Genomic DNA, 905,609 nt, shown 5'->3' on the forward strand with positions numbered 1-905,609 from the left:
GCTTGGCGACCATCTCGCCGGAACGCTCCAGCCCGTCGCGCATCTTCGGCCAGCGGCTGCCGTAATGTTCGCGCAGCACGCGCGACAGCTCGGTGCGATCTTCTTCGCCCAGCGCCCAGAAATAGGCGCGGCCCATCGCGGTGGTTGCAATCGGCACGCGCGAGCCGACGTCTAGTTGAACGCCGACGGTCTCGCTGCCACGGCTCTGCCCGAAATAGATCATGCTGTGGCGGTCGCGGCCGCCGATCGCGACGGCACCGCCGGTCGCGCGCATCATATCTTCGCGGAACGGCTCGGACAAATGCCGAACGCCGAGATTGGCGAGCGCGGCGTAACCCAGCGCCATCGCGGCCGGCGCCAGCTGATATTTCTCGAAACGGGGAACCGGCGTCAGGTAGCCGAGCTTCGTCAACGTGTAGGTCAGCCGCGAAACCGTCGGCTTCGGCAGATTGGTGCGGGCGGCAATCTCCTGATTGCCAAGAAGTCCGTCGCTCGGTTGGAATGCGCGCAATACATCAAGCCCGCGGGAAAGCGCGACGACGAAATTCCGATCGGTCGCGGTCTTCTTTCCTGTACGCTTCATCCCTGATCTGCTCTTGCGCGGAGTCGTTGACAACGTCCGTGCTTCAAAATAACCCTGCCGTCAAGATGCGGAATTAAATTCCGCACCGCGAAATCGACAAAAGTATATATCCCCACCAAGGAGGGAAACCGTGAGCGAAGTGGTCAAGCTTGAGCGTCATGATGAAGTCGGGATCGTCACGGTCAACAGCCCTCCGGTCAATGCGCTCAGTGCCGCAGTCCGCGGTGGAATTCTGGAGTGCGTCAAGGCCGCGATCGCCGACCCCGCCATCAAGGGCATCGTGCTGACCTGCGCCGGCCGCACCTTCATTGCGGGGGCCGACATCACCGAATTCGGCAAGCCGCCGAAGCCGCCCGCGCTCAACGACGTGCTGTCCGAAATCGAGAATTCGCCGAAACCCGTGGTTGCGGCGATCCACGGCAACGCGCTCGGCGGCGGCCTCGAAGTCGCGCTCGCCTGTCATTTCCGCGTCGCGGTCAAGGAGGCCAAGCTCGGCCTGCCCGAGGTGAAGCTCGGCCTGCTGCCGGGCGCCGGCGGCACCCAGCGCCTGCCGCGTGCGGTCGGTCCCGAGCTTGCGGTCAAGATGATCGTCGGCGGCGATCCCATTGGTGCTGCGGACGCGCTGAAGAACGGTCTGATCGAGGAGATCGTGGAAGGTCCGGCCTCCGGCGGCGAAGCCTTCGTGCGCAAGCTGTTGGCCGAGAAGCGTCCGCTGCGTCGCCTGCGCGACGACAATTCCAAGATCGCGGCGGCCAAGGCCGACCGCTCGATCTTCACCAATGCGGTCGCGGCCATGACCAAGAAGTCGCGCGGGCTGGAGGCGCCGTTCGCGGCGGCCGACGCCGTCGGCTACGCCATCGACCTGCCGTTCGACGAAGGCCTGAAGAAGGAGCGCGAGGGTTTCCTCAAGCTCGTCGCCAGCGATCAGTCCAAGGCACAGCGTTATGCCTTCTTCGCCGAGCGCGAGGCCAACAAGATCGCAGGCGTCCCCGAAGGCACCAAGTCGCGCCCCGTTAACCGTGTCGCCATTCTGGGCGCCGGCACCATGGGCGGCGGCATCGCGATGTCGTTTGCAAACGCCGGTGTTCCCGTCACCCTGATCGAAACAGGCGAGGAGCAGCTCAAGCGCGGCATGGGCATCATGCAGAAGAATTGGGAAGCGACCGCCGCGCGCGGCGGCATCCCGGCGGATGCACCGGCCAAGCGCATGGCGCTGATCAACGGCGTCGTCGGCATCGAGAATGTCGGCGATGCCGACCTCGTCATCGAGGCCGTGTTCGAGACCATGGCGGTGAAGAAGGAGGTGTTCGGCAAGCTCGACCAATATGCCAAGCCGGGCGCCGTGCTTGCTTCCAATACCTCGTACCTGAACATCGACGAGATCGCGAAGGCGACCAAGCGTCCGCAGGACGTGCTCGGCATGCACTTCTTCTCGCCGGCCAACGTCATGAAGCTGTGCGAGATCGTCCGCGCCGACAAGACCGCGCCGGACGCGCTGGTGACGGCCGTCTCGATCGCGCGCAAGATCGCAAAAGTCCCGGCCGTGGTCGGCGTCTGCGACGGCTTTGTCGGCAACCGCATGCTGGCCCAGCGCGGCAAGCAGTCGGAGAAGCTGTTGTTCGAAGGCGCGCTGCCGCAGCAGGTCGACGCCGTCGTCACGAAATTCGGCATGCCGATGGGCCCGTTCGCGATGGGCGACCTCGCCGGCCTCGACATCGGCTGGCGCTCGCGCAAGGACCGCGGCATCAAGTCGGAGATCGCGGACGCGCTGTGCGAAGCCGGCCGCTTCGGCCAGAAGACCGGCAAGGGGTACTACAAGTATGAAGCGGGCTCGCGCGCACCGATGCCCGACCCCGAGGTCGAGAAGCTGATCGACGAGACGCTGCTGCGCCTCGGCCGCAAGAAGCGGATCGTCAGCGACGACGAGATCCTCGAGCGCATGATGTATCCGATGATCAACGAGGGCGCGAAGATCCTCGAAGAGGGCATCGCGGCGCGTCCCTCGGACATCGACGTGGTCTGGCTCTATGGCTATGGCTGGCCGATCTATCGCGGCGGCCCGATGTACTGGGCCGACACGGTCGGCCTCAAGCACATCGCCGACCGCCTGGCCTTCTACGCCAAGGAGACCAACGACCCGAGCCTCGAGCCCGCCCCGCTGCTCAAGAAGCTCGCGGCGGAAGGCAAGACGTTCGCCTCGCTTGCGGCCGAGTCGAAGGCGGCTTGATCGGAGCCTATCCTCTCGTCATTCCGGGGCGATGCGAAGCATCGAACCCGGAATCTCGAGATTCCGGGTTCGGCTCTTCGAGCCGCCCCGGAATGACGGCTAGTGTGGTTTAAGGAATCCATGACCCATCCCGGCGAACAGTTTTACCCCGAGGGCGTGCATTGGGACGACACCATCGTCCAGGGCACGCTGCCTGACCTGCTCTCGACCGCCGCCGCCAGTTACGGCCCGCGCACCGCGCTGGAATTTCGCGACCGTCCGATTACCTATGCCGAACTCGCCGCCATGGCCGAGCGCGCGGCTGCCGCGTTCCTGCGCGCGGGTTTCGGCAAGAACACGTCTGTCGCATTGTTCCTCGGCAACACGCCTGACCATCCCGTCAATTTCTTCGGGGCGCTGAAGGCCGGCGCCCGCGTCGCGCATCTGTCGCCGCTCGACGGTGAGATCGCGCTGACGCACAAGGTCTCCGACTCCGGCTCGCGCCTGCTCGTCACCTCGAACCTCCAGGCGCTGCTGCCGACCGCGCTGAAATTCCTGGAAAAGGGGCTGATCGATCGGCTGGTCGTCTGCGAGGACGACAGCTGGGGCAAGATCGGCACGCCGCAGGCGGCGATTCCCGATGATCCCCGCATCGTCACCTTCAAGGCCTTCGTCGAGGGCGCGTCCGTGCCGGCGGAGTGGCCGGCCGTTGCCGTCGATGACGTCGCGCTGCTGCAATATACCGGCGGCACCACCGGCCTGCCCAAGGGCGCCATGCTGACGCACGGCAATCTCACCTCGGCGGTGTCGATCTACGACGTCTGGGGCAAGCCGGCCCGCGCCGCGCGCGGCGACGTCGTCGAGCGCGTGATCTGCGTGCTGCCGCTGTTCCACATCTACGCGCTGACCGTCGTGCTGTTGTCGTCGCTCCGCCGCGGCAATCTGATCTCGCTGCACCAGCGCTTCGACGTCGAGGCCGTGATGCGCGACATCGAGGCCAAGCGCGCGACTTATTTCCCGGGCGTGCCGACGATGTGGATCGCGATCGCAGCGCTCCCCGATCTCGACAAGCGCGACTTCTCCTCGCTCACCGCCATCGGTTCCGGCGGCGCGCCGCTGCCGGTCGAGGTTGCGAGGTTCTTCGAGAGCAAGGTCGGCAAGAAGCTGAGGAGCGGCTGGGGCATGACCGAGACCTGCTCGCCCGGCACCGGCCATCCGCCTACCGGGCCCGACAAGCCCGGTTCGATCGGGTTGATGCTGCCCGGCATCGAGCTCGACGTCGTCTCGCTGGAAGATCCCAAGAAAGTGCTGCCGCCGGGCGAAGTCGGCGAGATCCGCATCAAGGGTCCGAACGTCACCAGGGGCTATTGGAACAAGCCGGCGGGATCGGCGGAGGCCTTCATCGACGGCCGCTTCCTCACCGGCGACATCGGCTATGTCGACACCGACGGCTATTTCTTCCTGGTCGACCGCAAGAAGGACATGATCATCTCGGGCGGCTTCAACGTCTATCCGCAGATGATCGAGCAGGCGATCTATACCGTTCCGGGCGTGCACGAGGTCATCGTGCTCGGCATTGCCGACCAATACAGGGGTGAAGCCGCAAAAGCCTTCATCAAGCTCAGGCCGGACGCAAAGCCGTTCTCGCTCGACGAGCTGCGTGCGCAGCTCGCCGGGAAGATCGGCAAGCACGAAATGCCGGCGGAGGTCGAGTTCGTCGACGATCTGCCGCGCACGCCGGTCGGAAAGCTGTCGCGCCACGAATTGCGTCAGCAACAGAAATCTTCACATCCAACGCAAACAGGAGGTCGCTCTTGACCGACGCCGTCATCGTTTCCACCGCCCGCACCCCGATCGGCAAGGCCTATCGCGGCATGCTCAACGCCACCGAGGGCGCAACGCTGCTCGGCCACGCGATTCGTGAAGCCGTGGCGCGCGCAAAAGTCGATCCCAAGGAGATCGAGGACGTGGTGATGGGCGCGGCGCTCCAGCAGGGATCGACCGGTGGCAACATCGCACGCAAGGCGCTGCTCCGCGCCGGTCTCCCCGTCACCGTTGCCGGCACCACCATCGACCGTCAGTGCGCCTCCGGCCTGCAGGCGATCGCGCTGGCCGCGCGCTCGGTGATCTTCGACGGCGTCGAGGTCGCGGTCGGCGGCGGCGGCGAGTCGATCTCGCTGGTGCAGAACGACAAGATGAACGGCTTCCACGCCCAGGATCCGGCGCTGCTCGAGATCAAGGGCGAGGTCTACATGCCGATGATCGACACCGCCGAGATCGTCGCTAAGCGCTACGGCATCTCGCGCGAACGCCAGGACGAATATTCGCTGGAGAGCCAGCGCCGCACGGCTGCCGCGCAGCAGGGCGGCAAGTTCAGGGATGAGCTTGCGCCGATCAAGACGCAGATGGCCGTCACCGACAAGGCGACCGGCACTGTCTCGATGAAGGAGGTGACGCTGTCGCAGGACGAGGGTCCGCGTCCCGAGACCACGCTGGACGGCCTCGCCGGCCTCAAGCCCGTGCGCGGCGACGGTTTCTCCATCACCGCCGGCAATGCCAGCCAGCTCTCCGACGGCGCCAGCGCCTCGGTGATCATGAGCGACAAGGAAGCGGCCAGGCGCGGCCTCAATCCGCTCGGCATCTTCCGCGGCTTCGTCTCCGCCGGCTGCGAGCCCGACGAGATGGGCATCGGCCCCGTGTTCGCCGTGCCGCGCCTGCTCAAGCGTCATGGCCTCAAGGTCGACGACATCGGCCTCTGGGAGCTGAACGAAGCCTTCGCGGTGCAGGTGCTGTATTGCCGCGACAAGCTCGGCATCGACCCCGAGAAGATCAACGTCAACGGCGGCGCCATCTCGGTCGGCCATCCCTACGGCATGTCGGGTGCGCGCCTGACCGGCCACGCCTTGATCGAAGGCCGCCGCCGCAAGGCCAAGTATGCGGTCGTCACCATGTGCGTCGGCGGCGGCATGGGCGCGGCGGGACTTTTTGAGGTGTTGCAGTAATTCACAGGAGGATCCGATGGATCTCGCATTCACGAAAGAAGAGCAGGCGTTTCGCGAGGAAGTGCGGTCATTCTTCCGCGACAACGTGCCGCCGGATACGCGGCGCAAGCTGGTGGAAGGCCGTCATCTCACCAAGGACGAGATGGTGACGTGGTGGCGCATCCTCAACAAGAAGGGTTGGGGCGTCAGCCACTGGCCCAAGCAATATGGCGGCACGGGCTGGACGTCCGTGCAGCACTACATCTTCAATGAGGAGCTGCAGTCCTATCCGGCGCCGCAGCCGCTCGCCTTCGGCGTCAGCATGGTCGGCCCCGTGATCTACACCTTCGGCAACGAAGAGCAGAAGAAGAAGTACCTGCCGCGCATCGCCAATGTTGACGACTGGTGGTGCCAGGGCTTCTCCGAGCCCGGTTCCGGGTCCGATCTCGCTTCGCTGAAGACAAAAGCAGAGCGTAAAGGCGACAAGTGGATCATCAACGGCCAGAAGACCTGGACGACGCTGGCCCAGCATGCCGACATGATCTTCTGCCTCTGCCGCACCGACAACAATGCGAAGAAGCAGATGGGCATCTCCTTCATCGTGTTCCCGATGAAGTCGAAGGGCGTCACCGTGCGCCCGATCCAGACCATCGACGGCGGCCATGAGGTCAACGAAGTGTTCTTCGACGACGTCGAGGTCCCCGTCGAGAACCTGATCGGCGAGGAGAACAAGGGCTGGGACTACGCAAAATTCCTGCTCGGCAACGAGCGCACCGGCATCGCGCGGGTCGGCGTCTCCAAGGAGCGGCTGCGCCGCATCCGCGATCTCGCCGGCAAGGTCGAATCATCGGGCAAGCCGATCATCCAGGACCCCGCCTTCCGCGAGAAGCTGGCAGCCTGCGAGATCGAGCTGAAGGCGCTCGAGCTGACGCAGCTGCGCGTCGTTGCCGACGAGGGCAAGCACGGCAAGGGCAAGCCCAATCCGGCCTCCTCGGTGCTCAAGATCAAGGGCTCCGAGATCCAGCAGACCACCACCGAGCTGCTCATGGAAGTGATCGGCCCGTTCGCCGCGCCCTACGACGTGCATGGCGACGACGGCTCGAACGAAGCCATGGACTGGACCGCCCAGATCGCGCCGAGCTACTTCAACAACCGCAAGGTCTCGATCTACGGCGGCTCCAACGAGATCCAGCGCAACATCATCGCCAAGGCGGTGCTGGGGCTTTGAGCCAGGAATGACGCTGTCGTCCTCCGCGAAAGCGGGGGACCCAGTACGCCGTGGCGGTCGTGAGTACCGCAGGCGGCTGCGTTTACTGGATCCCCGCTTTCGCGGGGATGACGTCTGAGGATGAAGCGACGGCAGGGCAATTCCCGCCGATTTGGAGAGAAACATGGATTTTGATTTGACCGAGGAGCAACGGCTCCTGAAGGACAGCATCGACGGCCTGCTGACCGATTCCTACGATTTCGAGAGCCGCAAGAAGTACATGAAGGAGAAGGGCGGCTGGAGCAAAGCCGTCTGGGGCAAGCTCGCCGAGCAGGGCCTGCTCGGCCTGCCCTTCAGCGAGGCCGATGGCGGCTTCGGCGGCGGCGGCGTCGAGACCATGATCGTGATGGAAGCGCTCGGCAAGGCGCTGGTGCTCGAGCCGTATCTCGCGACCGTCGTGATCGGCGGCGGCTTCCTGCGTCATGCCGGCACCGACGCGCAGAAGGCCGCTTATGTGCCCGGGATCGTCGACGGCAGCAAGACGCTGGCGTTCGCCCAGCTCGAGAAGAACTCGCGCTACGATTTGTTCGACGTCGCCACGACGGCCAAGAAAAAGGGCGACGGCTGGGTCATCGACGGCGAGAAGTTCGTCGTGCTCAACGGCGAGAACGCCGACACGCTCGTCGTCACCGCGCGCACCAAGGGCAATCGCCGCGACACGTCAGGCATCGGCGTGTTCCTGGTCCCTGCCGACGCCAAGGGCGTCACCAGGAAGTCCTACCCGACCCAGGACGGCCTGCACGCCGCCGACATCACCTTCACCGGTGTCGAGGTCGGCGCGGACGCGGCGATCGGAAATCCCGAGGACTCGCTCGCACTGATCGAGCGCGTGGTGGACGAAGCCCGCGTCGCGCTCTGCGCCGAGGCGGTCGGCCTGATGGATGAATCGCTGAAGACGACCGTCGAATACATCAAGACGCGCAAGCAGTTCGGTGTCGCGATCGGCTCGTTCCAGTCGCTGCAGCATCGCGCCTCCGACATGTTCGTCGCGGCCGAGCAGGCCCGTTCGATGTCGATGTTTGCGACCATGGCGGGCGATTTCGAGAACGCCAAGGAACGCAGCAACGCCATCGCCGCCGCCAAGGCGCAGATCGGCAAGTCGCTGAAATTCGTCGGCCAGCAGTCGATCCAGCTCCACGGCGGCATCGGCATGACAATGGAGGCGAAGATCGGCCACTACTTCAAGCGCCTCACCATGATCGAGAACACTTTTGGCGACACCGACTACCACCAGCGCCGCGTCGCGGATGCGGGTGGGTTGATTTAAGCCACACGACGACTGTTATCCCCCGCGAAAGCGGGGGATCCAGTACGCCGCGGCCCCTCGATTCCAGCCGCGCCGTCTCTGGAATACTGGATCGCCCGATCAAGTCGGGCGATGACACCGAGCTAGCGACGACACCGAGCGAGTTGAATCAGCGGAGCAACAACAATGAAAAACACCCCGTTCGATCTCACCGGCAAGGTCGCCGTGGTCACCGGCTCCAGCCGCGGCATCGGCCGCTCCTCGGCCGAGCTGCTCGCCAAGCTCGGCGCAAAAGTCGTGGTGTCCTCGCGCAAGGCCGACGCCTGCAAGGAGGTTGCCGACGGCATCAATGCCTCAGGCGGAGACGCCATCGTCATCCCCTGCAACATCGCGCGCAGGAACGAGGTCGAGGCGCTGATATCAGGTGCCACGAAACACTATGGCAAGATCGACATCCTGGTCTGCAACGCCGCCGTCAATCCCTATTACGGCCCGCTGCTCGACATCACGGATGAAGCCTTCGACAAGATCATGGGCTCGAACGTCAAGAGCAACATCTGGCTCTCCGCGCTGGCGATCCCGCAAATGGCCGAGCGCGGCAACGGCTCGGTCGTCATCATCTCCTCGATCGGCGGCTTGCGCGGCTCCACCGTGATCGGCGCCTACGGCATCTCGAAAGCCGCCGACTTCGCGCTGTGCCGCTCGCTCGCCGGCGAATGGGGCCCGAAGGGCGTTCGCGTCAACTGCATCGCGCCCGGCCTGGTCAAGACCGACTTCGCCCGCGCGCTGTGGGAAGACGAAGCCAATCTCAAGCGCCGCACCGCCACCACGCCGCTGCGCCGCATCGGCGAGCCCGACGAGATCGCCGGCGCGGTGGCCTACCTCGCCTCGGACGCCTCGAGCTTCATGACCGGCCAGACCATCGTGATCGACGGCGGCGTCACCACGGCGGCGGTGTAAGGTTTCGCCGGGACGACGGAGAGATATTGACCTTGCGGCCCTAATCCGCTCCCTTTGGCGCGACACAATGACCCGTCTTTCGGGAAACGCCCAAAGAAAACGCCAAGGTAAGCTTCCATGTCTTTCGTCCTCGCCATCGACCAGGGCACCACCTCCTCGCGCGCGATCGTGTTTCGCGGCGATATTTCCATTGCTGCGAAGGCGCAAGCCGAGTTTCCGCAGCATTTTCCGGCCTCGGGCTGGGTCGAGCACGAGCCGGAGGACATCTGGACCTCGACCGTGATGGTCTGCCGCGAGGCCATCGAGCAGGCCGGCATCACGGCGAAAGACATCGCCGCGATCGGCATCACCAACCAGCGCGAGACCACCGTGGTGTGGGACCGCGCCACGGGCCAGGCCGTGCACCGCGCCATCGTCTGGCAGGACCGCCGCACCGCCGACATCTGCGCCAGGCTCAAGGCCGACGGCCGCGAGCCGTTGATCTCGCAGAAGACCGGGCTGATCATCGACCCCTATTTCTCCGGCACCAAGGTCGCATGGATCCTCGACCACGTTCCCGGCGCCCGCGCGAGGGCCGCGCGTGGCGAATTGATGTTCGGCACCGTCGATTGCTACCTGCTCTGGCGCCTCACCGGCGGCAAGGTGCATGCCACCGACGCCACCAACGCCTCGCGCACGCTGCTGTTCAACATCCACACCGGCCAGTGGGATGACGAGCTGCTCGAGATCATCGGCGTGCCGCGTTCGATGCTGCCGGAGGTGAAGGATTCCTCCGCGCGCTTTGGCGAGAGCACGCCTGATTTGTTCGGCGGCGCGATTGCCATCTGCGGCATCGCCGGCGACCAGCAGGCCGCGACCATCGGCCAGGCCTGCTTCCGCCCGGGCATGATGAAGTCCACCTACGGCACCGGCTGCTTCGCCCTGCTCAACACCGGCGCGACACCCGTCGTCTCCAAGAACAAGCTGCTCACCACCATCGCCTACCAGCTCGGTGGCAAGCGCACCTATGCGCTGGAAGGCTCGATCTTCGTCGCGGGTTCGGCGGTGCAATGGCTGCGCGACGGCCTCGGCATCATCAAGCATGCCGCCGAAACCGGACCTCTTGCCGATCAGTCCGACTCCATGCAGAGCGTCTATCTGGTGCCGGCCTTCGTCGGCATGGGCGCGCCCTACTGGAATCCGCGCGTCCGCGGCGCGCTGTTCGGCCTCACCCGCAACACCGGACCTGCCGAGCTGGCGCATGCCGCGCTGGAGAGCGTCTGCTACCAGACCTTCGATCTCTGGGCCGCGATGCGCGCGGACTGGCCGAGCTCGGAGGTGGCCAGCGTCGTGCTCCGTGTCGATGGCGGCATGACCGCCTCCGACTGGACCATGCAGCGCCTCGCCGACCTGCTCGATGCACCGGTCGATCGCCCCGTGATCCAGGAGACCACGGCGCTCGGCGCCGCCTATCTCGCCGGCCTCAATGCCGGCGTCTATCCCGAGCCGACCAAGTTCGCCGACAATTGGCGCCTCGAGCACCGCTTCAAGCCGAACATGAGCGATGCCACCCGCGAACGAAAGCTCGCCGGCTGGGCCCGCGCGGTGAAGGGCGTGCTGGCGAGCGACGAGGGGGAAGGGTAGGCGGAATCTCGTAGCCCCCCTCCCTCACATCGTCTTCAAAAACTCCACCAGCGCCCGCCGCTCCGCCGGCGCCAGAAGACGTCCGATCACGCCGTCCTTGCCGTTGTTGAACTCGTGCCCGGTGTTGAAGTTGCCGCGGATCCTGGTGTCGAGCTCGAAGCCGCCCTCCAGCCTGTCCGTGCGATAGCCGACATTATCAGGATCATATTCGCGGTTGCCGAGGTAGAATTTGGCCGGCCGCTCGTTGACCGGCGACAGCAGGGCATAGAGGTTCGGCACCGAGCCGTTGTGCAAGTACGGCGGCGTTGCCCAGATGCCGGTGAGCGGACGCGCCTTGTAGGCCAGCGGCGCCTGGATGCCGTTGTCCCGGTAGCCATTCAGCTCCTCGCGCTTCTCCGGCGGTACAGGCGGTGTCTGGCTGTCATACCAATGCGTGATGGTCTTTTCGGTGACGGCACCGAGCGCCGGGCCGAAACTGTCGGAAGCGATATCGAGCTCCCTGGGTACGCTGACCTTGCGATCGAGCATGTCCGTTGCCTGCGCCGGGTCGGTGCCAACACGCGCGATCGGGACGACGTTGAGACGGAGATAGCGCTCGCCCGGATAGTGCTCCTGCGTTCGACCTGCGGGCAGCGACCAGCGGTCGGATGTCCAGAATTCGGCACTGCTCACCGGCGGCAAATGGCACCCCTGGCACAGCTCCTTGTAGAGGGCTGCACCCTGCGCGGCGAGCGTCTTGTCGATGGGCGGAAGCTCGGCAGGCCATTGTGGCGACTTCAATCCGGTGAAGCCCGTGCTTGCATTCGGTTGCTTGCCGGCCAGCGCTTTCTCGATTCCATGCAGGTTCATGATTTCGATGCCCGAGTTGTAAAAGCCTCCGGTCGCGCTCGTCAGATTGAGCATTGCCGAGACGCCCATGGCTTCACCGGCGTTGCGCACCATGGGCTGCTCGATCGATGAATTGTACTGGACCCAATCGAACCACGGGGCATCCCAGATGCGCGGGAAATGCACCGGCGCCGATGTGGCGGCATAGTTGGCGGGGTTCTTGAGATCGACCGCGAAGACCTCGTTGCCGATGCGGTTCAGCGCGTCGAGCCTGCCGTAGCCTTCGACCACGCTCTGCGGCGCAACCATGGTATCGAGATCGGAAAGCCACTTGCCCTGCGCCAGCACCTTGTCGAGCTGCGCGAGCAGCTGGGTCTTTTCCACCTCGCTCGGGTTTGCCCCGATCACCCTTTCGGCGAACCGGTCGAAGCGATAGGGCACGAAGCGCGTGAACGCCAGCGAGAGCCCGAGCGCGGTCCGGAACTTGCCGAGATCGGTGATTGCAGGCCCGCCGTCGACCAGAAATTCCGTGCCTTGATAGGTGAAGCGCCCGGTGTGGCACGCCGCACAGGTCAGCCCGATCCGCGTCATGTCGATGTAGGGAGCCCGTGGATTCTTCCAGGGTTGCGCGGTGGCATCGACCATCGCCTTGCCGCGGGCCATGCCCACCGGCAATCCGAGCTTGGGGTCATCAGGATCGGGAATGAAGCCGAAACGGTCGAGATAGGCAGGATCGCTCAGCAGCCCCACCGACGTCAGCGACAGCTCGGGCTGCTCGAGCGCCATGAACCATTCATAGGGAATGTGGAAGGTCGCCGTTCCCTGATCGGCGTGGTGAACCCAGTCGCGCTGATCCGTCCAGTTCTGGTCGAGCCAGCGGGTCTTCCGGACGGCTGGGTAGTGCGGCAACTCCACCCTGGTCCCGTCATAGACCTTGGCGACATAGGGGTAGGCCACCACGCCCGCGATCAAGATGACGGCGGCAACGACAACCGAGAAGAGCAGGCTCAACGAGGCGACGATGGAATTCGGCTTCCACGCCATTGTATTCTCCAATCAATCATGAAGCTATGTCCGCCAATGATCGCAACGCCGCGATGCCAGGCAGGAAGAAATATTCGCCGCCGCGCGTGCTCACGAACGCCGGCAGGCTCTGCAATCGGCGCCGCGGCGCGCCGGAACGCGGGATCGTGAAGCTTCCGCTGCCGTCATTGCCGCCGATGACCGGATCCTTGTCGTTGCCGAGGCCGGCGAAGTCGCCGTCGTTGATCCAGACCTTCTGAACGAATTCGAATTGACGGGCGATGTCGGCATTGACCAGCAACATGATGGCGCCGCGCGCGGCACCGTCATCATCAGCAGCATCCGCGGGCAGGCGCGCGCCATAGGGCAGACCCTGGCGCAGCAGCCGATGCCGATGCACGGATGCACCATTCGGGCCCGATAGTCCCGAGCGTGGATTGAGGCGGCGCACATGGGCCCCGATCGGGCAGTTCGTTCCCCTGAGATCGTCGAGATACGTGAAGTCGTTGTTTCGATGGGCGTCCGCAGCGAGCGCCTGGTCGTCCCGCTCTGCGGCCAGCGCCAGCGGCGCGCCGCTTTGCCAGCGGCCCATCATCTTCGCCGCCAGCAGCGCGACGTCGGCGTCGTCAATGGCCGAACGCCGCAGAAAATCCCTGAAGGCAAACACATGCTGGTGCAGCTTGCGCAGCACCACGAAGCTGCCGTTGCGGCTCAGGCTGGCCGGGCTCGGCAGGTCAGGGACGGCACCGGTCTCATCGACCTGTCCGAGCACGAACTCTCCGGCCTTCAGGGCGCGCCAACCGCCCGCGTCGGCAACGCCCGCGCCGGGCAACAGCAGATCCCCGCTGCCCTCGATCGCGGGTTGGGTAATTCCGTCACGGTAGCCGAAATGCTCGATCGGGACGGGCTTGCCGTCCGGCCCGGGCAGCAATTGCGCATCGATGGCAGCGAGCGCGCTCAGGCCGTTGTCGCCGATATCAGGCAGCAATGCGGTCGAAGCGGCATCGCGGTCCGCCGATGTCATCGCACTGACCACGACGAGCGCGTGCACGCTGCTGTCGAACGGTGGGTCCCACCGCGCCGGAGCGCTGTCGCCGACATCGCCGAGCCTTCCAGCGCGCGCCGCCATGCCCTGCTGGAATTCCTGCGGGAAGCTCGCCAGGCTCGGCTGCGGCGTACCGATCGCCGACAGCCCCTGCCAGGAGAGGGCGACGTTGAAAGCGAGCGGGGGCGATGCGTCCAGACCCGCAACCGTCGTGCATCGCCCGGCGACATCGCTGAACCATCGCCGGGCTCGCGCCGGGTCGCTCACATCGAGCAGATGATATCGCGCGAACGGGAAGCGATAGGGCCGCATCGCCATGCCCTGGATATCGTTCCGATCCAGCGCGCTGGCATCGGATCGGGCAGGCATTGTCCGTCAACCGATCTGGTCGAGGAACGTGTCGAATTTGCCCTTCCAGTCCAGCGCCTTGTTGATGTCGGCGACGGTCGCGTTCGGATAGGCGCAATAATAGCCCGTGGTTTCGATCGCGCTGCCGAGAATGTAATCGCGCAGCTTCGGATAGTCGCGCGCGCCCGGATATCCCTCGCAATGGCCCCAGATCGCGTCGATCCCATCGGGGGCCCGCTCGGCGAAATCGCGCATATAGTCTTCGACGTCGCCGTCGAAATTCGTCGCGAACAACAAGCGCGTGTCGTTGTCGAAAATGACCCAGCGCACGATATGGATGGTGCCGAGCGACGAGATCTTGCCGCCGCTCGCGGCGGTCAGCCCCTGAAGCGTCCTGCGCAACGCGTCGGCATGATCGGGAAGGATCTTGGTGATCGCGGTGATGGCGCTGATCTTGCCCATGGTCATTACAACGGACATGGCATTCCTCCTGTTGTCCGCGACAAGCCGTTGCGAACGGCTCAATCGCGGCGCGGCGCGCATATGTCCCCCTGACTGCTTCACGCAGGCATATTATCACGTTTGCAACTACAGTGTGTGAGGTGGTTCACGGTGCTGCAGCGACATTCGAGCCGATGCGCGATGCCCGATGCGGCGAGGCATGTGCCGATCATCAAATAGTGCAGCGCTGCTTCCCCACCGTCATTGCGAGGAGCTCTTGCGACGAAGCAATCCAGAGTCCCTCCGCGGAAAGATTCTGGATTGCTTTGCTGCCTGCGATCCAGCGCTGCATTCACTCCTTGTCGTCCCGGCGAAGGCCGGGACCCATAATCACAGGGAGTAGTTTGAGGCGAAGATGGCAACTCCGAGTCTTCGCAAAACTGTTGCTGCGGCGTATGGGTCCCGGCCTTCGCCGGGACGACGGGAGATCGCGTGGCGGACAGTGGTAGCTATAGCGGCAGGCGCCCTCTCGCCGCCGCCCTTAAACACGCCATTGGCCATCAGTTGCAGTAGCGCCGTAGCCCGAAAAAGAGCAGCCTGCCTGCCGATGCTCGAAGCGCGAAGGCGGAGCGACCGTGTTGTCGGATCATAGGGATCAACTTATAATTGCTATTTCGGTCAGTTAGAGAGATTTGAAATGGCTAGTTTCAATAACCTTCTCACGGCGCTTTCCGGATTCGCGTGGCCTGCACTTCTCCTGGTTGTCTTAGTTTATTTTCGCAACGAGTTGCGATCTATTGCTCTACAATTTCAGCGCCAGCTCGCCTCGGGGGCTGCGCTGAAATGGAAGGATTTCGAGTTTCGCGCGATCCAGATTGATGTACTCGATGCGCGGCAGGGTTCTGAATATGCGCAAGTCCCCGCCGATAAATTTCTCTTCGAAAAAAGGCACAAGAGTTACAAAGAAAACAAGAACCTCTTCCTTGTTCATAGAACTAGCCCGTCGGGGCAGTTTCATCCATTTAACAAACTCCCGACATACGACATAACGGTTTATCTTCTTTCGCATAAAAACTTCGGTCATTTGAACGATGTGAAGGAGGTCCAATACTATTTTGGTCATCACTTCGGACTGCAGCAAGGTGAGTACGGCACAAAGTTTGTTGTTAAGAATGGAACAGACAATTTTGCTGTGAAAACTAACGCCTACGGTCCGATGTTGTGTGAAGCTCGAGTTGTCTTCCACGACGGAAGTGAGACAAGCGTCAGTCGGTATCTAGACTTTGAGGGAACGGGCTATCGCTTCAGCGCCGCTACAAACGCGTCGGATATCGAAAAGACGAAGGCTAGGAGCGAGGAAGTTCGGACGTAGCCGTTCGCGATGTCTATTTCGCGTTTCGCTTCGTAGGGAGCAATAGTACGACGCCGTTCTACGTTGGGCCGCGCCCGCGCCGACGTCGGTTCGTCCGGGCCGCTTTCGAAGTTAGTTACAGCGCCCCAGCCGCTAGCCGCTAAAATTCACCGCCATCGTATTCGCCCCGCAAACCAGCACCGCGATGCGCTCGCCCGGTGATGGACGATAGCGGCCGGAGAGCAGCGCCGCAAACGCGGCGGCGCCGCCGGGCTCGGTGACGAGGCGCAGGCTCGACCACAGCGCGGCCTGCGCCTGCCGGATAGCATCGTCGCTGACGAGGACGACGCGCTCGACATGGGCGCGCGCGATCGGGAACATCAGTTCGCCGACGCGCCGCGGCGCAAGGCTGTCGGCGGCGAGGCCGCTCGCCGGCGCGTCGACCGGGGCGCCTGCCGCGAACGCGTCATGCAGGGTCGGCGAGAGCTCCGGCTCGACGGCAATGATGCGGGTCCTGCCGGCGCTCCACGCCGCGATGCCGCCGATCAGGCCGCCACCGCCGACCGCGACCAGCAGCGTGTCGATCCCAGGCGCGTCCTGCTCCAGCTCCAGCCCGACGCTGCCTTGGCCGCGCAACGTTTCGGCCTGGTCGTAGGCATGAACGGCCATCGCTCCGGTCTGCGCAAGATGCGCTTCGCTTGCGGCGAGCGCATCGGCGTAGCGGCTGCCCGCGATCATCAGCTTCGCGCCATAACCCTTGATTCGCTCGACCTTGGCTGGCGAGGTGATCTCAGGAACAAAGATCGTCGCAGGAATCCCGAGCTGCTGCGCCGCATAGGCGACGGCCGCGCCGTGATTGCCGCCGGATGCGGCGACGACGCCGGCTTGCGGCACCTGCCGCAGCAACAGATTGGCAAAGGCGCCGCGCGCCTTGAACGAGCCGGAATGCTGCAGCATTTCGAGCTTGAAAACGACCGGCGCCGCCGGCAGGCCGAAATCGGCGAGATCGGCCTGCAGCAGCGGCGTGCGCCTGACGTGCGGACGGATGACGGCTTCGGTCGCCGCGATCTGCTCGCGATTGATGTCTGATGGTGCTGTCATGATGCCGTCCTTGATAGCGCATTCGGGAGACATTGTCCCGGCGCCGTTGCGTTGGGCGCAATGCTTCATGTTGCGGATTTTGCTTGCGCGCTTGCGATCTTGTCGTGGAAACTGATCGGCCCTGCCTTGTCCCATGCCAGAGAAGAGCGAGAACCATGTTCCTGATCGGCCAATATGATTCCCCCTTCGTCCGCCGCGTCGCGATTGCGCTGCGGCTTTACGGACTTAGCTTCGAGCACAAGCCGTGGTCGACCTTCGGCGATGCCGACAAGATCGCGCCGTACAATCCGCTGCGCCGCGTGCCGACGCTGGTGTGTGACGACGGCGAGGCGCTGATCGAGAGCACCATCATCCTGGATTATCTCGACGAGCTGGTCGGGCCCGACAAGGCGATGCTGCCGCGCAGCGGCGTCGATCGGCGCAGGCACTTGCGCATCTGCGCGCTGGCGACCGGCCTCGGCGACAAGGCGGTCAGCCTGCTCTATGAGCGCGTGCTGCGGAAGGAGCAGCTCGCGCTATGGGTCGAGCGCTGCCGGGCGCAGATCGGCGACGTGCTCAAAGTGTTGGACGCCGAGCGCGCCAAGGTGACGACGCCATACTGGCTGGGGACGCGCATCGGCCATGCCGATATCGCGGTTGCCTGCGTCGTCCGCTTCACCCGCGAGGCGCATTCCGATCTCTTCGACGCGGCGCGCTATCCCGCGCTCGCAGCCCACGCCGATCGCTGCGAGGCGCTGGCGCCGTTCCAGGAGATCGTGCAGCCCCTGGCGCCGCCGAAGGGGTGAGGGTCATTGCGATCGCAACTCTCGCCACTCGTCATTGCGAGGAGCCCTTGCGACGAAGCAATCCAGACTATCTCCGTGGAGCGACTCTGGATTGCTTCGCTGCGCTCGCAATGACGGTGTTGAAGTAGCTGTGCTTAACACGCCAAGTGGAGCGTCCTGGCCGGGCGCAACACCCAATCCTGCCCTTATACAGGTGTTTTGCCCGACGGCACAAGCAATTTTCGGTAAGACCGAAGTCATCCCGGGCCGTTCAACCCCGTCCCTACTGTGCATGGGGTTGTTTTCGCGTTTCGCGTTCGAGGGCGCCTATCCCGCGCCCGCGCGCTTCTTCTGCCAGACCAGATGCACCGCGCAGGTGCAGCCGGGCGGATGCGAGGCGAGGTCGTTCGAGGCCTCGTCGTTCGCGGGTGTCGCCGCGAACGCCTTGTCGCTCGGCTGCTGCGAGGGGATGTAGTTGAGCACCGGCGCGAGCCAGCGCTCGGTCTCCGCCACCGTCATGCCCTTGCGCGCGGCGTAGTCCTCGACCTGGTCGCGCTCGATCTTGCCGACGCCGAAATAATAGCTCTCGGGACTGGCGAAATAGAGCCCGGACACGCTACTGCCCGGCCACATCGCAAAGCTTTCGGTCAGCCTCACGCCGGCCGTGTTCTCGGCATCGAGCAGTTCGAACAGCGTCGCCTTCTCGGTGTGATCGGGCTGCGCGGGATAGCCGGGCGCGGGGCGGATGCCCTGGTACTTCTCCAGGATCAGGTCCTCGCTGGAGAGCGCCTCGTCGGGCGCATAGGCCCAGAACTCGCGGCGCACGCGGGCATGCATGCGCTCGGCGAAGGCTTCGGCGAGGCGGTCGGCCAGCGCCTTGCACAGGATCGAGGAGTAGTCGTCATTCGCCATCTTGAAGCGATCTGCGACCGCGTCCTCGCCGATCCCGGCGGTGACGACGAAGCCGCCGACATAATCGGGCACGCCCGCGGGCGCGACGAAGTCAGACAGCGCCGCGTTGAACCGGCCCTCGCGCTTCTCGAGTTGCTGGCGCAGCGTGTGCAGCGTCGCGATGCTCTTGGTCCTGGTATCGTCGGTATAGAGCACGATGTCGTCGCCTTGCGCATTCGCCGGCCAGAAGCCGATGGTGGCGCGGGCCCGGAACCATTTCTCCTTGACGATGGTATCCAGCATCTTGCGCGCATCGTCATAGAGCGAGCGCGCGACCTCGCCGACCTTCTCGTCCTTGAGGATCGCGGGGAAGCGGCCGGCGAGCTCCCAGGTCTGGAAGAACGGCGTCCAGTCGATATAGGGCACGAGCTCGGCGAGATCGTAGTCGTCAAAACTCCTGGTGCCGAGGAAGGTCGGCTTCACCGGCTTGCTCTTGGCGAAATCGATCGTAACGGCGTTCTTGCGGGCGTCAGCCAACTTCAAGCGCTTCTTGTCCGCCTGCGCGCGGAGATGCGCCTCCGAGATCTTTGCGTATTCGGCACGCACCTCGGCCGCATAGGCCTCGCGCTTCTCGGGGCTCAGCAGCGAGGAGGCGACACCGACCGCGCGGCTGGCGTCGTTGACGTGCACGACCGGACCTGCCTGATAGCTCGGGTCGATCTTGACGGCGGTATGCACGCGGCTCGTCGTCGCGCCGCCGATCAAGAGCGGCAGCTTGAGGCCTTCGCGCTGCAATTCGCCGGCGAAGAACGCCATCTCGTCGAGCGAGGGCGTGATCAGGCCTGAGAGACCGACGATGTCCGCCTTCTCCGCCTTCACGGTCTCGACGATCTTGGCCGCCGGCACCATCACGCCGAGATCGATGACCTCGTAATTGTTGCACTGGAGCACGATGCCGACGATGTTCTTGCCGATGTCGTGGACGTCGCCCTTGACGGTGGCGAGCACGATCTTGCCGGCCGACGACGAGCCCTCGGTGCCGATGCCGCTGGCGAGGTTGCGCGCCTTCTCCTCCTCCATGAACGGCATCAGCCAGGCCACCGCCTGCTTCATGACGCGCGCCGACTTCACCACCTGCGGCAAAAACATCTTGCCGTCGCCGAACAGGTCGCCGACCACGTTCATGCCGGCCATCAGCGGGCCCTCGATCACGTCGAGCGGCCGCGAGGAATTCTTGCGGGCTTCCTCGGTGTCCTGCTCGATGAACTCGGTGATGCCATGCACCAGCGAATGCGACAGCCGCTTCTCCACCGGCCATTCGCGCCAGGCGAGATCGGCTTCCTTGGCTTCGGTCTTCTTGCCGCGGAATTTCTCGGCGAGCGCCAGCAAGCGCTCGGAGGCGCCAGGATCGCGGTTGAGGACGACGTCCTCGCACACTTGCCGCAATTCCGGATCGATGTCGTCATAGACGATCATCTGACCGGCATTGACGATGCCCATGTCCATGCCGGCCTTGATGGCGTGATACAGGAACACCGAGTGCATCGCCTCGCGCACCGGCTCGTTGCCGCGGAACGAGAACGACAGGTTGGACACGCCGCCCGAGATATGCGCGCCGGGCAGGTTCCGCCGGATCCAGCGCGTCGCCTCGATGAAGTCGACGCCGTAATTGTTGTGCTCCTCGATGCCGGTCGCGATCGCGAAGATGTTCGGATCGAAGATGATGTCCTCGGGCGCGAAGCCGACGCGGCCCACAAGGATGTCGTAGGCGCGCTTGCAGATCTCGGTCTTGCGCGCGAACGTGTCGGCCTGGCCGACCTCGTCGAACGCCATCACGACCACAGCCGCACCATGACGGCGGGCAATCTTCGCCTCGTGGATGAATTTTTCTTCGCCTTCCTTCATCGAGATCGAATTGACGACCGGCTTGCCTTGCACGCATTTCAGGCCGGCTTCGATCACCGAGAATTTTGACGAATCGACCATCACGGGCACGCGGGCGATATCGGGCTCGGCGGCGACGAGGTTGAGGAAGGTCACCATCGCGGCTTCCGAATCCAGAAGCCCCTCGTCCATGTTGACGTCGATGATCTGCGCCCCGTTCTCGACCTGGTCGCGAGCGACCTGCAGCGCGGCGGTGTAGTCGCCTGATGTGATCAGCTTGCGGAAGCGGGCCGAGCCGGTGACGTTGGTGCGCTCGCCGACGTTCACGAACGGAATCGCGTCCGTCAGCACGAACGGCTCGAGGCCGGAGAGGCGCAGCTTGGATGCGATCTCAGGCACGATGCGCGGCTTGTGCGGGGCGACCGCGGCAGCGATCGCCGCGATATGATCAGGTGTGGTGCCGCAGCAGCCGCCGACGATGTTGACGAGGCCGTCGCGCGCGAACTCGCCGACCAGGCGGGCCATGTACTCCGGCGTCTCGTCATACTGGCCGAATTCGTTGGGCAGGCCGGCGTTCGGATAGGCGCAGACCAGCGTGTCGGCGACGCGGCCGATATCGGCGATATGCGCGCGCAGGTCTTCGGCGCCGAGCGCGCAGTTGAAGCCGATGGTGACGGGTTTTGCGTGCCGCACCGAGTTCCAGAACGCTTCCGGCATCTGGCCGGAGAGCAGGCGGCCGGACTTGTCGGTGATGGTGCCCGACACCATCACCGGCATGTCGATGCCGAGCTCCTCGGTGATCTCGGCGATGGCATAGAGCGCCGCCTTGGCGTTCAGCGTGTCGAAGATGGTCTCGACCAGCAGCAGGTCGACGCCTCCGTCGATCAGGCCGCGGATCTGCTCGCCATAGGACTTGCGTAAGTCATCGAAGGTGACGGCGCGGTAGCCGGGATTGGCAACGTCAGGCGAGATCGAGGCGGTGCGGTTGGTCGGGCCGATGGCGCCGGCGACGAAGCGCGGCTTGCCGTCTTCGGCGGCGACGCGGCGGGCGGCATTGCCGGCGAGGCGGGCGCCATCGCGCGCCATCTCGTAGACGATGTCGGCGAGGTCGTAATCGGCCTGCGCGATCGAGGTGGTCGAGAACGTATTGGTCGCGACGATGTCGGCTCCGGCGCGCAAATAGGCCGCGTGGATGTCCTCGATCGCCTGCGGCTGGGTCAGGATCAACAGGTCGTTGTTGCCGCGCAGGTCGCGATGAAAGGTCTTGAAGCGCTCGCCGCGGAAGGCGGCCTCGTCGAACTGCAGGTTCTGGATCATCGTGCCCATGGCGCCGTCGAGCACGAGGATGCGCTCGCGCGCGGCATTGATGAGGGCGGTTCGCTTGGGCGAGGGGGATACGGTCATGATGCTTTACGCCGCCTTCTGCGCGCTCTTGGCGCGGATGCCGAGCAAATGGCTGATCGCGAACACGAGATCGGCGCGGTTCATGGTGTAGAAGTGGAAGGTGTCGACGCCGTGCTTGGCCAGCTTCTGCACCTGGCCGGCGGCAACGGTGGCGGCCACCAGCTTGCGGGTCTCGGCGTCTTCGTCGAGGCCTTCGAATTTCGCGGCGAACCAGTCCGGCACCGTGGTGCCGGCGCGGGTGACGAAATTGCGCGCCTGCTTGAAATTGTGCATGGGCATGATGCCCGGCACGATCGGGATGTTGATACCCCGCGCACGGACGCGGTCGAGATAGCGGAAGTAGAGATCGTTATCGAAGAAGACTTGCGTGATCGCGCGCGTCGCGCCGGCGTCCACCTTGGCCTTCAGCGTATCGATGTCGGCGTCGAAGTCGCGCGCTTCAGGGTGCTTCTCGGGATAGGCGGACACCGACACTTCGATATCGGCATGCCGCTTCTTGATCCCGGCGACGAGGTCCGCAGAACTCTGGTAGCCGTCGGGATGGCTGGCGTAGGGGGTGCCGATGCCGCCGGCGGGATCACCGCGCAAGGCCACGATGTGGCGGACGCCGACCTCGTGGTAGCGATCGACGATCTCGTCGATCTCACCGCGCGAGGCGCCGACGCAGGTCAGGTGCGCGGCCGGCAGCAGCGCGGTCTCCTTGAGGATGCGGGAAATGGTCGAGTGGGTGCGCTCGCGGGTCGAGCCGCCGGCACCATAGGTCACCGAGACGAATTTCGGGTCGAGCGGGGCCAGCCGATTGATGGTCTCCCAGAGATTCCGCTCCATATCTTCCGTCTTGGGCGGAAAGAACTCGAACGAGATCGCAGGCCGTTTCAGGTGCCCGTCTTGCCCGTTGGCTGCCGCAGGCGTCGTCGTCTCGGTCATGGCACCACTCACTCCAGGGCTCGCCAAAGCTTGGCGGCCAGCGGTCTATCTCGGGAGGGCCTAAGATAGGGCAAAGGCGGGTTATTCGACAGCCCATCGGCGATGGGAAGTGGCCCACTTCGAGCAATATTGTTGTAAATATTGCAGTGCGGAGGAGTTGGGTGGGAAGCGCACCAATACGGGGTATTATTCAGATATAACATATAGATATATCTTTAGCTTGGCCTCGAAAGCTCTTCGTTTCGAGGGTGGGCAGGATGAATTTGGCATTACATCCGGTTGCACCCTCCCAACTCATGGCCTTGCCATACGGCCCGGCTCGCGGCCGACACACGCCAGATCTGCGCAGCACACCCATTGTCGCGGCGCGGCCCTCCATTACGTTAGCGCGCCATGGTCCCGCTCTCAGTCCTCGATCTCTCCGTCGTCACCACAGGCACAAAGCCGGCCGCCGCGCTGCGCAACAGCATCGACCTGGCGCGCCATGTCGACGGGCTTGGCTATGTCCGCTATTGGCTCGCCGAGCATCACAATCTCGCCTCGGTGGCCAGTCCCGCGCCCGACGTGATGATCGGGCAGATCGCGGCGGTAACCAAGCACATCCGCGTCGGCTCCGGCGGCGTGATGCTGCCCAATCATGCGCCGCTGGTGGTGGCCGAGCGCTTCAAGATGCTGGAGGCGCTGTTTCCGGGCCGCATCGATCTCGGCCTCGGCCGCGCACCCGGCACGGATGGCGCCACGGCCTATGCGCTGCGCAGCCGGCTAGATCGCCGCGAGGGCGACGATTTCCTGGAGCGGCTGCACGAATTGATTCTGTGGGAGACCCGCGAATTCCCCGCAGGCCATCCCTATCACAACGTCGTCGCGATGCCCGACGACAGCCCGCTGCCGCCGATCTGGCTGCTCGGCTCGAGCGACTATTCCTCGGAGCTTGCAGCCCAAGTCGGGATGGGCTTCGCCTTCGCCCATCACTTTGCGTCCCACGATGCGATCGACGCGATGGTGCACTATCGCAACCGATTCCAGCCTTCGGCCTGGCGTACGACCCCGCACGCGATCCTCGCGGTCGCGGTCATCATGGCGGACACGGATGAGGAGGCCGAAAGGCTCGCCACCTCCTTCGATCTCAATCGCCTGCGTCGCGACCGCGGCCAATATCTGCCGCTGCCGAGCGTCGAGGAGGCTCTGGCCTATCCCTATTCGGATTCCGAGCGCGTCTCGATTGCGCGCAACCGCTCGCGCCTGTTCGTCGGCAATCCTGTGACGGTGCAGAAGAAGCTGCAGCCGTTGATGGATGCGAGCAGGCCGGACGAACTGATGGTGATCACGGCCGTCTACGACCACGAGGCGCGGAAGCGATCGTATTCGCTGCTGGCGGAGGCGTTTGGGCTGAAGAGCGCGGCCTAGGCAACTCTCGTGCCCCGGACGCAGCGCGGCGTGAAACGATGCGCTGCTGAGCCGGGGCCCACCGCACATCTCTGTGCCGTGGCCTCTGGATCCCGGCTCGCGCTTTGCGCGTCCGGGACACGAGATCAATCCTGCTGCGTCTCGCTGAAGGTCGCGCGGAACGGGTGGCCCGGATACACGCCGACGATGCGGAATTCGCGCGAGAAAAACTTCAGCTCCTCGATCGCGAACGCCAGACCCTTGTCTTCAGGATGGCCGTCGACATCGGCGTAAAACTGCGTGGCGAAGAAATTGCCATCGACCATGTAGCTTTCGAGCTTGGTCATGTTGACGCCGTTGGTGGCAAAGCCGCCGAGTGCCTTGTAGAGCGCGGCGGGCAGGTTGCGCACGCGGAAGACAAAAGTGGTGACCAGCGGGCCCGACCCTTGCGGGGCCCATTTCGGCTCGCGCGCCAGGACCACGAAGCGCGTGGTGTTGTGGGCCTCATCCTCGATGTCCTCGGCGAGGATATCGAGGCCGTAGATCTGGGCGGCGAGGCGCGAGGCGATCGCGGCGACGGTCTTGTCCTTGCGCTCGGAGATGTCGCGGGCGCTGCCGGCGGTGTCGGCGTGCACGATCCCCTTGATGCCGAGCTTGCGGATGATGCGGCGGCACTGGCCGAGCGCATGCACGTGGCTCTCGACCGACTTGATGTCCTCGAGCCTGGTGCCCTTGATCGCCATCAGCTGGTGGCGAACCGGCAAGAACCATTCTCCGATGATGAAGAGGCCGGAAGCCGGCAGCAGGTGATGGATGTCGGCGACGCGCCCGGCCACCGAGTTCTCGATCGGGATCATGCCGAGGTCGGCCTCGCCCGAGGAGATCGCCGACAACGCGTCCTCGAAGGTGGCGCACGGCATCGGCTCGGCGTCGGGATAGGCCTCGACGATGGCGATGTGGGAATTGGCGCCAGGTTCGCCCTGGAATGCGATCTTCATCTTGCTCATGACGGGCCTTGTAGCAGCGGCTCAGGATTTGGAAAGGATGCTGCGCGCGGTCTCGAGGTCCGCCGCCGTGTCGACCCCACGGGGCACCGTGTCGACGATGGTGAAATCGATCCGCATTCCGGCTTCCAGGGCTCGGAGCTGCTCGAGCTTCTCCTGCAACTCAAGCGGCGAGGGCGGCAGTGAAACATAGCGCTCAAGCGCGGCGCGACGATAGGCGTAGAGGCCGATATGGTGGTAGCGTGGTCCGTCGCCGGTCGGCGCGGTCGCGCGGGTGAAATAAAGTGCGCGCATGCGCTTACCTCCGAGCGAGGTTCCAATCGCCTTCACGACGCTGGGGGCGAGGTCCTCCTCCTCGGTGTGGATCTGCGAGGCCAGTGTGGCGATGTCCACGGCGGGGTCCTCCAGCGGAGGCAGCACGTCACGGATATTGTCGGTCGTGATTGTCGGGAAATCGCCCTGGAGATTGACGACGATCTCGGCCTGCCCACCCGGGTCGAGCTTCTGCATGGCCTCGTGGATGCGGTCCGAGCCCGAGGGGTGGCTTGGGCTGGTCATCACAGCGACACCGCCATGCGCCGTCACGGCGTCAGCGATCTCCTGCGTGTCGGTTGCGACCGCGACTCGGCCGACCGCCGCCTCTTGTGCCCGACGTAGCACGTGGATGATCATCGGCAGGCCCACGATGTCCTTCAGGGGCTTGCCGGGCAGGCGGGTCGAAGCCATGCGGGCCGGGATCAGCACCAGGATGCGGGGATCAGTCATCGTTCGAGAGCCTTGAAAACGGGACGTTTTCCGCACCGGGAAATGGGGTGGGGACGGGCTGGAAGCCGGGTCGCTTATACGGGTTGCCAGAGCACGGGCAAACCGATATCTGAATGGCAAAACTCGGGGAAACAATCAGGAACGTTTTGATTCTCCCGAGGCTCGTCCTGGCGGCCGCCCGGCCGCTAATTCCTTCTTGCGGTGTGGGGCCTGGCCGGAAATGGACTCTTTCGAACTCAATAAGATTCTCGGTGCGGTGCTCGGCACCTGTCTCATTCTGCTGGTGACGAGCTTCACCGCCCAGGCGCTGTTCTCGCCCAAGATGCCGGAAAAGCCGGGCTTCGAGATCGCCGTGAAGGAAGAAGCCGGCGACAAGGGCGGCGCGCCCGCCGCGGCCGCTCCTTCCGAGCCGATCGAAAAGCTGCTCCAGACCGCGTCCGTCGAGAAGGGCGCCTCCGCGGCCAAGAAGTGCGGCGCTTGCCATACCTTCGAGAAGGGCGGCCCGAACCGGGTCGGTCCGAACCTCTACGGCATCGTCGACGACCATCGCGGCGAAGGCCGCAACGGCTTCAACTTCTCGGCCGCGATGAAGGCCAAGGGCGGCACCTGGACCATCGACGACCTCAACAAGTTCATTGCCAATCCGAAGGGCTTCATTCCCGGCACCGCGATGGGCTTTGCAGGTATCCCGAAGGACTCGGAGCGTGCCGACGTCATCGCCTACCTCAACAGCCTCTCCGACAGCCCGAAGCCGCTTCCGACCGCGGCGAAATAAGGCCTCCCGGCATCGATCTTGGCAATGCGGCCAGGCTGAAAAGCCTGGCCGTTTCCGTGTCCGGGCCTCGCGGGGGCGTTATCGGGGCGTTTCGCCGCAGCGAACCGCCGTCCCCGGCTTCCAAGATGAGGAAAAAGCAACGTATTCGGTCGAAACCTCGCCTATATTGAGCACTTAAAGGGGTGACCCTCCTTCAAGACAGGGATGTTGATTTGGCCATTACCCGACGCGATCTGTTGCTCACCGGCACCGCTTCCGCCGCGCTCCCTGCCCTCGGTTCCCTGCTGGGCGTCCCCGTCATCGGCGCTGTCGAGGCACAATCCGCAAGCGAGCCGGCTTCGAATGCGCTTCCTTGGCGCCATGCGTTGTCACTGTTCGGCGACATCAAATACCCAGCCGACTTCAAGCGCTTCGACTATGTCAATCCGGATGCGCCCAAGGGCGGCGTCGCGCGCCTGATCTCGCTCGGCACTTTCGACAATTTCAATCTCGCGGTTGCCGGCATCAAGGGCTCGCTCGCGCCGGCCGCGGCGCTGATCTACGAAACCCTGATGACCCGCGCGCAGGACGAGGTCGCCACCGAGTACGGCGAGCTCGCCGAATCCGCGCAGCATCCGGATGATTTCTCCTGGGTGACCTATCGCCTGCGCAAAGAGGCGCGCTGGCATGATGGCAAGCCGGTGACGCCGGAGGACGTGATCTTCTCGCTGGAATCGCTGAAGAAGCTGAGCCCGATGTATGCCTCCTACTACCGCCATGTGACGAAGGTGGAGAAGAGTGGCGAGCGCGACGTCAAGTTCACCTTCGATGCGCCCGGCAATCGCGAGCTGCCCACCATCGTCGGCGAGCTGACGGTGCTGCCGAAGCATTGGTGGGAAGGCACCGATGCGCAGGGGCGCAAGCGCGATATCAGCGCGACCACGCTGGAGCCGCCTCTCGGCTCGGGTCCCTACAAGATCAAGGAGTTTGTGCCCGGGCGTTCGATCAAGCTCGAGCGTGTCAAGGATTATTGGGGCGCCAACGTCCCGAGCCAGATCGGTACCAATAATTTCGACGAGCTGCGTTTCGAGTTCTTCCGCGACAACGTCGTCGCGCTGGAAGCGTTCAAGGCCGACCAAGCTGACTGGATCGCGGAAAACTCGGCCAAGCAATGGGCGACCGCCTACGACTTTCCGGCCGTGGCCGAGAAGCGCGTGGTCAAGGAGGAGTTTCCGATCAACGATTCCGGCCGCATGCAGGCCTTTGCGATCAACAACAGGCGAGACCAGTTCAAGGACGCCCGGGTTCGGCGGGCCTTCAACTACGCTTTTGATTTTGAGGAGATGAACAAGCAGCTCTTCTTCGGGCAATACAAGCGCATCGATAGTTACTTCTACGGCACAGAGCTCGCGTCCTCTGGCTTACCTCAGGGCGAAGAGTTGCAACTCCTTGAGTCTCTAAGGGATAAGGTACCTCCCGAGGTCTTTACCACGGCCTATCAGAATCCTGTCGGCGGCAATTCGGATGCCGTGCGCGCCAATCTACGCGAGGCTGCAAAGCTCCTGAAGGAAGCCGGTCTCGAGATACGCGATCACAAGCTGGTCGATTCCTCAGGTAAGCCGCTCACTGTCGAGATATTGGTGCAGTACCCCCCTGACGAACGAATCGCTCTCTTCTACAAGCCCTCCCTGGAGCGGATGGGCGTTACCGCGTCTGTCCGCATGGTTGATGATGCCCAGTATCAGAACCGGCTTCGCAGTTTCGACTTCGACATGATCATCTACAGCCAAGGCGAATCGTTATCTCCGGGTAACGAGCAGCGTGAATTTTGGGGGTCGCAGACGGCAGACATTCCCGGGTCGAGTAATCTCATCGGCATCAAGAATCCAGCTATCGATGCGCTGATAGAGAAGGTGATCTTTGCAAAAGATCGCTCGGCTCTCGTCGCTGCTACGCACGCGCTGGACCGCGTGCTGCTGTGGAATTTTTACGTTGTGCCCCAATTTTCTTACCCGTTCTCGCGCTACGCCCGTTGGGACCGCTTCAGCCATGCCGAGCCGTTACCGAAATACGGTCGGTCCGGCCTGCCGACGCTGTGGTGGTACGACGCTGACAAGGCGGCGCGCATCGGAAAACGCTCTTGAGGAAGCAATTGCGCATGGCGCAGCTTTCACGCCGGCATGTGCTGGTCCTCGGTGTCGGCGGCGCGCTCGGCGCTGCCGCACTTCGTGGCGCAGCGGCGTCCGAGGGCCCTCCTGAAGCGCACGGCATCTCGGCCTTCGGCGATCTCAAATATGCCGCCGACTTCCACCATTTCGACTACGTCAATCCCGACGCGCCGAAGGGCGGCGCGTTCTCGCTGATCCCGTCGGTACGCGGCTACAATCAGTCCTATTTCACCTTCAACTCGCTCAACGCCTTCGTGCTGAAGGGCGAGGGCGCACAGGGCATGGATCTGACCTTCGCCACGCTGATGGCGCATGCCGGTGACGAGCCTGATGCCATGTATGGCTATGCCGCGAAATCGGTGCAGATATCTCCCGACAAGCTCGCCTATCGCTACACGATGCGGCCCGAGGCGAAGTTTCATGACGGCACGAAGCTGACCGCACACGACGTTGCATTCTCGATCAACGTCCTGAAGGACAAGGGTCATCCGCTGATCCAGATCCAGATGCGCGACGTCAAGGGCGCCGAGGCCATCGACGACGCCACCGTCATCGTGACCTTCGCCGCAAAGCGCGCGCGCGACGTGCCGCTTTACGTGGCGAGCCTGCCGATCTTCTCGAAGGCCTATTACGCGAGCCGGACCTTCGACGAGACCACGACCGACACGCCGCTCGGCTCGGGCGCCTACAAGGTCGGCAAGTTCGAGATCAATCGCTTCATCGAGTTCGAACGCGTCAGGGATTGGTGGGCCGCCGAGCTGCCGGTCTGCCGCGGCAGCAACAATTTCGACGTGATCCGCTACGAATTCTACCGCGACCGCGACGTCGCCTTCGAGGGCTTCACCGGCAAGAACTATCTCTATCGCGAGGAGTTCACCTCCCGCATCTGGGCGACGCGTTACGACTTCCCGGCGATCAAGGACGGCCGGGTCAAGCGCGAGGAGGTGCCGGATCAGACCCCTTCGGGCGGGCAGGGCTGGTTCCTCAACACCCGGCGCGACAAGTTCAAGAACCCCAAAGTGCGCGAAGCGTTGAACTTCGCGTTCGACTTCGAGTGGACCAACAAGACCATCATGTACGGCGCCTATGCGCGCGCGCGCTCGCCGTTCCAGAATTCGGATCTCGTCGCCGAGGGGCTGCCGTCGCCGGAGGAATTGAAGCTGCTCGAGCCTTTCCGGGGCCAGGTGCCGGACGAAGTTTTCGGTGAGCCGTTCGTGCCGCCGGTGTCCGACGGTTCGGGCCAGGATCGCGCGTTGCTGCGCAAGGCGCAGCAATTGCTCCAGGAGGCGCAGCTTCCGGTCAAGGACGGCAGGCGGCTGTTGCCGAGCGGCGAGGTCTTCAGCATCGAGTTCCTGACCGACGAGGCCTCGTTCCAGCCGCACCACGCCTCGTTCCTGAAGAACCTGAACATGCTCGGCATCGACGCGAACCTGCGCCTCATCGATGCCGTCCAGTATCGCGCCCGCGTCGAATCCTTCGATTTCGACGTGGCCATCAACCGCATCACCATGTCGGCCACGCCAGGCGACAGCCTGCGGACCTACTTCACCTCGCAAGCGGCAGCGACGAAGGGGTCCTACAATCTGGCCGGTGCATCCAGCCCAGCGCTCGACGCGCTGGTCGAGAAGGCGATGGCCGCCGAAACGCGCCAGGATCTGACAATTGCCTGCCGTGCGATCGATCGTGTTTTCCGCGCCGGCCGCTATTGGGTGCCGCAATGGTACAATACCAGCCACCGGCTGGCGTATTGGGACGAGTTCAGCCATCCCGCGAACCTGCCGCGTTACGCGCTCAACGACTATACGAGTGGCGTAGGGGAGCGGACCCTGTGGTGGTACGACGCCGCCAAGGCCGCCAAGCTCGAGCAGGCGAAATAATCATGAGCGCCTATCTCGCCCGCCGCATTCTGCTGATGATTCCGACCTTGCTCGGAATCCTCTTCGTGTCCTTTGTGGTCGTGCAGTTCGCGCCGGGCGGGCCGGTCGAGCGCGTGATCGCGCAACTGTCGGGCGCCGACACCGGCGGCTCTTCGCGCATCTCGGGCGGCGGCGATTTCGCGCAGCGCGCGCCGGGTCAGTTAGGGGCCGGTGGCGATGCCATCAACTCCAAATATCGCGGCGCGCAGGGGCTCGACCCCGATTTCATCAAGAAGCTCGAAGTGCAATTCGGCTTCGACAAGCCGGCGCCGGAGCGTTTCGCGCTGATGGTCTGGAACTTCGCCCGCTTCGATTTCGGCAAGAGCTACTTCCGCGACGTCAGCGTGATCCAGCTGATCAAGGAAAAGCTGCCGGTCTCGATCTCGCTCGGCATCTGGCTGACGCTGATCACCTATCTGATCTCGATTCCCTTGGGCATCCGCAAGGCGGTCAAGGACGGCACCCGCTTCGACACCTGGACCTCCGCGGTGATCATCATAGGCTTTGCGATTCCGGGTTTCCTGTTCGCGATTCTGCTGATCATCCTGTTCGCCGGCGGCTCGTTCTTCAACCTGTTCCCGCTGCGTGGCCTGACCTCGGACGGCTGGTCGCAATTTCCCTGGTACTGGAAGATCATCGACTATTTCTGGCACCTCACTTTGCCGCTGATCTCGATGGGGCTCAGCGCCTTCGCGACCATGACGCTGCTGACCAAGAACTCGTTCCTCGACGAGATCCGCAAGCAATATGTCATGACCGCGCGGGCCAAGGGCTGCAGCGAGAACCAGGTGCTCTATGGCCACATTTTCCGCAACGCGATGCTGATCGTGATCGCGGGCTTCCCGGGCGCCTTCATCCACGCCTTCTTCTCCGGCTCGCTCCTGATCGAGACCATCTTCTCGCTGGACGGGCTCGGGTTGCTCAGTTTCGAGAGCGTGCTCAACCGCGACTATCCCGTCGTGTTCGGCACGCTCTACATCTTTTCGCTGGTCGGTCTCGTGGTCAACCTGATCTCCGATCTGACCTATATGTGGATCGATCCGCGGATCGACTTTGAGGCGAGGGAGGTCTGATGGCCCTGACCGCCCCGACCCCGATCGAGACGTCGGCCAAGACGCCGCTGGGCGCGGCCGTGCCGATCACGCGCAAGCCGTTCGCGCCGTCGCCGCTGAACAAACGGCGCTGGACAAACTTCAAGGCGAACCGGCGCGGCTACTGGTCGTTCTGGATCTTCATGGTCCTGTTCGTGGTGTCGCTGTTCGCCGAGCTGATCGCCAACGACCGGCCGTTCCTGATCAAATATGACGGCCATCTCTATTGGCCCGCCTTCATCACCTATTCGGAGACGACGTTTGGTGGCGACTTCGAGACCGCGGCGGACTACCGCGATCCGTATCTGCAGAAGCTGATCAAGGACAAGGGCGGCAGCATCGTCTGGCCGCTGATCCGTTATTCCTACGACACCCACAATCTCGATCTGCCGACGCCGGCGCCGTCGCCGCCGACCTGGATGCTGACGGAAGCGCAGTGCAAGCCGGTGGTCGAGAAGAAAGGCCTGAAGAGCTGCCGCGACCTCGAATACAACTGGCTCGGCACCGACGATCAGGGCCGCGACGTGGTGGCGCGGCTGATCTACGGCTTCCGCATCTCGGTGCTGTTCGGTCTCTGCCTCACCATCGTGTCCTCGATCGTCGGCGTCGCCGCCGGCGGCATCCAGGGCTATTTCGGCGGCTGGATCGACCTCACCTTCCAGCGCTTCATCGAGATCTGGACCGCGATCCCTTCGCTCTATCTGCTGCTGATCCTGTCCTCGGTGCTGGTGCCCGGCTTCTTCGTGCTGCTCGGCATCCTCTTGCTGTTCTCGTGGGTGTCGCTGGTTGGCCTCGTGCGTGCGGAGTTCCTGCGCGGACGCAATTTCGAATATATCCAGGCGGCGCGTGCGCTCGGCGTGTCGAACGGGGTGATCATGTTCCGGCACCTGCTGCCGAACGCGATGGTCGCGACCATGACGTTCCTGCCCTTCATCGTCTCCTCTTCGGTGATGACGCTGACGGCGCTGGATTTCCTCGGCTTCGGCCTGCCGCCCGGCTCGCCCTCGCTCGGCGAGTTGCTGTCGCAGGGCAAATCCAACGTGCAGGCGCCGTGGCTCGGCTTCACCGGCTTCTTCTCGGTCGCGATCATGCTGTCGCTGCTGATCTTCATCGGCGAGGCCGTGCGCGACGCCTTCGATCCGCGCAAGACGTTCAAGTGAGGGCGTGATGGACGCGATCAACCAGCCCCTGCTTGCCGTTCGCGACCTCTCGGTGGCCTTCCACCAGGGCGGCAACACGACGCTCGCCGTCGACAAGGTCTCGTTCCAGATCAAGCGCGGCGAATGCGTCGCGCTGGTCGGCGAGTCCGGCTCCGGAAAATCGGTCAGCGCGCTGTCGATCCTCAAGCTGCTGCCTTATCCCAGCGCCTCGCATCCCTCGGGCAGCATCCGCTTCAAGGGCCAGGAGCTGATCGATCGGTCGGAGCGAGAGATGCGGGAGATCCGCGGCAGCGACATCTCCATCATCTTCCAGGAGCCGATGACCTCGCTCAATCCGCTGCACACGATCGAGGCGCAGATCGGCGAGATCATCCAGCTGCATAACCCGACCAGCAACGCCCAGGCGCGCAAGCGGACGCTGGAGTTGCTGATGCAGGTCGGCATTCCCGAGCCCGAGACGCGGCTCAAGAGCTATCCGCACCAGCTCTCCGGCGGCCAGCGCCAGCGCGTGATGATCGCGATGGCGCTCGCCAACGAGCCGGACCTCTTGATCGCGGACGAGCCGACCACGGCGCTCGACGTCACGGTGCAGGCGCAGATCCTGGCGCTGCTCGCCGAAATTCGTTCGCGGCTCGGCATGAGCCTGCTCTTCATCACCCACGACCTCGGCATCGTCCGCCGCATCGCCGACACCGTCTGCGTCATGAAGGGCGGCGTGATCGTCGAGCAGGGACCGGTCGAGCAGGTCTTCACGACGGCGAAACATCCCTATACGCGCGATCTGCTGGCCGCCGAGCCGAAGCCGGACCCGGCGCCGCCGCAGCCGAATGCGCCGGTGGTGATGTCGGCCGACGATCTGAAGGTGTGGTTTCCGATCAAGCGCGGCCTGATGCGCAAGACCGTCGGCCACATCAAGGCGGTCGACGGCGTCAGCGTCGCCGTGCGCAAGGGCGAGACGCTCGGCGTCGTCGGCGAGTCCGGCTCGGGCAAGACCACGCTGGGCCTCGCGCTGCTGCGCCTGATCTCCTCGAACGGGCGCATCGTCTTCTTGGGCAAGGACATCCAGGGCCTGCGCTTCAAGGAGATGCGTCCCTTCCGGCGCGACATGCAGATCGTGTTCCAGGATCCGTTCGGCTCGCTCTCACCGCGCATGTCGGTCGCCGACATCATCGCCGAAGGCCTCTCGGTGCATCAGCCGAAGCTGTCGTACGAGGAGCGCGAGGCCCGCGTGGTCAAGGCGCTCGAGGATGTCGGGCTGAACGCGGATACCCGCTACCGCTATCCGCACGAATTCTCCGGCGGCCAGCGCCAGCGCATCAGCGTGGCCCGCGCGGTCGTGCTCGAGCCCGACTTCGTCGTGCTGGACGAGCCGACCAGCGCGCTCGACATGCTGTTCCAGGCGCAGATGGTCGATCTGCTGCGCGAGCTCCAGCGCAAGCGCGATCTCACCTACATGTTCATCTCGCACGATCTGCGCGTCGTCGCCTCGCTCGCCAGCCATCTCATCGTGATGCGCGGCGGCAAGGTGGTCGAGGAAGGCCAGGCCGCCGAGCTGTTCAAGAACCCGAAGACGGACTACACGCGCGCGCTGTTTGCGGCGGCGTTCCGGCTCGAGACCGCGGGCAACGGCTCGGTCGCGACGTAGACTCTCCGCCGCTCCCGAATCCGGCGAGCCGGCAACGTCCGGAAACAAATTTTTCACCAAGAATGGCGATGGCACCAATCATCAGGTGCAACCGGATCGTGTGACGGCTAAACTTCCGGGAGAACTGCACCGAAGTTACACGTGCGCTGGAATGGGAATTGGAATGTTCAGGCGCCCCCTTTTGCGAGAGCAGATTGTGCTGTCAGGAGGAGCTGCGCTTGGCCGGTCACGCGGAACGACGGATTGCGAGCAGGCTGCAAATGGTCAACTGGAGCCTGGTGGCCGGATCTGCGCTGGCGCTCTGCATCGGGCTTGCGGCAACGACCTTCACGCTGGAAGGCTTGATGACGACGGAGGTCCTGGCAGCGCCGGCGCTGACGGTTGCCGGGTTGTGGCTCATGCGGCGGAGCTGGGGCGAGCGGCCGGCGTTCACCATGCTCGCGTTTGCGCAGATGGGCTGTTTCGTCATCTTCGCGGCGCCGCTGTCGTATATCGGCCTGGGCGCCGGGATGCCGCTGCAGGATACGAGATTTGCCGAGCTTGACCGATTGCTCGGCCTGGATTGGCCTGCCTATTTCCATTTTGCGATGGCCCGTCCGGAACTCCTGGTCTACGCCAAGCTGTTTTACGCAATGATCCTCGTGCCGGCGTTCGGCGTCCCCGTCGTCCTCGGGCTGACGGGGCAATATATCCGTCTGCAGCAGTTCGTGATGGCGTCAACATTGGCGCTGTGCGTGGTGATCGTCGTCTCCTCCCTGCTTCCGGCGATCGGGACCTATTTCCAGTACGGACTTCCCTCCGACACCGAGCTCTTCAAGGCGAACGGATATGGCGGCCAGGCGCGCGACATACCGATGCTGCGCGATGGCACGTTGCGAACTCTCGACCTGGGGAAGCTCGGCGGCATCCTCACCTTCCCGAGCTTTCACGCCGCCACGGCCCTTCTCAGCATCTGGAGCCTGTGGAGCATCTGGTGGCTGCGTCCCGCCATGCTGATGCTGAACGCGGGAATGCTGGTCGCGACCCCGCTGGTCGGGGGGCATTACTTCGTGGATGTGATCGCGGGCCTGTCGGTGGCCGCGCTGACGATCCAGGCGTCGAAAGGCCTGACGGCGGTCGTCGTTGCAAATCCGCCGGCGGTCTCGACGCAGACGAAATCGGTGGCACCAGGCCGGCTCGTCGTTTTTGCGCTTGCCGCCATGTTTGTGCGGCCGTTCCGAAAGCAAGGCGGACGCGACGCATTGTCGGTGTAGCGGGCTCAATCATCCTACGCGCTGCCGGCCTTTTTCAACGGAATTGGGTGGGTCGATTGTGCCAACGCCTCGAGCTCCTTGACGCCGACAGGAGGCTTGCTTCTCCAGCCGATCAGATATGAGCGTTCCGCCAGACCGTCCTGAACGCGAGCAATTTGCATCCGCTCTCTCGCCAGCCGCAGCGTCAGCAACGGATCGTGAGTTCCCGAAGCGACAAGGCATTTGTTGATGACCCAACCAAATGGCTCGATGCCGGCGCGCCGCAGGTCTTGCTGAAGGGCTGCGGCCTCTGAAACTGGAGTTGTCTCCGGCAGGGTTACCAGGATCACCCGGGTGTGGAGGGGGTCCTGTAGCCTCATCAATGGGGTAACGATACGCCCTGGTCCGCTCGGTTCCAGTTGGCTCGTCATCTGCCGATGATAAGCGCCGGTCGCATCGAGCAGTAGCAGCGTATGGCCCGTTGGAGCCGTATCGAGGACCACGAAGGTGCTTCGCGCTTCCGCGACAACGTGCGAGAAGGCATGAAAGACAGCGACTTCCTCAGTGCATGGCGAAGCCAGGTCCTCACGCAGAAGCGCCTTACCCTGCTCGTCCAGGTCGCGGCCCCGGCTCGCCAGTATTTTCGCGACATAGCGTTCCGTCTCGATCCGGGGATCAATCCGATCCACGGTCAGGCCCGGCATCGCGCCATCAACCACGAAATTGACATGGGCGGCGGGGTCTGTCGTGCTGAGGTGGACGGCATGCCCCCGCGCGGCGAGCCCCACGGCGATGGCTGCGGCAATCGTCGTTTTTCCGACGCCGCCCTTACCCATGACCATGACGAGGCCGTGCTTTCCTCGAGCGATGTCATCGACCAACCGGTCGAGGCCCGGCAGGTCGATCGGCTCTGCATCTCGGTCAGCGGCTTCATCCGGAGGCGGTGGTTTGGGTGACGCCAATACCCGTCGGAGGGTCGTGAGGCCCACGATGTCAAAGCCAAACAACGGGATTTCGTCTCGGTGCAGCTTCGTGAGTGACGCTGGCATCGAGGCGAGAGCCTCGTCCTGGTCCTGCTCGAGAGCGGCTGCCACAACATCGGTAGGGTCCGTGGCGTGAAAGCGTCCGTTCACGACGAGAGTCTGGTTCGAGAGATTGAGCGCGTCGAGTTCGCCGACGTTCGAGCCGCCTCGCGGATCGCGCTCCGATCGGCGCGGGTGACCAAGACAACGGTAGTCCGTTTGGGATCGCCCAACGCTCGAAGCGCCTGCCTAAATCGTTCCTCCTGCATCTTGAGGCCCGAATGTGGGCCGAGACAGGATGCGCCCCTGTCGTTGCCTTTCAGAAAGCCGGTCCATGCCTTTGGCAGGCTGAGAAGCCGCAAGGTGTGGCCGGTCGGCGCCGTATCGAAAATGATATGGTCGAAGCCCGCCAGATCGCCATCCAGCAGGCCCACGAACTCGTCGAAGGCGGCTATTTCGGTCGTGCAAGCGCCGGAAAGTTGCTCGCGTACCGTCGATCTCTCCTCAGCCGTAACCGCCGGCCCCAGTTGTTCGAGCACGCGGGTTCGATAGCTTTCGGCTGCTGCCTCGGGGTCGATATTCATCGCGAAGAGCCCGGCCGCGTTCGGCACGGGGACTGGACTATCGGTGAGCCTGACTTCCAGCATCTCGTCGAGGTTCGATGCGGGATCGGTGCTGACGAGGAGGACCCGCGATCCACGATCGGCGAGACCTATGGCGGTAGCACAGGCCAGCGAAGTCTTGCCGACTCCGCCCTTGCCGGTAAAGAAGAGAAAGGGTGTCGGAGCGTCTAACGCGCGAAAGTGAAGCATCGAAGTTCAGCCCTGGATCGCGTGCGGTAATGCGGGATGCCTCGTTGCGACGTGGCGATCCTGGAATCGCGTAGCGTGAAGCGCTATCCGACGCCCTGGATGATGATGCCGGTCCCGTCGCAGCGTTCGCAAGCGCTCTCCTTGCCTGTCACCTTGTCAGCCACTTTTCCGGTTCCCGCGCACACGGGACAGAGGTCCTCGGCGGTACCTGGCGTTCCGGGTTCCGGATCATCATCAGGGGTATGCGGCCTGAGTGGATTTGATTTCATGGTCGGCGTCCTCGCGCATTTTGCTGGGAGCCGCCAATTGATAGATCGCGACACGAAGGAGCCGGTTGATTTAACTCAAAGCCGGCCTTGCGCATGCTGGACCGTGCATCGTCGCGGAGTGCGCGGGATGGGTTGAGCCCTCTTGAAACCCATCATTCTTGCTCCCGTCGTGCGGCGGGCATCCTCGCCTCAGGGGTGGGCGGCATGGGGATCGAGCGGATCTTTGTGCGAGCGGAATGCCTCGCACCTCTCGTCGCTGCAGCGGTAGCCGTTTGCTTTGAACTCCTTGCCGTTTTGATTGAGCGCCGGAGGTCTTGAATGGCAGGCGTTACAGGGCAGGCCGGTCTGCCGGGTATATGCCGGCGTGGCTTGGCTCGAGGTCGTGGCGGCCCAGGCGAGGACGGCCGATATCCCAACCGTGCGGAGGAAGCCTCTCATGAAAGTCTCTTTCCTTTGCGCGAACAACGGTAACAACCAGGTGCCGCGCCAGGTTCGCTTTCGCTGTTCCCTGACCGGGGCACGGCCAAGGCTCGGAACGGCTGGCCAAAATGTCAAGGCGCTCGCGAAATTCTGCTAATAATAAGGCCCGCGTCGATGCACTACCAATATCGGTAACAGCGAGGCTGCGATGCTGAAGGCGAACACGGGCCAGTTTGGGCTCAATGCGGAGCGCGATCCTCCGATGGTGGTTGCCTTGATGCCGTCCACACAGCGACACCGAACCGTGGCTATCGGTGTCGTGGTCGTCATGCTTGCCGTTTCGGCGCTCGTCGCTCCTTTCGTGAATCGACAAATCGGTAAAATCGACAGCTTTCTTCCGGTGGTTCAGACGGTCACCAGCGCAGCCGACCTGCTGACGGCGACCCTCCTGCTCGCTCAATATTCGGTGCAGCCGCACCGCGCGTTGCTCGTCGTCGCGGGCGGATACATCTTCGCCGGCTCGTTCGCGTTTCTGCAGACTTTGAGTTTTCCGGGCAGCTATGCGCCAAACGGGCTCATCGGCGACGTTTACAACACGCCAGCGTGGTTCTTCGTACTTTGGTACACCACTTTTCCGCTGAGTATCCTCGTCTATGCGCTGCTAAAGGACAGAGGAGGAGGTTCAAGGTTCTCGACGACCGCAAGCATGGCAACCACGTTGATCTCGGTGTTTGCCGCAATAGCTCTCTTGTCGTGGGTGGCCATCGCCGAAACCAGGCGCTTGCCGAGCTTTTTCACGACGGGTCTGATGCTGCAGACCTCACTGAGCAATCAATTCAATATCGGCCTGTCGCTGCTGGGTTGCTTCGTGCTTCTGGTGCTGTTCGTCCGCCGGCGCACGGTGCTCGATCTGTGGCTGATGGTCACGTTATTTGCAGCGCTTCCCAACTTTCTGGTGGCGGCATACGAGGGCTCCGCTCGATTTTCCGTCGGCTGGTACACTGCTCGCGGATTTGCCCTGATCGCCAGTTGCATGCTGCTGTCCGTGCTGGTGACGGAGATGATCGTGCTCTATTCGCGGCTGGCCAGCGCTCTGGTGATGCAACGGCGCGAACGCTCCAACCGCTTCGTCAGCATAGATGCGGCCACTGCGGCCATCGCTCATGAAATCGGATCGCCGCTGGGGGCAATCACCCTGAACGCAAACACCGCTCGGCAGTTGCTCGTCGCGCAGCCTCGCCGGCTCGACGAGGTCAATGCCATTCTCAGGAATATCGAAGAAGACAGCCTCAGGGTCAACGCGACGATCACAAGCGTTCGTGGACTGTTCAAGGGCGCGGTCGATCGACCGGCCACGATCAGCCTCGAGGGTGTCGCACGCCAGGTGTTGCGGCTGTTGGAGCACGAACTGCAGTTCAACGGAATGCTTGTTGCGACCGACTTTCGGGTCGAAATGTCCCTGGTGCGCGCCGATCCGATACAGTTGCAGCAGGTGATCCTGAACTTGTTCAAGAACGCCATCGAGGCGATGGCATCCACGAGCCTCAACGGCCGCAGATTGAATATTGCCACACGTCTCGACGAACGAAGCTCGTTCGTCCTCCTCTCGGTCCAGGACACTGGCCGCGGAGTGCCGCCGCAGCACCATGACCGTATCTTTGATGCGTTCTTTACGACCAAGCCGTCGGGTATGGGCTTGGGGCTGGCGATATGCCGCACGATCATCGAGAGGTACGGGGGGCGTTTGGTTCTTGCCAAATCGAGCCCTCAGGGTTCGACATTCGAGATCGCGTTGCCTCTTGAAGATGACCGGCGAGGCAGTGCTTAGCACCTTCCCAACCGTGCGGAGAACGATTTTCATGAACGCTCTCTCCTTCGCAATTGCGGGGACAGTGCACCTTATCATTCGTGTCGCGCCGGGCTTGAAGGTGGAAAGGCCAATCGCGCGGATTGTCACTGTAGTTCCTGAACGCTTTGAGATCGTCGCCGCCCATCGCGAGTGGTTGGCGCTTTTGCTCGCATGTCGGGCAAAATGCAGTCGAGGACTGCTGCGACGCTTCTCAGTTTGCGCATGAATGCGGGCCATCGCGCAGCTGCATCCGAAAAAAATATTCCGCTGCCAATTCCCGATAGGTTGCTTAACTGCCTTGGAACAAACCCGCGACACATTGAAGCACCGTTGGGGTACCCGGATCTGCGGTCTGCAGTCGGCGGGGCTCGCTACCTGTGTTGTCTCGAGGAAAGGCCTTTCATGTCAGTCTTCAATTTGCGAATCGGCGGTCGGCTCTATGGTGGTTTCGCCATTCTGCTCGTGTTCTGCGCGGGTCTCGCCGGCTATGCCATCTCGCAACTCGGGGCAATCCAGGAGCAGGTTTCGTTGCTGGTATTGCAAACGGAGAACGCCCTTCATGCGACGGAGCTGGGGTCTGAACTCCATGCCAATCGCCGCGCCATCCTCCGCTATGCATTCGACCACGACGAGGCATCGTTCGCCGAGTCGGAGAAGCGCTTGGCGAAGGCCAATGCCCTGACCGCAGGTTTGATCAAGACCACGAGGTCCGACGAGCGAAGGGCGTTTTACCAGGCCGTCGAAAAGGATCTTGCGGAATTGACGACCAAGCGCGCTGCACTCGGCGATGCCGTCAAGCAGATGATCGCGGGCCGCGATCAATTGTTTTCGGACGGAGACAAGATGGCTGCCGATGTCCAGAAGTTCGTCGATGCGGCGCAGGGCACGCCATTTTCGCATGATGCGAACAACCTTGAATCTAAAGTCCTGCTGGTTCGGGTGGCGAACTGGCGAACGTTGGCCACTCACGAAGCCAAGGGGCTCGACACTTTCAAGGCCAACGTCGTGAAGACGCAACAGCAGATCGCGGAGCTCGAAGCGGTGGCATTGCCGGCGAATCTGGCATCCTTGCTTTCAGTGGTGAAGTCGGGAGTTACGAAATACGCGGATGCTTTCAATCGCACTGCGCCGAACATGCTGCTCTCCGATGAGCTCTACTACAAGGGCATCACTCCGCCCACGGTTCATGCGATCGGCGAAATCGAGAAGGTGAAGAGCTCGATCGGAGAGGCGGTCAAGGCGACGAATGCCAACACCGAGGGCCGGGTCACCACGACCATTACCACGCAGAAATTCGTGGCCGCCGCAGCCTTGGTGCTCGGTCTGTTGATCGCTTTTCTGATCGCACGCGGCATCGTCCGTCCGCTGTCGGGTCTCACCGCCAGCATGAAGGAGCTTGCCGGCGGCAATTTCGGCGTGGTTTTGCCGGGCCTCGAACGGAGCGACGAGGTTGGCGATATGGCGCAGGCGGTCGAAACCTTCAAAGTCAAGGCCGAGGAGAAGGCGCGCGAGGAAGCGGAGCAGAAAATCCGGCAAGACGAGGTGCTCGCGCGCCAGCGCAAGGCCGAGATGGCGAGGATGGCCGACGACTTCGAAGGCGCGGTGGGACGCATCGTCGAGACCGTATCGTCGGCGTCACGTGAACTCGAAGCCTCCGCGGGGACGTTGACGTCCACCGCGTCGCGTTCGCAGCAATTGTCCACGACCGTCGCTGCCGCCTCGGAGGAAGCTTCTGCCAACGTGCAGTCTGTGGCATCGGCGACCGAGGAATTGTCGTCCTCGGTCAACGAGATCAGCCGCCAGGTCCAGGAATCCGCGCGGATCGCGAGCGAGGCCGTCGGCCAGGCGCGCGGGACGACGGAGCGGGTCAGCGAGTTGTCGAGGGCGGCAAATCGCATCGGAGACGTGGTCGAGCTCATCAACACGATCGCAGGGCAGACCAATCTGCTGGCGCTCAATGCCACGATCGAGGCGGCCCGCGCGGGCGAAGCCGGTCGCGGCTTCGCGGTCGTCGCATCGGAAGTGAAGGCGCTTGCCGAGCAGACCGCGAAAGCGACCGGCGAGATCGGCCAGCAGATTTCCGGTATCCAGTCCGCGACGCAGGAATCGGTCGGCGCGATCAAGGAGATCTCCGGGACGATCGAACGGCTGTCGGAGATATCGTCGACGATTGCCGCGGCGGTCGAGGAGCAGGGTGCGGCCACCGGCGAAATCTCGCGCAACGTCCAGCAGGCGGCGCACGGCACCCAGCAGGTGTCGTCCAACATCGCCGAGGTGCAGCAGGGAGCCGCCGAAACCGGTTCGGCGTCCTCTCAGGTGCTTTCGGCTGCGCAAACACTGTCGTCCGACGCGGCGCGGCTCAAGTCGGAACTGTCGAACTTCCTCGGCAGCATCCGAGCAGCCTGACGATGGGGCGCGGCTTCGCAGTCGTAGCCGCGCCCTTCCATTCGTTGCAAGTGTCAACGCTGCCACGTGAAAATGTGAACATGATTGAAGCGATAGCTCGCTTACGAGGAATTGCGGAGCGTGCGTACGCCGGTTCTCTTAGAGTAGAGAGTGATCCTCTGCGCCGGGCTCGACTTCGCGACGTAGCAGCAAAGTGGCATTGGTTGGCCGGGCAAGCAGCAAAGCTTTGCTCCGAGCAGAAAGAAATTTCCGCCTGTGCACACTGCGTGGAGGATTGCGGAGAACGGCCACCTGCTCGGTTGAGCTATGGGGAACGTTGACCGGGGCTCGCCTCCAGCCGATGATCAACAGGACCGCAGCCGTTTCAGGCCGCTTAGTGAAAATATGGAACGCGACGCATTTTCGACGCCGCCCCTACAGCCGCTTGATCGCAACCACCTCGCTGCCGGCCGCCTCGATCCGCGCAATGGCCGGCGCGATCGGCTCGATCGCCGTTGCCATGTGATACGCATTGGCGTGAACCATGGTGTTGCCGTCGCGCACGATCGCGACGTGGCCCTTCCAGAAGATCAGGTCGCCGCGCAGCAAATTTCTCCGCTCATGCGGCTCCAGCGTGCGGCCGAGGCCCGCCTGCTGCATGTCGCTGTCGCGCGGGCAGCCTGTGCCTGACGACGTCAGCGAGACCTGAACGAGACCGGAGCAATCGATGCCAAAACTGCTCTTGCCGCCCCAGAGATACGGCGTGCCGACGAAGCGCTCGGCGACCGCGACGAAATCGCCCTCGCGATGATCGAGCGGCGCAAGATGAGTCTTCGGCACGAACGTGCCTTCGCGCGTGACGGCGAACATGCCATCCTCGCGCGCGATCGTGAGCTGCGATCCCAGCACCAGAGCATCGGTCGGCGGCAGCTTGATCGATGGACCCGGGAAGGCGAGCGTCCGCAGCGCGGTCACCTTGTGGGTCGGTGCAGCCACGGGCTTCATCAGCGCGGCCTCAGGCAGCCAGCCGACATAGCCGTCGCTGCCGAGCTGGCCCCAGGCCCAGCCCTCGCCGTTGCGATCGTAGACCGTGACGCGCTCGCCGCGCAGCGCTTCCGTCATCAGCATCGCGTTCGCCGAAGGCTGCTCGCGGACCGGCGCGATCGGTGCTGTCACCTCGAATTCCTCGCCGGTGACATAGCGATCGGCCTGCACCTGGCCTTCGAGATATTTGGCGGCGAGATCGCTCCGCGCCGGTGTCAGCCTGATATCATGCATAGCGCTCGCTCAGCACCTTGTAGATGGCGCGGGCGGCCTGGCATTCGCCGCCCTCGGGCCGCGCGGGCTTCGCCGACGGCGTCCAGCCATAGATGTCCACGTGAAGCCAGCTCCCGGCCTGCTCGACGAAGCGCTGCAAGAACAGCGCGCAGGTGATCGAGCCGGCAAAGCCGCCTGATGGCGCGTTGGTGATGGTGGCGGTCTTGGAGTCCAGCCACGCATCGTAAGGCGGCCACAGCGGCATGCGCCACAAGGGATCGTTCTCCTGCACCGCGCAGCGCGCGACGTCGGAGGCAAGCGTCTCATCATTGGTGTAAAAGGGCGGTAAATCTGGCCCCAGCGCGACCCGCGCGGCGCCCGTCAGCGTGCCCAAATCGATCAGCAACTCGGGCTTCTCCTCGTCGGCCAGCGCCAGTGCGTCGGCGAGCACCAGCCGTCCTTCCGCGTCGGTATTGCCGATCTCGACCGTGATGCCCTTGCGCGAGGTAAAAATGTCGAGCGGGCGGAAGGCGTTTCCGGCGACCGCATTTTCCACGGCAGGGATCAGCACGCGCAAGCGCACCTTCAGCTTGGCATCCATCACCATGCGCGCCAGCGCCAGCACATTGGCGGCGCCGCCCATGTCCTTCTTCATGATCAGCATGCCGCTCGACGGTTTCAAATCGAGCCCGCCGGTATCGAAGCAGACGCCCTTGCCGACCAGCGTCACCTTGGGATGATCGAGATTCCCCCAGCCGATATCGATCAGCCGCGGCGCGCGGCTGGAGGCCATGCCGACCGCATGGATCAGCGGGAAGTTCTTTTCCAGCTCCTCGCCGATGGTGCAGGCGTAGCTGGCGCCGTATTCGGCCGCGAGCGCTTGCGCGGCCGCGGCCAGCTCCTCCGGCCCCATGTCGTTGGACGGCGTGTTGATGAGGTCGCGCGCCAGCATCGCGGCATCAGCCATGCGGCTGATCTCGGCGGCGTCGACGCCATCGGGCGGCACCAGCCGGACGTCGGGCCGGTCGGCCTTGCGGTAGCGGGCGAAGCGATAGCACCCCAGCGCGAAGGCGAGTGCCGCCAGTCGTGCATCGTGCGGTGCATTGGCAAAGCGATAGGTGCCCGCCGGCAGCAGGCCGGGCAGGGCGCCGGGCCGGAACGGATCGCGCGACTTCGCGCCGTCATCCTCAAGGCCGAACAGCACCTGCGCGATCGCGCCGTCGGGGGCGGGCAGCGCCAGATAGCCGCCTGGCTTGGCCGCGAAGGCGCTCGCGATGGCGAACTGGCGCTGCGCCGGCGGCAGCGTCTCGCGCACGGCCTCCCAGCTCGACTTGGTGACGAAAATGATCGGGGTGGCAGTCGAGGATGTCTCGAAGACGGAAGGCATTGGCAGGCTCGGAGGTCATTCGGATGGGAAGCAGACTTCGCAGAGTTTTGGCACCTCCGCAATCGGCTTTGCGGTCACCGGTCAGCGAGCCGCTACTCGCACGGAAAGTCCCGTGCTAGGTTCCGGCAGTGGTCGCCAAGCAGGTTATCGTGCGCAGAGAACGCGCGTGACCGGCGACAATGCGTGCCGGGAGGAATTGCGATGGAATTTGTGTGGAGCGGGGTCACATTCATCGGCCAGACCATCGAGGCCGTCCTTGGCTATGTCGAGCATCACCATTGGGTCTTCGCGTTCCTCGCCGGCGGCTACGTCTTCTATCTCCACGATCGTTCCGTCCACGCGCGGTTCGACGCGATCGACAAGCGCATCGATGAAATCCGCAAGCGTCTCGCCATCGAATATTGATCGGGCCTCTCGAAACAATCCCCGGCTCGCGCTCGTATCTCGGTCGAGGACTGCCGTTCATGCCTGCGCCGCCGCGGGGCTTTACTAGCGTTTCGGTTGTGGCATTATGAGCGAATATTTTTCAAGTTGTGTGATGCGCCTGTGCACGTACCGAGCGCAACAGCGCCGTTGAAGTTCTGACGATACTGACCCGGATTGTGACCTGAGCTCTTCGTCGTAGGCATTTGTTCAATCGTTTGGGCGACGCAGCATCGCATCGAGCGGCGCGGAATGGATAGATCGTTCGTCATTGCGCAGATCTCCGACCTGCATCTGGACGGGTCAGGCCGGCTGCTTGCGACAATCGAGGCGCTCACCGCCGCCCTGCGCGAGCGAATGGCGGGCTTTGCGGATGTGCCCGATCGAGTCCTGCTGATCACGGGCGACATCGTGGATGATCCGACGCCGCGTTCCCTGGAGGAAGCGGTCGCGGTCATCGCCTCGTTCCGGCAGACCGGCCTGTTCACCGACATCCAGGCCGTTGCCGGCAATCATGACGCCAAGCGTCCGAGTAAGCCGGGCGGCCGGCACGATGCCTACGACTATCTGCATCTGCCGCGGACCTCGAAGACCATCTATTACCGTCAGGCCGGCCTCGACCTGATGCTGCTCGATTCCAACAGCGCAAGCCTGACGTCGCTTGCGAGCGGCCATGTCGACGAGCAGGCCTATCATGCGATGGTCGCACGGTCTGCCCGGCTCAGTGTCGAGCTCGCAGGCAGCATCGGTTCAGCCGGGCGGGCGGATTATTCCGAACCGGCGGAGAACCTGGTGCGTGTGCTGGCGCTGCATCATCATCCGCTGCCGCAGGCGACCGGCGAGGGCAAGCGGTTCCTCGGCGCCGCTGACGAGCCGCTGATGTATCTCGCTGCGCCCGCCACCTTTCTCGAAGCGGCAACGTCCCTCAATGTCACCATGGTCCTGCACGGGCACCGGCATGTCGAGGGGCTCACGCGCTATTCGATTCCGGATCCACGTGCGACGCGAGGCGGCCTCGAGGATTTCTGGCGCACGATCTACGTGCTGTCCTGTCCGTCCTCAACCGGGCAGGGAGGCGACGATGCCGGCTTCAACATCATCCATTTCGGCCCGGCCCCCGCGACGGGCCGGCCCGACTACCGGATCTCGATCGCCCGCTATTCGCGGCCGCGCAATGATGGCGCGTTCAGCCCGCTCGATTCGAACATGCCTGGCGGCCGCATCAGCCTTCCGGTCGGGCGGGATCTGTCGCGTGATCCCGCCATCCAGTCGGCGATCGAGATTGCCTCATGCGCGTCGCTGGATTGGGATCAGGTTCTGCTGCTCGCAAACCGATTGCTGTCGCGCCCGGCCTTCTACGATGATGGAGGCGAGAGCTGGGCGGATCGTCTCTACACCTACCTCGTGACGTCCCATGCCCTCGCCGATCTCGATCGCAAGCTCGAAAGGTCCGTACAGAAGCGTCACCTCGCAGCGCTGGCGGAAACGAGGACATTGCTTCGCGAGTTGATCGGATTATCCGCCGAGATGCTCGACATCGACCACGCCACGCTCGACGAGCTCCGTGCCGTCAGGCTGATCAATCGTGACGACCTCAAGCGCCGCTGGCCGGCGCTGCCGCGCGAGGATGTCGACGCCGAGGGGAAGGCGCGGCGGCGGCTGCAATTGCTGCGGAACCTGAATGATCAGGTGAAGCAGCTCGGTCTCGACCTGGGCCTCGGCGGCGAGGCGCCGCCGCAGGGTGGCATGGTCCGGCGTTAACCGGCCATTAGGGTTAACAGTCTATTGCTGGCGCGTTCGGCTCGATCAATCCGCTCGAGAGTCAAAGCGTCATGCGTCAACGGTTCCGTCCTGTCCGGCTTCTTGCGTCCGCCTCGTTGATCGCGCTGGTGGCCGCGGGCCTCGGCGGCTGCACGGCAATGTCCAAGCTTTCCGACGTCACCGGCTCGATCGGGCCGAAGGCGGAAGCCGCTGCCCCGGCCGATCCGGCGCGCGCCATCGAGGTCTATGGCGAGCGCTATCGTGCCAACCCGAAAGATGCCGACGCGGCGCTAGCCTATGGCCAGGCGCTGCGCGCCAACGGGCAGAACGCCCAGGCGGCTGCCGTGCTCGAACAGGCGACGATCGCCAATCCCGGCAACAAGGCGCTGCTGGCCCAATACGGTCGCGCGCTCTCCGACGTCGGCAATTTCCAGCAGGCCTTCGACGTGCTGTCGAAGGCGCATTCGCCCGACAATCCGGACTGGCGCCTGCTCTCGGTGCAGGGCACCTGCCTCGACCAGATGGGCCGCCACGACGAGGCGCGCGGCTATTACGCGAGCGCGCTCAAGATCGCACCTGGTGATCCCGGCGTGCTCTCCAATCTCGGCCTGTCCTACATGCTGTCGCGGGACCTGCCCAAGGCGGAAGAGGCGCTGCGGCAGGCTTATGCGTCGCCGCGGGCGAGCTCGCGGGTGCGGCAGAATCTCGGCCTGGTGGTCGGTCTGCAGGGCCGCTTCGCGGAGGCCGAGACCATCGTGAAGGCGGACCTGCCGCCCGACGAGGCCGCGGCCAATGTCGCCTATCTGAAGGACATGCTGAGCCGCAACGGCGGTCCGCGCAGCGCGCCGAAGCGAACGCCGGTCGCCTCCCTGAGCCAGTCCGGCTGATCCGCCGCCTTCTGGCGCCACGGCACGAATTTCGGCTGCCCGTTCAGGCGCTTTGCACGATCCACATCGGAGCGAGCCGGCAATGGCCGGCTACTGTGCATGGGGTTGTTTTCGAGTTTTCGCCCGACTTGGGTCAGTGCAGCTCGGAGATCTTGATCCCGGTCGGTCCGAGAATGACGACGAACAGCACCGGCAGGAAGAACAGGATCATCGGCACCGTCAGCTTCGGCGGCAGGGCCGCGGCCTTCTTCTCGGCCTCGTTCATGCGCATGTCGCGGTTTTCCTGCGCCATGACGCGCAAGGAGTGACCGAGCGGGGTGCCGTAGCGTTCCGCCTGCTGAAGCGCCAGACAGACCGACTTGACGCCTTCGAGCCCGGTGCGCTTCGCCAGGTTTTCATAAGCGACCTTGCGGTCCTGCAGATAGGACAGCTCGGCGGTGGTCAGGGTGAACTCCTCGGACAGCGCGATCGACTGGCCCACGATTTCGGTGGCGACCTTGCGGAACGCCATTTCCACCGACATGCCGGATTCGATGCAGATCAGCAGCAGGTCGAGCGCATCGGGAAAGGCGCGCTTGATCGAGAGCTGGCGCTTGGAGATCGCATTCTTCAGGAACAGCATCGGCGCCTGAAGGCCGAGATAGGCCGCGCCGACGCAGATGCCGATCTTGATCGGCATCGGGCGGTCCATATGGGCGATCAGGAAGACGTAGACGACCGAGCCGATGAACAGCACGATCGGAGCGACCAGGCGGGCGAACAGGAACGTGACGTATGGCGCATGGCCGCGATAGCCGGCCATGATCAGCTTGTCGCGCGCCGCCTCCTGCGCCAGCCATTTGGTGAGATTGAAATCGTCGACCACCTTCGAGACGAGCTGCTTGGGCGTCTGGCGCAGCGAGACCTTCTCGTTCTTGTTGAGGCGTTCGCGCTCGCGCTGGCGGATGCGCTCGCGTTCGCTCGCCACCGCCTTCATGCGCTTGGCGAGGCCCTCGCCGGCGAACATCGGCATCACCAGCGTGTAGACGGTGGCGCTGGCAGCGATGGCTGCCAGCAGCATGGTCATGAAGTGGGCGTCATGCAGTTTCGTAACGAGGAACTCGACCATGCGGCACCGTTAGAAATCGAAGTTGATCATCTTCTTCATCACCATGATGCCGATCGACATCCAGACGACGCAGCCGACCAGCATGAGCTGGCCGGTGGGGTGGGTCCACAGCAACGAGATGTAGCCGGGGGTCGTGAGATAGACGAGGAACATCACGATCGGCGGCAGCGAGCCGATGATGCCGGCCGAGGCCTTGGCTTCCATCGACATCGCCTGGATCTTTTCCTTCATCTTCTTGCGGTCGCGCAGCACCTTGGAGAGGTTGCCCAGCGCTTCGGAGAGGTTGCCGCCCGACTTCTGCTGGATCGACACCACGATGCCGAAGAAATTGGCCTCCGGCAGCGGCATGCGCTCGTAGAGCCGCGAGCAGGCCTCGCCGAGCGGCATGCCGATCGCCTGCGTCTCGATGATGGCCAGGAATTCGCTGCGCAGCGGCTCGGGCGCGTCGGCCGCGACGACCTTGATCGATTCGAACAGCGGCAGGCCGGCCTTGATGCCGCGGACGATGACGTCGACGGCATCTGGAAGCGCTGCCAGGAACTTGTTCTCGCGACGCTTCTTCATGAAGCCCAGGGCCCAGCGCGGCAGGCCGAAGCCGCCGGCAAAGGCAAGACCGGCCGCGCCGAGCAGGCCGCCGCCGCCGAACAGCGCGCCGAAGAAAAAAACGCCCGCCACGATGGCGGACACGATCCAGAATTTCTGAGTCGTCCAGTCGAGCCCCGCCTGCGACAGGCGGATGTTGAGCGGGACGCTCTTCTCCTGCGTGCGCCTGGCCTCGAGATCCTTGAGCGAACTCTCGACCTGCTCGCGGCGCGAACGCTGGGTCTTCTCGGCCTGGCGGGCCGTTGGCGCTTCGGCGCGTGCGATCGAGGCGCGGCGGTTCTCGGCCTTCCGCTCGCCTGACAGCATCGGATAGAGGAACACCCAGGCGATGCCGCCGACGGCGGCCGTGGCGAGGAACGCGAGGGCGAGGACCTGAATGTTCATGGCTGCGCCGGCCTGCTCACGTGTTCGGTTTCTTTTCCGCGGCATCGAGCGCGGCGGCAAGTCGTTTCTCTTCGCCGTAATAACGGGCGCGTTCCCAGAATTTCGGGCGACCAATGCCGGTCGAGCGATGCTGGCCGATGATCTTGCCGTTGGCGTCCTCGCCGACCAGGTCGTAGAGGAAGACGTCCTGGGTGATGATGGTGTCGCCTTCCATGCCCATCACCTCGGTGATGTGGGTGATGCGGCGGGAGCCGTCGCGCAAGCGCGCGGCCTGGACGATCACGTCGATCGAGGCGCAGATCATCTCGCGGATCGTCCGCGACGGAAGCGAAAAGCCGCCCATCGTGATCATGGATTCGCAGCGCGACAGCGCTTCGCGGGGATTGTTGGCGTGCAACGTCCCCATCGAGCCGTCGTGGCCGGTGTTCATGGCCTGGAGGAGATCGAACGCCTCCGGGCCGCGGACTTCGCCGACGATGATGCGTTCGGGGCGCATACGCAGGCAGTTTCTCACCAGCTCGCGCATGGTGACCTGGCCTTCGCCCTCGATATTGGGCGGGCGGGTTTCGAGCCGCACCACGTGGGGCTGCTGGAGTTGCAATTCGGCGGCGTCCTCGCAGGTGATGACGCGCTCGTCGTGCTCGATGTAGTTGGTGAGACAGTTGAGCAGGGTGGTCTTGCCCGAGCCTGTACCGCCGGAGATCAGCACGTTGCAGCGAACGCGCCCGATGATCTGGAGGATCTCCGCACCTTCCGGCGAGATCGCGCCGAATTTGACCAGCTGATCCAGCGTCAGCTTGTCCTTCTTGAACTTACGAATGGTGAGCGCGGGTCCGTCGATCGCGAGCGGCGGTACGATGGCGTTGACGCGGGAGCCATCGGCGAGGCGCGCGTCGCAGATCGGCGAGGATTCGTCGACGCGCCGGCCGACCTGGCTGACGATGCGCTGGCAGATATTGAGGAGCTGCTGGTTGTCCCGGAAGCGGATACCGGTCCGCTGGATCTTGCCGCTGACTTCGATGAAGACCGTGCCGGCGCCGTTCACCATGATGTCGGCGATGTCGTCGCGGGCGAGCAACGGCTCGAGCGGGCCGTAGCCGAGCACGTCGTTGCAGATGTCGTCGAGCAGCTCTTCCTGCTCGGCGATCGACATCACGATGTTCTTGATCGCGATGATCTCGTTGACGATGTCGCGGATTTCCTCACGCGCCGATTCGGAATCGAGCTTGGCCAGCTGGGCGAGGTCGATGGCCTCGATCAGCGCGCCGAAGATCGTCGCCTTGACCTCGTAATAATTGTCCGAGCGGCGGGTTTCCATGACCGGCGGGGGCCGGGAGGGCGCGAGCGGCGGCGACGCGACAACCGGCGGGGGCGGCGCGCGCGACACCGTCGGCGCCGGAGCCGAGGCAGGCTCTGGCGACACGGCGCCGGGCTTGGGAGCCCGAAAGTCGGTGTCTGTTCCGCTACGCTTACCGAACACTTAACAACTCCATGCGGCGGCTTATTTTCCCCGCAACTTCTCAATCAGCGGTGAAAGCAAGGACGACTTTTGTTTCTTCGTCTCGCTCCGGCCGGTCAGGCGCTGGGCGATCTGGAGGAACATCTCGATAGACTTATGGTTCGCGGAGATCTCCGCGATCATCTGGCCGTTGTTGGCGGCCGCGCCGAAGATCTGCGGCTCGAACGGGATCGAGACGACCGGCTGGCTCTCGATCGCCTTGGCGAATTCGGTGGCGGCGATCTCCGGCCGTTTGGGCACGCCGACCTGGTTGAGGCAGTATAGCGGCGGGCGGTCGTTGGGACGGGCGGCCTTCAAGAGATCGAACAGGTTCTTGGTATTGCGCAGATTGGCGAGATCCGGCGCCGCGACGATCAGGATATCGTCGGCGCCTATGAGGGCGCGCTTGGTCCAGCCCGACCATTGATGCGGGATGTCCAGCACGATGCACGGCATGGTCGAGCGCAGCGTGTCGAACACGGCGTCGAAGGCGTCGGTGCCGAAATCATAGACCCGGTCGAGCGTCGCCGGCGCCGCCAGCAGGCTGAGATGGTCCGTGCATTTCGACAGCAGACGGTCAATAAAGGCGGTATCGACGCGATCGGGCGAGAACACGGCGTCCGCGATGCCCTGCGGCGGATCCTGGTTGTAGTCGAGCCCGGCAGTGCCGAAAGCAAGGTCGAGATCGGCGACCACGGCGTCCATCGCGAGGTCGCGCGCGATGGCCCAGGCGACATTGTGGGAAATCGTGGAGGCGCCGACGCCGCCCTTGGCGCCGACCACGGCGATGATGCGGCCGACGGCCTTGGCTTCCGGCGCCGAGAACAAATTGCAGATCGAGCGCACGACGTCGATCGGACCGACCGGCGCGAGCACGTAGTCACTGACGCCGCGGCGCACCAGCTCGCGATAGAGCATGACGTCGTTGATGCGGCCGATCACGACGACGCGGGTGCCGGCGTCGCAGACGGTGGCGAGCTGGTCGAGCCCAGCCAACAGATCGTTGCGGGCGTCGCTCTCGAGCACGATCACGTTCGGCGTGGGCGCCGAACGGTAGGCTTCGATTGCAGCCGCCATGCCGCCCATCTGAATCTTCAGATGGGCCTTGCCGAGGCGGCGATCCTCGCCGGCCGATTGCACGGCTGCGGCGGTCTCCACGGTTTCGCAGAAGGCCTGCACCGAAACGCGCGGTGCGGGCGCAATATGCTCCTCGACCGGCGGCGGGATCTCCGGCTGCTCTTCCTGAGTCTGGCGCGCGTAGTTGATCATTTGCCGGTGTCGCTGAGTTTGGCCTTTTCGGCCTCGGGATAGGTGGTCGCCGTCGGCAAGCCCTTGCGGTATTTCTCGAAGGCGGCAGTACGTCGCGCGGTGTAGGCGGGGGTCTCGGGCCGCGGCTGCTCGAGGTCCGCCGGATTGTCGACCATGGCCGCCATGTTGCGCTGATAGGCGCATCCGAAATTGTAGTAGTCCTTGTTCTCGAACCAGCTCTTGTTCTTCATCGAGGGGCCGATGTCCTCTGGCCACAGGCCGCACGGGCCGGCGACCGCCGCGATCTTCGAATAGGTCAGTCGGATCGGCGGCAGGAAGCGCTTGTCTTCCGGCTGGTAGGGACGGGCGATGATGCCGCGCGGGGGGACGCCCCCGGCCGCCAGCAATGCCTGAATCTCCCGCATGGATTCGGCGACCGGGCGCGCATTGGGCGTTCCCGTGGGCACGTCGACGTGAATCGCGCCGGTTCCCTCGTGCATCCAGGTCGACGCCAAGCCCATCACGTCGGCGCGCTGGGCCGCGGTCAAACCGCCGCGGGCGTGACCGACGAACACCACGATCGAGCGGTTCTGCTCCTCGATCGCGATCGGGTGACGCTGCTTGTAGTCGTCGGGAATGGAGGCCGTCGCCACCTCGTCGTGCTGGCAGCCGCCGAGCGCGAGCGCGATACCGACGAGCACGCCACCGAGGCCGGCGGCGCGGTGGCGGTTCTGGGGTCGCGTTGTGATCATAACTTAAGTCCCCGTTCCGCCTCAGTCGGTGATGAAGCCGTAAGTGCCGCGGTAGTTCTTTGCCGGCTCGGTTTTACCGGGCACGCCGTAGATGCGGTTGATGTTGCCGAGAAGCTCGGCCTGCGGATCAGCAGGTGCCGAGAAGCCGTCATCCGGACGCGAGAGGTCCTTTGGCGACGTCGCGCGCACGATATAGGGCGTCACGATGACCACGAGCTCGGTCGAGTTGTTGACGAAGTCGCGGCTGCGGAACAGCGTGCCGAGGATCGGGAGCTGCATCAACCCGGGCAATCCGCTGACCGCCTGCTTGGTCTGCTGCTGGATCAGGCCGGCCATCGCCATAGCGCCGCCGGAGGGAATTTCGAGCGAGGTCTCGGCGCGGCGGGTCCTGATCGAGGGCACCGTCAGCGAGTTGACCGAGGTCGAAGTGACGGCCTGCGACAACGTGATCGCGTTGTCGTTGGAGAGTTCCGACACTTCGGTCATCACCCGCAGGCTGATCTTGCCTTCGGTCAGCACCACGGGCGTAAAATTGAGCGAGATGCCGAACTTCTTGAAGCTGATCTGGGTGGTACAGACATGCGTGGTGGGGTCGCAGGCATAACCCGCCGGCACCGGGAATTCGCCGCCGGCGATGAACGTCGCGGACTCGCCGGAGATCGCGGTCAGGTTCGGCTCGGCCAGCGTACGGATCACGCCCGCGGTTTCCATCGCGCGCAGGGTGGCCTGCACGGAGGGGCCTCCGCCGAACTTCGCGCTCAAGCTGTTGCCGTCCACGAGATTGTGGCCAAGCGCGGTGAACGGGTTGGAGTTGGTGAAGCTCACCACCGAGGTGCCGTAGTTGAGGTTCGCGGTGAGATCGATGCCGAGCTGCTTGACGATGTTTCGCGCGACTTCCGCAACGGTCACCTTCAGCATGACCTGGTCGCGCCCGCGAACCACGATCGAGTTCACCACCTTGTCGGCGCCGCCGGCGAGGCGCGCAGCGAGATCGTTGGCCTGCTGCGCTTCAGCGGGGTTGGCCGCGGAGCCGCTCAGCACGACGCCGTCGCCGAGGCCGTCGATCTGAATGTCGGAATTGGGCAGGATCTGCTTCAGCGCCGCGCGCACGCCATTGAGGTCGCGCTTGACGGCGATGTCGTAGGCGGCGATCTGCTGGCCGGCGGAATCGAAGAAAACGATGTTGGTCTGGCCGACCGAGGCGCCGATGATGTAGGCGCGCTGGGACGAGCGGACCACCGCGTTGGCAATCTTGGGATCGGCGACGAGCACGTCCTTGATGTCGCGGGGCAGGTCGATCACGATCGACTTGCCGACGCCGAGTGACAGGAAGCGCGCGTTCATCTGATCATCGGTCGGAACGGGTGCCGCCGCACGGTAATCTGCCGCAATTACGGGCGTCAGCGCCGGGTTGAGCGTCAGCGCGAGAGCGGCCGAGAACGACAGGGCGCGGACCAGGGAGGTCCGCATCGTCGCCAGATCTGCCCTGCATTTCATATCGACTGTCCTCATCGTGGCTTCGCAGCCTGACTTTGAATGCCGTAGCGAATGATCGACACGCCGTCGCTGTGCTGCGCCGATTCATCGAGCGTGATCTCGGTCGTCTTGACGTCGGCAATGCTGCGCAGCGCCAGCGACAGCGTTCCGGATTGGCGAGCGGTGGACAGCACCTTGGTCTGCGCGGGGTCGAGTTCCAGGGTCACGGTCTTGCCGACCACCGCGTTCTGGCCGTCCTTCTCCTTCGGCGCCTGGTCGATGGCCAGCACGCGGACATTGGTCAGGAGGATCTCGGACGTGATGATATCCTGGCCGCCGGCGCTCTGGTCCGGGTTCTTGAGACGGCGCGTGAGCAGTACGTCAACGCGATCGTTGGGCAGGATGAAGCCGCCGGCGCCGGTTTCCGGCGAGATTTCGGTCGAGATGGCGCGCATGCCGGTCGGCAGGATCGCGGCCATGAAGCCGGAACCATCGGCCTTGACCAGCTTCTGGTCGCGGATCGGTTCACCCTGGATGAACGGGGCACGCGCAATCGAACCGGTGACCTGGGTCGCGGCGTCCGGGCGCTCGTTGCGGCGAATGAAAGTGGCGCTGGCGGTCGCCGTCGGCCAGGTCTGCCACTGCACGTCCTCGGGCTTCAGGGTCTGTCCGAGGCCGATGTCGTTCTTGGCAACCAGGACGTCGGTGGTGGGAAGCTGTGCGACCGGAGCCGCTGGAGGCGGCGTAGAGTCCGAGCCGCTCGCCAGGTACGCAGCGATGCCGCCGGCGCAGATGGCGACCGTCAGGACGACTATGCGTGCCCTATTCATACGCTTCACTTTCCACAAAACGCTGCGACGCAGCCGCCGCCGTAATCGGCAGTTGACCAGCTATTCGTCAAAGCATGGTTAATGAGGCGTATCTAAATCGCCTTAACGCCGGGTTATCGCGGCGTTCAGAGCAATGCGAGGTGAGCGAGGTCGATCGCTTTCACCCATTCGGTTTCGGGGTAGACCAACAGCGCCCCGAGCGCGAGCGCGATGCCGTAGGGGATGCCGGTCTGCTTGTCGTGGAGCCGTGCGAGCCAGGCCTGGCCGGCAAGTCCGTAAGGTAGCGGCCATTGCCGGAACTGCAGCAGGAGCAGCGTCAGCGCTCCGCCGAACAGCGAGGCGTAGAGCAGGAAGTCCGACAATTGGGCGAAGCCGAACCAGAGCGCCACGGAAGCGGCGACCTTGGCATCGCCGCCGCCCATCCAGCCCATCGCAAAGCAGGTAAAGGCCACGACAAGGAGCAGCGCGCCAGCGCCGACATGGCTCAGCATCTCGTAAGGTGCCATGCCACCGGCGAAGGCGAGCACGAAGAAGCCTGCGACCAGCGCCAGCGACACGCGGTTCGAGATCGTCATGGTGAAAAGATCGCTGGCGGCCGCGAACGCCATCAGGGCCGGGAAGAGCAGGAGGCGCGCGAGGTCGAGTGTCATGGGCTGCTGCGTCTTGAGGGCCCGGGTCTTGGGCCTGGGTCTGTCGCCGGATCGGGTCGCCGGCGCATGCTAAAAGCCAGTGCTAAACAAACCGACAACGGCCGCCGCAACCCCGGAACGATGCCAAGGTGTCGGCGGTCTCACCACATGCTGGCGATCCGCATCGCCAGCACGACCATTGCGAGCAGCAGCGCAAGGCAGACCCAATAGGCCGAGGCATCGCCGCGCGCCGTGTCCGCCTCGGTCGCCGCAATTGCGGCATCGGTTCTGTGCCTACGCAACGCCACTGGAACTCGCCATGCCCTGAAAAACAAAGGCCCCGGAGGTCCGGGGCTTTTGCCGTCGTTCGTCGGTCGGCTTACTTCAGCGAGGAGCTGATCGAGCCGAACTTGGTGTTCAGCGTGCTGCCGAGATTGTTGACGACGGTGATGATGGCCAGCGCGATGCCGGCGGCGATCAGACCGTATTCGATGGCGGTGGCGCCGGATTCATCCTTCGCGAAACGCGCAATCAGGTTCTTCATGAACTAAACTCCATCTGGGTGAGGTCGCCTCGTTCGGCGCTGTCTTGACGCACCGACCATGTGAGCCCAGCTCTTTCGGCGGGGTTAATTCGATCGCTCAAACCTGCGGGGTGCGCGATGCTTTTGGCCAGAGTGAATTTCACCTTAAGGCGCCTGCTGCAATTCGTTTCGGTTCCGAACTCTGCGTCAACTTCACCCTCCTTTAAATTTCGGGGAGTAGGCGTAAGTGGATCAGAAGCCTGGAAGAGACGCGATGATGTCGAGCCTGCCCATGCAAGTCGCCCTGATGCTCGGCGAGACCATCGAGAAGGTGATACCCGTCACCTTCATGCTCGCGGTGGTCTTCACGGTGCTCGAGTATTTCTGGGCTTGCAATCCCGGTCCCGCGTGGTGGCGCAAGCGCGAGATCGTGACCGATATCTGCTACTGGTTCTTCGTTCCGGTGTTTGCCCGCACCATGCGGATCGGACTTCTGATCGTCACCGCCGGCACCGTCTTCAACATCCACGACGCGGACGAACTGATCGCTTTCTACGACAACGGTCACGGTCCGCTGTCGCAACTGCCGCTCTGGGCGCAAGGCGTGCTGTTTCTAGTCGCGGCCGACTTCATGCTGTACTGGCTGCACCGGCTGTTTCATGACGGCGGGTTCTGGAAATACCATGCGATCCACCACTCCTCGGAGGAGATCAGCTGGATTTCGGCGGCGCGCTTTCATCCGGTGAATTTGATGCTCGGAACGATCGGGGTCGACGTCGTTCTGTTGATGGCCGGCATATCGCCGAACGTGATGATCTGGGTCGGCCCGTTCACGACCTTCCATTCGGCCTTCGTGCACGCCAATCTGAACTGGACCTTCGGACCGTTCCGGTATGTCCTGGCGACGCCGGTGTTCCACCGCTGGCACCACACGGCGCTCGAAGAGGGCGGTGACACCAATTTTGCCGGCACCTTCCCGATCTGGGATCTGCTGTTCGGCACCTTTCGCATGCCGAAGGGCGAGCTGCCGCAGGATTATGGCAAGGACGAAGCGACCATGCCGAAGGAGATTGCCGGCCAGCTCGCTTATCCGTTCCGCCACTAGGCAGGCGACAAAACGCAAGTCCGTTAGAACAATAGTCGGCGAATTTGCGGAACGTTCACGAATTACAGGCAGGTTAACCGGGTCGGGCGCCGGCTCCGCTCTCTGATCGATTCTGCCGGTTTGTGACGTCCCGGGGTAAGAGTATGCGTAAAGAGTTTCTGCGCCGCCATGCGCGCATCTGTCTGCTGGCTGCGGCTGCCACGCTGGCTTCGCCGGCGATCGGCCTTGCCGAGCCCACCGTCGACACCATCGCCGTCAATGTCGATCAGGCCAAGCTGGTGCGCTTGCCCGGCAAGGTCGCCACGATCGTGGTCGGCAATCCCCTGATCGCCGACGTGACGCTCCAGCCTGGCGGGATGATCGTCGTGACCGGCAAGGGTTACGGCGCCACCAACTTCATCGCGCTCGATCGGGGCGGCGAGATCCTGGTCGATCGCCAGATCCAGGTTGAAGGCCCGAGCGACCGGCTCGTCACCGTCTATCGCGGGATCGAGCGGGAATCCTATAGCTGCATGCCGCTCTGCCAGCGTCGCGTCACCCTTGGCGACAGCGACCAATACTTCAACACCACGATGAGCCAGGCCGGCACGCTGAGCAGCAATGCCAGCGGCAACGCCACCACGGCTGCCGCTGCCAAGACAAATTAACAAGACAAACTGGTACGGCGAACCGGCAAGATCACCAGGCCGCGGGCGGGACCTCCGGTCCCGCAACGCCATTGCCGGTGACGTCGTTTCTGTCCTCCCCGCCTCTACGCTCCCGCCGTGGTTAACCGATCGCTAACGGTCCGGCCCGGCCCGAGTCGAATGTCAGAAACATTTAGACAATCAGTTTCCGATATTGATCGAAGCGGATGATCGCTGCCGCCGGGGAATTCACGCGATGCCGTCGCCTGTATCTTCGAGATTCACGTTGCGGACTGCGCTGCGACGATTTCGCGGCAATCGCGGTGGATCGGCGGCGGTCGAGTTCGCGCTGATCGCACCGATCTTCTTCGCGCTGCTGTTTGCCATCGTCGAGACTGCGCTGGTGTTCTTCTCGAGCCAGGTGCTCGAGACCATCACGCAGAATTCCGCCCGCGTGGTGCTGACCGGTCAAGCGCAGTCGGGTTCGGTGGCGGCCTGCGCGGTGAGCGGCGTCGCTGCGCCCTGCACGCAGGCGACGTTCAAGAGTTATGTCTGTAGCCAGATTCCGGCGCTGTTCGACTGCAACAGCCTGTATGTCGACGTCACGAGCTTCTCGTCCTTCTCGGCAGTAACGCTGCCGACGCATCTCGATGCGGCGTGCAATTTCGACACCAACATGAACTACAGCGCCGGCAACGCCGGCGACATTGTGGTGGTCCGGCTGTTCTATCAGTGGCCGCTGTTCGTGACCGGGCTCGGCTTCAACATCGGCTGCGGCAGCACGAGCAAGCGGCTGCTCGTGGCAACTGCCGCGTTCAAGAACGAGCCTTACTAGGAAAGCGGATCGGGCGGAGCGATGCAGGCGATTGCAAGATTCTGGCGGGCGGCCCGTTTCTCCGCGTGCGAATTCCTGACCGACGGCAGGGGTCTTGCTGCGACCGAATTCGTGGTGATCGTTCCGCTGATGCTGGTGATGTTCTTCGGCACCGTCGAATTCTCGTCAGCCATAGCGATCGATCGCAAGGTGACGCTGATGGCGCGGACGCTGTCGGATCTCACCTCGCAGTCGACGACCGTCGCCGATACCGACATGACCAATTTCTTCGCCGCCTCGACCGCTATCATGACGCCCTATGACGCGACGCCCGTGTCGGCGACGATCACCGAACTGTACGTGGATTCGACCCAGACGGCGCATGTGCAATGGAGCAAGGGGTCGGCCCCGCGGGCACAGAGAGCCACGGTCTCGATTCCCACGACACTCGCAATCGCCGGCACCTATCTGATCTTCAGCGAGGTCAGCTACACCTACACGCCGACGGTCGGCCACGTGCTGAAGAATTTGATCACGCTGAGCGACGTCGCCTACACCCGCCCGCGGCAGTCCGCCTGCGTCTATTACAGCCCGGACACGACCTGCACGACCTATTGAGCCCACCTGCTCTTTGGACATGAAAAAAGGCCGTGCAGCCCGCACGGCCTTTTTCCGTTGTTTGATGCGTTCGAACTGATCCGGGTGCGCGCCCCGCAAGGCGCGCGCCGGACCTCAGCCTGCGTCGCGCAGATTGTCGGCAGCCGACTTGCCGGACCGGCGATCGGCGACGATCTCGTAGGAGACCTTCTGGCCTTCGCGCAGCGAGCCGAGGCCGGCGCGCTCAACGGCGCTGATGTGAACGAACACGTCCTTGCCGCCGTCGTCGGGCTGGATGAAGCCATAGCCCTTGGTCGCGTTAAACCACTTCACGGTTCCCATGCTCACGGGGGTAGTCCCTTCTCAGATACACAATGGTAGCGCCCGCTTGCGCAGGCAGGTTAGATCGAATTTTTGGAAGGGTCGTCAGCGTGTCTGAACCGGCTGTACCGGTGGATGCTAATGTCGTCCGGCCGAAAATCGATTAATTCATTTTATTGGAATTAAGGCCTCAAAACAATCCTGACGTGCACGATTTTTTGATCCGCCGTGATGCCCACGGCGGATCAGCATACAAGTCAGCATTTTAACTCCGCGCAGGGCGGGCGAACCCGACTAGCGGCGGCGGAACTGGCCGCCACGCTGGGGGCCGCCGCGCGGCGGTCCACCGGCGGTCGCGGGACGTTCGTCCTTGTGGCGGAAAATCAGTCGGCCCTTTTCGAGGTCGTAGGGCGACATCTCCACCGTCACGCGGTCTCCCGCCAGCGTCTTGATGCGGTTCTTCTTCATCTTGCCGGCGGTGTAAGCGACGATCTCGTGCCCGGCGTCGAGCTGCACGCGGTAGCGCGCGTCGGGGAGGATTTCGGTGACCAGTCCTTCGAACTGGATCAGCTCTTCCTTAGCCATGAATTTCTCCAGGTCGTGGACGGCTAGTGCGAATGGGGCTTGCGGTTCGGGTGGCCGTTCGGCCGACTCTCACGGCGCAAAAAGGCCACGCCTTGTATCCCATCGGGCGCTCCCGCGCTATGCGCGGAACGCTGTTCCGGGCGTTCGTTTGGCGAAGAATGCATCTTACCACCGGAGCGGCGGCGGCGAGACCCCTTCGCGCCGTTTCCAGGCCTTCCGTCCGCATGCCGCGCCTCGCCATGACGGCCCTCGCCGGGCCGCCCGTCGCTCGGCTTTCCGGAGCTGTGGTGGCGTCCGTCGGCATGTCTGTCGTCACCACGCCGTCCGTCGCCATGCCGAGCGCCTTGCGGACGCTGGCCCGGTCGGCCGCCCGGCCGGCCCTGCCGTTGTTGCTGCGGCGGAGGAGCGCCTGCGTCGCGGCGGCCGGCGTCGGTGCGGAGGTCCTCGCGCGGCAGCGCCACCTTGATCAGCCGTTCGATGTCGCGGAGATAGCTGAGTTCCTCGCCGCCTGCGACCAGCGAGATCGCGGTGCCGTCGGCGCCGGCGCGCGCGGTGCGGCCGATCCGGTGCACATAAGTTTCCGGCACGTTGGGCAGGTCGTAGTTGATGACGTGGGTGATGCCGTCGACGTCGATGCCACGGGCGGCGATGTCGGTGGCGACCAGGGTACGGATTTCGCCGGAGCGGAACTGTGCGAGCGTGCGCTCGCGGTGGTTCTGCGACTTGTTGCCGTGGATGGCGCTGGCGGGGATACCGGCCCGCTCGAGCGTCTTTACCACCTTGTCGGCACCGTGCTTGGTGCGGGTAAAGACCAGCGCACGGTTGATCGGCTCGTCCTTCAGCAGCTTGGTCAGGAAGGTGGGCTTGGCCGAGAAATCGACCTGAACGATGCGCTGGTTGATGCGCTCGGCGGTCGAGGAGACCGGGGTCACCGCGACGCGTGCCGGATCACGCAGCATGGAATCGGCGAGCTCGGCGATGTCCTTCGGCATGGTGGCCGAGAAGAACAGCGTCTGCCGCTTGATCGGGAGTTTGGCGACGATTTTGCGGATGTCGTTGATGAAGCCCATGTCGAGCATGCGGTCGGCTTCGTCGAGCACGAGGAACTCGACGCTGCCAAGCTTCAGCCCGTTGCTCTGCACGAGGTCGAGCAGGCGGCCGGGGGTGGCGACCAGCACCTCGACGCCCTGCATCAGAGCACGGACCTGTCGTCCCATCGGCACGCCGCCGATGGCGAGCGTCGAGGACAGGCGGATGTGGCGGCCATAGGCATTGAAGCTGTCGAGGATCTGCCCGGACAGCTCGCGGGTGGGCGACAGCACCAGTACGCGGCAGGTCTTGGGCTGCGGCCTGATCCGGTTCTCGAGCAGCCGGTGCAGGATCGGCAGCGCGAAGGAGGCAGTCTTTCCGGTGCCGGTCTGGGCGATGCCGACGACGTCGCGTCCGGTCAGCGCCGTGGGAATCGTCTGGGCCTGGATGGGGGTGGGTGTGACGTAGTTCTCTTCAGCGAGCGCACGTGCGATGGGTTCGGCGAGGCCGAAGTCCTGAAAGGAAGTCAAAAGAGGGGCTCTTTTCATGTCAAAAGCGAGCGCCCGACGCAATTAGCGGGGCACGCGCAAAGGGGTGTCGAGAAGACACCTGCGTGTTTGGGGTGTCGGATGGCTTGGATGATATGGGGCAAGCCAGAGGCCCGGAGGGGCTTAAGAACACGCGGCTCGCAACGACCGATCGATTCGCGAGCGGTCTCTACCCTCATATGGAACATTGGCGGGGCGCTTTCAAGGCGGGCCGCCTCCCGGCGTCAATTGCGGTGCAAAAATAGTTATGCCGGAATTTTAGCCAGCGGGTACATTCTGCTCAAAAAATGGACTGGCTGCCGCATAAGCATACATTTTATTCGCTCAAGTTTTGAGCAGTCAGACTGCGGCTAAAGTTTGATTGCGGCAAAATTATTTAGACTGACCAAACACTTGGCAGGTGCCCAGGCCATGGCACGGTTCTTGCGATTCCGTTAATCGCAGGCGGCCGTGGGGCCGTTTCGCAGCGTTTTTCACGTCTGCGTCAGGGAGATGATACATCCATGCCTACCAAATCCATTCACGATATAGCGGCGTCATTTAGCCGCCGCGGCGTGCTCGCCGCGACCACCGGACTGTTGCTCGGTCTGGCGTCCATTTCCGGCGCGAAGGCCGCGGACGACACCATCAAGGTTGGCGTCCTCCACTCCCTCTCCGGCACCATGGCGATCAGCGAAACCACGCTGAAGGACACCATCCTTTTCCTGATCGACGAGCAGAACAAGAAGGGCGGCTTGCTCGGCAAGAAGCTCGAGGCTGTCGTCGTCGACCCCGCCTCGAACTGGCCGCTGTTCGCCGAAAAGGCACGCGAGCTGATCACCAAGGACAAGGTCTCGGTCGTGTTCGGCTGCTGGACGTCGGTGTCGCGCAAGTCGGTGCTCCCGGTGTTCAAGGAGCTCAACAACATTCTGTTCTACCCCGTGCAGTACGAGGGTGAGGAGTCCGAGCGCAACGTGTTCTACACCGGTGCTGCGCCGAACCAGCAGGCGATCCCTGCGGTCGACTACCTGATGAAGGAAGAGAAGGTGAAGCGCTGGGTGCTCGCGGGCACCGATTACGTCTATCCGCGCACCACCAACAAGATCCTGGAAGCCTATCTGAAGTCGAAGGGCGTCGCCCAGGAAGACATCATGATCAACTACACGCCGTTCGGTCACTCCGACTGGCAGACGATCGTGGCCGACATCAAGAAGTTCGGCTCGGCCGGCAAGAAGACCGCGGTGGTCTCGACCATCAACGGCGACGCCAACGTCCCCTTCTACAAGGAGCTCGGCAACCAGGGCATCAAGGCGAAGGACATCCCGGTGGTCGCGTTCTCGGTGGGTGAAGAAGAACTCGCCGGCATCGACACCAAGCCGCTGGTCGGCCATCTCGCCGCCTGGAACTACTTCGAATCGATCAAGACGCCGGCGAACGAGAAGTTCATCAAGGACTGGCAGGCCTACACCAAGAACCCGAAGCGTACGACCAACGACCCGATGGAAGCCCACGTGATCGGCTTCAACATGTGGGTGAAGGCGGTCGAGAAGGTGAAGTCGACCGATCCGGACAAGGTGATCGACGCGCTTCCCGGCATCGAGACGCCGAACCTGACCGGTGGCGTCGCCAAGATGCTCCCCAACCACCACATCACCAAGCCGGTGTTCATCGGCGAGATCAAGGGCAACGGCCAGTTCGACGTGGTCTGGAAGACCCCGAGCCTCGTCCCCGGCGACGCATGGTCGAAGGAGCTCGACGGCTCCAAGGACCTGATCGGCGACTGGGTCGGCAAGAAGTGCGGCAACTTCAACACCAAGACCAACAAGTGCCTCGGCTCCGGCTCCTGATCCGGATCTGACATTCGACTGCACAATGGGAGAAGACGGCTATTCCGCCGCCTTCTCCCCACTTCTGCCGGGGTGATCCAGTGCCAACCAAACTATCCGCTCGTCTCTCGACCCTTGTCCTTTCGCTGTTCCTGATCGCGTTCGCACTGCCGGCCTTTGCCGGTCCGTTCGAGGATGCGGTCGCCAAATTCGCCAACGACGATTTTTCCGACACGGATGACGCAATCGGCGCGATCGCAAGCAGCGGCAACAAGCTCGCTTTTCCGATCATCAGTGCGCTTCAGGACGACCGCCTCATGGCCGATCCTGACACCAAGAAAGTCTACATCACCGGCACCGACGGCAAGTCGATCGATGCCGCGACCGGCGAGCCTGTCGCCAGCGTGCCTGACAGCGCCAGCGCCGTCCGCCTCAACAACCGCCTGCGCCGCAGCGTCGACGCCGCGCTCGGCAGCCTGACGCTGCAGTCGCCTGACCTCGCCACGCGCCTCCAGGCCGCTCAATCTGTCTTCAAGTCGCATGAGGAGACCGCGCTCGATCCCGTCGAAAGCGCGCTCGCCAAGGAAACCAACAAAGCGGTCAAGGCCGCGCTCGGCGAGGCGCGTGCCGCGATTCTGCTGTTCAAGTCCGACGCCACCGAAGTCCAGAAGCTCGAGGCCGTCGCCACCGTCAAGGCGCGCGGCGATCAGGACGCGCTGGCGCTACTCTCCGACATCGGCACCGACCAGCCGCCCTCCGTGGCGAAGGCCGCGACGAGCGCGATCGCCTCGATCCAGAACTCGCTGGCGGTCTGGTCCACGGTGCAGAATGCCTGGTACGGCCTGTCGCTCGGCTCGGTGCTGCTGCTCGCGGCGATCGGGCTCGCCATCACCTTCGGCGTCATGGGCGTCATCAACATGGCCCACGGCGAGATGGTGATGATCGGGGCCTACACCACCTTCGTGGTGCAGGAGGTGATCCGCACCCGTTATCCCGCGCTGTTCGACTATTCGCTGCTGATCGCGGTGCCGCTCGCCTTCCTCGTCGCCGGCGCCATCGGCGTGCTGATCGAGCGCAGCATCATCCGCTTCCTTTATGGCCGGCCGCTGGAGACGCTGCTCGCGACCTGGGGCCTCTCGCTCGTGCTGCAGCAGGCCGTGCGCACCATGTTCGGCCCGACCAATCGCGAGGTCGGCAACCCCTCCTGGATGAGCGGCGCGTTCGAACTCGGCCAGATCACCATCACCTATAACCGGCTCTGGATCCTTTGCTTCACACTGGCGGTGTTCGTGATCCTGCTCGCCATGCTGCGCTACACGGCGCTGGGCCTCGAGATGCGCGCCGTGACGCAGAACCGCCGCATGGCGGCTTCGATGGGCATCGCCACCTCGCGCGTCGATGCGCTGACTTTCGGCCTTGGCTCGGGCATTGCCGGCATCGCCGGCGTGGCGCTGTCGCAGATCGACAATGTCAGCCCCAATCTCGGCCAGAGCTACATCATCGACAGTTTCATGGTCGTGGTGTTCGGCGGGGTCGGCAATCTCTGGGGCACGCTGGTCGGCGCCTTCACGCTCGGCATCGCCAACAAGTTCCTGGAGCCGGTCGCCGGCGCCGTTCTCGGCAAGATCGCGATCCTGGTCCTGATCATCCTGTTCATTCAAAAGCGGCCGCGCGGCCTGTTCGCGCTCAAGGGCCGTGCGGTGGAAGCATGACCCCTCACATGCTGACGCGATCGCTGGACCGCGGCGCGGCGATCTTCCTGATGATCGTCGCCGCCTGCGGCATTCTCATCCCGCTTTCCAACCTGCTGCTGCCTGAGGGCTCGGCCCTGCAGGTGCCGACCTATCTGGTCGCGCTCTGGGGCAAGTATGTCTGCTACGCCATCCTGGCGCTGTCGATCGACCTGATCTGGGGCTATTGCGGCATCCTCTCGCTCGGCCACGGCGCCTTCTTCGCGCTCGGCGGCTACGCCATGGGCATGTACCTGATGCGCCAGATCGGCACCCGCGGCGTCTACGGCAATCCTGTTCTGCCCGACTTCATGGTGTTCCTGAATTACTCGAAGCTGCCCTGGACTTGGTACGGCTTCGACATGTTCTGGTTCGCCGCGCTGATGGTCTTGCTCGTGCCTGGCCTGCTCGCCTTCTGCTTCGGCTGGCTCGCCTTCCGCTCCCGCGTCACCGGCGTGTACCTGTCGATCATCACGCAGGCGATGACCTACGCGCTGCTGCTCGCCTTCTTCCGCAACGATTTCGGCTTCGGCGGCAATAACGGCCTGACCGACTTCAAGGACATCCTGGGCTTCAACGTCCAGGCCGAGGGCACCCGTGCGGCATTGTTCGCATTAAGTTGTCTAGCCCTGATCCTCAGCTTCCTGATCTGCCGCTCCGTCGTCTCCTCCAAGCTCGGCAAGGTGCTGATCGCGATCCGCGATGCCGAATCGCGCAGCCGCTTCCTCGGCTACCGCGTCGAATCCTACAAGCTGTTCGTGTTCACGCTATCGGCCTGCATGGCCGGTGTCGCCGGCGCGCTCTATGTGCCGCAGGTCGGCATCATCAATCCGAGCGAGTTCGCGCCGGGCAATTCGATCGAGGCGGTGATCTGGGTCGCGGTCGGCGGACGCGGCACGCTGGTCGGTGCTGCGCTCGGTGCCATCGTCGTCAACTACGCCAAGACGTTCTTCACGTCAGGCGTGCTGGCGCCTTACTGGCTGTTCATGCTGGGCGCGCTGTTCATCCTGGTGACGCTGCTGCTGCCCAAGGGCATCGTCGGCTCCTTCAATGCCTGGCGGGAACAAGCCAGGGAAAGGCGCCCGGCCGCGACGACCGCGAGCGCGGCGGCCGAAGACGGCATCACCGAACCGAAGATGGCGGAGTAGCGGTCATGAACGTCATGGATACCCGCGCGACCTCCGCGATGCTCTATCTCGACGGCGTGCACGTCTCGTTCGACGGCTTCCACGCCATCAACAATCTGTCGCTGACACTCGCGCCCGGCGAGATGCGCGCCATCATCGGCCCGAACGGCGCCGGCAAGACCACGATGATGGACATCATCACCGGCAAGACCAAGCCCGACGAGGGCACCGTGCTGTTCGACGGCGTCACCGACCTGACGCGGCTCGACGAGACCCGCATCGCCGAGCTCGGCATCGGGCGCAAATTCCAGAAGCCGACAGTCTTTGAGAGCCAGACCGTGCAGGACAATCTGCTGCTGGCGCTCAATGTCGATCACAGCGTCAAGGGCACGCTGTTCTGGCGCGGCAGCAGGGCGGAGTCCGAGCGTATCGACAAGGTGCTGGAGACGATCCGCCTCACCGACGCCCGCAACCGGCTTGCCGGCAGCCTCAGCCACGGCCAGAAGCAATGGCTCGAGATCGGCATGCTGCTGGCGCAGGATCCAAAGCTGCTCCTCGTCGACGAGCCCGTCGCCGGCATGACCGACGTCGAGACGCACCTCACCGCCGAGCTGCTGAAGGAGATCAACAAGACCCACACCGTCATGGTGGTCGAGCACGACATGACGTTCGTGCGCGAGCTCGGGGTCAAGGTCACCTGCCTGCATGAAGGCACCGTGCTCGCCGAAGGCACCATCGACCAGGTCTCGTCCAACGAGCGGGTCATCGAAGTCTATCTGGGACGCTGAACAATGCTTGAGGTCAAGGACATCAACCTGTTCTACGGCGCAGCGCAGGCGTTGCGCGGCGTCTCGATCGCGGCCGAACCGGGCAAGGTGACCTGCGTGCTCGGCCGTAACGGCGTCGGCAAGACCTCGCTGCTCCGCGCCATGGTTGGGCAGTACCCGATCTCCTCGGGCGCAATCCTGTTCGACGGCAGCGACATTACCGGCCTGAAGCCGTACGAGCGGGCACGCAAGGGCATTGGCTTCGTGCCGCAGGGCCGCGAGATCTTTCCGCTGCTGACCGTCGAGGAGAATCTCAAGACCGGCTTCGGCCCGCTCAAGCGCCAGGACAGGAACATTCCTGACGACGTGTTCTCGCTGTTTCCGGTGCTGCAATCCATGCTCGGCCGGCGCGGCGGTGACCTCTCCGGCGGACAGCAGCAGCAGCTCGCGATCGGGCGCGCGCTGGTGATGCGGCCAAAATTGCTGCTGCTCGACGAGCCGACCGAAGGCATCCAGCCCTCGATCATCAAGGACATCGGCCGTGCCATCTCTTACTTGCGCAACCTCGGCAACATCGCCATCGTGCTGGTCGAGCAATATCTCGATTTTGCCTGCGAGCTCGGCGACAGCTTTGCGGTGATGGATCGCGGGGCGGTGAAGTTCACCTGCGACCGATCCAATCTCGACCCAAGCGAGATCAGCCGCCAGATGGCGCTGTAAGCCGGGACATTGTAGGCTGGCAATTCCTGCCGCGGCCGGCTGGGGGAGACGGATGCGCAGCGACGCCTTGGTCACATCTTTGGCGACATCCTCGGTGTTCGAAGCCAATCGCGCCCGCGGGGCTGTGCGCTTCGACGTGCACGCCCGTGACCGCGTGACGCGGCGGGGCGCCCTGCATGAATCCGGCTCGCTCCGCGTGCGCTTTCCCTCGCCGGAGGATGACGGTCTGTCCGGCGTGTTCGTCAACACGGCCGGCGGCGTCGCTGGCGGTGATCGGTTCGAGATCGAGATCTCGGCCACCGATTCTACCCGCCTGACACTGACCACGGCGGCCGCGGAAAAGGTCTACCGCGCGCCGGGGGCGGCAGCGCAGCTCAACATTTCCCTGAAGGTCGGCGCCGGTGCGCATCTCGGCTGGCTGCCGCAGGAGACGATCCTGTTCGACCGCGCGCGGGTGCATCGCCGCTTCGACATCGAGCTCGATGAGGCCGCCTCGCTGCTGCTTTGTGAAATTGTCGTATTTGGCCGCACAGCCATGGGCGAGCGCATGGAGCATGGCGAATTTGTCGACCGCTGGCGGCTCTCCCGCGGCGGCAGGCTGGTCTTTGCCGAGACCGTCAGGCTCGATGGCGACATCGGTGCGAAACTCGCGAGGCCGGCGGTCGCGAAGGGCGCCGCGGCGATCGGCACGGCCCTCATCGTGCCGGGCGACGAGGCATTGGTCGAACGCCTCCGCGAGGCATCGGACTCTTTCGCCGGCGAGGTCGGAATCTCCGCCTGGAATGGCTTTGCAATGGCGCGGTTCTGTGCCCAAGATGCGGCGCGTTTGCGTGCCGACATGATGTCCGTGCTGGCGCGTACAGGCGCCGCGCTGCCCCGGCTGTGGCTGAATTGAAGTGATGAACCGAAGAGATTTCGCATGAACCTGTCTCCCCGCGAAAAGGACAAGCTTCTGATCTCGATGGCCGCCATCGTGGCGCGCCGCAGGCTGGATCGCGGCGTCAAGCTCAACCATCCCGAGGCGATCGCGATCATCTCGGATTTCATCCTCGAAGGCGCGCGCGACGGCCGCACCGTCGCCGAGCTGATGCAATCGGGTGCGCAGGTGCTGACCCGCGACCAGGTGATGCCTGGCATCCCCGAGATGATCCACGACATCCAGGTCGAGGCGACATTCCCCGACGGCACCAAGCTCGTCACCGTGCACGAACCGATCAGGTAGCTTTCAATTCGTCATTCCGGGGCGCCCGAAGGGCGAACCCGGAATCCAGAGGTTTTGTTTCGAGATTCCGGGTTTTCGCTGCGCGAGCCCCGGAATGACAAGGAGGATAGCATGATTCCCGGCGAACTCTTCATCAAGGACGGCGAGATCGAGCTCAATGCCGGCCGCAAGACCGTGTCGCTGACGGTGGCCAATACAGGCGACCGTCCGATCCAGGTCGGCTCGCACTACCATTTCTTCGAGACCAATCCCGCGCTGAAATTCGACCGCAAGAAGTCGCGCGGCATGCGCCTCGACATCGCCGCCGGCACTGCCGTCCGCTTCGAACCCGGCCAGACCCGCGACGTCCAGCTCGTCGCGCTGGCAGGCAAGAAGACGATCTACGGTTTTCGCGGCGACGTGATGGGGAAGCTATAGGCAGGGAAAATATAAGAGGGTCCGCCATGGATACGCTCGCCAAGGACAAGGTCGAGATCGGACTCGTGCTCCAGGGCGGCGGCGCGCTCGGCGCCTATGAGTTCGGTGCGATCGAGGCGCTGCTGAAATTGATGGACGACATCGATCGTGCGGGCCGGGCTGTCACGCTGGCCGCGGTCACGGGGGTGTCCATCGGCGCAATCAACGCCGCCTGCGTCGTTGGCGCCGCTGACCGGGCTGACGCCAGACGGCGTTTGCAGGAGCTTTGGTCCGAGCTTTCTCTGGGGAACCATTGGTGGGGCATCGCCGATCATGATCTCGCGCTGTTCGGCGTGCACGGCTTCTACAAGCCGCGCTACGACTATTGGGATGTCCTCAACTGGATGAATTTCTACGACACCTCGCCCATGCTCGAGACGCTGAAGAACCACGTGGATTTTGCGGCGCTGAATGCCAGCCCGACTGCCTTCGTCGTCACCGCCGTCGATCTCTCTTCCGGCGAGCTGACGCGCTTCCGCAACCATGGGCGCGAGGGCGATCAGCAAGGCGAGATCAAGCCGCAACACGTCCTGGCCAGCGGCAGCCTTCCCCCCGGATTTCCGGCGACCCCGATCGGCGACAGGACGTTCTGGGACGGCGGTATCGTCGACAATACGCCGCTCGGCGATGCCATCGAGGCGTTTTCGGGGGCGGCCGATGTCGATCGTATTCTCGTGGTGATGAATCTCTTTCGAAACAAGCGCGCCGCGCCGAAGAACATGATCGAGGTGAACGACCGTCTGAGCGAATTGCGCTATGGCAATCGGCTTCGCCAGGATGGCGCCAATGCCGCTGTTATCAACGAGCTCCTACAGACCATCGAGGCCTTGTCCGCGTCCGTGCCGGAATCGGCGCGGACGCCGGACCTCGACAGGCGCCTGACGCAGGCGCAGCGCTTCAAGACGCTGGGCGCGATCACAAACATCGATCTCGCCGATTCCGATCTCGTCAAGGCGGCCGGCCTGTCGGAGGAAGCCGAGGACTCCAGTGCCTTTCGCGATTTCTCCGCGGCGGGTATCGAGCGACGCCGCAGCGCCGGCTATCGGCTCGCGCATGTGAAGCTGGACGAAGTGTTCAAGAGCCACGGCCTCCTGCCGGCGCTGCACTGACCAGGAGTGTCGTGGTGATCCCGCCTGTCCGCCTCATCTCCCAAGCTGCTGAGCTGGCCGCGCGCCTGCACAATGGCATGGCGCGCAAGGGGCGGGGGAATGAGCCCTACATCAACCATCTCGCGGAGGTCGCGTACCTGCTGGCAACGGCGAGCGATGGCGCCGACGCTGAACTCGTTGCGGCCGGCTGGCTGCACGACACGATCGAGGACACCGGGACCACGCGCGAGGAGCTCGCGCAAAAATTCTCCGAACGAGTCGCGTCGCTCGCCGTCGAATGCACCGACGACATGAGCCTGCCGAAGGCCGAGCGGCGGCGCCGGCAGATCGTCGATGCGCCGAAGAAATCGGCAGGCGCAAAGCTGATCAAGATCGCCGACAAGGTCAGCAATATCGGCGCGCGCATTCATTCCGATCCGACTGCGGAAGAGCGCGATGACCTCGCCGATTACACCGGCTGGGCCGAGCAGGTCGTCGCCGGCTGCCGCGGCGGCAATGCCTGGCTCGATACGAAATTCGACGACATGGTGCGAAAAGCGAAGGCTTCGCTGTGAGCGCTGACCAAAACTTCAAACGCAAATGGGGCTTGTGATGTCCGTCAAGATGAAACGTTCCGTCTACGCCGACATGTTCGGTCCGACCACCGGCGATAAAGTGCGGCTGGCCGACACCGATCTCATCATCGAGGTGGAGAAGGATTTCACCACCTATGGCGAAGAGGTGAAGTTCGGCGGCGGCAAGGTGATCCGCGACGGCATGGGGCAGTCGCAGGTCACCAACAAACAGGGCGCGGCCGACACCGTCATCACCAATGCGCTGATCGTCGACCACTGGGGGATCGTCAAGGCCGACGTCGCCATCAAGGACGGCATGATCGCAGGCATAGGCAAGGCCGGCAATCCGGATATCCAGCCTGATGTCACCATCATCATCGGCCCCGGCACAGACGTGATCGCGGGCGAAGGAAAAATCCTCACCGCCGGCGGCTTCGACAGCCACATCCATTTCATCTGCCCGCAGCAGATCGAGCACGCGTTGATGAGTGGCGTCACCTCGATGCTCGGAGGCGGCACCGGTCCCTCGCATGGCACTTTCGCCACGACCTGCACGCCGGGCCCCTGGCACATCGCGCGAATGATCCAGTCGTTCGACGCCTTCCCGGTCAATCTCGGCATATCCGGCAAGGGCAACGCCTCGCGGCCCGCTGCGCTGGTCGAGATGATCAAGGCTGGTGCCTGCGCGCTGAAGCTGCACGAAGACTGGGGCACGACTCCGGCCGCGATCGACAACTGCCTGTCGGTCGCCGACGATCACGACATCCAGGTCATGCTGCATTCCGACACGCTGAACGAGTCAGGCTTCGTCGAGGACACCATCAAGGCCTTCAAGGGCCGCACCATTCACGCCTTCCACACCGAAGGCGCCGGCGGCGGCCACGCGCCTGACATCATCAAGGTCGCAGGACTCAAGAACGTGCTGCCGTCCTCGACCAATCCGACGCGGCCCTTCACCCGCAATACCATCGACGAGCATCTGGACATGCTGATGGTGTGTCACCACCTCGATCCCTCGATCGCGGAAGATCTCGCGTTCGCGGAAAGCCGCATCCGCAAGGAGACTATCGCCGCCGAGGACATCCTGCACGATCTCGGCGCCCTCTCGATGATGTCCTCGGACTCGCAGGCGATGGGCCGTCTCGGCGAGGTGATCATCCGGACCTGGCAGACCGCGGACAAGATGAAGAAGCAACGTGGGTCGCTGCCCCAGGACAAGGGCAAGGACAACGACAATTTCCGCGTCAAGCGCTACATTGCCAAGTACACCATCAACCCCGCGATCGCGCATGGCGTGTCGAAGCTGATCGGCTCGGTCGAGAAGGGCAAGCTCGCCGATCTCGTGCTGTGGTCGCCGGCCTTCTTCGGCGTCAAGCCGGATTGCATCGTCAAGGGCGGCACCATCGTCGCAGCGCCCATGGGCGATCCCAATGCTTCGATCCCGACGCCGCAGCCGGTGCACTACCAGCCGATGTTCGGCGCCTTCGGCAAGGCCCGGACCGCGTCCTCCGTTGTGTTCACCTCGAAGGCCGCCGTCACCGGCGGTCTCGCCCGAAAGCTCGGCATCGAGAAGAAGCTCTATGCGGTCCAGAACACCCGCAGCAAGATCTCGAAGAAGAGCATGATCCACAACGACGCCACGCCCAATATCGAGGTCGATCCGGAGACCTATGAGGTGCGCGCCGACGGCGAGCTGCTGACCTGTCCGCCTGCCGAGGTGCTGCCGATGGCGCAGCGATATTTCATGTACTGAAATAGCGCCTCAACGCATGTCCCAGGCGCATGCCGATCGCATGTCCTGGGACCGCTTTTCCGGTTTTGCGTTCGATCCCGGCTGGTCTAATGTCCCGCCCGGTATCAAAACCCTCAGAAGAAAAGCCGGGAGAATTTCTCGTGATCTACGTCGTTGCCACCTTGACCATCAAGCCCGAAACCCGCGCCGAATTCATCGCAGCCGCCACCGCCTGCATCAAGGAAACGCGGAAGGAGCCCGGCAATATCGCTTACGATCTGCACGAGAGCGTGACCGATCCCACCAAGATGGTGTTCGTCGAGCAATGGGAGAATGCCGAGGCGCTGGTGCCGCATCGCGCCCAGGAGCATATGAAGACGTTCGGCCGCGTCGCGGTGAAGTGCTTTACGGCGCCACCGAAGATCGAAGTGATCACGCCCGAGAAGATCGAGACGAGGTAACAGCGCATGATCCGGGCGACGCAGGTTAAGGGACAGTACCGCTTCACGGAAACGCCGGCGGATACGGTCGTGCTTGATTTCGACGATCGGCACCGCCGCCGCATGGCGATGACCGGGACGCGGGGTCTCGAATTCCTGCTCGACCTGGAGAATGCGGTTGCGCTGCGCGGCGGCGATGCGCTGGTGCTGGAGGACGGAAGGCTCGTCGAAGTGGTTGCGGCGCCCGAGCCGCTCTTGGAGATCCGCGGTCGCGATCCGCACCATCTCGTTCGCGTCGCCTGGCATCTCGGCAACCGCCATCTGCCGACGCAGCTCACGAGCAAGGCCTTGCGCATTCGCCGCGATCACGTCATCGAGGCGATGGTGAAGGGGCTGGGCGCGAAGGTGGTCGAGATCGAGGCGCCGTTCGATCCCGAAGGCGGCGCTTACGCCGATGCCGGTCATGCGCACGGGCATGATGACCACGCGCACCACGACCACGCTCGTCACGATCATGGTCACGATCATCAAGGCCACGGTCATCATCATGATCATGCCGCGCATGAGCATGGCCATGATCACCATCATCACCACGACGAGCACTGCGACCATCCCGATCATCATCACGGCCACAAACATGCTCATGACCACAAATGAGCCTGACGGTGCCGATGACCTCGCCGAGCGCGAGGCGGCGGCGCTGTACCGGTTGATGACCTGGCTGTCGCCGGCGTTTCCCGTGGGTGGCTTCTCCTATTCCAGCGGCATCGAATGGGCTGTCGAAGCGGGAGATATCATCGACGTCGCGACTCTCGCCGGTTGGCTCGATGCGATGCTCAGTGACGGTTCCGGCTTTTGCGATGCGACCTTCCTGGTGCAGGCCTATCGCGCCGCCGAGGCAGCCGAGCAGGCATCGTTGAGCGACATCGCCGAACTCGCTGCCGCCTTCGTGCCCTCGCGCGAGCGGCAGCTCGAGACCACCTCGCAGGGCCGCGCCTTCATCGACATCTCGCGCGCGGCGTGGAACGCGGATGGCCTGGATGCCATGGTAGCGGCGTGCCGTACGCCACTGGTCTATCCGGTCGCCGTCGGCGTGGTCGCGGCGCTCCACGGCGTGCCGCTTGCGCCGACGCTGCACGCTTTCCTGCATGCGCTGGTCTCGAACTGGATTTCCGCGGCGAGCCGGCTCATCCCGCTCGGCCAAACCGACAGCCAGCGCGTGCTGGTGGGATTGGAAGCCGCCGTGGCTGCGACCGCGAGCCGGGCGCTGAGCGCGACGCTGGACGATCTCGGCAGCGCAACCCTTCGCGCCGATCTCGCCAGCCTGCGGCACGAGACGCAATATACGCGGCTGTTCAGGTCATGAGAGGCGCGAAATCTAACCGCTCGTCGTCCCGGCCCCCGTGCGCACTGCGCACTAGGCCGGGACGACACTAGGAGAGAGCATGTCGAAATCTCACGGCCCTTTGCGAGTCGGCGTCGGCGGTCCCGTCGGATCGGGCAAGACCGCGCTGATGGACTTGCTCTGCAAGACCATGCGCGAGCGTTACGACATCGCCGCGATCACCAACGACATCTACACCAAATGGGATGCGGAATTCCTTGTGCGCTCCGGCTCGCTGACGCCGGACCGCATCGCCGGCGTCGAGACCGGTGGCTGCCCGCACACCGCGATCCGCGAGGACGCCTCGATGAATCTCGCAGCGGTCGCCGACATGCGCGCGAAATTCCCCGGGCTCGATCTCGTGCTGATCGAGTCCGGCGGCGACAATCTCGCTGCCACTTTTTCCCCGGAACTGGCCGACCTCACCATCTACGTGATCGACGTTGCCGCCGGCGACAAGATCCCGTCCAAGGGCGGCCCCGGCATCACCCGTTCCGACCTCCTGGTCATCAACAAGATCGACCTCGCGCCCCATGTTGGTGCGTCCCTGGAGAAGATGAACACGGATGCCAAACGCATGCGCGGCGAGCGCCCCTTTGTCATGACCAATCTGAAGAAGAGCGACGGGCTCGATCGCATCGTCAGTTTCATCGAGACCAAGGGTGGATTGAAACGAGCGGATTGACGCGGGCGGGGTGACGGCCGTGGCGACGTGGCGCAGGCCTTTCCCACCGTTAACGCCTGAGGCAAAGTGCGGCTAACGGAACTAATTTCGGACACCGCGATTATCTATCTCCGGTGCCCGGGGCAGAGCCGCAGTTGGCCAGACGATCGGCCGGGCGGATTAAGCTTTTTGGGCGACCCAAGTTGCGTATAGATGCCTCCTCCGTCATTATCCACCGCCACTGGGCTCATCCTGTTTCGGCACATGGCCGTTCGAGCGGCGTTCATATGCTCCGTGTTTATTGCCGACCTTCCGCTTTCGCCTGAGTAGTCGCGTGGTCCGGCTGGGTTTCATCATCGGCTTCATCGCTCTGCTCGGAGCCTTGCTCTCGGGGCTCGCGGCCTATCGCGTCCACGATCAGGAGCTGGCGCTGGACCGGATCGCACTGGCGCGCGCGATCGACGTTCATGCGAGCCTCGTCCAGGACCGGTCGACCGAGCGTGAGCTGCTGGCGCGTGTCGCCTCAGGCCTGTTCCGTGCGCCATCCGTGCTGAAGCCCAACATGCTGGAGCCGCTGCGCTCGGCGATCTATGCCTTCAAGACCGATTTCGTGGTGGCCGGCTGGGTTGCCCGGCTTCGGCCGAGCGAGCTCGCCGCGGCGCAGACCGCCATTGCTGCTGCCGGCTTCCCGAAGCCGCAGATCCGTGATTTCAACGACAAGCCGATCGATCCGGCAAGCCTGACCCAGCCGATCGACGTGCTGATGGACCTCGAGCCGCGCAGCGACGAGACCAAGACGCTGCCGGGTCGCAGCTACGACGACGACCCGGTTCGCAGTGCGATGCTGACCCGGGCCAGGGTCGAGAAGCGGTCAATCGCCTCCGATCCGGTGCCGCTCCTGCGCGGGAACGGGCCGATCGGCGTCATCGTCGCGGCCCCCGTCATTCCCGAAGGCGCGACCGAGCCGGCCGGCTTCATCACGTTTTCCTACGAGCTGGCCTCGCTGATGCTGACCAACGACGATCTGTCGTTGTTTTCAGTCGCGCTCAAGGACCCGCGCAAGGAGAACAGCGAGCTCATTGCCAACGATCAGGGCGTCGTCTCGACCCGCATGACCTCGCCGGACGGGCCGGCACCGTCGGCGACGCGCACCATCAGCTTCGGCGGCCGCGACTGGCAGCTCGGCTATTACGCCAAGACCAATTCGGCGCGGCGCGCCGAGCAGACCGCGATCATCGTGGCGGCGATCGGCTTTGCCATCACCGCGATGGTGTGCGGCCTGTTCGGCTATGTCGCCTACAACAATCTGCGGCTCAGCCGCGAAATCCAGGTACGGATCGGCTTCGAGCGGCGGCTGACGGCTGTCATCGACGAGCTGAATCATCGCGTGAAGAACATCCTTGCGGTGATCCAGTCGATCGTGACGCGGACACTGCGCCATGGCTCCGACATCGACGTCGCCCGCGAGCTGCTGATCGGCCGCATCCACGCCATGTCCAATGTGGTCTCGCTGCTCAGCGAGAGCCAGTGGCAGGGCGTCAAGCTGAAGGGCCTGTTCGAGGCGCGCGCGATTCCGCACGCTGACCGCATTGCCGTCAGCGGCCCCGATATCGCCGTCAGCGCGCGCGCTGCGCAAAGCCTGTCGCTGCTGTTCTTCGAGCTCGCCTCGCATTCGGATGAAGGCCTGTCGCTGGTCGGCAAGCATCCGCACATCACCGCGAACTGGACGGTGACGGGCGAGGAGCCCGAGACCGTGTTTCATTTCCGCTGGGAGGAGTTCAACACCAGCGAGGCGACGCGTCGCCCTGACTCCGATTTCGGTCTGATCCTGCTCGACCGCGTCGCCCCCGAAGCGCTCGGCGGCAGCGCCAAGCGCTACTTCACCGACGTCTCCTATGTCTACGAGCTGACTGCGCCAATGGAGACGGTCATCGACATGACCGAGCGCGATCGCACGGACAAGATTTCCGCACCGGTGCGTCCGTCGAAGCAGACTTGACGCAGGCTTGAAGGGCTTGGCGTCCGCGCTTCAGGCAGCGCTCACGCGAGCCGCGATGGCGGTCATCTCGAGCTTGACGTTGGGGCCGAGATCGGCGACGCCGACGGCGGCACGCGCCGGTAAATGAGCTCCCGCAAAATGCGCCTTCCAGGCCGCGTTGAACGCAGCCTTCTCGCTGAGATCTCTCATGAAGATCGTGACCTGCAAGACGTTGGCCATGTCGGAGCCGAGAGCCTCGAGCAGACGCGACAGCTGTCCAAGCACATCGTTGGCCTGGCCCGACATGTCCTGGCTTACGTCCTCGGGGACGATTCCGCCGATGTAGAGAACGCCTGCATACTCGACCACTTCGTGGAGCAACCCTTCATAGGGCAAGATGCGCTTGATCATGATGAGATGATGCTCCTGTCGAAATGGCCGGGAGATGCCGTATCCGGCACCAAGTTTAGCCCTTCGGCCGCAATACGAGATCGACCAAAGACCTCGCATAGGCGGGCGTGATCGGCGCGATGCCGAAGACGTAACGGTAGAACAGGCTGCCATAGACGGCGTCGTAGAGAGTTTCCGCCGGCGCTTCGGCGAGAATGCTGCCGTCGCGCTGACCGGCCGCGATCATCTCCACCAGCGCGTCGCGGCGGAATTGCAGATAGCGGGCATAGAAAAGCTCCGCCGAGCCGGTCTTCGAAATGCATTCGGAGATCACGGCAAGCTGCACCTTGCCGAACTCGCCCTGCAGGGCCTCGGCATAGGCCACGGCATGCCGGCGTGCACGCACGGCGGCCGTGCCAACGCTCGCCGGCGGCAGCGGCAGCATTTGGGCGGCATGATGGAGAAAGGCGTCGATCAGCAGCGCCTCCCGCGACGGCCACCATTTGTAAATGGTCATCTTGGAGACGTTGGAGTGGCGTGCCACTGCGTCGATCGTGGTCGCGGCAAGGCCGGCCGCGGCCATAAGCCCATAGGCGCTTTCGAGGATGGCGTTGGTGGTCTCGATCGAGCGCGGCCGCCCGCGCCGGGGCGCGCCCTCGGCCGCATCGCTCGTGTCTTTCGCCATGACCAAGGCGGTCTCTCCTTGCGCAGAGGCCGCCATTTCCACAGGGCCACCTCATCCCGCATAGCGCAGCGGATGTCTCTGGCCTAGCAAAATCGCACGATGATCAGGCCCGTTGCCGCAAGGCTGCCGGCTCGTCCTGGCGCTTCGACCAGGAAATATAATAGGCCACCGCCGTCATCACGGCGAAACCGGCCACGCTCACTCCGATCTGCATCACGACCAGATTGGCGCCGGTGATCAGGATGAGATGGCCGGCGAATGACAGGAAGACGCCGATGCAGAACACGGCAAGCCATTCCTCGCCGCATTTGATCACCATCTGCAGCGACTTCCACCGCAGTCCCGGATGATCAGACGGAATGAGATGCGTCGCAAGGAAGGCGAGTGCGAGGAAATGGATGACGCGATAGGGCGCGAGATTTTCCTTGTCGGTCGGCGAGATGCCGTTGAGCACGATGTCAGGCAGATAGGTGGACAGGACAGGCGAATGGCGCATCAAGGTGATGGCCATCGCGAGCACGAGGTAGGCGCCGGCGAGCGCACGAAGCCAGGAGATCTTGTGAAGCCTCCGACCCGACGCGCCGGTAATGGCGAACCAACCGCCCAGCACCATCAGCAACTGCCAGCATAGCGGATTGAATGTCCATTCCAGGTCGGGATAGGCGTGAAACGTCCAGCCGAACCAGCGCGCGGCGAGGTAGAGCGCGACGGAAGCCGCCAGGGTCAGGTTCGGACGTCGCAGCAGGCCCCACAGGGCAAGCGGGAAGAACGCCATCAGCGGAATCATCAGCTGCAGCAGGTCGAGGTTGAGCGGCTCTTCCTGGAGCACCAAGCCTTGGACCAGGATGCGCAGCGGGTGCTCGAGAATCCCAGAGATGTTGTACTCGCTGATGATCTCCGGCGCCATCGATTGCGAGGCGACGTAAGCGATAGTGTCGATGTAGATCACGAACAAGACGACATAGGCGGCATAGAGCCGCCAGACGCGTCGGAAGATGCGGGTTGCCGCGACGACGTAGCCGCGCTCCAACGCCATCCTGCCGTAAATGATGGCAACGCCATAGCCCACCACGAACACGAACAGGTCCGCAGCGCCGCTGAAACCGAAGTTGCGCAGCGTCAGCAGGTTGACGACATTGTTCGGGATGTGGTCGACGAACACCGACCAGTTGGCAATGCCGAGCGTCAAATAGAGCCTGGCGTCGTGTTGGTATGAGGCGAGGTTCGCCTTGACGGACGGCTTCATTGCTAATTATTTCGTTTGGAATCAGGGCGATGCTTTTAACGGCAACCGTCTGCCCATCCGAGTAGCGATTACGTGAAGCCACACGGATTTTGCCGGTCTGGTGAAATATTGCGCAGACCTGGGCTGTCGAGCCGCTGTGAGCCTTCTGCTCGGTTCATCGGCGCAACTTTCTTAGCGCGAGTGTCCTATTCGGCAGGTTCTGCCGGCGCCTCGTCGGGGACACCGACACGGCTTGCCATGATTCCAAGTGCAACGCCTCCGATCGCCAGGATCGGCAGGAGCCGCTTGATCCCGATGGCGCGGACGATCTGCAGGCCTGTGGCGATCAGCATGGGGTCGGCGAGCATGCTCGGGGCGGCCTTCGCGGCGCGCTCGGCCGCGATACGGGCACGTGTCCGGATTTCCCGTTTGTAGCCCCAATAGCTTCCTGCGGCAGCGAGCGTCAGCAGGAAGAAGATGGCGGCGCCGGCAAGGCAAGCCTGAACCGGGCCGTATTTGTCGAGGACCGAGATGAAGGCCGCGGCGCAGAGGAAGCATGTGGTGATGAACAGCGCGAGCGCCGCGCCCGCCGCCAGCGAGGTCAGCCGCACGGTCGTGCCCGTCGATGCGCTGATGCCGTCGATGATGCGTTGAAACACAGCCTTGCTCCTCAGATCCCCACAAGCCAGTTCGTGACCCGGCGGTCACGGCAGCGAAGTCTGTCGTGACCTCACAATCAATCGCGTGCTTCAGCGGCGCCAAGCGAAGCCGATCAGGAAGCCGATGCCGAGCGCGACACCGACGGTCGCAAGCGGCCGCTGCGTGATCGCGTCTTCCAGCGTCTCCTCGATCGAGCCATAGGCGTCCTGCGCCGCGTCCATCATCGCGCTGCCGCGTTCCGAGAAATCGTCGAGCGTCGAATCCATGTTGTCGCGCGCTTGCTTGTAGCCGCGCCGGGCCTGCTTGCCCGTGGCGTTGGCGAAGGTATTGAGGGCGTCGGTGATCTGATCGGTGAGGGCGGCGATATCGCTTTTCACGGCTGCTACATCCTTCTCGAGGCGTTCTGCGGTGGCTTTGTCGGTCCAGTCTCTCGTCCCGGCTTCGGCATCGGTCGTGGACATCGTGGCTCCGAATTGTTGACGGTTGAGTCGGGCGGAGAACGTTTCGTCGGGACGGAAGTTCCGTCGTGGAAACCAGTCATTCCTGCGGAAGCTGCGGCGAATTCTCCGGCAGCAGATGCTCCTTCAGGATCAGCCCGACGATCAGCAACGGCGAGGACAGGAACGCGCCCATCGGCCCCCACAGCCAGGTCCAGAAGGCCAGGGCGATGAAGACCGCCAGCGCATTCAGCGCCAGCCTGCGGCCGATGATGGTCGGCGTGACGAAGTGCCCCTCCAGGAAGGTAATGCCGCCGAAGGCAATTGCGGCGACCAGACCGCTGCCGAGGGTCGGAAAGGCCATGACGCCGACGATGGCCAATATCACGAACATTGCGACCGGGCCGATGATGGGAATGAAGTTGAGCGCGGCCGCAAGCGCACCGAGCCCCGCCGGATTTGGCATCCTGGTGACCGCGCACACGATGCCCGTCGCGACGCCGACGCCGACGTTGATGATCGTCACGGTCAGCAGGTAGTTGCCGAGATGGACCTCGATCTCGTTCAGGATGCGCAAGGTGCGTAGCCGTGCATCACGCTCACCGAATGTCATGATCAAGGCGCGCCGCAGATCTCGCCAGCTCGCGATGAACAGGATCAGGGTCGCGAAGAACAGCAGGAATTCGGCGAAGGTCGGCGACAGGAATTCGAGCGTCGGTTGCACCCAATCGAATTTGGGAAACTGGAAGCTTGGCAATCCCTCCGAGCCGCCGACCATGGTCTGCAACTCGCGCCACAGCGCCAGCGGCCGGTCGAAGACGTGCAGCTTGTCTTTCAGTTGCGCCCCGAGCTCGGGCAAGCGCGAGCTCCATTCCATGGCGGGTGCGGCAATCAATGCGACCACGAACGTGACCATCGCGGTGACCGCAATGACGATGAGGACGGCGCCGATGGCGCGGGGCACGCGCCGCCTTTCCAGGAATGTTGCGGCCGGTGACAACATGGTGCCGGCGACCATGGCCATCACGACAGGCAGGAAGAACGCCTTGGCGACATAGAGTACGGCGACGACGGCGATCAAAAGCAGGCCGGCGAGCGCAAGAGCGACGAACTCGGTGCGGCGGATCACCGGCGGCAGTTCGACGCGGCTGTCGGGAAGCGGTGAACCCTCGTCGCTGCCGGAAATCAGACGTTCACTGGGAAGGACGCGCACAATATTTCTCCCCGCACGGAAGCCTCCGCGCGCCCATTGCTCACAGGAGAACGCACCTGAGGTGCCGAGGTTCCATCGCGGCTTTGTGAAGTTGTGCTCGCTTGACTGTGACACGGCTGCCGCACGTCGAGGCGGAACTTGAGTCGGCGCTCCCGCGTTTATCGGTCCAGCAGCATCACCCTGATGCACACATCCAACGGGGCAGCACATGATAAAGTTCTCCGTCGTCCGTCGCAGCTTTTCGCCGCGCGTCGTCACCGCTTGTGCCTTTGCGACAGCTTTGCTGACGGTGCCGTTCGCGGCTCACGCGCAGACGCTCGGCTTCGCGGCGATGCAGCCGCAGGCCTATCCGCAGGACCAGACCACTTCGCAGGGTTATGCCGGCGAGGCGCCCGAGGCCACCGACGAAGATGCGGTGCTGCCCGATCGGTTGCGCCGGCAGGTCGTGAGCTTCGACCGCAATGAGCCTGCCGGTACCATCGTCATCGATACCGCCAACACCTATCTTTATTACGTGCTGGGTAACGGCCGCGCGATGCGCTACGGCGTCGGCGTCGGCCGCGAGGGATTCACCTGGTCGGGCGTGCAGAGCATCAGCCGCAAGGCGGAATGGCCGGATTGGCATCCGCCGGCAGAGATGATCGCGCGCCAGCCTTATCTGCCGCGCTTCGTCGCCGGCGGCCCGGGCAATCCGCTTGGTGCGCGCGCGATGTATCTCGGCTCCAGCGAGTACCGCATCCACGGCACTAACGACCCCACCACGATTGGCAAGTTCGTCTCGTCCGGCTGCATCCGCCTCACCAATGAGGACGTCACCGATCTGTTCAGCCGCGTCAATGTCGGCGCCAAGGTCGTGGTGCTGCCGAAGAATGCGCCCTTGATGGCACGCGGCGGTGATCCCGCACGCAAGCGCCCGACGGTCACGAAGCTGTCGTCCGGGCGCCAGGCGCTGAACATCCCGGCTTCGTCGGTGGACTGAGCGTTCGAGTGAGGTCAGATGATGAGACGTTCGATCAGCAAGCTCGCTGAGGCTGCCACCGCGTTCGTCACGGTTGCCTCCCTCGGCCTTGCGCTCGCGCCTGCCGTGCATGCGGAGGACTTTTTCTCGGCGTTGTTCGGAGGCTTCCGCATGCGGCCGCCGCCGGAGATTCGCGTGCCGTTCCCGAACGACGACGTGCCGCGATACGACGCGCCGCGCCAGCGCGCGTCTTATGGCGGCGGCACGGCCTATTGCGTGCGTGGCTGCGATGGCCGGTATTTCCCGGCGCAAGGCAATGATGCCGAGAGCAAGGCGCAATCCTGCAAGAGCTTTTGCCCGGCTGCAGAGACGTCGCTGGTCTATGGCGGCAACATCGACGACGCCACCACGGACAAGGGCAAATCCTACTCCGACCTGCCCAACGCATTCCGCTATCGCAATGAGACTGTCGCGGGCTGCACCTGTAACGGCAAGGATCCGGTCGGGCTTGCGCAGGTCAAGATCGAGGACGACCCCACCTTGCGCAAGGGCGACATCGTTGCAGGCGGCAACGGCCTCGTCGTAGCCAACCGCAATGCCAACGACCGCCGCGGCGTCGCGATGAACTTCTCGCCACTGCCGGAGCACATGCGCGCCAAGTTCCGCCAGGTGCCGGTGGTCGCGAAGGAGTAGGGAGCTTCCTCTGGTGTCGTCCCGGCTTTCGTCGGGACGACGTCTAGAATGCGGCTGCCGTCTTTGCTGGAAACTCGCGCTTACGCCGCGCGGATCTTGCCGAGGAAGTCGGAGACCTCGTGGCCGAGCTGGTTGCTCTGGGCTTCGAGCATCTCGGATGCGCTCTTCACATTGTCGGCTGCCGCGGCTGCGGCATCCGCATCGGCTTTCACGCCGGTGATGTTGTCGGAGACATTCCGGGTGCCCTGCGCCGCGTATTGCGTGCTGCGTGTGATCTCCTGCGTGGCTGCACCCTGCTCCTGCACGGCTGCGGCAATCGCGGTCGCGACCTCGTTGACCTCGCCGATGATGCCGCCGATGGTCTGGATTGCGTCGATGGCTTCGCCCGCGACCTTCTGGATGTCGGCGATCTGCTCGGAAATCTCTTCCGTCGCTTTCGCGGTCTGGCTCGCCAGCGACTTCACCTCCGAGGCGACCACGGCGAAGCCGCGGCCTGCTTCGCCGGCACGGGCGGCCTCGATGGTGGCGTTGAGCGCGAGCAGATTGGTCTGCGCGGCGATCGTGTTGATCAGGCCGACGACCTCGCCGATGCGCCCGGCCGACTTCTGCAAGCCCTGCACCGTCCCGTCGGTCTCGCGCGCCTGCGTGACGGCGCGGCCGGCGATGCCGGCGGCATGCGCGGCCTGCTGGCTGATATCGTTGATCGAGGCCGAGAGCTCTTCCGCGGCGGCCGCGACGCTGTCGACGCTCATCGAGGCGTCGCCGGAGGCCTTGCCGGCAATCTGCACGCGGTCGTTGGTCTGGCGCGACACGGCGGAGAGATCGCCCGAAGTCTTGCGCATCCGTCCCGACGCATCGTGCAGCTCACCCAGCGTCTTGCGCACGGCGCCTTCGAACTCGCCGACATAGGTTTCGACGGCGCGCTGACGGGCGGCAGCGCCTGCATTGCGCTCGCGCTCATGCTCCTCGATCCTGAGCTTGTCGGTGGCCTGCTGCTTGAAGGTTTCGAGCGCGCCGGCGAGCGCGCCGATCTCGTCGTTGCGATCGAGATAGCCGCTGTCGACGGACAGATCGCCGCCGGCAACCTTGAGCATGGCATCGCGGATGGTGTTGAGCGGAATGATCACGCGCCGGCTGACCAGCACGTTCGCGCCGACGGCCACGCCGATGGCGAGCGCCAGCAGCATTAGCTGCACGGTCAGCGCACGCTGCGCGGCGCCGCGCTGGTCCAGCGTGTGGCTCTTGGCGGCGTCGAGTGCGGTCTCGGCCACGGCCACGGCGGCGGACAGGCGGCCCACCGTGACGGGAGTCCATTGGTTGGCGGTCATCTCCGCCTTTTCACCATTGGCGAGCGCGCCAACCAGGCGGTCGCGAAGGGCCAGATATTGCGGATCGAAATAGGCGCTCTGCACCGCGGTCAGGGCGGATGACAGCGCTTGTGGCAGCTGCATCCCCAAGGTCGACAGTTCCACTGCCTTCCACGATGCGGCCGTTCCGCCGACGAACTGGGTATAGGCGAGGCGGGCCTCGGGTGCGATACGACCGGCGCTGAGCCCGGTCGAGACGATCAGCGAGGCTTCGCCGCCGGTGTTGCGAAGCAGCCATGCGTTCTGCTTGATCGAGAGCAACTGATCGATCGCAGCATCCTGGTGATTGACGGCGGCGGCCAGCGTGTTCGAGAGCTTGTCGAGCGTGTCGAGCAGCCCCTGCGTCGTCTCCATATATTCCTTGGACAGGCCGGCGCGGCGCTGCTCCTTCGGCTTGGCGACGTCCTCCCAGAACTGCTTTTGCTCATCGGTCAGCAGCTTGGTGAGACGGGCGAACTCGGGCACCATCGTTCCGGATTGCGGGAAGTCAATCGTCGGCAGCAGCTCGAGTGCATGCACCATGGCGGGCATCTCGGCATCACGGATCGCGCGCAGATATTTCTCGATCTCGGAATCCATCGGCGCGGTCGAATTGAGCAGCCGGTTGGTGGTGGAGCGGTCGGTGCGCAGATTATGCATCGCCTTGAACAGGTCGGCGGAGGCATCCGCGATCTGCGAAATGCGGTTGGCGGTCCTGAGGCGATCCCATGAATCCCAGGCGGTGAGCGACAGCGCGATCACCACGGAGATCGACGTGATCGCGATCACGGCCTTCAGAAGCGCGGACACGGTCAGACGATTGAGCATGGAGGTCTCCCCAATTCCCGTTTCAAAGTTCGGCAGCTACGCCCCGGCAAAATCGAGAACGATGGGACGCAGCAGGATCGGCAATCAATTACCGTTCAAGGCGCGGCGCGAACGGTTTCGGCATCTGAAACGAAAAGGGTAAAGTTTTAGGCAGGCCGCCTGACGGTAGAATTACGCATTTACCAGAAGTTGCAATGGGTTGCGTCGATGGAACCAGCGCGCGAGACGGGCGTTAGGTTCTCGTTAGCAATTTGCCTGAAGGGGGCCCTGCGATGCTGGTCGGCGTACTCGTCACCTTTCTCGTCGTCATTCTCGTGCTCTATCTCATCAACATGCTGCCGATGGACGGCCGCGCCAAGCAGATCGCGCGCGTCATCGTCATCATCATCGGTATCGTGTCTCTGCTGAAATATCTCGCGGTGTTTTAGCGTGACCATCCGGGCAACGGATGCGCAAAAAAAGCCCCGGCATGAGCCGGGGCTTTTGATGATCGTATGACCGCGCTCAGCCCAGCGCCTTAGCCTCACGGCGGCGCGCGGTGAGGATGTATTCGGTGTAGCCGTTCGGCTGCTCGCGACCCTTGAAGATCAGGTCGCATGCGGCCTTGAAGGCTGTGCCATCGAAGGCGGGCGCCATCGGCTTGTAGATCGCATCGCCCGCGTTCTGCTTGTCGACGACCACGGCCATGCGCTTGAGCGATTCCATCACCTGCGCCTCGGTGATCACGCCCTGGTGCAGCCAGTTGGCGAGATGCTGGCTGGAGATGCGCAGTGTCGCGCGGTCTTCCATCAGGCCGACATCGTGAATGTCGGGCACCTTGGAGCAGCCGACGCCCTGGTCGATCCAGCGCACGACATAGCCGAGAATGCCCTGGCAGTTGTTGTCGATCTCCTGCTTGACGTCGTCAGGCGCCCAGTTCGACTTCGACACCGGAATGGTGAGGATGTCGGACAGCTTCGCGCGCGGCCCGCCCTTGGTCAGCTCCTGCTGGCGCGCGATGACGTTGACCTGGTGGTAGTGCAGCGCGTGCAAGGTCGCGGCGGTCGGCGAGGGCACCCACGCGGTGGTGGCACCGGCCTGCGGATGCGCGAGCTTCTGCGCCAGCATGTCCGCCATCTTGTCCGGCGCAGCCCACATGCCCTTGCCGATCTGGGCATGGCCGGGGAGGCCATCGATCAGGCCCATATCGACATTCCAGTCCTCATAGGCCTTGATCCAGGCTTGCGCCTTCATCTCGTTCTTGCGGATCATCGGGCCCGCTTCCATCGAGGTGTGGATCTCGTCGCCGGTGCGATCGAGGAAGCCGGTGTTGATGAACATGATGCGCTTGGAAGCGCGCTGGATGCAGGCCTTGAGGTTGACGGTGGTGCGCCGCTCCTCGTCCATGATGCCGACCTTGAGCGTGTTCTCAGGCAAGCCCAGCATCTTCTCGACGCGGTCGAAGATCTCGCAGGTCAGCGACACCTCGTCCGGGCCGTGCATCTTCGGCTTGACGATATAGGCAGAGCCCGTGCGGCTGTTCTTGACCTTGGAGTTGCCCTTGAGGTCGTGAATGGCAAGCAGGCCCGAGACGGCGGCGTCGAGCAGGCCCTCAGGCACTTCCTCACCCTTCTCGTCCAACACCGCGTCGGTGAACATGTGGTGACCGCAATTGCGCATCAGGAGCAGGCTGCGGCCGTGCAGCTTGACCTCGCCCTTGCCGTCAGGCGTCTTGTAGCTGCGATCCGCATTGAGCGAGCGCGTCAGCGTCTTGCCGCCCTTCTCGAAGTCCGCCGACAGCGTGCCGTTCATCAGGCCGAGCGTGTTGCGGTAGACCAGCACCTTGTCCTCGGCGTCGACCGCGGCGACCGAGTCTTCCATGTCGAGAATGGTGGAGACCGCGGCCTCCATGATCATGTCCGCGACGCCGGCCGGATCGTCCTTGCCGATTGCACTGCCACGGTTGATCGTCACTTCGACATGCAGGCCGTTGTTGACGAGCAGCACGGCGGATGGTGCAGCCGCATCGCCCTGGAAGCCGGCGAACTGGGCGGCGTTCTTCAGCGCGGTGGCATTGCCGCTCTTCAGCTTCACCGCGAGCTGGCCCGCGACGACGCTGTAGGCGGTGACGTCGGTGTGGCTGCCGGTCGCGAGCGGCACGGCGGTATCGAGGAACGCCTTGGCCTTGGCGATCACCTTGTCGCCGCGCGCCTTGTTGTAACCCTTGCCGCTTTCGGACGGATCGTGCGGGATCGCATCGGTGCCGTAGAAGGCGTCATAGAGCGAGCCCCAGCGCGCATTCGCCGCGTTCAGCGCGTAGCGGGCGTTGGTTAGTGGCACAACGAGCTGCGGGCCGCAGATCTTGCCGATTTCCTCGTCGACATTGGCGGTCTCGACCTTCTGCGTCGCCGGCTCCGGGACGAGATAGCCGATCTCCTTCAGGAAGGCGGTATAGGCGTCGAGATCGAAGGACTTGCCCTTGTGGGCCCGGTGCCAGTCGTCGATCTTGGCTTGAAGCTGATCGCGGAAGGCGAGCAGCGACCGGTTCTTCGGCCCCAACTCCTTGATGAGCGCAGCCACCCCGGCCCAGAACGCATCCGGCGCAATCCCCGTTTTGGGGGCGGCTTCCTTGGCGATGAAATCGAAAAGGACGGGGGCGATCTTCAATCCGTGGGCGTCGACGCGTTTCATGATGGGCTTTCTTGTTGGAAATGGCTGTTTTTGACCCGACAGCAGCAAAATGCACCCATAGGGGCGGCTTTCGAGCCCTATTAGCCTCAAAATCGGGGCGGTGAGAAGACCCCCAGGGGGTTGTCAAAATGTCAAGGAGATGTGGGGGCGGCGCACGCCGCTGTCATTCCCCGCGAAAGCGGGGAAGCCAGTACGCCGCGGCTTCTCCGTATCCCAACGCTGTCTTTGGAATACTGGGTCGCCCGGCCAAGCCGGGCGACGACAGCGGGGCTAGGGTAGCCTCAAATATTCGCGGCGAGGTCCACGACTTCGTCGAACAGCACGCCTGATGCCTTCAGCATCTGCTCGATCTCATCCGCCGCATCGGCAACCGTCCGCGTCGAGGTGTCGATGACGAGTTCAGCCGCCTGCGGCGCCTCATAGTCGTTGCCGATGCCGGTGAACGACGCCAGCGCGCCAGCGCGGGCCTTCTTGTAGTGGCCCTTCGGATCGCGCTCCTCGCAAACCTCCGCCGGTGTCGCGACATGGATTTCGCGGAACGCGGTGTCGGCGATGCGGCGCGCGGTAGCGCGGTCCTCGCGCGCCGGGGAGACTGCGGCGACGATGGCGATATGGCCGTTACGCGCGAGATGCGTTGCGACTTCGGCGAGCCGACGGATGTTCTCGCTGCGATCGGCAGGGGAGAAGCCGAGATCGCCGTTGAGCCCGGCGCGCACCGTGTCGCCGTCGAGCAGGATGGGCGAGCCGCCATTGGTGAACAGGCGCCGCTCCAGCGCCTTCGCCAGCGTCGACTTGCCGGAGGCCGGCAGGCCGGTGAGCCAGACCACGGCTCCGTTGTGGCGATAGCGCGCGGAGCGCTCGTCGGGCCGCAGCGCCGATTCCACCGGCACGATATCGACGGGCACGGCGCGCTGGCCGGCATCGACCGACAGCACCAGGCCGCCGCCGGCGATGCGCCCGGACACTTCGATCACGAGGCGGCCGGTACGCGGGTTCTCGGTGTAGGGATCGGTTGCGATCGGATTGGACAGCGAAATGTCGATCTCGCCGACATGGTTGCGGCCGATCGCCTTGTTCTCGCTGCTCGAGAGCTCGCCGGGATCGACCGCCTTCTCGATGGCAACGACGGTGGCGCGGCTTTCCTTCGGCCCGCAGCGCACCAGCAGCTGATCGCCTTTGGCAAGCGGCTTGTCGTGCAGCCAGAAGATGCGCGCGCGCAGCCGCCGCGTCTCGCGCGGCGCGGTGCTCGCGTGCGCAATGATATCGCCGCGCTCGATGAACAATTCGCGGTCGAGCGTGATGCCGACCGAGCGGCCAGCGCCCTGACGGTTTGCGACCGGTGTCACCGGCCAGCTCTCGACCGTCTTGATCCTGGCGATCTTGCCGGCGGGCATGATCACGATCTCGTCGCCGGCAATCAGGCTGCCGGATTCGATGCGGCCCGCCACGATGCGGCGGTCGTCGAACTTGTAGATCGCCTGCACCGGCAGCCGCAGCGCCAGCGCTTCCAGCGGCCGCGCCGGCTCGAGCCGGTCAAGCGCCTCGACCACGGTCGGGCCTTTGTACCAGCCGATGCGGTCGGTGCGCTCGGCAACGCCGTCGCCGTCGCGTGCGGAGATCGGGATCACCGCCGTCGGCGTTACGCCGAGGCCCTTGAGATGCGCGGAGATCTCGTCGCTGATCTCCTTGAAGCGATCGGCGCTGAAATCGACGCGATCCATCTTGTTGACGACCACGGCGACCTGCTTCACGCCGAGCAGATGCAGCAGATAGCCGTGCCGGCGGGTCTGGTCGCGCACGCCCTCCAGCGCGTCGATGATCAGCACCGCGCCGTCGGCCTGCGAGGCGCCGGTGATCATGTTGCGCAGGAATTCGGCGTGGCCGGGCGCGTCGATCAGCACGATGTCGCGCGAATTGGTGCGGAAGCGGATCTGCGTGGTGTCGATGGTGATGCCTTGGTCGCGCTCGGTTTGGAGTGCGTCGAGCAGGAACGACCATTCGAACGGCATGCCGCGCCGCGCGCTGACGGCTTTCAGCATTTCGAGCTTGCCGTCGGGCAGGCTGCCGGTCTCGTGCAGGAGGCGGCCGACCAACGTCGACTTGCCGTGGTCGACATGGCCGACGATGACGATCCGCACTAGAGGACGCGTGGTGCCGTTCGGCGTGGCGGGCGAGGTGGGGGTGACGAGCATGTTCATGACCGCGATGCGTCCTTGAATCAGAGATAGCCGGCGACGCGCAGCCGCTCGAAAGCGTCCTCGGTCTCGTGGTCGAGCGCGCGGCCGGCACGCTCCGGCACCTTGGTCTGCTCGAGCTCGGCCAGGATCTCGTCGATGTTCGACGCGTTCGATGCGACCGGATTGGTGATGTCCTGATCGCCCAGCGAACGATAGCGCTTGCCGTCCTTGGCGAGGTAGAGCGGGATGATCGGGATGTTCTCGCGCTTGGTGTAGGCCCAGATGTCGGCCTCCGTCCAATGCAGGATCGGATGGATGCGCAAGTGAGCGCCTTGCGGCGGCGAGGCGTTGAAATGGTCCCAGAACTCCGGCGGCTGGTCGCGCACGTCCCAATTGCCCTCAAGCCCGCGCGGCGAGAACACGCGCTCCTTGGCACGGGTGGCTTCCTCGTCGCGGCGAATGCCGGCGATCAGGCCGTCAAAGCCGAATTTCCCGAGCGCCATCTTGAGACCTTCGGTCTTGCGCGCGGCGGAACGGGCGGCCGGCGGCAGCGTTGGGTCGACGGCATCGATGGGAGGGCAGGGCTCGACGCGCAGATCGAGCTCCCATTCCTTCCCGTAGTGGTCGCGGAAGCGATACATCTCCGGAAACTTCTTGCCGGTATCGACATGGAGCGCCGGGAACGGCACGCGGCCGAAGAAGGCCTTGCGCGCCAGCCAGATCATCACGTTGGAATCCTTGCCGAGCGACCACAGCAGGGCGATCTTCTTCAGCCGCGCAAACGCCTCGCGGAAGATGTAGATGCTCTGGGCTTCCAACTGGTCGAGATGGTCCATGCTGGGCGCAACATCAGCGGAAAATTCTTGCGAGCCCGAGCGTCCGACCGGGGCCGGGCTGCTCACGCCGGCAACTGCGGAATCGTCCTTGAGAAGATGCATCTCTGCCACTTTGCGTTTGGAGGCTAAAATTCTATAGTTGCACTGCAGGAGAGAAGAAAAAATTTTCTCTTTGCGCGCTCGAAACGACACATATATAGAAAATAATTCCAGTCAACCCCGAATTGGGGGAAGCGAGTATCGTATGCGGTTCTTGCCGGTGTTTCTCGATCTCAAGGCCGGTCCGGTGGTCCTCATCGGCGCGGGCGAGCTTTTGCGCGCAAAATTGCGCGTGCTCGCCGCTGCCGGCGCACGCATCCGCGTGCACGCGACCGACGGCAATCAGGACCTGGGTCTGAGCTCCGACGACGTCGCGCGTATCGAAATCTCGACTAGCGATCCGCTCACATCGGATCTCGTCGGCGTCATCGCCATCGTCTGCGCCGGCGCGGGTGATGTCGGCGTGGCGATGTCCGCGCGCGCGAAATCGCTTGGCCTGCCCGTCAACGTCATGGACGATCTCGCGCATTCCAGCTTCATTTTCCCGGCGATCGTCGATCGCGGCGATGTCGTGGTCGCGGTCGGCACCGGTGGCACCTCGCCGGTGGTGGCGCGGCGCGTGCGCGAGAAGATCGAGGCACTGCTGCCGGCCCGCATCGGCGAGCTCGCCGAGTTCATCGGCGGCTTCCGCAAGTCCGTCAACGAGCGCATTGCCGAGTTTCCGCTGCGCCGCCGCTTCTGGGAGCGCGTCATTGACGGCCCGATCGGCGCCGCCGTGCTCGCCGGCCGCAAGGGCGAGGCGGACGCAGCGATCAAAGCCATTTCCGATCCGTCCGAATTCGCGCGCGCCGACAAGCCGCAAGGCTCGGTTGCGCTGGTCGGCGCCGGCCCCGGCGACCCCGACCTTCTCACCATCAAGGCGCTGCGCGCGTTGCAGGATGCCGACATCGTCTTCCACGACGAGTTGGTCTCGAGCGAGATTCTCGATCGCATCCGTCGCGATACGACGCGCGTTCCCGTCGGCCGCCGCGTCGGCAAGCCCGGCATCGGCCAGGACGCCATCAACACGCGCATGATCGAAGCTGCGCAAGCCGGCCAGCGCGTGGTGCGGCTGAAGGGCGGCGATCCCTTCGTGTTCGGTCGCGGCGGCGAAGAGGTGGAGGCGCTGCGCGCGGCTGACGTTGCCTATTCGATCATTCCCGGCATCACCGCCGGGCTCGGTGGCGCTGCCGATTTCGAAGTGCCGCTCACTTACCGTCATGAAGCCACCCGCATCACCTTCCTCACCGCGCACAAGGCACGCGATGCAGAGACCGTCGACTGGTCGACGCTGACCGACACCAAGATGACCGTCGTTGTTTACATGGGCATGACCGCGGCACCTGCCGTGCGCGCGGGCCTGTTCGCCGCCGGCCGCTCGCCGGAGACGCCGGTCGGCGTGTTCGCCCGGGTCACGCGGCCGGACGCGCAAGGCGCGATCGGGATGCTGCGCGACCTGCCCGAGCTCGTGCGGCAGACCAATGGCGGTCCCGCCATCCTCATCATCGGCGACGTGGTCCGGCATGCCGGCTCGCTTCGTCGTCAAACCCCAAAGCAAATCATCTCTGACCTATTGGATGCAGCCGAATGACCTCCCCGCTCGAACAGAAGAAGATCAAAATCGCCGGCCCCTCGGTCGTGACCGCCAACCGCACCTGGGACGGCATCGTGGTGTACCGCACCGCCGCCAAGAGCTGGTCCGCGGACCTCTCGGAAGCCGCGATCGTGCGCGACTCCGACGAGGCCAAGGCGCTGCTCGCGGAATCCGTCGCCGATGACGTCGGCGCGATCGGTCCCTATATCGCTCCGGTGCAGGTCGGCGCTGACGGCAAGATCGAACCCGGCAATCTGCGCGAACAGATCCGCCGCACCGGCGTGACCATCGGTCAGTCGGCCCAGGCTTAAGGCATTCGCTGATGTACGCTTACGACGAAATCGACCGCACGCTCGTCAACGAGCGCGTCTCGGAGTTCCGCGACCAGGTGAAGCGCCGTCTCTCGGGCGAGCTCACCGAGGACGAGTTCAAGATCCTGCGCTTGCAGAATGGCGTCTATCTGCAACTGCACGCCTACATGTTCCGCGTCGCGATCCCCTACGGGACGCTGGCGTCGAACCAGCTGCGGGCGCTGGCCCATGTCGCGCGCAAATACGACCGCGGCTTTGGCCATTTCACCACGCGCCAGAACATCCAGTTCAACTGGATCAAGCTCGCCGAGTTGCCGGACGCGCTGGAGGATCTCGCCAAGGTCGGCATCCATGCGATGCAGACCTCAGGCAACAACATGCGCAACGTCACCTCGGACCAGTGGGCCGGTGTCGCGCCCGGCGAGATCGAGGATCCGCGCATCTGGTCGGAGCTTATCCGCCAGCACACCACGCTGCATCCCGAGTTCTCGTTCCTGCCGCGCAAGTTCAAGATCGCGATCACCGCGTCGGACCACGACCGCGCCGCGATCAAGATCCACGACATCGGGCTCAAGTTGATCAAGAACGAGAAGGGCGAGACCGGGTTCGAGGTGCTCGTCGGCGGCGGTCTCGGCCGCACGCCGTTCATCGGCAAGACGATCAAGCACTTCGTGCATGGCCGCGATATCCTCAGCTATATCGAGGCGATCCTGCGCGTCTACAACCAATACGGCCGCCGCGACAACATCTACAAGGCGCGCATCAAGATCCTGGTGCACGAGCTCGGCATCGAGAAGTTCTCGCGCGAGGTCGAGGAAGAGTGGCAGCATATCCGCAACTCCTCGCTCCAGATCGACGACGAGGTGATCGAGGACATCCGCTCGCGCTTCACCTATCCCGCTTACGAGAAGCTGCCGCACATGCCGGATGAGCTGCGTCAGGCCGCGGCCGACACGGACTTCGAGGCGTGGCGCAAGAACTCGGTCGCCCCGCACAAGGTGCAGGGCTATTCCATCGTCACCATCTCGCTGAAGCCGATCGGCAAGCCCCCGGGCGATGCCACGGCCGACCAGATGGACGCGCTGGCCGATCTCGCCGACGAATACTCCTTCGGCGAGATCCGCGTCGGCCACGAGCAGAACTTGGCGCTGCCGCACGTCGCCAAGCGCGATTTGCCGGCGCTGTGGAAGGCGCTCGACAAGCTTGGCCTGGCGACCCCGAACGTCAATCTGATCACCGACATCATCGCCTGCCCGGGTCTCGATTATTGCTCGCTGGCCAATGCGCGCTCGATCCCGATCGCGCAGGAGCTGACGCGGCGCTTCGCCAACCACGAGCTGGCCAACCTGATCGGCCGTCTCCACATCAACATCTCCGGCTGCATCAATGCCTGCGGCCATCACCATGTCGGCCATATCGGCATTCTCGGCGTCGAGAAGAACGGCGAGGAGGTCTACCAGATCACCATCGGAGGCCGGGCCGACGAGGGTGCGGCGCTGGGCAATCTGATCGGCCCCGGCGTCAAGTTCGACGAGGTCGCAGACGTCATCGAGGACGTCGTGGAAGCCTATCTTGCGCTGCGCGAGCGGCCCGACGAGCTGTTCATCGACACGGTGAAGCGGCTCGGCGTCGAACCCTTCAAGGAGCGCGTCTATGCCACTCGTTAACGGCGGAAAAATCGCGGACGACCGTTTCGTCAAGCTGGCTGTCGACACGCCGCTGCCCGACAGCGGCGATATCCTCGTGCCGGCCGAGCGCTTCATCGCCGAGGCAGATGCGCTGCTCAAGCGCGCCGGCAAGGTCGGCGTGATCTGGCCGAACAACCGCGACATCGACGAACTCGTGCCGTATCTCGGCAAGGTCGCCGCCGTTGCGCTGGTGTTCCCGACCTTCCGCGACGGTCGTGCCTACAGCCAGGCGCGCCTGCTGCGCGAGCGTTATAATTATCGCGGCGAATTGCGGGCGACGGGGCAGATCCTGCGCGACCAGTTCGTGTTCATGCTGCGCGCCGGCTTCGATTCCTTCGAGGTCAAGAAGCAGGCCGACGCGGAAGCCTTCATGCAGACCGCAAAGCGCTATTCGGTGTTCTACCAGCCGACCGGCGACGGCCGGATCACGGCCTTGCACCGGCGCATGCAGCTGCGTCACTCCGAAGGTGTCGGCACGTGAACGCGATCGCTCCCCAGGTCTCGCCGGTTTCCGCGCTGCCTTCGGCAGAGGAGCTCGATCGCGCCTTGCGCGATGCATCGCCCGCGGAAATCATCGCCGCGGCCGTGAAGACCGTCGGCCGTGACAAGCTTGCGCTGGTGTCGTCCTTCGGCACGGAATCGGCGACGCTGCTCAAGGTGATGGCGGACGTCGATCCGGCGATCCCCGTGATCTTCCTCGACACCGGCTGGCTGTTCGAGGAGACGCTGGCCTATCGCGATACGTTGATTTCAACGCTCGGCTTGAAAGACGTCCGCTCGATCAAGCCTGCCGAGGAAGCGCTGACGCGCGAAGATCCGGATCGCGACCTCTGGTTCTCCGATCCCGATGCCTGTTGCCGCATCCGCAAAGTCGAGCCGCTGGCGCGCGCGCTAAAGCCGTTCTCGGCCTGGCTCAACGGCCGCAAGCGTTTCCAGGGCAATACGCGCGCCGATATTCCTGTCGTCGAGGCCGATGGAGTGCGGTTGAAGTTCAACCCGTTCGCCAATGTCTCGCGCGAGGAACTCGAGGCGATCTTCGTCCACGCCAAATTGCCGCGTCACCCGCTTGCGGCGTCGGGTTTTCGTTCGGTTGGGTGTATGCCTTGCACGAGCAGAACGACCGAGGACGAGGACGAGCGCGCGGGTCGCTGGCGCGGCCGCGCCAAGACCGAGTGCGGCATCCACACGATAGGGACTTCGTAGCGCAGGCTCGCCAAGCCTCGAGGCCGATGCTCCTCGCGACGGGGAACTGGGCGCCGGACGACACGATCGGTCTCCGGCCCTGCCGCTACCGCACATTTGCGGGTTGAGGCACCGTCATTCCGGGGCCGTGCGCAGCACTGAACCCGGAATCTCGAGATTCCGGGCTCAATGCTGCGCGTCGCCCCGGAACGACTTGCGTCGATTTTCCTCAAAATTCACCTTTCAGCCACGGTTGGTATGCAACAACGGCCCCTCATTTGGGGGCCCCTGAACATGCGCGCTGCGGCCGCGATCCTTCTCACTTTGCTTCTCGCCGGCTGCGCCGGCAATGAAGCGCCGGTCCAGCAGCCGTCGATGTATGCCGACATGTCGGTCCCGGGCGCCAAGCTTGATGCGCCTGCCGCCGCGATCATGATCTCGCAATATCGCCAGAATAACGGGCTCGGCGCCGTGGAGGTAGACCCCGAATTGATGCGGCTCGCCGAATCCCAGTCGGGCGCCATGGCCGCCGCCAACAAGATGGACCATGATGTCCGCGCCCCCCTGGGCAAACGGCTCAATACCGGCGGTTATCCGGCGACCGTGGCGGTCGAGAACATCTCGGCCGGCTATCATACGCTGGCGGAAGCGTTTTCCGGCTGGCGCGACTCCCCTCCGCACCGCGCCAACATGCTCAAGAGCGGTGTCACAAAATTGGGCATCGCGGCGAGCTATGCTCCAGGCACCAAGTACAAGGTGTTCTGGACCATGATCCTGGCGTCGACCGATCCCCGATAAGCCAGACTTGATCCCGGGTGCATTGACGTCGCGACAGACTGTCGCCACGGTGGCTCGCCTTTTGCTATTGTTCCCATATGGCAGATCATAGTCCGGAAGTCGCAACAGTCCCCGCGAAGGCGCAGCGTGTCCTGGTTCTCCAGGGCGGCGGCGCGCTGGGCTCCTATCAGGCCGGTGCCTATCAGGCGCTGTGCCATTTCGACTTCGAGCCGGAATGGGTTGCCGGCATCTCGATCGGCGCGGTCAATGCCGCCATCATCGCCGGCAATGAGGGCGCCACACGCGTCAAGCGGCTCAAGGAATTCTGGGAGATGGTCTCGGCGCCGGTACCGTGGAAGCCGATCGGCAAGAGCGACCATAGCCGCGAGCTGTTCAACTCCACCAGCGCCGCGTTGATCGCGACCTTCGGCGTGCCCGGCTTCTTCACGCCGCGCCTGCCGCCCGCGCCGCTCTGGCCGCCGGGCAGCCCGCAGGCCGAGAGCTATTACGACACCGCGCCGCTGAAGAAGACGCTGGAGCGCCTCGTCGACTTCGATCGCATCAACGATCTGAAGACCCGGCTGTCGGTCGGCGCCGTCGGCGTCACCTCCGGCAATTTCAAATATTTCGACAATTACGAGTTCAAGAAGCTCGGCAAGCTCATCGGCCCCGAGCACATCATGGCCTCAGGGGCGCTGCCGCCGGGGTTTCCGTCGGTCGTGATCGACGGCGAGCATTATTGGGACGGCGGCATCGCCTCCAACACACCGCTCGATTTCGTGCTCGATGCCGAAGTCGACCGCGACATGCTGATCTTTCAGGTCGATTTGTTCAGCGCCCGCGGCGACCTGCCGAATTCGCTGCTGGAAGCCACCGAGCGGGAGAAGGACATCCGATTCTCCAGCCGTACGCGGATGAACACCGACAAGAACAAGCAGATCCACAATGCCCGCCGCGCCGTGCGCGATCTGATTGCCAAATTGCCCGATTATCTGAAGAACGACCCGACTGTTGAATTCCTTGCGAAGGTCTCCCGTGAGAGCACTGTCACCGTGGTGCACCTGATCTATCGCAGCAAGAACTACGAATCCTCGTCCAAGGACTACGACTTCTCGCATGTCGCCATGGTCGAGCACTGGGAAAGCGGCGTGCGCGACGTGCATCTGTCGATGCGCCACAAGGAATGGCTCGAGAGGCCGCAGTCCGGCGAGACCATGGTGACCTACGATCTCACGGGGGACGTTACTGCGCCCCCGCCAAAAAGGAGCGAATAAGATGGGTACTCTCTCAGGCAAGAACGCCGTCGTGACCGGTTCGACCAGCGGCATTGGCCTTGCTTATGCGCGCGCGTTTGCCGCTGCCGGCGCCAATGTCGTCATCAACGGCTTCGGCTCGCCCGAGGACATCGAGAAGGAGCGCGCGAAAATCGAATCCGATTTCGGCGTGAAGGCCGTCTACTCGCCCGCCGACATGACCAAGCCGGCCGAGATCGCCGGGATGATCGCGTTCGGTGAAAAGTCGTTCGGCTCGGTCGACATCCTCGTCAACAATGCCGGCATCCAGTTCGTCTCGCCGATCGAGGAGTTCCCGCCGGAGAAGTGGGACCAGATCATCGCGATCAACCTGTCCTCGGCCTTCCACGCCATCCGCGCCGCCGTGCCCGGCATGAAGAAGAAGGGCTGGGGCCGCATCATCAACACCGCCTCGGCCCATTCGCTGGTCGCTTCGCCCTTCAAGTCGGCATACGTCTCGGCCAAGCACGGCATCGCCGGCCTGACCAAGACCGTGGCGCTGGAGGTCGCAACCAGCAAGATCACCTGCAACTGCATCAGCCCCGGCTATGTCTGGACGCCGCTGGTGGAGAAGCAGATCCCGGATACGATGAAGGCCCGCAACCTCACGCGCGAGCAGGTCATCAACGATGTGCTGCTCGACGCGCAGCCGACCAAGGAGTTCGTGACCTCCGAGCAGGTGGCAGCCCTTGCGCTGTTTCTGTGCAGCGACGATGCCGCGCAGATCACGGGTACGAACCTCTCGATCGACGGCGGCTGGACCGCGGAGTAACGGCGCGATGCCCTAGGGTGGGTTAGGCGAAGCCGTAACCCACCTCTTCTATTTCCACAGAGGCAGAGATGGTGGATTACGCCTTTGGCTAATCCACTCTCCGATACCCCGTATGGGGCACCGCTTCCCGCTTCAATGGCTCCAGGCCAGCGCCGTCACGATCGCGGATTGCAGGTTCAGCTCCGCGAACATGATCTTGCTGGCGACCACGACGAGGACGCTGGCCAGCGCCACGCGCAGCACCGTCTCGGGAACGCGCGTCGCGCTGTAGCTGCCGATGATGATGCCGGGCAGCGAGCCCAGCAGCAGCACGCCCATCAGACCCCAATCGACCGAGCCTAGCATCCAGTGTCCGATGCCCGCGACCAGCGTCAGCGGAACCGCATGCGCGATGTCGGAGCCGACGATGGTTGCCATCGGCAGGCGCGGGTAGAGCAACAGCAGCACCGTCACGCCGACAGCACCGGCGCCGACCGACGAGATCGAGACCAGCACGCCGAGCACGATGCCCGTGATCACGGTCGCCATCAGTGTGGTGCGCTCGTCGAGCTGCTCCATGCGGCGGCGATAGCGCTCCATGATCGACTTGCGGAAGATCAGCGATGTCGCGGTGAGGATCAGCGCGAAGCACAGAACCAGATTGACCAGGTTGCGCTCGATGTCGCTTCGAAGATCCAGCTTCCACAGCACCAGCAGCGTCAGCGCGCTTGCCGGAATGCTGCCGCAGGCCAGCCGCAGTACCGCGCGCCAATGGACGCTGCGCGACCAACCATGCACCACGCTGCCGCCGGTCTTGGTGGCGGCGGCGTAGAGCAGGTCGGTGCCGACGGCCGTGGTCGGATGGATGCCGAACAGCAGGATCAGGAGCGGCGTCATCAATGAGCCGCCTCCCACGCCGGTCAGCCCGACAAGCAGGCCGACGCCGAAACCGGAAGCGACGTAAAGCGGATCAATCATGGCTAAGCGAATCTAGGTTTATCTCGTCAGTTGGGCAATATGACGTAGGATAAACTTTCCCCGCGACGCAACCTGTTGGACAGAATAAGAAAAATTGTGCTGCGGACTGGCCATGGAGAGAGGTTTCGCCTGTTTCGCGCGCTCATCTGGAAACAGTCGTCCCCGGAGCAACGCCCAAGCGGGCGTGCATCGTGCCTATTTACCAAACGCGAGCACGTGCAGCCCCAGCCGCTGCCGCACGATCCAAAACAGCAGCACTGTCTCGAAGGTGAGCGAGATCGAGGTCGCGGCCGCGGCGCCGTGACCGCCGAAGCGCGGCACCAGCGCGATGCAGAGCACGACGTTCATGACGAATGCCAGCGCATAGGCGAGCGCGCAGATCTTCTGCTGGCCGAGCATGTTGAGCAGCCGCTCCACGGGACCGATCGCGGCGCGCACCACGAGGCCTACAGCGGCGACGAACATGATGTCGTAGCCGACAACGAATTGCGGTCCGAACAGCCAGAGCAGCGGCTTGCCGAGGGCGAGCAGCACGATGGTTGCCGCCAGCGACGGCCAGAACGTCCAGACGATGGCATGCGTGACATAGGCTGACAGGCGCGCCTTGTCGCCGCTGGCGTTGTATTCGGCGAAACGATGCGCCGTGGTTGCCGACATCGCATAGTGAATGAACGACACCAGGGCCAGCGTCTTCACGACGGCAAAATAGACGCCGACCTCGTCGGACGGGCGGAACTGTTGCAGCACCAGCACGTCGGTGTAGGAGAGCAGCAGGTAAAAGCTCTCGACCAGGAGAATCGGCAGCGAGATCGCGAGCCAGCCGCCGATGTCATAGGCCCTGGGCCCCGGCGCGATGTGATCGGCGAGCCTGCGGTTCAGCACCACCATCTGCCCGGTCATCGCGATCCACACCGCGCCCGCGCTCGCCAGCATCGCCGCGACGGCGCCGAGACGATAGCCGAGCAGGAACGCGCCGGCCGTGATGCCGATGATCAGCGCCTGGCGGATGATGAATTGCGGCATCAGGCCGAGCTGCATCCAGTCATGCGAGCGCGCGATGCCATCCTGGGTGTTGGCGACGACGAAGGCTGGCAGCGTCATGCAGCCGATATAGAGCGGCAGCTCCTCGGCCGGATCGATCCAGGGCGACAGCAGTCTGACGATGCCGGCAAGCGCCAGCGAGACCAGCATGGAAACCGCGAAGGTCAGCCAGCGGCTGCCGGACAGAAAGCCGCGCAACAGCGCATGATCGCCGCTGGCGCGGTATTCCGGAATGATCTTTTGCGCGGAGGCGGAGATGCCGAAATCCATCATGCTGCCGAGCAGCAACACCCAGGTCCAGACATAGACATAGATGCCGTAATCGGACGTCCCCATCCAGCGCGCCAGCAGCACCTGCGAAAAATAGGCGAGGCCCGCGCTGATGACGCGAATGATGAAAATGGTGCCGGCGAGCCGCCGCGTCAGCGATGCTTCGCTCGAGCCGCCCGTCAGTTTTCCGCGCAGCCGTGCGATCAGCCCGGCCGGTCCGGTCGTTGCGGGTTCTGCATCCATCACGGCCAAGTCGAGATCCCCAGGCGTTCGCATGTCGCGGCAGCGTCCGGACTTAGCAACCATTCGTTAAGATTCGGTTGGGTGGGCACGCTGCGGCGCCACTCTGCGCTGTTGCTGCGGCGTATGGCTCCCGGATCTGCGCGCGCTGAAGCGCGCTTGTCCGGGACGACAGCTGAGAGCAGAGCGACAGCTTCGCCTCACTCCAAATTCGTATTGAACTCGTACGACTTGTCCGGCCCCACCAGCGTGAATTTCAGCGCAGCGCCATCAGGCTTGACGCCCGGCGGCAATCCGTCGAGCTCGAAGGAAAATCGCTGCACCCCGGGCGGACTGTGTTCGACCGCATCGGGAATCGGCAGCGACCACTCCGGCGTCGGCCCTTCCACGAACAGATTGACCTTGCTGCCCTCGGGGGCGACGACATCGACCACCACGTTCTTGGGCCCGTCGCGCTTGACGTCGCGGATCGTCAGCGGATTGGGGTCGCCGATATTGGCCGGCTTCGGCACGGTATCGAGTGCTGCGCGCAAATTGCCGTCTTCAGTCGATGCGACGTTGTTGAAGCCGAGCTCGACATTGGCCTCGACGGGAATGCAGAGCTTTTCGCAGACCGCGTAGTTGATCTCGGCGCGCAGCGTCACCGGCTTGTCGACCGCCTTGGCGACGATGCGCAAGGGCAGCACGATCTGGTCGTGATAGCCGATCGAATGGCCGCCCGCGCCATCGTCGAATTTGAGCGGCGCCGGCCACATCACGGTCACTGCTTCGACATTGTCCGACTTGGAGAAGTCGAACCGTGGCGGAACGCCCGAATCGCCCGGCATGCGCCAGTAGGTCTTCCAGCCGGGTTCGAGCTGGACGGCGATACCGCCGAGCAGCACCGTACCACTGCGCGATCCCGCAAGCAGGCGCACTGCGGAATGTCCGTCGCGCTGCCACGGCGACGCATCGTCGGCATGGGCGGCCAGCGCCAACGACGACGCAAGCAAGGTTGTCGCGACGCCGATCGCCGCATGCAGGGGAACTCTTGTCAGCATGGCACGTCTTTACAGGGTCACCCCTCGTCAAACCATTGAATTGCTTGTGATGGATGCACTCGAATCCTATCTCTGCAAGCCTTGATTTGACAGCAGGGCGGCCCGACATCAGGATAGGAATTCAAACCGGAGTGCTTTACCGATGGCTCCCACAGGCAAGAGGACGGGCGAAAGCACCCGCGGCGCAGGCCCCAGGCTCCCCAATTCCGCCGTTTACCTCGACGGCCGGCTCCTGATCGCGATGCCCGTGATGGGCGACTCACGTTTCGAGCGCTCGGTGATCTATCTCTGCGCTCATTCCGCCGAGGGCGCGATGGGCATCATCGTTAATCATCCGGCGGGCAGCATCGACTTTCCCGAATTGTTGGAGCAGCTCGGCATCGTCAAGAAGGGCGAACACATCAAGCTGCCTGAAAATGCCGAAAGCATGAAGGTGCTGCGTGGCGGGCCGGTCGACACCGGCCGCGGCTTCGTGCTGCATTCCAGCGATTTCTACATCGAGAATGCGACGCTGCGGATCGACGACGGCGTCTGCCTTACCGCGACGGTCGACATCCTGCGCGCGATCGCCAACGGCTCCGGCCCCAAGCACGCCATCCTCGCGCTTGGCTACGCCGGCTGGGGACCCGGGCAGCTCGAGACCGAGATTCAGGGCAACGGGTGGTTGCATTGCGACGCGGATGCGGACCTGATCTTCGGCGACGACGTCGACGAGAAATACGGCCGCGCGCTGCGCAAGATCGGCATCGATCCCGGCATGCTGTCGAACGAGGCCGGGCACGCGTAGCTGGTGGGGCGACTTTGGAGTCGCGCGTCACCTTCCGCTGGATGCCCCGGCTGGACCGGCGCATCCAGTACGCCGCGGCCTATCGATTGAATCACGACCGTCACGGACTACTGGATCGCCCGGTCCAGCCGGGCGATGACAGCGGTTGCTGAGTAGCGCTTACTCCGCCGCCTGCTGTTGCACCGTCGGCTCGGTCCCCGCCACCGTCGCGCGGCGCATGTCGCGGGGTTGCGACTGGTCGTAGCGGCGGACGCGGTGCATGGTCTGGCGATTGTCCCACATCACGAGGTCATGCAGCTTCCATTTGTGGACGTAAACGAACTCGGCTTGCGTCGCATGCTCATTGAGATCGCGCAGCAGCAGGCGTCCTTCCGGCATGCTCATGCCGACCACCTTGCCGGCATGCGATGACAGATAGAGCGATTTGCGGCGGTGCACGGGATGGGTCCGCACCAGCCGCTGCAGCACCGGCTTGAACATCGCCTTTTCCTCGTCGGTATATTCGGTGAAGCCGAGCGATCCCCGCGAATACATCAGCGAGTGCTCGCAGACGAGGTCCTCGATCTCCGCCTTGGTCTCGTCGTCGAGCGCGTCATAGGCCGCGCGCATGTCGGCGAATTCGGTGTTGCCGCCCTTCGGGTTCACCACGCGCGCCGACAGCAGCGAGAACTTCGCCGGGATCGGGCGGAACGAGCTGTCGGAGTGCCACAGGCAGTTGCCGAGGTTGAACAGATTGGCGCGGCTGTCCCTGGCGAGCGGCTTGCCGTCCTTGCCCAGGTTCGAAACGTCGTTCAAGCCCGAGTTGAGGCGGTGTTCGCTGGCCTTGGTGATGTTGCCGCCGCGCGCATCCTCGCGCTGACCGAAATTCAGCGCAAAGGCCATCTGCTGCTCGTCGCTGATGTCCTGGTCGTGGAAGACGAGCACCGCGTATGTGTCCATGGCGGACTCGATCTCGCGGGCCTCATCCGGCGAGAGCGGATTTCGCAGGTCGAGGCCGGAAACCTCGCCGACAAAATGCGTCTGAAGCTGCCGGATGGCGATCGTCATGGCGTTCTCTCCCACGAATTGCGAGCGGTTGGTCCCGCTCTGTCGGTGAAAAAGCTACTCTCGTAACAAAGGTTGTCAACGCCCGGCGCGCATGGCTCTCACGCGTTGCGTGCCATCAGCCCGCCGTCGACGGGGATCACCGCACCGGTGAGAAAAGATGACGCCGGCAGGCACAGGCTCAGGGTCATATGCGCGACTTCTTCGGGGTCCCCGTAGCGGCCGAGGGCGGTGCGGCGCTTGGCGTAGATGGTCTTGTGCTCCTCGGAAATGCGGTCGGTGATGGCGGTGCGGATCGGGCCCGGGCAGATGCAATTGACGGTGATGCCCTCGCGGCCGAGCTCGACCGCGAGCGAGCGCGTCAGGCTGGCGACACCGCCCTTCGCTGCGGAATAGGGGCTGTGCAGCGCGGTGGCGCCGAGCGCTTCCGTCGAGGCGATGTTGACGATGCGCGCCGACTTCGATTTGCGCAGGTGAGGCAGGGCTGCGCGGATGATGCGCGGATGCGCCGTCAGCATCACCGCGATGCCCTTGGCCCAGGCGTCTTCATAAGCTTCGTCGTCGATCGCGACGCGCACTGAGATGCCGGCATTGTTGACGACGATGTCGAGCCCACCGAAATGCGCGGCGACATCGCCAACCACGCGCTTGATCTCGCCGCCGTCGGCGACGTCGAGTTTCCACGATTTCGCCGAGCCGCCGCTTACCGCGATCTCCTTGGCAACTGCGTTCGCACCTTGTTCGTCATGATCGGTGACGGCGACGTTGGCGCCTTCGGTCGCGAACACGCGAGCAGTGGCGCGGCCCATGCCGCTGGCGGCGCCGGTGACGAGAACCGTCAGGCCCTTCACGGAGCGGCTGAGCTCTTTGAATTCGGACATGCTGTTTCCTCGTGGCTCTTGTTTCTCGTGATGAGATGGACAAGGCTGGCATCGATCCGCAGACAGGTCAAACAAGCAAAAACAAAAGGGGAGGCCGCAATGGCGAACGAGCTCGATTTCTCCGGCAAGCAGATGTTGGTCGTCGGTGGTTCCAGCGGTATCGGCAACGGCATCGCGCAAGCCTTTCGCGCCCGAGGCGCTAGCGTTGCGGTATCTGGCACGCGCGTGCGTGCAGCGGAATATTCGGTCGAGGAGGGCTCCGATCTCACCGGTCTCGCGTATTCACAGCTCGATGTCAGCAGCACCGGTGCGGTCGAGGCGTTCAAGCCGTCGTTCGACCGGCTGGATATTCTCGTGCTCGCGCAGGGCGCGGTGATCTATCGCCGCGGCGAGTTCGAGATGGCGGGCTTCCGCAAGGTCGTCGAAGTCAATCTGATGAGCTTGATGGCGTGCGCAACGCGGTTTCATTCCATGTTGCGGGATTCGAAGGGCGTGTTGATCATGGTCTCCTCGACCGCGGCCTATCATTCCACCATGGGCAATCCCGCCTATAACGCCTCGAAGACCGGCGCGGTCGGCTTGACGCGGACCTTGGGCGAGGCGTGGGCCGAGGACGGCATCCGCGTCAACGGTATCGCGCCCGGTCTCGTCGACACCAAGATGACGAAGGTGACGACCGACAATCCCAAGCGGCTCGAAGGTGCATTATCACGGATTCCACTGCGGCGATTGGGCACGCCGGCCGACATGGCCGGTGCGGCCCTGTTCCTGGCCTCGCCGCTGTCGTCGTACATGATTGGACAGACGCTCGTGGTCGATGGCGGGCTCATTCTCTAGGCCAAACTCTCAGCAGCCGTGGAACTGCGTTGCTCCTGATCGGTTACTTGGGCAGACCCCGGAGGAGGAGCATCATGGACAAGGACAGGATCGTCGGATCGGCCAAGGAATTCGCTGGACGGGCAGAAGGCGCCGTCGGCGATCTCGCAGGCGACGCACAGACACAGGCGTCGGGCAAGGCGCGCGAAGCCGCCGGCACCGTGCAGAATCTCTACGGCCAGGCCAAGGACGCCGTGCGCGACGCGGCGGACACCGCCACGAGCTACGCCAAGGATGCGTATGACAATAGCGGCGAGACGCTGCGCGATGGATCGCAGGCGCTGTCAAAGAAGGTGCAGGACAATCCGCTCGGTGCACTGCTGGTGGCCGGCGGCATCGGCTTCGCGCTCGCGCTTCTGATGTCGCGCCCCGCACGTCGCCCGCCGCCGCGCTGGCGCTATTACGGCTGAGCTACGCGTCATTCCGGGGCGCGCGTGGCGCGAGCCCGGAATCCATCGTGCCACCGTTAATACCGCTTAATGGATTCCGGGTTCGCGCCAAGAGGCGCGCCCCGGAATGACCGCAACTACCGAACCACTTCCGCCGAACGTCCGACATTGCCGGGCGGGCGCGGAATCGCAGGATTCGGGTTGCGCGGCGGCGCCAGTTGACGCGGCGCGGGTTGCGGCGAGCCGAAGCCGAAGAAATCGCGCAGCGACGGGGTTGCCTGCGCCGGCTGCTGCGGCGGCGTCGGCTTCTTCGGCGCGGGCGGCCTGGGAGGCGCGATCGCAGCGGCTGCACCAGGCGTACCGGGCGCTCCGGGCGCCGCAGCACCGCCGTCGGGCGTGGTCGCCGCAACAGGCGTATCGCCCTTGGCCTGCTCGCGGCCGACCTCTCGGCGCGGCCAGGAATAATCATCCGCACGGCCCGCGGGCGCGGCCAGCGGCTCGCCCTTCACCAGCGTCCGCGCCGCAAGCGCATCGACCGCGGCGGGACGCGTGCCGGGTCCACCCAGCAATTGATCGGTCGAGATCGAGGCCGCAACCAGCGGCACGATCGGGCCGGCGAGCGGCCGCGGCGGCGGCTTGCCGGGCTCGGCATTGGTGTCGGGCGTCGCCGGTTCGCTTGGCAGAGCGATGGGACCGGAGCGGCCGGCGAGGAGACGCGTGATCTCGCGCTCGACATAGTGTGCGAGCTTGCGCGCGCCGGGCTTGGTGAAATAGACGCCGTCGCCGCTGCGCAGCTGACGGATCTGGCCTTCGAAGTCAGGGCCCTTCTGCAGGAAGCGGCCGGCCTCGTCGACAAAGCCGTCCCAGACGTCGACATAGGTGATGCCGGCCTTGGCCGCGCCTTCGCGATAGAGCGAATCCAGGAACAGCATGTCCGCAGTGCCCTTAGGTCCGCGGATCGCAGGCAGGCCGACCCAGAGCACCGGCACGCCCTTGGCCTTCAGGACGCCCGCAAGTTCCTCGATCTTCTTGCTGTAGAGCTCAACCCAGCGGTCGTCGCGGAATTCGTAGACGCCGTTTGGATTGCGCGCGGCCTTTTCAGGCGGGGCTGCGGGTGTGTCCGCGTTATCGGCGTCGTCCTGCGGCAGGTCGGTGTCGACAGGCTTGTCGTCGGGCTTTGCAGCGGTGTCGGATTTGGTCTCGCCGGGCTTCGCCTCACCCGGTTTGCCGTCATTTTTTCCTTGCGGCTTGGCGCGCGCGCCCTTGTCGTTCTTCTTGTCCTTATCTGCCGGCTTGTCGGCGACAGGCTCGCGGATCGAAATGCGGTCGTTGAGGCCGAGCATCACGACGATGACGTCAGGCTTCTCGGTCTCCAGGATACCCTTTGCGGCCGCGGCCCAGTCCGAGGGCTCGCCCTTCGGCTGATATCTGATCAGGCCGGACGTGGTCCTGTGCTTGCGGATCACGCCCATGTCGGGCTGCTCGGTGTAGGCGTCTTCCAGGCCATAGGCGAGCCAGTCGGCCATGGCATCGCCGATCACCAGCACGTTCTTGTCGGCAATGGTGTCGCGCTTGGCGGGGGCGGGCGCGCGCGAATAATCCTGGCGCGGAGCCTGCGGCTGCTGCTGCTGGAAGGGTGCGAAGAAATCACCGCCGAACCAGCCGCCACCACGATGCGGCGGCGGCGCCGATCGCTGCGGCGGCCCGCCGAAGCCGGGGAAGTTGAAGAACTGCGCGGAGGCTGGTCCCGCGACCGACACCAAAATCGCAAGCGCCGTCCCCAGCGCGATCAGCGGGCCGGTCTCGGTCAGCGCCTTGAAAAACGATTTTGGCTTCGACATGCGATCTCGGGCGCGCGCAACGGGGTTTGGAGATAGGTCGATATAATAACGGAATCGGGCGCCAAACGGGCAAATTCTCTTGCAGATTCCTGAGGGAATACACCGCCGATCAGCCGAAATCGCCGCTCAGGGTTACTTTCAGGCCGTTTTTACCGCCCGCGCAGCCGGTCCAACACGTCGGAGGTGGCAAATCCGTCGGCAGGGAGCCCGATCGAGACCTGGAAGTTGCGCAGGGCATCCCGGGTCTGGCCGCCGAACTGGCCGTCCGGGGTGCCCTTGTAGAAGCCGCGCTGGGCCAGCAGCTGCTGAAGTTCCAGTCGTTCACTCTTCGATAGCTCCCGCTCCTGCCGCGGCCAGGGCTGCACGAAGGGCTGGCCGCCGCGCAGGCGGTCGGCGAAATGGCCGATCGCCAGCGCATAGGCCTCGGCGGGATTGTACTTCATGATGACACGGAAGTTCTGCAGCATCAGGAAGCCCGGACCCTGCGCGCCGGCGGGCGCCAGCAGATAGGCTTTCTCCGCCGGATGCGGGAACGGCTGGCCCGTGGCCCGCTTGAGCCCGAGTTTCTCCCACTGCGCGATCGACATCATCTTGGCGCGGTCGGCCAGCATGTAGTTGAATCCCTCGGGCACCACGACCTCGAAGCCCCAGGTTTGGCCGCTCTGCCAGCCGTCTTTCTTCAGGTTGTTTGCAGTCGAGGCGATCAGATCGGTCGGGTTGTCGACGACGTCGCGCCTTCCGTCGCCGTCGCCGTCCACGGCAAAACGCTTGAAGGCGGTCGGCATGAACTGGGTCGGGCCGAAGGCGCCGGCCCAGGAGCCGCGCATCTGCTCGGGCCTGAGATCGCCGCGGTTGAGGATCTCCAGTGCCGAGAGGAACTCGTCCTTGAAATAGCCCTGGCGGCGGCCGATGCAGGCGAGAGTCGCGGTCGATTGCAAAACGCTGCGGTCGCCCATCTGCGTCGAATAGTTGGACTCGATGCCCCAGATGGCCGCGATGATATAGCGGTCGACGCCATAGGCCTTTTCGGTCGCGTCGAACTGCGCCTTGTATTGGGCGAGGATTTCCTTGCCCCTGGCGAGGCGGTTGTCGTTCACGAGGATGTCGAGATAGTCCCAGATCGACTTGGAGAATTCCGGCTGCGAATCCATCAGGTCCATGATGCGCAGGTCGGGCGTAAGCCCAGCTGTGAAGCGCTGAAAATTCTCCTGCGTGATGCCGCGCCGTGCGGCGTCCGGCCACATCCCCGCAACGCAATTGTCGAAATTGCCGGCCGCCTCGCGGATCGCAGCCGCCGTCATCAGCGGATGGCCGGACGCGCCGTCCTCGCCACTCCAGGGCAGGGCCCCCCCAGGGGCCGGGGCGGGCTGCGACGGTGCCGCGCCCGAGCCGGAGAAAATACCGCCGAACAGGTTCGACAGGCCGTTTTGCGTCTGAGCTTCCGCAGACACAGGGAACAGCAGCGCGACCGCAATCATTGTTGCGTTCGCCAGAGATCCGCCGCGTTTTGCCAAGCCTGCCACCGATTGCCTCATATCCCGTCCATCCGGCCGAAAATCCGCCATCAGGAGGCCTCGTTACGGTTGCCAATATCTTAACAAAGGTGAATTTTTGCTGGTCACCTTTTTCGCAAATTCTCTGAAACGGAGCCCAACATCCGCCTTTGTTACCGGCTGCAAAACCGCTAGCAAGAAGCCATTGCTTCTTTCACCTGCGCCCCAAGGTATTCGATCAATCCCATGAAAATCCGCAAAGCCGTATTTCCCGTCGCCGGCCTCGGCACCCGCGTCCTGCCCGCCACCAAGGCGATGCCGAAGGAAATGCTCACCATCGTCGACAAGCCGCTGATCCAGTACGTCTATGACGAGGCGCGGGAAGCCGGCATCGAGCACTTCATCTTCGTCACCGGCCGCAACAAGAACGTCATCGAAGATCATTTCGACAGAATGTTCGAGCTCGACACGACACTCAGCCAGCGCGGCAAGAAGGCCGAGCAGGAGATACTGGCGCAGAACCAGCCGGAAGCCGGTGCCGTCAGCTTCACACGCCAGCAGGCGCCGCTCGGCCTCGGCCATGCGGTCTGGTGCGCACGCGACATCGTCGGCAACGAGCCGTTCGCGGTGGTGCTGCCCGACGAGCTCGTGCTCAATTCGCCGGGCTGTCTGAAGCAGATGATCGACACGGCATCGACGCTCGGCGAGAAGTCGAACCTGATCGCGGTCGAGGCGGTGCCGGACCATCTCACCCATCAATACGGCATCTGCGGCGTCGGAAAACGCACCGGCAAGATGTTCGAGGTCGACGGCATGGTCGAGAAGCCGGCCAAGGGCACGGCGCCCTCCAACCTTTCGATCACCGGCCGCTACATTCTCCAGCCCGAGATCTTCAAGATCCTGGAGACCCAGGAGCGCGGCTCCGGCGGCGAGATCCAGCTCACCGACGCGATGATCGGCCTTGCCAAATCGCAGAAGTTCTATGGCGTCGAGTTCGAGGGCGAGCGCCATGATTGCGGCTCCAAGCCCGGCTTCCTCCGCGCCAACATCGCCTACGCGCTCAAGCGCCCCGAGCTGCGTGAGGGGCTGATTGCGGAGATGAAGAAATATCTGGGGCAGTAGGCCAAGGTGTCGTCCTGGCGAAAGCCAGGACCCATACCGCGTGATCTATCGCCAGGACGACATAATGCCTCACGCCACCAGCGACAGCTGCGGCAGGCTTGCCACCACCGACTGATTCCGCCCGCCGGCCTTTGCGGCGTAGAGCGCCTTGTCGGCGGCGGCGACCAGCACGGCCCAGTCCATGCCGGCCGTGGGCGCGAGGCTGGCGACGCCGCAGGAGACGGTCGATCCCGCCCCACCGTCGGACCAGCCCAGCACCTTGACGCGAATGGTCTCGGCGATCTTGAACGCGTCGGTGGCCGAAATGTTCGGCAGCAGCACGGCGAACTCCTCGCCGCCATAGCGCGCGGCGCAGTCGCCGGCGCGGCGCACCGAATCCGAGATGCAGATGGCGATGCCGACCAGCACCTGGTCGCCGGCCTGGTGACCGAACGTGTCGTTATAGGCCTTGAAGTGATCGGCATCGATCATCAGCAGCGCGACCTGCGTCTTCTGGCGCATGGCGCGCCGCCATTCCATGTCGATGACCTGGTCGAACTTGCGGCGGTTGCGCAGGCCCGTGAGCGCGTCGGTCGTCGCCATCTCCTCGAGCTTGCTTTCGGCATCCGCGCGCCGGCCGATCTCGCGGGCGAGCACGATGGCCGAGCCGAGCACGAACAGGGACAGCATCAGCACCACGGCGCCGATGCGCAGCGCTTCCCGCTGCCATAGCGAGAACACCGTGCTCAGCGGTTTTCCGGCCACGACAAACAACGGACCGGAGCCGCTGCTGCGCACATAGAGACGCGGCGTCGGATCCACCGGCCCCTTGCCGGCGTAGGATCCGCCGGCCCTGAGATTGTCGGGCTTCCAGTCCTGTTGCGTTCCCAGATTCTTGCCGATGATGTCGAGATCGAACGGCCGCCGCATCATGATGGTGCGGTCGCGCTTGAGCACGGTGATGGTGTCGTCGGGGTCGAGGCTCAGCCGCTCGAACAGTTCGTGGAAATAGGTGTAGCGGATCGAGCCGGCGACGACCCCCAGGAAGCCGCCGTCGGTATCGCTGATGCGCCGGCTCAGCACGATCGAAAAGGCACCGCGGAACAGCATCGGATGGCTGATGAACAGTCCGACGTCCGGGTTGTCACGATGAATCCTGAAATACTCTTCGTCGGCGCGGTTCTCCGCTTGCGGATCGAGGGTGGAGGCATCGATGGTCAGCCTGCCGTCGGCATCGAACACCTGGATGGCGCCGAAATGCCGCGCCGTGGTCGCATGATCGAACAGGATGAGCTGACGGATCGGCCTCGAGACCGTGGCGATCTCGGGCAGCAGCATGTTGTTGACGACCGCCTTCAGGGAGAGGTCGTAGATGTCGATGTTGCGACTGATGTCCGCGTCGATCGAGGTGGCGAGGTTCTCCAGCGTCTGGCGGGCCAGCGCCTCCTCGCCGCGGCGCATGTCCAGCATGACGTTGACGCAAATGGCGGAAAAGCCGATCACCGTCACGACCGACGTCATGATCAGCAGCTTCGCCGAGATACGCCAAGGCCGGCGGGCCGTGGCTTCGCGCCATCCAGACAGCATCCTTTGCTCCCGATATTAGTGGATGCGCCCGAAATCTTGCGTAGTGTTTAAGCCGCGACGGCACTGCCGCGATGAGTTAAGGATTGGTTTATCCGGCTAGCGATTTCTGGCAGGCCGCGGGATCCGGGCTTCGGACGAGAGGACTGACGTGAACGACTACGACGCGCTACGTGATTATCTGATGCGGCACAAGCAGGCGGAATTCGTGCTGACCTTCGAGCAGATCGAGGAGATCATCGGCGCAGCCCTGCCGCGCGCGGCCAACCGTGCCTCATGGTGGGACAGCCTGCGCAGCCCCGACATCCAGATGCCCCAGCGCGAAGCCTGCCTGGCCGCAGGCTTCAAGGCGGTGCGGATGCCGGACGGCCAGAGCGTGCGGTTCACGAAGATGAAGACCGATCGGCGCAGGTGAGGGGCTGGGCGTGCTCTTCCCTTCTCCCCTTGTGGGAGAAGGTGGCGCGAAGCGCCGGATGAGGGGTTCGGTCCGCAGGGCTCGCAATTCAATTGAGGCACCGCGTTCGCGGAGATGACCCCTCACCCCCGCTCGCTTTGCGAGCGGACCCTCACAAGGGGAGAGGGAAAAAGAAGATCAGCTCGCCGCTTCCAGCCGCACTTCCGTCAGCAGCCGCATCGCGGCATCCGCGTCCATCGGCTCGCCGAAGGCAAAGCCCTGCGCGTATTCGCAGCCCAATTGATACAGCTCGACCGCGTCGGAATCGGTCTCGGCGCCCTCCGCCACCACGTCCATGCCGAGATCATGCGCGAGCGCGATGATCGATTTCAGGATCACCGGCCGCGTGCCGCGATTGGTGGTGCGTACGAACGACTGGTCGATCTTGATGGTGTCGAACGGGAACCGCTGCAGATAGGCGAGCGAGGAATGGCCGGTGCCGAAATCGTCGAGCGACAGCCCGGTGCCGAGCTCGCGGATCCGCGTCAGCATTTGCGCCGCGTGCTCCGGATTCTCCATCACCAGTGATTCCGTCAGCTCCAGCTTCAGCGTGCCGCGCGCGACAGAAGATCGCGACAGCACGGTTCTGATGTCGTGGATCAAATCATGGCGTAGCAGCTGTCGCGAGGACACGTTGACGGACGCGAAGATCGGCTCGCGCGAGCGCATCGCGCGCTGCCAGATCGAAAGCTGTTTTGCGGTCTGGTCGAGCACGAACATGCCGAGGTCGACGATCAGGCCGGTCTCTTCGGCGATGGTGATGAATTCCGACGGCGCCATGCGCCCGAGCTTGGGATGATCCCAGCGCACCAGCGCCTCGAAGCCGGCGACCGAGCGATCCTCGAGCCGGACGATCGGCTGGTACAGGATGGTGAGCTCCTGCCGCTCGATGGCGCGGCGCAGCTCGCTCTCCAGCGTCAGGCGGTCCGTCTTCCGCGCGCGCATCGCCGGCTTGTAGACGTCGATGCGGTCGCCGCCGATGCGCTTGGAATGATACATCGCAAGCTCGGCGTCCTTGATGATCTCGTCCGTCAATTGCGTTTGCGGATCGGAAAGCGCCATGCCGATCGACGCCGTCAGGAAGATCTCGCGGTCGTTGAAGGCGATCGGGGCGCGGATGGTCTTGCGGATGGTCTCGGCGAAGTTGGTGATCCGCGCCGGGTCCTGCTCCGACAGCAGGATCAGACCGAACTGGTCGCCGGCAAGCCGCGCCAGGGTGTCCTGCGGCTTCAGGATGCGGGTGAGGCGGCGGGCCAGCGTCAGCAGGATCGAATCGCCGACCGCGATCCCGACGGAATCGTTGACCTGCTTGAAGCGGTCGAGGTCGATCACCATCAGCGTCGGCCGCAGTGTCGGCATGGTCTTGGCGAAATTCGCCACCGCGCCGAGCCGGTCCATGAACAGCTTGCGGTTGGGCAGGCCGGTCAGATTGTCGTGCACGGAATCGTGCAGCAGGCGTTCCTCGGCGTTGCGCAGCTCGGTGACATCGGTGAGCGTGCCGACCACGCGCGAGACTTCACCGTCGGAGCCGACAACCGGGCGCGCCTTCAGTGCGAACCACATGAAATGGCCGTCAGGGGTGCGCAGGCGGAAATCCTGCACCAGCCGACCGCGGCGCTGATCGAGCACGCTGTCGAGCGCGGCGCGGAATCGGTCCTGGTCGAGCGGATGCAGCACCTCCAGCCACGAGGCTGCGGGTCCTTCGAGTGTCCCGCGCTTCAGTCCGAGCAAGGCTTCCGTCTCGGGGCTGGTGAAGACCTTGTCGGCGGACACGTCCCAGTCCCAGATCAGATCGCCGGAACCGGCCAGGGCCAGCGCGCGCCGTTCGATGTCGGAGACGACGCCGGTGGTGGCGCCGCCGCCGGCGAATGCGTGCTGCATGACGGTGAAGCCGATCAGCATCACGATCAGCACCAGGCCGCCGAGCAGGGCAGGGCCGACGATGTCATTGGTGACGGAGCCCGCCACCGTCATGCCGGCCGCGACCACCCAGACCACCAGGAGGAACCAGGTCGGGATCAGCAGCACCGCGCGGTCAAAACCGTGGGTGGAGAGATAGACGATGAGCGCAAAGCCGGCGAAGGCGATCAGCACCAGCGAGATACGCGCGATGCCCGAGGCGACGGCCGGGTCGAACAGGGCGAGCGCCACGAGCGAGCCCAGGAAGGCGAGCCAGCCCACTGTGATGTGAGAGTAGCGCACATGCCATCGACTGAGGTTGAGATAGGCGAACAGGAACACCAGCAGCGTCGCCGCCAAGATCGCTTCACCCGCCGCGCGCCAGATGCGCTCGGCGTTGTTCGACATGTCGAGCACCTTGCCCCAGAAGCCGAAATCGACGCCGATATAGACCAGTACCGCCCAGGCCAGCGCCGCCGCGGCGGGGAACATGATGCTGCCCTTCACCACGAACAGGATGGTCAGCACAAGCGCAAGCAGGCCGGAGATGCCGATCACGATGCCCTGGTACAGCGTGAACGAGTTGACCTTGTCCTTGTAGGCATCCGGCTCCCACAGATAGAGCTGCGGCAGCTTGTCGGTGCGCAGCTCCGCGACGAAGGTGACGACGGCGCCGGGGTCGAGCGTGATGCGGAACACGTCCGCGGTCGCGCTTTCCTGCCGTTCCGGCCGGTCGCCGATCGACGGCGTAATGGTCGCGATGCGCGACAGGCCGAGGTCGGGCCAGAGCAGCCCCGACGAGACGATGCGGTAATGAGGGGCGACGATCAGGCGGTCGAGCTGGTCGTCGGTGTTGTTGGCGAGCGCGAACACCACCCAGTTCTGGCCGCCTTCGCGCGCGCGCACCTCGATGCGGCGGACGATGCCGTCGGTGCCGGGCGCGGTCGACACCTGGATGCGGTCAGAGTCGCTGCGCTGATGCTCGAGCACGCCGGTGAGGTCGATCGCGGGCGCGTCGCTGCGGACGCTGACAGCGTCAAGCGCGCGTGCAGGGGACGCGGCGACAAGAATCATGAGGCCCAGCGCGATGCGCGCGAGGCACCTGATCAGACGCAAGGTCAATTCTCCGCGTTCGACGCAAACTCTGGGTGCAAGAAGGCACGCAAGGCTGGCACGTAAGGACGATTTCAGACCGGACGGAAGTGGTTCGGCATTTCGCGATTGATGCCACGAAAGCCAAGAAAATCAAAGGGTTTCCGCCCGGTTTGATGGGCCAGCGGCCTAGACCTCCAACACAATTTTGCCAATATGTGCTGACGTCTCCATGCGCCGGTGTGCGTCGGCGGCCTTTTCCAGCGGGAAAGCGCTGTCCATCAGTGGTTTGACCCGGCCTTCGCGCAGCAGCGGCATCACTTTCGCCTCAATCGCAGCCACCATCGCCGCCTTGTCCGCATTACTACGGGGACGCAAGGTCGAGCCGGTATGGGTCAACCGCTTCACCATCACCTTGGCGATGTTGACGCTGACCTTGGGACCGTTGAGGGTCGCGATCTGCACGATGCGGCCGTCGACGGCCGCGGCGTCATAGTTGCGGTCGACATAGTCGCCGGCGACCATGTCGAGGATCAGGTTGACGCCGATCTTGTCGGTCTCTTCCTTCACCACCGCGACGAAATCTTCGGTCTTGTAATTGATCGCACGATCCGCCCCAAGCTTGAGGCAGGCGTCGATCTTGTCCTGCGAGCCGACGGTGACGAACACCTTCGCGCCAAATGCTTTCGCAAGCTGGATCGCCATGGTGCCGATGCCGGAGGAGCCACCATGGATGAGCAGCGTCTCGCCGGCCTTCAGGCCGCCGCGCTCGAACACATTGTGCCAGACGGTCATCAGGGTTTCCGGCAGCGCACCGGCTTCCTTCATCGACAGCGCCGGCGGCACGCTCATGGCCTGGGCGTCCTGTGCGATGCAGTACTGCGCGTAGCCGCCTCCGGCGACGAGCGACATGACGATGTCGCCGATCTTGTGCCGCTTGGCGTTGCTGCCGACCGCGACCACCTCGCCCGCGATCTCGAGGCCCGGCAGGTCACTGGCGCCGGGCGGCGGCGGATAGGCGCCGGAACGTTGCGCCACGTCGGGCCGGTTGACGCCGGCGGCCTGCACCCTGACCAGGATCTCGTCAGGACCGGGGAGCGGCACAGCCCGCTGTTCCGGCACGAGCACCTCCGGTCCGCCCGGCTTGGAGATGGCGACCACGGTCATTTGCGCGGGCAGCTTGTCCATGATGTGTCCTTGAGCAAAGGTGCGAGGGAAACGAGGTCTTTGATTAGCCAGCGCAGTCCGGACTGGCAACCGCCAAGCCGTGTATCAGGCGGTGTGGTCCGGCCAGCGGACGAGAGGAGGAACGGCGATGCCGATGGACGACGACGACCGCCCGCGCAAGAAGGTGACCCACGAGATCGGACAGGATCTCTCACTATTGTCGGTCGAGGAACTGAGCGAGCGCGTCGCCCTGCTCAAGACCGAGATCGCAAGACTGGAGGAAGCCGCCACCAAGAAGCGCGCCTCGCGCGACGCTGCGAACAGCGTCTTCAAGACGTAGTCGTCGACCGTTCAACTCTCGTGTCCCGGACGCGGTGCAGCGCATAGCGCTGCTCCGCAGAGCCGGGACCCATGTCTCTCCGAACATTCAGCCAAAGGACTGGGCCCCGGCTCAGCAGTGCAGCACTACGTGCCGCACTGCGTCCGGGGCACGCGCGTGGCTCGCCCATTGGCCGACATGGCTAACGAACCCTCAAAATAATCGTTCGTTTACGCAGCATTAAGCTTTCGAGTTTATGACTGGAACTGTCCTCGTTTGGACACCGAGTGGCTCCTGTCCACTCTGTTTGACGCCTCCCTGTTATCAACTTTCAAAGCCGCCGGTCTCCGGCGGCTCTTTTTTTGCGCCAAAGCATCGCGTTCCGGTTGAGTTTCCAAGAATGACCCGCGGAAACCATATCCGCGCTTGTCGCTGGACTCCGCCATTCCCCCGCGCAATGATTTGTTCATCATAAGCCGGCGCCAAAGCCGGGTCGGTAAACAGTTGCGTAAGGGGCGTTAACCATGGAACGTTTGCAAGCCGACGGCGCGCTCGTTCAACTCAGCGAGCGGTTCACCAATTCTGCGGCGTTCGGCGCCCTGTTCCGCGAGGGCATGGATCTCGTCGAAGAGACCGCTGCCTATCTCGACGGCGCGGGCCGCAACGAGGCCAAGGCGCTCGATCGTGCCGTCAGCCTCACCTACGCGACCGAGAGCATGCGCCTCACCACGCGCCTGATGCAGCTCGCCTCTTGGCTGCTGCTGCACCGCGCCGTGAAGGAAGGCGAGATGACGCTGGTCCAGGCCAACAGAGAGAAGACCAAGGTCAAACTCACCGCCGCCGATCCCGGTCCGGCCGACACCATCGAGAAGCTGCCGACGCAGCTCCAGGATCTGATCCATCGCTCGATGAGCCTGCAGACCCGCGTGCGCCGGCTCGATAGCTCGATCCACACCCCGCCGGCCGACCACATCGCGATCGGCAATCCGCTGGTGCCGCATCTCAACGCATTGAAGGCCGCGTTCGAGCGGTAGGGTCGCAGCGGCAAGCTTCGCTTTCGTATCCGCCGCGCTCGTAACGCGGGTCTCGCGCCCCGGACGCAGCGCAGTAACGCCAAAGCGTTGCAGCGCGTCCGGGACACGGTTTCCCCAAAAACAAAAACGCCCCCGGTCTCCCGGGGGCGTTTTCCGTTCTAGCCTTTTCGGCCAGATCAATCCTTTTTGAGGAAGCCCGAAAACTTCTTCTGGAAGCGCGAGACGCGGCCGCCGCGGTCCATGATCTGGGCATTGCCGCCGGTCCAGGCCGGGTGCGACTTCGGGTCGATGTCGAGGTTCAACGTGTCGCCTTCCTTGCCCCAGGTGGAGCGGGTCAGGTACTCGGTTCCGTCGGTCATCACGACCTTAATCGTATGATAATCTGGATGAATTTCGGCTTTCATGGCAATTCCTAGGGCGCCCGGCGCCCGGCTTGAGTGGCTATCGAATGACGGATTTGGCGGGGTCTATACCCCACAGGAGCCCTTAAAACAAGCCATTGTCGGGACTCGAGAACCGGGCCGTTCCTTACGGTACATCCCGGATTTGCCTCGCCCCGTGCCGCGGCCTATGTGGAGCCAACGTCTCTCTTTTGGTCGGATTCCAATGAGCGCTGTTGAACGGCTTGAAACCGGGCCTACCGAGGCCGCCTCGATCGAAGCCGAACTGATCGAGCAACCGGCCAAGGGCCGGGCCAAGCTGCGACCCCTCATGGCGCTCGCGCCCTACGTCGCCCGCTATCGCGGCCGGGCGGCGCTGGCTTTCGTCGCGCTGACGGTTGCGGCCCTGACCACGCTGCTGGTGCCGGTCGCGGTGCGTCGGATGATCGATTTCGGGCTGACGCCCGAAGGCATCGCGATGATCAACAACTACTTCTCGGTGATGATCGCCGTCGTCGCCGTGCTGGCGCTGGCGAGCGCATCTCGCTACTACCTCGTGATGACGATCGGCGAGCGCATCGTCGCCGATCTCCGGCGCGACGTGTTTGGGCATCTGCTGTCGCTGTCGCCCTCCTTCTTCGATTCCGCGCGCAGCGGCGAACTGGTGTCGCGGCTCACCGCCGATACGACGCAGATCAAATCCGCGGTCGGCGCCTCCGTGTCGATCGCGCTGCGCAATCTGATGATGTTCCTTGGCGCGGCGGCGATGATGGTGATCACCAGCCCGCGTCTCTCCGGCTTCGTGCTGCTGGCGATCCCGCTGATCGTGCTACCGCTGGTCGCGTTCGGGCGGTGGGTGCGGCGGCTGTCGCGCAATGCGCAGGACACGCTGGCCGATGCGTCTGCCTATGCCGGCGAACTGGTCGGCGCGATCCGCACCGTGCAGGCCTATACCAGCGAGGGGCTGGCGGCGAAGCGTTTCGGGGGCGAGGTCGAACAGGCCTATGAGGCCGCGCGCACCTCGACCCAGGCTCGCGCGGTTCTCACCGCCATCGTCATCTTCATCGTGTTCACAAGCGTGGTCGGCATCCTCTGGATCGGCTCGCATGACGTGCTGACAGGCGCGATCACGCCGGGCCGGCTCGGCCAGTTCGTGCTCTATGCAGCGTTCGCGGCCGGTGGGCTCGGCCAGCTCAGCGAGGTCTGGGGCGAGGTGTCGGCGGCCTCAGGCGCGGCCGAACGTCTGTTCGAGATCTTGCATGTGAAGCCCGAGATCGCGGCGCCCGCATCGCCGCGCGCATTGCCGCTGCCCGGGCGCGGCGAGGTCGGCTTCGATCATGTCAGCTTCGCCTATCCCGCACGGCCCGATGTCAATGTGCTCGATGCCGTGTCGTTTGCGGTGCGGCCCGGCGAGAAGGTCGCGATCGTCGGCCCGTCCGGCGCCGGCAAGAGCACGATCTTCCACCTCCTCCTGCGCTTCTACGATCCCAGGGGTGGCGCGATCTCGCTCGATGGCGTGCCGGTGAAATCAGCCGATCCGCGCGACTTCCGCTCCCGCATCGCCCTGGTGCCGCAGGAATCCAACGTGTTTGCCGCGAGTGCCCGCGAAAACATCCGTTTTGGTCGGCCCGATGCTGATGATGCCGAGGTCGAGCGTGCCGCAGAGCTCGCGCATGCCAGCGAATTCATCCGCCGCTTGCCCGAAGGCTTTGACACCCCACTCGGCGAACGCGGCGTGACGCTGTCAGGCGGCCAGCGCCAGCGCATCGCCATCGCGCGGGCCATCCTGCGCGATGCGCCGCTCTTGCTGCTGGACGAGGCGACCTCCGCGCTCGACGCCGAAAGCGAGACGCTGGTGCAGACCGCGCTCGAGGAGCTGATGAGCCACCGCACCACGCTCGTCATCGCGCACCGCCTCGCCACCGTGCTCTCCTGCGACCGTATCCTGGTGATGGACCAGGGCAGGATCGTCGAGCAGGGCACGCATGCCGAGCTCGTGGCAGCGAACGGACTTTATGCGCGGCTGGCGCGGCTGCAGTTCGAGGGGGCGTGAGACGTTCAGCATGTCGCCGCTCACGCTGGCAGTGAGAGGCCTGATGCTTCCACGTTCTCGTCATTGCGAGCGCAGCGAAGCAATCCAGAATCCCTCCGTCGAAAGACTCTGGATTGCTTCGCTGCGCTCGCAATGACGGGCGGAGAGAGCTTCGCCTTTGAGTTTGGGAGCGGTGATCTCACTTGCACTTCGGCGAGCCCATCGGCACGTTCGGCCACGGCCAGTTCTTCCAGCTTCCGCCTTCACCGATACAGGCGGAGCCGCCGTTGGTGGGGCTTTCCGTCGGAGCAGGGGTGCTCGTCGGAGCTGGCGAGGCCGTCGTTTGAGTTGCGGCCTTGGGCGGCGAGGCCAGGCGCTGGTCGACATAAACAGTCGACACATAGCCGGCGACGATGACGCCGAGGAACACCGAAGACCCCTTGGCCAGATCGCTCAGCCGCATCGATCCTCTCCATCTGCCCGCCTGATGTCACGCCAGCAAACCACGCTGCGCCTTTCCGTGACATCAGTCACGGCCGCCACGCCATCTTCAGCACCGGCCGTCCCGAGGTCGGGTTCACGTCCTCGCCGGCATGGGCAAAGCCGTTGCGCTCGTAGAAGCGGATGGCGCGGGCATTGTCCCTGTTGACCAGCAGCGTCACGCCGGAAGGCGACAGCCGCTTGGCCTCATCCACCAGCAACCTTGCCGCGTCAGAGCCCCAATGATCGGGATCGACGACGAGCTGGTCGAGATAGCCCTCGCCGTCGATGGTGACGAAACCGGTCAGCGTGCCATCTTGTTCCGAGACGACGATCTGGGCCTTCGGCACCAGATCCCTGCGCCAGCGTTCGCGCCACCAGTCGAGCCGCGCGGCGAAGTCGATCTGCGGGTAGGCCTGCTGCCAGGTCCGGTGCCAGAGGTCGATGGCGGCCGCTTCGTCGGCGTCTGCGTAGGGGCGAAGGCGGAGCGCGCTCACTACCGCTCCGTCAGCTTCAGCTCGATGCGGCGGTTGCGCTTGTAGGCCTCTTCGGTGTTGCCAGGGTCGAGCGGCTGGAATTCGGCAAAGCCGGCGGCGACGAGGCGCTGGGCCGGCACGCCGAGCGAGATCAGATATTGCACCACCGAGATCGCACGCGCCGACGACAGGTCCCAGTTCGACTTGAAGTTCGGGCCGTTGACCGGCCGCACGTCGGTGTGGCCGTCGACGCGCAGCACCCAGGCGATTTCGGCCGGGATCTTCTTGTCGAGCTCGATCAAGGCGGCCGCGACCGTGTCGAGTTCGGCCTTGCCCTCAGGCAGCAGCGTTGCCTGTCCGGTGTCGAAGAACACTTCGGACTGGAACACGAAGCGGTCGCCGACCACGCGGATATCGGGGCGATTGCCGAGAATGGCGCGCAGGCGGCCGAAGAACTCGGAGCGGTAGCGCGACAATTCCTGCACGCGCTGCGCCAGTGCGACGTTCAGGCGAGAGCCGAGATCGGCGATGCGGTTCTGCGATTCCTTGTCTTTCTTTTCCGATGCATCGAGCGCTTCTTCGAGCGCCGCCAATTGCCGGCGCAGCGCGCTGATCTGCTGGTTCAGCACCTCGATCTGCGCCAGCGCCCGCGCCGAGACGGCCTTCTCGGAGTCGAGCGCCTTGCCGAGCTCGGCGGTCTTGCCTTGCGCGTCGTTGCCGGCATTGGCGAGGCCCTCATAGAGGCCCTTCATGCGGTCGCGCTCGCTCTCGGCCGAGGCGAGGCCGGCCTTCAGCTGCGAGACCTGGTCGTCGAGCGAGAGCTTGCCGAGCTTCTCCAGCGACAGCAATTCGGTGAGCTGGGCGATCTTGGCGTTGAGCTGCTCCAGCGCCTTGTCCTTGCCGGTCACTTCCTGCGACAGGAAGAATTGCACGACCAGGAACACCGAGAGCAGGAACACGATCGACAGCACCAGCGTCGACAGCGCGTCGACGAATCCGGGCCAGTAGTTGAAGGCGCCTTCACTGCGGCGGCCGCGGGCTAGAGCCATTTACATCTCCGTTCTCTCGTGTCCCGGACGCGGTGCAGCGTGCAACGCCGCTCCGCAGAGCCGGGACCCGGAATCTCTCATCGATGGGCCCGGCTCTGCAGCGCATCACTTCGTGCTGCGCAGCGTCCGGGGCACGATTGCCCAGCGAGTCCTTAACTCTTCTCGGGCTGGCGCGCGATGCGCTCCAGCAGGCGGCGGATCTCGCGGTTCTGCTCGCCCTGGCCGTCGGCCCATTCGCGGATCATCTGCTGCTCGGTGCGCATGTGCGAGACCAGCGCCTGGATCGCTTCGGCAAGGCTCGCCATCGCCGCCGTGGTACCGCGACTGGCGCTGCCTTCCTCGAGCACGGAGCGCAGCCGCTCGACGGCGGCCTGGAGCTCGCCGCTGGCAACGCCGCCCCCACCAGTGCTCGCGACCGCGGCGACTTCGCCGGTGCCGTATTCGCGCACGGTGGTGGCGAGCCAGTCTTCGAGGTCGGTGTAGAAGCGGTTCTGCGCCTGGCTCGATTGCAGATCGAGGAAGCCGAGGATCAGCGATCCCGCGAGGCCGAACAGCGATGAGGAGAACGAGATGCCCATGCCGCCGAGCGGGGCGGCCAGCCCCTCCTTCAGCGTGTCGAACAGCGCGCCGGCATCGCCGCCGACCTTGAGCCCGTCGATCACCTTGCCGACCGAACCGACCGTCTCGATCAGGCCCCAGAACGTGCCGAGCAGGCCGAGGAAGACCAAGAGGCCGGTCATGTAGCGGGAGATGTCGCGGGCCTCATCCAGGCGCGTCGCGATCGAATCGAGCAGGTGCCGCATCGTGGTCTGGGTGATCGACATCCGCCCGGTGCGCTCGCCGCCCAGAATCATCGCCATCGGCGCCAGCAATTTCGGGTGCCGGGCCGGCGCCAGGCCCGGGTCGGCGATGCGGAAATTGTTGACCCAGGACACCTCAGGATAGAGCCGGATGACCTGGCGGAAAGCCAGCACGATGCCGATGAACAGCACCGCCCCGATCAGGGCATTCAGGCCCGGATTGGCGAAGAAGGCCTGGATGATCTGCTTGTAGAGCACCACCCCCACCAGCGCGCACAGCACCAGGAAAACCAGCATCCGCACCAGAAAAACGCTGGGCGAGGACAGTTTTGTGTACTCGATGTCGATGGCGGAGCGGGGCGAGGCGCCTGACGGCATGGCCGGGATCATCCATTACGAAGCTTGCTTGCCTCCGCACTATGGCACAGGCCGGGTGCAAAAAAAGCGCCGGATGTGCGGATTTCGGGAAGGAGCGCGGAACCCAAAGCTGAAACCGGGCTTTGATTACAGCGTATTTTGCAAAACTTCGGCATTCCACAGGCTTAGGTCGGATTTTTTGCATGGCGACGTTTCTTTGGGGATTGGCTTCCATCGCGCTCTCGCTCGCGGTTCTGATGGCGTTCGCCTGGGTCGTGCAGCAGCGCAGCGGCAATTCCGGCTGGGTCGACACGATCTGGACCTTTGCGATCGGCCTGGTCGGCGCCGGCAGCGCGCTGTGGCCGCTCGCGGGCGAGGGGCCCAATCTCAGGCAATGGCTGGTGGCCGGTCTCGTCGCGGTCTGGTCGCTCCGGCTCGGCACCCATATCGCGATCCGCACCTCAGGGATTACCGATGACCCCCGCTACGCCGCCTTTGCCGCGGAATGGGGCCTCAACGCCCCCAGGCGGATGTTCATCTTCCTGCAAAACCAGGCGCTGGGCTCGGTACCCCTGGTGTTTTCGATCTTCGTGGCCGCGCATGTGCCGGCGCCGGCCTTGCGCATTCAGGACATCCTGGGGGCCGTCATCCTGCTGATCGGGATCGCGGGCGAGGCGCTGGCGGATGCGCAGCTGCGCCGCTTCCGGCTCGACCCCGCCAACAAGGGCAAGGTTTGCGATGCCGGGCTGTGGCGCTGGTCGCGCCATCCCAATTATTTCTTCGAATGGTTCGGCTGGCTCGCTTATCCCGTGATCGGCCTTGCGGCCGGCTATCCCTGGGGCTGGGCCAGTCTGCTCGCGCCCATCTTCATGTACTGGATCCTGGTCCACGTCACCGGCATCCCGCCTTTGGAAGCGCAGATGCTGCGATCGCGCGGCGAGCGCTACCGCGTCTATCAATCCCGGACCAGCATGTTCTTTCCGTTGCCACCGCGAGAGGGAATGGCCGCATGAGCGTCATGTCCACGATCATCGGGACTGCCGAACGCGTGCCGCTGCCAGATCTCGTGGTCCGCGCCGCCATCCAGCGCCTGTGCTCGCGCACCGCAACGCGCCTCGCCGCGCAGACCGCCGCCGACGATGCCGCCTTCGCCGGAAAGATGATGCTGCGGCCGATCGCCGAGCATACGGACGCCGCCAACACCCAGCACTACGAGGTGCCGCAAAGCTTCTTCGCGCAGGTGCTGGGCCCGAACCGCAAATATTCCTCCTGCTTCTACAAGACGGACGCGACGACGCTGCAGGAAGCCGAGGAGGAAGCTCTGCGCCAGACCGTCGAGCACGCCGGCCTTGCCGACGGCCAGACCATCCTCGAGCTCGGCTGCGGCTGGGGCTCGCTGTCGCTGTGGATCGCGCGGCAGTTTCCGCATGCCAAGGTAACCGCCGTCTCGAACTCGCAATCGCAGCGCGCCTATATCGAGGACATCGCGCGGAGCCGCGGCCTGCTCAATCTGCGCGTCGTCACATCGGACATGAACGTGTTCGCGCCGGAAGGGCAGTTCGATCGCATCGTCTCGATCGAGATGTTCGAGCACATGATGAACTGGCGCAAGCTGACGACGCGCGTGCGCGCGTGGCTCGCGCCCGAGGGGCGCTTCTTCATGCACATCTTCACCCATCGCGCCGGCTCCTACGTGTTCGACCGCGCCAATCGTGAGGACTGGATCGCGCAGCATTTCTTCACCGGCGGCGTGATGCCGAGCCATCAGCTCATCAGGCAATATGCCGATATCTTCCAGGTCGAGAAGGAATGGCGCTGGAGCGGTACGCATTATCAGCGCACCGCGATGGACTGGCTCGCCAATTTCGACGCTCATCGCGACGCGATCGAAGCCGCCTTGCGCGACGTCTATGGCGACGAGACTCACCTATGGATGCGACGCTGGCGCTGGTTCTTCCTCGCCACCGCAGGCCTGTTCGGCTACGCCGACGGAACGGAGTGGGGCGTCAGCCACTATCGGATGAAGGCGGCGGACCTTTGAGCCTAGGCAGCCTTGCGGGTTCGCGGCTTCGCTGACTTGCGCTGCTTGCCGGACTTTTTGGGCAAGGGACGCGCAGTCAGACCCAAGCCAAGCGCGCGCAATACCCCCAACATTGTTGAGAACTCCGGATTTCCGGCCTCGCCGAGTGCCTTGTACAGCCCTTCGCGGCTCAGCCCTGTCGATTTTGCTATCTCGCTCATGCCGCGGGCTCGCGCAACCGTATTCACGGAATCACGGATGAACGCCGCGTCGCCAGTCTCCAGCGCTGCTGTGATGAATTCGGCCTGTGCTTCCGGCGTATCCAGATATTCCGCCGCGTCAAATGGTGTTGTTTTCAGCGCCATTGCGTTACTCCAGTTCTGCAAGCATCGCCCGTGCCCGCTTGATGTCGGCTTGTTGCTTTCGCTTGTCGCCACCACAGAGCAGAATGACCGTCACGGTTCCGCGTTGCGCGGCAAAAAGACGATACCCCGGGCCGTAGTCTATCTTGAATTCAGACAGCCCCCCGCCCAAGGACTTCACATCGCCAAGCGCGCCGCGTTCGATCAATGCGATTCGGCTTGCGATGCGCGCCACTGCGCGACGGTCGCGCAACCCGGCAAGCCAGTTTCGAAATGCATCCGTCTGCACGACATCGGTCACGAACGATATGTAATCCATAGTTCACAGTTCGGCAAGTCTCTGTAAACGAAGCGGCGGCCGAGTTGCGGTGTTCTGTCGCAGCACGCCATGCCGGAACCAGACTCACAATCCGGTGAGTCCGGAAAATCAGCCTGAACTCAGCGCGATAGAGCGTGTGACATTGAGCCGCCCGCGCCATGCATTGCGCCGCAGCACGTCCCTTCTATTTTGATCGCATCAGCCGCGCAGCGACTGCCCAGGACGGGCGTTGCGCGAGGCCTGATCGGTTTCAACATTCTTGGGGCACTTAACTTCATGTCAGGACTTCGAGCGCGATCGGCATGCGTTGCAATGATGCTCGCGGCCTTTGCGCCGCTGCTGAGCGCTTGCGACGAATCTTCCTCCGCTGTTTCCGCCGCGCAACCTGTCGAACCCGACGTCAGCATCGTCACGGTCAAGCCGCACCCCCGTGCCGTGGTGCGCGAGCTGCCGGGGCGGATCTCGCCGACGCGCGTCGCGGAAGTGCGCCCGCGCGTCTCAGGCATCGTGGTCGAGCGCCTGTTTCGCCAGGGCAGCGAGGTGAAGGCGGGCGACGCACTCTATCGGATTGATCCACGCCCGTTCGAGGTCGAGGTGATGGCCAATGAGGCCGGGCTTGCCAAGGCCGAGGCCGCGTTGATGCAGGCGCAGCAGCAGGCGCGCCGCATCGCGACGCTGACCAGCCAGCGCGCCGCGCCCGAAGCCGAAAACGAGAAGACCATCGCCGCCGAGCGTCAGGCCCAGGCCGAAGTCGAGGGCCGCAAGGCCGATCTCGCGCGCGCCAAGCTCAATCTCGATTATGCGACCGTGCGCGCGCCAATCGACGGCGTAGTCGGTGCGGCGCTGGTCAGCGAGGGCGCGCTCGTCGTGCAGAACGAGACCAATCTGGCCACCGTGCAGCAGCTCGATCCTGTTTATGCCGACTTCACCCAGTCGGTGACCGAGCTCAACCAGCTCCGCCGCGCCTTCGAGAGCGGCGATCTCGATCGCATCGAGTCCGATGCCGTCAAGGTGCGCCTGGTGCTCGACGATACCTCCGTCTATGCGCTCGACGGCAAGCTGCTGTTCTCCGAGGCCAAGGTCGATGCCCACACCGGCCAGGTCACCTTGCGCGGCGAGTTCCGCAATCCCAAGCGCGAGCTGCTGCCGGGCATGTATGTGCGCGTGCGCCTCGACCAGGGTCTCGACAGCGATGCGATCGCGGTGCCGCAGCAGGCGGTCCAGCGCAATGGCGGCGGCGGCAGCGAGGTGTTCGTGGTCAAGGACGACGACCGCATCGCCGTGCAGCCCGTTCGCACCGGCTCGGTGCAGGACGGCATCTGGTTCGTCACCGACGGCCTGAAGGCCGGCGACAAGGTCGTGGTCGAAGGTTTTCAGAAGTTCGCGGCGGGCGACAAGGTCAAGCCGCAATCCTGGTCCGAGGCCGAGGCGAGCGCGGACAACAGACACGCCCTCAAGGTCACGCGATAACGCTCGCGCCGGGCTCAGAACACCTCTCCCGTAGGGAGAGGTCGGATCGCATCGCAAGATGCGATTCGGGTGAGGGGATCTGATCGCACTGGGTGCCGCTGGCCCCCCTCACCCGGATTGCTCTGGACGATGCTTCGCATCGCCCGGAGCAATCCGACCTCTCCCCGCTGGGGAGAGGTGGACCTCAGACAACCGGCCGAGCCTGACTTCATCGAGCCTGAACGAAACAACAGGGGTAAAGCGGCAAATGCCGAGCTTCTTCATCGACAGGCCGATCTTTGCCTGGGTCGTCGCGCTGTTCATCTGTCTGATCGGCGCGATCTCGATCCCGCTATTGCCGATCGCGCAATATCCTATCATCGCGCCGCCCTCGATCTCGATCTCGACGAGCTATCCCGGCGCCTCGCCGGAAAACCTCTACAACAGCGTCACACGCCTGATCGAGGAGGAGCTCAATGGCGCCTCCGGCATCCTCAATTTCGAGTCGACCAGCGACTCGCTCGGGCAGGTCGAGATCATTGCCAACTTCCAGCCGGGCACCGATACCAGCGCGGCCTCGGTCGAGGTGCAGAACCGCATCAAGCGCGTCGAGGCGCGGCTGCCGCGCGCGGTGATCCAGCAGGGCATTTTGATCGAGGAAGCCTCGAGCGCGGTGCTCCAGATCATCACGCTGAACTCGACCGACGGCAGCCTGGATGAGGTCGGCCTCGGCGACTTCATGATCCGCAACGTGCTCGGTGAGGTCAGGCGCATCCCCGGCGTCGGTCGCGCCACGCTCTATTCGACCGAGCGCAGCCTTCGCGTCTGGGTCGATCCGGCCAAGCTCGTCGGCTACGGGCTGACCGCCGACGACGTCAACAAGGCGATATCGGCACAAAACGCACAAGTCGCTTCGGGCAGCATCGGCGCCGAGCCGTCGACCGCGACCCAGCGCACATCAGCGCTGGTGCTGGTCAAGGGCCAGCTGTCCTCGCCGGATGAATTCGGCGCCATCATCCTGCGCGCCAATGCCGACGGCTCGACCGTGCGCCTTCGCGACGTCGCGCGCATCGAGGTCGGCGGTCTCAGCTATCAGTTCAATACGCGCCTCGACGGCAAGCCGACCGCCGGTCTTTCCGTCCTGATGTCGCCGACCGGCAACGCGCTGGCGACGGCGAGCGCGGTCGAGGCGAAGATGAAGGAGCTGTCGCGCTTCTTCCCGGCCAATATCTCCTACGAGATTCCCTACAACATCACGCCCGTGGTCGAGGCCTCGATCAAGAAGGTGATGTCGACGCTGCTGGAGGCCGTGGTGCTGGTCTTCGTGGTGATGTTCCTGTTTCTCCAGAACATCCGCTACACCATCATCCCGACCATCGTGGTGCCCGTGGCGCTGCTGGGGGCCTGTACCACGCTGCTGCTCGCCGGCTACTCCATCAACATGCTCAGCATGTTCGGCATGGTGCTCGCGGTCGGCATCCTCGTCGACGACGCCATCGTCGTGGTCGAGAATGTCGAGCGCATCATGACCGAGGAGGGCCTGCCGCCGAAGGAAGCGACGCGGAAAGCCATGTCGCAGATTTCAAGCGCCATCATCGGCATCACCTTGGTGCTGATGGCGGTGTTCGTGCCGATGGCGTTCTTTCCGGGTTCGGTCGGCATCATCTATCGCCAGTTCTCGGTGACGATGGTCGCGGCGATCGGCTTCTCCGCCTTCCTGGCGCTGTCGTTGACCCCGGCGTTGTGCGCGACCTTGCTCAAGCCCGTCGCGGCCGGCCACGGCCACGCGAAGAAGGGCGTATTCGGCTGGTTCAACCGCATGCTTGAAGGCGGCAAGGAGGGTTATTCCCGCACCGTCGGCTTCTCGCTGAAGCGCACCGGTCGCCTGATGATGGTCTATGCCGCGCTGCTCGTCGGCCTGTCCTGGGCCTTCGTCAGCCTGCCCGGCGGCTTCCTGCCGGTCGACGACCAGGGCTTCGTCACCACCGACGTGCAGACGCCGTCGGACTCATCCTACGGCCGCACCGAAGCGGTGATCGAGAAGGTGGAAAAATACCTGGCGCAGCGGCCGGGTGTCGACAACGTCACCTTCCTCACCGGCTTCAGCTTCTCGGGCCAGGGCATGAACACCGCGCAGGCCTTCATCACGTTGAAGGACTGGTCGGAGCGCGGGCCCAAGGATTCCGCTGCCGCGATCGTCAATGACATCAACCGCGATCTGTCGTCTTCGATCCGCGACGCAAAAATTTCGGCGCTGCAGCCGCCGCCGATCGACAATCTCGGCAACTCCTCGGGCTTCTCGTTCCGTCTCCAGGATCGCGGCCAGAAGGGCTATCCGGCGCTGATGCGCGCCGCCGATCAGCTGATCGCGGACGCCAATGCCAGCCCCGTGTTGCAGAAGGTCTATGTCGAAGGCCTGCCCGAGGCGGGCGTCGTCAATCTCGTGATCGACCGCGAAAAGGCCGGCGCCTTCGGCGTCACCTTCGAGGACATCAACAACACCATCTCGACCAATCTCGGCTCGAACTACATCAACGACTTCCCGAACCGAGGCCGCATGCAGCGCGTCGTGGTGCAGGCCGACAGCCGCGACCGCATGAAGACCGAGGACATTCTCAACTACAACGTCAAGAACAGCCGCGGTCAGCTGGTGCCGTTCTCTTCCTTCGCGACGGTCGAATGGTCGCGCGGCCCGACCCAGATCGCCGGCTTCAATTATTATCCGGCCGTGCGCATCTCGGGCGAAGCAAAGCCCGGCTTCACCTCGGGCGACGCCATCGCCGAGATGGAGAAGCTCGCCGGCAAGCTGCCGCGCGGCTTCGGTTACGAATGGACCGGTCAGTCGTTGCAGGAAAAGCTGTCGGGCTCGCAGGCGCCGTTCCTGCTCGCGCTCTCCGTGTTCGTGGTGTTCCTGTGTCTCGCCGCGCTCTATGAGAGCTGGACCATTCCGCTTGCGGTGCTGCTCACCGTGCCGCTCGGCATCGTCGGCGCGGTGTTTGCGGCGATGCTGCGCGGCCTGCCCAACGACGTCTATTTCACCGTCGGCCTGATCACCATCATCGGTCTCGCCGCCAAGGATGCGATCCTGATCATCGAGTTCGCCAAGGATCTGCGCAAAGAAGGCAAGCCGCTGGTGGAAGCGACGATCGAGGCCTGCCGCCTGCGCTTCCGCCCGATCCTGATGACCGGTCTTGCCTTCATCTGCGGCGTGCTGCCGATGGCGATTGCCCACGGCGCCGGCGGCGCCAGCCAGCAGGCGCTCGGCAGCGTCGTGATGGGCGGCATGATCGCGGTGGTGATTTTGGCGCTATTGATGGTGCCGGTGTTCTTCGTCTCGGTGCAGCGGGTGCTGGCGGGAGACAGGGAGAAGGTGGCGAAGGACAGCGAGGCGTATGGTCCGCCGGCACCGGTGCGGCCATAGGGCACACTGTCATGCCCCGCCTAGTGCGCAATTGCGCACGGGGGCGGGGCATCCAGTACGCCGCGGCCCATCGATCTAATCACGACCGCCTCGGAGTACTGGATCGCCCGGTCAAGCCGGGCGATGACAGCGGAGTGTGGGGCAGGTCCTTCGCAGTAAGCCGGATTCCGCAATCCGTCCGCTTGCCTTCGCGGCTTCGTCGATCCAGACTGCATCCCTGGATTGAAAGCATGTGCAACTCGCGTCGCGACTGCACAGCCAGCCCGCCGACCGAGAGCACCTGATGCGTCCGACCGATATTGCGATCTCGAACTATCGCTCGATCCGGCGGCTCTCCCTCCCCATCCACCCGCTGTCCGTGTTCGTGGGCGAGAACGGCGTCGGCAAATCCAATCTCTACAAATCCCTCTCGCTGTTGCGCGACGCGGCGACCGGGCGGATCACGCGCACGATCGCCGAGGAGGGCGGACTTAATTCGGTCTGCTGGTCAGGCGTCCGCAAACGTGGCGAGGATGGACGGCTGCGTTTGTCGGCCAGATTCGACCGCCTGAAATATTCCATCGAGATCGGATTTCCCAGCCCCGCCGAGGCGGCGTTTTCCCGCGAGCCGATGATCAAGGCGGAAACCATCGAGGCGACGCAGGGCAAACGAACGGTGCTGCTGATGGAGCGGAAGAATTCGCTCGTCAGCATCCGCAACGACAGCGGCGCATGGACGAGCCACAAGGATGCCGTGCTGCCGTCCGAGACGGCGCTTGCGGGATTTTCCGATGGCAGGGAATGCCCCGAAATCGATGTGATCAGAAGCGCAATGCTGGGCTGGCGCTTCTATCACGACTTTCGCACCGACCCGGCCTCACCGATACGAAAGCCCTGCCTTGCGATCACGACGCCCTCGCTCAGTGCCGAGGGCAGCGACTTGGCCGCGGCCCTGGCGACGCTCTATACGATCAGGGGAGATGCCGCCGACCTGCAGGACGCAATCCAGGATGCATTTCCGGGCGCCGACCTCCGCGCGTGGGAACAGAACGGCCTGTGTGAGTTCGATCTGCAACTCGAGGACATGCCGCGTCCGTTCGGGGCTCATGAACTGTCCGACGGCACGTTGAAATACATCTGCCTGCTCGCGGTGTTCATGGGCTATCGGCTCCCGCCGTTCATCGCGCTGAACGAACCCGAGACCAGCCTGCATCCCTCGCTGCTGGCGCCATTGGCGAGGCTGATCGTCAAGGCATCGGCCCGCGCCGACATCTGGATCGTCACCCACTCGGAACAGCTGATGGAAGCCTTGCGAAGCGAGAGCTCGGTCCCGCTTCGCCGGGTGATCAAGCAGAAGGGCGCCACAATGATCGAGGGCGTGACCCTCGGCGGCGAGTATCGGGAGGAGGAGGCCGAGGATGACGATTCTTAGCCGCTTCAAGCTACCGTACGACTGAAGGCATAGACTCTGATGCTGTCATTCCGGGGCGCGCGTAGCGCGAGCCCGGAATCCATCAGGCTACCATTGATGCGGATCAATGGATTCTCAGGTGCGCAATTGCGCACCATAGTTCGCGCCAGAAGGCGCGCCCCGGAATGACGATCGGAGGGAGGCGCGTCTACGCCGGCCGCTTCAAAATCTTCACCAGCTCCCCGTGCACGAACTCATTCCCGCACACGACGTCCCCCGTAACCAGCGCGTCGCCCGGCGTATTGATGTCGCTCACGGTGCCACCGGCTTCGCGCACCATCAGCATGCCGGCGGCGATGTCCCAGGATTGCAGGTTGCGCTCCCAGTAGCCGTCGAGTCGGCCGGCGGCGACGAAGGCGAGGTCGAGGGAGGCGGCGCCGAAGCGGCGCAGGCCCGCGACGCGGTCCTGGATCGCGGTCATCTCGCGGCGGAATTCCTCGTGGTCGCCGCGGCCGATATGGGGCAGGCCGCAGGCCACCACGCATTCGTTGAGCTGGCGACGGCCGGCGACGCGCAGGCGCTGGTCGTTGAGGAAGGCGCCCTTGCCGCGCTCGGAGATATAGAGCTCGTCATTGGCGGGGTTGTAGATCACGCCGGCGATGATCGTGCCCTCGCGCACGAGCCCGATCGAGATCGCGAATTGCGGGATGCCGTGCAGGAAGTTGGTGGTGCCGTCGAGGGGATCGACGACCCAGGTGTGGCTCTTGTCGGTGCCCTCGCGCGTGCCGCCCTCCTCGCCGATGAAGCCGTAGCCGGGCCGGGCCTTGGCGAGGTCCTGGTAGAGGATTTCCTCGGCGCGCTTGTCGGCGAGCGAGACGAAGTTCGCCGGCCCCTTCAGCGAGACCTGGAGATGCTCGATCTCGCCGAGATCGCGCTTGAGGCTGCGGCCGGCGCGGCGCGCGGCTTTGACCATGACGTTGATAGTGGCGGAATACAGCATGAGCTCTGGTCTTGATCGGGGGAGGGGGCGCCAAAGGGCGCCATTTGAGGGGATTGGGTGCCCCGCGAGGGGCCAAAGGTCAAGTCATTCGGGTCACTTGCGGGTCGATTGCGGGCCATTTGGCGTCAGGTCATTTGTCCCCGAGCCATTTCTTGGCGGCGGCCTCCGCCTTGGCGCGGTCGTCGGCTGGCAGGTCTGACAGCTGCTTGTCGAGCTCCGGATCGCCCTTGCCGGCGGTTTTCGCCACCAGATGCCATTTGAACCCCTCGACCTTGTCCACGGGGGCGCCCATGCCGTTGATCAGGACCCAGGCGAGGCGGTTCTGCGCGATCGCGCTGCCCTGGCGGGCGGCCTTGCGCAGCAAGGCCACCGCGGCGGGCTCGTTCTTCGGCGTGCCGGTGCCGTTGAACATGGCGATGGCATATTCGACCTCGGCATCGACATTGTCGGCGAGCGAGGCCGCCTGCAGCAGCCGAACCGATCGTTCGGGGTCCTTCGGCACTCCGGTGCCTTCCTTGTAGAAGGTCGCCAGCGCGTATTGCGCCTCGGGCAGTCCGGCATCGGCCGCCTGACGGAGCAACTCCGCGGAGCGCTTGACGTCCTGCGGCAGGGTCTGACCATCCAGATAAAGCAGCGCGAGATTATAGGCCGCCTTGGGCTCGCCGAGCTTGGCGGCGGAGGCCATCAGCTTGACCGCCTCGCCCTTGTCGACGGGACCGCCGCGGCCCGCGATGCGCAGCATGGCCAGCGCAAACATCGCCTCGCGGTCGCCGGCATCGGAGGCGCGCTTGTACCATTCGACCGCCTTGGCGTAGTCGCGCCTGATGCCCATGGCGTTGGAATAGAGCTCGCCCAGCATGGTCATGGCCTTGGCATCGCCGGCGTTGGCGCGCGCTGTGGCGAGATCGAAGGCGGTCTTGTACTGGCCGCGCTGATAGGCGCCGTAGACCAGGTCGACGTTCGGATTGTCGGGGACCGGCGCCGGGATCACGGTTGCCGGCAGCGTCGGGCTCGGCGAGGCCGACGGCTTTGGCGCCGGCTCCTTCTTCTTGGCGACCGTGTGCGGCGCGACCTTCGGTTTCTCCTTCGCAGGCTCTTTGGGCTTCTGCTTCTCGGGCGCGGGGCTCGGGATCGTCGCCGGCGGCGTGATCTGGAGCTGCGCGGCTGCAGGCGCTGCCAGCAAGAGCGCGGCGAGAAGGGTGATGCGCGGGAGCGTCATGTCGGCTGCTAGCCCTGGCTCGCGGCAGTCGCCGTGAAGGCCTTCTTGATCGCGGCGTCGGCCTCGATCAGCGCGGCCTTGGGCCCGCGCGGGTCAGCCCAGATGAAATCGCCGACCAGCACGAAATCGGCGCCGCTGGCGGCGAAGTCGTAGGCCTCTTCGATCGAGGTGGCGAAGCCGACACAGGGCGGCTCGAACAGCTCGGCCCACCAGTCCAGCCGCTCGGCGATCGCCTGCGCCTGGGGACGCTGGCCTTTCGCGTCGGGCTCGCCGAACAGCACGTAATCCGCGCCCATCTCGCCCGCGCTCATGGATTCGTGGCGCGTTTCGAGTCCGCCGACGCCGGCGATACGGTCTGGCTTGAGCGACGGCAGGGCATCTTCCAGCGCCGCGACATTTGCGAGATGCGCGCCGTCGGCGCCGCCGCGCGCGACGATTTCGGGGTGGCCATCGACGAGCAGGGCTGCGCCGGCGTTCTGCACCACCGGGGCGAGCGCCTTGATCCGCGAGATCATGGCGCGCTGGTCGGTCTCCTTCAACCGCACCAGCACGGCCGCGACATCGACGGCCGTGAGCAGATCAGGCAGTGCCGCGAGGAGCGACGTGGGATCATCGACGTCGGGCGTCGCGAGATAGAGACGCGGCGCCGGGCGCGGCGGAGGCGATTTGTTCGACAAGATCTAGGCTGCCTTCTTTTCCAGGCTGCTTTGCCATTCGCCCTTGGAGGCGAGGCCGTTCATGCGGGCGCGATGACTGAATGCGTTTTGTCCGGCCGTAACATTCTCAGGCCTGCCCGACCAGGCCTTCTGCGGCGCGGCCTGCAGTGCGCGGCCGTAGGAGAAGGTCAGGCCCCAGGGGAGCGGACCGAGCTGGTGCATGGCGTTGAGATGCGCGGTCGCCTCTTCGTCAGACTGGCCGCCGGAGAGGAAGGCGATGCCGGGGACGGCTGCGGGCACGCAGGCTTTCAGCAGGCGGATGGTCTTCTCGGCGACCTCCGCGACGGAAGCCTGGCTTGGGCACTTCTTGCCTGAGATCGCCATGTTCGGTTTCAGCACAATGCCTTCGAGCGCGACGCGCTGCACCCGCAATTCCTGGAACGTCTTGTTGAGCACGCGGCTCGTCACCTCGTAGCAGCGGTCGATGTCGTGGTCGCCGTCCATCAGGACCTCGGGCTCGACGATCGGCACGATCTGCGCGGCCTGGCACAGCGCGGCGTAGCGCGCCAGCGCATGCGCATTGACGCTGATCGCGGTCATCGAGGGGATGCCGCTGCCGATGTCGATCACCGCGCGCCATTTGGCGAAGCGCGCGCCGCGCTCGTAGTACTTCTTCAGCCGATCGGCGAGCTTGTCGAGGCCGACGGTGATCGTTTCACCCGGGCACATCGGCAGGGCTTGCGTGCCTTCGTCGACCTTGATGCCGGGAATGGCGCCGCTAGTCTCGATCAGCTTCACCAGCGGCGTGCCGTCCTTGGCATCCTGCCAGATCGTCTCGTCATAGAGGATCACACCGGAGATATACCGGCTCATGGCCTCCCTGGAGCGGAACAGCATCTCGCGATAGTCGCGGCGGTTGCTTTCCGTCGATTCCACGCCGATCGCGTCGAACCGCTTCTTGATGGTGCCGGAGGATTCGTCGGCGGCAAGGATGCCCTTGCCTGGTGCGACCATGGCGGTCGCGACCCTGTTCAGCTCAGTCAGATTCATCGAGAGGTCCTCCCAAAACGATTCTGCCCTTGCCTGTGAAAATAGACGGTTCTCGGGCAATTGCCGAGTTAACGTTGGTCGCAGGGTAAAGCCCGTTCTCCGTCATTCCGGGATGCGCCGAAAGGCGCAGGCCCGGAATCCATAACCCCAAGCCGTGGGTATGGATTCCGGACCCACGCTTCGCGTGTCCCGGAATGACGGGAGAGGGGCCTTACGCCACCCGCGCGATCGCTTACGCGACGCGGGGATCCAGCTCGCCCTTCGCGTAGCGCTTGGCCATGTCGGCGGGGGTCAGGATCTTCTTGAACTTGGAGGCTTGCCCTGCGGTGTTGAACTCCTGCAGCCGCTGCTTGCACAGCTTGGTCATGGCTTCCATGGCCGGCTTCAAATATTTGCGCGGATCGAACTCTTCCGGATTGTCCTTGAGCACTTTCCGGATCTGGCCGGTCATGGCCATGCGGTTGTCGGTGTCGATGTTGATCTTGCGCACGCCGTTCTTGATGCCGCGCTGGATCTCGGCGACCGGCACGCCCCAGGTCGGCTTCATCTTGCCGCCATAGGCGTTGATGATGTCCTGCAGGTCCTGCGGCACCGAGGAGGAGCCGTGCATGACCAGATGCGTGTTCGGCAGCTTGCGGTGGATCTCCTCGATCACGTTCATGGCGAGGATGTCGCCGTCGGGCTTGCGGGTGAATTTGTAGGCGCCGTGCGAGGTCCCCATCGCGATCGCGAGCGCGTCGACCTTGGTCTCCTGCACGAACTTCACGGCCTCGTCCGGATTGGTCAGGAGCTGGTCGTGGCTGAGCTTGCCTTCGGCGCCGTGGCCGTCTTCCTTGTCGCCCATGCCTGTTTCGAGCGAGCCGAGCACTCCGAGCTCGCCCTCGACCGAGATGCCGCCGAGATGGGCCATGTCGGTCACGGTCTTGGTGACGCCGACATTGTAGGTCCAGTCGCCCGGCGTCTTGCCGTCGGCCTTGAGCGAGCCGTCCATCATCACCGAGGTGAAGCCGGCCTGGATCGCGGTCATGCAGGTCGCGGCCTCGTTGCCGTGGTCGAGATGCACGCAGACCGGGATGTGCGGGTAGATCTCGGTCACCGCGTCCATCATGTGCTTGAGCATGACGTCGTTGGCGTAGGAGCGCGCGCCGCGCGAGGCCTGGATGATGACCGGCGCGTCGACCTGGTTGGCCGCGTCCATGATCGCCAGCGCCTGCTCCATGTTGTTGATGTTGAAGGCCGGTACGCCGTAATCGTTCTCAGCCGCATGGTCGAGCAATTGACGCAACGTGATCCGAGCCATGTGAATCTTTCTCCCGTTTGGGCCAGTTCGGCCTATTGATTACTTGCTGCCAGGTTACTTGATGCGAAGCACTTCGACGCCGGGCAGCGGCTTGCCTTCCATCCATTCAAGAAATGCGCCGCCGGCGGTCGAGACATAGGTGAACTGATCGGCCACATGGGCCTGGTTGAGGGCCGCAACCGTATCGCCGCCGCCCGCGATCGAGACCAGCTTCTTGGCCTTGGTACGCTCGGCCGCGTGCTTGGCGGCCGCGACGGTGCCGCGGTCGAACGGCTGCATCTCGAAGGCCCCGAGCGGTCCGTTCCAGACCAGCGTCGCCGCGTCGTCGATCGCGGCGTGGACGCGCGCAATCGACTGCGGGCCGACGTCGAGGATCATGCCGTCGGCCGGGATCGCATCGAGCCCGTAGGCGTGCGAGGGCGCATTGGCCGCGAAATGATAGGCGACGGTGGCATCGACGGGCAGGATGATGGCGCAGTTGGCGGCTTCCGCCTTCTCCATGATGCGCAGCGCGGTGGCTGCGAGATCCTTCTCGGCCAGCGACTTGCCGACCGCGACGCCCTGGGCGTGCAGGAAGGTGTTGGCCATGCCGCCGCCGATCACGAGCGCATCGACCTTGGTGACGAGGTTTTCCAGCAGGTCGATCTTGGTCGAGACTTTCGCGCCGCCGATGATGGCGATGACGGGCTTGGTCGGCGAGCCCAGCGCCTTCTCCAGCGCATCGAGCTCGGCCTGCATGGTGCGGCCGGCATAGGCCGGCAACTTGTGGCCGAGGCCCTCGGTCGAAGCGTGGGCACGGTGCGCCGCCGAGAAGGCGTCGCTGACCCAGATGTCGCCGAGCTTTGCCAGCTCCGCGACGAAGGCGGGATCGTTCTTCTCTTCCTCCTTGTGGAAGCGGGTGTTTTCCAGGCAGAGAATGTCGCCGTCCTTCAAGGCCGCCACGGCTTTCGCCGCAGGCTCGCCGATGCAGTCGTCGGCGAAGGCGACAGGCTTGTTCACGACCTTCGACAGCGCTTCCGCGACGGGCTTCAGCGATTCCTTGGGGTCGCGTCCCTTCGGCCGGCCGAAATGCGCGAGCAGGATGACCTTGCCGCCCTTGTCGGCGATTTCATTGATGGTCGGCGCGACGCGCTCGAGCCGGGTCGTGTCGGTGACGCGGCCATTGTCCATGGGCACGTTGAGATCGACGCGCAGCAGCACGCGCTTGCCCTTCACGTCGACGTCGTCGAGGGTGCGGAATTTGTTGGTCATTGGACGCTCTCTCTTGTCCCGGGCGCACGGCGGCGCGAAGCGCTGCTGTGCAGAACCGGGACCCACCTCGCAGCGAGTCCCGCGGTTGAATGGGTCCCGGCTCTGCGGAGCAGCGCAAGCGCTGCACCGCGTCCGGGACACAAGACCTACGTTCTTAGATCACCTTGCTCATCGCAACGGCGGTGTCGGCCATGCGGTTCGAGAAGCCCCACTCGTTGTCGTACCAGGACATCACACGCACCAGCGTGCCGTTCTGCACCTTGGTCTGGTCCTCGTGGAAAGTGGAGGAGTGCGGGTCGTGGTTGAAGTCGATCGAGACGTTCGGCGCATTGGTGTAGCCGAGCACGCCCTTGAGCTGCTGCTCGCTGGCGCGCTTCATCGCCGCGTTGATCTCCTTGGCGTCGGTTGCGCGCTTGGCGACGATCTTGAGATCGACGACCGACACGTTCGGGGTCGGCACGCGGATCGCGACGCCGTCGAGCTTGCCCTTCAGTTCGGGCAGCACGAGGCCGATCGCCTTGGCGGCGCCGGTCGAGGTCGGGATCATCGACATCGCCGCCGCGCGGCCGCGATAGAGATCCTTGTGCAGCGTGTCCAGCGTCGGCTGGTCGCCGGTATAGGCGTGGATCGTGGTCATGAAGCCGGTCTCGATGCCGACCAGATCGTTCAGCACCTTGGCGACCGGCGCCAGGCAGTTGGTGGTGCAGCTGCCGTTGGAGACGACCAGATGATCCCTGGTCAGCGTCTCGTGGTTGACGCCGAACACGATGGTGGCGTCGGCACCATCGGCGGGCGCGGAGACCAGCACGCGCTTGGCACCGGCGGTGAGATGCGCGGACGCCTTGTCCTTCGAGGTGAAGATGCCGGTGCATTCCAGCGCGATGTCGACGCCGAGATCCTTCCAGGGCAGTTTCGAGGGATCGCGCTCGGCGGTCACCTTGATCTTGTTGGCCCCGAGGCTGATCGAGTCACCCTCGACGGTCACGGTGCCGGGGAAGCGGCCATGGACGCTGTCGTAACGGAGGAGATGAGCATTGGTTTCGACCGGGCCGAGATCGTTGATGCCGACGACCTCGATGTCCTTGCGGCCGGACTCGGCGATAGCCCGCAGGACGTTGCGGCCGATGCGACCAAAACCGTTAATTCCAACGCGGACTGCCATGTTTCGTCTCCTTATGACCGTTCAGTGACGGCTGTTCAATGACCCCATCATCCCGCACAACGCGCAGCTGGCGCGCCTGCGAGGGTTTTTTAGAGGCGGACGCCCGGTTCGGCCGGGCGGTGCTTGATCATATGAGACCTTACGTAGTCCTTTTTTTTGGCAAGCTCAACTCTCAGGAAACGCGCTTCACCACAGCGTTAACCGCGGCCTCGGCGGTAATGCCGAAGTGCTGGAAGATCTTGTTGAGAGGGGCGCTGGCGCCGAAGGAATGCATGCCCACGAATTCACCATCCTGGCCGATCACGGCGTCCCAGCCCCAGCGCACGGCGGCTTCGATCGCGACCTTCACCGGCGCGTTGCCGATGATCGCGTCGCGCCGTTCCTTTGGTTGCGCTAGCAAGAGCTCGAGCGAGGGCACCGAGACCACCCGCGTCGGAATGCCACGTTCGGCGAGCTGCTTCTGGGCAGCCACCGCGATCTCGACTTCGGAACCGGAGGCGAACAGCGTCGCCTTGGCTTCGCCCTGGGCGGCGACCAGCTCGTAGGCGCCGGCCGCGCAGGGGCTCTCGTTCGGCGCCGACGTGCGCAGCTGCGGCAGGTTCTGCCGCGTCAGCGCCAGCACGGTCGGACCGTCCACGCGGTTCAGCGCAAGCTCCCAGCACTCGGCGACCTCGATCGCATCGCAGGGACGAAACACGCGCATGTTCGGAATGGCGCGAAGCGCTGAGAGATGCTCGACCGGCTGATGGGTCGGGCCGTCTTCGCCGAGGCCGATGGAATCGTGCGTCATCACGTAGACGACCCCGGTGCCCATCAATGCGGCGAGGCGCATCGCCGGACGCGCGTAGTCGGTGAACACCAGGAAGGTCGCGCCGTTCGGCGCAAAGCCGCCGTGCAGGAAGATGCCGTTCATCGCCGCACACATGCCGTGCTCGCGGATGCCGTAATGGATGAAGCGGCCCTTCGGCGTCTTGGCGGAGAACGCGGTCGCCGACTTCGCCTTGTTGTTGTTGGAGCCGGTGAGGTCGGCCGAGCCTGCGAGGAATTCCATCGGCATCGCGCCGGCGATGACTTCGATGACCGCTTCCGACGATTTGCGGGTCGCCGCATTCATCGGCTTTTCCAGCAGCTCCTTCTTGTAGGCGCGCACGGCTTTCGCCAGCGCAGCCGGACGCTCATGGCGCAGGCGGCGCTCGAACTCGGCGCGCTTGCGGCTGCCGAGCTCGCCGAGCCGCGTCTCCCATTCCTGGCGAGCCGCGGCGCCGCGGCTGCCTGCCGCGCGCCAGGCCTTCAGCACGTCATCGGGCACCGAGAACGGCTCGAGCGAGATGCCGAGATTTTCCTTGGCGGCCTTGAGCTCGTCGGCGCCGAGCGCTTCGCCATGCGCCTTCGCGGTGCCGGCCTTGTGCGGCGCGCCGAAGCCGATGGTGGTGCGGCAGGCGATCAGCGTCGGCTTGTTGGATTTTTGCGCGCGGGTGATCGCAGCCGATATCGCGGCCTGGTCGTGGCCGTCGATCTTCTCGGCGGCCCAGCCGGCGGACTTGAAGCGCTTCACCTGGTCGACCGAGTCGGCGATCGAGGTCGGGCCGTCGATCGAGATGCCGTTGTCGTCATAGAGCACGATCAGCTTGCCGAGCTTCCAGTGGCCGGCCATCGCGATCGCTTCCTGCGACACGCCTTCCATCAGATCGCCGTCGGAGGCGAGCACATAGGTGTGGTGGTCGACGATCTTCTTGCCGAACTCGGCGGCGAGCATCTTTTCGGCGAGCGCCATGCCGACCGCGGTCGAGATGCCCTGGCCGAGCGGACCGGTGGTGGTCTCGATGCCCTTGGTGTGGCCGTGCTCGGGATGTCCGGGCGTCAGGGACCCCAGCTGTCGGAAATTCTTGAGCTGGTCGATCGTCATCTCCGGGCTGCCGAGGAGATGGAGCAGCGAATAGAGCAGCATCGAGCCGTGGCCGGCCGACAGCACGAAACGGTCGCGATCCGGCCATTCGGTGGCGGCGATGTCGAATTTCAGGAATTGCGTGAACAGCACCGTGGCGATGTCGGCGGCGCCCATCGGCAGGCCGGGATGGCCCGATTTCGCTTTCTCGACAGCGTCCATCGAGAGGCCGCGGATCGCGTTGGCCATGCGGTTGTGATCGACCTGCGTCATGTCTGAAATCCGTCTGAAATGAGGCGCTTGGCGGCGGTTCGCCCGCGCGGAAAGGAGCCTTTCGGCCGCTGGGGGTCGCGGCTGGGATAGCATCTCGGTTCCGGGAGTCCAAGGTGGTCAAACGTCTGTTGCGCGGTAAACGTTGCTTAGCGGTGCATAGTTTCGCGGCGGCGTTGCGATTTGCTAGCTTGCCACGTAAATTTCTGCTTCTAACCGCTTGCCGAACCGAGTCTTTTGCCGGCCGGCAAGCCCTGAGGTAAAGGCCACGGGCACAGCCCACAGGTTCCGCCGCTGACTGCATGAACGATCGCGTATCCAAAAGCTCTGCCATGACGGAGTCCTCCGCCGTCGAGATCGAGATCGCGACCCGCAGACTCACGGCGGCGCTCGACGCGCTCGAAAGCGCGGTGGAGCGGCGGCGCGATGCCGATCGCGACGAGAACGAGCTTGCGACGCGAATCCAGGCGCTGGGTGCGGACCGCTCGCGCCTTGCCGACGAGCTCGACGGCGCGCTGGTGAAGGCGCGCAAGCTCGAGCGCACCAATCGCGAGATCTCCGACCGGCTGGATTCCGCGATCGTCACGATTCGCTCGGTGCTCGATACCGGAGAGGACGGATGAGCCACATCAACGTCACCATCAATGCCCGGCAATACCGCATGGCCTGCGAGGAGGGCCAGGAGGTGCGGCTGCTCAAGCTCGCCGAAAGCCTGGAGACCCGCATCCAGTCGCTGCGCGGAAAGTTCGGCGAGATCGGCGATGCGCGCCTCACGGTGATGGCGGCGCTGACCGTCTGCGACGAACTGGTCGACGCCGGCAACCGCATCCGCACCATGGAGCAGGAGCTGGTCGAGCTCCGGGATTTCCGCAACGCCGCCGTCGAGCGCGCCAGGTTGACCCAGACCGCCGTGGTGAATGCGTTGAACTCGGCCGCCGAGCGCATCGAGAAGTCGACGCAGGTCCTGAACCGGACCGTCGGCAACGGCATCGCGATCGGCTAGCGGCTGCCACGCGTGCAGTGCGCTCCCTCCCCCGCTCGCGGGTCGCTCGCGGGGGAGGGTCGGGGAGAGGGTATCTCCGCAACGGGACAATCCCCCAGAGGAGAAAGCCCTCTCCCCAACCCTCTCCCGCAAGGCGGGAGAGGGAGCTCACCGGTGAACTTGGCAAGCAAGTCGGCACACTCCCGCCGGGCTGGCGATTCGTCAGTATCGTTGTTACATTGCCCGGGCGAAGCTGCGACGCGCGTCAGGAGCCATATATCCCCGGGGCCTTATCGATCCTTTAGGGAACTGTCCCTGGCCGGGCCCGTGGGCCCGGACATATGGTGCCCACCTACTTTCGTAGGGAACTCCGGGATCGAGTGCTTCAACGGCGTCCGCGGCTTCGCACTTTGGAATTACATGGGGTGAGTGCGTGTCTAAAGACCCTCGCAAGCAGGTCCTGAAGGCTGCTTGGAAGGCGCGCGAGAAGCAGGACCTCATTGCTTCCCTCCCAATGCCGGGCGCCACCTTGCGTGCGCTGTTCGACCATCTCGACGCAGCTTTTGACGAGAATGGCGCCGTCTGCGACCACACATTGTCTCGTACGCGCGCCTTCCTCTTGGCGCACCGTTTGGAAGAAGCGCGAGTGCTGCCTTGGCTGGCGAACCACGGCGGGTACTGCGACTGCGAGGTACTGTCGAACGTTGAAAACGCAGTGGCCGGCGTCATCGAGCGGGACGAGGACTAGCAAAGCCGCCGCCTCCGTGCCCTTGAGGCACAAGCGGGAATCCCATACTGTTCTGGTTCGTGCCCGTCGAATTGCGTCCCCGACACGCTTGCGGTTCAATTGAGGCTCGGTGTCATGCCGCGGCGTCGAGGTTCTTGCACTGGCGTTTCTGCAATATCGGATCACTCGCTTTCGCGGGTGATGGCTGGCGGAGCAAGACTTCGCCTTCGGGGAAAACGCACATGTCTGCCTCCAAATCCGAACTCCGCGCCAAAGTCCTCGCAGCGCGTGACGCTCTGAGCGAGAAGAAGCGCACCGCTGCCGCGGCAAAGCTCGCCAAGCGCGGACTGCCGTTCAAGATCCTCCCCGGCAGCATCGTCTCCGGCTACTCCCCGATCCGGAGCGAGATCGACCCAATGCCGCTGATGGCGAAGCTCGCCGAGGACGGCGCCAGGCTGGCGCTGCCCTGCGTCACCGCGCGCGGCCAGGCGCTGGTCTTCCGCCTCTTCCATCCGAGCGACCGCCTGATGCTCGGTCCGCTCGGCATTCCCGAGCCGTCGCCGGCGGCCGCCGAGGTCATTCCCGATATCATGCTGACGCCGCTCGCAGCCTTCGATCGTCTCGGCCATCGCATCGGCTATGGTGCGGGGCACTACGACTTCACCTTCGCGCATTTGCGGAAAGCCAAGAACATCGTCGGCATCGGGCTCGCTTTCGCAGCGCAGGAGATCAAGGCGGTTCCGGCACTGGCCCACGACGTGGCCCTGGATTATGTGCTAACGGAATCGGACGTTTTCGATTTCCGGAGTTCTGAAGTTGCGCATTCTCTTCGTGGGTGATGTCGTCGGCCGCAGCGGACGCGATGCCATCGCCGAATATCTCCCCAGCATGGTCAAGGACTGGTCGCTCGATTTCGTCGTCGTCAACGGCGAGAACTCGGCCGGCGGCTTCGGCATTACCGAGACGATCTATCACGAGTTTCTCGAGGCTGGCGCCGATGCGGTGACGCTGGGCAATCACTCCTGGGACCAGCGCGAGGCGCTGGTGTTCATCGAGCGCGCCGAGCGCCTGGTGCGGCCCGCGAACTATCCGCGCGGCACGCCCGGCCGCGGTGCCGCCCTGGTCGAGACCAAGAACGGCAAGCATGCGCTCGTCGTCAACGCGCTGGGCCGCGTCTTCATGACGCCGTTCGACGATCCCTTTGCCGCGCTCGAGCGCGAGCTCGGCGCCTGTCCGCTCGGCGTTGCGGCAGATGCCATCGTCGTCGATTTCCATTGCGAGGCATCCAGCGAGAAGCAGGGCATCGGCTTCTTCTGCGACGGCCGCGCCAGCCTCGTCGTCGGCACGCACACCCATGTGCCGACCGCCGACCACCAGATCCTGTCGGGCGGCACCGCCTACCTGACCGACGCCGGCATGACCGGCGATTACGACTCCATCATCGGCATGCAGAAGGAAGAGCCGCTGCGGCGGTTCACGTCGGGCATTCCGTCGGGACGGTTCGAGCCGGCCTCCGGTATGGCGACGCTCAGCGGTGTCGCGGTCGAGACCGATGATGCGACCGGCCTCGCGCTGAAGATCGCGCCGGTGCGCGTGGGTGGAAGGCTGGAGCCGGCAACGCCGAAATTCTGGTTGAGCTAGCGGCGGCCCGTCATGCTCAGTGTCGTCCCGGCCTTCGCCAGGCCGACACGTGAGATTGACGTGCGACCTCTTCCTTTTCCCCTTGCGGGAGAAGGTGGCGCGAAGCGCCGGATGAGGGGTTGTCTCCACGCACATCATCGAGAGTTGGACTCGCGGAGAGAACCCCTCACCCGGCTTCGCGTTCCGCGAAGCCACCCTCTCCCGCAAGGGGAGAGGGTGCAGCCGCGCTCGCCGCGCGACTACTCGGCCGTCTGCTCCCTCAGCTCCGCGACATCCTTCGCCGTCAGCTTCGAGCCCTTGGTGCCGAACCGCGCCGTGACATAGTTCGCCACCGCCGCGATCTCGTCGTCGGTGTAGGCATTGCCGAACGCCGGCATCGACAAGGCACCGTCAGGTGTATGTCGCTTGGTGCCCGAGATCACGATCTGCGCGACATTGGTGGCGGCGGGGTCGTTGACGGCCCAGGTGCCGGTTAGCGTTGCCATCGGCGAGACCGGGCTCTCGCCGCTCCAGCCGTGGCAGCTGGCGCAGGCGCTGGCGAACACTTTTTTGCCGCGTGCGTCCGCTGTCACGCCGTCCTTATGCGAGGCGGGCGCGACTGGCGCAGTGGTGGCCGGCAGGTCCGGCGAGGAGACCGGCGGCACGCTGCGCAAGTAAGCAACGATGGACCGGATGTCTTCGGGCGCGAACTGGCTGAAGCTGTGGTCGACGGCTTCGCCCATCGGACCCGAGGCCGAGCCGTGACCCGGCGCGTGGCCGAGCGACAGATACGAGATCAGATCCTGATCGCTCCAATTGCCAAGGCCCGTCGCCTTGTCCGAGGAGATGTTGAAGGCGTGCCAGCCGGCGGTGATGGCGCCGGCGAACTTCTTGCGGTTGTCGAGCGCGAAGCCGAGATTGCGCGGCGTATGACACTCGCCGCAATGGGCCAGCGCTTCCGCCAGATACGCACCTCGGTTCCACTCCGGGCTCTTCGACGTGTCAGGCGCAAAGCGCGTGTCCGGATTGAACACGGCCGACCAGAACATCATCGCCCAGCGCTGGTTGAACGGGAACGCCAGCGTGTTGTCGGGCGCCTTCGCGCGCACCGCCGGCAGGCTGAACAGATAGGCCTTCACCGCCAGTACGTCCTCGTCGCTCATATAGGTGTAGGACGTGTAGGGCATGGCAGGATAGAGCCGTGCGCCGTCATGGCGCTTGCCGCGCTGGACCGCGTTGAGGAAATCCTGGTCGCTGTAATTGCCGATGCCGGTGTCCTTGTCCGGCGTGATGTTGGTGGAATACAGCGTGCCGAACGGCAGCTTGAACGCAAGCCCGCCGGAGTACTGCTTCTCGCCTGGCTTGGTGTGGCAGACCATGCAGTCGGCCGCCTTCGCCAGATATTCGCCGCGCTCGATCAGGCTCGCCTTTTCGAGCTTGGCCGGCACGCCCGCGGGCTTGCCGGCGCGATAATCGGCCAGCGCGACCTTCGTGCCCCCGGCAAAATCGAGCGGGCCGGGTCCGCGGATGATGAAGACGCCGATCCCCACCACGACGATGGCAATCACGACGAGGCCTGCAAGGATACGCATTGTCCGGCTCATGCCTTCTTCCCCACGGCCAGCAGTTTCCGATCGATCGGCAGACGCCGCAGCGTGACGCCGGTTGCGGCAAGAATCGCATTGCGCAGCGCCGGCGGGCCGGCGTTGACGCCGGCCTCGCCGATGCCGCCGGGCGCTTCGCCACTCCTGACCACGGTCACGTCTATCTTCGGCGTCTCGTTAATGCGCATCATGCGGTAGTCGTGGAAGTTCGACTGCTGCACGCGGCCCTTGTCGATGGTGATCTCGCCATAGAGCGCGGCGGTGAGGCCGAAGATCAGGCCGCCCTCGATCTGCGCCTTCACCGTATCGGGGTTGACGGCGATGCCGGTGTCGACGACCGAAGTAACGCGGCGGAGCACGATCTCGCCGATGTCGTCGATCTCGGCCTCCACCACGGTCGCGATGAAGCTCGCGAAGGACGGCTGCACGCAGACGCCGCGGCCTACGCGCGGCGGCAGCTTCTCGCCCCAGCCGGACTTTTCGGCGACTTGATTGAGGACCGCGAGCATGCGCGGGTTCTTGGTCAGCATGGCCCGGCGGAATTCGATCGGATCCTTGCCGGCCTTGCGCGCCAGCTCGTCCATCGCGCATTCGACCGCGAACACATTGTTGTTCGGACCGACGCCGCGCCAGAAGCCTGTGGGCACCGCCGGCGGCTCGGCGCGGACATATTCGACATGGAAATTGGCGAAGTCGTAGGGCGCGTCGACCGCGGCATCGACCGCGTCGATGTCGATGCCCTTCTGGAACGCCGGCGGCAGCCAGCGTGCCAGCACCGCGGAGCCTGCGACCTTGTACTTCCAGCCGGCGACCTTGCCGTCGACCAGCGACGCCGTGATCTGGTCGCGATAGACAGGGCGGTAGACATCGTGCTGGATGTCCTCCTCGCGGGTCCAGATCACCTTGACGGGATAGTCGACCTGCTTTGCGATTCTGACCGCCGCGACCACCATGTCGGGCTCGAGCTTGCGGCCAAAACCGCCGCCGAGCAGATGCTGGTTGACGATCACCTTGTCGACGGAAACGCCGGCGGCCTTGGCCGCCTCGGACTGCACGCGAGTCATGATCTGTGTGCCGGTCCAGATCTCGCAGGAGTCTTTTGTCAGCCGCACGGTGGCGTTAATCGGTTCCATCGAGGCATGGGCCAAAAACGGTAGCTCGTAAGCCGCCTCGAACCTGTCGCCGCTGGCGAGCGCCTTGGCGATGTCGCCGGTGGATTTCGCCACCGCACCGTCCTTCGCGCTGGCATCGCGCAGGTTCTGCCAAATGTCTTGTGTCGTGATCTTGGCGTTGGGCCCCTCGTTCCATTCGATCTCGAGCGCTTCGAGACCTTTCTTCGCCGCCCACATGTGGTCGCCGATCACGGCGACGGCGTCGTCGAGCACGACGATTTTGCGCACGCCGGCCACCTTCATCGCCGCGCTGTCGCCGACCTTGCCGACCTTGCCGCCGAACACGGGGCAGTTGGCGATCGCCGCGATCTTCATGTCGGGCAGGATCGCGTCGATGCCGTAGAGTGCCTTGCCGTTGACCTTGTCGGGCGTATCCAGCCGCTTCAGCGGCTGACCAATGAGAACGAAATCCTTGGGATCCTTGACCGCGACGTCTTTCGGCGGCGTCTGGCCCTGCGCGGCGAGCGCGATCTCGCCATAGCCGAGCTTGCGGCCGCTCGCGGCATGGGTCACTTCGCCCTTCGATGCCGTGCAGCTCGCGGGCTCCACGCCCCATTGGCTGGCCGCGGCTTGTATCAACATTGCGCGTGCGGTCGCACCCGCCTTGCGCAGTGGCAGCCACCAGGCCCGAATCGAGTTCGAATTGCCTGTCACCTGCAAGCCGAAGGTGGGGTTGGCGTAGAGCTTGTCGTTGGGCGGCGCGTGCTGCACCTCGACCTTGCTCCAGTCGGCATCGAGCTCTTCGGCGATCACCGCCGAGATCGAGGTGTAGGTGCCCTGGCCCATCTCGACCTGCGGCATCATCAGCACCGTGCGGCCGGTCTCGTCGATGCGGATGAAGGCGTTGGGCGCGAACTTGCCGTCGGTCGTGTCCTTCTGCACCGGTTCGTTGGGAGCGGCGCGCAGCGGCAGATGGAAGGCGAGCAGGACGCCGGTGGCGAGGCCGCCGGTCAGAAGCGTGCGGCGGGAGACGCCGTTCTGTGCATTCATGGCGGACCTCACGACTGACGGCCGGAGGCAGCGAGCTTGATGGCCTCGCGGATGCGCACGTAAGTGCCGCAGCGGCAGATGTTCCCGGCCATTGCCGCATCGATATCGGCATCGTCGGGGTTGGGCGTTGCCGCCAGCAGCGCCGCGGCCGACATGATCTGGCCGGACTGGCAATAGCCGCACTGGATCACTTCGGCATCCAGCCAGGCCTTCTGCACCTTCGCACCCGACGGTGTGCTGCCGACATGCTCGATCGTGGTGATGGCGCGATTTGCGACGGTACTGATCGGCAGCACGCAGGAGCGCACCGCCTTGCCATCGACATGCACGGTGCAGGCGCCGCACTGCGCGATGCCGCAGCCGAACTTGGTGCCGGTCATTCCCAGGATGTCGCGCAGCACCCACAGCAGCGGCATTTCCGCTGGCGCCTCGAAGGATTTCGTTTTGCCGTTGATGGTGAGAGTCGTTGCCATATGCATTCCCTTCTTCGCCAGATCGCTGACGGCGATCGCATCGGCGAAAATTTCGCGCGACCATAATCATACCGATGCGAAACGATGAAGCTTTCAAATTCGCAGCAATGCATATCTGCGCATGCGAAGCGTCAGGCCATGACGTTCACGAATTTGTGCGGCGATCCGTGCGGCAGTTTTGGGCTAATTGATATGATCAGCGTCATGTTTTGACGCTTTTTCGTCATGCGCGCCGTCGATCGCTGCAGACAATCGTGCGAACGCGCAAAATCATGCGATGACGAAACTCGTGCGATTGGGAAAACGGAGCGACGGCAGTAGACACGGACATGTTGGGGTGAGGCGTCTCTATCCGCGTACGATCCTCTCATTCTCGAGCAGTTCTACCCGCGGAGACATACCCCTCATCCGGCGCTACGCGCCACCTTCTCCCACAAGGGGAGAAGGAAGAGGAGTGAATGGCTATTTCGGAATAATAGCATTATGCGCCTGTTTTGCCCGACGGGTCAAGCCTTCAACAGGCGCCTCTAGCGTGACGAGGCGAAAAGGCGTTGATTTCCCGGCGCCCGTCTACTGTGCATGGGGTTGTTTTCGAGATTTGACTCTAGCTTTGCCGAAAGCCCATCCGGAACGCGCCCCAGTGCCTGCCGCGGATCATGATCGGGGACGACAGGTCCTTCATCAGCACGAACTGCCCGCCGCCCATGTCGCGGCGATAGGTTTGCAGCAGGAACGGTTTCGTGTTGGCCGCGACCTTCTTGACCGCGCGATCGGTGAACAGGCGGCGGTTGCGGCAATTGGCGTTGTTCCAGACGGGGTCCTTGCCTTGCGGCAGGCGGTAGTTCGGATTGTGCGTCGGAAGGTAGCCGCCCTTGGCCCAGGCGACGCAGAACACGATGCGAGGGTCGGACTTCTGGATCGGGTCCTGGATCGCGGGCAGCACGCGATCGGTGAAGTCGACATAGGCGGTGGTGTACTGCTTGGGATCGGTGCCTGATATCTCCCGGTAGTGCTCGTCCATGAGCTGGTCGAGCGTGATCTCGCCGCGGCCGATCGCGGCCTCGAACTCGGCCGAGATCCGCTTGGCGGTGTCGACGACGACCCGGATCAGCGGCGCATCCGAGGTCTCGACGCCGCTGTCGGCGATCAGCGCGATCAGGTCCTCGGAGGTGTCGAGCAGCTTCGTCACCCGCTGGTCCGCGCTCTTGAGGTCGCGTGAGGACAGGTCGACGCCCTTGGCGAGCTCGTTGAGCTCGTTGATGACGGTGTCGCAATGGCCGAGATTGGAGGTCGCCGCGCGCGTGACGCTGTCGATCTCGGCCTCCACCGAGGCAAAGCCCTGCTGGACGCGCGAGATGATGCCGGAGATCGCTTGCGCGCCTTCGCCCGCGGTCTTGGCACGCTGCGAGGCGTCGCTGCTCTCGCCGATCAGACCTTCGATCTGGCCGTCGAGATCGCGCACGGTGTCGGAGATCTGGTGCGTGGCCTGGCGCGTCGCCTCGGCGAGGTTCTTGACCTCGCTCGCGACCACGGCGAATCCGCGTCCCGCATTGCCGGCCCGCGCGGCCTCGATGGTCGCGTTGAGCGCGAGCAGATTGGTCTGCTTGGCGATCGCCTCGATCGAGCCGGAGACTTTTGCCACCTGCGCCAGCGCGGATCCGACGGCGCTGAGGCGCGCCTCGATCCGCTCGACGGCCGCGACGAGTTCGGAGATGTGGCTGACCGCGGTATCGACCGCGCTGCGCGACTGCGCGATCTCGCCGACGGCGGCCGACGTGGTCGACTGCACCGCCTGCGAGGCATTGGCGATGTCGTGGTTGGCGGAGACCATGGTCTCTGCCGTCTTCTGCAAATGGTGGAACCGCTCCGACTGGTTGGCAACGCGGTGCGCGACCTCCTGGACGTTGCCGGCGATGTCGGCAAGCTCGACGCCGAGGCCGCCGATGCGGTCGGCGAGCTGGTCGATCAGCCGTTCGGCGAGCGTCCGGTTCGATCCGGTGTCGAGCACTGCAATCTGTGCAAGGGACATGTTACGGCTTTCTCCAATCGGAGCCGTTCGCCGGCCCTCCGCGGCATTCCCATTCCAGGTTCAAGCTTACAGGATGATTCGCGCGCCCCGTCTTGCCCGAGAGCGCACGAGAGGCGCCCTAGAGCTTGTAAGCGGTGCGAAATCCACCCCAGTGCCGGCCCTGCACGCGGATCGGGACGTCGATCTCGCGCATCATCACGGTGTTGCCGTTGCCCATGTCGCGCGCATAGCTCTGGATCAGGTACGAGCGCTGGTTGTGCGCGGCCGCCAACCCCGCCGGATCGTTGAAGATGCGGCGGTTGCGGCAATTGGCCGTGTTCCAGGCGACATCGCCCGGACGCTGCGGATGCGAATAGATCTTGTTGTGAACCGGCAGGAAGCCGTTGCGGTCGACCATGGCGCAGAACGCCATGCGCGGTTCCTTGGCGAGAAAGGTTTCCTGGAACGGCGGCAGCGCGCGGTCGGCCCAGTCGAGATAGCGTGTCCGGTATTGCTGCGGATTGGTGCCTGATATCTCGGCGTAATCGGTATCGAAGAGGTCGTCCATCCTGACCTCGCCGCGGGCGACGGCCTGCTCGAAGATCTTTGTCAGCGCGTTGCCGGCCTCCATCGCGCGGGTGACGAACTCGGTGTTCTCCTCGTGGATCGACCAGAGCTTGTCTTCGATCTTTTCGCGCAAGCCCGCATTGGGGCTGACGAATTGCGTGCGGGCGCCGGCCTTGGATTGCTCGATCACGCGCAGGCGGCAGGCGCCGATATCTTCGAGGGTGCCGTCGACGATCGTCTGCGGCGCGAGCCGGCTTGCTTCCGCGCCGCCGATCAACACGCCGTCCATCGCGATTTCGTAGACCGGCAGCACGCCGCGCACGCTCTCGAATTTGAGATGGCACGGCAGCCGTTCGGTCTTGCGGCGATCGTCGTGCTCGCTCTGCTTGAGCAGCACCGCACAGCGCGATTTCAGCTTCTGTGCAAAGGTCGTCACGGCCTTGCCGGCGCTGGCGACGTTTTCGCCATGGGTCTCGGCCGCCTTGGTCGCCGCGTCGATCTCGGCCGCGCTCTCGCCGACCGCAATGATGAATTGCGATGCGCTGCTCGCGTTGCCGGAGACCTCGCTGGTGGTGGCGTTCTGCTCGGCCACCGCGCCGTTGACGGTGTCGAACACCGGGCGGATCGCCTCGATCGCCTGCGAGATCCGGTGCACCGCATCCGCGGAACCGGCGGCATCGCGCTGGAGCGCGTCGATCTTCTTGGAGATCTCTTCCGTCGCGCTCTGGGTCTGCACCGCCAGCGCCTTCACTTCGGTGGCGACGACCGCGAAACCCTTGCCGGCGGCGCCGGCGCGCGCGGCTTCGATCGTGGAGTTGAGTGCGAGCAGCGTGGTCTGCCGCGCGATCTGGGCGATCAGGTTGACGACGTTGCCGATCGCAGCGGAGGATTCGCGCAGGCGGTCGACGTTTTCGCGCGCTTCCTGCGCCGCGGCGCTGGCCTGATCGGCGAGCTTGCCGGCCTCGCGGACCTGCGCGCCGATCCCCTGCGCCGATTGGGTGAACTTGTCGGCGGCATGGGCAAAGCCCGAAGCGTTGGACTGCGCGGCATTGGTCCGCCCGGTCAGCGCGTCGGTGCGCTGGCGGATATCGGCGAGCGTGGCCGCGGTCGCCTCGGCCCCGCCTGCCACCGAATTGGCGGCACGCTCGAGTTGGCGGATCATCGCGCCGAGCTCGAGTTCCAGCAGTTCCAGGATCTCCCGGGCCGAATCGACCTCGACCGCCGGAGCGGGCGCGGACTGGGCCGCCGGCTGCACCGCTTGCGGAGCTGCCATCGGCGTGGCCGGGTCCGGCACGCGCTTCCGGAAAAATGCGAACGCCATGGGGTCTACTCTTGTGGGAAGATGGGCGGACGCTATTTTCGCTGGTCGGAATGAAATCAGGGTTAACGGTGCCTGACTTCTGGGCACAGGCCTCTACGATCTTACCTTAAAGTATGAGAAGCTCTTTCATTCCGGTGGGTTGGCGGCCTATAAGGCCGCGCTTCCCCACGCTCACCTTTGACGCACGATTCCCCAGAAGAAGATCACGCATGGCCGGACATTCCCAATTCAAGAACATCATGCACCGCAAGGGGCGGCAGGATGCCCAGAAGTCGAAGCTGTTCGGCAAGCTGGCGCGGGAAATCACCGTCGCCGCCAAGCTCGGCACGCCCGACCCCGCCATGAACCCCCGCCTGCGCGCTGCCGTGATCGCGGCGCGGCAGGAGAACATGCCGAAGGACAATATCGAGCGCGCCATCAAGAAGGCGCTCGGCAGCGATGGCGAGAACTATGACGAGATCCGCTACGAGGGCTACGGCCCCGGCGGGGTCGCCGTCATCGTCGAGGCCCTGACCGACAACCGCAACCGCGCCGCCTCCGACATCCGCTCGTTCTTCACCAAATCCGGCGGCAATCTCGGCGAAACCGGCTCGGTGTCCTTCATGTTCGATCGCACCGGCATCATCGAATACGACCGCGGCGTTGCCGATGACGATTCGGTGCTCGATGCCGCGATCGAGGCCGGCGCCGACGATGTGGTCTCCGGCGAAGGCGGCCACGAAATCTACGCCTCGACCGAAAGCTATCGCGACGTCGCCAAGGCGCTGGAAGCCAAGTTCGGCGAGCCGCGCAAGGCCGCGCTGATCTGGAAACCACAGAACACGGTCGCGGTCGACGACGAGACCGGCGAGAAGCTCTTGAAGCTGATGGACCTGCTCAACGAGCACGACGACGTCCAGCAAGTGTACGCCAATTTCGAGATATCGGACGCGCTGGTCGCGAAGATGGGCGGGTAGGGGCGCTGGGCGCCTTTCCCCAGGGGACTTCTGTTCTGTTTCTGTTTCGCTATCATGGGCCAACCGCTATCACTGGCCCATGACCGCGCTCCCGATTCGCCAACCCGTCCGCATCATCGGCATCGACCCCGGCCTGCGCCGCACCGGCTGGGGCGTGATCGAGGCCGAAGGCAACCGCTTGATCTATGTCGCCTGCGGTTCGGTGGAACCGCCGGACAATTTGCCGCTGTCGAGCCGGCTATTGGCGATCCACGAGGGGCTCGCGGCCATTCTCTCCAGCCACCAGCCGATGGAAGCTGCGGTCGAGCAGACCTTTGTGAACAAGGACGGCGTTGCGACGCTGAAACTCGGCCAGGCCCGGGGCGTCGCCATGCTGGCGCCCGCAATGTTCGGCATTTCCGTCGCCGAATACGCGCCGAACCAGGTGAAGAAGACGGTGGTCGGCGCCGGCCATGCCGACAAACAGCAAGTCGCGATGATGCTGAAGATCCTGTTGCCCAAGGCCGAGCCGCCGTCAGCGGACGCCGCCGATGCGCTCGCCATCGCCATCACACACGCCCATCACCGCCAGAGCACGGCGCTGCGGCTGAAGGTGGCGGGACTATGATCGGCAAGCTCAAGGGCCTGATCGATTCCTACGGCGAGGATTTTGTCATCCTCGACGTCGGCGGCGTCGGCTATCAGGTGCATTGCTCGTCTCGCACTCTGCAGCATTTGCCGTCGCCGGGCGAAGCGGCCGTGTTGTCGATCGAGACCTATGTCCGCGAGGACCAGATCAAGCTGTTCGGCTTCCGCACCGACCAGGAGCGCGAATGGTTTCGCCTGCTGCAGACCGTGCAGGGCGTCGGCGCCAAGGTCGCGCTCGCGGTGCTTGGCACGCTGGCGCCGGCCGATCTCGCCAACGCCATTGCGCTGCGCGACAAGGCCGCGGTGGCGCGCACGCCCGGCGTCGGGCCCAAGGTCGCCGAGCGCATCGTCACCGAATTGAAGGACAAGGCGCCGGCCTTCGCCAATGTCGATCCGGCCATCGTGCATCTCGCCGGCGCCGTCGACGACCAGCGCGCGCCGCGCCCCGTTGCGGACGCGATCTCCGCGCTGGTCAATCTCGGTTACGGCCAGCCGCAGGCAGCCGCGGCGATCGCATCGGCATCGCGCAGCGCGGGCGAGAACGCCGAAACGGCGCAGCTCATTCGCCTCGGTCTGAAGGAGCTCTCGAAGTGAGCGATCCCAAGGCCAACCGCATGGTTTCGCCCGAGCGCCGCAGCGACGATGTCGGCGACACTGCGCTGCGTCCGCAATCGCTGTCCGACTTCGTCGGCCAGCAGCAGGCGCGCAAGAACCTCTCGATTTTCATCGAGGCGGCGCGCAAGCGCGGCGAGGCGCTGGATCACGTGCTGTTCGTTGGTCCGCCCGGTCTCGGCAAGACCACGCTGGCGCAGATCGTGGCGAAAGAACTCGGCGTCGGCTTTCGCGCAACGTCGGGTCCTGTCATCGCCAAGGCCGGCGATCTCGCCGCATTGCTGACCAATCTCGAAGAGCGCGACGTGCTCTTCATCGACGAGATCCATCGCCTCAGCCCTGCGGTGGAAGAGGTGCTCTATCCAGCGATGGAGGACTTTCAGCTCGACCTCATCATCGGCGAGGGACCAGCGGCGCGTTCGGTGAAGATCGAGCTGTCGAAATTCACTCTCGTCGGCGCCACCACGCGCGCCGGCCTGCTCACCAATCCCTTGCGCGATCGCTTCGGCATTCCGATCCGCCTCAACTTCTACACGATCGAAGAGCTGGAGAGCATCGTCACCCGCGGCGCGCGCGTGCTCAATGTCGGCATGAGCGCTGATGGCGCCAACGAGATCGCGCGCCGCGCTCGCGGCACGCCGCGCATTGCCGGCCGCCTGTTGCGCCGCGTGCGCGATTTCGCCTCCGCCGCCAACGCCGACAAGATCGACCGCAAGATCGCCGACCATGCGCTCAGTGCGCTCGAGGTCGACGCTGCCGGCCTCGATGCCATGGACCGTCGTTACCTCACGACCATCGCGACGAATTATGGTGGCGGCCCGGTCGGTGTCGAGACGATGGCGGCCGCATTGTCTGAGCCGCGCGATGCGATCGAGGACATCATCGAGCCGTATCTGATCCAGTGCGGCTATTTGCAGCGCACCCCGCGCGGCCGGCTGCTCACCTCACACGCCTTTCGCCACCTGGGCATCGCCGAGCCATCGCGCGATGCTGCGGCCCAGTTTGGCCTGTTCGGCACGGACGAGAGCGACGAGTAATTTGCGCTGACGCGCTTTGCTCTGGTCGTCATGAACTTTCGGTAATCTCTGTGCAGATGATCTGCACAAGCGCACCCCAATTTCGCTCTATTCAAGCCGCATCACGAAAGCGCATCAGCAGCAGGCTTGCATGATCTCTCGGCGTCATCTCATCCGTTCCGTCGGAGGCCTTTCGGCACTCGGCATCTCGACGGCCGCCTACGGCGTCGGCGTCGAGCCGGAGCTGCGGCCGCGCATCACCCGCTATCGTCCGGCCCCGCGACAATGGCCTGCGGACTTGCCGCTCAAGATCGCCGTGATCGCCGACATCCACGCCTGCGATCCCTGGATGTCGCTGGAGCGGATCGAGGCCATTGTCGACCAGGCCAACGCACTCAAGCCCGATCTCATCGCTCTGCTCGGCGACTACGTCGCCGGCCACCACCACGTCACGCGCATCATCCCGGCCGCTGAGTGGGCGAGGGTGCTGGCTGGCCTGAAGGCGCCGCTCGGTGTCCATGCCGTCATGGGCAACCATGACTATTGGGACGACAAGGTCGTGCAGCGCGCCGGGCACGGGCCGACGGTCGCCCATCGGGCGCTGGAGTCGGCCGGCATTCCCGTTTACGAGAACGATGTTGCGCGTCTCACCAAGGATGGCCGCTCGTTCTGGCTTGCGGGCCTCGGCGATCAGCTCGCTTATGTTGCTGGCCCGCGCTATGGCCATGCGAGGAGTTTCGGAGCCGACGATCTCAATGCGACGCTGGCAAAGATCACCGACGACGCGCCGATCATTCTTCTCGCGCATGAGCCCTATATCGCGACGCGCGTACCCGCACGCGTTGCGCTGCAGCTGTCCGGTCACACCCATGGCGGACAGGTCCGCTTGCTCGGTTGGTCCCCGGCGCTTCCGCGGCAGCATGGCGTTCCGCTCGTCTATGGCCATCTGCGGCTGAAATGCGACGTCGTCATCTCCGGCGGCCTGGGTTGCAGCATCATCCCGGTCCGCGTCGGCGTGCCGCCGGAGATCGTCGAGGTGACGCTGGGGCGGGCGCCGGCGGCAACCGTGTCCTAGCCGCGCTTGCGCCGCCGGCCGTTTTTGCGCAAAACGGAGCCGTAGCGACAAGCGAAGAGGCTCGCGACGTGACAGCTCATCTCGACGGCGAGATCCGCGACGGCCGCCACCACATGCAGGTCCGCGTCTATTACGAGGACACGGATTTCTCCGGCATCGTCTATCACGCCAATTATCTGCGCTACATGGAGCGCGGGCGCACAAATCATTTGCGGCTGATGGGCGCCGAGCAGCAGGCGCTGTTCGACCAGCCCGAGGTGGAAGGCGCCGGCTTCGCCTTCGTCGTGCGCTCGATGCATCTCGATTTCCTCAAGCCCGCCCGGATGGACGATGTGCTCGATGTCGTGACCTGGCCGGTCGCGGTGAAGGGGGCATCGATCATGCTGGCGCAGGAGGTGCGACGTGGTGAGGACGTGCTGGTCAAGGCGGAGGTGCGTGTCGCCTTCATCAGCGGCGGCCGCGCGCAGCCGATCCCGAAATCGATCCGCACGCTGATGAAGGCCGATCTGATTTCGTGATCGGGCGATAGGGGATCGCCTCTCGACTCCATCGCGTGCAGGGATAGATTGCGGCCTCAATCAACCGATGAGGCCCCCATGTCGCGCCCGCCGCTTCCGCCCTTTACCCGCGAGACCGCCGCGCAAAAGGCGCGCATGGCCGAGGATGCCTGGAATTCGCGCGATCCGGTGCGCGTCTCGCTCGCCTATACCGAGGACAGCCGCTGGCGCAATCGCTCTGAGGTGTTCCAGGGTCGCGAGGCCATCGTCGCCTTCCTCACCCGCAAATGGGAGAAGGAGCAGGACTATCGCCTGATCAAGGATCTCTGGGCCTTCGACGAGAACCGCATCGCGGTGCGCTTCCAGTACGAATGGCGCGACGCCAGCGGCCAGTGGTATCGCTCCTACGGCAACGAGCAGTGGGAGTTCGACGAGCACGGCCTGATGCGGCGGCGAGAGGCCTCGATCAACGACATCGCGATTGCGGAGAAGGATCGCCGGTTTCACTGGGCCGCGCCAGGGCCGCGGCCGGCGGATGTGCCGGGGCTGGGGACGGACCCGTTCTGAATTGCATTGCGAGCTTCGTAGCTAGGTGCGCCTCGCCAGAAACCTCGCAATCGCCCCACCTAGCTTGGCGCTATCCATCGGCTCCGCCAGCGACGCTCTTGCCGTCGCAACAACATCCTCCGGCGCCTTGCCGTCGCGCAGGTCGCAGCAGACTTGTGCAAACTCCGCGTCGAACTCCGGATGTGGCTGCACAGTCAGTGTCGCGCCGTTGGCGTAGAGCAGGCCGGCATGCGGGGTGAATTCCGACGAGAGAATCGTCAGCGCGTCGTCAGGCGCTTCGATCACCTGGTCTTGATGCGAGCATGCAATCGCGACCGCTTCGCCCTCGACGACGCCATTCTCCGGCAGCACCTGATAAACGTGCCGGCCGATGCCCCAGCCCTTGTCCGACTTTCGCACGGTGCCACCGAGCGCCTGCGCGATCAGCTGATGGCCGAAGCAGACACCCACCATCGGTGTCCTGTTGGCATAGGCGGTGCGCACGAAATCTTCCAGCGGCGCGATCCAGTCGAGCCCGTCATAGACGCCGGCAGCAGCCCCCGTGATCAGAACGGCTTCGAGCTTGCGCGGGTCGGGTAGCGCATCGCCATTCGGGATGCTGACGACGTCAACGGTGGCCGTCGGATCCTCGGCGCGGACCATGCGCGCGAACATGTCCGGAAAGGAGCCGTGCTGCTCGCGATATTTTGGCGGGACCTGCCCGGTTTCGATAATGGTGATGCGTGCCATGTGCCCCTCGGGTCAAAGGTGAGCTCAGTCGCTTCCTGCCCCATGTTGCTGGTGTGGCGCTGTGCACGCCAGGAGCGCGCTCTCCTTGCGGATCTCGCCGAGAAAGGCCTTTGCCAGGCGCGACAGCGGTTCGGCTTCCGACCATAACATATAGGCGACCGCGCGTGTCGTCGGCGTGAATGGCCGGACCACGAGGCCGTGTCCGCCGTTCTGTCGCGGCGAGAAGGGATCGACCACGGCGGCACCGACGCCGGCGGCCGCGAGCACGCAGGCCGTATTGCAATAGCGCACCTCGACCGCCGGCTGGAATGGTGCGCCGGCGCGCGCAAAACTGTCGCGCACGGCTTCGCCAAGCCGCGTGCCGCGTTCGAGCCCGATGAAGGGCAGGCCGGACAGGTCGGAAGCCGAGATCACGGACTTGCCTGCGAGCGGATGCTGCGGCGGCAGCACGCAAACCATCTCGCCGGTGTGCACCACCTCGTGCGCGATCCCAGGGTGATGCGTCAGTCCGAGCGCGAAGCCAAGCTCGGCGACGCGGCTCAGCACGCCTTCGATGATCCCTTCGTAGCGCCGGACATCGAAGAACACGCGCGTCTCCGGTCGTCGGCGCAGGAAGCCGGACAGCGCAGTGGGGATGATGCTGTAGGCGAGCGGCGGCGTCGCCACGATGGCGAGATGCCCGGCGCGATTCTCGCGCAGATCGCGCACGCGGTTCTCGAGCTTGGCGTGAAGCGCGAAGATCGCCTCGCTCTCCTTGTAGAGCGCCATCGCCTCCGCGGTCGGAAACAGCCGGTTGTTGATGCGCTCGAACAGCGCAAAGCCTGCCTGCGTCTCCATCGTCTTCAGCGCGTTGCTGACCGCAGGCTGCGACAGGGCCAGTTCGTCGGCCGCGGCGACCGTGGTGCGGTGGCGGATGACGGCACGCAGGATCTCGAGCTGGCGCAGGTTCATATCACTGCCTGTTATACTCTGGACCAAAACATCATAGCACGATGAATTGCTTTTGCAGCCCGGCCTGCGCCTAATGTCTTCGGATTTGCGCGTTGGATCAAAGGGTTCACTCGCCCATTGAGGCAGCATTGCGCACAGATTGGAGGCAATCTTGGTTCGTATCCTTCGCGCCGCCGCGGCCCAAATGGGGCCGACGCAAAAAGCCGATAGGCGCGAACATACGCTGTTGCGAATGCTGGTCATGCTGGAGGAGGCCGCCAGCCGCGGCGCCAGCCTCGTGGTGTTTCCGGAGCTGGCCTTCACCACGTTTTTTCCGCGCTGGCTTCTCGAGGGTGATGCGCTCGACCAGTATTTCGAGCGCGGGATGCCGAATCCGGCCGTGGCAAAGCTGTTTGACCGCGCGCGTGCGCTGCGCGTCGGCTTCTATGTCGGCTATGCCGAGCTGACCCCGGAAGGCCGCCGCTACAATTGCGCCATCCTGGTCGATCGCGACGGCGAGATCCTCGGCCGTTATCGCAAGGTACATCTGCCTGGCTCGGTCGAGCCGCGGGCGGGCGCGCGTTATCAGCAGCTCGAGAAGCGCTACTTTGAATATGGCGATCTCGGCTTTCCCGCCTTCCGTGCGGGATCTGCCTTGGCGCATGCGATCATGGGCATGATGATCTGCAACGATCGCCGCTGGCCGGAATCCTGGCGCGTGCTTGGCCTGCAAGGGGTGGAACTCGTCTGCATCGGCTACAATTCGGCGGCCTATGATCCCAATGGCGGCACTACCGAAGATGCTTCCTTGCGCACCTTCCACTCGACGCTGGTGACACAGGCCAACGCCTACATGAACGCGACCTGGGCGATCTCGGTGGCGAAAGCCGGCGACGAGGACGGCTCCGGCCTGATCGGCGGCTCCTGCATCGTCGATCCCAATGGCCGCATCGTCGCGCAGGCCGCGACCTTGACCGATGAAGTCATCGTCGCCGACATCGATCTCGACCTCTGCCGCCAGGGCAAGGACAAGATGTTCAATTTCGCCGCCCACCGGCGGCCAGAGCAATACAGGGTGATCACCGAGCGCGCCGGCGTCATCGAGCCGGCCGTGCTCGACGCGGACTGAGCAAATGGCACGGCGCTGGCAATGGTTCGGTCAAGCAAAAGGTCGAAGGAACTGACATGACACGCCTCTCGCTTTCCCTCGGCTTCGCAGCGCTGGCTGCCGTGACGTCCGCGCGAGCGGCCGAGCTTCCGGCTGACATCAAGCAGGCAGGCACGCTGAAACTCACAGTCAACTCGACCTACGCGCCGATGGAATATCGCGATCCTGCCAGCAACGAGCTGGTCGGGCTCGATATTGATCTCGCCAATGAACTCGCCAAGCGGCTCGGGAGTCTCAAGATCGTCTGGAGCGAGACGCCGTTCGCCGAGCTGATCCCTTCGCTCCAGACCAAGCGCGCCGATTTCATCATCTCCGGCATCTCCGACCGCGCCTCGCGGCGCGAGAGCGCCGACTTCGTCGATTACCTCACGACCGGTCCCCAGTTCTTCGTGATGGCGGAGAGCGCGGCGAAGGCCGCGACCGATCTCTGCGGCAGGAAGGTCGGCACCACGCGCAGCACCAGCTTCCCGGTCGAGATCGAGAAGTGGAGCAAGCTGAATTGCGAGGCGGCCGGCAAGCCGGCGATCCAATACGTGCCGGGCGAAAATTCGATCGACGTGCGCAATCAGCTCAGGCAAGGCCGCATCGACGCCGCGGTGCAGGGCAGCGAGACGTTGCCTTATGCGCAGACGCAGGAGCCCGGCAAATACCGCATCGTCGGCGAGGCTTTTGCCAAAGGCTATCAGGGCATCATGTTTCGCAAGGATGATGCAGCCTTGCGCGAGGTGGTGACGGAGAAGCTCACGGCGATGATCGCTGACGGTTCCTACAAAGCGATTCTCGACAAATGGGGTCTGGGCGCGAATGCGGTCACCCAGCCCATGCTGAACGCGGCGCCGCAATGAGGCCGGCGCCGGCACTCGCGGAGGGTTTTCCCGATCTCTCGGGAATGCAGATCGCGCGCGAGCCGCACTGGTTTCGCTGGATCAGCGCGGCCCTGATCGTCCTGGTGCTGGCGGCGATCGCGCGCGCCTTCGCGAATGGCCAGATCGAATGGTCCTATGTCAGCCGCTTCCTGACGGCAAAAGTCATTCTCGAAGGCATCGTCAATACCATGGTGATGGCGGTGCTGGCGATGGCGCTCGGCATCTTTCTCGGCATCGTCGTTGCGATCATGCGGCTGTCGCCCAATCCGGTGCTGAAGACGGTGGCTGCCGGCTACACCTGGCTGTTCCGCGGCACGCCTCTGATCCTGCAATTGCTGCTGTGGTTCAACCTGGCGCTGGTGTTTCCAAGCATCGGCATTCCCGGCCTGTGGAGCGCACGGGCGGTCGACGTCATGACGCCGTTCCTGGCGGCGCTGCTCGGGCTCGGCATCAACCAGGGCGCCTATACGTCCGAAGTCATGCGCGCCGGCATGTTGTCGGTCGATATCGGCCAATATGAAGCGGCGCAGGCCATCGGCATGGGGCGGTTGCGCGCGCTGCGCCGGATCATTCTGCCGCAGGCCATGCGCGTGGTGATCCCGCCGCTCGGCAACGAGTTCATCGGTATGGTGAAGGCGACCTCGCTGGCGAGCGTGATTCAGTATCCGGAGGTGTTGCACAACGCCGAGAACATCTACTACGCAAATTCCCGCGTGATCGAGCTCCTGATCGTCGCCGGGCTCTGGTATCTGCTCGTCGTGTCGATCCTGACCCCGCTGCAAATGCTGCTCGAACGCCGCTTTGCGCGCGGTACAGTGCGGCTCACACGATGACAAAGCCCCTCGTCGCGATCCGCTCCGTCAGCAAGAGTTTTGGCGAGTTCCAGGCTCTCAAAAGCGTTTCGCTCGACGTCCAGCCCGGCGAGGTGATGTGCCTGATCGGCGCCTCCGGCTCCGGCAAGACCACGCTGCTCCGTTGCATCAATCAGCTCACCGCGATCGATGCTGGCGGCATCTGGCTCGATGGCGAGCTGCTGGGCGTGCGCGAGCAGGGCGGGCGGCTTTATCGGCTTTCCGAGCAGCAGATCGGGCGGCAGCGGTTGAAGACCGGCATGGTATTCCAGCGCTTCAACCTGTTTCCGCACAAGACTGCACTGGAGAATATTACGGAGGGCCCGCTCCAGGTGCAGGGCCGCAAGCCAGATGAGGTTCGCGCAGAGGCTCTGGCGCTGCTTCGGCGCGTCGGCCTGTCTGCCAAGGCCGACGCATATCCCGCGCAGCTCTCCGGTGGCCAGCAGCAGCGCGTCGCGATTGCGCGCGCGCTCGCGATGAAGCCGATGCTGATGCTGTTCGACGAGCCGACCAGCGCGCTCGATCCGGAACTCGTCGGCGAGGTGCTCGCGGTCATGAAGGAGCTGGCAAAGAGCGGCATGACCATGATGGTGGTGACGCACGAGCTCGGCTTCGCGCGCGAGGTCGCCGACAGGGTCGTCTATATGGACCAGGGCGCGATCGTCGAGCAGGGGCGCGCGCCCGACGTGCTGGGTGCGCCGCGCGAGGCGCGCACCAGGGCATTTCTTTCGGCTGTGATCTGACATTGGGGGCGACTTGATGAAGAGAATCTTGGTTGCGGCGGCGCTGTTCGGCGCCATGACCGTGTCGGCTTTGGCGATTGATCTGCCGCCTGACATCGCCAAACGCGGCAGCCTCAAGGTGGGGCTGGTGCCGAACTATCCGCCGATGGAGTTCCGCGATCCTGCCACCAACGCGCTGTCCGGCTTCGACGTCGACCTCGGCGAGGCGCTCGGACGCAAGCTCGGCGTCAAGATCGAATGGACCGAGACCAGCTTTGCCGAATTCATGCCGTCGATCTCGACGGGCCGGGTGGATGCGATCCTGTCCGGCTTCACCGATTATGCGAGCCGGCACGAGATCGCCTCCTTTGTCGATTATCTGCGCAGCGGTCCAAAATTCTTCGTGCAGCAGTCCCGTGCGACGGAGTTCAAGGACATGGCCGTGTTGTGCGGCAAGAAAGTCGGCGCCAGCCGCCGGACCATGTTTCCGGCAGAGATCGACAAATGGAGCCAGAAGAATTGCGCCGGCAATCCGATCCAGTTCGTCGGCACCGACGGCTCGGCCGATGCGCGCACGCAGCTCAAGCAGGGCCGTATCGACGCCGCAGTGCAGGGCAACGAGACGCTGCCCTATTTGATGGATCTCGAGCGGGGCGCCTATGCGCCGGTCGGTGATCCCTTCGCAACGCAGTTCACCGGCATCGCACTGCCGGTTAAAGAGAAGGTGTTGCAGCAGGCGGTTGCCGACGCGCTCGATGCGTTGATCGCGGACGGGACCTACAAGACCCTGCTTGCCAAGTGGAAGTTGACAGATAACGCAGTCGAAAAGGCAACAATCAATGCTGGACAGTAAGGCCCTCCAGAGCATCCCGCTCACCCCAGCCAACACCGCGGATCCCGCGCCTGATTATCCGTGGCCCAAGCCGTTCAAATCGGCGATGTTCCTGTCCTTCGACGTTGATGCCGAGACCGCATGGACGAGCAAGGATGCGCTGCATGCGCAGCGGCTCATCACCATGAGCTATGGCGGCTACGAGGCGCGGGTCGGCACGCCGAAGCTGCTGGAACTGCTCGACCAACTCGATCTCAAGGCGACCTTCTTTGTCACGGGCTGGTCGGTCGATGCGCATCCGGCCATGGCGGAGGCCATCCTCAAGGCCGGTCACGAGATCGGCCATCACGGCTATCACCATCTGCTGCCGGATCCCGGCGATCCCTGGATCGAGGAGGAACTGGAGCGGGGTTTCGAGGCGCTGAAGCGCAGGCTCGGCGTGAAGCCATCAGGCTATCGCGCGCCTTACGGCGAATTCACCGAGGAACTGCGCGTCGCGCTGGTGCGTCACGGTATCGTCTACACGTCCTCGTTCCGTGACGACGTCAGGCCCTATCGTCATCGTCTCGCCGACGGCAAGCCCGGCACGATCGAGCTGCCGGTGACCGCGAGCTATGACGACTGGATGCATGGCCTCTCGGCCCGCTTCAGCCCCCGCTCGATCTTCCCCAAGGAGCATGTGCTCTCGATCTGGAAGGACGAACTGGATGAGGTGCGCGATTGGGGCGCGATGGTGACGACCGTGCTGCATCCGCAATGCAGCGGCCGTCCGATGCGTCTGCGCCTGCTGCGCGAGTTCCTCACCTATGCGAAGTCGTGCCCTGACGTCTGGATCACCACCGGCGAGAAGATCGCGGAAAACTTCCTGCGCCACGAGGCCGCCAACCGTTGAGAAGTGCCAGTGAGCCCTGCCATGACCCATCGCCGCATCCTCGTCATCAATCCCAACTCCTCGGCGTCGGTGACGGCGGCGATCGACGACGCGGTGGCGCCGTTGCGGATATCAGGCGGGCCCGAGATCGAGGTTGTCGGGCTTGCCGAGGGACCGCCGAGCATCAGCTCGCAGCGCGATGCCGACAGCGTCGTGATGCCGCTGGTGGGGCGCGTCTCGCGTGACGATGCAGACGCATTCGTGCTCGCCTGCTTCAGCGATCCCGGGCTGCATGCGGTGCGCGAGGCGGCGGACGGGCGCCCGGTGATGGGCATCGCCGAATGCGGCATCTTTCGTGCGCTGACACTCGGTGAGCGTTTCGGCATCATCGCGCTGTCGCCGTCCAGCATCCGCCGCCAGCAGCGCATGGCCCGGGTGATGGGCGTCGATGGCCGCTACGCCGGAAGCTGGTCGGTCGGCGCGAGCGCGGCGGAGACGGCAGGCGCGGACATCCGCGGCCGGTTGATCGAGGCAGGCCGCTCGCTGGTCACGCAATATCGCGCCGATGTCGTGGTGATGGGCTGTGCCGGCATGGCCTCGCATCGTGCCGCGATTGCCGATGCTATTGGCGTGCCCGTGGTCGAGCCGGCGCAGCAGGCGGTGGCCGTCGCGATCGGCGCGGTCTTGCTCAACACATGAAGTGCAAATCGTGGAGCTTCGACGTGTTCTGGAACGTGCGCCCCGCATGAGCACCACAGCAATCTTCGGCAGCTACGTGCTGTCACGCAAGGACGGCGCGCAGGACGTGCTGCGCGATCATTGGGTCCTGGTCGAAGGCAAGAAGATTGCCGCAGTCACGCGCGACAAGCCCAGTGCGGATCAAACTTACGACCGCCCCGGCCGCTTCGTGCTGCCGGGCCTGTTGAATTTGCACAATCATTGCTTCAGCGAGGCCGTGGCGCGCAGCCATAGCGAGGACGGCAACGGCCGCAAGAACAACCAGAGCATCGTCTACACGGTGCTGCTGCCGCTAACCAAGCGCGGCGCCGAAATCCTGTCGCCGGAAGAGCGGCTTGCGGTGGCGCGGCTCGGCATCCTCCAGCTTCTCAAGGGCGGCGCCACCACGGTGATGGAGCCGTTCCGCAACTCGATCCCGGAGATGTTCGACGCAGCGGAAGAGATGGGCATCCGCTTCTACGGCGCGCCCTATCTGTTTTCGACGTCCGACGCCAAAGCGGGCGCCGACGGCGTGGTCCGCTATTCCGGCGATGACGGCGCCGCCGACATGGCGACATGGGATGCGCTCTACCAGCGCTGGAACAATCGCGGCGATGGCCGCATCGGCCTCGCGATGAGCCCGCACGCCACCGACACCTGTGGTCCCGATCTGCTGAAAGCCTGCGCGACGCGGGCGCGCGAGCTCGGTGTGCCCATCACCACGCACATGGCGCAGAGCCGCGCCGAGGTCGAGACCATCGGCAAGCGCTATGGCGGCCGTACGCCGGCCGAGTATCTGGATTGGCTGGGCCTGCTGGCGCCGGATCTGATGGCCGCGCATTGCATGTTCAGCAGCGACGACGATCTCAAGCTGATGGCTGCGCGCGGCATGACTGTTCTGAATTGCCCGCGCGTGTTCGCGCGCGCCGGCGTCACCGCCGCCTTCAGCCGCTTCGCCGAGCACGGCGTGCGCACCGTTGTCGGCACAGATGGCTACAACATGGACCTGCTCGGCGAGCTCAACGCGGCCTCGCTGATCTCCAAGGTTACCTCAGCGCGCGCGGACGTCGCCAACTCACCGGCGCTGATCGAGGCGAACACGGTTGTCGCCGCCGACGTCATCAAGCGGCCGGACCTGGGCCGGATCGAGCCCGGTGCGACCGCCGATCTCACCGTCGTCGATCTCACCCATCCGCATCTCCAGCCGCTGTTCGATCCGCGCCGCGCGCTGATCGCGTTGGCCAATCGGGCCAATATCGATCAGGTCATGGTCGACGGCCGTGTGCTGGTGGATGAAGGACGCTATCTCGGTGCGGATGAAGCGGCGATCACAGCGGCGGGCACCGCCGCGATCGGCAAGATATGGGATCTGCCCGAGGCGCAGGCCGCGTTCAACGGCTAGCTCTCGAACTCCGCAAGCGACTTGCGCATGGTCTCGACCAGATCGAGCGCCACCGGCGAGGGGCTGCGCTGTGCCGGAAACACCGCGGAGAATTCGAAGTCGATGCGCGGCAGGAAGCGGCGCACGACGACGCCACGGGTGGAGAATTCCTGCGCGGTGAAGGGATCGCAGATCGCGACGCCCAGTCCCGATGACACCATGCCGCACATGATCTCGGACAGCGCGGTCTCCACCCGCAGCACGCGGCGGACGTCGTGACGATGGAAGATCTGGTCGACCAGATGCCGGCTCGAGGAGCCCGCCGAGAGCGAGATGAAGGTCTCGCCCTCGAAGTCGCGCGGTTCCAAGACTTCTTTCTCCGCGAGACGATGTCCGCTCGGCAGCACCGCAACGCGCGCCGGCGCCGGCAGCTTCTGGCTCGGCAGGCCGGAATGTGCGATCGGCACCTCGGCAAAGCCGACGTCGCATTGATTGTTCAGCACCCAATCGACCACGATCGGCGAGATCACGCCGAAGAAGGCGAGGTTGAGATTCGGCCGCTCCTTCAGGAAGTGACCGGTGAGCCGCGGCAGATAGCCGTTCGACAGCGCCGGCAGTGCTGCGATCCGCAGCGAGCCGGTGCGGCGTCCCCGGATTTCCTCCGCTGCCGCGGTGATGCGTTCGAGGCCGACGAAGGAGCGCTCCACCTCGGTATAGAGCGCCATCGCTGCCGCGGTCGGCACGAGGCCGGTGCCGCGCCGCTCGAACAGCTCCATCTTCAACAGCGCCTGGAGGTCACGGAGCAACCGGCTGACCGCCGGCTGGGTCACCGCCATCAGCGTTGCCGCTTCGGTGACGCTGCCGGTCAGCATCATTGCGCGGAAAGCCTCCACCTGCCGCGAATTGATCCGGACCATCGCAAATCTCATTCATAACATTAAGGCATGTAGAGGGTGCCATTATTCATTGGACGATGGAAGCTGGGGTCTGCGATCTTTTTCATCAGAGCTGAAGACAGACCGCTTTTTCGGCAGATTGGGGCTCAAAACACCCAAATCGCGCCAAAACCCGTCAAGCAGGGGCCGGAGCCCTGGTTGGGGGCGGGGTTTGCGCGGAAGGAAAATGCGGAAGTCGCTTCGGCCAGGGATTTGTCGGCACGTCACCTCATTCCGGTATTGGAGATCGGTCCACATGAAGACTCTTCGCCTCCTGACCGCGGTCAGCATCGCAGCGCTCATCGCCACCCCGACGGCCGTCTCGGCCCAGCAGAAAACGCTCTATGTCGCCGGCTATGGCGGCTCGTTCGAGAAGACCATCCGCGACGAGGTGATCCCGACCTTCGAGAAGGAGAACAACGTCAAGGTCGAGTACGTCGCCGGCAACTCCACCGATACGCTGGCAAAACTCCAGGCGCAGAAGGGCAACCAGCAGATCGATGTCGCCATCGTCGACGATGGCCCGATGTACCAGGCGATCCAGCTCGGCTTCTGCGGCAAGCTCGACGGCCTGCCGGCTGCCGATCTCTACGACACCGCGCGCTTCAAGGACGATCGCGCGGTCGCGATCGGCATCGTCGCGACCGGCCTCATGTACAACACCAAGGTGTTTGCCGAGAAAGGCTGGGCGCCGCCGACCTCGTGGAACGATCTGAAGGATACGAAATACGCAAAACAGCTCGTGATTCCGCCGATCAACAACACCTATGGCCTCGAAGCGCTGGTGATGCTGTCCAGGATGAACGGCGGCGGCGAGGCCAACGTCGATTCCGGCTTCAAGATCTTCAAGGACGAGATCAATCCGAACGTGCTGGCCTACGAGCCGTCGCCGGGCAAGATGACCGAGCTGTTCCAGTCCGGCCAGGCCGTGATCGCGGTGTGGGGCACCGGGCGCGTGAAGAGCTTTGCCAACACCGGCTTCCCCGTCGACTTCGTCTATCCGAAGGAAGGCGCGGCGACGCTGCTGACGACGGCGTGTCCGATCAACAAGCCCAACGCCTCGCCGCTGGCGTCCAGCTTCGTCAAGATGCTGCTCGATCCAAAAATCCAGCTCGTGATGCTGAAGGACTACGGCTACGGCCCGGTGCTGAAATCGCTGAAGGTGCCGTCCGAGCTCGGCAAGATGGCGCCGATCGGCGAGCGTGCCGCAAAACTCTATAATCCTGATTGGACCACCATCAACGAGAAGCGCGAGGAGTGGACCAAGCGCTGGAACCGCGAGGTCGAGCGCTGATCTGATCGTCCGCAGCGGAGAGAGCGCATGGCCTATCTCGAGCTCGATCGGCTAGCAAAGCAGTTCGGCACGCAGACTGTGGTCGACGACTTCAGTCTGTCGGTGGGGAAGGGGGAGTTCATCTCCTTCCTCGGCCCCTCCGGCTGCGGCAAGACCACGACCTTGCAGATGATCGCGGGCTTCCTCGACCCCACGCGCGGCGCGATTCGCCTGGAGGGCAAGGACCTGACTGCGATCCATCCGGCCAAGCGCGGGCTCGGCATCGTGTTCCAGAGCTACGCGCTGTTTCCGCACATGACCGCGGCGGAGAACGTCGCGTTCGGCCTCGAGATGCGTGGCGTGCCGCGCAACGAACGGGCCGAGCGCGTGCGCGCCGCGCTCGCGATGGTCGGCCTCGCCGGTTATGAGGACCGCCACCCCCGCCGCATGTCCGGCGGCCAGCAGCAGCGCGTGGCCCTGGCGCGCGCGCTGGTGATCAAGCCGAGCGTGCTGCTGCTCGACGAGCCGCTGTCGAACCTCGACGCAAAGCTTCGCGAGGAAATGCAGATCGAGCTGCGCCAGATCCAGCGCACCATCGGCACCACCACCATCCTCGTCACTCACGACCAGAACGAGGCGATGTCGCTCTCCGGCCGCATCGTGGTGATGAGCCAGGGCAAGATCGAGCAGATCGGCACGCCGCAGGAAACCTATGAGCGGCCGGCTTCGGCCTTCGTCTCGCAGTTTTTGGGCAAGACCAACGACTTCGCCGGGACGATCGATCGAACCGCAGCATCGGCACGGATCGTCGCTGGATCGTGGAGCGCGCCGGCGCCTGCTGGCCTTAATGGCGTAGTCACGGTGAGCATTCGCCCCGAGCGCATCGGCTTCGGTGACGCCGGGCTCGGCGCAAAGATCGTCACGCGCATCTTCCAGGGCAATCACTGGCTGTTCCAGTGCGACAGCGAATGCGGCCCGGCGATCGTGATCCGCCAGAATGACGGTCTCAGTCAACCGGCTGAAGGCGAGGATGTGCGTCTCACTTGGCGTCCGGAAGACATGAGCGTGCGCACGAGGGCTGGCGCATGAGTGCGGCCACCGAGGCGCGCAGCGCACGTGCGCCCTGGGCGCTGACCGCGCCCGCCTTGATGCTCTTCGTCGGCGTGCTGCTGATCCCGCTCGCCATGACCGTGATGCTGTCGTTCCATGATTGGGGCCAGTACAAGGGCATCGAGCCGGTCTTCATCCTGAAGAACTGGCGGGAGATCGCGACCGATCCCTACTACGCCGAAATGTTCTGGCGGACCTTTCGCATCGGGATCCTGACCACGCTGCTCACCGCCGTCCTGGGCGCACCCGAGGCCTATATCCTCAACCGCATGAGCGGCCGCTGGAAGAGCTTCTTCCTGCTGGTCATTCTCGGCCCGCTGCTGATCTCCGTGGTGGCGCGCACGCTCGGCTGGGCACTGCTGTTCGGCGGCAACAACGGTCTCGTCAACAAGCTCTTGATGTCGCTTGGCGCAATCCATTCCCCCATTCCCTTCATGTTCACCGAAACAGGCATGGTGGTGGCGCTGGCGCATGTGATGATGCCGTTCATGGTGCTGTCGGTCTGGGCGGCTCTGCAGCGGCTCGATCCGCAGATCGAGAACGCGGCGATGTCGCTCGGCGCGGGACCTGTCACCATCATCCGACGCATCATCATGCCGCAGATCATGCCTGGCGTGTTGTCGGGCGCGATCATCGTCTTTTCGCTCTCGGCCAGCGCTTTCGCGACGCCCGCGATCATCGGCGGCCGCAGGCTGAAGGTCGCAGCCACGCTCGCCTATGACGAGTTCCTCAACACGCTGAACTGGCCGCTCGGCGCGGCGGTCGCGACGCTCTTGCTGGCGGCGTTGGTGCTGATCGTCGTCGGCAGCAATGCCTTGATCGAACGCCGCTACGCCGAGGTGTTCCGATGAGACGGAACGGCCCGCTTGCGCTGATCTTCCACGGCATCTTCGTCATCGTCATGGTGGCGCCGATCCTGGTGGTCTGCCTCGTCGCCTTCACGCCCGAGGGCTTTCTGTCGCTTCCGACCAATGGATTCTCGCTGCGCTGGTTCAGGGCGATCGGGCAATATCCGGAATTCATCCATGCCTTCTGGGTCAGCCTTGGTCTCGGCGCACTGTCATCCTTCGTCGCGCTGCTGTTCGCCGTGCCCGCAGCACTGGCAATCGCACGCTATCGCTTCCGCGGCCGCGATGCGCTGGCGGCACTGTTCCTGTCGCCGCTGATGATCCCGCATGTGGTGCTCGGCATCGCCTTCCTGCGTTTCTTCACATCCGTTGGCTTCGGTGGCAGCTTCACCGCGCTGATCATCGCCCATGTCATCATCGTGTTTCCGTTTGCGCTGCGCCTGACGCTGGCAGCGGCGACCGGCATGGACCGCACGGTCGAGATGGCCGCAGTCTCGCTCGGCGCCGGCGGCTGGACGTTGTTCCGCCGCGTGACCTTGCCGCTGATCATGCCCGGCGTCATCAGCGGCTGGGCGCTCGCCTTCATTCAGTCCTTTGACGATCTGACGATGACCGTCTTCCTCGCCGCGCCCGGCACCGAGACGTTGCCCGTGCGCATGTTCCTTTATATCCAGGACAACATCGATCCGCTGGTGACCTCGGTCTCGGCCTGCGTGATCGCTGTGACCATGACCGCCCTCATTCTGCTCGACCGTTTCTACGGGCTCGACCGCGTGCTCGCCGGCAAGGGCGATCCGGGACGATAGGAGAACCCATGCGAACTGAATACGACGTCGCCGTCGTCGGCGGCGGATTGCTCGGCTCCGCCATCGCCTGGGGCCTCGGCCGGCTCGGCAAGAGCGTGGCCGTGCTCGACGAAGGCGACATCACCAAGCGCGCCTCGCGCGCCAACTTTGCGCTGGTCTGGGTGCAGAGCAAGGGCCTCGGCATGCCCGCTTACACGGTCTGGACCGTGCAGGCCTCGCAAGCCTGGGGCCGGCTGGCGTCCGAACTGAAGCAGCAGACCGGTCTCGACGTCGCGCTCCAGCAAAATGGCGGCTTCCATCTCACGCTCGGCGAGGACGAATTCGGCCAGCGCACGGAGCTCGTCACGCGCATGCATAACCAGGCCGGCGCCGCCGATTACAAGATGGAGATGCTCTCGGCGTCGGACGTCAAGAAGTCGCTGCCGCTGATCGGCCCTGAGGTTTCCGGCGGCAGCTATTGTCCGCTCGATGGTCACGTCAATTCGCTGCGCACGTTCCGCGCCTTTCACACCGGCTTCAAGGCATTCGGCATCGATTATTTCCCGGAGCGTCCGGTCTCTGCCATCAGCAGGAGCGGCGGCGAATTCTGCCTGACCACGCCGAAAGGCGAGCTACGCGCCGCCAAAATCGTGCTCGCCGCGGGCAACGCCAACCAGATGCTGGCGCCGATGGTAGGCCTCCACGCGCCAATGGGGCCGACGCGCGGCCAGGTCGTGGTGACCGAGCGCACCATGCCGTTCCTGCCGCATCCCCTCACCACGATCCGCCAGACCGACGAAGGCACGGTGATGATCGGCGACAGCAAGGAAGACGAGCTGGATGATCGTACGCTGAAGCCGTCGATCAGCGGCGTGATGGCCGATCGCGCGCAGCGCATGTTCCCGCATTTGTCGCGGCTCAACGTTGTCAGGAGCTGGTCCGGCATCCGTGTCATGCCGCAGGACGGCTTTCCGATTTACGATCAGTCGGAGACCCATCCCGGCGCCTTCGTCGCCTGCTGCCATTCCGGCGTGACGCTCGCCTCCAACCATGCCTTCGAGATCGCGCGCATGGTGGCGCAGGGCGCGCTCGAGCCTGAGCTGGTCGGCGCGTTTTCCGCGAGCCGTTTTGGCGGTGCGGGCGCGGCAAACAACAGCGGCTATTAGAAATTCTGGGGGGAGCCACGAGGCATCCATGTTTAGACGATCCGAACAGGACAAACGTCCGCAAGTGCAGATCTTCGTCGACGGCGTCGCCGTCGCGGCGCGCCAGGGCGACACCGTCTCTGCCGCATTGCTGGCCTCCGGCCAAGATGCAAGGCGCTCTACAGCAGTGAGCGGTGCGCCGCGTTTGCCCTATTGCATGATGGGCGTGTGCTTCGACTGCCTCGTCACCATCGACGGCGTCGGCAATCGCCAGGGCTGCCTCGTTCCCGTCGCCGAGGGTATGCAGGTCGAGATCCAGAAGGGCAAGCGGGAGATCGGACGATGAGTGTGGCTCCCAAGCGCGAAGACTACGACGTCGTGGTGATCGGTGCAGGGCCCGCGGGCCTCGCGGCCGCTGCGACCTCTGCCGAAGCCGGCCTATCGACGCTGCTGCTCGACGAGAATATCGGTCCGGGCGGGCAGGTGTTCCGCGCTATTTCGTCCACGCCGGTGATCGATCGCAGCCAGCTCGGCGCGGACTATTGGGTCGGTGCCGATCTCGTGCAGTCGCTCCGTGCGAGCAGTGCCGAAGTCATTCATCGTGCGACGGTGTGGAGCCTCGACCGCAATCTCGACATCGCCGTCTCGATCGGCGGTGCCTCCGCCTTCGTCAAAGCCAAGCGCGTGATCCTTGCGACCGGCGCGCTGGAGCGCCCGTTCCCGATTCCCGGCTGGACGCTGCCGGGCGTGATGACCGCGGGTGCCGCGCAGACCATGCTGAAGTCCTCGGCGCTGGTGCCGGACGGCCGCACCGTGATCGCAGGGCAGGGGCCGCTGCTCTGGCTGCTCGCCGCACAGATCCTGCGCCTCGGCGGCCGCATCGATCGCATCCTCGATACCACCGAGCGCGGCAATTATTTCGCCGCGCTGCCTCATGCCTTCGCTTTCCTGACATCGCCCTATTTCGCCAAGGGCCTGTCGATGATGCGCGAGGTGAAGGCCAAGGTGCAGGTTGTCTCCGGTGTTACCGAGCTTTCTGCATCCGGCGACGGCCAGCTTGCGAGCGTGAGCTATGTCGCGGGTGGAAGGCGCGAGACCATTCCTGCGGATTTGCTGCTGCTGCATCAGGGCGTCGTGCCCAACGTCAATTTGGCGATGGCAGCCGGCATCGAGCATCGCTGGGATGATCTGCAATTGTGCTGGTCGCCCGTGCTGGATGCGAACGGTCGTTCATCGGTCGCGGGCATCGCGATCGCCGGCGATGGTGCCGGTATCGGCGGCGCGAATGCCGCGGTGGTGCGTGGCCGCATCGCGGCCCGTGCGGCGGTGGAAGCACTGGCGCCCGCGGTTGCGGCAAAGCTGCCCGCGATGGCAATGCTCCGCGCCGATCTCGCCAAGGCCGAACGCGGCCGCGTCTTCCTCGACACGCTGTTCCGCCCCGCGCCGCAATTCCGCATTCCCTCTGGCGATACCATCGTTTGTCGCTGCGAGGAGGTCACCGCCAAGGACGTGCTCGACTCCGTCGCGATCGGCGCGACCGGGCCGAACCAGCTCAAGGCCTATCGCCGCACCGGCATGGGTCCGTGCCAAGGCCGGCTCTGCGGCCTTACCGTCACCGAGCTGATGGCGCAGGCGCGCGGTAAGACCCCGCAGGAGATCGGCTACTACCGGCTGCGTGCACCGGTGAAGCCGATCACCCTCGCCGAGCTCGCCGCCGTCCCGAAAACGGAAGACGACGTCAAGGCCGTGGTGCGCGGATGACTGCGAATGTGGATGCGATCGTCATCGGCGGCGGCATCCACGGATGCTCGACGGCGCTCCATCTGTGTCTCGCCGGCCTGAAGCCGGTGCTGATCGAGAAGGACTATGCCGGCCGCCACGCCTCCGGCGTCAATGCTGGCGGCGTGCGCCAGCTCGCCCGGCATATCCCGGAGATTCCGCTGTCGATCCGCTCGATGGGGATCTGGGAGAAGATTTCAGATCTTCTCGACGACGATTGCAGCTTCGAGAGCCATGGCCAGGTTCTGGTCGCGGAGAACGAGGACGAACTCGCCGTCTGCCGCGCGCGCGTGGCCGAGCTCAATGCGCTGGGCTTTACCCATGAAGAGCTGATCGATGCGGTCGAGCTGCGGCGCCTCGTGCCCGCGGTGGCCGAGACCTGCCCCGGCGGCGTGGTTTCGCGCCGCGACGGCGCGGCCAATCCGGCGCAGACGACGACGGCGTTCCGGCGCAAAGCCGAGCTGCTCGGCGCCACGGTGCGCGAAGGCGTAGCCGCCGGCAATATCCGGCATAGCGACGGCCTTTGGCGCGTCGATGTCGGCTCGGAGAGCTTTGCCGCGCCAGTACTGGTGAATGCCGCCGGCGCCTGGGCCGGCAAGATCGCCGCCGCGCTCGGCGAGCCCGTCCCGGTCGAGACCGTGGCGCCGATGCTGATGATCACCTCGCGCGTACCGCATTTCATCGACCCTGTCGTGATCCTGCGTGGTCGGAAACTCTCCTTCAAGCAATTCAAGAACGGTACCGTGCTGATTGGCGGCGGCCACCTGGCAACGCCCTACCAGGACCGCAACGAGACGGTGCTGGACTGGAAGAGCCTCGCCATCAGTGCCCGCACCGTGTTCGAGCTGTTCCCGGTGATGCGCAGCGCCACTATCGTCCGTGCCTGGGCTGGCATCGAGGCGAAGATGAAGGACGACATCCCGGTGTTCGGACCGAGCAGCCGCCACAAGGGGCTCTATCACCAGTTCGGCTTCTCGCTGCACGGTTTTCAGCTCGGCCCCGGCGCCGGCGCCGTGATGGCGGAGCTGATCGTCAATGGCGGCACCCAGACCCGCATCAACGATCTCGGCATCGATCGCTTCCATCCTTCCGCGCCTTAAGGCAAAATCATCGGCGTCGCCGATCTCGGCGGCCTCGCCAGGGACCCGGCTTGATCTTGCCGCCCGACCGGACTATGAGCAGGGCTCTCATCAAGGATATCAACAGTCATGGATTTTACCCCGATCGCAACGCCCAACCGCATTGCTCACGGGGAATTCCATGCCTGCTTCCATCATCCTGTCACGCCTGTCGCTGTCCACACCTGACGGCCGTTCGCTCCTCTCCAACATCGATCTGACCTTCGGCGCGGAACGCGCCGGCCTCGTCGGCCGCAACGGCGTCGGCAAGACGACGCTGCTTGTTGCGATCACGGGCGAGCACGTTCCGCAATCCGGACGCATCGTCGTCAACGGCACCGTTGGGCTCCTGCGCCAGGAGGCGCAGCTGCGCGCGGGGACAAGGGTCGTCGACCTCTTTGGCGCGCGCCATGCCCTGAATCTGCTTCGCCGGGCGGAACGTGGCGAGGCCTCGGCCGGGGATGTCGCCGAGGTCGACTGGACCCTCGAGACGCGGCTCGCGTCCGCTCTTGCGCGCGTCGGCTTCGATATCGCGCCCGACACGGAACTGGATCAATTGTCCGGCGGGCAGATTACGCGCATTCGTCTCGCGGCGCTGCTGTTTGTCGAGCCGGATTTCCTGCTGCTGGACGAACCCACCAACAATCTCGATCGGGACGGGCGACGTGCCGTGATTGATCTGCTCGCCGCCTGGCGTGGCGGCGCAATCGTCGTCAGCCATGACCGGGCTCTGCTGGAGACCATGGACAGCATCGTCGAGCTGACCTCGCTTGGCGCGACGTGTTACGGCGGCAACTGGCGCAGCTATCGCGCGCAGAAGGCCGTCGAGCTCGCCGCCGTCAGGCACGACCTCGCACATGCCGAGAAGCATTTATCAGAGATCGAGGGCAAGGCGCAGGAAGCGGCCGAGCGCAAGGCGCGCAAGGACAGCGGTGGCAAGAAGAAGCGCGCCAAGGGCGACATGCCACGGATCCTTGCGGGCGCGCGCAAGGACCGCAGCGAAGACAGCGGCGGCAAGGCCGCAGAGATCGCCGAGCGGCGGCGCGCGGAGGCTCTGGATGCGGTCGACGCCGCACGTCGCCGCGTCGAGATCCTTCAGCCGTTGTCCGTAAAACTGCCATCGGCCCAGCTGCCAGCGGGCAGGGAAGTGGTCTGGCTTGACCGCGCCAGTGCGGGGTATCACCCGGAGCGACCGATCCTGCGCGATCTATCGCTTGCCATCGTCGGGCCGGAGCGCGTCGCGATTGTCGGGCCCAACGGCTCCGGCAAGACAACCCTGCTGAAGCTCATCGCCGGTGAGCTGCGCCCTGTCGCGGGCACGGTGCGAGTCAGGCCAGGCTTCGCACTGTTCGACCAGAAGGTCAGCCTGCTCGATCCTGCGATCTCGATCCTCGACAATTTTGGGCGTCTCAATCCGAGAGCGGGGGTGAATGAATGCCATGCCGCGCTGGCTCGTTTCATGTTTCGCGCGGATGCGGCGCTGCAGCTCGTCGGCAGCCTGAGCGGCGGCCAGCTGTTTCGCGCGGGCCTCGCCTGCGTGCTGGGGGGATCGATGCCGCCATCGTTGCTGATCCTGGACGAGCCGACCAATCACCTTGACCTCGACTCCATCGAAGCCGTCGAAGCGGGCCTGCGAGCCTATGATGGCGCGCTGCTCGTCGTCAGTCACGATGAGACGTTCCTGGAGGCCATTGGGATCACACGCCGGCTCGATCTGGCCGATCGTTCCGGCTGACGGAACAATGATACCGGCTCGCGGCCGGCGGCGCCTACCAATGCTGACGATGCAAACCTTGACAGCGCAGATCGCCTGACAATTCTTCAAAAACCCGACGCTCTGCCCCCAGCGCGTCGGGTGGAATGGATGAGTATCAATCCGTGATCCCAACCCTGGTGTTGTGACTCCAGTCCTACCGATTTTCTACTCCGGGAAACTACCGCAACGGAACCGGGCGGCGTCTGCCTTCGATCTTCGCGCGGCGACTCTACACACCACCGCCGGGCTCCAGCGCTTCGCCGAGCTCCAGCGGATGCGCCATGGTCGCGTGCAGCGCCTCGCGGTCGAGCTCGCCTTCCGAGATGCTGATGACGACACAGGCGACACCATTGCCGATGAGGTTGGTCAGCGCACGGCACTCGCTCATGAACTTGTCGATGCCGACCAGGATCGCGATCGACTGGATCGGGATGTCAGGCACGATCGACAGCGTCGCTGCAAGCGTGATGAAGCCCGCGCCTGTCACCCCGGATGCGCCCTTCGAGGTGATCATCGCGATGCCGAGAATGCCGAGCTCCTGCCAGATCGTCAGATGCGTGTTGGTCGCCTGCGCCAGGAACAGCGTCGCCAGCGTCATATAGATGTTGGTGCCGTCGAGGTTGAAGCTGTAGCCGGTCGGGATCACGAGGCCGACCACCGAGCGCGAGGCGCCGAGATGCTCCATCTTCTGGATCATCTGCGGCAGCACTGTCTCCGACGAGGAGGTGCCGAGCACGATCAGGAGCTCGTCCTTGATATAAGCGATGAAGCGAATGATGGAGAAGCCGGCAAGCCGCGCGATCGAACCCAGCACGATCAGCACGAACAGGATGCTGGTGAGATAGAATGTGCCGATCAGGGCGGCGAGGTTGAGCAGCGAACCGAGGCCGTATGCGCCGACGGTGAACGCCATCGCGCCGAACGCGCCGATCGGTGCCGCGCGCACGATGATGCGGATGATGCCGAAGAACATCTTGGCGGCCTTGTCGATCGCTTCCGCGATCGGCTCGCCTGATTTCCCGAGGAAGGCGATGGCGAATCCGGAGAGGATCGAGACCAGCAGCACCTGCAAGAGATCGCCGCGCGCGATCGCGCCCACATAGCTGTCGGGAATGATCGCCATCAAATGGGCGACGATGCCGTCTTCATGCGCCTTGGACACATAGGTCGCGACCGATTTCGGATCGATGGTGGCGGGATCGATGTTGAAGCCGTGCCCGGGCTGGAGAATCTCGCCCACCAAGAGACCTATGGCGAGCGCGACGGTCGAGACCGTCTCGAAATAGATCAGCGATTTCAGTCCGACCCGGCCGACGCGCTTGAGATCGCCCATCGAGGAGATGCCGTGCACGACGGTGCAGAAGATGACAGGCGCAATCATCATCTTGATCAGCGCGATGAAGGCGTCGCCGAGCGGCTTCAGGGATTTGCCGAGGTCCGGATAGAAATAGCCGATGAGCACCCCGAGCACGATCGCGATCAGCACCTGGACATAGAGGATCTTGTACCAGGGCTGGTGCCGGCGGTGGACGGCTGGCTGGATCGCAATCTGTGCCATAAAATTTAATCCCGAAACGCATTGATCTTGCATGATTTACATCATCTGATGATCACAGCATAAGCAACAATCACATTTTTGTCGGATCGCACGAACATCAATCGCTGCGCCGCAATGGGGGGAACATGTCGAACGCATCAGGCGCGGACGAGCAATCGCAACGCTATTTTCCGCGTTGGAAGCTGAAGACCTCGGGTGTGATCATGCCCGGGGAGCGGTTGCCATGGGGACAGACCGTCGTCTCCGGCCTCCAGCATTGCGTTGCAATGTCTGGCTCGACGATCATCGCGCCGCTGTTGATGGGATTCGATCCCAATGTTGCGGTCCTGTTCTCCGGCATCGGCACTCTGATCTTCTTCGTCATCGTCGCGGGGCGCGTGCCGAGCTATCTCGGCTCCAGCTTCGCGTTCATCGCCGTCGTCCTCGCCGCCACCGGCTACACCGGGCACGGACCGAATCCGAACATCTCGGTCGCGCTCGGCGGTATCGTCGGGGCCGGGGTGCTCTATGGCGTGATCGCACTGATCGTGATGTGGTCGGGCATCGGTTGGGTCGAGCGCCTGATGCCGCCGGCTGTCACCGGCGCCGTGGTCGCCGCGATCGGCCTCAACCTTGCGCCGGTGGCGGTCAAGGCGGTGAGCGCGAACGCGTTCGAGACCTGGATCGGGCTTGCGACCGTTCTGATGATCGGCGTGGTTGCGGTGGCCGCCCCTGGCCTATGGCGCCGCTTGCCGATCATCCTGGGCGCAATCGGCGGATATCTGTTGTACCTGCTGTTCGCGAACGGCCTCGGCTTCGGTAAGCCGATCGACTTCGCGCAGCTCTCGGCCGCGCCGTGGTTCGGCCTGCCGAATTTCACCACGCCGACCTTCCGGGCGGATGCCATCTTCCTGATCGCGCCGGTTGCGGTCGTCCTCGTCGCCGAGAACCTCGGTCACATCAAGGCCGTCGGTGCGATGACGGGCCGCAGCCTCGATGCCTATCTCGGCCGCGCTTTGCTTGCTGACAGCCTTGCAACGATCGTGGCGGCCTGCGGCGGCGGCACCGGTGTCACCACCTATGCCGAGAACATCGGCGTCATGGCGGCGACGAAGGTCTATTCGACCCTGCTGTTTGCGTTCGCGGCCACCGTGTCGGTCCTGCTCGGCTTCTCGCCGAAATTCGGCGCGCTGATCCTGTCGATTCCGGGGCCCGTCATCGGCGGGCTTTCGATCGTGCTGTTCGGATTGATCGCGGCGATGGCGGGCCGGATCTGGGTCGAGAACAAGGTTGACTTTGCCAATCCGGCGAATTTGATCACCGTCGCTGTGGCGCTGACCGCAGGGGCCGGCGATCTCACGCTCAAATTCGGCGCGTTCACGATCGGCGGAATCGGCACCGCGACCTTCGGCGCGATTATCCTGTATCAGATCCTGACCTCGCCGATCGCGCGCCGCGCGGAATGAATCCCAGCGATGCGCGGACAGGGTGGAACAAAACCTCGGTTCCATCCATGATGATGCATCCCGGAGAATACTCATGCCACAAACCGATCTCTCACCTGCCTTTCCTTCGCGCCTCATTGGCCGCTATGCGCTGGTGACCGGCGCCTCCCAGGGCATCGGCCGTGCCGTTGCGATCAGGCTCGCCCAGGAAGGCGCGACCGTCGCCATCAATTATTTTGATCATCGCGGGAGGGCTGAGGAAACGCTTGCGCTGGCCACGACCGGATCGAGCGATCGCGGCCACGGCAAGCTCGACCATGTCATCGTCAAGGCCGACGTCAGCAACGAACAGGAGGTCACTGCGATGTTCGAGACGATCCTGGCGCGCTGGAAGCGTCTCGACTGTCTCGTCAACAATGCCGGCTTTCAGCAGGAATCGCCCAGCGAGGCGCTCGACATCGAGGCCTATCGCCGCATCATCGACGTCAATCTCAACGGCGCCGTGCTCTGCGCGCAGAAGACACTGGCGCATTTCGTCGCGCGCGGTGGGGCTGGCTGCATCATCAACTGCTCCAGCGTCCACCAGATCATTCCCAAGCCCGGCTATCTCGCCTATTCGATCAGCAAGGGCGGGATGGCCAATCTGACGCGTACGCTGGCGCTGGAGTTTGCCGGCCGCGGCATTCGCGTCAATGCGGTTGGCCCCGGCGCGATCGACACGCCGATCAACGCGGCCTGGACCGGCGATGCCGAGAAGCGGGGCACCGTCACCAGCCACATTCCGCTCGGCCGCGTCGGCAAGCCGGAGGAGATGGCCGCCGTATTCGCCTTCCTCGCCTCCGACGATGCCAGCTACATCACCGGGCAAACCATCTATGCCTGCGGTGGTCTGACCTTGTTTCCGGAGTTTCGGGACAACTGGGCGAGCTAGAGGCGTGATCTGGCAAAATGCCGCGGCGCGGACTACATCTGCGGCATGACAAACCGACCCCTCCAGGATTTCGTCGGCCGGCACGAAAATCTATTCGTGTTGACCGGTGCCGGCTGCAGCACCAATTCGGGCATCCCTGATTATCGCGACAGCCATGGCAACTGGAAGCGGACCCAGCCGGTCAACTTCCAGGCCTTCATGTCGGAAGAGCGCACACGCCAGCGCTACTGGGCGCGCAGCCTGATCGGCTGGCGGCGGTTCGGCCAGGCGAGGCCGAACGATGCGCATCATGCGCTGGCCCGGCTCGAGGCCAGTGGGCGCTGCGAGATGCTGTTGACGCAGAATGTCGACCGGCTGCATCAATCCGCCGGCCACCGGCAGGTGATCGATTTGCACGGCCGGCTCGATCTGGTCCGCTGCATGGGCTGCGGGGCCAAGATGCCCCGCAATGAATTCCAGAATGCGCTGGGCTGCGCCAACGCGGAATGGCTGGCGCTCGACGCTGCCGACGCGCCCGACGGCGACGCCGATCTGGAGCACGCGGATTTCTCGTCATTCAAGGTGCCGGCTTGCGAGGCCTGCGGCGGCATCCTCAAGCCCGACGTAGTGTTCTTCGGCGAGAACGTTCCCCGCGACGTTGTCGCCACCGCGCAGGACCATCTGGCGCAGGCCGATGCGATGCTGGTCGTCGGCTCGTCGCTGATGGTCTATTCCGGCTTCCGCTTTGTGAAGGCGGCCGCAGAGCTGCAGATACCGATCGCCGCGGTCAATCTCGGGCGTACCCGCGCCGACGATCTTCTGACGCTCAAGGTCGAGGAGCGCTGCGAGGCGGCGCTGGCATTCCTGCTCTGATGTGGTGCCGGGCGAACAATTCTTGCCTATTGCGGAGGTGCCGAGCAGAATAGCCGGGTACAACATTTTCGTTGTGCTCGATGGCACGGAAATTGCTGCATCTTCGCCCTCAGTTCTTGACGATCAGCCGGAGAGTTTTGGAATGCTTGAAGGAGCCGAAGTGCGGCTTGCCGTGGATATCGGTGGCACGTTCACCGATATCGTGCTGGACGTGGGCGAGGTGCGCAAGACGCGCAAGGTGCTGACCACGCCGCAACGTCCGGAGCAGGCGGTGCTGGACGGCATACGACTCATCCTCGCCGACGCACGCGCGCATATCAGCGACATCGACGTCTTCATTCACGGCACGACGCTCGCGACCAATGCCATCATCGAGCGGCGTGGCGCCAAAACGGCCCTGATCGCGACGGAGGGCTTTCGCGACGTGCTCGATATCGGCACCGAGAGCCGTTACGACCAGTACGATCTCAGCATCGACAAGCCGAAGCCGCTCGCGCCGCGCAGCCTGCGTTTCACCGTGCCCGAGCGCATCGATGCGCATGGTGCCGTCCGTCTCCCGCTGGACGAAGCTGCCGTCCGCGCACTCGCGCCGAAACTGCAAGCGCTGAATGTCGAAAGCGTTGCGGTCGCGTTCCTGCACTCCTATGCCAACCCCGATCATGAGCGCCGCGCAGCCGCGATCGTCGCCGAGGAGATGCCGGGCATTTCGGTGACGGTGTCATCGGCCGTGTGTCCGGAAATTCGCGAATATGAGCGAACGTCAACGGCCGTCGCCAACGCCTATGTGCAGCCGCTCATCGACGGCTATCTCGCCCGCATGGCCGATGCTTTGCAGGTCGAGCAATTCCGCGGCGCCATCTATCTCGTCACGTCGGGCGGCGGCGTGACCTCGATTGAGACGGCGCGACGCTTCCCGGTGCGCCTCGTCGAATCCGGTCCTGCCGGCGGCGCGATCTTCGCGGCGCAGATCGCAGCAAGACTTGGCGAAAGCAAGGTGCTGTCCTTCGACATGGGCGGCACCACGGCAAAAATCTGCTTGATCGAGCAGTATCAGCCCGAGACCTCGCGCGTGTTCGAGGTCGATCGTGCTGCGCGCTTCCTGAAAGGCTCAGGCCTGCCGGTGCGCATCCCCGTCATCGAGATGGTCGAGATCGGCGCCGGTGGCGGCTCGATCGCCCATGTCGACGCCATGAAGCGCGTGACCGTCGGCCCGGAGAGTGCGTCTTCCGAGCCGGGCCCCGCCTGCTACGGCCGTGGCGGACAGCGTCCTGCGGTGACGGATGCGGACGTTGCACTCGGCATGATCGATCCGGATGCCTTTGCGGGCGGCACGATCAAGCTCGATCCGGAGCTTTCCAAGCAGGCCCTGCTGAGCAGCGTCGGTACGCCGCTCGGCCTGTCGGCGGAAACCGCGGCCTATGCCGTGCACGAGGTGGTCTGCGAGAACATGGCGAGCGCGGCACGCGTGCATGCGGTCGAACGCGGGGAAATCGTCGGCCAGCACACGCTGATCGCCTTCGGCGGCGCTGCCCCGCTGCATGCGGCGCGCGTTGCCGAGAAGATCGGCGTCTCCCGGGTGATCGTGCCGTCGAATGCCGGCGTCGGTTCTGCGGTCGGATTCCTCGCCGCGCCAATCGCTTATGAGCTCGTGCGCAGCCGTCATGTCCGCCTCGACGATTTCGACACCGAGGCCGTCTCTGATCTGTTGCGGGAAATGGTGACTGAAGCCCGTGCGCTGGTCGAGCCCGGCGCTGCCGGTGCGGCGGTGCGCGAGCGCCGCGCAGCGTTCATGCGTTATGTCGGCCAGGGCCACGAGATCACCGTCGAATTGCCGAACCGGCCGCTGACGTCCGCGGATCTTGTTGGCCTGCGCCGGAAATTCGAGGCGGACTATTCCGCGATGTTTGAGCGCCCGATTCCGGGCGCGGCGATCGAGGTGCTGAGCTGGTCGGTGCTCGCGACCACGGAGGCGCGCAATCCGCCCACCGTTGCGGCCGTCACGCGCAAGCCCGCGGGCAAGGCGTCAGGCAGCCGCAAATTCTTCGACGGCCGCGCCGGCGAGGTGATCGAGATCCCGCTCTATCGCCGCGAGGACATGGCGCCAGGCGCGACCATTGCAGGTCCCGCCGTGATTGCGGAGGACGAGACCTCCACCTTCGTCTCCACGAGTTTTGATGCCCATATCGACGGTGCCGGCAGCATCGTCATGGAACGGAAGGCGGCCTGATCATGAGCAAGGCAAACGGCGCGAGCCTGATCGACCTCCAGATCATGTGGCACCGGCTGATCGCCGTGGTCGAGGAGCAGGCGCAGGTGCTGCTGCGCACCGCATTCAGCCCTATCGTGCGCGAATGCGGCGATCTCTCCGCCGGCGTGTTCGACCTCAAGGGGCGGATGCTGGCGCAGGCGGTCACCGGCACGCCCGGTCACGTCAACTCGATGGCGGAATCGGTCAAGCACTTCATCGATCATTTCCCGCTCAAGACGATGAAGCAGGGCGATGCCTACATCACCAACGATCCCTGGATGGGCACCGGCCACCTCAACGACTTCGTCGTCACCACGCCCTGCTTCAAGGACGGCAAGATCGTCGCGCTGTTCTCCTGCACCAGCCATCTCATGGATATCGGCGGCATCGGCTTCGGTCCTGATGCCACCGACGTGTTCATGGAGGGGCTCTACATCCCGATGCTGAAGCTGATCGACCAGGGCGTCGTCAACGAGACGCTGATGGCGATGATCCGCACCAACACGCGGCTGCCGATCGATACGGAAGGCGACACCTATTCGCTCGCCGGCTGCAACGATGTCGGCTGCGAGCGGCTGGTCGAGATGATGACCGAGTTCGGCATCGACACGCTCGACGCGCTCGGCGACTACATTTGCGACCGCTCGCGCGAGGCCGTGCTGGCCGAGATCGCAAAGCTGCCGAAGGGCAGCTGGCGCAATACCATGGTGGTTGACGGCTATGATGCGCCCGTCACGCTCGCGGCTACCCTGACGATTTCGGATGCGGGCATCCACGTCGATTTCGACGGCACGTCGGCGGCCTCGAAGTTCGGCATCAACGTGCCCTTGTCCTACACCACGGCCTACACCGTGTTCGGCCTTGGTTGCGTCGTCGCCTCGCAGATTCCGAACAATGCCGGCTCGCTCTCGCCACTGACGGTGTCGGCGCCTGCGGGGGCGATCCTCAATGCGCCGAAGCCGGCGCCGGTCGCCTCGCGCCACATCATCGGCCAGATGCTGCCCGACGTCGTGTTCGGCTGCCTGCGCCAGATCATTCCCGAGCGCGTGCCCGCCGAAGGCACTTCGTGCCTGTGGAATCTCAACGTGCGCGGACAGACGCGTTCCGGCGTTGGCGGCAATTACGGGTTCTCGATGGCCGTGACGTCCAACGGCGGCACCGGCGCGCGCTTTGCGAAGGATGGGCTGTCGGCGACCGCCTATCCCAGCGGCGTGCGCGGCACGCCGGTCGAGATCGCGGAGACGCAGACGCCGCTGATCTTCTGGCGCAAGGAGCTGCGCCCGGATTCCGGCGGGGCAGGGCGCACCCGCGGCGGCCTCGGCCAGATCATCGAGGTCGGCAGCGGCGTCGATGCTCCCTTCGATATCCTGGCGGCGTTCGACCGCATCGATCATCCGCCGCGCGGCCGCGACGGTGGCAAGAACGGCGAGGCCGGCTATGTCGGCCTCAAGTCCGGCACGAAGCTGCGCGGCAAGGGTTTCCAGCAGGTGCCGCCGGACGACCGGCTGGTGGTGCACACGCCCGGCGGGGCCGGAATCGGTGCGCCCACCGAACGCGACCGCGCCGCGGTCAAGGACGATGTGGAGAGCGGGCTGGTGTCGTCGGACAACGCGGCCGCGGTGTACGGCTACGCAGGGTGAGCCGCTGAAAGAGTTCGTCCCAGCCTCACCGGCCGGGACGATGCCTCTGGTCTGACGTTACGCCGCCACCTTCCTTCGCGCCTGCTCGGCCTTGTACAGTTCGAACTCCTCCGCAACCGCCCTGGCGAACGACGGCCGGTGGCGCAGGCGCTCGTAATAGGCCTTCACGTTCGGCCATTTCGCGAGCTCGATCGGCGGCGTTGCCATGGTCCAGTTGATCACAGTGGCGAGATAAGCGTCCGCCACGCTGAAATGGTCGAGCAGGAACTCGCGGCCTTTCAGGTAATTGTCGAGATAGTCGAGCCGCGACAGGTTCTTCTCAAGCGCGTAGGCCTTGGTCTCCTGCGGCGCCTTGCGGTCGAGCACAGGGATGAACAGACCCTTGTGCAGCTCGGTGCCGATGAAGCAGAGCCATTGGTGCAGCCGCGTGCGCTCGATGCCTTGCGTGGCGCCGAGCCCGGATTGCGGAAAGCGGTCCGCGACATATTGCAGGATCGCTGCGTTCTCGGTCAGCACCACGCCCTCGTCGGTGCGTAGCGTCGGCACCAGGCCGATTGGGTTCACCGCGCGGAAATCGGAACCGTCCTTCAGCACCGTCTTGGTCGGGGAATCGACTTCGAGATAGTTCGCATCGGCGCCGGCTTCATAGAGCGCAACGCGCGTCGCCATGGAGCAGGCGAGTGGCGAGAAATAAAGATCCATCATGGGCCTCCTTGGGCAAGTCCTCTCGTGAGTGTCGCTCAACCTGGCCAGATTGATTTTTGTACCATCTTGCATAATATGGAGCAGGTCAAGGATTAATTGCGAAATGGTACAAAAATCGAAGCCGCCAACTGCTGCCAACAAGCCCGAGCGCCGCGACGAGCCGAAACGACGCGGCCGGCCGCGTGCCTATGAGCCCGAAATTGCGCTCGGCAAGGCGCTCGATCTGTTCCGCAAGCAGGGCTTTGCCGCGACCTCGCTCGACGATCTCAGCGAAGCCACCGGCATGAACCGGCCGAGCCTTTATGGCGCCTTCGGCGACAAGCGCGAGCTCTACATCAAGAGCTACCAGCGCTACCGCGAGGACGCCCGTGCGTCGATGGTCGAGATCTTTCGCCAGGAGATGCCGGTGCGCCAGCGGCTGGAGCGGATCTATGCCGCCGCGCTGAACATCTATCTCTCGGGCGAGACCGGCCCGCGCGGCTGCTTCACCGTGGTGACGGCAGCCTCCGAAGCGGTCAGCGATCCCGAGATACGCGCCATGGTGATCGAGGGACTCACCGAGCTCGACAAGGCTTTTGCAAACTGCTTCCGCCGCGCCAAGGAGAAGGGCGAACTGCCTGAGAGTGCCGATCCCGCTGCACTGGCGCAGCTCGCCTCAGCTACCATTCACACCATCGCCATCCGCTCCCGCGCGCGCGTGCCGCGCAAGGAGCTGGAAGCGATCGTCAAGGGCGCGATCGACGTGATGGTGGGCGGTAAGGGGTAAGCAGTCGTCGCGGCACCAGGGAGCGTGGCGCGATCTATCTCCCCAACGTCGTCCTGGCGAAGGCCAGGACGACGATGCCGCGCGATCTCGCCCAGCCTACGCCGCGCGAATCTGCTGGAGGAAGCGATCCACTTCATCGCGCAGGCGCTGCGACTGCTTCGACAGCTCGATCGCCGAGACCAGCACTTCTTCCGCGGCCGTGCCGGTCGCCGCGATGCCGTCGGTGACGCCGGCAATGTTTTGCGAGACCTCGCCGGTGCGGGCGGCGGCCTGCTGGACGTTCTGCGCGATCTCCTGCGTCGCCGTGCCCTGCTGGCCGACCGCGGCGGCGATCGCGGCCGAGATTTCGTCGACCTGCTGAATCGTGGCGCAGATCGACTGGATGCCTTCGACCGCACCCGATGTCTCGCCCTGGACGGCTGTCACCTGTGCGCCGATTTCCTCCGTCGCCTTCGCGGTCTGGGTCGCGAGCGCCTTGACCTCGGAGGCGACAACCGCAAAGCCGCGGCCGGCTTCGCCGGCGCGCGCCGCCTCGATCGTCGCATTCAGCGCCAAGAGATTGGTCTGTCCGGCAATGCCATTGATGAAAGAGACGACGTCGCCGATCTTCTGCGCGGCATCCGCGAGGCTCTGGACGCGCGCATTCGACGCCTGTCCGTCGCTCGCGGCCTTGCCCACCACCTCGGTCGCATGCGCGAGCCGCCGGCTGATCTCGGTCATCGACGAGGACAATTCTTCCGCCGCAGCCGCCACCGTCTGCACGTTCTCCGAGGCGAGCGCCGAAGCCGACGACACCGTGCGGGTCTGCTGCCGCGACTGTTCGACGATGGCGGACATCGAGCGTGCCGTGTGCTCCATCTCGACGGCCGCGGAGGAGACTGTGGTGACGACGTCGCGGATGCTGGCCTCGAAATTGTCGGCGAGCGCGGCGAAGGCGCGCCGTTTCTCCGCCTCCGATTGCGCTTTGGCCTCGAGCTGCCCAGCCTGGAGCTTGCTGAAATTGACGGCATTGTCGCGGAACACCGCGACCGCCTTCACCATCGCGCCGACTTCGTCGTTGGATTTGCTTTCGGGAATGGCAACGTCGAGATGGCCATCGGCGAGCTCGCGCATCACCGATGTGATCGACAGAATCGGACGCGAGATTCCGCGGGCGATGAGATAGCCGACGATGGCGGCGAGGATCAGCCCGAGGGCGGCGATGCCGATTGCGAGCATCCAGGCACGGTCGGCCGAGGACACGTAATCGGCGTTGTCCATCACCAGCTCGACGGCGCCGAGCGGTTTTCCGGAGAAGTCCTTGATCGGCCCGAGCAGCGCAGCGACCGGCCGGGTGTCGAGTTTCGACTGCCGTACCGTAAAATCGCCACCGGTGGCGCGACCGTAATCGGCGGCATCGAAGAAGCTCTGGCCCTTCAGCGTGCCGCCGAACAGCTTGAAGCCCGTGCCATCGGCGAGATGGAAGGCAATGTCGACGTGGCGGTTGGCCTTGAAATCGTCGAGGAAGGACTGGCCGAAGGTCAGGCCGAATTCCACCGAGCCGAGATGCTTGCCCGCTTGCGCGATCGGCACCACGCCGCGGATGCCGAGCCCGGCGACGCCGCCTTCGAGTCCGACAATGACCTTGCGCTCCTGATTGGCGTCGAGGACGGTCTTGCGGAAGCTCGAGAGGTCGTCGCCGAACTTCGCCGGCTGGTGCACGCGCAGGAAGGACGTCGCGGGAGGCGTATGGAACTGGAACTGCTCGACGCCGTACTCGGACTTGGTCGCCGCGAACACCGGTCCGAACAGGCGCATCAAGGCGTCGCGATCCTGCTTGGCCATCGCCTCCTGCGTCGCCGGCATCGCGGCCACGACCGTGCTCATGGCGGCGGCGCGGTGGGACTCTTCGGAGATGCGCGACAGCAGCGCATCATAATGGCTGCGCAACTCGCGCTGGTCGGCGCGGTCGATGATGCCCGCGATGATCCACATGGCGCCGAGCACGGCAATCAGCGCGGTCGCCGCCGCCGTCAGCGCCAGCGCCACCGTGATCCGCATCCTGAGGCCAAGGCTCGCTCGCATGTCCAACTCGTTCGTTGCGCATCGATTAACAATGCCTATCAACTTCTCGCTAAAAGAGGGTGAACAGATACCGGCGGAACGAGAATTATGCGGGGGCGGCGAGAGACGGACGGTGGGGACTAAAAAACTCGTCGTCGTCCCGGCGAAGGCCGGAACCCATAGCCACCCAGCGCGATTTGGCGAAGATGGGCCATGACCATCTCGGACCATAAATCCGTCTGCGGAGTATGGGTCCCGGCCTTCGCCGGGACGACACTGAAAGACGGGGCGCCCGTGTTCGCGAAATCCCGAGCTAATACCCTCTCCGCCGATCCACCACGTTCTCCAGCGCGCCGCCTGCCTCGAACCGCGCGATCTGCTCGGCGACGTAGGCCGAGATCGCGTCCGCGTCGGTGTCGGCGGCGTTGTGCGGGGTCAGCACCACCTTGGGATGGGTCCAGAACCGGCTGTCCGCGGGCTGCGGTTCCTGCACGAAAACGTCGAGCGAGGCGGCGCCCAGCGTGCCGTCGTCGAGACAGGCCAGGATGTCGGCTTCGTTCTGCAAGGCCCCGCGGCCGGCATTGATCAGCACCGGCGCGCCGAGCGGGCTGGTGTGGTTGAGCTTGGTGAAGACCTCGCGGTTGAGAATGCCGTTTGTATCAGGCGTCAGCGGCAGCAGAGACACCAGGATGTCGGTCTTGCGCAGGAACGCATCCATGCCTGCGGTGCCGTGAAAACACTCGACGCCCGTAATGCTGCGCGGGCTGCGGCTCCAGCCGGCGACGCGGAAGCCGAGCCGCCGCAGCACGTCGGCCGCATCGGCGCCGAGCGTGCCGAGGCCCATGACGCCGACCGTGACCGCGCTCGCCGGCCACTGGTATTTCGGCTCCCAGCGCTTCGCACGCTGCGAGTCGCGCAAGTAAAGCTCCTGGCGGTGGTGCATCAGCACGTGCAGCACGACATATTCGGTCATGCGGTTGGTGAGGTCGGGCACCGCGACGCGCACCAGCGGCACGTTGGGCACGCTGTTGTCGGCCATCAGTGCGTCGACGCCGGCGCCGAGATTGAAGATCGCGCGCAGATTGGGGAAGGAGCCGAGGTCGCCCGGCACCGGCTTCCACACCGCGGCGTAATGCACCTCGGCCGGATCGAGGGAGGCATTCGGCAACAGCACCACGCGGCGGCCGTCGCAGACCGCATCGAACCGGGCCTTCCAGCGCTCCGGCAGCCAGTTCTGCTGTGTGCTGTTGATCAGGACGGCCAGTGTGCCCACGGTCATTCGAAGTGCCTCTTTTGGTTCCGCTTTTTCAGGCCCTCCTTGGCACGATCCGGCGGATTTTTCCCGCAAATTTTTTCCGCAGCCCTGTCGGGGCGAGGCATAGTGGATCGTCTTCAAAACAAGCGTTCCCGGAAGGTGCTGCCCATGCTTTATGCGATCCTTTGCTATCATGACGAGGACTTCGTCGGCTCCTGGAGCAAGGACCAGGACGAGGCCGTGATGAAAAAGCTCGCCGTGGTGCAGGACAAGCTCACGAGCCAAGGCCGTCTCGGCCCGGTGGCTCGGCTGCTGCCGACCACCGCGGCGGCGACGCTGCGCAAGGAAGACCCCCCGCTGGTGCTCGACGGCCCCTATGCCGAGACCAAGGAGCAGCTGCTCGGCTTCTATATCGTCGACTGCAAGAATCTCGACGAGGCGCTCGACGTCGCGCGCGACCTCGGCGCGGCCAATCCCGGCGGCGCCTATGAGGTGCGTCCTGTCGGCGTGTTCAGGCCCGGAGGAATTTCGGCGTGAACGAGGCCGACACCGGCTGGATCGAGACCGCGCTGACCTCGGCGCGCCCCCAGGCGGTCGGCGCGCTGCTGCGCTATTTCCGCGATCTCGACACGGCCGAGGAAGCCTTCCAGAACGCGTCCCTGCGCGCGCTCAAGAACTGGCGGGAGAATGGACCGCCGCGCGACGCCGCGGCCTGGCTGATCATGGTCGGCCGCAACGTCGCCATCGACGAGGTTCGCCGCAACCGCAAGCAGCAGCCGCTGCCGGAGGACGACCAGGCGATCTCCGATCTCGACGACGCCGAAGGCGCGCTGGCCGAGCGTCTCGACGGTTCGCACTATCGCGACGACATTTTGCGGCTGATGTTCATCTGCTGCCATCCGCAATTGCCGGCGACGCAGCAGATCGCGCTGGCGCTGCGTATCGTCTCCGGTCTCACGGTCAAGCAGATCGCGCGCGCCTTCCTGGTTTCGGAAGCGGCGATGGAGCAGCGCATCACCCGCGCCAAGGCCAGGGTCGCGGACGCCGGCACGCCGTTCGAGACGCCCGGCGCGGTCGAGCGCTCGGAGCGGCTCGCCGGCGTCGCCGCGATGATCTATCTGATCTTCAACGAAGGCTATTCTGCGAGCGGCGATACCGCGGAGATCCGCAAGCCGCTCTGCGAGGAGGCGATCCGGCTGGCGCGACTGTTGTTGCGCCTGTTCCCGAGTGAACCCGAGATCATGGGGCTGACCGCACTGATCCTGTTGCAGCACGCCCGCAGTGCCGCGCGCTTTGCCGAAGATGGATCGCTGATCCTGCTGGAAGACCAGAACCGCGCGGTGTGGAACGGCACCATGATCGCCGAAGGCCTTGCCTTGATCGACAAGGCGATGCGCCACCGCCGCAGCGGACCTTACCAGATCCAGGCTGCGATCGCCGCGCTGCATGCGCGCGCGGCAGCACCTGACGAGACCGACTGGGCCCAGATCGACCTGCTCTATGGTGCGCTCGAGATCGTGCAGCCTTCGCCGGTGGTGACGCTCAACCGGGCGGTCGCGGTGGCCAAGGTGCGCGGGCCCCAGGCCGCGCTCGATCTGATCGAGCCGCTGGCGCCCAAGCTTGCCAATTACTTCCATTTCTACGGCGTGCGCGGCGCCTTCTTGATGCAGCTCGGCCGCAACGACGAAGCACGAATCGCCTTTGATCGCGCCATCGCGCTCGCCAACACCTCCGCCGAAGCCGCCCACATCCGCATGCACATCGATCGTCTGATCCGGGATAGCCAGCCGAAGAATGGCAGCACCCGGCAGGAGGCGAAGGCGAAATAGGTCCGTCTGCTTCCGGACGGTTACGCCCCGCCATGACGTGGGGTGGGGCGTGCGCCAAAAAAAATGTTTCGCCAATTGTCGGCCCGCGTCGCTCCCCCTTCGTCTTAATCTCGTATCAGGGGAGCCATTCATGCTGAAAGCTGTTGCCATTATCGCTGTCGTACTCGTGGTCGGGATCGCGGGCACCGTCGTCTTCGCCCTTACAAAGCCCGATACGTTCCGAGTCGAGCGTTCGCTCGCGCTGAAGGCGCCGGCCGACGCGATCTATCCGATGGTCGCCGATTTTCACTTCTGGACCAGCTGGTCACCTTATGAAAACCGGGATCCCGCCATGAAGCGCACCTATGGCGGAACCGCCGCAGGCAAGGGCGCCACCTATGCCTGGGACGGCAACAGCAATGTCGGCGCGGGCCATATGGAGATCCTCGAGGCGAACACGCCGTCGAAGCTCCGCATCAAGCTCGATTTCGAGCGGCCCTTCGAGGGGCACAATACCGCCGAGTTCACTTTTGTGCCGCAAGGCGATGCTACGCTGGTCACATGGGCGATGTATGGTCCGGCGCCCTTCATGTCCAAGCTGATGCAGGTCTTCGTCAACATGGACACCATGATCGGCAAGGACTTTGAGGTCGGCCTCGCCAGCCTCAAGAAGCTCACCGAGAAGTAACCCCGGCTGCCGTCCAAGACCGGCCAGGAAACGGTCGGGGAAGTGGAGAGGAGAGAAACGATGCTCAGTTCTTATTTGTTCTATCAGGACACCTGCGAAGCGGCCTTCAACTATTACGCCAAGGTCCTCGGCGGCAAGATCGATGCCATGATGCGCCTTTCGGAAGCGCCGGCATCGGATATGCCGCCTGGCCCGCCCGGCCGCGAGAAGACGATCATGCATGCACGGATGACGTTGCCCGGCGGTGGCGTGCTGATGGCCTCCGACACGCCGGCGGAGCACTTTCACAAACCGCAGGGCTTTTCGATCTCGCTCACCGTCATGGATCCCGCTGAGGGCGAGCGCAAATTCAACGCGCTCGCCGACGGCGGGACGGTCACGATGCCCTACAGCAAGACGTTCTGGGCCAAGGGCTTCGGCATGTGCGTCGACAAGTTCGGCATCCCCTGGATGGTAAATTGCCCGGCCGAGGGAATGTGATCGTGTCGTTCCGCTGATACACCGCGCTGCGCCTTCCTCTCTTGATTACAGAGAGAGGAGGGCGCATGTCAGCGGATCGATCCGGTCGTCTCTTCGTTCGGCGGCCGTGCCATGCAGCTGCGGCAGATCACGAGCTTCGAGCCGAGCTGCCTGTCGTTCTCGGCCTCGATCTCGTCCTGCACGGCCCACCATGCGTCGGAATAGGGACGCAACGTGGCCAGCACCCTTTGTCTCTCGAGATTGGGATCGGTTTCCGGCGCTGCGCGACCGGCAACGCGACGCTTTGCGACGTCGGGACGATTTGGATCCTGACCCAGCCCGTCCCATGCGATTGATCGCCGCTCCGCCGCCGGAGCGGCCGCGCATCCCGCGAGCACTGCGCAAAAACTAAGCAAGACGAAGATGTGTCGCATCATGTCGGACTTTCGGTGCTCCGCGCGACAGGCCAAAGCTGCGCAGGACGTTCTGCATCGCGCCGTCAAATGGAACCCAAAAGAAATGACACCGTCGGAGAGCTGAATCTGAAAGAGGCTGAATCTGAAATCTTGATTCGCACAACATTGCGAGAGCAGTGAGGCCGCTTCGTGAAATGAAGCGGATCGCAATGCACAACAACTGGCGCAATATTAGGCTGTGCACGTCGCGCGAGAATCCGCTAATAATTCCTTCATAAAATAAAAACCCAGGGTGGACGTAACTCGGAAGGGAGCGACCGATGGCGGCGGCGCTGCAAATCAACTTTGCACTGTGGGGAATGCTCATTTGCGCGAGCCTCGAGCTGGCGCAAACGATTGAAAGATTCTTCTAGGCATCACATTGGTCAGTTCGCGAGCGATGCCGCGAACGAAAATGGCCTGTGCGACGACAATCTCGCGGTAGCGACGATGCGCGCCCGATGGTCGCTCCTTACCGGCAGCGCGGATAGATTGCTGCGAGGTCGCGCCCCTTGAGCAAGAGCAAACGAGAGGTGAGGCCGCCGCGGCGGCTGATCCAGTCACGCACCGGGCCCGGATAGGCTTCGAGCACGGCTTCGGATGCTTCCGGTTCGGCGTAGAAGCGTCCGCGCCGGTCGACCGAACGCGCGGCATGGAAACCGAGCACGGCGCGCCTGGTGACGCAAATGCGCTCGCCCGGCACGATGCTGAGCACCAGCGTGCAGGCGGACAGGCAGGGTCCGTCGATCACGACACGCTCGCCGCTCGCGCGCACCTTCTCGAACAGATCAAGGAACGGTCCGACCTGCCCGCCTGGGCTCTGGATGATGCGGATCTCGGCGGCTGCAGGTGCGGCGGCGAGCAGTGCGGATGCGAGCATCAGGGCACTGAAGAAAGTGACGCGTCGCATGAAGCACTCCACGAATTCGGTAACGTAGGGTGGGTTAGCCCTGCAGATGCGCGAAGCGCATCGGCAGGGCGTAACCCACCATCTTTCACATCGCGCGAGAAGAGGTGGGTTACGCCCCGCGGCCGCGCTTTGCGCAGCCGCGACGCTAACCCACCCTACAAAGCCTACCCGTTCCGTCGTTGCCCTCGCAACGTCGGCAGCCCGATGCCCGCCGCATCGAAGCCGCCATCGACGGCCAAAATTTGGCCGGTGATGTAGCTCGCGCGATCCGAGCACAGGAAGTAGATCGCCTCCGCCAGTTCCTCCTCCAGGCCATAGCGGTTGAGCGGGATGGCGTCGTGATAATCCGCACGGATTTCCTGGGTGTGAACCTGCTTTGCCATGGCGGTGTCGACCGGCCCTGGCGCGACCGCGTTGACGCGGATGCTGAGCGAGGCGAGCTCGACCGCGAGCTGTTTTGTCAGGTGCGCGAGCCCCGCCTTGCTGGTGCCGTAGGCCGAGCGCAAGGTCGAGGCACGAACGGCCGAGATCGAAGTGATGTTGACGATGGCGCCGCCGTCGGCCTCGCGCATCAGCGGCACCGCCGCCCTGGTGCAGAGGAACGGTCCGGTGAGATTGACCTCAAGCACGCGGCGCCAGTCGGCCTCAGACGTCTCCATCAGCGGTGCGAACACTGCAATGCCGGCATTGTTGACCAGCGCATCGAGCCGGCCGAAGCGCTGCGCGAGCGCCGTCATCGCGGCGTCGACCGCAGTGGCGTCCGAGACATCGCAGGTGAGCGCCAGCGTATCGTCGCCCCTGCCGATGCCGGCGACGGCCTTGGCGAGCAGCTCGCCCTCGATGTCGAGCAGCCCCACGCGCCAACCCTCGGCCAGGAATTTTCGGGCGGTCGCAAGCCCGATGCCGCGCGCGGCTCCGGTGACGAGGGCGACTTTCTGCGGAGAGGTGGGCATGGGTTGTTCAGTCCTGTGGAGAAGAAAGGCGCGCCTGAGCGCGCGCTCGTTCTACCTCGCTTTGGTCCAGGGGAGGAAGGGCCGGTGATCGCACAAGATGTGCACGATGCTGCGGCATTGACCGTGAGCTCTCTCTCCCGCTTACGGGCGAGGCTGAGCCCGCGGATGCCGTGCAGTCTACTTCGGAGAGCCCCTACGACAGCTCCGCCGATGCCCGCTGCATGTTGGCCGACATGTCCGCGGTCACCGCGCTCTGCTCCTCGACCGCGGCGGCGGTGGTGGCGATGAACTCGTTGACGCCGGCGATCGCGGCCTTGATCGCGGTGAGCGAGCTTGCGACGTCGCCCGAGATGGTGTTCAGCGCGTCGATTTCGGAGGTGATGGTGTCGGTGGCCTGCTTGGCCTGGTTGGCGAGGTTCTTCACCTCGGAGGCGACCACCGCGAAGCCCCGTCCGGCTTCGCCCGCGCGTGCCGATTCGATCGTGGCGTTGAGCGCCAGCAGATTGATCTGGCTGGTGATGCCGGCGATCATCTCGACGATCCCGCTCATGGCCTGCGCGGCCGCGTTCAGCCGCTGCGCCTGGCCGTCGGCGGCTTCGACCCTGGAGGCCGCGACCTTGGAGTTCTCGCGCGACTTCGCCATGGTCTCGGAAATCTCGCGGATCGATGCGCTCATCTCTTCACTGCCGGCCGCGACCGCCTCGATCAGTCCGCGCGCATTGTCGGCTTTCTTGCGGCCGATGACCTGCGCTGTGACGTCGGTGGCGTATTTCACCACCTTGTAGGGTTTGCCGTTGAGATCGAAGATCGGATTGTAGGACGCCTGGATCCAGATCTCGCGCCCGCCCTTGGCGATGCGTTTGTATTCGGCGGCCTGGAATTCGCCGCGGCCAAGCGTTTCCCAGAACTGGCGGTAGGCCGGCGAGCTCTTCTCGTTCGGCTCGACGAACATGGAGTGGTGCTGGCCCTTGATCTCGGCCAGCGAATAGCCCGTCGCCTTCAGGAAATTCTGGTTCGCGGTGCGGATCGTGCCGTCCATGTTGAACTCGATCACCGCCTGCGATTTCTGGATCGCGGCGAGTTGGCCGTCATTGTCGGCCGCCTTCATCTTCTGCGCGGTGACGTCGGTTGCGAACTTGACCACCTTGAACGGCTTGCCGGTCTCGTCGAGGATCGGATTGTAGCTGGCGAGAATCCAGATCTCGCGGCCGCCCTTGGCGATCCGCTTGAATTCGGCGGCCTCGAACTCGCCGCGGTTCAGCTTGGCCCAGAGCGCGCCATAGGCCGCGCCGGCGCGGTCCTCCGGCGTCACGAACATGCTGTGGTGCTTGCCCTTGATCTCGTCGAGCGTATAGCCCATCGCACCGAGGAAATTCTCGTTGGCGGTGATGATGGTGCCATCCATCTGGAACTCGATGACGGCCTGGGCGCGGTTGATCGCGGCGATCTTGCCGGCATCCTCCATGGTCCTGATCTTGGAGGCCGTGATGTCGGTGGCGAATTTGATGAATGAGACCACCTTGCCGTTCTCGTCGCGCAGCGGCGCGTAGGAGGCGTGGACCCAGACTTCCTTGCCGTTCTTGCCGAACCGCTTGTACTGCGTGGTCTGGAACTCACCGCGGTTGAGGCTGGCCCAAAAATCACGATAGCGGGCGCTCTCGCGCTCGGTCGGGCTGACGAAGATGCTGTGGTGCTTGCCTTTGATTTCGGCGAGCGAATAGCCGCTCATCTTCAGCAGGTTTTCGTTGGCATCGAGAATGGTACCGTCGAGACCGAACTCGATCACCGCCTGCGACCGATCGAGCGCCTCGACCTCTGCGACCGCGTGCCTGACCTTCTTGCTTTGAAAATTGAACACTTTGCCCCGCAACGTTCCCAACGCGTTTCGGCAGGATTGCCATACCGTTTGTCCTGTTCCGAAAAGTTGCATGCGCTCATTGAGCAACTGTAAACATTTGCAGCGAGCCTCATCGGTTCCGGAATTGGGCGTGCTCCGGCCATGTCACTCAGCGCGCATACGTTCCCGATTCATATGCACGGCGGAGTTCATTGGCCGGCACGTATTTGTACGGAGCTTCATGCGCATTATTTTTCGGAGCGTGCTGCCGCAGTGCGCTCCTGACGGCATTGCCGGCGCGGCCGCACGAACGCCTCCTCCATGTACGGCATTGGCTCCGGGTCACGACGTCCGAAATAATTTTCTCGGCCGTGTCGGCCTCGTAGGAGGCCGTTCGTCTTAGAAGTAAGCGCGGACAGAACGCCCGCTTTCGTGAGGAACCGCATGCGATTCATGATGCTGATGATTCCGCTCGGCTACGAGACCGCGCCGGCGGATGTGCAACTCGATCCCGAACGCGTCGCCGCGATGATGCGCTACAACGAGGCGCTGAAGGATGCCGGCGTGCTGATCACGCTGGACGGGCTGCATCCGCCGTCGATGGGCGCGCGCGTCTCGTTTACGACCGGCGTGCCTGTCGTAACCGACGGCCCCTTCACCGAAGCCAAGGAAGTGCTGGGCGGTTATTGGATGATCGAGGTCGGCTCGCGCGAGGAGGCGATTGCCTGGGCGAAGAGGTGCCCGGCTTCCGCCAACGAAATCATCGAGATTCGCCAGGTGCAGGAAATGTCCGACTTTCCCCCCGACGTCCAGGCCGCCGCTGCCGGCTTCGAAAATCTGAAGAACTAGCCGTCCCGAAAGACTTCGCGGCTTCGTCAATCCGTCAGCAAGGGAGCAAACCGATGAGCAATGATACCTATCTCGCCGTCTTCCTCGGCAGCAAGAACAGTCCGAAAATGGCTGCGTGGAATGCGATGTCCGACGCCGAGCGCAAGGCGAGGGAGATGGAGGGCATTGCGGCCTGGAAGGGCTGGGTCGAGAAGCACCAAGGCGCGATCCAGGCGATGGGTGGTCCGCTCGGCAAGACCAAGAAGGTCGACGGCAAGGGTGTCGCCGACATCGCCAACGAGATGGGTGCGTTCACTGTGGTTCGCGCCGCCTCGCACGAGGCGGCCGCAAAAATGTTCGAGAACCACCCGCATTTCGCGATCTTCCCCGGCGAGCGTGTCGAGATCATGCCGGTGCTGCCGATTCCGGGCGGCTAGGCCCCATCGTCATTCCGGGGCGGTCCGCAGGACCGAACCCGGAATCTCGAGCTTCCGGTTCGATGCTGGCGCATCGCCCGGAATGAAGGAGAGGGCCTAGTGACCTTCACGCTTAGCTCATGTAAAGATCGTTCACATGAGCTGGCGCAAGGAGCAGCGCCGCGCCGAGCGCGGCTATCACCACGGCAATCTGAAGGAAGCACTTCTGCAGGCCGCCCTCGGGCTGATCGCCGAGAAGGGTGCGGCCGGTTTCACCTTCGCCGATGCCGCGCGCATGGCCGGCGTCAGCGCCGCCGCGCCTTACCGGCATTTTCGCGACCGCGACGAACTGTTGTCCTCGATCGCCCAGCGCGGTTTTGAGCAGTTCGAATCCCGCCTGACCGATGCCTGGGACGACGGGCGTCCCGACACCGTCACCGCGTTCGAGCGCGTCGGCCGGGCCTATCTCGCCTTCGCCCGCGAGGAGCCGGCCTTCTACAACGCCATGTTCGAATCCGGCCTGCCGGTTGATGCCAATGCCGCGCTTCAGGCCGCGAGCGAGCGCGCTTTCAACGTCATTCGCGCGGCTGCCGAGCGTCTCGCAGCGCTCGCCCCGCCCGGCACGCCGCGACCGCCGGCGATGATGATGGCGCTGCACATCTGGTCGATGGCCCATGGCGTCGCCTCGCTGTTCTCGCGCGGTGATGCCGCGCGCCGAAAACTGCCGATGTCGCCGGACGAACTGCTCGAGGCCGAGGTGCTGATCTATCTGCGCGGCCTCGGCTTCCCGACCGACCGCCGGTCCCAGGCGAAGAGCGCCGAGCCGCCGCCGGTGCCGCCGGAGGCATCCTCCGGTTCTGGGGTGCCGCCGGGCGGGCCCTGGGGCAAACCGAAATAAAGTTGCGCGAATAATCACGCGGGCGTGTCGGGCGGCCAGCTTGACAAAATCGCGGGATGGTCTAGCTATGTAAATGTTATTTACATTCACAACGGCGCTGATGCCGTGATGGAGAAGGGAAATGGCCTACACCGCTGATGTCAATCGCTGGCGCGGCCCCTCGGACCAACACCAACAGTACGAGCGGCCCCACATGCTCGATACGCCCTGGCATCCTGGCTGGATTGCCGTGACCATTCTCGGCTTCATCATCTGGTGGCCGATTGGACTCGCCCTTCTCTTTTTCACACTCGGGAGCAGAAGAATGTCGTGCTGGAGCAACTCTGATCGCTGGCAGAACAAGATGGAGCGGATGCAGTACAAGATGGACCGCATGCGCGACCGCATGGAGCGCCGTGGCTTCGGCGGCTTTGGCTTCGGCCCGCCGTCCTCCGGCAACCGCGCCTTCGACGAGTACCGCAGTGAAACGCTGCGCCGCCTCGAGGAAGAGCAGGTCGAGTTCAAGAACTTCCTCGACCGTCTGCGCCACGCCAAGGACAAGGAAGAGTTCGACCAGTTCATGGCCCAGCACAAGACGCGTCCGACCCCGCCGCCGACCGACCAGCCGCAGGGTTGATCCCGACACCTCTCAAAGCCTTCAGGCGCATGCCCCCAAAGTCCTGATGGCCCCGAGCCGCCCGCTTGCGCACCGCGCAGGCGGGCGGTTTGGTTTTCACCTCGCTCCGCGAGCGGGGAGCGAACCGGCGACCGGTTCGCCGACACCAATGCCCATGGACCTCACCACTCGCGTGCTGCTTGGCGCGACCGCGCTCGCTGTGCTGGGCTATATCAGCTTCGTCTATGGCAGTTGCATGGGCGATCCCGACTGCCATGTCCGCACCTGCGGCCGCCACTTGTGCGGTGTCGTCTACGACCATCGCCCGGCGCTCTAAATGAAAATGACCAACTGCCCCGAGCCGCTCCCCGGCGGCGTGACGGGCGGATCTGATCATCCCGCAGCTTTCAATCGCGGGAGACGAAGCTTCAGGTTCTTTCGCGCAAGTGACCCACTCGATTGCCACTTGTTGAGGAGGATCAAACCGCCCTCACCACAATCGAGATGTAGTCCCTCGTGCACGAGGGAGGAGCGCGTCAATGGCGGATGCAAGGATTCTCGTGGTCTACTATTCTCGGACCGGAACCACACGCAAGGTTGCCAAATCACTCGCGGCTGCCTTGCGCTGCGACAGCGAAGAAGTCGTCGAGACAAGCAGCCGGAGCGGGATGTTCGGCTATCTGAGGTCCGTGATTGATGCGCGGCGGCAGGTTCCATCGCGCATCGCTGCGGGAGCGAGAGATCCATCGCTCTACGATCTCATCGTGATCGGGACTCCGGTCTGGGCTTGGTCACTATCTTCGCCCGTCCGGACCTACCTGTCGGCAAACAAGCCAAGACTCCCTGCCGTGGCGTTCTTTTGTACGCTCGGCGGGGCCGGCAGCGATCGGGCCTTCGGCCAGATGCAGGAGGTCGTCGGCAAGCGTCCCGTCGGCTGTCTCTCCATCACGGCCCGCGACGTGGCGTCCGAGGCATATGCGCCGCAGCTCGCAACCTTCGTTGAATCATTGCAACGGACGCTCGCGGAAGATGGCGGCACAGCGACGAGCGCGGCCCTCGTCGGGTCCAGTTAGATCTCCAAATCGAGTTCCGGTCCCGGCCGGCCGGGCCTTGGAGCACGATGCCATGCACAGGGGGCCGCGGGATCGCTGCAATCGCACCCGCGCCAGCGGCGGAATTGCTGGCGGGCGATGCCCCGGCCCATCCCCCTGCGCCGCCTGTCTTTTCCCCGGCCAAATTGATCCCCGGTAACCCGGCATTAACCATCGCCGGGCTCTGGTAATTATGGACAATCGCGCCCGGAGCTGTCGTCGAGGCCCATAGTTTTGACATCTTGGCAGGGAATGCAGGCGGCGGCTTGAACGAGCCCCTGCACCCCAGAAAGACAAGGCTTTGAGCGGGCTTGCCGGCCGCGCCGGTGTTAGCGCGGCCATCGGGGGAACCGGCCGCCATAGCGGGCCGGGACATAGGTAACGATCGCCAAAAACGGTCGTCTTGAGAGGATATTTCTGATGAATCCGGCCGACGTGGCTCAGTCTGCCCTTCCGGTTGCCGCCTCCGCAGACGTGTCGCTGATCGCGCTGTTCTGGCAGGCTCACTGGATCGTGAAATGCGTCATGCTCGGCCTGTTGTCCTGCTCGGTCTGGGTCTGGGCCATCGCGATCGACAAGATCTTCCTCTATGCCCGTACCCGCCGCTCGATGGACCGGTTTGAGCAGGCGTTCTGGTCCGGAGAGTCGATCGAGGAGCTTTATCGCACGCTTTCGGCCAAGCCGACCCATTCCATGGCGGCCTGTTTCGTCGCGGCGATGCGTGAGTGGAAACGCTCGTTCGAGAGCCATGCCCGCTCGGTCGCGGGGCTCCAGATGCGCATCGACAAGGTCATGAACGTCTCGATCGCCCGCGAGGTCGAGCGGCTGGAACGCCGCCTGCTGGTGCTCGCGACCGTGGGCTCCGCCGGCCCCTTCGTCGGCCTGTTCGGCACGGTCTGGGGCATCATGTCGAGCTTCCAGTCGATCGCGGCGTCGAAAAATACCTCTCTGGCGGTGGTGGCGCCCGGCATCGCGGAGGCGCTGTTTGCGACCGCGGTCGGCCTTATTGCCGCAATTCCTGCCACTATTTTCTACAATAAGTTCACCTCCGAGGTGAACCGGCAGGCCCAGCGGCTCGAGGGCTTCGCTGATGAATTTTCAGCCATCCTGTCCCGCCAGATCGACGAGCGGGGCTGACGGGCGGCATGTATAGTGTGAAGGCGAGATTGGGCATCAAGCCATGGGCATGAACGTAGCCAGTTCGTCCGGAGGCGGCGGGCGCCGCAGCCGGCGCAAGCCGGTCATGGCCGAGATCAACGTCACGCCGATGGTCGACGTGATGCTGGTGTTGCTCATCATCTTCATGGTGTCGGCGCCGCTGCTCACCGTGGGCGTGCCGCTCGACCTGCCGCAGACCCAGGCCAAGAGCCTCGATCAAACCGACCAGAAGCCGATCCAGATGTCGGTCGACATCAATGGCAAGGTGTTCATCGCCGACGCAGAGATCGCGATCAACGAGCTGATCCCGAAGCTGAAGGCAATCACGGACGCGCGCGGCGGGCTCGAGGAGCGCATTTATCTCCGCGCCGACAAGAAGGCGGATTACGGCACGGTCGCCAAGGTGATGGGGCTGCTGTCGGGCGCGGGATTCAAGAAGCTGGCGCTCGTCACGGAAGCGGATCAGGGGTCCTAGGCCAGTGAAGGTGAAGGTCGACAAGACACTCGTTGCGTCGATTGCCCTCCACGTCCTCGTGCTGGGCTGGGGCCTGCTCACCTTTAGCAGCAAGGCCTATATCGCGCCGGAGGAGTCGCTTCCGGTCGACATCATCTCGACCGATCAGCTCGCGCAGATGATGTCCGGGCAGAAGACCGGCGACAAGAAGGAGCCGAAGCCCAAGGTCGAGAAGATCGCAGAGGCCAAGCCCGAGGAAGATTCCGTCGGCAAGGTCACCGAGAAGAAAGAGCTGATCAAGACCAATTCGACCCCCGACACGCCGCCGCCGCCGAAGCCTGTCGAAAAGCCGGTCGAGAAGAAGCCCGAGCCGCCCAAGCCGGTCGCGGAGACCAAGCCGAAGGAAGAGCCGAAGCCGCAGGAGAAGAAGCCTGACCCGGCCAAGGAAGATCCGATCGCAGAGCTCCAGAAGAAACTCGATACCAAGAAGCCGCCGCCGAAGCCGGTCGAGCAGAAAGTCGCGGCGGTCCAGCCGCAGCAGCAGCCGAAGCCCAAGGAGCGCACCTTCGATCCCGCGCAGATTGCCCGAGACCTCGACAAGCGGGCTGCGACACGGCACGAGCTCACGGGATCGGCGCTGAATGCGTCGGCGTCGTTGGGGTCCACATCAGGAACCGCCGCAAACAACGTCGCGACCTGGCAAGGTGCATTCCAGGGAGCCGTCAAGCGCTGCTTCACGCCGACCTATAACGGACAGGACGCCAACCTGTACGAAGCCGACATCGACATTCCCATGAGGATCGACGGATCGCTGGCGTCCGAGCCCGTCATCGTTGCAGTGCGCGGACCGTCGCGGTCGATCGCACAGGCCGTGGCGGAGAGCGCCAAGCGGGCCATCGTGCAGTGTCAGGTCTATTCGTTCCTGCCGAAGCAGCAATACGACAGCTGGAAGGTCATTCCGATGACTTTCGGCCTGAAAGACATGTTGTGACATCCGAACAAAAGAATTTTTGCAATGAATGACGTTCGATCGATGAACCGCCGCCGCTTCATGACCTTGACCGGGACGACGCTCGCGTTAGCCGGGGGCGGACAGCTCTTCGCCCAGCAGGCGCAGGCGCAGGGGCAGGGCCGCATTCGCATCGATCCTACCGAATTCCGCCCGATCCCGATCGCGATCACCAATTTCGTCCCGGGCTCGCCGGCCGACGGCGATGTCAGCAACGGCGTCACGCAGGTCATCACCAACAATCTGAACCGCTCGGGCCTGTTTGCGCCGATCGACCAGGCCGCCTTCATCGAGCGCATCAGCAACATCGACGTCGCGCCCAATTTCCAGAACTGGAAGACGCTCAACGCGCAGGCCCTCGTCACCGGCCGCATGACGCGGCAGCAGGACGGCCGGCTCAAGGCCGAATTCCGCCTCTGGGACGTGGTCACCGGCCAGCAGCTCGCCGGCCAGCAATATTTCACCTCGCCGGAATATTGGCGCCGGATCGCCCACATCATCTCCGACCAGATCTACACCCAGATGACCGGCGAAAAAGGCTATTTCGACAGTCGCGTCGTGTTCGTCGACGAGTCCGGGCCGAAGGAGCGCCGTGTCAAGCGGCTCGCCATGATGGACCAGGACGGCGCCAATGTGCGCTACCTGACGCGCGGCTCAGACCTCGTGCTGACGCCGCGGTTTTCGCCGAACTCGCAAGAGATCACCTATATGGAGTTCGGGCAGGGTGATCCGAAGGTCTATCTCTTCAACATCGAGACCGGCCAGCGCGAGATCGTCGGCAATTTCCCCGGCATGACCTTTGCGCCACGCTTCTCGCCGGATGGCCAGCGCGTCATCATGAGCCTGCAGCAGGGCGGCAATTCCAACCTGTTCGTGATGGATCTGCGCTCGCGCTCGACCACACGCCTCACCGACACGCCGGCGATCGATACGTCTCCGTCCTACTCGCCGGATGGCACCCGCATCTGTTTCGAGTCCGATCGCGGCGGCCGCTCGCAGATCTACGTGATGGCGGCCGGCGGCGGACAGGCGCAGCGCATCTCCTTCTCCAAGGACGACAACAACGCCACCTATTCGACGCCAGTGTGGTCGCCGCGCGGCGACTACATCGCGTTCACCAGACAGGGCGGCGGGCAGTTCTCGATCGGCGTCATGAAGCCTGATGGCTCCGGCGAACGACTGCTGACGTCAGGCTTTCACAATGAAGGCCCGACCTTCTCGCCGAACGGCCGCGTGCTGATGTGGTTCCGCGATCCCGGCGGCAATTCCGGACCATCGTTGTTCTCCGTCGATATTTCCGGTCGCAACGAGTTGAAAGTGCCGACGCCGGGCTTCGCCTCCGATCCGGCATGGTCCCCGCTGCTGTCCGCGACCGCGGGCCAATAGCTCGATCGCGCGTTTCGCCACGCGCGATCTTTTCGAAAAAAAAACGCGAAGTTTTCGACTTTCTGCGCGCGCGGCAAGCTTTCCTTCACCTTGTGCCCGGCAAGGCTTGCCTAGTTGCTTGATTTCTCAGCAGAAACGGTTTCGCTATTGCCGAAAAACAACTCGACTTTAACGATGTTCCCTCAGAAAGACTTCATCTGCTGTGGGTAAAAGTACGCGCCAAACAGGACGCGCGTACAAACCAAAATGCAATTCGCAGACCAGACCGGCGGGATTGATCAAAAGCCGACGAAGCTTTCGGCGGCGCTGATCGATTCGCTGTTTGAAGCGTCCGGCCCGTTGCTTGCGGGCATCGTCTTCGTCGCGTTTGCAGCAGGCATGACCGCGCTGAAGACGGGACAAAGCCTGCTCTGGGGATGCGTCCTGTTTCTTGTCGTTGCGGGCGCGATCCGCGTGTTCGATCTCAGGCGCTTCGATCCCCGCAAATCGGATCTCACGGCCGAGGAAGCCGGCAAGTGGCAGCAGCGCTATCGCATCGGAGCGCTGATTCAGGCGGCCGCGATCGGCACCTGGTGCTCGACCGCCCTGTTGAGCAACGACGATGCCGTCGTCCACCTCATCGCGCTGTCCGTCACGACCGGCATCGTGGCGGGAGGCGCGGGCAGGGCGTATGGACGGCCATCGATCTTTCACCAGCAGGCTCTGCTTCAATTCGGTCCCGCGGTGATCGCTTTGGCGATCCGCGGCACGCCCTACTACATCGCGATGGCGTTCGTGAGCGCGGCTTTCCTGCTGGCGATCATGCAGCTTTCGGCCAATCTGCACAAAATCTTCATGCGGGCCGTCGTGGCCCGTGAACGCGAGGCGGCGCTCGCCGGTCAGTTCGATACCGCCCTGAACAACATGCCGCACGGCCTGTGCATGTTCCGCGTCGACCGACAGCTCGCAGTGATGAATCACCGGTTCGGCGAGATGCTGGATCTGCCGGCGGATCTCGTTCGCAGCGGCTCGACCGCGCGTGACATCCTGTCCGCGTGCGTCAGCTCGGGCGCCATCTCGGCCGCAAGCGGCGAGATGATCGTCGCCGAGATCGAGAACGCGCATGCAAACCAGATCGTGACCGTCGATCCCGACGCGGAGAGAAACCGGTCGTTGTCCTGGACGGTCCAGCCGATGGCCGACGGAGGCGCGGTGGTCCTGCTCGAGGACGTGACCGAGCGGCGCAATGCCGAGGCCAAGATCACCCATCTGGCCCGTTACGACGAATTGACGGCGCTGCCCAATCGCGTGCATTTCCGCAACGAGATCGAATCCCTGCTGGCGGCGTCGCACCATAGTGCGCGGCTGTCCGCGCTGCTGTTCATCGATCTCGACCAGTTCAAGCAGGTCAACGACACGCTCGGCCATCCCTGTGGCGACCAGCTGCTCTGTGCGGTTGCCAACCGCCTGCGCGAGATGCTGCGGCCGGAGGATTTCGTCGCCCGCTTCGGCGGGGACGAGTTTGTCGTCTTCCAGCAGAATCTCAGCGCGCCCGAGGATGCCGCGAGCCTTGCCCGCCGTATCGTCGAACGCCTGAGCGAGCGCTATCGCATCGACAATCACCTGGTCGAGATCGGCGCCAGCGTCGGCATCGCACTGACCTCGCCGGAGGGCGCCAGCGCCGATACGCTGCTCAAGAACGCCGACATGGCGCTCTATCGCGCCAAGGCCGACGGCCGCGGCACGTTCTGCTTCTTCCGCGACGAGATGGCGGCAACCGCCGAAGCGCGACGCATCCTCGAGCTCGACCTGCGCAAGGCGCTCGCCAACGAGGAATTCGAGCTGTTCTACCAGCCGCTGGTCAATCTGAAGTCCGGCAAGATCTCCACCTGCGAGGCGCTGCTGCGCTGGAATCATCCGGTACGCGGCACGGTCTCGCCGGTCGACATCATCCCTGTCGCCGAGGACATGGGCCTGATCGTCGATCTCGGCCGCTGGATCCTGCGCCGCGCCTGCATGGAGTGCATGAAGTGGCCGGAGGGCGTCAGTGTCGCCGTCAACTTCTCGCCGCAGCAATTCCACCAGCGCGACGTCTTGAGCGAGATTCGCTACGCGCTCGAAGTGTCGGGCCTGCCGGCGCACCGGCTCGAGATCGAGATCACCGAATCGTCGCTGCTGCGCAACACGCAGCTCACGCACGACATCCTCTCGCAGCTGCATGCGCTCGGCGTGCGCATCTCGCTGGACGATTTCGGCACGGGCTATTCGAGCCTCAGCTATCTGCACAACTTCCCGATGCAGAAGGTCAAGATCGACCGCTCCTTCCTGGAAGGGATCGACACCGACCGGCCGCTGACGCTGTTGCGCGGCGTGGCGCGGCTGTCGGCCGACCTCGGCATGGCCGTGGTTGTCGAGGGCATCGAGACCAACGAGCAGCTCGAGCTGATCAGCGCCGATGGCACCGTGTCCGAAGGGCAGGGCTATCTGTTCAGCCGTCCGGTTCCGGCCGTCCGTATCAGGCAATTGCTCGGAGCCTCGCACGGCAAGCGCGTGCAGGAGCAGCTGATCGTCATCTCCTCGCGATCGCTCGCGTAACCTCCCGCGCGTCCCGACCCTCGCGATTTTCCCAATATTTCCAAGCATTTCCCCAGGGGGTTGCGGACCGCAACCCTTAACCCTAACGGTTCTAACCCTTTGCAATTGTGTTAAGGAACCTTTAATCTTTTGCGTACTCGCGGAAGTTGATTTGGAAGTTTGGAGTATCGGATGTCGTCTCAAGCCGAGCTACGCAGGCCGTCGCAGATGCGCGGAGCAGCGTTGTTCGATCGCACCGACTACCGGCTGATCGAGGCTCCCGAAGACAGAGATGAGATCTACCGTCTGCGCTACAAGGCGTATCTGAATGGTGGGTTGATCTTGCCATCCGAGACAGGCCAGGTCCGCGACGTCTATGATGATGCGCCCAATGTCTGGATCTTCGGCGTTTACGTCGATGGACAGCTCTGCAGCTCGGTCCGCATTCATGTGCTGACGAGCGAATGCCGGATGTCCTATTCGACCGAATTGTATGGTGATCATCTGCACCCGCGGCTCGATCGGGGCGAGGTTTTCGTCGATCCGGCGCGGCTTGCCGCCGATCCCGAGAAGGCCAGGCGGCTTCCGGAACTGCCCTATCTCACCCTGCGGCTGGCCTATCTGGCTTGCGAATATTTCAACGCCGATACCGGCCTTGCGATGGTGCGGCCCGATCACCAGCCGTTTTACCGGCGCGTGTTCCTGCATGAACCCGTCGCCGAGCCACGCGCGTTTCCGGGCTGGCACACCATGAAGACGTCGTTGATGGCGTCCGATTTCAAGAACCTTCGGGAAAAGGTGCTGACGCGCTTTCCCATCATGCGCTCGAGCGCGTTCGAACGGCGCATGCTGTTCGAGCGCAATAGCCAGCCCCAGGCCTTGTCCCGGCCGGTGCTCGTCCAAGCGCCGCTCAGCCCCGCCGGCTTGGTCTGATCGACGCCGGTTCCGGCCAGTCACCGCCTTCCGCAGCCGCCAGAGCCCGTAAAGGCCCGGAATTTGGTGATTTTGCCGGCTCGCGCCGCTTGCCTTCACCCTCGCGCCACATTTACAACCCATTAACCACGATGGGTGCTTTTCGCTGGTTTGGGGGCATTTGACCGGCTGAGGCAAGGTTCCGATAAGGTTGACGGAACGTTCGCTTAACCAACCCCCTGTAGACCGGACGGCAGTGGACGAACGTGAGCGTGGAGGCTCCGGAATGAAATATCCTATGCGTATCCTCCAGGGATTGAAGCTGGCCGCGGTGGTTGCCATCGCGCTGTCGATGGGTGCCTGCGCCAAAACGAACGCGGGTCTGGACGCCAATGCGAGTGCGGCGACCCCGGGCAGCCAGCAGGATTTCGTGGTGAACGTGGGCGACCGCGTGTTCTTCGAGAGCGACCAGACCGATCTGACCCCGCAGGCGATCGTGACCCTGGAGAAGCAGGCGCAGTGGCTGCAGACCTATCCGCGCTACTCCTTCACCATCGAAGGTCACGCCGACGAGCGCGGCACCCGCGAGTACAACATCGCGCTTGGCGCCCGCCGTGCCCAATCGGTGCGCTCCTTCCTCGCCTCGCGCGGCATCGACCCGAACCGGATGCGCACGATCTCCTACGGCAAGGAGCGCCCGGTCGCCGTGTGTAACGACATCTCCTGCTGGTCGCAGAACCGTCGTGCTGTGACCGTGCTGAACGCGAGCTCCTGACCGCCGGTCAGCCGCTGTTCATCTTCGGAAACCGAATATGCCGGCGCCCTCACGGGCGCCGGTTTCGTTTCAGCGAACTGTGACAGAAACCCGGTGGTGCCAGTCACACTTTTGGCGTAGTGCGTTTCAATGTGTGGCGCCTCGAATGTTCCGTCGCAGATTTCGCTTTCGTCGTCAGGGCAAGATGTCATCCAGATCCAAGGGAATTACCGGCGTCGTGGCATTGGCCGCGCTGCTCTCTTTGTGCGCGCCCGCATTCGCGCAGACCGACGACGATCCCGAGATGCGGATCGAGCGGCTGGAGAACCAGCTGCGCCAGCTCACCGGCCAGAACGAAGAGCTGCAATATCGCAATCGCCAGCTCGAGGATCGCATCCGGCAGCTCGAGGGCGGCGCGCAAGGTGCTGCGCCCGGCCAGCCACCGGCCCAGCCCAATGTCGCAGCCGTCCCGCCCGCTCAGGTCACCCCCGGCTATCGCCAGCAGCCGCCGCAGCAACAGGCCGTGCAGCAGCCGAACTACCAGCAACCGAACTACCAGCAGGGCCAGGTCGGGGCGCCCGCGCCGATCGTTCAGGAGCAGCCGGGCCCAGGTGCTCCCGGCACGCGCCGCCGCGGCGATGCGTTCGACCCCAGCCAGAGCCCCAATGCGCCCGGTGCGCCGCGCGCGCTCGGCGGCGGCCAGCAGCCGATGCCGGTCGGTGCGCCGCTCGATCTGTCCAACAACGGCGGACAATATCCGCAAGGAGCAGCTCCCGCTCAGCCCGGCTATCCGCCGGCGCAGCAGCAGGGCTATCCCGCGCAAGGTGGCGGTCCTGCGCTCGCCACCCTGCCGCCCTCGGCCACGCCCCGCGACGAGTTCGACCTCGGCATCGGCTACATGCAGCGCAAGGACTATGCGCTCGCCGAGCAGACCATGAAGAACTTTGCCGCGAAATATCCGAACGATCCGCTGCTTGGGGATGCGCAATACTGGCTCGGCGAAAGCTATTTCCAGCGCCAGCAATATCGCGATTCCGCCGAGGCCTTCCTCGCCGTCACCACCAAATATGACAAATCGGCCAAGGCGCCGGATGCGCTGCTGCGGCTCGGCCAGTCGCTCGCCGCGCTGAAGGAGAAGGAAGCCGCCTGCGCCGCCTTCGGCGAGGTCGGCCGCAAATATCCGCGCGCCTCCGCCGGCGTGAAGGCCGCGGTCGACCGCGAGCAGAAGCGGGTGAAGTGCTAGAAGCCGTGCGGTTGTTTCACCTCTCCCCAGCGGGGAGAGGTCGAATTGCGCAGCAATTCGGGTGAGGGGGCGCGGCACCCAGTGAGACCAGATCCCCTCACCCGGATTGCATCTTTCGATGCAATCCGACCTCTCCCTATGGGAGAGGTGAAACACCGCGGCGGTTCTGGTGGCCGATCGCATGACGGGGGACACTGACAATGCAGATGATGCTGCGCTAAAATGCGTGCCATCCGCTGCGATTGCCGGGCCGCGTCATGTCAGACGACGACAATTCTCCGATCTCCGTGCGCGCGGCGAAGCAGCTCTTCGCCGAGCTCAGAGGCGCGCGGGCGCTTGTGCTCGCGGTCTCCGGCGGACCTGACTCGGTGGCGCTGATGTGGCTGGCGGCGCGCTGGCGGCATAGTCTCGCGCGCGGCCCCGATATCACCGTCGTCACCGTCGATCACGGGCTGCGCAAGGAGGCGGCGCGCGAAGCGCGCGAGGTCAAGCGGCTCGCCACTGGACTTGGCCTTGCGCACCGGACCCTGCGCTGGCGCGGCGCGAAGCCCAACGCAGGATTGCCCGCCGCCGCGCGCGAGGCCCGCTATCGGCTGCTGGCGCAGGCCGCGCGCGCCGCAGGCGCAAGCCACGTGCTGACTGCGCATACCCGCGACGACCAGGCCGAGACGCTGCTGATGCGGCTCTTCCGCGGCAGCGGCATCGCCGGATTGTCGGCGATGGCGCGCCTCTCCACGCGCGACGGCCTCGTGCTGGCGCGCCCGTTGCTCGATGTTCCGAAATCGCAACTGATCGCGACCCTGAAGCGGGCCGGGATCGGCTTTGCTGAAGATCCCACCAACCGCGATCCGGCCTTCACGCGGCCGCGGCTTCGCGCGCTGCTGCCGCAGCTTGCCGCCGAGGGCGGTGACATCAGGACCCTGGTGCGGCTGGCGGGCAGGCTCGCCCGCGCCAACGCGGCGGTCGAGGTGCTGACCGACGGTGCCGAGCGCTTCCTCCGCCTGCGGGATCGCGGCCATCAGCCGCAGCCGGGCGTTCGCAGCTTCGAGGCCTCGGCCTTCGCCACCCTGCCGGAGGAAGTCCGGCTGCGGCTCTTGCTGCGGGCCATCGACGCAACAGGGCACGAAGGGCCGGCGGAACTCGGCAAGGTCGAAACCCTGCTCGCCACACTCGATCAGGCGATGACCGCACCTGCGAATGGCCGTGCCATCCTGAAGCAGACCCTTCTCAAGCAGACCCTTGCGGGAGCCTTGATCAGCCTTGCCGGGGGGCGTATCCACATCGCGCCTGCGCCGGTCCGGCGGCCCCCAAGGAGACTTCAAAGGGATGAAAAGGGCGGATGAGGGCGGATCATGACACCGGCCATTTGCCAGATTTGCCGTCAGGACACCTTAACCAGGCAGGAAAAACCCCGGCTTCGATGCCATTATTTCAGCGGGAATCGCTCTAAGATGGGCTAAATAGTCCTATCTCGTTCCCTTGGCAGCGAGCGGGGCGGCACCTAAATTGTATACGTCTAACGATGAGGATTCCTTGGGGATTTCCTCGTACTGCCCCAAGGATGAGGCCGCGATCCGCGCGACCACGAAGGAAGATCGATGAACGCCAATCTGCGCAATTTCGCCCTCTGGGTCATCATTGTTTTGCTGCTGTTGGCGTTGTTCACGCTCTTCCAGAATCCGGGTCAACGCACGTCCTCGCAGGACATCGCCTTCTCGCAGCTCTTGAGCGACGTCGATCAGGGCCATGTCCGCGACGTCGTGATCCAGGGCCCGGACATTCACGGCACCTTCACCAATGGCTCGAGCTTCCAGACCTATGCGCCGAACGACCCGACGCTGGTGAAGCGCCTCTATGACAGCAAGGTGCAGATCACCGCGAAGCCGCCCGGCGACAACGTGCCGTGGTTCGTCTCGCTGCTGGTCTCCTGGCTGCCCTTCATCGCGCTGATCGGCGTGTGGATCTTCCTGTCGCGGCAGATGCAGGGCGGCGCCGGCAAGGCGATGGGCTTCGGCAAGTCGCGGGCGAAGATGCTGACCGAGGCCCATGGCCGCGTCACCTTCGAGGACGTCGCCGGCGTCGACGAGGCCAAGCAGGACCTGCAGGAGATCGTCGAGTTCCTGCGCGACCCCGGCAAATTCCAGCGCCTCGGCGGCCGCATTCCGCGCGGCGTGCTGCTGGTCGGGCCTCCCGGCACCGGCAAGACCCTGATCGCGCGTGCGGTCGCGGGTGAAGCCAACGTGCCGTTCTTCACCATTTCCGGTTCGGACTTCGTCGAAATGTTCGTCGGCGTCGGCGCCTCTCGTGTGCGCGACATGTTCGAGCAGGCCAAGAAGAACGCGCCCTGCATCATCTTCATCGACGAAATCGACGCGGTCGGTCGTCACCGTGGCGCGGGCCTCGGCGGCGGCAATGACGAGCGCGAGCAGACGCTGAACCAACTGCTGGTCGAGATGGACGGCTTCGAGGCGAACGAGGGTGTGATCCTGATCGCCGCCACCAACCGCCCTGATGTGCTCGATCCGGCGCTGCTGCGTCCGGGCCGCTTCGACCGTCAGGTCGTGGTGCCGAACCCCGACGTCGTCGGCCGCGAGCAGATCCTGAAGGTTCATGTCCGCAAGGTGCCGCTGGCCCCGGATATCAACCTCAAGACCATCGCGCGCGGCACGCCCGGCTTCTCGGGCGCCGATTTGATGAACCTCGTCAACGAAGCAGCCCTTACCGCCGCCCGCCGCAACAAGCGGATGGTGACCCAGGCGGAGTTCGAGGAAGCCAAGGACAAGGTGATGATGGGCGCCGAGCGCAAGTCGCTCGTCATGACCGAGGAAGAGAAGCTCTTGACGGCCTATCACGAAGGCGGCCACGCCATCGTCGGCCTCAACGTGCCCGCGACCGATCCGATCCACAAGGCGACCATCATTCCGCGCGGCCGTGCGCTGGGCATGGTCATGCAGCTCCCCGAGCGCGACAAGCTGTCGATGTCGCTGGAGCAGATGACCTCGCGGCTTGCCATCATGATGGGTGGCCGCGTCGCCGAAGAGCTGATCTTCGGCCGCGAGAAGGTCACCTCTGGCGCCGCCTCCGACATCGAGCAGGCCACGCGCCTCGCCCGCATGATGGTGACGCGCTGGGGTCTGTCGGAAGAGCTCGGCACGGTCTCCTATGGCGAGAACCAGGACGAGGTCTTCCTCGGCATGTCGGTCTCGCGCACGCAGAACGCATCGGAAGCGACCGTGCAGAAGATCGACTCCGAGATCCGCCGCCTGGTCGAGGAAGGCTACAAGGAAGCGACCCGCATCCTCACCGAGAAGCACGCCGATCTCGAAGCCCTCGCCAAGGGCCTGCTCGAGTTCGAAACGCTCAGCGGTGACGAGATCGTCGACCTGCTCAAGGGCAAGAAGCCGAACCGCGAGTCCGTGCTCGAGCCGGCGACGCCGCGCGCCTCCGCCGTGCCCCCGGCCGGCAAGTCGCGCCCGCGTCCCGATCCGGATCCCGGCCTGGAGCCGCAGCCGCAGGCGTAACCGCAAACGCGTATGGCCGGATATTCCGGCAAACCCTTAGTGCAAAAGCTCGGCATCAAGCCGGGCTTTTGTATTTTCGTGGACGGCCTTGGCGCGCCCTATCGCGACATCGTTGGCGAGCTCCCTGACGGCGTGGCGATCGCGAAGACCGCCAAGGCGCCGCTCGACATGGTGCATCTGTTCGCGGCCGAGGCCAAAGGCCTCGCCGCCAAACTGCGCCTCTACCGCAAGGCGATCGCGCCCGACGGAATGATCTGGGCATCGTGGCCGAAGAAAGCGTCGGGCGTTGCAACTGACGTCACCGAAGCCCTGGTGCGCGAGACCGCGCTTGCGAACGGCCTCGTCGATATCAAGATCTGCGCGGTCAGCGACGTCTGGTCCGGCCTCAAGCTCGTGATCCCCGTGAAGGATCGCGCGAAGGTCGCGAAATAGCTCCGCTCTCGTGGGGTGGCACACCATCGCAATGACGATGTGGATGCAGTTGCGCTCGCAACAAAGGCAGTGATGCCTTGCTCACGACGCCAGCCGGAGCCACACGTCCTTGCTCGCCAGCGTACCGTCAGGCGTTGCGATCTCCAGGTCCACGACGTGCAGGGAGTGGTCTCCGTAGACATATTTCAGGTGCCATATCAGCCCGAGGTCCGGCGTGATGACGAAGTCGTCGAGCCCGTCGGTCATCGCCCGAACGGCCTCGCGATGCGTCAGCGGTGCCGAAAACATCGCATCGATCAGATCGGCGAGGCTCATGCCTTCGACCAGCATCATGCGGGCGATGTCGTCACCATGGACGTGGCGGAGGGCTGAGACGATGACGGCGATGGCGTCGGGATTTTTCATGACACGGTTGACTTCGGGGCCATTTGCCTCGCCCCGATCCGGCTGCATTGAACTGCGTTAGTCCCGAAGAGACAAGGCTGCTTGCGGGCCCGTCCTCACTTCGACGCTGCGGCCTGATTGTCCCGCACATGCACCACGGCGATCTTGTCCGTGTAGATCCGCTTCCAGCCCGCGACATGATCCAGCATCTGGGCCGCAGGTGAATCCGCCGTGAGCAGCGTCGCATCGATCTTGTTCTCGTCGAGCATGCGCAACAGGCCCGCCACGTCGCGGCCGTCCTCGGCGGCGAAATAGTCCATCAGGAATTTCTCGCCGTAGAGTTCCGATCGTCCGTCGACGAAAGGCCTGATGTCGCGAACGATGAGGTAGCCGCCGAAACCGTAGGAATTGAAGATGCGGGCGGCCTTGCGCTCAGCCAGCACATCGACGGCCGCAACCGGCGTCTGCGTCGCGGAGAATGCGAACGAATGGCGGGCCGCAAAGGCTGCGCTCGCGCTGGCGGCCGCAAGCATGATGGCCACCGCGGCCAGCGCCCCAGGGGCGCCGGGGGCCATCCGCAAGCCGCGCGATGCGTCGGGGACTGACCTGAACCAGCCGCTCAGCGGCTGCGCCAGCACCAGAGGAACGATCACGCCAAAGGTCTCGATGCTGCGGACATGCGCGAGCGCCATCCAGGTGGTGCCGAGGATCAGCAGCACGCGCGGCGGCGACAGCGTCAGGCTACGCGTCAGCGCGAGCCCGAGCAGGCCGAGCAGGGCGCCCGCAAACGGGTTGAAGGCGCTGAAATCGGCCGGACGCCATTCGGCGATGACGGAAAAGGATTTGCCGAGGCTGAGGATGCGGGCGGCACCGAGCAGCGTATCCACGCCATAGGGCGTGCAGCAACTCGCCGCCAGCGCGCCAACCCCGAATGCGGCCCAGCGCAGCATGAGCGCCGGCCGTCGCGCCGGCGCGGCACACCAGAGCGCCTCCAAGCCGATCGCGCCGACGAGTGCGAGCCCGAGCACGAAGCCGCCGTGAAGATTGGCCCACAGCACCATCAGCGGCAGCAGCAGGAAGGAGGGCGCGCGGCCGCGGTCGGCTGCCGTCATAAGGGCCCCGCTCCAGGCGACCATGACCGGCAGTGCCAGCACATGCGGACGGGCCAGCAGGTGCGGCGCCGCCAGCGTCATCGCCAGCAGGCAGAACACGAGCGCGTAGGGAAGATCGAGATGTCGCTGCAGGAAGGCCAGCAGCAATCCCATCGCCAGCGCGATGGCCGCGGCGGTCAGGATGACGGGCCCCGCCCATCCCCAATGCGAATAAGTCGTCGCGAACAGCACCTGCGACAGCCAGGACGTCGAAAGCCAGACCTCGCCCTGACGGGTCAGCGAATAGAAATCGGTCCACGGCACGGCGTGATGGTCGAGGATCCACTGGCCGACCTTGATCTGCCAGAGCGTATCGGGATCGTGCAGCAGGCTGTCGCCGCTCACCAGCAGCAGCAGGAAACTCGCGGCCGCCACGCAGAGCGGCGCCAGATTGCGCTGGGCGCGCGCAACCGGAAGGCTCGCGGCGATGCTCATGGCTTGGCTGGCGTGGCCGCGCCTGCCGCGTCATCCCGCACATGGATCACGGCGATGTTGTCGGCGTAGAGCCGCTTCCAGCCCTTGATGTGATCGAGCACCTGGGCGGCGGGGCTGTCGGCGACCAGTAGCGTGGCGTCGATCTTGTGCTCTTCGAGCAGCCGCGTCAAATTATCGAGCTTCTTGACCTCGATCGCCTTGAAGAAGTCCATCACGAACTTCTCGCCATAGAGCTCGGCGCGGCCGTCGACGAAAACAGGAATGTCGCGCGAGATCAGGTAGCCGCCGAATTGATAGGCGTTGAAGATGCGCTGCGCCTTGCGCTGCTGCAGCAGGTCGACGGCGGCGACAGGCGTCTGGTCCATCGTGAAGGTGAAGCGATGATGCGACATGTAGATCGAGGTCGAGGTCCAGGCCGCGGCCGCGATCATCAGCGCGCCCATCACCGTAACGTAACGCGCCGCCGGGCTCCCGGTGCCCTGCTCAGTATCTTGCGCGAGCTGCGGCAGCGGCGACTTCTCACCGAGCGGCTTGGCCAGCACCAGCGGCACCAGGAAGGCAAAGGCCTCGATGCTCCGGACATGGGTGAGCCCCATCCAGGTGAACAGCAGGATCAGCAGGATGCGCGGCGGCGACAGCGTGAGGCCGCGAAACAGCCCGAGGGCAATGAGGCCGAGGATCGCGCCTTCGAACGCGGAGAACGAGGCGAAATTCGCCGGCATCCATTCCGAGATCACCGACAGCAATTCGCCGAGATTGAGGATGTTGGTCGCGCCCAGCAACGTGCGCCAGCCATAGGGCGTGACGCAGGCAGCCAGCATCGCGGCGAGGCCGAACAGAAACCAGCGGAAGAGCAGGCGGATCTGCTTGGGCTGATCGAGCGTCCAGATCGCCTCTAACGCCATCGGGCCGATCAGCGCGAGGCCCAGCACGAAGCCGCCGTGCAAATTCGCCCACAGCGACATCAGCGGCAGCCAGACCCAGGACGGTGTCACCTTGCGGTCGGCCGCATTCATCAGCACGCCGACCCACGCGATCATCACCGGCAGCGCCAGGATGTGCGGCCGCGCCAGGATATGATGGAGCGAGAGCAGCACCGCCAGCATCGCGAACAGCACCGAGCGCGGAATTTCGAGATGGGCGTCGAGCAGGTAGACGAAGATCGCGACCGAGGCGGCAATCGCAAGCGCGGTCACGACCACCGGTCCGGCCCAGTCCCATTGCGCATAGGTGATGGCGTACAGAATCTGCGACAGCCAGGACGTCGAGATCCAGGGCTGTCCTGATCGCGTGAAGGAATAGAAGTCGGTGTATGGCAGGGCGTGGTGATCGAGGATCCATTGTCCGATCTTGATCTGCCAGAACGAGTCGGAATCCTGAAGCAGCGTGTCGCCGACATAAAGGAAGAAGAGATAGGCGCCCGCCCCTGCGCACAGCGGCACCAGCGCTCGCGCGCGGCTCTGCACGGTGATGCTGTTGGTGAAGGAGAGCGACATGCCGCCTCGTCTTGTTCTTGGGTGTATTGGCCGAGCGGGCGGCATTGGACCACGGCGGTCATAACTTCCCGTAAATCGGCGACGGCCTTGCCACGCGCCCGCGCAATTTAACCGATTGTTTTCAAATTCGGTTTACCATCGGCCAATACATGCAAACCGTTCCCTGTTTACGCAGTCGAATTAACTGCGGCGCAAGTCTTTGCGCTTACGTTGAGTTCCATGGTCGGGCGGCGCTGGGAAGCCGAAGAGACCAGACCATTGAAGCCTCGTGTACCTTTTGGAGCAGTCTATGAAGAACCTCGTTTCGCGTTTCGTGAAGGACGAATCCGGCGCCACCGCCATCGAATACGGCCTGATCGCCGCCGGCATCGCGCTGGCGATCATCACCGTGGTCAACAACCTCGGCTCGACGCTGAACACCAAGTTCGGCTCGATCTCGTCCAGCCTCAAGTAAGCTAGCGACGAATTCAGAGTTCAGAGAGCCCCGTCCTCGGACGGGGCTCTTTTCGTTGTGGGGTGCGGCATCGTCAGCAAACTCGCTCATCGTCCCGTCTTCCCCGCGCAATGGCGAAGCCATTGTCGCTGGAGGTGCTCGCCTCTTCGGCGAGCCTCGAAGGGCGACGGCCCGGCTGCATCTCGGCCGTTCATCCTTCGAGGCTCGGCGCACGTTGCTTCGCACCGCGCGCCTCGCACCTCAGGATGACGGATGAACGCTGGATTTGTTAACTGAGCTGCGACGAAGAATATGAGAGTCGCGGTTGCGAGCGGTGTGATGCACCGCTCGCGCGCTTATTCCGCGAGACTCGGCTGCCACACCACCGCCGGTGCAGCCGCCGCTGCCGAAACCCGCGCCGTGCGGCTCATCCATTCCAGATAGGCCTTCGCGGCAAAGATCGAGCCTGCCGCCAGCGCAATACCGCCAGCGACATCGACGATGTAATGCGCGCCGATGACGGGCGTTGCGGCGATCATCATGAGGTTGAGCGCCGCCGCGATGCCGCCGATGCGCCGCACCGGCCACAGGGCCCACATGTAGAGCACCGCGGACGCGGCGTGGAAGCTCGGGAACGAGACGATGCCGGAGAGCTTGAACAGTTGCAGCTCGTGCAGGCTGCCGTCGCGCAGGGCCAGGATATCGCGCAACTGTCCGGCGTAGACGGCGGTGTTGATGTCGGGGACCTGGGCGGCCGGCAATTGCAGTCCGTAATAGGTGCCGATCGCCGGCACGAGTGCCGAGACCGCGATGGTGACGGCAAGCGCAAGGCTCATCGCCAGCATGAACAATTGCAGCCGCACGTAACGCGCCGTCAGCGTCAGCACGACGGGGGTGAAGAGCAGGGGCCATTTGATCAGGCCGTAGCTGCGCGACAGGACGTCCGCGAGCCAGGGGTGATCGTTGACGAAGCGCGCGATCGGCTCGGGATCGAGGCCGAGCGCGCGATCGACCGCGAGCAGCGCCTGGTCCTGCAGCGGCCAGCCCATCCTGCCGGCGACGTAGCTCAGAGGCCCGACGATGGCGCAGGTGATGATCACCTGGCCGATCGTGCCAAGCGAGAAGATCAGTTTCGGATCGGCGCAATCGCCTTTGGCGATGCGGTGGCGGTAGGCGATGACGACGAAGAACGCGGCGATTGCCAGCGTAATGCCGTAGGCGACCGGCTCGAGCCTGAGGCCGGTGACATCAAGGCCGAGCGCCAGCAGGCTGCCCATGATCGCGATGGGAAGCCAGTTCAATTGGTAAAGCCGCCAGGCGGTTTTGGCGTCCGTGTCGACCATGCTGCACCGAGTTGGATCGCAGCCACCGTGGCCGCTCCGCTTTAAGACCGCGGTAAGAAGTGTGGTCAGCCGTTTACCAATGGATTCCCTGCAATTTGAATGGTTTGCAGTGCAGCGACGCAAGTGACCTCCAGGAGCGGCACATGCGTATTTGCTTCTTGTCATCCTCCCTGAATAGTTGTTCAGTCCTTGCGGGGCGATTTGCAGCGAATTCAGTGACGAAGCGTTCGGCCGCGGGCGTGCGGCAGGCGTGGTGGGACAGGAAGCGCGCCATGGTTTATCGGCGGACGCATCAAGTGGTTAAGCGCCTTGCGGCTCGGCGCAGCGCCATCCTGGCGGCGGCAAGGGAAGCCGCAGCCGAAGGCGGCATGGCGGCGGTGCAGATTGCGCCGGTTGCGGTCAGGGCCAATGTGGCGGCCGGCACGGTCTACCGCTACTTCCCCTCCAAGGCCGAGCTGATTTCCGAGCTGATCTCCGAAGTCTCCCGTGACGAGCTCGCGGCCATCAGGCGCGCGGCCGATGCCGCGCCGGGACCGTCCTCGGCGTTGGCGGCGGCCGTGACCACGGTGGCGGTCCATACCCTGTCGCAGCGGCGGCTCGCCTGGGGCATCCTGGCCGAGCCCGTCGATGTCGATGTCAGCGCCTCCAGGCTGGCCAGCCGCCGCGAGATCGCGGGTGAGATCGCCGCGCGGATCGACGCTGCGGTGCGCGCGGGCCATCTGCCGGCGCAGGACACGGCGCTCGCCGCCACCGCGCTGCTGGGCGCGCTGCATGAGGCCCTGGTCGGCCCGCTCGCGCCCGACAATCTCGAAGATCCCGTCAAGATGCGCGACGCCGTCCAGACCGTGACGCTGCTGGCGCTGCGCGCCGTCGGCGTCATGGACGCCCGCGCGCGAGGTCTGGTGGTGCAGCAGACGTTGCTGCCGACGACCAAGGCGCTGGTCGGGGCTGCGGGCTGAGTTGATCGATCGGACATGCTCTAGCCCGGGATCGGCCGTTGCGCGCTACGTCCCAGCGCGAACTGACCGACCGGTCCCTCGACGTGGAGTTCGAGCCCCGTCATTCTTGCGAACAGGTCAATGTTGCTGGTGCCGATCGCGCAGCCGCCAAGGCTCATGTCGGCCGCCGTCAGGTAGAACGTCTGGATCATGCAGCCGACATCCTTCAGGACCAGCGAATATGCAATCGAGCTGTATTTCCAGGCGATCCGCCCGAAACGCGCGGCGATCGTGATCAGGATCTGCGGTGGCCCCGATGCGTCCATGGCAAACTCGGCCGTCGCGAGAAGCGCCCGGATCTGCTCGGGAGAGGCATCGAGCGAGACAAGCGCGTGGCGGCCCGCATCGTAGTGGTAAAATCCGCGGGCCAGACCCTCGCAGTTGGAGACCGCCAGATACAGCTCCAGCTCATACGCGCTGCCGGCCGCAGGATACGGCCGCGAGGTGTAGGTGACCTCGCCGCCTCCGCCGACATCGTCGCCGCTCTTCCATTCCGACAACACGCGGGCGGTCGTGCCGAGAAACTGCGCGAGCTCGGGAAGCGTGACGGGATTCCGGTCGTCGAAATCCCGCGTCGAATGGCGGGCGTGCAGCAGCCTGGTGAACGGCGATGCTGGCGCGGCCGAGACGAATTTGTCGAGGGAGACCGACTTGCCGGTCCAGGACGGGCGCAATGCGGGCAGCGAGGGAACGGCGGCAGCATAGGCGTACGCGCCGCCAACCGGTTCGGAATGCCGGCCCTCCGTGCTGCGCGTGTGAAAAACGAGATCGTGGAAATCCCACAGAACGAGATTGCCGTCGCCTTCGTTTACTCGAAGTCCGTCTCCGTGTTTCGGATCGAGCTTGATCAACATCCCGCCGTCGAGCAGCAATCCGAGCAACTCGATGTCCAGCGCTGCCGCCCGCCTGCGAAGGTTGCTGATCTTCTGAGGCCGTGACAGGCTCGCGAGCGTGGCGGCGATGGCGGGATCACCAATCCGGAACAGCGCGCCGGCGCGGGGCGATTCCAGCACCATCTCGTTGCCGCGCCGGCGCAGATAGGCGAAGCGCGACAAGACGAGGATATCGCCGTTCGACAGTTTTGCAGGCTCCGGCCAATATTCCGCGACCTGTGGCTCGATGACGACCATGTCTTGCGCGTCACGGGGCGAGAACAGCCGATAGTCGAGCAGCCCGTGCCATGCCAGCCGTCGCACCAGGACATGCACCTGCCTCGCGACGATACTTCGGCCGGCAAGGGAGGCAAGCGGCAAGCCGGTGGCGAGCGGGCCCGCGCGCTCGATCGCCGCGCGGCTGTATTGTCCGAGGTTGAGCGAATGATCGCCGGACACGGCGGCAACGCTTCCGTCGGCCTGCATGTGCAGGGAGAAACGGCCGTTCAGCCGGGCGGTGATGACGGATGCGACGTTCCTGGCCAACTTTTTCCGGGAGGTGCGCACGGAAATAGCCTTCAAGTGTGCGGCAGGAACGGGGTCAGTTCGCTTTCCAGGCGCGGGCGATCCAGCAGTCCTAGCTTCACGGGCACATCGTAAAGCCGGCCGGGCCCGAAGCGACGATAGAAATGCCGCAAGCCAGGGACGAGCACCCTGACGACGGGGACCTCGACGTCGGGCCGCGTCTGGTCGAGCACGAGGAAATCGTATCCGGCGCGGACCGCGATCTCGACGCAGGCATTGACCTGGTCACGCGTATTGTCGTGAAGCTGGATGTCGGGCGCCGGTGGGACAATCGGGTTGTCGCTGGGAATCAAGAACGGATAATCGTCCAGCCGCAGCGGCGTGACACCGTCGAGCGATGGCTTCTCGCCGCTCCCGCCGCCCATCAAGCCGATCGACATGAACTGGGTGAGCTCGGTGAGCGAACGCAGCAGGGCGATGCGGCGATCGAAATGCGAACCGGACCCGAACTCGATGTTCTCGTGTCCATTTTGCATCCAGTGCATGATCGCAACATAGGAGGGAATGCCGAGATCGCTGGTGATGTCGAGGACCCAGAGCCGGCGTCCCGCGTCGGCGAACTGGCGCTGCAGATCCCGTACGTAGGAATCCTCGAATTGCGCCAGATCGACTTCCGCACGCTGCACCCGGTTGTACCACCAGATCGCATAGGCATCGCGTTCGACCAGTTCGAGGAAGCCTTGAACGATGGCTTCCTCGCGTGTGTTGCCGGCCGCGCAACCGTTCGAATCCGTGTGGAAGCCGCCGTAGAAGAAATACAACAGGCCGGTCGGGAGATATTTGAATCGCTTGTCGCGCAGTGACCAGACCGGCGACCATTCGGTTTTCATCGCGGGATCGAAGGGCTCGGGAACCGGATGTGAATCGTCAGGCAGCGGGATATGCCTGTTTTGGAATTGCAGGTCGCTGAAGAACTGGACGTCGTTGGGCAGAAGTGCGTCACCGGGAGCGAAATCGGCGAAGCGTCGCGTCGTCCTGATCTCGTCACCCTGGAAAATGCCGGAATAGCGTTCGATCGCCTCCATCAGCGCGCTGGCCTCGCCCTGTTCGGCCGTGGAGCCCTTGCCGAAGCTGCCGCCGCTCAGGCCGGACCTGAGCTGGTCGACATTCCACGCCGGCGCAGAGAAATTGTGGTAGGCGAAAAAATTGGTGTTCATCGGCAGGTCCGCTTCGATCCGCTCGAGCCTGGACACCACGCCGGTCAGTGGACTGACATGTTTGCGGTATCGCGCCACGGTGGCCCGCGACGTCACGGTGCGGTATCCGCCGCTGGTCATGACGAGACGTTTGCCTTCGGCAATCTCGATCGGCACGGCCGCCCGCCGCGGATTCCTCAGCTTCTTGCTGCCGCAGGTCGCGCATTGCGGACGTTTCGCAACGTAATGCTTGGCGATGGCGGCCCCGGTGAGGTCGACGCTTGCGATGTGATCGCTGAGGTCAGTGCGAAATCCTGATGCAATCGCCTTCGCAATCTCAGTGGCAGCGAAGTGGACCGCGGTCTGTCCCACACTGTCGCTGACCAGGGGCGATGTTGCGACCGCTTGCGCCGCCCCGCGATGGAGAAATCCCTTGATCTCGCGATTGCGGATCATGCGATCGTGCAGGCAGGTCCAGCAGGCGCTTTCGCCCGGCTTGAACACCGGGCCCACCAACGGAAAAACCCCGGAGGGCTGGACCAGCAGCCAAGGCGTTCCGTCGGCCACGCGGTCCCCGTTCAATTCGGCGAGCGCGGGTTCGAGGTAATCGTTCACGAGCGTGACGATGAGTTTTGGCGACCGCTTGGTGATTTGAACTCCGAGCTTGGCGAGCGCCGCGCTCAGCTCGCCGGCGCCCTTGACGTCGATCGATTCCACCCGAACCGGCCAGTTGCGCAGGTTCTCTTCGGCGATTTCGGCAGGCAGGCCGAGGCTTGCCCAATATCCATCAATGGGGCTCGCCTGCGATGCTCCGCTGACAACGTAGCGGCGCTCCAGCAGACGCCGGATCGCTTCCTCGATCTCGGCCACGGGAAAGTGTTTCGAGAGCTGGCGGATGATGTCCCGGGCCGCGCGGCCATTCTTTCCGATCGCGGCCGCCACTGCGCAATAGAGCTCTCCGTGCAGGAAGAATTTGCGGTTCTCCGAATAGAGGCAGACCACATTGGGAGGAAGCAGATAGGCGGTGAAGTTCGGCGCGAAACGCAAAATGCTCTTGCGGATCGGCCTTGCGGTGCGGCGCTTTCGCTTTGATGTCATCGGGGTCGCACGCTGATCCTGTTTGCGCCATGTTCGATCGTTGGCTTACGATGAACGCCTTGCCGGCCCGACCTTTCGTCGAGCACCACCGGATTTCTTGATATGAGTTGGAACACACTCGTTCGCCATCGGCAAGCCGAGCAGGAGAGCGAGGCGAACGCGGTGGCCGCGACAGAAAATTGACCGGGTCGTGTGCGAGCCCGGCCAATGAAATTGCATCATGTCGATGTTGATTCAGATGCTTCTAGCCTAGCACCAGCGGCAGCGTCCCCATGATGCGCAGCACCCCGTGCAGGCTACTGGCACCGGCAACGGCAGCGGCAAGCCGATCCAGCCAACGCCACAGCCGCCACAGCCACCGCAACCGACGCCGCAGCGACAGGCTCGACAACCTGCGCAACCTCTGCAGCCGCCACACCCTCTGCAGCCTCCGCAGCCGTGACAACCACCGCATCCTCGCGCCAGCAGCACCTGGCTCAATTCTTTCTTGTCGTAGGCAAGATGAAAGGTGGCGAGGCTGACGTCCGCGAGCTCTTCCTCGCTGAGCGCCGTATACCGACCGGAATTGGAGTTCGGTCTTTGTTGGATCTCGTCGGTCTGCAACGCGGACGCTGCCGCGCTTCCAGCCAGTGAAAACGTCAGCCCGGCGAGGCCTAGCGCCGGTATCGCGGTTTTGGTTTTTCGGTTCTTTTTCGAAGCTTGTCTCGTCCGCCGCATGGCCGCATCCTCCAAGGCTTCAAGAAGGCTTCAGGTCCGATCGCCGTGCAGTGATCCTACGCCGGGCAAAAAGGGCGGGCAAGATTCGCACGTACACAAAAGAGTAAGAGCCTATTCGCACGCATTCATCTTCATGAACGACATCGCGGCAATTTCTTGTCGATATCGATGGACGGCCGTGATGCGGTGCGCAATCGTCAGGGAAGCTCAACCGGAGAGGCGAGCGTGGCCGAACAATTTGGACGCTTCGTTTGGTACGAGCTTCTGACGACGGACGTGCCGTCGGCCGCAGCTTTTTACGCCGAGATTGTCGGCTGGGCCGTGAAGGATGCCTCGAGCCCGGAACTTGCCTACACGCTGCTGACGGCGGGGGCAGCTCCGGTCGTCGGGCTCATGGATCTCCCCGAGGAGGGAGTGCGGATGGGGGCCACGCCGAGATGGCTCGGCTATGTCGGCGTCGATGACATGGTTGCGACGGTCGCGCAGGTCCTCCGACTGGGAGGCGCCATCCTGGTATCGCCGACCGACAGCAATATCGGCCGCATTTCGGTGGTCGCCGATCCGCAAGGAGCGACGTTTGCGTTGGTCACCCGGCTGGCCTTTGGCCCGGCGCAAACGAGCGGGTCGTATCAGCCCGGACGCGTGGGCTGGCACGAGTTGCTGGCTGAACACCGAGGCGAGGTCTTTCCATTTTATGGCAAGCTTCTCGGCTGGCGACAGTCCTCAGCCGAAGTGGATCCGGCCAGCGTGTATGATTTGTTTTCGGTGGCCGGGAAGACGATCGGCGGCATGCTCACCAAGCTCCCGAGCGTATCGCACGCCTCTTGGCTTCATTACTTCAATGTCGAGGACGTCGGCGCCGCGGCCCGGCGGGTCAACACCGGCGGGGGCCGCGTCCTTCACCAGCCGATCGAGTTGCCCGATGGCGGCTGGATCGTGCGATGTGTCGACCCTCAAGGCGCCCTCTTTGCACTCCAGGGCGCCTGGGATCACAAGGGCGGCGAAAAATCCTCCAGCCCGGAACTCAGCTGGTCCTCCGAATGGGGCGGCATTGCTTCGCGGGGCAGGATGGTGATCCACAAGACCAGGCGTTAAACGCGGCCAACCGGCTACTGTGCATGGGGTTGTTTTCGCGTTTTGGTCGGCGGCCGGCCGGCCGCCTCAGATGTTCGCGTCGCCCTCAGGGCCGACGGAGGCAATGCGCACCATGTTGGTGGTGCCGGGAATGCCGAGCGGCACGCCGGCGACGATGATGACGCGCTGGCCGGCGCGGACGAAACCGTCGCGGAAAGCGATCTGGCCGGCGCGGTTCACCATGTCGTCCTGGTCGCGCGCATCTTCCGCCACCACGCAATGCACGCCCCAGACCACCGCGAGCCGGCGTCCGGCCGTGATATTCGGCGTGATCGCCACGATCGGCGGCTTCGGCCGCTCGCGCGCCACGCGCACGGCGGTCGAGCCGGAACTGGTCCAGCAGATCAGGGCAGGCAGGTCGAGCGTCTCGGCGATCTGCCGGGCGGCGTCCGCGATGGCGTCGCCGGCGGTGGATTCCGGCGCGGGCCGCTGGGCCATGATCACGTCTCGATAGATCGGGTCGCGCTCGACCTCCTCGCCGATGCGGTTCATGGTCGAAACAGCCTCGACCGGGAATTTGCCGGCCGCCGATTCCGCCGACAGCATGATGGCGTCGGCGCCCTCATAGACGGCGGTGGCGACGTCGGAGACTTCGGCGCGGGTCGGCACCGGCGACTGGATCATCGATTCCAGCATCTGGGTCGCGACCACCACCGGCTTGCCGGCGCGGCGCGCCATGCGCGTCATCTGCTTCTGCAGGCTCGGCACGCGCTCCAGCGGCAGCTCGACGCCGAGGTCGCCGCGCGCCACCATCAGCGCGTCGGAGGCCTCGATGATGTCGGCGAGGCGGTCGATCGCCTGCGGCTTCTCGATCTTGGCCATCACGGCGGCGCGGCCGCGGATCATTTTCTTGGCTTCGATCACGTCGTCGGCGCGCTGCACGAAGGACAGCGCGATCCAGTCGACGCCGGTGACCAGCGCAGCCTCGAGGTCGGCGCGGTCCTTCGGCGTCATCGCCGAGACCGGCAGGTCGGTGTCCGGAAGGCTGACGCCCTTGCGGTCACTCATCTTGCCGCCGACCACGACCCGCGTCACCGCGTGCTCCTTGGTGGTTTCCTCCGCGATCAGCCGCACCTTGCCGTCGTCGAGCAGCAGCGCGTGGCCGGGCCGCAGGGCTGCCAGAATCTCCGGATGGGGAAGGTTGACGCGGGTGGCGTCACCAGGCGTCTTGTCGGAATCGAGCGTGAAGGTCTGGCCGTTCTGGAGCTGCACCGCGCCTTCGGCGAACGCGCCGAGCCGGAGCTTGGGGCCCTGGAGATCGACCAGGATGCCGATCGGGCGGCCGTAGCTGCTTTCGACATTGCGGATCGTCGCCACCAGCTCCCGCATCTTGTCGTGCGGGGTGTGGCTCATGTTGATGCGGAACACGTCGGCGCCGGCCTCGAACAGGCGGCGGATCATCGCGAGGTCCGAGGAGGCAGGTCCAAGGGTCGCGAGAATCTTGATACGGCGAAGACGCCTCATGGCTTATTTCCAGACGGTGGTGGCGAGGAAGCTGGCGGGAGGCCAGGTGCGGCGGGGGGCGTACCACCGGGCGGACTATTGGGCAAACCCGGAACGCCGCCACCAGGCCCAACAGGGCCGGGCATGCCGGGGACACGCGGTTGCGCGGAAGGCTGCTCATTGGCGTCGGTGAGCTGCACCGTCCAGGCCCGCTGCTCGCCGGTGTCGACCTCGAAATAGCCGGTCCGGTCATAGCCGCGCGCCAGGCAGTCTTCGGTGCCGCGGATGGTGAACTCCTTGTCGCGCGAGCACATGAAGGCCTGCCCCGACCATTCGCCGCCGCGGTCGTAGTCGATCGCGTAGATGTAATAATAGCGGGCGATCAGCGTTCCCCGTAGCAGGGTCTCGCAGGAGCGGGACGAGATGTTCCACCAGCCTTCGGTGGTCCAGCCGTCGGCGTCCTTGTAGCCGAGCGCGATGCCGACCCGGCTTGAGGTGTTGTTGCAGAGCCGGAAATCGGCCGAGGCTGGGCTGGCCCAGAAGCAAAACAGGCCAACCGCGAGCACCGGGACCAACCGGGCGAGCAGGCGAAGGGGGGAGCGGGGAGATTCGGCGATCATTGTCGCGGAACGTATACCAGATGATTGACGATTTGGCGTAGGGCCGGGGAACTGCCCATTGATCGGCCCAGCGGCCGTTTGCGCCGCGATATGGCAAAATCTGTGACACGACCCCACCTGATCCCGTAAGGGTGACTACCATCAAGGGCGCAGCCGAGGATTCCTGCCATGGCCATCGACGACAAAACCAGAACGGAGCTCGAGGCGGCCGCCTTCCGGCGGCTGATCGATCATTTGAAGACGCGAACCGACGTCCAGAACATCGATCTGATGAATCTGGCCGGCTTCTGCCGTAACTGCCTGTCGAACTGGCTCAAGGACGCCGCGGACGCCCAAGGCGTGAGCTTGAGCAAGGATGAGAGCCGGGAAGCCGTCTACGGCATGCCCTACGAGGCCTGGAAGGCGAAGTACCAGGGCACGGCGAGCCCCGAACAGCTCGAGGCGATGAAGAAGGTCCATCCCCACAATCACTAAGTCGTTTTCCCTGTCATTCCGGGGCGATGCAAAGCATCGAACCCGGAATCTCGAGATTCCGGGTTCACCCTTCGGGTGCCCCGGAATGACAGCGTCTTCTTCTGTGGGCGCGCTGTGGACGAGCGCGATGCTTGCTTGAACGGAGCAGGCGCCAACCCTAAGGGTCTACCCAGCACGCGCGGTGGATGCCGGCGTCACCTCGTTTTGCCAGTTCCATTGGGAGTACCAAGATGGCCACCTCCGCCGCCGTCCGCGACGACGAGCCCGCGACGAAATTTGCCAAGGACCAGCTCAAATCCATCATCGAGCGCATCGAGCGGCTGGAGGAAGAGAAGAAGGCGATCTCCGACGACATCCGCGACGTCTATGCCGAGAGCAAGGGCAACGGCTACGACGTCAAGGCGCTGCGCACCATCGTACGCCTGCGCAAGCAGGACCCCAACGAGCGCGCCGAGGCCGAGACCATTCTCGAGACCTATATGCAGGCGCTGGGAATGATCTGAGGCCTCTGTCGTCCTGGCGAACGCCAGGGCGACACCGGTGGTGTGGAAGCATCGAGGGAGACGTCAGTGACTGCGCCGCCGCTGCCGCGTGAGGTGATCAGTGCTTTCGGCGCTCTTCCGGTGCCGATCGGCAAACGGTTGCTCCAGGTCCGCGACCTGATTTTTGCGATCGCGGCGGCGGATGACAATGTCGGCTGTCTCACCGAGACGCTGAAATGGGGCGAGCCTGCTTACCTCACCGATGAGACCGGCAGCGGCTCGACGATCCGGCTTGGCCGGCTCAAGGACTCCGACCACGCCGCCATTCTGTTCAACTGCAAGACGACATTGGTCGACACGTTTCGCGAGCGCTTTCCCGATCAGTTCGAATACCGGCAGACCCGGGCGCTTTTGCTGCCGGCGGCCGGCAAGCTGCCGAAGCAGGCGCTGTCAGTCTGCCTGTCGCTGGCGCTGACCTATCATCTGGATCGGCGGGGAAAGAGGGCTCGCTAGGCGATCTGCTTCAGCGCAGCGCGGCCGTGCGCATGACGAACGACGTCGTCTCGATCTTCGTGGTCGCGCTGCCCGAGAAACTGTCGCACGACAGGCCGTGCATCGGGTCGTCGGTGAAGCCCATTGCGACCACGGCTTGCGGCTTGACGAAATAGGCGCGCATCGCGGCCATATCGAGCTCGCCCATCAACGTGACAGACATCGCGCGGCTGGCGCTCGGCGACAGCATCACGATCTTGAGCCAGATGCTGTCGCCCTTGGCGGCGGAGAGCCGCGTTGCGGTTGCGATCATGCCGTCGCTGCTCTTGCCGACGACGGTGTTGATCTCGGTGGCCGGCGCGCCGTTGCGGGCCGTAGACACCGGACGCGCGCCGCGCGGAATCGGCGCTGAGGCGGCGACGACACGGGCGCGGTCGACTGGCGATGCGGACGCGGGCGCAAAGGCCAGCGCCTGATAGGCGGCGTTGGAGACACTGGCGGTGGCCTGCGGATCTGTCGCGGCGGCCAGTGCCTGGCGTGCCCTGAGCGCTGCGATCTGCGCCGGCGTCGCCTGCTGCGGCGTCGCCGGAGTATCCCAGAAGCCGCGGGCATTGATGATGTCGGCCGGGGACTCGAACTTGCCGGCTGCCGGCTTGTCAGCCACGGGCTCGGCTTTCGGCTCGGCTTTCGACTTGGGCGGCGCAACGAGCTGGGCATCGGCCGAGGCGAGCTGGATGGCGGAAGCGACCGACGGTTTCGCGCGCGGCGTCGGCACGGGATCGGCGGGTTTGGCTGCCGAGGCGACCACGGTGGGCGTGACGGGCTTGGCGGCCGGGGCGGGAGCGCCCTCGTCATCCTCATCGGCACTGGCTGCCGGGGCCTGCTTGCCCTTGAACAGGGCGGCGAAGAAGCTCGGCTTGCCGGCACCGCCATCGTCTTCGCCGCGGCGCTCGATGTCGGCCTTGGCGAGCTCATAGCCCTTCAGCGGCACGCCGTCGGTCGGGATATGCACCGTGCGTTCGTCCGGGAAGACGCGGACGAGCTGGTCATGCGTCATGCGCGGCCAGTGCCGCACATTGCCGGTGTCCAGATGCACGAAGGGCGACCCGGAGGTCGGGTAGAAGCCGACGCCGCCGCGCTGCAAGCGCAGGCCGGCAAAGCGGATCTGCTCCAGCGGCACGCCCGGAATGTAGAAATCCATCGCGTGGCCCAGCATGTGCTGGCTGAAGCGCGCCACGCCGGTATGGGCGGAGCGGCGGCGCAGCATGGCGTTGGTGGCCGGGGAGCGATAGGAGGAGATGATCTGGATCGGCTGCTTGCCGTCGACGTCGCGATAGACTTCCCAGAGGATGTCGAACAGGTGACGGTCCATCACCGTCTCGTCCTGGGTGCGCCAGTCGCGCAGGAAATGGTTGAGCGTCTTCAGCGCGGCTTCGTCATAGCGGCCATCGCGCTTGAAGGTAACGGTGAGGTCTTCGCCGGAGTGCGTGTGGTGGAAGGAGAGCGTCTTGGTTTCGTTCAGCGCAGCGGCGTTATGAACCGAGCCGGCAGCCGCAAGCAGCACCAGTGAAGCGAGGCCGATCCGAGATCCGACCTTCACTCCCGCATGGGACAACGACAACGCAGCGAATTTGCGTGCGAAACCAGTCAGCACGTATGAGCCCACCCAGTCGACGAGCGTTCAAAATGGACTCTCCCGCCAACCCCGTTAGCGCGCGAAAGAGGATGAACGCTTTCTTAAAGCGAGAAGGTTAATCCGAGGTTGACCTTCCCGCCCCCAAACCAAGTCAGACTACAATCCTAAGCGGTTGAGTGTGGCAAAAAAACGCCAGCCGCCCGGCCTCGGGCGGAGAATGGTTAACGTTAAGCGACCCTATCCAGGAGACAGGGTCGCTGATTTTACTGAAGAAATTCAGGAGTTGAGGCGCGGGGCCTGGATCTCAGCGGGTAAATACCCGCTGCGGCCGACGGCCGACCGGCGCCGGCGGTGGGGTCGGGGCCCCGCCACCGAACAACCGCTCGAAGAAGTTCAGTCCGGACGAGGCGCCATTGTTGGCAAACGCCACGCCTGACGGCAGCGTCGTTGCCGGGCGCGAATAGCTCGGCTGCGCGTGGGCGACGACGGTCTCGAGGTCCTTGCCGCGGCTGTTCTTCAGGATGTTGATCATGGTCGCGTCGCGGCCATAGACGTCCTTGCGGAATTGCAGCTTGCCGCCGTCGTCAACGAATGCGGTCTGGTAGGTGATGTTGACCGGGATCGGGGTCGGGAATTTCAGGTCGACCTCACCCGAGCCGTACATGCTCCGGACGCGCTCAGGGGTGTAGTGCTCGTTCGGCACGGCGATGTTGAGCAGGACCGAGGCGTACTGATCCGGATATTGCACGCGCATGCAGCCATGGCTGAAGGCGCGCTCGTCCTTGGCGAACAGGTACTTGTCCGGCGTGTCGTGCTGATAGACCAGGAACTTGTTCGGGAAGTTGAAGCGGATGCGGCCGAGCGCGTTGGCTTCACCGGGCGGCTGCGAGATGTGCACCGAGCCGTCGCGATTTTGCTCGAGCTTCAGGCCCATGCGCTGAAGCACGGTCGGATCCTGCTGCAGCGCCGGCAGATACTCGCCATAGACGATGGACGGCGGCACGTTCCAGGTCGGGTTGACCGTGATGTACTTCATCGTCTCGGTGAGCAGCGGGGTCGCGTGCTGGCCAGGCTTGCCGGTGACGACGCGGGTGGTCCAGACCTGCTGTCCGTGCTGCATCACCTTCAGCGTGTAGTCGGGAATGTTGAGGATGACATAGGCATCGCCGAGCGAGGGCGCGCCGAGGTCGCGCGGCAGCCAGCGCCAGCGCTCCATGTTCACCAGCACGGTGTCGATCTGCTTGTCGCGCTTCGGGCTGTTCAGCGCCTTCACGGTCGGCGCGTCGAGGACGCCGGTCGCCTTCATCTCGACGCCGTCCTGGAATTTGCGCACGGCTGCCGCGACCGTTGCGTCGTAGTGATCGTCGCTGGCGTTCTCGGTGATGCCGAGCTTGGCGCGCAGCTGCGGCACGCGCGGATCCTGCACGACGATTTCCGCCTGCTTCTTGCCCTTGGCCGGCGTGTATTTCAGCGCGGGACCGTCGGTGATCTCGATCACCGGGCCGTCGCCCTGGCCGCGGAGCTTGGCGAGCTGCGCCTTCAGCTCCTTGTAGAGCTTCTGCGGCGGGTTGTAGCTGTCGAGCGCGGCGGAGGCGTCGGCCGCGGTCGTGACCTTGGTGAGCACCTCGTTCGGATCGACCGGATGCTCGGGATAGAGAATGTCGGCGCTCACCTGCGACCAGTGCATGCGGCCGCTCTGCGCCTGGCGCGCATAGTCGAACATGCTGGCGGTGAGCTTCAGCTCGGCATCGGCCAGCGCATCGGGCGTGGTGGCGGCGGCGAAGTCGGGCACCGGATAGTCGGCGGGGTTGAGACCGTCGGAGGCCGCATCCTTCAGCCGCGCGATTACGCCCTTGGCTGCAGCGGTCAGGCTGCCGGCCTGTGTCCAGACCGGCGCGAAGTCACGGGCGCCGTAAAACTTCTCGGCGGCGGCACGCTCGTTCTTGCGGTCGAAATGGCGCGAGGTTTTGGAGCCGAGGATGTCCTTGATCTTGTCGGCGACCGGCTGGTCGGCGGCGGGAACGTTGCTCGCGGCCTTCACAGGCTCGGCGGCCGGCTCCTTGGCGGCGTCCTTTGGCGGCTCGGCCGAGGTCGCTGCAGCGGCCGCCGGTGCGGCGGGCGTGGTCGGCGTTGCGGTTGCAGTGTCGGCTTTCGAAGGCTCGGTCTTCGCAGGATCCGTCTTCGCCGGGTCTGTCGTCGCTGGGACTGTCTTGGCGGGTTCGGTCGCGGCCGTCTCGCTCTTCGGCGTGTCGGCTGCAGGGGTCACGGCGACGTCGGCAGGCTTGGTCTCGACCTTCTCTGCGGCCGGGGCGGCTTCGGCCTTCACGGGCTCCTTGGAAGCATCCTTCGGGGCGTCCTGGACCGTGGCAGTGGTGTCGAGCTTGATGTCGGATGCGGTCGGGGGCGGAACGTTTGCGGGCTCGGGACGCGGGATTGCGGCTTCGATTGCAAGTTCTGCAGCGCTGCTGCGCGCCTGATCCTGTGCCAGCGCCGAGCCGGCCGACACCGTGAGGAAGGTCGCTGCGACCGCCGCCAGAACGCGGTCAAAGCCTGCACGGTGGTTCAAACAGTCACGCATTGTATCGCACCCCTCGGGTGAACTGTCCCTCGTGGAACAGCTTTCGTTATCGCCTAATTGAGCTTCGGCTAAATCGCGCCGGCCTCTCGAAAGTTGCACGCCTGCACGCAACGATTCATACGCAGACGATATACAGGCCCCGTTTTCGCAGCTAGCGCTACCCCGGGAAACTCACGACAAACTGACTTCAACACAGCCCGTTTGCAACGGATTGTGCGGCTTCAACACGCGCTTTTCCCACCGTATGTCACTTCCAAGTCACGGTTCCGGCCGGAGCCGAATTTTGCCGTAATTCAACGGGTTGCGGGCAGCTCACAAATGCGCGCGAACCACCATTCGCACGAGGTTCAGTGCGTCTCCTCGCCGCTTTTCCCGCCATGTCCGGGAACCCCGGCTTCGTCGAGTTTGCGGTACAGTGTGGACCTGCCGATCTTGAGTCGACGCGCCACCTCGGACATCTGTCCGCGGTAATGCGAGATCGCGAAGCGGATGATCTCGTTCTCCATGTCCTCCAGCGGGCGGATGTCCCCGGTCGGGGTGAGCATCGAGAGCGACCCTGCCTGAGCCAGCGGCGCGATGGGTATTTCGCTACCCGATACCACCGAGGGCGCTGCGATCGGCTCGATCATCAGCGGCGCGGTCGGAATCTCGGTCGCGGAATGGGGATGCGAGGCCAGCAGCGGGAAATCGTCGAGGCCGAGCTGGTCGCCCTCGCTCATCACCACCGCGCGGTAAACCGCGTTTTCGAGCTGGCGGATGTTGCCGGGCCAGTCGAGCTGGGCGAGATGCGCGACGGCCTCGCCAGTGACGCCGGAGATCGTGCGGTTCTCCTCGGCGGCAAAGCGCGCCAGGAAATGCCTGAGCAGATGCGGGATGTCCTCGCGGCGGGCCCTGAGCGAGGGGATCGTCAGCGGCAGCACGTGCAGGCGATAGAACAGATCTTCCCGGAAATGGCCCTGCTTGACCCGCTCCAGCAATTTGCGATTGGTCGCAGAGATGATGCGAACGTCGACCTTGACCGGTTTGCGGCCGCCGACGGCCTCGACTGCGCCTTCCTGCAGTGCGCGCAGGAGCTTGACCTGTGCAGTCAGCGGCAGCTCGCTGACCTCGTCCAGAAACAGCGTGCCGCCATGGGCCTCGAGAAATTTGCCGGTATGGCGCTCGGTCGCGCCGGTAAAGGCGCCCTTCTCGTGGCCGAACAGGATGGACTCGACGAGATTGTCGGGGATCGCACCGCAATTGACCGCAACGAAAGGCTTGGCCTTGCGCTCGCCGCTGCCATGGATGGCGCGCGCGAACATTTCCTTGCCGACGCCGGACTCGCCTTCGATCAGCACGGGAATCGACGAGTTTGCCGCCTTCTGGGCCGCGCGCATCACAGGTGCCATCGCTTCGGCGCGCGTGATGATGTCGGAGAAGGTCAGCCGGCCCTCGCGGCTGTGACGGATGCGCTGCAGTTCGCCCTTGAGTGCCGAGGCATTCAGCGCGTTGCGAAGCGAGACCTGGAGCCGCTCCATTCCGACCGGCTTGACCACGAAGTCGGCCGCGCCGGCGCGCATCGCCGAGATCACGTTGTCGATGCCGCCATGGGCGGTTTGCACGATGACGGGGACGCTGAGGCCCGCCTCGCGGATTTTCGCCAATACGCCCATGCCGTCGAGGCCGGGCATCACGAGATCGAGGATCACTGCGTCGATCGCGGGTGCGTCGGGGGCGGTGAGGGTCGCGATCGCAGCGTCGCCGGACTCGACGACGAGCGTCTCATAGCCGCATTTCTGCACCATGTTCTCGACCAGACGGCGGGCTACGGCGTCGTCGTCAGCGATCAAAATACTGGCAGCCATGGTGCTCCCCGCACGCTACTACTATCTGTCTCGAATCGGGTCACTCTGGCCGAAGCCGCTTAACGCACTCTTAAACCTTGATGCCCCCGCCCACCGCAGCGATCGTTGAACACAGGTTTCCCACACAATGAATTCGCGCTCCAAGACTGCTGTCCGCAAACCAGCCGCCAAGACATCCGCCGCCAAGAGATCCATCGCCAAGACATCCATCGCCAAGAAATCCGCTGCCAAGGCAAAACCCTCCGCAAAGCCTGCGAGCAAGACGGGCAAGCTTCCGGAGTGGAACCTTGCCGATCTCTATTCAGGGATCGATGCGCCGGAAGTGGCGCGCGATCTCGAAACGATGGATGCCGATTGCGTCGCGTTCGAGACCGACTACAAGGGCAAGCTCGCAACAGGCACAGCAAACGAAGATGGCGGAAAATGGCTCGCGGAGGCCGTGCGGCGCTATGAGGCGATCGACGATCTCGCCGGCCGTCTCAGCTCCTATGCCGGGCTCGTTCACGCCGGCGACAGCGTGGACCCTGCGATTTCAAAGTTTTACGGCGACGTCTCCGAGCGGCTGACCGCGGCGTCGACGCATCTCTTGTTCTTCGCGCTCGAGCTCAACCGTATCGATGACGATATTTTGACCCGTGCGCTGCAAGTCCCGGAGCTCGCACATTATCGTCCATGGATCGAGGATCTGCGCAAGGAGAAGCCGTATCAGCTCGACGACAAGCTCGAGCAGCTGTTCCTGGAAAAGGCGCAGACCGGCTATTCCGCCTTCAACCGTTTGTTCGACCAGACCATCTCGGGCTTGCGCTTCAAGGTCGGCGCCAGGGAGCTCGCGATCGAGCCGACGCTGAACTTCTTGGCTGATCGCGACGGCGCCAAGCGCAAGGCCGCGGCCGAAGCGCTGGCAAAAACCTTCAAGGCCAATGAGCGCACCTTCGCGCTGATCACCAACACGCTCGCCAAGGACAAGGACATCTCCGACCGCTGGCGTGGTTTCAAGGATGTCGCGGATTCCCGCCACCTGAACAACCGCGTCGAGCGCGAGGTGGTGGATGCGCTGGTCGCCTCGGTCCGCGCGGCCTATCCAAAGCTGTCGCATCGCTATTATCAGCTGAAGGCGAAGTGGTTCGGCAAGAAGAAGCTGGCTTATTGGGACCGCAACGCGCCGCTGCCGTTCGCGGCGACCGATGTCATCGGCTGGCCCGATGCGCGGAACATGGTGCTGACGGCCTATCGTGGCTTCTCGCCGAGGATGGCCGATATCGCCGAGCGCTTCTTCACCGATCGCTGGATCGATGCGCCGGTGCGTCCGGGCAAGGCGCCCGGCGCGTTCTCGCATCCGACCACGCCCTCGGCGCACCCCTATGTGCTGATGAACTACCAGGGCAAGCCGCGCGACGTGATGACGCTTGCGCATGAGCTCGGCCACGGCGTGCACCAGGTGCTCGCCGCCAAGAACGGCGCGCTGATGGCACCGACGCCGCTGACGCTGGCAGAGACCGCGAGCGTGTTCGGCGAGATGCTCACGTTCAAGCGGCTGCTTGCCCAGACCAAGAACGCAAAGCAGCGCCAGGCGCTGCTCGCCGGCAAGGTCGAGGACATGATCAATACCGTGGTGCGGCAAATTGCGTTCTATTCGTTCGAGCGCGCCGTCCACACCGAGCGCAAGAACGGCGAGCTCACCGCGACGCGGCTCGGCGAGCTCTGGCTGTCGGTGCAGGGCGAGAGCCTCGGTCCGGCGATCGAGATCAAGGCGGGTTACGAGAACTACTGGATGTACATTCCGCACTTCATCCATTCGCCGTTCTACGTCTATGCCTATGCGTTCGGCGATTGCCTCGTGAACTCGCTCTATGCCGTCTACGAGAATGCGGCCGAGGGCTTTGCCGAGCGCTATCTCGACATGCTCGGCGCCGGCGGCACCAAGCATTATTCCGAGCTGCTGCGCCCCTTCGGGCTCGATGCCAAGGACCCCAAATTCTGGGATGGGGGCTTGAGCGTCATCGCCGGCATGATCGACGAGCTGGAGGCGATGGGTTGAAGGGCGCGAATGCCCGGATTTAGGGCAGGGGCGATGGCGCGGCATCTGTTGAACCCCGGTTCAGCAAAGCCAATTCCGCGCGCCGGATCCGCGATAATCGGGATTCCAAATGAGCCTATTTGCCGGAAAACTGAGCCTTCGCGCCGTTGCCCTGCCCGAAGGTTTAAGGTATCCCAGCCGAGGAATTCGACTTTCGACTGGGGACATCCATGGCAGATCATAGCGAAGTTGCGTACAGCACCGCCGACGGCAACGACTACGTTGCGCACGAGCAGACCTACGAGGGCTTCATCAAGCTGGTGAAGTACGGCACGGCCTCGGTCGCGCTGATCGTGATTCTGATGGCGATCTTCCTCACCTAGATCGGACTTGGCGGCTGCCTTCACCTGTGGCGGCGGCTGCCCACAAAATTTGCAAACAAGCCGGTTCTAAAGCCGGTATGCAACGCTGCGGGAGTAACGCTACTTTTTTGTGCGTGCGCTGTCCCGCGCCGCCGGAGGACCTATGAAGATCGCCGTTGCCAAGGAAATCGATCCGTCAGAGCCGCGGGTCGCGGCTTCGCCCGATACGGTGAAGAAGTTCAAGGCGCTGGGCGCCGAGATCGCCGTTGAGCCGGGCGCGGGCCTCAAGTCGGGCCTCCCCGATTCCGAATTCACCGCGGTGGGGGCCACCGTCAGCGCCGATGCGCTGAAGGACGCCGACATCATCATCAAGGTGAAGCGTCCCGAGGCCTCCGAGCTGTCGCAATACAAGCGCGGTGCGCTCGTCATCGCCATCATGGATCCCTACGGCAACGAGGCCGCGCTGAAGGCGATGGCCGATGCCGGCGTCTCGGCCTTCGCGATGGAATTGATGCCGCGCATCACGCGCGCGCAGGTGATGGACGTGCTGTCCTCGCAGGCGAACCTTGCCGGCTATCGCGCCGTGATCGAGGGCGCCGAGGCCTTCGGCCGCGCCTTCCCGATGATGATGACCGCCGCCGGCACCGTGCCCGCGGCAAAGGTGTTCGTGATGGGCGTCGGCGTCGCCGGCCTGCAGGCGATCGCGACCGCGCGCCGTCTCGGCGCCGTCGTTACCGCGACGGACGTGCGGCCTGCGACGAAGGAGCAGGTGGAATCGCTCGGCGCAAAGTTCCTCGCCGTCGAGGACGAGGAGTTCAAGAACGCGCAGACCGCCGGCGGCTACGCCAAGGAGATGTCCAAGGAGTATCAGGCCAAGCAGGCCGCGCTCACCGCCGAGCACATCAAGAAGCAGGACATCGTCATCACCACCGCACTGATCCCCGGCCGGCCCGCGCCGAAGCTCGTTTCCGGCGAGATGGTCAAGTCGATGAAGCCGGGCTCGGTGCTGGTCGATCTCGCCGTCGAGCGCGGCGGCAATGTCGAGGGCGCCAGGGCCGGCGAGGTCGTCGAGACGGATGGCATCAAGATCGTCGGCTACACCAATGTCGCCGGCCGCGTCGCGGCCTCGGCCTCCAGCCTCTACGCACGCAATTTGTTCTCCTTCATCGAGACCATGGTCGACAAGAAAGAGAAGAAGCTCGCCGTCAACTGGGACGATGAGCTCGTCAAGGCCACCGCGCTGACCAGGGACGGCGCCGTGATCCACCCGAACTTCCAGCCGAAGGTTTAAGGAGAGCCGTCATGGAGCATGCTGCACAGGTCGTCGACCCCTTCATCTTCCGGCTGTCGATCTTCGTCCTCGCGGTCTTCGTCGGTTATTTCGTGGTGTGGTCGGTCACGCCGGCGCTGCATACGCCGCTGATGAGCGTCACCAACGCGATCTCGTCGGTGATCGTGGTCGGCGCGCTGCTTGCCGGCGGGGTCGCCAACGTCTCGAGCGGATCGGGCTGGGCGCGCGCATTCGGCTTCGTCGCGCTGATCTTCGCCTGCATCAACATTTTCGGCGGCTTCCTTGTCACCCAGCGCATGCTGGCGATGTACAAGAAGAAGTCGAAGTAAGCGGCCACCTCGGGCTGATGGGATCAATGGGGACCTGAGATGAGCGCCAACCTCTCTGCATTTTTGTATCTCGTGGCGGGAGTGCTGTTCATCCTGTCGCTGCGCGGGCTGTCGAGCCCGGCTTCGTCGCGCCAGGGCAATCTGTTCGGCATGATCGGCATGGCGATCGCTGTCGCCACGACGCTCGCCAACCACCCGCCGGCCGACGGCCTCGCCTGGGTGCTGGTGATCGTTGGCATCGCGATCGGTGGCGTCATCGGCGCCGTGATCGCACGTCGCGTGCCGATGACGTCGATGCCGGAACTGGTCGCGGCGTTCCACTCGTTGGTCGGCATGGCCGCGGTGCTTGTGGCCGCCGGTGCATTCTACGCGCCGGAGGCTTTTGACATCGGCACCCCCGGCAACATCCATTCGCAAAGCCTGGTCGAAATGTCGCTCGGCGTCGCCATCGGTGCGCTGACCTTCACCGGCTCGGTGATCGCGTTCTTGAAGCTGTCGGCACGGATGAGCGGTGCGCCGATCATTCTGCCTGCCCGTCACATCGTCAACATCGCAATTGCTGTGGCGCTGGTGTTCTTCATCGTCCGCCTGGTCCTGACCGGCGGCGCGCTCGACTTCTGGCTGATCGTCATCCTGGCGCTCGCGCTCGGCGTGCTCATGATCATCCCGATCGGCGGCGCCGACATGCCGGTCGTGATCTCGATGCTGAACTCCTATTCCGGCTGGGCCGCGGCGGGCATCGGCTTCACGCTCGGCAATTCGGCGCTGATCATCACCGGCGCGCTGGTCGGCTCGTCGGGCGCGATCCTGTCCTACATCATGTGCCACGCGATGAACCGGTCCTTCATCTCGGTCATCCTCGGCGGCTTCGGCGGTGAAACCGCGGCTGCCGGCGGCGGAGCGGGCGGCGAGCAGAAGCCGGCCAAGCTCGGCTCGGCTGACGATGCCGCCTTCATCATGAAGAACGCCTCCAAGGTCATCATCGTGCCCGGCTACGGCATGGCGGTGGCCCAGGCCCAGCACGCGCTGCGCGAAATGGCCGACATGCTGAAGAAGGAAGGCGTCGAGGTGAAGTACGCCATTCACCCGGTTGCCGGCCGCATGCCCGGACACATGAACGTGCTGCTTGCCGAGGCCAACGTCCCCTATGACGAAGTGTTCGAGCTCGAGGACATCAATTCCGAATTCGCGCAGGCCGACATCGCCTTCGTGATCGGCGCCAACGACGTCACCAACCCGGCCGCCGAAGAGGACAAGACCTCGCCGATCTACGGCATGCCGGTGCTCCAGGTCTGGAAGGCCGGCACGGTGATGTTCATCAAGCGGTCGCTGGCGTCGGGTTATGCCGGCATCGACAATCCGCTGTTCTACCGCGACAACACCATGATGCTGCTCGGCGACGCCAAGAAGGTGACGGAGAACATCGTCAAGGCGATGTAAGCGGCGAGGGCCCCCTCGTATGGCGCGCCGCTCGCGCAGCGGCGTGCGGCAATCGGACCCGCGCCTCGCGCGCGTCACGGTGCCGCTGCCGATCATGCACGGCAGTGAGGGGTGTGCCCTCCAGGTCGCGCTCACGAAAACGCGTGAGGCTTCATCAGCGGCTCCAGAGGGCTGACGGGCGCGATCTTCTCGCGCATAATCGGGCGGTTCAACGAAAGAATCCCCTGCATGAGTGCACACGGACCGATGCCGCGGTCGTCCTGGATCTTCCCCGCGCTGGCGGTGCTGCTGTTCCTGGTCGTCACCGCGACCGGCTACGGTTTCACCCTGTCGGTGGGCGGCGGCCTGTTCGCGGTCGTCCTGCTGGTGATCCTGTTCGGCACCGTGTTCGCGGCCGTGCATCATTCCGAGGTGATCGCAGAGCGGATCGGCGAGCCGTTCGGCACGCTGCTGCTCACCCTTGCGGTGACCATCATCGAGGTCGCGCTGATCACCACGATCATGCTCGGCGACAAGCCCGCCCCGACGCTCGCGCGCGATACCGTGTTCGCGGTGGTGATGATCGTCTGCAACGGCCTCGTCGGCCTCTGCGTGTTCATCGGCGGGCTGCGCTACCGCGAGCAGGGGTTCCAGCTCTCCGGCGCCAACGTTTATCTCAGCGTGCTGATTGCGCTCGCGACGCTGACGCTGATCATGCCCAATTACACGCTGACGACGCCGGGGCCGATCTATTCGACGCTTCAGCTCGGCTTCGTCGACCTCGTGACCATCGTCCTCTATGGCGTGTTCCTCTACACCCAGACCGTCCTGCACAAGGATTATTTCGTCCACGAGCGGGCGGAGGGCGAGAGCGCGGAGGCGCATTTGTCGGGCAGGATGCTGGTGCTGAGCATCGCGCTGCTGCTGATTTCGCTCCTGGCGGTCGTGCTGCTGGCCAAGAAGTTCTCGCTGGTGGTGGATGCCGTCGCCGACAGGATCGGCGCCCCGCCGGCCTTCGCGGGCCTTCTGGTCGCGCTCCTGATCCTGATGCCGGAAGGCGTCTCCGCGATCGCGGCGGCCCGCAAGAACGACCTCCAGAAGAGCATCAATTTGGCGCTCGGATCCTCGCTGGCCACCATCGGCCTGACCATCCCGGCGGTCGGGCTCGCCACCTATGTGATCGACCAACCGCTGGTGCTCGGGCTCAATTCCCAGAATACGGCGCTGCTGTTCCTGACATTCTTGCTGAGCATGCTGACCTTCGGCACCGGCAGGACCAATGTCCTGTTCGGACTGGTCCATATGGTGGTATTCGCCGTCTACGCGTTCATGGTGTTCGTGCCCTGAGCCGATTCGCCCCAGAGAGGTTCTCGATGATTGCCGCCAGGTCCGAGGTTCAGATCGACAATGACGAGGTCCGGGTGACCGAATGGCGGCTTGCGCCCGATAGCGCGACCGGGCATCACACCCACGGAATGGACTATGTGATTGTTCCCGTCGTCGCCGGCGAAATGACCATCGTGGCGCCGGGCGGGGAGCGCTCCAAGGCGCAGCTTGCGGCGGGAAAATCCTACTTCCGCAAGGCCGGCGTCCAACATGACGTACTTAACGAAACCTCAACCGAGATCGTGTTCCTTGAGATCGAGCTGAAGGCGTAAGGCACGCGTAACCTTTGCCATCGATCCGTCGCAGTTGATCCCTTACAATGCCCTAAAGTTCCCGCATCAGATCGCGCGGGGAGTGGCCGAGAAATGCTGAAATACCTCGCTAAAATCTCGATGGATATTTTCCCCTCGGTGCTCGCGACGATCATCGGGGCCTACATCGTTAATCACTACATCAACGCCAGGCCGGCGGCCGATACGCCGGCCGCAATCGTGGCGCCTGCCGGCGCCGGCAAGAAGCCCGCCGACGTGGCCAACCTCCCAGGCCCCGGCGTGAAGGCCAGGGGCGTTTCCGAGAAGAGCATTTCCGACAAGAGCGGATCGGACAAGCCGGTGGCCGACAAGGCTGCCGAGACCAAGGCTGCCGAGACCAAAGCTGCGGAGGAGCACGGTCGTGCCCCCGCGCATGAGAAGGCGGTTGCCAAGTCCACCCCGGCAGCCTCCGCCGCCACGCCGGTGGTTGAGGCCAATTCGTCTCCGGCCGCGACCCCCGACGCCAACGATCTCGCCCGGGCTGCCATCGAGCGCCTGCGCAAGTCGCCCGAGGGCAAGGCCGCCGAGAAGGCCGCCGAGGCCAGATCTTGGGAAACCAAGCCTGCCGAGGCCAAGGCGTTCGACAACAAGGCGCTCGACAACAAGGCGCTCGACAAGACGCCCGAGAAGATGTCGGAGCCCGTCGTGCAGGAAGCGTCCCGCACGCCTGAGGCGCCGCGCATCGTGACTGCAGTGCCGACGACGGTGCGCCCCTTGCCGCCGGCGATCAACGTGTCGACGCCGTCACCCGAAGCCTATGGCAACGGCGCCGTGTCGCAGGCTAGTCCGCCCTACACCGCCTCGGTCGGCGAAGACAATCCGAATCGGCTGACGCCACCGGCCGATATCCCGGTCCCGGTGATCGCCCCGCCGCTCGATCTGCGCGCCGACGCTGGCGCGCCTATGCCGCCGCGTCCCAAAACCAATGTCGCCGACGAAATGCTGTCGGGCATGAAGTCGATGTTCCACGCGGTGTTGCCGAAGGGCGCCACCCCCGACTAAGACGGCGTTTGCGCCTCCAATCCGAAAGACACCGTCAGCCGCCGACGCGGGCCAAGCCGCTGCGGGCGGCCTCATCGCGTGGGTGCAGCGCGACCGCCTTGTTGTAGGACGCCGCCGCCTTGGCCTTGTCGCCCAGCCGCTCATAGGCCTGTCCCCGCGTCGTCCAGACCTGCGCATTGTTCGGATCGGCTTCGGAAGCCTCGTCGAGATCGGCCGCCGCCTCCTTGACCTTGCCGATGGCGAGATAGCTGACGGCACGGCCGAGCAGCGGTTCGGCTTTCTGCGGATTGAGCCCGCTGGCGGCCCCGAAATCGGCAATCGCGAAGTCGTGCTCGTTGCTGCCCTGATAGAGCAGGGCGCGGCCGTAGAGCGCCTGAGCATTATAGGGATCGAGCGCAACGGCGCGGTTGAACTCGTCCAGCGCGGCCTGCGTCTCGCCGGACTTGGCAAAGGCCTGGGCTTTGGCCGTGTGGGTCTGGGCTTCGGTGACGTTGGCAGCGCTGACGGCGCTGTCCGGCGTGGCGGTTGCCTTGGGCGTGTCCTGCGGCTTGTCCTTCTCCGGCCCCAGTGAGCCGAGATCGAAGGAGCAGCCGCACAGGGCGATCCCCATCAAGGTCAACGCAAGCGGCTTGCGCCAGATCCGGCGTCGCCGCGCCAAGCCGGGCTGGGGGGAAGGGAAGGCCATCTACGGTTCGCTCGCGCTAGAGCATGATCCGGAAAAGTGTTCTCCCTCGCGACAAACGCGGAATGCGTTTGCGCGGAGATCATGCTCGAACAACAACCTAAAGCGCGATGATAGTCCTGATCTCATCGCGCTTTGGCGCCGCATCTGTGGTGCCCCGTCCCAGAAAGGCACCGCTCACAAAATAATAACGCGGGCCAGGAGCCCGCGTTATTGAAAACTCAGTCCTGCATGATCGGCAAGATCAGCGCGGTCCGCGCGGACCTGCACCGGGGCCGCCACGGCCGCCACGCTCGCCACCGGGGCCAGCGCCGAACACCGGCTTCGGCTTCATCGGCAGCAGGCCTTCACGCTGCAGCTTCTTGCGGGCCAGCTTGCGCGCGCGGCGCACGGCTTCGGCCTTTTCACGAGCCTTCTTCTCGGAGGGCTTCTCGTAGTGACCGCGGAGCTTCATCTCGCGGAAAATGCCCTCGCGCTGCATCTTCTTCTTCAGCGCCTTGAGGGCTTGGTCGACATTGTTATCGCGAACGAGAACCTGCACGCGGCATCCTCTTCAGTGGATCGGATTTGAATTCTGGTAAGACGAAGGGATGGCAAAAAGCGCAAGCCCTTAACCTTGAGGGCGCGGATGTATCAGACAAAAGCAGGGATGTCCACCTGCCAGGCGGGGTTTAGGGCCAAGTTCAGCCATTAAATACGGCGAAAATGCTCCCTTGCGGCCCCGATTTGGGAGATTTGGCGCCAGGAAGGGCCGCAGCGGACGTAGTTCCGGGAATCTTTGCAATCAGGGGAGACGCCACATGGACATGAAGAAATACGCTGCCGAGGCCATCGGCACGTTTTGGCTCACATTTGCAGGCTGCGGCAGCGCGGTGATCGCTGCCGGCTTTCCGCAGGTCGGCATCGGCCTGGTCGGTGTGTCCCTCGCCTTTGGCCTCAGCGTCGTCACCATGGCCTATGCGATCGGCCACATCTCGGGCTGCCATCTCAACCCGGCCGTCACGGTCGGCCTTGCCGCCGGCGGGCGGTTTCCGGCAGCCCAGATCCTGCCTTATGTGATCGCACAGGTCTGCGGCGCCATCGTCGCCGCAGAGCTGCTCTACGTGATCGCCAGCGGCGCGCCGGGCTTCGACGTCACCAAGGGCTTTGCCTCCAATGGTTACGACGCGCATTCGCCCGGCCAGTACAGCATGGTCGTGTGCTTCATCACCGAGGTGGTGATGACGATGATGTTCCTGTTCGTCATCATGGGCGCGACCCACGGCCGTGCGCCGGCGGGCTTTGCGCCGCTCGCGATCGGGCTTGCGCTGGTGATGATCCACCTCGTCAGCATCCCCGTCACCAACACGTCCGTGAACCCGGCCCGCAGCACGGGCCCCGCGCTGTTCGTCGGCGGCTGGGCGCTGTCGCAGCTCTGGCTGTTCTGGGTCGCACCGCTGATCGGCGGCGCGCTGGGCGGGGTGATCTATCGTTGGCTCAGCGAGGAGCCCGCAGGCGTCGTCGCGGGTGTGAAGACGGCGTGATCGCAAAAGTGGGATCGCAGCTTTTGCTGCGGTCCCCTCACTTGCCCTTCGAGGGCCTGACTTCGGTGACGTGGCCCATCTTGCGGCCGGGGCGCGGGGCGCCCTTGCCGTAAATGTGGACCGTCGCGCCGGGCACGCTCAGCCACTTCTCGTAATCATTGATCTCGTCGCCGATCAGATTGGTCATGGTGACGATCTCACCGTGGCGCACCGGCTTGCCGAGCGGCCAGCCGGCGATGGCGCGGATGTGCTGCTCGAACTGGGAGACCGACGCGCCGTCGAGCGTCCAGTGTCCGGAATTGTGCACGCGCGGGGCGATCTCGTTGACCAGCACCTTCGATCCGCCGCCGTTGGCGAGCACGAACATCTCCACCGCGAGCACGCCGACATAGTCGAGCGCGGTTGCGATCCTGCTGGCGATGCTGCGCGCCTCTTCGGCGAGTGCATCCGGGATCGGCGCAGGCGCTCGCGAAATCTTCAGAATGTGGTCGCGATGCTCGTTCTCGGTGACGTCGAAGCATTCGACCTGGCCCGCGGCCGAGCGCGCGGCGATCACGGAGATCTCGCGTTCGTACGGGATGAAGGCTTCCAGGATCGCCGATTTGGTGGCGAGGCTGGTCCACACTTTCGCGATGTCGTCGCCCTCGCGGATGATCGCCTGGCCCTTGCCGTCATAGCCGAAGCGGCGGGTCTTCAGCACCGCGGGAAGGCCGATTCTGACGATCGCCTCGCGCAGCGATGCGACCGAGGTGACGTCGGCATAGGCGGCGGTGCCGATGCCGAGCTTCGTCACGAAATCCTTCTCGGCGAGCCGGTCCTGGGTGGTCTCGAGGATCTTGCGGTTCGGCAGCACCGGGCGGCGCGAATCCAGCACCATGGCGGCCGCGGACGGCACATTCTCGAATTCGTAGGTGATGACGTCGACGTCGTGGGCAAACAGCTCGAGCGCCTCGACATCGGCATATTCGGCGCAGGTCGCGTTCAGCACCACATCGAAAGCCGGCGAATCCGGATCGGGCGAGAACACCTGGCAGCGCAGGCCGAGCCGTGCCGCGGCCATGGCGAGCATCCGACCGAGTTGTCCGCCGCCGAGGATTCCGATGGTGTCGCCGGGTTTCAGCTTCACCTGCTTTGCGTCAGTCACGCCTTGTCCTCCGGGCGCTCGGCAACCGCCTCGGTCTGTGCCTTGCGCCAGGCGGCGAGGCGATCGGACAGCGCGGGATCAGACAGCGCCAGCACGGCAGCCGCGAGCAGCGCTGCGTTGATCGCGCCGGCCTTTCCGATCGCGAGCGTGCCGACCGGAATGCCGGCGGGCATCTGAACGATCGAATAGAGCGAATCGATGCCCTTCAGGGTTCGGGACTCGACGGGGACGCCGAACACAGGCAGTTCCGTCAGCGCCGCGGCCATGCCGGGCAGATGCGCGGCCCCGCCGGCGCCGGCGATGATGACCTTGAAGCCTTCAGCCTTGGCGCCTTTGGCGAAGGTAAACAGCCGGTCGGGGGTGCGGTGGGCCGAAACGATGCGGGTGTCGGAGGCGACACCGAGCGCTCGAAGCGTGTCGGCGGCGTGCCGCATCGTCTCCCAGTCCGACTGGCTTCCCATGATGATGGCGATCGGCGCGGTCATGACGTCAATTGTGCTCGAAAAATAGAAGGATAGGCCAGATTAACGGTTCCGGCCGGCGGCTCGCAAGGCGGTGGCAAGGAGAAGGGAATGCACTATCCTGTCTTGGTGAATCCCCGCAAGCCTTCATTGAGCAGGATGCCCATGAAGAAACCAAAAAGGGCGACCGCTGCGAAGGCCAAAAAGGGCCGGAAGACCAGCCGGCGCCGAACGAAAGTCGTACCCAAGCGGGCCGCGGCGCCGCGCCGCGCCTCCCGTACCGGCGCTGCCAAGACAATTGGCAAGACCAAGACAATTGGCAAGACAGCGAGCAAGGACACCAGCAAGGCGACCATCCGCAGCCTGCGGGCCAAGCTGTCGCAAGCGCTGCGGCGCGTTGCCGAGCTCGAGGCGGCGGCCGATACCGATTTCCTGCTCGACATTCCCAACCGGCGCGGCTTCGAGCGCGAACTCCAGCGCGCCATCGCCTACATGAAGCGCTATCGCGCCAGCGGCGCGCTGATCGTGCTCGATGTCGACCGGTTGAAACCGATCAACGATTCCTTCGGCCATGCCGCCGGCGACGAGGTGCTGAAAACGATCGCAACGACGCTGACGCGGCAGATCCGCGCGTCTGACGTGGTCGGCCGTCTCGGTGGCGACGAGTTCGCCTTGTTGTTGTGGAATCTCAGCGAGACCGACGCCAAGGCGAAGGCTGCCATCTTCGAGCAGGCCATCGACGATCTGTCTTTCACCTTTCGCGGCCAACACGTGACCGCAGGTGCCTCGGCGGGCGTCGCGCAGCTCGGGCCGCAGTCCGATGCTGTCCGCGCGCTGGAGGAGGCTGATGCCGCCATGTATGTGCGCAAGGCGCACCGGCGGCACGAGCCGCGGATCAGGCTTGTTAGCAGCTGACTCTAGAGAGTTGCGAGATCTTCCGGCACGTTGCCGAATTTGCGCAGCAGCGTGGCATCGCCGAATTCACCGGTCATGGGATCGCCGCAGCGGCTGAACGCGACGGCGCCGATGTGGCCGGTGCCGCGCGCCATGGCCTCTGCGCGCCGTAGCGCGGCCGTCGAGCTCTGGCATTCCTCAGCGGTGCCTGCGACAGGCGATCCGTCGGCATCGATCAGGAAGGGCATTGCAACGTAGTAGGTCACGTCTGACATGGCGTTGCTCCAATGGTGGGGCTTTAAGCCGCGCTGCTCCTGCTGCGCGAAGCCTCCGGGATGCAGCCGGCGGTAACAGCCGCCTGCAATTCTTCCAGCTCCGCTTCCAGATATTCGTTGGCCATGATCAGCGCCTTGATGGTGCTGCGCAGGTTGCCGTCGCACATCGCGATCGCCTGGTCGCAGGCCTGTTCATAGCGGCTGTTGTCGAGAGGGGCGGGGACTGACATCGGCGGTGTCCTTGCGGGTTTGTCCTTGGGGCGTGTCCTGGAGCGTCGGGGGCAGTCCTTATGTTCTTCTTTTGTTCTTTTTGAGTCAAGCGGATTCACACGGTCGTGCATGGCCGCGTCGGGATCAGGCGATGATGTCGGGGGTAATCTGGTCTTCGATGAACGCGATACGGTCGCGCAACAACAGCTTGCGTTTCTTCAACCGCTGTAACCGCAATAGGTCGGGGGCAGGCGATTGATGCAGTGCATCGATCGCCGCATCGAGATCTCGGTGTTCCTGCTGCAACCGGGTGAGCTCGGCTTCGAGTTCACGCTCGTCTTCATGGGTCATGCTGCGGTGGCCGAAAAACCGATAGGCTTGAGATTAAGGCTGTGGATGCCCTGTGGAAATTATCGTCCTTGCGCGGCGTGATCGCAAGCGATCTGCGACCGTCACGCACCGCTCTCTCGCACGATATTTCGACGATTCGCGAGCAGGTGGCGTAAGCGCATTGATATCATGGATTTTTCGCGCGTGGGTTCCTTACTCACGCTTCATTACATATGAATTTTCAAAAATGACGGTGCGACGACGGATACATATCGACAGAATGAATCGGTGATGTACACTTCCTCGTCCGGATCGAATCCAAGGTTCACCCCTACCGAGGAGGTTTCGAATGACAATTCAGGCACATCTGGTTGAATTGGAACGGAAGCACAAAACTCTCGAAAACGAATTGCACGAAGCTCTCGTGCACCTTTCAACAGACGACCTGCAAATTGTTGAGTTGAAGCGCCGCAAGTTGATGGTCAAGGACCAGATTGAACGACTGAAGCAGACCGGCGACACGCTTCACTAGTAACCCCCGTAACAGCGTCGAGTTTGATCGTATCCTTTCAGGCAGGGATGAGAGCCTTTGCGCTCGTCCCTGCTGTAAGGTGCGCAGTTGCGCGATCATCATCGCGCAACGACTTTTCGTTTGGACGCGTTTTTGTTGACGCCTATCCACTCGGCTCGAAAAACGCGTTCTAGATGTCTGCCAGCTCCGCGACGTGGTCCGCGATCGCGAGCGACGATGTCAGTCCCGGCGATTCGATGCCGAACAGATTGATCAGTCCTGCGACGCCGTGATCGCGCGGCCCCTGCATCAGAAAATCCTGCGTTGCCACCGCCGGCGGCACGATCTTCGGGCGGATGCCGGAATAACTCGGCATCAGCGCGCCATCGGGCAGCGTCGGCCAGTATTTGCGGATCGCAGGATAGAACCGCTCGGCGCGCGACGGATCGACCTCATAGTCGATCGTCTCGATCCATTCGACATCGGGGCCGAAGCGCGCCTGTCCTGCCATGTCCAGCGTCAGGTGCACCCCGAGCCCCCCGGGTTCGGGCACCGGATAGATCAGGCGCGAAAACGGCGCGCGCGCATTGCAGCTGAAATAATTGCCCTTGGCGAGATAGGCCGGCGGAATCCGGTCGATCGGCATGCCGTCGATGTGGCGCGCCACTGATGTCGCCGACAATCCCGCGGCATTGACGAGCAGGCCGCATTGCAACGTCATCGGCGCTTCGCCGCCGGCTTCGATCTCGATCACGCCCGCTTCCGCCTTGGCGCGGAGCAGCGGCGTGTGAAACGCAAAGGCGGCGCCCGCCGCCTCGGCCTCGCCTTGCAGCGAGAGCATGTAGGCGTGACTGTCGATGATGCCTGTCGACGGCGACAGCAGCGCGGCGTCGCAGGCCAGCGCCGGCTCCAGCGCGCGTGCGGCGTCGCCCGAGAGCAACTGCATGTCGAGCACGCCATTGGCTTCGGCATGCGCCTTGATCGATTGCAGCTTCTCGGTTTCCTTCGCATTGGTCGCGACGATCAGCTTGCCGCAATTCTTGTGCGGAATGCCGCGCTCGCCGCAATAGCGGTACAGCGCATGCTTGCCGCTGACGCACATGCGCGCCATCCAGCTTCCGGCGCGGTAATAGATCCCGGCATGGATCACCTCGCTGTTGCGCGAGGAGGTGACGGTGCCGATGGCCTCGGCTTCCTCCAGCACGATCACCTCGCGCCCGGCCTGTGCGAGCCTCCTTGCCACCGCGAGCCCGACCACGCCGGCTCCGATGACGACGCAGTCCACCCTATCCATGGCGATGCAGAAGTCCCGCTGAAGGTGCCGATGGCTCCGGTTTGCCCGGGAAACGCGCTGCGCGGGCGTTGTCCGTTAAGGAAGCATTTATCATGTCAGGGCAATTGCCGTATTTCACGTCACATTTTTCTGTTGGGTCTACAGGCGTTTACCCGATCCAAACCCGTGAAGCCAGACAATCCGCAGTTGAAATCGCGGGTGGCTGATGGCTGAGAAGAACTGGCAGGAAGGCAGCATGCTTCCGATTGCTGTGCAGGCGCTCGCGTGCCTGACCAGCGCGGTCGCGCCTTCGCGTGCCTATGCCGACAGCGTCATTTCGCCGATCCAGCTTGGCGATTTCGGGCCCAATCTGGTCTGGGAAGCCCTGATCGGGGGCGTCGTGGTCTGCGCGTTCCTGGCCGCGATCGCGCTGTGGATCCATTCCGCGCTGCGCAAGAGCAAGCGTTCGCAGCTGCGGCGCAACGCCTTCATCTCCTCCGCCATGAACAATCTCAACCAGGGCGTGGTGATGACGGACGCGCAGCGGCGCGTCATCTTCTGCAACGACCGCTATCTCGAGATCTACGGCCTGGCGCGCTCGGATCTGTGGACCGGCATGACCGGCTACGACATCCTCGGATTGCGGCGCAAGCGCGGGGTCCTCGGTGTCTCTGACGACGAGTTCTACGAGAAGGCGGCGAGCCCCAACGGCCTGATCACCGAACTGCCCGATGGCCGCTCCATCCTGGTCAAATACTTCGTGCTGCCCAACGGCGGCTCGGTGGCGACCCATCTCGACGTCAGCGAGCAGCGCGCACTGTCGCGGCAGCTCGCCTCCACCAAGCAGTTCCTGGAAACGGTGCTGGACAACGTTCCGGCTTGCGTCGCCGCAAAGAACATCGAGGACGGCCGTTATATCTTCGCCAATCGCGCCTATGAGCACTTCTGGGGCTTTTCGCGCGACCAGGTGGTTGGCAAGAACGCGCGCGAGCTGTTCGGCCCGAAATCGGCTGATAGCATCGAGGCGACCGACCGGGCCGCATTGCTGGCGCCGGAAGGACAATATCGCAACGAATTCGAGGTCGAGGTCGAGCAGGCCCGGCGCATGGTGGCCTCGATCCGGATCGTGGTCCGCAACGAGAGCAACAAGCCGCAATTCCTGCTGGTCGTGTTCGAGGACATCACCGATCGGCAATCGCTGTCGATGGAGCTCGAGAGCACCAAGAAGTTCCTCGAGCTCGTCGTCGATAACATCCCCGTGGCGCTGATCGTGGAGCAGGTCAAGGACGGCCGCTACCTGCTCGCCAACCGCAGCGCCGAGACGATCCTCAACCGCCGGCGCGAGGAAGCCACCGGCCTGACCGCCTCCGACATCTTCAATGCCAAGGAAGCCAAGCTGATCATCGCGCGCGACGAGGCCGCGATCAAGAAACGCGGGATGATCACCGAGGAGCATCCGATCTCCACCAAGGACGGCCTGCGCCTGTTCCTGACCCGGCGTGCCACCGTGCTCAACGATGCCGGTGAGCCGCAATATCTGATCAAGACCCACGAGGACGTCACCAACCGCCGGCAGACCGAGTCGCGGATGGCGCACATGGCCTATCACGACGGCCTCACCGATTTGCCGAACCGCGCGGCCTTCCTTCAGGCGCTGACCCAGATGATCGAAGCCTGCGAAGGGACCGACGAGGAATTCGCGGTCCTTTGCGTCGATCTCGACGGCCTCAAGGAAGTCAACGACGTGTTCGGCCATGCGCTTGGCGACAAGCTGCTGATCGAGGTGGCCCAGCGGCTCCAGGACACCGCGCGAGGCGGTCTGGTGGCGCGCCTGTCTGGCGACGAATTCGGGCTGATCATCGACGGCAAGCAGCCCGACGCGGGCCTCGCGCTGGCGCAGCAGCTCGGCGAGGCGCTCGCGCCGGAATTCCAGATCGACGGCCGCGCGGTCCGCGCCGGTATCACCACCGGCATGTCGGTCTTCCCGCACAATGGCCCCGACGGTGCCTCGCTGCTCGCCAATGCCGGCGCGGCCCTGTTCCGCGCCAAGCAGAAGTCGTGCGGCACGATCAGCCTCTACCAGCCCGAGATGGACCAGCAGATCCGCGACCGCCGCGTGCTGCACCAGGACCTGTCGAAGGCGATCAAGAATGGCGAGCTTTCGCTTGCGTTCCAGCCGCAGGGCATCGCGCGCAACAGCGTCGCCGAGAGCGAGATCATCGGCTTCGAGGCACTGGCGCGCTGGCAGCATCCTGTCCGCGGCCAGGTCTCGCCGGCCGAATTCATCCCGATCGCGGAAGAAAGCGGCCTGATCGTCGAGATGGGCGAATGGATCCTGCGCGAAGTCTGCCGCGAGGCGGCCTCGTGGCCGAAGCCAATGCAGGTCGCGGTCAATCTGTCGCCGGCGCAGTTCATGCACGGTGACGTGGTTGGTCTCGTCCATTCGATCCTGATCGAGACGGGGCTTTCGCCCGGCCGGCTCGAGCTGGAAATCACCGAAGGCGTGTTGATCGAGGATTTCGATCGCGGCCTGGCGCTGCTACGCCGCCTGAAGGCGCTGGGCGTGCGCATCTCCATGGACGATTTCGGCAGCGGCTATTCCTCGCTGAGCTATCTCCAGGCCTTCCCGTTCGACAAGATCAAGATCGATCGCGCCTTCATCATGAATCTCGGCCGCAACCCGCAATCGGCGGCGATCGTTCGCGCCGTGATCGATCTCGGCCACGGCCTGGAAATGTCCATCATCGCCGAGGGCGTCGAGACGATCGACCAGCTCGCTTTCCTCGCCAAGGAGGGCTGCGACGGCGTGCAGGGCTACCTGCTCGGCAAGCCGATGCCGATCGGAAAATATGCCGACCTCGTCGGCCGCAGCGAGGCCATGGAGCTTGCGCTCAAGACCGGCTAAAGCGTTTTCGAGCGAAGTGGACACCGGTTCGCGTAAAGAAAACGCGTCAAAATAAGAAATCTAGAGCCCCGCTCCGATTTCATCGGGGCGGAAATGGCTCTAGTGATGTCGAGCGCTTGCCTCGTTCCCTCTCGACGGTTTCATGGCGGATTACGACCTCGCGATCATTGGTGGCGGCCTGAACGGTGTCAGCCTCGCCCGCGATGCCGCCGGCCGCGGGCTGCGGGTGATCCTGATCGAGCAGGGTGATCTCGGCGGTGCGGCCTCGTCGGCGACCCCTCGGCTGATCCATGGCGATCTCTCGGTGCTGGAGCGGCGTGGCTTCTGGCGCGTCCGCCGGGCACTGGCCGAGCGCTGGATTTGGCTGCGGATCGCGCCGCATCTGGTGCGGCCGATGAGTTTTGTGATCCCTGCCCATTCCGACGAGCGTCCGCCCTGGCTGTTGCGGGCGGGCCTCTATGTTTATGACGCCCTGACGAATCGCGGCGGCCTTCCGGCATCGACGACCTTAGACATCACGCATCATCCGGTCGGCAACGCGCTGAAACGGCCGTTCGGCATCGCTTTCGAATACGCCGATTGCGTCGTCGACGATTCGCGCCTGGTGGTGCTCACGGCGCTGGATGCCGCCGAACGTGGCGCAGCGATCCGGACAGGGGCGCGCTACGTACGGGCCGACAGGGCCGATACCTGGCGGCTCGCTGTCGTCGATCGCGGTCATCGCCGCACGATTACGGCCCGCGCGCTGGCCAATACCACTGGGGCCTGGACGTCGCTGGTGGCGGAAACCGTGCTGAGGCAGAAGCAGCCGGCCATGGCAGCGGTGCAGATGAGCCAGATCGTCGTGCCAAAACTGTTCGAGTCCGACAATGTCTATGTATTCCAGAACGACGATGGCCGGCTGATTTTTGCCAGCCCGTTCGAGCGTGATTTCACACTGGTCGGCACCGTCACGCATGATTTCACCGGCGATCCCGCCATCGTCGCGATGCCGGGCGCCGATGTCAGCTATCTCTGCGAGGCCGTGAGCCGCTATTTCCGCGAGCGCCTTGCGCCGACCGACGTGGTGCGCACGGTCACCGGCGTCAACCTGTCGCCTGCGTCGGCGCGGCGACGCGACGGCACGACGTTGTTCCACGCGCGCCGGCGCAAGGCACCGCTGCTCACGATGTTCGGCGGCGACATCACGACTTCGCGCTTTCGCGCCGAGCGGGCGGTGGCGCGGCTGACGCCGTTCTATCCGATGTCGCGGCCGTGGACTTCGGGCGCAGCGTTGCCGGGCGGAGATTTCGCCTGGGATCGTTTCGAGACGGAAGTTGACCTCGCGCGCCACCGCTGGCGCTTCCTGGAGGAGCCGCAGGCCCGGCGCATGGTTGCGGCCTACGGATCGCGCCTGGCGGCCGTGCTGGGTGAGGCGAAGGCACGCGACGAACTCGGTCCAGCCTTTGGACCTGACCTGACCGGCGCAGAGGTGCGCTATCTCATGGCCCGCGAATGGGCGCGCTTCCCCGAGGACGTCCTGTGGCGCCGCTCGAAGCTCGGCCTGACCATGCCCGCGGCGGACCGCGACGCGCTGGCGGTGTTCATGGCGACCCCACCTCGAACCGGTTGAGCAAACGACGATCCGCCGCTAGCGTGCGGCGGCATTGGGGTTGGCGGGGACCATGACTGACGAGTTGCCCAGGACAGACGCCGCTGGCGGAGATGCGCATCCGGCAGCGTCCGAGCCGCTACTGCGCATCGAGGGCGTGGCCAAGACGTTCGGGACGTTCCGCGCGGTCGACGGCGTGTCGCTCGAGATCAAGGCCGGCGAGTTCTTTGCGCTGCTCGGCCCCAGCGGCTGCGGCAAGACCACGCTGCTGCGCATGCTCGCGGGTTTCGAGGCCCCGGACGAAGGACGCATCCTGCTCGGCGGCCAGGACATCGCGCAGGCGCTACCGCATGAGCGTCCCATCAACATGATGTTCCAGAACTACGCGCTGTTCCCGCATCTGTCGGTGCGCGACAACATCGCCTTCGGCCTCAAGCGTGCCGGCATGGCGCGGGCCGACATCGCAACACGCATCGCGGAGATGGTCGCGCTGGTGAAGCTCGAGGGGCTGGAGAAGCGCAAGCCCGACCAGCTCTCCGGCGGCCAGCGCCAGCGCGTCGCGCTGGCCCGCGCACTGGCGCGGCGGCCGCAATTGTTGCTGCTCGACGAGCCGCTCGCAGCCCTCGACAAGAAGCTGCGCGAGAGCACCCAAGGCGAACTGATGGAGCTACAGCGCCGGCTCGGTATGACGTTCATCATCGTCACGCACGACCAGGAGGAGGCGATGACGATGGCTGACAGAATCGGCGTGATGAAATCGGGCAAGCTTGCTCAGGTCGCGACGCCGCGCCAGCTCTACGAGGCGCCGCGCTCGCGCTGGGTCGCGGAGTTCGTCGGCGACATCAATCTGTTCGATGCCGAGTCCAGATTGCGCGACGGTCATCGCCTGGTCATCGGCACCCGCGATGCCGGCGCGCTTGTCGTGGCCGAGCCGCGTGAGCCGCTCGGCGAAGGAAAGTTCTCGGTTGCGATCCGCCCCGAGAAGGTCAAGCTGTCGCGTCGTGGTCCCGTGAGCGAGGCCGGTCATGAAACCGCGATCAACCGGCTTGACGGCGTGATCGCCGATATCTGCTATCTCGGCGGCACCACCACCTACAAGGTGAAGCTTGATACGGGCGGAATGCTGCAGGCTTCGGTCGCCAATAGCGCGCGCCTCGACGTCGATGCCTATAGTCTCGATCAGCACGTCGTCGCCTGGTTCACGCCCGACGACTGCGTGGTGCTGCAATCATGAGTGCGCGCCGGATCTTCGCGCGACCGGCACGTTTCGCCGCGATCGCGCCCTATGTCTGGATGCTGCTGTTCTTCCTGGTGCCGTTCGGATTCGTGCTGAAGATCAGCCTGTCGCAGACCGCGATCGCGCAGCCGCCTTACGAGCCGGTGTTCGACCTGACGGCGGGTTGGACGGCGATCCGGGCGGCCTTTGCCGCGCTCTCGATCGACAATTTCAGGCTGATCGCCTCCGACGATCTGTATGTGTTCGCCTATTTGCGCAGCCTGACTGTTGCTGTGACAGCAACCGTGTTGCTGCTCGTGATCGGCTATCCCATTGCCTACGGCATGGCGCGACTGCCAAAACGCTGGCAGTCAGTGGCGATGGTGCTGGTGATCGTGCCGTTCTGGACCTCGTTCCTGATCCGCATTTACGCCTGGATCAACATTCTCCAGCACGACGGCCTGCTCAATCGGATCCTGCTGGCGTTGCATCTGGTCAGCCAGCCGGTGGTGTGGCTCTCCACCGACACCGCGATGTATATCGGCATCGTCTATTCCTATTTGCCGTTCATGATCCTGCCGCTCTACGCCACGCTGGCCAAGATGGAGCCGGCGCTGGAGGAAGCGGCCTCCGATCTCGGCGCGCCGCCCTGGCAGGTGTTCTGGCTCGTCACTTTCCCGCTGTCGCTGCCGGGCGTCGGCGCCGGCGTGCTGCTGTGCTTGATTCCCATCGTCGGCGAGTTCGTGATCCCGGATCTGCTCGCCGGCTCCAACTCGCTGATGATCGGCCAGACGCTATGGCTCGAATTCTTCACCAACAAGGACTGGCCGGTCGCATCAAGCGCGGCGATCGTGCTGCTCGTGGTGCTGCTGCTGCCGCTTCTGCTCTATGAGCGGTTGCAACGGCGGCAGCTGGAGGAGCGGTGAGATGCGCAAATTCTCTCGCCTGTCCCGCTTCAATATCGCTTCGCTCGTGCTGGGGCTGGCCTTCCTCTATCTGCCGATCCTCATCCTCGTCATCTATTCCTTCAACGCCTCGCGGCTGGTGACGGTGTGGGGCGGCTGGTCGCTGCGCTGGTATCACGAGTTCTTCGCCGACCGCGCCATGATCGAGGCGTCCTGGATGAGCCTGCGGGTTGCGGTCGCCTCCGCGAGCATCGCCACGCTGATCGGCACGCTGGCTGCGGTGGCGCTGTCGCGCGGCGAGCATTTTCGCGGCCGCACGCTGTTCTCCGGCATGCTCTATGCGCCGCTGGTGATGCCGGAGGTGATCACGGGATTGTCGCTGCTGCTGCTGTTCGTGGCGCTGAACGTCGAGCGCGGATTCTGGACGGTGACGATCGCCCATACCACACTGACCATGTGCTTCGTCGCCGTCGTCGTGCAGTCGCGCCTCGGCTCGCTCGACCGTTCGCTCGAGGAGGCGGCGATGGACCTCGGCTGCGCGCCCGTCCGCGCCTTCCTGTCGGTGACGCTGCCGCTGATCGCGCCGGCGATCGTCGCCGGATGGATGCTCGCCTTCACGCTCTCGCTCGACGACCTCGTGATCGCGAGCTTCACCACCGGTCCCGGATCGGCAACCCTGCCGATCCGGATCTATTCCGAGGTGCGGCTCGGCGTGAAGCCGGAGATCAACGCGATCTGCACGCTGGTGATCGCCCTGATCGCGATCGTCATCGTCATCGCCTCGCTCGCTTCAAAATTGTCGAGCTCGCAGGGCGAGAGCGCGGCGCCTCTCTAGATAAGGAATCGGTCATGATGTTCGTCTATCAGATCCTGGTCCATACCCCACCCTGGGTCTGGATCCTGCTGGCCTATCTGGTCTGGCAGGGCATCCAGTCGATGCAGCCGCGCAAGGCGCCAATCTGGCGTGCATTGATCGTTCCGGTCGTTTTCATCGCCTGGGGCGTTTCGCGGATTGGTTTCGGACATCAGGACAGCCAATGGCCGCTGGTCGCGTGGATCGGCGCGGCGCTCGCGCTGCTGCCGCTCGGTGTGCTGACACCGCGTCCGTTCGATGTCGATCACAAGACGGGAGAGATCATCCGTCCAGGCAGCGCATTCGCGCTCATCCGCAATCTCGTCGTCTTTACCTTGCAGTACACGGTGAGCGTGATCTCCGCGATCGACGCAGGCGACCGAGCGCTCGCAATCATCGTCGGCCGCGCCATATCGGGCGCGACCGCCGGTTATTTCTTCGGTTCGATGGTCGCGCTGCTGCTGGCCTATCGCAGGAAGCGCGCCGAGGATGCTTAAGACTTCACGGCACCTGCCGTCAGTCCGCCCACCATGTAACGACGGAAGACGTAGTAGACCGCGGCCGGCGGCAGCGCGTAGATGAAGCCGGTGGTCATCAACAGCTCCCAGGGCGAGTCGTCGGCGGCGAGGAAATTGCCGAGCGCGACGGGAAGCGTGATGTCCTGGTCGTTCGACAGCAGCAGGAACGCATAGAGATACTCGTTCCAGGCCAGCAGCACCGCATAGGTGCCGATCGCGACCAGCGAGGGCATCATCAGCGGAAGATAGACCAGGCGGAAGATCTGCAGCGTCGTGGCGCCGTCCATCACCGCGGCTTCATCCAGCTCGACCGGCAGCTTGTCGGAGGCCTGCTTGAGCACCCAGATCGCGTAAGGCGAGGCGATCGTCACCATCGCCAGGATCAGTGCCCAGCGATTGTTGAGCAGGCCGTAATTGCCCATGGTGCGGTACATCGGCACGGCGAGGAACGCCGCCGGAATGAAGTAGGTGAAGAGCGCGAGATTCAACACCACGCGTCCGCCCGGCACCTTCAGCCGCGAGATCGAGAACGCCGCAGCCGTGGCGACGAACAATGTCAGCGCACCGACGGCGGCTGCGATGAAGGTCGAATTCCAAAGCTGGATGTAAAAGTCGCGCAGGAAATAGTGCTGCTGCCTGAACACGATTTCGAAATTGTGCAGCGTCGGATGGTCCGGCCACAGCTTGCCCGAGAACGCGTCCTCCTTCGGAGAGATCGCGAACAGGAACATGTGATAGATCGGAATCATCGTCCACAGGAAGACGGGAATGCCGATCAGCAGCAACCGCGCCTCGGTCGCGACGTCGCTCCAGGAAAACTCTCTTACGCCGGGAAGCTTCATCGCGACAACCGTTTCATCATGAAGTAAACGAGCGGCAGGACGAACGGCATCGCGCAGACGATGGAGGCCATCGCAAGCGAGAGCTGGTCGAGCCGGAGATAGCGGATGCCGAGCGTCGACAGCACATGCGTGAGGTCAGCCGGGCCACCGCCGGTGAGAAGGTAAACGCTGTTGAAATCGCCCAGCGTCCAGATCATCGAGAGCAGCGTGCAGGTCACGTAGAGCGTCTGCATCGACGGCCAGGTGATGAAGCGGAATTTCTGCCACCAACTCGCGCCGTCGACCTCTGCGGCCTCGAACAAATCGTGCGGGATTGCGAGCCGTCCTGTGATCAGGATCAGGGTCCAGAACGGCAGCGACTTCCAGATGTGCACACCGATGGCCATGGCGAGCGCAACGGTCGGATCGTTCAGCCAGTTCGGGCCGTCGTCGCCGGTGAATTTGAAGATGAGCTGGTTGACCACACCCCATTCCGGATTGAGCATGAACCGCACCGACAGGATGGTCGGAATCGACGGCACCGCCCAGGGCAGGATGAAGATCACCGAGAGCCATCTGATCCAGGTACGCTGTTGCGCGAAAAATCCCGACAGGAACAGCGCAATCAGCATCTTGATGTTGATGCCGATGACCAGGAAGATCAGCGTGTTGACGGCGGCGCGCGCAAAGACCGGGTCGTTATAGAGCGCGACATAGCTCGCCGGATGGCGCGCCAGCCACAGCCCGTAGCTGACGGGATAGACGACGAAAGCCAGGAATACGAGCAGGTAGGGCGTGAGCAGCACGATGCCCCAGACTTGGGCCGGCGTCAGCCGGGCCGACAAGGGCGGGGCGGATATCGCGTGATCGCCGGAAAGCGTGATCGCCATTCTTTTCGGACTCTTCAAAGAGAAGCCGGCCGCGGAACGCGGCCGGTGTTGTTCTTACACCTCTCCCCGCCCGGCGGGGAGAGGGAGCGATAGAACTTAGCCTGCAACCTGCTTGATGCGGGCGATCATCTCGTCGACGGCCTTGTCGACCGGGATCTTCTCGCTGACCACCCGGTTCATCGCCTTGGCAAACACGTTCTCGTTGTTCAGGATCGTAAACTTGTAGTTCTTCGTGAAGTCGAACGGAATCGTGCCACCGGTGAACTGCGCGTAGGCTGCCTTGCGGTGCTTGTCGGCCTGCCAGAACGGGCTTTGCTGACTCGCCTTCGTGACCGGGAACCAGCGTCCGAGTCCTCCTTCGACATAGGGCTTCAGGTTCTCTTCCTGCATCAGGAACTTGATGAACTCCTTGCCTTCCGCCTTGTTCTTGGAGGCCGAGAAGATCACGCCCGTCTTGACGTCTGAGCGGTACTTCATCGGCGTGCCGTCCGGCTTGTTGGGGAATCCGGTGGTGATGATGTCCTGCTCATAGGCCTTCTTGCCGGCGTCGCGCTGCTCTTGCGTGAGCGCCGGATTGATCGAGTCCTCATACCATTTTGCCGGAATCGAGATCGTAAAGTTGTGAGTCATCACGATCGTCTTGTTGTGGAAGGCGACGTTGTTGTCGGGGTCCTTCCAGGTGGTCGAGGAGGGCGGCGTGCAGCCCCTCGTGTAGATGTCCGTGTAATCCTTGAGCGCGTGGATCAGGCCGTCGCGGACCTTGGGATCGTCGACCGTGATCTTGCCGTTGTCGTCGACCAACCTGACGTTGTAGGCGTCCATGAAAGTGTAGAACGACTGGAATGCGTCGGTGGACTCCACGCCCATCGGCTGTCCGATCGCGTAGAGGCGCTGGCCGGTCGCCTTGCGGATGCCCGGCTGCACCTTGTCGCACCAGAACGACCAGTAGTCATTCCATTTGGTCGGGATGTCGCTCTGCTTGAAGCCGGCCTTCTCCAGCATGTCGTTCCAGATGTTGACATGCATGGTCTGCTGCTTCAGCGGGAAGCCGTAATAGCCCTTCTTCTTGGTCTGGTCGTTGTAGAGGAGGGCCGTCTCCAACGTGTTCGGTGCAAACGCGTCCTTCATGGGCAGCAGAATGTCGGAGAGGTCTTCGAGCTTGCCTTCGAACGCCCACTTGCCGGCCGCTTGCACGTCATACGTGTCGGAATAGGCGACGTCTGGCACAGTGCCCGAGTCCAGTGCAGCGACTGTCTTCGGAATCATGTCCTGGACGGCATACTGCGACAATTCGACCTTGATGCCACTCTTGTCCTCGAACTTCTTGATCGCTGCGAGCAGCGCGTCGTCCTCGGATTTGTAGAAGCCCTTCACCCACCAGACCGTAATGGTCTTCGACTGGGCCAAAACGGGTGCAGTGGCGGCGAACAGCCCAACCGCAGCGACCGCCAGTGACACTGCGCCAATAACCTTGGATCTCACGTTTTTCTCCCTCAAACGGCCGGAGTTTTTAACCGGTCGTATAAAACACTAGCCCATGGGCGCTATCCGATCTAGCGGCATGTTGTCAGACCTAGGTCGAGGGGGATCTGGCTCTCGGAGATGCTTAACGTGCGTATCGATCCAATCGCGGCATCGATTTGGCCCGATCAATTCGCCTCGTGCGTTTCGGCCTCGACCGGTCATCCGCTCGCGACGTACCCGCCGCCGGGGCAAGAACCCGACCGCCTGTATTCGTTATCAACACTTAGCGCAACGCGATGGCCGGCCGAGGCACACGTCGAGAGTGTTTGAGGACAGGGAATGGCTCGGTCGAGGAAACCCCGGCCAGAAGGGAGCGATCTCGGGCCGCCGGGCGTCCAGTGATCAGCGCTTTTGCTTCGGGCCGATCGAAACGGAATTCGAGCTTGCCGCGGCGGAGCGGGGCTTGTCTTGTCCGCTCGTCCGGGAAGGTGAGCGCCACGCCTCGAGGAGCATCTTGAGAAATTGGTTGGCATGAGGTGACAGCGTCGCGCCGTGCCTGCGCACGATTCCGATCGTCCGCGACACCTCCGGCTCGATCAGCCGAACGGTGCGAATGATCGGATGACCGGCGGCGGGTGTCGCGAGCCTCGGCAACACGGCGATACCCAGTCCCTCTTCGACCAGGCCGAGCGAACCGGAGAGGTGAGCGACTTCATAGGACCAATTCAGCTGCAGGCCCTGTCGCGCCAGCGCATTGTCGATCAACGCGCGATTGCCGCTGTTGCGACCGACCGTGATGACCCGGTGCGAAACGATCTCCGACCAGCTCACTTGTTTGCGCGATGCCAGCGGATGGTCATGACGGCAGGCGAGGACGAAAGGGTCCTCGACGAGCTTCTCAAATTCGATTTCGGCATGCGAGGCGCCAATGAAATTGATGCCGAAGTCGGCTTCTCCACGTGCGACCGCCTCCAATCCCTCGTTGGCGCCGATGTCCAGGATCCGGATGCGAATGCGCGGATACGCTTCGGCAAACCGGCCGATCGCACGTGGCAGGAAGTAGAACACCGCCGTCGGCACCGCAGCCACCGAGACCAGTCCCGAACTTCGCGCGCCGATATCGTGGATGGCGAGTACCGAGGTCTCGAACTCGTCGATGAGGCGGCGAACCTTCGGAAGGAAGTCGCGGCCGGTCATGGTGAGATTGACGTGACGCGTCGAGCGTTCGAGCAATGGCGCACCGAGACTTTCTTCCAGCTTCTGGATGCGTCGGCTGAGCGCCGGCTGAGACAGGTTCAACGCCTTGGCAGTCCGCACGAAGCTTCCCGTCTCCGCGACGGTGATGAATGCCTTGAGGTCGAGCAGCTCCGCATTCATGGCCTGTCTCCAATTATACCGATTTTCGCATTAATACTTCACATATTTGCATTTTACAGAAGAGTTGCAAGGGAAGATGATCCGTTCGCGTCAAGACGTCGTCGAACGGAACAGCTTCATGAACGATCAGATTGCCATCCCCTGTGTGGTCATGCGCGGCGGGACCTCGCGCGGGCCGTTCTTTCTGGCGAGGGATCTCCCGGCCGATCCCAGAGCGCGAGATGCGGTCCTGTTGTCGGTGATGGGCGGCGGCCACGATCTTGGAATCGATGGGATCGGCGGCGGCAATGCCGTCATCAACAAGGTCGCCATCGTGGGGCCGGCATCAGTCCTGGGCGCCGATGTCGACTATTTGTTTGCCCAGGTCCGTGTCCGCGAGGGGATCGTCGATACGTCGCCGAATTGCGGAAACATGCTTGCGGCGGTGGGGCCGTTCGCAATCGAGGCCGGCCTGGTCACCGCAACCGCGGATCGCACCCACGTGCGCATTCACAATGTCAACACCGGTAAGCTGATCGATGCCACGATTGCCACCCCCGGCGGGCAGGTGACTTACGAGGGCGAGGCGCGGATCGACGGCGTTCCGGGAACGTCGGCGCCCATTGAACTGTCGTTTCCCAACGCGGCCGGCGCACGCACGGGTCGTCTGTTGCCGACTGGCCGACCGGTCGACCGCATCGACGGGATCGATGTGAGCTGCATCGACGCGGCGATGCCGGTCATGCTGGTCCGCGCGGCAGATCTGGGATGGACCGGGCGTGAGGCGCCTTCGGATTTCGCCGACAACAGCTTTCGCGCGCGACTCGAAACGCTGCGCATCGAGGCTGGCCGCCTGATGGGCTTTCCAGATGCCGCGAACATGGTGATTCCGAAACCGATCCTGATCGCGCCCGCAAGCGAGGCGACGTTGAACGTCAGGTACTTCATGCCGCACGACTGCCATAGCGCGCTGGCGGTGACCGGCGCGGTCGCGATCGCGACGGCCTGTGTCACGCCCGGAACGGTCGCCGCAGACTTGGTGGGATCGCTCGCGCCGCCGGTGCCGATCACGCTGGCCCATCCGTCCGGCCAACTCGTGGTTCGGCTGGAGCCCGGTCCGGTCGCGCGGGTGCAGCGGACAGCCCGGCGAATATTCGAGGGCCATGTCTTCGCCCGCCGGTCGCACGTACCTCATGCGGTTCTGGCGGCCTAACACCAGACTGCTCTTAGAAAATTCAAGAATCAGACCAAGGGAGAAGCGAGAATGCAGATGCAAGCGCGGGCTGAGTCCGCGAACGCCGAGCCGCGAAAGCCATTCTACCGGATTCTCTACGTCCAGGTGCTGATCGGCCTGACGCTGGGCGTGCTCACGGGCCATCTCTGGCCCGAATTCGGTGCCGCGCTGAAGCCCTTTGGAGACGGCTTCGTCAAGCTGGTCAAGATGATGATCGCGCCGATCGTGTTCTGCACCATCGTGAGCGGCATCAACAGCATCAGTGATACCCGCGAGGTCGGGCGTACGCTGGTGAAATCCATGGCGCTGTTCTACATGCTGACCGCGCTCGCGCTGCTGGCGGGGCTGGTTGCCGTATTGCTTATCCAGCCGGGTGTCGGCATGCATGTGTCCGTCAACACGCTGGATCCGTCGGTGGCTGCGAAATTCACCAAGCAGGCAACCGCCACCGGATTTGCCGATTTCATGCTGCACATCATCCCGCATTCGTTCTTCGGAGCGTTCGCCGATGGCGAGGTGCTGCCGGTCCTGCTGGTCTCAATCCTGATCGCCTTCGGCCTGAGCCGTGCCGGCGATGGCGGTGCCGTCGTGACGAAGGCGATTGAATCGTTCTCGCAGGTTCTATTTGTCTCCTTCGGCTTCATCATGAAGCTTGCTCCGCTCGGCGCTTTTGGCGCCATGGCGTTCACGGTGGGACGCTACGGCATCCGTTCCATTGGCTCGCTCGGGCTGCTGATCCTGACATTCTATATCGCCTGCTCCGTCTTCGTGGTCGTCGTGCTCGGGACGTTGGCCCGGTTGAACGGCTTCAGCCTGTGGAAGACGATCCGCTACTTCAAGGAAGAACTGCTGATCGTGCTCGGCACATCCTCTTCAGAGCCGGCGCTGCCCGGCGCGCTGCGCAAGCTGGAACTGCTCGGATGCCAAAAAGGCGTATCGGGGCTCGTCTTGCCGATGGGCTACTCGTTCAATCTGGACGGCAGCGCCATTTATCTCACCCTGGCGTCCATCTTCATCGCCCAGGCTTGCGACATTCATTTGTCTTGGGGACAGATTGCGGCGATGCTCGGATTGATGCTGCTGACGTCCAAAGGGGCGGCCGGCGTCACCGGGAGCGGCTTCGTCGCGCTGGTCGCAACTCTCACCGTGATGCCGGATCTGCCCGTGACGGGCGTGGCGCTCCTCGTCGGCATCGATCGCTTCATGTCGGAGGCGAGGGCGCTGACCAGCATGATCAGCAACTGTGTCGCGGCTATCACCGTCTCGCTGTGGGAGAACGCCTGTGACCGCGAGGTGCTGGCCCGCGAACTCGGGCAAAGCGGTACCCCCGTCGAAGCGAGAACCCGAGCAACATCGGTACGTGAGGACAAGAGCTGGATCGCGACCACGCAATCGGCCGCTTGACGGCGCGTTGGGATCAAACCGGTGGCGGCTCCGGCCTCGTGCTTTAGTTGGACTTCGCGCCCTCTTTGGCGTTCTCCGCCGTCGGCGATCCCTCCGGCGTCGGCCGCTTGCCGCCGGTGATGCGTTGCTTCAGGAGGTCGAGGAACGGAGATGCCGCCGGCGACTGGCGGATCAGGGCCTCGGGGTCGGGGAAAATCAGCGGATCGTCCCAGGGGCCCTGCACCATGAAGGGCAGTTGAAAGCCGGACGTCGTGTTCAGGCTCGCCACACCCTTCATGTCGTATTCGCGCGTCGGCACCGAGGCGGTGCCGGTCAGCGTGATCTTTGCGGCCGGTCCCTCGATGCGGATGTCCTCGGCGGTGGCGATCCCGTCGGCGAATTTCACCGCGATGGTGAGCTTGTCGTAAGGCGTCGTGCCGCTGCGGAAATTGCCGCCGCCGGACAGCGGCCGCCGCTCGAGCCGCTTCAGGAGCTGCTCCGCATTGAAGCCGGAGATGGCGCCGTCATGCCCGGTCACGGTGGCGGTGCCGTCGAGCGATTGCACGAGGCCGAACGGGCTCGAGCCGGAGGCGACGAGGGACACGTTGACGTTGCCGCGGCCGGACAGCTTGTTGAGGCCGAACAGTTCGGTGGCGCAGGCCTGAAGGTCGACGTCGGTGAACTGGAATTGTGCCTTGATGTCGGCGACCGTGTCGGCGCGCGAGATGCCGAACGAGCCCTTGGCGATGCCGCCATAAACCTGGGCTTCGCCGACCGAGAGCGCCAGCGTGCCGTTACGCAAATTGGCGCCGATCGCGGTGCGGCCGAGCTTGGTCGGGCCGACCGTCAGCTTGGCGGCCGACAGGCGCATGTCGAGGTCGGTGCTCGACAAACCGTTGAGATCGAACAACTGCCTGTTCCAGTCGCGCGCGCCGCTCGCGAGCAGGCGGAAGGTGGAGATATAAGGCGTGAAGTCGAGCGCGTCGGCGGCGAGCGTTGCCTGCAGAGTCTGCCGGCCATTGTTGGCATAGGTCATGACGCCTTCGGCGGTGTTGCCGTCGAGCTCGACATTGACATTGGTCAGCGCGATCGAGGCGCCGACGACGTTGGCGCGGGCCTTCAGCGCGAAGCGGCCGAAGCCGCCGCTGCCGGGCTGCGGCTGGCCGGTCCAGCGCAACGCGTTGCGCAGGGACGGGCTGTCGATGGTGAGCGTTCCCTCCATCATCGGGCTGGTGCGGTTGGCGACGCTGCCGTCAAAGGCGAGCTTGAGCGGCGCGCTGGCGATACGCGCCTTCAGGCCGGAGCGCTCGCCCGAGAGCGCCGCGACGAAATCGGCAAAGCTGATCGAGCCGTCGACGCGTTCGCCGCGCCAGTCGAATTGGCCGGTTGCGGCGAAGGAGCGCGAGATCGAGGGCCAGGCCAGCGACAGGTCGATGTCCTCGAGCTTCTCGGTGGCGTTCGTGGCGGCATCCAGATAGTCGAGCACGCCGTCCTGGATCCTGATCTCGGAGAACGAGACCTGGTTGTCGGCGCCGGGCTTCATCGTCCGCGCAATGGTCTGGATGAACGGTGTCCAGTTGCTCTCGCCGTCCGGCTTCAGGCTGACATGGATATGCGGCCGCAGCAGCGTCAGGTCGGCGATCTCGAACCGCTGCAGCAGCAGCGGCAGCAGCCGGAGGTTGGCGGTGAGCACGTCGACATGGAGCGCGGGGTCGGCGGTGCCGCCGCCCTTGAGGCCGACGTCATGGAACGAGATGTAGCTCGCCGGCAGCACGGAAATGTCGATGTTGCCGTCGACGCTGAGCTCGAGCCCGGTGACGTCGCGGATCTGCGCTTCGACCGCCTTGCGCAGCGCGTCGCGGTTGATGAGCCAGGAGGTCGCGATCAGGGCGATCAGCGCCACGCCGAGCAGCGCCGCAATCGGCGTCCCGAGGCGCTTCATTCCTTGGGCCATGGTCAATGGCATGTCCTGATCGGGTTGGTCGTTTGAGCCGGAAAGGCGGGCCGGGAAACCTGCGCGCCCTGCGCCCAAGATCCTGCCCGAGTCTTGTTATGTTAAGTGCCGCAACTTGATGGGTTTTCTTGTCGCTTTCAAGGCCGCGGACGGTACTGCCCACGGTGTGGGCAGCTTCTAGCACCGCCCCTCGGAACGGAGAACCCCGTATCATTGACGGCTTCGGACGATTTCGCCTAATAATCGCCGCCAATAAGGGCGCGACGCCTCTCAGGTTTCAGTCGAGGGTTTTTGCATGAACAAGGTCTATCCCGACGCCAAGTCGGCGCTCGAGGGCGTTCTCAAGGACAACATGATGATCATGTCCGGTGGCTTCGGCCTCTGCGGCATCGCCGAGTCGCTGTCGGACGCGATCCGCGACTCCGGCGTCAAGGGTCTGACGGTCGTCTCGAACAATGCCGGCGTCGACGGCATCGGTCTCTCGCGCCTGCTGGAAACCCGCCAGATCAAGAAGATGATCTCGTCCTATGTCGGCGAGAACAAGCTGTTCGCCCAGCAATTCCTCGCCGGCGAGCTGGAACTCGAATTCAACCCGCAGGGCACGCTGGCCGAGCGCATCCGCGCCGGCGGCGCCGGCATCCCGGCCTTCTACACCAAGACCGGCGTCGGCACGCTGATCGCCGAAGGCAAGGAAGTGAAGGAGTTCGACGGCGAGAAGTATTTGATGGAGCGCGGCCTGTTCGCCGACCTCGCCATCGTGCACGCCTGGAAGGGCGACACCGCCGGCAACCTGATCTACCGCAAGACCGCCCGCAACTTCAACCCGATGATGGCGACCGCCGCCAAGGTCACCGTGGCCGAGGTCGAGCACCTGGTTCCCGCCGGTGAACTCAACCCCGATCACATCCACACGCCCGGCATTTTCGTGAAGCGCATCGTCGAGGTCGGCACGGCCAAGAAGCGCATCGAATTCCGCAACACCCGCCCGCGTCCGACGAGCGCACCCCCGGCCGGAACAGGAGTAGAAATCTGATGGCTTGGACCCGTGAACAGATGGCTGCGCGTGCCGCGAAGGAATTGCGTGACGGCTATTACGTCAATCTCGGCATCGGTATCCCGACGCTGGTCTCGAACTACATCCCCGATGGCGTCGATGTCAGCCTGCAGAGCGAGAACGGCATGCTCGGCATGGGCCCGTTCCCCTTTGAGGGCGAGGAAGATGCCGATCTCATCAACGCCGGCAAGCAGACCGTCAGCGAGCTGCCGTCGACGAGCTATTTCTCGTCGGCCGACTCCTTCGGCATGATTCGCGGCGGCCACATGGATCTGTCGATCCTCGGTGCCATGCAGGTGGCCCAGAACGGCGATCTCGCCAACTGGATGATCCCCGGCAAGATGGTCAAGGGCATGGGCGGCGCGATGGACCTCGTCGCCGGCGTCAAGCGCGTCGTCGTGGTGATGGAGCATTCCGCCAAGGACGGCGCCAAGCTCCTGAAGAAGTGCAACCTGCCGCTGACCGGCGAGCGCGTCGTCGACATGGTCGTGACCGATCTCGCGGTCTTCACCATCGACAAGCACGGTGACGGCGGCATGGCCCTGATCGAGCTCGCCGACGGTGTCACGCTCGACGAGGTCAAGGAAAAGACCGAGGCCGAATTCCGCGTCGCGCTGAAGAACACGTAAGGTCGACACAAAGGGGCGCGCATGACGATACGGTCTGCGCGTCCCGACGACGCCGATTTCATCGCCAGAACCATCCTGCCATCGCAGCGCGGCTACCGGCCGCGCGGCTGGTTCGACATTGCCCTCGGCTGGCCGGAACAGCAGTGCCGCGAATTCATAGCGCGCATCGCCACCGCGCAGGCCGTGTCGATGTGGCATTATCGGAGCTTCCTGATCGCTGAATGCGATGACAAGCCCGCCGCTGCGCTCTGTGCCTTACCCGCGGCCGGCACCGGTCCGGCGGCGTGGGCTGCGATCGCCGAGGTGGGCGCCGCGACCGGGCTGACCGCGTCCGAGCTGGAGGCTATCCGCCGACGCGGTGCCTATGTCCGGGACTGCTGGGTTCAAGGCGGCGAGGGTGATTGGATGATCGAGCATGTCGCGACCGACCCGGCCTATCGCGGCCGCGGCCTCGTGCAGGCACTGATCGCGCAAGCGCTCGAGAAGGGGCGGACCGCTGGATTTAATCGCGCAACGATCTCGTTCCTGATCGGCAACGAGCCGGCAGAGCGGGCCTATGCCAAGGCCGGTTTTGCCTTTGCGGACGAGAAGCGCGACCCCGCCTTCGAGGCGATCATCGGAGCGCCGGGCTTTCGCATGTTCGCGCGGACGATTTGAACGTGCTTGCCCACCGCGCTTGATGTTGTCATGCCCCGCCTCGTGCGCAATTGCGCACGGGGGCGGGGCATCCAGTAAGTCGCGGCCTCTCGTTTCAATTGACGTCGTCTCTGGAATACTGGATCGCCCGCCTTCGCGGGCAATGACAGCGGTGTTGCTCTGCTACGACCTCGCCCACACTTTTCCCAGCCGCGCCGACACGTTCGCCACCCATGACCGGTCCTCGCGGACCAGACGAAAACCGAGATTGGCGGGCGGCACGCCCTGTGCGCAGCCGCCGGCGCGGGCGTCGCGGATGAAGTCGGTGACGTAGGCGCGGTGCGCGCCTTCGGCGACGCGTACCCCGCAATTCACCGTCGGGCGGCCTGCGTTTCCTGATGCATCGACGCGCGAGCGCACGAAGCAGGTCGAGGTCCACTCCCAGACATTGCCTGCGACATCGGACACGCCACGCTCGTTGAGGCCGAACTTGCCGAACGGATAGGCCGTGGTGTCGGAAAGGTCGCGTTCGGATTCGCGCTCGTAGCGGCTGATCCAGCGCCTTGCAGGATTGTCCGCATCCGCGGGCACGCCGTCGTCCCTGAACCGGGAGCCCGCCGCAAAGGCCCATTCGGCGTCGCTCGGCAGGCGGTAATTATGGCCGGTCTTGCGCGATAGCCAGCTCGCATAGGCCTGTGCGTCGTACCAGCTCACCTGCACCGCAGGGCGGTCTGGCGCAATCGCGACGCCGCGATCAAGCGCGCGGCATTCGCCGTCTCGCACGCAAAGCTGGTAGTCGGCGGATGAGACTTGCTCGCGCATGACGTGGAGCGGCTTCGTGAATTGCAACGTGTGCAGCGGCGCCTCGGCCTGCTGCCCGCCGCGGGTGAAATCGCCGGCCTCGCGATAGGCGAAGCTGCCCGCGGCGATCTCGACGATCGCGGGCTCGCCCTGCGCGTTGGACGTTGTCATCTCGGAAACGAGTGGCGCAACGGCCAAGGGTCCCGCGAAGCCCGCAGCGCAGGCGAGCAGCAATTTGACCTTGAATGCAATCAGCATGGTCGTCCCCCGAAGCAAGAAGGGGCCGGTGATGGCCGGCCCCTTGTCGCATTTAGTTGGTGCTGGCGGCCGGGATTTCGGCAGGCGCCTTCACCTGGGTCATCAGATCGTCGTTCCACTTGCCCTCGACCTTGAAGTGCGCGGTGGCGCCGAGGTCGGCGGCTTCGATCAGATTATGTGTGACATAGGCGTAGATGCCGGGTTGCAGGAACTTGTACATCGCAGCTCCCGCCGAGCCCCCGCGGATGAACCAGGTCTCGAGCCCGGTCTCGGGCGGATTGGAGAATTTTCCGGTCTCCCAGACATAATCGCCATGGCCGCCGATCAGGTGCGGACGGCTGTCGCGGTTGGCCTGCGAATGCACGATCAGGACGTTCTCGCCGACATTCGCCGTCAGGGCGTTCTTGCCGGTGAGGGCGCCGACCTTGCCGTTGAACACGACGTGGGACGGGATGAGCTTCTTCATTACTTCTTCCGTGTCGGTGAAGGCTTCACCCGGCGAGTCGTAGGATTTGAAATTGCCCTTCTCGTCGCGCGGCACGTACAGGTCCTGCTCGCCGATATAATAGACCTTGTCGTATTTCAGCGCGTGGCCCTTGCCGTCGCTCAGTCCGTCGCGCGGCAGCACCATCACGGCACCGTTCATGCCGGAGACGACGTGCCAGGGAATCATCGGGCCGCCCGGTGCGCAGTGATACACGAACACGCCGGTCCGCGTGGCCTTCCAGCGCAATACGACCTGCTCGCCGGGATTGATCAAGGTGAGCGCGGCGCCGCCGAGTGCGCCGGTGGCGGAGTGGAAGTCGATATTGTGCGGCATGGAGTTGGTCGCGGGATTGACCAACGTCACTTCGACATAGTCGCCCTCATGCACGACCATCAGCGGGCCCGGCATCGAGCCGTTGAATGTCATGGCCTGGAAGGTGGTGCCCTTCTCGTCGATGACGACCTTCTTCTCCTGGATGGTAAGCGTGAACTCCATGATCTTGGGGCCCTGCTTGGTCGCCTGCTCGTGCGCATGCACGAAGGGCGGCGCAACCAGCTCTACCTTCTGCCGCGGCAGGTTGAGATCGTTGGCGGCGAAAGCGGGTGCTGCCAGCATCAGGGCGGTCGCGGCGGCGCTGATCAATGCGGCTCTGCGGGTAAACATCGAAAGCATCCTTCATCTGAAAAGCGTTTGATGACGAATGCAGTGTGCGCCTGTTGCGGCAAGCGTGTTTGCGCTGCGACAAGCTTTTGCCGGATTCGGCTCCGGTGAATCCCTTAAGAGCTGCACCGACAGAGGTGTCCCGATGTGCGATCCGGCGCCACGACTTTGAGCGAGCGCAAGGTGGTCTGGCGGAAAACGGGTCATCTTGTGCCATCCGGGCTGCTGCGCCCGCGTGCAGCACTGATTTACGAATGGGTAAGACATGAGGACCGACCTCGCGGCGAGCTATGGCGAAGAGAGATTGCCGCGCTACACGAGCTATCCGACCGCGCCGCATTTCTCGCCGGAGATCGGTGCCGGCACCTACTCACGCTGGCTGTCCGAGCTTCCCTCGGGCGCGAGCGCATCGCTCTATCTGCACGTGCCGTTCTGCCGGGAGATGTGCTGGTATTGCGGCTGCCATACCCAGATCGTCCGCCGCGATGAGCTTGTCGCGGCCTATCAGCGGGCTCTCCTCAGCGAGATCGCACTCGTCGCTGACACCATCGGTCGCCGCATCAAGGTCGAGCACATTCATTTTGGCGGTGGTACGCCGACGATCATGGCGCCGGAGGCCTTTGCCGAGCTGATGGCCGCGATGCGTCATGCCTTTGTCGTGCTGCCCTCGGCCGAGATCGCGGTCGAGATCGATCCGCGCACCCTGACCGGCGAGATGGTCGAGGCCATGCGGCTGTCCGGCGTCAACCGCGCCAGCCTTGGCGTGCAGAGTTTCGATCCCGTCGTTCAGCGCGCCATCAATCGTGTGCAGAGCCGCGAGCAGACCGCCTCCGTCGTCGGCATGCTGCGGCAGGCAGGTATCGGAGGAATCAACTTCGATCTGATCTACGGCTTGCCGCACCAGACGATCGCATCCTGCCTGGATACGGTGCGTCGCTCGCTCGAGCTCGCGCCCGACCGCTTCTCGGTGTTCGGCTACGCGCATGTGCCTGGCTTCAAGAAGCACCAGCGCATGATCAGCGAAGCCCATTTGCCGGACGGTCTTACACGGCACGACCAGGCCTGCGCCATCGCCAACGCGCTGAAGGAGGCCGGCTATGTGCAGATCGGCCTCGATCATTTCGCCAGACCCGATGATGCCATGGCCGTGGCCTGCGAGAAGGGAACGCTGCGGCGCAATTTCCAGGGCTACACCACCGACAAGGGCGAGGTCCTGCTCGGCTTCGGCGCCAGCGCAATCGGACATCTGCCACAGGGCTACGTCCAGAACGAGGTGCAGGTCGGCGCCTATCAGCAGAGCATCGCCAGCGGCCGCCTCGCCACCACAAAGGGCTATGGACTCACGGAAGACGACCGGCTGCGCGCTGACATCATCGAACGGATCATGTGCGAGTTCGGCGCCGATCTCGCGGACATCTGCGCACGCCATGGCGCCGAGCCGGGGGCGATGCTGCAATCGGCGTCGCGGCTGAAATCGCTGATCTCGGACGGTGTGGTGAGATTGGACGGCGATCGTCTCGCGGTCGCGAACGACTCACGCTTCCTGGTCCGCAGCGTCGCCGCCGCATTCGATGCGCATCTGGATCCGGGCAAGCAGCTGCACAGCCGGGCGGTGTAGCCTCTCTCCGTCATTCCGGGGCGTGCGAAACACGAACCCCGAATCCATCGCTCCACGTCATCGGCCGCACGATGGATTCCGGGCTCGCGCCAAGTGGCGCGCCCCGGAATGACGAGTTGAGGAACGAGCGACAGCTTGCGCTTCAACAAAGAACCTCCGGCCAACCCCGCTATCGTCAGTTCGGAACGGAGTTGTCCATGCCCTTCGGATCCGACGATCTGGTCGATGACATCATGCGCAACGCGCCGCACACAATCCGTGTGTTCCTCGCCTTCAGGATGGCCTGTGTCGGCTGTCCGATCGCGACCTTCCACACCGTGGACGACGCTTGCCGCGAGCATGGCATTGACCGCGACAAATTCCTGGCCGCGCTGAGCGATCGTGTGCCGGCGTGAAGCAGGTCGTAATCTGCGCCGGGCGCGCGGATGTCGGGGTGAGGGAGCGCTTGCGCCGTAAGCGGAAGCGTCCTCACTCCAATTGTCAAGCGGCGCCGCTGTCCGGGCTCCGCTCCGCCAGCACGACGATCTTGTGCGGTTCGCGCAGGATGATGCGTTGCCGGCCGCTCTCGACGAGACCCTGGCTCTCCCAGCCGCTGAGGATGCGGCTGACCGTGTGCAGCGTGGTGCCGGTCATCTGTGCAATGTCCTGGCGGCTGATCGGGAAGTCGATCTCGATACCGTGGTCGAGCTTCTTGCCAGATTGATTGGCGAGCCGCAGCAGCGCATGCGCGACGCGCTGCTCGACCTGCTGGGTCGACATTTCCAGGATACGGGTGTGGCTCTCCTGCAGCCGCTTGCCGACGGTCTGCATCGTGTTGGCAGCAAGCGCGGGGAACCGCTCGACCAGGCGCGGCCATGCCGACGTGGGCCAGATCAGGACGACGCTATCGTCGACCGCGAGCGCGGTTGCCGGATAGTGCGCGGCTCCGATCGCCATCGCCAGCCCAAACGTCTCGCCGGGCGCGACATAGCGCACCACGATCTGCTCGCCGGTCGGCGTGGTCTTGGCCGCGCGGACATGGCCGTGCAGCAGCAGGAAGAACGACTGTGCGTCTGCGCCCTGCTCGAATATGGCGGTGTTCCTGGGGTAGCGCGCGGAGCGGGCCTCGCGCAGAATCTCGTCGAGATCATCCGGCTTGACACCGGCGAACAGCGGCAAATGCGCAACCAGCGATGTGTCGACTTTGGCCATTCTGCCTCCTTGGCATCAGGGAGTGTGATGGCACCTGCAATCATCAGGCAGTTTGCGATAGCGCAAAACGCGCCGGCTACGCAGCAGTATTTTTCCAACCAATGGTCTGAATCTGCTGGAGTTGTCCCATGGCTGGCGCTCGATCCCGTAATTTTCAGGGCTTTCAGCTGTTTGCGAACAGCTTTCGGCCCTTCTTCCTGCTCGCTGCCATTCAGGCGGCGCTGTCGATCCTGGTCTGGCTGCCCATGTTCTATGGCGAACTGTCGGTGACGTCCGCCTTCGCGCCGCGGGATTGGCACGTCCATGAGATGCTCTTTGGCTTCCTGCCCGCCGTCATTACCGGGTTTCTGTTCACGGCGATCCCGAACTGGACCGGGCGGCTGCCGATCCAGGGCACGCCGCTGGGCGTGCTGGTGGTGGTCTGGCTCGCCGGGCGTGCGGCGGTCGTGCTGTCTGCCGAGATCGGCTGGGCGTTTGCGCTTGCCGTCGATGCGGCCTTCCTGGCGCTGGTCGTTGCGGCTGCAGCGCGCGAGATCGTCGCCGGCGGCAATTGGCGCAATCTGCCTGTCGCGGCGCTCGTGCTGCTGCTGCTGTCGGGAAACGTCGCCTTCCATCTCGAAGCGCATTTCAGCGGTGCGGCCGATGTCAGCATCCGAATCGGCGTCAGTGTGGTCGTGCTGCTGATCTCGCTGATCGGCGGTCGCATCATTCCGAGCTTCACCCGCAACTGGCTGGTCAAGTTCAATCCCGGCCGTGTGCCGGTGCCGTTCGGACGGTTTGACGGCGTGGTGATCGGATTGAGCGCGCTCGCGCTGATCACGTGGATCGTGGCACCGTTGAACACTGTCAGTGGTGTCGCGATGACGCTCGCAGGCGCGCTGCATCTGGTACGGCTGGCGCGCTGGGCCGGTGATCGCACCGCGCGCGAGCGGCTGCTTGCGATCCTGCATGTCGGATACGCCTTCGTCCCGCTTGGCTTCATCCTGAACGCCCTGGCTGGCTTCGGCGTGCTGCCGCCGAGCGCAGGCATTCATGCCTGGATGGCGGGGGCGGCCGGAATCATGACGCTCGCGGTGATGACGCGCGCGAGCCTTGGCCATACCGGGCAGGCGCTGACGGCGTCGCCGGCCACACAAGTCATTTATGGTGCGATCATCGTCGCGGCACTGGCGCGCGTTGCTGCCGTTGTGCTCCCTGCGCATGGCGATGCGTTGCTGCACATCGCTGCCTGCGGCTGGATCGTCGCCTTCCTCGGCTTTGCCATCGCGTTCGGCCCGTTGCTGACAGGCAATCCTCGGCGCGCACTCGCCATCATGGGCGCGGCCGCCCCGGCACGCTGAAATCTAGGCCGCTGAAGCCGATGGGGCGTCAGCGGCCGCTTTTGGCAGCGGCCGCACGCCTCTGCGCCACTCCGTGATGGTGCAGCCGAAGTGGTTGCGGAACCAGCGGGCCATGGCGCTTTGCGCGGAGAAGCCGAGCTGCGTGGCGATATCCGCCAGCGGCCGGCCGGGATCCTCGATCAGTTGAATCACGAGATCGGCGCGTTGCGCATCGAGGATCGCCGAGAAGCTGGTGCCTGATGCGGCGAGGTGACGGTGGATGGTGCGGCGGGTGCAGGCCAGATACTCGGCGACGCGCTCGACCGTGCAGTCGCCGCTCGCAAGCAGGCTGCGCACGACCTCGTCGACCTTCTCCTCCCAGCCTGCGGGCCGGTTCTCGATCGCCTCGATCCGCTTGCGCAGATAGCTCGCGATCAAGGGGTGCGCGCTCGGAATCCGGCGCTCCATGTCGTGCGCCGACATCAGAACCGCGTCCTCCTCCGCGTTGAAACTCACGCGGCAGCCGAAGAAGTCGCGGTAGCGCTTGGGGTCGTGCGGCGGTGGGTAGTGCAGATGCACCTCCTGCGGCCGCCAGTCGCTGCCGAACAGCGACTGGATGATACGGTGGACGCTGCCGAGTGCCATGTCGATCGACTGGCGCGGCGCGGTTGGTTGCCGGCCGCGCAGATGCAAGATGATGGTGACGGTCTGCCTGTCTCTGACGATCTCGAGCTTCATGCCGTCGTGATGGACATGAATGAAGCGGGAGAAAGCCTCGATCGCTTCGCCGACGGTTGCCTGTTCGCGCACGATCAGGCCGACCGCGCCGAAATTGGTGAGGCCGCCGCGCTCGGCAAGCCGTAGGCCGAAATCTTCGGCACCGGACTCCGCTGCCGATATCTCAAGCAGGCGACGCAGGGCAGGGACCGCAATGGGTGTATCGGGCTTGTCCAGGATGGCCAGCGGCAGCCTGACCTTGCGCATCATCTGACGGGGATCGAGCCCGACCGACCGGGCGACCTCCGGGTAACAGCTCAAGCCTGCGCTGCGAATGAGGTCGGTCATGCGACCCGTTCCTGTCAGCTATTCCCGCAGATGTCCCGAAATGTAAAGTATCTGTCCCGATCCGTCAAATCCCGGAACCCGTTGGAACATACATAGGGGAAAGCGAAGCACGGGCGCGAATGCCGTGCCGATGACGGCGGGGCGCGATGAGGCCCCCGGCCGTCGCATATCATTTTGACCAAGACATTGCTGGATCGGGATTATGCCGGGGAACATGCTTTCCAAGGGTGAGGTATTCGTCATTGAAACCGACGCCGCCTCTCGCGAACAATTGTCCAACGCGCTTCAACAGAGCGCCTATGATGTGATTTGCTTCGCCGACGGCGCATCGCTGCTGTCGGAAGCCAAGGAGCGGATGCCGGCCTGCGTACTGCTCGAGATGCCGCCTGACCGTTCCGCGCTCGTCGTGCTCAAGCGTCTGCGCGAGGAGAACTGCATGGCGCCGGTGTTGGTGACCTCGGCCAATGGCAGCATCGCCATGGCGGTCGATGCCATAAAGAGCGGAGCTGCCGACTTCATCGAGAAGCCGTTCCGCACCCACGATATCGTCGGCCGGATCGACGCCGCGATCGACGAATCCGCACAGCCCGAGACGAGCCGGCAGCGTTGGCTGGCCGGTTGCGAGCCCCTGACCGCGCGGGAAGGCGACGTGCTCGCGCATCTGGCGGCCGGCCTCACCAACAAGGAGGTCGCCCGCCGCATGCATCTGAGTGCGCGCACGGTCGAGGGCTATCGCGCCAGCATTTTGAAGAAGGCCGGCGCCAAGAACGTGACGGATTTGCTTCGTCGTATCTTCGGCCAGGGTTCGCCCAGCCGGGTCTGACGGTTAGTTCTTCGATCGACGTTGTGCCGCGGCGCGGTGACGCGTTCCGCGGCCATGGTGCTGCCGCAGCGGCGCCCAACGGAAACCCCAATCGAACCGGTTCCTTCCCTGCCGCGTCTCACCACGATGGCGTGGCATGTTTTCGCGCGTCCGGCTGGCGGCGCGGCGATATCGGCAGGGAGAAGTTTGATGCGCATCACCGCAAGATGTCTGGCGACGACGAGCCTGGTTCTGGTGACCACGGCACTCGCTTTGCCCGCATGGGCCGCCGATGTGGACGCTACATCGGCCATCGACGCCGTCACCGTCTATCCCGATGGCGCGACCGTCACGCGCGTGATCGCGATGGACCTTGCGCCGGGCGAGAGCACGCTGGTCGCAAAGGATTTTCCGCTCTCGCTTGATCCCTCCTCCCTCCGCGTCGAGGGTGAGGCGGGCGCAAAGCTCACCATCGGCACCATCGACGCGCGCCCGCCTCGCGCGGCGCCGCCGGTCAATCTTCCCGAGCTCGACAAGCGCATCGAGGCGCTCAAGGACGAGCGCGCCGATCTGCAAGGCGCGATCGATGCGGCCACCGCCCGGCGCAAATTCGCGGAGCGCTTTGCCGAAGCCTCTCCTGCCGGCCTCGGCGAGAAAGGCGAGGCGCGCCCGATCACCGAATGGCGCGCGGCCTTCACCGCGGTGGCGGAGGAAGTTGCGGCCGCAGATTCCGCGATCCGCGATGCCACGCGAAAGCAGCGCGAGATCGACCGCCAGATCGCGCAGCTCGAGGCCGATCGATCCGCCAAGCCGCCGAGCAAGCTCGAGGTCCGCATCGACGTCGCATCGGCCGCCGCGACAAAGGCCACGCTGCGCGTGACTTACAACGTCCGCAATGCGCGCTGGCTGCCGCTCTATGATGCCCGGCTCGACACCGCCGCCAAGGATCGCAAGCCGCAGCTCGAGCTGGTCCGTCGCGCCGAGGTCACGCAATCGACCGGCGAGGACTGGTCGAACGTTACGCTCGGCGTTTCCACGGTCCGGATCGCCCGCGGCGGCAGCGCGCCGGAGCTGGGCTCGCTGGTGGCGCAATATCCGCAGCTGCCGAAGCCGATGGCGGCCGGCGCAATGCAGATGCAGGAGAGAATGCCTTCGGCAGCACCGATGTTGCGAAAAGTGGAGGCAGCACGAGACAAGGACCAATTTGATCTGCCGGCCCAACGTGCGGACGAACAGCAAGCGCTTGCGGAGATCGGCGACTTCCAGGCCACCTTCAAAATCCCCGGCCGCGTCAGCCTCGGTGCCGCCGAGGGCGCCAAGAGCCTGCGCATCGCCGCGATGAGCGTGCCAGCTGATTTGGCGGTCCGCGCCGCGCCGGTGATCGATCCCACCGCCTTCCTCGAAGCCAGCTTCAAGCAGACCGACGACACGACATTGCTGCCGGGCAAGGTCGCGATCTATCGTGACGGCATCTTCGTCGGCCGCGGCAAGCTCTCGGCATCAGCCAAGGACGACGTCGTCCGGCTCGGCTTCGGCGCCGACGACAAGGTCAAGATCGAGCGCGCCGTGCTCAAGCGCAATGAGGGCTCGGCCGGCCTGATCGTGACGACGTCCAAGACCGACGAGCGCGCCTTCAAGACCACTGTCCGCAACGGCCACGACTTCCCGATCCACGTCGCGATCGAGGACCAGCTGCCGGTCAGCGAGAATGACGAGATCGTGGTCGAGATGCTGCCCGCGACCACGCCGCCCACGTCAAAAGACATCCGGGACAAGCGCGGCGTGCTGGAATGGTCGTTCGACGCCAAGCCCGGCGAGATCAAGGATATCAATTTCGCCTGGCGCGTCCGCTGGCCGAAGGACAAGAGCATGGTGATCGTGCCGTCCGGCTAGTTTGCAGGCAATTGCGGCGGTCTACTCCCACTCCCGCACAGAGGGCCTTCCCAGGCGCGCAGCCGCGCGCCGGGTCTCACACGCCCTCATAGACCAGTCGGGTGAAGTAGCCGGGGTCGACGAGGAACTGGCCCCATCTCGCGTCGAACGCGGCGGTCGGCTTGGCGGCCAGCGTCTCCTCGCGCGTCTTTCCCTGTTTCTTGAGATTGCCGACATTGTCCCTGACAGCGACCAGCATGTCGCGGAAGTCCTGCAGCTCGGCCTTGTTGCTGACGGGCTTGCCGTGACCGGGGATGATGATGGTGTCGTTGTTGGCCATGGCGAGATTGGCATCGGACGCCGCGATCATGCCGTTGATGCTGCCGCCGGTCGAATAGTCGATGAATGGATAGATGTCGTTCCAGTAGGTGTCGCCGGCGTGAAGGACATTGGCCTCGGTGAACATCACGGAGATATCGCCGTCAGTGTGCGCGGGTCCGTAATATTTTAGGGTGATGGAGGCGCCGTTGACCTTGAGGTGATGATCTCCGGAGAAAACCTCGGCCGGAACGGCGTTCGCGGGCAGGGCGAGGAAATTGTAGTCCCAATCCTCGACGCGCTGGACGACGGACAGGTGCTTGCGGGTATTTTCGTGCGCGATGATTTTCGCGCCTGCCTTCTGCAGCCATTCATTGCCGTCGGCATGGTCGAAGTGCCAGTGCGTGTTGATCAGTTGGGCGATCGGTTCGTTGCCGAGCTCGGTCAACGCCTTGCTAAGCTGAGGTTGAGAGACGCCGATGCCGGCGTCGACCAGAAGCTTGCCGTCAGATCCTGTGAGGACGGCGACGTTGCCGCCGGATCCCTCGAGCACGCTGATGTTGTTGCGCAGCTTGTAGGTTTTGATCGGTGATGTCGCCGCGCTGTCCTTGATCAGGCTGACCAGGCCGCGCGCTTCGGCGTAGGCCTGCCGCGGGCTGAGCCATCCCCCGGTTGCCGCGACGGCGGCGCTACTGATGCAACACAGGCAAAAGCCGCGTCGGGACATTGGATGGAGCTTTGGCGATCCCATGCGATGCTCGCTTTCTTGCGCGGCGATCGACGGTGCCAAGGATCGACCCCGCCGTGTGTGCGGCAAGGTGCGACGAAAGATGCAGGCGGTCTATCAGGATTGCACGGTCGTACGCGATCGCACGCCGCTCGTCATTCCTTCACCGCGCCAGTGAGCGACGATACGTAGTAATCCACGAACAGCGAGTAGAAGATCGCAACCGGCAGCGAGCCGAGCAGCGAGCCCGCCATCAGCGCGCCCCATTGATAGACGTCGCCGGTGACGAGCTCGGTCAGGATCGCGACCGGCACGGTCTTGTTGGCGCCGCTCTGGATGAAAGCGAGTGCATAAATGAACTCGTTCCAGGACAGCGTGAAGGAGAAGATGCCGGCCGAGATCAGGCCGGGCACGGCGAGCGGCAGCGTGATCCGCCGCAGGATCTGCAGCCGCGTGGCGCCGTCGACCAGCGCGCATTCCTCGAGCTCATAGGGGATCGACTTGAAATAGCCGATCAGCAGCCAGGTGCAGAACGGCACCAGGAAGGTCGGATAGACCAGGATCAGCGCGAGCGGGGAATCGAACAGGCCGAACTGCACCACCACTGTTGCGAGCGGAATGAACAGGATCGACGGCGGCACGAGATAGGCGAGGTAAATGCCGAGGCCGACATAGGGACTGCCGCGGAAGCGCAGGCGTTCGATCGCGTAGGCTGCAAGCGTGCTCGCGACCAGCGACAGCGTGGTCGCCCCGATCGCGACCATCATCGTGGTCCACAGCCAGCGCGGATAGGCGGTGTCGAACAACAGGTGCTTGATGTGCGCCAGCGTCGGCGAGGTGATCCAGAACGGGTTGTGCTCCCGGTAGTTCATCAGCTCCGCGTTCGGCTTGAACGAGGTGATCGCCATCCAGTAGAACGGGAACAGCAGGATCAGCACGAAGCAGCCGAGCGGCAGATAGATCATCATCAGCCGGCGCAGCCCGGAATCCCAAGCCATGGTCTCGGGGGCTGCTTTCGCATCAGTGACGGAGGAGGCTGGGGCGACGGCGTCAGTCATTGGCCTCTCCCTGCTGCCATTTGCGGCGCGCCAGGCCGAAATAGGAGAACAGCGTCGCGAACACCAGGAACGGGATCATCGACACCGCGATCGCCGCGCCTTCGCCGAGCTCGCCGCCGGCGATGCCGCGCTGGAAGGCCAGCGTGGCGAGCAGATGCGTCGAGTTGACGGGGCCGCCGCGGGTGATGGCGTAGACCAGCTGGAAGTCGGTGAAGGTGAAGATGATCGAGAAGGTCATGACGATGGCGAGGATCGGCATCATCATCGGGAAAGTGATGTAGCGGAAGCGCTGCCAGGCGCTGGCGCCATCCAGCATGGCGGCCTCGTAGAGCGAGGGCGAGATGGTCTGCAGCCCCGCCAGCAGCGAGATCGCGACGAAGGGAATGCCGCGCCAGATATTGGCGGCGATCAGCGAGAAGCGTGCCGGCCAGGGCGAGCCGAGGAAGTCGACATTGCTCGTCCGCCAGTGCAGCACGTCGACCAGCAGATAGGAGATGATCGAGAATTGCGGGTCGTAGATCCACCAGAACGCCAGCGCCGAGAGCACGGTCGGCACGATCCAGGGCAGCAGGATGATGGCGCGCAACAGGCTCTTGAACGGAAAATGGTTGTTGAGCAGCAGTGCGAGCCAGAAGCCGAGCGCGAATTTCCCGAAGGTCGCGATCGCCGTGTAGACGATGCTGTAGAAGACCGCATTCCACCACAGGGGATCGGAGAGCAGATATTGGAAATTATCCAGCCCGACGAAGATGCCCCTCTGCCCGATCGTGGTGTCGGTGAAGGCGAGCCAGATGCCGAGGCCGAGCGGATAGGTCAGGAACACCGCGAGCAGCCCGATCGCGGGCGCGAGGCACATCACGATCAGGAACGGCTTGTAGTCGAACAGGCGCACCAGCCAGTTCGGCTGCCGCTGTGCCAGCGCGGGGGAGGAGAGGGTGGTCACGGACATCAGGGCGTTGTCCTATTCTAGATAGTCACTTCACCGTCATTGCGAGGAGCCTGCGACAAAATTGCGAAGCAATTTTGCGCTGGTGCGGCGAAGCAATCCAGACTGTATCCGCCGAGGGATTCTGGATTGCTTCGCTTCGCTCGCTATGACGGCCTCTCGGCCGTCACCTCTGCCGCCGGAAGTACCGCTTGCAGCGCTGCTCCGCCTCTGCGGCTGCGGCCTCCGGCGTCGCTGCGCCGGTTGCGACCGAGGCGAACATCTGCACCGTGACATAGTCCGCGCGAACAGCGCCCGTGGCGGTCGAAATCGGCCCCTTGTAGCCGGCGTAGTAGTTGCTGTTCATGGTGTCCTTGAAGATTGCGACCTTGGGATCGCCCTTCCACACCGCTGCATCGGCATAGGCTGCCAGCGGCTGCGACCAGTAGCCGCTGTTGGCGTTGAGCCACGGTTCGTACTGGTCCTTTTCCATCATGTATTGCAGGAACGCCTTTGCGGCGTTTGGATGCGGGCTGTGCTTGAACACCATGGCGTTCAGCGTCAGCCCGGACATCGGCGAGACCGGTGCAAGACCTTTCGGCAACGCCTGATGTTCGGAATCCTCGGCGATCGCCGCGGTCGCCGGATCGTTCTTCAGCGAGAAGTACAGCGAGACGCCGTTCGCCGTCAGTGCGATGTCTTGCGCCGAATACGCGCGGTTGTTGCTGACGTCGTTCCAGGACGTCGTGCCCGCGATGAAGGTCGGATAGAGCTCCTTCACGTAGTTCAGTGCCGCGATGGTCTCCTTGCTGTTGATGGTGACATTGCCTTCTTCGTCCAGCAATGCGGCGTTGTGCGCCCACATCATCCAGTCGGCAAAGCCGTTGCCGTCGCCCACGGCATTGCCGAGCGCAAAGCCGGCGGGCTTGCCGGCTTTCTGCAGCTTCTTGCAGAGGTCGAGGAATCCAGGAAGGTCGTCCGGTGCCTTGTCGAACCCGACGGATTTGAGCACGGACTTGCGATAGATCAGCGGGCCGCCGGAGGCCCCGAACGGGAGGCCAATCCAGGTATCGCTTTTGGCCTTCTTGCCATAGGCCTTCGCCAGGTTCAGCCAGCCGCCATACTTCTTGCCAAGATAGTCGGCGATATCGGTCAGCTCGATCAGCTTGTCGATATAGATGTGCGGTGCATCGGAGAAGCCGATGATGATGTCGGGGCCGGCGCCGGAATTGGCTGTGACCGCGGTCTGTTGGTTGATGTCCTCCCAGCCGACGAAATCGACCTTGACCTCGACGCCGGTCTCCTTGGTGAATTTAGCCGCATTGGCGCGGAACACGTCCTCGTCGGCCTGGACGAAGCGCACCGGGCGCAGCATGCGCAGGCTCGCGCCCTTTTCGATCGGCAGTTTCGGAGCGGGGACGTCCGCGGCCTTGATCGCGGATTGAGCGTGCGCTGCAACACCAGTGGCAGCGACCGTTGCAGCAGACAGGCCCAGCGCCAAGGCATCACGACGCGTGATGTCGTTCCTCATCGGTTCCTCCCTATGATGTCTCCCTTCCCGGCGTTGGTCGCCGGTGAAGGGCCGTTTCGGTCTTTCGGCGCGGTGTTGCGCCGGCCGCCTTAGCTGTTCGGGCCGCGGTCCATGCCGACGGGTTGCCAGCGGCGGAGCGCGGTGTCTTGCAGCACCGACGGATTGACACAGCTTACCGGCCACATGCCCTGAAGCACCAGTGACAATTCGTAGCCCACCCGGCGCTTGCGCGCCTCGTCGAACCGTGCCGAGGCGGAGGCGACATGGGCGGTCAGGGTCACATTCTCCATGCTCAGGATCGGGTTGTTGTGCGACGGCGGTTCCTTCTCCAGCACGTCGAGGGCGGCGTGGGCGATCCAGCCCTCCTGCAGCGCCTTGATCAGGCTTTCCTCGTCGACCGTGGCGCCGCGTCCCGTGTTGATGAAGATCGAGCTCTTCTTCATCTGCCGAAAATGCTTCTCGGTCAGCATGTGATGCACTTCGGGCCGGGCGGGGGCGTGCATCGAGACGAAGTCGGATTGCGACAGCACCTCGTTCAGCGTCGCCGGGATCACGCCGTGGTCCCACATCAAGGTTTCCTGGATGAAGGGATCGTAGGCCATCATGCGCAGGCCAAAGGGGGCTGCGCGCTTTGCAACCGCACGCGCGACGCGGCCAAACGAGATGAAGCCGAGCGTCTGGCCCATCAGCCGTGGAATCTTCAGGAGCGCCGGCCGTCCCTCGGCCCAGCGGCCGGTGCGCACCATCTTGTCCTGCTCGACCAGGCGGCGGAAGCCCGACAGCAGCAGCATCATGGCGTGGTCGGCGACTTCCTCGATGAAGGTGTCGGGAATGTTGGTGACGGGAATGCCGCGGGCGGTCGCCGCCTTCACATCGACGCTGTCGACGCCGACCGAGCCGAGCGTGATGACCTTGCAGTTCTGCAAGCCGTCGATGATGGTCTTGGTGATCGGGATGCCCTTGGCGTAGATCGCGTCGGCATTCTTCGCGGCGGCGATGAACTCGGCCTCGTTGGCCGGCGCCTCGACGATCTCGGCATCGATCGGATCGAGCGCCTCGCGCTCGTATGAATAGTCGCTGCCGGCGACCGTGAAGCTCGCGCCCTTCGGCGTCACCACCCTGTATTTCGGCATTTTCTGCTCCCGATTTTGTTTGTCGGTTCTTGTTGCCACCCGCACCTTCTGGGCGGGCCTTTGCGTCTTTTACGCGAAATCGCCGTGAGTGCGTACAATTCCCGGTTGTTGCTCCAGCGATTATTTGCCTTTTTCCCGGCAGCGTCCGGGCTTCTACGGAGGCCCGTAAGTAACTTGCTAAGAGGTCGCCCACTAAAAGTTGATTCAATTTCTATCGTTTCACTCGCGCGCCCGTATCCCTTTCTCCGGAGCCCATCCCGTGAAGTTGAGCAATCTGAAGATCGTCCCCAAGCTTGGCATCCTTGTCGGCGTTACCTTGTTCGGCCTGTGTATCTCCGGAGTTCTCGCCGGTTACCTGATGAAGCAGGAGATGGTGAATGCACGCATCGATCAGACCAAGGCGATCGTCGATCTTGGCCGCAACTATGCGGCCGCGCTGAAGAAGCGTGTCGACGCCGGCGAGCTGACGAAGGATGCGGCCATGGCCGAGCTTCGTCGCTACGGCAATGCGATGACCTACGACAACGGCTCGGGCTATCTGTTCGGTACGTCTTATGACGGCATCACCCAGCTCGCGCCCGATCCGAAGCAGATCGGGATGAACCGCATGGACGTCGTGACCAACGGCCGCAAGCTGTCGGTCGAGCTGATGAACGGCGTCAAGGCCAACGGCTCGATCCTGCTCTATTATGACTATGTGAAGCCCGGCCAGCAGACTCCGATCAGCAAGATCGGATACGCCGTCGCGGTGCCCGGCTTTGATATGTATCTCGGCACGGGCGCTTATCTCGCCGATATCGACGCCAAGATGGGCCCGGTCTACTGGCTGCTCGGCCTCGCCGTGCTCGGCATCGTCATCGTCGCCGGCAGCGTTGCCTGGTTGCTCGGCCGCAGCATCAGCCGTCCGCTGGCCTTGCTCGGTGCCCGCATGAAGGATCTCGCCGACGGCAAGCTTGACGGCGACATCCCCGGCGTCGGCCGCGGCGACGAGGTCGGTGCGATGGCATCGACCGTCCAGATCTTCAAGGACAACGCGCTCCGCATCCGCGAAATCGAGAAGAGCGAGCAGGACGCCAAGGACCGGGCCGCGGCGGACCGTCGCCGCGCGATGGAAGATATTGCCAACGACTTCGAACGCAGCGTCAACGGCATCGTCCGCTCGGTCTCCTCGGCCGCGACGGGCATGCAGTCGACGGCGCAGTCGATGACCGCGACCGCCAGCGACGCCTCCTCGCGCGCGGCGACCGTCGGCGCGGCCTCGCAGAAGGCCTCCGGCAATGTCGGCACGGTTGCCGCCGCCGCCGAAGAGCTGTCGAGCTCGGTTGCGGAAATCTCGCGCCAGGTGACGCGCTCGACCGAAGTGGCGAGCCGCGCGGTCAGCGACGCCGAGCGCACCAACGCCACGGTGCAAGAGCTCTCGACCGGCGCCGAAAAGATCGGCGAGGTCGTCAAGCTCATTCACTCGATCGCGGCGCAGACCAATCTCCTTGCGCTCAACGCCACCATCGAGGCGGCGCGTGCCGGCGAATCCGGCCGCGGCTTCGCCGTCGTCGCCTCCGAGGTGAAGGCGCTGGCCAACCAGACCGCCAAGGCGACCGAGGAAATCTCCGCCCAGGTCGCGGCAATGCAGACCTCGACCAGCGATGCGGTCGCAGCGATCGGCGGCATCACCCAGACCATCGCCGAGATGAGCGAGATCACCGCCGGCATCTCGGCCTCGATCGAGCAGCAGGGTGAGGCGACCCGCGAGATCGCCCGCAACATCCAGTCGGTCGCGGCCGGCTCGAGCGAGATCAACGCCCATATCGGCAGCGTCACTTCGGCCGCGGAAGCGACCGGCACCGCCGCCGGCGACGTGCTGACCAACGCCCGCGAGCTGGATCACCAGTCCGGCGCGCTGCGCAGCGCGGTGGACGGCTTCCTCGCCAAGGTTCGCGCGGCGTAAATTCGGGCACCGGTCTCGTGCCCCGGACGCGGCGCAGCGCTTCCCCGGCGATGCGAAGCATCGTCCGGAAGCGGTGCGCTGCAGAGCCGGGGCCCATGCCGCCACAAACTGGGTCCCGGTTCAGCAGCGCATCACTGCGTGCTGCGCTGCGCCCGGGACAAGAGACGAGTTGCGCGTCCGCACCACGTCTTACTTGACCACCGCGCCCCGGCGCGAGGCGATGACGACGCCGGCGAGCACCAGCGCGTAGCCGATCAGGTGAAAGGGCTGGAGCCTTTCGCCGAGCAGCAGGATCGCCATCGCCGAGCCGAATACCGGCACCAGGTGAAAGAACGGCGCGGCGCGGTTCGGCCCGATCAGTGCGACGCCGCGGTTGAAGAAGAGATAGGCGAGCGTCGAGGGGAAGATCAGGATCCAGCCGAGCGTCATCAGCGTCACGGTGTCGAACTGCAGCACCCTGCCGCTCCAGGCCTCCCAGATTGCCGTCGGCAGCAGCATGAAGGCGCCGCAGCAGGTGGTGAACGACAAAAACGACAGCTGATGAACCTTCGGCCGCCGCGGGATGAAGGCCGAATAGAGTCCGAACGCGACCAGCGAAGAGGCGAACATGATGTCGCCCCGGTTGAACGAGATGCTGGCCAGCGCCGCCAGATCGCCGCGGAGGATGATGATCAGCACGCCCATCAGCGAGATCGCGATTCCCGCGAGCTGCCCGCCGGTCAGCCGCACGCCGAACAACACCAGCGACCACAGCGCCACGAACAGGGGACCTGCCGACTGGATCAACAGCGCGTTGAGCGCCTCGGTATATTGCAGCGCCCAGTAGGAGATCGCGTTGTTGAAGGCAAAGCCCACCAGCGACAGGAACAGCATCAGCGGCAGGCTCTTGCGCAACGCCGGCCAGTCGCGCTTCAGATGCGGCCAGGAGAAAGGCAGCAGCAGAAGGAACACGCCGAACCAGCGGATCGTCGTCACCGTCAGCGGCGGCACATGCGCGCCGACATGGCGCGCGATCACGATATTGCCGGCCCAGAACAGAGAGCTCAGGCTGAGAAGCAGATAAGGCTGGTTGTTGAGCCAGCTGGCCGGATTCGAGGCCGTTGGCGCGGGCGATGCAATCGTCATTGGCGTCACGTGCGACCTTGCGCCGGATGGTCGTCATGACACAAGTCCCGCCGCCGCAATGCTACAATGCAGGCAAACCTTAGGGAGGTGCCATTGGCGGTTAATATGTTGAACATCCAGGGGCTGGAAGGGCTCGACCAGCATGCGCCGGTGGTGATGCTGAACCTGATGCGTTTCCACGCCCATTCGCGCGATGGCGACGGCTCCGGCTGGGATGCCTATTTGCGCTACAGCGCGATCACCGTGCCCATGATCAAGGCGCGCGGCGGCACATTGCTGTGGACCGGTGAGACGAGGGCGATCGCGCTCGGCCCGCACGCGGGCAACCAATGGGATTTCGTCGCGCTGGTCTCCTATCCGTCCGTCGCGGCGTTCCTCGACATGATGACGTCGCAGGCCTACGAGCGCGATGCCGACCCGCATCGCGTCAACGGCTGTGCCGAGCATGTGATCATCGCCACCAGCGAGGCGTACAGCAAGTTCAGGGCGAGCTAGCTCGCCTGCTTCCGCGACGCCACGAAAACGCCCGACAGCACCAGCGCGAAGCCGATGAAATGGAAGGCCTGCGGCAGTTCGCCGAGGAAGACCATGGCCATGATCGAGCCGAACACCGGCACGACGTGAAAGAACGGTGCCGCGCGGTTGGCGCCGATCAGGCGGACGCCGCGGTTGAAGCAGAGATAGGCCAGTGTCGAGGGAAACACCGAGACGTAGAACAGCGTGAGCAGGTTCGGCCCGTCGAGCTTCATGACCGGGCGCGCGGATATCTCCCAGATCTCCAGCGGAATCAGGCACGCGGCACCGGCGCCGAAGGTGAAGGCGAGGAACGACAGGCCGTGGATCGGCGGCCGCTTCAGGGTCAGCACCGAATAGAGCGCGAAGATGATCAGCGCGACGATGAAGATCAGGTCGCCCTTGTTGAAGGCGATGTTCGACAGCGTGGTGAGGTCGCCGTGCAGCAGAATGATCACCACGCCGCACATCGAGAGCAGCACGCCGAAGGCCTGCGCGCCCGTCAGCCTGATTCCGAGGATGACCAGCGACCACAGCGCCACGACCAGGGGCGCGGCTGACTGCAACAGAAGCGTATTGAGCGCCTGGGTATGCTCCAGCGCCCAATATTGCAGGGTGTTGAAGGCGCCGATGCCGGTGATCGACAGCACGATCATCAGGCCGAGCTTGTCGCGGATGGCCGGCCAGTCCTGGGCGAGATGCTTCCAGGCGAACGGCAGCACCAGCAGGAAAGCGAAGCTCCAGCGCAGGAAGGACAGCGTCACCGGTGGGATGTGGCCGGCGGCGAGCCGCCCCACCACCGCATTGCCCGCCCAGCAAATCGCGGTGATGCTGAGCAGGAGATAAGGCTGGTTGGCGATCCAGCTGTGGCTGGATGATTCGGCGCTCGTGGTCTGGCCGGCAGCGGACATTGGTATTGTTATGGCCCCGCGTCATGCGCCGAGGCTCCCGGCCCGGCCCCGCCCAAAGACACGGAAACGAGCCCGATATCAATGGTGCGCGGCGCATCGCCATCATGCGCTAGGCGGTGCAACAGGAAACTCAGCCGGTCGGTCCCGTGCGGATCGCGAACGGCTTCAAGAGCTCGGCGCAGGCGAGATAGACGACGACGAGCAGCGCAATGCCGGCCATCATGACCGGCGGGGGCGCGACGAAGCCGAACCAGGTCCCGAGCGGCGTGAACGGCAGCGCTATCGCGGCGAACAGGGCGATCAGAGAAGAGGCCGCAAGCACGGGATCGGGCCAGTTGTGCCAGGGTCGTCCATAGGTGCGGATGACGAAGATCACCAGGATCTGCGTCGCCATGGATTCGACGAACCAGGCGGTGCGGAATTCGTCCGGCGAGGCCTTGAACACATAAAGCAGCGCGGCAAAGGTGAGAAAGTCGAACACCGACGACAGCGGCCCCATGATCGCGGCAAAGCGCACCAGCCGTGACATGCTCCACACCTGCGGCCTGGCCGTCGCCTGCGCCGAGACCCGGTCGAAGGGAATGCCGAGCTCGGAGAGATCGTAGAGCAGGTTGTTGAGCAGGATCTGCGTCGGCAGCATCGGCAGGAACGGCAGCGCGATCGAGGCCGCCGCCATCGACAGCATGTTGCCGAAATTCGAACTCGCGCCCATGCGGACATATTTGAGGATGTTGGCGAAGGTCCGCCGACCTTCCTCGACGCCGTCGGCGACGACTTCGAGATCGGACGCCAGCAGGATCATGTCGGCCGCGGCCTGCGCCACACCGGTGGCGCCGTCGACCGAAAGACCGACATCGGCCACTTTCAGGGCCGGTGCGTCGTTGATGCCGTCGCCGAGGAAGCCGACCACCTCGCCGCCGGCCTGAAGCGCCTTCACGATGCGCGACTTCTGATCCGGTGCGAGCCGGCCGAACGCATCGGCGGAGCGCACCTGCACGGCAAGCGCCTCGTCGCCGAGCTTGGCAATGTCGGCTCCCGACAGCACGCGCTCGGCGTTGAGCCCGACCAGTCCGGCGAGCCGCTTCACAACCACCGGGTCGTCGCCCGAGAGGACCTTCAGGCTCACGCCGCCCGCCGCGAGCCGGGCGATCGCGGCTGCGGCCGTCGGTTTCGGCGGATCGGCGAAGGCGCAGAGACCCTCGAAGATGAGGTCGGTTTCATCGTCGGTCTCGACCTCGCGCAGCGCGCCGCTCCATGCCCGCGAGGCGATGGCCACGGTGCGCAGGCCCTCGGTCGCGAGCGCGTGGACGCGGGCCATCGTCGCCTCGCGCGCATGTTGGTCCATCGTGCACAATTCCAGCACGGCCTCCGGCGCGCCTTTGACGATCAATCGCGCGCCTTCGGGGCCGGTGGCGAGCACCGATCCGAGCCGCCGCGAGAAATCGAAAGCCTGCCGTCCGGCGAGCGTCCAGCCATGCGCGGCGTCCGGTCGTCCGGCGACGAGGGCGGCGTCGAGCGCGCCACGGTCGCCGCCGAGCGAGGCCGCGATGGCGCCGAGCCGCGCGGCGCGCTCATCGTCGTTGCCTGCGGCATCGAGGCTTCTCGCCAGCGTGATCTCGGCCGATGTCAGCGTACCCGTCTTGTCCGTGCACAGCACGGTCATGGCGCCCAAGTCGTGAATGGCGGCGAGCCGCTTCACGATCACCTTGCGCCCCGCCATGCGCAGCGCACCGCGCGACAGCGTCACCGTCGTGATCATCGGCAGCAGTTCCGGCGTCAGCCCGACGGCAAGCGCGACGGCGAACAGCAGCGAATCGAGCACGGGACGACCGAATACGACGCGGACGGTGAGCACGACCAGCACCAGCGCCAGCGTGGCGCGCGCGATCACGAGGCCGAATTCGCGCAAGTCCCGTTCGAAGGGGGAGGGCGCCTGCGCCTCGGCGAGCGCGGAGGCCGCCGCGCCGAACACGGTGTCGCGGCCGGTCCTGACCGCGAGCGCGATCGCTTCGCCGGTTTGTGCCACGGCGCCGCGGAACAGCGCATTCGAGGTGTCGTCGGGGCCGGCGCATGGTCCGGCGCGTTTCTGCACCGGATAGGGCTCGCCGGTGAGTGCGGCTTCACCGGCGGTGAAGGCGGTGCTCTCCAGGATCAGCGCATCGGCCGGGATGATGTCGCCGGCGCGGACGCGCAAGAGATCGCCGGGCACGACGTGCTCGACATCGATATCGACAAACGCGCCGTTGCGGCTGACCTCAGCCTTCAGGGCCACCGAGCGGCGGAGAATTTCGGCGGCGCGGACCGCGTGTCCCTCCTGGATGGTGTCGAGGCCGATCGAGAGCGCGAGGATCAGGACGATGATGAGCCCGCCGATCTCGTCGCCGGTCAGCATCGAGATGATGCCGGCCACCAGAAGGATCAGCGACAACGGTTCGAGCAACCGGCGCAGGATGGCGCGCGCCGCGCCCTCGATCCGCGGCGGTGTGTCGGTATTCGGCCCGAAACGGTCGAGGCGTTCTTCGGCCTGCGCCGCTGACAGACCGGTAAGCCCGCAGCCCAGTCGGCTGCAGAGCTCAGGCGGTGACAGCTGCCAGAAATTGGTGTCGGCGCGGGTTGGACTGTCCAGCAAGCGGTGCTCCCGGTTTCAGGGCGTCTTGTGGCGGCCAGATGCCTCTAAATTCGGCGTAACCTATTGACCTAAAGCAATCTCGATTGCCGACGGCACGCTAGCGTTGAAGAGGATCACCCGGCTTTGCCGGGCCAGCAATCGAAATCGAGACGTGAATCCGCCCAATAGCACGGCGCGATTTGCATGGCGTTGTCATGGTCGAGCAAACTATCACCTTGCCGCAGCATAAGAGCCGGCTCTCCGTCGCGGCGCTGTGGTCGGGATTTCTCAATCACAAATGGTTCATCCTCGCGGTCGCCGTTCTGCTGGCCTTCGGGGCCTGGCAAAGCGTGCGCATGATTCTGGGGCCGGCGGTCGTCGTCGACGAGGCGAGGCGCGGCCGTCTCGTCGAGACCGTGGTGGCGAGCGGCCATGTCGAGACGCCGTACCGGGTCGAAATCGGCAGCCAGATCACCGGCACGGTGCAGGAGGTGCTGGTGCAGGAAGGCGAAAAGGTCAGCAAGGGCCAGCCGCTGATCTCGCTGGAGTCGCGCGAATTGAACGCCGCCGTGGTGCAGGCGCACGGCGCGGTGGCCCAGGCCGAGGCCCGCATCAGGCAGCTCGAGGAACTGACGCTGCCCTCGGCGAGGGAAGCGCTGACCCAGGCGAATGCCACCCTGCGCAACGCGCAGCAGACTTACGACCGCACCGCGCAGCTCGAACACAACGGCTATGCGACGCGTGCGTCGCTCGACGATGCGCAGAAGACGCTCGATGTAGCCAGCGCGGTGAAGCGTTCGGCCGAGTTTCAGGTCTATACCGCCAGCCCCGGCGGCAGCGATTACGTGATGGCGCAGACGCAAGCCAACCAGGCCCGCGCCAATCTCGACACGGCGGAATCCCGGCTCGGCTATGCCACGATCGCCGCGCCCCGCGACGGCGTCCTGATCACGCGCAGCGTCGAACGCGGCACCGTGGTGCAGCCAGGCAAGGCGCTGCTCGTGCTCGCGCCGGTCGGCGACGCGCAGCTCGTGCTGCAGATCGACGAACGCAATCTCGGCAAGATCGCACTCGGGCAGAAGGCGCTCGCCTCGGCCGATGCCTATCCGGACCGGCGTTTCGCCGCAGCGATCACCTACATCAATCCCGGTGTCGACATTTCGCGCGCATCGGTCGAAGTCAAGCTGACGGTCGCCGACGCGCCGGACTATCTGCGGCAGGACATGACTGTCTCGGTCGATATCGAAGTGGCTGCGCGTGACGACGCGCTGATCCTGCCGCTGCGCTCGGTGCACGACGTCTTGTCGGGGAATCCCTGGGTGCTCGGCGTCAAGGACGGGCGTGCTGTGCAAAAGCCTGTAAAAATTGGCCTGCACGGCAACAGCCAGATCGAGATCACCGACGGCCTTGCTGCCGGCGATGTCGCGATCCCGCAAAGTTCCGGCGTTCTGACCGGCCAGCGCGTGCGGCCCGTACGGCAATGAACCGCTGGCTGCCGTTCGAATGGACCATGGCGGTGCGCTTTCTGCGCGAAGGCCGGCTCCAGACCATCTTCATCATCGGCGGCGTCTCGATCGGCGTCGGCGTCATCGTCTTCATGTCGGCGATGCTTGCGGGGCTGCAGGCGAACTTCATCAAGCGCGTGCTGACCTCGCAGCCGCACATCCAGCTGCTCACGCCCGACCAGATCGCGCGCCCGCTGCGCAACCGCGCAGGCGAGATCGAGGACGCGGTGGTGCAGCGTCCGAGCCAGCGGGTGATCTCGATCGATCAATGGCCGAAGATCCGGCTCCAGATGCAGGCGATGCCCGAGGTCGTTGCGGTATCGCCGACGATCCTCGGCTCCGTGCTCGCGGTGCGCGGCGATGCCAGCCGCTCCGTGAATCTGTCGGGCGTCGAGCCGGAGTCCTATTTCAACATCGTCAAAGTGCCGGACTATATCGTTGCCGGCGAGCCGCGCCTGACCAGCGAGGACGTCATCATCGGCATCGAACTGGCAAAGGATCTGGGCGCCACCGTCGGCGACAAGCTCAACATTCGCGCCGCGTCCGGCGCGACCCGCGTGCTTACGATTTCGGGCCTCGTCGACCTCGGCAACAAGGGCGTCAACCAGCGCGTCTGCTACGCTGCGCTCCGAACCGCGCAATCGCTGCTCGGCATGATCGGTGGCATCACCACGATCGACATCACGGTCCGCGACATCTACGCAGCCGAAGACATCGCCCAGCGCATCCAGGCCGCCAACGTCGTCGAGGCCGACAGCTGGATCAAGACCAATGCGCAGTTCTTCACCGCGGTTCAGGCCCAGCAGAACACCAACACCCTGATTCGATTGTTCGTCGGTCTCTCGGTCGCGTTCGGAATCGCCGCCGTGCTGGTGGTCTCGGTGATCCAGCGCTCCAAGGACATCGGCATTCTGCGCGCGATGGGGACGTCGCGCAGCCAGATCCTGCGTGTGTTCCTGCTGCAGGGCGGCCTGCTCGGCTTCGTCGGCTCGCTGTTCGGCGCGGCGATGGGCGCATTCGCGCTGGTCTATTGGCACTCGGTCGCGCGCCAGGCCGACGGCACCGAGCTGTTTCCGCTGATCCTGGAGCGGAGCCTGTTCGTCTACACGGCGCTGCTTGCAACCGTCACGGGCCTGCTCGCCGCGATGGCGCCTGCGGTGCGGGCCGCGAAACTCGATCCGGTGGTGGCGATCCGTGGCTAGCGAAATCCTCCGCCTCGAGAATGTGTGCAAGGCCTATAATGTCGGCCTGCCGACCGAAACCGAGGTGCTGCATGGCATCGACCTCGAGCTCGACCATGGCGAGTTCCTGGCGTTGATCGGCCCCTCGGGCTCGGGCAAGAGCACGCTGCTCAACATCGTCGGCCTGCTCGACCAGCCGACGTCGGGCCGGCTGCTGATCAAGGGCCAGGACATCGCCGATCTCGGCGACGCCGAGATCACCCACCTGCGCGGCCACACCATCGGCTTCGTCTTCCAGTACCATCTCCTGATCTCGGCCTTCACCGCGCGGGAAAATGTCATGATGCCGATGCTGGCCGATCGCGGCTTTGCATCGGCTGATATCGAGGCGCGGGCGGACCGGCTGCTGGCGCAGGTCGGGCTCGAGAAATTCGCCGGCAACCTCGCCAACAACATGTCGGGCGGGCAGCAGCAGCGGGTGGCCGTGGCGCGAGCCTTGGCCATGAGCCCGGACCTCGTGCTTGCGGACGAGCCGACCGGCAATCTCGACACCAAATCGGCCGACGCCGTGTTCGAGCTGATGCGGCAGGTCAACCGCGACAGCGGCACGAGCTTCCTGCTCGTCACCCATAATATGAGCCTGGCGCGGCGCTGCGACCGCATCATCGAAGTGGTTGACGGCCGCATCCGCGCCTAACGTCGTAGAAGGCGCCCGGTAAGGCGGATTTTTAGGGGATATCAAAGGCTTGGATCGCGCCTTGGGCCCGAAAAAAGCCCCGTTCTTGCTTGCCTAGAGAGGCTGCTTCCTTTATCCGGTGGGGCTGCCTCGCATGCGAGCGGCCTTGGGCCGGGACTTGGGCTGGGCGCAGGCATGATCCCGGACAAGCGGGTCCCGGTTTTCCGTTTGGATCGTGCCTTTACAGAGAATTCTTCGAAGGATTACCCGCGAATGGCCAATGTTGTCGTCGTCGGCGCCCAGTGGGGCGACGAAGGAAAGGGCAAGATCGTCGACTGGTTGTCGGAGCAGGCGGACATCGTCGCACGCTTCCAGGGCGGCCATAACGCCGGCCACACGCTGGTCATCAATGGCGAGACTTACAAGCTCGCGCTGTTGCCCTCCGGCGTGCTGCGGCCGTCGAAGCTGGCGGTGATCGGCAACGGTGTGGTGTTCGACGCGCAGGCCTTCCTCGACGAGGTGACCAAGCTGCGCGGCCAGGGCGTCGCGGTCGGCCCCGAGAATCTGCGCGTCGCCGAGAACGTGACCCTGATCCTGCCGCTGCATCGCGAGCTCGATGCGCTTCGTGAGTCGTCCAATGCGGTGACCGCGATCGGCACCACGCGCCGCGGCATCGGCCCTGCCTATGAGGACAAGGTTGGCCGCCGCGCGATCCGCCTGATGGACCTCGCCGACCTCAACACGCTGCCGCACAAGATCGATCGCCTCCTGGCGCACCACAACGCGCTCCGTCGCGGCCTCAATTTGCCGGAGTTCGACGGCAAGGAGATCCTGAAGGAACTCACCGCGCTGGCCCCGCAGCTGCTGCCTTATGCGGAGACCGTCTGGCGTCTGCTCGATGCCGAGCGGCGTGCCGGCAAGCGCATCCTGTTCGAAGGCGCGCAGGGCGCGCTGCTCGACGTCGACCACGGGACCTACCCTTACGTCACCTCGTCCAACACCGTGGCGGCGCAGGCCGCGACCGGAACGGGCCTCGGCCCGAACGCGGTCGGCTACGTTCTCGGTATCTGCAAGGCCTACACGACGCGCGTCGGCCAGGGACCGTTCCCGACCGAGCTCTTGAACGAGATCGGCGAGGAGATCGGCCGCAGAGGTCGCGAGTTCGGGGTCAATACAGGGCGCAAGCGCCGCTGCGGCTGGTTCGACGCCGTGCTGGTCCGCCAGACCGTGCGGACCTGCGGCATCACGGGCCTCGCGCTGACCAAGCTCGATATTCTCGACGGCTTCGACACGATCGAGGTCTGCGTCGGCTACAGGCTCGACGGCAAGGAGATCGATCATTTCCCGGCCGGTGAGGGCGCGCAGGCCCGGGTCGAGCCGATCTACGAGACCATCGAGGGCTGGAAGGAGCCGACCGCCAATGCGCGGTCCTGGGCCGACCTGCCGGCCCAGGCCATCAAATATGTCCGCCGGATCGAGGAATTGGTGGGGTGCCCGGTCGCACTGCTTTCCACCAGCCCCGAACGCGAGGATACTATCCTGGTGCAAAACCCGTTTGAGGCTTAACGATCTCTTACCAGGACGCGGGTATAGTTGAGTTGAAATGGCTGATTACTATCCGCTGATCGCCCGCGCTATTGCCGCCCTGGACCCCAACGCTCCCGGCGAAAGCCGGCGCGCGCTCTATGAGCGGGCGCGCACGGCGCTGATCGCACAGCTGCGCAGCGTGCAGCCGCCGCTCTCCGAATCCGAGATCACCCGCGAGCGCCTGTCGCTGGAAGAGGCCGTCCGCAAGGTCGAATCGGAGGCCGCCCAGCGTGCCCGCGAGGCCTCGCGCCCCGGCGGCGGTGCCCGCGCAGGCGGTGGCAGCGGCGATGCGTTCCGCCGGGCCAGCGCCCGTGCGACTGAAAACAATCCGCCCGCATCCGCTCCGCCTGCCGCGCCGCCGCGCGCGCGTCCGGCCGCTCCGTCGCCGCGTCCGCCGGTCGGCGGCGACGACCAGGGCGATGCCCCGCGTCCGCCACGCGCCCCGCGTTTCGATGCGCCGCGCCAGCCGGAACCTCCGGCCGGCCGCTCCGCTCCGCGCCGCCCGCAGGATGGCGGACCGCCGCCACCGGTGCCGTCGGCGCCCGGGGTACGCGGCTTCCGCGACATCACGGCCGACGTCAACGATCTCGGCGGCGCTGCCGCGCAGGCCAACCGAGCCGCACGCCGCACTTACGCCAACGTGCCTTCGCCCTCGCCGGAATTCGACCGGCTCGAGCCGAGCCTGGAAAACCGCGCCGCGGAAGCCGACGCGCCTTATTCCTATGACGAGTCGATGGAGGAGGCCGAGCGCTACGCGCCGCAACCTCCGTCGCCGCGTCCACGCATCGCACCCGACCGTGACGTCAAGAAGCGCGCCGGCAGGGGCTCGGTGTTCCCGTTCAAGAGCGCGATCGCCATCGGCATCGTGCTGATCCTGGTCGGCGCCGGCATTCTCTGGGGCAAGCAGCTGGTCCAGACAGCGACCAATCTGTTCAAGCCGTCGCCCACCCAGGTGGTGGAGGCGCCGAAGGATACTTCGCAGCCGCAGATCAAGCCGAAGATTCCGGATCGCGTCGGCCAGCCCTCGGCGAGCGACCAGCCGGCCGCGCCGGTGGCGCAGAAGGTCGTGCTCTATGACGAGGATCCGTCCGACCCGAAGGGCAAGCAATATGTCGGCTCGGTGGTGTGGCGGCTGGAGCCGATCAAGGCCTCGGGCAACCAGAAGGCCGACGTCGCCGTGCGCGCCGACATCGAGATTCCCGATCGCAAGTTCAAGATGACGATGTCGTTCCGCCGCAATACCGACTCGTCGCTGCCGGCGAGCCACACGGCGGAGCTGACCTTCATCCTGCCGCCGGACTTTCCGAGCGGCAGTGTCTCCAACGTGCCGGGCATCCTGATGAAGTCGAACGAGCAGGCGCGCGGCACGCCGCTCGCAGGGCTCGCGGTCAAGGTCACCGACGGCTTCTTCCTGGTTGGTCTGTCAAATGTCGACGCCGACCGCAGCCGCAACATCCAGCTCCTGAAGGAGCGTTCCTGGTTCGACGTGCCGCTGGTCTACGCCAACCAGCGCCGCGCCATCATCGCCATCGAGAAGGGCGCCCCCGGCGAGCGCGCCTTCAACGACGCCTTCGCGCAGTGGGGCGAGTAGGGCTTCTGTCATTCCGGGGCGCGCGAAGCGCGAACCCGGAATCCATCAAGCAGCACGTGACGTAGGGAAATGGATTCCGGGCTCGACATGTCCGGGCCGCGCTCCGCGCGGTCCCGTCGCGTCGCCCCGGAATGACTGCTACTGCGCAGCCGCTTCGCGCTTGCGTGACGTTGCGGCGGCGGCCGCTTCGCGGTCCATCACGGCGCGGCAGCCGGGGCTGACATGCGACTTGTTCCGCACCATGCAGGCGGTGATCCGCGGGATGTCGGGGATTTCACTGGAGCACAGCCGCATCGCATCGTCCGAGCACATCTGCTGCGCTTCGGGCGAGAAGGCGAGGCCGGGCGACGTCTGGAGGGCGATGGCGGTGGCGGCGAAGGTGAAGAGCGTGGCGATAGTCCGATAGCGTGTCATGAAAATGCGTCCCCGAGTTGCGCGGATTGGAAACCGCTTGATTGTTGGGACGCCGCACGCGGCTTGATCTGCCGCATGTCACAGCCTTCATGCCGGGTGTTCACTCCCGGATGTGGTCGCTCGATTTCCTGATATTCGAATCGAAAAGTGCTGCGCCGCCCGAGCCGAGTATGCGCGATTGCCGTGAAGCTTCAATGGGAGCCGCGAAGGAATTCGCAGCTGTTGCGCCTCCGTCACGCAAAATGCGGTGCGGGCTCACATGCCGATCTTACGTTCCGATCTTAGGTTCCGATCTTACGTTCCATGGCTATTCCTACATTCCATGGCTCTCGAACACCTTGCTGCACGATCGCGACAGCCTTGCCCGGTTGGCTTGCAGGCAGCCTTGCACCGCACCGTCATTGCCGAGATCCTTGCGGCACAGCCGCGAGGCGTCGCGCGAGCAGGCCCTCTGCTCCTGCGGCGTGCCCATATGGCCTTGTGCGAAGGCAGGTGCGTTCGACAGGCAACCGAGGGCCGAGAGCGTGATCGTCGCCAGCAACAGCAGTTTACGAGACATCGGCGGCTCCAAATCTGGACGGGGCAATTTCAGCTCCAGTCTGAACCCGCCGCCTTGCCACTTGTTCCCCCCGGGCAGCCCGCAACCCCGCTATCCAAGGTTCCCGGCTCGCTGCTATAAATGCCTTCTCGTATCAGGAGTCCTTGATGAAACGCTATCTGGTGTTTGCGCTCGTTGGGCCGTTCGTGGGTGGATTCCTGCTGCTGCTGACGACAACCTACCAGTCCGGCTACTGGACCGAGGCGCATCTCGGCGAGGTCGGCAAGCTGATCGTCGTGTTCTTCAAGACCCTGCAATACAGCTATCTGTTCGGCTTCCTGCCGTCGTTGATGATCGGCGCGATCGACGACATCCTGCTCCATGTCAGGCGGGTTGGGCCGCTGTTGCGGATGCTGCTAGTCGGCCTGCTCGCCTTCGTCCTCGCCGCGTTCACCTATGGCTCGCGCGGGGCGGATTCGGGCGCGGTGCAGTTCATCCTGTACGGCCTGGTCGGATTCGTGCCCGCGGTTCTGTCATCCTGGCTCGTGCATCACTATGTCGAGGAGCCGCGGCCGGCGACGGCGGCAAGCTGAGCGCGACCATCGGACGCGATGCAGCAACCTCTGCTGCGCTCGTGAGTTTCACAACGACCATGACCATGCAAGACGACGACATTCTCGCGCCACGCAGGCCCCGTTCCGGGGCGCATGCGCACGCGGATCCTTCGGGCCGTAGGCCCCGCGGTCCGATCATCGACCAGGAAGGCCACGAGATCCGGCCCGAATCCCTGGAGCAGGGGTTTCAGGGGTTCCGCTTCGAGTTCGGCCAAAAATTTGGCCAAGGATTTGGCCAAGAATTTCGCCAAGGATTTCCCAATGGCAATCCCTTCGGCAATCTGACGCGGGAACAACGCGTTGCCCGGCTTGAGGCCATTGCAAAACTGCTCGACGTCGCCTTCGTGCTGCCCGGCACCAACATCCGCTACGGCATCGACGGGTTGATCGGGCTGATCCCTGTGATCGGCGACATCATCACCACCGCGATCTCGCTGTGGTTGGTGCGCGAGGCCCGCGCGCTCGGCGCGCCCTGGTACATCACCGCGCGCATGCTCGGCAATGTCGCGGTCGACGGCGTGGTCGGCATCGTGCCGTTCGCGGGCGATGCCTTCGACGTCATGTTCCGCGCCAACATGCGCAACGTCCGCCTCTTGCGCCGCTGGCTCGACAAGCAGCCGCGGATGTAGCGGCGAGGGCTGAGGGCTCTTGCCGCAAAATCCACCTCAACGTCGTCATTGCGAGCGCAGCGAAGCAATCCAGACTGTCCCGGCGGAGGGATTCTGGATTGCTTCGCTGCGCTCGCCATGACGGGGAGAGGGCGTCGCCCCAACGCAAAAAGCGCGATGACCTTTCGGCCATCGCGCTTTCTCCGCACATCGGAGTTTTGCGAAAACTTACGCCGCGTCGGCGTCGGTCTCGGCGGCCGGGGCCGGCTTGGGGCGGCGCGGCAGCGGGAAGGCTTCGCTCTCGTAGAGCGAGCGGATGCCGTTCTGGTCGAAACGGGCTTCCTCGACCTGGAGATAGGCGCCGTTCAGCGAATCCGTCGGCAACTGCTCCATCGCGAACTGCACGGCTTCGGCCGCAGTGCCGAACCGGCGGTAGGTGAAGCCCGCGCGCTTCTTCTTGCGGATGGCGGCGGGGAAGAGCTCGGCGGAAGTGTTGAAGTTGAACGGACGCAGTGGACGCATGGTCAAAGACCTCGTGATCTTCTCTGGGGCTTTAAGCGCGTGGGGTTTGGGAGGGCAGAGGCCGCAATCGAGCGGGCCCGCCGCATGTCATTTTCGACCTCTAATATAAGCCGATTTGACAAAATTGCGACCCCTGCGATGGGAGATGATGAATCCACGCATGGCAGGTCCGCTGAAGCGGAAAGCCTAGCTAAATCAATGTCTTATATGGCTTATAATTTGCCAAGAAGCAGCAGGACGAGCAGCACCACGAGAACGACGCCGCCGATCCCCATGCCGGAATGGCCCATGCCGTAGCCATAGCCGCCGATCCGGCCGGACCAGCCGCCCAAGAGATAAATGATCACCAGGATGATCAGGATGGTCCCAAGTGTCATGGTGTCCTCCCTGGCGGCCGCCGGAATGCACGCATCGGCTGCACCGCTGGAAGAGAAAAGCACATTGCGGCGCCGGGTTCCATCGGGGAACCCGGCGGTGCAATCTTATTTCGGCTCGAGCTTCAGCGCGGCCGAATTGATGCAGTAGCGCAGGCCGGTCGGCCCCGGTCCGTCGGGGAAGACGTGGCCCAGATGGCCGCTGCATTTGGAGCAGAGCACCTCGGTGCGGATCATGCCGTGGCTGATGTCCCGCTCCTCGTCGATATGGCTCTCGACCGCAGGCGCGGTGAAGCTCGGCCAGCCGCAGCCGGAATCGAACTTGGCGTCGGACTCGAACAGCTCGTTGCCGCAGCCGGCGCAGACATAGGTGCCGGCACGGTGGTCGTGCTCATATTCGCCGGAGAAGGGACGCTCGGTCGCCTTCTCGCGCAGCACCGCGTACTGCATCGGCGTCAACTCGCTGCGCCACTGCTCCTCGCTCTTGACGACCTTGTCGTCGGTGGTTTTCGTCCTGGTATCGGGCATGGGTCTCCCGTTTTCCTGATGATCTCGAGATCAGTTGGTGGCCTTGCTGGCGCTGACCAGCGTCGGCTTCTCGATATAGTTATCCGCGAACAGCTTTTTCAGGTTCTCGACCTTCGGGATGTCGTTGAAGGCGATGTAGGGCTGGTTCGGATGCAGCGTCAGATAATCCTGGTGGTAGGCCTCCGCCGGGTAGAAGCCCTCAAGCGCACCGACCTTGGTCACGATCGGCTTGCTGAACACCTTGGCGGAGTTGAGCTGGGCGATATAGGCCTCCGCGACCTTCTTCTGCTCGTCGGAGGTGGTGAAGATCGCCGAGCGATATTGCGTGCCGGTGTCGGGTCCCTGGCGGTTGAGCTGGGTCGGGTCGTGCGCCACCGAGAAGTAGATCTGCAGGATCTTGCCGTAGGAGATCTTCTTCGGGTCGAACTTGATCTCGACCGACTCGGCATGGCCGGTTCGTCCGGTCGAGACCGTCTCGTAATCCGCCGTCGCCTTGGTGCCGCCGGCATAGCCGGAGACCGCGTTGACGACACCGGCCGTGTGCTGGAATACGCCCTGCACGCCCCAGAAGCATCCGCCGGCGACCACGGCGGTCTGGATGCCGCTCGATGGCGCCGCGTCCATGGCAGGGGCGGGGATCACGACGGCGTCTTCCGCGGCCCGGGTCGGTGCGGCAAAGCCGAGCGACAAGGCGGCGGTGGCGGCGAGCAGGGACAGGACGGAGCGGCGCATGGCGGATCCTCTTATCAGTAGGCCTGACAGTTTAGGGCGGTTGAGGGCCGGCGAACAGCCTGCCCGGCGTTTTCAGACACCTCAGATACGGATCGAGCGGGCGATTGTTACAGCCGACGTGACACGAGTCCGTGAAAAAATGCAGCCAACCCCGGCCCGGCTTGGCGGGATCGGGAACTCCGGGCTAGATGAACCGGCACGATCGCTGATCGACTTAAAATGTGGTGGCTGGAGCTGGTCTGACAACATGCTGCGCGTCGTCTCCCTGACATCGGTCATCCTCCTCTCGGGCATCGCCATCGCCGCGGCGGACCCGCAAGCCGGCGACGACCTCGCCACCTGCCGCGACCGCCAGGCCGAGACCCAGGCGCGGGTGACGGCCTGCGAGAACCTGCTCAACGCCAACCGCGTCGGCGGCAAGGACAAGTCGCTCGCGCTCGTCATTCACGGCAACGCGCTGATCAGCAAGCGCGATTACGACCACGCGATCGAGGCGCTGACTTCAGCCATCGAGCTCGATCCGGACAATATCGGCGCCATCAACGTGCGCGGCGTCGCCCACGAGCACAAGGGGGAAGACGATCTCGCGATGGCCGACTACAACCTCGCCATCCAGAAGCGGCCGAATTTCGGCTTCGCCTACAACAATCGCGGCACCATTCAGCTGCGCCGGGGCGCGCTGCAGAGCGCGCTCGACGATTTCAACCTGTCGATCAAGTACACGCCGAAATTCCTGCTCGGCTGGACCAACCGCGCCCGTGTACGCACGGTGATGAAGGACTATGACGGCGCGATCGCCGATTTCGCCGAGGCCGAGAAGATCGATCCGACCGCGCAGCAGATCGCGGCCAATCGCTGCACCACCTATGGCCTGATGGGCAAATACGATCTGGCCTTCGCCGATTGCAACGGTCTGATCGAGAAGCAGCCGAAGAACGTCTACGCGATCAACAATCGCGCCGATGTCAGCATGTTGAAGGGCGATCTCGACGCCGCGCTGAAGGACTACAACACGGTGATCCAGATCAACCCGAACAATGTTCGCGCGCATTCCGGCCGCGGCCAGCTCTACGAGCGCAAGAAAGACCTCGCCCAGGCCCGCGCCGACTACCGCGCGGCGGCCTATTCGCTGACGAAATTCGACGAGTACGACGTCGCTCGCGCCCGTGCCATGGCTCAGGCGCGGCTCGCGGCGCTGACGCCGCAAACTTCAGGAGGCGCGCCCACCGGGCGCCGCGTCGCGCTGGTCGTCGGCAACGGCGCCTACAAGAACGTCCACGCGCTGCCCAATCCGCCGCGCGACGCCAAACTGATCGCGGGCGTGCTGCACGATGTCGGCTTCCAGACCGTGATCTCCGTCAGCGATCTGACCCGCGACAAGTTCTTCGACGCGCTGAAGACCTTTGCCGATGAAGCAGAGAAGGCCGACTGGGCGGTGGTTTATTATGCCGGCCACGGCTTCGAGATCGGCGGGGTGAACTACCTCGTTCCCGTTGACGCCAAGCTCGCCGTCGACCGGGACGCCGAGACGCAGGCCGTCGCGCTGGAGCAGGTGATCGCCGCCGTCGGCGCGGCAAGAAAAGTGCGCCTGGTGATCCTGGATGCCTGCCGCGACAATCCGTTCGCGCCGACCATGCAGCACACGCTGTCGCTGAAGCTGGTCGACAAGGGTTTTTCCAACATCGAGCCCGGCGCCGGCTTCATGGTGGTCTACGCCGCCAAGCACGGCGAGACCGCGATCGACGGCGACAACGGCGCCGACAGCCCGTTCTCCACCGCGCTCGCCCGCGAGATCAAGGAGCCGAAGGTCGAGATCCGAAAGCTGTTCGACATCGTCCGGGACGACGTCTGGTCCGCCACCAAGCACGTGCAGCAGCCGTTCACCTACGGCTCGCCGCCGGGCAGGGAGGATTTTTATTTTGTGGCGGGGAAGTGAGACATTCTCGGTGCACAGGGTGGGTTAGCGAAGCGTAACCCACCACTGTCTCTATCCGCGGAAACGGTTTGCGCTTCGCGCAATCCGCGGGGCTAACCCACCCTAAGGCACCGTAGCTTCAAACCACGATACTCAACCGCTTCGCCGCGCGCGTGATCCCCGTATACAGCCACCGCTGCCGCGACTCCTGAAACGCGAAACTCTCGTCGAACAGCACCACGTCGTCCCATTGCGAGCCCTGCGACTTGTGCACGGTCAGCACGTAGCCGTAGTCGAACTCGTCATAGGGCTTGCGCTGCTCCCAGGCGATCTGCTCGACGCCGCCCTCGAAGCAGTCGGCGCGCACCGAGACCTTTGTCACCTTGTGGCCGAACTCCTCGTCCGGCGACAGCCGCATCGAGAGGATGCGCGATTTCGAGCGCGAGGTGTTGCGCGACTTGACGCGCCACAGGCCGCCGTTGAACAGGCCCTTCTTGCGGTTGTTGCGCAGGCAGACCAGCTTGTCGCCCGCGACCGGAAACACGTCCTCGATGTTCTGCCGCTGCCGCACCCGCATATTGTAGGCGCGCCTGGTGTTGTTGCGGCCGACCAGCACCTGGTCGGCGCCCATGACCCTGTCAGGGTCGAGCTCTTTGCGCGACACCACCTCGCTCTCGCCGTAACGGCCGATGTCGAGCTCACGACCCTCGCGCACGTCCATCGACATCCGCACGATCGGATCGTCCTGGGCCTGGCGGTGTACCTCGGTGAGCATCGCATCGGGCTCGGTGTTGGTGAAGAAGCCGCCGCCCTGGATCGGCGGCAATTGCGCGGGATCGCCCAGCACCAGCAGCGGGCATTCGAACGACATCAGGTCGCGGCCTAATTCGGCGTCGACCATCGAGCATTCGTCGATGACGATGAGCTTGGCCTTGGACGCCGGCGCGTCGTCCCACAATTCGAAGCTCGGCTGCTCCTCGCCGGATTCGCGGGCGCGGTAGATCAGCGAGTGGATGGTGGAGGCCTCGTCGCAGCCCTTGTTGCGCATGACGAGAGCCGCCTTGCCGGTGAAGGCGGCGAACTTCACCTCGCCGTCGACGCCCTCGGCGATATGCCGCGCCAGCGTGGTCTTGCCGGTGCCGGCAAAGCCGAACAGCCGAAACACCGGCGGCGTGCCGTTGCGGCCCGGTTTGGCTTTGAGCCAGTCGCCGACGGCCTTGAGCGCGGCATCCTGATGCGGGGTGAAAGTGGCCATATCTGTCTTGAGGAAGGGCGAAACGATGCGATTCGCCATCCCCCAAAACTAACCATTCCCCCCGCCGGTTCAAGCCGGGCGGATGGCCTTACTGCCAGCCGGGAACGCCGCGCATGTCGGGCAGATGGTGGGCGATGCCCTTGTGGCAGTCGATGCAGGTCTTCTCGCCGGTGAACAGGAAGCGCTGATGCGCCACCGCGGCGCGCGGCGATTGTTTCGTGATGTCCATGGAATCGGCGCTGTGGCAGTTGCGGCATTCCAGAGAATCGTTGGCCTTGAAGCGCGCCCATTCGTGTGCGGCGAGCTCGAGCCGATGGTCCAGAAACTTCTCGCGCGTGTCGATCGTGCCGAAAATCTTGCCCCAGACTTCCTTGGAGGCTTGCATCTTGCGCGCGATCTTGTCGGTCCAATTGTGCGGCACGTGGCAGTCCGGGCAGGTCGCACGCACGCCGGAGCGGTTGCTGAAGTGGATGGTCGACTTCAGCTCGGCGAAGACGTTGTCCTTCATCTCATGGCAGCCGGTGCAGAATTTCTCGGTGTTGGTCAGTTCCAGCGCGGTGTTGAAGCCGCCCCAGAAGATCACGCCCGCGGCAAAGCCTGCGAGCACCAGCGTGCCGAGCGCGAACACCGTGCTCGGCCGCGACAGCACGCCCCACAGCTCGAGCGCGAAATCCCGCGCGCGCGCGATGAAGCCGCGTTTGGCTTTGGATTCGTCAGCGGTCGTCGTCATCGCCGGCCACCCGGACTTGCGCGCGACAGCAAGGTGTCGATGTCGGTGAAGTCGTTGCTGACAGGCGGCGTCGCGGTGTTCTGCGGCACGTGGCATTCGGTGCAGAAGAAACGCCGCGGCGATATCGAGGCCAGGAACTGGCCGTCACGGTCCATGAAATGCGTGATCGAGACCATCGGCGCCTGCGATTCCGCCGTGCGCGCCCGCGCGTGGCAGGACAGGCATTTGTTGCCGTTGAGATCGATCTGGTAGCCGTCGATCGTGTGCGGGATCACCGGCGGCTGTTCCGGATAGTTGCGCGACTCCCGCTCGGAGGTATTGCGGTTCGGCAGCATCGGCGGCGCCGGTCCCTCGTCGTTGAGCGGGGTCGGGCCGCGCAGGCCCGACGTCACGGTCTGCGCGGTCAGCGAGCTCGCGCCGGCGGCGATCGCGCAGGCGAGCAGGGCTATGCCAAATCGTTTGATCATGACTGGGTCACCCGCTCGATGCGCACGGCGCATTTCTTGTAGTCGGTTTGCAGCGAGATCGGATCGGTGGCGTCCAGCGTCACCTTGTTGATCAGCTTGGATTCGTCGAACCACGGCACGAACACGAGGCCGCGCGGCGGCCGGTCGCGGCCGCGCGTCTCGACACGGGCGCGGATGAAGCCGCGGCGTGAGACGACCCTCACTTCGTCGCCACGGCGCAGCTTCATGTCCTGCGCGTCATCCGGGTGCATGAAGCAGACGGCTTCCGGAAAAGCCTTGTAGAGCTCGGGCACGCGGCGCGTCATGGTGCCGGAGTGCCAGTGCTCCAGCACGCGGCCGGTCGAGAGCCAGAACGGATAGTCATTGTCGGGCGATTCCGCAGGCGGCTCGTAAGGCAGTGCGAAGATGCGCGCCTTGCCGTCGGGGTAGCCGTAGAACTGCACGTCGGTGCCCTGCTTGACGTAGGGGTCGCTGCCCTCGCGGAAGCGCCATTTCGTTTCCTGGCCGTTGACGACGGGCCAGCGCAGGCCGCGCTCGCGGTGATAGCTGTCGAACGGCGCGAGGTCATGGCCGTGGCCGCGGCCGAACGAGGCATATTCCTCGAACAGGCCCTTGTGCACGTAGAAGCCGAACGCCTTGGACTCGTCGTTGAGGTAGCCCTGCTCGATGTCGGTCACGGGGAATTTGTCGACCTGGCCGTTCTTGTAGAGCACGTCGAACAGCGTCTTGCCGCGAACCTCCGGCTTCTTGGCGATCAGCTCCTCGGGCCAGACCTCCTCGATCTTGAAGCGCTTTGAAAACTCCATGAGTTGCCACAGATCGGATTTGGCTTCGCCCGGCGCCTGGACGAGCTGGTGCCAGAACTGCGTGCGCCGCTCGGCGTTGCCGTAGGCGCCTTCCTTCTCCACCCACATCGCGGTCGGCAGGATCAGATCGGCTGCGAGCGCGGTGACGCTCGGATAGGCGTCCGAGACCACGATGAAATTATCGGGGTTGCGGAAGCCGGGATAAGTTTCTTCGTTGGCGTTCGGGCCGGCTTGCAGATTGTTGTTGACCTGCACCCAATAGGCGTTGATGAGGCCGTCCTTCAGCATCCGGCTTTGCAGCACGGCGTGCGCGCCGTTCTTGTCGGGAATGGTGCCTTCGGGCAGCAGCCAGAGATGCTCCGCCTTGTCGCGATGCTCCTTGTTGGTCACCACCATGTCGGCGGGCAGGCGGTGCGAGAAGGTGCCGACCTCGCGCGCGGTGCCGCAGGCCGAAGGCTGGCCCGTCAGCGAGAACGGGCTGTTGCCGGGCGCAGAGATTTTTCCGGTCAAAAGGTGGATGTTGTAGACGAGGTTGTTGCACCAGACGCCGCGGGTGTGCTGGTTGAAGCCCATGGTCCAGAACGAGACCACTTTCGTCTTCGGATCGGCGTAGAGCTCGGCGAGCGCCTCCAGCCGGTTCAGCGGCACGCCGGACATTTGCGCCGCCTTCTCCAGCGTGTACTCAGAGACGAACTTGACGTATTCGTCGTAAGTCATGTCGGTGGAGTCGTTGGCCTTGGCCGCGCCGGTCGCCTTCTTCTGCAGTGGATGTTCCGGCCGCAGCCCATAGCCGATGTCGGTCTGCCCGCGCCGGAACGTTGTATGCGCGGCGACAAATTCCTTGTTGACGCGGCCGGTCTTGATGATGTGGTTGGCGATGGCGTTGAGCAGATAGAGGTCGGTCTGCGGCTTGAACACCATGCCGATGTCGGCAAGGTCAAACGAGCGGTGCTCGAAGGTGGAGAGCACGACGACACGGACATGCGGCGCAGACAGCCGCCGGTCGGCGACGCGCGTCCACAGGATGGGGTGCATCTCCGCCATGTTGGAGCCCCACAGCACGAAGGCATCGGTAGCCTCGATGTCGTCATAGCAGCCGGACGGCTCGTCGATGCCGAAGGTGCGCATCATGCCGGCGACGGCGGAGGCCATGCAGTGGCGCGCGTTGGGGTCGATGTTGTTGGTGCGGAAGCCGGCCTTGTAGAGCTTCGAGGCGGCGTAACCTTCCCAGATCGTCCACTGGCCGGAGCCGAACATGGCCAGACCGTTCGGCCCGCGCTTCTTGAGCGTGTCCTTCCACTTCGCTTCCATGATGTCGAAAGCTTCGGTCCAGGTAACAGGCGTGAACTCGCCGTTCTTGTCGTACTTGCCATCGGTCTTGCGCAGCATCGGCTGCGTCAGCCGGTCGTGGCCGTACATGATCTTGGAGAGGAAATAGCCCTTGACGCAGTTGAGGCCGCGATTGACCTCGGCCTTGATGTCGCCGTGGGTGGCGACGACGCGGTTGTCCTTGGTCGCGACCATCACCGAGCAGCCGGTGCCGCAGAAGCGGCAGGCGGCCTTGTCCCATTTCAGTTCGGACGCATCGCGCTCGGCGACGAGATTGGCGGCGAGCGCAGGGGCCGGCATGCCTGCGGCGGCGGCCGCGATGGCGGCGGCCTCCAGCTTCAGCACTTGGCGGCGGTCGAGCTTTGGCGATGTCATGATGGCTCTCCCGGCCTTCAGGTTTCGATGGCGTGAAAGACCAGGGCCGCGGAATAGACGTCCCGCAGCGACTGGATGGTGTTGAGCAGGGTGCCGAGGCTGCCGGCGTCGGGCGCTTCGGTCACGACGACGAGTTTTCCTCTGCTGTCGCGTCCGTGAATCTCGCAGCCGGGAAGCGCGCCGATCTCGGCTTCGACCTCAGTGAGGCGCTCGGGACGCGCCTGCACCAGAATGCTGGCGATCTCGCAGCCCGGAGGGGTGACGACGCTGTCGGTGCTGAGCACCCGGCCGGTGATCAATGCACGGCGGTTGAGCTTGGCGTGGGCCATGATGCCTGTCTTTCGCTTCTCGGGGATCAATGCGGCGAGCTTGGTGGCCCCGGCGGGCCGGCGAACATCTGATAGATCCAGACGCCGAGGCCGTAAGAGCCGACCGTTCCGACCGCGAGGACGGGCATCACGATCGCGGTCAGGAACAGGAACGCGAAGATCTCCATGCGCTTACGGCGCACGCGCGAGGTCGTGTCGTCAGCGGCCGACATATTCGGTCTCTCTGAAATTTTGGGAATCGGGACGGCATCCGGGCCGTTGCCTTGCTGCATTTTTGATGCAGCAGGGCGGTTGACGCGTTGATCTGGATCAACCGTTCAAGTTGCTGATGTCGCAGCCGCCGCGACCACAAGGGCAATTTTGGATTGTGCACGCGCGAAGGCGATGCGAAGGTTGAATTGTCGGATGGAGACGGCAGGGTGATGGGGCTGACGGCCATCGATCTCGGGCTTCGCGGCGCAGCCAGCGGCGTGTTCCTGTTGATCATTCTCGCGGCGCTGTTGCGTCGGGCCACCAGCCAGCAGGCCTTGCTGGGCATGGCCATGTCCGCCGGAGGCGTGTTCTACGCCATCGCGACTGCCCCGTTCTTTCCCAAATCGTCATGGTGGTGGGTGTTGCCGATCATGTCGGCACAGCCGGCCTTGTTCTGGCTGTGGGCACGTTCGGCGTTTGACGACGATTTCGTGCTGAGGCGATGGCACGGCGCCCTGTGGCTGGGCATCGTGGCTTTCGGCTTCGCGCTGACGCTGGGTTGGGCTTACTCGCCCGCTTTGGCCGGAGCCGGCGGTCGAGGCCTGGCATTGCTCAATCTGGCGTTGGCGCTCGCGGCCGCGGTGCAGACGGTCAAGACCTGGCGTGCCGATCTGGTGGCGCGGCGCCGCCGGCTGCGGCTGGCGATGCTGGCGATCAATGTCGGGCTCATCGTCGTCTTCGCCGGTGCCGGCTTCGCCGCCATTCCTGTCGCCGTTCCCGGCGCGCCCGGCAGCCTTCCGACCGCGCTCGTCCTGTTCGTGGTGGCCATGATGGCCGGGGTGGGGACTCTCGCCACCCCGCCGGCCGTGCCCGTCGACGACGTCACGGCGGCGATCGCATCCGGCGAGGCCGGCGGAGCCGACCGCGCTCCGTCGGCTCGGGTCGTGGTTGACCCGCTCCTGTTGCGGCGCCTCGACCATCTGATGAGCGTGGAGCGAACCTATCGGCAGGAGGGTCTCGCGATCGGCGCGCTGGCGGCCCGGTTAGGGGTTCCCGAGCATCGGTTGCGCCAGGCCATCAACGAGGGGCTGGGCTATCGGAACTTCAACGCGTATCTCAACCATTATCGCATCGCGGACGCCAGGCTGGCGCTGTCCGACGTCACGCAACGGGAGGTCCCGGTGCTGACCATCGCCATGGATGCGGGCTTCCAGTCGATCGGACCTTTCAACCGCGCCTTCAAGGCGGAGACCGGCGTCACTCCGACCGAATTCCGGCGCGAGGCGCTGAGCCGTCCGGTCATGGCTGACATCGGCGAGCCGCAGCGAGAAATCGGCTAGCCGATTTGCCCGGTGTGTTTCCGCCGATGCGCGCGAAATGGCATCTGCTTGTCCGCATCACCTTCATCGGCACGGTCTGGATGGCCCGCGCGCGACGAGGCGCATTCTCCCGCAAGGCGGAATTGCGACTGCGTAGACAGCGCAGCCTCACGCATTAAGATGCCAGCAACAAGAATAAGCGGACAGGAAGAACTGGGAGAGGCGTCATGAAGTTCGGCATCTTCTATGAGCTGCAACTGCCGCGACCCTGGGTGGCCGGCGACGAGCTCGCCCTCTATCAAAACGCACTCTCGCAGATGGAGCTCGCCGACCGTCTCGGCTACGATCACGCCTGGGTGGTCGAGCATCACTTCCTCGAGGAATATTCGCACTCGCCTTCACCTGAGTCGTTCCTCGCCGCCGCGAGCCAGCGCACGAAAAACATCCGGCTCGGCCACGGCATCCTTCAGCTCACGACCAACCATCCTGCCCGTGTCGCCGAGCGTGTCGCGGTCCTGGACCTGCTCTCCAATGGCCGCTGCGAATTCGGCATGGGCGAGAGCGCCTCGATCACCGAGCTGACGCCGTTCGGCCGCGACATGGAGACCAAGAAGGAAGTTTTCGAAGAAGCCGTGCAGGCGATCTTTCCGATGTTCAAGGACGCGGGCAGCGAGCATCACGGCAAGTATTTCGACATCCCGTTGCGCAATGTGGTGCCGAAGCCGGTGCAAAAACCGCATCCGCCGTTGTGGATGGCCTGCTCGCAGCTGCCGACCATCGAGCGCGCCGGCCGCCACGGCTTTGGCGCGCTCGGCTTCCAGTTCGTCAGTGCGGATGCCGCGCATGCCTGGGTGCACGCCTACTACAACGCCATGACCAAGCGGCTGCACAAGCTCGCCGACTACCAGATCAACCCGAACATGGCGCTGGTGTCGTTCTTCATGTGTGCCAGGACGGACGAGGAGGCGCGTGCGCGCGCCGACGGCGCCACCTTCTTCCAGTTTGCTCTGCGCTTCTACGGCGCCTCGCAGAACCGCCAGCGGCCGGCGCCCTACACGGTCAACATGTGGGACGAATACGTTAAGTGGAAGCGCGACAATCCGGAGGCGCAGGAGGCCGCGCTGCGCGGCGGCCTGATCGGCTCGCCAGAGACGATTCGCAGGAAGCTGAAGCGCTTCCAGTCCTCGCATATCGACCAGGTCATCCTGCTCAATCAGGCGGGCAAGAACAGCCACGAGCACATCTGCGAATCGCTCGAGCTGTTCGGCCGCGAGGTGATGCCGGAATTTCAGAACGATCCCGCTCAGGCCGAATGGAAACGAGGCGTGATGAGCGGCGAGATCAAGCTGGAAGAGATCGACACCGAGGCCTTCACGGACCGCTATGGCAAGCTCGCCATCAATGTCGCGCCGGCGAAGGCGGCGGCGGGGTAGGCGCTCGCGTCCGGCATGCCGTCGTTGCCGAACATCTTGTCTGGCCTCTGCGACCCCGCGCTCGCAGAGCTCGGCCGATAGGCGCAATGTTTTCCAGATAGTCCGACTGCAACGGCCTTAAGTTGCCGGTGCTCAACGGCTGGCGAACTGAAATCAGCTCGCGAGCTGGTTTGACCTCTACTGTCCATTCATTTGAAAAAGCGATTTCCGAGGAAATGCGATGTCCGAGACCATAGACGCCGTATTGTGGTGTGCCGCGCTGGCAACCTGGCTCATGATGTTTTCCGCGATCATCAAGGACGGCGTGATGAAGATCGTGGCCGGTCTCCGCGACAGACCCGGCAGGCGGGGCAGCTAACTAGCACCTTTCGCCCGCGTCATTCCCGGCATTCCCGTTCCAACCGCATGCATTTGCCTGGGAGGCAGTTTTGGCCTTGTTCAAGAAGCTTTCGTCCTGTGCTTTGGTCCTGCTCGCGATCGTGGTCTTCTTCACGAGTGATGGTCTCTCGGCGGCCGATTCCGGACGGTCCGGCGCCGGAGCGTCAGACCAGCCCCCGGCATGGGCCTTCGTGTGGGATCCGAGCGTCCAGGTGCCGGCGCCCGGCGAGACGCCGGTTGCCCTTCCAGGCAGCAATGCCAGCTTTAGCTGGAAGCAGGCGCGCGATCTCTTCGCCGCGCTCGACTGGCATCCGGAAGCCCACCCAGCGATGCCGGACGTTGTTGCGAACGGGCGCAAGCCCGACGTTCGCGCTTGCGGATCATGCCATCGCGTCGAGGGCACCGGTGGGCCCGAGAACGCGAGTCTCGCCGGTTTGCCGGTCGCCTATTTCGTCCAGCAGATCGCCGACTTCAGGAGTGGAGCAAGGCGGATGTCCGGTGCGGAGCGGCCTTCCACGCAGGCCATGTTGGCATCGGCCAAAGGTCTGACGGATGACGACATCAGGGCTGCGGCAGAGTATTTCGCGAAGCTGGCGCGCAAGCCAGTCATCAAGGTCGTCGAAAGCGACACGATCCCGAAAACCGGACCCTCGCGCTTGTTCTACGTGAAGAGTCCCGCAGGAGGGACGGAGACGCTCGGCCAGCGCATCGTGGAGATGCCTGACGATGTCGATCGCTTTGAGCTTCGCGATTCACGAGCGACATTCACCGCCTATGTCCCGGTTGGGAGCGTGGCAAGGGGAGAAGCCCTGGTGAAGACCGGTGGATCGGGCGCGACCAACGCCTGTGGTCTCTGTCATGGATCGGAGTTGAAAGGCTTCGGCGATGTTCCAGCGATCGCCGGGAGATCTCCGACCTATATCGTGCGCCAGCTCTGGGAATTTCAGCACGGTAATCGATCGGGAGGCGCAGGCGCACTGATGCAGCAGACCGCCGAGAGGCTGTCGCAGAAGGACATGATCGACATCGCGGCCTATGTGAGCTCGCTCGATCCGTAACGCCAGCAGCCGTCGTCGATCGCGGCCAGCAGAGCGCGTTGGATGGCTGGAGCCTTCCCGCTGCGGCGGCACGTCAACCCGCTTCCGACGAACATAGGCCGCGCCGAGGTCGCCGCCGGTCGGGATGTTGCCGACATCGAGCAGGCAGCTCGCCGCACCGCATCGTGCTGGGCCTGCTGGTCCGCGCCGCCCTGAACTGAGGAGGCGGGGGGCGCCGGGTGACCCGCCTTTGACCCAAAGCGGGACACATCCGACGATGGGCGAGGCAGAAAATCTGCTCCGTTCACCACATTTAAACCTTAAGATTTTACGAAGGGGACTCACCACAGGCTGCAGGAACATGCGAACAGCCCTCGTACAGAGGCCATCCGTGGACTTCGGGCAATGAAGGTCTGGCAGACCGGCTGCATCGCGGGTGTTATCGCAGCCGTGGGGCTCTATCTGGCCGACGGTAACAAGCCGGCCGCGAACGTGCCGGAGGTCATACCCGAAGCGGCAGCAAACATCGCGGCCCCTGCGGACCTGGTGACGCCGGCCTTGTACGCGGAGGCATCCGCCAGGCTTGCAGCAGCGCTTCGGGCAGAACGAGCGGAGCTCGACGCGGTGACGTCAGCAAGTTCCGCGTCGTTGAACACCGGAGCCGAAATCGCCGATCATCCTGCGGGGCCGAAATTGGCGTCGCTGGGAGAGGATATCGTGCAATCGCTGCCGCCCGCGCGCGATGCGTCCGACGGTGCTCCCAAAGCGGCGTCGACCCCGGATTTCCGCTATCTGACCTATTACATCTGGTCCGAAGTGCCGCCCGCCGAGAAGCCGGCAGAGACCGTCTTGCGTGCGTTCAAGGACATCCCGCTCGGAACGCCGGCCGAGGAGATCAAGCGCGTTTCCGACGCGTTTGGTCTCGATTCCAACTTCATGATGGCGGTTGCCAAGATCGAATCCGGTTTCAATCCCACTCAACGCACCGGGTCGTATATCGGCCTGTTTCAGCTGAGCAAATATGAGTTCGGCAAGTTCGGCTCCGGGCAGATTCTCAATCCGCGGGACAACGCCGTTGCGGCCGCCTACAAGATCATTACCGAAGGAGTCCAGTTCGGGTGGATCACGCACCGGACGCCCGACATGAGCGATCTCTACCTGATCCATCAGCAGGGCTGGGAAGGCGCCGCCGAGCATGTCAGCCAGCCCTCACGCCTCGCCTGGAAGTCGATGTGCGCCACCGGCGAAGGCAAGGAGAAGGGCGAGAGGTGGTGCAAACGCGCGATCTGGGGCAACGCACTGCCGGCATTCAAGCGCACCTGGAAATCCGTGGACAACGTGACGTCAGAGGCGTTCGTCGGCATGTGGCGCGGCCGGGTCGCCGAATTCTATACGAAATATGTCACGACCGCCGCCGCGGCGGCAAACCAGTAATTCCGTCGTCGGCGGGGTCGCCGCGTTGTCCGTCAATATACGTGACACCGGTAGGTCGGCGACTACACCTTCGTTTGTTCCGGCTTGGGTAATGGGGAGACGCGCTTGGCAAACTGGCGTCCCGGATAGTGTCGGCCGCAATAGGCGACGAGCGCTTCGATAAAGGACTCGGCATAGGGAGCCAGAAAGCGCTGCGGATCCCAAGCCACCGCGGTCCATCGCCCGATCGAGGCGCCCCTGTGAATGAGCGGAAAGGCCCGCACGCCGGTGGACGGGATCTGGACATTCGACGGCACGATGGCGACATCGTTCCCGCCTTTCGCCAGGGCGAGCAGCGTGTGAGGCGCGGCACTTTCGAGGATCACGCGCGGCCGGATATGTGCGACGTTGCAGGCGGCATCGAACCAGCCGCGAGATGCGAAGTCCCGCCGCAAGAGCAGCAACGACTCATCGGCGAGTTCGGCAATCTCCAGCTTCCGCCTGCTTGCCAGGCTATGCCGCGGCGAAACCGCAGCAAGCATGTGAACGGGGGCCAGCAATCGGCGGTGATAGCCGTCGTCGGCGGCCGGAATGATCGCGAGGTGAACGTCGCCGCGCTGCAGCCGATCCGGAACGCGAGCACCGCCGTCCTCGATCAACTCGATGACGACGGAGGGGTGCTTGCGTCTGAACGTGGGGAGGAAATTGGCCAGCACCGTCTCTATATGTTGGGTGCTGCAGCCGACCCGCAGCGCGCCGGCCTTGCCCGTTCGCAGCGCGCGCGCACGCTCGCCGAACGATTCGGCGTCCTGCAGGAGACGGCGACCGCGCCGTAGCAGATCTTCGCCCTCCGACGTCAGCTTGATCCCGCGGCCGACGCGATCGAACAAGGGAATCCCGAGTTCCGCCTCCAGCGCCTGGATTTGCCGCGAGGCGGCCGGCTGGCTCAGATGCAAATGTTGTTGCGCGGCGGCAAAGCCGCCTGCCTCGGCAACGACGACGAATGTGCGCAGTTGTCGAAGGTCCATTTCAATGCATCCATTGCATCGATACCACGATGATAAATGCATTGGACACATTGAGCAAGTCGCGACATCCTCGAGGCCGCCAAGCCGAAATGTGTCGAAAGGGTATCGCGATGTTTGACACCGAGCGTTTCGTTGCCGACTGCCGCGCGGCATTCGCGGCGGACCCGTCTCACCGGGCCATTCACGAGGTCGTTGCCCGCGCGATGTCCGAACCGGCCGCGGTCTTCAAGGGACTGGGCGAGCCGACGCGCCCCGAAAGCCGCGCGCTCTTTCACTCCGAGACGCTGACCATTTTGAACGTGGTTTGGCCTCCCGGCTATATCGTGCCGCCTCACGATCATCACATGTGGGCCGTGATCGGCGTCTATGCGGGCCGGGAGGACAACGTGTTCTGGCGGCGCATTCCGGGCGAGCCAAGCAGGATCGAGGCCGCCGGCGCCAAGGCCTTGCGCGCGCGCGATACCGTGCCGCTCGGCACCGACATCATCCATTCGGTGATCAATCCGATCGATCGGTTGAGCGGTGCAATCCACGTCTACGGCGGCGATTTCTTTGCCGCGGAGCGGAGCAAATGGGACTCGTTGACGCTCGAAGAGGGCCGCTCCGACCGCGAAGAAGCGCGCCGCAACTTCGAACGGGCAAGTGCGCGCTACGAAGCAAGCCTGCGCGAGGCCGGCGGCTGACTGATGCGCGTCGTCGCGCCGTCGTCCTCGCCCTGGAGCGGATCGGGCTGACGCACCGCCAGCCCTACTGCGTCGTTCTGTTGCTGCTGAAGATGAAGGCCGCCTGAAACAGGCTCCCGCCATCGGTTCGCACCTCGACTGCAACGTCTTGCCGCTCATCCAGGCTCGCGAGATCGCGCGCCAGGCCTGCCAGCGTCTCGGCTGCTTCCACTTCAGCGTCACGCTGTGTTGGGAACTCCAGCCCTTCCTCGTCGGGATAGAGCCCGGTGCTGTCCCTGATGTCGAAATAATAGCGCATCACCGCATCACCCTCTGATGTGGCCCTGCTTCAACACCAGCGTCGACAGGCGGTTCCTGATCGACGAGGGTGCCACCAAGCGCAATGCGAGGCTATAGGGACAGTGCAACTGCCGCTTCAGGACATCAGAGCTCTCTAGCTCGCGGACCCCGAAACCTGAGGAAGGGGTGGCTTGCGTTCGGGAAGCTTCTTCTTCGGAGGCGCCGGCAACAAGCCTTCCCTGATCGCCTGCTTGCGGGCGAGCTTGCGGGCCCGCCTGACGGCTTCGGACTTCTCGCGCGCCTTTCTCTCGGAAGGCTTCTCATAGGCGCGCCGCTGCTTCATTTCGCGGAAAACGCCTTCCCGCTGCATCTTCTTCTTCAGGACACGAAGCGCCTGGTCGACATTGTTGTCGCGGACAAGAACCTGCATTGAAACTCCTCGTTGGGCTGCGAAATGGAGCGATCCTGCACGCAGCCGGTTGCGCAGGAGACTCGTGACGAATGGGAGAATGAGAGCGACCGCGCATGTCTTCGCCGGTCTCGAACGCGCAGGTTTGCGCGTCACGGCGATGCGGTTCAGTGGTAACGACGTGACCACCGCCGCGCGGCCAAGTCAATCGATAAAGGGCTTTCGCGCCTGCCGGCGCTGCGTCTGGAACTGGTCCGCGCGCAGCGTCAAAACCGCAGGATTGAAAACAAATTGGCGCCTTCCTTGTAAAAGCAGGAATATTGTGTATATTCGTTCTATTCGATTAGCCGCTGTGCCTTGTTGAACGCGCCCGCGGGCTCCTTTTCCAAAGACATCGACGAAGTTGAAACGACCGCGTGATTGTCGCGCGGCACGCGCTTTCGCGCTTTGGAGAAGAACATGACGACAGGTACCGTGAAGTGGTTTAACGGCCAAAAGGGTTTTGGATTCATCCAGCCGGACGATGGCGGCAACGATGTGTTCGTTCACATCAGCGCGGTCGAACGCGCCGGCCTTGCGGGTCTCGCCGAGGGCCAGAAGGTGAATTTCGAAGCCAAGACCGACAAGATGCGGGGCAAGGTCAGCGCAGAGAACCTCTCGCTGGCATGATCTCGTAGCGCCGTTTCACGGATGTACTGAAACGGCTGTGATGCCCGCTCGATCCCCGGATTGAGCGGGTTTTGCGCATTGCATACGGGGTGAACGATGAGCGCAAGGAAATCGGTTGTACCGTCGCCCGAAGCAATTGCGCGCTCGCATCGTCAGCGTCTGGCCGCCGAAGAGGGCGCGCGGGCGATCGCGGACGTCGAACGGCAGGGTGTCGAGGTTCGCAAGAACATGGCGCGATTGCGCGAGCTGCGCGAGGCCAAGGAAGCCGCTGACGCCGTCATTGCAGAAACGTTGCCCGCGCCGGCACCCAAGAAGCGCGCAAGGAAATGGCCCAAATAGCCCGCTTCAATGATCGTCAACGGCCGGAGTGCTGATGTGCCCAGAGCAAAGTCGGACGGTAGTGGAACCATCACCTTTACGCTCGCGCTCGGTGCAGCGCGGCAGTTGTGCAGACTTACGACGACGTTTCAGACCGACAAGCAGGCCTTCAGCTATCTCCACAAATATCGCACCGAGTTCGAACGGATCGCGCGGGCGCGCCTCGCTTCCGGGGAGCTCGAGGACGGCGTCGTCGTTCTCTCGATGCTCTAGAGCGTGGCTGAGGCGCTCTCGAAAAAGCGCTATTTGGAAGCCCCTTTTGCGCTGGCTTCCCTCGCCAGACGCTCCGCTTTCAGGCGCTCGCGATTTTCCTGAAAGGATTGCTCCGCTTTCGCGTAGTCGGTCAGGGGCTTGGCTTTGTCCGTCGCCTTGAAAGCATTGTTGGCTTCCCGCAGATGGCGGGCATTCGCGTCTGTTCTGATCATGGTCCCTCCACGAGCTCGAGTATTCTCGGCCTGACCGCCGGCATCTCGGCGACCTGCGCCCGGTAGTTTGAGATCGCCCTGTTCGCGAGCATGAGCTTTCTTCGCTCGCCCTTGCGTAGCTGCTGCTCGATCGAATCCAGAATGATGTCTGCCGATTCCGCCGCGCCTCTCAACTCGCCGGACTTCTCCAGAAAGCTCCAGGCGATGTCGAACGACTCTTCGAGCGCGCTGACAAGTGTCATGGTCGTCAACTCCGCTGCCGGACGCCTGTTCCTCACCCTCATGACAGGGACTCGCGACACTTGGGGCCGGCCCGCACCAACCGTCACGTCGGCGGCGGCTCGATCCGGCTTCGACGCCGGTCGAGTTCAGAGGAAGCTTGCACCGGGAATGTATTCGTAGGCTCCCACCAGCGGCGCATGCACATCGTGCTGCGGTTGTGATACGATCATACGTAATCGATGACTTGAGCCTGTAAGGGGTGATCGGCCCGCAAATGGGCCGTCGCGCGAGGCCGCGATGCGGAACCAAGCAAGAAGGAATCATTCGATGAAGATGATCAAGGGACCGGCAATTTTCCTCGCTCAGTTCGCATCCGACACGGCGCCGTTCAACTCCTTCGATTCGATCTGCAAATGGGCCGCAGCGCTGGGCTACGAGGGCGTCCAGATTCCGAGCTGGGATGGGCGACTGTTCGACGTCAAGAAGGCGGCGGAGTCGCAAGGTTACGCCGACGAGGTCAAGGGTATCGCCGCCAGTCACGGGCTTTCGATCACGGAGCTGTCGACCCATCTCCAGGGCCAGCTCGTCGCGGTGCATCCGGCCTATGATGCCGTGTTCGACGGCTTCGCCGTGCCCGAAGTGCGCGGCAATCCGAAGGCGCGCACCGAATGGGCCGTCGACCAGGTCAAGTCGGCGATCCGCGCGTCAAAGCGCCTTGGGCTCACCGCGCACGCGACCTTCTCGGGCGCGCTCGCCTGGCCCTACATCTATCCCTGGCCACAACGCCCACAAGGCCTGGTCGAGGAGGCCTTCGACGAGCTCGCGAGGCGATGGCGGCCGATCCTCGACGAGGCCGACGCGCACGGCGTCGATCTCGCCTACGAGATTCACCCCGGCGAAGATCTCCACGACGGCGTCTCCTACGAGATGTTCCTCGAAAGGGTGAACAACCATCGCCGCGCGAACCTGCTCTACGATCCCTCGCACTTCGTGCTGCAGCAGCTCGACTATCTCGACTACATCGACATCTATCACGAGCGCATCAAGGCCTTTCACGTCAAGGACGCCGAGTTCAACCCGACCGGGAGGCAGGGCGTCTATGGCGGCTTCCAGAGCTGGGCGAACCGGGCCGGCCGCTTCCGCTCGCCGGGGGACGGGCAGATCGATTTCGGCGCGATATTCTCCAAGCTGACGCAGTATGATTACGGCAGCTGGGCGGTGCTGGAATGGGAATGCGCGCTGAAGCACCCCGAGGACGGCGCGCGCGAAGGTGCCGAGTTCATCAGGAACCACATCATCCGCGTCACCGAAAAGGCCTTCGACGATTTCGCCGGCGCCGGCACCGACGTCGCGATGGTCCGCAAGATGCTTGGCATCTCCTAGAGCATGATCCGGAAAAGTGTGAAGCGGTTTTCCGAAAAGATCATGCTCAAACAAAGAGCTAAAGTGCGATGACGATTCAATCCAATCTCATCGCGCTTTAGAGCGAGGCAGCAGATGGCAATCGAGGCAGGCAACGAGACCGCGGGTCACCGCCGTATCCGGCTCGGCATGGTCGGCGGCGGGCAAGGGGCTTTCATCGGCGCGGTGCATCGCATCGCCTTCAGGATCGATGACCAGTTCGAGCTGGTGGCCGGTGCGCTCGCATCGGATCCCGCCCGCGCCAAGGCTTCGGCAAAGGAGCTCGGGATCGCGGCGGACCGCGCCTATGGCAGCTTCGAGGAGATGGCGAGAGCGGAAGCCGCCCGGCCTGACGGCATCGAGGCGGTCTCGATCGTCACCCCCAATCACATGCATGCGCCGGTGGCAAAGGCCTTCCTCCAAGCCGGCATCCATGTGATCTGCGACAAGCCGTTGACCACCAGCGTCGCCGAGGCCGAGGAATTGGCGGCGCTGGTGCAGACGACCGGCAAGGTCTTCGTCGTCACGCATAATTATGCGGGCTATCCGATGATCCGCCAGGCCCGCGCCATGGTGGCATCAGGCGATCTCGGCGAGATCAGGCTGGTCCAGGCCGAATATCTGCAGGACTGGTTGACGGAGCGGCTGGAGGCGACGGGCCAGAAGCAGGCGGCGTGGCGCACCGATCCGGCCCGCTCCGGCGCCGGCGGCTGCATCGGCGACATCGGCACCCATGCCTATCATCTCGCCTGCTTCGTCAGCGGGCTCGAGCTCGACCAGTTGCTCGCCCAGCTCTCGACCTTCGTGCCGGGCCGGCTGCTCGACGACGACGTCCAGATCCTTCTGAGGTGGAAGGGCGGCGCCAAGGGCATGCTTTGGGCGAGCCAGGTCGCGGTCGGCAATGAGAACGGATTGAAGCTGCGCGTCCACGGCACCAAGGGTGGCCTGGAATGGGCGCAGTCCGATCCGAACTATCTCTGGTTCACGCCCTACGGCCAGCCGAAACAATTGCTGACCCGCGGCGGCGCCGGTGCGCTGCCGGAGGCTGGCCGTGTCAGCCGCATCCCGTCAGGTCATCCCGAAGGCTATCTCGAAGGATTTGCGACCATCTATGCCGAAGCCGCGCGCGCAATTCGCGCCGTCACATCGGGCGTCAAACCCGATCCGGCGGTGGTCTACCCGACGGTGCATGACGGGCTCGCCGGCATGAAGTTCATCGACGCCGCGGTGAGATCATCGGCGGCGAATGGCGCCTGGGTCCGCGTCGGCGGATGAACTCCGCGTTCGAGTCTGCTGTTGGCCGTAGCTGACCTGTTGTGCCGTCGGTCGATAAGCCAGCCTTTGACTCAATTCGGACCTGGACGGGCGCCACTGCGGTTCGACTACGGAAGTCCCTTTGTCGCCGTGAAGGGATTGAACCCCTGCTCTGCAAGAGCAGCCCACGCAGCAGCGCCGAGATGTGGCAATCGGAAATAGAGGCGTGGCTTGGCCGGATCGGTGTCCAGCATGAACCCGGTCGGTAGCGCCCGGACATCCGTGGCATAGAACCCGCCATCCGGCGACCTCTGGGATTCGATGACTGCGATCAACGATTTTGCCTCTGCAGTCCTGCCGAGCAATTTCAACAGGAGCGCCATCTGGCTCGTCCCTTCGGTCCACACACCATCCCGGTCCTCCCCGTAAGAAAAGCCTTCGTCGACTCTCATTCGCTGTTCGGCGGTCGTAACGGCCGATGCAAATGTCCTGGCTGCTCCGGGGAGCGCCGTCAGCGGCCAGACTTGCGCATCAAGGGCTAAAATCGGATTGCGCGTGACGCCGTCTTCGGCGGTGCCTGCGGCGAAGCAGCCGCATGCCGGATCCCACATCGTATCCACGAAGCGTTCAGCAGCTGTTGCCATGTCACGCCAGCGCGAATCGCCTGTGCGGGTTGCAAGAATGCCGAACGCGGCGGCAAGGTCAGTATTGTGTTCGGTCGATTTCCATGTCCGTAACTCGGGCGTCGGTTCGTGCCCAAACGTACCGCCCGTGAAACCGCCGGTCCCACGCCCGTCGGCCCATTGCGCGACCCAGGAGCCAAGCCGCGCTGCACCATCGCGGAATCGAGAGCCGGTGTTCGCATCGTCAATCGACAGCAACGCCAACATGGCCCATGCCATGTTACCGACGTCGCTGCCGACCTGATATCGATCCTCCAGCCATTTGTTCTGCGTGTTGTCCCACCACCCCGGAAGTTTGACAGGGCCATTCGCCACCACGCCCGCGGCGTAAGCATTCCGGAGCCGTCCATCACGCCAGGTCCGGTCGTTGTCGATGGCCCAGAGAATCGCCGCGCCGATCCGACGTGCTTTGTCTTGCTCACCACAACCGATCAATGCGATGGCGGCCACCGCATTGTCATAAAGGTATGCGGCGCCATGGAGAGGCCCCGAGTCCACGGTCGGATAGCTGGGCAAGAACAACGGCCCTGGCGGTGCCTTGTCGATCAGACCGGCGAGGTAACCGCACGCCGACGCTTCTGCCGTCGCCGGAGCCGGTCGTGGAGTGGTGACCGCAATGATCATGCAAGTCGTTAGGATCCATACGAAGGATGCTATTCGGGACACTGGTCGTTCTCCGGGTGGGCGAAGGCGCGGTTACCTCGTCCCCAAATCCTCCGCGAACCGCAGCAGGTAACCATCGGGGTCTTGGACCAGGAATTGCCTGTTGCCACGCTCCTCACCTGCGATCCGATACCATGCGTCGTGACACTCTCTGAAGAGAGCCCATTTGTGCTGCTTCAGTGCATCGAGAAGAGGGGCGACGGAGCCGACGAAGATTTGAAAATTGATCCCGCGTCCCAACGGCCGCTCGAGAGGCCCGGTTTCCCAATTGCCATTTCTCTGATTGAGCATGACCTGTGCTCCCTGTAGCTCGATGTACATGAAGAGATTCTCAGGCCTTTGATAGGCAATCTGGAAGCCAAGTATATCGCACCAAAAACTCTTGCTGCGTTCCAATTCAAATACGTCAAGTTCGGGTACAAGCCGACCAAAGCCGCCGCTAGGCAATCTATCCATTGTTCCCATGGCTCGGCAGTCCTCCACGCTCTTGATTCAGCGAACCGCGGCAGGGCGCGATGCAGCTCTGGTGGGGGGCTATTATCACGGATCCTCTGCGATAGCTTCCGGCATGAGGGTGACGACCTCCCTGGCTGTCCGAGCATTCGCTGATGAGTGCAAAGCAGAAGCCGCGGCCTCTTCGCTTCAATCGGGAAGCTTGGGTGGCATGCCGGCTAGCTGGGCCGGTCTGCAACTACGGCTTTCGGTGGCAGAGCGGGTCGCCGGTCCAAGCTCCTACCTTAGTGGCCTGGTTTGAGAATCCCCCTGGCCGCTTTTGGAATGTGACGCCCCTCACGGTTCTGGTGCGAGCCAACAGGCATACTCGCTCCGAATTCACGGCCAAACGCCGAGCAAGGAGCCGGACCATGGTGAGCAGCAGCAATCGCGAACTGAACTCCGCCGAATTGGCGAATGTGAGTGGCGGCGGCATCAAAGGGGCCGTTGAGGGGGTGTGCCGTAAAGAACCAACATCTGGCGGTCAGAACGCTCCGGCCCAAATGTTTCAACAGATCTTGCAGCAACTTACCCCAAGCCAAGGTTGAGCACGGCGGCGCCTCAGTCGGCGGCCTCTTTCACTCTATTCTAGGAATAGTTGCCATCGTCGTCTCACCCGAACCCGACGCCTCTACAAGAGAGACCAGTCCCATCGTCGGCACCTCGCATGTTCCTGCATCATTGCGAGGATTTCGAACCGATCGGTTCGAGCGAGGTCTTGTCGAATCGCAGCTGCTTGACGCGGCCGTCGTCGATCAACATTGCATTGCACCTGTTATCGTCGGCACACACAAACTTCAGGTTTCCGATCGGAAAGCGCGCCGAGAACGCGTCAACCCCGTCAGGCTGCAGACCGAGGTCTCCCCGTGGGGTGTGCACCATCAGCACGTCCTCGCGAACGAACACGTTATAGATGACGCCGAGTTCTGCGCTGTAGTAGTGCCCCTCATACGCTTTGAGCCGGTCTGCGGTAGGCTTGCTGATCGTGATCCGCTTCAGAGCAAGATTGGCGCCGTTCTGGTGCAGGACCGCGCTCTGAGCCGCTCCGCCTTGTGCGACTTTGTCGAAGACGATTTCGGCGACAACGACCCTCAGGCGGAAGGCGGTGTCGGATACCGCGTACATTGGAAACGATGGCTGGCCGGTCGCGCGTGCGACGAGATGGTCATTGTCTTTGCTGATGGAAATGATGAACCCCGGTCTGAGTTCATAGTCGCCCACGTAGGCATCGAGGATCTTGGGGTCGACCGTGACTTCCGGCTTGTCGTCAAGGGCCGGCTTGTCGGGCGCAGGCTTGAGCAACTGCTTGAGATAGATGTCGGCGATTCCAAATGAAAGCGCCGTCGGGTTCAGGTCTCCCGCGTTTGCCAGGACCACGACCGAGAAATGCTGATCCGGGAATCTGAGAATATTGGTCCGGTAGGCGGCATCGCCGCCGGCATGCTCGACGGTCCTGAGTCCGCGATACTTTCCGATGGAGAGGCCCGATGCGTAATTGACATCCCTGCCGTTGTTGAGCTTGCCCTTCTGCTGCATATCGCCGAGAAGCATCTCGCCGCCGACGTCTCCGGTGTAGAAGTTCTCGTCCCAGCGCGCCAAGTCGCCGACCGTGGAAAACAGGCTTGAAGGTCCGACCGTCGAATAGGTGAGCGCAACGTATTGGTATTTGCCGTCCGGCTGCCGGGCGTAGGAATAGGCCCGGTCCTTGACGATCGTGCCGTATTTGTCCTGGAAGTGTGTGTGCGACATGCCGAGAGGTTCGAAGATGCGCTCCTTCGCGAACTCCGGCAGCGCTTTGCCGGAAACCTGCTTCACGACCATCGCGAGCAACGTGTAACCGCTGTTGCTGTAGAGGAACTGGTCGCCCGGCGCGAAGTTCAACTCGGTTTGTCGAAACAGCAGGTGCGCAATATCGTCGTCCGTGATCTCGTCGTCCAGCCGCCACCCCGCGAGCGCCAGAAGATTCCACTGGTCGCGAACGCCGCTGGTGTGGTGAAGCAGTTGGCGAATCGTTATCGGCTTGCCGAAGTCGTGCAGCTTCGGAACATATTTGCGAACATCGTCGTCCAGAGACAGTTTTCCGTCGTGAGCGAGCAGATGGATCGCGAAGGCAGTGAACTGCTTGGAGACCGATGCCAGGTGGAATACCGTCGATGGCGTATTGGGCACGCCATACTCCAGATTGGCTGCGCCATAACCATGGCTGTAAATGATCTTGCCGTCTTGAAGGACGGCGATGACAGCGCCGGGTGAGTTCGGTTCAGCCCATTGAGCGAATAGCTGATCGACGGCCCGCTCCATGGACACATTGCTTGATATCGTGGAGGACGAGGGAGCCGGTTGGGCGACGACGACGGCAGGTGTTGAAAGATACAGCGCCGCAAAGACCGCCGTGACAATCCTGAAGAGCATGACGAGTTTCCTGATTGACGCTCAGAGTCTTCGCGGCATCAACGCGGCGATCAGAGTGCGGCAATGTTGGATATTGGTGCGCAGCTGAAGGGCCTCTCGACCATGACCATTTCAGTTCATTGCAGCACGGCGGATGCCGTTCCGTTCGACGATTATGGATGGATTTGCCGCAAAAACAACCATAAGTAGAGATCACGGATTCGTTCGATTCTCGGCCGACGGTAGCTCGGGGCGCCTCGATACGTCTGTCCCTATCGTTGGGGACAGACGCCGCCGCCGGATTTCGCTAGTCTGGCCTGGACCACTCGACAATCCAGGGAGCCCGCCTTGAGCACCGCGCCGCGCGTCGACATCGACCCCAAAGAATTCTGGGCCGATCCCTATCCGATGCTGGCAAAAATGCGGAAGGAGGCACCGATCGCCTTGGTGCCGCAGCTTGGCTCGACATTGCTGACCAGCCGCGACGACATCTCGATCTCCGAGAAGCAGATTGATGTATTCTCCTCGCACCAGCCCGCCGGCCTGATGAACCGGCTGATGGGGCACAACATGATGCGCAAGGATGGCGAGGCGCATCAAATCGAGCGCCGCGCGATGTTTCCGACGGTGTCGCCGAAGACGGTGAAGGCGCACTGGACCGCGCTGTTCCAGGCCCATGCCGACCGCATTCTCGATCGTCTCGCCATCGGAAGCCGGATCGATTTCATGCGCGATTTCGCGCTGCCGTTCTCCGGCGAGTGCCTGAAGTCGATCACAGGCCTCACCAATATCGGCTTTGCCGACATGGACGCCTGGTCGCAGGGCATGATCGAGGGCATCGCCAATTACGGCGGCGATCCCGCCGTGGAGGCGCGCTGCCATGCTGCGACGTCGGGCATCGATGCGGCGATCGACGACATCCTGCCGGTCATGCGGAAAAATCCGGATCAAAGCATTCTCGGCGTCCTGCTCGCCTCCGGCATGCCGATGGAAAGCGTGCGCGCCAACGTGAAACTCGCGATCTCGGGCGGCCAGAACGAGCCGCGCAAGGCGATTGCCGGCACGGTGTGGGCGCTGCTGACGCATCCCGCGCAGTTCGACCTCGTGCGCAAAGGCGAGGTGACGTGGCTGCAGGCGTTCGAGGAATATGCCCGCTGGATCTCGCCGATCGGCATGTCGCCGCGGCGCATCGCCAAGCCGTGGAGCATCCGCGACGTCTCGTTCGAGACGGACGACCGCGTGTTCCTGATGTTCGGCTCCGCCAATCGCGACGAGAAGCATTTCGAGCGCGCCGACGCGTTCGACGTGCGGCGTGACACCTCGAAGAGCGTGGCCTTCGGCGCCGGTCCGCATTTCTGCGCCGGCGCCTTCGCCTCCCGCGCCATGATCGCCGACGTCGCGCTGCCGACAGTGTTCGCGCGTGCAAGCCGAATAGAGCTCGCCGACGACGAGCCGGTGCGGATCGGCGGCTGGGCGTTTCGGGGCCTGCAGAATCTGCCGGTGCGATGGGAGCGGTAGCCGCGGGAGCCTATACGCCGCCAACGGATTGTGCGCGCATCTCGTCATACGCTCGGTGTCATCGCCCGGCTTGACCGGGCGATCCAGTACTCCAAGACATTTGTGGTTGCATCGATGGGCCGCGACGTACTGGATTCTCCGCCTACGCGGGGAATGACAGCGGCGGTGATGGCAGGAGCGTCGCGCCTCGGCGGACCCACATCGCCACGATGCCATCCTACCCCTGTTTTGCCCGACGGGTCAACAAAAATTCGGATAATACGCATTCTCCGTTTTTGCACGCCCCGCCTACTGTGCATGGGGTTGTTTTCGCCTTTTCGAGCTGGCCGGCCGCCAAGGTTGGATCCTGAGCCATCTTTTGTCGGCGGACGATCGTACCTAAATAGAGGGACCCCGCTCCGGGGACCATGCCAATGATGTAGTGCCCCGCGATCTCATGACCGAAATTCCCGTCTCGTCCGCCGATTTCCGCGGCGCCATGCGCCACCTCACCGGCGGCGTCAGTATCATCACCGCCGGGCGGGGCAAGGACATCACCGGCATGACGGTGACCTCGGTGACCTCGTTCTCGGTCGATCCGCCGACGCTGCTGGTCAGCATCAACCGCGACGCCTCGTCCTTCCCGCTGATCCGGCGCTACGGCGCCTTCGGCGTGAACATTCTCGCGGCCGACCAGCTCGACATCGCCGAGCGTTTCGCCGGCAAGGGTGGACTGAAGGGGGCCGATCGGTTTGCAGGCGCCCAATGGGTCACGTCGGTCTCCGGCGTGCCGCTCCTGGTCGGCGCATTGTCATCCATCGATTGCGAGGTCGAGGACATCATCGAGCGTCATTCGCACGGCATCGTCATCGGTCGCGTCAGGGATGTCAGGAATTTGACGCGCAACGCCGCGCTCGCCTATTGGCACGGCCAGTATGTGGCGATCGACCACGAGGAGAACGCAGCCCGGCTCGTGGACGTCAGCGTCCCCGGCCGTCACGTCCACGCCAGGTAAGGAAGCCGAACGACTAGATCGTCAGCACGGTCAGCGTGGCCGGCGTATCGATGATGACCTTGCTGTTGCGGACGCTTTGCCAGACCGCCGTGACTGGCTGCGGTGTCTGCACCAGGGGTACGCCGACGACGAGCGTGGTGGGGATGCGCCCGGTGGATTGCGGCTGAGCCTCGTTGTAGGTGAAGGTCGCCGTCACGGCCTGCACGGTATTGCCGACCTGGATGCCGAAAGTCCCGCCTGGGAAATCATTGCCCTGCGCATAGGGGTTCGGGACGTTGAGGATGACGATCGCGGTGATGCCGACGCCGCCGGGAAGGGTGACGGTCAGGCCTGGAATGGCCGACCACGAGCCTGAGCTGGTCGAGTGAGTCCCGCTGCTTTGCGCATAGAGAGTCATGAAGTCGTCCTCCCGTTGTTTGAGCGATCATAGCAACAACAGGTTGCGCGCGGCAATCGATTTTGCCCGCGTTGCGTGTGAAGAGTGCGTGACGCCGCGGTGCGGCAGAAGGTCTGGCCGGTGGCAATTTGCCTGGTCGCGGCCTACAAGGCCTCGTCGGAGTGGGAGTGGCTCCGCCTTTTGCAATGTGGTGCCAGGATTTGATCAAGCGTCTTGCAGTCTGGGCCTTCTACGCCGTCGGCGTGCTGGCGATCGCCTATCTCGCGCTCTACGCCTATGCCAGGTTTCGCGGTCAGCCGTTCGTGCCTGGCGATCCCATCCACATTTTCCGCAAGCCCGACGCGCCGAGTTATTCGTGGCGCATGCATCAGCCCTTCAGAATTGCCAGCGCCAGCGTCTGCGCGCGCGGCACGATGCTGTCGAGCTCGAGATATTCCTCCGGCGAATGGGCCAGACCGCCGACCGGTCCGACGCCGCAGATCGTCGGCGTCCCCACTGCGGCGGTGAAGCCGGAATCGGCGCAGCCGCCGGAGAACTCGCCTTGCAACGTGGTGAGCCCGGCTTGCCTCGCCGCAGCCTGATAATCTTCGAACAGCGCCTTCGAGCTCTCGCTCTGCACGACAGGCACGAACTCGCCCTTGATGGTCAGCGTCGCGCTGGTGCCTGGCACGTAAGGCGTCGCAATGATGCGTTCGATCTCGGCCGTGACGATGGCGCGATCCCTGGGATCGACATAGCGCATGTCGATCTGGCCCTCGGCATAAGGCGCCGTCGTGTTGACGGACTGGCCGCCCGAGATGAGACCGACATTGAGCGTGATCCCCTTGGTGAGGTCGGTCAGCGCGTGGATCTGCGTGATCTTGTGCGCGAGCTCGCCGATCGCGCTGATGCCCGCGGCGAAGTTGGCGCCGGAATGCGCGGCCTTGCCGGTGATGGCCATATGCATGAAGATGCCGCCCTTGCGGCTGGTGACGACATTACCCGTGGGGCGGCCCGGCTCGGAGTTGAACACCGCGCGCGCGGAGCGCCCCTCGCGTTCGATCACGGGCCGCGAGGAGGGCGAGCCGATCTCCTCGTCCGAGGTGATCAGCAACTTGATCGGATGCGGGTTGCCGCCGAATTTGTGGAAGGCGGTGGCCACGAAGATGTTCATGACGACGCCGGCCTTCATGTCGGCAACGCCGGGTCCATAGGCGCGCTTGTCCCTGATCGTGAAGGGGCGCTTTCCGGCCTCGCCCTTGCCGAACACGGTGTCGCGATGTCCCATCAACAGCACCGGCTTCTCGTTGCTGCCGGGTTTGGCCACCTCGGCATGGATGGCATCGCCGAAGCTGTCGTGGCTCTCGCGCCGGAACGGAATGCCGTGCTCGGCAAAATGCCGCTCGAACCGCGCACCGACCGCATCGACGCCTTCCTTGTCGTAGGATCCGGAATCGATGTTCACGACATCGCGCAACAGATCGATCATCGCCTGCCGCTGCGACGCCAGCCATTCCGTGATTTGCGCTTCAGACATGTGGTTCCTCGCGTGTTCTCGCGAGCGGTTATAGGGGCTCGCGCGGCAATGACCTAGTCGCGAGATGCGGTGCGGCCATGTCCACCCAAGAGAAAATGCCCGGGACCGGGCCCGGGCATTTGCAGTCTCAGTTGGCGTGAAGTCCTACGCCCCGATCATCGGCATACGCGGATATTCGCCCGGCGTACCAGCCGGCGTGATCGGGATGCCGCCGTCGGCATATTCGTTGAGCTTGTTGCGCAGCGTGCGGATCGAGATGCCCAGGATGTTGGCGGCATGGGTCCGGTTGCCGAGGCAGTGCTTGAGCGTCTCCAGGATCAAATCGCGCTCGACGTCGGCAACGGTGCGGCCGACCAGCGCGCGCGTCACCTGCTCGGCGGCCATGGTGGCATGCGCCACGGCGGGCGGCGTCTTGGCGAGGTCGAGGCGGTCGCCGTCCGGGGTGAGGATCGCATCGGGGCCGATCTCGTCGCCCTGTGCCATCAGCACCGCACGGTGCATGGTATTTTCCAGCTCGCGAACGTTGCCCTGCCAGCGGTTGGTGGAGAGCACGCGTTTGGCTTCGGCCGAGATGGGGCGCATCGGCACGCCGTTGGCTTCGGCGTACTTCTTCACGAAATGCTGGGCGAGCTCCATGATATCGGCAGGGCGCTCGCGCAGCGGCGGGATCTTCAGGTTGACGACGTTGAGGCGGAACAGCAGGTCCTCGCGGAACGTGCCTTCGCGCACGGCGTCCGCGAGGTTGCGGTTCGAGGTCGCAATGATGCGGATGTCCACCGGCACCGGCTTGGTACCGCCGACGCGGTCGATCACGCGCTCCTGGATGGCGCGAAGCAGCTTCGATTGCAGGCGGACGTCCATCTCGGAGATTTCGTCCAGCAGCAGCGTGCCGCCGGTCGCCTCCTCGAACTTGCCGATGCGGCGGGCGATCGCGCCGGTGAAGGCACCTTTCTCGTGGCCGAACAGCTCGGATTCCAGCAGATGCTCGGGGATCGCGGCGCAGTTGATCGAGATGAACGGACGCTTGGCGCGGGCCGAGCGGGTGTGGACGTAGCGGGCCAGCACTTCCTTGCCCGTGCCGGATTCGCCGGTGATCATCACCGAGGCGTCGGAGCCTGCGATCTGCTGTGCGAGCTTGATGACGCGTGCCATCGCCTCGTCGCGGTAGACCAGCTCGCGGGAATCGTTGGCGACCGCGGCGAGCACGGCTGCGATCAGCTCAGGATCCGGCGGCAGCGGGATGTATTCCTTGGCGCCGGCGTGGATCGCGGCGACCGCGGCGCGGGCGTCGTTGGTGATGCCGCAGGCGACGATCGGAGCGTGGATATGCTCGGCCTCGAGCCGCATCACGAGGTCGCGGATGTCGAGGGCGACGTCAACCAGCAGGAGATCTGCGCCCTTGCCGCCGCGCAGCACGCGCATCGCCTGCTCGTGATCCTCGGCATGGGTCACGGTGGCGCCGTTCTCCATCGCGATCTTGGTGGCGGTGGTGAGCTGGCCCTTCAATGTGCCAACGATGAGAAGCCGCATGTCAGTCTCCTGTCCGTCTGTTCGCGCCGTTGCGCGTCATTCCTTTTGCGAGCCTTAGCCGCGTTCGGTCTTGATGATTTCCGTCATGGTCACGCCGAGCTTGTCCTCGACGAGGACCACTTCGCCGCGGGCTACCAGCTTGTTGTTGACGTAGATGTCGATGGCCTCGCCGACGCGGCGGTCGAGCTCGAGCACGGTGCCGGGGCCGAGCTTCAAGAGCTCGCCGACATCCATCTTGGAGCGGCCGAGCACCGCCGAGACCTGCACCGGCACGTCGAAGACGGCCTCGAGGTCGGCGGCGACGCGCGCCGCATATTCGTCCTCGTTGTAGCTGACGTCGGTGCCTGATGGCGGCAACGGGCCGTTGAGATCGGGCAGCGGGACCTGTCCGTCGGTGTCGCTCATGGCTTAGTTCCCCTTGCGGGACGCGATATAGCGTCCGACCATGTCGTCGATCTTGGATGCGATGGCGCTGCGTTCCAGCACCACGCCGCCATCGGCCCATTCGATCCGGCAGTCGCCGGTGGCGATTTCGGGCTCGGCCAGGATTACCAGCCGGCCTTCGAAGCCGCTCTGCTTGGCGAGCCGCTCGATCTTCTCGCGCGCGCTGTCGTAGAGCGCGTCGTTGATGCGGACGACGAGATGCGGCGTCGCGACCAGGTGCGAGAAGCAGTCCTTGACCAGCGCCATGATCTCGCCGAGCGGCTCGGCAGCGACCAGATCGGCGCACAGCTTGCGCGCCACCGCGACCGCAACGTCGACCGCCTCGGTCTCCATCTTGCTCTCGATGTTGCCGATCCCTGCGGCGATGCCCCGGATCGCGATGTTGATCTCTTCCATGGCGAGCGCGACGCGGCGGTCGCTCTCCGCCTTGGCCTCGCGCTGGCCCGCCGCAAAGCCGTCCTGATAGGCGCGCGCTTCTGCTTCCGCGACCTTTTGCGCGATCTCGGCCGCGGTGGCGGCCTTTTCGCGCGTCCGGTCGGGCGCGGCGAAGTCGGTATCGAACAGGAATTTGGCCGGGGCGCCCATCAGTACACCAGCTCGTCGTCAGCGCGGTTCTTGGTCAGCATGATCTCGCCCTTGGCGGCGAGGTCCTTGGCGAGATTGACCAGCAGCGCCTGGGCCTCGTCGACGTCGCGCAGGCGGACCGGGCCCATCGCCGCCATGTCGTCCTGCAGCATCTTGGCCGCGCGCGAAGACATGTTGCCGAAGAAGAAGTTGCGGACGTCCTCGTTGGCGCTCTTCAGCGCCACGCCGAGCTTGTCCTTGTCGACGTTGCGCATCAACGTCTGGGCCGAGCCGGAATCGAGCTTCACGAGGTCGTCGAAGGTGAACATCAGCGCCTTGATGCGCTCGGCGGATTCGCGGTTGTCCTCTTCCAGCGAGGTGATGAAGCGGGTTTCGGTCTGGCGATCGAAATTGTTGAAGATTTCCGCCATCACCTCGTGGGCGTCGCGGCGGCGGGTCTGCGACAGATTGGACATGAACTCGGTGCGCAGCGTCTTCTCCACGCTCTCGATCACTTCCTTCTGCACCGCTTCCATCTTCAGCATGCGGTTGATGACGTCGAGCGCGAGTTCTTCCGGCAGGATGCCGAGCACGCGCGCGGCGTGCTCCGGTTTCAGCTTCGACAACACCACCGCGATGGTCTGCGGATATTCGTTCTTGAGGTAGTTGGCGAGGACCTCTTCCTGCACGTTGGAGAGCTTCTCCCACATGTTGCGGCCGGCGGGGCCGCGAATTTCGTCCATGATGCCGTTGACACGTTCCGGCGCCAGATATTGCTGCAGCAGGCGCTCGGTGGCGTCGAAATTGCCCATCAGCGCACCGGAAGCCGACATGCGCGAGACGAATTCGAGCAGCATGTCCTCGACGGTATCGACCTCGACGGTGCCGAGCGTCGACATTTCCAGCGAGAGCTGGCGCACCTCGTCGTCGTCGAGCAGCGACCAGATCTTGCCGCCATACTGTTCGCCGAGCGCGAGCATCAGGATCGCAGCGCGCTTCGGCCCCGCAACCACCTCCGTCTTGGCGCCTGAGCGATTGCCGGCTCGCTGGCCGAGCGTCGAGATCACGCTGGTGATGTCGTTCGAATTGGCGTTTTGCAGGGAAGCGGCCATGTCAGTTCACTTCTCGATCATTTCGCGGGTTCGGTCAGCCACTGACGGATAATGGCGACGGTTTCGTTGGGATTGCGTTCGGCGAGCTCGCCGACGCGATGAACGGACTGGGCGTGGACCTGGCCCTGAATGGTCGCGACGTCGATCGCGCTGGCGGTGCCGCTCGGCAGCAGCGGCTGTCCGGCGGCCGGTGCGGCCTCTTCGGACGCCGCGGGGCCCGCAAGGACGCCGCTGATGGCGGCGGCGACCTCGTCGGAGGCGAGGATGCGCTTCACCAGCGGACGGATCACCATGAACATCACGACCAGGCCGAGCAGCATCATCACGCCGAGCTCGACGAAATACATGATGTCGTCCTTGGTGAACTGCAGCATGCCCAGGAAGCCGCTTGGTTCGGTGATCGGGGTGGTGGAGGGAGCGTCGGCAAAACGCAGATTGACGACCTCGACCTGGTCGCCGCGCTTCTGATCGAAGCCGATCGCCGAGCGCACCAGGGTGGCGATGCGGTCGAGCTGCTCCTTGGTGCGGTCCTGATAGGCGAGCTCGCCCTTGTCGTTCTTGGTGTAGATGCCGTCGACCAGCACCGCGACCGAGATGCGGTTGACCCTTCCGGCCTCGGTCACCTCGGTCTTGGTGGTGCGGGAGATCTCGTAATTGTTGGTCTCTTCGCTCTTCTTGCTCTGGTCCTTCGCCGCCGCGCCGCCGTTTTGCTGCTGGCCGGGGAGCTCGTTGTTGACCGTGACCTGGCCGTTGTTGTCGGCGGTCATGCTCTGCTCTTCGCGGGTCTGGGTCGAGCGCAGCACGCGGCCTTCGGGATCGAACTTGTCCGAGGTCTGGGTGATCTTGTTGAAGTCGAAATCGGCGGAGAGCTGGACGCGTGCGCGGCCGGAGCCGACCACGGAGGAGACGATGTCCTCGACCTCCTTGCGCAACCGCTTTTCAAAGGCGATGCGCCGGTCGTCGCCTGCGGCCTGCTCCGGATCGGTCTGGGCACCGTCGGCGAGCAGCTGGCCGGCCTCATCCACGATCGAGACCCGCTGCGGCTTCAGCCCGTTGACGGCGGAGGCGACCAGGTGGCGGATGGCGCGGATCTGCTGGGCTTCGAGCGAGCCGCGGACCCGCACCACGATCGAGGCCGACGGCTCCGGCGCCTCGCGCGCGAACAGCGGGCGCTCGGGCAGCACCAGATGGACGCGGGCGGCCTGGATCCGGTCGATGGCGCGGATGGTGCGGGCGAGCTCGCCCTCCAGCGCGCGCAGATGATTGATGTTCTGGACGAAAGAAGTGGTGCCGAGCGCGTCCGACTTGTCGAAGACCTCGTATCCGACGCCGCCGCCCTTGGGCAGGCCGCCCTCGGCGAGCTTCATGCGCAGGCGGGTGACCTTATCCTTGGGCACCATGATGATGCTGCCGTCATTGCGCAGCTCATACTGGATGCCCTGGCGGTCCAGGTCTTTGATAATGCTGGAGGAATCCTCCATGCTGAGGTCGGTGAACAGCGTCGTCATCTGCGGTGTGGTGACGCGCATGATGACGAAGGCAAAGAAGCCGATGAGCGCGGCGGTGACCGCGATCATCGCCCCAAACCGGGCGGCACCGATACCCTTTAAGAAGTCCGCAAGCCCTTGCAAGCAACCGCCCCGACAGATTCGGCTGCTTTCACTGGAAAGGCCGACTGGGCAATTATTGCCTAGGTGATGGTTTCCATATGGTTAACGAAGGTTAAGGGCTCGGACAAAAGTCGCCCCAAAAGCAAACATGAAAAAAATCGGCCTCGCGTGGCGAAGCCGATTTTCGTCAAAAGCAGCAGATTTCCGGATCGCTTACTGGCGATATTGCTGGATGCGGGTGGTGCGAAGACCCGCCAGACCGTGCTGGTCGATGGAAAACTGCCAGGAGAGGAATTCGTCGACCGTCAGGGTATAACGGCTGCAGGCCTCCTCGAGCGAGAGAAGTCCGCCACGAACCGCGGCAACGACTTCGGCCTTGCGTCGGATGACCCAGCGTTTGGTGCCGGGTGCGGGCAGATCTGCAATCGTCAGCGGACTGCCGTCCGGCCCGATGACGTATTTTACCCTCGGGCGATGGGGTTCTGTCATGGCGTACTCACAAACTCTCAACCACTGAACTCACGCCGTAACCCTACGCGTGCCGGCTTAAAAATCCGCTAAGCCTAAGGCTTCAATACAATTCTCGTTGAATCCGGCTGGAACGAAACCGGCCCGGCGGGCTGAGAGCACGCTTTCAGCCGGCCGAGCGGGGGTGTTCGTAAATACTTTACTAACGAACGCGGGGCCTGCGTTGACGTCGCAAGGCCCTCAACAGTCGTCCGGGCGAAAACCAGGACCCTTTACCCCAGAGAGTAGTTTGGCGAAGACTCGGGGTTGAGTGTTCGCCTCAAAACGACGTTCGGTGGCTATGGGTCCTGTCTTTCGTCAGGACGACACCGAGTCTGTGGAAGCGCTATTCCGTCTCAACCTCAACTGCCGCTGCTGCTGCTCGTCGCCACCACGCTCTTCACTTGGCTCAGCGTGTAGCTGTTGCCGTCGATGGTGAGCAGCGGCGGCGATTGGGTCAGGTCGACGGAACTCACCGTGCCTTGCACCTGCGCGGCGACGCCGACGGGATTGCCCGAGGCGTCCTTGCCGGTCGCCGTGATCGTGTACTTGCCGTCGGGCCATTGCGTGCCGTCATTGCCCTGGCCGTTCCAGGTGAAGGGAATGTCGCTGCCTTGGCCCGCAGTATATTGGCCGTTGAACACGGTCTGGCCGGTGGAATTGGCGATGGAGATACTGACCGTGGCGCTGGAGGGCACGTTGAGGTGCCAGGTTGCCGAGGACTGCGACATCGTCGCGGTGGTGCCGTCGACCACCGCGGTCTTGCCGACGTAATCCAGCGCCTGCGTCGCCTGCGTGGTCTGCTGCAAGGTGACGAGCTGCGATAGCGAGTCGTTGGTCTTGAGCTGTTGTTCGACGCCGGCGAACTGCACAAGCTGCTGGGTGAACTGGTTGGTGTCGAGCGGATCGAGCGGGTTCTGGTTCTGCAGCTGCGTGGTCAGCAGCGTCAGGAAGGTCTGGAAATTGCCGGCAAGCGTCGCGCCCGTGGACGAGCTCAGGCTGGAGCTCGAGGAGGACGACGACGATGACGATGTCGGCGTCGTACCGGAGACGACAGAAGGTGCGGTGGTGGCATTCGTGGTGGTCATTGCCTGATACTCCTCACACTCTGATATCGACGCCGCTGCTCGATCCGAGCATGCGGCCATAGCTGCTTCTGACCGGCGGGCTTGCGGCCTGATCGTCCTCGCTGATGATCAGGCGGCGCGAATTGCTGCCATTGTCGTTGTTCTGACCGGCGTTCTGGCCCGATGAGTTCTGGTCGCGCAGGCTGAAGGACAGGCCGTTGCTGCCGGTCTTGAGACCGGCATCGTCGAGCGCGCGCTGCAATTGCGGCGCGTCCTGCCGCAGCATCTGCAGCGTCTCCGGCTTCTCGACGGTGAGATGCGAGGTGACCTGGCCGTTGCGGTCGACATTGATGCGGACGTCGATACGGCCGAGATCGACCGGATCGAGGCTGATATCGAAGCGGGTTTTGCCGGCGCGCGCGGCAGCGGCGATCTCGACCGGAATGCCGCTGATCGGCACGGCATTCGGATTGGCCGCGGTCGCGGTGAGCGTCGCGGTGGAGGCGGTGGCCGTCGATGTCGTTGTGGTCAGCGGCGCCTGCACGGCGTTCGCGGCCTGCGTGCTGGCGTCGGTGGTCGCGGCGGCGACGGCTTGCGTGTCGGCATGCGCGTGTGTGACGGGCGCGACCGGCGTGGCATCGGCGGTGCGATTGGCCGCGTCGGCCTTCGCATCGGTCGTTGCCGCGTCAGTCTGCGGCTTCGGGCCTTGCGGATGCGCGGCCGCGTTGATGGCCGCGGTCGTCGCTGTCGCGGGATTTTGTGCCGTGGTCGCGCTCTGCGTGGTCTTGGTCGGATCCTGGCCGATATTGGAGACGTCGGTCTGGGCTTGCGCGGTCGCGACCGCCTTGAACGAGGCCTTCGGCGTGCCCTGGTCGACCGCGGTGACCTGCGCGGCATTTGCCGTGACATCGGTTGCGGTGCCGTCGGTGTTCGCAACAGCCACATCGGTGAGCGCGGCCTTGGCGTCGGTGGTCTTGCCATCGCCGGTCTTGGCGGACTTGCCTGACGCGTCCGTCTTGGTGCCCGATATCTGCGCCGTGGTCGAGGCGCTGGCGGCGATGCCGGCAGCTGCAATCGTCAGCGGCGACGAGGCGGTGCTTGCCGCCTGGCTCGCCGCTGCATTCGGATCGACCGGCACCACGGGCGCGGCAACGGGAACGGCGGTCGGATCAGGCGTCGCGGCTGGCGTTGCGGTCTGCGCCGCGGCCGAGGTGTCGACTGCGGCGGCGAGGCCATCGGTGCTGTCGGTCTTGGCGTCCTTGGTGTCGCCCGCCTTGGTGTCGGAGGCGTCGGTCTTGTCCTTGGATTTCCCATCAGCCTTTGCCGGTGCGGTCGGCGTATCGCTAGCGGTCGTCGTTGCCTGGGAATCCGTGACGTCGCTCGGCTTGCCCTGCGAGGACTGGTCGGTCGAGGAGCTGTTATTGCTCCGGTCCGACGAGGCGGAGGACGACGACGATGATGATGTGGATGAGGAGTCACTTCGCCGCGGCGCGTTGTCCTGGCTCGAGGACGGGGCGCTGTTGCTGATCGCCTGGGTGTTGCTGTCGACCAGATCGCCAAAGGAGGAACTCGTCGTCTGATCCTTGGTCTGCGGCCGGGCAGGCTTTGCTTGCGCGCTGGAGACCTGCGCACTTGCCGCTACGTCTGATGTACTACCGACCACAGGCGACCCCTCGAAAACATCTTCGGGTCAGGAGGTCAGCAAGGAGCGGGCCAATCGCGTGAGATGACAAATTAGATAGTGAAATCAATCTATTGCTGGATTGACCCAGCCGTCGCTACCCCGCCTGCGGCCCCGTCATTTCTGCCGCCCCGGCAAGAATTGCCTGAAAGCTTGCGGCGGGCATGATTGCTTCACCGGAATGCCGCCTATATTAAAGGGTGCTCTCAGCCGCTTTCGACCGGGCCAGCCAGCGCCCCCGAGGGAACCAAGGGGTTCCCGGGGACTGTTGACGTCCCGGTCCCAGCGACCGGGAAGTGCAACAGGAATCGCGGGAAACGCCGCCGTCACGTCAGCTTAGGCCCATGCTCAACAGTCTGGATCTCGAAGGCCGTCCTGAGGATACCAGGGTCGTCGTTGCCATGTCGGGCGGCGTCGACTCCTCGACGACGGCTGCGCTGCTCAAGGCCGAGGGCTACGACGTCGTCGGCATCACGCTGCAGCTCTACGACCATGGCGCGGCGACCCATCGCAAGGGCGCCTGCTGTGCCGGCCAGGACATCCACGACGCCCGCGACGTCGCGGCCAAGCTCGGCATTCCTCATTACGTGCTCGACTATGAGGACCGCTTTCGCGAGTCGGTCATCGACAACTTTGCCGATTCTTACGCGCTCGGCGAGACACCGGTGCCGTGCATCGAGTGCAACCGATCAGTCAAATTCCGCGACTTGCTGAAGACCGCGCGCGAGCTCGGCGCCCAGGCGCTCGCGACCGGCCATTATGTCGCCTCGCGCCGCCGCGACGACGGCTCGCGTGCGCTGGTCTGCGCGGCAGATAGCGATCGCGACCAGAGCTACTTCCTGTTCGCCACAACGCAGGAGCAGCTCGACTTCCTGCGCTTCCCGCTCGGCGACATGACCAAGCCCGAGACGCGCGAGCTCGCGCGCCGCTTCGGTCTGTCCGTCGCCGACAAGCACGACAGCCAGGACATCTGCTTCGTGCCCACGGGGCGCTACACCGACATCATCACGCGCCTGCGCCCGAACGCGATGGATCCCGGCGACATCGTCGATCTCGACGGCCGCGTGCTCGGCCAGCACAACGGCATCGCCAATTTCACCATCGGCCAGCGCCGCGGCCTCGGCATCGCGGCCGCCGCGCCGCTCTACGTGGTGCGGCTCGATGCCGCGGGTCGCCGCGTCGTCGTCGGCCCGCGCGAGGCGCTGAAGATGCACCGCATCACCTTGCGCGACGTCAATTGGATCGGCGGCGGCGATATCGACAGCGCCATCGGAGCCGGCCTTGAGCTTTTCGTCCGCGTGCGCTCGACCCGCAGCCCCCAGCCGGCGTGGCTGCGCGGTGCAAACGGCCATTACGAGGTCGAGCTCGTCGCCGGCGAAGAGGGCGTCTCGCCCGGCCAGGCCTGCGTGTTCTACGACGCAGCCGGCGGGCAGGCGCGCGTGCTCGGCGGCGGCTTCATTCAGAGCGCTGCCGCGAAAGTCGGCGCCGCCACATCGCGCCCGCTCGCGGAGGCCGTGCGCGGCTAATCATGACGAGATTGGATCGCACTCTCGCGACGCCGGAAGTGCGCTCCCTCTCCCGCTTGCGGGAGAGGGTTGGGGAGAGGGTAGTTCCGCAATGGGGTAGTCCCGGTGCGGAGAGAGCCCTCACCCGCGCCTGCGGCGCGACCTCTCCCGCACGCGGGAGAGGCGCTAGACCGGGGTCGGGGCGAAAACCGACATCGCCAATGACGATCAGGTTTCAGTAGAATATCAGGCAGGGCAGGGGGGCATGGCAGCAGACATCTCGCGGGCCGGGGTCGAAAAGGCCTATGGCCGTTGGGCGCCGGTCTATGATCTCGTCTTCGGCAAGGTGTTCGACGCCGGCCGGCAGTCGACCATCGCCGAGGCCGACCGCATCGGCGGCCGCATCCTCGATGTCGGCGTCGGCACCGGTCTCTCGCTCTCCGACTATTCGCGCACCACGAAGATCTGCGGCGTCGACATTTCCGAGCCGATGCTGCGCAAGGCGCAACAGCGCGTCCGGAGCCTGCGCCTCTCCAATGTCGAAGTGCTCTCGGTGATGGATGCGAAGAACCTCGCGTTTCCCGACGCCTCCTTCGACGCGGTGGTCGCGCAATATGTCATCACCGCCGTGCCCGATCCCGAAGGCACGCTCGACGAATTCGTGCGCGTGCTCAAGCCCGGTGGCGAGCTGATCCTGGTCAACCACATCGGCGCCGAAAAGGGCCTGCGCAAACTCTCCGAGCTCGCCTTTGCGCCCTTGGCGCGCCGCCTCGGCTGGCGTCCGGAATTCCCGTGGCAGCGCCTGGTGAATTGGGCCGCCAAACATGGCGGCGTCACGCTCGCCGAGCGCCGCCCCATGCCGCCGATGGGCCATTTCTCGCTGATCCGCTACCACAAATCGTAACCTTCACAGGCGGAACACCGGCCCTCGCTCGCGCGTTTCCCTTCCATGCGCACGACATCGAACATCATTCTGGCCAGCCTCGTAATCGCAGCCTCTGCGCCAGCGATTGCGCAGGCGCCGCCCGCCCCGGCGACGCCGCCGCAAGCGACCGCGCCGCCATCCCCGCAACACATCGCCGACTGCGCCCCGCAAGACCGCCCGAACCGCGCCACCGCGCCTGACGGCACCACCACGGGCCAAGCCCGGGAACCGCTCGGCGATCGTCTGGCGAAATCCGACGGCGTGCTCTGCCCGCCCGCCGGCGTCGACCCCGAAATGCACGCCCCGGCGCCAAGCACTGACGGCAACATGCCCGTCATCCCGCCCCCCGGCAGCCCCGGTGGCGATCCCAATGTGAAGCCGAAATAGCCGAGTTCTCGCGCCCCGGGCCTCCTGCGCCTCTCCCCGTCGGGAGAGGCCGAAATCCGCGCCAAGCGCGAATTTCGGGTGAGGGGCCTGGTCACGAGTCCGGCGCCTGAAAAGGCCAATTTTCCCGCGGACTTGTCCCGCCGAAGCCTTGGCGAAGGCGGAAGCTTTTCGGATTGACTTCCCGCCGCCCCCTTCTTTATATGCCGCGCGTTCGCGAGATCGGCCGTAGCAGGCCTCCGCGATCCCTGTGGCGGGGTAGCTCAGCTGGTTAGAGCACGGGAATCATAATCCTGGGGTCGGGGGTTCGAGTCCCTCCCCCGCTACCAATCATCCCTCCAAGTTCCCATTTGATAGCTTGATGGTCTCGGCCGAGCCTGACGTAGGGCACCGGGTCTGTTTGAATGGCGCGTCGGCTCTGACGTTGACGCGCGTACGCGCCGCAAGGGGGCGTGGGGCGACATGGTCGAAGCCCTGCCGAACGAAGTCGAAGTCATCGCGCTGTTCGTCGACGACATCGCGTCGTCGAGAGCTTCTACTACGCACTGATCAAATCCGGAGCGAACCGATTCCCCAGCTCATATTCGGCCTGGCCTATCTGCTGATCCTGATCCGCTTTCTCTGGCCGCTGCAGTTGCCGCTCTCGATCAAGATCGTGGCGGCGGCGCTCATCCTGGTCGCATTGCAGTTTCACCGGTGGAGCAAGCTCTCGTCGGGCTCGGTGTTCTCTCCGGAGTTTCCACGTCCGGTGGTCGCTCTCTTCAACTGGGCGTTCGGCGCGATCGTCCTGCTGGCATTGCTGCAATTGCTGCTCGATGCCGGACTCCTGGTCGCAATGCTGATCCACGGCGGCATCGTGAGCGCGCCCGATGGCATCAGATACGGACTGGCGGGGCTGGCTGCCGTCGCAGCCGCAATCGGCGTGCATCAGGCGATGCGGATTCCGCCGCTGAAAGACGTGGAAGTCGGTATCCGCGGGCTTCCGCGGCAATTCGACGGATACACAATTCTGCAATTGACCGATCTCCACATCAGCCGGCTGTTTCCCGCGTCATGGGCGCGCGCCGTCGTCGAGCGATCGAACAAGCTCGGCGTCGATTTGATCGCGATCACGGGGGATCTGATTGACGGCACTCTCGATGCGCGGCGCGCCGACGTCGAGCCATTGCGAGACTTGAAGGCGACCGACGGCGTCTACGTGATCTCGGGCAATCATGAGTACATTTTTGGCTACAGAACCTGGATCGCGCGCTTCGCCGAATTGGGGCTGCTGTCGCTCGAAAACAGCAGCGTCGTTCTCGATCGCGACGGCGGCAAGCTGGCTGTCGCCGGCATCACCGACCGGGCGTCGCGCCACGGAGGGCAGCATCCTGTCCGAGATCTTGCTGCCGTCCTAGAAGGCCTCCCCAACGGCGCCCCCGTCATCCTGCTCGATCACCAGCCGAGCGACGCGCGACACGCAGCCAGGCTCGGCGTGGCTCTGCAATTGTCCGGACACACCCACGGCGGATTGATTCTCGGGATCGACCGCCTGGCCGCACGCGCCAACGCCGGCTTTGTATCGGGTCGTTACGACGTCGATGGGATGACGCTTTATGTGAACAACGGCACCGCGCTTTGGCCCGGCTTTGCGCTGCGGCTCGGTCGCCCCTCCGAGTTGACCCGGATCACGCTGCGCCCAGCGGGCGCGATCTGACCGTATACGGTCGGCCACCGCGTTCTCGGTTCGTCGGGCAAAACACCCGGCAAAGCTCGGGCAAGCGGAGCCGCGAGAACGAGAATGTCCGTGTGCTATGTCGATGGTGCGAAAACTGCCTGAGGCTAGCAAACTATCTTAATGTCAATTGTTCCAGTGGAACTAGCTCGCGAGCAACGTCGATCGGGTGCGGGGAGCGCCCGGCGAGCAATTCGCGCCGCAGGGCTCGCGGAAATTACCGGTCTGGCGCGCGTTGGTCGCGGAGACTTGCCGGCCGCATATCGACCCAGACCTGCTCAACGTAAGCAAGACATTCCTCCTTGCTGCCCGTTTTCGGGGCGAGCTGCCAGCCTTGCGGCACTTCGCGCCCGAGCGGCCAGATCGAATACTGTTCCTCGCCGTTGACGACGACCTGGTAGTGGCCGTCCTGGTTCTCTTGCCTGTTCACCGGGTTCTCCTCGTTCAATTGCCTGGTTCGGATACAGGAGATTCAGAAGCGAATATTGCGGGCGGGCCGGGTTCGCCCGGACGGCGGTCCTTCAATTGAGGCTGTGCGCGGCCTCCTCTGGTGTTTGCTCGAGCTTCGCGAGCAGGCGATCGATTTGATCGTCCCCGCGTTTCTCCATCATGGATTCGACGGTCGCCTGCGCCAGCGCTTCGACCGTGGGATTATCGAACATGAGGCGGACGGGCAGTTCGGCCCCAAACTCATCTCTGATCCGGGAAATGACGCGAGTGGCCAACAACGAATGCCCTCCCAGCTCAAAGAAGTTGTCCTTGATGCCAACGCTCGGCACCTGAAGGATGTCACTCCACAGGCGCACCAGCGCAATTTCCACCGGCGTCCTCGGCACTTCGCCGGCGGTGGAATGGGACGCTTCCTCTTGCGGGTCGGGCAGGTTGTTGCGGCTCAGCTTCCCACTCGGCGTAAGCGGCAGCGATCCCACAATGACATATGTCGCCGGAATCATTTGCTCGGGCAAAATGGCGCGAAGATGCGCCCGGAGGTCTTCCGTCGACACAGGCGATTCCGGATCGGCCTGGATGTAGCCGAACAGACGAAGCTCGCCGCGGCTTTCGCGGGCAACCACAACGGCTTCGCGGACCGACGGGTGCGTCCGTAGGGCAACTTCGATCTCGCCGAGTTCGACCCGGAAGCCACGAATCTTGACCTGCTGGTCCGACCGTCCGAGGAACTGAAGCTCTCCGTTCGACAGAAAGCGCGCGCGGTCGCCTGTTCTATACAGTCGTCCTCCTTTCGTGCTTTGCCCATCCGGGACGAAGCGCTCGGCCGTCAGGGCGGGCCGTTCCAGATAGCCATGCGCCAGAGCAGAACCGCCAATGCAAAGCTCGCCCGGAATACCGATCGGGCAAAGCTGTCCATGCGAGTCGAGGATCTGGATCACCGTATTGGGGAGCACCCGGCCGATCGACGGGCGCGCCGGCCAGTCGCTTGCCGCGCCGGTCAGCGCGAGTTCGGTCACGACGTGAGACTCGGTCGGTCCGTATTGATTGTACAGATTCGCGCTCAACCGAGTGATCATCGCAGCTATCTGTGGCGTGATCTGTAGTTGTTCGCCGGCCGTGACAATCTCTGTCAACGAATGGGGAAGGACCGCCGCATGTCGAGCGTGCTCTGCCAGTTGCTGGAGCGCGACATAAGGAAGGAAGAGTCGACGCACGTTTTCCTGATGCAGCAATTTCCATAGAGCGGGCGGATCCCTGCGCTGCTCCTCTGTTATGAGGACGAGCGTTCCGCCGGCGCCCAACGTCGAGAATATTTCCTGGAACGAGACGTCGAAACTCAAGGAAGCGAATTGCAAAGTTGGCGCCGCTGTCGGCAGCGCGGACCGGGCGATTTGCCAACGGATCAGTGATGCGAGCGGACCATGCGGCATCGCTACGCCTTTCGGTCTGCCCGTCGACCCGGATGTATAAATGACATAAGCGAGGCTGCCGGCCGTAGCGGATACGGCCGGATTGTCGTCAGCGAGAACAGCGGGTTCAAGGTCATCGATGGCGAGCAGCACGCCGGTCGCTTCCGACAATTCGCTGCGCCGCGCACTTTGCGTCAGCATCAATGCGACACGCGCATCTGCAGCCATGTAGGCAATGCGCTCTTTGGGGTAGGAAGGATCGATCGGAACATAGGCCGCTCCAGCCTTCAGCGTTGCGATAAGGGCGACGATCATATCCACCCCACGCTCGATGCAGATCGCCACGCGAGAGCCCGGTCCGATGCCAAGCCCGATCAGACGGTGCGCCAGAGCATTGGCGCGGCAGTTGAGTTCCTTGTAGGTGGTTTTTTCCTCTCCTGCGACAAGCGCGACTTCGTCCGGCAAGAGCGCCGCCTGCTTCTCAAACAGCACGTGGCTAATTTCCGGTTGGATCGGATCTTCGGTGTCGTTCCAGTCCGCGAGGGCTGCCGTCTCGGCCGGCAGAAGCATCGGCAGCGACCATATCGGACGATCCGGCTCGTTCATCGCCGCGGTGACCAAAGCGCCATAGTGTCCCGCAAAGCGCGCGACCGTAGACCGATCGAACAGATCTGAATTGTATTCGATTCCGGCGCGAAGGTCGCTCGACGATTCCGACAAGAACATCGTCAGATCGAATTTGGATATGCCGGCGCTCAGCGACAGGGTATCTTCATCGAGCAGGCCGTCGGCTGCCATGGGTCGGCCCATGTTCTGCAAGGCAATCATGACCTGGAAGAGCGGATTGTAAGAGAGATTTCTGCTCGGCTGGATCTCCTCGACCAGCCTCTCGAAAGGAATGCCCTGGTGTGCGAAGGCGCCCATCGTCACATCGCGCACCTCCGAAACCAGGGCACGGAAAGTGGAGTTTGCCGAAAATTGGGTGCGGAGTACGAGCGTGTTCACAATAAAACCGATCAACCCTTCGAGTTCGGGGCGCACCCGGTTGGCAATCGGAGAACCCACCACCAGGTCTTCACGACCAGTATAGCGATAGAGAAGGACATAAAACGCTGACAGCAAAGTCGTAAAAAGGGTTACTTGCTCCTGCTCGGAGAAAGTCTTGACGCTCTTGAGGAGCGATGGCGGCAGGGTGAACGTGTACAAGCCTCCGGTGAAGGTTTGCATCGCCGGCCGCGGTCTGTCCGACGGCAATTCGAGCAGTGGGGGTGCACCCTGGAGTTTGTCTTTCCAGTAGCTGACGTCGCGCTGCAGCACCGGGCCGGACAAGTATCGACGCTGCCAGGAAGCGAAGTCCGCATACTGGATCGGGAGATCGGGCAACGATGGAGGCCTCCGGCTACGCCGGGCCTCGTAGAGTGCGACAAGCTCTCGGGATATGATGTCCATCGACCAACCATCCGCGGCAATGTGGTGGATGGTTAGAAGGAATAGATTGTCATTGTTGTGCAGACGTATGAGTTCTGCCCGCAAGACCGGTCCGTGCTTCAGGTCGAACGGCATCCGTGTCTGCCGCGTGGTCAGGCGTTGCATCTCGAGTTTCTTGGTTTGCTCGGGCATGTTGCGAAGGTCGTGAACGGGCATCTTGATTTGGAGAGACGGTGCGATCACCTGCACTGGCTCGTCCGCGACCGTGTCAAAGGTCGTGCGCAGCGTTTCGTGGCGCACGATGAGGTCGTTGAGGGCGCCTTCGAGCGCTGCCACGTCGAGCGCTGCGAAGCGCACCGGCATGGCGATGTTGTAGACGGCGCTGTGCGGATCGAACTGGTCCAGGAACCAGAGGCGCTGCTGCGCAAATGACAACGGGATCGGCCGATCCCTGGCAATTCGGGGGATCGTGGAGACCTGTGGCTGAGGATCTGAACCGACCAGCGGCTTGATGATTGCCGCCAGTTGCTCGATCGTCGGCGCTTCGAACAGGCGCTGGAGTGGCACGTCGATCTGCAAGTTATCGCTTATCCGCGCGATGATTTGTGTGGCGATCAGAGAATGGCCGCCAAGCCGAAAGAAATTGTCCCGGATTCCGACCACGTCGGTGTGGAGGACGTCCATCCAGATCTGTGTCAAGTAAATTTCGAGATTGTCGCGCGGCGCGAGATATTCTTCGATGCCGGAAATTGGGGCGTCCAGGCGCGCGACGATTTCTGCCAACGCACGCCGGTCGATGTCGCCTTTGCGGTCATAAGGGATCTCTCGCCTAAGTTCGAACGTCGAGGGCATCAGCCGCGCCGGTATCCGTTCAGCCAGGAAGCTCTGCAGCTCCGATACCGGAACGTCCCGAGACAGCTTTAGAAATGCAACTACCCCCCGGTCATGCAAGCCCTGGCGGGTTCGTGCCGCAACGGCCGCTGCCTCCACTGCCGGATGTTCGCGAAGAGCAGCCTCGATCTCGACGAAGTAGGTCTTCAAATGGCCCGTTAGCAGAGCATCTTCCATATCGCCATGCAGGACGAACTGCCCGTTCTCGAGCCGAGCAAAATCATCGGTCCGATAGCCTGGCTCGGGGTGGGACAAATCGGGATTTTGTACATAGATATGTCCAGGCACGCGTCCCGGCACGGGCTCGAGGTCGCGTCCCAGAAGGTTGATTCGGACGCCGGCAGCCGGAATTCCAAGCGGAATGACCGCTGCATCTGGCTTGAGAAGCGCGAGCGGTTGAATCAAATAAAAGCCACCCGCGGCCGGGTCACCCGACACCATATGAATCCGCCCGATGAGCTCGGGCGTGAGCGCTTCCTGAAGCTGGCCCCAATCCAATCCGCGTTCGGTAGAAAGCACGAGCCGGACACTTCGCAAGGACCGCGGAAATTCCCGGACCAACCGCTCCAGATCCGCCAGAGCGAGGGACAGGACGGTAACCGAGGAGTCATGCAGCAGCGTTGCAAAGCGCCGCGAGCGAAACGACAATTCGGGCGGCACAAATACGATTGCCGCTCCGGCGGCCAGCGCACCGAAGATTTCGTACCGCCCGCAATCGGAGCCGATCTTGGAAAGATGGGCGACGCGATCCTCCGGCGACAGGCGAAGGAAACGGTCACATCCAGCGCGGCTGAGCATCCGATGGCTGAGGTGCACAGTGGTCATTTTGGCTGTGCCGTCAACCTGGGCAAGCATCATTGCGGGCGAGTCGAGCGTTACGGAGTTTGCGAGTTCATCGTCCGGGCGGGTCGCCGAATCTGCCCAAACCTCGTCAAAGCGGACGACCTCTCCCCCGAATTGTCGGAAGCACGGCTCGGTAGCTTCGTCTACGATCACCAATGCCGGCCGAAGCGCCGTCAAGATGCGCTCCGCCCGATCGGAGTTCAGCGGGAGCCCGCCTGGTGCCAAGATGTCGGCCGGATCGATCGGAGCCCAGACCAAACCCGCCTTCAGGATCGCCAAGATGAGCGCGAGCCCTCCCGATCCGGACCTGGAAGCGACCGCGACGGTGCTGCCGGCGCTCAGCTTCCCGAGGAAAGACGTGCGCGCGATCCGGTTCGCCCGCTGGTTCAGCTCGAAATAGGTGCACGTACCATTGGGATCGATGGTGGCAAGGGCTGTCGGTGAGCGTGCCGCATGGGCGGCGATGCGGGCTCCCAGGACTTCCGTCGGCACCGCCGCTGTTTCCGGGGCATCGGCCGAATCCGCGGTTTTGATGACCTCGTCGGGCATCCATATGGAGAGGCGCGACAGCGTTTCGCGAGGATTCTCAACAATTCTGTGCAGCAACGCTATGTAGCGCTCGATCATGACCTCGGCGGTCGATTCATCGAAAAGGTCGGTGTTAAATTCGAGAGCTCCTTGTGCACCGGCTCCGGTATCGAGCACCGACATCGTCAAGTCGAACTTGGCAGTACCGTTGCCGACCGCGCCAGCCTGGATCTGGGATCCCAACGGCTGGATGGGAGCTGCGCTGCGGTCGACCGCTCCGATGTTTTGGACCCCGAACAGGATCTGGAAAAATGGATTGCGGCTCAAATCTCGGTCGAGCTGAAGTTCGTCGACCAACTTCTCGAACGGCATGTCCTGATTGCTATAGGCTTCCAGCGCCACGTCACGCTCGCGCACAAGCAACTCGACAAAGGTCGGATCGCCCGAGAGATCCGTCCGCAAGACCAGCGTGTTGACAAAGAAGCCGATCAACCCTTCAAGCTCCGAACGGGTCCGGTTGGCGATAGGCGATCCGACGGCGATGTCGGTTTCCCCACTCAAACGGTGGAGCAACACCTTGAACGCGGCGAGCAGCGTCATGAACAGCGAGGCGCGGCTGGCGTTGCCGAGCGTCTTGAGCGCTTCGCACAGCTTCTGGTCCAGCGTAAAGACGCGGACCGACCCGTTACTGGTCTGCACGGACGGTCTGCGACGATCGGTGGGGAGATTGAGCACGGACCGCAGGCCGGAGAGCTGCTTGCGCCAGTAACCGAGCTGCTTTTGCAGAAGCTCGCCGCGGAACCACTCTGCCTGCCATACCGCGAAGTCCGGGTATTGAACCGTCAGTTCCGGCAACGGCGAGGGGCTCCTGCGCAAGAATGCCACATATATTGTCGTCAATTCCCGATTGAGCACCGACATCGACCAACCATCGGAGACGATGTGATGCATCACCAGCATCAGAAAGCTCTGGTTGGAATTGAGGTGCACCAGCGAAGCATATAGCAATGGTCCTGTTCTAAGATCGAACGGCCGTCGGCTTTCCGCATAGATGAAGCGGCTCAGAGCCTCCTCCCGGGCCGCCCCGGAACGCGAACGCAGATCGACGATGGCGAGCTTGAGCTTCAAGGAAGGCTTGACGACCTGTGCGGGTTGGCCGTCGACCACCTCGAATGTCGTCCTCAAGGCTTCGTGCCGCCGTACGATTTCATTTATGGTTCGTTCGAGAACCGCCACGTCGACGCGGCCATACAGCGGGACCGATGTCGCAATATTGTACGCGGGATTACCCGGTTGAAATCGGTCGAGAATCCACAACCGGGATTGCGCAAAGGACAGAGGACGAGCACGCCGCTCGCCATTCTTGACGAACTGGGACGCGGAGCCGTTCGGTTGATTTGGTGCCTGAGAGATCGTGGACAACACTGCACCTCCACTTTTGCGGGAAATCCCGACGACTGAACCTAGCCCGTGCCGCTGTCATCGAGGCCATCGCCGTCCGGCGAGGCACCCGATCTTTTGTCTTCCCGGCTCATTTACCGGCCTGGAGCAACCCGGCCGTGTCAGCCGACTTGCTCACATAGGCGGGATCCAGCGAAGGCATGTGTCCATCGCTACGCTCGGGCATGCCATCACCGGAGACAAACCATTCAATCATGCGTGCCACGACATCAGCTCGATCATAGAGAAAGTAATGCGTCGCTCCCGGAGCCTGCAGCAGACGCGCACGTGGAAATAACCCGCTCGCCCATTCCGAAGCTTTGGGCGCCGCGACACGGTCGTACTCCGATGCGAAAAACAGGATCGGGACGTCGATTTGGCCCGCGACTTCGTTAACATCGTAGTGCCAGAAATCGATCATCTGACGCGCAAATCTGATCGTTGTGCTCGCGTCGCGAAACGGCCGTAGCACCGGCATTCTCAGGTCACGGTTCATCGCGCCGAGAACAGCCTCCGACTCGTCTGTTTCCGTCATCAGGTCCAAGCCGGCCTCAGTCGCACCCGAGGTTAGTGAAGCCGCTATGTACGAGGCCGTCGACGGTCTTTGTTCCAGCTCGCTGAAAATGGCCTCAAACTCGGTTTCAAACGGCGTATCAAAATTGGGCGAGCTCTCGAGACACTTCACCTGCATATTCAGGAACGTCATGGAGAGCACCCGCCCCGGGTGGCGCAGAGCGAATTCCGCCGCGATCTTAGGGCCGGTGCACCATCCGACCAGATGGACGCGAGTCACCGACTCCCGCTCGAGGATTGACGCTAGTTCGGCAACATGATCGAGAAGCGAGAGCTGGGATTCCGACTCCTCGAGCCCGCGCGGATCCCAACTCAGAACCCGAAACCGCGGGCGTAGATGGGCTATCAGCCGAGACCATGGTTTCGGTCCCTGGCCTAGGGCGTTGAGCAGCACAATCGCCTCTCCGTCGCTGCTCGTAGAACTATGGGAAAGCTCTCGCTCGCCGCTATGCGTCGTTCGGGTCTCCGGAGGCTTCGAGGCGTGAGAAACGAGCGCACTATGTTCGGACAATTGCGTCTGATGTGCCGATTTCGCCAAATCATCGAACTCGGCGGGACCCAGACCAGGTTGAGCAGACCTCATGCCTGCGGCGTTGTAGGCATGTTCGATCACCTCGCGGTTCGGTTGCCCCAGGTGTTCGGCGAAATTCATCAACCGTCGATCAAACAGCGCGTCGATGGCGGTTAGCCGCGGAGAGAACAGTTCCTTGGCGTCCAATGCCAGCAGGCTTACGCCGTAAATGTTGCCGACCCGCTCGAGAAAATCCTCCCCCGACAGGCTCTCCGCCCCCGCGACAACGTAGTTGCCGCCCTCTGTCCGATCAGCAATCGCCATGATGATTGCTGCTGCTTGCTCGGTTCTCAGAACATTGACCCGGGCGGTCGGCGCAATCAGGCACCGGAGCCCTCGGTATTCGAATAGATCATCAGCCCGTTCATCGATTTCCGTCTTGAGATCAAACAAGGTGGACAGGAAATGAAGGACGCCTTCTTGCGCGATATCGTCGGGAGGAGCGATATCAAGCGTCAGCGTCGTTCGGAACGACCGCGTCACGGGGAAATCCATCGGGACCGGATTGCGATCGACGACCGACGCGCCTCGCGGCATAATCCAGCGCCAACGCTGGCCGCCGCAATAAGGTGTCGTAACCACATTCAGCGCGCCGATAGGGGTAGCCCGAACGGTTTCGAGCAGCGATCCGGCAATGGACTCTCCACTCGAGGCGAAGTGCCATACGTCCGCGCCGGCAGCGTTCTCCAATGAGGAGAGGGGCTCCATCTGTCCCGCTCCAGCCCTTGGCTCTCGGCGGAGCGAAATTCGCCGCACCAAGGACTCGAAGCGCGCGTACGCCACCGGTGGCGCCAAGACGCTTACTTGCTGGGAACGCGACAACCGCTCGGCGGCGATGAAGGCCGCCAACAGGCCAGGCGTCCCAGTGAAGACAGCACTCTCTTGCGACATGCCGAGGTACCCGTAACGTCATCCGCCCTGGCGGAGCATCAAGCGGCAGCTCCAGGTGCCCCGCCCGGGGGTGAGAAGGGATCGCTGGCAGCGGGTGCGCTAGGAGAAACCGGCCCCACCAAGTTCATCGCCGTCGTTGAAACGGACAGCAGGCTTTGGCCCAAGTTTCTCACATCCGTAAAACCGAGGTCATTGATGTCGCTCTCGGCTATCAGCTGTTTCAATGCGGCCTTGTACTTGTCATACGCCTCGGCATATTGCTGCGGCAGCGTCGGATTGCTGTAGAGCGATTGTACCTTCTGTTGATATTCATCTTGCGCGACGCGGAACTGCTCTGGCTGTTGGCTCTGATAGGCCCTCTCGATCCCGCGTTCGAATTCGGTCTGGATGTTGCGGCACTGGCTTTGCGAGTCCGCCCAGGCATCAGCCACATCCCGGAAATATCTCTCGTGGATCAACTGCAGCTGCCTGTACACCGGCTCGTTTGATTTGTCTTGGTTTGTCATCGTCATAGGAGCCTCCCTACGTTCGGTTGGATTGGGTCATTTACGATAGCGCCACGCGCGGTCTCCTGGTTGCGCCTAAAATACCGGTGCACCATGTTCGTGCTTAGCGTCGATCCAAAAAAAGATCTCGAGTGCCTGGCATCGTTTGCCATCCCTTGGTCTTCCGATGCACGCCATGATCCGTTCGACCGATAAGATCGCGATGGTGGCGTGCCGGTGGTGGCAAGCTTGTTCGGAATGTTTCTGTTCTTGCTGACGCTTTCCGCTGAAAGCGGACATCAACTGTCGGCAGGTCGAAGTCGTGATCGTCGAAAATGTCGAGATCATTAGAGGATGTGACGCTGGCAAATTCGTCATGCCGCCCGGGCAATGGATCGCCAGACGGATGAGCGGTCAGCTCGGCGACTGCCGACGCCTCGCCAGGGTTGGTGGACGATCGAACCAAAGCGCGCTTGCCTTTCTGCTCTGGGCATCGACCCGACGGACGGCCAGAACACTAAAAACAATATGCTTCCGGACAGGCTCTCTCCCTGATCTCCCACGCACTTCGGATTGTTACCAGCTTGATCAAAGATGCGCGGTCTTACGGGTGGTCAGCGATCTCCGAGCGAGTTCAAATATTGTTCCACGGCTAACAATCTCGCTGCTCACCCAGAGATTGTATTACCACATTCTATACGCTTCCGTGAATGAAATTTGCGCCAGCTAATCAAAAGATCGGAAGGCAGGCGTCGTCTTGGTTCGCCTTCGCCCATGAGACCGGCGCGCGACCGCGCTCTCTTGCGATTGCTTCAGGACTACAAAAATAAGGACCCGATCAATGGGTTATTGATTGGTCACAGACTACGCCATATGGCCTGCGCGAAGACTTCTCTCACTGCTCCTTGGCAGCAGAGGCTTCGTGATCCGTTCGCTGCGTCATCTGCTGCCTGAGGCTCAGCGGGCGCATGTCAGTCCAGACTTGCTCGACATAGGCAAGGCACTCCTCCTTCGAGCCGACCTTGCCCGCGTCGCGCCAACCGAGCGGCAGATTGTCGCGGTCGGCCGGCCAAATCGAATACTGCTCTTCATGATTGATCACGACTTTCATTTGTCCGTCATCAGGCATGTCAGCTCTCTCGTAAAACGTTCGGCGCAAAATCACGATTCCGATCACCGGATACTTTCACAACAACTGAAAGTAGGATATTGTTAGAAGAAGAAACTAGGAATAGTATCAAAGTCCACTCCTCCTCTTTATGAGGCTCGTGGAAATCTTAGACGCCGGTTTCTGAATTTGAGCGGTGTTGCGGGCACGTCGATAATTGCCCCGTTGAGGCTTGCGTACATAGCGAAATACATCGAGGGAGGGACAGATTGGAATCTCCCATTGATACTGCGAGGGCGTCGATAGCCATTGATATCGACGGCAACCACGAAGTGTTCGGATCACCGGCCGAGGCTACATCCGACCGGTGCGCGCTATTCGTCAAACCACAAGTTCATAACGGGATTTGGCCCTTATCACCGAGAGAGCGCCATGATCTATCAGTGTGTCGGCGTCGGCATCGGACCGTCGAACCTAAGTCTTGCCTCGCTTCTCTATCCGTATAAGGGCGTGCTCAGCGCCTTCTTCGACCGAAAGCCGGAATTCGCGTGGCATGACGGGATGTATTTCCCTGGCGCGAAGCTGCAGGTCGCGTTGTTCAAAGATTTGGTTACGCTGTCGGACCCGACAAATCCCTTCTCGTTTATTTCTTACCTGCATGCCGAGGGTAAGATTCATCATTTTCTCAATGCTCGATTCGAGGCGGTGCCGCGGCGTGAGTTCCGGAACTATCTGAAATGGGCGAGCGATTCGAACGAGAACGTTCATTTCGGTGAAGAGGTCACGCAGATCCGGTTCGACGGGCACTTTGTCGTAGAAACAGACAAGCGCTGTATCCGTGCCGAGAACATTGCCGTCGGCGTCGGCACAGAGGCCCATATTCCGAGCTTCGCCCGAAACCATATCGGCCCAACACAATTCCATGTCAGCGAATATGGCGCCAAGGCCAAGTCGCTCAAGGCGAAGCGCGTCGCCATCGTCGGCGGCGGTCAGTCCGGCGCCGAAGCGTTTCTCGACGCAATCTCCTGCGACCACGACCTGCTGCCGAAGCAGGTCACCTGGATATCGCGCCGCGAGAATTTCCTGCCATTGGACGATTCTCCTTTCGTCAACGACTATTTCATGCCGAGCTTTTCCGATTACTTTTTCGGTCAGGATGCCGAGTTCAAGAGGGCGTTCCTCGAACGGAACGTTCTGGCGAGCGATGGCATCTCGGAAAAGACACTCCGGGAAATCTATCAGCGACTCTACGAGCTCCGCTTTATCGAGGATTGCGGCAATGTGTCCGTGCTGATGCCTGGCCGAACGGTCGAGCAGGTCTGGCACGATGGTCGGCAATGGGGCCTGGCCGTGACCCATGATGCGACCAAATCGGAAGAGGAGCCTGTCTACGCCGACATCGTCATATGGGCGACCGGCTTCCGCAGTGCCCGCATGCCGTTTCTCGATCCGCTCGTGTCGCGCCTTGAATACGAAGACGTCGAGGTTCGCATCGACACCAATTTTGCGGCGGTCTGGGACGGTCCGGCCAATCGGCGCATCTTCATGCTGAACGCCGCGCGGCGGCAACGCGGGTTGGCTGAACCCAATCTCAGCCTGATCGCCTGGCGCAGCCAATGCGTGATTGAGGCGATGCTGAGCGGGGTAAGCTGCACGCGCGCAGCCCAGAAGCAGTCCTTCATGACCTGGCAGCCGATCAATGCTTGGTCCGAGCGCCAGCACCGCGCGGTGTGAGGGGGCGGCCATGCGCGAACGGGTGGTCGTTGCGGGCGCGGGGATTATCGGCTCCGTCATCGTTCGACAGATCTTGGCCGAGCGACCCGGCACGGAAATCATCGCGATCGACCGGGACTTGGTCGGCTCAGGCGCGTCACGGCGTTCTGCTGGGCTACATTTTCCGGTTGGCCGGACCGAGCGCGTACGCGCCATGACCGAGATGAGCGAGCGCTACTATCAAGCGCTCGCAGCCCGCGATCCCAGCCTGCCGATCTATCCAGTAGCAATGCATGCGGTGGCCTTCGGCACGGCTGCCGAGGCAGCATGGCGCAATTTCATCAAAGCGGGGCCGATCGAAACATCGCCGCCAGCCTGTCGACGGGTGGCGATGGGGCAACCGGTCGGCGCTTCGGTCTGGTCGGTCCCAGGTTGCCACTACACCGATGTCGCGACCCTGGCAGGTCGTCTTGTTCGAGAATTTCGGTCCGCGATCTCGCTCCTTGAAGGCGTCGCCGTCGCAAATATCCGAGAGGAGGCAGGCGCCGCCGTACTGGTGCTCTCGACCGGCGAGACGTTGAGGGCGGACCGATTGATCCTGGCGCCGGGCCCGTGGGTGAATGCGCCGGCATGGCGTGCGCTGGTCGCGCCGCTCGGCATCCGGATCAAGAAAATCATCGCCCTCCATCTGGATGCTCCGGTGGAGAAGGCTGATGCTGCGGTCGTGTTCCCGGAGGAGGACGCTTTCCTGCTGCCGCTGCAGCATCGTGGCCATTGGCTTTTCAGTTATACGTGCCTCGATTGGGATGTCGATCCGGACGCGCCGCAGCCTGGTGTAAGTCGACAGAATCTCGATGAGGCGCAAGCGGTGCTTCGACGTTACGCACCGGAGCTGGTCGAGAAATTGCGGTCCGGCCGTGTGTTCTGCGACGCGTATAGCCCGAGTCGGGAACCGATTGTCGCCAGGGTCGGCGCAAGCGGCCGGATCATTTTCGCCGGCGCTGCAAACGGATCCGGCTATCGTCTGGCACCGGCCATCGCTGCCGAGACGTTGCGGCTGCTCGACGACTGATCACTCGGCCCGAGGAACGCACGCTATGAAGATTACAACCTTGGACGAAAGCGCCTACTCCGCCGCGTTCGGCATCGAGATGGCCCCGGTTGGTAGCCTTGCCGGCCCAGGCGGAGCCGCAAGTTTCGGGCGCGTCTTGCCGGGAGGTGAGACAACACCGCACCAGCATGACGAAGCCGAGGCATTCGTCATACTCAAGGGCGCGGGCGAGCTGGTCGTCGACAACGTCATCCACGGCGTCGGCCCGGGCTCGGTCGCCGTATTCGAGCCCTTTGAAACACACACGTTGCGGAATTCGGGCGGCGTGCCGCTGGAGTTCTTGGACCTCTATGGCCGCGATCCAGCCCGCGCGGCCGAAGCGGCCAAGAAGACCGGCAAGGAGCGCTTTGCCGATCGGCCTGTCTTCGTCTTTTCGACGCCGCCCACGCCAAATGGCGACCTTCATCTGGGGCATCTCTCCGGCCCCTATCTCGGCGCCGACGTCTTCGTCCGCTTCCAACGCATGAACGGGGTCGCAGCCTATCACCTCACCGGCAGCGACGATTTCCAAAGCTACGTGGTCGCCCGCGCCAACCAGGAAAACACCGACCCTCCACGCGTCGCCGCGCATTATGCCTCGGAAATTCGCGCGACGCTTTCTCTCATCGACATCATGGTCGACCAGTTCACCGTGACCGGGACGGACCCGACCTACCGGAGAGGGCTGCAAAATTTCTTCTCGCGACTCGTTGGCTCGGGCGCCGTGCAGCGGCGAAAGGGTGAGGCGCTGTTCGATGGAGCGACCCAGAAATATCTCTATGAGGTCGACATCGGCGGGCTATGCCCGAATTGCTCGGCGCCGACCGGCGGCAACATCTGCGAGGAATGCGGCGAGCCCAATCTCTGCGTCGATATCGTCAACGCCAAATCCAAGCTTTCCGTGGCGGCACCGGCGCACGGGACGGCTGAACGCTACTCTCTGCCGCTACATGATTTCCGCGACACCGTGATGGCTCATCACCGTACCGGCAAGGTTTCGCCGCGACTTCAGGATCTGGCCCGGCGTGTCTTTGCACGGGGGGAATTTCATTTGCCCGTCACTCATCCAGCCGAGTGGGGCGTGCCGCCGGTTGAGCCGGTCGAAGGGCGCCAAGTCATCTGGGTTTGGCCCGAAATGGCTTACGGATTCCTGCATGGCATTGCTGAGCTTGGCCGCCGCCATGGCCAGGATTGGTCGGCCGACGCGCCGCAGCGTGAGTGGAAGATCGTCCACTTCTTCGGTTACGATAACAGCTTTTACCACACGATCCTGTATCCGGTGCTGTACGCTCTCGCCTATCCGGACTGGTCTTGCGACATCGAGTATAATGTCAACGAGTTCTACCTGCTCGATGGCAAGAAGTTTTCTACCAGCCGGCGACACGCGATCTGGGGCAAGGATATTCTGTCGCCCGAGACTGTCGATGCCGTGCGCTATTATCTCGCCCTGACGCGCGGCGAAACGGAGCGAACCAATTTCGAGCTGAAGAGCTGCCAGGCCGTCGTCTCTGGAACATTGATCGAGCGATGGCAAACCTGGCTGAACGGGCTGGGCGGTCGTATCGCCTCGCACTTCGACGGCCGCGCCCCGGATGCCGGCGTCTGGTCACCGATTCAGAGCGCTTTCCTCGCGCGGTTGCAGACACGGCTCGACACCATCGCGATACATTATGGCGCAGACGGCTTTTCGCTCAATGGCGTGATGCGCGAGCTCAATGCATTGGTCGACGACGTGATCCATTTCACGACGACGCACCAGTGCCTGTCCGGCAATTCCGATGCCTATGACGAGTGGCGCACCGTTATCGCGCTCGAGCTGGCGGCAGTCCGGTTGCTCGCTCAATGCGCTGCCCCGGTCATGCCGCGCTTCGCCGGCAAGCTGGCCGAGGCGATCGGCACCGATGACGCCACGTCGCATTGGTCGGATCGGGTGACGCTGCTGCGGCCCGGCGCCAAAATTACGCTTGCCGCGGCGTGCTTCTTCGCCGTTCCCGGTGCGGCATCGTCTGGCGACGCCGGGCAACTCGTCAGGAGCGCTCGGTGATGCTGACGCAGCCTCAGATACAAATCGACCTACAAGACCCGTCGCCAACCGATCCGGAAGCGGTCATACGGACGGAATTTGAAGCGACTCTCCGGGCGATCCTGCACCTCGCACCCGATGCACCAATCCGGTCGCAGGCGCCGGGTGATCTTGGCCTCACCTCGCTCGGCGCGATCACGTTGCAATACAAGCTGCAGACCGACTGGGGCATCGACCTTTCTGTCGGCGATATTCTGGGAGCAGAGACGGTCGACGCCCTCTTCGCTCTGGCGATCGCGCAGCGCGCCGCCTCTCAGCAAGAAGGAATCGTCATATGAGTACTGAGAGCATTCTGAGAGTTGTCGCCGAGCGCGGCCTCGTCTTGTTGCGCAACGGCTCGAACCTGCGCCTCGAGGGGCCTCGATCGGCGATTGACCCGGCGCTGATCGGACTGATCCGCAGCGCCAAGTCCGAGCTGATCGAGCATTTGCGGGCCGTGGCGAGGGACGACGGCGGCCGCATCGCGCTGACGCCGATGCAGGCAAGCTATTACTATGGTCGCCAGGATCACTTCGCGATGGGTGGCGTGTCTTCGCATGTCTACCGCGAGATTGAAGGCGTGTTTGATGCGGCTCGGCTGGAAGCGGCCCTGGCCACGGTCGTCGAGCGGCACGGCATGCTGCGCACCCGCTTTGCCGACGATGCGACGCAGGTCGAAGACAGTGTCGCAGAGTGTCAGCCGGTGCGGATCGCTGTAACGGATCTGCGCGGGCTGAACGGTGCCGACCAGCAAGCGATGCTGGATCGTACGCGGGCTGAAATGGCCCAGCAGGTGTTGCCGGCCAACCGCGCGCCGCTCATCGAGGTCCGGCTGACAATACTGGGCGACGCCAATATGATCCTTCATGTCAGCCATGACGGCCTCGTCATTGATGGCGGCAGCGCATTCCTGTTCTTCGAGGATTGGCGCCGGGCCTATGTCGCGCCGGACAGCGCGGGCCTGCGTGACGCCTTGCAAGTATCGTTTTTCGACTACGTTCGCGCGCTCGCCGCGTCGCACGCCGCACCGGAATATCGGCGTGCGCGCGATTACTGGCTGGGTCAGTTGGAAAGGATTCCGCCCCATCCGCAGCTGCCGCTGTGCGGCAACCCGGCGACAATGAGGGCGCCGGTCTCGGTCCGTCATGGATTTCGTATCGAGCCGGAGCGTTGGTCCGCGCTCAAGGCGCAGGCGGTCCGCCGCACGCTGACGCCGAATGCCGTGCTCGTTGCCGCCTATGCTGAGGTCTTGTCGCTTTGGGGCGCCGGCGAGCGCTTTACGCTCAACATCACCCTGGCAAACCGCCTACCGATCCATCCCGATATCGACCGCGTCATCGGCAATTTCACCGATTGCATGCTGCTACCGATCGAGATTGATGTCCGAGCCAATTTCGCGGAGCGCGCCGTCGCGATCCAGACCCGACTGCGCGAGGGATTGGATCATCGCCAATTCTCCGGTCTCGACGTCATGCGGGAAATCGGCCAGCGTGCCGGCACCGGTCAGGCAGCGCCGATGCCGTTCACCTTCAACAGCACGCTCGGAGCGGTGCCCGATGGTTCGGCGATCGCCGCCTGGGGGCGTGACGTCTATTCGGTTAGCCAGACACCGCAAGTATGGCTCAATGCCTTCGCACTGGAGAGCGACGGCGCTCTCGTCATCCAGATGGATTCGGTGGACGCGCTGTTTCCGGCAGGGCTGGTCGCCGCTCTGACCGGGGGCTATGAGCGGCTTCTCCTCGCACTCGCCGCCGGTGACGCGGCGTGGTGCCGCATCGATCATGAGCTTCTGCCGCACGACCAGTTCGCTCAACGCCGGGCAGCCAACGACACGACCGTCGCAATTCCTCCTGAGCAGCCCTATGCCCGCTTTCTGCAGCATGCCGCGTCGGCACCAGGCGCATTGGCGATCGAATCCGGCGCGAGGCGCCTCAGCTATGGCGAGTTGTGCGCCGGAGCGAGCGCGGTGGCGCGCTGGCTCAAACGCAACCGCATTGGCCGCAACGACCTGGTCGGCGTCGTGATGCACAAAGGGTGGGAGCAGATCGTCGCGATCCTCGGTGCGTGCCTCGCCGGCGCTGCCTATGTGCCGATCGAGGCGGGGCTTCCTGCGGCGCGGCGCGAGGCTCTGCTGTCGAACGGGTCGATACGGTGCTCGCTGGTGCAGGATGCCGCGATGCAAGACCCCGAGGGCAGGGCGTGCTTGATTGTCGATGATGCCTTTCTGGAGCAGGCTCAGCACACGGAAGCGGATACGCGGCCTGAGGAATTTGCTCCGGTCGATTCCGCACAAGACGATCTTGCCTATGTGCTCTATACTTCCGGCTCGACCGGCGTGCCGAAGGGCGTGATGGTTACCCGGCGCAACCTGATCAATCTGGTCGCCGATACGACAAGGCGCTTCGAGATTTGTGCCAAGGACCGCTTCTTCGCGGTCAGCAGCTGCAGCTTCGACCTCTCCGTCTTCGACATCTTCGGCGCGCTCTCGGTCGGTGCTGCGCTGGTGATTCCCGACGCGGCGCGTGCAGCAGACCCGGGACATTGGCTCGACCTCGCCGCACGGGCCGGCGTCACGGTGTGGAATTCGGTGCCGGCGATCGTCGGGTTGCTGGTCGATGAGGCCGTTGCGTCCGGCCGGGCGCTGCCGCGAACGCTGCGCCTCGTGCTCATGAGCGGCGACCGTATTCCGGCGACGCTGCCGGGGCGGATCGCGGCACTCCAGCCAGAGGTTCGGATCGTTAGCCTCGGCGGCCCGACGGAGACGACGGTGTGGAACATCTTTTACCCGATCGACCACCCCGGGGCGATCGACGGGCCGATACCGTACGGTAAGCCGAATGCCAATAACCGTGCCTATATCCTTGATGCGCAGCGCCGCGAATGTCCCGACTGGGTGCCGGGCGAACTCCATGCCGCCGGCGAGGGAGTTGCCAAGGGCTATTTCGGCAATCCGGCCCTGACCGCAGCCGCGTTCTTCGACCACGGGCCGCTGCGCGAACGGCTCTATCGTACGGGCGACAGCGCCCGCTATCGGCCGGACGGAAACATCGAAATCCTCGGCCGGGTCGATTTCCAGATCAAGCTCAATGGCTATCGCATCGACCCGGCGGAGATCGAATCCATACTGATCAATCAGCCGGGTATCGCCGCCGCCGCCGTGGTTGGCCGCAGCACCCGAGACGGTCCGCGGCTCGTTGCCTGTCTCGTCGAATCCGGCGACGGGACCACGGCGGCCGAATGCACTTTGACCGCAGCGCTCGAAGCGGCTCTGCCCGAGTACATGGTGCCGCGCCAATTCGTTTGGTTGGAGCGCCTGGCGTTGACCGGAAACGGCAAGGTCGACCGAGCCTTCCTTGCCCGGACTGCGATGCCGGACGCGCCGGACACGGCCACTGAAGCCGCTCCGGCCCCGCCAACCGAACTCGAGGCAAAGATTATCGAGATCTGGTCCGATATATTGCGTTGTGACGCGATTGATCCAGTCAGTGGATTCTACCAACTGGGCGGCACGTCGCTGTCCGGTGTCCGGCTCCTCGCCCGCATACGCAAGGAATTCGGCATCTCCGTGCCGATCGCCAAACTGGCGCGACTCGACACGCCGCGCAAGATGGCAAGTCACCTCGACCAGGCGCAATCGCACGCGAAGACCTCGTGACATGGAACAGATCATCAACCGGGTCGCGAATGGTCGGCCCTCGGCAGCGAAGTCGATCGCGATCTATGGCCCAGGCGGGAGAACCGTGCTGCCGCTATCCGAACTCGACCGGCTTGCTCGGAAGATGGCTGTGCATCTCCAGCGCCTTGGTATTTCCGCCGGTGATCGGATCGGCATCGTTGCCAGGAACCGGCTCGAATGGCTCTTGCTCGACTTGGCCGCGCTGAAGCTCAAGGCAGTCACCGCCGCTTTCGAGGCAGGGAAATTCCCGGCGACCGCCGCACTTGCCGAGCGATATGGGCTGCGCATCATCTTCAGCGATGAAGCGTCGGACGCATCTTGCATCCAGCCGATGGACAATTTGCTTGCCACGCTGGAAGCCCTGCCGCAGGATATCGACCTCCCTCCCGTCGCCTTTGCGCCCGACGACGTGACGACGATCAAATTCACGTCCGGGAGCACTGGTGAGCCCAAGGGCCTGGCGGCCACGGTCGGCAGCATCGACAGCTCGATTACTGCGACGCAGGCCCTCTTCTATCATGCGCCTGAAGACAAGCTCTTCATCTTCTTGCCGCTGTCGCTGCTGCAGCAACGCTATTGGGTCTATTCCGCGCTGGTCTACGGGCATGATGTCGTGTTGTCGACTTACGAATTGGCGTACTACGCGCTGTCGCGCGAGGCGCCGACGGTCGTGATGGGTGTTCCCGCTTTCTTCGAGACGTTGCGCAAGGCGATCGCAGCGCGCGCCGGGAGCGACGATCCGCCGGCACTCCGCCGCGCCGCAATCGACACCATGGGAGCTCGGATCCGTTATCTCTGGACCGGTTCCGCACCGGCCAGTCCGGACATGTTGCGCTTCTTCGAGGGTTGCGGCACGCCGATCTTTGAAGGCTATGGCATGAACGAGACCTGCATCGTCACCAAGAATGCGCCAGGTGCCCATCGACGCGGCAGCGTCGGCAAACCGATCGACGGCAAACGTGTCTCGATCGACGAGGAGGGCATCGTCGTCGTGCACAGCGCGTTCCCGGTGAATACGAGCTACCTGTTCTGCGCGCCTGGCGACTCTGAGCGCATCTTCCAGCCCGATGGCTCGGTGCGCACCGGCGATCTCGGCCGCATCGACGAGGACGGGTTTCTCTACATTCTGGGCCGAGCCGACGATATCGTCGTGCTCACCAATGGGCGCAACGTCCTGGTCCGGACGATCGAGGAAAAGCTTCGAACCTGTCCCGAGGTCGAGAACTGCATCGTTGTCGGTTCAGGCGAGGATCGCCTTTCGGCGATCCTTTGCGCGCCGCACGGTGAGGCGGCGCGCGATGCCATCAAGCGTCATATCGCCGATCTCAACGACACGAGCCGGCCGGATGAGCGTATCGGCGCGTTTCTCATCGTGGACGAGCCGTTCAGCATCGAAAACGGGCTGCTGACCTCGCAATACAAACCAAAGCGTAGGGCCATTCAGGCTCGATTTGCGAATGAAATCACCCAAGCGTCAAGGGGGGCCATATGAGCAATCTTCAGTCCACCGTCAAAAGAAACCTCGCAGATCTGCTTGATGTCGACGTCGATCGGATCGCCCTCGATGCCAACCTTTCCGATGAATACGGGCTGACGTCGCTCAATCTGGTGCTGCTCGTGACGTCGCTCTGCGAGGAGACGGGCATTCCCGTTTTCAATTTTACCGACAAGGATATCGCCAACCTGAAGACCCCGCGCGACGTTGTCACCATGTTCGCAACTGCCGGCCGCCAGGAGGCTTGACATGGCTTGGAAGGACCTCGCCGAGGTGCGGCTTGAAAACGATCATGCGCGGCTGCGGCCAATCGCGTTGACCGATCGTGCGGCGCTCGCCGAAATCGCTTTTGATGCCGATATCTGGCGTTACTTCGTGCAGCGGATCGACACGGACAGAGATCTTGACCGTTTCATCCAGCAAGCGGTCGAAGATACCGCCGCCACCCGCCGGGTCGTCTTTGCCGTCATCGACAAGGCGACGGGCTCGTTGGCCGGCAGCATGGCCTACGGCAATTTGGCTGAGGCCGACCGGCGGCTCGAAATCGGCTGGTCGTGGCTCGGCCGCGCCTATCGCGGGAAGGGGCTCAATCGTTGGGCGAAATTTCTGCTGCTGCAGCACGCCTTCGAACGGCTGGATTGCGAACGCGTCGAATTCAAGACTGACGTGCTCAATCTCCAGGCGCGCAAGGGCTTGCAGAACATTGGTGCGACCGAGGAGGGCGTGCTGCGGAGCTTCAACTACATGCCGGATGGGCGTCGCCGCGATGCGATCTATTACAGCATCCTGCGCCACGAATGGCCGATCGTTCGGTCCGGCCTGCTCAAGGAAGCGAAGCTGACCAGGGCAGCCAGCGAACTGGCTGGTGCGGGGCCGTGAAGCCGCTGTGCCTCGAGGGGTTGCCGCGCGAGCTCGGACGCGCCCACGGTGTGGCGCTCCGCCAGCAGATCCGCAGCTTTCTCGATGACGATCTGGCGCGGCTCAATCGCGTCTTGCCGCGGCAGATCGGCCTCACCACACTGGGGCCGGAGATTGCGGCCTATCGCCGCGAGATCGCCGCGGCGGCGCCGTCGCTTGCCGAAGAAATCGAGGGCCTGGCCGAGGGCGCCGAGATCGCGCCGGACGAAGCGATGCTGCTGCAAATACGCCGTGAGGTGATGGGCTATTCGCGCCTTTATACGGCTGGCGATTGTACGACATTGTGCCGGCGCGGCGACGACGGCCCCGTGCTTGCCCAGACGATCGACCTCAATGGCGATCTGGAGGACCAGATGGTCATTCTCCGGATTGCTCATCGGTCGAGTCCGCGGCAGGTCTTGCTGCTGAGCTTCACGGGGTTGCTCGGGTATCTCGGTCTCAACAGCGAGGGTTTGGCGATCGGGCTCAACCTTGTGCTCGGCGGCACGTGGGGCCCCGGCATCCCACCCTATCTCGCTATCCGCCATTTGCTCGACAGCTGCGGCGATATCGATTCATGCCTTGATTGGTTGTCGAGGGTGCGGCTCGCCAGTTCGCGTTCGCTCTTGCTATGCGATTCACAGCGCAGCGTGACCGTCGAACTCTGCGACGGGCAGCTTTCCGTCCGAGCCGGCACCACGCTCGTGCACACCAATCATTTCCTGTCGGAAGACTTTGTCGCAATGGACCAGATGAACCCATTCTCGCGCAATTCCTCGGTGCGCCGGCTGGAAGCGTGTCGCGCGCAGCTTGATCGTCTGGGGAGTCACGGAGGCCCGGAGGATTACATGGCCCTTTTGTGCCAGGAACCGATTTGCGTGTCCGACACCGGCAATATACGCCGCGAGAAGACCGTCGGCGCCGTGGTCATGTTGCCGAAGCATGGCATGCTCCATGTCCGGCGCGGCAATCCCGCGCTGGCGCGAACCGAAAAATTCTGTCTGGCCGCGTGAGATGGCCCGTCACCTCGCCGTTTCAGCCGGCCCAGGCCCAAATCTAGCTCTTGCGCAGCAATGCGCCGAAGCGGGCACCGGATACGCTCGATCCCAGGGCCAGCAACTCGCCCGGCCCCACCGAACCGCTTGCCGCCAAGTCGATCATGTTGATCAGCGGATCGCAGGAGAAGACGTGGCCGATACGTGGAATATTGTCGAGATGGAGCTGGTCGCGGCGGAACCCAGCCTGCTGCTCCTTCATGACCACGATCGGCTTCCACAGATTGTTGTGCGCGAGGCGCTTGATGTCGCGGAGATCGACCTCCGCCCGCGCGAACAGGTCGGCGTTCGCCCGCCGCGCCAGGTCGGCCGAGATCTCGCCATTTGGCTTCATCATTCGGGCATCAACTGCCGCGGCGGTGCCAAGCAGCTGGAATTCGCCACCTTGTCCGGCGCTGACGATGCAGCTTGCCGCCCCATCGCTGAACACGGCGAAAGGGCGCAGCCTTTCATCATGTACGCCGATCGTATCTCCGGCCGCAACCAGGATCGCCTGGTGCCGCCCGCCGCGGACCAGCGTCTCGGCCAGGCCAAGAGCGGATGTGAGGGTCGCACAGCGATTCAGGGTCACGCCGTACGGGATGGCTTGGTGCAGGCCCAGCGTCTCGAGCAGCCGGCCGATGAAATCGGCATGTCCGTCGACATCGGTCGGAAAGCGCGTTGCGCACAGGATGACGGCATCGACCGATGGTTGACCGGCGCCAAAATCCGCCAAGCTCCGGCGCGCCGTTTCGGCCAGCAGCTCGACCGTCGGCCTCGCCGTGACGCGAAAACGATCCCAGCCCCACAAGCCCGGGTCGTCGATCATCTGGTTTCGCGCGAGCCAATTGGCCAGACCGGGAATCTCCGTCACACGCCGCTCTTCTTCTCCGAGGACATAGTGACAGCCGTGAAGAGACAGTTTCTGGTTTTCCATGCCGCACCGATCCGCCGGTTGGTGTTACGGGAGCCACCATAGCGAGGTTGTGAAATGAAAGGCCTACCACAATCAATCGGTATATCATCCAAATCGGATACGGCCTTGAGTGACGTTCAAGGCGCCACCATACATCGCTTCCCTGGTGGCATGATCGGTCGGTTTCATTTCGACCCGGCGGCTCGACCGTTGGCCGATGCCGCATTGGCCGCGGAACCGGCGGAGATCGCCGCGCTCCTGTTGAAGGATTGCGAAAGTGAGGCGATGCTACTGGCCGCCAAGCAGATTCTGGATGCGACGCTGAGCGTCGCGGAGTGGGACGATGGAGCGCTGGGCGCGATGGTGCAGGCGCCCGTCCTCCGCGGCGGCCGCGTGGATCGGGAGCAACTGTGGCACTGGCTCGAAGCGCAGCGCACCGCTACCGCGGCGGCGCTCGACGGCGTGGTCGCGCTGGGAATGGCGGCGAGACACTCTCTCCTTCGCGGGCGGGCCGCGCTGTCGTTACTCGGCGATTGCTGGCTCGACACCGTGTCGCAACCCGCGACCCAGCCTGCCGCCATCGTCAACATCCTGTTCGGTCAACGATGGCTGCTTCTTGGCGAGGGCTGCCCAGCGCGGTCATGTGTCGCTTTGCGACGGCGGTCCCTCGAAGAGGCCGGCATTTTCCTGCCGTCGATCTCCGATGCAGGCTTTTTCCGCGCGGCCGCGACCGACCCGATGACGTCATTGCAGGCCGCCTTCCTGCTGTCGCTGTCTCGCTACCCTGCCACCTACCTTCCCGAGTTGGTCGGAATCCACGCCGCCTACCACGCCCTGGGGATCGATGACCGCGTTGCGGGGCTAGTCCCCTTCGTGACATCAGAAGCGGCATGGGAGGCCCTCGAGACCTATGTCGACGGGCTGCGAGATGACCCGGCGGGTGAAGCCTTGTCCCGCCGCCTCGTCGATGCGATGCGTGTCTTTGTCGGCCTCGAAAGGCGACAGGTGGCGATGCTGGCGAAGATGGCGGAGCTGGCCGGGCAATCGACCGACCGCTCCCTCGATCTGCAGGTCGCCGAGATTGTCCGGCGCCACGCGCCGTTTGCCGGAAAGCAGCATGGGCGCGTCCGGATCGGCGGAAAGCTGCTCTCCGAGCGTTTTGCTGAAACCAATCTGGATCTCGCCGGCTTCCTGCGGGATTTCAAGCGATCCAGCTATCTGCGAGCCGATGCGACAGGAAGCTGCCGCTTCGTCGACGCCATCAAATTCGGCGGGCCGATGTTCGGCATATTTTCCGAACAGGAAGCGGGCGTTCTCAAATCGTGGTTCCATCGAGCGGCTCAAACGATCGACGAGCCGATCATCCTGGTACCGGAGGGCCATGACGATTCGGTCGCGCGATTGTGGCTCGCCGGCATCCGCAATCGCTTACCACGCGACACCGTGTTCGAAGCTGCGCCCGATCTCGATGACCGGACGCTGTTCTATCGGCTGGTCAATATCGAGAATTTCGCGAACACATTGTCGGTCGCGCTGGAGCGGGCACGTGCGGGGCTGGCTCGGGCGGAAGTCCTGTTCAACGACGAGGCCGCGGGGCGATATACGGACGCTCGCTTTTTCGAATATTCCCCCGAGGCCCTGGAAGCCCGGGTCGAGTCGATCTATTGGCAGAAGCTCGTCGAACCCTATGCGCCACTCGACGACATCCCGCCCCGCGACGAGGTTGTGTTCGGTCAGAAATACTATGCGCTGGGCAATCTGATCGATGGTTGCTGGGCATTTCGAAGCAGCGGCACGGGCCGCTTCGAGCGAGCCGCAGATGTGACCTTGTTCAACATCTATGCCGATGAGATGGGGTTGGGGGATATCCAGAAGAACCACATCACGCTGATCTACCGGGTCCTGAGGAGCCTGGGGATCAACCTGCCGCATATCCGCGACGAAGCGTTCATCGATCAGGACGAGATCCCGGACAACTTCTATACTTTCCCGTTGAACCAACTGTCGCTCGGCCTATTTCCGAACCGCTTCCATCCCGAGATTCTGGGCTACAATCTCGGCGTCGAAATGTTTGGCCTCGGCGAGGTGCGGCTGCATGAGATCCAAAAGCTGAAGCACTGGGGCTTCGACCACATTTACGAGGATGTGCATCTGTCTATCGACAACCTCTCGGCCGGACATGCACGGCAAGCGGTGACGATCATCCAGGCGCATCTCGACGAAACGGAGCGGCGATACGGTGCCGCTGCAGGCGCGGCCGAGTGGCGCCGCATTTGGAACGGCTATGCTGCGTTTTCCTATTTCATGGAAGGTGGGACGCTGGAATCGCCACACTCTGTCATGATCGACGATGACGCGATCGGTGATCATTGTGCTTTGACGCTTTGACCGTTCGGCGCGCCGCCTTCGGAAGAGTTTTTGCAACACCGGTTCGAAGGAGCCGCCGTGAAAATATTCGATACCTCGGTGCTAAGACTGCCGCTCTACGAGGAACGGCACCGGCAGCTCGCAAGGCGAATTGAAAGCTGGGCCGACGAGATCTCGCCGGAACTCGGCGAGATCGAACGTCGCCCGCCCGCCGAGATGGGGCGCCATCTAACCGCCCTGTTCGGTCGAAACGGCTGGTACGCTGCCGTCGGCGGCGCCGATGCGGCCCCTGATTTCCGCAGCATCTGCTTGATCCGCGAGGGCTTCGCGTTCGTCCATGATTTGTGCGATTTCGCCTTCTCGATTCAGGCCCTCGCGGCTACGCCGCTCATCCGATACGGTTCTGCGGAGCAGCGTGCGACTCTGCTCCCCGACATATTGGCAGGTCGGTCGATCGGGTGTCTGGCCTTGTCCGAACCCGACGTCGGCTCGGACATTGCCAGCGTGTCTCTGCGTGCCGAACGTCGTGGCGAGTCCTATGTCCTGACCGGGACGAAGACCTGGATCTCCAACGCCGACATTGCCGATTTCGCGATTGTCCTGGCCCGAACGGCAGACCAGTCGGGGCCGCTCGGGCTCAGTTTGTTTTTCGTGCGCGCGCAATCGTCCGGAATGCGTGTCGTCGAGACGATTGAGGCGATGGCACCGCGCTCCTTTGGCAGCCTGAGCTTCGACGAGTGCATCGTGCCGGCGGCCCAAATGATCGGAAAGCCGGGGCTCGGCTTTCAAATCGCGGGCGAGATCCTCGAGCAGTATCGGATGACGGTCGGCGCCGCCGCGACCGGTTTCGCCCGCCGGGCGCGGAGCGCGGCGCTGAAATGGGCTCGCTCGAGACGCCTCTCGACCGGCACGGTCTGGGACATGCAATTGACCAAATCGAAACTCGCCGATAGCGAGGCGGCGCTGACCGCCAGCGCATTGCTCATCGCCCAGGCGGCGTGGGAAATCGACCAGCAGATCCGTGGTTATGGAAAGCACTCCAGCATCGCGAAACTGGTTGCGACGGAGCATGCACAGCGGATCATCGATGATGCAGTGCAGATCTTCGGCGCCGCGGGAATCGTGAAGGATACGGTCCCGGAACGGCTCTATCGACAGATCCGATCGCTGCGCATCTATGAAGGAACCTCGGAGATTCAGCGCCTGATCATCGCAAGCCATCTCCAGCACCCTGATATCGGATAGGCCCCCATTGCTTCGCCGGCGTGATCGCGGGGCTCTACGAGACGGGCAGGGATCTCGGGGCCAACAACGCCTACCCGGTCATAACCCACCGCCTGAGGTGCGCGGTCCGAGAAGAAACTGGTTGACCGCATCGGCAAATTCGTCCGGGTCTTCGACCATTACCGCGTGACCGGCATGAGAAATTTCGTGCAGCTGGCCGTCCTTCAACAAACGTATGATATCGAATGCTTCCTTTTTGCTTAGGACCGCGGAACCTCGGCCTCTTATCAACAATGTACGGCAGGAGATCTTGGAAAGAATGGGCCGGACGTCATCCGCTCGCGCCGATCCTGTGCCCATGATTTGCTGAATCCTCCGATCGACTCTGAGGACAAGTCGTCCATCGGCGCTCTCGCGCAGAGCATTGTCGACGATGTGACCGAGCATTCGTGGATGTGTCAGCGGTCGTTTGGCCGAGATCCAGGCGGCGTACTCGGCGAGCGAGCTGTAGCCATCGCACTGCTCCTGGAACTGCGAGAGAATATTTTCGGAAACGTCCGGTTCGGTGCTCAAAGAGAAATCTACCAGAACCAGGTCCGTTACGAGGTGCGGGACGGCTGCAGCAACCTGGAGCGCCACGGCCGCACCAAGGGAATGCCCTACAAGAGAGATATTCCGGAGTTTGTATTTCTGAATGAGATTGAGAACGTCCGTGGAATAGGATCCAACGCCATAATTTCCGGTTGGATCTTCGCCGGAATTTCCGTGCCCCCTGAAATCGATGATGATCGTGCGATAGTTTTTCGGCAAGCGAGGCGCAAAGTCGTTCCATACATAGCCACCTTCGCCGAAGCCGTGAAGAAGTATGCAAGTCGCGTCTCCACCACCACACTCCCTGATGTGGAAAGAGAATTGGTCTGCCCCAGGCGCCGGTGTGTGCAACAGGTCCGGCTCTTTCATAGACGACACCTTATCGTTCGTTCGATGAAGGACAGCTCCGATCACGGGGGCCCAAATGCTTCAAACGACAAAGAAGAGTTCTAGCAAAAGTAGCAAAATTCGCTGCCTGCCGATAGTGGATGGAGGGCTTCGACAACGCCGCTGGACTGGATCATTCGGGCCGGACGGATCTCGGTGCGTACTCATCGCTGCTTGCGCGATCCGCAACCGAAGCCGGACATGCTCGGCTATCTGCACTTTATTCCCTCGGCTCAATTCCGCCCCTGTTTCGCACCTCGTCAACCCCTCTCCGCAAAAATATTCCACTTTACCGAAATTCGGAAATGACGTATGTGTCGCCGCATCCCGGCTTATCCTTGAGGGGCGATCTCGAGTCGTCATGATTGCGAGCCGGGCTTGCGGTGGACGCGGGCAGCGTCGGGTGCGAGAGGCGCGGGCAGGGCGGGTAGTCCCTGTGAGCCCGAAGCCGCGCATCGACGAGCGGCGCTGTCAGGTTCGTCTCGCCGGCAATTCCCAGGCAATGTCGACAAGGCCGGGGAATATTGCGGCGGTCAAGCGAGCCGTGCGTACGGCAAAACCGTGTGGTCCTGGCCGTCGTCGCTACGGCCAAGCCTGTCGCGGAGGTGCAGGGAGCCCAACCGGGTGAAATGCACCATCCAATTCGCGAGGCGAGGGAGGCCAGAAGGAACTCGGCTCCCGGGAGAGCGCGGCATAAGCCGTCAACCCACTGCGCAGGGAAGGCCGAGTGTTTGGCACCACCTGTATGCTGCTGTGCGGTCTTTTTGCGCTACATCTTCGCGCAGCGGACCGCGGGTGCGAGGTCAGCACCCGGTCTTCCCTGCGCCCTCTTGGCTCAAGAGGGCGGAACGACCAGGCAAAGCTCGGGCGACATCCGCCGCGAGAACATGAGGGCGCGTCTGCACTTGCGCTGCCATCGAAGATTCCTGTTGTCGCGCGACTCCGGCGCCTCTAGCATCGCGTCAAAAGAAAAGGCGTCGGGACGAAATTTGCCGCGAGGACATCATGCGCTGCATCCGTGCATTGCTGCTGGCCGCTTGTGTGCTGGGATCGCTGCTGCTCGCATCAGTGGAACCTGGTCATGCGCAGGGAATTCCGCAAGACATTCCGAGGAAGGATCTGCTGATCCTCGAGAACCCGGAAGGCACGGTCAAGAATGCCGGTTGGTTCAACATCTGGGTGATCAACGCCGGCGCGCAGTCCAATGGGCTGCAGCAGGCCGCGCTTGATACGCTCTGGTACATCGATCCCGAGAGCGGTCTCGACGGCGTCTGGGACAATTCGCTCGCCGCCGACAAGCCGCAATACAACGCCGACTTCACTGAAATGACGGTCAAGCTGCGCAGCGGCATCTTCTGGAGCGATGGCGTCGAATTCACCGCCGACGACGTCGTCGCAACCGTGATGACCCAGATCAAGCATCCGGCCATGCGTTTCAGCGCGGTGCTGGCGAGCAACGTCGCCTCGGTCGAGGCGCCGGATGCCCGCACCGTCGTGTTCAAGCTCAAGAAACCCAATTCACGCTTCCATACCAATTTCACGGTGCGCTGGGGCGCGGTGTGGATCCTGCCCAAGCACGTCTTCGACAAGGTCGAGGATCCCGTCAAATTCGATTTCAACAAGCCGATCTCGCTCGGCGCCTATGTGCTGCACAGCTACGATCCCGACGGCAAATGGTACATCTGGCAGCTTCGCGATGACTGGCAGCGCACCACGCTCGCGCGCTTCGGCAAGCCGGGGCCGAAATATCTCGCTTACGTCGATCCCGGACCGCCCGACAAGCGGGTGATCGCGCAGCTCAACCACGAGCTCGATGTGATCCACGACATCGCGCCGGAGGGCATGTTTGCCCTCGCCAAACAGAGCAAGACGACGCGGGCCTGGTTCAAGGGATTCCCTTACGGCCATCCCGATCCGACGCTTCCGGCCGTCATCTTCAACACCCAGAATGAGAACTTCAAGAATCCGGACGTGCGGTGGGCGCTGGCGCTGCTGATCGACATCAAGGCCGTGGCGATGGCGGCCTATCGTGGCGCCGCCACCATATCGGCGATCGGCGTGCCGCCGACAGGCACCCATCCGGCGACCTATCACGCGCCGATGGAAGACTGGCTCAAAAGCTTCGAAATCGACACCGGCAAGCGCAAGATCAAGCCGTACGACCCGACCATCGGTAAGCAGATTGCCGACATGTTGCGGCCGTCGATGGGCGAACAGATCCCGACCGATCCGGCTGAGATCGCCAAGGCGTTCGGCCGAGGCTGGTGGAAGACTGATCCGGTCGCGGCGCAGGAGCTTCTGGAGAAGGCCGGCTTCAGCAAGCGCGGCGGCGCCTGGGTCACGCCTGACGGAAAGCCCTTCACCGTCCGCGTCATGGTCGAGGGCGATCTGCGTCCGGTGATGACGCGAGCCGGAACGATGATCGTGCAACTGTGGAAGCAGGCCGGCATCGACGCCAGGATCGACGTCGCGCAAGGCACGCTGCCGACACGGCGGGCCGCCGGAGATTTCGACACCTTCATCGGCTGGAGCGTGGAGACCTGGGGCGGCCACCAGGACTTGTCCTACTTCCTCGACAGCTGGCATTCGCAATTCGTCGCCGAGCCGGGCAAGCCGCAGCCGCTGCGCAACTGGCAACGTTGGTCCAGTCCCGCGCTCGACAAGATCATCGAGGAGATCCGCACCGTCGGTTTCGACGATCCCCGATCGATCGAGCTCGGCAAGGACTACGTCAAACTCGCGGTGAAGGAGATGCCGACCATTCCGCTGATGGCCTACAACGTGTTCACCGCAATGGACCAGACCTACTGGACCGGCTTTCCGACTGCAGAGAATCCCTACACCAATCCCGTGCCGAACTGGGGCAATTCGCGCTACATGTTCGTCCGGCTGAAGCCGGCAAATTAGCAAGCGATGATCGTGGTGCACTCGCAGCTGCCTCAACGACCTTGCCGAGAGTCCCGGGTGCTGCCGTGAGCGGGTACGCCGGCTACGTCGGCCGCCGGCTCGCGCAGTTCCTGCTCGTTGTCTTCATCGGCATCAACATCGCCTATGTCGTGACCCATGCTTCGCCGATAGATCCGGTCGAGCAATCGATCTCGGCGGTGACTTCCTTCGGCAACACCGCGCCTGAAGCGATCGATCGGATGCGACATTCGTTGCGCGAGCTCTATGGTCTCGGCGGCACGCCCGTTCAACAATATCTGACGTTCTGGAAGCGGATCCTGAGCGCCGATTTTGGCCCCTCGCTGTCGGCATTTCCAACGCCCGTCGGCACCCTGATTGGACGTGCGCTGCCGTGGACGGCGGGCCTGCTCACGGTTTCGACCATCATTGCCTGGGTGCTTGGAAACCTGCTGGGAGGCCTTGCCGGCTACTACCGGCAGAGCCGCGGGCTGAAGCTGATGGGAGTGATCGCCATGGGCCTTCATCCGATCCCCTATTACATCCTGGCCATGCTGCTGCTGATCCTGTTCGGCTTCATCTGGCCGGTGCTGCCGATCAGTGGTGGGGCGACGATGAATCTGCCGCAGACCCTGACACCCGAATTCGTCTGGAGCGTGCTGCAACACGCGATCCTGCCGGCGCTCTCGCTGATCCTGATCGGTGTGGGGAGCTGGTTTCTCGGCATGCGTTCGCTGGTCTCCAATGTCCTCGCCGAGGATTACGTCGTCTATGCCGAGCTTGCCGGCGTGAAGTCCTGGCGCATCCTGACATCCTATGTGATGCGCAACGCGCTCGTGCCGCAGGTCACGGGCCTTGCGATGTCGCTCGGCGGCATCTTCAACGGCGCCGTGATCACCGAAAAGGTGTTCGGTTATCCAGGCCTCGGCTCGCTCCTGGTCGATGCCGTCTATGCCGGCGACTACGGTCTTGTCCTCGGTGTTACCACCATCTCGATCCTCGGCGTGTCGGTTGGCGTGCTCGCAATCGACCTTCTGTACCCGCTGCTCGATCCCCGGGTGAAAGTCAGCTGATGCGCGTCTTTCTCCGCGATTTGCTGCGCTACAGGGCCGAATTCCGGATCGGGCTCGTGCTGGTTGCGCTCGTCCTGCTGCTGTCCGTGCTGGCGAGCTTCTCGCCATACCCGCCTGACAGCGTCTATGTGGTGCCGCCGGATCTGCCACCGTCGCCGACATACTGGTTCGGCACCACGTCGCGCGGGCAGGACGTGTTCTGGCAATTGAGCTTCGCCATCCGGAATACATTGCTGTTCGGCGGCACGGTGGCGCTGGTCAGCCGCCTGGTCGCGCTCGCGGTCGGGCTCATCAGTGGTTACAAGGGCGGCTGGATCGATCGCGCCTTGATGTCCGTGAACGATACCTTCATCGTCATCCCGCTGCTGCCGATCCTGGTGCTGTTCTATTTCGTGATGCGCGACCGCATCTCGTGGCTGATGCTGGCGCTGATCATGGCCTGTTTCGGCTGGGCTTACGATGCGCGGCTGATCCGCTCGGTGGTCTTGAGCTTGCGGCAGCGCGAATTCACCCAGACCAGCTTGTTCTCCGGAATGAGCACGCGGCAGATCCTGACCGAGGAACATCTGCCCTACGTCGTGCCGATCCTGTTCTCCACGACCATGAACAACATGGTGTGGTCGATCGGGCTCGAGGTGACGCTTGCCGTGCTCGGCTTCACCGACATCAACACCCCGACGATCGGCGGTATGATCTATTGGGCCAACCAGCATATGGCGATGGTTGCGGGTATCTGGTGGTGGATCGCCTTTCCGACCATCGCGGTGATCATGGCGTTTATCGGGCTCTTCCTGCTCGCGGTCTCGGTGAACGCCCATCTCGATCCGAGAAGCCGCCTCTGGAGCACGGGAGAGGCTTCGTGATGCACGCGAGCGCCGAGCAGCCGCACGGGGATCAAGAGGCTCAGCCGCTTCTCGTCGTTCGCGATCTGCAAGCCCATTATCGGACCAGCCATGCCGGTGTCAGGCGCGGCATCCGGGCGGTCGACGGTGTCAGCTTCGCCGTGCGCCGCGGCGAGATCTATGGTCTCGCCGGGGAATCGAGCTCCGGCAAGACCACACTGATCAAGAGCATTGCGGGTGCGATCAAGCCTCCGCTCGAGATCGTCGGCGGAAGCATGGAGTTTGCGTTCCTGCCCGGCTATGGCGGATTGCACCGTGCACCGCCAGCGGAATTGGAGCGAATACGCTGGCGGCGACTGTCCTACATCATGCAGGGTTCAATGAACGTGCTGAACCCGGTGCGTCGTGTCCGGTCCTCGTTCGTGGATTTCGCCTATCCGCATATCGGCGGCAGCCGAAAGCAGTTCGAGCAGCAAGTGGTCGCCCATCTGGCTCGCGTCAAACTCGATCCTTCGGTGCTGTCAGCCTTTCCACACGAGCTCTCGGGCGGGATGCGGCAACGCGCCGCGCTTGCGCTCGCGACGATCTGCCGGCCCGGATTTATCATTGCCGACGAGCCGACCACCGCGCTCGACGTGGTGGTGCAGAAGGAGGTGCTCGGCATGATCCGCGGGATTCAGCGCGAGACCGGCTCGTCGGTTCTGTTCGTCACGCATGACATGGGCGTGCATGCGCATATTACCGACCGCCTCGCGATCATGTATGCCGGGCGCCTCGTGGAGGAGGCCGCGACCGGGGAGATCTTCCGAAACCCGCTGCATCCCTACACCAAGAACCTGATCTCGAGCCTTCCGCGCATCGGCGAGAACGCGCCGCGCGCAGGGCTTGGCGGCGCGCCGCCGAACCTGGCCGATCCCCCGTCGGGTTGCCGCTTCCATCCGCGCTGTCCGCTCGCAAGCGAGATCTGCAGCCGTGAGGTTCCCGTGATGCGTGAAGCGCGTGCCGGCCATCGCGTTGCATGCTTTGCGGTCAATGGGACGACAGGACATGAATGATCTTCTGCTCGATGTCATCGACGTCGGCAAAACCTTCGTTCGCGGAGGGCTGTTGTCGCGGGAGAAGATCGTTGCGGTGAACAAGGTGAGCGTGCAGCTCTCCGCCGGGCGGCCGGAGATCCTGGCGATCATCGGCGAATCCGGCAGCGGCAAGACGACCCTTGCCCGGATGATCCTGAACATGGAAACACCGACCAGCGGCAGGCTGCTGCTCGACGGCATCGACCTTGCGGCCATCAGCGGCAGTGCCGGTCGGCTGGCGTTCATGCACAAGGTGCAGCCAATCTTTCAGAATCCGTTTGAATCCTTCAACCCGCTGAAGCGCGTCGAGCGGTATCTGCTTATGACGCGACGCCGATTTGCCGGGACGGCAAGTGAGATCACGGATGTGGCGGCCGTCGATGCGGCGCTGCACAAGGTGGGTTTGTCGCTCAAGGAGGTGAGCGGCCGATACCCGCACGAGCTGTCCGGCGGGCAGCTCCAACGAGTCGCGATTGCGCGGGCGCTGCTGGCCGAGCCGAAATTGGTCGTGGCGGATGAGCCGGTCTCCATGATCGATGCGTCCCTGCGCATGTCCATCGTCAATCTGTTCAGGACGTTGCGGGACGAGCTGGGGATATCGATCATCTACGTCACGCACGATCTGGCGACCGCCTACTACATCAGCGATCGTATCGTGATCATGCAGAAGGGCAGCGTCGTCGAAAGTGGTGATGCGAGAGCGGTGCTGAGGGCGCCGCGGCATCCCTATACGCATCAATTGCGCGAAGCCGTGCTATTACCCGAGGTCGCCAACGTTCCGAACGTCACGGCCAGCATGAATGATCTCAGCCCCGGAGCACCCGAGAGGAGAGCATGAGGAAAGCCAGAGTTCTGATCGACCGCGACTTCGCCATCGGTCACACCGACCCTCGCTTGTTCGGTGCGTTCGTCGAGCATCTCGGGCGATGCGTCTATGGCGGCATCTACGAACCCGCTCACCCGACAGCGGACGAAAGGGGATTTCGGAAGGACGTGCTCGCTCTGGTGAAGGAGCTCGGCCCGACGCTCATCAGATATCCCGGCGGTAATTTCGTCTCGGGCTACAATTGGGAGGACGGCGTCGGCCCGCAGGAGACGAGGCCGGCGCGCCTTGACCTCGCCTGGTTCAGTACCGAGCCGAACAGCTTTGGCACCAATGAATTCATGGACTGGTGCAGGGCCGCCGACGTTGCGCCGATGATGGCGGTCAATCTCGGCACCCGCGGCGGCGATGCCGCGCGCAATCTGGTCGAATATTGCAACCATCCGGGCGGCACGGCCTGGTCGGAGCTGCGCCGTAGCCATGGCTGGGACAAGCCGCACGGCGTCAAGCTGTGGTGCCTCGGCAACGAGGTCGATGGGCCCTGGCAGATGGAGCACAAGAGCGCCGCCGACTACGGTGCCCTCGCGCGCGAAGCCGCCAAGATGATGCGCTGGATCGACCCGACCATCGAGCTGGCGGCATGCGGCTCATCGGGGCGCAACATGCCGACCTTCGGCCAGTGGGAGGACACGGTCCTCGAGCACACTTTCGATCACGTCGAGTACATATCGCTTCATACCTATCTCAACAATTACAAGCAGGATACGGCCTCGTTTCTCGCCAGCCCCGATTTGATGGACAGCTTCATCGACGAGGTCGTCGCGATCGCTGACGCGGTGGCGGCCAGGCGGCGTTCCAACAAGCGCCTGATGCTGAGCTTCGATGAATGGAACGTCTGGTACCGAACCCGCCGCAACCGCGCCGACCGGGTCAAAGAGGGCTGGCCGGTGGCGCCGCCGATCCTCGAGGAAATCTACACGATGGAGGACGCGCTCGCCTTTGGCGGCGCCTGCATTTCCCTGCTCAATCATGCCGATCGAGTCAGGGTTGCCTGCCTCGCGCAGCTCGTCAACGTCATCGCACCGATCATGACCGAGACGGGAGGCGGCGCCTGGCGCCAGACCACCTTCTATCCGTTCGCGCACATGACCCGCTTCGGCCGCGGCAAGGTCTTGCGCACGCAGGCGGAGTCCGAAACCTACGATTCCCAGTATTACGATCCCCGTGGCACCCAGGAGCAGTTCTTTCCCGTGCCGAACGTGCCGTACCTGAAGATCGCGGCCGTGGCGTCAGAGGATGGCGGCCTGTCGCTGTTTCTGCTCAATCGCGACCTGAAGCAGGAGATGGAGGTGAGCGTCGAGGCAAGAAGCTTCGGCCGGCTGACGGTGAGCGAGCGGCTCGAACTGCGGCATGATGATCTCAAGGCGACGAATACCAAAACCGCGCCAAGCAAGGTCAAGCCGGCGCCGCTGCAGAGTGTGTCCTTCGACGGTGGACGATTGCAGACGACGCTCAAGCCGGCGTCATGGAACGTGATTCATCTGTCGGCAGGCTGAGGATGGCAAGGCTCAGGCGGATGCGAGCGGAGACTGTTTATGGCGTGACGCCGGGACGTCCCCGCGACTCGAGGACCTGGCGAATGGCATGCGCCAGATCTGCGGGCCGGTACGGCTTGCTCAGCAGGGTGATATCAGGGTCGAGCCGACCGTCATGCATCATGGCGGCTTCCGGGTAGCCCGACATATAGAGCACGGGTACGCCGGGACGCCGCCGGAGAACGGCATCGGCAAGTTCGCGGCCGTTCATCCCGCCGGGCATGACGACATCGGTGAAGAGCAGATCGAAGGCCGCGCCTTGGTCGACGAGCGCGAGAGCCTCCGGGCCGTTGGGGGCCGCGATCGTGCGATAGCCGAAGCTCTTCAGCTGGGCTTCGACATAATTGCGGACCAGCTCGTCGTCCTCGACCAGGAGAATGGTTTCACTGCCGCGTTGCAGCTCGCCCTTCGTCGCCACGCGCGCGGAGGCTGCGGCCTGGGTCGCGCGCGGCAGGTACAGGCTGAAGGTCGTTCCCACCCCTTCTTCGCTGTCGATTCTGATATGCCCGCCGGACTGCTTGATGAAGCCATACACCATGCTCAAGCCGAGGCCCGTTCCCTTGCCGAGCTCCTTGGTCGTGAAGAACGGCTCGAAGATCTTGTCCCGGATCGCCCGGGGAATACCCGAGCCAGTATCGCTCACCGTGACCAGAACGAAGTCGCCGGGCGTATTGTCCGGGCCCGGATTGTCGGGGCCAAAGCTCACATTCGTGGTGCCGAAGGAGATCTTGCCTCCGCCGGCCATCGCGTCGCGTGCATTGACGGCGAGGTTGATCAGGGCGGTCGAGAGCTGGCCCGGATCGATCAGCGCATGCCAGCAATCCGCTTGCAGCATGGAGCCGATCTCGATGTGCTCGCCCAGCGTCGGCCGCAGCAGCTTTGCGGTGTCGACAATGAGATTGTTGACGTCGACGTTGCGCGGTTGAAGTGGCTGCCTGCGCGCGAAAGCGAGGAGCTGCATCGTCAGATCGGCGCCGCGTGTGGCGGCGTCGTCGATCATATGTGCAATGGCCACGAGGTCCGGCTGGTCCGCAAGCCCGTCGATCAGGATCTGGATGGTCCCGGTGATGACCGTCAGGATGTTGTTGAAGTCATGTGCGACGCCACCGGTGAGCTGGCCGACCGCGTCCATCTTCTGCGCCTGGCGCAACTGCTGCTCGAGGCGCAGACGCTGGCTGATGTCGCGTCCGATCACGATGATCAGCTCCTGGCCGCCGGTCGAGACGTGAGCGGCAGACATTTCGACATCGAGGCCCTTGTCGTCGGGGCCGTTCAGGCGAAGCTGCAACAGTCCCGTCGAATCCGGCGCCAGCAGTCTGGCGACCTCGGTTGCGTCCGCAGGGACGAGGATGGAGCGGAACGGCAGGCCGATGATCTGCTCCCGAGCCCGCCCCAGCATCACCCCGGCGGTGCGATTTGCCTCGATCACGCGGCCGCCTTGGTCAAGAACCAGGATCGCGTCATGCGCCTGTTCCATGAGCAGGCGGTATTTCTCCTCGGCCTGCTTCCGCGCCGTGAGGTCGAGCACGAACGAGACGCATTGATCGGACGATCCGGCCAGCGAGGCGGATCCGATCAGAACGGGAACGCGGCTGCCGTCCTTCCTGATGAACTCCTTTTCCCGCGAGGGGGTCTGCCCGGATGTCCTGAGCTGTTCGATCCGCTGCATGTCTCCGTCGCGATACTCCGCCGGGGTCATGTCGTTCCAGCGGATTGCGTTCGAGACCAGGTCCTGCCTGGAATATCCGGTCATGCTCAGGAAAGCGTCGTTGGCGTAGCTGACGTCGCCGTTGCCGTCCCAGAACAGGATGCCGATAATGTTGGAATCGACGAGACGGCGGATGCGTGCTTCGCGCTCCTGGAGATCGCGATAGAGCAGCGTGTTCTCCAGCGAAATCGCCGCTTGTGCCGCGAGCAGGTCCAGCACCGCCACGCGATCCGGCGTGAAGGCGTGTGTCGTCAGCGTATTCTCGAGATAAAGCAAGCCGATGAGCTTAGCTTGCTTCAGCAGTGGGAGGCAAAGCATCGATCTTGGGTGTCGGCGCCGCACATAGTCGTCACCGTAGAGCGGATCGGGCCGCGTCGCGTCGTCGACGATGAGGGGCTTTTGCGCGCGAATGACGTAGCGCAGCAGAGCCTCCGGACAATCCGGCGTCGAAAGCGGGGTCTGACGCATCGCGACAGTGAACTCGTCGCCCCTGGATTGGCCTTCCGCTTCGATGCGGAAGTCGTCGTGCCGCGACAAGATCAGCAGGCCGCGATCGGCGCCGGCGTTTTGCAGCACGATCTTCATCAGCGTCTCGATCAGCTTCGGCAGCTCGATTTCACTCGAGACGGCCTGGGACGCCTTCACCACGGTGGTGACGTCCATCTGCTGGATGGTCAGGCGGCTTCCGGAGCCGGTATCTTCGGCGACGTGGAGCCGTGGATAGAGGTGTTCGAGCTGCCTGACCTTTGGCTCGGCTCCCCAGCGAATAAATCCATAGTGGGCATCGCGCAGATAGGCATTGGCAATCTTGTCGAAGCCGCGCGTCGTGTAGAAGCGCCCGGCGAGTTCGTTGGCGATGGCCTCGTTCTGAGGAAAGCCGTTTGCATGCGCCGCGGCGATCGCCCGGTCGTAGAATCGCATCGCATCGAGCTCGCGACCTTCGATGCGCGCGATTTCGGCCGAGATGAGAGCGGCGCGGTCGGCGAAATCTTCCGGGCTGATTTCGGCCAGTTGCTGAAGCTGGCGGTGGTGGCGGGTCAGTGCGTCGAGATGCCGGACACGTTCGCCCGGGGCGGCGACCTCGCAAAACGCGGCCTCGGCCAAGGCCGCATAGAAGTGAAAGTCAATTCGATCGAACAGGGCTTTCGATGTCCACAAGAGCTTGTCGGCCTTTGCTGCGGCGGCGATGGCGGCGGGATCGTTTGCAAGCACGCGTGCCTGCAGCTTGCGGGTCCAGTACCAGAATCCGGCCTGCTCCAGGTACGGCTCCGTCTCGAGACGACGTTCAAACTGCGCCTCGTTGAAGTCGGCTTCATCGAAGCCGCCAAATTTCGCGGTAAGTCCGCGCAGCGAGCGGGTAAGCTGCAACTGCCCGATAATTCGATCTGCCGCGAGATCGACGCGCGCCCGGCGTGCGAAATCGAGCCCCGCTTCGGCCTCCTGTTGCACTTCGGCAAGGGGATCGCCGCAGGCGAGAAGGTGCGTCAAGAGATGATGGCGGGTGAAGCTCGCATAGTTCACATCGCCGACTTGCTGCGCGGCGTCGAAGGCGCGCTTCAGCCAGGGGCGACCCGTCCTCACATCTCGCGTCCAGCTGCCGAAGCCGAGATAGACGCGGGCCTTGAACCGGTCCAGTCCGCGCGTCTCGACCAGATCGAGGCCGAGCCGGGCAAAACGATAGCCGGCGGCGTAGTCGCCGAAGTCGGGGCCGAGCACGGTGCCGAGCACGATGTAGGCAAGGCACGACGCATCGGAGTTGCCGTATTGCAGGCTGAGATTGGCCATGCGTCCGATGATCAGGCGACGCAAGCCCTCGTCGATGTACCAGGCTGGCGAAACCAGCACCGTAAGGACGTCCATCGTTCCGCGCGCGACCGGATCAGCCATCTGCGGCAGATCGAGCAGGGCCTCGATCGGACGGTCGCCGATCGCTTGCCACATCCGCTGATATTCCCCCTGGACCTCGTCCGGCGTTGGATGCGCGGACCAGTCGATACCGACGCGTCGCAGATAATCGAGCGCGGTCTCGACGTCGCGATCGCTTGGCTCCATCCGCAGCCGGGTCACTGCCGCGAGATCGGGCAGGGTGGCCGCACGCTTTGCCAGCTCGGCGAGACGCGTGTTCGCGGCGGCGTGGTCGCCTGCCAGGAATTCACATTCGGCGCGCTGCAGCGCCAGCGCGAAGCTCAGTGTGTAATGTTGCTCCCAGCGATCCCGGGGCAGCATGGCTTCGCCGGCGGCGAAGTGAGCGTGGGCCATGGCGAAGGCTGTCGCGGCCTTGGCGCGGCGACCAGCCAGCAGATTGAGTTCCGCCAGCCTGACGCGCTCGTCGGGTGCGGTGATCAAGGCCGTGCCGCGGTTGAGCTGGCTGACGATCTCGAAGACGTGTTCCTCGATCGCTTCAGGCGCGGCTCTCGCCGCGAACAAACGGCCGATGCGCAGATGCGCCGCCGCCCGTTGGTCCTCTGGAATCAGCGCATAGGCCGCTTCCTGAAACCGGTCGTGGACGAAGCGGTAGGTGTTGCCCTGCGGCTCTACGAATTCCTGGCGAACGGCAGGCCACAGATCGGCGTTGACCTGCTCGTCCGAGAGGCCGAGCACGACCGAAAGCACCGCGACCTCGGCGATATGTCCGAGACAGGCCATCTGCTGGAGGGCTGTGCGCGTGACCGCGGGCAGCCGGGTGAGCTTCCCCAGCATGAGGTCGATGACGTTGTCGGTGTACCGCTTGGCGTGAATGCGCTCGAGGTCCCAGGACCAGCTGATAGCACCATGGTCGAAGGCAAGCAGGCCTTCGTCGACCAGCGAGAACATGAACTGGATGGCGAAGAACGGGTTGCCCGCGGTCTTCTCGTGCACGAGCTGGATCAAGGGCGCTGCGTGCCTGGGCTCGCAACGAAGCGTGTCCGCAAGCAACTGGCCGAGATGCCTGCGACCGAGCGGTGCGAGCGTGATCTCCACCACCCGTCGCCCCCGCGCCTTGATGGCCTCGCGCATGCGCATGACGGGATGCGTGGAATCAACCTCGTTGTCCCTGAAGGCGCCGATCAGCATCAGGTGCTTCAGCTCCGATCGGGTCAGGATGTCCTCGAGCAGCTCGAACGTTGCCATATCGAGCCATTGCAGGTCGTCGAGGAACAGCACCAGGGGATGTTCGGCCCGCGCAAACACGCTGATGAACTGCTCGACTACGCGGTGAAAGCGGCTTTGCGCGTGCTGGAGCGGCAGCTCAGGAACGGGCGGTTGTTCGCCGATGACGGCTCTCAGCTCCGGGATTAGATCCACGACAAGCTGTCCGTTCGGGCCAAGCGCGCTGAGCAGGGCCTGGCGCCACTCGTTCAGCACGGCTTCGCGTTGGCCGAGAAGGGGGCGAACGAGGCCCTGGAATGCCTTGGCGAGTGTGGCGTAGGGGATGTCGCGTTTGTGCTGGTCGAATTTGCCCGAAGCGAACAAGCCGTGCGAAGGCACCAGCACCTTGTGCAGCTCGTTGACGACGGAAGACTTGCCGATGCCGGAATATCCAGCGACCAGCGCAATCTCCGGCACGCCTGACTTGACGATGCGTTCGAACGAGGCGAACAACATCTCGCGCTCGGATGTCCTTCCGTACAGCTTCTCGGGGACGAGAAGTCGGTCCGGTGTGTCGTGCCGGCCCAGCGGGAAGTCGTCGATGCAACGCCGAAGCTCCCACTCGGCAAGGCAACGTTGCAGATCTCTCTCGGCGCCGCCCGCGGTCTGGTAGCGCTCCTCGGCCATCTTGGAGAGCAGTTTCATGATCAGCCTGGACACCGCGCCGGGCACGTTGCCGCTTCGCTTGGCCGGGGCCTCCGGCTCTCTTGCGACGTGACAATGCACCCATTCCATCGGATCATCGGCGGCGAATGGAAGCGAGCCGGTGACCATCTGGTAGAGCGTGATGCCGAGCGAGTAGAGATCGCTCCGGGAGTCGATCGAGCGGTTCATGCGTCCCGTCTGCTCGGGAGACATGTAAGCGAACGTACCGGCGATCTGCTCGTGCGCAGCCGCGGACAGCCGTTCGCGCGGGCGCCGCGTTGCGAAGCCGAAGCCGGTGAGATGCACGCCGCCATTGTTGCGGCTCACCAGGATATTTGCCGGTTTGATATCCTTGTGCACCAGGCCCTGTTGATGGACCTTGCCCAACGCGGCGGCGATCTGGATTGCGAGACGCAGGAAATCGCCCGTCTCCATGGGCGCGTCGGTCAGCCAGGTCAGAGGCTCGCCGCCGCGATCCTCGAGGACGAGAATGGTGCGGCCGTGATCCTGCAGCAGCTCGAGCGGCTTCGCTGCCCAGGCACCGTCCAGTTCGTCCTTCAGCGCAAATTCGTGAGCCAGCCGGTCGAGGCTTCGCGGGCTTGGATGCTCGGCGGCCGGAACGACGGCCAGCACAACCTGCCGTTCACCGTCAATGCGTTCGCGGGAGGTGCGGCACAGCAGAATCCCTTCTTCGTCGCAGAGGACCTGCGGACCGTGGGCCCAGCCGGTGCCCATAAACGATGAGAGATTCATGTCGGTAGACCATGCCGCCGCCGGGTTCAGGTCCAAGCCATGACAGGCTCGCCCGGTCCTCCGCCTCATCCTCCATAAGACTGCCCCGATGCGGCAATGCGCGCCGTTACCGTTTCTGTGTTTCCGCGTCCGGGACGCATGAAGGGCAGGACGCACGTGCGACGTTCGGCACGACAGGGCTGGCCCCTCACGCCTTCATTCCGGCGCCCGGCTCGATCGACGAAGCCGGGCACCGTTAAATCGTATCATTTGCCTCAATCTCGTCAACGGACGGCCTATGAAGGCGGCGGCGAAGCGAAATGCATTCGGCCAAGACGGCATGCAACAGAGGTCTCTCACGGGTGGCGTCGCAACTTCAAGGAGAGCGGACGCGTCCATCGCGAGCCGGCGAGAGAATTCAGTTCTTTCAATTGGTTAGACGCTGGGCTGGCGGAGCCCGAACCAGCCCCCGACGTCACGTCCGGATTACAAAACCCTTCGCAAGGTGATGGCGCACAAAATAGATCATCGCGATTCCCGGCACGACGGCGAGCACCGTCATCGCCATGACAAGGCCGAAGTCGGTTCGAAAACCGAACAGGCCGTTGATGGCCATGGTGATCGGCTTGCCACCGGTGGTGGTCAGGATGCGGGCCAGCACCACCTCCACCCAGGAGAAGATGAAGCAGAAGAACGCGGCGACGCCGATGCCGGGCGCAATCGCCGGAATGAGGTGGCGAAAGAAAAAGCTCGGCAGCGAATGGCCGTCCAGGAACGCCGTCTCGTCGAGTTCGCGCGGCACCGCGGAGATGAAGCCCTCCAGGATCCAGATCGAGATCGGAATGTTGAAGACGCAATGGACTAGCGCAATGCCGACCGGCGTATTTGCAAGGCCAATTTGAGCGAACAGGACGAAGATCGGCAGCGACAGCACGACGGTCGGCGTGATCCGGAACACCAGCAGCAGGAAGAACAGCTGGCGATCGCCGGCGAAGTTGTAGCGCGCGAATGCATAGGCGGCCGGTAGTCCGACGCCGAGGCACAGCGCGACGTTCAGCACGACATAGATGATGGAGTTGACGATCGAGTCCTTCAACGCGGCCGAATGCAGGATGTTCTGGTAGTTGACGAGACTGAAATGTCCCTCCGCGATTCCACCTCTCGGCAGCGTCGAGACGAAGCTGGTGATGATCGTCTGCGCAAGCGGCACAAGGATGAAGACCCCGATCACGGCAAACAGGGCGATCCGCCCCCAGGATGACGGCGGCTTCACGTGGTGAGCTCCTCGGTGGGCGCTCGCGCGCTCGTCGCCGCCTTGAAGGTCCATGCAACCGCCAGCACGATCAGGAAATAGACGATCGAGCGGGCCGCTGATGGTCCATAGTTGAAGGACAGGATTTCCTCGCCGAGGTCGAGGCTGAGAAAGGCGGTGGCGCTGTCAGGGCCTCCTGCATTGATGCGGAAAGCCTCGATATAGATCATGAAGCTGTCCATGAAGCGAAGCAGCACGGCCATCGACAGCACGGTCTTCATTTTCGGCAGCTGAATGAAGCGGAACACCTGCCATTGCGACGCGGCGTCGACGGCCGCGGCCTGGTAGTAGGCCGGCGGAATGCTGGAGATGCCGGCATAGGCGAGCACGACGACCAGCCCCAGCCAGTGCCAGGTGTCCATCACCACCAGCACGATCCAGGTGTGCAGGGCGTTGAACTTGTAATCGAAGCCGACGCCCAGCCACGTCAGCAGTCTGCCGGCGAGACCGGCATTGGGATTGATGAAGTTGAGCCAGATGACCGGGATCATGTTCCAGGGGACCACCAGCGGCACGGTGATCAGAACGAGGACGGTGCTGACGATGAACTGGTTGGAACGCTGCAGCAGCAGCGCGATCCAGATGCCGAGCGGAAGCTGGACCGACAACACGATTACCGAGAACAGGAAGCTGCGTCCGAGGCTCGCGTAGAAGCGCTCCGAAGTGACGATGTTCCTATACCAGTCGACGCCGACCCAATAAGGATTGTTCAGGGTGAACAAGTCCTGGAAGGAATAGTTGGTGACGGCGATGAGGGGCAGGATTCCGACGAGGGTCACGATGACCAGCGCAGGAAGAACCAGGAACCAGGCTCGGTTGTCGTATAGTTTCATGTTGAACGACTGCAGCGGGACAGGCCCGGTCACGAAAAAGGCCTCGATTGACACCGAGGCCTTCCCAGCATTCCGGATCGGGTCTGACCTAGCCCGTCATTTGGCAAGAATCCAAGAGGCGGCAGCGCAGCCCAGTTCCGCGCCGCAATCATGTGTCGACGCGCCTCGTCAGCGCTGCGCGTCGCGTTCGTCTTCGGGATCGCTCACCGGCTCCGGGATCAGCACCACCGGCTCGTCATAGCCCTTGCGGCTGCTGTAGAACACCAGCGCCATCAGGCCGGCGCCGATGACGAGCGAGAACACGACACCGAGCACCAGTGCGACAAAACCTGCTTCCGGAACCTTGGTATCCGTGCTGGTCCAGCCGAGATAGCCGAGAATGCAGGCGGCAAGAAGCAGGGCGCACAGCACCGCAACGACGATCCATCTGGCGAATTTGCTGCCTTCGGAGCCCGCCGGCGCGACGGCCGCTTGATTGTCTGTGCTGATCATGGATCCCGCCTCACACTAGGGCGCAGTCGCTTTGGCCGCGATCGCATGCAACGCGCCGGTCAGCGCCGCGACGACGGGCTTGGCCGGCTCCCCGGCGCCGTGACGTCGTGCGAGAAAGGCTGGATCGTTGTAGGACAGCCAGGTCTCGCCCTGCTCGTCCTGCCAGACCAGCGCTTTCAGCGGCAGGTCGATGCCGGCCGTCTGGGCTTGCTGCATCAACGGCGTGCCACCCTTGGCATTGCCGAAGATGAGCAGGTCGGTCGGCCGCAGCTTCAGGTCGACCGCGGCCGCACCCGCGGCGTGATCGATGTGGGCGAACACGGTGAGGCCCCGGGCCTTCACCTCGGCCTCGAGCCGCTTCATCGTGTCGTCAGGTCCGAAATGGCTCTTGATGGTGATGAGTCCGTCCGCGGCCATGGCTTGAGTCTCCCATAAACATGTCACTGCAATCAGCGCGACGATCCCTATCAATCTCGACAGCTTCACGTCCAAGCGCTCACTTCTTGTGAAACAGCTTCGCCGGATCGAATTCCGGATCCGGAACAAAACCATCGCGATTGGGCATCCTGATTTTCGGCAAGGAGTCCTTGTCGACCTTGCCGTCGGCGGGAACGATGCCGTTCAGGCTCAGAATGTAGGCGGTGACGGCGTAGGTCTCGTCGGTGCTGAGCGAGCCAGGCGTCGGATATGGCATCGCGCGATGGATGTAATCGAACAGCGTCGTCGCATAGGGCCAGAAGCTGCCGACCGTCTTGACCGGCATGTTGGAGGCGAGCGTGCCCTGTCCGCCGACAAGACGATCCTTGATGCCGCCCTGGCCGTTCTCGCCATGACAGGCCGCGCAATTGTCGGCAAAGACCTGCTTACCTTGCGCGGCGGTGCCGCTGCCGTCAGGCAGACCCTTGCCATCGGGACCGACGTCGATGTCCCACAGCTTGATCTCGTCGGACGTTGCCGGACGACCGAAGTCGAAGGCCAGCGCGGGCGCCGCGAGCAGACCGGCGGCGAGGAGGCTGGCGAAAAGCAGCTTGCTATGCGAGGACATTGCGAACCCTCCCGGCCTCGTCGATGCTCCAGCTTTGCTGGGCGTTGTAATGAAACAGCGCATTCGTCCCCATCGCGGCGATGAAGGATTTGCGGTCGGGCTGAACATTGCCCTGGTCGTCGGTGGAGCGGCTGACGATCGTGGTCGGCTTGCCGTCCCACACCCAATCCATCTGGAAGCGAACCTGCGCCTTGGGCAGCACCGGCAGGCTCAACTGCGCCTGCTGCCAGGTTTTGGCACCGTCGGTGGAAATCTCCACCCTGGCGATCTTGCCGTGGCCGCTCCAGGCGAGGCCGGAGATCCTGACATAGCCGGGTTGGATCTGCATCATGCCCGAGGGCTGGGTGATGACGGAGTTGGTGTCCATCCGCAGCTGGAATTGCCGCGCCTTGCCGTCGGCCAGCAACTGCGTGTAGCGCGCCGTTTCCCAGCGCGTCATCCACGGTGCGTTGCCGAATTTGAGACGGCGCAGCCATTTGATATTGAGGTTGCCCTCGAAGCCCGGCATCACCAGCCGCATCGGAAAACCGTGCGCGGGCCGCAGCGGCTCGCCGTTCTGCCCATAGGCGATGAAGGCCTCGTTCACGATCTCGTCGGTGAGCGGAATGCTGCGATCGACGCCGGCGCCGTCGCCGCCTTCTGCCAGCATCCAGGTCGAGCCCTTGTCCTTGGCGACGAGGTCGATCAGGAATTTGAGCGGCACACCGGTCCATTCATTGGTGCTGACGAGGCCGTGCGTGTTCTGCACCGTCAGCTCGGGATCCGCCTTCTTCCAGTTCTCCCAGCCATTGCCGGTGCATTCGATGAAGACCACGCGCGAGATCGACGGCATCCGCTTGAGGTCATCGACGCTGAACACCAGCGGCTTTTGCACCATGCCGTGGATCAGCAGCCGGTGCTGCGCGGGATCGATATCAGGCACGCCGGAATGGCTGCGTTCGTAATGCAGATCGGTCGGCGTGATGTTGCCGACCAGCTTCTGATGCGGCGTCTTGGAATTGATGGCGTCGCCGGGATCGATGTTGCGCTTGCCTGGTGTCGCCTCCGGAATACGATCGATCTTGACGAAGCGGGATCGTTCGCTGTGCGCGCCGAGTTCGGCTCCGGGCCCACGATCGGGGACATCCGCCAGCGATTCGGCGTTGGCCGCCTCGGTCGCGGCCACGCCCAAAATACCTGCCGACAGTCCTCCCACGAAGCCACGGCGCGACACATTCGCGGGCCGTGACGACATTTCGATTGGCGTCTTGAACGTCATACCATCTCCCATCGGTCATCGTGCGTTTTGGAAAATCCGACCGCGTTCATGCCGCGACGTTTACCGCACGTGGTGAAGATTGCTTGTTAGGTTGTGTTAGAAGGAGTGAGCATTGACGCGCTCTTTCCGTTGGGCCGTTCAAGCTTCCTTGAAGGCCTCGTGCGCGCGGGTCGAATAAACCAGAGCCGCGCCGGCGTTGACCGAGATCGCCGTGCCGAGCGCCTCGGCGAGTTCGCCTTCACTCGCGCCGTGCTTCTTCGCCTCGGCGGCATGAACGGTGATACAGCCGTCGCAGCGCAGGCTGATGGCGACGGCGAGTGCGATCAGCTCGCGTGTCTTGGCGTCGAGGTGAGCGGTCCTGGCGCCGGCGCCGCTCAGCGTCGCGTAACCCTTGACCGTTTCCGGCGACAGCTTTCCGATCTCGCCGACACCGGCGATGAGCTGGCGGCGATAGGTGTTCCAGTCGAGCATGGCCATGTTAACCTCCCTTGGTGTTCTGGCCTCTAAGGTGCCGGCCCTCGCCGCTCCGGGATATGGCCTGGCGGCTCGGGCTCATGTCCGGGCGGATCAAGGAGTGCTGATGTCGGAGGTTGATGCAGCCGAACTGTTGAAAGCGATGGTGCCGCTGTTCAGGATTCGTCCCGTGATCGAGGATTCCTGCAGCTTCGGCGGCAGCTGGGAGTCGCCTCACGCGCCGAATGGCAGAGGATGGGCGCAATTCCACATGGTGACGCGTGGCTCCTGCGTGGTCGAGAGGCCGGGCTTAAGCCCGCAACGGCTGGAAGCAGGCGACATTCTCCTGCTGCCGCACGGCGACAGTCATCTGATGCGGAGCGAGGTGAGGGGCGCTGCAGGGCGGGTCTCGACCGAAATCCGCAATGGCGTGCGTCAGCGTGCCACGGTCGATGCCGCGGTCGATACCGAACTGCTCTGCGGCCGCTTCCTGTTCGAAACCTCGGAGGAGAATCCGCTGATCGCGGCTCTCCCCGACGAGATCATCCTTCGCACGGCCGGAGAGCCGCTGCTGGAACGGTTTCGGCGGCTCTTGCTCGACATCCGCGACGAACTGGATGCGGGGCGGGCCGGGTCCGAGATGGTCGCGGCCGATCTCGCGAGGGCGTTGTTCGTCATGATGCTGCGCGACCATCTGACCGGGCAGGCGTCAGGCGACGGCACGCTGTCGCTCCTGCAGGACCGCACCACCGCCCGTGTCGTGCTCGCGATCCTTGGCGATCTCGCCCGCGACTGGACGCTCGACGAGATGGCTGAGGTCGCGATCGCCTCGCGCGCGACGCTGGTGCGCGCCTTTCAGAAGCGAGCAGCCGTTGCACCGATGACGTTCCTGTCCGATCTGAGACTGGCGGTCGCGCGCAAGCGCCTGGCCGGCACGTTGGATCCGGTCGCGAAGATCGCCCACGAGGTCGGCTACGCGTCCGAAAGTGCCCTGAGCAAGGCCATCATGCGCAAATACGGCATGCGGCCCGGCGCTTTGAGAGAGCCCGGTTCGCAGCCGCGTGCCGTCAGATCCGATACCAGCTCGCAATATTCCACGTCGTGACGTCCCACCCCGAGATATCGGTCATCAGGCCATTGACGGCGCCGCCGACGATGAAACGCGAGAGCAGCGGCAGGAAGATGTTGGCCTCGCAGAAGATCTCGTCGACCTTGATCAGCAGCGCGGCGCGCTTGACGGGGTCGAGCTCGTTCTGTGCGGCCTTGTAGGCCTTGTCGGCCTCCGGATCGGACCAGCGCGAGACGTTGCGGCCGAGCCATTTGTTGTCCTTGCTCGCGATTTCCCATGAGACGCACTGGTTCAGGAACCGCTCCGGGTCGGGCTGCGGCTGCGTCGCGTTGTACATCTCCATGTCGCAGTAGAATTTCGTATAAGTGTCCGGGTTGCCGGCGTCCGACGAAAAGAACACCGACGCGGTGACCGATTTGAGCTCGAGCTCGATCCCGGCCTTCTGGCAGGCCTGCTTGACGATCGCCTGGGCCTTCTGGCGCGGCGCGTTGATCGAGGTCTGGAAGACGTATTTCAGCTGCTTGCCGTCCTTCGCGCGGATGCCGTCGGCGCCCATCTTCCAGCCGGCCTCGTCGAGGATCTTGTTCGCCTTGTCGATGTTGAACTCGTATTTCAATTTGCCAGACTTGAACTGCGGAGGCTGGTTGACGAAGCTCGCTGTTGCGATCGCAGCGCGGCCGTAGATGAATTTCTGGATTCCGTCGCGATCAATCAGCAAGTTCAGCGCCCGGCGCACGGCCGGATCGGACAGTGTCGGGTGCTTTGTTCTGGCGTTGGATCGTTCGCCGTCGACCTCGGTCCACGGGTCCGTGGTGTTGAGGATGATGAACTCGATGCCGCCGGCGGTCGTGTACTCGACCTTGCCTTTGCCGCCGGTCTCCATGCGCTTGAGGATCTCGTCCTCGACCAGCAGATTCCAGGCATAATCGTATTCGCCGGTCTGCAGCACGGCGCGGGCCGCAGAGACCGCGTCGCCGCCGCCCTTGATCTCGAACGTGTCAAAAAAGGGCTGGTTCTTGACGTGATAGTCGGGATTGCGTTCGGCCCGGAGCAGATCGCCGGGCTTGAACTCGACGAATTTGTAGGGACCGGTGCCGACCGGCTTCAAATTGCCCGGTGCATCGCGCGATTTCGCACCGGCATAGTCGCCGAAATGATGCTTCGGCAGGATCTGGCCGACCGCGCCGACGAAGGGGTCGGCCCAGAACGGGGTTGGGGCCTTGAACTTGATCTTGACGGTGTGGTGGTCGATCTTCTCGACAATGATGTCCTTGTAGGATCCCGTGGTGTAGGCGGCCGTCGCGAGATCGGCGGCATAGGTCCAGGTGAAGACGACGTCGTCGGCGGTGAAGGGCTTGCCGTCGTGCCATGTCACGCCCTGCTTCAGCTTCCAGATCACGCTGGTGCCGTCAGCGGAGAGACCGCCATTCGCCTTGGTCGGAATCTCGGCGGCGAGACAGGGGATGAGATTACCCTCCTTGTCCCAGCCGGCAAGCGGCTCGAAGAAGACTCGTGAGGCGACCTGGTCCTTGGTACCGAGCGCGAAATGCGGATTGAGCAAGGTGGGCGCCTGCCAGACCAGCATCCTGAGCGGACCGCCGCCTCCCGCTTTCGCCGGTTTGTAGGGCAGCGTGGCGTTCGCCATCGCCACATCGTTCCAGAGCAGGATCTGGCTCGCAGCCGGCGCCGTGATGCCGACCGTGGCCATCGTCCGAATGAACGAGCGCCGCGACAGTGTGCCTTGCTTCACCTCCGCAACGAGTCCGCGGATGTCGTTTTCGTCCATCGGATGACCTCCACCTGCCACAAGAACAGTCGTCACCGGCACCCCATCATGTTGCATGGGGCACGAGGCGGCAATGCCGACGATGGTGGAAAGCGGTGCGACGAAATGGCGAGCGTCGAGAACAACGAGCGCAACTCTGTCACCGTCATCCTGAGGTGCCGTAGCCTTGCGGCGCAATTGCGCCGCTGGGCGGAGGCCTCGAAGGATGAACGGTTCGGCTGCATCTCGGCCGTTCATCCTTCGAGGCTCCGCTGGCGATGCGTCGCATCGCAAGCCTCGCACCTCAGGACGACGGATTGAACTCCGCCACCAAGGGCTGCGAGCCGTGGGATGCCGCTATGCGCGCAGGTTCCGGGCATCGGTAATCAATTGCTCCGCACGCGCGGGCCTCATTATAGTGTGGCGATGATTGCAACCGGAGCTGCCTGCTCGGCGCTCCGCGATTGAGGGCCACGCGATGGACGATACGATCGGCTTCCCAGACCCCGGCCTCGATTTGTCGGATGGATTCAAGCCCCACACCTCGCATTGGGGCGTGTTTTCGGCGCGCAACGGCAAAGCCGGGCTCGAGGTCAGAGCCTATGCCGGCGATCCCGATCCGAACGGCATCATCGACAATTTTCCCAGTGCTCTTCGCCATCAGGCACGGATCGCCCAGCCCGCCATTCGGCGTGGCTGGCTCGAGCGCGGGCCCGGTCCGGACGACAAGCGCGGCCGCGACGAATTCGTCTCCGTCAGCTGGGAGAAGGCGCTGGACCTGCTCGGCGACGAACTGATGCGCATCCGCGACACACGGGGCCCCGGCGCCGTGTTCGGCGGCTCCTATGGCTGGGCGAGCGCCGGCCGCCTGCACCACGCGCAGAGCCAGGTCCACCGCTTCCTCAACATCGCGATGGGCGGCTATGTCCGCTCGGTGAACTCCTATTCCTCCGGCGCGTCCTCGGTGCTGCTGCCGCAGATCATGGCGGGCTATGAGGACATCACCAAGCGCAACGTCACTTGGGAACAGATCGCGACCGAAACCGAGATCGTGCTGGCATTCGGCGGCATGGCATTGAAGAACTCGATGGTGGCCGGCGGCTCGATCAGCAAGCATGTCGAGCGCGGCGCCATGGCCGCGGCGCGCAAGCGCGGCTGCGAGTTCATTCTGATGAGCCCGCTGCGCGAGGATCTGCCGGTCGAGGCCGGCGCCGAATGGATGACATGTACGCCAGGTACGGACACCGCGCTGATGCTCGGCATGGTCCACACGCTGGTCGGCGAAGGCCTGCATGACCAGGCTTTCCTCGATCGCTACACGGAAGGGTGGCCGGTGTTTTTGCGTTACCTTACCGGCGAAAGCGATGGACAGCCAAAGCATGCCGAATGGGCCGCCGCGATCTGCGGCGTCGACGCCAACACGATTCGCGTGCTGGCGCGCCGGCTTGCCGGCAAGCGCGCGCTCATCACCGTCTCGCATTCGCTCCAGCGCGCCGAACATGGCGAGCAGCCGGTGTGGATGGGCATGGTGCTGGCAGCGGTGCTGGGCCAGATCGGCCTTCCCGGCAGCGGCTACGCCTATTCGCTCGGCGCGATCGGCTATTACGGCCGCCGCGTCAACGACGTGCCGGGGCCGACGCTCGGGCAGGGTCGCAACGGTGTCAGGGATTTCATTCCGGTCGCGCGCATCGCCGACATGCTGCTCAACCCTGGAAGCACCTATCGCTACAATGGCGAGACGCGCACCTATCCGGACATCCGCCTGGTCTATTGGGCCGGCGGCAATCCGTTCCATCACCACCAGGACATCAACCGCCTGCGCAAGGCCTTCGCCAAAGTCGACACGCTGGTCGTGCACGAGCTCGCCTGGACCGCGACCGCGCGCCACGCCGATATCGTGCTGCCCTCGACCATGACGCTGGAGCGCGAGGACATCGGCTATTCCAGCAACGATCCGCTGATGGTCGCGATGCACCGCATCGCCGAGCCGTTTGGGCTCGCCCGCGATGACTATGAGATCTTTGCCGATCTCGCCGATCGCCTCGGCGCCCGCGAGCCCTTCACCGAAGGGCGCAACTCGCGGCAATGGCTGGAGCATCTCTACGAGCCGACCCGCGCCTCCCTCGCCAAGCGCGGCCTGAAGGCGCCGAGCTTCGAGGAGTTCTGGAAGCGCGGCAGCCTGGTCGTGCCGCAACAGCCCGACGATGGCGGTCGCTTGCGCAGTTTCCGCGAGGATCCGGTGGCGCATCCGCTGCCGACACCGAGCGGCCGCATCGAGATCTATTCCGCGAAGATCGCCGGCCACGGCGACGTGGATTGCCCGGGCCATCCGGTCTGGCTCGAGAAGAGCGATATGCCAAAGCCCGGCGCGCCGTGCTTCCTCGTCGCCAACCAGCCGGTGACGCGGTTGCACAGCCAGCTCGATTTCGGCGGACATTCGCTGGGCGCAAAGCATCGCGGCCGCGAGGTCGCGCGGATGAATCCGCGCGATGCCGATGCGCGCGGGATCAAGGACGGCGACATCATCCGCCTGTTCAACGCGCGCGGCGCGTGCCTGGCCGCGGTGCATGTCACCGACGGCATCGCGCCCGGCGTCGTGCAATTGCCGACCGGCGCCTGGTACGACCCGATGGACCCGGAAGACGATGCGCCGCTCTGCGTGCACGGCAATCCGAACGTGCTCACCCGCGACATCGGCACCTCGTCCTTCGCGCAAGGCTGCACCGGCCAGCTCACCACGGTAGAAGTGGAGAAGTTCACCGGCAACCTGCCGCCGATCCGGGCGTTTGATCCGGTGTAGCTGGATATGCCGGTCGGACGAGCGCGTCAGCGCTCGTTCGCGATTGTCAGCGCGGCGTCCACTGCATTCTCCAGGATCTCGTCGGACAATCGCCTGTCGTTGACCGCGCGCGCCAATTGCAGCGCACCGACCATAGTCGAATAGATCGTGATCGCCCTGCGTCGCCGCTCTTCTGCGGTGCCTTGCCTGATCTGCTCCGCCATCAATCCGATGAGATCGGAGATCTTGCCGGTAAAGGCATCGCGCGTTGTCTTGGGGTGCCGCGCGATCTCGGCGGCCAGCGCGGCGGTCGGGCAGCCGGTGCCGGCGCGATCGCGGTGACGCGCTGAGAGATAGTCCCGGATCACGGTTTCGACCGCGACGCCATTCTCGAGATTGGCCTTGTGCCGCTGCTCGCGCCTTGTGAGTGCATCCACGAGCACCTCCCGCACCAGGTCCTCCTTGGAGGCGAAGTGGGTGTAGAAGGCGCCGTTGGTGAGACCCGCCTCCGACATGATGCCGGCGAGGCCGACCGCGGCGATCCCGCTCTCGCGGAACTGGGCGGAGGCGACATCGAGGATGTGCCGACGAGTCTCGTCCCTGTGTCCCTTTTCGTACCGCATGGTCTCAACTCCCTCCTGATGACCGGCCTGAAACGCATGGCCACAACATCGTGAGCGATTTTCTATTGCATTACGATCATAATAATACATTATGATCATAATTCAATGGCTGCCGTAGCGGCCCCGTAACGGAACAGGATCTCAGGAATGTCAGTCGAGGATGTCGCCGCATCGTCAATGCCGACAATGGAGGCTTCGGCGCGCAGTGTGGCCGCGGCTCGTCCCGCGGCGACGTCAGCCGACCAACGACGCGCCGCGCTTCTGTCCGCGCCGATCCTGCCGACGCTGCTCAGGCTCGCAGCGCCGACCGTGACGGTGCTGGTGGCACAGACCGCAGTGAACATCGCCGAAGCCTATTATGTCGGCTATCTCGGCACCGATGCGCTGGCGGGTGCCGCGCTGGTGTTCCCGATCTTCATGCTGATGACCATGATGTCGAATGGCGGCTTCGGCTCCGGTGTCGCCTCGTCAGTGGCACGGGCAGTCGGCGCCGGCCGCCGCGACGATGCGGACGCGGCGCTGTTCCACGCCATCGTGCTCGCGATCATCGCGGGCGCCCTGTTTACGCTTGGCGCGCACTTCGGCGGCGTCGCACTGTTCCGTGCGCTCGGCGGTCGCGACGGTGCGCTCGACGCGGCCGTCACTTACTCCAGCTATCTGTTTGCCGGCGCCATTCCAGCCTGGATCGTCAACCTCCAGGCCGCGGCGCTGCGCGGCTCCGGCAACGTCAAGGTGCCGGCGCTGGTGACGCTGATCGGCGCCATCGTGACCATTCCCGTCTCGCCCTTGCTGATCTTCGGTTTCGGCCCGGTCCCGAGCCTCGGCATCGGCGGCGCCGGCATTGCTTTCGGCCTCTATTACGGCGCTGCGATGTTGTTCCTGCTGCGCTACATGTCCTCGGGCGCATCCGGCCTGCGGCTGCACATCGTGCCGCTGCGCGCAAAGATATTTGGCGACATGCTGAAGGTCGGCATTCCCACTGCGTTCAATGCCGTGCTGACCAACCTCACCGTCATCCTCGTCACCGGCGCGGTCGGCCTGTTCGGCACCTCGGCGCTTGCCGGCTACGGCATCGCCTCGCGGCTCGACTACATCATGATCCCGCTGCTGTTCGGCATCAGCACGGCGACACTGACCATGGTCGGCGTCAACATGGGTGCGGGCCAGACCGCGCGGGCGCAGAGGATCGGCTGGGTCAGCGGCGCCGCCGGCTTGATCATGACCGGCGCGATCGGCCTTCTGGTCGCGATTGTTCCGACCGCCTGGCTGCATCTGTTCAGCCACGACGCCGACGTCGTGGGTGAGGGCATGACCTACCTGCGTATCGTGGCGCCGGCCTATGCGGCGCTCGGTTTTGGCTTCGTCACGTCGTTCGCCGCCCAAGGTACGGGCCGGGCGATGGGGCCGCTTGCGGGCGCGGTTGCGCGGATCCTGATCGCGGCGGGCGGCGGCTGGATCGCTGTCGAATATTTCGGCGCGGGCATGAGTGGGCTCGCCACCATGGTCACGGTGTCGCTGGCCGCTTATGCCGCGATCTGCGCCCTGATCATGCTGTCGCCGTCGACCTGGCGCACCGAGCCGCGCGCCTAGGAAGGGCTTGCCGCAACCGCACCCGCTCCCATTGGCGTTCATTTCCTATTTGGCGACGATCAGAGAAGTGTTGCCCGCCGCCGGCGGTCAATATGGATATCCATTTCATTGATTTCATCCGGCGGAGCGGCGAATACGGTTCCCATCACTGCTGCTGAGTTATGGAGACCAAGATGTTGCCGCGGGACAAAGGCGCGATCAAGCGCGAGGACGGTGTCGGCTTCAACCCGGCCGGGCTCGATATCAGCGACAAAGGCGCGGTGCTGCCGAGCTGGTAGGCAGTCTGCCTAGCCAAAGGTCTGGCGCGGGGGCGCGATCCCGGCGGGCAGCCTTGCGCATTGCCCGCTTGTCTCCGGCTCCAGCAACCGACATCATCGGGGCCCATCCTCGCCCGACAGGGGTCGTATGAAACGCCTTGCAAACCTGAAACGCCTGGGATTCTTCACGCGCCTGCTCGATGAGGCCCCGCCGGCCGAACGCTATCGCTTCGCCGCCGAGCAGATCGTGCGCGCCGAGAAGGCTGGCCTCGATTCCGCGTGGATCGCGCAGCACCATTTTCACGAACGCGAGGGCGGCCTGCCGTCGCCCTTCACTTTCCTCGGCTATGTCGCCGCGCAGACCTCGCGCATCCGCCTCGGCACCGGCATCGTCACTCTGCCGCTGGAGAGTGCGGTGCGGGTGGCGGAGGACGCTGCTGTGCTGGACCTGCTCTGCGACGGCCGCTTCGAGCTCGGCGTGGGTACCGGCGGCAATCCGTCGGCCTTCGCCGCCTTCGGCCTCGACGGCACCCAGCGCAACGAGATCTTTGCGCGCAATCTCGAGGTCGTCCGCAAGGCGCTGACCGGCAAGCTGCTCGACGGCGGCGACACGCTCTACCCGCAGCGGCCGCAACTGGACAAGCGGATCTGGCAGGCGACCTTCTCGGTCGCGGGCGGCGCCCGCGCCGGCAAGGCCGGCGACGGGCTCTTGCTGTCGCGCACCCAGCCGCGGACCAAGGACGCACCAAACGCGACGCTCGCCGACATCCAGAATCCGATCATCGACGCCTATCTCGCCGCGCTGCCGCCGGGCGCTGAGCCACGCATCATGGCCTCGCGCAGCGTGTTCGTCGCCGACGATCATCGCGAGGCGATGCGGCTTGCCGATCTCGGGCTGCGGCGGGCGCTGCCGCAATTCATGAAGAGCGGGCACCTTCCCCCCGGCGAGACGCTGGAGGAAATGATCACGGCGTTCGACACCCATGTCGGCGGCCCAGATGAGGTGATCGCCTCGCTGCGCACGGATGCGACGCTGGAGCGGATCACCGACCTGGTGTTCCAGGTCCATTCGGTCGATGCGCCGCACCCCTATGTCCTGAGGTCGATCGAGCTGGTGGCCGAAAAAGTCGCGCCCGCGCTGGGCTGGACCCGGACGGCGCCCGAAGTCGCCCTCGCGGGCTAGTCGGGATTGGATGGATTGCACGAGGCTTTATGATGAGTATGCCTGATATCATCGACACGCTTGCCGGGATCAAGCCGGGATCAGCGCTGGACGCGATCCGCGCCAAGCGCCTGCAAGCGCGCGAGAATGCGCAGAAGAGCTATCTCTCGCTGTTCGAGCCGATCGACGCCGGCGAATTTTCGCTGCTCGAGCGCGCCGCGGTCGCAGCCTTCGTGACCGGCCTCCATGGCGAGTCCCCCGTCGCCACCTTCTATCGCAACAAGCTCGCGACGAGCGCCGGCGCCGCGGCTCTGGTCAAGGCGATCGACGCCGAGATCGCGCGGGGCAAGACCTCGGGCCCTTATGGTTCGTTTCCCGCAGGCCCGCTGTCGGTCGAGAATACGGCAGGCCTGATCTATCGCGTGGACGCGGCGAGCAAGTCCGCTCTCGGCGCCCGGCTCGTCGCGGCGCTCGAGCATGCGCATCTCCTGGTATACCGTCCGCGCGATGCGGCATCCTCGGACATGAAGGCGCTGCAGGCCGCCGGCTGGTCGACCACCGGCATCGTCACCTTCTCCCAACTCGTCGCGTTCCTGTCGTTTCAGGTGCGGGTCGTCAGCGGCTTGCGCACGCTTGCCGCAGTGAACGCATAAGAGGAGGTCGACATCATGAGTGCCACCGTCAATCCGCCCGATGTCTTCACCCAGGATGAGCTCGGCTGGGTCTCCTGGATCGAGCCGTTGCCCGAGGTCGAGCTCACCGACCGGCATTTCAATGGTCTCGTCGACCGCGCCCGCGCCAAGTCGGAATATTTCCGCTTGCTGGTGCGCGATCCCGAGGTGCTGGAAGCCCGTACCAAGACCGACAAGGACATCTTCTACAACGTCGCCGACGGCCTGCCGCGCGCCGAGCGCGAGCTCGCCGCCGCTGCGACCTCGCGCTACAATGGCTGTATCTATTGCGCCTCGGTCCATGCGCGCTTTGCCAGCACCTATTCCAAGCGACGCGAGGACGTGCAGAAGCTGCTGGATGAAGGCGTCGGCGCCGATCTCGGCGAACGCTGGAACGCTGTGGTGAAGGCCTCGGTGGCGCTGGCCACGACGCCGATCGCGTTCGGTCCTGAAAATATTAGGGCGCTGCGCAGTGCGGGCCTCGACGATGCTGAGATCGTCGACGTCATCAACGGCGCCTCGTTCTTCAATTGGGCGAACCGGCTGATGCTGTCGCTCGGCGAGCCCTCGAAATAGGCAATCTCACCGGCACAAGACTTGCTGCTTGTTTTGTGAGAACTGAGTTTTCAACACCTGAGTGGATGGAGCCGTACATGAGCAACATCGATCGCCGAACCCTGGTCAAAGCTTCTCTCGCCATGATGGCGGGCGCCGCTTTCTCGCGCAGCGCCTTCGCCGATACCGATCCGATCGTGCTCGGCGTCAGCGGTCCGCTGACCGGGCCGAACGCGCAATATGGCACGCAATGGAAGCAGGGCTTTGATCTCGCGCTCGACGAGATCATGGCCGCCGGCGGCATCAACGGCCGCAAGCTCGCCTATACCTTCGAGGACAGCCAGAGCGATCCGCGGCAGTCGGTGGCGATCGCGCAGAAGTTCGTGTCCGATCCCAAGATCGTCCTGGAGCTCGGCGATTTCTCCAGTCCCGCCTCGATGGCGGCCTCGCCGATCTATCAGCGCGGCGGCCTCGTGCAGTTCGGCTTCACCAATTCGCATCCTGATTTCACCAAGGGCGGCGACTTCATGTGGAGCACGTCGGTCAGCCAGGCCGACGAGCAGCCGCTGCTGGCGCGCTATGCGGTGAAGAGCCTCGGCCTCAAGAAGCTTGCGGTGCTGCATCTCAACACCGATTGGGGACGCACCAGCCGCGACTATTTCAACAACGCCGCCAAGGAATATGGCGCGGAGATCGTCATCACCGAAGGCTATATCGCCGAGGAGCGCGACTTCCGTTCCACGCTGGTGCGCGTTCGCGATGCCAATCCTGACGGCCTGGTCCTGATCTCCTATTATTCCGACGGCGCGCTGATCGCGCGCCAGGCGCGGCAGGTCGGGCTGAAGCAGGTGATCTGCGCCGCGAGCTCGGTCTACTCGCCGAAGTTTCTGGAACTCGGCGGCGATGCCGTCGAGGACGTCCACGTCGGCACGCGCTACTTCCCGGAAGATCCGCGGCCCGAGGTGCAGAAGTTCATCGCCGGCTTCAAGAAGAAGTACAATGGCCTCGAGCCCGATGCCTTCAACGCCTACGCCTACGACGCCATGAACATGGCCGCGGCCGTGATCAGGATCGGCGGCACCGATCGCAAGGCGATCCGCGATGCCTTCGCCAAAGTGAAGGACGTTCCGAGCGTGATCTTCGGCTCCGCGACGTTCGACGTCGCGACCCGCCGCGTCAAGGGTGCGATGAATGCCGAGCTCGTCGTGCGCAAGGGCCAGTTCACGCTTTGGGACGGCAAGCCGACTTGATCTGACGGCCGGAGTCTTGCTCCGGGCTTTCTCCCTTCATTAGGAACCCTGCGTGTCTTCCTGGCTCGACTACACCATCAACGGGCTGATCGTTGGTAACGTCTACGCCCTCGTTGCGGTCGGGCTCGCGCTGATCTTCGGCGTCAGCCGGCTGATCAACTTCGCGCAGGGCTCGATCTACCTTGTCGGCGCCTATATCGGCTGGGTCGCGGTGGTGCAGCTGCACACGCCGCTGCCGCTCACGATCATCTTCGTCGCGGTGGTGGCCGCTTTGGTCGGGCTGATCATCGAGCGCTTCGGCCTGCGGCCGCTGCAGAATTCGGTACGCATCGCGCCATTGCTGGCGACGATCGGCATCAGCTTCGTGCTCGATCAGCTCGTGATGTTGACCTTCTCGCCCAATCCGCGGGCGCTGCCGAGCCAGTTGCCGGATGTGCGTTTCCAAATCGGCGGCGGCACGATCGGGCCGCTTGACCTCTTGATCGCCGGCGTCGGCGTCTCCAGCGCACTGCTGCTGTTCGTGTTCCTGCGCTATACCAAGCTCGGCTGGGCGGTGCGTGCCGCCTCGCAGGACCGCGACGCCGCGATGCAGATGGGCGTCGACGTCAACCGGGTCAATCAGACGGTGTTCGGGATCGCGGCTGCGCTCGGCGGCGTCTCGGGCCTGTTGGTCGGCATGTACTACAACCAGATCGACACCGCGATGAGCCTGCAGGCGACGCTGAAGGGCGTCGTCGCCGAAGTCGTCGGCGGTGCCGGCAATGTGCCCGGCGCTGTCATCGGCAGCATGCTGTTGGGTCTGGTCGAGAGCTATGGCGTCGCGGTGTTCGGCACCAGCTATCGCAACCTGTTCGCCTTCCTGCTGCTGGTGGTCGTTCTGGTGCTGCGACCCAACGGCCTGTTCGCCAGCGCCCGGCAGGCGCCGCCCGAGCCGCTGACCGGCACCTTCATCGCGCCGAGCCGCCCCGTTCGCATTCCGCGCTGGGCCCTGGCTGTCGCGGTTGCCGCGTTTGCGATCCTGCCGCTACTGCCGGTGTCGTTCTACATCCTCCAGACGCTGATCAACGCCTGGCTGCTCGGTATGCTCGCGCTCAGCCTGACGCTGGTCGCAGGCACGATCGGCCAGGTCTCGCTCGGACACGCCGCGCTGCTCGCGATCGGCGCCTATACGTCTGCGCTGCTGTCGCTGACATTGAACGTGCCTGTCGGCCTCGCCATCATCGCCGGCGGCCTGATGAGCGCCGCGCTCGGCACCATCCTGATCTCGCCGTCGTTCCGCCTGCGCGGGCATTACGTCTCGATCGCGACGCTCGCCATCGGCGAGATCGTGTCGCTGGTGATTCTGAACTGGGAGAGCGTGACGCGGGGGCCGGTCGGCATCTCCGGCATCCCGCCGCTATCGCTGTTCGGCCATGATTTGATCAGCCCGGCCTCGGTGTACTGGTTCGCCTTCGCGATCATGGTCGTGCTCGCGTTGCTCCAGGCGCGGCTGCTGGGCTCGCATCTCGGCCGCAGCTTTCGCGCCATCCGCGACGATGATATCGCTGCGCGCGCCTATGGTCTCGGCCTCAACCGCTACAAGTCGCTCGCCTTCATCTTCGGCGGCTTTGCGGCCGGCGTCAGCGGCGGCATCGCCGCGCATCTCTATTCCTATATCAACCACGAGACGTTCAACACGCAGCAATCGATCCTGGCCCTGACCGTCGTGATCCTCGGCGGTCTCGGCAACGTCGTCGGCGCCATTGTCGGCGCCGTCGCGCTGGTTGGCCTGCCCGAAGTGTTTCGGGTCGCGGCGGAGTACCGCATCCTGATCTACGGCATCGTGCTGCTGCTGCTGGTGCGGTTCAGGCCGCAAGGCCTGTTGGGGACGATCTGATGGCGGAGCCGCTCGCACCGCTGTTGTCCCTACGCGGGCTGACCCGCCGCTTCGGCGGCCTGACGGCCGTCGACGGTATCGATCTCGATCTCGCCAAGGGTGGGCTCGTCAGCATCATCGGCCCGAACGGCGCCGGCAAGACCACGCTGTTCAATCTCGTCACCGGCCTTGATCGTCCGGATGCGGGCGAGGTTCGATTCGAGGGACAGGACATCACCGGCCTCTCGCCGGAGCGGCTCGCAGCCCAAGGCATCGCGCGGACCTTCCAGCTCGGCCGTGTCTTCGGCAATCTCAGCGTCATGGACAACGTATTGATCGGTGCCCATACGCGCTTGCGTGCCGTGAAGCCGGCCGTGCCCGTGATCGGCCCGCTGCTGGAGCTTGGGCTGGCGCTGCTGCGCCCTTCGAGCGTCAGGGAAGAGGAAGAGCGGTTGCGCGAAGAAGTCAAAAGCATCCTCGCCCGCTTCGGCGAACGGCTGCTGCCGCGGATCGACCAGCCCGCCTACAGCCTCTCCTATGCCAACCGCCGCCGCGTCGAGATCGCGCGTGCACTCGCGCTCAAGCCGCGCCTGTTGCTGCTGGACGAGCCGACCGCCGGCATGAACCCGAGCGAGACCGCGGAGATGCAGGCGCTGGTCGCCGAACTGAAAGCCGAAGGGCTGACCATTCTCCTGATCGAGCACAAGCTCGAGATGGTGATGCAGCTCTCCGACCGCGTCATCGTCATGGACGAGGGTAAGAAGATCGCAGAGGGGCCGGGCGAGGTGGTGCGCAATGATCCCAAGGTGATCGAGGCCTATCTCGGCCACGGGCTGTCAGGGACTGCGGAGCAGGAGAGTGCGGCATGACCGCGAGCGCAGTCGAACCGCTGCTGGCGCTGACCGACGTCAACACGTTCTATGGCCAGGCCCAGGTCCATTTCGACCTGTCGATCACGGTCGGCCGCGGTCACATCGTCTGCCTGCTCGGCGGCAATGCCAGCGGCAAGTCGACCACGATGAAGATCATCCTGGGCCTGGTCAAACCGCGTTCGGGCGAGGTGACCTTCGACGGCGCCTCGCTGATCGGACTCACCACGCCGCAGATCGTCCGCCGCGGCATCGCCTCGGTGCCCGAGGCGCGGCGGCTGTTCGCCGATATGAGCGTGCGCGAGAACATCCTGATGGGCGCATTCGTGCGCAACGATCGCGAGAGCATCGCACAGGATCTCGACAAGATGCTCACGCTGTTTCCGAAGCTCGGCCAGCGGCTGTCGCAGCGCGCCGGCTCGCTCTCCGGCGGCGAGCAGCAGATGGTGGCGATGGCGCGCGCGCTGATGAGCCGCCCGCGCCTGATCGTGATGGACGAGCCGACGATGGGCCTGTCGCCGCTCTATGTCGACCGCGTGCTGGAGCTGATCCGCACCATCAACCAGGACGGCGTCTCGGTCTTCATGGTCGAGCAGAACGCCAGCCTCGCGCTCGAGATCGCGCACGAGGCCTATGTGCTCCAGACCGGCAAGATCGTGCTGTCAGGCCCGGCGCGGGCGCTGAAGGACGATCCCCGCGTGCGCGACGCCTATCTCGGTGGCAGCGAAGCCGCGTAACTCGATCCATCCGCTCGTCAAGCCCGGGCATGACGACCTCCAGCAAATTCGCATATGCGGTCATCGGGCAGTAGCCGGGACTGGTCAGTGTGATCATTCTCTGAAAAGATCATACCGTTGGCGCAATGGGGCGTGCGGCGGAATGCGTGTCGTGACAAGATGGTCTGGGCGGGCGGTTGAGCCCGGAATGGTGCTGATGTTCGGCGGGCTCGCCGTCGCCAATGTCGCCGCATGGGTATGGGCATCCGCGGCGTTCGGCGACCGGCCCGCGGTGATGGCGACTGCGCTGCTCGCCTGGGTGTTTGGCCTCCGCCACGCCGTTGATGCCGATCACATCGCCGCCATCGACAATGTCGTGCGCAAGCTGATGCAGGCGGGCGGCACGCCGCGCAGTGTCGGTCTCTATTTCGCGCTCGGTCATTCCACTGTGGTCGTGGTCGCGACCATGCTGCTCGCGCTCGGCGTCGTCAGCCTTGGTGGCGACAGTCTGCTCAAGAATATTGGCAGCCTGATCGGCACCTCGGTGTCAGCGCTTTTCCTGCTGTTGATCGCGGCGATCAACCTTGTCATCTTCGCCGGCCTGTGGCGAACCTTTCGCACCGCGCGTGAGCAGGGCGTTCATGACGCCGCCGGGCTTGATGCGCTGCTCGGCCATCGCGGCTTTCTCGCGCGCCTGCTCGGCCCGATGTTCCGCCTGGTGACAAAGCCATGGCATATGTTCCCGCTCGGCCTGCTGTTCGGCCTCGGCTTCGACACCGCAACCGAGATCGGCCTGCTCAGCATATCCGCCACCGAAGCGGCGCGCGGTGCCTCGCTCGCCGACATCCTGGTCTTTCCCGCGCTGTTTGCGTCGGGCATGGCGCTGGTCGACACCGCGGATTCCGCACTGATGGTCAGCGCCTATCGCTGGGCTTTCGTCGATCCCATGCGCAAGCTCTGGTACAACCTCACGATCACCGGTGCCTCCGTCGCGGTGGCGCTGCTGATCGGCGGCATCGAGGCGCTCGGCCTGATCGCCGATCGGCTTGGATTTGATGGCGGCGTGTGGGCGCTCGTCGACGCTCTCAATGAATCGCTCGCCAATGTCGGTTTCGCGGTGATCGCTCTGTTCGTGATCGCCTGGCTGGTCTCGAGCTTGCTTTATCGTCGCATGTTCGCGGCGGCTTGACGGCGTCAGGCCGACGCCGCGCTCGGCATTTGTTCGGCTGGCTGATCGTCGCCGTTGGGATCGCCCGGCGCGGTTGCCCATGCGAGCTCGACCAGCGTCACGAACCGGCGCCCGGCGCCGTCAAGCTGGACCACGATCAGGCCCTGCTCCTCCATGTAGCCGAGCAGGCGTTGTGCCCTTCGCAGCGAATGCGAGCCATAGGCGCGGGCGATCGCAGCATCGCCGGGGCAGGGCCAGCCTTCCTTGGCGGCGCGCGCGATCATCATGAACACGCCCTGCATGTCGTCGGGCAGGATCGAGGCGCGCAAGCTCACCTCCTGCCAGGAATCGTCCTCGGCAATGTCAGTACCGAGCCCGGCGCGCGCATGCGTCAGCATGCGGCGGAATTCGGTGAGGTCGGGCACGGACGCGCCGAGGCCCTCGATGCGGCAGCGGACCACGAACTCCTGATAGAGTACGCCGATGGCGCGGAAGCCGGCATCGGGCGCGGCCAGCACGGCGCGCAAGGTCCGGTCCACGCGCTCGCGCCGTTCGGCGAGTTCCTCGGCACTGACCGGCACCTCGACCACTTCGGGGCTGATCTCGGGCGTTGCCGCCTTGGCCGCGCGAAGCTGATCGAGCAGATCGGGTGCGGGCCGGCGTTGAGGCCGGCTGGCATCCGGCGGCGGTGCCGCCAGGATCACGGCGCGCATATCTTCCGTTGTCGCTTCCGGGAGCGGCATCAACCGCGGCGTCGAGTTGCGCGGGGAAGTGTCGGTCGGGCCGATGTTCAGCCGCAGCGGACGGCGCGACAGCGCCGGTCCCAGCGCCATGAACTGCCCGCGTTCGAGGTCGCGAAAAGCCTCCGCCTGCCGCCGCTCCATGCCGAGCAGATCGGCGGCGCGCGCCATGTCGATGTCGAGGAAGGTGCGGCCCATCAAAAAGTTCGAGGCTTCGGCCGCGACGTTCTTGGCGAGCTTGGCCAGGCGCTGCGTCGCGATGATGCCGGCAAGGCCGCGCTTGCGGCCGCGGCACATCAGATTGGTCATCGCGCCGAGCGAGAGCTTTCGCGCTTCGTCCGATACTTCGCCCGCGACCGCCGGCGCAAACAGCTGCGCCTCGTCGACCACGACAAGCATCGGGTACCAATGGTCGCGCTCGACGTCGAACAGGCCGCCGAGAAAGGCGGCCGCGCGCCGCATCTGGTTCTCGGCGTCGAGCCCCTCGAGATTGAGTACGGTGGAGACGCGGTGCAGCCGGGCGCGTTCGCCCGCGACCTGCAGGCCGCGCTCGGTGTGATCCTCGGCGTCGATCACCAGATGGCCGAAGCGCTCGGCCAGCGTGACGAAATCGCCTTCGGGATCGATGATGGCCTGCTGCACCCAGGGCGCGCTCTGCTCCAGGAGGCGCCTGAGCAGATGCGACTTGCCGGAGCCGGAATTGCCCTGCACCAGGAGACGGGTCGCCAGCAATTCCTCGAGGTCCATGGCCGCCCCGGCGCCCGCCGTGGTCAGCCCCATCTCGATCGCAACCGTCATGTCCCCGACTCAAGCCCCGTCATTCGCGGACAGGGGCTTATCAATCGAAGCGGGATGCGTCGAGGGAAACAGCTGGGAACACACCGCATTGCCCACGGCGGAATTTCTGCTGGGATTTGAAAGCCGTAGAAGTGCGGGCGGGAATGGCGGGCAAGGCCGGCGGCATTGCATGATTTCGGTTAAGTCGCATTATCAGGAGAACCAGCCTGTCGATGTCAACCGCGCGGTGGAATATCCGTCCGTTCTTGTATGCATTATCCCAGTTGCCATTCGCGCCTAGTTTGCCTTAAATGCTGCAACGCACCCGCGCACAACGGCCGGGGCCAAAAAATCACACACATTTCGAGGGGACGAACATGGCGCGCAACGTACTGATTCTGGGAGCTTCCTACGGCTCCCTGCTGGGCACCAAGCTGTTGATGGCCGGGCACAACGTGACCCTGGTCTGCCGCACCAAGACCGCGGAGCTGATCAATCGTGATGGCACCGAAGTGCGCATCAAGCTGCGCGACGAGGCGGTGCACCGCGCGATCTTCTCGCGCGACCTGCCGGGCAAGCTGGATGCGGTGACGCCGCAGAATGTCGACGTCTCCCGCTACGATCTCGTCGGCCTTGCGATGCAGGAGCCGCAATACACCAACCACACGGTTCGCATGCTGATGGTCAAGATCGCCGCGGCGAAGCTGCCGTGCCTGTCGATCATGAACATGCCGCCGCTGCCTTATCTCAAGCGCATTCCGGCACTGGCAGACATGGATCTCGAGGAGGCTTACACCAATGCGCAGGTGTGGGAGCGTTTCGAGCCCGGCCTGGTGACGTTGTGCTCGCCCGATCCGCAGGCCTTCCGTCCGCCGGAGGAAGCCGCGAACGTGCTGCATGTCGGCCTGCCCACCAACTTCAAGGCCTCGGTCTTCGCCGACGAGAAGCACAACAAGGTGCTGCGCGAGCTCGAGGCCGATATCGACGCGGTGACGCTCGACGGCAAGGACGTGCCGGTCAAGCTGAAAGTGTTCGATTCCCTGTTCGTGCCGCTGGCCAAATGGTCGATGCTGCTCACCGGCAACTACCGCTGCATCACGCCGAACGAACCGCAATCGATCCGCGACGCCGTGCACGGCGACCTCGCGCGCTCCCAGACGATCTACGACCATGTCGATGCCATCGCCCGCCGCCTCGGCGCCGATCCCGAGGACCAGGTCCCGTTCGCAAAATACGCCAAGGCCGCCGAAAGCCTGCTCAAGCCGTCCTCGGCCGCGCGGGCCGTGGCAAGCGGCGCCCCCTTCATCGAGCGCGTCGATCTCCTGGTAAAGCTGATCTCGCATCAGCTCGGCGTACCCAACGCCGAGATCGACCGCACGGTCGATACCGTCGACCAGAAGCTGAACGAGAAGATCGTGCAGGGCGGATCGGGCGCGCAGTAACGGCGCGTAGCCTGGATGGAGCGCAGCGCGATCCGGGACCAGCTTGTCAGCATGCGAGACCGCCCCCGGATTGCGCTGCGCTCCATCCGGGCTACAGGAGTGTGTCGCCTGGCTGTCAACCCGAGTGGTTAAAATATTCCTATTTACCGAAATTCGGATTTGTCGTATGTTTCGCCCATCCTGATCCGGCGAAGAGGGGCGGTCGTACGTCGTCACGAGCCGCGGATCGGGCTGCGGTGGACGCTGGCAGCGCCGTCGCGGATGTGAGTGCAGGGCGGGGCGATGGATTGAGCCGAACCCCGTGAGCGTCTCGCAAGCCGCGTTGTACGAACGGCGCTTGATGTCCTGACTCGCCCTCGGGCGGAACAGGAAAGCCTGCGTACGGCAAAACCGTGTGGTCCCGGCCGTCGTCGCCACGGCCAAGTCTTGCGGATGCGGCATCGTCGCCAACCGGCGCGGTGCCGGTGACTTCCGCAAGGCGAGGGAGGCCAGAAGGAATTCGGCTCCCGGGAGAGCACGGCATAAGCCGTCCGACCATCGCGCAGGGAAGGCCGTGTGTTCGGCACCACCTGTATGCTGCTGTGCGGTCTTTTTGCGCTACACTTTTGCGCAGCAGACCGCGGGTGCCTGCCGGCACCCGGTCTTCCCTGCGCCCTCTTGATTGAGAGGGTGGAACGACAAAGCAAAGCTCGGGCGAAACGCGTCGCGAGGATGTGCAAGCGTGTCTGCGTCTACACCCTCGGTGTCATAGCCCGGCCTTGACCGGGCGATCCAGTACTCCGAGAGGGTGCGACTAGAACCGAGAGGCGGCGGCGTACTGGATTCCCCGCCTGCGCAGGGAATGACAGTGTCATTTGGAGAACCATGCCGTCGCCTCATACTCCGTCATTGTGGGCGCAGCGAAGCAATCCAGGCTGCCTCCGCGGAGAGATTCTGGATTGCTTCACTGCGCTCGCAATGACGTCGAGAGAGCGCGCCTCACCCCTGGCTTGCCACGCGGGCGCGATCGAGATGCTGCTCGATCTTGGGGCGATCGCGGGTGCGTTCGAAGCTGGTGCACAGCAACTCGGTCTCCTCGAGCGAGACGGGGGCGCGATACAGACGGCACATGAACTCGGCGACGGCGCGGGCCTTGCCCGTGGCAGGGCTGCGCTCGGCCAGGAACATGCAATCGCGACAGATGCTGGCATCGAGGCGCTGATGCGCCGCATCGAGATGGTTGAGGACCTCGCGGAGCGAGTCGCGCAGCCTGACGCATTCCTCGGTGCCGAGCGAATTGACCGCGTTCAACACGTGATTGATCGGGTCGTGCTGGCTCAGGCATTTCTCACCTTGCGGCGTGACGTGCAGGACGACAGAGCGCTTGTCCTCCTGCGACGGCTTTCGCACCAGGAAGGATTTGCTTTCCAGCGTCTTCACGATCTGCGACGCTGTCGCTCTGGTCGCGCCAATGAACCCGGCAAGTGCGGACGGCGTGCGCGAGAAGCGATTGGCGCGGCCGAGAAAGCGCAGCGCCATCCACTCCCGATCGCGCAATCCGTGTTGATTTCCTTCGAAGTACCAGGTTCTGGCCGCCTGAACCAGCAGCTCGACTGCTTCGCGTGCCAACGGCATCAATTCCTACCTCGCCCCGGGAATCGCGTGTGCGGCGCCCGGAAGCCACTTTCCACCATGGCGCGCGGATATCCCACTGCGCGAGAAACGATGCTGCCGATGGCATGCCAACCGCAAGGTCGCCGAACGCAAGCCCGAGTTGCCGTCGCTTCCAGACGATGGATCGGAATTGCTCAACCGAAGCCCCTGAGTTCAAGTCACACGCAGACGTTTCTTATGTTCGGTTGAAACGATGAATGAGCTTCTCAACAAAATCAAGTCAAGAGACCACGCGAGGGCGGATGTCGTTGCAGACCAATGTAAAGTTCAAGACAATCTCGCCCGTCAGGACACATGAAGGTGAACGCAATACACAGTCAAACAAGCCAGATGCACGCAGTTCTACACGTGTTGGATCCCACCCCTATCGTTGTCTGTCGTTGATGCAGTTTGATCGAAGCTTGTGCACGACAGACGGCAGGCCACGAAAGTCATCCACAACTTCCGCGATCTGCTTGCGGAATCGCCATGGCGGTGCCAGGTGAAGTTGTGGGGAATGCACGTGACGGTTGTTGCGGGATTGGGCCTGGAGCATCATCCGCGTGTCGTCTTCCGCGACCACACTGGTCGTCTCATCCCAGCGGCTGAGACTCGCGCGGCTGACATCGCCGGCGAACGAGCGCCTATGCAGTTTGTGCCACGACGTGCGCGGGTCGAAGGCAGGATGCGAGGGCACGGCCGCACGGCCGGCAAGCCGTGCCGCTAGTCGCCCTTGAGCATGTCCCTGAGCTCGCGGAACGGATCGGCGCTCGGCCGCGCCGAAGCGTCTTGACGCATGGCGTGGTAGATTCGCGGGACCATGTCGACGGCCTGGTCGAGGCCCGAATCGCGCCCCGACTGGTACCCGCCCATCAGGCGAAGGTCGCTTGTGTCCTCGTATTTGGCGATCAGGGTGCGCAATTTGCTCACCAATTCGCGTTCTTCGGGATCCCATACGTTGTGCGCAAGGCGCGAAACTGAGGCCAGCACGTCCACCGCAGGATAGCGTGCCTGATCGGCGATGTGCCTGGACAGCACGATGTGTCCGTCGAGCGTGCTGCGGATGGTGTCGGCGATCGGCTCGTTATGATCATCGCCATCGACCAGCACGGAGTAGATGCCGGTGATGGTCCCGGATCCTTCCTCACCGGGCCCGGCGCGCTCCAGGAGGCGCGGCAGATCGGTGAAAACCGTCGGAGCGTAACCACGGGCGACCGCCGGCTCGCCGGCCGCCAGTGCGACCTCGCGGGCAGCATGGGCGAAGCGGGTGATCGAATCGACGATGAGAAGCACCGATTCGCCGCGGTCGCGGAAATATTCGGCGACCGCCATCGCCGTCTTCGGCGCCAGCCGCCGCATCATCGGACTTTCATCACCCGTCGATACGATGGTGACGGCGCGGTTGCGGTCGTTGCCGAGCACGTCCTCGATGAATTCGCGCACCTCGCGGCCGCGTTCCCCCACCAGCGCCAGCACGACGGTGTCGAAGCCCTGGCTGCGGGCGAGCATGGCGAGCAAGGTCGATTTGCCGACGCCGGAGCCGGCAAAGATGCCGACGCGCTGGCCGGCGCAGATCGGCGCAAACAAGTCGATGACCCGCACGCCGGTGCGCAGTGGCTTGTGAACGCGCGCCCGCTTCATGGCCGGCGGCGCTTCCGCCTCGGCCGAAACCGCCCGCGATCCAGGGGTAAGCGGGCCCATTCCGTCCAGTGGCGCGCCCAGCGCATTGATGACGCGGCCCTTCCAGCTCGGATCCGGCGCGAACGACAGAGGCGGCATGCGATAGGCAACCGAGCCGAGGCCGCCGGCGAAGTGCCGGTCGAACGGCTTGGCCACGATGCCGTCGCTGTCGATCCGCACCACCTCGCCGATCTGGGGCTTGGCCCCAATATTGACGCCGATCAGCTCGCCGAGCTTGACCGAACGCGACAGGCCCGAGACGCGAAAATGCGTCGGCGCGATCTCGGAGATCGCGCCGCTGATGCTTGCCAGAGGCGTGCTCTGCTCGAGCTCGAGCAGCGCCCACTCAAGTTGCCGAAGAGCATTCAAGGAAACCGTCCACCCAATTGCGCGCGAGGCGCAGGTCTACTTGCCGGGATCGCCCAGCGTCTGGATTGCGTTGCGGAGCGTGCTCTCGGTGCCGTCGATCAGCGAGTTGGTGCTGTCGAAGGCGCGCGAGGCCGACATCAGCTTGGTCAATTCCATCATCGGATTGGCACTGGAGCCCTCGACATAGCCCTGCTTGAAGCCATCGCGGCTGAAATCGGCGATCGCGGTTACGGGCCGGTCGGGCGTGACGCCGGAATTGCCGTAGCGATCGAGATTGGCATCGGCGGGAATGTTGAACAGGCCGATGGTGCCGATCTCGTTGTTGTCCTGGGTGATCGCGCCGCTGCGTGAGATCGAGACCGGTCCGCCGTTGGGGTCGAGCGTGAGCTGCGCGCCGCCGGAATCGACGACGGGAAAGCCCGACACCGTCTGAAGGTCGCCGTTCGCGGCGATCTGGAGGCGACCGTCGCGGGTATAGACCGTGCCGTTGGGGCCGGCGAAGGCGATCCAGCCCTGTCCGACCACGGCGACGTCGAGCGGATTGCCGGTCTCCGTGATGCTGCCCTGCTCGCGCGAGATGATGTTGTCGCCGGGCGAGGAGAACGCGACCGGGTTTGCGCCGGCCTTGGAGAGCACCGTCTCGAATTTCACGACGTCGGTGCGAAAGCCCGACGTGTTGACGTTGGCGACGTTGTTGGCGATCGTCTGGAGGCGCTTCTCGAGCGCGACTTGCGCCGACAATCCGACATAGAGAGCCGATTGCATGACTTACCTGTTGAACTTGATATTCTGAAGTGTCGTGAGCATATCGGTGTCGAGACTTGCCGACGACGTCGAGGCGCCGGTGATCAGTACCAGCGCGGGGTTGGTCGAGCTGTCGCTCTGCGCCTGGTTCGCATCCCACATCGCCGCGAAGCGCTGTACGAATCTGGTGACCTTGGCCGGATCCTTGAAATCGGCGAGGTTGATCTTGTCCGTGATCATCTTGGCCTGCATGTCGATGTCGGACGAGCTGATCATCGACGACCAGCCCTCTGCGGTCTGCACCACCTGGGTCAGGGCCTTGTCGGCGAGGATCTGGTAGGGGCTCGTGATCGAGGAGGCCTTGCGCGTGAAATAGAGCGCCAGCCGGAGGCCCTCATTCTGATCGCCGGCATCCTGCTCCAGCGTCTGGGTGGCATACTGGCCGGTCGTGCCTGATGTGGCCGCGGTGCTCTGGGTCGCGGCGGCGCCTAGCGCGGCAAAGTTGAAGGCGGCGGCGAACTCACGGTAGCGGCTGTCGCTCAGCTTATTGGCGAAAGTATCGGAGGTCGCGATGCCCTCGGTCAGCACTTTCCGCATGAACGCTTTGGCGTAGATCATGTCGTCCAGGCCGTAGGCCTTCATCGCATAGGAGTAGAGCTTATAGTTGTTCAGGAAATCGTCGATGCTCTTCACCTTGCCGATATTGGCGAGGTAGTAGGCGGTATCGCGGCTGACGTCCGGCTGCTGCTCGACCTGAGTGAGCGATTTGCTCATGTCCGTGGTCAGCCTGGTGTAGTCCGCGATCGTGGATAGCATGGCATGTGCCCCTCTTGTCGCCGCTGCGACATCGTCTCAAGCTGCCGCGAATTGCTTGCGCGGGGCTGGCGAGGCGCAAGCCAGCCTCACGCAAGCGTCGCCGACTAGGTATTCCCGATGGGATCGGCGATGGAGCGGCGCGTTGGGCAGTTTCGTGGGGATTGTCATCACGGTGGCAGCACTGCTTGGCGGATTTGCCGCCATGGGCGGGCACCTGGCCGTGCTGATGCAGCCGTGGGAGTTCGTGATCATCATGGGCACCGCGGTGGGCACCTTCATCGTGGCCAATCCGTGGAAGACGGTCGTGGACACCGGGGTCGCCTGCATGCAGGCCGTCAGCGGTGCGGTGCCGGGCCAGCGCTATTACCTTGACCTGCTCGGTGCGCTCCATGCCTTGATGCGCGAGTTGCGCGGCAAGGGCCGCAACGAGGTCGAGGCGCATATCGACGATCCCTCGTCCTCAGAGATCTTCAAGGCGTTCCCGAGCGTGCTCGGTGACCCGTCTCTGCTCCAGTTCATCTGCGATTATGTGCGCCTCATCATCATGGGCAATGCCCGTACCCATGAGATCGAGGCGCTGATGGACGAGGAAATCCACACCATCGTGAAGAGCAAGCTGACCCCCTATCATGCGCTGGTGGTGGTGTCGGAGGCGCTGCCGGCGCTCGGCATCGTCGCGGCGGTGCTCGGCGTCATCAAGGCCATGGGTGCGCTGGACCAGTCGCCAAAGCTGCTCGGCGGCTTCATCGGCGCGGCGCTGGTCGGCACCTTCGCCGGCATCTTCCTGTCCTACGGCATCATTTCGCCCTTCGCGCTGAAGATCAAGATGACGCGCGAGAAGAAGTGCCGGCCATACATCATCGTCAAGCAGACCCTGCTGGCGTTCATGAACGGTGCCATGCCGCAGATCGCGGTCGAACACGGTCGCAAGATGATCGCGAGCTCCGAGCGGCCCTCGATCGACGTCGTCGAGAACGAGACGATTGCAGGTCCCAAGGCCGTCGTGACCGACACTGAACCCAAGGCTGCACGCGCATGACGATGGAAGACGTCGAGGTCGATCAGCGCAAGCAGCTGCCGAACTATCTGCTGGACGCGGCCGGCATCTCGATCGAACGCATGCCGATGCTCAATGTGATCTTCGATCGCATGGCGGCATCCTGTACGGACAGCCTGCAGCCGATCGCGGGCACGCCCTGCTACTTCTCGGTCAACGGCATCACCAACGACCGCGTCGGCGACATCATCAAGGATTACGAGGGCAATGCGGTCGCCGCCGTGCTCTATGCCGAGCAGTGGGACTCCCGCGTCATCATCATGCTCGACCGCGATTTCGTGTTCACGATGGTCGAGGCGATGTTCGGCTCCGACGGCGCCGAGCCGCCGCTCGATGTCGAACGCACCTTCTCGAATATCGAGATACGCCTGGTTCAGGCGCTGTTTGACCGGTTTGCCAAGTCGCTGCAAGCGGCGTTCGCCGGCACCTCCAACGTCACCTTCCGCGTCGAGCGGGTCGAGACGGCGATGGCGTCGCTCGCGATCGGGCGCAGCGGCAACATGTCGATCTGTGCGAACATCATGCTGCAGGCGCTCTATCGCGGCGGCCAGATGTTCCTGATCATTCCGCACTCCGCGCTCAACCCGCTCAGGCAGAAGCTCGCCCACGTCGTCGTCAGCGAAGGCGGCGCGGCCGATCCGCGCTGGCGCGAGCAGATGGAGAGCGAGGTTCACCGCACCGAGGTGACGCTGAGCGCCGTGCTCGACGAGAAAATGATCACCCTCGAGGACGTCGTCAAATTCAAGGTGGGGCAAGTCCTGGAACTCGAGGCTACGCCGCGTACGCTGGCGCGGCTCGAGAGCAACAACCAGGTGCTGTTCTGGTGCCAGATCGGCCAGCTCGATGGCTATTACGCCATGCAGGTGGCAGATCCCGTCGATCAGAAGCGGGAGTTCGTCGATGATATCCTATCTCGTTGATGCGGTCCTGCTGATCGCGTTGGCCTTCACCAGTATGCGGGTCACCCGGATGCACCGGGAGCTGGCGAAGTTGCGCAGCTATCAGGGCGAGTTCTCGAGCATCGTCCACGAGACCGCCGGCGCCTTCGACACCGTGATCACCGCGGCGCACGATTCCACTGCAAATCTCGGCCGGCTCGCCAACGTCTTGGGTGCGAAGATCGATCAGGCCCATGAGGCGATCGCGGCGCTCGATGCGCGCAGCGGGCTGCAGGGCACTGTCATCGTGAACGGCCCCGAGGCCAACAAGCATTGAGGCCGGCAGCGGCCGAAGAGATAGATCGGAACGTCGCGACGCTCCGGGAGCGGAACTACCAAGAGGCGATACCAGATGGCGCAATCCTTCGACTACGAAACTGCAACTGCATCGGATGATGCCGACACCTCTCCGCTCGAGCGGCTGGCGGAGATCGCCGCCCGCACCGCCGAGGAGACGGGCAAGTTCGCCAATGTGGATGCGATCCTGCGCATTCCCGTCACCATGCAGGTGGTGCTGGGATCGGCGACCATTCCGGTGGCCAATCTGATGAAGCTCGGCCGCGGTGCTGTCGTTCCTCTGGACCACCGCGTCGGCGAGCCCGTCGACGTCGTGGTCAACGGCCGCGTCGTTGCCCGCGGAGAGGTGGTCGTCGTCGAGGAGGACAATTCCCGCTTCGGCGTTTCGCTGACCGAGATCGTCGGACCGCTGGGGCAGGGTGATTCCTGATCATGGCGGCACCGGTCGCTCCCATCAAGCAGCGCGGCGTTGCCACGCTGGGCGGAACGGAAAAGGTCGCGGCGCTCCTGCTGGCCATGGGTCGTCAGGCGGCCGCCAGCGTGCTTGCGCAGTTCGAGCCGCAGGACATTCGCATCGTCACCAAGGCGGCAGCCGAGCTGAGGCCGATCACGGCGCAGGAGCTCGAGTCGATTGTCGAGGAGTTTGCCCAGCAGTTCTCGATGGGCGCCAACATTCTCGGCACGCTGGGCGGGCTCGAGGCCGTGCTGGGCGACGTGCTTCCCGCCGACCAGGTCACGGCGATCATGTCGGACCTGCTCGGCAATTCGAGTCGGTCGGTGTGGGACCGCGTCTCGTCGGTGTCGGAAAACTCGCTGGCGACCTACCTCTCCAAGGAGCATCCGCAGACCGCGGCGCTGATCCTGTCCAAGGTCAAGCCGTCTTGCGCCGCCAAGGTGATGAGCCAGTTGCCGTCGAGCCTGCGCAACGAATTGATGCGGCGGGTGCTCAGCCTCAAGCCGATCGTCGACGACGCGATGAAGGTCCTCGAGAAGACGCTGCATGAAGATCTGACGCTCAATTTCGCCCGCAACCTCGGCGCGGATACCTACGCGCGGGTCGCCGACATCATCAACAAGATGGAGCGTGGCCATATCGAGGACATGCTGAAGAGCCTGTCGGAAAAGCGGCCGAAGTCGGCCGAAGTGCTGAAGGAGCTGCTCTTTACTTTCGACGACGTCATCAACCTGGCGCCGAAGGCGCGCACCATGATCTTCGACCAGGTACCGACCGACCGCATCGTCGTGGCGCTGAAGGGCACCGACAAGCATTTCCGCGAGCTGATCCTGTCCGCGGTCGCATCGCGCGTTCGCCGCGTCGTCGAGTCCGAACTTGCCATCGGCGAGCCATCGAACCAGCGCGACGTGCTCGAGGCGCGTCGCGTCATCACCGATCTCGCCCTCGATCTGGCCGAGAAGGGTGAAATCGAGCTCAACCCCGATCAGGAGGACGAGCTGGTCTTCCGCTGACCGCCGAACGGGCATGGCAGAGACATCCGACCAGGAGAGCAAGACAGAAGAGCCGACCGAGAAGAAAGTCCGCGATGCGCTCGAACAGGGCAAGATTCCGGTCTCTCGGGAGGCGTCGCTGTTCGCGTCCATTGCGGCGTTGATGGTGATTCTGTCCTTCCTCATCGGTCAGGGCGTGCAGCAACTGATGCCGACCTTGAGAAGCTTTCTCGACGATCCCGACGGTTTCCCGCTTCATACCGGTGCGGACGCGCAGAACCTACTCACCGTAGTCGGTCTCGATGCGCTGCGGTTCCTGGTGCCGCTGGTCGTGATCCTGGCGGTGTTCGGGCTGGCAGCGTCGCTGCTGCAGAACGCGCCGAACCTGGTGCTCGACCGTATCATGCCGGATCTGTCGCGAATCTCTCCAGTAAGCGGCTGGAACCGCATCTTCGGGGCTCAGGGTCTGGTGGAGTTCGGCAAATCGATTTTCAAGCTCGTCTCGGTGACATCAGTCGTCTGCTTCGTGTTGCGCTCGTCGGAGGCGAGGGCGTTCGAGGCGATGTACACCGATCCGGTCGCATTGCCCGAGATGATTCTCACCATCGCGATGCGGATCGTGTCGGCGATCTGCATCGCGACGATCGTGCTGGTCGCGATCGATCTCGCCTGGGCGCGCTTCCACTGGCGGCGCGAGCTGCGAATGACGAGGCAAGAGATCAAGGACGAGCACAAGCAGGCGGAAGGCGATCCGCTGATCAAGGCGCGTCTGCGTTCGCTCGCGCGCGACCGATCGCGCCAGCGCATGATCGCTTCCGTGCCGCGCGCGACGCTGGTGATCGCGAATCCGACGCATTTCGCGATCGCGTTGCGCTACGACCGGGACGAAAACCCGGCGCCGCTCGTGGTGGCCAAGGGCATGGACGTGATCGCGCTGAAGATTCGCGAGGTCGCCGAGCAGAGCAAGATTCCGGTGATCGAGAACAAGGCGCTCGCCCGTGCGCTCTACGAAGCGGTGCAGGTCGATCAGGTGATCCCCGCCGAATTCTTCCGCCCCGTCGCCGAGATCATCTATTTCCTTCAATCGAAGCAGGCGCCGCGGCCCGCGAAAGTTCAGTAGAATCTCCGGGATGGTGATCCGCGCAACAGCTTGACGAAAGCTTAACGCCCTAGGGTTCTCTCCAACGAACCATAATGGGGCCGTCGTGGGACCGCTTTATCTCTTCGAACTCGCATCCTCGCAGGCACGCTGGCTCGAGCTTCGTCAGTCGACCATTGCCACCAATGTCGCCAATGCCAATACGCCGGGCTTCAAGGCGCGCGACGTCGAACCGTTCAACAAGGTGCTCGACGCGGTGCCGGTCAGGCTGGCCACGACCTCGCCAGCCCACATGCAGCTGTCCCCGGCCGAAACCGACACGCGGGCCGTCGCAAAGAAGGACAGCTGGGATGTTGTCCACTCCGGAAACTCCGTGAGCCTGGAGCAGGAGATGATCAAGGGCAGCGACGTCAATCGCGACTACTCGATGAATTCGGCGATCGTGCGCTCGTTCAATCGCATGGTCCTGACCAGCGCGAAGACCTGAGGTGTGAACCGACATGCTTGACGCTCTATCAGCTTCATTGACGGTCGCGAGTTCGGGGCTCGAGGCGCAATCGACGCGCATGCGCGTCGTCTCGGAAAACCTTGCCAACGCGACGTCGACCGGGCGCACGGCGGGGGCCGATCCCTATCAGCGCAAGACCATCACCTTCGATGCTGAGCTCGATCGAGCCTCCGGCACGCAGCTGGCGAAGGTCAAGGAAATCGGGGTCGACACCACGCCGTACCGCGTCGAGTACGACCCGGGGCATCCCGCGGCCGACAAGGCCGGTTACGTCAAGATGCCCAACGTCAACATGATGATCGAAATGGCCGACATGCGCGAAGTCAACCGCTCCTATGAAGCCAATCTCCAGGTCGTGAAGCAGGTGAGATCGATGCTCGGCATGACCATCGATCTACTGAGGAGCTGACAATGCTTGAGGCGATTTCATCCACCGCGATCACGGCGGGGCAGGCGGCCTCTCGCGCCACCGAGACGCAGGCCATTGCGCCAACGGGAGCGTCTGCCGTTCAGTCCGCTGACGATGTCGGCTTCGATTCCGTGATGAAGCAGGTGACCACGGACGCGATCGGGACGTTGAAGGCGGGCGAAGCCGCGTCGATCTCGGCGATGCAGGGCAAGGAATCGACGCGAAAAGTCGTTGAGGCACTGATGTCGGCCGAGCAGGCCTTGCAGACCGCGGTCGCGGTTCGCGACAAGGTCGTGCAGGCCTACCAGGAAGTCGTTCGGATGTCGATTTGATCTGAAGGAGTGACATAAGTGAAATCGCTCGCCATCGCGGCCACGGGCATGAATGCCCAGCAGACCAACATCGAAGTCATCGCGAACAACATTGCCAACATCAACACGACGTCGTTCAAGCGCGCGCGTGCGGAATTCACCGATCTGTTCTACCAGATGGACCGCATGCAGGGTGTCGCAAATGTGAACGGCGCCTCACCGATTCCGGAGGGCTCAAATCTCGGCCTCGGCGTCAAGTCGGCGGCGATCCGCAAGTTGCACATCCAGGGTGCGCTGACGCAGACGGGTAATCCGTACGACCTCGCGATCAACGGTCGGGGTTGGTTTCAGGTGCTGGGCCCGAACAACGAGGTGCAATACACGCGCGCGGGATCGTTCAACACCAACGCGACCGGCCAGCTGGTGACGATGGACGGATACCTGCTCGATCCCAACATCACGGTGCCACAGGGGACGGTGCAGGTGACCGTGAACCAGACCGGCCAAGTGTTCGCCAAGCTGGATACGGAGGTCAATCCGCGGCAGATCGGCCAGCTCAACCTGGCCAATTTCGCCAACGAGGCTGGCCTCGAGCCGCTCGGCAGCAACCTCTATCGCGAGACCACGGCGTCGGGCGCACCGGTCGTTGGTCTCCCCGGCGATGCCGGTTACGGCAAGATCAACCAGCAGTATCTCGAAGCCTCGAACGTCGATCCCGTCAAGGAAATCACCGAGTTGATCTCGGCGCAGCGCGCCTACGAGATGAACGCCAAGGTCATCCAGGCGTCGGATGATATGGCCTCGACGGTATCGAAGGGTCTCAGTCGCTAGTTCCGGTGTGTCCATGTTGAACAGGGTGGGCCTGATCGTGCGCGGGTTGGCCGCCGCACTGCTGGTTCTGGTCTTCGCGCGGTGCGCCGCCGCAGACGAGAAGCGGCTTCCCGTGCCCGCGGTATCGATCCGCGCCGGCGAGCTGATCAGGGAGGACATGATCACCGAACGCAACTTCGACCAGAATGCGCTCGGTGTCGCGATGTTCGTCGAAGGACGTCAGGTCCTCGTCGGCCGCATGGCGCGGCGGGCGCTGTTGCCGGGTCAGCCGATCCCGACCAATTCAGTGGAGGATCCCTGGACCATCGCCCGCGGCGCCACGGTGAAGGTCGTGGTCGAGGACTCCGGCTTGTCGATCGTGGCTTATGGTGCGGCGATGCAGTCGGGTGCGCCGGGCTCGCTCATCACCGTGCGAAACACCGATACTGGCGTGATCATCAGGGCCATCGTCCAGCCAGACGGCACTGTCAAGGTTGCGGACGGGTCATGACCAGAGTCCTGCTTGCTCTCCTTCTCATCGTCTCCGCCGCCAGCGCCCAGGCCGCCGTTCGCATCAAGGACATCGCCGATATCAAGGGCCTGCGCGAGAACCAGATCGTGGGCTACGGCCTCGTGATCGGGCTCAACGGGACCGGCGATACGCTGCGCAACGCGCCGTTCACGGAACAGTCGTTGCAGTCGATGCTCGAGAACATGGGCATCAATGTCCGCAACGAGACCAGCAGCACCAACAATCAGTCGCGGCCGACAACGCTGCGCACCCGCAACGTCGCCGCCGTGATGGTGACCGCGGACCTGCTGCCCTCGATCGGGCCGGGCGAACGGATGGACGTCACGGTGTCGTCGCTGGGCGATGCGACCTCGCTGCTCGGCGGCACCCTGGTGATGACGTCGCTGCGCGCCGCCGACGGTGCCGTCTACGCCGTGGCGCAAGGTGCGGTTACCGTCGCCGGTTACAGCGTCGGGGGACAGGCCCAGAACGTCAGCCAGGGCACGCCGACCGCGGGCCGCATTCCGAACGGCGCGCTGGTGGAGCGCGAGGTGCAGGGAAACCTCCACGAGATGGAGTTCCTGGTGCTTGAGCTGAAGAACCCAGATTTCGTCACGGCGACCCGGATCCTCGACGCCGTCAACCGCTATGCCGGTGGACGCTATCGTGCACAGATCGCCTTCGAGCGCGACTACCGGACGATCGTCCTGTCCAAACCGCGCTATGTCGGTCCGGTCCGCTTTCTCGCCGAGATCGGTGAATTGACCGTCGAACCTGACACGCCCGCGCGGGTCGTGATCAATGAACGCACCGGCACGGTGGTGATCGGGCGAGATGTGCGAATTTCGACCGTTGCCGTCACGCACGGCAATCTGACGGTTCGCGTGACCGAGCTGCCCGTGGTGTCGCAGCCGGCGCCGTTCTCGCAAGGCCAGACGGTCGTCGTGCCCCAGACCGTGGTCGAGGCCAACGAAGCCGGATCGCAGGTGGCGATCCTGAGCGGCGTCGATCTCCAGCGCCTTGTGCGCGGATTGAACCAGATCGGACTGAAACCATCGGGCATCATCGCGATCCTCCAGGCGATCAAGACGGCCGGCGCGTTGCAGGCCGAAGTCATCGTGCAATGATGCGCAAGCGTCCTGCAAGCTTGGTCGCTCAATGCTCGGATCCTGACCGGGAATCGCACGCGGACCGATGCTGAAGCTGGATCACAAAGCGCAACTCCTTCTGGCCGCGGTGTTCGTGCTCGCGAACACTTCGCCAACGTTCGCGTTGGACGAGCCGAGGTCGTCGAGGCCGCTCAATCTGCTGTCCTTCGTGCGTGCGCGTGCGCCCGGGCCGCAGAAGCCGCACGCACAGGCGACGCCTGCGTCAGGCGATAATTCGCGGGCCACGGCATGGGCGGCCGAGGATGCGGGGCCCGCCACCACCGGTGCCGTGCCGGAGGCGCCGCCGCCGGCACCGGCTCCCGCGCCGATTCGTCCGGCGAAGTCAGGCAGTGGCGCGGCGCCGCAGAAGCCGGTGCCGGCTCAGGCCACTGCTTCCGCAGACAACGAAGTCGCGCTGTTCTGTAGCAATGTGGCCGATCCCGCCGTCGACGCCAGGCTCGCCTGGCAGCTGAAAGAGCTGGAGAAGGCCGAGAGCCTGCTGCGCGAGCGGATCGCAGAAGTCGAGGCCAAGCGGGCGGAATATGAGAAGTGGATGGCGCTCCGCGGCGACTTCCTGAAGAAGGCCGAAGCTAACGTCGTCGAAATCTATTCGCGCATGAAGCCGGACGCGGCCGCGACCCAGATCGCCGGCATGGCGGACGAGACGGCCGCAGCGGTTCTTGCAAAGCTGAGTCCGAGAAGCTCGAGCGCAATTTTCAACGAGATGGAGACCGGGCGTGCGGCGCATCTCGCTGACCTGCTCGGTGGAATGCGTCGCGTGGATGACGGAAAGACCAAGTAATGAAGACGCCTTTCCTCATCCTGTCGCTGTTGCTTCTTGTCGGCTGCTCGCATGATCCAGCGGAAATCCTGACCGGCCCGAAGCTATCGCCCGTGGGCAGCGGCCTGAGGACACCGGCCGAGCCTATTCCGGTGACACCCCGCATGCGTACGCCCGTCAGTTATCGTTCGACCTGGGACGACGGTACCGATCTCTACCGCGATCCCCGTGCGCGCCGCGTCGGCGACGTCGTGACGGTGATCATCTCGATGCAGGACAAGGCGAAGCTCGACAACAAGACTGGCCGCTCGCGAGATTCGCAGATCCAGTTCGGACTGAACTGGCTGATGGACGTTGCAGGATGGCAGGACAAGGGCCAGACCAACGCCAATCTGAACACCAACACGCAGATCAAGGGCAACGGCCAGATCGACCGCTCCGAGGATATCAAGCTTTCCATCGCCGCCGTCGTCACGGACGTGTTGCCGAATGGAAACATGATGATCAGCGGCTCGCAGGAGTTCGGTATCAACACGGAGATGCGCGTGCTCAATGTCGGCGGCATCGTGCGCCCGCGCGATATTTCGCGAACCAACACCATCTCCTACGAGAAGATCGCCGAGGCGCGCGTGTCCTATGGCGGTCGCGGAAATCTATCTGACGTGCAGCAACCAGGATGGGGACACCGGATCTATGATGCCGTGGCACCGTTCTGAGGCTCGCGCGTCATGGAGGCAGATAACGTCATGCGCCTGATTGCCGCCATCGTCGTGCTGACCCTGGTTGCGATCGGCGCCGGCGCGCTCGCGGGCCTGCATCTGTTCGCTGCGGCCGAACGCGTCGCCGATGCAAGGAAGGGGGCCACCCCGCCGCCGATCGCGTCGAGCTACTCCGGCAGCGCACGGCTCAGAAAGCTGTCACCGATCGTGACCAATCTTGCGGCGCCGGCCAACAACTGGGCCAGGGTCGAGGCCTCCATGGTGACCGACAGCATGAGCGACGAGGATGCCGGCATCCTCGCCGCGCACATCAGCGAGGACATCGTCACCTATCTGCGCTCCGCCTCGGTCACGCAGTTCGAAGGCTCGCGCGGGCTTCAGCATCTGCGCGACGACCTGTCCGAACGCGCCAGCATCCGCTCGTCCGGCAAGGTCCGGGAATTGATCATAGAGACGTTGGTGATCCAGTGAAATTGAGAGTCCTGCTGCTGGCTTTGCTGCTGGTCGTGCTGCCCGAAGTGGCATTCGCCCAGATCCCGGACCTCAACTCGCTGCTGCCGCCGGGCAACGGCTCGACCAGCGGCCGCATCATCCAGCTGATGGCGTTGCTGACGGTGCTGTCGGTCGCACCGGGGCTGCTCATCATGGTGACGAGCTTTACCCGCTTCGCGGTCGCGCTGTCGTTCCTGCGCGCCGGGCTCGGCCTCCAGACGACGCCTCCGAACCTGGTGCTGATCAGCCTTGCGCTGTTCATGACGTTCTACGTCATGGCGCCGACCTTCGATCGCGCCTGGGAGACCGGCGTGCAGCCGCTGATGAAGAACGAGATCTCGGAGGAGGAGGCCTATCTGAAGATCAGCGATCCGTTCCGCGAGTTCATGCTGGCACATGTCCGTGACAAGGACCTGCAGACATTCGAGTCGCTCGCGGCGGAAAGCTTTCGCAAAAAGTTCGACGACAAGCGCATCGACATGCGCGTCATCATCCCGGCCTTCATGATCTCCGAGCTTCGGCGCTCGTTCGAGATCGGCTTCCTCATCATCCTTCCGTTCCTCGTCATCGACATGATCGTTGCGACACTGACCATGTCGATGGGCATGATGATGATGCCGCCGTCGATCCTCGCGCTGCCGTTCAAGGTGCTGTTCTTCGTGCTGATCGACGGCTGGAATCTGCTTGCGTCCGGACTGGTGCGATCGTTCTCGTGAGGGCGAACAGCGGCCGGCGAAAATCGTTGAGCGAAAATCGTTAAGGTTAGTGAAGAGTAATATTAACCATATGATTTTGCTGAAGAATTCAAGCCGGCCTTAATCCGGAGGCAAGATTCGGCGTGCTAGCAATGCGGCACGGCGGGTTGGACCCCACCCACATCAGTCCAAAGGCATGATGCCGCCCCTCCGTACCGGTGAAAGCCCGGTATGTCCCCTCGTGAAAATGTAACGCGTACATCAAGGGACATTCGCAATGTCAAGCCTGCTTACGAACTCGACCGCCATGACTGCTCTCCAGACTCTCCGGTCTGTGAGCTCCCAACTCGCCACCACGCAGACCCGCATCTCCACCGGCCAGCGCGTCTCGACCGCTTCGGACAACGCCGCCTACTGGTCGATTGCGACCTCGATGCGGGCCGACAACGCTGCGCTCTCCGCGGTCTCGGACTCGCTCGGGCTGTCGGCGGCGACCGTCGACACCGAATACACCGCTCTGACCTCGGTTGTCGGTGACAGCAACGGCGGCCTCACCAAGCTGCAGTCGCTGCTGGTAGAAGCCAAGACGGCCGGTATCGACCGCACCAAGATCCAGGCGGACGTCACCCAGATCCAGCAGCAGATGCAGGCGACCGCGTCCGCGGCGACCTTCAACGGCGTGAACTGGCTCAGCACCACGACGGCCACGCCGACGACGGTCAACCTGGTGTCGTCGTACTCCCGCGTCGGCGGCACGCCGACCACCGGCGCCATCAGCCTGACCGTTGCGAACTACTCGCTCTACACCTCGTCCACCAGCGGCATCCTCGACAAGGTGAGCGGCGGTGCTTCGGTCAACACGATCGACATCTCCACGCTGACCGACTCGGCGGCTGACCAGACCACGCTCGATGGTTACATCGCGCAGGTCACCGGCGCGATCAACTCGGTGGCTTCCGCCGCCGCGAACCTCGGTGCCGTGAAGAACCGCATCTCGACCAACACCGACTTCGTGAAGTCGCTGATGGATTCGGTGACACGCGGTATCGGCCAGCTCGTCGACGCCGACATGAACCAGGAGTCCACCCGCCTGTCGGCCCTCCAGGTCCAGCAGCAGCTCGGCGTTCAGGCGCTCTCGATCGCCAACAGCAGCAGCCAGAGCATCCTGTCGCTGTTCCGCTAAATCTGAAGACCTTCCGAGGGGGCCGCGCTTCTCGCGAAGTGCGGCCCTTTCGTTTGGCGCAATATCCTGCGCACGTCTCAACTTAGTTTGCGCTGTTGCGGCGGAGACACAGAGACACAAGCCTCGCACAAGCTTCGAGCGTTACGGTCGCCGTACGACAGGTTGGGCCCTCAAACGCTTTTGCGCAGCCCAAAGGCATGACGCCGCCCTGTCGTACCGGTGCAAGTCCGGTATGTCCCCAAAAACAACTCGATCTTCAAAGGGACATCAAAATGGGTTCTAGCCTTCTCACCAACTCCGCCGCCATGACCGCGCTGCAGACGCTGCGCAATGTCAGCTCCAGCCTGCAGACCACCGAAAACCGCATCTCGACCGGCCAGCGCGTCGCTACCGCGTCGGATAACGCCGCTTACTGGTCGATCGCAACCTCGATGCGCGCCGACAACGCCGCGCTCTCCGCCGTCTCCGACTCGCTCGGTCTGTCGGCTGCGACCGTCGACACCGAATACACCGCTCTGACCGCGGTGGTCGGCGACAGCACCGGCGGCCTGACCAAGCTGCAGTCGCTGCTGGTCGAAGCCAAGACCGCCGGCATCGACCGCACCAAGATCCAGGCCGACATCACCCAGATCCAGCAGCAGATGAAGGGCACCGCCAATGCGGCGACCTTCAACGGCGTCAACTGGCTGAGCACGACGACGGCGACGCCGGCGACCTTCGACTTGGTCTCGTCGTTCTCGCGCGTCGGTGGCACGCCGACCATCGGCTCCATCACGCTGACGATCTCGAACTATTCGCTCTACACCTCGGCGACCGGTGGCATCCTGGACAAGGTGAGCGGCGGTGCATCGGTCGACACGATCAGCATCAGCACGCTGACCGACTCGGCAGCCGACCAGACCACGCTCGATGGTTACATCGCGCAGGTCACTACCGCGATCAACTCGGTGGCTTCGGCCGCCGCCGATCTCGGCGCCGTGAAGAACCGCATCGCGACCAACACCGACTTCGTCAAGACCCTGATGGACTCGGTGAATCGCGGTGTCGGCCAGCTCGTCGATGCCGACATGAATGCGGAATCCACCCGCCTGCAGGCGCTCCAGACCCAGCAGCAGCTCGGCGTCCAGGCGCTCTCGATCGCCAATCAGAACAGCCAGAGCATCCTCTCGCTGTTCCGCTAAGCCTGAAAACGACCTAAGGGAGCCGCGCTTCTCGCGAAGCGCGGCTCTTTTCATTTCGAGACGCGTTGTTCGCGCGCCAGGAGAACCTCGAATCGCCGCCTCGAACTGTCTCGTTCCCCTCCGGTGCAGTCACGGCGCCACAAGCTTCGCGCAAACTTCGCGTGCTATCGCCGCCGTTACGACAGGTTGAGCGCGCTTTTTCGCGGCCCAAAGGCATGATGCCGTCCCGTCGTACCGGTGCAAGCCCGGTATGTCCCAACAATTTCAATTTCGTTTTCAGGGGACGTCCAACATGAGTTCTAGCCTTCTCACCAACTCTGCCGCCATGACCGCGCTGCAGACGCTGCGCAATGTCAGCTCCAGCCTGCAGACCACCGAAAACCGCATCTCGACCGGCCAGCGCGTCGCTACCGCGTCGGATAACGCCGCTTACTGGTCGATCGCAACCTCGATGCGCGCCGACAACGCCGCGCTCTCCGCGGTCTCCGACTCGCTCGGTCTGTCGGCTGCGACCGTCGACACCGAATACACCGCTCTGACCGCGGTGGTCGGCGACAGCACCGGCGGCCTGACCAAGCTGCAGTCGCTGCTGGTCGAAGCCAAGACCGCCGGCATCGACCGCACCAAGATCCAGGCCGACATCACCCAGATCCAGCAGCAGATGAAAGGCACCGCCGCCGCGGCAACCTTCAACGGCGTCAACTGGCTGAGCACGACGACGGCGACGCCGGCGACCTTCGACCTGGTGTCGTCGTTCTCGCGCGTCGGTGGCACGCCGACCATCGGCTCCATCACGCTGACCATCTCGAATTACTCGCTCTACACCTCGGCGACCGGCGGCATCCTGGACAAGGTGAGTGCCGGCGCGTCGGTCGATACGATCAACATCGGCACATTGACCGATTCGGCGACCGACCAGAGCACGCTCGACTCCTACATCACGCAGGTCACGGCCGCGATCAATTCGGTGGCCTCTGCCGCTGCCGACCTCGGCGCCGTGAAGAACCGCCTCGCGACCAACACAGACTTCGTCAAGACCCTGATGGACTCGGTGAGCCGCGGTGTCGGTCAGCTCGTCGACGCCGACATGAATGCGGAATCCACCCGCCTGCAGGCGCTCCAGACCCAGCAGCAGCTCGGCGTCCAGGCGCTCTCGATCGCCAACCAGAACAGCCAGAGCATCCTCTCGCTGTTCAAGTAAGCTTCGGCTCCGAAAGCGACCGTGCTCCCCAGGGAGCGCGGTCCCGCCGTGATCGGCGGACGTGAGGGCACATGACGTGCCCGCAATTGATGTCGTGACGCCAGACGGCGAAGCAACGTGTCGTTCGCGCGGGCGCCCGCTCGTTGCCGTTGCACCGGTTGAGGCGCCTGAACGTCCTGCGAAACTGCAATGCGTCCCGCGAAGCAACGTCTTCACGTGTTCGCGCAACCTTCAGACAAGGTTGGCAGCGGAGTGTCCTCACCATTCGCATTGGTACGAGGTCATATGCTCAGTCGCGCGCAGCTACAGCAGCTGCTCAACAATCTGCTGGAACTTGGGCCGCGACGTCTGATGGCCTTGGGATTGATCGGTTTCGCCGTCCTCGTCACCGTGGTCGGCGGCGCCTACTATCTGAGCCGGCCCGAATTCGAAACGCTTTACACCGGTCTCACTCGCGAGGACGTGACGCGTATCGGGGCCGCGCTACGCGAGCAGAACATCACCTTTGACATCAACGCGGCCGGTGACGCCGTCTCGGTGCGACCAAGCCAGACCGCGCAGGCGCGAATGCTGCTCGCCGAGAAGGGGCTGCCAACCAGCGCAAATTCCGGTTACGAACTGTTCGACAAGATCGGATCGCTCGGACTGACCTCCTTCATGCAGGAGGTTACCAAACTTCGCGCACTTGAAGGCGAGATCGCACGCACCGTTCAGCTGATGAAGGGCGTCAAGGCGGCGCGAGTGCACATCGTGATGCCGGTGCGCGGATCGTTCCGTGCGACGCAGCAACCGCCTTCTGCCTCGGTCGTGCTGCGCACCGACGGGGCGCTCGAGGCGCGGACGGCGCAGTCGATCCGCCACCTCGTCGCGGCCGCCATTCCCGGTATGACGCGCGACAAGGTCACGGTGCTCGACGCCGACGGCTCGATGCTGCTGGCGGAGGACGACGAAGCCAGCGCCGCGCCGACCAAGATGGCAAACCTCCAGAAGACCGTCGGCGGAATGGTGCAGGAGAACATTCGTAAGGCGCTGACGCCTTATCTGGGGCTGGACAATTTCGAGGTCAGCGTCGCGCCCCAGCTGTCGACCGACAAGCGCCAGATCAACGAGACTGTGTACGATCCGGAGACACGCGCCGAGCGTTCGGTACGCAACGTTCGCGAAAACGAGAAGTCATCGAACGCCGACCGCTCGACGCCGACCACCGTGCAGCAGAACCTGCCGGATCAGCAGGTCAATGCCGGCGGCACCAAGAGTTCCAGCGAAGACAAGACGCGCCGTGAGGACGTCACCAATTTCGAGGTCTCGTCCAAGACCACGACAACCGTGAGCGACGGCTACGCGATCAAGAAACTCTTCATCGCGGTGCTGGTCAATCGTACACGGCTTGTCGCCGACCTTGGCGACAAAACCAACCAGGCCATCGTCGACAGCAAGCTCGCCGAGATCAGCCAGCTCGCGGCGACCGCCGGCGGACTGGACAAGACGCGCGGCGACCAGATCCAGGTGACGGCTGTCGACTTCGTGGAAGGCTCGCGCGATCTGGCGCCGGTGCCGCCGATCAGCTTCGTCGAGATGATGAACAAGCAGCTCGGCAGCGTGATCAACGCGGTGACGATCCTGGCCGTCGCCTCGATGCTGGTCTGGTTCGGGCTGCGGCCCGCGGTCAACGGCATTCTGACCCATCGCGCGGCGCAGGAGCAGAGCGAGGCGGCCGAAGCCGCTGAGCTCGAAGCCGCCTCTGCCCTCGCCTTGGCCGAGAGCCAGGACCCCGAGCTCAACCTTGTCGAAGACCTCGAAGGCAAGATGCAGCGCACGCCGCAGAAGCGGCTCGAGCAGATCGTTCGCCTCGATCAGATGCAGGCGGCAGCAATTCTTAAGGACTGGATGCGACGCGAGGAGGCGGCATGAACGCGGCAATCGGAAAGCTCCTGACGCAATTCGACGCCAACGGGCGGGCCAAGTCACCGCCGCCTCCGTTGCCCAAGATCCAGGACGTTCTGACGAAGCAGAAGGAGGTCCGGCGTGAGCCGCAGCCTCAACCGCAGGGACAGGAGCGCCAGGGGCCATCGCAGCCGCAACGTCAACCGCCGTCCCCGGCGCCTGCGCCGGAAGCAGCACCGGTCAATCTTCTCGAGGACGCTTATCGGCGCGGCCATGCCGCCGGTCTTGCCGAGGGCGAAGCCAAGCTCGCCGAAGAGCGGGTCCGCGGCGCGATCCGGCTGGGCGAGGAGCGGGCCAAATGGTCCGACCAGCAGGCGGTCGCGATCGTCAACGGCTTCGACGCTGCCTGCCGCGAGATTGAGAGCAACATGGCAAGCTCGGTGGCTCGGATATTGCTGCCGTTCCTCGCCGAAGCGGTCCGCGACAAGGCGATCGGATCGCTAGTCGAGCAGATCGCGGCGTTGACCTCGAGCTCCCCTGTGTCGGTGTTCCGCGTCACCGGACCCAGCGAGCTCATCGACCTCGTGAGGACGCAGCTCAATCTCGCTGGCCGCACCGGTGTCGAATACAAGTCCGCCGACACCGTCGAGGTGCGCGTCCTCGCCGATCAGACCACGATCGAGACGCAGATATCGACCTGGGTCGACCGGCTGAACGAGGCGCGCCGGTAGCGAACCATGGAGGAAGTCAAGCACGAACTCGTCATCATCCGCCGGCGGAGCGCCTTCGAAGACGAGAAGGCGCACGGCGGCGTCTGGAAGATCGCCTACGCGGACTTCATGACCGCGATGATGGCGTTCTTTCTGGTGATGTGGCTGCTCAACGCGCTGAACCAGGACCAGAAACAGGTGGTTGCGAGCTATTTCAACCCGATCAAGCTCGCGGAGAACGCGCCGGCGCCGAAGGGTCTGAAGGATCTGTCCAAGAAGGAGCCCACGAGTTTCGACGGTCAGGACGGCAAGCGCCAGCCCGCCGGCCCGAACGAGGAGCGGCGCGGCGACTCGCCGACCGCCGAGAAGCCGCCCTTCTATGAAGAGAAGGTCCTATTCCGCGATCCCTATGCGACGCTCGCCGAGATCGCGGCAAGCTCCAGCCAGGCTTCGGGCCAGCGGCGCGCCGGTGCCTTGACGTCTGCCGAAGAGGATGGCCTCAAGGGCGGCGACGCCTATCGTGATCCGTTCGATCCCGGCTATTGGAAGCTTGCGCCAGAAGCTTCGAAGGAAGCTGACAGGATCATGGAAGGCGAGCCGAAGGCGAGTGCTTCGGCGCGTGACAATCCGGCCAACACAAATCAGGGCGAGCCGCGCCGCGACAAGATCGATGATGCCGGCGGCAGCGTGGCTCCCGACGCACAGGGGTCGTCCACGAGCATATCGCCGCTGCTGCCGCCGGGCGCGGCACCTTCATCCTCAGCGCGCGATGCGGGCGTGCAGCCGAGCCCGCAAACGAACGTCCAAGCCAATGTCGCGCCGCAGCCGCGTCCGACCGATGGGCCGAAGGAATCCGAGCCGCGCGACGCCGCCCAGACCCAACAGCCGACGGTGAAGCAGTTCCAGTCGGCGATTGCCGATGCGCTGTCGGACATCAAGGCCGGCGCCGGGCCGGTCGCCGAAGTCCGCCAGGTCGAGGAGGGTCTGCTGGTCAGCCTGACCGATGATGCGAGTTTCGGCATGTTCGCGGTCGGTTCGGCTGAGCCGCGGCCAGAGCTCGTTCGCGTCATCGACAAGATCGGTCCGCTCATCGCGAAGCGTCGCGGCATGATCATCGTACGTGGTCACACCGACAACAGGCCCTACAAATCCGACAATTACGACAATTGGCGGCTGTCCACGGCGCGCGCGCAGATGGCTTACTACATGCTGGTCCGCTCCGGCATCGATGCCCAGCGGATCGAGCATGTCGAAGGCTATGCCGACCGGCGGCCGAAACTTCCGACCGATCCTGCGGCTGCGCAAAATCGACGGATCGAAATCCTGATCCGGGAGAAGCGTCCGTGACCAGACCGCTGCTCCGCACTGTGCTGTTGATGCTGTTGTCGCTGACGGCGACACGCGCCTTTTCCGATCCGGCGCTGTCGTCCGGCGAGCCGTATGAGCTGGTCCGCGCGCTGCAGGCGGTGCAGGACGGCATCGCCCATGGCGATACTGCGGCGCATGGCAGCCATATCGCCCTGATCCGCCAGATCGGCGAGAAGTTTCTCGCCGCAGATCCGACCGTGTGGAGCAACCCGCAGAACGGTCAGGCGGTCGTGATCTATCTGCTGTCGGGCGGCGCGCCGCAGATCGTCCGCAAGCTGCCGCGCGACAAGATCAACGTCGATAAGGCTCTGTTCGACGGCGCTCTCGCTTACGTCGAGGGACGGCAGGACGAGGCGAGGGACCTGCTCAAGGATGTCAAGCCGCGCACGATCCCGGCCGGCATGGGCGGGCAGGTGGCGCTGGTCCAGGGAGCGCTGTTTGCGAGGTCCGAGGCATCGCTGGCGATCGAGCGTCTGGACGATGCACGCCTGCTGCTGCCGGGCACGCTTGTCGAAGAGGCGGCACTGCGGCGCGAGATCCTGCTGGTCGGGCAAGCCGAAGATTTCGACAAGTTCGAGTTCCTGACGCTGGCCTATATTCGCCACTACCACAACTCGGTCTATGCCGGCGATTTCTGGCAGCGCTTCTCCACGGGACTGACGCAATCGAGCCTGGCGCTGGACGATGGTCGTTTTGCACGGGTCGCGGCGCTACTGGAACAGGTCGACCGCGCCAGCCGCCTCAAGCTGTATCTGGTGATTGCGCGCGGCGCGCTGATCCGTGGCAAGCTCGCTGTCGTCAGCCTCGCGGCCGAGCGGGCGCTGGCGCTCAGCGCCGACGCCACGCCCGATCGGGAGCGCGCCCATTTCTATCGCGGCGCATCTCGCACGCTGACCGACGAATATGACGGCGGTTTCGCCGAGCTGAAGGCGCTCGACCGGTCGAAGCTGGCCGAACGCGACGTCCTGCTCCTCAACGCAACCCTCCAGCTCGCGCTCGACGTTCGCAAGTCGATCACGGGCCCCGCTGCCGTCATGATGGCCGACAAGCCGCCGCCCACGCCGGCGCGGATCGATCTCGGCTCGTCGAACGCGATGCTTGCGCGTGCGAAGTCGCAGCTCGGCGAACTGGAGCTTCTCACCACGGATCACCGACCATGACCAAGCTCAGTGAAACCTCCGGACAGCTCTTCGCTGGTCTCGCCGAAGGCCTTGCGCGGGGAATGAACCGGTCGACGAAAGGCGTGGCAGCACCGGGCGCGAAAGCTGCCGACCATTCCTCATTTCACGATCTGCTCCACACCGTCTCGAACATGGCCAAGCGGGCTTTGGACGATCAGGGGACCGATACGACCACCAAGGTTGCCCCAGCGCGTTCGCGCGTGACCCAGTTGACCGAGCGTGACACGTCGAAGGACGAACCGCTGCATGAGCGCACCGAGGAGACCAAATCGTCGAGCAAGCAAGAGTGCGCCGATCAGGTTGCGAAGGCGGATGTCTCGAGCAGATTGAACCCTCCGGCGATCATGGGGCAAGAGCTTGCTGCCGTGCAGGTGGTGACAGGGCTGGCTTCACAGCCGTCCGTTGACAAGAAGGAGACGTCGGCCCGGGACGAGCATCCCTTGGCGGCGAAGCAACGCATCGGCGATGCAAGGGCGGCGGCAGACATCGCTCGATCTACCGTCACGCCTTCGACTGTGGCGCGTTCCGGCGGCGATACGTCCGCCGTGCACGGGCGGCAGATTCCAGGCGCACAGATCGCGGCGATGCCGCAGGCAAGCGCGCGTCAACCAGATGCGATGCCCGCAACACCGGGCTTCGAGGCCGTCGCGGCGAATGTCGAGCGCGCCGCAAGGTCCGCGAGCCGCGATGCCTTGCCTGAGACGACCAAGGTCACGGTGTTGCAGCAGGAGACTCATCTGCCTCCTGTTGGGCAACTCAGCGCGACCCAGCAGGTCGCAAACGCCGTCGTGTCGGAGCTCAAGAGTTCGCCTGCGCCGGCTGCGTCCGCCGCGGCAGATCTCGTGGGCGCGCAGAACAGTCCCACGGATCAGCCGCTCAAGATCCTCACCGTCAATCTCGAGCCGCCTGATCTCGGCAATGTCACCATGCGTCTTCGTCTCGTCGGCAACGAGGTGTCGGTCCAGCTCGCCGCCGAACGCAAGGACACCAGCACGATGCTGGATCAGCAGCGCGACCAGATCCGCGACCTGATGCAGTCGGCGGGCTATGTCGCCGACGTCGCGCCGGTGCAGCACGGTTCGCTCGACGGCTTCCAGGCGGGATCCGGCCAGGCGCAACCGCATCTCTCCGGCCAGCAGCAGCATCCATCGCAGTCGCAAGGCGCTTTCGGCGGTGCGGGCGCGTCGTCCGGTCAATCAGACGGCGGCGCGCGGCAACCCCGCCAGGACCAGCAGCCCAACCAGGAGGCACGCCATGACCAGGACGTGGCGCCGCAGTCTCGTCGCGGCCCTGTTTATCTATAATGCGAGCACCGCCGGGGCGGCAGCGACCGACGCCTCGAGCGCCTGCGAGCGGGAGATGATGCGCGCCTCGCGGCAGCACGGGATTCCGCTCGGCATCCTTTATGCTGTCGGCCTCACCGAAACCGGCCGGCGCGGCGCGCTCTATCCCTACGCACTCGGTGCCGAGGGGCAGACCGTGTTCGCCAAGGATATGGACGACGCGATCGCGAACTTCGAGGCGATGCGAGCCAGGGGCATCAAATTGATCGACCTCGGCTGCATGCAGATCAACCACTATTTTCACGGCGACAAGTTCACGTCGGTACGGGCGATGTTCGATCCGGCGAAGAATGTCGACTACGCCGCGCGATTCCTGAAGGAGCTGAAGCAGCGCGAGGGAAGCTGGACCATGGCAGTCGCCCGCTACAATGCCGGTCCCAACAATCAGCCGGCGCAGAAGCGCTATGTCTGCCACATCGTCGCGCATCTCGTTTCCAGCGGCTTCGGCGCGTGGACCGACAAGGCGCGCGCGTTCTGTCAACCGAAGACGACATGAAGTTGTGCATCGCCGCCAACCATCAGCCCCGCGCAAGCAAGATCCCCCATTGTAACGACGATCTGCCAAAGGAGCCCACTACATGAGCCTGTATGGTGTTATGCGCACCGGCGTTTCCGGGATGAACGCGCAGTCCAACAAGCTGTCGACGGTCTCGGACAACATCGCGAACGTCAACACGGTCGGCTACAAGCGGGCTTCGACGGAATTCTCCTCGCTGATCCTGAAGAGCGGCTCAGGCAATTACGATTCCGGCGCGGTCGAGACAAATGTCCGCTACGCCATCACCGACCCCGGCAACCTCCAGTTCACGACCTCGACGACGGACCTTGCGGTCCAGGGTAACGGCTTCTTCGTCGTGCAGGACGCCAATGGCAACAACTTCCTCACGCGTGCCGGCTCGTTCGTGCCCGACAGCACCGGCAACCTCGTCAATACGGCCGGCTTCCAGCTGATGGGCTACAACATCCAGAACGGCGCTGCGCCCAATGTCGCCGCCAACGGCTTCGGCGGTCTCCAGGTCATCAACGTCAACCAGATGGCGCTGCAGGCCTCGCCCTCGACCAAGGCGACCGTGGCCGCCAATCTGGATCCGAGCGCTGCGAATGTCGCTTCACCGGCCCTTGCGGCTGGTCCAGGCAATTACACGTCGAAAACGTCGATGGTGACCTACGACAACATCGGCAACGCCGTAACGCTCGACGTCTATGCAGCGAAAACCGGCGCGAACACCTGGGACATCGAAGTCTACAACGGCGCCGGCTTGCTCACGGGCGGTCCCTCGGCCACGACCGCATTCAGCTTCGACGTCACCGCGGCCGGCAAGGGCGCGCTGGCTGCCGCGAGCCCCAAGACGCTCTCGTTCAACGTTCCTGGCGGCTCGGCCTTCACCATGGACCTTTCGGCCATGACCCAGGTCGCCTCCAGCTTCGACTTCAAGGCGACTGTCGACGGCAACGCGCCATCTGCCGTCGAGAAGGTCAACATCGACAGCAAGGGCGTGGTCACCGCGGTGCTCAAGAACGGCACTGAGCTGCCGAGCTTCCAGGTTGCGCTCGCCACTGTGCCGAGCCCGGATCACCTGACACCCGAAGTCGGCAACGTCTATTCGCCGAACTTGGACTCCGGAAACGTGCAGGTCGGCCTCGCCGGCCAGGGTGGCCTCGGAACCATCCAGTCCGGCGCTCTCGAAGACTCCAACGTCGATCTTGCGAGCGAGCTGACCGACATGATCTCGGCGCAGCGCGGCTTCACCGCGAATTCGAAATCGTTCCAGACCGGCGCCGATCTGCTCGACGTCGTCGTCAACCTGAAGCGCTGAGTCCGTCGGCGCCGATTTCCGGCAAGAGATCGTTCAAGAGCAGGCCATGTCCCTTACCTCAGCCCTCGACTCCGCCCGCAACTCGCTCATGGCGTCGGGCATCCAGTCGTCGACGATCTCGCGCAATATCGCCGGTGCCAGCTCGACCGGCTATTCGCGCAAGATCACGGTGCTGGACAATCTTCCCGGCGCCGGCGTCTATGTGGCGGCGATCCAGCGCGCCGCATCCTCGGGCCTGTACGGCAACGTCCTGACCGCGACCTCGGCGGCCGCCACGCAGAGCGCGATCTATGACGGCCTCCAGAAGATCGCCTCCGCCACGGTGGACGATCCACAGCTCGACCAGTCTCCGACGGCGCAGCTCAATGCGCTGAAGCAGGCGCTGCAGCAATACGCCAACGCGCCTGACAACACCACGCTGGCTCAGGCCGCAGTGACGTCGGCCAAGGACATGGCGAATGCGCTCAACCAGGCGACGCAGACCGTGCAGTCGGTGCGCGAGGGCGCGGATGCCGACATGAAGACGTCGGTCCAGAACATCAACCAGTTGCTCTCCCAGTTCCAGACCGTCAACACGGCGATCGTGAAGGGGACGATTGCCGGTGACGACGTAACCGACTATCTCGACCAGCGCGACAGCATCGTCTCCCAGTTGTCGCAGGAAGTCGGCGTCACGATGACGATCCGCACCAATGGCGATGCTGCCCTCTATGCCGACAGCGGCGTGGTGCTGTTCGACAAGACGGCGCGGGCGGTGACTTTCGCTCCGACCAACGCGTATTCGGCGAGCACGACGGGTAACGCGGTCTTCATCGACGGCGTGCCGGTGACCGGCGCCAACTCGGTGATGCCACTCAAGTCCGGCAAGCTCGCCGGCCTCGCCCAACTGCGCGACACCGACACGGTCACCTATCAGAGCCAGCTCGACGAGATCGCACGCGGCCTGGTCAATAGTTTCAGGGAGAGCGACCAGTCGGGAGCAGCGCTGCCCGACGTTCCCGGTCTCTTCACTTACCCTGGCGCACCGGCGATGCCCGCGAGCGCCACCGTCTCGGTGGGGCTCGCCGGCACGATCTCGGTTGCGGCGTCGGTCGATCCGACCCTGGGCGGCAACCCGAATCTGCTGCGCGACGGCGCGATCAGCGGGAATGCAGCCTATAATTACAACACGGCTGGTAACGGCGGCTTCTCGACCCGGCTGCAGCAGCTCATCGGCAACATGGACATTTCGCAGCCGTTCGATGCGACGACGCAGGGCAAGCCGAACGGCAGCCTGATCGACTACGCGTCGTCGTCGACGAGCTGGATCGAGAACGAGCGCAAGGCCGCCAACGACAACTCCCAGTACCAGAACACGCTGCTCAACCGCAGCACGACGGCGCTGTCGAACGTCAACGGCGTCAACATGGACGACGAGATGTCGCTGATGCTCCAGGTCGAGCGTACCTATTCGGCCTCCTCGAAGATCATTTCGACTGTCGACCAGATGTTGCAAGCCTTGCTAGCCGCCGCGGGGAATCCGTGATGATGAGCGCCAACTACATTTCCACCCTCGTGCTGTCCTCGTCCTTGAGGTATTCGATCACGAGCAACCAGGCTGCGCTGAGCAAGGCGTCGACGGAAGCGACCACCGGCCGCTTCGCCGATGTCGGCCTCCAGCTCGGTGCGACGACGGGCGGCGACGTCACCTTGCGGGCCGACCTGAGCTTCGCCGATCAGCTCGTCGACACCAACGGCCTCGTCGGAGGGCGCCTGGACGTAACCCAGGACCGCATCACGCAGCTCAGCTCGACCGCGACTGATTTCCTCAAGGACCTGATCGCGGCCCGGAGCACGGACGGTGGAGGGCGGATCATCCTGCCGCCGGCGTCCTCCAATCTCCAGGATCTGATCGGCGCGCTGAACGTCTCTTACAACGGTTCGTACCTGTTCTCGGGCATCAACACGCAGAACCAGCCGATCACGGCTTACCAGGCCGGCTCGGCCAGCAAGAACCAGGTCGATGCCGATTTCAATGCGGCTTTCGGCTTCACGCAATCCTCGCCTAGCGTGGCCAATATTACGCCTGCCCAGATGCAGACGTTCCTCAACGGCCCATTCGATGCCGAGTTCGCAAGCCCGGCCTGGAACACCAACTGGTCGACGGCCACCGATCAGGCTATGCAAAGCCGCATCTCGACGACGGAGATCGCCGATACGTCCGTGAGCGCCAACCAGACGGGCTTCCGCAAACTCGCCGAGGCCTACACCATGATGGCCGATCTCGGAAATGCGAACCTGAGCCAGTCGACGTTCCAGGTGGTCGTGGACAAGGCCATCGGCCTCGTCGGCAGCGCCATCACCGACCTCGCGACGCTCGGCGGCGACGTCGGCACGGTCCAGCAGCGCATCACCACCGCGACCGACAAGCTGAAGACCCAGAAGGACATTCTGAACAACCAGATCGTCGGCATGGAGCAGGTCGATCCGACCGAGGCGTCGGTACGCGTCAATGCCCTGCAGACCCAGATCCAGACGGCGCTCGCACTCACCTCACAGCTCCAGAAGATCAGCCTCATCAACTATCTCTGAGGCCGAGCAACCGTCGCGTTCGCCTTCAGTTTCCTGCAATTACCTGCGCAGAGTGTTACGGATGACTTTTGAAGCCTATGAAACGGTCGTTGAGGACAGCGGCCACGAGGCGCGAGGGCGCGAGCGCCAGGCGCTCAGCCTCGGCATCGACCGGCTGGAGCGGCTGCAGCGGGAGTGCTTCAGCATTGAGGATCAGGTCCAGAGCCTGCTCTATGTCCGGCGGCTGTGGACCATCTTCATCGAGGATCTCGCGCATCCCGAGAACGGGCTGCCCGAGCAGCTGCGCGCCGACATCATCTCGATTGGCCTGTGGGTCGTCAAGGAAGCCGATCGCCTTCGCGAGGAGCGATCGAATGACGTGATGCAGCTCGTCGAAATCAACCGTCTGATCCGAGACGCGCTTTAATGAAGATCTCCTTGCGGGCAGGCGAACGCGTCTACATCAACGGAGCGGTGCTGCGCGTCGACCGCAAAGTCTCGCTCGAGCTCGTCAACGACGTGATGTTCCTGCTGGAAGGACAGGTGATGCAGGCGGCCGATGCCACCACCGCGATGCGCCAGCTCTATTTCATCGTCCAGCTCATGCTGATGAATCCGACGGATGTCGGTGCAGCCGGCTCGCTCTACGGGCAGCACCACGCGGCTCTGCTGGCCGTATGCGAGAACCGCGAGATGCTGGACGGGCTCGCCGCCATCGACGAGATGGTCGGCGGAACCCGCTACTTCGAGGCGCTCAAGCGGATCCGGGCGCTATTCCCTCTGGAGGAGGCGATCCTGGCCGGCGCCACCACCGAATCTCCATTCAAGGCTGCCTGACAGCGGAGAGGCCAATGAACGTCCCCAGCGCGACCGATACCACAAGCACCAGCTCGACCGGCTCGACCTCGTCCAGCTCGACACCCTCAAGCAGCGGCGTCGACTACAACACCTTCCTCCAGCTCCTCATCGCCGAGATGAAGAACCAGGATCCGACCAATCCGACGGATACGTCGCAATATATGAGTCAGTTCGCCCAGCTGTCGACGGTCGAGCAGGCCATGCAAACCAACACGAAGCTGGATTCGCTGCTCTCCTCGCAGTCGCTGTCGCAGGCGGACGGGCTGATCGGAAAGAACGTCAGCTTCACCGACTCGACCGGAGCGACCTTCACCGGCAAGGTCGCGTCGATCTCGATCAACAGCAACGGCTCGGTCGCGACCCTGCAGGACGGCACCAAGGTCGCGGTCGGCCCCGGTCTCACGATCAGCAACTAGCCATGAACGAGCGGGACGCCCTCGACCTCGTTCAGGCAGCGATCTGGACCATCCTCGTTGCGTGCGGACCCGCAGTCGGCGCGGCGATGCTGGTCGGCATCGTCATCGCGCTGATCCAGGCGCTGACCCAGATCCAGGAGGCGACCCTGACCTTCGTTCCGAAGATCATCGTCATCCTGGTGGTCGTGGCCATCTCCGGCTCCTTCATCGGCGCCCATCTCTCCACCTTCACCGAGTTGGTCTATTCGCGGATCGAGCACGGCTTCTGATCCGCGGGGCCCGTCACCACCCTCGCGTAAGCTTTGCGGGGCAGATTGCAGGGCGGACCCTGCCGCCCGGTGACCCATGGCCGATACGTTAGCTGCTAGCCTGCCGAACCCGCGACGCTTCGGCGCGGACGCCTTCTTCGCTGGCGGTATCGTGACGATGCTCACGATTCTGTTCCTGCCGATTCCGCCTGTTCTGATCGATCTCGGCCTTGCCTTCTCGATCGCGCTGTCGGCGCTCATCCTCATGGTCGCGCTGTGGATTCAGCGACCGCTCGATTTCTCCGCCTTTCCAACCGTCCTCCTGATCGCGACGATCCTGCGGCTGGCGCTGAACATCGCAACGACCCGGCTGATCCTGTCGCGCGGCGGGGAGGGCGAGCAGGCCGCGGGGCACGTCGTCGCCGGTTTCTCGCAATTCGTCATGGGCGGCGATTTCGTCATCGGTCTGATCATCTTCGCCATCCTGGTCACGGTGAATTTCGTCGTGATCACCAAGGGCGCGACGCGTATTGCCGAAGTCGGCGCCCGCTTCACTTTGGACGCAATTCCCGGAAAGCAGATGGCGATCGACGCGGACCTGTCCGCGGGCCTGATCGACGACAAGGAGGCACAACGCCGGCGCCGCGAGCTCGAGGAAGAGAGCGCGTTCTTCGGTGCGATGGACGGTGCCTCGAAATTCGTCCGTGGCGATGCCATCGCCGGCCTGATCATCACGGCGATCAACATTTTCGGCGGCATCATCATCGGCGTCACCCATCATGGGTTGACGCTGTCGCGCGCCGCCGACGTCTACACCAAGCTCTCCGTCGGTGACGGTCTGGTGTCGCAAATGCCGGCGCTGATCGTGTCGCTGTCGGCGGGTCTTCTGGTGTCCAAGGGCGGCACCAGGGGCTCGGCGGAGCAGGCGGTGCTGCGGCAGCTCGGCGGCTATCCGCGTGCGGTCTCTGCGGCCTCCCTGATGATGTTCGTGCTTGCTCTGATGCCGGGGCTGCCGATGGCACCGTTCGTGCTGCTGGGCGGCGTCATGGCCTTCGTCGGCTATTCGCTGCCCAGGCGGCAGGCGGCGCGCGAGCGAAAAGAGCACGCGCGCAAGGCGGAAGAGCGGGCCCAGAACGACGTCAAGGAATCGGTCAAGGAATCGCTCAAGACCGCCGAGATCGAGCTGTCGCTCGGCAGCCATCTCTCGGTTCACCTGCTCGGCTCGCGCAACGAGCTTGCCCACCGCGTCGCCAAGATCCGCAAGAAGTTCGCCAAGCAATACGGCTTCGTCATTCCAGAGATCAAGCTGTCGGACAATCTGTCGATCGACCCGAAGGGATACCAGATCCGGATTCACGACACGCGCGTCGCCCATGGCGAGCTCCGCATCGGCGAGGTGATGGTGCTGGTGGACAAGGACGGCAAGCCCGACGTGCCCGGCGACGAGGTGATCGAGCCTGCGTTCGGCATGAAGGCGTTGTGGGTGACGGAAGCCTTCACCGAAGAGGTCAAGCGGCAGGGCTGCAAGCCGGTCGACAATCTGTCGGTGCTGCTCACGCACCTGAGCGAAGTGCTCAGGGCCAACCTCTCGCAGCTGCTGTCCTACAAGGACATGCGTGGACTGCTCGACAGGCTCGAGCCCGAGTACAAGCGCCTGGCCGACGATCTCTGCCCGTCGCAGATCTCCTATTCGGGCCTGCTGGCGATCCTGAAGATCCTGCTCGGTGAGCGGGTGTCGATCCGGAACCTGCATCTGATCCTGGAGGCGATCGCCGAAATCGCGCCGCATGTGCGGCGCTCCGAGCAGGTCGCCGAGCATGTGCGGATGCGCCTCGCCCAGCAGATCTGCGGCGACCTCGCCGACAACGGCGTGCTCAACGTCCTTCGCCTCGGCAATCGCTGGGATCTCGCCTTCCATCAGAGCCTGAAGCGGGACGCCAAGGGCGACGTCGTCGAATTCGACGCCGACCCGCGGCTGATCGAGCAGTTCGCGACCGAAGCCAGCGCCGCGGTCCGGAAGTTCACCGAGGACGGCACCAGCGTGGTGCTGGCGGTGACGCCGGAGGCGCGGCCCTATGTGCGCATGATTTTGGAAAGAGTGTTCCCGACCTTGCCGATCCTGTCGCATGTCGAGGTCGCTCGCAGTGCCGAGATCCGCGCACTCGGAGCCATTTCGTGATCATCGGCCTCACCGACAATTTGCTCGCCACGTTCATCGTGTTCTGCCGCATCGGCGCCTGCCTGATGCTGGTGCCCGGCTATTCCAGCGTGAACGTTCCGCCGCAGATCCGCTTGTTTGTCGCGCTGGTTACGACGTTTGCGCTGACGCCGATCCTGGTTTCGATCCTGAAGCCGCTTGTGGACGGCGCCTCGCCGCTGACGCTCGCGCTGCTGATCGTCACCGAACTGGTGGTCGGCAGCGTCATCGGCCTCGGCGGGCGCGTGTTCTTCCTCGCGCTCCAGACCATGCTCACCGTGATGGCGAGCGCGATCGGGCTCAGCAGTATTCCGGGCACGCCCGTTGGCGACACCGACCCAGCGCCGCCCGTGGTGCCGCTGATCATGGCCGCCGTCACCACGCTGTTCTTCCTGACCGACCAGCACTGGCAGGTGCTGCGTGGGCTGATGAACTCGTACGACGTCTGGCATCCCGGCGAGCAGCTGACCGGCGAGATGGCGCTGAACCAGTTGGTGAGCCGGCTCGCGGAGGCGTTCGTGCTGACGCTGCGGATTACCAGTCCCTTCATCGTCTATTCCGTCATCGTCAATTTCTCGGTCGGTCTCATCAACAAGCTGACGCCTGCGATACCGGTTTATTTCGTCTCGGTGCCGTTCGTCCTGTTCGGCGGCTTCCTGCTGCTTTACCTCACCAGTGACGAATTGCTGACGCAGTTCATGCTTGGCGTGTCGTCATGGCTGGCGGGATGAGGGGGCATGACCTCGCGCGCCGGCAAGCTCAGCCGTATCGTCTCGCTGATGAAGCTTCAGCTCCGGCTGTCCGAATGGCAGCTCGCGCAATTGCGCCAGCAGGAGCAGACCATGCAGGATGAGCAGGCCTGGCTGGTGGAAATGCTGAACGAAGGAAAAGCGCCAGCCGGATCGTCGAGCGAATCGATCGCGCGGCGTCTCAACAAGACCAGCGTCAGCGCACGTGCTGTGAAGGAGCGCGCTGCGATGCAGCTCGACAAGGTCCGCTCGGAGAATAGGCGGGTGAGGCGGCTCGAGGACGTCGCTAGAGCTGCGCTCGCCGACAAGCTGCGCGACGCCGAGAAGCGCTCGCTCGAGGACGTGACGGGAACACATGCCGCCGTGCGCGATTTGATGCCGCGGCCAGCCAGCCGGATCAAGACATGATTGTGACCGCGACCCCCGACCTCGTTCTCGATGTCCTCGACGCCGCCGATCCGGTCACGCAGCGCGCGGCGACGGCGAAGCTCGACGCGCTGAAATCGTCCGGCGCCAATTTCGCCGCGTCGATGGATGCCGAAGCCGGCAAGGCGGCCACCGCAGCTGCCGATCAATCCGTGGCGCAGGTTGCGGATACCGCCCAATCGGGTGTGGTGAACGGACCGCCGGTGCAGGTGATCAAGAAGCCGGGCCCTGACGAGGTCTATCGTAAGTTCGAGGCCTTCATCCTCCAGACCTTCGTCGAGACGATGCTGCCGAAGGAGTCGGAAGAAGTGTTCGGCAAGGGCACCGCGGGCGGCATCTGGAAATCGATGCTGGCTGAGCAGCTCGGCGCCCAGCTTGCGAAAGGCAAGGGGATCGGAATTGCCAAGCAGCTTGCGGCTGCGCATCCGGCAGGCCCCGACGCGTCGGGGAAGGCCGGAGGGATCGGGACACGGGTGACGAAAGGTGAGGGGTGAATTGCCATGCAGGTAGAACAAGGCGCAGCGGCTGCGGTGATTGAACAACCGGTCGCGGACATCGAGCTAACGACGGAGATCGCAGCGGGCAATGCTCCGCTGCCCGCGCTCCTGTCGGAAGTCGGCAGCGAGGTGATATCCGACGACGCCGATGCGGCAAGGCTGGAGGCGACGCGTTCCGAAGAGGTATCGGGCCTGTTGACCGCGATACGCCGGCTCGAAACCATCGTCGAGGAGGAGACCGGTGCGCTCGCGACCGGACAGAAAATCGATTTCGACGATTTCAGCGCCCGCAAGAGCCGAAGCATGCTGGAATTCGTCCGCCTGATGCGGGCAAGGATGCATCTCGGCAGCGAAAGCGAGATCACCGAGGAGATCCAGCGGCTGCGCGAGAAGCTCGAGCGAAACCGCTCCCTCCTCGAAATGCATTACGACGCCGTGCGCGAGGTCGCGAGCATCTTCGTCAGGGCGATCAAGGAGGCCGAATCCGACGGCACGTACACCGGGCGTGTAGCGCAGGATAGAACATGATCAAGCTGGTGCTGGCCGGGCTCTGGGTATGCATCCTCACCGCGGGGACGAGCTATGGCGTGGCCTATTGGAAGGAAAACGGCAGCCTGCTGCCAGCGAAGGACGAATATCTGGATGGGCTGCAATACCAGAAGACGCGGGCGCTGAGCGTGCCCATGGTCGAGGCAGGCGCCGTGCAGGGCTACATCGTTGCACGCTTCGTCTACACCGTGGAGGCGAAGACCATGCACCAGCTGACCGTTCCACCGGAGCCATTCGTCGTCGACGAGGCTTTCCGCAGGATTTACGCCGACGACAAGCTCGATTTCAGGAAGCTCGCCCGTTACGATCTCTCCGTCCTCACCGCGGCGATCAAACGGCGCGTCAACGAGCGCATGCAGGCCGACATCGTCCAGGACGTCCTGGTCGAGGATTTCAACTACGTCTCCAAGGAAGAATTCCAGCAGAAGCCGTAACGCGCAGGCCTTGCGACGCTGCGCCGGTGTGGCGGGATTTCTGCCCGCGACAACAAATCGGCCTCTGCGGGATCTTCCTGCAGAGGCCGGTGGTCGTTTGCGGGCGGCGCTTTAGTTGCCGGCCGGGTACGCTGGTGGGGCGGGATGGGCCCGGTTCAGCAGGATGCCGACCTCGTCGAGGTCCTGCATCGGCTCATCTATGCTCTCGTTGGCCGGGATGTTGAGCCGGTACCCGACATAGCGGCGGGCCACGATCGCGTCGAAGCCGAGGCGGTCGCGGAGTTTCTTGCGTAGCTTGCTGACATGGCTCTCGATCACGCTTTCGTCGAACGTGGATTCAAAGATGCCGTAGACCGCGTTGAAGATCTGCGTCTTGGTGATCCACTTGCCGTGGTTGCTGACCATATATTCGAGAATGCGCAGTTCGCGGCGGGGCAGCGTCAGGGCGTGGCCCGCGATCTCGGGGTCACGTCCGTTGAAGAAGACCTGAATCCTGGTCTCGCAGGGCCTCGGCAACTCACCCACTCGGCGGCGCGCGATTGCGGCCGTTCGGGCGAGGATCTCACGCAGATGGATCGGCACGTGGACGACGTCGTCCACGCCGGATTCGAACAGCTCCAACGTGTTCTTGAGCATCTTCTGGCCGCTCATGGCGATGATCGGCGCCGTAGACCGTTTGCGCATCGCCCTTGGCAGGCTTCCGCGGGCATCGCAGTCCCCCAGAAGGAAGGCATCGACGGCTGCCAGGTCCGATTCATTCGCGGATTGAAGCCAGTCCCAGAATTCTCCCGAGGAGAAGCCGATCGACGATACGCCTTCGCGTACGAGGCCTCCTACGTAGCTGTTCGTGACGCTCTCGCGATCATCAACGATAATGTACATCAGTCAGTCGCCCCTGTTTCGCACTTGCTGTGGCCGGGAGGTTTGTTGTGATGCCCCGGCTCGCCAGCCATGCTGTTTGACGATATTCCCTCCCGCGAACCGTTATTGTGGTCTCGATATTCGCGGGCAGCCCTACGCATTCAGTGCCCACGCGTGTGCGGGCCTGCTACTTCGACTCGATACTGAACGCTTACTGCGTGAAGCCCGGCGGGTGTCTTACGGATCACCTTGCGGGGCGGATTGAGACAGCGACCTGGTCCAGTTGCGTCACGTTGCTCATCGCGTTCGAACACTACTGCACTCAGTCGATCTCCTCGCCAACGGGCAAGAATCACTTGATACAGACCGTAACAATTGCCGATTTCCGATCAAGCGTGCGGAACAAAGCGTTTGCTACGTGTGCTTGATACTGTTGGTTTGTTTCCGGTTGTTTCTTGGTGTGTCAAAGCGCAGCAGTTGATTTGAAATCCGAACCAGTTTCGCACTGTGACGGTTATTAAGTTCCATATGCCCGTGCAATTACAGCCATTTTGGGTAGTGGCGCTGAGCCGTTGCAGTGCTTGGTTTTCAACTCCGGATTGACTCTCCTGGCCGTGCACCCGCATGCGACAATTCGACTCACGTATGGCGGCAAGACTCCAGCTTGGCGAAATCTTGGCGAGTGTGTGTCTTTCGAGTCGCACTTTTTTCTCGCGCACGATGCGTTGCATTCGTGTGCATCATGCATGACGAACTATTTTCGATACGCACGTCTCAGGCAAGCTTCGTCAGCTACCTTCGTTCGACAGATCGACACGAACGGAGCATTTTCAAATGTTGTCCGATGGAAAAGCGCGTCCCGCAGAAGCCGCGGATTCGAGCGCTACGGCGAAGCCTGCTCCGGAAACACGCGATACCAAGCTTAACAACAATACGCGCGCGGCCAGGCCCGCGGCAGGCGCCAGGCCTGCACCCGTGTCGAGCGACGAAACCGCAGCGAAAGAAGCGCTCGAGGGATTGAAGCGCATTCGTGCCAAGGCGCGCCTCGACAAGATGGCGATACCGAAGCCCGCGCCGGTCGTGATCAAGCCGGCGGTGATCGTGGCCAAGCCGCTACCACCGCGTCCGACCTGGGTCGCTCCGCTCGCGACATTGGCGGTTGCCGCCATTCTGGTGGTTTGCGCATGTACCGGCGTCATCGCATATCTCACCACGCAGCCGGGCCAGAATAATGTCGCGGCCAATGCGGAGATCAGGAATCTGCGCGATACGGTCGCCCAGTTGCGCAAGCAATTGTCCGGCGTATCAGAGAACCTCGACGGCCTGCGCACCGCGGTCGATCAGTCCAGCAAGGCAACCAGCGATCGCTTCGGCCGGTTTGCCGAGAATCTGGATCGTATCGAGCGGGTCAGCTCATCTTCCACGGCGAAGCTCGACAGGCTCGCCCAGGCTCAGATCCAGGCACCGGTGCAAGTCGCCGCGCAGCCGTCGCCGGCGATGCCGGTGATGGCGTCGGTCGCCGCGCCGGAGACCACGGGCTCGGTGGCTCCGGTCGAGCGCAGCTCGGCACCGCGAAAGGTGATCAAGGGCTGGTCGGTCCGCCAGGCCTATGAGGGCATCGCGATCCTCCAGGGTCCGAACGGTGTCGTCGAGGCCGTGCTCGGGCAGCAGGTGCCGAATCTCGGCCGGATCGAGGAGATCAGGAACGAGAACGGCCGTCTCGTCGTCGAAACCAGCGGCGGCGGTGTCGTCTATTCGGCGCGCAAGTAAGCGGCGGAGCTTCTATTGTCGGTGATGCTCGAAGCTGGTGCATAGCAGCTCGATCTCGGCCTCGGCGATCGGCGCGCGAAACAGCCGGCAGGTGAATTCGACCGTCGACTTGCTCTCCGAAGCGGTGCGATCCTCCCGCAGGAAGATGCATCGTTTGCAGACGTCGGTGTGGTGCCGCTGTTCGGCGGCATCCGCCTGATCGAGCACGTGTCGCAAGGTATCGCGAAAGCGGACCTTGCTGTCGTCATCAAGAATGGCGAAGGCGTCGACTAGGCCGTTGACCGGATCGCGCGCCAGAAACTTCTTGCCTTGCTGCGTCACGCTCAGCATGACCGAGCGCTTGTCCTTGGAGGAGCGTGCTCGCTCCACATAACCGAGGCGCTCGAGCTCGCCGATGATGAACGATGCGGTACCGCGCGTCGTACCGACATAGCTCGCCAGCGCCGAAGGCGTCCGCGAGAACCGGTTGGCACGGGAAAGGAAACGCAACGCCATCCACTCGCGATCACGCATGCCATGCTTGGTGCCTTCGAACCATAGGATCCGCGCTACCTGTCCCAACAATTCAATTGCTTCGCGAGCCAAATTCATTTCGATGCCAGATCAGATAAAGCTTTATTCAATTGTGCGTTCGGGTGCGCAATCGCTGCGGGGCGAAATGAGCGTTGCTTCGCGCGGAACGAAAAGACATGCCGCGCTTGGAAGACGCTTCTCCGTTCTGGAGATGGAACATTCGGGAGTGGAACTAGAGCGTCACAAAGAAAGTTCGAGTAAACTGCAAGGCTCAACTGATCCGAAAATTTCAGTCAAATGGTGCGAGCCCGCTGTCTTCAGGCGACATCGTGTGTCTCTGCGGCCACGATCGTGCCCGATTTTTGCGCCGAAACGTTTCGAATTGGGAGAAGCTGCACACAGGGCGCAACACATGACGGCGCGGCGAGGGGCGGGAGAACCCCCTTTTTCGGTTAATGGATGTTGCGCCGCAACTCCGCTACGCGGTTAAATCAGGCACACAATCGTACCGGGAAATTCACGAGTGTCGTCGGGAAACGAGCAAATCGAGCCATTCAGCGTCAGACGTGCGGCGCTGGCTGCCACTGTCGGCAACATGCTCGAGTTTTATGACTTCATCACCTACAGCTTCTTCGCGATCCAGATCGGCCACGCCTTTTTCCCGAGCGGCAGCGAGTATGGCAGCCTGATGCTGTCCCTGGCGACCTTCGGCGCAGGCTTCTTGACGCGGCCGATCGGCGGCATCGTGCTTGGGATCTATTCCGACCGGATCGGCCGCCGGCCGGCCATGCTGCTGAGCTTCGCGCTGATGGGGGCGGCGATCCTGACCATCACGTTCACGCCGTCGTACAATACGATCGGGCTTGCAGCGCCGATCATCGTGATCGCGGCCCGCTTGGTGCAAGGCTTTGCGCTCGGTGGCGAGGTCGGGCCGACCACCGCCTATCTGATCGAGATCGCGTCGCCCGAGCGTCGGGCGCTGGTGGTGGCATGGCAGCCGGCGAGCCAGGAGATTGCGGCGACGGCAGGCGCCCTGGTCGGCGTCATCCTCAGCAAGACGATGGCGCCGGAGATGCTTGACCTCTATGGCTGGCGGGTGGCATTTCTGATCGGCGCGGTCTGCCTGCCGTTCGGTGTCTGGATGCGCCGTACCTTGCCGGAGACCATCCCGCAGGCTGAAGCCGGCGTTACGGCGAAGGAAAGCACGGGCCATCTCTCGCTAGCCCGCCGCCACATCGGCCTGATCGTGCTGGCGTTGATGGTTCTGGCCAGCGGCACGATCTCGACCTACGTCACGCAATACATGACGACCTATGCGCAGAACACGCTGCATGTCTCGTCGACGCTTGCGTTCGCGGTTTCGCTCGTCAGCAACGGCATTCAATTCGTGGGCGCGCTCGTCGGCGGCTGGCTTGCCGATCGTCTCGGCCGTAAGCCGGTGATGATCTGGCCGCAGCTCGTAACGCTGCTGCTGACCTATCCGGTTTTCCTGTGGATCGTCCATGCACCCGGCACGTCGTCGCTGCTGGTTGGCTTCGGCCTGCTCTCCGTCATCGGCTCGCTGCCGTTCACGGCCTTCTATGCGACCTTCACCGAGGCGCTGCCCCAGAGCATCCGCGGCGGCGTATTCGCCACCGTCTACGCGGTCGCGATCGCAAGCTTCGGCGGCACGGCGCAACTCGTGGTCACCTGGCTGCTCCATGTCACCGGCGATCCGCTGGCGCCTTCCTGGTACCTGCTGCTCGCGGGGGTTGTCGGGCTTGTCGCGATGAGCCTGATGCCGGAGACCGCCCCGGCCAGGACTGGCAAAGCCTGAGCGTGGCGAATGCTCGCACGCTGGTGATTTGCGTTTCTCAGGTAGTTATTGGCGAATGCGTCGCCTGAGGGATCAGGGCCAGGCATCAGGAAGGATCAACCAAATGAGCATTGAAACCACTATGACGGCCGACGTCGTCGGCTTGACGAAAGTCGCCCCGGTCTCGCGTCGCGGATTCATGAGCGCAACCGCGGCTGTCGCCGCCGGTTATACGCTTGCGGCGGGTCCCGTCCGTGCCGAGGTCATCACGACGGACACCAATGGCCTTCAGGCCGGCGATGCCAAGATCAAGGTCGGCTCCGAGGAGATGCCGGCCTATTTCGCCCGGCCCGCCGGCAACACCAAGGCGCCGGTGATCATCGTCGCGATGGAGATTTTTGGGCTGCACGAATACATCAAGGATGTGACGCGGCGCCTCGCCAAGCTCGGTGCCTTCGCGGTTGCGCCCGACTATTACTTCCGCAAGGGCACGGACCTCACCAAGATCACCGACATCAAGGACTTGCTGCCGATCGTCAACGCCAAGCCGGACGCCGAGCTGCTGTCCGATCTCGATGCGACTGCGGCCTGGGCGGGATCGCAAGGCGGCGACACCGCCAGACTCGGCATCATCGGCTTCTGCCGCGGTGGCCGTACGGTCTGGGAATATGCCGCCCATAACGGCGCGCTGAAGGCTGGCGTTGCCTTTTACGGTCCGCCGGTCGATGCGCCCAATCCGCTCTGGCCGAAGAGCCCGCTGCAACTCGCGCCCGAGATGAAGGCGCCGGTGCTCGGCCTCTATGGCGGTGCCGACACAGGCATTCCCGTAGCTCAGGTCGAGCAGCTCAAGGCAGCGCTCGCGGAGAACAAGAAGACGGCCGAGTTCAAGATCTATCCGGAAGCGCCGCATGGCTTCCATGCCGACTACCGCAGCAGCTACCGCAAGGAGGCGGCAGAGGATGCCTGGAAGCAGGCGCAGGCCTGGTTCAAGAAGTATGGCGTGCTGAGCTGACGCCGATTTTGAAGAGGGCGGCCGGCTGGACGCCCTCTTACTTTCGCGGGGGCAGTATCGTCTTGTCGTCACGCCACAGTGCATCGAGGCCGTGCCGATAAGTCGGATAGGTCAGCGTGACGCCGAGCTCGAGCTTCAGTTTCGCATTGGAGACGCGGGCGCTGCTGGCATAGAAGCTTCGTGCCATTGCCGACATCTCGGCCGTCGCGAACGCCTCTTCGGCCGGTGGCGCAACGCCCATCAGCCCTGCGGCATAGGTGATCACATCCTGCGGCGGTGCGGGCTCGTCGTCGCAGACGTTCCAGGTGCCGCCGCTCTTGCGGTTGATCGCGGCCATGATGGCGCTCGCGATGTCGTCGACATGGATGCGGTTGAAGACCTGGCCGGGCTTGATGATGCGCCGCGCGGTGCCGTTCTGCAGCGTCACCAGCGCGTTGCGGCCGGGGCCGTAGATGCCGGCAAGCCGCAGGATCGCGACATCGCCGTGCGCCGTCTCCGTCCAGGCCTGCTCCGCCGCGACGCGCATGCGGGCGCGATCGAGGGAAGACTGCGGCGGCGTGCTCTCGTCGACCCATCCGCCGGTGTGATCGCCGTAGACGCCGATGGTGGAGAGATAGACGACCTTGCGCCGCCCCGCCGCCAGCACATCGCCGAGCACTGCAAGGGCGGGATCGCCGGTGCTGGCGGGCGGGATTGAGACGAGCAGGATATCGGCCTCGCGGATGCGGTCGACCGTCGCGTCGGCCGGGCGGCCGCCGGCAAAGCCATGCAGCTCGATGCCGGCGAGGTCGTCTCTCGTGTTGGGATCGCGGACCGTGCCGGCGACATGCGAGAAGCTGCCGGCGAACTTGCGGGCGAAGTGCCGGGCGCTATAGCCGAGGCCGAGGATAAAGAGCCGCATGCGTTTCCCGTGCTAGGTCCGAGTTCCGTTCGCGCGACGCCGCGCACCTCCGCTCATAAGAGATTTTTGGGTCCGGCAAAAGATATTGCAATTTTACGCGACCGCCGGTGCAGGCGATGCTCACCCGCCACAGGAGGCGTCTACCATGCAGGCGGAAGCGAGCGCTGCAGAACTGATCCGGAACGCGGCCGCGCTGATCTTCGATGTCGACGGGACGCTCGCCGAGACCGAGGAGCTGCACCGGCGCGCCTTCAACCACGCCTTCGCCCGTCACGGTCTCGACTGGCACTGGGACCGGGCCGTCTACGGCGATCTGCTGCGGGTGACCGGCGGCAAGGAGCGCATCCGTGCGTTCCACACCAGCCAACAGATCGCGCCTGCCTTGTCGGACGCTGACATCGCCGAGCTCCACAGCGCCAAGACCGCGCATTATGCCGAGCTGATCGAAACCGGCTGCTGCCCCTTGCGGCCCGGCGTGGCGGAGCTGCTGACGGCCGCAAAGGCGCGCGGGCAGCGGCTGGCGATTGCGACGACGACATCGCACGGCAATATCGATGCGCTGCTGTCGCGGGCGCTGGGGCCGCGCTGGGCCCTTGATTTCGAGGCGATCGTTGCCGGCGATGATGTCAGGCACAAGAAGCCGGCGCCGGATGTCCATCTCGCGATCCTGGCACGGCTGAAGCTGGCGCCTTCGGATTGCGTCGCGATCGAGGATTCCGCCAACGGGCTGCTGTCGGCCTCACGAGCCTACATTCCCGTGCTCATCACGCGGAGCATGTATTTCCGGGGTGATGATTTCGGCACGGCGCGGTTCGTGCTGGACGAGCTGTCGGAAATCGCCGCCGAACCGAAAACCTCAAAACAACCCCATGCACAGTACATCACGCCAACGTGACGGTCGCCGTCAGTGCACCCGGTGGCTCGCTCTATCGTCCTCAGCCTGCTCGACAATCTGCGCGATCGGGCTCGATTGGTGATGCACCATGCGCCAGTCGTCACCGACGCGGCGAAAATGATTGGCGGCGGCCAGCGCGGTTCCGTCGACGATCTCGATACAGAGCACGCGGGCGCTGTCGCCGTCGACGATCGCCTGTGGCTCGGCGCAGACGATCTGCGGACGCTCAGGATTTTGCAGGATGTCGCGCCAGCTTCCGATCACGGTGGCGTGGCCGACGATCGCAGGCCAGCCGGGATGAATGCAGGAAATGGCATCGTCATCCGCCCACATCCGCTTCATGCCGTCAAAATCGCCCGTCGAAAAGGCGGCGTAGAAAGCCGCGTTCGCGGCGATGACCTTGTTGTCCTTTGCCATATCTCTCGGGTGGGGCAATGGAACGCAAAAATCAAGCGCGACTTCAGTCCGACTTTGAACGCGGTGCAGCATTGCTGCCCACTTTCTGGTCACGCCGAAACCTGCGTTTCCACCGCGCGCCGCGCACCTTCCGCGTAGAGCCGCCCGAGCGCTGCAGTCACGGCCTCGCGCAACCGCGGCTCGGCGCCGAGCGGCCCGAACACTTTCGTGACGCCCAGCAATGCGGGCGCAAGCCGTTCCGCAACGGGACCCGCCTCGCGCGCCAGCGCCGCCAGCTCGGCGGCGAGGGGATCGCGCACATCGATGGTGCGGCCCTGCTCGTCAAACGCGGTCACGTAGCGCATCCAGCCGGCCACCGCGAGCGCATGCGTCGCGATCGGCAGGTTCCTGGCGAGCCGATCCTGCATCGCCCCGAGCAGGCGCTGCGGCAGCTTCTGCGAACCGTCCATCGCGATCTGCCAGGTGCGGTGATGCAACGCCGGATTGGCAAAACGCTTGAGCAGGGAGGCGCGATAGGCGGAAAGATCGGTGCCTTCAGGCATCGTCAGCGTCACCGCGGCCTCTTCCATCACCTGTGCGGCGAGGCGCGCGAAATGCGGATCCTGCATGGTGTCGGCGATGGTCTCGTAGCCGGCGAGGAAGCCGAGATAGGCGAGCGCCGAATGGCTGGCATTGAGCAACCGCAGCTTCATCAGCTCGAACGGCTTGACGTCGCTCACAAGCTCGACACCGGCCGCGGCGAGATCGGGCCTTCCTGCGGCAAAGCGATCCTCGACCACCCATTGCGTGAAGGGCTCGGTCATCACGGGCCATGCGTCCCGCATCCTGAGCGCTGCAGCCACCGCATCACGATCAGCACGGGTCGTTTCAGGCACGATGCGGTCGACCATCGTGCAAGGGAAGGTGGCCGTGTCAGCGATCCACTGACTGAGCTCCTTTGAGCGGAGCGCGGCGAATTGCGTCACGATCCGCTGCACGGTGTGGCCGTTGGCGGCGAGATTGTCGCAGCACAGCACCGTGAAGGGCGCAATCCCCAGCGCGCGCCGTCGTGCCAGCGCCGCCACGATGAAGCCCGGCGCCGAGCGCGGCGCGTCGAGACTGTCGAGGTCGTGCACGACATCGGGATGGCGTTCGTCGAGATCGCCTGACTGCGGCGTGTGGCAATAGCCCTTTTCGGTCACCGTGAGCGAGACGATGCGAATGGCCGGATCGGCCATCCGTTCGACCAGCGCAGCCGGCTTCTCGCGCGCGACGACGCTGTCCAGCAGCGCGCCGACGACGCGATGCTGGGTGCCCTCGGCGGCGCGCACGGCGACCGTGTAGAGATGATCCTGCGGAGCAAGGGCATCGCGTGTGTCGGGGCTGCGCAGGCTTGCGCCGACGATGCCCCATGCATTGTCGCCTCCGGCAAGGCAATCGTCGATGACGACGGCCTGATGGGCGCGATGAAACGCGCCGAGACCGAGGTGCACGATGCCTGGTGTGATCAGGGAGCGGTCATAGGCCGGGCGGCGGATGGCCGATGGCATCCTGTCGAGATTGGCGTGGCCAAGCCGCATGTCGTTTCCCCGATGTTTGGCCGCTGCTTGACATGGCGGCCGTAGCAGGTCAATTGGTAAGGCCAATTATCCAAAAATGGCGGGGTCGACGGGGCAGCAAGCCTCCCCCCGAGACCCTTCTGGGAGGCCGGCGTGCCGCTGGAAGCTGTGGAGGCGAGACGGCTTTACCGCCAGGTCGCCGATCAATTGCGAAGCCTGATCGACAGCGGCGAGTACGCGGTCGGCAGCCGCTTGCCGACCGAGCGCGAGCTCGCCGAGCAGCTCAGGATCTCGCGGCCGACGGTGCGCGAAGCCCTGATTGCCCTTGAAGTGGAGGGACGCGTCCGCATCCGCGTCGGCTCCGGCATCTATGTGACCGAGCCTGCCGACGCCGCGCCGGTGTCCTCGGCCGTCCTCGAAGGGCCGTTCGAGCTGCTGCGCGCCCGCGAATTCCTCGAAAGCGCCATCGCCGAGCAGGCCGCCCGCGTCGCGACCAGCGACGATGTCGCCCGCATCGACGCGGCCCTTGTCGCAATGGCAAACGTCGAGCATCCCAGCGAAGCCTCGATGGTTCATGACCGCGCCTTCCACATCGCGATCGCCGGATGCCTCGGCAACGCCGTTTTGGTGCGCGTGGTCGGCGAGCTGTTCGACCAGCGCCTCAATCCCTATTTCACGCAGCTTGCGCATTATTTCGAAAACCCCGGCACCTGGCTGGCGGCGCTGAGCGAGCATCGCGCCGTGCGCGACGCCATCGCGGCGCGCCGGCCAATGTCGGCTCACGACGCCATGCGCGATCATCTCGCGCATTCGCAGGAGCGCTTTGCGCAGAGCTTTGGCGCCGAGCCATCAGCAGGGGCGCCGGCGCCGCGGAAGCGGGCCGCGCGATCCGGAAGCGAACCGGCGAAGCCGAAACGACCAGATGGCGTGCAGGCCAAAAGCGGCAGCGCGCGGCGGCGATGAGATTGGACGGCTCGTCTCGTTTTCGGGACGGGTGAACGAAGCTGCAGACACCATGGGATTTGACCGATGACCTCGACCGCTCTCGCCGCAACCCTGTTCGGACCCGAAGATCTGCGGATGATCGAGCATCCGCTCGAGAAGCTTAGCCAGGGCATGGTGCGCATCCGCTTCGGCGCCGGCGGCATCTGCGGTTCGGACATGCATTACTTCCGCCATGCTCGGACCGGCGATTTCGTGGTGACGTCGCCGCTGGTGCTCGGTCATGAGATCTCGGGCGAGGTCGTGGAGATCGCAGGCATGCCTGCGAACCTGAAGGTCGGTGACCGCGTTGCCGTCAATCCGTCGCGCTGGTGCGGCCATTGCACGGCTTGCCGCGAAGGCCGGCAGAACCTCTGCGAGAACATCTATTTCATGGGTTCGGCCTCGAAGACGCCGCACATGCAGGGCGGCTTTGCCAGATATTTCGACGCGGTCCCGGCGCAGTGCGTGAAAATCCCCGACCACGTCTCCTATCAGGCCGCAGCGCTCGCCGAGCCGCTCGCCGTTTGCCTGCACGCCGTCGCGCGGGCCGGCAACATCCGGGGCAAACGCGGCATCATCTTTGGGGCCGGTCCGATCGGGCTTCTCACCATGCTCGCCGCCCGCCGCGCCGGCATGACCGACGTCACGGTGGCCGACATCGCGCCGGCGCCGCTCGCCTTCGCGACCAGGCTCGGTGCGTCCCATGTCGAGAACGTCTCCGGCGGCGAAGAGGGCCTGAAGGCGCAGGCTGCGTCGCGTCCGTATGACGTCGCCTTCGAAGTCTCGGGCACCGCAGCCGGCCTTGCCAGCGCGATCGGCATCGTCAGGCGCGGTGGCGTCGTGGTGCAGATCGGCAATCTGCCTGGTGGCCAGATCCCGACGCCGTCGAATGCGGTGATGGCCAAGGAAATCGATTTGCGCGGCTCGTTCCGCTTCGGGCTCGAGTTCATGACCGCGGTGGAACTGATCGGCACGGGCAGCGTCGACGTGCTGGCGCTGGTCACCGCCGAGCGGCCGTTGTCGACTGCGCCCGACGCGCTACGGCTGGCGCTCGACCGCTCGCAGAGCGTCAAGGTGGTGCTGACCGCGAACTGAGTCTTGTTTGACGCGTTTTCTTCACGCGAACCGGTGACCACTTCGCTCGAAAACGCCATGGGAGTGAGCCGATGATGTTAGAAGGATGGCGCTGGTACGGGCCCAACGATCCCGTGTCGCTGGACGACGTCAGGCAGGCTGGCGCAAGCGATATCGTCTCGGCACTGCATCAGGTGCCGATCGGGGAGGCCTGGACGCGCAAGGCCGTCGAGGAGCGCAAGAATTTCATCGAGAACGGCCAGCCCGGCCGTGCGCAATTGACCTGGTCGGTGGTGGAATCGATTCCGATTCCTGATGACGTCAAGCGGGTCGGCGGCAAAGCGACCAAATCCATCGACGCCTGGATCGCGAGCCTGGAGGCCGTGGCCGCCTCCGGCATCAAGATCATCTGCTACAATTTCATGCCTGTGGTCGACTGGTGCCGCACCGACCTGGAGTGGGAGCTGCCGAACGGCGCCCGCGCCCTGCGCTTCGATCAGGACCGGTTTGCGGCGTTCGAGCTGCATATCCTGCAGCGCCCGGCAGCGCTGCAGGACTATTCGCAGGACGCGCAGGCACGCGCAAAAGCGCTGTTCGACAAGATGAGCCAGGCCGACATCGACTATCTCATCATGGTCATTGCCAGCGCGCTGCCCGGCTCGACCACCGAACCGCTGACCATCCCGCAATTCCGCGACAAGCTGGATGCCTATCGCGACATCACGCCAAAAATCCTGCGGCAGCATCTCGTCGAATTCCTGGCCCGCGTCGCGCCGGTCGCCGAGCAACTCGGCGTCTTGCTGACGCTGCACCCGGACGATCCACCGCGGCCGCTGTTCGGCCTGCCGCGCATCGCCTCGAGCGCAGAGGACTATCAGGCGTTGTTCGACGCCGTGCCGTCCAAGGCCAACGGCATCTGCCTGTGCACGGGTTCGCTCGGCGTGCGCGCCGAGAACAATCTGCCTGAGATGGCCGAACGCTTCGGCCCGCGGATCGCCTTTGCCCATCTGCGTGCGACCCGGCGCGAGCCGGACGGGCTGTCGTTCCATGAATCCGATCATCTCGACGGCGACGTCGATATGATTGCGGTGCTGAAGGCCCTCCTGAAGGAGAACGCGCGGCGTTCGCCCGACCAGCAGATCGTATTCCGCCCCGACCACGGCCACCGCATGCTGGACGATCTCGCCGCCACCAAGCGCACCAATCCCGGCTACACCGCAATCGGCCGCCTGCGGGGACTAGCCGAACTGCGCGGCGCGATCAGGGCGATTGAGCATCAGTGAGCACGAAGCGCGCGGCTCTTCGCCTCTCCCCGCGTGCGCCGACTGCGGGGAGCGGCCGGAATTTGCGTAGTAAATTCCGGGTGAGGGTACTTTCCCAGGCTTCCACGCGAGGGCCATGGTAATTGGGCTCAGAGGTTGTTTCGCAAGAAATCGGCCACCTCGGCCTCGATTCGGCGATGGATCGCGGCGCGATCGACCCCTTCGGCGTCCTTGCAGAAGACAGGCACTTCCTTCACGAGTGCGGGCGGGCAGGGATCTATAAAAACAAAGTGTCCACCAGGCACGGTTTCCTGCCGCGGCGGGCGCGGCAATGCCGCGGCGAGCGCAAAGATATTGCCTGCCGCGGCGAGTTCACTGTGCTCAGCGCGATAGAGCAGCGCCGGCATCTGCACCGCGGTCAACGCGTCCCGATCGAACGGGGCGCCGAACGGATCCATCAGCACGAGCGCCTTCGCCGGAAGCACGTCGGCGGTTTGCCCTAAGATGACGTGCGAGGTGTCATTCGTGTCGATGCCGTCGCAGGCGAGCGGATCGTCGGTGCGGCCGCGGCAGTATGCCGAGAGGTGGGCAAGGTCCGGTGTTGCGCCGGCGGCGAGGAGTGCCACCGCCCCGCCAAACGAGAAGCCGGCAATACCTAAGCGCGAACGATCCGCTTGCGCGGCGAAGCGTTCGTCGGCGAGTACCTGATCGAGAGCTTGATGCAGTTGTCGCGGTCGATTCTGAAGCGGCTTGGCCCCAGAATGGAACGGCGCGATGACGATAAAGCCCTGTCGAGCCAGCGAGGCAATAAGATCGCGGAGAGGCAGGGGGCTTCCGCCACGACCATCGCCATGTGAGAACAGCAGAACCGGGAACGGTTTCGCCGTGGCGATCGGTGCGTTAAGACTCGCGTGGATGGTCCACGGCCCGGCCTCGAATGGGGCTTCCGGTACGTCGGTCGGATAGGCTACGAGAACCTCAAACGGGGCTGTCTTAAACGGGACTGCGTCCTGCACGGTAACGCGCGCGACACCGGCTCGATACGGACCCTCCGCGCGCGCAGACGGGCTGTCGACGAGTGGCACAAGCACCGAAAGCGCCATCGCCGCTGCAAGAACGGGTAGTCTGGCAGGTCGCTTGCACACGGTGGCTACTCCTCGTTTCATACGGGATATCTGACGGAAGGCTGTTCCGGTTTGAGCATCCGGCCGGTTCGGCTTGTCTTCGCGAACGGCAATAAGCAACGTAGTAAAGTACCCTGCCTTCCCCGGACCGAGCAATCAGGTCCAGCAAGTTTTTCGACGTCCACCGATCGCGCGGAGTGTCGGGAATGGCCGCCCAAATCGAATCCCTCTGCAGAAAGACTCTGGATTGCTTCCGCCTTCGCCAAGGCTTCGGCGGACAAGTCGCTGCGCTCGCAATGACGGGGAGAGAGCGGGGCGGTCCCGCTACGGTGCAATCGGCCGCCTCCGCGGTCTCGCAGAGCTGCGCGGCGCCATTCGGGCGATCATGCATTAAAGACGGTTGCGCCGGGCCGCCATAGCGGGCGTTATTGCGCTTCTCAATGTGAGAAGTGAAATCCCATGCGCGTCTTTTCCGCCGCCCTTGCCACCGAGACGAACACCTTTGCGCCGATGCCGACGGGCGTGTCGGCGTTTCACGAGCGCGCCTACTATCCGGCGGGGAAGCATCCCGATGCAATGCAGATGCACGGCGGCCCGCTCTGGGCCGCGCGTGAGGTCGGGCCGTCGCGCGGCTGGACGCTGATCGAGGGGCTGGTGGCGGCGGCCGTGCCGAACGGCATCGTGACGCGCACAGCCTATGAAAGTCTCCGCGATCAGCTGCTTGCGGATCTCAAGGCGGCGCTTCCCGTCGACATGGTCCTGCTCGGCATGCACGGCGCCATGGTCGCCGACGGCTATGACGATTGCGAAGGGGACCTCCTGGCGCGCGTCCGGCAGATCGTGGGACCGGATACGATCGTTGGCGGCACGCTCGATCCGCACACCCATCTCAGCGACGCGATGGTCGGGAATGCCGACCTCCTGATCTGCTGGAAGGAGTATCCGCACACGGACATCCTGGAGCGGGCGCGGGAGCTCGTCGACTTCTGCACGGCGCTGGCCGAGAAGCGCCTCGAGCTGCGCGTTGCGGTCGTCGACACCGGGATGATCGCGCCGCTGCACACCACGCGCGAGCCGGGCAAGAGCTTTGTGAACCGCGTGCGCGCGCTCGAGGGCAAGGACGGCATCGTCTCCATCTCCCCCGTGCACGGCTTTGCGTCGGGCGATGTGCCTGACATGGGCACCAGGATGCTGGTCTACAGCGATGCCGCCGTCGATCCGGACGGCGCCCGGGGAAAAGATGTGGCGCAGCGCCTCGCGCGCGAGCTGTGCGACATGCGCGAGACGCTGAGCGAGCCGCCCACCGGGATCGATGCCGCGATCGACGCCGCGCTCGCCGCGAACGGCACGGTCGTGCTCGGCGATGGCAGCGACAATCCGGGCGGCGGCGCACCCGGCGATTCGACCTATATCCTGCGGCGGCTCATCGATCGCAACGTCGCGAGCGCCTGTCTCGGGCCATTGTGGGATCCGGGCGCGGTACGGATCGCCTTCGATGCCGGGGTCGGCGCGCGCCTTCCCTTGCGCATCGGCGGCAAGATCGGGCCATTGTCGGGCGATCCTGTCGACGCGGTCTGGGAGATCCGCGCGCTCAAGCCGGACATGGTCATGACGGGACTTGCGGGAACGCCGGCGAAACTCGGCGACTGCGCGCTTGTCGCCTCTGACGGCGTCGAGGTCGTGCTCTCGACCTTCCGCTGCCAGGCCTTCGGCGTCGACCTCTTCACCCAGCTCGGGCTCGATCCCGCGCAGCGCAAGATCGTCGTCGTCAAGTCGTCGCAGCATTTCCGCGCGTCCTTCGAGCCGATTGCCACGCGCGTCATCATGGTCGACGCGCCCGGCGTCGTGGCCCGCGACATCACCAAGCTGCCGTATCGCAAGATCAAGCGGCCGAAATGGCCGTTGGATGCGATCTGACGGCCGGCCGGTCGTCAACGGTCAGGCGAGAAAATCGCTGCGGTTCACGCGGCGAGCACGCGGCAGAAGAGTGGGGAGACGATTGTCGCGCCGTTCTCGGTGTCATCGCCCGACTTGATCGGGCGATCCAGTATTCCAGAGACGGCTCTGATTGAATTGATAGGCTGCGGCGTACTGGATGCCCCGGTCAAGCCGGGGCCTGACTGCGAATGTGTGGCGGCTGCTAGGCCTTCGCCCCCAGCCACGCCAGGATCATCTCCACGATCTGCGTCCTGCTCTTCGCCAGCACCTTGGGCTCGCTGAGGTCCCGATCGAACAGCGCCCCGAAGGTGTGCCGGTTGGCGACGCGGAAGAAGCAGTAGGAGGAGATGGCGAGATGCAGATCGATGGCGTCGACGTCGTCGCGGAACACACCCTCGCTGCGGCCGCGCTTGAGGAGACGATCGAGCGTCGCGATCACGCTGGCGTTGAGCTGGCGGAGCTGCTGGTTCTGCTTCAGGTGCTTGCCGTGGTGGATGTTCTCGATCGAGACGAGGCGGATGAAGTTCGGGTTGCGCTCGTCATGGTCGAAGGTCGCCTCGATCAGCCGGCGCAGGCCTTCGCGCGCGTCGCAGCTGGCGATGTCGAGCTGGTCTTCCAGCGCGCGGATGCTGCGATAGGCTTCTTCCAGCACGGCGAGGTAGAGCTGCTCCTTGCCGCCGAAATAATAATAGATCATCCGCTTGGAAGTGCGGGTCCGCGCCGCGATCGCATCGACGCGGGCGCCGGAATAGCCCTCCGAGGCGAATTCGGCCATCGCCACTTCGAGGATGTCGCGCTTGGTGCGCTCGGGGTCATTGGTGCGCTTCGATGGCGGTGGCATGCGCTTGAGCATCACTGTTTCTCCCGCCCGTTTCTATGGATCACCTTGAAGGTGAAGGCAAATTTCGTCCAATCCGACGTTTTTCAACGCGGCCTTGCATAAACGTACTAGTTCGTACATTATGGATCGAAGCCAGGGTTGCGGCAACCAAAAGCAATAAGCGCGCGCAAGGCCGGACGGGCATGACGCGAGCTGCGACCGCCATCGCTCACGGGGAGGACTATCGAATGAGCTTGACCTCAACTGCATCGCTGCACGCGCCTGATCGCGCGGACGTTTCGCAAAACAGGCTGCCCAAGCGCGCCGCGCTGGTCAGCTTCGTCGGCAGCATGCTCGAATACTACGACTTCTTCATCTACGGCACGGCCGCCGCGCTGATCTTTCCAAAAGTGTTCTTCGCCAATGTCGATCCCGGCACGGCGACGCTGCTTGCGCTGCTGTCGTTCGGCATCGGCTACATCGCGCGTCCGGTCGGCGCCGTGATCCTCGGTCATTTCGGCGACCGCATCGGCCGCAAGACCGTGTTGCTGTTCACGCTGGTGGTGATGGGCCTCTCGACGCTTGCGATCGGCCTGTTGCCTGACGCGAAGACCATCGGCAGTGCCGCGCCCATCATCCTGACGCTGCTGCGCCTGTTGCAGGGCCTGTCGGCCGCCGGCGAGCAGAGCGGGGCGAACTCGCTGACGCTGGAGCACTCCGCCAACTCCAATCGCGCTTTCTTCACGAGCTGGACGCTGAGCGGCACCCAGGCCGGCGCGATCCTGGCGACGCTGGTGTTCATTCCCGTCGCCAGCATGCCGGAAGATCAATTGCTGAGCTGGGGCTGGCGCATTCCGTTCCTGCTCTCGGCGCTGGTGCTGCTGGTCGCCTATCTGGTGCGCCGGACCATGCCGGAAACGCCGGTGTTCGAGAACATCAAGGACAAGGCGCAAGTCGCGCGCTTCCCCGTCGTCGCACTGCTGCGCGACTATTGGCCTGACGTGCTGCGCGTCATTGTCTGCGCGCTGATCGCGACCGTCTCTACCCTGACCGCCGTGTTCGCGCTCGGCTATGCCACCAGCAAGTTCGGCGTTGCACGCCCGACCATGCTGTGGGCCGGCGCGCTCGGCAACGTCGTGGCGCTGTTCGCGCAGCCGCTCTGGGCCTTGCTCGCCGACAGGATCGGCCGCAAGCCGGTGTTCATCGGCGGCGTGCTCGGCTGCGCCGTGCTGCTGTTCCCGTACTTCATGCTGGTGACGTCGGGCAGCACGCCGGCGATCTTCACTGCTGCGATCGGCCTCTACATCATCTACTCTGCCCCGAACGCGATCTGGCCGTCGTTCTACGCGGAGATGTTCGAAGCGCGGGTGCGCTATTCGGGTACTGCGATCGGGACCCAGCTCGGCTTCCTCGCCGCCGGCTTCACGCCGCTGGTGAGCGCGAGCCTCGTCGGTGAGGGACCGAACGGCTGGATCCCGGTCGCGATCTTCGTCGCCGGCTGCTGCGTCGCCTCGGCCGCGGCCGCAATGACCGCGCGCGAGACCCACAAGGTCGACATCGCCGATCTCGGCAAGCGTGGCGCGTGAGCGCGCGACAGGACAAGCATCGATGCTGACCAACGCTGTTCCGACCACGCTCGGCCCCGTCATCGGGGCCGAGCAGGGCCACGTCCGCGCCTTCAAGGGGGTGCCGTTCGCGATCGCGCGGCGCTTTGCCAAGGCAACGCCGCCGCCTGCATGGACCGAACCGCGCCGCTGCACCGACTATGGTCCCTATGCGCCGCAGCCCGGGCATCTCGATCAGCCGGAGGAGGCCTGTCTCAGCCTCAACATCTGGACGCCTGTCGGGGCCGATCGCCCGCTGCCGGTGCTGTTCTTCATCCATGGCGGTGCCTTCGTCACCGGCGGTGGCGCCGATTATGACGGCGCCTTCCTCGCCGCGCACGGCCCGGCCGTCATCGTCACCATCAACTATCGGCTCGGCCCGCTCGGCTTCCTGCAGCTGCATCGCCACGGCTTGCGCGACGCCAACAATCTCGCGATCTCGGATTCGCTTGCCGCGCTCGACTGGGTGCACGCCAACATCGCCAATTTCGGCGGCGACCCCGATAAGGTGACGCTCTCGGGCCAGTCGGCCGGCGCATCCATGGTGATCGCGCTCGCAGCCCTGCCGCAGGCAAAAGGCAAGTTCGCCCGCGCGCTGGCGCTGAGCGCGCCCGGCCGCAACATCATGAGCGCGGATCATGCCGACTTCGTCGCGCGCCGCGTGCTGGCCGAGCTCGAAGTCGAGCGGGATGCGGGCGCAATCGTATCCGTGCCGTTGCCGAAACTCTTCGCAGCCGTCGAGCGCGTCGGCCGCAGGATCGCGGACGAGACCGATTCAGGCACCCTGTTCGGGCCGGTGCTCGACGGCACCGTGATCCCGCGCGAGCCGCGCCATGTCTTTGCTGAAGGAAGCCTGCGCGACATTCCGCTCTGGCTCGGCTCCTGCCGCGACGAGATGGTGATGTTCCTGAAGAGCACGCCGCCGGCCGCGATGATCCGCACCACCGAGCGCAACGTGCGCATCGCGCTCGGCGATGCCGGCTGGGACCGCCTGCTGGCCTGCTATCGCGGCTCGGCTCGCCCGGACGAAGATCCGTACGAAGCGCTGCTGTCGGATGCGTTCTGGCATCGCCCGATGGCTGATCTTGCGCGAAGCCACGCAAAAGCAGGCGGCGCGGTGTGGCTGAGCCGGTTCGACCATCGCCCGGCGCTGGAGCCGTTCCTGTCGCAGGGGCCGACGCATGGCGCCGACAATGCCTGCCTCTGGGCGCATCTGCCCGAGTTCATCGATCGCCCGATCCTGAAGCGCAAGGGCGGCCCGATGACGCCTGCCGACATCGACGTCGCCGCGCGGTTTCAGACCAGCGTGCTGCGCTTCGTGACGTCAGGCATGCCCGATGTTGCGGAAGCCTGGCCGCGGTTCGAGCCTCGCAACGAGCCGCTCGCCATCTTCGGCCAGCCGTTTCACATTGTGCCGCTCAATGAAGGTGTACGTGCCCGCCTGTGGGCGGAATTGAGCGCGTGACGCCCGGGGCTCGAAGCCGGCACCTGTAATCTGCTTCACAGGCAGGCGCGCCGATCTGCGCTAGAGGAAGTCGGGCCCCGCGTCCGCGCGGCCGACTTCGGAGCTGGCGATGATTGCTGCACTGGCAAGAGCAATATCCCGCGCGACGGGAACCAATGTCGACATCGAGACTCTGAAGATCCTCGTGATCTTCTCGGGCGCGGGCCTCCTGGTCTCGCTCGTCGCCGCGATGATCTACGGGCAGGCGCTCAACGCCGCTCTGTTCTGAGCGCGTTGCAATCAGGCCACCGGCTCCCTGGGACGGCTCCGCTCACGCGGCGCCAGCGGCGGTGCCTGCTTCAGCGGAGCTGCTTCGCGCGGCGCGGCGTCACTGCCTGAGACATGTTCGACCGGCGCAGGGCCGGTGTCGCGCCAGGCGACGAACCAGATCAACAAGCCGAGGACCGCCAGACCGGCCCCGACGGGACCCGTGGAGGTCCAGCCGAATCCCTGGCGAATGGCAAGGCCGCCGAGGAAGGGGCCGAGCGCATTGGCGGTGTTGAAGGCCGAATGATTGAGCGCGGCGGCGAGCGCCTGCGCGTCTCCCGCGACGTCCATCAGCCGCGTCTGCAGGACGGCACCGAGCGCGACGCTGGCGCCGATGGCAAAGATGTCGATCGCGAGCAGCCAGGGATTGCCGGCGACGAGCGGAAAGACCAGCAGCGCCACGGTTGCAAACACCAGAATGCCGCCCGCCGTCGGCATCAAGGCGCGGTCGGCGAAGCGCGGCACGAACAGATTGCCGAGCGTGGCGCCGATGCCGAAGATCGCCAGGAAGAACGGGATGACCTCGGTGCTCACCTTGGTGACCTCGATCAATGTCGTCGCCAGATAAGTGTAGACGGCGAACATGCCGCCGAAGCCGATGGCGCTGATCGCGAGCGTGGTCCAGACGCGACGGCTCCTCAGCGCGCCGAGCTCGCGCAGCGGGTCCGAGCGGCCGGCCTGGTCGCGCGGCGCGAACAGCGCGCAGAGCAGAACCGTGAGCAACGCCAATACCGACACGAGGCCGAAGCTCGCGCGCCAGCCGACCGCCTGGCCGATCAGATTGGCGAGCGGCACGCCGATGATGGTGGCGACGGTCAGCCCCAGCATCACCTGGCCGACCACCTGCGAGCGGCGATGTTGCGGAACGAGCGAGGCGGCAACCAGCGCGGCGATACCGAAATAGGCGCCGTGGGGCAGGCCCGAGAGGAAGCGGGCCGCGACCATCGAACCAAAGCTGGGGGCCAGCGCGGTGAGGGCATTGCCGAGCGCGAACACGGCCATCAGCGCCAGGAGCTGCGTACGCCGCGCGAATTTCGCGCCGAGCACCGCGATCAACGGCGCGCCCAGCACCACGCCGAGCGCGTAGGCGCTGATCGCGTGTCCGGCGGTCGGCTCGTCGATGTGAAGGTCAGCCGCGAAGAACGGCAGCAGGCTCATCGATGCGAACTCGGTGGTCCCGATCGCAAAGCCGCCCATCGCGAGCGAGAACAGGACGACGGCGAAATGAGGGGGCGCTGAATTGGGTTTCAGTTTCGCGCTTGGCGAAGTCGCGTGAGGCGAGGTCGTCATGTGTCCTGCATGGGTGACGGCAACGGGAACCAGCCCGGCGAACGTCGCCATCCCTGCAGTCTTTGTCTCACCTACTTAAACGCGCACGGATTCCCGTCAACACCGGAAGGCCCACGTAAGGCGGCACGCATATCAGCGTCCCGGTTTGCTCAGGGCATCCGCGTCAATCTGTCCGGTGGATCGGCACAAGAACGTCATCAGCCGCGCGTTGCGCAGCCGAAGACGTCCGGGACCCGAATGGCCGATCAGAACTGCACTTCGCTCGGAATGTCCGCGGCGCTGAGGCCGACGGTTTCATAGGCCTTCAGCAGCCATTCACGGGTCTGGCCAAGCGAACGGTTGTAGTCGGCCCAGGCGCTGAGGAAATCCTTGTAGCGGCGATCGGCTTCGGCGCGGATACCGAGATTGGTCGGCAGCGTCAGCAGCGGCCGCGGGATCGCGAGCTCGCCGAGGGTCGGATTCTTCTTCAGCGTGAAGACCGAAAGCACCGCCAGCGAGACGTTGCAGTCGGCGCGGCCGGTCGACACCGCAAGGATCGCCTCGTCGCGCGTCTTGAAGCCGAGGATATCGGCCTTCGGGCAGTAATGGCGCGCGATGGTCTCGTGCGTCGAGCCGATGTCGACGGCGATCTTGACCTCGGGCTTGTTGAGCTCGGCCCAGGTCTGCGGCTTGGCAAAACCCTTCTTGGTGATGACGGTGAAGGAGTGCACCAGGATCGGGGTCGAGAAGTCGATGACCAGCGAACGTTCCGGCGTCGGGTTCACGGCGAAGGCGAGGTCGATCTTGTCGGCCTGCAGATCCAGGATCTGGTTGCCCCAGGTCGATTCCAGCGTCTCCACCTTGGCGCCCAGCTTGGCGGCGATGTCGTTCGCCATGTCGATGCAGGCGCCCGACCATTGATTGGTGGCGAGGTCCTTGTGGAAATAGGGATCCTGGCCGGCGATGACGGCGATGCGCAGCACGCCGCTCTTCTTGATGCGATCGAGCGCGGAGGTCGGCGCGGTGTCGGCCTTGACTGACGCGGTCGCGGCCATTGCGGCGCCCGCCAGCGCGACGGTGGTGAGTGCGTCCCTGCGGTTCATGCTCAGTACTCCCTGGGGATGGGGATCTATCGGCTCCGGCCGGTGAACTATTTCTGTATTCAGGACATAATGCAATATGGTATTGCGGCTTTGCCGGGCATTTGTGCGATGAGGCAGGTTAGAGCCTAGTCCGTTGGCAAAGCGAGAGAAAACTCCGTGAAGCCAGGTCGGATCGTGGACCGGCCGGGCAGTGCTTGGGATGAAGAGGAGAGACGTCCGTGCGTGCTGTTTTCGTCGATGCCAACGACACCCTGGCCGCGGTTACCGAGAAGCTGCTGGGTGCCGCGAAGCTGCCTGTCGACATCGTCAGCAATCCTTCGATCAAGCCCGATGATCTGCCGGGCCTGCTCGGCGATGCCGAGATCATGATCGTCGACCACACCGCGGTGCCGACGGCGATTGCCGCGAAGTGCGCCGGGCTGAAGCACGTGGTCTTCCTCGGCACCGGCGCGCGCAGCTACATGAATCCGGGAGAGCTTGCCGAGCGCGGCATCGCCGTCCACACCATCAAGGGCTATGGCGACACGGCCGTGGCCGAATGCGCGATCGCGCTGATGTGGGCGTCGGCCAAAAGCTTTGGCGAGATGGACCGCGGCATGCGCGAGGGCAATTGGCTGCGGCGTGATGCCGTGCAGCTCACCGGCAAGACGCTCGGCCTGATCGGCTTCGGCGGCATCGCCGCGGAAGCCGCACGCATGGCGGCGGGCTGCGGCATGAAGGTGATCGCCTGGAACAGGACGCCCAAGACGCATCCGGGCGTCGCATTCGTGTCGCTGGAGCGGCTGCTGGCCGAGAGCCATGTCGTCTCGCTGCATCTCCTGCTCAACGACGAGACCAAGGGCTTCCTGTCGCGCGAGCGCATCGCGCAGATGCGCAAGGGCAGCATTTTGATCAACACCGCACGCGGTGCCATCGTCGACGAGGACGCGATGCTGGACGCGCTCCGCTCGGGCCACATCGCCCATGCCGGCCTCGACGTCTTCACCGTCGAGCCGCTGCCGGCGGGCCATCCCCTGACAAAGCTGCCGAACGTGACGCTGTCGGCGCATTCGGCGTTCCGCACGCCGGAGGCGAGCGACAATCTCATCGGCGCCGCACTCGATCACTGCCGCCGCATCATCGCCACCGGACGCTAAAGATGGTGAGATCGCTCGTACAGGAGCCAAGAAGGGATTGCTCTCTCTCCGCGGGCTCCGCCTCTCCCGCTTGCGGGAGAGGCCGACGCGCTCGCAGAGCGCGGCGGGTGAGGGTTCTCACCGCCCAGGGACATGCGCGGCAAATTCTCAACAACCCCAACGCGGAGACACCCTCTCCCCAACCCTCCCCCGCAAGCGGGGGAGGGAGCCCACTGTCGATGCCGCTGCATCCTGGACACCATATGCAATTGCCCTGCCCGCAAGCGGGAGAGGTGCCGCGGGTCAGCCGCCAGCTGATTCAACCCAGCTGAATTTTCCTGCAGGACATCAGAGAACATCCCATGACTGACATCACCCGCATCGACCAGAACGCCCGCCGTAGCCGCGCTTCCGTGTTCGGCGATCTGGTTTTCCTCGCCGGCCATGTGGCTGACACCAAGAGCGCTGACATCACCCAGCAGACCAAGGAGGTGCTGGCCAAGATCGACGACATGCTGGCGCGATCAGGCACCGACAAGTCGCGCCTGCTGAGCGTGCAGATCTGGCTGAAGACCATGGCCGATTTCGACGCCATGAACGCGGTCTATGATGCCTGGGTCGTGCCGGGCAATGCGCCAGGGCGCGCCTGCGGCAAGGTCGAGCTCGCTGATCCCGCGTACCTCATCGAGGTGATCGCAATCGCCGCGCGGCGCTGACATGCGCGCCGATGCGCTCAGCACTGTCCGCATCGGTCTTGCACCTCATGTCGGCCTGTCCTACGCCACCCCGGAACAGAAACGCATCGCCAAAGCCTGCAGGGAGCTGTCATGACTATCAGAAACACCCGCACCGGGGGCCAGATCCTGATCGACCAACTGGTCGCGCAAGGCGTCGAGCGCGTCACCTGCGTGCCCGGCGAGAGCTATCTGGCGGCACTCGATGCGCTGCATGACAGCCCGATCGACGTGGTGATCTGCCGCGCCGAGGGCGGCGCCGCGATGATGGCGGAAGCCTATGGCAAGCTCACGGGGCGTCCGGGTGTCTGCTTCGTCACCCGCGGTCCCGGCGCGACCAATGCCAGCCATGGTGTCCACATCGCGATGCAGGATTCGACGCCGATGATCCTGTTCGTCGGCCAGGTCGATACCGGCATGCGTGAGCGCGAGGCGTTCCAGGAGCTCGACTACAGGGCGGTGTTCGGCTCCATGGCGAAATGGGCGGTCGAGATCGATCGCCCCGATCGCATTCCGGAGCTGGTCGCGCGCGCCTTCCGCGTCGCCATGCAGGGGCGACCAGGCCCGGTGGTGATCGCGCTGCCGGAAAACATGCTGAGCGAAACCGCCGCCGTTGCCGATGCCATGCGCATCGAGCCGGCGGTGAGCTGGCCGGCGCCTTCAGATCTCGAGCGCGTCGCCGCAATGCTCGCCGGCGCCAAGGCGCCGCTGGTCATCCTCGGCGGCTCGCGCTGGACCGATGACGCCACCAGGAGCATCGCGCGCTTCGCCGAACGCTTCGACCTGCCGGTTGCAACCTCGTTCCGCCGCGCATCGCTGATCGACGCCGACCATTCGCATTATGCCGGCGATCTCGGCATCGGGCCGAGCCCGGGCCTGAAGGCGCGCATCGACAATGCCGATGTGATCCTGCTCATCGGCGGCCGCATGTCGGAAATGCCGTCCTCGTCGTACACGCTGCTCGACATTCCCTCGCCGAAGCAGAAGCTCATCCACGTGCATCCGGGCTCCGAAGAGCTCGGCCGCATCTATCAGCCGGAGCTGGCGATCCAGGCCACGCCGGCTGCATTTGCCGCCGCCGTCGAGACGCTGAAGCCGTCAGGCGCCGTGGCCTGGAGGGGCGAGGCCGCCAAGGCGCATGCCGATTACCTCGCCTGGACCGACAAGGCGCGCGAGCTGCCCGGTACGTTCCAGTACGGCCAAGTCATGACCTGGCTGCGTGACCGCCTGCCCAAGGATGCGATCGTCTGCAACGGCGCCGGCAACTACGCCGGCTGGATCCATCGTCATCACCGCTTCCACAGCTTCGCCTCGCAACTTGCGCCGACCTCGGGCTCGATGGGCTATGGCGTGCCGGCGGGCGTGCTGGCGAAGCGGCAATATCCTGACCGTGTCGTCGTCGCTTTCGCCGGCGACGGCTGCTTCCTGATGAACGGCCAGGAATTCGCGACCGCCGTGCAGTATGACGCGCCGCTGATCGTGATCGTCGTCGACAACTCGCAGTACGGCACCATCCGCATGCACCAGGAGCGCGACTATCCCGGTCGCGTCGTCGGCACCCAGCTGAAAAACCCCGACTTCGCAATGTACGCCAAGGCCTTCGGCGGCCATGGCGAGCGCGTCGAGCGCACGGAGGAATTCGCACCCGCGTTCGAGCGGGCGCTGGCCTCGGGCAAGCCGTCGATCCTCCACTGCATCATCGATCCGCGCGCGATCTCGGTCGGCAAGGATTTTACGCCTGATGTGAAGGCGTAAGCGATGTCGCAGAGCCGCCACGTCGCCATCATCGGAGCCGGCGCGGTCGGTGTGATCAGCGCCATCGAGGCGCTGCGCGAAGGGCACCGCGTCACGCTGATCGACGCGGGCGAGCCCGGTGGCGAGCAGGCGGCGAGCTACGGCAATGCCGGCTGGCTCTCCTCGCATTCGGTGATCCCGCCGGCCGAGCCCGGCGTCTGGAAGAAGGTGCCGGGTTATCTGATGGACCCGCTCGGCCCGCTCGCGATCCGCTGGTCTTACCTGCCGAAGGCGCTGCCCTGGCTGATCAAATATCTGCTGTCGGGCTGGACCGAGGCGCGCGTCGAAAAGACGGCGTTCGCTTTGCGCGATCTCCTCAAGGACGCGCCGCTCTTGCACCGCAAGCTCGCGGAAGAAGCAGGCGTGCCCGAGCTGATCGAACGCAACGGCGTGATGCATGTGTTCCCCTCGCGCGGCAATTTCGACAACGACCTCGGCTGGCGGCTGCGCAAGAAGGTCGGCGTCGAATGGATGGAGCTGAGCGCCGACGAGATGCGTCAGCGCGAGCCGGATCTGCATCCGCGCTATACGTTTGGCGTGGTGGTGGAGGAGGCCGGTCGCTGCCGCGATCCCGGCGCTTACGTTGCGGCGCTGGCCCAGCACGCGCTCGCGAGCGGCGCGAAGCTCGTGCGCGCCAAGGCAACAGGTCTCAAGCTTTCGGGCAACAAGCTCGTTGCGATCGTGACCGAGACCGGCGAGATCGCTTGCGATGCCGCCGTCATTGCGGCCGGCGCGCATTCGAAACGGCTGACGGCTTCCGTCGGTGATTCCCTGCCGCTCGAAACCGAGCGCGGTTATCACGTCATGATCGAGAACCCGGAGTCAGGTCCGCGCAGCTCGATGATGGCCTCCGACGCAAAAATGGTGGCGAACTGGACCAATAAGGGCCTGCGCGCCGCCGGCACGGTCGAGATCGCGGGCCTCGAGGCCGCGCCGAACTGGAAGCGCGCCGAGATCCTGCGCAACAATCTCCTCAGCATGTTTCCAAAACTGCCGCGGGACATTCCGGCCTCGCGCATCAAGATGTGGTTCGGCCATCGCCCGAGCATGCCGGACGGACGTCCCTGCATCGGCTACGCACGCGCCTCGCGCGACGTCGTCTATGCCTTCGGTCATGGTCATGTCGGCCTGGTCGGCTCGGCCCGCACTGGCCGTCTCGTCGCCCAGCTCCTGAGCGGCAAGCCGCCCGAAATTCCGCTCGCGCCGTTCTCGCCTGATCGCTTCCTCTGAGATCGCACCATGACCCATCCTGCCAACTCGCCTTCTCGTATTGCCCGCGGCGGCAAGGCCATCTACGGCGCCCCGCTCGGCATCCTGATGCTGGAAGCGCGCTTTCCGCGCATCCCAGGCGACATGGGGAACGGCACCACCTGGCCTTTTCCCGTGCTCTATCGCGTGGTGAGCGGTGCATCGCCCGAGAAGGTGGTGCTGAAGGGCGCGGCTGGCTTGCTCCCTGATTTCATCGAAGCGGCGAAGGACCTGGTGCGGTTAGGGGCCGAAGCGATCACCACCAATTGCGGCTTCCTCTCGCTGTTCCAGAAGGAGATCGCCGCGGCGGTCGGCGTGCCCGTCGCGACCTCGTCGCTGATGCAGGTGCCGTGGGTGCAGGCGACCTTGCCGCCCGGCAAGCGCGTCGGCCTCGTCACGGTATCGGGGTCGACCCTGACGCCGGCCCATCTCGAAGGGGCCGGCGTGCCGCTCGACACGCCTGTGGTCGGCACCGAGCACGGCAAGGAATTTTTCCGCGTCCTGATCAAGGCCGAGAAGGACGACATGGATGTGGCTCAGGCCGAGCGCGACGTGGTCGATGCGGGCAAGGAGCTGGTCGCTCAAAATCCTGATGTCGGCGCCATCGTGCTCGAATGCACCAACATGCCGCCTTACGCGGCGGCGTTGCAGGCCGAAGTCGGCTTGCCGGTCTACGACATCTATTCCATGATCACCTGGTTTCATGCTGGACTGCGCCCGCGCGCGTTCGCCTGATGCCTGACGTCGCGAAGCTCTTCACAACCTGTACTTTCGTTCGCATTGCAATCGCTCCGGCAGCCCCGGTATATTGGGCTGTGTTCGGGCATGAATGCAGTTGATATGAGCAACGTGGAACTGGCCTCAGATAGTATCGTCGATCGCGTCTATGAACAGCTCAAGGCGATGGCCGTGAGCTACGAGTTCAAGCCGGGCGAACGGCTCAACGAAGGCGAGCTGGCCAAACGCCTCGGCGTCAGCCGTACGCCGCTGCGCGAAGCGCTCAACCGCCTCAACACCGAAGGTTTTCTGCGCTTCACCCCGGGCAAGGGATTCTTCTGCCGCGAGCTCGACGCCCACGAGATCTTCGATCTCTACGAGCTGCGCAAGTCGATCGAAGTCGCCGCGGTTCGCCTCGCCATCAAGCGCGCCAAGGACGAGGACATCGACGCGCTGCTGAAATTCCTCGAGGCCACCGGTCCCGATCCCGGTGAGCGCACGTCGGTGGAGCTCGTCGAGCTCGACGAGACCTTCCACGAGCGGCTGATGGCGATGTCGAACAACGCCGAGATGCTGCGGGTGCTGCGCAACGTCAACGCCCGTATCCGCTTCGTGCGCTGGATCGACATGGACAGCATCAACCGCACCAACACGCAAGCCGAGCACCGCGCGGTGATCGAGGGCCTGAAGGCGCGCGACGAGGCGGTCTGCGTCTCGGTGCTGGAGAAGCACATCGACCGCCGCCTTGATCGCATCACCTCCGCGATCAAGGAGGGTTACGCGCAGATCTACATGCCGGCGGCGAGAGCTGGGGCGAATTGAGGCGGCGATGCCCTCTCCCGCAAGGGGAGAGGGCGCAGCAATGCGCACTGCGAGCTATACAATCCTTCAATATCTGCTCGTGCCAGACGGTCAGAGCCTTCGCATCGGAACATCGCTAGCGTGCCGCTCGAAATCCACGGAGTCATCAGGTGCATAGCCCCAAGCCCAATCCCGAAACCGACTGGCCATCCGAGCTCTATCGCGTCCTGAAAGCCGCTGACGTCAGGCAGATGTCCTACGTGCCCGACGCCGGCCACAGCCAGCTGATCCGCCTGTTCTCCGCCGACGCTGACGTCACCACCCATGTGCTGACGACGGAGGAGGAGGGCATCGCGATCGCCGCGGGCGCCTGGCTTGGCGGCCAGCGCAGCGTGCTGTTGATGCAGTCGAGCGGCGTCGGCAATTGCATCAACATGCTGTCGCTGTCGGCGATCGGCCGCTTTCCTCTTCTGATGCTGGTGACGATGCGCGGCGAATGGGCCGAGTTCAATCCCTGGCAGGTGCCGATGAGCCGGGCGACGCAGCCCTCGCTGGAGGCGATCGGCCTGAAGGTGATGCGGGCGGAGACGGCGGAGGATCTGGTCGAGACGGTCGAGTCGGCCGCTTCTCTCGCCTACGAATCCGACCAGCAGATCGCGGTTTTGATCGGGCAGCGCCTGATCGGCAAGAAGAAGTGGTGATAGCGATGTCCGTTCCCTCTCAGCTCGATCGCCGTGCCGCCGTCGCGGCGCTCCTGAAATCTCGTGGGGAGACGCTGGTCGTGTCCGGCCTGGGCTCGCCGACCTACGATCTGCATGCGGCCGGCGACCGCGACGATAATTTTTATCTCTGGGGCGCCATGGGCGGCGCCGCGCTGATCGGGCTCGGTCTTGCCCAGGCGCAGCCTTCCAGGCGCGTCCTCGCCCTGACCGGCGACGGTGAGCAGCTGATGGGCCTCGGCGGCATCGCCACCATCGGCGTCGCGCGCCCCAAAAATCTCGACATCGTCGTGATCGACAACCAGCATTTTGGCGAAACCGGAATGCAGGCGAGCCACACTGGGCGCGGCGTCGATCTCACCGCGATTGCCACCGCGTGCGGCTTCGCCGTGACCGGAACCGTGCGGACGCTCGAGGAGGTGCAGCGGCTCGCGGTGCAGATGGCCGAGCCGGCCGATGGCCCGCGGCTATTTGTCATCAAGGTGAGGGCTGAAAATCCGCCGCGCTCGCTGCCCTCGCGCGATGCCGTCTTTATCAAGAACCGGTTCCGTGCTCATCTCGGCTTTGCGGCGGCCTGATCTGGAGCTCTCGCTCCAGCCTGGCCTGCCCGAAGCAGCTATCCTGGAGTGAGCCCCATGAAACTATCTGGCAAGGTCGCCGTCATCACCGGTGCAGCGCGCGGCATCGGCAAGGCCTGCGCAAAGCGTTTCCTCGACGACGGCGTCAAGGTGGTCATCTCTGACGTCGACACCGACGCGCTCGAGAAGACGGTCAACGAACTGGGCAAGCCCAAGGAACTCTACGCGGTGCCGTGCCACGTCGCACGGCGCGCGGACGTCGATCGCGCGGTGGCGACCGCGGTCCGCGAGTTCGGCCGGCTCGACATCATGGTCAACAATGCCGGCGTCGCGCGCAACCGGGATATCCTCGAGATTACCGAAGCGGAATTCGACGAGATCATCGGCATCAATCTGAAGGGCGCGTTCTTCGGCGTGCAGGCCGCGGCGAAGCAGATGATCGCGCAAGGCGGCGGCGGGGTCATCATCAACATGTCCTCGGTGAATGCGCTGCTGGCGATCCCGGCGCTGGCGACCTATGCGATGTCAAAGGGCGGCATGAAGCAGCTCACCTCGGTCGCCGCCGTCGCGCTCGCGCCGCACAATATCCGCGTCGTGGCGGTCGGGCCGGGCACGATCCTGACCGACATGGTGGCGTCGTCGATTTACACGTCGGAAGATGCGCGCAAGACGGTGATGTCGCGTACACCCGCCGGCCGCGGCGGCGAGCCGAGCGAGGTCGCCTCCGTCGTCGCCTTCCTCGCCAGCGACGATGCGTCCTACATCACCGGGCAGACGATCTATCCGGATGGAGGACGACTGATCCTGAACTATACGGTGCCGGTGAAGGATAAGTAGGAGCCGCCCCACACTCGTGTCATCGCCCGGCTTGACCGGGCGATCCAGTACGCCGAGACGGCGCTGCTAGAACCGAGAAGCCGCGGCGTACTGGATGCCCCGCCCCCGTGCGCAATTGCGCACTAGGCGGGGCATGACGGCGGCGGTTGTACGCGGCTATTCCGCCGCAACCGTCATCCCGTAACCAAGCCGCTTCGAAATCCCGCCCGCGCAATCCCGCAGCGCGTGCGCGATCGGGCTGTCCCAGCGCGCGTCGAACGTGCCTTCCGGTCCCATCGCGGTGATGACGAGCGCGACATGGCCGGCATGGTCGAACACCGGCGCGGAGAACGCATTGACGCCGGGCAGGGGATCGCCGAGCGCGCGGGCGAGGCCGTGCTTGCGGACTTCGGTGAGCATCTCGGCGACCTTGGCGCCTTTCACGGCGCGCTTCGGATTGTAGCCGACGCCCTGGCGATCGAGCCCGCTTTCGAGCGCAGCGTTGATGGTCTTCTCGGGCAGAAACGCTGCAAAGGCGCGCCCCGTGGCGGTCTCCAGCAGCGCCATCACCGAACCGGCACGCATCACGATGTGGACGGGCTGGCCCGGCTCCTCGAGCTGCACCACGGTCGGCCCGTGCGTGCCCCACACCGCGAGCGAGACCGCGTGGCCGATCTGGCTTGCGAGCGCAGCGATCTTCGGCTGTGCGATGCGAACGCCGGAGAGGCGGCGCAGGCTGATCAGGCCGAGCTCGAGCGCGAGCGCGCCGATCTCGTAGCGGCCGGTGGCCTCGTCCTGCTCGATCAGGCCGATGCGGGAAAAGCTGGCGAGATAAGGATGCGCCTTGGCCGGCGCCATGCCGGCCTCGCGCGCGAGATCGCGCAGCATCATCGGCTCGCCTGATCTGGCGAGCGCGCGGAGCAATTCTCCGCCGACCTCGATCGACTGGATGCCGCGGCTTTCTTTCTTCATGCGCCTCCGATGCGCCTGCGTTTTTGTTCGGCGCTGTCTGCAAGGTGTCGCCCGGCAATGTAGCCGAAGGTCAGTGCCGGCCCAAGCGTGATGCCGGCGCCGGGATAATTGCCGCCCATGATGCTCGCCATGTCGTTGCCGGCGGCGTAGAGCCCGGGAATTACCCGCCCCTCGGCGTCGAGCGCGCGCGCATTCTCGTCGGTGACGATGCCGGCATAGGTGCCGAGATCGCCAATGACCATCTTGATGGCGTAGAACGGGCCGTTCTCGATCGGTGCGATGCAGGGGTTCGGGCCGTGCATGGCGTCGCCCTGGTAGCGGTTATAGGCTTTTGATCCTTTGCCGAAGGCGGCGTCCTGACCCAGCGGCGCGGTCGCGTTGAATTGCTTGACGGTTTCGGTGAACGCCTTGGCGTCGATGCCGGCCTTCGCCGCCAGCGCCTCCAGCGTATCGCCGCGCATGAGATAGCCGCTCGCAAGGTGATGGCCGAGCGGCATCGGGAACGGCGGCACGCAGCCAAGGCCGTATTTGCGCAACGTCTCGTGATCGCAGACGAGATAGGCGGCGATCTCCTCGCCGGGCTTTGCCGCCTTGACCATGGCCTGGACGAAGTCGTGATAGGAATTGCCTTCATTGGCAAAGCGCTTGCCGTCGCGCATCACCGCGATCACGCCGGGTTTGGCGCGATCGATGAAATGCGGCATCACGCCCTTCGAGCCGTCCTTGCGCGTCGTCAGCGATACCGGCACCCAGGCCGCCGCATTCGGCAGGCGGTCCTCGACATGTCCGCCGGCGCTCTCGGCAAGGCGCAGCCCGTCGCCGGTGTTGCCGGGGGGGCCGGGCGAATAATGCTCGTTGCCGGTCGGAGCATGCGGAAACATCTTTTTGCGCCGCGCGACATCATGCGGAAATCCGCCGCAGGCGAGCACGACGCCCTGCCTTGCACGAACGCGCACGTCGCGGCCTTCGCACGAGACGATCGCGCCGGTGACCGCACCATTCTCGACCGTCAGCTCGCGCACGGGCGAGGACAGCCACATCGGGATCTTCAAATCCCGCGCGGATTTCGCCAGACGACCGGCGAGGGCGTTGCCATTGGTCAGCGTCATGCCGCGGCCGTAGCGCAGCACATCCATCAGATGCCGCGACAGGCGCTTGGCGACGTAGACCGCCGAGGTCAGCGACTTCGTTACCCGCATGAAATGGATGATCTCCTTGCCGCTGCCAAGCATCATGCCGAACACGGTGAGCTCGGGCAGGGGCATGCCGAGCGTCTTGATCTGATCGCCGAGCTCGCGGCCGTCGAACGGGCGCGTCACCATGGAGCGGCCGCCTTGCGCGCCGCCGGGCGCTTCGGCGTGATAATCCGGGAAGACCAGCGGCATGTCGAAACGCAAGGACGTCTTGGTGGTGAAGAAATCGACCGCCTCGGGGCCTGCGCTGAGGAAGGCATCGACGCGCGCCGCGTCGAAATTGTTGCCGGCCTCGTGCCGCAAATATGTGCGCGCCTGCTCCGGCGTCTCCACGATACCGTAGGCCTTGGCCAGCGACGTGCCTGGGATCCAGAGCCAGCCGCCCGAACGCGCCGTTGTGCCGCCAAAGCGCGGCTCCTTTTCGACGATCAGCACGTCGAGGCCGCGGTAGCGCGCGGTGATCGCCGCCGCCATGCCGGAGCAACCCGATCCGGCCACGAGCACATCGCACTCGTAGGTTTCGCTTGCGCTATGCTCGTTGCCGGTCATGTCTCACCTTACTTCTTCAAGAGCGGGCATTTGGACTCAGAGACCGGGCGGAAGGCGTCCTCGCCCTTCACGGTCTTGATGATGTCGAGATAATCCCAGGGCTCCTTGGACTGCTCGGGCGACTTCACCCTGGCCAGATACATGTCGCGGATGACGCGGCCGTCCTCGCGCAACTTGCCACCGTGGACGAAGGTATCCTCGATCGGCAGCTCGCGCATCTTGGCCATGACCTTGGCGGGATCGTCGGTGCCGGCCGCCTTGATCGCCTTCAGATAATGTAGCACCGAGCCGTAGACGCCGGTGTGGATCATGGTCGGCATCACGTTGGTGCGCGCAAAGAACTTTTTCGACCAGGCACGGGTCGCCTCGTCCATATTCCAGTACGACGCCGTGGTCATGTAAGTGCCCTGCGCGGCCTTCAGGCCGATCGCATGCACGTCGGTGTCGAACATCAACAGGCCAACGAGCTTCTGGCCGCCCTGAACCAGGCCGAACTCGCCGGACTGCTTGATGGCGTTGTCGGTGTCCTGGCCGGCATTGGCGAAGGCGACGACGTCGGCCTTCGAGCTCTGCGCCTGCAGCGCAAAGGACGAAAAATCCGCGGTGTTGGTCGGATGCTTGACGCCGCCCAGGACCTTCCCGCCCATCTCGGTGATGAAGCGCGTGGCGTCCTTCTCGAGCTGCTGGCCGAAAGCGTAGTCGGCGGTGATGAAGTACCAGGATTTTCCGCCTTCCTTGATCACGGCGGAGGCCGTCACCTTCGACAGCGCATAGGTGTCGTAGGTGAAGTGCACGGTGTTGGGGCTGCACAGCTCGTCGGTCAGCGAGCTCGCGCCGGGGCCCGACAGCAGTGCGATCTTGTTGCGCTCGCGCACCATGTTGTGCACGGCGATGGCGATGCCGGAATTGGGAATGTCGGCGACCGCGTCGACCTTGCCGTTGTCGAACCAGCCGCGCACGATATTGACGCCGACGTCGGTCTTCATCTGGTGGTCGGCGCTGATGATCTCGATCGGCTTGCCGAGCACGGTCGGCCCGAACTCCTCCACCGCCATCTTGGCGGCCTCGACCGAGCCCGGCCCTGAGTTGTCGCGACCCCAGCTCGACAGATCCGTCAGCACGCCGATCCGCACCACGTCGTCGGAGATTTGCGCAGATGCGACTGTGGTCATGGCAGCCGAAATCGTGGCCGCGAGCATGGCGCAGGCCAATAGCCCTCTCATTGAAGTTTCCTCGCTCTTTGGGCCGCTTGGCGCGGCGGGTTGTTATGGCGGTAAGTTAGATATTAGCTAACAAATTTGTCAATGACAAAACTCGGGAATGTGGCCGCCGGATGGTCGGTGAGGCGATCTACAGCGAAACCGCCCGCCACAGCCGTCATTGCGAGGAGCCCTTGCGACGAAGCAATCCAGACTGTCTCAGCGGAGACAATCTGGATTGCTTCGCTACGCTCGCAATGACGGGTGTGGGGAGCGGCGCTCAAAAAAGCTCGCACCGTTATCCTGTGAGAGACAACACCTCCACAGATTGCAACCCTCATCACGATTAGCCATGATGCCCGCTGGAATAAGGGGCGGATGGCAATGACGGCAGCAACGGGGCTCTCCGGCGAAACGGAGCGATCGACGACGGCGCATGTGGTGTGGGCGAGCGCGCTCGGCACTGCGATCGAGTGGTACGACTTCCTGATCTACGGCACGGCGGCCGCCCTCGTGTTCAACAAGCTGTTCTTCCCGAGCTTCGATCCCTTTGTCGGCACGCTCGCGGCATTCTCGACCTATGCGGTCGGCTTCGTGGCGCGGCCGATCGGCGGCGCGATCATCGGGCATTACGGCGACCGGTTCGGTCGCAAGACAATGCTGGTCGCGACCATGATCGCGATGGGGCTCGGCACTTTCCTGATCGGCTGCCTGCCGACCTACGGCCAGATCGGCGTGTGGGCGCCGATCCTGCTGGTCATCCTGCGCTTTGTGCAGGGCATCGGGCTTGGCGGCGAATGGAGCGGCGCGGTGGTCATGGTGGCCGAGCACGCCGGCGTCAGGCGCGGGTTCTACGGCAGTCTGGTCCAGATCGGCTTCCCCGTCGGCGTTGCCGCCTCCACCGGCATCTTCGGGCTGATGACGCGACTGCCTGAAGCCGACTTCCTCAGCTGGGGCTGGCGCGTGCCGTTCTGGATCAGCATCGTGCTGGTCGGCATCGGCTTCATCGTGCGCTTGAGGCTCGCCGAGACGCCGCTCTTCAAGGAGGTGGTCGAGCGGAGGGAAGTTCTGGCGCAGCCGGTGTGGGAAGTGCTGCGCAGCGACTGGCGCAGCTTCCTGCTGGCGATCGGCATCACGGTGTCGGAGGTCGGGCTCGCTTATCTCCTCACCGTGTTCGTCGTCGTCTATGCCACGGCCAAGCTCGGCGTCCCGCGCCAGGTGATCCTGAACGCGGTGGTCTACGCCGCGATCGTCGAATTCGCGACGTTGCCGCTCGCCGGCTGGCTCTCCGATCTATTCGGCCGCAAGGCGCTGTATCTTGCCGGCGGCGTGTTCACGGTGGCGCTCGCGTTTCCGCTGTTCTGGTTCCTCGACACCAGGGAGCCGGTGCTGATCACGCTGGCGCTCGTCGTCACCATGACGCTGACGCACGCGCTGCTGTTCGGACCGAAGGCTGCATTCATGCCGGAACTGTTCCGCACGAAGGTGCGCTACAGCGGCGCCTCGCTCGGGGCCAATGTCGCGGCCGCGCTCAGCGGTGGCTTCTCGCCGCTGATCGCGACCGCGCTGCTGGCCTGGGCCGGCACGTCCTGGCCGGTGTCGCTCTACATCATCGCGCTCTCGGTCATCACGATCGTCGCCACCTTGATGGCGCCGGAGACGGCGCGCGACGGGCTGAAGTCCTGAGGCATCCCGGAGGGCCGGCGGGCGGCCAAAAATTTTTTGGGTCTCCCCCTTGAAACCCCCAGCCGTTTTTCTAATTCATTTTTCGCCGCGAGAGCGGTGTGCCGGGCGCCAGATCGGGCCCGGTGCGGGCGCTGGACCGGTCGTCGGACCTGTCTGATACCCTGTCTTGCGCTCCTTCGTATCCATCTTGCTCTCAGGAGGACTTGGTTATGAGGACCAGTTTTGACTTCGCGCCCCTGTGGCGTTCCACCATCGGCTTCGATCACCTGGCCGACCTCGTCGACAGCACGCTGCGCCAGGCGACCGAGGACAACTATCCCCCCTACAATATCGAGCGGTCCGGCGAGGACCATTACCGGATCAGTCTTGCCGTGGCGGGGTTCGGCCCCAGCGACATCACGGTGACGGCGGAACAGAACGCGCTCACGATCGAGGGCAAGAAGCCCGAGACCGCCGCGCGCGAATATCTGTACCAGGGCATCGCCGCCAGGCCATTTCGGCGGGTGTTCAACCTCGCCGACTATGTCCAGGTGAAGCAGGCCTCGTTCCAGGACGGGCTGCTCATCATCGATCTCGTCCGCGAGGTTCCGGAAGCCATGAAGCCGCGACGGGTTCCGATCGCGGGTGGCACGCCTGCGGCATCGCAGATCGAGCAGAAGAAGGCAGCCTGAGAATTGGCCCAGGCCGGACGGCGGCGATTGCCGCCGCCGTCTCCCGTCAACAAACCCGTTCCCTTGAAAGGAGTATGAGGGAGGCACCGTCGATGACCAACGTGAATACAAATTCCGGCCATCTCAATCCGCTGTTTCATCCCGCAGCTCACTATGACTCACCTGCCGAGGTCCTGAATGCGCAGGATCTGTCCGCGCCGGAGAAGCGGATCATCTTGTCATCTTGGGCGTCGGACATGTATGCGGTCGAGTCCTGTCCTGCCTTGCGCGAAATCCCCGGCATGAGCCACACGGTCCGGCTTGCCGATATTCTGGCCGCGCTGCGCAAGCTCGACGGGGACAACGACAATGACGACCCGCCGCGCGGCGGCGGCGTACCGATGCGACGGCGGCGGCCATGGGCCGCCGCAGAGGGGCAGAGTGCATGATGCTAACGCAGACCGTGCTGGGGCTCGTGCTGCTCGGCCAGGCTGCTGCGGCCTGGACAATTCCGATTATAGCTCTGCAAGGCCACATCACCGCCGAGATCTGAAGCCAGAGGTTTCCCATTCCCATCCGCAGGTGGCAGGTGTGACGATGCGTGCTGTGCGTTTGTTCTTGCCGGCGATGCTGGTGCTGACGCTCACGGCGTCGCAGCCGGCTGCCGGCCAAATCCCCGACTTCAAGACCGGCGGCTCGGTGCCGACCCTGGCGCCGCTCGTGCGCCAGGTGACGCCCGCTGTGGTCAACATCTCCGTACACGGCCGCGTGCGGGAAGATAACCCGCTCTACCGCGACCCGATGTTTCGCGAATTCTTCGACGTCCCCAGACAGATCGAGAAGGAGGTCAACGCGACCGGCTCCGGCGTGATCGTCGATGCCCAGCGCGGCTACGTCTTGACCAATAATCACGTGGTCGAAGGCACCTCCGCCGTCCAGATCACGACCAAGGATGGCCGGCAATTTTCCGCGAAGGTCGTCGGCCGTGACCCACCCACCGATGTCGCGGTACTCCAGATACAGAACCCGACCGGGCTCAAGGCACTTCCCTTCGGCGACAGCGACGCGCTCGAAGTCGGCGACTTCGTGCTCGCGATCGGAAATCCATTCGGGCTCGGCCAGACCGTGACATCGGGTCTTGTCAGCGCGCTGGGCCGGACCGGAATCGGCAAGCAGGGCTACGAGGATTTCATCCAGACCGACGCCGCAATCAATCCAGGCAATTCCGGCGGGGCGCTGGTCAGCCTGCGCGGAGAACTCGTCGGCATCAACTCGGCGATCATCTCGCCTGCCGGCGGCAATGTCGGCATCGGCTTTGCCATTCCGGTCAACATGGCCCGCAAGGTGATGGAGCAGATCATCACCAACGGCCGCGTCGAGCGAGGCCGTATCGGCATCTCGTTGAACGACCTGCGCCCGTCGGCCAGCAAGGGATTGATTCACGGCGCCGTCATTGCCGAGGTAGCCGCGGATTCGCCCGCGGAACGGGCAGGCTTGCGCAGGGGGGATGTGGTCACCGGAGCCGACGACCGCCCGATTCGCACCGCCGCCCAGCTCCGCAATACGATCGGCCTTGCCCGCGTTGGCGAGGATGTGAGGCTCTCGATCTCGCGGAACGGCGTTCCGCTCGCCGTGAGCGTCAGGGTCGCGCCTGCGAGTGACTCAAGCAGCGCCCTCGCAGCGCCCGATCGCCTCGTTCGTTGAACGGATCGCAGGGCTTGCCCCGAAGCATCGGCGGCGGTTCCCCTGCGGGGATGTTGCGGTTCACGCTGCGCGATGGTCCTGCTCACCTCGCAAGTCTCTGATCAGTCGTAGCTCGCGCTCAATCCGCTCGCGATAGAGCTCGCGCTCTTGCTGGTTTTCGCGTTTGCCAGAAGCAGCTCGTAATGGCCGATGACCTTTTCGCTGCCGCGAATGAGCAGCTCTCGTTGGCTGGTCATGGCATTGCTCCCCTCGCATCGACCGGCACCGGGACCGCCGAGAAAGACACGGGGAAGCTTGCTGCGGTCAGGCTTTCAAGCGACGACCTTTCTTCCGAGAGACGTCTCTCGATGAACTGGCGTTCGAGCTCCGACAGCCTGGTCTTCAGAAGGCGCCGGTAGCGGAGGATGTTGTTACGGTGTGCGCGAAAGCGGGCCAAATTCTCATCGAGCATCGTCGTCTCTCCAGACGGTCGCGTTGATCCTTTGATTTTTGAGGGTGAGAAACAGCGTTCTCGCCGCAAAAATATGCAGCGCCAATTGCGTGTCAAGAGACTTGCGAGATGCCCGGTGGCGTGGAGCGTTCCGAAACGTTTGCGCGCAAGAAGGTCTGGGCATTGGTCGGGACTTGGAATGTGGTTTGCGGGCGGAGCCCCTGAATTGCCCGAGTTCCATCGATGATTGCCCCGTCCCGGACCACGAACAAACCCGCTGCGGCCATATTTGGGTAGGAGTGATCTCGCGAGAGGGAGACGCTCGGATGAACAAAGCTTCGATGATTGCCATCCTGCTGCTGGCTGGTGTGCCGGCAAGCGTCGCCGCGCAGGAGCGCGCAGGCTCCGCGGCGCTCGGAGCCGTGTCCGGCGCGGTCGTGCTGGGCCCGGTCGGTGCCGTTGCAGGCGCGGTGATCGGCTATACCGCCGGTCCTTCCATCGCCAGGTCATGGAGCGTGGGAGGTTCGCGCGCCGCAAGACACCGGAAGCCGCCGCATCGCGAGGTGTACGGCGCTCCTGCCACCCGTGCCCGCACGCGCGAGGCGATGGAGGCCAACGGTCAGATGAGAGCGGCCGGCAAGCCGCCGGTCCAAGCCGCTCCCGTGGTGCAACCGGCCGAAGTTGCGCCTGCAGCGCCGGTGGCAACCACGACGCCACCGGTTCAGGGATTCGACTGAAACGCCCCTCTCTAGCTCTGGCCGAGAATCTTCTTCGCGGCGCGAAGATGCGGCTTGTCGATCATCTGTCCGTCGAGCCGCAGCGTGCCGGCGTTCGGATTGCTCGCGAACGCGGCGATGACCTTCTCCGCCCAGGTCCGCTCGGCCTCCGTCGGCGCGAACGCCGCATTGACGATGTCGACATGCTTGGGATGGATCAGCGCTTTTGCCGAGAACCCGTCGCGCCGCGCCGCGCGCGTCTCCTGCTCGAGGCCCGCGAGATTGTCGATGTCGGTATAGACGGTGTCGATCGGCGCCACGTCCGCCGCGGCCGCCGCCATCAGGCAGAGATCGCGCGCGAGGCGATAGGGGCTGTGGAACACGCCGCCCGACGCTTTCTCGGTCGCGCCGAGCGAAGCCGAGAGATCCTCCGCGCCCCACATCAAGCCGGCAAGGCGAGGCGAGCAGCCCTTGTAGCTGCCGAGCCCGAAGATCGAGCTTGCGGTTTCCGTCGCGACACAGACGATGCGGGTTGCGCCTGGTGTGATGCCGGATGCAGCTTCCAGCGCTTCGAGCCAGGTCGCGACCTGCCGCACGTCGTCGCCGCCCTGCGATTTCGGCAGCACGATGCCGTCGGGCTTGCCTGAGATCACCGCAGCGAGATCCGTCAGCGTCATGCCGGTGTCGAGCGAGTTGACGCGGACATAGAGCTGGTGTGGGCCGGGACGGCTCTTGAGCATCGCAAGCGTCAATCCGCGCGCCTCCGGCTTCTTGTCGGTGACGACGGAGTCTTCGAGGTCGATGATCAACGCGTCGGCTTGGCCTTCGCTGGCCTTCTCGAATTTGCGCGGGGAATCGCCCGGCACGAACAGCATCGAACGCATCAGACCGGCCTCTCGTGCATCATCGCGGTTTCCCTTCCTGCGAAATAACGGCGCGCGCAGCTTCGCGCCGCATGACGCCATGCATGTTAGACACAGTTGATGGACAAATTCACGTATCTGGATGCGGTTTTTCGAGCTAAACAACGAAAAGCAGAGGGCATGCCGGGCGCGGCAAGCGGCCGTGGCCTTTACGCGGGGAACGCGATCGGGAGAAGGCGCAATCGCGGCTCCCAGCAAGGAGATCAAGGCCATGGATTTCGCGCTCACCGATCAGCAGGAAGCCATTCGCGACGCCATCGCCAAGATCTGCGAAGGCTTTCCCGACGCCTATTGGCTGAAGAAGGACCACGACGGCGGCTTCCCGCACGACTTCCACAAGGCGCTGGCCGACGCCGGCTGGCTCGGCATCTGCGTGCCTGAAGAATATGGCGGCTCGGGCCTCGGCATCACCGAAGCTGCGATCATGATGCGCACGATTGCCGAGTCGGGTGCCGGCATGTCCGGCGCCTCCGCAGTGCATATCAACGTGTTCGGCCTCAATCCCGTCGTCGTGTTCGGCACCGAGGAGCAGCGCAAGCGCATGCTGCCGCCGATGGTCGAGGGCCGCGAGAAGGCGTGCTTCGCCGTCACCGAGCCCAACACCGGGCTCAATACCACCCAGCTCAAGACCCGGGCCGTCGCCAAGAACGACCGCTACATCGTCAACGGCCAGAAGGTGTGGATCTCGACCGCGCAGGTCGCGCACAAGATCTTGCTGCTGGCGCGCACCACGCCGCTGGAGGAGGTGCGCTCGCCCACCCACGGCCTCAGCCTGTTCTACACCGATTTCGATCGCAACAAGATCAAGGTCCATGAGATCGAGAAGATGGGCCGCAAGATCGTCGATTCCAACGAGCTGTTCTTCGAGGATTTCGAGATCCCGATGCAGGACCGTATCGGCGAGGAGGGCAAGGGGTTTCAGTACATCCTCGAAGGCATGAACCCCGAACGCATCCTGATCGCGGCGGAAGCCGTCGGCCTCGGCAAGCTCGCGCTGTCGCGCGCGACCGAATACGCCAAGACGCGTGTCGTGTTCAATCGCCCGATCGGCAAGAATCAAGGCATCCAGCATCCGCTCGCGGTGAACTGGATCGAGCTCGAGGCGGCCTGGCTGATGGTGATGCAGGCGGCCTGGCAATACGACAAGGGCTTGCCCTGCGGCGCTGGCGCCAACGCGGCAAAATATTTCGCAGGCGAAGCCGGATACCATGCCTGCGAGCAGGCGGTGATGACCCATGGCGGCTTCGGCTATGCCAAGGAGTTTCACGTCGAGCGTTATTTGCGGGAAGTCCTGATCCCGCGTATCGCGCCGGTCAGCCCGCAGCTCGCGCTGAGCTTCATCGCGGAAAAGGTGCTGGGGCTCGCCAAATCGTACTAAGGCGCCAGGCGCTAGCTCGGTTCGGCCGCGATCCGCTCCATCGCGATCGCGCGGAGTTTTGCGCGCTGGATCTTGACCCCATTGGCGCTGTCGGTGACCGGGAAGGCGTCCACGACGTAGATCCGCGCCGGAACCTTGTAGCCGGCAAGCCGCTCGCGCAGGTGCGCCGTCAGTTCTTCCTGCTCCGGCAAAATGCCGGCAGGAATGACGAAAGCGACGCATCGCGCCTGGCCCTTGAGATCGATCGCGACGACCTGCGCATCGGCAACGCCGGCGCAGGACTTGAGCTCGTCCTCGATCTCGCCGGGCGCGACCAGGAAGCCGCCGAGCCGCATGGCATCGCCTGCGCGGGTCTCGTAGACGAAGGCGCCGCCGCGCAGGCGACCGATGTCGCCGGTGCGGAAGAAGCCGTCCGCGGTGAACGCATCGCGCGTCGCCTGCGGATTGTTGAAATAGCCGAGGAAGCGCGACGGCGCGCTGATCTCGATCTCGCCGGACACGCCGGGAGCTGCAAGCTCGCCGGTCTCGGTGTCGCGCACGCGGACTTTCGCGTCTGGTGACATCGGCCAGCCGCCGCCCTCGATGCGGTCGGCGAAGACGTCGCTGGCGCGGCCGATCGAGAACAGCGCCTGCACCTCGCTCGATCCGTACAGGCCGAACAGCGGCAGGCCGCGTGCCTCGGCTTCCGCGGCCAGCTCGCGCCAGCCGGGCTGGAACGCCGCGAAGCCGCAGACTTCCAGATGCGGGAACGGCGCGTCGGTCAGCGCGAGGATGCGGCGGAACATCTCGTCGGAGCCGAAGGTGTGGGTGATGTTGTGCTCGCCAAGGATCTTCAGCGCCGGCGCCGCCTCGAAGGCGTCGAGCACGTGGACGGTGGCGCCGGCCGCGATGAAGCCGAGCAGGCTCGTCATGCCGAAGGTGCCGCAGAACGGCAGCATCGCCAGCAGCGCATGACGCTGCGGAGAAAGCTGGAGCGCCTGGGCGACGGAGCTGGCGTGGGTCGCAAGCGTCCGCTGCGAATGCGCGACCAGCTTTGGCCCTTTGGTCGTGCCCGATGTGGTGTAGAGCAGCACGGGCAGATCGACGTCGTCCTGCGTTGGAGTCGGAGGATAATTCTTGGCGAACGCATCGAAGCGCACGCAGGGCCATTGTGCGGGGATCGCACCCGCGCCGACCACCGCGAGCTCCTGCAGCGCGGGGACATCGTCCCCAGCGATATCGGCGAGAATGGCGGCGAAATCGATCGCGCGGAACGCCGCCTCGACCACCAGGAGTTTTGCACCTGATAGCCTGAGGAGATGCGAGATCTCCGCGCTGCGATAGCGCGTATTGACGGCGGCGACGATCGCACCGAGCCGGGCCGCCGCAAACAGCAGCGCGATCCATTCGACGCGATTGACCAGCCAGACCGCCACGACGTCGCCCTTGCCGATACCCTGCGCGGCAAGCCAGGCCGTGGTCTGTTCGACCTTCGCCAAGAATTCCCCGCGCGAGACGGGCGTGCCGTCAAACACGAAGGCGGGATCGGCTGATGTCTCCGATCCGATCAGCGATTGCAGTGAAGCATCGTCGGCATGCATGGCAACCGGAGTAACCCGATCGCGCAAACCTGTCTACTTGGTGCCGAACATCCGGTCGCCGGCATCGCCGAGACCGGGCACGATGTAGCCGTGGTCGTTGAGCCGCTCGTCGATCGCGGCGGTCCAGATCGGCACGTCGGGATGCTCGCTCTCGAACTGCGCGATGCCCTCGGGGGCCGCCAGCAGGCACACGAAGCGGATGTCGCGGGCGCCGCGATCCTTGAGCAGGGAAGCGCCGGCGCAGGCCGAGTTGCCGGTCGCCAGCATCGGGTCCATCAGGATCACGGTACGGTCCGACAGGTCCTGCGGCGCCTTGAAGTAATATTCCACGGCCTGCAAGGTTTCAGGGTCGCGGTAGAGCCCGATATGGGCGATGCGTGCCGACGGCATCAGCGCCAGCATGCCGTCGAGAAAGCCGACGCCGGCGCGCAGGATCGGCGCCAGCGTGAGCTTCTTGCCGGCGATTTTCGGCGCCTGCATCGGGGCGATCGGCGTCTCGATGTCGACCAGCTCCAGCGGCAGGTCGCGCGTCACTTCGTAGCCGAGCAGCATCCCGATCTCGTTCAGGATCTCGCGAAAGCTCTTGGTCGAGCGGTCCTTCTCCCGCATCAGGGAAAGCTTGTGCTGGACCAGGGGGTGGGCGACGACGTTGACGCTTGATGTGCTCATGCGACCGATCTAACACGGTTCCGCGAAGCGGCGCCAGATCGGCCGGGGCGTTTTCCGCAAGGGGCGAAACGGCCTGGCGGACGCTGCGGCCATCGTATGGCCCGTTGCTTGCCTGATGGGCAGCCATGGTCAAGTCGCGCTCGATCATGGCGCGGAGACGTCGGCGGAGCTAGACGCCGAGGCCGCGCGCGGCGAGCGTGATCACGACCGTCAGGACCGCGCCCCAGACCAGGCTCAGCACCATGGTCAGGATGGTCGTGGCCGCGTGCTCGAGAGGTCCCCTAGAGAGCGGCATGCGAACGGCCCAGCAACCGCGCCGCCAGCACAATCAGCGGATTGCCGCGATTGTCGATGTCGAGCTCGAAGGTCTCGACGGGAAACACCAGTGCGCATCGCGCGGGCGCGCTCTGACGGCGGGCGAAATCGACCGCGGAGCTCTTGAACAGGAACAGTCCGCCGATGCGTCCGCGCGCCTCTCGCGCGACCCAGAGGCCGATGGCGTTGCGGCCGATGAAGAAGGCCGGAATGGCGGCGCTGACGATGTCGGGGTCCAACGGCCTGAGCTCTGCCGCCGACACCTGCTGCGGCTGGCGATGAGCAGCTTGAAGAGCAATCGCGGCCATGGCGGCCTCCTCACACATCTGCAGGTCATCAATGGTCTCCATCGCCGGTCAGGCGTGGAGGTGCCAGACATAGACGGCGGTTTTCAGCGCGATGAGTGCAGCGAGGACGCCGCCCATCATGAGCACGGCCAGCGCGCGCAGTGCGGCGCGCTTGAGCTGGGTCTTGCGTTCCCTGGAGATCAGTGCCGGGCGCCCGGCCCAGCCAGAGGGTCGTTCAAAGCCCTGAGTCAGCATCGACATGTCGGAAGTCCTTGTCCGTGGAGCGACGCGACCGTCGCCCCAACCCGTCTCTCATGATGCGCATTGCAGCATAGGAATGCGAGGCGGGCGGCGGTGCAGTCATATAGGAGCGGCATAAACGCACCTCTCAAGCGCCGATGCCGTCGATCAGCTCTTCATCGGCGATCGCGACGAAGGCTCTGATGACCTCGGCCTGAGCTGCGTCATCCAGCGGCACGATCGGCAGCCTGGTTGCCGGCGACATCAGGCCCAGCGTGCTCAGCGCGTATTTGAGCGCCGCCGGGCTCTCCTTGCTGAGGCACGCGATCAGCGGAACGAGGCGCTTGTACAGGTAGCGCGCCGTTTGCAAACGGCCCTGCCTGATTTGCGAGAAGATCGTGCGGCAGAGATCCGGCGCAACGTTGCAAACGTCCGAGATCGCGCCGTCGCCGCCTGCTGCGATATGGCCGAAGGCGGTGGCGTCGTCGCCGGACAGCAGCCGAAAGCCCGCCGGCAGCAAACGGGCGAGGCGCATCGGCCGGGTGACATCGCCGCTGCCGTCGCGCAAGCCCACGAACTGGCGGGATTCGACCAGCCGCAGCAGCGTCTCGTCGGCGAGCGGGCGCAGCGTGCGGGAGGGAGTGTCGTGCAGGATCACGGGCAGGCCTGTCGAGGCGGCAATCGTGCGAAAATGCGCGAGCATGCCTTCCTGCATCGGCTTGCTGTAGGCGGGCACGACCGACATGATGGCGTCGGCACCGGCGGCCTCCGCACGACGCGCGAGTTCGACGGCGCTGGTGGTCGCATTCGACATCGCGCCCGCGATGACGCGCACGCGACCGCGGGCGACGTCGACCGCGGCGCGAATGACGAGCTCCTGCTCGGCCGGCGAGAGCGTCGGCGCTTCGCCCGCCGTTTCGCAGACCACGATTGCTGGAACACCGGCTGCGATCTGGCGCTCGCACTGCGCGGCGAGCGCCTTCAGATCGATTCCATCCGATGCATCGAACGGTGTCGGCAGATCCGGGATGAAGCCTGTGAACCGGGCTGAGGGAGGGATGAACATGATCGTCCTGCCTGAAGGCGCCTGCTCAGGCGGCGCGCTGCGAGGCACCGGGGTTTTTGCCCATCTCGAGCTCGATCTCGCGCGGCAGCTCGACGATGGTCTCGGGGTGCTGCCCGTTCTCGAACAGGGCGTATTTGATGGCCTCTGCGCGGCTGACGAAGAGGCCGCCATAGAGGCCGTTCTGCTCTTGCGCGATCCATTGGCCGCGACGGTTCTTGCCGATGAAGACAATGCTGGAGAGCGAGCTGCACGAAGGAGGTTCGACGAATTTCACGGAGGTATTCCTTCCGATTGACGGGCGCAGCGGAATCTCGTCCCGCTGGTCACCCGATCAATATCTGTCTCAGTGGATAGGATTTCGAGAGAGAGCGCGCGGCGATCTCATAGGAACGCCATAGGCCTTCGCACGGAGGCCTGGCGCTCGGTCAGTTGAAATTCTCGCAAGATGCCGGCTCGAAGAGCGGATCGGGGGCAGGACGCACGTTGGGCACGCTTGGCCGCGGCGCTTCCACGGCGAGTATCTGCACCTCGACAAAAGCCGACATCAGCGCGATCGCGAGGTCGCCGTGACATCCCTCGACCGCCGCATCGAGCCAATCGGGCAGCTCGCGTTCACGCGACAGCGCACAGTGCCATTCGCCTTCGTCATAGGCGATGCGGCGGACGTGCCATAGCGGCAGCTCCAGCTCCATCAATGCCAGGGCGGCATCGGTCCACGCCTCGGCGTCGATCAGGCGCATGATTCGAGCGGTGCGCTCGGACAGTCCGAGCGAAGGAAGGCGGCGGCAGGCCTTGTCGATGATCTCGAGCATCAACGACCGCGTCATGCCTTGCGTGTTGCGCAGGCGGTCGCCGAGGGAAGGCGGGTCGTAATGACGGAAAGCGACGGTCATGCAGCCTCCTGGAAGTGGCGTCGGTCAGTCGGCCGGCCTCTTCAGGATGGCGGGATGCGCATTGGAAAACGAGATGGGACGGGGGCGGGAGATATAGGAATCTCATAAAGACGGGCGCAGTGCGTGAGGGACGCGGCCCTGCCGGCGAACGCCGCTGTCATCCCCGCGAACGCGGGGATCCATAACCACAGGGAGATGTCGCGGAGCCAAATCGGTAACCGCGAGTCATCGCCAAACTTCTCCCTGTGGCTATGGGTCCCGGGCCAGCGCTTGCCCGGGACGACAGCGGAGGTTGCCTCACGAGCCGCGCCCAACCGCGTTCGCCGCCGCCTTTATGAGATTCCTATAACTTCGCCATAGCCCTCGTCTCGAAAACCTATGCCCGTGGTGGCACTTCAGCACGGTCAAAAGTCCCGGCGGCGCGCGAATTCAACTGCTTTTGATCTAGCGCAAATCGCCCGACCAAACCTGCGGAAGAGTTGCGCCACGATTGCGCGCAACGAGGAGCATCCCATGATGGACATTCTCATGCTGGCGCTGGGCTTCGGCTTCTTTGCCCTTGCGATCGGCTACACCTACGCCTGCGAACGGCTGTGACGGAGCGGATCATGATCTTCGATTATGCGCTCGCCGGTGCCGTCTCGTTCGGCCTCCTGATCTACCTCACTTATGCGCTGCTGCGGCCGGAACGGTTCTGAGCCGTGCTGCTGCTTGTCGAATTGCTGCTGGCGGACGCCGCGCTGGTCGGCTGCCTGCTTGTGGTGTTCCTGCCGCTGTTGCGGGCAAAAAGTCCGAAGGATTGCACCAAGCCTGAAGGGTTGATTCCATGACTGTGATCGGTTGGCTCCAGATCATTCTTTTCTGCGCCATCATCGTCGCGCTGACAAAGCCGCTCGGCTGGTACATGACGCGCGTGTTCAATGGCGAGAAGACATTCCTCTCGCCGGTACTGCGTCCGATCGAGGCCGGCATCTACTGGATCTCGGGCGTCGACGAGAAGCGCGAGCAGCACTGGCTGACCTACACGGTCGCCATGCTGCTGTTCCATGTCGGCGGCTTCCTCATCATCTACGGTGTGATGCGGCTCCAGGCCGTGCTGCCTTTCAATCCGGCAGGTCAAACAGCGGTCGCCGAAGATCTGTCCTTCAACACCGCGATCTCCTTCATCACCAACACCAACTGGCAGAACTACGGCGGCGAGAGCACGATCTCCTATCTCGTGCAGATGCTTGGCCTGACGCATCAGAACTTCCTGTCGGCGGCAACGGGCATTGCGCTAGCGGTCGCCTTGATCCGCGGCTTCTCGCGCGCCTCGATGCGCACCGTTGGAAATTTTTGGGTCGACGTCACGCGCTGCACACTCTATGTGCTGCTGCCGATCTGCATTGTCTACACGCTGTTCCTGGTCTGGCAGGGCATGCCGCAGACGCTCGGCGACTATGTCGATGCGACGACGCTCGAGGGCGCCAAGCAGACCATCGCGGTCGGGCCGGTGGCCTCTCAGGTCGCGATCAAGATGCTGGGCACAAACGGCGGCGGCTTCTTCAACGCCAATGCCGCGCATCCGTTCGAGAACCCGACCGCGCTGTCGAACTTCGTGCAGATGCTGTCGATCTTCGCGTTGGGTGCCGCGCTGACCAACGTGTTCGGCCGCATGGTCGGCAACCAGCGCCAGGGCTGGGCGATCCTCGCCGTGATGGGCTTGCTGTTCGTCGCCGGCGTGGCCGTCACCTACTGGGCGGAAGCCAGCGGCACCTCGATGCTGCAGGCGCTGGGTCTGACCGGCGGCAACATGGAAGGCAAGGAGGTCCGCTTCGGCATCGTCGCGTCCTCGTTGTTCGCCGTGATCACGACGGCCGCCTCCTGCGGAGCGGTCAATGCCATGCACGACAGTTTTACCGCGCTCGGTGGCATGATCCCGCTGATCAACATCGAGCTCGGCGAAATCATCGTCGGCGGTGTCGGCGCCGGTATGTACGGCATGCTGCTGTTTGTCATTCTGGCGATCTTCGTCGCCGGCCTGATGGTCGGCCGCACCCCAGAATATGTCGGCAAGAAGATCGAGGCGCGCGAGGTCAAGATGGCGATGCTCGCGATCCTGGTGCTGCCGCTGATGATCCTGGGCTGGACCGCCGTTGGCGTGGTCTATCCGGCGGCGGTCGCCTCCATGGCGAATGCCGGCCCGCACGGCTTCACCGAGGTGCTCTACGCCTATACGTCGGGGACCGGCAACAACGGCTCGGCCTTTGCGGGCCTGAGCGGCAATACCTTCTTCTACAACCTCACGCTCGCCTCCGCGATGTTCGTCGGCCGCTTCTTCATGATCGTTCCGGCGATGGCGATCGCAGGCTCGCTCGCCGCCAAGAAGTCGATCCCGCCTTCGGCGGGCACGTTCCCGACCACGGGCGGGCTGTTCGTCGGCCTCGTCGTCGGCGTGATCCTGATCATGGGCGGCCTGACCTTCTTCCCGGCCCTCGCGCTCGGCCCGATCGTCGAGCATCTCGCGATGAACGCCGGCAACCTCTTCTAATTTCTGGAGTGACCTCCATGGACGCCATGAAACTGCAAAAACGCGCATCGGTCTCGGCGATGCTCGACCCCAAGATCGTCCTGCCCGCGATCCGCGCGTCGTTCACCAAGCTCGATCCACGACTGATGGTCAAGAATCCCGTGATGTTCGTGGTCGAGATCGTCGCCGCGCTCACCACGGTGATCTTCCTGCGCGACCTTGTCACGTCAGGTGCGAATCTCGGCTTCACCTTCCAGATCATCCTCTGGCTCTGGTTCACGGTGCTGTTCGCCAACTTCGCAGAAGCTGTCGCGGAGGGGCGCGGCAAGGCCCAGGCGGATTCGCTGCGCAAGACCCGCACCGAAAGCCAAGCCAAGCTCCTGAATGGGGCAGGCCACGACTTCAAGCTTGTGCCGGGCACGAGCCTCAAGGTCGGTGACATCGTGCTGGTCGAGGCCGGCGATACCATCCCGTCCGACGGCGAGGTGATCGAGGGCGTTGCCTCCGTCAACGAGGCCGCCATCACCGGCGAATCCGCTCCCGTGATCCGCGAGTCCGGCGGCGACCGCTCGGCGGTCACCGGCGGCACGCAGGTGCTGTCCGACTGGATCCGCGTCCGCATCACGGCCGCGCAGGGCTCGACCTTCATCGACCGCATGATCAAGCTGGTCGAAGGCGCCGAGCGCGCCAAGACGCCGAACGAGATCGCGCTCAACATCCTGCTCGCCGGCCTCACCATCATCTTCGTGTTCGCCACCGTCACCATTCCGAGCTACGCCGCCTATGCCGGCGGCTCGATCTCGGTGATCGTGCTGGTCGCGCTGTTCGTGACGCTGATTCCGACCACGATCGGTGCGCTGCTGTCGGCCATCGGCATCGCCGGCATGGACCGCCTGGTCCGCTTCAACGTGCTGGCGATGTCGGGTCGCGCGGTCGAGGCGGCCGGTGACGTCGACACGCTGCTGCTCGACAAGACCGGCACCATTACGCTGGGCAACCGCCAGGCGACGGCGTTCCGCCCCGTTCGCGGCGTCACCGAGCAGGAGCTGGCGGACGCCGCCCAACTCGCCTCGCTCGCCGACGAGACCCCCGAAGGCCGCTCCATCGTCGTGCTGGCGAAGGAAAAATACGGCATCCGCGGCCGCGACATGGCCGAGCTCGGCGCCACCTTCATCCCGTTCACGGCGCAGACCCGCATGAGCGGCGTCGATGCCGGCGGCTCGTCGGTGCGCAAGGGCGCCGTCGATGCCATGCTGAACTACGTGGGCGGTGGTGCGTCGCTGGCCGTCGCCTCCGGCAATACGGCCCGCGCCATTCAGCCGGCCGCGCTCTCCGACACCGGCCGCGAAGTCCAGACCATCGCGGACGATATCTCCAAGGCGGGCGGCACGCCGCTCGCGGTCGCCAAGGACGGTCGGTTGCTCGGCGTCATCCAGCTCAAGGACATCGTCAAGGGCGGCATCCGCGAGCGCTTTGCCGAGCTGCGCCGCATGGGCATCCGCACCGTCATGATCACCGGCGACAACCCGATGACCGCAGCCGCGATCGCGGCGGAGGCCGGTGTCGACGACTTCCTGGCGCAGGCGACGCCCGAGGACAAGCTCAAGCTGATCCGCGACGAGCAGGCCAAGGGCAAGCTGGTCGCCATGTGCGGCGACGGCACCAACGACGCGCCGGCGCTGGCGCAGGCCGATGTCGGTGTCGCCATGAACACCGGCACCCAGGCCGCCCGCGAAGCCGGCAACATGGTCGACCTCGATTCCAACCCGACCAAGCTGATCGAGGTGGTCGAGATCGGCAAGCAGCTCTTGATGACGCGCGGCGCGCTGACGACCTTCTCGATCGCCAATGACGTCGCGAAATATTTTGCGATCATCCCGGCGATGTTCCTGGCGTTCTACCCGCAGCTCAACGTGCTGAACGTCATGAACCTGTCGAGCCCGCAGAGCGCGATCCTGTCGGCGATCATCTTCAATGCGCTCGTCATCATCGGCCTGATCCCGCTGGCGCTGAAAGGCGTTGCCTATCGCGCCGTCGGCGCCGGCGCGCTGCTTCGGCGTAACCTCTTGATCTACGGCCTCGGCGGCATCGTCATTCCCTTCATCGGCATCAAGGCGATCGACCTCGTCGTCGTCGCCTTGCACCTGGCTTGAGTTCGTCATTGCGAGCGAAGCGAAGCAATCCAGAAATGTCTCCGCGGTTGACAGCCTGGATTGCTTCGTCGCTTCGCTCCTCGCAATGACGAGAGAAATTGGAGAAAACACATGCTCAGAGAAATCCGCCCTGCCATCGTCCTGTTGCTGGTGCTCACCGCCATCACGGGCCTGGCCTATCCGCTCGCCATGACCGGCATCGCCGGCGCGATCTTCCCCGCCAAGGCGCAAGGCAGCCTGATCGAGAAGGACGGCAAGGTGGTCGGCTCCGCCCTGATCGGGCAGGAGTTCAAGGACGACAAATATTTCCACGGCCGCCCCTCGGCGACGCTGGCGCCGGATCCGAACGATTCGACCAAGACGGTGTCCGCGCCCTACAACGCCGCCAATTCCGGCGGCTCCAATCTCGGCCCGACCAGCAAGGCGCTGGCCGACCGGCTGAAGGAGGATGTGGACAAGCTCAGGAGCGAGAACCCGAAGGCCCCCGTTCCGGTCGATCTGGTCACGACCTCGGCGAGCGGTCTCGACCCCGACATTTCGCCTGAGGCCGCGCAATTCCAGGTGCCGCGCGTCGCCAAGGTGCGGAATATGCCGGAGGATGCACTGAAGGCGCTCGTCGCCGCCAACACCGAGGGCCGCCTGCTCGGCCTGCTCGGCGAACCCAGGGTTAACGTTCTGGCGCTGAATCTCGCGTTGGATCGTGCGTCCGCGAAGTAGCGTCTAGGCCGGGAATATCAGGATGATTATATTGGCCTGATGGTTCAGCAACGCCGCGATCCCGAACAACGTCCATCGCCCGAGGCGCTGCTGGAAGCCGCGCGCCGGGAAGAAAGCGCCAGCGGCAAGCTCAAGATCTTCGTCGGCGCCGCCCCCGGCGTCGGCAAGACCTACGAGATGCTGCAGAGCGCCCATGCCAGGCGCAAGGCCGGTATCGATGTCGTGGTCGGTTTCGTCGAAACCCATGGCCGCGCCGAGACCGAGGCGCTGGTGCGGGGACTGGAGGTCGTCCCGCGCAAGCTGCTCGATTACCGCGGGCAGGTCGTCGAGGAGATGGACCTCGACGCCGTGATCGCGCGGCGGCCGAAGATCGCGCTGGTCGACGAGCTCGCCCACACCAACGCCGCCGGCAGCCGCCATCCGAAGCGCTATCTCGACGTCGAGGAGCTGCTGTCCCACGGCATCGACGTCTATACCGCCGTCAACATCCAGCACATCGAGAGCCTCAACGACGTCGTCGCCCAGATCACCCATGTCCGGGTGCGCGAGACCGTGCCGGATTCGATCTTCGATCGCGCCGATGCGATCGAGCTGATCGACCTCACGCCCGACGACCTGATCCAGCGCCTGCGCGAAGGCAAGGTCTACGTCCCCAAGCAGGCCGAACGGGCGCTGGAGCATTACTTCTCGCCCGGCAATCTCACCGCGCTGCGCGAACTGGCGCTGCGGCGCACGGCCGAGCGGGTCGACGAGCAACTGCTCAATCACATGCAGGCGAACGCCATCGCCGGGCCCTGGGCCGCGGGCGAGCGCATCCTGGTTTGCGTCAGCGAGGATCCGCGCGCGGCCAGCCTGGTGCGCTACACCAAGCGGCTCGCCGACCGGCTCCATGCGCCGTTCACCGCGATCTCGATCGAGACGCGGCGCTCGCTCCAGCTTTCGGACCAGGAGCGCGACCGGCTGGCCGACACGCTGCGGCTTGCCGAATCGCTCGGCGGCGAGGCGCTGACCATTCCGGCCGTCGGCCGGCGTATCGCCGACGACGTCATCAACTTCGCGCAAGGCAACAACGTCACCCAGATCGTGATCGGCAAGTCGACCCGCTCGCGCTGGTTCGAGATGACGCGAGGCTCGGTCGTGCATGACCTGGTGCGGCGCGCCGGCAATATCAGCGTTCACGTCATTCCCGGCGACGAGCTGCCCGACGAGCCGGTGCCGAAGACGGCGGTGCAGACCGCAGCGCGGTCCGAGCCGTTCGATCCGCTGCCCTATCTGAAATCGCTCGGCGTCGTGCTGGTCGGACTCGGCGCCGCAGAGCTGCTGCAGCCGCGATTCGGCATCGAGAACGTGGACCTCGTGCTGCTCACCGCGGTGGTCGCGGTCGCGGTGCGCTACGGCCTGTGGCCGTCGCTGCTTGCCAGCATCGCGGCCTCGCTCGCCTATAATTTTTTCTTCCTGCCGCCGGTCTACACCTTCACCATCACCGATCCGACCAACGTCGCCGCGTTTTTCTTCTTCATGCTGATCGCGATCCTGGTCTCGAACGTCGCCGCGCGCGTGCGCACGCAGGCCGATACCGCGATCAGCCGCATCAGGACGACCGAGCAGCTCTATGCGTTCAGCCGCAAGCTGGCCGGCACCGCCACGCTCGACGACGTGCTGTGGGCCTCGGCCTATCAGATCGCGCTGATGCTGAAGGTCCGCGTGGTGCTGCTGCTGCCGGAGGACGGGCTTTTGACGGTGAAGTCGGGCTATCCGCCGGAGGACCAGCTCGACCAGGCCGACCTCGCCGCCGCCAACTGGGCCTGGAGCAACGACCGCTCTGCGGGCCGGGGTTCGGATACGCTGCCGGGCGCCAAGCGGTTGTTCCTGCCGATGCGCACCGGGCGCGGGCCGATCGGCGTGATCGGCATCGACAATGACCGCACCGGCCCGCTGCTGACGCCGGACCAGCGCCGGCTGCTGGATGCGCTGGTCGATCAGGGCGCGCTCGCGATCGAGCGTGTTCTGCTGGTCGAGGACATGGACCGCGTCAAGCGCACGGTCGAGTCCGAGCGCTTGCGCTCGGCGCTGTTGACCTCGATCTCGCACGATCTGAAGACGCCGCTCGCCTCCGTGCTCGGCGCCGCCTCGACCATACGCGATCTCGCCGGCGCGCTGTCCGACACCGAGAAGCGCGATCTGCTCGCGACCGTGATCGACGAGTCCGAGCGGCTCAACCGCTTCATTGCCAACCTGCTCGACATGACCAAGCTGGAATCCGGCGCGATCGTGCCCAACACGGCGCTGCACGACCTCGGCGAGATCGTCGGCAGCGCGCTGCGGCGCGCCTCGAAAATCCTCACCTCGCACAAGGTCGAGCTGGTGCTATCGGCCGACCTGCCGATGCTCGAGCTCGACGCCGTTCTGTTCGAGCAGGTGCTGTTCAACCTGCTCGACAACGCCGCGAAATATTCATCGCCCGAGACCACGATCGCGATCAGGAGCCGGCGCGAGCGTGACCATGTGGTGCTCGAAGTCGCTGACGAGGGGGACGGCATTCCGCCCGACGAGCTCGAGAGCGTGTTCGACAAGTTCTATCGCGTGCAGAAGGGCGATCATGTCCGCCCCGGCACCGGGCTCGGGCTCGCCATCTCCCGCGGCTTCGTCGAGGCGATGCGCGGCACGATCACGGCCGCCAACCGCAGTGACCGGCGCGGCGCCGTTTTGACCATCCGTCTGCCGGTTCCGGCACAGACCAAAGCATTGGATACCGCCGCATGAGTGCCGCCCCGATCAAGGTCCTGGTGATCGACGACGAGCCGCCGATCCGCAAATTGCTGCGGATGGGGTTATCGACACAAGGCTACGAGATCCTGGAAGCGTCGAACGGCAAGGTCGCGCTGGAGAAGCTCGGCGAAGGGCCGGCGCTGATCATTCTCGATCTCGGCCTGCCCGATATCCAGGGCCATGAGCTCTTGCGCACCATTCGCGCCCGCAATGAAGCCGTGCCGATCGTGGTGCTGTCGAGCCGCGGCGACGAGGCCGGCAAAGTGCAGGCGCTCGATCTCGGCGCCGATGATTATCTGACCAAGCCGTTCGGCATGGACGAGCTGCTGGCGCGCCTGCGCGCCGCGCTGCGGCACCAGTTGCAGGTGCAGGGCGAGCGTCCGGTGTTCCGTACCGGCGATCTCTCGGTCGATCTGGTGCGCCGCATCGTCAAGCTCGGCGAGCGCGAGATCAAGCTGTCGCCGAAGGAATATGATCTCCTGCGCGTGCTGGTCCAGCACGCCGGCAAGGTGCTGACCCACAGATTCCTGCTCAAGGAGCTCTGGGACGAGCTGACCGACGCACAATATCTGCGCGTCTATGTCCGCCAGCTCCGCCAGAAGATCGAAGCCGATCCGGAGCGCCCGCAATATGTGCTGACCGAGACGGGGATCGGGTACCGGCTGAAGGCGGGGGATTGACGGTCCCGTGGGACGCGATCCTGCCTCCACACCGTCATTGCGAGCGCAGCGAAGCAATCCAGAGTCCCTCCGCGGAGGCAGTCTGGATTGCTTCGTCGCAAGGGCTCCTCGCAATGACGCCGGTGTAAAATTATCCCGCCTTCCTCTCCCGTGCCGTCGACCGATGTGCCTTCTTCGCGGTCCGCTGCCGCCCGGTCGCCCGCCGCGCATGCGACTTGGCCGCCGTCTTCTTCCCGCCGCGCCCCTTCAAACTCTGCTTCAGCGCATCCATCAGGCTGACAACGTTGCTCGGCCGTTCCTGCGGCTCCGGCAGCTCGATCTTCTTGCCGCTCGCCTTGCGCTTCACCAGCGCCTTCAGGGCGGTCTCGTACTCGTCCTTGAATTTGCTCGGATCGAAATGCGCTGCCTTGGTATGCAGGATGTGGCCGGCGAGCTCGACCATGTCTTTCGTGATCTTCGGGCTCTTGATGTCGTCGAAGAATTCGTCTTCGTCGCGCAGCTCGTAGGCGAAGCGCAGCGTGGTGCCGAGCAAGCCCTTGCCGAGCGGCTCGATCGCGATGATGTGCTCGCGGTTGGTGAGCACGATCTTGGCGAGCGCGACGCGGTCTTGGTCCTTCATGGCGTCGCGGATCACGGCAAAGGCGTCGATCGCGGCCTTGCCTTCGGGCGCGATGTAATAGGGGTGGTTGAGATAGCGCTGGTCGATCTCCGCGCTCGGCACGAAGCTTTCGATGTCGATGGTGTGGTTGCTCTCGATCTGGACGGCCTCGAGCTCCTCCGGCTCGATCTCGACATATTTGCCCTTGCGCAGCTCATAGCCGCGGCCTTTCTGGTCGCTCTCGACGACGTCGCCGGTTTCGGCATCCACCATCTGCTGCTTGAGCCGGTTGCCGGTCTCGCGGTTGATCATGTGAAATCGCGTCTTCTCGGCCGCCGTGGTCGCCGGGTAAAGCACGACCGGACAACTGACCAGCGACAGTTTCAACGTTCCCTTCCAATAGGCGCGCGGGGCCATTCCATTCTCCAGTGATTTCAAGGCGTTTTGGAACCCCAACCACTCCATCGGGTTTTGGTTCCGGGTGGGACTTTCGCCGTGATAGGCTTCAACGCGATTAGAGGATGTGGGACCGGTCGTGCTGCAAAAACTCTCCACCTATCGAAAGAAGCGTGACTTCGAAAAGACGCCTGAACCGTCGGGCAAGACCGCGGTGGCGCCATCGAAGCAGCGCCGCTTCGTGATCCAGAAGCATGATGCGACCCGTCTGCATTACGATCTCCGCCTCGAATTCGACGGCGTGTTCAAGTCCTGGGCGGTGACCAAAGGACCCTCGCTCAATCCGCATGACAAGCGGCTGGCGGTGGAGGTCGAGGACCATCCGCTCGACTATGGCGATTTCGAAGGAACGATCCCCGAGGGACAATATGGCGGCGGCACGGTGATGTTGTGGGACCGCGGCACCTGGGAGTCCGATGATCCCGAAGCCGGCTTCAAAAAGGGCGACCTCAAATTCACCCTGCATGGTGACAAGTTGCATGGCAGCTGGGTGCTGGTGCGCATGCGTAACCGCGGCGGCGAGAAGCGCACCAACTGGCTGCTGATCAAGCATCGCGACGACTATGCCAGCGAGGACGAGGATATTTTGGCGGAGGACAAGTCCGTGGCCTCGGGCCGCGCGATGGAACAGATCGCAGGCGGCAAGGGGCGCGCGCCAAGACCGTTCATGCTGGCAAAAGGTAAGGGCAAGGCCGATGCGGTCTGGCAATCCAACCGTGCCGAGGAGACCAAGGGGCGCACGGTCAAGCCGGCGCCTCGCACGGCGCTGAAGGCCGGCAAAACGTCGAAGAAGAAGGCGATGACCGCGACGACGGCCAAGACCGTCTCGGAGATGCCTGATTTCGTGGAGCCGCAGCTCTGCACCCCGGTGGAGCGGCCGCCCGCGTCGGATGGCTGGTGCCACGAGATCAAGTTCGACGGCTACCGGGTCCAGCTGCGCGTCGAGGACGGCGAGGCGACGCTGAAGACGCGCAAGGGTCTCGACTGGACCGACAAGTTCGGATCGATCGCAAAGCAGGCAGGTGAATTGCCGGACGCGTTGATCGACGGCGAGATCGTCGCGCTCGACCACAACGGCGCGCCGGACTTTTCCTCGCTGCAGGCCGCTCTGTCGGACGGCAAGACCGAAGAGCTGATCTTCTACGCCTTCGACCTGCTGTTCGCCGAAGGCCTCGACTATCGCCGTCTGCCGCTCGGCGAGCGCAAGCAACGCCTCAAGAAATTGCTGGAGGCGCGCAGGAAGAAGACGAGCCAGATCCGCTATGTCGAGCATTTCGAGAGCGGCGGCGAGGCGGTGCTGCAATCGGCCTGCAAGCTCGAGCTCGAAGGCGTGGTGTCGAAGAAGCTGGACGCGCCCTACCGTTCGGGCCGCACCGAGAGCTGGACCAAGGCGAAATGCCGCGCCGGCCACGAGGTCGTCATCGGCGGCTACAAGACCACCAATGGAAAATTCCGCTCCCTGATGGCGGGTGTGCATCGGGACGATCATCTCGCCTTCGTCGGAATCGTCGGGACCGGATTTGGTGCCGACAAGGTCAAACGCATCATGCCGTCGCTGAAGGCCATGGAAGCCAAGGAAAGTCCTTTCGGCGGCAAGAATGCACCGAAGAAGACCCGCGACGTGCACTGGCTGAAGCCCGAGCTCGTCGCCGAGATCGAGTTCGCCGGATTTACAGCCGATGGCAACATCCGCCAGGCTGCGTTCAAGGGACTGCGGCAGGACAAGCCGGCCGAGGAGGTCGAGGCGGAAACGCCCGTGGATACCAAGCTCGCGCAGCCTTCCACCAGGAGGCGCGCGCCGGCGCAACCGGCGAAAGCGAAGGGCACTGCCGAGGTCATGGGTGTCGTCATCTCGAAGCCCGAGAAGGAGCTGTGGCCTGACGGCGGCGATGGTGAGGGCGTGACGAAGCTCGATCTCGCGCGCTATTTCGAGGCCGTCGGCGCCTGGATGATCGAACATCTTAAGGGCCGTCCCTGCTCGATCCTTCGCGCACCCGACGGCATCGCCGGCGAGAAGTTCTTCCAGCGCCATGCGATGCAGGGCACGTCGAACCTGCTCGAGCTCGCAAAGGTCTCCGGCGATCGCAAGCCGTATTTGCAGATCGATCGCGTCGAAGGCCTCGCGGCGGTCGCACAGATCGGCGGCGTCGAGCTGCATCCCTGGAATTGCGCGCCCGACGCCTACGATACTCCGGGCCGTCTGGTGTTCGATCTCGATCCGGCGCCGGATGTGAAGTTCGCCGCTGTCGTCGAAGCGGCGAAAGAGATGCGGCAGCGGCTCGCCGATGTCGGCATGGAGAGCTTCTGCAAGACCACCGGCGGCAAGGGCCTCCACGTGGTGGTGCCGCTGCTTCACGGCGCGCGCGACAAGGTGAGTTGGAAAGAGGCCAAAGCCTTCGCGCAAGGCGTCTGCCAGTGGATGGCCGATGAGGATCCCGAGCGCTACCTGCTCAACATGTCCAAGAAGCTGCGCAACGGGAAAATCTTTCTGGACTATCTGCGCAACGATCGTCTGTCGACCGCGGTGGCGCCGCTGTCACCCCGTGCGCGTGATGGCGCGACCGTGTCGATGCCGGTCACCTGGGCGCAGGTGAAGGGCGATCTCGATCCGAAAAAATATACGGTGCGGACTGTGCCCGGCCTGCTGGCGCGATCGAAGGCCTGGGATGGCTATGACGATGCGGCCACGTCGATCAAGGCGGCCATCAAGACATTGGCGACGAAGAAGTAGGGTGGGTTAGGCAAGCGGATGCGCAACGCGCATCTGCTTGGCGTAACCCACCGCTTCTGTATCCGCGGAGATCAAAGAGGTGGGTTACGCCGCGCGGTTTGCGCTTCGCGCAATCCGCGGGGCTAACCCACCCTACAAAGTTGCGCTAGATCCGGCCCATCAGCAGCAGGATCAGCAGAATGACGATGACGAGCCCGAGGCCGCCGCCGCCGTAATAGCCGGTGCCGTAGAACGGGCCGCCGCCGATGCCGCTGAAGCCGCCGAGCAGCGCGATAACCAGGATGATCAGAATGATCGTACCGATAGACATGCGAATCTCCTCCAGCCCTTTGATGAAAGGGTCGTTGCAACCTGTCCCGTTGTGCGGGGGGCAACTTGCCGCGGGTTTTAAAGTTCCGGATTTGAAACAGGGCGACAGCTTCAACTTGCATGGAACCTTTGCGCTCCCATCGGGCATGACTATGTGAGGATCAGTCACCGCAGGGCAGGGCCATGTCAGCACCGCTTGTCGTCTCCATTCCGCATCGCCTCGGGCGCGAGGAGGCCGTGCGCCGGCTCAAGACCGGGCTCGGCCGCGCCGCCGCCAGCATTCCCGTCATGCAGGTCGAGGAGGAGCGCTGGAGCGGCGACAGCATGGCCTTCCGCATTCGCGCGCTGGGGCAGATCGCGAGCGGACAGGTCGACGTCGCCGACGACCACGTCAAGGTTCAGGTGGTGCTGCCGTGGCTGCTGCAGCGCTTTGCCGAGATGGCGCAGGCGACCATCCGCAAGCGCGGACAATTGCTGCTGACAAAGGATGAAGGCAAGTGAGCGTCAGGCGCGCACGCGCTGCCGTGCGGGCTTGATCGAGCCTGCCGCGCGGGCCTCGATGACCGCAGCGGGAAAGTCGCGGAACGCCTGCGCGAGCGGCAATTCGTTGCGGGCGAGGCCCGGCGCGGTGTAGCCGCCGATGTCGACGGTTGCGTCAAAGCCTTCGCGCGCGGACCACTCGCGGCCCGCTTGCGTGAAGCGCGCGAACTGGCGCGCAACCACGACGATCGCCGCGGCGCGGCCGTGCCGGCGGGCAAAGGCGATGACGTGATCGGCATGAGCGCCACGCACCTCAAGCGGTTGATAGTCACCTTGCGCAAAAACGTCGGCGAGCTCTGTCCGGAGCCTGAGGAGGTGCCGCGTCCAGGCGAGCTTGAGCCGGCCGTCCGGCCAGGTCTTGATCAGTTCGTTCCAGTCGGGCGCCTCCAGCGAACCCAGCGCCGCTTGCCGCGCAGAAAAATCCATTGGGCGGCGGTTGTCGGGATCGACCAGCGACAGGTCCCAATATTCGGTGCCCTGGTAGAAATCAGGCACGCCCGGCAGCATCGCCTTCAGCGTGAGTTGGCTCAGCGAGTTCAGCGCGCCAAGCAGCGCGACGCGGCGGGCCAGGGTGGCAAGCGAATCCAGGAATTCGCCTGACAGCGCGGGATCGAGAATCTTTCCGATGAAACTCTTGATGCCGCTTTCATACGCTTCATGCGGATTGAGCCAGCTCGTCTCTTCCTTGCCCTCGCGCGCCGCCTTGAGCGCATAGGCCTGGATGCGCTCGACGAAACTGGCATCCGGCCCTTGCAGCGGCCAGGCGCCGAGCAGGGTCTGATAGAGCATATATTCGAACGTCGCCGACGGCGCGCGCAGATTACCTGACAGCGTGAGGTGTGGCGCGTTCAGCACTTTCCAGCGCGAAACCGCGCTGGTCCACTCGCCCGAGATCTCACTGAGCGCTGCGATCCGCGCCCGCGCATCCTCGCCGCGCTTGGTGTCGTGGGTCGCCGTTGCCGTCATCCCCTGCGGCCATTCCTTGGCGCGGGCGCGCATGGCCTCGTGGAAGGCTGGTATGGTGAGGCCTTTGCTGGCGGGATCGCCGCCGACCTCGTTCAGCGCCAGCAGCCTGTGGAACTGATAGAACGCGGTGTCCTCCAGCGATTTCGCCATCATCGGCCCGGTGAATTGCTGCACCTTCAGCGCGAAGCGGCGCACGCGCGGCGCGCTGTGCGGCGGGCGGCCGGGCTTGAGCAGGTCCATGGTCAGCGCATCGCGCAGGAAGTCGAAAATGCCTTCATCCGCGGCGAACCATTCGGCGCGGGCGCGCGCGATGGTGTCGTCGATCAGCTTGCGGTCGAGCGCGGTCGGACCGCTATGCGTCAGATAGGTGCGATAGACCGGGAAGTGCAGCACGTAGAGCTCGAGCGCCTGCCGCAGGCTGTCGGCGGAGAAGTCGCGGGTGGAATAGTGCCCGTTGGCGATCCGGGCGAGCAGGCGCGTCAGCACGGTGAATTCGCTGGTCAGCAGCGTCTCCAGCACGCGCCTTTTGGCATCCTTGACATAGGGCGCGAGCCGGGGCGGCCGGTTGCTGATCTGGCGCCAGGTCTCGTCCAGCGCCTCCAGCCCTTTTGCGTCCACCAGCACCTGGGTGATGGCGTTCATCCATTCATAGCCGGTGGTGCCCAGGACGCCGGCGAAGTGCGGCAGCTTTTCGTGCTCGCACAGGATCTTTTCAATCACGGTGTAGAATGGTTTTGCATTGCCTTGCGCATCGCGCACCAGCCGGCGCAGCCGCTGGCAATATTGCGCGGGGTCGCGCAGGCCGTCGATGTGATCGAGGCGGATGCCTTGCAGCTTTCCGTCGGTGATGAGCTGCTTCACCAGCCGATGCGTTGCGGCAAACGTGCTCGCGTCCTCGACGCGGAGGCCCGCGAGCCCGTTGACGTCGAAGAAACGGCGATAGTTGATGTCGCTGGATGCGAGGCGCCAATGGCCGAGCTTGTAGTTCTGCCGCTCCAGCAGATGATGCAGCGCCAGCGTCTGCGCCGGGCGATCCTTTGCCGCGCGATAGGCGGCGAGGCCGTGGACGATGATGTCGGCACCGCCCGCGATCTCCTTCAGCTCGGTCTTGAAGGCGGGCGCTTCCTTGCGGTTCGGCCGGCGCAGGCCGGTGGTGTGCGCGGCGAGCGAGAGCAGGCGTTTGCCGGCGACGGTGTCGGCGGCATCCGCCTCCTTCACGATCATCCGCAGGATCTCGCCATAACGTTCCGGCGCGATCGGCAGGCGGTGCTCGAAATACCACGCGGAAAAGCTGCCCTCATCGGGATCGTAGCGCAGCTCGATGTCGCCGCGCTCCAGCGCCTCGCCATAGGACGCGCCGAGGATCGGCAGCAGCACGCCGCCGCGGGCGCGGTACGGCAGCTGGTCCCAGTCGATGTCGAAGGAGATGGCATGCGGCGAGGCCTGGCCCCATTCCAGCACATCGAGCCACCAGGGATTGTCGGCAAAATGCACGCCGACATGATTGGGCACGAAGTCGATGATCAGGCCGAGGTCGTTCTGTGCGAGCGCCTCGCTCAGCCGCGCAAAGCCGGCCTCGCCGCCAAGCTCGGGATTGAACTGGCTGTGATCCACGGTGTCGTAGCCGTGGGTGGAGCCTTTTCGCGCCTTCATCACCGGAGAGGCGTAGAGATGCGTGATCCCGAGCGACTTGAGGTAAGGAACGACCGCGGCCGCCTTGTCGAAGTCGAAATCCGCGGTGAGCTGGAGCCGGTATGTCGCGAGAGGAATCCCGGAAGGCATATCAACCTCCGAGATGCCAAACCACCGACCAGGGCGGAAGTCGGTCGCCGGCCGCGCCGCCCCAGATCGGCGTGCCTGCATCGTTGCTGGAATGCACGATATCCTTGTCCGACAGATTGGCCGTGAGCCGCAGCGTCGTGCCGTCGCCCATGCGCCAATGCGCGGTGAGAAGGCCGTTGTCGTCAGCCTCGGCATCGCCGAACCGCGCGCCCTTCAGGTGCGGCATGATCTTCTTGCGGCGAACCGCGAGGAGATCGCGCACCAGCGAAAGCCGCGCCTCCTGCTCGGGCGTGCGGCCGGTCCAGTCCAGCACGGCCGATTGCGGCGTCGCCGGGTCGAGCGGATCGGGCACCTCGTCGCCGTATCTCGCGTAGGCCCAGGCATATTCCCGCTTGCGCCCGTTGCGCACGGCATCGGCCAGCCCGCCCTGGAAGTCGCAGAAGAACGGGAAGGGCATCTTCGATCCCCACTCTTCGCCCTGAAACAGCATCGGCACCATCGGTGCGAGCAGCGTCACCGCGAGCGCGGCCTCGATCTGCCGCGGCGAGGCCAGGCTTTCGAGCCGTTCGCCAAGCGGGCGATTGCCGATCTGGTCGTGGTTCTGCAGGAAATTGACGAAGGTCGCCGGCGGCAGCTCACGGCTCGGCTCGCCGCGCGGCTTCTTGCCCCAGAATTCCGAGATCTCGCCCTGGTAGACGAAGCCCGACGCCAGTGATCGCGCGAGGTCCATGCGCGGGGTCTGGTAGTCGGCATAATAGCCGTTGAGCTCCTCGGTCAGCATCACGTGCCAGACGTGGTGATAATCGTCGTTCCACTGCGCGCGATATTTGCCGTTCGGCGGCTCCTGCGCGGCGTCGAGCAGGCTGGCGCGGTTGTCGCCATTCTCCAGCACCAGATGAATGTGCCGTCCGGTGGCCTTGGCGAGCTCACCGGTGGCGGCGCTGAGGTCGTGCAGCATCGACTGCTCGCCGGGAATCGCCAGGATGTGGTTGGCGGCGTCCAACCTCAAGCCATCGAAGCGATAGTCGGTCAGCCAGGACAACGCGTTCTCGACCGCAAAGGCCCGCACTTGCGGCACGCGATAGTCGATCGCGCTGCCCCAGGGCGTGTGCGCGTCTGTGAAGAAGCCTGGCGCGTAGCGGCCGAGGTAGTTTCCTTCGGGGCCGAAGTGATTGTAGACGACGTCGAGGAAGACCATCAGCCCGCGCAGATGCGCTTCGTCGATCAACGTCTTCAGCTCTTCCGGACGGCCATAGGCGCTATCGGGCGCATACCACAGCACGCCGTCATAGCCCCAGCCGCGGAGGCCAGCGAAATCGGCCAGTGGCATGAGCTCGAGCGCGGTGATTCCAGTCGCGACGAGATGATCGAGCTTGTCGGTCATGGCGCGGTAAGTGCCATCGTGCGTGAAGGTGCCGACATGGGTCTCGATCAACACAGTCTCTTCCCAGGGACGGCCACGCCAATCCTTCGCGCGCCATGCAAAGGCGTCGTGATCGATCACCTCGCTGGGGCCGAACACATCCTCGGGCTGAAACGCCGAGGCCGGATCCGGCACGTCGATCTCGTCGTCGATCCTGAACTTGTATCGGCTGCCGCGGGTGAGGCCGGCGATCTCGGCGACATACCAGCCATCCTGCCGGCGCTGCATCGCGTGCCGGGTTTCGAGCAGCAGGTCAACGCGACGCGCGCCGGGCGCCCACAGTCGGAACGACACGCCGTCCTTGGTCGGCTTCGCCCCGAAGGATGGCCTCATAGCGCCCCCGCGAAGGCGAGCACGGAGCGCGGCGGCGCCTTGCTGTCGCTTCCGGCCAGGAAATCAACGCTGTTCAGTTTGGCATCCGTCGTGTTCAGGATCTGCTGCCAGCTCTTGTATTCGGGCATTTTGGGCAATTTGAATGCGATCTCTTCGGGGGCGGCGTTCAATACGATAAAGATCGCCGCGCTGCCCGGTTCCATCGGTCCCATCACATAAGAGAGGAACCGGCCGTCCGGGAATGTCCAGTCGCTCTCCGTCATCTCGTTGCCTTCGGGCGTCAGCCACAGCGCGCCGTAGGAGATGCCGTCCTTGGGGCGGCCGTCGAGCCAGCGATGGCTGCGCAGCTGCGAGAACTTTTGCCTGATGTCGGCGAGGTCGGCGACGAAATCGACCATGTCGTCGCCGTCCTTGCCGAGATTGTCCCAAGAGACCCAGCCCACTTCATTGTCCTGGCAATAGGCGTTGTTGTTGCCCGCTTGCGAATTTCCGACCTCGTCGCCGGCGAGGATCAAGGGAATGCCCTGCGCCAGCATCAGGCAGGCCAGCACGTTCTTGCGAAGCTGGCGGCGGAGAGCGAGGATCTTGGGATCATCGGTCGGGCCCTCGACACCGCAATTGTTGCTGTGGTTGTCGTTGGAGCCGTCGCGATTGTCCTCGCCATTGGCCTCGTTGTGCTTCTCGTTGTAGCTGAAGAGATCGGCCAGCGTGAAACCGTCGTGCACGGTGATGTGGTTGATGCTGGCGCGCGGCCGGCGCCCATCGTGATTGAACAGGTCGGACGACGCCGTCATGCGGCTGGAGATATCGCCGATCAGGCTGCCTTCGCCGCTCCAATAGCGGCGCATGGCGCTGCGATAGCGGTCGTTCCATTCCGACCATTGCGAAGGGAACGCGCCGACCTGGTAGCCGCCAAGTCCGAGATCCCAGGGTTCGGCGACCAGCTTGACGGTGGCAAGCACCGGATCCTGCCGGATCGCGGTGAGGAACGAGATGCCGCGATCGAAGCCGTTGGGGCCGCGCGCGAGCGTCGTGGCGAGGTCGAAGCGGAAGCCGTCGACATGGCAGACCTCGACCCAATAGCGCAGGCTATCCATCACCATCTGCAGCACGCGCGGATGGGTGAGGTTCACCGAGGAGCCGCAGCCGGTGAAATCGTCGTAATAGCGCGGGTTCTCGCGGTTCAGCCAGTAATAGGAGGCGTTGTCGATGCCGCGATAGCACAGCGTCGGGCCGAGGTGATTGCCTTCGGCGGTGTGGTTGTAGACGACGTCCAACATCACCTCGATGCCGGCATCGTGCAGGCGCGCCACCGTGGTGCGGAAGGAATCCAGCGCATTGTCCTGGGCGTAGCGCTGCTCCGGCGCGAAAAAGGACAGCGTATTGTAGCCCCAATAATTGGCGAGCTTCTTCTCGACCAGCACGCGGTCGTCGACGAAGCTGTGGATCGGCAGCAGCTCGATCGTGGTGACGCCGAGCTTCTTCAAATGCTCGATCATCGCCGGCGATGACAGCCCACCATAGGTGCCGCGCAAATTCGGCGGCACGTCGTCGCGCTTCTGGGTCAGGCCCTTGACGTGGGCCTCGTAGATGATGGTGTCTTCCCAGGGGATGTTGGGCCTTATCTCGCGCCGGCCCCAGTTGAAGGTCTCATCGACCACGACGGCCTTGGGCATGCCGCGCGCATTGTCGCGCCGGTCGAACGACAAATCCTCGCGGGCCGAGCCGGTGCGATAGGCGAAATGCGCGTCACTCCAGACCAGTCGCCCGGCAAGGCGCTTGGCATAGGGGTCGAGCAACAGCTTGTTGGCGTTGAAGCGATGGCCGTGCTCGGGCTCGTAGGGGCCATGCACGCGATAGCCGTAGAGCTGGCCCGGCGAGACGTCGTTGAGATAGCCATGCCAGACGTCCTCGGTACGTTCCGGCAGCTCGATGCGCTCGAGCTCGCGCCGGCCCTGGCTGTCGAACAGGCACAGCTCGATCCTCTCGGCATGGGCCGAGAACAGCGCGAAGTTGGTGCCGCGTCCGTCCCAGCTTGCACCGAGGCGCGCGGGCGATCCAGCAGTCAGGCGCATCGGTCAGCTTTCCGGAACGAGGAAGATCGCGGCGAGCGGTGGAACGGTGAGGCAGAGCTCGGGCGACTTGCCGGCAACGGTTTGCACCTCGCCGATGTTCCCGACATTGGTGCCGCCATAATGGGCGGAGTCGGAATTGAACACCTCTTTCCACTTGCCTTCGAAGGGCACGGGGACGCGGTAGTTGCGATAGACGTTGGGCGAGAAGTTGATGACCACGAGACATCGTGCGTGCTCGTCAAAGCCCTTGCGCAGCCAGGCGAACACGTTGCGGTTGGCATCGTCAGTGATCAGCCATTCGAAGCCGGCCTGGTCGCAGTCCATCTGGTGCAGCGCCGGCACCGCGCGATAGAGCCGGTTGAGGTCGCGGACCAGCGCCTGGACGCCCTGGTGATATCGGTATTCGAGCAGGTGCCAGTCGAGCGACTGGTCGTGATTCCATTCGCGGCTCTGCGCGATCTCACCGCCCATGAACAGCAGCTTCTTGCCGGGATGGCCGAACATGAAGCTGTAATAGGCGCGCAAGTTCGCAAAGCGCTGCCATTCGTCGCCGGGCATGCGGCCGAAGATCGAGCGCTTGCCGTGCACGACCTCGTCATGCGACAGCGGCAGGATGAAGTTTTCAGAGAATGCGTAGTGCAGGCCGAACAGGATCTCGCCGTGGTGATATTTGCGGTGGATCGGATCCTTGCTGATGTAGTTCAGCGTGTCGTGCATCCACCCCATGTTCCACTTGTAGCCGAAGCCGAGCCCGCCGAATTCGACCGGGCGCGAGACCTGCGGCCACGCGGTGGATTCCTCGGCGGCCGTGGTCGCCTGCGGGAAGCGTGCAAACAGCTCGGTGTTGAAGCGACGCAGGAAGTTGATCGCCTCGATGTTCTCGCGGCCGCCATACTGGTTCGGAATCCAGGCGCCGGGCGGACGGCTGTAATCGAGATACAGCATGGAGGCGACCGCATCGACGCGCAGGCCGTCGATGGCGTAGCGCTCCAGCCAGAACAGCGCGTTCGACACCAGGAAGTTCGTCACTTCGGTGCGGCCGTAATTGTAGATCAGCGTGCCCCAGTCGAGATGACGGCCCTGCAGCGGATTGGCGTGCTCGTACAGCGCCGTGCCGTCGAAGCTGCCGAGCCCGTGCGGATCATCAGGGAAATGCCCGGGCACCCAGTCGAGCAGCACGCCGATGCCTTCGCGATGGCAGGCATCGATCAGCGCGGCAAAATCCTCAGGCCCGCCGAAACGGCTGGTCGGCGCATAGAGGCCGGTCGGCTGGTAGCCCCAGGAGCCGTCGAACGGATGCTCGCTCACGGGCAGGAATTCGAGGTGGGTAAAGCCCATGTCGCGGGCATAGGCCGGCAGCTGCTCGGCGAGCTCGCGATAGGTCAGCCATTCATTGCCGCTCTTGCGCCGCCACGAGCCGAGATGGACCTCGTAGATCGACATCGGCGCCGACAGCGCGTTGATGCCGTCGGGCGCCGGCCGCGGCCGCGGCAGATGCGCCTCGTCGAACACGATCGACGCCGTCTTCGGCCGCACCTCGCTGGCAAACGCCATGGGATCGGATTTCAGCGGCAGCAGATGGCCATGCGGTCCGATGATCTCGAACTTGTAATGATCGCCGGATCTGGCATGCGGAATGAACAATTCCCAATAGCCGGCGCCGCGAACCCGCATCGGGTGACGCCGCCCATCCCAGAAATTGAAATCGCCGACCACGGAGACGCGCCGCGCGTTCGGCGCGAGCACCACGAAGCCGATGCCCTCGATGCCCTCCAGCCGCATCGGATGCGCGCCGAGCTTGTCGTAGAGCCGCTGATGCGTGCCTTCGCCGAGCAGATAGAGGTCGAAATCGGTCAGGATCGGCGGAAAGCGATAGGCGTCCTCGAACTCGACGACGCTGTCGCCGAATTTGGCGCGAAGCTGGTAGTGCTTGGAGCCGTTGGGCAGGGCGCCGATGAACAGGCCTGACGCGTGGACGCGGTCGAGCGGCGCGACCTCGCCATGCTCACCGACCGCCTCGACGTTGGAGGCCTCGGGCAGGAAGGCCCGCACCACGCTCTTGCCACCCTCGGGATGCATCCCGAGATAGTGGAAGGGGTCGGAGTGGCGGCCCTCGATGATGGCGTAGGCTTCGGCTGGCAGTTTAGGCATGGGCTTCGCTCCCGGCACTGGACAGAATGCGAAGCAGGCCGGTCAGCGGCGCATGGAGCCCCTCGGGCCGGTGGGACAGCTCGTACTCTACCTCGTCGAACGCTAGATCAAGCAGGAAAAACCTTAACATGCTTTCCGCGCAATGTGCATCTTCCGGCCAGAGCCGCCGGTCGGTCATGGCCTCACGATAGGCGGACAGGAAGGTCGCGGTGGCGCGCCCGCGCCATTCGCCGAGCGCGGCCGCGAGCCGGCCGTGTTCGTCACTGCCGCCCGACAGCGCTCGGCCTAGCGCGGCGTTAACCGAAAGATCAATCGAGCGGACCAGGCCCGCAACATCGCGCGCGGCAGGCAGCTTGCGCCGCTTGTCGGCCAGTGTGAGGTGCGGATCGCCGTCGAAATCGATGATGAAGATGTCGTCCTTCACGATCAGAGTTTGCCCGAGGCGGAAGTCGCCATGATGACGGATGTTCAACCCGCCAATGTCGGATGGCAAGAGCGCATCGATGTGATCCGGCACGGTCGCACGCATCGCGGCCAGCTGGTCGACCAGCGGCTGGTCGCCTTCGCGCAGGCCGTCCCTGATGTCGGCCAGCCGGTCGAAGACCCGCTCGGCCCGTCCCTTGAGGTCAGTCGTCCAACGCTTGACGTCCGCCTTGCCGATCGGTTGAGGGGCAAGGTCGGTGGATTTCGCGGCGGCGAGCGCCATGTGCAGCTCGGCGAGCCGACGGCCGATCTGCGTCACGAAGTGCAAATAGGGCCCCTGCTCCTGGGTCTCCCGGTGCGTCTCGTCCGGCGGCAGCACGCGCTGCTCGTCGACATAGCGGTCGAGGTAGCCGGTGGTGACGGCCCAACCGTCACCCTGGTTCTCGACATAGGCATGCAGCACGCCGACCGCGCTGCGGCTGGCGCCCTCGACCAGCTCGACGCTGCCGAGCAGCGCCGGCGTATTGGGAAAGCGAGCGACCTCGGTGAGATAATTGCCGATTTCGATCTCCGGGTTGGTGCCGCTTTCGAGCCGGCGATAGATTTTGGCAACATATTGGTTGTCGACCAGCGCCGTGCTGTTCGACTGCTCGACCGCACGAATGCGCGCGGGCTCCTTCACGGTGTAATCCGCGAACCGGCTTGTCGGCTTGAACTCGAGCCGCAGATTGTTCTCGTCCACCACGAGGTTCTGCGACAAGCCGCGCAGGAACAGCCCGATAAAGATCTGGTCGGTGGCAACGTCGAGCAGCGTGCCTTCGCGTGCGCCCTGGCGCACGGCGGCGAGCGCCCTCGGATTGAAGCGCTCGCGGTCGAAACGAACCCATTCGATCTGCATCGGCAGCACATAGCGTGTCGTGACGTCGTCATGCGCCGTCTCGAAAAACGCGATCCACGGCCTGTTGTCGCCGATGTCGCTGAACGGCACTGCCGACGTCAGCGCAGCCTCGATGTGCTTGGGATTGTGCTCGGGATACCAGCGCGTCCGCGACAGGAATCCCGGCAGCACGTCGCGTTCGAACACGCCGCGCTCGCGGGCGAGCGACACCCAGTTCGAATTGACAGGGACCACCAGCGTCTCGAATTCCGGCACCGCGCGCGGCACCACCGGCTCGGACTTGTCGCGCTCCTGAAGCTGGAACCAGTAGAAGCCGTAGGGCCCCAGCGTGATCATGTAGGGCAATTCGCCGATCGCTGGAAAACGCGTGCGGCCGAGCATCTCCTGCGGGATGCGATCCTTCCAGGGCGACAGGTCGAGCTCGGTTGCCTGCGCCGCGCGCGACAGATTGGCGACGCAGAGGATGACTTCGTCGCGATATTGCCGGACATAGGCGAGCACGGCGCGGTTGGCAGGGCGGATGAAGGTCATGGTGCCGCGGCCGAACGCGAGCGTCGACTTGCGCACCGAGATCAGCCGCTTGGTGGCATTCAGCAGCGAGGACAGGCTGCGCGACTGCGCCTCCACATTGACGGATTCGTAGCCGTAGACGGGATCCATGATCAGCGGCGCGTAGAGGCGGGCCGGATCGGCGCGGGAGAAGCCGCCATTGCGGTCCGGGCTCCATTGCATCGGTGTGCGTACGCCGTTGCGGTCGCCGAGATAGATATTGTCGCCCATGCCGATCTCGTCGCCGTAATAGATGATCGGCGTGCCGGGAAACGACAGCAGCAGCGAGTTCATCAGCTCGATCTTGCGCCGGTCGTTGTCCATCAGCGGCGCGAGACGCCTGCGGATGCCGACATTGATGCGGGCGCGGGGATCGTTGGCATAGGTGGTCCAGAGATAGTCACGTTCGACGTCGGTGACCATCTCCAGCGTCAGCTCGTCATGGTTGCGCAGGAACAGCGCCCACTGGCAGCTCGCCGGGATATCGGGCGTCTGGCGCAGGATGTCGGTGATCGGGAAACGGTCTTCCTGCGCGATCGCCATGTAGATGCGCGGCATCAGCGGGAAGTGGTAGGCCATGTGGCACTCGTCGCCACGGCCGAAATATTCCTGCACGTCTTCAGGCCATTGATTGGCCTCGGCCAGCAAGAGCTTTCCCTTGGAATAGGCATCGAGTTCCTGGCGCAGGCGCTTGATGATCGCATGCGTCTCCGGGAGGTTCTCGTTCGAAGTGCCCTCGCGCTCGCAGAGATAGGGAATGGCGTCCAGGCGGAAGCCGTCGACACCGGCGTCCAGCCAGCGCTTCATCACCTGGATGATGGCGCTGACGACGCGCGGATTGTCGAAATTGAGGTCCGGCTGATGCGAGAAGAAGCGATGCCAGTAGAACGCGCCGGCCTCGGGATCCCAGGTCCAGTTCGACTTCTCGGTGTCGGTGAAGATGATCCGCGTGCCCTGGTATTTCTGGTCGGTGTCGCTCCAGACATACCAGTCGCGCGCGCTGGAGCCGGCATGGCTGCGGCGCGCACGCTTGAACCAATTGTGCTGGTCGGAGGTGTGGTTGACGACGAGCTCGGTGATGACGCGCAGGCCGCGCTTCTGCGCTTCCTGGATGAAGCGCTTGAAGTCCTTCATCGTGCCGAAATCGGGATTGACCGAACCATAATCGGCGATGTCGTAACCGTCGTCGCGGCCGGGCGAGGGGTAGAACGGCAGCAGCCACAGCGCGGTGACGCCGAGATCCTGCAGATAAGGCAGCTTCTCGGTCAGCCCGGCAAAATCGCCGATACCGTCATTGTTGCTGTCGGCAAAGGCCTTGACGTGGAGCTGGTAGATGATCGCGTCCTTGTACCAGAGCTCATCCGCGATCGCGGCAGCCTCGGCCTTCTTGGTGTCGACGGAAGACAGAACATTCATGGCGTGATCCTTACGCCAGGCAACGGAAGACCAGGGCCGGATCGCGGTCGGGATCGATACGCAATTTGATCCCGCCCCATTCGATGCGGGACTGTTCGCCTGTCACGAGATTTTCGATTGTGCTGACGGGGCGGCGCTCGCCGCCGACGTCGATGGTGAGGTCGCCGAGCGGCAACCAGATCTCGCGCACATGGCGCGAGAGGGCGATGGCCGCGACAACGATGTTGGCCGGCTCGGTCACCTCCTTGACGAAGGCGATGGTCTCGCCGTCCTCGATGCCGAGGAAGCGCAGATGGATGGTCTGCTGCAGCGCCGGATTGTCGTTGCGGATGCGGTTGAGTGCGGTGATGTAAGGCTTGATGTTGCCTGATTTATCCCAGTCGCGCTGGCGGATCTGGTATTTCTCGGACTCCTGATATTCCTCACGGCCGGGCACGGCCTCGTGCTCGAGCAGCTCGAAGCCGCTATAGAGACCGTAACTCCCCGACAGCGTTGCCGCCAACGCGACACGCGACTTGAACATCCAGGCCTCGCCGCTCTGGAGATGATAGGGCAGCAGATCAGGCGTGTTGACGAACAGGTTTGCCCGATAGAAGTCCCGCTCCGGATAGCGCGAGAGCTCGCCGAGATATTGCTCCAGCTCCCACTTCGCCGTGCGCCAGGGGAAATAGCTGAAGGATTGTGCGAAGCCGAGCTTGGCGAGACCCTTCATCAGCTTCGGCCGCGCGAAGGTCTTCGAGAACAGGATCACCTCGGGATGTCGCTGCCTGATCTCGTGGATCAGCCATTCCCAGAACGGCAGCGGTGCGGTGTCGTGATTGTCGATCGCGAAGATGGTGACGCCATGGTCGATCCAGAACAGCATGGCGTCGCGAAACGCATTCCAAAGCCCGACGCGGTCGACCGAGGCGAAATCGGGGATGACGATATCAGAATAGGGCCCGTCCGCCGTCCGTACCGACCGGTCGGGACGCCATTTGAACCATTCCGGATGCTGCGTCAGCCAGGGATGATCCGGCGAGCATTGCACGGCGAAATCGAGCGCGATCTCGAGGCCGTATTCGAGGCAGGTCGCGACCAGCGCGCGAAAATCCTCGATGGTGCCGAGCTCGGGATGCAGCGCATCGTGCCCGCCCTCGGCCGCGCCGATCGCGTAGGGCGACCCGGGCTCGCCGTCGGTTGCGACAGGCGCATTGTTGCGGCCCTTGCGGCTGGTGCGACCGATCGGGTGGATCGGCGTGAAGTACAGGACGTCGAAGCCCATCGCGGCGATGTCGGGCACGCGCGCGATGCAGTCGCGGAGCGTGCCGTGCCGGCCGGCAACCGCGCTCTGGCTGCGTGGCATCATCTGATACCAGGTGCTGAAGCGCGCCCGGTCGCGGTCGATGACAAGCGGGAAGTTCGGCGAGCGGGTGAGGTCCGGCCGGGCCTGGCTCTCGGCCATGGCCTCGCCGAGGTCAGTTGCGAGCAGCGAGGTGACGTCGCCGTTCTGGAGATAGTCCTCGCATTGCCTGACGATCACGGCCGCGGCGTCCTGCCCTGCGCCATGCGCCTTGGTCAAGAGGCCAGCGCCTTCGATCGCATCGAGCGTGACGTCGCCGCCCTTGCGCTGCTTGCGTTCGACCCCGTGGCGCCAGGTGGCGAATTCGTCGGTCCAGGCTTCGATGGCATAGACGTACTGACCTGCTTCGGTCGGCGTGAACGCGCCGGACCAGCGGTCATCGCCATGATGGACCATCGGCTCACGCCGCCATTCGCGGTCCTGCTCGCCACGCCAGATCAGCGCGGCGCTGATGGCGGCATCGCCGTCGCGATAAATGTCGGCCCACACCTCGACCCGATCGCCCGCGATCCGCTTCACGGCGAAGCGGCCGCCATCGATCAACGGATAGATATCTGCAATGAGGAAAGCGCTGCCGGCAGCGGCACTCTCGACAGTTTGAATTGTCTTGTTCACGGTGATGCCATTGACAAGAAAGCAGGAGCCCGTTTCCCTTGTCGGGAACCTACGCTTGGTACCACTATAGAAAGCCGCTTGTGTGTCATTGGTTCCCATGGGAACGGCAGGTGCGGTTTGGGAGTTACCCCTGACTAACCTCTTCCGCGACCTCGTTAAAATCCATGCCCCCGGCCAAACAATGGCCTGCAAGCTGCGTGCCGAATGGATCTTTTAGCTCAAGCCCAGATCAAGGGCGTTCAGTCTGAATTCGTGGATGCCCTCGGCAAGCTGCGGGTCACCGCGCCGGAGGCGCTGAAATCCATCCTCGATGCCCTGCCTGCGAAGCGGGTTTATCGCTTCGTCAGCGGTCCGGTGGTGGTACGCGCACTGGGCAATCCGCGCACCGAGCTCGCTTCGGTCGGCACGGCGCCGCTGCAATGGAAAGTCACCAGCAACGGCGATTTGATCGGGCAGGGCGAGACGCGTGAGCCCGTGATCGCCTGGCCCGCTGGCCTGCCGCTTGGCTATCACCGGCTGACGCTGACCGATGCCGCGGGCGCGACCGAAGAGGTGCCGATGATCGTGGCACCCGAGCGCGCCTTCGGCGGTGAGTTTGACCGTGGTTGGCTGCTGGCCGTGCAACTCTACAGCGTCCGCTCGGACCGCAACTGGGGCATCGGCGATTTCACCGACCTCGCCGGCCTTGTCAGGCTCGCCAAGCAACTCGGCGCTGACGGCGTCGGGCTCAATCCGCTGCATATCCTGTTCGACGATCATCCGGCCGATTGCAGCCCCTATTCGCCGAACAGCCGGCTGTTTCTCAATCCGCTTTATATCGACGTCGAGGCCATTCCCGAATATTCGGCAGACCTCATTCCGGACGCCGCCAAGACCGCCGCGCGGCTGCGCCAGGGCGATCGTGTCCCTTATGCCGATATGGCGGCGCTGAAGTGGCTGGGCCTGCGCGCCGCCTTCGACAGTTTCGTGAAGTCAGCGAGCGGTGTCCGCCGCAACCAGTTCGACGCCTTTCGCGCCGAGCGGGCGCCGCTGTTGTCGCGCTTCGCCTGTTTCGAGGTGCTGCGCCATCGTTTCAACGTGCCGTGGTGGGAATGGCCGGCGGAATGGCAGCAGCCGGACGATGCCAAATGCGCTGAAATGCGCAACGGACCCGACAAGCACAAGGTCGAGTTCGTCGAATTCGTGCAGTGGACGGCGGATAGCCAGTTGCGCGCCGCCAAGGAGCTCTCCGCCGAGCTCGGCATGCGCGTCGGGCTCTATCTCGACGTCGCCGTCGGCGTGCAGTCCAACGGCTTCGACGCCTGGAACGAGCAGACGTCGATCTCCCGCCACCTTGCGGTCGGTGCGCCGCCTGATGTCCTCAATACGGTCGGCCAGGATTGGGGACTCGCCGGCTTCAACGCGGGCGGCCTGGAGGCGCAGTCCTTCGTGCCTTTCGCGAACATGCTGGCCGCTTCGATGCGGCATGCCGGCGCCATCAGGCTGGATCACGTGCTCGGCCTGAAGCGGCTTTACCTGGTGCCGCGCGGCTTCAAGCCCGACAACGGCGCCTATGTGCAGATGCCGCTCGAGGCGCTGCTGGCGGCGGTCGTGTGCGAGAGCGTCACCCATAAATGCATCGTGATCGGCGAGGACCTCGGCACCGTGCCCGAAGGCTTCCGCGAGACCATGCAGGATTTCGGCATCTGGTCCTATCTCGTCATGATGTTCGAGCGCGACGATGCCGGTCATTTCCGCAACGTCGACCACTACCGGCCGAACGCGCTGGTGACGCTGAACACCCATGATCTCTGCACCTATGCGGGCTGGCGCTCGTTCAGCGACCTCAGGATGAAGCTGTCGCTCGGGCTCGATCCCGGCGAGAACGAGCAGGCGCGCTGGGATGCGCTCGGCGCGCTCGATCAGATCCTGCGCCAGAACGGCATCAGCGCCAACGATCTCTACTCGGTGCTCGGCTTCCTGTCGCGTACGCCGTCGCGGCTGCTCGCCGTTTCGATGGAGGACCTGCTCGGCGTGATCGACCAACCCAACATTCCCGGCACGATCGACGAGCATCCGAACTGGCGGCAGCGGCTTCCCGTCGCGCTCGATCAGATCGCCGCCAAGGTCGATCTCGCCGCTTTGAAGGCCGCGACACGGGAACGTTCGCTCATCGGCGGGCGTTGATGTCAAGGGTTTCCTAGGCTCGCAAGACATTGTCTCAGAGGATCGAGGACTATGCGCTGATCGGCGACTGCGAGACCGCGGCGCTGGTCGGGCGCAACGGCTCGATCGATTGGCTGTGCTGGCCGGCCTTCGATTCCGACGCCTGCTTTGCCGCGATCCTCGGCACGCCCGAGAACGGCCGCTGGCTGATCGCGCCGAGCGAGGACGTCACAAGCGTCTCGCGCCGCTATCTCGGCGACACCCTGATCCTCGAAACGCGCTTCGAGACCGAGGGCGGCACCGTCGCGCTGGTCGACTTCATGCCGCCGCGCGGCAAGGCCTCCGACATCGTGCGGCTGGTGCGCGGCGTCAATGGCACGGTGAAGATGCGGATGGAGCTCATCATTCGCTTCGGCTTCGGCACCAATATTCCCTGGGTGAGGCGGATCGACCATTCGCTGCTGGCGGTCGCCGGCCAGGACATGACGGTGCTGCGCTCGCCGATCGAGACGCGCGGCGAGGATCTGACCACGATCGCGGAATTCGAGATCAAGGCAGGCGAGACGGTGCCGTTCGTGCTGACCTACGGTCCCTCGCATCTCGATCCGCCGGAGCGGATCGACCCCGATGTCGCGCTCCAGGAGACCGAAAAATTCTGGAAGGAGTGGTCAAGCCGTTCGACGCATGATGGCGAGTATCGCGATCTCGTCATGCGCTCGCTGATCACGCTGAAGGCGCTGACATTCGGCCCGACTGGCGGCATCGTCGCCGCGCCGACCACCTCGCTGCCGGAAAAGCTCGGTGGTAGCAGGAACTGGGACTACCGCTTCTGCTGGCTCCGCGATGCCACCTTCACGCTGCTGGCGCTGATGAATTCGGGCTACACCGACGAAGCCCTGGCCTGGCACAATTGGCTGCTGCGTGCTGCCGCCGGCGCGCCCGCCAACATGCAGATCATGTACGGCATCTGGGGCCAGCGGCGGCTCTTGGAATGGGAGGCAAGCTGGCTCGACGGCTATGAGGGCGCGAAGCCGGTGCGCATCGGCAATGCCGCGCACGCGCAGCTCCAGCTTGACGTCTACGGCGAACTGATCGATGCCTTCCATCAGGCACGCATGGCCAAGCTCCAGCTCGACGATGAGGCGACCTGGGCGCTGGAATGCGCGGTGCTGAATCATCTCGCCGAAGTCTGGGATCATCCCGACCACGGCATCTGGGAGCGGCGCGGCCAGCCGAGGCACTACGTTTTCTCCAAGGTGATGACCTGGGTCGCCTTCGACCGCGCCATCAAGAGCGCGGAGACCTTCGGCTTCAAGGCGCCGCTGCTGCATTGGCGCGCTTTGCGCGAGGCGATCCATCGCGACGTCTGCAACAGGGGCTTCGACGCTGAAGAGAACGCTTTCGTCGAATCCTACGGCTCAAAAATGCTCGATGCGAGCGTGCTGCTGCTGCCGGGTGTCGGCTTCCTGCCGGCGCACGATTCGCGCATCCGCGGCACCATCGCAGCCGTCGAGAAGCGCATGATGCGCGACGGTTTCGTGCTGCGGCACGATCCGCGCGAGGTCTCCGAGGAGACCCAACCGATCGAGGGCGCGTTCCTGGCCTGCACCTTGTGGCTGGCCGACGCCCACGTGCTGGCCGGCGACCTCGATCGGGCGCAGGCGCTGTTCGATCGCATCGCGGGCCTTGCGAACGATGTCGGACTGCTCGCCGAAGAATACGATCCCGTCGCACGCCGCCAGGCCGGCAATTTCCCGCAGGCGCTGACGCATATCGCGCTGATCAACACCGCGCATAATCTCTCGGCGGCCAGGCACGCCAGCGAGAAGCCGGCGATGCAGCGGTCGAAGTGAGGGACTTTGGATCAGTACCGAAGTGGAAGTGCGCTCCCTCCCCCGCTTGCGGGGGAGGGCTGGGGAGAGGGTGTCTCAGCTGGGCGAGAACCCCCCAGAGGAGAAAACCCTCACCCGCCGCTACGCGGCGACCTCTCCCGCAAGCCAAGCGGGAGAGGTGGGACCGGCCGATAGTCCGTCTCAGCCCACACCATTCCGCTTCAAAATCATCTCCATCGCCTCGGCAAACCCGTCCTGCTCGTTGCTCGCGGTGACGTTGGTGGCCTGGTCCTTGACGTTCTCGGTGGCGTTGCCCATGGCGATCGAGGTGCCGCTGACGCGGAACATGGCGAGGTCGTTCTGCATGTCGCCGATGGTGGCGACCGCATCCAGGGAGATGCCGAGCCGCTTGGCCATGGCTTGCACGAATGTGCCCTTGTTGAAGCCGGGCGGGGTGATGTCGAGATAATAGGTCTGGGAGCGCACGGCAGTGGCCTCGCTGCCGAGCGCCTGTTGCATCGCCTTCTCGCAAGCTTCGAGCCCTGCAGCATCGGCGCTGGCGCCGACGATCTTGCAGGCGCTGGCCAGATATGGCGCAAAGTCCGTCACGATGCTGGGATCGGAGCGGATCGTGTGCTGCTCATGCGCGACGTATTTGCCGTGGGGGTTATCGATCAGCCATTTGTCGGTGGTGAACAGCCAGATGTCGGCGCCGAATTCGCGGAGGATCTGCAAGCTGCGCTCGGCCGCATCCTTCGGGATCAGATGCTGCTCGACCGGGTTCATCTCGGGATCGACGATCGAGGAGCCGTTGAACGGGCCGACCGGCAGCCACAGCGCCAGCGGCTCGATCAGGAAGCGCATGCCGATCGCGGGCCGGCTGGAGGTGATGGTGAAGCCGATGCCGGCCTGGTGCAGCCGCTGCACTGCGCTCCGCGCGCGGTCCGTCAGCGTCTTGTCCTTGGTGAGCAGCGTGCCGTCGACGTCGGAAACGATCAGTGAGATTTTCGTCATGGCTGCGCCCTAGATTTCCTTGGCCCTGCTTTTCCCGCCGTCGATTTTCAGCTGCCGCACGATGCCGTCGACGATCGCTTCGACCGATTCGTCGATCGACGCCGTGATGACGTGCTCGCTCGCTTCGGGCGGCTCCAGCGTGTTGAACTGGCTGGTGAGTAGTCCGGGCGGCATGAAATGGCCCTTGCGGTGCGCGAGGCGATCGGCGATCAGCTCCTGTGTGCCCTTGAGGAACACGAAGCGGACGTCGTCGCGACCGCGCAGCAGCACCTCGCGATAGGTATGCTTGAGCGCCGAACAGGCGATGATGATTTTCTCACCCCTGCTGCAGGCGCGCGCGATTTCGTCGGCGATGGCGTTGAGCCACGGCCAGCGGTCCTCGTCGGTGAGGGGATGGCCGGCCCGCATCTTCTCGACGTTGCTCTTGGGGTGGAAGCTGTCGCCGTCCTCGAACCGCCAGCCCAGGCGGTCGCCGAGCGCGGCTGCAATCGTGCTCTTGCCCGAACCCGACACGCCCATCACGATCAATGCACAAGGTGCTTTAGTGCCCGCCACGAATCCCCTCCGGAAGCGCGGCCCTGTCGACCAGCCAGACGGTCTCACCATGCGAGCGCGCGCGTAACGCCGGCAGAGTCTCGCCATTGAGCAGGCGCGTCAAGATCGGCTGCTTGTCATGCCCCGCAATCTCGAACAGCATCTCATGGCACGAGGCCAGCGTGGGAAGCGTCAGCGAGACCCGCGGCACGAAGGGCGCGACGTTGGCCTTGGGCACGCCGACGACCCAGCGCACGGTTTCCTCGATACCGGGATAGCCGGGAAACAGCGAGGCGGTGTGGCCGTCGGGGCCTGCGCCCATCAGCACGAGGTCGAACAGCGCTCGTGCCGGATCGAGGCTTTCAGATCCGTAGAAGGCCTGCAATTCGTGTGCATACGCCGCAGCGCTCTCATCCGGATTTTCAACCAGGGTCGGAATTGGATGGATATGACCGGATGGCGCATTGCGATCGAGGAAGGTCGCGCGGGCGACGGCCATGTTGTTGAGCGGATCGCTCTCGCCCACGAAGCGCTCATCGCCGATGAACCAGTGCACGCGGTCCCACGGAACCTTGCCGCGCCAGCTCGCGCTGCCGAGCAGCTGATACAGCTTCTTCGGGCTCGACCCGCCGGTCAGGCAAATCGCGATGCGGCCGGGATTGGCTGCGATCCGGGCCATCACCCGCTCGGCTGCGGCTTGTGCGAGGGCTTCGGCATCAAGCGCGACGATCAGCTTCGGCTCTGCGGCTGGCGCCATCATGAAAACTTCCGCCAGCTGCGGCCCTCGCGCCGCAGCAGCTCGTCCGCGCAGGCCGGGCCGTCGCTGCCGGCTTCGTAGGTCTCGATGCCGTTGTCGCCCGCGGTCTTCCAGGCGTCGAGGAACGGCTGCACGGCCGCCCAGCCGGCCTCGATGCCGTCGGCGCGCTGGAACAGGATGTTGTCGCCGATCATGCAGTCGTAGATCAGCGTCTCGTATCCGGTGGAGGGATCGGCGCGGAAATAGTCGCCGTATTTGAATTTCATCTCGACGCCGTCGATGGTGATGCTCGGCCCCGGGATTTTTGCGTTGAACTGAAGCTCGATGGTTTCGGTCGGCGCGATGCCGATGGTGAGGAAGTTTTGCGAGAGCCGGTCGACCGTCGTGCCTGAAAACATCGACAGCGGCGCCTGCTTGAACTTGATCGCGACCTCGGTGCGCTTGTGGCCCAGCGCCTTGCCCGTGCGCAGGTAGAACGGCACGCCGGCCCAGCGCCAATTGTCGATCATCAGCTTCAGCGCGACGAAGGTCTCGGTGGAGCTATCAGGCCTGACGTCCTCGGTCTTGCGATAATCGGGGATCTCGTCGTCGCCGATGCGGCCGGCGAGATATTGCGCGCGCACCGAGTTTCTCAAGGCTTCCTCGTGGTTCGGCTGCTGGATCGAGGTGAGCACCTCGGCCTTTTCCGAGCGCACCGAATGCGCGTCGAAGCGCGCCGGCGGCTCCATCGCGACCAGCGACATCAGCTGGAACAGATGGTTCGGCACCATGTCGCGCAGCGCGCCGGTGGCATCATAGAAGCCGCCGCGATGGCCGACGCCGAGCTTCTCCTCCACCGTGATCTGGATGTGGTCGATGTGGTTGCGATTCCAGATCGGCTCGAACATGCCGTTGGCAAAGCGCAGCACCAGGATGTTCTGCACCGTTTCCTTGCCGAGATAATGATCGATCCGGTAGATCTGGTGCTCGTCCATGATCTTCAGGAGCTCGGCGTTCAGCGCCTTGGCCGAGGCGAGGTCGGTGCCGAACGGCTTCTCGATCACGAGGCGCCGCCAGGCGCCATTCTCCTTCATCATGCCGGTGCGGCCGAGCTCGCGCGCGGTCGGCGCGAAGGCTGCGGGCGGGGTTGCCAGATAGAACAGGCGGTTGCCGCCGGTGTCCTGCGCGCATTCCAGCGAATCCAGATGCTGGCGCAGGCGGTCGAAGGAGGGCGGGTCCTTTGCATCGGCTTCGACGAAGGTCACGCATTCCAGCAGCCTCGTGGCGATGTCGTCGTCCACGGGCCGCGTCGCGAATTGCTTGAGGCCCTTCAGCAGGCTGTCACGCAGCTCGTCATCGGACTGGCCTTTGCGGGCCACGCCGACGACGCAGAATTTCTCCGGCAGCAGGTGTTCGGCGGCGAGATTGTAGAGCGACGGCATCACCAGGCGATGGGTGAGGTCGCCGGTGACACCAAAGATGACGAAGGCGCAGTTTTCCGGCTTGCGCTTTGGTTGCGGGTCTTTTGTCACGAACGTGGGGCCTTCGCTTGATGGAGTTTCTTATTTCGGCTTCGAAGCGGCCGGCTGCTTCGGCTCCTTGTGGCCGCCGAATCCCGCACGCATCGCGGAGAGAATTTTTTCGGCGAAGGTGTGTTCCCGTCGGGAACGGAAACGTGTGTAGAGGGCCGCGGTCAGGACTTCGGCCGGCACGGCCTCGTCGATCGCCGCATTCACGGTCCAGCGTCCCTCGCCGGAATCCTCCACGAAGCCGGAATATTCGGCCAGTTGCGGGCTGTCGGCGAGCGCCGTCGAGGTGAGGTCGAGCAGCCAGGACGGAATCACGCTGCCGCGGCGCCAGACCTCGGCGATGTCGGCGAGGTCGAAATCGTAGCGATGATCGGCCGGCAGCGCGTCGATGTTGGCGTTCTTGAGGATGTCGAATCCTTCGGCATAGGCCTGCATCAGGCCATATTCGATGCCGTTGTGGATCATCTTGACGAAATGGCCGGCGCCGACGGGGCCCGCATGGATGTAGCCCTGCTCGATGCGGGGGTCTCGGCCCTCGCGTCCCTCGGTGCGCGGGATGTCACCGGCGCCGGGCGCGAGCGCTGCGAAGATCGGATCGAGCCGCTCGACGACCTCCTTCTCGCCGCCGATCATCATGCAATAGCCGCGGTCGAGGCCCCAGACGCCGCCCGAGGTGCCGACGTCGACATAGTGGATGCCGCGCGCCTTCAGCGCCTTGCCACGGCGAACGTCGTCCTGCCAGAAGGTGTTGCCGCCGTCGATGACGACGTCGCCTTCCTGCATCACGCCCGCGATCGTCTCGATGGTCGCTTCCGTGATGCGGCCGGCCGGCAGCATCACCCAGGCCGTGCGCGGCCGCTCCAGCTTCGCGATGAATGCTTCCAGCGTCGCCGAACCCACCGCGCCGTCTGCGGCAAGGCCGGCGACGGCCTTGGCGTCCTTGTCATAGACCACGGTCGAATGTCCGTGGCGCATCAGGCGGCGAACGATGTTGCCGCCCATCCGGCCGAGGCCGATCATGCCGAGTTGCATCGAGATATTTCCTTAGTTCAGCGCGTCGTTGAGCGCAGCGTTGAGCGCCGCAAGACCTTTCTTGAGCGGCCCCTTCAGGTGCACCCGGAGCGCGCGCCGGCCGCGCTCGGTGAGCACGTCGAAATCGCCACGCGCTTGCGCCGCCTTGATCACGCCGAAGCTGGCCTTCTGGCCCGGCACCGGAAGATCCTTGGCGTCGTCGGCGGTGATCTGCAGGAACACGCCGCTGTCCGGTCCACCCTTGTAGGCCTGTCCTGTGGAGTGCAGGAAGCGCGGGCCGAACTCGGCGGCGGTCGCCAGATGCCGCTTCTCGAGCACGGCGGTCCGCATCTCCTGCAGCGCCTCGATGTTGGCCTTGTCGCGCGCGATATAGCCGAGCAGGGCAAAGTAGTCGCCGCGCCGCGAGCGGGTGATATGAGCCCTGAGCCAGGAGGTGAGGTCGCCGTTGGCGCCCATCGTGCGCAGCGCGGCGGCGTTGTGGTCGTCGGTGTAGAGATCGAACTCCTTGGTGCTCACGACCGGCTGTTCGGCCGGCAGCGCGCCGGTCTTCTCGAACGCCGATGTCAGCTCGCGGGTCTTGATCTTGGCCGCTTCCACGTCCGGCTGGTCGAATGGATTGATGCCGAGGATCGCGCCCGCCACCGCCGTTGCCATCTCGAAGCGGAAGAACTCCTGGCCGAGATGGTCGATCGACTTCATGACGATGCGCGCGACGGGATGGCCGGCGGCTTCGATCCCGGCGAGCGCGGAGTCGTGGGCGGCATCCGTTTCGCCCTCGGTGCGGATGTCGATGAAGAAGCGGTCGTTGCCGTATGCCGCGGACGGGCTCAGCGGCTCGCCGGCGATCGGGATCAGGCCCTTGCCTTCCTTGCCGGTCGATTCCGCGATCAACTGCTCGGCCCAGGCGCCGAAATCGGCGATTTTCTTCGACGCCAGGATCGTCACCTTGTCGCGGCCTTCGAGGCCGGCAAGGCCCATGGCGAGACCGAGCTGCACGCCCGGGTTCTCGGCTGGCGGCACGTCCGGTCCGCAGGAGCGGGCCATCGCCAGCGCATGCTTGAGGAAGGTCCTGACGTCGATGCCGGCCGTGGCCGCCGGCACCAGGCCGAACGGCGACAGCACCGAATAGCGGCCGCCGATCGACGGCTCGCCATGGAAAATGCGGGCGTAGTTCAGCTTCTTGGCCGCCTTCTCCAGCGAGGAGCCGGGGTCGGTCACTGCGATGAAGCGGAAGCCGGTCTTGGCCTTCGGGCCGAGTGCCTGTGCGACGCGCTCGTGGAAATAATCCTTCATCGCGTTCGGCTCGGTGGTGCCGCCTGACTTGCTCGACACGATGAACACCGTGTTGGCGATGTCGATCTTGGCCTCCATCGCCCGCACCTCGGCCGGATCGGTGGAGTCGAGCACATGGAGCTTCGGAAAGCCCGCCTTCCGCGCAAAGGTCTCGGCCAGCACCTCCGGGCCCAGGCTCGATCCGCCCATGCCGAGCACGACGGCGTCGGAGAATTTCTGGCCCTTCACGCGGCTCGCATAGTCCTCATAATCGGCGACGTCGGCCTTGGCCGCGCTGTCGAGCCAGCCGAGCCATTTGTCCTCGTCCGTCCCGGTCCAGACCGACTTGTCGCGCTGCCACAGCCTGCGGATTTTGGCCGATGCGCGCCATTCCTCGGTGCTCTTGGCCACGGCCTTGCCAAGGCCGTCGCCGAGCGAGAGGAGCTGGCGGTCAAGCGCCGGCCCGAGCACGGTCGCGCGCTTTTGGGCGACCGCGCCGTAGAGCTTGTCGGCGGCGTCGGCAAATTGCTTGACGCCGTCCTTGACCAGTTCCTCGGTGATGGCGTCGAGCGAGACGCCGGAGCGCTCCAGCTCGTCCAGCACGCGATAGGCGTCCTCGACATTCTCCTCCAGGCTGTCGCGCGGCTTGCCATGGTCGCGGAACGCATCGAGCGTTGCCGGCGGCACGGTGTTGATGGTGTCGGGGCCGATCAGCTCCTCGGCATAGAGCACGTCGCTGTAATCCTTGTTCTTGGTGCCGGTGGAGGCCCACAGCATGCGCTGCGGCTTGGCGCCCTTGGCGGCAAGCTTCTCCCAGCGCGCGCCTGCGAACAGGCGCTTGTAGTCCTGATAGGCGACCTTGGCATTGGCGATCGCGACCTTGCCCTTCAGCGCGGCGAGGCGCTCCTTCTCGGAGGGGTCGTTGGCCCGGGCGATCTTCTCGTCGAGCTGCTTGTCGACCACGCTGTCGATGCGGCTGACGAAGAAGCTGGCCACGCTCGCGACATGGGAGGGATCGCCGCCGCCGGCGACGTATTTTTCGAGACCGGCAAGATAGGCCTCGGCGACCTGGAGATAGACGGCCTTGGAGAACAGCAGCGTGATGTTGATGCTGATGCCGTCGCCGATCAGCGTTCGAATTGCCGGCAGGCCCTCCGCCGTCGCCGGCACCTTCACCATCAGGTTCTTGCGATTGACGTCCTTCCAGAGCCGCCTAGCCTCGGCGACCGTGCCTGACGTGTCCATCGCGAGATAGGGCGAGACCTCGAGGCTGACATAGCCGTCGCCGCCCTTGAGGCGGTCATAGACCGGGCGCAGCACGTCGGCGGCGTTCTGGATGTCTTCGACCGCGACGGCCTCGAACAGGTCGGCCACGGTCCGGTCGCCGCGCTTCAGCGCCTTGCCGATCGGGGCGTCGTATTCGTCCGAGCTGCCGATCGCCTTCTCGAAAATCGAGGGATTGGAGGTGACGCCCTTGACGCCGTCGGTGTCGATCAGCCGCTTCAGGTCGCCCTTGGCGATGAAGCCGCGGGCCAGGAAGTCCAGCCAGACGGCTTGTCCGTGCTTTTCCAGTTCTTTGACGGGATTCATGGTGCTTATTTATCTCCAAGCCTACGGGCGGAGGGGGTATCCGCGCCGGTCGTGACGCGCTATCCTCTAGCTAACATGCTCCCGGGAGGGAACCAATCAAGGGAATGGGCGTCATATTCATAGGCTAACTCCGTCGCGGTCATGACGATCCAGGCGGTTATCGTGGTTTTGCGTAATAAATAATTTGGCCGGCATGGGTCGGCCGAGGTTTTTTGTTGAGGTCGATCATTCGCGTCGCGAAGTGTTGCCAGGAGGAATGGTCCGCCTGATCGACATGGGGCTCGGTCGCGAATGGCCATGCTGGGGGAAAGCATGCATACTCGTCCTGATGGTATTGCCGTCGCCGATAACAGGCCATCCGTGACGCCGGCGGCGTGCATCGATGCCTTTCACGATCTTGAAATCGGCCCATGCGTCACGCGCCTGCGGCTGCTGGTCGCGGCGGGGTTCGCGGTGACGTTGTTCAGTGCAAGCCTTGCCTTCGACTGGTGGGGTGAGATCGCTCCCTATGACACGACGATAGGCTATCTCGGCGTCGCGCTGTTCGGTCCGGTCACCGCCTGGCTGATCTGGATGCTGCCGACCGAGCGCGGCCCTGTCGTGATCGTCACCCTGTTCGGCATCCGCGACTTGCGGATCGGCAACGAATTTCTGCTCTGGGAGTCCATTGCGGACGTTTCGGCTGAACAAATCCGCGGGCGCAAGGTGATCGTGCTGACGCCGACGCCGGCCTTGCAGCAACAGCTCTCCTGCATCCGTGCTGCCACGCGCAGCGCGCAGAATGAACGGATCGTCATCCGCCCGGAGGGGTTGGCGACCGATTTTGACACATTGCTGCGCGCTTGCAGGGATTGTCATGCTGCAGCCAACCCGGCCGCCGCCAGCAACCAGGCCACCGCATTGCAGCAGGAAGATGAACACGGCACCCACGGGATCGCCCTGCAAGCGTCATAAGTTTGCCGCTCGCAAATCGTCATGTTGCAGTGCCGGAGGGGCGCGCCCCGGTATCGCCCGGATGTGGCGAGCCAGTGACAATTTCTGGAAATACGCCAAGATGGATAGAGATTCGCACAAATTACAGGCAAGTGCCTGTTCGTAATTCAGCGAGTGCCTACCTTGTGCGTTGCGTCGTGTCGGCACCCGGGTGTCCAATGATCGTCATGTGCTCACGCTGATTCGAGAAGCGGCCTGAGGAACGGTCTAGTAACTGCTTTCGTTTCAGCTTGTAGCGGAACTCACGCGGAGAGGGATCATGTACAACGATTCTCTATTCAACGCTTTCGCTCGGTCGTTCGAGGCGAGAAGCCAGCACGACATGTCGATGGCGGAATATCTGGAATCGTGTCGAAGCGATCCCATGAAATACGCGAACGCGGCCGAACGACTACTTGCAGCGATCGGTGAACCCCAGACGATTGACACGGCCAAGGACCCACGCCTTGGCCGTATTTTTTTGAACCGCACGATCCGAACCTATCCGGCCTTCGCCGGCTTCTATGGCATGGAAGAAACCATCGAGCGCATCGTCGGCTTCTTCCGGCACGCGGCGCAAGGTCTCGAAGAGCGTAAGCAGATCCTCTACCTGCTCGGTCCGGTCGGCGGCGGCAAATCCTCGCTTGCCGAGCGGCTGAAGTCGCTGATGGAAGTGCATCCGATCTACGTCCTCAAGGCCGGTGATGAGCTTTCACCCGTGTTCGAGAGCCCGCTCAGCCTGTTCGATCCCGATCAGCTCGGGCCGATGCTGGAAGAGAAATACGGCATTCCGCGCCGGCGTCTCACCGGTCTGATGAGCCCATGGTGCTACAAGCGCCTCGAGGCCTTCGGCGGCGACATTTCCCAGTTCAGGGTCGCGAAAATCCAGCCGTCGCGGCTGCGCCAGATCGCGATCGCCAAGACCGAGCCCGGTGACGAGAACAACCAGGACATCTCCTCGCTGGTCGGCAAGGTCGATATCCGCAAGCTCGAGACCTACGCGCAGAACGATCCCGACGCCTACAGCTATTCCGGCGGCCTCAACCGCGCCAACCAGGGCGTGCTCGAATTCGTCGAAATGTTCAAGGCGCCGATCAAGATGCTGCATCCGTTGCTGACCGCAACGCAGGAAGGCAATTACATCGGCACCGAGAACATCGGCGCGATCCCGTTCACCGGCGTCATCCTCGCGCACTCCAACGAGGCGGAGTGGGCGAGCTTCAAGTCGAACAAGAACAACGAAGCCTTCATCGACCGCATCTGCGTCATCAAGGTGCCCTATTGCCTGCGGGTCACCGAGGAGCAGAAGATCTACGAGAAGCTGATCCAGGGCTCCGAGCTCGCGGCCGCACCCTGCGCACCGTCGACCCTGGAGACGCTGGCGCGGTTCTCGGTGATGTCGCGCCTGCGCAAGCACGAGAACTCGACGCTGTTCGGCAAGATGCGGGTCTATGACGGTGAGAGCCTGAAGGAATCCGATCCGAAGGCGCGCAGCGTCCAGGAATATCGCGACGCTGCCGGCGTCGACGAAGGCATGGACGGCGTCTCCACCCGTTTCGCCTTCAAGATCCTGGCCGCGACCTTCAACCACGATCCGCAGGAGGTCGCCGCCGATGCCGTGCACCTGATGTACGCGCTGGAGCAGTCGATCCGCCGCGAGCAGCTGCCCGAGGAAGTCGAGAAGCGCTATCTCGAGTTCATCAAGGCCGACCTCGCGCCGCGCTACGCCGAGTTCATCGGCAACGAAATCCAGAAGGCCTATCTGGAATCGTACTCGGATTACGGCCAGAACCTGTTCGACCGCTACGTCGATTACGCCGATGCCTGGATCGAAGATCAGGACTTCAAGGACCCCGACACCGGCCAGCTGCTTGATCGCGAGCTTTTGAACCAGGAATTGACGAAAATCGAGAAGCCGGCGGGCATTGCCAACCCCAAGGACTTCCGGAACGAGGTCGTCAAATTCTCGTTACGCTCCCGGGCCCAGAACGGCGGCAAGAATCCGACCTGGACCTCCTATGAGAAGATTCGCGATGTGATCGAAAAGCGGATATTCTCTCAGGTCGAGGACCTGCTTCCGGTCATCTCGTTCGGTTCGAAGAAGGATGGCGAGACGGAGAAGAAGCACGGCGAGTTCGTGGCACGCATGGTGGAGCGCGGCTACACCGAGCGTCAGGTTCGCCGACTGGTCGAATGGTACATGCGCGTGAAGCAAGCCGGTTGAGGCGGATGAGAAAGTGGCCATTCACATTATTGACAGGCGCCTGAATCCAGGCGGCAAGAGTCTTGAGAACCGCCAGCGGTTCTTGCGTCGGGCCAAATCCCTGGTGCAGGGCGCCGTCAAGAAGACCTCGCAGGAACGCGACATCAAGGACGTCCTGGAGGGTGGAGAGGTCACAATCCCGCTCGATGGCATGCACGAGCCGCGTTTCCGCCGTGAAGGCGGGACGCGCGACATGGTGCTGCCGGGCAACAAGAAGTTCATCGAGGGCGACTATCTGCAGCGCCAGGGCCAGGGCAGCGCCAAGGATTCCGGTCCCGGTGAAGGCGATAGCGAAGACGCCTTCCGCTTCGTGCTCAGCCGCGACGAGTTCGTCGATCTGTTTCTCGACGATCTCGAGCTGCCTGACCTCGCCAAGCGCAAGATCGCGCAAACCGAGAGCGAAGGCATCCAACGCGCCGGCTACACCACCTCGGGCTCGCCCGCCAACATCTCGGTCAGCCGCACCGTGAAGCTGGCGCTCGCCCGCCGCATCGCGCTCAAGCGCCCGCGCAAGGACGAGGTCGAGGAGCTGGAAGCCGCGATCGAGGCCTGCACCGACGAGGACGAGCGCGCCGAGCTCGTCGCCCGGCTGGAAAAGCTGAAGGCGAAGACCAAGCGCATTCCCTTCATCGATCCGCTCGACATCCGCTACCGCCGCTACGAGAAGGTGCCGCGGCCGGTCGCGCAAGCCGTGATGTTCTGCCTGATGGACGTCTCGGGCTCGATGTCCGAGCACATGAAGGATCTGGCAAAGCGCTTCTACATGCTGCTCTACGTGTTCCTGAAGCGCCGCTACAAGCACGTCGAGATCGTCTTCATCCGCCACACCGATCGCGCCGAGGAGGTCGACGAGCAGACCTTCTTCTATGGCCCGGCCTCCGGCGGCACGCTGGTCTCCAGCGCGCTGCAGGCGATGCACGAGATCGTACGCGAGCGCTTCAGCCCGGCGGACTGGAACATCTATGCCGCGCAAGCCTCCGACGGCGACAACTCCTATTCCGACGGTGAACTCACCGGCCTGCTGCTGACCGAGAAGATCCTGCCGGTCTGCCAGTTCTTTGCCTATCTCGAGGTCGGGGAATCCGGCGGCAGCGCCTTCGATCTCTCCGATTCCTCGCTCTGGACCCTCTATGAGCGCCTGCGCAACTCTGGCGCACCGCTCTCGATGCGCAAGGTTTCCGAGCGCAGCGAGATCTTCCCGGTGTTCCACGATCTGTTCCAGCGCCGCGAAACTGCCCAGGAGAAAGCCGCTCCATGACGGAACGCTTGTTCGAAGGCGCCGATTGGGATTTCCACACCTTGCAGCGCATCACCGATGCCTGCGAGGAGGTGGCGCTGAAGGATCTCGGGCTCGACGTCTATCCGAACCAGATCGAGGTCATCACCGCCGAGCAGATGCTGGACGCCTATTCGTCGGTCGGCATGCCGCTGTTCTACAAGCACTGGTCGTTCGGCAAGCACTTCGCCTATCACGAGGCGTCGTACCGCAAGGGCCTGATGGGCCTTGCCTATGAGATCGTGATCAATTCCTCGCCCTGCATCTCCTACCTGATGGAGGAGAACACGGCGACGATGCAGACGCTGGTGATCGCGCACGCCGCCTTCGGCCACAACCACTTCTTCAAGAACAATTACCTGTTCAAGCAGTGGACCGATGCGGAAGGGATTCTCGACTATCTGGATTTCGCCAAGAACTACGTCATGCAGTGCGAGGAGCGCTACGGCCGCATCGAGGTCGAGCGCACGCTGGACGCGGCGCATGCGCTGATGTCGCACGGCATCGACCGCTATCCCGGCAAGAAGCAGCTCGATCTGCGCGAGGAAGAGAAGCGGGCAGGGCGCCGTCGCCAGCACGAGGAGGAAGTCTTCAACGACCTCTGGCGCACCGTGCCCAAGGGCGCTTCGAAGGCCCGGACCGCGATCTCGCTCGAACGGCGCCGCAAGCTGCTCGGCCTGCCGCAGGAGAACCTGCTCTATTTCCTGGAGAAGAGCGCGCCGCGGCTGGCGCCGTGGCAGCGCGAGCTGTTGCGCATCGTCCGCCACATCGCGCAATATTTCTATCCGCAGAGCCAGACCAAGGTGATGAACGAGGGGACGGCGACCTACGTCCACTATCGCATCATGACCAAGCTGCATCAGCAGGGCCGTATCTCCGACGGCAACTTCCTCGAATTCCTGGGTTCGCACACCAATGTGGTGTTCCAGCCCGAATTCGACGATCCGCGCTACTCGGGCTTCAATCCTTACGCGCTCGGCTTCGCCGTGATGCAGGATATCGAGCGCATCGTCACCAATCCGGAAGACGAAGACCGCGAGTGGTTCCCCGACATCGCCGGCAAGGGCGACGTCATGGGCGTGCTGCGCGACGTCTGGGCCAATTACCGCGACGAAAGCTTCATCGGCCAGTTCTTGAGCCCGAAGCTGATGCGGCACTTCCGCATGTTCCATCTGCACGACGATCCCGAGGAGCGCGCCGGCATCCGGGTCGACGCCATCCACGACGAACGCGGTTTCCGCCGCGTTCGCCGCGAGCTGGCGCGCCAGCACGATGTCGGCTTCATCGATGCCAATATCGAGGTGGTCGATGTCGATCTGTCCGGCGACCGCCGGCTGATCCTGCATCACCGCGTCATCAAGGGCTCGCAGCTCAACGAGACCGACGCCAAGCGCGTGCTGCAGCACCTCGCCGATCTCTGGACCTACGGCGTCGCGCTGATCGAGGTCGATGCCAACGACAAGGTGCTGCGCGAATATGTCGTCAGCCCGCGTCCGATCGCGGCGGCGGTGGCCTGAGGCGTCTTTCACTGTGATATGAGACTTGCGCACCGGAGGCGGTGCGCTCCCTCCCGCGCCTGCGGGGGAGGGTTGGGGAGAGGGTTTCTCCACGGTGAGACTCCCCCAGAGGTGAGAACCCTCACCCGGCGCTACGCGCCGACCTCTCCCGCAAGCGGGAGAGGTTTCAGAGCCCGCGGCGGCCAATGTGCTCAACGTAAGCTATGGTGATCTAAGTCGATCACTTCTTGGCGGGCTTCTTCGCCTTCGCCGCGTTCAGCTCCACGGCCGCGCGGATCAGCGCCTTCAACGCCTTCTCGTTGAGCTTCGCGCCCTCGCCAATATCGATTGCGCGACGCACATTGCCGTCGAGGCTGGAATTGAACAGGCCGGCCGGGTCGTCCAGTGCCGCACCCCTGGCAAAGGTCAGCTTCACGATCGCCTTGTAGGTCTCGCCCGTGCAGATGATGCCGTCGTGCTCCCACACGGGAACGCCGCGCCATTTCCATTCCTCGACCACGTCAGGATCGGCCTCCTTGATCAACGCGCGGATCCGCTTCAGCATCTCGCCGCGCCAGTCGCCAAGCTCCTTGATCCGGCCGTCGATCAGCTTTGACGGCGACGGCTCTCCCGCGTCCTTCGCGCTGCTCTTCTTTGCGGTCACGGCCTTCTTCATGAGCGCGCCTCGCTGCGGCCGCCGAGATAGGGCCGTGCGAACAGATAGAGCCCGGTCGCGAGCAGCGGGATCAAGGGCACGAACGCCATCAGGCCGATCCACGTCGCCTGAATCTGCATGATCAGTGCAACGATGTTGGCGACCACGGCAAGCGTGAAGGCAAGTGACAGCCAGCGATGGATCTGCCTGATCCACATGTTCGAGTTCATTTCAATCTCCTGTGGGACTATTGGGAATGGACGCGTGGCCGGGCTATTCGGCCCGGGCCAGCAGCTCGTCCAGCTTGGTGAAGAACTGCTTCCAGCCGGCATGCGCGCCGCCATAGGCCTGCTTCTGGCTGGGGCGGAAGCCCGCCTGCTCGACGCGCAGATGCGTGCCTGATCCTTGCGCCGTGAGCGTGAACGTCACCACGCTTCGGAGGTCGTAGGCCGCGTCCTCATGGGTGAAATTCCAGGTGTAGGCGAGCGAGCGCTGCGGCTCGATGGCGAGCACCTCGCAGTCCAGCACACCGCCCCATTCGCCGCGCAGGTTGAAACGGTGGCCGACTTCGGGCTTGAAGTCGTTCTTCATCAGCCATTCCTCGATCAGATGCGGCTGCGTCAGCGCGCGCCACAGCCGCTCAGGCGGATAGGCGAACTCGCGCTCGATGATCATGGAACGTGTTTCGGTCGCGGCCTCAGTCATTGGTCCATCCTCTTCAGGAGATCGTCGAGCGCATCGAGCCGGTTTTGCCAGAAGCCGGCCATCTGGCTGGTCCAGTCGATCAGCGGATTGAGCGCGCCCGGCCGCGCGCTGTAATGGGTCTGGCGCCCCTCGTGGCGGTCGCGCACCAGGCCCGCCTGCTTCAGGGCGCCGAGATGCTTCGAGACCGCCGGCTGGGAAACGCCCGCCAGCACCGTCAGTGCCCCGACCGTCTGCTCCCCCTCGCGGCACAGCCGCTCGAAAATCGCCCGCCGGGTCGGGTCGGCCAACGTCCGGAACAGAAGGTCGGGGGTGGCAGACATAGGAAATCCATAACCGTGAAGTTATGGATTAACTCATAACCGTAGGGTTATGGGTAAGTCAAGTACCTCTCCGCCGTCATTGCGAGCGTAGCGAAGCAATCCAGGATCCCTGCACGGGCAACCTGGATTGCTTCGTCGCAAGAGCTCCTCGCAATGACGGAATAGACAGCGGGGCCTCACGGCCGCAAATACAGATACCCCTGCGACTGCAGCTCGGCCAAACGCACCACGCCGCCTTTCTCCGCACTCACGAATCCCGGCAGCAGATCCGCCAGCGTGATGTTCTGCGCCTTCATGGTGTTGCCGCAGGCAGCGAGCTCGACGCCGTCCTTTGCGAAATTGCTGATCCGCCCGCTGACGTCAGGGTTGGCCTGCGCCTGATGGAACGCCTTCAGCGCCGGCCCGTGGATCACGAGCGCGAGGGTGACATGGTCGGGGCCGCCGACGCCGTCGATGTGGTTCTGGATGTTGCCGAGCACGAAATTGACCTTGTCGGCGTCGGCCAGGTGATAGACCACCTTCAGCTTGTCCGACTTTGCAGCTTCAGTCGCGGCCTTTTCAGTTCCAGCCTTGGCGCGCGAGGCGGCAAGGGCCGCGCCCAGCGCCGAGACGGTGCTCCACAAGATGTTCCGGCGGTTCATGATCATCTCCCGATTTTGCCGGAGACATATCACTTGTGGCGGAGCGCGGCGAGTTCCTTGCGATCGGTCGCGAGCGCCGCGCACTCGCTGGTGTCGGTCCGGTCGAGGCGGAAGATGCCATCGTCGCTACCCGCGACCAGCGTTCGGTCTTCATCTTCAGTCGGCTGGTTGTGCAGCCAGATCCTGACGCTCTCCAGCCGCACGATGGCTGATTTGTCGTCCTTCGACAGCGCGATACCGATGCCGCCGCCCTCGCAATCGACGCCGCAGCCGAGCCTGATCTCATCGGCTTTCTTGGTGAGCACCGTGTGGTGACAGGAGCCGCTGGAGTCGAAATCGCCGCTGCGGTGGCGATAGCGGAAGCCGATCCGGAACGAGTTGTGCAGCTGCTTGTCCTCGCTGTCGCTCTCCGCGGAGACCAGCAGCTTCATGGAGGCCACCTTCTGCTTCGGATGCCGCGCCAGATGCTCGGCATCGTAGCGCCGGACGAAGCAGGCATAGGCCGTCTTGCCCGGCGTGCCCGCATACATCCGTGCGTTGAAGGTCTCGGCTTCGGTCTTGTTCGCCTCGCGAAAGTCGTCGGCCTCCTCGGCCCGGGCGACGCCGATGAAGGCCACGAGGGCAAGCGGAAGGATGAGGGCAAGCTTCATGATCACACCGGGCGTGTCTGCGATTTGGTCCGCATCGGGACGGCGAGGGGCCAACCAGCTTTTAGTCGCAAGCCGCACGCCGCCCGTTCAACTGCACGCCCGGCCGGCAGCCTCGCGCAAGGTTCCAGGCTTAACAGTCTGGAAAGATGAGGGGCGGTAAGCCCCCGGGTGTTGCAGATGACTGGTGGCGGTTGAAATGTCCGTAAGTCAGAACTTCCCCAACCTTGCGATCGGCTATTCCGTGTTGCGGCTGCTGAAGATGCTGGCCGTCGGCCTGCTGGTGACGCTTGTGTGCGCCGCGATCGCCTTCAATTGGTTGCACGTCAAGACCCTCTCCGAATTCCAGATCGCTGGCAGCTTCCTTGGTGTCGTTGTGTTCGGGTTCGTGACCTGCAGGACGCTTTGGCGGCTGGTCTCGACCAGGCAGCCGGTCCTCTTCATCACTCGCGTCGGTATTCGCGACACCCGCATCGCGGACGATACCATTTCCTGGAGATCGGTCCGGGACATCTCGGCCTGGCACTATCGCAGGCATATGATTGTGGTGCTCAAGCTCGACCCGCTCGTCGCCGACCGTTTCGACGTCGGCCTGCTGAAGCGCATCGTGTCGATGATGAACAAGGCGGTCGGCGCGGAGGGGATGCTCGTCAATCCTGGAGGCCTCACCATGGACGGCGAAACGCTGCTGGAAACATGCCAGCAATATTGGAAGGCCGGCCGCCTGGCTTATACGGCCCAGCCGGCGGCGGAGCCCGAGGCTGTCCACTAAAGCAGTGCCGTAGGGCGGGCGAAGGCGCAGCGCGCCGTACATCATCGCTCTCAATCGTTAAGGTGGTGGGCACCCGCTTTGCCCACCCCTTCCAATGCATCAGCGCAGGCTGGCGTTGATCTTGTCCAGCACCGCCGAGCCCGGGCACAGCGTATCCGCTTCCAGCGTGTTGAGCGGTGTCTCGACCGTGTTGAGATGGGCGTGCAGATCGTCCGCATCGGGATCGACGTACAGGAGCCCGGTGACGATCTGGCCCTTGGCGGCGTGCTTGGCAAGGAAGGTCTGGGCGCCCAGCCGGTCATGCGGATCGTAGTCGGCGTCGATCTTGCGCAGCGCGATCTTGCTGCCGTCATGCTGCTCGACCACCTGCACGGTACCAGGCGCATAGTCCACTGCAATGGGATCGCGACCGACCAGCACGTCGAGCCGGTTCACGGCGTCATTGTGCTCGCGGACATAGTCGAAGCTCTTGGTCGAGCCGGCGTGGTTGTTGAAGGCGATGCAGGGGCTGATGACGTCGATGAAGGACGCGCCCTTGTGGCCGATCGCAGCCGCGATCAGCGGCACCAGCTGGCTCTTGTCGCCGGAGAACGACCGCGCCACGAAGGTGGCGCCCAGCTGCAGCGCGATCGCGACGAGGTCGATGGCGTTGTCGGTGTTGGTGACGCCCTTCTTGCTCTTCGAGCCGCGGTCGGCGGTGGCCGAGAACTGGCCCTTGGTGAGGCCGTAGACGCCGTTGTTCTCGACGATATAGGTCATGTTGACGCCGCGCCGGATCGAATGCGCGAACTGGCCGAAGCCGATCGAGGCGCTGTCGCCGTCGCCGGAGACGCCTAGATAGATCAGGTCGCGATTGGCGAGGTTGGCGCCTGTCAGCACGGATGGCATGCGGCCGTGCACGGAGTTGAAGCCGTGCGAGTTGCCGAGGAAATAATCCGGCGTCTTCGACGAGCAGCCGATGCCGGAGATCTTCGCCACCCGATGCGGCTCGATCGAGAGCTCGTAGCAGGCCTCGATGATCGAGGCCGTGATCGAGTCATGACCGCAGCCGGCGCACAGCGTCGAGATCTTGCCCTCGTAGTCGCGATGCGTGTAGCCGAGCTCGTTCTTCTTCAGGCCCGGATGATGGAATTTCGGTTTTGCGATGTAGGTCATGACCGTCTTTCTCTGCTCCCTCTCCGCAATCCGACGTCTCTTTGGCCGGGCCGTCGCAGCCGCACTCCGTCATTGCGAGCGCAGCGAAGCAATCCAGGGTCTTTCCACGGAGGCAATCTGGATTGCTTCGCTACGCTCGCAATGACGATGTGGATGCAGCTTGCCATCATGACACGGCCTTGCGGAGCGGGGTCACCTTGAGGTGATCCTGGTGGTCGCCAATGGCTTTTGCGATGTAGCGGGCGGTGATCGGGGTGCCGTCATAATGCACGATCGGCACGAGGCGGACGGGATCGATGCCGTTCTCGTTGACGATGAGCTGGCGGAGCTGGCTGTCGCGGTTCTGCTCGACCACGTAGACGAAATCGTGCTCGGCGAGGAAACTCGCGACGCTGGAGTGGAACGGGAAGGCACGGATGCGCAGGCGATCGAGCTGATGCCCGCGCTCTTCCAGGAGGCCAATTGCCTCGTCCATTGCCGGCGAGGTCGAGCCGAAATAGATCACGCCATATTTGGTCGGCCGTTCCGCATTGGCCTGCAGCGGCCGCGGCACCAGGTCCTGCGCGGTCTCGAACTTGCGCACGAGCCGCTGCATGTTGTCGGCGTAGACGGAGCCTTCCTCGGAATAGCGCGCATAGCGGTCACGCGAGGTGCCTCGGGTGAAGTAGGAGCCCTTGGTCGGATGCGTGCCGGGATAGGTGCGGTAGGGGATGCCGTCGCCATCGACGTCGAGATAGCGGCCGAAGTCGCGGCCTTCCTCCAGCATCTCCGCGGTCATCACCTTGCCGCGGTCATACTGCTTGGCATCGTCCCACTTCAGCGGGCGGCAAAGCCGGTGGTTCATGCCGATGTCGAGGTCGAGCATCAGGAAAATCGTGGTCTGCAGCCGTTCGGCGAGATCGAACGCGGCGGCTGCGAATTCGAACGCTTCGGCCGGGTCTTCCGGGAACAGCAGCACATGCTTGGTGTCGCCATGCGAGGCATAGGCGCAGGCGATGATGTCGCATTGCTGGGTGCGGGTCGGCATGCCCGTGGAGGGGCCGGCGCGCTGGATGTTCATGATCACGGCCGGAATCTCGGCAAAATAGGAGAGGCCGATGAACTCGGTCATCAGCGAGATGCCGGGGCCTGACGTCGCGGTGAAGGCGCGGGCGCCGTTCCAGGAGGCGCCGATCACGATCCCGATCGAGGCCAGCTCGTCCTCGCCCTGCACGATCGCGTACTTGGCCTTGCCGGTCTCCGGATCGTGCCGGTACTTCTTGCAATGGGCCGTGAAGGCTTCCGCGACCGACGATGACGGCGTGATCGGATACCAGGCGCATACCGTGGCGCCACCATAGACGGCGCCAAGCGCGGCAGCGCTGTTGCCCTCGATGAAGATGCGATCGCCGACCTTGTCGGATTTCTTCACTCTGAGGCCGATCGGGCATTTCAGATTCTGCAGCGCCCAATCGCGCCCCAGATGCAGCGCGTGGACGTTGGAGGAGAGCAGCTTCTCCTTGCCCTTGTACTGCTCGCCGATCAGCTGCTCGATCAGCCTCGGATCCATCTCGAGCAGCGCAGAGAGCGCACCCAGATAGATGATGTTCTTGAACAGCTGGCGCTGGCGCGGATCGGTATAGGTCGAGTTGGTGATCGCGGTCAGCGGCACGCCGATCACGGTGATGTCGTCGCGAAACTTCGTCGACGGCATCGGCTTGGTGGAATCGTAGAATAAATAGCCGCCCGGCTCGATACCGGCGACGTCCTTGTCCCAGGTCTGCGGGTTCATCGCCACCATCATGTCGACGCCGCCACGGGCGCCGAGATGGCCGGCTTCGGTGACGCGCACCTCGTACCAGGTCGGCAGGCCCTGGATGTTGGAGGGGAAGATGTTGCGTGGGCTCACCGGCACGCCATGGCGCAGGATCGCGCGCGCGAACATCTCGTTGGCGCTGGCCGAGCCCGAGCCGTTGACGTTGGCGAAGCGGACGACGAAGTCGTTTACGCTGCTGATCGGCTTTTTGTCGGACATGTCGAACCTGCGTGAGTCATCTCGATGAAATATTTCTGCATGTCCCAGGCACCGGTGGGACAGCGTTCGGCGCACAGCCCGCAATGCAGGCAGACGTCCTCGTCTTTGACCATCACCCGCCCGGTCTTGAGATCGGAGGACACGTAAAGATCCTGCTCCGGATGCGGCGAGGGGGCCCTCAGGCGCGTGCGCAGGTCGCTTTCCTCGCCATTGTCGGTGAAGGTGATGCAATCCATCGGGCAGATGTCGGCGCAGGCGTCGCACTCGATGCAGAGCGAGGTCGAGAACACCGTCTGCACGTCGCAGTTCAGACAGCGATGTGCCTCGCCGAGCGCGAGCTTGACGTCGTAGCCAAGCTCGACCTCGGTCTTGATGTCCTTCAGCGCGACCACCTTGTCGCGATGCGGCACCTTGAAACGCTTGTCGATGGAGATGTCGTTGTCATAGCTCCATTCGTGGATGCCCATCTTCTGCGAAGAGACGTCCACCTCCGGCAGCGGCCGCTCGGTGATGTCCTCGCCCGACAGCATCTTGTGGATCGAGAGCGCTGCGTCGTGCCCCTGCGCCACCGCCCAGATGATGTTCTTCGGACCGAACGCAGCGTCGCCGCCGAAGAACACCTTGGGGTTGGTCGAGACGAAGGTCTTGGGATCGACCTTCGGCATGTGCCATTTGTCGAACTCGATGCCGCAATCCTGCTCGATCCAGGGGAAGGCGTTCTCCTGGCCGACCGCGACCAGCACGTCGTCGCAAGGAATGGTCTGATCGGGATCGCCCGAAGGCACCAGGTTGCGGCGACCCTTTGCGTCGTATTCGGCCTTGACGTGCTGGAAGGTGACGCCGATCAGCTTGCCGGCGACATGCTTGAATTCCACCGGCACCATGTAGTTGAGGATCGGGATGTCCTCGTGGATCGCGTCTTCCTTCTCCCAGGGCGATGCCTTCATCTCCTCGAAGCCGGAACGCACGACCACGGTGACCTTCTCGCCGCCGAGCCGGCGCGCGGTGCGGCAGCAATCCATCGCGGTGTTGCCGCCGCCGAGCACGATGACGCGCTTGCCGATCTTGTCGGTGTGGCCGAACGACACCGACGAGAGCCAGTCGATGCCGATATGGATGTTGGCCGCCGCTTCCTTTCGGCCCGGAATATCGAGCTCGCGGCCGCGCGGCGCGCCGGAGCCGACGAAGATCGCGTCGTATTTCTCCGAAAGCAACGCCTTCATGCTCTCGATGCGATGGCCGCCCTTGAACTCCACGCCGAGATTGAGGATGTAGCCGGTCTCCTCGTCGATGACGGAATTGGGCAGGCGGAATTTCGGGATCTGCGTGCGCATCATGCCGCCGGCTTCGGGATCGCCGTCGAACACGGTGCAGTGATAGCCGAGCGGCGCGAGATCGCGCGCCACGGTCAGCGAAGCCGGACCGCCGCCGACGAACGCGACGCGCTTGCCGTTCTTCGCACCGGGATGCGGCAGGCGCTGCTTGATGTCGTCCTTGAAGTCGGCCGCGACGCGCTTGAGGCGGCAGATCGCGACAGGCGTTTCCTCGACGCGCCCGCGGCGACACGCCGGCTCGCATGGACGATCGCAGGTGCGTCCCAGAATGCCGGGAAACACGTTGGATTTCCAATTGATCATGTAGGCGTCGCTATAGCGGCCTTGCGCGATCAATCGGATGTATTCGGGAACCGGGGTGTGCGCAGGACAAGCCCACTGACAATCGACCACTTTGTGAAAGTAGTCGGGGGCCGCAATATCGGTCGGTTTCATTCCTACCCTCGTCCGCGCAGGCTCAAAGACCCGGCGGCCTTTTCTTTGAGCTTGTCGACGCTTAACGCGCGGCGATCTGGTTTCTGAATGACGTCATTGGGTTAGCTTATTAGAACCGCTCCGGAGTACAACGGCAAATTTGCGCGCTTCCCCTCTTTCATGGGAGCCAAGCGCGCACAGCATTAACAGCCGCGGTCAGTCATTGCGGCAGTGCAATATCACACTCTCCGTCATTCCGGGGCGCGCCGGCAGGCGCGAGCCCGGAATCCATCGGGCCGCAGAGCCAGAGGACAAATGGATTCCGGGCTCGTCGCTGCGCGCCGCCCCGGAATGACGGAAGAGAGACACACGCCTGGCTCCACATCGCCATTGCGAGTTCAGCCTCGTGCGATGTCGCTCTTTGCAAGGTCCCACATCAGGTTGTAGGTGCCGACGGAAACTGGCGGCGGGAAGGGGGCGGCCGCAGGGCCGGTGAAGCGTTCGGCGATGACGGCTGAGACCGCACCGACATGCGTGCCGTCGATCAACACGAACCAGTCGCGCGCGCCTTCGTTGCGCGCCGCTGGAATATTCGCCGTCGCGCCCGACAATTCCGGCTCGCTTTCCAGCAGATGCATCGAGATGATGCCGTCACGGTCTCCCGGCGCCAGCTTTTCTTGCAGTGCATCACGCCATGCCGCCCCATTATCCGGCGTGGGTCGCAGCCGCACCAGGCCAAGCGCGGCGCCGCGGCCGGTGCCCTTGCTGATGGTGATGCGCGCGACCACGCGCAGCATGTTCTTGAAATGCGCCATGGTCCGCTGCGACCATTCGGTCGGGTTGGCGAGCCGCGCGCGATAGGCGGGACTGTCGAGCACGTCCAGCGTCGCGGTCGAATAGAGCGAAAGATATTTGGGATTTGCGGCGTGCGCGACATAACGGCGCGCTTCCAGAAAACCCTCGATCGCGACGCGCTCTTCCAGATGTTCGCGATCGTACCAGCGGTTGAAATCGGCCTCATCAGCCGCATCGATATTCATCGACGTCAGCAGCATGCCTGTCCCGGCGAGGGGCATTGTTCTTGTTGTCCTTGCTTTCGCGCGTTAGAGCATGTTGGGGTCGACTTGAATCGCAGGGATTCCCAAAGGGAGCGAACCGTGATTCATCCTTGAGACCGGGAGGAGGCCGGCAGGGATGGCGCATGGAGAAGCTCTTCGCATTCGGGTGATCAAGGCCGTCGTTGAGGATGGCCTTTCGCGGAACGAGGCGGCCCGGATATTCCGGGTCGGGATCGCGAGCGCGATCCGCTGGGTGAAGGCGTTTGAGGAAACGCAGCGCACGGCGGCTTTGCCGACCGGCGGTGACCGGCGTTCTGTGCTGAAGCCGCATCGGGACTGGCTCTTGGAGCTTCGGCGCAAAGAGAACGATCTGACGCTCGATGCGATCGCCGAGCGACTGCTTCGCAGGCATGGCGTCGAAGCCGACAAGTCGATGCTGTCGCGCTTCTTTGCCGGTGAGGGCATCAGCTTCAAAAAAAACCGTGCACGCCAGCGAACAGGATCGTCCCGACGTCGTTGAGCGCCGACAAGCGTGGCGGTGCGCGCAAACCAGCCTTGGCGGTCGGCTCATCTTCCTCGACGAGACCTGGACGACGACGGCGATGACGCGTCGTTACGCCTGGGCCGATGTCGGCACACGCGCCTTGGGCCATGCGCCGCACGGACATTGGAAGACGACGACGTTCCTTGCCGGCCTGACCTGCAAGGGGCTGATAGCGCCGTTTGTGCTCGACGGGCCGATCAACGCCGAGTGCTTCTTCGCCTATGTCGAGCAAATCCTCGTCCCCGCGCTGCGCGAAGGCGACACGGTGATCCTCGACAATTTGTCGAGCCATAAGAACGAAGCGGCTCGGCGTCTCATCGCCGACGCCGGCGCGAGCCTCCTGTTCCTGCCGCCCTACAGCCCCGATCTCAATCCAATCGAGATGGCCTTCGCCAAACTCAAAGAACTGCTGCGCCAAGCCCAAGCTAGAACCGTCGATGCCCTCTGGGACCTCATTGGCCGCTCTCTAAGCCTCTTTACCCCCGAAGAATGCGCCAATTACATCCGTCATTGCGGGTACAATCCGCTTTGATCGCAACTCGCTCTAGCGAGCGGCCTTCGATGCAAGGTCGGAGATCGACTTCATCACCAGAACGAAGCGGCTCGGCGTCTCATCGCCGACGCCGGCGCGAGCCTCCTGTTCCTGCCGCCCTACAGCCCCGATCTCAATCCAATCGAGATGGCCTTCGCCAAACTCAAAGAACTGCTGCGCCAAGCCCAAGCTAGAACCGTCGATGCCCTCTGGGACCTCATTGGCCGCTCTCTAAGCCTCTTTACCCCCGAAGAATGCGCCAATTACATCCGTCATTGCGGGTACAATCCGCTTTGATCGCAACTCGCTCTAGCGAGCGGCCTTCGATGCAAGGTCGGAGATCGACTTCATCACCGCGTCCCGCACGCCGGCATCATAGAGCGAATGTCCGGCTTCTTCCACGATCCTGACCTCGGAACCCGGCCAAACCTTCGCCAGACCCGCGGATGTCTCGGGCGGGCACAACAGATCGTAGCGCCCCTGCACGATAATGCCGGGAATGCCGGCCAGCCTGCCTGCGTTCCGCAACAACTGGTCTTCGCTCATGAAGGAATCGTTGATGAAATAATGCGCCTCCATGAACGGCGTCGCCGGCAGGGTGCGCCAGACGTTGAGCGAGGCGAGATCAAGTCGCGTCTTGGCCGCCTTGTGCTCCGACAGGGCGCGCTCGGTATCATGCCACGCGCGCGAAGCGGGCCCGTGCACGGCGGGATCCGCATCGAGAATGCGGCGATAATAGGCTTCCACTGGTCGCGCACGCTCTTGCGGCGGCAGCACACTCAAGAAGTCCTCGTGCAGCGCTGGATAGAACTGCGCCAGGCGCGAGGTGAAGGCTGTCGCGACCTCCGCTTGCGTGCCCAGAAACGTCGCACGCAATGCGATGCCGGAGACGCGCTCGGGATGGGCTTCTGCATAAGCCAGCGCCAGCGTCGCGCCCCAGGAGCCGCCCGCGACGATCCAGCGGTCGAAGCCGCACTTCTCGCGGATCTTCTCCATGTCGGCGATCAGGTGCGCCGTCGTGTTGTGCTCGCGCGAGCCCTTCGGGCGGCTGCGGCCGCAGCCGCGCTGGTCGAACAGCACGGCGTGCATGCGCTCGGGATCGAACAGCCGGCGATGATCGGGCTGACAGCCGGAGCCCGGCCCGCCATGCAGATAGATCGCGGGAATGCCGTCAGCGCGGCCGACGGTTTCGACATAGAGCTCATGGCCGTCACCGACGTCGAGCATGCCTGACGTCAGCGGCGCAAAGGGATCGGCGCCTCTGGCGGCCGCGTCAGGCATCATTCCCCGATTCCAGGGTGCCGCCGGCGAAGTTGCGGTAGAGGAAGCGGCTGGTGTCGCCCTCGGCCTCGCGCTCGGCCTGCTTGAAGATGGTCTCGTGCAGCGGCGATAGCGCACAGGCCGGGTCGGTGTTGGCGGCATCGCCGGTCAGCGCAAAGGCCTGGCAGCGGCAGCCGCCGAAATCGATCTCGCGGAATTCGCAAGATTTGCACGGCTCCTTCATCCAGCCGGTGCCGCGATAGCGGTTGAAGGCCTCCGAGTTCTGCCAGATCCAGGCGATCGAATGGTTGGAGCGCACCGACAGGAAATCGAGCCCGGTGATGCTCTCGGCGGCATGGCAGGGCAGCACCTTGCCGGCAGGCGAGATGTTGAAGAATTGCCGGCCCCAGCCGCCCATGCATTTCTTCGGCCGCAGCGCGTAATAATCGGGGACGACGTAGTCGATGGCGAGCGTGCCCTTGAGCCGCTCGCGCGCCTCCTCGACGAGGCGGGTGCATTCATCGAGCTGTGCCACCGTCGGCATCAGCGCGGCGCGGTTTTTCAAGGCCCAGCCGTAATACTGGACGTTGGCGACCTCGAGCCGGTCGGCATCGAGATCGACGGACATCTGGATGATCTCGGGGAGCTGATGCAAATTCTGCCGGTGCATCACCGCGTTCACGGTGAGCGGCAGATCCAGCTCGCGGGTCCATTTCGCGACTTCGAGCTTCTTGCGGTGGCCCCCCTTGTAGCCGGCGACGCGATCGGCGAGGCCTTCCTCGATGCCCTGGAACGAGATCTGGACATGGCAAAGCCCTGCATCGGCGAGCTCGCCGAGCTTCTCGCGCGTCAGCAGCACGGCCGAGGTGATCAGGTTGGTGTAGAGGCCGACGTCGCTGGCATGCTTGACCAGCTCGACCAGGTCTTTCCGCGCAGTCGGCTCGCCGCCGGAGAAATGCACCTGCAGCACGCCGATCTCGGCGAGCTCGCTCAAGACCCTCTTCCATTCGTCCGTGGTCAGCTCCTTGCCCGAGCGGTCGAGCTCGACCGGGTTGGAGCAATACGGGCATTGCAGCGGGCAGCGATGGGTGATCTCGAGCAGCACCGCAAGGGGAATGCCGAACGTCTCCGCCGTCGAGCGGGTCTTCTCCAGCACGGCGAGGCTGTCGCTGGCGTCGGGCGGGGTGGTCGGGAGCACATCGCTCATGGCGTCTTCTCCCTGATTTCGGTGAGGAACCCCTTGTCGGCGAGATCCTGCAGCATGACGATGACGTCGGCGAGGATCGCTTCGCGCGGCGCGGCATATTTCGCCGCCAGTTGATCGGCGACATCGCCGACATTGCGCTCGCCGTCGCAGAGCTGCAAGACCTCGACGGCAATCTCGTCCGGCGCCAGCACCCGTTCCGGCGCCAGGATCACCCAGACCTTGCGCGTCTCGTCATATTTCAGCTTGGCATGCCGCGGCAGCACGGGGCGGCTTGCCTCGCTGACGCTGATGTTCCGCGGCCCGGCCATTGCTGTCCTCTCAACTCACCTTGGGCACGAACGCGCCCGGCGGAATGTTGCCCTCGACATAGGCGTGCTGGAGCGCATCGAGCTGAACCCACAGCACGTTGGTCTTGAAGATCAGCGCGTTGCACACAAGCGCGCGCTGCTCCGGCGTCGTGGCGTGCGCCTTGACATAGTCGAGCGCGAAGTTCGCATCCCGCGGCGCCTGCGTCAGGCGGCGCTTGAAGTAGCTCATGATGTCAGGATTGACGAAATCATAGTGCTCCAGCATGCCGGCGATGCGCTCTTCGTGCAGGTTCGGCGCGAACAATTCGGTGAGCGAGGAGGCGATCGCCTCCAGCGGGCTCTTTTCGCGGCAATAGTGGACATAAGCCTCGACCGCGAAGCGGGTTGCCGGCAGGATGCCTTCGGTGGATTCCACATAGGCGGTGTCGAGGCCGAGGCCTTCGGTCAGTTTCAGCCAGCGCTCGATGCCGCCCTCGGAGCCGACATCGCCGTCATGGTCCTCGATGCGGTGGCGCCATTCCAGGCGCGTGGCGCGGTCGCGGAAGCGCGAGATCACCACCGCGTCCTTGATCGGGATCGTGCTCTGGTAATAGTAGCGGTTCAGCGCCCAGGCCTGCACCTGGCCCTTGTTCAGCTTGCCGCCGTGCAGCAGCTTATGGAACGGATGCAGGCTGTGATAGCGCGTCGCACCGATATGGCGCAGCGTCGCCTCCAGCTCTTCCGCCGAGTTGAGCCTGATGTCCTTGCCGACAGAGAGCGCGGTCATTCCGGTCATGGATGCAGCAGTCACAGCACGATCTCCGTTCCGTCTGCGGGAATCTGCCAGCCCGCGGCCTCGGCCGTCTTGCGTTCAGGCGACGCAGGCAGCAGCGCCGGGTTCGAATTGTTGATGTGTAGAAATATCTTTCTGCCGATCGAGAGATCGGCGAGCCGCGCAATCGCGCCGTCGTCGCCGGACATCGCGACGTGGCCCATGCTCTTGCCGGTTTTGTGGCCGAGCCCGCGCTTGATCATCTCGTCGTCCTGCCAGACCGTGCCGTCGAAGAACACCAGCGCGGCACCGTCGATCTCGGCCTTCAGCGCCTCGGTGATTTCGGCGCAGGCGGCGATGAAGTAGAAGCACTTGCCGGTCGCTTTGTCGGTGATCTTCAGCCCCAGCGTATCGCCATCGCCGCTCTCGCCGCCCGGATGCGCCTTGCCTTCGAGATACCAGGCCGATTTGCCTGGCACCGCGAAGGGCCGCACCTCGAGCCCTGACCGTGCACCATCAGGAAATCGCGGCTCAAAGGGCTCGCCGATTCCGATCGGCTGGCGCTTGACGGTCTTCTCGTTCAGCACGTTGAAGATGCTGTTGCTGGCCAGGATCGCCAGCACCTTCTCATGCGCGTAAACCGTGAAGGGCGAGCCCTCGCGCATCGACAAGAGGCCCGCGACGGCATCGACTTCGCTGTTGGTCAGGATCACGCCGGCAACGGGCGTATGGCGCAGCGCGCCCGCCTTGGGATGCAGTTGCGGCGTGGCATTCAATTGCTGGCGCAGATCAGGGGAGGCGTTGATCAGGAACCAGTGCTCGCCGTCGCCGCTGAAGGCGACCGAGGCCTGGGTTCGACAAAGTTCTTGGCCGTTTTCACGGGCCGCCCGGCAGCCCTCACACCCGCAATTCCATTGCGGGACTCCGCCGCCGGCCCCGGCGCCCAGGACGACGACGCGAAGCATGATCCGTCTCCTGGAAGCAACGTCGCGAGGTGGATCCTCAGGATCAAAAGGACTTGGACGACACAGTTTCCAGCGGTCGGAAACCGATCGTGACCGAAAGACCCACCTGCGCAGAACGCAGACTCACCAACCGCTTATTTGCGGGTGGCGCTCACATACATGTTGATTTCCATGCCGCAGGGCACTTCGACGATCTTGGGGGCTTTCCAGGCCATTTTGGCTCTCCATTTTCGCGATTTCGGACGTGTCCGCCCGAGGTTAAATTACTGCGGGCGTAAAAGTTCGCCAGTGAAATTTTCCCGAGCGCAGTCATATTGCGCCGCGACAAACCCACGGGGAACAGTACTTTCTGGTGATACGGCCTTGCGTCTGGCGCATTCGGTCGCGAACCCTGTGCTGATAAAGCAGTTGTGAGTGCAGTGCAGCTTTCAATCCGGTACAGGCCGCTTTAGCTGGAATCTCGTGATGCCCAAATATTTCTTCAACACCCGTATCGGTGACGAACTGATCGTGGACCCCGATGGCGAGGATCTGCGCAATCCCGATCGCGCCTGGGAGGTCGCCCGCCAGATGATCCTGGAGGTGGTGAAATCCGAAGGCGCCCAGCCGGCCTTGCTCGAGGCGGTCATCGAGGTGACCGACGACGATGGCGAGATCGTGCTCGAATTCCCCTTCACCGAGGCGCTGCTGGACATCGAGGACGAGTCCGAGACAAGGCATTAGGGGCGTCCACCGCTCTTTCCCCTCGTCATTGCGAGGAGCTCTTGCTCCCTCCACGTCATTGCGAGCGTAGCGAAGCAATCCAGAGTGTCGCTGCGGAGGCAGTCTGGATTGCTTCGTCGCAAGGGCTCCTCGCAATGACGGAGGCGCGAGCCGGGATCAAACCCACCTTCCACCCTGCGAAATCCGCATGGCTTTGCCGCGATCCCGGCGCTAAAAGACGCCGGTCATACGGAGCAAGTCATGCAAGATCTCTGGCGCCTGTCGGCCGCCGACCTCGCTAGTCTCGTCAAATCCAGGAAGGTGTCCGCCAAAGAGGCCGCCAAGGCCGGCCTCGACCGCCTGGATGCCGTCAATCCCCGGCTCAACGCCGTGATCGACCACCGGCCCGAGGACGTGCTCAAGCAGGCCGATGCCGTCGATGCCGCCATCGCCAGGGGCGAGGACCCCGGCGTGCTCGCGGGCGTGCCCGTCACCATCAAGGCCAATGTCGACCAGGAAGGCTTTGCCACCACCAACGGCCTGAAGCTTCAGAAGGACCTGATCGCGCGCGAGGACAATCCGGTCGTCGCCAATTTCCGCAAATCCGGCGCCATTCTCCTTGGGCGCACCAATTGCCCGGCCTTTTCCTATCGCTGGTTCACCACCAACCTCGTCCATGGCGACACCAGGAACCCGCGCGATCCCTCGCTGACGCCGGGCGGCTCGTCCGGCGGCGCCGGCTCGGCGGTTGCATCAGGTATCGGCCATATCGCCCACGGCACCGATATCGCCGGCTCGATCCGCTATCCCGCCTATGCCTGCGGCGTGCACGGCCTGCGCCCGACCCTGGGTCGCATCCCCGCCTTCAATCCGGCGCTGCCCGAGCGCCCGATCGGCCCGCAGATCATGGCGGTGTCGGGACCGCTGGCCCGCACGGTGCATGATCTGCGTCTCTCGCTCGCCGCGATGTCCGCGCGCGACGCGCGCGATCCCTGGTACGTGCCGGTGCCGCTCGAAGGCCCGGCGCGCGAGAAGCGCGCCGCGCTCTGCCTCAACCCGGACGGCCTTGCCACCACGCCTGAGGTGAAGGCCGCCGTGACCGACGCTGGCAAGCGGCTGGAGCGCGCCGGGTGGACCGTCGATGTGATCGAGAACACGCCGCCGATGCGAAAGGCGGTCGAGTGGCAGATCAAGCTGTGGCTCGGCGACGGCTACGAGGCGCAGCTCGAAATGGCCGAGCGCGAGGGCGATCCCGGCGCGCTGGCCTGTCTGCGCGGTATCAGAGCCAGGGTCGTGCCGATGGACCAGGCGACTTACGCGAAGGCGCTGACCCGAAGAGCCACGCTGACCCGCGACTGGATGCTGTTCTTTGAAAAATATGCTGTGGTGCTGACGCCTGTTTCCGGCGAGCTGCCGTTCCCCGATCATCTCGATCGCAAGGACGCCGCATCCTTTGAGCGGGTCTGGGAAGCCCAGCTGCCGCAGATCGCCATTCCCTTCATGGGCCTGCCGGGCCTGGTGGTCTCCACGGGCCTCGTCGGCAAGACGCCTGTCGGCGTGCATATCGTCTCGGGCCGCTACCGCGAGGATCTCTGTCTGCTCGCCGGCGAAGCGATCGAGGCGGGCGGCGTGCCGGCCTCGCCGATCGATCCCGTGGGTTAGCGATGCCCGGGATTTACGACTTCAAGGCCAATTCCCTTGCCGGCGAGGAGGTGCCGATGCGCGCCTTCGAGGGGCAGGTGCTCCTGATCGTCAACACCGCGAGCAAATGCGGCTTCACGCCGCAATATCGCGGTCTGGAGGATTTGCATCGCGATCTGTCGCCACGCGGCTTCTCGGTGCTGGGCTTTCCCTGCAACCAGTTCGGCGCGCAGGAGCCGGGGCAGGCAAACGAAATCCAGGCGTTCTGCTCGACCAATTACGACGTGACCTTTCCGCTGTTCGAGAAGATCGACGTCAACGGCGCCAATGCGCATCCGTTGTATGAGTACCTGAAACGCCAGCAATCCGGCCTTCTCGGTGCCTCCATCAAATGGAATTTCACCAAATTCCTGGTGGACCGTGCCGGCCACGTGATCGCGCGCTACGCGCCGACCGCGCGGCCGGAAGGATTGCGGCAGAGAATCGAGACCCTGTTATGAGCGAGACTTCAATGAGCGATGAATTCCCGGACCGCCTGTCGGTCGACCCCAACAGCCCCTATTACAACGCCGACATCCTCCAGCGCGACGTCGGCATCCGCTTCAAGGGCATCGAGAAGACCAATGTCGAGGAGTACTGCATCAGCGAAGGCTGGGTCCGCGTCACCGCCGGCAACGCCAAGGATCGCCACGGCAACCCGCTGACCATCAAGGTGCACGGCCCGGTCGAGCCGTATTTCAGGGATAAGAAGTGACGGCGAAGCCGTCATTCCGGGGCTCGCGAAGCGAGAACCCGGAATCTCGAGATTCCGGGTCTGGTCCTTCGGACCATCCCGGAATGACGTGCTAACGAGCGAGAAAGCCCCCCATGTCCGTCCGCATCGTCGACGTCCGCGAGATCACCAAGCCGATCTCGTCCCCGATCCGCAACGCCTATATCGATTTCACCAAGATGACGACGAGCCTGGTCGCCGTCGTCACCGACGCGGTGGCGGACGGCAAGCGGGTCGTCGGCTACGGCTTCAATTCCAACGGCCGTTACGGGCAGGGCGGCCTGATCCGCGAGCGCTTTGCCCCGCGCATTCTCGAAGCCGATCCGAAATCGCTGCTCGACGCTGGCGGTGACAATCTCGACCCCGACAAGGTCTGGGGCGCGATGATGACCAACGAGAAGCCGGGCGGCCATGGCGAGCGCTCGGTCGCGGTCGGCACCATCGACATGGCGGTGTGGGATGCGGTGGCGAAGATCGCGGGCAAGCCGCTGTTCCGCCTGCTTGCCGAACGCCACGGCGTCACCGCCAATCCGCGCGTGTTCGTTTACGCCGCCGGCGGCTATTATTATCCCGGCAAGGATCTCTCGATGCTGCGGGCTGAGATGCGCGGCTACCTCGATCGCGGCTACAACGTCGTCAAGATGAAGATCGGCGGCGCTGACATCGACGAAGACCGCACCCGCATCGAGGCGGTGCTGAAGGAGATCGGCAAGGACGCACAGCTCGCCGTCGACGCCAACGGCCGCTTCAACCTCGAGACCGGCATCGCCTACGCCAAGATGCTGCGCGACTATCCGCTGTTCTGGTACGAGGAAGTCGGCGATCCCCTCGACTACGCGCTGCAGGCCGCGCTCGCCGAGTTCTATCCCGGCCCGATGGCGACAGGCGAGAATCTCTTCAGCCACCAGGATGCCCGCAACCTCATTCGCTACGGCGGCATGCGCCCCGATCGCGACTGGCTGCAATTCGACTGCGCGCTGTCCTACGGCCTGTGCGAATACCAGCGCACGCTGGAGGTCCTCAAGACCTACGGCTGGTCCCCCAGCCGCTGCATCCCGCACGGCGGCCACCAGATGTCGCTCAACATCGCCGCCGGCCTCGGTTTAGGCGGTAACGAAAGCTATCCCGACCTGTTCCAGCCCTATGGCGGCTTCCCCGACGGCGTCCGCGTCGAGAACGGCCACATCACCATGCCCGACCTTCCCGGCATCGGCTTCGAAGGCAAGTCCGATCTCTCCAAGGAGATGAAGGCGCTGGCGGAGTAGGACGCGCGTTGGTGCGCGGCAGCTGCGCCACGCACTCCGCTGTCATGCCCCGGCTTTGACCGGGGCATCCAGTACGCCGCGGCGGATGTGGAGAGAGCGAACTGTTCAACGCCGGCCTCTGGAATACTGGATCGCCCGGTCGAGCCGGGCGATGACACCGAGGTTGCGGTCGCAAACGGCGCTAGCCACCGTCGTCGTGTAACTACGACAGCCGCATGTCCAGCAGTCTGCGCCCTTCGCCCTTGAGCAGCTTCTTCACCGCGCCCGACGCCACCACCTCGCCGTCATTGGCATAGGCTTCGTGGTTCTTCTCGATGTCGTCGAGGCGGTAGAGATAGTTGACCATGACGCCGGCGGATTCGCGCAGGCCCTTGGGCGAGAGGTCTCCTAGCCAGTTGATGCGCTCCAGCCGCGCGCCGTTGCCGAGGTGGAAGCGGGCGACGGAATCGATCAGGCGGCCCTTCGGCGTGCGCGCCTTCAGGAAGTAATGGGCGGCGAGCGGTTCGATCAGGCTGCGCAGCTGCGCGGTGGTCTCCGGGTTCTCGTACCATTTGGGATCGTCCAGACGCCTGAGGATCTCGCGGTCCTCGTCCGACAGCGGCAACTCCTTGTCCTGCTTGATCCATGGCATGAAGCCCGGCACCGGCGACAGCGTCACGAAGGTGTCGAGCTTCGGCGTTTCGCGGCGCAGCTCCTCGACCACCTGCTTGATCAGGAAGCTGCCGAAGGAGATGCCGCCGAGGCCACGTTGGGTATTCGAGATCGAATAAAAGACGGCGGTGCGCGCCTTCTCGATCGGAAGATGCTGGCGATCGACCGCGAGCAGCGGCGCGATCGCGCCCGGAATCGTTTCGGTCAGCGCCACCTCGACGAAGATCAGGGGCTCGTCGACCATCGCCGGGTGGAAAAAGGCGTAGCAGCGGCGATCGACCGGATCGATGCGGCGGCGCAGATCGTCCCAGTCGCTGATCTCGTGCACGGCCTCATAGCGGATGATTTTTTCGAGGATGTTGGCCGGGGTCGACCAGTCAATCCGGCGCAGCACGAGAAACCCCCTGTTGAACCAAGACGAGAGAAGATGCGAAACGTCGCGGTCGAGCGCGGCGAGATCGGTGTGACCGTTCATCATGCCGAGCAGGTCGGCCCGCATGGCGACGAGATCGCCGGTGCCTCCGGGCGCGCGGTTGAGCCGGCGGATCAGTTCCTGCCGCCGCGGCTCCGAGGCGAAATGCAGCGCGCTCGCGTCCTCGTCATCAGGCTGGGCGCGCCACTTCTCGATCGCCTTGGACAAGCGCTCGCGGTCCGGGCCGAAATCGCGCACCAGCCCTTCGAAGAAGGCGCGGCGTCCGGCGGCATCCAACTCCTGGTAGATGTCGAGCACCTCACGCGCCATGGCGGTGCCGGAGGCTTCGCCCCGGCCCGACAGCAGCGCATCGCAGAGCGCGATCAGCCCGTCGGCATCCTGCTTGGCGTCAGTGGTATCCCCCCGGCGCAGCAGCGTACGGCCGCGCTCGGAAATCGTGGCGAGCAGGTCGGAGAAGAAGGCATTGGCCATCTGGGCTTTTCGAATCCGGGTTTGTGCGATGCGGAAGCTTACACGGGATTTAGGCGGAAGCCGATCACAATCAAGCAGGGGGATGCGGCATCTTTAGTTGGGCCGTGCGTTTTGGAGAATGGTGGCATGTCGAGTGAGGATTGAGTGGCGCCAGACCAACGCTGTCATGCCCCGGCTTGACCTGGCTTGACCGGGGCATCCAGTACGCCGCGCCTCTCGGTTCATTCACTGCCGTCGCGGAGTACTGGATCGCCCGGTCAAGCCGGGCGATGACACCGCGTGCGTGGCAAACTCCGTCGGCGTCCGTCCCGTCACCTGCCGGAATGCTGCGGAAAACGCCGGCACGCTGGCGTAACCGAGCTGCGTCGCGAGCTGCTTCACCGACACGCTCGCATCCGTCGACAGCCTCTGGATCGCCGCCGCGATCCTGGCGCGCTGGCACCAGCTCTTGAAGCTCAGCTGCGTCTCCGTCGAGAACAACCGCGACAGCGTGCGCGCCGACGTTCCAACCTCGCGCGCGAGCGCGTCGATGTCGTGCAGGCCGGTGGGATCGTCGAGCACGATCATTGCGGCGCGGCGGCAGCGCGGCTCGTGCGGCAACGGCACGAAGGTCGCGGAATCCTCGGCCTGGCGTAATTCCAGCATCACCAGGCGCACCAGCAGCTCGGTCCGCTCCTCGGTGTTGCGCGCGTCGAACAGCGCGAGGATCGCCTGATTGAGCAGCTGCGACACCCGCACCACGAACTCCCGGGTCAACCCTTCGGAGCGCTTTTCGCGCTTGAGCCAGGCGAGATCGAAATACAGCGTGCGCATCTCGATGTCGGCGAGCAGGTCGATGGCATGTTCGAGCCCGGCCGGCACCCAGACCGCGCGGTCCGGCGGCACCAGCCAGCGCCCGCCGGGCGTGTTCACCTGCATCGTACCTTTGGCGGCATAAATCAGCTGCGCTTCCCGGTGCATGTGCAGATCGATCCGCATCCCCTTGGGATAGTCGCGCGCGACCAGGTGCACACCCGCGGTGGAGCGGTGGTTGCCCTGGACCTCCCTGAGGATTGGCGTTTCCAAAATTGGCGTTTGCAAGACAGTCATTGGCAGCATCCCGTCATGGTGAGGACATATAACTCATTTCGGAGCAGGAGAGGATTCCGAATGAACAGCCCTGTCAGGGTCATCAGTTTCGTCAACGCGGGCCATTTCATCGACCATTATGCGATGCTCATTTTCGCGGCCGCCGTGATCATCATGGGGCCGGCGCTCGGCATGGCCTATTCGGAACTGCTTCCCTATGCGACCCCCGGCTTCATCGCCTTCGGCGCCGGCTCGCTGCTCACAGGCTGGCTGGGCGACCGCTGGAGCCGCCGTCACATGATGCTGATCTTCTTCGTCGGCATCGGCGCTTCCATGATTTCGGTCGGCTTCGTGCAGACGCCCGTGCAGCTCGGCGCGGCACTGCTCGCGATCGGCATCTTTGCCTCGATCTATCATCCCGTCGGCACGGCCATGATCGTGTCCTATGCCGAGCGGCTCGGCCGCGAGATGGGCATCAACGGTGTCTGGGGCAATCTCGGCGTTGCCTCCTCGGCACTGGTCACCGGCGTGATCGGCCAGTATCTCGGCTGGCGCTTTGCCTTCATCGTCCCCGGCATCGTCACCATCCTGATCGGCATCGCCTTTGCGATGCTGGTGGTGCATGAGGATCGCAAGGGCTCCAGGCAAGCGGCGGCGCAGGCGCGCGTCGCCAAGCAGGACATGTGGCGCGTGGTGCTGTCGCTGCTGATCGTGGTGATCGCGATCTCCACCACCTTCAATGCCGTCACCGTCGCGCTGCCGAAGCTGTTTGCCGAGCGGCTCGCCGACCTCACCAAGAGCCCGGCGCTGCTCGGGGTCATCGCCGCCTGCGTCTACGTGTTCGGTGCCATGACCCAGTACACGATCGGCCGCCTGCTCGACCGTTACTCGCTGAAGACGGTGGCGCTGCCGCTGTCCTTCATGCTGGCGCCGTTTCTGTATCTGGCTGCGAGCCTGTCGAACCTGCCGCTGATCCTGGTCTCGATCGGCATCGTCATGGGCGCGTTCGGCCAGGTCACGGTCAACGATGCCATGGTCGGCAAATACACCAGCGAGGAATGGCGCTCGCGCGCCTATGCGGTGCGCTACTTCATCGGCTTCACTGCGGCGGGCGCGTCGGTCGGCCTCGTCGCCTGGCTCTACGATCAGGGCGGCTTCGTCACCATGCTGCACGCCTTCGCCGCCCTGTGCCTGCTGGCGATCGCCGCCGCGATCATCCTGCCGCGCGAGATCCGGACGCCGCAGGTGCAGTCCGCCTGACGCCCTGCCTTGAGGCGCGTGCCTGCATCCCCATCGTCATTGCGAGCGCAGCGAAGCAATCTAGAATCTTTCCTCAGAGGTAGTCTGGATTGCTTCGTCGCAAGAGCTCCTCGCAATGACGGGGAGCAGGGAACCCGCTCCACCTCCCGCAAGTTCTATCCTCTGTAGCCCTGGCACCCGGGGCAGCCACGGGGGAAACATACCGCATGCAGTGGAGCCTGCTCCGACCGGCCGGCCTCGCCCCCGCGGCCCTCGTGCTCACCACCATGGCCGCCAGCGCTGAGGGCGGCAAATCGGCTGGCCCGTCCGAATTCCTGCTGGTGACGCAGATCGTGCTGCTGATCGCGGTAGGGCGGGGCCTTGGCGAGATCATGCAGCGGATCGGCCAGCCCTCGGTGATCGGCGAATTGCTCGCGGGCATTCTGCTCGGGCCGTCGCTGTTCGGCTGGATCTGGCCGGAGGCGCAGGCCGCGATCTTCCCGAAAATGCCCGAGCAGAAGGCGATGCTCGACGGCATCGCGCAAGTAGGCATCCTGCTGCTGTTGTTGCTCACCGGCATGGAGACCGACCTCAAGCTGGTCCGGAAGGTCGGCAAGGCCGCGATCGCGATCTCGATTGCCGGCATCCTCGTGCCCTTCGCCTGCGGCTTCGCGCTCGGCGAATACCTGCCCGATGCGCTGCTTCCGAAGCCCGAGCAGCGCCTCGTCGCCTCGCTGTTCATGGGCACGGCGCTGTCGATCTCGTCGGTGAAGATCGTCGCCGTGGTCGTGCGCGAGATGAACTTCATGCGCCGCAATGTCGGCCAGATCATCGTCGCGACCGCCGTGATCGACGACACCATCGGCTGGATCATCATCGCCGTCATCTTCAGCCTGGCCTCGCAGGGCACGCTGGACATCGCCTCGGTGGCGAAGGCCGTGCTGGGTACGCTCGTCTTCCTCGCGATCAGCTTCACCGTTGGTCGCCGCCTGGTGTTCCAGCTGATCCGATGGGCCAACGACAACCTCGTCAGTGCGGCCGCCGTGATCACCGTGATCCTGCTGCTGATGGGCGTGATGGCGCTGATCACGCATGCGATCGGCGTCCACACGGTGCTCGGGGCCTTCGTCGCCGGCATCCTGGTCGGGGAGTCGCCGATCCTGACCCGGCAGATCGACGAGCGGCTGCGCGGGTTGATCTCGAGCTTCTTCATGCCCGTGTTCTTCGGTCTCGCCGGCCTCAGCGCCGATCTCTCGGTGCTGCGCGATCCAACTCTCCTGATGCTCACGGCCCTCCTGGTCGTGATCGCCAGCGTCGGCAAGTTCGGCGGCGCGTTCGCCGGCGGCACGGTGGGCGGCCTGAGCACGCGGGAGTCGCTGGCGCTGGCGAGCGGAATGAATGCGCGCGGCTCGACCGAGGTCATCATTGCCACCATCGGCCTTTCCATCGGCGTGCTCAGCCAGAACCTGTTTACGATGATCGTCACGATGGCGATCGTGACCACGATGGCGATGCCGCCGATGCTGCGCGCGGCGCTCGCGAAACTGCCAATGAACAAGGAGGAGAAGGAGCGGCTGGAGCGGGAAGAATTCGAGAAGCGCGGTTTCGTCGCCAATCTCGAACGTCCCTTGCTTGCGGTCGACGAGAGCGTCACCGCGACCTTTGCCTCGCACATTGTCGGGTTGATCGCCGGCATGCGCGGCCTGCCGATCACCGTGCTGCATATCGGCAAGCGGGCCAGCGAGCAGCAGAAGGACCGCGACGCCGATAAGAGCCATGAAGCCGTGGTGAAGAAGGCGGCCGAGACCGTCTCCGCCGTCGGTGACGGCGATTCGGGCAGCATCGATGTCGTCACCCGCGCCAGGCGCGCCGAGCTCGGAGAGACCATCACCGAGGAGGCGCGCAAGGGCTTTGATCTTCTCGTCGTCGGCGTCGACAAGGTCGCCGCGGCCAAGGACCGCTTCGATCGCAGCATCGAGGACATCGCAGCAAAATTCGACGGACCGCTCGCGATCGTCGCTGCCAAGGGCAAGCATCTGAAGCAGCCGATGCCTGATGGCCTCAACATCCTCGTCCCCGTTTCCGGCAGCGGCGTCTCCAAGCGCGGCGCGGAGGTTGCCGTGGCGCTGACGCAGGCCGGATCAGGCTCGCTGCGGGTGATCTATGTGGCGACGACGCGAGACAAGGGCGCGCAGCGCGGCGCCTCTCGCGGCCTCGGTCAGGAAGCAGGCATCCTCAAGGACGCCAGCGATCTTGCCGCCCGCTACGATGTCGACATCACCACCACGCTGCGCGTCAACCGGTCGCCGGAGGCGGCGATCCTGCGCGAGATCGACACCACCGACGTCGACCTCGTCGTCATGGGCGTCGACCGCATCCAGGCCGATCATCTCTCCTTCGGCGGCGTTGCGGACGCCGTGCTCAGACAGTCGAAGGTCTCGGTGCTGCTGGTGTCGAGCGGCGAGGCGCGGCAGGCGTCGAGCGAGAAGGGGTAGCTCCGCCGTCATTGCGAGCGTAGCGACTTGTCCGCCGAAGCCTTAGCGAAGGCGGAAGCAATCCAGAATCTCTCCGCAGTTACAGTCTGGATTGCTTCGTCGCAAGGGCTCCTGCAATGACGGGGAGAGGCCGCCCATGATGACATTATGCACCTGTTTTGCCCGACGGCACAAGCAATTTTCTGTAAAAACGAAATTGCTCGCGCTTTTCAACCGCATCCCTACTGTGCATGGGGTTGTTTTCAGGACTTCACCTCCGCAGCGGCCACCGCCTTCGGCGCCTTCCGCTGCTCCAGCCAGTTTTCGAACCGCTGCACCACCACGAAGAAGGCCGGCACGAACAGCACGGCGAGGCAGGTCGAGGCCAGCATGCCCGAGAACACCGTGATGCCGATCGACTTGCGCGCGCTGGCGCCGGCGCCGGTCGCGATCACCAGCGGCACCACGCCGAGGATGAAGGCGAACGAGGTCATCAGGATCGGGCGGAAGCGGGCGCGCGCCGCCTCGATCGCGCTTTCCAGCACGGGCTTGCCGTCGCGGCCGTGCAGCTCGAGCCCGACCTCGACGATCAGGATCGCGTTCTTGGCCGACAGCGCGATCAGGAGGATCAGGCCGATCTGGCAATAGAGGTTGTTGTCGATCTTGAGGCCCGAGAGGATCAGCGTCGGCCCGAGCAGCGACAGCGGCACGGCGAGGATCACCGAGATCGGCGCGTACCAGCTCTCATACTGGCCGGCGAGCACGAGATAGACCAGCAGCATGGCAAGGCCGAACACCCAGTAGATCTGGTTGGAGACCGCCTTCTCCTGGTAGGACATCGCCGTCCATTCGTAGCCCGTGCCCGGCGGCAGCGTCTTGTCGGCGATCTCCTCCATCAGCTGCAGCGCCTGGCCCGACGAATAGCCCTGCGCCGGCAGGCCGACGCTGGTGGAGGACGGATAGAGATTGTAGAGGCTGATCAGCGAGGGTCCCGTCACCGGCGTGATGGTGGCGACGGTGCCGATCGGGATCATGTCGCCGTTCTGGTTGCGCACCTGCATGTTGGCGATGTCGCGCTCGGTGACGCGGAACGACGGATCGGCCTGCGTGTAGACCTGGAACACGCGGCCGAACTTGTTGAACTGGTTGACGAAGGACGAGCCGAGATAGGTCGACAGCGCCGAGAACACCGCATCCGTCGTCACGTGCAGGGTCTGGGTCTTGACGCGGTCGATCTCGACATTGAATTGCGGAACGGCCGAGCGGAACGAGGACGAGACACGCTGCAGCGCGCTCTGGCTCTGGGCGTTCGAGACCATCGCGGCGGTGATGGCCTGCAGCTTGGCGAAGTCGCTGTTGCCGTCGCGGAGCTCGACCTGCATCGAGAAGCCGGCCGCATTGCCGATGCCCTGGATCGGCGGCGGCGGCAGCACCAGCGTGCGCGCCTCCATGATGGTGGCGACCCTGTCGTTGAGGCCGTAGACCAGCGAGCGCAGATCCTCGCCTTTGCCGCGCGCGGACCAGTCCTTCAGGATGATGTAGGCGACGCCCGCATTGGCCAGGCTGGCGCTGTTGTCGAGCGCCGAGATGCCGGCGATGGTGATGACCTGCTGGACGCCGGGCGTGTCCTTGATGATGTCGGCGGCCCGGTCCAGCACCTTCTGGGTTCGCTCCAGCGAGGCGCCATCGGGGAGCTGCACGGCTGCGATCAGATAGCCCTGGTCCTCGATCGGCAGGAAGCCGGTCGGCACCCGTGACAGGCCGTAGCCGCTGAGCCCGATCACAACGAGCGCGAACGCGACGGAGAACGTCGCGTGCTTCACCAGGAACGTGATCAGCCGCGTGTAGCCCCGCTCGACCTTGTCATAGACGGCGTTGAAGCCGCGGTAGAAGAAGTTGCGCTGCTCCGGCGGCACCGCCGGCCGCAGCCACAGCGCGCATTGCGTCGGCTTCAAGGTTGCGGCGTTGATGGCGGATAGAAGCGCGGTCGCCGCGATCACCAGCGCGAATTGCGAATAGATCCGCCCGGTGAGGCCGGCGAGGAACGAGGCCGGCAGGAACACCGAGATCAGCACCAGGGTGATGCCGACGATCGGCGCGAACAGCTGGTCCATCGCCTTGATCGAGGCGTCGTGCCCGTTCATGCCCTGCTCGATATTGTGCGCCGCGCCTTCCACCACGACGATGGCGTCGTCGACGACGATGCCGATCGCCAGCACGATCGCAAACAGTGTCGACATGTTGATGGTGAAGCCGAGCGCCGCCATCGCGGCGAAGGCGCCGATGATGGTCACGGGCACCGTGGTCGCCGGCACCAGCATCGCGCGCCAGTCCTGCAGGAACACGAGGATCACGACCAGTACGAGGAGGCCCGCCTCGATCAGGGTCATGTAGACCTCATGGACCGAGGCGTTGACGAATTTCGTGGTGTCGAATGGCGTGTCGTACTTAATCCCCTCCGGAAAGCGCTTGGCGAGCTCGACCATCTTCTTCTCGACGGCCTGTTCGACTTGAAGCGCGTTGGCGCCGGGCGACTGGAACACGCCGATGCCGGTGGCAGGCTGCTTGTTGAGGGAGAAGATCTGGCTGTAGGTCTGCGCGCCGAGCTCGACCCAGCCGACGTCGCGCACGCGCGTGACGTCGCCGCTCGTGCCCGTCTTGACGATGATGTTCTCGAACTGCGTGGTGTCCTCGAGCCGGCCGTTGACGTTGAGCGTGTACTGGAACGCCTGTCCGGGCGGCGTCGGCGGCGCGCCGACCTGTCCGGCCGAGACCTGCTGGCTCTGCTGCTGGATCGCCTGGATGACGTCCTGCGGCACGAGCCCGCGCGCTTGCAGCTTGTTCGGATCGAGCCAGATCCGCATCGAATACTGGCCGGCGCCGAACACCGTCACGTTGCCGACGCCGGGCAGGCGGGATAGCTCGTCGCGGATGTTGATGGTGGCGTAGTTGCTCAGGTAAAGGCTGTCGAACCGGGAGTCCGGCGAGGTCAGCGTCACGAACAGCAGGATCGAGGTCGATTTCTTCTGGACGGTAACGCCCTGGTTCTGCACCGACTGCGGCAATTGCGACAGCGCGCTGGAGACGCGGTTCTGCACCAGCACCTGCGCGAAATTCAGATCGGTTCCGATCTTGAAGGTCACCGTCAGCGTGTAGGTGCCGTCGGATCCGCTGTAGGACTGCATGTAGAGCATGTCCTCGACGCCGTTGACCTGCTGCTCGATCGGCAGCGCGACGGTGTCGATCACGGTCTTGGCGCTGGCGCCGGGATAGCGCGTCGTCACCTGCACCGTCGGCGGCACCACATCGGGATATTGCGCGATCGCGAGGTTGAACAGCGCCACGCCGCCGATCAGGATCATCAGGACCGCGATGACGTTCGAGAGGACCGGCCGCTCGATGAAGAATTTTGAGATCATGGCCGGCGCTCCTACTTGGCAGACGCCTGCGGCTGCTCGATCTTGGTCAGTTGCGGGTCGATCTTCTGGCCCGGGATCACGCGCAGCAGCCCCGCAATGATCACGCGGTCGTCGGGCTGCAGGCCGCTCTCGATCACGCGCAGGCCATTGTCGGCGGGTCCGGTCTGCACCTTGCGCTGTTCGACGACGTTGTCCTTGTTGGCCACCAGCAGATAGCGGCCGCCCTGGTCGCTGCCGAGCGCGGTGTCGGGGACGAGCAGGGCGTTCTTGTCCTGGTCGAAGGGCACGCGGACCCGGACGAAATAGCCTGGGAGCAGCACCCGCTTGTCGTTGGGGACGACGCCGCGCACGGCGAGCGTGCCGGTCGAGGTGTTGAGGGTCGGCGCGACATAGTCGAGCCTGCCTTCATGCGGATATCCGGTCTCGGTCTGCAGGCCGACCTCGATCGGGAATTGCTTGAGGTCGGCGGCAGTCAGTCCGCGCCGCTGCGCCTCGGCGCGGATGCGCAGCACGTCCTGCTCGTTGACGGTGAAGTTGACCCAGATCGGGTCCATCGCAACGATGGTCGCAAGCTGCGTCGGGGAGGAGACGCCGACGAGCTCACCGATCGAGACCATATGCGCGCTGACGATGCCGTCGAACGGCGCGCTCACTTTGGTATAGCTGTAGTTGAGCTCGGCAATCCTGGTGTTGGCCTGGGCCTGCTGGAGGTTGGCCTGGGCGTTGTCGCGGGTCGACGTCGAGGTGTCCAGCGTCGCCTGCGAGACCGCCTGGCGCTGCACCAGATCGACCTGCCGCTTGTAGTCGGCCTCGGCCTGCCTGAGCGAGGCCTGCGCTCCGGCCTCGGCGGCCTGCGCCTGATCGAGCTTCAGCTTGTAGGTCTCGGGCTCGATCGTGAACAGCTGGGTGCCCTGCTTGACGAAGGTGCCGTCGGTGTAGTCGATGGTTTGCAGAAAACCTTGCACGCGCGCGACGAGATCGACGCTCTTGATCGGCGCGGTGTTGCCGGTGGCCTCGACATAGCGCGTCACCGAGCGCTGTATGGGTGTGGCGACGTCGACCTTCGGTGGCGGGGGCGCCACGAAAGTGTTCTTGTCCTCGCAGCCGGCCAGCGCCATCACGGCGACCGCGGCGGTCAGAGCCCGCCCGATATGCTTCCGCGCGCCGTGAAATTGTGCGGGATGGACGGAGTACGCTGAGGTCATTCGGTGGCCCCCGATGATTGTCTGTCGGTGCGGCAGGCTACCAACAATTGCCGGGCCGTGGAACACCATAGCCATGGCAGTCACGGCCCTTGCACTGCAAACATCGGCGTGCTGTCAGATGGCCTGAAAGACGAGATCGCGCCGACGAGCAAGCCGCGTGTTGCGATTGCAGTCGGCCCGGCGGGCGTCCGTAAATTCCGGTCCCGACAACCGCGCAATGGGGTCTTTGCGTCAAACTGACACAGCTCTGTCACTCGTGATCGCTAGGGTCGCGCCGTCACTCCTTCGGGGCAAGCAAAGATGAAATCCAAATTTTTGACGTCGGCTGCGATTTTCGCGGCCGCGACGACACTTGCGTGCAGCATTCCGGTGCTCGCCAACGATTTCGACCGGGACCATGATCACGACCTGTTTCACCGGCATCCGCATGACATGCATACGGAAACGCCGATCAAGCATCTCGTGATCATCTTCAACGAGAACCGCTCGTTCGACCATTATTTCGCGACCTATCCGAACGCGGCCAATCCGTCGGGCTCGATTGCCTTCGTGCCGAAGCCGCATACGCCGAAGGTCAACAACCTCGCCAACGCCAATCTCCTGGTGAACAACCCGAACAACAATCCGGCCAACGGCACCGGTGCAACCGATCCATTCCGGCTCGATCGCACTCAGGCCAATACGCGCTCGCAGAACCACGCCTATACGCCCGAGCAGCAGGCCGTCGACAACGGCAAGGACGATCTGTTTCCGAAATACACTGGTCGCGGCACTGCCGGCGGCGCCGGCGCGTTCGGCACCAACGGCCAGGTGATGGGCTATTTCGACGGCAACACCACCACGGCCCTCTGGAACTACGCCCAGCATTTCTCGATGAGCGACAATGCCTGGACCGACACCTTTGGGCCCTCGACGCCGGGTGCGCTTGAGGTGGTCTCGGGTCAGACCAACGGTGCCGTCAACATCGTCGGCACGACGTCGTCAATTGCCGACGGCCAGGGTGGCCTGACGCTGATCGGCGACACCGATCCGGCCTACGACTCCTGCTCGAGCACGACCAGCACCGTTCTGATGACCAGCAAGAACATCGGCGACCTGCTCAATGACGAGCACGTCAGCTGGGGCAGCTTCATGGGCGGCTTCGACCTGACGCTGAAGAACGCCAACGGCACGACCGGTTGCGCACGCAGCACCTTGTCGACCGTCGTGGGTGCCGCGACTGCGGACTATATCCCGCACCACGCCTGGTTCCAGTACTACAAGTCGACCGCCAACCCGACCCACGCCCGCCCGAGCTCGGTCCATGCGATCGGCCATACCTATGCTGCGGATCACAAAACTCTCGATCCGGCCAACCACGCCTACGATCTCGAGGACTTCTACGCCGCGGTGAAGGCGGGCCATCTTCCGGCCGTGTCCTATATCAAGATGCCGGCCTATCAGGACGGTCATGCCGGATATTCCGACCCGCTCGACGAGCAGGCCGGCAATGTCGAGCTGATCAACTTCCTGCAGAAGCAGCCGGAATGGCGCGAGACCGCCGTCATCATCACCTATGACGACTCCGACGGCTGGTACGACCACCAATACCTCGCGCCGAAGAGCGCCTCCTATGATCCGGCTGCCGATCAGGTCAACGGTCCGGGCCTGTGCGGCCTCGGCTCGGCCAAGCAGCCGGCACCGAATGGCCTCAACGGCAAGCCGGTGAACGGCCGCTGCGGTCCAGGCACCCGCATCCCCTTCATCGTGGTCTCGCCCTACGCCAAGACCAACCACGTGAGCCGCACTTACATCTCGCAGGCGTCCATCGTGCGGTTCATCGAGGACAACTGGCTGCACGGCAAGCGTCTGGGTGGCGGCGCGTTCGATGCGACCTCGGGATCGATCATGGACCTGTTCGACTTCGATCAGGATCATAGCCACGACTTCCGCACCGACGCGCTGTTCCTCGATCCGACCGCCGGCACGGTGATCGTCAGCCCGCCGGACGAACACCACCATCACTAGGACGTCATATGCACAGCCGCACTTTGTGGCTCCTTGGCGCCGGCCTGCTCTCGTTGGCCGGCGCTGTTTTTGCGGCCGAGACGCGAGGAGTGGCCGAGGCGACGCCGTCGGGGCTCAACCCGAACCCGGTTCATCTCTATCGCCCGCCTGTCGAGCCGCTCTCCGCGATGGCGCAGCTTGGCAAGGCGATCTTCTTCGACGCGTCGTTGTCCTCGTCAGGCGTGCTGTCCTGCGCATCCTGCCACAGTCCGGATCACGCCTACGGCCCGCCGAACGACGGCCCGGTGATGCTCGGCGGCGCCGACCTCTTGCGGCAAGGCGCGCGCGCCGTTCCGTCGCTGACCTATCTGGAGCGCCACCCGAATTTCAGCATCGGCCCTGAAAAAGCCGACGACGACAACGTTATGGATCTGGCGCAGATGGCGGCGCTCGGCCAGCAGGCCGTGCGCACGACCAAGACCGCGGGCGGCAGCGGTGCCTCGGCGAACATGGTGCCGCAAGGGGGGCTGTTCTGGGACGGTCGCGCCGACACGTTGCAAGACCAGGCGCTCTTCCCGTTGCTCGATCCCAACGAGATGGACGGCGGCAGTGCCGAGATCGTGGCGGGCAAGCTGCGCAGCGCGCCTTACGCCCAGCGTTTCGTCGAATTGTTCGGCGCCGGCGTGATGAGAAATCAGCGGCTTCTGATCGCCGAGGCGATGTTCGCGGTCGCGCGCTACCAGGTGGAAGAGGGGAGTTTCCATCCCTACAGCAGCAAGTATGATTATTGGCTTGAAGGCAAGGCGCGACTCTCCGAGAACGAGTTGCGCGGCCTGCAATTGTTCAACGATCCCGACAAGGCCAATTGCGCCGGTTGCCACACCTCGGCGCCGTCCCGCGATGGCTTGCCGCCGCTCTTCACCGATCACCAATACGAGGCGCTGGGCGCGCCACGCAATGCCGCGCTGGCCGGCAATGGGGATCCCGACTATTTCGACCTCGGCGTCTGCGGGCCGCATCGAACCGACATGACCGAACAGACGCAATATTGCGGCATGTTCCTGACGCCGACGCTCCGCAACACCGCGACGCGTCGCGCCTTCTTCCACAACGGCGTCTTCAAGACGCTCGAGCAGGTGCTCGACTTCTACAATTTCCGCGACACAAATCCGGAAAAGGTATTTCCGCGCGCGGCCGACGGCACGGCGCGGAAATTTGACGACCTGCCTGAAAAATATCACGCCAATGTCGATGTCACCGATCCGCCCTTCGATCGCCATCTCGGCGACAAGCCGGCGATGACGGAGCAGGACGAGGCCGACATCATCGCGTTCCTGAAAACGCTGACGGACGGGTACAGGGTGGAGAACTGACGCTCTCCGCTGACGCGAGCCCTACAATCCCGGTGATCTCGCTGCCCAGGCCTTGGTGGCCTGGCAGCTGTTCATCGCTCGGGCGTAGGCAGGACGTGCCGTGGTACGGGCGAGATAGTCCCGCTCGACAGGTCCGGGGACGTAGTTGCCCGTCCGCAGGCCGAGCAAGAGGGCGTAGCTCACTGAGATATCGGCAGCAGTGAAGCGGTCGCCGGCAAGATAGGGGCAATCTGCAAGGCGGCGGACGACCAATCCCAGCCGGCTCTCGAAGGTTTCGGCTGCCCAGCGGGTCACCCGGGCATTTCGCTCGGCTTCGGGCGCCAGGTTGCGACCGATCAAGACTGTATTCATCGGCCCGGCAAGCCCCGCCTCACCCAAATGGAGAAATTGCAGATAGGAAGCGAAGGCGGGATCATCAGGGGCAACGGCAAGCGAACCTGAACCGTGGCGGGCGAGCAGATATTCAAGAATCGCGATCGATTCGACCATGACCGTCTCGCCGTCCTGCAGCGCGGGAATGAAGCCGGCAGGGTTGATCGCAAGGAAATCGCGATCGTTCTCGACGGCGAACAGATCAACCGGGCGCAGCCGATAGGCCATTCCTAGTTCCTCGAGCAACCAAACCACGCGGAAGCCACGACCTTCGCCATAGACGGTGAGCATAGTTAAGCGTTCCTGGATTGGGCTGCTTTATGGGTGCGCAACCTAGCGCGGCCTGATCTCCGCATATTTCACCATCGCCTTGTCGAACTTCCGCTTGAACAGCCACATCGCGCCCAAGATCTCGCGGAAGCTGGCCGAGCTTCGCGCCCGGTCGACCTTGCCGAAGGCGAAGATGCTGTTGTTGCGCAAGTGCTTCATGATGGTGGGATTGGACACCCTGTAGTTCAACAGGTCGCCCGACTTCAGTGCGGACCGCGTCGGCGTCGGGATGATCTGGATCAGCTCGAACAGCTTCATCTGCTCGATCGGATCGGGCAGCGTCTTCACGATCGCAGGGATCTCGGCAAACAGTTCCGCATGCGCGTTCATGAGGCCGTCGCGCACGTTGGTCCAGTGATTGAAACGGCGGTCGGTTCCGCGGGACCGCGCCTCTTCCTTGTCGTCGCGCGCGTTCAATGCGGGATCGGCGGCCGCGATCGTGCCCTTGATCGCCTCCCATTTGCGCTGGCCGTTGCGGTCTTCGGACGGGCCGGTCTGCAGGCTGCCCATATAGGTGTTCGAGCGTGCGTTGCGGACGTTCTGCTTGCCGTTCGTTTCGGCATAGAAGAGCCCCAGGCTGATGCGGCCCGCGGCCTCGGCGTCAGCAGGTGCAAGCCCTTTGGCGCGCGCAATCGCGGCTCCGAGATCGACGACGTCCTTGAACGGTGTCGGCGAATTCTGTGCGCTCGCGGGCGGTGCCTCCATGATCTCGAAGACATCAGCGTATTCGTCGACCAGCGGCTCGATCGCGGCGTCGAAATAGGCCGGTGGGATCCCGAATTTGTTCGGCCTGCCGATCCGCGACGGCATGGCGTCGGTCAGATCCTTGTAGGTGCTGATGACGGCGACGCGCGCGAGATAGAGCGCCTGGCCCGGCAGGTTCGGCAGCTTCTGCTTCGCCTCGATCTGGTTGCGCCGCTCGGCCAGGATCGACTTGAAATCGCCGAGCGCGTGCTCGTAGGCGGCGAGCGCGTCGGACTGCGCCGGCGTCGGTGCGCCTTGTCCCCGAGCGGGCGTCATAAGCAACAGGGCCAGCGCCGCAGCGGCGGCATAACATCGTGTTTGCATCGCGGGGTTCCCGGGACTGCCGATTCGGCTGTTGTGGAGATCGTAAGCCTCAAGGATGCGGGCTGGCGAGGGGCAGCTGGTGGATGGCCGGCCGGTGAGTAGGGCGCCGGATGAGCCCGTTTCGAACTTGCAGGAAACAACCGGGACCCGCCTTTCACTTGACGCCTTTACGATTCGGTAGCGCCCGGCCTGCACAATGGTCCGTCGTGTCTCGGGGGCAACGCGAGGGCATTTACGCGAAGTTCACCATCTTCGCGACCACGCGCCGGTCCTGGCATCTGTTTCGTCTCATTACCCCTTTTGGCTCTCGTCAATCATTTTCCGCGAACCGTCGAGAAGGCTTGGCAATGCCGGATTTTGGAATGCTACGGCGCTTTGGCCGGCTCCTCTCGCGGTTGCAGCGTGACTCCCGTGCCAATGTCGCCGCCACTTTTGCGATCGCGCTCGTGCCGCTCATCGCGTCGATCGGATGCGCCATCGACTACAGCATGGCAACGCGCATCAAGGCGAAGCTGCAAAGTTCCGCGGATGCGGCGAGCGTAGCCTCGATCTCGGTCAACTCGGCCGGGTACAACGCCGCGATGGCGATGACGTCGAATGGATCGGTTGCCGCCGGCGTCACGGAAGCGAACAACATCTTCAACGGAAACGCATCAGGGTTTGCCAACAGCTTCACCAATCTGGGTGAGACGAGCACCGTCACCAAGACGGGATCGAGGCTGACGTCCTCCGTACAGTTCAGTGCTGATGTCCCCGTCACCTTCATGCAGCTTCTCGGCTACAGAAAGCTGACCGTGACCGGCAGCTCGTCCTCGTCCACGACGCTGCCGCTGTATCTCGATTTCTATCTGACGCTGGACGTCTCGGGCTCGATGGGCCTTCCCTCGACCACTGCGGAAGCCCAGCGCATGCAGTCGATCAACCCCGATAACTACCGGCAATATCCGACGGGCTGCACGCTGGCCTGCCATTTCTCGCCGCAGAACAGCGCATGCACCGACAGCGGCACGCAAGGCTATCCCACCAACAATTATTGCCTCGGCTACGCCATCTCGCGTGTCAGCCAGAGCGGCTACCGGGGCCTGCTCAGCCCGAAGGCCAGCAATCCCATGGGCGTTCAGCTGCCTTCCTCGATCGTCTCCGGACTGCCGAATTCGCTCTACTCAAATCTCGCGACGGTGGCGAACTGCCCGACGGACGGGACCGATTCCTGCATCCAGCTGCGGCTGGATGCCGTCGGCTATGCGGTGAACCAGCTGTTCGTCACGGCGAACAATACGGAGAAGGTGGCGAACCAGTTCCGCATCGGGCTGTATCCCTTCATCCGCTATCTCTACTCGTACTTCCCGTTGACCAGCAGCATCAACGGTTCGACGACCAATCCGTCGACCATCAACTATGCGGCGGCCAATCTGGCGACGCTGCTCGATACCAACGTGAATTCGAGCCTTGGTTCCGGCGGCACGCACATCGACACGGCGTTGTCGAGCGTGAGCACGCTGATCACGAGCGTAGGCGACGGCAGCGCGTGGAACAATACGCTGCCCTATGTCTTCCTCGTCACCGATGGTGCGCAGGATCCGCAAGTCAAGGGCGTTCCGAACGGGTCCTGGTCGGGCAGCAACCATGCCACCACGATCGACCCGGCGACGTCCTGTACGCCGCTGAAGAACCGCGGCATCATTATCTCCGTGCTGTACATCCCGTATCAGAAGATCAATCCGGTCAATACCTCCTTCGCCGGCGACGAGGACGATTACGCCAACTGGAACATCCCGAACATTCCGACCAGCCTGCAGAACTGTGCTTCGCCGGGCTTCTTCTACACCGCGAACACACCTGCGGACATCACGGCGGCCTTGAACGCGATGTTCAATCATGCGGTCCAGGAGGCCCGCATCACCAACTAACCGGCTGCCTGATACGCCGGCGCCGACATCAGGAATTCGGCATAGGCATCAGCGTCGGGCGGCAGGAAGTGTCCCTTGAGTCCGCGGCGCCTCTGCATCTCTGCGCCGATATCGGCCATCAGCTCGTCGAAATGGCGGTAGTGATAGGGCGCAACGCACAGGCCGCCGTAGACGCCGGCAGCCGGCCGTTCCACGCGCTTGAAGTGCAGCATCATCTCGATGTTGTCGCGCATCTGTCGCTCCGTTGGCTGCCGCACCAGTTGCCCATCGGCATAGCGAACCAGCCAGTTGGCGGCGAGATCGGCGCAGAGCACGGTGCAGAACGAGGAGTTGAAGCCGACGAAGCCGAGCTCGGGCAGGTCGGGGTTGGCGATCAGGCGATAGAGCCGGTACTGCCCGTCCGCATCAACGAGCTTTTTCTTATAGGCCTCGGGGAGGAAGGGCACGCCGAGCTTGTAGCCGATCGCGAGAACCGCAACGTCGGCACCGACGCGCTCGCCGCCGCTCATCACGATGCTGTCGCCTTCATAACGATCGAAGGTGCCGAACACGGCCTTGATGCGGCCGTCTGCAACCATCGGATAGAAGCCGGGCGTTGCGATCGGCACCGAGCAGTTGACGCCGTCCTCGATCCGCTCCTTCGGCACCATCCTGCACTTGTTGAGCTTGAGCTGCGCCTTCAACAGGCTCTCGAGCCCGCGCCAGTTTGCCCAGATCAGCGGGGCTGCGACGCGATAGGCGAGCCGCGACATCGCGCCGATGCCCCAGCCCGGAAACATCTCCTCCTGCGCGCGGATGTAGAGGATGCGTTTGAAGTTCACGAGCCCGCCGATGAAATAGGGGATGCGCCAGACCGGCTCGCGCATCACGATGGTGACCTCGCGCGCACCTGATTTCACCGCGTTCACGGCAATGTCGGTCGCGGATTTCGATCCGCCAAGCACGACGACGCGACGGCCTTTCGCCAGCGCGGGATCGCCGTATTTCGACGAGTGCAGGATCTCGCCGCCTTGCGCCAGAAAGCCGTCCTCGCCCGGGCAATGCAGCTCGCGCGGCTCGTTGAACTGCCCGGTGCACACAGCGACGAAATCGAAGTCCTCGTTGGTGGTCGCGCCATCCTTGCCCGACAGCGCGAGCGTCCAGCCGGGTTTGCCGTCGACGCGCCGCGCCATGCCGGAAACCGTCGTGCCGAGGCGCAGCATGCGGTCGAGGCCGAAGCTTTTCGCGTAGTCGGCAAGATAAGCATGGACCTGCGGCCCGGTCGGCCATTCCGGATAGGCCTCCGGCATGGCGCGATCGGTGTAGCGGTAGAGATCCTTGGGGCTTTGCGTCTGCACCTCCGGGTAGGAGCGCGCGGGCTCCCACACACCGCCGAGGTCGGCGCTGCGCTCGACGATGGTGACGCGGTGGCCGCGGGCGGAGAAGGCTTTCGCTGTGGCGAGGCCGGAGACGCCGGCGCCGATTACGCAGACATGCTTGGGGCTGACCATGAGATGGCTCGCAATCGAGGTGTTTTGCGCGCAAGCGACTTCGTTCGGCCGCAAGGCGCGGCCGGCGGAGCTGCAAGCAGGTGAAAGCGGACGAGGAGGCGGGCGCCTAGTCGTTGGCCTCGGGCGGCAGGAAGTCGACCTCGTGCAGCGCCGAGATACGCACGACTTCGGCCGGGTCGGTCAGATTGTGGAGCTGGTTGAACAGCGCCTCCAGCTTCTGCATCGGCGAGACCCAGAACAGCGCGCGGCACGGCTTGTCGGACTTGTTGAAATAACCATGCGGAATGCCGCGGGGCATGCGCACGAGGTCGCCGGCATGGGCTTTGACCCAGACGCCGTCGAGCTTGAGGTCGAGCGTGCCTTCCTGCACCAGGATGAACTCGTCCTGGGTCGGATGGATATGCACCGGCACGAACTGGCCGGGATCGCTGTTGGTCTCGAATGCGAAGGTGGAGTCGGTGACGGCCTTGGGGAAGTAGACCTGGCCAAGGATGTTCCAGCTTTTGCCGCCGTAGCCTGTGCCGTTTGCAGTAATGCCCTTTTCGAGTGCAGTCATGGCTCGCCTCCTGTTGGATACCGGCGAGGACCGAGCTTCAGCCACGCGCGGGCGGCTGTCTATCCGTTAAACGAATCCGGCGCGGCTGTTGCCATGCAGCACGACGATTTCGCGACACCACCCTTTTCGCGCCCTGCGAACTATTATAGGCTTAAAGCAATTTCGCGACGCGAAGTGGTCGATCATGTCCGCAGCCGTGCAGGAAATGAGCGCAAGGGCGTCCGCAGCCGGACGGCTTGCGGCCTTCGCGCGCGTCACGACCGACGATGTCGACGAAGCGGCCGAGCTGATCGGTCGCATCTTCTGCCCGCACGATCTCAGGCCGGCGCAGGCGCGTGCGTCCAGATTTTCGGCCCGGCACAATTGCGCGGCCTTCGACGGCTTTTCCATCAACTACGTTGCCTATGGCGGGACCGTCAGCATCGATCCCGGCTGCCTCGATCGCTTCTTCCTTGTCCAGATCCCGCTCACAGGTAGCGCCCATATACATGCAGGTGCCAGCGGATTCGATGTCGCGCCTGGCGAAGCGGCTTCGCTGCTGTCGCCAACCATCCCGACGCAGATGACGTGGCGTGACTGTGCGCAGGCGATCTTGCTGCTCGACCGCCGCATGGTGGAACAGCGTGCCGCGGCGCTGTCGGGCAGGGCGGCCGCCGCGGTCGAATTCGATCCCGTGATCGACCTGCGCGCGCCCCCCGGCCGCCATCTGCAAGCCAGCCTTGCCGAGCTGATGATGCTTGCCGAACAGTTGGGGCCGTCCGGCCGGCTCTCACCGGCCATGATGGCCGATTGGCGCGAACTGCTGCTCGATCACCTGCTCATTGGCCAGCGGCATGGCTTGTCGGATGCGATCAGGACGTTCTCGGGGCAGGCCGAGCGTCTGCCGCGCGCGCTCCGTGCTGCGCGGGACCATCTTGCGGACAATGCCGATGAGCCGCTCGATCTCGTCCAGCTTGCCTGCGCGTCCGGCATCGGCATCCGTGCGCTTCAGCTCGGCTTCCGCCGTCACTTCGGCGTGTCGATCTCGGAGATGCTGCTCGATATGCGTCTGGCCGGTCTTCACACCAGGCTCGCGCAGGCGCCGCCGGACGCCTCCATCACCGCCATCGCGTTCGACCTCGGTTTCACCCATCTCGGCCGCATGGCCGGAGCCTACCGCGAAAAATTCGGCGAGACACCCTCGGCAACACTGCGGCGGCGGATGAGCTAGCGGGAGGTGCCGGGATATCTACTTCCGTGATCGCGTGGCGCTGTCTTCGGGGGCCTGCCTGCGCAGGAAGCCTTCGAGATCGGCCTGCACCGAATAAGGTGTCGGGATCGCATCGCCCGCTGTATCGACGGCGGTGTCGAGCGAGCGGCGCAGCATGCGTGCGAGCTCGGCCTTGCGGTAGGGCTTTGCCAGCAGAGGCGCGCCCTTGGTGACGCCTTCGGGCGCGTGCTGGGAATCGTTCGCGTAGCCCGAGGTGAACAGCACCCGCAGCGAGGGCCGTGCTGCCACCATCTGGTCGGCAAGCTCGCGGCCATTGATGCCGCCGGCCATCACGATGTCGGTGAACAGCAGGTCGAACGGCGTGCCGCTGGCCGCGATCGCGAGCGCTTCGGTCGCGTTGGCGGCGGGCACGACCTTGTAGCCGAGGCTTTCGAGCTGGACCGTTACGTATTGGCGGACGTCGCGGTCGTCCTCGACGCAGAGAATGGTCTCCGTTCCGCCCACGATCTTGCGCGAATCATAGCTTGCGGGGCGCAACGCACTGGTCTCCGCCTTCGGCAGATAGATCGTGAAGGTCGTGCCGCGGCCTTCTTCGGATCTGACCTTGATGCCGCCGCCGGACTGCTTGACGAAGCCGAACACCATGCTGAGCCCGAGACCGGTGCCCTTGCCGACCTCCTTGGTCGAGAAGAACGGATCGAAGATCCGTTCGACGTGCGCTTGCCGAATACCCGTTCCGGTATCAATGATCTCGATCTCGACATAGTCGCCGGCGTAGCCGGCGCCGACCGCCACGGCCTCGCGGACGCCGAACACCACGTTGCGCGTCGTCAGCGTCAGGCGGCCGCCCTCCGGCATCGCGTCGCGGGCGTTGATCGCCAGATTGAGCAGCGCCGCGCTGAGTTGCCCGCGGTCGGCGTAGGCGAGCCAGATATTGCCGTCGAACTTCCTCACGATCTCGATCTTCTTGTCGAACGTTGCCAGCAGCAGCTTTGAAAGCTCCTCGAGCAGATCATTGACGTCGATCTCGGCCGGCTGCAGCGCCTGCTTGCGCGCAAAGGAGAGCAGGCTCGAGGTCAGCGCGGCGCCGCGGTCGGCGGCCTCGCTGATCAGCTTGGTGATGGCGGCGAGCGGCGGATCGTCCTTCACGGCCTCGGCCAGAATCTCGATCGTGCCCGTGATGACAGTCAGCATGTTGTTGAATTCGTGCGCGATGCCGCCGGTGAGCTGGCCGACCGCCTCCATTTTCTGGGACTGGATCAGCTGCTCCTCGGCTGCGCGCTTCTGTGTCACGTCCTTGACGAAGACGTTGATGATGGTGCGGCCGCCGATGCGGAGCGCCGTGCTCGACGCCTCGATCCGGATCTCGTCGCCGGTTCGGTGCAGGATGTTCGCCTCGAAGCGGATGCCGATCGGCGTATCGGACAGTTCCGGCAGGATGCGCATCATGCGCTGCCTGAATCCGGCGCGGAGCGGCTCGGCGACCAGCAACTCGACGACGTCGGCGCCCAGGGCTTCGGGCCGCGACCATCCGGTCAGCGCCTCGGCCTGCAGGCTCCACTGCAGCACGATGCCGCGTTCATCGGTCTGCACGAAGGCGTCAAGCGCGGTCTTGATGATGGCTTGCGTCATCTGCGCGCTGTCCGCGCGCGCCTGCGCCAGCTCGGTCAGCCGTGCGGCGATGCGCTTCTTCTGCGACGTCGCGATGCTGCGTGCGCAGATGCGCGCGAGCAGCAATGCAACGGCGCCGCTGGCGAGCAGGGCAATCAACTGGGGCACGCCGGGACCGGTGCCGGTCGCGGCATACGAGACCAAGAGAGCCACGGCGGTCACGACGGCCTGCGCGGCCATCGCGAGTGTCAGAAGCCCTCTGAGTTTCATGCGCTCACACCACCGACATCTGCCGCGGGCCGCCAAGGGTCTCCAAGGGTCTCCAAGTGTCTCCAAGGGTCTCCAAGTGTCTCCAAGTCCGCCCTGTCAAAGGAGTCCGGCTCCCTGTGAGCTACAGACTCCCTGCGGCGGCGTCGAGGGCATTTTCCGGCGGTGCGGGGGTGCGGACCCGGTTCAGCCAGCCGGCGGATCGGACTGGCGCAGCGTCGTGACCCAGATCACGCGCGCTGTCTGCTGGGTCGGGTTGTCGAACATGTGCGGCACGATGCTCGGAAAGCGAAAGCTGTCGCCGGCTTCCAGCACATGGGCCTGGTTGTCGAGCCAAAGCCGCAGGCTGCCGGACAGGACGTAGCCGGCCTTCTCGCCGATGTGCTGGAGGAAATCGGTGCCCGAGGAGGCGCCGGGATTGAGCGTGAGCTCATAGAGCTCCAACTGGCCTTTGCCTTCCGGCGTCAGCGCTTCCTTGACGACGCCGCTGGCGGTGAGGCGCAGCAGGCGGCGGTTGTTTTTGCGCACGATGTAGCGCTGCACATCGGCGGGATCGCTGGTCTCGAAGAAATAGGAGATCGGCACGTCGAGCGCGATCGAGAGCAGGCGCAGCGTGCGGATCGACGGCATCGCGCGCGCTCGTTCGAGCTGGCTGATCATGCCGTTGGAGAGGCCGGTCTTGTTGGCGACGTCCTGGATCGAGAGACCGGCGCGCTGGCGCAGCAGCCGCACGGTCTCGCCGAGACGCGCATCGACTGCATCATCGGACTCGGTCGTCGGGGCGTCCTTTGGACTGTTGTCGCCGCGACCATCCATGTCGCTCTCCCATGCTTGTCCTCGCCGCCGGATCAGCCGGCGGCGGTTTGAAAAGGTCGCGTATCCTAGCAATGCGATTGACAGCTGTATTTAGTCATGATGAACTTTTGGCTGAAAAATTTAGAAGCACTAAAGCCCTCTCCTGTCCCTTTGCCGGGGTCCGGGGCGCGGGAGAGGTGCCGCGTGCGGAAACGGAGACTGGTCATGGCAGACAGCACCGGCAAGTTCGGCGTTGGCGGATTGCATCATCTCGGCATTCCAAATCGCCGGCAATTCTTCCAGCTCGGCGCAGGCGCCGCCGCGGGATGGACGCTGTCAGGCACAGCTTTTGCGCAGACCGAACGCCCGAGCACTCCGCCTGACAAGCCGCGCGGACAGGTGATCGCGGCGCTGTCGCAGGAGCCGACCGTCTTTCACCCCTTGATGCCCGGCATCGAGGTCGATCAGGGCATCTGGTGGCAGGTGTTCTCGCCGCTCTGGTTCATCGATCCCGACGGCAAGTTCGTTCCTGATCTGGCACGCGAAGTCCCGACGGTCGAGAATGGCGGCCTGTCGGCCGACGGCCTGACCTGGAAGATCAAGCTCCGCAGCGACGTGAAATGGCACGACGGCACGGCCTTCACGGCAGATGACGTCAAGTTCTCGCTCGACCTGATCAACAATCCCGACTTCCGCGTGCGCAACCGGGTCGGCCACAGCCTCGTCAAGGACATCACGGTCGTGGCGCCTGACGAGATCCACTGGCGAATGGAAGCTCCCTATTCGCCCTATATGTCGATCCTGTCGCTCACCTTCATCGTGCCCAAGCACATTCTGGAGAAGGTGTCGGATCCGAATTCGTCACCGTTCCACAATGCGCCTGTCGGCACCGGGCCGTTCCGCTGGGGCGAGCGCGTGCCCGGCGACCACATTCAGGTCAACGCCTATGCCGGCTATCACGGCAAAGGGCCCTACGTCGAACGCGTGGTCTTCAAATACATTCCTAGCCTGACCGTCCTCTACACCCAGTTCCGCACCGGCCAGGTCGACTACACCGGCCTGCAAGGCATTCTGCCGAACTTCGTGCAGGAGGCGAAGACGCTGAAAGCGAGCAAGATCTTCGTCTCGTCGACGTCGTCAGTCGAGCACATCGCGCCCAATCTGGAGTTCGGTCCCTTCGCCGACCACGCGGTGCGCGAGGCGCTCTATCTGGCCATCAACAAGCAGGCGATCATCGATGCGCTGAACTACGGCCTGCCGACGCAAACCGAAAGCTTCGTACCGCAAGAGGCCTGGTCGTTCCAGCAAGGCCTGCCGCAACACAAATACGATCCGGCCAAAGCCAATGCGCTGCTCGATGCGGCCGGCTGGGCGCGCGGCTCCGGTGGCGTCCGCGAGAAGGGCGGCGTGAAGCTCGAATTCACCAATTCGACCACATCAGGCAACGCCGTGCGCGAGCAGACCCAACAGCTCCTGATCCAGGATTGGCACGCGATCGGCGCCAGCATGCGCGTCAACAACATGCCGGCCGCCGTGATCTGGGGCGATTTCTGGCAGCAGTCGAAGTTCAATTCGGTGATCGTCGGCGTGAATTTCATGCTGGGCAGCGATCCTGACGTGACGCCGCGGTTCGGCTCCGGCGCGATCCCAGCCAAGGGCGGCCGTGGTTACAACACCTACCAATACCAGAGCGCGGAGGCCGATCGTCTTCTTGCCGACGGCGCCAGGCAGTTCGATCTCGAACAGCGCAAGAAGACCTACGGCGATCTGCAGAAGCTGATCCGCAACGACCTCGCGATCCTGCCGCTGTTCCAGGGCTTCATCGCCGAGGGCGTGAAGGAGGGGTTGCAGGGTTTCCGCCCCAACATCAACACGTCGACCAATTGCTGGAACATCCGCGAATGGTACTGGGCCTGATGCCTCAGGCTGGCTGGATCGCCTGAGATGGCCCGTTACGTCCTCAATCGCCTGGCGCAGGCGGCGATGCTGCTGGTGATCGTCTCTGCGATTGGCTTCGCCCTTTTGCATCTTGCGCCGGGTGGTCCGCTGTCGCAATTCGCCGCCTCCGCGCAGATGACGCAGGAAGATCTCGACCGCGTCTCCAAGCAGCTCGGGCTCGATCGCCCGTTGCCGATCCAGTATCTCGACTGGTTCGTCCGCATGCTCCGCGGCGATTGGGGCAAGTCCTATCGCGACGGCGAGGCGGTGCTGTCGGTGATCTCCTCGCATCTCGGCGCGACGCTGGAGCTGATGGTCACCGCGACCATCATCGCGGTTCTGCTCGGCTGCTGGATCGGCATATCAGGCGCGCTGCGGCGCTATTCGCTGTTCGATTCGCTCGCGACCGTCGGCGCCATGATCGCGCTGTCGATCCCGACCTTCTGGTTCGGCCTCGTCACCATCTACGTCTTCTCGGTGACGCTCGGCTGGCTGCCGGCGGGAAATCGCGAGACCGTCGGCGACGGCTCCTTCCTCGATTTGCTGCATCATCTCATTGCGCCGGCGATGGTGCTGGGACTGGTCGAGACCGCGATGTGGGGCCGCTTCATGCGCTCCTCCATGCTCGAGGTGATCAACCAGGACTACATCCGCACCGCGCGCGCCAAGGGCATGCCGGAATGGCGGATCCTGACGGTCCACGCGTTACGCAACGCGCTGCTGCCGATGATCACGGTCGCGGGCCTGCAGTTTCCGACGCTGCTCGGCGGCGCGCTGGTGGCCGAGACCGTGTTCACCTGGCCAGGCATGGGGCGGCTGTTTCTGGATTCCATCGGCTATCGCGACTATCCCGTGGTGATGGGCATCCTGATGTTCTCGGCGATCATGGTGCTGATCGGCTCGCTGATTGCCGACATTCTCTATGCGGTCGTCGATCCCCGCATCCGGGTGGGCTGAAGCGATGGCGACCGCAATCCTGTCCACCGCTCAACCCACGCCCGGCCAGGGCGCCTGGCGACGCTTTTGCCGGCATCGGCTCGCGCTTGCGGGCGCGGTGACCATCGTGGTGCTCGTTCTTGGCTCGGCGTTCGGTCCTGATCTGCTGCCGTTCGATGACACCTACATCGACATCATGAAGCGGTTTGCGCCGCCGCTCTCGGGCGCGCATATCCTCGGCACCGACGAGCTTGGCCGCGATGTGCTGGCGCGGTTGATGATGGGCGCACGCGTCTCGCTGTCGATAGGCTTCGTCGCGATGGTGATCGCGACGGTGGTCGGCATCGTCGTCGGCGCCTTCGCCGGCTTCTATGGCGGCGTCGTCGGCGCGGTCCTGATGCGGCTCGTCGATGCCGTATTGTGCTTTCCGACCATCTTCCTGCTGCTGGCGCTGGCGGCGCTCACGGAGCCCGGCTTCGTCACCACCACCGTGCTGATCGCAGCGACCGCCTGGATGTGGGTGGCCCGTGTCGTCGAGGCCCAGGTGCGCTCGCTGCGGGAACGCGAATTCGCGGTGGCCGCGCTCGCCTTCGGTTCGTCGAACCTGCGCATCATGTTCCGCGAGCTCGTGCCCAATGCGATGGCGCCGATTCTCGTGGCTGCAACGCTCAACGTTGCCAAGGCGATCCTGCTGGAATCCTATCTCAGCTATCTCGGTTATGGCATTCAGCCGCCGGCCGCGAGCTTGGGCAACATGCTCAACAACGCGCAGATCTATCTCACCAGCGCGCCGTGGCTCGCGATCGCGCCCGGAATCGTCATCACGCTGGCCGTGACGAGCTTCAATTTCCTCGGTGACGGCCTGCGCGATGCGCTCGATCCGCGAATGAACATCCCATGACGAGCAAGAATCCGACCGAACAGAAGTCCAGGAGTGAACAATGTCCCCGCCGCTCAACCGTATAAACAGCGACGAACGCCTGCCCGCGCAGGCGGATGTCGTCGTCATCGGCGGCGGTGTCATCGGTGTCTCCGCGGCCTATCATCTGGCGAAGAAGGGGCTCTCCGTCGCGCTGGTCGAGAAGGGCCATGTCGGTGGCGAGCAGTCGAGCCGCAATTGGGGCTGGTGCCGTCAGCAGGGTCGCGCACGCGAGGAGATTCCGCTCGCGCGTGAAGCATTGCGCTTGTGGGAGGACATGCAGAACGACGCCGGCGTCGATGCCGGCTTCCGCCGCACCGGCGTGCTGTTCCTGACCAAGAGCAAGGACGAACTCGCGAGCTGGGAGCGTTGGGCCGCGGTCGCGCGCGAGATGCAGGTGCACTCGACCGTGCTGACGCCGGCAGAGGTCGCCGAGCGTATGCCGGGAAATACCGACAAATGGGTCGGCGGCCTGCATACGCCGAGCGATGGCCGCGCCGAGCCGTCGATGGCCGTGCCTGCGCTCGCCACGGCTGCGCGCAAGCATGGCGTCACCATTCACCAGGGCTGCTCCGCGCGCGGGCTGGAGACGACGGGCGGACGCGTCAGCGCCGTCGTCACCGAGAAAGGCACCATCAGAACCCAAGCCGTGCTGCTGTCGGGCGGCGCCTGGTCGTCGCTGTTCTGCCGCCGTCACGGCATCGAGCTGCCGATCGGCCTCGTCAACGCCACCGCTTGCCGGACCACGCCGGCACCCGAGATCACCTCGGGTGCGCTCGGAACCGATCTCTACTGCATCCGCCGCCGCCTCGACGGCGGCTTCACGCTGGCGCTGCGCAACCGCGGCACGGTCGAGCTGTCGCCCGATCTGTTCCGCTATGCGCGCACCTTCTGGCCGACCTATCAGCACCGCAAGAACGGGCTTAAACTGTCGTTCGGCAAGTCGTTCTTCGACCAGATCATGCGCGGCACCGGCTGGAGCTTTGACAGGCCGTCGCCGTTCGAGACAGAGCGCGTGCGCGATCCCGCGCCCGACATGTCGCTGGTCAATTCCGCGCTCGCGTCGCTGATCAAGGCAAATCCAGAGTTAAAGGACATCGAGATCGCGGAAGCCTGGGGCGGCACCATCGACTGCACGCCGGACACGATCCCGGTGATCTCGCCGGTGAACGCGCTGCCGGGCTTTTTCCTCGCTACCGGTTTTTCCGGCCATGGTTTCGGCATCGGCCCCGCCGCCGGCAAGCTCGCCGCCGACATCGTCACAGGCGCGACGCCGCTGGTCGATCCGGCCGCCTACAGCCACGAGCGCATGATCGACGGCCGGCGGCTCGCGCCCGTCAGCCCGTTCTGAGGTCCGCATGACGGTCCTCTACAAGGCCAATATGGTGCGCGGCGCGGAATGGGCGCGCTTCTTCGCGGAGCGCGCGCCGCAGCTGCCGTTCCGGCTTTGGCCCGACATCGGCGATCCCGCCGATGTCCGTTATCTCGTGGCGTGGGTGCCGCCTGATGACATCGCGACGATCTTTCCCAACCTCGAACTGGTCTTCTCGGTCGGTGCCGGCGTCGACCAGTTCGACGCGACGAAAGTCCCACCGCACATCCCGCTGGTGCGCATGCTGGAGCCCGGCATCGCCGAGACCATGGTCGAATACGTCACCATGGCCGTGCTCGCCCTGCATCGCGATCTCCTGCATTTCATCAATCAGCAGAAAGAGCAGATCTGGCGCGAGATCCGGATCACACCGGCGAAGCGTCGCCGCGTCGGTGTAATGGGGCTCGGCCAGCTCGGCCAGGCCGTGCTCGAACGGCTCAGTGCGTTCGGCTTTCCGCTATCGGGCTGGAACCGCTCGCCGCGCCAGATCGAGGGCGTCACCTGCTACGCCGGCGCGGATACCTTGCCGGAATTCCTTGCGCAGGCCGATATCCTCGTCTGCCTGCTGCCGCTGACATCAGAGACCCGCGGCATCCTCAACGCCGATCTGTTCGCGCGCCTGCCGCGTGGCGCCTCGCTCGTCAATGTCGGCCGCGGCCCGCATCTCGTCGAAGCCGATTTCCTCGCCGCGCTCGATAGCGGCGCGCTGTCCGGTGCCGTGCTCGATGTTGCCGATCCCGAACCGCTGCCGGCGGGACATCCGTTCTGGAGTCACCCGCGCATCCTGCTGACGCCGCACAATGCCAGCATGACGAGCCCGGACAGTGCCGTCGATTTCGTACTCGACGTCATCGGACGCCACCGCCGCGGCGAAGCGCTGCCGGGGCTGGTTGATCGCAGTCGCGGCTATTAGGACATCGGCATGAGCATCGGCGCAAACAGTTCGAACCAAGTGGTTGCCGACGCGCAGGTGCCCGTGCTCTCGGTCGCGGACCTCACGACGTCCTTCCTGCGCGAGGGGCGATGGCTCCCTGTCGTCCGCAATGTCTCCTTCGATATCGCGCCGCGCGAGACTGTCGCCATCGTCGGCGAGTCCGGGTCGGGCAAGAGCGTCACCGCGCTCTCGATCATGCGGCTTATTCCGAAGGAAAGTGGTCGCATCGAGGGCCGCATCACACTCGCCGGCCGCGATCTCCTCGCGCTCCCGGAAACGAGCATGAAGGACATCCGCGGCAACGACGTCGCGATGATCTTCCAGGAGCCGATGACGAGCCTCAATCCGGTGCTCACCATCGGTTTCCAGATCGCGGAAGCGCTGATCCAGCATCGTGGCCTGTCGCGTGCGGCCGCCGAAGCCGAGACCATCCGCCTGCTCGACCGGGTCCGCATCCCCGCGGCAAGATCGCGCTTCCACGAGCATCCGCATCGCTTCTCCGGCGGCATGCGCCAGCGCGTCATGATTGCGATGGCGCTGGCCTGCAGGCCCAAGCTCCTGATCGCGGACGAGCCGACCACCGCGCTCGACGTCACCATCCAGGCCCAGATCCTGGAGCTGTTGAAGGAGCTTCAGCAGGAAGAGGGGATGTCGATCCTCTTCATCACCCACGACATGGGCGTGGTCGCCGAGATCGCCGACCGCACCGTGGTGATGTATGGCGGGCAGGCGGTGGAGACGGATACGACCATGCGCATCTTCGACGCGCCTTCGCATCCCTATACTCGCGCGCTGCTGTCGGCCGTGCCGCGACTCGGCTCGATGGCCGGCCGTCCGCGGCCGATGCGCTTTCCGATCGTCGACAAGGTCACCGGCAGTTCGGACGAGCCTGCGGAGACGCCCGATACCGTTTCGATCGCGGAGCGTCCGCTGTTAGAGGTCTCGAACCTCACCACGCGCTTTCCGATCCGCTCCGGCCTGTTCGGCAAGGTCTCGGGTCGCGTTCACGCGGTCGAGAACGTCTCCTTCACCTTGCGTGCCGGCGAGACGCTGGCGCTGGTCGGCGAGTCCGGGTGCGGCAAGTCGACCACGGGCCGCTCCATCCTCAAGCTGACCGAGCCCGACGCTGGTACTGTCCTGATCGACGGTCAGGACGTGCTCGCCTTGAGCGGTCGCACCTTGCGCGACTTCCGCAAGCACATGCAGATTGTGTTTCAGGATCCGTTCGCGAGCCTCAATCCGCGGATGTCGGTGGGCACGGCGATCGCAGCGCCGCTGCTGGCCAATGGCCTCGCTACGGCCTCGCAGGCACGCGACAAGGTTGCCGACCTGCTGGTGCGCGTCGGCCTCACCGCCGACATGGCCGCACGCTTTCCGCATGAATTCTCCGGCGGCCAGCGACAGCGCATCTGCATTGCGCGGGCACTCGCGCTCGGACCAAAGCTTATCGTCGCGGACGAGGCGGTCTCTGCGCTCGACGTCTCGGTCAAGGCACAGGTCGTGAACCTGATGCTCGACCTCCAGGCCGGCATGGGCCTCGCCTATCTCTTCATCTCCCACGACATCGCCGTGGTCGAGCGCATGAGCCACCGCGTCGCGGTGATGTATCTCGGCGAGATCGTCGAGATCGGCCCGCGCGCGTCCGTGTTCGGCAATCCGCAGCATCCCTATACGAAGAAGCTGATGGCCGCGGTTCCCGTGCCCGATCCGTCACGTCGCGGCGCAAGACGCAATGTCGCCAACGATGAGATCAGAAGCCCGGTGCGTGCGCCCGACTACCAGCCGCCGGCCCGGCAATACCGCGAGGTCTCGCCGGGCCATGTCGTGCAGGTCTGGGGCGAGGAATGGTCGGCGTGAGGCGCCGCGCGCCTTACGAATTCACGTGCACGAAATCCCGCAGCAGCGGATAGATCTCGTTGTTCCAGCGCTTGCCGGAGAACACGCCGTAATGGCCGACGCCGGCCTGCATGTGATGGACGCGGCGATAGGCGCGCACGCCGGTGCAAAGGTCTTGCGCGGCGAGGGTCTGGCCGATCGAACAGATGTCGTCCTTCTCGCCCTCGACCGTCATCAGGCCCATGCGGCTGACGGCCCTGGTGTCGACGGGGCGGCCGCGATGCATCAGCTTGCCCAGCGGCAGCAGATGCTCCTGGAACACGTCGCGCACGGTCTCGATGTAGAACTCCGCCGGCAGGTCCATCACCGCAAAATATTCGTCGTAGAAGGTCTTGATGCTCGCCGCCTTCTCCTTCTCGCCCTTGGCGATGTGGTTGGCGAGGTCCATGTGTTGCTTGATGTGCCGCTCGAGATTCATCGAGACGAAGGCGGTGAGCTGCACGAAGCCGGGATAGACTTTGCGCAACGCGCCGCGGCACTGCACCGGTACGTAGTTGATCAGGTTCTGCTCGAACCATTCGATCGGCTTGCTCTTGGCGAACTCGTTGACCTTGGTCGGCTGGATCCGCGTGTCGATCGGCCCCGCCATCAGCGTCAGCGTTGCGGGGCGCGAGGGATGGTTGCCCTCGCACATGATCGCGGCGGCCGCGAGCGCCGAGACCGACGGCTGGCAGATCGCGACCATATGCGGACGTGGGCCGAGCTGACCGAGGAAGTCGATCAGATGCTCGGTGTAATCGTCGAGCCCGAAGCGGCCCTCGCTGCGCGGAATGTCGCGCGGATTGTGCCAGTCGGTGATGTAGACATCGTGGTCCTGCAGCAGCGTCTTCACCGTGCCGCGCAAGAGGGTGGCGAAATGGCCGGACATCGGCGCCACCAGCAGCATCCGCGGCTGCTCGCTCACGCCGTCCTTCCTGAAATGCAGCAGCGAGCCGAATGGCGTGGCGTAGGCGATCTCCTCGGTCACGCCGATCTCGCGATTGCCCACCATCACGCTGTCGATGCCATAGGCCGGGCGATCATAGGTGAGGGTGGAGCGCGAGATCAGCTCCAGCGCCGCCGAGAGCCGGCCGACAACCTGGTCCGACATGCCTTGCGGCACCAGATTGAGGAATTTGAGCGCCGACGAGGCGCCCGCCCGCAACGGCGCCGTCAAATCCATCTGGTTCTGAAAAGCCTGATAATACATCGACATCATACTGAAGCGCCCACCTATCCGCTGCCGCCATGCAATATCGGAGCCAGACGAGAGGCGGCAGCCCCTTGGAATTGGCACGTCGCTTGCTGCGCGTTGGGGCGGAAACGGTGAGGGAAGGGCCCTATGGCGAAGGCGACACTGACCATCAGCAGCAAGAACTACTCGTCCTGGTCGCTGCGTGGCTGGCTGCTGACGAAATTCTCCGGGCTCGATTTCGAGGAGATCATCACCGCGCCTGATGACGCATCGGCACGTGCCGAGATCCTGTTGCTGTCGTCCTCGATCCTGGTGCCCTGCCTGCGGCACGAGGGCGCCACGGTCTGGGATACGCTCGCCATCGCCGAATACCTCAACGAGGTGATGCCGTCAGCCGGGCTGTTGCCTGATGATCGCGTCCAGCGCGCGCATTGCCGCTCGATCTCGGGCGAAATCCATTCCGGCTTCACCACGCTGCGCGCCTCGCTGCCGGTGAACCTGAAGGGGCACTTCCCCGGCTTCAAGATCTGGTCGCGCGCGCAGGCCGACATCGATCGCGTCTGGTTCATCTGGCGCGACTGCCTGGCGACGTCAGGCGGCCCGTTCCTGTTCGGCGAGAAACGCACCATGGCCGATGCGATGTACGCCCCCGTGGTGACTCGCTTCATGACCTACGACGTCAAGCTCGAGCCTGACCTGAAGGCCTATGCCGACACCATCATGGGCATGCCCGAGATGAAGGAATGGATCGCGGCGGCCAAGGACGAGCCGGCCGAGATCGAGGAGCTCGAGGTCGAATATTAGGCAGGCGCCGTGTGGCCTGCTTGTTTCCGGAGCGGACGTGGCCAGTGTTCCTCGCCGACCTCTATGTCTTTGCAAATATTAACCTTTGATGCCGGTATCCAGCGGCGGCCACTTCGCGCGCTGCGCAGATCTTGTGCGCGCCGGCGCGGCCATGTCGACATCTAGCCGTGAACAGCCGCGTACAAGGCCATCAAGTTGATTCGGACGTGATTCGTTCGGGCCGCGTTCCGTTCGTTAAGGCGGAGCGCGGCCCCGTCGCATTATGACACAGACGGCCCGTCAGGCCGCGCCGGAATGCTTCACGCGCGGCATGCGCCAGCCGATGACGGTGGCTTCGACTGCGATGCCGGCCTCGTGGTTCTGCCAGCGGCCCTCGACATAGCGGCAGGCGAACGGAAGTTGGTACGTCCCGCTATGGTCCTCACACAGCACTTCGACCGGTAGACCAGGTGGCGGTTCTCCGGCGCCATCGAATTCCGCCAGACGTCTATCGCGCGTTGCCATTCCAAAAATCTCCCCTAAGCAAAGCCGCGGAAAGAGCGCCCACTTCTTCCGCGCGCGGTTTAGTGCTCCCCTGTCCAAAGGATCATCAGAGGGAACATGCCAAGCTCAACGCGAGAATGCGGTACGAGTGTGGTAGCCTCATGCGGCTCTGCGCAATCGGCGCACATTGCCGTGATCGATTTTGATGAGGAACCTTGATGCTGCGCCGGATCGCTCCTGCTTGTTTCGCCATGTTACCGCTCGTCGCGCACACGCCGGTCGCGGCGCAGGACGTTCCCGGCATCGAGATCTGCACCGTCGAGAAGACCATGGAGCGGCGTACCAGCTGCCTGCAGAGCAATGTCGATTTTCTCCAGAAGACCATCACCAAACTCAATCTCGATCACCAGCAGAAGCTGGACGCCGCCGTCAGGCAGATCGATGCGCTGAAGGTGACGATTGCCGGCTTGCAGAAAACCATCGGCGATCTCCAGGCCGCGCAGGCGAAGACGACGGAGGACCTGAAGAAGAAGCAGGATGCGCCGCCGGTGAAAGACGCGAAGGACAAATAGGGTGGGTTAGCTTGGCGGGCTGCGCGAAGCGCTTCTGCTCGGCGTAACCTACCTCTTTCGTTTTCGAGGAGACAGAAGTGGTGGATTACGCCTTCGGCTAACTAATCCACCCTACGATTCAGCGCCCGCTGCCTGACCGCAATCCCGATCAAGCGAGGCGCGCGATGACGGCGCATCATCGCTCCGCTTCGAACGAGAGCCTTAAAACCATGAACCCGGCCCAGCGCGCGCTCTGGTACATCGAAAGCCATCTGGCCGAGCCGATGACGCTCGACGAGATCGCTGCGATCGGAGGCGTGTCGCGGTTCCACATGGTGCGCGCGTTTGCCGCAGCCACCGGTTATCCGGTGATGCGCTACGTGCGCGCGCGGCGGCTGAGTGAGGCGGCGCACAGCCTTGCCAAGGGTGCGCCGGACATTCTGAGCGTCGCGCTGGAGGCGGATTACGGCTCGCACGAAGCATTCACCCGCGCGTTCCGCGACCAGTTCGGCACCACGCCCGAAGCAGTGAGAGCGGCGACGTGTACCCACCAGCTCAAGCTCCAGGAGCCGATCCTCATGGACTCCACGATCTCGGACGATCTCAAAGCCCCGCGTTTCGAAACCGCAAAGGCCTTCCTCGTTGCCGGCATTGCCGAACGCATCTCCTGCGACAATGGCGCCATTATCCCCGGGATGTGGGCCCGTCTCCACCAGGAGGTCGCAGACATTCCCGAACGCAATGGCAACGTGGCTTACGGCGTCTGCTGCAACGGCGATGATTCCGGTAATTTCGATTACATCGCCGGCGTCGAGGTCGGTGATTTCTCTAATCTCGCGCGACGCTTCGGCCGCATCCGCATCCCCGAGCAGCGCTACGCGGTGTTCACCCACACCGACCACGTCGCCTCGATCCGCCGCACCGTCAGCGCGATCTGGAATCGATGGCTGCCGGCATCCAGCTACAAGGCCGCGGATGCGCCGAATTTCGAGCGCTATGACGAGAAGTTCGATCCCGTCAGCGGCAATGGCGGCTTCGAGATCTGGGTGCCGGTGAAGGAGTAACGCTGCAACGCTGGCATACCATCCCGCTTGCTTGGCAAGGGGGACCTACTTTGTCATAACCGCTGGCAAACCTTGCCAGCGGGGCCCGTGCCGGACATCCCGAGCAAGCCATAACAAGCAGCCGGGAGGGTCTCCATGTCCGACGTCCGCGTTCTCGCCACCGACCTCGCATTTCCGGAGGGGCCGGTCGTGATGCCCGACGGTTCGGTGGTGCTGGTGGAAATCCGCGGCCAATGCCTGACCCGCGTTTATCCCGACGGCCGCAAGGAGGTCGTCGCGAAGGTCCCGGGCGGCCCCAACGGCGCCGCGCTCGGCCCCGACGGCAAGATCTACATCTGCAACAATGGCGGCTTCTCCTGGATCCCGGCCGGCAAGATGATCATGCCGGGCCCGCAGCCCGAGGATTATCTCGGCGGCTCGATCCAGCGTGTCGATCTGCACACGGGCAAGGTCGAGACCGTCGTGACCAAATGCGGTGAGCACGATCTGCGGGGACCGAACGATCTCGTCTTCGACAAGCACGGCGGCCTGTGGTTCTCCGACCTCGGCAAGCGCCGCCCCCGCGAGATGGATGTCGGCGGCATGTATTATCTCGAGCCCGGCATGAAAGAGATCGTCGAGGTCGTGCACGGCGTGCTGCCGGCCAACGGCATAGGCCTGTCGCCGGATGAAAACACCGTCTACATCGCGGAGACGCCGACGGCCCGGCTCTGGGCCTATGAGCTCTCCGCGCCTGGCACGCTGAAGCCGCGCGAGGTGATCTATCGCGGCGAGCGTGGCAAGCCGATCTGCGGCCTCGGCGGCTATCAGATGTTCGACTCGCTCGCGGTGGAAGCGAACGGCAATGTCTGCGTCGCCACTTTGGTTTCAGGGTGCATCTCGGTGATCGCGCCCGATGGGACCCTGGTCGAGCAGGTCCCGACCGGCGACCGCGTCACCACCAACATCGCCTTCGGCGGCCCCGAGCTGAAGACGGCCTACATTACGCTGTCGGGCAAAGGCGAGCTGATCGCCATGGACTGGCCGCGCGGCGGTTTGCCTCTCAATTTCCTAAATAAGTAAACGGTGCTAGTGACCGTCATTGCGAGCGAAGCGAAGCAATCCAGAAATGTGTCCGCGGTGACAGGCTGGATTGCTTCGTCGCTTCGCTCCTCGCAATGACGCGACGTAAGGAGAGACTTCAATGCCCTGGCCTGATCCCACCACCTTGCGCGGACAGCACGCCCGTCTCGAATCGCTGTCGAAAGAACATCTCCAGGGGCTGACGGAGGCCGTGAAGGACGGCGAGCTGTCGAAGCTCTGGTACACGGCGATCCCGCTGCCGGAGAACATGGGCAAGGAGATCGACCGCCGCTTGGGCCTGCAGGCCGCGGGCTCGATGCTGCCATTCACGGTGTTCGACGCCGGCGGCAACATCGTCGGCATGACGACCTATATGAACACCGATGCCGCCAACCGCCGCGTCGAGATCGGCTCGACCTGGTATGGCAAGAGCGCGCAGCGTGGCCCGCTCAACACCCAGTGCAAGCTGCTCTTGCTCCAGCACGCCTTCGAGACGCTGAACTGCATCGCGGTGGAATTCCGCACGCATTTCTTCAACCACCAGAGCCGCCGCGCCATCGAGCGCCTCGGCGCCAAGCAGGACGGTGTCTTGCGCAGCCACCAGGTCGCGCCGAACGGCACACTGCGTGACACCGTCGTGTACAGCATCACCGCCGCCGAATGGCCGACGGTGAAGGCGCATCTCAACTACCAGCTCAACGAAAGGCCGCGCTAGCTTTTGTGCACGCTTTTCGCACCAATGTCGCCGCTGGTTCGATCACCTCTCCCCATGGGAGAAGGTGAAGAACGCCCGCTTCTGGCACCGATTTAACGAAGACGTATTGCACGCTAAGGACGCAGGCACCATGGACAGATTTGACTACGTGATCATCGGCGCGGGATCGGCCGGTTGCATCCTCACCTCCAGGCTCAGCGAAGATCCTGACGTGAGCGTCTGCGTGCTCGAGGCGGGCCCGAACGACTGGCACCCCTACATCCATCTGCCGGCGGGTTTCATCAAGACCTTCCACATGAAGAGCATCAACTGGGCCTACCAGCAGGAGGTCGGGCCCTACACGAACGGGCGCAGCATCTACGCGCCGCGCGGCAAGACGCTGGGCGGCTCGTCCTCCATCAACGGCCACATCTACAACCGCGGCCAGCGCATGGATTTCGACACCTGGGCGCAGATGGGCAATCGCGGCTGGGGCTACGCCGACGTGCTGCCTTACTTCAAGCGCCTGGAGAAGCGGGTCGGCGAGGGCGACAGCACCTTCCGTGGCCGCGACGGTAATCTCACCGTCACCACCATGGACTGGCGCGATCCGCTCTGCGAAGCCTTTATGGAAGGCGCGGTCTCGCTCGGCATTCCCCGCAACCCCGATTACAACGGCGCGAAGCAGGAAGGCGTCTCCTACTGCCAGCGTACCATCGACAAGGGCCTGCGCGTCTCCGGCTCGACCGCATTCCTCAAGCCGGCGATGAAGCGGCCGAACGTGCATGTGCACACGCACGCGCACGCGACCGAGATCATCTTCGAGGGCAAGCGCGCCGTCGGCGTGCGCTACACCAAAGGCGGCCGCGGCGGTACGCCGGTCGAGGTGCGCGCCAACAAGGAGGTCATCCTTTCCGGCGGCACCTATAATTCGCCGCAACTGCTCCAGCTCTCCGGCATCGGCTCGCCAGATTTGCTGAACGCCCACGGCATCCAGGTCCGCCACGCGCTCCCCGTCGGGGAAGGTCTTCAGGATCACTACGCCCCGCGAACCGTGGCGCGCGTAAAAGACATCAAGACGATCAACGAGCTCCGACGCGGCTTCTCGCTGTGGATCGAGGCGCTGAAATGGGCGACCGCGCGCCGCGGCCTGCTCTCGCTGTCGCCGACCATGGTCTATTGCTTCTGGCACTCCGGCGAGAGCGCCGATAGTTCGGATTTGCAGCTAACCTTCACGCCAGCGAGCTACAAGGAAGGCGTGCAGGGCCAGCTCGAGGACGAGCCCGGTATGACCGTCGCCTCCTGGCAGCAGCGCCCAGAGAGCCGCGGCTATGTCCGCATCCGCTCCAACGATCCGTTCGCGCCGCCGATCATCCAGACCAATTATCTCGACGCCGAGCTCGACCGCCGCGTCATCGTCGGCGGCATGAAGCTCGCGCGCAATCTCTTGAAAAGCGCGCCGCTCTCGCCTTACTACGCCTATGAGGATTTCCCCGGCCCGAACGTCGTCACCGACGACGAATTTCTGCATGCGGCGACCGAGCGTGGCACCACCACGTTCCACCCCGGCTGTACTTGCCGCATGGGCCCGGCGGATTCGAACTGGGCGGTCGTCGACGACCAGCTCCGCGTGCACGGCCTCGAAGGTCTCCGCGTCATCGACGCCTCGGTGATGCCGCGTATGATCTCGGCAAATTTGAATGCGTCCACCATGATGATCGCCGACCGCGCCTCGGACCTGATCCGCGGCAAGGCGCCGATGGAAGCCGCACGCATCCCGGACGCAGCGGTGGCGTGAAGTCCACCGCCTACGGGATCGGAGTCATCGGAATGAACGTGGTCCTGATGTCGTCGAGAACCGGCTCTGCGGTCTGGCCGATGATCGCCGCCGTGAGCTGCGGGAAGTACAGGGACCAGGAATGGGACGTCTTGCCCGTCGTCTCGTTCACGCGGTCGGACTCCCCGCGAATGACGTCCAGCGCGCACGGACCAACCGATTCCTTGCCTGCTGATTTGAACCTGTAGTCATAGGTGGTGGTGGACTCTCTCGTGCTGCCGTCCGCGTAGACGACTGATGAGGTGGTGCTGTACTTGAGATCCGATCGACGATCGAACTGCCGCGGCATGCCTCGCTCAACGTACTTGATGGTCGAGGATTTGAACTTGCCGGCGTAGGCCGAAGTGGTCTCGCCCGATGTCAGGATGCCGCCTTCGAAAACGCCCTTGGCAACAAACTTGCCCTTCATCGTCTTGAGCCAAACGACAGTCTTGCCCGAATTGTCCCTGTAGACCTGGATGACGGAGGCCTCGTCGCCCTCGTGATAAGTCAATTCCACCGGCGCCGCCGTGTTCACGATCGCGTCGCAGTCGACGGGCTCGGCGGAAGCCGCCGCGCCGGTCAGCAGAGTGACGGACAGGACGACATAACGGATCATCGGTCTCTCGAAATGAAATTGGCAAGACCATTTGTCGTTTGACCCGGCAGGCCGGTTCACGGCCCTCCATAACGATTCTGAAGGTGACGCGCCGCATCCGCTGTCATCGCTCGCGAAAGCGGGCGATTCAGTATTCCAGAGGTGGTTGTGATTGAATCGAGAAGCTGCGGCGTGCTGGATGCCCCGGTCAAGGCCGGGGCATGACGCCGTCAGTGTGGCCGCAGCGGAGTGCGATCGCAGGAGCGCTCGCCCTCACACTTCCCGCCGGCTCAAGAACGCCAACCGCTCGAACAGATGCACGTCCTGCTCGTTCTTCAGCAGCGCGCCGTGCAGCGGCGGGATCAGCTTGCGCGGGTCGCGTTCGCGCAGTTGCTCGACGCTCATGTCCTCGTTGAGCAGCAGCTTGAGCCAGTCGAGCAGCTCGGACGTTGACGGCTTCTTCTTCAGGCCCGGCACCTCGCGCACCTCGAAGAAGATGCGCAGCGCTTCCTCGACCAGGCGCTTCTTGATGCCGGGGAAGTGGACGTCGACGATGCGGCCCATCGTGTCGGCGTCGGGGAACTTGATGTAGTGGAAGAAGCAGCGGCGCAGGAAGGCGTCCGGCAGCTCCTTCTCGTTGTTGGAGGTGATCATCATGATCGGGCGCTGCTTGGCCTTGATCGTCTCGCCGGTCTCGTAGACATGGAATTCCATGCGGTCGAGCTCGAGCAAGAGGTCGTTGGGGAATTCGATGTCGGCCTTGTCGATCTCGTCGATCAGGAGCACCGGGCGCTGCTCGGCGGTGAAGGCTTCCCACAGCTTGCCGCGCTTGATGTAGTTCTTGATGTCGGAGACGCGCGCATCGCCGAGTTGGCTGTCGCGCAGGCGCGACACCGCATCGTATTCATAGAGGCCCTGCTGCGCCTTGGTGGTGGACTTGATGTGCCAGGTCAGAAGCGGCGCGTTCAGAGCCTTCGCCACTTCCTCCGCCAGCACCGTCTTGCCGGTGCCGGGCTCGCCCTTGATGAGGAGCGGGCGCTCCAGCACGATCGAGGCATTGACGGCGACCTTGAGATCTTCGGTCGCAACATAGTCCTTGGTGCCCGTAAATTTCATTGCGCGTCCTTGTTGGTCGTCGGCCGGGGCGTTGCCAATTTCTTGGTCCCGGTCGCGACATGGGAACGGCCGCACATGGCGGCCGTTCCTGGTTCGGTCAGGCTTTCAGACCCGTCTTATCAGCGAAAGGATGACCAGCACAATCACCGCGCCAATGGTGGCATCGACGATGGCGCCGACCGTGCCGGTGGCGAGCTCGATGTGAAGCTGGGGCAGCACCCAGCTCGCCACCAGCGCGCCGATGATGCCGACGACGATGTTGCCGATCAGCCCAAATCCCGCCCCGTGGACAATCTTGCCGGCCAGCCAGCCGGCGATCGCGCCGATGATGAGCGCTGCGATAATTCCCATGACATCAGTCCCCAAAACGACCCTGCGAGGTGGTCAATTCTAGAGCAAAAAGCCTCCCGGTCCAGCGTCCTACGCCGGTCTCCGCCCCTTGACGTTCGTCCCTCGACGGGCAATCTGTCACCCATGTTCCTGCAATTCTTTACCTCTCTGCGCGATGCGCAGGTCCCCGTCACGCTGCGCGAATACCTCACGCTGATGGAGGCGCTCGACGCTGACCTCTCGGACTATTCGGTCGAGAATTTCTACTATCTGTCGCGCGCCTCGTTGGTGAAGGACGAGCGCAATCTCGACAAGTTCGACCGCGTCTTCGGCACGGTGTTCAAGGGGCTGGAGAGCCTGCTCGACGCCATGGAGAAGGCGGAGATCCCCGAGGAGTGGCTGAAGAAGCTCGCCGAGAAATATCTCTCGGAAGAGGAGAAGAAGCAGATCGAGGCCATGGGCTGGGACAAGCTCATGGAGACCTTGAAGAAGCGCCTCGAGGAGCAGAAGGGTCGCCACCAGGGCGGCTCGAAATGGATCGGCACGGCCGGCACCTCACCGTTCGGCGCGCACGGCTACAATCCCGAAGGCGTCCGCATCGGCCAGGAGAAGAACCGCAACAACCGCGCCGTGAAGGTGTGGGACAAGCGTGAGTTCAAGGACCTCGACGGCAATGTCGAGCTCGGCATTCGCAACATCAAGGTGGCACTGCGGCGCCTGCGCAAATTTGCGCGCACCGGCGCGCCCGACGAGCTCGATCTCGACACCACCATTCGCGAGACCGCCAATCACGGCTATCTCGACGTCCACATGCGCCCCGAGCGGCGCAATGCGGTGAAGCTCCTGGTGTTTTTCGACATCGGCGGCTCCATGGACTCGCATATCGAGCAGGTCGAAGAGCTGTTCTCGGCGGCGAAGAGCGAGTTCAAGCACATGGAGTATTTCTACTTCCACAACTGCCTCTATGAAGGCGTGTGGAAGCAGAACAAGCGCCGCTTCACCGACCGCACGCCGACCTGGGACGTGCTGCATAAGTATCCGCACGACTACAAGGTCGTGTTCGTCGGCGACGCCTCGATGAGCCCTTACGAGATCATGGTGCCCGGCGGCTCGGTCGAGCATGTCAACGAGGAGCCCGGCACGGTCTGGCTCGACCGCATCATCCGTACCTATCCGCACACGGTGTGGCTCAATCCGGTCGCGCAGAAGCATTGGGACTATTCGGAATCCACCACCATCATCAAGCGCATCTTCGCCAACCGCATGTACCCGATCACCATCGAGGGGCTGGAACATGCGATGAAGGAGTTGACGCACTAGCCTCCCGTCATTCCGGGGCGCGCGCAGCGCGAGCTTTGGTGCGCAATTGCGCACCTGAGAATCCATCGGGCGGCAGAGTTGGTGGAGAAATGAATTCCGGGCTTGCGACTTCGTCGCGCCCCGGAATGACGAAAGAACAGAAGGGAAGACACATGCCCCAGAACATCACACGTGGCATCAAGGCGCTGATCGACGAGGCCAATGCCGAAATCGAGACGCTGTCAGCCAAGGACGCCATCGAGATCTCCAAGAACGGCGACGTCGTCATCGTCGACATCAGAGACCCCCGCGAGATCGAGCGCGATGGCCGCATCCCCGGTGCGTTCTCCTGCACCCGCGGCATGCTCGAATTCTGGATCGATCCGCAGAGCCCCTACGCCAAGCCGATCTTCCAGGAGGACAAGAAATTCGTGTTTCACTGCGCCGGTGGCTTGCGCTCCGCGCTCGCCGCCAAGACCGCAAAGGACATGGGCCTCAAGCCCGTTGCCCACATCGCCGGCGGTTACGCCGCCTGGCGCGATGCCGGCGGCCCGACGGAAGCGTGGGAGCCGAAGAAGAAGGGCTAACTCTCCCTGCCGTCATTCCGGGGCGCGACGAAGTCGCGAGCCCGGAATCCATTCATCCACCAACTCCGCGACCCGATGGATTCTCAGGTGCGCAATTGCGCACCAAAGTTCGCGCTACGCGCGCCCCGGAATGACAAGGACAAGCCAATGACCGCCACCGACCCCCTCGTCTCCACCGAATGGCTCGCCGCCCACATCAACGACGCCGACGTCAAGGTGCTCGACGCCAGCTTCAAGCTGCCGGGCGTGCTGCCGCTGCCGAAGGATGATTACCTCGCCGCGCATCTGCCAGGCGCTGTGTTCTTCGACGTCGATGCGGTGTCGGATCATTCCAATCCGTTGCCGCATATGTACCCGAGCGCCGAGCAGTTCGGCCGCGATGTCGGCAATCTCGGCATCTCCAATGACAAAACGGTGGTGATCTACGATGCCGGCGGCTGGGTCGCTGCGCCTCGCGCGTGGTGGATGTTCCTGGCCTTTGGCCACAGCAATGTGCGCATCCTCAATGGCGGCCTGAAGAAGTGGCGTGCCGAGGGGCGCACTGTGGAGAGCGGCGAGGTGAAGCCGAAGGCTGCGAGCTTCAAGGCGAGCTACGATCCGAAGCGCGTGCGCAGCATGCAGCAGCTGGTTGCCAATGTCGAAAGCCGTGCCGAGCAGGTGATCGACGCTCGCGCCGCCGATCGTTTCGAAGGACGTGCGCCCGAGCCGCGCGCGGGCATCCGCTCTGGCCACATCCCCGGCGCGCGGAATGTGCCATACAATCAACTGTTCGATGCTGCGACCGGCACGATGAAGCCGCTCGAGGATCTGCGCGCCGCGTTCACCGGTGCCGGCGTCAAGCTCGATGCACCGATCGTGACCAGCTGCGGCTCCGGCGTCTCCGCCGGCGTGCTGACGCTCGCGCTCTATCGCCTCGGGATCACCGACACCGCGCTGTATGACGGTTCATGGTCGGAATGGGGGCAGGAGGGCGGGCCGGCCATCGCGACGGGGCCGGCATGAAGTCTCAACGCGTGCGCGCAGCCGTTGTGGCGAGCGTCTGCTGCTGCTGGCCGAAAGGATCGAGCGCCTGGTTGACCTGTTGAGGCGGCGGCGCGCGCCACACGGTGCGGTGACGCTTCTTCGGCTTGTGCGCGCGCGGCTTGCTGTCTTGCGTCGCGCGGTCTGGTTTGGGCTTCGCCGGCACGAGGTCGTTCAGCGCGGCTACCCGGGCGGCTGCGATGTCGCTCACGCGCGAGGCCAGGGCCGGCGTTGCAGTGCGCGGCACGTCGGTGGCGGACATCGCCGGAGCCGGAGGCGCCGTGACAATGGGAGCCGCGGTATCGGCCGGAGTGAGCGTGTCAGTAGGAGCAGGTGCCGCGGCCCCACTCCGGGCCTGCTCAGGGGCTGGCGCCTCGGTGGCGGGCAGAGCCGGCTCTGCCACCGGCGCGACGGCAACGAGCTGAGACTCAGGCTGGGGCTCAGGCTCGACCTTGGTCTGGAGTGTCACCGCGGCCATCTGCTCAGGTCCGGTCTCGACCGCGGGCAGTGAGATGCTCGGAATCTGGTTGCTCTCGACCTGGTCCTGCGCCGCAGGCGCCGCATCGTTGGCGATGGGCGCGGCGGGCTCGACGCGCAGGGCCGCCAGCACCGGCTGGGCCGGCTCGGAGCTCTGCGCAAACACCTGCTCCTGCGGGCCGTTCCGCCAGGAGGGGTTGCTGACATATTGCTCGTGGCTGGCTCTCACGAGCGCGGCGGCGCCTAGGCCGAACACCAGGATGGAGGTCGATAGCAGGATCGCGGCAAGCAGGAAGCGAAAGCCGGGAAGCATTGACAGGTCGCGAATTTCCGCCCCGGCGGCGTATGGCCAGGGCCCATGAGCCATCTGAACGCGGTGACGGTACTGAATGCCGCCTTCGCCACGCGGGGATTGAGCTCAAATCGGTGGCGAATCAGGCTGATTCGACCATATCGCAACGTCTCTGCGCCGTTCCGTAAAAATCGGGGTGGATCACTCCGGCAATCTACGGCGTGATGCGATTTCCGCCCCGTGATGCAACGGGGCAACTGTGTGCGATTGCATCACAAATCGCAAAATCGGGCGCGATCAGCCTGTTATGTCTTGAATGTGCCGCTATCTTCGGTCATCTGGCCGTCAACGGCTCGGACGGGGCCCGGGGACTTACAAGAGCGATGATGATCAAACATTTTCTGACGATATGCGCTGCCGCAACAGTCGCTGCGGCGGGAACTTCTCTTGCACAGGCCCAGAGCTATCCGGTCCAGCAGGCGCCCAGCTATGGCGCTCCGGCCGAATATCGGCCCGGCGACCGCGCTCCGAATTTCGACGCGCTGGACGACGAAGACGACGCGACGCCGCAGGCCTCGCTGCCTCCGCCCGGTCCGGCTGAGGATCCGCGCTACGCTCGCCCTGCCGGCCCGCCGGTCTACTCGGCGGCCCCGCCGCAGGGCCCGGTGATGTCGCCGGATGATCCGCGTTATGGCCGCCCGGCTGGCGCTCCGCCGGTCTATTCGGCTGCCCCGCCGCAGGGGCCGGTGATGTCGCCTGACGATCCCCGCTATGGCCGGCCTGCCGCTCCGCCCGCGGTGATCTACGCCGACCGTCCGGGTCAGGCGCCCGCCAGCGATGGCATGCGTCCGCCGGAAGCCGTCGGTGGCCCCGCCGCGACCGGCGCGGTCCCGCAGCAGGGCGCCGATGGTCGGCCGATGTCGGTCGCATCGCTGCCGCCCGAGGAGCAGCCTGATGCGGCCCCGGCGCAGCTGGCGCCGAACCTGCGCCGTCAGGAGGTCGCGTTCCAGACCAAGGAGCCGGCCGGCACCATCGTGGTCGATACGCCGAACACCTATCTCTATTACGTCCTCGGCAATGGCCGTGCGATCCGCTACGGCGTCCGCGTCGGCCGCGACGGCTTCACCTGGACAGGCGTACAGAAGATCACCCGCAAGGCCGAGTGGCCCGATTGGCATCCGCCGGCGGAAATGATCGAGCGCCAGCCCTATCTGCCGCGCTTCATGGCCGGTGGTGAAGGCAATCCGCTCGGCGCTCGCGCGATGTATCTCGGCTCGACCGTCTACCGCATTCACGGCACCAACCAGCCCTCGACGATCGGCAAGTTCGTCTCTTCCGGCTGTATCGGCATGTTGAACGAGGATGTCACGGATCTGTTCGACCGCGCCAAGGTCGGCACCCGCGTGGTCGTGCTTCCGGGCGGTCCCGCGCCGGGGACCACGACCGCATCGGCAGCGCCTGCGCCCGGTGCTGCACCGGCTCCGATGGCCGCACAGGCTGGTCCGGTTCCGGGCACGCAGCCGACCGTGGTGCCGCCGCTGCCCGCGCCGGTCACCGTGCGCTAGAGACTTCGCGAATATTCGGATTGCAGAAGGGCGTGCCGATGGCACGCCCTTCGTCGTTTCAGGCGAGCTTGCGCGCCAGCTCGCTGCCTTTGGTCCAGGCGTCGATCGCATCGACCATCTGGCCGTAATGGATGCGCAAACCGTCCTCGGTGGCGTAGCCGAGATGCGGCGTCAGCACGAGATTGTCGAGCTTGCGGAAGGGATGGTCGACCGGCAGCGGCTCGACCGAGAACACATCCAGGCCTGCGCCCGCAATCTTGCGCTGCTGCAAGGTCTCCAGCAGCGCCGCTTCATCGATAATGGGCCCGCGCGCGGTGTTGACGAGGAACGCGGTCGGCTTCATCCGCGCAAGATCGGCGCGGCCGACGAGGCCGCGTGAACGATCGCTCAGCACCACATGGATGGTGACGATGTCGGCCTTGGCGAACAGCTCCTCCTTGGTGGCGTAGTCGACGCCGGCAGCCGCGCACTTCTCCGGCGTGAGGTTCGGGCTCCAGGCGATCACGTTCATGCCGAACGCCTTGGCAATGCCGGCCATCTTGCTGCCGAGCTTGCCGAGGCCGACGATGCCGAGCGTGAGGCCCTCGATCTCGACGCCGGCGAAGGTCTGCCAGGGCTCACCGGCATGCATGCGCGCATTCTCGCGGCCGATGCCGCGGGTCAGCTCCAGGATCAGGCCCATGGTCAACGGCGCGGTCGGATCGCGCGAATATTGCGTGCCGGCGAGCGTCACGCCCTTCGCCTTGGCAGCTTCCATGTCGATCGCGGCGTTGCGCATGCCCGACGTGAGCAGCAGCTTCAGCTTGGGCAGCTTGTCGAACAGGCTCCTCGGGAACGCCGTGCGCTCGCGCATCGCGCAGACGACCTCGAAATCGGCGAGCGCGCTGGCCGCGGCCTGCTCCGAGGCAAAGGGATGGGTGAACACGGTGGTGTCGATCCGGTCGGACAGTTTCGACCAGTCGGCAACGTCGAGGGCGAGATTGAAATAGTCGTCGAGAATTGCACAGCGCAGCCGCGTCATCAGCGTCGATCCATGGCGAGAGGTGACAGCGCCGGGCGGGGGGCGCCGTTGTCGGAACCGGGCCATGGTTGCGCGCAATCAGTCGCGCGCGCAAGCAGTCTGGGTCTTCAAAAATCCGACAGAGAGAGGGCGGTTCAGCGGGGCTTCAACCGGATCGGAGCATCCATGCCGTGCTTGGCGCGCCAGGCGGGACCGGGGCCGCGCATGTAATGCAGTTCGGGTCGGTAAGGATTGAAGGCGGTGGCGAAGAAGCGCTTCCAGAAACCCTTGATCTCCAGGATGAGCGCGTTGGCGCGACCGGCTTCTGCCGGAACGGGAAGGGAATGGGTCTCGATCAGAGCCATGATGGGCCTCGCTGTGCTCCCCGTTCATTCTGAGCGGGTGGCGCTGTTGCCGCGCGAAACCGAGCTTTGGCCTGATTGATTAAAAGATGGTTTCAATTGTCCGGATCGTCCGTCCGGATGGTGTCCGACCAGTATTCATCCGTGGTGAACGGAGGGAAAACATTGCCCTTTGGGGGCAGGATCGCTACATCGCTGGCTAGCAAATCTCCTCAAATTGAAGGTTTCACGGGACCGATGGCGCGCCAGTTCATCTATTTCATGCAGGGCCTGACTAAGAGCTACCCGACCCGGAAGGTGCTCGATAACATCCACCTCAGCTTTTACCCGGACGCCAAGATCGGCGTTCTCGGCGTCAACGGCTCGGGCAAGTCGACCCTGCTCAAGATCATGGCGGGCCTCGACAAGGAATATACCGGCGAAGCCTGGGTCGCCGAAGGCGCCCGCGTCGGCTATCTCGAGCAGGAACCGCAACTGGATCCGAAGCTCTCGGTCCGCGAGAACGTCATGCTGGGCGTCGCCAAGCAGAAGGCGATCCTCGACCGCTACAACGAGCTCGCCGTCAACTATTCGGACGAGACCGCCGACGAGATGACCAAGCTGCAGGACGAGATCGAGGCGCAGGGCCTCTGGGATCTCGACAGCAAGGTCGACCAGGCCATGGACGCGCTGCGCTGCCCGCCCGACGATGCCGACGTGACGAAACTCTCCGGCGGTGAGCGCCGTCGCGTCGCGCTGTGCCGCCTCTTGCTCGACCAGCCCGAGCTCTTGCTGCTGGACGAACCGACCAACCATCTCGACGCCGAATCCGTGTCATGGCTGGAAGGTCATTTGCGCAACTATCCCGGCGCAATCCTGATCGTTACCCACGACCGCTACTTCCTCGACAATGTCACCGGCTGGATCCTCGAGCTCGATCGCGGCCGCGGTATCCCTTACGAAGGCAATTACTCGTCCTGGCTGGTGCAGAAGCAAAAGCGCCTCGAGCAGGAAGGCCGCGAGGACGCCGCGCACCAGAAGACGCTGGCTCGCGAGCAGGAATGGGTCGCCTCGTCGCCCAAGGCACGACAGGCCAAGTCGAAGGCGCGCTACCAGCGCTATGAGGAGCTGCTCAAGCAAGCGAGCGAGAAGCAGACCCAGACCGCGCAGATCATCATTCCCGTGGCCGAGCGGCTCGGCGCCAACGTGGTCGATTTCGAAGGCCTCAGCAAAGGCTTCGGCGATCGGCTCCTGATCGACGATCTCACCTTCAAGCTGCCGCCCGGCGGCATCGTCGGTGTCATCGGTCCCAACGGCGCCGGCAAGACCACGCTGTTCAGGATGATCACCGGGCAGGAAAAGCCCGACAAGGGCACGATCACGATCGGCGAGACCGTGCATCTCGGCTATGTCGACCAGTCACGCGATGCGCTCGACGGCAAGAAGACCGTGTGGGAGGAAATCTCCGGCGGCAACGAGCTGATCCTGCTCGGCAAGAAGGAAGTCAACTCGCGCGGCTATTGCTCGTCGTTCAACTTCAAGGGTGCCGACCAGCAGAAGAAAGTCGGCGCGCTCTCGGGCGGTGAACGCAACCGCGTCCATCTCGCCAAGATGCTGAAATCAGGCGCCAACGTGCTGCTGCTCGACGAACCGACCAACGACCTCGACGTCGATACGCTGCGCGCCCTCGAAGAGGCACTGGAGGATTTCGCCGGCTGCGCCGTCATCATCAGCCACGATCGCTGGTTCCTCGATCGTATCGCGACCCATATCCTGGCGTTCGAAGGCGACAGCCATGTCGAATGGTTCGAAGGCAACTTCCAGGACTATGAAAAGGACAAGATGCGCCGGCTCGGCCAGGACAGCATCATTCCGCACCGCGTGAAGTACAAGAAGCTGACGCGGTGATGGCGCGATGATGCGGCGGGCGCTCATCGCTGCGGTGATTGCGATCACCTGCGGATGGTCGTCCGCCCGCGCCGCCGATGTTGCCTTCACGCAGTTCATCGCCTCGCTCTGGCCGGAAGCGCAAAAGGCCGGCGTGTCGCGCGCGACGTTCGACGGGCAGACGCGCGGGCTCGAGCCGGACTACAAGCTGCCAGATCTGATCCTGCCGGGACGCCCCGCGACCGGCGCGCCGTCGCAGGCCGAATTCGTGCAGGTGCCGGCTGACTACGTCCGGGAAGCCTCGATAGCGAATCTTGCGGGCGAGGGACAGCGGCTGCTGCAGAAATACAATGCCGCGCTGACGAAAATCGAGCAAAGCTCCGGTGTGCCTGCGACCGTCATGCTCGCGATCTGGGGCCGCGAGACCGACTTCGGCCGCTATAAACTGCCTTACGATCTCGTCCGCGTGCTGGCGACACAGGCCTATGTCGGCCGGCGCAAGGACACGTATCGCAACGAGTTCATCCTCGCGCTGAAGATCCTCGGTGAGGGCGTGGTCACGCGCAAGGACATGACCTCGTCATGGGCCGGCGCCACGGGGCTGACGCAGTTCCTGCCGTCGGAATATTACAAGCACGGCGTCGATTTCGACGGCGACGGCCGCATCGATATCTGGCACTCGGTGCCGGATGCGCTGGCCTCGGCTGCGCAGCAGCTCGTCAACAAGGGCTGGCAGAGCGGCGTGCGCTGGGCCTATGAGGTGCGGGCACCGGCGAAGGTGGATTGCACCGTCGGTGTGCCCGAGGTGACCAAGCCGATCGGCCAATGGTTGCGCGAAGGTTTTGTGCCGGTGCGCGGGCAGAAGCTGAGTGCCGCAGAGCAGGCCCAGCCGGCTTCGCTGCTTCAGCCGGAGGGCGTCTATGGTCCGGCATTCCTGACCACAAAGAATTACTTCGTCATCAAGGAGTACAATTTCTCCGATCTCTACGTGCTGTTCGTCGGTCATCTCAGCGACCGCATGACGAGCCCGTTGCCGTTTGCAACGCCATGGTCGGCGTCGAAGCAGCTGCGCACGAGGGATGTCGAGGCGATGCAGCGCGGGCTCACCCGCGTTGGATTGTACAAGGACAAGGTCGACGGTAAGGCCGGCATGCAGACGCGCGCCGCGCTCGGCGCTTATCAGAAATCGGCGGGGCTCAAGGTCGATTGCTGGCCGAGCGAGGAGGTGCTGCGCTCGATCCAGGCCGCGCGCTAGCGGCCCTTCCAAAGAAAAAGCCCGGCCGATGGTCTCGGCCGGGCTTCGATCGCAGCGCTTGCTCAGCGCAGTGCCGATCAGATCAGTAGCAAACGCGAACCGGGCGAATGACCCAGCCGTAGCCGTCCCAATAGCGCTGACGCTGCCAGTAGCAGGGCGGCGGGGGCGGAGCGGGCTCGGCCACGTAAACCGGGCCACCATAGGCCGGACGGCTCGACGCGATGGCGCCGCCGATGATTGCGCCGCCGAGCAGGCCGGCAGCGATACCGACGCCGACACCGTCATGGGCCTGGGCGGACGGCGTGGCGGTCACCAGCGAACCGGCGATCGTCGCAACCGTGAGGGCGGCAACAATAGTCTTCTTCATGCTCTTGGCTCTCCTGGGAGAAGGACGTCCCTTGTTAGGAGCATCCGGGGTTCAAAGGTTCACGCACACTCTGATGGAATTGGCCTTGCAGCTAGGAAGCGCGCAAATGGTCAATCCACGGTAAACGCACACTGAGCTGTGACGAGAAAAAGCGGTCTTTTTCAGGCCTTGAGATGAACGGCGCATCCGTAGTGAACCGGCCCGACGGAATTGCTCAATCGATCCGGCCTAATGCGCCTTAGCCACAGACCCTGACGCGACGAACGCGCCAGGCGTAGCCGTCCCAGAAGCGCTGCTTCTGCCAGACGCAGCCGTCGCCGTAATAGCCGTCGGCGACGTAGCCGGGACCCGGCGCGTAATAGCGGGGCGGATAGTAGCCGGGGCCGTAGCCTGGGCCATAGGCGTAACCGGGGCCGGGTCCGTAATAATACGGAGATGCCAGAGCGCCGCCGACGATGGCGCCACCAATGATGCCGGCGGCGACGCCGGCCGCGACACCGCGCTGCGCATGAGCCGGTGATCCAGCGGTCAGGACCAGGGCGGCGGCAGCAGCGATTGCCATAAGCGTCTTCTTCATTGCTCGACCTCTCACAGGAACGCATGACTCCTGCGGCCAAAGTTCCATATTTCGTTTGAATGATCAATGAACGGCGCGTTGGCCGGGTGCGACCAATTGGTTGTGCGGAGGTTTTCAAGCCTGGGAGGCCATGATGAACGCCCTGACCAATGCCCTGATCGCCCTCGGCGCCGTCGGCGTGGTTGGTTACGCCCTGATGAGCCATCTGCAGAACCGCGCCCCGCGTCCGCGCGCCAGGGCGGGCGGAGATGGCGGCGGTAGCGACGGTTATTCGGATACGACGAACGACGGCTTCTCACTGGGAAGCTGGTTCTCCAGCGACGGCTCAGCAAGCTCGACCGACAGCGGCAGCTGCTCCGCCAGTGATAGTGGCAGCAGCGGCGGAGATTGCGGTGGAGGTGGCGGTGGCGACGGTGGAGGCGGCGGAAGCAGCGATTGAGCCCCGGTCCGCCATCCGGTTGATCCAGCGCAACTCCCTATTTTAGAGCCGTTCTAGGCTCTATCCGGGCCAGTTTGGAATAGCTTGAAATTCCGGTTTTTCCTTTTGCATCCGGAAGGCCCCTTAAATATCGATGACGGTGCATCACCGAAGGGCCTACCGCTTCCATGATCGTTTGTTCCTGTAACGTGCTGAGCGATGACGACATCCGCGCCGCCGTCGCCGAGTCCGACGATGCCGTGCGCCATGCCAAGCAGGTCTATGGATGCCTCGGCTGTAGCGCCGAATGCGGCCGCTGCGCCCGTACGATAAAAACGATCATCGACGAAGCGCTCGGCCCATGTGCACAGTCCTGCTGCGCAGGCTGTCCGCACAGCCACACAGTGGCTGCGAACGACGAACTCGCCGAACCCGCTCGGTTCGCTCTCGCGGCCTGCTGAAACCTTCCGCAATCTGACCTGAGCTTTTCCCCGGCCGCGTTCCGGTAGCCGGTTGCTCTCATGTTTGATCTCATTTAGAAGCGTTCTAAAATAAGTTAGGTCCGATTTGGACTGCAAGAGCTGGAGTGGACCATGCAGGGCGACGCAAAAGTCATCGACTATCTCAACAAGGCGCTGCGTCACGAGCTGACTGCGATCAACCAGTACTGGCTGCACTATCGCTTTCTCGACAATTGGGGCCTGCTGGATATGGCCAAGGTCTGGCGTAAGGAGTCCATCGAGGAGATGGAGCACGCCGACAAGCTCACCGCGCGCATTCTGTTCTTCGACGGCTTTCCGAACATGCAGGTGCTGGATCCCCTGCGTATCGGCCAGAACGTCAAGGAGATCATCGAGTGCGATCTCGCCGCCGAGATGAGCGCACGCGCGCTCTACCAGGAGGCGGCGACCTACTGCCACGGGGTCAAGGACTACGTCACGCGTGACCTGTTCGAGAAGCTGATGAGCGACGAGGAGCACCACATCGACTTCCTCGAAACCCAGCTCGACCTGATCGGCCGCATCGGCCTCGAGCTCTACACCCAGAAGCATGTCGGCGGGCTCGAGGGCGAGGGGCACTAGGCCGTTAGGCGCTAGCTGTACCACGCACTCTTATGTCGTCGCGGCCTTCGCCGGGACGACAGCGGTGCACTCGCTAGTCTAGAGCTGCGTCTTGTAGCGCTCTTCCACGATCTCCTGGCTTTCCGGTTCGCCCAGGCCCGTCTGGTCGTGGATGACCTGGCCGATGCTCGGCATCACCGAGCGCTGCACCTTCTCCGGCGACCACAGCTTCGAGCGCATCAGAGCCTTGCCGCAGTGGAAGTAGACTTCGCTGACGGCGATGTTCAGTACCGCGCGCGGCGGCCTGCCGAACTCCACCATCGAGGCAAGCAGATCCGGATCGGCCGAGAGTGTGCCGCGCCCGCCGACGCGCAGCGTCTCATCGATCCCAGGCACGAAGAACAGCAGATGCACGAAGCCGGAGCCCTCGACGACATTGCGAAAACTGTCGATGCGGTTGTTGCCGGCGCGGTCGGGCATGAGCAACTGATTTGGGCCGGCGACATGGACGAAGCCGACGCCGCCACCGCGCGGTGAGGCATCGACGCTGCCATCGAGTCCTGATGTCGCGAGCACGCAGAACGGCGACATTTCGATGAACTTCTTCGCATGCGCATCGATGGCGGGACGCGCTTTCGCGATCACGCGCGGGGTCGGCTTCGCATAGAGGGTGGCGAGGTCTTCGGCGCAAAGGTCGGTCACGAGAGTCTCCCTGATTGAAGCTTCGAGGATATCACTCTCCGGCCTGGCCGCTATCCCTCTTGTGGCGCCGCCACGGCCAGTCGATCACGTCGGCACAGTACAGCGCCCACCAGATCAACACCGGCTGAAGCGCCAGCCTCGGCCCATGATAGAACCAGCTGTTGGGAATGGGCGGAAGGTCGATGCCCTCGATGGCGTGCTTGATGTTCGCAGGCCACACGCAGAGCGCATAAAGCGCGAGCGCGACGCCGGCCCACCAGCGCAGGGGTTTCGTTACCAACGCGATGGCGCCTGCGATTTCACAGACGCCGGTGACGAAAATCAATTGCCTTGCGAGTGGAACCCATGATGGTGTGATCGCAAGCAGCTTGTCCGGAACACCGAGATGGGCAATGCCGGCAGCAAAGTAGAGCGCCGCCAGCACGAAGCGCATTGCAGCGCGGGTTCGATCGTTTGCAGAGACCATCAGTTGACCTAGCACGCGCGGTGCCAAGACGCCATCGCGCGCGCTACACCGCGTCCGCGGGCACGAAGCAACTGATGATGATGGCGCCGCGGTGGTGGACGTACCACACCACGGCTTGACCGACCGGATTGCCGCGATCGCGGATGATGGCGCGCTCAGGCACCTCCATCCATTGTCCCTCGATCGGCACCCAGTAAGCACCCTTGCGCACGTCGTAGTCCGTGCGATGGCCATCGGAGATGTCGCAGCAGGGTACGCCATTCGGCGCGATCACGCTCTTGAACCAGGCGCGGATGTCGGGCGGGACGCTGTCGTACTGACCATTGTCGAACGCGAGCGCGGTGCCCGTCATCGCGGCGAGCCAAACGCACAGCGCAAGCCTGTGCATGCAAATCCTCCTCATCGCGTTTTCGATTCGTATCGTTGACGCGATTAAGCCCGAGCCGCCGGCTCATTGCATGCTCAAATAATATGCGGCGCCGAGGCGCCGCATATGATGCGTTGCGATAGCGGGCTCGCTCCGACGATGTCTACATCGTCCGCTGCGGTGCGGTTTGCAGCAATTGTCGGACCTGTTCGCTGTAGAATTTTGCGTTGCCGGTGGTGCCGTGGCCGCGCGTCTCGGTGCTCGCGGGGATGAGGTACAGCTTGCCGTTCTTGACCCGCTTCATTGCGGCATCCGTAATCCCGGTCTCGGGCGGATTGCGCTCGTCGTCGGCGGAATTGATCAGCAGCAGCGAGGCCTCGATAGTCTCGAGCTTTTCGGCAGCGTTGTAGTCATGCGAGGACTCCCATTGATAGACGTAGTCGTTCGCGTCAGCGGTAATCGGCGTTGCCAGCCGCTCGTCGACGATCTTGTCGGCCTTCGCCGCAGTCGGTGCCTGTTGCTGATAGGCGAGCGTGCCACCGATGCTGGCGATGCCGTAGGCGGTGATCGCATACTTCATCATCCGTGGCTGGCTGGTATAATTTCCGCCGTTGTAGTCGGGATCGTTCCTGATGGTATCGAGCATGATCCGCCGCAGCATCCAGTTGCGTGACGCCATCTCGGTCGGCTGCGAGGCCATCGGCACCAGCGCGTCCATGTCCTTCGGATATTTCTCGCCCCACAGCCACGTCTGCATGCCGCCCATGGAGTTGCCGATCACGAGCCGCAGGTGCTTGACGCCGAGGCCTTCAGTCACGAGGCGATGCTGCGCCTCGACCATGTCGTCGTAATCGTATTTCGGAAAGCTCGTCTTCATGCCATCGGAGGGCTTCGACGACTTGCCGTGGCCGATCGAGTCTGGGAGGATGATGTAATATTTGGACGCGTCGAGCGGTTGGCCGGCGCCGAACAATTCGCCGGCAAAGGCGGGGCTCAGCATGCTCGCGCCCGAGCCGCCGGTGCCGTGCAGCACCAGCACCGGCTGTCCGGTCGGTTCGCCGACCGTGGTGTAATGCAGCTTCAGTTCCGGCATGACCTCGCCGGTGTGGAATTTGAAATCCCTGACGACCCAATCGCCCTGCTTCGGCGCCGGGTAGTCCGCGGCGAATGCTGATGCGGAAACGGACAGCAGAACGGCCGACAGCGCTGCACAATAAACTTTCATGTTCCTCTCCCCAGGCGGCTCATATCCGGCGGCCGCGTTGGTGCGGACCTTAGCAGAAGAGGGCGGAACGATGTAGGATTTCGGCTTGGCCGATCGTCTATCAGGAAACCACCGGAGAAACTGCATGTGCCGCAATATCAGGACGCTGTTCAATTTCGAGCCGCCGGCGACGGAGGATGAAATCCACGCCAGCGCGCTCCAGTTCGTGCGAAAGCTCTCCGGCTTCAACAAGCCATCACAGGCCAACGAGGCGGCCTTCGACCGCGCGGTGGCGGAGGTTTCAGACGCTGCACGAAAACTGCTGACCTCGCTGCACACCCACGCACCGGCGCGGGATCGCGAGATCGAGGCGGAGAAAGCGAAGGAGCGTACGCGGCTGCGCTTCGGTTAGAGGTTCCACAACCTCCCACCGTGACGCGCCTCACGGAGGCGGCGGTCGTGATGCGCCATGATGTCTGCCGGGGTTCTGACAACCCGGAGCAGGAACCATGAGCCGTCCCCTTCTTCCGCTGAAAGCAGGTGCCATCATATTCACGCTGCTGTGGACCGCGTGGATGATGTGGTGGAGCGGCTCGTTTTCGAGCGCGAACGTGGTGATCCCAGCGGTTTGTGGCGCGGCGGTCGGCTATCTCTGGTACCGCGCCATGCGCTGGCAGTTCGAGCGCATGGGCATGGTGCCGCGGCGGGACGACCAGGCGGAGTAGCCGCTAGTCCTTGTGGCCGTGCTTCTTCTTTTTCTTCTTTTTCCTGGGCTCGTCGCCTTCGCCCTCGTGGTTATCGTTGTCCGAGAATTCGTCTTCGGCCTCGTGCACGGCGGCTTCCAGCGCAGCGCGCTCGGCGGCCTCCTGCTCGCGCTGGCGGCGGCGCTCATCCCAGGCGTCGAACAGCTGTTCGAGCCATGGCAGCACTTGCTCGATCGACGGTAATTGGCCGGGCGGGCCCGGCTCGCCGCGCGGGCCTTGGGGACCGGCGGGGCCGTGGGGGCCGGCGGCGCCTTGGGGACCGGCGGCGCCTAGCGGTCCTGCGGCGCCCCGCGGACCAGCTTCGCCTGGCTTGCCCGGCAGACCAGCCTTGCCCTGTACGCCAGCCTTGCCGGCTGGTCCCGGCTTGCCCTGCGGTCCCGGCTTGCCGCGTGCGCCGTCCGGTCCTCGCTTGCCCGGATGCCCCTGCGGCCCCGGCCGTCCCGGTTCGCCCTGCCGTCCGCGCGGACCCTGAGGTCCCGGCCGTCCCTGATCGTCTGCCACGCCGCTACTCCCTCTTGGCATGCTTGCTACTTAGCGGCGTTTGACGACAGCAGCAATTCCGCCCGCGCGTCGGGGCGGGCTTGATCAACATCAATCGGCACCGCAGGACGCCGTGTCACTGATGATACGCGGCCACAACCCTTGCAGGGAACGACGGATGCGCGCTGCGTGGAAAATCTTTTGCCTGTCCGCGGTCGTGCTCGCAGCGACGCTCGGTCTCGCCCATCTGCTCGTGCCCGATGTCGTCCCGGTTGGCTATGCCGAGGAGCCGCAGCCGTCGTGGGCCATACTGACGGCCTTCGCGTTGCGCGCGGTCGCGTTGACCGCGGCCTGGGTCGCGATCATCACCTTGTCACTGCTTGTGGGCACGAAGCTGTATCGGATGGCCTTCGGCCCCGGCACGCGCTAGTCGTGATAGGCCGGCACCTCGATGCCGGAGGCCGCATACGTCCTGATCTTGTTGCGCAGCGTGCGCACCGACAGGCCGAGCACACGCGAGGCACGCGTGCGGTTGCCGTCGCAGCGCGCAAGCGTCTGCAGCACGAGCTCGCGCTCGACCTCGCCGACGGTCGCGCCGATCAACAGTGGAACGATCTCATTGGGTGCAAGGAATTGCGCGCCCTCGGGCGCCGCGACATGAACAGTGGTCATCAACACACTCCCCGATCAACGCCCGCTTCCATCGTTGGAAGCGGATCGAGAACAAACGACCCCCAAGCCGAATATCCTAAGCCGTAGATCTACGGTGGGCGGGTTTGGTTAACGAAAGGTTAATTCCCGGCGATCGCACGAGATGACCTTGGGAATGCCGCCGCGCTGCCGCGATTGGCACGAGATGCATAGCGATGCGGACCGATCTCGCTCACACCGTGCGATATCCGCCGTCCACCATGACGATCGATCCTGTGACGAAGGACGACAGGTCGGACGCGAGGAAGATCGCAGGACCGACGATGTCCTCGGGCTTGCCGGTGCGCGCGAGCGGGGTGTGGTCGACGAAGGCTTGCACCAAAGCCGGATTGGTGGCGCGCACATGGGCGTTGATGTTGGTCTCGATGAAGCCCGGCCCGATCGCGTTGACGCGCACGCCTTCCTTGCCGAGCTCGACCGCCAGCGCCTTGGTGAAGCCGAGCACGCCGTGCTTCGACGTGGTGTAGGCGGCCGAACTCGGCGTGCGCAGATGCACAAAGGACTGGATCGAGGCGATATTGACGATGCGGCCCTTGGCTGCGCGCAAGGGTGCGAGGAAGGCCTGCGTCACGTTGAAGACGCCGTTGAGGTTGAGCGAGATGATGTCGTTCCAGTCCTTGGCCACCGCCTCGGTCTCCGCCGTGATGGCGTTGCGGCGGGTGATGCCGGCATTGTTGACGAGGATCGAGACCTGCCCGACCTTGTCGGCGACCTGCTTGGCCAGGGCGAAGCAGTCTTCGCGTTTGGTCACGTCGAGCGCAAAGCTCGTGGCTTTGCCGCCGGCCTTGCGGATCTCCTCGGCGGCCTCCGCGACCGTCGCGGCGTTGACGTCGAGCAGCACCACTTGCGCGCCCTCACGGGCATAGCCGGCGGCGATCGCCCGGCCGATGCCGGAACCGGCGCCGGTGACGACAGCGATGTGGTTTGCGAGCAATGTCATGGCAATTTCCTCCCGGATTCGCTTCTAAGTTTCTTGAAAGGCTAACCCGAAATTAAGGGGTCGGAAACGGCGGCCTTGGCATACTCGCCTGCGTTGTTAAACGTTGCGCGCATGATGGAACGACTTGAATCCTGGAAACTGGCGCTCGAGCGCCTGCGGTCGGCGGATGTCGCCGATTGGGCCGAAGCCGGCCGGCTGGTGGCCGAGATCATCAGGACGAGCAATGATCCCACGTTGCGCCAGGCCGCCGAACAGGCGCTGCCGGTGCTGCGCCAGGCGGCGGACAATGACGATCACGGCGTGACGCTCGCCGCGCGGCGCCGCGTCGGCGTGATCCTCGATGTGGTCCATGATTTGACCGCGCCGCGTTTTGGCCGCCGCAACGCAGCGCCGAAGAAACTGTCGAGCGAGGATCGCGCCCGCAAGATGCTGGGCCTGCCGCTCGCGGTGCAGCTCACTTGCGAGGACATCAACCAGGCCTATCGCCGCGCCGCCAAGGGCATGCATCCCGACCAGGGCGGCAGCGCGCAGGCCTTCATCGACTTGTCGGCCGCCCGCGATGTCTTGATTCATCCCGGTGCGCACAAGGACGCCTGAGAGCGCTCAGTTCCTGTTTACGCAACTCGGATAGGGCGCGGCTTCGCCCGATACGATCGGGCAGAGATCGATCGGGCTGAGATCGCGCAGGCGCGTTTGCCAGCTGATGTCGTTGACCGGCGGCTCGTCGCTTTCGGGGCCGCGCTCGGCCCATTGGATCGTGTAATAGTCGCTCGCGCCCTTCAGCGTGATCAAGAGCGCGGTCTCGCTATGCCGCGTCGGGCCGCTGTCGATGCGGCCGCAACCGATCACTGCGATGAAGCCCTCGAAGCGGCCGAACCTGGTCTCGCCCAGGGGCCTCGCTGCAAAACTGTCGGGGCAGGCCGATTTGAAGCCGCCGGCGATCGTGCCCGCGAACATCTCCGGCGAGCTCCCTGGCGTCAGCGTCATGCCCTTTTCGCCCGTCACCGTGATCATCTGCGTCCAGCGCTCGGGCGTCTCGCCTTTCAGCACGGCTTCGCGGATGTAGTGACCGCCATTGGTGTTCTCGAACACCGCCGCGAAATGCGACGGCATCGTGAAGGCGACGAGCTGGCCGAAGATCGGCGAGATCACGCGGAAGGATCGCGGGGCTTGCGCCTCTGCGGCCGCGGCGAGCAGCAGCGAAGCGGCGAGAGCCGCAAGCAGCGTGGTCCGGGCGCGCATCGACCTGCTCCTGTCCGTGAGGCAAAAAAAGACCGGGCAGGGAATGCTAGCACCGCATCCTTGCCCGGCCCTGTCGTCCGCCGATCGAAGTCTTACCAGCTGCAGTGACCGGCCTTGAGCGCGCTGTCCTTCATCATGAGTGCATCGACGAAGGTCGGGACGCTCGCGCTGGCGCGATGATAGCCGGCGGGCCACGGCGTGGTCGGAATGCTCTCGTCCCAGATCTGGCAGAAGCCGCTGTCCTGCCAGCGGATCAGGTGATAGCCGGCCTGGGCCGGGCTCGCAGCGACGAAAGCGGCAGCGGCGAGACCGGCGGCAGCGCAGAGCATGGAAATACGACGACGCATGGATCAGCTCCTCAAATTGAAAGATGTGATGCGCCTCCCGACAATGACGGGGAGGGGGTGCGGGGCGCTTCCTCAGCCTGCGCCCCGGACAAGAGGTGAGTAGTTCCGTGTGCTGATCAGGTTCAAAGCGTCAACGCGGGAAATCGCGCAATTCGCCGGCCAAAAGAACAGGGCGGGCTGCTCGCGCAACCCGCCCTCGAACAGAAACGGCCTGATGGCTCAGAGCGTGCAGCGGCGCTCGCCGCGCATCTTGATCTGGAGGTCGGAGGCCTGGGTGAAGGTCGGGAACGGCTTGCTGACGACCTTGTAGGTCGAGACGCCCCACTGCAGCGGCTTGTAGTGCAGGTCCTCGTTCCAGACCTGGCAGATGCCCGTGTTGTCCCAGCGGATCACGTAATAGCCGACCTTCGCGGAGGCGGGCGCGGCAAACACGGAGCTGGCGATGCCGGCAACGGCACAAAGGGCGAAAACGCGACGCATGGAAAATCTCCTGGTGGGATGTGATACGTCAACTCGTGCGGCAAAACGGCGTATCTTGCAAGCCGCCGCAACGCCGTTCACGGATATGTCAGGCGCATCGGTGCGGGCCGCGCTCGACCGCAAATCGCGAAAACAACCCCATGCACAGTAGAAACGATCGGAAACAGGAATTTCGGGAAGGCAGAAATTTTGATTGACCCGTCGGGCAAAACAGTGGCAGGATGGCATGATGGGGAAGGGTGAGTGGAGTGACTTGCGGCCTCGAACTCCGCTGTCATCGCCCGGCCTCGACCGGGCGATCCAGTATTCCAGAGGCCAGCGTGGAAGAGTTCGCTCTCACCATATCCGCCGCGGCGTACTGGATCGCCCGGTCGAGCCCACGGGTGTCCGGTTCATTGGAAGTATAGTCCAAGGTTCAACTGGTTTTGGTTGATAGGGACGGACTGCAGAGGTTCGAGCAAGTTGTTGATCGGACGTCTGTGCATGAGATTGGTGCGGACGAGCCGGGCAAATTCGAGGGGACTGTGTACCGCTTTTTGAGCGAGCTGGGCCATGCGCAGGAGGAGAAACGCGATCAGGGCGATGGCGATCTGAATGCGGACTGCGTTCTCGGAGACGCCGATAAAATGCCTGATTCGAAGCGTCTGCTTGACCCAGCGGAAGAACAATTCGATCTGCCAGCGCTGTTTGTAGAGCTCGGCGATCTCTTCTGCCGACGCGTCGAGATCATTGGTCACGATACGCAACTGCTTGCCGCTCTCAATGACGACGCAGATCTCCCTGACCGGAACTTGCAGCGGATTCTTGCGGCTGTTGGCGAGGCGGGCCGGCAAGTGACCGATCCGGTCGCTCACAATATTGCTGTTCTTGGAGACGTGGTTCTCCCTTATCACGTCGAGCGGAGTGTTCTTCTTCAACCGCGTCACGAAGCGGCAGCCGGCCTCATCGAGCTTCGCCCACCAGCCATAATCGTAGTAACCGAGGTCGTAGACGTAGGTTGCGCCCAGCTCAATCGGCATGGCCTTCGCAGCCGTGATGTCGTTGACGTTGGCTGGCGTCACCGCAAAGTAAACCGGCCGATCGGCATTCGGATCGTAGACGATATGCGCCTTGGCCCCGAACACATCGGCCGAAAATGTCGCCCAGCTCTCGCTCAGGCTGGAGAGCCTAATACTGGTAGAATCAATCAGGCGGACCGCATCCGCGGTTGCCCGCCGCAGCCCGCGATGCGCCTGCGGCAGCATCTGTGCGAACAGCTCGCTGAACACCTGCCAAGGTCGCTGCGAGTTGGCGTCCGACATCGTCGAGCGCTTCACCGGCGCCGCCCCCACGTGATAAAGCCGCGTCTCGTGGCTTGCCATCCCAGTCACGATCTCCCGCAGGCTCGTCGAGCCGCTCAATTGCCCATACAGCAGTGCAATAAAGTGGCGCTTCGTCGTCAACTTGCGCACCAATCGATCGGCCCCGTACTTCTCCACGACCTGTTCGAACTTAGACCAAGGGATTTGCTTCGTTAGACTGTGAAATACGCTATTCTGATGCCGCATGGCGTGGACTTCCTTCCGTGTCTCGAACGTGTGCGAAGCGCTCGAAACACAGAAGAATCCCCGTCATGCACCCTGTCCACAACAATCGAACCGGACACCCGTGGGTCGAGCCGGGCGATGACAGCTGAATGTGTGGCTGCCGGCTCGCGCCTCACCAACGCCCCCATCATGTTGCCGCCGTGATCGATCGGATAGATTGCGGCGTCTGATTCGCTTTTCCTCCCAGAAAATAGCCCCCGGAGACGCCTCATGAAGATTGCTTCCACCTTGCGTGCCGCGCTCGTCGCCATTGCCGCGCTGGCCGGCCTTTCGACCGCGGCGCGGGCCGACGGCGGCACCGTGGTGCTGACGATCTACAAGGCGGGCTGGTTCATCGGCGGCTCCGGCGGCTCGGGCGTCCTGAACTTCCACGGCCGCTCCTATGCGCTCTCGACCGGCGGACTCGATTACGGCCTCGTCTTCGGCGGCTCCAAGACCGTGCTGCGCGGCCGCGTCTCCAACATCGTCAGGCCGTCGGACGTTGCCGGCGTCTACGGCGCTGCCGGTGCCGGCCTCGCCCTCGGCCGCGGCGCCCGCGCCATCGTGCTGACCAACCAGAAGGGCGCGGTGCTGGAGCTGTCGGGCACCCAGACCGGCCTGATGGCGAATGCCGATCTGAGCGGGCTCGCAATCACGATGCAGTAGACGGTGCCGTGGAAAACGGTGCCGTAGGGTGGGTTAGGCGAAGCCGTAACCCACCGCTTTGGTTTCCGCTGTGACAGAATTGGTGGGTTACGAGACCACGCAGTCACCGCCGCATGCTCTCAGCGCGCCGATTGCTTGGCTCTATCGTCGGTCGTCACGGCCTGCGCGCGTTTGCCGGAGCGGATCATGAGGAACGATCCTGACGTACCCGGCAACCGCCAGCGCCCGTCGATCTCGGTGGCCTCTCCGTTCATGATGCCGTCATAGTGGACGATGTCGAAGCCGTAGCCCGGCGGCTCGTAGCGCTTGACGAACGACACCACGCTGCCGGCGCGATGGCCCGATATCGAGGCGCTGTGAGTCCGTATCGGGCAGTGCGGATTGGAGCACGGCTCGGTGACGTGGCCCGAGAGCGCGCCGCCGGTCTCGATCAGCGTCGCCGTGAACGTGACCATTCCCGTGCCGGGTTGGATGTAAGTGCCGTCCCAGACACCCGAGAGATCGTCGCTCATGCGGCGGCTTCCTCGAAACAAGATTGCCGGTTGATCCCGGCTTTTCCACTCAAAGTCGTATCGTCCCGGTTGCGCCCTTGCAAGTGTCCGCGCGCGACGTCCATGGGGCGCGGCATCATCCGTTTGGTGTAGTCTGGGGCCGTTCGGGGGCAAAAAAGCATCATTCCGCCTGTCGGAAGATCGTCCGCCGGTTCGTCCTTGGGCGACGGCGCACCCGGGTGCGTCCGGTTCGATGCAAAGGATAGCGCTCATGACCTCCATCACGCCGTTTCTCTGGTTCGACAACAACGTTCCGCAAGCCGTGGCGTTCTACAAATCGGTGTTTCCCAACGCCAGGATCCAGACCGTCAGCGACTTCATGGCGGTGTTCGAGCTCGAGGGACAGCGCTTCCATGCGCTCAATGGCGGGCCGCAGCACCGCTTCAACGAGGCGGTGTCGTTCTTCATCAGCGTGGAGACGCAAGGCGAGGTCGATTACTTCTGGAAAGCGCTCACCGCCGACGGCGGCGCGGAATCCCGCTGCGGCTGGCTCAAGGACAAGTTCGGCCTGTCCTGGCAGGTGGTGCCGTCAGCACTCGGCCGCTATCTCGGCGACCCCGACCGCACCAAGGCGAACCGCGTCATGCAGGCGATGATGGGGATGAAGAAGATCGTGATCGCGGATCTGGACAAGGCGTATGCGGGGTGAGGGAAAGACGGTGCGGTAGGGTGGGTTAGCTATGCAGATGTGCGAAGCGCATCTGCTTGGCGTAACCCACCACTTCTGCATCCGCGGCGGCAGACTTGGTGGGTTACGCCGCGCGCTTTGCGCTTCGCGCAATCCGCGAGGCTAACCCACCCTACGCAGCGATCCACATCGCCAATTCTCCCGGGATCGCTATACTGCCTGACATCAGCAGGATGGTGATCCCATGGAAAGAAAATTGGACGGCAAGGTTGCCGCCGTAACCGGGGCCGCGTCGGGCATCGGACTCGCGAGTTCCGAGGCGATGCTGGCCGCCGGCGCGCGCGTGGTGATGGTCGACCGCGACGAGGCCTCGCTGAAGGCGCTCTGCAAAAAGCACGGCGATGCCGTGATCCCGCTGCTCGTCGACCTGCTCGATCCCAGGGACTGCGCAACGCTGCTGCCGCGCGTGCTGGAGAAAACGGGCCAGCTCGACATCTTCCATGCCAACGCCGGCAGCTATGTCGGTGGCGACCTCGTCGATGCCGACGTCATGGCGATCGACCGGATGCTGAACCTGAACGTCAATGTCGTGATGAAGAACGTGCACGACGTGCTGCCGCACATGATCGCGCGCCGCAGCGGCGACATCATCGTCACCAGCTCGCTGGCCGCGCATTTCCCGACGCCGTGGGAGCCGGTCTACGCCTCGTCGAAATGGGCGATCAACTGTTTCGTCCAGACGGTGCGGCGCCAGGTCTTCAAGCACGGCATTCGCGTCGGCTCGATCTCGCCCGGTCCTGTCGTCACGTCGCTGCTGGCGGACTGGCCGGCAGAGAAGCTGCAGGAAGCCAGGGATTCCGGCAGCCTGCTGGAAGCCAGCGAAGTCGCCGACGTCGTGATGTTCATGCTGACCCGCCCGCGCGGCATGACCATCCGCGACGTGGTGATGATGCCGACGAATTTCGATCTGTAGGACGTATGCGGGATGCCTTGCCGATGAACCGCGAAGAATTGGCCGTCGCGTACGCGGCGCCCGGCCGCCACTATCATAATCTCGCGCATATCGAGGATTGCCTGGCCGCGCTCGCGCGGGTCGACAGTCTTTCGGCTGTCGAGCGCGAGACGCTGACGGAGGCGATCTGGTGGCATGATGTCGTCTACGATCCTGCCAGGTCCGACAACGAGGAACGCAGCGCGGAGCTCGCCGAGCAGCAGGTCCGCATCGAGCTTCGTCAGGAGGTCGGCCGCCTGATCCGCCTGACGAAAACGCACGATGTGGATGCCGGCGATCGCCTAGGGGCGATCCTGATTTCGATCGATCTCGGCATTCTCGGCGCCGATCCCGCGCGCTACGACGCCTATGCCGCCGCGATCCGCCGCGAGTTCAGCCATGTCAGCGAACATGACTATCGCATCGGTCGCGCCCGGGTGCTCCGCCGTTTCGCGGCGCGCGAGGTGATCTTTCCCGATCCGGATTTCGCCGCGACCTTCGACCGGCAAGCCCGCGCCAATCTCGCGCGCGAGCTGGCGGCGCTGGGCGGCGGTGCGTAGGGTTAGCCGCTCACAAGTGCGGTCGCTCAACACGGAACGGCGCAAGGCGTAACCCACCGCGTGCGCCTCCGCGGCGACAGAAGCGGTGGGTGACGCCGCGCGGCCCGCGCTTCGCGCAGCCGCACGTCTAACCCACCCTACGCAGCGGTCCACCTTGCCAGCTCCCGCCACGGCTCCAGCGTCCAATGCCCTGACGCCGCGCCCGACGGTGACGGCAGCACGAATATCTCCGGCAAGCCCGCATCACGCTTCTGCCGCCCCAGCGCAATGCCGCTCGACGGCCTGCCATAAAACAAGCTGGCCGCCTTCTTGCTCGTGAATGCAATCGTCCGCGGCCGATATTTCTCCATCTTGGCCCTGAAGCCCGGCACGTCGATCTCATCCGCCGCGATCTGGTGATCCATCCCCGCGCCCGACTTGGAGAGATCGGTGAAGCCGATCCCGAGCTCGATCAGCGACGCAAACTCGCCCGGTTGATACCGCCGCGGCGTAATCCCGGCCTCATGCAGCGCGCGCCAGAAGCGGTTGCCGGGATGAGCGTAGTAGTGTCCGAGCTCTGCCGAGCGCGTCGAGGCGGCGGTGCCGACGAAGACGAGACGGAGGTTTTCGCGGAGCTGATCGGGGAGGCGGTGAACGGTGCTGGACATCTGCGATGCGATTATTGACTTGCTTCTTCTCTGAATCTGCCGTCGAAATTGTCAGGAGTGCGGAAGCGACGGACGCCGCAGGCCTGTCGGGGGACAAATGCACGACCAGTTCGAGTGGCCGGAGCCCGAACACGAGGCCGACGAGATCATCTTGCGCAACGTCCGCAACCACGGCTGCCATATCACGGGCATACAAGATGCCACCCCGCCGTTCGCATTTTCGACTGGTCTGTATCTGAATTACGGCCACCCCGAGCTCATCATCTTCGGCCAGAGCGCTCAAAACGCGCAAGCCATCATCAACCTTATCCGCGATCGCGCTGCCGCGGGCCATCAATTCGTCGACGGCGATATCTCCGACGAGCTGCTGGAGAACGGCTACAAACTCGGCTTCTTGCAGGTGCCGTTCGGAGCCTATCCTGATTATCTCGGCACTGCGATCTGGTTCTATCGGAAATCGCAGATCGCATTCCCCTGTCTCCAAATCGTCTGGCAGGACGTCAATCGCCATTTCCCCTGGGAGGCCGAATGCGCGCTCGACGTCAGGCGCGATCAGCCATTGTTGAAGCGGACGGCTTCTTGATGCCGTCTCACGAAGTGGCCCGACGATGAACCGCGAAGAGCTGGCCGCGCTCGCCCAGCCCGTGGGGTGGTTAGCCGCTCACGAGCGAGGTCGTTCAACACACGACGGCGCAAAGCGTAACCCACCACGTCTGGAGAGCCTTTGGATGCCAAGTGGTGGGTTACGCTACGCTAACCCACCCTACGGGCTTCGATGAGGCTTCTTCGCGAGTGCGCGTTTCAGTGAGAATATTGAGTTTATCGATGAAAAATTATTCATTGCGTGCAGTACGTAGCGCGCATGGAGCCGTATGATTTGGGTAGTACGAACTATCCGATTTTGAGATTGTAGCGAGAGCGCCATCACCACCGCAAAATTCTCAAACATGGTGAGCTTGTCGACGAATTCCTTGACTTCTGCCGGATTCATCTTGACGACATTGCCGCCGCGTACAGTGAGTGGACCGTCGACTGCGCCCGCGAGGGCGACGTCTAATAACATCAAGGCTCTCAGAACTTCGGCAGGCAGTAGATCGTAGTGCTCGTAGTACAACGTCGATACCTTGTTGCTCAGTTCTTGCAGTTTCTGTTCGGCTTCATCCGTAGGCAATTTGAGATTGGTAAGAGGTGCGATTTCTTTCGCAATCAGCTTACGGGCTTCAAGATACTGCTCCATTATCTTGAGGTTTATAGTGTGCCTGTGCGTAAAATAAGGGGCCAGCAGTCCAAGAATAGCGCCCAAAACAAAGGTGAGTGTGCTGGCCATTTCAGTCAAACAGCTTTGAAAGGTTGGCTACGGTGGGGCGTCCGCAACTAAAGGCAGCCTCGAACGGCAACAAAACATTGAGTTCAGTTTCGATGCTGCCGAGGAGCCTGATTAGCGCGAGCGAATCCATGCCCAACTCAAAAAGGTCTCGATCAACGTCAATTTCGTTGATCGAGACCTCCAAGACGTCTGCCGCTATGCGTTGGATAATGCTGCTCCTATCCATCGACGGTGACCTTCCAGTAAAAGTCGTTCAAGAGGTCATGCCTCGTGGAGCGGCGTTCCCCCTCACAACACCCGATTGCTCTCCTTCACCTTCTCCGCATCCAGATATACGCTCGACCCCATCTCCTTGAACTTCGCGCTCATCCTGGCCATGCCGTCCTCGGCGGTGCCGCTCATCGACATCCCCACGCTGTTCGGATCATTCAGCGTCGCCGCGTAATCGCGCACGTCCTGCGTGATCTTCATCGAGCAGAATTTTGGGCCGCACATCGAGCAGAAATGCGCGACCTTGTGGGCTTCCTTCGGCAGGGTTTCGTCGTGGAAGCTTTTTGCCGTATCGGGATCGAGTCCGAGGTTGAACTGGTCGGTCCAGCGGAATTCGAAGCGGGCTCGCGACAGTGCGTCGTCGCGCAGTTGCGCGGCGGGATGGCCCTTGGCGAGATCGCTGGCGTGGGCCGCGATCTTGTAGGTGATGACGCCGGTCTTGACGTCGTTACGATCGGGCAGGCCGAGATGCTCCTTCGGCGTGACGTAGCAGAGCATGGCGCAGCCGAACCAGCCGATCATGGCGGCGCCGATGCCTGACGTGATGTGGTCGTAGCCCGGCGCGATGTCGGTGGTCAGCGGTCCAAGCGTGTAGAACGGCGCCTCGCCGCATTCCTTGAGCTGCTTGTCCATGTTGATCTTGATCTTGTGCATCGGCACGTGGCCGGGGCCCTCGATCATGACCTGGCAGCCCTTGTCCCACGCGATCTTGGTCAGCTCGCCGAGCGTCTCCAACTCGGCGAACTGCGCGCGGTCGTTGGCATCCGCAATCGAGCCCGGACGCAGGCCGTCGCCGAGCGAGAACGAGACGTCATACTTGCGCATGAGGTCGCAGATCTCGTCGAAATGGGTGTAGAGGAAACTCTCCTTGTGATGCGCCAGGCACCACTTCGCCATGATCGAGCCGCCGCGCGAGACGATGCCGGTGACGCGGCTCGCGGTGAGGTGGATGTATTGCAGGCGCACGCCGGCGTGGATGGTGAAATAGTCGACGCCCTGCTCGCACTGCTCGATCAGCGTGTCCTTGTAGAGCTCCCAGGTCAGCTTGACCGGATCGCCGTTGCACTTCTCCAGCGCCTGGTAGATCGGCACCGTGCCGATCGGCACCGGCGCGTTGCGCAGGATCCATTCGCGCGTGGTGTGGATGTTGCGGCCCGTGGAGAGGTCCATCACGGTGTCGGCGCCCCAGCGGATCGCCCACACCATCTTCTCGACCTCTTCCTCGACCGAGGAGGTCACCGCCGAGTTGCCGATATTGGCGTTGATCTTGGTCAGGAAGTTGCGGCCGATGATCATCGGCTCGAGTTCACTGTGGTTGATGTTGGAGGGGATGATGGCGCGGCCGCGCGCGATCTCGCTGCGCACGAACTCCGGGGTGATGAAGGCGGGCACCGAGGCGCCAAAGCTCTCGCCGTCGGCGAGGGCGGCTTCGGCGCGCTCGAGCTGCTGCTTGCGGCCGAGGTTTTCGCGCGCGGCGACGTAGATCATCTCCTTGGTGATGATGCCGGCGCGGGCGAATTCGAGCTGCGTGATCTTGTGGCCGTCGAGGCCGCGCAAGGGCTTGTGATAGGCGGCGAAGGAACGCGCCGCATTGTCGGTGGAGACGCTGCCATTGTCCTCCGGCTTGATCTGCCGGCCCTCATATTCCTCGACGCCGCCGCGCTCCAGCACCCATTGCTTGCGGTTGCGGGCAAGGCCGGCATTGACGTCGATGGTGACGGATGGATCGGTGTAGGGGCCGGAGGTGTCGTAAACAGGCAGGTTCGGCTCGCCCGCACCTTCCGAGAGGATGATCTCGCGCAGCGGCACGCGGATATCAGGCGCGGCATCGGGCGTTGCGAAGATCTTTCGCGAGGAGGGAAGCGGGCCGGTGGTGACGGCGGGGACGGTCTTTTCGGGGTTGGAGCGAATGTTCATGGGATCCTCCTTAATTCAGTTCGTTTGTGTCGCTGAGCGAAAGACAATTACCGCTGTCATCCCCGCGAAAGCGGGGATCCAGTATTCCAGAGACCGTAGTGGGGTACGGAGAAGCCGCGGCGTACTGGATCGCCCGGTCAAGCCGGGCGATGACGGCGGAGTGTGTTGAGAGAGCGAGGCGTATCACGCGGCCTCCTTCGACTGGCCCAGCCATTGCCGCACCCGTGCATCGGGGTCGGCATTTTGGGTGACGTCGGACACCACCGCGATGGAATCCGCGCCGGCGGCAAAGATCTCGGCGGCATGCTCGAACTTGATGCCGCCGATCGCGACCAGCGGGATGGGGCCGATGCGCTTCTTCCATTCCGTGATCTTGGCAATGCCCTGCGGTTCGAAGCGCATGGATTTGAGCGTGGTGAAGAAGATCGGGCCGAGCGCGACATAGTCGGGCTTGGCCTCGAGCGCCGTTTCAAGCTCCGCGTCGTCATGGGTGGAGACGCCGAGCGAGAGGCCGGCTTCGCGGATCGCCTTGAGATCGGCGTCGGCAAGATCCTCCTGGCCGAGATGCAAATATTTCGCGCCGGCGACGATCGCCGCGCGCCAATAATCGTTCACGACCAGCTTGGCCGGCGTTCCCTTGGTGATGGCGAGCGCATCGGTGACGATCTGCAAGGCTTGCGCGTCGTCGAGATTTTTCGCGCGCAGCTGGATGGTGCCGACGCCGAGCTTTGTCAGGCGTTCGACCCAGGCCAGGCTATCGACCACAGGATAAAAACGATCAGGATACGGCATGCCAGAACGGGGTCCCAACGACAGGGGTGGAGGGGGAGGCAAAATCGCGGGCGTTCATCAGCCCGGCTTCATAGGCGGTGCGGCCGGCCTCACAGCCGAGGCGGAAAGCCCTGGCCATCGCGACGGGATCGGCGGCCTTGGCGATGGCGGTGTTGAGCAGCACGGCGTCATAGCCGAGCTCGAGCGCCTCGGCGGCGTGCGAGGGCGCGCCGATGCCGGCGTCGACCACCAGCGTGATGTCGGGCAGGCGCTCGCGCAGCAGCTTGAGCGCGTCGCGATTGATGATGCCCTTGGCACTGCCGATCGGCGCGGCCCAGGGCATCACGACCTTGCAGCCCGCATCGACCAGGCGGTTGGCCACCGAGAGATCCTCGGTGCAATAGGGGAACACTTCAAAGCCGTCCTTGATCAGGATGGTGGCGGCTTCGACCAGGCCGACGACATCGGGCTGCAGCGTGTCGTTGTCGGCAATGACTTCGAGCTTGATCCAGGACGTGCCGAACAATTCGCGCGCGAGCTTTGCGGTGGTGACGGCCTCGCGCACGCTGCGGCAGCCGGCGGTGTTCGGCAGCACCGTGACGTCGAGTTCGCGGATCAGCTTCCAGAACGCGTCCCCAGTCTTGCCGCCGGCGGATTCGCGCCGCAGCGACACCGTGACGATGTTCGAGCCGGAGGCGCGGATCGCGTCCTGCATGATCGCCGGCGAGGGATAGAGCGCGCTGCCGATCAGCAGGCGGGAGGCGAAGGTCTTGCCGTAGAAGGTCACCATGTGGGAGGTGTCTCCTTGAATGACGCTGTCATCCCCGCCTAGTGCGCAATTGCGCACGGGGGGCGGGGATCCAGTACGCCGCGGCGGCGCGGCTGGAATCGTGAAGCCGCGGCGTACTGGATCGCCCGGTCAAGCCGGGCGATGACAGCGGAGTGTGAGGCGGGCGCTTCATCCCATCACCCTCCCTGCCGCGGCGTGATGATCTCGATCTCGTCGCCGGCCTTCAGGCTCGTCTCGGCCCAGCGGCTCTTCGGCACGACGTCGTAGTTCAGCGCGATGGCGAAATGCGTGCCCTCGTAGTCGAGCTCGGCGAGCAGCGCATCGACGCTGGCGGAACTGATCTCGCGTTGCTCGCCATTCACGATCACGCGCATTGCATCACCTCATTGTCGATCTGGCCGCGCTCGACGAAGTTGAGCGTCAGCTCGGCGAGGGCCGGGGCGATCAGGAAACCGTGGCGGTAGAGCCCGTTGACGCTGATCTTGCCGCCGCGCACGCCGATGCGCGGCAAATTGTCGGGATATGCAGGGCGAAGGCCGGAGCCGAATTCGACGATGCGCGCCTCCCCGAAGGCCGGGTGCACGGCATAGGCGGCGCCCAAGAGCTCCAGCGCGGAGCGGACGGACACGCCGGTGTCCTCGGCCTCGATCGAGGTCGCGCCCAGCATGAACAGATTGTCCTCGCGCGGGATCACGTAGAGCGGCCAGCGCGGATGGATCAGCCGCACCGGGCGGGACAGCTGCACCTCGGAGGTCTCGATCAGGATCATCTCGCCCTTGACGCCGCGAAGCTCGCTTTGCTCCTCGCGCGCGGACAGGCCGCGGCAGTCGATCACCAGGCCGTCGAGGTCGGCCGATGAGACGTCGCTGCCGAACTTGATGGTGCCGCCGGCGGCCTTGATGCGCGCGTGCAGCTGCGGCAGCACGCGGCGGGGCTCGACATGGCCTTCGGCCGGGAAGAACAGCGCATCGCGGAAACGGCCTTCCAGCGACGGCTCGAGCGCGGCGAGGCCGCTGGCATCGAGCCGGCGATGGCCGTCGGTCATGCGGGCAAAGCGCTCGAAATCGTTGCGCTCGCGCGGATGGGCGACGACGAGCGAGCCGTTGAAGGGGGTGTCGGGCAGCTCGCGCCGCCAGATGTCGAGCGAGCGCAGGCCAAGCCTAGAGATGATGGGTTCGGCGACCTCCGCCTCGCAATAGGGCGCGAGCATGCCGCCGGCCCAATGGCTGGTGGCATCGGTCATGTCGGCGTCACTGCGCTCGTGTAGGGTCACGGCGTGGCCGGCCTGCGCGAATAACAGCGCCTGCCAGGCTCCGGCTATGCCTGCGCCGATGATGGATACCGGGGAATCCGGTCGATTGGTCGTCTGCAACATCCCTGTCCCTTCGCCGGCATGACCCGGATCAGGTTCAAAGGGTCACCGCGGTCCTGGACATGCTTGCTGAAGTGCAGGCCTGCCCGTTTAGCGGTATCTCAGCTCCTCCTCGGAGCACCCCTCGGAACAGCTCTAATGTAGGCTAGTGGGGCGGGGTGGTCAACGCGTTAGCCACAGAGCAGTCATTCCGGGATGGTGCGAAGCACCAAGACCCGGAATCTCGAGATTCTCAGGTGCGCAAGGGCGCACCATAGTTCGATGTTTCGCATCGCCCCGGAATGACGGATTATTCGCGAGGAACCTGCGCCCGCGCGTTGCGGACGTGCTGGGTGAGCTTGCGATGCGGCGCGGCGCCGAACATCGGCTGCGGATTGCCGTCCGGCTCGATCTGAGGCTCGAAGCTCGCCTGCCGCACCATTTCCTGACGCTGCCGCTTTGCAGCGTAGTAATAGCCGCCCGCGAAATAACGCACGGCTCGGTCATGGTCGCCATTGGCGGCGTGATAGGCGCCGGCGAGGTATTTCACGGCATAGGTGAGATTGGTGTTGGGGTCGCGCAGGCCGCTCGCATCGCCGGTGTAGCCGAGGCCGCGGGCCGTCGCGAGCTTGATCTGCATCAGCCCGATGGTGCCGCCACGGCCGACCAGGCCGGGCTGATAGCGGCTCTCGCGCATGATGACGCGATGCACCAGCGCCTCCGGCACGCCGTTGGCACGCGCATGCATCGCCACCATCTCGGCATAGTCGGCCTGGCCTGCGATTGCGGCGTGCGACGACATCAGTGACGGCATCAGTCCTGCCGCGAGCAACGCGGCAACGCGTAAAATTTTCATCGATATATTCCTCGGCAGAACTGACCCGCACCCGTGCGCGTTAGGCCGTGGGAACACGGCGATGATGTGGCGAAACGCCGCCACCGGCGATTTTCGCCGAGCCGTCGCTTTTACGACTCAAACGTGGGGTAGGTCCGGAGCCGGCGGAGTGCCTTACGCGACAGCAGGTCTGTCCGTTCGTGCTTCGCCCAAAAATCGCACCAACAGCATTCGGGAGGACGTCCATGACCCGAGCAGACATCGGCGACATCCCCACGCAGAACCCGTGCGCACAATGCGGGACACCGATCGCGCAGCCCGACTGGATCGAGCCTGGCGAGGGGCGGGTCTCCTATCTCTGGACATGCCACGCCTGCAATTATCGCTTCGAGGCGATCGCGATCTTCGACGAGTCGGCCGTCGAATATCCGCCGCTCGCGGCTTAAGCGGCCAGCCGCGGCTGCTGCCATATCGGCAATTGCATCCGCACGATCAGCCCGTGCGGCTGGCGGTCGTGCAGCGACAGCTCGCCGCCATGGGCGAGCGCGATCGCGCGCGCGATCGACAGGCCGAGGCCGAAGCCGGTGGAATCGTCCATGGTGCGCGCGTCGTCGCCGCGCACGAACGGCTCCAGCATCTCCTGCTTGCGCGCGTCCGAAATGCCGGGGCCGTCATCCTCGACGTCGATGACGAGTTCCGTGCTGGATACATCGAGGCGGATCGTCACCACGGCGCCGAAGCGCACCGCGTTCTCGACGAGGTTGGTGACGCCGCGATGCAAATCGTCGGGACGCGCGGCCGCTGTCGCAGACGGCGGGCCGTCATAGTGCACGACATGGCCCATGTCGCCGAACTGGTCGGCGATGAGCTGCAGCGTGCTGGCGATATCGACCAGCGTCACCGCTTCGATCTTGCGGTCGTTGCGCAGCAGCGACAGCACGCTCTCCAGCATCGAGCGCATCTGGTCGAGGTCGATCAGCATCCGCTTGCGGTTGCCTTCGTCCTCGATGAACTCGGCGCGCAGGCGCAGCCGCGTGATCGGCGTGCGCAGATCGTGGCTGATCGCCGCCAGCATCTTGGTGCGGTCCGACATCAGCCGCGCAATGCGCTCATGCATGCGGTTGAGCGCGCGGGCCGCCGAGCGGATCTCTTCCGGACCGCGCTCGGGCAGTGGATCGGCAGTCCCATCCAGGCTGAAATTCTCGGCCGCCCTGGCAAAGGACGACAGCGGCGCCGCCAGCGCGCGCGCGGCCCACAGGCCGAGCACGGTGATACAGATGAAAGCCGTCATCAGCGTCACCAGCCACGGTGCACCCCAGAACCACGGCCGCGGGCCGTTCTGGACATGGCCTGCGATCACGCTGCCGTCGGGCAATTCCACGCCGATGCGATGGGCATCGCCCTCGGGCGCGAGCTGCACCACCTTGTAGCCGCGGGCGAGATGGTGGCGGATGCCACGCAAATGCTGGGCCTCGCTGTCGTTGACCGTCGCCGCCGTGCCGGGCGGCAATGTCTCGAGCTCGAGCTTCGGAAAGGCGCGCGCGAGATCTGCGATCAGGCGCGGCCGGTCGTCGGGCCTTGCCGAGCCGAGCAGCAACGCGGCATCGGTCAGTTGATGCGCGCCATCAGGCGGGCTGTCCGGGCGGTCGGGGCGGCTGAGCAGGAAGGCGGTGGTGACGACGAGGTGCAGCGCGACGGTCGAAGCCAGCACCAGCGCGGCGATCTGTCCGCCGATGCCCTTGAGGTGAAAGAACCCGAACGGCCGCATCGTCTCGAAGCCCCTTTAGTTGCTCGGGGGCGCGGCAACCGCTTCCGTTCTGGGCGTAAACAGGTAGCCGCCGGAACGCACCGTCTTGATCATGATGGGATCGGCCGGGTTGGGCTCGATCTTGCGGCGGATGCGGCTGACCAGCACGTCGATGGAGCGCTCGAACGAACCGGTGTTGCGGCCTTGCGTGAGGTCGAGCAGGCTGTCGCGCGACAGCACGCGGCCGGGACGCTCGCAGAACGTCCTGAGCAGGTCGAACTCGGCGCTGGTCACCGCGACGCGGGCGCCTTCCGGATTGCGCAGCTCGCGCAGGCGCAAATCGATGCGCCAGCCTTCGAAGGAGAGTGTCGAGGCGCCCTCGATGGAGCTTGCGGCCTGTGCGGAGGCCTGACGCCGCAGCACCGCGTTGATGCGGGCGAGCAGCTCGCGCGGATTGAACGGCTTCGGCAGGTAGTCGTCCGCGCCCATCTCCAGGCCGACGATGCGGTCGACGTCCTCGCCGCGGGCCGTCAGCATGAATGATCGGCGTCTGCGCCTCGGAGCGCACCTTCCGGCACAGGCTGAGGCCGTCTTCGCCGGGCAGCATGACGTCGAGGATGATGAGATCAACGCGGTGGTCGGCCATGGCACGCGACATCTCGCGGCCATCGCTCACGGCGGTGACGTTGCAGGAGTTGTTGCGCAGATATTTCGCAATCAACGTCCGGGTTTCGCGATCGTCCTCGACGACCAGGATGTTGGGAGAAGGAATGGCCATGGGCCTTGTTTGTCCAAGATTCGGGCCAAAAGGCGAAGTTTATTGTTTCAGTGTGTTTCCGGGCGAATTTTCGCAACACCTCGCAACGACGGCGTCGTCGTGCGGCAAGCTCTCGTTAAGCCCGTTAACCATACCGTGGCGCAGTTGCGTACGAAACCCCGCAAAAACCACGGTGCACTCAATGACTTCGATTTCGGCGGCCTCCGCCAGTAATTACCAATCGCCGCTTCAGCGGCTACAGCAGGAATTGCAATCAGAGGTGTCGGACGGCACGATCTCGTCGTCCGATCAATCCACTCTCACGACCGCCCTGCAGGACATCGATACGGCGCTCCAGCAGAGCCGGTCCAGCGATCAATCCAGCGGCACCAAGCCGTCCAAGGACGGCCTGAAATCCAAGATCGACGACCTCATCTCCAACGAGGTCTCGAACGGCACGCTGACGTCGAGCCAGGCCGATGAGCTGAAAGGCGTGTTTCAGTCTGCCTTCGCCAAGGGACCGGGCGGTCCCGGCGGTGCCGGCGGCCCGCCTCCCGGTCCGCCGCCCTCGGACGACGGCTCTTCGGATTCTTCGACGTCGTCGACGGACCCGGCGAGCAGCAGCTCGACCGACAGCAGCACGGCGAAGATCCTCGAGCAGTTTCTTCAGGCGCTGCAGCAGTCGCAGTCTTCGTCGAACTCGTCATACGGCGCCAACGGCAGCGCGACGAGCGCGACCGGCACGGACATCTCCGCGCTCCTGATCGACTACAAGAGCTGACCTGAGCGACGCAGGTCGGCGCGTTCCTCGCCGCGAACATGCTTCATCCCAGGGCGCATGATCGTCGGCGGGGAACTGTGCGTCTCGCACGTTCCAGGAACCTTTCGTCGCGGCGCAACGCCGCAATGGCGCACGAAATTGCCGCACGCGAGGAACTGTGCGTGTCCGTCGCTGTTCTCTCCGCACAAGTTTTCTGCTGAAGGAGAGGACAACAATGTTGATGAAATCGATCGCCGCCGGCCTTGCCGGCACCGCTTTGCTTGCGACCGTTGCGTTTGCGCAAAATCCCGCTGCCACCGAGAAGTCGCCAACCGCTTCGACCGCGACCACAACGACGACGAGCGCGTCGGGTGAATGGCGGACCTCGAAGATGGACGGCGTCAAGGTCTACAACGAGGCCAACGAGAACATCGGCTCGATCAACGACCTGCTGATGGACAAGAGCGGCAACATCAAGATCGCCGTGATCGGCGTCGGCGGCTTCCTCGGCATGGGCGAGCATCTCGTCGCCGTGCCCTACGAGAAGCTGAAATTCGTCAACGAGGCGGTGGCCTACACCGGCACGAACCCGAACGCCAAGCCCGCCGGCACGACCACTGGCGCGGCGACCGGCACCACCGAGACCAAGACGACCACGACCACGACCTCGTCCTCGTCGAAGTGGTATCCTGATCACGCCGTGTTCAACGCGACCAAGGATCAGCTGAAGGCCATGCCCGAGTTCAAGTACTCGGAGTAACCTAGACCACGTGATTGCTTAATCGAAGCGCGCCCGGTTTTCTCCGGGCGCGCTGTCGTGTCTTTCGTCATTGCGAGTAGCCAGCACAAAATGCGAAGCGATTTTGTTCTGGCGACGAAGCAATCCAGAGCTATCTCCGCGGATGCATTTCTGGATTGCTTCGCTGCGCTCGCAATGACGGAGGATAGAGCCCGCCTCACTTCACCAGCGGGCAGCCGCCCTTGTCGAGCGGGCGGAAGGCTTCGTCGCCGGGCACGGTGGCGATCAGCTTGTAGAGGTCCCACTCGCCCTTGGACTCCTCGGGCTTCTTCACTTCGTACAGATTCATGTCGTGGACCATGCGGCCGTCGATCCGGATCTTGCCGTTCTTGGCGAAGAAGTCATTCACCGGCGTCTTGCGCATCTGCTCCATCACCTTCGGCGCTTCGTCGGTCTTGATGGCCTCGATCGCCTTGAGATAGTGCATGGTGGCCGAATAGAGGCCGGCCTGGATCATCGTCGGCATGTGGCCGACCTTCTCGTTGAAGCGCTTGGAGAAGGCGCGGGTCTCGTCGTTGGTGTCCCAATAGAACGCGTCGGTGATGATCAGGCCTTGCGTCGCCTTGATGCCGAGCGAGTGAACGTCGGTGATTTCCATGAGCAGCGCGATCATCTTCTGGCCGCCCTGGGTCAGGCCGAATTCGGCAGCCTGCTTCAGCGCATTGGTGGTGTCGCCGCCGGCATTCGCCAGCGCGACCACCTTGGCCTTCGAGGCCTGGGCCTGCAGCAGGAAGGACGAGAAGTCCGACGAGTTGAGCGGATGGCGAACGTCGCCGAGCACCTTGCCGCCGCTCTCCTTGACCACGTTGGCGGCGTCGCGCTCGAGCGCCTGGCCGAAGGCGTAGTCGGCCGTGACGAAGAACCAGGTGTCCTCGCCGCGCTTGACCATCGCCTTGCCGGCGACGTTCGACAGCGCGTAGGTGTCGTAGGTCCAGTGCACTGTGTTGGGCGAGCAGGCGACGCCGGTGATGTCGGACGAGCCGCCGCCGGAATTGAGGTTGATCTTGTTCTTCTCGCGCGTCAGCGCCGAGATCGGCAGCGCGACCGAGGAGGTCGGCACGTCCAGGACGGCGTCCACCTTCTCGTTGTCGTACCAGTTGCGGGCGATGTTGACGCCGACGTCGGGCTTGTTCTGGTGGTCGGCGGACACGACCTGGATCGGCACGCCCGCGACCTTGCCGCCGTAATCGGCGACGGCCATCTCGACGGCGGCCAGCGAACCCTTCCCGGTCGCGTCGGCGTAGAGGCTCGACATGTCCGTGAGCACGCCGAGCTTGACGACGTTGTCGGAAATCTGCGCCTGCGCCGTGCCGCTGCTTGCGGCGACGGCGAGACCGGCCGCGACCGCGGCGATGAGTTTGTGCATGGAGTTTCTCCCTTGGCGTTGTTGTTTGGGCTTTGTTGCGGGGACTGTTCTAGCCACAAATCGACGCGCGGGCAAAGGCGGGGAGATGGGATGTGGGGTGGGAAAATAGGTAGGGCTCTGCGTCATTCCGGGGCGCGCCCCCCTTGGGCGCGAGCCCGGAATCCATTCATCCACCGTCGCTGCGGCCCGATGGATTCCGGGCTCGCGCTGCGCGCGCCCCGGAATGACAGCGGAGGGTGGTTAAGTGCCCTCGCCCTTCAGCCGCTCGTTGCGCCGACGCAAGCCCTCCAGCGTGGCGAGCAGGATCACCGAGACCGTCGTCAGGATCACCGCGGCGGCCGTGATGGTCGGGCTGATGTTCTCGCGGATGCCGCTGAACATTTCGCGCGGCAGGGTGCGTTGCTCGGGCCCCGCCATGAACAGCACGATCACGACCTCGTCGAAGCTGGTCGCGAAGGCGAACAGGGCGCCCGACGCGAGGCCCGGCAGGATCAGCGGCAGGATCACACGGCGGAACGCCTCGAGCGGCGAGGCGCCGAGCGAGGCGGCGGCGCGGGCGAGGTTGGTGTCGAAGCTTTGCAGCGTCGCGCCGACGGTGATCACCACAAAGGGCGTCGCGAGCGCAGTGTGAGCCAGGATCAGGCCGAGATAGCTGCCGGTGAGGCCAATCGGCGCGAAGAAGAAATAGAGACCGACTGCGGTGATCACGCCGGGCACCACCACCGGCGATAGCACGAACGCCAGCACCAGCGGCTTGAACCGGCTCTTCCACTGCGCGAGCCCAAGGGCGGCCAGCGTGCCCAGAACCATGGACAGCAGCGTCGAGGCCACGCCGATGATCATGCTGTTCTTCAGCGCATTCATCCAGCGCGGTGAACTGATGAAGTCGTTGTACCAGCGGAACGAGAATCCCGGCAGCGGATAGGTGAGATAGGAGCCCGAGCTGAAGGACAGCGGCATGATCGCCAGGATCGGCGCGATCAGGAAGATGAACACCAGGGTCGAGATGACGATGGTTCCGATCCACGCGATGCGCTGGCTGGGCGTGCGGAGGGAGGCGTCGCTCAATTCTTCATCCCTCCCGTCACCTGCTGGCCCTGCACCAGCTTGCCATAGACCAGCGCGAGCAGCACGGTGGCGAGCAGCAGCACCGCTCCCAGCGCCGAAGCGAGGCCCCAATTGGCGGTTTCGGTGGTGTAGAGCGCGATGAAATAGCTGATCATCTGGTCGGCGGCGCCGCCGACCAGGGCCGGTGTGATGTAGTAGCCGAGCGCCAGGATGAAGACGAGCAGGCTTCCCGCGCCGATGCCGGGCAGGGTTTGCGGGAGATAGACCCTCAAGAAAGCGGTGACGGGCGCTGCGCCGAGCGAGGCGGCGGCGCGCATGTAGGCCGGCGAGATCGCCTTCATGCTGCTGTACAGCGGCAGGATCATGAACGGCAGCAGCACGTGGGTCATCGCCACGCAAACACCGAAGCGGTTGTAGATCAGGCGCAGGGGCTCGTCGATGATGCCGAGCCAGCGCAGGCTGTCGTTGACGACGCCCTTGCTTTGCAACAGCACGATCCAGGCGCAGGTTCGGACCAGAAGCGAGGTCCAGAACGGCAGCAGCACGAAGATCATCAGGAGGTTCGACCGGCCCGGCGGCAGCGTTGCCAGCAAATAGGCGACCGGAAAGCCGAGGATCAGGCAGAGCACCGTGACACCGAGGCTAATCAGGAACGTGCGCGCGAAAACCTCGCGATAGATGGCCTGATCCGGCGGGGCTGCGACGATCGCGCCGTCCGCGTTCCTGACAAGGTCGAGCGCTCCCAGAAGATAGAAGCCGGTGACCGGACCGCTGGCATCCCTGATCGTCGTCCAGGTCGCGCGTTCGCGCCATGCCGGGTTGATCTTGCCCAGCGCTTCTTTTGCGGTGCCGGGCTCGGGCATCGCCTTGAGATTGCGCGCGGTGCTGATCAGGATGGTGCGAAAGCCGTTCAGCGCGTAATTGAGCCGCTTGGCGGCGATCGCAATGGTGCCGGCGGCGCGCGCTGCCTGGAGGTCGCCTGCCAGGGCCGCATAGGTCTTCTCGTCCGGCAGATCCTTGCCGTCCCAGCCGGCGAGAGACGCGACGGTTTGCGGCAGAACCTGGCGCACCTCGCGGTCATCGACCGCGTGCCACAGCATGCCTGCGATGGGCCCGGCGAAGGTGAACAGCAGAAACAGCAGCAGCGGCCCGACCAGCGCGAACGCCTTGAGCTGGCGCGCGCGCTCCGCCCGTTTCAGGCGGCGCTTGAGCGGCACGCTGGTCTTCGCATCGGCGTCAGTCAGGGACGCTGCTGTCATCGCGGGATCAATTCAAGCAAAAGGCACGGCGAAGGGGCGCGCCCCTCCGCCTCTGCGGTACGGTCGTGTTATTTCGCGGCCCATTTGTTGAAGCGTTCGGTCAGCTTGTCGATGTTCTCGAGCCAGAAGGGCACGTTGATCTCGACCGCGTTCTTGATGTTGTCAGGCGCGGTCGGCAGATCCTTCAGCACGGCCGGCTGGATCATGGCGGCGGCGTCCTTGTTGGAGGTGCCGTAGGCAATGTTCTCCGACAGCTTGGACTGGTTCTCAGCCTTGCCCGCGAAGTCCAGGAACTTGTAGGCGGCGTCCTTGTTCGGGCTGCCCTTCAGGATGACCCAGCTGTCGAGCGTGAACAGCGCGCCGTCCCACACCATGCCGAAGTTCTTCTTCTCGTTCTTGTTCGCGGTGTCGATGCGCCCATTGTAGACCGAGGTCATCGCCACTTCGCCGGACGCGAGCAATTGCGGCGGCTGGGCGCCGGCCTTCCACCAGACGAGGTCGCCCTTGATGGTGTCGAGCTTCTTGAAGGCGCGATCGACGCCCTCGTCGGTCGCCAGCACCTTGTAGACGTCCTGCGGCGGGACGCCGTCGGCCATGAGGGCGATCTCGAGCGTGGTCTTCGGGCCCTGGCGCAAGGCGCGCTTGCCCGGAAACTTCTTGGTGTCGAAGAAGTCGGCCCATCCCTTGGGTGCTTCCTTCAGCTTGTCCTTGTCGTAGCCGAGCACGAAATCATAGAGGATGGCGCCGACGCCGCAGGGATTGACGGACGGCTTGATATAGGCGCCCTCGCCGCCGATCTTGGAATAGTCCAGCTTCTCGTACAGGCCTTCTTCGCAGCCGACCGCGAGCTCGTCGCTCTCGACCTGGACGACGTCCCAGGTGGCGGCGCCACCCTGCACCTTGGCGCGCAACACGCCGACACCGCCGTCCCAGGACTCGTCGTTCATGGCAACGCCCGATGCCTTCTTGAACGGCTCGAAATAAACCTTCTTCTGCGCATCCTGATACGCGCCGCCCCACGACACGACGGTGAGGTCACGCGCCTGCGCTGATGTGGCCAACGCCGCGCTGGCGCCGAGCGCCGCGATGAAACCCAGAGCAATCTTGCGCTTCAGCATGGTCCTTGTTCCTTCTTCAAGTGAGTTGCGTTGAGGTCGATCGATCAATCAATCAAACAGGGTCGAGCGCGAGGCAGTCCTCGGGACGGAAGGTAACGAAGACGCTTTCACCGGGGCTCAGGCTGTCATGCGCGCCCGGCTGCAGCTTGACCATGAATTCGCCATTCCCCGCGACATCGAGCACGGCCAGCGCGTGGTCGCCGAGATAGATGGTATTTTGCACCTTGGCCGGCAGCCGGTTCGGTCCATCGCTGGAAGCGCCGTCCGGGATAATGGCGATCCGCTCCGGCCGCACCGACAGTGAGGTCGCAGCGCCCGCGCCTGACACGTTGACCGCACGGGCCGTGACGGTGCCGCCACCGGCCAGCGCGACGCGGCAATAGTCCTTGTCTGTTGTCTCGACGGTGCCCGAGAGCACGTTGTTCTCGCCGACGAAATTGGCGACGAAGCTGTTCACCGGATGCTCGTAAAGCGCGTCCGGCCTGTCGATCTGCTGCACGATGCCGTCGTTGAACACGGCGATGCGGTCCGACATGGTGAGCGCTTCGCTCTGATCGTGGGTGACGTAGACGACGGTGATGCCCATGGTCTCGTGCAGCTGCTTGATCTCCAGCTGCATCTGCTCGCGCAGCCGCTTGTCCAGCGCGCCGAGCGGCTCGTCCATCAGCACGAGCTGCGGGTTGAACACCAGCGCGCGGGCGAGTGCCACGCGCTGCTGCTGGCCGCCGGACAGCTGCCCGGGCCGCCGCTGCGCCATGGTTTCCATCTTGATCATCCGCAGCGCCGCCTTGACGCGCTCCTGCGTTTCCGCCTTGCTGGTCTTGCGGACGGAGAGCGGGAAGGCGACGTTCTCCTCGATCGTCAGGTGCGGAAACAGGGCATAGTTCTGGAACACCATGCCGATGTCGCGCTTGTGCGGCGGCATGTTCTTGATCGGGCGGTCTGCAATATAAATCTCGCCCTGGGTCGGGACCTCGAAGCCGGCCAGCATCATCAACGTCGTCGTCTTGCCCGAGCCCGACGGGCCGAGCAGGGTGACGAACTCGCCCTTCCTGATGTCGAGATCGAGGTTCTTCACCACGAGGTGCTCGCCATCATAGGTCTTCTGGATGCCGGAAAAGCGCACCAGCGCCGGCGCGGATGTGACGATGCCGGCTTCCATGATTCCTCGCGATGTCCCCTGCAATACTCTCGGCACCCCGTTGGAGGTTGCGAGAAACAGCTTAGCATCCTCCAACGAGAATGCCAGCGGCGCAAGCGCTAAGGGGTTGCGCCGATTCCATGCATGACTGCGCGCTACATTCCCGACAGCTTGGTCACGTACACGTTGAGCGTACCGCCGGCTTCCGCAACCACGCGCAGCGTCTTGGAATCGAAGGCGATGTCGGCCAGCGTGAGGCTATCGATCTTTGCCTCGACCTTGAGGCCGTCCTCGCTCTTCTGGTATTCGGCGATCGCGGCCGCGATCTTCTCGCGCGCGTTGGCGGCGATCGGCTTCAGGTCGAGCGTCGCCTTCTGCACCAGCGCCTGCTGCATCTGCGGCACCACCGCGCGGGCGGCGGCACCGAGCAGCCCGAAGGCCGCCTCGGATTCGACCGCGAGCTGGATGTCGGCGAGCCGCAGCGTCTGCTGCGCCTCGTCGAGCATCGGCCGGCCCCAGATGTGCACGGTCGCCTCGGCGCCCAAGCCGAGCCAGCTCTTCTTTTCCTTGGCGCGCACCAGGAGGGAGATCAGCAGGCGATCGCCCGAAGGAATCACGTTGACGCTCTTCACGGTGACCTCGACCGGACCGGAGCCGTCCTCGGGATAGGTATGGCCGACCAATTGGGCCGCGATCAGCTTGTTGATTTCGGTGAAGGGCACGTCGATGGGCACGCCGATGTTCACGCCGGTGCCGGTCGGCGGCACGATCGAGATCTTGTCGGGGAACGGGCAGTCCGGCTTGGTCGGGGTCGAGGTCACGCGCGTCTCGGCCTCGAGGCCAAGCAGCAAAGTCACGGCCTGCGCATCGACGCGCGGCTGCGCCGCGATCGCACGGGTCGGCTTCATCTCGAGCCAGAGCGGCGGCAGTGCGGCCGAGGAGCCGGTGCCCTGCAGCGGGATCGAGCGGCAGGCCTTGGCCCATTGCACCCTGGCGTTCTCGCGCAGGCTGGGGTCGTTGCGGATGCGCTCGGCGACGACGTTGAGTTGCTCGTCGACCGTCTTGTCGATCAGCGGCTTGACCTGCGCCGGCACGTTGACCCTGGCGCCGGCGACGTTGACGTTGGTGTCGCCGAGATTGACCTGCGCGCCGAGATTGGGTTCGAGATGCCAGGCGGCCGCGAGCTTCGGGCGCGAGGTGACGACGACGCTGCCCTTGATTTCGGCGCTGGCATTCAGGTTCTTGATGTTGATTGCGCCGATCCGTTTCGCCGCGTCGCCGCCGAGCACGCTGCCGAGGGCATCGCCGAGTGCGCCGGTGGCCTTCGACGACAGCGAGCCCGTGACGTTCAGCTTGCCGGTGATCGGCGTCGACAGCGTCAGCACGTCCTTGTCGCCGCTCGCCGACATCGGCCCGCGGGTGGCGGTCCAGCCGATATCGGCGTTCTCAAGGATCTGCGAGATCGGGTTCTCCGCCTTGCCGGCGAAATTGCGCGGCGAGGCCTTCTCGGCCTGGTCGCGGATGGCCGACAGCGCGATCGCGACGGGGGCGACCACGATCGAGCTCTTGGAGACAGGCGGCAGCGGCGGCAGTTGCGCGATGGGCGGCGCAATGTTGGTCGCGCGCGGCGACAGCCAGTCCATCACCTTCAGGCTGATGAAAAACGATGCCGCCAGCACCGCGACGGCGATCAGCACGGTCTTCAAATTCAACGTCAGACGCATCAATCCCCCAGGCCGCCCAACGGGATTTTACAGGGCGGGCGAGGAGGGCGCTAGAGCGCACCTGTGGGGTGGAATTGCGGCAAATGGGTTAATTGCCGCGGCCGCGGCGTTGCTCCCTTTGTCGTATCGGCGGCTGGGCTGCCCAGGCTAGCTTGCGCTCTCTTGGGTGCGTCTGGGGCGGCGGACCGCTCTCACACGGCCGCTGTCGCCACCGCCGCAGAACAGCTGGTCGCCGCCGTCGGATTCCAGCCCCGAGACCATCGTCCCGGCGGGCAGGTCGAGCTGCTCGAGCACCTTGCCGGTGTCGGGATCGATCCGCCTGACGTCGCTGTCATCGCCTTCCCAGGTGCCATGCCAGAGCTCACCGTCGACCCAGGTCACGCCCGTGACGAAGCGCTTGCTTTCGATGGTGCGGAGGATCTTTCCCGTTTCAGGGTCGATCTGATGGATCTTGCGCTCGCGATACTGGCCGACCCAGAGCGAGCCTTCGGCCCAGGCCAACCCGGAATCGCCGCCACCGCCCGGTGCGGGAATCGTGCTCACGACCGCGCCGCTTACCGCATCGATCTTCTGGATGCGATCCTCCGCGATCTGGAACAGGTGCCGGCCGTCGAACGCCGTTCCCGCATGTGCGGCGACGTCGATTGAGCGTGAGATCTTGCCGCTATCGGGATCGAGGCCGTTCAACTTGCCGCCCGACGCGAACCAGACATGGCTGCCGTCATAGGTGACGCCGTGCACGGCCTTGATATCGGGGAAAGGGCCGTACTCTCGGATGATCTCGGCGGCTGATCGTTTCATGGTGTGGTCCCTGTGCGGCGATCGAATGAATCTTACGCTTTCAGTAGCGGCGAGGGGAGTAACAAGCCTGTCGGGAAACCCGGGACCGGCGGCGTCATCCAGCGACGCGCCCTGCCGTGGCCGAACGACTGCACCTTGCTCGATCGCGCCAGCTCCTCGAGCGCCCGCTGCACCGTGCGTGCGCTCATTTGAAGCGCGAGCGCGAGCGCAGAGCTCGACCAGGGCTCGCCATCGGCGAGAATGGCAAGGACGGCGGCGTGCTTCTCCTCGACGGGGCGTGCCAGCACGATGACGTCGCGCGTTTTTCGCGGCGCCAGCTCGAAGCCCTGTTTCGTAGCGCTGATCTCGGCCAATGGCTTGAGCTGGGTGCGGAGCCGTCCGATCTCGACACGCAGGCGGGCGCGATGCGACTCGTCGGCGTGCCTTGCCTGGAACGCGCCCGAGATCAGCGCCTCGCGCGCGACATCTTCGGGCCAGGCCTGCGCCAGCAGACGGGCGAGCGCGAACAGAACGGGGCGCGTTCCCAACGGCACGGCGACGCCCTGCCGGCGCACGACATGATGAAAGGTGTCGACGACGAGCGCTGTCGAGGTCGCAAGGCGCTCGACCTCGCCGAGCAGGAGCGGGTGCTCGCTGCCGCGCGCGATCAGCCGGGCGGCCGGCGTATTCAGGATGAGGCTGGCGCTGTCGACCTCGGCCACCAGCGCCGGGATATCGGCCTGTCGCGCCGCGCGGGCCGCGAGGTCAAGCGCTGTGCGCGCCTCCTTTGATTTGAGCCGCCTGATGGCGATGCCGGCGACCACGAGCTCGCGCACGACCAGGGACGCAGGCGGAAGCGGGCAGGCGGCGATCTCGGCCAGCGTCCGCTCGGCTTCGTCCACGCGTCCGAGCAGGAGCAGACGGCGCGCCTCGATATGGCCGGCATGGGCGGCATTGGCGAGATCGCCGTGACTTGCCAGCGTCGCCCGCGCCGCAGCTAACGTCTTCGCCGGCCGGTTCAGGTCGCGCGAGACCAGCGCGATCTCGGCCTCGGCCACCACGCATCGCGCTCGCGCGACCGCCTCTCGCGGCCCGAAGGCGCGGGCGGCGCTGCGCAGCAGCGCCTTGGCCTTGGCGAGATCGCCAAGCTGCGCCATCGCGATGCCGCGCAGCGCCAGCGAGGGCGCATCGTTGCGCAGGGCGACGCGGTTCAGTGCGCCCAAGGGATCGCCGGCCTCGAGCGCGCGGGCGGCGGCCGTGATCAGCGACTCCATGAAAATCCCGCCACACTTGTTACTCCCACTGCACGGCCATCCGGTGCCAGAAATCGCTGACGGCCGACAATGTGCGGTGAGCGAGAGATTTGGAGAACCATCATGACGTCAGCAGACAAAGCAGGGACTAACGGACAGACCGCCATGCTAACACCGCCCGTGGTCTCGCCGCAGGAGTGGGAGGCAGCCCGTCAGGTCCTGCTGGTGAAGGAGAAGGCACATACCCGCGCCCGCGACGCACTCGCCGCCGAACGCCGGCGCATGCCGTGGATGGAAGTGACCAAAACCTACGCATTCGAGGTGCCCTCGGGCAAGGCCAGTCTGCTCGATCTGTTCCAGGGCCGGAAGCAGCTCATCCTCTATCGGGCGTTCTTCGAGCCGGGCGTGTTCGGCTGGCCCGACCATGCCTGCCGCGGCTGCTCCATGGTGGCCGACCAGGTGGCGCATGTGTCGCATTTGAACGCCCGCGACACCACGCTGGTGTTCGCCTCGCGGGCCCCGCAGGCCGATATCATCAGGCTGAAGGCGCGGATGGGCTGGAACATTCCGTGGGTCACCATCACCGACAGCTTCGATGCCGATTTCGGCGTCGACGAATGGCACGGCACCAACGTGTTCTACCGCGACGGCAAGCGGATCTTCCGCACCTATCTGATCAAGAGCCGCGGCGACGAGCAGATGGGCGGCACCTGGAACTATCTCGACATCACCCCGCTCGGCCGCCAGGAGCCCTGGGAGGATTCGCCTCCCGGCTACCCGAAGAGCCCGACCTACAAATGGTGGAACTGGAACGACAGCTACGAGGCGGGTGCGGAGCCCGACAAGAAGTGGGTCGAGATCACGGACGCCGGCGAAATCGCGCTCCGCGCACCGGGCGCGCAATGAGCGAGATCTGCTCAGTCAACGCGGCCGCCGATGGCGGTCGCGACGGCCGGGCGGCCGCATCCCGCCTCGCCCGATGGCTGGGTCTTGCGGCCAGCCCGACCTTCGTGGTCATGGCCGTGCTGACGGCCGTGCTCGGCGGCGGCCCGGCGGACATGCTCTGCTCCGCCGGCCACGGAGGGTCGCTGGGTGGGATGGTGCCGATGTATCTCCTGATGAGCGCGTTTCATTCAGCGGCGTGGCTGCGGCTGATCTCGCCGCGGCGGGGGTGAGTGCACCTCTTGCCCGTCTCGGGAGGACGCACTCACCAGCTCCAAACGAAAACGGCCCCGGCATCGCCGGGGCCGTTCGCATTTCGATCTGTTCCGCACCTCGCGTCAGCGAAGCTCCGCGCGGCGCTCGGTCATCGGCAGCACGATCACCTTGGTGCCGACGTTGACGCGGGAGTAGAGGTCGGAGACGTCGTCATTGGTCAGGCGGATGCAGCCGGAGGAGACGTGCTTGCCGATCGTGTCGGGGGCGTTGGTGCCGTGGATGCGGTAGACGGTGCCGCCCAGATACATGGCGCGGGCCCCCAACGGGTTGCCGGGGCCGCCGGCCATGTGGCGCGGCAGATAAGGCTGGCGCTGGATCATTTCCGGCGGCGGCGTCCAGTCCGGCCACTCCGCCTTCTTGGTCACCGATTGCGTGCCGGACCAGGTGAAGCCGTCGCGGCCGACGCCGATGCCGTAGCGGATGGCCTGGCCATTGCCGAGCACGTAATAGAGATACGTGTTCGGCGTATCGATGATGATGGTGCCCGGCGCTTCGCGCGTCGCATACGAAACGGTCTGGCGCCGGAAGCGGGCCGGCGTCTCGACGGCGTCCTGATCCTCCGATGGTGCGGCCTGATAGGTCGGCGCAGAATAGGGCTGGTAAGGCTCAACCGGCTGCGGCGCAGTCATCATCGGCAGCGGCTGGAAGAACGGGAAGAGCTGCACGGGCGCGGCTTTGGCCGGGCCGGCAAACGCGATCGCGGTCACAGCCACTGCACTGACGGCAACGGCGCGCGAATAGGTCTTGAACGTGTCCAGATTGAACATTGGTCGCCCCTGTTTGCGTGGTGTTTCTTAGGTCCACCCCGGCACCGTTGCGGTGCTCCGTTGCTTAAACGACTAACGGAAACAAGTTTCGGGACGTTTGCGCGGAAAACCGAAAACGGTTTCATCGCGGCAAGGATTGTTTCATGACAGTTTCGTGGCCGTGCAGGTTCGTTAACGAACAAAACACTGCGCCGACACTTCTGTGACGTCACACGCCTGAAATATCCGTGGTTGATGGTCCTCAGCCGAGAATCATCAAACTCTCGGGATTCCCCCATGCGGGTATTAATCGCGACTGACGCCTGGCATCCGCAGGTCAACGGTGTGGTCCGCACCCTGACCTCGCTGGCTGCCGCCGCCAAGGCCCTCGATGTCGAGATCGACTTCCTGACGCCCGACGGATTCAGGTCCTGGCCGCTGCCGACCTATCCGGGCATTCGCATCGCGCTGCCGAGCGCGAAAGAGATCGCGCGGCGGATCGAGAGATGCGCGCCGGAAGCGCTGCACATCGCGACTGAAGGGCCGATCGGCTGGGCCGCGCGGGCCTATTGCCGCCGCAACCACCTCGCCTTCACGACGTCCTACACCACGCGGTTTCCGGAATATGTTTCGGTGCGAACCGGCATCCCCGACGCGGTCGGTTATGCCGTGCTGCGTCACTTCCACGATGCCGCCGCCATGACCATGGTGGCGACGCCGTCGCTGCGGCAGGAGCTCGCAGGCCGTGGCTTCAAGCGGCTCGGCTTCTGGGGGCGCGGCGTCAACACCGAGCTGTTCCATCCCGATTCTCCGGCCGCGCTCGATCTGCCGCGACCGATCTTCATGACCATGGGCCGCGTTGCGGTGGAGAAGAATCTCGAGTCGTTCCTCTCGCTCGATCTGCCCGGCACCAAGGTCGTCGTCGGCGACGGCCCGCAGAAGGCCGCGCTGGAGAAGAAATATCCTGACGTGGTCTTCCTCGGCGAGAAGAAGGGCGCGGATCTCACCGCCCATCTCGCCGCCGCCGACGTCTTCGTGTTCCCGAGCCTGACCGATACGTTCGGCGTGGTGCAGCTCGAGGCGCTCGCCTGCGGCACGCCGGTTGCGGCGTTTCCGGTGACGGGACCGAAGGACGTCATCGCCGATCATCCGGTCGGCGCGATCGACCAGGATCTGCGCGCCGCGTGCCTGCGCGCGCTCACCATGTCGCGCGAGACCTGCCGCCACTTCGCGCTGGAGCGCTCCTGGGAGAACAGCGCGCGTCAGTTCGTCGGAAACCTCACGTCACTTCAGCCCAGCCGCGCCTTGCGCGCTTCGCCTCGCATGGCGCAGCGGCCGGTGCGCGGTTGATCATACTTTGACCCACAGCGAGAACCTCATCGATGGCTAAGATCATGAACCTTGACGGCACCCAGCAGCTCGACCTCACCCGTGGCTCGGTCGAGCAGGCCTATGATCGCTGGGCGCCCGTTTACGATCTCGTGTTCGGCGGTGTGTTTGCCAAGGGCCGCCAGGCCGCGATCGCGGCGACCAACAAGATCGGTGGCCGCGTGCTCGAAGTCGGCGTCGGCACCGGCATCTCGCTGCCGCTCTATGCCCCGAACCTGCGCATCTTCGGCACCGACATTTCGGACGCGATGCTCGACAAGGCCCGCCGCCGCGTCAGCGAGGGCAACCTCAAGAACGTCGAGGGCCTCGCGGTGATGGACGCCGAGAAGCTCGAATTCCCCGACAATTCCTTCGACGTCGTGATGGCGCAGTATGTCGTCACCGCCGTGCCGAATCCGGAGAAGGCGCTCGACGAATTCGCCCGCGTGCTGCGTCCGGGCGGCGAGCTGATCATCCTCACCCGCGTCAGCGCCGACACCGGCATGCGCCGTTTCATCGAGCAGAAGCTGCAGCCGGTGGTGCGTCCGCTCGGCTTCCGTACCGCCGAGTTCGCCTGGTCGCGTTATGCCAAATGGCTCGCCGGCGCCAAGGGCATGGAGCTCGCCGAGCGCCGCCTGATTCCGCCGCTCGGTCATTTCTCGCTGGTGCGCTTCCGCAAGGTCGACATCGCCAAGGCGGCCTGAGAGGGCCGGGAAGAGCGGCGGCTCGTTCCGTCGCTCACGCGTTCGCATGCGTCACCGCGTCGCTGCACATCGTCACATGACAAAATGATGATGTCACACGCCGTACATCGAATCTCTGTAAATCCTGAACCCGAAAGCATTTTGGGGGAGAGCATGATCAAGAACTACCTCGAGCAGCTGCGGATCCAGCGCTGGGACGACCATCGCTACTATCACCACAGCCGCATCAATCAGAGCCTGCACTTCCTCAGCGCGCTGAGCTTCCTGTTTGCTTATGTCTGGCTGTTCGTCGATCCCATGATCTCGGCGCTGGTCGGCTGGCTGGTCTCGATGACCTCGCGCCAGGCGGGTCATTTCTTCTTCGAGCCGCACACCTACGACCACATCAACCAGGCGACGCACGAGTACAAGGAAGAGATCAAGGTCGGCTACAACCTTCAGCGCAAGGTGGTGCTGATGGCGATCTGGGCGCTGTCGCCGCTGGTGCTGTTCGCCGATCCGACGCTGTTCGGCCTGTTCACGCCCTGGGCGAATGCGACCGACTTCGTGCGGCAGGTTGCCAAGATCTGGCTGGCGGTCGGCGGCGGCGGTCTCCTGTTCCGCACCGTGCACCTGTTCTTCATCCGCGACGTCGAGACCGGCCTCGTCTGGATGACCAAGATCCTGACCGATCCGTTCCATGACCTGATGCTCTATCGTAGCGCGCCGCTCGCCCTGATGCGCGGCGAGCTGATGGATCCCGGCCTGCACCTCAACCCCGAGCACACGCTGGGCCTCATCTCCGAGCCCGTGCTCGAAGAGCAGCACGCCTGAGCGCGCTGGTCTCACACGACACTCCGATGTTTGATGGTTACGTCATGCCCGGCCTTGCGCCGGGCATCCACGTCTTGGGGGCTCTCTGCGAGTCGGCTTGGCGCCGCGGCGAGGGCTCTATCGATCCGTCATTGCGAGGAGCGCAGCGACGAAGCAATCCAGAGTCCCTCCGCAGAAGGATTCTGGATTGCTTCGCTTCGCTCGCAATGACGGAGAAGACCTCAGCGCCCAAAGCGCTTGGCCAGCATCTCCTTCAAAATCTGCCGCTTGATGTCCTTGTTGGTGAGCGCGCCGTCGTGCCACCAGAAGCCATCGGCCTTCATCTTCTCGGCGGCGCGGACGAAGCGGTCGGCGACTTCACTGAAGTCGGCGTCGGTGTAGTTGAGGCTGAAAATCAGCCGGCCGGTGCCGACCCAGCTCAGCGCCAGGCCCTCGGCGCGCAGGTAGTATTGCAGCATCCAATTGTAGCGCGACGGGGTGTTGTATTTCACCGTCCAGATCGACGAGAAGTTGGCGAACTGCACCGGCAGCTTGGCATCGCTCATCATCTTGTTGAGCTTTTGGACGCGGCCGTTCCAGGTCGCATCCAGGCCGTCATAGATCGCGCGGAAGTTCGGGCTGGCGAGCCGGCTCAGGAACTCGTCCATCGCCGTCATGACGTAAGGGTGCGAGTTGAAGGTGCCGCGGGCGAAGCAGATGTCGGCGGGGCGATCGTCGCGGAAGCGGCGCATCAATTCGCGTTTGCCGCAGACCACGCCGACCGGCAGGCCGCCGGCGAGGCTCTTGCCGTAGGTCACCATGTCGGCCTTGACGCCGAAATATTCCTGGGCGCCGCCCGCGGCGAGACGGAAGCCGACGAAGACCTCGTCGAAGATCAACACGATGCCGCGCTGGTCGCAGATCTCGCGCAGCTTCCTGAGCCATTCGGTATAGGCGGTGCGATCGAAATTGCCGCCGCGCGAGGAATCGACCAGCGAGGAATCGCCGGGCGCGTTGGCGTTCGGATGCAGGCCCTGCAGCGGATTGACCAGCACGCAGGCGATGTCCTTGCGCGTCTTCAGCACATGCAGGGTCTTCTCCGACATTTCGGAGAGCGTGTAGGTCTCGTGCGCAGGGATCGGATTGCCGACGCCGGGCTGCACGTCGCCCCACCAGCCGTGATAGGCGCCGGCGAAACGAACCAGGTGCGTGCGCCTGGTGTGGTAGCGCGCAAGGCGCACCGCCTGCATCACGGCTTCCGTGCCGGACATGTGGAACGAGACCTCGTCGAGGCCCGAGATCTGGCAGAGCCGCTGCACGTTCTCGAGGATGACGGGATGGTAGGGACCGAGCACCGGGCCGAGCGCATGCGCCCGCTTCTCGGAACCCTCGATGCATTCCTTGTAGAAATCGTTGCCGAAGATGTTGACGCCGTAGGACCCCGTGAGGTCGTAGGAGGTGTTGCCGTCGACATCGGTGACGGTGACGCCGCTGGACGATTCCATGAAGGTCGACGTGCCCAGGTGCTCGCGGACGAGGCGCGAGAACTGGAACGGCACGCGGTAGCTTTCGGTGAAGTTGAGGTCCGAAATAGTCTCCGCCGCCTCCTTCGTCATGGCGCGGCCCTTGGGGTAGCGATCCGCGTAGAGGCGCGCGAGGCGGAAGAAGGCGTCCTTGCGCTGTGTCACCACGTTTGCGGGCGCGCCGTCGCAGCCGAAATACTTGTCACCTTCGAACTCGTAGAACGGCAGCAGCTTTGCCACGCGGCGCGACATCTTGGAGTGCCCGGCGAGCGAGCGATGCTTGGCGCGGGACAATTCGACCCGCGCCTTGATCTTCGGAAGGACGGCGGCAGCAGACGCTGCGGCGGCCACGGACATCGAGAGAATCGGGAGTGTCGTTTCCATGACAACAAGCGCTAATACCGTGAGCTGACAGATTCATGACAGTCAAAGCCCTCATCGCCTCTTTCACCCAGCAGGAAGATCTCAACTTCCTGCTGACCAACCGCATTCCCCGCGCGGCGTTGACGCGCTTCATGGGCTGGTTCTCCAAGATCAGGAATCCGCTGGTGCGGGATTTTTCGATCGCGCTGTGGAAGCTGTTCTCCGACCTCGATCTGTCGGAGGCGCGCAAGACCCATTTCACCAGCCTGCACGACTGCTTCACCCGCGAGCTGAAGCCGGGCCTGCGTCCCTTCGATCCGGATCCTTCCGTCGTCGCCAGCCCCTCCGACGGCATCGTCGGCGCTCATGGCCGGATCGCCGACACCGAGCTGTTCCAGGTCAAAGGCGCGCCCTATTCGCTGCTCGACCTGCTTGGCGATCCCGCGCTGGTCGAGCAGCACCGCAACGGCAGCTTCGTCACGCTACGGCTGACTTCGAGCATGTATCACCGTTTCCACGCGCCGTATGACGCGCATATCGAGCGCGTGACGCTGATCCATGGCGACGTCTGGAACGTCAACCCGATCGCCTTGAAACGGGTCGAGCGGCTGTTCTGCAAGAACGAGCGCGCGGTGATCCGCACGCATTTGTCGACGGGCGAGGCGGTGACCCTGGTGCCCGTGGCGGCGATCCTGGTTGCCAGCATCCGCTTGCACTTCCTCGACATGGTGCTCAACGCCCAGACCAGGGGACCGGTCAATTTCCCCTGCGATGTCGTCGTCACCAAGGGCCAGGAGCTCGGCTGGTTCGAGCACGGCTCGACCATCATCATCCTCGCGCCCGGAGACTTTTCATTCTGCGACGGTATCGCGGAAGGGACGCGGATCCGCGCGGGTCAGGCCTTGCTGCGGCGGACCTAGTCTTCATTCCGCCGCGTCGGGCGCTTATATCGTTCGCGGGGACGAATGGTCGGCACGGCAGGATTGGTGATGGCGCGGGCGCCGGTGATGGCGGCGGGTGGGATTGTGCTGCGGCGTGGCGCGCCGCCGCTGGTTGCCATCGTGCGCCAGCGCAAGCGCAATGAATGGGTGCTGCCCAAGGGCAAGCTCGACGACGGCGAGACGCCGAAACAGGCCGCGCATCGCGAGGTGCTGGAGGAGACCGGCCACGAGGTCGCCATCCAGGAGTTCTTGGGCACGCTGGTCTATCAGTCCGGCGGCCGCTCCAAGGTCGTGCATTTCTGGCGGATGGAGGCCGAGGGCGGCCAGGTCCGGGAGTTGATGAACGACATCAAGGCGGTCGATTGGTTGCCGCTGGACGACGCGCTCGCGCGCCTGTCGCGCGAATATGAGCGCGCCTTCCTCACCCAGGTCGGCCCGATCGCGATCGCCGCGGCGGGGCTTGCTTCGCCGCTCGAGCCGGAGCCGACGCTGGCCACCGGCGAGATCGATGCCGCCTTGCAGACGCTGACACCGGTCGAGGCCGCCTCCGTCGACGAACTGCGGCATGGCCTGTTGCAGAAGGTGCGAGCGTGGTTGCGCGGCGAGGCGTGAGGTTTCTGCTCGGCTCTCTCCACGCCGTCATTGCGAGGAGCTCTTGCGACGAAGCAATCCAGAATCTCTCCGCGGAGGGACTCTGGATTGCTTCGCTGCGCTCGCAATGACGGGAGGGAGCGGAGTCTTCCAACCTACCGCTTCTTCTTTTCCTTCGGCGGCGGAGCCAGCGCGGGTCTGCGTGGCGCGGTGGGGCGTTGTGCGCCAGGTAGGCGCTGTTGGAAGCCGGGCTGGCGCGGTGCGGCGCCTTGTTGCGGCTGGACTGTCGGCAGCGTGCCGGGCTGCAACCCGGTGCGCGGCGGCTGCGGTTGCGGCGTCGCGCCCGGCTGAGGCGTGACCGCTCCCGGCCGCTGCGGAGATTGTCCGCCACGCGGTGGCTGCGTCGGCGGCGCGCCGCTCGGCTGCGTGCCTTGTCCGGTGCGCGGCTGGGCGGTTGGCTGAGCCGTGCCTTGCTGGCGGGGTTGTTGCTGACCTTGGCCCGCGCGCGGCGCACCCGGCTGTGTCGCTCCGCCTTGTCCTTGTCCTTGCCCTTGCCGCTGTGGCTTCTGCGTGCCCGGTTGCGTGCCCTGACGGTTCGGCGCTCCCGGCTGCTGCTGTTGACCCGGACGGTTGTTCTGGCCGGGTTGACCAGGCTGGCCATTCGGCCGCTGCTGTTGCTGGGTCGGCGCCGGATTCGGCCGCAATTGCTGCTGCTGCGGCGGCAGGGCCGGTCGCGGAATGCGACTGACTGCAGTCGGATTGGCGCGACGGAAGTCGCGTTGCTCGGTAACGATCTGCCGTCCCGCGGTCTGTGCGGCGTGGACCTGGCTGACGAAGCCGCGGTCGCGCGCGATCTGCTGCGGCGGAATCGTGATCGGCACCGCGGCGAAGCGCATGCCGCCCGGGCCGGCCGCGCCCGGCCGAATCGCAAAGCCGCTCGAGGCTTGCGTCAGCGCGCCGAGCCGCGTGCCGCTGGCGCGGTCGTTGACGTCGATATGGCCGACCCGGCCGTCGGCGTCGGGATAGAGTTTGATGTTGACGTTGTTCGCCGTGTTTGCGGTCGCGTTCTCGGGCACGTCGACGACACCGGTGGTGCCGCGGATGCCGAGCGTTGCGGTCGGCGTTGCGATCTTCATGTCGCCGGTCTTGGCCACCGCGGCCGCGACGAAGGCGACCGTGCCCTTGCCGATGTCGAAAATGGCCGAATTCTGCTTGCCGCCGTCCTCATAGACGTAGTTGTCGATGGTGATCTTGGCGCTGGCCGAGAGATTGAACGTGGTGGCGTCGTTGAAGGTGATGCCGAGCGAGGAGTTCGAGGATGTCTGCACGATATCGTTGAGATAGATGTCGTCGCGCACCTTCAGCGGATAGGAGTTCTTGTCGCGGATCACGGTCGCGATTCCCGTCACGGTCGCGACGTTGCCGATGGGCTCGACCGTGGCGGACTGCGCATCCGCCGCGGGCGCTGGCGAAGCCGCTGGCGTCGGCGAAGGAGCGGGCGAGGGTTGTGCCTGCGGCTGCGCTTGCGCAAGCTCGATCGCGTCGGACGCACATGCATTGTCCGCGCCAGCCAGCGGCAGCGCCAGCAGCGGCAAAGCAAACATGACGCGGCGCCAAGCCACCATCAAAGCCACATTGAGGTCCCGGTGAGAACGCGAGGCGAGATCGGTCGATTTCAGCCTGAGGTGGCTGAATGGCGGATGAACATCTGTTGCATGGAAACGGTGAACGTTCAAACGCCACGTCCCCAAGACAGGGACGTGGCGCCGCCTTCTTGCTCGTCATTCCGGGGCGCGACGAAGTCGCGAGCCCGGAATCCCGAAATTGTGGCACGAGATCCCGGGTTCGATGCTGCGCATCGCCCCGGGATGACACCTTCGGTGTCAGCTCACACGCTTCCAGGTCTGGCCGCCGCAGAACAGGCCGCCGAAGGCGCAGCCTTGCACGCGCATCGCGTTCGGGCCCCTCATGGCGATCGTCGAGTCGTAATTGCGACCGGAGTCGGGATCGTGGATGCGGCCGCTCCACTTGGCGCCGTCGGGCTTCATGTTGATCAGAATGCGCTCATTGGTCTTCTCGGCATAGCCGCAGAGATTGGTGCCGCATTGTTCGACGCGGACGTTGCCCTTGTTCTCTTCGGTGGCCCACACGCCGACCGGCGTGTTCGCGGCCTGCACCGGCGCAACGGGAGCCGGGGCCGGCGGTGGCGTGTAAGCGGGCGCGGCGGCAACCGGCGCAGGCGCGACGACCGGAGCGGGAGCTGCAACAGACACGGGCTGCGTGGTCGCGTCGACGGACGGAGCGGCGGCAACGACCGGGGCAGGGGCGGCGGGGGCAACTGCGGGGGTATTCGCCTGCACCGGCGCTGGCGCGACGGGCTGTTGCTGCACCGGTGCTGGTGCGGGCTGCGCAGTCGTCGCGCTCGGCGTGCTGTCGCCGTCGTCCTTCGAGCCAAGATCTTTGGAGCCAAGGCCGTTGAGGTTGATGTTGTTCAGCTTGATCGGCTTGTTCGAGAGGCCGGGCGCCACGATGGTGACGCAATCGAGCGAGGCGCAATTGCGCGGCGTTTCGATGCGGATGTTCTGGCCTTCGATCCGGAACGAGATCGAATTGCCGGCATGCGCGACGGCGGTCGAGGCGAGGAAGAGTGCCGCGGCGGCGATGGTGAGCTTGTTCATGACAACCTCCGAAATGGCGTGGTCCCGAAAAGGCTTGAGTCCCGAGATGGATTGAAGTCGCCTCGGGGCCCGATGTGGTTCGACCCTATGCCTGACAGCTTCGGTCTTCTGTGACGGACCTCACAGCCGCTGCCTGCGTGAGCCAACGCACATTCGGTTGCGCCTGTGCACGTCGCCCGCCCCCTGTCCAATTTGTAATTCCCTCGCACCGAACCCGCGTTCGGCTTGCATGCGACCGATGGCCGACGACGCCTGCAAAGGAGATTGCCCATGAAACGTCTCGCCCTCATCGCTGCGCTGCTGATCGGCAGCGCAATCTCGGCGCACGCCGACACCGATATCTGGACCAATATGCTGAAACAGAAGCGCGGCGACGACGCGCTCAACATCGACAGCTCGTTCTGCGATGCCGAGCTCGGCGCACCACAGAACGGCACGCCGACATCACCGGCGTACAAGCGCTGCATGCGCGCGCGTGGATGGCGCTTCAGCCACACCGTGCGCGAGAAGGACGATCGTTATCCCGACCCCGACAATCCCGGCATGATGTGCCGCAGCTTCAAGATCGGCGGCATCACCGGATCGGACTGCTCGAACTTCTGATGCGCCTCGCGATGCCTCCCGGCCGTTCATCGCAGCCGGCTGCGCCTCGCGCGGCCGGTATGGTTAAGGAATATTGAAATCAACACGTTGAAGAGTCTTTAAGTAAATTCACCGAACGTGCGCGCATGACGCGCGGAGTTCGTTTGTATCTCGTCGGCTCCATCGTCCTTGTTTCGCTCGCGGGTTGCGGACGCGGCTTTTTCCAGGCCGAACGTGAACCGTGGCGAGCCGAGGCCGAAGCGGCGTGCCTGAAATCGGGCGCCGTGAAAGAGAGTGCAGACATCGTCCGGATCGATCCGATCTCCGGGCCTGGCATGTGCGGTGCCGAGTTCCCGCTGAAGGTTGCCGCCATCGGTGAGCCTTCGAGCAGTTACGGTTTCGCCGATGAAGAGCTGCGCCCGCCCGGCAATGTCGGAAACCAGCCGCGCTGGCCGGTGTCCCAGCCGCAACAGAACTATCCGGCTTCCAACTATCCGCAGCGCTCGAACTATCCCGAAAGCGCGGTGCGCCAGCCCGCCGGCTATGGCGCGTCTTCAGGACCGGTGTCGCTCAGCGCGCCTGGCGTCGCGCCGCAGGAAGACGAGATCGACCTGCCGCCCGAGGGCACCGATGCTGCGGGTGCCGCGCGCTACATGAATGCGCCGAGCTATCCGGCGCGGCCGCCCGGGCCTGCGCCTTACTCGCAGGCGCCGGCGCAGCAGCCATTGCCGCGTCTTGGTCCCGCGCAGGGCAATCCCGTCAGCGCCGTCGGTCCCGTCGTGGTGAAGCCGACCGCAACGCTCGCCTGTCCGATCGTGTCGGAGCTCGACCGCTGGTTTGCCGACACCGTGCAGCCGTCGGCGATGCGCTGGTTCGGCGCCCGCGTGGTCGAGATCAAGCAGATCTCCGCCTATTCCTGCCGCGGCATGAACGGCAACCCGCACGCCCACATCTCCGAGCACGCCTTCGGCAACGCGCTCGATGTCGCCGCGTTCACGCTCGCCGACGGACGCCGCATCACGGTGAAGGACGGCTGGCACGGCATGCCGGAAGAGCAGGGCTTCTTGCGCGACGTCCAGTCGGGCGCGTGCGCGCATTTCACCACGGTGCTGGCGCCGGGTTCCAACGTCTATCACTACGATCACATCCACGTCGATTTGATGCGCCGTGCCAGCCGTCGCCTGATCTGCCAGCCGGCCGCGGTTTCCGGCGAAGAAGTCGCCGCACGCGCGGCCGGCCGCAGTCCTTACGCGAACAACCGCGATCCCTACGTGACCGGCTCGCTTGGCGGCCGCAAGAGCGGCAAGCACGAGAAGATCAACGAGGAAGACGAGTTCGCGGACGAGTAGCGGATACGAGACGCCGGCATCATTTCGAAGCCGGCTTCGATGGCGGCGCCAGTCCCATGCAGCGCTGCACTTCGGCGGGGACGTTGTAGGTCCGCATGATATGCCTGTTGTCGCGCAGCCCCGTGGCCTCTCGTTGGACAACGAACATCCAGAGCGCCTGGCCGGCCTCCATCACCAACTGGCGCCTCGCCGGCTGCATCGCGGCCGGCGGCTCCGAGAAGCCATGGGCAGCGTCGAATTCGCGCAGTCGCGCGAGCGCCTGTTCGAGCGTGCGGCCCATTCGTCCAAGCGCCGAGGCCTGTTCCTGGACGATTTCATAATGGAGGATATCGACCGGCGGGCGAAGGTCACGGGACATGGCGCTCAATATAATGCGGCGCGGACCGCAGGCGCAACGCGCGGCCGGCTTCCGCTCACTTCGCCTTGTACGAGGCCAGGAACATCCGCGTCGCACTGTTAATCACTTCCGTCATGCGCTCTTCCGAGGGCGGTGGCGCGGCCTGAAAGACGAAGGGCAGGAAGAGCGAGGCCTTGCACAGTTCCATGAACTGCGAGGCGGCAAGGTCGCAATCGTCGATGGCGAGATCGCCGGAGGCGACATGGGCCTTCAGATATTCGGACAGCCGGTTGATGGTTTTCTCCAGCACCCGCAGATAATAGCGGCGGCCGACGTCCGGCATGCGCTCGGCAATCGCCATCACGGTGCGAATCGCCGATCCGCCGCCGGGCCGGCAGAGCAGATGCAGATAGGCCTGGCCGAAATCCTTCAGCGTGGTCTCGGCGTCGCGCGCAGGGTCGAAATTGAACACGACCTGGCCGTGAAACAGCGCTTCCTCCTCGAGGATGGCTTCGAACAGCGCGCTCTTGTCGGCGAAGTAGACGTAGAGCGTCCCCTTGGAGACGCCGGCCGCGCGCGCGATCTCGCCCATGCTGGCGCCGTCAAAACCCAGATCCATGAACACCTTACGGGCTCCGGCCAGGATCTGGCGGCGCTTTGAGCTGTCCTCGTCCGGGAGAGCGTGCAGATGTTCGCGGTTTGCTGCAACCATTGGTTTAGGGTCCCGAAAGGTTTTGGCCCGGTCGTCCGGTGATGAAACCCAAATAAAGGATTCGGGCCAGTAGGGTCTTGCCGGGAATATTAAGTATATTGACCGAACCGTTCGGTCAATGATATTTGGGTGGGCGATCGGGATCGCGGCCGTGCGACGGCAGCCCCGTATCGCGTTTTTATTGGGGAGGCCGTTATGGCCATATCGAGAGACCAGGCTGCGCGCGTCCTTCGCCAGGAAGCGGTGGAGACGAACGCGGCGAACGGCGAAGCTGCGACCGGGACATCGGCCGCACTCGCCGAGCAGCTGCGCTCTCATGTGGTCGAAGAAGCCAAGCGCCGGACCAGCGAGGCGCCGGAGAAACCTGTCGCCGATCAGCCGGCTCCCACCGCACCCGCCGCTGCCGCGCCGAAGCCTAAAAAGCGCAAATTCGTCATGATGGGCGTCGGCATCGTGCTGGCGCTCGCAGCGGCGAGCTATGCCGGTTACTACACGCTGGTCGGCCGCTTCTACATCTCGACCGACGACGCCTATGTCCGCGCCAACAACACCATGCTGGGCGCGCGCGTGGCCGGTCATATCTCCTCGATCCTCGCCGGTGACAATAAGCTGGTGCATGCCGGCGACATCGTCATGCGTATCGACGACGGGGACTACAAGATCGCGGTCGATGCCGCCTCGACCCGGATCGCGACCCAGCAGGCCACCATCGACCGCATCGGCCGTCAGATCGCGGCGCTCGACAGCCAGGTCGCGCAGGCCAACGCGCAGCTGGTCTCCGCGGAAGCGGGCCTCAAGCGCGCCGATCTCGACTATGAGCGCCAGCAGGCGCTGAGCAGCAAGGGCTTTGCCTCGCGCGCAACCTTCGAGACCTCGGAAGCCGGCCGCGACCAGGGCGCCGCCGCGGTCAAGGCCGCGCAGGCCGCCTACGACGTTGCCGTGAGCAATGTCGATGTCGCCAAGGCCCAGCAGGCCGAAGCCCAGGCCCAGCTCGCCGAGCTCAAGACCACGCTCGCCAAGGCCGAGCGCGATCTCAGCTTTGCCGCGGTGCGGGCGCCGGTCGATGGCATCTTCTCCAACCGTCTCGTCAACCTCGGCGACTTCGTTGCCGTCGGCCAGCGCCTCGGCAATGTCGTGCCGCTCGATGAGGTCTATATCGACGCGAACTTCAAGGAGACGCAGCTCAAGCGTATTCGTCCCGGCCAGCCGGTGACGATCAAGGTCGACGCCTACGGCATGCGCAAGTTCTCCGGCGTCGTCGACAGCATCGCGGCGGGCGCGGGCTCGGTGTTCACGCTGCTGCCGCCCGACAACGCCACCGGCAACTTCACCAAGATCGTGCAGCGCGTCCCGGTCCGCATCCGCGTGCCGAAGGCGGTCGCCAGGCAGAACCTGCTTCGCGCCGGCATGTCGGTCTACGCCACCGTCGACACCAACAAGGGCGCCGCCGACGCCGACAGCGAGATCGATCTCGACGATCCCACCATGATCCATCCGCAGTAGGCCGGGACGACGGCGGAATTTGACTCCATGGCGAACGCCACGACTGCTTCACCTGCCATGATGGCCGATCCCGCTTCGGAGCGCATCGCGCCGAAGCGGCTGTTCGCCTTCATCATCATGGTGTTCGGGATGTTCATGTCGATCCTGGACATCCAGATCGTCTCGGCCTCCTTGAGCGAAATCCAGGCCGGCCTGTCGGCGAGCTCCAGCGAGGTCTCCTGGGTCCAGACCGCCTATCTGATCGCCGAAGTGATCGCGATCCCGCTGTCGGGATTCCTGTCGCGCGCCTTCGGCACGCGGCTGTTGTTCGCGATCTCGGCGGCCGGCTTCACGATTTCGAGCCTGCTTTGCGGCTTCGCCACCACCATCGAGGAGATGATCCTCTGGCGCGCGCTCCAGGGCTTCCTCGGCGCCGGCATGATCCCGACGGTGTTCGCCTCCGCCTACACCGTGTTCCCGCGGTCGAAATTCCACATCGTCGGTCCCATCATCGGGCTCGTCGCGACGCTGGCGCCCACCATCGGGCCGACGGTCGGTGGCTACATCACCGACCTGATGTCCTGGAACTGGCTGTTCTTCATCAACGTCGTGCCGGGCATCGGCATCACCCTCGGCGTCTGGGCGCTGGTCGATTTCGACGAGCCGCATTTCGAATTGCTCGACCGCTTCGACTGGTGGGGCCTGCTGTTCATGGCCGGTTTCCTCGGCACGCTGGAATATGTGCTGGAGGAGGGCCCGCAATATGAATGGCTGCAGGACACGTCGGTGGCGATCTGCGCTGCGATCTGCGCCGTCTCGGCGGTCGCCTTCTTCGTGCGGGTCTTCACGGCAGCCGAGCCCATCGTCAATCTGCGCACCTTCACCAACCGCAATTTCGCCGTCGGCTCCACGCTGCAATTCTGCATCGGCATCGGTCTCTACGGCCTGACCTACATCTATCCGCGCTATCTCGCCGAGGTGCGCGGCTACAGCGCGCTGATGATCGGCGAGACCATGTTCGTGTCTGGAATCACCATGTTCCTGGTCGCGCCGCTGGTCGGCCGGCTGATGGCGAGCCTGGACATGCGCTACATGGTCGCGTTCGGCCTGATCGTGTTCGCGCTGGGCTCCTACCAGATGACCTGGATCACGCGCGACTACGATTTCTACGAGCTGCTGATTCCGCAGATCCTGCGCGGCGTCGGCATGATGTTCGCGATGGTGCCGACCAACAACATCGCGCTCGGTACGCTGCCGCCCGATCGGGTGAAGAACGCCTCGGGCCTGTTCAACCTGATGCGCAATCTCGGTGGCGCGGTCGGGCTCGCCGTCATCAACACCGTGCTCAACGATCGCACCGATCTGCACATCACGCGTCTTCAGGAGCGCATCACCTGGGGCAATGCGACCGCGACCGAAACCCTGACCATGCTCCAGCAGAAGTTCCAGGGGCTCGGCGACTCCGCGCTGATGGCGATGAAGCAGCTCACCCAGATCGTGCACCGTCAGGCCGTGGTGATGAGCTTTGCCGACGCGTTCTTCATTCTGACGCTGTTCTACCTGAGCCTCAGCGTGCTGGTCACGCTGCTGAAAAGGCCGGCCTCGCCGTTCGGCAGCGGCGGCGACGCACACTGACGCCACGCACTCGGTGTCGTCGCCCGGCTTGACCGGGCGACCCAGTATTCCAGAGACGTGCATTGCAGAGCTCGCTCTTGCAACTTCCGCCGCGGCGTACTGGATGCCCCGGTCAGGCCGGGGCACGACAGCGGAGCTTGAGGCTGCACTGCCCTTCGCGCCAAAATGCAACACTCGTGCGTGATCTCGCGCAGGCCCCGTTGCAAATCGCAAATCACACATCTATAAAGCGCACCTCATTTCAATCGAACCGGGGAGAGATTTGCATGATTTCGTCGCATTCGCAGATCGTTCGCCCGCGCTCGATGTTCTGGCTCGGGTCCTGCTCGGCCGCCTAGAGGCCGCTTCCGCCAGCTTCGATCGGATTTTTTACCCCGATCGCTCCGCTTCCCAACTGCAAGCCAATTCCCAGTGACGCTGCTTCGGCCCTCGCGGCCGGCCTGTGTCCATCGATGGAGCCGGCCCGCGCCAACAGCGGCCGGATGATGCCATGACCGCCTTGTCGAAAAAGCCCGCGGCTATCCGCGTGGTTCTGCCCTTCGTGTTCCGGCACTGGCTGAAGCAGCCGGGGCGGGCGCTTGCCATCACCGTCGGCCTGTTAGGTGCGACCGTCGCCGATCTGTTCATGCCGGTATTCTCGGGACATCTGGTCGACGCGCTGACGCGCGGGCCATCCGATCCCGATGCGCGCCACGCCGCGCTGGTGGCGCTTGGCGGCATCGTCGTGCTGGGCGCCGCGTCGATGGTGTTGCGCCTGGGCGGACTCCAGGTGATCGTGCCGTTCACGCTGAAGATCATGTCTGACGTCGCGCAGGATGCCTTCCTGCGCGTGCAGCGCTTCTCGACCGACTGGCACGCCAACTCCTTCGCCGGCTCGACCGTGCGCAAGGTCACGCGCGGCATGTGGGCGCTCGACCTCCTCAACGACACCATCCTGCTGGCGCTGCTGCCGTCGCTCGTGGTGCTGATCGGATCGATGATCCTGCTCGGCGTGCACTGGGCCTCGCTCGGTGCGGTGATCGCGCTCGGCGCGGCCGCCTATGTCACGATGACGGTGCTGTTCTCGACGCGCTACATCGCGCCGGCCGCCCGGGTCTCCAATGCCTGGGACACCAAGGTCGGCGGTACGCTGGCGGACGCGCTGACCTGCAATGCGGTGGTGAAATCGTTCGGCGCGGAAATGCGCGAGGATGCGCGGCTTGCCCGCGTCATCAAGCGCTGGCGCACGCGCGTGCGTCGCACCTGGTTCCGCTACAACTACACCGCCATGTCACAGCTCTCGCTGCTGCTGTGCCTGCGAGCGTCCGTGATCGGCGGCTCGGTGCTGCTGTGGATGTCGGGTCGCGCCTCGCCCGGCGACGTCACCTATGTGCTGACGAGCTACTACGTGATCCACGCCTATTTGCGGGATGTCGGCATGCACATCAACAACCTGCAGCGCTCGGTCAACGACATGGAGGAGCTGGTCGCGATCCATGACGAGCCGATCGGCATTGCGGATGCCGACGGCGCGCTGCCGATCGCGATCGAGGGCGGCGAGATCGTGTTCGACGACGTCACGTTCCACTATGGCGGCCATCGCGCGCCGCTCTACGACGGATTGTCGCTCAAGATCCGCGCGGGCGAACGTGTCGGCCTCGTCGGCCGCTCCGGCTCCGGCAAGACGACGTTCGTCAAGCTGGTGCAGCGGCTCTACGACGTCACCGGCGGTCGTGTCCTGATCGACGGGCAGGATATCGCGCTGGCCACGCAGCAATCGCTGCGCAGCCAGATCGCGATCGTGCAGCAGGAGCCGATCCTGTTTCACCGTACGCTTGCCGAGAACATCGCCTATGGCCGGCCCGGCGCCAGCCTGGAGGCGATCGAGCAGGCGGCCCGGCTGGCCAACGCGCACGATTTCATCCTGCGCCTGCCGAAGGGTTACGGCACGCTGGTCGGCGAACGCGGCGTCAAACTGTCGGGCGGCGAGCGGCAGCGCGTGGCGCTGGCGCGCGCATTCCTCGCGGATGCGCCGGTGCTGATCCTGGACGAGGCGACCTCGAGCCTCGATTCGGAATCGGAGGCGCTGATCCAGCAGGCAATGGAGCGGCTGATGAAAGGCCGCACCTCGATCGTGATCGCGCACCGGCTGTCGACGGTGAAGAGCCTCGATCGGATCCTGGTGTTCGACCGCGGCGAGATCGTCGAGCAGGGCACCCATGCCATGCTCGCGGGCAAGCCGGGCGGGATCTATCGCAGCCTGTTCGAGCGCCAGGTGGTGGAGCTCGGGCATATCGCAGCAGCGGAATGACGCGCGGCGGCAGGCGACAAGCCTTGCCGTCACGTCGTCGAGGATGGAATGAGATGAAGGACCTGACGCGCGGCTCCATCGTGAGCCACATCCTGAGCATGGCGCCACCGATCGTGGTCGGCATGATCACGATCATGATCTGCCAACTCGTCGACCTGTACTTCGTGTCCGGGCTCGGCGATGCCGCCGTTGCAGGCGTCGCCGCGGCCGGCAACGCCGGCTTCCTCGTCAACGCGCTGATGCAGATGCTCGGTGTCGGCACGGTGGCGCTGATCGCGCATGCAGTAGGCCGCAAGGATCGCGACGACGCCAATGTGGTCTTCAACCAGTCGGTCGTGCTGTCGGTGCTGTCAGGGTTGCTGACGCTGCTCGGCGGCCTGGCGCTGGCGCGCCCCTATATGCGCGCGATCTCGGTCGACGCGGCCACGATCGAGGCCGGCGCCACCTATTTCTACTGGTTCATGCCGGCCTTGGCGCTGCAATTCATCACCCAGGTGATGGGAGCGGCGCTGCGGGCCACCGGCATCGTGCGGCCGAGCATGCTGGTGCAGGTGCTCGCCGTGCTCCTCAACATCGCGCTGGCGCCGGTCCTGATCACCGGTTGGGGCACTGGACACGCGTTCGGAGTCGCAGGGGCGGGGCTCGCGAGCTCGATCGCCGTGTTCATCGGCGTGCTGATGCTGTTCGCCTATTTCCACAGGCTGGAGCGCTACGTCGCCTTCCATCCGGAGCAATGGCGTCCGCAGCTGCGGGAATGGAAACGGATCCTCAATGTCGGCCTGCCCGCGGGCGGCGAGTTCGTGATGATCTTCATCTTCATGGCCGCGATCTATTACGTGCTGCGCGATCTCGGCCCGGCGGCCCAGGCGGGATTTGGCATCGGCACGCGCGTCATCGGCTTGATCCAGATGCCGGCGCTTGCCGTCGCCCTCGCGGCCGGGCCGATTGCCGGCCAGAATTTCGGCGCGGGCAACGGCGAACGCGTGCGGGAGACCTTCGCCAAGGCGGCGTTGATTGCGACGGCCGTGATGATCGTGCTCACCGTCTTCGTACAGCTCGCACCCGGATTGTTGCTCGCGGGCTTCTCGAATGACCCGGAGACGATGAGGGTCGCGTTGCTGTTTCTGAAGATGATCTCGCTGAACATGGTGGCGCAGGGATTGATCTTCGTCTGCTCCAGCATGTTCCAGGGCCTCGGCAACACCAAGCCGGTGCTGTGGAGCTCGGCGACGCGCGTCCTCACTTATTCGCTGCCGGCCATCTGGCTCTCGACGCGGCCGGGCTTTCGCATCGAGTACGTCTGGTACATATCGAACGCGGCGACGACGCTCCAGGCCGTCCAGAGCCTGTGGCTGCTGCGCCGCGAGTTCAGGAAGCGGCTGGTGACACCGAAGGAGACAGCTGCAGGGCCGGCGAGTCCGAAGCCCACCGCGCCCTTGGCACGCGAGCCCGCGTAGCGACGGCTTGTTTCATCCCCGCGGCTCCGACCAATTTGCCGGGTTGCGAGGATGGGGCTGTCGAAGGAACGCATGGACGGAGTGGCAGACGAGGGGCGGCCGACGACCTGGCTCTCGGCGATCTGGGCGGCGCGCGACCAAGGACGCGGCGCCACGCGCTACGCTGCCCGCGGCTTTCGGAAGATGAAGTTGTTGCAATAATCTTTGCGCTTCCAGAACCATTCGCCGTCTTGTCGCTGATGGATGGCTGCGTCGAACTGCGAGATCGGAAGCAGTCGATGTCGGCACACGAAATGTCCCTCGTAGCCGAGGCTCTCGAGAAAGGCGAAGACGTCCCCAACATGGCCGTGCAGCAGATGGCGGTTCTCGCATTCGAAAACCAGGAGCGGACCATCGCTGCGCAGAATCCGCGTCGAGCCCCTCAGCACGGCGAGCTCCGCGCCCTCGACGTCGATCTTGAGCAGCGCGACCCGTTCCTTCGCCGGGAAGTAATCGTCCAGTGCGATAGCCGGGACCGACAGCACTGCGAAGCTGTCGGCCTTCCCCTGATCGTAGCAGACCGATGCACCCGGCCCATGACCCTCCGGTATGTACAAATCCTGCGCGCCGGAATGGGAATAGACCGCCTTGGCTTCAACAGTCACATTCGCAAGTCCGAACAGATCGCAGAGACGCGAGAGGTTGCGTGCCAATTCCGGTTGCGGTTCGAAGGCGACGACACGGCCGTCGCGGACCCAACGCGACAGCCAGTAGATGAAGTTGCCTTTGTTCGCCCCGATATCGCAGGCGATGTCGCCTGGTCTCAGATGCCTTCGAATGACGGCCAGCTCGGCTCGCTCGTCGCGCAGCCGCGCCTTTAGCGCGCGTACCAGAAATCTGGCGCCGGCATCCGCGGACTTGGCGCGGAAAATCGACATAGGACGATATTTCCATTTTCCCGGCGAGGGTCGGCCGACCTCGCAGAATGCAATTTGTTCGAATGGCTTTGCTGGCGCCTGAAGCGCCCACGACAATTTCGCTGACGACGGATCGTCACTATCAAGTAGTCAGCAACCGTAACCCGGAAACCAGCGTGCCGTAAACGGCGTTGCGCTCTTGCCGGGGACGTTCGCGTCTATCCCGCGTCCTAGAACGCGCTGACGCTGTTCCAGACCAGGGTCGCGCCGGACAGGAACAACAGGCCGAGTACGACGTCGCCGAAATGCTTATCGCTGAGGGCGTGATAGACGCGCGCCCCCAGCCATGCGCCGATCAGCGTGCCCGGGAATGCGACCATCGCGAGCCAGACCACCTTGAATGCGACCAGGCCCGAGACGGTCTGCAGCACCAGCGCGGTCGCAAGCACCGTGAAATTGAACAGCTGGAAGATGCCCCGCCGTTCGTGCTTGTTCCAGCCGCGGATGTTGGCCCACAGGATCGGCAGCGGCCCCGATAGTCCGGCGAGCCCGCCCAGAATGCCGCCGGCAAAGCCGACCACGCCGTCGGCGATGCGACCGCCGAAGGTGACGGCGAACTGCTTTTTGTTGAAGTAGAGCGCGCTCGAGAAGATCAGCAACAGAACGCCGACGCTCAGCTTGAACACCTTTGGATCGGCGGAGGCGACCAGCGTGGTCCCGATCGGCACGCCGATCAATCCGCCGATCAGGAACGGCCACACCAGCGAGAGGTCAAAGCTCTTCCACATCGACGGCAGCGTCGAAGTCTGCGCGATCACCGAGCAGATCAGCACCAAGGGCACCGCGAGCGAGGGCGGCAGCACGTAGAGCCAGATGCCGAGCGCCATCAGTGCCGTGCCGAACCCGGCCAGCCCCGAAACAAAGCCGCCCGCCAGTGCGCCAAACAGCAGCAGCGCAATCGTGAACGTTTCCACGCCTGAGTTCCTTGTCGCGATCTCGTGATCAGCGCACCGGGCATAGCACAGTGGCGGGCGTAGCGGTCAATGCATGCTTGCATGCACCGCGACCTGCGACCGTCGGGCATTTTCGAACGACACGACCAGATAGTGCGCATAGGATTCTGTTCGAGCGGCTTGATGAGCGTAGCCCTGCTGATCCGCAGTCTCAGGTTGGACAATGGAGGACAACCTTAGGTGTGCTGTGCCCGTGATGCCACCGATGTGACTAATCGTGAACCCGCTCCTTGTTGGAACGGCGCGACCTGATTCGTATCTTAGCGGGGCGGCTGTCAATTGGAGAAAAAGCGATGCGTATGATCCTGGCTTCGAGCCTTTTGATCGCCCTGGCGGGCTCTGCGAACGCGGCTACGGTGCACCATGCGCACCGGCACCATGTCGTTCGTCCTTATCAGGGCGCCTCAGACCCTGCCTCGGCATTTGGCTACGCGCCTTCAGGCCCGGCGATGTACCCCCGCGCAGCACCGTATGGTGAAGACATTGGACCGTATCCGGGATCTTCCCAGGGCTACGCGCCCGGTGAACGCGAGCAATTTATCGATAGTGTGAGACAAGGCGGCTAGGTCGCCAAAGCATAGCGGATGATCTTGCGAGCTGCGATCGCCGGGATGCAAACGGCGGTCTCAGCGTTTGATAGCGTGCATCAGACGATCTGCCTGGCATCAGCGGGCCTCTGCAGCGCGCCGATCAGAATCCGGAGTGCTTGCGTGAGCTCCGCGCGATTGCGAGCGGCGCCGAGCGACAGCCGCGCAGCATTCGGCGGGTTGCCATCGGCCACAAAAGAGTCGCTGGCCACGACGGCGAGCCCGTCGCGCAACAGCTGCGCGGTGACATCGCGGCGGCCAAGTCCCTCCGGCAGCCGTAACCAAAGATGATGCGCGGCAGGCTTGGCCTGGAACTGAAAACCCTTCAGCGCGCGCTGTGCCAATTGCTGGCGGCCGACGGCTTCGTCGCGGATCGCGGTGATGATGCGGTCGGCGATGCCGCTCTCCAGCCAGTGCGTCACCAGCGCGACCATCAACGGCGCCGGCATCTGCACTGTGGCCTGGAGATGATTGCGCATCTGAAGCTGCGCGCCGCCGTCGGGCGCCAGCAGATAGGCGACGCGCAGTGCCGGCGCGATGCATTTTGACAGTGTGGTCGCGAGATATGTCCGCTCCGGGATCAGGTTGGCGACCGGCGAGACCGAGCGATCGAGCAACCCGTAGGCGTCGTCCTCGATCAGCACAGTCTCGGCATCGCGGATGATTTTTGCGATCGCACTGCGCCGTTCGGAGGAGAGCGTCGCCGTGGTCGGATTGTGCAGCGTCGGAATGAGATAGACGGCCTTCGGCTTGTAGCTGCGGCAGGCCTTTGCCAGCGCATCGGGCAAGATGCCGCCGTCATCCATGGCGACACCGATGAGCTTGACGCCGAGCTGCGCTGCGGCTGCCTTGATGCCGGGGAAGGTGAGGGCTTCCGTCAGCACGATGTCGCCCGGTCGGGCAAGGTGCGCGAGCAGGTTGAACAGGATGGTCTGTGCGCCGGGATAGATCACGAGCCTGTCGGCCTGCGCATGGGGAACGCGCGCACGCATCCAGCGCGCGGCGACCTCGCGCTCATGTGCGCTGCCGCCCGGCGGCTGATAGTTCAGAAATGCGGTCAGACCCGATTGGGCGCGAAGGACCTCGAGGCCGGCGATGATGCGCTCGTCGAGCTGCGCTTCCAGCGGATGCGGCGGGACGTTCATGGAGAGATCGATCGCGACCGGATGCGGCAGGTCGACCGTGCGGCGTGCGCTGGTCTCGGACACGAACGATCCCTGGCCGACCCGGGCCTCCATGATGCCCCGGCGCCGCGCCTCGGTGTAGGCGCGCGTCACCGTTGTGAGGTCGATGCCCAGCGCTTTTGCGAGCGCGCGCTGCGTCGGCAATTGCTGTCCCCGCACCAGCCGGCCGGCGGCGATGTCCGCTTCCATGGCCTCGACGATGCGCTGGTAGCGCGGGCCCGATAGCTCCGAAATTGTAGGGGTCCAATCCATGCAAGTTTGGTCCATATTCTTTGAATGTATGGATGCAAGAGATTATTGTATGGGTCAGCGAAATGGAAGAGGTGTGGTCATGGCGACCGGTTCAGTCTCTCTGGCAAAGGCGATGTGGCGCGGCTTTCGCGGCAAGTGCCCGAACTGCGGCGAAGGGCGCATGTTCGGGCGTTTCCTGAAAGTCGCGGACCGCTGCGATCATTGCGGCGAGGAGCTGTTCCACCAGCGCGCCGACGACTTCCCGGCCTATCTGGTGATGGTGGTGGTCGGCCATCTCGTGGTGCCGGCGATCCTCGCGGTTGAGACCGCCTATGCGCCGCCCGTCTGGCTGCAGCTCGCGGTATGGCTGCCGGTGACGCTGTTTGCCTCGCTCGCGCTGCTGCAACCGACCAAGGGCGCCATCGTCGGCCTGCAATGGCAGATCGGCATGCATGGTTTTGAGGCGAGCAAGCTGCGGCGGGACGCCAGCCAGCTTGCGGCGGTGCTGGTGAAGGCACAGCGCGCGGCCTGAGGCAGCTCGCAGCGTTTACATCGCGTCGGCCATCGCTACACTCCATCGCATCAAGACAAGAACGATGGAAACGCCGATGGCCGCACGCGCAAAAACCTTCCTGCTCTGTCACGGCGCGTGGTCCGGCGGCTGGTCGTGGCGGAAGATGCATCCGCTGATGGCGCAGGCCGGCCACCGCCTGATCGCACCGACCTATACCGGCCTCGGTGAGCGGTCGCATCTCGCAAGTCCCGCCGTTGATCTCGAGACGCATATCCAGGACATCCTGGGCGTCATCAAGTTCGAGGATCTCGACGACATCGTGCTGCTCGGCCACAGTTATGGCGGCATGGTCGCGACAGGCGTCGCCGATCGCGCGCGTGAGCGGGTGACGCAGCTGATCTATCTCGATGCCTTCGTGCCGCGCGATGGCCAGTCGCTGTTCGATCTCAACGAAGGTGGGCGCGAGCCGATGCGCAAGGCGGCCGCCGCCGGCGATGGCTACCGCATCCCGCCGAACCCGCCGCCATCAGATACGCCGCAGGCCGATCTCGATTGGCTCAACGCCCGCCGCACCAACATGCCGATCAAATGCTTCGAGACGAAGCTGAAACTCCAGCACGGCGAGGCGGCAATGCCGCGGAGCTACATCTATTGCGCCCGCGTTCCGCCGGGCGACGTGTTCGGGCAATTCGCAAGGCGCGCGAAGAGCGAGGATGGCTGGCGCTGTTTCGAGCTCGACGCCAGCCACGCGCCGAACGTCACGGCGCCGGAGGCGTTGATGGGCGTGTTGGAAGAGATTGTCGCCTAGTTCGTCATTCCAGGGCGCGACGAAGTCGCGAGCCCGGAAGCCATTGTTCCACCGTCCCTGCCGCCCGATGGATTCCGGGCTCTCGCTTCGCGAGCCCCGGAATGACGGCGTTGAAATTGGTGAGGGGTCTGGCGCGTTTGCGCCAGACCCCTCGTTGCAAGATATCAGCCGGCCTGTAAGCCGGGTTCTGTAGGGCACCGCCTGCTTGCGCAAACGATACGTGACGACCATTCCTCTGGGACCATGTTTGCACATGGCCTCGAGCAACCTACCCGGACGGCGGGCCTGACATCGCCCCGCGGCGTTATCGCTTTCGCGAACAGCCCGCTACGCCGCCCCTATTCGGTTTTGCTCCCGGTGGGGTTTACCATGCCGGCTCCGTTGCCGGACCCGCGGTGCGCTCTTACCGCACCTTTTCACCCTTACTTCCTCCGAGGAGGGAGCGGTTCGTTCTCTGTGGCACTTTCCCTGGGGTTGCCCCCGCCGGACGTTATCCGGCACCGTATGTCAAGGGAGCCCGGACTTTCCTCCCCGGCGGCCTTTCGGCACCTGCCGGAGCGGCCGTCCGGCCGACTGACTGACAAGGCAATGGGCATTTGTGACGGTTTCGTCAAGCGGAGATCGGGGCGCATGCGGCGGCGCAAATAATTTATCCTGAAGATGTCGTCGGGCGCAGGCCCCGTTCGACTGGATGACGGCAATCCAGCCGAACACAGGAGCGAAGCGATGCAGTATCTGCTGCTGATCTATCGGAACGAAGCGCAACAGGGCCAGATCGCGCCCGCAGATTACCAGAAGCTGCTGGCGGAGTATTCCGCCTATACGCAGTCGATCGTCCAGAGCGGTCACTTCAAGGCCGGTGATGGGCTGCAGCCGACCTCGACCGCGACTACCGTTCGCGTGCGCGAGGGCAAGACGCTGACGACGGACGGTCCCTTCGCGGAAACCCGCGAGCAGCTCGGCGGCTATTATCTGGTCGAGGCCAAGGATCTCAACGCCGCGATCGAGCTCGCCGCGCGCATTCCCGGCGCCAGGGACGGCTCGATCGAAGTCCGGCCGGTCATGATCTACAAATGATCCCGAAAATAAGTCCGAGGAGATGTCGTTTGGAGTTTGGCTCGTTCGACTGATGTCGGCGATCCAGCCGAACCACAGGAGTAAAGCGATGCAATATCTGCTGCTGATCTACCGGAACGAAAACTACATGACCGATATGAGCGCCACCGACCGCCAGAAGCTGGCGGGGGAATACGGCGCCTACACCCAGTCGATCATCCAGAGCGGCCATTTCAAGGCCGGCGACGGCCTGCAGCCGACGGCGACGGCGACCACGGTGCGCGTGCGCGACGGCAAGACCATGACCACCGACGGCCCGTTCGCGGAAACGCGCGAGCAGCTCGGCGGCTATTATCTGGTCGAAGCCAAGGATATCGACGATGCCGTTGGGCTCGCCGCGCGAATTCCGGAGGCCAAGCGGGGCTCGATCGAGGTCAGGCCGGTCATGATCTATAAGTGATCAGCGCAACCGACATCGACAAGATCTTCCGCGACGAGGCGGGGCGGGCGCTGGCCACCCTGATCCGCCTCGTCGGCGATTTCGATTTGGCCGAGGACGCGCTGCAGGATGCGTTCGCGGTCGCGCTGGAGCGCTGGTCGGCGGGCGAGGTCCCTGACAATCCGCGTGCGTGGCTCGTCAATGTCGGTCGCAACAAGGCGATCGACCGTATCAGGCGCCAGGCCGCCTTCCGCGGCAAGCAGCAGGCGCTCCTGCACGAGCTCGAGCTCAACGCGAATACGCCGGCCGAGCCGCCGGCGATGCTCGACGACGACATGCTGCGGCTGATCTTCACCTGCTGCCATCCGGCGTTCGCGGCCGAGGTCCAGGTCGCGCTGACGTTGCGCACCGTCTGCGGCCTCTCCGCCGCGCAGGTCGCGCGCGCGTTCCTCGTCGGCGAGGACGCGATGGCGCAGCGCCTCGTCCGCGCCAAGCAGAAGATCAGGCTCGCCGGCATACCCTATGAGGTACCGGAACGCGACGCGCTGGCGCCGCGGCTCGACGGCGTGCTCGCCGTCATCTATCTCGTCTACACCGAAGGCTATGTCGCAACCTCTGGCGCGGACCTGATGCGGCCCGACCTCGCGACCGAGGCGATCAGGCTCGCGCGTTTGCTCGATCGTCTGATGCCGGATCGCGCCGCGATCAAGGGCCTGCTGGCGTTGATGCTGCTGCATGACGCGCGCCGCGCCGGACGCGAGACCGCAGCCGGCGACATCGTCCTGCTGGAAGAGCAGGACCGCTCGCTGTGGGATCGCGCGCAGATCGAGCAAGGCTTGCGCCTCGTCGATGACGCGCTGCGCGTGCCGGGCCGGCCGCAGCCCTATGCGGTGCAGGCCGCGATCGCCGCGCTGCATGCCCGCGCGGCGAGCTTTGAGGAGACCGACTGGCCGCAGATCGCCGGACTCTATGAAGTGCTGCTGCGCATCAATCCGTCACCGGTGATCGAGCTCAACCACGCCGCCGCCGTGTCGATGGTCGACGGCCCCGCTCGCGCGCTCGATCTCGTCGATGCGATCACCGCGCGCGGCGGCCTCGACGGCTACGAACTGCTGCCGGCAGTGCGCGCGGATTTGCTGCGGCGGCTCGAGCGGAAGCGGGAGGCGCGTGAGGCCTATGCTGCGGCCACCGCGGCAACGCAATTGGAGCCGTTGCGGCGGCTCTATGCGCGCCGGGTGAGGGAGATGGAAGACTAGTCGCTCAGTCCGGCCTCGTGCCCCGGACGCAGCGCAGCGCCCCCTTTGGCGGTGCGCTGCAGAGCCGGGGCCCAGCTCTCCCGCGGCGGATTCGCGTCGCCAACTGAGTCCTGGCTCTGCAATGCAACGCGAACGGCGTTGCGTTGCGTCCGGGACACGAGACTTGGCAATGACGCGCCTCCAGCCTTCGCTGTTACTTCGACGCGACCGTCGTCCCATCCGCCGGCAGGCTCGCCAGCAGCGCCTGCAAGGTCGACAGCGTCGAGTGATCGGCAACCCCATCGAGGCGCGCGGGACGGAAATGGCGCTGGAAGGCGGTGACGACTTCCATGGTCGAGGCATCGTATTTGCCTGAGAGCGGCACGCCATAGCCATAGCGTGCGAGCGCCTGCTGCAGGCTCAGCACCTGGTCGCTGATGGTGCCGAGCATCAGGGTTTCGCCGCGCACGATCGGCGCCGGCGTCACCCAGTGACCGACTCCGGAATTGGCCAGGGAATGCCAGGGAAATTTCTCGCCGGGATCCTTCTTGCGCGCGGGCGCGACGTCGGAATGGCCGAGCACGCGCTGCGGCGTCACCTTGCGGCGGAGCATGATGCCGCGGCACAGCGCGATGACGGCGGCGATCTGGCGCAACGGATATTCCGGGTAGCCCCAATCATGGCCGCGATTGATGATCTCGATCCCGATCGAGCAGGAATTGATGTCGTCCTCGCCGGCCCAGGACGAGACGCCGGCGTGCCAGGCACGGCGCGATTCCGGCACGCATTGCACGATGCGGCCATCCTCCAGCACGACATAATGGGCCGACACTTCGGTGCCGGCCGTGCACAGCCGCGCCAGCGCGCCCTCGACGTCGGGCATGCCGGTGTAGTGCAGCACGATCATGTCGACCTGCCGGCCCCTGTTGCGCTCGCCGTGATTGGGCGAAGGGATGATGTCGGAGACGATCGACGAATCCGGCTCGAACGTCCGCATGTTCGCCGCGGCCTTTGGAACCGGGAGAACGCGCTGACGCTTCGAATCAGTGCCAGACGGTGTGGACGGACCGGACGACATAAACAGCTCAGAATCGGAGGACGAGTGGGCCAAGCCCTTCTCTTTACTATTTCTTTACTGTCCGGTCCGCGCAATCGCGCCGTGCAGTTAACGCGTGCATTTTGAGCTCAGTGTGTGGATGACGCATCACCACCCGAGCACCTTTTCGAGATGTAACGAGCCGATCAACGCTTTCTTAACGCTAAGGGCCGTTACTGAGAGGTGAAGAGCCGACCCGCGTCCGGAGGCGGCCAAAAGCGTTTTCGGCTCGAAATCCCATGGCTGCCCGACATATTCCACTGGGAACACCGGGTCTGCCGCCTGGGACGACCGGGCGCGGCGCACATGCTGAACTGGGGCTTTGTCGTGGAATCGCCGCGACGCGGATTTATTCGAGGCGTGATGGGCTGCTTCGCCCCAAATCTTACCTGCGCATTCGGCGGGCGCGACGCATGAGTGATGCGCCGCACATTCCCGTGCTCGGCGTTGAGGCGATCGCGCATCTCGCGCCGCGCGAGGGCGGCATCTATGTCGATGCCACCTTCGGGGCCGGCGGCTACAGCCGCGCCATCCTCGATGTGCCGGGAACCCGCGTCATCGCGATCGATCGCGATCGCACCGCGATCGCCGGCGGCGCCGGGCTGGTCGCGAGCGCTTCGGGCCGGCTGACGCTGGTCGAGGACCGTTTCTCGAATCTCGCCGAGGTCTGCGCCGCGCAAGGCGTCGATACGGTCGACGGCGTCGTGATGGATGTCGGCGTGTCCTCGATGCATCTCGACCAGGCCGGTCGCGGTTTCTCGTTTCGCCTCGACGGTCCGCTCGACATGCGGATGGGGCAGACCGGGCCGACGGCCGCCGATGTCGTCGCGCATGCCTCGGAGAGCGATCTCGCCGACATCATCTATCTCTTCGGCGAGGAACGGCATTCGCGCCGCGTCGCCCGCGCCATCGTCGCCGACCGGCAGGAGACGCCGTTCACCACCACGCGCGCACTCGCCGATCTCGTCGGCCGGGTGGTGCGCTCGAAGCCCGGCGATATTCACCCGGCAACGCGAACGTTCCAGGCGCTGCGCATCTTCGTCAACGAGGAACTCGAGGAGCTGCAGACCGCGCTCGGCGCGGCCGAACGCGTGCTCAAGCCCGGCGGCCGTTTGGTGGTGGTCTCGTTCCATTCGCTGGAAGACCGCATCGTGAAGAATTTCCTCGCAGAGCGCGCCAAGACCGGCGGCGGCTCGCGGCATCTGCCTGAGGTGGCGCAGACGGCACCGAGCTTCCAGCTGTTGACGCGGCGGCCCGTGATCGCCGGTGAGGTGGAAGTCGCGCACAATCCGCGCGCCCGCTCCGCAAAGCTGCGCGCCGCCGAGCGCACCTCGGCGCCGGTGCATGCCGACGACGAGCCATCGTCCTGGCCGAAACTCTCCGACGTGATGAGGGGCGGCTAGCAGATGCGCTTCATCCACCTCCTCGTCATCGGCGCGCTGGTCTTCGCGGCCGCCTATGTTTACCGGATCAAGATGGATTCCACCGCGCGCACCGAGAAGGTGCTGCGGCTGCACGCCGAAATCCGCGAGCAGCGCGACGCGATCGCACAGCTGCGCTCCGAGTGGGCCAAGCTCGATGCGCCCCAGCGCCTGCAAGGCCTGGTCGAGCGGCATCTGCCGCTCAAGCCCGTCAGCGGCACGCAATATGATTCACTGAAGAACCTGCCCGACCGTCCGCCGCGGATGTTCCGGCCGGGCGAGCCTGATCCGATCGGGTCCATGATCAACACCATCGAAGCCGCGAGCGATCCCGACAGCGTGACGGGCTCGGTGCCGCAGCCCGAGGACAAGCAATGAGCGCTGTTCCGGCCAAACCGACAGAGCGGCCCCCGGAGCCTTGGCGGCAGCGCCTGATCCGCAGCCTGCTCTACGGGCGCAATGTCGATCGCGCCGCGAAAGCGCGCGCGCGTGTGGGTCTGGCGATCCTCGCCTTTGCCATGGTCTATACGCTGATCGGCGGCCGGCTCGTGATGTTCGCGATCGGCGCCGACGCCCACAGCGCGCGTCGTGCCGCCTCGCAGGAGGTGGTTGCGACCGCGCGGCCCGACATCGTCGATCGCAACGGCGCGATCCTGGCAACCGACGTCAAGGCCTCCAGCCTGTTCGGCGAGCCGCGCCGCATCATCGACAAGGACGAGGCGATCGAGCTTCTGACCGCGACCGTGCCCGACCTCGACGAAGCCGAGGTGCGCGAGCGCCTGTCGTCGCGCAAGGGCTTCGTCTGGCTGAAGCGCGAGGTCACCGCGAAGCAGCAGCAGGACATCCACAAGCTCGGCCTTCCCGGGATCGGCTTCCTGCGTGAGAACAAGCGCGTCTACCCGACCGGCAACGAGGTCGCCCACCTCATCGGTCTCGTCAACATCGACAACCAGGGCATCGCCGGCATGGAGAAGTGGCTCGACAATCAGGGCCTGGCCGATCTCCATCGCGCCGGCTTTGCCATCGACCGTCTGCAGAAGCCGATCGAGCTATCGGTCGATCTGCGCGTCGAGCATGCGCTGCGCGACGAGCTGTTCAAGGCGAAGGAGAAGTTCCACGCCAAGGCGGCCTCCGGCCTCGTGACCAACGTCAACACCGGCGAGATCATCGCCATGGTGTCGTTGCCGGACTTCGATCCCAACAACCCGAAGGAAGCCCACGATCCCGATCGCATCAACCGTCTCACCACGGGCGTCTACGAGATGGGCTCGACGTTCAAGGCCTTTACGCTCGCGATGGCGCTCGATACCGGCAAGTACGGCCTCGACTCGCTGTGGGACGCGCGCGGGCCGCTGCACTACGGCAAGTTCGCCATCCATGACGACGAGCCGAAGGGCCGCTTCCTGAGCATGAAGGAGGTATTCACGTTCTCCTCCAACGTTGGCGCCGCACGGATCGCGCTGTCGCAGGGCGTGGAGGCGCACAAGGCGTTCCTGCGCAAGATGGGCCAGATGGAGCGGCTGCGCACCGAGCTGCCGGAGAGCGCCTCGCCGATCGTGCCGCGACACTGGGGCGACCTGAACACCATCACCATCGCGTTCGGCCATGGCATAGCGGTGGCTCCCTTGCAGGCGGTGATGGGCGTCAGCGCGCTCGCCAATGGCGGTCTTCTGATCCCGCCCACCTTCCTCAAGCGCTCCGAGGAAGAGGCCCGCGCGATCGCCAAGCGTGTCATCAAGCCCGAGACCTCGGACAAGATGCGCTATCTGATGCGGCTCAATGCCGAGATCGGCACCGCCAAGAAGGCCAACGTTCCCGGCTACTATATCGGCGGCAAGACCGGTACCGCGGAAAAGGTGGTCAACGGCCGCTACGCCAAGAAGAAGGTGCTGACCGCGTTCACTGCGATCCTTCCGGCGGATAAGCCGAAGTACCAGCTCCTGATCATGCTCGACGAGCCGCAGCCCTTGAAGGAAACCTACGGCTTTATCACCTCGGGCTGGAACGCCGTTCCGACCGCCGGCAACGTCATCACCCGGATCGGGCCGCTGCTCGGCATCGAGCCCCGCTACGACCTGCCGCCCGCGGACCGCCTTATTCTTGCAGCATCCAGGACAACCCAGTAATCACAGGGTAGGCCGTCGCCGCTGCTGAGTCGGGGATTTTCCCCCGGGATTCGGCTTTCCGGCACGGCAACTGGAAGACGATGAAGCTGCGTGACCTACTTGGCAATGATGCCGCAATCGAGCCCGCCACCGCAGCGCTCGATGTAACAGGCGTTGCGCTCGACAGCCGCGTGGTCAAGCCGGGCGTTCTCTTCTTTGCACTCGCGGGCAGCAAGACCGACGGCGCGCGCTTCATCGATGCAGCCATTGCGGCCGGTGCGGTGGCCGTGGTCGGTGATCATGCGCCTGATGGCTGCAAGGTGCCGTTCATCACGGTCGCCAATCCGCGCCGTGCGCTGGCGCTGGCGGCGGCCAGATTCTTTCCGGCCCAGCCTGCGACGATCGCGGCGGTGACCGGCACCAGCGGCAAGACCTCGGTTGCCGCGTTCACGCGCCAGATCTGGGAGCGGCTCGGCCATGCCTCGGCCAGCATCGGCACCATCGGCCTGGTCTCGCCCAAGCGCACCGTCTACGGCTCGTTGACGACGCCAGATCCGATTGCGCTGCATCGGCAGCTCGACGAGATTGCGCGCGAGGGCGTGACGCATCTCGCCTTTGAAGCCTCGTCGCACGGCCTCGACCAGTATCGCCTCGACGGTGTGCGCGTCTCCGCCGGCGGCTTCACCAATCTCACGCGCGACCATATGGACTACCACCCGACCGTCGCGCACTACCTCGCGGCAAAGCTCAGGCTGTTCCGCGAGCTCATTCCATCAGGTGGCGCTGCGGTGATCTCAGCCGATCATGATTGCTCCGCGGAGGCGATCGATGCGGCCAAGAGGCGCGGTCTGCGCGTGATGGCGGTGGGACGCAGCGGCGACGGGGCAGGCGAGGGCATCCGCCTCGTCGATGCCGTGGTCGAAGGTTTCTCGCAAAAGCTCGTCCTCGAACATCGCGGCAGGGCCTATCCGGTCAAGTTGCCGCTGGTCGGCGAATTCCAGATCGAGAATGCGCTGGTCTCGGCCGGTCTCGCGATCGGCACCGGCAGTGATGTCGCAGACGTATTTGCGAGCCTCGAACATCTCGAAGGCGCCAAGGGCCGGCTCGAGCGCGTCGGCGAGCGCAACGGCGCGCCTGTATTCGTCGACTATGCGCACAAGCCCGACGCGCTGGCGAAAGCGTTGCAGGCGCTGCGGCCTTACGCCAAACGGAGACTGATCGTCGTGTTCGGCGCGGGCGGCGATCGTGACGCCGGCAAGCGAGCGATCATGGGCGAGATCGCGGCCGAGAATGCCGATCGCGTCATCATCACCGACGACAATCCGCGCAGCGAGAAGCCGGAAGCCATTCGCGCCGCGATCCTTGCCACCGCAAAGGGTGCGCGCGAGATCGGCGACCGTGCGGCCGCGATCCGTGCCGCGATCGAGGAACTCGAAGAAGGCGACGCGCTGCTCGTCGCCGGCAAGGGCCACGAGACCGGGCAGATCGTAGGCCACGAGGTCCTGCCGTTCAGTGATCACGAGGCGGTTGCCGCCGCATTAGCAACGAGGGTCGCATGAGCGGGCCGTTATGGACGGTTGCGGAGGTGGCGCGTGCGCTGGGCGTCACAGGATCATTTCCCGGAACTTCGATCGATCTCGTGACCCAGGACAGCCGCCTGGTGAAGCCCGGCAGCCTGTTCGTGGCGCTATCGGGCACGCCGAGCGGCGGCTTCGTCTCGGCTTTCGCCAGCGCGCGCGACGGCTGGGAGTTTGCGGACAAGGCGGAGGCCTCCGGCGCGGTCGCGATGATCGTGCCGCACGAGATCGCAGGCATCCGCATTCCCCAGATCGTCGTGAAGGACACGCTCATCGACGGCCTCTGGGGCCTCGCCCGCGCCGCACGCGCACGCTTCCGCGGGCCGGTGATCGGGCTCACCGGCAGCGCCGGCAAGACCAGCACCAAGGAATTTCTGGCGGCCTATCCCAATGCCTATGCGAGCCCCTCGAGCTTCAACAATTTCTGGGGCGTGCCGCTGACGCTGTGCAATGCCCGGCCGGATGCCAGCCTGTGGGTCGTCGAGATGGGCATGAACCAGACCGGCGAAATCGCGCGGCTCAGCGAACTGACGCGGCCGACCGTCGCCCTGGTCGTCAACGTCCAGCCGGTGCATCTCGAAAAGCTCGGCTCGCTGGAGGCGATCAGGCGCGAAAAAGTGTCGATCGCGCTCGGCCTGCCCGAGGACGGCGTGCTGGTGCTCCCCGCCGGGCTCAAGGCGTCGGAATGGAAGGGCAAGGTGGTGCGCTTCGGCGAGCATGCCGAGGTGCACGAGGTCAAGCACGCGCCGCATGGCGAGAGCTGGCAGGTCGTGGCTGCGATCGGCAGGAAGGAGATCGCCTTCAGCCTGACGCCCGGCGCGCCGTACCGCGTGCAGAACGCGCTCGCCGCGCTCGCCTCTGTTCATGCCGCCCATCTCGATGTCGCGACGCTCGCAATCAAGCTCGATCGCGTCGGCATCATGACCGGCCGCGGCGTCGAGCAGGCGGTCGGTGGCGTCACCGTGATCGACGACAGCTTCAATGGCAATCCGGCGAGCGTCGCTGCCGCGCTGCAAAGCCTCCAGGCGCGCAACATGACCGGCGGCCGCCGCATTGCGGTGCTCGGCGACATGCTGGAGCTCGGCGAGGACGCCCCGCACTACCACACCGCGCTGGCCTCGCATCTCCAAGGCATCGACGGCATCTATTGCGTCGGGCCCCTGATGCGCCACCTTTATGACGGGCTTCCCGCCGGAAAGAGGCTCGGCTGGCACGACGATCCTGCCACGCTTAAGGCCAGCGAAGTCGCTAGCCTGCTGAAGGCAGGCGATGTCGTGGTTGTCAAGGGCAGCAAGAAGATGTTCTGGGTCAACAAGTTTGTGCCGGGCCTAGTGGCCGCCTTGCAGGCAAAGGCGTAAACTGCTTGGAAAGCGCAGTGCCGAATCCCACCCGCGCCGCCGTCCGGTTTCGTTGGGGTCGCCCGATCCCATGATGAAGACCGGAGAATGCGCCTGAGAGGTCGAGGCCGGAGCGAAGGCCGCGTGCGAAAGGCGCCATAGGACCGACTGAATGTTTTACTGGCTGATCGAGCTCTCCAACACATTGCCAAGCTTCGGTGCGGTGCGCACCGTATTGAACGTCTTCCGCTACATCACCTTCCGGACCGGCGGGGCCATCGTGACCGGCGCGCTGTTCGTGTTCCTGTTCGGACCCTGGATCATCGATCATTTGCGCATCCGTCAGGGCAAGGGCCAGCCGATCCGTACCGACGGTCCGCAATCGCATCTGGCCAAGAAGGGCACGCCCACCATGGGCGGGCTCATGATCCTGTCCGGGCTGACGGTCGCCACGGTGCTCTGGTGCAATCCGCTCAATCCCTACGTCTGGATCGTGCTGGCGGTGACGCTCGGTTTCGGTTTCGTCGGCTTCTACGACGATTACCTCAAGGTGACCAAGCAGACCACGAGCGGATTCGGCGGCAAGCTGCGCCTCCTGATCGAAGGAATCATCGCGCTGGTCGCCTGCTATGCGCTGGTGCGGCTCAACCGCGATCCCGCCTCGACCGCGCTGACGATCCCCTTTCTGAAAGACACCGTGCTGCATTTCGGCTGGTTCTTCATCGTGTTCGGTGCTTTCGTGATCGTCGGTGCCGGCAACGCGGTGAACCTTACCGACGGCCTCGATGGCCTTGCCATCGTGCCCGTGATGATCGCGACCGCGAGCTTTGCGATGATCGCCTACCTCGCCGGCAACGCCGTATTCGCCGACTATCTCCAGATCAAATACGTCGCAGGCACCGGCGAGCTCGCTGTGCTCTGCGGCGCGCTGATCGGCGCCGGTCTCGGCTTCCTCTGGTTCAACGCGCCGCCGGCCTCGATCTTCATGGGCGACACCGGCTCGCTCGCGCTCGGCGGCATGCTGGGCTCGATCGCGGTCGCGGTGAAGCACGAGATCGTGCTCGCCGTCATTGGCGGCCTGTTCGTGCTGGAGGCGGTCTCGGTGATCGTGCAGGTCGTGTCGTTCAAGCTGACCGGCAAGCGCATCTTCCGCATGGCGCCGATCCATCACCATTTCGAGCAGCTCGGCTGGACCGAGCCGCAGATCGTGATCCGCTTCTGGATCATCTCGGTGATGCTGGCGCTCGCCGGCCTCTCCACGCTGAAGCTGCGCTGACGGGTCCGCGATGATCCCGGTCACATCCTTTGCCGGCAAGACGGTCGCGGTGTTCGGCCTCGGCGGCTCGGGGCTCGCCTCCTGCGATGCGCTGAAGGCCGGCGGCGCCGAGGTCATTGCCGCCGACGACAATGCCGAGAACGTCGCCAAGGCCGCGCAGGCCGGTTTCATCACCGCGGATCTGCGAACCGTTTCGTGGGACAGTTTTGCTGCGCTGGTGCTGGCGCCCGGCGTGCCGCTGACTCATCCGGTGCCGCATTGGAGCGTGCTGAAGGCACGCGAGGCCGGCGTCGAGGTGATCGGCGACATCGAGCTGTTCTGCCGCGAGCGCCGCCGCCACGCGCCGAACGCGCCGTTCGTCGCCATCACCGGCACCAACGGCAAGTCGACCACGACGGCGTTGATCGCCCATCTCACGAAGGTCGCCGGCTACGACACCCAGATGGGCGGTAATATCGGCACCGCGATCCTGTCGCTGGAGCCGCCGCGCACGGGCCGCGTCCACGTCATCGAGATGTCGTCCTATCAGATCGACCTCACGCCCTCGCTCGATCCCTCCGTCGGCATTCTGCTCAATGTCAGCGAGGATCACATCGATCGTCACGGCACGATCGAGCATTACGCCGAAGTGAAGGAGCGCCTGGTTGCGAACGTGCAGGCAGGCGGAACCTCGATCGTCGGCGTCGATGACGGCTATTGCCGCGACATCGCCGACCGGCTCGATCGCGCCGGCAGGAATGTGGTGCGGATCTCCGTCAAGAATCCGCTCGCGAGCGGCATCCATGTCGAGCACGGCACCATCGTTCGCACCTCCGGCGGCGCCCGCAGCGAGATCGCCACGCTTGGCGGCATCGGCTCGCTGCGCGGGCTGCACAATGCGCAGAACGCGGCCTGCGCGGCGGCAGCCGCGCTCGCGATGGGCATCAGCCTCGATGTGCTTCAGAACGGCCTGCGCAGCTTTCCCGGCCTGGCACATCGCATGGAACAGGTCGGCCGCCGCGGCAATGTGCTGTTCGTCAACGACTCCAAGGGCACCAACGCCGACGCCACCGCGCATGCGCTATCGTCATTTTCGGAAATCTTCTGGATCGCCGGCGGCAAGCCGAAGGCGGGCGGCATCACCAGCCTGACCGGTTTCTTCCCGCGCATCCGCAAGGCTTATCTGATCGGCGAGGCCGCGCAGGAGTTTTCCAGCACGCTCGGCTCGGTGGCGCATGAGATCAGCCAGACGCTCGACGTCGCCGTCGAGCAGGCCGCGCGCGACGCGGAGGCATCGGGCCTCACGGATGCGGTCGTGCTGCTGTCGCCGGCCTGTGCCTCGTTCGACCAGTACCGCAATTTCGAAATCCGCGGCACAAAGTTCCGCGAGCTGGTGCAGGCGCTGCCGGGTGTGAAGCCGGTGGTGTGAGGATGTCGCGGCGAGGCCGGATCGCAATTATCGTCGCTGCTCTTGCTGTTCCAATCGGGTTCCTCGGTGTCGTCCTCATCGACAGCCTCATGCACGAATTTGGCGCCTGCCGCGTCGTTCGCCAGCGTGCATTTGCCTCCCCGAGCGGTGGTCAGTTGGTCGTCGTGGTCTGGAAGTCGTGCGGAGCAACCGACAGCACGCAGGCCAGCATCATCGCGCGCGGCCGGACATTCTCGCCCGAGACCACGCCGACCTTTGTCAGCGTGCGCGGGCATCTCGACCCTGTCGTCGTCTGGAGCAGCGAGCGGGCGGTCAGGATCGGTTTCATTCCTGAGCCGGTCCAAGTCGACAAGCGCGATCAGCGCGCGGGCGATGTCGCGATCTTCTACGAGTGAGGGCATCGGTGTCGATTGGCAATCGTCTCCACAATCTCCGCTGTCGTCGCCCGGCGTGACCGGGCGACCCAGTACGCCGCAGCCTATCGATTCAATCATTCCCGTCTCGGAGTACTGGATGCCCCGGTCGAGCCGGGCATGACAGCGTGTTTTGTGGCAGCGGGGGATCATCTCCAATCATCCGCAATTCCTTAACCTCCCGGTAACCAACCTCGGCGACCAATGGACGGACCTCTGTCCGAAAGCGGCCGCCCATGCTCTCCCGTGAAGAACGCACCCCCTTTTCCGAGTGGTGGTGGACCGTCGACAAGCCGCTGATGGGCGCGATCCTGTTGCTGATGCTCACCGGCGTCATCCTGTCGCTGGCGGCGAGCCCGTCGGTTGCGACCCGCATCGGGCTCGATCCCTTCCACTTCTTCACCCGGCACGTGATGTTCCTTGGGCCGTCCTTCATCGTGCTGCTCGGCGTGTCCTTCATGTCGCCGCGCTCTATCCGACGCTCGGCGCTGATCATCTTCACGATCAGCATCATCCTGATCGTGGTGACGCTCGCCGTCGGACCCGAGGTGAAGGGCTCGCGGCGCTGGATCACGCTGCTCGGCGTCAACATCCAGGCCTCCGAAATCGCAAAGCCGTCCTTCGTCGTCATCGCGGCCTGGCTGTTCGCGGAATCGACCAAGCGGCCGGAGATGCCGGCGACCTCGATGGCGCTGGTGTTGCTGTTGATGCTGGTCGCGCTGCTGGTGATGGAGCCGGACTTCGGCCAGACCATGCTCATCCTGATGGTGTGGGGCTCGCTGTTCTTCATCGCGGGCATGCGCATGATCTGGGTGTTTGGCCTCGCAGGCCTCGGCGCAGCCGGCCTGTTCAGCGCCTATCTGTTCGTCCCACACGTCGCAGGCCGCATCACGCGCTTCATGAACCCGGCCTCGGGAGACACCTTCCAGGTCGATACGGCGATGGAGGCCTTTTACAACGGTGGCTGGTTTGGTCTCGGACCCGGCGAGGGAATTGCAAAACGCAGCCTGCCTGATAGTCACACCGACTTCGTCTTCGCCGTTGCCGCCGAAGAGTTCGGCATCATCCTGTGCCTCGCCATGCTGGCGCTGTTCGCCTTCGTCGTGATCCGCACGCTGTCGCGCGCCTATGCCAATGAGGACATGTTCTCGCGCTTCGCGGCGTCCGGCCTTGCCATCCTGTTCGGCGTGCAGGCCGCGATCAACATGTCGGTGAACCTCCAGCTCATCCCGGCCAAGGGCATGACGCTGCCGTTCATCTCCTACGGTGGTTCCTCGATCGTGTCGCTCGCCTATGGCGTCGGCATGATGCTGGCCCTGACGCGGCTGCGCCCGCGCACCGAGGTCGAGGCCAGTGGCCGTGCCGAGGCGATGCGGAGCTACGCGTAGTTCTTCGTCATTGCGAGCGCAGCGAAGCAATCCAGACTGTCCCTGCGGAGGGATTCTGGATTGCTTCGCTGCGCTCGCAATGACGGGGGAGACACTGTAAAATGGGGATTATGGACCAATCCCCCTTGATTCTTCTCGCCGCGGGCGGCACCGGCGGCCATCTGTTTCCGGCCGAGGCGCTCGGTGTCGAGCTGATCCGGCGCGGCTTTCGCGTGCGCCTCGTCACCGACGACCGCGCGCTGCGCTATGGCGGGCTGTTCAGCAAGGACATGATCGACGTCGTCGCGAGCGAGACCGCGCGCGGCCGCAATCCGATCCAGCTCGCCTATGCCGGCCTGACGCTCGCGACCGGCACGCTCTCCGCCTACCGCCTGATCAAGCGATTGAAGCCCGCTGCCGTCGTCGGCTTCGGCGGCTATCCGACCTTGCCGCCGCTGGTCGCGGCAAAATTCGCTGGCGTGCCCGGGATCATCCACGACGCCAATGCCGTGCTCGGCCGCGCCAACCGTTTCCTGTCGGGTCGCGTCCAGGCTATCGCAACCTCGTTGCCGGGCGTGCTCGACCGCGATCCCGCGCTCGCGGGCAAGACCACGACGGTCGGGACACCGATGCGTCCCGCAGTCCTTGCCGCAGCTGCCGTGCCCTATGCCGCACCCGAAGTGAACGGACCGCTGCGCCTGCTCGTGGTCGGCGGCAGCCAGGGCGCGCGCATCATGGCCGACATCGTGCCGGGCGCGATCGAACGGCTCGAGCCTGCACTGTGGGGCCGGCTCGTGCTGACCCAGCAGGTCCGCGACGAGGACATGACCCGCGTGCGCGCGGTCTACGACAAGCTCAAGATCAAGGCGGAGCTGGCGCCGTTCTTCATCGATTTGCCGGCGCGGCTCGCCTCCAACCATTTGATCGTATCGCGTTCCGGCGCGGGCACTGTGGCCGAGCTGGCCGCGATCGGCCGGCCCTCGATCCTGGTGCCGCTGCCGGGCTCGATCGATCAGGACCAGTTCGCCAATGCGGGCGTGCTGGCCAAGGTCGACGGCGCGATCCGGATCCCGCAGACCGAGTTTACCTCCGACCGGCTCGCCTCGGAGATCTCTGCCTTTGCCGCCGAGCCGGCGCGCCTTGGTGCCATGGCGGCTGCGGCCAAAGGGGCAGGGCGACTCGACGCCGCCGAGCGGCTGGCCGATCTGGTGGTCAAAGTCGCGGGAATCTGAGCCCAAACGGACCGATTTTCGTATTTTTGCCGTCATGGCCGGGCTTGTCCCGGCCATCCACGTCTTGCATGAAGTAGATCCGGATTCGTGGATGCCCGGGACGCCTTGCGCAAGGACGCGCTTGGCGCTTATGCCCGGGCATGACGACGGAACCATAGGATAGAGCATGAGACTGCCGCGCGAGATCGGACCCATCCACTTCGTCGGGATCGGCGGGATCGGCATGAGCGGCATCGCCGAGGTGCTGGTCAATCTCGGCTATGCCGTGCAGGGCTCGGACGCCTCCGACAATTACAATCTCGACCGTCTGCGCAAGAAGGGCGCGAAGGTGTCGGTCGGCCACAAGGCCGAGAATGTCGACGGTGCCGAGGTCGTCGTCGTGTCCACCGCGATCAAGCGCGACAATCCGGAGCTGATGGCCGCGCGCGGGCGGCGCATTCCCGTGGTGCGCCGTGCCGAGATGCTGGCCGAATTGATGCGGCTGAAGAGCTGCGTCGCGATTGCCGGCACGCACGGCAAGACCACGACGACCACGATGGTCGCAACCCTGCTCGATGCCGGCGGGCTCGATCCGACCGTCATCAACGGCGGCATCATCAACGCCTACGGCTCCAACGCGCGTCTCGGCGCGGGCGACTGGATGGTGGTCGAGGCCGACGAGAGCGACGGCACGTTTCTGAAGCTGCCGACCGACGTCGCGATCGTCACCAATGTCGACCCCGAGCATCTCGACCACTTCAAGACGTTCGATGCCGTGCAGGATGCCTTCCGCCATTTCGTCGAGAACCTGCCGTTCTATGGCTTTGCCGTGATGTGCATCGATCATCCCGTGGTGCAGACCCTCGTCGGCAAGATCGAGGATCGCCGCATCATTACGTATGGCGAGAATCCGCAGGCCGATGTGCGGCTGCTCGATCTCACCCCGATGGGCGGCGGTTCGAAATTCAAGGTCGCCTTCCGTGACCGCAAGACCGGCGCAGTGCACGAGATACCCGATTTGATGTTGCCGATGCCGGGGCGCCACAATGCCTCCAACGCGACGGCGGCGATTGCAGTGGCGCGCGAGCTTGGCGTCTCGGACGATGCGATCCGCAAGGCGATCGCCGGCTTCGGCGGCGTCAAGCGCCGCTTCACCAAGACAGGCGAGTGGAACGGCGTCACGGTGATCGACGATTACGGTCATCATCCCGTCGAGATCGCAGCGGTGCTGAAGGCGGCGCGAGAATCCACCAACGGCAAGATCATCGCCGTGGTGCAGCCGCATCGCTACACCCGCCTGCAATCGCTGTTCGAGGAATTCTGCACCTGCTTCAACGATGCCGATGCGGTCGTTGTCGCCGAGGTCTATGCGGCGGGCGAGGCGCCGATCGACGGCATCGACCGCGATCATTTCGTCGCAGGTCTGCGCGCGCATGGCCACCGCGAGGTGATCCCGCTGCCGGCGGCGACGGAGCTTCCGGGCATCGTCAAGGGGCTGGCGAAGTCGGGCGATCTCGTCGTGTGCTTGGGGGCCGGCAACATCACGCAATGGGCGTATGCCTTGCCGGACCAGTTGAAGGCGCTGGGGTAGGGCATGAGCTTCCCCGACATCACCCCTTCACTCAAAGCCGCGATGCCTGAGCTGCGCGGCCGGCTGCTGGCGAACCAGTCGCTGGCCGAGCTGACCTGGTTTCGCGTCGGTGGTCCGGCGCAGGCTCTGTTCACGCCGGCGGATGAGGATGATCTTGCTTATTTCCTCGCGCATCTCGTGCGCGACATTCCGGTCTACGTCGTTGGTGTCGGCTCCAACCTGATCGTGCGCGATGGCGGCATTGCGGGTGTGGTGATCCGCCTCGCGCCGCGCGCCTTTGGCGAGGCTGCCGCGAGCGGCGATGTCGTCACCGCGGGTGCAGCCGCGCTCGACAAGCGCGTCGCGGAGGTCGCGGCTGGCGCTAATATCGGCGGGCTCGAATTCTACTTCGGCATTCCCGGCACGATCGGCGGCGCGCTGCGGATGAATGCGGGCGCCAATGGCGGCGAGACCAAGGACGTGCTGATCGAGGCGCGCGGCGTCGGGCGCGACGGCACCAAGCACATCTTCTCCAACGCCGACATGAAATTCGTCTACCGCAGCAGCGGCGTCGATCCCTCCATCATCTTCACCTCCGCGCGCTTTCGCGGCGAGATCAGGGATGCAGAGGCGATCCGGGCGCGTATGGCCGACGTGCAGAGCCACCGCGAGACCGCGCAGCCGATCCGCGAAAAGACCGGCGGATCGACCTTCAAGAATCCGCCCGGCCATTCCGCATGGAAGCTGGTGGATGCTGCCGGCTGCCGCGGTTTGCGTGTCGGCGGCGCCCAGGTCTCGGAGATGCACTGCAATTTCCTGATCAACACGGGCGATGCCACCGCGCACGACATCGAGACGCTCGGCGAGACCGTACGTGAACGGGTGAAGGCAAATTCCGGAATCGAGCTGCACTGGGAAATCAAGCGGATCGGGGTTTCCGCGTGAGCGTCATTCCGGGACTGCGCCTGACCGCGCATCCCGGAATGACAACTGGATAGGTAACGGAAAACATGCGCATCACCATCCTCTTCGGCGGCTCCAATCGCGAACGTCTGGTTTCGGTCGCCTCAGCCCAGGCGCTGCATCAGGCGTTGCCCGAGGCCGATCTCTGGTTCTGGGATATTGAGGACAAAGTGCATGTCGTGCAGTCGAAGCAACTGCTCGAACATGTCAGGCCCTTCGAGGACGAGTTCAAGCCGGGCACGCGTGGCATTGCGCTGGCGCAGGCGCTCGACCGGGCCAAGGCGGAAGATCGCGTGCTCGTGCTCAGCCTGCATGGTGGCTGCGCCGAGAACGGCGAATTGCAGGTGATGTGCGAGGCGCGCGGCGTGCCGTTCACCGGCTCCGGCTCGGCCTCCTCGCATCTCGCCTTCGACAAGATCGCGGCCAAGCGTTTTGCCGCGCTCGGCGGCGTGACGCCGCCTGCGGGCATCGCGCTCGAGGATATTGATGATGCGTTTGCCGAATATGGCCGGCTGATCGCAAAGCCGGCGCGCGATGGCTCGAGCTACGGCCTGATCTTCGTCAACGCCAAGCAGGATCTCGTCGCTGTTCGCAACGCTGCCAAGCACGAAGAGTATGTGATCGAGCCCTACATCGCGGGCATCGAGGCGACCTGCGGCGTGCTGGAGCGGTTGGATGGCTCGATCATCTCGCTGCCGCCGATCGAGATCATTCCGGGCGAGGGCAGTTTCGACTACGCCGCAAAATATCTGCTGTCGACGACCCAGGAGATCTGCCCCGGCCGCTTCACGCCCGAAATCACCGCCGCGCTCAAGACCCAGGCCATGCTGGCCCACCGCGCGATGTCCTGCACCGGCTATTCCCGCTCCGACTTCATCGTCTCGGAGAAGGGACTGGTCTATCTCGAAACCAACACGCTGCCCGGGCTGACCAAGTCCTCGCTCTACCCCAAGGCGCTGAAAGCCGAGGGCATCGCATTCGTCGACTTCCTGCGCGGCCTGATCGAGCTCGCTGAGCGGCGGGTGCGGAAATAGTTAGGATTGGTTAACGGCTGGACCGGCCAAAACGCCCGGTCTGGCGCCCAAAACCGGTAAAATGCCGGACATCGTGGCGCAACTGCCTCACTTACCTGGGCAAAAAGCATCCCGCGTTAACGAACTTTACCTTTTGTTTACCAGGACGTCCGAAGGTTAACGCTGGCGGCGCATATGGCGTTTTGGCTGCCGGCGCGTGAGCCGTTTCGGATTGTTCCCGATCGGCGAACGCTTTGAAGGGGAGCGGCTTCTTCTGCTGAAGACCATCACCCGGCCCGGCACGTCCGAGACGTCATGTTCGCCAGGACCCGCGCGTCGCGGGCAAACTGTTGACGAGCTCGTGCAATGGATGGAGCAGGAAGCCTCACCCGATCGTTTATGAGATCGCTGAGGCCCCAAGCTGACCTGAAGGCGGCCGCTATCGGAGCGGTCGTGCTTCTGCGCGAGTGGGTGCAAGATCAACGCGCCGAGAAGCGCGCCGCGTCCAACGAGAAAATCAAGGCCAAGGCCGTCGTCGAGCGCGAGCCGCCGCCGCGCCTGGTGGCGCTGGTCGAGCGCTATCTGCCGCGCCGGGTCGGGATCACGATGACCTTGCTGCTGCTGATCGGCAGCTGCGGCCTCGGCATCGTCAAGGGCGGCCATCTCCAGGATTTCATCACCGCGGTCAGCGACGCGCGCAACGCCATGGCCAATTCGGCCGGCTTCCGCATCACCTCGGTCGTGATCAACGGCCGCAAGCAGCTCAGCCAGGACGAGATCCTCGCGATCGGCGGCGTCAGCGGCCGTTCCTCGCTGCTGTTCCTCGATGCCGACGACGTCCGCGACAAGCTCAAGGCCAATCCCTGGATCGCGGACGCAACCGTGCTGAAGCTCTATCCGGGCCAGCTCATGATCGACATCACCGAGCGCAAGGCATTCGCGCTGTGGCAGGAGGCCGGCCGGCTTGCCGTCATCGCCGACGACGGCGCGCTGCTCGAACCCTATGTCTCGCGCCGCTTCCTGTCGCTGCCGCTCGTGGTCGGCAAGGGCGCAGACACCCAGGCCCGCGACTTCCTGGCACTTTTGGCACGCTATCCGCAGGTGAATTCGGTGACCAAGGCCGCGATCTATGTCGGTGAGCGGCGCTGGAACCTGAGGCTGAAGGACGGTCTCGACGTCCGCTTGCCGGAGCAGGACGTCGGCAACGCACTCGCCGCGCTTTCCAGGCTCGACAAGGACGAGCGCCTGTTCTCGAAGGACATCGTCGCGATCGACATGCGCCTGCCCGACCGTCTGGTGGTGCAGCTGTCCGATGACGCCGCCAAGGCGCGCGATGATCTCTTCAAGGACAAGAAGAAAAAGAAGGCCGGGGACGCCGCATGACCGGTCTTGATCGCACCCAGACGCCGAAGACGCGCCCGATGCCGCACAAGCGCGGCGGCCTCGTTGCCTGCCTCGACATCGGCACCAGCAAGATCGCCTGCATGATCGCGCGGCTGAAGCCGTCGGCACCGAGCGAAGCCCTGCAAGGCCGCACCCATGCGGTGGAACTGATCGGTTACAGCCAGATCCAGTCGCGCGGCATGAAGGCTGGCGCTGTGATCGATCTCGCCGAATGCGAGCAGGCGGTGCGCCAGGCGGTCGGGCTTGCCGAGAAAATGGCGAAAGTGCGTGTCGAGTCCGTGCTGCTGTCGGTCTCCGGCGGCCGGCTCTCCGGCCAGCTCGTCGAAGCTGCAGCCGATATCCGCGGCGGCGCGGTGACGCCCGCCGATGTCAGCCGCGTCACCTCCACCGGCATGCGCCACGCCACCGGCGAGGGCCGCACCGTGCTGCATGCGCTGCCGGTCGGCTACACCCTCGACGGCGTCAAGGGCATCCGCGATCCCCGCGGCATGGTCGCGCATCAGTTCGGCGTCGACATGAACGTCGTCACCTGCGACGCCACCGTGGCGCGGAATCTGATGCTGGCGGTGGAGCGCTGCCACATCAATGTCGAAGCCATGGCGGCGAGCCCCTATGTGGCCGGCCTGTCGGTGCTGACCGACGACGAGGCCGATCTCGGCGCCGCCGTGATCGAGATGGGCGCGGGCACCACCACCATCGCGGTCTATTCCGGCGGCCGCTTCGTGCACGCGGCCGGATTTGCGGTCGGCGGGCAACACATCACGATGGATCTTGCGCGCGGACTCTCGGCGACCATTGCCGATGCGGAGCGAATCAAGACGTTATACGGCACCGTCATCACCGGCGGATCGGACTCGCGTGAGCTGATGTCTGTACCGACAGCCGGTGACGACCAGGATCTGCCGCAGATCGTTTCGCGCGCCACTATCGCCAACATCGTCAAGCATCGTGCCGAGGAAGTCTTCGAAATGGTTCGGGACAAGCTGAAGGATTCGCCCTTCGCGGCAGAGCCCAAGGGCCGCGTCGTGCTTTCGGGCGGCGCCTCCCAGCTCACCGGCCTCGTCGAGCTCGGAACGCAAATTCTCGGCCGGCCCGTGCGGGTCGGACGTCCGCTCGGTTTTGGCCGGCTGCCCAACGAGGCGAAGAACGCCGCGTTCGCGGTGCCGGCCGGACTTCTCGTCTACCCGCAATATGTTCACCTCGAACATGTCGAACCGCGGCATACGCGGCAGCAGGTCAGGACAGGGACCGGCGGTTATTTCGGAAAGGTCGGACGATGGCTACGCGAGGGCTTTTGATGACCGATTTCCGCACATGTCTGATTTCACCAACTCCCGCGGCCGCAGGCCGGGGCGAACCCACGCGCGCGTGATCGAGAGGCAAACATGACCATCAGCATCAACGTTCCTGATATTCACGAGTTGAAGCCCCGCATCACCGTGTTCGGCGTCGGTGGCGCCGGTGGCAACGCCGTCAACAACATGATCACGGCGGGCCTGCAGGGCGTCGACTTCGTGGTCGCCAACACCGACGCGCAGGCGCTGACGATGTCGAAGGCGCAGCGCATCGTGCAGATGGGCACTGCGGTGACGCAAGGGCTCGGCGCGGGTTCGCAGCCGAACGTCGGCGCTGCGGCTGCCGAGGAGGTGATCGACGAGCTGCGCGACCATCTCTCGGGCGCCAACATGGTGTTCGTCACCGCCGGCATGGGCGGCGGCACCGGCACCGGCGCCGCTCCCGTCATCGCCAAGACCGCGCGCGACATGGGCATCCTCACCGTCGGCGTCGTCACCAAGCCGTTCCACTTCGAGGGCGGCCGCCGCATGCGCACCGCCGAGGCCGGCATTGCCGAGCTGCACAAGGTGGTCGACACCCTGCTGATCATCCCGAACCAGAACCTGTTCCGGGTCGCCAACGAGAAGACCACCTTTGCCGACGCCTTCGCGATGGCCGACCAGGTGCTCTACTCGGGCGTCGCCTGCATCACCGACCTGATGGTCAAGGAAGGCCTGATCAACCTCGACTTCGCCGACGTGAGGGCGGTGATGAGGGAAATGGGCAAGGCGATGATGGGCACCGGCGAAGCCTCCGGCGACAAGCGCGCGCTGACCGCCGCGGAAGCTGCGATCGCCAACCCGCTGATCGACGATTCGTCGATGAAGGGCGCCAAGGGCCTCCTGATCTCCATCACCGGCGGCAAGGACCTCACCCTGTTCGAGGTCGACGAAGCCGCGACCCGCATCCGCGAGGAAGTCGACCAGGACGCCAACATCATCGTCGGCGCGACCTTCGACGAAGCGCTCGACGGCCTGATCCGCGTCTCGGTCGTTGCCACCGGCATCGAGCAGGCCGCGATCGCCCGCAACAGCCAGGCGACCTCCGCTCCGGTCGCGAACGCCGCGCCGCAGCAGGTGCAGCAGGCTCCCGCAGCTCCGGCCGTTGCCGCCGAGAGCCGTCTCGCCGACCTCACCGCGCGCCTTCGCGCCGACAATCAGCGCATGGCCGAGCGTGCCCAGAAGTTGGAAGCGCAGATCCCGGCCGCCGCACCGGTCGCGGCCGCGCCCGCCGCGCCGCGTCCCAATGTCGAGCGTGCGGCGCTTGCCGCCATCGCGGCCGCCGTATCCGAAGTTCCGCCGGCGCCGCAGACCTATGGCGACGTCACCGTACGTCCGATCGCGCAGAAGCCCACGCTGTTTCCGGAACCCGAGCAGGCCCCGCTGGCCATCCAGGAGCCGATGACGCCGGAGACCTTCATCCCGCCGCAGGCCGAGCGTGCTCCGGCTCGCGCACCCCGGATGCCGCGCCTCGACGAGCTGCCGATGCCGGCCCAGGCCGAGCTTCGCCAGGCCCGCGGCGAGGTGGAAGAAGAGACCCCTCAGAAGACCCGGCTGTCGCTGCTCCAGCGTCTCGCCAATGTCGGCCTCGGCCGTCGCGACGAGGAGACCGAGGCCCCGATCGCCGCCCGCACCGCTGGCCCCGCCATGCCGGCGCTGCCCGAGCGCAAGCCGCAGCGGTCGGTGGCGCAGCAGATCGCTGCCAACGAGCCGGTCTCGGAGTATGCCCGCCGGCCCGCGCCGCAGGGACTCGACGCCCATGGTCGCCCGGCACCTGTTGCGCCGGCGCCACAGGGAGACGACCATCTTGATATCCCGGCCTTCCTGCGGCGGCAGGCGACCTGAGGATTGTTACAATAAGGCAGACACAGAAAGGTCCCGGCGGGAAGCTCGCCGGGGCCTTTTCTTATTCCCCGTGCACATCCGGATTGTCGGTTCAAGCAACTGATTTTAAATCATTAATTACCTGTTGGGTGTTTCAGTAAAGCTGCCGGTAACGGCCCTAAACCGAGGTGCAATTTGGTTAAGCCTTGGCGCGAATACGGCGGGTTTGGGGTAACAATCGGTAAAAAAGCGTGAGTTGGCGCTCTTTGAGGCAGTGACTATGGTTTGCCAGTGACTTGGGGATACGGAGATTCGAACGGTCGATCTCGATCGATCAGTCGGGTTGAGTATAAGTCGCAGTGGGTCGTAGTGGGGCGGGTTCCTGATGAAATTTAGCCGGCAAACAACGCTTCGTGCGCAAGCCACCGTGGCCGGCGTCGGCGTTCATTCCGGTCTTCCCGTTACCCTCACGCTTGGACCTGCACCTGTCGATGCAGGTCTTATTTTTGTCCGCACCGGCCTTGAGGGAAGTGACCGCGAGATTCAGGCGACCGCCGATCAGGTGGTGGCAACCGATTTCGCGACGGTCCTCGGTGATCGCACTGGTCCTTTGATCTCCACGGCCGAGCATGTGCTTGCCGCGCTGCGGGGTATGGGCGTCGACAACGCCATCATCGAAGTCGATGGTCCCGAAGTCCCGATCATGGACGGCAGCGCCGCAGCTTTCATCGCAGCGATTGATCAGGCCGGCATCATGACCCAGCCGGCACAGCGCCGCTTCATCCAGGTTTTGAAGCCTGTTTCGGTGCGGATGGGCGACTCCTTCGGCGAGTTCCGGCCCTACGCCAACGGCTTCCGTGCCGAGGTCGAAATCGACTTCACCAATCCCGTGATCGGCCAGCAGAGCTACGGCTTCGACGTGAGCCCCGAGCGCTTCCGCCGCGAAGTCGGCCGCGCCCGGACCTTCGGTCTGATGGGCGATGTCGCCAAGCTCTGGAGCGCGGGCTATGCGCTCGGTGCCTCCTTCGAGAATACCGTCGTGTTCGACGACGAGCGGCTGCTCAACACCGAGGGCCTGCGCTACGCCGACGAATGCGCCCGCCACAAGGTGCTGGACGTGATCGGCGATCTTGCGCTGGCCGGTCTGCCGCTGCTCGGCGCCTACCGTTCGGTGCGTGGCGGCCACAAGCTCAACCACGCCGTCCTGACTGCGTTGCTCGCCGACCGTACCGCCTGGCGGGTCGTCGAGGGTGAGGCAGCTCGCCGCACCAGCCGTCCCGTGGTCGAGGTCGGCAGCGGTATTGTTGGCGGCCGCATCGCCGCAGCTTACGGGCCGGACGTGTCCTGAAGGGCAGTTGCACCAGGCGGCCAAGCGGCGATTTCTCCGGGAAACTCCTGGTAACCATGATCGACTAGGATTGCGGCGTTTTCGCCTTAATCCGGGCGAAATGCCTGCCTATCCGATGGGTTAACAATCGTTTTCCGGTTACACCGACGTGGGCGCATGGCAGGCACCACGGACACATTTCGCGCCCATGACGGGGATCATGGGCTGGCGGCACCGCATCACAGGGCGTCAGGTCTTAAATTCATGTCGGCACAGCGTATGACGCGCGGATATCTCTTGGTTTCTCCGATCGGGACCCGTCGGTTGCTTCAGGCCGCGACCTTGTTCGCGCTCGCATTGCCGCTGGCCGGCTGCGGCACCGGCGCGCTCTGGGACAAGTTCACCCAGAAGGACGACACCTTCGTCGAGGAGCCTGCCGACAAGATCTACAATGAGGGCTTGTACCTCATGAACGAAAAGAAGGACATGAAGGCGGCGAACAAGAAGTTCGAGGAGGTCGACCGCCAGCATCCTTATTCCGACTGGGCGCGCAAATCGCTGCTGATGTCGGCCTACGCATCCTACCAGGGCGGCGACTATGACAGCTGCATCGGCGCTGCGACCCGCTACGTCACCCTGCATCCCGGCAGCCCGGACGCCGCTTACGCGCAATATCTGATCGCCGCCTCGCATTACGACCAGATCCCGGACATCAACCGCGACCAGGGCCGCACCGAGAAGGCGATCGCCTCGCTGGAAGAGGTGGTGCGCAAATATCCGAACTCCGAATATGCGACCTCCGCCAAGGCCAAGATCGAGGGCGCACGGGACCAGCTCGCGGGCAAGGAAATGGCGGTCGGCCGCTACTATATGCAGAAGCGCGACTACACGGCCGCAATCAACCGCTACAAGGCCGTCGTGACGCAGTACCAGACCACGCGCCACGTCGAGGAGGCGCTCTACCGCCTGACCGAGGCCTATATGTCGATCGGCATCGTCGGCGAGGCCCAGACGGCAGCCGCCGTGCTCGGCCACAATTTTCCTGACAGCCGCTGGTACAAGGACGCCTATAATCTTGTAAAATCCGGCGGTCTCGAGCCGAGCGAGAATCAGGGGTCCTGGATCAGCCAGACCTTCAAGAAGATAGGCCTTTAGGTCTCGGCTAGGAAATCTGGTTCCATGCTGGCGCGTCTGTCGATCCGTGACATCGTCCTGATCGAACGGCTCGATATCGAATTCGCCACCGGACTTGCGGTTTTGACCGGCGAGACCGGTGCAGGCAAATCCATCCTGCTCGATGCCTTTGCATTGGCCCTCGGCGGCCGCGGTGACGCGGGCCTCGTGCGCCATGGCGCGGAGCAGGGGCAGGTGACCGCCGTCTTCGATATCCCGAAGAATCACCCCGCAACCAAAATCCTGGCCGAGAACGGGCTCGAGGACACCGGTGAGATGATCCTGCGCCGCGTGCAGCTCGCCGATGGCCGCACCCGCGCCTTCATCAACGACCAGGCGATCAGCGTGCAGACGCTGAAGGCGGTCGGCACCGCGCTGGTCGAGATCCACGGCCAGCATGACGAGCGCGCGCTGGTCGATGCCGCCACCCACCACCTCCTGCTCGATGCCTTTGCCGGTCTCGAAAAGGACGTCGCTGGTGTCGAAACCCTCTGGGCCGCGCGCCGCAGCGCCAACACCGAACTGGAAGAGCATCGCGCCAGCATGGAGCGTGCTGCGCGCGAAGCTGATTATTTGCGCCACGCCTCGGGCGAGCTGAAGCAGCTCGCGCCCAAGGATGGTGAGGAGACCTCACTCGCCCACCGCCGCACCACCATGATGCAGGGCGAGAAGATCGCCTCCGATCTGCGCGAGGCGCAGGAGGTCGTCGGCGGCCACAACTCGCCGGTTGCGGCGCTGTCGGCCGCGGTGCGCCGGCTGGAGCGTCGCGGCGTCAATTCGCCGGCGCTGGTCGAGCCCGCGGTGAAGGCGATCGACGTCGCGATCAACGCGCTGGAGGAGGCCGACCAGCATCTTCTGGCGGCGCTCGCGGCGACGGATTTCGACCCGGCCGAGCTCGAACGCATCGAGGAGCGGTTGTTCGCTCTGCGCGCTGCCTCGCGCAAATATTCGACGCCGGTCGACGGCCTCGCGGCGCTGGCCGCCAAATATGCCGCCGACGTTGTGCTGATCGATGCCGGCGCCTCGCGCCTGAAGAAGCTGGAACAGGCCGCGATCGAGGCAGATGGCCGCTACGCGGCCGCTGCGAAAAAGCTCTCCGCCAGCAGGCAGAAATCGGCCGAGAAGCTCAACAAGGCCGTCAATGCCGAGCTGGCGCCGCTCAAGCTCGAACGTGCGAAATTCATCACCCAGGTCACATCAGACGAGGCAGCGCCGGGACCGCAAGGCTTCGATCGCGTCGAGTTCTGGGTGCAGACCAATCCGGGCACCAAGCCGGGTCCGATGATGAAGGTCGCCTCCGGCGGCGAGCTCTCGCGCTTCCTGCTGGCGCTCAAGGTGGTGCTGTCCGACCGCGGCTCGGCGCCGACCCTCGTGTTCGACGAAATCGACACCGGCGTCGGCGGTGCGGTCGCGGATGCCATCGGCGCGCGGCTGGCGCGGCTCGCCGGCAAGGTGCAGGTGATGGCCGTGACCCACGCCCCGCAGGTCGCCGCCCGCGCCGACCAGCATCTGCTCATCTCCAAGGATGCGCTGGACAAGGGCAAGCGCGTCGCCACCCGCGTCAACGCGCTCGCCGCCGACCACCGCCGCGAGGAAATCGCCCGCATGCTCGCCGGCGCCGAGATCACCGCCGAGGCGCGGGCGGCCGCGGACCGGTTGCTCAAGGCGGCGACGGCTTAGACTTCCACCGTCATTCCGGGGCGATGCGCAGCATCGAACCCGGAATCTCGAGATTCCGGGTTCGGCTCTTCGAGCCGCCCCGGAATGACGCCTCACTTGCAGATCGACTCGTAAAGATCATTCCAGTTCGGATTGTCCTTCTCGACCAGCTGGGTTTTCCAAGCCCGCTTCCACTTCTTAAGCTCCTTCTCGCGAGAGATCGCCGAGATTGGGTCATCATAAATCTCGAACCAAACCAGCCGAGTGATGTTGTATTTTGCCGTGAAGCCTGGAACGGCTTTGATTTGATGCTCATAGATGCGCCGTATGAGATCATTGGTAACGCCGACATAGATTGCTCCGTCCCGCCGGCTTGCTAGAATATAGATGTAATACGCCATGACTCCCGACCCTTTCCCAACTGTCATTCCGGGGCCCACGAAGTTCGAATCTGGAATCTCGAGGTTCCGGGTCTGGTCCTTCGGACCATCCCGGAACGACGAGGCGCAACTCTAAGTATAATGGCCAGAGCAGCAAAAACAAAAACGCTTCGTGACGTCGCCGATCTCACCAAGGCGCAAGCCAAGGTCGAGCACATGCGTCTGACGCTCGAACTCGAAGAGCATGACAGGCGCTATTATCAGGACGACGCGCCGACCGTGACCGACGCGGAGTACGATGCGCTGCGCCAGCGCCTCAACGCGATCGAGAAGCGCTTTCCGGAATTCGTCAACGCCGACTCGCCCTCCCAGAAGATCGGCGCTGCGCCATCGGGACGATTCAAGAAGGTGCGGCACTCGGTTCCGATGCTGTCACTCGACAACGCTTTCGCTGACGAGGACGTGCGCGACTTCGTCGGCCGTATCGTGCGCTTCCTCAAGCTCGACGACGACAAGATCAACTTCTCCGCCGAACCGAAGATCGACGGCCTGTCGATGTCGCTCCGCTATGAGGGTGGCGAGCTCGTCACCGCTGCGACGCGTGGCGATGGCGCAGAGGGTGAGGACGTCACCGCCAATATCCGCACGCTCGAGGATGTGCCGCAGAAGCTGAAGGGCCGCAACGTCCCTGAGATCTGCGAGGTGCGCGGCGAGGTCTACATGACCAAGAAGGCCTTCCTCGCGCTCAATGAGCGGCAGAAGGCCGCCGGCGACACCATCTTCGCCAATCCGCGCAATTCGGCTGCGGGCTCGCTGCGGCAGAAGGATCCGACCATTACCGCCTCGCGTCCGCTCGGATTCTTCGCCTATGCCTGGGGCGAGATGAGCGCGATGCCGGAAGCGACGCAGACCGGCATGATCCATTGGTTCGAGCGCTGCGGCTTCAGGACCAATCCGCTGACCAAGCTGTGTCACTCCGTCGAGGAGTTGATCGCATTCCATCAGAGCATCGAGGAGCAGCGCGCCGAGCTCGACTACGACATCGACGGCGTCGTCTACAAGGTCGATCGCATCGACTGGCAGGAACGGCTCGGCTTCGTCTCGCGCACGCCGCGCTGGGGCATTGCGCATAAATTCCCGGCGGAGCGCGCCATGACGGTGCTGCGCGACATCGAGATCCAGGTCGGCCGCACCGGCTCGTTCACGCCGGTCGGCAAGCTCGAACCAGTCGGCGTCGGCGGCGTGATCGTGCAGAACGTCACCCTGCACAACGAGGATTACATCAAGGGCATCGGCAACAAGGGCGAGGTGCTGCGCGAGGGGCGCGACATCAGGATCGGCGACACCGTCGTGATCCAGCGCGCCGGCGACGTCATCCCGCAGATCGTCGATGTCGTGCTCGACAAGCGGCCGAAGAGCGCCAGAGAATTCCACTTCCCCAAGAAGTGCCCATGCCCGTTGCACACTGATGTCGTGCGCGGGGAGACGGCGGCCGGCGAGGAGGAAGCGCGCGCGCGCTGCACCGGCGAGTTTGCCTGCCCCTATCAGAAGATCGAGCACCTCAAGTTGTTCGTGTCGCGGCGTGCCTTCGACATCGACGGTTTAGGGGAGAAGCAGCTCCAATATTTCTTCGATGAGGGATGGGTGAAGGAGCCCGCCGACATCTTCACGCTGGAAAAGCGCAACTCGAAGCTCAAGCTCGAGGAAATCGAGGGCTATGGCGCGACCTCGGTGCGCAATCTGTTCGGCGCCATCGAGAGCCGGCGCAAGATCGCGCTGGAGCGCTTTGTCTATGCGCTCGGCATGCGTCATGTCGGCGAGACCACGGCGCTGGCGCTGGCCCGTGGCTACGGGTCCTGGGATGCCTTCCACGACGCCTGCCTCAAGGTCGCCAAGGGCGACGAGGAGGCGATGGCGGAGATGGACGCGCTGGACCAGATCGGCGACACCGTGATCAAGAGCATCGCCGATTATTTCGGCGAGAGCCACAACCGCGGCATCGTCGAGCGGCTGACCAAGGAGGTCGAGATCGTCGACGCCGAGAAGCCGAAGAGCAATTCGGCGGTCGCCGGCAAGACGGTGGTGTTCACGGGCTCGCTGGAGAAGATGACGCGGGATGAGGCCAAGGCGACCGCGGAACGGCTGGGGGCGAAGGTCTCGGGCTCGGTGTCGAAGAAGACCGACCTCGTCGTCGCCGGCCCCGGCGCGGGCTCAAAGCTCGCGGACGCCAACAAGCACGGCGTCAAGGTGCTGACGGAGGATGAGTGGCTGGCGCTGATCGGGGAGTGAGGGGCCGCGCTCTTGCCATTCATTCCGCTGTCATCGCCCGGCCCTGACCGGGCGATCCAGTACTCCCAGGCGGCTGTGATGGAGTCGAGTCGAGACGCCGCGGCGTACTGGATCCCCCGCTTTCACGGGGGATGACACCGTGATTGTGGACGCACGACGCCTCACATCATCCCCGTCTCTTCTCCCTCCGCCTGCTCGATCAATTCCTCGCTCACCATGATCTCCCGGCGCGGCACGACGAAGATCATCATGCAGGCGCAGAGCAGCGAGATCGCGAGCACGGCCGAGGTCAGCGGCAGCGTCGTTGCGGAGTGGCCGCCGAGATAGGCGCCGAATTGCGACATCAGCGCGCCGATGCCCTGTTGTAGAAAGCCCATTGCGCCCGATGCGGTGCCCGCGGCCTCTGGGCGGATGCTGATGGCGCCCGCAGCAGAGTTCGCCATCACGAAGGCATTGCCGACCATCACGATCATCTGCGTGCCGAACAGCCAGCTTGGCGCCTCGTTCCAGCCGGCGAAACTCCAGAGCAGGTTCAAGAGGCTGCCGCAGAGTTGCAAGGACAGGCCAAACCAGATCAGCTTTTCCAGCGAGTGCCGCGGCGCAAAGCGCACGCAGAGCAGATTGCCGACGAGGTATGCGAAGCCCGTCGTCGCGAACCACGCGCCGTATTCGGCGCTGGTCCGGCCCATCTGCGTCACCACGATGTAGGGGCCGCCGCCGGCGAAGGTGAAGATGATTTGCGAGGCCAACACCTGGCACATCACATAGCCGATGAAGGCGCGGCTCTTGATCAGGCTGCGGACGTCGCTGCGAAAACCGCCGCTGCCGACCGCGCGGTCGCGCCGCGTCTCCGGCAGCGCGATTGCGATGCCGACGGCAACGGCGACCGCGCCGAACGTCACGGCGTAGAAGATCGCGCGCCAGCCGAATGCGGTCTCGATCAGGCCGCCGGTCAGCGGCGAGACCATCTGGCCGATCATGAGGGCTGCGACCACGAGGCTGATCATGGAGGCGACACGGTCGCGCTCGTAGATGTCGCGGATGATCGCGCGGCTGATCACCATGCCGGAGGCGCCGCCGAGCGCCTGGAAGAAGCGTGCGGCGATCAATTGCGGCAGGGTCTCGGCGAAGATGCAGGCGACGCTCGCCGCGACCATCAGCGCAAGGCCGCCAAGCAGCACCGGACGACGGCCGAACTTGTCCGACAGCGGTCCCATGGTGAGCTGCGACAGCGCGATGCCGACCATGTAGAGCGACACCGTCATCTGCGCGATCGAGATGTCCCGCCCGAACGTCGTCGCCAGCACGGGCAGTGCCGGAACCAGAATGTAGAGCGAGATCGGCGCGATCCCGGTCATCACGACCAGCAGCAGCAACACCAGGCGCGAGGTCGCGATGTTCTTGGTCGCCGCGTCCTGCGGTCTGCTGATCATGCCGTGCATGCGTGTCCGTCTTTCGAAGTCGAATCGGACTGTAGCGTGGTCGCACAAGACGGATATCGGCGTTTCGGAATGCGGCTATACGGATTTTGGGACGGTCGAAATAACAGCGCCATGGTGAGGAATTGGGGCGTTGCTCGCGCCACTATGACGGTGTCATTCCCCGCGAAAGCGGGGAATCCAGTACGCCGCGGCCTTTCCGCATACGTCTGCTGTCTCTGGAATACTGGATGCCCCGCCTTCGCGGGGCATGACAGTTATCGTGGGGAAAGAGCCTTGCGCAAAGCGCGTGGTGCCATGCGCCTACGGCTTCAGCTCCGCCGTGGCCTGTTCCAGCCAGGCCTTTGTCGTCGCATCCAGCGCCGGCCCCACTTCGGCGCGGACGCGCGCGTGGTAGGCGTTGAGCCAGGCAAGCTCCTCGCGGCTGAGCATGGCCGCGTCGATCAGCCGGCGGTCGATCGGCGCCAGGGTCAGCGTCTCGAATGCGTTCATCGATTTCTCGGCGCCCTTGATGTCGGCGGCAACCACCAGCTCGAGGTTCTCGATGCGGATGCCGAAGCCGTCGGTCTTGTAATAGCCGGGCTCGTTGGAGAGGATCATGCCGCGCTTCAGCGGCGTGGTGCCGAGCTTCGAGATCCGCGCCGGGCCTTCATGCACACTGAGATAGCTGCCGACGCCGTGGCCGGTGCCGTGCTCGAAATCGACGCCGGCGGCCCAGAGATATTGCCGCGCCAGCGTGTCGAGCTGCGCGCCGGTGGTGCCATCAGGGAAGACCGCGCGCGCGATCCCGATATGGCCGCGCAGCACGCGGGTGAAGCGGTCACGCATCTCCTCCGTCGGCTCGCCGATCGCCATGGTGCGGGTAACGTCGGTGGTGCCGTCTTCATATTGCGCGCCGGAATCGATCAGCAGCAGATCGCCGGGCACGATCCGCCGGTTGCTCTTGCGGGTGACGCGGTAATGCACGATGGCGCCGTTCGGTCCCGTTCCTGAGATGGTCGGGAACGACACGTCTTTCAGGGCGCCGGTGTCGCGACGGAACGTTTCCAGCGCCTCGACGGCGTCGATCTCGGTGAGCTTGCCGCTTCCTGCCTCGCGATCGATGAAGGCGAGGAAGCGCGCCAGCGCGATGGCGTCGCGCCGGTGCGCCGTCTGCGTGCCCTTGATCTCGGTCGCGTTCTTGACGGCCTTGAGCAGCGCGATCGGATCGCTGCCGCGCAGCGGCTTGCCGCCGCCATCAGCGATCAGGCGGCTCAGCGCGTCGGCCGCGGTGGCGCTGTCGAGCGCGATCGTCGCGCCGCTTTTGGCGAGCGCCATCAGCGTCGGCGTCAGCGCGTCCGCCTCGCGCACATCGGCCGATTGCTCGAGATGGTCGCGCGTCACATTGGAGAGCTTGCGGTGGTCGATGAACACGGTCGGACGGCCGACCTTGGGCACCAGCGCGTAGGACAGCGGCAGCGGCGTATGCGCGACGTCGGCGCCGCGGATGTTGAAGGTCCAGGCGACCGCATGGCTGTCCGACAGCACCAGCGCGTCGGCGCCCAGCTTCTCGATCTCGGTCTTGATCTGCACCACCTTCTCGGCCTCGGCGATGCCGGCATGTTGCAGGCCGTGGATCGCGACCGGCGCGACCGGCGGTTGCGGCCGGTCCTGCCAGACCGCATCGATCGGATTGCTGTCGACCGCTACCAGCTCGGCGTCGACCTTGGTGCAGGCGGCGGAGAGGCGCTCGGCTGCTGCAAAAGTGTGCAGCCACGGGTCAAATCCTAGGCGATCGCCGGGTTTGAGATGCGCGGAGACCCAACTCTCCGGCGGTGGATCGATCAGCGATTCCACCGCCCACGCCTTGGCGTCGACCTGCTTGGCCGCCTGGATCGTGTAGCGGCCGTCGACGAAAACAGCGGCTTCCTGGGCCAGCACCACGGCAAGCCCCGCTGAGCCGGTGAATCCGGTCAGCCAGGCGAGCCGCTCTTCAGAGGGCGCCACATACTCGTTCTGCTGCTGATCGGCGCGCGGAACGACAAAGCCGGTCAGCTTGCGGCGGGCGAGTTCTTCACGGAGCGCAGCCAGACGCGCCGTCAATGCGACGCCGGCCTCGGGCTCCTCGAATGTCTGGAAGTGTGCTTCGAACATGGCTCAGTTTAGAATCATGGCGATCAGTCCGCAATGTAGACGCAATTGCCCTCTCATCTGGCATGGACTGTGCTTGAAAATGTTCCATTCGAATTGAGTGGAGTAATGGATGCGGCAGTTGCGCTTCGTCCGGATAACAGGGAAGTTCGAGCAAGTGGTTCATCTCAACGGCGAGGGGACACACGATGCCAGCGTTCACCTTTGAGAAGATTTCGCCGCCGGTGCGCCGCGCGCCGGCTGCAACGACGCCGAAGAAGCCGCGCGGCCTCATCAGCCAGATGATCGACCGTTTCGCCGAACGCCGCGCCAGGCGGCTCTCGCGGGGCGATCGCACGACCAGCCGGGACGACAAGCCTGCGGAGTAGCGCGGCATCGACGCTGCCGTAGAGTGGTCTAGCCGAATGCGTGACCCACCATTTTGATGCGACATGCGTTGGCGGATTACGCTTCGCTAATCCGCCCTACGACACCTTCCGCAACAACAGACTGCTCCAGCCCTCGATCCGCAGATGCCGGAGCGGCACCAGGCCACGTGCGCGGTAGGCCGCGATCACGGCGGGGGCCTGGTGGTTCAACAGGCCGGAAAGGATGACGCGCCCGCCCGGCACCAGATGCCGGGCCATGGGGCCGGCCAATTGCCGTAGCGGATTGGCCAGGATGTTGGCCAGCACCAGGTCGAACGGGCCGCATCTGGCAAAGTCCGGTGCGGCGAAGCCGGTCGCCCGGATGGCCCGCACATATTGACCCACTTCGTTCAGGGCCGCGTTCTCGGCCGCGACGCGCACCGAGGGCGCGTCGATGTCGGAGGCCAGCACACTCAGATGCAGCGCCTTGGCGGCCGCGATCCCCAGCACGCCGGTCCCGGTGCCGAGGTCGAGCACGCGCTTGGGTCGCGCATGCTTCAGGACATGGTCAAGCAGAAGTAAACAGCCGCGCGTGGTCCCGTGGTGTCCGGTACCGAAGGCGAGCGCCGCCTCGATCTCGATCGCGAGCTTGTTTGGCGCCACGCGGTCGCGGTCGTGACTGCCATGGATGACGAAGCGTCCGGCCGGTACCGGCACGAGATCCTCCAGGCACGCCTTGACCCAGTCCTTGGCCTCGACGGTGTCGAATTCAAGCGTGGCGGCGATGTCATTTCCTGCTGAAGTTGCAACGAGTTCGCGGAGCAATTCGTGGTCCGGCGCCTCGGCAAAATGCAGTGTGACATCCCATTGTCCGTCCGGCCGTTCGAAAGCGGCGACCGCGGCATCGCCCTCGAAAAACACCTCCGTAAGCACGTCGACGACACGCCTGGCAGCCGCCTCGTTGCCGATTGAAAAGCTGGCGCGATGGGTGGGCAGGGGCTGCATGGAAGGGTTCCGTTGAGTTCAATTTGGGGAACTTTTGTTCCCAATTTTCCGCATAACTTGCGGTTCCCAGATTAACTGGACCGTAGGTTGTGCTCCGTAGATTTCCTGAGGTCCAACCAACTCAGTTCGGCATCGAAATGGAGGCGAATCTTGAAGCACATGATTTCCAAGTTCTGGTCCGATGAATCAGGCGCGACTGCGATCGAATACGGTCTGATCGCGGCCGGTATCGCGCTGGCGATCATCACCGTGGTGAACAGCCTGGGCACCACCATGAACGACAAGTTCGGTTCGATTAGCAGCTCCTTGAAGTAATTTCTGCCTCCATTTCCCAGCGGGGCCAGTTTCTTCTTAGACGGCTTTTTCGACGACCGCCCGCTGGGGAGTTGCCCCCTGGCGGGCGTTGTCGTTTTGGCGAGCAAGCGAGGCTGACATCGCCGCCTGTGCCCACAACTTGTCCGCTCGCGATCATGAAGCCTTCCACCGGCTTGTCCGGGGTCTATCCAGTCCCTTCTCCACAGCATGATCCCCGGTTATCCCCGGCGGTCGCGGCAGGATCCCACCGCTTCACCACAGCCCTGGCAACAGACTTGCCAACAAGCCGCCGACAGGCCTGTCCACAGCCCGTCCACAGACTTATCAACGGCTTGCGAACAGGCTGCGGTGATCCCGCAAGATCGCCTGTGCCGCGTTATGGCCGGGGGCGCCGGTGACGCCGCCGCCGGGATGGGCGCCCGAGCCGCAATGGTAGAGGCCCCTCACGGGTCCCCGATAATCGGCATGGCCCAGCATCGGCCGCGCCGAGAACAGCTGGTTCAGCGTCAGTGCGCCGTGGAAGATGTCGCCGCCTAACAGGCCGAACTGCCGCTCGAGATCGAGCGGGGACAGGATCTGGCGACCGAGCACGCTTCCCGCAAAGCCCGGCGCGTAACTATCCACCGTCGCGATCATGAGATCGGCGACCTCCTCGCGGTGGTCGTCCCAGGACTTGCCGTCAGGGAGTTCCGGCGCGACGTGCTGGCAGAACAAGCTCGCCACGTGTTGCCCCGCGGGCGCAAGCGTGTCGTCGAGCGTCGAGGGGATCAGCATCTCGACGATCGGTTGCTTACTCCAGCCCTGCGCCCGCGCGTCGAGCCAGGCACGGTCCATATAGCCGAGATCAGGCGCCAGGATGATGCCGGAGGTGAGGTGATCGCCATCGCCCGGCAGCGCCATGAAGGAGGGCAGGCGGTCCAGCGCCACGTTCATGCGAAACGTGCCGGAGCCGTTCTTCCAGTTGCGAATGCGGGCGAGGAAATCCTGGGGCAGCGCATCGGCCGCGACCAGCCGCGTGTAGAGCAGCTTAGGATTGACGTTCGCAGCCACATATTTTGCGCGAATGGCCGTGCCGTTCTCCAGCACCACGCCGACGGCGCGGTCGCGCTCGACGATCACCTCGCGCACGCCGGCATCAAGGTCGATCGTGACGCCGCGCGCGCGCGCCGCCCGCGCCATCGCCTGCGTGATCGCGCCCATGCCGCCGATCGCGTGGCCCCAGACGCCCTTCTTGCCGTTCACCTCGCCAAAGGCGTGATGCAGCATCACATAGGCCGAGCCGGCCGCATAAGGGCTCGCATAATTGCCGACGATGGCATCGAAGCCGAACAGCGCCTTGACGAGATCGTGCTCGAAGCGTTCGTCCAGCATCTCGCCGGCCGAGCGGGTGAAGAGATCGAGCAGGCTGCGGCTTTGCTCCAGCGTCAGGCCGCGCAGGATATTGGCCGTCGCGAGCGCATTCGTGGCCTCGCGGATCGCGCCGAGGCCAAAACTGTCGAGCAGGTTCGGCGGCGCGCGCAGCACGAACTGTCGCAGCACGTCGGCGATGTCCTCGAGATCGCGCGAAAATCCGTCGAGCGCATCGGCGTCGCGCGCGCTGAGCCGCGCAACCGACGCTTTGGTCCGGCCCTCGCCGGTGAGGAGATAGCTTCCATCAGGTGCGGGCAGAAAATTCTGCGCGCGCCGTTCGACGACGCGCAAGCCTTGTTCTGCAAGTCCGAGGTCGCCGACGACCTGCGGATTGAGCAGGCTCACCGTGTAGGCCGCGACCGAGTTGCGAAAGCCCGGATGAAACTCCTCCGTGACAGCGGCCCCGCCGACCACCTTGCGGCGCTCGACAACATGCACGCGCAAGCCCGCCATCGCGAGATAGGCCGCGCAGGTGAGGCCATTATGGCCAGCGCCGATGATGACGACGTCGGTTTCGGTCATGATGTTCCTGGCGTCATGTCGGGTTCTACGCCACGCGTCGCCCCGCAATGACGTTCTATATCAGGCATTCCTCGCTGCAACATCACGAGACCATTTATTGCCGGTTCAGGCGCGGTGTGCTCCATTGCACCCGGCCGGCGCCCGCCGGAGGTAAGCCGGAGCTTCCATGGATTCGATCGTGCAACCCGCCGCTACGGAGCAGCCGTCCGCCTCGCGCAACCGGCTGCTGCTGACGGTCTACACCGCCGCGATCTTCGTCAGCGCGCTCCTGCTGTTCTCGGTGCAGCCGCTGTTCACGAAAATGGTGCTGCCGCGGCTCGGCGGCTCGCCGGCGGTGTGGTCGGTGGCGATGGTGTTCTTCCAGTCCTTGCTGCTGGCGGGCTATGCCTATGCGCATCTGCTGATGCAGGTGAAGAACCGCGTGGTTCCGGTCGTGGTGCATCTTGCGTTGCTGATCGCAGCCTTCATCACGCTGCCGCTCGGCATTGCCAGTGGCTATGGCGAGCCGCCGGCGTCGGGCTACGCATTCTGGCTGCTCGGGCTGTTCGTGATGTCGATCGGGCTGCCGTTCTTCGCACTCGCTGCCAACAATCCGCTGCTGCAGGCATGGTTCGTCCGTACCGGCCACCCGGATGGTCACGATCCGTACTTCCTCTATGCGTCGTCCAACATCGGCAGCTTCCTCGCGCTGCTGTCCTATCCCTTTCTGCTGGAGCCGATGTTCACGCTGCATACGCAGAACCGGCTCTGGACCGGCGGCTATGGCCTGCTGATCCTGCTGATTGCCGCCTGCGGCGTTCTGCTGCTGCGCTCGCCGACGGTTGCGCTGGCCGATGTGCGGACCGGCGACGCGAATGCGCCGGCGCCAGGCATCGTGACGCGGCTGCGGTGGATCTTCCTCGCGGCAGTTCCGTCGGGCCTGCTCATCGCAGTCACCGCGCATATCTCCACCGACGTCGCGGCGGCGCCACTCTTGTGGGTGCTGCCACTGTCGCTTTACCTCCTGACCTGGGTGGTGGTGTTCCAGTCGCGGCCGCTCTTGCCGCACAAATGGATGCTGATGCTCCAGCCGGCGGCGATCGCGGGCGTCGTCATCCTGCTGGCTTTCGGCGGCGAGCAGAATCTGCTGCTGACGCTCGGCGGCCATCAACTCTGCTTCTTCATCATCGCGATGGCCTGCCATGGCGAATTGGCGCGGACGCGGCCGGCCGCAAAGTATCTGACCGGCTTCTATGTCGCGCTGTCGTTCGGCGGCATGGTCGGAGGCCTGTTCGCCGGCCTCGTCGCGCCCTTCACGTTCTCCTGGATCGCCGAATATCCGATTTTGGTCGCGCTCGCGGCGCTGTGCCGGCCCTCGGCGAACGAGCGTCTCGCGGGCATCGTGAAATGGTATTGGTTGACGCTGGCCGTGCTCGCGGTCGCGCTGGTTGCGCCGTCCTACACGACGGGCGGGCTCTCGACCTGGCTCGAGGATCAACGCGTCTGGGTCGCCGGCGCCGTCGGCGTGCTGGCAGCGCTGCTGGCGCTCGTGCTCAATGCCGGCCGCTGGAAGATCTTTGCCACGGTCGCGCTGGCGCTGGCCTTGACGCGGATCTATCCGGCCGACGAGGGCCGCGTCACCACGGTGCGCAGCTTCTTCGGCGTGCACAAGATCGTGGAGACCCCTGGCGGCTATTTCCATGTGCTGATGCACGGCACCACGATTCACGGCGCCGAGCGCTTCCGCAACAATGACGGCACGCCGGTCACCGGCCGACCCGAGCCGATCACCTACTATCACCGGGATGGCGGCATCGGTCAGGCCATCACCGCGATCCGCGAGCGCAAGGGCGCGCCGTTGAAGGTCGCGGCGATCGGCGTTGGATCAGGCACGCTCGCCTGCGCCGCCGAGCCCGGCGAGGACTGGAAATTCTTCGAGATCGACCAGTCCATGGTGGATGCGGCGCGCGACCCGAAGAATTTCCGCTACATCTCGAGCTGCCTGCCGGATTTGAAGCCGGTGATTGGTGATGCGCGCCTCACCTTCGCAAGAGAGCCCGACGGCGTCTACGATCTCATCATTGTCGACGCCTATTCGTCGGATGCGATCCCGATTCATCTGGCGACAGAAGAGGCGATGAAGATCTACAAGGACAAGCTCGCCCCGCACGGCGCCGTGGTGATGCACGTCTCCAACCGCCATCTCGATCTGGAGCCCGTCGTGGTCGGCATCGCAGATGCCAACGATCTCAAGAGCTGGGTCTACGACGAGGATTCGGGCCGCGATGCCGACTACATCTTTTCCACCGACGTCGTCATCTCCGCGCGCGAGGCCGAGGACGTCGGCAAGCTGGCATCCTCCAAGCAATGGGAGGAGACCGAGCCCGATGAGAAGGTGCGGGTCTGGACCGACGACTATTCCAACATCTTGGGCGCGCTATACCGGCGCTTGCGCTACGGGGAGCAGTAAGCTCGGTGCCCCGGACGCAGCGCAGCGCTTCTTCAGCGGTGCGCTGCAGAGCCGGGGCCCATGTCTGCTGGGTCCCGGCTCTGCGTCGCGTCATTTCATGCCGCGCCGCGTCCGGGACACGAGATCATCCAAGGCCTACGGCTGGACCGGCGTCCCCGCCGGCAGCGCGATGCCCTTCTCGCCGGCGACCTGCCGCAGCAGATCCGGCCTGTCCGAGATGATGCCGTCGACGCCGAGCTCGATCATCCGGGCCATGTCTTCGGGCTTGTTGACGGTCCAGACCACGACGCGCAATCCCAGCGTATGGGCCTCAGCGACGAGCGCCCCGGTCACGTCACCGAAATAGGGCGACCACACCGCACCGCCCGCGGCCTTGATGGTGCGCGGCAGCGAGCCGCCGTGATCGGCCGGGTTGAAGCCTGCCGTCCAGCTGGTGGCCTTGTCGAGAGCGTTGGTCGGTGCCGAGCCACGCTGGAGCGTCAGGTACACCGTCGGAATTTTCGGGGCCTGCTGCTGAACGAGCAGCAGCGTCCGCCAATCGAACGACTGGATCATGACGCGGTCGGAGAATTTTTCGTCCGCGGTCACCCCGAGCAGCTTCGAGACGAAAGCCTGCGGCCCCAGCGATTGATCCGGATGATCCGGATCGATCTTGGTCTCGATGTTGAAGCGGACGCGCTCGTTGCCGGATTTGCGCACCAGCGCGAACAGCTCTTTCAGCGTGGGAATGCGCGTCCCCGGCACGGCGCGCTGGTCGGGGAACTGTTTGGCGTAGGCGCTGTCTGGCCGGATCCGGCCGACGTCATAGGTCCTGACGTCGGCGAAGCGCAGCTTGACGAAGGGCGTGCCGGGTGCCGCGACGTAGGTGCCATCAGCATCCCGCGCGAGATCGGGATTGAGCCCGCGCTCATGCGACACGACCACCTCGCCATCCGAGGTCACGCCGACGTCGAGCTCGAGCGTGTCCACGCCCATCGTGAGGGCGTTGGCGAAGGCCGGCAGGGTGTTTTCCGGCAGCAGCGCCCGTCCGCCGCGATGCGCCTCGAGATCGAACGCCATCGCCTTGTCGGTCATGGCTTGTCCTGTCGTGAGAACCGAAAGCACGGTCAGAATTGTCGCAACACGTGACGGCATCAGGGCTCGCAGCGCAAGTGAAAAGAAAAAGCATATGAAATCTTTGCTGCGTTCGTCCAGTCCAGTGGTCGACAGGGATAGCCGGCGCCCTTATCCTCCCAAGATTGCCATTCGACGCGCGTGACGGAATTTTCGCATGAGACGCGCTCCCTTGTTCGTCGCATTCTTGCTCGCGGTCCTGGCTTGCGGACCAGCCTCCGCCCAGCGCGGCAATGATTTCGATGCGCTGCTCGCGCAGATGAATGCGGCGACGCAAGCGGGGCATTGGGCCGAGGGCCTGGTTGCCGCGCAGAAACTGGAAGCCATGGTGCGCCGCCGCCAGGGCGCGGACAACATGAATTATGCCGGCGTGCTGCATAACGAAGGCATGTTCCTGCACAATCTCGGGCGCTATCCCGAGGCCGTCGACAGGCTGAATGCCGCGCTCGCCATCAAGCTTCGCAACAACGACGTCGCCTCGATCCTGCGCACCTCCAACCTTCTGGTCGGGTCGCTCGGCATGCTCGACCGGCGGGCTGAGGCGACGACGGTGGCCGAACGGGCGCTGGCGCTCGGCACCGGCGCGTTCGGTGCCGGCGACGTCCGTCTCTCCGATACGCTGGCCGCGCTCGGCGGATTGGAGCGTGACAAGGAGAACTACAAGGAAGCGGCCGGGTATTTCGAACGCGCGCTTGCCGGCCTGCAGGCCGCCGACGCGCCGCCGCTCGATGTTGCTTCCGCCCTGGACAATCTCGGCGATGTCTACGGCTTGCAGGGGCGCTTCGACGACGGCGAGCATCTGCTGAAGCAAGGAATCGAGCTGCTCGACCGCAACTTTGGCGGCAATGCAGAAGCCGCACCGAACTATGACAAGATGCTCAACGATCTCGGCAACCTCGATCTCGATGCCGGGCATCTGTCCGACGCCGAGGCCGTCATGCGGCGCGCATTGGCCATCGCGCGGGCGCGCAGCGGCGAGGCGCATCCGAACGTCGCGGCTACCATGGGCAATCTTGCGACCGTGCTGGAACACGAGGCGCGGTACGCCGAGGCCGAGAAGCTCTACCAGCAGACGCTGCAGGCCTACGAGCGGATCTACGGCCCCAACCATCCGACCACGGCGATCGGGCTGAACAACCTTGCCAACGTCTATTCGGCACAGGGCAAGAACGACGCGGCCGCCGGCGTCCAGGAGCGCGCGCTCGCGATCGACGAGAAGGCCTTTGGCCCCGATAGCCCCGATGTCGGACGCGCCCTCAACAATCTCGCCAACACCTATGCCAGCCTCGGGCGCAATGACCAGGCCCTCGGCCTCTACCGCCGCTCGCTCGCGGTGATGGAGCGCAAATTCGGCGAAGGCAGCGGCGCGAGCGCGCTGGCGGCGGGCTCGCTCGGACAGGCCTTGATGCAGGCCGGCAAGACGGACGAGGCCAGGCCCTATCTGGTGCGCTGTCTCGAGATCGACGAGCGCGTGCTCGGCGGAGCGCATCCCCAACTGATCAAGGATCTGCGCGCTGTCGCGCTGCTCGACCTCAAGACGGGCAATTTGACCGAGGCGCGCAGCCTGCTCGGGCGCGCGCTGGCGATTGCCCAAGACAAGCTCGGGCCGCGCCATCAGGACACGATCGCAACCCTGATCAATCTCGCCGACGTCGATCGCCGCGAGGGCGAATGGGCCGACAGCCTGACGCGCCTGCGGCTCGCCGCCACCGCGCTCGACGCACAGCGAAATGCGCAATTCACTCGTTTCACCGAGCTCGATCCCTGGCTGATCGATGCGATCTGGCGCGTTGCGGACGGCAAGCCCGACGTCGCGGCGAGGGATGAAGCCTTCGGCGCCGCACAGCGCGCGCATGAGACCAAGGCGGGCGCCGCGCTGGCGCAGATGGCGGCCCGCTTCGGCGCCGGCAACGATGCCATCGCGGGTTTGGTCCGCCGGCAGCAGGATCTGAAGGCGAGCGTCGATACGCTCGACAAGCGCATCACATCCGAGCTTGGGCAGGCGGACGGAAAGCGCAACGATCAGCTGATCGCGAGCCTGCGCGCCCAAGCGGCGCAAGCGCAGAAGTCGCTTGACGACGCCACGACCCAGCTCGGGCGCAGCTTTCCGGCCTTTGCCGAATTATCCAATCCGCAGCCGCTGTCGATCGCGCAAACGCAGACGTTGTTGAAGCCGGATGAAGCGCTGGTGACCTTCATCGCGCTCGGCGACAAGACCTATGCTTTCGCAGTCACACATGAGGCCAGCGCGCTCCGACAGGTCGCACTCGGCGGCCGCGAGATCAACGACCGCGTCGCTCATCTGCGGCAGGGGCTCACCGATCCGGAGGCGGCGCAATCCTCGTTCGACCTCGATGCGTCGTTCGATCTCTACAACGCCCTGTTCGGCCCGATCGCCGCCGATATCGTCGGCAAGCCGAAACTGTTGATCGTCCCTGCGGGCGCACTGACCAGCCTGCCGTTCCAGGTGCTGGTGACGAAGAAGCCCGATGGCGCCGCCGCCGACCGATACAGGCGGGCCGCGTGGCTGCTCAACGAGCGTGCCGTCACGGTGCTGCCTTCGGTGCCGAGCCTGCGTGCGCTGCGCAACTTTGCCAGGGACTCGCGTGCGCAAAAGCCGTTCATCGGCTTTGGTGATCCTGTATTGCAACGCTCGCCCGGCGACAAACGCGCGGGACGCAACGTGCAGCCTTATCAGAGCTATTATGAGGGCTCCGCTGTCGATCTCGAGCGCCTGCGTACCGGCCTGCCGGCGCTGCCGGAGACGGCGGGCGAGCTCCAGGCCGTTGCGAAGGCGCTCGGGGCTTCGCCGCAGGATGACGTCAAGCTCGGCGCCGCCGCGACCGTGACCAACGTCAACCAGCTGCCGCTGGACCAATACCGCGTCGTCGATTTCGCCACCCACGGGCTGGTCGCGGGTGAGGTCAACGGCCTCAGCGAACCCGCGCTGGTGCTGACGCTGCCGGACCGGCCAACCAGCGATGACGACGGCCTGCTCACCGCAAGCCGTGTCGCAAAACTCAAGCTCGATGCCGACTGGGCGGTGCTATCGGCCTGCAACACCGCCGCGGGCGATGTGCCCGGCGCTGAAGGCCTTTCGGGTCTCGCGCGCGCTTTCTTCTATGCCGGCGCGCGGGCGCTCCTGGTTTCGCACTGGCCGGTCGATTCCGATGCGGCGGTGCGCCTGACCACGGGTACGTTCTCCGAGCTCGCCGCGCATCCCGGCATCGGCCGCGCCGAGGCGTTGCGGCGGTCGATGAAAGCCCTGATTGCGGATCGGTCGTCACCGCGCAACGCCGATCCGGCCGTGTGGGCGCCGTTCGTGCTGGTCGGCGGGGGCGGTTGACGTCGGCCGGGGAAAGCCGAAACTGGTCGTCAAAAAAGACCGGGAGCTACGCAGATGCGGCTCATCTTCATCGCAACCATGGCGGTTCTGATGGTTGGACAGGCGGCGGCCAAGGACGTGTTGTCGGGCGCAAGTCTCTACGCCGATGTGGCGCGCTATGCCTCGTTCGGCCTGCACCGCTTCGGCTCGTCAGGCGATCGCGCGACCGCCGACTGGATCGCGGGCGAGCTCTCTGAGGCCGGCTACGCGATCAAGTTCCAGCCCGTCGTGCTGGGCCGGCAATATGTCGTGGAGCGGGCCAGCGCGGAAGCGGCAGGCACGGCGGTCGAGGCGACACCGTTCTGGTGGCCGCCGGAGGACAAGGCCGGCTTCCACCTGTCGGCGCCGCTCGCCCGCGATGGCGATGTCGCCGGGAAGATTCTTTGGCTCGAGCTGCCGTTCGATCGCGGCGCCTATCATGGTCCGGCCCATCGAGCGGCGATCAGCGAAGCCGCGGCCAGGAAGCCCGCCGCCATCCTGCTGATGATCGGCAATCCCGCCGACGATCGCTTTGCCTACAACGTCACGCAGGAGGACGCGCCCTGGCCGGTGCCGGTGATGGTGGTCGGCGCCAAGGCGCGGGCGACGTTCGAGCGCGCGCTCGCATCGAGCGCGCCCGTCACGTTCGACGTTTCAGGTCATTACGAGCGCAGTGTGTCGGGCCGCAATGTCATCGCCGAGATGGGCGTCGGTCGCGGGCCGACCCTCGTGGTCTCCACGCCCATGACCGGTTGGTACTCGTGCGTCTGCGAGCGCGGTCCCGGCATCGCCAATTTCCTGGCGCTGGCGCGCACTGCCGCGGCGGAGAAATGGCAGGCGCATTTCGTCTTCATCGCCACCGCAGGTCACGAGATCGGCCATGGCGGCATGGAGCTGTTCCTGAAGGACGGTGCGCCTTCGCCAAGGCAGACGTTGGCCTGGGTTCACTTCGGCTCGTCGAACGCGTGCTATGCCTTCGCGGAAGGCGCTCGCACCAACAGGCCGGAGGAGGAGCGCTATCTGGTGCTGAGCAAGTCAGCCGTTGCGCTGACCGACGAGGCCTTCGCCGGGGTCGCGGCCAAACGCCTGGTGGCGGAGAAGCAGGCAGTCGGCGAGCTGCGCGACGTCCATGCGGCTGGCTACGCCAACTTTCTCGGCATGGCCGGCCGCCATCAAACCTTTCACACGCCTGCGGATGATCTCGGCGCAACCGGACCCGACATCCTCGAGCCGGTCGCGCGCGCCTTCGTCGATGCTCTCAGGACAATCGTTGAACGCGGCGACTCCGCGTTCAAGCAATAGCGTCAGTTCTGATAGAAGTAGTTGCGCGGCTGATAATACTGACGCGGCTGCGGCTGATAGTAGCCCTGCTCCTGGCCATACGCCTGGCCGTAATTCGGGTCTGGTTGAGGCAGCTGCTGGTAGACCTGCGCGCCATAGGGGCGGGTGATCGGGCGCGGCGCGGGATAGCGCGCGCCCGTGTCGCTGCCGTCCGCGGGATAGATGTAGTTGTCGTCCTGCTGGATGTAGCGCCGCGTGGGCTGCATCGGCGGCGTCAGACTGACGGGATCGCCCGAGGTGGCGTATTGCTCCGCGGCCGGCTGCTGGGCGCGGGCCACGGCGTTGCTGGCGCGGCCGCGGGGGTTGCGAGCCAGTGCGACCTGCGCCGAGCCGGTCAGCGTCACCGTTGTATTGAGCACGCCTTGCTCCTGCACCAGCGCGTAGAGCGTCGAAGCGTTCTGACGCGACAGCCGCACGCAGCCATGCGAAGCGGGGGTGCCCAGCCGTCCGACCGAGTCGGTGCCGTGGATGGCGTGCCCGACCTTGGTGAAGAAGATCGAGTGCGGCATCGGCGCGTCGTCGAATTCCTTGGAGAAGTGATCCTCTTCCATGCGGAAGGCACGGAAGGAGCCGTTCGGCGTCTCGCGCGAGGGAATACCTGTCGACACCGGCCAATGGTACCGGGTCACTCCGTCGACCACGACGGTCATCTGTTGATTGTCCTTGTCGACGGTAATGTCGACCTTGGCCTGCGCGGTGCCCGCGCTCAAAAGCATCAGCGAAGTGAACGCAATGAAAAAGGAACGCATCTGACGTCTGGCCTCCGGCCTGTTCACCGCGGCTCTCCGTCCCCGGCATGCACTATGCCTGCAATCCGGCTTTCGTTCCAGCGGCCTGCCAAGCTTACCTTCCTGCCATCGTTAACGCGATGCCGGGCGTAAGCAAGGCCGCTTTGTGCCGCGCATGTCCCGGCGGTGCTGACATTTTCGCGAGCGGACGTGCGTTCACATCGCCGACAATTCGTCACAAAGGCGCAACCATTTGGCCGCCTCACGCGTTGATCGTGACCTACCAGACAGGCGGCGTTCACCGCCGTTCATTTCCGGGGACTCAAGATGAACAAAGCCCGTATCGCCGCCGCGCAGCTGCCGGCGGGTCGACCCGTTCGCCTGCTTTTCGCGGGCGCTGCCGTCCTTCTCGCCCTGGCTTGCGTGCCACAGGCCAGCCACGGCCAGGGCATCGTGCGTGGCGCCCAGGAAGGGTCCTATCAAGGTAACAGGATCGCCGGTCCGGTAGGCGGTGCGGTCGGAGGCGTCGTCGGAGCCGGTGTTGGTGGCGCTGTGGGCGCCGTAGACGGCATCCTGGGCATTCCGTACCACGGCCGCCGCCATTGTCGCGGCTACTATGACGGCTATCACCACTTCCGCTGCTACAGGTGAGCAGCTGCGGTCATTCCGGGGCGCGCGCAGCGTGAGCCCGGAATGACAATTTAGTTCTTCAGCCGATACCCGGTGCGGAAGATCCACCAGATCACGGCGAGACAAATCGCCAGGAACGCGACCGTCATGCCGATGCTGACGGACACGCTGACGTCAGCGATCTCGTAGAAGCTCCAGCGGAAGCCCGAGATCAGATAGACGACCGGGTTGAGCAGCGCCAGCGTGCGCCAGGTCTGCGGCAGCATGTCGATGGAATAGAAGCTGCCACCGAGGAAGGTCAGCGGCGTCACCACCAGCATCGGGATCATCTGCAGCTTTTCGAACCCGTCGGCCCAGATGCCGATGATGAAGCCGAACAGGCTGAACGTCACTGCTGTCAGCACCAGGAAGGCCAGCATCCAGACCGGATGATGGATGTGCAGCGGCACGAACAGGCCGGCGGTGGCGAGAATGATCAGGCCCAGAATGATCGACTTGGTCGCGGCGGCACCGACATAGCCGAGCACGATCTCGAAATAGGAGATCGGTGCCGACAGGATCTCGTAGACGGTGCCGGTGAATTTCGGGAAGTAGATGCCGAACGAGGCGTTGGCGATACTCTGTGTCAGCACCGAGAGCATGATCAGGCCCGGCACGATGAAGGTGCCATAGCTCACGCCCTCGACCTGGCTGATGCGCGAGCCGATCGCGGCGCCGAACACCACGAAATAGAGCGAGGTCGAAACGACCGGCGAGACGATGCTTTGCAGCAGCGTACGCCAGGTGCGCGCCATTTCGAACAGATAGATGGCGCGGATGGCGCGGTGGTTCATGACGTCCTCACGAGGTCGACGAAGATGTCCTCGAGCGACGATTGGGTCGTGTCGAGATCGTTGAAGCGGATGCCGGCCGTGCGGAGGTCGCTGAGCAGGCTGGTAATACCGGTGCGCTCGCCCTTGGTGTCGTAGTCGTAAATCAGCGTCGCGCCGCCGTCGCAGAGGTCGAGCTTGTATTGGCTGAGGCTCTCCGGCAGCGCGCCGAGCTTGCCTTGCAGATGCAGCGTCAGCCGCTTCTTGCCGAGCTTCTGCATCAGGGTGGTCTTGTCCTCGACCAGCACGATCTCGCCCTTGTTGATGACGCCGATGCGGTCGGCCATCTCCTCGGCTTCCTCGATGTAATGCGTGGTGAGGATGATGGTGACGCCGGATTGCTGAAGCGTGCGGACCACCTCCCACATGCCCTTGCGCAGCTCGACGTCGACGCCGGCGGTCGGCTCGTCGAGGAACAGGACCTGCGGCTCGTGCGAGAGTGCCTTCGCGATCATCACGCGACGCTTCATGCCGCCGGAGAGCGTGATGATCTTGTTGTCCTTCTTGTCCCAGAGCGAGAGGTCCTTGAGCACCTTCTCGATATGGGCGGGGTTCTTCGGCTTGCCGAACAGGCCGCGGGAGAAGCTCACGGTCGCCCACACGCTCTCGAAGGCGTCGGTGTGCAATTCCTGCGGCACCAGGCCGATCAGCGATCGCGCCTTGCGGTATGAGGTCTGGATATCCTCGCCGCCGACCAAAACCTTGCCTTCGCTCGGATTGGCGATGCCGCAGATGATCGAGATCAGCGTGGTCTTGCCGGCCCCGTTGGGACCGAGCAGCGCGAAGATCTCGCCGCGCTTGATGTCGAGATTGACGTTCTTGAGTGCCTTGAAGCCGGACCCATAGGTCTTCGACAGGTTGGCGACGGAAATGATGGAGGACATGAGGGGCCGCTAGGGGTGGGGATGCACCGGAGCCTGGACCCTGGCGGGCCGTCCGGCGGACCCCCGAAATAGGAATGGCCTTGCCCGGCCGCAATCGCCTGGAGAAAAATGGTCCCAAAAGCGGCCCTTCGGTGGTAGCTTTCGGGCAGGTGTTGCGCGATGGTCACGGATTGCGGCGAAGATCGCCGTTCACGCGGCTCTTTGTTGCGTCTGCGAGCAGGCCGAGGCTACGATTCCGGCCAATCGCAAAGCGTATGTCCCCAGGGAAAACATCAATGAGACTGAACGGCCGTCACACCGCCGGTGCAAGCCAGTTGCCCGCCCTCTGCGTCTGGGCGATCTGCCTGCTCCTGCTGTCAGCTGTTGCCATGAGTCCGGCCCCCGCCAGGGCGGCGCCGAGCCAGGCGGCTGCAACGACACACGTCTATCTGCTCCGCGGCGTGCTCAACATCTTCTCGCTCGGGCTCGACACGATCGGCGCAAGGCTCGAGGCGCAGGGCATCCCGGTGACCGTTGCGAACTTCGTGTCCTGGTCCTCGCTCGCCGATGAAGCCGCGACCGCCTACAAGGCCGGCCGCCTCAAGACCATCGTCCTGGTCGGCCATTCGTCCGGCGCAACCGCACTGCCCGACATGATCGCCAAGCTCAACCATCTCGGCGTTCCCGTGAAGCTCGCGATCGGCCTCGACTCCGTATTCAAGACCAAGCTGTCGACGGGCGCCGAGCGCTACATCAACATCTATATCGGAGACGGTCCTGGCGAACCGGTCCGCGCCGCCAACGGTTTCCACGGCAAGCTCGACAATGTCGACGTGCGCGGCAGCGGCGTCGGCCACATCACCATCGACAAGAACGAGGCGATCCAGCGCCGCGTTATCGCCGAGATCGACGCCGCGATCGCCCGCTCGCGCGGTCCGGCTGCTCCGGTTGTCGGAGCCGGCCCAGCACCGCGAGCGGCGCGCTCGGCGGCGGCAACGGCGCCGGCGAGGAACTGAGGCCTAACGACGTCAAGGGCCGATCTGATCGTGCCGCCGCCGACTTGATTGTCGACGGCGGCATTGTCTTGTCCGCGCCGCCGTGACGCCGCGGCCGCGCGCGGGCTATGCGAGGAAGGCGCGGATGGCCTCCGCGATCGTACGCCTACGAGGAAGGCCGCCTTGTTTGACGGAGGCGAACGCTGCAGGTCCTAGGGGTAATCCTAGGAGAAGCGCTATGACGATTTCGAGGGCGGAGGTGATCACATCGGTCGAGCGGCGGCGCCGGTGGTCGCAGGATGAGAAGGAACGGCTTGTTGCAGCGTCGCTCGAGACCGGTGCCAATGTTTCCGAGGTGGCTCGCGTGGCCGGGCTTCATGTGAGCCAGCTGTTCAGGTGGCGTAAGGAGCTTTGCAAGCATGGTGAAGCGAGTGTAGCGCCGTTCGTGCCTGTCGAGACCGGGCCGTCTATGCCGCCGCGGGAGGTTGCCGAAGTGCCATTGGCGCCGGCGCGTCGGCGGAAGAGCCAGGGCATCATCGAGATCGACCTTGGTAGTGGGCACCGCATCCGGGTCGATGGCGATGTGGACGGAGACGCGCTACGTCGCGTTCTCGATGCTTTGGTCCGCCGATGATCCCGGTTCCGACTGGCGCGCGAGTGTGGCTCGCGACCGGCTACACGGACATGCGCCGAGGCTTTCCGTCGTTGGCTCTCCAAGTGCAGGAGGTGCTGCGCAAGGACCCGCTTAGCGGTCATTTGTTTGTCTTCCGCGGTCGCCGCAGCGATCTTGTGAAGCTGATCTGGCACGATGGCCAGGGAGCATGCCTTTTTACCAAAAGACTCGAGCGAGGAAGGTTCATCTGGCCATCGGTTGCAGGCGAAGCAGTGACGATCTCGTCGGCGCAATTGAGCTATCTGTTGTCCGGAATCGATTGGCGCACCCCGCAAGAAACCCAGCGTCCGACGCGGGTCGGATAACGGTTTTGGGTTTGAATCTGCCGCTCGATCTGATTCAATGGCTCCATGATATCGAAGCCGGACGACCTCCCGTCGGACCTTGTCAGTGCGCTGGCCGCGCTGCAAGCCGAGCGTGAGGCACGGCTACGAGCCGAAGCGATGGCTGCCAGCGCACAGGCGGAGCTGTCGGATAACGCGGCGCTGATCGCGCATCTCGAGCTACGGATCGAGAAGCTCAAACGCGAACTGCACGGGCAGCGCTCCGAGCGCACGGCGCGCCTGATCGAGCAGTTGGAATTGGAGCTCGAAGAACTCGCCACCACGGCGAGCGAGGATGAGCTTGCCGCGCAGGCCGCAGCGGCGAAGACGCAGAACGTCCGCCCCTTCACGCGCAAGCGGCCGGTGCGCAAGCCATGGCCGGACGACATAGAATGCGAACGCGTCGTCATTGAGGCTCCCACGACCTGTGCCTGCTGCGGCGGATCGCGGCTGGCGAAGGTCGGCGAGGATGTGACCAAGACGCTGGAGGAGATCCCGCGTCGCTTCAAGGTCATCGAGACGGTGCGCGAAAAGTTCACCTGCCGCGATTGCGAGAAGATCAGCCAGCCGCCTGCGCCGTTCCATGCCACGCCGCGCGGCTTCATAGGCCCACAACTGCTGGCGACGATCCTGTTCGACAAGTTCGGCATGCATATCCCGCTCAACCGCCAGAGCGTGCGATTTAAGGCCGAGAGGATCGATTTACCGCTGTCGACGTTGGCCGACCAGGTCGGCCACGGGACCTTCGCCGTCATGCCGCTGTTCCAGCTGATCGAGCACCATGTGCTCGCGGCCGAGCGCCTTCATGGGGACGACACCACCATCCGCATCCTGGCGAAGGGCAAGTGCACGACCGGCCGGATCTGGACTTATGTGCGGGATGACCGGCCGTTCGCCGGGCCTGCGCCGCCGGCGGCGGTTTACTACGCTTCGGGCGACCGTCGCGGCGCACACCCCCAGAAGCATCTGGCCACCTTCACCGGTATCCTACAGGCGGACTGCTACAGCGGCTTTGAGCCCCTGTTCGACCCGCAGAGGAAGGTTCTACCGATCGCGCCGGCATTTTGCCTGGCCCATGCGCGGCGGGGCTTCTTCGAGTTGGCTGACATCGAGAAGAATGCTCGGGAAGGCAAGAAGGGCAAACCGGTCTCTCCGATCGCGCTGGAGGTGGTCAAGCGTCTCGACGCCCTGTTCGAGATCGAGCGCGCCATCAACGGCCGAAATGCCGACGAGCGGCGTGCCGTGCGCCAGGAGAGAAGCAAGCCGCTTCTTGAAGACATGCATGCCTGGTTGCTGCGCGAGCGCGAAACCCTCTCGCACTCTTCCGAGGTCCTGAAGCCGATCAACTACATGCTCAGGCGTTGGGAGGGCTTCGCCCGCTTCCTCGACGATGGCAGGATCTGCCTGACCAACAATTGTGCTGAGCGCGCATTGAGAGGTATCGCATTGGGAAGGCGCAACTGGACCTTCGCCGGCAGCCAGCGTGGTGCCGACCGTGCCGCCATCATGCTGACGATGATCACGACCTGTCGTCTCAATGACGTCGATCCCAAGGCCTGGCTCGCCGACGTCCTCGCCCGGATCGCCGATCTTCCCACATCGCGGCTGCACGAACTGCTGCCCTGGGAATGGAAGCTCCTGCGCCAAGCCGATAAGCCAACCGATCAGCAAGCCGCCTGACCTTCACCCAACGCCATCATAGACCCCGCCGTGCCCGCGCGCATCCGTCAATCAGGCGGTCTTCGTCGTATGCGTACCCGCGATCTCCCTTGCGTGCGTTTCCAGCGCGAAATGTCCGGTGTCGAGGAGTTTCACCACCGCGTTCGGATTGTCGCGCTTGTACGCTTCTGCGCCGGGCGGGATGAAGAACGGATCGTTCTTGCCCCAAACCGCAAGGATGGGCGGCTTGTGCTTGCGGAAATAGTCCTGGAAGGCGGGATAGAGCGCAACGTTACTCTTGTAGTCGCCGAACAGGTCGAGCTGCACATCGTCCGAACCAGGGCGCGCCAGGTAGAAATTGTCGAGGTTCTGGCCGTCAGGTGACACGGCCGCCGGATCGGGGACGCCATGCGTATACTGCCAGCGTGTCGTCTCCGGTGTGAGAAATCCGCGAAGCGCCTCGCGATTGGCGGGCGAGGGGTCCTGCCAATAAGCCTTGATTGGCGTCCAGCCGTCGCTGAGGCCTTCTTCATAGGCATTGCCGTTCTGCGAGATGATGCCGGTGATCCTTTCAGGATGGCTGAGCGCGAGCCGGAAACCGGTCGGCGCGCCATAGTCGAAGACGTAGATCGCAAAACGGTCGAAGCCGATCACCTCGGTCAAGCGCTCGATCACGCGCGCGATGTTGTCGAAGGTGTAGCTGAAGGTTTCGCGCGAAGGCATGTCCGACTGGCCGAAGCCGGGAAGGTCGGGCGCGACGATGTGAAACTTGTCCGCCAGCAGCGGGATCAGGTCGCGGAACATGTGGCCTGCGCTCGGGAAGCCGTGCAGCAATAGAAGCTTCGGCGCGCCCGCGCGGCCGGCTTCGCGATAGAACACCTTGAAGCCGTCGACGTCGGCGGTGCGGTAGGTGGTGGAGGTCATGATAGTCTCCCTTACTGTGATTGCTGTGCTGCCCTGACGAGATGCGATCCGATGCTCGCGCGGTGGCGCGCTACGTGCCACTCGCCGCGTGCACTGCGTCGCGAATGATGTCGGCGACCGCCCCGGGCGCGGTGACGCCAGGGGTGTGATCGACGGCGAGGGTGCGGATGTTCGCCTTCATGCGCTCCGCCATGAAGCGCTGCGTCTCCGGAACGATCATGCGGTCCTGCTCGGCAATCAAGAACCAGCTCGCAACGTTCCTCCAGAGCGGGCGCCCCGCCGGGACGGTGATGCAATTCAACGAGATCGGCCGCTGAACGGCGGCGAGCACGGCATGATCTTCTGCGGTCGCGTTCTGCGCGAAGGCAGCGGCGAAGGCATCTGCGGGCAACCAGATCAGGCCATTGTCGTCGGGCGCAAGCTTGGGGGCCTGTGGGTGCGGCGGCAGGCGATAGAACACGTCCGCAACCTTCTCGCCTTCGTCAGGCGCCAGCGCCGCCACATAGACGAGCGCCTTCACGCGCTCAGGGCGTGCGAGGGCGATCACTGCACCGGCATAGGCGTGTCCCGCGAGTACGATCGGACCATTGGTGCGATCCAAACTCCGGTTGAGCGCGGCGACATCGTCCGCGAGCGAAGTCAGGGGTAGCGGCGCGGCCTGCGCCCTGATGCCCTCGCCGGCGAGAGCCGTAATGACCCGCGCCCAGCTCGACCCGTCCGCCCATGCGCCGTGGGCCAGGACCACCGTGACGTCGCTCTCGGCCATCGCCGCCTCCAAAGTAACCTATCTGGTTATAGTTGATTGGTTACAGCTAGGCTGAGTAACTTGTCAATATGCATTTTACAGGTTATATGCGCGTTTGTGTCCGGCTGGGGAGCCACACGTGCAAAACAGACCGCCTGCCATGTTCATCGCCGACTCGGTCGGTCTCGATTTCCTCAATTCGATCGCGACGCCGGTCGATACGCCCGTCGACTGGATCGACGATGGCGACGGGCTGATCGATTGGCTGGCGCAGGCGAAGCTCGTGCCCATGGACGAACTGGAGGCGCTGAGCGCGCGCGCCAGGCCAGGCGAGTTGGACAAGGTCGCGTATCAAGCGCGGGCGTTGCGCGAATGGTTCAGGGGATTTGTCCGAACGCACGCGGGAAGGCCGCTTACCGAGACGGCTCTGAAGGAGCTCGGTCCGCTCAACAGCCTCCTGGAACAAGACGAGGTATTTAGCCGGATCGAACCGCGGCATGACGGCGGCCATCATGGTCTCGCGTTGCGGACGACGCGGCGGTGGCGATCATCGGGGTCGCTGCTGTTGCCGATCGGTGAGGCGATGGCGAAGTTCGTCTGCGACGAAGACTTTTCCGATGTGAAAGCCTGCGAGGGACACAACTGCACGCTGCTGTTCGCCGACCACACCCGCCGCCGCGCGCGACGATGGTGCACTATGGCTGTCTGCGGCAACCGCGCCAAACAAGCGGCGCATCGGAGCAGGCTCAAGAGCCGTCAGTAATCGGGCCGGGGGCGAGAACGGACCGAACAAGGAGTCCAACACCATGGCCGATGTTCCCCTGATCGTCTTCGACGTCAACGAGACGCTGCTCGATCTCCAGACCATGGAGCCGATTTTCGCGCGCATCTTCGGAGACAAGGACGCGATGCGCCTATGGTTCGCCAATCTTATCCTGTATTCCTCGGCGCTCACGGTCGCAGGCTGCTACGTTCCCTTCACCGATATCGGTGCGGCCGTGATGAAGATGCTGGCGGATACCAAGGGCATTACGATCGACGAGCGCGACAAGAAGGAGCTCACCGAGCGGTTCTCGACGATGCCACCGCACGCCGAAGTGCCTGCAGCGCTGCGCAAGCTGCGCGCCGCCGGCTTCCGCCTGTTCACGCTCACCGACAATTTGCTCGAGGTGCAGACGCGTCAGCTCACGCATGGCGGCATCGTCGATCTGTTCGAACGGCGCTTCAGCGCCGATGGCGTCAAGCACCACAAGCCATCGCGCCAGGCCTACGCCTATGTCGAACGCGAGCTCGGCGCCAGTCCATCTCGGTTCTGCCTGATCGCCTGCCACACCTGGGATACGCTCGGCGCGGTCGCCGCAGGCTGGGAGGCGGCCCTGATCAGGCGCGTCGGCAATGACCTGCTCGGTGTCGGTCCGCAGCCGCAACTGGTCGGCAACGATCTCGACGATGTTGCCGACCAGTTGATCGCGCGTCACGGAGCCGGTTGACCCGGCGGACTTCGTGCCCCAAAAACCACCCAATCGGTGGTCACTAACCGCCGCAGTGGGGGCATTGGCCCCCCGTGGTAGGACTGTGGCACTTGATGATTGATCCAAGGCGACTTGTGGTGTTGGCAGCTTGTGTGCTGCTCGCCTTGAACCCCGGTATGGCCGCAGCCTCGCCTGCCAAGCCGAAGCCGGCCGCGATCCCTGCGGTCGCGCCGCCGCTTCCCGCACCGCCGGCAGAGCCGCTGCCGCCGCCCAAGATTTATCTATTCCGCGGCGCCATGGGGCCGATCTTCTCGACCGGCATCGACCGGCTCAGCGAGAAGCTGAACAAGGCCGGCTTCTCGGCCGATGTCTACGAATTCACCCTGTGCCGGCTGATCGGCAACCGCGCCATCGCCAGCTACAAGGAGAGCCCGGCGCCGATCGTGCTGATGGGCCATTCCATGGGCGGGCTGTGCTCGGTCCTCATTTCCGAGATGGCGGCGAAGGAGAACATCCCGATCAGCCTCGTCATCACCATCGATCCCGCGCACGCAACCGACGACGTGCCGCTCAATGTCGAGCGCTTCATCAACATCTTCCTGTCCGACAGCGTGCTTGGCGGCGGCGATGTGGTGGCGGTGCCCGGCTTTCGCGGCCATTATGCGAGCTATGATCTGAAACTGAACAGCCGTGTCTCGCACATCAACATCGAGAAGTCCGACGACATCCACCGCCAGATCGTCGACATGGTGACGCAGTTGCCGCGCATCCAGGCGGCGCAGACCGAGGCCGACGCGGTGCCGCTGCGCCTTCAGGTCCCCGCGGACACGCTGGTGGAATTGTGGGACAGCGGCGTACGCATACCGGTCCGCACGGGCGATACGATGGAGAGCATCGCGATGGCCCATCGCGTGCCGGTCTGGGCCATCGCGCAGAGCAACTCGCTGGCGGAGAATGCGACGCTCACGCCGGGGCAGTCCATCATCATCCCGCGACATCTGACACCGCCGGATGCAGCGGCTGCTGCCGCGATGGCGGTGCCGCCGGCGGCGGCACCTTCGGGGCGGAAGAAGTAAGGCCCTCTCAGACGTTCGAGCCGTGGATCGCGTCGATCACGGCATCCGTCACTTCCCTCGTCGTCGCTTTGCCGCCGACATCGGGCGTCAGCACGCCGGCCGCGCAGACTTGCTCGACCGCCTTCATCAGCCGCGCGGCGGCGTCTTTCTCGCCGAGATGTTCGAGCATCTGCGCGCCGGTCCAGAAGGTCGCGACCGGGTTGGCGATGCCCTTGCCGGTGATGTCGAAAGCCGAGCCGTGGATCGGCTCGAACATCGAGGGGAAGCGGCGCTGCGGATCGATGTTGCCGGTCGGCGCAACGCCGAGGCTGCCCGCAAGCGCGCCGGCGAGGTCGGAGAGGATGTCGGCGTGGAGGTTGGTCGCCACGATGGTGTCGAGGCTCCTCGGGTGCAGCGTCATGCGTACGGTCATCGCGTCGACCAGCATCTTGTCCCAGGTCACGTCGGGGAATTCGGTCGCGACTTCCGCGGCGATCTCGTCCCACATCACCATGCCATGGCGCTGCGCGTTCGACTTGGTCACCACGGTCAGGAATTTGCGCGGACGCGACTGCGCGAGCTGGAACGCGTAGCGCATGATGCGCGTGACGCCGACGCGGGTGAAGACGGCGACCTCGGTGCCGACCTCCTCGGGCAGGCCTTTATGCGCGCGGCCGCCCATGCCGGCATACTCGCCCTCCGAATTCTCGCGCACGATCACCCAGTCGAGATCGCCGACGCCGACATTGCGCAGCGGCGAGGCGACACCGGGCAGGATCTTGGTCGGCCGCACGTTGGCGTACTGGTCAAAGCCCTGGCAGATCGGCAGGCGCAAGCCCCACAGCGTGATGTGATCGGGCACGTCGGGCGCGCCGACTGCGCCGAAATAGATCGCGTCGAACTTCTTCAGCTCGGCGAGACCGTCGGCCGGCATCATCACGCCGTGCTTCTTGTAATAGTCCGAGCCCCAATCGAACGTCCTGACGTTGAATGCGATGTCGCCGCTGCGCTTGGCCAGCGCCTCCAGCACGCGGACACCGGCCGAGATCACCTCGGGGCCGATGCCGTCGGCGGGGATGGCTGCGATCGAATGGGTGCGCATGGGAAAGCTCCGTTTGGGATGTCGCGCGGAAGCTTAGGCCGGGCGGCGAGGCGGCTTCAATTGGCGCTGGTTTATACAAAAAAATGATATAATCATCGTTTGGCGGGACGAGGGAAAGTTTGATGGAATTGCATCAGCTCCGATGCTTCGTGGCGGCGGCCGAGCAGCTGCATTTCGGCCGCGCCGCGCAGCATCTGCAGATGCTGCCGTCGGCGCTCGGCCGCCAGATCCGGCTGCTGGAGGAGGATCTGGGAACGCGGCTGTTCGCGCGCACGACCCGGGCCGTCTCGCTCACCGAGGACGGCTCCACCTTGCTGCGCGATGCCCGCGCCATTCTTGCCAAGGTCGAGGCGGTCGAGAGCAATCTGCGCAATCGCTCCCGCGCGGGAGCCGCGCGACGGCTCCGGGTCGGCGCCGTCGACAGCGCTGCGGCCGGGCTATTGCCGCCATTGCTGCGCGACTTCCGCACTGGGCATCCCGAGGTCTCGGTCCAGCTTCTGGAGGACAAGACCGTCAGGTTGTTGCCGAAGATACTGACCGGCGCGCTCGATCTCGCCTTCGTCCGTCCGCCCGACCGGGCCGACAAGCGGCTCGAGTTTCGACCTCTGCTCCAGGAGACCGCGATCGTGGCGTTTCCGAAACGGCACGCGCTCGCGGCCCGCAAGTCGATCACGCTGGCCGATATCGCCGACGAGGCGATGCTGGTGCCGGATCGCCGTTCGCGGCCGCACAGCCATGACCTCACGATCAAGCTGTTCGAGCAGGCCGGCCTGACGCCGCGCATCGTGCACGTCGCCGACGAGAAGCAGACCATCATCAACCTGGTCGCAACCAAGCTCGGGGTCGCCATCGTGCCGCGCTGGACCATGCGGATGGCGGTTTCGGGCGTGCGCTTCGTGCCGCTTCGGCCCAAGCAGAGCGGGCCGGTCGGTCGGCTGCCGCTGGCGGCGGCCTGGCTGCGCGGCTCGCGCGATCCTGCCCGCGATGCGATGCTGGCCGTGCTGGACGCGCGCCTGCGCTTCTATGCGCGGGAGGCGTGAGCGGCTATGACATGGGCTTGGCGATAAGGTGGATGCGATGACTGACCGGAAAGCTTCGAACGAGTTGCGGGTGGCGATTGCGGGCCTGGGCTCGATCGGCACCAAGATCGCGACCGCGCTCGATGAGGGCATCGAGGGACTGACGCTGTCAGCCGTGGCCGTGCGCGATCCCGCCAAGCATCAGGCGTTTCTCGGCGGCCTGCGTCATCAGCCGCAAATCCTGCCGATCGACCGGCTTGGCGAGGTCGCCGACATCGTGGTCGAATGCGCGCCGAGCAGCCAGTTGCGTGCGATCGTCGAGCCCGCGGTCAAGCGCGGCAGGTCCGCGGTCGTGGTCAGCGTCGGCGGGCTGCTCGACAATTTTGACTTGGTCGATCTCGCGCGCGCCAGGGGCGGCCGCATCCTCGTGCCGACAGGCGCGCTGATCGGGCTCGATGCCGTCAACGCGGCCGCCGTCGGCACCATCCATTCGGTGAAGATGGTCACGCGCAAGCCGATCGACGGCTTGAGGGGCGCGCCGTTCATCGTTCAGAACAACATCGACATCGACGATCTGCGCGAGCCGCTCAAGCTGTTCGAGGGATCCGCACGCGATGCCGCAAAGGGCTTTCCGGCGAACGTCAATGTCGCCGTTGCGCTGTCGCTGGCGGGCATCGGGCCCGATCGCACGCAGATGCAGGTCTGGGCCGATCCGACCGTGACGCGCAATGTTCACCGTATCGAGGTCGAAGCGGATTCGGCGCGGTTCTCGATGGGCATCGAGAACATCCCGTCCGAAAATCCCAAGACCGGGATGATCACCGCGTTGTCCGTGATCGCGCTGCTGCGCAAGCAGCGCGCCACGTTGTGCGTGGGAACGTGATTCTTACGCCCCCGTCACGCGCCAGATCACGTTGCCGACGTCGTCGGCCATCAGCAGCGACTTCTTGTCGGGGCCGATGACGACGCCGACCGGGCGGCCGTAGGATTCCTTCTCGTCCGGGGACAGGAAGCCCGACAGGATGTCGCGACCGGGGCCGGAGGGTTTTCCGTTCGCGAACGGGATGAACACCAGCTTGTAGCCGGACAGCTTGCTGCGATTCCACGAGCCGTGCTGGCCGATCACCATGCCGTCTCCGAAGCCGGGCAAGGTGCCTGCGGGCATCCAGCACAGGCCGAGCGACGCAGTATGGCCGCCGAGCGCGTAATCAGGTTGGAGAGCCTTGGCGACCATCGCCGGATCCTGCGGCACGCGGTCGTCCACCGTCTTGCCCCAGTAGCAATAGGGCCAGCCGTAGAAGCCGCCGTCGCGCACCGAGGTGAGATAGTCCGGCGGCGTCTCGTCGCCGAGCCCGTCCCGCTCGTTGACGACGGTCCAGAGCACGCCCGTCGTCGGTTCCCACGCAAGCCCGACCGGATTGCGCAGGCCCGCGCCGAAGATGCGATGCGTGCCGGCGACGAGATCGAGCTCGTAGACCGCGGCGCGGCCTTCCTCGACCTCCATGCCCATCTCGGCGATGTTGCTGAGCGAGCCGACGCCGGCATAGAGCTTCTTGCCGTCGGGACTGGCCAGCAGGCTGCGCGTCCAGTGGCCGCTCGGCTTGAACGTGGTGAGCCGCTTGCCCGGTGCGGCGATGCTGTCGGCATTGGCGACGTAGGGAAAGGCCATCACACCGTCGGTGTTGCCGACATAGAAGGTGTCGCCGACCAGTGCCATGCCGAACGGCTGGTTGAGGTTCTCCATGAAGGCGCCGCGGACCTCCGCGACACCGTCGCCGTCCTTGTCGCGCAGCAGCGTGATGCGGTTGGCGGAGACGCCCAGCGCGGCGGCGCGCCGCATCGTCGCTTGCATCGCGTAGTGAAACACGCTGCGCGGCGGACCTGCGATCTGCGTCGCTTCCGCGATCAGCACGTCGCCATTGGGCAGCACCTCGATCCAGCGCGGATGGTCGAGGTCGGTCGCGAACGCGTTGACCTTGAGTCCGGCTGCGACCGTCGGCTTCTGGCCCTGGCTCCAGCCGCGCGCGGTCGGCATCTTCAGGGTCGGGATCGCGCCTTGCGGCTTGGCTTCGGGAATGGCCGGCGTCTGGCCCCAGGCCGGTGCGGCCTCGGTGCCGGTCAGCTTCCGCCATTGCAGCGCGATGCCGCCGAGAACTGCGACGAACTGCGCGAAGATGCTGGAAAAACTCATGAGAAGCCCCTGTCGAATCCTGTCGCGCCTTTTTTGCGCGCGCATCCAACTGGGTGGAGGTGAAAAGGTCAACCGGGACGGAGCTGGATCGGGCCGTTTATGACGCAGATGGCAGCTCGCTGAATTTGCATGGCAAGGATGACGTTTGCTTGAGAGATGGCTGCAAGCGCAAAACACTCACTGTCGTCCCGGCGAAGGCCGGGACCCATACCGCGGAATCTGTCGATTGCGCTCGATAAGAGTACTGAACGACTATCTTCGCCAAACTCCTCCCTGGGGTTATGGGTCCCGGCCTTCGCCGGGACGACATCGAGGGTGTGGCGACTTGTCCTGCTACATCACCGCGGCGAGGTGAACGGAATGATCATCGGCACGCGGCGGCAATAGGCGCCGTAGGCGTCCTCGCCGAGCTCCTTCGACAGGAACACCTCTTCCATCCGGCCCTTCTGCCACATGCCGAGCGAGATCAGGATGGCGCCGAGGATCGTCGTCACCATGCCGATCGCAACGCCGGTCACCAGCATGCCGAAGATGAGGCCGGTGTAGATCGGGTGACGCACGATGCCGTAGGGGCCGGTGTCGATGACGCGATGGTCTTCCTTGTGGGTGATGGTGTTGGACCAGAACTTTCCGAGATGCAGCCGCCCCCACCAGGCGAAGGCGATGCCGGCGACCGAGAGCACCGCAGCGATGGTGATGCCGGCGTCGCCGAGCACCCAGAGCGGCTTCCAGCCCATGACCTCCGCAATGAACGGCGTGTACAGGATGCCGCCGATCAGGATCGGCAGGCGATAGCGCTGCGACTCCAGCGTCATGACCTGCTTCTTGGTCTGCCCCTGCCAGAACGAGGCGCCCACCCAGCTGGCGAGAAAGGCGAGCCAGATCAGGGCCAGGAGTTCGGTCGGCCAGGTCGTGGTCCAGCCACCCCAGGCGACGGACAGAAGCTTGCTGAAATCGAAGGACATAAGGAAAGGTTCTTTGGGTTGGGGAGCGGATCAGCTCGCGCGCGACGACAGCGCGTGATGCTCGATGGCATTGGAGGCGGCCTGGCCGCCACGGGCGAGCAGATGAGTGATGGTCTCGCGCAGCACCGGCTCGATCGGGCGTGGCGCATAGCCGAGCTCGTCACGGGCCTTGCCGATTGAAAGGTCGCTCGCGGCAAGCGCGATGCGCACGCCCTCGGCGGTGCCGTTGGGCGGACGACGCGTGATGTGGTCGGAGACCTTCTCGAGCAGGATCGCGGAGAGCTCGGCGATCTTGCCGGGGACGACGATCGGATATTGCCGCCGCCCGCTCATCGCCGACATCATCCGCAGGATCTGCCCGAGCCTGACGCAGTCGCCGCCGAGGATGTAGCGCTGGCCGATGCGGCCACGCTCCATCGTCAGCAACAGGCCCATGGCGACGTCGCGAACGTCGACGAGATTGACCAGGAAGTCGAGATGCGGCTGCACCTTCTTCTGCAGGAAGTACCACAGCATCGCCGTGGGCGGCGTCAGATTGTGGTCGGCAGCGCCGATCGGCATCGTCGGGGTGCCGATCACGAGCGGGAAGCCGCTGGCCGCGGCCTTCGCCGCGTGATGCTCTGCGAGTGATTTCGAACGCGTATAGGCGCCGGGCATCGCATCGGCCGGCTGCAGGGCTTCCTCGGCGGCCACGCCGTTGAGGTTGGCGTAGGGGAACAGGATCGACTCTGTCGAGCAATGCAGGAAGCGCGAGATGTTGCGCTTCATCGCGGCCGCAAGCACGACCTCGGTGCCGCGGAAATTGACGTCGTGGAAGTCCTGCTTGTTGGCGACCCACATGCCGGGCAGGCCGGCAAGGTGATAGACCTGATCCACACCGGAAACCGCAGCAGCGACCGTCGCGGCGTCCAGCACCGAGCCGTGCACGTACTCAACGTCGGCATTCGCAGTCGCCGGCGGCCGGACATCGAGCACACGTACCCGCCGCCCACGGGCGCGGAGCGCTTCGACGAGATGCTGTCCGATGAAACCGCTGCCACCGGTAACCAGTACGAGAGTCATGCAGAAGGTTTGCTGTTTCGCTTCTAGAACTAACGGGCCGAAAGGGAATTGGTCGGAACAGGCGCCAGAATCGCGGCAAGGTCGCGACGGAAGCCTAATGCAATGAATAATTTTGCCATAACGAACATCGGTCCAAGCAGGAAATGTGTGGGGTGGTCGACCATGGACGGCTGCCGTTCCTCGAACACCCGGTGACCAACGATCTGGGCTGCGACGCCAAACCCGATCAGCGCCGCAAAAATCGACCACATCATGGCGGTCGAGACCTGATTGCCGATCGCGGTTGCGACCGATAGCAGCACGATCATCGACACCAGGATGCCGAGCCCGACGCCGGCGTCCAGCATCAGCCAGTATACCAGCACGGGCAGGGCCAAAATCACCGCCAGGCTCACCTCGACCCCCAGCATGGAGAAATGGACCAGCGTCAGCGGCAGCGTCGCGCCCGTGAAAAGCAGGAGAATGCCGACCACATGCATCGCGCAATTCCAGGGATCGCGATGGTATTCGACATAGTCGGCCAGTTGGCGTTGAAAATAGCCAGCCATTTCGGTCTCGTGCAGCACGGGGTCGGGAAGGGCGAAGACAGCCTATAGCACCTGGGAGGGCAGTGCACAAACCTGCGCTATTGTCGCGCAAGGCTGCCCTGTCGCGCTGTGAGACAGGTCACAAAATAATCGGAACTTCAACGGGTTCCCGAGCCGCGCGCTCAACGCTTTCTGGCGGGCTTTTTCGCCGCAGGCACGGGGGTTGCGGCAGGACGCGGGGGCGCTTCGTCGGGCACTTTGGCAAAGGTCAGGATTTGCAACTGGCCGTTGACGGCCGAGGTCGGCTTGGCGCGGTCGAGGAACTGTTCCTCGCCGAGGCCGATCGGCTGGAGCCGCTTGGTCGAAATCTTGAACGTGTTCACCAGCACGTCGCGGATCGCATCCGCCCGGCGCTGGCTCAGGATCGCGTTGGCCTCGCGTGTTTTCGAATTGGATTCGACGTGGCCGACGATGAGGAACGTGTAGGGCAGCAGCGACGTGTGAACCAGCGCGTCGGCGATCCGGCCGACGGTCTGGTAGGACTCCGGCTGGATGATCGGCGTATCGGCGTCGAACTGGATCTGCGCGTTGAAGGCGGGCAGCTTGGCGAGGTCAGGCGCGATCAGCGGTCGGTTCACCGGGCCCGGATCGTTCTTGATCCTGGCCTTGGCCCGCTCCATCACCTGCTGCTTCAGCGCGGGGAGGTCGACCTCGGTGGCCTCCTCGAAGTGGTTGAGCTTGCCGACGATGTCGTCGCGGGTCGGCGCGGTCTGCGCAGCCGCCGTGCCCGCGAGTAGCGCGAGGCCAAATGCGATGCCGATGGCGCCGTGCCCGGTTGCGCGCATCATCGATACCCCGCCTCGTCGATGGCCTTCAGGCAGTTGTTGCTGATGCCCTTTGGCGTCGAGACCAGGCAGGGGATCGATTTGCTGGTCTCCTTGGTCGAGCCGCCGCAGACCTTGACGATCTCGCGCTGGCAGGCGTTCGCCACGGTGACGCGTGCGGCGATACGCTTCTGGATGGCGTCGAATGCGGTGAGGTAGTCGCTCAGGCACTGTTGGGAGAGTACGTCCCGGTTGCGAGAGAGGCATTCCTTCAGGCGGGTGGAGTCGGGATTGACGCCGCGGCAATTGGCGACGATGTCGGCGCCACAGCTCTTGGCCAGGAGCCCGATCGAATCGCCAAAGCTCATGGTCTCCGCCGCGCTGAGCGACGGCATCCCCAATACAAGCACGATCAGTGTGATAAGGCCCCGGACCATGGTTGCATCTGATACGGGGAAGTTCGCCATGGTCAAGGGCTGATCGCCCCCGAACTGTCGAGAGTCCGGCGAGTGCGGCGAACAGTCCTCACTGTCAGGCGTCTTCGCTCGGAGGAAATTCGATCAGGACGGCCGTGTGGTTCCGGATCGCGTCAACAAATTCCGGGGCGGCTTTGAGCTCGTCCAATGTCCGCGGCGGCGGAAGCTCGCGGCCCTCCTCGATCAGCTCCTCGGCATAGAACGTGATGGCCTCGGGCGCGTTCTCCAGGGCCTCATCGACGTCGTCGCCGCCGGACATGCAGCCGGGCAGGTCTGGAAACCACAGGCTGACGTCATCAGGGCCATTGTCTTCGATGATGGCAACGTAGTGAGGCATGGCGGCTTCACGCCCGCTGCACAAAGCTGTCCACGACCTTCTTCTCGCCGGCCTTGTCGAAGGCGATGGTGAGCTTGTTGCCGTCGATCTTGGTGACGCGGCCGTAGCCGAATTTCTGGTGGAAGACCCGGTCGGACAACGAGAATTCCGACGTCGTGCCGGTCGATTTCGCGACCAGCTCGCCTTCGATCGTCAGCGGACCGCGGCGGCGCGAGGAGAAGCTGCCGAAATCGGGGCCCGATGACGAAGAGGATGAGAACGTCGCGGCCTCCTCTTCGAAGCCGCCGCGCCCGCCACCGCCATTGCGGCCGCCACCGCGGTTGCGATTGCCTTCTCGGTTGGCCTGGGCGCGCTGCCAGCCCGGCGTCGAATAGGTCGAGCCGAACGCCTCCATGTCGTCGAAGCGCGAAGCGCCGTAGCCGCCGGTGCCGCCCCAGGCCGAGCCGCCCTTGGATTCCGTGATCTCGACATTGGCTGCCGGCAATTCGTCGAGGAAGCGCGACGGGATCGTGGTCGACCAGGTGCCATGGATCCGGCGATTGGTCGCGAAATAGATCATGGCGCGGCGCCGGGCTCGGGTCAGGCCGACATGGCCGAGCCGGCGCTCTTCTTCCAGCCCTGCGCGGCCCTGTTCGTCCAGGGTGCGCTGGCTCGGGAACAGGCCTTCCTCCCAACCGGGCAGGAACACGTTGTCGAATTCGAGGCCCTTGGCCGAATGCAGCGTCATCAGCGACACCGCGTCGTCCTCGGCGCCGCCTTCGCGGTCCATCACCAGCGAGATGTGCTCGAGGAAACCTTGCAGGTTCTCGAACTCCTCCATCGAGCGCACGAGTTCTTTCAAGTTCTCCAGCCGGCCCGCGGCATCGGCCGAACGGTCCTTCTGCCACATCTCGGTGTAGCCGCTCTCGTCGAGCACGATCTGGGCGAGGTCCGTATGGGCGGTGACCTCGCGCTGGGCGCGCCAGCGATCGAACTGGGCAACGACGTCGCGCAAGGACCCGCGCGCCTTCGGCTTCAGCTCGTCGGTCTCGACCACGGCGCGCGCCGCCTCAAACAGAGGAATGCGGCGCTTGCGGGCGTGATCGTGCAGCATCTGGATGGTGGCGTCGCCAAGGCCGCGCTTGGGCACGTTGACGATGCGTTCGAAGGCGAGATCGTCGGCCGGCGAATTGATCACGCGCAAATATGCCAGCGCATCGCGGATTTCGGCACGCTCGTAGAAGCGCGGGCCGCCGATGACGCGATAGGGCAGGCCGAGCGTGACGAAGCGGTCTTCGAACTCGCGCATCTGGTAGGACGCGCGGACCAGGATCGCGATCTCGTTCAGCTTCTCGCCCTGGCGCTGGATCTGCTCGATCTCCTCGCCGATGCCGCGGGCTTCCTCTTCCGAATCCCACGAGCCCGTGACCGTGACCTTCTCGCCGTCCTGGTCCTCGGTGCGCAGCGTCTTGCCGAGCCGGCCTTCATTGTGGGCGATCAGGTGCGAGGCGGCGGCGAGGATGTGGCCGGTCGAACGGTAATTGCGCTCGAGGCGGATCACTTTTGCGCCCGGGAAATCGTGCTCGAAGCGCAGGATGTTGTCGACCTCGGCGCCACGCCAGCCATAGATCGACTGGTCGTCGTCGCCGACGCAGCAGATGTTTTTGACGTGGGGCGTGGCAACCGCCACTGCAGCATGCTCCGTCATTCCGGGATGCGCCGAAGGCGCAGACCCGGAATCCCGAGCTGAGGTCTCATCTCCAGATTCCGGGTTCAGGCCTTCGGCCCGCCCCGGAATGACGGTGGGCGTGGTTGGCTTTGTCGTCGCCGGCGCCTGCGACAGCAACCGCAGCCACAGATACTGCGCGACGTTGGTGTCCTGATATTCGTCGACCAGGATGAATTTGAAGCGCTGCTGATACTGCCGGAGGATGTCCGGATGCTCGCGGAAGATGCGAATGTTTTCGAGCAGCAGATCGCCGAAATCGGCGGCGTTCAGGATCTTCAGCCGCTCCTGATAGCTCGCATAGAGCTTGCCGCCCTTGCCGTTGGCAAACATCGCGGCTTCGCCTGACGGCACCTGCGACGGCATCAGCCCGCGGTTCTTCCAGCCGTCGATCAACCCGGCCAGCATGCGCGCCGGCCAACGCTTGTCGTCGATGTTCTCGGCTTGCAGGAGCTGCTTGAGCAGCCGTACCTGGTCGTCGACATCGAGCACGGTGAAATTCGACTTGAGCTGCGCCAGCTCGGCGTGGAAGCGCAGGATGCGGCCGCCGATGGAGTGGAAGGTGCCGAGCCACGGCATGCCCTCGACGGCATGGCCGAGCATCTGGCCGAGCCGGTGCTTCATCTCGCGCGCGGCCTTGTTGGTGAAGGTCACCGACAGGATCTCGGCGGGGCGGGCGCGGCCCTGACTCAGGATATGGGCGATGCGCGTGGTCAGCACGCGCGTCTTGCCGGTGCCGGCGCCGGCCAGCACCAGGACCGGGCCGTCCAGCGTCTCCACGGCTTCGCGCTGCTCCGGATTGAGCCCGGTGAGATATTTTGGGCCCACGGAGGCGCGCGCACGCGCGGCGATGCCGCCGGCGGCAGGCTGGTGGTCGGGTACGCTGGTGATCTTGCTCGGCTCGGTCATGCGAATCATTGGCCCCACGATGGCACCGCGGGGTGGCGGAAGGGAGCCTTCTTAACAGGGATTGGAGCCTATATGGGGCGCCGGGGAGGGGTTTTCCACGTGCGCGGCGGGGCGATTTGTTCCTGGCGACGGGGCGAATTTCCGCCGGCAACCGGCCGGAACCAATGTTCCGCGTTGGCGATTGTTTGGACAAGGGAGGCGCGCCAGCCGCGCCGATCGCAGACAGACATCAAGACAGAGGTTTCGCCATGCTGAGCTGGGTTGTGACGTTTCTGATTATCGCACTGATCGCCGGTATCCTGGGCTTTGGCGGCCTCGCCGGCGCATCGATCGAAATCGCCAAGATCATCTTCTTCGTCGCGGTGGTGCTGTTTTTGGTCTCGGCCGTGGTCGGCCTGGCGCGTGGCCGCAGAATCTAGCTGTGATATCCGCCTCTCCCCAATGGGGAGAGGTGGCCCACAGCGTCTGAGCAGCCTATCCCTTCGAGGGCATCGCCACGTTCCGACCGATACCCTGGGGCCGCGGCAAGGCGCTGTGCGCTCCGACGACAGCCGCGATGCGCTCGCGAATGTCGGGCGGAAAGGCCGCTACCTTTCGTGAGCCCATGTCGATGTGCAGCGACATGTTCTCCGAGGTGGCTGACAGCCAGCCTTCGGTCGCGTGACGCAGCTCCTGGAACGTATGCAGGCGCTTGTCGTCGGCATCCAGCAGCCAGACCGAGACCTCGACGGGATCGCCGAGATGAATTTCGCGCAAGTACCGCACATGGCATTCGGCGGTGAAAGTCGAGCCGTTGCGCTCCTTCATGTAGGTGGGCCCGATCCCGAGCTGCAGCCACATCTGGTCGATCGCCCGGTCGAACATCACGTTGTAATAGGCCATGTTGAGATGGCCGTTATAGTCGATCCATTGCGGCTCGATCTGCATGATCGAGGAGCGGAACGGTTCGGCAGGCTTCGAAGCGGCACTCTCCGGCATGTCTCATTCCCTGGCTATGCGTCCGGTCGCTTGACTTGACCGGTGAGATGTCCTTTGCCACGGTTTCTTCTGTCGGGAGGACGATCCGTGGGTACTGTTATCACCAATAAGCCGCCGCGGCCGGAGCCGAAAGCCCTTGCAAGCGCGCTGGAGCAGCTTGCCGCACGCTTCGGCAACCGCCTCATCACCTCGCAGGCCGTCCGCGAGCAGCACGGCCATACCACCACATGGATCGTCAACCAGCCGCCTGATGGCGTGGTGATGGCGCAGGAGACGGCCGATATCCAGGACGTGGTGCGGATCTGCGCGAAAACCGGCGTGCCCGTCATTCCGTTCGGCACCGGCACCTCGCTCGAGGGCCAGGTCAACGCGCCCGCCGGCGGCATCTCGATCGATTTGCGGGACATGAACAAGGTGCTCGCGGTTCATGCCGAGGATCTCGACTGCGTGATCCAGCCCGGCGTCACCCGCAAGGCGCTCAACAAGCATCTGCGCGACCAGGGTCTGTTCTTTCCGATCGATCCCGGCGCGGATGCCTCGCTCGGCGGCATGGCCTCGACCCGCGCCTCCGGCACCAATGCGGTGCGCTACGGCACCATGCGCGACAGCGTACTGGCGCTGAAGGTGGTGCGCGGCGACGGCGAGATCATCACCACGGGCACGCGCGCCAAGAAGTCGTCAGCCGGCTACGACCTGACGCATCTGTTCGTCGGCGCCGAAGGCACGCTCGGCATCATCTCCGAGCTGACCATCCGCCTGCGCGGCATTCCCGACACGATCGCGGCCGGTGCGGTGTCGTTCGCGTCGGTGCACGGCGCGTGTCAGGCGGTGATCCTCGCGATCCAGACCGGCATTCCCGTGGCGCGCATCGAGCTGCTCAACGCCGCGCAGGTCAAGGCCTGCAACGCCTATTCGAAGCTGACGCTGCCGGAGACGCCGCTGCTGCTGATGGAATTCCACGGCAGCGAGATCGAGGTCGCCGAGCAGTCCAAGGCCTTCGGCGAGATCGCAAAGGATTGCGGCGGCGGCGATTTCTCCTGGACCACCAAGCCGGAGGACCGCACGAAGCTTTGGCAAGCGCGGCACGATGCCTATTGGTCCGTCAAGGCGCTGCGGCCCGGCGACAGCATCGGCGTGGTCGCAACCGACGTCTGCGTGCCGATCTCGCGCCTTGCCGATTGCGTCAGCGAGACCGAGGAAGATCTCAAGCGCCTCAATTTGTTGTCGCCGATCGTCGGCCATGTCGGCGACGGCAATTTCCACTGCTCGCTGGTGTGCGACACCAACGATGCGGACGAGATGGCGCGCGGCGAGGAATTCATGCACCGCCTCGTCGAACGCGCTCAGGCGATGGACGGGACCTGCACGGGCGAGCACGGCATCGGCCAGGGCAAGCAGAAATACCTCAAGGCCGAGCTCGGCCCTGAAGCGCTCGATGCGATGCGTGCGCTGAAAAAGGCGCTCGATCCGCAGAACATCTTCAACCCCGGCAAGATCGTGCCGGAAGCGTAGCGCGCAGCGCCGCCATTCGTTTATGCTCGCTCCGTCACGGCGGAGCGATGCAATGCGGTGGTTCGCGCGCAAAACGCGAATGGACATCTGGGACCAAGCGATCGAGTGGCCGCTCGGCGACATCGAGGCCGCCGCGCGTATCCGTGCCATCTGTGACGCTGCGGCCCAGAGCGCCATCGCTAGTGCGCGAAACGACAAGGGCGAGAGTGCTCGTTATGAGCGCGCCGCGAAGGTCGCGATGGAGATCGCGATGAAGATCTCCGACGGCCTGATGCGCGACGACGCGGTGCATCGCATCGTCAATCTCTGCATGACGGCGAACGACCTCAAGACGGCCCAGATCCTGTTCCGCGCGATCCACACCAACTGGATCCGCGAAACGGCGCAGCGGGATCACCCGGCGCTGGTGCAGTAACAGCGGCTATTTCGCGAGCTTGTGCACGGCCTCGTCGACGCTATGGAAGACGTGCTCCTTGGGCAGGACGTCGAACAGCCTGAACCGCTCGAAGGCGTCCTGCGCCCGCACCGATTCCAGCCGCGCCAGCGCCACCGTGACGCCTTGCGCATTGCACACCTTGAAGACGTCGAGCAGGATCTGCGCGGCGGTGAAGTCGATCTCGACCATGCCGCTCGCCTCCAGCACCAGCAATTGCGGTGCCGTCGTTCCCAGAACCTTGGTCACGTCGCTGCGAAAGCCCGGCGCGTTGAGGAAGGACAGCGGCGCCTGCAGCCCGATCACGGCGACGCCTGCGACGCGCTCGCCGGTGATGTGCGGATGCGCGGGCCACCAGATCGTGGTGCCCGGCACGCGCTCGAACTCGACGAGCCTGGCGCGCGTCGTGCTCCAGATGCCGTGCAGCAGCGACAGCACGATGCCGAGGAAGGCACCCTGCTGGATCGGCAGCACGATGATCAGCGCGGCGGTGGCGACGATCAGCAGGAACTCGCTGAACGATTGACGATAGATCGTGACGATCTGCTTGGTCCGGATGATCCGCAGCGCCACGAACAGCAGGATGCCGCCGAGCGCAGCGTCCGGCACATGGCGCAGCAAACCCGTACCAAACGCGAGCAGCAACAGCACGATCACGGCCGCCGCCAGGCCAGCGAGTTGCGATTGCCCGCCGGTCTCGGCGACGATGCCTGTGCGCGGCGGGCTGGCATTGACCGGAAACGCGCCGAACAGGCCCGACAGCACGCTGCCGGCGCCGGCACCGAGGAAGTCGCGGTCGACGTCCGCGGGCTTGTCAGGGTCGGACGGGAAGGACCGTGTCGTCGCCGCGGTCTGGACCATCACCACGACCGTGATGACGAAGGCGAGGGGCACCAGGTGGACCCATTGCTCCGGCGCGAGCATGGGCAGGGTCGGTCGCGGCAGCGTGCCCGGCACCGTGCCGACCACGTTGACGCCCTTGCTCTCGAGGCCAAGTCCTGTTGTGGCCAGCGTCGCGCCGACGAGGCCGATCAGCGCGCCGGGAATTTTTGCGCTGATCTTCTCGGAGATGAAGACCACGGCGAGTACGCCGAAGCCGATGCAGAACGTGATGGGATTGGTGCGCCCGAGCTCGGTCGCGAGCACGCCGATGCGGTCGAGCGTCGGACCACCAGGCGCGTCCAGTCCCAGCACACCAGGCAATTGCGACACGATGATGTGGACGGAGATGCCGGCGAGAAAGCCGACCATGACAGGCATCGACAGCAGGTTGGCGATGCCGCCGAGCCGAAACGCGCCGCCCGCGAGCATCATCGCGCCGACCATCAGCGCGAGCGCGACTGCAAGCCCCTGATATTCGGGCGAGCCAGCTGCCAGCGCCGCAAGGCCGCCGGCGAAGATCGGGGTGATCGTGGAATCGGCGCCGCAGGACAGGAAGCGATTGCCGCCGAGCAGCGCAAAGCCGAGCGATCCCGCCATGAAGGCGAAGAAGCCGATCTGCGGCGCGAAGCCGCCGAGCCGCGCGGTCGCCATCTGCTCGGGGATCGCGATCGCCGCCAAAGTCAGCCCGGCCATGAGATCGCCGGGCAGGGCATAGGACGCGAGCGATCGAAACAGCGGCCATGAGTTCTTGGCGTGAGCGTCTTGCGGCATCGATATCGAATCCCCGGAAAAGGCGTGTCGGCCGATCAGACTACAGCATTTCCAGGTTGGAGGGCGGCGGACAGTGACGGCTCTGCCCCATTAACAGAAATGTCCGCAAGTAGTACTTGCGGACATCAGTGCCTATTGCAGCGGGGTAACCTCAGTATCTGGTGCCGCGGTTGTAGTCGCCATGTCCCATCTCTCCGCCACGGCCTCCGCCGCCCATGCCCATTCCCATGCCAATCCCGACACCGATGCCGATGCCTTGCATCACGGCGGCGGGCGGCGGTCCTGAGGGCGGCGGAGCGTGCTCGACCACGACCTCGTCAGGCGGCGGCCGGCGCTTCGGCGGCGTGTCGACGACCTTTCGCTTCGGCGGCGTGTCGTCGACGCGCTTCTTGATGATGGGGGCGACCGTCGGGTTGATCGGCGTCGTCGCCGGCGGCGTCGGTGCCGAGCACGGGCAGGTCGGTGCCATGGCGACGGCGACCGGGACCGCAGCGGCGGCAACCGGCAGGACAAAATTGCGGTTCTGCACGCGCAGCAGCAGCCGGCGCGCGGTCGCGGCGAGATCGCTGTTGTCCCAGTTCGCCAGATAAGCCTCAAAGGAGGCGCGGGTGTTGATCGCCACCGCGCGGTCCCACGCCAGCATCTGGCGCCGCCGTTCCATGACGGTGCGCAGGCGCGGCGTGCGGGTGTCTTGCACGTAGAGCTCGATATAGGCCTGATAGGCTTCCACCGTGTCGTCGGCGATCACGAGATCATAGGCGACCTTGGCATCCTTGCCCTGCAAATCCTTGCGCCAGTCCGCGACGCTGCGCGGGGTGCTCGCGAGCGCCATCGCGTTTGCGCCCGGTGCAGGCGGCTGGGCGCTGCTCTCGCCGAAGAATTTGAAGTCGGTCGTCAGCGAGGAGCTTTCCCAGGGAATCTGACGCCCGTCGGTCGACTGCGCCACCGCGATGCGGATGCGCTTGAACACTTCCTCGATCGGGACGTTCGGTTGCTTCGCAACCGTCAGCGCCGCCGTGGTGTAGGGACTGTCGGCCCCGGAGCCGTCCTCGGCTTCGGCGCCGGGTGAGGTCGAGTAGGAGATGAACGAGCCGGGCGCGCCGGCCTTGGTGTCGACGATGGCAAGCCCGTGGCCGGCGCCCGAGAGCGCCGGGAACGGGTTGTTGCGGCACGCATCGAGCATGAAGATGCGCGCCCGTGTCGGCAGCGCGCCGAGCGTGTTGAGCAGATCGTTCAGCCGCACGCCCTGCAGCGGAATGTCAGCCTCACGCTTGGGATCGAGATCGACGGGCACGAGATAGTTCTCGCCGTCGATCTGCAGGCCGTGACCGGCGTAGAACACCAGCGCCACGGTGTCGGCGCCGCTGGCGCTGACCTTGCCGGCGAAATCCGAGATCGCCTGGCGCATCTCGTTCTGCGCGAGGTTCGGTGCTGCCGTGACGGTGAAGCCGGCATTGCCGAGCAGCTCGGCCATGCCCTTGGCGTCATTGGCAGCGTTGGGCAGCTCCGGCACCGTGCGATAGGCGGACTGGCCGATCACCAGCGCAAGCCGGGCTTCGGCTGCGGCTTGCGTCGGCGTCATCAATTGCGTGAGTGCGAGCAGGCCGGAGGCAAGGATCAAATTGCAAAGGACTGGACGGCGCATGGTGTCACCTCCATTGGCAATGGGCGCGAGGATGTCACCTTTTCTAGTCGTCCGCCATTGCCCTGTCTGTGCGCTAGCTCACGCTCTCGCGTGCGGCAAAATGGGGCAGGAGGTCTGCCGGAGATGACGCATCACGCCCTGCGATGTCAGAACAATCCGCGGTCCCACGGCGGATCAGGTGCAAAACGCGCGGCGAGGAAATCGATGAAGGCGCGCACTTTCGCCGGCGGACGACGATCGGGCAGGTAGACCGCATGCACCGCGGACGACTGCATCTCCGGCTGGTCGAGCGGCAACGCGACCAGCGTGCCGGCGCGCAAATCGTCGGCGACGATGAAGGTCGGCTGCCGCGCGAGGCCAAGGCCGGCCAGCGTCGCCGCGCGCAGCGCATCGCCGTTGTTGGCGCGCAGATTGCCCGAAACCTGGACGCGGATCTCGCCATCCGCGCCGAACAGCCATTCCGCCGCGCTGGCCTGCTGCGACAGCGTGTAGCCGAGGCAATTATGCGCGGCGAGGTCGGCGACGCTGCGCGGCGTGCCGTGCTTGGCGAGATACGACGGCGCAGCGCAGACCACCAGGCGGTTTGGCGCGAGCTTGCGCGCCACCATGCTGGAGTCGCGCAGTTTGCCGATGCGGATCGCGAGGTCCCAGCCTTCCTCGGCGAGATCGACCAGACGGTCGTTGAGGCCGAGCTCGATCGTGACCTCGGGGTGACGCTCCGAGAAGTCGGCAATGAGCGGTGCGATCTGGCGTGTGCCGAACACGACGGGCCCATTGACCCGCAGCGAGCCGCGCGGCTCGACGCGCTCGCGCGCGACCGCGGCGTCAGCCGTCTCCATGTCGGCAAGGATGCGCTCCGAGGATTCCAGATAGAGCCGGCCGGCCTCGGTGATCGACAGCCGCCGTGTGGTGCGGTGGAACAGCTTGATGCCGAGCCGCGCCTCCAGCGAGGCGACATGCTTGGTCACCATGGTCTGCGACAGGCCCATCGCCCGGGCCGCGCCTGACAGGCTGCCGTTCGCCGCCACCTTGGCGAAGACTTCCAGGCTGGTCAGGCGGTCGAGCATTCATTTCACTCTATCAGTGTGAAGTATAATTCCAAAATAGCAGATTATCATTCGTCTGAGAATAGATCATACGTCGCACAACAATGGAGACCGCTATGATCGATTCCCGTACCGCCCCCTATGCCGCGCTGGTGCTGCGTGTGGCCTTGGGCGTTCTGTTCCTGGCCCATGCCAGTCTGAAACTGTTCGTTTTCACCCCCGCCGGGACTGCAAAGTTCTTCGGCAGCCTGGGTTTCCCGCCCGAACTGGCCTACCTCGTGATGACTGTGGAAGTTCTCAGCGGCATTGCCCTGATCCTCGGCGTCTGGACCCGCTATGCCGCGCTGGCAGGCATCCCGGTTCTGCTCGGCGCGATCTTCACGGTGCACGCAGCAGCGGGCTTCTTCTTCACCAACCCGAAGGGCGGTTGGGAATTCCCCGCCTTCTGGGCGATTGCGCTGGCCGCGCAGGCGCTGCTCGGCGATGGCGCCTTCGCGCTGCGGCCCTCGCGCGATGTCGAGGCGGCGAGCGGACAGCTGAGCGTCGCGCCGTCGCGCTGATTTCATCGTTCATTGGATTGCGGAAGCTGCGGGATCCCGGTCCCGCAGCTTTTTGCTGCGTGCCCATCAATCTGCGTTCGGCATTGATCCATGCCTGAATTGGATCGATCTGCGTCAATCTTGCATGGAAGCCGTTCGGCCGCGTTGCGGCATGAGCGAAAACCTCGGGAAACATAGGCGTTGCGCTCGAATCTGTGCCGTCGCGCCCGCCGCTTGCGCGCACATCGCGCGCGGCTGCAAGCCTTGCCTGCCCCGTCGCTTTGGCCGTACTCTCCGCGCAACAGGCCATGGCAACGACCGTGGCCAGCAAACAAAAAATATTGGGGAGAGACACCATGACCCTCGTGCCCGTCAGCCGTCGCACGTTCATCAAGTCGTCGACGGCGCTGACCGCCGGCCTCGTGCTCTCTCCCGCCATCATCGGCCGCGCTGAGGCGGCGACGCTGAAGCTGAAATGCTCCTCCTCGCTGCCGAACGATCCCAAATTCGCCAACGGCCGCGTCTACTACGACAACCTCGTGAAGCAGATCAAGGCCAACGGTCTCGGCGAGCAGGTCGAGGTCGCCTTCTTCCCCGACAACCAGCTCGGCCAGGAAATCGACGTCATCAATTCGGTCAAGCTCGGCGTCATCGATCTCATGATCTCGGGCTCGTCGATCTCGGCCAATCTGGTGCCGCTGGTCGGCACCTACGATCTCGGCTTTCTGTTCGCGAGCTTCCCGCAGCAGACCAAGGCGTTCGACGCGGGTGCGGCCAAGCCGATCGAGGACGCGCTGCTCAAGGGCAGCAACATCCGCATCATCGCCTGGGCCTATAATTTCGGCTCGCGCAGCGTGCTCGCGAAGAAGGCGGTGAAGACGCCCGAGGATCTCGCCGGCCTCAAGATCCGCACCCTGCCCAATCCCGTCATCACCGAATGCCTGCGCCTGATGGGCGCCGCCGCGACGCCGCTGGCGTTCGGCGAAATCTACACGGCGCTGCAGGCCGGCGTGCTCGACGGCCTCGAGCACGATCCGCCGACCATCCTCGCCAGCAAGTTCTACGAGACGGCAAAGTTCTACGCGCTGACGCAGCACAATTTCTCGCCGCTCGCGGTCTATTTCAGCGATATGACGTTCAACCGCATGGATCCGAAGCTGCGCGAAGGCTTCCTCGACGCCGCGAAGAAGGCCGCGGCCGACACGCGAACCCATGGGCTTGCGGTCGAGAAGGAGGCGCTCGCGGCCTTGACCGAGAAGGGCGTGACGGTCGCCGAATGCGACCGCGAGGCCTTCAAGAAGCGTGTCGCGCCGCAGACCGAAAACTTCATCAAGGCGCGGCCGGAGTCCAAAGCCGTCATCGACATCATCCGCTCGACGCAAGCCTGAGATGGCGATGACAGAAGCCGTGCCGCTCTCGGGCGCGCGCCATGGGAGCATTGCCCTGCTGCTTCGTTGCAGCGACGCGATCGCGGCCATTCTGCTGGCTGCCGACCTCGCGGTCGTGTGCGGCTCGGTGCTGCTACGTTTCTTCTTCAACGCGCCGGTCGAATGGTCCGATGACGTCGCGCGCGGATTGATGGTCGGATCTGCCTTCTTCGGCGCGGCCAGCGCGCTTGCGCGCGGCGAGAATGTCGGCGTCTCCTTCTTCCGCGATCTGATGCCGGGACGGCTGCGCACGCTGGTCGATGCCGCAAGCAGCCTGCTTGTCGTGCTGATCTCGGGCTATGTCGCCTACAACGCCGTCAAGCTGGGCTCGCTGACATCAGGACAGACCACCGGCTCAGGCCTGCCGCTGGAGCTCACCTTCTATCCCATGGGCATCGGCGCGCTGTTCATGACGGTGTTCGCGATCGATCATCTCTGCGCGCGGCCGCTCCCGGACATTGCCAGGGGCCTCGTTGCTGTCGCTGCGGTCACCGGCCTCTATCTCGCCTGGGATTATCTGTCGCCATCCTCGGTGCCCTCGGCAGGCGCGCTGATGCTGATCGGCTTCTTCGCGACGCTGTTCGGCGGCCTGCCGATCGGTTTTGCGCTGGCGCTGGCCGCGCTGATCTTCATCTGGGTCGAGGGCGCGCTGCCCGGCGTCATCTTCGCCCAGCAGATGGCGCGCGGCATCGACAATTTCGTGCTGCTCGCGATCCCGTTCTTCATCCTGGTCGGCTACCTCATGGAAGCCAATGGCATGTCGGTGCGGCTGATCGAGCTGCTGCAGCGCGCGGTCGGCCGCATGCGCGGCGGCCTGAACGTCGTGATGGTGGCCTCGATGGTGCTGTTCTCGGGCATATCGGGCTCGAAGATGGCCGATGTCGCCGCGGTCGGCTCGGTGCTGATCCCGGCAGCGCGCCGCTCCAGGCAGAATCCCGGCAGCGCGGTGGCGCTGCTCGCGGCATCCGCGGTGATGGCGGAGACCATTCCGCCCTGCATCAACCTGATCATTCTGGGCTTTGTCGCAAACCTCTCGATCGGCGGCCTGTTCATGGCGGGCCTGCTGCCCGCGGCGCTGATGGCGGCCGTGCTGATCGCCTTCTCGATCATATCAGGCAAGACGCCCGATGACGTCGAGGAGGTCGAGCCGCAGGTCCCGGTCTCGGGCCTGTGGAGCGGCGCGATCGCCTCGTTCGGCCTGATCTTCATGATCTTCTTCGGCTTCAAGAGCGGCTTTGCCACGGCCACGGAAATCTCCGCCTTCGCCGTGGCCTATGCGCTTGTCATCGGCGGCGTGGTGTTCCGCGAGCTTGGCGTCAGATCGGCGGCGCAGTGTTTCGTGCAGGCGGCGACGCGCGCCGGGCTGGTGCTGTTCATCGTCGCCGCGGCGCAGTCGCTGGCTTTCACGCTGACCTTGCAGCAGGTGCCGCACGCCGTCGGCGACTTCATGCTGGGTCTGTCCAAGACCTCGGGCACCTGGCTGTTCATCCTGCTCGCGATCGCCGTGCTGATCGTGATGGGCTCGGTGCTCGAAGGGGCGGCCGCGCTGATCATCTTCGGGCCGCTGCTGTTGCCAGTCGCAGTGCAGCTCGGCATCGATCCCCTGCATTTCGGTGTCGTGCTCGTCATTGCGATGGGCGTCGGCCTGTTCGCACCGCCGCTCGGACTGGGACTCTACGGTGCCTGCCTGATCGGCAACGTGCCGATCGAGCAGACGGTGAAGCCGATCCTCGGCTATCTCGGCCTGTTGTTCCTCTGCCTGCTCGTCATCGCCTTCGTGCCATGGCTAAGCACCGCCTTGCCGCGCGCGTTTGGCTATTGAGGGAGTGTTGCCGTGAAAGTCCTGCTGGCCCATACGCCGGAGATGCGCCGCAATTACTACGGCGATCGCAGCCTGAACGGCCTGCGCGCCATCGCCGATGTGATCCTGCACGAAGGCGACCAGGCGCTTGATGCGGCGGGCCTCGTCAATGCGGCCAAGGACGCAGACATCATCGTCGCCGATCGCATGACCGAGGGCCGCGGCGAAATTTTTGCGCAATTGCCGCGCCTGCGCGCCTTCGTGCGCTGTGCCGTCGATATCAGGAACGTCGATGTCGACGCCGCCTCGCAAGCCGGTGTGCTGGTGACGCGGGCCGGTCCCGGCTTCGTCCAGGCGGTCGCCGAGCTCGCGGTCGGCTTCATGGTCGATTTGTCGCGCGGCGTGTCGCGAGCCACGGCCGACTACCACGCCGGCCGCAAGCCGGAGGCCCGGATGGGCCGGCAACTCGCCGGCAGCACGATCGGCATCATCGGTTATGGCAGCATCGGGCGCTACCTCGCCGAGATCGCCAAAGTGATGCGTATGCAGGTGCTGGTGGCCGATCCCTTCGCTGAGGTCAACGACAGCGCGATCCGGCAGCTCACGCTCGACGAGCTTCTCGCGGCATCGGATTACGTCGTCTGCCTGGCCATCGCCAACGAGCAGACCGAGAAGCTGATCGGAGAGGCGGCGCTGGCACGCATGCAGAAGCACGCCGTCTTCATCAACCTCTCACGCGGCAATCTCGTCGACGAGGCGGCACTCGCCAAGGCACTGCTGGAGAACCGGATTGCCGGCGCGGCAATGGATGTCGGCCGCGCGGCCGACCAGATGCCGACGCCGGAGCTGGCAAAATTCCCTGATGTCATCGCCACGCCGCATGTCGGCGGCCTGACGCCGCAGGCGATCGAATATCAGTCGCTGGAGACGGTGCGGCAGGTCGAGGCGATCATCAAGGGCGGGGCGCCGCAGGGAGCCGTCAACGCCGAACGTTGGACGCGGCGGTCGTGAACCGACTTACAGCCGGTCGATCGGCTTGAACGTCCCGTCCTTCTGGATCACCGTCAAGAACACCTTTGGCGGCGTCTCAAGGGCGCGCGCGCCGACAGTGACGATGCTGCCGCTGATGTCAAAGCGGCCGGTATCGTTGATCGTGCGAAGCAGGCCGGCGCGGGTCGGATTCGGCCCGGCTTTTTCCAGCGCTGCCGCCACGAGGCGACCGGAGAGATAACCCTCGAGTGCCACGAAGTCCGGTGCCAGCGTCGGATCGAACGCGGCCTGCGCCGCCTGGTAGTCGGCCACGAGCTTGATCGAACGATCCCAGGGGAACGGCACGACCTGGGCGACGACGACGCCGTCGCCATCAGGGCCGAGCTCCTTGGCGAGCGCGGTGGCGCCGACGAAGGAGATGCTGACGAAGGTCGGATAGACGCCGCTGCGGTGCGCGAGCTTGATGAATTCTGCACTCGGGCCATAGGTCCCGACCATGACGATCGCCTCGGGCTCGGCGCGCTTGATCGTGCGCCAGGCCCCGCCGACCGCGCGGGTGTTGCGTTCGAAGGTGCCTTCGACGGCGAGCTCGAGGCCGCGCTTGGCGAGCGCGTTCTTCACGCCCTTGAGGCCGTCACGACCGAAGGAATCGTCCTGGTAGAAGATGCCGATGCGGGTGAAATGACGATCCTCGGTGAGGTGCCTGACGATGGTCTCCGTCTCCGCGCTGTAACTGGCGCGGATGTTCACGACATTCGTCAGTTCGAGGTCGCGCAGGAGCGCGGCCCCGCTAAGCGGTCCGATGAATGGCACCTCGCGAGCGCTCGTGATCGGGATCGTCGCCATCGCAGTCGGTGTCCCCACCGCGCCGATCAGCGCGAACACCTTGTCGTCATCGATCAGCCGTAGCGTCTGGACCACCGAACGATCAGGATCGTAGCCGTCGTCGCGGCTGATGAGCTGGAGCTTGCGGCCGTGAATGCCGCCTTTGGCGTTGACTTCGTTGAACGCCGCGACGATGCCGTGCCGCATGCGTTGACCGAGTTGGGAGGAAGGACCTTCGAGCGCCGCAGCCTGGCCGAACAGGATGGCGTCCTTGCTGACGCCGACCTCGTCGGCTCTTGCCGTCGGTGTTGCGGCCAGCAACGCGGCGGCAAGCGCGATGCCTAGCGCTGCGCGCAATGGTTTCATGGGAGAGTTCGCCGGATGCTGAAAGACGCGGCCACAATAGGCGCGCGGGCTGAACAGGGCGCTAACTGGCCTCGAGAAGATGATCCGTAGGACTCCGGGTAAGAGCGGCAATTGGCCACCAGATTGCGGGAACGCGCGGATCAATCGTTAACTACACCGCGCAATGCGCGGCGGCTCGGTTCCAATGTTGTGCAGTTCTTAACCCCGTTCCTTGTCCGATAGTTGCCACGGCGGCTCAACCCTAGGTACGGCGGCCGCGCCGAGGGGACGTTTCGGAATCAAGATGGGCGATCGCGATCAGACCGATCAGGATCGAAGGGGTTTGGCTGGACGGTGGCGTGTTACGGCGCTGCTCGGCCTCCATCGCCCTGCGCTGGTCGCGGCTGCCCTTGGACTGCTGTTCTCGCTTGCGGGCGCCGCGGCGGTGGCGCGCTGGGAAGACCGCGTCAACAGGATCGAATTCGAGAACGCGGCCGAGACGCAAGCCATCGTCATGCAGAACGGCATGAACGAATATATCAGCCGGCTCGTGGCGCTGCGCACCCTGTTCGAATCCTCCAACGAGGGCGTCACCCGCAGCGAGTTCGAGACGTTCAGCGGCAAGCTGTTCGAACGTTACCCCGGCCTGCTGCGGATCGGCTGGCTGCCGCGGATCACCCGCAAGGAGCGCGCCGAATACGAGGCCGCCGCGATTGCCGATGGCGTATCCGGCTATCACATCAAGGCGCTCGAAAGCGGCGACTTCGTCACTGCGCCGCAGGGCCAGGAATACTTCCCGATCTTCTACTCGACGCAGGCCAAGACATCGCGTGTCTACGGCATGGACTATATGAGCGTGCCCGACCGCAGGGCCGCGCTCGAGCGTGCCAGGGACAATGACCAGATTGCCGCGCTCCGCACCAAACTCTATGCCCGGAGCGGCGCCGGCCAATTGCCGAACGTATTCGTGATCGTGCCCGTCTACGCCAAGGGAACCTCGCGCGACACCGTCGCCGACCGCCGCCGCAACATCTCGGGCTTCGTTGTCGGCATCTTCGACCTGCCTCTGCTGATGCAGGCCATCCGCGTCAGGACCGGTGCGAGTCCGGCGGTCAGTGTCAACGTCTATCAACCCTATAGCGCGCGCATCATCAGCCTGGAGGGCATGCTGCCCGACTACGCCTCCGCAGCGGATGCACCGCAGTCGATGCGCGACGTCGCGCGTGGCCGGCACTGGTCGGGCGGCCTCAAGATCGGCGACGCCGATTGGCAGGTGCGGGCAATCCCGACGGCCGGCGGCCCGCTGGAGACAAGCTATGATCGCGCGGGCGCCGTGCTGACGGTCGGCATGCTGCTGACGTTGTCGCTGTCGATCTATCTGATGCTCGCCAGCCGCAACTCGCGGCGGCTGTCGCTGGCCAACCGGCGCGTGCTGGAGCTGGCGCAGACCGACGTGCTGACCGGATTGCCGAACCGAGCTTTCTTCCTGGCCCGGCTCGACGAGCTGAACGGTCAGCTGGAGCACGGCGGCTGGTCCTTCTCGATCCTGATGCTCGACCTCGACCGCTTCAAGAACGTCAACGATTCCCTCGGTCATGGCGCCGGCGATGCGCTGCTGCGCCTGGTGGCGCAGCGGCTGAAATCCGCGGTGCGCGCCACCGACGTGCTGGCGCGGCTCGGCGGCGACGAATTCGCCATCATCCAGGAGGGCTGCGAGGATCAGCGCGCCTCTTCGACCGAACTGGCGGCGCGGATCGCCAAGCTCGTCGCCGAGCCATTCCTGCTGCCCGGACATCGCGTCGAGATCGGCACCAGCATCGGCATTGCCGTCGCACCGGATCACGGCAGCGACCAGGAGCAATTGCTGAAGAAGGCAGACCTTGCGCTCTATCGCTCGAAATCGGTCGGCCGCAACTGCTTCACCATCTACGACGAGGCGATGTCGGCCGAGCTCGAAGCGCGCAACACGCTGGAAGGAGACCTGCGCGACGCCATCGCGCTCTGCCAGCTCGAGGTGCATTACCAGCCGTTCATGGACGTCAGCGCCGGCGTGCGGCGCGGCTTCGAGGCGCTGGTGCGCTGGCGGCATCCGACCCGCGGCCTGATCCCGCCGGATCAGTTCATCGCGCTCGCCGAGGAGACCGGTCTGATCGTGCCGCTCGGCGAATTCGTGCTGCGTCGCGCCTGTGCGGATGCGGCGGCATGGCCGTCCGACCTGATGGTCGCGGTGAATCTCTCGCCGATCCAGTTCAAGGAAGCCGATCTGTTCGACGTCATCAGCGCGGCGCTGGGCGATTCCGGCCTGGCGCCGCAGCGGCTGGAGATCGAGATCACCGAATCCGTCCTGTTGGAGCGCGGCACCGAGAACCATGCTTTCACGGAGCGGCTGAAGAGCATCGGCGTCGAGCTCGCGCTCGACGATTTCGGCACCGGCTATTCCTCTCTGAGCTATCTCACCGCATTCCCATTCGACAAGATCAAGATCGACAAATCGTTCATCCGCAATCTCACGCACCAGCCGCGCTCCTCCGCGATCATCTCCTCGATCGTGACACTGGCGCGCGGGCTCGACATGTCGGTCACCGCCGAAGGCGTCGAGACAGTGGAGGAGTTCGAGCGACTGAAGGCGCTCGGCGTCAATTTCGCGCAAGGCTATCTGTTCGGCCGCCCGCTGCCGATCGACCAGATCGAGCTCGACCGGCCCGCCGAAGGCTCGCAGCGCGACGCCGCCTGAGAACCATTCCCGTCATCCTGAGGTGCGCGTCCTGCAACGCAGGACGAGCCTCGAAGGACGACGGCCAAGCTGCACCAGGGCCGTGCATCCTTCGAGGCTCTTGATGGGACGCGATGCGTCCCCTCAAGCGCGCCTCAGGATGACGGAGTGAATATACGGCGACCCCACGAGGACAGACCGCGCCGTCCGCCTCAAAAAGCGCTTGACCTTCGCCGTCCCAGATGGTCCGAAAGCCTGTCTGGGGATGAAATAAAAACAAAATGCGGCTTCCGTTCTTCTACGGCTGGGTCGTGGTTGCGGTGACGTTCGTCACCATGGCGATCGGCGTCAACGCGCGCACCTCCTTCTCGCTGTTCTTTCCGCCGATCATTGCCGAGTTCGGCTGGGAGCGCGGCGTGACTGCGGGCGCGTTCTCGTTCGGCTTCATAGCGTCCGCTGTGGCCAGCCCGCTGATCGGACGGCTGATGGACCGCGCCGGACCGCGCGCGGTGATGGAGCTCGGCGTGTTGCTGATGGGCGGCGGGCTGCTGCTCGCGCCGCTGACCAGCCAACCCTGGCATCTCTATCTGACGATCGGCGTCATGGTCGGCGCCGGTTCCGTGTGCCTCGGCTATTCCGGCCAGTCGCTGTTCCTGCCGAACTGGTTCATCCGCAAGCGCGGCTTTGCCATCGGCATTGCCTTTGCCGGGGTCGGCATCGGGTCGGTCACGCTGCTGCCTTGGGTGCAGCATCTGATCGAGCAGACCGGCTGGCGCACCGCTTGCACCGCGATGGGCCTGATGATCCTGGTCGTGCTGGCGCCGATCAATCTGCTTCTGCACAAGCGCCCCGAAGACATCGGCCTGCAGCCCGATGGCGACGCCGCGCCACTCACGGGCGCCGCAAAGCCGCTCTCCAACATCGTCGATCCCGACTGGGTTGCGATCGACTGGACGCTGAAGCGGGCGGTTGCGACGGCGCGCTTCTGGTGGATCGCGCTCGGTTATTTCTGCGGCCTGTACATCTGGTACGCGGTGCAGGTGCACCAGACCAAATTCTTGCTCGACATCGGCTTCAGCCCGAGCGTTGCGGTCTGGGCGCTCGGGGCCGTCAGCCTGCTTGGCATTCCCGGCCAGATCTTCCTCGGCCATATCTCCGACCGGATCGGGCGGGAATGGGTCTGGGCCATCAGCTGCGCCGGTTTCGCGCTCTGTTTCGCAGCGCTGATGGCGCTGAAATACCAGCCGTCGTTCTGGCTGGTCTGGCTGATGGTGTTCACGCAAGGCGCGCTCGGTTACGGGCTCACCTCGATCATGGGCGCAGTGGTGTTCGAGATTTTTGGCGGACGCCACCAGGGTAGCATCTTCGGGATGATCATGCTCGCAGCATTGGCGGGTGGCGCGGCCGGCCCCTGGTTGACCGGCCTGCTCTACGATCGCACCGGCGACTACACACTCGCGTTTGGCATTGCCATCATCGTCAGCCTCCTCTCGGCGGTGGCGGTCTGGCGGGCCTCGCCGGGCAAGGTGCGGGCCGTTGCCGGCCGGCTGCACACGCTGCAGGCGGGGACTGGCGGGGAATAGGTTCCACTCGCACTGGATTACCTCTGCAGCTTTCGCGGAATGTTAAGCATGTCGCGGCTTGGCCGAATGCGGGCCGGTTGCAAAAACGTCTTGGACACCATCGACGCGCTAACCTGGAGCCGATTGCCGTATCTTGCCGATGCTGCCGGGTCCAACGATGTCTGTCTCCGACTGCCCCGTGACCGAAACGCCCGACGTGCTGCGCGCCGTGCTGGAATGTGCCGACGACGGCATCGTCATTGTCGATGACGCGCATCGCATCACCTATTTCAACGCCGGCGCGGAGCGGATCTGGAAGCTTGCGCGTGCCGACGTGCTCGGTGGCGACGCCGCCATTCTCACGCTGAAATGTCTTCACGCCGATCCGGTCGTGGACTTTCGCGACGAGATCAGCCTTGTCAGGCGCGACGGCAGCCGGATCAAGGCCTCGATCGCGTTGTCGTCGGCGGCCATCGACGGCGCCACCCAATACATCGTGTTCGCGCGCGACGTCACCGCCGAGGCCGAGCGTCGCGTCAGGATCGGGCTGCTCAACGCAGTCTCGGACCAGACCAATCGCGCTGTGATCATCACCGACGTCGAGCAGAACATCCGCTACGTCAATTCGGCCTTCACCGCGCTGTTCGGCTATACCAGCGAGGAAGCCGAGGGACGACCTGCGGCAGAGCTCATCGCCGGTCGCCATACCGATCGCAGGGCGATCGCGAAGCTCGTCAAGCGGCTCATGGCCGGCGGCCGCCGCGGCGAGGTCGAGACACTCGTTTACGACAAGAGCGGCGAGGAAATCTGGGTCTGCGCGGGGCTCGACGCCTTCCGCGACAAGAAGGGCCGGCTCAAGCACATCTTCGCGCTGGTCGAGGACATCACCGAGAGCAGGCAGTTGCGCTCGCTGCAGCAGCTGATCATGAGCGCGCTCGCCGACGAGGTGCCGATCACCGAGATTGCCGACCGGCTCTGCCGCCGCGTCGAGGAGATCGCGCCCGACGTCGTCTGCTCGCTGCTGCATGTCGATGCTGCAGGCCTGATTCACCCGCTCGGCGGTCCGAGCCTGCCCGCTGACTATTCCCGCGCGCTGGACGGCATCGCGATCGGCCCCAATGTCGGCTCCTGCGGCACCGCCGCCTTCTACGGCGAACCGGTGTTGGCCGAAGATCTCGACACCGATCCGCGCTGGCAGCCTTACAAGGCCATGCCGCTGGCGATCGGCTTGCGCGCCTGCTGGTCGACACCGGTCAAGGCCAAGGACGGCCGGGTCATTGCGACGTTCGCATTCTACTATCGCGAGCCTCGCGCGCCGAGCAATTGGCACCGGCGCATCGTCGATGCCTGCGTCGATCTCGGCGCCTTCGCCATCGAACGCAAGGAAGCGCGCGCCGAGATCGCGCGGCTTGCCTATCACGATATTCTCACCGGCCTGCCCAACCGCGCGCAATTGCGGCACCTGATCACGACCGCGATCAATGCCTGTCCGACCGGCAGCCATGTCGCGCTGGCCTTCCTCGACGTCGATCACTTCAAGGACGTCAACGACACGCTCGGCCATGCCGCCGGCGACGAGCTGCTGATCCAGCTCGCGCAGCGCCTGCGCGAGCAGATCGGGCCCGAAGACATGCTGGGCCGGCTTGGCGGCGACGAGTTCGTCGTGCTGCTGCCGCATCGCAATGCCGAGGGCGCCGAGCAGGTCGCGACGCGCATCACCGAAGCGCTGACCGCGCCGTTGCGGCTCGGATCGAAGCCGATGCCGATGTCGGCCAGCATCGGCATCAGCCTCTATCCCGACCACGCCACCGACATCGACACGCTGATGCAGCAGGCCGATGCCGCCATGTACATGGCCAAGCAGGCGGGCCGTTCGACCCATCGCATGTTCAACGCCGAAATGAACGGCCTCACCGAGCAGCGGCTGGCGATGATCGCAGCGCTGCGCCGCGCCATTGCCGAGGGCGCGCTCAGCCTCAGCTACCAGCCGCAGATCCGCAGCTGCGACGGCGCCATCCACGGCGTGGAAGCGCTGGCGCGCTGGCACGATGCCGTGCTCGGCGATGTCTCGCCGGCCAAATTCATTCCGCTCGCCGAAGAATGCGGCCTGATCGAGCAGATCGGCCTGTGGTCGGTGCGCGAGGCCTGCCGGCAGATGGCGGCCTGGCGTCGCGCCGGGCTCAACATCCCCAGCGTGTCGGTGAATTTGTCCCCGATCAATTTCCGCCACGTCGCGCTGGCCGCGCGGCTCGAGGATGTCCTCGCCGAATACGATCTGCCGCCCGATGCGCTGATGCTGGAGATCACCGAAGGCACCTTCATGCAGGACGGCGCCGCTGCGCTCGAGACGATGCACGCGATCCGCGCGCTCGGCATCGGCCTGTCGGTGGATGATTTCGGCACCGGCTATTCGAGCCTCTCCAGGCTCGCCCATCTGCCGATTCGCGAATTGAAGATCGACCGCAGTTTCATGCGCGACATCGAGAAGGATTCCGGCGCCGTCGCGATCGCCACCGCCGTGATCCGCGTCGGCCAGGGGCTCGGCATGACCGTCGTCGCCGAGGGCGTCGAGACCGAAGGCCAGCGCAAGATGCTGGCCGAGCTCGGCTGCGACGTCGTGCAGGGTTTCCTCTATGCCCCCGCGCTCGCGCCTGTTGCCTTCGAGCGCTGGCTGATCGAGCACTGCGCCGAGCAGGCGAAGGCGATGCTCGGGCGGCTGGATGTCAAGCCAGCGGGCACGGTTGCGGTGAAGCGCTTGGCTTAGCGCGCGTTCCAATAGGACACCGGCGACCGCAAGATCGCCGGTGTGTTGCTTGAGATCTCTGCGCAATCGCCGGTTCAGGCGGCGCGGATCAGGCCGAGCTGCTGCAAGGCCGTAACGCCGTCGTCAAGACCGATTTCCTCGAGGATCTTTCCGTCCTTGAGCTTCAACACGGTCGTGCCGGTGAACTTCATGGTGCGGCCGGTGTTGGCCGGCAGCGATCCTGCCAGGAAGTCGCCGAACGCCGGTCCGGTATGCGTGCCTCCACCTTCCCATCGGCCGACGACATAGTCGCCTTCGGCGATGAGATCGGCAGCGCCCCAGAAATTGAGATCGGGGAATGCTTTCCGGAAGTCCGTCATGAACGCCTTGATGTCGTCGCGTCCTCGCCGCGGCTCGTGCAGCGAATATTGCAGCAGCATATCGGGCGCTGCGAGTTCATCGACAATTCCGAGGTCGCAGGTCTTGCCCCAGAAATTCGTGAACCACTGGCCAACGATGGCCTTGTTGTCGTCTTCAATCGACACGATCGCTTCTCCTGTTATGTGCTTTGGTGCCCACCACGAGAAGCTATGACGATGTGATCGCTGCCGGCCCACCCGATTCCCGACGGCGCAGCCGCCTTGCGCCGTCCCGTCATTCCAGATGAAGTTCGTTCAGCGAGTTCTCCGACATTCCCGCCGCGGAATAGAGCTCGCCGTCCTTCATGAAGAAGACGGTGTTTTTCGGCACTTTCGCCGCGTACTTCATGATCGCGCTGCGATGATCGCCTCCGAATTCCCGGACGCTCATTTGTCCCGGCCCGCGATACGTGTAGGCCATGTCGGATTTGAAATCCCAGCACGCTTCCGAAAGCGCCTGGCTCGAGATGATCGCGAACGCGGCCGTTGCGATGGTCGTCTTGGACAGGAAGGCCATTGGAAATTCCTTTCGGTGCGTTCGAAAGAAATATCGCCTGTGATGAACCCCGCTCTTTCGAGAGCGCATCCTCGTTTGCGAGAACACACGACAGCGGGCGCGTCGCAGCAGGGCGCTAGTCCGACGCCAACCCCGTCCTGCGCCGCAAATCGCCGATGGCGCGCAGAAAGCTGTCGGCCGGCGTCGTCTCCGGGTCGATCAGCCGGTGCAGGCGAAAGCCGTCTTCCAGCGCCAGCACGACCGAGGCCATCCAGGGCGGGTTCAGCGCCGGGCCTTTGGCGCTGTCCTTCAAGGTCGCCTCGACGATGTCGGCGATCAGCTTGCGGCGCGCGCGCAGGCGTTTTGCAAGTTCCGGGCGGCGCTTCTCGGCGCGTGCGACGAACAGGATCATCTCGATATGCAGGAGCGGCGAGCGGGCGAGGGGGTCCTGCCGGGCGCGGTCCATCGTCTTCAGCGCCGCAATGAAGTCGTCGAGGTTCTTGTGCTGCGCCAGGATTTCCATGTTGCGGCGGATCGATCGCTCGACATGGTCCTCGAGCATGGCGAAGATCAGCTCGTCCTTGCTCCTGAAGTTCGAATAGAACGCGCCGCGGGTGAAGCCGGCCTCGGCCGCGATCGCCTCGATGCTGGCGCCGCCGATCCCGTCCTGCTCGAACACGCGCGCGGCCGCCTCGAACAGTCTATCGCGCGTGTCGTCCCTGGTCGGCCTGGTTCTCAGCCTTGACATCGGGCCAGGTTAGGGCAGAATGCAACTCGATACAACAATGTATCGAGTTGATAATTGGTCAGGGATGGTTACGCCGGCTCCGGGGCTGCAAACTGGCGTATCGTGTCATGCGGCAACCGATGTGAGGTCACCATGAACGAGCAAGTGCAGAGCGTCGCCAGCGATCCCCTGTTCAATCCGCTCGCGCCGGACTTCATCCGCAATCCCTATCCGCATTACGACCGGCTGCGCACGATCGACCCGATCCACGTCACGCCGTTCGGCCAGTTCGTGGCGAGCCGCCATGCGGAGGTCAGCCTGGTGATGCGCGACAAACGCTTCGGCAAGGATTTCGTCGAGCGCACGACACGCCGTTATGGCCCCGACATCATGAAGGAGCCGGTGTTCCGCAGCATGGGGCACTGGATGCTGCAGGCCGATCCGCCCGATCACACCCGCCTGCGCGGCCTCGTCGTGAAGGCGTTCACCGCGCGCCGCGTCGAGGACATGCGGCCGCGCATCCAGGAGATCGTCGACCAGACCATCGATGCCGTGATCGGCCGCGGCCAGATGGACCTGATCGAGGATTTCGCCTTTCGCCTGCCTGTCACCATCATCTGCGAGATGCTCGGCATCCCCGAAGACCATCGCGAGGTCTTCTACAAGAGCTCGCGCGACGGCGGGCGGCTGCTCGACCCGGTGCCGATGACGCCGGAGGAGATCGCGAAGGGCAACGCCGCCACGACGATGGCGCAGATGTATTTCCAGCAGCTGTTCGAGCTGCGCCGCAAGACTCCCGGCGACGACCTCATCACCCAGCTGGTGCAGGCCGAGGAGGACGGCAACAAGCTCACCAATGAGGAGCTGACGGCCAATATCATCCTGCTGTTCGGCGCAGGCCACGAGACCACGGTCAATCTGATCGGCAACGGCCTCTTGGCGCTCCATCGCAATCCGGACCAGCTCGCGCTGTTGAAGGCGCGGCCAGACCTGATGACCAACGCGATCGAGGAATTCCTGCGCTACGATTCCTCGGTGCAGATGACCGGCCGCGTCGCGCTGGAGGAGATCGACGATCTCGGCGGCAAGACCATCCCCAAGGGCGAGACCGTGCTCTGCCTGCTCGGTTCGGCCAATCACGACCCGGCCGTTTATCCCGATCACCCCGATCGGCTCGATATCACCAGGCCGAACGTCAAGCCGCTGTCGTTCGGCGGCGGCATCCATTTCTGCCTGGGGGCCCAATTGGCGCGCATCGAGGCCGAGATCGCCATCGCCACGCTGCTCCGGCGCCTGCCGGGTTTGCGCATCGACGACGTCGAAAACCCCGAATGGCGCCCGACCTTCGTGCTGCGGGGCCTGAAGCAGCTGCCGGCGAGCTGGTGATACCGGGGTCGCGTTAACCGCCGCGCGCAACAGTCGCTGTGACTTCGCCACACTTCCCCCTATATAAGGGGCTGTTCCGGCGCGCCTGAAGCTTGGTTTGTCAGCTTGGGTTTGACCCGGGTGCCGGCTTGGCCGAGGGGAGACCCGTGCAGACGACGCTGCTCGGATTGGCGATTGCCTTTATCTTAGCGCTGCTGGCCGCGCTGATCGGGCCTTACTTCGTTGACTGGAACCAGTTCCGGCCCCAGTTCGAGGCAGAGGCGACCCGAATCATCGGCGTCCCGGTGCGCGTGGCGGGCGAGCTCGATGCACGGCTGTTGCCGGCGCCGAAATTGCGTCTGCGTTCGGTCACCTTCGGCGGCAACAACGATCTCGGGCGCTTGCGCGCCGACAAGCTCGACGTCGAGTTCAGCCTGAGCTCGCTGATGCGCGGCGAATGGCGCGCCACCGAGCTCACGGTCGGCGGCATGGCGGTTGACCTCGGGCTCGACGCCAGGGGCAAGGTCGATCTGCCCTCCACCGCGACCGGCACTTTCAATCTCGCCTCGCTCGCCATCGATCGGCTCAATCTCACCGGCCGTATCGCCCTCCACGATGCCGCCAGCCGTTCGACCCTCGAGCTCATTGATATCGTCTTTTCCGGCGACGTCCGCTCGCTCGCAGGCTCGGTGCGGGGCGATGGCAAATTCACGGCCAATGGTGTGCGTTATCCGTTCCGCGTCTCCTCCGGCCCGAGCCCGGACGGCAGCGCCACCCGCGTGCACCTCAATATCGATCCCGGCGAGCGCGCCATTCTGGCCGATCTCGAAGGCGTGCTTGCCTTCGACAACCGCCTGCCGAAATTCGATGGCGCGCTGACGCTGGCGGTGCCGCCACCGAAGAAAGCAGGCGAGGCGGGGCCGACGCCGTGGAAGCTCACCGCAAAGCTCAAGGCCGATCCGGCCGGTGCCAAGTTCGACCAGATCGACGCGAGCTTCGGCCTTGAGGACAGCGCGCTGAAGGTCGGCGGCGTCGGCGACCTCAGGTTCGGCGCCTCGCCGCTGCTGCGCGCCGTGCTGTCGGCGCGGCAGGTCGATGCCGACAAGCTCGCCGGCCGCGACGATGCCGAGCCGCTGCGCATCTTGCCCGCTTTGCGCGCAGGTCTCGCGGCGATCCCGCAGGCGCCGATCCCGGCGCAGATCGAGTTCAACTCCGACCAGATCATGCTGGGCGGCCGTCCGCTCCAGAACATCACGACCGAGCTTCAGACCGATGGCCGGTCCTGGACCTTCCGGCGGCTCGATCTGCGCGCGCCCGGCATGACGCAGGTTTCGCTCAACGGCGCGGCGCCCGGCGCCGACAGTTTCAGCGGCCGCATCGGCGTCGAATCCTCCGATCCGGATACGCTGGTGGCCTGGCTGCAGGGCCGCAACGAGGTGACCCGGCGCAGCACGCGGCCGCTCCGTCTCGACGGCAATGTGACGATCGCGGCCAATCATCTGGCCATCGACGGCCTGAAGGCCGACATCGAAGGCGGCACCGTCGAAGGGCGGATCGCTTTCGTGCAAACGGGCGCCAACAAGGGCTCGCGGATCGACGCGGAGCTGAAGGCCGACCGGCTCGACCTCGACGCCGCCGCGAGCTTTGTCCGCGCGCTCGCAGGCCCGCAAGGCGAATGGCCGGAGGAGGCGAAGCTTTCGCTCGACATCGGCCGTGCGATCTCGGCCGGCCAGGAGTTGCGGCCGTTCGCGGCCAGGCTCGGCTACGGCCCGACGGCAATGTCGCTGGAGCAGTTGCGCTTCGGCCAGGCCAGCGGCGTGACCACGGAGGCATCAGGCAGTTTTGACCGCACCAGGGCCACCGGCAAGCTCGCGCTGAAATCGTCGGCCAATTCGCTGCGCGATCTCACGGCGTTGCTGGAGCCGATCGCGCCCGCGGTCCGCGCGCGCTTCGATGCCATCCCGGCATTGCCGGGCGCGACGCGGCTGAAGCTCGACCTCAGCCTCGACCGGAACGCCGAACATGCCGATCGCAGCGATGCGCGAATCGTGCTCGACCTCGATGCGCCCCAGCTCAAGGCCACCGCGACGCTCGCAGCGCAGCCGCAGGCCGCTGACGTCAACGCCATCGACATCGACAAATTGCGCAACAGCGGCTTCACGCTGGAATCGAAGGTCTCGACGCCGCGGGCCGCCGCGTTGACCGCGCTGCTCGGCCTCGATCGCATGGTCGCCGCAGGCGAGGGCGCCTCGCAGATCGAGGGCAGGCTGAGCGGGGCCTGGCGAAGGCCGATGCAGCTGAACGCCAAGCTCGGAGGCGGCGGCCTGGACGCGGATGCGCAAGGCAGTGTCGATTTGTCGGCGGCCGAGCCGAAGGCAAACGTCAATCTGCGCGTGCGCAACGCCAATCTCGCGCCGCTGTTCGGGACCAGCCCGGCCGACAAATCGGTGCAGGCCGTGAGCCTGTCCTCGCGCCTCACGCTGTCGGGCAATCGTCTGACCTTCGACGATCTCGACAGCACCGCATCCGGTTCACACCTGCGCGGCCACCTCGCCGTCACGTTCGATCAGGAGAAAAGCGTCGACGGCGAAATCGGGCTGGACACGCTCGATCTGATGCCGGCGCTCGCGCTTGCCGTCGGCGCCGCCGGGCGCGACAGCGGCGAGCCGCTCGGCGCGGGCCTCATCACCGGCTGGCGCGGCCGCATCGCGTTCCAGGCGCTGCGCGGCAACCTGCCCGGGGGAATCGAGATCCGCCCGTTCAGCGGCACGCTCAGGGGCGACGGTCAGTCGCTTGCGCTCGACGCGCTCAAGGGCGGACTTGGTGGCGGCGAGATGACCGCGAGCCTCGATGCGCGCAATGGCGCCAATGGTCTGGCGGTGAACGCGCATCTCGATCTCGCTAATGTCGATGCGGCCTCGCTGCGTTACCGCGATCTGGCGCTGCCCAAGGGGCGCGCCTCGGCCCAGATGACGCTGACGAGTGAGGGCCGCAGCGTCACGGCCCTCACCGGCGCGCTTGCCGGCAACGGCACGGTGACGCTCGATGCGGCCGAGATCAGCGGTCTCAATCCGCGCGCCTTCGAGATTGCCATCCGCGCCAGCGACGGCGGCCAGGTCTCCGACGACGCCCGCTTGCGTCAACTGGTCGAGCCCGCATTGTCCGCGGGGCCGATTGCGGTCGCCTCGGCGCAGATCCCGTTCACGATTCGCGACGGTCGTCTGCGCGTCGGCGCAACGCCGCTGGAAGCCAAGAACGCCCATGCCATCGTCTCCGGCGGTTACGACATTCCGGCCGACCAGGCCGACATCCGCGCCAGCCTGACGCCGATCATGACCGGCCTGTCCGGCGCGCCGCCGGAGATCCAGCTGTTTGCGGCCGGTCCGCCCGACAAGCTCAGCCGCACGATCGATCTGACACCGCTGTCGTCGTGGCTTGCGGTGCGCACGATCGACCGCGAGACGCGCCGGCTCGATGCCATCGAGCGCGGTGAGCCGCCGCCGGCGACCGCCGCGCTGCCGGCGCTGGTCTCGCCTGAGCCCGAGCCCGCACCCGCATTGACCGACGTGCCGATGCCCGGCCGCGACCCGCGCCGCGCGCCGCCGAAGGCGAAGCCTGAGCCCAGAGCAGAACCCAGGGTCGCACCGACGCCGAGGCCTCCGCTTGCCGCGCCCGCCGCGCCGAGCCCGCCGCTGGCAAGCCAGCAGGTTGCCCCCTTGCCGCCGCCGATCGACGTGCGGCCTGCCCCGGGCCCGCCGCCCGCCAAGCCCCGGCCGAAGCCGCCGCTGGTCCTGACGCCGCAGAACCCGTAGGGCGTGATGTCCGTTGGCTTGCGCCGCCTCTCCCGCTTGCGGGAGAAGCCGACACGCTCGCAGAGCGTGGCGGGTGAGGGTTCTCTCCTCTTGGGGATTGTCCCGACGCGGAGACACCTCTCCCCAACCCTCTCCCGCAAGCGGGAGAGGGGGCGCACCGTCGTCGTTACCCCGCGGTCACCACATTCGCTCGCATTTGAACGAATTTTCGTCGGCAAAACTGATGTGACGATTTTACTGGATTCTCGCGTTTGTTCCCTAGTGTTGGCCCAGAGGAATCCGGCGTCCTGCCCGCATTGGCAGGATGGCTCGCCAGCAACTGGAACCAAGAATTGGGGTTATCGAGATGGATGGGGCGAAAACGCTTCTACAGGATCTGGACGACGCGATCGCGCGCGGCAGCGATGAAAGCCGGGCGAAGGCGTTGTGGCATGCGACCGATCTTCTGATCACGGGCCGCTACGTCGACGACGATATCAGCATGTTCGGCGAGGTCATCGGCCGGCTTGCCGACGAGATCGAGGTCGCGGCGCGGGCGCAGCTCTCCGAATTGTTGGCAGGCTGCGATCACGCGCCGCTCAACGTCATCGAGAAGCTCGCGCTCGACGACGAGATCGAGGTCGCCGGCCCCGTGCTGCGCGACTCCGTCAGGATCGGCGAGAAGGTGCTGGTCGAAAGCGCCATGACCAAGGGCCAGGCGCATCTGCTCGCGATCTCCCAGCGCGAGGCGATCGGCGAGGCCGTGACCGACGTTCTCGTCAAACGTGGTAACCAGGAGGTTGTCACCTCGGTTGCCAGGAACGAGGGCGCGCGCTTCTCGGGCTCGGGCCTGCTGCACATGGTCCGCCGCGCCGAGGGAGATTCGATTCTGGCCGAGCAGCTCGGCCTGCGTAAGGACGTGCCGCGCCATATCTTCCAGCAACTCATCTCCAAGGCGTCGGAAGACGTTCGTCTCCGGCTTGCGACCGAGCGCCCGGAGATGATGTCGCAGATCCAGAGCTCGGTGACCGAGGTGACCGGCGATCTGCAGTCCAAGTTCGGCCCGTCCTCGCGCAGCTACTTCGTCGCCAAGCGCGTGGTGACGACGCAGTACCGGCAGGGCAACCTCAACCAGGTCTCGATCTCGAACTATGCGCGCCAGCACCGCTTCGACGAGGTGCAGATCGGCCTGTCGCTGCTGTCCTCGCTCCCGGTCGACGTGATCGAGCGTGCGCTGATGGACCGTAACCGCGAGATGATCCTGGTGCTGTGCAAGGCGCTCGACTTCTCCTGGGACACGACGATGTCGCTGTTGTTCCTGGGCGCCAAGGATCATCTGATCACGGCGCGCGAGCTTCACGACAACGAGCGCGACTTCGGCCGGCTCAAGATCGAGACCTCGCGCAGCATTCTGAAATTCTACCAGTCGCGCAAGAACAGCGCCGGCGCCGATCCCGCCACGGGTCGTCAGCCTGAGCTCCAGGTTCACTGAGCGGGATATCGAGGGAGTATTTGCAATGTTGCCTCAATTCGGCACCGCAGTCCGCAAGAACAAAAGCCTCACCAAGACGCTTCCGGTCGAGACCGGTGGTGCGGCTCCGGAGAAGGCCACGGTCGACGCCGCATGGCTCGTGCTGGAAGCCGCCAACGATCTCGGCGACCACGCCGCGATCGAAGCCTGCCGCCGCGTCATCGACGCCGAGCTGAACGGCACGGTCGCCGCCAGCGCGGATACCGATCTCGTGGTCGGGTATTTCAGGTAAGGATGCAAAGCTGATCCCCACAGTCGCACGAGCGATCGCTGGCCTATCGCATCTGGCGTGCACGATGCTGCGTCATTGACAGTAGGCTCCCTCTCCCGCCTGCGGGAGAGGGTTGGGGAGAGGGTGTCTCCGCGATGGGACAATCCCCTAGAGGAAAGAACCCTCACCCGCCACGCTCGGGACGATGCTTCGCATCGCCCGAGGCGTGTCGGCCTCTCCCGCAAGCGGGAGAGGCGGAGCAAGCCCGCGAGAGCCGGCCTAGCCGCAATTCCAGATCGCGCCGATCGGCGTTCGCGTCCAGCACGGACCGAAGCTGCCGCCATTGTAGCGCGAGCCGCCAAAGCCGGGGCGGCCAAAATAGTGCCATTCGCCGTCGAAGTAGCGGTAATAGGCCGGCACCGGATCGATGTACCAGGGCCGCTGATTTTCGCGCGCATAACGACGAAAGCCGTTCTTCTGCATGAAGATCGGCTGGCTGTTGCTCAACGGCTGGCGATAGCCCGGCAGGAAGCCGTAGCCGTGCCAGCTTTGCCTTGGCTTTTTTGCGACGGCCTCTGTGGGCGCAACGGCCGGCAACAGCGACAGAATGACAGCAAAAGATAGACACAAAATGCGCGACATGGTCAGACCATAGACAGTCGATTGCCGGAAAGCCATTCAAATCCGGGTGGCGAGTTCGCGGACCCCGCGCGCATGGAAATACGGCCGGACCGAATCCTGGCCCGGCCGTTTTGCTCCTCGTCGTTCAGGCGTTTGCTCCACCGTCGACGGTGAGCGTCGAGCCGGTGATATATTGCGCTTTCGCGCTCGCCAGGAACGCGACCGCATTGGCGATGTCATCAGGTGCGCCGTAATGGCCGAGCGCCATGAACTGCTTCAATGTTTCCGCAATCGGGCCGTGGGCCGGGTTCATGTCGGTGTTGATCGAGCCCGGCTGCACCAGGTTGACCGTGATGTCCTTGGGGCCAAGCTCGCGCGCCAGTCCCTTCGTGAACGCTGATAGCGCCGACTTCGAGGTCGAATATATGCCGAGCGCGGGTGAGGGCACGCGATCGGCAAAATAGCTGCCGATGGTGATGATGCGCCCGCCCTTGCCGAGATGGCGGAGCGCCGCCTTGCTCGCCACGATCGGCGAACGGACGTTGACATGCAGGAGCGCATCGATGTCGGCGAGCGACATGTCGTTGAGGCCGCCCAGGCGCAGAATGCCGGCGTTGTTGACGAGGATATCGAGCCCGCCCAATGCCGCGACTGTTTTGTCGACGGAAGCCTGGACGGCGACGACATCGGCGCTGTCGGCCTGGATCGCCACGGCCTTCCGCCCCGTCGCCTTGATCGCGTTGACGACATCAGCGGCGCTGTCCGCGGATTTTTCGTAAGTGATGGCGACGTCGGCACCTTCTGCGGCAAGCGCCTTCGAGATGGCCGCGCCGATACCCCTGCTTGCGCCCGTCACCAGGGCCCGTTTTCCTGCCAGTGTCATCGTGATCTCCTATTCTGTAACGATCGACACAGAATATCTGGGATCTTGATTGGCCCGGTCAAGTCAATTATGTTTTGACCATTACAGAAAGAGAATTCATGGCGGGACGGCCACGGGAATTCGATCGCGAGGCGGCGCTGGAGGCGGCCATGCTGCTGTTCTGGCGCAAGGGCTATGCGGCAGCCTCGATGAACGATCTGTGCGAGGCGATGGGCGTGCGCTCGCCAAGTCTCTATGCCGCGTTCGAGAGCAAGGAAGCGCTCTATCTCGCGGCGATCGAACATTACGTCCAGACAGAGGGCCCCCCGGTGTGGGACAGGCTGGGCGAAGGGGCAACCGCGCGCGAGGGCATCGCCAAGCTGCTGCACAGCGCGGCCGAGATCCTGCCCAAATCGCGTTCGGCACCGGCAGGCTGCATGGCCGTGCTCGGCGCTGTCAGCGACGAATGGCCGGCTTCGATCGCCCGCGCCGTCAGGAAAGTCCGCAGCGACATGCTGAGCAATCTGCACGCACGGCTTCAGGCTGCGGTTGCCGACGGCGAATTGTCCGCCGCGACCGACATCGAGGCTCTCAGCCGTTTCTATCTCAGCGTCTATCAGGGCATGTCCATCCAGGCCAAGGACGGTGCCACGCAGGCGGAACTGGAGGGCGCCGCCGATGCGGCGATGGCGGCGTGGCCGCAGTTCCGCAGGACGGGTTGAGCTCTTGCGAAACCCATCACCTTATCCGCCTGTGTTGCCGCGTCATGGGTTTCGCTTCCGCTCAACTCATCCGACCAGCTAGACGAGTTAAGAGCTCCGCTCGATCCATCCTGCAGCCGACACAAAAAGGCCCCGCCGAAGCGAGGCCTCCTTGTTTCACTTTGCGGGCACGAACTAATCGTCGTCCCAGTGATGGCGGCGGATCACGACGCCGCGGTCGTAGTCGCGGTCGTGGTGGTACCAGCCATGATGCCAGCCGCGGTCATGCTCGTAGATGCGGGCACGCGGGCCGTAATCATCGCGGTCGCCGCCGACATAGACGCCGAAGCCGGCCGCATTGGCGATGGTGGGGGCACCGATTGCGAGTGTGGCAACCGCCGCAAGAGCGTAAGTCAGCTTCCTCATCTGTTCCTCCTCCTTCTGCCTCGTCGGTTGGTCAACGGAGGCCGCGGTCGCCTGTTGCAGGAACCGGCAAGAAACTTTCTTGAACGCCTGTTCAGGTTTCACACGCTCCATCGTCAGAAAGCCAAAAACACGTGGTGCACTCCGAGTGAACTGGAACATTCGCATCGCGTCGGATCGCTGGCCAGCTTGGGGCAAACATGTCGGAACCGCCATCGATCCTGATCGTGGAGGATGAATATCCGCTTCAGGGCGTGCTCGAGAGCGTGCTGGCGGATGCAGGCTTTGCCTCCGACATCCTTTCGTCAGGCGAAGAGGCGATGACCGTGTTCGTCGCGCGCGGCAAGCGTCACAAGGCGCTGGTGACCGATGTCTATCTGGGCGGCAAGCTCAACGGTTGGGATCTCGCCCGGCGGATGCGGGAAAAGGACCCGGCTCTTCCGGTCGTGTACATTACGGGTAGCGCCGGCGCTGCATTGTGGAGGTCGCAGGGCGTGCCCAACAGCGTGCTGCTGGAGAAGCCGTTTCATCCCGAACGGCTGGTTGCGGCGCTGATGAGGCTGTGAGCCGGCGGCACGTCATGCGTCATCGCCTGATGCGATAGATCACGACGTCCTCGCCGTGATGGGTCGTGTGTCAGTGTGTCGGTGCGGAAGCAATCCATGCTGACGGATAACGGCTCTCGAAGCCTGTTGTCGATCGCTTTCGGAAGCCGATGGGCGTCAGCACCGGTTGGATCGTTTGGCCTCCGCGTCGAGCCGAAATTCCGATCTCACGGCGCTCAGCGCTGCAGCCAGGTCGTCGAGATGATAGGGTTTCGGGAGAATCTGGATGCCCGCCAATTGGGCATCGTGAACTGCGGCTTCGGAGTATCCGCTGGTCAGAAGCACGGGTATGTCGCTTCGCCGTCGTCTGATCTCGCGGGCCAGCTCGACGCCATTCATGCCGCCCGGCATCATGATGTCGGAAAAGACGAGATCGACCGTTCGGCCGTCGGCGAGGGCGCCGAGCGCAGCGGCGCCACTCGCGGTACGCGTGACCTCGTAGCCGAGCTGTGCGAGCATCTCGCTCACCAGCGCGGCGACCTCATCGTCGTCTTCGACCAGGAGAATTCGGCCATGGTTGCTTCTTGTCGGCCGCGTCATGTTCAGGTCGACGAGATGTAGCTCCCTGGAGGGAACGTTGTGCGATCGCGGCAAATAGAGTTCGATGTTGGTGCCTTTGCCGATCTCCGATCGAATGCGGACCGTACCACGTGATTGCGTCGTGAATCCGTGGACTTGGGCGAGGCCGAGCCCCGAGCCCTTTCCGACCTCCTTGGTCGTGAAGAACGGCTCGAAAACGCGCGACAGGATTTCCGGTCCCATGCCGATGCCGGTGTCGACGACAGACAGGCGGACAAAGTCGCCTGCGATCTGCTCGTCATTCAGCTCGGGAAGGTTTTCCCCGCGTACGACGATCGTGCCGCCATTGGGCATGGCGTCACGGGCGTTGACGGCGAGGTTGAGGATCACGAGCTCGAGCTCGCCGGGATCGACCTCGACCGGCCAGAGATTGTCCGGAAAGTCGAACTCGACGTGGACGTCGCCTCGCAGGCTCCGATCGAGCAGTTCCCGCATGCCGCCCATCTGCGCCGCGACATCGACGGGTTCTGGCCGCAGTGTCTGCCGGCGAGAGAAGGCGAGAAGCTGTCGGGTCAGGCTGGCGCCGCGCTGCGCGGCCTGGACCATCCCGTCCATCAGGCGGCGACGGCGGCTTGGGTCTGTCTGACGGTCGAGCATGTCGAGGCCGCCGGAAATGACCATCAGCAGATTGTTGAAGTCATGCGCCACCCCGCCGGTCAACTGGCCGATGGCTTCGATCTTCTGGGCCTGGCGAAGCGTCTCCTCGACCCGTGCGCGCTCGTTCATCTCCAGGCGTAACTGCTCATTGGCCTCCGCCAGCGCGCGCGTGCGCTCGACGACCAGCTTTTCGAGTTGCTGGGCCGTCTGCTCTCGCGCCTGGAGCATTGCCCGGATCTCATATTGACGTCCTCTGGCTCGCATGGCCGACTGAATGGCGCTCGTCAGGGTCATCGGCTGGACCGGACGTTCGAGCAGCGAGACGTTCCGTAAAAGCGCGACGATATTGCGGCGCCAGGCGACGACAGCCGGTTGCTCGCGATGACTGGTGAGGATCACGAAAGGCAGGTCGGACCATGGCGGCTGGTTCGCGATCCATTGCCCGAGCGGCGCGGTGTCCTGTCCGAACAGGCCTTCCTCGGCAACGAAGACCGCGCCCACGCCAGCGGTCATCTCACTGACGAGTTCGGAAAGATTTCGGCAATTGATCGCCTCGAGACCCGAGCTTCGGAACAGTTCTGCAGCAGCCGGTCCGTCGCGCCCGATCGGAGCAAAGACGAGAACATGGTGATCTCGCTCGATGCTCATTCCCCCGATCCTTCGAGCGATGCCGTACCGGTGTAACGCGGATTGCCGGAAAAGATGCCGCTGAATTCCTTGAGAGGTGGACCTAGCCAGATTCCGGAGCGGCCCAGGCGAAACTCGCGGATCGTGTGCTCGTGGTGACCGCTGCGCTTCTTGACGACCGACAAGGCGCGTCGCACGGTGCCGGCGACCTCGAAATATCGCAGCATGACCACGGCGTCGCTCAAATAGCTGATGTCGAGCGGAGTATCCATTGGCCCGACCAGCCCATGCTGGGCGAGAATCAGGATGGTCAGCACGCCCTGCTGCGCAAGATAGCTCAGGAGCTCGTGCATCTGCAGGATGAGAAAGCGCTCGTCCGGCATGGCATTCAGATATCCGTTCAGGCTGTCGATGATGACGATGCGTGCATTGTCCCGTTCGACGCTTTTCCTCACGTTTGCCGCGAACTCGCCCGGCGATAGTTCGGCCGGATCGATCTGCTGAAACCGGACATGCCCGGACATGATGTACTTTTCGAGCGGCAGGCCGAGCGTCTTGGCGCGTGCTTCAACCGTGCCGCGCCCTTCGTCGAAGGCGAAGAAAACGGCATGTTCGCCGCGTTGGGCCGCAGCGATCGCATAAGTCAGGGCGACGGAGGACTTGCCGACGCCCGCGGCGCCAATCAGAAGCGCATTGGTGCCGCGCTCGAGCCCACCTCCGAGGAGCTGATCCAGCTCGGCGTTGCCGCTCGGCGTATATTCGCCGGAGAAGGGCTTGTGATGCTCGGCGGCGACCAGCCGCGGAAAGATGTGCAGGCCGCCTTCTTCGATCGTAAAATCATGGAAACCGCCGCGAAACTTGATCCCCCGCATCTTGATCACGCGGAGCCGCCGTCGTTCCGCGCCATAGTCGATCGCGAGCTGTTCGAGCATCACGACGCCATGCGCAATCGAATGCAGCTGCAAATCGTCTTGGGACGACGAGAGATCGTCGAGCAGTACCACCGTGCAGTTGCGGTTGGTGAAGAAGTGCTTCAATGCCAGCACCTGGCGCCTGTAGCGCAAGGGGTTCTGGGCCAGCAGACGCAGTTCGGACAGGCTGTCGAGCACTACGCGGGTGGGATTGATGCGCTCGACTTCCTTGAAGACGAGATTGGTCGTTTCGTTCAACTCCATCTCGGCGGGATGAAACACCGTGAGCTCGCGGTCCGGATCGAGCGTCGTCTCCGGTGGCACAAGTTCAAAGATGTCGACGCCCTCGAGCGACCAGCCATGTCGTTTCGCGACGAGGTTCAACTCGCGTCGGGTCTCGGATAGGGAAATGTAGAGCACGCGTTCACCGTTGCGGACCCCCTTGAGCAGGAACTGGAGCGCCATCGTGGTCTTGCCGGTGCCGGGCCTGCCCTCGTACAGATACATCCTGTTGGCATCGAACCCTCCGCCGAGGATGTCATCCAGCCCATCGCTACCGGTCGAAATCCTCGGCAAATCCCTGGATTCACCGTCTTGCGCGGCGCTGGCCTTGCTGATCATCGGATGTCCTGACGCTTTTACCCCAGAAGGGCGCCACTGATGTTAGGTCCCCGGGATCCGGCTGAGGCTTCGCCCGAAAAGGGATGCCTGACAGGAACTCAAAGGAAGGCCCGGAGTTCCATGCCGGGGCATTACGCCTGCAGGCTCGGCGGGACCGGCACGGGGGAAGAGTTGGCTGCCCGGCATTTTGCGATCATGCCATTGTGCCAGTGTTTTGCCCGACGGGTCAACCGATTTTCCGAAATGCGGAAAGTGCACGGCAGCGCCCCTCGCCAGTGGGCCGCGTGGGCCCACCAGCACGTCTACTGTGCATGGGGTTGTTTTCGCGTTTTGGTTTGCGGGGGGTTAGCCGGCGCCGAGCGCGACCGCGACATTGTAGGTCAAAAGGCTCGCCGCATAGGCCAGCACCAGCATGTAGGCGAAGGTCGCCGCCATCCAGCGCCAGCTCCCGGTCTCGCGCCTGATGACGGCGAGCGTGGAGGCGCATTGGGGAGCGAAGATGTACCAGGCCAGCATCGACAGGGCGGTCGCGAGCGACCATTTGGTCGCCAGAACCTGACCGATCTGCTCGGCCGCTTCCTTGCCGCCCTCAATCGCATAGACGGTGCCGAGTGCTGCGACCGCGACCTCGCGCGCCGCCATGCCCGGGATCAGCGCGACCGCGATCTGCCAGTTGAAGCCGACGGGATGAAGCAGCGGCTCGATCGCCTTGCCGATGATGGCAGCGAGGCTGAAGTCGATGGCGGGCTCGGTCGAGCCTGCCGGCGGCTGCGGGAACGAGGCCAGGAACCAGATCAGCACCATCATCGAGAAGATCGTGGTGCCGGCGCGCTGCAGGAACATCTTCGCGCGGGTGAAGACGCCGATCGCGATTGATTTCAGCCTGGGCACCTTGTAGTCCGGCAGCTCCAGCATGAAAGGCGCCGGCGCATAGTCGCGCAGCATGAAGAACTTGATCAGGAACGAGACGGCCAGCGCGCTGATGATGCCGGCGGCGTAGAGGCCGAACATCACGAGGCCCTGCAGGTTGATGAAGCCCCAGACGTCTCTCGCCGGAATGAAGGCGGAGATGATCAGCGTGTAGACCGGGATGCGCGCCGAGCAGGTCATCAGCGGCGCGATCAGGATCGTGGTCAGCCGGTCGCGCTTGTTGTCGATCACGCGCGTCGCCATGATGCCGGGAATGGCGCAGGCAAAGCTCGACAGCAGCGGGATGAAGGCGCGGCCGTGCAGTCCCGCGCCGCCCATGATACGGTCCATCAGGAACGCGGCGCGCGCCATGTAGCCGAAATCTTCCAGCAGCAGGATGAACAGGAAGATGATGATGATCTGCGGCAGGAACACGATGACGCTGCCGACGCCCGAGATCACGCCGTTCTGAAGGAAGCTCTGCAACAGGCCGGCGGGCAGGGTGGCGTGGACGAGCTCGCCGAGCGCATCGAAGCCGGATTGCAGCAGCTCCATCAGCGGCTGCGCCCAGGCGAACACCGCCTGGAACATCACGAACAGGATCAGCGCCAGCACGATCAGGCCGCCGACCGGATGCAGCACGATCGCATCGATCCGCGCGGTCAAGGTTTCGGGCCTGGCGGGCAGGCTGACGCAGTCCGAGATGATGCGGTCCGCCTCGCGCTGGGTCGCGCGCAGTTCGGAGACGCTGAGCGCGCGCCAGCTGTTTTCCTGCGGCTCGGCGGCGAGCCTGGCGGAGATCTCGTCGGTCAGCTTCAGGAGGTCGGCCGTGCCGCCCTTGCGCACCGCGATCGAGGTGACCACGGGGACGCCGAGCTCCTTGGCGAGCCTGTCGACGTCGACCGAGATGCCGCGACGGCTCGCGATGTCGAACATGTTGAGCACCAGCACCAGCGGCCGGCCGGTGCGCTTCAGCTCGAGCAGCAGGCGGATGGTCAGGCGCAGATTGGTGGAGTCGGCGACGCACAGCACGAGGTCGGGCACGATCTCGCCGGAGGCCTTGCCGAGCACGAAGTCGCGCGTGATCTCCTCGTCGGGGCTGCGGCCGCGCAGCGAATAGGTGCCGGGCAGGTCGACGATCGAGACCTGGCGCCCCAGGGGCGTGACGAAGAAACCTTCCTTGCGCTCGACGGTGACACCCGGATAGTTCGCGACCTTCTGCCGGCTGCCGGTCAGCGCATTGAACAGCGAGGTCTTGCCGCTGTTTGGCGTGCCCACCAGGGCGAGATGCAGAAGGGGTAATTCCATGGAATCAGATATCCGGTCGCGCTACTCAAGCGACGATGATGGCCATGGCCTCGCGGCGGCGCACCGCGATGGTGATGTTATCGACACGCACGGCGATCGGGTCGCGCCCGACCAGCCCCTCGTGCAGGACCTCGACCCGGGCGCCCTCGACGAAGCCGAGCTCGATCAGCCGGCTCTCGAGCTCGATGTCCGAGAGAGCCGAGCCCGCCTGCTTGGCGGCGAGGTGCTGAATGACGCCGGTGTAGCCGCGCTGGGCCAGGCCCAGCGGCATCTCGCGGCGCATGTCATGGGTGTCGGTCATGCCCTGTATTTTCAACGCTGGGCATCGAGGTCAAGCGCGCGCGCCCGTGGAAACTGCACCTTAGAGGGATTTTAAAGTGCAGATCACGAAGCCGTGGCCAAACGTCCCGGCGCTATTGCGCCGGGACCTTGTCCGGCTGCATGGCAGCCATGGCGCGGCTCTTGAAGTAGTCGAGCACGAACAGGCGGATCGCCGAGGACAAATTGCCCTGCTGGCGGGCGCCGTCGATTTCGCCGACGAGCTCGGACAGCGTCATGTTGCGCAGGCCCGAGATCTCCTTCATGCCGTTCCAGAACGCCTCTTCCAGGCTGACGCTGGTCTTGTGGCCGGCGACCACGATCGAACGCTTCACGACGGGCGACTTCATGGCTGCTCCTCGTGATCGATCCGGTGCTGGTCCAGATGCGCCTTCGCCTGGTCCGCCTGCTTCTCCTCCGCCGATCGCTTGGCCTTCGTGCGGCCGAACTTCGTTCGGTTGGCGTCCGCCTGCTTCGCCGAGGCTTCCCGCTCGGTGCGCTTCCTGAAACGATTCAGGTTGATGACGTTCCCCATGCCGCGTCTCCATCACCCGATCCTCTGCGGGCAGGATGTTACATTCCGAAACAGGGCGCGGCCTCGCGCCCAACAAGACTTGATCGTCGTCATTCGCTTGTCCTCGTCAATTGGCCTGGATGGCCATCAAACGATGAATTTCGCCCCGTCACGGGCTCGAAGGCCTTGCGTAGCATGCGCCTCCGCCGCCACATTGACGGTAATCAAATCCCGTCCTCCAAACCTTATAATTATGAGCCTTGGGGCTCCGTATCACTACGGATGACTATCGGAATTCGGAATTCATCCGGGCCGCGTCATCTTCTCCGGCCGCACCAGGCGGTCGAATTCGTCGGCCGAGACGAAACCGAGCCGCAGCGCCTCCTCCTTGAGCGTGGTGCCGTTGGCATGCGCGGTCTTGGCCACCTTGGCAGCGTTGTCGTAGCCGATCTTCGGCGCGAGCGCGGTCACCAGCATCAGCGAGCGCTCCATCAGCTCCTTGATGTGCTTCTCGTCGGCGCGAATGCCGCTGACACAATGTTCGGTGAAGGAGCGCGCCGCGTCCGCTATCAGTCGGATCGAGTGCAGCATGTTGTAGGCGAGCACGGGCTTGTAGACGTTGAGCTCGAAATGCCCCTGGCTGCCGGCGAGTGTGATCGCTGTGTGATTGCCGAACACCTGGCAGCACACCATGGTCATCGCCTCGCATTGCGTCGGATTGACCTTGCCCGGCATGATCGATGAGCCCGGCTCGTTCTCCGGCAGGATCAATTCGCCGAGCCCCGAACGCGGGCCCGATCCGAGCAGGCGGATGTCGTTGGCGATCTTGAACAGGCCTGTGGCGACGGAATTGATGGCGCCGTGCGCCAATACATAGGCGTCGTTGGACGCGAGTGCCTCGAATTTGTTGGCGGCGCTGGTGAAGGGGAGCCTGGTGATCCCGGCAACGTGCTTTGCAAACAGCTTTGCAAAGCGCGGTTTGGAGTTGAGCCCGGTGCCGACAGCCGTGCCGCCCTGCGCCAGCGGATAGAGATCCTTCACTGCGACCTTCAGTCGCGCGATGCCGCTTTCGACCTGCGCGGCATAGCCGGAAAATTCCTGGCCGAGCGTCAGCGGTGTCGCATCCTGGGTATGGGTGCGGCCGATCTTCACGATTCTGGCGAACTGCTTCTCTTTCTTGCGGAGCGCGCGGTGCAGCTCGCCGAGCGCGGGCACGAGATCGGCATTGATGCGGCTTGCCGCGGCGATGTGCATCGCGGTCGGGAAGGAGTCGTTCGACGACTGGCTCATGTTGACGTGGTCGTTGGGATGCACCGGCTTCTTGGTGCCGAGCTCGCCGCCCAGGAGCTCGTTGGCGCGGTTGGCGATGACCTCGTTGAGGTTCATGTTGCTCTGGGTGCCCGAGCCGGTCTGCCACACCACCAGCGGGAAATGATCGTCGAGCTTGCCCTCGATCACCTCGTGCGCGGCACGGATGATGGCGCCGGCTCTGCGCTTGTCGAGCAGGCCGAGCTCGAGGTTGGACTGCGCCGCTGCAAGCTTGACGATGCCGAGCGCATGGACCAGCGAGATCGGCATGCGATCGATGCCGATGCGGAAATTCTGCCGCGAGCGTTCGGTCTGCGCCCCCCAATAACGATCGGCGGGGACCTCGATGGGACCGAAACTATCGGTCTCGGTGCGGGTCGCGGGGCGGGCGGTCTTCGCAGCTTTGGCCATGAGCACATCCATTCTGCCGCGCGAGGTGCCGCACGGCATCTTCATGTGCTCTTCTATATAGGGGATTGGCCGGACGCGACGGTCTGGCGGCCAAGCTAGATCATTTCTTGCGGAAACGATCGAGCCGCACGACTTCGGCGCCGCCCTGGTTCGGCGGGCTCGGCTCTTCGGCGGTTTCCGTCGGCTCAACGGCAGGCGCGGGCATCGCGACAGCCGAGGGGGCAGGGGCGGCCGGCAAATTTTCGCCCGCCACTTCGGCGTCGGAGGTTTCGAACTGGAGGCCGAACTTCACGGACGGGTCGAGGAAGCTCTTGATGGCGCTGAACGGCACTACCAGCCGCTCCGGGATGCCGCCGAAGGACAGGCCGACCTCGAAGCGATCTTCGAGCACGGTCAGGTCCCAGAACTGGTGCTGCAGGATGATCGTCATCTCTTCCGGATATTGCGCCAGCAATCGGCTCGACAGCTTCACGCCCTCGGCCTTCGATACGAAGGTGATGAAGAAATGATGCTCGCCCGGCAGGCCTTGGGCCGCAGCGTCAGTCAGCACTTTCTTGACCACGCCGCGCATCGCCTCGCTCGCCAGCACGTCGTATCGGATGTGATCGGTCGCCATGGTGGTCCTGTTGCATTCCGGGAGACGGGCCCTGCCGGTCCGACTCGCCAAGCCGCAATAGTACCGCGCCTGACGGGTCAGCAGGAGTCCCCGCCGGGAAGGAAATCAGAGGTAAGTGGAGGCTTCTGTTGCCAGGTGCCTCCGAACCCCGCCTAACGGAGCTTAACCCGTTAGGACTTTAAGTTGGTCTTTCAAACTGCGTTACGCAGCCTGAGCAACCGGAGCAAAGTTGTCGTTGGCAACTATTGCAGTAGCCCGATAACGGCGGAACAATACCGGGAAAAAGCACGCCCTTTACGCCCTCGTCGATCCTATTTCGCCCCCGCCAAAGCCCGCTTTTCGGGTGCCCGCTGGTGGGCTTTGGTGGAGGCGCCGGGTACCGCCCCCGGGTCCGAATGGTTTATTGCGACGACCGTTTATTTCCATAGCCGGCGAACCGGCACCCCCAATATAGGAGGCAAAGGTTTCAAAATACAGAGGTTTCGAGCGAAAGCGACGCGGTTCCTTTGGATAGATCCGGGATGGTCGCTGTCCTGGTCTTGGCCGATCCGGGAAGCGCGTTCTAAGCTCCTGACATGTCCACGGATTCAGCACCGGTCGCCCAAGAGCCGGAAATTCGCCCCACTCATGCCCCTCCGCCCGGCCTCGCCGCGCTGTTCCTGGCCTTCGCCCGGATGTCGCTGGCCGGCTTCGGCGGCGTTCTGGTGTTCGCCCGGCACGCCATCGTCGACCAGCACCGCTGGATGACGGCGGACGAGTTCAACGAGACCTTCGCGCTCTGCCATTTCCTGCCCGGCCCGAACATCGTCAATCTCTCGATGGTGTTTGGCTCGCGGCTGCGCGGCATTGCCGGCGGCGTTGCGGCCTTCACCGGGCTGTTGCTGCCGCCGACGCTGATCATGATGGTGCTCGCGATCATCTACGCGCGGTTCGGCGATGTGGAGGTGCTGCGCCGGATTCTCGCAGGCATCTCCTGCGCCGCGGTCGGCCTGCTGATCGCCGTGGTCTTCAGGATGATGACGCCGCTGCTCAAGCGGATGGATGTCGTCGTGATGATCCTGATGCTCGGCGTGTTCACAGCCATCGGCGTGTTCCGCTGGCCGTTGCAGGCGGTGCTGCTGATCGCGATCCCGCTCAGCATCGCCGTGACCTATGTGATGCGACGGAAGGCAGCAGCATGAGCAGCGAGAACCCCATCTGGGCGCTGATCTCCACCTTTGGTCTAATGTCGCTGTTCGCGGTCGGCGGCGCTGCTGCCGCAATACCCGAGATGCACCGCATCGCTGTCGAGGTGCATCACTGGATGACCGACAAGCAGTTCGCAGATGCTTATGCGATCGCGCAACTCTCGCCGGGGCCGAACGTGCTGATCGTCACCTTGATCGGCTATGCCGTTGCCGGCGTTCCCGGTGCGCTGGCCGCGACGCTGGCGATGTGCCTGCCGACGGCGCTGCTTGCCTACTATGTCAGCCGGCTGCTGAATCGGCCGAGCCAATCGCGCTGGCCTGCCCTGATCCAGGCTGCATTGGTTCCGCTGTCGATCGGATTGATGGCAGCAAGTGCCTTGATCCTCGCGCAGTCGACCGATCGCACCATTGCTGCGGTGCTCCTGACCGCGATGGTTGCCGTGATCGCTTCTGTCTCGCGCGTCAATCCGCTGTGGCTCCTGCTCGCAGGCGGACTGTTGGGTTTTGCTGGTATTGTGTGATGAAAATCGCTAGGCAATGATGCGGGGCGGGGATCCAGTTCCAGCCGATTAGAACAACAGTGCTCGTGACTTACGGGTCGCGGAGGAGACATGCATGGCCGATACAATGGGCCACTCGGCAACAGCCACCAAAAACACCTCGGTGGCGCTCGGTTTCTGCCTGCTGGCGCTCGCCCCTCAGATTTTCGAATTGATCTGGTCGATCGGCACGATCTTCGGCTGGGGCACTGGGCGCGGTCCGGCCACGGTCCTGATCAGCCACACGACGGCGCTCGTCGCCGGCGCGCCTGCCGCAGTGCTTGGCGCGATCGACGGTGAGACCAAGAAGGCGTCATCGGATGTCTTGTTGGCGCTGATCTATTCCTATCCGTTGTTCGCAGTAGCGATCGTCACGCTGTTCATGACGATCAAGTCGGGCCAGGACTATATCGGCGGCGTCATCCTGATGGCACTGGCGCTGTTTGCGCTGTGGGCCTCGAGCGATTTGCAAGGCATGCGCGGCTTCTCCTTCGGTGCGGGCACGGCGCCGCGGATGTTCGGCGGATTGCTCGTGGCTTTGTCCGCCGCGATCGCCCTGACCGGCCTTTTGAACGAAGGACCGGCGCTCGCGCATTATTCTTGGCGGGGGCCGCTGTTCGTGATGTGCGCGATCCTGTTCTTCGCACTGGCGATCCGCCCCCTGGGTCTCGTGGTCTCGGCGTTCGTGAGCTTCATGATCGCAGCACTCGGATCGCATGAGACGCGCTGGGTGGAGGCCGCTATCGTCGGCGCCTGCCTGACGATCGGCTGCGCACTGCTTTTCCCTTACGTGCTAGGCCTGCCGATGCCGATGTTCCCGCGTTTCCTGGTTCAGTGAGGCTGTCATGGAGCTTTTTGCCAACCTCGCTCACGGTTTCGTCGTCGCCTTCTCTCCGATCAACCTTTTGATGTGCCTGATCGGCGCGCTGGTCGGCACGCTTGTCGGTGTGTTGCCGGGCATCGGCACCATCGCCACCGTCGCGATGCTGCTGCCGATCACCTTCGGACTGCCGCCGGTCGGCGCGCTGATCATGCTTGCCGGCATCTATTACGGCGCCCAGTATGGCGGCTCGACCACCTCGATCCTGGTCAACATTCCAGGCGAAGCGACATCGGTCGTCACCGCCATCGACGGTCACGCGATGGCCAAGCAGGGCCGCGCCGGTCCGGCGCTGGCGATTGCCGCGATCGGCTCGTTCTTCGCCGGCTGCGTTGCGACCGTGCTCATCGCCGTGCTTGGTGCGCCACTCACGAAGCTCGCGCTGGCGTTCGGTCCGGCGGAGTACTTCTCGCTGATGGTGCTCGGCCTGATCTTCGCAGTCGTGCTCGCCAAGGGCTCGGTGCTGAAGGCGATCGCGATGATCGTGTTCGGCCTGCTGTTGTCGATGGTCGGCTCTGATATCGAGACCGGTGCTTCACGCATGGCCTTCAACATTCCGGAGCTTGCCGACGGTCTCGGCTTTGCGACGGTCGCGATGGGCGTGTTTGGCTTTGCCGAGATCATCCGCAATCTCGACGCCGGCGCCGAGATGAACCGCGACCTCGTGCAGCAGAAGATCACCGGCCTGATGCCGACCAGGAAGGACCTGATCGATTCGACGCCCGCAATCCTGCGCGGCACCGCGCTCGGTTCGATCCTCGGTATCCTGCCGGGCGGCGGTGCGGTCATCGCCTCGTTCGCGGCCTACACGCTGGAGAAGAAGCTTGCGAAGGATCCGAGGCGGTTCGGCCGCGGCGCGATCGAGGGCGTGGCGGCGCCGGAAAGCGCCAACAACGCAGCCGCGCAGACCTCCTTCATCCCGCTCTTGACGCTCGGCATCCCGCCGAACGCGGTGATGGCGCTGATGGTGGGGGCGATGACCATTCACGGCATCGTACCGGGTCCGCAAGTGATGCAGAAGCAGCCCGACCTCGTCTGGGGCATGATCGCTTCGATGTGGATCGGCAATCTGATGCTGATCATCATCAACCTGCCACTGGTCGGCATCTGGGTGCGATTGTTGCGCGTGCCTTACCGGCTGATGTTCCCCTCGATCGTGATCTTCTGCGCGATTGGCATCTACTCGGTGAACAATGCGCCGGTCGATGTCATCCTTGCGGGCGTGTTTGGTCTGGTGGGCTACTGGCTGATCAAGCATGATTTCGAGCCGGCGCCGCTGCTGCTCGGCATGGTGCTGGGACCGCTGATGGAAGAGAACCTTCGCCGCGCACTGCTGATCTCGCGTGGTGACTGGAGCGTGTTCGTGACGCGCCCGCTCTCGGCCGTCCTGCTCGCGATCGCAGCCTTCCTGCTGGTGCTGACGCTGCTCCCCATGCTGCGCGCCAAGCGCGACGAGGTGTTCACCGAATCCGAGAATTGAGAAGTGGGACTTGGTGCTCAGCCGACGAGTTTAATGAGAATAATCAAGCTGATAAAAGGGGCGGGACGCGAGTTCCGCTCCTTGTCGTTTGTGGCGGGAAGGGGCACCTTTTCAGGATATAATCTGTGGGCACAGCGAATCGCCGCTGTTGCAGCGCAGTGGGCGCCGTTAAGTTCGCCGCCTCCCCAAAGGCCTATTGCACATGCACCAGTATCAGGACCTGCTCGAGCGGATTCTTTCAGACGGCGCCGAGAAGACCGATCGGACCGGTACCGGTACGCTGTCGGTGTTCGGCCACCAGATGCGCTTCAACCTGTCCGCCGGCTTCCCGATGCTGACCACCAAGCGGCTGCCGCTGAAGGCGATCGTGCATGAGTTGTTGTGGTTCCTGAAGGGCGACACCAACATCAAATATCTTCGCGACAACGGCGTCACCATCTGGGACGAATGGGCCGACGCCAATGGCGATCTCGGCCCGGTCTACGGGCATCAATGGCGCTCCTGGCCCGCGCCCGACGGACGCAGCATCGACCAGATCGCCAACGTCGTCGACATGATCAAGCGCAATCCGGACTCGCGCCGCCTGATCGTCTCGGCCTGGAATCCGGCCGAGGTCGACAAGATGGCGCTGCCGCCGTGCCACTGCCTGTTCCAATTCTATGTCGCAGGCGGCAAACTGTCGTGCCAGCTCTATCAGCGTTCGGCCGACGTGTTCCTCGGCGTGCCCTTCAACATCGCTTCCTATGCGCTGCTCACGATGATGGTGGCGCAGGTCACAGGGCTGAAGCCCGGCGATTTCGTGCATTCGTTCGGCGACACGCATCTCTATTCGAATCATCTGGAGCAGGCGCGACTCCAGCTGTCACGTGCGCCGCGTGCGCTGCCGGTGATGAAGATCAATCCTGACGTGAAGGACCTCTTCTCCTTCCGCTACGAGGATTTCGAGCTCGTCGGCTACGATCCGCATCCGCATATCAAGGCGGAAGTCGCGGTTTAGCGCTGATGTCGCTCAACATCCGCCGCGCGCGCTCGGACGAAGCCGGGCTCGTTTTGGATTTCGTCCGCGAGCTTGCCGAGTACGAGAAGCTCTCGCATGAGGTCGAGGCGACCGAGGCTGACATCGCGGACGCCTTGTTCGGCCACGATCCCAGGCTGTTTTGTGCGATTGCCGATTGGGACGGCGAACCGGTCGGCTTTGCAGTCTGGTTCCTGAATTTCTCGACTTTCAGCGGCCGTCACGGTGTCTATCTGGAAGATCTCTATGTGCGGCCATCGCACCGGGGCAAGGGCCTCGGCAAGGCGCTGCTGATCTATCTGGCGAAGGAATGCCTCGATAACGGCTGGTCGCGCCTGCAATGGGCGGTGCTCGACTGGAATGCGCCGTCGATCGAGTTCTACAAATCGCTCGGCGCCGTGATGCTGGACGACTGGACGCTGTGTCGCGTCACGGGGCCTGCGTTGACGCGACTTGCAGGGAGCGCGACCTGATGGAGATCGTCTTCGTCGTTGCGATCGCGGAGAACGGCGTCATCGGCGCCGGCAACGCGATGCCGTGGCGTTTGAAATCCGACTTGGCGCGCTTCAAGGCGCTCACCATCGGCAAGCCCGTGATCATGGGTCGCAAGACCTTCGAGTCTTTGCCACGCCGGCCGCTGCCGAACCGCACCAACATCGTCATCACGCGCGATGCGGCCTATCGCGCCGCCGGCGCCATCGTCACGACATCGGCGGCGGATGCCGGCGCGGTCGCGCTTGGCGACGCCCTGCGGCGTTCAACCACTGAAATTGCGGTGATCGGCGGCGCCGAAATCTTCCGGCAATGGCTCGATCGTGCCGACCGTCTCGAGATCACGGAAGTTCATGCGCGGCCCGAGGGCGACACGCATTTCGACATCGACAGGGCGCAGTGGGAGGAGACGGCGCGCGTCCGCCATCCCGCCGGCCCGGACGACAGCGCCGACTTCTCCTATGTGACATATCGTCGGCGGCCGGCCCATTAACTGCATTCGCCAATGTTTACATTGACTTTTCCGCCCCCGAGCATAGCTCGTGAGGCGGTCAGGCTTGCGTTGTAAGGGTCCTTTCGGTCCCCTATAAAGCCGGACCGGACAATGCGGGCCGGCTTTAGTTCTAGTCCCGGCCTGCCGAGGAGAACGTCGAATGCCGTGGAAGAATCAGGGCGGTGGCCCGTGGGGCTCGGGTCCGAAAGGACCATGGGGCACAGGCCCGCAACCGGTCGGGCCGAGGCCGCCGGATCTGGAAGACCTTCTGCGGCGTGGCCAGGACCGGCTGCAGCAGATCATGCCGGGCGGCTATTTCTCCGGCATCGGCATCACGCTGATCCTGCTCGTCGTCGTCGCGCTCTGGCTGCTGTCGGGCTTCTTCCGGGTGCAGTCCGAAGAGCAGGGCGTCGTGCTCCGTTTCGGCAAGCATGTGCGCACCGTCGATCCGGGCCTGAATTATCATTTGCCCTATCCGATCGAGACAGTGCTGCTGCCGAAGGCGCTGCGTGTCTCCACCATTTCCATCGGCATGACGCTGATCGACGACCCGGCCCGGCGTGGCCGCTCGATCCGCGACGTGCCTGAAGAGAGCCTGATGCTGACCGGCGACGAGAACATCGTCGACGTCGACTTCACCGTGCTGTGGCGCATCAAGCCCAACGGCGTCGGCAATTTCCTGTTCAACATCCAGAACCCTGAGGGCACCGTGAAGGCGGTGGCCGAAAGCGCGATGCGCGAGGTGATCGGCCGTTCCGACATCCAGCCGATTTTGACTGGCGCACGGACGCTCACCGAGACCACTGTGCAGGATTTGATGCAGAAGACGCTCGACGGTTACGGGGCTGGTATCCAGATCACCCAGGTGCAGATGCAGAAGGTCGATCCGCCGGCGCAGGTGATCGATGCGTTCCGCGATGTGCAGGCGGCCCGCGCAAATCTCGAGCAGCTGTCAAACGAAGCGCAGACCTATGCCAACAAGGTCGTGCCGGAAGCACGCGGCAACGCGGCCAAGATCCTGCAGGCCGCCGAGGGCTACAAGGAGCAGGCGGTCGCCGAGGCCAAGGGCCAGAGCGCGCGCTTTCTGAAAGTGTACGAGGAATACAAGAAGGCGCCTGACGTGACGCGTGAACGGATCTATCTTGAGACGATGGAGCGCGTGCTCGGCGGCTCGGACAAGCTGATTTATGACGGTGGTCCGTCGAGCCAGGGCGTTGTGCCCTATCTGCCACTCAGCGAATTGTCAGCCAAGAAGCCCACGATGCCGGGCCAGCAGCCGGGCGGAGGTGCCCGATGAGGTCCCCCGTTACTGGTATTGTCGTGCTGCTTGCGGCGCTTCTGGTCGTGATCGTCGGCTACATGTCGCTGTTCACGGTGCAGCAGACCGAGCAGACCATCGTGCTGCAATTCGGCAAGCCGGTGGACGTCGTCACCGACCCCGGACTGCACTTCAAGGCGCCCTGGAACTCCGTGATCAACATCGACAAGAGGATCCTGGATCTCGAAAATCCCTCGCAGGAAGTCATCGCTTCCGACCAGAAGCGGCTCGTGGTCGACGCCTTCGCGCGCTACCGCATCAAGGACGCGCTGCGCTTCTATCAGAGCGTCGGCTCGATCCAGGCGGCGAACCTCCAGCTCACCTCGCTCTTGAACGCGGCGCTGCGCCGCGTCCTCGGCGAAGTCACGTTCATCACCGTGGTGCGTGATGAACGCGAAAAGCTGATGGGGCGCATCCGCGAGCAGCTCGACCGCGAGGCGGGTGGCTACGGCATCGAGGTTGTCGACGTCCGCATTCGTCGCGCCGATCTGCCGGAACAGAATAGCCAGGCTGTCTACGACCGGATGAAGTCCGAACGCCAGCGCGAGGCGGCTGAGTTCCGAGCGCAGGGCGCCCAGAAGGCGCAGGAAATTCGTTCCAAGGCCGACCGCGATGTGACGGTGATCATTGCCGACGCCAACTCGCAGGCCGAGCAGACCCGCGGCGTCGGCGACGCCGAGCGCAACCGCCTGTTCGCCGAAGCCTATGGCAAGGATCCTGACTTCTTCGCCTTCTACCGGTCGATGACGGCCTATGAGAACGGGCTGAAGAAGGACGACACCCGCTATTTGCTGCGGCCGGACTCGGATTTCTTCCGGTATTTTGGTAACCCGTCCGGCAAGACGGCGACCGAGACACCGGCGAAACCGTAAGTTAGACAAGGGCGGCAAGTTTGGTCGCCCTTCGTCCAGACAAAAACAGCACCACGGGAGGTTCCAATCCGATGAGGTCCATTGCGTTCGCCGACTTCCTCATCGGCTTAGGCATCCTGTTCGTGCTGGAAGGCTTGATGTTCGCGGCAAGTCCGAACTGGATGCGCAAGGCCATGAAGAGCGCCATCGCGACGCCTGACAACATCCTGCGGGCGGTGGGGATCGGCTCGGCTGTGGCCGGTTTGATCCTGATCTGGGCGATGCGACGTCCGATCTAGCCGCGGGCCAACGCCAAAGTGAAGGCGTGGGGCAGGTTTTCGCCGTATTGTCCGGGTCTCGAGGCCCGTTAAGCTCCGCGCTTGCGCCGTGCCCCCGTTCGAGCGCAGTCTTGACGCCGAATCCTTTTCTCTGGAGACCACAATGACCGCTGCCACCATTGTCCCGACCCGCTTGCGATTTGGGTTGGCTGCGCTCGTCATCGGCGCTGTCAGCGCCCTCGGCTCGCCAGCCTATGCACGCGGACCGGAGGGCATCGCCGACGTCGCCGAGAAGGTGATCGACGCGGTGGTCAACATCTCGACCTCGCAGACGGTCGAGGCCAAGGGCGGCGGCAGCAACACCATGCCGCAACTGCCGCCCGGCTCGCCCTTCGAGGAATTCTTCGACGACTTCTTCAAGAACCGCAAAGGTCCCGGTGGTGGCGGCAAGGGCGGCGACAGCGGCCCGCCGCGCAAGACCAACTCGCTCGGGTCCGGCTTCATCATCGACACGTCAGGCATCGTGGTCACCAACAACCACGTCATCGCCGATGCCGACGAGATCAACGTCATTCTCAACGACGGCACCAAGATCAAGGCCGACCTGGTCGGCGTCGACAAGAAGACCGACCTCGCTGTCCTGAAGTTCAAGCCGCCGAGGCCGCTGATCGCGGTGAAATTCGGCGACTCGGACAAGCTGCGCCTCGGTGACTGGGTGATCGCGATCGGCAATCCTTTCAGCCTCGGCGGCACGGTGACGGCGGGCATCGTCTCGGCCAAGAACCGCGACATCTCCTCGGGCCCCTATGACAGCTACATCCAGACCGATGCCGCCATCAATCGCGGCAATTCCGGTGGTCCGCTGTTCAACCTCGAAGGCGACGTCATTGGCGTCAACACGCTGATCATTTCACCTTCGGGCGGATCGATCGGCATCGGTTTCGCCGTGCCGTCGAAGACGGTTGCGGGCGTCGTCGATCAGCTCCGCCAGTTCGGCGAACTGCGCCGCGGCTGGCTCGGCGTGCGCATCCAGACGGTCACCGACGAGATCGCCGAGAGCCTCAACATCAAGCCGGCGCGCGGCGCGCTGGTTGCCGGCGTCGACGACAAGGGCCCGGCCAAGCCCGCCGGCATCGAGCCGGGCGACGTCGTCGTCAAGTTCGACGGCAAGGACGTCAAGGACCCCAAGGACCTCTCCCGCGTCGTCGCCGACACGGCGGTCGGCAAGGAAGTCGACGTCGTCGTGATCCGCAAGGGCGAGGAGCAGACCAAGAAGGTCACGCTCGGCCGCCTGCAGGATCCGGACAAGGTGCAGGCCGCAGTGAAGACCGACGAGCCGCCGCCGGAAAAGCCGGTGACGCAGAAGGCGCTGGGCCTTGATCTTGCCGTGCTGAACAAGGATCTGCGCGCGCGCTACAAGATCAAGGACAGCGTCAAGGGTGTGGTCGTCACCAATGTCGACGCCAATTCGGATGCTGCCGAGAAGCGGCTCTCCGCTGGAGACGTCATCGTCGAAGTCGCCCAGGAAGCGGTCTCGAGCGGCGACGACATCCAGAAGCGGATCGACCAGCTCAAGAAGGACGGCAAGAAGTCGGTGCTGCTGCTGGTGTCCAACGGCGACGGCGAATTGCGCTTCGTGGCGCTGAGCGTGCAATAGGAGCGCGGTTCGCTCCACTCTCAATGGTTATGCCCCGCGAAGGCGGGGCATCCGGTACGCTGCGGCTTCTCGGTTTCAGCACTGCGGTCTCTGGGATACTGGATCACCCGCTTTCGCGGGTGATGACAGCGGAGACCAGGCTATACCTCGACAAACTCCTCCCGCCGATACCCTTGCGCATAGAGCAGCGCGGTGAGGTCGCCATGGTCGATCCGCGCTGCGGCGGCAGCGGCCACCGCCGGCTTGGCGTGATACGCCACGCCCAGCCCCGCCGCCTGGATCATCGCCAGATCATTGGCGCCGTCGCCGACGACGACGGAGTCGATGTCGTCGAGATCGAACGACTCCATCAAATCCACCAGCGTCGCGAGCTTCGCCGCGCGACCCAAAATCGGCTCCTTCACCTCGCCGGTGAACTTGCCGTCGCGCACGACGAGCTCGTTGGCGCGGTTCTCCTGGAAGCCGATCCTGGCGGCGACCGCGCTCGTGAACAGTGTGAAGCCGCCGGAAACGAGGCAAGTATAGGCGCCGTGGGCGCGCATGGTCGCGACCAGCTCCCGGCCGCCGGGAGTCAGCGTGATGCGCTTTTTCAGCACCTCGTCGACGACGTTGGCGGGAAGGTCCTTCAGCAGCGCGACGCGCTCCCGCAGCGCGGGCTCGAACTCGATCTCGCCCCGCATCGCGCGTTCGGTGATGGCGGCGACGTGTGCCTTCATCCCGACGAGATCGGCGAGCTCGTCGATGCATTCCTGGCCGATCATGGTGGAATCCATGTCGGCGAGAAAAAGTTTCTTGCGCCTGAGACCGGCAGGCTGCACCACGATGTCGATGGGCAGGTCGCCGCGCAACTCGCGGAGCCGCTCTTCGATGGCGTGACGGTCGGCTTCGAGGTTACTGTCGGCGCCGAAGGGAATGTCGACCGCAACCCCGTCGAACAGCCAGTGCGCGGGCGCGGCGCTGGGCAGCACGGCGCGGGCGCCATCGACGATTGTAGAGTCGAGCGCGGGATTGTTGGGATTGCAGATCAGCGTGGCGACGAGGGACATTTGAGGTTTTCGTGAGCGAGGGGCATTCAAGCAAGGCCGTGCTTATCGCAGGCCCGACCGCCAGCGGCAAGTCGGCGCTGGCACTCGCGCTCGCCCTCAATGCGGGCGGAGTCGTGATCAATGCCGATTCCATGCAGGTCTATCGCGATCTCCGCATCATCACCGCGCGTCCCACGCAGGATGAGGAGGCGCGCGTTCCACATCGTCTCTACGGCCATGTCGATGCGGCCGTGAATTTTTCGGCCGGCGCCTGGGTGAGCGACGCCACGAAGGTGCTCGACGAAGTACGGGCTGATGGGCGCCTGCCGATCTTCGTCGGTGGCACAGGCCTGTATTTCAAGGCCATGACCGCAGGCCTTTCCGTGGTGCCTCCGATCCCGGTCGAGGTGCGCGAGGGTGTTCGCGCGCGGCTGGAGCAGAACGGCGTCGAGGCGCTGCATGCGGAACTCGCGCGCCGCGATCCGCGCGCGGCGGAACGGCTGAATCTACGCGATCGCACGCGCATCGCGCGCGCACTCGAAGTGGTCGAGGCGACCGGGCGCTCGCTGCTCGACTGGCACCATGAGGGTCAGCCGCCGCTGCTTCCCGAGGGCAGCTTTCAGGCGGTGTTTCTCGCGCCCGAGCGTGACGAGCTCTATGCCCGCATCGACGCCCGCTTCGACGCCATGTTGCGCGCCGGCGCCCTTGACGAGGTCGAACTGCTCGCCGCCCGCGGCCTGGACCCGCTGTTGCCGGCCATGAAGGCCCACGGCGTGCCGGCGCTGATCCGGCATCTGCGCGGTGAGCTCAGCCTGGAGGAGGCGGCCATGATCGGCCGGGCCGATACCCGCCACTACGCCAAGCGGCAATTCACCTGGTTCAGGCATCAATTGCCTCAATTCGAGTGGGTGAAGCCCGAGGAGGCGAGGGGATGGCTGACAGCAGCCGCCCAAGCGGCTGGAAAGTCCGGTTGACGTGCTTTTGTGCGCGGGTTCCCGAATTTACCTCTCGCCGAACCCCGGGAACGCGGTTACACTGCCAAAATCGCGCGGAAGTGGCCGCTTTGCCTTGACATCGAGGCTTTGGTCGTTATGTTTCGCGCAACCTTTGGGAAGCCGACCGCCTGCCATGCGTAACATTATTACCAAACTCCTTATCGCCGTCGTACCCAGGCACACCGCCGGGGATGGCTAGCTGCCATCCACATGACAGGCGGTGTGCAGGGTCCCTCTTCGGGGCCTTTTTTATTTCCCGAACCCGACACGAACGAAGCCGCTGACAACAGCGCATCCGGAGCAAGCCAATGAGCGACAAGAGCCACGATCCGAACCAGATGACCGGCGCAGCGATGATCGTCCGCGCGCTCATCGATCACGGCGTGACCGACATTTTCGGCTATCCCGGCGGCGCGGTGCTTCCGATCTATGACGAGATCTTCCAGCAGAGCCAGGTCCAGCACATCCTGGTCCGCCACGAGCAGGGCGCGGGCCATGCCGCCGAGGGCTATGCCCGTTCGACGGGCAAGCCCGGCGTTGCGCTGGTGACGTCAGGGCCCGGCGCCACGAACATGGTGACGCCGCTGACCGATGCGCTGATGGATTCGATCCCGCTGGTCTGCATCTCCGGCCAGGTGCCGACGCATCTGATCGGCAACGACGCATTCCAGGAGTGCGACACCGTCGGCATCACGCGCCCCTGCACCAAGCACAATTGGCTGGTGCGCGACGTCAACGATCTCGCCAAGGTCCTGCACGAAGCGTTTTACGTCGCGACCACGGGCCGTCCGGGCCCGGTGCTGGTCGACGTTCCCAAGGACGTGCAGTTCGCGACCGGCACGTATCATCCGCCGCGCAAATCCGACGTCCACCGCTCCTACGCGCCGCGTGTCAAGGGCGATGCGACGCAGATTCGCAAAGCTGTCTCGCTGCTGGCGAACGCCAAGCGCCCGGTGATCTACAGCGGGGGCGGCGTGATCAATTCCGGTCCCGAAGCCACCAAGCTGTTGCGCGAGTTGGTCGAGGTGACGGGCTTCCCGATCACGTCAACGCTGATGGGCCTCGGTGCATACCCCGCGTCGGGCAAGAACTGGCTCGGCATGCTGGGCATGCACGGCACCTATGAGGCCAACATGACGATGCATGATTGCGACGTCATGTTGTGCGTCGGCGCGCGCTTCGACGACCGCATCACCGGCCGCGTCGATGCATTCTCGCCGAACTCGAAGAAGATCCACATCGACATCGACCCGTCCTCGATCAATAAGAACATCCGCGTCGATGTGCCGATCATCGGCGATTGCGGCAACATCCTCGGCGACATCCTGCAGGTGTTCAAGGCCGAGGCGAAGAAGCCTGACATCAAGAGCTGGTGGCAGCAGATCGCGCAATGGCGTGCCCGCAACTCGCTCTATTACAAGAAGAGCAATGACATCATCCTGCCGCAGCACGCGATCCAGAGCCTGTTCGAGGCTACGCGCGGCAGGGACACCTACATCACGACCGAGGTCGGTCAGCACCAGATGTGGGCGGCGCAGTTCTACGGTTTCGAGGAGCCGCATCGCTGGATGACCTCTGGCGGTCTCGGTACGATGGGTTACGGCCTGCCGGCCGCGATCGGCGTGCAGGTCGCCCATCCAGACAGCCTCGTCATCGACATCGCGGGCGACGCCTCGGTGCAGATGACGATGCAGGAGATGTCGACGGCGGTTCAGTACGAGCTGCCGATCAAGATCTTCATCCTGAACAACCAGTACATGGGCATGGTGCGGCAGTGGCAGCAACTGCTGCACGGTAACCGGCTGTCGCATTCCTACTCGGAAGCGTTGCCTGACTTCGTCAAGCTCGCGGAAGCCTATGGCGGCGTTGGACTTCAGGTGACCAAGCCGGGCGATCTCGAGGGTGCCATTAAGGAGATGATCTCGGTCAAGCGCCCGGTGCTGTTCGATTGCCGCGTCGCAGCGCTGGAAAACTGCTTCCCGATGATCCCCTCCGGCAAGGCACACAACGAGATGCTGCTGCCCGAGCAGGCCAACGACGAGGCGACCGCCAAGGCGTTCGCCGGCGGCAAGGCACTGGTGTGAGGCCATGTTCGACCTGACGGAGCTCGAACGCGCACATGCGATCGTGGGGCAGGCGGTGCCGGCAACGCCGGCACACCGCTGGCCGCTGCTCGCTGGGCGCCTCGGCACAGAGGTCGTCGTGAAGCACGAGAACCACACGCCGATCGGCGCCTTCAAGGTGCGCGGCGGCCTGGTCTATCTCGACCGTCTCAAGCGTGAGCGCCCGAATACGCCGGGCATCATCTCTGCGACGCGCGGCAATCACGGCCAGAGCCTGGCCTTTGCCGCGGCCCGTCACGGCGTGCCGGCGGTGATCTATGTTCCGCGCGGCAACTCGGTCGAGAAGAACCGGGCGATGAAGGCCTTTGGCGCCGAACTGGTCGAGCATGGCGAGGACTTTCAGGCCGCCCGCGAGGAAGCCGAGCGCCGCGCGCAATTCTCCGGCCTTCATATGGTGCCGTCGTTTCACCCGGATCTCGTGCTGGGTGTTGTGACCTATGCGCTCGAACTGTTCAGGTCGGCGCCGGATATCGACATTCTCTATGTGCCGATCGGGCAGGGCTCCGGCATCTGCGGCTGCATCATGGCGCGCGACCTTCTTGGCCTGAACACCGAGATCGTCGGCGTGCAGTCGACGGAGGCGCCGTCCTATGCGCTCTCGTTCGCGGCCGGCAAGATCGTGACGACAGAGACCGCGAATACGCATGCCGACGGCATGGCGACGCGCATCCCTGACGCGGACGCGTTCGCGCTGATCCGCAAAGGTGCCTCCCGCATTGTCCAGGTCACCGACAACGAGGTCGCTGCCGCGATCCGCGCCTACTGGACCGATACACACAATCTTGCCGAAGGCGCCGGCGCGGCCGCGCTCGCCGCGGCGATACAGGAAAAGAGCAAGCTGAAGGGCAAGCGCGTCGGTCTCGTGCTGTCCGGCGGCAATATCGATTTCGATCTGTTCAAGCAATGGGTGGTCGCATGATGATGCGAGCATCGGTCCAGTACACCACTGTCTTCGTCCGGCTTGCCGCCTCCGCTAAAGCTTCGGCGTGCCTGAGACCGCAAGCCCCGTCGAAGCGTTGGCGTAGACGGGACCGGACGATCCAGTACGCCGCGGCGGTCGTGGGACTTTCGACGCCGGTGATTACTGGATGCCCCGCCTTCGCGGGGCATGACGAGAGAGAATAGAGGGGGACGACAAATGAACCAGCCCGCATCCGCTTACTTCATCGAAGAGCGCCACGATCCCAACGAGACGCACACGCTCGCGGTGCTCGTTCAGAACGAGCCGGGCGTGCTCGCGCGCGTCATCGGCCTGTTCTCGGGGCGCGGCTACAACATCGAGAGCCTCACGGTCTCGGAGACCGAGGCCCAGAAGCACCTTTCGCGCATCACCATCGTCACCACGGGCACGCCGATGGTGATCGCCCAGATCAAGCACCAGCTCGACCGCATGATCCCGGTCTACCAGGTCGTCGACATGACGCAGACGAAGCGCTCGATCGAGCGAGAGCTCGCCATGGTGAAAGTGCGTGGGCAGGGCGAGCATCGCGTCGAGTCGCTCAGGCTCGCCGATGCCTTCCGCGCCCGCGTGATCGACGCGACCACCGAGAGCTTTGTGTTCGAGATCACGGGCAATACCGACAAGATCAACCAGTTTATCGACCTGATGCGCCCGCTCGGCCTTGTCGAGGTGTCGCGCACCGGCGTTGCCGCGATCGGTCGCGGGCCTGAGGGGATGTGAGCCATGCTGGCGCGCGACTGGTACTATAACGAGCGGAACCGGATGGGCATCGAGCCCGCGGTGGCGTCGATCTACGACGCCCACGACGATGCCGATCTGCGGGCGCGCGCCGCACTGAAAATGCTGGGAGTCCAGCGCGGCTGGCGTATTGCCGATATCGGCTGCGGCAACGGCGTTCTTGCCACCGAAGCGGCCTTGATGGGCGCCGAGGTCGACGCCATCGACATCTCGCCCGCCATGTTGGCACTAGCCGAAATCTACGCCCGCGACCGCAAGGCGCCCGTGCGCACGCAATCGGCTGGCTTGCTCTCCTTCGCTTATCGGCCCGAATCCTATGATTTGATCGTCAGCGAGTTCACGCTCCATCACCTGCCGGACTTCTGGAAAGCCGTGGCGATGTCGCGGATCTTTCGTGCGCTGAAGCCGGGCGCGAGCTTCTATCTGCGCGATATCGTGTACGCCTCGATGCCCGATGCGGTCGAGCGCGATGTCGAGCAATGGGCCGACTACCAGATCAAGAACCACGACTTTTCGCGCGAAAGCGTGGTGACGCATATGCGCGACGAATATTCCACCTTCGGCTGGGTGATGGAGCGGATGCTGACTGATGTCGGCTTCGCGCTGGTCTCGGCTGACTATCATGCACCGATGCACGGCACTTATCTCTTACGCAAACCGAAAGCCGGCGAGCAAGGCTAGAGCAGAAGAACGAGCAGGGCTGCACGACGGGGCAGAACCGGAAACAACAATGAAGCCGGCCGACATCCTCATCGCCCTCATGGTGGCGATCATCTGGGGGCTTGCCTTTGTGGCGAGCCGGATCGCGCTCGACGAGTTTTCGCCGGAGCTGATGACGGCGATGCGCTTTTCCATCGCCGCACTGCCGTGCCTGTTCATTCCCAAGCCGAAAGTCGGCTGGTCGCTACTGATCGCAATCAGTTTCACGCTGTTTCTCGGTCAGTTCCTGAGCCAGGCCTATGGTATCGCGCATGGCGTGCCGGTGGGCCTGACCTCCGTCGTCGTGCAGAGCCAGGCGCTGTTCACCATCGGCTTTGCGACGATTGCCTTCGGAGAGCGTCCGACGCCGGTGCAGACGCTCGGGATCGCCATTGCCGCAGTCGGACTGCTAATGATCTGCGGCACGGTCGGTTATGATTTCAGCGTCAGCGCCTTCGCCGTGCTGATGATCTCGCCGATCAGCTTCGCAATCGGCAATCTGCTGCTGCGTGGCGCACGCCGCGTCCCGATGTTCGACCTGTTCGCTTGGCTCTGTCTCGCCACCGCAGTGCCGCTGTTCGCGCTAGCGCTCGTCGTCAACGGGCCCGTTCCGACCTTCAACTCGCTGATCCATATGTCGCTGACGGGCCTGATCTGCCTGCTGGCGGTCGGCGCCGTCTCCACCAGCATCGCCTATTGGCTGTGGGGCCGGTTGCTGCGTGACTATCCCGCTGCGCAAGTGGTCCCGTTCGCGCTGCTGGTGCCGTTCGTTGGCTCGGCGGCGTCGAGCATCGTGTTCGGCGAGCGGTTCGGGCCGCTGCGCCTCGCTGGGATGCTGACCGTGATCGGTGGCATCGCGGTGATGGTGCTGGTCAAGCGCCCGCAACCGCTTGCGAAGACCGCGTGAGGTGATGATGGCCAATTCGTTGTTCTACGCCTTTCTCGCCTTCATGGTGGTGATGTATTTCACGCCTGGGCCGAACAACATCATGCTGATGTCCTCCGGGCTGACCTACGGCTTCCGCCGCACCATTCCGCACATCGTCGGCATCGTGCTCGGCTTTGCCTTCATGGTCGCCGCGGTGGGTCTTGGGCTCGGCACCGTGTTCCTGGCGTACCCGATCCTCCAGACAATCCTGAAATATGCCGGCGCCGCTTACCTGATTTACCTCGCGGCCGTGATCGCGTTCGCCGGTCCGGCCAAACCGGGCGATGCAGACGTCCGTGGCCCGATGACCTTCTGGGGCGCGGCCATGTTCCAATGGATCAATGCCAAGGGCTGGGTGATCGTGATCGGCACCATCACTGCCTATGCGGCCATTGCCCGGTTTCCGGTCAACATCGCGATCCAGACCCTGATCAGTCTGCTGGTTGGCACGGTCTCGACCGTGGTCTGGGCCTTCTTCGGCACTGCACTGCGGCCGGTGCTGACCTCGGAGCGGCTGGTCCGCGCCTTCAATATCGTGATGGCGCTCTTGCTGCTCGCCTCCCTCTACCCCGTTTTCATGGATGCATGATGTCGCGGATTTCCATGCAGAAACGGGTTTCCCTCAGGGGCCGAAATGCTCTAGACAGCCCTCGAAATCCGCAAATTCCACCCTTCGGACACTGACCATCGGCCGATTTCCGGCCCTCAACGAGGAAACGACTATGCGTGTTTATTACGATCGCGACGCCGACCTGAACCTGATCAAGGGGAAGAAGGTCGCCATCGTCGGCTATGGCAGCCAGGGCCACGCCCATGCGCTCAATCTGAAGGACTCCGGCGTCAAGGACGTCGCCATTGCGCTCCGCAAGGACTCGGGCTCGGTGAAGAAGGCGGAAGCCGCCGGCTTCAAGGTGATGGAAGTCGCCGAAGCCGCCAAATGGGCCGACCTCGTCATGATGCTGACCCCCGACGAGCTCCAGGGCGACATCTACCGTGAGCACCTGCACGACAACATGAAGAAGGGCGCTGCCCTCGTGTTCGCGCACGGCCTCAACGTCCACTTCAACCTGCTGGACCCGCGCGCCGATCTCGACGTGCTGATGATCGCACCGAAGGGCCCCGGCCACACCGTGCGCTCGGAATATCAGCGCGGCGGCGGCGTGCCCTGCCTGATCGCGATCGCCAAGGACGTCTCGGGCAACGCCCATGACCTCGGCCTGTCCTACGCGTCCGCCGTCGGCGGCGGCCGCGCCGGCATCATCGAGACCACCTTCAAGGAAGAATGCGAGACTGACCTGTTCGGCGAGCAGGTCGTGCTCTGCGGTGGCCTGGTCGAGCTGATCAAGGGCGGCTACGAGACCCTGGTCGAAGCCGGCTATGCCCCGGAGATGGCCTATTTCGAGTGCCTGCACGAAGTGAAGCTGATCGTCGACCTGATCTATGAAGGCGGCATCGCCAACATGAACTACTCGATCTCGAACACGGCGGAATATGGCGAGTACGTCACCGGTCCGCGTATCGTGACATCAGAGACGAAGGCCGAGATGAAGCGCGTTCTCGCCGACATCCAGGGCGGCAAGTTCGCCCGCGACTGGATGCTCGAGAACAAGGTCAACCAGACCTCGTTCAAGGCGACCCGCGCCAAGCTGGCCCAGCACCCGATCGAGGAAGTCGGCGCGAAGCTGCGCGACATGATGCCCTGGATCAAGAAGGGCGCGCTGGTCGACAAGTCGAAGAACTAAGGCTTGCGTGCTCCGGATGCAGCGTAGCGCTCGAGCGGTGCGCTGCCGATCCGGAGCCCATTGCCACTTCTAGGTCCCGGCTCTGCGCTCCGCTTCGCTGGGCTTGTCCGGGACAAGAGCGAAACAAAAAGCTTCGTTCGCCAAACCAAATCTTAAATCTTCGCGATTACATCTGAGCGAGATCGCAACAGCGGTCTCGCTCTTCTCTTTTCGCGCGAAGCATTGCTGCTTCATTCAAATTCTTCGCGCGTTGAAGTGCTTCCAGAGAGCCAAGAACTGACGCTTAAACCACATTCTTGTGTTCGCGTCGTTTTTCAAAATTTTCTCAGAGCTCGTGATCATCAAAAGTGCTGTGTCCTCAGGGTCTAGGACTCGGCTCTTCATCCGCACTCTCAGGGCATCATCAGCAGCAATTCGCGACGTTCGCGCGCCGCTTCATCTTAAGAACAGACACCCGATACGCCTTCTTGCAAGCCGTGCTCTCAGCCCGCCGCGATGGCTTGCCCGCGCGGGTGGCGCGTCATTGCGATCATCCGCAGCGCCATCACCGCGAGCAGCGGAATGAGAAACGCCGCGTAGGCGGGCATCGCCGGTACGCGCTTGCCGAACGACACCATGAACTGGATCCAGAGATAGTACCCGCCGACGAGGTGCAGCGTGCGCCAGGCCCGCGGTCCGATCAGCGCGGCCGTACAATCGAACGAGGTCGCACTCATGGCCATGATCATGGCATAGCCGATGCAGCCGAAGATGTAGGAGGCCGGCGAGGTGGCTTCCGCGAAACCTGCCGGATCCATCCTGGCGAAGACGACGATCGCCACCGCATGGATGGCGTGGGAGACCGCAAAGCTCAAGCCGAGATAGCGGCGGTTGCGGCGCTGCCAGCGCGTCCAGGCGTTGGGCCAAAGCCGCGCCAGCGCTGCAGCGCCGAAGGCGAGACAAAACAACAGCAGCGAGCTGCGCGCCGTGAAGCGGATCACCACGCGAACGCCCTCGACCTCGAATTGCCGCATCGAGGCAATCCAGAAGCTCAAGGCGAGCAGGCTCAGCGTGAGCACGGCGAGCAGCCGCCAGCCTTCGAACCAGGTGTGACGTCGCGATATCATGGCGGCTTCCTCCATTATGTAATCACCGATTACATTTCGATGCTCGATGGTCGTCAACGGTGTAATCGCCGCTTACATTCACGTTCGAGTGATGCTAGGAAGCCGTATGCCTGCCCGTCAGACCTCCAAGCCCCGGATTTCCAAGCCCCGCGGCCGTCGCCAGACACCCGAAGCCCGGCCCTATCACCACGGCGACCTCCGCCGGGTGCTGATCGATGCTGCGTTGCAACTGGCGGCCGAGGGGACCGAGGTCTCGGTCCGTGAGGCGGCGCGCCGGGCCGCGGTGTCACCGGGAGCACCATTCCGGCACTTTCCCAACCGCGACGCCTTGATGGCGGCGGTGGCTGAGGAGGCGCAGCGGCGCTTTCGCATCGAGATCGAGGCCGCGCTGGCCGAAGCGACCTCCGCTGACCCCCTGGTGCGCTTCCGCGCCTTCGGCATCGCCTATGTGCGCTGGGCGATGCACAACCCTGCGCATTTCGAGATCATCTCAACGGGACGCTATTTCGCGTATGGCAGCTCCGCCGAATTGATCCGCGACAATGCCGAGCTGGTCGCACTGAGCGAACGGATGTTGGCTGAGGCGGCCTCCGAGGGCCTGCTGCATTCGTCGGATCTGAAGCGCATCCTGATTGCCGGCCGCGCTCTGATCTACGGTTTTTCCCGGATGAACCTCGACGGCCATTTTCCGCGCTGGGGCGTGGCGGAGGGGGAAATCGAGCGGATGGCGGAAGGGGTGATTGATCTGTTCATCGCAGGGATCGCCAAGCGCTAGCTCGCCCCCGGTGCGGCCCTTCGCCGCCCGCTAACATTAAGCGAAGGTCGCATCGCCGCGCGCGTTGCCTGCCTGTGACCGTTCCGTTACAGTTTTGTGACACGGTGCAGCCGGCTGCGCCGGACGCCTTGGCGGTCTTCAGGCCAGCCAACCGGCTTCGCATCACCGCGCCGGACCCAAGTTCAGCGTGTCGTCGATGGCGTCCGCGCCCAATCCAGGTCCTTCCGCCGCCACTGCCGCTCTGGCGAGCGTCGCCGCGCTCGGTACCTGGCGGCTGCTTGCGGTAGCCGCGCCGCATGTCGCCGCGCTTGCGCTGATGTCCGAGACAGAGACGGATTTCGCCTCGCGGCTCTCCTTCCTGCTCGCCTGGGGCATCCTCAACTTCTTCTGGATCACACTGCTCCGCCGGCCGGCGCTGTCGGGCGCATTGTCGCTCACCATGGTCGTGGTGCTGGTGCTGCTGTCCCGGCTCAAGCACGACGTTGCGCAGATGACGGTCAACTTCATCGACCTGATGATGATCGATCGCGACACGGTCGCGTTCCTGTTCACGATCTTCCCGAATTTGCGCTGGTCGGTGATCGGGGCTGGCCTCGTGACGCTGCCGTTGATGTACGCGCTGTGGTGGCTCGATCCGTTCCGCATCCGCCGCCTTCCGGCGCTCGCCTGCAAGCTCGCCTGTCTCGCCGCTCTGGTCTTCTATTCCGTCTATCATCCTGACGAAGCCTGGCGCGGCTATTACGACGACGGCTATCTTTCAAAGTTCTTCCGCTCCGGCGTCACTGCGGTGTCCGATTTCGTGCAGTACGGCTTCATGGAGTCGGCCGCCTCGACCAACGAGCGGCTCAACATGCCGCTGGTCGATGCCTGCCACCCGGCCGGCCGCCGGCCGAACATCATCATGATCCATGATGAATCGAGCTTCGACATCCGCGCCGCGCAGGGTATCAAGGTGCCATCGGGCTATGGCAGCCATTTCAAGTCCTGGGATGGCAAGGAGCGTACCTTCCTGGCTGAAAGCAATGGCGGGCCGAGCTGGTTCACCGAATACAACGTGCTCGCGGGTCTGTCCGCGCGCTCGTTCGGCCGCTTCGCCTATTTCGTGACGCGCATTGCGTCGGGCCGCGTCGAACGTGGCCTGCCATTGGCGCTGCGCCGTTGCGGCTACGACACCATGTCGCTCTATCCGGCCTATGGCGGCTTCATGGGCGCGCGCACCTTCCAGATGACGACCGGCGTCGAACGCTTCCTCGACTCTCATGATCTCGGCGCGAAAGACGTCGAGCCTGACAGCTTCTTCTACGACAAGGCGCTCCGGCTGATGGGCGACCGCACGCCCAACAAGCCGCTGTTCACCTTCATCTATCTCGGTGCCAATCATTTCCCCTGGGAGACGCGCTTCCGCCCCGACCTGCTGCCGAACTGGCGCGCGCCGGGCAACGTGCCGTCCATCGACGAATATCTGCGCCGCCAGGCGATGAGCGCCGAGCAATACAAAGCCTTCGTCGCGGGCTTGAAGAAGAATTTTCCCGGCGAGCCGTTCCTGATCGTGCGCTATGGCGATCATCAGCCCGAGTTCGCGCCTGCCATCCTCGAGCCAGGGCTCGACGAAGGCGCAATCGGCAAGAAGCTCGACGCCTATGATCCGCGTCTCTATGCGACCTATTACGCCATCGACGCGGTCAATTTCGAGCCTGTGAAGAGCGCTGCCGTGATGGATACAATCGATGGCCCCTATCTGCCGCTGGTAATCCAGGAAGCCGCCGGTATTCCGCTCGACCCGTCGTTTGCGGAGCAAAAGGCTATCATGCTCCGCTGCAACGGCATCTTCTATGGTTGCAAGGACGGCGCCGAGGCGCGGCGGCTGAACCGGCTGCTGATCGATGCAGGGATGATCCGGGGGCTTTAATGCCGGACGTCACTGTTGAGCCTGGCTCGGCAGACTGCTAATATAGCGCCATTTGATATTTTACGGATTTTGCGATGGTTATGCGCCTGCTGTCGCCGCAATTTCTTGTGCTGTGGGCCTTCATCGGCTCGACGCTCACGGTCCATTTTCGCGGACGCGTGCGGCTCGGATTCTGGCGCCAGCTGTCGGATCACTCGACCTTGATGGCGCCGTACAATGTCCTGATGTACACCTTCTCTGCGGTGCCGAACCGGCCGATCCTGGATGTCGGAATGGTTCCGGAGCTCCTCGTCTTGCGCCAGAACTGGCAGACGATCCGTGAAGAGGCGCAGCAACTGTTTGCGCAGGGCGCCATCAAGGCAGCCGACAGGTACAATGATTGGGGCTTCAATTCGTTCTTCCGCACGGGCTGGAAGCGCTTTTATCTGAAGTGGTACGAAGAGCCGTTGCCATCGGCCCTCGCCAATTGTCCGAAGACCGTCGCGCTACTCGAGGGCATTCCGATCATCAAGGGAGCGATGTTCGCGAACCTTCCGCCTGGCGGCCGTCTCGTGCAGCATCGCGATCCCTATGCCGGCTCGCTACGCTATCACCTCGCTCTCCAAGTGCCGACGTCGCCGGGCGAATGCCGTATCTTGATCGACGGCGAGCCCTACGTCTGGCGTGACGGCGAAGATCTGCTTTTTGACGAGACCTATTTGCACTATGCCGAGAACACGACCGGCGATGATCGCCTGATCCTGTTCTGCGACGTCGAGCGGCCGCTTAGGACGCGCGCCATGATCTCCGTCAACCGCTGGGTCTCCCGGCACATCATCAGTGAGAGCGCGACGCAGAATGTGGAGGGCGAGCGCGTCGGCTGGATCAACCGCATTTTTGCCTATGCCTACCAGGTACGGCTGTTCGGCAAGCGGATGAAATCCTGGAACAGGCGTGTGTACTATCTCGTGAAGTATCTGCTGATCGGCGGAATCATCGCGGCCTTTCTGGCGACTGCGTTTGCGTGAAAGTATCGTATTACGATGTTTTAATCTTTCGATGGCGCGCACCGCTTTCAAACTAAAGTCTGAGGCGAAAATGCCTGAAATCACCGACTTGTAATTGGGGCGGCGCTTCGCCTCCCAAACTTTGTCACGATTTCTCCCATCATCCGGCAAGCCGTCGCCGTCGTCTTTCAGGCGGCGCGTCTCTGGTCCACTTTCCTTGCAGGAGTATCGTCCATGCGAGCGCTTGATGCTGCGCGTCTTGCATTTGCCCTCATGTTGCTCAGTCCGTCCGCTTATGCGGCCGAGCCGGCGCACGACATCAAGGGCCTCTACCTCATGACCGACTATCCGGCAGTCACGGTACGGCCCGGGACCACGACCAATGTGTCGCTGCGGTTGCAGGACTACGGCCTCGCGCCGGAGCGCTACCAGCTTTCGGTCGCCGGCGTGCCGAGCGGTTGGACCGCGACTTTGCTGGGTGGCGGCCAGCCGGTCGGCGCAGCGATGCCGGCGCCCGATGGCAGTGTCGCGCTCCAGCTTCGGCTCGACATCCCCGCCACCAGCGATCTCAGCGCACATACGCTCACGGTCAAGGCGGAGGGGCAGGGCACCAACGCCGAACTACCCATCGCCGTGTCGCTCGCCAAGGAGCTGCCCGCCAAGCTCAGCTTGAAGTCCAGCCTGCCGTCGCTACGGGGCAGTCCGAAATCGAATTTCGACTACACGCTCTCGATCAAGAACGACTCAGGCCGCAACGTTGTCGCCAGCTTCGCCGCCGATGCACCTGCCAATTTCGAAACCTCGTTCACCGAAGCCTATGGGACGCAGGAGCTGTCGTCGATTCCGATCGATGCGGGTCAGTCCAAGGACATCAAGCTGAAGGTACGGCCGCCCAGCTCGACCGCTGCCGGCCATTTTCCGGTGAAGGTGACGGTGAAGGCGGGCGACGCTTCAGCCACGACCGAGCTTGCGCTCGATGTGGTCGGCGAACCGCAGCTCCAGATCTCGGGCCGCGATGGCCTGCTGAGTGCGCGTGCCGTCGCAGGCAAGCAGAGCTCGATCCCGATCGTCGTGAGCAACAGCGGGACGGCGCCGGCCGAGAACATCACGCTGGCCGGCACGGCGCCGAACGGTTGGAAAGTGACGTTCGAGCCGGCGACGATCGATCGCCTCGTGCCCGGCAAGGATAGCGAGGTCCAGGCGCTGCTGACGCCCAGCGACAAGTCGCTGGCGGGCGATTATCAGGCCAACATCCGCGCCACCTCCAAGGGTGAAACCGCGTCGAGCCAGTTCCGCATCACGGTCGGCACCTCGACCGTCTGGGGAATGGCCGGCGCCGGCGTCATCGGCGTCGCGTTGCTGTTGATGCTGGGTGCCGTTGCGAGGTTCGGACGGCGATGAACGAGCAACAGACCCAAACCATGACCCCACCGGTCATCCATGCTCGCGGCCTGACCAGGCGCTACGGCGATACGGCGGTCGTTGACGGCATCGACATCGACATCATCAGGGGCGAGGTGTTCGGCCTGCTCGGCCCCAACGGGGCCGGCAAGACCACGACCATCCTGATGATGCTCGGCCTGACCGAGATCTCGTCGGGTGAGATCAGCGTGCTCGGCTTCAATCCGGCGCGCGAGCCGCTCAAGGTCAAGCGCCGCGTTGGCTATCTGCCGGATGCCGTGGGCTTCTATGACCAGCTCACGGCGGCGGAGAATCTCGCCTACACGGGCAAGCTGATGGGGCTCGCCCGTGCGGAGCGTGGGGGCAGGATCGAACAGGCGCTGCGACGCGTCGGGCTGGTCGACGTCGCCTCGAAGCGGGTCGCGACCTTCTCGCGCGGGATGCGGCAGCGGCTAGGCCTTGCCGAGATCATCATGAAGCGCGCCGAGATCGCGATCCTGGACGAGCCGACATCGGGCCTCGATCCGCAAGCGACCCAGGAGTTTCTGGGCTTGATCGGAGAGCTCAAGGCCGAAGGCATCACAGTGCTGCTGTCGTCCCACATGCTCGACCAGGTTCAGCGCATCTGCGATCGCGTCGCGTTGTTCAAGGCCGGTCACATCGTGCTGATGGGGGCGGTGCCGGAGCTCGCGGTCAAGGTGTTGGGGGCTGGCTTTGTCGTGGAGGTCGAGGCTGAAGGTCTGGGGATCGCCAGGCGGCTCGCCATGATTCCCGGCGTCACCAACGTGGAGACGCTCGCCGCCGATCGCTTCCGCATGACTGCCGAGCGTGACGTGCGGCCGGATGCGGCGCGCGCAGTGGTCGCCGTTGACGGGTCCTTGCGCAGACTGTCCGTCGACGAGCCGAGCCTCGAAGCGATCTACGCACGCTATTTCCAGGACCAGCCTGCGGGAGGCGTTCGTCATGCGGCGTGAGGGATCACCGTTCCAGGGAATGTCGACCGTCTTCGTCAAGGAGCTCGCTGACCATATCTCCAGCGTTCGCATGTTGATGCTGCAGCTCCTGATCGTCTTCACGGCACTTGCGGCCCTGTACGAAGCCATCAACAGCCTCAGGCAGAACACCGCCGAGGATCCGTTCCTGCTGCTGCGGCTCTTCACGATCGATCAGGCGCCGTTGCCGTCCTTCGTCGCGATCCTCGGCTTCCTCATTCCGCTGATGGCGATTGGACTCGGATTTGACGCAGTCAACGGCGAGCACAACAGGCGAACATTGTCGCGCATCCTGGCGCAGCCGATTTATCGTGATGCCCTGCTGATGGGGAAGTTCCTTGCGGCGCTCGCCACCATCGGTATCAGCCTTGCCGCCCTGTGGTTGCTGGTGATCGGGCTCGGCCTGATCTTCCTCGGCGTGCCGCCCGGCAGCGAGGAGGTCGCGCGATCGTTGGTATTCCTGGTCGTGGCGATCTTCTATGCGGGTGTCTGGCTGTCGCTGGCGATGCTGCTGTCCACGGTGTTCCGGTCGGCTGCTACGGCGGCCCTGGTCTCGCTGGGCGTCTGGCTGCTCCTGACGGTGCTCTGGCCGATGCTGGCTCCGGCTCTGGCACAGGTGGTCGCACCAGCCGATCCGCGTTATGCGATGCTCGGCCTGAACGATCCGGCGACTGCGGTGTGGACGCAGGAGCTGTTGCGGCTGTCGCCGAACGATCTGTTTGAGGAAGCGATGCTTGCGGTGCTGTCGCCGACGACCCGTGCGCTCGGCCCCGTCTTCCTCGACCAGCTCCGAGGCGCCGTTATGGGCGCGCCGCTGCCCTTCGGTGAAAGCGTCATGCTCGCGTGGCCGCAGACCGTCGGCCTCGTCGCCGGCACCATCGTCCTGTTCGCGTTCAGCTATGTGCTGTTTCAGCGTCAGGAGGTGAGGGCGTGATCTGATTGTACTTTGCCCTCTCGTCCTCCACGAGATGGGCACGAGGGGGTGGCCGACGTCCCCTGCGGCTGCCCCCTCAACCTTGCCTATTGTCCCCCATCCTGTCGCAGAGCCACTTTGCCGCATCCATGATACGTTGTTCGCGCCGTCCTCGAAACGAGGGACGCGACGAGAGACGAGGCCGCCCAATGGCAGCACTCGATCGGACCGCACACGAGAGGTAGAATCATGGCAATTTCCGTTAAGCAGATGTTGGAGGCGGCCAACGCCGTCGTGACCAAGATCACGCCGGCCCAGGCGAAGGAGATGATCGGCAAGGGCAACACGCTCGTGCTCGACGTGCGCGATGCGCCGGAGATCGAAAAGAGCGGCAAGATTCATGGCGCGGTGAATGTCTCGCGCGGCATGCTGGAGTTCCGTGCCGATCCCGAGTCGCCGTATCACGACAAGGCGTTTGCCAAGGAGAAGACCGTAATACTTTATTGTGCCTCAGGCGGTCGTTCCGCCCTGGCCGGCAAGGTGCTCAAGGATATGGGCTACGCCCATGTCTACAACGTTGGCGCCTTCAAGGATTGGGTCGACGCCGGCGGTGCGATCGAGAAGCCGGTCATATAATAAGCGGCGGAGTGGGAGCGCGCCGGGGCGTTGCGCCTAGAATACTCTAGCGCCCGCCGACCTTCTCCCACAGCCACTTCGCCACCGCATCCGGCGAGGAGTTCGCATCGTTGCCGCTGGCGCGCAGGTTTGCCTCGCGCATGGTGGAGATGTCGATCTTGCCGAGCAGCGGGCTCAGCGCCGCCTTCAGCCGCTCGTCGCCGGCGCGCTTCGGTGCCAGCAGCAGGATGGCATCATAGGGCGGGATCGCCTGCTTGGGATCGTCGAGCGCCACCAAATCATATTTCGCGATCAGGCCGTCGCTGGTGTAGCCTGCGATCACGTCGACCTCGCCGCTGGCCACGGCCGCATACATGAAGTCCGGCTGCATCTGGCGCTGCGCGCTGAACTGAAGACCATAGGCCTTCTGCAGCGCCGCCCATTCGGGTCGCGAGAAGAACTCGTAGTCGCCGGCGATCGACATGGTCGAGGTATGCGCGGCCAGATCGGCGATGGTGTGGATGCCGAGCGCGTCGGCGCGCTTCTTCGGCATCACCAGCGCATAGGCATTCTCGAAGCCGAGTTCGCCGAGCAGGGTGATGTTGTCCTTGGCGAGCGCCGTCTTCAACTCCGCCACCAGTTCCGCGCGTGGCTTGATATCGGTGCGGTGCAGCTGGTTGGCCCAGAGCGTGCCGGAATAATCGACATAAAGATCGATATCCCCGGCTTTCAACGCTCCGAAGATCACGCTCGAGCCGAGGCCGGACCGTGCGGTCGCTTCGAGGCCGGCCGCCTGGAGGCGGTCCCGAAGCAGGGCCGAGAGCACATATTGCTCGGCAAAGGTCTTCGCGCCGACAACGTAGCCGGACGATGAGCGTCCCATCGTCGGAACCAGCGTCGCCGCAACCAGCGCCGCGATACCAGTCGCACCGAGCGCAGTACGCAGGCGACCGCGCTGACGCAGGCCGCTCTCGATCAGGCCCAGCAGCTGATCGACGGCGAGCGCCAGCAGCGCTGAAGCGAAACAACCGAACAGCACGAACACCCAGTTTTGGGTCTGGAGCCCGGCAAAGATGTAATTGCCGAGGCTGGTCTGTCCGATCGGCGTCGACAGCGTGGCGGTGCCGATCACCCACACCGCAGCGGTGCGGATGCCCGCCATCATCACCGGCAACGCCAGCGGCAGCTCGACCATGACGAGTGATTGCCGCGCCGTCATGCCGACGCCCTTGGCGGCCTCGATCAATGCGGGGTCGATGCCGTTCAGTCCGGTGATGCCGTTGCGCAGCACCGGCAGCATCGAATAGAGCGCGAGCGCCAGCATCGCCGGCAGGAAGCCGAACGCCGAGAACGAGACGCCAAACCATTTCAGTGTCACGGAGGCGGCGAGCAGTAGCAGGGGATAGAACAGGGCGAGCAGTGCGAGCCCCGGCACGGTCTGCACGATGCTTGCGAGGGCAAGCAGGATGGCGCGCGGTGCCGGACGATTGCGCGTCAGGATCGCGAGCGGCAGGCTGACAACGAGGCCGAGCGCGAGCGCGGCGAGGCTCACCCGCACATGATTGCCGAGATAGTCGGGCAAATGCGACAGCGCCTCGCCCCAGCGCGGATCATTGAAGAGGCTCATGCCGCACCGCCCAGTGGCAGCAGTGCGTTCAGCCGTTCGACCTGGCGCCGTGGCGTGCGCAGCAATTCCAGCACATAGGCGTCGTTGCTCGCTGAGAGCTCGGCCGGTGTACCCTGCGCGAGCAGCCTTCCGCCGCGCATCACCGCGATCCTGTCGGCGAGCAAAATCGCCTCCGTCATGTCGTGGGTGATCATCACGGTGGTCAGGCCAAGCTTGCTGTGCAGCTCGCGAAAATCCTCGCCGAGGGCGTCGCGGGTGAGGGGATCGAGCGCGCCGAACGGCTCATCCATCAGCATGATGCGGGGCTTGGCTGCGAGCGCCCGCGCCACGCCGACGCGCTGGCGTTGGCCGCCCGAGAGCGCTTCCGGCAGCCGGTCGCGATGGGAGGCGCGGTCGAGCTGCATCAGCGCGATCAACTCGTCGACGCGCGCGGCGATCTCGGCGGCCGGCGCGCCGAGCAGTTTTGGCGTGATCCCGATATTGTCGGCGACGCTCAGATGCGGAAACAGTCCGCCGCTCTGGAAAACGTAGCCGATCCGGCGCCGCAGCGCGACCGGATCGATGTTTTGCACGTCCTCGCCTTCGATAGTGACGGTGCCGCCATCGGCCTCGATCAGCCGGTTGGCGAGCCGCAGCAGCGTCGTCTTGCCCGAGCCCGACCCGCCGACGACGGCCAGAAACTCCCCCGCGGCGATGTCGAGTGACACATCGTCGACGGCCCGGAGGGAGCCGAAGCTCTTGGTGACGTTTCGGTAGCTGATCGCCGGCCGGGAAGGCATCGCTGGTGGGCTCGCTGTTCTCTCACCCTCGCCTCCGGGGGAGGTGAAAGCAAGGCCATCCCCATGCGTAGCACGCTTGGCCGCTTGATTGAACTTGGTCGCGCGAGCAGCTAAGGCATCAAGCCAAGTTTGGAGGGAACACATGACAACGCCCACGGCGGTGGCGCTGGAAGATGCCAAGGTTGCGTTCCGGCTGGGGGACGGCCGGGTCTATACAGCGGTGGAGAAGGCTCATCTGACGGTCGCGCAGGGCGAGTTCGTCGCCATTGTCGGGCCGACCGGCTGTGGTAAATCCACGCTGCTCAACGTCGCCGCCGGCCTACTGAAGCCGGCCGCCGGCAGCGTCCGGATATTTGATCGGCCGCTGGCGGCGTTGAACCGGGATGCCGGCTATCTGTTCCAGGCCGACGCGCTGTTTCCCTGGAAGACCGCGCTCGACAACGTTGCCATCGGCCTCGAGATCAGGGGCACGCCGCGTGCCGAGGCGCTGCCCCGGGCGCAGAAATGGCTGACGTCCGTGGGCCTCGGCGCCTTTGCGGGCCGCTATCCCCACATGCTTTCTGGCGGCCAGCGCAAGCGCGTGGCGCTCGCGCAGGTCCTGATCCGCGATCCCAAAATCCTCTTGATGGACGAGCCGTTCGGGCCCCTCGATGCGCAGACGCGCCAGGTCATGGGCAATCTGCTGCTTGATCTCTGGAACGCCGACCGCAAGGCCGTACTGTTCGTGACCCACGACCTCGAGGAGGCCATCGCGCTCGCCGACCGCGTTGTGATCATGTCGGCGGGGCCGTCCTCGCGCATCATCGGCGACTGGCGCGTCACACTTCCGCGCCCTCGCGACATTTTCGAGGTGCGGCTGGACAAGGAGTTTCATGCGCTGCATCGCGAGATCTGGAGCGTGCTCAAGGACGAGGTGATGAAGGGCTACGCGCAATCCACCCACGCGGCGGAGGCGGTCTGATGTCGCGTGTCACGCTGCTTGCACTGCAAGTCCTGGTCGCGATCGTCTGCATCGCGGTGTGGCAGTTGCTGTCGACCGTGCCGGTGTTCGGCAAGATACTGCTCCCGCCGTTCTTCTTCTCCAACCCCGTCGATGTGTTCGATCAGATCGTCAAATGGTTCGTCTCCGGCGTGATCTGGAAGCATCTCTGGATCACGCTGGTGGAGTCGATCCTGGCCTTCGTGATCGGCTCGCTCGGCGGCGTCCTCATCGGCTTCTGGTTCGCGCGCCAGCCGCTGGTCGCCGCGGTATTTGATCCTTACGTGAAAATGGTCAATGCGCTGCCCCGCGTCGTGCTGGCGCCGATCTTCGCGCTGTGGCTGGGCCTCGGTATCTGGTCCAAAGTTGCCCTCGGCGTGACGCTGGTGTTCTTCATCGTGTTCTTCAACGTCTATCAGGGCGTCAAGGAGGTCAGCCGCACCGTGCTCGACAATGGCCGCATGCTCGGCATGAGCGAGGGGCAGTTGATGCGACATGTCTATTGGCCGTCGGCGCTGTCGTGGATGTTCTCTTCTCTGCACACGTCAGTGGGGTTTGCCGTGGTCGGCGCAGTGGTCGGCGAATATCTGGGATCGGCGGCCGGGCTCGGCTATCTCATCCAGCAGGCCGAAGGCGTGTTCGACGTCGCCGGCGTCTTCGCCGGCATGTTCGTGCTGTCGGTGTTCGTCATCCTGATCGATTTCGCGGTGACTTTGGTGGAGCGGCGCCTGCTGGTCTGGCGGCCTACGGTGGACGGCCGCGGGTAGGTCTCGCCAGCCTGCTGACATTTATGTGATTGACCCGCCGGAATAGAACGCGCGGCCACGCGTCATACCCCCATGCAATCACCTGCATGGGAGTTTTGGATGCACGGGTCACGGTTTCGCCGCGTCGTTGCGGCGCTCGCAAGCAGATGCCGATGGCCGAAGCCCGGCCTCGGCACGACGCTCCTTGCCGCGCGCATTCTCGTCGCCTTCGCGGTGCCTCCGCTGGTCTTCGCGCATGAAGCCCATCCGGCCACCGCTCCGCAGGCCGGCCTCAGCGCCGACGAGAGCGCCTTCCTGCAAGAGAACGAGGCGGCCATGACCAGGATGATGAACGACATGGCGGCCAAGCCGACCGGTGACGTCGATCGCGATTTCGTCGCGATGATGACTCCGCATCATCAAGGCGCGATCGATATGGCGGTGATCGAGTTGCGTTACGGCAAGAACGAGCAGCTGCGTCGTATCGCCCAGGAAATCATCGTCGACCAGATGCAGGAGATCGCGGCCATGAAGCTCGCGATCGGCGAACCGGTTGCGGACACCACGCCCGCCCTCACCCAGGCGCAACCTGCCTCAATTGCCAACGTCCATCATCATCCCGGCATGCAGATGGACATGTCCACCGGAATGAAGAAATAGGAGCCACGCATGACGACCTTGAGAAACACGATCGGGAAGAGCGTTCTTCTGGCAGCTACGATGCTTGCCGCCAACTCGATCGCGTGGGCAGGGCAGGCGCCGGGCAGACTGTCGGCCCCCGATAGTCCGATCAGCCACCACGACCGCGTCTACGCGGCGGAACAGTTCTCGAATACGGTCTCGGTCACCGACCCCGTCGACAACAAGCTGCTTGGCGTGATCCGGCTGGGCGACCCGCAGCCCGGAAATTTCAGCCCGCTCTACAAGGGCCAGGTGCTCGTGCACGGCATGGGTTTCTCGCCAGATCACAGGACGCTCGCCGTGGTGTCGATCGGCTCGAATTCGGTGACGTTCATCGACACCGCCACCAACGCGGTCAAGCATGTCGCCTATGTCGGACGGTCGCCGCACGAGGCGTTCTTCACGCCGGACGGCAAGGAAGTCTGGGTCACCGTGCGTGGCGAGAACTACATCTCCGTCATCGACCCCGTGAGCTTTGAAGAGACAACCCGCATCGTGACCCCGAACGGACCGGGCATGCAGATCTTCTCGCCCGACGGCAAATACGGCTACATCTGCTCGTCCTTCAATCCCGAGACTGATGTCGTCTCGGTCGCCGAGCACAAGATCATCGCAACGGTGAAGCAAGAGAGCCCGTTCTGCCCGAACATCGCTGCGACGCCGGATGGCAGTCAGGTTTGGTTCACGCTCAAGGATGTCGGCCGGACCCAGGTATTCAACGCCAAGCCGCCGTTCAGCCTGGTCAAGACGATCGATACCGGGCCGATCACCAATCACGTCAACTTCGCGCACACCGCCAAGGGCACGTTCGCCTATGTCACCGTCGGCGGCCTGAATGAGGTGAAAGTGTTCCGCACCGACGATTTCTCTGAGGTCGCGACGGTCCCGGTCGGCAATCTCCCGCACGGCGTCTGGCCGTCCGGTGATGGCACGCGCATTTATGTGGGACTGGAGAATGCTGACGCGCTTGCGGCGATAGATACGGCGACGAACAAGGTGGTTGCCAACATTCCGATCGGCCAAGCGCCGCAGGCAATCGCCTATGTGCCAAACGCGGCGCCTGATGCGAATGATCGGCAGAACTTGCAGGCGCTCGGTGTTGCCGGCCAAGTTGCGCATCTGGCGCTCGCGTCGAAAGGTGGTGCCAAGGACGGCAAGACGCCGACCAGCGTGTCGCTGTTCGATCAGGGCCTGATTCAGGTGTTGCAAGCCTCTGTGACGGGACTTCAGCCCAGGCAGAAATACGTGCTTGCGCTGGCGGATCATGGCGATGGAAGTGGTCCATTGCAGCCTTTGGCGGCGTTCATGACCAACCCGGCCGGATCGGCTATCGTCAACGCGGCCGGCCCGATCCGTCAGATCGTCGATCAGTCGGCTGCCGCTACCAGGCGGTACCTCGTGATCGCCTCCGGCGACGCGGCCATGCCCGGCGAGGCAGTCCAGATCGAGGCGCAATGACGTTCGAACGAACGGCAAGGCAAAGCAGGCGGAGCGCCTCATGAAGGATATGCTGGTTCAGGTTGAACCGCTGATTCCCGCGCTCCGTCGCTATGCCCGTGCACTGATGCGCGATCGTGCGGCCGCTGACGATCTGGTCCAGGATTGCCTGGAGCGTGCCGTCAGCCGCTGGCATCAGCGGCGTGATGGCAGTGTGCGCGCCTGGCTGTTCACCATCCTCCACAATCTGGCGGTCACGCAATTTCGCCAGGCCACAGCGCGGGGCAGACATATGCCGATCGACGATGCAGGCGAACAGGAGCTCGTCAGCGCGGCAGCGCAGGAGCAAAGGCTGATCTACCAGGATGTCCTCGGCAAGCTTGCGAAACTGCCGGAAGAACAGCGGGCCGTCTTGTTGCTGGTCGCAGTCGAGGACCTCTCCTACGCGGATGCCGCAGCGGTGCTCAACGTTCCCGTCGGCACTGTCATGTCGCGTCTGTCGCGCGGGCGGGAGAGGCTGCAGCAGGAGATGGATGGCGTTGCGCCGAGGAATGTCGTCGCATTGCGGAGCGTCAAATGAACCAGCGGCCGATGACCGAAGACGATCTCCACGCCTATGTGGACCAGGCGCTCGAGCCCGAGCGGCGCGCGGAGGTCGCATCCTATCTGGATGATCATCCTGACGTCGCCGGGCGCGTCGCGGCCTATGCCGCCCAGCGCCAGCAGCTGCGGGGCGCGCTTGCGTCAATCGCAGATGAGCCGTTGCCGGCTGAGCTGAACTTGTCGCACATCATCGAGAATAGCAAACGACGTCCTCTGCGGGCGTGGCGTGCGATTGCGGCGGTCGTGCTTCTCGGCATCGGCGCTGTCGGCGGTTGGTCCATGCGCAGTGTGCTCCAGGAGCGATCGAATGGACTGTCCTCGTTGGCTCATGAGGCGGCCTATTCTTATAACGTCTATGCACCGGACCGCGTTCGACCCGTCGAGATACGGGCCTCCGACAGCGCTGAGCTCACCCGGTGGGTCTCCAACCGGCTAAAGCAGCCGGTCAAGGTGCCGGACCTCTCGGTGTCAGGCTATCGGCTGATGGGCGGGCGCCTGGTTGCGACGCCGCATGGCCCGGCAGGGATGTTCATGTACGACGACGATCACGGTGACCGTCTCGTTGTGCTGACACGGCCGATGAACGACCGCAACCTCGCGACGCCGATGATGCCGCAATCGACCGGCGACGTCGCGGGCTTCGTCTGGGCGGATGGCGGCATGGGTTACACGCTCGTCGGCCAGTTGCCCGGGGAAACCCTCAAGCCTATCGCGAACGAGATCCGAAAGCAGTCGCGCCCGATATAGCGGGCCCGCGCGCCGTCGCGAGCCCGGATCGCACAGCTTCAATCCAGCAGCTTGACGTCGCCGGGCGCCTGCGGCGGCGTCTTGATCGCGATTGCCTTGACCTGACCGCTGATCGGCTTGGTGCCGCCATGCGGCGTGCCCTTGGGGATGATGACGAGATCGCCCGGTTTCACGGTCACTTCCTTGTCGCCAAGCCAGATCGTCCCGCTGCCGTCAAGGATGTACTGGATCTCGTTGGTGTTGGGATGCAGGTGCTTCGGCACATTGCCGACCTGGATAGACACGGTCGAGCCGTCAGCGGTCATGAAGGTCTTGGAGCGGTAGCCGACCTGGTTGGCGGGCCCAGCGCATCTCCCTCCATCTCGCCGGTGTGGATAATCTGCGCGGTAGTGTTTTCGGCGGCGAATGCCGGCCCAAGCTAATAAGTCGCGCTGCATCTGGCGACGAAGGCGGCGGTGATCGACAGCCCTGCAACATGGCGATTCATGGATGACCTCCCCATCAGAGATTGCCGTAGTGGGTGCATGCCATTGCGCCAAAAGGCTGATGGCCAGTGCACTGGGTGTGCTTCTCAAGCCGGCGCTGCTGCTCTATGGTGCCGCCAGCCGAACGGAGGAAACCAATGAAGAACACAATTGCCAGGCTCGCCGGCGCCCTGCTTGCGCTGACGCTCACCACCTCGCTTGCCGCAGCGCAAAGCAAAGTCACCGTTGCGGTCGGAGGCGGCGCCTGCCTGTGCTATCTGCCGACGGGTTGGCCAAGCAGCTTGGCGAGTACGAGAAGGCCGGCCTCAATGTCGACCTCGTGGACCTCAAAGGCGGCTCGGACGCGCTCAAGGCCGTGCTCGGCGGCAGCGCCGACGTCGTTTCCGGCTATTTCGATCATTGCGTCAACCTGGCCGCCAAGAAGCAGGAGCTGCAGGCGTTCGTGGTCTATGACCGCTATCCCGGCCTCGTGCTGGTGGTTGCGCCCTCGCACACGGCGGACATCAAGTCGATCAAGGATCTCGCCGGCAAGAAGGTCGGCGTTAGTGCGCCCGGCTCCTCCACCGATTTCTTCCTGAAATATCTCCTGAAGAAGAATGGGCTCGACCCGGCCGGCACCGCCGTGATCGGCGTCGGCCTCGGGGCCACGGCGGTGGCGGCGATGGAGCAGGGGCAGATTGACGCCGCGGTGATGCTCGATCCCTCTGTTACCGTGCTCCAGGGCAGCCACAAGGATCTGCGCATTCTCAGCGATACCCGGACGCAAAAGGACACGATCGAGACCTTCGGCGGCGAATATCCGGGCGGCGCGCTGTACTCCACCGTGGCCTGGATCAACGGCCATGAGAAGGAAACGCAGGCCCTGACCAACGCAATGCTGGCCACGATCGCCTGGATCCATTCGCATTCACCCGAGGAGATCATGGCCAAGATGCCGGAGGAGATGGTCGGCAAGAACAAGGACCTCTATCTCGCGGCGCTGAAGAACACGATCCCGATGTTCTCCGAGACCGGCAAGATGGATCCAAAGGGCGCCGACGCCGTGCTCGCGGTGTTCAGCGTAGGATCGCCGGAGGTTGCGAACGCCAAGATCGACGTCAGCAAGACCTTCACCAACAAGTTCGTCGAGCAGGCCAAGAAGACCACGGGCAGCGTCAAATAGCTAACGCGATTGCGCGGTAACCAGGCGTCATGACGTCATCGACCATTCATCGCGTCACGACGCTTGATCTTGCCGTGCGGCCGGTCACCTGGCCGTTCGCGGAGCAGCGGCGGGACGAGATCACCGCGCACTTCGCCGAGCAGCAGCGCGCGCGGCCGAAGCTCTGGAACGGCCGGGTTTTGCTCGGGCGCGATGCTATCTTCACGAACGGTCATCTCTCGGCGACCTATTTCGAGACCGATTTCGCGAGCTTCCTGGCCTGGCGCGACTGGGGCTTTCCCGACCCCGCCGTGTTCAACGGCTTCGGCATGGGGGCGCTTCGCACCTCCGATGGCGCCTTTGTGATGGGCGAGATGGCAGATCACACCGCCAATGCCGGACGCATCTATTTTGCGTCGGGTACGCCCGACCTCGACGATGTCAGGGACGGCACGCTCGACATTCCCGGCAGCGTCGTCCGCGAACTTGAGGAAGAAACCGGTCTCTCGCCTGCCGATTACTCGGCCGAGGCGGACTGGCACTGTGTCGTTACCGGCACCGCGCTTGCAATGATTCAGATCCTCAACCTGGACATGCCGGGGGAGGCGGCTCGTGCGCGGATCGAAGCCAATCTGGCTCGCCAGGCCGAGCCGGAGCTTTCGGCCATTCATCTCGTGCGCGGGACCGATGATCTCACGCCAACCATGCCGCGGTTTGTCACGGCCTTCATCGCGCAGCAGTTCGCCTCGCGCTGACGCGCAAGGCTTGACATCGCGCGGCGCAGCCCATGTGATGGGCGAAAAGCAAAACAAGAAAATGCAATGCACAATCGTCCAGGGAGGTTTAGATGCGCCTGCGCATGGCTGCCCGCTTGGTACGTGGGCTGTTGATCGCGATTGCAACGCTGGGCCTGGCGGCTTCGGTCCAGGCTCAAGACAAGAAAATCAAGATCGGCGTGATTTTCGACCTGACCGGCCCGCTCGCGGGCGGCGGCTCCGAGCTTGAATATCTCGGCACCAAGATCATCCTCGACCATTTCACCAAGACCGGCGTCGAGGGCTACAAGGTCGAGGCGGTCTATGCCGACGCGCAGAGCAAGCCGGACGTCGCCATCAACGAATCCGTCCGCCTGCTCGAGCAAGAGAAGGTCGATCTGGTGCTCGGCTTCTTCTCGTCGGCGCAGTGCGTGCCGGTTGCCGCCCGCGTCGAGCAGCTCAAGAAGTTCATGTGGATGACGACCTGCATCTCGTCCGCCGTGCTTGCCGACAAGAACTACAAATACGTCTTCCGCCCGCAGGCGAGCGGTGACCAGTTCGGCACGATGACGATGGATTTCATCGCGCAGAATGCCAAGACGAAGTTCGGAAAGGAGCCGAGCGAGCTGCGTGTCGCCATCATCCACGAGGACGGCGCCTATGGCGTCGACGTCTCCAAGGGCAACGAGGCCGGCGCGAAGAAAGCGGGATTCAACGTCGTGCTGAAGGAAGGCTATTCCGCCACCGCGCCCGATCTGTCGGCACTGGTGACCAAACTGAAGCGCGCCAAGCCCGATGTTGTCTTCCACACCGGCTACAACCCCGACATCACCCTGCTGCTGCGGCAGGCGCGTGAACAGGGCCTGAAATTTGCGGCGCTCGTCGGCCATGGCGCGGGCTACGGTGTCTATGAGAAGCTGAAGGAGGGTCTCGGCGCGGACGCCAACTATCTCTTCGACACCGATCCGATCTCGATCTGGCTCGCCAACCAGAAGACCATGGACCCGAAGCTTGCCCCCGTCATCAAGATGATCGGCGAGGAGTTCGACAAGGTCAGGCCCGGCGTCGCCATCCGCTCCGCTCATGTCGGCATCGGTGCGTCCAACACCTACGTCTTCATGGACGACGTGCTGCCGCGCGCCATCAAGAAATATGGCGGGATTGATCCCGAGGCGCTGCGCAAGGCTGCGCTCGACACCGATATCCCCGAGGGCGGCACCATGCTCGGCTTCGGCGTCAAGTTCTTCGGCGAGGGCACGCCGATGGCAGGGCAGAACGAACGCTCATTCCCGGTCGTGATCCAGTATATCGACGACAAGTCCTCCGTGGTGTGGCCGAAGAGCCAGGCGCAGCGCGAAGCCGTGCTGCCACTGCCGAAGGGCACCACCTACAGCAACCAGTAGCGCAATAGTTTTGAAAAGGAGAGCGGGACGGTGCTGGAGGTCAGCGGGCTCGTTAAGCGGTTCGGCGGCTTCACCGCCGTCAACAACGTGTCGTTCAGGGTCGAGCAGGGCGAGATACTCGGCCTGATCGGCCCCAACGGCTCGGGCAAGAGCACGATCTTCAACATGCTCTCGGGCACGCTTTCGCCGAGCGCCGGATCAATCCGGTTCGACGGCTCGGAGATCGCTGGCCTCGCGCCGCACCGGATCATCAACAGCGGCATCGGTCGCACCTTCCAGATCCCGCGGCCGTTTCGCCGGCTCACCATCTTCGAAAATGTCGCGCTCGCCGGATTTTACGGCCAAGGTCGCCACAGCCGCGTCAAGGCCGAGGAGGCGGCGGAACGCTCACTCGCGATGGTAGGCTTGCCGACCGATCGTCATGCCGGCGTCGACGGCCTCGGCGCGGCCGGGTTGAAGAAGCTCGAACTTGCCAAAGCACTCGCCACCGCGCCAAACCTTCTTCTTGCCGACGAGAGCCTCGGCGGTCTCGACGAGGCCGAGATGCATCAGGCGGCGGACATGCTGCGCAACATCCGCGATGAGCTCGGCATCACCATCATCTGGGTCGAGCACATCATGGGCGTCTTGATGCGCGTCGTCGACCGCGTCATGGTGCTCGACCACGGCGAGAAGATCTCGGAAGGGCTGCCCAGCGCCGTCGCCGGCGATCCGCGCGTCATCGAGGTCTATCTCGGCACCGATGCCGAGACCACGCAGGCCGCGGCCGCCGAAGCGCGCCGTCGCGCAGGGGGCCAATGATGCTGGAGCTTCGCGGAGTCAACGCCGGCTATGGCGCCTTCCAGGCGCTGTTCGACGTCAATCTCGACGTCAAGGCGGGCGAAGCCGTGGGCGTGATCGGTCCGAACGGCGCCGGCAAGACCACCTTGATGCGCGTCGTCTCCGGCCTGATCCGACCCTCGCGCGGTTCGATCTCCATGCAGGGCGTCGATGTCGTGGCGACGCCGCCGCACAAGATCGTCAGCCTCGGGATTGCGCATGTGCCGGAGAACCGGCGGCTGTTCCCGCAGCTCTCGGTCGACGACAATCTCAAGATGGGCGCCTTCATGAAGGAGGCACGCGGTCATTATGCCGAGCGGCTGGCAGTCGTGTTCGACCTGTTTCCGCGGCTGAAGGAACGTCGCCACCAGCTCGCGGGCACCATGTCCGGCGGCGAGCAGCAGATGTGCGCGATCGGCCGCGCGCTGATGTCGAATCCAAAGCTTCTGCTGCTCGATGAGCCATCGGCGGGGCTGGCGCCGGTCGTGGTGCAGCAGGTGTTCGAGCTCGTGAAGCGGATCCGCGCCAGCAGGCTGACGGTGCTGATCGTCGAGCAGAACGTGCAGCAGGTGCTGAAGGTGGTCGATCGCGCCTATCTGATCGAGGCCGGCACGATCAGAGCGTCCGGCAGCTCGGCGGAGATGCTGGCGAGCGACACGGTCAAGGAAGCGTATCTCGGGGTGTGAGGGGCACATGCAGGCGTTTCTCGATATCTTCGACATCTACCTGCTGGAGGCCGTGATCAACGGGATCCTGCTCGGCGGCGTGCTGGCGCTGCTCGCACTCGGGCTGAACCTGATCTTCGGCGTGATCGACGTCACCTGGATCTGCTACGCAGAGCTGGTGATGATCGGCATGTACGCGATGTATTTCATGGTGCAATATTACGGCATCAGTTATTTCATCGCCGCACCCCTGACCATCCTGCTCGTCGCGATCCTTGGCGCCCTCCTGCATTACCTCGTGATCGCGCCGCTGCTCACCGCGCCGCCGATCAACCAACTGCTTGCGACCGGCGGCGTGCTGTTCGTGCTGCAGAGCTTTGCCACCGTCGCCTTCGGCATCGACTTCCGCAACCTCGGCATCCGCCTGCCGGTGCTAGCCTTCGGCGACATGAATTTCAGCTACGCACGCCTGCTGTCGTTCCTGGCGGCGCTGGTCGGGATGGTCGCGGTCTATTTGTTCATGACCCGCACTTTCACCGGCACCGCGATCCGCGCCATCTCGCAGGATCGGCAGATCATGGCGCTAATGGGCGTCGACACCAAACGCATCTATCTCATCACCTCGGCGATCGGCGGCGGGCTCGCCGGGCTCGCCGCCTGCCTGCTCGTGCTGCAATATGACGTGCATCCCTTCGTCGGTCTTTCCTTCGGCCCGATCACCTTCCTGATCTGCGTGCTCGGCGGTCTCGGCAATTTCATCGGCGGCTTCATCGCCGCCTTCGTGTTCGCCGAGATCATCTCGCTCGGCGGCCTGTTCTCCGATCTCGAATGGGGCTACGTGCTCGCCTTCGCTTTCTTCATCGTCATGATGTTCATCCGGCCGGCGGGCCTGCTCGCGAGGCGCCGATGACGGGGCAGGGGCGGCTTGCGGCTTGGGGGATCGGACTGGCGGCTCTGGTCGCGTTGCCCTTCGTCTATCGCGATCCCTATCATCTGCACATTCTGGTGCTGATCCTGATCTGGTCGTTCGCCTATACGTCATGGTCGATGATGGGGCGGTTCGGCCTGGTCTCGCTCGGGCACGGCGGCTTCATGGGCATCGGGGCCTATGTCACCGCGCTCTTGTGGAACCATCTCGGCCTGTCGCCCTGGATCGGCATCCCCATCAGCATGGTCGCGGCCGGCGTACTGGCGCTGATCGTCGGCTATCCCTGCTTCCGCTTCCGCATCACCGGGCACTATTTCGTGCTGGTGACGCTGGCGCTGTCGGGCATCGTGCTTCAGGTCATCACGGCGACGCGCGACTACACCGGCGGCTCGCTCGGCTACACGCCGAACCGCGCCGCGGGCAACAAGCTCCTGGCGCTGCAGTTCGACGACAAGACCACCTGGTATCTGATCGCGCTTGCAGTCTGGCTCGGCGGCATCGTGGTCTGGCATCTGGTCGATCGCAGCATGAGCCGCTATGCGCTGGAGGCGATCTCGGAGGACGAGGACGCCGCGGCCGCCGCTGGCGTCAATGTCACCGCGGAGAAACTGAAGATCACGCTGATCAGCGCCCTGATGACGGCGCTCGCCGGCGCGATCTATTGCCAGTACCAGATGTTCATCACGCCCGACACCGTCTCCGGCATCGCGGTGTCGCTGCAGATGGTGTTCGCCGCCATTGTCGGCGGTCTGTTCGTCTCGCTCGGCCCGACCGTCGGTGCCGTCATCACCATCCTGCTCGCGGAAACCTTGCGCATCGGCTTCGGCACCAGGGCGGTCGGCTGGGACAACCTCGTCTACGGCGTGCTGCTGGTGCTTTTCATCATATTCCTTCCGAAGGGCATCCTTGGTAGCCTGCTCGATCGATTGAAGCCGCAACGCAAGGTGCCCCGCGCTCATGAGCAAAAAGCCGTCCAAATCGCTCGCCCAGGAACTTGACCGTTACATCACCCCGTTCCGCCATGACGGGTCCGGCAAGTTTCATCTGAAGGACTACAAGACCGACGCGAAGGGCGATCTGGACAAGGAGGCGGCGCAGGAAATCCTCGATGCCAACAAGAAACGCCTCGTCGAGTTCCAGGAGAAGCTCTACGCCCAGGATCGCTGGTCGGTCCTGATCGTGTTCCAGGCCATGGATGCCGGCGGCAAGGACAGTGCGATCAAGGCGATCTTCGAAGGCATCAACCCGCAGGGTTGCGATGTCCATGCCTTCAAGGCGCCGAGCAGCGACGAGCTCGACCACGATTTCCTCTGGCGTCACGCGATAGCGCTGCCGGAGCGCGGCAAGATCGGCATCTTCAACCGCTCCCATTACGAGGAATGCCTGGTGACGCGCGTGCACCCGGAACTCCTCGTCAAGGAGAAGCTGCCGCCGCGGCTCGTCACCAAGAACATCTGGAAGGAGCGGTTCGAGGACATCGCCGCCTGGGAACGCTACCTGATGCGCAACGGCACCGTGGTGCTGAAATTCTTTCTCAACGTTTCCAAGGAGGAGCAGCGCAAGCGCTTTCTCGACCGGCTGGAAGAGCCGGGCAAGCAGTGGAAATTCTCGATGGGCGACATCAAGGAGCGTGCGCTGTGGCCGCGCTACCAGGCGGTCTATCAGGACATCGTGCGCCACACCGCGACGCCCCATGCGCCCTGGTACGTCGTGCCTGCCGACCACAAATGGTTCGCGCGCGTCGTGATCGGCTCCGTCATCGTCGCGGAGCTGGAAAAGCTGGACTTGCGCTTCCCCCGTGCCGACAAGGCTTCGCTGGCCGAGTTCAAGAGCGTGCGCGAGGCGCTGGAGCGGGAAGGCAAGGGGGCCAAGAAGCGGGCGAAACCAAAACGGCGAAAACAACCCCATGCACAGTAGCCCGGGGATATCGGAATCAATCGCCTGCCGGCCGCCGTCCCCCGGAATTCGGATTTTGAGAAATTTTACTTGTGCCGTCGGGCAAAACAGGGCTATGATGTCACCATTGCGACAGGTCTCGGAGGGTGGGTTAGCGTCAGCGTAACCCACCATTGTTGTTTCCGCAGCAGCAGAAGTGGTGGGGTACGCGAGCGGACTGCGCGTTGCGCAGCCGCTCACTAACCCGCCCCACAAGTTCGGTGCTAGCCGCTAGTACCCCCGGCCCCACCAGTAGCAGAAGCGCTCGACATTGGCGGCCAGGCTGGCCTCGTAATTCGCCCACTTCTCGTATTTCGGCAGCTTCACTTCCTTCATCGCGGTGTCGAAGCATTTGCCGGCATCGGCCGCCTTCTTCACCTCGGTGGAGAGATCCTCCATGTAGGCGATGTCGTCCGCGACGTCCTTCTTGGTGCCGAGCCGGCCGCCGGCGTAGGGATGGCCCGGGATCATGCGCTCCCAGTCGAGCGCGGCCAGCTTCTTCAGCGAAGCGATATATTCCAGCGGCGAGGCGTTATCAGGAATGTTGCGGAACTGGACGCTCTCGATCGGCGCGAAGTCGACGACGAAGACGAGCTTCTCCTTCGGCAGCCGCATCACCAATGAATTGTCGGAATGGTTGCGGCCGACATAGTCGAGCTCCAGCGTGGTGCCGCCGAGCTTGATGATCTTCTGGTCGTCGACCACCTGGTCCGGCATCACGATATCGGCCAGCAGCGCGTTCTGCTTCTTCAATTCGAGCAGCCGCTCCTTGGTGCGGCGATGCGCGATGAAGGTGGCGCCGAGGTCCTTGAACGGCTGGCCGCCGGCGATGTGGTCGTAATGGTGATGGCTGTAGATGACGTATTTGATCGGCTGGTCGGTAACGGCCTTGATCGCGTCGATATAGGGTTTTGCCGGCCGCAAATAGGAGATCGGATCGGTCGCGATCACGCCTTTCGGCGTCACCACGAACATCGACTGATGGCCGCCATAACGGAAGATGTAGACGTTGTCGGTGCCGTCGACCTTTCTGGTCGAGGTCTGTGGCGGCGTCTGCGCGAATGCTGAACCGGTCAAGAGGGCCGCGAGAACGGCAATGCAAGATAATGCTTTCATCTCTGGCTTTCTGAAAAATGGACGGCGGGGAAGATGGAGATTCTCCCTCACACAAACGCTGCGGAAAGGGATTTATTCCGTGCTCCCACGCGGTCAGTCTGTCGCGGAACAGCTGTGCAAATGTGATCCCGGGGGACATCGATCCCGCTTGACAGTTTTATGTCACGGGAGGAGCATGCCTGTGGTCGCGATCAGCGCGACGCGTAACGTCCACACCTCATGAGCAAGGGGAGGTCTATGACTCCACCTCCGCAAATCCAGCCGCGTTAAGTGCGATGGAGCTCGTTCGGACTATCGCATAGCGGCAGAAACCGCGAACGGCACGCCGGGTCAAGGTTTAGTGGGCTGCAGTCAGTAAGGCAGAGCCCCTACCTACCCGGCGCTGTGCGTTTTTGCGATCTGCCTCGAGGGCTACGCCTTCTTCTGCACGCCGAAGAGATCACCGAGCCATTGATAGTAGAGCGGCTGCTTGTCGCGCAGCGTGGCCCGGTTGTTCGGTGGACGGTCGACATTGCCCCAGAGATAGAGGCTGCCCGTCACCGCGAAGTACTCCTGCACATTCTTCAGCACATAGGCATCAGGCGGATAGAGCTCGTTCTGCTTGGCGATGCCGTAGAAGCGGACCAGATCCGGATTTTGCAGTGCGCCCGGCAGGACGCGAAAATGATAGGCGTGGAGCAGCTCGTGCAGCAGCACCGGCTTCTCCGGCGCATCGACCGCTGCGTCGATCGTGACGCCCGCGTCTTTGGAGGAGAAGTGCCCGCCACCGTCACCGTGTCCGGGCTTGACCACGACCGGCTGGCTCCTGAAGAAGGTCAGGATCTCGGGCTTCGCGCCGCATTCGACGACGATGTCGATCTGGTGCTTCAGCGATGCGACGACATCCTTGATGTCAGGCTGGCCTTGCGCGGCACTGATGTCGACCGCGATGCCGCGATAAAGGAAGGGCGGCCCGCTCTGTGCGTTCGCTGCCGGCGTGCCGAGCAGGAGCGCAGCCCCCGCAAGCACGAGCGCGCGCCGATCGAGATCCGTCATGTGATGCCCCCGAATTCCGGCCGCCAATCTTGCATGGCTTTGGGACATTGGCCATGACGGGGTTCCATCACGTTTGCGTCGTGGGAAATGCCGAAGGAAATGCCAAAGGAAATGCCAAGAGATGGCCGCCTGATCGGCAAATTTCCGACACATGACCGGGGCGAATAGCCCCGATCCGACATGACGCAGTGCTTCGCGCGGTCCCGATTCCGCCGGCGCATTTCATTTATTTGGGGAATCCGCGTGTCGCACAAGCTTGCCTCGGCGCTTCTCGCAGCGCTCTTCCTCGCCATCTCGTCGCTCTCCGTGGCCCGCGCCGGTACGGCTGTGCCTGCCGTCGGAAGCGGGGCCACACTGTCGCCTGACGAGGCGAGGCGGGCCCTGGATACGCTCCAGGACGACAAGAAGCGTGCGCAAATGATCGATACGTTGCGCGCGATCGCCAATGCGTCCGGTCCGCAGCAGGCAGCACCGCCTGCGGCAGAGTCGAAATCGCCGATCCCGCTCTCGGCCGATGGCCTCGGCGCACAGCTCTTGCTCACGGTGTCCGAACAGATCGGCGAGATTTCGCGCGATGTCGCCGATGTGGCACGCACGCTCACGCATTTCTGGGCGTTCTACTACTGGATCGTCCGGACAGCTAACGACCCTGATGCCTACAATCTCCTGATCGAGATCGGCTGGAAGCTTGCGCTGGTGTTCGGCTGTGCGCTCGCGGCCGAGTGGGTCGGCGTCCGCCTGATCCGGCGCCCGGTCGCTTTCCTCGAGGGGCGCGTGCCGCAGGCGGGCCGCCTGCCGGTGCAGGCACTGCCCATTGCCGATCCACCGTCATCGGTCGTCGATGTCACGCCCGCTCCCGAATTGCACAAGCGCCGGCACAGCCTTGCGTATGTCTGGCAGCTGTTGCTGCGGCTGCCCTTCGTGCTGGGACGACTGCTGTTCGAACTGTTACCGGTCATCGTGTTCCTTGGCATCTCGACCGCGTTGCTCGGAACGGAGATCGGCGATCCCGCCACCGTTCGTCTCGTGATCCTTGCGGTCGTCAACGCCTACGCGTTCTCGCGCGGGCTCATCTGCGTCATCCGCGCTCTGGCCGGACCCTTCGGCCTGTTTCCGGTGCGCGCCGAGACCGCGGCCTATGTCGAGATCTGGGCGCGCCGCATCGTCGGCGTCGCGGTATCAGGCATTGCGTTTGCCAATGTGGCGCTGTTGCTCGGCCTGCATCGTGCCGGCTACGCCGCGCTCATTCGCATGGTCATGCTGGTCGTGCATCTCTTTGTCGTCGTCATCATCCTGCAATGCCGCCGCCAGGTCGCCGACGCCATCCGTGCGCCTGCGGACCGGCAGGGGATCGCGGCGCGTCTGCGCAACCGCATCGCCGGCGGCTGGCATTATCTGGCAATCGCGCTCGATCTGGCGCTATGGGCGGTCTGGGCGCTCAACATCCACAACGGCTATTCGCTGCTTCTGCAATATTTCGTCGGCACGGTCGCGGTGGTGCTGATCACGCGGATCGCCATCATGGTGACGCTGAGCCTGATCGACCGCGGCTTTCGCATCCGGCCCGAGATCCTGCAGCGTTTTCCGGGGCTGGAGATCCGCGCCAACCGCTATCTGCCGCTGCTGCGCAAGATCGTCTCCGGCGTGATCGCCTTCATCGGCTTCGTCGCCGTGCTCGAGGTCTGGGGCGTCGATGCCATCGTCTGGTTCTATGGCGGCCAGATCGGCAGCCGGTTGCTCTCGGCGGTGGCGACGATCGGCGTCGCCGTCTTCATCGCAGCCGCGATCTGGGAAGCCAGCAATGCGCTGCTGGATCGCCAGATCAACACGCTGTCGCGCGACGGACATTATGCCCGCGCCGCGCGCCTGCGGACGTTCCAGCCGATGCTGCGCACGGCGCTTTTGTGCCTCATCGCCACCGTGGTCGGCCTCACCGCGCTCAGTGAGATCGGCGTCAATGTCGCGCCGCTGCTCGCCGGCGCCGGCATCGTCGGCATTGCCATCGGCTTCGGCTCGCAGAAGCTGGTGCAGGACCTCATCACCGGCCTGTTCCTGCTTTTGGAGAATACGGTGCAGGTCGGAGACACCGTCAGCGTGTCGGGGCTCTCGGGCGTGGTCGAGAACGTCTCGATCCGCACCATCCGCCTGCGCGCCGGCGACGGCGCCGTGCACATCGTGCCGTTCAGCGCGGTGACGACCATCACCAATGCCAGCCGCGGCGCCGGCAATGCCTCCGTCAGCATCAATGTCGCCTACAAGGAGGACACGGACCGCGCCGGCCAGATCCTCAAGGACATCGTCGAGGAGATGCGCCGCGAGACCGAATTCCGCCCGCTGATCCGCGGCGACCTCGAGCTCTGGGGCATCGACAAGGTCGATGGCGCCATGGTCTCGATCGTCGGCCAGATCCGCTGCACCGAGGCCGGCCGCTGGCCGGTCCAGCGCGAATTCAACCGCCGCATGAAGCAGCGCTTCCAGCAGAACGGCATCGAGGTCGCATCCGCAACCCAGACGATTCTGATGCATGTCGCGCCGACGGCCGATGTCGCCGCCAGCCTGACGCCGAGACGGGCGGCGGGATAGTCCCGTCATTCCGGAGCGCGACGAAGTCGCGAGCCCGGAATCCATTCATCCACCAACTCTGCCGCACGATGGATTCCGGGCTCGTCCTCCGGGCGCCCCGGAACGACGAAGGTAGAGAGCAACCCGCGGATCATCAGCGAAAGTCTCGCTGCGGTGCGAGATCACAATCACCGTCCAGGGGGCAACGTCCTTGATCTCAGGGGGACGCTGGCCGACAATGCCGCCCCTTTTATAAGAAACTCCCTGGGGGAATTCGTGAATAGACCTGCTCGGGTCAGCGCCCATTCGACATCGTCCGATTCCGCGCAAGGCATGACGCTGCTGCGCGACCCCCTGCTCAACAAGGGCACGGCCTTCACGGAAGCCGAGCGCGCCGCGCGCGGCCTGCGCGGCCTGCTGCCGCCTTGCGTGCTGACGATCGAAGCGCAGGTCGAGCGCGTGCTGATCAATCTGCGTTCGCTGCCGACGGACCTGGAAAAATATGTCGCGCTGAATGCGCTGCATGACCGCAACGAGGCGCTGTTCTTCCGCGTCGTCGTCGACAATATCGACGAGATCCAGCCGATCATCTACACGCCGACGGTCGGGCTCGCCTGCCAGAAATACGGCCTGATCTTCCAGCGCCCGCGCGGCATGTTCATCTCCTCGCACGATCGCGGCCAGATCGCCGAGATCCTGAAGAACTGGCCGTATCCGGCCAAGTTGATCGTCGTCACCGATGGCGAGCGCATTTTGGGACTTGGCGACCTCGGTGCCAACGGCATGGGGATTCCCGTCGGCAAGCTGTCGCTCTATTCGGCCTGCGCCGGCGTGCATCCCGAGCTGTGCCTGCCCATCGTGCTCGACGTCGGCACCTCCAACGAGGAGCTGCTGAGCGATCCCTATTATCTCGGTCTGCGCGAGCGGCGGCTCACGGGCGAAGCCTATGACAGCTTCGTCGACGAGTTCATGACCGCCGCGCGAAAGACCTTCCCGGGCGTGCTGATCCAGTTCGAGGATTTCGCCAACCATTCCGCGTTCAAGCTGCTGCACAAATACCGGGACGAGACCTGCGTCTTCAACGACGACATCCAGGGCACCGCGGCGGTCGCGCTTGCCGGCCTGTTCTCGGCGCTGAAGGTGAATGGTGGCAAGCTGAGAGACCAGCGCATCCTGTTCCTCGGCGCGGGCGAGGCGGCGACCGGCATCGCCGACCTCGTCGTCTCCGCCATGATGGCGGAGGGCGCAACGGAAGCCGAGGCGCTCCGCCGCAACTGGCTGGTGGATTCCCGCGGCCTCGTCGTGAGCGGCCGCGACGGCCTCTCCGGCCACAAGCTCCGCTATGCCCACACCGATCAGGCGCCGATCGCCGACTTCCTGACCGCGATCAGGACGCTGAGGCCCACGGCGATCATCGGCGTTGCCGCGGTCGGCGGCGCCTTTACCCCAGAGGTGCTCAAGGCGATGGCCGAGCTCAACGAGCAGCCGATCGTGTTCGCGCTGTCCAACCCGACCTCGAAGGCTGAATGCTCGGCCGAGGATGCCTATCGCTACACCGAGGGTCGTGCGCTGTTTGCCTGCGGCAGTCCCTATGACCCGGTGACGCTCAACGGCCGCACCTTCGTGCCGCGCCAGGGCAACAATTCCTACATCTTCCCCGGCGTCGGCCTCGGCGTCATCGCCAGCCGCTCGCGGCTCGTGACCGACGAGATGTTCATGGCAGCCGCTCATACGCTTGCCAATTGTGTCGGCAAGGAGGATCTCGATCAGGGCAGCCTGTATCCGGCGCTGCCGCGCATCCGCGAAGTCTCGGCCCGCATTGCGGCCGCCGTGGCCGATGTCGCCTTTCAGCGCGGGCTCGCCGACGGACCCGCGCCCAACGACGTCAAGGCCCTGGTCCAGTCGCAGATGTACGAGCCGAAATACTGACGCCTGATGACTTTTGATTGACTCGATCTGGCGGCTGGCTCGGTCACCTCTCCGGCTTGCTTGCGGGCGAGCATAGGCCGCCTTTGGCGGCCGTCTCTTAAGAACGTCGAAGCGAAGCTTCGACTATGGCGCCCGGGCGATGCGAAGCATCGTCCCGCGCGCCGGGTGAGGGCTCTATCCTCCGGGGGAGCGTCCCGTTGCGGAGAAACCCTCTCCCCAACCCCCCGCAAGCGGGGGAGGGGGCGCACGGCAAATGAGACCCAACCTCATCAGGCCTACGAACGATTCCGCCTCAGCCGGAATCGCAATTGTCCGCCGCGGCCTGATGTGCGACGCTCCGTAGCATTACAAGAATCTCAACAGGTAAGCCGCCATGGACGATCGTTTGCCCGACCTGGGCGATCTCGAGCACGAGGTCATGCAGATAGTATGGGCCCATGGGCCGGTCACGGCCGAAATCGTGCGCGAGCGTCTGTCGCGGCGTCTGAAGGAATCGACGGTGCGAACGGTGCTGCGCCGCCTGGAAGAAAAAGGCTATGCTCGCCACACGGTTGACGGACGCACCTACGTCTACCAAGCCACCGAGGCGCGCGCCCGGGTCGCGGCCAAGGCGGTGCAGCGCATCGTCGATTGGTTCTGCAATGGCTCGATGGAGGAGGTCCTCGTCGGCATGGTGGACAACGCGATGCTCGACCAGCAGCAATTGCGCGCGCTGGCGGACCAGGTCGCCAAGGCGAAGAAGGCGAGGGGAGTAAAAAAGAATGATCGCAGCTCTGGCTGAGGCGGCGTTACGCTCCTTTGCGCTGGGAGGCGTCGTCTGGATCGGTCTCAATCTTTTTCGCGTGCGCAATCCGCACCTTCACATGACGGCCTGGATGGTCGTGCTGCTGGCATCGCTGGCGATGCCCTTCGTGATGCACTGGCCGACGCTCACAATCGACCGGCTGCCTTTGTCCGTGCCGGTGTCCGACGAAACCTGGCCGGCCGATCTCGCGATGCTGGACCGGCCGTTCCTGCCGATCGCGCCGGATGCGGCGATCGCCCCGACGGCGAAGCACGGATTCTCGATTGACTGTTGGACGGTCGTCACCACCGCTTACGCCTGCGTCGCCGGCCTGTTGCTGATGCGGCTGGCCATCGGCCTTTGCCTGACCTGGCGTCTGGTGCGCGCAGCCAAGCCGGTGAGGGGCATGATCGGCGCGGACGTGCGCGTCAGCCGCGACGTCGGCGGTCCCGTCACTTTCGGCTCGACCATTCTGGTGCCGCCGCAGTTTTTCGGCTGGGACGCCAAGAAGCGCCTCGCGGTGCTCGCGCATGAGGGGGCGCATGTCGCCAATGGCGATTTCTATGTGTTGCTGCTCGCCTCGCTCAACCGCGTGGTGTTCTGGTTCAGCCCGTTCTCGTGGTGGCAGCTGGCGCGTCTGGCCGAGCTTGCCGAGATCATCAGCGACGCCCGCGCCATCGAGATGATCGACGACCGGCTGTCTTATGCCGAAATCCTGCTCGATGTCGCGGCCTCCGTGAAACCGCGGCCGATGGAGCTTGCGATGGCGCGGGTCTCGACCGTGCGTGCGCGCGTCGAGCGCATCATCGCGGCCGCCGCCATGCCCGTGGCGGTCGGCTGGCGCAAGCGGTTGTGGATCGCGGCGGCGATCGTGCCGGTCGTGATCGTGTCATCAGGCATGATCGTCTACCGCACGCCGGATCCTGTGCCATCAGGTTCTGACATCGCTCAGGTGCCGGCCGAGCACTACCACCCGTTTGTCAATTTCTACGCCATGGGCCCAGCCTCGGTGTTCGCGATCTTCCGCGAGGGCGACGACCTCTACGGTCAGCTCACCGGCCAGCGCAGGCTGCGCCTGACCGCGGCGCGCGACGGCACCGCGTCCTACGCGGCCTCATTCGGCGAGATCACCTTCCCAGTCGACATGGAGCGCCGCTCGTCCGAGCTGACGCTGCACATGAACGGTCGCGACGTGCGCGCCATCCGCGTCGCGGAGATGCCGGCGCCGGCGACCGATGCGGTGCCGCTTGATCAATATGTCGGCTGGTACAGGATCGCGCCGAACCGCGTGCTCACCATCAGGCGGGATGGCGATGGTCTGCAGGTGCAGCAGACCGGGCAGGGCCGATCGCCGGTGCTGGCCGAGGGCAGGGACGCCTTCTCCGTCCATGGCGATCATCTCCTGATCTTCCTGCGCGACGAACAGGCGAGCGTCTCGCGGGTGCTGGTCCAGAGCGCCGCGTCCGGCGCTCGCCTCGCGCCGAGGATCGATGCGGCGCAGGCCCAGGCGATCGAGGCCGACTTCGCCCGGCGCCTCGCGGAAGTGCCAGACAGGTTCAGGGAGCAGGTCCCGGCTGCCGGCAGCAAGGAGATGATTCTGAAAGGGATCGAGGATCTGCGCCACGGCACGCCGAGCTACGATCGGATGAGCGCGCCGCTCGCCGCCAACATCCACCATCGGCTCGACGAGTTGCGCGCGACCTTCACAGCGCTCGGCGCGGTCGAGTCGATCTTCTTCCGCGGCGTCGGGCCCGGCGGCTACGACATCTATGGCGCCAAGTTCGAGAACGGCACGGCGGAATTCCGCCTGCTGCTGGAGCCCGACGGCAAGGCCGGCGACGTGACCTTCCGGCCCGACGGCAATGACGAGCTCGGCGGCATCGTCTCCTGTTCGGAAGAGGCGAGCGTGCGCGGCCGCGCCGGCACCTCGCCGATCCGGATCATGCTTTACAACGAGACCGAGGACGACATCCAGGTCTTCAAGCTTGATGCGAACGGCGCGCGCAAGGCGCAGGGCGTCGTCAGGCCTGATATGACCTGGATGACGCTGACGACCGTCAACGATCCATGGGTCATTGCCGACAAGTCGGGCAAGTGCATGGAGATCCTGATGCCGGGGCGGCGGACGCGCTTCTACAATGTCGAGGCCGCGAACATCGGTGCCAGGCATGTCGCGCGCCGGGCCGTTCCGATCGCCGATGGCGAGGCGATGCTGCGGCAATATCTCGAGGGCATCGGCAAGGGGCAGCCCGACTACGATCATATGACATCCGAGGTTGCCAACGTCACGCGTGCGCAGCTTCCGTTCGACCAGGCGATCCTGGCGCGGCTCGGTGCGCTGCGCGCCGTCTCGTTCCGCGGCGTGACCGCGCTCGACAGCGACATCTATCTCGCCCAGTTCGCCAACGGCTCGGCGGAATGGCGCATCGGCGTCAGGAACGGGACGATCACCAGGATCGCGCTCGGGCCGAATTTCTAGCCGCGCGTTCGCGTTGTCGTGATCGGGAGCGGAGGCCGCCGATGCCGCCTTGCGCCGATCGGCCGCAAACGTTACGCTGTGTAACATTACGCTTTGGTCGTCTGCCGCCGATGGTCGATGCGGCCGTCGGCTTGGGGCCCCAGGGACGGCCCGCAGGCGGATCGGGTTCATGATGTGCATGCTGACGCAACGGGAGCTCGACTTTCTTGCCAGCCTGAAGACCGGCTGGCGGCAGCTGTATCGACGCGAGCTGGTGCGGCTCATCAGGGGTGACGTCGACACCGGCGAGGCGGGGCCGGAGACGCGCCCGATCGTCTGGCGCGTCGTATCGAGCTGATTTCTCGCTATTTTGTGTCGATTCAGGACAGGTGACTGTGGTCGATTCATCACAGCCGGCGCGAAACAATGGCGGCCGCAAGGCCGCTTTTGTTCAGCCAAGGTTCTGCCCTCATTGCCCACCGAAAATCAGGCGTGTTCGGAGGGCGCATCCATGTCTCGCTTTGCACGTGCCGAAACGACCCTTTCGCCGGCATCCGCGTCCCGGTTGCTGCTTGCCGTCATGGGCGCCGCGTCGCTCGCCGCCTGCGCGCAATCGCCGGTTGGCCGGCAGAGGGCGGACCTTGCTCCGACCACAAAGCAGGTTGCGATCGAGCGGCCGCACCGCGTGGCGGCGCTGCATCCGCATCCGGTCTACAGGCCGCATCGGTCCGTCGACACGGCAAGCGCCAAGTCGTCGGCCTCGCAGGGCGTGGCGAGCTTCTACTCGGACACGGAGACCGCGAGCGGCGAGAGGTTCGACAAGAACGAGCTGACTGCGGCCCATCCCACGCTGCCGTTCGGGACCAAGCTGCGCGTCACCGATGTCTCCTCCGGGCGCTTCGTGACCGTCCGTGTCAACGATCGCGGGCCGTTCGTGCGCGGTCGCGTCGTCGACATCTCGCCGTCGGCGGCCGAGGCGCTCGGCATGGTCGACAAGGGGCTCGCCAATGTCAGGCTCGACGTCGTGCAATAGGGGGGCCTCGCGCTTAACCTGGTATTAGCGGCTCTCCCGCACCATGGGCGTCCGGCAATTCGGGGCGCAGGGGGAGACGGGGCTTGAACACGATCCAGTATCTCGAAGATCAGGCGGCGCGCGCCGAGCGACTTGCCAAACGGATCACGGATACGCCGACGATCGAAAAGCTCCTGACCTTCGCCGGCGACCGCCGCCGCGAGATCGAGGTCATCGCCGCCAGGCGCCGCGGCTGACGCCCGCTGATAACAGCCGCGATCCATGCTCTGGACGCATTCGTCCGCTCCGAAAAGTGCGGAACTTCTTCTTCTCTCCGGCGTCATGTCAGTCATGAACATGGAGGAGGAAGTCATGGGCTTTGGACGAGGTGCTTTGCTCTGGTTGCTTGGCGTGCCGCTGCCGGTCATCCTGCTGCTGGCGATCTTCTGGCATCACTGAGACCGTGATGGGATGCGAAAAGCGCCGCGGAAGCGGCGTTTTTTGTTGCCTGCAAGCTTGTCGCGCTGACGTTGCGCTCAGCTATGGCTCTCGACGAAATCGCTGAGATAGTCGGGAAGCGTCACGCCGTCGATATCGCAGCGCGCCTGGATTTCGCCGGCAACGTCGGTCGAGATGTCCTTCATCCAGTGCTCGAGCGTGTTGAACGAGATCACCTTGATCGGATCGTTGAAGCAGCCGGCGACGAGCTCGTTGATCGCTGCATCGAGATCGCTTCGCTCGACGCGGATTTCGGTGGCCTCGTCGAGGCGATCAATCACCACGAACAGGGTCTGGTCGGCGCCATAGGGCACGACCGGAGATGGTAGGCCAGCGTCAATCATCTGGATGACTCGCGTCTTGGCTCTGGATTGTCGGCTCTCGATTCCCGGCTTTCCGATCTCCCTTAACGGGAAAAACCGGAAGAAGGTTCCTGCCGAGATCTCACGACGCGGACAAGACTGATGTTGCCGGCGTGCAGGTGCTCGCCACCAGTTCAGAGAAATTCTCTCAACCGCGACAGCTCGATGACGTGCTCGGGGGAGAGAATACCGGTCACCAGCGGCGGCTGTGCCGCCGTGCGGATTTCGTAGAGATGCCTCGTAGGTGCTGGCTTTGCCATGAAAGCCGAGATGCAAGCATCGAGCGTGCCCTCGCTCACCTGGTAGGGCTCACGGTCCACCCGGCGTTGATTTCCCAGCGACGGCCATTTCTGCAGCACGGCGAGCGCGCTGAAATCGACCTTCGCGTGCGAAGATGATGCGTCCCCCATTGCCCCGCCTCACGCAAAAAGAACCCTGACACGCTTACCTCGCGTGCCAGGGCCCATTACCCATCGCTGCATCTCAATGCCACGCACCGACAACGCGGCGGCCGGGAAAAGGTTCCCGCCCGATCGCGGCCTAACTCGCGGCGGCTGCGATCTTGTGCCCTGGGCTCGCCTCGCCATGGCTGGTCTCGCTGCCGCTTCTGACCTCCGGCGGCAGCCCTGCAAAGCGCCGCAGGGCTTGCGCCATCTGCACCCGGCCCTGGACGCCTGTGATCACCACGTCCACCATCACAAAGGAAGAGTGGAAATGGCCGTGCGCCTTCAGCTGCTCGACCGGGACGCCGGCGGCGGCCATCGCCTCGGCATAGGCGATGCCCTCGTCGCGGAGCGGATCGAACTCGGCCGTCACCACGAAGGCCGGCGGCAATTTTTCGACCTTGCCGCGCAGCGGCGAGACGCGCGGATCGGTGCGATCATCAGGTGAGCAGTAGAGGTCCCAGAACCAGTACATCAGCGAGCGCGTCAGGAAGTAGCCGGCCGCGTTGTCGTTGTAGGAGGGCCGGTCGAAGCTGCTGTCCGTCACCGGGCACACCAGCAGCTGACCCGCGATCTCAGGCCCGCCGCGGTCGCGCGCGAGCTGGCAGGTGACGGCGGCGATGTTGCCGCCGGCGCTCCAGCCGGCAACCAGCAGCGGGCCCGGAATGCCGCCGAGCTCGGCCAGATGCTCCGAGGTCCAGCGCGTCGCCGCATAGCCGTCCTCGATGGCCGCCGGGAAACGATGCTCCGGCGCGTGGCGATAGCCGACGCTGACGAACATCATGCCGGTCCGCCGCACCATGTCGCGGCAGAACGGCTCGTCCGACTGCTCATCGCCGAGTACCCAGCCGCCGCCGTGGAAATAGACCACGACCCGATGTGGTCCAGGCGTCGCCGGCTTGTAGACGCGATACGGCAGCGGGCCGTCGGCGCCGGGGAGCGTGCCGTCGACGATCTCGCCGATCAGGCGTCCCGCCGGGCGGCCCTTGTTGAACTCATTGACGAAGGCGCGGGCGCCTGCGGCTCCCATCGACTCGATCGGCGGCAGGTTCAGCGAGGCCAGCAGGTTCAGCACCAGCCGCACGTCCGGCTGCAGCCGCACCACCTCGCCGTCGTTGCATTGCGCAGCGACGTCGGGGCCGGCGAGCCTGAAGCCGAGCATGCCGCGGCTGGTGACCTCGTCGCAGATGCTGCGATAGGGACCGACGCCGCCGGTATAGGGCATCAGGCCCTGCACCTTGCCGGGCACGTTGGCGCCCGTGTACCAGGTGTTGGCGAGCCGGTGCAGCGTCAGCATCGAGCAGTCGGCCATGTGCCTGTTCCAGCCGGCCTGCGCCGTCCCGGTCGGCTCGATCGTGGTGAAGCCGGCCTCGCGCAGCGCTTTGAGCCGGTCGACGACCCAGTCGACATGCTGCTCGATCGACACCGCCATGTTCGACAGCACGGACGGGCTGCCGGGTCCGGTGATCATGAAGAAGTTCGGGAAGCCTTCGACTGTGAGACCGAGATAGCTCTGCGGCCCCTGCGCCCAGACATCGGTCAGCGACTTGCCGCCCCGCCCGGTGATCGGATGCACGGCGCGGATCGCGCCGGTCATGGCGTCGAAGCCGGTGGCGAACACGATGACGTCGACATCGACATTGCGCTTGGCCGTCGTGATGCCGCCTGCGGTGATCGCCTTGATCGGCTCCTGGCGCAGATTGACCAGCGTGACGTTCGGCCGGTTGTAGGTCTCGTAATAGTTGGTTTCGAGGCAGGGGCGTTTGGCACCGAACGGATGATCGTCCGGCATCAGCGCCGCGGCCGTCTCGGGATCCCTGACCGCGGCGCGGATCTTTTCGCGGATCAGGTCCTGGACGATTCTGTTGCCGTCGACATCGACGGCCTGGTCGGCCCAGAGCTGCGTCAGGATGTGGACGAGGTCGCCGGCGGCCCAGGCGCGCTCGAACCGCTCGCGACGCTCGGCGTCGCTGAGCTGCCAGCTCACGGCGGTCTCCTGCGGATAGGGCACGCCGGCCATCGACTGGCGCGCCTGCTCGCGATAGGCCGCGCGATCGCTCTGGAACAGATCCCTGCGATCGGCCGGCGAGGGGCCGTTATGGGCGGGCAGCGCGAAATTCGGCGTGCGCTGGAACACGGTCAAATGAGCGGCCTGTTCGGCGATCAGGGGGATCGATTGAATGCCGGACGAACCCGTGCCGATCACGGCGACGCGCTTACCCGCGAGATTGACGCCCTCATGCGGCCAGCGTCCGGTGAAATAGATCTCGCCCTTGAAATCCTTGACGCCGTCGATCTCCGGCGGTTTTGGTGCGGAGAGGCAGCCTGTCGCCATGATGTAGAAGCGGCAGGAGACGGCCGCGCCGTTGTCCGTGGTGAGTTGCCAGCGCTCGGCGTTCTCGTCCCATCTGGCTTCGGTGACCTTGGTCTTGAAGCGGATGTCGCGCCTGAGATCGTAGCGATCGGCGACGAAGCCGAGATAGCGCAGGATCTCGGGCTGGGTCGCGTATTTCTCCGACCAGGTCCACGCCTTGTCGAGTTCGGGATCGAAGGTGTAGCTGTAGTCGATCGTCTGGATATCGCAGCGGGCGCCGGGATAACGGTTCCAGTACCAGGTGCCACCGACATCGCCGGCTTCTTCCAAACCGACGGCCGAGAGGCCGGCCTTGCGTAGGCGATGGAGGAGATAGAGGCCGGCAAATCCAGCGCCGACGACGGCAACATCGACGTTTTGGACGGTTCCGCTTGCCGCTTGGGACTCACGTGCGGCGACCATTGCTTCCGGCATGGCTATTCCTCCCGTGTCTTTTGTTTTGCCGGCAGGCTAGTCCCGCAGGCTCGGCTTGTCATCAGAACAAGTGCAATCTTCGGTAGTCCGTTTGCGGCATTATCGTGACAGCGCGAACGTTGCCTCAACGCACGCATCGCGATGCACAATGGCCGTGATTGCCCGGGCTAATCATGGACGATCCGCCTGTATATGCTTGCGGCTACTAGCCACGCGTGCCCAGGGCGTCATGACAGAGCTGAGTGAGCGAACCAAGGCCAACATGGACGTCGTCCTGGAGGAGACGTGCCGGCAATTGCCGCATGGCGGCGATCACGACAGTCGCCGCTTCATCGCCGAGCGACTGATCGAGGCGGCGCAATCCGGCCACTCCACGCTCGGCGAGCTCGGCATCATCGCGCGTCGCGCGCTGGCGGAGATCATCGCCAAGGGCGGTTAGTAGACACCTCGGCGCTTGCCTGTTCGCGCGTTGCGGACGTAACCTGTCCGGGAACATTTTTGCGCATCGAGATCCCCTGAAGATGCGGTTCCTGCTTGCGCTCATTGCAGCCCTTGAATTGCTCTGCGCCTGTAACGCCGACGCCCAGGCGGTCGGCCAGTATCCTTTTGCGCTGACGCGCGAAGGCCAGATGCTCGGTGCGGTCGAAGGCGAGGTCGCCTCCTTCAAGGGGCTGGCCTATGCCGCGCCGCCGGTCGGCAGCCTGCGTTGGCGTCCGCCTCAGGAGCTGCCCGAGAGCTCCGAGATGAGCACGGCGTACGACTATGGCGCGCCCTGTCTGCAGCCCTCGCTGCCGGCCGCGCGCGAGGATTGCCTGACGCTGAACGTGTTTCGGCCTTTCGGCGTCGACGGGCCGCTGCCGGTGATGGTGTTCATCCATGGCGGCGGTTTTGTCAGCGGTACCGCCAATGATCCGCTGTTCGACGGTTCGAGGTTCGCGCAGGCCGGCCTCATCGTCGTCACCGTGAATTATCGGCTCGGCGCGTTCGGCTGGCTCATGCATCCCGCATTGTCCGAGGACGGTTCAGGCAATTTCGGCCTGATGGACCAGATCACGGCGTTGCGTTGGGTGCACGACAACATCGCGGCCTTCGGCGGCGATGCGAACAACGTCACGCTGTTCGGCAACGGCGCCGGCGCGACCTCGATCGCGCTGCTGATGCTGTGCTCCCAATCACGCGATCTCTTCCAGAAGGCGATCCTGCAATCGGTGCCCGGCCGCATGCGCCCGGCCTCGCCGCAGGAGGCCGAGACTGCGGGGTTGCAATTCGTCGCCGCGCTCGGACAGGCGACCGATTTGCGCGCGGTCGAACCGGCGCGGTTGCTTGCCGCCGAGGGAAGACTGCTGGACAAATCGCCGCGCGGCTTTTCGCCGGCGATGGACGGAAGCCTGGTGACCGAAGACATCGCCGCGGGATTTGCATCGGGACACGAGAGCCGCATTCCCCTCATCATCGGCTCGAATGATGACGAGAGGCGCTTCGACAGCGAGCTGGAAGTCAAGCAGGCGCTGTCGTCCTCCACCGAAAGCCCTGATGAGTTGCGCAGGCTCTATCCTGACGCCAAGACGCCCTCCGATGTTGCCGCCGGCTTCTACACTGACAAGGTCTTCTCCGAGCCGGTGCGAATGCTCGCCCGGCTTCATGCCGCAACCGGCGCGCCCACCTTCCGCTATCGCTTCACCTACGTGCCGGAAGCCCGGCGCAGCAATCCCGACGAGGGCCACGGGCGCGAATTGCAGTTCGTCTTCGGCGCCGAGGGCGTGCCGGGCGCGGGCATTTTCTCGCGACGGGATCGCGAGGTCGCAAACCGGATGCGGTCCTACTGGATCAATTTTGCGAAGAGCGGCGATCCCAACGGAGCCGAGCTGCCGCATTGGGATGCGGCCGCGGACCGCGACCATCTATTGCTGATCGCGAACGATCATACCGCGAGCGGCGACGACCCCTTGTCGGAGCGTCTGGATCGGCTAGCGCGCGAGAGCGGGAAGTGAATTGGGGTTAGGCCGCGAGCTCGACGCGCGGCGCCGGCGTCAGGCGATCTTCCTCGAGATAGTCCATCGTGCCGTCTTTCTCGACGGCATAGAACTGCTGGCCTTCCTTGGACCGGTAGGCGGCGCGAACGACGCCGCGGCGGCCCTTGTCACTGTTGACGACGTCCCCCAGCGCAAACTTCTTCATCTTAACGTCCCGCATGTCTTCTGGCCGATTGCTTCGGCCATATCAGGATTGTGGGCGGGAAATCGTTAACGGCTTGCTAACCATGCCGGTTTGCCTATGCTCGCCGCCAAGCGCGCGGGCGTTTAATCCGCGCAGGATGTCTTCGAGGCGAGCCTGAAAACATGACGCGACTTCCGACCCTGTTTCTGTCCCATGGCGGCGGCCCCTGGCCCTTCATGGAGGACCGGCGGGTGCAATATGCCAAGACCGCCGCGGAGTTCGGCCGGCTGCCGCAGCTGCTTCCTGAACGACCGAAGGCGGTGCTTGTCATCACCGGCCATTGGGAGGCCAACGCCTTCACCGTGTCGACCTCGGCCCATCCGCCGATGGTGTACGACTATTACGGTTTCCCCGAGCATACTTACCACATCACCTATCCGGCGCCGGGCCAGCCCCAACTCGCAGCGGAGGTGAAGGCGCTGCTTGCGCGCGCCGGCCTCGATTGCCGGGAAGATCCCAATCAGGGCTTTGACCACGGCACCTTCGTGCCGCTCGGCTTGATGTACCCCAACGCCGACATGCCGATAGCGCTGCTGTCGCTGAAGTCGAGCTATGACGCGGCCGAGCACATCAAGGTCGGGCAGGCGATCGCCCCGCTGCGCGATGAGGGCATTCTGATCGTCGGCAGCGGGCTCACCTATCACAACATGCGCGGTTTTGGCCGTGCGGAATCCAAGCCGGTCTCGTATGATTTCGAAGCCTATCTGAACGAGGCGATCAGCAATCCGGACGCGGCGCGCCGCAACGCGATGCTGGTCGATTGGGAGAACGCGCCCAGCGCGCGCCTGGCGCATCCGCGTGAGGATCATCTCCTGCCGCTGATGGTTGCCGCGGGTGCTGCGGGCAGTGACGTCGGCAAGCGCGTCTTCGTCGACGAGGTCGCAAGCGTCGCGATGGCGTCGTATATGTTCGGGTGAAGGTGGAAGCCGGATCGGCGAGCCGTAACCCGCCATGACCAGGCAGGGTGTCAGGGATCACGGCTTGTAGCGCGCAATGCCGTGCGACAGCAGATAAGCGTCATGGGCCGCATCCGACAGGAAACGGATGAGTTGCGCCGAAGCGTCCCGCCGCTTGCTGTGGATATGGATGAACATCGACATATCAATGCTCAGATCGAGCTCGTCCGGAAATTTTGCGACCGGCACGATGCCGGGAGCCGTTACGATCCTGGACAAAGGTGCGATGGCATATTGCACGCGTCCCTGTGACACAGCGAGCGGCGGTTCGCCTGCTCCCATCGGCCGCAATCGATCCGACAGCTGCTTTTCAAGTCCCATGGCCTTGACGGCGCGCAGGAACGTCTTGCCGCTGGTCCCGATGTCCGTGTAGGCGATCGTATCGGCGTTCGCGAGGAGATCGCGGATTGCCGCGTGCGAGCTGACAATGTCTCGCTCGGGTCCGACGGCGCCGATTGCCAGCGGAATTCGGCCGAACGGCACATGAACGTCCGGAACGACGCGGCCTTGCGCGATCATCTCTTCGACATACCAGGGATTGTTCAATCCAACATCGAAGACTTCGCCGGCCATGACACGCTTGGCGACTGCCGGGTTGACATCGTAATTGGCCTGAATCTCCAGGCCGTGCTCGCGGCTGAAGCGCGGCAGCAATTCTTCGAGCTCCGCGTGGATGGCAACGGCGCTCAGCACAATGATCTCGGTCTCGTGTGGATTGTTCATACCGGTCTCCAGTCCACATTTCAATGCGGCGACTATAGCGAAATCCGTGTTCACGTCGAACCCGCTGCCGGCAGCGAAGCGCGTCTTCGTCGACGAGGTCGCCAGCGTCGCGATGGCATCGTATGTCTTTGGGTGAATGCGTAGGGCGGATTAGCGAAGCGTAATCCGCCATTGGGCCGCAGCAAAGGTGGCGGATTACGCTTCGCTAATCCGCCCTACGCATTGCGTGACGCGATCAAGCTCCGATACAGCGCCGCATACTCGCCGGCGCGGTTGCGCCAGGACACGTCGGTGGCAAGGCCGTTCAATTGCAGTCGCCGCCAGGTCGCCTTGTCGCGAAAGGCGGCATTGGCTTTCCGCAAGCCGCCGGTGAGGGCGTCGGCCGTCACTGGAGCGAACTTGAAGCCGGTGGCGTCACGTCCGGTCTCGCCGATGTCGACGATGGTGTCCTCGAGGCCGCCGACATGGGAGACGATCGGGACCGCGCCATAGCGCAATGCGCAGAGCTGGGTCAGCCCGCACGGCTCGAACCGCGACGGCACGAGCAGCGCGTCGGATCCGGCCTGGATCAGGTGGGCCAGAATCTCGTCATAGCCGATCAAGACGCCGATCCGGCCGGGATTGGCACGCGCGGCGGCTTGGTAGCGCTCCTGGAGATCGCGGTCGCCGCTGCCGAGCAATGCGAGCTGCATGCCCTGGTCCAGGATCGTCGGGATCGCCTCGAGCAGCAAGTCCAGGCCCTTCTGCCAGGACAGCCGGCTGATGACGCCGAGCAGCGGCGCCTCGTCGGAGGAATCGAGATTGAACTGCTGCTGCAGCACCGCCTTGTTCGCGGCGCGGAACGTGAGGTCCTGTGCACCGAAGCGATAGGCGATATGCGGATCGGTCTGCGGATTCCACACTCCGATGTCGATGCCGTTGAGGATGCCGCTGAGCACGTTGGCGCGCGCGCGCAGCAGGCCGCCGAGCCCCATGCCGCCTTCATCGCTCTGGATCTCGCGGGCGTAGGTCGGCGACACCGTGGTGATGCGATCGGCGAGCTGCAGCCCGGCTTTCAGAAAACTGATGCCGCCGAAATATTCGAGGCCGTGGACGTCGAACGATGCGTCATGGGGCAGGCCGATCGCCCCGGCCAGCGCGCGGTCGAACTTGCCCTGATAGGCCATGTTGTGAATCGTCATCACCGTGCCGGGCCGCGCCCCGCCGTCATAGTGCAGATAGGCCGGCGCCAGTCCGGCCTGCCAGTCATGGGCGTGGACCACGTCGGGTATGAAACTCGCGACCAGACCCCGGCCGATATCGGCCGCCACGCGCGCCAGCGCCGCGAAGCGCACGCCGTTGTCGGGCCAGTCGACGCCCTCGGCGGTGACGTAAGGGTTGCCCGGCCGCGCATAGAGGTGCGGTACGTCGAGCACGAACAGATCGAGCCCCTCATGCGAACCGGCGAGCAGGCGTCCCCGCCCGCCGAAATAATCCGGCCAGCGCCGGATCTCGTCCGCGCCCGAAAGCCGTCGCATCACCTCAGGATAGCCCGGCATCAAGGTGCGCATCTCGACGCCGTGCGCCTTCAGCGCGATCGGCAGCGCACCGGCGACATCAGCGAGGCCGCCGGTCTTGACGATGGGATAGACTTCCGAAGCGACCGCGAGGACGCGAACAGGCGTCATGTATTGAGCCTGTCGATCATTGGCTGGGTCACGAGCGAGATGCCCTGTTCGGTGGTGCGGAAGCGTTTGGCGTCAAATTCCGGATCCTCGCCGATGACGAGTCCCTCCGGAATCTCCACGCCGCGGTCGATCACCACGTTCTTCAAGCGAGCGCCGCGGCCGACATTGACGTAGGGCATGATCACGGCGTTCTCGACATTGGCATAGGAGTTGATGCGCACCCCCGTGAACAACAACGAGCGGCGCAGCGATGCGCCGGAGATGATGCAGCCGCCAGAGACGAGCGAACTCACCGCCTGGCCGCGCCGGCTCTCCTCGTCATGGACGAATTTCGCGGGTGGCGTGATCTCGGCATAGGACCAGATCGGCCAGGCGCGGTCGAACAGATCGAGCTCCGGCACGACGTCGGTGAGGTCGATATTGGCCGCCCAATAGGCATCCACTGTGCCGGCGTCGCGCCAGTAGGAGCGGGGGTCATTGCCCGAGCGCACGCAGGAGGTCGAGAACTGGTGCGCGATGGCGCGGCCGTTCTTGACGATGTAGGGAATGATATCCTTGCCGAAATCGTGGCTGGAGTTCGTATCCTCGGCGTCGCGCTTGAGTTGATCGTACAGGAATTTGGTGTCGAATACGTAGATGCCCATGCTGGCGAGCGAAACATCAGGCTTGCCCGGCATCGGCGGCGGATCCTTTGGCTTCTCCAGGAACTGCTGGATCCAGCCGTTCTCGTCGACATGCATGATCCCGAAGCCCGAGGATTCCGCACGCGGCATTTCGAGGCAGCCGACGGTGACGTCGGCGCCGCTGTCGACGTGCTGGCGCAGCATCACCTCGTAGTCCATCTTGTAGATGTGGTCGCCCGCGAGAACCACGATGAAGCGGGCATTGTGCGACTCGATGATGTCGATGTTCTGGTAGATCGCATCCGCCGTGCCGACATACCACATGCTCTCCGAGACGCGCTGGCTCGCGGGCAGGATGTCGAAGCTCTCGTTGCGCTCAGGGCGGAAGAAGTTCCAGCCCATCTGGAGATGCCGGATCAGGCTGTGCGCCTTGTATTGCGTGGCGACCGCGATGCGGCGGATGCCGGAGTTCACCGCGTTCGACAGGGCGAAATCGATGATGCGGGATTTGCCGCCGAAATAGACCGCGGGCTTGGCCCGCCGGTCGGTCAATTCCAGCAGCCGGCTGCCGCGGCCGCCGGCCAGGACAAATGCCAAAGCCTGGCGGGCAAGCGGCTCATTTCCGGCAGCACTCATGTCATCCTCCCACTCGTCTGGCGCAAGCCAATTCTGGCGTAAGCCAAGGCCTTCGCGAAGTGCCTTCCGGCCGCGCATCATTGGAACAGATAGTAACGGTACGAATAGTAAATCGGGAAGATGCTTGTTGGTTGCGAACACGCGGGAAGCTTAACGCTTTGGCCGCGGCGGGAGGCCTTCCGTCGCCGTCGCCTGGCGGTCACAGATCAGGCATGCGCAGCCATCTTGTGCGCTGCACGCAAGATTGGCGGCTTTGACTTCGCGCAAGGACGCAAGATCATGGCGTGCGATGCTTTTCAAATGAAACATCAGACAGGGAGCAAGAGGATGAGTATCTGGAGAACCGCAATTGCATGCTCACTGGCGGTCGGGGTCCTGATCGGCCAGGTTGGGCAGGCATCAGCGGGACCGATGCCGACCAATGTCGCGACCATGAAGGCTGCGGCCGGCGATGATGTCACTCAGGTTCACTGGCGTGGTGGCGGCTGGGGCTGGGGCCTCGGTGGCTTTGCGGCCGGCGCCATCATCGGCAGCGCCATCGCCGGCGCGCCCTACGGCTATTACGGCGGGGGACCGTACTACGGCTACGGCTATCCGGGTTACGGCTACGGCTATGCACCGGCCTATTATGGTTACGGCTACGGGCCTGCCTACCCTCGCTATTACCGGCCCTATCGTCCGTATTACGGTTATCGCTACGGCTATTATCGGCCGCACTACCGTCACTACTACCGCCGCTATTGGTGATCGCGCAGGCGGACGAGGTCGTCGATCGCTCGTCCGCCTATGCGATTGCGGGCGCATCATCACTCTCGTTGAGGCGGGCCGGGTTCGGCGCGCCACCATAGCACGCTTGAGACGCGCGTAGACGCGCTCATGCTGGCGCGCTGCGTCGCGCGCGACAGCATCGAGGTGCGCACGCTCGTCTTCCACAAACAGTAACAATGTGTGATGGATCCGCCGGGCATGGTCCGGTGGAGTTCCCGGAACAATCCGGAACTCGACGACGTTGCAGCGCGGGGCAGGGCCAACCGGGAGCGGTGCCGTGCAAGCGCAGCCGACACTCTTGTTTTGTCTGACCACTTTCTCGCTTTCTGCATTTTCCGTCGCTCACGCCGAAAGCGGACTTGCCTCATATTATGGATATGGAAAAGCCGCGAGGAGCGGCGAGCTGACCTGCGCGCACCGGACGCGCCCGTTCGGCAGCGTGCTCAAGGTGTCCTATGGCGGTCGGACCATTCAATGCCGCGTCAATGATCGCGGCCCCTTCATTCGCGGCCGCATCGTCGATCTCTCGGTGCCCGCTGCTCGTGCGCTCGGCATGATGAGCGCAGGCGTGGTGCGTGTCTCCGTAGAATAGCGCCGCCGACGCGCGATGTATGCATCAAGAGGACGGGGCGGCCGGTGGTGCTGCGGCGTGCCACCCATGCGCCTACCACGCTCCGACAGCCATCATCACGACGATAGTCAGGCACGAGAGGCAGGCGATCGACGCAGCATAGAATTGGGGGGTGTTCAATATCGCCTCCTGAAATTCGTCCGCTTCTTCGAAAGATTGATGTCGCAGCGCGCTTATTCCCTCTGACGCTTCAATTCGGCGTCGTGTTGCCCGTCCGTCCCGTCCGGATCGGACCGCGCATCATCCGGAAGAAACACCTTTGGATGTTTGCCGATGAGCAGAAGCTGCTTGCGCATCTCGGCAAGGCGGGCACGGCAAAATTCCTTGTAGAGCAATTCGAATATGGCGGGCACTGTCACCCCCATCGCTGGAATTCAAGCTCTGAAATATATGATCCCGCTGGACGGCTTCGAAAATGCGAGCCGTTGCCGGAGAGGCCAACTCTGAAATGCCGTTGGCTGACCGGCTTGTAAGCACGAAAAACGAGCGCCGCTAATAATCCAGATCACAGTCTAGAAAGCTTTTGTTTCAAAAGGACTTCGTCTCACAACCAGCGCGAGTTGCCTGACGGCCCAAAAACCAACTACAGCGCGAAAATCGTGATCACCGGATGCATTTGCCGTCATCTGCAACGCCGGCGGCGACGAGCGGAGTTGCGCCTTACCGGGTGCGTTGTGACCATCCTCTCCCGCGCGCGGGGAGAGGATGCTTGGCGTCGTGGGGATGGAAGGGCGTCGCGACAATGTCAGCTCAGATGCACCGCATCGTCCCGTTGGGCATGCGCGTGGCCGGATGGCCGGTCTTGCGGATGCAGTAGTCTTCGTTCTGCCCGCCGAAGACGCAGCGGCCCGCCGCATTGCGATGCTGGTTCGGACCGCAGCCGCCAAGGGCAGCAGCGGGCGTCGACGTCAACCAGAGACCCGCCGAGAGAACAACAATTCCAAACAGAGCAGCAGACAGAGTCTTCATGAAAACCTCCACGTCTCGCGCGCCATCGTGATCAATGGCCGCCTTCTATAGCACGAGCGTGAATTCGCATAAATCGGTGCGGCGCGAGAACGTCGCGCCGTCAGCCCGACGGCAGGTGGCTATGCGCCGTAGGTCGATCCTTTCGGCAACGGAAACACCGGATCTTGCGTCCTGATGTTGGTCGGCCACACCACGGAAATGTGCTCGCCCGCATTCTGCATCACCACCGGCGTCGAGCGCTCGTTCTGGCCGGACAGCGGCGTGCCCGGCGGGAAGAATTTCACGCCATAGCCCTGGATGGTGCCACCGGCAGGGATGTCGACGTCGAGCGCCGCCTTGCGAATGGCCTCCGGCTCGAAGCTGCCGTATTTCTCTTTCGCCACCGGCAGCACGTTGTTGAGCAAAACCCAGGTCTGGTTAAAGCCCATCGAGCAGTGCGGCGGTACGTCGGTGGCGCCGGTCTTGGCCTGGTAGCGCGTGACCATGGTCTTGATCAGCTCGCCCATGCCCGGCGCGAGCTTCGAGGGGTCGAGCAATTGCGCCGGGACCGGATCGATGTTGCAGAAATGGTCGATGTCGGCGCCGAAGGTCGCGCGCAGCTTGTCGAGTTGGCTGTAACCGGCGCCGGCGCCGAACAGCATCTTGAAGCGAAGCCCGCTCTCGCGCGCCTGGCGCAGGAACAGGGTGATATCAGGGTTGTAGCCGGCATGCGAGATCACGTCGACCTTGGCGCGCTTGAGCTTGGTCACCAGCACCGAGAGATCGGGGGCCGAGGCCGAATAACCCTCGTGCAGCACGACCTGGATGCCGGCCTCCTTCGCGTAGGCCTCGTCGGCGGAAGCGACGCCGACGCCATAGGGACCGTCCTCGTGGATCAGTGCGACCTTGACGTCCTTCGGCTCCATGCCGAGCTTGCCCTTGGCGTGCTCGGCGAGGAAGCCGGCGAAGGCCTGGCCGTACTGGTCGGAATGGATCTGCGCGCGAAACACATATTGCAGGTTCTTGTCCTTGAACACGGCGGTCGACACCGCGGTCGTGATCCAGAGGATCTTCTTCTGCTGCTCGACCTTCGCCGCCAGCGGCACGGCATGCGCGCTGGAATAGACGCCGTTGATGATGTCGATCTTCTCCTGGCTGATCAGCCGCTCGGCCTCGTTGATGGCGATTTCGGCCTTGCTTTGGGAGTCGGCGGGGACCGGCACGATCTTGGTCTTGCCGCCGATGCCGCCCTTCTCGTTGACGAGATCGATGGCGATCTGCGTGCCGACCGAGGAGGCGACCGAGCCGCCCGCGGCGAATGGTCCGGTGAGATCGTAGATCAGGCCGATGCGCAAATTCTCGGCTTGCGCCTGGGCCCGTGTCCAATCGAGGCTGAGCGTGGCGGCGGCAGCCGCCGTACCCTTCAGCAGCTGCCTGCGTGAAGTCGGCATCCTATCCCTCCCTCCGGTCAGTCGTTTGCGACTGGTCTTATGTTTTTTGGCGAGTATTTGGAGGGCGTCCGCGAAAGTCAACATGCGCCGCACTAGGCAATTCGGACGCGTGATCGCTTCGGCATTTTTCCCTGAGTATCATTCTTTTTGCGCTGCGCCGTGCTTGGTTCGCAATCATTCGAGGGCGACGCATCAGGGTGGAGACGAGCATCCGCCTGTCACGCGTGTATTTTCGGCTTCGTCGCGATGCCGCAGCATCTCCCGCAGATGTGATGGCTTTGCTCAACGCATTTGCAGCAGGGCAGGGCTCATGACCGGCATTCGGCTTGTGCGCATCGGAGGTTGCGTGCCATCCTAGCGCGGTAAATTGCACGGGAAGCCAATTCCCGGCTTGGCCATTGCGCCACGTTCAGGGTGGAAACAAAGCTCAGGAGAAGAGATATGATGTGGACGCTTCGTCTTACGGGGCTCGCTTGCGTTGGCCTGTTGCTGTCCTCGGTCAGCGCCCTCGCGGGGCCCAAGGTCGTGACCGGTCCGGGTGCCGATCCCGCATGCTTCAAGCCCTGGTCCGCTCAAACCAAGTTCTTCCAGTGGGCCAAGAAGCCCGGTCCCTACAAGATTGCCCTCGTCAACGGCTTCGTCGGCAACACCTGGCGCATTCAGATGGTGAAGACCGCGAAGGCCTTCGCCGCGCAGCCGGGCATCAAGGAGAACATCAAGGAGTTCAAGGTCGTCTCGACCGGTACCGATGTTGCAGCGCAACTCGGCGCGATGGAGGACTTCATCAATCAGGGCTTTGACGCCATCGTCACCATCGCGGTCGCCCCTGACGGCTTCGACCGCATCATCCGCCTCGCCGACAAGAACAACGTCGTCGTGGTCCCCTTCGACAACGTCCTCGACACCGACAAGGTGATGATGGTCAACGAGGACCAGAAGGAAATGGGCCGCATGTCGGCGAAGTGGCTGATGGACGAGAGCGGCAAGAAGAGCGGCGACATTCTCGAGGTCCGCGGCCTGCCCGGCAATTCGGTCGACCGTGACCGCCATCTCGGCTTCCGTGAGGTGATGGAAGCGCCGGGCAACAGCTTCAAGATCACCGAAGTGGTCGGCAACTGGGACACCGGCACCTCGCAGAAGGTGACGGCGGACGCGCTCGCCGTGCACGGCCATTTCGACGGCATCTTCACGCAGGGCGGCTCCGACGGCACCGTACAGGCGCTGATGGCGGCCAAGCATCCCTTCGTGCCGATGTCGGGTGAGGGCGAGAACGAGTATCGCAAGCAGATCGCCGATCACGCCAAGGACGGCCTCAAGGGCATGTCCTACGGCCAGTCGCCGGCGCTGGTCGCCATCGCCACCAAGGCGGCGATCTCCGCCTTGCAGGGCAACGTCATGCCGCAGCTGATCTCGATCCCGATCCCGGTTGCGACCTACAAGGACCTCAAGCCCGGCGTCAATTACTGGCCGGACCTCAACGCCAACTTCTTCGCGCCGAACCAGTTCACGCCCTGCGGCGTCAACTTCACGGCGCCGGAAATCATGTCGCAGAGCGAAAAGAACACCCAGTGAGCCGACTGGAGACGTCACGGTTGCGGCCCGGCTTTTGCCGGGCCGCCGCTGCGTGAGCCCCGACATGTCCGATGCCGTCCTGACCCGACCCGCCTTCCTCACGCTCTCGGGAATTTCCAAGCGCTACGCCGGCGTGCGCGCGCTGGAAGGCGTCGACTTCGCCTGCGAGCGCGGCAAGATCCATGCGGTGCTGGGCGAGAACGGCGCCGGCAAGTCGACGCTGATCAAGATCATCTCGGGTGTCGTGCAGCCCGATTCCGGCAGCATGCGTCTTGACGGACGGGACGTCAGCTTCGCGACGCCGTCCGCTGCCAATGCCGCCGGTGTCGTCTGCATCTTCCAGGAACTGTCGCTGATGCCCGACCTCTCGGTCGCGGACAACATCTCGATCGCCTCGCCGCCGCGCCGCTTCGGTCTGATCGACGCGCGGGCGCAGCGCCGCCGTGCCGAACAATTACTGGCCGAGATCGGCTGCGAGGACGTCAATCCCCTGATGCGCGTGCGCGACCTGCCGTTGTCGCGCCGTCAGGTGGTGGAGATCGCCAAGGCGCTCGGCATGAAGCCGCAGCTCCTGATCCTGGATGAGGCCACCTCGGCCCTCACCAGCGCCGACGTCGAGAAAGTCTACGCCATGCTGGCCCGGCTCAAGGCCGAGGGTGTCGCCATCCTCTACATCTCGCACCGGATGCACGAGGTCGAGGCGCTGGCCGACCGCGCCTCCGTATTCCGCAACGGCCGCCATATCGAGACCTTCGACAAGGGCAAGCGCTCGACCGCCGATATCGTCCAGCTCATGATCGGGCGCGACATCGCGGCCCAATATCCGCCGAAGCCGCCGCGCGGCTCACCGAGGCCCGTGCTTGATCTCGAGAATTTGAGCTGGGACCGGCACCTCGATCGCATCTCGCTCCGGGTGGGTGCCGGCGAGATCGTCGGCCTCGGCGGCCTCGACGGCCAGGGCCAAAAGTCGCTGCTTTTGGCGCTGTTCGGCGTGCTGCGCGGCGTCACCGGGCGCGTGACCGTCGAAGGCCGCGAGGTGCGGCCGGCGTCTCCGGCGGCGGCGAAGTCGGTCGGCATCGCGCTGGTGCCGGAAGATCGCAAGACCGAAGGCCTGATGCTGCCGATGTCGATCGCGGACAATCTGGTGATCGCTTCGCTCGACGCGATCTCGTCAGGCCCTCTGGTCGACCGCGCGCGCGAGAACGAGGTGATCAAGCGCGCCATCGCGCGGCTCCAGATCAAGATCGGCGCGCCCGGCGATGCGGTCTCCACGCTGTCGGGCGGCAACCAGCAGAAGGTCGTTCTCGCCAAATGGCTGATGACCAATCCAAAACTCATCCTGCTCAACGATCCCACGCGCGGCATCGATGTCGGCACCAAGCAGGAGCTTTACCGCCTGATGCGCGAACTCGCCGACCAGGGCGCGGCCATCCTGTTCTACTCGACCGATTATGACGAGCTCATCGGCTGCTGCGACCGGGTGGCGATCATGTATGACGGGCGCATCGTGCGCGAGCTCGAAGGCGACGATCTCACCGAGACCAACATCATCGCGAGCGCGCTGAACATCGACGCCGCGACGCCGGACGCTGCCGGGGCCGCCCATGCTTGACGATATCGCCATCAGGGTTCGCCAGAACATCGGCATCGTCACCGCCGTCCTGCTGTTCGCCATCCTCTATCTGCTCTACAATTTCGCCCATCCCAAGGGCTTCTCGTCGGCGGTGCTGGTGCAGAACGGCGACGAGATCTTCGCGCTCGCCATGCTGGCGATGGCCCAGACCGTGCCGGTGCTGGCATCGGGGCTGGATCTCTCCGTGGGCGCCGTCATGACCATGGTGGGGTGTTTCGCGAGCTATCTGCTCACGGGAGCAGCGGACGGCACCCCGCTGCATCTGGACATCTTCGGCCTGCAGCTCGGCCTCGGCACCTTCCCCGGCGGAGTGAGCGGCATCCTGCTCGGCATCGTCGTGTGCCTTGCGATCGGCGCGCTCGCCGGCTTCATCAACGGCTGCGTCGTCGTCTATGGACGAATACAGCCGATCATCGCGACGCTCGCGACCGGCGCGGTCTATATCGGCATCGCGCTATTCCTGCGGCCGACGCCGGGCGGCAAGATCGACGAGGATCTCAACTGGGCGATGACCAACTCGCTCGGCGATTTCGCCGCGACCGTCCATATCTTCGACGACGGCGCCGCGACCTGGTTTGCGCCGGTCGCCTGGATCCCGGTGCCGTTCGTGCTGCTGATCCTGATCGCGCTGCTGGTCTGGGTGCCGTTCCGTCGCTCCGTGATTGGCCGCGCCGTCTATGCGGTCGGCTCGGCCGAAGGCGCCGCCTACATGTCGGGGCTTCCGATCGACCGGGCCAAGATCGCTGCCTTCACGCTCGCCGGCTTCTTTGCCGGCTGCGGCGGCCTGTTCCTCGCCATCCAGACCTCCTCGGGCAATGCCGACATCCCGCAGGCCGGTGCCTATACGCTCAACTCCATCGCCTCCGTCGTCATCGGCGGCACCTCGCTGCTAGGGGGCACCGGCAGTGCGATCGGCTCGATCTTCGGCGCCATGGTGCTGCGCGTCATCTCGTTCTTCTTCCGCATCTTCGACATCGCGCCGCTGTTGCAGCCGCTGTTCGAGGGCCTGATCCTGCTGGCGGCGGTCAGCATCGGCGCGCTCGGCGTGCTGCGCGTCAAGAATACGCTGGAGCTGTTTCGATGACGACTGCGTCTCTCGGGCTCTCCCGCGACGACCGCCCGATCCTGATCGCGGCGCTGTTCATCCTCGTCATCCTCGTCGCCGGCACGGTCTACACCTTCGCCCGCTTCGGCAGTGCGCCTCTGTTGTCGCCGACCTATCTGTTGCAGCAGCTCCAGATCGGCGCCTTTCTCGGCATCGTCGCCGCCGGGATGATGATGGTGATCCTGATCGCGCAGATCGACTTGTCGGTGCCGTGGACGCTGGCGGCGGCCGCGATGATGGCGACCTCGATCGGCGGGCCGCTCGCCATTCCGGTCGGGCTCGGCGTCGGGGTTTTGGTCGGCCTCATCAACGGCATCGGGGTCGCGTATCTGCGCGTGCCTTCGATGATCTTCACCCTCGGCGTCAATGCGGTGATGCGCGGCCTGATGGTTGCGCATACCGGCGGTTACGCCCCGCAGACGGCGGCGACCGATCTGATGCGGATGCTCGCCGGCGATCGCACGTTCGGCATCCCCAACGCCCTGTTCGTCTGGGCCGCCGTGTCGGTGCTCGTCGCCATCATCCTGCAGCGCACCGCGCTCGGCCGCTATGTCTATGCCATCGGCAACAAGGAGGCGGCCGCGTATCTCGCCGGCGTCGACACGCGCCGCATCACCGTGATCTGCTTCGTGCTCTGCGGTCTCGCCGCCGCGCTGGCCGGCGTCCTGCTCGCCGGCTACTCCACCAAGGCCTATCAGGGCATGGGGGACGCCTATCTGCTGCCGTCGATCGCGGCGGTGGTGATCGGCGGCACCAACATCCTCGGCGGCCGCGGCCGCTATCTCGGCACTCTGATCGGCGTCGTGCTGATCGTGCTGCTCAACAGCGTGCTGTCGATCATGGACATGCCCGAGGCCGGCCGCCAGGTGATCTACGGCCTCGTCATCATCTTCATGCTGCTGGTCTACGGCCGCGGCGAGCGAGTCACGAGTTGAACCGCCGCCTCAGCGGATCAGAGAAACGGCGACGCCAGGGCCGGCGTTTCGGCCAGCGCGTGAGCGGCGTATTCGAGCGCTCCCCGGATCTGTGTGCGCGTTGACGGCCCGCCGATGCATATTCTCACGGCCTCGGGAGGCGGATCGCTCACGACAAAGGCGTCGCTGGCGACGACGCCAATGCCGGTCTGCCGCATATGCTCCACGAAAGCCGAGCGCCGCCAGGGTGTGGGCAGCTCGACCCACAGGTTGAAGCTGAGGGGATCGCCACGATAGGACCCCTTGGGCAGGATTTCGGCGGCGAGCTTTTGTCGCGCCGACGTCTCGGCGCGGATGAACCGCAACATCGTGTCCGCGGTGCCGTCTTCGATCCAGCGCGTCGCGATCGCCACGGTGAGAGGCGATGCCATCACGGTCGCTGACCGCAGCGCCGAGGCGAACGGCCAGGCCGAGCGCGTGTCGGGCACGACGACATAGGCGGTGCGCAAGCCCGCCCCGATACATTTTGCCAGTCCCGCGACGTGCCAGGTCAGATCGGGCGCGATGGCAGCGAAGGGAGCGTGGCCGTGGCCGTGCTCGGGGATGAAGCCATAGGCGTCGTCCTCGATAACAGGCAGCTTGAAGCGTCGCGCGATCGCGACGATCTCGCGCCGGCGCGAATCCGGAATCGTCAACGTCGTCGGATTCTGCAGCGTCGGATTGAGGTAGATCGCCTTGGGCTTCAGCTTCTTGCAGGCATCGGTCAATGCCTGCGGCTCGATGCCGTCCTGATCCATCGGCAGGCCGATGAGATTGATGCCGAGCTGCGCGGCGATCGACCTGATGCCGGGATAGGTGATGGCCTCGCACAGCACCACCTCGCCGGCTTTCGCCAGGATCGAGAGGATGCCGAGCAGCGCCGGATGGGCTCCTGGCGAGACGAAAATGCGGTTCTGTGCCGGCACCAGCGCGCGGCGGCCGAGCCAGCTAGAGGCGGCATCCTTGTCGGCCTGCGTGCCACCAAAGCCCTGGTAGCGCAGCAGCGATGCGATGTCGCGCAGCACATGCTCGGCGCCGGCCTGCATCCGCTCGATCAATTCGGGATCGTCGGGCTCGGGCGGCAGGTTCATCGAGAGGTCGACGGGGCGGGGCGGAAAGCTTGTTGCCGAACGCCGCGGTCGCGGCTTGTCGCGCACGAAGGTTCCCTGTCCGACCTTGGATTCAATCAACCCACGCTTCTGCGCCTCGACATAGCCGCGCGCGACGGTGGTGAAATCGACGTCGAGCCGCTTGGCGAGCTTCCGCTGTGGCGGCAGGCGGTCGCCGATCACGAGCCGTCCAGCTGCGATGTCGTCGGCAATTGCGTCTGCGATGGCGAGATAACGCGGCTTGTCACTGCTCGAGAGATCGGGTCGCCAGTCGGCCATAGCTCGGTTCCGGTCAATTACGTCAGTAGAATTGACTGTATATTGTTGCAAGCGCAGACGCAATTGTATCGGTGAGTTTTGCTGCTTTCGAAGAGGGTTCCGGCTGAGCGCCTTGCACATCGATCAGGCGCGCTGCCCAGCATTTTTCAGGCATTATTTTTCGAGCATCGCGCGCGCACAGCCAAATCCAGTCAGGTCTCCATTCAACATTGAATGTATAAGTGAATGCAAATTGACTGGTGTGATGATTTGTAGTGCAGAACGCCGCTTGGCACATTGATTGCAAAACCTGATCTCGATCCGGGAGGGCCGGACGTGAACAGGAGGTGTCTATGCCAGCAGTGAACATGCCCGCGCGTCAGAAGGGCGACTTTCTTGTCGACTACGAAGAGAAGGTTTTCGAGGACGTCAAAGCGAAGCCGGGTGAGAAGGCGCTGGTCACCTTCCATACCGTCGCATTCGAGGGCTCGATCGGCCTCGTCAACATTCTCCAGGCGCTGCGCCTGAAGCGGAAAGGTTTCGAGACCTCGGTTCTGCTTTACGGTCCCGGTGTCACGCTCGGCATTCAGCGCGGCTTTCCCAAGATCGGCGACGAGGCCTTCCCCGGTGCGCAGAACTTCAACAACCAGCTCGCCAAATTCATGGATGAAGGCGGCAAGGTCTATGCCTGCCGGTTCGCACTGCAAGCGCTCTACGGCCACGGCGAGCCGTCGCTCATTCCGGGCATCCGGCCGATCAATCCGCTCGATGTGCTCGACCTGATCCTGCTTCATCGCCGGGACGACGCGTTCATGATCCACACCTGGACCGTCTGATCTCGGTTGGCTCGTGCGACGGACGAGGGAGGATACAGTGACAGCGAAACGCACGATCAGGGCTGGCGCGATTCAGATCGCGCCTGACCTGGACACGCCGACCGGAACGGTCGACCGGATTCTGGCGGCCATCGCGGAGGCAGCGGGCAAGGGAGTCCAGCTCGCCGTTTTTCCGGAGACGTTCGTTCCCTGGTACCCGTATTTCTCCTTTGTCCGTCCGCCGGTCCTGAGTGGCGTGGAGCACATCCAGCTCTATGACAACGCGGTCGTCGTGCCTGGTCCTGTGACGGATGCCGTTGCACAGGCGGCCAAGCGCCACGGCATGGTGGTGGTGCTTGGGGTCAACGAGCGCGATCACGGCTCGCTTTACAACACCCAGCTCGTGTTCGACGCGAACGGCGCAATCGTGCTGAAGCGCCGCAAGATCACGCCGACGTTTCACGAGCGCATGATCTGGGGGCAGGGCGATGGCGCCGGTCTGAAGGTGGTCGAGACCGCGGTCGGCCGTGTCGGTGCGCTGGCCTGCTGGGAGCATTACAATCCGCTCGCCCGTTACGCGCTGATGGCCCAGCACGAGGAAATTCACGCGGCCCAATTTCCGGGATCGCTGGTCGGACAGGTCTTCGCCGACCAGATCGAGGTGACGATCCGCCATCATGCGCTGGAAAGCGGATGCTTCGTCGTCAACGCCACCGGCTGGCTGACCGAGGAGCAGATCGCGAAAATCTCGCCGGAGGAAGGCCTGCGTAAAGGTCTGCGCGGCGGCTGCATGACCGCGATCGTCTCTCCCGAAGGCAACCACCTGGTGCCGCCGCTGACCAGCGGCGAGGGCATCCTTGTTGCCGATCTCGATCTCGCGCTGATCACCAAACGCAAACGGATGATGGATTCGGTCGGCCACTACGCCCGGCCGGAGTTGCTGTCGCTGGTGCTGAATGACAGCCCCGCGCGTCCGATGCACGGCCTTCACCCAAACCGCCTCACGTCCATTGCGAAAGACCCATCAAATGAGACCGCAGATGCCGCAACCCATGATGCAGGAAACCATGGCGATGCCGACCGAGCAGCTGATCAACGAGTTGCAGTCCTTCGGGGTCCGGCTCGCTGATCCCAAGACCGGGGGCACCAGCCGCCGCGGCGGTGCCGGGCCGTCGGATCATACGCCGTTCACGATTGACGGCGCGACGGTGATGATCCCGGTCCACAACGCGCCGGCCTTCGAGAGCCCTTATCTTGTCGAGCGCCCTGACGAGGCCGGACGCAGTCGCATCTCGCGCGACGGCGTGGTGCTTGCCGACGTCTCGTTTCCGTTGCGACCCAAATTCTACGACCGCACCACCGAGGACGGCATTCCCTATTGGAAGATCGCGACCCTGCACGGGCGCGACGTTCTCGCCACCACCGTGCTGCAGACTTGCATTCGCTATCAGAGCCGCACCAAGACCTGCCAGTTCTGCGCCATCGGCCAGTCGCTCGCGGCCGGACGCACGGTCGAGCGCAAGACGCCCGCACAGCTTGCCGAAGTCGCGAGGGTCGCCGTCGAACTCGACAGTGTCAGGCACATGGTGATGACGACGGGCACGCCGCACACGTCGGACCGCGGCGCCGCCATCCTTGCGGAGAGCGCACAGGCCGTCAAAGCCGCCGTCGACCTGCCGATCCAGGCGCAATGCGAACCGCCTGATGATTTTGCCTGGTTCGAGCGTATGAAGAGCTCAGGCGTCGACGCGCTCGGCATGCATCTGGAGGTGATCGGGCCGGCCGTGCGGCAAAGGATCATGCCCGGCAAGGCGCAGGTCCAGGTCGAGCAATACATGGACGCGTTCGAAGCTGCCGTGCCGGTGTTCGGCCGGGGGCAGGTCTCGACTTACATCCTCGCCGGTCTTGGCGACGAGCCCTCCGAGATCATTGCGCTGTCGCAGCGGCTGATCGATCTCGGGGTCTATCCCTTCGTCGTGCCGTTCGTGCCGATTGCCGGCACGCCACTGGAGAGCCATCCGACACCGTCCGCGGCGTTCATGCACGACATCCTGCAGCCGCTCGCCGAGATGCTGCGCGCCGGCGGCTTGCGCGCCACCGACATCAAGGCAGGCTGCGGCAAATGCGGCGCCTGCTCGGCCCTGTCCACCTACGAGCGCGGAGCCAGTGCATGATGTTCGAGCCATTCAAGCCCTTCGTTGCACCGGAATTCCAGATTAAATTCGCAACCGAAGCCTGGGAGCGCGAGGCTGCCGCGGCCTTGCGGCGCAGGGTCTTCTGCGAGGAGCAGGGCGTGTTCGCGGGCGACGATCGCGACGCGACCGACGACATCGCCATTCCGCTCGTGGCCGTGTCGCTGCTCGGCGTTGCCGAGGACGAGGTCGTCGGCACCGTGCGCATTCACGCCGATGACCGCGAGGCAGATGCGTGGTGGGGCTCCCGCCTTGCCGTTGCAAAGAGCTATCGGCGTCTCAGCGCGGTCGGCGCCGGGCTGATCCGGCTTGCCGTTTCCTCTGCGCATGGGCGCGGCTGCCGGCGCTTCCTCGCCAATGTGCAGAGTCAGAATGCGCTGCTGTTCCAGCACATGCATTGGCATTCCCTCGGCGAATTCGAGCTCCATGGCCGGCCGCATCATCGCATGGAGGCCGATCTCGACCATTACCCGCCGTTCCGGACGCCGGAGACCGGCTTCCTCTCACTGGCAAAGCTGGCGGCCTGATGATGCTGACGAACGCCGCGCTCGCAGGCCTCGCCGAAACACTCCGCAAAAGCCGCGGCATCGCCGCCAAGGCCGACATCGCGGCTGTTGCGGCCGCGCTCGATCTGTCCGGCAGCGACGCCATCGCGGTGGGCGACGATTGCGCGGCGATCCCGGAGGGCGACGGCTACACCCTGTTCGCCATCGAAGGCTTCATGAACGAATTCGTCGCTGCCGATCCCTGGTTTGCGGGCTGGTGCGGCGCCATGGTCAACATCTCGGACGTCGCTGCGATGGGCGGACGGCCGACGGCCATCGTCAATGCAATCTGGTCCAATGGTGCGGACAAGGCCGCGCCCATTCTGGAAGGATTGAAGGCTGCCGCGAGAACTTTCGGTGTGCCCGTCATCGGCGGCCACACTAATGTGCGCAGCAGCCAGAGCCAGTTTGCTGTCGCGATCCTAGGCCGCGCCAGCCGGCTTCTCACCAGCTTCGACGCCAGGCCCGGCGACAAGCTGATCGCCGCCATCGATCTACGCGGCCGTTACCGGGATCCCTTCGCGAACTGGGAGGCGGCGACCGACGCGCCGGCGGAACGGCTGCGCGGCGATCTTGAGATCCTGCCATCCATCGCAGAAGCGGGGCTTGCATTGGCAGCCAAGGACATCAGCCAGGGTGGCATTGTCGGGACCGCGGCGATGCTGGCCGAGTGCTCGCAGGTCGCCATCACCCTGGACGTCGAAGCGGTTCCGATTCCTGCCGGTGCGCCGCTCGAGCGCTGGCTGCTGACGTTCCCGAGCTTCGGTTATCTGCTGTCGGCCAAGCCCGACGACGTCGACGAGATCCTGTCGCGCTTCCAGCGACGCGGAATTGCGGCGGCCGCGATCGGCGACGTCAGTGCCGGAACGAGCGTCGACATCAGCGCTGGTTCCCGTCGTGCAACCGTCTGGGACTTCTCGGCGCAGCCGCTGATCGGATGTGCGCCTGGGCAGGGCTATCGGCAGCGGAGCGTGGCATGAGTGGCGACTCGTCCCAGCTTCGCATCGCGGTCCTCACGCACTCGACCAATCCGCGGGGCGGCGTGGTGCACGCGCTCGCACTCGCGGACGCCCTTGCAGACCTCGGACATCTGCCGGTCGTGCATGCGCCCGACCCCGCAGGCAAGGGCTTCTTCCGCCGCGGTGTCGCTGCGACGCGGTCCGTGCCTGCATCGCCCGCCTCAGGCGACGTCGTCGCCATGGTCGAGGCGCGCATCGATGATTATGTCCGGCATTTCGAGGATCCTGCGCATCGTCGGTTCGACGTCTTCCATGCCCAGGACGGCATCTCCGGCAATGCGCTCGCGACGCTCAAACAGCGCGGCCTGATCCAGCACTATGCCCGCACCGTCCATCACATCGATGCCTTCGCTGACCAGCGGCTCAGCGTGCTCGATCGTCGCTCCATCATCCAAGCCGACGGCCTGTTCGTCGTCAGCCGGTTCTGGCAGGAGCAGTTGAAGTCCGAGATGTCACGCGCGGCGGCGCTGGTCGGCAATGGCGTCGACACGCTGCGCTATTCGCCCGTCGCGGCTCCTGCCGATCAGCTATTGCACGCCCGGCTCGGCCTTCGCGCAGGCCCGATCCTGCTCTCCATCGGCGGTGTCGAGCAGCGCAAGAACACGCTCGGGATCGTCGAGGCGTTCCGGCAGGTGCATGCCGTGCACCGATCCGCACAGCTCGTCATCGCCGGTGGTGCGTCTCTGCTCGACCATGGCTTCTATCGACAACAGTTCAAGTCGCGGCTGCGCGATGCCGGGCTGCCTGCGGATGCCATCATCGAGACCGGTCCGCTGCCGGATGCCGAGATGCCATCGCTGTTTCGTCTTGCCGATGTGCTGCTGTTCCCGTCCCTGCGCGAAGGCTTCGGCCTGGCCGTTCTGGAAGCGATGGCCAGTCGCGTGCCGGCGGTTGTCTCGCATGTCGCGCCTTTCACCGAATATCTCGGCGCGGATGATGTTGCGTGGTGCGATCCGCATCATCCGGGTTCGATTGCGGATGCTGCCCTCAGTGCGCTCGCCGAACCGTTGCGCTCGCGCCTGATCGCGAATGGCGCCAGGGTCGCCCGGCATCACGACTGGAGCCGCACCGCCATGGCCCATATGGCGACCTATCAGGAGATGCGAGAGGTGCATTATGCCTGAGATGCACTTCCACGTGCGCTGGCCCGATGAGCGGGTCGAGGCCTGCTATTCGCCCTCGCTCGTCATCAAGGACCATTTCGTCGCCGGCACGACCTATGCGCTCGACGACTTTCGCGAGCGCAGCCGCATTGCATTGACGATCGCAGCCGAGCGTGTCCGCGAGAAGTACGGCTTCCTCTGCTCGCGTGCGCTCGGGCAACTCGCCCGGATCGAGGCGACGGCCGCGCAGTTCGAGACCACGCCCGGCGCGTCCGTCACCATCGTCTCGTTTGGAGACTAGCAGGAGCTGATCATGTCCGACCTTCACACTCACTATCCGGTCGTCGTGATCGGCGGCGGCCAGGCCGGCCTTGCGATGAGCGCGCAACTGAAAGCGCGTGGCATCGAGCATGTCGTCCTGGAGAAAAACACCATCGCGCATTCCTGGAAGACGCAGCGGTGGGACGCCTTTTGCCTGGTGACGCCGAACTGGCAGTGCAAGCTTCCGGGATTTCCCTATGCCGGCAGCGATCCGCACGGTTTCATGCTGCGCGACGAGATCGTCTCCTACATCGAGGATTTTGCCAGGCACATCGATGCGCCGGTCCGTGAAGGCGTCGCCGTCACACGCCTCAGCAAATCCAGTCGCGGCTTCATGGTCGAGACGAACCTAGGCGAGACCGCTGCTGACAGCGTCGTGCTGGCCGTCAGCGGATATCACGTTCCCAAAGTGCTGCCGTTTGCCGACCGGCTCGATCCGTCGATCACGCAGATCCACTCGTCCGCTTACCGCAATCCGGATCAACTGCCGGCGGGCGAGATCCTCGTGGTGGGAAGTGGGCAATCAGGCTGCCAGATCGCGGAAGATTTGCACCTGGCCGGCCGCAAGGTGCATCTCGCCGTCGGCAGCGCGCCGCGGTGCCCGCGCTTCTACCGCGGCCGCGATGCGGTCGACTGGCTCGACGATCTCGGCCAGTACGACCTGCCGGTCGACAAGCATTCGCTGAAAGAGGGCGTTCGCAAGAACGCCAACCATTACCTGACTGGACGGGATGGCGGCCGTGACATCGATCTGCGCAAATTCGCGCTCGAGGGCATGAAGCTCTACGGTCGCCTCAAGGATGGCCGTGGGACGCGCCTGCAGCTTGGCGATGATCTCCAGGTCAATCTTGACAATGCTGACAGGGTCTACAACGGCATCTGCCGCATGATCGACGAGCACATTGCAAGGAACAGGATCGCAGCGCCCGTGATGCCTCATTATGAGCCCGTCTGGTCTCCCACAGCGGTGCCCACGGAGCTCGATCTCGCCGCGAGCGGCGTCACGAGCATCATCTGGACGACCGGCTTTCGGTCCGACTGGTCGTGGGTCGATCTGCCGATGTTCGACGGAACCGGTTATCCTACCCACAAGCGGGGCATCACCTCGGTCGACGGCGCCTATGTAGTCGGCCTGCCGTGGCTCTACACCTGGGGCTCGGGCCGGTTCGTCGGCATCGGGCGTGATGCAGAGTTCGTCGCAAACCACATCGAGGAGCGATCGAGCGCATCGGACTCCGGTGCGTATCAAGCAGGCGCTCGCGAGCAATATGCAGCGAGCGCAGCCGTGTAGGCTCCTCGCCCTAAACCGCCGCCCGCGTGTTGAGATAGATCGAATACAGCGAGGTTTGTCCGCAGATATAGAGGCGGTTGCGGCGCGGGCCGCCGAAGCAGACATTGGCGACGATCTCGCCGATCGGGATCGTGCCGATGTGGGCTCCGTCAGGCGCGTAGCAGAACACGCTGCGGCCGGCCGACGTCCAGACGTTGCCGTGGATGTCGACGCGGAAACCGTCATAGAGCCCGTCGGGGCAGGTGGCGAACAGCGCGGCTTCTCCTAGGCTCTGTCCCTTGACCTCATAGGACCAGATCGTCGGAGGCAGCCCGCGCACATGCGTTGCGCCGGTGTCGGCGACATAGAGCTTCGTCTCGTCCGGCGAGAAGGCGAGGCCATTCGGCTGCACCCGGTCGGACACGACGCGCGTGATGGCACCTGAGCCGCCATCGATCCGATAGACGTTGGAGGCGCCGATCTCGGACGGGCTTTGCTGGCCCTCATAATCGCTGTCGATGCCGTAGGTCGGATCGGAGAACCAGATCGAATTGTCCGACTTGACCACGGCGTCGTTGGGTGAATTCAGCCGGTGGCCCTCGAACGCATCGGCCAATACCGTGATCGAGCCGTCATGCTCGGTCCGGGTGACGCGCCGCATGAAATGCTCGCAAGTGACGAGCCGTCCCTGGCGGTCGGTGGTGTTGCCGTTGGAATTGAAGCTCGGCGAGCGAAACACCGACACCGATCCGTCGGTCTCGTCGAACCGCATCATCCGGTTGTTCGGGATGTCGGACCAGATGAGGTAGCGCCCGGCCGGAAAATAGGCGGGGCCCTCGGCCCAGCGGCAATCGCCGTTGGTGAGCTTCTCGAGATTGACATGGCCGAAGACCAGCCGATCGAAGCGGGGATCGTGGGCGACATAGGGGAGCATGCGTCCTCCTTGATGAGCCGCAGATTCTTGGGGGGCCTGCGTGCGCTCGTTACTTTGATCGACCCCGACAATTTTGCAAGCGTGCTTCGCCTTGAGGGTCCAAAAACGAAATGCCCGGGAGGGGGCCCGGGCATCGCGCATGTGATCGGCGTTGGGCCTGTTACTGCGACAACTTCACGAAGTTCGGAAACTTCAGCTTGCCTTCCGCGATCTTCTCCGGCCAGACCACGACCTGCTTCTCGTCCTGCCATTGGAAAACCAGGCCGGTCACGAAGCCGGGGCCGGACTTGATGCCGTGGGTGAACTCGTCGTCCTTGCCGTAGAACTGAATCCTGCCGATCGTGCCTTCGTAGTCGGTCTTCTCCAGCTCGGTGACCATCTTGTCGGGGTCGGTCGATCCCGCGCGCTTGATCGCATCGGTGATCATGTAGACCTCGTCGTAGGCGGTGTAGCCGGTATAGGCCGGCGGCGAGCCGAACTTGGCCTTGAACGCGGCCGCGAACGGCTTGGTCTTCGAGGTCACGGCGACGTCGGCCGTTGACACCGCGAACGACGGCACGCCGTCGGCGGCGCCGTTGGTGTCCTTCCAGAAGGTCGGGCTCAGCGCCTGCGCGCTGATGCCGAACATCGGGATCGGCACCTGCTGGTTCTTCCACTGCACCGTCGGTTGCACGCCGACATGGGAGATGCCCGTCACGATCACGTCCGGCTTCTTGGCTTCGATGTTGTTGAAGATCGGCGTGAAGTCGGTGGTGTCAGGCGAGAAGCGCACATGCTCGACCACCTTCAGGCCGGCCTTGGGCAGGCAGGCCTCGTAGCCGACGTCGAGCGGCTTTGTCCAGGCCGCATCCTCGCTCATGATCGCGACGGTCTTCATGTGCATCTTGTCGACCAGCAGGTCCTTGGCGGCATCGCAGACGATCTGGGCCTGCGCCGCTGAGGTCAGATAGCCGTGGAAGCTGTACTTGTTCTTCTCGTAGTCGTTGTGGATCGCCTTGGTGATCTCGTTCGAGGCGGCGCCCGGCGTGATCAGCGGCATCTTCAGCCGTGCCGCCCAGGGCTCGAGCGCCAGCACGACTTCGGAGATGTAGCTCGCGATCACGGCCGAGACCTTGTCCTCGCTCACTGCGCGCTGGAACGCGCGTACCGAGTCGGCCGAGGAGCTCTTGTTGTCATAGGTGACGATCTCGATCTTGCGGCCGAGGATGCCGCCCTTGGCGTTGATCTCGTCGGCGGCGATCTGTGCGCCGCCCGGCGTTGCGGCCCCCGCGATCGACTGCACCTCGGCGACGACGCCGATCTTGATCGGGTCGTTCGACTGCGCGTAGGCGGGCGCGGCGAGGCACAGCGCCAGCGCGGAGGTGACGAGGACAGAGCCGAGAGCCGTCGATGATCGCATGGTCGTTTCCCTTTCGTTTCTTGTTGATACGCGCGACTTAGAGGAAATCGGCACCGGCCTCGCTCGCGAAGCGGCCGGGATCGCCCTCCCAGACGATCCTGGCGTGCTCCAGCACATAGACGCGGTCGGCATGCGGCAATGCGAAGGTCACGTTCTGCTCGCCGAGCAGTACGGTGATCGAGGTGGTCTGGCGCAGCTTCTCCAGCGCCTTGGACAAGAGTTCGAGGATGACGGGAGCAAGGCCCAGCGTCGGCTCGTCCAGGATCAGGATCTGCGGCTGCATCATCAAGGCGCGTCCGATCGCCAGCATCTGCTGTTCGCCGCCGGAAAGCGTCTGGGCCATCTGGCCCTGGCGCTCTTTCAGGATCGGGAACAGCTCGAACAGCCAGGCGAGCTGCTTTGCCCTTGCGTCGTCGTCGAGGTGCTGGCCGCCGAGATCGAGGTTTTCCCGCACCGTCATCTCGCCGAACAGCTCTCGCGATTCAGGGCACTGCACGAGGCCGCTACGGGCGATCCTGGCCGGGCTCGTGCCACGCAGCTTCTCGCCGCCGCGGATGATCTCGCCGGTGTAGGGCAGGAAGCCCGAGATGGTGTTGAACAGCGTGGTCTTGCCGGCGCCGTTGAGGCCGACGATCGAGACGAACTCGCCTTCGTGGATGTGGATCGAGACGTTCTCCAGCGCCTGCGCCTTGCCATAATGCACGCTGACATTCTCGACCTGGAGCAGCGGCACCTTGTCCTTGAAGCTGGTCTCTGGCCGCGCATGGGTCTCGATCGCGCCGCCGAGATAGACCCGGCGCACGGTCTCGTTCTTCATGACGTCGTCGGCCTTGCCGGTGACGATCTCCTCGCCGAGATACATCGCGAGCACGCGGTCGACCAGCGCCGCGACGCTCTTGACGTTGTGATCGACCAGCATCACCGCGCGGCCCTCATCGCGAAAGCTGCGGATGAGGTCGGAGAACACGTCGACCTCGGCGCGGGTCAATCCAGCAAAGGGCTCGTCGACCAGCACCACCTTGGGATCGCGCGCGATCGCCTTGGCGAGCTCGAGCCGACGCAGATCGGCGAAAGGCAGCGTCGGCGGGCGGCGGTTCATGACGCTGCCGAGGCCGACACGGTCGGCGATCCATTTGGCGCGCTCGACCAGCGCCTTGTCCGGAAACAGCATGAACAGGCTGTCCGGCAGCAGCGCCACCATGATGTTCTCCAGCACCGTCTGCCGGTTCAGCGGCCGCGAGTGCTGGAACACCATGCCGAAGCCTTTGCGCGCGATCTTGTGCGCGGGCAGGCCTGCCACATTCTCCCCTTCGAAGATCACGTCGCCCGCGGTCGGGCGCTCGATGCCCATCACGCTCTTCATCGCGGTGGACTTGCCCGAGCCGTTCGGTCCGATCAGGCCAAAGATCTCGCCGCTGTTGACCTCGAAGCCGAGGTTCTTCACCGCGGTCAATCCGCCGAAGCGTTTGGTGAGGCCGCGGACTTCGAGCACGGGCCGGTTGGAAAGCCTCTGATCCATTACGAGCGAGCCTCGCGCGAGAGGGCCGCCCCTAAGAAGCCGCCGGGGAAGAACAGGACGACGAGCAGGGCGACTGCGGAGACGATGAAGGTCGCAAGCTCGCCGGTCGGGCGCAAAAATTCGCCGGCGACGATCAGGAAGATCGCGCCCAGCGCCGCGCCGAGCACCGTGCGCCTTCCGCCGAGCACGGCCGAGACGATCACGTTGACGCCGACCGCGACGTCGACGACGGTGCCGACCGAGGCGGTGCCGAAGTAGAACACCAGCAGCGCGCCCGACAGCCCCGAGAAGAACGCGCTGACGATGAAGGCCGCGAGCTTGTGCTTGACGATGTTGAAGCCGAGCGCGCCGGCCTGCACCGGATCCTGGCCGCTGGCTTGCAGCACGAGGCCGACCGGCGATTGCGACAGGCCGTAGAGGATCGCCGCCGAGATCGTCATGAAGCCGAGGGCGATCCAGTAATTGGCGCCGGCGTTGATGGTGATGACGTCGGGGATGGTGAGGCCGATCTCGCCGCCGGTGAGATCCGCAAACACGACGACGAAGTTTTGCAGCATCAAGACCGCGACCAGCGTGGTCAGGCCGAAATACGGCCCGCGCACGCGCAGCGCCGGCAGCGCCAGCACGAGGCCGGCGACGACCGAGGCGAGCGCGCCGAGCACGATGCAGAGATAGACCGACCAGCCGAACTGCGCATTGAGGATGCCGGCGGTGTAGGCGCCGACGCCGATCAGGAAGGTCGGGCCGAAATTGACCTCGCCCGCGAAGCCGAACAGCAGGTCCCAGGCCATCGCGAACACGCCGAAATAGAACGCGACGGTGAGAAGGCCGAGCACATAGCCGGAGACATAGAGCGGCAGCGTCGCCGCGACGATCACGAGCGCCAGCGAGACGAAGAACAGGCGCGAGGTAAAGAAACCAGCCATCTCAGCGCCTCCCCAGAAGGCCCTGGGGCCGGATGTACATCACGAACACGAGCAACAAGAGCGCCGGAATGGTGCGATAGGCGGGCGAGACCAGATAGGCCGTGAGCGTTTCGAGATAACCGACCACGAAGGCCGCGATCAACGAGCCGGAGACGCTGCCAAGGCCGCCGAGCACCACGATCGAGAACGCGCTCGCGGTCAACGGCCCCACGCTGTAGGAGCTGACGCCGAGGAACATGCCGAGCAGCACGCCGGCAATGCCGGCGAGGATGCCGTAGATGGCCCAGACCACGATGTAGATGTTGGTGAGCTCGAGCCCGAGCAGCGTCACGCCGCGCGGGTTCATCGAGGCCGCCAGCACCGCCTTGCCGGTGCGGGTGCGGTTCACCAAGAGCCACAACAGGGCGATGACGAGGCAGCACACGATGGCGGTGAAAATCTCGTTCTGAGGCGTGCGCACGCCGAGGATGTCGACGACGCCTTCGACGATCGGCAGCACCGTCTTGGCGTTGTTGGTGAAGAAATAGGCGATCAGCTCCTGGATCATGATGCCCCAGAGCAGCGTTCCCGTCAGGACGAAGATCTCCTTCTCCTCATTCGGGATGCGCCGGGAATCCTGGATCGGCTTCACGACGGCGAAGTAAGTCAGGAAAGCGGTGAGGAGGGCGACGCCGACGCCGACAAGTGCGCCGGCATAAGTGCCGACGCCCAGAATGCTCGCGGCGGCCCAGGCCGCCACCGCTGCCGCCACCATGATGGCGCCGTGGGAGAGGTTGAGCACGCCGGAGACGCCGAAGATCAGTGTGAAGCCCGTGGCACCGAGAGCGTAGAGAGCGCTGATGGCAAAGCCATCGATCAGAATCTGGAAGGCTCGCATTGATGGTTGGCAATCCGCTCTATGAGCTGGCAGTCAGGCTGCCGCTTTGAGGAAAGGTGCAGCGCCGCAAGTGGAAGCTCCCGGGACGTGGTCCCGGGAGCAATTCCGATCAGTTGCTGAGCTTGATGAAGCTCGGGAACTTGATGTCGGCCTTGGCGACGTCCTTGGGCCAGACCGCGATCTGCTTGCCGTCCTGCCATTGCAGCATCAGCCCGGTGATCAGGCCCTTGCCGTATTTGATCGAGTGCGTGAACGGATCGTCCTTGCCGTAGAACTGGACGCGGCCGATCGTGCCTTCCCAGTCGGTCTTCTCCAGCGCGTCGACCAGCTTGTCGGCGTCGGTCGAGCCGCCGCGCTTCACCGCGTCCGCGATGTAATAGACCTCGTCATAGGCGGTGTAGCCGGCATAGGAGGGATAGTTGCCGAACTTCTTCCTGAAGTTTTCCGCGAACGGAACCGACTTCGGCGTCACCGCGACGCCGGGCCCGGAGACGCCCTGATAGAGCACGCCTTCGGCGGCCTGGTTGGTGTCCTTGCCGAAGGTTTCGTTGGTGGCCTGCGAGGAGATGCCGAACATCGGGATCGGCACCTGCTGGTTCTTCCACTGCACCGTCGGCTGCACGCCGACATGGGAGATGCCGGTGATGATCACGTCGGGCTTGGCGCCCTCGATCTTGTTGAAGATCGGGGTGAAGTCGGTGGTGTCGGGCGAGAAGCGGATGTGGTCGAGCACCTTCAGCCCGATCTTGGGCAGGCATTCCTCGTAGCCGACATCGAGCGGCTTGGTCCAGGCGGCGTCCTCGCTCATGATGACCGCCGTCTTCATGTGCATCTTGTCGACGAGCAGGTCCTTGGCGCCGTCGCAGACGGAGAGAGCCAATGCCGCCGAGGTCAGGTAGCCGTGGAAGGTGTACTTGTTCTTCTCGTATTCGGCGTGGACGCTCTTGCTGATCTCGTTGGAGGCCGCGCCCGGCGTGACGAACGGCGTCTTGAGCCGCGATGCCCACGGCTCCAGCGCCAGCACGACTTCGCTGATGTAGCTGGCGATGACGATATTGACCTTGTCCTCGTTCACTGCGCGCTGGAACGCGCGCACCGAGTCGGCCGAGGAGGAGTGATTGTCGTAGCCGATGATCTCGATCTTGCGGCCGTCGACGCCGCCGCCGGCATTGATCTCGTCGGCGGCGAGCTGAGCCGCCTGCGGGATCGATGCGCCGGCAATCGCCTGCGCTTCCGCGATGACGCCAATCTTGATCGGATCGGCCGCAAAGGCCGTACCTGAGGCTGCCAACAACGCGCCCGCCGCGGCCGCACCAAACGCACTTCGCAATGCACCAGAGAGTGCCTTATTCATATTGTTCTCTCCCTTGAACCAAGCTTCTTTGAGCTATTACGTCCGGACTATACCGGCGAGAGAATCCTCGGCAAGTGAAACTGTATTCAGGGGTGTACGATGGGGACTAAAGTCTAGCTGCGCAAATATCGGGCAGGCGCAGCGTTATTCCGCACGCAGACATGCAGATTTCGTCGAGGGGCATGCGCAGCCATGCTGGTCGGCAACTCGGCACAAGACAGACAAGATGCTAGCGCGCCTGCAGCAGCGATGGGTCGAGCGGCGCGAGCCGGCCAGGGGCGAATGGTGCGAGGCTCACCTCGCGTGCGACCCCATCCGCGATCAGCTGCGCCAGCGCTTCGCCGGTCGCGGGCGCATTGAGGATGCCCCAGACATTGTGGCCTGTCGCAACATAGAGACCTTCGCTCTGCGGTATGAGGCCGATCAGCGGCAGGCCATCCTCGGTCACGGGCCGGAAGCAGGCCTGCTGCGCGATGATCCTGTCTGGCCGGAACAGCGGTGACAGCCGCTCGCACATGATCTGAAGGCGCGCGATTGCTTCGCGGTCCGGCGTCACCGCTGCCGGATCGAGTGGCAACGGCGCAATGTCGGAGAGCGCGGTGACATGCGTGCTGCCGTCGGCACGCGGAAACACCTCAATCGACACAGTGCCGCCTTCGCTCTCGCACTCCAGGAACAATGCGTCAGCCGGCACGTCTGCTCCCGTATCGTACACGATGCTCGGGCTGCGCTGGCCGTAGACGGCGGGCAGGCTCATCCATTGCGCCGCGAGCAGCGACCACGGTCCCATCGCGATCACGACGGCATCGGCGTCGATGACGTCGCCGCCGACCTCGACGCCCTTCACCTTCATGCCATCGGCGTCGCGCACGATGCCGGTAACGCGTCCCGATCGAAGCTCGGCACCGTTTGCAAGCGCTGCGTTCATCATGCCCGATGTGAATTTGCGGGGATGAACGATGGCCGTTGTCGCTGCCGTGCCGATACGCTGCGTGATGACGACACCATTGCTCAGCCAGTCGAGCTTGGACCGCGTAGTCCGGCGCGCATCGTCGTCGGGTGCGACATAGCCGCTATAGGCGGTCATCGGGCGATAGCCCCAATCGCCCGCGATCCTCTCGGGCAGTTGCGCGTGAAGCGCAAAGCTGCGTCGCGCCAAGGCATCGAGCGGGGTGGCCGCGCACCAGTCGCGCGCCAGAAAGCCGCCGGCCTTGCCGGAGGCCGCGGCCGCTACCTCGGTCCGTTCGACGACGATGACGTCGACGCCATGGCGGCGGAGGAAGTAAGCAGTGCAGGCGCCGATCACGCCGCCGCCGCAGATCACAACGCGCATGGCTTGTTCCCCGATCCGCGCCTACGTTTGCGAAGACAATTTAGCTCGAATAGCGGCGTTCCAGCGCATGTCGTTGTCGATAACGGTCGAGCGCCAGATGGACGAGGCGGGTCAGCAGCTCGCCATACGGCACGCCCGAGGCTTCCATCATCTTCGGATACATGCTGATCGAGGTGAAGCCGGGCAGGGTGTTGATCTCGTTGAAGCAGAATTCGCCGGTTTGCCGGTCGAGGAAGAAATCGACGCGCGCAAGGTCGCTGCATTCGAGCGCGGCGAAGACCTGCACCGCGAGCGCGCGCACGCGCGCCATCTGTTCCGCGTCCAACCGCGCCGGAAGATCGACGCGCGCGCCGTCAGGATCGAGATATTTGGCCTCGTAGGAATAGAATTCGTGCTGGGCGTTGGGATTGAGCTCGCTGGCAACGCTCGCAAACAGCGTCTCGCCCTCGAGCACGGCGACCTCGATCTCGCGGGCGTCGATGCCCTGCTCGACCAGCACCTTGAGATCATAGCGAAACGCGTCATCGAGCGCGGGCCCAAGCGCATCCCATGTCTTCACCTTGTGGATGCCGACACTGGAGCCCATGTTGCACGGCTTGACGAACACGGGCAGGCTTAGGCCCTCGACGGCGCTCACGAGAGACGCAGCGCGATCGGTGACAAAGGCTTTGCGCGTCAGCACGCGATAGGGCGCCACCGGAACGCCGGCGAATTGCGCGAGCCGCTTGGCGACATCCTTGTCCATGCTGACGGCCGAGGCGAGAACGCCCGATCCGACATAGGCAATATCGGCGAGCTCCAGCAGGCCCTGCACGGTGCCGTCCTCGCACAGCGGGCCGTGCATGACCGGAAACACCACGTCGATCGCGATCGGGCCGCCAGCGCCTTCGACGACAGGCATGAGAACGCCGCGTCCGTCAGTGCCTCTGGCGAGCCGCATCTCGGGCGCACCGGACAGGATCGGCAGCGAGGCCTGCGCCGGGTCGATCGCCGACAGATCGTTCCATTGCCACCGGCCGGTCTTGTCGATGGAAACAGGGATCACCTCGAAGCGCGCACGGTCGAGATGCCGAAGCACGGAGGCGGCGGATTTCAGCGAGACCTCGTGCTCGCCGGACCTGCCGCCATAGAGAACAACGACGCGAATTTTCTCTGCCATGGCTCAATTATCACGCGCGGTATCGGGAAGTCACCTCTCTTGCATCCATCTTCACACGTCGATGAAGAACATTCAAAACGAGGCGGCGCCGGCGGGAACGCCGGCGCCCCATAGCAATTCAGCTCACACCGGCTCAGCCGGGCCCCGCGCCTTGCGTTGCCGTGTACACCGCGTAGAGCGACTGGCTCGCGGCCATGAACAGGCGGTTGCGCTTGGGGCCGCCGAAGGTGATGTTGCCGCAGACTTCGGGCAGGCGAATGCGGCCGAGCAGCTTGCCCTCCGGTGACCACACCGTCGCGCCGTTGTAGCCGACTGCGCGACCGGCATTGCTGGAGGCCCAGACATTGCCATTGACGTCGCAGCGCACGCCGTCCGGCCCGCACTTCACGCCGTCAATCATGAAGTCGCTGAACCTCTTCTGGTTCGATAGCTTGTTGTCGCTGCCGACATCGAACACGAAGACTTCGCCCTTGCCGCCGGGGCCGGTGTCGCCGGGGCCCTTGCCGGTCGAGACGACGTAGAGCTTCTTGTAATCGGGCGAGAAGCACAGGCCGTTCGGATCGGGCACCTGATCTTCGGTGACGACGAGATCGACGCGGCCTGAGGGGTCGATGCGATAACAGTTGGTCGGCAGCTCGCGCTTCTTCGGCATGAAGTCCGCCGGCTGGCCGATCCTGGGATTGAGCTTGCCGCCCGAGTCGGGCTCGCCCTCGTAGAGCTGGCCGCCATAGGGCGGATCGGTGAACCAGTAGCTGCCGTCGGGATGGGCGACGACATCGTTCGGCGAGTTCAGCTTCTTGCCGTTATAGTTGTCGCAGAGGATCGTTGCGGTGCCGTCGTTCTCGTAGCGCGTCACCCGGCGGGTGAGATGCTCGCAGGAGAGCTGGCGGCCCTGGAAATCGAACGAATTGCCGTTGCTGTAATTCGACGGCATGCGAAATACGCTGACATGACCGTCATCCTCGCTCCAGCGCATCTGCCGGTTGTTTGGAATGTCGCTCCACAACAGATAGCGGCCTTGCGCACTCCACGCCGGGCCTTCCGCCCACAACACGCCGGTGTAAAGCCGCCTGATCGCGGTGTTGGGCTGCGCGAGATCGTTGAAGGACGGATCGACGGCGATGATGTCGGGGTCCCAGAAATAGGTGGTCGGCGCGCCGCGGGGGCTGAAGTCGCGCGGCGGTGTGGTGATCGTCGTCGGTGGGGCGGCAGGGCCGGTCTGGGCCAGTGCCGTGCCCGTTCCGGCCATCGTGGCCGCGGCACCGATCGCAAAGCCCTGAACCAGCGTTCGTCGTGAAAGCGCAGCATCCTGCTCACGCGTCTGTTGGCGTGTCATTTGCGTCCTCCCGGGTCATCTTGGCTGACCGGTTGATCCGGCCGAGCAAGCGCAAGGTTAGTCCGGTCTGCGGCGGGTTGCGAGAGGAAGGTTCGCATCCTCTGCGCGATGCGCCGAGGTCGAAACATGGCCGCATTGCGGCCGCGCGTGGGCAAGCGACAATGCATTCGCTTTCTGCAGTTCGCAGGAAGCGAGCTTTGGTCATGTCAAGGCTTGACCTCGCACGCGATGCTTCGCAAAAACGTTTGGGGCGCAAGGTCGGAGTTGGTTGTGGGTGTCGTCATACTGATCGTACTGCTCGCGATTGCGTTTGCTGCCGGCTATGTCGTGCGCGATCTGAAGTCTCGCAAACGCCGTGCAGAAGCCCGCCGTTGGACCGACTACGCGCAGCCGGATTGGCTGAACGCCAATGCGCCTGCCAACACCAACGAAGTGACCGCCACCAATCAGATCGCGGGTGCGGCCACCGGCGAGCTTGGTCGGCTTGGACAGATGCTGGATCGCTGGGAGACCAGGGCCCGCGCGCGCCGGGTGGGGTAGGCTAGACGCCCCAGCATTCTGCTCCGCTCATCCGGCTACAAGAACTCGCGTTGCCGACAGGGCAAAACACGCAAGCGCTTGGTCAATCGGTGCGCTTCAAAATATTCCACTTTACCGAAATTCGGATCGACGACGTGGAGAGGGCGCTTGGCTCCATGACCGTGCGACGGCCCGGCTGCATCGTGGCCGTACATCCTTCGCGGCTTTGCATGCGTTGCTTCGCACCTCAGGACAGCGGGCCGATAGGGAGCCATTCTTGATCGGGTCAGCCCCCCTGACCATCTTTTGGCGTTGCAGTTGCTGCCATTTCTCGTCTAGAAACGACGCACCGAGCCTCCCGGCAACCAACCGTCAACGGTTTTGACCGAGGATTTGGGGCTCAAAAGGGTCTGGCAATGCTGATTCGCGGCCAAATCGATGGGATTTTGGGGGAGGTGGCTCTGGCCGCCGCCACGATCCCGGCCGCGCTGCCCACCCTGCTTCTTGGCGGGCTTCTTCTTAGCTGCCCCTGAGGGCCGGCTGGGCGCTGCGCGCCTGGGCACTCAGGGGTTGGTCGAGATCACCGGACACCTCAAGCGCCCAGCAGGACTGACGGCGCGAAAGCTCAAAAGGAAATTTTGCAATGGCCCCCGTGAACAAGTCCGACAAGGACCGCGTCATCATTTTCGACACCACGCTGCGCGACGGCGAGCAGTGCCCCGGCGCCACCATGACCTTCGAGGAGAAGCTCGAGGTCGCCGAGTTGCTGGACGATATGGGCGTCGACGTCATCGAGGCCGGCTTCCCGATCACCTCTGAAGGCGACTTCCAGGCGGTGAGCGAGATCGCCCGCCGCTCCAAGAATGCCGTCATCGCCGGGCTGGCCCGGGCCCATCCCGCCGACATCGACCGCTGCGCCGAAGCAGTGAAGTTCGCAAAGCGCGGCCGCGTCCACACCGTGATCGCGACCTCGCCGCTGCATATGCGGGTGAAGCTGAACAAGACGCCGGAGCAGGTGATCGAGACCTCGGTCGCGATGGTCGCGCGCGCCCGCAACCAGATCGACGATGTCGAATGGTCGGCCGAGGACGGCACCCGCAGCGAGATGGACTATCTGTGCCGCATCGTCGAGGCCGTGATCAAGGCCGGCGCCACCACGGTGAACATCCCCGACACCGTCGGCTACACGGTGCCGGAGGAATATACCCACTTCATGAAGACCCTGATCGAGCGGGTGCCGAACTCCGACAAGGCGGTGTTCTCGGTGCATTGCCATAACGACCTCGGCATGGCCGTGGCGAACTCGCTGGCCGGCGTCGTCGGCGGCGCGCGCCAGGTCGAGTGCACCATCAACGGCATCGGCGAGCGCGCCGGCAACGCGGCGCTCGAAGAGATCGTGATGGCGATCAACGTCCGCAACGACAAATTCCCCTACTGGAACAAGATCGACACCACGCAGCTGACCCGCGCCTCGAAAGTGGTGTCGGCGGCAACCTCGTTCCCGGTGCAGTATAACAAGGCCATCGTCGGCCGGAACGCGTTCGCGCATGAGAGCGGCATCCACCAGGACGGCGTGCTGAAGGATGCCTCGACCTACGAGATCATGCGGCCCGAGATGGTCGGCCTGAAGCAGTCTTCGCTGGTGCTGGGCAAGCACTCCGGCCGCCATGCCTTCGTGCACAAGCTGGAAGAGATGGGCTACAAGCTCGGCCCGAACCAGCTGGAAGATGCGTTCACGCGGATGAAGGCGCTCGCCGACCGCAAGAAGGACATCTACGACGAGGACATCGAGGCGCTGGTCGACGAGGAGATGGCGGCCTCGCACGACCGCATCAAGCTGACCTCGCTGACCGTGATCGCCGGCACCCATGGCCCGCAGCGCGCGACCATGAAACTCGACGTCGACGGCCAGATCAAGATCGAGGAGGCCGAGGGCAACGGTCCTGTCGACGCGGTGTTCAACTGCATCAAGCGCCTGGTGCCCCACGAGGCCAAGCTCGAGCTGTATCAGGTCCACGCGGTGACCGAAGGCACCGATGCCCAAGCCGAGGTCTCCGTGCGGCTGTCGCAGGAGGGACGTTCGATGACGGCCCGCGCGGCGGATCCGGATACGCTGGTGGCATCCGCCAAGGCCTATCTCGGCGCCCTCAACAAGATCGTCATGAAGCGCCAGCGCGACAGCCTGACGACGGCCGCGGCGAGCTGACGAGCGAAGCTTGTCATTCCGGGGCGCCTCGCAGAGGCGAACACGGAATCTCGAGATTCCGGGTTCTCGCTGCGCGAGCCCCGGAATGACGGCACTTATTCATCATGAATGGCTGCTCTGCTCACGGGCGATAGCGGCTCAATGCGCGAGCCGCTATTGAAGCTGTCGGCTCAAGATCGCCGTCCGCGCGCGGGCGGCCCAAATAACGACAGGGAGAGATTATGCGCACCTTCGCGATCGCGGCGTCCGTCGCCGCGCTGGCACTAGGCCTTGCCGGCTCAGCCAGCGCCGACCCGATCATCATCAAGTTCAGCCACGTCGTCGCGACCGACACGCCGAAGGGCAAGGCGTCGGAGAAATTCAAGGAGCTCGCCGAGAAGTACACGAACGGCAAGGTGAAGGTCGAGGTCTATCCGAACTCGACGCTGTACAAGGACAAGGAAGAGCTCGAGGCACTGCAGCTCGGCAGCGTGCAGATGCTGGCGCCGTCCAACTCCAAGTTCGGCCCGCTCGGCATCCGCGAGTTCGAGGTGTTCGATCTGCCCTATATCCTTCCCGATCTGAAGACGCTGCGGAAGGTGACGGAAGGCCCGTTAGGGGCGCGGCTGCTCAAGCTGCTCGAGCCGAAGGGCATCACCGGCCTTGCCTACTGGGATAACGGCTTCAAGCAGATGAGCGCCAACAAGAAGCTGGTGACCCCTGCCGACTATCAAGGCGTCAAGTTCCGCATCCAGTCCTCGCGCGTGCTGCAGGCGCAGTTCAAGGCGCTCGGCTCGCTGCCGCAGGTGATGGCGTTCTCGGAAGTCTACCAGGCGCTGCAGACCGGCGTGGTCGACGGCCAGGAGAACACCTGGTCGAACATCTATACCCAGAAGATGCACGAGGTGCAGAAGTACATCACCGAGACCAATCACGGCTACATCGGTTACGTCGTGATCGTGAACAAGAAGTTCTGGGACGATCTGCCCTCCGACATCCGCGACCAGCTCTCGAAGGCGATGAAGGAAGCGACGGATTTCAACAATGCGCAGTCGCAGAAGGAAAACGACGACGCGCTCGCCGAGATCAAGAAGAGCGGCAAGAGCGAGATCATCAAGCTCACACCCGAGCAGGACGAGGCGATGCGCAAGGCAATGGAGCCGGTCTACAAGGACGCCGCGAGCCGCGTCGGCCAGCCGCTGATCGACGAATTCCAGAAGGAAGCCAAAAGCACGACGAACTAGTCTCGACGAGGCATGACGATTGAAGGGCTTCCGTGCTGCAACGCGGAAGCCCTTTGTTGCAAATGATGTCCAGCTCGCGATTTGATCCAGATCAAGGAGTTACATCTTCGTAACATGGACCTCCCTGTCCAAGTTGTAAGTTGCGCACGGGCTTCGCGACGCTCATCTTCAAGGCATCCTTCCAGAGGAGGTTCGGATGAGGAAGTTCACCATCGCCGCCATCGCCGTGCTCAGCATCGCCGGCTCGGGCGCGGTCTATGCCCAATTTCATCGCCCGTGGATGGAGCACTTCCATCACATGCGATTGAACCCGGAAGATCGCGCCGCCTTGGTCGATGCGCGGATCGCTGCCGTTCATGCCGGGCTGAAGCTCAACGCCGATCAGGAGAAGCTGTGGCCGCCGGTCGAGGCCGCCGTGCGCGACTTCGCCAAGTTGCGCATCGACCGTGCCAATGCACGGATGAACCCCGGACCTGGTGACGCCGACAAGCCGGACGATCCGGTCGCCCGCCTGCGACAGCGCGCCGACGACATGGGCGCGAGCTCGGCGGCCCTGAAGAAGATCGCCGATGCCGCCGATCCGCTCTACAAGACCCTCGACGACGGCCAGAAGCGGCGTCTTGCCCTGCTGACCCGCCACCGCGGCCCGTTCGGCGGCGGCGAAGACGGCCCGCCTCATCACTTCATGGAGCGGGGCATGGGCCGCATGATGGACCACATGCGCGGTGGCGATCGGGACGACGGCGCCGACCGGGAAGGCCGGCTCTGAGCGCACCGGGATTTCCCGGGGATTAACCTCTGCGAAGCCGCTGGAATCCAGCGGCTTTTCGCATTTCGGGGGGCCGTGGAAGAACCTTGGAAAACATGCGTCACATCGCTTGCCAGACCCGGATCGCTTTGCTAAACGACCGGCCTCGCAAGGCATTGACCGCCTTTCGGGCGCATAGCTCAGTTGGTAGAGCAGCTGACTCTTAATCAGCGGGTCCCAGGTTCGAGCCCTGGTGCGCCCACCATTTCAAGGCCCTGCCGACGCGGGGCCTTTTAAATTCCGCGTGCAGAATAAAGCGCGTCTGATGCGACGCTTGTTGTGGTCGGACGTCGCAGGGCGGGATTGCTATGCTCTTTCCATAGTTTCTTTATCTTCACCCCATTCAATCGCGCGCGCAGATCCGGTGGTACGGGTCGATGACGTGCTCGTCGTGGAATAGGGATATTTCGGCGAGCAAAAGACGCCGGGCATGAATTGCATATTCCGCGCGGTTCTACTAAATGGCTGCGTCCATCAATCGCTCGCGCATGCGTGGGACCACGAAATCGACGAAGGCGCGCAGCTTCAGGGGCAACCGGCTCTGCGTGTCGTAGACGAGATGCACGGGGCGTGGCGCAGGCTCGAAGGATTCGAGGACGAGCTTCAACCGGCCGCTGCGGACGTGGTCGACGATCTGGTAGGACACCACGCGGACCAGTCCCGCCCCCGAGAGCCCCGCGTCGATTGCCGCATCAATCGTGTTCACGCTGAGGCGTGAGCGGAACGAGGCAGTGATCTCGGCGCCTTCGGATTCGAAGATCCAGGTGCTCAATACGGACACGCTCTGAAACGAAATCACGCTGTGCCGAACGAGATCGTCGGGCGTCGACGGGGTACCGTTCGCAGCGAGATAGTCGGGACTTGCGCAAATCACGTGCCGCACCGTACCCAAACGCGTCGCGATCAGGCTCGAATCCGGAAGGGGGCCGATCCGCAGCGCGACATCGACCTGATCATCCAGGAAGTGCGCGACTCGATCGGTCATGACCAGTCCAACGGAAACGTCGGGGTACGCGGCGAGGAAGCGCGTCACTACCGGCAGCACATGCAACCGTCCGAACATGATCGGCGCGGTGACCACCAGGTCTCCTTTCGGCTCGGTGTATTCGCCCGCGGCGGCGCGCTCCGCTTCGGTCACTTGCTCCAGGATCGCCTTCGCGGCCGTGACATAGGAACGGCCGGCTGGCGTCAACTCCAGCCCCTTTGCGGATCGGATCAGCAGGGTTGCGTTCAGGTATGCCTCAAGCTCCGCGACCTTGCGACTGACGGTCGCCAGCGGAAGCCGGAGATCTCGGCTCGCCTTCGAGAGGCTACCGCTCTCCGCTGCTGCCAGCAGCACCGACATGGCTTCCAGGCGATCCAATGGCCCTTCCAAAAAACGAGAGGTCTTCTCCCGAATTTATCCTCTCCCGCGATTTTTTGGAAGGCATAAACCAAGAAACGGCAACTGCGCACGACCCGCGACGTCCGAACTGCCGAGGAGAGACCGATGACCACAACCCGCACCCATTACCGCAACGCAACCGTGAACGGTCGCAAGATCTTTTACCGCGAGGCCGGCGACCCTTCCGCCCCGACCATCCTGCTGCTCCATGGCCTGCCGACCAGCAGCCAGATGTTTCGCGACCTGATGCCGCTGCTCTCGGACCGCTTCCATCTGGTCGCGCCTGATTACGTCGGCTTCGGCCATTCGGACGCGCCGTCGCGGGACGCCTTCAGCTACAGCTTCGAGAACCTGGCGTCTCACGTCGCTGGCCTGATCGAGGTGTTGAAGCTCGACTCGTACGTCCTCTACATGCAGGACTATGGCGGGCCGATCGGCTTCCGCCTGTTCACGCGAGCCCCCGAACGGGTGAGGGGCTTCATCATCCAGAACAGCAACGCCTACATCGAGGGAGTCGGCGATGCGCCGAAAAAGGTGCTGCTGCCGCTCTGGGACAACCGCACGCCGGAAACGGAAAAGGCTGCGCGCGAGTTCGTCAGCCTGGAAGGCACCAAATTCCAGTGGCTGGTCGGGGCTAGCGATCCCAACGCAATCAACCCGGACAACTGGATTCTCGACCAGGCGCTGCTCGATCGTCCGGGCACGCAGGACTATCAGGTCGATCTGCTCGAGAACTACAAGACCAACGTCGCGCTCTATCCCGAATGGCAGGCGGCGTTCCGCGCGCACCGGCCGAAGACGCTGATCGTCTGGGGCAAGCACGACCCGTTTTTCATCCCGCCGGGGGCGCGCGCCTACCTGAAAGATCTGCCCGACGCGAAGCTGGTCTGGCTCGACGCCGGGCACTTCGTGCTCGACGAAAACGCCCCGCAAGTCGCCGCCGAGATCAAGGCTGTCTTCGTTCCCGAAGCCGCATCTGCCGCCTGAGCGGCCCAGTGCCGACGTCCGTCGACCATCCGCGATCATCCCCTTAAAACCCGAGAACCACGACCATGAGCAAATTGCTGTACATCAAAGCTTCGCCGCGCGGCTCCGCTTCCAAGAGCAGCGCCGTTGCCGACGTTTATGTCGCCACGCTACGCGACCGGCTTCCCGATCTTGTCGTCGATACACTCGACCTCGCGCAGGAAAGACTTCCCGAGTTCGACGGTGACAAGGTCGCCGCGAAGATGGCTGTCATCGCCGGTCAGGCTCACGAAGGCCGGCAGAAGACCGCATGGGACGAGATCACGGCGGTTGCGAACCGATTCATCTCCGCGGATCGCTATCTGATCGCGGCGCCGATGTGGAACGGCGGGATTCCCTATCGTCTCAAGCAGTATATCGACGTGATTCATCAACCAGGGCTGCTGTGGGGCCTGGATCCCCAGACGGGTTACTTCGGACTGCTGAAGAACAAGAAAGCGGTGCTGGCGCTGACGAGCGGCGCCTTCGGCCCGTCGATGCCATCGCCGGCTTTCGGTGTCGATCACCACTCAACCTATCTGCGGGACTGGCTGAACCAGGCCGGCGTCACTGACATCGAAGAGATCCGCTTCCAGCCAACACTTCTCAACCCCGATCCCGAGGGGAGCTTCGATGCCGCAGCAGCGGTGGCCCAGTTCTTCGCGGCTCGCGCCTGACAGAATCGAAAATCGAGGAGAATGATCATGGACCGCCGCCTCCTGGTATTGGCCATCGGAATGTTTGCGCTCGGCACCGACAGCTATGTCGTCGCCGGCGTGCTGCCGGAAATCTCGCGTGATTTCGATGTGAGCATCGGAGCCGCTGGCCAAATGACAACCGTGTATTCGGTCGCCTTCGCCCTGCTCTCGCCGACCATTGCCGCGATCGCAGCGAGTGTCCCGCGCAAGAGCCTGCTTCTTGCCGGCGCCGCGATCTTCGTGCTCGCCAACCTGGCGACTGCGGTCGCCCCGAGTTTCGGGATCGCACTGTTGGCCCGCGCTTTCGCTGGCCTGGGCGCGGCAATGTTCTCGCCGACGGCCACTGGATCGGCCGCCATGCTCGTTCCCGCCGAGCGGCGAGGCTTTGCTCTTTCCGTCGTCGTCGCCGGGCTCACTCTGTCCACCGCGCTCGGCTCGCCGACCGGGGCCGTCATCGGCGGCCTTGGCGATTGGCGCTGGACCATGGCCTTCGTGGCCGCTCTCGGCACCGTTGCCGGCCTCGGCGTCTGGGTCTTCTTGACCGACGTGCCGTTGCCGACGGCGGTCTCCTTGAACAAGCGCCTCGCGCCGCTCGCCGACGCGCGCGTCGGATTGACGCTCGCGACGACCTTTCTTGGCCTCACCGGAATATTCACCGTCTACACCTACTTCGCCGTCGCTTTCGACCGCGCGATTGGCGGAAACGCCGTGATGCTGGGCGCACTGCTCGTGCTCTGGGGCGCGGCCGGCACCTTCGCGAACCTCGCCTCCGGACGCCTGATCGACCGGATCGGCGCACGCAAGGTGATCCTGACGATGTTGACCGTGCTGGCGATCGACAGTGCGCTGATGCCGTGGACCAGTAGAGAGCTTTGGACCGCTGTGCCCGCGATTGTGGTCTGGGGCGCCGCCGGTTGGGGGCTGTTGGTGCCGCAGCAGCATCGGCTGGTGAGTCTCGCGCCGTCGATCGCGCCGGTACTGTTGGGCCTCAACACGGCAGGCTCATTCTTCGGCATCTCCGCAGCCGGTATTGTCGGTGCTGCAGGAATCCAAGTCCTCGGCGCGCACAACCTCGGAATCATAGGAGCTGGGTTGGCGATCATCGCACTGATCGTGGCCGAGCTCGCCACAATCCGCATCGCTGCCGCAAGTGTCTCGCGCTCAATCGAGCTTTCCCCCTCGACCTAAATCCACATCGTCGACCAAAGATGGAGTAAGGACCCATGAGTAAAGCAGTTCAAATCGTCCAAGCCTTTTACGACGCCGTATCACGGGCCGATGCAGCTACGGTTGTGGGCTTGTTACATCCCGATCTGCACTGGACCGAGGCCGAGGGATTTCCCTATTACAGCGGCACTTGGCTCCGCCCGCAGGAGGTCCTCGACAAGCTGCTGGTCCCGCTGGTGCGCGACTGGGACGATTTCTCCGCCGTTGCCGACGATTTCATCGTCGAAGGCGATCGTGTCGTCAGCCTCGGTGTCTATTCCGGGGTCAACAAGGCGACGGGCAAGGCCATGCGCGCACCCTTCGCACATGTCTGGCGCGTTGCTGACGGCAAGCTCGCTCGTTTCGACATGTATACGGATACGCTGCTGATCGATCGGGCCATGCAACAGCGGCACGCCGGTGGCAGCGACGGCGCGCGGATCGGTTCATAGCTTCACGCCACGATCCAATGAAGGCTAATCGACGAGGAAGGATCAGGGCGATGAAAAATTTAGCTCTCGCGGCGCCCTGGTCCGGTCCGCGAGCTCGCACTTGCCTTCGTCGATATCGCGCGCAGATCCGACCGGACGGGGGTGCTCCTTCCGTCCCGGACACTCGCCCCGCCGGCGCGGCCGTCAGCCGCGCATGCGTGCGATCTCATCTTTCACCTGAGATGGATCGGTCTTGTCCAATGCGAGAAGAAGCGAAGCCACACGGTTGGCGGACGCTGCCCATTCGGCAAGGCGCGGATAGTTGTCGATGAACCAGCTACAGGCGCTCTGGACCACGACAAAGGCTGCCGCTGCCTGCACGACCTCGCCGAGAAGCATCGTCCCTGCGACGTATTTCGGCATGCAAAGCAGCAGGCCGATCACCGGCGCCACCAGTGAATTCGTATGGGTTATGATCGTGAGGCGCACGAGTTCCCAGCAATAGTTCAGCCACGAGGCAATCACTGCCTTGAGGGCAGGGCGGATCGCGCGAATTCCGTCCTCGCCCTTCATGCCGGACCCCATGCCTTCTCCGCTTTCACGCACATGGGTGCCAACGGCCCTCAGCTGGGCCTCGGCCCGCTTGTTCTCCTCCAGGACGTCCGTCAGCCGCCGGCCGATCAACATCGTCACGGCTGCCACGGTGATCGAGTAGACGACGACGGCGACGACCAAATAGCCGGGAATGGTCAGGGTGAGGCCCGCGGCGTCGATCGCGAGATTGCCTCCGACCACCCAGAGGATACCGATAAAGGTGGCCGCGGTCAGGAGAGAACCGACCAGCCCGAGAACGAGATCGACCGGAAGGTCTGTTGCCAGCCTGCAGTCCTCGGCGATTCGATATTCAGGGGCCTGATAATCTCCTGCCACGAAGTTCAGCCGCACGAAGCGATCCTGTCCCAGCCAGTAGCGGTAAAGCTCGTCGCTGAGCCATGCCCGCCAACTTCGCTGCAGCGTCATCCGTCCCCAAACCGAAAACACGGCGAGCGATAGACTCGCCGCCGCAAGCGGCAGGAATCGCAGGGTCTGGCCGAGAAGCTCTTTCCCATCCTTGCGCTCGATGGCGTTGAAGAAGTCGCGGTTCCAGAAATTCAGGTAGTATTGCGTCAGCAATTGCAGAAGAACCGTCGCGACGAGCAGCACGGTCAGCAGCCAGGCCAAGACCGCCGACTTGCCTGTCCAGAAGCCGCGGGCGCTTTTCCAGAAGCGCAGCAGCAACTGCCGTTCGCCCGGCGCGTGGTATGTCTCGTCGCTAGGCATGATAGCCGGCAATGGCTGTGACGTTCACACGCAAGGCGAGTCGATGAACATCATCACTGAGGCAAAGCCCCGTTCCTGGACTGAGCAACGCCGCTGAACCGCCGGCGACGCCATAGCGCAGGGCGCTATCGAGCTTGTCGCCATGGGCGAGCCTCGACACCATTGCTCCCAGGAAGCTGTCGCCGGCGCCGGATACGCTGACTGCCTCCATGGCAAGGCCATTCGCACGCAAAGCGATGTCGCGCGTCAAGAGCAGGGCGCCGCCGGGGCCCATGGACAGCGCGATGATCTCGATGCGATAGCGGCCGAACAGGCGGCGTCCCGCCTCGAGCAGCGCGGGCTCGTCGGCGCAACTGATCCCAGCCAGCTCCTGAAACTCCCGAAGGTTGGGCTTGATGAGATAGACGCCCGCCTCGAGCGCGGCCTTGAGCGAGGCGCCGGACGTGTCGACGATGACTTTGGCCGCCGCATTCGATGCCCGGACCACCCCCCCGTAAAAATCGGCCGGCACACCCGGCGGCAGGCTGCCGCTTGCGATGACAAAGACGGCCCGCGGGCTGAGGCGCGCAATGGCATCGAGACATTGCTGCCATTCGAATTCGCTGAGGGAGGCTCCAGGAAAGACCAGCCGAAACTGCTCCTTGCTCGTTTCATCGAAGATGGTGATGTCTTCACGGGTATCCTTCGATGTCGGGATGATGACGCTGCGCACGGCCTCGCGTTCCACCAGAGCGGCCAGGGTCTGGCCGGTCGCACCGCCGGCCGGATAGACGGCGGTCGTCTCAAAGCCGAGCCGCTTCAGGACGCGAGCCACATTGATCCCGCCGCCACCGGGATCACGCTGGGCCTCGGCGCAGCGCATCTTCGTGAAGGGCACCATCCTCGAGACCGAGGTCGAGATATCGACAGCCGGGTTGATGGTCAGGGTGACGATGTCGAGTTGCGCTGTCTCAGCCAATGCCTTCGACCTCCATCAGGTTACGAAGGCCGACGAACGCGACGTCGTCGTCCAGGATCAGATATGCCGGTATCGGTTCCAGGAATTTTCGGAGCCGCCCTTTCTCCTCGAAGCGTTGGCGAAACTTCGACGCGACGAGATGGTCTCGCATATGGCGCAGGATGCCGCCGCCGATGAATATCCCGCCTCTCGCGTTCACGGCGAGCGCCAGATTGCCCGCGACAGACCCCAACATCGCGCAAAACATGTCAATCGCTGCGCGGCTGGACGGACACGTTCCCTCGATCCCGGCCCGCGTAATGTCGGCCGCGCGGCGGTTTGGCGGCGTCACGCCGTCGATGGAGGCGAGAACGCCGTAGAGGTTTTCGAGCCCCGCACCCGACAGAACGCGTTCGGCCGAAACATGTCCGAAACGTTGCCGCAGATGCTCGATCACGGCATCCTCGCGCAACGAACCGCCTGCCAGCGTGGCATGGCCTCCTTCGCTGGAAAGCACGATCTGACCGTCGGAATGCGGTATGCTCACGGCCATTCCCAAGCCGGTGCCGGGGCCGATCGCAGCAAGCGGCGCGCCTGATACGCCCAGTCGCCCGCCGAGCTGCAGCAAACTGCTCGGGCCGAGGCGGGGCAGGGCCCAGGCGACCGCCTCGAAGTCGTTGATCAGGCGCACGGTCGAGAATCCATGGGCCCCGCGCAACTCTTCTGCGTCGACGATCCAGGAATTGTTCGTGAGCGCGCAGCGGCCGTTCTGAACCGCGCCGGAAGCCGCAAGGATCGCATGAGCAGGCTTTTCGGCCCTGGCCGAAGCGCCGAGATAGACAGCGAGTGCGTCCAGAAAGCTGGCGTAGTCACCGACGGCGAAGTGAGTGATCGGGCCAAGCTTGCCGTCAGCCAGCAGCGCGAAGCGGGCGTTGGTACCTCCAACATCGGCAAGCAGCGCGGCGCGTCCCCGCGGTGTCGTCTCGATCACGGCCGCACCGCCTTAATTAGCCCGGCATACCAGCCGAACGACGATTTCGGCGTTCGCCGCAGTGAAGCATAATCGACGTATGTCAAGCCGAACCTGGTGCTGTAGCCGGAATCCCATTCGAAATTGTCGAGCAGCGACCAGACGAAATAGCCGCGAACATCGACGCCGCCGGCGGCTGCGTCATTCATCGCGTTGACGTAGGCCTTGAGAAATTCAATTCGGCCCGGGTCGATCACAGCACCGGTCCGGTCGGGTTCGTCGGAATTGCCGTATCCATTCTCGAGCACGTAGATCGGCAGGCGATACCGTGTGTGGGTCGCCCGTAACGTCTCGCGGAAAGCCTCGGGATCAATCGGCCATCCGATCGGGGTCAAGGCAGCGTCGGCCGGCTTGTCGCCGAAGTCGTAGCCCAGCATGGAATCCGCCCGCGACTTCACGTAGACCGGGCTGTAGTGGTTCAGTCCAAACCAGTCGAGCGGACGGCAAATTTGCGCGAGATCGCCGGGTCGCAGATGCGGCTCGATCGCAGCTCGCATCGATGGCGGATATTCGCCGCGGCACTGCGGGTCCGGAAAGGCTGCATTCCAGTAATCGTCCAGGCGCGCCGCAGCCGCCACATCGGCTTCGCTTGCGCTGGAAGCCCGGCAGGGCTGCCGATTGTGAATGCAGCCGATTGAGGCATCGACGACGTTCGCGCGAAGCACGTCCACCGCCGATCCGTGGGCGAGGTTGACATTGTGGATCATGCGATGGAGCTGGTTCTCGTTGCTCCGCTCCATGTTGCCGAGTGAGCGGCTGAACAGGCAGAAGATCGAAGGCTCGTTGAAAGTCGCGAAGCGCTTGACGCGGTCGCCAAGGCGCGAAGCGATCAGAGCTGCATAGTCGGCGAACCATGTGGCCGACTCCCGATTGAGCCAGCCGCCATGCTCCTCGAGGGCCTGCGGCAGATCCCAATGATACAGGCACAGCCATGGCTCGATGCCGGCGGCCAGGAGCGCGTCGACCAGCCGGTCATAGAATGCAAGGCCGGCCTCGTTGATGGAGCCACGCCCTTGCGGCAGGACGCGCGGCCAGGCCACCGAGAACCGGTATGCCTGAACGCCCAGCGCCTTCATGAGACCGACATCCTCGCGGTAGCGATGATAGTGGTCGCAGGCGACATCGCCGGTGTCACCATTCTTGATCTTGCCGGTCCGGCAATAGATATCCCAAACGCTCAATCCGCGCCCGTCCTCCTGTGTTGCCCCTTCGATCTGGAAGCTGGAGGTGGACACGCCCCAGATGAAGTCAGGGCGCAGGCTGGCGGTGCTCGGCAGTTGCGTTGGCGGCATGAGCGACCTGCTTGGTCCTGCTCAGCCGGTGACCGGTTCGCCGTCACGCGACCGGCCGGCTGGATTTCAGGGGCGTTGTCTTCCTTCTGAATTGGTAGTCACGGTGGCCCGGCTGGTATTGAGATAGGTCAAGAACCGCTGGCTTGGCCGTGCGATGGAGTGGCATCTTCAGACTGCCGCCGGGGGCACGCTTGCGAAGGACCAGATGGGGAGGGGTCGTCGACGACGGCCTCGAGGGAAACGGCTTCTTCCGCGTCGCCGAGCGCAATGGCGTATTCTGGTTCATCGATCCCGATGGGGGCCGCTTCATCTCGAAGGGGATCAACACGGTCCGCTTCGATCAGGACCACATCGGACGCAGCGAGCGCGTGCCCTATGCCGAGGCTTGCCAGGCCAAATACGGCAGCCTGCAAACCTGGCGCAGGACTACGTCCGACCGCTTGGCAAGCTGGCAATTCAACACGATAGGCTGCTGGTCGGACGAAGCCGTGGCCGGCTCGGCATCGCAATTGCTGGCGAGCACTCCGACCGCGGCGCTCGGCGCATCCTTTCGCTTGCATCGTCGCGACCAGATCTTTCCGGATGTCTTCGATCCCGAGTTTTCCGCGCATATCCGTGCGAGCGCCGATCTTCGGTGCAGGCATCGGCGCAACGATCCGGGCCTGCTCGGCACGTTCATCGATAACGAGCTCTACTGGTCGCCCGACTGGCGCGGTACCGACGAACTCCTGACGTTGTTCTTGAACCTGCCGGCCCGCCGACCAGGCAAGGTCGCCGCACTTTCGGGTTTGCAGTCGCATTACCGGGATTTTGCTCAGTTCAATGCGGTATGGCGGACGCAGGCGCGATCTTGGGAGGAACTGGGAAGGATCGAACATGTCGTGCCGCCGTTCGTGAGGCTCCGGCCCGGCGTCTTGAACGATGCCCTCGAGACCAAGGCCAATTTGGCCGATCCCGTACGCGAAGCGTTTTCAGCAGATTGCGATGCCTTCGTGGCGGTCGTGGCCGACAAATATTTCGAGCTCTGCGTCTCGGCGATCAAAGCGGCCGATCCCAATCATCTCGTGCTCGGATCCCGGTTCGGCTATCAGCCGCCGGCGAGCGTCATTGCAGCGTCTGGCCGGCATCTCGACGTGATCTCCTTCAATTGCTACGAGTTCGACCCCGGTCCGGTCATTGACGCTTATGCTGCCGCCAGCAAGCCATGCCTGATCTCCGAATTCTCTTTTCGCGGTGATGACGCGGGCCTGCCAAACTCCAAAGGGGCCGGACCGCGTGTCGCCACTCAGGCCGAGCGTGCCCGGGCCTTCGAGGGCTATGTCGTGACGGCCCTCAGCAAGCCGAATGTGATCGGCTATCACTGGTTCGAGCATGCCGATCAGCCGGCGGAAGGGCGCTTTGACGGAGAAGATTCGAATTTCGGCACGGTGACCATCGACGACGAGGTGTATGGCGAACTGACGAGAACCATGACCAGAGTCAATGCCGCCGCAGAACGTATTCACCTCGCCGCCGGCCCGGCGGCGATTTGATCGCAGCAGCGAGCAAAAGCGTCACGCCGGGGATCTCTGCAGATCGGCTTCGGCGTCGGCCACCACGGCCATGGTGCGAAATACGCTCGAAGGATTGACACTGATCGAGTCGATGCCAAGTCCCGTCAAATATCGCGCAATCTCCGGATAATTCGCAGGTGCTTCGCCGCAGATGCCGATATGACGGCCATTGCGCTTGGCGCCCACCACGGCCTGTCGGAACATCTCCAGCATTCCGGGGTCGCGCTCGTCGAAATCGAAGGCAACGATATCGGAATCCCGGTCGACCCCCAGCGTAAGTTGCGTGAGGTCGTTCGAGCCGATCGAGAAGCCATCGAACAACTGAGCAAATGCGTCGACCTGGATGACGTTGTTCGGAATCTCGCACATGACGTAGATCTCGAGCCCGTCTTCGCCGCGCTGCAGTCCATTGGCAGCCATCGTCGCGATAACGCGCCGGGCTTCCTCGACGGTTCGGCAGAACGGCACCATGATGCGCAGATTGGAGAGACCCATCTCGTTCCGCACTCGGCGGAGCGCGGCGCACTCCAGGGCAAATCCTTCGGCATAGGCAGGATGGCTGTAGCGGGAGGCGCCCCGGAAACCCAGCATCGGGTTTTCTTCCCGGGGCTCGAAGCCTTCGCCACCGATCAGGCTGGCATACTCGTTGGTCTTGAAATCGGAAAGCCGCACGATCACGGGCTTCGGATAGAATGCCGCGGCGATGGTGCCGACGCCTTCCGCAAGTCTCTGAACGAAGAAATCGGCCGGGCTGGTGAAGCCCTTCACCAGGCGCGCGATCTCGGCGCGCGCCTTGGCTGACTTGACCTTGTCCGGCTTGAGCAAGGCCATCGGGTGAACGCCGATATGCTCGCTGATGATGAATTCCATGCGGGCGAGGCCGACCCCGGCCTGCGGCTGCATCGCAGTGCGGAACGCCATCTCCGGCGTGCCGACATTCACCATGATGGCGGTGCGTGGCCGCCGAAGCTCGCTGACCGGCGTTCTGGTCACGTCGAAAGCAATCTTTCCCTCATAGACGCTGCCGACCTCCCCTTCGGCGCAGCAGATCGTCACCTCGGTCCCGGTCTTGATCTTCTCCGTCGCGAGTGTGGTGCCCACCACGGCCGGGATGCCCAATTCTCGCGCGATGATGGCGGCATGGCAGGTGCGGCCGCCTTTGTCGGTGATGATGCCGGCCGCGGTCTTCATGACCGGCTCCCAATCCGGGCTGGTGGCCGGCGCCACCAGGATCTCGCCGGGCCTGAAGGCCGCGAGATCGCGCGCAGTCACGACGCGACGCGTTCGTCCCGACGCGATCTTCTCACCCACCGCGCGACCGGTAACGATGTTTGAGCCGCGTCCCTTCAGATAGTAGGTCTCGTAGACGTCCGCCGCGCGCCGCGAGGCGACCGTCTCGGGGCGGGCCTGAATGATGTAGAGCGTTCCGTCGGCGCCGTCCTTGGCCCATTCGATGTCCATCGGCATCGCGACCCCGGCGTGTTTGGAATAGTGAGCCTCGATCAGAACCGCGCTCTCGGCAAGGCTGAGCACGTCCTGGTCGGAAATGCAGAACTTCCGGCGCTCTGCGTCGGGGACATTGCGGGTCAATGTTGCATGCTCACCGCCACGTTTGCCGTAGATCATGCGGATTTGCTTGGCTCCGAGCCGGCGCCGCAGCACGTGACGATAACCCTGGCTCAGCGTGGGCTTGTGAACGTAGAATTCGTCCGGGTCGACCTGGCCCTGCACGATGGTCTCGCCGAGCCCGTAGCAACCGGTGATGAAGACCACCTCTCGAAAGCCGGATTCGGTATCGAGCGTGAAGATGACGCCACTGGCTGCGAGATCGGAACGGACCATCTTCATCACGGCGACGGAGAGCGCGACCTTGAAATGATCGAAGCCGTTGTCGATACGATATGAGATCGCGCGATCGGTGAAAATCGAGGCAAAGCAGCGCCGGCAAGCCTCGAACAAGTCTTTGGGCCCCCGCACATTGAGAAAGCTTTCGTGCTGACCTGCAAAACTCGCCGTCGGTAGATCCTCCGCCGTCGCGGAGCTCCGTACGGCGACGGCGACCCCGCTCCCGGCCTCGCGTTCAAGCTTTCGATAGGCGTCCACGATCTGTTCGCGCAACAGTGGCGTGTCCATCGCCCTGTATATGATCTCGCGGGCTTTGGCTGCCTTGCTCGCGAGCTGCTTGATCTTGCTCTTGTCGATCCCATCGAGAAGCCGGTGAAGCTCGTCCGCGACGCCGTCCCGCGACAGCGCTTCGCGATAGGCGTCTGCCGTGATGGCGAAGCCGTTTGGAACGGCAACCCCTTGGGATGCGAGAGCGGAATGCAATTCGCCGAGCGAAGCGGTCTTGCCGCCCACCAGCCCGACATCGCCCAATCCGATTTCGAGGAAAGATCTGATATATCCGGACATGCGAACAGCAGATCACGCCGGGCCTGCCTGGCCTTGAGGCAGGTCAATTTTTCGAACGATTCAGGCGCCGCCCAATAAATCGTCGATAACATTCCGGAGCAAAGGCTCGACACGCGCAGCCGATGCGTTGACGTCAGACTTCGAGCTTGCTTTCCGGCAATGTCGCGGCTGCGATGGCGAGTTGAACGGTTTCGTCCTGCGCCTTGATGGCGCGCGTCAGTGAAAACAACCGTTGGCGGGTGTCGTAAAGCTGATCGAGCAGCGACAGCACGATCGGTAGCGTGCTGTCATCAACTTCGAGGTCATAGGTCAGCGTGCAGATGAGACGGATCCGCGCGCATTCCATGTCCGAGAACGTCAGGGACCCCCGGTCCTGTTCCACGACCAGTTCTTCGCGGATCCAGCGTTCCAGATCGGCGCGCTGAAGCGCGGAGATGGTCGCCAAGAGATCATCAATGGCCATCATGGCTCCATCTCCTTGCGTGGATCCTGAGAGTTTATCGGCCGCCATTGTTCCAGAAATCGTACCAATTCGGGCTCCTCGGCCGTGGGAAGGATGACCTTCAGCTCGATCAATTGATGTCCGCGCTGCCCAGACTTTCGGTTGCGGATCCCTCTTTCGCGCAGCCGCAGCATGGTGCCGGAATTCGAACCCTTTGGCACCGTCACGGTCACGGGTTGAGTGATTGTCGGTACCTCGATTTTGCCTCCCAGCACCGCTTCCCGCAGGGTCACGGGTACTTGGACATGGATGTTGTCATCCTTGCGATGAAAGAACGGATGCGGCTGGATGTGCAACTCGACATAGGCATCGCCTGGCGGCCCGCCGCCATAGCCACGCATTCCCTGGCCTTTCAGCCGCAGCATCTGGCGGTCCTCGGCGCCCTCGGGGACAGTTACCTCCAGGGTCTTGCCGTCCGGCAGCGTGATGGTCCGCGTGGCACCGCTGGCGGCGTCCAGGAAGGCGACCGGCAGCACATAGCTCACATCCTGACCGCGCGCGCGGAATGCTCCCTCTGATCGTTGCCCACTGCCGGCAAACGCTCTTGCCAGGAACTCTTCAAGATCTTCGTTGCTGTCAAATCCATCCTGTGCGGCATGGGTGGTGTAGCCAGGCCCGTCCGCGAAGTCGCGATAGAAACGCTCCTGCGGCCGCTCTGCACCGCTGGCGTCGATCTCACCGGCGTCAAATCGCCGCCGCTTCTCCTTGTCCTTGAGCAGATCGTTGGCAGCCGAGATGGCCTTGAACCTGGCCTCTGCCTCCTTGTCGCCCGGATGCAGGTCAGGATGAAATTTGCGCGCGAGCTTCTTGAAGGCGTTCTTGATTTCCTTCTCGGTCGCGGTTCGGGTCACGCCAAGCGTCTCGTAAGGGTCTTTCATTCAACTGATCCCGGAAGGCCTAAGAAATCCAATCAACCTTCGCGGCCTTGCGAGGTGAATTCGCGTATCGCGCGTCGACGTAGATGGCTTCGTTGAGATCCATGGCCGTCTCCACTTGCATACATCGTAATCCTGACGCGCCCGTCATTTCTCGGTTTGATGTCGATCAAATTGACCGAGATGAATGGTCTTAGGCTGGATTGTATGCAGTCAATGTAGGCGAGATGCAGGAACCGCCGTCATGGGATCGTCAGCGCCAAATTAACCGCCGAGGTCGCCGGGCTTGCGGACACTTATCCGTTCGGGATGTGACCTCGTTCGGAGCGGTCGAGTCAGCGGGCGTTCCGGCCAGGGGATTCAGCGGCACCATGTGCAAGCCCATAGCTCATGCTCCCGGCGCTCCTTCGTCTGCCGGCTGTACCTCCAATGCCTCACTCTCTACGGCTTGGGAATGCCCTGCGAAGCGCTGCCTTTCGCGGCGGAAAATCTCGACGAGATAGTCGGCGACCGCGCGGACACGAGGCACTTTCGTCAGGTCGGGGCGGATAAGAAGCCAGAGCTCGCGCTCGAGCATCGGCGCGTCGAAGTCGATCTCGGCAAGCTGCCGATCATTGTCGGCGAGATAGCGTGGCAGCAGTGCAATTCCAAAGCCTGCTCGTGCCGCGGCAGCTTGCGCTATCTGGCTGTTGGCGCGGAGTGCGAAACGGCGCCCGGGGAAGTGTCGTTCAAGCCACTCGGCCTCCGCGATCGAGTCGGCCTCTCTGTCGAAGCCAATGAGGGGCAATCGCGTCAGCGCGTCCGGTTCAGCGTGCAGGCCGGCTGCGACATACAAACCAAAGTAGATCGTGCCGACACGTCGGCCCGCGAGCTCGCTGCCCTTGGGGTGACCAAATCGCAAAGCGATGTCGGCCTCCCTTCGGGCCAGGCTCAGGAGCCTGACCTCTCCAATGAGCTCGAGATCTATCCCCGGATGGCGTCCATGCAGCCCGTCCAGTCGGTCGATCAGAAATCCTTCCGCCAGGCTGCGCCCGGCGGTGACCCGCACGAGGCCACTGAGCTCCACGCCCGCATCGAGGCGCCGCAGAACCGAGAGCGCGGCACTGTCCATGACGGTCGCTTCTTCCAGCACTGCTCTGCCGTCGGCCGTGAGTACGTAGCCCTCGGCGCGGCGCTCGAACAAGGCGCGTCCCAGCAGCGCCTCGAGACGAGCAACCCGGCGGGACACCGTTGCATGATTGACGCGAAGCGCGCGGGCGGTGGCGGACAGCGAACGATGTCGCGCCAGCGCCGCGAAATAGCGAACGTCTTCCCAGTCGAGGTCGCCTGTGCATTTCTTATCAAGCATAGAGAATTTATAGCGAGTTCCCGGCAAAGCGGCGAGGGCTAAACTCGCGCAATGGTAGAAAAAAAGGTAGGTGGGAAACTGGCGACGAGCCGTCGCCTCGCGCACGCCGTTCGCCGCTTGATAAAGGGCGGCCGTCGTCATTCCGGCGATCGTTCGTCACGCAACTTCGACTGCGCATTCAAGCGCGGCGGAGCGCCGAGCCGGCGCTGGAGCTGAGTGGCCATGCTTAAACAGCCCAACGGCAACGTGGCGTCCTATCTGATTGCCCGGCTAGAGGAGCTTGGCATCGAACATCTGTTCAACGTACCCGGCAGCTATTGTCGTGGATTTCTTGCGGAGCTTGCCAAGAAATCCGGGCTGAAGGCC

Annotated in this window: 836 protein-coding genes, 2 tRNA genes, 3 other RNA genes, 2 pseudogenes and 1 riboswitch (2 of these 844 running past the window's edge); of the genes and pseudogenes, 486 read left to right on the forward strand and 357 right to left on the reverse strand. The window is 64.3% G+C overall.

Features of this window, described 5'->3' with window-relative positions:
- A protein-coding gene (locus XH91_RS05845; protein WP_128949696.1) for an IclR family transcriptional regulator crosses the window boundary here: on the reverse strand, positions 1 to 583 show its 5' portion. Its footprint begins 284 nt before the window's first position; 583 of the gene's 867 nt are visible here — the first part of the coding sequence; its start codon is at positions 581 to 583; its stop codon lies off the left edge, out of view.
- 130 nt (positions 584 to 713) lie between these two features.
- On the opposite strand from XH91_RS05845, the gene XH91_RS05850 reads away from it, so the two are divergent.
- The 7 genes from XH91_RS05850 to glpK all read left to right on the forward strand — a co-directional run bounded on the left by XH91_RS05850 (position 714) and on the right by glpK (position 10,866).
- A complete protein-coding gene (locus XH91_RS05850) occupies positions 714 to 2,810 on the forward strand; it encodes a 3-hydroxyacyl-CoA dehydrogenase NAD-binding domain-containing protein (protein ID WP_128949697.1) in 2,097 nt (698 codons plus the stop codon).
- Positions 2,811 to 2,930: 120 nt separating this feature from the next.
- Positions 2,931 to 4,607, forward strand: a complete 1,677-nt coding sequence (gene pimA, locus XH91_RS05855) for a dicarboxylate--CoA ligase PimA (protein ID WP_128949698.1) — start codon at positions 2,931 to 2,933, stop codon at positions 4,605 to 4,607.
- Entirely contained in the window at positions 4,604 to 5,791 is a 1,188-nt protein-coding gene (locus XH91_RS05860; RefSeq protein ID WP_128949699.1) for an acetyl-CoA C-acyltransferase, read from the forward strand. The genes pimA and XH91_RS05860 overlap by 4 nt, the downstream gene beginning before the upstream one ends.
- Positions 5,792 to 5,807: 16 nt before the next feature.
- Positions 5,808 to 6,998, forward strand: a complete 1,191-nt coding sequence (gene pimC / locus XH91_RS05865) for a pimeloyl-CoA dehydrogenase large subunit (protein WP_128949700.1) — start codon at positions 5,808 to 5,810, stop codon at positions 6,996 to 6,998.
- A 163-nt stretch (positions 6,999 to 7,161) separates the two neighbouring features.
- Positions 7,162 to 8,304: a pimeloyl-CoA dehydrogenase small subunit gene (pimD, locus tag XH91_RS05870; protein ID WP_128949701.1), complete on the forward strand. Its 1,143-nt coding sequence runs from the start codon at positions 7,162 to 7,164 to the stop codon at positions 8,302 to 8,304.
- Between the two features lie 165 nt (positions 8,305 to 8,469).
- Positions 8,470 to 9,243, forward strand: coding sequence for an SDR family NAD(P)-dependent oxidoreductase (locus tag XH91_RS05875; RefSeq protein WP_128949702.1), 774 nt, complete (start codon positions 8,470 to 8,472; stop codon positions 9,241 to 9,243).
- Positions 9,244 to 9,360: 117 nt separating this feature from the next.
- Complete coding sequence (gene glpK / locus XH91_RS05880; protein WP_128949703.1) at positions 9,361 to 10,866, forward strand: glycerol kinase GlpK; 1,506 nt, start codon at positions 9,361 to 9,363, stop codon at positions 10,864 to 10,866.
- 24 nt (positions 10,867 to 10,890) lie between these two features.
- Here the strand turns inward: glpK and XH91_RS05885 are convergent, their stop codons facing one another.
- From XH91_RS05885 to XH91_RS05895, 3 genes are read right to left on the reverse strand one after another with little or no spacing between them, the layout of a single operon-like run.
- Positions 10,891 to 12,738 (reverse strand): di-heme-cytochrome C peroxidase, encoded by a 1,848-nt coding sequence (locus tag XH91_RS05885; protein ID WP_128949704.1) that lies wholly within the window; start codon positions 12,736 to 12,738, stop codon positions 10,891 to 10,893.
- Positions 12,739 to 12,754: 16 nt separating this feature from the next.
- Positions 12,755 to 14,131 carry a Dyp-type peroxidase gene (locus XH91_RS05890; protein WP_128949705.1) on the reverse strand — a complete coding sequence of 459 codons (1,377 nt, stop codon included), beginning with the start codon at positions 14,129 to 14,131 and terminating at the stop codon, positions 12,755 to 12,757.
- A 6-nt stretch (positions 14,132 to 14,137) separates the two neighbouring features.
- On the reverse strand, positions 14,138 to 14,590 hold the full coding sequence (locus tag XH91_RS05895) for a hypothetical protein (protein ID WP_128949706.1): 453 nt from the start codon (positions 14,588 to 14,590) through the stop codon (positions 14,138 to 14,140).
- A gap of 658 nt (positions 14,591 to 15,248) precedes the next feature.
- On the opposite strand from XH91_RS05895, the gene XH91_RS05905 reads away from it, so the two are divergent.
- On the forward strand, positions 15,249 to 15,923 hold the full coding sequence (locus XH91_RS05905) for a pYEATS domain-containing protein (protein ID WP_128949708.1): 675 nt from the start codon (positions 15,249 to 15,251) through the stop codon (positions 15,921 to 15,923).
- Between the two features lie 132 nt (positions 15,924 to 16,055).
- Here XH91_RS05905 and XH91_RS05910 read toward each other — a convergent pair whose 3' ends face one another.
- Positions 16,056 to 17,003, reverse strand: coding sequence for a threonine/serine dehydratase (locus XH91_RS05910; protein WP_164938254.1), 948 nt, complete (start codon positions 17,001 to 17,003; stop codon positions 16,056 to 16,058).
- Between the two features lie 155 nt (positions 17,004 to 17,158).
- On the opposite strand from XH91_RS05910, the gene XH91_RS05915 reads away from it, so the two are divergent.
- Positions 17,159 to 17,788 carry a glutathione S-transferase family protein gene (locus XH91_RS05915; RefSeq protein ID WP_128949710.1) on the forward strand — a complete coding sequence of 210 codons (630 nt, stop codon included), beginning with the start codon at positions 17,159 to 17,161 and terminating at the stop codon, positions 17,786 to 17,788.
- A 306-nt stretch (positions 17,789 to 18,094) separates the two neighbouring features.
- Here the strand turns inward: XH91_RS05915 and metH are convergent, their stop codons facing one another.
- Both metH and metF read right to left on the reverse strand, forming a co-directional pair.
- Positions 18,095 to 21,946 carry a methionine synthase gene (metH, locus tag XH91_RS05920; protein WP_128949711.1) on the reverse strand — a complete coding sequence of 1,284 codons (3,852 nt, stop codon included), beginning with the start codon at positions 21,944 to 21,946 and terminating at the stop codon, positions 18,095 to 18,097.
- Between the two features lie 6 nt (positions 21,947 to 21,952).
- Positions 21,953 to 22,873, reverse strand: coding sequence for a methylenetetrahydrofolate reductase [NAD(P)H] (gene metF, locus XH91_RS05925; protein ID WP_164933622.1), 921 nt, complete (start codon positions 22,871 to 22,873; stop codon positions 21,953 to 21,955).
- A 393-nt stretch (positions 22,874 to 23,266) separates the two neighbouring features.
- Here metF and XH91_RS05930 point away from each other — a divergent pair, with 393 nt between their 5' ends.
- Positions 23,267 to 24,280 (forward strand): LLM class flavin-dependent oxidoreductase, encoded by a 1,014-nt coding sequence (locus XH91_RS05930; RefSeq protein WP_128949713.1) that lies wholly within the window; start codon positions 23,267 to 23,269, stop codon positions 24,278 to 24,280.
- A gap of 125 nt (positions 24,281 to 24,405) precedes the next feature.
- On the opposite strand, the gene XH91_RS05935 is transcribed toward XH91_RS05930, so the two are convergent.
- Both XH91_RS05935 and XH91_RS05940 read right to left on the reverse strand, forming a co-directional pair.
- Positions 24,406 to 25,266, reverse strand: coding sequence for a prephenate dehydratase (locus XH91_RS05935; RefSeq protein ID WP_128949714.1), 861 nt, complete (start codon positions 25,264 to 25,266; stop codon positions 24,406 to 24,408).
- Between the two features lie 21 nt (positions 25,267 to 25,287).
- A complete protein-coding gene (locus XH91_RS05940; RefSeq protein ID WP_128949715.1) occupies positions 25,288 to 26,028 on the reverse strand; it encodes a 3-deoxy-manno-octulosonate cytidylyltransferase in 741 nt (246 codons plus the stop codon).
- 220 nt (positions 26,029 to 26,248) lie between these two features.
- On the opposite strand from XH91_RS05940, the gene XH91_RS05945 reads away from it, so the two are divergent.
- On the forward strand, positions 26,249 to 26,803 hold the full coding sequence (locus tag XH91_RS05945; protein ID WP_128949716.1) for a c-type cytochrome: 555 nt from the start codon (positions 26,249 to 26,251) through the stop codon (positions 26,801 to 26,803).
- 368 nt (positions 26,804 to 27,171) lie between these two features.
- Here the strand turns inward: XH91_RS05945 and XH91_RS39340 are convergent, their stop codons facing one another.
- A complete protein-coding gene (locus XH91_RS39340; protein WP_245477281.1) occupies positions 27,172 to 27,417 on the reverse strand; it encodes a hypothetical protein in 246 nt (81 codons plus the stop codon).
- On the opposite strand from XH91_RS39340, the gene XH91_RS05950 reads away from it, so the two are divergent.
- The 6 genes from XH91_RS05950 (at position 27,355) to XH91_RS05975 (ending at position 36,015) form a co-directional block, all read left to right on the forward strand.
- The gene (locus XH91_RS05950; RefSeq protein ID WP_245477282.1) at positions 27,355 to 28,926 is read left to right on the forward strand and encodes an extracellular solute-binding protein; all 1,572 of its coding nucleotides are present in this window, start codon (positions 27,355 to 27,357) and stop codon (positions 28,924 to 28,926) included. The genes XH91_RS39340 and XH91_RS05950 overlap by 63 nt on opposite strands.
- Before the next feature lie 14 nt (positions 28,927 to 28,940).
- Entirely contained in the window at positions 28,941 to 30,827 is a 1,887-nt protein-coding gene (locus tag XH91_RS05955) for an extracellular solute-binding protein (protein WP_128949718.1), read from the forward strand.
- Between the two features lie 2 nt (positions 30,828 to 30,829).
- The gene (locus XH91_RS05960) at positions 30,830 to 31,939 is read left to right on the forward strand and encodes a microcin C ABC transporter permease YejB (protein WP_128949719.1); all 1,110 of its coding nucleotides are present in this window, start codon (positions 30,830 to 30,832) and stop codon (positions 31,937 to 31,939) included.
- Positions 31,939 to 33,117 carry an ABC transporter permease gene (locus tag XH91_RS05965; protein ID WP_128949720.1) on the forward strand — a complete coding sequence of 393 codons (1,179 nt, stop codon included), beginning with the start codon at positions 31,939 to 31,941 and terminating at the stop codon, positions 33,115 to 33,117. Before XH91_RS05960 ends, XH91_RS05965 begins: the two co-directional genes overlap by 1 nt.
- 7 nt (positions 33,118 to 33,124) lie before the next feature.
- A complete protein-coding gene (locus tag XH91_RS05970; RefSeq protein ID WP_164933621.1) occupies positions 33,125 to 34,762 on the forward strand; it encodes an ABC transporter ATP-binding protein in 1,638 nt (545 codons plus the stop codon).
- 260 nt (positions 34,763 to 35,022) lie between these two features.
- Positions 35,023 to 36,015: a phosphatase PAP2 family protein gene (locus tag XH91_RS05975; RefSeq protein ID WP_128949721.1), complete on the forward strand. Its 993-nt coding sequence runs from the start codon at positions 35,023 to 35,025 to the stop codon at positions 36,013 to 36,015.
- A gap of 14 nt (positions 36,016 to 36,029) precedes the next feature.
- On the opposite strand, the gene XH91_RS40075 is transcribed toward XH91_RS05975, so the two are convergent.
- Together XH91_RS40075 and XH91_RS40080 are read right to left on the reverse strand one after the other, a co-directional pair.
- Positions 36,030 to 37,127, reverse strand: a complete 1,098-nt coding sequence (locus XH91_RS40075) for an ArsA-related P-loop ATPase (protein WP_430648532.1) — start codon at positions 37,125 to 37,127, stop codon at positions 36,030 to 36,032.
- Positions 37,124 to 37,828: a TRC40/GET3/ArsA family transport-energizing ATPase gene (locus tag XH91_RS40080; protein WP_430648533.1), complete on the reverse strand. Its 705-nt coding sequence runs from the start codon at positions 37,826 to 37,828 to the stop codon at positions 37,124 to 37,126. Before XH91_RS40080 ends, XH91_RS40075 begins: the two co-directional genes overlap by 4 nt.
- Positions 37,829 to 38,725: 897 nt before the next feature.
- Between XH91_RS40080 and XH91_RS05990 the strand changes: the two genes are divergently transcribed.
- The gene (locus tag XH91_RS05990) at positions 38,726 to 40,345 is read left to right on the forward strand and encodes an MASE4 domain-containing protein (RefSeq protein WP_128949723.1); all 1,620 of its coding nucleotides are present in this window, start codon (positions 38,726 to 38,728) and stop codon (positions 40,343 to 40,345) included.
- Positions 40,346 to 40,768: 423 nt separating this feature from the next.
- On the forward strand, positions 40,769 to 42,772 hold the full coding sequence (locus XH91_RS05995; RefSeq protein ID WP_128949724.1) for a HAMP domain-containing methyl-accepting chemotaxis protein: 2,004 nt from the start codon (positions 40,769 to 40,771) through the stop codon (positions 42,770 to 42,772).
- Positions 42,773 to 43,186: 414 nt separating this feature from the next.
- Here the strand turns inward: XH91_RS05995 and XH91_RS06000 are convergent, their stop codons facing one another.
- Both XH91_RS06000 and XH91_RS06005 read right to left on the reverse strand, forming a co-directional pair.
- Positions 43,187 to 44,029, reverse strand: coding sequence for a C40 family peptidase (locus XH91_RS06000; RefSeq protein ID WP_128949725.1), 843 nt, complete (start codon positions 44,027 to 44,029; stop codon positions 43,187 to 43,189).
- A complete protein-coding gene (locus XH91_RS06005; protein ID WP_128949726.1) occupies positions 44,022 to 45,395 on the reverse strand; it encodes a leucyl aminopeptidase family protein in 1,374 nt (457 codons plus the stop codon). Before XH91_RS06005 ends, XH91_RS06000 begins: the two co-directional genes overlap by 8 nt.
- A 201-nt stretch (positions 45,396 to 45,596) precedes the next feature.
- Between XH91_RS06005 and XH91_RS06010 the strand changes: the two genes are divergently transcribed.
- The 3 genes from XH91_RS06010 (at position 45,597) to XH91_RS06020 (ending at position 48,466) form a co-directional block, all read left to right on the forward strand.
- A complete protein-coding gene (locus tag XH91_RS06010; RefSeq protein WP_128949727.1) occupies positions 45,597 to 45,800 on the forward strand; it encodes a hypothetical protein in 204 nt (67 codons plus the stop codon).
- Positions 45,801 to 46,070: 270 nt separating this feature from the next.
- The gene (locus tag XH91_RS06015) at positions 46,071 to 47,579 is read left to right on the forward strand and encodes a metallophosphoesterase family protein (protein WP_128949728.1); all 1,509 of its coding nucleotides are present in this window, start codon (positions 46,071 to 46,073) and stop codon (positions 47,577 to 47,579) included.
- Between the two features lie 71 nt (positions 47,580 to 47,650).
- Complete coding sequence (locus XH91_RS06020; protein ID WP_128949729.1) at positions 47,651 to 48,466, forward strand: tetratricopeptide repeat protein; 816 nt, start codon at positions 47,651 to 47,653, stop codon at positions 48,464 to 48,466.
- A gap of 133 nt (positions 48,467 to 48,599) precedes the next feature.
- On the opposite strand, the gene XH91_RS06025 is transcribed toward XH91_RS06020, so the two are convergent.
- The 10 genes from XH91_RS06025 to XH91_RS06065 form a co-directional block, all read right to left on the reverse strand.
- Positions 48,600 to 49,574 carry a type II secretion system F family protein gene (locus XH91_RS06025; protein WP_128949730.1) on the reverse strand — a complete coding sequence of 325 codons (975 nt, stop codon included), beginning with the start codon at positions 49,572 to 49,574 and terminating at the stop codon, positions 48,600 to 48,602.
- Positions 49,575 to 49,583: 9 nt separating this feature from the next.
- Positions 49,584 to 50,561 carry a type II secretion system F family protein gene (locus XH91_RS06030; RefSeq protein ID WP_128960754.1) on the reverse strand — a complete coding sequence of 326 codons (978 nt, stop codon included), beginning with the start codon at positions 50,559 to 50,561 and terminating at the stop codon, positions 49,584 to 49,586.
- 16 nt (positions 50,562 to 50,577) lie between these two features.
- Positions 50,578 to 52,041, reverse strand: a complete 1,464-nt coding sequence (locus tag XH91_RS06035; RefSeq protein ID WP_128949732.1) for a TadA family conjugal transfer-associated ATPase — start codon at positions 52,039 to 52,041, stop codon at positions 50,578 to 50,580.
- Between the two features lie 21 nt (positions 52,042 to 52,062).
- Positions 52,063 to 53,328 (reverse strand): CpaE/TadZ family protein, encoded by a 1,266-nt coding sequence (locus XH91_RS06040; protein ID WP_128949733.1) that lies wholly within the window; start codon positions 53,326 to 53,328, stop codon positions 52,063 to 52,065.
- Positions 53,325 to 54,059, reverse strand: coding sequence for a CpaD family pilus assembly protein (locus XH91_RS06045; RefSeq protein ID WP_128949734.1), 735 nt, complete (start codon positions 54,057 to 54,059; stop codon positions 53,325 to 53,327). Before XH91_RS06045 ends, XH91_RS06040 begins: the two co-directional genes overlap by 4 nt.
- Before the next feature lie 21 nt (positions 54,060 to 54,080).
- Positions 54,081 to 55,556: a type II and III secretion system protein family protein gene (locus tag XH91_RS06050; protein ID WP_164933620.1), complete on the reverse strand. Its 1,476-nt coding sequence runs from the start codon at positions 55,554 to 55,556 to the stop codon at positions 54,081 to 54,083.
- Between the two features lie 11 nt (positions 55,557 to 55,567).
- The gene (gene cpaB / locus XH91_RS06055; RefSeq protein ID WP_164933619.1) at positions 55,568 to 56,365 is read right to left on the reverse strand and encodes a Flp pilus assembly protein CpaB; all 798 of its coding nucleotides are present in this window, start codon (positions 56,363 to 56,365) and stop codon (positions 55,568 to 55,570) included.
- A gap of 125 nt (positions 56,366 to 56,490) precedes the next feature.
- A complete protein-coding gene (locus XH91_RS06060; protein WP_128949737.1) occupies positions 56,491 to 57,015 on the reverse strand; it encodes an A24 family peptidase in 525 nt (174 codons plus the stop codon).
- Between the two features lie 140 nt (positions 57,016 to 57,155).
- Positions 57,156 to 57,296, reverse strand: coding sequence for a hypothetical protein (locus XH91_RS38720; protein ID WP_164933602.1), 141 nt, complete (start codon positions 57,294 to 57,296; stop codon positions 57,156 to 57,158).
- 77 nt (positions 57,297 to 57,373) lie between these two features.
- Positions 57,374 to 57,538, reverse strand: coding sequence for a Flp family type IVb pilin (locus XH91_RS06065; protein ID WP_018646598.1), 165 nt, complete (start codon positions 57,536 to 57,538; stop codon positions 57,374 to 57,376).
- A gap of 256 nt (positions 57,539 to 57,794) precedes the next feature.
- On the opposite strand from XH91_RS06065, the gene XH91_RS06070 reads away from it, so the two are divergent.
- The 4 genes from XH91_RS06070 (at position 57,795) to XH91_RS06085 (ending at position 60,680) form a co-directional block, all read left to right on the forward strand.
- A complete protein-coding gene (locus XH91_RS06070; RefSeq protein ID WP_128949738.1) occupies positions 57,795 to 58,622 on the forward strand; it encodes a sterol desaturase family protein in 828 nt (275 codons plus the stop codon).
- A 143-nt stretch (positions 58,623 to 58,765) separates the two neighbouring features.
- Positions 58,766 to 59,269, forward strand: a complete 504-nt coding sequence (locus tag XH91_RS06075) for a pilus assembly protein N-terminal domain-containing protein (RefSeq protein WP_128949739.1) — start codon at positions 58,766 to 58,768, stop codon at positions 59,267 to 59,269.
- 235 nt (positions 59,270 to 59,504) lie between these two features.
- Complete coding sequence (locus XH91_RS06080) at positions 59,505 to 60,083, forward strand: TadE/TadG family type IV pilus assembly protein (RefSeq protein WP_128949740.1); 579 nt, start codon at positions 59,505 to 59,507, stop codon at positions 60,081 to 60,083.
- A 21-nt stretch (positions 60,084 to 60,104) separates the two neighbouring features.
- The gene (locus XH91_RS06085; protein ID WP_128949741.1) at positions 60,105 to 60,680 is read left to right on the forward strand and encodes a TadE/TadG family type IV pilus assembly protein; all 576 of its coding nucleotides are present in this window, start codon (positions 60,105 to 60,107) and stop codon (positions 60,678 to 60,680) included.
- A gap of 114 nt (positions 60,681 to 60,794) precedes the next feature.
- Here XH91_RS06085 and XH91_RS06090 read toward each other — a convergent pair whose 3' ends face one another.
- The 3 genes from XH91_RS06090 to XH91_RS06100 all read right to left on the reverse strand — a co-directional run bounded on the left by XH91_RS06090 (position 60,795) and on the right by XH91_RS06100 (position 63,142).
- Entirely contained in the window at positions 60,795 to 61,007 is a 213-nt protein-coding gene (locus tag XH91_RS06090) for a cold-shock protein (protein ID WP_057759442.1), read from the reverse strand.
- Between the two features lie 267 nt (positions 61,008 to 61,274).
- The gene (gene infA / locus XH91_RS06095; RefSeq protein ID WP_008546913.1) at positions 61,275 to 61,565 is read right to left on the reverse strand and encodes a translation initiation factor IF-1; all 291 of its coding nucleotides are present in this window, start codon (positions 61,563 to 61,565) and stop codon (positions 61,275 to 61,277) included.
- Between the two features lie 23 nt (positions 61,566 to 61,588).
- Positions 61,589 to 63,142: a DEAD/DEAH box helicase gene (locus tag XH91_RS06100; protein WP_164933618.1), complete on the reverse strand. Its 1,554-nt coding sequence runs from the start codon at positions 63,140 to 63,142 to the stop codon at positions 61,589 to 61,591.
- Between the two features lie 503 nt (positions 63,143 to 63,645).
- Here XH91_RS06100 and urtA point away from each other — a divergent pair.
- From urtA to XH91_RS06180, 16 genes are all read left to right on the forward strand, one after another.
- The gene (gene urtA, locus XH91_RS06105; RefSeq protein ID WP_128949743.1) at positions 63,646 to 64,968 is read left to right on the forward strand and encodes an urea ABC transporter substrate-binding protein; all 1,323 of its coding nucleotides are present in this window, start codon (positions 63,646 to 63,648) and stop codon (positions 64,966 to 64,968) included.
- Between the two features lie 80 nt (positions 64,969 to 65,048).
- The gene (gene urtB / locus XH91_RS06110; protein ID WP_128949744.1) at positions 65,049 to 66,659 is read left to right on the forward strand and encodes an urea ABC transporter permease subunit UrtB; all 1,611 of its coding nucleotides are present in this window, start codon (positions 65,049 to 65,051) and stop codon (positions 66,657 to 66,659) included.
- Complete coding sequence (gene urtC, locus XH91_RS06115; protein ID WP_128949745.1) at positions 66,656 to 67,825, forward strand: urea ABC transporter permease subunit UrtC; 1,170 nt, start codon at positions 66,656 to 66,658, stop codon at positions 67,823 to 67,825. Before urtB ends, urtC begins: the two co-directional genes overlap by 4 nt.
- 5 nt (positions 67,826 to 67,830) lie before the next feature.
- Positions 67,831 to 68,592, forward strand: a complete 762-nt coding sequence (gene urtD, locus XH91_RS06120; protein ID WP_014498216.1) for an urea ABC transporter ATP-binding protein UrtD — start codon at positions 67,831 to 67,833, stop codon at positions 68,590 to 68,592.
- Between the two features lie 3 nt (positions 68,593 to 68,595).
- Positions 68,596 to 69,291, forward strand: coding sequence for an urea ABC transporter ATP-binding subunit UrtE (urtE, locus tag XH91_RS06125; RefSeq protein WP_128949746.1), 696 nt, complete (start codon positions 68,596 to 68,598; stop codon positions 69,289 to 69,291).
- A gap of 52 nt (positions 69,292 to 69,343) precedes the next feature.
- On the forward strand, positions 69,344 to 70,186 hold the full coding sequence (locus XH91_RS06130; protein WP_128949747.1) for an urease accessory protein UreD: 843 nt from the start codon (positions 69,344 to 69,346) through the stop codon (positions 70,184 to 70,186).
- A gap of 24 nt (positions 70,187 to 70,210) precedes the next feature.
- Positions 70,211 to 70,513, forward strand: coding sequence for an urease subunit gamma (locus tag XH91_RS06135; protein WP_007605424.1), 303 nt, complete (start codon positions 70,211 to 70,213; stop codon positions 70,511 to 70,513).
- Between the two features lie 111 nt (positions 70,514 to 70,624).
- Positions 70,625 to 70,930: an urease subunit beta gene (locus XH91_RS06140; protein WP_128949748.1), complete on the forward strand. Its 306-nt coding sequence runs from the start codon at positions 70,625 to 70,627 to the stop codon at positions 70,928 to 70,930.
- A gap of 26 nt (positions 70,931 to 70,956) precedes the next feature.
- Entirely contained in the window at positions 70,957 to 72,078 is a 1,122-nt protein-coding gene (locus XH91_RS06145) for a patatin-like phospholipase family protein (protein WP_128949749.1), read from the forward strand.
- A 14-nt stretch (positions 72,079 to 72,092) separates the two neighbouring features.
- The gene (locus XH91_RS06150; protein ID WP_128949750.1) at positions 72,093 to 72,632 is read left to right on the forward strand and encodes an HD domain-containing protein; all 540 of its coding nucleotides are present in this window, start codon (positions 72,093 to 72,095) and stop codon (positions 72,630 to 72,632) included.
- Positions 72,633 to 72,669: 37 nt separating this feature from the next.
- Positions 72,670 to 74,385 (forward strand): urease subunit alpha, encoded by a 1,716-nt coding sequence (gene ureC / locus XH91_RS06155; RefSeq protein ID WP_128949751.1) that lies wholly within the window; start codon positions 72,670 to 72,672, stop codon positions 74,383 to 74,385.
- Positions 74,386 to 74,525: 140 nt separating this feature from the next.
- Complete coding sequence (locus XH91_RS06160) at positions 74,526 to 74,825, forward strand: putative quinol monooxygenase (RefSeq protein WP_128949752.1); 300 nt, start codon at positions 74,526 to 74,528, stop codon at positions 74,823 to 74,825.
- A 6-nt stretch (positions 74,826 to 74,831) separates the two neighbouring features.
- Positions 74,832 to 75,461 carry an urease accessory protein UreE gene (locus XH91_RS06165; protein WP_128949753.1) on the forward strand — a complete coding sequence of 210 codons (630 nt, stop codon included), beginning with the start codon at positions 74,832 to 74,834 and terminating at the stop codon, positions 75,459 to 75,461.
- Positions 75,442 to 76,170, forward strand: coding sequence for an urease accessory protein UreF (locus XH91_RS06170; RefSeq protein ID WP_128954743.1), 729 nt, complete (start codon positions 75,442 to 75,444; stop codon positions 76,168 to 76,170). The genes XH91_RS06165 and XH91_RS06170 overlap by 20 nt, the downstream gene beginning before the upstream one ends.
- A gap of 79 nt (positions 76,171 to 76,249) precedes the next feature.
- Positions 76,250 to 76,873 carry an urease accessory protein UreG gene (gene ureG, locus XH91_RS06175; protein ID WP_128949754.1) on the forward strand — a complete coding sequence of 208 codons (624 nt, stop codon included), beginning with the start codon at positions 76,250 to 76,252 and terminating at the stop codon, positions 76,871 to 76,873.
- A 313-nt stretch (positions 76,874 to 77,186) separates the two neighbouring features.
- Positions 77,187 to 78,851 carry a CHASE domain-containing protein gene (locus XH91_RS06180; RefSeq protein ID WP_128949755.1) on the forward strand — a complete coding sequence of 555 codons (1,665 nt, stop codon included), beginning with the start codon at positions 77,187 to 77,189 and terminating at the stop codon, positions 78,849 to 78,851.
- 30 nt (positions 78,852 to 78,881) lie between these two features.
- Here XH91_RS06180 and XH91_RS06185 read toward each other — a convergent pair whose 3' ends face one another.
- The 6 genes from XH91_RS06185 to XH91_RS06210 all read right to left on the reverse strand — a co-directional run bounded on the left by XH91_RS06185 (position 78,882) and on the right by XH91_RS06210 (position 83,440).
- The gene (locus XH91_RS06185) at positions 78,882 to 79,241 is read right to left on the reverse strand and encodes a RidA family protein (RefSeq protein WP_128949756.1); all 360 of its coding nucleotides are present in this window, start codon (positions 79,239 to 79,241) and stop codon (positions 78,882 to 78,884) included.
- Positions 79,242 to 79,296: 55 nt separating this feature from the next.
- Entirely contained in the window at positions 79,297 to 79,905 is a 609-nt protein-coding gene (locus tag XH91_RS06190; protein WP_128949757.1) for a TetR/AcrR family transcriptional regulator, read from the reverse strand.
- 103 nt (positions 79,906 to 80,008) lie between these two features.
- Entirely contained in the window at positions 80,009 to 81,151 is a 1,143-nt protein-coding gene (locus tag XH91_RS06195) for an OpgC domain-containing protein (RefSeq protein WP_128949758.1), read from the reverse strand.
- A 185-nt stretch (positions 81,152 to 81,336) separates the two neighbouring features.
- Positions 81,337 to 81,789 (reverse strand): hypothetical protein, encoded by a 453-nt coding sequence (locus XH91_RS06200; protein WP_128949759.1) that lies wholly within the window; start codon positions 81,787 to 81,789, stop codon positions 81,337 to 81,339.
- A 90-nt stretch (positions 81,790 to 81,879) separates the two neighbouring features.
- Positions 81,880 to 82,251, reverse strand: coding sequence for an ElaB/YgaM/YqjD family protein (locus XH91_RS06205; RefSeq protein ID WP_128949760.1), 372 nt, complete (start codon positions 82,249 to 82,251; stop codon positions 81,880 to 81,882).
- Positions 82,252 to 82,327: 76 nt separating this feature from the next.
- The gene (locus XH91_RS06210) at positions 82,328 to 83,440 is read right to left on the reverse strand and encodes an AI-2E family transporter (RefSeq protein WP_128949761.1); all 1,113 of its coding nucleotides are present in this window, start codon (positions 83,438 to 83,440) and stop codon (positions 82,328 to 82,330) included.
- Between the two features lie 208 nt (positions 83,441 to 83,648).
- Between XH91_RS06210 and XH91_RS06215 the strand changes: the two genes are divergently transcribed.
- On the forward strand, positions 83,649 to 84,419 hold the full coding sequence (locus XH91_RS06215; protein ID WP_128949762.1) for a L,D-transpeptidase: 771 nt from the start codon (positions 83,649 to 83,651) through the stop codon (positions 84,417 to 84,419).
- Between the two features lie 18 nt (positions 84,420 to 84,437).
- A complete protein-coding gene (locus XH91_RS06220) occupies positions 84,438 to 85,091 on the forward strand; it encodes a DUF2865 domain-containing protein (protein WP_128949763.1) in 654 nt (217 codons plus the stop codon).
- Between the two features lie 80 nt (positions 85,092 to 85,171).
- Here the strand turns inward: XH91_RS06220 and XH91_RS06225 are convergent, their stop codons facing one another.
- Positions 85,172 to 87,265 (reverse strand): methyl-accepting chemotaxis protein, encoded by a 2,094-nt coding sequence (locus XH91_RS06225; protein WP_128949764.1) that lies wholly within the window; start codon positions 87,263 to 87,265, stop codon positions 85,172 to 85,174.
- Positions 87,266 to 87,537: 272 nt separating this feature from the next.
- Here XH91_RS06225 and XH91_RS06230 point away from each other — a divergent pair, with 272 nt between their 5' ends.
- Positions 87,538 to 87,693, forward strand: a complete 156-nt coding sequence (locus XH91_RS06230; protein ID WP_008546817.1) for a Thivi_2564 family membrane protein — start codon at positions 87,538 to 87,540, stop codon at positions 87,691 to 87,693.
- A 76-nt stretch (positions 87,694 to 87,769) separates the two neighbouring features.
- Here XH91_RS06230 and XH91_RS06235 read toward each other — a convergent pair whose 3' ends face one another.
- The 3 genes from XH91_RS06235 to cysD form a co-directional block, all read right to left on the reverse strand.
- Entirely contained in the window at positions 87,770 to 89,935 is a 2,166-nt protein-coding gene (locus XH91_RS06235; protein WP_128949765.1) for a malate synthase G, read from the reverse strand.
- A gap of 281 nt (positions 89,936 to 90,216) precedes the next feature.
- A complete protein-coding gene (gene cysC, locus XH91_RS06245) occupies positions 90,217 to 92,133 on the reverse strand; it encodes an adenylyl-sulfate kinase (RefSeq protein ID WP_128949766.1) in 1,917 nt (638 codons plus the stop codon).
- Between the two features lie 20 nt (positions 92,134 to 92,153).
- Positions 92,154 to 92,948, reverse strand: a complete 795-nt coding sequence (cysD, locus tag XH91_RS06250; protein ID WP_128954744.1) for a sulfate adenylyltransferase subunit CysD — start codon at positions 92,946 to 92,948, stop codon at positions 92,154 to 92,156.
- Between the two features lie 244 nt (positions 92,949 to 93,192).
- Here cysD and cysG point away from each other — a divergent pair, with 244 nt between their 5' ends.
- From cysG to XH91_RS06290, 8 genes are all read left to right on the forward strand, one after another.
- Positions 93,193 to 94,617, forward strand: a complete 1,425-nt coding sequence (gene cysG / locus XH91_RS06255; protein WP_128949767.1) for a siroheme synthase CysG — start codon at positions 93,193 to 93,195, stop codon at positions 94,615 to 94,617.
- Positions 94,614 to 94,931 carry a DUF2849 domain-containing protein gene (locus XH91_RS06260; protein ID WP_128949768.1) on the forward strand — a complete coding sequence of 106 codons (318 nt, stop codon included), beginning with the start codon at positions 94,614 to 94,616 and terminating at the stop codon, positions 94,929 to 94,931. The genes cysG and XH91_RS06260 overlap by 4 nt, the downstream gene beginning before the upstream one ends.
- 11 nt (positions 94,932 to 94,942) lie before the next feature.
- Positions 94,943 to 96,598, forward strand: coding sequence for a nitrite/sulfite reductase (locus XH91_RS06265; protein ID WP_128949769.1), 1,656 nt, complete (start codon positions 94,943 to 94,945; stop codon positions 96,596 to 96,598).
- A complete protein-coding gene (locus XH91_RS06270) occupies positions 96,585 to 97,100 on the forward strand; it encodes a DUF934 domain-containing protein (protein WP_128949770.1) in 516 nt (171 codons plus the stop codon). The genes XH91_RS06265 and XH91_RS06270 overlap by 14 nt, the downstream gene beginning before the upstream one ends.
- The gene (locus XH91_RS06275) at positions 97,097 to 97,822 is read left to right on the forward strand and encodes a phosphoadenylyl-sulfate reductase (RefSeq protein ID WP_128949771.1); all 726 of its coding nucleotides are present in this window, start codon (positions 97,097 to 97,099) and stop codon (positions 97,820 to 97,822) included. The genes XH91_RS06270 and XH91_RS06275 overlap by 4 nt, the downstream gene beginning before the upstream one ends.
- A 273-nt stretch (positions 97,823 to 98,095) precedes the next feature.
- A complete protein-coding gene (locus XH91_RS06280; protein WP_128954745.1) occupies positions 98,096 to 98,599 on the forward strand; it encodes a CAP domain-containing protein in 504 nt (167 codons plus the stop codon).
- Between the two features lie 77 nt (positions 98,600 to 98,676).
- On the forward strand, positions 98,677 to 99,852 hold the full coding sequence (locus XH91_RS06285) for a DUF3734 domain-containing protein (RefSeq protein ID WP_128949772.1): 1,176 nt from the start codon (positions 98,677 to 98,679) through the stop codon (positions 99,850 to 99,852).
- Position 99,853: 1 nt separating this feature from the next.
- Positions 99,854 to 100,642, forward strand: a complete 789-nt coding sequence (locus XH91_RS06290; RefSeq protein WP_128949773.1) for a 3-hydroxybutyrate dehydrogenase — start codon at positions 99,854 to 99,856, stop codon at positions 100,640 to 100,642.
- A 132-nt stretch (positions 100,643 to 100,774) separates the two neighbouring features.
- Here the strand turns inward: XH91_RS06290 and XH91_RS06295 are convergent, their stop codons facing one another.
- From XH91_RS06295 to XH91_RS06305, 3 genes are all read right to left on the reverse strand, one after another.
- On the reverse strand, positions 100,775 to 101,599 hold the full coding sequence (locus tag XH91_RS06295; protein ID WP_128949774.1) for a sulfite exporter TauE/SafE family protein: 825 nt from the start codon (positions 101,597 to 101,599) through the stop codon (positions 100,775 to 100,777).
- A 195-nt stretch (positions 101,600 to 101,794) separates the two neighbouring features.
- Positions 101,795 to 103,162, reverse strand: a complete 1,368-nt coding sequence (locus tag XH91_RS06300; RefSeq protein WP_164933643.1) for an oligosaccharide flippase family protein — start codon at positions 103,160 to 103,162, stop codon at positions 101,795 to 101,797.
- Positions 103,163 to 103,350: 188 nt separating this feature from the next.
- Positions 103,351 to 104,190 carry a protein-disulfide reductase DsbD domain-containing protein gene (locus tag XH91_RS06305; protein WP_128949776.1) on the reverse strand — a complete coding sequence of 280 codons (840 nt, stop codon included), beginning with the start codon at positions 104,188 to 104,190 and terminating at the stop codon, positions 103,351 to 103,353.
- Positions 104,191 to 104,332: 142 nt separating this feature from the next.
- On the opposite strand from XH91_RS06305, the gene XH91_RS06310 reads away from it, so the two are divergent.
- Positions 104,333 to 104,977: a YqgE/AlgH family protein gene (locus tag XH91_RS06310; RefSeq protein ID WP_128949777.1), complete on the forward strand. Its 645-nt coding sequence runs from the start codon at positions 104,333 to 104,335 to the stop codon at positions 104,975 to 104,977.
- Positions 104,978 to 105,136: 159 nt separating this feature from the next.
- Here the strand turns inward: XH91_RS06310 and XH91_RS06315 are convergent, their stop codons facing one another.
- Both XH91_RS06315 and XH91_RS06320 read right to left on the reverse strand, forming a co-directional pair.
- A complete protein-coding gene (locus XH91_RS06315) occupies positions 105,137 to 106,024 on the reverse strand; it encodes a TauD/TfdA dioxygenase family protein (protein WP_128949778.1) in 888 nt (295 codons plus the stop codon).
- Between the two features lie 98 nt (positions 106,025 to 106,122).
- Complete coding sequence (locus XH91_RS06320; protein ID WP_164933617.1) at positions 106,123 to 106,902, reverse strand: SDR family NAD(P)-dependent oxidoreductase; 780 nt, start codon at positions 106,900 to 106,902, stop codon at positions 106,123 to 106,125.
- 99 nt (positions 106,903 to 107,001) lie between these two features.
- Between XH91_RS06320 and XH91_RS06325 the strand changes: the two genes are divergently transcribed.
- Both XH91_RS06325 and XH91_RS06330 read left to right on the forward strand, forming a co-directional pair.
- Positions 107,002 to 107,739 (forward strand): SDR family NAD(P)-dependent oxidoreductase, encoded by a 738-nt coding sequence (locus tag XH91_RS06325; RefSeq protein WP_128949779.1) that lies wholly within the window; start codon positions 107,002 to 107,004, stop codon positions 107,737 to 107,739.
- Between the two features lie 74 nt (positions 107,740 to 107,813).
- The gene (locus tag XH91_RS06330; protein ID WP_128949780.1) at positions 107,814 to 108,188 is read left to right on the forward strand and encodes a CsbD family protein; all 375 of its coding nucleotides are present in this window, start codon (positions 107,814 to 107,816) and stop codon (positions 108,186 to 108,188) included.
- A 116-nt stretch (positions 108,189 to 108,304) separates the two neighbouring features.
- On the opposite strand, the gene XH91_RS06335 is transcribed toward XH91_RS06330, so the two are convergent.
- Both XH91_RS06335 and XH91_RS06340 read right to left on the reverse strand, forming a co-directional pair.
- Complete coding sequence (locus tag XH91_RS06335) at positions 108,305 to 110,008, reverse strand: SGNH/GDSL hydrolase family protein (RefSeq protein WP_128949781.1); 1,704 nt, start codon at positions 110,006 to 110,008, stop codon at positions 108,305 to 108,307.
- Between the two features lie 149 nt (positions 110,009 to 110,157).
- A complete protein-coding gene (locus XH91_RS06340; protein WP_206733478.1) occupies positions 110,158 to 111,543 on the reverse strand; it encodes a lytic murein transglycosylase in 1,386 nt (461 codons plus the stop codon).
- A gap of 204 nt (positions 111,544 to 111,747) precedes the next feature.
- Between XH91_RS06340 and XH91_RS06345 the strand changes: the two genes are divergently transcribed.
- Positions 111,748 to 112,623 carry a UTP--glucose-1-phosphate uridylyltransferase gene (locus tag XH91_RS06345; protein WP_128949782.1) on the forward strand — a complete coding sequence of 292 codons (876 nt, stop codon included), beginning with the start codon at positions 111,748 to 111,750 and terminating at the stop codon, positions 112,621 to 112,623.
- A gap of 69 nt (positions 112,624 to 112,692) precedes the next feature.
- Here the strand turns inward: XH91_RS06345 and XH91_RS06350 are convergent, their stop codons facing one another.
- Positions 112,693 to 114,189 carry a GGDEF domain-containing protein gene (locus XH91_RS06350; RefSeq protein ID WP_128949783.1) on the reverse strand — a complete coding sequence of 499 codons (1,497 nt, stop codon included), beginning with the start codon at positions 114,187 to 114,189 and terminating at the stop codon, positions 112,693 to 112,695.
- Between the two features lie 148 nt (positions 114,190 to 114,337).
- Here XH91_RS06350 and XH91_RS06355 point away from each other — a divergent pair, with 148 nt between their 5' ends.
- A complete protein-coding gene (locus tag XH91_RS06355; protein ID WP_128960720.1) occupies positions 114,338 to 114,601 on the forward strand; it encodes a DUF7662 domain-containing protein in 264 nt (87 codons plus the stop codon).
- Between the two features lie 177 nt (positions 114,602 to 114,778).
- On the opposite strand, the gene XH91_RS06360 is transcribed toward XH91_RS06355, so the two are convergent.
- A complete protein-coding gene (locus tag XH91_RS06360) occupies positions 114,779 to 117,655 on the reverse strand; it encodes an EAL domain-containing protein (RefSeq protein WP_164933616.1) in 2,877 nt (958 codons plus the stop codon).
- A gap of 165 nt (positions 117,656 to 117,820) precedes the next feature.
- Positions 117,821 to 118,819, reverse strand: coding sequence for an NAD(P)H-quinone oxidoreductase (locus XH91_RS06365; protein ID WP_128949785.1), 999 nt, complete (start codon positions 118,817 to 118,819; stop codon positions 117,821 to 117,823).
- Positions 118,820 to 118,946: 127 nt separating this feature from the next.
- On the opposite strand from XH91_RS06365, the gene XH91_RS06370 reads away from it, so the two are divergent.
- Together XH91_RS06370 and rcdA are read left to right on the forward strand one after the other, a co-directional pair.
- Complete coding sequence (locus tag XH91_RS06370; protein WP_128949786.1) at positions 118,947 to 119,138, forward strand: DUF1192 domain-containing protein; 192 nt, start codon at positions 118,947 to 118,949, stop codon at positions 119,136 to 119,138.
- Between the two features lie 503 nt (positions 119,139 to 119,641).
- Entirely contained in the window at positions 119,642 to 120,151 is a 510-nt protein-coding gene (gene rcdA / locus XH91_RS06380; RefSeq protein ID WP_128949787.1) for a protease adaptor protein RcdA, read from the forward strand.
- Between the two features lie 176 nt (positions 120,152 to 120,327).
- Here the strand turns inward: rcdA and rpmE are convergent, their stop codons facing one another.
- Positions 120,328 to 120,555 carry a 50S ribosomal protein L31 gene (gene rpmE / locus XH91_RS06385; protein ID WP_011084323.1) on the reverse strand — a complete coding sequence of 76 codons (228 nt, stop codon included), beginning with the start codon at positions 120,553 to 120,555 and terminating at the stop codon, positions 120,328 to 120,330.
- Positions 120,556 to 120,757: 202 nt separating this feature from the next.
- Between rpmE and XH91_RS06390 the strand changes: the two genes are divergently transcribed.
- Positions 120,758 to 122,584: an ABC transporter ATP-binding protein/permease gene (locus tag XH91_RS06390; RefSeq protein ID WP_128949788.1), complete on the forward strand. Its 1,827-nt coding sequence runs from the start codon at positions 120,758 to 120,760 to the stop codon at positions 122,582 to 122,584.
- Between the two features lie 178 nt (positions 122,585 to 122,762).
- On the opposite strand, the gene XH91_RS06395 is transcribed toward XH91_RS06390, so the two are convergent.
- The 4 genes from XH91_RS06395 to XH91_RS06410 form a co-directional block, all read right to left on the reverse strand.
- Positions 122,763 to 123,026 carry a hypothetical protein gene (locus XH91_RS06395; protein ID WP_128949789.1) on the reverse strand — a complete coding sequence of 88 codons (264 nt, stop codon included), beginning with the start codon at positions 123,024 to 123,026 and terminating at the stop codon, positions 122,763 to 122,765.
- 67 nt (positions 123,027 to 123,093) lie between these two features.
- Positions 123,094 to 123,540, reverse strand: a complete 447-nt coding sequence (locus tag XH91_RS06400; protein WP_128949790.1) for a GNAT family N-acetyltransferase — start codon at positions 123,538 to 123,540, stop codon at positions 123,094 to 123,096.
- Positions 123,540 to 124,568, reverse strand: a complete 1,029-nt coding sequence (locus XH91_RS06405) for a peptidoglycan -binding protein (protein WP_128949791.1) — start codon at positions 124,566 to 124,568, stop codon at positions 123,540 to 123,542. The genes XH91_RS06400 and XH91_RS06405 overlap by 1 nt, the downstream gene beginning before the upstream one ends.
- 152 nt (positions 124,569 to 124,720) lie before the next feature.
- The gene (locus XH91_RS06410; RefSeq protein ID WP_164933615.1) at positions 124,721 to 125,746 is read right to left on the reverse strand and encodes a flagellar motor protein MotA; all 1,026 of its coding nucleotides are present in this window, start codon (positions 125,744 to 125,746) and stop codon (positions 124,721 to 124,723) included.
- 182 nt (positions 125,747 to 125,928) lie between these two features.
- Here XH91_RS06410 and XH91_RS06420 point away from each other — a divergent pair, with 182 nt between their 5' ends.
- Positions 125,929 to 126,738 carry a DUF1295 domain-containing protein gene (locus XH91_RS06420; RefSeq protein ID WP_128949793.1) on the forward strand — a complete coding sequence of 270 codons (810 nt, stop codon included), beginning with the start codon at positions 125,929 to 125,931 and terminating at the stop codon, positions 126,736 to 126,738.
- Positions 126,735 to 127,766, forward strand: a complete 1,032-nt coding sequence (locus XH91_RS06425; RefSeq protein WP_128949794.1) for an SAM-dependent methyltransferase — start codon at positions 126,735 to 126,737, stop codon at positions 127,764 to 127,766. The genes XH91_RS06420 and XH91_RS06425 overlap by 4 nt, the downstream gene beginning before the upstream one ends.
- Before the next feature lie 2 nt (positions 127,767 to 127,768).
- On the opposite strand, the gene XH91_RS06430 is transcribed toward XH91_RS06425, so the two are convergent.
- Entirely contained in the window at positions 127,769 to 128,110 is a 342-nt protein-coding gene (locus XH91_RS06430) for an addiction module antidote protein (protein ID WP_128949795.1), read from the reverse strand.
- Positions 128,111 to 128,114: 4 nt separating this feature from the next.
- The gene (locus tag XH91_RS06435) at positions 128,115 to 128,408 is read right to left on the reverse strand and encodes a type II toxin-antitoxin system RelE/ParE family toxin (RefSeq protein ID WP_128949796.1); all 294 of its coding nucleotides are present in this window, start codon (positions 128,406 to 128,408) and stop codon (positions 128,115 to 128,117) included.
- 294 nt (positions 128,409 to 128,702) lie between these two features.
- On the opposite strand from XH91_RS06435, the gene XH91_RS06440 reads away from it, so the two are divergent.
- The 3 genes from XH91_RS06440 to XH91_RS06455 all read left to right on the forward strand — a co-directional run bounded on the left by XH91_RS06440 (position 128,703) and on the right by XH91_RS06455 (position 134,707).
- Positions 128,703 to 129,896, forward strand: coding sequence for an efflux RND transporter periplasmic adaptor subunit (locus tag XH91_RS06440; RefSeq protein ID WP_128949797.1), 1,194 nt, complete (start codon positions 128,703 to 128,705; stop codon positions 129,894 to 129,896).
- A gap of 247 nt (positions 129,897 to 130,143) precedes the next feature.
- A complete protein-coding gene (locus XH91_RS06445; protein ID WP_128949798.1) occupies positions 130,144 to 133,296 on the forward strand; it encodes a multidrug efflux RND transporter permease subunit in 3,153 nt (1,050 codons plus the stop codon).
- 283 nt (positions 133,297 to 133,579) lie between these two features.
- The gene (locus XH91_RS06455; RefSeq protein ID WP_128949800.1) at positions 133,580 to 134,707 is read left to right on the forward strand and encodes an AAA family ATPase; all 1,128 of its coding nucleotides are present in this window, start codon (positions 133,580 to 133,582) and stop codon (positions 134,705 to 134,707) included.
- 187 nt (positions 134,708 to 134,894) lie between these two features.
- Here the strand turns inward: XH91_RS06455 and XH91_RS06460 are convergent, their stop codons facing one another.
- From XH91_RS06460 to tkt, 8 genes are all read right to left on the reverse strand, one after another.
- Positions 134,895 to 135,686, reverse strand: coding sequence for an inositol monophosphatase family protein (locus tag XH91_RS06460; protein WP_128949801.1), 792 nt, complete (start codon positions 135,684 to 135,686; stop codon positions 134,895 to 134,897).
- A 130-nt stretch (positions 135,687 to 135,816) separates the two neighbouring features.
- Positions 135,817 to 136,905 carry a tetratricopeptide repeat protein gene (locus XH91_RS06465; RefSeq protein WP_128949802.1) on the reverse strand — a complete coding sequence of 363 codons (1,089 nt, stop codon included), beginning with the start codon at positions 136,903 to 136,905 and terminating at the stop codon, positions 135,817 to 135,819.
- Between the two features lie 8 nt (positions 136,906 to 136,913).
- Positions 136,914 to 137,582, reverse strand: coding sequence for a thiamine phosphate synthase (locus tag XH91_RS06470; RefSeq protein ID WP_128949803.1), 669 nt, complete (start codon positions 137,580 to 137,582; stop codon positions 136,914 to 136,916).
- A gap of 3 nt (positions 137,583 to 137,585) precedes the next feature.
- The gene (locus tag XH91_RS06475) at positions 137,586 to 138,611 is read right to left on the reverse strand and encodes a class I fructose-bisphosphate aldolase (RefSeq protein WP_128949804.1); all 1,026 of its coding nucleotides are present in this window, start codon (positions 138,609 to 138,611) and stop codon (positions 137,586 to 137,588) included.
- A 232-nt stretch (positions 138,612 to 138,843) separates the two neighbouring features.
- The gene (gene fba / locus XH91_RS06480) at positions 138,844 to 139,911 is read right to left on the reverse strand and encodes a class II fructose-bisphosphate aldolase (RefSeq protein WP_128949805.1); all 1,068 of its coding nucleotides are present in this window, start codon (positions 139,909 to 139,911) and stop codon (positions 138,844 to 138,846) included.
- A 54-nt stretch (positions 139,912 to 139,965) separates the two neighbouring features.
- The gene (locus XH91_RS06485) at positions 139,966 to 141,162 is read right to left on the reverse strand and encodes a phosphoglycerate kinase (protein ID WP_128949806.1); all 1,197 of its coding nucleotides are present in this window, start codon (positions 141,160 to 141,162) and stop codon (positions 139,966 to 139,968) included.
- A 154-nt stretch (positions 141,163 to 141,316) separates the two neighbouring features.
- Complete coding sequence (gene gap, locus XH91_RS06490) at positions 141,317 to 142,324, reverse strand: type I glyceraldehyde-3-phosphate dehydrogenase (RefSeq protein ID WP_128949807.1); 1,008 nt, start codon at positions 142,322 to 142,324, stop codon at positions 141,317 to 141,319.
- A gap of 172 nt (positions 142,325 to 142,496) precedes the next feature.
- Entirely contained in the window at positions 142,497 to 144,482 is a 1,986-nt protein-coding gene (tkt, locus tag XH91_RS06495; RefSeq protein ID WP_128949808.1) for a transketolase, read from the reverse strand.
- Positions 144,483 to 144,811: 329 nt separating this feature from the next.
- Between tkt and XH91_RS06500 the strand changes: the two genes are divergently transcribed.
- The 6 genes from XH91_RS06500 (at position 144,812) to XH91_RS06525 (ending at position 147,829) form a co-directional block, all read left to right on the forward strand.
- A complete protein-coding gene (locus tag XH91_RS06500; protein WP_084292232.1) occupies positions 144,812 to 145,102 on the forward strand; it encodes a DUF4164 domain-containing protein in 291 nt (96 codons plus the stop codon).
- The gene (locus XH91_RS06505; RefSeq protein ID WP_128949809.1) at positions 145,099 to 145,482 is read left to right on the forward strand and encodes a cell division protein ZapA; all 384 of its coding nucleotides are present in this window, start codon (positions 145,099 to 145,101) and stop codon (positions 145,480 to 145,482) included. The genes XH91_RS06500 and XH91_RS06505 overlap by 4 nt, the downstream gene beginning before the upstream one ends.
- Before the next feature lie 226 nt (positions 145,483 to 145,708).
- Positions 145,709 to 145,869, forward strand: a non-coding RNA gene (gene ssrS / locus XH91_RS06510) — 6S RNA.
- Between the two features lie 25 nt (positions 145,870 to 145,894).
- A complete protein-coding gene (locus tag XH91_RS06515) occupies positions 145,895 to 146,209 on the forward strand; it encodes a DUF2695 domain-containing protein (protein ID WP_206733477.1) in 315 nt (104 codons plus the stop codon).
- 221 nt (positions 146,210 to 146,430) lie between these two features.
- The gene (locus XH91_RS06520; RefSeq protein WP_128949810.1) at positions 146,431 to 147,027 is read left to right on the forward strand and encodes a 5-formyltetrahydrofolate cyclo-ligase; all 597 of its coding nucleotides are present in this window, start codon (positions 146,431 to 146,433) and stop codon (positions 147,025 to 147,027) included.
- On the forward strand, positions 147,005 to 147,829 hold the full coding sequence (locus XH91_RS06525) for a TIGR00282 family metallophosphoesterase (protein WP_164933612.1): 825 nt from the start codon (positions 147,005 to 147,007) through the stop codon (positions 147,827 to 147,829). Before XH91_RS06520 ends, XH91_RS06525 begins: the two co-directional genes overlap by 23 nt.
- A gap of 239 nt (positions 147,830 to 148,068) precedes the next feature.
- Here the strand turns inward: XH91_RS06525 and XH91_RS06530 are convergent, their stop codons facing one another.
- From XH91_RS06530 to XH91_RS06550, 5 genes are all read right to left on the reverse strand, one after another.
- Positions 148,069 to 149,412 (reverse strand): c-type cytochrome, encoded by a 1,344-nt coding sequence (locus XH91_RS06530; RefSeq protein WP_128949811.1) that lies wholly within the window; start codon positions 149,410 to 149,412, stop codon positions 148,069 to 148,071.
- Positions 149,409 to 151,574: a xanthine dehydrogenase family protein molybdopterin-binding subunit gene (locus XH91_RS06535; RefSeq protein WP_164933611.1), complete on the reverse strand. Its 2,166-nt coding sequence runs from the start codon at positions 151,572 to 151,574 to the stop codon at positions 149,409 to 149,411. The genes XH91_RS06530 and XH91_RS06535 overlap by 4 nt, the downstream gene beginning before the upstream one ends.
- Positions 151,575 to 151,582: 8 nt before the next feature.
- On the reverse strand, positions 151,583 to 152,047 hold the full coding sequence (locus tag XH91_RS06540; protein WP_206733476.1) for a (2Fe-2S)-binding protein: 465 nt from the start codon (positions 152,045 to 152,047) through the stop codon (positions 151,583 to 151,585).
- Between the two features lie 604 nt (positions 152,048 to 152,651).
- Positions 152,652 to 154,076 carry a methyl-accepting chemotaxis protein gene (locus tag XH91_RS06545; protein ID WP_128949814.1) on the reverse strand — a complete coding sequence of 475 codons (1,425 nt, stop codon included), beginning with the start codon at positions 154,074 to 154,076 and terminating at the stop codon, positions 152,652 to 152,654.
- A 118-nt stretch (positions 154,077 to 154,194) separates the two neighbouring features.
- Complete coding sequence (locus tag XH91_RS06550; protein WP_128949815.1) at positions 154,195 to 155,943, reverse strand: methyl-accepting chemotaxis protein; 1,749 nt, start codon at positions 155,941 to 155,943, stop codon at positions 154,195 to 154,197.
- A gap of 209 nt (positions 155,944 to 156,152) precedes the next feature.
- Here XH91_RS06550 and XH91_RS06555 point away from each other — a divergent pair, with 209 nt between their 5' ends.
- The 7 genes from XH91_RS06555 to XH91_RS06585 all read left to right on the forward strand — a co-directional run bounded on the left by XH91_RS06555 (position 156,153) and on the right by XH91_RS06585 (position 161,293).
- Positions 156,153 to 156,899, forward strand: a complete 747-nt coding sequence (locus XH91_RS06555; protein WP_128949816.1) for a YebC/PmpR family DNA-binding transcriptional regulator — start codon at positions 156,153 to 156,155, stop codon at positions 156,897 to 156,899.
- Positions 156,900 to 156,978: 79 nt separating this feature from the next.
- Positions 156,979 to 157,506, forward strand: coding sequence for a crossover junction endodeoxyribonuclease RuvC (gene ruvC, locus XH91_RS06560; RefSeq protein WP_128949817.1), 528 nt, complete (start codon positions 156,979 to 156,981; stop codon positions 157,504 to 157,506).
- Positions 157,503 to 158,120: a Holliday junction branch migration protein RuvA gene (gene ruvA, locus XH91_RS06565; RefSeq protein ID WP_128949818.1), complete on the forward strand. Its 618-nt coding sequence runs from the start codon at positions 157,503 to 157,505 to the stop codon at positions 158,118 to 158,120. Before ruvC ends, ruvA begins: the two co-directional genes overlap by 4 nt.
- The gene (gene ruvB / locus XH91_RS06570; protein WP_128949819.1) at positions 158,117 to 159,175 is read left to right on the forward strand and encodes a Holliday junction branch migration DNA helicase RuvB; all 1,059 of its coding nucleotides are present in this window, start codon (positions 158,117 to 158,119) and stop codon (positions 159,173 to 159,175) included. Before ruvA ends, ruvB begins: the two co-directional genes overlap by 4 nt.
- A gap of 130 nt (positions 159,176 to 159,305) precedes the next feature.
- On the forward strand, positions 159,306 to 160,229 hold the full coding sequence (locus XH91_RS06575) for a metallophosphoesterase (RefSeq protein ID WP_128949820.1): 924 nt from the start codon (positions 159,306 to 159,308) through the stop codon (positions 160,227 to 160,229).
- Positions 160,230 to 160,297: 68 nt separating this feature from the next.
- Positions 160,298 to 160,747 carry a tol-pal system-associated acyl-CoA thioesterase gene (ybgC, locus tag XH91_RS06580; protein ID WP_128949821.1) on the forward strand — a complete coding sequence of 150 codons (450 nt, stop codon included), beginning with the start codon at positions 160,298 to 160,300 and terminating at the stop codon, positions 160,745 to 160,747.
- 78 nt (positions 160,748 to 160,825) lie between these two features.
- Entirely contained in the window at positions 160,826 to 161,293 is a 468-nt protein-coding gene (locus XH91_RS06585) for a nuclear transport factor 2 family protein (RefSeq protein WP_128949822.1), read from the forward strand.
- Between the two features lie 21 nt (positions 161,294 to 161,314).
- On the opposite strand, the gene XH91_RS06590 is transcribed toward XH91_RS06585, so the two are convergent.
- Positions 161,315 to 162,022, reverse strand: coding sequence for a type 1 glutamine amidotransferase (locus XH91_RS06590; RefSeq protein ID WP_128949823.1), 708 nt, complete (start codon positions 162,020 to 162,022; stop codon positions 161,315 to 161,317).
- A 24-nt stretch (positions 162,023 to 162,046) separates the two neighbouring features.
- On the reverse strand, positions 162,047 to 162,973 hold the full coding sequence (locus XH91_RS06595; RefSeq protein ID WP_128949824.1) for a LysR family transcriptional regulator: 927 nt from the start codon (positions 162,971 to 162,973) through the stop codon (positions 162,047 to 162,049).
- Positions 162,974 to 163,157: 184 nt separating this feature from the next.
- Here XH91_RS06595 and XH91_RS06600 point away from each other — a divergent pair, with 184 nt between their 5' ends.
- Genes XH91_RS06600 through XH91_RS06635 form a run of 8 tightly spaced genes read left to right on the forward strand, consistent with a single transcriptional unit; the run spans position 163,158 to position 170,381 of the window.
- A complete protein-coding gene (locus XH91_RS06600) occupies positions 163,158 to 164,081 on the forward strand; it encodes an N-carbamoyl-D-amino-acid hydrolase (RefSeq protein WP_245477344.1) in 924 nt (307 codons plus the stop codon).
- A gap of 56 nt (positions 164,082 to 164,137) precedes the next feature.
- A complete protein-coding gene (locus XH91_RS06605; RefSeq protein WP_128949826.1) occupies positions 164,138 to 164,965 on the forward strand; it encodes an ABC transporter substrate-binding protein in 828 nt (275 codons plus the stop codon).
- A complete protein-coding gene (locus tag XH91_RS06610; protein WP_164938255.1) occupies positions 164,962 to 165,819 on the forward strand; it encodes an amino acid ABC transporter permease in 858 nt (285 codons plus the stop codon). The genes XH91_RS06605 and XH91_RS06610 overlap by 4 nt, the downstream gene beginning before the upstream one ends.
- Positions 165,816 to 166,580, forward strand: a complete 765-nt coding sequence (locus XH91_RS06615) for an amino acid ABC transporter ATP-binding protein (RefSeq protein WP_128949828.1) — start codon at positions 165,816 to 165,818, stop codon at positions 166,578 to 166,580. Before XH91_RS06610 ends, XH91_RS06615 begins: the two co-directional genes overlap by 4 nt.
- Positions 166,581 to 166,596: 16 nt before the next feature.
- Positions 166,597 to 167,412, forward strand: coding sequence for an ABC transporter substrate-binding protein (locus XH91_RS06620; protein WP_128949829.1), 816 nt, complete (start codon positions 166,597 to 166,599; stop codon positions 167,410 to 167,412).
- Entirely contained in the window at positions 167,399 to 168,283 is an 885-nt protein-coding gene (locus XH91_RS06625) for a polysaccharide deacetylase family protein (RefSeq protein WP_128949830.1), read from the forward strand. Before XH91_RS06620 ends, XH91_RS06625 begins: the two co-directional genes overlap by 14 nt.
- Before the next feature lie 21 nt (positions 168,284 to 168,304).
- Positions 168,305 to 168,961: an aspartate/glutamate racemase family protein gene (locus XH91_RS06630; RefSeq protein ID WP_128949831.1), complete on the forward strand. Its 657-nt coding sequence runs from the start codon at positions 168,305 to 168,307 to the stop codon at positions 168,959 to 168,961.
- 46 nt (positions 168,962 to 169,007) lie between these two features.
- Entirely contained in the window at positions 169,008 to 170,381 is a 1,374-nt protein-coding gene (locus tag XH91_RS06635) for an amidohydrolase family protein (RefSeq protein WP_128949832.1), read from the forward strand.
- On the opposite strand, the gene XH91_RS06640 is transcribed toward XH91_RS06635, so the two are convergent.
- Positions 170,378 to 171,277 carry a LysR substrate-binding domain-containing protein gene (locus XH91_RS06640; RefSeq protein WP_128949833.1) on the reverse strand — a complete coding sequence of 300 codons (900 nt, stop codon included), beginning with the start codon at positions 171,275 to 171,277 and terminating at the stop codon, positions 170,378 to 170,380. The two genes, XH91_RS06635 and XH91_RS06640, sit on opposite strands and share 4 nt — an antisense overlap.
- Before the next feature lie 274 nt (positions 171,278 to 171,551).
- Between XH91_RS06640 and XH91_RS06645 the strand changes: the two genes are divergently transcribed.
- The 9 genes from XH91_RS06645 to XH91_RS06685 all read left to right on the forward strand — a co-directional run bounded on the left by XH91_RS06645 (position 171,552) and on the right by XH91_RS06685 (position 181,088).
- The gene (locus XH91_RS06645; RefSeq protein ID WP_128949834.1) at positions 171,552 to 172,589 is read left to right on the forward strand and encodes an ABC transporter substrate-binding protein; all 1,038 of its coding nucleotides are present in this window, start codon (positions 171,552 to 171,554) and stop codon (positions 172,587 to 172,589) included.
- A 27-nt stretch (positions 172,590 to 172,616) separates the two neighbouring features.
- Positions 172,617 to 173,657, forward strand: a complete 1,041-nt coding sequence (locus tag XH91_RS06650; RefSeq protein WP_128949835.1) for an ABC transporter ATP-binding protein — start codon at positions 172,617 to 172,619, stop codon at positions 173,655 to 173,657.
- Positions 173,654 to 174,529: an ABC transporter permease gene (locus XH91_RS06655; RefSeq protein WP_128949836.1), complete on the forward strand. Its 876-nt coding sequence runs from the start codon at positions 173,654 to 173,656 to the stop codon at positions 174,527 to 174,529. The genes XH91_RS06650 and XH91_RS06655 overlap by 4 nt, the downstream gene beginning before the upstream one ends.
- Complete coding sequence (locus tag XH91_RS06660; RefSeq protein WP_128949837.1) at positions 174,526 to 175,332, forward strand: ABC transporter permease; 807 nt, start codon at positions 174,526 to 174,528, stop codon at positions 175,330 to 175,332. Before XH91_RS06655 ends, XH91_RS06660 begins: the two co-directional genes overlap by 4 nt.
- Positions 175,333 to 175,340: 8 nt before the next feature.
- Complete coding sequence (locus XH91_RS06665) at positions 175,341 to 176,477, forward strand: NAD(P)/FAD-dependent oxidoreductase (RefSeq protein WP_128949838.1); 1,137 nt, start codon at positions 175,341 to 175,343, stop codon at positions 176,475 to 176,477.
- Positions 176,478 to 176,505: 28 nt separating this feature from the next.
- Complete coding sequence (locus XH91_RS06670; protein WP_128949839.1) at positions 176,506 to 176,802, forward strand: (2Fe-2S)-binding protein; 297 nt, start codon at positions 176,506 to 176,508, stop codon at positions 176,800 to 176,802.
- Positions 176,799 to 178,217, forward strand: coding sequence for an FAD/NAD(P)-dependent oxidoreductase (locus XH91_RS06675; protein ID WP_128949840.1), 1,419 nt, complete (start codon positions 176,799 to 176,801; stop codon positions 178,215 to 178,217). Before XH91_RS06670 ends, XH91_RS06675 begins: the two co-directional genes overlap by 4 nt.
- Entirely contained in the window at positions 178,214 to 179,335 is a 1,122-nt protein-coding gene (locus XH91_RS06680; protein ID WP_128949841.1) for an NAD(P)/FAD-dependent oxidoreductase, read from the forward strand. Before XH91_RS06675 ends, XH91_RS06680 begins: the two co-directional genes overlap by 4 nt.
- Positions 179,336 to 179,495: 160 nt before the next feature.
- Positions 179,496 to 181,088, forward strand: coding sequence for an ABC-F family ATP-binding cassette domain-containing protein (locus XH91_RS06685; RefSeq protein WP_128949842.1), 1,593 nt, complete (start codon positions 179,496 to 179,498; stop codon positions 181,086 to 181,088).
- A gap of 250 nt (positions 181,089 to 181,338) precedes the next feature.
- On the opposite strand, the gene XH91_RS06690 is transcribed toward XH91_RS06685, so the two are convergent.
- A complete protein-coding gene (locus tag XH91_RS06690; protein ID WP_128949843.1) occupies positions 181,339 to 182,667 on the reverse strand; it encodes a dicarboxylate/amino acid:cation symporter in 1,329 nt (442 codons plus the stop codon).
- Positions 182,668 to 182,792: 125 nt separating this feature from the next.
- On the opposite strand from XH91_RS06690, the gene XH91_RS06695 reads away from it, so the two are divergent.
- From XH91_RS06695 to XH91_RS06715, 5 genes are all read left to right on the forward strand, one after another.
- Positions 182,793 to 184,112 carry a solute carrier family 23 protein gene (locus XH91_RS06695; RefSeq protein ID WP_128949844.1) on the forward strand — a complete coding sequence of 440 codons (1,320 nt, stop codon included), beginning with the start codon at positions 182,793 to 182,795 and terminating at the stop codon, positions 184,110 to 184,112.
- 73 nt (positions 184,113 to 184,185) lie between these two features.
- Positions 184,186 to 185,022 (forward strand): SDR family oxidoreductase, encoded by an 837-nt coding sequence (locus XH91_RS06700; protein WP_128949845.1) that lies wholly within the window; start codon positions 184,186 to 184,188, stop codon positions 185,020 to 185,022.
- Positions 185,023 to 185,067: 45 nt separating this feature from the next.
- Complete coding sequence (locus tag XH91_RS06705; protein WP_128949846.1) at positions 185,068 to 185,874, forward strand: NAD-dependent protein deacetylase; 807 nt, start codon at positions 185,068 to 185,070, stop codon at positions 185,872 to 185,874.
- 142 nt (positions 185,875 to 186,016) lie between these two features.
- Complete coding sequence (locus XH91_RS06710; protein ID WP_128949847.1) at positions 186,017 to 188,101, forward strand: hydantoinase/oxoprolinase family protein; 2,085 nt, start codon at positions 186,017 to 186,019, stop codon at positions 188,099 to 188,101.
- Positions 188,102 to 188,103: 2 nt separating this feature from the next.
- Positions 188,104 to 189,762, forward strand: a complete 1,659-nt coding sequence (locus XH91_RS06715; protein ID WP_128949848.1) for a hydantoinase B/oxoprolinase family protein — start codon at positions 188,104 to 188,106, stop codon at positions 189,760 to 189,762.
- A 57-nt stretch (positions 189,763 to 189,819) separates the two neighbouring features.
- On the opposite strand, the gene XH91_RS06720 is transcribed toward XH91_RS06715, so the two are convergent.
- On the reverse strand, positions 189,820 to 190,464 hold the full coding sequence (locus XH91_RS06720) for a glutathione binding-like protein (RefSeq protein WP_128949849.1): 645 nt from the start codon (positions 190,462 to 190,464) through the stop codon (positions 189,820 to 189,822).
- A gap of 106 nt (positions 190,465 to 190,570) precedes the next feature.
- Here XH91_RS06720 and XH91_RS06725 point away from each other — a divergent pair, with 106 nt between their 5' ends.
- A complete protein-coding gene (locus XH91_RS06725; protein ID WP_128949850.1) occupies positions 190,571 to 191,233 on the forward strand; it encodes a TetR/AcrR family transcriptional regulator in 663 nt (220 codons plus the stop codon).
- Positions 191,234 to 191,329: 96 nt separating this feature from the next.
- On the opposite strand, the gene XH91_RS06730 is transcribed toward XH91_RS06725, so the two are convergent.
- Entirely contained in the window at positions 191,330 to 193,297 is a 1,968-nt protein-coding gene (locus tag XH91_RS06730; RefSeq protein WP_164938256.1) for a methyl-accepting chemotaxis protein, read from the reverse strand.
- A gap of 292 nt (positions 193,298 to 193,589) precedes the next feature.
- On the reverse strand, positions 193,590 to 194,555 hold the full coding sequence (locus XH91_RS06735) for a 2-hydroxyacid dehydrogenase (RefSeq protein WP_128949851.1): 966 nt from the start codon (positions 194,553 to 194,555) through the stop codon (positions 193,590 to 193,592).
- Between the two features lie 144 nt (positions 194,556 to 194,699).
- On the opposite strand from XH91_RS06735, the gene XH91_RS06740 reads away from it, so the two are divergent.
- The 4 genes from XH91_RS06740 to XH91_RS06755 all read left to right on the forward strand — a co-directional run bounded on the left by XH91_RS06740 (position 194,700) and on the right by XH91_RS06755 (position 197,507).
- Positions 194,700 to 195,068: a YciI family protein gene (locus tag XH91_RS06740; RefSeq protein WP_128949852.1), complete on the forward strand. Its 369-nt coding sequence runs from the start codon at positions 194,700 to 194,702 to the stop codon at positions 195,066 to 195,068.
- Positions 195,065 to 196,360: an RNA polymerase sigma factor gene (locus XH91_RS06745; RefSeq protein ID WP_128949853.1), complete on the forward strand. Its 1,296-nt coding sequence runs from the start codon at positions 195,065 to 195,067 to the stop codon at positions 196,358 to 196,360. Before XH91_RS06740 ends, XH91_RS06745 begins: the two co-directional genes overlap by 4 nt.
- 130 nt (positions 196,361 to 196,490) lie before the next feature.
- Positions 196,491 to 197,027, forward strand: coding sequence for an SRPBCC family protein (locus XH91_RS06750; protein WP_128949854.1), 537 nt, complete (start codon positions 196,491 to 196,493; stop codon positions 197,025 to 197,027).
- Positions 197,028 to 197,087: 60 nt separating this feature from the next.
- On the forward strand, positions 197,088 to 197,507 hold the full coding sequence (locus XH91_RS06755) for a VOC family protein (protein ID WP_128949855.1): 420 nt from the start codon (positions 197,088 to 197,090) through the stop codon (positions 197,505 to 197,507).
- Positions 197,508 to 197,575: 68 nt separating this feature from the next.
- On the opposite strand, the gene XH91_RS39980 is transcribed toward XH91_RS06755, so the two are convergent.
- The 4 genes from XH91_RS39980 to XH91_RS06775 form a co-directional block, all read right to left on the reverse strand.
- Positions 197,576 to 197,731, reverse strand: a complete 156-nt coding sequence (locus XH91_RS39980; RefSeq protein ID WP_347338577.1) for a hypothetical protein — start codon at positions 197,729 to 197,731, stop codon at positions 197,576 to 197,578.
- A 682-nt stretch (positions 197,732 to 198,413) separates the two neighbouring features.
- Entirely contained in the window at positions 198,414 to 198,851 is a 438-nt protein-coding gene (locus tag XH91_RS06765) for a hypothetical protein (RefSeq protein ID WP_128949857.1), read from the reverse strand.
- A gap of 164 nt (positions 198,852 to 199,015) precedes the next feature.
- Positions 199,016 to 199,804 (reverse strand): SDR family NAD(P)-dependent oxidoreductase, encoded by a 789-nt coding sequence (locus XH91_RS06770; RefSeq protein ID WP_128949858.1) that lies wholly within the window; start codon positions 199,802 to 199,804, stop codon positions 199,016 to 199,018.
- A 193-nt stretch (positions 199,805 to 199,997) separates the two neighbouring features.
- Entirely contained in the window at positions 199,998 to 201,662 is a 1,665-nt protein-coding gene (locus XH91_RS06775; RefSeq protein WP_128949859.1) for a methyl-accepting chemotaxis protein, read from the reverse strand.
- Between the two features lie 423 nt (positions 201,663 to 202,085).
- On the opposite strand from XH91_RS06775, the gene XH91_RS06780 reads away from it, so the two are divergent.
- The 17 genes from XH91_RS06780 (at position 202,086) to XH91_RS06855 (ending at position 218,891) form a co-directional block, all read left to right on the forward strand.
- Positions 202,086 to 202,490 carry a YciI family protein gene (locus XH91_RS06780; RefSeq protein WP_128949860.1) on the forward strand — a complete coding sequence of 135 codons (405 nt, stop codon included), beginning with the start codon at positions 202,086 to 202,088 and terminating at the stop codon, positions 202,488 to 202,490.
- Between the two features lie 53 nt (positions 202,491 to 202,543).
- Positions 202,544 to 202,906 carry a hypothetical protein gene (locus tag XH91_RS06785; RefSeq protein WP_128949861.1) on the forward strand — a complete coding sequence of 121 codons (363 nt, stop codon included), beginning with the start codon at positions 202,544 to 202,546 and terminating at the stop codon, positions 202,904 to 202,906.
- A gap of 136 nt (positions 202,907 to 203,042) precedes the next feature.
- The gene (locus XH91_RS06790; RefSeq protein ID WP_128949862.1) at positions 203,043 to 203,783 is read left to right on the forward strand and encodes a TetR/AcrR family transcriptional regulator; all 741 of its coding nucleotides are present in this window, start codon (positions 203,043 to 203,045) and stop codon (positions 203,781 to 203,783) included.
- Between the two features lie 121 nt (positions 203,784 to 203,904).
- Complete coding sequence (locus XH91_RS06795; RefSeq protein WP_128949863.1) at positions 203,905 to 204,399, forward strand: DUF2852 domain-containing protein; 495 nt, start codon at positions 203,905 to 203,907, stop codon at positions 204,397 to 204,399.
- Between the two features lie 154 nt (positions 204,400 to 204,553).
- Positions 204,554 to 204,715 (forward strand): hypothetical protein, encoded by a 162-nt coding sequence (locus XH91_RS38725; protein ID WP_164933608.1) that lies wholly within the window; start codon positions 204,554 to 204,556, stop codon positions 204,713 to 204,715.
- A 202-nt stretch (positions 204,716 to 204,917) separates the two neighbouring features.
- Positions 204,918 to 205,451 (forward strand): flavodoxin family protein, encoded by a 534-nt coding sequence (locus XH91_RS06800; RefSeq protein ID WP_128949864.1) that lies wholly within the window; start codon positions 204,918 to 204,920, stop codon positions 205,449 to 205,451.
- 438 nt (positions 205,452 to 205,889) lie between these two features.
- A complete protein-coding gene (gene tolQ, locus XH91_RS06805) occupies positions 205,890 to 206,606 on the forward strand; it encodes a protein TolQ (RefSeq protein ID WP_027532430.1) in 717 nt (238 codons plus the stop codon).
- A 43-nt stretch (positions 206,607 to 206,649) separates the two neighbouring features.
- Positions 206,650 to 207,102 (forward strand): protein TolR, encoded by a 453-nt coding sequence (gene tolR, locus XH91_RS06810; RefSeq protein WP_128949865.1) that lies wholly within the window; start codon positions 206,650 to 206,652, stop codon positions 207,100 to 207,102.
- A gap of 4 nt (positions 207,103 to 207,106) precedes the next feature.
- Positions 207,107 to 208,072, forward strand: a complete 966-nt coding sequence (locus XH91_RS06815) for a protein TolA (protein WP_128949866.1) — start codon at positions 207,107 to 207,109, stop codon at positions 208,070 to 208,072.
- A gap of 42 nt (positions 208,073 to 208,114) precedes the next feature.
- On the forward strand, positions 208,115 to 209,476 hold the full coding sequence (gene tolB / locus XH91_RS06820; RefSeq protein WP_128954751.1) for a Tol-Pal system beta propeller repeat protein TolB: 1,362 nt from the start codon (positions 208,115 to 208,117) through the stop codon (positions 209,474 to 209,476).
- Positions 209,477 to 209,722: 246 nt separating this feature from the next.
- The gene (locus XH91_RS06825; protein ID WP_128949867.1) at positions 209,723 to 212,050 is read left to right on the forward strand and encodes a putative bifunctional diguanylate cyclase/phosphodiesterase; all 2,328 of its coding nucleotides are present in this window, start codon (positions 209,723 to 209,725) and stop codon (positions 212,048 to 212,050) included.
- 171 nt (positions 212,051 to 212,221) lie between these two features.
- Entirely contained in the window at positions 212,222 to 212,962 is a 741-nt protein-coding gene (locus XH91_RS06830; RefSeq protein WP_128949868.1) for an N-acyl amino acid synthase FeeM domain-containing protein, read from the forward strand.
- A 265-nt stretch (positions 212,963 to 213,227) separates the two neighbouring features.
- Positions 213,228 to 213,716 carry a peptidoglycan-associated lipoprotein Pal gene (gene pal, locus XH91_RS06835; RefSeq protein ID WP_057759160.1) on the forward strand — a complete coding sequence of 163 codons (489 nt, stop codon included), beginning with the start codon at positions 213,228 to 213,230 and terminating at the stop codon, positions 213,714 to 213,716.
- Between the two features lie 184 nt (positions 213,717 to 213,900).
- Positions 213,901 to 214,938: a tol-pal system protein YbgF gene (ybgF, locus tag XH91_RS06840; protein WP_164933607.1), complete on the forward strand. Its 1,038-nt coding sequence runs from the start codon at positions 213,901 to 213,903 to the stop codon at positions 214,936 to 214,938.
- A gap of 257 nt (positions 214,939 to 215,195) precedes the next feature.
- A complete protein-coding gene (gene tilS, locus XH91_RS06845) occupies positions 215,196 to 216,281 on the forward strand; it encodes a tRNA lysidine(34) synthetase TilS (protein ID WP_128949870.1) in 1,086 nt (361 codons plus the stop codon).
- Positions 216,282 to 216,536: 255 nt separating this feature from the next.
- Positions 216,537 to 218,459 carry an ATP-dependent zinc metalloprotease FtsH gene (gene ftsH / locus XH91_RS06850; RefSeq protein WP_128949871.1) on the forward strand — a complete coding sequence of 641 codons (1,923 nt, stop codon included), beginning with the start codon at positions 216,537 to 216,539 and terminating at the stop codon, positions 218,457 to 218,459.
- Positions 218,460 to 218,471: 12 nt separating this feature from the next.
- The gene (locus XH91_RS06855) at positions 218,472 to 218,891 is read left to right on the forward strand and encodes a DUF3052 family protein (RefSeq protein ID WP_128949872.1); all 420 of its coding nucleotides are present in this window, start codon (positions 218,472 to 218,474) and stop codon (positions 218,889 to 218,891) included.
- Between the two features lie 81 nt (positions 218,892 to 218,972).
- Here the strand turns inward: XH91_RS06855 and XH91_RS06860 are convergent, their stop codons facing one another.
- The 3 genes from XH91_RS06860 to XH91_RS06870 all read right to left on the reverse strand — a co-directional run bounded on the left by XH91_RS06860 (position 218,973) and on the right by XH91_RS06870 (position 222,357).
- Positions 218,973 to 219,296 (reverse strand): hypothetical protein, encoded by a 324-nt coding sequence (locus tag XH91_RS06860; RefSeq protein ID WP_128949873.1) that lies wholly within the window; start codon positions 219,294 to 219,296, stop codon positions 218,973 to 218,975.
- A 95-nt stretch (positions 219,297 to 219,391) separates the two neighbouring features.
- Entirely contained in the window at positions 219,392 to 220,861 is a 1,470-nt protein-coding gene (locus tag XH91_RS06865) for a hypothetical protein (RefSeq protein ID WP_128949874.1), read from the reverse strand.
- Positions 220,858 to 222,357, reverse strand: coding sequence for a hypothetical protein (locus XH91_RS06870; protein WP_128949875.1), 1,500 nt, complete (start codon positions 222,355 to 222,357; stop codon positions 220,858 to 220,860). The genes XH91_RS06865 and XH91_RS06870 overlap by 4 nt, the downstream gene beginning before the upstream one ends.
- A 289-nt stretch (positions 222,358 to 222,646) precedes the next feature.
- Here XH91_RS06870 and XH91_RS06875 point away from each other — a divergent pair, with 289 nt between their 5' ends.
- Positions 222,647 to 222,811 (forward strand): Flp family type IVb pilin, encoded by a 165-nt coding sequence (locus XH91_RS06875; RefSeq protein WP_128949876.1) that lies wholly within the window; start codon positions 222,647 to 222,649, stop codon positions 222,809 to 222,811.
- Between the two features lie 335 nt (positions 222,812 to 223,146).
- Here the strand turns inward: XH91_RS06875 and XH91_RS06880 are convergent, their stop codons facing one another.
- Positions 223,147 to 224,133, reverse strand: a complete 987-nt coding sequence (locus XH91_RS06880; RefSeq protein WP_128949877.1) for a phosphatase PAP2 family protein — start codon at positions 224,131 to 224,133, stop codon at positions 223,147 to 223,149.
- 272 nt (positions 224,134 to 224,405) lie between these two features.
- Here XH91_RS06880 and XH91_RS06885 point away from each other — a divergent pair, with 272 nt between their 5' ends.
- Positions 224,406 to 225,092, forward strand: coding sequence for a TetR/AcrR family transcriptional regulator (locus XH91_RS06885; protein WP_128954752.1), 687 nt, complete (start codon positions 224,406 to 224,408; stop codon positions 225,090 to 225,092).
- Positions 225,093 to 225,112: 20 nt separating this feature from the next.
- Here XH91_RS06885 and XH91_RS06890 read toward each other — a convergent pair whose 3' ends face one another.
- Positions 225,113 to 226,489 carry a SagB/ThcOx family dehydrogenase gene (locus tag XH91_RS06890; protein WP_128954753.1) on the reverse strand — a complete coding sequence of 459 codons (1,377 nt, stop codon included), beginning with the start codon at positions 226,487 to 226,489 and terminating at the stop codon, positions 225,113 to 225,115.
- A 92-nt stretch (positions 226,490 to 226,581) separates the two neighbouring features.
- Positions 226,582 to 228,822 (reverse strand): TOMM precursor leader peptide-binding protein, encoded by a 2,241-nt coding sequence (locus tag XH91_RS06895; RefSeq protein ID WP_128949878.1) that lies wholly within the window; start codon positions 228,820 to 228,822, stop codon positions 226,582 to 226,584.
- Between the two features lie 942 nt (positions 228,823 to 229,764).
- Here XH91_RS06895 and XH91_RS06905 point away from each other — a divergent pair.
- Positions 229,765 to 230,634 (forward strand): VOC family protein, encoded by an 870-nt coding sequence (locus tag XH91_RS06905; RefSeq protein WP_245477283.1) that lies wholly within the window; start codon positions 229,765 to 229,767, stop codon positions 230,632 to 230,634.
- Positions 230,635 to 230,700: 66 nt separating this feature from the next.
- Here XH91_RS06905 and pyk read toward each other — a convergent pair whose 3' ends face one another.
- Positions 230,701 to 232,137 (reverse strand): pyruvate kinase, encoded by a 1,437-nt coding sequence (gene pyk / locus XH91_RS06910; protein ID WP_128949881.1) that lies wholly within the window; start codon positions 232,135 to 232,137, stop codon positions 230,701 to 230,703.
- Positions 232,134 to 232,736: a DUF1036 domain-containing protein gene (locus XH91_RS06915; RefSeq protein ID WP_128949882.1), complete on the reverse strand. Its 603-nt coding sequence runs from the start codon at positions 232,734 to 232,736 to the stop codon at positions 232,134 to 232,136. The genes pyk and XH91_RS06915 overlap by 4 nt, the downstream gene beginning before the upstream one ends.
- Positions 232,737 to 232,904: 168 nt before the next feature.
- Between XH91_RS06915 and XH91_RS06920 the strand changes: the two genes are divergently transcribed.
- From XH91_RS06920 to XH91_RS06930, 3 genes are all read left to right on the forward strand, one after another.
- Complete coding sequence (locus tag XH91_RS06920; RefSeq protein WP_128949883.1) at positions 232,905 to 233,210, forward strand: DUF1244 domain-containing protein; 306 nt, start codon at positions 232,905 to 232,907, stop codon at positions 233,208 to 233,210.
- 230 nt (positions 233,211 to 233,440) lie between these two features.
- Positions 233,441 to 233,713: a DUF2312 domain-containing protein gene (locus tag XH91_RS06925; RefSeq protein ID WP_008546273.1), complete on the forward strand. Its 273-nt coding sequence runs from the start codon at positions 233,441 to 233,443 to the stop codon at positions 233,711 to 233,713.
- A gap of 66 nt (positions 233,714 to 233,779) precedes the next feature.
- On the forward strand, positions 233,780 to 234,205 hold the full coding sequence (locus tag XH91_RS06930) for a DUF1801 domain-containing protein (protein WP_128949884.1): 426 nt from the start codon (positions 233,780 to 233,782) through the stop codon (positions 234,203 to 234,205).
- A gap of 10 nt (positions 234,206 to 234,215) precedes the next feature.
- On the opposite strand, the gene XH91_RS06935 is transcribed toward XH91_RS06930, so the two are convergent.
- The 3 genes from XH91_RS06935 to XH91_RS06945 all read right to left on the reverse strand — a co-directional run bounded on the left by XH91_RS06935 (position 234,216) and on the right by XH91_RS06945 (position 240,242).
- On the reverse strand, positions 234,216 to 235,838 hold the full coding sequence (locus tag XH91_RS06935) for a peptidoglycan L,D-endopeptidase MepK (protein WP_245477284.1): 1,623 nt from the start codon (positions 235,836 to 235,838) through the stop codon (positions 234,216 to 234,218).
- Between the two features lie 286 nt (positions 235,839 to 236,124).
- The gene (locus XH91_RS06940) at positions 236,125 to 238,398 is read right to left on the reverse strand and encodes a L,D-transpeptidase family protein (protein ID WP_128949886.1); all 2,274 of its coding nucleotides are present in this window, start codon (positions 238,396 to 238,398) and stop codon (positions 236,125 to 236,127) included.
- 347 nt (positions 238,399 to 238,745) lie between these two features.
- Positions 238,746 to 240,242, reverse strand: coding sequence for a sigma-54-dependent transcriptional regulator (locus tag XH91_RS06945; RefSeq protein ID WP_128949887.1), 1,497 nt, complete (start codon positions 240,240 to 240,242; stop codon positions 238,746 to 238,748).
- A gap of 127 nt (positions 240,243 to 240,369) precedes the next feature.
- Here XH91_RS06945 and XH91_RS06950 point away from each other — a divergent pair, with 127 nt between their 5' ends.
- The 8 genes from XH91_RS06950 to XH91_RS06985 all read left to right on the forward strand — a co-directional run bounded on the left by XH91_RS06950 (position 240,370) and on the right by XH91_RS06985 (position 248,359).
- A complete protein-coding gene (locus tag XH91_RS06950; protein WP_128949888.1) occupies positions 240,370 to 242,280 on the forward strand; it encodes a M3 family oligoendopeptidase in 1,911 nt (636 codons plus the stop codon).
- Between the two features lie 209 nt (positions 242,281 to 242,489).
- Positions 242,490 to 242,642, forward strand: coding sequence for an aa3-type cytochrome c oxidase subunit IV (locus XH91_RS06955; protein ID WP_018317799.1), 153 nt, complete (start codon positions 242,490 to 242,492; stop codon positions 242,640 to 242,642).
- A gap of 142 nt (positions 242,643 to 242,784) precedes the next feature.
- Positions 242,785 to 243,912 carry a Re/Si-specific NAD(P)(+) transhydrogenase subunit alpha gene (locus XH91_RS06960; RefSeq protein WP_128949889.1) on the forward strand — a complete coding sequence of 376 codons (1,128 nt, stop codon included), beginning with the start codon at positions 242,785 to 242,787 and terminating at the stop codon, positions 243,910 to 243,912.
- An 11-nt stretch (positions 243,913 to 243,923) separates the two neighbouring features.
- Entirely contained in the window at positions 243,924 to 244,241 is a 318-nt protein-coding gene (locus tag XH91_RS06965; protein ID WP_014492434.1) for a proton-translocating transhydrogenase family protein, read from the forward strand.
- 39 nt (positions 244,242 to 244,280) lie between these two features.
- Positions 244,281 to 245,681: an NAD(P)(+) transhydrogenase (Re/Si-specific) subunit beta gene (locus XH91_RS06970; protein WP_128949890.1), complete on the forward strand. Its 1,401-nt coding sequence runs from the start codon at positions 244,281 to 244,283 to the stop codon at positions 245,679 to 245,681.
- A gap of 228 nt (positions 245,682 to 245,909) precedes the next feature.
- The gene (locus XH91_RS06975) at positions 245,910 to 247,007 is read left to right on the forward strand and encodes a calcium:cation antiporter (RefSeq protein ID WP_128949891.1); all 1,098 of its coding nucleotides are present in this window, start codon (positions 245,910 to 245,912) and stop codon (positions 247,005 to 247,007) included.
- A 26-nt stretch (positions 247,008 to 247,033) separates the two neighbouring features.
- Positions 247,034 to 247,318 carry a cupin domain-containing protein gene (locus tag XH91_RS06980; RefSeq protein ID WP_128949892.1) on the forward strand — a complete coding sequence of 95 codons (285 nt, stop codon included), beginning with the start codon at positions 247,034 to 247,036 and terminating at the stop codon, positions 247,316 to 247,318.
- Between the two features lie 93 nt (positions 247,319 to 247,411).
- The gene (locus tag XH91_RS06985; RefSeq protein ID WP_128949893.1) at positions 247,412 to 248,359 is read left to right on the forward strand and encodes a hypothetical protein; all 948 of its coding nucleotides are present in this window, start codon (positions 247,412 to 247,414) and stop codon (positions 248,357 to 248,359) included.
- Between the two features lie 34 nt (positions 248,360 to 248,393).
- Here the strand turns inward: XH91_RS06985 and XH91_RS06990 are convergent, their stop codons facing one another.
- Positions 248,394 to 249,044: a tetratricopeptide repeat protein gene (locus XH91_RS06990; protein WP_128949894.1), complete on the reverse strand. Its 651-nt coding sequence runs from the start codon at positions 249,042 to 249,044 to the stop codon at positions 248,394 to 248,396.
- A 241-nt stretch (positions 249,045 to 249,285) separates the two neighbouring features.
- On the reverse strand, positions 249,286 to 249,582 hold the full coding sequence (rpsU, locus tag XH91_RS06995) for a 30S ribosomal protein S21 (RefSeq protein WP_027545547.1): 297 nt from the start codon (positions 249,580 to 249,582) through the stop codon (positions 249,286 to 249,288).
- 259 nt (positions 249,583 to 249,841) lie between these two features.
- Here rpsU (XH91_RS06995) and aqpZ point away from each other — a divergent pair, with 259 nt between their 5' ends.
- The gene (gene aqpZ, locus XH91_RS07000; protein WP_128949895.1) at positions 249,842 to 250,564 is read left to right on the forward strand and encodes an aquaporin Z; all 723 of its coding nucleotides are present in this window, start codon (positions 249,842 to 249,844) and stop codon (positions 250,562 to 250,564) included.
- 37 nt (positions 250,565 to 250,601) lie between these two features.
- On the opposite strand, the gene XH91_RS07005 is transcribed toward aqpZ, so the two are convergent.
- A complete protein-coding gene (locus XH91_RS07005; protein WP_128949896.1) occupies positions 250,602 to 251,708 on the reverse strand; it encodes a 5-(carboxyamino)imidazole ribonucleotide synthase in 1,107 nt (368 codons plus the stop codon).
- Positions 251,705 to 252,193, reverse strand: a complete 489-nt coding sequence (gene purE / locus XH91_RS07010) for a 5-(carboxyamino)imidazole ribonucleotide mutase (protein ID WP_128949897.1) — start codon at positions 252,191 to 252,193, stop codon at positions 251,705 to 251,707. The genes XH91_RS07005 and purE overlap by 4 nt, the downstream gene beginning before the upstream one ends.
- Before the next feature lie 141 nt (positions 252,194 to 252,334).
- Between purE and XH91_RS07015 the strand changes: the two genes are divergently transcribed.
- Positions 252,335 to 253,084 (forward strand): GGDEF domain-containing protein, encoded by a 750-nt coding sequence (locus XH91_RS07015; protein ID WP_164938257.1) that lies wholly within the window; start codon positions 252,335 to 252,337, stop codon positions 253,082 to 253,084.
- A 2-nt stretch (positions 253,085 to 253,086) separates the two neighbouring features.
- On the opposite strand, the gene XH91_RS07020 is transcribed toward XH91_RS07015, so the two are convergent.
- From XH91_RS07020 to XH91_RS07030, 3 genes are all read right to left on the reverse strand, one after another.
- Positions 253,087 to 253,338, reverse strand: coding sequence for a hypothetical protein (locus tag XH91_RS07020; protein ID WP_128949899.1), 252 nt, complete (start codon positions 253,336 to 253,338; stop codon positions 253,087 to 253,089).
- 23 nt (positions 253,339 to 253,361) lie between these two features.
- Positions 253,362 to 253,568, reverse strand: coding sequence for a hypothetical protein (locus tag XH91_RS07025; protein ID WP_128949900.1), 207 nt, complete (start codon positions 253,566 to 253,568; stop codon positions 253,362 to 253,364).
- A 124-nt stretch (positions 253,569 to 253,692) separates the two neighbouring features.
- A complete protein-coding gene (locus XH91_RS07030) occupies positions 253,693 to 253,899 on the reverse strand; it encodes a YdcH family protein (protein ID WP_018641547.1) in 207 nt (68 codons plus the stop codon).
- Positions 253,900 to 254,227: 328 nt separating this feature from the next.
- On the opposite strand from XH91_RS07030, the gene XH91_RS07035 reads away from it, so the two are divergent.
- On the forward strand, positions 254,228 to 254,410 hold the full coding sequence (locus tag XH91_RS07035; protein WP_057757317.1) for a YdcH family protein: 183 nt from the start codon (positions 254,228 to 254,230) through the stop codon (positions 254,408 to 254,410).
- A gap of 169 nt (positions 254,411 to 254,579) precedes the next feature.
- Here the strand turns inward: XH91_RS07035 and XH91_RS07040 are convergent, their stop codons facing one another.
- Entirely contained in the window at positions 254,580 to 255,683 is a 1,104-nt protein-coding gene (locus tag XH91_RS07040) for an NAD(P)/FAD-dependent oxidoreductase (RefSeq protein WP_128949901.1), read from the reverse strand.
- 205 nt (positions 255,684 to 255,888) lie between these two features.
- Here XH91_RS07040 and XH91_RS07045 point away from each other — a divergent pair, with 205 nt between their 5' ends.
- From XH91_RS07045 to XH91_RS07070, 6 genes are all read left to right on the forward strand, one after another.
- Entirely contained in the window at positions 255,889 to 258,567 is a 2,679-nt protein-coding gene (locus XH91_RS07045; protein WP_128949902.1) for a sensor domain-containing protein, read from the forward strand.
- A gap of 142 nt (positions 258,568 to 258,709) precedes the next feature.
- The gene (locus tag XH91_RS07050) at positions 258,710 to 260,179 is read left to right on the forward strand and encodes a glycerol-3-phosphate dehydrogenase (RefSeq protein ID WP_128949903.1); all 1,470 of its coding nucleotides are present in this window, start codon (positions 258,710 to 258,712) and stop codon (positions 260,177 to 260,179) included.
- 52 nt (positions 260,180 to 260,231) lie between these two features.
- Positions 260,232 to 261,392: an ABC transporter ATP-binding protein gene (locus tag XH91_RS07055; RefSeq protein ID WP_128949904.1), complete on the forward strand. Its 1,161-nt coding sequence runs from the start codon at positions 260,232 to 260,234 to the stop codon at positions 261,390 to 261,392.
- A complete protein-coding gene (locus XH91_RS07060; RefSeq protein WP_128949905.1) occupies positions 261,389 to 262,300 on the forward strand; it encodes an ABC transporter permease in 912 nt (303 codons plus the stop codon). Before XH91_RS07055 ends, XH91_RS07060 begins: the two co-directional genes overlap by 4 nt.
- A gap of 1 nt (position 262,301) precedes the next feature.
- Positions 262,302 to 263,114, forward strand: coding sequence for an ABC transporter permease (locus XH91_RS07065; protein ID WP_128949906.1), 813 nt, complete (start codon positions 262,302 to 262,304; stop codon positions 263,112 to 263,114).
- A 14-nt stretch (positions 263,115 to 263,128) separates the two neighbouring features.
- Positions 263,129 to 263,629, forward strand: a complete 501-nt coding sequence (locus XH91_RS07070) for a DUF6622 family protein (protein ID WP_128949907.1) — start codon at positions 263,129 to 263,131, stop codon at positions 263,627 to 263,629.
- On the opposite strand, the gene XH91_RS07075 is transcribed toward XH91_RS07070, so the two are convergent.
- The 4 genes from XH91_RS07075 to XH91_RS07090 form a co-directional block, all read right to left on the reverse strand.
- Positions 263,626 to 264,492 carry a carbohydrate ABC transporter permease gene (locus XH91_RS07075; RefSeq protein WP_128949908.1) on the reverse strand — a complete coding sequence of 289 codons (867 nt, stop codon included), beginning with the start codon at positions 264,490 to 264,492 and terminating at the stop codon, positions 263,626 to 263,628. The genes XH91_RS07070 and XH91_RS07075 overlap by 4 nt on opposite strands.
- Positions 264,489 to 265,361 carry a carbohydrate ABC transporter permease gene (locus tag XH91_RS07080; RefSeq protein WP_128949909.1) on the reverse strand — a complete coding sequence of 291 codons (873 nt, stop codon included), beginning with the start codon at positions 265,359 to 265,361 and terminating at the stop codon, positions 264,489 to 264,491. Before XH91_RS07080 ends, XH91_RS07075 begins: the two co-directional genes overlap by 4 nt.
- 96 nt (positions 265,362 to 265,457) lie before the next feature.
- Positions 265,458 to 266,843 (reverse strand): ABC transporter substrate-binding protein, encoded by a 1,386-nt coding sequence (locus XH91_RS07085; RefSeq protein WP_128949910.1) that lies wholly within the window; start codon positions 266,841 to 266,843, stop codon positions 265,458 to 265,460.
- A 384-nt stretch (positions 266,844 to 267,227) separates the two neighbouring features.
- On the reverse strand, positions 267,228 to 268,202 hold the full coding sequence (locus XH91_RS07090; protein WP_128949911.1) for a LysR family transcriptional regulator: 975 nt from the start codon (positions 268,200 to 268,202) through the stop codon (positions 267,228 to 267,230).
- Between the two features lie 118 nt (positions 268,203 to 268,320).
- On the opposite strand from XH91_RS07090, the gene XH91_RS07095 reads away from it, so the two are divergent.
- Positions 268,321 to 269,394 carry a 4-oxalomesaconate tautomerase gene (locus XH91_RS07095; protein WP_128949912.1) on the forward strand — a complete coding sequence of 358 codons (1,074 nt, stop codon included), beginning with the start codon at positions 268,321 to 268,323 and terminating at the stop codon, positions 269,392 to 269,394.
- Positions 269,395 to 269,445: 51 nt separating this feature from the next.
- Complete coding sequence (gene dctA / locus XH91_RS07100) at positions 269,446 to 270,819, forward strand: C4-dicarboxylate transporter DctA (protein WP_128949913.1); 1,374 nt, start codon at positions 269,446 to 269,448, stop codon at positions 270,817 to 270,819.
- 43 nt (positions 270,820 to 270,862) lie between these two features.
- On the opposite strand, the gene XH91_RS07105 is transcribed toward dctA, so the two are convergent.
- Positions 270,863 to 272,752, reverse strand: a complete 1,890-nt coding sequence (locus XH91_RS07105; protein ID WP_164933642.1) for an AsmA family protein — start codon at positions 272,750 to 272,752, stop codon at positions 270,863 to 270,865.
- A 295-nt stretch (positions 272,753 to 273,047) separates the two neighbouring features.
- On the opposite strand from XH91_RS07105, the gene XH91_RS07110 reads away from it, so the two are divergent.
- The 3 genes from XH91_RS07110 to XH91_RS07120 are packed head-to-tail and all read left to right on the forward strand — an operon-like array spanning position 273,048 to position 275,092.
- Positions 273,048 to 273,785, forward strand: a complete 738-nt coding sequence (locus tag XH91_RS07110) for a CoA transferase subunit A (RefSeq protein ID WP_128949915.1) — start codon at positions 273,048 to 273,050, stop codon at positions 273,783 to 273,785.
- A complete protein-coding gene (locus XH91_RS07115) occupies positions 273,785 to 274,435 on the forward strand; it encodes a 3-oxoacid CoA-transferase subunit B (RefSeq protein WP_128949916.1) in 651 nt (216 codons plus the stop codon). Before XH91_RS07110 ends, XH91_RS07115 begins: the two co-directional genes overlap by 1 nt.
- Positions 274,436 to 274,456: 21 nt before the next feature.
- Entirely contained in the window at positions 274,457 to 275,092 is a 636-nt protein-coding gene (locus XH91_RS07120) for a GNAT family N-acetyltransferase (protein WP_128949917.1), read from the forward strand.
- Positions 275,093 to 275,254: 162 nt separating this feature from the next.
- Here the strand turns inward: XH91_RS07120 and XH91_RS07125 are convergent, their stop codons facing one another.
- Together XH91_RS07125 and nirK are read right to left on the reverse strand one after the other, a co-directional pair.
- Positions 275,255 to 276,130, reverse strand: coding sequence for an SUMF1/EgtB/PvdO family nonheme iron enzyme (locus tag XH91_RS07125; RefSeq protein ID WP_128949918.1), 876 nt, complete (start codon positions 276,128 to 276,130; stop codon positions 275,255 to 275,257).
- 52 nt (positions 276,131 to 276,182) lie between these two features.
- Complete coding sequence (gene nirK / locus XH91_RS07130; RefSeq protein ID WP_164933605.1) at positions 276,183 to 277,280, reverse strand: copper-containing nitrite reductase; 1,098 nt, start codon at positions 277,278 to 277,280, stop codon at positions 276,183 to 276,185.
- A gap of 262 nt (positions 277,281 to 277,542) precedes the next feature.
- Between nirK and hemN the strand changes: the two genes are divergently transcribed.
- Complete coding sequence (gene hemN / locus XH91_RS07135; protein ID WP_128949920.1) at positions 277,543 to 278,895, forward strand: oxygen-independent coproporphyrinogen III oxidase; 1,353 nt, start codon at positions 277,543 to 277,545, stop codon at positions 278,893 to 278,895.
- A gap of 197 nt (positions 278,896 to 279,092) precedes the next feature.
- A complete protein-coding gene (locus XH91_RS07140) occupies positions 279,093 to 279,290 on the forward strand; it encodes a DUF1858 domain-containing protein (protein ID WP_128949921.1) in 198 nt (65 codons plus the stop codon).
- An 85-nt stretch (positions 279,291 to 279,375) separates the two neighbouring features.
- On the opposite strand, the gene XH91_RS07145 is transcribed toward XH91_RS07140, so the two are convergent.
- The gene (locus tag XH91_RS07145) at positions 279,376 to 280,086 is read right to left on the reverse strand and encodes a Crp/Fnr family transcriptional regulator (protein ID WP_128949922.1); all 711 of its coding nucleotides are present in this window, start codon (positions 280,084 to 280,086) and stop codon (positions 279,376 to 279,378) included.
- A 128-nt stretch (positions 280,087 to 280,214) separates the two neighbouring features.
- Here XH91_RS07145 and XH91_RS07150 point away from each other — a divergent pair, with 128 nt between their 5' ends.
- Positions 280,215 to 281,426, forward strand: a complete 1,212-nt coding sequence (locus tag XH91_RS07150; protein ID WP_128949923.1) for an NnrS family protein — start codon at positions 280,215 to 280,217, stop codon at positions 281,424 to 281,426.
- Positions 281,427 to 281,429: 3 nt separating this feature from the next.
- Here the strand turns inward: XH91_RS07150 and XH91_RS07155 are convergent, their stop codons facing one another.
- The gene (locus XH91_RS07155; protein ID WP_128949924.1) at positions 281,430 to 282,470 is read right to left on the reverse strand and encodes an AraC family transcriptional regulator; all 1,041 of its coding nucleotides are present in this window, start codon (positions 282,468 to 282,470) and stop codon (positions 281,430 to 281,432) included.
- 202 nt (positions 282,471 to 282,672) lie between these two features.
- Here XH91_RS07155 and XH91_RS07160 point away from each other — a divergent pair, with 202 nt between their 5' ends.
- Both XH91_RS07160 and XH91_RS07165 read left to right on the forward strand, forming a co-directional pair.
- Positions 282,673 to 283,293, forward strand: coding sequence for a response regulator transcription factor (locus XH91_RS07160; protein ID WP_128949925.1), 621 nt, complete (start codon positions 282,673 to 282,675; stop codon positions 283,291 to 283,293).
- Between the two features lie 189 nt (positions 283,294 to 283,482).
- Positions 283,483 to 285,165 carry a mucoidy inhibitor MuiA family protein gene (locus XH91_RS07165; protein ID WP_128949926.1) on the forward strand — a complete coding sequence of 561 codons (1,683 nt, stop codon included), beginning with the start codon at positions 283,483 to 283,485 and terminating at the stop codon, positions 285,163 to 285,165.
- A 76-nt stretch (positions 285,166 to 285,241) separates the two neighbouring features.
- Here the strand turns inward: XH91_RS07165 and XH91_RS07170 are convergent, their stop codons facing one another.
- The 5 genes from XH91_RS07170 to XH91_RS07190 form a co-directional block, all read right to left on the reverse strand.
- The gene (locus XH91_RS07170) at positions 285,242 to 286,213 is read right to left on the reverse strand and encodes an MBL fold metallo-hydrolase (protein WP_128949927.1); all 972 of its coding nucleotides are present in this window, start codon (positions 286,211 to 286,213) and stop codon (positions 285,242 to 285,244) included.
- A 131-nt stretch (positions 286,214 to 286,344) separates the two neighbouring features.
- Entirely contained in the window at positions 286,345 to 287,187 is an 843-nt protein-coding gene (locus XH91_RS07175) for a carbohydrate ABC transporter permease (RefSeq protein ID WP_245470879.1), read from the reverse strand.
- A 52-nt stretch (positions 287,188 to 287,239) separates the two neighbouring features.
- Complete coding sequence (locus tag XH91_RS07180; RefSeq protein ID WP_128949929.1) at positions 287,240 to 288,196, reverse strand: carbohydrate ABC transporter permease; 957 nt, start codon at positions 288,194 to 288,196, stop codon at positions 287,240 to 287,242.
- Positions 288,197 to 288,359: 163 nt separating this feature from the next.
- Entirely contained in the window at positions 288,360 to 289,703 is a 1,344-nt protein-coding gene (locus XH91_RS07185; RefSeq protein ID WP_128949930.1) for an ABC transporter substrate-binding protein, read from the reverse strand.
- An 89-nt stretch (positions 289,704 to 289,792) separates the two neighbouring features.
- Positions 289,793 to 290,836 carry a C-terminal binding protein gene (locus XH91_RS07190; protein ID WP_128949931.1) on the reverse strand — a complete coding sequence of 348 codons (1,044 nt, stop codon included), beginning with the start codon at positions 290,834 to 290,836 and terminating at the stop codon, positions 289,793 to 289,795.
- A gap of 259 nt (positions 290,837 to 291,095) precedes the next feature.
- Between XH91_RS07190 and XH91_RS07195 the strand changes: the two genes are divergently transcribed.
- Entirely contained in the window at positions 291,096 to 292,781 is a 1,686-nt protein-coding gene (locus tag XH91_RS07195; protein ID WP_128949933.1) for a methyl-accepting chemotaxis protein, read from the forward strand.
- 189 nt (positions 292,782 to 292,970) lie between these two features.
- Here XH91_RS07195 and XH91_RS07200 read toward each other — a convergent pair whose 3' ends face one another.
- Positions 292,971 to 293,906, reverse strand: a complete 936-nt coding sequence (locus XH91_RS07200; protein ID WP_128949934.1) for a DMT family transporter — start codon at positions 293,904 to 293,906, stop codon at positions 292,971 to 292,973.
- Positions 293,907 to 293,999: 93 nt separating this feature from the next.
- On the opposite strand from XH91_RS07200, the gene XH91_RS07205 reads away from it, so the two are divergent.
- Positions 294,000 to 294,401, forward strand: a complete 402-nt coding sequence (locus tag XH91_RS07205; RefSeq protein ID WP_164933604.1) for a DUF1330 domain-containing protein — start codon at positions 294,000 to 294,002, stop codon at positions 294,399 to 294,401.
- On the opposite strand, the gene XH91_RS07210 is transcribed toward XH91_RS07205, so the two are convergent.
- Both XH91_RS07210 and mgtA read right to left on the reverse strand, forming a co-directional pair.
- Positions 294,398 to 295,330, reverse strand: coding sequence for a DMT family transporter (locus tag XH91_RS07210; protein ID WP_128949935.1), 933 nt, complete (start codon positions 295,328 to 295,330; stop codon positions 294,398 to 294,400). The genes XH91_RS07205 and XH91_RS07210 overlap by 4 nt on opposite strands.
- A gap of 130 nt (positions 295,331 to 295,460) precedes the next feature.
- Positions 295,461 to 297,959, reverse strand: coding sequence for a magnesium-translocating P-type ATPase (gene mgtA / locus XH91_RS07215; RefSeq protein ID WP_128949936.1), 2,499 nt, complete (start codon positions 297,957 to 297,959; stop codon positions 295,461 to 295,463).
- 194 nt (positions 297,960 to 298,153) lie between these two features.
- On the opposite strand from mgtA, the gene XH91_RS07220 reads away from it, so the two are divergent.
- The 5 genes from XH91_RS07220 to XH91_RS07240 all read left to right on the forward strand — a co-directional run bounded on the left by XH91_RS07220 (position 298,154) and on the right by XH91_RS07240 (position 304,478).
- A complete protein-coding gene (locus XH91_RS07220; protein ID WP_128949937.1) occupies positions 298,154 to 299,422 on the forward strand; it encodes an efflux RND transporter periplasmic adaptor subunit in 1,269 nt (422 codons plus the stop codon).
- Entirely contained in the window at positions 299,419 to 300,645 is a 1,227-nt protein-coding gene (locus XH91_RS07225) for an ABC transporter permease (protein WP_128949938.1), read from the forward strand. The genes XH91_RS07220 and XH91_RS07225 overlap by 4 nt, the downstream gene beginning before the upstream one ends.
- A complete protein-coding gene (locus XH91_RS07230) occupies positions 300,638 to 301,321 on the forward strand; it encodes an ABC transporter ATP-binding protein (RefSeq protein WP_128949939.1) in 684 nt (227 codons plus the stop codon). The genes XH91_RS07225 and XH91_RS07230 overlap by 8 nt, the downstream gene beginning before the upstream one ends.
- Positions 301,322 to 301,573: 252 nt before the next feature.
- Positions 301,574 to 302,866, forward strand: coding sequence for an adenylosuccinate synthase (locus XH91_RS07235; protein WP_128949940.1), 1,293 nt, complete (start codon positions 301,574 to 301,576; stop codon positions 302,864 to 302,866).
- A 37-nt stretch (positions 302,867 to 302,903) separates the two neighbouring features.
- Complete coding sequence (locus tag XH91_RS07240) at positions 302,904 to 304,478, forward strand: hypothetical protein (protein WP_128949941.1); 1,575 nt, start codon at positions 302,904 to 302,906, stop codon at positions 304,476 to 304,478.
- A 138-nt stretch (positions 304,479 to 304,616) separates the two neighbouring features.
- Here the strand turns inward: XH91_RS07240 and XH91_RS07245 are convergent, their stop codons facing one another.
- Positions 304,617 to 304,892, reverse strand: a complete 276-nt coding sequence (locus XH91_RS07245) for a hypothetical protein (protein ID WP_245470852.1) — start codon at positions 304,890 to 304,892, stop codon at positions 304,617 to 304,619.
- 313 nt (positions 304,893 to 305,205) lie between these two features.
- Positions 305,206 to 305,451: a hypothetical protein gene (locus XH91_RS07250; RefSeq protein WP_128949943.1), complete on the reverse strand. Its 246-nt coding sequence runs from the start codon at positions 305,449 to 305,451 to the stop codon at positions 305,206 to 305,208.
- 146 nt (positions 305,452 to 305,597) lie between these two features.
- Between XH91_RS07250 and XH91_RS07255 the strand changes: the two genes are divergently transcribed.
- Together XH91_RS07255 and XH91_RS07260 are read left to right on the forward strand one after the other, a co-directional pair.
- Positions 305,598 to 306,023 carry a DUF5413 family protein gene (locus XH91_RS07255; RefSeq protein WP_128949945.1) on the forward strand — a complete coding sequence of 142 codons (426 nt, stop codon included), beginning with the start codon at positions 305,598 to 305,600 and terminating at the stop codon, positions 306,021 to 306,023.
- Positions 306,024 to 306,082: 59 nt separating this feature from the next.
- Complete coding sequence (locus XH91_RS07260) at positions 306,083 to 306,673, forward strand: DUF4112 domain-containing protein (RefSeq protein WP_128949946.1); 591 nt, start codon at positions 306,083 to 306,085, stop codon at positions 306,671 to 306,673.
- A 207-nt stretch (positions 306,674 to 306,880) separates the two neighbouring features.
- Here XH91_RS07260 and XH91_RS07270 read toward each other — a convergent pair whose 3' ends face one another.
- The 4 genes from XH91_RS07270 to msrA form a co-directional block, all read right to left on the reverse strand.
- A complete protein-coding gene (locus XH91_RS07270) occupies positions 306,881 to 307,174 on the reverse strand; it encodes a hypothetical protein (RefSeq protein ID WP_027560969.1) in 294 nt (97 codons plus the stop codon).
- Positions 307,175 to 307,386: 212 nt separating this feature from the next.
- Positions 307,387 to 307,551 carry a DUF3309 family protein gene (locus XH91_RS07275; protein ID WP_035731827.1) on the reverse strand — a complete coding sequence of 55 codons (165 nt, stop codon included), beginning with the start codon at positions 307,549 to 307,551 and terminating at the stop codon, positions 307,387 to 307,389.
- Positions 307,552 to 307,656: 105 nt separating this feature from the next.
- A complete protein-coding gene (gene msrB, locus XH91_RS07280; RefSeq protein WP_128949949.1) occupies positions 307,657 to 308,076 on the reverse strand; it encodes a peptide-methionine (R)-S-oxide reductase MsrB in 420 nt (139 codons plus the stop codon).
- Between the two features lie 30 nt (positions 308,077 to 308,106).
- Positions 308,107 to 308,808 carry a peptide-methionine (S)-S-oxide reductase MsrA gene (msrA, locus tag XH91_RS07285; protein ID WP_128949951.1) on the reverse strand — a complete coding sequence of 234 codons (702 nt, stop codon included), beginning with the start codon at positions 308,806 to 308,808 and terminating at the stop codon, positions 308,107 to 308,109.
- A 247-nt stretch (positions 308,809 to 309,055) separates the two neighbouring features.
- Between msrA and XH91_RS07290 the strand changes: the two genes are divergently transcribed.
- On the forward strand, positions 309,056 to 310,744 hold the full coding sequence (locus XH91_RS07290; RefSeq protein ID WP_128949952.1) for a caspase family protein: 1,689 nt from the start codon (positions 309,056 to 309,058) through the stop codon (positions 310,742 to 310,744).
- A 118-nt stretch (positions 310,745 to 310,862) separates the two neighbouring features.
- On the opposite strand, the gene XH91_RS07295 is transcribed toward XH91_RS07290, so the two are convergent.
- From XH91_RS07295 to napE, 6 genes are all read right to left on the reverse strand, one after another.
- Entirely contained in the window at positions 310,863 to 311,978 is a 1,116-nt protein-coding gene (locus XH91_RS07295; RefSeq protein WP_164933896.1) for an ATP-dependent DNA helicase, read from the reverse strand.
- A gap of 88 nt (positions 311,979 to 312,066) precedes the next feature.
- On the reverse strand, positions 312,067 to 312,708 hold the full coding sequence (locus XH91_RS07300) for a NapC/NirT family cytochrome c (protein WP_128949955.1): 642 nt from the start codon (positions 312,706 to 312,708) through the stop codon (positions 312,067 to 312,069).
- A complete protein-coding gene (locus XH91_RS07305) occupies positions 312,705 to 313,175 on the reverse strand; it encodes a nitrate reductase cytochrome c-type subunit (RefSeq protein ID WP_164933897.1) in 471 nt (156 codons plus the stop codon). Before XH91_RS07305 ends, XH91_RS07300 begins: the two co-directional genes overlap by 4 nt.
- On the reverse strand, positions 313,172 to 315,685 hold the full coding sequence (gene napA / locus XH91_RS07310) for a nitrate reductase catalytic subunit NapA (RefSeq protein ID WP_128949957.1): 2,514 nt from the start codon (positions 315,683 to 315,685) through the stop codon (positions 313,172 to 313,174). The genes XH91_RS07305 and napA overlap by 4 nt, the downstream gene beginning before the upstream one ends.
- A gap of 17 nt (positions 315,686 to 315,702) precedes the next feature.
- A complete protein-coding gene (locus XH91_RS07315) occupies positions 315,703 to 316,014 on the reverse strand; it encodes a chaperone NapD (RefSeq protein WP_128949958.1) in 312 nt (103 codons plus the stop codon).
- Between the two features lie 26 nt (positions 316,015 to 316,040).
- The gene (napE, locus tag XH91_RS07320; protein ID WP_128949959.1) at positions 316,041 to 316,226 is read right to left on the reverse strand and encodes a periplasmic nitrate reductase, NapE protein; all 186 of its coding nucleotides are present in this window, start codon (positions 316,224 to 316,226) and stop codon (positions 316,041 to 316,043) included.
- Positions 316,227 to 316,436: 210 nt separating this feature from the next.
- Here napE and XH91_RS07325 point away from each other — a divergent pair, with 210 nt between their 5' ends.
- From XH91_RS07325 to XH91_RS07340, 5 genes are all read left to right on the forward strand, one after another.
- Positions 316,437 to 317,546 (forward strand): AraC family transcriptional regulator, encoded by a 1,110-nt coding sequence (locus XH91_RS07325; protein ID WP_128949960.1) that lies wholly within the window; start codon positions 316,437 to 316,439, stop codon positions 317,544 to 317,546.
- 206 nt (positions 317,547 to 317,752) lie between these two features.
- Entirely contained in the window at positions 317,753 to 318,958 is a 1,206-nt protein-coding gene (locus tag XH91_RS07330; RefSeq protein ID WP_128949961.1) for an LLM class flavin-dependent oxidoreductase, read from the forward strand.
- A 220-nt stretch (positions 318,959 to 319,178) separates the two neighbouring features.
- Positions 319,179 to 319,316 carry a hypothetical protein gene (locus XH91_RS38730; RefSeq protein ID WP_164933898.1) on the forward strand — a complete coding sequence of 46 codons (138 nt, stop codon included), beginning with the start codon at positions 319,179 to 319,181 and terminating at the stop codon, positions 319,314 to 319,316.
- Between the two features lie 70 nt (positions 319,317 to 319,386).
- Positions 319,387 to 320,394: a c-type cytochrome gene (locus tag XH91_RS07335; protein WP_245477286.1), complete on the forward strand. Its 1,008-nt coding sequence runs from the start codon at positions 319,387 to 319,389 to the stop codon at positions 320,392 to 320,394.
- A 384-nt stretch (positions 320,395 to 320,778) separates the two neighbouring features.
- The gene (locus XH91_RS07340; protein WP_128949962.1) at positions 320,779 to 321,807 is read left to right on the forward strand and encodes a transglycosylase SLT domain-containing protein; all 1,029 of its coding nucleotides are present in this window, start codon (positions 320,779 to 320,781) and stop codon (positions 321,805 to 321,807) included.
- 62 nt (positions 321,808 to 321,869) lie between these two features.
- Here XH91_RS07340 and XH91_RS07345 read toward each other — a convergent pair whose 3' ends face one another.
- Positions 321,870 to 322,856, reverse strand: a complete 987-nt coding sequence (locus XH91_RS07345; protein ID WP_164938258.1) for a LysR family transcriptional regulator — start codon at positions 322,854 to 322,856, stop codon at positions 321,870 to 321,872.
- Between the two features lie 68 nt (positions 322,857 to 322,924).
- Here XH91_RS07345 and XH91_RS07350 point away from each other — a divergent pair, with 68 nt between their 5' ends.
- A complete protein-coding gene (locus XH91_RS07350) occupies positions 322,925 to 323,497 on the forward strand; it encodes a hypothetical protein (RefSeq protein ID WP_128949964.1) in 573 nt (190 codons plus the stop codon).
- A gap of 64 nt (positions 323,498 to 323,561) precedes the next feature.
- Here the strand turns inward: XH91_RS07350 and XH91_RS07355 are convergent, their stop codons facing one another.
- A complete protein-coding gene (locus XH91_RS07355; RefSeq protein ID WP_430648534.1) occupies positions 323,562 to 323,795 on the reverse strand; it encodes a DUF6894 family protein in 234 nt (77 codons plus the stop codon).
- 135 nt (positions 323,796 to 323,930) lie between these two features.
- Positions 323,931 to 324,206: a 30S ribosomal protein S21 gene (rpsU, locus tag XH91_RS07360; RefSeq protein WP_128949966.1), complete on the reverse strand. Its 276-nt coding sequence runs from the start codon at positions 324,204 to 324,206 to the stop codon at positions 323,931 to 323,933.
- Positions 324,207 to 324,644: 438 nt separating this feature from the next.
- Between rpsU (XH91_RS07360) and XH91_RS07365 the strand changes: the two genes are divergently transcribed.
- The 3 genes from XH91_RS07365 (at position 324,645) to XH91_RS07375 (ending at position 325,445) form a co-directional block, all read left to right on the forward strand.
- Positions 324,645 to 324,854: a cold-shock protein gene (locus XH91_RS07365; protein ID WP_026201564.1), complete on the forward strand. Its 210-nt coding sequence runs from the start codon at positions 324,645 to 324,647 to the stop codon at positions 324,852 to 324,854.
- A 96-nt stretch (positions 324,855 to 324,950) separates the two neighbouring features.
- Complete coding sequence (locus XH91_RS07370; protein WP_128949967.1) at positions 324,951 to 325,193, forward strand: transcriptional regulator; 243 nt, start codon at positions 324,951 to 324,953, stop codon at positions 325,191 to 325,193.
- A gap of 36 nt (positions 325,194 to 325,229) precedes the next feature.
- Positions 325,230 to 325,445 carry a hypothetical protein gene (locus XH91_RS07375; RefSeq protein ID WP_245470850.1) on the forward strand — a complete coding sequence of 72 codons (216 nt, stop codon included), beginning with the start codon at positions 325,230 to 325,232 and terminating at the stop codon, positions 325,443 to 325,445.
- A gap of 29 nt (positions 325,446 to 325,474) precedes the next feature.
- Here the strand turns inward: XH91_RS07375 and XH91_RS07380 are convergent, their stop codons facing one another.
- Together XH91_RS07380 and XH91_RS07385 are read right to left on the reverse strand one after the other, a co-directional pair.
- Entirely contained in the window at positions 325,475 to 325,657 is a 183-nt protein-coding gene (locus XH91_RS07380; RefSeq protein ID WP_128949969.1) for a hypothetical protein, read from the reverse strand.
- Complete coding sequence (locus XH91_RS07385; RefSeq protein WP_128954756.1) at positions 325,654 to 325,899, reverse strand: hypothetical protein; 246 nt, start codon at positions 325,897 to 325,899, stop codon at positions 325,654 to 325,656. The genes XH91_RS07380 and XH91_RS07385 overlap by 4 nt, the downstream gene beginning before the upstream one ends.
- A gap of 307 nt (positions 325,900 to 326,206) precedes the next feature.
- Here XH91_RS07385 and XH91_RS07390 point away from each other — a divergent pair, with 307 nt between their 5' ends.
- Both XH91_RS07390 and XH91_RS07395 read left to right on the forward strand, forming a co-directional pair.
- The gene (locus XH91_RS07390; RefSeq protein ID WP_128949970.1) at positions 326,207 to 327,262 is read left to right on the forward strand and encodes a sugar phosphate isomerase/epimerase family protein; all 1,056 of its coding nucleotides are present in this window, start codon (positions 326,207 to 326,209) and stop codon (positions 327,260 to 327,262) included.
- Between the two features lie 114 nt (positions 327,263 to 327,376).
- Positions 327,377 to 328,555, forward strand: coding sequence for a Gfo/Idh/MocA family protein (locus XH91_RS07395; RefSeq protein ID WP_128949971.1), 1,179 nt, complete (start codon positions 327,377 to 327,379; stop codon positions 328,553 to 328,555).
- 107 nt (positions 328,556 to 328,662) lie between these two features.
- On the opposite strand, the gene XH91_RS07400 is transcribed toward XH91_RS07395, so the two are convergent.
- Both XH91_RS07400 and XH91_RS07405 read right to left on the reverse strand, forming a co-directional pair.
- Complete coding sequence (locus XH91_RS07400; protein WP_245477287.1) at positions 328,663 to 329,841, reverse strand: hypothetical protein; 1,179 nt, start codon at positions 329,839 to 329,841, stop codon at positions 328,663 to 328,665.
- Between the two features lie 72 nt (positions 329,842 to 329,913).
- The gene (locus XH91_RS07405) at positions 329,914 to 330,345 is read right to left on the reverse strand and encodes a bleomycin resistance protein (RefSeq protein WP_164933900.1); all 432 of its coding nucleotides are present in this window, start codon (positions 330,343 to 330,345) and stop codon (positions 329,914 to 329,916) included.
- A gap of 398 nt (positions 330,346 to 330,743) precedes the next feature.
- Here XH91_RS07405 and XH91_RS38735 point away from each other — a divergent pair, with 398 nt between their 5' ends.
- Positions 330,744 to 330,920, forward strand: a complete 177-nt coding sequence (locus tag XH91_RS38735; RefSeq protein ID WP_164933901.1) for a hypothetical protein — start codon at positions 330,744 to 330,746, stop codon at positions 330,918 to 330,920.
- Between the two features lie 130 nt (positions 330,921 to 331,050).
- On the opposite strand, the gene XH91_RS07410 is transcribed toward XH91_RS38735, so the two are convergent.
- Entirely contained in the window at positions 331,051 to 332,784 is a 1,734-nt protein-coding gene (locus XH91_RS07410; RefSeq protein ID WP_128949972.1) for a serine hydrolase, read from the reverse strand.
- A 327-nt stretch (positions 332,785 to 333,111) separates the two neighbouring features.
- Between XH91_RS07410 and XH91_RS07415 the strand changes: the two genes are divergently transcribed.
- Positions 333,112 to 334,281 (forward strand): cytochrome P450, encoded by a 1,170-nt coding sequence (locus XH91_RS07415; protein ID WP_128949973.1) that lies wholly within the window; start codon positions 333,112 to 333,114, stop codon positions 334,279 to 334,281.
- Between the two features lie 436 nt (positions 334,282 to 334,717).
- On the forward strand, positions 334,718 to 335,275 hold the full coding sequence (locus tag XH91_RS07425) for a flavin reductase family protein (RefSeq protein WP_128949974.1): 558 nt from the start codon (positions 334,718 to 334,720) through the stop codon (positions 335,273 to 335,275).
- Between the two features lie 13 nt (positions 335,276 to 335,288).
- Here XH91_RS07425 and XH91_RS07430 read toward each other — a convergent pair whose 3' ends face one another.
- From XH91_RS07430 to XH91_RS07475, 10 genes are all read right to left on the reverse strand, one after another.
- Positions 335,289 to 335,672, reverse strand: a complete 384-nt coding sequence (locus XH91_RS07430) for a hypothetical protein (RefSeq protein ID WP_128949975.1) — start codon at positions 335,670 to 335,672, stop codon at positions 335,289 to 335,291.
- Between the two features lie 367 nt (positions 335,673 to 336,039).
- Entirely contained in the window at positions 336,040 to 337,188 is a 1,149-nt protein-coding gene (locus XH91_RS07435) for a M20 family metallopeptidase (RefSeq protein ID WP_128949976.1), read from the reverse strand.
- Between the two features lie 144 nt (positions 337,189 to 337,332).
- A complete protein-coding gene (gene flbD, locus XH91_RS07440; RefSeq protein WP_128949977.1) occupies positions 337,333 to 338,718 on the reverse strand; it encodes a sigma-54-dependent transcriptional regulator FlbD in 1,386 nt (461 codons plus the stop codon).
- Between the two features lie 54 nt (positions 338,719 to 338,772).
- Positions 338,773 to 339,123 carry a flagellar motor switch protein FliN gene (fliN, locus tag XH91_RS07445; protein ID WP_128949978.1) on the reverse strand — a complete coding sequence of 117 codons (351 nt, stop codon included), beginning with the start codon at positions 339,121 to 339,123 and terminating at the stop codon, positions 338,773 to 338,775.
- A 3-nt stretch (positions 339,124 to 339,126) separates the two neighbouring features.
- Complete coding sequence (locus XH91_RS07450) at positions 339,127 to 339,747, reverse strand: FliH/SctL family protein (protein ID WP_128949979.1); 621 nt, start codon at positions 339,745 to 339,747, stop codon at positions 339,127 to 339,129.
- A complete protein-coding gene (gene fliG / locus XH91_RS07455) occupies positions 339,747 to 340,838 on the reverse strand; it encodes a flagellar motor switch protein FliG (RefSeq protein ID WP_128949980.1) in 1,092 nt (363 codons plus the stop codon). Before fliG ends, XH91_RS07450 begins: the two co-directional genes overlap by 1 nt.
- Before the next feature lie 17 nt (positions 340,839 to 340,855).
- Positions 340,856 to 342,469: a flagellar basal-body MS-ring/collar protein FliF gene (fliF, locus tag XH91_RS07460; RefSeq protein ID WP_128949981.1), complete on the reverse strand. Its 1,614-nt coding sequence runs from the start codon at positions 342,467 to 342,469 to the stop codon at positions 340,856 to 340,858.
- Between the two features lie 192 nt (positions 342,470 to 342,661).
- Entirely contained in the window at positions 342,662 to 342,937 is a 276-nt protein-coding gene (sciP, locus tag XH91_RS07465; RefSeq protein ID WP_002714638.1) for a CtrA inhibitor SciP, read from the reverse strand.
- 380 nt (positions 342,938 to 343,317) lie between these two features.
- The gene (locus tag XH91_RS07470; protein ID WP_128949982.1) at positions 343,318 to 344,043 is read right to left on the reverse strand and encodes a flagellar hook assembly protein FlgD; all 726 of its coding nucleotides are present in this window, start codon (positions 344,041 to 344,043) and stop codon (positions 343,318 to 343,320) included.
- 13 nt (positions 344,044 to 344,056) lie between these two features.
- Complete coding sequence (locus XH91_RS07475) at positions 344,057 to 345,685, reverse strand: flagellar hook-length control protein FliK (RefSeq protein ID WP_128949983.1); 1,629 nt, start codon at positions 345,683 to 345,685, stop codon at positions 344,057 to 344,059.
- A 362-nt stretch (positions 345,686 to 346,047) separates the two neighbouring features.
- Here XH91_RS07475 and mnmA point away from each other — a divergent pair, with 362 nt between their 5' ends.
- From mnmA to XH91_RS07500, 5 genes are all read left to right on the forward strand, one after another.
- On the forward strand, positions 346,048 to 347,229 hold the full coding sequence (gene mnmA, locus XH91_RS07480; protein ID WP_128949984.1) for a tRNA 2-thiouridine(34) synthase MnmA: 1,182 nt from the start codon (positions 346,048 to 346,050) through the stop codon (positions 347,227 to 347,229).
- 244 nt (positions 347,230 to 347,473) lie between these two features.
- The gene (locus XH91_RS07485) at positions 347,474 to 348,112 is read left to right on the forward strand and encodes a class I SAM-dependent methyltransferase (protein ID WP_128949985.1); all 639 of its coding nucleotides are present in this window, start codon (positions 347,474 to 347,476) and stop codon (positions 348,110 to 348,112) included.
- Between the two features lie 45 nt (positions 348,113 to 348,157).
- Entirely contained in the window at positions 348,158 to 348,520 is a 363-nt protein-coding gene (locus tag XH91_RS07490) for a hypothetical protein (protein WP_128949986.1), read from the forward strand.
- Positions 348,521 to 348,769: 249 nt separating this feature from the next.
- Positions 348,770 to 348,846: transfer RNA gene (locus XH91_RS07495), tRNA-Met, on the forward strand.
- 239 nt (positions 348,847 to 349,085) lie between these two features.
- The gene (locus XH91_RS07500) at positions 349,086 to 350,213 is read left to right on the forward strand and encodes a metallophosphoesterase (protein ID WP_128954759.1); all 1,128 of its coding nucleotides are present in this window, start codon (positions 349,086 to 349,088) and stop codon (positions 350,211 to 350,213) included.
- Between the two features lie 235 nt (positions 350,214 to 350,448).
- On the opposite strand, the gene XH91_RS07505 is transcribed toward XH91_RS07500, so the two are convergent.
- The 5 genes from XH91_RS07505 to XH91_RS07525 form a co-directional block, all read right to left on the reverse strand.
- A complete protein-coding gene (locus XH91_RS07505) occupies positions 350,449 to 350,661 on the reverse strand; it encodes an MbtH family protein (protein ID WP_128949987.1) in 213 nt (70 codons plus the stop codon).
- Positions 350,662 to 350,752: 91 nt separating this feature from the next.
- Entirely contained in the window at positions 350,753 to 357,202 is a 6,450-nt protein-coding gene (locus XH91_RS07510; protein WP_128949988.1) for a non-ribosomal peptide synthetase, read from the reverse strand.
- A gap of 109 nt (positions 357,203 to 357,311) precedes the next feature.
- Positions 357,312 to 359,072: an alpha/beta fold hydrolase gene (locus XH91_RS07515; protein ID WP_164933905.1), complete on the reverse strand. Its 1,761-nt coding sequence runs from the start codon at positions 359,070 to 359,072 to the stop codon at positions 357,312 to 357,314.
- A gap of 221 nt (positions 359,073 to 359,293) precedes the next feature.
- Positions 359,294 to 359,767, reverse strand: coding sequence for a hypothetical protein (locus tag XH91_RS07520; protein ID WP_128949990.1), 474 nt, complete (start codon positions 359,765 to 359,767; stop codon positions 359,294 to 359,296).
- A gap of 868 nt (positions 359,768 to 360,635) precedes the next feature.
- The gene (locus XH91_RS07525) at positions 360,636 to 360,869 is read right to left on the reverse strand and encodes an MbtH family protein (protein ID WP_128949991.1); all 234 of its coding nucleotides are present in this window, start codon (positions 360,867 to 360,869) and stop codon (positions 360,636 to 360,638) included.
- Positions 360,870 to 361,280: 411 nt separating this feature from the next.
- Between XH91_RS07525 and XH91_RS07530 the strand changes: the two genes are divergently transcribed.
- The 9 genes from XH91_RS07530 to XH91_RS07570 all read left to right on the forward strand — a co-directional run bounded on the left by XH91_RS07530 (position 361,281) and on the right by XH91_RS07570 (position 372,794).
- The gene (locus XH91_RS07530) at positions 361,281 to 362,582 is read left to right on the forward strand and encodes a lysine N(6)-hydroxylase/L-ornithine N(5)-oxygenase family protein (protein ID WP_128949992.1); all 1,302 of its coding nucleotides are present in this window, start codon (positions 361,281 to 361,283) and stop codon (positions 362,580 to 362,582) included.
- 10 nt (positions 362,583 to 362,592) lie between these two features.
- Positions 362,593 to 363,633, forward strand: a complete 1,041-nt coding sequence (locus tag XH91_RS07535; protein ID WP_128949993.1) for an NAD(P)/FAD-dependent oxidoreductase — start codon at positions 362,593 to 362,595, stop codon at positions 363,631 to 363,633.
- A 79-nt stretch (positions 363,634 to 363,712) separates the two neighbouring features.
- Positions 363,713 to 365,695, forward strand: coding sequence for a class I tRNA ligase family protein (locus XH91_RS39345; protein ID WP_245470853.1), 1,983 nt, complete (start codon positions 363,713 to 363,715; stop codon positions 365,693 to 365,695).
- Entirely contained in the window at positions 365,692 to 366,012 is a 321-nt protein-coding gene (locus XH91_RS07545; protein WP_128949994.1) for a phosphopantetheine-binding protein, read from the forward strand. Before XH91_RS39345 ends, XH91_RS07545 begins: the two co-directional genes overlap by 4 nt.
- Positions 366,009 to 369,368, forward strand: coding sequence for a non-ribosomal peptide synthetase (locus XH91_RS07550; protein WP_128949995.1), 3,360 nt, complete (start codon positions 366,009 to 366,011; stop codon positions 369,366 to 369,368). The genes XH91_RS07545 and XH91_RS07550 overlap by 4 nt, the downstream gene beginning before the upstream one ends.
- 1 nt (position 369,369) lies before the next feature.
- Positions 369,370 to 370,881, forward strand: coding sequence for an AMP-binding protein (locus XH91_RS07555; protein WP_128949996.1), 1,512 nt, complete (start codon positions 369,370 to 369,372; stop codon positions 370,879 to 370,881).
- Positions 370,878 to 371,132 carry an acyl carrier protein gene (locus tag XH91_RS07560; protein WP_128949997.1) on the forward strand — a complete coding sequence of 85 codons (255 nt, stop codon included), beginning with the start codon at positions 370,878 to 370,880 and terminating at the stop codon, positions 371,130 to 371,132. The genes XH91_RS07555 and XH91_RS07560 overlap by 4 nt, the downstream gene beginning before the upstream one ends.
- A gap of 1 nt (position 371,133) precedes the next feature.
- Positions 371,134 to 371,763: a GNAT family N-acetyltransferase gene (locus XH91_RS07565; RefSeq protein WP_128949998.1), complete on the forward strand. Its 630-nt coding sequence runs from the start codon at positions 371,134 to 371,136 to the stop codon at positions 371,761 to 371,763.
- Positions 371,760 to 372,794, forward strand: coding sequence for a C45 family autoproteolytic acyltransferase/hydrolase (locus XH91_RS07570; protein WP_128949999.1), 1,035 nt, complete (start codon positions 371,760 to 371,762; stop codon positions 372,792 to 372,794). Before XH91_RS07565 ends, XH91_RS07570 begins: the two co-directional genes overlap by 4 nt.
- A 43-nt stretch (positions 372,795 to 372,837) precedes the next feature.
- Here XH91_RS07570 and XH91_RS07575 read toward each other — a convergent pair whose 3' ends face one another.
- On the reverse strand, positions 372,838 to 373,752 hold the full coding sequence (locus XH91_RS07575; protein WP_128950000.1) for a beta-ketoacyl-[acyl-carrier-protein] synthase family protein: 915 nt from the start codon (positions 373,750 to 373,752) through the stop codon (positions 372,838 to 372,840).
- 105 nt (positions 373,753 to 373,857) lie between these two features.
- Here XH91_RS07575 and XH91_RS07580 point away from each other — a divergent pair, with 105 nt between their 5' ends.
- Positions 373,858 to 376,119 (forward strand): iron-containing redox enzyme family protein, encoded by a 2,262-nt coding sequence (locus tag XH91_RS07580; protein WP_206733520.1) that lies wholly within the window; start codon positions 373,858 to 373,860, stop codon positions 376,117 to 376,119.
- 30 nt (positions 376,120 to 376,149) lie between these two features.
- On the forward strand, positions 376,150 to 377,343 hold the full coding sequence (locus XH91_RS07585) for an acyl-CoA dehydrogenase family protein (protein WP_206736857.1): 1,194 nt from the start codon (positions 376,150 to 376,152) through the stop codon (positions 377,341 to 377,343).
- A gap of 78 nt (positions 377,344 to 377,421) precedes the next feature.
- Here XH91_RS07585 and XH91_RS07590 read toward each other — a convergent pair whose 3' ends face one another.
- The gene (locus tag XH91_RS07590) at positions 377,422 to 378,282 is read right to left on the reverse strand and encodes an alpha/beta fold hydrolase (RefSeq protein ID WP_128950001.1); all 861 of its coding nucleotides are present in this window, start codon (positions 378,280 to 378,282) and stop codon (positions 377,422 to 377,424) included.
- Positions 378,283 to 379,305: 1,023 nt separating this feature from the next.
- Here XH91_RS07590 and XH91_RS07600 point away from each other — a divergent pair.
- The 6 genes from XH91_RS07600 to arfA all read left to right on the forward strand — a co-directional run bounded on the left by XH91_RS07600 (position 379,306) and on the right by arfA (position 386,574).
- Entirely contained in the window at positions 379,306 to 381,207 is a 1,902-nt protein-coding gene (locus XH91_RS07600; protein ID WP_128950002.1) for an ABC transporter substrate-binding protein, read from the forward strand.
- A gap of 65 nt (positions 381,208 to 381,272) precedes the next feature.
- Positions 381,273 to 382,277, forward strand: coding sequence for an ABC transporter permease (locus XH91_RS07605; RefSeq protein WP_128950003.1), 1,005 nt, complete (start codon positions 381,273 to 381,275; stop codon positions 382,275 to 382,277).
- Positions 382,277 to 383,140, forward strand: coding sequence for an ABC transporter permease (locus XH91_RS07610; RefSeq protein WP_128950004.1), 864 nt, complete (start codon positions 382,277 to 382,279; stop codon positions 383,138 to 383,140). The genes XH91_RS07605 and XH91_RS07610 overlap by 1 nt, the downstream gene beginning before the upstream one ends.
- Positions 383,140 to 384,174, forward strand: coding sequence for an ABC transporter ATP-binding protein (locus tag XH91_RS07615; protein ID WP_128954763.1), 1,035 nt, complete (start codon positions 383,140 to 383,142; stop codon positions 384,172 to 384,174). The genes XH91_RS07610 and XH91_RS07615 overlap by 1 nt, the downstream gene beginning before the upstream one ends.
- The gene (locus XH91_RS07620; protein ID WP_128954764.1) at positions 384,167 to 385,033 is read left to right on the forward strand and encodes an ABC transporter ATP-binding protein; all 867 of its coding nucleotides are present in this window, start codon (positions 384,167 to 384,169) and stop codon (positions 385,031 to 385,033) included. Before XH91_RS07615 ends, XH91_RS07620 begins: the two co-directional genes overlap by 8 nt.
- Positions 385,030 to 386,574: an arabinosylfuranosidase ArfA gene (arfA, locus tag XH91_RS07625; RefSeq protein ID WP_128950005.1), complete on the forward strand. Its 1,545-nt coding sequence runs from the start codon at positions 385,030 to 385,032 to the stop codon at positions 386,572 to 386,574. Before XH91_RS07620 ends, arfA begins: the two co-directional genes overlap by 4 nt.
- 37 nt (positions 386,575 to 386,611) lie before the next feature.
- Here the strand turns inward: arfA and XH91_RS07630 are convergent, their stop codons facing one another.
- The 8 genes from XH91_RS07630 to XH91_RS07665 form a co-directional block, all read right to left on the reverse strand.
- Positions 386,612 to 392,848: an AAA family ATPase gene (locus XH91_RS07630; protein ID WP_128950006.1), complete on the reverse strand. Its 6,237-nt coding sequence runs from the start codon at positions 392,846 to 392,848 to the stop codon at positions 386,612 to 386,614.
- Positions 392,849 to 393,302: 454 nt separating this feature from the next.
- Complete coding sequence (locus tag XH91_RS07635) at positions 393,303 to 394,100, reverse strand: carbohydrate ABC transporter permease (protein WP_245470848.1); 798 nt, start codon at positions 394,098 to 394,100, stop codon at positions 393,303 to 393,305.
- Positions 394,097 to 394,972 carry a carbohydrate ABC transporter permease gene (locus XH91_RS07640; RefSeq protein ID WP_128954765.1) on the reverse strand — a complete coding sequence of 292 codons (876 nt, stop codon included), beginning with the start codon at positions 394,970 to 394,972 and terminating at the stop codon, positions 394,097 to 394,099. Before XH91_RS07640 ends, XH91_RS07635 begins: the two co-directional genes overlap by 4 nt.
- A 168-nt stretch (positions 394,973 to 395,140) precedes the next feature.
- The gene (locus XH91_RS07645; RefSeq protein ID WP_128950008.1) at positions 395,141 to 395,464 is read right to left on the reverse strand and encodes a hypothetical protein; all 324 of its coding nucleotides are present in this window, start codon (positions 395,462 to 395,464) and stop codon (positions 395,141 to 395,143) included.
- 15 nt (positions 395,465 to 395,479) lie between these two features.
- The gene (locus XH91_RS07650; protein ID WP_430648535.1) at positions 395,480 to 395,881 is read right to left on the reverse strand and encodes a DUF302 domain-containing protein; all 402 of its coding nucleotides are present in this window, start codon (positions 395,879 to 395,881) and stop codon (positions 395,480 to 395,482) included.
- A 79-nt stretch (positions 395,882 to 395,960) separates the two neighbouring features.
- Positions 395,961 to 396,509, reverse strand: coding sequence for a c-type cytochrome (locus tag XH91_RS07655; RefSeq protein ID WP_128950010.1), 549 nt, complete (start codon positions 396,507 to 396,509; stop codon positions 395,961 to 395,963).
- On the reverse strand, positions 396,496 to 397,767 hold the full coding sequence (gene soxC / locus XH91_RS07660; RefSeq protein ID WP_128950011.1) for a sulfite dehydrogenase: 1,272 nt from the start codon (positions 397,765 to 397,767) through the stop codon (positions 396,496 to 396,498). Before soxC ends, XH91_RS07655 begins: the two co-directional genes overlap by 14 nt.
- Before the next feature lie 138 nt (positions 397,768 to 397,905).
- Positions 397,906 to 398,244 carry a carboxymuconolactone decarboxylase family protein gene (locus XH91_RS07665; RefSeq protein ID WP_206733521.1) on the reverse strand — a complete coding sequence of 113 codons (339 nt, stop codon included), beginning with the start codon at positions 398,242 to 398,244 and terminating at the stop codon, positions 397,906 to 397,908.
- 103 nt (positions 398,245 to 398,347) lie between these two features.
- On the opposite strand from XH91_RS07665, the gene XH91_RS07670 reads away from it, so the two are divergent.
- A complete protein-coding gene (locus XH91_RS07670; RefSeq protein WP_164933906.1) occupies positions 398,348 to 399,325 on the forward strand; it encodes an AraC family transcriptional regulator in 978 nt (325 codons plus the stop codon).
- Here the strand turns inward: XH91_RS07670 and XH91_RS07675 are convergent.
- The gene (locus XH91_RS07675; RefSeq protein WP_164933907.1) at positions 399,288 to 401,075 is read right to left on the reverse strand and encodes a peptide ABC transporter substrate-binding protein; all 1,788 of its coding nucleotides are present in this window, start codon (positions 401,073 to 401,075) and stop codon (positions 399,288 to 399,290) included. The genes XH91_RS07670 and XH91_RS07675 overlap by 38 nt on opposite strands.
- A gap of 457 nt (positions 401,076 to 401,532) precedes the next feature.
- Here XH91_RS07675 and XH91_RS07680 point away from each other — a divergent pair, with 457 nt between their 5' ends.
- Entirely contained in the window at positions 401,533 to 403,854 is a 2,322-nt protein-coding gene (locus XH91_RS07680; RefSeq protein ID WP_128950014.1) for a molybdopterin guanine dinucleotide-containing S/N-oxide reductase, read from the forward strand.
- A 26-nt stretch (positions 403,855 to 403,880) separates the two neighbouring features.
- Here the strand turns inward: XH91_RS07680 and XH91_RS07685 are convergent, their stop codons facing one another.
- On the reverse strand, positions 403,881 to 404,456 hold the full coding sequence (locus tag XH91_RS07685) for a TetR/AcrR family transcriptional regulator (protein ID WP_128950015.1): 576 nt from the start codon (positions 404,454 to 404,456) through the stop codon (positions 403,881 to 403,883).
- A 147-nt stretch (positions 404,457 to 404,603) separates the two neighbouring features.
- Here XH91_RS07685 and XH91_RS07690 point away from each other — a divergent pair, with 147 nt between their 5' ends.
- From XH91_RS07690 to XH91_RS07730, 9 genes are all read left to right on the forward strand, one after another.
- The gene (locus XH91_RS07690; protein WP_128950016.1) at positions 404,604 to 406,046 is read left to right on the forward strand and encodes an MATE family efflux transporter; all 1,443 of its coding nucleotides are present in this window, start codon (positions 404,604 to 404,606) and stop codon (positions 406,044 to 406,046) included.
- Positions 406,047 to 406,451: 405 nt separating this feature from the next.
- A complete protein-coding gene (locus XH91_RS07695) occupies positions 406,452 to 407,486 on the forward strand; it encodes a putative FMN-dependent luciferase-like monooxygenase (protein ID WP_128950017.1) in 1,035 nt (344 codons plus the stop codon).
- A gap of 32 nt (positions 407,487 to 407,518) precedes the next feature.
- The gene (locus tag XH91_RS07700; protein WP_164933908.1) at positions 407,519 to 408,118 is read left to right on the forward strand and encodes a CMD domain protein; all 600 of its coding nucleotides are present in this window, start codon (positions 407,519 to 407,521) and stop codon (positions 408,116 to 408,118) included.
- A 15-nt stretch (positions 408,119 to 408,133) separates the two neighbouring features.
- Positions 408,134 to 408,712: an alkylhydroperoxidase domain protein gene (locus tag XH91_RS07705; RefSeq protein WP_128950019.1), complete on the forward strand. Its 579-nt coding sequence runs from the start codon at positions 408,134 to 408,136 to the stop codon at positions 408,710 to 408,712.
- Positions 408,713 to 408,789: 77 nt separating this feature from the next.
- Positions 408,790 to 409,941, forward strand: coding sequence for an ABC transporter substrate-binding protein (locus XH91_RS07710; protein ID WP_128950020.1), 1,152 nt, complete (start codon positions 408,790 to 408,792; stop codon positions 409,939 to 409,941).
- A 52-nt stretch (positions 409,942 to 409,993) separates the two neighbouring features.
- Positions 409,994 to 411,817, forward strand: coding sequence for an ABC transporter permease (locus XH91_RS07715; RefSeq protein ID WP_128950021.1), 1,824 nt, complete (start codon positions 409,994 to 409,996; stop codon positions 411,815 to 411,817).
- Positions 411,817 to 412,665 (forward strand): ABC transporter ATP-binding protein, encoded by an 849-nt coding sequence (locus tag XH91_RS07720; protein ID WP_164933909.1) that lies wholly within the window; start codon positions 411,817 to 411,819, stop codon positions 412,663 to 412,665. Before XH91_RS07715 ends, XH91_RS07720 begins: the two co-directional genes overlap by 1 nt.
- Positions 412,662 to 413,402: an ABC transporter ATP-binding protein gene (locus tag XH91_RS07725; protein WP_128950023.1), complete on the forward strand. Its 741-nt coding sequence runs from the start codon at positions 412,662 to 412,664 to the stop codon at positions 413,400 to 413,402. The genes XH91_RS07720 and XH91_RS07725 overlap by 4 nt, the downstream gene beginning before the upstream one ends.
- A 187-nt stretch (positions 413,403 to 413,589) precedes the next feature.
- A complete protein-coding gene (locus tag XH91_RS07730; RefSeq protein ID WP_128950024.1) occupies positions 413,590 to 414,570 on the forward strand; it encodes a HoxN/HupN/NixA family nickel/cobalt transporter in 981 nt (326 codons plus the stop codon).
- Between the two features lie 5 nt (positions 414,571 to 414,575).
- Here the strand turns inward: XH91_RS07730 and XH91_RS07735 are convergent, their stop codons facing one another.
- Entirely contained in the window at positions 414,576 to 416,087 is a 1,512-nt protein-coding gene (locus XH91_RS07735) for a helicase HerA domain-containing protein (protein WP_128950025.1), read from the reverse strand.
- A 356-nt stretch (positions 416,088 to 416,443) separates the two neighbouring features.
- Here XH91_RS07735 and XH91_RS07740 point away from each other — a divergent pair, with 356 nt between their 5' ends.
- A complete protein-coding gene (locus XH91_RS07740) occupies positions 416,444 to 417,508 on the forward strand; it encodes a ketopantoate reductase family protein (RefSeq protein WP_128950026.1) in 1,065 nt (354 codons plus the stop codon).
- Between the two features lie 978 nt (positions 417,509 to 418,486).
- Here XH91_RS07740 and XH91_RS07750 read toward each other — a convergent pair.
- The 4 genes from XH91_RS07750 to XH91_RS07765 form a co-directional block, all read right to left on the reverse strand.
- A complete protein-coding gene (locus XH91_RS07750; RefSeq protein WP_128950027.1) occupies positions 418,487 to 419,122 on the reverse strand; it encodes a MarR family winged helix-turn-helix transcriptional regulator in 636 nt (211 codons plus the stop codon).
- Between the two features lie 741 nt (positions 419,123 to 419,863).
- Complete coding sequence (gene fliI, locus XH91_RS07755; RefSeq protein WP_128950028.1) at positions 419,864 to 421,189, reverse strand: flagellar protein export ATPase FliI; 1,326 nt, start codon at positions 421,187 to 421,189, stop codon at positions 419,864 to 419,866.
- 36 nt (positions 421,190 to 421,225) lie between these two features.
- Positions 421,226 to 421,954, reverse strand: coding sequence for a flagellar basal-body rod protein FlgF (gene flgF / locus XH91_RS07760; RefSeq protein ID WP_128950029.1), 729 nt, complete (start codon positions 421,952 to 421,954; stop codon positions 421,226 to 421,228).
- A 3-nt stretch (positions 421,955 to 421,957) separates the two neighbouring features.
- Positions 421,958 to 422,749 carry a DUF1217 domain-containing protein gene (locus XH91_RS07765; RefSeq protein ID WP_128950030.1) on the reverse strand — a complete coding sequence of 264 codons (792 nt, stop codon included), beginning with the start codon at positions 422,747 to 422,749 and terminating at the stop codon, positions 421,958 to 421,960.
- A 142-nt stretch (positions 422,750 to 422,891) separates the two neighbouring features.
- On the opposite strand from XH91_RS07765, the gene motA reads away from it, so the two are divergent.
- The 38 genes from motA to XH91_RS07955 all read left to right on the forward strand — a co-directional run bounded on the left by motA (position 422,892) and on the right by XH91_RS07955 (position 454,762).
- On the forward strand, positions 422,892 to 423,788 hold the full coding sequence (gene motA, locus XH91_RS07770; RefSeq protein WP_164933910.1) for a flagellar motor stator protein MotA: 897 nt from the start codon (positions 422,892 to 422,894) through the stop codon (positions 423,786 to 423,788).
- Positions 423,785 to 424,726, forward strand: a complete 942-nt coding sequence (locus tag XH91_RS07775; RefSeq protein WP_128950032.1) for a flagellar motor switch protein FliM — start codon at positions 423,785 to 423,787, stop codon at positions 424,724 to 424,726. Before motA ends, XH91_RS07775 begins: the two co-directional genes overlap by 4 nt.
- On the forward strand, positions 424,707 to 425,021 hold the full coding sequence (locus XH91_RS07780; RefSeq protein WP_128950033.1) for a hypothetical protein: 315 nt from the start codon (positions 424,707 to 424,709) through the stop codon (positions 425,019 to 425,021). The genes XH91_RS07775 and XH91_RS07780 overlap by 20 nt, the downstream gene beginning before the upstream one ends.
- Positions 425,022 to 425,096: 75 nt before the next feature.
- Complete coding sequence (gene fliN / locus XH91_RS07785) at positions 425,097 to 425,471, forward strand: flagellar motor switch protein FliN (protein WP_128950034.1); 375 nt, start codon at positions 425,097 to 425,099, stop codon at positions 425,469 to 425,471.
- A 2-nt stretch (positions 425,472 to 425,473) separates the two neighbouring features.
- Positions 425,474 to 426,508: a flagellar motor switch protein FliG gene (locus tag XH91_RS07790; protein WP_128950035.1), complete on the forward strand. Its 1,035-nt coding sequence runs from the start codon at positions 425,474 to 425,476 to the stop codon at positions 426,506 to 426,508.
- Positions 426,509 to 426,521: 13 nt separating this feature from the next.
- A complete protein-coding gene (flhB, locus tag XH91_RS07795) occupies positions 426,522 to 427,607 on the forward strand; it encodes a flagellar biosynthesis protein FlhB (protein ID WP_128950036.1) in 1,086 nt (361 codons plus the stop codon).
- Between the two features lie 85 nt (positions 427,608 to 427,692).
- Positions 427,693 to 428,073 (forward strand): flagellar basal body rod protein FlgB, encoded by a 381-nt coding sequence (gene flgB / locus XH91_RS07800; protein WP_128950037.1) that lies wholly within the window; start codon positions 427,693 to 427,695, stop codon positions 428,071 to 428,073.
- A gap of 13 nt (positions 428,074 to 428,086) precedes the next feature.
- The gene (gene flgC / locus XH91_RS07805) at positions 428,087 to 428,503 is read left to right on the forward strand and encodes a flagellar basal body rod protein FlgC (RefSeq protein ID WP_128950038.1); all 417 of its coding nucleotides are present in this window, start codon (positions 428,087 to 428,089) and stop codon (positions 428,501 to 428,503) included.
- A gap of 2 nt (positions 428,504 to 428,505) precedes the next feature.
- Positions 428,506 to 428,835, forward strand: a complete 330-nt coding sequence (gene fliE / locus XH91_RS07810) for a flagellar hook-basal body complex protein FliE (RefSeq protein ID WP_128950039.1) — start codon at positions 428,506 to 428,508, stop codon at positions 428,833 to 428,835.
- Between the two features lie 18 nt (positions 428,836 to 428,853).
- A complete protein-coding gene (gene flgG, locus XH91_RS07815; RefSeq protein ID WP_128950040.1) occupies positions 428,854 to 429,645 on the forward strand; it encodes a flagellar basal-body rod protein FlgG in 792 nt (263 codons plus the stop codon).
- A 13-nt stretch (positions 429,646 to 429,658) separates the two neighbouring features.
- Positions 429,659 to 430,135, forward strand: a complete 477-nt coding sequence (flgA, locus tag XH91_RS07820) for a flagellar basal body P-ring formation chaperone FlgA (RefSeq protein ID WP_245470847.1) — start codon at positions 429,659 to 429,661, stop codon at positions 430,133 to 430,135.
- Complete coding sequence (gene flgI / locus XH91_RS07825; RefSeq protein WP_128950042.1) at positions 430,132 to 431,262, forward strand: flagellar basal body P-ring protein FlgI; 1,131 nt, start codon at positions 430,132 to 430,134, stop codon at positions 431,260 to 431,262. Before flgA ends, flgI begins: the two co-directional genes overlap by 4 nt.
- Before the next feature lie 67 nt (positions 431,263 to 431,329).
- Positions 431,330 to 432,085, forward strand: coding sequence for a MotE family protein (locus XH91_RS07830; protein ID WP_128950043.1), 756 nt, complete (start codon positions 431,330 to 431,332; stop codon positions 432,083 to 432,085).
- On the forward strand, positions 432,085 to 432,780 hold the full coding sequence (flgH, locus tag XH91_RS07835; RefSeq protein WP_128950044.1) for a flagellar basal body L-ring protein FlgH: 696 nt from the start codon (positions 432,085 to 432,087) through the stop codon (positions 432,778 to 432,780). The genes XH91_RS07830 and flgH overlap by 1 nt, the downstream gene beginning before the upstream one ends.
- A gap of 30 nt (positions 432,781 to 432,810) precedes the next feature.
- Positions 432,811 to 433,254 (forward strand): flagellar basal body-associated FliL family protein, encoded by a 444-nt coding sequence (locus tag XH91_RS07840; protein ID WP_128950045.1) that lies wholly within the window; start codon positions 432,811 to 432,813, stop codon positions 433,252 to 433,254.
- Entirely contained in the window at positions 433,251 to 433,991 is a 741-nt protein-coding gene (fliP, locus tag XH91_RS07845; protein WP_128950046.1) for a flagellar type III secretion system pore protein FliP, read from the forward strand. Before XH91_RS07840 ends, fliP begins: the two co-directional genes overlap by 4 nt.
- 256 nt (positions 433,992 to 434,247) lie before the next feature.
- Positions 434,248 to 435,153: a flagellin N-terminal helical domain-containing protein gene (locus XH91_RS07850; protein WP_128950047.1), complete on the forward strand. Its 906-nt coding sequence runs from the start codon at positions 434,248 to 434,250 to the stop codon at positions 435,151 to 435,153.
- 272 nt (positions 435,154 to 435,425) lie between these two features.
- The gene (locus XH91_RS07855; protein WP_128950048.1) at positions 435,426 to 436,334 is read left to right on the forward strand and encodes a flagellin N-terminal helical domain-containing protein; all 909 of its coding nucleotides are present in this window, start codon (positions 435,426 to 435,428) and stop codon (positions 436,332 to 436,334) included.
- Positions 436,335 to 436,626: 292 nt separating this feature from the next.
- Positions 436,627 to 437,535: a flagellin N-terminal helical domain-containing protein gene (locus tag XH91_RS07860; protein WP_128950049.1), complete on the forward strand. Its 909-nt coding sequence runs from the start codon at positions 436,627 to 436,629 to the stop codon at positions 437,533 to 437,535.
- Positions 437,536 to 437,820: 285 nt separating this feature from the next.
- On the forward strand, positions 437,821 to 439,446 hold the full coding sequence (gene fliF / locus XH91_RS07865; RefSeq protein WP_164934212.1) for a flagellar basal-body MS-ring/collar protein FliF: 1,626 nt from the start codon (positions 437,821 to 437,823) through the stop codon (positions 439,444 to 439,446).
- Positions 439,443 to 440,150: a FliH/SctL family protein gene (locus XH91_RS07870; RefSeq protein ID WP_128950051.1), complete on the forward strand. Its 708-nt coding sequence runs from the start codon at positions 439,443 to 439,445 to the stop codon at positions 440,148 to 440,150. Before fliF (XH91_RS07865) ends, XH91_RS07870 begins: the two co-directional genes overlap by 4 nt.
- A 6-nt stretch (positions 440,151 to 440,156) precedes the next feature.
- Entirely contained in the window at positions 440,157 to 441,476 is a 1,320-nt protein-coding gene (locus XH91_RS07875) for a MotB family protein (RefSeq protein ID WP_128950052.1), read from the forward strand.
- Positions 441,473 to 442,657 (forward strand): chemotaxis protein, encoded by a 1,185-nt coding sequence (locus XH91_RS07880; protein WP_128950053.1) that lies wholly within the window; start codon positions 441,473 to 441,475, stop codon positions 442,655 to 442,657. Before XH91_RS07875 ends, XH91_RS07880 begins: the two co-directional genes overlap by 4 nt.
- Complete coding sequence (gene fliK / locus XH91_RS07885) at positions 442,654 to 443,982, forward strand: flagellar hook-length control protein FliK (RefSeq protein ID WP_128950054.1); 1,329 nt, start codon at positions 442,654 to 442,656, stop codon at positions 443,980 to 443,982. The genes XH91_RS07880 and fliK overlap by 4 nt, the downstream gene beginning before the upstream one ends.
- A complete protein-coding gene (locus XH91_RS07890; RefSeq protein ID WP_128950055.1) occupies positions 443,933 to 444,517 on the forward strand; it encodes a transglycosylase SLT domain-containing protein in 585 nt (194 codons plus the stop codon). Before fliK ends, XH91_RS07890 begins: the two co-directional genes overlap by 50 nt.
- A gap of 82 nt (positions 444,518 to 444,599) precedes the next feature.
- Positions 444,600 to 445,838 (forward strand): flagellar hook protein FlgE, encoded by a 1,239-nt coding sequence (locus XH91_RS07895; protein WP_128950056.1) that lies wholly within the window; start codon positions 444,600 to 444,602, stop codon positions 445,836 to 445,838.
- A 46-nt stretch (positions 445,839 to 445,884) separates the two neighbouring features.
- Positions 445,885 to 447,363 carry a flagellar hook-associated protein FlgK gene (gene flgK / locus XH91_RS07900; protein ID WP_128950057.1) on the forward strand — a complete coding sequence of 493 codons (1,479 nt, stop codon included), beginning with the start codon at positions 445,885 to 445,887 and terminating at the stop codon, positions 447,361 to 447,363.
- Positions 447,363 to 448,409, forward strand: a complete 1,047-nt coding sequence (locus XH91_RS07905) for a flagellar hook-associated family protein (RefSeq protein ID WP_128950058.1) — start codon at positions 447,363 to 447,365, stop codon at positions 448,407 to 448,409. Before flgK ends, XH91_RS07905 begins: the two co-directional genes overlap by 1 nt.
- 61 nt (positions 448,410 to 448,470) lie before the next feature.
- Positions 448,471 to 448,815, forward strand: coding sequence for a flagellar biosynthesis regulator FlaF (gene flaF / locus XH91_RS07910; protein WP_128950059.1), 345 nt, complete (start codon positions 448,471 to 448,473; stop codon positions 448,813 to 448,815).
- Entirely contained in the window at positions 448,815 to 449,225 is a 411-nt protein-coding gene (gene flbT, locus XH91_RS07915) for a flagellar biosynthesis repressor FlbT (protein WP_128950060.1), read from the forward strand. The genes flaF and flbT overlap by 1 nt, the downstream gene beginning before the upstream one ends.
- Positions 449,226 to 449,239: 14 nt before the next feature.
- Positions 449,240 to 449,662: a flagellar hook assembly protein FlgD gene (flgD, locus tag XH91_RS07920; protein WP_128950061.1), complete on the forward strand. Its 423-nt coding sequence runs from the start codon at positions 449,240 to 449,242 to the stop codon at positions 449,660 to 449,662.
- 2 nt (positions 449,663 to 449,664) lie between these two features.
- Positions 449,665 to 449,931: a flagellar biosynthesis protein FliQ gene (gene fliQ / locus XH91_RS07925; protein WP_128950062.1), complete on the forward strand. Its 267-nt coding sequence runs from the start codon at positions 449,665 to 449,667 to the stop codon at positions 449,929 to 449,931.
- Positions 449,932 to 450,007: 76 nt separating this feature from the next.
- Complete coding sequence (gene flhA, locus XH91_RS07930) at positions 450,008 to 452,089, forward strand: flagellar biosynthesis protein FlhA (protein ID WP_128950063.1); 2,082 nt, start codon at positions 450,008 to 450,010, stop codon at positions 452,087 to 452,089.
- Positions 452,086 to 452,838, forward strand: a complete 753-nt coding sequence (gene fliR / locus XH91_RS07935; protein ID WP_128950064.1) for a flagellar biosynthesis protein FliR — start codon at positions 452,086 to 452,088, stop codon at positions 452,836 to 452,838. The genes flhA and fliR overlap by 4 nt, the downstream gene beginning before the upstream one ends.
- 6 nt (positions 452,839 to 452,844) lie before the next feature.
- Positions 452,845 to 453,264 (forward strand): hypothetical protein, encoded by a 420-nt coding sequence (locus XH91_RS07940; protein WP_128950065.1) that lies wholly within the window; start codon positions 452,845 to 452,847, stop codon positions 453,262 to 453,264.
- Complete coding sequence (locus XH91_RS07945; protein ID WP_128950066.1) at positions 453,261 to 453,776, forward strand: rod-binding protein; 516 nt, start codon at positions 453,261 to 453,263, stop codon at positions 453,774 to 453,776. The genes XH91_RS07940 and XH91_RS07945 overlap by 4 nt, the downstream gene beginning before the upstream one ends.
- A 6-nt stretch (positions 453,777 to 453,782) precedes the next feature.
- Entirely contained in the window at positions 453,783 to 454,307 is a 525-nt protein-coding gene (locus XH91_RS07950; RefSeq protein WP_128950067.1) for a flagellar biosynthesis protein FlgN, read from the forward strand.
- A complete protein-coding gene (locus tag XH91_RS07955) occupies positions 454,304 to 454,762 on the forward strand; it encodes a hypothetical protein (RefSeq protein ID WP_128950068.1) in 459 nt (152 codons plus the stop codon). The genes XH91_RS07950 and XH91_RS07955 overlap by 4 nt, the downstream gene beginning before the upstream one ends.
- A gap of 111 nt (positions 454,763 to 454,873) precedes the next feature.
- Here XH91_RS07955 and XH91_RS07960 read toward each other — a convergent pair whose 3' ends face one another.
- Positions 454,874 to 455,644 (reverse strand): response regulator transcription factor, encoded by a 771-nt coding sequence (locus XH91_RS07960; protein ID WP_128950069.1) that lies wholly within the window; start codon positions 455,642 to 455,644, stop codon positions 454,874 to 454,876.
- A gap of 813 nt (positions 455,645 to 456,457) precedes the next feature.
- Here XH91_RS07960 and XH91_RS07970 point away from each other — a divergent pair.
- On the forward strand, positions 456,458 to 457,393 hold the full coding sequence (locus tag XH91_RS07970; RefSeq protein ID WP_128950070.1) for a hypothetical protein: 936 nt from the start codon (positions 456,458 to 456,460) through the stop codon (positions 457,391 to 457,393).
- Between the two features lie 12 nt (positions 457,394 to 457,405).
- Here XH91_RS07970 and XH91_RS07975 read toward each other — a convergent pair whose 3' ends face one another.
- On the reverse strand, positions 457,406 to 457,984 hold the full coding sequence (locus XH91_RS07975; protein ID WP_128950071.1) for a MarR family winged helix-turn-helix transcriptional regulator: 579 nt from the start codon (positions 457,982 to 457,984) through the stop codon (positions 457,406 to 457,408).
- Positions 457,985 to 458,501: 517 nt separating this feature from the next.
- Between XH91_RS07975 and XH91_RS07980 the strand changes: the two genes are divergently transcribed.
- Both XH91_RS07980 and XH91_RS07985 read left to right on the forward strand, forming a co-directional pair.
- A complete protein-coding gene (locus tag XH91_RS07980; RefSeq protein WP_245477345.1) occupies positions 458,502 to 459,722 on the forward strand; it encodes an MFS transporter in 1,221 nt (406 codons plus the stop codon).
- A gap of 103 nt (positions 459,723 to 459,825) precedes the next feature.
- The gene (locus XH91_RS07985) at positions 459,826 to 460,713 is read left to right on the forward strand and encodes a dienelactone hydrolase family protein (RefSeq protein ID WP_128950072.1); all 888 of its coding nucleotides are present in this window, start codon (positions 459,826 to 459,828) and stop codon (positions 460,711 to 460,713) included.
- A 37-nt stretch (positions 460,714 to 460,750) separates the two neighbouring features.
- Here XH91_RS07985 and XH91_RS07990 read toward each other — a convergent pair whose 3' ends face one another.
- Positions 460,751 to 461,614, reverse strand: a complete 864-nt coding sequence (locus XH91_RS07990) for an SDR family oxidoreductase (protein WP_128950073.1) — start codon at positions 461,612 to 461,614, stop codon at positions 460,751 to 460,753.
- Positions 461,615 to 461,759: 145 nt separating this feature from the next.
- On the opposite strand from XH91_RS07990, the gene XH91_RS07995 reads away from it, so the two are divergent.
- The gene (locus XH91_RS07995) at positions 461,760 to 462,509 is read left to right on the forward strand and encodes an HAD family hydrolase (protein ID WP_128950074.1); all 750 of its coding nucleotides are present in this window, start codon (positions 461,760 to 461,762) and stop codon (positions 462,507 to 462,509) included.
- Positions 462,510 to 462,518: 9 nt separating this feature from the next.
- Here XH91_RS07995 and XH91_RS08000 read toward each other — a convergent pair whose 3' ends face one another.
- Both XH91_RS08000 and XH91_RS08005 read right to left on the reverse strand, forming a co-directional pair.
- Positions 462,519 to 462,926, reverse strand: coding sequence for a nuclear transport factor 2 family protein (locus XH91_RS08000; RefSeq protein WP_128950075.1), 408 nt, complete (start codon positions 462,924 to 462,926; stop codon positions 462,519 to 462,521).
- An 89-nt stretch (positions 462,927 to 463,015) separates the two neighbouring features.
- Complete coding sequence (locus XH91_RS08005; RefSeq protein WP_128950076.1) at positions 463,016 to 464,485, reverse strand: mannitol dehydrogenase family protein; 1,470 nt, start codon at positions 464,483 to 464,485, stop codon at positions 463,016 to 463,018.
- A 132-nt stretch (positions 464,486 to 464,617) separates the two neighbouring features.
- On the opposite strand from XH91_RS08005, the gene XH91_RS08010 reads away from it, so the two are divergent.
- The 3 genes from XH91_RS08010 (at position 464,618) to uxuA (ending at position 467,805) form a co-directional block, all read left to right on the forward strand.
- Positions 464,618 to 465,427 (forward strand): FadR/GntR family transcriptional regulator, encoded by an 810-nt coding sequence (locus tag XH91_RS08010; protein ID WP_128950077.1) that lies wholly within the window; start codon positions 464,618 to 464,620, stop codon positions 465,425 to 465,427.
- 66 nt (positions 465,428 to 465,493) lie between these two features.
- Entirely contained in the window at positions 465,494 to 466,543 is a 1,050-nt protein-coding gene (locus tag XH91_RS08015) for an L-idonate 5-dehydrogenase (RefSeq protein WP_128950078.1), read from the forward strand.
- A gap of 74 nt (positions 466,544 to 466,617) precedes the next feature.
- The gene (uxuA, locus tag XH91_RS08020) at positions 466,618 to 467,805 is read left to right on the forward strand and encodes a mannonate dehydratase (protein WP_206733552.1); all 1,188 of its coding nucleotides are present in this window, start codon (positions 466,618 to 466,620) and stop codon (positions 467,803 to 467,805) included.
- Between the two features lie 128 nt (positions 467,806 to 467,933).
- Here the strand turns inward: uxuA and XH91_RS08025 are convergent, their stop codons facing one another.
- Positions 467,934 to 468,887: an alpha/beta hydrolase family protein gene (locus XH91_RS08025; protein WP_128950080.1), complete on the reverse strand. Its 954-nt coding sequence runs from the start codon at positions 468,885 to 468,887 to the stop codon at positions 467,934 to 467,936.
- Positions 468,888 to 469,367: 480 nt separating this feature from the next.
- Here XH91_RS08025 and XH91_RS08030 point away from each other — a divergent pair, with 480 nt between their 5' ends.
- The gene (locus XH91_RS08030) at positions 469,368 to 470,825 is read left to right on the forward strand and encodes a M81 family metallopeptidase (RefSeq protein WP_128950081.1); all 1,458 of its coding nucleotides are present in this window, start codon (positions 469,368 to 469,370) and stop codon (positions 470,823 to 470,825) included.
- A 223-nt stretch (positions 470,826 to 471,048) separates the two neighbouring features.
- Here the strand turns inward: XH91_RS08030 and XH91_RS08035 are convergent, their stop codons facing one another.
- Positions 471,049 to 471,699: a TetR/AcrR family transcriptional regulator gene (locus XH91_RS08035; protein WP_128950082.1), complete on the reverse strand. Its 651-nt coding sequence runs from the start codon at positions 471,697 to 471,699 to the stop codon at positions 471,049 to 471,051.
- A gap of 215 nt (positions 471,700 to 471,914) precedes the next feature.
- On the opposite strand from XH91_RS08035, the gene XH91_RS08040 reads away from it, so the two are divergent.
- The 3 genes from XH91_RS08040 (at position 471,915) to XH91_RS38740 (ending at position 475,003) form a co-directional block, all read left to right on the forward strand.
- Positions 471,915 to 473,252: an MFS transporter gene (locus tag XH91_RS08040; RefSeq protein WP_128950083.1), complete on the forward strand. Its 1,338-nt coding sequence runs from the start codon at positions 471,915 to 471,917 to the stop codon at positions 473,250 to 473,252.
- Between the two features lie 22 nt (positions 473,253 to 473,274).
- Positions 473,275 to 474,735 carry a carboxylesterase/lipase family protein gene (locus XH91_RS08045; protein WP_128950084.1) on the forward strand — a complete coding sequence of 487 codons (1,461 nt, stop codon included), beginning with the start codon at positions 473,275 to 473,277 and terminating at the stop codon, positions 474,733 to 474,735.
- 109 nt (positions 474,736 to 474,844) lie between these two features.
- Positions 474,845 to 475,003, forward strand: a complete 159-nt coding sequence (locus XH91_RS38740) for a hypothetical protein (RefSeq protein WP_164934211.1) — start codon at positions 474,845 to 474,847, stop codon at positions 475,001 to 475,003.
- An 11-nt stretch (positions 475,004 to 475,014) separates the two neighbouring features.
- Here XH91_RS38740 and XH91_RS08050 read toward each other — a convergent pair whose 3' ends face one another.
- Together XH91_RS08050 and XH91_RS08055 are read right to left on the reverse strand one after the other, a co-directional pair.
- On the reverse strand, positions 475,015 to 476,382 hold the full coding sequence (locus tag XH91_RS08050; RefSeq protein WP_128950085.1) for an MFS transporter: 1,368 nt from the start codon (positions 476,380 to 476,382) through the stop codon (positions 475,015 to 475,017).
- 194 nt (positions 476,383 to 476,576) lie between these two features.
- Positions 476,577 to 477,413, reverse strand: coding sequence for a transporter substrate-binding domain-containing protein (locus XH91_RS08055; RefSeq protein WP_128950086.1), 837 nt, complete (start codon positions 477,411 to 477,413; stop codon positions 476,577 to 476,579).
- Positions 477,414 to 477,631: 218 nt separating this feature from the next.
- Here XH91_RS08055 and XH91_RS08060 point away from each other — a divergent pair, with 218 nt between their 5' ends.
- The 9 genes from XH91_RS08060 (at position 477,632) to XH91_RS08100 (ending at position 485,956) form a co-directional block, all read left to right on the forward strand.
- Positions 477,632 to 478,549 (forward strand): NAD(P)-dependent oxidoreductase, encoded by a 918-nt coding sequence (locus XH91_RS08060; RefSeq protein ID WP_128950087.1) that lies wholly within the window; start codon positions 477,632 to 477,634, stop codon positions 478,547 to 478,549.
- Positions 478,550 to 478,890: 341 nt separating this feature from the next.
- A complete protein-coding gene (locus tag XH91_RS08065) occupies positions 478,891 to 479,244 on the forward strand; it encodes a RidA family protein (RefSeq protein WP_128950088.1) in 354 nt (117 codons plus the stop codon).
- Positions 479,245 to 479,355: 111 nt separating this feature from the next.
- Complete coding sequence (locus XH91_RS08070) at positions 479,356 to 481,017, forward strand: thiamine pyrophosphate-binding protein (RefSeq protein ID WP_128950089.1); 1,662 nt, start codon at positions 479,356 to 479,358, stop codon at positions 481,015 to 481,017.
- Between the two features lie 3 nt (positions 481,018 to 481,020).
- Positions 481,021 to 482,286 carry an NAD(P)/FAD-dependent oxidoreductase gene (locus XH91_RS08075; RefSeq protein WP_128950090.1) on the forward strand — a complete coding sequence of 422 codons (1,266 nt, stop codon included), beginning with the start codon at positions 481,021 to 481,023 and terminating at the stop codon, positions 482,284 to 482,286.
- A 9-nt stretch (positions 482,287 to 482,295) separates the two neighbouring features.
- Positions 482,296 to 483,039: an aspartate/glutamate racemase family protein gene (locus tag XH91_RS08080; RefSeq protein WP_128950091.1), complete on the forward strand. Its 744-nt coding sequence runs from the start codon at positions 482,296 to 482,298 to the stop codon at positions 483,037 to 483,039.
- A gap of 105 nt (positions 483,040 to 483,144) precedes the next feature.
- The gene (locus XH91_RS08085; protein WP_128950092.1) at positions 483,145 to 483,843 is read left to right on the forward strand and encodes a GntR family transcriptional regulator; all 699 of its coding nucleotides are present in this window, start codon (positions 483,145 to 483,147) and stop codon (positions 483,841 to 483,843) included.
- 149 nt (positions 483,844 to 483,992) lie between these two features.
- On the forward strand, positions 483,993 to 484,523 hold the full coding sequence (locus tag XH91_RS08090) for a thiamine pyrophosphate-binding protein (RefSeq protein ID WP_128950093.1): 531 nt from the start codon (positions 483,993 to 483,995) through the stop codon (positions 484,521 to 484,523).
- A gap of 5 nt (positions 484,524 to 484,528) precedes the next feature.
- Complete coding sequence (locus XH91_RS08095) at positions 484,529 to 485,119, forward strand: thiamine pyrophosphate-dependent enzyme (RefSeq protein WP_128950094.1); 591 nt, start codon at positions 484,529 to 484,531, stop codon at positions 485,117 to 485,119.
- Between the two features lie 57 nt (positions 485,120 to 485,176).
- A complete protein-coding gene (locus tag XH91_RS08100; RefSeq protein WP_128950095.1) occupies positions 485,177 to 485,956 on the forward strand; it encodes an SDR family NAD(P)-dependent oxidoreductase in 780 nt (259 codons plus the stop codon).
- A 156-nt stretch (positions 485,957 to 486,112) separates the two neighbouring features.
- Here XH91_RS08100 and XH91_RS08105 read toward each other — a convergent pair whose 3' ends face one another.
- The 3 genes from XH91_RS08105 to XH91_RS08115 are packed head-to-tail and all read right to left on the reverse strand — an operon-like array spanning position 486,113 to position 489,872.
- Entirely contained in the window at positions 486,113 to 486,907 is a 795-nt protein-coding gene (locus XH91_RS08105) for an IclR family transcriptional regulator (protein ID WP_128950096.1), read from the reverse strand.
- Complete coding sequence (locus tag XH91_RS08110) at positions 486,904 to 488,649, reverse strand: FAD-dependent oxidoreductase (protein WP_128950097.1); 1,746 nt, start codon at positions 488,647 to 488,649, stop codon at positions 486,904 to 486,906. The genes XH91_RS08105 and XH91_RS08110 overlap by 4 nt, the downstream gene beginning before the upstream one ends.
- An 8-nt stretch (positions 488,650 to 488,657) precedes the next feature.
- Positions 488,658 to 489,872: an ABC transporter substrate-binding protein gene (locus tag XH91_RS08115; RefSeq protein WP_128950098.1), complete on the reverse strand. Its 1,215-nt coding sequence runs from the start codon at positions 489,870 to 489,872 to the stop codon at positions 488,658 to 488,660.
- 360 nt (positions 489,873 to 490,232) lie between these two features.
- On the opposite strand from XH91_RS08115, the gene XH91_RS08125 reads away from it, so the two are divergent.
- The 4 genes from XH91_RS08125 (at position 490,233) to XH91_RS08140 (ending at position 493,888) form a co-directional block, all read left to right on the forward strand.
- Positions 490,233 to 491,534 (forward strand): MFS transporter, encoded by a 1,302-nt coding sequence (locus XH91_RS08125; RefSeq protein ID WP_128950100.1) that lies wholly within the window; start codon positions 490,233 to 490,235, stop codon positions 491,532 to 491,534.
- 209 nt (positions 491,535 to 491,743) lie between these two features.
- Complete coding sequence (locus XH91_RS08130) at positions 491,744 to 492,205, forward strand: Hsp20 family protein (RefSeq protein ID WP_128950101.1); 462 nt, start codon at positions 491,744 to 491,746, stop codon at positions 492,203 to 492,205.
- Between the two features lie 92 nt (positions 492,206 to 492,297).
- Entirely contained in the window at positions 492,298 to 492,633 is a 336-nt protein-coding gene (locus XH91_RS08135; RefSeq protein WP_128950102.1) for a hypothetical protein, read from the forward strand.
- Between the two features lie 148 nt (positions 492,634 to 492,781).
- Positions 492,782 to 493,888: a trypsin-like peptidase domain-containing protein gene (locus XH91_RS08140; protein ID WP_128950103.1), complete on the forward strand. Its 1,107-nt coding sequence runs from the start codon at positions 492,782 to 492,784 to the stop codon at positions 493,886 to 493,888.
- Positions 493,889 to 493,989: 101 nt separating this feature from the next.
- Here the strand turns inward: XH91_RS08140 and XH91_RS39860 are convergent, their stop codons facing one another.
- Entirely contained in the window at positions 493,990 to 494,124 is a 135-nt protein-coding gene (locus XH91_RS39860; RefSeq protein ID WP_283813046.1) for a hypothetical protein, read from the reverse strand.
- Between the two features lie 520 nt (positions 494,125 to 494,644).
- On the opposite strand from XH91_RS39860, the gene XH91_RS08150 reads away from it, so the two are divergent.
- The gene (locus XH91_RS08150; RefSeq protein WP_164934210.1) at positions 494,645 to 495,055 is read left to right on the forward strand and encodes a hypothetical protein; all 411 of its coding nucleotides are present in this window, start codon (positions 494,645 to 494,647) and stop codon (positions 495,053 to 495,055) included.
- 11 nt (positions 495,056 to 495,066) lie between these two features.
- On the opposite strand, the gene XH91_RS08155 is transcribed toward XH91_RS08150, so the two are convergent.
- Positions 495,067 to 495,918, reverse strand: coding sequence for an HpcH/HpaI aldolase/citrate lyase family protein (locus tag XH91_RS08155; protein WP_128950106.1), 852 nt, complete (start codon positions 495,916 to 495,918; stop codon positions 495,067 to 495,069).
- Positions 495,919 to 496,168: 250 nt separating this feature from the next.
- Between XH91_RS08155 and XH91_RS08160 the strand changes: the two genes are divergently transcribed.
- A complete protein-coding gene (locus XH91_RS08160) occupies positions 496,169 to 497,335 on the forward strand; it encodes an acyl-CoA dehydrogenase family protein (protein WP_128950107.1) in 1,167 nt (388 codons plus the stop codon).
- A gap of 11 nt (positions 497,336 to 497,346) precedes the next feature.
- On the opposite strand, the gene XH91_RS08165 is transcribed toward XH91_RS08160, so the two are convergent.
- The 8 genes from XH91_RS08165 to XH91_RS08195 form a co-directional block, all read right to left on the reverse strand.
- Positions 497,347 to 498,915: an AMP-binding protein gene (locus tag XH91_RS08165; RefSeq protein ID WP_128954768.1), complete on the reverse strand. Its 1,569-nt coding sequence runs from the start codon at positions 498,913 to 498,915 to the stop codon at positions 497,347 to 497,349.
- 33 nt (positions 498,916 to 498,948) lie between these two features.
- Positions 498,949 to 499,584 carry a uracil phosphoribosyltransferase gene (gene upp, locus XH91_RS08170; RefSeq protein WP_128950108.1) on the reverse strand — a complete coding sequence of 212 codons (636 nt, stop codon included), beginning with the start codon at positions 499,582 to 499,584 and terminating at the stop codon, positions 498,949 to 498,951.
- A 169-nt stretch (positions 499,585 to 499,753) separates the two neighbouring features.
- The gene (locus XH91_RS39865; RefSeq protein WP_283809997.1) at positions 499,754 to 499,879 is read right to left on the reverse strand and encodes a hypothetical protein; all 126 of its coding nucleotides are present in this window, start codon (positions 499,877 to 499,879) and stop codon (positions 499,754 to 499,756) included.
- Positions 499,866 to 500,207: a hypothetical protein gene (locus XH91_RS08175; RefSeq protein ID WP_245477288.1), complete on the reverse strand. Its 342-nt coding sequence runs from the start codon at positions 500,205 to 500,207 to the stop codon at positions 499,866 to 499,868. Before XH91_RS08175 ends, XH91_RS39865 begins: the two co-directional genes overlap by 14 nt.
- Before the next feature lie 48 nt (positions 500,208 to 500,255).
- Positions 500,256 to 500,447 carry a hypothetical protein gene (locus XH91_RS08180; protein WP_128950110.1) on the reverse strand — a complete coding sequence of 64 codons (192 nt, stop codon included), beginning with the start codon at positions 500,445 to 500,447 and terminating at the stop codon, positions 500,256 to 500,258.
- 127 nt (positions 500,448 to 500,574) lie between these two features.
- Positions 500,575 to 501,492: a 4-hydroxy-tetrahydrodipicolinate synthase gene (gene dapA / locus XH91_RS08185; protein ID WP_128950111.1), complete on the reverse strand. Its 918-nt coding sequence runs from the start codon at positions 501,490 to 501,492 to the stop codon at positions 500,575 to 500,577.
- A 25-nt stretch (positions 501,493 to 501,517) separates the two neighbouring features.
- Complete coding sequence (locus XH91_RS08190; protein WP_164934209.1) at positions 501,518 to 501,766, reverse strand: hypothetical protein; 249 nt, start codon at positions 501,764 to 501,766, stop codon at positions 501,518 to 501,520.
- Between the two features lie 151 nt (positions 501,767 to 501,917).
- Positions 501,918 to 502,385: a hypothetical protein gene (locus XH91_RS08195; RefSeq protein ID WP_128950113.1), complete on the reverse strand. Its 468-nt coding sequence runs from the start codon at positions 502,383 to 502,385 to the stop codon at positions 501,918 to 501,920.
- A gap of 378 nt (positions 502,386 to 502,763) precedes the next feature.
- Here XH91_RS08195 and XH91_RS08200 point away from each other — a divergent pair, with 378 nt between their 5' ends.
- The 8 genes from XH91_RS08200 (at position 502,764) to XH91_RS08230 (ending at position 511,213) form a co-directional block, all read left to right on the forward strand.
- A complete protein-coding gene (locus XH91_RS08200; RefSeq protein ID WP_128950114.1) occupies positions 502,764 to 502,982 on the forward strand; it encodes a hypothetical protein in 219 nt (72 codons plus the stop codon).
- An 11-nt stretch (positions 502,983 to 502,993) separates the two neighbouring features.
- Positions 502,994 to 503,083, forward strand: coding sequence for a K(+)-transporting ATPase subunit F (locus tag XH91_RS08205; protein WP_035698142.1), 90 nt, complete (start codon positions 502,994 to 502,996; stop codon positions 503,081 to 503,083).
- Positions 503,084 to 503,086: 3 nt separating this feature from the next.
- Positions 503,087 to 503,215: a hypothetical protein gene (locus tag XH91_RS39870; RefSeq protein ID WP_283809998.1), complete on the forward strand. Its 129-nt coding sequence runs from the start codon at positions 503,087 to 503,089 to the stop codon at positions 503,213 to 503,215.
- The gene (gene kdpA, locus XH91_RS08210) at positions 503,212 to 504,915 is read left to right on the forward strand and encodes a potassium-transporting ATPase subunit KdpA (RefSeq protein WP_128950115.1); all 1,704 of its coding nucleotides are present in this window, start codon (positions 503,212 to 503,214) and stop codon (positions 504,913 to 504,915) included. The genes XH91_RS39870 and kdpA overlap by 4 nt, the downstream gene beginning before the upstream one ends.
- 17 nt (positions 504,916 to 504,932) lie before the next feature.
- The gene (gene kdpB / locus XH91_RS08215; RefSeq protein ID WP_128950116.1) at positions 504,933 to 507,047 is read left to right on the forward strand and encodes a potassium-transporting ATPase subunit KdpB; all 2,115 of its coding nucleotides are present in this window, start codon (positions 504,933 to 504,935) and stop codon (positions 507,045 to 507,047) included.
- 111 nt (positions 507,048 to 507,158) lie between these two features.
- Positions 507,159 to 507,764: a K(+)-transporting ATPase subunit C gene (locus XH91_RS08220; RefSeq protein WP_128950117.1), complete on the forward strand. Its 606-nt coding sequence runs from the start codon at positions 507,159 to 507,161 to the stop codon at positions 507,762 to 507,764.
- Positions 507,765 to 507,803: 39 nt separating this feature from the next.
- On the forward strand, positions 507,804 to 510,527 hold the full coding sequence (locus XH91_RS08225) for a sensor histidine kinase (RefSeq protein WP_128950118.1): 2,724 nt from the start codon (positions 507,804 to 507,806) through the stop codon (positions 510,525 to 510,527).
- On the forward strand, positions 510,524 to 511,213 hold the full coding sequence (locus XH91_RS08230) for a response regulator (protein WP_128950119.1): 690 nt from the start codon (positions 510,524 to 510,526) through the stop codon (positions 511,211 to 511,213). The genes XH91_RS08225 and XH91_RS08230 overlap by 4 nt, the downstream gene beginning before the upstream one ends.
- Before the next feature lie 130 nt (positions 511,214 to 511,343).
- On the opposite strand, the gene ku is transcribed toward XH91_RS08230, so the two are convergent.
- Entirely contained in the window at positions 511,344 to 512,228 is an 885-nt protein-coding gene (ku, locus tag XH91_RS08235; protein WP_128950120.1) for a non-homologous end joining protein Ku, read from the reverse strand.
- Between the two features lie 118 nt (positions 512,229 to 512,346).
- Here ku and ligD point away from each other — a divergent pair, with 118 nt between their 5' ends.
- The gene (gene ligD / locus XH91_RS08240) at positions 512,347 to 514,998 is read left to right on the forward strand and encodes a DNA ligase D (RefSeq protein ID WP_128950121.1); all 2,652 of its coding nucleotides are present in this window, start codon (positions 512,347 to 512,349) and stop codon (positions 514,996 to 514,998) included.
- 145 nt (positions 514,999 to 515,143) lie between these two features.
- Here ligD and XH91_RS08245 read toward each other — a convergent pair whose 3' ends face one another.
- On the reverse strand, positions 515,144 to 515,308 hold the full coding sequence (locus XH91_RS08245) for a DUF3309 family protein (protein ID WP_018318514.1): 165 nt from the start codon (positions 515,306 to 515,308) through the stop codon (positions 515,144 to 515,146).
- Positions 515,309 to 515,490: 182 nt separating this feature from the next.
- Between XH91_RS08245 and XH91_RS08250 the strand changes: the two genes are divergently transcribed.
- On the forward strand, positions 515,491 to 515,808 hold the full coding sequence (locus tag XH91_RS08250) for a polyhydroxyalkanoic acid system family protein (protein WP_128950122.1): 318 nt from the start codon (positions 515,491 to 515,493) through the stop codon (positions 515,806 to 515,808).
- Positions 515,809 to 515,811: 3 nt separating this feature from the next.
- Here the strand turns inward: XH91_RS08250 and treY are convergent, their stop codons facing one another.
- The 6 genes from treY to XH91_RS08280 are packed head-to-tail and all read right to left on the reverse strand — an operon-like array spanning position 515,812 to position 529,820.
- Positions 515,812 to 518,595 carry a malto-oligosyltrehalose synthase gene (treY, locus tag XH91_RS08255; RefSeq protein WP_128950123.1) on the reverse strand — a complete coding sequence of 928 codons (2,784 nt, stop codon included), beginning with the start codon at positions 518,593 to 518,595 and terminating at the stop codon, positions 515,812 to 515,814.
- A gap of 1 nt (position 518,596) precedes the next feature.
- Positions 518,597 to 520,351 carry a malto-oligosyltrehalose trehalohydrolase gene (treZ, locus tag XH91_RS08260; RefSeq protein WP_128950124.1) on the reverse strand — a complete coding sequence of 585 codons (1,755 nt, stop codon included), beginning with the start codon at positions 520,349 to 520,351 and terminating at the stop codon, positions 518,597 to 518,599.
- Complete coding sequence (gene glgX / locus XH91_RS08265; protein ID WP_128950125.1) at positions 520,348 to 522,426, reverse strand: glycogen debranching protein GlgX; 2,079 nt, start codon at positions 522,424 to 522,426, stop codon at positions 520,348 to 520,350. The genes treZ and glgX overlap by 4 nt, the downstream gene beginning before the upstream one ends.
- A gap of 3 nt (positions 522,427 to 522,429) precedes the next feature.
- Positions 522,430 to 524,577, reverse strand: coding sequence for a 1,4-alpha-glucan branching protein GlgB (gene glgB / locus XH91_RS08270; RefSeq protein WP_164934128.1), 2,148 nt, complete (start codon positions 524,575 to 524,577; stop codon positions 522,430 to 522,432).
- Entirely contained in the window at positions 524,570 to 527,863 is a 3,294-nt protein-coding gene (gene treS, locus XH91_RS08275; protein ID WP_128950127.1) for a maltose alpha-D-glucosyltransferase, read from the reverse strand. The genes glgB and treS overlap by 8 nt, the downstream gene beginning before the upstream one ends.
- A 10-nt stretch (positions 527,864 to 527,873) precedes the next feature.
- A complete protein-coding gene (locus XH91_RS08280) occupies positions 527,874 to 529,820 on the reverse strand; it encodes a maltotransferase domain-containing protein (RefSeq protein WP_128950128.1) in 1,947 nt (648 codons plus the stop codon).
- A gap of 204 nt (positions 529,821 to 530,024) precedes the next feature.
- Between XH91_RS08280 and malQ the strand changes: the two genes are divergently transcribed.
- Positions 530,025 to 531,986: a 4-alpha-glucanotransferase gene (gene malQ / locus XH91_RS08285; RefSeq protein ID WP_128950129.1), complete on the forward strand. Its 1,962-nt coding sequence runs from the start codon at positions 530,025 to 530,027 to the stop codon at positions 531,984 to 531,986.
- A gap of 29 nt (positions 531,987 to 532,015) precedes the next feature.
- Entirely contained in the window at positions 532,016 to 533,818 is a 1,803-nt protein-coding gene (locus XH91_RS08290) for a glycoside hydrolase family 15 protein (protein ID WP_128950130.1), read from the forward strand.
- Between the two features lie 180 nt (positions 533,819 to 533,998).
- On the opposite strand, the gene XH91_RS08295 is transcribed toward XH91_RS08290, so the two are convergent.
- The 6 genes from XH91_RS08295 to XH91_RS08320 are packed head-to-tail and all read right to left on the reverse strand — an operon-like array spanning position 533,999 to position 541,504.
- Positions 533,999 to 534,811, reverse strand: coding sequence for an HAD family hydrolase (locus XH91_RS08295; protein ID WP_128950131.1), 813 nt, complete (start codon positions 534,809 to 534,811; stop codon positions 533,999 to 534,001).
- A gap of 9 nt (positions 534,812 to 534,820) precedes the next feature.
- Positions 534,821 to 535,366: a gluconokinase gene (locus XH91_RS08300; RefSeq protein WP_128950132.1), complete on the reverse strand. Its 546-nt coding sequence runs from the start codon at positions 535,364 to 535,366 to the stop codon at positions 534,821 to 534,823.
- Complete coding sequence (gene pgl, locus XH91_RS08305) at positions 535,353 to 536,102, reverse strand: 6-phosphogluconolactonase (protein ID WP_164934138.1); 750 nt, start codon at positions 536,100 to 536,102, stop codon at positions 535,353 to 535,355. Before pgl ends, XH91_RS08300 begins: the two co-directional genes overlap by 14 nt.
- Positions 536,102 to 537,613 carry a glucose-6-phosphate dehydrogenase gene (gene zwf / locus XH91_RS08310; RefSeq protein ID WP_128950134.1) on the reverse strand — a complete coding sequence of 504 codons (1,512 nt, stop codon included), beginning with the start codon at positions 537,611 to 537,613 and terminating at the stop codon, positions 536,102 to 536,104. The genes pgl and zwf overlap by 1 nt, the downstream gene beginning before the upstream one ends.
- A 30-nt stretch (positions 537,614 to 537,643) precedes the next feature.
- Positions 537,644 to 538,642, reverse strand: coding sequence for a phosphogluconate dehydrogenase (NAD(+)-dependent, decarboxylating) (gene gnd, locus XH91_RS08315; RefSeq protein WP_128950135.1), 999 nt, complete (start codon positions 538,640 to 538,642; stop codon positions 537,644 to 537,646).
- 12 nt (positions 538,643 to 538,654) lie between these two features.
- Positions 538,655 to 541,504, reverse strand: a complete 2,850-nt coding sequence (locus XH91_RS08320; protein WP_128950136.1) for a bifunctional transaldolase/phosoglucose isomerase — start codon at positions 541,502 to 541,504, stop codon at positions 538,655 to 538,657.
- Positions 541,505 to 541,795: 291 nt separating this feature from the next.
- On the opposite strand from XH91_RS08320, the gene XH91_RS08325 reads away from it, so the two are divergent.
- The 4 genes from XH91_RS08325 (at position 541,796) to XH91_RS08340 (ending at position 547,532) form a co-directional block, all read left to right on the forward strand.
- A complete protein-coding gene (locus XH91_RS08325; RefSeq protein ID WP_128950137.1) occupies positions 541,796 to 542,458 on the forward strand; it encodes an STM3941 family protein in 663 nt (220 codons plus the stop codon).
- Between the two features lie 298 nt (positions 542,459 to 542,756).
- Entirely contained in the window at positions 542,757 to 544,700 is a 1,944-nt protein-coding gene (locus XH91_RS08330) for a PrkA family serine protein kinase (RefSeq protein ID WP_128950138.1), read from the forward strand.
- Between the two features lie 19 nt (positions 544,701 to 544,719).
- On the forward strand, positions 544,720 to 545,997 hold the full coding sequence (locus XH91_RS08335; RefSeq protein ID WP_206733102.1) for a YeaH/YhbH family protein: 1,278 nt from the start codon (positions 544,720 to 544,722) through the stop codon (positions 545,995 to 545,997).
- Entirely contained in the window at positions 545,994 to 547,532 is a 1,539-nt protein-coding gene (locus XH91_RS08340) for a SpoVR family protein (protein WP_128950140.1), read from the forward strand. Before XH91_RS08335 ends, XH91_RS08340 begins: the two co-directional genes overlap by 4 nt.
- Positions 547,533 to 547,752: 220 nt before the next feature.
- Here the strand turns inward: XH91_RS08340 and XH91_RS08345 are convergent, their stop codons facing one another.
- The 6 genes from XH91_RS08345 to XH91_RS08370 form a co-directional block, all read right to left on the reverse strand.
- Entirely contained in the window at positions 547,753 to 548,187 is a 435-nt protein-coding gene (locus XH91_RS08345; RefSeq protein ID WP_128950141.1) for a DUF1801 domain-containing protein, read from the reverse strand.
- A complete protein-coding gene (locus XH91_RS08350; RefSeq protein WP_164934129.1) occupies positions 548,184 to 548,396 on the reverse strand; it encodes a hypothetical protein in 213 nt (70 codons plus the stop codon). Before XH91_RS08350 ends, XH91_RS08345 begins: the two co-directional genes overlap by 4 nt.
- Positions 548,397 to 548,439: 43 nt before the next feature.
- Positions 548,440 to 548,871 carry an SRPBCC family protein gene (locus tag XH91_RS08355; RefSeq protein WP_128950142.1) on the reverse strand — a complete coding sequence of 144 codons (432 nt, stop codon included), beginning with the start codon at positions 548,869 to 548,871 and terminating at the stop codon, positions 548,440 to 548,442.
- The gene (locus XH91_RS08360; protein ID WP_128950143.1) at positions 548,868 to 549,191 is read right to left on the reverse strand and encodes an ArsR/SmtB family transcription factor; all 324 of its coding nucleotides are present in this window, start codon (positions 549,189 to 549,191) and stop codon (positions 548,868 to 548,870) included. Before XH91_RS08360 ends, XH91_RS08355 begins: the two co-directional genes overlap by 4 nt.
- Positions 549,192 to 549,367: 176 nt before the next feature.
- Entirely contained in the window at positions 549,368 to 549,832 is a 465-nt protein-coding gene (locus XH91_RS08365; RefSeq protein ID WP_164934130.1) for a DsrE family protein, read from the reverse strand.
- A gap of 29 nt (positions 549,833 to 549,861) precedes the next feature.
- Positions 549,862 to 550,482: a hypothetical protein gene (locus XH91_RS08370; RefSeq protein ID WP_128950145.1), complete on the reverse strand. Its 621-nt coding sequence runs from the start codon at positions 550,480 to 550,482 to the stop codon at positions 549,862 to 549,864.
- A 241-nt stretch (positions 550,483 to 550,723) separates the two neighbouring features.
- Between XH91_RS08370 and XH91_RS08375 the strand changes: the two genes are divergently transcribed.
- Complete coding sequence (locus XH91_RS08375; RefSeq protein WP_245477289.1) at positions 550,724 to 551,251, forward strand: STM3941 family protein; 528 nt, start codon at positions 550,724 to 550,726, stop codon at positions 551,249 to 551,251.
- Between the two features lie 99 nt (positions 551,252 to 551,350).
- On the opposite strand, the gene XH91_RS08380 is transcribed toward XH91_RS08375, so the two are convergent.
- The 4 genes from XH91_RS08380 to XH91_RS08395 all read right to left on the reverse strand — a co-directional run bounded on the left by XH91_RS08380 (position 551,351) and on the right by XH91_RS08395 (position 557,244).
- The gene (locus XH91_RS08380; protein WP_128950147.1) at positions 551,351 to 552,406 is read right to left on the reverse strand and encodes a 2-oxoacid:ferredoxin oxidoreductase subunit beta; all 1,056 of its coding nucleotides are present in this window, start codon (positions 552,404 to 552,406) and stop codon (positions 551,351 to 551,353) included.
- 166 nt (positions 552,407 to 552,572) lie between these two features.
- Entirely contained in the window at positions 552,573 to 554,420 is a 1,848-nt protein-coding gene (locus XH91_RS08385; protein WP_164934131.1) for a 2-oxoacid:acceptor oxidoreductase subunit alpha, read from the reverse strand.
- Positions 554,390 to 556,189 carry an FAD-dependent oxidoreductase gene (locus tag XH91_RS08390; RefSeq protein WP_128950149.1) on the reverse strand — a complete coding sequence of 600 codons (1,800 nt, stop codon included), beginning with the start codon at positions 556,187 to 556,189 and terminating at the stop codon, positions 554,390 to 554,392. Before XH91_RS08390 ends, XH91_RS08385 begins: the two co-directional genes overlap by 31 nt.
- A gap of 377 nt (positions 556,190 to 556,566) precedes the next feature.
- Positions 556,567 to 557,244 (reverse strand): DUF4286 family protein, encoded by a 678-nt coding sequence (locus XH91_RS08395; RefSeq protein WP_128950150.1) that lies wholly within the window; start codon positions 557,242 to 557,244, stop codon positions 556,567 to 556,569.
- Between the two features lie 118 nt (positions 557,245 to 557,362).
- Here XH91_RS08395 and XH91_RS08400 point away from each other — a divergent pair.
- Positions 557,363 to 558,302 (forward strand): IS630 family transposase gene (locus XH91_RS08400; protein WP_430648536.1). Its coding sequence is split into 2 segments (ribosomal slippage): positions 557,363 to 557,700 and positions 557,699 to 558,302, totalling 942 coding nucleotides; the frame shifts between segments, so codons are not numbered across the junction.
- 12 nt (positions 558,303 to 558,314) lie between these two features.
- Here XH91_RS08400 and XH91_RS40085 read toward each other — a convergent pair.
- Complete coding sequence (locus tag XH91_RS40085; protein WP_430648537.1) at positions 558,315 to 558,485, reverse strand: hypothetical protein; 171 nt, start codon at positions 558,483 to 558,485, stop codon at positions 558,315 to 558,317.
- On the opposite strand from XH91_RS40085, the gene XH91_RS08405 reads away from it, so the two are divergent.
- Entirely contained in the window at positions 558,414 to 558,599 is a 186-nt protein-coding gene (locus XH91_RS08405) for a hypothetical protein (RefSeq protein ID WP_430648552.1), read from the forward strand. The genes XH91_RS40085 and XH91_RS08405 overlap by 72 nt on opposite strands.
- Before the next feature lie 12 nt (positions 558,600 to 558,611).
- Here the strand turns inward: XH91_RS08405 and pip are convergent, their stop codons facing one another.
- The 6 genes from pip to pqqA all read right to left on the reverse strand — a co-directional run bounded on the left by pip (position 558,612) and on the right by pqqA (position 563,008).
- Positions 558,612 to 559,586 (reverse strand): prolyl aminopeptidase, encoded by a 975-nt coding sequence (gene pip, locus XH91_RS08410; protein ID WP_128950152.1) that lies wholly within the window; start codon positions 559,584 to 559,586, stop codon positions 558,612 to 558,614.
- The gene (pqqE, locus tag XH91_RS08415) at positions 559,576 to 560,769 is read right to left on the reverse strand and encodes a pyrroloquinoline quinone biosynthesis protein PqqE (RefSeq protein WP_128950153.1); all 1,194 of its coding nucleotides are present in this window, start codon (positions 560,767 to 560,769) and stop codon (positions 559,576 to 559,578) included. Before pqqE ends, pip begins: the two co-directional genes overlap by 11 nt.
- On the reverse strand, positions 560,766 to 561,077 hold the full coding sequence (pqqD, locus tag XH91_RS08420) for a pyrroloquinoline quinone biosynthesis peptide chaperone PqqD (RefSeq protein WP_128950154.1): 312 nt from the start codon (positions 561,075 to 561,077) through the stop codon (positions 560,766 to 560,768). The genes pqqE and pqqD overlap by 4 nt, the downstream gene beginning before the upstream one ends.
- Positions 561,078 to 561,087: 10 nt before the next feature.
- On the reverse strand, positions 561,088 to 561,843 hold the full coding sequence (gene pqqC, locus XH91_RS08425) for a pyrroloquinoline-quinone synthase PqqC (protein ID WP_430644529.1): 756 nt from the start codon (positions 561,841 to 561,843) through the stop codon (positions 561,088 to 561,090).
- A 20-nt stretch (positions 561,844 to 561,863) separates the two neighbouring features.
- Positions 561,864 to 562,793: a pyrroloquinoline quinone biosynthesis protein PqqB gene (gene pqqB, locus XH91_RS08430; protein WP_128950156.1), complete on the reverse strand. Its 930-nt coding sequence runs from the start codon at positions 562,791 to 562,793 to the stop codon at positions 561,864 to 561,866.
- Between the two features lie 134 nt (positions 562,794 to 562,927).
- The gene (gene pqqA / locus XH91_RS08435; RefSeq protein ID WP_007595659.1) at positions 562,928 to 563,008 is read right to left on the reverse strand and encodes a pyrroloquinoline quinone precursor peptide PqqA; all 81 of its coding nucleotides are present in this window, start codon (positions 563,006 to 563,008) and stop codon (positions 562,928 to 562,930) included.
- 250 nt (positions 563,009 to 563,258) lie between these two features.
- On the opposite strand from pqqA, the gene XH91_RS08440 reads away from it, so the two are divergent.
- The 5 genes from XH91_RS08440 to tarD all read left to right on the forward strand — a co-directional run bounded on the left by XH91_RS08440 (position 563,259) and on the right by tarD (position 567,173).
- The gene (locus tag XH91_RS08440) at positions 563,259 to 563,516 is read left to right on the forward strand and encodes a DUF6894 family protein (protein WP_164934132.1); all 258 of its coding nucleotides are present in this window, start codon (positions 563,259 to 563,261) and stop codon (positions 563,514 to 563,516) included.
- Between the two features lie 240 nt (positions 563,517 to 563,756).
- A complete protein-coding gene (locus XH91_RS08445; protein WP_128950157.1) occupies positions 563,757 to 565,157 on the forward strand; it encodes an amidase family protein in 1,401 nt (466 codons plus the stop codon).
- 2 nt (positions 565,158 to 565,159) lie between these two features.
- Complete coding sequence (locus XH91_RS08450; protein WP_128950158.1) at positions 565,160 to 565,636, forward strand: glutathione peroxidase; 477 nt, start codon at positions 565,160 to 565,162, stop codon at positions 565,634 to 565,636.
- Positions 565,633 to 565,890: a DUF3297 family protein gene (locus XH91_RS08455; RefSeq protein ID WP_128950159.1), complete on the forward strand. Its 258-nt coding sequence runs from the start codon at positions 565,633 to 565,635 to the stop codon at positions 565,888 to 565,890. Before XH91_RS08450 ends, XH91_RS08455 begins: the two co-directional genes overlap by 4 nt.
- Positions 565,891 to 566,003: 113 nt before the next feature.
- Positions 566,004 to 567,173 carry a D(-)-tartrate dehydratase gene (tarD, locus tag XH91_RS08460; RefSeq protein WP_128950160.1) on the forward strand — a complete coding sequence of 390 codons (1,170 nt, stop codon included), beginning with the start codon at positions 566,004 to 566,006 and terminating at the stop codon, positions 567,171 to 567,173.
- Positions 567,174 to 567,375: 202 nt separating this feature from the next.
- Here tarD and XH91_RS08465 read toward each other — a convergent pair whose 3' ends face one another.
- The gene (locus tag XH91_RS08465) at positions 567,376 to 568,728 is read right to left on the reverse strand and encodes a malonyl-CoA decarboxylase (protein ID WP_128950161.1); all 1,353 of its coding nucleotides are present in this window, start codon (positions 568,726 to 568,728) and stop codon (positions 567,376 to 567,378) included.
- A 225-nt stretch (positions 568,729 to 568,953) separates the two neighbouring features.
- A complete protein-coding gene (locus XH91_RS08470) occupies positions 568,954 to 569,826 on the reverse strand; it encodes an AraC family transcriptional regulator (RefSeq protein WP_128950162.1) in 873 nt (290 codons plus the stop codon).
- Positions 569,827 to 569,877: 51 nt separating this feature from the next.
- Here XH91_RS08470 and XH91_RS08475 point away from each other — a divergent pair, with 51 nt between their 5' ends.
- On the forward strand, positions 569,878 to 571,056 hold the full coding sequence (locus XH91_RS08475; RefSeq protein ID WP_128950163.1) for an MFS transporter: 1,179 nt from the start codon (positions 569,878 to 569,880) through the stop codon (positions 571,054 to 571,056).
- A 206-nt stretch (positions 571,057 to 571,262) separates the two neighbouring features.
- A complete protein-coding gene (locus XH91_RS08480; RefSeq protein ID WP_128950164.1) occupies positions 571,263 to 573,530 on the forward strand; it encodes a cation:proton antiporter domain-containing protein in 2,268 nt (755 codons plus the stop codon).
- A gap of 242 nt (positions 573,531 to 573,772) precedes the next feature.
- Here XH91_RS08480 and XH91_RS08485 read toward each other — a convergent pair whose 3' ends face one another.
- Positions 573,773 to 576,928 (reverse strand): efflux RND transporter permease subunit, encoded by a 3,156-nt coding sequence (locus XH91_RS08485; RefSeq protein ID WP_128950165.1) that lies wholly within the window; start codon positions 576,926 to 576,928, stop codon positions 573,773 to 573,775.
- A gap of 11 nt (positions 576,929 to 576,939) precedes the next feature.
- Positions 576,940 to 578,133 (reverse strand): efflux RND transporter periplasmic adaptor subunit, encoded by a 1,194-nt coding sequence (locus XH91_RS08490; protein ID WP_164934134.1) that lies wholly within the window; start codon positions 578,131 to 578,133, stop codon positions 576,940 to 576,942.
- Positions 578,134 to 578,433: 300 nt separating this feature from the next.
- Between XH91_RS08490 and XH91_RS08495 the strand changes: the two genes are divergently transcribed.
- Entirely contained in the window at positions 578,434 to 580,140 is a 1,707-nt protein-coding gene (locus XH91_RS08495; RefSeq protein ID WP_128950166.1) for a phospholipase C, read from the forward strand.
- 8 nt (positions 580,141 to 580,148) lie between these two features.
- Positions 580,149 to 581,492, forward strand: a complete 1,344-nt coding sequence (locus XH91_RS08500) for a cytochrome-c peroxidase (protein ID WP_128950167.1) — start codon at positions 580,149 to 580,151, stop codon at positions 581,490 to 581,492.
- A 21-nt stretch (positions 581,493 to 581,513) separates the two neighbouring features.
- Here the strand turns inward: XH91_RS08500 and XH91_RS08505 are convergent, their stop codons facing one another.
- Both XH91_RS08505 and XH91_RS08510 read right to left on the reverse strand, forming a co-directional pair.
- Positions 581,514 to 582,155 (reverse strand): glutathione S-transferase family protein, encoded by a 642-nt coding sequence (locus XH91_RS08505; protein ID WP_128950168.1) that lies wholly within the window; start codon positions 582,153 to 582,155, stop codon positions 581,514 to 581,516.
- 42 nt (positions 582,156 to 582,197) lie between these two features.
- Positions 582,198 to 583,262 carry a hypothetical protein gene (locus tag XH91_RS08510; protein WP_128950169.1) on the reverse strand — a complete coding sequence of 355 codons (1,065 nt, stop codon included), beginning with the start codon at positions 583,260 to 583,262 and terminating at the stop codon, positions 582,198 to 582,200.
- A gap of 362 nt (positions 583,263 to 583,624) precedes the next feature.
- Between XH91_RS08510 and XH91_RS08515 the strand changes: the two genes are divergently transcribed.
- Positions 583,625 to 585,172 carry a TadE/TadG family type IV pilus assembly protein gene (locus XH91_RS08515; protein WP_245470701.1) on the forward strand — a complete coding sequence of 516 codons (1,548 nt, stop codon included), beginning with the start codon at positions 583,625 to 583,627 and terminating at the stop codon, positions 585,170 to 585,172.
- Here XH91_RS08515 and XH91_RS08520 read toward each other — a convergent pair.
- Together XH91_RS08520 and XH91_RS08525 are read right to left on the reverse strand one after the other, a co-directional pair.
- Entirely contained in the window at positions 585,169 to 586,662 is a 1,494-nt protein-coding gene (locus XH91_RS08520) for a flavin-containing monooxygenase (RefSeq protein WP_128950171.1), read from the reverse strand. The genes XH91_RS08515 and XH91_RS08520 overlap by 4 nt on opposite strands.
- Before the next feature lie 106 nt (positions 586,663 to 586,768).
- Entirely contained in the window at positions 586,769 to 587,218 is a 450-nt protein-coding gene (locus XH91_RS08525) for a cupin domain-containing protein (RefSeq protein ID WP_057743125.1), read from the reverse strand.
- 184 nt (positions 587,219 to 587,402) lie between these two features.
- On the opposite strand from XH91_RS08525, the gene XH91_RS08530 reads away from it, so the two are divergent.
- Positions 587,403 to 588,428: an AraC family transcriptional regulator gene (locus XH91_RS08530; protein ID WP_128950172.1), complete on the forward strand. Its 1,026-nt coding sequence runs from the start codon at positions 587,403 to 587,405 to the stop codon at positions 588,426 to 588,428.
- A gap of 18 nt (positions 588,429 to 588,446) precedes the next feature.
- Here XH91_RS08530 and XH91_RS08535 read toward each other — a convergent pair whose 3' ends face one another.
- Both XH91_RS08535 and XH91_RS08540 read right to left on the reverse strand, forming a co-directional pair.
- Positions 588,447 to 590,309 carry an ATP-binding protein gene (locus tag XH91_RS08535; protein WP_128950173.1) on the reverse strand — a complete coding sequence of 621 codons (1,863 nt, stop codon included), beginning with the start codon at positions 590,307 to 590,309 and terminating at the stop codon, positions 588,447 to 588,449.
- A gap of 183 nt (positions 590,310 to 590,492) precedes the next feature.
- On the reverse strand, positions 590,493 to 591,122 hold the full coding sequence (locus XH91_RS08540; RefSeq protein ID WP_128950174.1) for a helix-turn-helix domain-containing protein: 630 nt from the start codon (positions 591,120 to 591,122) through the stop codon (positions 590,493 to 590,495).
- A gap of 204 nt (positions 591,123 to 591,326) precedes the next feature.
- On the opposite strand from XH91_RS08540, the gene XH91_RS08545 reads away from it, so the two are divergent.
- From XH91_RS08545 to XH91_RS08570, 6 genes are read left to right on the forward strand one after another with little or no spacing between them, the layout of a single operon-like run.
- Positions 591,327 to 593,018, forward strand: a complete 1,692-nt coding sequence (locus XH91_RS08545) for a peptide ABC transporter substrate-binding protein (protein ID WP_128950175.1) — start codon at positions 591,327 to 591,329, stop codon at positions 593,016 to 593,018.
- A gap of 27 nt (positions 593,019 to 593,045) precedes the next feature.
- Positions 593,046 to 593,996: an ABC transporter permease gene (locus XH91_RS08550; RefSeq protein ID WP_128950176.1), complete on the forward strand. Its 951-nt coding sequence runs from the start codon at positions 593,046 to 593,048 to the stop codon at positions 593,994 to 593,996.
- A gap of 4 nt (positions 593,997 to 594,000) precedes the next feature.
- Positions 594,001 to 594,876, forward strand: coding sequence for an ABC transporter permease (locus tag XH91_RS08555; protein ID WP_128950177.1), 876 nt, complete (start codon positions 594,001 to 594,003; stop codon positions 594,874 to 594,876).
- A gap of 40 nt (positions 594,877 to 594,916) precedes the next feature.
- A complete protein-coding gene (locus XH91_RS08560; RefSeq protein WP_128950178.1) occupies positions 594,917 to 596,245 on the forward strand; it encodes an NAD(P)/FAD-dependent oxidoreductase in 1,329 nt (442 codons plus the stop codon).
- A 7-nt stretch (positions 596,246 to 596,252) separates the two neighbouring features.
- The gene (locus XH91_RS08565) at positions 596,253 to 597,179 is read left to right on the forward strand and encodes a 2-hydroxyacid dehydrogenase (protein ID WP_128950179.1); all 927 of its coding nucleotides are present in this window, start codon (positions 596,253 to 596,255) and stop codon (positions 597,177 to 597,179) included.
- 9 nt (positions 597,180 to 597,188) lie between these two features.
- Positions 597,189 to 599,057: an ABC transporter ATP-binding protein gene (locus XH91_RS08570; protein WP_128950180.1), complete on the forward strand. Its 1,869-nt coding sequence runs from the start codon at positions 597,189 to 597,191 to the stop codon at positions 599,055 to 599,057.
- A 13-nt stretch (positions 599,058 to 599,070) separates the two neighbouring features.
- Here the strand turns inward: XH91_RS08570 and XH91_RS08575 are convergent, their stop codons facing one another.
- Positions 599,071 to 600,294 (reverse strand): polyhydroxyalkanoate depolymerase, encoded by a 1,224-nt coding sequence (locus XH91_RS08575; RefSeq protein ID WP_128950181.1) that lies wholly within the window; start codon positions 600,292 to 600,294, stop codon positions 599,071 to 599,073.
- 123 nt (positions 600,295 to 600,417) lie between these two features.
- Between XH91_RS08575 and XH91_RS08580 the strand changes: the two genes are divergently transcribed.
- Positions 600,418 to 601,074, forward strand: coding sequence for a glutathione S-transferase family protein (locus tag XH91_RS08580; protein WP_128950182.1), 657 nt, complete (start codon positions 600,418 to 600,420; stop codon positions 601,072 to 601,074).
- Between the two features lie 279 nt (positions 601,075 to 601,353).
- Here XH91_RS08580 and XH91_RS08585 read toward each other — a convergent pair whose 3' ends face one another.
- Positions 601,354 to 601,578 carry a hypothetical protein gene (locus tag XH91_RS08585; RefSeq protein ID WP_128950183.1) on the reverse strand — a complete coding sequence of 75 codons (225 nt, stop codon included), beginning with the start codon at positions 601,576 to 601,578 and terminating at the stop codon, positions 601,354 to 601,356.
- 197 nt (positions 601,579 to 601,775) lie between these two features.
- Here XH91_RS08585 and XH91_RS08590 point away from each other — a divergent pair, with 197 nt between their 5' ends.
- The 5 genes from XH91_RS08590 to XH91_RS08610 all read left to right on the forward strand — a co-directional run bounded on the left by XH91_RS08590 (position 601,776) and on the right by XH91_RS08610 (position 606,726).
- A complete protein-coding gene (locus XH91_RS08590; protein ID WP_128950184.1) occupies positions 601,776 to 602,129 on the forward strand; it encodes a hypothetical protein in 354 nt (117 codons plus the stop codon).
- A gap of 209 nt (positions 602,130 to 602,338) precedes the next feature.
- Positions 602,339 to 603,172: an AraC family transcriptional regulator gene (locus XH91_RS08595; RefSeq protein ID WP_128950185.1), complete on the forward strand. Its 834-nt coding sequence runs from the start codon at positions 602,339 to 602,341 to the stop codon at positions 603,170 to 603,172.
- 135 nt (positions 603,173 to 603,307) lie between these two features.
- Positions 603,308 to 604,234, forward strand: coding sequence for an SMP-30/gluconolactonase/LRE family protein (locus XH91_RS08600; protein WP_128950186.1), 927 nt, complete (start codon positions 603,308 to 603,310; stop codon positions 604,232 to 604,234).
- Between the two features lie 121 nt (positions 604,235 to 604,355).
- The gene (locus XH91_RS08605) at positions 604,356 to 604,949 is read left to right on the forward strand and encodes a GNAT family N-acetyltransferase (protein WP_128950187.1); all 594 of its coding nucleotides are present in this window, start codon (positions 604,356 to 604,358) and stop codon (positions 604,947 to 604,949) included.
- 130 nt (positions 604,950 to 605,079) lie between these two features.
- Positions 605,080 to 606,726, forward strand: coding sequence for a GMC family oxidoreductase (locus XH91_RS08610; RefSeq protein WP_128950188.1), 1,647 nt, complete (start codon positions 605,080 to 605,082; stop codon positions 606,724 to 606,726).
- Positions 606,727 to 606,736: 10 nt separating this feature from the next.
- On the opposite strand, the gene XH91_RS08615 is transcribed toward XH91_RS08610, so the two are convergent.
- From XH91_RS08615 to XH91_RS08625, 3 genes are all read right to left on the reverse strand, one after another.
- Complete coding sequence (locus XH91_RS08615; protein WP_128950189.1) at positions 606,737 to 607,363, reverse strand: hypothetical protein; 627 nt, start codon at positions 607,361 to 607,363, stop codon at positions 606,737 to 606,739.
- 252 nt (positions 607,364 to 607,615) lie between these two features.
- Positions 607,616 to 608,458 (reverse strand): AAA family ATPase, encoded by an 843-nt coding sequence (locus XH91_RS08620; protein ID WP_128950190.1) that lies wholly within the window; start codon positions 608,456 to 608,458, stop codon positions 607,616 to 607,618.
- A 105-nt stretch (positions 608,459 to 608,563) separates the two neighbouring features.
- Entirely contained in the window at positions 608,564 to 608,809 is a 246-nt protein-coding gene (locus XH91_RS08625) for a GlsB/YeaQ/YmgE family stress response membrane protein (RefSeq protein ID WP_128950191.1), read from the reverse strand.
- Positions 608,810 to 608,932: 123 nt separating this feature from the next.
- On the opposite strand from XH91_RS08625, the gene XH91_RS08630 reads away from it, so the two are divergent.
- The 3 genes from XH91_RS08630 (at position 608,933) to sseA (ending at position 611,676) form a co-directional block, all read left to right on the forward strand.
- The gene (locus XH91_RS08630) at positions 608,933 to 610,108 is read left to right on the forward strand and encodes a vWA domain-containing protein (protein WP_128950192.1); all 1,176 of its coding nucleotides are present in this window, start codon (positions 608,933 to 608,935) and stop codon (positions 610,106 to 610,108) included.
- 152 nt (positions 610,109 to 610,260) lie between these two features.
- A complete protein-coding gene (locus XH91_RS08635; protein ID WP_128950193.1) occupies positions 610,261 to 610,674 on the forward strand; it encodes a rhodanese-like domain-containing protein in 414 nt (137 codons plus the stop codon).
- Positions 610,675 to 610,821: 147 nt separating this feature from the next.
- Complete coding sequence (gene sseA / locus XH91_RS08640) at positions 610,822 to 611,676, forward strand: 3-mercaptopyruvate sulfurtransferase (RefSeq protein ID WP_128950194.1); 855 nt, start codon at positions 610,822 to 610,824, stop codon at positions 611,674 to 611,676.
- 4 nt (positions 611,677 to 611,680) lie between these two features.
- Here sseA and XH91_RS08645 read toward each other — a convergent pair whose 3' ends face one another.
- Positions 611,681 to 612,484, reverse strand: a complete 804-nt coding sequence (locus XH91_RS08645; protein ID WP_128950195.1) for a hypothetical protein — start codon at positions 612,482 to 612,484, stop codon at positions 611,681 to 611,683.
- Between the two features lie 365 nt (positions 612,485 to 612,849).
- On the opposite strand from XH91_RS08645, the gene XH91_RS08650 reads away from it, so the two are divergent.
- Complete coding sequence (locus tag XH91_RS08650) at positions 612,850 to 614,028, forward strand: L,D-transpeptidase (RefSeq protein WP_164934136.1); 1,179 nt, start codon at positions 612,850 to 612,852, stop codon at positions 614,026 to 614,028.
- Between the two features lie 58 nt (positions 614,029 to 614,086).
- Here XH91_RS08650 and XH91_RS08655 read toward each other — a convergent pair whose 3' ends face one another.
- Together XH91_RS08655 and XH91_RS08660 are read right to left on the reverse strand one after the other, a co-directional pair.
- Positions 614,087 to 615,049: a D-2-hydroxyacid dehydrogenase family protein gene (locus XH91_RS08655; RefSeq protein ID WP_128950197.1), complete on the reverse strand. Its 963-nt coding sequence runs from the start codon at positions 615,047 to 615,049 to the stop codon at positions 614,087 to 614,089.
- Positions 615,050 to 615,183: 134 nt separating this feature from the next.
- On the reverse strand, positions 615,184 to 615,393 hold the full coding sequence (locus tag XH91_RS08660) for a hypothetical protein (RefSeq protein WP_128950198.1): 210 nt from the start codon (positions 615,391 to 615,393) through the stop codon (positions 615,184 to 615,186).
- A 234-nt stretch (positions 615,394 to 615,627) separates the two neighbouring features.
- Here XH91_RS08660 and ettA point away from each other — a divergent pair, with 234 nt between their 5' ends.
- Positions 615,628 to 617,277 (forward strand): energy-dependent translational throttle protein EttA, encoded by a 1,650-nt coding sequence (ettA, locus tag XH91_RS08665; protein WP_128950199.1) that lies wholly within the window; start codon positions 615,628 to 615,630, stop codon positions 617,275 to 617,277.
- A 7-nt stretch (positions 617,278 to 617,284) separates the two neighbouring features.
- Complete coding sequence (locus XH91_RS08670) at positions 617,285 to 618,511, forward strand: lytic murein transglycosylase (protein ID WP_128950200.1); 1,227 nt, start codon at positions 617,285 to 617,287, stop codon at positions 618,509 to 618,511.
- 82 nt (positions 618,512 to 618,593) lie between these two features.
- On the opposite strand, the gene XH91_RS08675 is transcribed toward XH91_RS08670, so the two are convergent.
- Together XH91_RS08675 and XH91_RS08680 are read right to left on the reverse strand one after the other, a co-directional pair.
- The gene (locus XH91_RS08675) at positions 618,594 to 618,878 is read right to left on the reverse strand and encodes a hypothetical protein (protein WP_128950201.1); all 285 of its coding nucleotides are present in this window, start codon (positions 618,876 to 618,878) and stop codon (positions 618,594 to 618,596) included.
- A 238-nt stretch (positions 618,879 to 619,116) separates the two neighbouring features.
- Positions 619,117 to 619,455: a hypothetical protein gene (locus tag XH91_RS08680; protein ID WP_164934137.1), complete on the reverse strand. Its 339-nt coding sequence runs from the start codon at positions 619,453 to 619,455 to the stop codon at positions 619,117 to 619,119.
- A 133-nt stretch (positions 619,456 to 619,588) separates the two neighbouring features.
- On the opposite strand from XH91_RS08680, the gene XH91_RS08685 reads away from it, so the two are divergent.
- The 3 genes from XH91_RS08685 (at position 619,589) to bfr (ending at position 620,955) form a co-directional block, all read left to right on the forward strand.
- On the forward strand, positions 619,589 to 619,894 hold the full coding sequence (locus XH91_RS08685; RefSeq protein ID WP_347338605.1) for a hypothetical protein: 306 nt from the start codon (positions 619,589 to 619,591) through the stop codon (positions 619,892 to 619,894).
- Between the two features lie 167 nt (positions 619,895 to 620,061).
- The gene (locus tag XH91_RS08690) at positions 620,062 to 620,334 is read left to right on the forward strand and encodes a (2Fe-2S)-binding protein (protein ID WP_128950204.1); all 273 of its coding nucleotides are present in this window, start codon (positions 620,062 to 620,064) and stop codon (positions 620,332 to 620,334) included.
- 132 nt (positions 620,335 to 620,466) lie between these two features.
- Positions 620,467 to 620,955, forward strand: coding sequence for a bacterioferritin (gene bfr / locus XH91_RS08695; RefSeq protein WP_011089420.1), 489 nt, complete (start codon positions 620,467 to 620,469; stop codon positions 620,953 to 620,955).
- Positions 620,956 to 621,033: 78 nt separating this feature from the next.
- Here the strand turns inward: bfr and XH91_RS08700 are convergent, their stop codons facing one another.
- From XH91_RS08700 to XH91_RS08715, 4 genes are all read right to left on the reverse strand, one after another.
- On the reverse strand, positions 621,034 to 621,636 hold the full coding sequence (locus XH91_RS08700; protein ID WP_128950205.1) for a pyridoxamine 5'-phosphate oxidase family protein: 603 nt from the start codon (positions 621,634 to 621,636) through the stop codon (positions 621,034 to 621,036).
- 31 nt (positions 621,637 to 621,667) lie between these two features.
- Positions 621,668 to 622,069, reverse strand: a complete 402-nt coding sequence (locus XH91_RS08705; RefSeq protein WP_430648538.1) for a DoxX family protein — start codon at positions 622,067 to 622,069, stop codon at positions 621,668 to 621,670.
- Positions 622,070 to 622,145: 76 nt separating this feature from the next.
- On the reverse strand, positions 622,146 to 622,490 hold the full coding sequence (locus XH91_RS08710; RefSeq protein WP_128950206.1) for a hypothetical protein: 345 nt from the start codon (positions 622,488 to 622,490) through the stop codon (positions 622,146 to 622,148).
- 142 nt (positions 622,491 to 622,632) lie between these two features.
- Positions 622,633 to 623,694 (reverse strand): alpha/beta fold hydrolase, encoded by a 1,062-nt coding sequence (locus tag XH91_RS08715; protein WP_128950207.1) that lies wholly within the window; start codon positions 623,692 to 623,694, stop codon positions 622,633 to 622,635.
- A 124-nt stretch (positions 623,695 to 623,818) separates the two neighbouring features.
- Between XH91_RS08715 and XH91_RS08720 the strand changes: the two genes are divergently transcribed.
- Positions 623,819 to 624,085, forward strand: coding sequence for a DUF2277 domain-containing protein (locus tag XH91_RS08720; RefSeq protein WP_128950208.1), 267 nt, complete (start codon positions 623,819 to 623,821; stop codon positions 624,083 to 624,085).
- Positions 624,086 to 624,182: 97 nt separating this feature from the next.
- Complete coding sequence (locus XH91_RS08725) at positions 624,183 to 624,398, forward strand: hypothetical protein (RefSeq protein WP_128950209.1); 216 nt, start codon at positions 624,183 to 624,185, stop codon at positions 624,396 to 624,398.
- Between the two features lie 3 nt (positions 624,399 to 624,401).
- Here the strand turns inward: XH91_RS08725 and XH91_RS08730 are convergent, their stop codons facing one another.
- Positions 624,402 to 624,938 carry a collagen-like domain-containing protein gene (locus XH91_RS08730; RefSeq protein ID WP_128950210.1) on the reverse strand — a complete coding sequence of 179 codons (537 nt, stop codon included), beginning with the start codon at positions 624,936 to 624,938 and terminating at the stop codon, positions 624,402 to 624,404.
- A gap of 157 nt (positions 624,939 to 625,095) precedes the next feature.
- Here XH91_RS08730 and XH91_RS08735 point away from each other — a divergent pair, with 157 nt between their 5' ends.
- On the forward strand, positions 625,096 to 625,347 hold the full coding sequence (locus XH91_RS08735; protein WP_245477290.1) for a hypothetical protein: 252 nt from the start codon (positions 625,096 to 625,098) through the stop codon (positions 625,345 to 625,347).
- Here XH91_RS08735 and XH91_RS08740 read toward each other — a convergent pair.
- The gene (locus XH91_RS08740; RefSeq protein ID WP_128950211.1) at positions 625,344 to 625,589 is read right to left on the reverse strand and encodes a helix-turn-helix domain-containing protein; all 246 of its coding nucleotides are present in this window, start codon (positions 625,587 to 625,589) and stop codon (positions 625,344 to 625,346) included. The genes XH91_RS08735 and XH91_RS08740 overlap by 4 nt on opposite strands.
- A gap of 211 nt (positions 625,590 to 625,800) precedes the next feature.
- Positions 625,801 to 626,568, reverse strand: a complete 768-nt coding sequence (locus XH91_RS08745; RefSeq protein ID WP_128950212.1) for an SDR family NAD(P)-dependent oxidoreductase — start codon at positions 626,566 to 626,568, stop codon at positions 625,801 to 625,803.
- A 111-nt stretch (positions 626,569 to 626,679) separates the two neighbouring features.
- Between XH91_RS08745 and XH91_RS08750 the strand changes: the two genes are divergently transcribed.
- The gene (locus XH91_RS08750; RefSeq protein WP_128950213.1) at positions 626,680 to 627,165 is read left to right on the forward strand and encodes a J domain-containing protein; all 486 of its coding nucleotides are present in this window, start codon (positions 626,680 to 626,682) and stop codon (positions 627,163 to 627,165) included.
- A gap of 6 nt (positions 627,166 to 627,171) precedes the next feature.
- On the opposite strand, the gene XH91_RS08755 is transcribed toward XH91_RS08750, so the two are convergent.
- From XH91_RS08755 to XH91_RS08770, 4 genes are all read right to left on the reverse strand, one after another.
- Positions 627,172 to 627,810: a hypothetical protein gene (locus tag XH91_RS08755; protein ID WP_128950214.1), complete on the reverse strand. Its 639-nt coding sequence runs from the start codon at positions 627,808 to 627,810 to the stop codon at positions 627,172 to 627,174.
- A gap of 92 nt (positions 627,811 to 627,902) precedes the next feature.
- Positions 627,903 to 628,157, reverse strand: a complete 255-nt coding sequence (locus XH91_RS08760) for a hypothetical protein (RefSeq protein WP_128950215.1) — start codon at positions 628,155 to 628,157, stop codon at positions 627,903 to 627,905.
- A gap of 219 nt (positions 628,158 to 628,376) precedes the next feature.
- Complete coding sequence (locus XH91_RS08765; protein ID WP_128950216.1) at positions 628,377 to 628,637, reverse strand: hypothetical protein; 261 nt, start codon at positions 628,635 to 628,637, stop codon at positions 628,377 to 628,379.
- A gap of 392 nt (positions 628,638 to 629,029) precedes the next feature.
- Positions 629,030 to 630,184 (reverse strand): IS4 family transposase, encoded by a 1,155-nt coding sequence (locus XH91_RS08770; RefSeq protein ID WP_128950217.1) that lies wholly within the window; start codon positions 630,182 to 630,184, stop codon positions 629,030 to 629,032.
- A gap of 249 nt (positions 630,185 to 630,433) precedes the next feature.
- On the opposite strand from XH91_RS08770, the gene XH91_RS08775 reads away from it, so the two are divergent.
- Complete coding sequence (locus tag XH91_RS08775) at positions 630,434 to 630,868, forward strand: hypothetical protein (RefSeq protein WP_128950218.1); 435 nt, start codon at positions 630,434 to 630,436, stop codon at positions 630,866 to 630,868.
- Between the two features lie 119 nt (positions 630,869 to 630,987).
- Here the strand turns inward: XH91_RS08775 and XH91_RS08780 are convergent, their stop codons facing one another.
- Positions 630,988 to 631,380 carry a hypothetical protein gene (locus tag XH91_RS08780; RefSeq protein ID WP_128950219.1) on the reverse strand — a complete coding sequence of 131 codons (393 nt, stop codon included), beginning with the start codon at positions 631,378 to 631,380 and terminating at the stop codon, positions 630,988 to 630,990.
- Positions 631,381 to 631,630: 250 nt separating this feature from the next.
- Between XH91_RS08780 and XH91_RS08785 the strand changes: the two genes are divergently transcribed.
- The 3 genes from XH91_RS08785 (at position 631,631) to XH91_RS08795 (ending at position 633,598) form a co-directional block, all read left to right on the forward strand.
- Positions 631,631 to 632,068, forward strand: a complete 438-nt coding sequence (locus tag XH91_RS08785; protein ID WP_128950220.1) for a VOC family protein — start codon at positions 631,631 to 631,633, stop codon at positions 632,066 to 632,068.
- A gap of 223 nt (positions 632,069 to 632,291) precedes the next feature.
- Entirely contained in the window at positions 632,292 to 633,020 is a 729-nt protein-coding gene (locus XH91_RS08790; RefSeq protein WP_128950221.1) for an SDR family oxidoreductase, read from the forward strand.
- A gap of 23 nt (positions 633,021 to 633,043) precedes the next feature.
- Complete coding sequence (locus XH91_RS08795; protein WP_128950222.1) at positions 633,044 to 633,598, forward strand: HD domain-containing protein; 555 nt, start codon at positions 633,044 to 633,046, stop codon at positions 633,596 to 633,598.
- A gap of 137 nt (positions 633,599 to 633,735) precedes the next feature.
- Here the strand turns inward: XH91_RS08795 and XH91_RS08800 are convergent, their stop codons facing one another.
- The gene (locus XH91_RS08800) at positions 633,736 to 634,245 is read right to left on the reverse strand and encodes a mismatch-specific DNA-glycosylase (RefSeq protein WP_128950223.1); all 510 of its coding nucleotides are present in this window, start codon (positions 634,243 to 634,245) and stop codon (positions 633,736 to 633,738) included.
- 97 nt (positions 634,246 to 634,342) lie between these two features.
- Here XH91_RS08800 and XH91_RS08805 point away from each other — a divergent pair, with 97 nt between their 5' ends.
- Entirely contained in the window at positions 634,343 to 634,828 is a 486-nt protein-coding gene (locus XH91_RS08805) for a DUF4262 domain-containing protein (RefSeq protein ID WP_128950224.1), read from the forward strand.
- 180 nt (positions 634,829 to 635,008) lie between these two features.
- Here the strand turns inward: XH91_RS08805 and XH91_RS08810 are convergent, their stop codons facing one another.
- From XH91_RS08810 to XH91_RS08855, 8 genes are all read right to left on the reverse strand, one after another.
- Positions 635,009 to 635,572 (reverse strand): hypothetical protein, encoded by a 564-nt coding sequence (locus tag XH91_RS08810; protein WP_128950225.1) that lies wholly within the window; start codon positions 635,570 to 635,572, stop codon positions 635,009 to 635,011.
- Between the two features lies 1 nt (position 635,573).
- Positions 635,574 to 635,756 (reverse strand): acyl carrier protein, encoded by a 183-nt coding sequence (locus XH91_RS08815; RefSeq protein ID WP_164933975.1) that lies wholly within the window; start codon positions 635,754 to 635,756, stop codon positions 635,574 to 635,576.
- A gap of 104 nt (positions 635,757 to 635,860) precedes the next feature.
- On the reverse strand, positions 635,861 to 637,759 hold the full coding sequence (gene thiC / locus XH91_RS08820) for a phosphomethylpyrimidine synthase ThiC (RefSeq protein WP_128950227.1): 1,899 nt from the start codon (positions 637,757 to 637,759) through the stop codon (positions 635,861 to 635,863).
- A 183-nt stretch (positions 637,760 to 637,942) separates the two neighbouring features.
- A complete protein-coding gene (locus tag XH91_RS08830) occupies positions 637,943 to 638,551 on the reverse strand; it encodes a thiamine phosphate synthase (protein ID WP_128950229.1) in 609 nt (202 codons plus the stop codon).
- Positions 638,538 to 639,320 carry a thiazole synthase gene (locus tag XH91_RS08835; protein WP_128950230.1) on the reverse strand — a complete coding sequence of 261 codons (783 nt, stop codon included), beginning with the start codon at positions 639,318 to 639,320 and terminating at the stop codon, positions 638,538 to 638,540. Before XH91_RS08835 ends, XH91_RS08830 begins: the two co-directional genes overlap by 14 nt.
- Positions 639,321 to 639,496: 176 nt before the next feature.
- On the reverse strand, positions 639,497 to 639,694 hold the full coding sequence (thiS, locus tag XH91_RS08840) for a sulfur carrier protein ThiS (RefSeq protein WP_128950231.1): 198 nt from the start codon (positions 639,692 to 639,694) through the stop codon (positions 639,497 to 639,499).
- On the reverse strand, positions 639,685 to 640,695 hold the full coding sequence (locus tag XH91_RS08845; protein WP_128950232.1) for an FAD-dependent oxidoreductase: 1,011 nt from the start codon (positions 640,693 to 640,695) through the stop codon (positions 639,685 to 639,687). The genes thiS and XH91_RS08845 overlap by 10 nt, the downstream gene beginning before the upstream one ends.
- Positions 640,683 to 640,827, reverse strand: a riboswitch (TPP riboswitch). (Overlaps the previous gene by 13 nt.)
- A gap of 154 nt (positions 640,828 to 640,981) precedes the next feature.
- Positions 640,982 to 641,527, reverse strand: coding sequence for a lytic transglycosylase domain-containing protein (locus XH91_RS08855; protein WP_128950233.1), 546 nt, complete (start codon positions 641,525 to 641,527; stop codon positions 640,982 to 640,984).
- Positions 641,528 to 641,751: 224 nt separating this feature from the next.
- On the opposite strand from XH91_RS08855, the gene XH91_RS08860 reads away from it, so the two are divergent.
- The gene (locus XH91_RS08860) at positions 641,752 to 641,952 is read left to right on the forward strand and encodes a hypothetical protein (protein WP_128950234.1); all 201 of its coding nucleotides are present in this window, start codon (positions 641,752 to 641,754) and stop codon (positions 641,950 to 641,952) included.
- Here XH91_RS08860 and XH91_RS08865 read toward each other — a convergent pair.
- Together XH91_RS08865 and XH91_RS08870 are read right to left on the reverse strand one after the other, a co-directional pair.
- Positions 641,949 to 643,274, reverse strand: coding sequence for an ATP-binding protein (locus XH91_RS08865; RefSeq protein ID WP_128950235.1), 1,326 nt, complete (start codon positions 643,272 to 643,274; stop codon positions 641,949 to 641,951). The two genes, XH91_RS08860 and XH91_RS08865, sit on opposite strands and share 4 nt — an antisense overlap.
- A gap of 15 nt (positions 643,275 to 643,289) precedes the next feature.
- Positions 643,290 to 644,031: pseudogene (locus tag XH91_RS08870) on the reverse strand (response regulator).
- Positions 644,032 to 644,212: 181 nt separating this feature from the next.
- Between XH91_RS08870 and XH91_RS08875 the strand changes: the two are divergent.
- On the forward strand, positions 644,213 to 644,791 hold the full coding sequence (locus tag XH91_RS08875) for a hypothetical protein (protein WP_128954774.1): 579 nt from the start codon (positions 644,213 to 644,215) through the stop codon (positions 644,789 to 644,791).
- Positions 644,792 to 645,005: 214 nt separating this feature from the next.
- Entirely contained in the window at positions 645,006 to 645,530 is a 525-nt protein-coding gene (locus XH91_RS08880; RefSeq protein WP_128950236.1) for a PRC-barrel domain-containing protein, read from the forward strand.
- A 196-nt stretch (positions 645,531 to 645,726) separates the two neighbouring features.
- Here XH91_RS08880 and XH91_RS08885 read toward each other — a convergent pair whose 3' ends face one another.
- From XH91_RS08885 to XH91_RS08920, 8 genes are all read right to left on the reverse strand, one after another.
- Positions 645,727 to 646,935, reverse strand: coding sequence for an ABC transporter substrate-binding protein (locus XH91_RS08885; RefSeq protein WP_128950237.1), 1,209 nt, complete (start codon positions 646,933 to 646,935; stop codon positions 645,727 to 645,729).
- Between the two features lie 240 nt (positions 646,936 to 647,175).
- Positions 647,176 to 648,003 carry an ABC transporter permease gene (locus tag XH91_RS08890; RefSeq protein ID WP_164933976.1) on the reverse strand — a complete coding sequence of 276 codons (828 nt, stop codon included), beginning with the start codon at positions 648,001 to 648,003 and terminating at the stop codon, positions 647,176 to 647,178.
- Positions 648,000 to 649,262: an ABC transporter permease gene (locus XH91_RS08895; protein WP_128950238.1), complete on the reverse strand. Its 1,263-nt coding sequence runs from the start codon at positions 649,260 to 649,262 to the stop codon at positions 648,000 to 648,002. Before XH91_RS08895 ends, XH91_RS08890 begins: the two co-directional genes overlap by 4 nt.
- A gap of 68 nt (positions 649,263 to 649,330) precedes the next feature.
- A complete protein-coding gene (locus XH91_RS08900; RefSeq protein WP_128950239.1) occupies positions 649,331 to 650,380 on the reverse strand; it encodes an ABC transporter substrate-binding protein in 1,050 nt (349 codons plus the stop codon).
- 52 nt (positions 650,381 to 650,432) lie between these two features.
- Positions 650,433 to 651,542 carry an ABC transporter ATP-binding protein gene (locus XH91_RS08905; RefSeq protein ID WP_128950240.1) on the reverse strand — a complete coding sequence of 370 codons (1,110 nt, stop codon included), beginning with the start codon at positions 651,540 to 651,542 and terminating at the stop codon, positions 650,433 to 650,435.
- 134 nt (positions 651,543 to 651,676) lie between these two features.
- Positions 651,677 to 653,245 (reverse strand): DUF4403 family protein, encoded by a 1,569-nt coding sequence (locus XH91_RS08910; RefSeq protein WP_128950241.1) that lies wholly within the window; start codon positions 653,243 to 653,245, stop codon positions 651,677 to 651,679.
- Between the two features lie 147 nt (positions 653,246 to 653,392).
- The gene (locus XH91_RS08915; RefSeq protein ID WP_128950242.1) at positions 653,393 to 654,046 is read right to left on the reverse strand and encodes a Vgb family protein; all 654 of its coding nucleotides are present in this window, start codon (positions 654,044 to 654,046) and stop codon (positions 653,393 to 653,395) included.
- A 32-nt stretch (positions 654,047 to 654,078) separates the two neighbouring features.
- On the reverse strand, positions 654,079 to 655,299 hold the full coding sequence (locus tag XH91_RS08920) for a helix-turn-helix domain-containing protein (RefSeq protein ID WP_128950243.1): 1,221 nt from the start codon (positions 655,297 to 655,299) through the stop codon (positions 654,079 to 654,081).
- 102 nt (positions 655,300 to 655,401) lie between these two features.
- On the opposite strand from XH91_RS08920, the gene XH91_RS08925 reads away from it, so the two are divergent.
- A complete protein-coding gene (locus XH91_RS08925; RefSeq protein WP_164933977.1) occupies positions 655,402 to 656,184 on the forward strand; it encodes a DUF899 domain-containing protein in 783 nt (260 codons plus the stop codon).
- Positions 656,181 to 656,453, forward strand: a complete 273-nt coding sequence (locus XH91_RS08930; RefSeq protein WP_128950244.1) for a hypothetical protein — start codon at positions 656,181 to 656,183, stop codon at positions 656,451 to 656,453. The genes XH91_RS08925 and XH91_RS08930 overlap by 4 nt, the downstream gene beginning before the upstream one ends.
- A 105-nt stretch (positions 656,454 to 656,558) precedes the next feature.
- Here XH91_RS08930 and XH91_RS08935 read toward each other — a convergent pair whose 3' ends face one another.
- Complete coding sequence (locus tag XH91_RS08935; protein ID WP_128950245.1) at positions 656,559 to 657,263, reverse strand: L,D-transpeptidase; 705 nt, start codon at positions 657,261 to 657,263, stop codon at positions 656,559 to 656,561.
- Positions 657,264 to 657,539: 276 nt separating this feature from the next.
- Between XH91_RS08935 and XH91_RS08940 the strand changes: the two genes are divergently transcribed.
- From XH91_RS08940 to XH91_RS08950, 3 genes are all read left to right on the forward strand, one after another.
- Positions 657,540 to 658,592, forward strand: coding sequence for a glycosyltransferase family 4 protein (locus tag XH91_RS08940; protein ID WP_164933978.1), 1,053 nt, complete (start codon positions 657,540 to 657,542; stop codon positions 658,590 to 658,592).
- Between the two features lie 32 nt (positions 658,593 to 658,624).
- Positions 658,625 to 659,314, forward strand: a complete 690-nt coding sequence (locus XH91_RS08945) for a class I SAM-dependent methyltransferase (RefSeq protein WP_128950247.1) — start codon at positions 658,625 to 658,627, stop codon at positions 659,312 to 659,314.
- Positions 659,315 to 659,467: 153 nt separating this feature from the next.
- Positions 659,468 to 660,127: a hypothetical protein gene (locus tag XH91_RS08950; protein ID WP_128950248.1), complete on the forward strand. Its 660-nt coding sequence runs from the start codon at positions 659,468 to 659,470 to the stop codon at positions 660,125 to 660,127.
- Between the two features lie 221 nt (positions 660,128 to 660,348).
- Here the strand turns inward: XH91_RS08950 and XH91_RS08955 are convergent, their stop codons facing one another.
- Complete coding sequence (locus tag XH91_RS08955; protein WP_128950249.1) at positions 660,349 to 662,013, reverse strand: aminotransferase class III-fold pyridoxal phosphate-dependent enzyme; 1,665 nt, start codon at positions 662,011 to 662,013, stop codon at positions 660,349 to 660,351.
- 35 nt (positions 662,014 to 662,048) lie between these two features.
- On the opposite strand from XH91_RS08955, the gene asd reads away from it, so the two are divergent.
- The gene (gene asd, locus XH91_RS08960) at positions 662,049 to 662,912 is read left to right on the forward strand and encodes an archaetidylserine decarboxylase (protein WP_128950250.1); all 864 of its coding nucleotides are present in this window, start codon (positions 662,049 to 662,051) and stop codon (positions 662,910 to 662,912) included.
- A 69-nt stretch (positions 662,913 to 662,981) separates the two neighbouring features.
- On the forward strand, positions 662,982 to 663,545 hold the full coding sequence (locus tag XH91_RS08965) for an NUDIX hydrolase (protein ID WP_128950251.1): 564 nt from the start codon (positions 662,982 to 662,984) through the stop codon (positions 663,543 to 663,545).
- A 134-nt stretch (positions 663,546 to 663,679) separates the two neighbouring features.
- On the opposite strand, the gene XH91_RS08970 is transcribed toward XH91_RS08965, so the two are convergent.
- Together XH91_RS08970 and XH91_RS08975 are read right to left on the reverse strand one after the other, a co-directional pair.
- Positions 663,680 to 665,149 (reverse strand): FecR family protein, encoded by a 1,470-nt coding sequence (locus XH91_RS08970; RefSeq protein WP_164933991.1) that lies wholly within the window; start codon positions 665,147 to 665,149, stop codon positions 663,680 to 663,682.
- Between the two features lie 258 nt (positions 665,150 to 665,407).
- Positions 665,408 to 666,202, reverse strand: a complete 795-nt coding sequence (locus XH91_RS08975) for a DUF2147 domain-containing protein (protein ID WP_128950253.1) — start codon at positions 666,200 to 666,202, stop codon at positions 665,408 to 665,410.
- 270 nt (positions 666,203 to 666,472) lie between these two features.
- Here XH91_RS08975 and XH91_RS08980 point away from each other — a divergent pair, with 270 nt between their 5' ends.
- Positions 666,473 to 666,805 (forward strand): hypothetical protein, encoded by a 333-nt coding sequence (locus XH91_RS08980; RefSeq protein WP_128950254.1) that lies wholly within the window; start codon positions 666,473 to 666,475, stop codon positions 666,803 to 666,805.
- Between the two features lie 125 nt (positions 666,806 to 666,930).
- The gene (locus XH91_RS08985; RefSeq protein WP_128950255.1) at positions 666,931 to 668,133 is read left to right on the forward strand and encodes an extensin-like domain-containing protein; all 1,203 of its coding nucleotides are present in this window, start codon (positions 666,931 to 666,933) and stop codon (positions 668,131 to 668,133) included.
- Positions 668,134 to 668,152: 19 nt separating this feature from the next.
- Here the strand turns inward: XH91_RS08985 and XH91_RS08990 are convergent, their stop codons facing one another.
- Complete coding sequence (locus XH91_RS08990) at positions 668,153 to 668,491, reverse strand: DUF6665 family protein (protein ID WP_128950256.1); 339 nt, start codon at positions 668,489 to 668,491, stop codon at positions 668,153 to 668,155.
- A gap of 55 nt (positions 668,492 to 668,546) precedes the next feature.
- Positions 668,547 to 669,182, reverse strand: coding sequence for a TetR/AcrR family transcriptional regulator (locus XH91_RS08995; RefSeq protein WP_128950257.1), 636 nt, complete (start codon positions 669,180 to 669,182; stop codon positions 668,547 to 668,549).
- Positions 669,183 to 669,377: 195 nt separating this feature from the next.
- On the opposite strand from XH91_RS08995, the gene XH91_RS09000 reads away from it, so the two are divergent.
- The 4 genes from XH91_RS09000 (at position 669,378) to XH91_RS09015 (ending at position 676,046) form a co-directional block, all read left to right on the forward strand.
- Positions 669,378 to 670,685 (forward strand): HlyD family secretion protein, encoded by a 1,308-nt coding sequence (locus tag XH91_RS09000; RefSeq protein ID WP_128950258.1) that lies wholly within the window; start codon positions 669,378 to 669,380, stop codon positions 670,683 to 670,685.
- 27 nt (positions 670,686 to 670,712) lie between these two features.
- Positions 670,713 to 672,299 (forward strand): DHA2 family efflux MFS transporter permease subunit, encoded by a 1,587-nt coding sequence (locus XH91_RS09005; RefSeq protein ID WP_128950259.1) that lies wholly within the window; start codon positions 670,713 to 670,715, stop codon positions 672,297 to 672,299.
- Between the two features lie 490 nt (positions 672,300 to 672,789).
- Positions 672,790 to 674,589 (forward strand): ABC transporter ATP-binding protein, encoded by a 1,800-nt coding sequence (locus XH91_RS09010; protein WP_164933979.1) that lies wholly within the window; start codon positions 672,790 to 672,792, stop codon positions 674,587 to 674,589.
- 53 nt (positions 674,590 to 674,642) lie between these two features.
- Entirely contained in the window at positions 674,643 to 676,046 is a 1,404-nt protein-coding gene (locus XH91_RS09015) for an MATE family efflux transporter (protein ID WP_128950261.1), read from the forward strand.
- Positions 676,047 to 676,204: 158 nt separating this feature from the next.
- Here XH91_RS09015 and XH91_RS09020 read toward each other — a convergent pair whose 3' ends face one another.
- The 3 genes from XH91_RS09020 to XH91_RS09030 all read right to left on the reverse strand — a co-directional run bounded on the left by XH91_RS09020 (position 676,205) and on the right by XH91_RS09030 (position 679,978).
- Positions 676,205 to 676,963 (reverse strand): FkbM family methyltransferase, encoded by a 759-nt coding sequence (locus XH91_RS09020; RefSeq protein WP_128950262.1) that lies wholly within the window; start codon positions 676,961 to 676,963, stop codon positions 676,205 to 676,207.
- Between the two features lie 209 nt (positions 676,964 to 677,172).
- Positions 677,173 to 677,916 (reverse strand): sulfite exporter TauE/SafE family protein, encoded by a 744-nt coding sequence (locus tag XH91_RS09025; RefSeq protein WP_128950263.1) that lies wholly within the window; start codon positions 677,914 to 677,916, stop codon positions 677,173 to 677,175.
- Between the two features lie 685 nt (positions 677,917 to 678,601).
- A complete protein-coding gene (locus XH91_RS09030) occupies positions 678,602 to 679,978 on the reverse strand; it encodes an aminotransferase-like domain-containing protein (RefSeq protein WP_164933980.1) in 1,377 nt (458 codons plus the stop codon).
- Between the two features lie 79 nt (positions 679,979 to 680,057).
- Here XH91_RS09030 and XH91_RS09035 point away from each other — a divergent pair, with 79 nt between their 5' ends.
- The gene (locus XH91_RS09035; RefSeq protein ID WP_245470702.1) at positions 680,058 to 680,489 is read left to right on the forward strand and encodes a DUF983 domain-containing protein; all 432 of its coding nucleotides are present in this window, start codon (positions 680,058 to 680,060) and stop codon (positions 680,487 to 680,489) included.
- A gap of 76 nt (positions 680,490 to 680,565) precedes the next feature.
- Positions 680,566 to 681,279, forward strand: a complete 714-nt coding sequence (locus XH91_RS09040) for an alpha/beta fold hydrolase (protein WP_164933982.1) — start codon at positions 680,566 to 680,568, stop codon at positions 681,277 to 681,279.
- Positions 681,280 to 681,439: 160 nt separating this feature from the next.
- On the opposite strand, the gene rnpB is transcribed toward XH91_RS09040, so the two are convergent.
- Positions 681,440 to 681,856: RNase P RNA component class A (gene rnpB, locus XH91_RS09045), an RNA gene on the reverse strand.
- Between the two features lie 149 nt (positions 681,857 to 682,005).
- Between rnpB and XH91_RS09050 the strand changes: the two genes are divergently transcribed.
- From XH91_RS09050 to XH91_RS09060, 3 genes are all read left to right on the forward strand, one after another.
- Positions 682,006 to 682,356: a YciI family protein gene (locus tag XH91_RS09050; protein ID WP_128950267.1), complete on the forward strand. Its 351-nt coding sequence runs from the start codon at positions 682,006 to 682,008 to the stop codon at positions 682,354 to 682,356.
- Positions 682,357 to 682,444: 88 nt separating this feature from the next.
- On the forward strand, positions 682,445 to 682,795 hold the full coding sequence (locus tag XH91_RS09055; RefSeq protein ID WP_128950268.1) for a YciI family protein: 351 nt from the start codon (positions 682,445 to 682,447) through the stop codon (positions 682,793 to 682,795).
- Positions 682,792 to 684,030 (forward strand): RNA polymerase sigma factor, encoded by a 1,239-nt coding sequence (locus tag XH91_RS09060; RefSeq protein ID WP_128950269.1) that lies wholly within the window; start codon positions 682,792 to 682,794, stop codon positions 684,028 to 684,030. Before XH91_RS09055 ends, XH91_RS09060 begins: the two co-directional genes overlap by 4 nt.
- A 193-nt stretch (positions 684,031 to 684,223) precedes the next feature.
- Here XH91_RS09060 and XH91_RS09065 read toward each other — a convergent pair whose 3' ends face one another.
- Entirely contained in the window at positions 684,224 to 685,006 is a 783-nt protein-coding gene (locus tag XH91_RS09065) for an N-acetylmuramoyl-L-alanine amidase (protein WP_128950270.1), read from the reverse strand.
- A 512-nt stretch (positions 685,007 to 685,518) separates the two neighbouring features.
- On the opposite strand from XH91_RS09065, the gene rsmH reads away from it, so the two are divergent.
- The 19 genes from rsmH (at position 685,519) to recN (ending at position 709,508) form a co-directional block, all read left to right on the forward strand.
- On the forward strand, positions 685,519 to 686,508 hold the full coding sequence (rsmH, locus tag XH91_RS09070; RefSeq protein ID WP_164933983.1) for a 16S rRNA (cytosine(1402)-N(4))-methyltransferase RsmH: 990 nt from the start codon (positions 685,519 to 685,521) through the stop codon (positions 686,506 to 686,508).
- 3 nt (positions 686,509 to 686,511) lie between these two features.
- A complete protein-coding gene (gene ftsL, locus XH91_RS09075) occupies positions 686,512 to 686,904 on the forward strand; it encodes a cell division protein FtsL (RefSeq protein ID WP_128950272.1) in 393 nt (130 codons plus the stop codon).
- Positions 686,901 to 688,652 carry a peptidoglycan D,D-transpeptidase FtsI family protein gene (locus XH91_RS09080; RefSeq protein ID WP_128950273.1) on the forward strand — a complete coding sequence of 584 codons (1,752 nt, stop codon included), beginning with the start codon at positions 686,901 to 686,903 and terminating at the stop codon, positions 688,650 to 688,652. The genes ftsL and XH91_RS09080 overlap by 4 nt, the downstream gene beginning before the upstream one ends.
- An 80-nt stretch (positions 688,653 to 688,732) precedes the next feature.
- On the forward strand, positions 688,733 to 690,190 hold the full coding sequence (locus XH91_RS09085) for a UDP-N-acetylmuramoyl-L-alanyl-D-glutamate--2,6-diaminopimelate ligase (RefSeq protein ID WP_128950274.1): 1,458 nt from the start codon (positions 688,733 to 688,735) through the stop codon (positions 690,188 to 690,190).
- Positions 690,187 to 691,566, forward strand: coding sequence for a UDP-N-acetylmuramoyl-tripeptide--D-alanyl-D-alanine ligase (locus tag XH91_RS09090; RefSeq protein ID WP_128950275.1), 1,380 nt, complete (start codon positions 690,187 to 690,189; stop codon positions 691,564 to 691,566). The genes XH91_RS09085 and XH91_RS09090 overlap by 4 nt, the downstream gene beginning before the upstream one ends.
- A gap of 151 nt (positions 691,567 to 691,717) precedes the next feature.
- Entirely contained in the window at positions 691,718 to 692,821 is a 1,104-nt protein-coding gene (mraY, locus tag XH91_RS09095; protein ID WP_128950276.1) for a phospho-N-acetylmuramoyl-pentapeptide-transferase, read from the forward strand.
- 10 nt (positions 692,822 to 692,831) lie between these two features.
- Positions 692,832 to 694,229, forward strand: a complete 1,398-nt coding sequence (gene murD, locus XH91_RS09100) for a UDP-N-acetylmuramoyl-L-alanine--D-glutamate ligase (RefSeq protein WP_128950277.1) — start codon at positions 692,832 to 692,834, stop codon at positions 694,227 to 694,229.
- Between the two features lie 89 nt (positions 694,230 to 694,318).
- A complete protein-coding gene (locus tag XH91_RS09105; protein ID WP_128950278.1) occupies positions 694,319 to 694,624 on the forward strand; it encodes a hypothetical protein in 306 nt (101 codons plus the stop codon).
- A 254-nt stretch (positions 694,625 to 694,878) separates the two neighbouring features.
- Entirely contained in the window at positions 694,879 to 696,030 is a 1,152-nt protein-coding gene (gene ftsW, locus XH91_RS09115; protein ID WP_128950280.1) for a putative lipid II flippase FtsW, read from the forward strand.
- A 110-nt stretch (positions 696,031 to 696,140) separates the two neighbouring features.
- Positions 696,141 to 697,241: an undecaprenyldiphospho-muramoylpentapeptide beta-N-acetylglucosaminyltransferase gene (gene murG / locus XH91_RS09120; protein ID WP_128954777.1), complete on the forward strand. Its 1,101-nt coding sequence runs from the start codon at positions 696,141 to 696,143 to the stop codon at positions 697,239 to 697,241.
- Positions 697,242 to 697,407: 166 nt separating this feature from the next.
- Positions 697,408 to 698,811, forward strand: coding sequence for a UDP-N-acetylmuramate--L-alanine ligase (gene murC, locus XH91_RS09125; RefSeq protein ID WP_128950281.1), 1,404 nt, complete (start codon positions 697,408 to 697,410; stop codon positions 698,809 to 698,811).
- 3 nt (positions 698,812 to 698,814) lie between these two features.
- The gene (murB, locus tag XH91_RS09130) at positions 698,815 to 699,735 is read left to right on the forward strand and encodes a UDP-N-acetylmuramate dehydrogenase (protein WP_128950282.1); all 921 of its coding nucleotides are present in this window, start codon (positions 698,815 to 698,817) and stop codon (positions 699,733 to 699,735) included.
- A 65-nt stretch (positions 699,736 to 699,800) separates the two neighbouring features.
- Positions 699,801 to 700,787: a D-alanine--D-alanine ligase family protein gene (locus XH91_RS09135; protein WP_128950283.1), complete on the forward strand. Its 987-nt coding sequence runs from the start codon at positions 699,801 to 699,803 to the stop codon at positions 700,785 to 700,787.
- A gap of 345 nt (positions 700,788 to 701,132) precedes the next feature.
- Positions 701,133 to 702,149, forward strand: a complete 1,017-nt coding sequence (locus XH91_RS09140; protein WP_128950284.1) for a cell division protein FtsQ/DivIB — start codon at positions 701,133 to 701,135, stop codon at positions 702,147 to 702,149.
- Complete coding sequence (ftsA, locus tag XH91_RS09145) at positions 702,146 to 703,468, forward strand: cell division protein FtsA (RefSeq protein ID WP_128950285.1); 1,323 nt, start codon at positions 702,146 to 702,148, stop codon at positions 703,466 to 703,468. Before XH91_RS09140 ends, ftsA begins: the two co-directional genes overlap by 4 nt.
- A gap of 87 nt (positions 703,469 to 703,555) precedes the next feature.
- Positions 703,556 to 705,349, forward strand: coding sequence for a cell division protein FtsZ (ftsZ, locus tag XH91_RS09150; protein WP_128950286.1), 1,794 nt, complete (start codon positions 703,556 to 703,558; stop codon positions 705,347 to 705,349).
- A 364-nt stretch (positions 705,350 to 705,713) separates the two neighbouring features.
- The gene (gene lpxC / locus XH91_RS09155) at positions 705,714 to 706,676 is read left to right on the forward strand and encodes a UDP-3-O-acyl-N-acetylglucosamine deacetylase (protein WP_128950287.1); all 963 of its coding nucleotides are present in this window, start codon (positions 705,714 to 705,716) and stop codon (positions 706,674 to 706,676) included.
- A 243-nt stretch (positions 706,677 to 706,919) separates the two neighbouring features.
- Positions 706,920 to 707,810, forward strand: a complete 891-nt coding sequence (locus tag XH91_RS09160) for an outer membrane protein assembly factor BamD (protein WP_128950288.1) — start codon at positions 706,920 to 706,922, stop codon at positions 707,808 to 707,810.
- Positions 707,811 to 707,834: 24 nt separating this feature from the next.
- Positions 707,835 to 709,508 carry a DNA repair protein RecN gene (gene recN / locus XH91_RS09165; RefSeq protein WP_128950289.1) on the forward strand — a complete coding sequence of 558 codons (1,674 nt, stop codon included), beginning with the start codon at positions 707,835 to 707,837 and terminating at the stop codon, positions 709,506 to 709,508.
- 92 nt (positions 709,509 to 709,600) lie between these two features.
- On the opposite strand, the gene XH91_RS09170 is transcribed toward recN, so the two are convergent.
- The gene (locus tag XH91_RS09170) at positions 709,601 to 709,888 is read right to left on the reverse strand and encodes a GIY-YIG nuclease family protein (protein WP_128950290.1); all 288 of its coding nucleotides are present in this window, start codon (positions 709,886 to 709,888) and stop codon (positions 709,601 to 709,603) included.
- A gap of 120 nt (positions 709,889 to 710,008) precedes the next feature.
- Here XH91_RS09170 and ligA point away from each other — a divergent pair, with 120 nt between their 5' ends.
- Positions 710,009 to 712,156 (forward strand): NAD-dependent DNA ligase LigA, encoded by a 2,148-nt coding sequence (gene ligA, locus XH91_RS09175; RefSeq protein ID WP_164933984.1) that lies wholly within the window; start codon positions 710,009 to 710,011, stop codon positions 712,154 to 712,156.
- 161 nt (positions 712,157 to 712,317) lie between these two features.
- Here the strand turns inward: ligA and XH91_RS09180 are convergent, their stop codons facing one another.
- Together XH91_RS09180 and XH91_RS09185 are read right to left on the reverse strand one after the other, a co-directional pair.
- Positions 712,318 to 713,598 carry a multidrug effflux MFS transporter gene (locus XH91_RS09180; RefSeq protein WP_128950292.1) on the reverse strand — a complete coding sequence of 427 codons (1,281 nt, stop codon included), beginning with the start codon at positions 713,596 to 713,598 and terminating at the stop codon, positions 712,318 to 712,320.
- Between the two features lie 300 nt (positions 713,599 to 713,898).
- Complete coding sequence (locus XH91_RS09185) at positions 713,899 to 715,728, reverse strand: aminopeptidase P family protein (protein WP_128950293.1); 1,830 nt, start codon at positions 715,726 to 715,728, stop codon at positions 713,899 to 713,901.
- Positions 715,729 to 715,913: 185 nt separating this feature from the next.
- On the opposite strand from XH91_RS09185, the gene XH91_RS09190 reads away from it, so the two are divergent.
- Positions 715,914 to 716,093 (forward strand): hypothetical protein, encoded by a 180-nt coding sequence (locus XH91_RS09190; RefSeq protein ID WP_128950294.1) that lies wholly within the window; start codon positions 715,914 to 715,916, stop codon positions 716,091 to 716,093.
- A gap of 96 nt (positions 716,094 to 716,189) precedes the next feature.
- Here XH91_RS09190 and XH91_RS09195 read toward each other — a convergent pair whose 3' ends face one another.
- Entirely contained in the window at positions 716,190 to 717,077 is an 888-nt protein-coding gene (locus XH91_RS09195; RefSeq protein ID WP_128950295.1) for a 50S ribosomal protein L11 methyltransferase, read from the reverse strand.
- Positions 717,078 to 717,236: 159 nt separating this feature from the next.
- On the opposite strand from XH91_RS09195, the gene XH91_RS09200 reads away from it, so the two are divergent.
- A complete protein-coding gene (locus XH91_RS09200) occupies positions 717,237 to 717,392 on the forward strand; it encodes a Flp family type IVb pilin (protein ID WP_128954778.1) in 156 nt (51 codons plus the stop codon).
- 324 nt (positions 717,393 to 717,716) lie between these two features.
- On the opposite strand, the gene XH91_RS09205 is transcribed toward XH91_RS09200, so the two are convergent.
- A complete protein-coding gene (locus XH91_RS09205; protein ID WP_128950296.1) occupies positions 717,717 to 719,324 on the reverse strand; it encodes a phytoene desaturase family protein in 1,608 nt (535 codons plus the stop codon).
- A 166-nt stretch (positions 719,325 to 719,490) separates the two neighbouring features.
- Between XH91_RS09205 and XH91_RS09210 the strand changes: the two genes are divergently transcribed.
- Positions 719,491 to 721,773 (forward strand): spermidine synthase, encoded by a 2,283-nt coding sequence (locus XH91_RS09210; protein ID WP_128950297.1) that lies wholly within the window; start codon positions 719,491 to 719,493, stop codon positions 721,771 to 721,773.
- Between the two features lie 135 nt (positions 721,774 to 721,908).
- Here XH91_RS09210 and XH91_RS09215 read toward each other — a convergent pair whose 3' ends face one another.
- The gene (locus tag XH91_RS09215; RefSeq protein ID WP_245477292.1) at positions 721,909 to 722,847 is read right to left on the reverse strand and encodes a glycerophosphodiester phosphodiesterase; all 939 of its coding nucleotides are present in this window, start codon (positions 722,845 to 722,847) and stop codon (positions 721,909 to 721,911) included.
- Between the two features lie 196 nt (positions 722,848 to 723,043).
- On the opposite strand from XH91_RS09215, the gene XH91_RS09220 reads away from it, so the two are divergent.
- Both XH91_RS09220 and XH91_RS09225 read left to right on the forward strand, forming a co-directional pair.
- Positions 723,044 to 726,232: a CHAT domain-containing tetratricopeptide repeat protein gene (locus XH91_RS09220; protein ID WP_128950299.1), complete on the forward strand. Its 3,189-nt coding sequence runs from the start codon at positions 723,044 to 723,046 to the stop codon at positions 726,230 to 726,232.
- A gap of 54 nt (positions 726,233 to 726,286) precedes the next feature.
- Entirely contained in the window at positions 726,287 to 727,552 is a 1,266-nt protein-coding gene (locus XH91_RS09225) for a hypothetical protein (protein ID WP_128950300.1), read from the forward strand.
- Positions 727,553 to 727,554: 2 nt separating this feature from the next.
- Here the strand turns inward: XH91_RS09225 and XH91_RS09230 are convergent, their stop codons facing one another.
- The gene (locus XH91_RS09230; protein ID WP_164933986.1) at positions 727,555 to 728,340 is read right to left on the reverse strand and encodes a L,D-transpeptidase; all 786 of its coding nucleotides are present in this window, start codon (positions 728,338 to 728,340) and stop codon (positions 727,555 to 727,557) included.
- A gap of 306 nt (positions 728,341 to 728,646) precedes the next feature.
- Here XH91_RS09230 and XH91_RS39355 point away from each other — a divergent pair, with 306 nt between their 5' ends.
- Entirely contained in the window at positions 728,647 to 728,970 is a 324-nt protein-coding gene (locus tag XH91_RS39355) for a hypothetical protein (RefSeq protein WP_128950302.1), read from the forward strand.
- Positions 728,971 to 729,020: 50 nt separating this feature from the next.
- Here XH91_RS39355 and XH91_RS09245 read toward each other — a convergent pair whose 3' ends face one another.
- Both XH91_RS09245 and XH91_RS09250 read right to left on the reverse strand, forming a co-directional pair.
- Positions 729,021 to 729,782 carry an ABC transporter permease gene (locus XH91_RS09245; RefSeq protein ID WP_128950303.1) on the reverse strand — a complete coding sequence of 254 codons (762 nt, stop codon included), beginning with the start codon at positions 729,780 to 729,782 and terminating at the stop codon, positions 729,021 to 729,023.
- Positions 729,779 to 730,702, reverse strand: a complete 924-nt coding sequence (locus tag XH91_RS09250) for an ABC transporter ATP-binding protein (protein WP_128950304.1) — start codon at positions 730,700 to 730,702, stop codon at positions 729,779 to 729,781. Before XH91_RS09250 ends, XH91_RS09245 begins: the two co-directional genes overlap by 4 nt.
- 275 nt (positions 730,703 to 730,977) lie before the next feature.
- Here XH91_RS09250 and XH91_RS09255 point away from each other — a divergent pair, with 275 nt between their 5' ends.
- The 4 genes from XH91_RS09255 (at position 730,978) to tnpC (ending at position 734,352) form a co-directional block, all read left to right on the forward strand.
- Positions 730,978 to 731,697, forward strand: coding sequence for a hypothetical protein (locus XH91_RS09255; RefSeq protein WP_128950305.1), 720 nt, complete (start codon positions 730,978 to 730,980; stop codon positions 731,695 to 731,697).
- 217 nt (positions 731,698 to 731,914) lie between these two features.
- Positions 731,915 to 732,310 carry an IS66-like element accessory protein TnpA gene (gene tnpA, locus XH91_RS09260; RefSeq protein WP_128957938.1) on the forward strand — a complete coding sequence of 132 codons (396 nt, stop codon included), beginning with the start codon at positions 731,915 to 731,917 and terminating at the stop codon, positions 732,308 to 732,310.
- Positions 732,311 to 732,333: 23 nt separating this feature from the next.
- Entirely contained in the window at positions 732,334 to 732,654 is a 321-nt protein-coding gene (tnpB, locus tag XH91_RS09265; RefSeq protein WP_430644539.1) for an IS66 family insertion sequence element accessory protein TnpB, read from the forward strand.
- Between the two features lie 45 nt (positions 732,655 to 732,699).
- Positions 732,700 to 734,352 (forward strand): IS66 family transposase, encoded by a 1,653-nt coding sequence (gene tnpC, locus XH91_RS09270; RefSeq protein ID WP_128950307.1) that lies wholly within the window; start codon positions 732,700 to 732,702, stop codon positions 734,350 to 734,352.
- A gap of 51 nt (positions 734,353 to 734,403) precedes the next feature.
- Here the strand turns inward: tnpC and XH91_RS09275 are convergent, their stop codons facing one another.
- Together XH91_RS09275 and XH91_RS09280 are read right to left on the reverse strand one after the other, a co-directional pair.
- Entirely contained in the window at positions 734,404 to 735,255 is an 852-nt protein-coding gene (locus tag XH91_RS09275) for an alpha/beta fold hydrolase (protein WP_128950308.1), read from the reverse strand.
- Positions 735,256 to 735,325: 70 nt separating this feature from the next.
- Entirely contained in the window at positions 735,326 to 736,021 is a 696-nt protein-coding gene (locus XH91_RS09280; RefSeq protein WP_128950309.1) for an alpha/beta fold hydrolase, read from the reverse strand.
- Between the two features lie 139 nt (positions 736,022 to 736,160).
- Here XH91_RS09280 and XH91_RS09285 point away from each other — a divergent pair, with 139 nt between their 5' ends.
- The 3 genes from XH91_RS09285 to XH91_RS09295 all read left to right on the forward strand — a co-directional run bounded on the left by XH91_RS09285 (position 736,161) and on the right by XH91_RS09295 (position 738,548).
- Positions 736,161 to 736,763 (forward strand): CGNR zinc finger domain-containing protein, encoded by a 603-nt coding sequence (locus XH91_RS09285; RefSeq protein WP_128950310.1) that lies wholly within the window; start codon positions 736,161 to 736,163, stop codon positions 736,761 to 736,763.
- A gap of 43 nt (positions 736,764 to 736,806) precedes the next feature.
- Positions 736,807 to 737,490 carry a haloacid dehalogenase type II gene (locus XH91_RS09290; protein WP_128950311.1) on the forward strand — a complete coding sequence of 228 codons (684 nt, stop codon included), beginning with the start codon at positions 736,807 to 736,809 and terminating at the stop codon, positions 737,488 to 737,490.
- Between the two features lie 95 nt (positions 737,491 to 737,585).
- On the forward strand, positions 737,586 to 738,548 hold the full coding sequence (locus XH91_RS09295; protein WP_128950312.1) for a LysM peptidoglycan-binding domain-containing protein: 963 nt from the start codon (positions 737,586 to 737,588) through the stop codon (positions 738,546 to 738,548).
- A 7-nt stretch (positions 738,549 to 738,555) separates the two neighbouring features.
- On the opposite strand, the gene XH91_RS09300 is transcribed toward XH91_RS09295, so the two are convergent.
- Positions 738,556 to 739,629, reverse strand: coding sequence for a tartrate dehydrogenase (locus XH91_RS09300; RefSeq protein WP_128950313.1), 1,074 nt, complete (start codon positions 739,627 to 739,629; stop codon positions 738,556 to 738,558).
- 122 nt (positions 739,630 to 739,751) lie between these two features.
- Between XH91_RS09300 and XH91_RS09305 the strand changes: the two genes are divergently transcribed.
- Together XH91_RS09305 and XH91_RS09310 are read left to right on the forward strand one after the other, a co-directional pair.
- Complete coding sequence (locus XH91_RS09305) at positions 739,752 to 740,669, forward strand: LysR family transcriptional regulator (protein ID WP_128950314.1); 918 nt, start codon at positions 739,752 to 739,754, stop codon at positions 740,667 to 740,669.
- Between the two features lie 37 nt (positions 740,670 to 740,706).
- Positions 740,707 to 741,531 carry an aspartate dehydrogenase gene (locus tag XH91_RS09310; protein WP_128950315.1) on the forward strand — a complete coding sequence of 275 codons (825 nt, stop codon included), beginning with the start codon at positions 740,707 to 740,709 and terminating at the stop codon, positions 741,529 to 741,531.
- 3 nt (positions 741,532 to 741,534) lie between these two features.
- Here XH91_RS09310 and XH91_RS09315 read toward each other — a convergent pair whose 3' ends face one another.
- From XH91_RS09315 to XH91_RS09345, 8 genes are all read right to left on the reverse strand, one after another.
- Complete coding sequence (locus tag XH91_RS09315) at positions 741,535 to 742,839, reverse strand: PQQ-dependent sugar dehydrogenase (RefSeq protein ID WP_128950316.1); 1,305 nt, start codon at positions 742,837 to 742,839, stop codon at positions 741,535 to 741,537.
- Between the two features lie 338 nt (positions 742,840 to 743,177).
- Positions 743,178 to 743,804, reverse strand: coding sequence for a methyltransferase family protein (locus XH91_RS09320; protein ID WP_128950317.1), 627 nt, complete (start codon positions 743,802 to 743,804; stop codon positions 743,178 to 743,180).
- Between the two features lie 30 nt (positions 743,805 to 743,834).
- Positions 743,835 to 744,866: an NAD-dependent epimerase/dehydratase family protein gene (locus XH91_RS09325; protein ID WP_128950318.1), complete on the reverse strand. Its 1,032-nt coding sequence runs from the start codon at positions 744,864 to 744,866 to the stop codon at positions 743,835 to 743,837.
- Between the two features lie 29 nt (positions 744,867 to 744,895).
- Positions 744,896 to 745,414 carry an Mpo1 family 2-hydroxy fatty acid dioxygenase gene (locus XH91_RS09330; RefSeq protein WP_164933993.1) on the reverse strand — a complete coding sequence of 173 codons (519 nt, stop codon included), beginning with the start codon at positions 745,412 to 745,414 and terminating at the stop codon, positions 744,896 to 744,898.
- A gap of 161 nt (positions 745,415 to 745,575) precedes the next feature.
- Positions 745,576 to 746,238, reverse strand: a complete 663-nt coding sequence (locus XH91_RS38745) for an OmpA family protein (protein WP_164933994.1) — start codon at positions 746,236 to 746,238, stop codon at positions 745,576 to 745,578.
- Positions 746,238 to 746,654 (reverse strand): hypothetical protein, encoded by a 417-nt coding sequence (locus tag XH91_RS38750; RefSeq protein WP_164933987.1) that lies wholly within the window; start codon positions 746,652 to 746,654, stop codon positions 746,238 to 746,240. The genes XH91_RS38745 and XH91_RS38750 overlap by 1 nt, the downstream gene beginning before the upstream one ends.
- A 94-nt stretch (positions 746,655 to 746,748) precedes the next feature.
- Positions 746,749 to 747,030, reverse strand: coding sequence for a type II toxin-antitoxin system HicB family antitoxin (locus XH91_RS09340; RefSeq protein ID WP_128950321.1), 282 nt, complete (start codon positions 747,028 to 747,030; stop codon positions 746,749 to 746,751).
- A 7-nt stretch (positions 747,031 to 747,037) separates the two neighbouring features.
- The gene (locus tag XH91_RS09345) at positions 747,038 to 749,653 is read right to left on the reverse strand and encodes an ATP-dependent helicase (RefSeq protein WP_128950322.1); all 2,616 of its coding nucleotides are present in this window, start codon (positions 749,651 to 749,653) and stop codon (positions 747,038 to 747,040) included.
- A gap of 239 nt (positions 749,654 to 749,892) precedes the next feature.
- On the opposite strand from XH91_RS09345, the gene XH91_RS09350 reads away from it, so the two are divergent.
- Positions 749,893 to 750,063, forward strand: a complete 171-nt coding sequence (locus tag XH91_RS09350) for a DUF1328 domain-containing protein (protein ID WP_128950323.1) — start codon at positions 749,893 to 749,895, stop codon at positions 750,061 to 750,063.
- Between the two features lie 55 nt (positions 750,064 to 750,118).
- Here the strand turns inward: XH91_RS09350 and XH91_RS09355 are convergent, their stop codons facing one another.
- Positions 750,119 to 750,622 (reverse strand): thioesterase family protein, encoded by a 504-nt coding sequence (locus tag XH91_RS09355; RefSeq protein WP_128950324.1) that lies wholly within the window; start codon positions 750,620 to 750,622, stop codon positions 750,119 to 750,121.
- Between the two features lie 87 nt (positions 750,623 to 750,709).
- On the opposite strand from XH91_RS09355, the gene XH91_RS09360 reads away from it, so the two are divergent.
- Positions 750,710 to 752,134, forward strand: coding sequence for an FAD-binding oxidoreductase (locus tag XH91_RS09360; RefSeq protein ID WP_128950325.1), 1,425 nt, complete (start codon positions 750,710 to 750,712; stop codon positions 752,132 to 752,134).
- A gap of 52 nt (positions 752,135 to 752,186) precedes the next feature.
- Entirely contained in the window at positions 752,187 to 752,549 is a 363-nt protein-coding gene (locus XH91_RS09365) for a hypothetical protein (protein ID WP_164933988.1), read from the forward strand.
- Positions 752,550 to 752,555: 6 nt separating this feature from the next.
- Here XH91_RS09365 and XH91_RS09370 read toward each other — a convergent pair whose 3' ends face one another.
- The 3 genes from XH91_RS09370 to XH91_RS09380 form a co-directional block, all read right to left on the reverse strand.
- A complete protein-coding gene (locus XH91_RS09370; protein ID WP_128950327.1) occupies positions 752,556 to 754,220 on the reverse strand; it encodes a SulP family inorganic anion transporter in 1,665 nt (554 codons plus the stop codon).
- 151 nt (positions 754,221 to 754,371) lie between these two features.
- Positions 754,372 to 755,865, reverse strand: a complete 1,494-nt coding sequence (locus tag XH91_RS09375) for a caspase family protein (RefSeq protein WP_128950328.1) — start codon at positions 755,863 to 755,865, stop codon at positions 754,372 to 754,374.
- A gap of 146 nt (positions 755,866 to 756,011) precedes the next feature.
- The gene (locus tag XH91_RS09380) at positions 756,012 to 756,932 is read right to left on the reverse strand and encodes a LysR family transcriptional regulator (RefSeq protein WP_128950329.1); all 921 of its coding nucleotides are present in this window, start codon (positions 756,930 to 756,932) and stop codon (positions 756,012 to 756,014) included.
- Positions 756,933 to 757,027: 95 nt separating this feature from the next.
- On the opposite strand from XH91_RS09380, the gene XH91_RS09385 reads away from it, so the two are divergent.
- The 4 genes from XH91_RS09385 (at position 757,028) to XH91_RS09400 (ending at position 761,689) form a co-directional block, all read left to right on the forward strand.
- Entirely contained in the window at positions 757,028 to 757,471 is a 444-nt protein-coding gene (locus tag XH91_RS09385) for a DoxX family protein (RefSeq protein WP_128950330.1), read from the forward strand.
- A gap of 335 nt (positions 757,472 to 757,806) precedes the next feature.
- Positions 757,807 to 758,838 carry a TRAP transporter substrate-binding protein gene (locus XH91_RS09390; protein WP_128950331.1) on the forward strand — a complete coding sequence of 344 codons (1,032 nt, stop codon included), beginning with the start codon at positions 757,807 to 757,809 and terminating at the stop codon, positions 758,836 to 758,838.
- Positions 758,839 to 758,845: 7 nt separating this feature from the next.
- On the forward strand, positions 758,846 to 760,699 hold the full coding sequence (locus XH91_RS09395) for a TRAP transporter large permease (protein ID WP_164933989.1): 1,854 nt from the start codon (positions 758,846 to 758,848) through the stop codon (positions 760,697 to 760,699).
- A 12-nt stretch (positions 760,700 to 760,711) separates the two neighbouring features.
- A complete protein-coding gene (locus XH91_RS09400; RefSeq protein ID WP_128950333.1) occupies positions 760,712 to 761,689 on the forward strand; it encodes an NAD(P)-dependent oxidoreductase in 978 nt (325 codons plus the stop codon).
- A 6-nt stretch (positions 761,690 to 761,695) separates the two neighbouring features.
- Here the strand turns inward: XH91_RS09400 and XH91_RS09405 are convergent, their stop codons facing one another.
- Positions 761,696 to 762,859 carry an ABC transporter substrate-binding protein gene (locus XH91_RS09405; protein ID WP_128950334.1) on the reverse strand — a complete coding sequence of 388 codons (1,164 nt, stop codon included), beginning with the start codon at positions 762,857 to 762,859 and terminating at the stop codon, positions 761,696 to 761,698.
- Positions 762,860 to 763,142: 283 nt separating this feature from the next.
- On the opposite strand from XH91_RS09405, the gene XH91_RS09410 reads away from it, so the two are divergent.
- The 3 genes from XH91_RS09410 to XH91_RS09420 all read left to right on the forward strand — a co-directional run bounded on the left by XH91_RS09410 (position 763,143) and on the right by XH91_RS09420 (position 769,877).
- The gene (locus tag XH91_RS09410; protein WP_128950335.1) at positions 763,143 to 765,572 is read left to right on the forward strand and encodes a bifunctional diguanylate cyclase/phosphodiesterase; all 2,430 of its coding nucleotides are present in this window, start codon (positions 763,143 to 763,145) and stop codon (positions 765,570 to 765,572) included.
- A gap of 260 nt (positions 765,573 to 765,832) precedes the next feature.
- On the forward strand, positions 765,833 to 767,134 hold the full coding sequence (locus XH91_RS09415) for an MFS transporter (protein WP_128950336.1): 1,302 nt from the start codon (positions 765,833 to 765,835) through the stop codon (positions 767,132 to 767,134).
- A gap of 157 nt (positions 767,135 to 767,291) precedes the next feature.
- A complete protein-coding gene (locus tag XH91_RS09420) occupies positions 767,292 to 769,877 on the forward strand; it encodes an EAL domain-containing protein (RefSeq protein WP_128950337.1) in 2,586 nt (861 codons plus the stop codon).
- 74 nt (positions 769,878 to 769,951) lie between these two features.
- On the opposite strand, the gene XH91_RS09425 is transcribed toward XH91_RS09420, so the two are convergent.
- The 3 genes from XH91_RS09425 to XH91_RS09435 form a co-directional block, all read right to left on the reverse strand.
- Positions 769,952 to 770,401 (reverse strand): ester cyclase, encoded by a 450-nt coding sequence (locus XH91_RS09425; RefSeq protein ID WP_128950338.1) that lies wholly within the window; start codon positions 770,399 to 770,401, stop codon positions 769,952 to 769,954.
- Between the two features lie 109 nt (positions 770,402 to 770,510).
- Positions 770,511 to 770,792, reverse strand: coding sequence for a hypothetical protein (locus XH91_RS09430; protein WP_128950339.1), 282 nt, complete (start codon positions 770,790 to 770,792; stop codon positions 770,511 to 770,513).
- A gap of 115 nt (positions 770,793 to 770,907) precedes the next feature.
- Positions 770,908 to 771,519 (reverse strand): TetR/AcrR family transcriptional regulator, encoded by a 612-nt coding sequence (locus tag XH91_RS09435; protein ID WP_128950340.1) that lies wholly within the window; start codon positions 771,517 to 771,519, stop codon positions 770,908 to 770,910.
- A 132-nt stretch (positions 771,520 to 771,651) separates the two neighbouring features.
- Here XH91_RS09435 and XH91_RS09440 point away from each other — a divergent pair, with 132 nt between their 5' ends.
- From XH91_RS09440 to XH91_RS09455, 4 genes are all read left to right on the forward strand, one after another.
- Positions 771,652 to 772,884, forward strand: a complete 1,233-nt coding sequence (locus XH91_RS09440; RefSeq protein WP_164933990.1) for a cytochrome P450 — start codon at positions 771,652 to 771,654, stop codon at positions 772,882 to 772,884.
- 146 nt (positions 772,885 to 773,030) lie between these two features.
- A complete protein-coding gene (locus XH91_RS09445; protein ID WP_128950342.1) occupies positions 773,031 to 776,675 on the forward strand; it encodes an AsmA family protein in 3,645 nt (1,214 codons plus the stop codon).
- A 346-nt stretch (positions 776,676 to 777,021) separates the two neighbouring features.
- A complete protein-coding gene (locus XH91_RS09450; protein WP_128950343.1) occupies positions 777,022 to 778,146 on the forward strand; it encodes a DUF2336 domain-containing protein in 1,125 nt (374 codons plus the stop codon).
- 25 nt (positions 778,147 to 778,171) lie between these two features.
- The gene (locus XH91_RS09455; RefSeq protein ID WP_128950344.1) at positions 778,172 to 778,417 is read left to right on the forward strand and encodes a hypothetical protein; all 246 of its coding nucleotides are present in this window, start codon (positions 778,172 to 778,174) and stop codon (positions 778,415 to 778,417) included.
- A gap of 258 nt (positions 778,418 to 778,675) precedes the next feature.
- Here XH91_RS09455 and XH91_RS09460 read toward each other — a convergent pair whose 3' ends face one another.
- Positions 778,676 to 779,038 (reverse strand): hypothetical protein, encoded by a 363-nt coding sequence (locus XH91_RS09460; protein WP_164933931.1) that lies wholly within the window; start codon positions 779,036 to 779,038, stop codon positions 778,676 to 778,678.
- A 124-nt stretch (positions 779,039 to 779,162) separates the two neighbouring features.
- Complete coding sequence (locus XH91_RS09465) at positions 779,163 to 779,900, reverse strand: 3-oxoacyl-ACP reductase family protein (RefSeq protein WP_128950346.1); 738 nt, start codon at positions 779,898 to 779,900, stop codon at positions 779,163 to 779,165.
- A gap of 98 nt (positions 779,901 to 779,998) precedes the next feature.
- Here XH91_RS09465 and XH91_RS09470 point away from each other — a divergent pair, with 98 nt between their 5' ends.
- Entirely contained in the window at positions 779,999 to 780,601 is a 603-nt protein-coding gene (locus XH91_RS09470) for a TetR/AcrR family transcriptional regulator (protein WP_128950347.1), read from the forward strand.
- 174 nt (positions 780,602 to 780,775) lie between these two features.
- On the opposite strand, the gene XH91_RS09475 is transcribed toward XH91_RS09470, so the two are convergent.
- Positions 780,776 to 781,006: a hypothetical protein gene (locus tag XH91_RS09475; protein WP_128950348.1), complete on the reverse strand. Its 231-nt coding sequence runs from the start codon at positions 781,004 to 781,006 to the stop codon at positions 780,776 to 780,778.
- Between the two features lie 197 nt (positions 781,007 to 781,203).
- Between XH91_RS09475 and XH91_RS09480 the strand changes: the two genes are divergently transcribed.
- On the forward strand, positions 781,204 to 781,569 hold the full coding sequence (locus XH91_RS09480) for a response regulator (protein ID WP_128950349.1): 366 nt from the start codon (positions 781,204 to 781,206) through the stop codon (positions 781,567 to 781,569).
- A 156-nt stretch (positions 781,570 to 781,725) separates the two neighbouring features.
- Here the strand turns inward: XH91_RS09480 and XH91_RS09485 are convergent, their stop codons facing one another.
- The 9 genes from XH91_RS09485 to ssrA all read right to left on the reverse strand — a co-directional run bounded on the left by XH91_RS09485 (position 781,726) and on the right by ssrA (position 790,807).
- Entirely contained in the window at positions 781,726 to 783,432 is a 1,707-nt protein-coding gene (locus XH91_RS09485) for a response regulator (RefSeq protein WP_128950350.1), read from the reverse strand.
- Positions 783,429 to 784,943: an ATPase domain-containing protein gene (locus XH91_RS09490; RefSeq protein ID WP_128950351.1), complete on the reverse strand. Its 1,515-nt coding sequence runs from the start codon at positions 784,941 to 784,943 to the stop codon at positions 783,429 to 783,431. The genes XH91_RS09485 and XH91_RS09490 overlap by 4 nt, the downstream gene beginning before the upstream one ends.
- A 345-nt stretch (positions 784,944 to 785,288) precedes the next feature.
- Positions 785,289 to 787,160 (reverse strand): ferrous iron transporter B, encoded by a 1,872-nt coding sequence (gene feoB / locus XH91_RS09495; protein WP_128950352.1) that lies wholly within the window; start codon positions 787,158 to 787,160, stop codon positions 785,289 to 785,291.
- 25 nt (positions 787,161 to 787,185) lie between these two features.
- Positions 787,186 to 787,461 (reverse strand): FeoA family protein, encoded by a 276-nt coding sequence (locus tag XH91_RS09500; RefSeq protein WP_128950353.1) that lies wholly within the window; start codon positions 787,459 to 787,461, stop codon positions 787,186 to 787,188.
- Positions 787,462 to 787,573: 112 nt separating this feature from the next.
- Positions 787,574 to 787,828 carry a ribbon-helix-helix domain-containing protein gene (locus tag XH91_RS09505; protein ID WP_128950354.1) on the reverse strand — a complete coding sequence of 85 codons (255 nt, stop codon included), beginning with the start codon at positions 787,826 to 787,828 and terminating at the stop codon, positions 787,574 to 787,576.
- Positions 787,825 to 788,013, reverse strand: coding sequence for a DUF4169 family protein (locus tag XH91_RS09510; protein WP_128950355.1), 189 nt, complete (start codon positions 788,011 to 788,013; stop codon positions 787,825 to 787,827). Before XH91_RS09510 ends, XH91_RS09505 begins: the two co-directional genes overlap by 4 nt.
- Positions 788,014 to 788,295: 282 nt before the next feature.
- Entirely contained in the window at positions 788,296 to 789,723 is a 1,428-nt protein-coding gene (gene fumC / locus XH91_RS09515) for a class II fumarate hydratase (RefSeq protein WP_128954779.1), read from the reverse strand.
- Between the two features lie 88 nt (positions 789,724 to 789,811).
- A complete protein-coding gene (locus XH91_RS09520) occupies positions 789,812 to 790,327 on the reverse strand; it encodes an SspB family protein (protein WP_128950356.1) in 516 nt (171 codons plus the stop codon).
- A gap of 114 nt (positions 790,328 to 790,441) precedes the next feature.
- Positions 790,442 to 790,807, reverse strand: a transfer-messenger RNA (tmRNA) gene (gene ssrA / locus XH91_RS09525).
- Positions 790,808 to 790,902: 95 nt separating this feature from the next.
- Here ssrA and XH91_RS09530 point away from each other — a divergent pair.
- From XH91_RS09530 to XH91_RS09580, 11 genes are all read left to right on the forward strand, one after another.
- The gene (locus tag XH91_RS09530) at positions 790,903 to 791,508 is read left to right on the forward strand and encodes a chromate transporter (protein ID WP_128950357.1); all 606 of its coding nucleotides are present in this window, start codon (positions 790,903 to 790,905) and stop codon (positions 791,506 to 791,508) included.
- Positions 791,505 to 792,035: a chromate transporter gene (locus tag XH91_RS09535; RefSeq protein ID WP_128950358.1), complete on the forward strand. Its 531-nt coding sequence runs from the start codon at positions 791,505 to 791,507 to the stop codon at positions 792,033 to 792,035. Before XH91_RS09530 ends, XH91_RS09535 begins: the two co-directional genes overlap by 4 nt.
- Positions 792,036 to 792,129: 94 nt before the next feature.
- Positions 792,130 to 792,891, forward strand: coding sequence for a tripartite tricarboxylate transporter TctB family protein (locus tag XH91_RS09540; protein WP_128950359.1), 762 nt, complete (start codon positions 792,130 to 792,132; stop codon positions 792,889 to 792,891).
- Positions 792,892 to 792,898: 7 nt separating this feature from the next.
- Positions 792,899 to 794,413 (forward strand): tripartite tricarboxylate transporter permease, encoded by a 1,515-nt coding sequence (locus XH91_RS09545; protein ID WP_128950360.1) that lies wholly within the window; start codon positions 792,899 to 792,901, stop codon positions 794,411 to 794,413.
- A 202-nt stretch (positions 794,414 to 794,615) separates the two neighbouring features.
- A complete protein-coding gene (locus XH91_RS09550) occupies positions 794,616 to 795,410 on the forward strand; it encodes a thymidylate synthase (RefSeq protein ID WP_128950361.1) in 795 nt (264 codons plus the stop codon).
- 5 nt (positions 795,411 to 795,415) lie between these two features.
- Positions 795,416 to 795,901: a GNAT family N-acetyltransferase gene (locus XH91_RS09555; RefSeq protein ID WP_128950362.1), complete on the forward strand. Its 486-nt coding sequence runs from the start codon at positions 795,416 to 795,418 to the stop codon at positions 795,899 to 795,901.
- Positions 795,901 to 796,413: a dihydrofolate reductase gene (locus XH91_RS09560; protein WP_128950363.1), complete on the forward strand. Its 513-nt coding sequence runs from the start codon at positions 795,901 to 795,903 to the stop codon at positions 796,411 to 796,413. The genes XH91_RS09555 and XH91_RS09560 overlap by 1 nt, the downstream gene beginning before the upstream one ends.
- Before the next feature lie 160 nt (positions 796,414 to 796,573).
- The gene (gene hflK, locus XH91_RS09565) at positions 796,574 to 797,710 is read left to right on the forward strand and encodes an FtsH protease activity modulator HflK (RefSeq protein WP_128950364.1); all 1,137 of its coding nucleotides are present in this window, start codon (positions 796,574 to 796,576) and stop codon (positions 797,708 to 797,710) included.
- Positions 797,707 to 798,603, forward strand: coding sequence for a protease modulator HflC (gene hflC / locus XH91_RS09570; RefSeq protein WP_128950365.1), 897 nt, complete (start codon positions 797,707 to 797,709; stop codon positions 798,601 to 798,603). The genes hflK and hflC overlap by 4 nt, the downstream gene beginning before the upstream one ends.
- Before the next feature lie 71 nt (positions 798,604 to 798,674).
- Positions 798,675 to 798,881, forward strand: coding sequence for a DUF2065 domain-containing protein (locus tag XH91_RS09575; protein ID WP_128950366.1), 207 nt, complete (start codon positions 798,675 to 798,677; stop codon positions 798,879 to 798,881).
- Between the two features lie 142 nt (positions 798,882 to 799,023).
- The gene (locus XH91_RS09580; protein ID WP_128950367.1) at positions 799,024 to 800,517 is read left to right on the forward strand and encodes a Do family serine endopeptidase; all 1,494 of its coding nucleotides are present in this window, start codon (positions 799,024 to 799,026) and stop codon (positions 800,515 to 800,517) included.
- Between the two features lie 140 nt (positions 800,518 to 800,657).
- Here XH91_RS09580 and serB read toward each other — a convergent pair whose 3' ends face one another.
- The gene (gene serB / locus XH91_RS09585; protein WP_128950368.1) at positions 800,658 to 801,563 is read right to left on the reverse strand and encodes a phosphoserine phosphatase SerB; all 906 of its coding nucleotides are present in this window, start codon (positions 801,561 to 801,563) and stop codon (positions 800,658 to 800,660) included.
- Between the two features lie 11 nt (positions 801,564 to 801,574).
- On the opposite strand from serB, the gene miaA reads away from it, so the two are divergent.
- The 8 genes from miaA (at position 801,575) to ilvC (ending at position 809,728) form a co-directional block, all read left to right on the forward strand.
- The gene (gene miaA / locus XH91_RS09590; RefSeq protein ID WP_128950369.1) at positions 801,575 to 802,516 is read left to right on the forward strand and encodes a tRNA (adenosine(37)-N6)-dimethylallyltransferase MiaA; all 942 of its coding nucleotides are present in this window, start codon (positions 801,575 to 801,577) and stop codon (positions 802,514 to 802,516) included.
- A gap of 329 nt (positions 802,517 to 802,845) precedes the next feature.
- Positions 802,846 to 804,621, forward strand: coding sequence for an acetolactate synthase 3 large subunit (locus XH91_RS09595; RefSeq protein WP_128950370.1), 1,776 nt, complete (start codon positions 802,846 to 802,848; stop codon positions 804,619 to 804,621).
- A gap of 4 nt (positions 804,622 to 804,625) precedes the next feature.
- The gene (locus XH91_RS09600; RefSeq protein ID WP_128950371.1) at positions 804,626 to 805,579 is read left to right on the forward strand and encodes a threonine dehydratase; all 954 of its coding nucleotides are present in this window, start codon (positions 804,626 to 804,628) and stop codon (positions 805,577 to 805,579) included.
- Positions 805,580 to 805,798: 219 nt separating this feature from the next.
- Complete coding sequence (ilvN, locus tag XH91_RS09605) at positions 805,799 to 806,341, forward strand: acetolactate synthase small subunit (protein WP_128950372.1); 543 nt, start codon at positions 805,799 to 805,801, stop codon at positions 806,339 to 806,341.
- Between the two features lie 3 nt (positions 806,342 to 806,344).
- Positions 806,345 to 807,040: a class I SAM-dependent methyltransferase gene (locus XH91_RS09610; RefSeq protein WP_128950373.1), complete on the forward strand. Its 696-nt coding sequence runs from the start codon at positions 806,345 to 806,347 to the stop codon at positions 807,038 to 807,040.
- Positions 807,041 to 807,089: 49 nt separating this feature from the next.
- Positions 807,090 to 807,965 (forward strand): EamA family transporter, encoded by an 876-nt coding sequence (locus tag XH91_RS09615; RefSeq protein ID WP_128950374.1) that lies wholly within the window; start codon positions 807,090 to 807,092, stop codon positions 807,963 to 807,965.
- Positions 807,966 to 807,972: 7 nt separating this feature from the next.
- Complete coding sequence (locus tag XH91_RS09620; RefSeq protein WP_164933932.1) at positions 807,973 to 808,575, forward strand: LysE family translocator; 603 nt, start codon at positions 807,973 to 807,975, stop codon at positions 808,573 to 808,575.
- Between the two features lie 133 nt (positions 808,576 to 808,708).
- Positions 808,709 to 809,728, forward strand: coding sequence for a ketol-acid reductoisomerase (gene ilvC, locus XH91_RS09625; RefSeq protein ID WP_128950376.1), 1,020 nt, complete (start codon positions 808,709 to 808,711; stop codon positions 809,726 to 809,728).
- 482 nt (positions 809,729 to 810,210) lie between these two features.
- On the opposite strand, the gene XH91_RS09630 is transcribed toward ilvC, so the two are convergent.
- Positions 810,211 to 810,834 carry a hypothetical protein gene (locus XH91_RS09630; RefSeq protein WP_430648539.1) on the reverse strand — a complete coding sequence of 208 codons (624 nt, stop codon included), beginning with the start codon at positions 810,832 to 810,834 and terminating at the stop codon, positions 810,211 to 810,213.
- Between the two features lie 106 nt (positions 810,835 to 810,940).
- Here XH91_RS09630 and XH91_RS09635 point away from each other — a divergent pair, with 106 nt between their 5' ends.
- The 7 genes from XH91_RS09635 (at position 810,941) to XH91_RS09665 (ending at position 818,446) form a co-directional block, all read left to right on the forward strand.
- On the forward strand, positions 810,941 to 811,609 hold the full coding sequence (locus XH91_RS09635) for a TetR/AcrR family transcriptional regulator (protein WP_164933933.1): 669 nt from the start codon (positions 810,941 to 810,943) through the stop codon (positions 811,607 to 811,609).
- A 196-nt stretch (positions 811,610 to 811,805) separates the two neighbouring features.
- Positions 811,806 to 813,518 (forward strand): sulfatase-like hydrolase/transferase, encoded by a 1,713-nt coding sequence (locus tag XH91_RS09640; RefSeq protein ID WP_128950378.1) that lies wholly within the window; start codon positions 811,806 to 811,808, stop codon positions 813,516 to 813,518.
- Between the two features lie 74 nt (positions 813,519 to 813,592).
- Positions 813,593 to 814,525: an aspartyl/asparaginyl beta-hydroxylase domain-containing protein gene (locus tag XH91_RS09645; RefSeq protein WP_128950379.1), complete on the forward strand. Its 933-nt coding sequence runs from the start codon at positions 813,593 to 813,595 to the stop codon at positions 814,523 to 814,525.
- A gap of 213 nt (positions 814,526 to 814,738) precedes the next feature.
- On the forward strand, positions 814,739 to 815,905 hold the full coding sequence (locus XH91_RS09650; RefSeq protein WP_128950380.1) for a COG1470 family protein: 1,167 nt from the start codon (positions 814,739 to 814,741) through the stop codon (positions 815,903 to 815,905).
- A gap of 20 nt (positions 815,906 to 815,925) precedes the next feature.
- Complete coding sequence (locus XH91_RS09655; protein ID WP_128950381.1) at positions 815,926 to 816,879, forward strand: ABC transporter ATP-binding protein; 954 nt, start codon at positions 815,926 to 815,928, stop codon at positions 816,877 to 816,879.
- Positions 816,869 to 817,831, forward strand: a complete 963-nt coding sequence (locus tag XH91_RS09660; RefSeq protein WP_128950382.1) for an ABC transporter permease — start codon at positions 816,869 to 816,871, stop codon at positions 817,829 to 817,831. The genes XH91_RS09655 and XH91_RS09660 overlap by 11 nt, the downstream gene beginning before the upstream one ends.
- A gap of 228 nt (positions 817,832 to 818,059) precedes the next feature.
- A complete protein-coding gene (locus XH91_RS09665) occupies positions 818,060 to 818,446 on the forward strand; it encodes a rhodanese-like domain-containing protein (protein ID WP_128950383.1) in 387 nt (128 codons plus the stop codon).
- Between the two features lie 46 nt (positions 818,447 to 818,492).
- Here the strand turns inward: XH91_RS09665 and XH91_RS09670 are convergent, their stop codons facing one another.
- On the reverse strand, positions 818,493 to 820,052 hold the full coding sequence (locus XH91_RS09670) for an ABC transporter permease/substrate-binding protein (RefSeq protein WP_128950384.1): 1,560 nt from the start codon (positions 820,050 to 820,052) through the stop codon (positions 818,493 to 818,495).
- The gene (locus XH91_RS09675; RefSeq protein ID WP_128950385.1) at positions 820,049 to 820,831 is read right to left on the reverse strand and encodes an ATP-binding cassette domain-containing protein; all 783 of its coding nucleotides are present in this window, start codon (positions 820,829 to 820,831) and stop codon (positions 820,049 to 820,051) included. The genes XH91_RS09670 and XH91_RS09675 overlap by 4 nt, the downstream gene beginning before the upstream one ends.
- 142 nt (positions 820,832 to 820,973) lie before the next feature.
- Between XH91_RS09675 and XH91_RS09680 the strand changes: the two genes are divergently transcribed.
- The 6 genes from XH91_RS09680 to XH91_RS09705 all read left to right on the forward strand — a co-directional run bounded on the left by XH91_RS09680 (position 820,974) and on the right by XH91_RS09705 (position 826,024).
- Positions 820,974 to 821,792, forward strand: coding sequence for an ABC transporter ATP-binding protein (locus XH91_RS09680; RefSeq protein WP_128950386.1), 819 nt, complete (start codon positions 820,974 to 820,976; stop codon positions 821,790 to 821,792).
- Entirely contained in the window at positions 821,792 to 822,577 is a 786-nt protein-coding gene (locus tag XH91_RS09685) for an ABC transporter permease (protein WP_128950387.1), read from the forward strand. Before XH91_RS09680 ends, XH91_RS09685 begins: the two co-directional genes overlap by 1 nt.
- 99 nt (positions 822,578 to 822,676) lie before the next feature.
- Positions 822,677 to 823,216 (forward strand): DUF305 domain-containing protein, encoded by a 540-nt coding sequence (locus tag XH91_RS09690; RefSeq protein ID WP_164933934.1) that lies wholly within the window; start codon positions 822,677 to 822,679, stop codon positions 823,214 to 823,216.
- Between the two features lie 9 nt (positions 823,217 to 823,225).
- Complete coding sequence (locus XH91_RS09695) at positions 823,226 to 824,695, forward strand: YncE family protein (RefSeq protein WP_128950389.1); 1,470 nt, start codon at positions 823,226 to 823,228, stop codon at positions 824,693 to 824,695.
- Positions 824,696 to 824,735: 40 nt separating this feature from the next.
- Positions 824,736 to 825,254 (forward strand): sigma-70 family RNA polymerase sigma factor, encoded by a 519-nt coding sequence (locus XH91_RS09700; protein WP_128950390.1) that lies wholly within the window; start codon positions 824,736 to 824,738, stop codon positions 825,252 to 825,254.
- A complete protein-coding gene (locus tag XH91_RS09705) occupies positions 825,251 to 826,024 on the forward strand; it encodes an anti-sigma factor family protein (RefSeq protein ID WP_128950391.1) in 774 nt (257 codons plus the stop codon). The genes XH91_RS09700 and XH91_RS09705 overlap by 4 nt, the downstream gene beginning before the upstream one ends.
- 38 nt (positions 826,025 to 826,062) lie before the next feature.
- Here XH91_RS09705 and XH91_RS39360 read toward each other — a convergent pair whose 3' ends face one another.
- The gene (locus tag XH91_RS39360; RefSeq protein ID WP_245477293.1) at positions 826,063 to 826,329 is read right to left on the reverse strand and encodes a cupin domain-containing protein; all 267 of its coding nucleotides are present in this window, start codon (positions 826,327 to 826,329) and stop codon (positions 826,063 to 826,065) included.
- Between the two features lie 317 nt (positions 826,330 to 826,646).
- Between XH91_RS39360 and XH91_RS09715 the strand changes: the two are divergent.
- The 8 genes and pseudogenes from XH91_RS09715 (at position 826,647) to XH91_RS09750 (ending at position 834,137) form a co-directional block, all read left to right on the forward strand.
- Positions 826,647 to 827,671, forward strand: a pseudogene (locus tag XH91_RS09715) (ABC transporter substrate-binding protein).
- A 29-nt stretch (positions 827,672 to 827,700) separates the two neighbouring features.
- Entirely contained in the window at positions 827,701 to 828,405 is a 705-nt protein-coding gene (locus tag XH91_RS09720) for an NUDIX hydrolase (protein ID WP_128950392.1), read from the forward strand.
- Positions 828,406 to 828,497: 92 nt separating this feature from the next.
- Complete coding sequence (locus tag XH91_RS09725) at positions 828,498 to 829,808, forward strand: ABC transporter substrate-binding protein (RefSeq protein ID WP_128950393.1); 1,311 nt, start codon at positions 828,498 to 828,500, stop codon at positions 829,806 to 829,808.
- A gap of 30 nt (positions 829,809 to 829,838) precedes the next feature.
- A complete protein-coding gene (locus XH91_RS09730) occupies positions 829,839 to 830,609 on the forward strand; it encodes an ABC transporter ATP-binding protein (RefSeq protein WP_128950394.1) in 771 nt (256 codons plus the stop codon).
- Entirely contained in the window at positions 830,609 to 831,313 is a 705-nt protein-coding gene (locus tag XH91_RS09735) for an ABC transporter ATP-binding protein (RefSeq protein ID WP_128950395.1), read from the forward strand. The genes XH91_RS09730 and XH91_RS09735 overlap by 1 nt, the downstream gene beginning before the upstream one ends.
- A gap of 7 nt (positions 831,314 to 831,320) precedes the next feature.
- Entirely contained in the window at positions 831,321 to 832,202 is an 882-nt protein-coding gene (locus XH91_RS09740; RefSeq protein ID WP_128950396.1) for a branched-chain amino acid ABC transporter permease, read from the forward strand.
- Positions 832,199 to 833,218 carry a branched-chain amino acid ABC transporter permease gene (locus XH91_RS09745; RefSeq protein WP_128950397.1) on the forward strand — a complete coding sequence of 340 codons (1,020 nt, stop codon included), beginning with the start codon at positions 832,199 to 832,201 and terminating at the stop codon, positions 833,216 to 833,218. Before XH91_RS09740 ends, XH91_RS09745 begins: the two co-directional genes overlap by 4 nt.
- On the forward strand, positions 833,178 to 834,137 hold the full coding sequence (locus tag XH91_RS09750; RefSeq protein ID WP_128950398.1) for a polyphosphate kinase 2 family protein: 960 nt from the start codon (positions 833,178 to 833,180) through the stop codon (positions 834,135 to 834,137). The genes XH91_RS09745 and XH91_RS09750 overlap by 41 nt, the downstream gene beginning before the upstream one ends.
- A 249-nt stretch (positions 834,138 to 834,386) precedes the next feature.
- On the opposite strand, the gene XH91_RS09755 is transcribed toward XH91_RS09750, so the two are convergent.
- Entirely contained in the window at positions 834,387 to 835,271 is an 885-nt protein-coding gene (locus tag XH91_RS09755; protein WP_128950399.1) for an MBL fold metallo-hydrolase, read from the reverse strand.
- Between the two features lie 411 nt (positions 835,272 to 835,682).
- A complete protein-coding gene (locus XH91_RS09760) occupies positions 835,683 to 836,306 on the reverse strand; it encodes a hypothetical protein (protein WP_128950400.1) in 624 nt (207 codons plus the stop codon).
- A gap of 243 nt (positions 836,307 to 836,549) precedes the next feature.
- On the opposite strand from XH91_RS09760, the gene XH91_RS09765 reads away from it, so the two are divergent.
- The 8 genes from XH91_RS09765 (at position 836,550) to XH91_RS38765 (ending at position 845,510) form a co-directional block, all read left to right on the forward strand.
- Positions 836,550 to 838,889 (forward strand): mechanosensitive ion channel domain-containing protein, encoded by a 2,340-nt coding sequence (locus XH91_RS09765; RefSeq protein WP_128950401.1) that lies wholly within the window; start codon positions 836,550 to 836,552, stop codon positions 838,887 to 838,889.
- A 312-nt stretch (positions 838,890 to 839,201) separates the two neighbouring features.
- Positions 839,202 to 840,797 carry an NAD-dependent malic enzyme gene (locus XH91_RS09770; protein WP_245477347.1) on the forward strand — a complete coding sequence of 532 codons (1,596 nt, stop codon included), beginning with the start codon at positions 839,202 to 839,204 and terminating at the stop codon, positions 840,795 to 840,797.
- Positions 840,798 to 841,170: 373 nt separating this feature from the next.
- Positions 841,171 to 841,578, forward strand: a complete 408-nt coding sequence (locus XH91_RS09775; protein ID WP_128950403.1) for a BlaI/MecI/CopY family transcriptional regulator — start codon at positions 841,171 to 841,173, stop codon at positions 841,576 to 841,578.
- Positions 841,559 to 844,060 carry a M56 family metallopeptidase gene (locus tag XH91_RS09780; RefSeq protein WP_128950404.1) on the forward strand — a complete coding sequence of 834 codons (2,502 nt, stop codon included), beginning with the start codon at positions 841,559 to 841,561 and terminating at the stop codon, positions 844,058 to 844,060. Before XH91_RS09775 ends, XH91_RS09780 begins: the two co-directional genes overlap by 20 nt.
- A gap of 169 nt (positions 844,061 to 844,229) precedes the next feature.
- Positions 844,230 to 844,397: a hypothetical protein gene (locus XH91_RS38755; RefSeq protein ID WP_164933936.1), complete on the forward strand. Its 168-nt coding sequence runs from the start codon at positions 844,230 to 844,232 to the stop codon at positions 844,395 to 844,397.
- A 153-nt stretch (positions 844,398 to 844,550) separates the two neighbouring features.
- Positions 844,551 to 845,072, forward strand: coding sequence for a septal ring lytic transglycosylase RlpA family protein (locus XH91_RS09785; RefSeq protein ID WP_128950405.1), 522 nt, complete (start codon positions 844,551 to 844,553; stop codon positions 845,070 to 845,072).
- Between the two features lie 83 nt (positions 845,073 to 845,155).
- On the forward strand, positions 845,156 to 845,308 hold the full coding sequence (locus XH91_RS38760; protein ID WP_164933937.1) for a hypothetical protein: 153 nt from the start codon (positions 845,156 to 845,158) through the stop codon (positions 845,306 to 845,308).
- 25 nt (positions 845,309 to 845,333) lie between these two features.
- Positions 845,334 to 845,510, forward strand: a complete 177-nt coding sequence (locus XH91_RS38765) for a hypothetical protein (protein ID WP_164933930.1) — start codon at positions 845,334 to 845,336, stop codon at positions 845,508 to 845,510.
- Positions 845,511 to 845,587: 77 nt separating this feature from the next.
- Here the strand turns inward: XH91_RS38765 and XH91_RS09790 are convergent, their stop codons facing one another.
- The 3 genes from XH91_RS09790 to XH91_RS09800 form a co-directional block, all read right to left on the reverse strand.
- Positions 845,588 to 845,893, reverse strand: a complete 306-nt coding sequence (locus XH91_RS09790; RefSeq protein WP_128950406.1) for a hypothetical protein — start codon at positions 845,891 to 845,893, stop codon at positions 845,588 to 845,590.
- Between the two features lie 152 nt (positions 845,894 to 846,045).
- Positions 846,046 to 846,321 carry a hypothetical protein gene (locus tag XH91_RS09795; RefSeq protein WP_128950407.1) on the reverse strand — a complete coding sequence of 92 codons (276 nt, stop codon included), beginning with the start codon at positions 846,319 to 846,321 and terminating at the stop codon, positions 846,046 to 846,048.
- 130 nt (positions 846,322 to 846,451) lie between these two features.
- Positions 846,452 to 849,142: a flavin-containing monooxygenase gene (locus tag XH91_RS09800; protein ID WP_128950408.1), complete on the reverse strand. Its 2,691-nt coding sequence runs from the start codon at positions 849,140 to 849,142 to the stop codon at positions 846,452 to 846,454.
- A gap of 229 nt (positions 849,143 to 849,371) precedes the next feature.
- Here XH91_RS09800 and XH91_RS09805 point away from each other — a divergent pair, with 229 nt between their 5' ends.
- Both XH91_RS09805 and XH91_RS09810 read left to right on the forward strand, forming a co-directional pair.
- Positions 849,372 to 849,581 (forward strand): hypothetical protein, encoded by a 210-nt coding sequence (locus XH91_RS09805; protein ID WP_128950409.1) that lies wholly within the window; start codon positions 849,372 to 849,374, stop codon positions 849,579 to 849,581.
- A gap of 82 nt (positions 849,582 to 849,663) precedes the next feature.
- Positions 849,664 to 851,133 (forward strand): carboxylesterase/lipase family protein, encoded by a 1,470-nt coding sequence (locus XH91_RS09810; RefSeq protein ID WP_128950410.1) that lies wholly within the window; start codon positions 849,664 to 849,666, stop codon positions 851,131 to 851,133.
- Positions 851,134 to 851,140: 7 nt separating this feature from the next.
- Here XH91_RS09810 and XH91_RS09815 read toward each other — a convergent pair whose 3' ends face one another.
- On the reverse strand, positions 851,141 to 851,320 hold the full coding sequence (locus XH91_RS09815; protein WP_128950411.1) for a hypothetical protein: 180 nt from the start codon (positions 851,318 to 851,320) through the stop codon (positions 851,141 to 851,143).
- A 161-nt stretch (positions 851,321 to 851,481) separates the two neighbouring features.
- On the opposite strand from XH91_RS09815, the gene XH91_RS09820 reads away from it, so the two are divergent.
- Positions 851,482 to 852,276, forward strand: a complete 795-nt coding sequence (locus tag XH91_RS09820; RefSeq protein WP_128950412.1) for a DODA-type extradiol aromatic ring-opening family dioxygenase — start codon at positions 851,482 to 851,484, stop codon at positions 852,274 to 852,276.
- A gap of 57 nt (positions 852,277 to 852,333) precedes the next feature.
- Here XH91_RS09820 and XH91_RS09825 read toward each other — a convergent pair whose 3' ends face one another.
- From XH91_RS09825 to glgC, 3 genes are all read right to left on the reverse strand, one after another.
- Entirely contained in the window at positions 852,334 to 853,038 is a 705-nt protein-coding gene (locus XH91_RS09825) for a substrate-binding domain-containing protein (protein ID WP_128950413.1), read from the reverse strand.
- Between the two features lie 215 nt (positions 853,039 to 853,253).
- On the reverse strand, positions 853,254 to 854,705 hold the full coding sequence (gene glgA, locus XH91_RS09830) for a glycogen synthase GlgA (protein WP_128950414.1): 1,452 nt from the start codon (positions 854,703 to 854,705) through the stop codon (positions 853,254 to 853,256).
- Positions 854,702 to 855,964: a glucose-1-phosphate adenylyltransferase gene (glgC, locus tag XH91_RS09835; RefSeq protein WP_128950415.1), complete on the reverse strand. Its 1,263-nt coding sequence runs from the start codon at positions 855,962 to 855,964 to the stop codon at positions 854,702 to 854,704. Before glgC ends, glgA begins: the two co-directional genes overlap by 4 nt.
- Positions 855,965 to 856,291: 327 nt before the next feature.
- Here glgC and XH91_RS09840 point away from each other — a divergent pair, with 327 nt between their 5' ends.
- Entirely contained in the window at positions 856,292 to 856,711 is a 420-nt protein-coding gene (locus XH91_RS09840; RefSeq protein WP_128950416.1) for a hypothetical protein, read from the forward strand.
- 298 nt (positions 856,712 to 857,009) lie between these two features.
- Positions 857,010 to 857,324, forward strand: a complete 315-nt coding sequence (locus tag XH91_RS09845; protein ID WP_128950417.1) for a septal ring lytic transglycosylase RlpA family protein — start codon at positions 857,010 to 857,012, stop codon at positions 857,322 to 857,324.
- Positions 857,325 to 857,536: 212 nt separating this feature from the next.
- On the opposite strand, the gene XH91_RS09850 is transcribed toward XH91_RS09845, so the two are convergent.
- The 3 genes from XH91_RS09850 to XH91_RS09860 all read right to left on the reverse strand — a co-directional run bounded on the left by XH91_RS09850 (position 857,537) and on the right by XH91_RS09860 (position 859,762).
- Positions 857,537 to 857,716, reverse strand: a complete 180-nt coding sequence (locus XH91_RS09850) for a hypothetical protein (protein ID WP_164938232.1) — start codon at positions 857,714 to 857,716, stop codon at positions 857,537 to 857,539.
- Between the two features lie 397 nt (positions 857,717 to 858,113).
- On the reverse strand, positions 858,114 to 858,332 hold the full coding sequence (locus XH91_RS09855; RefSeq protein WP_128950419.1) for a GCG_CRPN prefix-to-repeats domain-containing protein: 219 nt from the start codon (positions 858,330 to 858,332) through the stop codon (positions 858,114 to 858,116).
- Positions 858,333 to 858,451: 119 nt separating this feature from the next.
- A complete protein-coding gene (locus XH91_RS09860; protein WP_128950420.1) occupies positions 858,452 to 859,762 on the reverse strand; it encodes an ABC transporter substrate-binding protein in 1,311 nt (436 codons plus the stop codon).
- A 441-nt stretch (positions 859,763 to 860,203) separates the two neighbouring features.
- Between XH91_RS09860 and XH91_RS09865 the strand changes: the two genes are divergently transcribed.
- The 4 genes from XH91_RS09865 (at position 860,204) to XH91_RS09880 (ending at position 865,007) form a co-directional block, all read left to right on the forward strand.
- Positions 860,204 to 861,334 (forward strand): sugar ABC transporter substrate-binding protein, encoded by a 1,131-nt coding sequence (locus tag XH91_RS09865; protein ID WP_128950421.1) that lies wholly within the window; start codon positions 860,204 to 860,206, stop codon positions 861,332 to 861,334.
- A gap of 64 nt (positions 861,335 to 861,398) precedes the next feature.
- Positions 861,399 to 862,946 carry a sugar ABC transporter ATP-binding protein gene (locus XH91_RS09870; protein WP_128950422.1) on the forward strand — a complete coding sequence of 516 codons (1,548 nt, stop codon included), beginning with the start codon at positions 861,399 to 861,401 and terminating at the stop codon, positions 862,944 to 862,946.
- A complete protein-coding gene (locus XH91_RS09875; RefSeq protein WP_128950423.1) occupies positions 862,939 to 864,051 on the forward strand; it encodes an ABC transporter permease in 1,113 nt (370 codons plus the stop codon). The genes XH91_RS09870 and XH91_RS09875 overlap by 8 nt, the downstream gene beginning before the upstream one ends.
- Positions 864,048 to 865,007: an ABC transporter permease gene (locus XH91_RS09880; RefSeq protein ID WP_128950424.1), complete on the forward strand. Its 960-nt coding sequence runs from the start codon at positions 864,048 to 864,050 to the stop codon at positions 865,005 to 865,007. Before XH91_RS09875 ends, XH91_RS09880 begins: the two co-directional genes overlap by 4 nt.
- Positions 865,008 to 865,024: 17 nt before the next feature.
- Here the strand turns inward: XH91_RS09880 and XH91_RS09885 are convergent, their stop codons facing one another.
- Positions 865,025 to 866,413 (reverse strand): aminotransferase-like domain-containing protein, encoded by a 1,389-nt coding sequence (locus XH91_RS09885; protein ID WP_128950425.1) that lies wholly within the window; start codon positions 866,411 to 866,413, stop codon positions 865,025 to 865,027.
- A 332-nt stretch (positions 866,414 to 866,745) separates the two neighbouring features.
- Here XH91_RS09885 and XH91_RS09890 point away from each other — a divergent pair, with 332 nt between their 5' ends.
- The 8 genes from XH91_RS09890 to XH91_RS09925 are packed head-to-tail and all read left to right on the forward strand — an operon-like array spanning position 866,746 to position 873,678.
- Positions 866,746 to 867,228 (forward strand): MSMEG_0572/Sll0783 family nitrogen starvation response protein, encoded by a 483-nt coding sequence (locus tag XH91_RS09890; RefSeq protein ID WP_027526573.1) that lies wholly within the window; start codon positions 866,746 to 866,748, stop codon positions 867,226 to 867,228.
- A 37-nt stretch (positions 867,229 to 867,265) separates the two neighbouring features.
- The gene (locus XH91_RS09895) at positions 867,266 to 868,336 is read left to right on the forward strand and encodes a Nit6803 family nitrilase (RefSeq protein WP_128950426.1); all 1,071 of its coding nucleotides are present in this window, start codon (positions 867,266 to 867,268) and stop codon (positions 868,334 to 868,336) included.
- Positions 868,248 to 869,381 carry an MSMEG_0568 family radical SAM protein gene (locus XH91_RS09900; protein WP_430648542.1) on the forward strand — a complete coding sequence of 378 codons (1,134 nt, stop codon included), beginning with the start codon at positions 868,248 to 868,250 and terminating at the stop codon, positions 869,379 to 869,381. The genes XH91_RS09895 and XH91_RS09900 overlap by 89 nt, the downstream gene beginning before the upstream one ends.
- Complete coding sequence (locus XH91_RS09905; protein ID WP_164933938.1) at positions 869,378 to 869,926, forward strand: MSMEG_0567/Sll0786 family nitrogen starvation N-acetyltransferase; 549 nt, start codon at positions 869,378 to 869,380, stop codon at positions 869,924 to 869,926. Before XH91_RS09900 ends, XH91_RS09905 begins: the two co-directional genes overlap by 4 nt.
- A 2-nt stretch (positions 869,927 to 869,928) precedes the next feature.
- Positions 869,929 to 870,924: a sll0787 family AIR synthase-like protein gene (locus XH91_RS09910; protein WP_128954783.1), complete on the forward strand. Its 996-nt coding sequence runs from the start codon at positions 869,929 to 869,931 to the stop codon at positions 870,922 to 870,924.
- The gene (locus XH91_RS09915; protein ID WP_128950427.1) at positions 870,921 to 872,087 is read left to right on the forward strand and encodes an MSMEG_0565 family glycosyltransferase; all 1,167 of its coding nucleotides are present in this window, start codon (positions 870,921 to 870,923) and stop codon (positions 872,085 to 872,087) included. The genes XH91_RS09910 and XH91_RS09915 overlap by 4 nt, the downstream gene beginning before the upstream one ends.
- Positions 872,080 to 872,367 (forward strand): MSMEG_0570 family nitrogen starvation response protein, encoded by a 288-nt coding sequence (locus XH91_RS09920; RefSeq protein WP_128950428.1) that lies wholly within the window; start codon positions 872,080 to 872,082, stop codon positions 872,365 to 872,367. The genes XH91_RS09915 and XH91_RS09920 overlap by 8 nt, the downstream gene beginning before the upstream one ends.
- 12 nt (positions 872,368 to 872,379) lie before the next feature.
- Positions 872,380 to 873,678 (forward strand): MSMEG_0569 family flavin-dependent oxidoreductase, encoded by a 1,299-nt coding sequence (locus XH91_RS09925; protein WP_128950429.1) that lies wholly within the window; start codon positions 872,380 to 872,382, stop codon positions 873,676 to 873,678.
- A 10-nt stretch (positions 873,679 to 873,688) separates the two neighbouring features.
- On the opposite strand, the gene XH91_RS09930 is transcribed toward XH91_RS09925, so the two are convergent.
- The 9 genes from XH91_RS09930 to XH91_RS09970 all read right to left on the reverse strand — a co-directional run bounded on the left by XH91_RS09930 (position 873,689) and on the right by XH91_RS09970 (position 884,494).
- Positions 873,689 to 874,591, reverse strand: a complete 903-nt coding sequence (locus tag XH91_RS09930; RefSeq protein ID WP_128950430.1) for an SMP-30/gluconolactonase/LRE family protein — start codon at positions 874,589 to 874,591, stop codon at positions 873,689 to 873,691.
- 160 nt (positions 874,592 to 874,751) lie between these two features.
- Positions 874,752 to 875,990, reverse strand: coding sequence for an ABC transporter substrate-binding protein (locus tag XH91_RS09935; RefSeq protein WP_128950431.1), 1,239 nt, complete (start codon positions 875,988 to 875,990; stop codon positions 874,752 to 874,754).
- Between the two features lie 37 nt (positions 875,991 to 876,027).
- On the reverse strand, positions 876,028 to 877,509 hold the full coding sequence (locus XH91_RS09940; protein WP_128950432.1) for an ATP-binding cassette domain-containing protein: 1,482 nt from the start codon (positions 877,507 to 877,509) through the stop codon (positions 876,028 to 876,030).
- Positions 877,509 to 878,435, reverse strand: a complete 927-nt coding sequence (locus XH91_RS09945; RefSeq protein WP_128950433.1) for a branched-chain amino acid ABC transporter permease — start codon at positions 878,433 to 878,435, stop codon at positions 877,509 to 877,511. Before XH91_RS09945 ends, XH91_RS09940 begins: the two co-directional genes overlap by 1 nt.
- Position 878,436: 1 nt before the next feature.
- Positions 878,437 to 879,312 (reverse strand): branched-chain amino acid ABC transporter permease, encoded by an 876-nt coding sequence (locus tag XH91_RS09950; RefSeq protein WP_128950434.1) that lies wholly within the window; start codon positions 879,310 to 879,312, stop codon positions 878,437 to 878,439.
- Positions 879,313 to 879,421: 109 nt separating this feature from the next.
- Entirely contained in the window at positions 879,422 to 880,666 is a 1,245-nt protein-coding gene (locus XH91_RS09955; protein WP_128950435.1) for an ABC transporter substrate-binding protein, read from the reverse strand.
- Positions 880,667 to 880,895: 229 nt separating this feature from the next.
- A complete protein-coding gene (locus XH91_RS09960; protein ID WP_128950436.1) occupies positions 880,896 to 881,999 on the reverse strand; it encodes an NAD(P)/FAD-dependent oxidoreductase in 1,104 nt (367 codons plus the stop codon).
- 40 nt (positions 882,000 to 882,039) lie between these two features.
- A complete protein-coding gene (locus XH91_RS09965; protein ID WP_128950437.1) occupies positions 882,040 to 883,158 on the reverse strand; it encodes a D-alanine--D-alanine ligase family protein in 1,119 nt (372 codons plus the stop codon).
- A 133-nt stretch (positions 883,159 to 883,291) separates the two neighbouring features.
- On the reverse strand, positions 883,292 to 884,494 hold the full coding sequence (locus XH91_RS09970; RefSeq protein WP_128950438.1) for an SMP-30/gluconolactonase/LRE family protein: 1,203 nt from the start codon (positions 884,492 to 884,494) through the stop codon (positions 883,292 to 883,294).
- A 228-nt stretch (positions 884,495 to 884,722) separates the two neighbouring features.
- On the opposite strand from XH91_RS09970, the gene XH91_RS09975 reads away from it, so the two are divergent.
- The 5 genes from XH91_RS09975 (at position 884,723) to XH91_RS09995 (ending at position 889,455) form a co-directional block, all read left to right on the forward strand.
- Positions 884,723 to 885,034 carry a hypothetical protein gene (locus XH91_RS09975; protein ID WP_128954784.1) on the forward strand — a complete coding sequence of 104 codons (312 nt, stop codon included), beginning with the start codon at positions 884,723 to 884,725 and terminating at the stop codon, positions 885,032 to 885,034.
- A 622-nt stretch (positions 885,035 to 885,656) separates the two neighbouring features.
- The gene (locus XH91_RS09980) at positions 885,657 to 887,219 is read left to right on the forward strand and encodes a 2-isopropylmalate synthase (protein WP_128950439.1); all 1,563 of its coding nucleotides are present in this window, start codon (positions 885,657 to 885,659) and stop codon (positions 887,217 to 887,219) included.
- A 221-nt stretch (positions 887,220 to 887,440) separates the two neighbouring features.
- Positions 887,441 to 888,442: a TRAP transporter substrate-binding protein gene (locus XH91_RS09985; protein ID WP_128950440.1), complete on the forward strand. Its 1,002-nt coding sequence runs from the start codon at positions 887,441 to 887,443 to the stop codon at positions 888,440 to 888,442.
- 196 nt (positions 888,443 to 888,638) lie between these two features.
- Entirely contained in the window at positions 888,639 to 889,211 is a 573-nt protein-coding gene (locus XH91_RS09990; protein ID WP_128950441.1) for a Spy/CpxP family protein refolding chaperone, read from the forward strand.
- 168 nt (positions 889,212 to 889,379) lie between these two features.
- Positions 889,380 to 889,455, forward strand: a tRNA-Lys gene (locus tag XH91_RS09995).
- Positions 889,456 to 889,707: 252 nt separating this feature from the next.
- Here XH91_RS09995 and XH91_RS10000 read toward each other — a convergent pair.
- Positions 889,708 to 890,613: a LysR family transcriptional regulator gene (locus tag XH91_RS10000; protein ID WP_128950442.1), complete on the reverse strand. Its 906-nt coding sequence runs from the start codon at positions 890,611 to 890,613 to the stop codon at positions 889,708 to 889,710.
- Between the two features lie 126 nt (positions 890,614 to 890,739).
- Here XH91_RS10000 and XH91_RS10005 point away from each other — a divergent pair, with 126 nt between their 5' ends.
- The 4 genes from XH91_RS10005 (at position 890,740) to XH91_RS10020 (ending at position 893,995) form a co-directional block, all read left to right on the forward strand.
- Positions 890,740 to 891,621 carry an alpha/beta fold hydrolase gene (locus tag XH91_RS10005; protein WP_128950443.1) on the forward strand — a complete coding sequence of 294 codons (882 nt, stop codon included), beginning with the start codon at positions 890,740 to 890,742 and terminating at the stop codon, positions 891,619 to 891,621.
- Between the two features lie 65 nt (positions 891,622 to 891,686).
- Positions 891,687 to 892,316 carry an FMN-dependent NADH-azoreductase gene (locus XH91_RS10010; RefSeq protein WP_128950444.1) on the forward strand — a complete coding sequence of 210 codons (630 nt, stop codon included), beginning with the start codon at positions 891,687 to 891,689 and terminating at the stop codon, positions 892,314 to 892,316.
- 27 nt (positions 892,317 to 892,343) lie between these two features.
- Positions 892,344 to 893,525, forward strand: a complete 1,182-nt coding sequence (locus XH91_RS10015) for an MFS transporter (RefSeq protein ID WP_128950445.1) — start codon at positions 892,344 to 892,346, stop codon at positions 893,523 to 893,525.
- 35 nt (positions 893,526 to 893,560) lie between these two features.
- Entirely contained in the window at positions 893,561 to 893,995 is a 435-nt protein-coding gene (locus XH91_RS10020) for a nuclear transport factor 2 family protein (protein ID WP_128950446.1), read from the forward strand.
- A 183-nt stretch (positions 893,996 to 894,178) separates the two neighbouring features.
- On the opposite strand, the gene XH91_RS10025 is transcribed toward XH91_RS10020, so the two are convergent.
- The 4 genes from XH91_RS10025 to XH91_RS10040 form a co-directional block, all read right to left on the reverse strand.
- Complete coding sequence (locus XH91_RS10025; protein ID WP_128950447.1) at positions 894,179 to 895,294, reverse strand: SbmA/BacA-like family transporter; 1,116 nt, start codon at positions 895,292 to 895,294, stop codon at positions 894,179 to 894,181.
- Positions 895,287 to 896,174, reverse strand: coding sequence for a 1-phosphofructokinase family hexose kinase (locus XH91_RS10030; RefSeq protein WP_245477294.1), 888 nt, complete (start codon positions 896,172 to 896,174; stop codon positions 895,287 to 895,289). Before XH91_RS10030 ends, XH91_RS10025 begins: the two co-directional genes overlap by 8 nt.
- Before the next feature lie 70 nt (positions 896,175 to 896,244).
- A complete protein-coding gene (gene glk / locus XH91_RS10035) occupies positions 896,245 to 897,222 on the reverse strand; it encodes a glucokinase (protein ID WP_128950448.1) in 978 nt (325 codons plus the stop codon).
- Positions 897,219 to 898,553, reverse strand: coding sequence for a GH1 family beta-glucosidase (locus XH91_RS10040; protein ID WP_128950449.1), 1,335 nt, complete (start codon positions 898,551 to 898,553; stop codon positions 897,219 to 897,221). Before XH91_RS10040 ends, glk begins: the two co-directional genes overlap by 4 nt.
- A gap of 191 nt (positions 898,554 to 898,744) precedes the next feature.
- On the opposite strand from XH91_RS10040, the gene XH91_RS10045 reads away from it, so the two are divergent.
- On the forward strand, positions 898,745 to 900,085 hold the full coding sequence (locus tag XH91_RS10045; protein ID WP_164938259.1) for a glycoside hydrolase 5 family protein: 1,341 nt from the start codon (positions 898,745 to 898,747) through the stop codon (positions 900,083 to 900,085).
- 21 nt (positions 900,086 to 900,106) lie between these two features.
- On the opposite strand, the gene ppsA is transcribed toward XH91_RS10045, so the two are convergent.
- The 4 genes from ppsA to XH91_RS10065 form a co-directional block, all read right to left on the reverse strand.
- Positions 900,107 to 902,518, reverse strand: a complete 2,412-nt coding sequence (gene ppsA, locus XH91_RS10050; RefSeq protein WP_128950450.1) for a phosphoenolpyruvate synthase — start codon at positions 902,516 to 902,518, stop codon at positions 900,107 to 900,109.
- A gap of 133 nt (positions 902,519 to 902,651) precedes the next feature.
- Positions 902,652 to 902,981: a hypothetical protein gene (locus XH91_RS10055; RefSeq protein WP_245470727.1), complete on the reverse strand. Its 330-nt coding sequence runs from the start codon at positions 902,979 to 902,981 to the stop codon at positions 902,652 to 902,654.
- On the reverse strand, positions 902,981 to 903,898 hold the full coding sequence (locus tag XH91_RS10060; protein WP_128950451.1) for a DnaJ C-terminal domain-containing protein: 918 nt from the start codon (positions 903,896 to 903,898) through the stop codon (positions 902,981 to 902,983). Before XH91_RS10060 ends, XH91_RS10055 begins: the two co-directional genes overlap by 1 nt.
- Before the next feature lie 385 nt (positions 903,899 to 904,283).
- Complete coding sequence (locus XH91_RS10065; protein WP_245470728.1) at positions 904,284 to 905,384, reverse strand: LysR family transcriptional regulator; 1,101 nt, start codon at positions 905,382 to 905,384, stop codon at positions 904,284 to 904,286.
- An 81-nt stretch (positions 905,385 to 905,465) separates the two neighbouring features.
- Between XH91_RS10065 and XH91_RS10070 the strand changes: the two genes are divergently transcribed.
- A protein-coding gene (locus XH91_RS10070; RefSeq protein ID WP_128950452.1) for a thiamine pyrophosphate-binding protein crosses the window boundary here: on the forward strand, positions 905,466 to 905,609 show its 5' end (the start). 1,584 nt of this gene lie beyond the right edge of the window; 144 of the gene's 1,728 nt are visible here — the first part of the coding sequence; the start codon lies at positions 905,466 to 905,468; its stop codon lies beyond the right edge, outside the window.

The organism is Bradyrhizobium guangzhouense (assembly GCF_004114955.1).
In the GTDB taxonomy this organism is placed as follows: domain Bacteria; phylum Pseudomonadota; class Alphaproteobacteria; order Rhizobiales; family Xanthobacteraceae; genus Bradyrhizobium; species Bradyrhizobium guangzhouense.

Excerpts from the sequence above, each read along its gene's own strand:
- XH91_RS09880 (WP_128950424.1), top strand. The coding sequence starts at position 864,048 with ATGACGACTGCGTCTCTCGGGCTCTCCCGCGACGACCGCCCGATCCTG.
- XH91_RS05950 (WP_245477282.1), top strand. The coding sequence starts at position 27,355 with ATGACCCGCGCGCAGGACGAGGTCGCCACCGAGTACGGCGAGCTCGCC.
- XH91_RS08885 (WP_128950237.1), bottom strand. The coding sequence starts at position 646,935 with ATGCACAAACTCATCGCCGCGGTCGCGGCCGGTCTCGCCGTCGCCGCA.
- XH91_RS06855 (WP_128949872.1), top strand. The coding sequence starts at position 218,472 with ATGGCCGGATATTCCGGCAAACCCTTAGTGCAAAAGCTCGGCATCAAG.
- XH91_RS06365 (WP_128949785.1), bottom strand. The coding sequence starts at position 118,819 with ATGGACAAGCTGCCCGCGCAAATGACCGTGGTCGCCATCTCCAAGCCG.
- fba (WP_128949805.1), bottom strand. The coding sequence starts at position 139,911 with ATGGCTCGGATCACGTTGCGTCAATTGCTCGACCATGCGGCTGAGAAC.
- XH91_RS09090 (WP_128950275.1), top strand. The coding sequence starts at position 690,187 with ATGAGCGGGCCGTTATGGACGGTTGCGGAGGTGGCGCGTGCGCTGGGC.
- XH91_RS08095 (WP_128950094.1), top strand. The coding sequence starts at position 484,529 with ATGTCCGTTCCCTCTCAGCTCGATCGCCGTGCCGCCGTCGCGGCGCTC.
- XH91_RS05960 (WP_128949719.1), top strand. The coding sequence starts at position 30,830 with ATGAGCGCCTATCTCGCCCGCCGCATTCTGCTGATGATTCCGACCTTG.
- XH91_RS07975 (WP_128950071.1), bottom strand. The coding sequence starts at position 457,984 with ATGAATTTGGCTCGCGAAGCAATTGAATTGTTGGGACAGGTAGCGCGG.
- XH91_RS08200 (WP_128950114.1), top strand. The coding sequence starts at position 502,764 with ATGCCCGTGGTGGCACTTCAGCACGGTCAAAAGTCCCGGCGGCGCGCG.
- XH91_RS08570 (WP_128950180.1), top strand. The coding sequence starts at position 597,189 with ATGAGCATCGGCGCAAACAGTTCGAACCAAGTGGTTGCCGACGCGCAG.
- XH91_RS07705 (WP_128950019.1), top strand. The coding sequence starts at position 408,134 with ATGAGTGCCACCGTCAATCCGCCCGATGTCTTCACCCAGGATGAGCTC.
- XH91_RS05895 (WP_128949706.1), bottom strand. The coding sequence starts at position 14,590 with ATGTCCGTTGTAATGACCATGGGCAAGATCAGCGCCATCACCGCGATC.
- XH91_RS09435 (WP_128950340.1), bottom strand. The coding sequence starts at position 771,519 with ATGTCAAGGCTGAGAACCAGGCCGACCAGGGACGACACGCGCGATAGA.
- XH91_RS07700 (WP_164933908.1), top strand. The coding sequence starts at position 407,519 with ATGAGTATGCCTGATATCATCGACACGCTTGCCGGGATCAAGCCGGGA.
- XH91_RS08745 (WP_128950212.1), bottom strand. The coding sequence starts at position 626,568 with ATGACATTGCTCGCAAACCACATCGCTGTCGTCACCGGCGCCGGTTCC.
- XH91_RS06265 (WP_128949769.1), top strand. The coding sequence starts at position 94,943 with ATGTACGCTTACGACGAAATCGACCGCACGCTCGTCAACGAGCGCGTC.
- XH91_RS09535 (WP_128950358.1), top strand. The coding sequence starts at position 791,505 with ATGAGCAGCGAGAACCCCATCTGGGCGCTGATCTCCACCTTTGGTCTA.
- pimA (WP_128949698.1), top strand. The coding sequence starts at position 2,931 with ATGACCCATCCCGGCGAACAGTTTTACCCCGAGGGCGTGCATTGGGAC.
- XH91_RS08325 (WP_128950137.1), top strand. The coding sequence starts at position 541,796 with ATGGCCATGCTGGGGGAAAGCATGCATACTCGTCCTGATGGTATTGCC.
- XH91_RS06610 (WP_164938255.1), top strand. The coding sequence starts at position 164,962 with ATGAGGCCGGCGCCGGCACTCGCGGAGGGTTTTCCCGATCTCTCGGGA.
- XH91_RS09035 (WP_245470702.1), top strand. The coding sequence starts at position 680,058 with ATGGCGACCGGTTCAGTCTCTCTGGCAAAGGCGATGTGGCGCGGCTTT.
- XH91_RS08175 (WP_245477288.1), bottom strand. The coding sequence starts at position 500,207 with ATGGCCGCGATTGCTCTTCAAGCTGCTCATCGCCAGCCGCAGCAGGTG.
- XH91_RS06750 (WP_128949854.1), top strand. The coding sequence starts at position 196,491 with ATGCTGAAAGCTGTTGCCATTATCGCTGTCGTACTCGTGGTCGGGATC.
- XH91_RS08500 (WP_128950167.1), top strand. The coding sequence starts at position 580,149 with ATGCACAGCCGCACTTTGTGGCTCCTTGGCGCCGGCCTGCTCTCGTTG.
- XH91_RS07470 (WP_128949982.1), bottom strand. The coding sequence starts at position 344,043 with ATGACCACCACGAATGCCACCACCGCACCTTCTGTCGTCTCCGGTACG.
- XH91_RS08000 (WP_128950075.1), bottom strand. The coding sequence starts at position 462,926 with ATGGCAAAGGACAACAAGGTCATCGCCGCGAACGCGGCTTTCTACGCC.
- XH91_RS08165 (WP_128954768.1), bottom strand. The coding sequence starts at position 498,915 with ATGCATGCCGACGATGCTTCACTGCAATCGCTGATCGGATCGGAGACA.
- XH91_RS07080 (WP_128949909.1), bottom strand. The coding sequence starts at position 265,361 with ATGGCGATCACGCTTTCCGGCGATCACGCGATATCCGCCCCGCCCTTG.
- XH91_RS09505 (WP_128950354.1), bottom strand. The coding sequence starts at position 787,828 with ATGAAGTCGCCCGTCGTGAAGCGTTCGATCGTGGTCGCCGGCCACAAG.
- XH91_RS07735 (WP_128950025.1), bottom strand. The coding sequence starts at position 416,087 with ATGACGGTTGCGATCGAGATGGGGCTGACCACGGCGGGCGCCGGGGCG.
- cysD (WP_128954744.1), bottom strand. The coding sequence starts at position 92,948 with ATGGACCATCTCGACCAGTTGGAAGCCCAGAGCATCTACATCTTCCGC.
- XH91_RS10005 (WP_128950443.1), top strand. The coding sequence starts at position 890,740 with ATGACCACAACCCGCACCCATTACCGCAACGCAACCGTGAACGGTCGC.
- XH91_RS07850 (WP_128950047.1), top strand. The coding sequence starts at position 434,248 with ATGTCAAGCCTGCTTACGAACTCGACCGCCATGACTGCTCTCCAGACT.
- pqqB (WP_128950156.1), bottom strand. The coding sequence starts at position 562,793 with ATGCTTCGCGTCGTCGTCCTGGGCGCCGGGGCCGGCGGCGGAGTCCCG.
- XH91_RS06945 (WP_128949887.1), bottom strand. The coding sequence starts at position 240,242 with ATGGCTGCCAGTATTTTGATCGCTGACGACGACGCCGTAGCCCGCCGT.
- XH91_RS07435 (WP_128949976.1), bottom strand. The coding sequence starts at position 337,188 with ATGTCTGAAGCGCAAATCACGGAATGGCTGGCGTCGCAGCGGCAGGCG.
- XH91_RS09890 (WP_027526573.1), top strand. The coding sequence starts at position 866,746 with ATGCCAGCAGTGAACATGCCCGCGCGTCAGAAGGGCGACTTTCTTGTC.
- XH91_RS06165 (WP_128949753.1), top strand. The coding sequence starts at position 74,832 with ATGATCCGGGCGACGCAGGTTAAGGGACAGTACCGCTTCACGGAAACG.
- XH91_RS09345 (WP_128950322.1), bottom strand. The coding sequence starts at position 749,653 with ATGATTCGCATGACCGAGCCGAGCAAGATCACCAGCGTACCCGACCAC.
- XH91_RS09290 (WP_128950311.1), top strand. The coding sequence starts at position 736,807 with ATGGCCGATGTTCCCCTGATCGTCTTCGACGTCAACGAGACGCTGCTC.
- XH91_RS08030 (WP_128950081.1), top strand. The coding sequence starts at position 469,368 with ATGCGCGTCTTTTCCGCCGCCCTTGCCACCGAGACGAACACCTTTGCG.
- XH91_RS39865 (WP_283809997.1), bottom strand. The coding sequence starts at position 499,879 with ATGCCGCTCTCTAGGGGACCTCTCGAGCACGCGGCCACGACCATCCTG.
- XH91_RS09725 (WP_128950393.1), top strand. The coding sequence starts at position 828,498 with ATGCGCCTGCGCATGGCTGCCCGCTTGGTACGTGGGCTGTTGATCGCG.
- arfA (WP_128950005.1), top strand. The coding sequence starts at position 385,030 with ATGAGGAAAGCCAGAGTTCTGATCGACCGCGACTTCGCCATCGGTCAC.
- XH91_RS06460 (WP_128949801.1), bottom strand. The coding sequence starts at position 135,686 with ATGCTGTATTCCGCCACTATCAACGTCATGGTCAAAGCCGCGCGCCGC.
- pqqD (WP_128950154.1), bottom strand. The coding sequence starts at position 561,077 with ATGGCCGGGCCGCGGAACATCAGCGTCAGCGAGGCAAGCCGCCCCGTG.
- XH91_RS09620 (WP_164933932.1), top strand. The coding sequence starts at position 807,973 with ATGGCCAATTCGTTGTTCTACGCCTTTCTCGCCTTCATGGTGGTGATG.
- XH91_RS08635 (WP_128950193.1), top strand. The coding sequence starts at position 610,261 with ATGCCCCAGAACATCACACGTGGCATCAAGGCGCTGATCGACGAGGCC.
- XH91_RS08075 (WP_128950090.1), top strand. The coding sequence starts at position 481,021 with ATGTCGCAGAGCCGCCACGTCGCCATCATCGGAGCCGGCGCGGTCGGT.
- XH91_RS39355 (WP_128950302.1), top strand. The coding sequence starts at position 728,647 with ATGAACAAAGCCCGTATCGCCGCCGCGCAGCTGCCGGCGGGTCGACCC.
- XH91_RS09355 (WP_128950324.1), bottom strand. The coding sequence starts at position 750,622 with ATGCCGGAGAGTGCCGCTTCGAAGCCTGCCGAACCGTTCCGCTCCTCG.
- XH91_RS06195 (WP_128949758.1), bottom strand. The coding sequence starts at position 81,151 with ATGAAGCCGTCCGTCAAGGCGAACCTCGCCTCATACCAACACGACGCC.
- XH91_RS06065 (WP_018646598.1), bottom strand. The coding sequence starts at position 57,538 with ATGAAGAACCTGATTGCGCGTTTCGCGAAGGATGAATCCGGCGCCACC.
- XH91_RS39360 (WP_245477293.1), bottom strand. The coding sequence starts at position 826,329 with ATGACCGCTGACGGCTCGACCGTGTCTATCCAGGTCGGCAATGTGCCG.
- tnpA (WP_128957938.1), top strand. The coding sequence starts at position 731,915 with ATGACGATTTCGAGGGCGGAGGTGATCACATCGGTCGAGCGGCGGCGC.
- XH91_RS07035 (WP_057757317.1), top strand. The coding sequence starts at position 254,228 with ATGACAATTCAGGCACATCTGGTTGAATTGGAACGGAAGCACAAAACT.
- XH91_RS06585 (WP_128949822.1), top strand. The coding sequence starts at position 160,826 with ATGTCGCGCCCGCCGCTTCCGCCCTTTACCCGCGAGACCGCCGCGCAA.
- XH91_RS05970 (WP_164933621.1), top strand. The coding sequence starts at position 33,125 with ATGGACGCGATCAACCAGCCCCTGCTTGCCGTTCGCGACCTCTCGGTG.
- XH91_RS08965 (WP_128950251.1), top strand. The coding sequence starts at position 662,982 with ATGGCGCGGGCGCCGGTGATGGCGGCGGGTGGGATTGTGCTGCGGCGT.
- XH91_RS06790 (WP_128949862.1), top strand. The coding sequence starts at position 203,043 with ATGAGCTGGCGCAAGGAGCAGCGCCGCGCCGAGCGCGGCTATCACCAC.
- XH91_RS05975 (WP_128949721.1), top strand. The coding sequence starts at position 35,023 with ATGGTCAACTGGAGCCTGGTGGCCGGATCTGCGCTGGCGCTCTGCATC.
- XH91_RS38740 (WP_164934211.1), top strand. The coding sequence starts at position 474,845 with ATGATTGCTGCACTGGCAAGAGCAATATCCCGCGCGACGGGAACCAAT.
- XH91_RS06130 (WP_128949747.1), top strand. The coding sequence starts at position 69,344 with ATGCGCAGCGACGCCTTGGTCACATCTTTGGCGACATCCTCGGTGTTC.
- XH91_RS08565 (WP_128950179.1), top strand. The coding sequence starts at position 596,253 with ATGACGGTCCTCTACAAGGCCAATATGGTGCGCGGCGCGGAATGGGCG.
- XH91_RS09315 (WP_128950316.1), bottom strand. The coding sequence starts at position 742,839 with ATGAGTTTTTCCAGCATCTTCGCGCAGTTCGTCGCAGTTCTCGGCGGC.
- XH91_RS09430 (WP_128950339.1), bottom strand. The coding sequence starts at position 770,792 with ATGGCCTTCCTGTCCAAGACGACCATCGCAACGGCCGCGTTCGCGATC.
- XH91_RS08630 (WP_128950192.1), top strand. The coding sequence starts at position 608,933 with ATGTTCCTGCAATTCTTTACCTCTCTGCGCGATGCGCAGGTCCCCGTC.
- XH91_RS09510 (WP_128950355.1), bottom strand. The coding sequence starts at position 788,013 with ATGGGGAACGTCATCAACCTGAATCGTTTCAGGAAGCGCACCGAGCGG.
- XH91_RS06830 (WP_128949868.1), top strand. The coding sequence starts at position 212,222 with ATGTCGTCTCAAGCCGAGCTACGCAGGCCGTCGCAGATGCGCGGAGCA.
- XH91_RS10065 (WP_245470728.1), bottom strand. The coding sequence starts at position 905,384 with ATGACGACGGCCGCCCTTTATCAAGCGGCGAACGGCGTGCGCGAGGCG.
- XH91_RS09670 (WP_128950384.1), bottom strand. The coding sequence starts at position 820,052 with ATGAGCCTCTTCAATGATCCGCGCTGGGGCGAGGCGCTGTCGCATTTG.
- XH91_RS07655 (WP_128950010.1), bottom strand. The coding sequence starts at position 396,509 with ATGTCCTCGCATAGCAAGCTGCTTTTCGCCAGCCTCCTCGCCGCCGGT.
- XH91_RS07535 (WP_128949993.1), top strand. The coding sequence starts at position 362,593 with ATGCGCGAACGGGTGGTCGTTGCGGGCGCGGGGATTATCGGCTCCGTC.
- XH91_RS06785 (WP_128949861.1), top strand. The coding sequence starts at position 202,544 with ATGAGCAATGATACCTATCTCGCCGTCTTCCTCGGCAGCAAGAACAGT.
- XH91_RS08040 (WP_128950083.1), top strand. The coding sequence starts at position 471,915 with ATGAGCTTGACCTCAACTGCATCGCTGCACGCGCCTGATCGCGCGGAC.
- XH91_RS06660 (WP_128949837.1), top strand. The coding sequence starts at position 174,526 with ATGAGACGGAACGGCCCGCTTGCGCTGATCTTCCACGGCATCTTCGTC.
- XH91_RS08805 (WP_128950224.1), top strand. The coding sequence starts at position 634,343 with ATGCACGACCAGTTCGAGTGGCCGGAGCCCGAACACGAGGCCGACGAG.
- flbD (WP_128949977.1), bottom strand. The coding sequence starts at position 338,718 with ATGCGGCTTCTCATCGTTGGCACATTGAAGGGCCAGCTCACCACCGCC.
- flgA (WP_245470847.1), top strand. The coding sequence starts at position 429,659 with ATGTTGAACAGGGTGGGCCTGATCGTGCGCGGGTTGGCCGCCGCACTG.
- XH91_RS06655 (WP_128949836.1), top strand. The coding sequence starts at position 173,654 with ATGAGTGCGGCCACCGAGGCGCGCAGCGCACGTGCGCCCTGGGCGCTG.
- tolB (WP_128954751.1), top strand. The coding sequence starts at position 208,115 with ATGAACCGCCGCCGCTTCATGACCTTGACCGGGACGACGCTCGCGTTA.
- XH91_RS09780 (WP_128950404.1), top strand. The coding sequence starts at position 841,559 with ATGATCGCAGCTCTGGCTGAGGCGGCGTTACGCTCCTTTGCGCTGGGA.
- XH91_RS08520 (WP_128950171.1), bottom strand. The coding sequence starts at position 586,662 with ATGGTCAGCCCCAAGCATGTCTGCGTAATCGGCGCCGGCGTCTCCGGC.
- dapA (WP_128950111.1), bottom strand. The coding sequence starts at position 501,492 with ATGTTCATCCCTCCCTCAGCCCGGTTCACAGGCTTCATCCCGGATCTG.
- XH91_RS10040 (WP_128950449.1), bottom strand. The coding sequence starts at position 898,553 with ATGCCGCCAACGCAACTGCCGAGCACCGCCAGCCTGCGCCCTGACTTC.
- treY (WP_128950123.1), bottom strand. The coding sequence starts at position 518,595 with ATGCCTTCCGGGATTCCTCTCGCGACATACCGGCTCCAGCTCACCGCG.
- XH91_RS09390 (WP_128950331.1), top strand. The coding sequence starts at position 757,807 with ATGACCCTCGTGCCCGTCAGCCGTCGCACGTTCATCAAGTCGTCGACG.
- XH91_RS08135 (WP_128950102.1), top strand. The coding sequence starts at position 492,298 with ATGACCAACGTGAATACAAATTCCGGCCATCTCAATCCGCTGTTTCAT.
- XH91_RS07300 (WP_128949955.1), bottom strand. The coding sequence starts at position 312,708 with ATGACGACGACCGCTGACGAATCCAAAGCCAAACGCGGCTTCATCGCG.
- XH91_RS06950 (WP_128949888.1), top strand. The coding sequence starts at position 240,370 with ATGAATTCGCGCTCCAAGACTGCTGTCCGCAAACCAGCCGCCAAGACA.
- XH91_RS09160 (WP_128950288.1), top strand. The coding sequence starts at position 706,920 with ATGTCGGCACAGCGTATGACGCGCGGATATCTCTTGGTTTCTCCGATC.
- XH91_RS07060 (WP_128949905.1), top strand. The coding sequence starts at position 261,389 with ATGAGTGCGCGCCGGATCTTCGCGCGACCGGCACGTTTCGCCGCGATC.
- XH91_RS09985 (WP_128950440.1), top strand. The coding sequence starts at position 887,441 with ATGCGCACCTTCGCGATCGCGGCGTCCGTCGCCGCGCTGGCACTAGGC.
- flgK (WP_128950057.1), top strand. The coding sequence starts at position 445,885 with ATGTCCCTTACCTCAGCCCTCGACTCCGCCCGCAACTCGCTCATGGCG.
- XH91_RS07665 (WP_206733521.1), bottom strand. The coding sequence starts at position 398,244 with ATGGCCATGCTCGACTGGAACACCTATCGCCGCCAGCTCATCGCCGGT.
- XH91_RS09135 (WP_128950283.1), top strand. The coding sequence starts at position 699,801 with ATGCGCATCACCATCCTCTTCGGCGGCTCCAATCGCGAACGTCTGGTT.
- XH91_RS06425 (WP_128949794.1), top strand. The coding sequence starts at position 126,735 with ATGAGCGTCATGTCCACGATCATCGGGACTGCCGAACGCGTGCCGCTG.
- XH91_RS07170 (WP_128949927.1), bottom strand. The coding sequence starts at position 286,213 with ATGGGATCGCCAAAGCTCCATCCAATGTCCCGACGCGGCTTTTGCCTG.
- XH91_RS09230 (WP_164933986.1), bottom strand. The coding sequence starts at position 728,340 with ATGCGTTCCTTTTTCATTGCGTTCACTTCGCTGATGCTTTTGAGCGCG.
- XH91_RS07245 (WP_245470852.1), bottom strand. The coding sequence starts at position 304,892 with ATGACACGCTATCGGACTATCGCCACGCTCTTCACCTTCGCCGCCACC.
- XH91_RS07485 (WP_128949985.1), top strand. The coding sequence starts at position 347,474 with ATGGCAGCAGACATCTCGCGGGCCGGGGTCGAAAAGGCCTATGGCCGT.
- fliG (WP_128949980.1), bottom strand. The coding sequence starts at position 340,838 with ATGGCCGCTTCCCTGCAAAACGCCAATTCGAACGACATCACCAGCGTG.
- XH91_RS09380 (WP_128950329.1), bottom strand. The coding sequence starts at position 756,932 with ATGCTCGACCGCCTGACCAGCCTGGAAGTCTTCGCCAAGGTGGCGGCG.
- flaF (WP_128950059.1), top strand. The coding sequence starts at position 448,471 with ATGACTTTTGAAGCCTATGAAACGGTCGTTGAGGACAGCGGCCACGAG.
- XH91_RS06940 (WP_128949886.1), bottom strand. The coding sequence starts at position 238,398 with ATGCGTGACTGTTTGAACCACCGTGCAGGCTTTGACCGCGTTCTGGCG.
- XH91_RS08895 (WP_128950238.1), bottom strand. The coding sequence starts at position 649,262 with ATGACAGCAGCGTCCCTGACTGACGCCGATGCGAAGACCAGCGTGCCG.
- XH91_RS05890 (WP_128949705.1), bottom strand. The coding sequence starts at position 14,131 with ATGCCTGCCCGATCCGATGCCAGCGCGCTGGATCGGAACGATATCCAG.
- XH91_RS07110 (WP_128949915.1), top strand. The coding sequence starts at position 273,048 with ATGAACAAGGTCTATCCCGACGCCAAGTCGGCGCTCGAGGGCGTTCTC.
- XH91_RS38735 (WP_164933901.1), top strand. The coding sequence starts at position 330,744 with ATGGTGAGCAGCAGCAATCGCGAACTGAACTCCGCCGAATTGGCGAAT.
- XH91_RS08555 (WP_128950177.1), top strand. The coding sequence starts at position 594,001 with ATGGCGACCGCAATCCTGTCCACCGCTCAACCCACGCCCGGCCAGGGC.
- XH91_RS06465 (WP_128949802.1), bottom strand. The coding sequence starts at position 136,905 with ATGACGCTCCCGCGCATCACCCTTCTCGCCGCGCTCTTGCTGGCAGCG.
- XH91_RS08295 (WP_128950131.1), bottom strand. The coding sequence starts at position 534,811 with ATGACGAAAATCTCACTGATCGTTTCCGACGTCGACGGCACGCTGCTC.
- ftsZ (WP_128950286.1), top strand. The coding sequence starts at position 703,556 with ATGACCATCAGCATCAACGTTCCTGATATTCACGAGTTGAAGCCCCGC.
- XH91_RS06725 (WP_128949850.1), top strand. The coding sequence starts at position 190,571 with ATGGTACAAAAATCGAAGCCGCCAACTGCTGCCAACAAGCCCGAGCGC.
- XH91_RS07995 (WP_128950074.1), top strand. The coding sequence starts at position 461,760 with ATGCAGGCGGAAGCGAGCGCTGCAGAACTGATCCGGAACGCGGCCGCG.
- XH91_RS09735 (WP_128950395.1), top strand. The coding sequence starts at position 830,609 with ATGCTGGAGCTTCGCGGAGTCAACGCCGGCTATGGCGCCTTCCAGGCG.
- XH91_RS06170 (WP_128954743.1), top strand. The coding sequence starts at position 75,442 with ATGCTCATGACCACAAATGAGCCTGACGGTGCCGATGACCTCGCCGAG.
- XH91_RS07680 (WP_128950014.1), top strand. The coding sequence starts at position 401,533 with ATGGACGATACGATCGGCTTCCCAGACCCCGGCCTCGATTTGTCGGAT.
- murC (WP_128950281.1), top strand. The coding sequence starts at position 697,408 with ATGAGACTGCCGCGCGAGATCGGACCCATCCACTTCGTCGGGATCGGC.
- XH91_RS08680 (WP_164934137.1), bottom strand. The coding sequence starts at position 619,455 with ATGAAGAAGACGCTTATGGCAATCGCTGCTGCCGCCGCCCTGGTCCTG.
- XH91_RS10060 (WP_128950451.1), bottom strand. The coding sequence starts at position 903,898 with ATGAAAGACCCTTACGAGACGCTTGGCGTGACCCGAACCGCGACCGAG.
- XH91_RS06215 (WP_128949762.1), top strand. The coding sequence starts at position 83,649 with ATGATAAAGTTCTCCGTCGTCCGTCGCAGCTTTTCGCCGCGCGTCGTC.
- XH91_RS06625 (WP_128949830.1), top strand. The coding sequence starts at position 167,399 with ATGCTGGACAGTAAGGCCCTCCAGAGCATCCCGCTCACCCCAGCCAAC.
- XH91_RS08110 (WP_128950097.1), bottom strand. The coding sequence starts at position 488,649 with ATGACCGGCAACGAGCATAGCGCAAGCGAAACCTACGAGTGCGATGTG.
- pimC (WP_128949700.1), top strand. The coding sequence starts at position 5,808 with ATGGATCTCGCATTCACGAAAGAAGAGCAGGCGTTTCGCGAGGAAGTG.
- XH91_RS09820 (WP_128950412.1), top strand. The coding sequence starts at position 851,482 with ATGACGCGACTTCCGACCCTGTTTCTGTCCCATGGCGGCGGCCCCTGG.
- XH91_RS06010 (WP_128949727.1), top strand. The coding sequence starts at position 45,597 with ATGGAATTTGTGTGGAGCGGGGTCACATTCATCGGCCAGACCATCGAG.
- XH91_RS07155 (WP_128949924.1), bottom strand. The coding sequence starts at position 282,470 with ATGACCGACCTCATTCGCAGCGCAGGCTTGAGCTGTTACCCGGAGGTC.
- XH91_RS09795 (WP_128950407.1), bottom strand. The coding sequence starts at position 846,321 with ATGGGGGACGCATCATCTTCGCACGCGAAGGTCGATTTCAGCGCGCTC.
- XH91_RS09250 (WP_128950304.1), bottom strand. The coding sequence starts at position 730,702 with ATGTCCTCCATCATTTCCGTCGCCAACCTGTCGAAGACCTATGGGTCC.
- fliE (WP_128950039.1), top strand. The coding sequence starts at position 428,506 with ATGCTTGAGGCGATTTCATCCACCGCGATCACGGCGGGGCAGGCGGCC.
- XH91_RS08910 (WP_128950241.1), bottom strand. The coding sequence starts at position 653,245 with ATGCGTCTGACGTTGAATTTGAAGACCGTGCTGATCGCCGTCGCGGTG.
- XH91_RS06975 (WP_128949891.1), top strand. The coding sequence starts at position 245,910 with ATGAGTGCACACGGACCGATGCCGCGGTCGTCCTGGATCTTCCCCGCG.
- XH91_RS07765 (WP_128950030.1), bottom strand. The coding sequence starts at position 422,749 with ATGCTATCCACGATCGCGGACTACACCAGGCTGACCACGGACATGAGC.
- XH91_RS06475 (WP_128949804.1), bottom strand. The coding sequence starts at position 138,611 with ATGAATCTGACTGAGCTGAACAGGGTCGCGACCGCCATGGTCGCACCA.
- napA (WP_128949957.1), bottom strand. The coding sequence starts at position 315,685 with ATGACATCGCCAAAGCTCGACCGCCGCCAAGTGCTGAAGCTGGAGGCC.
- aqpZ (WP_128949895.1), top strand. The coding sequence starts at position 249,842 with ATGGACATGAAGAAATACGCTGCCGAGGCCATCGGCACGTTTTGGCTC.
- XH91_RS08670 (WP_128950200.1), top strand. The coding sequence starts at position 617,285 with ATGATGCGGCGGGCGCTCATCGCTGCGGTGATTGCGATCACCTGCGGA.
- XH91_RS06135 (WP_007605424.1), top strand. The coding sequence starts at position 70,211 with ATGAACCTGTCTCCCCGCGAAAAGGACAAGCTTCTGATCTCGATGGCC.
- XH91_RS06530 (WP_128949811.1), bottom strand. The coding sequence starts at position 149,412 with ATGAGCCGGACAATGCGTATCCTTGCAGGCCTCGTCGTGATTGCCATC.
- XH91_RS08530 (WP_128950172.1), top strand. The coding sequence starts at position 587,403 with ATGTCCGCAGCCGTGCAGGAAATGAGCGCAAGGGCGTCCGCAGCCGGA.
- XH91_RS08585 (WP_128950183.1), bottom strand. The coding sequence starts at position 601,578 with ATGGCAACGCGCGATAGACGTCTGGCGGAATTCGATGGCGCCGGAGAA.
- glgA (WP_128950414.1), bottom strand. The coding sequence starts at position 854,705 with ATGACGCCTGTTCGCGTCCTCGCGGTCGCTTCGGAAGTCTATCCCATC.
- ureG (WP_128949754.1), top strand. The coding sequence starts at position 76,250 with ATGTCGAAATCTCACGGCCCTTTGCGAGTCGGCGTCGGCGGTCCCGTC.
- XH91_RS08955 (WP_128950249.1), bottom strand. The coding sequence starts at position 662,013 with ATGGAAACGACACTCCCGATTCTCTCGATGTCCGTGGCCGCCGCAGCG.
- XH91_RS09560 (WP_128950363.1), top strand. The coding sequence starts at position 795,901 with ATGGAGATCGTCTTCGTCGTTGCGATCGCGGAGAACGGCGTCATCGGC.
- ruvA (WP_128949818.1), top strand. The coding sequence starts at position 157,503 with ATGATCGGCAAGCTCAAGGGCCTGATCGATTCCTACGGCGAGGATTTT.
- XH91_RS39860 (WP_283813046.1), bottom strand. The coding sequence starts at position 494,124 with ATGACCAGCCAACGAGAGCTGCTCATTCGCGGCAGCGAAAAGGTCATC.
- XH91_RS06545 (WP_128949814.1), bottom strand. The coding sequence starts at position 154,076 with ATGTCCCTTGCACAGATTGCAGTGCTCGACACCGGATCGAACCGGACG.
- XH91_RS07115 (WP_128949916.1), top strand. The coding sequence starts at position 273,785 with ATGGCTTGGACCCGTGAACAGATGGCTGCGCGTGCCGCGAAGGAATTG.
- XH91_RS07260 (WP_128949946.1), top strand. The coding sequence starts at position 306,083 with ATGACCATGCAAGACGACGACATTCTCGCGCCACGCAGGCCCCGTTCC.
- ruvC (WP_128949817.1), top strand. The coding sequence starts at position 156,979 with ATGACCGCGCTCCCGATTCGCCAACCCGTCCGCATCATCGGCATCGAC.
- XH91_RS08655 (WP_128950197.1), bottom strand. The coding sequence starts at position 615,049 with ATGACGCGGCTGCGCTGTGCAATTCTCGACGACTATTTCAATCTCGCC.
- XH91_RS08490 (WP_164934134.1), bottom strand. The coding sequence starts at position 578,133 with ATGACCTCAGCGTACTCCGTCCATCCCGCACAATTTCACGGCGCGCGG.
- infA (WP_008546913.1), bottom strand. The coding sequence starts at position 61,565 with ATGGCTAAGGAAGAGCTGATCCAGTTCGAAGGACTGGTCACCGAAATC.
- XH91_RS08790 (WP_128950221.1), top strand. The coding sequence starts at position 632,292 with ATGGAAAGAAAATTGGACGGCAAGGTTGCCGCCGTAACCGGGGCCGCG.
- XH91_RS06960 (WP_128949889.1), top strand. The coding sequence starts at position 242,785 with ATGAAGATCGCCGTTGCCAAGGAAATCGATCCGTCAGAGCCGCGGGTC.
- XH91_RS06925 (WP_008546273.1), top strand. The coding sequence starts at position 233,441 with ATGGCCACCTCCGCCGCCGTCCGCGACGACGAGCCCGCGACGAAATTT.
- XH91_RS09810 (WP_128950410.1), top strand. The coding sequence starts at position 849,664 with ATGCGGTTCCTGCTTGCGCTCATTGCAGCCCTTGAATTGCTCTGCGCC.
- XH91_RS09920 (WP_128950428.1), top strand. The coding sequence starts at position 872,080 with ATGCCTGAGATGCACTTCCACGTGCGCTGGCCCGATGAGCGGGTCGAG.
- XH91_RS07405 (WP_164933900.1), bottom strand. The coding sequence starts at position 330,345 with ATGGGAACAATGGATAGATTGCCTAGCGGCGGCTTTGGTCGGCTTGTA.
- XH91_RS08370 (WP_128950145.1), bottom strand. The coding sequence starts at position 550,482 with ATGAAGCTTGCCCTCATCCTTCCGCTTGCCCTCGTGGCCTTCATCGGC.
- ligA (WP_164933984.1), top strand. The coding sequence starts at position 710,009 with ATGGCCAGAGCAGCAAAAACAAAAACGCTTCGTGACGTCGCCGATCTC.
- XH91_RS09680 (WP_128950386.1), top strand. The coding sequence starts at position 820,974 with ATGACAACGCCCACGGCGGTGGCGCTGGAAGATGCCAAGGTTGCGTTC.
- XH91_RS06985 (WP_128949893.1), top strand. The coding sequence starts at position 247,412 with ATGCTGAAATACCTCGCTAAAATCTCGATGGATATTTTCCCCTCGGTG.
- XH91_RS07670 (WP_164933906.1), top strand. The coding sequence starts at position 398,348 with ATGTCGGAGGTTGATGCAGCCGAACTGTTGAAAGCGATGGTGCCGCTG.
- XH91_RS07355 (WP_430648534.1), bottom strand. The coding sequence starts at position 323,795 with ATGCGCTATTATTTCGACATCAGGGACAGCACCGGGCTCTATCCCGAC.
- XH91_RS07560 (WP_128949997.1), top strand. The coding sequence starts at position 370,878 with ATGAGCAATCTTCAGTCCACCGTCAAAAGAAACCTCGCAGATCTGCTT.
- XH91_RS06220 (WP_128949763.1), top strand. The coding sequence starts at position 84,438 with ATGATGAGACGTTCGATCAGCAAGCTCGCTGAGGCTGCCACCGCGTTC.
- XH91_RS06705 (WP_128949846.1), top strand. The coding sequence starts at position 185,068 with ATGACAAACCGACCCCTCCAGGATTTCGTCGGCCGGCACGAAAATCTA.
- XH91_RS06595 (WP_128949824.1), bottom strand. The coding sequence starts at position 162,973 with ATGAACCTGCGCCAGCTCGAGATCCTGCGTGCCGTCATCCGCCACCGC.
- msrA (WP_128949951.1), bottom strand. The coding sequence starts at position 308,808 with ATGCGCCGCTCCGTCCTGTCCCTGCTCGCCGCCACCGCCGCCTTGTCG.
- XH91_RS06040 (WP_128949733.1), bottom strand. The coding sequence starts at position 53,328 with ATGATCAACTACGCGCGCCAGACTCAGGAAGAGCAGCCGGAGATCCCG.
- XH91_RS08560 (WP_128950178.1), top strand. The coding sequence starts at position 594,917 with ATGTCCCCGCCGCTCAACCGTATAAACAGCGACGAACGCCTGCCCGCG.
- XH91_RS08140 (WP_128950103.1), top strand. The coding sequence starts at position 492,782 with ATGCGTGCTGTGCGTTTGTTCTTGCCGGCGATGCTGGTGCTGACGCTC.
- XH91_RS06680 (WP_128949841.1), top strand. The coding sequence starts at position 178,214 with ATGACTGCGAATGTGGATGCGATCGTCATCGGCGGCGGCATCCACGGA.
- XH91_RS06100 (WP_164933618.1), bottom strand. The coding sequence starts at position 63,142 with ATGAAAAGAGCCCCTCTTTTGACTTCCTTTCAGGACTTCGGCCTCGCC.
- XH91_RS09805 (WP_128950409.1), top strand. The coding sequence starts at position 849,372 with ATGACAGAGCTGAGTGAGCGAACCAAGGCCAACATGGACGTCGTCCTG.
- XH91_RS08605 (WP_128950187.1), top strand. The coding sequence starts at position 604,356 with ATGCCCTGGCCTGATCCCACCACCTTGCGCGGACAGCACGCCCGTCTC.
- XH91_RS06715 (WP_128949848.1), top strand. The coding sequence starts at position 188,104 with ATGAGCAAGGCAAACGGCGCGAGCCTGATCGACCTCCAGATCATGTGG.
- XH91_RS08990 (WP_128950256.1), bottom strand. The coding sequence starts at position 668,491 with ATGTCCCGTGACCTTCGCCCGCCGGTCGATATCCTCCATTATGAAATC.
- XH91_RS09185 (WP_128950293.1), bottom strand. The coding sequence starts at position 715,728 with ATGTTCGAAGCACACTTCCAGACATTCGAGGAGCCCGAGGCCGGCGTC.
- XH91_RS09200 (WP_128954778.1), top strand. The coding sequence starts at position 717,237 with ATGATTTCCAAGTTCTGGTCCGATGAATCAGGCGCGACTGCGATCGAA.
- XH91_RS08915 (WP_128950242.1), bottom strand. The coding sequence starts at position 654,046 with ATGAAACGATCAGCCGCCGAGATCATCCGAGAGTACGGCCCTTTCCCC.
- XH91_RS09545 (WP_128950360.1), top strand. The coding sequence starts at position 792,899 with ATGGAGCTTTTTGCCAACCTCGCTCACGGTTTCGTCGTCGCCTTCTCT.
- urtE (WP_128949746.1), top strand. The coding sequence starts at position 68,596 with ATGCTTGAGGTCAAGGACATCAACCTGTTCTACGGCGCAGCGCAGGCG.
- XH91_RS09745 (WP_128950397.1), top strand. The coding sequence starts at position 832,199 with ATGACGGGGCAGGGGCGGCTTGCGGCTTGGGGGATCGGACTGGCGGCT.
- XH91_RS08100 (WP_128950095.1), top strand. The coding sequence starts at position 485,177 with ATGAAACTATCTGGCAAGGTCGCCGTCATCACCGGTGCAGCGCGCGGC.
- mraY (WP_128950276.1), top strand. The coding sequence starts at position 691,718 with ATGTTTTACTGGCTGATCGAGCTCTCCAACACATTGCCAAGCTTCGGT.
- XH91_RS08550 (WP_128950176.1), top strand. The coding sequence starts at position 593,046 with ATGGCCCGTTACGTCCTCAATCGCCTGGCGCAGGCGGCGATGCTGCTG.
- XH91_RS09540 (WP_128950359.1), top strand. The coding sequence starts at position 792,130 with ATGGCCGATACAATGGGCCACTCGGCAACAGCCACCAAAAACACCTCG.
- serB (WP_128950368.1), bottom strand. The coding sequence starts at position 801,563 with ATGTCCCTCGTCGCCACGCTGATCTGCAATCCCAACAATCCCGCGCTC.
- msrB (WP_128949949.1), bottom strand. The coding sequence starts at position 308,076 with ATGCCCGATACCAGGACGAAAACCACCGACGACAAGGTCGTCAAGAGC.
- XH91_RS09450 (WP_128950343.1), top strand. The coding sequence starts at position 777,022 with ATGGATGGGGCGAAAACGCTTCTACAGGATCTGGACGACGCGATCGCG.
- XH91_RS08735 (WP_245477290.1), top strand. The coding sequence starts at position 625,096 with ATGCGCGCTGCGTGGAAAATCTTTTGCCTGTCCGCGGTCGTGCTCGCA.
- XH91_RS08070 (WP_128950089.1), top strand. The coding sequence starts at position 479,356 with ATGACTATCAGAAACACCCGCACCGGGGGCCAGATCCTGATCGACCAA.
- XH91_RS07325 (WP_128949960.1), top strand. The coding sequence starts at position 316,437 with ATGGGGCTGACGGCCATCGATCTCGGGCTTCGCGGCGCAGCCAGCGGC.
- XH91_RS06335 (WP_128949781.1), bottom strand. The coding sequence starts at position 110,008 with ATGTCGAAGCCAAAATCGTTTTTCAAGGCGCTGACCGAGACCGGCCCG.
- XH91_RS08590 (WP_128950184.1), top strand. The coding sequence starts at position 601,776 with ATGCTGCGCCGGATCGCTCCTGCTTGTTTCGCCATGTTACCGCTCGTC.
- XH91_RS07180 (WP_128949929.1), bottom strand. The coding sequence starts at position 288,196 with ATGTCCGTGACCACCCTCTCCTCCCCCGCGCTGGCACAGCGGCAGCCG.
- XH91_RS08505 (WP_128950168.1), bottom strand. The coding sequence starts at position 582,155 with ATGCTCACCGTCTATGGCGAAGGTCGTGGCTTCCGCGTGGTTTGGTTG.
- XH91_RS09365 (WP_164933988.1), top strand. The coding sequence starts at position 752,187 with ATGCGGTGGTTCGCGCGCAAAACGCGAATGGACATCTGGGACCAAGCG.
- XH91_RS07345 (WP_164938258.1), bottom strand. The coding sequence starts at position 322,856 with ATGCATTTATCATCGTGGTATCGATGCAATGGATGCATTGAAATGGAC.
- XH91_RS38750 (WP_164933987.1), bottom strand. The coding sequence starts at position 746,654 with ATGGTCCGGGGCCTTATCACACTGATCGTGCTTGTATTGGGGATGCCG.
- XH91_RS07530 (WP_128949992.1), top strand. The coding sequence starts at position 361,281 with ATGATCTATCAGTGTGTCGGCGTCGGCATCGGACCGTCGAACCTAAGT.
- XH91_RS08925 (WP_164933977.1), top strand. The coding sequence starts at position 655,402 with ATGACGTCAGCAGACAAAGCAGGGACTAACGGACAGACCGCCATGCTA.
- XH91_RS09550 (WP_128950361.1), top strand. The coding sequence starts at position 794,616 with ATGCACCAGTATCAGGACCTGCTCGAGCGGATTCTTTCAGACGGCGCC.
- XH91_RS06740 (WP_128949852.1), top strand. The coding sequence starts at position 194,700 with ATGCTTTATGCGATCCTTTGCTATCATGACGAGGACTTCGTCGGCTCC.
- XH91_RS07065 (WP_128949906.1), top strand. The coding sequence starts at position 262,302 with ATGCGCAAATTCTCTCGCCTGTCCCGCTTCAATATCGCTTCGCTCGTG.
- XH91_RS07255 (WP_128949945.1), top strand. The coding sequence starts at position 305,598 with ATGAAACGCTATCTGGTGTTTGCGCTCGTTGGGCCGTTCGTGGGTGGA.
- XH91_RS09855 (WP_128950419.1), bottom strand. The coding sequence starts at position 858,332 with ATGAAGACTCTGTCTGCTGCTCTGTTTGGAATTGTTGTTCTCTCGGCG.
- treZ (WP_128950124.1), bottom strand. The coding sequence starts at position 520,351 with ATGAGGCCATCCTTCGGGGCGAAGCCGACCAAGGACGGCGTGTCGTTC.
- XH91_RS09320 (WP_128950317.1), bottom strand. The coding sequence starts at position 743,804 with ATGTCCTTCGATTTCAGCAAGCTTCTGTCCGTCGCCTGGGGTGGCTGG.
- XH91_RS08780 (WP_128950219.1), bottom strand. The coding sequence starts at position 631,380 with ATGAGCGACGATCTCTCGGGTGTCTGGGACGGCACTTACATCCAACCC.
- XH91_RS07095 (WP_128949912.1), top strand. The coding sequence starts at position 268,321 with ATGAACGATCAGATTGCCATCCCCTGTGTGGTCATGCGCGGCGGGACC.
- XH91_RS09720 (WP_128950392.1), top strand. The coding sequence starts at position 827,701 with ATGACGTCATCGACCATTCATCGCGTCACGACGCTTGATCTTGCCGTG.
- XH91_RS07430 (WP_128949975.1), bottom strand. The coding sequence starts at position 335,672 with ATGACTCTCTATGCGCAAAGCAGCGGGACTCACTCGACCAGCTCAGGC.
- XH91_RS09630 (WP_430648539.1), bottom strand. The coding sequence starts at position 810,834 with ATGATATCGCGACGTCACACCTGGTTCGAAGGCTGGCGGCTGCTCGCC.
- XH91_RS06445 (WP_128949798.1), top strand. The coding sequence starts at position 130,144 with ATGCCGAGCTTCTTCATCGACAGGCCGATCTTTGCCTGGGTCGTCGCG.
- XH91_RS06225 (WP_128949764.1), bottom strand. The coding sequence starts at position 87,265 with ATGCTCAATCGTCTGACCGTGTCCGCGCTTCTGAAGGCCGTGATCGCG.
- XH91_RS09825 (WP_128950413.1), bottom strand. The coding sequence starts at position 853,038 with ATGAACAATCCACACGAGACCGAGATCATTGTGCTGAGCGCCGTTGCC.
- XH91_RS08455 (WP_128950159.1), top strand. The coding sequence starts at position 565,633 with ATGAGCGAGACTTCAATGAGCGATGAATTCCCGGACCGCCTGTCGGTC.
- XH91_RS08675 (WP_128950201.1), bottom strand. The coding sequence starts at position 618,878 with ATGAAGAAGACTATTGTTGCCGCCCTCACGGTTGCGACGATCGCCGGT.
- XH91_RS07330 (WP_128949961.1), top strand. The coding sequence starts at position 317,753 with ATGAAGTTCGGCATCTTCTATGAGCTGCAACTGCCGCGACCCTGGGTG.
- XH91_RS06285 (WP_128949772.1), top strand. The coding sequence starts at position 98,677 with ATGGCAGATCATAGTCCGGAAGTCGCAACAGTCCCCGCGAAGGCGCAG.
- XH91_RS09980 (WP_128950439.1), top strand. The coding sequence starts at position 885,657 with ATGGCCCCCGTGAACAAGTCCGACAAGGACCGCGTCATCATTTTCGAC.
- XH91_RS07675 (WP_164933907.1), bottom strand. The coding sequence starts at position 401,075 with ATGGACGAAAACGACATCCGCGGACTCGTTGCGGAGGTGAAGCAAGGC.
- flgC (WP_128950038.1), top strand. The coding sequence starts at position 428,087 with ATGCTTGACGCTCTATCAGCTTCATTGACGGTCGCGAGTTCGGGGCTC.
- XH91_RS09480 (WP_128950349.1), top strand. The coding sequence starts at position 781,204 with ATGTCGGAACCGCCATCGATCCTGATCGTGGAGGATGAATATCCGCTT.
- XH91_RS07030 (WP_018641547.1), bottom strand. The coding sequence starts at position 253,899 with ATGACCCATGAAGACGAGCGTGAACTCGAAGCCGAGCTCACCCGGTTG.
- XH91_RS07895 (WP_128950056.1), top strand. The coding sequence starts at position 444,600 with ATGAGCCTGTATGGTGTTATGCGCACCGGCGTTTCCGGGATGAACGCG.
- XH91_RS09695 (WP_128950389.1), top strand. The coding sequence starts at position 823,226 with ATGACGACCTTGAGAAACACGATCGGGAAGAGCGTTCTTCTGGCAGCT.
- XH91_RS05930 (WP_128949713.1), top strand. The coding sequence starts at position 23,267 with ATGGTCCCGCTCTCAGTCCTCGATCTCTCCGTCGTCACCACAGGCACA.
- XH91_RS08685 (WP_347338605.1), top strand. The coding sequence starts at position 619,589 with ATGAACGCCCTGACCAATGCCCTGATCGCCCTCGGCGCCGTCGGCGTG.
- XH91_RS08005 (WP_128950076.1), bottom strand. The coding sequence starts at position 464,485 with ATGCGGCTTGGCCACGCCAATCTCGACAGGATGCCATCGGCCATCCGC.
- cysG (WP_128949767.1), top strand. The coding sequence starts at position 93,193 with ATGCGGTTCTTGCCGGTGTTTCTCGATCTCAAGGCCGGTCCGGTGGTC.
- XH91_RS09935 (WP_128950431.1), bottom strand. The coding sequence starts at position 875,990 with ATGCGATCATCGACGGCTCTCGGCTCTGTCCTCGTCACCTCCGCGCTG.
- XH91_RS09530 (WP_128950357.1), top strand. The coding sequence starts at position 790,903 with ATGTCCACGGATTCAGCACCGGTCGCCCAAGAGCCGGAAATTCGCCCC.
- XH91_RS09705 (WP_128950391.1), top strand. The coding sequence starts at position 825,251 with ATGAACCAGCGGCCGATGACCGAAGACGATCTCCACGCCTATGTGGAC.
- XH91_RS07645 (WP_128950008.1), bottom strand. The coding sequence starts at position 395,464 with ATGATCAGCACAGACAATCAAGCGGCCGTCGCGCCGGCGGGCTCCGAA.
- XH91_RS09885 (WP_128950425.1), bottom strand. The coding sequence starts at position 866,413 with ATGGCCGACTGGCGACCCGATCTCTCGAGCAGTGACAAGCCGCGTTAT.
- XH91_RS09640 (WP_128950378.1), top strand. The coding sequence starts at position 811,806 with ATGGCGTCCGCGCCCAATCCAGGTCCTTCCGCCGCCACTGCCGCTCTG.
- XH91_RS06825 (WP_128949867.1), top strand. The coding sequence starts at position 209,723 with ATGCAATTCGCAGACCAGACCGGCGGGATTGATCAAAAGCCGACGAAG.
- XH91_RS07725 (WP_128950023.1), top strand. The coding sequence starts at position 412,662 with ATGACCGCGAGCGCAGTCGAACCGCTGCTGGCGCTGACCGACGTCAAC.
- XH91_RS07295 (WP_164933896.1), bottom strand. The coding sequence starts at position 311,978 with ATGGCCACTTTCACCCCGCATCAGGATGCCGCGCTCAAGGCCGTCGGC.
- XH91_RS06990 (WP_128949894.1), bottom strand. The coding sequence starts at position 249,044 with ATGGCCTTCCCTTCCCCCCAGCCCGGCTTGGCGCGGCGACGCCGGATC.
- XH91_RS07370 (WP_128949967.1), top strand. The coding sequence starts at position 324,951 with ATGAGCGCAAGGAAATCGGTTGTACCGTCGCCCGAAGCAATTGCGCGC.
- XH91_RS07040 (WP_128949901.1), bottom strand. The coding sequence starts at position 255,683 with ATGGATAGGGTGGACTGCGTCGTCATCGGAGCCGGCGTGGTCGGGCTC.
- XH91_RS06485 (WP_128949806.1), bottom strand. The coding sequence starts at position 141,162 with ATGACCAACAAATTCCGCACCCTCGACGACGTCGACGTGAAGGGCAAG.
- pgl (WP_164934138.1), bottom strand. The coding sequence starts at position 536,102 with ATGGCGCCAGCCGCAGAGCCGAAGCTGATCGTCGCGCTTGATGCCGAA.
- XH91_RS07175 (WP_245470879.1), bottom strand. The coding sequence starts at position 287,187 with ATGGCTTGGGATTCCGGGCTGCGCCGGCTGATGATGATCTATCTGCCG.
- XH91_RS06665 (WP_128949838.1), top strand. The coding sequence starts at position 175,341 with ATGCGAACTGAATACGACGTCGCCGTCGTCGGCGGCGGATTGCTCGGC.
- XH91_RS09595 (WP_128950370.1), top strand. The coding sequence starts at position 802,846 with ATGAGCGACAAGAGCCACGATCCGAACCAGATGACCGGCGCAGCGATG.
- ftsW (WP_128950280.1), top strand. The coding sequence starts at position 694,879 with ATGCTCTCCCGTGAAGAACGCACCCCCTTTTCCGAGTGGTGGTGGACC.
- XH91_RS08660 (WP_128950198.1), bottom strand. The coding sequence starts at position 615,393 with ATGGCTCTGATCGAGACCCATTCCCTTCCCGTTCCGGCAGAAGCCGGT.
- tnpC (WP_128950307.1), top strand. The coding sequence starts at position 732,700 with ATGATATCGAAGCCGGACGACCTCCCGTCGGACCTTGTCAGTGCGCTG.
- metH (WP_128949711.1), bottom strand. The coding sequence starts at position 21,946 with ATGACCGTATCCCCCTCGCCCAAGCGAACCGCCCTCATCAATGCCGCG.
- XH91_RS09190 (WP_128950294.1), top strand. The coding sequence starts at position 715,914 with ATGCCAGCGTTCACCTTTGAGAAGATTTCGCCGCCGGTGCGCCGCGCG.
- XH91_RS06635 (WP_128949832.1), top strand. The coding sequence starts at position 169,008 with ATGAGCACCACAGCAATCTTCGGCAGCTACGTGCTGTCACGCAAGGAC.
- flhB (WP_128950036.1), top strand. The coding sequence starts at position 426,522 with ATGGCAGAGACATCCGACCAGGAGAGCAAGACAGAAGAGCCGACCGAG.
- XH91_RS08345 (WP_128950141.1), bottom strand. The coding sequence starts at position 548,187 with ATGAAGAAGGCCGTGACCGCAAAGAAGAGCAGCGCGAAGGACGCGGGA.
- XH91_RS39340 (WP_245477281.1), bottom strand. The coding sequence starts at position 27,417 with ATGCTGCGCGGATTCGGCGAGCTCGCCGTACTCGGTGGCGACCTCGTC.
- ku (WP_128950120.1), bottom strand. The coding sequence starts at position 512,228 with ATGGCCCCGCGCGCCTATTGGAAGGGAACGTTGAAACTGTCGCTGGTC.
- XH91_RS08470 (WP_128950162.1), bottom strand. The coding sequence starts at position 569,826 with ATGCTGCCAATGACTGTCTTGCAAACGCCAATTTTGGAAACGCCAATC.
- XH91_RS09950 (WP_128950434.1), bottom strand. The coding sequence starts at position 879,312 with ATGCGAGCCTTCCAGATTCTGATCGATGGCTTTGCCATCAGCGCTCTC.
- XH91_RS07365 (WP_026201564.1), top strand. The coding sequence starts at position 324,645 with ATGACGACAGGTACCGTGAAGTGGTTTAACGGCCAAAAGGGTTTTGGA.
- XH91_RS08935 (WP_128950245.1), bottom strand. The coding sequence starts at position 657,263 with ATGTTCAATCTGGACACGTTCAAGACCTATTCGCGCGCCGTTGCCGTC.
- XH91_RS09675 (WP_128950385.1), bottom strand. The coding sequence starts at position 820,831 with ATGCCTTCCCGGCCGGCGATCAGCTACCGAAACGTCACCAAGAGCTTC.
- XH91_RS09815 (WP_128950411.1), bottom strand. The coding sequence starts at position 851,320 with ATGAAGAAGTTTGCGCTGGGGGACGTCGTCAACAGTGACAAGGGCCGC.
- fliN (WP_128950034.1), top strand. The coding sequence starts at position 425,097 with ATGGCGCAATCCTTCGACTACGAAACTGCAACTGCATCGGATGATGCC.
- XH91_RS06050 (WP_164933620.1), bottom strand. The coding sequence starts at position 55,556 with ATGAAATGCAGGGCAGATCTGGCGACGATGCGGACCTCCCTGGTCCGC.
- XH91_RS08115 (WP_128950098.1), bottom strand. The coding sequence starts at position 489,872 with ATGAGAGGGCTATTGGCCTGCGCCATGCTCGCGGCCACGATTTCGGCT.
- XH91_RS07875 (WP_128950052.1), top strand. The coding sequence starts at position 440,157 with ATGGAGGAAGTCAAGCACGAACTCGTCATCATCCGCCGGCGGAGCGCC.
- pqqC (WP_430644529.1), bottom strand. The coding sequence starts at position 561,843 with ATGACCGCGCTCTCTGTCGGCAAGGACATCAGGCTCAACTCGGCGGAA.
- XH91_RS07940 (WP_128950065.1), top strand. The coding sequence starts at position 452,845 with ATGACCTCGCGCGCCGGCAAGCTCAGCCGTATCGTCTCGCTGATGAAG.
- XH91_RS09750 (WP_128950398.1), top strand. The coding sequence starts at position 833,178 with ATGAGCAAAAAGCCGTCCAAATCGCTCGCCCAGGAACTTGACCGTTAC.
- XH91_RS06520 (WP_128949810.1), top strand. The coding sequence starts at position 146,431 with ATGTCTGCCTCCAAATCCGAACTCCGCGCCAAAGTCCTCGCAGCGCGT.
- XH91_RS09915 (WP_128950427.1), top strand. The coding sequence starts at position 870,921 with ATGAGTGGCGACTCGTCCCAGCTTCGCATCGCGGTCCTCACGCACTCG.
- XH91_RS08205 (WP_035698142.1), top strand. The coding sequence starts at position 502,994 with ATGATCTTCGATTATGCGCTCGCCGGTGCCGTCTCGTTCGGCCTCCTG.
- XH91_RS06670 (WP_128949839.1), top strand. The coding sequence starts at position 176,506 with ATGTTTAGACGATCCGAACAGGACAAACGTCCGCAAGTGCAGATCTTC.
- XH91_RS08595 (WP_128950185.1), top strand. The coding sequence starts at position 602,339 with ATGAACCCGGCCCAGCGCGCGCTCTGGTACATCGAAAGCCATCTGGCC.
- fliN (WP_128949978.1), bottom strand. The coding sequence starts at position 339,123 with ATGAGCGACACCGACGGACAGGTCCCGCTGCCCGATCTCAACGGCCCG.
- XH91_RS06310 (WP_128949777.1), top strand. The coding sequence starts at position 104,333 with ATGGCTCCCACAGGCAAGAGGACGGGCGAAAGCACCCGCGGCGCAGGC.
- pip (WP_128950152.1), bottom strand. The coding sequence starts at position 559,586 with ATGATGCCTGACGCGGCCGCCAGAGGCGCCGATCCCTTTGCGCCGCTG.
- XH91_RS08855 (WP_128950233.1), bottom strand. The coding sequence starts at position 641,527 with ATGAAAATTTTACGCGTTGCCGCGTTGCTCGCGGCAGGACTGATGCCG.
- XH91_RS07960 (WP_128950069.1), bottom strand. The coding sequence starts at position 455,644 with ATGTACATTATCGTTGATGATCGCGAGAGCGTCACGAACAGCTACGTA.
- XH91_RS09785 (WP_128950405.1), top strand. The coding sequence starts at position 844,551 with ATGTCTCGCTTTGCACGTGCCGAAACGACCCTTTCGCCGGCATCCGCG.
- XH91_RS07775 (WP_128950032.1), top strand. The coding sequence starts at position 423,785 with ATGACGATGGAAGACGTCGAGGTCGATCAGCGCAAGCAGCTGCCGAAC.
- XH91_RS09210 (WP_128950297.1), top strand. The coding sequence starts at position 719,491 with ATGGATTCGATCGTGCAACCCGCCGCTACGGAGCAGCCGTCCGCCTCG.
- XH91_RS06315 (WP_128949778.1), bottom strand. The coding sequence starts at position 106,024 with ATGACGATCGCCATCCGGCAGCTTCAGACGCATTTTGTCGGCGAGGTT.
- XH91_RS08525 (WP_057743125.1), bottom strand. The coding sequence starts at position 587,218 with ATGACTGCACTCGAAAAGGGCATTACTGCAAACGGCACAGGCTACGGC.
- XH91_RS06630 (WP_128949831.1), top strand. The coding sequence starts at position 168,305 with ATGACCCATCGCCGCATCCTCGTCATCAATCCCAACTCCTCGGCGTCG.
- XH91_RS07905 (WP_128950058.1), top strand. The coding sequence starts at position 447,363 with ATGATGAGCGCCAACTACATTTCCACCCTCGTGCTGTCCTCGTCCTTG.
- XH91_RS06045 (WP_128949734.1), bottom strand. The coding sequence starts at position 54,059 with ATGATCACAACGCGACCCCAGAACCGCCACCGCGCCGCCGGCCTCGGT.
- XH91_RS07990 (WP_128950073.1), bottom strand. The coding sequence starts at position 461,614 with ATGCGGCTCTTTATCCTCGGCCTCGGCTATAGCGCCCGGCACTTCGCC.
- XH91_RS09305 (WP_128950314.1), top strand. The coding sequence starts at position 739,752 with ATGGAATTGCATCAGCTCCGATGCTTCGTGGCGGCGGCCGAGCAGCTG.
- flgH (WP_128950044.1), top strand. The coding sequence starts at position 432,085 with ATGAAGACGCCTTTCCTCATCCTGTCGCTGTTGCTTCTTGTCGGCTGC.
- XH91_RS07780 (WP_128950033.1), top strand. The coding sequence starts at position 424,707 with ATGATATCCTATCTCGTTGATGCGGTCCTGCTGATCGCGTTGGCCTTC.
- XH91_RS07140 (WP_128949921.1), top strand. The coding sequence starts at position 279,093 with ATGCCCTTCGGATCCGACGATCTGGTCGATGACATCATGCGCAACGCG.
- XH91_RS08365 (WP_164934130.1), bottom strand. The coding sequence starts at position 549,832 with ATGAACCGCCGGAACATCTTGTGGAGCACCGTCTCGGCGCTGGGCGCG.
- XH91_RS06505 (WP_128949809.1), top strand. The coding sequence starts at position 145,099 with ATGAGCCACATCAACGTCACCATCAATGCCCGGCAATACCGCATGGCC.
- XH91_RS10010 (WP_128950444.1), top strand. The coding sequence starts at position 891,687 with ATGAGCAAATTGCTGTACATCAAAGCTTCGCCGCGCGGCTCCGCTTCC.
- XH91_RS06915 (WP_128949882.1), bottom strand. The coding sequence starts at position 232,736 with ATGATCGCCGAATCTCCCCGCTCCCCCCTTCGCCTGCTCGCCCGGTTG.
- XH91_RS07290 (WP_128949952.1), top strand. The coding sequence starts at position 309,056 with ATGCTGCGCGTCGTCTCCCTGACATCGGTCATCCTCCTCTCGGGCATC.
- urtC (WP_128949745.1), top strand. The coding sequence starts at position 66,656 with ATGACCCCTCACATGCTGACGCGATCGCTGGACCGCGGCGCGGCGATC.
- XH91_RS06030 (WP_128960754.1), bottom strand. The coding sequence starts at position 50,561 with ATGAACATTCAGGTCCTCGCCCTCGCGTTCCTCGCCACGGCCGCCGTC.
- XH91_RS07385 (WP_128954756.1), bottom strand. The coding sequence starts at position 325,899 with ATGACACTTGTCAGCGCGCTCGAAGAGTCGTTCGACATCGCCTGGAGC.
- XH91_RS07125 (WP_128949918.1), bottom strand. The coding sequence starts at position 276,130 with ATGCTGATTGCATTCAAGGTCAAATTGCTGCTCGCCTGCGCTGCGGGC.
- XH91_RS07690 (WP_128950016.1), top strand. The coding sequence starts at position 404,604 with ATGTCAGTCGAGGATGTCGCCGCATCGTCAATGCCGACAATGGAGGCT.
- XH91_RS05910 (WP_164938254.1), bottom strand. The coding sequence starts at position 17,003 with ATGACAGCACCATCAGACATCAATCGCGAGCAGATCGCGGCGACCGAA.
- XH91_RS07340 (WP_128949962.1), top strand. The coding sequence starts at position 320,779 with ATGAAGGTCTGGCAGACCGGCTGCATCGCGGGTGTTATCGCAGCCGTG.
- XH91_RS06305 (WP_128949776.1), bottom strand. The coding sequence starts at position 104,190 with ATGCTGACAAGAGTTCCCCTGCATGCGGCGATCGGCGTCGCGACAACC.
- XH91_RS07145 (WP_128949922.1), bottom strand. The coding sequence starts at position 280,086 with ATGGCCAAAGTCGACACATCGCTGGTTGCGCATTTGCCGCTGTTCGCC.
- XH91_RS06205 (WP_128949760.1), bottom strand. The coding sequence starts at position 82,251 with ATGTCCACGACCGATGCCGAAGCCGGGACGAGAGACTGGACCGACAAA.
- XH91_RS06340 (WP_206733478.1), bottom strand. The coding sequence starts at position 111,543 with ATGAGGCAATCGGTGGCAGGCTTGGCAAAACGCGGCGGATCTCTGGCG.
- XH91_RS08650 (WP_164934136.1), top strand. The coding sequence starts at position 612,850 with ATGATCAAACATTTTCTGACGATATGCGCTGCCGCAACAGTCGCTGCG.
- XH91_RS07620 (WP_128954764.1), top strand. The coding sequence starts at position 384,167 with ATGAATGATCTTCTGCTCGATGTCATCGACGTCGGCAAAACCTTCGTT.
- XH91_RS08610 (WP_128950188.1), top strand. The coding sequence starts at position 605,080 with ATGGACAGATTTGACTACGTGATCATCGGCGCGGGATCGGCCGGTTGC.
- XH91_RS06320 (WP_164933617.1), bottom strand. The coding sequence starts at position 106,902 with ATGTCCGAATTCAAAGAGCTCAGCCGCTCCGTGAAGGGCCTGACGGTT.
- XH91_RS09600 (WP_128950371.1), top strand. The coding sequence starts at position 804,626 with ATGTTCGACCTGACGGAGCTCGAACGCGCACATGCGATCGTGGGGCAG.
- XH91_RS08440 (WP_164934132.1), top strand. The coding sequence starts at position 563,259 with ATGCCCAAATATTTCTTCAACACCCGTATCGGTGACGAACTGATCGTG.
- XH91_RS07750 (WP_128950027.1), bottom strand. The coding sequence starts at position 419,122 with ATGCCGTTGGCACGCGAAGCAGTCGAGCTGCTGGTTCAGGCGGCCAGA.
- lpxC (WP_128950287.1), top strand. The coding sequence starts at position 705,714 with ATGAAATTTAGCCGGCAAACAACGCTTCGTGCGCAAGCCACCGTGGCC.
- tarD (WP_128950160.1), top strand. The coding sequence starts at position 566,004 with ATGTCCGTCCGCATCGTCGACGTCCGCGAGATCACCAAGCCGATCTCG.
- XH91_RS06700 (WP_128949845.1), top strand. The coding sequence starts at position 184,186 with ATGCCACAAACCGATCTCTCACCTGCCTTTCCTTCGCGCCTCATTGGC.
- XH91_RS06455 (WP_128949800.1), top strand. The coding sequence starts at position 133,580 with ATGCGTCCGACCGATATTGCGATCTCGAACTATCGCTCGATCCGGCGG.
- XH91_RS09475 (WP_128950348.1), bottom strand. The coding sequence starts at position 781,006 with ATGAGGAAGCTGACTTACGCTCTTGCGGCGGTTGCCACACTCGCAATC.
- XH91_RS08150 (WP_164934210.1), top strand. The coding sequence starts at position 494,645 with ATGAACAAAGCTTCGATGATTGCCATCCTGCTGCTGGCTGGTGTGCCG.
- XH91_RS06260 (WP_128949768.1), top strand. The coding sequence starts at position 94,614 with ATGACCTCCCCGCTCGAACAGAAGAAGATCAAAATCGCCGGCCCCTCG.
- XH91_RS08645 (WP_128950195.1), bottom strand. The coding sequence starts at position 612,484 with ATGCTTCCCGGCTTTCGCTTCCTGCTTGCCGCGATCCTGCTATCGACC.
- XH91_RS09215 (WP_245477292.1), bottom strand. The coding sequence starts at position 722,847 with ATGACCGACAAGGCGATGGCGTTCGATCTCGAGGCGCATCGCGGCGGA.
- XH91_RS09300 (WP_128950313.1), bottom strand. The coding sequence starts at position 739,629 with ATGCGCACCCATTCGATCGCAGCCATCCCCGCCGACGGCATCGGCCCC.
- XH91_RS09245 (WP_128950303.1), bottom strand. The coding sequence starts at position 729,782 with ATGAACCACCGCGCCATCCGCGCCATCTATCTGTTCGAAATGGCGCGC.
- XH91_RS07860 (WP_128950049.1), top strand. The coding sequence starts at position 436,627 with ATGAGTTCTAGCCTTCTCACCAACTCTGCCGCCATGACCGCGCTGCAG.
- XH91_RS06955 (WP_018317799.1), top strand. The coding sequence starts at position 242,490 with ATGGCAGATCATAGCGAAGTTGCGTACAGCACCGCCGACGGCAACGAC.
- XH91_RS06550 (WP_128949815.1), bottom strand. The coding sequence starts at position 155,943 with ATGGCGTTCGCATTTTTCCGGAAGCGCGTGCCGGACCCGGCCACGCCG.
- XH91_RS08795 (WP_128950222.1), top strand. The coding sequence starts at position 633,044 with ATGAACCGCGAAGAATTGGCCGTCGCGTACGCGGCGCCCGGCCGCCAC.
- XH91_RS08340 (WP_128950140.1), top strand. The coding sequence starts at position 545,994 with ATGACGGAACGCTTGTTCGAAGGCGCCGATTGGGATTTCCACACCTTG.
- XH91_RS08950 (WP_128950248.1), top strand. The coding sequence starts at position 659,468 with ATGATCAAGAACTACCTCGAGCAGCTGCGGATCCAGCGCTGGGACGAC.
- XH91_RS06370 (WP_128949786.1), top strand. The coding sequence starts at position 118,947 with ATGCCGATGGACGACGACGACCGCCCGCGCAAGAAGGTGACCCACGAG.
- XH91_RS10030 (WP_245477294.1), bottom strand. The coding sequence starts at position 896,174 with ATGGTGCCCTTCACGAAGATGCGCTGCGCCGAGGCCCAGCGTGATCCC.
- XH91_RS06230 (WP_008546817.1), top strand. The coding sequence starts at position 87,538 with ATGCTGGTCGGCGTACTCGTCACCTTTCTCGTCGTCATTCTCGTGCTC.
- XH91_RS09350 (WP_128950323.1), top strand. The coding sequence starts at position 749,893 with ATGCTGAGCTGGGTTGTGACGTTTCTGATTATCGCACTGATCGCCGGT.
- XH91_RS08350 (WP_164934129.1), bottom strand. The coding sequence starts at position 548,396 with ATGAACTCGAACATGTGGATCAGGCAGATCCATCGCTGGCTGTCACTT.
- XH91_RS08475 (WP_128950163.1), top strand. The coding sequence starts at position 569,878 with ATGAACAGCCCTGTCAGGGTCATCAGTTTCGTCAACGCGGGCCATTTC.
- flbT (WP_128950060.1), top strand. The coding sequence starts at position 448,815 with ATGAAGATCTCCTTGCGGGCAGGCGAACGCGTCTACATCAACGGAGCG.
- XH91_RS07150 (WP_128949923.1), top strand. The coding sequence starts at position 280,215 with ATGGCTGGCGCTCGATCCCGTAATTTTCAGGGCTTTCAGCTGTTTGCG.
- XH91_RS08055 (WP_128950086.1), bottom strand. The coding sequence starts at position 477,413 with ATGAACCGCAGGGACGCACTCACCACCGTCGCGCTGGCGGGCGCCGCA.
- XH91_RS09960 (WP_128950436.1), bottom strand. The coding sequence starts at position 881,999 with ATGCGCGTTGTGATCTGCGGCGGCGGCGTGATCGGCGCCTGCACTGCT.
- XH91_RS38745 (WP_164933994.1), bottom strand. The coding sequence starts at position 746,238 with ATGCGCGCAACCGGGCACGGCGCCATCGGCATCGCATTTGGCCTCGCG.
- XH91_RS06865 (WP_128949874.1), bottom strand. The coding sequence starts at position 220,861 with ATGAGCATCGCCGCGAGCCTTCCGGTTGCGCGCGCCCAGCGCAATCTG.
- XH91_RS06410 (WP_164933615.1), bottom strand. The coding sequence starts at position 125,746 with ATGCCGTCAGGCGCCTCGCCCCGCTCCGCCATCGACATCGAGTACACA.
- rcdA (WP_128949787.1), top strand. The coding sequence starts at position 119,642 with ATGGAACGTTTGCAAGCCGACGGCGCGCTCGTTCAACTCAGCGAGCGG.
- XH91_RS09775 (WP_128950403.1), top strand. The coding sequence starts at position 841,171 with ATGGACGATCGTTTGCCCGACCTGGGCGATCTCGAGCACGAGGTCATG.
- XH91_RS08355 (WP_128950142.1), bottom strand. The coding sequence starts at position 548,871 with ATGACTGAGGCCGCGACCGAAACACGTTCCATGATCATCGAGCGCGAG.
- cysC (WP_128949766.1), bottom strand. The coding sequence starts at position 92,133 with ATGAACATGCTCGTCACCCCCACCTCGCCCGCCACGCCGAACGGCACC.
- XH91_RS06020 (WP_128949729.1), top strand. The coding sequence starts at position 47,651 with ATGCGTCAACGGTTCCGTCCTGTCCGGCTTCTTGCGTCCGCCTCGTTG.
- malQ (WP_128950129.1), top strand. The coding sequence starts at position 530,025 with ATGGATCTTTTAGCTCAAGCCCAGATCAAGGGCGTTCAGTCTGAATTC.
- XH91_RS08725 (WP_128950209.1), top strand. The coding sequence starts at position 624,183 with ATGAGCCGTCCCCTTCTTCCGCTGAAAGCAGGTGCCATCATATTCACG.
- fliK (WP_128950054.1), top strand. The coding sequence starts at position 442,654 with ATGACCAAGCTCAGTGAAACCTCCGGACAGCTCTTCGCTGGTCTCGCC.
- ilvC (WP_128950376.1), top strand. The coding sequence starts at position 808,709 with ATGCGTGTTTATTACGATCGCGACGCCGACCTGAACCTGATCAAGGGG.
- XH91_RS07830 (WP_128950043.1), top strand. The coding sequence starts at position 431,330 with ATGCTGAAGCTGGATCACAAAGCGCAACTCCTTCTGGCCGCGGTGTTC.
- XH91_RS08985 (WP_128950255.1), top strand. The coding sequence starts at position 666,931 with ATGACGCGCGGAGTTCGTTTGTATCTCGTCGGCTCCATCGTCCTTGTT.
- XH91_RS09010 (WP_164933979.1), top strand. The coding sequence starts at position 672,790 with ATGACCGCCTTGTCGAAAAAGCCCGCGGCTATCCGCGTGGTTCTGCCC.
- rsmH (WP_164933983.1), top strand. The coding sequence starts at position 685,519 with ATGAGTGATGCGCCGCACATTCCCGTGCTCGGCGTTGAGGCGATCGCG.
- XH91_RS09615 (WP_128950374.1), top strand. The coding sequence starts at position 807,090 with ATGAAGCCGGCCGACATCCTCATCGCCCTCATGGTGGCGATCATCTGG.
- mnmA (WP_128949984.1), top strand. The coding sequence starts at position 346,048 with ATGCTCAACAGTCTGGATCTCGAAGGCCGTCCTGAGGATACCAGGGTC.
- XH91_RS07390 (WP_128949970.1), top strand. The coding sequence starts at position 326,207 with ATGAAGATGATCAAGGGACCGGCAATTTTCCTCGCTCAGTTCGCATCC.
- hemN (WP_128949920.1), top strand. The coding sequence starts at position 277,543 with ATGAGGACCGACCTCGCGGCGAGCTATGGCGAAGAGAGATTGCCGCGC.
- XH91_RS08740 (WP_128950211.1), bottom strand. The coding sequence starts at position 625,589 with ATGACCACTGTTCATGTCGCGGCGCCCGAGGGCGCGCAATTCCTTGCA.
- XH91_RS09840 (WP_128950416.1), top strand. The coding sequence starts at position 856,292 with ATGAGTATCTGGAGAACCGCAATTGCATGCTCACTGGCGGTCGGGGTC.
- murB (WP_128950282.1), top strand. The coding sequence starts at position 698,815 with ATGAGCTTCCCCGACATCACCCCTTCACTCAAAGCCGCGATGCCTGAG.
- XH91_RS08445 (WP_128950157.1), top strand. The coding sequence starts at position 563,757 with ATGCAAGATCTCTGGCGCCTGTCGGCCGCCGACCTCGCTAGTCTCGTC.
- XH91_RS06755 (WP_128949855.1), top strand. The coding sequence starts at position 197,088 with ATGCTCAGTTCTTATTTGTTCTATCAGGACACCTGCGAAGCGGCCTTC.
- XH91_RS08920 (WP_128950243.1), bottom strand. The coding sequence starts at position 655,299 with ATGGAGTCGCTGATCACGGCCGCCGCCCGCGCGCTCGAGGCCGGCGAT.
- XH91_RS05995 (WP_128949724.1), top strand. The coding sequence starts at position 40,769 with ATGTCAGTCTTCAATTTGCGAATCGGCGGTCGGCTCTATGGTGGTTTC.
- XH91_RS09295 (WP_128950312.1), top strand. The coding sequence starts at position 737,586 with ATGATTGATCCAAGGCGACTTGTGGTGTTGGCAGCTTGTGTGCTGCTC.
- XH91_RS09580 (WP_128950367.1), top strand. The coding sequence starts at position 799,024 with ATGACCGCTGCCACCATTGTCCCGACCCGCTTGCGATTTGGGTTGGCT.
- XH91_RS07515 (WP_164933905.1), bottom strand. The coding sequence starts at position 359,072 with ATGGAGCCCCTCTCCTCATTGGAGAACGCTGCCGGCGCGGACGTATGG.
- XH91_RS09690 (WP_164933934.1), top strand. The coding sequence starts at position 822,677 with ATGCACGGGTCACGGTTTCGCCGCGTCGTTGCGGCGCTCGCAAGCAGA.
- XH91_RS06140 (WP_128949748.1), top strand. The coding sequence starts at position 70,625 with ATGATTCCCGGCGAACTCTTCATCAAGGACGGCGAGATCGAGCTCAAT.
- XH91_RS07090 (WP_128949911.1), bottom strand. The coding sequence starts at position 268,202 with ATGAATGCGGAGCTGCTCGACCTCAAGGCATTCATCACCGTCGCGGAG.
- XH91_RS09280 (WP_128950309.1), bottom strand. The coding sequence starts at position 736,021 with ATGGCCGAGAGCGACGTCACGGTGGTCCTGGCCCACGGCGCATGGGCG.
- XH91_RS06650 (WP_128949835.1), top strand. The coding sequence starts at position 172,617 with ATGGCCTATCTCGAGCTCGATCGGCTAGCAAAGCAGTTCGGCACGCAG.
- XH91_RS08970 (WP_164933991.1), bottom strand. The coding sequence starts at position 665,149 with ATGGTGGCTTGGCGCCGCGTCATGTTTGCTTTGCCGCTGCTGGCGCTG.
- XH91_RS09940 (WP_128950432.1), bottom strand. The coding sequence starts at position 877,509 with ATGGATCAGAGGCTTTCCAACCGGCCCGTGCTCGAAGTCCGCGGCCTC.
- uxuA (WP_206733552.1), top strand. The coding sequence starts at position 466,618 with ATGTTAGAAGGATGGCGCTGGTACGGGCCCAACGATCCCGTGTCGCTG.
- XH91_RS09310 (WP_128950315.1), top strand. The coding sequence starts at position 740,707 with ATGACTGACCGGAAAGCTTCGAACGAGTTGCGGGTGGCGATTGCGGGC.
- XH91_RS09500 (WP_128950353.1), bottom strand. The coding sequence starts at position 787,461 with ATGACCGACACCCATGACATGCGCCGCGAGATGCCGCTGGGCCTGGCC.
- XH91_RS10025 (WP_128950447.1), bottom strand. The coding sequence starts at position 895,294 with ATGCCTAGCGACGAGACATACCACGCGCCGGGCGAACGGCAGTTGCTG.
- nirK (WP_164933605.1), bottom strand. The coding sequence starts at position 277,280 with ATGTTTACCCGCAGAGCCGCATTGATCAGCGCCGCCGCGACCGCCCTG.
- XH91_RS07220 (WP_128949937.1), top strand. The coding sequence starts at position 298,154 with ATGGTCGAGCAAACTATCACCTTGCCGCAGCATAAGAGCCGGCTCTCC.
- XH91_RS09645 (WP_128950379.1), top strand. The coding sequence starts at position 813,593 with ATGGTTATGCGCCTGCTGTCGCCGCAATTTCTTGTGCTGTGGGCCTTC.
- XH91_RS09325 (WP_128950318.1), bottom strand. The coding sequence starts at position 744,866 with ATGACTCTCGTACTGGTTACCGGTGGCAGCGGTTTCATCGGACAGCAT.
- XH91_RS07985 (WP_128950072.1), top strand. The coding sequence starts at position 459,826 with ATGAGCATTGAAACCACTATGACGGCCGACGTCGTCGGCTTGACGAAA.
- XH91_RS07950 (WP_128950067.1), top strand. The coding sequence starts at position 453,783 with ATGCAGGTAGAACAAGGCGCAGCGGCTGCGGTGATTGAACAACCGGTC.
- XH91_RS07200 (WP_128949934.1), bottom strand. The coding sequence starts at position 293,906 with ATGACGATTGCATCGCCCGCGCCAACGGCCTCGAATCCGGCCAGCTGG.
- XH91_RS08945 (WP_128950247.1), top strand. The coding sequence starts at position 658,625 with ATGGCTAAGATCATGAACCTTGACGGCACCCAGCAGCTCGACCTCACC.
- XH91_RS07050 (WP_128949903.1), top strand. The coding sequence starts at position 258,710 with ATGGCGGATTACGACCTCGCGATCATTGGTGGCGGCCTGAACGGTGTC.
- XH91_RS08765 (WP_128950216.1), bottom strand. The coding sequence starts at position 628,637 with ATGCGTCGCGTTTTCGCCCTTTGTGCCGTTGCCGGCATCGCCAGCTCC.
- XH91_RS07165 (WP_128949926.1), top strand. The coding sequence starts at position 283,483 with ATGCGCATCACCGCAAGATGTCTGGCGACGACGAGCCTGGTTCTGGTG.
- XH91_RS06440 (WP_128949797.1), top strand. The coding sequence starts at position 128,703 with ATGTCAGGACTTCGAGCGCGATCGGCATGCGTTGCAATGATGCTCGCG.
- XH91_RS05990 (WP_128949723.1), top strand. The coding sequence starts at position 38,726 with ATGCTGAAGGCGAACACGGGCCAGTTTGGGCTCAATGCGGAGCGCGAT.
- pal (WP_057759160.1), top strand. The coding sequence starts at position 213,228 with ATGAAATATCCTATGCGTATCCTCCAGGGATTGAAGCTGGCCGCGGTG.
- XH91_RS09005 (WP_128950259.1), top strand. The coding sequence starts at position 670,713 with ATGGCGAACGCCACGACTGCTTCACCTGCCATGATGGCCGATCCCGCT.
- XH91_RS39345 (WP_245470853.1), top strand. The coding sequence starts at position 363,713 with ATGGCCCCGGTTGGTAGCCTTGCCGGCCCAGGCGGAGCCGCAAGTTTC.
- XH91_RS07870 (WP_128950051.1), top strand. The coding sequence starts at position 439,443 with ATGAACGCGGCAATCGGAAAGCTCCTGACGCAATTCGACGCCAACGGG.
- recN (WP_128950289.1), top strand. The coding sequence starts at position 707,835 with ATGCTGGCGCGTCTGTCGATCCGTGACATCGTCCTGATCGAACGGCTC.
- XH91_RS08045 (WP_128950084.1), top strand. The coding sequence starts at position 473,275 with ATGCTGACCAACGCTGTTCCGACCACGCTCGGCCCCGTCATCGGGGCC.
- XH91_RS08225 (WP_128950118.1), top strand. The coding sequence starts at position 507,804 with ATGGTTCAGCAACGCCGCGATCCCGAACAACGTCCATCGCCCGAGGCG.
- XH91_RS06860 (WP_128949873.1), bottom strand. The coding sequence starts at position 219,296 with ATGAAAAATCCCGACGCCATCGCCGTCATCGTCTCAGCCCTCCGCCAC.
- thiC (WP_128950227.1), bottom strand. The coding sequence starts at position 637,759 with ATGAACATTCGCTCCAACCCCGAAAAGACCGTCCCCGCCGTCACCACC.
- XH91_RS07070 (WP_128949907.1), top strand. The coding sequence starts at position 263,129 with ATGATGTTCGTCTATCAGATCCTGGTCCATACCCCACCCTGGGTCTGG.
- XH91_RS08125 (WP_128950100.1), top strand. The coding sequence starts at position 490,233 with ATGACGGCAGCAACGGGGCTCTCCGGCGAAACGGAGCGATCGACGACG.
- XH91_RS38725 (WP_164933608.1), top strand. The coding sequence starts at position 204,554 with ATGGACCTCACCACTCGCGTGCTGCTTGGCGCGACCGCGCTCGCTGTG.
- hflC (WP_128950365.1), top strand. The coding sequence starts at position 797,707 with ATGAGGTCCCCCGTTACTGGTATTGTCGTGCTGCTTGCGGCGCTTCTG.
- XH91_RS06620 (WP_128949829.1), top strand. The coding sequence starts at position 166,597 with ATGAAGAGAATCTTGGTTGCGGCGGCGCTGTTCGGCGCCATGACCGTG.
- XH91_RS08450 (WP_128950158.1), top strand. The coding sequence starts at position 565,160 with ATGCCCGGGATTTACGACTTCAAGGCCAATTCCCTTGCCGGCGAGGAG.
- XH91_RS09925 (WP_128950429.1), top strand. The coding sequence starts at position 872,380 with ATGTCCGACCTTCACACTCACTATCCGGTCGTCGTGATCGGCGGCGGC.
- XH91_RS07410 (WP_128949972.1), bottom strand. The coding sequence starts at position 332,784 with ATGCTCTTCAGGATTGTCACGGCGGTCTTTGCGGCGCTGTATCTTTCA.
- XH91_RS07730 (WP_128950024.1), top strand. The coding sequence starts at position 413,590 with ATGGTGCTGATGTTCGGCGGGCTCGCCGTCGCCAATGTCGCCGCATGG.
- XH91_RS07520 (WP_128949990.1), bottom strand. The coding sequence starts at position 359,767 with ATGACGATGACAAACCAAGACAAATCAAACGAGCCGGTGTACAGGCAG.
- pqqE (WP_128950153.1), bottom strand. The coding sequence starts at position 560,769 with ATGAGCGATGTGCTCCCGACCACCCCGCCCGACGCCAGCGACAGCCTC.
- XH91_RS06005 (WP_128949726.1), bottom strand. The coding sequence starts at position 45,395 with ATGCCTTCCGTCTTCGAGACATCCTCGACTGCCACCCCGATCATTTTC.
- XH91_RS08830 (WP_128950229.1), bottom strand. The coding sequence starts at position 638,551 with ATGCCGTATCCTGATCGTTTTTATCCTGTGGTCGATAGCCTGGCCTGG.
- XH91_RS09470 (WP_128950347.1), top strand. The coding sequence starts at position 779,999 with ATGGCGGGACGGCCACGGGAATTCGATCGCGAGGCGGCGCTGGAGGCG.
- XH91_RS09415 (WP_128950336.1), top strand. The coding sequence starts at position 765,833 with ATGCGGCTTCCGTTCTTCTACGGCTGGGTCGTGGTTGCGGTGACGTTC.
- XH91_RS09105 (WP_128950278.1), top strand. The coding sequence starts at position 694,319 with ATGCACGAATTTGGCGCCTGCCGCGTCGTTCGCCAGCGTGCATTTGCC.
- XH91_RS07710 (WP_128950020.1), top strand. The coding sequence starts at position 408,790 with ATGAGCAACATCGATCGCCGAACCCTGGTCAAAGCTTCTCTCGCCATG.
- XH91_RS09900 (WP_430648542.1), top strand. The coding sequence starts at position 868,248 with ATGCCGCAACCCATGATGCAGGAAACCATGGCGATGCCGACCGAGCAG.
- XH91_RS08465 (WP_128950161.1), bottom strand. The coding sequence starts at position 568,728 with ATGGCCAATGCCTTCTTCTCCGACCTGCTCGCCACGATTTCCGAGCGC.
- XH91_RS08485 (WP_128950165.1), bottom strand. The coding sequence starts at position 576,928 with ATGATCTCAAAATTCTTCATCGAGCGGCCGGTCCTCTCGAACGTCATC.
- hflK (WP_128950364.1), top strand. The coding sequence starts at position 796,574 with ATGCCGTGGAAGAATCAGGGCGGTGGCCCGTGGGGCTCGGGTCCGAAA.
- XH91_RS07525 (WP_128949991.1), bottom strand. The coding sequence starts at position 360,869 with ATGCCTGATGACGGACAAATGAAAGTCGTGATCAATCATGAAGAGCAG.
- XH91_RS05935 (WP_128949714.1), bottom strand. The coding sequence starts at position 25,266 with ATGAGCAAGATGAAGATCGCATTCCAGGGCGAACCTGGCGCCAATTCC.
- XH91_RS08800 (WP_128950223.1), bottom strand. The coding sequence starts at position 634,245 with ATGTCCAGCACCGTTCACCGCCTCCCCGATCAGCTCCGCGAAAACCTC.
- XH91_RS09020 (WP_128950262.1), bottom strand. The coding sequence starts at position 676,963 with ATGTCGATTTTCCGCGCCAAGTCCGCGGATGCCGGCGCCAGATTTCTG.
- flgD (WP_128950061.1), top strand. The coding sequence starts at position 449,240 with ATGAACGTCCCCAGCGCGACCGATACCACAAGCACCAGCTCGACCGGC.
- XH91_RS06060 (WP_128949737.1), bottom strand. The coding sequence starts at position 57,015 with ATGACACTCGACCTCGCGCGCCTCCTGCTCTTCCCGGCCCTGATGGCG.
- tkt (WP_128949808.1), bottom strand. The coding sequence starts at position 144,482 with ATGACGCAGGTCGATCACAACCGCATGGCCAACGCGATCCGCGGCCTC.
- XH91_RS09225 (WP_128950300.1), top strand. The coding sequence starts at position 726,287 with ATGCGGCTCATCTTCATCGCAACCATGGCGGTTCTGATGGTTGGACAG.
- XH91_RS08690 (WP_128950204.1), top strand. The coding sequence starts at position 620,062 with ATGATCGTTTGTTCCTGTAACGTGCTGAGCGATGACGACATCCGCGCC.
- XH91_RS09000 (WP_128950258.1), top strand. The coding sequence starts at position 669,378 with ATGGCCATATCGAGAGACCAGGCTGCGCGCGTCCTTCGCCAGGAAGCG.
- XH91_RS07890 (WP_128950055.1), top strand. The coding sequence starts at position 443,933 with ATGACCAGGACGTGGCGCCGCAGTCTCGTCGCGGCCCTGTTTATCTAT.
- XH91_RS09790 (WP_128950406.1), bottom strand. The coding sequence starts at position 845,893 with ATGATTGACGCTGGCCTACCATCTCCGGTCGTGCCCTATGGCGCCGAC.
- XH91_RS07575 (WP_128950000.1), bottom strand. The coding sequence starts at position 373,752 with ATGGAAAACCAGAAACTGTCTCTTCACGGCTGTCACTATGTCCTCGGA.
- glgX (WP_128950125.1), bottom strand. The coding sequence starts at position 522,426 with ATGCGCCTGACTGCTGGATCGCCCGCGCGCCTCGGTGCAAGCTGGGAC.
- XH91_RS06280 (WP_128954745.1), top strand. The coding sequence starts at position 98,096 with ATGCGCGCTGCGGCCGCGATCCTTCTCACTTTGCTTCTCGCCGGCTGC.
- XH91_RS06430 (WP_128949795.1), bottom strand. The coding sequence starts at position 128,110 with ATGGCGCTGAAAACAACACCATTTGACGCGGCGGAATATCTGGATACG.
- XH91_RS08755 (WP_128950214.1), bottom strand. The coding sequence starts at position 627,810 with ATGCGCGCCCGGACCACGCTGCTTGCGGCTCTCGCCGCTTCGCTGCTG.
- XH91_RS06695 (WP_128949844.1), top strand. The coding sequence starts at position 182,793 with ATGTCGAACGCATCAGGCGCGGACGAGCAATCGCAACGCTATTTTCCG.
- XH91_RS07055 (WP_128949904.1), top strand. The coding sequence starts at position 260,232 with ATGACTGACGAGTTGCCCAGGACAGACGCCGCTGGCGGAGATGCGCAT.
- XH91_RS08625 (WP_128950191.1), bottom strand. The coding sequence starts at position 608,809 with ATGGGAATTATCGCAGCGCTCATCATCGGCGCGATCGCCGGCTGGCTG.
- XH91_RS07185 (WP_128949930.1), bottom strand. The coding sequence starts at position 289,703 with ATGAGGAACGACATCACGCGTCGTGATGCCTTGGCGCTGGGCCTGTCT.
- XH91_RS06800 (WP_128949864.1), top strand. The coding sequence starts at position 204,918 with ATGGCGGATGCAAGGATTCTCGTGGTCTACTATTCTCGGACCGGAACC.
- XH91_RS09040 (WP_164933982.1), top strand. The coding sequence starts at position 680,566 with ATGGCCGCACGCGCAAAAACCTTCCTGCTCTGTCACGGCGCGTGGTCC.
- XH91_RS08720 (WP_128950208.1), top strand. The coding sequence starts at position 623,819 with ATGTGCCGCAATATCAGGACGCTGTTCAATTTCGAGCCGCCGGCGACG.
- XH91_RS07315 (WP_128949958.1), bottom strand. The coding sequence starts at position 316,014 with ATGGCCCACGCCAAGCTCAACCGCCGTGCATTGATCACCGGCCGGGTG.
- XH91_RS06770 (WP_128949858.1), bottom strand. The coding sequence starts at position 199,804 with ATGCCCACCTCTCCGCAGAAAGTCGCCCTCGTCACCGGAGCCGCGCGC.
- XH91_RS05885 (WP_128949704.1), bottom strand. The coding sequence starts at position 12,738 with ATGGCGTGGAAGCCGAATTCCATCGTCGCCTCGTTGAGCCTGCTCTTC.
- purE (WP_128949897.1), bottom strand. The coding sequence starts at position 252,193 with ATGACCGCGCCGATCGCCATCATCATGGGAAGCCAGTCGGACTGGGAG.
- XH91_RS07555 (WP_128949996.1), top strand. The coding sequence starts at position 369,370 with ATGGAACAGATCATCAACCGGGTCGCGAATGGTCGGCCCTCGGCAGCG.
- XH91_RS06000 (WP_128949725.1), bottom strand. The coding sequence starts at position 44,029 with ATGCATGATATCAGGCTGACACCGGCGCGGAGCGATCTCGCCGCCAAA.
- XH91_RS09520 (WP_128950356.1), bottom strand. The coding sequence starts at position 790,327 with ATGGCGACCGATCACATCCGATACGACGTGCTGGCGAGCGAGGCGATG.
- XH91_RS06600 (WP_245477344.1), top strand. The coding sequence starts at position 163,158 with ATGGGGCCGACGCAAAAAGCCGATAGGCGCGAACATACGCTGTTGCGA.
- XH91_RS08880 (WP_128950236.1), top strand. The coding sequence starts at position 645,006 with ATGTTGATGAAATCGATCGCCGCCGGCCTTGCCGGCACCGCTTTGCTT.
- XH91_RS09405 (WP_128950334.1), bottom strand. The coding sequence starts at position 762,859 with ATGAAACCATTGCGCGCAGCGCTAGGCATCGCGCTTGCCGCCGCGTTG.
- XH91_RS08330 (WP_128950138.1), top strand. The coding sequence starts at position 542,757 with ATGTACAACGATTCTCTATTCAACGCTTTCGCTCGGTCGTTCGAGGCG.
- gap (WP_128949807.1), bottom strand. The coding sequence starts at position 142,324 with ATGGCAGTCCGCGTTGGAATTAACGGTTTTGGTCGCATCGGCCGCAAC.
- XH91_RS09945 (WP_128950433.1), bottom strand. The coding sequence starts at position 878,435 with ATGGCTGGTTTCTTTACCTCGCGCCTGTTCTTCGTCTCGCTGGCGCTC.
- XH91_RS06555 (WP_128949816.1), top strand. The coding sequence starts at position 156,153 with ATGGCCGGACATTCCCAATTCAAGAACATCATGCACCGCAAGGGGCGG.
- XH91_RS08515 (WP_245470701.1), top strand. The coding sequence starts at position 583,625 with ATGCTACGGCGCTTTGGCCGGCTCCTCTCGCGGTTGCAGCGTGACTCC.
- XH91_RS09330 (WP_164933993.1), bottom strand. The coding sequence starts at position 745,414 with ATGGCTGGCTATTTTCAACGCCAACTGGCCGACTATGTCGAATACCAT.
- XH91_RS07740 (WP_128950026.1), top strand. The coding sequence starts at position 416,444 with ATGGCGCGCAACGTACTGATTCTGGGAGCTTCCTACGGCTCCCTGCTG.
- XH91_RS08360 (WP_128950143.1), bottom strand. The coding sequence starts at position 549,191 with ATGTCTGCCACCCCCGACCTTCTGTTCCGGACGTTGGCCGACCCGACC.
- XH91_RS07425 (WP_128949974.1), top strand. The coding sequence starts at position 334,718 with ATGACCGAAATTCCCGTCTCGTCCGCCGATTTCCGCGGCGCCATGCGC.
- XH91_RS09050 (WP_128950267.1), top strand. The coding sequence starts at position 682,006 with ATGCAGTATCTGCTGCTGATCTATCGGAACGAAGCGCAACAGGGCCAG.
- XH91_RS09860 (WP_128950420.1), bottom strand. The coding sequence starts at position 859,762 with ATGCCGACTTCACGCAGGCAGCTGCTGAAGGGTACGGCGGCTGCCGCC.
- XH91_RS06880 (WP_128949877.1), bottom strand. The coding sequence starts at position 224,133 with ATGGTCGACACGGACGCCAAAACCGCCTGGCGGCTTTACCAATTGAAC.
- XH91_RS05965 (WP_128949720.1), top strand. The coding sequence starts at position 31,939 with ATGGCCCTGACCGCCCCGACCCCGATCGAGACGTCGGCCAAGACGCCG.
- ilvN (WP_128950372.1), top strand. The coding sequence starts at position 805,799 with ATGAACCAGCCCGCATCCGCTTACTTCATCGAAGAGCGCCACGATCCC.
- XH91_RS06895 (WP_128949878.1), bottom strand. The coding sequence starts at position 228,822 with ATGACATCAAAGCGAAAGCGCCGCACCGCAAGGCCGATCCGCAAGAGC.
- XH91_RS09930 (WP_128950430.1), bottom strand. The coding sequence starts at position 874,591 with ATGCTCCCCTATGTCGCCCACGATCCCCGCTTCGATCGGCTGGTCTTC.
- XH91_RS08930 (WP_128950244.1), top strand. The coding sequence starts at position 656,181 with ATGAGCGAGATCTGCTCAGTCAACGCGGCCGCCGATGGCGGTCGCGAC.
- sseA (WP_128950194.1), top strand. The coding sequence starts at position 610,822 with ATGACCGCCACCGACCCCCTCGTCTCCACCGAATGGCTCGCCGCCCAC.
- dctA (WP_128949913.1), top strand. The coding sequence starts at position 269,446 with ATGCAGATGCAAGCGCGGGCTGAGTCCGCGAACGCCGAGCCGCGAAAG.
- XH91_RS07610 (WP_128950004.1), top strand. The coding sequence starts at position 382,277 with ATGCGCGTCTTTCTCCGCGATTTGCTGCGCTACAGGGCCGAATTCCGG.
- XH91_RS07275 (WP_035731827.1), bottom strand. The coding sequence starts at position 307,551 with ATGACACTTGGGACCATCCTGATCATCCTGGTGATCATTTATCTCTTG.
- XH91_RS08130 (WP_128950101.1), top strand. The coding sequence starts at position 491,744 with ATGAGGACCAGTTTTGACTTCGCGCCCCTGTGGCGTTCCACCATCGGC.
- XH91_RS06345 (WP_128949782.1), top strand. The coding sequence starts at position 111,748 with ATGAAAATCCGCAAAGCCGTATTTCCCGTCGCCGGCCTCGGCACCCGC.
- XH91_RS09340 (WP_128950321.1), bottom strand. The coding sequence starts at position 747,030 with ATGCCTCACTACGTTGCCATCATCGAAGACAATGGCCCTGATGACGTC.
- XH91_RS09955 (WP_128950435.1), bottom strand. The coding sequence starts at position 880,666 with ATGAATAAGGCACTCTCTGGTGCATTGCGAAGTGCGTTTGGTGCGGCC.
- XH91_RS09440 (WP_164933990.1), top strand. The coding sequence starts at position 771,652 with ATGAACGAGCAAGTGCAGAGCGTCGCCAGCGATCCCCTGTTCAATCCG.
- XH91_RS06075 (WP_128949739.1), top strand. The coding sequence starts at position 58,766 with ATGCGTAAAGAGTTTCTGCGCCGCCATGCGCGCATCTGTCTGCTGGCT.
- XH91_RS08250 (WP_128950122.1), top strand. The coding sequence starts at position 515,491 with ATGTCAGCACCGCTTGTCGTCTCCATTCCGCATCGCCTCGGGCGCGAG.
- XH91_RS06885 (WP_128954752.1), top strand. The coding sequence starts at position 224,406 with ATGGTTTATCGGCGGACGCATCAAGTGGTTAAGCGCCTTGCGGCTCGG.
- XH91_RS08760 (WP_128950215.1), bottom strand. The coding sequence starts at position 628,157 with ATGCGTCGTCGTATTTCCATGCTCTGCGCTGCCGCCGGTCTCGCCGCT.
- glpK (WP_128949703.1), top strand. The coding sequence starts at position 9,361 with ATGTCTTTCGTCCTCGCCATCGACCAGGGCACCACCTCCTCGCGCGCG.
- XH91_RS08085 (WP_128950092.1), top strand. The coding sequence starts at position 483,145 with ATGAGCAACGTGGAACTGGCCTCAGATAGTATCGTCGATCGCGTCTAT.
- XH91_RS08385 (WP_164934131.1), bottom strand. The coding sequence starts at position 554,420 with ATGTCCGACAAAAAGCCGATCAGCAGCGTAAACGACTTCGTCGTCCGC.
- XH91_RS06015 (WP_128949728.1), top strand. The coding sequence starts at position 46,071 with ATGGATAGATCGTTCGTCATTGCGCAGATCTCCGACCTGCATCTGGAC.
- XH91_RS07590 (WP_128950001.1), bottom strand. The coding sequence starts at position 378,282 with ATGAAAGAGCCGGACCTGTTGCACACACCGGCGCCTGGGGCAGACCAA.
- fliF (WP_164934212.1), top strand. The coding sequence starts at position 437,821 with ATGCTCAGTCGCGCGCAGCTACAGCAGCTGCTCAACAATCTGCTGGAA.
- XH91_RS06920 (WP_128949883.1), top strand. The coding sequence starts at position 232,905 with ATGGCCATCGACGACAAAACCAGAACGGAGCTCGAGGCGGCCGCCTTC.
- XH91_RS06350 (WP_128949783.1), bottom strand. The coding sequence starts at position 114,189 with ATGCTGTCTGGATGGCGCGAAGCCACGGCCCGCCGGCCTTGGCGTATC.
- XH91_RS05905 (WP_128949708.1), top strand. The coding sequence starts at position 15,249 with ATGGCTAGTTTCAATAACCTTCTCACGGCGCTTTCCGGATTCGCGTGG.
- XH91_RS09375 (WP_128950328.1), bottom strand. The coding sequence starts at position 755,865 with ATGCGCCGTCCAGTCCTTTGCAATTTGATCCTTGCCTCCGGCCTGCTC.
- XH91_RS06330 (WP_128949780.1), top strand. The coding sequence starts at position 107,814 with ATGGACAAGGACAGGATCGTCGGATCGGCCAAGGAATTCGCTGGACGG.
- XH91_RS07615 (WP_128954763.1), top strand. The coding sequence starts at position 383,140 with ATGCACGCGAGCGCCGAGCAGCCGCACGGGGATCAAGAGGCTCAGCCG.
- XH91_RS09055 (WP_128950268.1), top strand. The coding sequence starts at position 682,445 with ATGCAATATCTGCTGCTGATCTACCGGAACGAAAACTACATGACCGAT.
- XH91_RS09905 (WP_164933938.1), top strand. The coding sequence starts at position 869,378 with ATGATGTTCGAGCCATTCAAGCCCTTCGTTGCACCGGAATTCCAGATT.
- thiS (WP_128950231.1), bottom strand. The coding sequence starts at position 639,694 with ATGCGCGTGATCGTGAATGGCGAGCAACGCGAGATCAGTTCCGCCAGC.
- XH91_RS07970 (WP_128950070.1), top strand. The coding sequence starts at position 456,458 with ATGTTGTCCGATGGAAAAGCGCGTCCCGCAGAAGCCGCGGATTCGAGC.
- XH91_RS09910 (WP_128954783.1), top strand. The coding sequence starts at position 869,929 with ATGCTGACGAACGCCGCGCTCGCAGGCCTCGCCGAAACACTCCGCAAA.
- XH91_RS07855 (WP_128950048.1), top strand. The coding sequence starts at position 435,426 with ATGGGTTCTAGCCTTCTCACCAACTCCGCCGCCATGACCGCGCTGCAG.
- XH91_RS09065 (WP_128950270.1), bottom strand. The coding sequence starts at position 685,006 with ATGCGGACGTTCGAGCCGGATTCGTCGATCGTCTCCGACATCATCCCT.
- XH91_RS09180 (WP_128950292.1), bottom strand. The coding sequence starts at position 713,598 with ATGCACGGCATGATCAGCAGACCGCAGGACGCGGCGACCAAGAACATC.
- XH91_RS08545 (WP_128950175.1), top strand. The coding sequence starts at position 591,327 with ATGGCAGACAGCACCGGCAAGTTCGGCGTTGGCGGATTGCATCATCTC.
- XH91_RS40080 (WP_430648533.1), bottom strand. The coding sequence starts at position 37,828 with ATGCTTCACTTTCGCGCGTTAGACGCTCCGACACCCTTTCTCTTCTTT.
- XH91_RS08580 (WP_128950182.1), top strand. The coding sequence starts at position 600,418 with ATGGCGAAGGCGACACTGACCATCAGCAGCAAGAACTACTCGTCCTGG.
- tolQ (WP_027532430.1), top strand. The coding sequence starts at position 205,890 with ATGAATCCGGCCGACGTGGCTCAGTCTGCCCTTCCGGTTGCCGCCTCC.
- XH91_RS08620 (WP_128950190.1), bottom strand. The coding sequence starts at position 608,458 with ATGAAATTTACGGGCACCAAGGACTATGTTGCGACCGAAGATCTCAAG.
- XH91_RS07120 (WP_128949917.1), top strand. The coding sequence starts at position 274,457 with ATGACGATACGGTCTGCGCGTCCCGACGACGCCGATTTCATCGCCAGA.
- XH91_RS09085 (WP_128950274.1), top strand. The coding sequence starts at position 688,733 with ATGAAGCTGCGTGACCTACTTGGCAATGATGCCGCAATCGAGCCCGCC.
- soxC (WP_128950011.1), bottom strand. The coding sequence starts at position 397,767 with ATGACGTTCAAGACGCCAATCGAAATGTCGTCACGGCCCGCGAATGTG.
- XH91_RS07840 (WP_128950045.1), top strand. The coding sequence starts at position 432,811 with ATGCGCCTGATTGCCGCCATCGTCGTGCTGACCCTGGTTGCGATCGGC.
- XH91_RS06575 (WP_128949820.1), top strand. The coding sequence starts at position 159,306 with ATGATCTCTCGGCGTCATCTCATCCGTTCCGTCGGAGGCCTTTCGGCA.
- XH91_RS06795 (WP_128949863.1), top strand. The coding sequence starts at position 203,905 with ATGGCCTACACCGCTGATGTCAATCGCTGGCGCGGCCCCTCGGACCAA.
- ftsL (WP_128950272.1), top strand. The coding sequence starts at position 686,512 with ATGCGCTTCATCCACCTCCTCGTCATCGGCGCGCTGGTCTTCGCGGCC.
- XH91_RS06675 (WP_128949840.1), top strand. The coding sequence starts at position 176,799 with ATGAGTGTGGCTCCCAAGCGCGAAGACTACGACGTCGTGGTGATCGGT.
- XH91_RS07685 (WP_128950015.1), bottom strand. The coding sequence starts at position 404,456 with ATGCGGTACGAAAAGGGACACAGGGACGAGACTCGTCGGCACATCCTC.
- XH91_RS08535 (WP_128950173.1), bottom strand. The coding sequence starts at position 590,309 with ATGAAACTCAGAGGGCTTCTGACACTCGCGATGGCCGCGCAGGCCGTC.
- XH91_RS08860 (WP_128950234.1), top strand. The coding sequence starts at position 641,752 with ATGACCCGAGCAGACATCGGCGACATCCCCACGCAGAACCCGTGCGCA.
- XH91_RS08775 (WP_128950218.1), top strand. The coding sequence starts at position 630,434 with ATGAAGATTGCTTCCACCTTGCGTGCCGCGCTCGTCGCCATTGCCGCG.
- XH91_RS07630 (WP_128950006.1), bottom strand. The coding sequence starts at position 392,848 with ATGAATCTCTCATCGTTTATGGGCACCGGCTGGGCCCACGGTCCGCAG.
- XH91_RS09140 (WP_128950284.1), top strand. The coding sequence starts at position 701,133 with ATGGATGGAGCAGGAAGCCTCACCCGATCGTTTATGAGATCGCTGAGG.
- XH91_RS08510 (WP_128950169.1), bottom strand. The coding sequence starts at position 583,262 with ATGCAAACACGATGTTATGCCGCCGCTGCGGCGCTGGCCCTGTTGCTT.
- XH91_RS09655 (WP_128950381.1), top strand. The coding sequence starts at position 815,926 with ATGACCCCACCGGTCATCCATGCTCGCGGCCTGACCAGGCGCTACGGC.
- XH91_RS09220 (WP_128950299.1), top strand. The coding sequence starts at position 723,044 with ATGAGACGCGCTCCCTTGTTCGTCGCATTCTTGCTCGCGGTCCTGGCT.
- XH91_RS08940 (WP_164933978.1), top strand. The coding sequence starts at position 657,540 with ATGCGGGTATTAATCGCGACTGACGCCTGGCATCCGCAGGTCAACGGT.
- XH91_RS09635 (WP_164933933.1), top strand. The coding sequence starts at position 810,941 with ATGCCTGCCCGTCAGACCTCCAAGCCCCGGATTTCCAAGCCCCGCGGC.
- XH91_RS09555 (WP_128950362.1), top strand. The coding sequence starts at position 795,416 with ATGTCGCTCAACATCCGCCGCGCGCGCTCGGACGAAGCCGGGCTCGTT.
- XH91_RS07210 (WP_128949935.1), bottom strand. The coding sequence starts at position 295,330 with ATGTCCGCTGCCGGCCAGACCACGAGCGCCGAATCATCCAGCCACAGC.
- XH91_RS06540 (WP_206733476.1), bottom strand. The coding sequence starts at position 152,047 with ATGGCAACGACTCTCACCATCAACGGCAAAACGAAATCCTTCGAGGCG.
- XH91_RS09490 (WP_128950351.1), bottom strand. The coding sequence starts at position 784,943 with ATGATCAGCAAGGCCAGCGCCGCGCAAGACGGTGAATCCAGGGATTTG.
- urtA (WP_128949743.1), top strand. The coding sequence starts at position 63,646 with ATGCCTACCAAATCCATTCACGATATAGCGGCGTCATTTAGCCGCCGC.
- XH91_RS07600 (WP_128950002.1), top strand. The coding sequence starts at position 379,306 with ATGCGCTGCATCCGTGCATTGCTGCTGGCCGCTTGTGTGCTGGGATCG.
- XH91_RS07640 (WP_128954765.1), bottom strand. The coding sequence starts at position 394,972 with ATGAAACTATACGACAACCGAGCCTGGTTCCTGGTTCTTCCTGCGCTG.
- XH91_RS10015 (WP_128950445.1), top strand. The coding sequence starts at position 892,344 with ATGGACCGCCGCCTCCTGGTATTGGCCATCGGAATGTTTGCGCTCGGC.
- glgB (WP_164934128.1), bottom strand. The coding sequence starts at position 524,577 with ATGCCTAAACTGCCAGCCGAAGCCTACGCCATCATCGAGGGCCGCCAC.
- XH91_RS09770 (WP_245477347.1), top strand. The coding sequence starts at position 839,202 with ATGACGCTGCTGCGCGACCCCCTGCTCAACAAGGGCACGGCCTTCACG.
- XH91_RS08980 (WP_128950254.1), top strand. The coding sequence starts at position 666,473 with ATGAAACGTCTCGCCCTCATCGCTGCGCTGCTGATCGGCAGCGCAATC.
- XH91_RS08220 (WP_128950117.1), top strand. The coding sequence starts at position 507,159 with ATGCTCAGAGAAATCCGCCCTGCCATCGTCCTGTTGCTGGTGCTCACC.
- XH91_RS09205 (WP_128950296.1), bottom strand. The coding sequence starts at position 719,324 with ATGACCGAAACCGACGTCGTCATCATCGGCGCTGGCCATAATGGCCTC.
- XH91_RS07790 (WP_128950035.1), top strand. The coding sequence starts at position 425,474 with ATGGCGGCACCGGTCGCTCCCATCAAGCAGCGCGGCGTTGCCACGCTG.
- XH91_RS07020 (WP_128949899.1), bottom strand. The coding sequence starts at position 253,338 with ATGTCAGACGTGACCTACTACGTTGCAATGCCCTTCCTGATCGATGCC.
- XH91_RS06190 (WP_128949757.1), bottom strand. The coding sequence starts at position 79,905 with ATGGCGAAAGACACGAGCGATGCGGCCGAGGGCGCGCCCCGGCGCGGG.
- XH91_RS09395 (WP_164933989.1), top strand. The coding sequence starts at position 758,846 with ATGACAGAAGCCGTGCCGCTCTCGGGCGCGCGCCATGGGAGCATTGCC.
- XH91_RS09700 (WP_128950390.1), top strand. The coding sequence starts at position 824,736 with ATGAAGGATATGCTGGTTCAGGTTGAACCGCTGATTCCCGCGCTCCGT.
- XH91_RS06325 (WP_128949779.1), top strand. The coding sequence starts at position 107,002 with ATGGCGAACGAGCTCGATTTCTCCGGCAAGCAGATGTTGGTCGTCGGT.
- XH91_RS08180 (WP_128950110.1), bottom strand. The coding sequence starts at position 500,447 with ATGTCGATGCTGACTCAGGGCTTTGAACGACCCTCTGGCTGGGCCGGG.
- XH91_RS09875 (WP_128950423.1), top strand. The coding sequence starts at position 862,939 with ATGCTTGACGATATCGCCATCAGGGTTCGCCAGAACATCGGCATCGTC.
- murD (WP_128950277.1), top strand. The coding sequence starts at position 692,832 with ATGATCCCGGTCACATCCTTTGCCGGCAAGACGGTCGCGGTGTTCGGC.
- XH91_RS06765 (WP_128949857.1), bottom strand. The coding sequence starts at position 198,851 with ATGCGACGCGTCACTTTCTTCAGTGCCCTGATGCTCGCATCCGCACTG.
- XH91_RS09650 (WP_128950380.1), top strand. The coding sequence starts at position 814,739 with ATGCGAGCGCTTGATGCTGCGCGTCTTGCATTTGCCCTCATGTTGCTC.
- tolR (WP_128949865.1), top strand. The coding sequence starts at position 206,650 with ATGGGCATGAACGTAGCCAGTTCGTCCGGAGGCGGCGGGCGCCGCAGC.
- XH91_RS06235 (WP_128949765.1), bottom strand. The coding sequence starts at position 89,935 with ATGAAACGCGTCGACGCCCACGGATTGAAGATCGCCCCCGTCCTTTTC.
- XH91_RS09660 (WP_128950382.1), top strand. The coding sequence starts at position 816,869 with ATGCGGCGTGAGGGATCACCGTTCCAGGGAATGTCGACCGTCTTCGTC.
- XH91_RS06615 (WP_128949828.1), top strand. The coding sequence starts at position 165,816 with ATGACAAAGCCCCTCGTCGCGATCCGCTCCGTCAGCAAGAGTTTTGGC.
- XH91_RS06870 (WP_128949875.1), bottom strand. The coding sequence starts at position 222,357 with ATGTCGCTCTCCTTCACCAACAGCATCACCGTGCAGAGCCGCGCGCGA.
- XH91_RS07160 (WP_128949925.1), top strand. The coding sequence starts at position 282,673 with ATGCCGGGGAACATGCTTTCCAAGGGTGAGGTATTCGTCATTGAAACC.
- XH91_RS08785 (WP_128950220.1), top strand. The coding sequence starts at position 631,631 with ATGACCTCCATCACGCCGTTTCTCTGGTTCGACAACAACGTTCCGCAA.
- XH91_RS09665 (WP_128950383.1), top strand. The coding sequence starts at position 818,060 with ATGGCAATTTCCGTTAAGCAGATGTTGGAGGCGGCCAACGCCGTCGTG.
- XH91_RS08905 (WP_128950240.1), bottom strand. The coding sequence starts at position 651,542 with ATGGAAGCCGGCATCGTCACATCCGCGCCGGCGCTGGTGCGCTTTTCC.
- XH91_RS06890 (WP_128954753.1), bottom strand. The coding sequence starts at position 226,489 with ATGCAGGCCGACGGAAGCGTTGCCGCCGTGTCCGGCGATCATTCGCTC.
- XH91_RS09865 (WP_128950421.1), top strand. The coding sequence starts at position 860,204 with ATGATGTGGACGCTTCGTCTTACGGGGCTCGCTTGCGTTGGCCTGTTG.
- XH91_RS08615 (WP_128950189.1), bottom strand. The coding sequence starts at position 607,363 with ATGATCCGTTATGTCGTCCTGTCCGTCACTCTGCTGACCGGCGCGGCG.
- XH91_RS09755 (WP_128950399.1), bottom strand. The coding sequence starts at position 835,271 with ATGAAAGCATTATCTTGCATTGCCGTTCTCGCGGCCCTCTTGACCGGT.
- ftsA (WP_128950285.1), top strand. The coding sequence starts at position 702,146 with ATGACCGGTCTTGATCGCACCCAGACGCCGAAGACGCGCCCGATGCCG.
- flhA (WP_128950063.1), top strand. The coding sequence starts at position 450,008 with ATGGCCGATACGTTAGCTGCTAGCCTGCCGAACCCGCGACGCTTCGGC.
- XH91_RS06145 (WP_128949749.1), top strand. The coding sequence starts at position 70,957 with ATGGATACGCTCGCCAAGGACAAGGTCGAGATCGGACTCGTGCTCCAG.
- XH91_RS07720 (WP_164933909.1), top strand. The coding sequence starts at position 411,817 with ATGGCGGAGCCGCTCGCACCGCTGTTGTCCCTACGCGGGCTGACCCGC.
- XH91_RS08810 (WP_128950225.1), bottom strand. The coding sequence starts at position 635,572 with ATGGCCAGCACACTCACCTTTGTTTTGGGCGCTATTCTTGGACTGCTG.
- XH91_RS06085 (WP_128949741.1), top strand. The coding sequence starts at position 60,105 with ATGCAGGCGATTGCAAGATTCTGGCGGGCGGCCCGTTTCTCCGCGTGC.
- XH91_RS05915 (WP_128949710.1), top strand. The coding sequence starts at position 17,159 with ATGTTCCTGATCGGCCAATATGATTCCCCCTTCGTCCGCCGCGTCGCG.
- XH91_RS06295 (WP_128949774.1), bottom strand. The coding sequence starts at position 101,599 with ATGATTGATCCGCTTTACGTCGCTTCCGGTTTCGGCGTCGGCCTGCTT.
- fumC (WP_128954779.1), bottom strand. The coding sequence starts at position 789,723 with ATGGATGTGCTCATGGCCAAAGCTGCGAAGACCGCCCGCCCCGCGACC.
- XH91_RS06590 (WP_128949823.1), bottom strand. The coding sequence starts at position 162,022 with ATGGCACGCATCACCATTATCGAAACCGGGCAGGTCCCGCCAAAATAT.
- XH91_RS09420 (WP_128950337.1), top strand. The coding sequence starts at position 767,292 with ATGTCTGTCTCCGACTGCCCCGTGACCGAAACGCCCGACGTGCTGCGC.
- XH91_RS06720 (WP_128949849.1), bottom strand. The coding sequence starts at position 190,464 with ATGGATCTTTATTTCTCGCCACTCGCCTGCTCCATGGCGACGCGCGTT.
- XH91_RS06780 (WP_128949860.1), top strand. The coding sequence starts at position 202,086 with ATGCGATTCATGATGCTGATGATTCCGCTCGGCTACGAGACCGCGCCG.
- asd (WP_128950250.1), top strand. The coding sequence starts at position 662,049 with ATGACAGTCAAAGCCCTCATCGCCTCTTTCACCCAGCAGGAAGATCTC.
- XH91_RS05945 (WP_128949716.1), top strand. The coding sequence starts at position 26,249 with ATGGACTCTTTCGAACTCAATAAGATTCTCGGTGCGGTGCTCGGCACC.
- XH91_RS08975 (WP_128950253.1), bottom strand. The coding sequence starts at position 666,202 with ATGAACAAGCTCACCATCGCCGCCGCGGCACTCTTCCTCGCCTCGACC.
- XH91_RS09485 (WP_128950350.1), bottom strand. The coding sequence starts at position 783,432 with ATGAGCATCGAGCGAGATCACCATGTTCTCGTCTTTGCTCCGATCGGG.
- XH91_RS09275 (WP_128950308.1), bottom strand. The coding sequence starts at position 735,255 with ATGACCTCCACCACCTACCGCACCGCCGACGTCGACGGCTTCAAGGTG.
- XH91_RS08395 (WP_128950150.1), bottom strand. The coding sequence starts at position 557,244 with ATGCCCCTCGCCGGGACAGGCATGCTGCTGACGTCGATGAATATCGAT.
- XH91_RS09385 (WP_128950330.1), top strand. The coding sequence starts at position 757,028 with ATGATCGATTCCCGTACCGCCCCCTATGCCGCGCTGGTGCTGCGTGTG.
- XH91_RS06420 (WP_128949793.1), top strand. The coding sequence starts at position 125,929 with ATGGCGACGTTTCTTTGGGGATTGGCTTCCATCGCGCTCTCGCTCGCG.
- XH91_RS06735 (WP_128949851.1), bottom strand. The coding sequence starts at position 194,555 with ATGACCGTGGGCACACTGGCCGTCCTGATCAACAGCACACAGCAGAAC.
- XH91_RS09255 (WP_128950305.1), top strand. The coding sequence starts at position 730,978 with ATGAGACTGAACGGCCGTCACACCGCCGGTGCAAGCCAGTTGCCCGCC.
- XH91_RS07240 (WP_128949941.1), top strand. The coding sequence starts at position 302,904 with ATGGCTGATTACTATCCGCTGATCGCCCGCGCTATTGCCGCCCTGGAC.
- XH91_RS09080 (WP_128950273.1), top strand. The coding sequence starts at position 686,901 with ATGAGCGCTGTTCCGGCCAAACCGACAGAGCGGCCCCCGGAGCCTTGG.
- XH91_RS08320 (WP_128950136.1), bottom strand. The coding sequence starts at position 541,504 with ATGAATCCCGTCAAAGAACTGGAAAAGCACGGACAAGCCGTCTGGCTG.
- XH91_RS08865 (WP_128950235.1), bottom strand. The coding sequence starts at position 643,274 with ATGCGGCCGTTCGGGTTCTTTCACCTCAAGGGCATCGGCGGACAGATC.
- XH91_RS07565 (WP_128949998.1), top strand. The coding sequence starts at position 371,134 with ATGGCTTGGAAGGACCTCGCCGAGGTGCGGCTTGAAAACGATCATGCG.
- XH91_RS07450 (WP_128949979.1), bottom strand. The coding sequence starts at position 339,747 with ATGGGCGCCCCGGCCAAATTCCTGTTCGATACCGACTTCGCCGCGCCC.
- XH91_RS07305 (WP_164933897.1), bottom strand. The coding sequence starts at position 313,175 with ATGATCAAACGATTTGGCATAGCCCTGCTCGCCTGCGCGATCGCCGCC.
- XH91_RS09030 (WP_164933980.1), bottom strand. The coding sequence starts at position 679,978 with ATGGATTGGACCCCTACAATTTCGGAGCTATCGGGCCCGCGCTACCAG.
- XH91_RS08900 (WP_128950239.1), bottom strand. The coding sequence starts at position 650,380 with ATGCTGAAGCGCAAGATTGCTCTGGGTTTCATCGCGGCGCTCGGCGCC.
- metF (WP_164933622.1), bottom strand. The coding sequence starts at position 22,873 with ATGACCGAGACGACGACGCCTGCGGCAGCCAACGGGCAAGACGGGCAC.
- XH91_RS08875 (WP_128954774.1), top strand. The coding sequence starts at position 644,213 with ATGACTTCGATTTCGGCGGCCTCCGCCAGTAATTACCAATCGCCGCTT.
- XH91_RS09800 (WP_128950408.1), bottom strand. The coding sequence starts at position 849,142 with ATGCCGGAAGCAATGGTCGCCGCACGTGAGTCCCAAGCGGCAAGCGGA.
- XH91_RS07235 (WP_128949940.1), top strand. The coding sequence starts at position 301,574 with ATGGCCAATGTTGTCGTCGTCGGCGCCCAGTGGGGCGACGAAGGAAAG.
- pqqA (WP_007595659.1), bottom strand. The coding sequence starts at position 563,008 with ATGGCCTGGAAAGCCCCCAAGATCGTCGAAGTGCCCTGCGGCATGGAA.
- XH91_RS06270 (WP_128949770.1), top strand. The coding sequence starts at position 96,585 with ATGCCACTCGTTAACGGCGGAAAAATCGCGGACGACCGTTTCGTCAAG.
- fliQ (WP_128950062.1), top strand. The coding sequence starts at position 449,665 with ATGAACGAGCGGGACGCCCTCGACCTCGTTCAGGCAGCGATCTGGACC.
- XH91_RS07395 (WP_128949971.1), top strand. The coding sequence starts at position 327,377 with ATGGCAATCGAGGCAGGCAACGAGACCGCGGGTCACCGCCGTATCCGG.
- XH91_RS08710 (WP_128950206.1), bottom strand. The coding sequence starts at position 622,490 with ATGCACAGGCTTGCGCTGTGCGTTTGGCTCGCCGCGATGACGGGCACC.
- upp (WP_128950108.1), bottom strand. The coding sequence starts at position 499,584 with ATGAGCACATCAAGCGTCAACGTCGTCGCCCACCCCCTGGTCCAGCAC.
- XH91_RS09970 (WP_128950438.1), bottom strand. The coding sequence starts at position 884,494 with ATGACACGCCAACAGACGCGTGAGCAGGATGCTGCGCTTTCACGACGA.
- XH91_RS08160 (WP_128950107.1), top strand. The coding sequence starts at position 496,169 with ATGGATTTCGCGCTCACCGATCAGCAGGAAGCCATTCGCGACGCCATC.
- kdpB (WP_128950116.1), top strand. The coding sequence starts at position 504,933 with ATGGACGCCATGAAACTGCAAAAACGCGCATCGGTCTCGGCGATGCTC.
- XH91_RS08480 (WP_128950164.1), top strand. The coding sequence starts at position 571,263 with ATGCAGTGGAGCCTGCTCCGACCGGCCGGCCTCGCCCCCGCGGCCCTC.
- XH91_RS06965 (WP_014492434.1), top strand. The coding sequence starts at position 243,924 with ATGGAGCATGCTGCACAGGTCGTCGACCCCTTCATCTTCCGGCTGTCG.
- kdpA (WP_128950115.1), top strand. The coding sequence starts at position 503,212 with ATGACTGTGATCGGTTGGCTCCAGATCATTCTTTTCTGCGCCATCATC.
- XH91_RS08540 (WP_128950174.1), bottom strand. The coding sequence starts at position 591,122 with ATGGATGGTCGCGGCGACAACAGTCCAAAGGACGCCCCGACGACCGAG.
- tilS (WP_128949870.1), top strand. The coding sequence starts at position 215,196 with ATGTCAGACGACGACAATTCTCCGATCTCCGTGCGCGCGGCGAAGCAG.
- XH91_RS08845 (WP_128950232.1), bottom strand. The coding sequence starts at position 640,695 with ATGTTGCAGACGACCAATCGACCGGATTCCCCGGTATCCATCATCGGC.
- urtD (WP_014498216.1), top strand. The coding sequence starts at position 67,831 with ATGAACGTCATGGATACCCGCGCGACCTCCGCGATGCTCTATCTCGAC.
- XH91_RS09610 (WP_128950373.1), top strand. The coding sequence starts at position 806,345 with ATGCTGGCGCGCGACTGGTACTATAACGAGCGGAACCGGATGGGCATC.
- XH91_RS07075 (WP_128949908.1), bottom strand. The coding sequence starts at position 264,492 with ATGAAGCTTCCCGGCGTAAGAGAGTTTTCCTGGAGCGACGTCGCGACC.
- flgI (WP_128950042.1), top strand. The coding sequence starts at position 430,132 with ATGACCAGAGTCCTGCTTGCTCTCCTTCTCATCGTCTCCGCCGCCAGC.
- XH91_RS09465 (WP_128950346.1), bottom strand. The coding sequence starts at position 779,900 with ATGACACTGGCAGGAAAACGGGCCCTGGTGACGGGCGCAAGCAGGGGT.
- treS (WP_128950127.1), bottom strand. The coding sequence starts at position 527,863 with ATGAATGTTCTGTCTTCCGTCGACACCAAGAAGGCCGAGGCTGCCGCG.
- XH91_RS09015 (WP_128950261.1), top strand. The coding sequence starts at position 674,643 with ATGAAGGACCTGACGCGCGGCTCCATCGTGAGCCACATCCTGAGCATG.
- XH91_RS09285 (WP_128950310.1), top strand. The coding sequence starts at position 736,161 with ATGTTCATCGCCGACTCGGTCGGTCTCGATTTCCTCAATTCGATCGCG.
- XH91_RS09195 (WP_128950295.1), bottom strand. The coding sequence starts at position 717,077 with ATGCAGCCCCTGCCCACCCATCGCGCCAGCTTTTCAATCGGCAACGAG.
- XH91_RS05940 (WP_128949715.1), bottom strand. The coding sequence starts at position 26,028 with ATGACTGATCCCCGCATCCTGGTGCTGATCCCGGCCCGCATGGCTTCG.
- XH91_RS07945 (WP_128950066.1), top strand. The coding sequence starts at position 453,261 with ATGATTGTGACCGCGACCCCCGACCTCGTTCTCGATGTCCTCGACGCC.
- XH91_RS08050 (WP_128950085.1), bottom strand. The coding sequence starts at position 476,382 with ATGGCGACGTTCGCCGGGCTGGTTCCCGTTGCCGTCACCCATGCAGGA.
- XH91_RS08025 (WP_128950080.1), bottom strand. The coding sequence starts at position 468,887 with ATGGCGCTTTCGGTGCTTGTGCCACTCGTCGACAGCCCGTCTGCGCGC.
- murG (WP_128954777.1), top strand. The coding sequence starts at position 696,141 with ATGGACCAATCCCCCTTGATTCTTCTCGCCGCGGGCGGCACCGGCGGC.
- XH91_RS07045 (WP_128949902.1), top strand. The coding sequence starts at position 255,889 with ATGGCTGAGAAGAACTGGCAGGAAGGCAGCATGCTTCCGATTGCTGTG.
- XH91_RS08035 (WP_128950082.1), bottom strand. The coding sequence starts at position 471,699 with ATGCTCAAGCGCATGCCACCGCCATCGAAGCGCACCAATGACCCCGAG.
- XH91_RS09975 (WP_128954784.1), top strand. The coding sequence starts at position 884,723 with ATGCTTCGCAAAAACGTTTGGGGCGCAAGGTCGGAGTTGGTTGTGGGT.
- XH91_RS08750 (WP_128950213.1), top strand. The coding sequence starts at position 626,680 with ATGATGGAACGACTTGAATCCTGGAAACTGGCGCTCGAGCGCCTGCGG.
- flgF (WP_128950029.1), bottom strand. The coding sequence starts at position 421,954 with ATGCAATCGGCTCTCTATGTCGGATTGTCGGCGCAAGTCGCGCTCGAG.
- XH91_RS08715 (WP_128950207.1), bottom strand. The coding sequence starts at position 623,694 with ATGAAAGTTTATTGTGCAGCGCTGTCGGCCGTTCTGCTGTCCGTTTCC.
- ppsA (WP_128950450.1), bottom strand. The coding sequence starts at position 902,518 with ATGTCCGGATATATCAGATCTTTCCTCGAAATCGGATTGGGCGATGTC.
- XH91_RS08575 (WP_128950181.1), bottom strand. The coding sequence starts at position 600,294 with ATGATGTCGATGTATTATCAGGCTTTTCAGAACCAGATGGATTTGACG.
- XH91_RS06500 (WP_084292232.1), top strand. The coding sequence starts at position 144,812 with ATGACGGAGTCCTCCGCCGTCGAGATCGAGATCGCGACCCGCAGACTC.
- XH91_RS38730 (WP_164933898.1), top strand. The coding sequence starts at position 319,179 with ATGTCCGAGACCATAGACGCCGTATTGTGGTGTGCCGCGCTGGCAACC.
- XH91_RS08195 (WP_128950113.1), bottom strand. The coding sequence starts at position 502,385 with ATGACCGTCGCTTTCCGTCATTACGACCCGCCTTCCCTCGGCGACCGC.
- XH91_RS06390 (WP_128949788.1), top strand. The coding sequence starts at position 120,758 with ATGAGCGCTGTTGAACGGCTTGAAACCGGGCCTACCGAGGCCGCCTCG.
- XH91_RS07350 (WP_128949964.1), top strand. The coding sequence starts at position 322,925 with ATGTTTGACACCGAGCGTTTCGTTGCCGACTGCCGCGCGGCATTCGCG.
- XH91_RS09170 (WP_128950290.1), bottom strand. The coding sequence starts at position 709,888 with ATGGCGTATTACATCTATATTCTAGCAAGCCGGCGGGACGGAGCAATC.
- XH91_RS38755 (WP_164933936.1), top strand. The coding sequence starts at position 844,230 with ATGATGTGCATGCTGACGCAACGGGAGCTCGACTTTCTTGCCAGCCTG.
- XH91_RS08995 (WP_128950257.1), bottom strand. The coding sequence starts at position 669,182 with ATGGTTGCAGCAAACCGCGAACATCTGCACGCTCTCCCGGACGAGGAC.
- rpmE (WP_011084323.1), bottom strand. The coding sequence starts at position 120,555 with ATGAAAGCCGAAATTCATCCAGATTATCATACGATTAAGGTCGTGATG.
- XH91_RS38765 (WP_164933930.1), top strand. The coding sequence starts at position 845,334 with ATGCTCTGGACGCATTCGTCCGCTCCGAAAAGTGCGGAACTTCTTCTT.
- XH91_RS06070 (WP_128949738.1), top strand. The coding sequence starts at position 57,795 with ATGTCGAGCCTGCCCATGCAAGTCGCCCTGATGCTCGGCGAGACCATC.
- XH91_RS06640 (WP_128949833.1), bottom strand. The coding sequence starts at position 171,277 with ATGGTCCGGATCAATTCGCGGCAGGTGGAGGCTTTCCGCGCAATGATG.
- XH91_RS07695 (WP_128950017.1), top strand. The coding sequence starts at position 406,452 with ATGAAACGCCTTGCAAACCTGAAACGCCTGGGATTCTTCACGCGCCTG.
- rpsU (WP_128949966.1), bottom strand. The coding sequence starts at position 324,206 with ATGCAGGTTCTTGTCCGCGACAACAATGTCGACCAGGCGCTTCGTGTC.
- XH91_RS06710 (WP_128949847.1), top strand. The coding sequence starts at position 186,017 with ATGCTTGAAGGAGCCGAAGTGCGGCTTGCCGTGGATATCGGTGGCACG.
- XH91_RS09575 (WP_128950366.1), top strand. The coding sequence starts at position 798,675 with ATGAGGTCCATTGCGTTCGCCGACTTCCTCATCGGCTTAGGCATCCTG.
- XH91_RS08770 (WP_128950217.1), bottom strand. The coding sequence starts at position 630,184 with ATGCGGCATCAGAATAGCGTATTTCACAGTCTAACGAAGCAAATCCCT.
- napE (WP_128949959.1), bottom strand. The coding sequence starts at position 316,226 with ATGTCGGCCGCTGACGACACGACCTCGCGCGTGCGCCGTAAGCGCATG.
- XH91_RS08600 (WP_128950186.1), top strand. The coding sequence starts at position 603,308 with ATGTCCGACGTCCGCGTTCTCGCCACCGACCTCGCATTTCCGGAGGGG.
- XH91_RS08105 (WP_128950096.1), bottom strand. The coding sequence starts at position 486,907 with ATGAAGAAAGAAAGCCGCGGCATCCAGTCGATCGAGGTCGGCGGAGAA.
- XH91_RS09460 (WP_164933931.1), bottom strand. The coding sequence starts at position 779,038 with ATGTCGCGCATTTTGTGTCTATCTTTTGCTGTCATTCTGTCGCTGTTG.
- XH91_RS09685 (WP_128950387.1), top strand. The coding sequence starts at position 821,792 with ATGTCGCGTGTCACGCTGCTTGCACTGCAAGTCCTGGTCGCGATCGTC.
- XH91_RS06605 (WP_128949826.1), top strand. The coding sequence starts at position 164,138 with ATGACACGCCTCTCGCTTTCCCTCGGCTTCGCAGCGCTGGCTGCCGTG.
- XH91_RS07490 (WP_128949986.1), top strand. The coding sequence starts at position 348,158 with ATGCGCACGACATCGAACATCATTCTGGCCAGCCTCGTAATCGCAGCC.
- XH91_RS05955 (WP_128949718.1), top strand. The coding sequence starts at position 28,941 with ATGGCGCAGCTTTCACGCCGGCATGTGCTGGTCCTCGGTGTCGGCGGC.
- ybgF (WP_164933607.1), top strand. The coding sequence starts at position 213,901 with ATGTCATCCAGATCCAAGGGAATTACCGGCGTCGTGGCATTGGCCGCG.
- XH91_RS07190 (WP_128949931.1), bottom strand. The coding sequence starts at position 290,836 with ATGCCGAAATACAGGGTGGTGACGCCGAAGGGCGCGAGCTTCACGGTC.
- XH91_RS07980 (WP_245477345.1), top strand. The coding sequence starts at position 458,502 with ATGCTCGAGTTTTATGACTTCATCACCTACAGCTTCTTCGCGATCCAG.
- XH91_RS06535 (WP_164933611.1), bottom strand. The coding sequence starts at position 151,574 with ATGAATGCACAGAACGGCGTCTCCCGCCGCACGCTTCTGACCGGCGGC.
- XH91_RS06980 (WP_128949892.1), top strand. The coding sequence starts at position 247,034 with ATGATTGCCGCCAGGTCCGAGGTTCAGATCGACAATGACGAGGTCCGG.
- ftsH (WP_128949871.1), top strand. The coding sequence starts at position 216,537 with ATGAACGCCAATCTGCGCAATTTCGCCCTCTGGGTCATCATTGTTTTG.
- XH91_RS09410 (WP_128950335.1), top strand. The coding sequence starts at position 763,143 with ATGGGCGATCGCGATCAGACCGATCAGGATCGAAGGGGTTTGGCTGGA.
- XH91_RS09370 (WP_128950327.1), bottom strand. The coding sequence starts at position 754,220 with ATGCCGCAAGACGCTCACGCCAAGAACTCATGGCCGCTGTTTCGATCG.
- XH91_RS08015 (WP_128950078.1), top strand. The coding sequence starts at position 465,494 with ATGACCTCGACCGCTCTCGCCGCAACCCTGTTCGGACCCGAAGATCTG.
- XH91_RS08065 (WP_128950088.1), top strand. The coding sequence starts at position 478,891 with ATGACTGACATCACCCGCATCGACCAGAACGCCCGCCGTAGCCGCGCT.
- XH91_RS08835 (WP_128950230.1), bottom strand. The coding sequence starts at position 639,320 with ATGGTGACCTTCTACGGCAAGACCTTCGCCTCCCGCCTGCTGATCGGC.
- XH91_RS05875 (WP_128949702.1), top strand. The coding sequence starts at position 8,470 with ATGAAAAACACCCCGTTCGATCTCACCGGCAAGGTCGCCGTGGTCACC.
- XH91_RS08495 (WP_128950166.1), top strand. The coding sequence starts at position 578,434 with ATGAAATCCAAATTTTTGACGTCGGCTGCGATTTTCGCGGCCGCGACG.
- XH91_RS09990 (WP_128950441.1), top strand. The coding sequence starts at position 888,639 with ATGAGGAAGTTCACCATCGCCGCCATCGCCGTGCTCAGCATCGCCGGC.
- XH91_RS09740 (WP_128950396.1), top strand. The coding sequence starts at position 831,321 with ATGCAGGCGTTTCTCGATATCTTCGACATCTACCTGCTGGAGGCCGTG.
- XH91_RS10020 (WP_128950446.1), top strand. The coding sequence starts at position 893,561 with ATGAGTAAAGCAGTTCAAATCGTCCAAGCCTTTTACGACGCCGTATCA.
- XH91_RS08155 (WP_128950106.1), bottom strand. The coding sequence starts at position 495,918 with ATGCGTTCGATGCTGTTCGTGCCGGGCGATTCCCCGCGCAAATTCGAG.
- XH91_RS09760 (WP_128950400.1), bottom strand. The coding sequence starts at position 836,306 with ATGACGGATCTCGATCGGCGCGCGCTCGTGCTTGCGGGGGCTGCGCTC.
- XH91_RS09965 (WP_128950437.1), bottom strand. The coding sequence starts at position 883,158 with ATGGCAGAGAAAATTCGCGTCGTTGTTCTCTATGGCGGCAGGTCCGGC.
- XH91_RS06690 (WP_128949843.1), bottom strand. The coding sequence starts at position 182,667 with ATGGCACAGATTGCGATCCAGCCAGCCGTCCACCGCCGGCACCAGCCC.
- XH91_RS08080 (WP_128950091.1), top strand. The coding sequence starts at position 482,296 with ATGACCCATCCTGCCAACTCGCCTTCTCGTATTGCCCGCGGCGGCAAG.
- XH91_RS07025 (WP_128949900.1), bottom strand. The coding sequence starts at position 253,568 with ATGTCAGTCCCCGCCCCTCTCGACAACAGCCGCTATGAACAGGCCTGC.
- XH91_RS08705 (WP_430648538.1), bottom strand. The coding sequence starts at position 622,069 with ATGCGCTTCGTGCTGGCGGCGCTCTACTTTGCTGCCGGCATTGCCCAT.
- XH91_RS07650 (WP_430648535.1), bottom strand. The coding sequence starts at position 395,881 with ATGGCCGCGGACGGACTCATCACCATCAAGAGCCATTTCGGACCTGAC.
- XH91_RS06290 (WP_128949773.1), top strand. The coding sequence starts at position 99,854 with ATGGGTACTCTCTCAGGCAAGAACGCCGTCGTGACCGGTTCGACCAGC.
- XH91_RS06645 (WP_128949834.1), top strand. The coding sequence starts at position 171,552 with ATGAAGACTCTTCGCCTCCTGACCGCGGTCAGCATCGCAGCGCTCATC.
- XH91_RS06685 (WP_128949842.1), top strand. The coding sequence starts at position 179,496 with ATGCCTGCTTCCATCATCCTGTCACGCCTGTCGCTGTCCACACCTGAC.
- XH91_RS06730 (WP_164938256.1), bottom strand. The coding sequence starts at position 193,297 with ATGCGAGCGAGCCTTGGCCTCAGGATGCGGATCACGGTGGCGCTGGCG.
- XH91_RS06080 (WP_128949740.1), top strand. The coding sequence starts at position 59,505 with ATGCCGTCGCCTGTATCTTCGAGATTCACGTTGCGGACTGCGCTGCGA.
- sciP (WP_002714638.1), bottom strand. The coding sequence starts at position 342,937 with ATGACAGAACCCCATCGCCCGAGGGTAAAATACGTCATCGGGCCGGAC.
- XH91_RS10055 (WP_245470727.1), bottom strand. The coding sequence starts at position 902,981 with ATGGCCATTGATGATCTCTTGGCGACCATCTCCGCGCTTCAGCGCGCC.
- XH91_RS06970 (WP_128949890.1), top strand. The coding sequence starts at position 244,281 with ATGAGCGCCAACCTCTCTGCATTTTTGTATCTCGTGGCGGGAGTGCTG.
- XH91_RS07105 (WP_164933642.1), bottom strand. The coding sequence starts at position 272,752 with ATGGCCCAAGGAATGAAGCGCCTCGGGACGCCGATTGCGGCGCTGCTC.
- XH91_RS08380 (WP_128950147.1), bottom strand. The coding sequence starts at position 552,406 with ATGACCTACATCGCAAAACCGAAATTCCATCATCCGGGCCTGAAGAAG.
- XH91_RS07400 (WP_245477287.1), bottom strand. The coding sequence starts at position 329,841 with ATGATCATTGCGGTCACCACTCCACGACCGGCTCCGGCGACGGCAGAA.
- XH91_RS06395 (WP_128949789.1), bottom strand. The coding sequence starts at position 123,026 with ATGCGGCTGAGCGATCTGGCCAAGGGGTCTTCGGTGTTCCTCGGCGTC.
- pyk (WP_128949881.1), bottom strand. The coding sequence starts at position 232,137 with ATGAGGCGTCTTCGCCGTATCAAGATTCTCGCGACCCTTGGACCTGCC.
- XH91_RS07550 (WP_128949995.1), top strand. The coding sequence starts at position 366,009 with ATGAGTACTGAGAGCATTCTGAGAGTTGTCGCCGAGCGCGGCCTCGTC.
- XH91_RS07380 (WP_128949969.1), bottom strand. The coding sequence starts at position 325,657 with ATGATCAGAACAGACGCGAATGCCCGCCATCTGCGGGAAGCCAACAAT.
- glgC (WP_128950415.1), bottom strand. The coding sequence starts at position 855,964 with ATGAGTGCTGCCGGAAATGAGCCGCTTGCCCGCCAGGCTTTGGCATTT.
- XH91_RS07250 (WP_128949943.1), bottom strand. The coding sequence starts at position 305,451 with ATGTCTCGTAAACTGCTGTTGCTGGCGACGATCACGCTCTCGGCCCTC.
- bfr (WP_011089420.1), top strand. The coding sequence starts at position 620,467 with ATGCAGGGCGACGCAAAAGTCATCGACTATCTCAACAAGGCGCTGCGT.
- XH91_RS09870 (WP_128950422.1), top strand. The coding sequence starts at position 861,399 with ATGTCCGATGCCGTCCTGACCCGACCCGCCTTCCTCACGCTCTCGGGA.
- ettA (WP_128950199.1), top strand. The coding sequence starts at position 615,628 with ATGGCGCGCCAGTTCATCTATTTCATGCAGGGCCTGACTAAGAGCTAC.
- XH91_RS06025 (WP_128949730.1), bottom strand. The coding sequence starts at position 49,574 with ATGGTCGAGTTCCTCGTTACGAAACTGCATGACGCCCACTTCATGACC.
- XH91_RS08245 (WP_018318514.1), bottom strand. The coding sequence starts at position 515,308 with ATGTCTATCGGTACGATCATTCTGATCATCCTGGTTATCGCGCTGCTC.
- cpaB (WP_164933619.1), bottom strand. The coding sequence starts at position 56,365 with ATGAATAGGGCACGCATAGTCGTCCTGACGGTCGCCATCTGCGCCGGC.
- XH91_RS06185 (WP_128949756.1), bottom strand. The coding sequence starts at position 79,241 with ATGATCAAGCGCATCTTGCCCTATGAAGGGTTGCTCCACGAAGTGGTC.
- XH91_RS08230 (WP_128950119.1), top strand. The coding sequence starts at position 510,524 with ATGAGTGCCGCCCCGATCAAGGTCCTGGTGATCGACGACGAGCCGCCG.
- XH91_RS07015 (WP_164938257.1), top strand. The coding sequence starts at position 252,335 with ATGAAGAAACCAAAAAGGGCGACCGCTGCGAAGGCCAAAAAGGGCCGG.
- XH91_RS06405 (WP_128949791.1), bottom strand. The coding sequence starts at position 124,568 with ATGGCTCTAGCCCGCGGCCGCCGCAGTGAAGGCGCCTTCAACTACTGG.
- XH91_RS07225 (WP_128949938.1), top strand. The coding sequence starts at position 299,419 with ATGAACCGCTGGCTGCCGTTCGAATGGACCATGGCGGTGCGCTTTCTG.
- gnd (WP_128950135.1), bottom strand. The coding sequence starts at position 538,642 with ATGCAACTCGGCATGATCGGCCTCGGCCGGATGGGCGGCAACATCGTT.
- XH91_RS07955 (WP_128950068.1), top strand. The coding sequence starts at position 454,304 with ATGATCAAGCTGGTGCTGGCCGGGCTCTGGGTATGCATCCTCACCGCG.
- XH91_RS08390 (WP_128950149.1), bottom strand. The coding sequence starts at position 556,189 with ATGAAACCGACCGATATTGCGGCCCCCGACTACTTTCACAAAGTGGTC.
- ureC (WP_128949751.1), top strand. The coding sequence starts at position 72,670 with ATGTCCGTCAAGATGAAACGTTCCGTCTACGCCGACATGTTCGGTCCG.
- XH91_RS09455 (WP_128950344.1), top strand. The coding sequence starts at position 778,172 with ATGTTGCCTCAATTCGGCACCGCAGTCCGCAAGAACAAAAGCCTCACC.
- feoB (WP_128950352.1), bottom strand. The coding sequence starts at position 787,160 with ATGGAATTACCCCTTCTGCATCTCGCCCTGGTGGGCACGCCAAACAGC.
- XH91_RS06875 (WP_128949876.1), top strand. The coding sequence starts at position 222,647 with ATGAAGAACCTCGTTTCGCGTTTCGTGAAGGACGAATCCGGCGCCACC.
- pimD (WP_128949701.1), top strand. The coding sequence starts at position 7,162 with ATGGATTTTGATTTGACCGAGGAGCAACGGCTCCTGAAGGACAGCATC.
- XH91_RS07270 (WP_027560969.1), bottom strand. The coding sequence starts at position 307,174 with ATGCGTCCACTGCGTCCGTTCAACTTCAACACTTCCGCCGAGCTCTTC.